This is a genomic window from Sphingobacteriaceae bacterium GW460-11-11-14-LB5, from assembly GCA_002151545.1.
Taxonomy (GTDB): Bacteria; Bacteroidota; Bacteroidia; order Sphingobacteriales; family Sphingobacteriaceae; genus Pedobacter.
In genome coordinates, this window is the sequence record CP021237.1 from 1,787,815 (window position 1) to 2,710,560 (window position 922,746).

Genomic DNA, 922,746 nt, shown 5'->3' on the forward strand with positions numbered 1-922,746 from the left:
CACACTTATCCAAACTTCAACCGGGGGATTGTGTACAATAAAGGTTACGAAGTTGAACTCGATTATCAGAAGCAGATCGGAGCAATAACGCTTGGATTAAATGCGCAGATCAGCTACGCTAAAAATAGAATCATAGAAAACGACGAACCAGATGGCTTGCCTTTTTCAGTAGCCAGAAAGGGAACAAGTGTTGGACAATTTTTTGGCTATAGAACGGATGGTTTCTTTCAGTCAGCAGCAGATATTGCCGCCTCACCAAAATTACAGGGTTATTCGCCAATTCCAGGAGATTTAAAATTTAAAGATTTAGATAGAGATGGTATCATCACCAGTTTAGATCAGGACAAAATCGGGTATACCAATACACCTGAATATGTGTATAGTTTTAGTCCCCGCATTTTATACAAAGGATTTTCACTTTCCGCCTTATTCCAGGGGGTTGCGCATGTAAGCTCAAATGTTATTTTGAACGAGCAGAATAATGGCCAGCAGATGTATCCGTTCATGCTCGATGCCTGGACACCCGAAAATGCAGCTAGCGCAACATGGCCGGCTTTACATGCCAGGGGAACAGCATCGCTCAATTACGCTTTAAACGATTTTACTTTGCAGAATTCGGCTTATTTAAAAATCAGGAATATAGAATTTGCGTGGAATTTACCAAAGGAATGGGCTACCGCTTTAAAACTAAGCAATGTAAGGCTTTTCTTACAAGGGCAGAATCTATATACCTGGACGAAGTACAGGTTTTACGTAGATCCTGAAAATGTGAACACCATCAATACGGCTTTTCCTTTACAAGCGCTTTATCCAACATCTAAGGTTTACAATTTTGGTTTAAACGTTCAATTCTAAAGAAAATGAAAAATTATAAAATATTTACGGCAGTTCTTTTATTTACACTCTTCTCCATTTCTTGTAAAAAAGACTATTTAGAGCGTACACCGGGTGTTGCCATCAGTGAGGATGATATTTTTGCCGATCCGGCATTGGCTGCAAGATTTGCTGATAACGCCTATAATTATCTGATTACCAAATATGTTCGTTTTAACGATCACCGTGGTTGTACAGCACAAGCTTCCGATGAGGCCGTTTCTGGTAACTCAGAGGGCTCGGTAACCTCTTTAAACAGAGGTTTATATCACGATCATTCAAACGGACCATCTTTAAATGATATTTACGGCGTTTGGAAATTGATGTACGCGGGTATTGCTGTCCAGAATAAAATGCTGGCGAGGATAGGTGAGGTGCCACTTCCACCAAATGCTTCAGTTCCGGTTTTTGATGCTAAACGTGTAGAAGGTGAAATGCGTTTCTTACGCGCCTTATCTTATTTCGAACTAACTAAAAGATTTGGTGGTGTACCCATTGTAGATAAAGTTTATGGGGTTTATGATGATATCAATTTGCCGCGTAGCACCTTCGCTCAGGTAACCGCTTTTATTCTTAAAGATTTAGAGGTAGCCATTACTAAATTAGGTACCGACACCGAATATGGACCTTCCAATTATGGTCGCCCAACGATTGGCGCCGCATTGGCTTTAAAGGCAAGGGTTTTATTATATGCCGCTAGTCCGCTAAACAATCCCGGTAACGACAAAAGCAAATGGCAGGCTGCTGCCGATGCGGCTGCTGAAGTAATGAAAGGCGCAAACGGATTGGCCAGGCAAACTTATGCATTGCAGGCTACTTATGGAGATCTGTTAAATCTTCCCAATTCAACAGAATACATCATGATCAGGATAAAAGGCCCAACGCCTCTGGCTGGTGAAATGATGCAGGATTTTTCGATGTCGCCAGCTTCTGGCGGTGCACAAGGCCAAATGAATCCTACACAAAACCACGTAGATATGTATGAAATGGCCAATGGTAAATCCATTACCGATCCAACATCTGGTTACGATCCGCAAAAGCCTTATTTAAACCGTGAGCCACGCTTTTACAATAACATTATCTATAACGACTTGGCCTGGCAAGGTCGAAAAATCGAAATGTGGACCACCAAGGATGCCGACAACAATACCATATTCGGTAGGGATTACAGTACCACCATTACCTATACGGCCACACGTTACTATTGCAAAAAATACTGGCCTGAGGTTTATAGGACTGTGGGTGGAAGTACCACCTTATTAAACTACATCTATTTCCGTTATGCAGAAATGATGTTAAACTATGCTGAGGCACAGAATGAAGCAAACTATACGGTTAATGATGCTTCGGTTTACAATGTACTGGTTGATATCCGCAAACGCGCCGGTATTGCTAAGGGGACAGGTACTTATGGCTATGGCCTTAAGGATAACATGACGCAAGATGAAATGCGCACCGTAATCAGGCACGAACGCGCCATCGAACTGGCCTTTGAAGATCACCGCTGGTACGATATTATGCGTTGGAAAATTGGTGCACAAACCATTGCCGTTCCAATGAAGGGTATGGATGTAGTTAAAAACAGCAATGGAACTTTTACCTATACGCCAATTGTGTTAGGCCCAACCTTCCAAAAAACCTGGACAGAGGCACAAAATCTTTATCCAATTCCCAGAGCAGAAGTTTATAAAAGTAAAGGGGTATTGACCCAAAATCCGGGTTGGGAATAGTAGGTTAATTAATATAACGCTAAAAAGATTTTTCAATATGAAATTTATACAATCAAAATATATCATTTGTCTCTTATTCATGATGGCGGGAATGCTGAATGTTTACGGGCAAAAACCTGATGAGAAATTAACCGTAACCGGAAAGGTTGTAGATCAGGATAAAAAACCGCTGCCTGGCGTAACCATTTCCATTCAGGAAGATAAAAGCAATAAAGCGGTTTCTACCGGAACAGACGGTAGCTTTTCTATGGAGGTAAGCAGCAGCGATGTGCTGGTATTTAAATATCTTGGATTTGGTACCATTTTAAAACCGGCAGGCGAAGTGAACAAGGGAGATGTAATCTTAACCAGGTCTTTAATTGATGCCGGTGATGATGACAATGTATATATCCCTTTTGGGGTAAGAAAGAGAAGAGCGGTTACGGCAACCATTAGTACCATTCGTGCGGAAGACCTTCCTCAGATCCCTTCATCTTCATTAACCAATGTTTTTACGGGCAGATTAGCGGGGCTGGCCGTGTATCCGAGTGGCTCGCAGCAGCCGGGCTACGATGCCTCCAGTTTTCTGGTAAGGGGACGCTCATCTTACAATAGTAACCAGGAACCTTTGGTTTTGGTTGATGGTATTGAAAGAGATTTTACTTCAATGGACTTAAGTGAAATTGAAAGTGTAAGTGTATTAAAAGATGCAGCAACTTTGGCCTGGTATGGTATGTATGGCGGTAATGGCGTAATTTATGTAAAAACCCGTCGCGGTAGTGCCACTTCAACAAAAGTAAGTTTCGACGCACAGGCCGGGCTTCAGGCTCCGCTGCAGATCACCGCTCCTTTAGATGCCTACTCATATGCTACACTCTATAACGAGGCATCCATCAACAGTGGAGGTGCCAGTGTTTATGGTCCCGCGGCGTTACAGGCCTATCAGGATGGCTCAGATCCTATAAAATACCCGAATAATAATTTTGTAAGGGATTTTACCAAAAGAGTAGCGCCAACACAACGTTATGTAGCTTCGGTAACAGGTGGTAATGCTTTTATCAAATACTACACAGTTTTAAGTGCTTACCAGCAAGGTGGTTTTTACAAAGGTGGCAATAACGAAACTTATGACGCCAATACCGATTTTAACCGTTATAACCTGCGCACCAATTTAGATCTGCATGTGAACAAAAACTTAGATGTTGCATTGGATATTGGTGGCAGGATCACCAATCTTACTTTCCCGAATGCAGGGACCGGTGCTTTTTTAACTACAGTATATTCCACACCGGCAAATGCCTTTCCGATTTTAAATCCTAACGGATCTTATGGCGGTACATCAGTTTATCAGCAAAGTAACCCATTGGCGATGATGCAGGCCAGGGGAGCCAGTACCGATTTAATGCGGAATATGATTGCAACCATTAGTGCCCGTCAGAAAATGGATGGTATTTTAAAAGGATTATCGGCCGAAGTGTTTTATGCTTATGATATTGCGGGTTTATACCGCTCTGGCTTTGCCGAAACCTATGCAACAGCCGTACTTAATGCCGATGGCTCTTATTCGCCATTTGGCACGGCCAGTAAAGTGAATTATCAGGGCAATGTGTTCTCTGGCAACGTGAAAAAGAGTGAGTTTTGGGCTGGTTTAGATTACAATAGAACATTTGGTAAACATGATATTAAATTTTCTACCAGGGTTTCGAGAGCAAATTTATCTTCTTTCGGGAATTTAGATGTACGCAGAGAAGGCTGGTCTAACCGTTTATCATACAATTTTATCCAGCGTTATTTTGTAGACGTAACAGCCAATTATTCTGGCTCTGAAAATTTTGCGCCTGGTAAAAGATATGGTTTTTTCCCGGCAGCATCTGCCGGATGGATCATTTCTGATGAGAATTTTATGAAAGGATCTGCTGGTTTTCTTGATCTGCTAAAAATCAGGGGATCTTATGGCCTGGTAGGTAATGATGCCATTGGTTCGGCCAGAAGGTTTGCCTTCAACGATTTCTTTAGCAGAAGTACCACGGGTTATAACTTCGGGACCGCTTTTGCAGGTGTTGGCGGTACCGGTCAACTGGCATTGGCCAATCCTGATTTAACCTGGGAAAAAGCATATAAAACCAGTGTTGGTTTTGATGCCAAAATGTTTAAACAATCATTAGCCATCAGTGCTGATTATTTTTATGAAAACAGAAAAGACTTAACTACTGCTTCTTTATTGCCAAGCTTGCTCGGGCAAGGGTTGATTTATGTGAATGAGGGCGAAGCGGAGTACAAAGGCTTTGAAACCAGTATTAATTACAATAAAAAAATAGGCGCCGTTGATTTAAACGTTTTTGGGAACTTTACCTATAACGTAAGTAAAATCCTGGCCATTAATGAGGCAGCTGGCTTACCGGCTTATCAAAAAGCATTGGGGCACCCCATTTCGAGTGTAATTTCGCCTGCAGCAACCGCAACTACTTCTGCCGGATATATCTCTACCATGCTAATATCTGACGGTATTTTCCAGTCGCAGGCGCAGATTGATGCTTCACCAAAACAAATTCTGTCAAGAGAGGTAAAACCGGGCGATATTAAATATGTTGATCAAAACGGAGATGGAATCATTAACGATCTGGACAGAATAAGGACCGATTTCAACTTTGTGCCTAAAGCTTTCTTCGGTTTTGGTGCTTCGGTTTCTGTTAAAAACTTCGATATCAATTTCCTATTTCAAGGTACCAGTGGCAGGTCAATTACCATTCAAAATCTGGTTAATTCGGGTAATGCCAACAATGGTTACCTCAGTCAGTTCAGCGTAGACCGGTGGACACCACAGAATCCGGGTGCTGCTTACCCACGACTATTATTAACCGATAGGGGGAACAATACCGCCAACTCTGATTTTTGGATCCGTTCTGGCGATTACATCAGGCTGAAAAACGTAGAACTTGGTTATTCTCTGCCATCATCATTTACCAGAAAGTTAAGAATCTCACAGCTTCGTTTTTATGTGGGCGGCTTAAACCTGTTAACCTTTGATAAACTTGGCGATTTACCCATCGATCCGGAGTTGCCAGAATCGGGATACAATGCCTCATATCCTTACATGAAAATTTATTCATTAGGGATGAACTTGAAATTTTAAAAGATAAGACAATGAAACCATCATGATTTTACAAACTTATAATAAGATACATTAAAATCATGATCGCTTCATCACCATTGAAATAAATAAAAAAAGATGAAAAAAAATATATTTTATCTAATCCTTGCCTTTGTAGCGTTAGCGCTAGCTGGATGTAAAAAATCTGACTTTCTTCAAGATGGTTCTTTTAGTGGAGGTAACGATATTACGGAAGCGCAGTTATGGGCCAACCCTGATTATGCCAGAAATTTTCTGAACAATGTATATGCTGTGCTTTCCGATCGCTATAACCTCGGTGATGGCGCCTTACTGGCCTCAGGAAGCGACGAAGCGGTAAATTCCAATCAGAATTCATCAATTTCTACACTTAACAATGGTACCTGGAGCCCGGTTAGAACCTTTGATGATGTTTATGCCGATATGTATGTAGGCATCAGAAAAGCAAACATGTTCCTTGAAAAAGTGGATGGCAGTGCAATTGTTCCAATTGATGAAGTATTGCCGGCAAACGTAGCCGAAAACCAGACTTATGCAGCGCAAATAGAGCGTTTAAAAGGACAGGCTTATTTTTTAAGGGCATTTTTTCAATTCGAACTGCTTAAACGTTATGGCAGTTTTCCAATAGTAACCAAAACACTAACCATCAACGATAATCTGGACTTACCCAGAAATACTTTCGATCAATGTGTGGCGCAGATTTCGGCAGACTGTGATGCTGCGATAGCCAGATTGCCAATTTCGCCGGCAGATTGGAACAATGTAAATCGTGGAAGAGCTGCACAAACCTCAGCGATGGCGCTAAAGGCCAGGATGTTGTTATATGCGGCCAGTCCTCAATATAACCCAACAGGCGATGCTGCCAAATGGCAAGCTGCTGCAGACGCAGCAAAACGTCTAATAGATACGGGCAAACATGGCATTTTTGCTGCATATCAAAATATATGGTTGTGGAATGCAACTAACGCAGCCTATAATAATGAAGTTATTTTTGCCACGCAAACACTCAATACGAACACCATCGAATCAAGCAATGCACCGGTTAGTTATGATGGCGCAACAGGCCGTACTAACCCGACACAGGAAATGGTTGATGCTTTTGAAATGAAAACGACTGGCAAAGCAATTACCGATGCAAACTCGGGTTATGTGGCCACCAATCCTTATGCAAACCGCGATCCCAGGCTGGCTTTTGCTATAATGTTTAATACAGCTTCAGTTCAACCGGTTGTAACGGCCAATAATTTTAAAGGTAAACCAGTTGAAACTTTTGTTGGAGGTAAAGATGGGTTAAACTTAAACGTTAATGCGACCAAAACAGGTTACTACATGCGTAAGTATCTGAGTGAAAATGCCGTTTGGACGGGTACCGCAACTAACGTTCGCCGTCCTTGGATATTTTTCAGGTATGCAGAGGTACTGTTAAATTATGCTGAAGCACTTAACGAGGCACAGGGACCAGCTGCTTTAACCGAAATCCTAAAATCGGTAAATGCCGTTCGCCAACGAAAAAATACAGCTACACCGGCACAAAGTGTTGATATGCCAGCTTTACAAACCACTAATCCATCAGCTGCGGGTTATGTAGCCCCAACCAAAGAAGAATTACGCAAGCGGATCCACAATGAGCGACGGGTAGAACTTTGCTTCGAAGAACAACGTTTTTACGATGTACGCCGATGGAAAGAAGGGGAGATCACGTTTAACAAGCCTGTTACAGGCATGAGAATCGTTCAGCTTACACCAACAACGTTTAGCTATACACCATTTACGGTAGAAAACAGGGTGTTCACAGCTAAAAACTATTTATATCCAATTGCTCAAAACGAATTAAATAAAGCCCCTGGCTTGGGGCAAAACCCTGGTTATTAACGAAAAACTGAATTTTGCTCAAATTTAGGCGGGCGGTGGAAACACCGTCCGTTAATTAATTGTTAGTTTTGAAACGATCAATTAATTAATATTAAAACTTAAGTTATGCTAAAAACAACCTATAGCGTATTTTTAATCTGCTTTTCGCTTCTTTCATCAATCAGTTACGGTCAGGTTACCGCTATACAGAACATTCAGGCCCGGAAAATCCAGAGCCTTAATGGTAAATGGAATTATATTGTCGATCCTTACGAAAACGGTTATTACGATTACCGCCATGAACCATTCGATCAGTCGAAAACCGGAACCGGAGGTTATTTTGACGATAAAGTGCAGAAAGATAAGTCGGAACTGATCGAATATGATTTCGATCATTCGCCTCAAATGAATGTTCCAGGCGACTGGAACTCTCAATCAGAAAAATTAGAACTTTACGAAGGCAATGTTTGGCTGCGCAAAAAGTTTGATGCAAAACCCGAAAAAGGAAAAAAGTACTTCGTATACTTCGGTGCAGTAAACTATGAGGCCCATGTTTACCTCAACGGTAAAAAACTGGGTGTACACAAAGGCGGTTTTACGCCTTTCCAGTTCGATGTAACCAGCAATTTAAAAGTTGGCGAAAACTCCATTGTGCTTAAAGTTGATAATATCCGTAAACAGGATGAAATTCCTACCGTAAATACCGATTGGTGGAATTATGGCGGGATTACCCGTGATGTTTTTTTAGCCGAATTTCCTGAACATTTTATCAGCGATTATAAACTTCAGCTCGTTAAAGGAAATAATAACCTGTTAAATTTTTCGGTAAAACTTGCTGATGCAACTGCCGGACAGGAAATTACACTTTCTATTCCTGAACTAAAGCTGGAAAAGAAGTATAAAACAGATGGTGAAGGTAAAATTGCAGATGAATTTACCTGGAACAATTTAAGTTTATGGTCGCCGGAAACGCCAAAATTATATGCCGTAAACATTAAAACCGATAAAGAAAATATTAACGATAAAATCGGTTTCAGGACCATCCAGGTTGAAGGTGATAGCATTCTGTTGAACGGTAAATCTGTTTTTTTAAGGGGAATATCGCTACATGATGAAAACCCGCTTTTAGCTGGTCGTTTACGCTCGGAAGGCGATATGCGCATGATGTTGCAATGGGCAAAAGATATGAACTGTAACTACGTTCGCCTGGCGCATTACCCCCATAATGAAGAAATGATTCGCCTTGCTGACGAAATGGGACTATTGGTTTGGGCTGAAGTTCCGGTTTATTGGACCATTAGCTGGACCAACCCGGCAACTTATGCCAATGCAAAAAAACAATTGACTGATTTAATCGTACGCGATAAAAACAGGGCAAGTGTGATCGTTTGGTCAATTGGTAATGAAACCCCGCTTAGTGATGCCCGTTTAAGTTTTATGAGTAATCTGGCAGAAACTGCCCGCTCTTTAGATGATACCCGTTTGGTGGCTGCGGCCCTGGAGGTACACCGTGAAGGAAATAACATCATTTTAAACGATCCCCTGGGCGAAAAAATCGACCTGGTAAGTTTTAATGAGTACGCTGGCTGGTACTGGGGAGGTAATCCATCCGAAATTACCAAATACAATTTTGATATCAAATACAAAAAACCGGTGGTGATTACGGAGTTTGGTGGCGATGCGCTGGGCGGTTTCCATGCGGATGAAAATACCCGTTGGAGCGAAGAATACCAGGAAGCATTGTACAAAAACCAGATCGCCATGTTAAGCAAAATTGGTGCTTTACGCGGAATGACACCGTGGATTTTAACTGATTTCAGATCGCCAAGAAGACAACATCCTATTTATCAGAATTTCTGGAACCGTAAAGGTCTGATCAGCGAAACAGGCAAGAAAAAGAAAGCCTTCTTTGTGCTGAAAGATTTTTACGACCAGATGCAGGTCAAATACAAATAAAACATGAACAGATTACAGAAAATTAGTTTCGCTTCGAAAATCATGCTTTCGATGTCGCTGTTAACCCTCTCTTGTGCCAAATACAAGAGCACCAGCATTGATCCAGGGACTTTAATACAGCCACATCAAACAGAAGAAATCAGCTTACAAAAAAATATGCCTTTCCCAATGGGGGCCGCTGTTAATGTAAGTCTTTTAAAAAGCAATACTAACTACCGTAATCTGGTCATTAAAGAATTTAATAGTGTTACGGCAGAAAACGCCATGAAATTTGCATCCCTACATCCCTCAAAAGATACCTACAACTGGAGCGATGCAGATTATCTGATCGATTTTGCCGTAGCCAATGGAAAAAGGGTACATGGCCATACCTTAAACTGGTACAAATCACTTCCAGATTGGGTGAATAACTTTCAGGGCACTACCGCCGAGTGGGAAAACCTGTTAAAGACACATATCCAGACTGTTGTGGGCCACTTTAAGGGAAAAGTAGTTTCATGGGATGTGGTAAACGAAGCCGTTAATGAAGACGGTACCATGCGCAACAGCATCTGGGTACAGAAATTAGGGGTCGATTATATTGGCAGGGCATTTCAATATGCACATGAAGCCGATCCAAACGCTTTACTTTTTTACAATGATTATGGTCATGAATTTGGCCCTACAAAACGTACAGCAATATTAAACCTCGTTATAGGCTTAAAAAACAAGGGAATTCCGATTGATGGAGTTGGCATCCAGATGCATACCCGCGTTACGCAGACTGATGCAAATTTAACAGCCGCCATTACCACTGCGGCAGCAACAGGTCTAAAAATCCATATTTCTGAAATAGATATAGCCCTTAATCCCGATAATGTGCAGTCGATGACATACAGCACGACTTTGGGCGAGCAACAGGCAGCAAAATATAAAACCATTGTGCAGGCGTATAATGCCATTCCGAAAAGCCAGCAATTCGGGATCACGCAGTGGAACGTTACCGATGCCGATAGTTGGATACCATCCAATTATAGCCGCCCCGACTGGCCTTTGCCTTTCGATGCACAATATCAGCGAAAAGCAGCTTATCAGGGAATTTTAGACGGAGTTAAATAGCCATATATTAATGAGAAAATATTTACCATTAGCCTTAATCTTAGGGGTATCCCTTTCCGCAGTTGCGCAGGATAAAAAGATCGAAAAGAGAATTGATTCAGTTTTAAAACTGATGACGCTGGATGAGAAAATCGGCCAGTTAAATCAATATACTGGCGATCGGGATGCAACAGGACCGATTACGAATAATCCAAATAAGTTAAAAGATATCCGCGACGGCAAATTAGGTTCCATGCTCAATGTGCGTGGTGCCAAAGAAACCCGCGAAGTACAGGAAGTGGCCATGCAATCGAGAATGAAAATTCCCTTGATTTTCGGTTTGGATGTCATTCATGGGTATCGGGTTACCTTTCCCATTCCACTGGCCGAGGCCGCAAGCTGGGATTTGGCAGAAATGGAAAATGCCGCAAGGGTGGCTGCACGGGAAACGGCAGCCTCTGGCGTACACTGGACATTCGCACCCATGGTTGATATTGCCCGCGATCCACGTTGGGGAAGGGTAATGGAAGGGGCAGGAGAAGATACTTATTTGGGGTCTAAAATTGCCTTTGCCCGTGTAAAAGGTTTTCAGGGCAAAGGTTTAGGTAACCTCGACGCGATTATGGCCTGTGCAAAACACTTTGCTGCTTATGGTGCGGCCATTGCCGGTAGAGATTACAATGCGGTTGATATGAGCGAACATACTTTATGGGAAACCTATTTGCCGCCATTTAAAGCTGCGGTTGATGCTGGTGCTGCTACTTTTATGAACTCTTTTAATACCCTGAACGGCATTCCAGCTACAGGAAACGCTTACTTGCAACGTGATATTTTAAAAGGACAATGGAAATACCAGGGTTTTGTGGTAAGCGACTGGGGATCAATTGGAGAGATGATTGCCCATGGTTATGCTAAAGATAAAGAACAAGCCGCAGAACTGGCCCTAAAAGCGGGTAGCGATATGGATATGGAAAGCAGAAGTTATCTGCCAAGTCTGGCCAAACTGCTTGCCGATAAAAAAGTGCCTGTTGCTTTGATTGATGATGCCGTAAGAAGGATTTTACGCAAGAAATTCGAATTGGGTCTGTTTGATGATCCATACCGCTTTAGCAACGAAAGCCGTCAGGAAAAAGAGCTGAATTCTGCTGAAAACAGAAAAGCTTCCTTAAAAATGGCCGAGAAAAGTATCGTGCTCTTGAAAAATGAAAACCAGGTTTTACCCTTATCTAAGCATTTAAAAAAGATTGCTGTGATTGGTCCTTTGGGTAAATCTGAAAAAGATATGCAAGGATTCTGGTCTATTGCCTGGGAGAAAGATAACCTGGTTTCCTTATACCAGGGATTAAAAAATAAGGTCGGCAATCAAACCGAATTATTATATGCCAAAGGCTGTGAGGTAGCTGATTCTTCAAAAGCTGGCTTTGCCGAAGCTGTAGCAGTGGCTAAACAAGCTGATGTGGTGATTATGGCCGTTGGCGAAACTTTAGATATGAGCGGTGAGGCAAAAAGTAAAGCCAATATCCATATGCCTGGTGTGCAGGAAGATTTAATTAAAGCGATCCAGGCTACAGGCAAACCTGTGGTGGTTTTGATCATGGCTGGTCGACCGTTAATATTCAACTGGACAGCCGATCACGTTCCGGCTATTATGAACACCTGGTGGTTAGGTAGCGAAGCAGGTAATGCCATGGCCAATGTGCTTTATGGCGATTACAACCCGGCGGGCAAATTGCCGATGACTTTCCCACGCGATGAAGGACAGATCCCTTTGTATTATAACTACCTGAGCACGGGTCGTCCGGCTAAAAATGATAAGGATACCCGTTACCGTTCTGCGTATTTAGACATGCCCAACAGCCCGAAATTTGCTTTTGGATACGGTTTGAGTTATACCACTTTCGATTATACCGATTTAACACTGAGCAAAACACAAATCAAACAGGACGAAAAAATTACGGTAAGTTTTACTTTAAAAAATACTGGTAAATATGCCGGAGAGGAGGTCGTTCAACTTTATCTGCAGGATAAATTTGCTTCCGTAGTACGTCCGGTTAAAGAATTGAAAGATTTTCAGAAAGTAATGTTAACAGCAGGAGAGCGCAAAACCATCACTTTCACTATCGATAAAGAGAAACTTTCTTTTTATAACCAACAACTAAAATGGGCTGCCGAAGCCGGCGATTTTAAATTAATGATCGGAACCGCTTCGAATAATATTAAACTGGAAAAGGATTTTACACTATTAAACTAGATTGGCCACCGAGACACAGAAACACGGAAGGTTTGTGTTAACCTGCTTTGTGAACCTAGTGCCTTAGCGGTTAAAAAAAAATATACAGTTCGTGGCGACACGAATGACAGGGGGAAGGAGTTGAAAACAAAGTTTTCCATGCCTCTGTGGCAAAAATAATTACGAAGATATAACATGAAGAAATCATCCCTACGATCGAAATCACTTTTATTATTACTTATTGCCGCAATTACCGGTCTAAGCACTTATGCCCAGGATGCAGGCCGGAAAACCATCAGTTTAAACGATCAATGGGAATTTAACAAAGAAAACGGACCGGTTGAAAAAGTGAATATTCCACATACCTGGAACGATAAAGATGTTTTGGATGATGTGCCAGGTTATTACCGCGGATTAGGAATTTACAAACGTAAACTCAAACTCGATGAAAGCGCAAAAGGTAAAGCTATTTTCCTGGTGTTTAACAGCGTAGCACAGGAAGCAGAAGTATTGGTTAATGGTAAATCTGCCGGCAAACATATTGGCAGTTATACCCGTTTTATCGTCCCGATTTCTTCATTTTTGAACTTTAAAGATGATGTGATCGAAGTTAGGGCAAACAACAGATTTAACGAAGATATTCCACCACTCACCGCCGATTTCACCTTTTTTGGTGGTTTGTATCGCAATGTAACCCTGTTGATGACCAATCCGCTGCACTTTTCGCAGAAAGAAAATGGCAGTTCAGGTGTTTTTATCACCACGCCGCAGGTTTCAGCGTCAACCGCAAGTGTACAGGTAAAAAGTTCAGTTGATAATACAGCCACCACCAGCCAAAAAGTACAGGTGATGACTACCATTTTCGATGCAAATGGAAAAATGGTAACCAGTCAAAATACTACGGCGAATGTAAACAAAGGCGGAAATACGGTGGTCATTCAGGATATCAAAGCGATTCAGAAACCTCAGTTATGGTCGCCTGAAAATCCTTATCTGTACCGGCTGGTGACTAAGATTATCGATCCTAAGACCAAATCAGTGATCGATCAGGTCTCCAATCCATTAGGTTTCCGCTGGTTTAAGTTCGATGCAGATAAGGGCTTTTTCTTAAATGATCAACCGGTAAAAATTATTGGTGCAAGCCGTCATCAGGATTACGAAAACAGGGGTAATGCTACTCCCGATGCCTTACAGATTAAAGATATCGAATTGCTTAAGGCAATGGGCGGTAACTTTTTAAGGGTAGCGCATTATCCGCAGGATCCACAAATTTTAGAAGCCTGTGATCGTTTGGGTATTCTGGCTTCGGTAGAAATCCCGGTGGTAAACACCATTACCGAATCTGAGGCTTTTACCACTAATTGTTTGAACATGCAGACGGAAATGATTAAACAAAATTTCAATCACCCAAGTATCATCATTTGGGCTTATATGAACGAAATTTTATTGCGTTTAAAGTTTTCGAACGATAAACCCCGTCAGCAAATCTATTTTGATCATGTTCGCGAACTAGCCCAAAAATTGGATAGTTTAACCCGTAAACTCGATCCCTCCAGATACACCCTTTTGGTCAACCATGGTGCCTGGGATATCTACAATAAAGTTGGTTTAACTAAAATCCCGATGATTGTTGGCTGGAATTTATATTCAGGCTGGTACTCTGGTGTACCGGAAGATTTCGCTAAATTTTTAGACCGTCACCATAAAGAATTACCCCATACACCTTTCATGGTTACCGAGTTTGGAGCCGATGCTGATCCAAGGATCCGTTCTTTTTCGCCTATCCGTTTCGATAAAAGTGTAGAGTATGGCATTAAGTTTAACCAGGTTTACCTGAGTGCCATGCGCAGCAGGCCATTTGTAGCCGGTGGCCAGGCCTGGAATTTAGCTGATTTCAATTCCGAAACCCGTGAGGAAACCATGCCCCACATCAACAACAAGGGGCTCTTAACCATTGGCCGCGAGCCAAAAGATACCTATTTCCTGTATCAGGCTTATTTGTTGGGAAAACCTTTTATAAAAATTACTTCAGCACAATGGAAAGATAGAACAGGTATTGCTGATTCTGCCACTTTAACCAGTACACAACCCATTCAGGTAGCCACTAACCTTAAATCGGCAGAACTTTTTTTGAACGGCAAAAGTTTAGGTTTAAAAGAGGCGGTTGATCATATTATCGACTGGCAGGTGCCCTTTGTTAACGGTAAAAACCAGCTGCGTGTCGTTGCTGGCGATCAAAATGATCAGGCTGATATTCATTTCCAGTTACAGCCATTCAAGTTTAATGATGCCGATATTCCTTTTAAAAATATCAATATCCTTTTGGGGTCGAAACGTTTTTATATCGACGAAAAGGAACAGCAGCTCTGGATGCCTGATCAGCCCTACAAAACAGGTGCCTGGGGTTGGATTGGCGGCGAACCTTACAAGGGAACCAATAACCGCATTACTTACGGCAGCGATAAGAATATTTTAGGTACCGATAACGATCCGGTTTACCAGACCCAGCAGGTAGGCATTAAGCAGTTTAAATTCGATGTGCCAGATGGCGAATATGAGTTGGCCCTGCATTTTGCCGAACTCGTAGGCGGCGAAACCAAAGAAGCTTTAGCTTATAACTTAGATAATAACCATAAAAAAGAAATAGAAGAGCAACGCATTTTTGATGTTTCGGTTAATGGAATACTATTGATGTCTAAAGTAAATCTGGCTTCCAATTTCGGTTATACTACAGCGGTAAAGAAAACAACCAGAATTACGGTACAGAATGGGAAGGGTATTTTAATTGAATTTAAAGCCATTGAGGGAAAGGCTGTTTTAAACGCTGTTCAACTTAGAAAAATCTACTAATCCATCAGATAAAATGAACCAACTGCCACTCCGGATTTTATCAATCGACGTTTTAAGGGCCATCACCATGTTGCTGATGATCTTTGTAAACGATGTTGCCGGTGTTTCAAATATTCCGCAATGGATTGAGCATACGCCTGCAGCGGTAGATGGAATGGGTTTTTCAGATCTCATTTTTCCGGCTTTTCTTTTTATCGTTGGCCTTTCATTGCCATTTGCCATCCAAAGCAGAAAAGATAAAGGCGCAGGGCTGTTTTCTATTTCAGCTTACATTGCCTTAAGAGCACTGGCTTTAATTGTAATGGGCTTTTTCCATGTTAACTTAGAAAATTACGATCGCCATTCCGCTTTATTGCCTTATCCGGTTTATACCATTCTCATCACCATGGCTTTCTTTTTAATCTGGCTGGATTATCCCGAAAATCTCTCGAAGGTTAAAAAGAACGGATTGATCGGTTTAGGTATTTTGCTCCTTATCGTGCTGGCATTGCTGTATAAAGGTGGTTCAGCAACACATCCTGAAGGCCTAAAACCGCATTGGTGGGGCATTTTGGGTATCATTGGCTGGGCTTATCTCGTTTCGGCATTCGTTTATCTTTTTGCTAAAGGCAATTTGTTGCTGCTCATGCTCGCTTTTGTGGCCTTTGCAGCCATTAACATCACCACCCATTTAGGCATTTTTAAACATCATTTATGGATTATTGGCGATGCTTCATCAATTGTGTTGATGTTAGGTGGTGCATTGATTACTTCGATGTATAAAAAACTGATCGGGGTTAAAAAATACCTCGATTTCTGGATCTTGATTAGTTTTTATGGCTTATTGTCCTTCACTTTTGGTATGTTCATCAGGCCGTATGCAGGCGGTATTTCTAAAATTTATGCCACACCAGCCTGGGTATTTGTATGCATGGGCATTACCATTCTGGTTTTCGAATTACTGATCTACCTGGTAGATGTTAAACAGAAAAAAGATTGGTTTAAGCTCATTAAACCTGCCGGTACCAGTACCTTAACCTGTTACCTCATTCCTTATTTGTTGTACGCGCTTTTGAGTTTGGTCCATTTTCACTTTCCGCATTTCATGAGTTCGGGTATTGGAGGGATTTTTAGGTCGTTTTTGATGGCATTTTTAGTGATCGGTATAGTGTACTTTTTAGAGAAGAAAAAATTGCGTTTAAAAGTTTAATATTCAAAATTTATGTTGAAGTTATTTAGGTATATAGTCTTATTTATTTCATTGTTTAACAGTCAGTTATTGTTTGCGCAGCAATCTGTCCGCTTAAATAATAATTGGGAATTTTTAAAGCAGGATTTAGGAGGCATATGGGAGGCAGTACGCCCGGTTGGTGTAGGTAATCCGGAAGCTGTACCCCTGTGGCAGAAAGTGAGTTTGCCGCATTGCGTTAACGCTGAAGATGCAGTAGATCCTGATGTAAATTATTATCAGGGCCCCGCCTGGTACCGTACCCAGCTTAACATCGAAAACCCTTATCAAAATGGCAGAACAATCCTGCATTTCGAAGGTGCGGGACAAAAAACAGAAGTTTATGTGTACACGACCAAGGTAGGCGCGCATGTGGGTGGTTACGATGAATGGACGGTTGATATTACCGAGGCTGTTGCCGCTTTCCAAAAAACAGCTGTTTATCAAAAACAGTTTAAGGGTAAAGTTCCGGTTTCAGTACGGACGGATAATTCAAGAGATCTCGAAATGATCCCTTCCGATTTATCAGATTTTAATGTTTACGGTGGTATTTACCGCTACCTGAATTTGGTTTATACACCTTCGTTATCCGTTGATAAAATGTTTGCTAAAGCTGAGGTAGATGCGCAGGGTAAATTGGGTAAATTGTCTGTCAAGGCACGTTTGTACAATCCTGTCGGACTTAAAGAAGCGACTATTCAGTTGAAATTGATTGATGCCGCCGGAAAAATCGTGAGCAAAACAGAGAAAAAACTTAACGATTTATCTGCTGATGTTGATTTATGGTCGTTAGAAATCAAGAAACCACAATTATGGTCGACGGAGAAACCTGTGCAATATCGTTTGCAATACGAAGTCATTTCTGCAGCAGGAAATTATAAGGGAGAAGAGAAAATTGGTTTCCGGCATATCGAATTTATAGAAAAGGGACCCTTTAACCTCAATGGGAAACGTTTATTGTTGCGTGGAACGCACCGTCATGAAGACCATGCAGGCGTAGCAGCAGCAATGACCGAAGGCATGATCCGCGAGGAAATGCAGATGATGAAAGATATGGGGGTTAACTTTATCCGCTTAGGGCATTATCAGCAATCGCGCATTGTTTTAAACCTTTGCGATAGTTTAGGGATTATGGTGTGGGAAGAAATTCCATGGTGCCGCGGAGGTTTAGGAGGCGAAGTATACAAACAGCAGGCCCGTAGAATGCTCACCAACATGGTTGAGCAACATTTTAATCATCCGGCCATTATCATCTGGGGGATGGGTAACGAAAACGACTGGCCGGGCGATTTCCCTGAATTTGATAAAGAAAAAATCAGGACTTTCATGAAAGAGCTCAACGATCTCTCGCATAAACTGGATAAATCGCGTTATACTGCCATTCGCCGCTGCGATTTCTGTAGCGATATTGTAGATGTATATTCTCCTTCTATTTGGGCAGGCTGGTACCGTGGCGCTTATACCGATTACAAAAAAGCATCAGAAGATGAATTTGCGAAGGTAAAACGCTTTTTACATGTAGAATGGGGTGGTGATAGCCACGCACTACGTCACTCAGAAAACCCGGATAAAGCTTTAAGTAAGATTAAAACTGGTGGCAGTGCCGATGAAAGGGCAGGTGATGCTTCGTTATACGGTGGTGCGGCAAGGATTTCTAAAGATGGCGACTGGAGCGAATCGTACATCACCAACTTAATCGACTGGCATTTAAAAGAGCAGGAAACCATGCCCTGGTTAAGTGGTACGGCTTACTGGCCATTCAAAGATTTTTCAACCCCTGTTCGTCCCGATAATCCGGTGCCATACATGAACCAGAAAGGGGTGGTAGAAAGAGATTTTACCAAAAAAGAAGCTTATTATGTTTTTCAGTCTTACTGGACGGAAAAACCGATGGTACACATTTACGGACATACCTGGCCAATCCGTTGGGGCGACGAAGGCGAAGAGAAAATGGTTAAAGTCTATTCTAACTGTACGGATGCTGAAATTTTCCTTAACGGCAAAAGTTTTGGCAGTAAAAAACGCAATAGTCAGGATTATCCTGCAGCGGGTTTACGCTGGAATCTTCCCTTTGTAAAGGGCGAAAACACGATTAAGGTAATAGCTAGAAAAGGGAAACAGATCATAACCGATGAAATTAAATTTACTTATCAAACCGAAAAATGGACAAAGCCAGCTAAAATGGAACTGAAAAAAATCAGTCAGCAGGATGATGTGGCCACCATGGAAGTAAAGCTTTTTGATGCGAAGGGTGTTCCATGTTTAGATGCCATTAATTGGATAACTTTTGGTTTAACTGGTGATGGTAAATTAATTGATAATCAAGGTACTTCATCAGGATCGCGTAAAGTACAGGCCTATAACGGCAGGGCCATTATTAAAGTGAAATTAAACAAGGGTCAGAGTGCTGTATCCGTTGTTTCTGAAGGTTTAAAAACAGTTTTTAGCACATTATAACATCCAGACCAAATATATAACCAATGAAAAAATTCATCCCCTATGCATTATTAGTGCTGCTCTGTTTTACCGGGACAGCATTTGCTTCCCTGAAACCCGATCCGAAAGGAACGGATTTAAAAAAACAGGCAGCGGCTTTATTAAAAAAACAGATTTTGGCCGGGGCAGCCTGGGCCATGCAACAAAATCCCATTACCGTTACGGCATCATCTTCGCCCAGAAGTGCCGGTGGGAAACATGATTTCTTCTCCGAAGCCGATTATTTCTGGCCCGATCCGCAAAACCCAGATGGCCCTTATATCAACAGAGATGGACTCACCAACCCGGATAACTTCCTCGACCACCGTAAAGCAATGGTCCGTTTTAGTAAAATCATCGGTGCACTGGCCTCTGCCTATAAAATTACCGGCGACGAAAAGTATGTTAAACAAGCTGTTAAACATTTTCAGGCCTGGTTTATCAATGCGGAAAGCTTGATGAATCCGAATCTGCTTTTTGCACAGGCCGTAAAAGGTAAATTTACTGGCCGTAATTATGGTATTATCGATACCATTCATTTAATGGAAGTGGCTCAAGGCGCATTGGTGATGGAAAAAGCCAAAGCATTTGATAAAGAAACTGCAAAGGGTGTAAAAAAATGGTTTGCCGATTATACTTTATGGTTAAACACCAGCAAACCCGGTATTCAAGAGAAAACCGTAAAAAATAACCACGCCACTTGTTGGGCCATGCAGGTGGCTTCATTCGCCAGATTATGTGACGATGAAAACATGCTCGATTCGCTGCGTACCAGTTTTAAAACCATTCTGTTGCCAAACCAGATGGCTACTGACGGCAGTTTTCCTTTAGAAATGGCCAGAACAAAATCTTACGGTTATTCGATCTTTAATCTTGACGCGATGACCATGCTTTGCCAGATCTTGTCCACACCAAAAGATAACCTCTGGACTTTTGAAACAACTGATGGCAAATCCATAAAAAAAGGGCTGAACTATTTATATCCATTTATCGCCGATAAAAACAAGTGGACCTTAAAACCCGATGTAATGTATTGGGATAACTGGCCGGTAGCGCAACCTTTTTTGCTGTTTGGTGCAGTACAATATGATCAGGCCAATTGGTACCAAACCTGGGCAAAATTAGACCATCAGCCTCAAGTAGAAGAAGTAATTAGAAATTTACCTATCCGTAACCCATTAATCTGGTTATAATATGAACTTAAAAATAACAATAACTGCGCTAAGTGTATTGTCTTTCAGTATGGTAAAGGCACAAAAAACAGATGTGAAAAAAGCTTTTGCATCAGCAGCGAAACAAACAGAAGTATTGATTAAAAATGTAGATTCGGCCAGAAAAGTGAAGCCTAATCTGGTTTCACCACGGACTGTAGAAAACGGCCAGTTTAAAATGGTGGTTTCGAAAGACTGGACCAGTGGATTTTTTCCTGCAGAACTATGGTATTTTTATCAATATACCAATGATAAAAAATGGCTCGATCTGGCTAAGAAATATACTGAGGATATTAAAAAGGAACAATTTAACAAAGGAACTCACGATTTGGGTTTTATGATTTATTGCCCATTTGGAAATGGATACCGCCTGACAAAGGATCCGGCTTATAAAGACGTAATTATTCAGGCGGCAAAATCGTTGTCTACCAGATTTAATGCCAAAGCAGGGGTGTTAAAATCGTGGGATCACAATGGCGATAAGTGGAAATATCCGGTAATTATTGATAACATGATGAACCTTGAACTGTTATTCGAAACCACCAAATTAACAGGCGATTCATCATTCTATAAAATAGCGGTAACACATGCCAATACCACCATAAAAAATCATTTCCGACCTGATTTCAGTTCTTATCATGTGATCGATTATGATACTTTAACAGGCAATGTGCGCCAGAAAGTAACCGCACAAGGTTATGCGAATGAATCGGCATGGGCACGTGGACAAGCCTGGGCACTTTACGGTTATACCATGTGTTACCGTGAAACTAAAAACAAAGCATATTTGGCTCAGGCTGATGGTGTTGCGGGTTTTATCTTGAATAATAAAATTACTCCTGCTGACGGCATTCCATATTGGGATTATAATGATCCAAAGATGCCTGAAGTATCCAGAGATGCATCTGCTGCATCAATTACAGCTTCTGCACTTTACGAGTTGGCGAAGTACAGCAGCAATGGTAAAAAATATAAAGCTGCTGCCGATAAAATTTTAAACTCACTCAGTACAAAGTACACCAGCAAAATTGGCGCAAACTATGGCTTTATTTTAGAACACAGTACAGGGCATCGTCCGGCGAAATCTGAAATTGATGTGCCGATCAATTATGCCGATTATTATTATTTGGAAGCTTTGCTAAGAAGTAAAAATTAAAATGAAGCGCACATTAAAGTTATTCGTGGGTGCAATCTTCGCCGGTGGTTTGCTGTTAAGCATGCAGCCAGACCATTCAGCCCAAAAGAAAGTGGTTATTGGTTATGTTGGCGGTTACAGGGGTTTGGTTGATGTGCAGAAAATTGCTGCAGAGAAACTTACCCATATCAATTATGCCTTTGTTGATGTAAAAAACAACCGTGCTTTTTTACATCGTGAAGCGACTGATACCGTTAATTTTCGGCAGTTAAATCAACTTAAACTTAAAAATCCTGACCTTAAAATTCTGATTTCTATTGGTGGATGGGCCTGGAGTGAAAACTTTTCGGATGCGGCACTTAGCGATACTTCACGTAAAGCTTTTGCCGAAAGTGCTGTTAAAATTATAGAAAAGTTTAAGCTCGATGGGGTAGATATTGATTGGGAATATCCTGGCATTGCGGGTGAGGAAGGTAATGTTTTCAGACCGGAGGATAAGCAGAATTTTACTTTGATGCTGAAAGAACTCCGTTTAGAACTGGATACTTTGGAAAAGAAATATCAGTCTAAAAAGCTGTTGACCATTGCTGTTGGTGGTTTTACCAATTTCAATCGCCATACAGAGATGGATAAAGTACAGCAATACCTGGATTTTGTAAACCTGATGACCTACGATTTCTATAATGGCGATTTCGCGGGACATCATACCAATCTTTATAACTCGAAAAGCCACCCGGCAGAAAATTATGCTGACAAAACCTTCCGAGAGTTTGCCGCTGCCGGTGTTCCTGCCGAAAAGCTGGTGATGGGAATTGCTTTTTACAGTCGTTCTTTCACCCTTAAAGAAAGCGCTAAAAATGGTTTAGGCGATTCTGTTTTAAAAAGCAGGTACGGAAAAGGATATACATTTTTGAAAGACAGCCTGATCAATCAGAAAGGCTTTAAGAAATATTACGATAAAGATGCTAAAGCTTCTTATATCTATAACGCAGCAAGCCGTGAATATATGACTTACGATGACGAAAGATCGGTAAAGGCAAAATGCGAATATGTATTGAAAAATAACATGGGTGGAGTGATGTTTTGGGAGTACGATTCTGATTTAAATGGCTATTTGCTCAATCAGATCAATAAAAGTTTAAAATAATTCAGGCAACCAGAGGTAGAAAATAAATAATATAATCATGAAACAGAATCTAAGCATCCTATTGATTTTGGCAACGGCATTTAATGTGGCTGCTCAGAATAAAAAAGGGGTTAAGCCAGTACAAGCTTATACTGTGACCAACAAAAAGGTAACGGTTTACACGACGGCAGAGAAATCTGAATATCGCATCAGTAAAACCGAAACATTAAGTTTTGCGGTGAATAAGCAACCTTTTGAAACAGAGCCCTGTATTTTTGTCGATCCAACGGTAAAATACCAAACCATGGTGGGCATTGGAGGTGCTTTAACCGATGCTTCGGCAGAAACATTTGCAAAGCTGTCCAAAAAAAATCAACAGGAACTTTTAACGGCCTATTATAATCAGGATAAAGGGATTGGTTATACGTTGGCACGTACCAACATTGCCAGTTGCGATTTTTCGAGTGGAAGTTATACCTATGTGCAGGACAATGATCAGGCGCTTAAAACTTTTAGTGTGGCACACGATGAGCAATTTAAAATTCCTTTGATTAAACAGGCTATTGCTGCATCAGGAGGTAAATTACCTTTGTTTGTAAGTCCCTGGTCGCCACCGGCATGGATGAAAGATAACAACAGTTTAATCCAGGGCGGACATTTATTGCCTGCTTACCGTCAAAGCTGGGCCAATCATTATGTTAAATTTATCAAAACCTACGAGGCTATGGGCATTCCGGTTTGGGGTTTGAGCGTTCAGAATGAGCCTATGGCCAAACAGAAATGGGAATCTTGTGTATTCACAGCCGAAGAAGAACGCGATTTTATTAAAAACTTTTTAGGTCCAACCTTACAGAAATCAGGTCTTGCATCAAAAAAACTCATTGCCTGGGACCATAACCGCGATCAGATTTTCCAAAGGGCCAGCACCATTTTAAATGATAAAGATGCGGCTAAATATGTTTGGGGTATCGGTTTTCACTGGTACGAAACCTGGACAGGCAGCGGAATGCAGTTTGGTAATGTGAAACAAACACACGAAGCTTACCCGGATAAAGCGCTGATTTTTACCGAAGGATGTAAAGAAAAATATGATGTAAATAAACTCGATGACTGGACTTTAGGCGAGCGTTACGGTTACTCGATGATTAACGATTTTAATGCCGGAACAGCTGCCTGGACCGATTGGAACATTCTTTTAGATGAAAAGGGTGGACCAAACCACGTTGGTAATTTCTGTTTTGCTCCCGTACATGCCGATACAAAGAATGATAAATTGATTTATACCAATGCCTATTATTACATGGGACATTTTTCTAAATTTATCCGTCCGGGAGCCAGGAGGGTTGGAACAGCATCGAGTCGCGATAAATTACAATCAACAGCATTTTTAAATACCGACGGCAAATTGGTTGTAGTGGTGATGAATCAATCAGATGACAAATTAAAATATAGTTTATGGATTAAAGGTGAGGCTGCAACAACAAGCAGTTTACCACACTCCATCACAACTTTAGTAGTAGAATAAACTTAAAAAGAACTAAACAAATGGTAAAAGAAGTAGAAAGCCTGTTTTCCCTAAAAAACAAGGTTGTAGTGGTTACCGGTGCTACAGGCGTTTTGGGTGAGGCTTTTATTAACGGTTTGTGCGCCGCGGGTGCTGCAATCGTTGTAATTGGAAGAAACGAAGAAATCGCTAAACAAAGGGCAGAAGATGTAATTAAAGCGGGTGGTAAAGCCATTTATATTATTGCCGATGTACTGAACGAGCAGAATTTAATCGATGCAAATGTAACCATCATTAAAGAATTTGGGCGCATAGATGCCCTGGTGAATGCAGCCGGAGGCAATGTGGCTGAGGCAGTAATTCAGCCAGGTAGTGATGTTTTCGATCTTAATGTGCCGGCTTTAAAGCAGGCTTTCGATTTAAACCTGTTCGGCACGATTATGCCAACGCAGATTTTTGGTAAAGAAATAGCCAAAAACGGCGGGAGCATCGTGAATATATCGTCTGTTTCGGCCACCCAAGCACTTACCCGTGTATTGGGTTATTCGCTTGCTAAAGCAGCTATTGATAGTTATACCAAATGGATGGCTGTTGAACTGGCTAACCGTTATCAGGATAAAATCAGAATGAATGCCATAGTACCTGGTTTTTTTATTACGAACCAGAACCGGGCATTGTTAACCAACGAGGATGGTTCTTTAACTGCAAGGGGACAGGCCATCATTTCTAAAACACCATTTAAAAGGTTTGGAGCCCCGGAGGAATTAATTGGCGCTTTAGTATATTTGCTCAGCGATGCCTCTAAATTTGTAAATGGCGAGAATGTTAAAGTGGATGGGGGATTTACAGCATTTTCAGGCGTTTAGCGATCAATATAATCAGTGTAATCTTAAAATCTGTGTAATCATATACAATGAAATATAAAAAATTAGAACAAACCTGGCGTTGGTATGGTCCGAACGATCCGGTTAGCTTACAAGATGTTAAACAGGCAGGCGCTACAGGCATTGTAACCGCACTGCATCATATACCACATGGGGAAGTTTGGCCATTAACTGATATTCAGGAAAGAAAAGCCATTATCGAGGCTGCCGGTTTAACCTGGTCGGTAGTAGAAAGTGTTCCCGTACACGAAGCGATAAAAACGCGCAGGGCAGATGCCGGAAAGTATATCGAAAATTATAAAACCTCTTTGCGTAACCTGTCGGCCTGCGGAATTAAGATCGTATGTTACAATTTTATGCCGGTTTTAGACTGGACGCGTACGCAACTGGACCTGGAAATGACCGACGGTTCCAAAGCCCTTTATTTTAACTGGATCGATCTGGCCATTTTTGACCTCTATATTTTGAAGCGTGAAGGTGCAGAAGCAGATTATTCAAAATCTATTTTAGATAGAGCTGAAGCTAAATATTCGACTTTAACAGAACAGGATTTAGCTGATCTTCGTGTTAATGTGTTAATGGGGATCCCGAATGAAAAAGAAATCGAACTGGAGACCTTGCGCAACAGTATTAACGAATATAAAGCCATTGGAACACAGGGCTTAAAAGAAAATTTGAAGTTTTTCCTGTCATCTATCGCGGAGGTTTGTACAACAGAAGGTATTAAGATGACCATCCATCCTGACGATCCTCCTTATGCTATTTTAGGTTTGCCAAGGATTGCGAGTACACTCGAAGATTTTAATTATATCATTAAAGAAGTAGACCAGGCTTTTAACGGCGTTTGTTTCTGTACAGGCTCATTGGGTGCCGGAATGGGGAATAATGCTTTAGAAATCTTTAATGCGGTGAAAGAGCGTGTTTATTTTGCGCATTTACGTAACGTCAAAAAAGATGAAGACGGTAGTTTTTACGAAGCAGATCATTTAGGTGGTGACGTAAACATGTATGAAATCATGAAAGCCTTATCAGAAGAAAATGCATTACGTGATAAATCAATTCCTTTCCGCCCGGATCATGGTCATCAAATGTTGGATGATTTGGCCAAAGTAACCAATCCGGGTTATTCAGCTATAGGCAGATTAAGAGGTTTGGCCGAATTAAGAGGCTTAGAAATTGGCGTTACAGGGAATTACTAATTTAGATCGTCATTGCGAGGAGGAGCGACAGCCAGTCCCGACCTTTCGGGGAAGCAATCTCATTAATTGTCATCCTGAGCTTGTCGAAGGATCTTTTTAACCACATATGCGCACAGATAAACACTGATTTATTTGTGCGCATTTTTTTATTGTGCACCTTTCGTCAACCGTTATTCTTCACAAATACACGGCAATTGCCGAAATTTTAACTCACCTTTGGTTGTGGCTTGAAATTTGAGTCTCTTAAAATTATGGAAAACAGCAATAATCCCATGAAGAAGATTTTAACGCCTTCTGTTGTACACGATGATTTACCAGAGGTTAAAAAGCCTGAGCATTTGAGGAAAGTGTCTCCTGATCACGACAGTACTTTGCCCGAAAACCCGGAAAGAAATTATCACCACGAAGAATTAAAAAGTATAACCTCCAGTCATGATGAAATTCGGCATGCCGATGATGACATTTGGAACGGAGAAGACGCTTAATTAAGCATTGATTTGATTTTTAGCGTAGCTGCTCTGTATTAATGATGCAGAATTGGGTGAGAAATAACGTTTTTTACAGGCTGAAATCGAATTTATTTAGCGTGGATTTAATTTTAATTGCTTCGTTCTTAAATACTTATTTGAAATGCGAAAAGTAGCTTTTAAATAGTTTAAAATATATTTTTACATATTAAATAGAACTTCTATATTTGCAGCTCATTAAAAAATGAGCCTCGGTAGCTCAGTTGGATAGAGCAACGGTTTTCTAAACCGTGGGTCAGGGGTTCGAATCCCTTCCGGGGTACATTTAAAAGCTTCTAGTTAAAAACTGGGAGCTTTTTTTATTTCTGGCCTAAAATTGACGAAGAACCGCTATGCCTGAGAAGCATTCTCACTTTGGAATAATCCTCGAGATATGAGCATTTATAGCTAAATTATTGAATTAGAAATGGATAATAGATTTGCTGACAGCAAACAAATTGCGGTGGTATCCACTTTTTCTCAGCTATTGGATACAGATTTTTATGGAGATCAAAACGCCGTTTGCTGGCAGCGGGAGGTGGTTGGCGATTTTCAAGAAATTGTATCCAAACTGGAGTTGAAAGATAACCTGACGGAAGTTTCCATGGAAGACCTCCATGCGCTCAGCCTGTCGGAGGCAGGTTGTCTGGCCAGAACAGTGATCTTAAGTGATTTTCAGTTGTTGGCAGATTCGGGCGCATCACCTTCGCTTAATCTAATCAAAAGTTACGATCGGGATGAAGAACTTGATTTTATTTCGACAGATGTATATTCTTTTCATGTAGACCGATCACCCATTGGCACCGATACTTTTTTATGTACCTACTATGGTGCTGCCAGTGAAATTATAGCCAATCATCAGGCCGAACAAAAAATACTGGTCCCGGAAATCCGGCAAAAGCTTAAAGAATTACACGAGGGGCCGGAAGACGAATTTCAAAATTTTTTGATGGAACATTATTTTGACCTGCATTACCAGGCTAAAGCTGGTGCAAGACCTGTAAACCTGGGATTGGGCCATCTGTGGAGACTGGCAGTAGATCATCCTGAAAAACAGTGTTTACCTTGTATCCACCGGGCACCGATTGAAAAAGAAGGGGAGTTTAGGCTGCTACTAATTTGCTAAAACGGGCTGGTTAATATGCTCAGGCAATTTTTAATCAGTCACCTCGTAATAATTCCCATGTGCTGTTTCTTAAGCAGAATTCAAATATATTTGCGATATGTTCAATAGCGGCACCTTGTTGCCAATCATCATTATTGCTGGCATAGCTTATGGCATCCTCGCCAAAAAACTGACCATTTTGGCTGCTTTTACAGGTGGAATACTGGCCTATGTTATTTTTATTGCGGCTGGTTATACCGGCGTTGCCATGATGAGCACCTTTTTTATCGTGGGTTCTGCAGCCACCTCCTGGCAGCAGCATAAAAAGCAGGCTTTTGCCATTAAAGGGGAAAGCAAAAAAGGCCGTAATACCGCTCAGGTGCTGGCTAATGCCGGCGTTTCAGCTATTGCGGGGGTCGTAATCATAGGTTACCCACAGCTGACTGATTTAATGTTGCCTGCAATGGCAGCTGCTTTTGCCTCGGCTACTGCTGATACCCTGTCTTCTGAACTGGGGATGGTTTACGGGAGACGGTTTTTTAATATAATCACCTTCAAGCCTGATCGTTGCGGAATGGATGGGGTGATCAGTCTGGAAGGAACTTCGATCGGTATTGCCGGAAGCTGTATGATTGCAGTCGTTTATGCGCTGGGTTTCGGGTGGAACATCAGCTTTTTCTATATCGTTCTGGCAGGTACGTTCGGAAATCTTACCGATTCTGTATTGGGGGCTTTGTTTGAGCGAAAGGGAATCATCGGGAATAACATGGTCAATTTTTTAAATACATTGATTGCGGCATTAATGATGTTGTTGTTCATACAATAGGGCAGCAGCCTGAAATAGCCAGATCAAAGCACCTCATTAAAACTCACGTACTGCACAAATCTGGGTAAATCAGAATGATTGGGACTTGCAGCATGCGGAAGTGACTGCAGCCAAACAATTAAATCACCTTTTTTACCTTCAACCGGAATTTCTAAACCTTTATTGCGCAATGCCGAAATGGCCGCTTCGGGGTCACTAAAATTAGTCAGGTATTCATCAATCTGGTGGTGGAAGCCTGGAATAACGGTAAAAGCACCCCGGTTAGCGGGAACATCGTTTAAATACAATAAGCCCTGAATGTAATAGCTCGGACCTGTTTGAAAATCGATATCCCAATGTAGCGGACTTCCTTTGAAGGAAAAATATTGATTCACAGGTGGATTATAACTCACTTTCTCTGCATTGGCGAAGATGTTATTGTGCTTGTACAAGCTGCTGAAAACTTGCTTAATCTGTGCATGGTTTCGAATGTGGGCAATAGCTTCATCCTGATATTTTTGCAACATTAATCCTTGCAATAATTCGTGTTGCGGGTACCAGGTTTGGGGATCAGTTAAATCAACGTTTAAGGTTTTGCAGATGAGTTCGCATACCGCATTGCAATCAGACTCGTTCACTAATCCTTCTATTTTAAGGTAACCATGCGTATTCCAAAAAGCATGTTGCTCGGAAGTTAAAACATCCGGGAAATCGGTTTTATGAGGATTGTTAGTGAGGTGCAGCTGTTCATCGAACTGGACTGAAGCGGTATTAAAAAAGTCTTGTCCTTTAAGGTCGATAATCCAATGCTTAAAATGGTCCGTATCTATGCATTTGCTATATAAAAAATCATAAATTTCAAATAAGCCCAGTTGAAATATATTTAAAAAAATCTGCTCTGCTTTAACAAAAGATTCATCCTGTTGTTTTTGTGGGTGTTTAGGGTGATGATGTAACCGGTAAATTTCAAGAAAAGTAGAAATAGAAATTAATGAGTCGTGCATAAATGAATTGAATCAAAGGAAATCAGGTAATAACTAAGATTAAAATTACAATTTTAGAAATGGCTTTAAAATAAATCCAATGAAAGATGCGGCGTAAAGACCGATAAAAAGCAGATTAAATATTTGCGCAATAAAAAACACTTAGTTAATATTACAGAAAACATTTCAGCTTTGCTAAAGTACATTCAATTTAACCAGGATTATAACATTCAGCTGCTCAAAAACGAGCTCGCACTTGCATTACAGCAAGAGTGGGTTGATCATTTCAACAGGAAGGATTACGAAGGGAACTGGCAAAGTATTGCACTCCGCTCTGGCAGTGGAAAGGAAAATGATATTTTAGCCAACTATGGGGTAGATCAGTATCGGGATACGCCTTTGTTAAATCAACTTCCTTATATTAAATCAATCATCGAGGAGTGGAAGTGCCCAAAAGAAACCATTCGTTTACTCGCATTACATCCCGGAGCGGAAATTAAGCCCCACAGAGACCGTGGCTGTAACTACGAAGCAGGGGTGTTAAGGATACATATTCCCATTCAAACCAATAATCGCTTAAAGTTTATCGTGGGCGAAGAGCAGTTGAAATTAGCAGAAGGTTCTTGTTGGTACATCGATTTCGACCAAACGCACAGTATCATCAATGAAGGCGAAAACGTTCGGGTTCATTTGGTTATAGATGCCTTAAGAAATGAATGGACTGATTCTTTGTTTGAAGCCAATGGTTATAAACTAGCAGAAGAAAATCAAGCTCAGCCCTTAGATCCGGCTACCACCTTAAAAATGATTGCAGAATTGGAACAAATGGATACTCAGGTGGCTAGAGACCTGGTTATGCAATTGAAAAAAAGCCTGGAATGAGCGCATTAATCAACTGGATTCCGTATCAACTTCTTTATAAGGAAAATGACTGGCAGCTTTTATGGCTTGATTTGCAGGAAAAGCATATTGAAGAACCTTTTTTTGATGAGACGATAAATCTTTGCCGCTTTAGGATGAAGGAGCGATCGGCTTATTTGCCAGCAAGCAACCTGGGGTTTTTGGAAGAAGCAGCGAAGCTGATCGATTCGATAACACCAGATGCATTTATTTTTCATGTTTCGCGATGTGGCTCCACCTTATTATCGCAGGCTTTGGCTACAGTCGAAACAAATATCGTTTACGCAGAAGCCCCTTTGTTGGATGAGCTCTTAAGAATGAAAGAACAAGATCTTTCGGTAAAAGAAGCACAGCAGGAATTTTGGTTTAAGTCAGCAATTACCCTGATGGGCCAAAAGCGCAAAGCGCAGTACACCAAATTATTTGTGAAACTAGACAGCTGGCATATTCATTTTTATCCCTTGTTAAGAAAATGGTATCCAGATACGCCATTTTTTTTCCTTTCCAGAGAACCCGATGCGGTTATTGCCTCACACTGCAAAAGGAGAGGCATACATGCTGTTCCAGGTATGGTTAATTCTGGTATTTTAAGGGTTAGGATACAAGAAAAGCATTACCAGGACTTTAATTTATTTACAGCAGAAGTACTGGCTAATTATTATAAAGCTTTAGCGGAGATTATTTCGGTCAATCATCCCAAAAATACTTTTTATGATTATGACTGGGGCGTAAACCTGATGTTGTCGCACTTTTTGAAAGTAATGCAGTTGGATGATGCTGCCTGTGAAAAAATGAAAACGAGGTTAAATTACCATAGCAAAAATCCTGATGAAAAGTTCATCGGAGATCGTAAACCATCACTGGCCAGTTATTCAGATGCCAGCACTGCTTACGGACGTCTTTTTAAACAATTAATAAAGCCTGATAATCAATAAAGAAAACCAATCACGCCGCCAATTTTGAATACGGTCGAATCTAATTTGATCAATTGTGTAAACCCACTTACACGCTTTACCAGTAATGTGCCAAAATAATTTTTTTGTAGTATTTTGTGTACTCACTTATGTGGCGGGGCATGGGAGAAAATGATATATTTTTTATGTTTTTACAGTTATTGACATATGTCAATAGTTAAAAAATGCCGTTTTTCGTCTACTAAAAGAGGGGTTTGGTATACTATTTTACTTGTTTGGTCTACTGAATGACGGAGGAGTGTATAAATCTAAGCTTGTAGTATTTGTACTATAAGTAAAATAGTCTCATCTTTATAGTAACAAACATCCCATTACTCAACTTTTATGAATACCAATAGACGCTCTTTTCTAAAGAGGAACGTCTTGTTAAGCAGTAGTCTTTTATTGGCCGGACCAATTGATTCGCTCGCTAAAGCAAGCCGTTCTATCTATACCAAATCTGTAAACCAAAAACAGGTTAATATCATGTATAGCAATGATATTTGTGGCGCTGTTGATTCAACTGCTCAGGGATTTGGCGGCTTAAAGTCTTTACAAACTACCATCAATAACGAACTGGTTTCTACTTTATTGTTAGATGCTGGAGGATTTTTAAATTTTAATCGGAATAACCATGCCGAAACCCTTCAGTGGATGAATAAGGTAGGTTATCATGCGGTGAACCTTAGTGCTGCAGATTTAAAACAAGGGATTGATGCTTTTGCCGCTTTGCTTCCGCACATGGCTTTCGATTTGTTAAGCTGCAATTATCATTTCGAACACCCGAAATTGCAAAAAGCGGTAAAAAGTTACCAGGTAATTACCTATGGCAAATATAGAGTAGGGGTTACGGGTGTCGGAGAATCGGTTAACATCACCGGTTTAAAAGTATCTGATCCAACCACTGCATTAAATAAGATGGCCAGATTCTTAAAAGAAAACGAAGCATGTGATTTAGTGGTTTGCTTATCTCATTTGGGTTTTGATTCAAAGACAAAACAGAGCAACAGGCAACTTGCTGCTGATACCAGTTTGGTAGATCTTATTATCGGAGGAAATGTTTCAGCAGGTAAAAATCAACTTTATGTACTTCGCAATAAAGAAAAGAATGAAGTGCTTTTGGGTACAAGTCATAAAGGATTACAGTCGGTGGCTCAATTATCCTTTGGTTTTGCTGAAGAAAAAGCCAGTAGCAGTTTAGCCTTTAAAAGACATATTCCAGGTATCTCAAACAGAGAAGAAATGCATGTTGTTTTTTCCGACCTGAAAAAAATAGAGAAATCTGTATAAAAATATTAAATCTTAATTAATCAAATCTTTACCAAAAAACAAATACCATGGATTCACCATTTTTAGGAATTATTGCCCTATTCGGGTTTAGTTTTGCCCCAAGAGGATGGGCATTTTGTTCAGGGCAGCTTATGGCTATTGCTTCAAATCAAGCTCTTTTTTCATTGTTAGGCACAACTTATGGAGGGAATGGGCAGAATACTTTTGCTTTACCAGATTTAAGAGGCAGAGTAGCTATGGGGACAGGGCAAGGACCTGGTCTTAGTCCACGTACACTTGGTGAAATGGCAGGGGTAGAAACTGTAACCCTAATCAGCACTCAAATACCGCAGCATACTCATACCGTTGCTGAACCAGCAGTTACTTCTTCAGGAACATTAGATGTACCTTCGGCAAGTGTAATTCTTTCTGCTTCTCCGAAAACAGGATCAGGCCCTAATGCAGTATCTCTTAAAACCTATTCAGATGTGGCTGCTAATGCTACACTTAAACCATTTAATACAGGGATTGCAGGAGGTAGCCAGCCACATGAAAATATGCAGCCTTATTTGGTTTTGAATTATAGTATTGCGACCGAAGGTATTTTTCCATCCCGAAACTAAATGAACAAACCACTTAAAATTGGTTTTTTGATGCCTTATTCAGGAGTCTATCCGTTTTATGCACAGCATATTACGGCCGGATTTCTGTGTGCGGCAAGTAAAATGTCTTATGGCATTGCTGATTTTGCCTTTATGCCAACCTATGTTGGCCAGGGCGGAAATAAAGCCTTTTTAGAAGCGGCACAAAAACTTGTCTTTTTTGACGGGGTAGATGTGCTGATGGGGATGATCAGCCCTAAAATATATCCTGAGCTGAAACCGATATTAGAAAATCATAATAAACTGGGTTTATTCTTTGATTTCGGAGAATCAGTGCCAGCCTCAGAAGGATATGGCACGAATATCTCCAGTCTTTCAATGGGGCTCTGGCAAAGTGAATATGTGCTCGGGCAATGGGCCACTAAAGAATTTGGACCAAGGGGCCTGATGATATCACCACTTTACGAAAGTGGTTTTAATTTAGGAGCATCTTTTTTAAGCGGAGTTGGTTCTGCCGGGGCAGATCAACTTAGAAGTACTGTGCTTCCCGAAAATCAAGCCAATAAAAATAACCTGGATTTAAGCCATTTTTTTAATGAAATAGATGTAAATACACCAGATTATGTACATGCCATTTTTGTTGGACAAATCGGAAACGAATTCCTTAAACAATGGAAATCCAGCAAGTTTAATAATGTAATTCCTTTAGTCACCGTAGAAAACATGGCCTACCCCGATATGCTGGAAGATATAGGTCACCTCGGACTAAACTTTTATAGTGCCTCTTCCTGGAGTAAGGAGCATAAAACAGGCACTAACCCTGCTTTTGTGCGGGATTTCGAAAATTTTGGCAAACAACAAGCCAACCTGTTTGGGATGCTTGGCTACGAAGCAGGCTTAATGCTTAGCCGAATGAAAGCACAGCTAACCATCGGCAATGCTTCAACAGCGGTAATCGAATTTAATCAAAGTGGAACAATAGGACCAAGAGGGTTACTTCATTTCGGCAGCCAGGAACAACAAAGTTTTCCATTGATCGATATTGTGAAAATCAATACGACCAATAAAAAAAATAACGCAACTATAATTTCTCAGGGTACCGCTTTGGGATACGATATATCAACTGTTTACAGCGAAACTGAAAGCGGTTGGGAAAATCCATATTTATCAGTCTAATTAACGCTTATGAAGAGATTTTTTACTAAAGTAGCTTTTACAGTTTCAGTAATCGTGCTTTTTCTGGCGCTTGCTCCCGCATCTGCCCAGTACACTAAAACTCAGTTGCATTCCGGAGGATTGTATGCGGCTTTGGCTAAAGATGCCAGTGGTAATGTTTATGTTACCAAGGCCTCTGGCCCTGGGGTTTATCATGTAGCCAAGTATATTGGCGGTACAGGTAGTCCCACCATTATTTATAGTGGTTTAACCTCTCAATCAGGAGAATATCCATGGGGTTTAACTGTAGCGAGCAATGGTGATGTTTATCTGAGTACCGATTTTACATCGAATAATGGTGCAATTATCAGGTTAAATGCAGCATCGAGTTATGCGGCAACTACAGTGCAAACAGGAAGATATTTTACTGGATTAACTTTTGATGCGGCAGGAAATTTATATGCTTTGGAGTATAATGTTACCAATACAGATTATGCTGTGGTTAAATATACCGATCCATCCGCGATAAACTCTACCAGTAAAACAATGATCTATCATGGTCTTATTTCGGGAAGCGGAATGAGTTATCCTATTGGAATTGCTGTTGCAACCAACGGTGATGTTTTTGTAACCAAAACTTATAATGGAACTACGCAAACCGGTGGTATTTTAAAAATAAATGCCCCTACTTACGCAACTACAACAAGCATTGCAACAGGTACCTATGCTACAACATTAACACTTGATGAATTCGGTAACTTATATGCTTCTGAAACCAGCGGAGGAAATACTTATTCGTTAAATAAATATACTGCTGCTACCGGCTCGCCAGCTGCTTTTTACTCAGGTTTGCATGGAACAGGTACGTTTTTACCTTATGGGGTAGCTTTTATTGGTACAACAGGATATATTGCTGACGGGGATGATGGCGCATTGGGTGGTGAATTAATTAAACTGGCTCCAACTGATATTACACTTCCAACTGTTCCAACCGGTTTGGCAGCAAGCGCAGGAAGCTCGCAAAACACGCTAACCTGGAACACCAATGCAGATGTCGATTTATTAGGTTATAAAATATACGGTGGTACTACAGCGGCGCCAACCACTTTATTGGCTGCCATTCCAAAAGGAACCACAACCTATACGCATACAGGGCTTACCAATGGAACGCCATATTTCTATCGCATTTCAGCAGAAGACAATTACTTTAACGAAAGCGCTAAAACTGCTGATGTATCCGCTACACCTACACCACCAGCCATCGCTTCAGCTACTTACAACGCTTCAACAGGAGCATTAACCGTAACAGGATCGGCGTTTCCGGCCTTTGCAGGTGCAACCAATGATATTGTAACGAATAAATTAACCCTAACCGGAGAAGGAGGAACAAATTATGTGCTTACTTCAGCTAATGTAGAAATCACTTCATCAACAGCTTTCACTATTACGCTAAATACGGCTGATAGGAACGCCGTAGAAATGATGTTCAATAAAAATGGAACAGCTTCTACCAGCGGAACAACTTATAATTTAGCAGCGGCCGAAGATTGGGCAGCAGGAGAAAATCCGGCTTCAGTTATTGCAGATGCTGTTAATTCGGTTACGGTAACCAATGTTGCCGTTCCTGCCATTACCAATGCAACTTATAATGCATCAACCGGGGCTTTAGTCGTAACCGGAACAGGTTTTTTATCGCTCAATGGTGCAACAAATGATATCATCGCCAGTAAGTTTACCCTGACCGGAGAAGGCGGCAGTACTTATACGCTAACGACTACACCAAATGTAGAAATCACTTCGAGAACTGCATTTACATTAACATTAGATGCTGCTGATCGGGCAGGTGTAAACCAGGTGATCAATAAAAACGGAACAAGTTCAACAGGTGCAACCGTTTATAACCTGGCAGCAGCTGAAGATTGGACCGCCGGAGCTGATGCAGCAGTTGTTGTAGCAGATTTAACCGGTAATGGAATCACAGCGAGTAACGTTGCTGTTCCTGTTATCACTTCAGCTACTTACGATGCTGCCACTGGCCTTGTTGTCGTAACTGGTTCAGGCTTTTTCTCCAAAACAGGAGCGGCAAATGATATTGTGGCCAACAAATTTACGGTTATCGGTGAAGGAGGATCAACCTATACTTTAACCGATACCCCAAATCCCGAAATCAGTGCTTCAACGGCATTTACGCTGGTATTGAGCGCTACAGATTTGCCCAGAGTTAGCCAGATTATCAACAAAAACGGAACATCCTCAACAGGAGGAACCACGTATAACCTGGCAGCTGCCGAAGATTGGGCCGCCGGAGCAGATGCAGCAGTGGTAGTGGCCGATTTAACTGGCAACGGAATTACGGCAAGCAATGTTGCTATTCCAACCATTACATCAGCCACCTATAACAGCAGTACAAATACGCTAGTCGTAACCGGAACCGGATTTACTAAATTAAATGGCGCAGCAAATGATATCGTAGCGAATAAACTAACCATTACCGGAGAGGGCGGTGCGACCCTTACGATAAATGCAGGTTCAACAGCTGAAATAACAAACGCCACTACTTTTTCTATTATCCTGGGCCCGGCAGATCAAACTTCCATTAAAGAAATACTGAATAAAAACGGAACAAGTTCAACAGGAGGAACAACGTATAACCTGGCAGCGGCAGAAGATTGGGCGGCTGGGGCAGATGCAGCAGTAGTTGTTGCAGATTTAACGGGTAATGGAATTACAGTTTCAAACGTGCCTGTTCCTACCATTAGCAGTGCTACCTATAACGCTTCATCAGGAATATTGGATGTTTCCGGATCAGGCTTTAGCAAAATAGGTGGGGCATCCAATGATATTATAGCCAATAAATTTACAATTACCGGAGAGGGTGGAGTAACTTACACCTTAACGAATACACCAAACGTGGAGATTAATTTTAGTGGATTATTTTCATTAACCCTAAGTCCGGAAGATAAAGCAGCTGTCAATCAAATCATCAATAAAGACGGAACAGCTTCAACAGGCGGAACAACGTATAACCTGGCAGCAGCTGAAGATTGGGCGGCAGGAGCAGATGCAGCCATTGTTGTAGCAGATTTAACCGGAAACGGCATTACGGTAAATAGTGTTGCTGTACCAGCCATTACAGCTGCAACGTACGATGCCACTACTGGCGTACTTAGCGTATCAGGAACAGGATTTTTAAAATTAAATGGCGCTGCAAATGATATTGTGGCCAATAAATTAACTTTTAAGGGACAAGCAGCTGCAACCTATACACTTACCGATTCGCCAAATGCGGAGGTTACGAGTGGAACCTCGTTCAGCATAACGGTTAGTACAACAGATAAAGCTGGTTTGGCTTTACTCATGAATAAAGATGGTCTTTCAGCAGCGGATGCAACCGTATATAACCTGGCAGCAGCCGAAGACTGGAATGCAGGAGCAGCGGCAGCGGTTACCATTGCAGATGCAACTAACCCTGTAACGGTTTCAGGAGCAAAATCCAGAAATGCCGATCTGGCTTCTTTAACCACCAATGCCGGAACGTTTACACCAACTTTTGCTGCAGGTACTACAGCTTACAGCATCAATGTACCGTATACCACCACTACGGCAACCGTTACCGCTACAAGGGCTGAAAGCCATGCAACATTAACATCGAGTTTAGGTGCAGGGGCATATACGGCACTTACGGATGGAGTTGCTTCTTCAGCATATACACTGAATAATGGTGCTAACTTAATTAATGTAAAAGTTACGGCAGAAGAAACGACAGTAACCAAAACCTATACCCTGACCGTAAATAAACAGGAAGCGGCTTCAATTGGCGATTTTGTTTGGTTAGATTATAACCAAAATGGTGTACAGGATGGTGGCGAGCCAGGCGTAGCGGGGGCAACGGTTACCTTAACAGGAACTGACATCTTTGCCAACGCAGTAAATTTAACAACTACAACAAATGCATCGGGCAATTATACTTTCAGTAATTTAAATCCTTCAACGGCCTATAAAGTAGTGGTGTCGGGTTATCCGGCACGTTACACCAGTACTTATGATCTGGATGGGACTGGAACAAATGGTGCAACCTTCGTACTTGCTTCTGGACAAAATAGAACAGATGTAGATTTTGGTTTATATGACCCTTATTATGCTAATGCCGATTTATCAGCATTAAGTACCACAGCAGGCTTAACGCCAGCTTTCGCAGCAGGAACCACAACCTATACTGCCAGTGTTTTAACCGCAACCAATGTAGTAAAGTTAACAGCTACTGCACTTGCGGCAGGGTCAACACTTCAAATTAATGCAAACGGAGCGGGTTATGTAATGCTAACCAGTGCGGTAGAAACAGCAGATCTGGCCTTAAACTTTGGTAACAATACTTTTGATATTAAAGTTACGGCTCAAAATGGAACCACCACTAAAACTTATACCGTAACGGTTAACAGACCAAACGCCAATCAATCCATTACCTTTGCAGGCACCGCGTCAACTACTTATGGTAATGCCGATTTTGATCCTGGGGCAACCAGCGCAACTTCTGCAATTAATACCATAACTTATAGCAGTGACAATTTAGCGGTGGCTACAATCGTAGCGGGTAAAATTCACATTGTTTCGGCCGGATCAGCAGTAATTACAGCAAAACAAGCCGCAAGTACCGGTTATAATGCCGCAACCGACGTAACACAAACTTTAACGGTGAATGCAAAAAGCCTTACAGGTAACTTCACTGCCGATAATAAAGTTTATGATGGAAACAATACAGCAATTGTATTAACCAGAACACTTAATGGTGTGGTAACAGGCGATGAGTTAGCAGTAACCCTAAATGGTGGTACGGCTACTTTCGATAATGCCAATGTAGCCAATGGTAAAACCGTAACTTCAGCAGGTATGACGCTTGGCGGAGTAAAAGCGGCTAACTATACTTTATCGTCAGTAAATACAACAACAGCTAACATTACCGCTAAAGATATCAGCGGTAACTTTACAGCAAGCAATAAGGTTTATGATGGTAATAATACGGCCAATATTTTAACCAGAACTTTATCTGGGGTAGTGGCCGGAGAAGAAGCAGACGTAACCTTAACAGGTGGAACCGCAACTTTTGCCAATGCATTGGCCGCTACAGGTAAAACGGTTACCGCAACAGGCTTAAGCCTCACCGGAACCAAAGCCGCCAACTATAACTTAACAGGCGTAGCTACTACCACAGCCGATATTACAGGTTTAGCTTTAACCGGCGCATTTACTGCAGATAATAAAGTTTACGATGGAAATACTACGGCAAGCTTATTAACCAGAACCTTAACAGGCGTATTAGCTGCTGATGCTGCTGACGTAACTTTAACAGGTGGCACAGCTTCATTTGCCAATGCCAGTGTAGGTGCAGGCAAAACGGTTACTGCTGCGGGTATGACATTAACTGGAGCTAAAGCAAGTAACTATAGCTTAAGTAGTGTAGCTACTACCACCGCCAATATCACAGGTTTGGCCTTAACAGGTAGCTTTACCGTCGATAATAAAGTGTACGATGGCAATAATAGTTCAACCATATTAACCAGAACTTTAACAGGTGTACTGGCTGCTGATATTGCCGATGTAACCTTAACAGGCGGAACCGCTACTTTTGGTGGGATCAATACCGGAAATGGTAAAGAGGTTACTTCAACCGGAATGGTATTAACAGGTACTAAAGCAGGTAACTATACCTTATTTGCTGTAAATACCACAACAGCCAATATTACACCAAAAGATATCAGCGGAAACTTTACCGCCAGTAACAAAGCTTACGATGGCAATAATACAGCAACGATATTAGTCAGAAGCTTAACGGGAGTAGTTCCAGCCGATTTAGCTGATGTAAACTTAACAGGTGGAACAGCAACTTTTGCCAACGCCAACATTGGTACGGGTAAAATAGTTACTGCTGCGGGCATGACCCTTACCGGAACCAAAGCCGACAACTATAATTTAACGGGCGTGGCCACCACCACAGCCAATATAACAGGTCTGGGCTTAACCGGTAATTTTACTGCAGCTAATAAAGTTTACGATGGCAATACAACGGCAAGCATATTAACCAGGACTTTGACAGGCGTATTGCCAGCCGATGCAGCCGACGTTACCTTAACAGGTGGTTCAGCCAATTTTGCTGATGCCGGTAAAGGTGCAGGTAAAACAGTTACCGCAACAGGTATGACCATTACTGGTGCCAAAGCGGCTAACTATACTTTGGCTTCGGTAGCTACTACAACGGCTGATATTGCCGCCAAAGATTTAAGTGCTGGCTTTACTGCCGACAGTAAAACTTATGATGGCAACACAACCGCAGTCATTTTATCAAGAACCCTAACCAGTGTACTGGTTGCTGATGTGGCCGATGTAACGGTGAGTGGAGGCACGGCAACATTCATCAATGAAAATGTAGGCACAGGTAAATCTGTAAATGCATCAGGTTTTGTTTTAGCCGGAGCCAAAGCAGCTAACTATAACATCACAACAGTCGATGCAACTACAGCAAACATTACTGCTAAAAATATCAGCGGAAACTTTACTGCCGATAATAAAGTGTACGATGGTAATACTACAGCAGGTGTTTTAACCAGAACCTTAACCGGTGTATTAGCTGCTGATGCTGCTGATGTTAACCTAACAGGTGGTACAGCAAGTTTTGCAACAGCAAGTGCAGGTACAGGTAAAACGGTTACCGCTACAGGTATGACCATAACAGGAGCAAAAGCTGCCAACTACAGTTTAAACGGAGTAGCCACGACTACCGCAAATATTACAGGTTTGGCTATTACCGGCAGTATCACAGCCAGCAATAAGGTATACAATGGCAATAACATTGCTAGCATTTCGGGTAGGAGTTTAACAGGCGTATTAACCGCTGATGTAGCCGATGTAACATTAACCGGCGGTACAGCAACTTTTGCCGAAGCCAATAAAGGCACGGGTAAAACCGTTACCGCCACAGGCTTAACCCTGGCCGGTACTAAGGCTGCCAATTATACATTAGCCTCGGTAGGTACAACAACCGCCGATATTACTGCAAAAGATATCTCAGGTAATTTTACTGCAGATAACAAGGTATACGATGGAAATACAACGGCAAACATTTTAACCAGAACCTTAGCAGGTGTACTGGCCGGAGATGTAGCTGATGTGAATTTGACAGGCGGAACGGCCAATTTCGACAATGCCAACATGGGTACCGGAAAAACCGTTACCGCAACTGGTATGAGCCTGGCAGGTACCAAAGCTGCTAACTATAACTTAACGGGCGTAGCCACTACTACCGCTAACATTACAGGTTTAACACTTACCGGTAACTTTACCGCTGGTAATAAAGTGTACGATGGTAATACAACTGCAAGTATATTAACCAGAACATTAACCGGCGTGTTAGCTGCTGATATTGCCGACGTTACTTTAACAGGCGGTTCAGCCAGTTTTGCCAATGCCAGTAAAGGCACAGGTAAAACCGTTACCGCAACAGGCATGACCATCACGGGTGCGAAAGCCGCTAATTATACTTTGGCTTCAATAACCACTGCAACAGCCGATATTAGCGCTAAGGATATCAGCGGAAACTTTACCGCCGACAATAAGGTTTACGATGGTAACGCTACTGCCAGTATTTTAACCAGAACCTTAACCGGCGTACTGGCAGGCGATGTTGCCGATGTGAATTTAACAGGTGGAACTGGAAGCTTTGCCAATGCTAACGTAGGCACAGCAAAAACGGTATCGGCGGCTGGCTTAACTTTAACAGGAAGCAAATCGGCCAATTACAATTTAACAGGTGTAGCCACTACAACAGCCAACATTACAGCAAAAAATATCACTGGAGCATTCACGGCTGATAATAAGGCTTATGATGGCAATACTACAGCAACCGTATTAACCAGAACGTTAACAGGTGTAATTACAGCTGATGCAGCGGATGTAAACTTAACTGGTGGAACAGCAAGTTTCGCCGATGCCAATATTGGTACAGGTAAAACGGTAACTTCAGCAGGTATGACTTTGGCAGGTTCAAAATCTGCTAATTATAACTTAACAGGAGTGGCTACCACCACGGCTAATATTGGAGTTAGAAATATCACCGGATCATTTACCGCAAGCAACAAGGTTTATGATGGCAATGCTAGCGCTACGGTGTTAACCAGAGCCTTAACAGGAGTTTTAACTGCAGATGCTGCAGATGTAAACTTAAGCGGCGGAACAGCCAGTTTTGCTGATGCCAGTGTGGCTACCGGTAAAACGGTTACGGCTGCAGGCATGGTACTGGCTGGTACAAAAGCTGCTAATTACAATTTAACCAGTGTAGCGACTACTACAGCTGCTATTACTGCAAAAACGGTTAACGGAAGCATTACCGCAAGTAATAAGGTTTACGATGGAAATACTACAGCTGCCATTTCGGGAAGAAGCCTAACTGGTGTACTTGTAGCTGATGCTGCCGATGTAACCTTAACAGGTGGTACAGCAACCTTTGCCGATAAAAACGTAGGTACTGCGAAAGTGGTAACTGGGACAGGTTTGTTGTTATCGGGCGCCAAAGCAGCTAATTATACTTTAGGCAGCGTGGCAACTACCAGTGCTAACATCAGCGCTAAACCAATTGCGCTTACTGCCGATGCGAAGACAAAAGTGTATGGCAGTGCCGATGTTGCATTAACTTATACACTTTCTACAGGTGCATTAGCCACGGGCGATGTTATTACAGGTAGTTTAAGCCGTGCAGCCGGAGAGAATATAGGCAACTATGCGATTGCGCAGAACACCATCTCAGCCGGAACAAATTATATCATTACCTATACGCCGGCCGATCTGGTCATTACCAGAAAAGCATTGGTCATCACGGCCGATAATAAAAATAAAAACTTTGGCGATGCCAATCCGGCGCTTACGGCAAGTTATAATGGTTTCGCAGGTACTGAAACAGCAGCTGTATTAACCAGTCCGGTAGCCTTAAGTACTACGGCTATTACAACATCGCCAGCTGGCAATTATCCCATTACGGCTAGTGGTGCTGCAGCAGCAAATTACAGCATTTCTTATGTTGCGGGTACGCTTACCGTTAACCCGGCCGCACAAACCATTACATTTGCAGCTTTAGCCAATAAATTAGATACCGATGGTACCTTTACCTTAACGGCAACAGCAAGCTCTGGTTTAACCGTAACCTATACGAGCAGCAATCCGGCTGTAGCCAGGATTATTAATGGTAATCAGGTAGAAATCCTGAAAGCAGGTGTGATCAACATTACTGCCAGTCAGGCCGGAAACGCCAATTACCAGGCAGCAACCAATGTAGTACAGCCGTTTACAGTAATCGAAAATCCGCCACCGGTAATTACCATTACCAGCAATAAAGGTAATAGCATTAGTAAGGGCGAAACGGCAATACTTACTGCAACGGGTGCATTAACTTATCAATGGACAAATGCAAACGGAATTATTAGTGGTCAAAACACTGCCGTATTAACCGTTAGGCCATCTCAAAATACGACTTATACCGTTACCGGGTTTAACCAGTACGGAAGAAGCAGTACCAAAACCTTTAATCTCGAGGTGAGGGCCGATTACCAGGTGCTGAATATCATGAACGTACTTACACCTAATGGTGATGGTAAAAATGATACATGGGTTGTCGAAAATATCGATATGTATCCAAACAACACGGTACGCGTTTTCGACCGCGCCGGTAAGTCGATATTTGAAATGAAAGGATATGACAACAGCTGGGGTGGTACCTTAAAGGGATCTTTAGTTCCTGAAGGCGCCTACTACTATATCATCGACTTTGGTCCAGGTATAGGAGTAAGAAAAGGCTATATCACAATTGTAGGTAATAACTAAGATTTAACCTGCCATAACCAGTTTAAAATACTGGTTATGGCATAAAAAGTATAAAGATGAAAACAAGGAAAATGCTTGTCACATTGGTGATGTTCAGTATCTGCATCCCAGCCTTTGCTCAGCTCAACCCTATGGGCAGTATGTATTACCAGAACCTTTATCTCAGCAATCCGGCCATGGCAGGTATTGAGAAGGGTTGGGAAGCTGCTGCAGCATATAAGGCACAGTGGACAGCAATAGAAGGCGCACCAGCTATGCAATCCGTAACGGCAGCTTATGGTGCCAACAACAATAAAGTTGGCGTAGGTGCCTCTTTTTACAATGAAAATATAGGGGTAATTCAGCGAACCAGTTTCAAAGGTACTTATGCTTACCACTTGCCGCTCAATAATGGTTCTGATTATCTTGATTTTGGGCTTTCAGCAGGTATCATGAACGAATGGATCGATCTGACAAAAATTAAGGGAAGCCAGAATGATATTTCCCTAACGAACTTTAACCAGCGCAAACTGTATTTTGATGGCGATTTCGGTATGGCTTATCGTAGTCAGCATTTTAATATTCAGGGATCAGTATTAAATCTCAAGCGGTTTTTGAAACGTGATGATGAAAGAACGGTGGTCGACCGCGCTTCTTATTTTGCATCAGTAAGCTACAAATTTATTAATCCCGATAAGGTGCTGAATGTGATTGAGCCCAAATTAAGTTATAGAGGCATTGATAATTACCGCGATATAGTTGATCTTGGATTAAATGCGCAGTTCTGGGGTAATAAACTGTTGTTTACGGGCATTTATCACACGAGTAACAGTTTCACTGCAGGGGTGGGCACAACTTATCAAAATCGCTTGTCGATATTGGCCATGTATACCACCAATACTTCTGATATACAAAATTATGCAAACGGAGAATTTGAAGTCGGCTTAAAATACAATTTTAGGTAATAACCGTGATAGCAGTCTTGCTGTTATCTTACATAATAGCTGATCAACTTACCAACTCAAACTCAAGCGATCCTTTCTTTATTAGAGAGGATCGCTTGAGTTTATAAGCATTCCGAGATCAAATTATTTTGTACGCACCTTGTCTATGCTGCGCCGACTTAAGGTATGTGAAATCGTAAAAGAAATACTAAAATCGATTAAGGAATCTATTGCTGTAGGGAATATGCTTATTTTTGATTTCACATTTTTATATGAAAGATCACCTGCGCGACCAGTTTGGAAATATCGATATCTATTTATTTGATCAGCTTTTAAAGGGAACCTACAACGATTGCCGGTCTGTTCTGGATGCCGGATGCGGGGCGGGAAGGAATGCAGATTACTTTATCCGCACAGGGTACCAGGTATATGGCGTCGACTCTTCAGCGCACCATATTGAAAAGATTAAACAATTGGCTGCGCCATTTTCTGAAACTTCTCCTGCAGAAAATTTCAGGGTTGGATTAGTCGAAGACCTTCCTTTTAACGATGAAACATTTGATCTGGTGATCAGTAATGCCGTACTTCATTTTGCAAACAATATGAAAAATTTTGAGGAGATGTTAAACTCCATGTGGCGGGTATTACGTCCCGGCGGCTACCTGTTCTGTCGTTTAGCATCCGATATCGGTATCGAAAACATGGTTCACTCAATCGGTAACGGAAAGTATATTTTGCCTGATCAATCAGAACGTTTTTTAGTTAATCAAGACATGTTACTGCAGTTTACGGCCAAACTTACGGCTACATTACATGAGCCCATCAAAACTACCAATGTGCAGAACCTTCGGTCAATGACCACCTGGTGCCTGAAGAAATAAAAAGATTTGGGGTAAGGATGCACAGATTTTATCAAGCGAGGGCGAAATAAAACAATGCTATTTGGAGAGAAATGCCCTTAGTAATAAGTCAGGGCATTTCTCTCTAATTTCCATCTTTAGGCTGCTAAAGTTGCTTTTACCCAAATATTTTTTGAACGGCCAGCTGAACCTTAGCGGCATCATTTTCGATCGTTTTTTTGATGGACTCATCAAATGAAGGAGAAAATCCTGCTGTAACAGAGATAAGTGGTGTTTGGTTAATCACCGTCAGTTCAAAGGAATGACTTCCAAATTTAAAGCTGCTTTTTATTTTATCGGTTTGTTTTTCAATTGCCTTAAAAAATTCATAGCTGTTGCTGATCTCATCGAAATGATCCTTTACCGCCTGAAAAATCAGCTGTGTTTCTACATCTAAATCATTGATGATCACTCTGGCATTCAATAATGCTTCTGCTGTTTTTCCTTCAGCTCCTTCCTGTAGGTTCTTCAAAGAGGGGAGCAGGTCTTCACTGAAGATGATATCTTTAGAATCTTTGATAAAAATCGTTGAAGGATTGCCATTTTCATCCGATCGCTGTTGGAGGTATATCGTGTCATTACCATCCTTAAGTTCTACACTGGCTGGGGCAATATATTCTGTTTTGATATCGGTGATGGTGTTTTTAATCAGCTTAACAACATAGGCTAAGACAGGGTAATCTGTAATATCGTTCATTGTGTTTTTTTTACAAATGTACAGCTTCGTTGAAGGGATGTAAAGCGCCGAAGCAAAACCAATGGATAGTTTTAGGATAAAGGGATCAACAAGAGCGAGTTAATTTTTTTCTTTGATGAGGCGCTGATGGCCATCATCCATTTTACATCACCCATTATTCCATAAATTGGTCATTCAATTGAATGGGACCGCCCGAAAGATTATTTTTATGGCGATCATAAGGGAACGACCTAAAGTGGTCTTCGTCTACAATAATACTGGGTATGGTACCCGAAAACTGTTTAAAATCGCGGATGAGGTGCATGTGATCGAAATAACCACAGTGAAAAGCAATCTTGTTCCATGACAGGTGCGGATGCTGTTCTTTAAGTTTATAGGTATTGGAAAATCTAATCAGCCGGCCAAACATTCTTGGCGAAACCCCAATTTTATGGTTACAGAGCCTTTCAAACTGCCGCAGGCTTAAACAGGCAAGGGAGGCAGTTTGCTCTATCGTCAGGTTACCACCCGAGCGGATAAAAACATCAATTGCCCGGTCAAAGGGAGAGGCCGTTGCTAAGCTATTCAGTTTTTCCTTCAGAAAAGATTGAATGATGTAGTTTTGTGCCAGGGCCGAGCTGGCTTCTGCCAATTGTTCACTTAATATCGCTGCATAGTTTCCCAAAAATAATTTTGCATCGTAACAGGTGTTCAACACCTCGTTCTGAGGTACATTTTTCATTAAACTGTTCCAGCCAATTGGTTTAAATTGTACACATACCGCACGGTGTTTTTTGCCCAGGTTCATAATCGTAGAAAACAAATGGAAGCCGGCCAGAATTACATTTTCTCTTTCCACCAATTGCCCGTTTTCATAAGCACTGATTTTATCTTCAAGTATAAAGCACAAGCAAGACCTGTAATCAGGAACAATGGTGATCTCTTTAATGAAATCTTCGTTGAAATTGAGTTCGATAACAATAACGTTTTCCACGTATTGTGCCAAACTTGGTTCAGGCAAAAAATAGGTAAAACCCATAATATTTTGACCTTTTAAGGTGAGAGGTAATATTTACGGTATCCAAGTTAGGTATTTATATCAGAATTTTAAACTTCTCTTTAAATATTCTGCATTTGGCTAAGGTTGTCGTGTTTGTACTATGTGCCGACGCTTATTCTGAGATAAATTTGATCCGTGATCATTTAGATTACAAATGCCAGGCAAACCTTTTACAGAACATTTAGTCCCGTTCATCGATTAGGTTTCAAATTGTTACGCCTGGAGCAATACCTCAACCAATCAAAATTATCCTTATGAAAAAATTTTACTTTTTTTTAATGATCTGTTTTATAACTGTACTATCCAATTCTTGTTCCGAGACAGGTTTGGAGGGACCTGAAGGCCCTGCCGGACCACAAGGCGTAGCAGGAAATGCTGGTGCAGTAGGTGCCGCAGGTAAAGATGGCAGCATCATTTATAGCGGAACAGGAACGCCTCCGGCTACACTTGCTGCAAACGGCGATTATTATTTAGACCGTTCTACAGGAAATCTTTACGGCCCAAAAACAGCGAACGGTTGGGGTACAGCACTTACTTTAATGGGAGCTGCAGGAACCAATGGTACAAATGGCACTAATGGTTCAAACGGTACCAATGGAAGCAATGGAACAAATGGCAGCACTACACTAAGTGGAAATGGTATTCCATCTGCAGCAGCCGGTATTGCAGGCGATTATTATCTGGATAAAAGCAATTATCAATTATATGGCCCAAAAACAGCCGCTGGCTGGGGTATCCCTATTTTATTGCGCGGTGCAGATGGTGCACAGGGACCAACTGGCGCTGCTGGTAAAGATGGTAGCATTATTTACAGCGGCACAGGTATTCCTGTCGCTGCAATTGGCGCAAACGGAGATTATTACCTGGACAAAACAACTGGTAATTTATATGGACCAAAAACTGCTGGTACCTGGGCTACACCAATCGTGCTGAAGGGAACTAACGGCACAAACGGTACCAACGGAACCAACGGAACCAATGGTACCAATGGAACGAATGGTTCAAATGGTAGTACAACCCTAAGCGGGAATGGTGCGCCTTTACCAGCGACTGGTTTAATTGGCGATTATTATTTAGATAAAACCAATTATCTGTTATATGGCCCTAAAGATAATACAGGTTGGGGCGTTCCTATTCTTTTGCGTGGGGCAGCTGGAGCTCAGGGGCCGACTGGCCCTGCAGGCGCGGATGGTACGATTATTTATAGTGGAGAAACTGCTCCGGACCCAGGTTTAGGGAAAATTGGAGATTTCTATATCTCCAGGCTACCGGTTATGATTTATGGTCCTAAAACAGCACTTTTTGGTTGGGGCGCTGGTACCAATTTAAAAGGTGCCGATGGAACGAATGGAACAAACGGTACAAATGGAACTAATGGTACCAATGGAAATAAAATTTTAAGCGGAGGTGGTGCTCCGCAAAATACAATAGGTAACGATGGTGATTTTTACCTAGACTTAACCAGTTATGTGATGTATGGCCCTAAAACAGGGGGCGCCTGGCCTTTTCCGGGAACATCATTAAAAGGTGCTAATGGTGCAGATGGAAATTCAAATGTAATTTCTTTAGAAACCCCAGATAATGTAAGCTTTACCTGGAATGGTGAAGGCGCTAATTTTAATACCTACGCTTTAAAGAAACATGGGCTTTCATTCAACGATACCACATCGGTATTTAATATCCCAGCCATACATTTAGCTGCTGTAAGTCAAGGTATTGTAATGGTGTATATGCGCAAAACAGAAGCGCCGGGTGTTTATAGCTGGAAGCAGTTGAACTATACAGATTTAAGTCAAAGCCCAAATCAAAATTTAATTTATAGCTATTCTTTGAGGGTTGATGCAACTACCGCTAAAGTTAGAATTTCATTTTATAATGGTTTTGGTTCAACCTTTACGGCCTACCCTGTAGATAAAGTGAGGATTGTTATCGTTCCACAAAGCACCACGGGCGTATTAAGTATAAAGCCCAATAATACACCATTGCTGCAGGCCATGCATCAGCTTAATTTAAAAGATAGTGATTTTAAAATATTAAAGTGATGTTATTAGGGCTGTAGTTACACGTATGGCCCATAATTCCCATTCTAACAAACGTAGAATCTATGAAACGCATATCACTTTTTGTGTTGTTTTTGTGTGCTGCTTTTTTGGCCAGATCGCAAGACCTGGGCCAGATCACAAAACAAAAACCTGTTGTATTTAACGGTACCATAGGTCTGGGACTTGGTACCTATAATGTAAAGGGGATCCCAGCCAGGCAGCGCGATTTTTCTTATATTTTTAACGGCGCACCAACTTTAACCATTTACGGGGTTACTTTACCCTTTTCGGTCGTGGTGAGCGATCAGGAAAGAAGTTACACGCAGCCCTTCAATCAATACGGAATCAGTCCAACCTATAAATGGGCCACTTTTCATGCTGGCTGGCAGAGTTTAGAATTTTCGCCTTTTACTTTGGCCGGGCATAATTTTTTGGGTGGAGGTGTAGAACTCAATCCGGGCAAACTCAGGTTTGGTTTTGTTTACGGCCGTTTTAACAAAGCGATAGAAGAAGATCTCAATCAGCCATTGGCCCTGGCACAACAAGCTGCTTACAAGAGGACGGGATATAGCACCAAATTGGGTTGGGGTACCGAACGAAACCATGTTGATATCATTTTTTTGAATGCGAAAGACCATGTAGGTTCTTTAAGCGCTACCCCGGTTTCTACAGAACTGAGCCCTGCGGAAAATATGGTGCTGGGTTTATCATCCAGATTCAGCTTCTTAAAACATTTTGTTTTTGATATAGACGTTTCAGGAAGTATTTATACCAGGAATGTACTGTCAGATACGGTCGAAAACTTAAAACTGGGCAAGGTTGGTTTTATTAAAGACCTGATTACCCTCAATGCTTCAACCCAATTGTTAACCGCCGCACAAACCAGTATTGGTTACAGTGCCAGCAGCTACGATGTAAGGTTGAAATACCGGAGGGTAGACCCAGATTATAAAAGTATGGGAGCCTACTATTTTGAAACCGATGTGCAAAATTATACCGTTGAAGGTATGCTTCGTTTAATGAAAGGGCAACTGCAGCTGGGTGGAAGTTTTGGACTGCAGAATGACAATATCCTGCACGATAAAGCAGTGCGTTCTAACCGGAAAATTGGGGCTGCCAATATTTCATTTAATAAGGCCGACTATGGTTTCGATTTAAGGTACACCAATTTTGGAATTACCCAGGATAGGGGATTAAACCCCATTATAGATATGTTTCGTGTGGCCAGAACCAATCATAACCTGAGCACCGTTTTAAGGTATAATATTACTGATGAAAGGTTTAGTCATGGTTTTGTTCTGGTCGGTAACCTGCAATCGCTGGTAGATTTAAATGAGTTAACCAAACCTAACAGTAAATCGAACAGTAAAACTGTCAACCTTTCTTACCAGCTCGGTCTGCCAAAAAAATCCTTTGGTGTTAATGCTAATCTAAGTTATACCGTTGCAGAGGTTGCCTTTGGCAAGACCATTTTTTATGGTCCAACTTTAGGCCTTAATCAAACCTTAAATAAGGGTAATCTGGGCCTTAATGCTTCTGTTAGCTATCAGCTCCAGCGCAATAACAGCATTGATGCGGGTAATATATTTAATGCAAACTTTAATGGTTCGTACCGTCTTGGCAAACGCGATGCGGCCAATTTATCACTTAACTACCTGAAAAGTAACTCAAAAGATGTTACGCTCCCTTCTTTTAACGAATTGAGGTCGAATCTTGGTTTAACACATTCCTTTTAAAATTTAATACCATTCAGCATGAGAAATTACGATCATTTTATAAAAGGTTTTAAATGTGTACCGATTTTGTTCTTATTCGTGATGCTTTCGCTCTATTGTAACATAACAATGGCCCAAAGTGTTAATATCAGCACGACTATTATACCCCCATATTCTCCGTTTTATGCCGATTATGCAGGAACAAATGCTTCAAAAGTTTTATTAACCATTACCAATTTAACCGCCCTGCAAAAGAGAATAAAGTTAGTGGGGCAGCTACAGGGTGATAATGGCATAAAAATCACCACGAAATCCAATTACGTTCCTTTACAGCCTGTTATTTTGAATCCAAATGAAACCAAACAGCTAAACGGACTGGCCTTAAAGGATATTTTCGATTTAAATTCCTTAAATGTATATGGCATTGATAAAGTAAGACTGGTGCAAACTTCACGCTTACCCGAAGGAAACTATGTTTTCTGTATTCAGGCAGTTGATATGAATACCAATCAGGTTATTTCAGCCACTGCACCTTTGGGCTGTACAAACATTAATATCGCTTACCCCGATGCTCCGGTACTCATTAATCCCCTAAGCAATTTAACGTTATTTGCTACCAATCCGCAAAGCCTGGTTTTTAACTGGATAAATGCCGGTTTTGTACCAATGGGTACACAGTATATATTACAGGTTGCCGAAATGCCATTGGTCAGCTCAAACCCTAACCAGGTTTTGAACTCCGCATCTTTTCCGTTGATCAATAAGACGATGAACAGCATGTCCTACAGCTTATCGCCCTCAGACCCGCCGTTAAAAACAGGGAAAAGTTACGCATGGCGTATAAAAGCTTTCGATCCGACAGGAAAAACAGTTTTTAAAAATAACGGAACGAGTCAGGCCAATGTTTTTACTTACTCGGTACCACAACTTACTTTGGCTGCGCCAGTAATTACTTCACCTAAAAACAAGGTAGAATTTACAGAAGTGCGAAATGCTTATAATATTTTAAATCAGCCCAATATAGATATTAGCTGGAATGGTTCGGGTGCAAGTAATGCCCAGATCAGATACATCATCAAGATAGCAAAGGTTGGCGCGAATGATCAGGCAGAAAATGTGTTGGCTACTAATAGCGGACTAATTGTAAACGATGAAATTAGCACCACAACTTATACGCTGAAAGCACTTCCGGCAGCAGGCAAACTACCATTCGACAATCCAAATAAAGAAATCACAGGTCCGTCAGGAAAAGCAGCTTTAGAACCCGGTGCCACTTATGCCATCCAGATTACGGCAAAAGGAGTAGATGCATATGGTAAAAGCATCAACTTCACTAATTTGGGTAATAGCGAAATCGTATTATTTAAATATAATGGTGCGCCAAAATTACCTCCGGTAGTAGATAATATGGTTACCATAACTGGCAGATTATTATACCGCTATAAAAAAGAAAATGAACAACCTAACAACAGCAGCTTTAATTTTCCACCGGCATATGTGACCAAAAAAGCTGGGAACTTTAGCATGCTTGTGCTTAACGATGCACCTTTGCCTGATTTTATCTGTAATGGAATGTTTAACCAGGATAATGAAACCAGGCCAGTAAAAAACACCACTATAAAATTGGTTTACGCGCTGTTTACATCAGCCAATAAAGCGCCAACACAGTATAACGAATTAAAAAGTTACGACAGCGAAAATGCCCCTTTCACTACGCCGGTAGGTGCATCTAATTATGTCGATCCTGAAAAAAAACCGGATAAGGTATTGGTAACAGGTATTACCGATGAAAACGGTAATTTTTCGGTTTCTTTTTTAAACAATATGAAAACGGGGCTGATTGAAAAAGCAGACAAATCGGTTGAGTTCGGTGCGCTCCGTATTGCTATGGGGGAAGATAAATACACCAATTCTGACATCATTATATTTCCACAGAATGGCAAAACCATTCATTTGCCAGATGAGGTTGTATTTGCGGATTCGTATAATTTAAAAGTAACGGTAAGAACGGACGAAAAGATCGCAGATCAGGCATTACAGCCAGGAGCAGTTGTCGCAGGTTATCCGGTACAGCTGGCTGTGCTTAAAAGCGATTATAGAACTGATCCATCGTACCCGGTAGAATCGAATATAGAAGTGTACAAAGATCTGAAAGCAACTATTTTGAACGAGCCAGCAACTGTATTAGACTTAGGTAAAACAGACGCAAATGGGGAAATAATATTTAAAAGACTGCTGTCCAATAGTTATTATACTACTAAGTCATCGGATAGAAAGTATACCTTAGCGCTGGAAAATAAATTGGAAGGCAATTTTGCTTACGAAACGCAAACCAAAGTGATCCAATCCGACGCTTGTAACAATTGTCCGTTTCATGATGTAAACTATAAACTGAGCAAAAGAAGTTCGGTACATAAAGTTGGTTCTATTGCACGCGAAATTATTATTTCACCCAAAAACCCAGAGATCTACCTCCGGGTAATGACGATGCAGAATAACATGCCTAAAGCAATTGCCAATGCTACCGTTACCGTTTACGAATATGCTACAGATAAATCTTTTTTTCCAAGTTCAAAAGACTATACCACAGATATAAATGGTTATCTGCATTTGAAAGATTTAGCGATAACAACGGAAAAGCAAGGCAATTTAACAAAAGTGATCGGGCCATTGCGCAGCATTGTGATTTCAAAACCTGGTTATGCGAGTTTAACCATAGCGAGCAAACAGAAATTGTCTTTTGGAGAACGTTTTCCTGCCCAGGTAGAGCAATATATGAAGGGTGGTGGCGAGCTGGTGGGACATGTGGTTAACGAAAAGGGAGAGCCGGTTATCTGTAATATCCGCATCGCTGGTGGTCCGTTTGTAAAAACTGCAGATAACGGATGGTTCGATATTAAAAACACCGCAAGTGGTAATTTTACCCTGATAGAAGTGGTACCGGTTGTTGATAATTATTTCCCTGAAGCACTTCGTAAGAATATTAATGCAGGAGACTATACGCTGGTGAGTAATGTAAATGATCCTACTGGGAAGATAGTGGTAAAAGAAAAACTGCACCGCGTGCGGTTTAAAATAGTGGATGAAAATAATAATCCTGTTGCCGAAAGCTGCACCGCTGTTGGCCAAAGTTTAAACGTCTGTTATCCCAGCGACAGTAAAACTGGATTGACCAACGAAATAGCTGTGGCAAGTCCTGATAACGAATTCCATATCCGTGTAGTTGCCTATGGCTATGTTACGTATGATAGTTACAAAAATATACCGATCAGCAAAACATCGGAGGTAATCCCCATCAAGCTGGTACGGGCAAAAACGATCGTAGGTTATGTGCTTGATGAAAAAACAAATAAACCGATCAAAAATGCAAGGGTATACACCATAAGTGGTACCAATCAGGATGGTCAGGTACAGAATGAAACCTATACTGATGATAAGGGCTTCTATATACTTCCGGGTGCCATTAACCAATCGATGTTTTTTGATTATAACTCTGGGCTCAATATCCAGAGCCCGATGGATGTGTACGCGGTAAAAAGTGGCGATGAAGGTTATCAAAGCCAAAAACAGACGGTACTTTTTGGTTATGGCGTGGGACCAAATACGGTGAGTAATGTTGTTTTTAAACTAACCAGCCTGAACATGAAGGCCGAAATTTGGGGAATCCCGATCGAGGTCAACACTGTAGAAGAAGGTTCATCACCTTTTGCCTTAAAAATCAGCGGTGCATTTGTTAAAATACCTGATAATGCTACGTTTAAAACGGCTTTAAGTAATGCAAGGTTACCATTTAAAAATTTGCAGGTATACATCGACAAAAAAGCAAATCCAAATGGTACGCCTAATTATATTTTTGTGCCCACAACCAACGAAATAACAGTACAAACCAATGCGTTTAAGGTAATGGCCTTTAATAAATTCTCTTGCGAGGTATTGGGCAGCGATCAGTTTTTTCAATATCCATTGTTAAAGATTAGCAAAGGCAAAAACGGTTTGGGTGTGTTGAGCGGTTTTGTAACCTCCGAACTGGCCTCCTTTAACTTTAGTTACGATTATAATGGCAGATTTTTGTTTGATCATGATAAATCCCAGTTTTTTAATCAGGCACTTCCATCCGCCCCGATAGATGTATTGGGCGCAGCAAATAGTTTTACACCACTTTCTAAATATAACCTTAAAGCATTATATGGGGTAAGCAGCTTCAAAGTGCATGATTTTGAAGCCACTATGCTCAAGGGATCGTATGTAAATGCCGATGTTTTCGCCATAAATACGGCCATAAAAATGCAAATCCCTTTAGTGGGTATCAGCAGTTTACAGGCGGGCACGGTAAAGGTATCTCAAAAGGACATTAGCTGGCAGGATTATGTTGGAGATATAACTATTCCTTTAGAAAAATGGACCATTAGGGGCAAAGGTTTGCAGTACGAACTGAATAAAGGTGGCTTTAAAATTATTGGCGGGCAGTTGCAGACCGACCTGCCGAATGTTCCGCTGAATGAAATGTTGATTATGCCAACAGCGATTGATCTGGGTACAAATAACCTTAGCGGCAATGAAGTTTTAACCCTGGGTAATGTTACTCCGCTTAAATTGGTGGGCGGTGCAAAACTGACCTTAAACTACGATGCAGCAGCGCCTTTCGATCAGAAACCGCATTACCGGATAAATCTGTCGGGTAGTAATTACCAGCGGGTGGCTTATATTGCAAATATCCCAGGTATCTCGGTATTGGATAAAATAGATATCGAAATCATGAGCGCCTATAGTGATGGGATACATAGAACCGTAAATGTCACACCCGTTAAACATCCGTTTTTTAATGTGATCTCGCAAACGATTAGCGGTATAGAGGTTGGTAAAGATTATTTTACCCTTATTGGCAATACCAGTCTCGATATCCCCGGGGCAAACAACAATGTTACGGGTAGATTTAAATATTATAAAGATCAAAACGGCAGCATACAGCAGGTAACCGAAAAACTGCAGACTGATATAGAACTACCTGGTAAAGTAAAGTTTAATGGAACCAGTTTTGCCCTGTCGAATGGTGTTTTTAAAGCTACAGGTGATCTGCTGATCTACAAAAATACACTCGCAGATGCCATACCCTTACACGGAACAATTACTAAAACTCCTGCAGGTACGCAAATGGATATCCTGCCCAATGACAAAATAAAAATGGGCGTTGATGGCAACAGGTTTATGACGATTTTGAATGGCGGTAGCAAGGTTAATGGCAATACCTGGAACCTGGTACAATTTACGGCTAAACCTGAAAACTTTTTAGCAGATGGCAAAGAAATCCTGGTAAAAGGGCAGGATGAGATTGATTTTATTGTAAACGGAGCGATAGAAAATGATAAAAAATCAGGCAAACAAATAAAAGTAGAAAATGTGGAAACACCTTTCGGCGGGCTGGATATTTCTTTCGATTTTGATAAAAAAATATTGGCAGGTTCTTTAAAATTTTCAGGCCAAAATATTCCTGTTGGACCTGTTAATCTGCATGATGGTAAGATTAATATGCAGATAGATGGTAATGGTTTTATTCTTTGCGGTATCATATCTAATGCTTCGCTTACACCGCTCCCTATTCTTAATGGCTTTAAAAGTGGCGTAGCCATTGGCTTTTATAACGGCCCGTTGCCAGCTTATATGAAACAGGATCTATTGAATGTGACGCTATACAACCAACTGCCCGATTTGGAACAGCGTTTAACAGGTGTTTATGTCAATGTAATGAAATCATTGGGCAAAGCCGATTTGCCAAAGCTGCCAGGACCTAGCTTAGATGATATCCCAGGGATGAGTGCATTTGTTCCAACTTTCGATTTTTCGGCTGGGATAGACCTCCGCATTATGGTCAATTTAAAAAGCGGTGTAACCATAGGAGGGAAAGCAATTGCGAATGCCTCTTGCCTGTACAATTTTTCTGTTTGTAAAATCGGTTTAACCGGTAGTGCCAATGGCGAATTTGGCCTTACTTATAATGGCGGGCTGGGTGGTTACCTGCAATTTGGTGTTAAAGGCGGACTCGTTTATTGTGTAGGGTCTAAAGAACTGGGCCTGTTACTGAGATTAGATAAGCCGCCAGGTGGTGGATTCAGCCCTTCGGTAAAACTCAACTAAAAATATTTCTATGAAATCTATACTTATTGCAATGCTGTTCTGCTGCTGGGCTACTGACCTGGTATTTGCGCAACAAAACCCTGAAACCAAATTATTGGCAAAATACGATGGTGGAGATATTCTGCTTAGTTATCAGTTGCCCGCTCTTAATGGTGCTGATAGTCTCTCCCTGGCCATTTACCGGACAGGGAGACAAGGCGCTGAGGTATTAATAAAGCAAAACCTGAAGGCGGCTGTCAATACCAGATTTTTATATGCCGATACCACACTCAGAAAAAATCCCGGAATTTATCAATACCGTTTACAAATCAGTGTAGCGCAGGCGGTATTAAAGGATGAAAAAGTGCTGGCTTATGCTTTCGCTCCCGACGAAATACCTGTGGCTGTTGATTTTGATGCAAAAAATACCAGAGGAACTAAAAATATAAACCTGAGTTGGAGAATTGCCAATAACTACCTGCTCAATAGCATCATCATTGAACGTAGCCGTAAGCAGGATGGTTCATTTGCACCCGTAGCAACATTAAACCAAAATGACAGCGTTTTTGTAGATCAGGTTTCTGATGCCAATGAACCTTATTTTTACCGTCTGGCGATGGAAAATATTGTTAATGGTAAAATATATTACGCAGCTGTTGCTCAGGTTATTCCACAGTTTGCTATTGTGCCTTTAAGTGTAACCCATGTAAAAGCAGCACAACTGAGGGAGAAGATTGCGCTAAGCTGGGAAAATCAAGATGAAAAAGCCAATGGATTTTACATTCTGAAAAAGTCAGGTAAACAAGATACCTTTTTGCTGGCTTCAGCTAAAATAATGAAAAATAGCACCGATAAATATCAATGGATAGATAGTGCAAGCACTTTGGTTAATCATGAAATGTATCAGTATAGTATTGTGGCAGAAAGTAACTCCTTTGATAGAAGTAAACCTTCTGATACGGTAACCGTAGCATTCAGCAGAAGTATTCCGGCACTTTCGCCGCCACAACATTTACAGGTTATCACCGCAAACGATACTACTTACAACCTGGTTTGGCAGGTAGATAGCTTGCGGCAGCATGAAATTGCCGGCTATGCTGTTTTTATAAAAAATGCAGGAGGCACAGCATTTCGGGCTTTGGCTGGTGGTGTGGTTACTTCAAACATCAATTACATAGCCATACCAAGACCGAAAAATGGCGATACTTATCAGGTAAGAGCGGTAAATGGAACCAAACAGAGTGCGCCAAGCATCGCCTATACCTATACTAATGCTTTTGAAAAAGAATTTGGTCCAAAATATTTAAAGGCAGCGGTTATCGATCATATGTTGAAAATTAAATGGTTGAAACCAGAAGATGTTGAGGTAAAAGCTTATAAATTATATAAATGGAATGGAAAAGGCTTTGACTTGATCGAGACCATACCATCAGATCAGGATACCGTTACCACCAAAAAATACCTTGCAGGCGAACTCAATATGTACCAGTTAAAAACGGTAAATGCACAAGGTATAGAAAGTAAGGGCAGCAAGATGCTGCAGGTGAATTGATCAGCTCATCAAGTCATTTTGGTTAAGTATAGAGTAATGAAGAAACCTGGTTAAACCAGACTATCAGGAGAAAATATCAGTGGAAAGAATTGACCTTCCATTTTATGTCCCGCCCTAATGGGTGCCACACCTTTAAGTAAAGCTTCGTCGGTATTAGATTCAGTACCGTCAGTAAATACATTTAAAACGAAAGCGCTTCTTGAACGTGGCGATTTATTGGGAAACGAACCATGAACCATTAATGGATGATGAAAAGTAGCATATCCCTTTTTAAGTTCGATCGGAACAGGATGAAATTCGGCCTTCTGCTCTTCTGTTAAATATTGCATCAGGCCCTCCATATCGCCAGCTAAATCTGGTTTATCCAGCAAGCCCCAGCGATGGCTTTTAGGTACATAATATAAACAACCGTTTTCAGTGGTAGCATCATCCAATCCAACCCAGCAGGTTAAATGTTGCATGGGCCCCGTACGCGTCCAGTAAGAATAGTCCTGGTGCCAGGCCACAACGCCTCCGTGTTTTGCGGGTTTACAGAACAACTGATCGTGCCAGAAACGTACGCCTTTATTGCCTAAAATTTGACTGGCAGCCATTGCAAAAGCCGGATTCCATATTACATCATGAAAACCTTCTGTAATCCGCCAGGCACCTAAAGCATGAAATAAAACAGAATTAGGGTCTGCAGATTCATTGCTGTGAAACTCGTGAAATAGCCCATTTAACGGGTGTGCGGGATCAACAATTTCTGCTAATTCTTTGTTCAGCCGGTCAACCTGCCATTCTTCCAGTAATTTCACATCACTAACGTATCCATAGGTTTTAAAAAAATCAATTTGCTCGTTGCTAAGCTTGTACTGTTCCCAGTCAGAAGCTTTTGCAGGCCATTTAAACAGATCGGAAATGAGTTGATGTTTTTTTGAAAGGTCGTGCTGGATGGGCATTGTCATCAGTTCTATGCGTTTTATGGTTAGAAATTACTCGTTTATTTAAAGGTAATAAAAGATTTTCCTTCATAGAACAGGCAAAGCAAATTTGAAGCTGATTATTTTATAATAGGTTGCCCTGGTTAATTAAGCGTTATTTAATACTTTGAGTTAATGTAGTGCCGCCAATTTTAGATAATATGTGATAAATATTTAACACTGAATTAATAATCGGTCCTTAGTTTTGCGGTATAAATATTTGGTTAGTATTTATAAGTTTAGGTTAGTTGATTATAAAAGCCCAGATGGATATCGGGGCTTTTTATATTTTAACCCATGCGATAGAAAAACTCATCGGCAACGATTTTTCCGTCTTTAACCTCATAAACACAAATTTCACTCATCGCCATTCTTCCATGCGATTTATAAGTGGCATCAATGTTCATTACAATTGAAAAATGATTGTCTGCAACAATCGGTTCGGAGCAAGAAGCGCTATGTATTTCTTCAACACTTTCTTCCCATTGTATGGTTTTGTTTTTAACAGCATCCTTGCCTTCTGTTAATTCCATTGGCGAGCCTTTTGGCTCTTTACTCACTACGTTGTCGGCGTAAAGTTCATCAATGGCTTGTTCGTGTTTGCCTTCACGGCAAAGCTGTACCAATTTGTCAGCTACTTCCTGAGTATTCATATGCTTATATTTAAGTTATGACCTAAGTTATCTAAAAATAAACGTTTTAGCGGTTTAAAAGGTTTTAAGTTTAGGTTATCTTGCTGAGGCGAGACAATAGGATGTAACCTTAGCTTATGGTACAGCCTCTTTTTTATTTTGCCTCAACATTAACTTTTTTTTGTTGTAGCGATTTAATAACCTTACTCGTTTCTGTGTCAAAATTAATGCTATGAAAATATGTTTAAAGGTTTTTAGCCTGATCCTGTTCTGTACGATGGCTTTAACCGCCTGTAAAAAAGATAAACCTGCACAAGCAGAACTTTTGCCACTTGTGGGCAGCTGGACCGAGACACCTGTTTCACCTGATTACCAACGTAAGCTGTTCTTTAGTGCAGACGGAACCTTTACCATGCACTTTACCTATTATGGATTGCAAGGAGGTGTTACATCTACCGGAAGCTATTCGGTAAGTGGAAACAAGTTAACCGCTATTATCAAAAGCCAGGTATTCCTCGAGCCGAAAAGACAACCTGAAATTAGGGCGGTTGAACAGTCGCTTTTTGATAGCGGTACTTTTAGTATCACCGGCAATGTGCTTACTGTTAACTTTTTGAGTTATCCGGCCGATGGTCCAGAACCCACTACAATTAAGTTTCTGAAGAACTAAGTATGAATGGCGTATTTTAACTAGCTAGTTTAGCAGAGAGGTTCAAATCATTATTTTTGTAAAACCCTGTACAGGTTTAATCGGCTGTTTTAAGACTGAACGAAAATGTTGATCCCTCATCGAGCTTACTTTCGACACTGATAGATGAACCATGTAAGGAAATAATAGAGCTGGATAGGTATAAGCCAATGCCAAAGCCACTGATATTACGGGTCTTTTCAGATCTGATGCGGTAAAACTTCTGGAACATGTTTTTTTTGTCTTCAGAAGAGATACCAATGCCCTGATCTTTTACGCTAATGATAAGGTTTTGATCGCTGCGTTTGCAAGAAACAGTAATAATCCCTCCATCAGGCGAATATTTTTGGGCATTGCTCAGGAGATTGGTCATCACCAGGGAGATTTTTTCGGCATCACCCATAACCATCGCCTCATTTTCTCCCTCATAAACCAGTTGATGTTTTTCGCTACTTGCCTCCGCATCTTCAATGCATGACCGGATGGTGGCAACAAGGTCAAAGCGGGCACTTTCAAACTTTAACTGCCCACCCTCCAGCCTGGAGATGTGTAAGAAGTCGGTAATCATATTCTCCATCTTCTTGGTCTGCTGTTCGGCTTTTGTCAGGGCATGGGCGATAAAGTCATTGCCATTTAACTTAAGCTTATGCAGCGCGATTTGTATATAGGAACGCAGTGAAGTTAGTGGCGTTTTTAGTTCATGACTAACAAAACTAATAAACTCATCTTTTTTTTTCTCCACCAGTTTTTTTTCAGTGATGTCCCTCGCGATTTTGGATAGTCCAATTACCTGTCCGCTGCTGTCTTTAATGGGGGAGATAGTGAGTGATACATGGATGAGCGTTCCATCTTTTTTTCTGCGGATGGTTTCAAAATGGTCAACCCGGTCGCCCTTGCGTAACTGCGAAAGGATCTTGGGCTCTTCCTCATGCCGATCGATTGGAATGACTTTCAGGATGGAGCTACCGATCATTTCTTCGGCAGTATAACCAAATATCCGGGCAGCCGCATTATTCCAGCTGGTCACTATTCCATTAAGATCCTTTGAGACAATAGCATCGTCAGATGAACTGATAATAGAAGTGAGTATGGCACTTTTTTCTTCAGCAAGTCGCAAGGCATCATTAAGCCGACGGAGTTGCTCATTATCAAGCCTTAAGTCCAGTTCCCTCTTCTCGTAATCTTTAATGAGTTCAATGATTTCGCTAGTGTCTTTCATATCTTTTTCTCCGAACACAAGATAGGAATAATTAACGGCCTATTTCAGCCGATTTTTACCAACTAAGATCAGGAAATACTTTTCCATTTATTCAGAAAGCAGCGTAGAAGAAATCATTTACGATTTACAGAAGATACTGGTTGATGGTGATAATTTTTAAATATTAAGGCTTCTGGCCTAATGCCAAAAGCCTTTCATCTTTGATCCTAATCGTTTACCTTCCGTTTGAGTGAGTCATTAACGTGGAAAGCTATTCGGAGTAATGATTTAGTTCTGCTTGGTTACCATAGCCAGGATATCCATTAGATTGTCTATTACGGCGTCAGGTTCTGCTTCTTCTAATTGTTTTTGTGTGTGCGCTCCGGTGGTAATGCCGATGCTTAGACCACAACCTGCATTTTTGCCTTCTTCAATATCAATACTGGAATCACCCACTTTAACAACCGATTTACCATCGGTAAGGCCATGGTGTCTCATTGCCAATAAAATCATATCTGGTTCTGGTCTGTTCTGGCCCACTTCCGAGGCAGTAACCAATGTATCGAAGTCGGTACCAACTTTCCATCCAAGTCTGTTCAGGATAGCTTCTGCAGTAACCCGGTCATAACCGGTATTAAGTACCGAAATGATTCCTTTTTGTCGAAGTTTCTCAAAAAGTTCAATCGAACCTGGCTGCGGTAAAATTTCCTCAGTTTCGTAAGCCAGTTTCAGTTTACCAATAAATTCTTCGTATATATTGAAGACCACTTCTTCATCAAAAGAACCTTCGTAAGTTTTAAGTACCGATCTGATTGCTTCTTTCTTTTCCTTTCCGGCTGCAACAGCAAGAACCTGATCAAGGGTATAAGAAAAACCAGCGGCATTTATTGCATTCATTAGAGTTTTGTAAACTAGGTTGTTTTCGTTCACTGTGGTGCCAGCCATATCGAATACTACCATTTTAATTTCAGGGTACATTTGCTTTCTATTAAATTAGATAAATTAATTTTTTGAACTTTCGTCGTCAAATATACTATCAGTAATTTTACTAAACAAATGTTTAGTAATAGTTAACATTTATATTAACATTTGTTTACTTTAGCTAAACATTAAAAGTTCATTTTTGTCTTATTGTTTCGGCATTAAGAAGCATGAACCAGAATAACCAGATAATTAAAATAAAAGAAAAAGATAAATATGAAAAATGCAACCCTCGTTGTTTTTAATGGATCGGGAAAGGCGCTGGAGGAAATGGAAACAACTATCCCTGTACTTAATCCAGGTGAAATTTTGGTCAAAAACTTATATACTACAATTTGTGGAAGCGATCTGCATACCTTTTGTGGCTTGCGTAATGAAGCTGTTCCTACCGTTTTGGGACATGAAATTGTAGGCGAAGTACTGGCTTTTCATCCAGAACACAACCAAAAAGATTATTTAGGAAACCAGCTTGAAATAGGAGATAGGGTAACCTGGAGCATATTTGCTTCCAATGCAGATTCAGTAAGGGCGAAAGAAGGCATGCCACAAAAGGCTGATGGTCTTTTTAAATACGGGCACGCAAAGGTTACAGCTACAGATGCCCTTCACGGGGGACTTTCAACCCACTGTGTATTAAAGCAGGGTACGACTGTACTTAAAATCAGTAAAGAAATTCCACTTAAAGTTGCCGCAACCATTAACTGCGCAGTGGCGACGGTTGCAGGTGCTGTCCGTCTTTCAGGTAGCCTTCAAGGGAAAAAGGTATTAATCTCTGGTGTGGGTTTGCTGGGTTTGGTATGTGCAGCAATGTGCAGTGCCGATGGCGCAAAAGAAATCCATGTAGCCGATGTAAATGACGGACGTTTAAAGTTAGCCGAAGCATTCGGAGCCAATGTGCAGCACCTTTTAGGTCACGATGCAGATCTTCCAGCAGATATTGATGTGGCTTTTGATATGAGTGGTTCGCCAGATGCCATGGAAATGGGGCTTAACACACTTACAGTTGGCGGAACAGCGGTTTGGATTGGTGCGGTTTTTAAAACAAGAGAAGTTCAGGTTAATGCCGAGCGTGTTGTTCGTAACCTCATTACCATCAAAGGCCTTCACAATTATAACTACGAAGACTTTGTACAAGCAGTAAAGTTTATAGAAACAAACCATGCCAGGTTTCCGTTTGAAAAACTGGTTTCAGCAGAGTTTTCTTTAGCAGATGCAGAATCAGCCTTTAATTACGCCGTGGCTGATAAGCCTATCCGTGTAGGGATCAACGTTGCCAAAAATAATCATAATGAACAGTAATAGCGCGGGCAAACAGAAGTGGAAGATGTTACTGGTAACCATGTTGTGTTACCTCTTCTTTTACACCGGCAGGCACAACTTTGGATGGGCGGTGAAAGGCATGGTTGCTTCGTTGAATATACCGTATAGCACCATTGGCTGGATTAGCTTTTGTATGTTAATCGGTTATGCCATAGGCCAGTTTATCAATGGTAACCTTGCAGATAAATTGAGTCCTAAACTGATGGTGGTAACCGGCGCTTATTTATCAATCATGACCAATATTGCGATAAGCTTTTCAAATACGGCTACCATGATCATGATCCTTTGGGGGCTCAATGGATTTTTTCAATCGATGGCCTGGGCGCCAGGTGCAAAACTGATCAATAATTGGTGGGATGAACATGAGCGAGGTAAGGCATTTGGGTTTTATACCATGGCCGCCGGACTGTCTTCTGCAGTAACTTACCTGATTTCTATTGTGCTGTTGCAGCAAGGGATTGAATGGCGAATGCTGTTCCGCCTGCCGGTACTGTTGCTGTTGGTTACGGCAACCATATTTTTAATTATTGCTAAAGACCGGCCTGATGTTGAAGAGCACAATGGTCGTCAGCCACTGGCCGAAGATAAATCAGATTGGCTCGACCGTTATAAGGAAGCCTTCAGAAACAAAAGATTTTTACTTACTTCTTTATCTTTTGGTTTTGAGAGCATGGCCCGCTACGGACTGATATTTTGGGTTCCGGTTCATTTTTTAGGTAAAAACTGGAAAGATAACCCTGGGAATATTTGGGTTACATTTTTACTGCCGGTGGGTATGGCCATTGGCGCATTATGCTTTGGTGTTTTATCTGATACCTTTTTTAAAGGAAACCGCCTAAAAGCCATCGTGGTCGGCATGTCGGCTAGTGCAATTCTCTCCCTGCTTATCTTTATTGTTCCAACACAACAAATCATACTCAGCAGTATTTTGATGCTGTTAACTGGTTTCTTTGTTTATGGGCCCCAGGCTTGTTACTGGCCCTTGAGTCCGGATATGCTGGGTAATAGGCTTACCGGTACAGGCATAGGGATTATGAACATGTGCGGTTACCTGTTTGCCGCCATTGGTGAGCCGTTTTTGGGCTATGTAATTGATATTACGGGCGATAGCAACAATATTTTTATTGTAACGGCCTTAGCTTGTGTGTTATCTGCTTTAATTGCTTTTTTCGTTTCCAGGTCTAAGCCTGTTAAAGTGGCCTGATATTTTAACTTAAAGGGCACAGCAATGCGGTTGTTGCCCATATAAAGCAAGTAATTGATTACTGCCGGAATAATTTAAAGTTTTTTTAATTATAATTTATGAGTTTGAAGGGGATAAGTAAGACTACAGTAGGAAATTTGATCGGTCTTCTTGATCAGCTTGAAGAACTGGAAAGGATAATGGGAACCGACCCAGGTGAATGCGATGAAGTCAAAAAACTTAAACAGGAATTAATCGAAACCTACCAGAAATATGAAGGGATGCTGCGGGAGATAACGGAGCAAATTGGTGTTTATCAGGATCTTTATGGTAAGATCAGGTTTCGCTTTGTGCCCGAAAAACTAAAATCCTTAAGGCGGATTATTCCGCAGGATAGTTATGAATTTACTTTGCTTAAAGAAAGCATCCAAAAAAGCCATTTAACTTAAATAGCTAGTGGCAGTATGATGATTTGCCACAGAATCATCTGGCTTTTTCGGACAAGTTTCAGGTAAAAATTTAGAAAAAACTACATTCCCATATAAAATGGACAAGATCTCTACTACTCCCTTTTCAGTAAACGGCAAAACTTATTCTCCTCCTGTAAAACCGATTGTTGTAATCTGTATGGATGGCTCTGCAGCTGAATATCTTGATTGTTCAATGGCTAACGACCGAATGCCCAACTTAAAAAAAATGGCAATGAAGGGTTATAGAGGTATGGTACGAGGGGCATTACCTTCTTTTACGAACGTGAACAATTCGTCCATTGTAACGGGTGTTAGTCCGGCGATACATGGCATATGCGGCAATTTTTTTTATGATACTGAAAAAGATCAGGAGGTAATGATGAATTCCTCAGCATATTTACGTGCCGATACTTTACTGGCTGCTGCTGCAAATGCAGGTCGTAAGGTTGCGGTTGTTACCGCAAAAGAAAAATTACGTGATATCCTTTCTTATAAACTGAAAGGTATTGCTTTTTCAGCCGAAAAGGCCGATCAGACGACACTGGAAACGCATGGAATTGAAAATGTAGAAACACTTATTGGCCATAAAACGCCTGCTATATACAGTTCCGATGCGAGCTTGTTTGTCCTACGTGCAGGTGTGGCCCTCATTAAAAATGGAATGGCCGACTTCCTTTATTTATCATTAACCGATTACATGCAACATACTTATGCACCAGAAACTGAAGAGTCGCTGGCTTTTTATGAAGCCCAGGATGTCGAAATTGGAAAAATGCTCGGGCTGGGTGCAATAATTGGCGCTACTGCCGATCACGGTATGAATGCTAAAATTAAAGCTGATGGATCGCCCAATGTGTTATATATTGAAACAATGCTTACCGCGAAATTTGGAAATGGCTTTAGGGTAATCTGCCCCATTACCGATCCGTATGTAAAACACCATGGTGCTTTAGGTTCTTATGTGGTTGTACATGTAGAAGACCAGTCAAAAATAAATGAGATAAAAAACTGGCTGATCTTGCAAGATGGGATCACCGAGGTATATGACAAAGAATTGGGTTGCCGCATACTGGAACAACCGGCTGATCGTAGCGGAGATCTTTTTGTATTATCGGCACGTGATGTTGTTCTCGGAAAAACCGCGGCTCATCACGAACTAAAAGCTTTAGATGGCACCTTGCGTTCACATGGTGGCAGATATGAAGAAATGGTACCCATGGTTATTTCTCATCCTTTAAACACCATATATAAAATAAAAGCTCAAGGTGATCCCCGTAATTTTGATATTTTCGATTTTACAATTAACGGTACCTTAAAGAATTGACTTTTTTAAAAAATCTTCTTCAATATTCGTTGTCCCACTGATAATCATTTTGCCTGATATCAAAATTCCCGGTATGAAAACCAGTGGTAATTACGTCGCCAGGTTGAATGATACTATATAAAATGATACAAGAATACCACATCACCTACATAGGCTGGTTTGGGTTGATCTTTAATCACAAGTGTAGCTTGAATCGTAACCTTAGTTATTCCCCTCAAATTGCTAATGCAATTTAATTTAGCTTTTAACTGCACTTCGCTATCCACTAAAACTGCCTGACCGAATTTAAAGCGTTCAATACCGTAATTAATTTCCATTTTAATATTGCGTACATCTGCAATCTGTTTCCACAAATAAGGAATTAACGACAAGGTTAAATAGCCATGTGCGATGGTTGCCTTAAACGGGCCTTCGTTTTTAGCTTTTTCCGGATCGGTGTGTATCCATTGATGATCCAGGGTGGCATCGGCAAATTTATTGATCTGCTCCTGGTCTATAGTATGCCATTGCGAAACACCTAGTTCTTTACCTAGATGCGATTCATACTCTTCAAAATTATTGATCACCAACATTATATTCTATTTATCGGGTTAAGTACTGTTTTAACAACTCCTTTAGGTACAGTCTTCCTTCGGGTATATAGTTGGATTCCACTCTTCTGTTCCCAATTATAATAATAATAACTGTGCCTTTAACAGTATACGTACAAATATATTTTAAAGATTTTCTTGGCTTATTTCTATTCGGTCGATAATATATTAATATACAGAGGGTTTGTGCCTAAGTTCGGATACACCAACCCGATCCAATAAAAATGATTTAGAATCATAACAGGCTGTCCGATTATGTACATATTTGTTCATTAATGAACAAATATGATTTATAAAATAATGATATATGCCCTTTAAAATGCTTTCCGTGAGCTTGCTTATATTTGGCATAGGAATGGCGTGCTCCATAGAAATTTAGATTTATGTTCAAATTAAACCTGAAGATCGCTTTTAGAAACTTGTTGAGGAACAGATCATACGCATTGATCAATATCCTAGGCCTTTCTATCGGAATGACCAGTTGCATTTTGATCTTTATTTTTATCCAGTTTCAGCTGAGTTACGATACACATTTTAAGGATAGCGAGCGGATATTCAGGTTTGTAACTGATTGGAAATACAACAGTTTTGACGATTATTCTGCAGGAGTGCCTTTACCTTTTGGCCCTGCAGCTAAAGAAGAACTGGTTGGTATTGAGAAACTGGCCAGGATTTCGCGCAGCAGCGGAGTGGTGTTGGTACGCAATGGAGACGGAACCGAGCATTTTAAAGCCGTGAAAGATGTATACTTTACAGAAGCCGATTTATTCGATATCCTGCAGGTGAAATGGCTTTTCGGAAAACCCACACAATTGCTTTCAGAACCCAATACTGTAGTGATTTCGGAAAGAACCGCTAAAATTTTCTTTGGTTCGGCTCAACAGGCTATAGGTAAAAACTTCACCTTTTGGAATTCCATCCGCTTAAGAGTAGTTGGTGTAATCGCCAATTTGCCAAGTAGCAGTAGTATTCCCATGGAAATTATGATTAGTTACCCTACTTTTTATGGTGTTAATAATCAAGATTGGGATTCGGTAAGTACTTATAACGAATGTTTTATGCTGCTCAAAACTGGTGCTTCATTGGCGGCACTAGAGCAATCATTAGAAAGGATGAACGATAAGTATTTAAAACAAAAAAAACTTGCGGGCAATCAGCGTAGCCACTTACAAGCTTTATCTGATATTCACTTTAGCGAGCGTTACAATAATTTTGCTGAAACAGCCATTACGAAAAAGGAGGTATACGGACTGGCCATTATTGGTCTTTTTTTGATGGTAACAGCCTGCATTAATTTTATCAACCTGGCTACAGCCCAGTCGGTTAACCGCTCAAAAGAGGTTGGGGTGCGGAAGGTTATGGGCGCTATGCGTAGGCAACTTGTGCTGCAGTTTTTGGCCGAAACCACAACCATAGTAGTAGTTTCTATGCTATTGGCCTGTATTTTCTCTGAATTATTACTGCCATTGTTATCACATCTTTTTAAAGGGCAGGTTTCATTATCGCTCTTTACAAACCCTTCAGTTTTTGTTTTTCTGTTTCTTCTGGTTACGCTGGTTAGTTTTTTGGCTGGTTTTTATCCTGCAATGATTATTTCAGGCTTTAGTCCTGCTTTGGCCATCAAAAACAAAGTGCGTATCCAAACAGGGAATTTAAGTTTGCGCATGGTATTGATCGTCATGCAGTTCACCATTACTATTGTGCTCATTATTGCAACGCTGGTGGTGATCAAACAAATGCAATATGTAAGAGAAAAACCTCTTGGTTTCAAAAAGGATGCTGTGGTTATGATTGGTTTTCCGGGTGATAGCGCAAGTTTAAGCCGTCAGCAGTCGTTCAGGGAAAAGCTGCTTCATATACCAGGAGTGGAGAAACAAACTTATTTTGTTAGACCACCTCTTTCAGGTATCATGAACACTACAAATTTTTATGTTGATGGCAAGGAAAATAAAGACTTTGAGGTTCGGTTAAGTCCCGTCGATGAGCATTATTTTGATCTGTTTGGACTGCAGTTTGTGTCAGGTAAGGTATATCCAAAAAGTGATACGGCCAATGCTTACATCGCGAATGAAACTTTTGTAAAGAAAATAGGTATCTCTAATCCCCAGTTGGCACTTGGGAAAGTCATCGCACAAAATGGAAGGACAGGGCCGATTGTTGGTGTGGTGAAAGATTTTAATGATCAATCACTCAAAGAAAAAATATCTCCAATGGTTTTTTACCAGGAAAAAAGGCAATATTATAACATGGCGGTGAAATTGGATGCTGAAAAAATTATGCCGGCCATGAAAACAATAGAAAATATCTGGAAAAGTAATTTCCCTAACGAGGTATACAAAGCAGAATTCATGGATGATGACATCAATAATTACTATGAGTCAGAACGTATTACTGGTCTCTTGTTCAGGATATTTGCCGGTGTAATTATGTTTATTTCTTTTATCGGTATTTTTGGATTAATCTCTTTTGTTGCTGCTCAGCGTACACGAGAAATGGCCATCAGAAAAGTACTGGGTGCTTCAACAGCCGAGCTGGTTAAAATGCTGAATAGTGCTTTTATCAGGATGGTTTTTGTGGCCAATCTCATAGCCTGGCCATTGGCCTACATTTTGGCGAGCAAATGGCTATCAGGTTTTGCATATCGGGTGCCGCTTGGTATTTGGCCTTTTGTATTGGCCATGGCCGCATCAATGGTGCTCACCTTAATTACGGTAAGTTTCAGGTCGTACCGTGCGGCAAAGGCAAATGCTGTAGATGCGTTAAAATATGAGTAGGTATTGAAATATATAAATCATGGAAAATGATTTGTTATATTGATTATGATTTTAGGAATCATCCAAATTTTGTCACGCTGAGCATATCTACTTCCGCGTGAATCTGCTTTGTTAACGGGCGATATACACTATAGTTGCCAGCTTATAAAAAAAACGCACAACGCTTGTCATTTCAAAATCCCTTGTCCTTTTAAAAGCGCCTTCCGCTTAGCGCTTAACGCTACCCTTAATTGTCTTGATTTTAAACATTATCTAAATAATTAATTTGATATATTTAAATTAAAATTTAGATTTGTCTAAAATTATATTTAGATAAATCATTTTGTATTCATGAAATCCCTGTTATTATATTGCTTCTGTTTTTTTTTATCACTAAATGCCATTGCCCAAAAGGTGATGATCAAGGGATTAGTAACCTCTCAAAACGAACCTGTAGAAAATATTACCATTAAAATTTTAGGCACTAATGCATCGACAAAATCGGGTAGTTCAGGCCTGTATCAATTAAATGGAGTCCCTGCCGGAAATTGCGATCTCATTTTTTCAGGTATTGGTTATCAATCAAAAAGAATTAAAGTCATCTTAAAAGGGGATACAGCCCTGGTTAATGCCGACTTATTAAGTTTAGCATCAGATTTAAATGATGTGGTAATTACCGGTGTAAACCGGGCCACACAATTGCGTAAAAGCCCTGTGCCCATTGCCGTCCTCTCTAAAAAGTCAATGGATCAAAATGTCAATACGAACCTGATCGAAGCCATTGTTAAAGGAGTACCGGGCATTACCGCTGTGACCACCGGTCCGAATGTTTCTAAACCTTTTATAAGGGGTTTGGGCTATAACCGTGTATTAACTTTGTATGATGGTTTAAGGCAGGAGGGACAACAATGGGGCGATGAACATGGAATTGAGGTAGACGAATATGGCATTACCAGGGCCGAAGTAGTAAAAGGTCCTGCCAGTTTAACCTATGGTTCTGATGCCCTGGCTGGGGTAATTAATATGATTCCTTATAGTCCAAACTTTGAAACCGGAAAGTTGAAAGGCGATTTTACCGCAAATTACCAGAGTAATAATGGTATGATCGGTTCTTCGCTCGGCCTGGCCTACATTAAAAACGATTGGAAATATACGTTTAGGGCAACCGGGAAAACGGCACATAATTACGAAAATAAAATTGATGGACTGGTTTATGGTACAGCTTTTAGAGAATACAATTTATCGGCCAGCGCTAGGGTAGATAAAGCCTGGGGTTTTTCTAAAACAGCCATTACCTATTACGATAATTTAATGGAAATTCCTGATGGTAGCAGAGATTCTCTCTCGAGAAGATTTACCAGGCAGGTTTTGGATGACGGAGACGATATTAAAAACAGACCTGTTGTACCTGAAAGTGATCTGAATACTTATTCCATTAATCCCTTGCATCAGCACATTCAACATTATCGCTTTTATAATACCAGTCAGTTTAAATTTGGAACGAGTGATTTAAATTTATTGATTGGCGGACAACAAAGTGTAAGAAGGGAATATAACCACCCTACATTACCAGGCCAGGCTGGACTTTACGTGGTGTTAAACACTTTTAATTACGATCTTAAATATAATCTGCCCGATTTTGCTGGTATAGAAAGTACCATTGGGATAAATGGGATGTACCAGGGGAACAGGAGTAAGGCTGCTACCGATTTTCCCATTCCGGATTATGACCTTTTCGATATCGGTGCTTTTTATTTCGCAAAAAAATCGATGGGTAAAGTCGATGTTTCCGGAGGGATCAGGATTGACAGAAGAAACATAAACTGGGGTGATTTTTATGTAGGTACCGATGCCCAATCTGGTTTCGGGAAACAAGTAAATGCAAACGACCCAACCGGGAAGCTGCAGTTTCCTTCTTTTAATAAAAACTACTATGGTTTATCAGGAAGTTTGGGTTTAACTTACAATATTTCGGAAAGGCTCTTAATTAAAGCCAATATGGCAAGAGGATACAGGGCGCCAAACATTACAGAAATCGGTTCTAACGGATTGGATCCAGGTGCACATATCGTGTATTTGGGTAACAGGACCTTTAAACCAGAGTTTAACCTTCAGGAAGATGTTGGCATTATTGCCTATTTGAAAGATGCCGATTTAAGCCTGGAACTATTTAACAACAATATTCAGAACTATATTTATCAGTCGCGTTTGACCGATGCCAGCGGAAATCCTGTGGTTATTGTGCCTGGTAATTTAACCTATCAGTATCAGCAATCAAAAGCGAGATTATATGGCGCAGAAATTTCTGTAAATCTGCATCCTACTGCTTTAAAATGGTTAAGTTTCAATAACAGCCTGGCATATGTGGTTGGCCTGAACCAGAACCAGGAACTCCTGAATAAACATGGCAGAGCGGCTAAATACCTTCCTTTTATTCCGCCATTGCAAGTGAGGACGGAGATCAAAGCGACTGCACAAAAACCTATAGGTATTTTTGATAAACCCTATATTAAAATTGATGCTGCTTTTTTCGCTGATCAGGATAAATTTTATGCTTTAGATGATACTGAAAGCTTTACCGCGGGTTATACATTAATTAACGGCGGCATAGGATCGGCATTAAAAACGAAAAAAGGAAAAACTTTGTGTGATATTTTTCTTCAGGCCGATAATATTTTCAACATCGCCTATCAATCAAATTTAAACAGGTTGAAGTATTTCGAATACTACAACCGTTCGCCCAATGGCCGGTCAGGAATTTACAACATGGGCAAGAACTTAAGTTTTAAAGTGATTATTCCGATTTAAGGATGGGAGAGGGCGGATGCAAGATGTAGGATGGGAGATGTAAGATGTTGAATGGAAGATGTAAAATGGAATAGGGATGATGGCTTTAATATGGACTTGCCCCATGATACATCTTACATAATTACATCTGCCATATTGTTTTTGTTTCGTTTAGGAAATGGGAGGTGTTGCTATCTTCCATTTTCTTTATATACCGAATAAACCTTTTTGCTGCCAACCCATCCATCTTATGGACTAAGGACTAAGGACTAAGGACTTTAGACTTGAACTATGAACTATCTCCCATTTTTCCTACTTTTAACTCATCCATCTTACTTCATAACATTTTACATCTTATGGAACCTTCCTTAAGCGAACAGCGTTTAGCTTTTTTACGACAATCCATTGGCAAGGTAATTACCAATTCGCCATCTAACTTTATGAATTGGCTGGCTCCGGTTTTAATCAAGGCAGAGCATGGCATATTGGTTTGTCAGTATACCATCCGTAAAGAAATGACCAATCCTTATCAAATTTTACACGGTGGTGTAACAGCAGGTATAATTGATGATTTAATTGGTGCGACTGTTTTTACCATGGGATTAAACGAACGTTATACCACTGTAAATAATTATATTGATTATTTTGCCACGGCTAGCGAGGGCGACGAAGTTATCGCAGAAACCTCGATTGTAAAAAGAGGACGCACAATATTAAATCTGCAATGTGAGATATTTTTACCCTCAAAAAAGCGTTTAATAGCTAAAGGCTATTCGAACATGTTAAACATAGGTTAAGTTTTTTCTGATAGCTTAAGAATTAATTGTTAATTCCTTTAAATTAACGAAACATTCTCATTTATAATTTGTTGTAGATTAACCTAAAATATAATGAGCCATGTTAGAAAATTATTCCACCCTGCAATTCATCGTGAGAGGCAAAATTTTTAAGGGATTTTGCATGCGTATTCAAGATGATTTTCACGAAACCTATGCTGTTGTTTTAGATGGTTACCATTCTTTTTGTATCTGGTTAGATAATAAAACAGAAAAGTGGTGTGCATCTAAAAACGTAGCCATTGATCCTGATGCTATAGATGAAATCATTCACAGGATTTCTATTCCCCAACCATCTTGCTAAAATTGCGTAATAAAAATGTTGCAGCATAAATTCTGCCGTTGATCTGCAGGATTTTGCTGTTTTATGCAGTATTTATCCTTTTTTACTTTTCTACTTCCTGCAAAACCAGGTTCATAATGGGTTTTGATGGGTTAAATTGTGTATTTTAACAACAACTTAACTAATCAATTAACCTAAATCTTTCATTATGAACAAAAAATTACTAATGCTATTAGGAATTTTAGCGTGTTACGTTGTTTCCTATGCCCAAACCACTGTAAAGGGCAAGGTAACAGACGAGAGCAACGTTGGCATTCCGGGCGTAAGTGTACTGGTTAAAGGCAGTACAACCGGCGCTTCTACAGGCGGTGATGGTTCTTACAGCATTACTGTTCCATCAAATAATGTTACACTGGTTTTTAAATCAATAGGTTTTGTTAGCCAAGAGGTAGCTGTTGGTGGCCGAACACAGGTTGATGTTAAACTATCTAATGAAGAAAACAAATTAGATGATGTAATGGTAGTAGCTTATGGTACTGCCAAACGGGGTAGTTACACTGGATCGGCTGCTGTAATTGATCAAAACAAAATCAAGGATGCACCATCTACCTCCTTTCAAAATGCTTTAACTGGTAGGGCAGCTGGTGTGCAGGTTACTGCATCTTCTGGTCAGGCAGGATCAACTCCGAGCATCCGCATAAGAGGAATAGGATCGATAAATGCGTCAAACGATCCATTATATGTAGTTGACGGAGTTCCTGTTGTTTCGGGTAATATTGGCCAAGGAAGCGATTATACTTTCTCTACCAACAATATCATGAATACAATAAATCCCGCGGATATTGAGAGTATTACTATCCTTAAAGATGCCGCTGCTTCTTCCTTGTATGGCTCAAGGGCAGCCAATGGCGTAGTATTGATCAATACGAAACGTGGTAAATCTGGTAAACCTAAAATTGAATTTAGAACATCTTTAGGTTTAACACCTAGCTGGGCTACAGATAATTATGAAACAGCTGGTGTACAAGAACAAGTAAATATGTTATATCGTATTTTTCACGATGTGCGCACCTCTTCCGGACAGAGTGAAGCAGCGGGAAATACTTATGCCTTGTCGCAGCTAAACACAAAATTTAACCGACATGGTTATCGCTTTACTACTGATGGAACAGGTTTAAATGCAAATGTGAATATTCTTGGTATGACTGATGGAATAGAAAATCGTGAAGGGCGATATTTTGATTGGGAAGATGCACTTTTTAGAACAGCAAAATACCAAACTAACGATCTATCAGTAAGTGGTGGTGACGATAAGACAAAGTATTATTCGTCATTTTCTTACACCAGAGATCAAAGTCGGATTAAAGTAAATGATTTTGACAGGTACTCGGGCAGGATAAATTTAAGCCAGAAAGTGGGTAAGTATGTCGAAATCGGTTCGAACGTAAGTATTGCCAGATCGGCACAAAGTGGTTATAATGATACACGTAATACCGGTTCTAATAGTTACTTCCAAACTAGAAATCTATTATGGCCACTATATTGGCCTACTGATTATAAAAATGGTCAGCCCTTTACGGCCAGGTACGGAAGTTTAGCACAAAATAACATCTATTACGATAATCAATGGGATAATAAATCAATTACAAAAAGATTTGTTGCCAATCCTTATATCCAGGTAAATATATTACCTGAGCTAATTTTAAAATCAGTATTTTCTTACGATAACTCACAGGTAAACGATCATATTTATTATAGTGCACTTCATTTTAATGGCTTAACCAATAATGGAAGCGTAAATGAAATCACAACAAACTATAATAAAATGGTTTCTTCTAGTACAATTAACTACAGCAAACAGCTTGGCTTACACTCAATAAGCTTCTTGGCAGGTTTTGAAGCTGAAAAAAATGTTACTGATTTTCAAAGGGCTACAGGCGTTGATTTAGGAAGTAGTGAACTGCAAAGCGTTTCAACTGCAGGTACTACTTCATCCTCTGCATATAACTGGGGGAATTCCATTGTTTCTGGTTTATCTCGTTTGGAATATAATTACAATCAAAAATATTTTATTACTTCTTCCTTTAGAAGAGATGGATCTTCAAGACTCGGAGATATCAATAGATGGGGCACATTTTGGTCGGTTGGTGGATCATGGAAAATCAATAGCGAGAATTTTCTAAAAAATGTATCTTTTCTTGACAATTTAAGATTGAGAGGATCATATGGTACCAACGGAACTTTACCATCAAACAACTACGATTGGCGCGAGCTGACTTCATTCTCTAATAAATATCTTGGCCAACCGGCAGCCTTGTACGCATCTCTTTCCAATCCGATCTTAACTTGGGAAAATAGTTACTCTACAAACATAGCCTTGGAGTTTGGTCTGTTTAAAAGAATTACAGGTACAATCGAGTTCTTTAATCGCGATACAAAAAATCTATTGCTTGGGGTGCCGGTATCAATGACTACCGGATTTAGTTCAACGCTAAGAAACATTGGAGAAATTAACAATAAAGGTCTCGAATTTGATCTGAATGCTAACCTGATTAATAAAAATGGCTTTAAATGGGATTTAGGTATTAATGGATCATTTACAAGGTCTAAAGTAACCAAGCTGTACAAACCTGAAGGTACGGCACGTGGAAATGACATTATTTGGAACGACCCTACGGGTGCAGATGCGAGGGCGCAGTTTCTCTATAGTGAAGGCTTATCAATGCTTAGTTTTTATGGTTTCGAATGGGCTGGTGTAAATCCGGCAAATGGTAAAAATGTTTGGTATCTAAATGGTGCAACTCCTGCATCAGGTAGTTTTGATTATAATGGAAGGCAAGCAACTTACAACTATAATGATGCTGCCAGGGTAGTAATAGGCGATGGTAATCCAGATGTTTTTGGTGGAATTAATACTGATGTAGAATATAAAGGCTTTAGTTTAGGTCTAAACTTTATCTACAAACTTGGTGGACAAATTTATGATGGAGCTTACAAAGATGTAGCAGATGATGGTTACTATTGGGAAAGAATCAGATCGCAAAGTTATTATGACAATATGTGGACTCCACAAAATACCAATGGTACACAACCAAAACTTGATGGAAATGACCTTACCGATGCCATGCAGTATAGTTCTCGTCAATTGCATAGTGCGAGTTTCTTAAGATTAAAAAATGTATTGTTTGCCTATCGTTTACCTGAAAAAATAGTTACTAAACTAGGCGCTTCTAATATAAGAGCCTATTTTAATGGTTCTAATCTGCTTACTTTCGCGAAATACAAAGAAGCAGATCCTGAGGTAGGAAATTATAGTACCAGAGGTTGGGAGACCCCATTTGGAAAGACTTATACTTTTGGTTTAGAGGTTAGTTTTTAATATAGGAGATTCAAAATATGAAAAGAATAAATATACTACTGATCAGTATCTTCATGTTAAGTGTACTATCATGTAAAAAGTTTTTAGATATGACGCCGAGTAATTCGGCCGATTCGAATAAGGCGATTCAAACACCAAGAGATGCACAAATAGTAATCAACGGCGTAATGAATCAGATGACAGATGCCTCATATTATGGAAGGAATTTCTTTCTGTATGGCGATGTTAAAGGTGGCGATATGACGGTTTACTCTCAAGGTAGGGGCTTGGATGCCTTGTATAACTATAATCAAAACGCCAATACCAATAGTTTTTCCGGTTTTTGGTCGCAAATTTATTTTTGCATATTACAAACCAATTATCTGCTCGAGGAAATAGCCAAACAAGAAGCATTAGGCGCAACGGGTTTTGCTCCATACAAAGGGCAGGCTTTAACCGCCAGAGCTTTAATGTATTTTGATTTGGTTAGATTATACGGCAAAGCATACACCGATAATAATCAGTCTTTTGGTGTTCCTTTAATCTTAACCAGACAAGGATATGAAGCACAACCACTACGATCGACAGTAGAGCAGGTTTACACTCAGATTGTTAAAGATCTAAATGATGCGGCACCGTTGTTGCCGAAAACAAAAACAAATGGATATATCAATTATTACTCAAATAAAGCTATTCAGGCGAGAGTGTACTTATATATGAATGATATGCCCAAGTCACTTTTAGCAGCTGAAGAAGTTATTGGTGCCTCGGCTTTATATACATTGTATACGAATGCAAATTGGGTCGATTCCTGGAAAAGTCAATACGGCTCAGAATCTATTTTTGAGTTGGGTATTAATCCTTTAGAGAACGATCTTGGAGCAGCATCATTAGGTATTTACCAAAGAAATAAAGGTGTAGGTACAACGGCAGCATTGGGTTTTTTCTATTCCAGTACTGACTTTTTAAGTCGCTTAAATCAAGGAGCTAGCGATGTAAGGCGTGGGATAATGGCTAGAGATGAAAGTTCGGCAACAAGGTTAGGTGCCCTTTATAAATATTGTGGTAGTACAGCATTGGCTGGTGATAAAAGCACAGCGAATAATACTGCAGTTAATATTAAAGTAATTCGATTGTCTGAAATTTATTTAATCGCTGCAGAGGCAGCGCTTTCTACAAATACTACAAAGGCCGCTAATTATTTGAACGCAATACGTCAAAGAAATCCTTCTGCAGTATTGGCCACTCCAGTTACGGTTACGCTCGATATGATTTTAGATGAAAAAAGTAAAGAGTTGTATGGTGAAGGTCAGCGGTTCTTTGATTTAATACGGACCAATAAATCAATTACATATAATGATGAATTTGGTGGTTTAACAATTAGCACCCGGCCAAAAACGATTGATAGAACATTTAATAAAACAATTCTTCCAATCCCGCAAACAGAAATAAATGCAAACCCTGGAATAAAAGCACAGCAGAATCCTGGTTATTAAATATTGAGCGATTTATTAAAAATCCCTGTCAGATATTTTCTGGCAGGGATTTTTTGTAGCTGTTCAGTGCTTTCTTGGTCATTCTGAATGCAACGGGTGAATCAGTCTCGCAATAACGATAGATGGGTAACACACTAATGACCAATAAACAAATGACTAATGAACCAATGACCAATGAACTACGATTTATGCAAAAAACATATAACTGAGTGCAATGGCTGTACAAACGCCAACCAAATCAGCCAATAACATTGAGCCAATGGCATAACGTGTATTCTTTATGCCAACAGATCCAAAGTAAACCGCTACTACATAAAAAGTAGTATCAGAAGCCCCCTGGAAAACACCCGATAATTTACTGGCAAATGAATCAGGTCCGCTTGAAATCATGGTACTTACCATCATTCCACGGGCAGCGCCACCACTTAAAGGCCTGATTAAAGCTGTTGGTAGCGCATCAACAAATTTGGTGTCGGCTCCAAAAAATACAAACACGTTTTTAATGCCGCTCATCACCACATCAAAAGTCCCGCTGGTTCTCAGCATACTTACCGCAACTAAAATCCCAACTAAATAAGGAACGATTTTCAGTGCCGTTTCAAATCCACCTTTGGCACCATCAATAAACGCATCAAAAACATCTATTTTTTTATATAAGGCACCCAATACAATCAATAAAAAGATTAATAAAATTATTCCACCACTTAATAAGCCTGAAAATGATTTTATGCTTTCTGCATTTAACTTACTTACATACCAAACCAGTAAACCAACCACTGCCGAGATACTTAATACCCAGGTAATGATAACCGGCTGAAGCAAGTTTATTTTTTGTTTAAAGGATACAATAAGCATGGCTGCCATGGTACCGACAAAAGTGACGATTAAACAAGGAATGAAAATATCAGTTGGGTCTTGCGCATTTTGAGTAGACCTAATGGCGATTACACTAACTGGAATTAAACATAGGCCTGCAGCGTGTAAACATAAAAACATAATCTGCGAATTGCTGGCAACATCTTTATTCGGATTGAGCTCTTGCAAACTTTCCATGGCCTTGATGCCAAATGGCGTGGCTGCATTATCTAAACCTAATAAATTGGCTGAGAAATTCATGATCATATGTCCCATAGAGGGGTGCCCTTTTGGGATCTCCGGAAAGAGTTTCGAAAAGAATGGACCAATAATTCTAGATAATAAACGGATACCACCTGCTTTTTCAGCAATGCTCATTAAGCCCATAAATAAGGCCAGTGTTCCGATTAATTTAATACAAAGGTCAACTGCGATCCAGCAAGTTTCGATAATACCATCTAATTTTAAGGGATTCAACGGATCGGATGATTTACCAATTACCATCCAGTTAAAAATATCGCTATGTCCGAAAAAGAAACATTTAATACTTGCTACTACAATAGCCACGATAATAAATGCTGACCAGATTCTGCTTAATGCCATTAGGGTTGTTTAGTTTTTTGATGTGAAAATAGCTTTTTTAAGCCGAATTTCATAGTAGCCTGTATTTGATTTGTATTTGTTTGTAACGACCAATTTTACCTCTTTTACCTAACGCGATCGTCCTGCTGCCCCGAAGGTTCGGTACAGGGTGACGACTATAAATTAAAGCCATCTATAGGAAATCTTTTAACCGTATATTACTTGAGCATCTAACCCATCAACCAAAAAGTCCATGACCAATAGATATGCTATCAATCATGGACTTTTTTAACTATGGACTCCGGACTTCCGACTCCGGACTTCCGACTCCGGACTAACTAAGGTTTATCATCTGTTAATTCAAAGCCCCAGGTTTTTCCTTTTTCAGTAGCAGGAATTCCACTGGTCATCCAGGCCGGAGCCTTTGCACCTTTTAAATAATAGTCGAAAAATTGTTGTTCACGGATTTGAATATCCTTACGGTTCTGGCGTTGGACCAAATTGTGTGCTTCACCATTGTAGTTAAGCATCCAGACTGGTTTACCTAAACGGCGCAAGCCGGTAAACATCTCAATTCCTTGATACCATGGCACAGCACCGTCTGCATCGTTCGCCATTACCACAACTGGTGTATTTACTTTCGGGAACATAAATAATGGTGAGTTCTCGATATATAACTCAGGTTTTTCCCAAAGGGTTGCACCGATACGGCTTTGTGTTTTCTCGTATTGGAACTGACGGTTCATACCTGTTTCCCAGCGGATGCCACCATAAGCAGAAGTCATATTGGCTACAGGTGCACCAGCCCAGGCTGCAGCATACATGTTATTCTGTGTAATAAGGTAAGCTACCTGATAACCGCCCCAGCTTTGTCCCTGAATACCAATTTTACTGCCATCAACCCAGCTATTTTTTTTCAGACTTTCTACACCTGAATTGATAAATTCAACTGCCGATTTACCTGGATGACCAGTTTCGTAACTAATATCAGGTGCAAAAACCAGGTATCCGTTACTCACGAAATAAGAAATATTTAAACGTGATGGCGTAGGAGCCGGCGCCTGATAGGTATATAAACCATCCGTTAATTTTTCGTAGAAATAAGCAATCATCGGGTATTTCTTATTTGGATCGAAGTTTTCAGGTTTGTAAAGGATGCCTTCGGCCTTATAGCCTTTTGGTGTGGTCCATTTCACCAGCTCAGCCGTACCCCAGTTATAGTTTTTTTGTTGAGGATTGGTATTGCTTAATTTGGTTTCAGTTTTGAAATCTGTAGTGATGTAAACATTTGGCGATTCTACATAGTTGGCTTTATCGTAAATGTAAACATCGGCATCTTTAGCTTTTACCAGGTTTGAATATTTAAACTTAGCCATTACCACCAATTCTGGTGCTTTAGCCGAACCAACGTTGGTGCGGTAAAAACCATTTTCTTTAGTGAGGTTGTTAAAGCCATCTAACCAAACCGTTTCGTTCGCTTTTACAAATTTGCTATCTGCATTGCGTTCAAATCTGTTGTCTTGTTGTACTCTTTCGTAACGGAAAGTAATGTTATTCGCTCTTCCAAAACCAGCAGTAATATTTTTTGGTGCCAATTTTCCGTCTGGTGAGAATGACCAGATATCATATTTATCGTTAATTAAAACGGCTTTATCACCTTCAGTCCAGGTAGCTAAGCCATAAGCAGAAGGTAAGTCTGGTACATCATTCTCTTCATCAACAAATTTTTCACTTAAACCTGCAGTTAAAACGGTAACCTTTGCTGTAGTTACATTGTAGGTATTCCAACTGCCCGATTTTCGATCGAAGTATAAAACATAATTTCCTGCCGGTGATGCCAATGCATAACCATTAAGGTTCTCGATGATTTTCTTTTTCTGGCCATTTTTCGTGTCAACCAAATAGTAATCTTTTGAAGTTGAACCGCTCCATTGCGATTCTATCCTGCGACCGTAATCTGTAGAAGCTAAAACCTGCCCGGCATCACCTTCCGCTATGATATTTGCATCAGGTAATTTTAAATCGGTAAGCGGAATTACTTTTGGGTCACTGCTGTACACATCAATCACAGATAAATAACTTTTTTTGCTGTCTCTTTCTGCGTTTTTAAGCTGCATAGGCTGCAAATAATCGTCTTTGTAATTCCAGACATCAACTTTCGCCACTTCGAAATCTACGATAGTCGTATCCTTTGGTTTTTTGATAGGAGAGATGCCAAAAAACAATTTCTTGCCATCTTTACTAAAAGTGATTTTACCATCGCCATTAACCGACCATTTTGCGGGTAGGCCAGGCATATCAAAATCAACCAATATCTGTGCAGTATCGAGCGTTAAAGAGTTGTAATAAATATTGTAATCTTTTATTTCCTGTTTCTCCGGACTTTGCTCGCCTACAAAAGCTACATGTTCGCTTTCCTCATCAAAGGTGAAATTTTTGAAACTTCCTTTGCCCTTAATCAGGGTTTTAAGTGTACCTTTTTCTGTATTTAACAGAAATACACCTTGTGGAGCAGTTTTGTCCTTTTTAGAGCCACTGCAGGCAAAAACCAATTGTTTGCCATCTTTACTGAAGTAATAGTCGGTAACGAATTTATAGGTTTTATCTGTACCTGTTAAAAGGTTTTTTACCACTAAATCGGTTCCTTCTTCAGTTTTACCTTTAGCCGCAGGCTCATCATCAGCAAAATCTGATTCACCATCTTTTTTCTCAGCTGGTTTTACTGTTTTTTTTGCTGTATCTGGTTTTTCAGTTAAGTAAGCCATCACACCCGCACCTTCTTCAGGAAATTTGAAAGATTTTACCCTGGCCACTTTAGTAACGGCATTGGTAGTAAGGTTAGCAATACCCAACGAATCTTTTGGTAATTCATCAGCTTTTTTCTTTTTTATTTTAGCCTGACGTAAATCTTTATTTAAAGGGCGGATGTTAAAAGCCGCGAATTTGGAATCGTTACTAAACTGCGAGTTCATTCCTCTTGGGATGTTCATCTTCGCATTGGTTTTAATATTGGTCAGGTACAGCTGTGCATCTCCTTCTTGATGTAAGATGCTGTACATCGCCCATTGACCATTATTTGATAATTGCTTTGTTCCTACTGATTCCCATGTATCGTATACCGAATGATCTAGGGGTTTCTTTTGTGCGTAGGCAAAGCTGACAACGAAAAACAGAATAATAGTTAGTCTCTTTTGCATTTTTAAAAGTTAAGTAATTTGTTGGTTGAGATTTAATCTTCTAAAATTGGAATTTTTTAGCTTATTAAGAAACTTGTATGTCAAATATTACAATTAAAAGCCATAAAGGCTGAAGGTTGGAAGGTCCGAAGATATATTGTGTAAAACTCCTTGCTAAACGCTCTCCGCTAAACGCTTCACGCCAAACGCTCTCCGCTAAACGCCTAACGCTTCACGCCATCCGCTCCGCCCAAAACAAAAATCCCCGATCACTTTGAAGTAATCAGGGATTCCGTATAATTTAAAAGTAAGATTACTTTTTAGCTTGTTGTTGCTGACGCATATAGTCATCCAAACGTTGCTGGAATTTAGACTTTTTCTTTTTCTCATCAGCTGGTCTGGCTTTGTTTTGCTGAATCAAAGCATGGATTTTATCATCGTCAACCATTTTACGAATTAAGAACTGCTGTCCGAAAGTCATTAAGTTGGCTAAGAAATAATAATAGTTTAATCCGGCAGGGTAGCTATTTAACACACCTAAGAAAATAACCGGCATGATGTAACCGATGTACTTCATTTGACCAGTTGCTCCAGAAACCTGATTGTTGAAATAAGTCATAATCAATGTAGAGATGGTCATCAATACACACATTAAACTTAAGTGATCGCCAATGAAAGGGATTTTTACGCCGAATTTGATAAACTCATCATAAGTTGATAAATCTTTCATCCACAAGAAACTCTCGCCACGTAGCTCAAACAAGTTAGGGAAGAAGAAGAAGAAGGCCATTACCAAAGGCAATTGTAATACCATAGGCAAACATCCGCCCAGCGGATTTACACCGGCTTTCTTATAGAGTTTTAAATATTCCTGTTGAACCAGTGTTGGATTATCTTCGCCTACCTTAGCTTTAATTTCGTCCATTTCCGGCTTTAAAACTCTCATTTTAGCCATTGAAAGATAAGACTTATAAGTAAGTGGCGATAAAGCAACTTTTAGTAAAATGGTTAATACCAAAATGATTAATCCATAGTTCCAGCCAAAGCTGTTTAAAAAGTTAAATACAGGTAGTACGATGAAACGGTTAATGTATTTCAATGGCCAGTAGCCCATATCAACCTGTTGCTCTAAATCATAACCTTGTGCTTTTAGTGCCGAGAATTTGTTGGTTCCGAAATAGAATTCCATTTCATAAACCTGGTTAGCCGTATGTGCATATGGCAATTGCATATTGGCATCATAAAACTTCACCAAACCTGGAGCCGTTGGAATTTTAACTTCTAAACTTCCTTTTTCGAAAGCCTGTTTAGAGATTAAAGAAGCGGAGAAAAAGTGTTGTTTGAAAGAGAACCACTGGATTTTACCTTTCGATAAATCTTCTTTCTCATCTTTCGAAACACTTAGGTGGTCTACATCGCCATCTAAATATTTGTAGTATGGTGCAGAGTAACGGTGCTCACTTTCGATCGATTTTTCTTGCTGTAATAAAGTAGTCTGCCAGTTTAAACCAATGTTATTACCTGCAATTACTTGTTGTAAGCCAACTAAATTGATGTTGAAAGCAACTTTATTACTTAACGCCTTTAAATCGTATACATATTCTACATATGCGTTAGCGCCATAATTGGCACGCATGGTAACTGTATTTCCGGTTTTTGTAGGAGTAAAGTATAAATCGTTGGTATTAATTACTTTACCAGCAGCATTAAGATTTAAACCAAACTTGTTCTGATTTCCATCAAATAAAATCAATGGTTTACCGGTAAAGGTTTTCTGGCCTTTAATTTCAACCGAAGTAATTTTACCGCCTTTATTGCTTAAAGTGATTAATAAATTCTCGTTTTCTAACACGGTATTGGCTTCTGTACCGGTTATTGCGGTACCAAAAGGACCTTTTAACGCTAAAGAATCTACAGCCGGGTTAGCAATTGCAGCTGTTTTAGTGGTATCTTTTTGTACTGGTGTAATACCAGATTTTTTTGCCAATTCGATACTGTCTCTTTCTTTGGCTTGTTTCATTTCAGCCGTGCTCGGCCTCAAAAAATAGAATGATCCTGCCAAAATGATCATAATCAGGAACAGTCCTGTAAAGGTATTTCTATCCATTATTTACGTATATACTGCTTTTAATTCGTTTTCTTTTTTGCAAACTCCATCGCAGCGGCGACAAATTTAACAAAAAGTGGGTGAGGATTAGCAACTGTTGATTTTAATTCCGGGTGAAACTGTCCGCCAACGAAAAATGGATGATTTTTAAGCTCCACAATTTCAACTAAATTGGTTTGTGGATTCATACCTGATGCAATCATTCCTGCATCTTCGTATTGTTTTAAATAATCATTATTAAATTCGTAACGGTGACGGTGACGCTCATTAATGTGCGATTTACCGTAAATAGAAAAAGCTTTTGTTCCTTTTTTAATATCGCAAGGGTAAGAGCCTAAACGCATTGTTCCACCTTTGTTTGTTATTTTTTTCTGCTCTTCCATCATGTTAATTACCGGATTTGCAGCATTTTCTTCAATTTCTGTCGTATGTGCATCTTTCAAACCTAAAACGTTACGGCCAAATTCGATCACAGCACATTGCATACCCAGGCAGATGCCGAAGAAAGGAACATTGTTCTCACGAACATATTTTATGGCATCAATTTTACCCTCAATACCGCGGCTACCAAAACCTGGTGCCACTAAAACACCTTGTAAGTGACCTAATTTGTCTTTTACATTATCAGGGAAAATTCCTTCGGAATGGATATATTCTACTTTAACCTTACATTCATTTTTCGAACCTGCGTGTACAAAAGATTCGATAATTGATTTATAAGCATCAGGTAATTCTACATACTTACCAATCAAACCAATTCTAACCTCTGCGGTAGGATTTTTTAAACGGCCTAAGAAATCTTTCCAGCTTTCCATATCCGGATCGCTTTTGGTCGGTAATTTTAATTTCGATAAAACAGTTTTATCCAATTGTTCTTTTAACATCAACAATGGCACATCATAAATAGTAGATGCATCCATCGATTCGACTACCGCATTGATGTTAACGTTACAAAATAAAGCAATTTTTTTTCTGATCTCAGGACTAATGTGGTGCTCGGTTCTGCAAACCAGTATATCCGGCTGTATTCCGTATTCCAGTAAAGCTTTAACAGAGTGTTGCGTTGGTTTCGTTTTTAACTCGCCGGCAGCAGCTAAATAAGGTACCAGGGTTAAGTGGATTACAATGGCATTGGTACTGCCTTCTTCCCATTTAAACTGACGAACAGCCTCAATGAATGGTAGAGATTCAATATCACCAACAGTTCCGCCAAGTTCAGTAATCACAATATCGTATTCACCGCTATCGCCTAAAATACGCATGTTGCGTTTAATTTCGTCGGTAATGTGAGGTACAACCTGAACTGTTTTGCCCAGGTACTCACCTTTACGTTCTTTGTTAATTACGTTCTGGTAAATACGGCCGGTAGTGATGTTGTTTGCCTGCGATGTTGGAACGTTAAGGAAACGCTCATAATGACCAAGATCCAGGTCGGTTTCAGCACCATCTTCGGTTACAAAGCATTCGCCATGTTCGTATGGATTTAAAGTTCCCGGATCGATATTGATGTACGGATCGAATTTTTGAATGGTTACACGGTAGCCACGTGCCTGTAAAAGTTTAGCTAAAGATGCGGAAATGATGCCCTTACCTAAAGAGGAAGTAACACCGCCCGTAACAAAAATATACTTTGTCATGATTGATAATTTGTGGAATTAACCAGGTGTTTTGAGCCTGTTTAATTGTTTTTGTACGGGATACAAAGGTACAAAAAATTATCGCTCGATTAGATACTTGCCAGATTATTTTTTCATCATATTATATCTCTGATAGTGACTGTTTTAGCTTAGGCGCCAACTTAAAGTATCAGCTTGTAAAGTTCTTTTTTTATATCTTCTATCTTTCTGGGGTTCTTTTTATCATCATAACGGGTATAGAGGTCGATCATTTTTTTGAAATCTTTTTCAGTATCCGTCCTTTTTCCTTTTGAAGGTGGAACAATGTTTAAGATGGGAACGTTTTTGGCCTCAACCTTGGTGGCAAACCATGTGGTGTTGTATCGTGGAATGGCCAGCCCCAATATCATTCCAGGCAAACCCGTAAATCCTTCTGGACCGCCTTTTAATAAAATTTCTTCACTATAGAAAGCCACTACGGTAACAGAATCGTTTATTACTGCGGTCGCTTTACGGCATTCGTAACCGGCAATCTGGCGAACATCGTGCATGATTTTCCAGTTGAGATGGGGGATAGTGTCTTTTAAAATAAAATCTTCGCCATTTATTGGTTTTCTGATTACCCTTGCCTTTTTACTAAAGTCGGTGTACATTTCATTTGTATTTTCACCGGCAATAAAGAAGAAATTATTATCGTTTAAGGTTTCTTTTGGTTTAAGCTTATAAATAGAGCAGCTATCGTTAAAACTGTAATCCCAATTGGAAATTCTGTACTTGCTCATTTTATCCCTGGCATCGTCTGAGATCCAGGTGTTCGAAGCCAGTTGCTGTTTTTGGTTGATTTTTTTCTCGAAAGTTATTTTAGCACTCTTGATGAAAACGGTTTGTGCTTTAATTATCGTCACTGCAAAAAACAGCATCATTGTTAATCCTAAGTGTTTCATCTTCTGTTATTTTTTGTCTTGTTTAATGAAATTTCCGGTTAAATTATAGGTAACGCCAATCAGTACGTACCTCGGAATAAAGCTGTTGGTATATTCGCTGATGCTATTGCCTCCAACATAACGGTTATAGCCAATTTTCTCAGCCAGAATATCAGAAATGGATACTTTTACTTCTAATTCTTGTGATTTAAGCATTTTCTTAGATAAATAAGCGTTCCATAACGCAATATTTACGGGTGTGCTGAATGAGGAATTGGCAGGTTGATAAGATAATGATATGCTGGTGTTAAACTCGGTATTATAGGGGAGCTGGATGTTCCCTGAAATATCATGATTGTGGATAAAGCTTTTTCCATTATTTATCGAACCGATGGATGACCGGCTGTTCGAAAACGTAAAGGAAGGATTGTACTGCAGCTGAACTTTATTGTCATAATAACTAAAGCGTGGACGGAAACTCAGGCTGTTGTTTACATTTTCATTCAGTTTGTTGTTTAAAATGGAAACGGATGTCGAATGGTTAAAACTGGCATTAAAGCCGGTATTAAAATGAATTTTACTAAAACTTTTATTAAAGCTTGCACCTCCGTAAAAATTATTATTCCCATCTAAATTGATATAACTGCTGATGGTTTTGTTTACCTCATCAACTGTTCTCGTACTCACAACAGCATTTTTGGTAAAGCTATAGCCGCCGTATACGTAGGCGTACATCTGCGATTTTTGCTGGTAAATATTAAAATTAAAGCCAAAATTATTGTTGAACGATGGTTTTAAATCTGGATTACCTCTTATTTCATAAAGTGGATTGTTGATTTGTCTGATGGGTTGTAATTGATCCAGACTAGGCTGTCGGGTATTTCCGTTGTAGCTTAATGATACACTGGTACTTTTGCCTAGTTTATAGTTGAAGTTACTCTGTGGGGCCCAGTTTAAATAGTTCCGGTTAAATTTGTTGTTCCGGTCTAAATCATTCAGCTCAAATGTGGTTTCGGTAGCCTCTGCACCACCAGATAAGGTGAACTTCTTCGATCTGTATTGCAATACCACTTTACCAATGTTCGAAAAATTATTGAAATCGAAATTGTTGCTCAGCGAATCGATACGTTTATTATTTAATGATTTATCGAACACCAGTTTATGGCTATTTGATGCCACAGTTTTAAAGCTATAGGCTGTTTGTAACGAAAATTGTTTGCCCAAAGGTTCTGTATACGATATTCTGGTACCTAGAGAGCTTTCGGTGCCCGAATTATCGTTCAGGAAATTCTGGTTAACCGTTCTGTTAATTGTTCCACTGCCATCGGTATAATTGGTTACACTTAAACTGGTACCCAGGCTGGTGCTGCTTTTGGTTTCAGGTTGTATATCAATGGAAAGTGTTCTTCCTTTTTTTACAAACTTTTTCGAGTAATTGATATTTCCGTTAAACAAATCATTGTCGCCATTGCTGTCGTTAAACTGATCACTGTTGTTAACAAATATCCCGGCGTCATTTTTGGTTTCGTTGGTGCTTATATACTGGCTGCTGTTTTTTCGTTTACTGCCTGCAAACGATATTTTTAAGGTAGAAAGTGAATCTATTTTAACATCAACGCTACCTTTTAAACTTTGCCCGGTGTTTCTGGTTTCGCTGTTTGATCTGCCTTCGCTAAAGAAATTCGTTCCATTAGGCAATAACGACTGGTTTTTATAGGTGGTTCTGTCCAATATATTTCTTTCACTGACTTTATAATTCAGTTTTAGGCCAATTTTGTTTTCATTCCATTTGTCGGAAAAATGCGCACCATATCCGGTTACATCAGGCAGGCCACTGGATGGCGAAAAATCATCCTCATCACGGCTGCCGCCATAGCTGATCATCACCGTACTGCCGTCATCACCCACTTCAATTACATCATAATCATTGCCTTTTAACTTACTCATGGCGGCGCTTGCTTTCGAATCCTGATTGGTATTGGAATTGGATCCAAATACAGCAGCTTTTAATTTGTTTTTATAAATGCCCGCCATACCACCGATGTTTTTATAGTGCTTGAGGTCGCTATTGGCATCCAGGGTACTGAGATACCCGTTTTTAGCGTTTTCCTTGAGCTTGATGTTCATGACTTTCTCTTTGGCATCGCCTTCTTTTATGCCTGATAATTCTTCCTCTTTGGTTTTTTTATCGTAAACCTGCACTTCGCTAACCGCATTGGCTTTCAGGTATTTTTGTGCCAGAAGCGGATCGTCGCCAAAAAATTCCTCGCCATCAACCAAAAGCGTGTTTACATCTTTTCCGCCAGCTTTTATGGCGCCATCTTTATCTACCTCAATTCCCGGTAAGCGCCTTAATAAATCCTGTAGATTGGCATGTGGTTTTACTGCAAAACTATCTGCCTGATAAGTTATGGTATCGCCTTTCATGCTAATGGCCTGTTTTTGAGCCTTAATTACCACTTCATTTAAGAGCGTGGCTTTGCTATCCATCGCAATATTACCCAGGTTGAATTTGGATGAATCAGACAACTGGATGTCTCTGATATAATCGGCCATTTTAGGGAAGGTAACCACCAGGGTATAATTTCCTTTTTTTAAATTCGAAAACTCGAATGCACCGTTGGCCTTAGTGCGTGCATCTTTAATTAAAATAGAATCTTTGCTTGATATCAGCAGGATAGCACTATTTTGTAATTTTGTTTTTTCAACAGTATCAACTACAACACCTTTGATGCTTGCGTTTTGTGCCAGTGCGGGTAAAAATAGTAATGAAAAAATAAGAGCCGAGAAGAGTTGCTTGAGCATGGAGGATCTGGAGAAACGTTAAATAATTTATGTTTGGTTGAGTGCACTAAACTACAACTATTTATTTAGTTTAAAAATAAATATTAAAATATTTTTTTATAAAGAAAAGGAGGAGGGATAGCTTAACACAGAGAATGATGACATTTTATTTTTCTGCTGCCAAGATCAATTTTTTGATGAGTACAATTTGTCCAAAATGGTAATAGCTATGCTCAATTACGCCTTCTATATTGCGCAGATAGGTGCCATACTTTTCATTTACAAATATTTCATCTAATTTTTCATCAGGAATTTGTGCTACTTCATCAGCGAAAGCTGCCGAATTTGCCAAAAACGCTTCCACCAGTTTTTTCCAATCCGCTTCTGATTGTATTGGCGGAAGGTCGAAACTATATTGATCTTTAATTTCGAGCAAGCCGCCTTTAAATACATTTAAAATGCCAAGCAGGTAATAATTAATGTGGTAGGTTAAAGCCGCAATGGTATTTAAATCTGCTATCTGATGTGTAGCCTGTTGCCAGGTAATACTTAATAACTGGTCTTTGTAGTTGGTATTGGCAATCCAATATCCGTTTAATAAAACTTCTCTCAGGCGGTTTGCAATAAACTCAGATCTTTTCATTGGTCTCATTTCTTAGTTGAAACTATGGACTTTTAGTGCAAGACTTACTTTTCTACAAATTTTTATTTTTTGCCACAGATTAGATACAATCTGCGAATCTGTGGCTTTTTTTAACAACGAATTGGATTCTAATTTGCTGACATTGATTTATAGCTATTAACAACAGTTATAGTAAATTTTTACTTTCTGCTCTTTTTCGCTCCAGGCAATATAAATGTTATTCTCTTTTCCTAAACGATATTTGAAACCGTTTAATCCCGATTTCTTTAATTCTTCGTAAAGGGCTTTGTCGGGCGTGTAATTGTCGGCCTTATCTTCCGGCATTACAGCAGGTTCGAGAAAATTATCATCACTGAAAAAATCATCGGCAATGGTTTTTAAGAATATAACCTGGTCTTTTTCTTTGGAGAGGTCAACATTTGGATCAGTACTGCCCAATAATTCAGTTCCTTTGATTTTGGTATTGTAAATTTCTTTTCCATCGGCATTTTTAATCGTAAAGTTCAAAACCATTTCTTCAGGTTTTCTGCCGGTAAGTTCGATTTTAAAAGTATCCAAACGTTTTAAATCGGAAAATGACTTAGCGAGGCTTTGGTTAACGTTTTTAAATTCAATGGCATTGGTTTCCTTTTTGTTGTCCGAATTACAGGCAAAAAAAACGATAGTAAGCAGGAGCAGTGTGATGGATTTTCTTTTCATATTGGTAAATCGATCTAAAATAGTAAAAATTTAAATTGAATGATTTACAGATAAAAAATTTGTGATCAATAATTAAGTTTTTATATTTGCGTAACTGATTACGTAATTAATTGTTGTTATGAATTTTTTTGAACAGGTAGGTAAGGTCGCTATAGGAAGCAGGTTAAGGATGTTAACCGATAAAGTGACAGAAGATGGTGCACAGATATATCAATTGTATGATATCGATATGCAGCCCAAGTGGTTTCCGGTATTTTATGCTTTAACCAAAGACAAGGAAAAAACCATAACCGAACTCGCTAAAGAAATCGGTCATTCGCACCCGTCAGTAAGTAAAATTATCAGTGAAATGCTGAAAAAAGGTTATGTTAAAGAAAGCAAAGACAAAGCCGATGGACGTAGAAATGTGGTGAGCCTTTCAGAAATGGGGATGGAGATTTCGGCAAAAATAGAAGATCAATTGATTGATGTAAATGCTGCCGTTGAAGAAATTTCCGCTCAATCGCAAAATAACCTTTGGGAAGCCATAGGCGAGTGGGAGTTTTTATTGGAACAAAAAACTTTACTAAGAAGGGTAATGGAAAAGAAAAAAGAGCGTGATAGCTTAAAAGTCGAAATTGTAGATTACCAACCCAAATACCAGGACATATTCAGGTCGCTCAATGTGGAATGGATTTCACAGTATTTTACCATGGAAGATTCTGATTATAAAGCGCTGGACAATCCGCAGGGTTATATTTTAGATAAAGGAGGTTTTATACTCATTGCACTTTACGAAGGCGAGCCCTTAGGCGTTTGTGCATTAATTAAAATGAATGACGGCGAATACGATTTTGAACTGGCCAAGATGGCTGTATCGCCAAAAGCACAGGGTAAAAATGTTGGCTTTTTATTGGCAAATGCCATTGTAGAAAAAGCCAGATCGTTAGGCGCCTCAAAAATTTATTTAGAAAGCAATACCATTTTAAAACCGGCGATAAATCTCTATCACAAGTTAGGTTTTCAAAAAGTGGCAGGTAAACCAACGCCGTATACGCGTTGCAATATCCAGATGGAGCTGGTGATTAGGTAAATGAATGGTTAGCGCGGGGCGTTTAGGGTTTAGGGAGTAGTAATAACCGCTAAGCCCTAAACTTATAACCAATTATTCCAGTTTCAACGCCTTAAGCAATTTATTTAGTTTCAATAAATCCTCTGGCGTGTCTATTGCAACTGTTTCTAAATCAGTTACTTTAGTCTGAATGTAAAATCCGTTTTCAATCCAGCGAAGCTGCTCTAAACTTTCGGCAATTTCTAAAGAGGATGGAGGCAATTTGGTGATGGCTTTCAACGATTCTGTCCGGTAACCATAAATACCAATATGTTTATAAAACTGATGTTTTTCTGCCCATACACCTGGTTCACCATTTCTGATAAAAGGAATTGGACTCCGGCTAAAATACATGGCACGACCGTTTACATCGATCACCACTTTAGGGCTATTGGGATTGTATACACTTTCCTGGCTTTGGATTGATTTGATTAACGTTGCCAGTTGTACTTTTTCTTCGGTAAAGCAGCTTGCCAATAATTCAATCTGGGCAGGTTCGATAAATGGTTCATCGCCTTGTATGTTGATCACAATATCGTAGCCGGGTAAAGTTTCAATCACTTCAGCGCATCTGTCGGTTCCGCTTTGGTGATCAGATGAGGTGAAGATAAATTCTCCACCAAACCGTTTTACTTCATCGGCAATCCGTTCATCATCGGTGGCAATGACTACTTTCGATAAGCTTTTGGCTTTCGATGCCTGTTCGTAAACCCTTTGGATCATGCTTTTTCCAGCAATATCTACTAACGGCTTTCCCGGAAAACGGGTAGAGGCATATCGTGCAGGAATAATTCCGATAATTTTTGGATTTCCTAACGTGGAGCTTAAATTTCTATCACTCATATATTATTTCGATAGAATTGATAAAAAACAAATATGAAGATCAATGCGATGATAATATAAGATATCGGATGTGCAAAATTGAATGTCCAACCAAGCAATTTTACACGTTTCGGAACAATTAATCTCGAATCTTTTTTATTGAAATAAAAAGTACCCCATTTCCAGTTCTCCGGATTATCGTGTTCGAAATCTTTTTCCATATTTATCACATTAAATATTTAAACCATTTAGGGGCAGGAGTGTTAAAATAAACCGTTAATCTCCGCTTCTATAGATTGGATTACCGTACCTAAATCTTCAGGGTTGTTGGTGAAATCTAACTTATCTTTATCTAAAATCAATAATTTACCCAGGTTATAACCTTTAATCCAGGCTTCGTATTTTTCGTTCAGTTTAGACAGGTAATCGATACGGATGCCTGCTTCGTATTCACGGCCACGACGCTGGATATTATTCACCAATGTAGGTACCGACGCACGCAAGTAAACCAATAAATCTGGCGGTTTAATAAAAGATGTAATATTATCAAAAATAGCCCGGTAGTTATCATGGTCACGGGTGGTCATTAGAGCCATATCATGCAGGTTTTCGGCAAAAATATGTGCATCCTCGTAAATGGTCCTGTCCTGGATGACATTACGTTTATTAACCTCAATATCGGTAATTTGCTGAAAACGGCTATTCAGGAAATAAATCTGCAGGTTAAAGCTCCATCGTTTCATGTCGCTGTAAAAATCTTCCAGATAAGGGTTATTGTCCACAGCTTCGTATAAAGCTTCCCATCCATAATTCTTGGCCAATAAGCCTGTTAAGGTAGTTTTACCGGCACCTATATTTCCTACAATTGCTATGTGCATATTTTCTTGCGTTTTGCGGTGAGCGTTTTGCGTCAGGCGATTATAGCGCCAACCGCGATCCGCTTACCACAATATTAATTAAAAACTTTTAAACCCGATTAAACTGCGAACTTCTCTGATGGTTTTTTGTGCGCTTTCACGGGCCTTTAATGCGCCGTGTTTAGCAACTTGTCTTAGGTAAGCATCATCTTTGGCAATATCCAAAATACGCTCACGCATAGGTGCAGTCGTAATAATCATATCTTCTGCCAGTTGTTTTTTGAAATCACCATAGCGGATCTGCATTTTGCTGTACAAATCTTCAAAATGTGCAAGGGTATCAGCACTCGATACCACTTTCATTAAATCAAAAAGATTCTGGATCGGCTCAGGTTTAGGTTGGTTTTCTTCTGTTGGACCACCGTCGCTAACTGCTTTCATTACTTTTTTGCGGATGGTTTCAGGATCATCAGATAGATAAACGGCATTGGCTTCACCTTCTGATTTACCCATTTTTCCTTTACCATCTAAACCAGGTACTTTAACCAGTTTGTCAGAGTAGCTAAAAGCATAAGGTTCAGGGAAATATTCCGTATTGTATAACCTGTTGAAACGGTTTCCGAAAGTACGGGCCATCTCCAAATGTTGCTCCTGATCTTTTCCAACAGGTACTTTTGTAGCCTTATGGATTAAAATATCGGCCGCCATTAGTACCGGATAGGTTAATAAACCTGCATTTACGTTATCAGGGTTGGCACGCACCTTATCTTTAAAAGAAGTACTGCGCTCCAGTTCACCCATATACGCGTTCATATTTAGATATAGGTATAACTCCGCAATTTCGGGAACATCACTTTGTATGTAAATGGTGCTGTTTTCTGGATCAATTCCACTCGCCAGGTATTCAACCAAAACATGTTTAATGTTTCCATGTAAATCGGCTGGAGTAGGATGTGTAGTTAACGAGTGTAAATCGGCAATAAAAAAGTAGCAATTATAGTCGTTCTGCATTTGAACGAAGTTTTTAACCGCACCGTAATAATTACCCAAATGTAATTTTCCTGTTGAGCGAATGCCGCTCACCACTGTTTCTTTCATAATGGCACGAAATTAAAAATAAAATACAAGCAAATCATAAATCGCTTCATTTTTAATGGTAAGATTTTTTAGAACACTCGTCATCTCGACCGGAGTGCAACGTAGTGGAACGGAGAGTCTGTCGAAGGACTAGATTTTTCTACAACTTGAGCCGATCATCCTATGGTGTGTACACATCTTTCGATGTAGGTTTTTTATACATTTTGCTAACACCCTTTAATGAAGCACAGGTTTTACCGAAGAACACCGTCAACCCCAAGTGGCGGGAGAATCAAAAAAACAGGTGCAGAAAGAACAAGTTGCAATTACAAACCTTAAACGCAGTGGTTTTGTGTTCATAAGCGCTTATTCAAAGGTTTGACGAATTTTGAACACAAAACGAAGTGCCGTTGTTTTTTTGATGAGCCAGGGTAATGAAAAGCCACATTGCCGGATTGACAAAGCGCTTTGGGTACTTTGGCGCCACAAAGTACCATGCCCCCGCGGCAAAGAGCGGAAAACAACAAAATTTATCTCTTAACTATTGTTTAATAAGAAATCAAAATCTGTTAATAGCAGGAAAGATGCTGATCCCGAAGCTTCGGGACAGCACGACGATCTTATTAAAAAAATAGGCTAAAAATAAATACAAGCTAACAAAGGTGTTTCTACCCGATAACATTCATTAGTAAGCTCAACGTGAGAATGTGGATCGAATTTTTCCTAGCGATTGGAGTCACAACACCTGCAGGATAAACACATACTTGAAATATCAAACTATTTTATATTTTTGATTATCTATGATTTATTTTCTAAGACAAGTACACCGGGTATGGTTTCTATTCTGGATACTGTTTTTTTTCGCTCTGTTCTATCCTTTATACTACGTTACTTCACGTAATGAGAAATATTACAGCATCCTGAATTTTTTCAGAAAAGCCAATAGTTTTTTGTGCAGTCTGTTTTCAGGTGTTTTTTTTCGTTTCCAGTATGAAGAAAAGCTGAATCGTAAACAAACCTATATCTACTGCGCCAACCACACCTCTAACCTGGATATCATGATTTTCTGTATTATGGGGCATGGTAAATTTCACTTTATGGGAAAGGATGAACTGCTGAATAATCCGGTATTGGGCATTTTTTTTAAAACCATCGATATTTCAGTAAACCGCGACAGTAAGATTTCGGCTTTTAAAGCATTTAAAAAAGCTGGCGAGAACCTGGAAAAAGGAATGAGTCTGATTATCTTTCCGGAAGGTAAAATTGATGATCATTACCCTCCCAAGTTAGGCGAATTTAAAAATGGTCCCTTCCGTTTGGCCATTGATAAAAATATCCCGCTGGTACCCGTGAGTATTACCGATGTTTGGAAAATTAATTGGGACGACGGCGCAAAGTATGGAAGTAAGCCAGGAATTTGCGATATTTACGTCCACAAACCCATAAATACATCAACTTTGGCCGATGTTGATGCTGATGTATTGAAAGAAAAGGTTTATACATTGATTGATAATAAGTTAGTATAGATATGAATTTAGACGCAAAAACCATCCATAAAATAGCCGATCTGGCCAGAATTCATATTGATGATAAACAGGTGGATACACTCATTCCTGAAATGAACAAAATTTTGTCATTCATGGAAAAATTAAATGAATTGGATACTTCAAATGTAAAACCGCTGGTTTATATGAACGAATCGGTAAATGTTTGGAGAGAAGATATAGTGAAACAGGAAATAGCTACGGCTGATGGCTTGAAAAACGCAGCAAAGCATAGCGACCAGTTTTTCATGGTGCCAAAAATTATTGAAAAATAATAGATCTATCGTCATGCTGAACTGAATCTGATAGTTATCGGATCAGCATCATGAGTTTTATTAATTTTTAACCGTCTTGTAACATCTTACCTGCTACGCTTGTCTAAAAAAGAAAAAACATGGAGAAACCACTCATCACGATAAAAGAAATTGGCCGTAAATATGTTATTGGATCTGAAGTGATTCACGCTTTAAAATCAGTTTCTTTAGATATTAATAAAGGCGAATTTGTAGCATTGATGGGGCCATCTGGTTCTGGTAAATCAACCCTGATGAATATTTTAGGGTGTTTGGATACACCTTCAAGCGGAACCTATGTTTTAAATGGAACCAATGTGAGTCACATGAGTGATGATGCCCTGGCAGAAGTGCGTAATCAGGAAATCGGTTTTGTTTTTCAAACCTTTAACTTATTGCCACGCTCAACATCTTTAGATAATGTAGCCTTACCTTTAATTTATGCCGGAACAAGCAAAAAGGACAGGGATGCAAGAGCCGCTAGAGCATTAGAAAATGTAGGCTTAGGTAATCGCATGGATCATAAGCCAAATGAATTATCGGGCGGTCAGCGTCAGCGTGTGGCTGTGGCCAGGGCTTTGATCAATAACCCTTCTATTATTTTAGCAGATGAGCCAACCGGTAACTTAGATACCAAAACATCAATTGAAATAATGGGTTTACTGGAAGAAATCCACAGCAAAGGCAATACCATCATTTTAGTAACACACGAAGAAGATATTGCACAGCACGCCCACCGCATTGTACGTATGCGTGATGGTTTGATTGAAAACGATTATTTAAATACCGACATCAAAAATGTATCTCCACGTTTGCAGGCTTTGAAAGATAATGGCAGCGATTGGGAGAAAATCAATTGAGGTTGATGGCATAAGGTGTAGGGCCTAAGGCTTTGAAAACCCTAAACCTTAAACCTTTCACCTTAAACCATTCCAGCATGAAAATCTACACGAAAACAGGCGATAAGGGGCAAACATCACTCATTGGTGGTACCCGTGTGCCTAAATATCATTTGCGTATCGAAACCTATGGAACTGTTGACGAATTAAATTCGTACATCGGCTTAATCATGTGTCAGGATATTGAAACGCAGGACCAGAAACTACTAAAGGAAATTCAGGACAGGTTATTTACCATTGGCTCATCGCTTGCAGCCGATCCTGAAACGTCCAGAATGAAAATCCCTGATCTGCACGATGCCGACATTACTTTGCTGGAAAATGAGATGGACCTGATGAACGAAAAGTTACCCGCTTTAAAACATTTTGTTTTGCCAGGTGGAAACACTGTAGTTTCTTACTGCCACATTGCGCGATGTGTTTGCAGAAGGGCTGAACGGCTGACCGTGGCACTTGCAGAAAATAGCTTTGTAGATGAGCGTGTAACCATTTATTTGAATCGTTTAAGCGATTATTTATTCGTTTTGGCACGAAAACTGACCGTGTATTTTAAGGCGGAAGAAAACATTTGGATTCCGCGGGTTTAATAGTGGAAAAATAAGTTTGTTTTGCTCAAAAATTTTAATATACTTTGCGCAATAATAAGAACAAGAATTTAATTGAATTGACGATATGTATTGGACATTAGAATTAGCATCGCACTTGGAAGACGCACCATGGCCTGCAACTAAAGACGAATTAATTGATTATGGTATCCGCTCTGGTGCCCCGGTAGAAGTAATTGAAAACTTACAGGCATTAGAAGATGATGGCGAACCTTATGAAACCATTGAGGAAATTTGGCCTGATTATCCAACTAAAGAAGATTTCTTCTTTAATGAGGATGAATACTAAACATCAGAAACTACAAAAAAAACCTTCCAGCTAAACTGGGAGGTTTTTTTATGCCTTCATCTCTTCATTTTTATTTCCTATATGTGAGCGCACCAATAAAATAATTACATTTTTTAAACAAAACCGAAAAGCTGAGTGTTAATACTCCAAATAATAACATTACTAAAAAATTAACACTATGGGAAATTTATTGTATTTAGTCGCAGTAGTATTGGTAATACTATGGGTGATCGGATTTATATTTCACGGCTTCGGCGACGTTGGCGGTATAATCCACGTTTTATTGGTAATCGCAGTTATTGCAATTCTGCTTAAAGTAATTGGCCGGGCTGCGTAAAAGATATATCGCACCGATATCCATGTGTTTAAATTAAGACTTTAAAGTAAGTGGATTAAAAAAGGAGTTTCATTTTTGAAACTCCTTTTTTGTATTTTAATTTTTCAGCAACAATTCGGCAAGCTCCAGATCGATGGGGTAGGTGATTTTAATGTTTCCTCTTTCTCCTTCGATGATATTAATCCCGTAGCCTACAGATTCTACTACACTTGCATCATCGGTAAAATGAACATTGAATTCCTGGTTATAAGCTTCCTTAAGAATGTTAAGGCTAAAAGTTTGTGGTGTTTGCACTAAATAAATTTCATCACGTTTTAATGCCGTTGTTTTATCGTCTCTAAGCAAGCGTACACTGTCGCTTGATTGTACTGCCGTAATCACGTTTCCCTGAAGCTCAGCTGCTTTAAAACAATTGTCGATAAGAGATTTGGAAACCAGTGGACGAACAGCATCGTGAATGGCCACATAACTTTCCTCTTCAATGGCATGGATTGCATTTTTTACCGAATGAAAACGCTCCGTGCCGCCATCGATAACCTGATGTGGTACATGGAAATTAAATTCTTCACATAACCTAAACCAGTAAGCCTGTTGATCTTTGTTGAGTACCAGTAAAATTTTAGGTTGGGTATCGCTTTGTGCAAAAGCTTTGATGGTGTGCATTAAAACCGGAAGGTTTTTGAGCAGTAGAAATTGTTTTGGGGTTTCCGTTTGCATCCGATTTCCAGAACCGCCTGCTACAATTATAGCGTAGTATTTCATAGTTGAGCGTTTAGGGTAAAGCGTTTAGGGCACAAAACCCCAAACGCCAACCGCAAAACTTATATAATTAGCATGGCATCGCCATAGCTGTAAAATTTATATTTTTCTTTTACTGCAACTTCGTAGGCATTCATTACGTTTTCGTATCCGCCAAATGCACTTACCATCATCAATAAAGTAGATTCTGGTGTGTGAAAATTGGTAATCATTGAATTTGCAATGCTGAAATCGTAAGGAGGGAAGATAAACTTGCTCGTCCAGTCGTTAGCGGCTTTTAACGTTCTGTTTGCAGAAACAGCCGATTCGATCGCACGCATAGAAGTGGTACCTACCGCACAGATTTTTCTTTTTTCCTCTAAAGCTTTGTTTACAATGTTCGCATCTTTTTGCTCGATGATAAACTGCTCAGAATCCATCTTGTGTTTGGTTAAATCTTCAACCTCAACCGTTCTGAAAGTTCCTAAACCCACATGTAACGTTACTTCTGCAAATTCTACACCTTTAAGTTCAAGGCGTTTCATCAACTCACGACTAAAGTGTAAACCTGCGGTTGGAGCAGCTACTGCACCTTCGTGTTTAGCGAAAATGGTTTGATAACGTTCTTTATCTTCAGCAGTAGCTTTACGTTTAATATATTTAGGAAGTGGAGTTTCACCTAAAATTTCAACGTTTTTTCTGAATTCTTCGTCAGTACCTTCAAATAAGAAACGGATGGTACGGCCACGTGACGTGGTATTATCTACAACCTCAGCAACCAATAAATCGTCGTCGCCAAAGTATAATTTATTGCCTACGCGGATTTTACGTGCCGGATCTACCAAAACATCCCATAAACGTAATTCCTTGTTTAATTCACGTAGCAAGAAAACCTCGATGGTTGCACCTGTTTTCTCTTTATTGCCATATAAACGGGCAGGGAAAACCTTAGTGTTATTTAATATCATTACGTCTTTGTCATCGAAATAACCTAAAACGTCTTTGAAAATTTTATGTTCAATTTTACCGCTGTCTTTATGTAAAACCATTAGGCGAGCTTCGTCGCGTTGTTCTGCCGGATTATTGGCTACTAATGATTCAGGTAAGTTGAATTTGAATTGTGATAATTTCATTCTTGATGAATTTTTTGAGGTGCAAAAATACGAATTTAATTTTTCTTTTTCGTATTTTATCAAACGCATTTTATGTATATTATGTTTTAATCATTTTAAATCAAATAATACAGGTCGATTAATGCATTGTAGACATAAAATTAATTAGTTTTGAAGATAAGCTGTAACCTTTTGAAAAGCTTTGCATCTAACCTTTAATTATGATAATCTTTAGGCTAATAGGCGAGAGTTTCCGTTTTGCATTTGATGCGTTGCGCCAGAATAAATTACGCACCATGTTGTCGCTTCTGGCTATAACAATCGGTATTTTTACCATTATTGCTGTATTCTCTGCAGTAGATACCTTTCGTGGTAAATTGCAGGCCAGTGTAGATAAACTGGGCTCAAACACCATTTATATTCAAAAATGGCCATGGAGTTTTGGCGATAATTATCCATGGTGGAAATACATGAACCGTCCTCAGCCTTCATTGCGTGATTTCGAAGCCCTCCGCGAGCGAATTGAACATGCGCAAGGCGTTACCTTCGAAATATCAACTAACGACAGGACAATCAAATACAGAAGTAACTCGGTAGAAGGCATTTCAGTATGGGCAGCCTCACACGATTTTAATAAAACCTGGAATTTCGAGCTTCAGGACGGCCGTTATTTTACTGAAAATGAGAGTAAAAATGGTACACCTGTTTGTATTTTAGGCTCTGACATTGCCGACGGACTTTTTGATGGCGATGCACCAGTGGGTAAACAAGTGCAGATTTTGGGCAGAAGATTAACCGTTGTTGGTGTTTTCAAAAAAGAAGGAGAAGATATGTTAGGTACTTCCCTTGATAAAAACGTAAATATTCCAATTGCTTTTGCAAAAGGAGTTTTAGATATTCAAAATGAACGTTACGGACCACAAATAACTGTCCGGGGTAAAGATAACGTAAGTCTGGAGGAAGTAGAAAGCGAATTGAAAGGTTTAATGCGCTCGATCCACAGAATCAGGCCAGGCCAGGAAGAAGATTTTGCGTTAAACAAAACCACCATTATTTCTAACCAGTTAGATTCGATGTTTAAAATGGTAAATATTGCCGGCTGGGTAATTGGTGGATTCTCGATCCTGGTTGGCGGTTTCAGTATTGCCAATATCATGTTTGTATCGGTTAAAGAGCGTACCAATATTATCGGTATCCAAAAATCGTTGGGCGCGAAAAATTATTTCATCCTGCTTCAATTTATATTCGAATCAATTTCGCTTTGTATTTTAGGTGGTTTGCTGGGCTTATTGCTCGTCTTTCTGCTCGCCCTGGGGATAGGTGCGGCCACAGATTTTCACATTATACTGGGCTTAAATAATATTGCCTTAGGTATTGGAATATCGATCATTATCGGCACGATTTCTGGTTTTTGGCCAGCTTATTCCGCATCAAGGTTAGATCCGGTAGAGGCAATCAGGAGTTAGTTTTTAGTTTCCAGTTGGCAGTTGGCGGTTTTCAGTTTGCAAATTCAGTGAAAGTTTTATAGTCCTTGTTTGTAACGAGGATTTGTGAGATTCACATTTGTAATGTGAACACGCAGCATCAAAAAAGATACTTTCGGCGATAAAATCGCCCTTCACGTGCATCCTCGTTGCAAACGAAGACGATGATAGTCTTTATAGTCCTCGTTTGTAACGAGGATTTGTGAGAATCACATTTGTAATGTGAACATGCAGCATCAAAAAAGGACACTTTCGGCGATAAAATCGCCCTTCACATGCATCCTCGTTGCAAACGAGGACGATGATAGTCTTTATAGTCCTTGTTTGTGACGAGGATTTGTGAGAATCACATTTGTAATGTGAACACGCAGCATCAAAAAAGATACTTTCGGCGATAAAATCGCCCTTCACGTGCATCCTCGTTGCAAACGAGGACGATGATAGTCTTTATAGTCCTTGTTTGTAACGAGGACTTTTGAGAATCACATTTGTAATGTGAACATGCGTATCAAGAAAAGATACTTTCAGTAATAAAACCGCCTTTCGCATGCACACTCATGCAAAACGATGACGATTAAGTAATCAATAGTTATTGTTTTCAGTTGCAATGCCCTTGGTTCATAAACCTTATTGAAGTGGAAAGCCCGCAAGCCCGATCCTTTATCGGGCGAGGACTTGTAACGGAAGGAAGGACTGGATGCTCCGATGAAATGCTGGCTTTCATTTTCCAAACACCATATCGTCATTTCGAGCGGAGTGCAACGTAGTCGGGAACCACGTAGTGCTCAGCGAAGCTAAATCTGTTGCTACAGATCTCTCTCCCCAACGTTCGGGACTGAGCTTCAGTCGAGATGATGAACTTTTTTTCTTGAGATAACGGTGATATAAATATAAAAACCCATGTTAACTTAATTAACATGGGTTTTTATGATGATGTTGCTAACTGAAAACCGTTAACTGAAAACTGATTAGGCTAATTTACCTAAAGCTTCTTTTATCCTTCTTAATGCTTCAACTAAACTTTCGTCAGACGCTGCGTACGATAAACGGATGTAGTTATTGTTACCAAACGAATCGCCACCAACGGTTGCTACGTGACCAACATTTAATAAATACAAAGCCAGATCAGATGAATCTTTAATTACATTTCCATCAGCATCTTTTTTACCGAAGAAAGAACTGATTTCAGGGAAAAAGTAAAAAGCACCATCAGGAAGATTTGTTTTTACACCTGGAATTTCGTTTAATAAATTATAAACCAGTTCTCTACGGCGTAAAAATGCTTCTTTCATTTCTAAAACGCTGGCTAAACCTTGCTCGTAAGCAACAATTCCAGCTCTTTGTGCGATAGAACAGGTTCCAGAAGTTGTTTGTCCCTGTAATTTATCGTTAGCAGCTGCTATTTCTTTATTAGCGGCAATGTAACCTAGTCTCCAGCCGGTCATAGCGAAAGCTTTAGAGAAACCGTTTACAATGATTACGCGGTCTTTAATACTGTCGAATTGCGCAATAGACTCATGTTTATCAACGAAATTAATGTGCTCATAAATCTCATCCGATAAAATATAGATATTTGGGTGTTTTTCGAAAACGGCAACCAGGGCTGCTAATTCTTCTTTACTGTAAACCGAACCTGTTGGGTTACAAGGTGAAGAAAACATAAATAATTTCGATTTCGGCGTAATAGCAGCTTCTAACTGTGCAGGTGTGATTTTGAAATCGCTTTCGATGTCTGTATCGATAAAAACAGATTTTCCTTCGGCCAGCGTTACCATTTCCGAGTATGAAACCCAATAAGGTGTTGGGATGATCACTTCATCATCCGGATCGATCAAAGTTAAAATAACATTCGATAAGGATTGTTTTGCACCTGTTGAAACAACGATCTGAGAAATATCATAATCCAGGTTATTTTCTGTTTTTAGCTTGTTAACGATCGCCTGGCGCAGATCTGGATAGCCCGGTACCGGCGAATAACGTGTATAATTTTCGTCTAATGCTTTTTTAGCTGCATTTTTTACGTGATCGGGTGTATTGAAATCGGGTTCGCCAACGCTTAAACTAATGATGTTAATGCCCTTAGACGCTAATTCGCGGCCAAGTTTGGTCATTTTAAGGGTTGCAGATTCAGATAGACTGTTGATTCTTTTGGATAAGGTGCTCATGGTTAATTACTTTGAGCGCAAATATATAAACCAAATATTATTCTGCACTAAAAAAGACATAGTTTTTCTCATTTAATTTATTCGATAAGCGTATTTTTGGAAAAAATATACTTGTGTCGGTAAAAAAGAAAGCAATAATAATTTCTCTGGTGGTGAGTGTGGTGCTGATGTTGGCCAAGTTTGTCGCATATTTTATTACGGGTTCAAATGCGATCTTAACAGATGCAGCAGAGAGTATTGTAAACGTAATAGCAGGCAGTTTTGCCTTTTATAGCATTTACCTCAGTACACAACCCCGCGACGAAAATCACCCTTACGGACATGGAAAAGTTGAGTTTTTCTCGGCCTTTGTTGAAGGGATATTGATTCTGATTGCGGGAGTGGTTATTATTTTCAAATCATCGTACAACCTGATCTATCCTCATGTGGTGGGGGAGTTATTAACCGGAACACTAATTATTGGTATTACCGGGTTGATTAATCTGATTGTTGGCTTGTACCTCATCAACGTCGGTAAAGATGAACATTCGATTACCTTACAAGCGGATGGCAAACATTTATTAACCGATACCTACACCAGTGGCGCCATTGTTATTGGTTTAATATTAATTCAGTTGACAAATATTATTTGGCTGGATAGCTTACTCTCCTTTTTAGTAGGCTTTTACATCGTTTATTCTGGTTATAAGCTTACCCGTGGCTCGGTTGGGGGCTTAATGGATGAAAGCGATTTTACACTTGTTGAAGAAGTAGTGGATGTTTTACAAAAGAACAGGCATAATCCCTGGATCGATGTGCATAATCTGCGTACGCAGCAATATGGCCCTGAATTTCACATCGATTGCCACGTTACATTACCCTACTATTTTGATTTAAATAAAGTTCATCGTGAAATTTCGCAGATTGATGAACTGATCAACAAAAATGGCTTCCGTAAAGCAGAGCTATTCATTCATGCAGACCCCTGTTTGCCTGAGTGTTGTCATTATTGCCATATGAGCGAATGCCCGGTTAGGGCTGAAGCTTTTAGAAAAGAAATTGTTTGGACACCTGAAATAGTAATCAAAAATAAAAAGCACTTCGAAAATGAGCTACTTTAATGTTAGGGTTTATGGATTGTTAATTAACCAGAATAATGAGGTTTTGGTGAGTGATGAGGAAGAATATGGTTTCCGTTTCAGTAAGTTTCCTGGTGGTGGATTAGAACTCGGTGAGGGCTTAATTGATGGCTTAAAACGTGAGTTTGTAGAAGAGTGTGCTGCTGAAATTGAGGTGTTATCTCATTTTTATACTACAGATTTTTTCGAAAAATCATCATTTAACGATAGCCAGGTCATCAGCGTGTATTATCTCGTAAAAGAAAAAGCACCTTTACAGCTGGCCTTTAAGGATACCATTTACGATTTCGATGGGGAAGGTGAAATTCTTCAGGCATTTAGGTGGGTGAAAATTGAGGATTTAAGTATTGAAGATATCACCTTTAAAACAGATAAAACCGTAGGTCAGCTTTTAAAAGATCAATATTCATTTGAACAGTAATAATTTTTATGTCAGATTTCTCCAAACCCCAAACGCCGGACTCCAAGCTTAACTTAACTGAACGCGATCAAAAGGTAATCTGGCATCCTTACACGCAAATGAAGAATGCGTTGCCCCACATCCCCATTGTTAGGGGAGAAGGTGTTTATGTTTTTGATGAAAGCGGAAAAAGATATATCGATGCAGTTTCCTCCTGGTGGGTTAATATTCATGGCCATTCACACCCTTATATTGCACAAAAAGTAGCAGAACAGCTTAATGTGCTGGAGCATGTGATTTTTGCAGGTTTTACGCATGAACCCGCTGTATTATTGGCAGAAAGGCTGTTGCCTATATTACCGGGTAAGCAGGATAAAGTTTTTTATACGGATAACGGATCAACAGCGGTAGAGGTGGCTTTAAAAATGTGCCTGCAGTACTGGGACAATAAAGGCACGCCAAAAACGAAGATTTTAGCCTTTAAAAACGCCTATCATGGCGATACTTTTGGCGCGATGTCTGTTAGTGGTCGCAGTATTTTTACGGATGCTTTTAATAGTTTGTTATTCGATGTTGAGTTTATCGATCTCCCTAACGAATACAATATCTCACATCTCACATCTCATCTATCAAATCTTAGCGATACCGCTTGTTTTATCTTCGAACCACTCATCCTGGGATCTGGCGGGATGCTCATGTATGAGGCTAAATATTTGGATCAGCTTTTATCCGCCTGCAAAGAAGCAGGGATTTTAACTATTGCTGATGAGGTAATGACGGGTTTTGGCAGAACAGGAACTTACTTTGCCTGCGAGAAACTAATTAACAAACCTGATATTATTTGTTTAAGCAAAGGTTTAACCGGCGGGACAATGCCTTTAGGTGTAACCACCTGTACCAATGAGATTTTTGAAGCATTTTTAAGTGATGATAAATTAAAAACGCTTTACCATGGACACTCTTTTACGGCAAACCCGATTGCTTGTGTTGCTTCGCTGGCGAGTTTAGATATCTTATTAAAAAGTGAAACGCTTCAGAATATCAAACGGGTAGAAGCCAAACATGCTGTTTTTCTGGAAGAGATTAAAACTCATCCTAAAGTTAAAGCCATCAGGCAAACGGGAACCATTATTGCCATTGAGTGGGAGACAGGAAATGAAACTTCTTATTTAAGTAATCTCCGTAATTTATTGTACGCTTACTTTTTAGATAAAGGGATAATATTAAGACCATTAGGCAATATCATCTATATCCTGCCTCCATATGTCATCAGTGATGAAGACCTGGATTATATTTATGCAACGATAAAATTAGCACTGGAAGAGATATAGGTAGCTATTAAGAAAGTTTAAGTTGTCAAAGAAACTTTAAGGTCGTAGCGAGACGCTACGACCAGTATTTTGACGAAACAAGAGAAATCACGCTGCTGGTTCTAAATAATTTTTAAGCGCATCATTAACAAAATAAGTCCAGCCACCGTTGAAACTGGTTTTGGCAAAATCGGGCCCGTTCTCAGCAAAACTTTCTATTCCACTGTGTGTTAATTTCAATCTGGTTTGCTCACCTTGCTCGAATAACTCCCAGCTAACAACCGAATTGCCTGGATAGCCATCATATCGCCAGGTGTAAGCCAGTTTTCTGCCCTCAACAATTTCTGTTATTTCGCAACGATGTAAATATTGTGGTCCATCATCGGGTCCGCCGGAAAACTCAAATTTAAAACCCACTTCAGGTTTAAAGTTTTCCAACTGAAAATACCATTGTTTAATTTCGTTATTATCGGTTAAAGCTTTCCAAACTTTTTCGATAGGGGCGTTGTAGACCCGCTCTACAATAACTGGTTCGTTTTTCATCTTTATTTTGATTTAGTTTCTTTTGATAAGTGTATTTCTAAAGCATCTAATTTGCCTGTCCAAAAAGTTCGGTATTGTTCTATCCACTTAGCTACTTCTGCAAGTTTTTGAAATTTTATGTTACAATATCGGTCACGACCTTGTTGCGTAATTTCTACTAAACCGCATTCTGTTAAAACTTTAATGTGTTGCGAAATGGCCGGCCGGCTCATGTCGAAATTTTCGGCAATTGCATTTAGATTTAAGGTATTATGCGCAATCAGATTGATGATTTCTCTTCGGGTAGGATCGGCAATGGCTTGAAATACATCTCTTCTCATAAATTAATTGCGTAAGTGATTGCTTACAAATATACATGTAAGTAATCGCTTACGCAAATTTTGGGTTATATTTTTAAGTAATAAAAACTAGCCTAAAGGCATTTTGCTCATGTCCATATAAAGAATGCTCCACCTTTGTCCGTCCAGGTCAACAAAACCACAACCATACATCCAGCCATCTTTGTAGCCTGGCTCGCCATAAAGCGTACCACCGGCCGCTATCACTTTTTGAGCAAGGTCATCTACCTCTTCCGGACTTTCTGCATCGAAAGAGAACAATACTTCAGCACCATGGCGTTTATCGGCAATGTTGGTTCCTGCAAAGCCCTCGTACAAAGCTTCTTCAAAAAGCATAATGGCCAAATTGCTTTCTCCTACTAAAAAGCAGGCAGAATCTTCGCGGGCGCCATACTGTAAGTTAAGGGTGAAACCGAGTTGCGTGAAGAATGCTTTAGACTTATTAATGTCTTTTACCGGAAGATTTATCCAAAGTGATTTTATCATAACGTTTTATATTTTGATGTAAGTAAAGATAGGTAAGCGGCAATAGACTTATCCTTGGCAAAAAAGAAAATTTACAGGGCTATTTGAGACAATTAGGTTATTGTAATTACTTATATTTTCTTCTATTCCTTATGTGGTTAAAGTATTGCGGCAATGTGCGCCTTATAAATCATAGTGCTTTATTAGCTTATGTTCTTATAAGCTCATAGGCTTAACTAGTTAGTAAAGTTATTGGACTGATTCTTGCCATATAAGGCATTTAAGGGAATTTCAGCTCATAATGTTAATTGTACTTAATATTTATATTTTTCAGAAAGCTTTTTAGGTGCCACGTTACAATAAGAAAGTGTAAGCGCATCGATGATCATTTCATCTGGTAATGTGGTTAGGTCAAAAATAGTCCAGCCTTGTTTACCCCAGGCCCCGGTAGCCGGGCGTATTTGATTTGAATCATAATCGCAGAAAACAGACTGATCAACTGCTGATAATTTGAATGTCGCCTGCATTTTCTGAAGATTTAATGTTGCAAAGATCTTTTTATTTACACGAAAAGAAGTTTTTTCGAAATGTGGCAGTTCCATAACTTCATCAAAAGATAGACAATGTGTTATAAAGGTTAAATTATCCATAAGAGTTATTACTGGATGAAGGAGACTTGATTACTATTGAAAATCTGCTCAGGAAATCGGTCGTTGATTAGTAAGGTTAATGTTTTGGCCGGTTTTTGATTCTTATCGATGAAATAAAGCGTATTAGCCTTTAATTTAACAGGTAGTTCATCAGGCATATCGAAATGATACTGCGCCTTGAATTTTTTATCTGCATTATAGAATATAAGTCTACTATGACCATGATATACTATTGCAGCTTTAATTCTACTAAATTCTTTAACTACATAAAACTTAACTTTTCCATTTTTATCTGTTATTTTCCCCAGATAGATTGATCTTAAATCGCCGTTTTTTGTTTTTTGAAATATATTTTTACCAATATTTTTCTGGGCTAAATCTATGTTTGGATCATCAATATTTTGACCTGAACACCAGGCATATGAAATTAATAACAACAGGATAATTGAGAGGCTCTTGGGCAGCATTTGATTAAATTTCCTACAATTTATACAATTTCTGTGGATGTTGTTCTGCGTAATTGAGAATTAAATTTAAAATATAACTGTTGGATGGATAGATAGATAAATCATTTTTAATGGGAGCCAGGCCATCTGATAAATAATTTTTATCTGTAAAATAACCCATCCCATAAAACTTTCCCTTTTCCACCACCAGGCAGCTAAATTCTTCCTCTTTTCTGCCTTCATCTACCAATGCAAAACTGGGTTGCTGGTTTTGAATGTCGCTTAATGCCGCATTTAGTTTTTTGTTGTAAACGGCTACGGTTTCTATGCCACTGCATGCACCAAAACATTGGCCATTTTCATGGGCATAACATTTGGTTGCCGTTTTTTGCAAATAACAAAGCTTTGCACAAAGCTGGTACTTATCAACCAGTTGGTTTAAGAAATTATAGCCTTCCAACAAGCTATTGAAACTCTGTAGGGCGTTATTGTTCTTTTTATGTTTATCAATGGCTAAACGTAAATAACCGTTTTGATCTTCGAAAACATATAAATCATATTTATGCTCATAACGTTTCATGGCGCGGTTATTTTCCGGCCAGAGGCGTTTAATTTCATTGGCTTCTAAAATTAAAGCCATCAGTTCGGTACCACAAATTACATAATCTACGTGATGAATTGTGCGTAAAAAATCCTGACGCTGCCGGTTAGGTGTATTACCTGTAAAGTGGCTGGTTACACGTTTCTTCAGGTTTTTCGCTTTTCCAACATAAATAATTTTGCCCTTACTATCTTTAAAATAATATACACCAGGCTGATTGGGCAACCTCAAAATACAGGCTTTATCTAAATGAGGCGGTAAAACCTGCTCTTTTGATGTTTTCTTCAGCATTTCTGCTATGGTACCTTCCTGATCGTGTTCCAGTAATAAATTGAAAAGGATACTTGTAGCATCTGCATCTCCTGCTGCCCGGTGCCGGTTTTGAATCGGAATCTGCAAAGCTGTACAGAGTTTACCCAGGCTATACGAAGATTTTCCTGGTATTAGTTTTCTGCTCAACCGCACCGTACACAGTTTTTTACACTGTAAATCGTATCCTGCGGCTGCCAAATGATGCTTCAAAAAGGAATAATCGAAGTTAACATTGTGAGCTACAAAAATCTTATCATTTAACAGTTGATAAATCTGTAATGCCACGTCATCAAAAGTTGGGGCATCCATTAACATGTGATCATCAATACCGGTAAGTGCCGTAATGTAAGCGGGTATAGCTTGCTTAGGATTAATCAGGGTAGTGTATGATTCAACTATTTGATTGCCATCATGGATGTTAATGGCAACCTCGGTAATACCATTTGCTGAGGCATGGCCGCCAGTGGTTTCAATATCTACAACTGCGTATAACATTAAATTAATTTGAAATACAAATCTATGCTAAAATAATTAGTATGAAAATAATTTTGATTATTTCTTTAGCATAAAAAAAACGGCTACCTATTTAACGTAACCGCTCCTGTATTTTGTATGTCGATGTTATTTAAGTTTACTGAGCAGTTTACTTAAATTAGGTTTAATGCCCACAGAAATTGGTACCGTGTTAAAAGCCCGGTTCTGGATTTTGCTAAAACCGTACATGTAACTGGCCTCCACAAATAAATTAGCACCGCCAATATTGTATTCGATACCGGCACCACCTTCTGCAATGCCTAAACTATTCGATTTATTATCCTGGGTAACCTGCAAAGTTGAGGTATTAACCCCCGCCTGTGGCGTAAGGATAATTCCACCGCCAGCCCCTGCAAAACCATAAAATGCCCATTTATTGACAATTTTACGGTAACCTAATGCCACATTTAATAAATAAGTGGTTGCTCTTCCTTTCTGTAGCGTGTAGGTATATCCTGCATCTGGCGTAATCTGGTTAAAGGTGAAAGCATGTAAACTTACTTTCGGATAAAGGAACAAACCGCCATCGCCTAAACCTAAATTTAAACCTAATGATGTTGAAAATTTAGGCTTAAAATAATCCGAAGTTTCACCCATTGGGAATGCAAAGCCGATTCCACTCATCGAATAAAGTTTATCTGGTCTGCTTTGCGCTTTTACCTGGATGGATACTACTGTACATAACAATAGAAGAGATGTTAATAATTTTAATTTCATATCTGATTTTTTAATTTTCGGTTAAAGCATTTACTTTTTGGAGTAAATCTGCTATGTTAAAGGGTTTTTCTAAATAATCGTCGGGATGATATTTTTGTGATGTGATATAATTTTCATCATACCTGGCCGATGCCATAATAATGGGGATACGCGCTGTTTCAGGATTTAACCTTAACTCTTTAAATACCGCACGCCCATCCATTCCATTCAACATAATGTCTAGAATAATCAGATCGGGATTAAAATCTCTTATGGTTTTAAAAATATACCGTGGCGATAGTAGCGGATAAACTTTATAATGTTCAGTTTCTAATACATCCTGGAAAACTTCTAATACATCTGGATCATCATCCACAATCAACACTCTTTTCAAAACAGATCAATTAATTAATAATAGTCTATCCTAATACAAAGTTTTGAAGGGAATGTTTTGATCAAACGTTAAAAACTGATTGGAGATGATGATGGGCGGTTATTAAAGACTACATTATAGCGCCGGGACGGGGTTTTTCCTGGAGTAAATTGTTCTTGATGAAATTTGCGAAAAGTTCGATGTATGTACCTGAAACGGTAAAAGATGTTTCCTCTGAAAGCAGTATTCTATTTCCAAGTACACTTTTGATGTGCTGTTTGGCGATTACAACAGTAGGATTAATCTGGATAAATGCAGAATGTTTTTTTAACATTTTCAAAGTCTTGATGAAATTAGATTTTGAACTTAAAAAAGCATTTTTTGTCGTTTTAAACTGAATATCTTCTCCCATTTCCTCTACCGCAATTAACTCGTTCAGATCTATTCTAACCAGGTCGCCATTTTCACCCTGTAAAGGGATGTAAAAAAAATGATCGTCGAAAATAGACAAAGCATGTTGTACTTTTTTCCCGGTTGGGTAAAGGTTGTTTATTGTTTTAGCAAAATGCAAAATAGAGTAGGGCTTAAGTAAATAAGCATCTGCGTCAACCTTAAAGGCATCAATGGCATACCTTGGGTGTGCGGTGGTGAAAACCAAGTGTTTTGTTTTTTGCCTCAGCAGGCTTGCCAGTTCAATTCCGGATAGTGAGGGCATTTCGACATCCATAAAAATAATGTCGACAGGGTTAGCTACCGATATTTCTGCGAGGGCCTGGAGCGGTTCAGTAAAAGTTTGGATAAGTTTTAAATCAGGCAGCTTATCCATATATGCTATTAAGCTCTCCAGGGAATGAGGATCGTCATCAATAGCGATACAACTTATTGACATTTTTTATAGGTTTAGTTGATGCAAATTACAATTTCAGCCAGTAAAATGAAAAAAAAACACATTCGAAACGGATTTTTACGTATTCGGCAAGGAAAATCAGCTTTTCTTTTGAGATTATTGCTTAATCTGAAATTTTAGATTAAAATTATTAAATGAGGTATTGCTGATTATAATTTAATGGTTAGCATTACCTTAAAATAGTGGTTTGAATCAGCAAAGTAATTGAATTCGGCACTTTTGCCATAGGTGTAAGCTAAACGTTTCCTGATGTTTTCCATTCCTGAACTTAAACCTGAATTATCTTTAACTGCCCTGATTAAGTTTGAGGTTTCTATAATAAGCTGATCATGTTCAGTCCTCAGGCTCACTTCGGCAGGATGTGATTCAGTAAGCAGCTCGCCATGTTTAAACATGTTTTCTACCAAAGTGGTTAACACTAAAGGAATGATTTTAATGTTACGTATTTCGTCGTCGTACCAGAAACGGAGCTGTACGTGGTGATCTTTACGCAGCTGATGCAGGTTGATGAGGTTTTCGACCTGATTAATCTCCTCGTCGAGCAAAATAAATTCCCTGTCCTTATTGCTGTCGACCGAATAGCGCATCATCTCTGAAAGAGAATGGATGGCTTCTGCGGCAACCGGAGAAGAATCTTTAGCATTTTGATAAATAAAATCGAGCGTATTAAACAACAGATGAGGCTGTATTTGCGCCTTTAAAAAGGCATTTTCTGATTTAGCGATTTGGATAATGTTATTTAAACGTTGTTTTTCCAGATCTTCGATCTTCTTCCGCTCTTCGAGAAAATTAAGGAGAAAATAATAACTGGTAGCAAAACACATAAAATATATGGCGCGGTAAATCGGCGCAGCAAAAAAAGCCGCGTTAAATATTAGTTTAATGGGACCATTATAGTCGGTATAATTAATTACAATATAATCTAAACAAACCGTTAGGATTAAATAAGCAGCCAGTTCGAGTAAAATGAATAAGGGTAATTTCCACCACCTTTCGTTAAGTTTTTTAAGGGCAAAAGCCAAAACAACGTGTGCATGAAAATAAAAGGTAGCGATGTTTAAACTATAAAAAATAACATAAGTACTCAGTGTAGAGAACCTGCCGGCAAAGATACCGATGATGATGGCTTCGTAGAATATGAATATGGTCCAAACTAAAATGTGCAGTTTTTTGTCGGAAAACCAGTTTAGAATTTTGTTAAAATTATTCTTTTTAGGGGTAGGCGTCATTTGGCTAGTTAATTGGGGAACGGCTATATATGCTAAACAATAAACCGTCAGCGTTTAATTGTTTAGATAACGAAAATACTAAAAAATTAGTTTACGATCGGTTAGTTTTAATCGTTTTCTCTTTGATGTAGTCCTGTATGCTCTCACGGTAACTATTTCCAATGTTGATGGTGAGGTCGTTAATCATTTTTAAGGTATGACCTTCTACTTTCTCAATGTAGTTTTTAGCGATAATAAACGAGCGGTGTGCCTGGGCAAAATTCTGATAATCTTTTAAAATGATTTTTATCTCTGATAATGCAATGTAGGATACAATCGTTTCGTTCAAGGTAAAAATCCGGACATAGTTTTGCAGACTTTCTATCGCCACGATATCGGTATACCTTACCTTAATCAAATTGTTCTTTTCATTTTTGTTCCTTACAAAGAAATAGTCATCCTCTTGTTTAATATTAACATTTGGTAAACTGGGACTGAGGGGAAATAACCTGTTGATGGTTTCCGCAAAACGGGCAAAGGTGTAGGGTTTTAATAAATAAGCGCTTGCATTCATTTCAAAAGCTTCATAGGCATATTTGGAATGCGAGGTAGTAAATATTAATTTATCTGTTTTATGTCTGATGGCTTTTGATAATTCTAATCCCGAAATCATAGGCATATCAACATCTATAAAAACAATGTCAACACGATCTCCTGCCGTAATTTCATTTAATGCCTGTAACGGATCTGTATACGATTTTATTAAATGAATATTTGTGAGATTATTGATGTATGATTTTATACCGTTGACGGCGTGAATGTCGTCATCAATTACGATACATGTTAATTTCATTAGGTGTGTTTTAAGGTTAAGCGAAATTATAGCTTGCGTTTTAAATAAAGAAATTATTTTGGACCTGTAATCATGTTTAGTTGGTTTTTGTAGTAAATATGATACGTATATGTTTTTTCCTGCAAGAATTAAAATCAGTAAAATACAATGACAGCGCTTTTTACAAAATGAAATAAAACAAATTGATTTAATTGCTTGTATAACAATATATTGTATTTTGAAACGTAGTTATTAATGGATATATTTATTAACCAAAATAATCATCCCTAATTATCTAAAACAATATCCCATGAAAAATAGAATTCGCACCACCAATAGATTAAACGTGTCTATAACTAAAAAGGTTATTGAGCTGCAGGAGCAGGGTTACGACTGCGATTTTCTGCTGCTGGCCAATGGCAGTTTGCAATGCATGCAAACTAACTTAAATTACCCGCTAAGTACGGTGGCGATAAAACAAAGGGAACATGGTTACGATTTCTTCAGCCATTCGTACAAACACGTACATACCATAGAGACAGGTAACGGGGAAAGGGGAGTATTACTTACCGAAAAAGCATTTTAACCGATTGCTTTATGCGGCTGATCTATAATTAAATTTACCAGGTTTAATAGTAAGTATTTTTGATCTATGCGCAATTCCAATAGGAATAGCAGGCCATGCATTTAGGGTATTTAGTGAAAAAAACTTTTTCATTTTCTTTTTGTTTAGATTTTATTGAATATATTTAAACAAAATAATGAATTACTCCATTTCAGATCTTGAACAGCTTTCGGGCATTCATTCTCATACCATCAGGATCTGGGAGCAACGATACAATGCGCTGAATCCGATGCGATCTCAGGGTAATACACGTTTATATGATGATAAGCAGCTCAGAAAGCTATTAAACATCGTTAGTTTAAATAAAAGCGGCTTAAAAATTTCTAAAATCTGCAGTCTCTCTGATGCGGAGATGGATCAACTTATTGATCAACAGTTTTCATATTCAGCTGATGATGAGCAGGCCGATCATTATGTTTCTCAACTGATCAGTCATGGTTTAGCCTTTGATGAGCGCGCCTTTAATCAGTTAATAGATCAAGGCATTGATCAGTTAGGACTTTCAGACTGCTACCGGAAAATTATTTATCCATTGCTGGTTCGCTTGGGATTAATGTGGCAAAAAGATGATGTTTGCCCCGCTCACGAGCATTTTTTATCCAATATTATCCGTCAAAAAATATTTAGCCATATCAATAATCTTCCCTTAACAAGGCATTCTGGTGAAAGCTGGCTTCTTTTTTTACCAGAAGACGAAGATCATGATATCGGGCTGCTTTTTGCCAGTTATATGCTGAGGCTGCATCACCATCAGGTTATTTTTTTAGGTAGCAAAGTTCCGTTGGATTCGATCAAGCGCGTATTTTCTACCTTAAATGTAGGTCATGTGTTGCTTTTTATGATAAAATCCAGATTAGTGCCTGCCGCTCAAAAATATATAGATCAATTGTCTGAAATATGCTCATCCACTAAAATCCATCTTGCTGGAAACAGCCAGGTTATCGGTAAACTCAAGAATATCGATCACATCAACTGGTTTAAAACGCTCGATGAATTTGAAAAAACAATACAATATCCCGTTTTACATGAAAGAAATATTTGATCAACTATCTGCCGATTGTAGCCGGCTTACCACTAAGTTATATAGTACCAGCTTCTCTTATGGTATTTATTTTCTTGGTAAAGAACTGCGCCAACCTATACATGCTATTTATGGGTTTGTACGTTTAGCTGATGAAATTGTAGATAGTTTCCATCATTATGACAAGAAATTTTTATTAGATAAATTTAAACTCGATACTTTCGAGGCCCTCAACCTGGGCATTAGTTTAAACCCCATCTTAAATTCCTTTCAAAAGGTTGTCAATCAATACCAGATAGATCAGGAACTGATTGTTCTTTTTCTTAGGAGTATGGAGATGGATCTTTCGACACTAAAATATACTCCTGATCTTTACAACGAATATATCCTCGGCTCTGCAGAAGTGGTAGGCTTAATGTGTTTAAAGGTTTTTACCCATGGTAGCAGTGCAGATTACGAACAGTTGAAACCTTATGCCATGAAATTGGGTTCCGCATTCCAAAAGGTTAATTTTTTGAGGGATGTTAAGGCTGATCATCAAACACTTAGCCGGAATTATTTCCCTAACGTTAATTTAGCCCTTTTCTGTGATCATCAAAAAAAACAAATTGAAGAAGAAATTGAAGCAGAATTTGCAACCGCGTTAATCGGTATTAAGCTGTTGCCCACAGCTTCCAGAAATGGCGTATATTTGTCCTATATCTATTACAAAAAATTATTCGCGAAGATAAAGCGTTTAAGTGCTGAAAAAATTATGACTGAAAGGATCAGAATTTCGAACACATATAAAGTTGGTTTGATGTTTGATTCGATTATTCGTAATAAGTTAAATGTAATTTAAATGGAAGAGCAAGTTATTCTGGTTGATGAGGAGGATGTGCCGAAAGGGCAGATGGATAAAATGGAAGCACACGAAAAAGGCATATTACACCGTGCTTTTTCTGTTTTTATTTTTAATTCTAAACGCGAACTGTTGCTGCAACAAAGGGCAATGAGCAAATACCATTCGGCAGGTTTATGGACGAATACCTGTTGCAGTCACCCCCGGATTGGAGAAAGTAATATCCATGCAGCAAGAAGAAGGTTGATGGAAGAAATGGGAATGGATTGCGAATTGAATTACCTGTTTAAATTTACCTACAAGGCCATATTTGAGGACGGCTTAACGGAACATGAGGTAGACCATGTTTTTTTTGGCATGAGTGATGAATTGCCAGTGATAAACCGCGATGAAGTAGAAACTTTTAAGTATATGGATTTAGAGGCTTTGGCACAAGATATTGCCGTTAATCCGGGCGCTTACACGCCATGGTTAAGGATCTGTTTAGATAAAGTGGTCACACACGCATCAACGGCTAAAACAAAAAACGGGCATACAGCCTAAGCCATATACCCGTATCTAAATTAACGCTCTCGAGGACAAATATAGGACTAGTTTGCAAAATTCCTAAACGTTTAACATTTCTTTTACTTTAAGATTATAGTTCGCAGTTTGGATTGGTGTCGGCCTGTAAATTAAGGCATTAATATATAGCTATTTATAAGTATGGACGAAAATAAATGCCAGAAAATATTTTTTTTCTCTAAGTCAATTTGTTTCTGATATTTCATCTGGTTGTATTTTGTTGATCTGTTTTAAGCGGCTCTTTTTTTATCGTTCTGGCCATATCGCTGTGATATTATTCTTCCCCGAGTTTCTGAAATTCAAATTTATCTTTAATGTGCCTGTTAAAATATCTCCCTTTCGATCCCGAAGCCTTTAACATTTTATAAACGCGTTCAGGAACATTTTGATACAGATAAATCATATCGGTTACAAAGAGGATTTTCAATGTTGCTGTAGCCGCATCATAACTAAAATATTTGATCACTGACGATGGCATAATATCAGGTTATACCTTAAAAACAGCTACACTTACAAATGGTTTCACTCATTTTTGAGTGCTGATTCTTCTTTTTGAACTTTAATCTTTTCCTTTTTCAGATCGATACGGATGAGGTTGTACAGGCTCATATAAACGTTTGCAACCCATACTATCGAAAAGAAGGAAATAATGTAACCCCGCCAATCAGGATAAATTAAAGTGAATTTTGTAATCAAAAGCAGGATTATAGTTACATAATGACTAAAACAGTATTCACATGTAAATACATAAAAAAACTTTCTTTTCGCCAATTGGTTGCAGTTTTTAGAGCGGTTTACACAGAATTCACGCGCCTCTTTAAAAATTTCTTCCTTGGTAACTGTCCAGGCTATGCAAGCTACTGGTATGGCCATAATAAAGAGGTAATAGATATGTGTTTCCATAATAATCAAATCGGGGTATAAATACAACCTTAAACCCTTGAAAATGTTTACCTAAGCGATAAACATTTTGATTATATTTATGTTAATCATTATCTAATTATTTATTTTATGGAAAGATCAGAAATCATATCTCTACTTGAGGTAATCAATCAACAGGTTAGTTCTTCGGTTTTAGGTGGGATGGAAGAAGAGTACGAAGAATTAGAAAGCATGGGGCTGATTAAAATTAACCGTGAATCGGTACAATGGTCATCGGCTATGACGCCCGCCGGAAATGCTTATCTGGGGCACGATTAGTTAGGTTAAAAAATGCAGTAACATAATGCCGTTTCTGTAATCGTTGATCGGCTATGGAATATAGACTTCTGATGATGATTCGGAAAACAGGTTCCGGTTATTATCGGTTCAGGAAGTCCTGCACTTCACTTTATGCTGAAGAAAATCGGGACGATCAGGTTTATTCAAGCTGGGGTAGTGCTGCTATTTGAGGTTTATGGGGAGTGCACTTATGCGACAGATTTTCCGCGCGCGCTGTGCTTCCATGGCAAAATAAAAACAGCTAGCGGAGACACTAACGCGTTGACCTCCATTAGAATCTTTACGACTAAACTTTGACCAATTTATTGTTGGAATTCTGCTAAATTTGCAGCAAGTTTAGAATTGTGCCTAAATAAAATAAATGGCCCTTCTATCTGCAGATATGAACGATTTACAACTTAGAACGGTAAATGTAACCAGATATGTTACGCCTTTACGCGAGGGTGGCTCTATGCCCGCTATTGCTGAAGCTGACGATAACTTTTTATATGTACTGAAATTTAGAGGAGCAGGACAAGGTACCCGGGCTTTAATTGCTGAACTCATTGGTGGTGAAATAGCCCGCTATTTAGGTTTACGCGTACCTGAATTGGTTTTTGCCAACTTAGATGAAGCTTTTGGGAGAACAGAACCCGATGAAGAAATCCAGGATTTGCTAAAAGCCAGCGTAGGCTTAAACTTGGCCTTACACTATTTATCTGGTGCGATAACATTCGATCCAACCGTAACTACAGTTGATGCTAAACTAGCCTCGCAAATTGTATGGCTTGATTGTTTTTTAACCAACATGGACCGTACCTGCAGAAATACCAATATGTTGCTGTGGCATAAGGAACTTTGGTTAATCGATCATGGTGCTGCCTTATATTTTCATCATTCGTGGCAAAATTGGGAAGAACAGGCCATTAAACCATTCTTTTTGGTCAAAGACCATGTCTTATTACCATGGGCCACTGAACTGGAGCTTGTAAATGAAGCGTTTACTAAACTACTTAGTCCCGAAAAGATAAAAGCGGTAATTGATTTAATTCCCGACGACTGGCTGGAAGGTGAAACGAATTTCGAAAGCAAAGCAGCGCACCGCAATGCCTATACGCATTTCCTTACGACCAGATTATCCCATTCAACTATATTTTTAAAAGAAGCACAGCATGCAAGGGAAATTCTTATTTGAGTACGCTGTGATTCGCGTAATGCCCAGGGTAGAACGGGAAGAATTTATTAATGTGGGCATTATTTTGTTTTGTGCCAGGCAAAAATTTTTAAAAAGCATTTTTGCACTGGATGAAAAAAGAATAACGGCTTTTTCTGCTGATGTAGATTTGGAAGAGCTGAAAGAGAACTTGTGTGCTTTTGAAAGAATAAGTACAGCAGCAAAAGGATCAGGTCCCATTGGTTTATACGATCAGGCATCTCGTTTTAGGTGGCTTACCGCAACCAGAAGTACGGTAGTGCAATGCTCAAAAGTACATCCCGGCTTTTGTGATGATGCCGAAGCGACTTTGTTAAGGTTGCATCAAGAACTCGTTCTATAGTGAACAGTTTTCAGTTAAAAATTCTCAGTTTGCATTAGTCAATTAACCGATTAACCAATTTAAACAATTAACCCATCTAGTCTTGCCAAAAGAATATTTCAAAAAACTTCAGGATTTGCTCGATACCGAGCGCAATGAAGATTTACAATCATATTTAAAACTTACTGAAAATACTTCGGCAGCTGATAGGAGGGCCCTGGGTTTAACCTGGTACCCCATTGCCATCAGGAATACCGAAATAGGTCGTGGTGATTACTTAACCGTAGAGCTGGAAAGAACTACGCATCAGGATTTTTCTCATCAGTTCCGTTTTGGTTCTGCTGTGGTATTGTTTTCCAATCACGATGCCAAAGAAGACCGCGTAGAAGGGATTATTACGCATCAAAGCGGTAGCCGGATGAAAATCAGCTTCCGGGTGGATGAATTGCCAGACTGGACAAGAGATGGTAAACTCGGTGTAGACTTACTTTTTGATAATAATAGTTATGATGAAATGCAGAGTGCGCTTAAACAGGCTACGCATTTAGCAGAAAATGAATCAGAAAATAAACTGATCCGCATTTTAACGAAAGGAGAAAAACCATCATTTCAGGGAGAAGAGAAATTTATTATTCCAAATACGTTAAACGATTCGCAGCAATTAGCGGTCAATAAAATTATTGCAGCCGATCATTTGGCTGTGGTTCATGGTCCGCCGGGTACCGGAAAAACCACTACACTCGTACATGCCATAAAATCGTTGGCTAAACACAGCGATCAGAAAATTTTGGTGGTCGCACCCAGTAATACTGCTGTTGATTTACTTACCGAAAAATTAGCTGCTGAAGGCTTAAAAGTAATCCGGGTGGGTAATCCGGCAAGGGTTTCAGAAAGGTTGCTTGCCGCTACTCTTGATCATCAAATGGCCGATCATCCGGAGATGAAAACAATCAAGGCTTTAAAAAAACAAGCCAGTGAGTATAAAAACATGGCCCATAAATACAAACGCAGTTTTGGTAAAGCAGAACGCGACCAGCGTAAGGCACTGTTTGACGAAGCACATAAAATTGGAAAGGAAGTAGAAAAAACCGAGCAATACATCATGGATAATCTGTTTACCAAAGCACAGATTATTACGGCCACACTGGTCGGCGCTAACCACTATACCGTTCGGAATTTAAAGTATAATACCATAGTAATTGATGAGGCTGGCCAGGCTTTAGAACCAGCTTGCTGGATACCAATTTTAAAGGCGCAGAAAGTCATACTGGCTGGTGATCATTTTCAGCTTTCACCAACCATAAAATCAAATGAAGCAGCCAGAAATGGCTTAAGTAATACTTTATTAGAGAAAACGGTAAAGCTTCATCCAGAATCGGTTGTGTTGTTAAAAGAACAATACAGGATGAATGCAGCTATTATGGGGTATTCTGCTCAGGTGTTTTATCATAATGAATTAAAAGCCCATCACTCTGTAGCCGGTCATTTATTATTTCCCGGCGATCAACCGATTCAGTTTATTGATACGGCTGGTTGTAGTTTCGACGAAAAATTAGATGGAACAAGTACAACCAATCCTGATGAGGCCGCGTTTTTGATCAAGCATTTAACCCACCTGGTAGCTAATTTAGCAGCTAATCCTACCACAGATGGCTTTCCATCCATTGCAATTGTTTCGCCTTATAAACAGCAGGTTCAGATTTTAAATGCCCTGGCCCAGGAAAATGAAATTTTAAATCCTTATCGTAATCACATTGCAGTAAATACCATTGATAGCTTTCAGGGGCAGGAGCGTGATGTAGTTTATATTAGTTTAACCAGAAGTAACAGCGATGGAAGCATAGGCTTTTTATCAGATACGAGGAGAATGAATGTTGCCATGACGAGGGCCAGGAAAAAACTCGTAATTATCGGAGATAGTTCCACCTTATCGAAATCTGATTTTTATGCTGACTTTATTCAATACGCAGAACAACTGGATGCCTACCACAGCGCCTGGGAATTTATGGAGCTATAGCCATAAAACTGTTACTTATGATATTAAAAATAATAAATAAAATTATTATTTTTACATTAATCATCTCACATTAATGGTAAAATTCGGTGTTATTGTCAACCTGGATAGCACTTCTTTAAGAATGTTTAAACCGATAATAGATTAGATGGCTTGGTTTCAAATTTAACTTTACCATTTAGATGATTGAAAATATCAAAATTCTTATTGCCGATGACAGCGAATTGATGAGGCTTTTAATGAGACGTTTTTTTAGCAAATGCCTCATCTCACCCGATATCTCAGAAACCAAAGATTTACCAGATACCATTAATTACCTCAGGAAAGAAGTGATCGATTTTCTCCTGCTGGACATTAATATGCCACAAGGTGATAGCAATCCGGATACCATAAGGGAAATCCTGGCCATCCAGCCGGATATTAAAATCTGTATGTTTAGTGGAAATGACCGAACTACACTGGAGCAAGGGTATTTAGATGCCGGGGCTGTAGGTTTTATCCAGAAAGATGAAAATATGGGCTCTTCGCTCGAAAAAGTAATTAAAGGCGTTTATTGCTAAGCTTTTTCCAGTTTCTTTTCTTCTTCGAGTTTACCCGAGATACTTGCTCCTGCAATGAGCAGCTCGTGCGTAATGGTTTTGGTATATTCTGTAATTTCTGATTTAAAATCTTTTACCGATGAGCCGGAACGTATTTCCTCTAACCTTTTTTCCCACTGTCCGGTAAGCTCAGCCTGCGCAATCTGTTTATCCTTAACCACCTCATAAACAGCCAGACCTTTATTGGTTGGAACAAGATTTCTCTTTTCCCTTGTAATATATTCCCGGGTGATTAAGGTTTCGATAATGGATGCACGCGTTGCCGGCGTACCTAAACCACTATCTTTCATGGCATAACGTAATTCTTCATCTTCTATCTCCTTGCCGCATGTTTCGAGTGCTTTTAATAACGAAGCCTCGTTGTACATGGGTTTAGGTTTGGTCTGCTTTTCTAAAAGAGATTTTTCGGTTATAGCCAATTGTTCTCCAACGGCAACCTTTGGTAAAGCTGCATTGTCTTCATCCTTTTTATCGTCTTCAGGGTCGTTAAATACCGCCCGCCAGCCCGCAGAGCGGATGACCGTTCCATTGGCTACAAAAGTAACGCCTGATTGAATGGTTATTTTGGTTAATTCTTTAAGGCATTCCTGGTGAAAAGCCTCAATCATACGGCCAACAACCATATCGTACACCGCTTGTTTATCTGCACTTAGTCCATAAGCCTGTTCTCCGGTAGGTAAAACAGCATGGTGATCGGTTACTTTTTTTGCGTTAACACTTCGCTTATTTAACGTAATGCTTTGCAGAAATTGTGCTTGTTTTCCAAAATCGGGATGATCGGTAAATTTCGCAATCAAATCTGGAACGCCGGCAAAAACATCATCGCCAATATAACGCGATCCGGTACGGGGATAAGAAACCAGTTTACTCTCGTACAGGTTTTGCAAAATATTAAGTGTTTGATCGGCAGTATAGCCCTTTTTCTTATTGGCTTCTTGCTGCAAACTGCTTAAATCGTGCAATAGCGGAGGTGGTTCTTTTCTCGGTTTAGCTTCTACAGCGGTAATGTTACCACCTGTTGGAAAACCAGAAGCCACATCCTCTACAAGTGCAAACAACTTTTCTACTTCTTCCTTTTCCTTATAGTTCGAAGTGGATATGGCTTTAAAAACCTGCTCATCTTTAGAAAGTAAAATACTGATCTGATAATAGGTTTGCGGTACAAAGTTTTTGATTTCTAAAAAACGGGCGCAGATCATGGCCAGGGTGGGCGTTTGTACCCGTCCCAACGAAAGCACTGTTCTGTTGCCTGCTGAAATACTGAGTGCCTGCGTCGCATTCATTCCCACCAGCCAATCAGATTCTGAGCGGCAATGAGCCGAATTAAACAAGGTATCGTAATCTGTTCCGGGTTTTAGATTTCTGAATCCATCTTTTATCGCTTCATCTGTTTGCGAAGAGATCCAGAGGCGTTTGAAAGGTTTTTTGCATTTCAGGTAATAATAAATGTACCTGAAAATTAATTCACCCTCACGCCCGGCATCCGTTGCCACAATGATTTCGCTCGCCTCATCGAAGAGCTTTTTAATGGTGTCTAATTGTTTCCGAACAGCCGGATCTTCTACAAAACCGTCTTTTGTTTTAATCTTCCTGACAGCAAGTTTAAACTTTTGCGGAAGCATGGGTAAATGTTGCTTCCTCCAGCCAATAAAACCATAATCCTGAGGGGGAGCCAATTGTAATAAATGCCCGAATGCCCAGGTAAAAGAATATCCTTTACCTTCAATGTATCCATCTTTTCTGGTGGTTGCTCCGAAAACTTTAGCAAGTTCACGACCAACAGAGGGCTTTTCTGCAATTACAATCTTCATGAATGGGCTTATCTTTTCAAGCCCAAAGATGATTAAAATATCGGCAACAGCTTAAAAAAATTACTCACAATAGTACTTAACACTCGTTTTGGCAAACAATTATCAGATAACTTTGTCCAACATTTGGATCCGGAATTTTTATATCGAATTGATTAACAATCCGGTAATATCTCGATCTAACTGCTACAATTGATTTTTAATGAATGGATAAAGTTTACGAATTAGAAGGGAATAAAATTAAAGTCGGGCTCGAGCCTCAATTAATCCGTGTGTACAGTAATGCAGAACTTTGGGCTTATCTCGATGGAAAAGCAGATGCCAGATTTGAGCTAATGGCCAATACCATTAAAGCCGATTATGAACAGCATTTTGGCAAGAAACTGGCTATCTCTAACGCTTCGCTCATTGTAGAAATCCTCGTACACGTGTACTGCGATTACCTGGGTTTATCCTTCAACCGCATGGTACAAATAAAATGGATCCAGGCTTTGGTTAAAAAACTGCTCAAGCGTGCTGAGGTTGTTGATTGCGGCGAAAAAGGGGTAGACAGTAACCGTTGGGTTTGGGATTTACTTGCCAGTTGTAAATCGATTTTTACCAGAATACTACCTAAAAACCTAAATGCCAAAAATATTAAGCACTATTAATCCATTTGAGCGCTTAAAATCTGTTCCTGATTTAAAACAACACTTGCAGCCAGTGTTTCATTTAAAAATGATGAATTGTATTGCTGGTCTGAATTATTGATAAACAGCACCGTTCGGTCTGAAATGGTGTTGATCACTTGATCGGCCAGCTTAGCCGGAACAGCCGGGCAACCCTGGCTTCTGCCTAGTCTACCCAACTGATCAATACTTTTTTGGCTTACATAACTGGCTCCGTGTACCACGATAGACCTTTCGCGTGCATTACTGTTAAACCCCTGGTCCATGCCGTCTAGTTTCAGCGAACGGCCATGTTTTCCATAATAGATTTCGCCGGTTAAATAAAAGCCTAAACTGCTCTGATTGGAATTGATTTGGTTTGAAAAATAGGATGGTTTATCGCCACCACTGTTTTGCCCGTGCGCTACCCAGGTATTTAAGATTAGTTTTTTGCTCGCAAGATCGATAATGTATAAGCGTTTTTTACAGCTTTCCTGATCGAAATCGGCAATGGTTAAAATAGATTTGGCGTGTAATAGACCAGAATATTTTAAATTATAAAATCCGGTTATGGCCTTTTCGAAAACCTGTTCATTTAATCCGGCAGAATCTAAATGAACCTGGTGATAAATATTTGAGATGTATTGATTGTATAAACTATCTGCAGCGACATGTTTAACTATTTCTTGTTGTGTGTGGGGAAGCTCCACTGCTTTCCAACTTGTTCCGACAATGCTCATACCCACTAAAAAAATCGTAGCAATGTCCAGGATGTATTTCTTCATTCAGTATGGTTTAGTTTGATATTGAGCTATTTATACGGTTGTTTTACTCAAATGTTGCCCTAAATCATTTTGTAGTGTTTAAAATACAATTGGTTTTACATTGTTGTGACTTAAGGAAGGTGGATATAGCTTTTAAGAATGTGAATTTAATTTCGTGGAAATGAATCTTGCTAACAATCGTTTTCATTTAGTGTTATGTAATAAACCTGTACAGCATGAAAATTTTATTAACCGGAGCAAACGGTTATATTGGCACCCGACTACTCCCGCTATTACTAGAAGAAAAGCACGAAATCGTTTGTATGGTTAGGGATAAGCGCAGGTTTATTTCTGAGTCTGATTTAAGTGATCAGGTTAAGATTATCACAGGCGATTTACTCAATGCAGAAAGTTTAAACGAAATTCCGAAAGATATTGATGCCGCATATTACCTGGTTCATTCCATGTCTTCAAGCCAGACCGGTTTTTCAGATATGGAAAAGGCTTCGTCCGAAAACTTTTCAGCAGCCATCAGCAAAACCAATTGCAGGCAGATTATTTATTTAACCGGCATTGCCAATGATGAACATTTATCTAAACACCTGGGGTCGAGGTTAGCGGTGGAAGAAGAACTTAAATCATCGGGTAAAGCCTGTACCATTTTACGGGCAGCTATTATTATTGGATCAGGAAGTGCATCCTTCGAAATTATAAGAGATTTAACTGAAAAAATTCCCTTCATGATTACGCCCAAATGGGTAGAAACACGCTGTCAGCCAATTGGTATTCGCGATGTACTGGCTTATCTGCTTGGTGTTTTACAGCGTGAGCAAGCGTTTAACCAAACATTCGATATTGGTGGTCCTGATGTGCTAACCTATCGCGAAATGCTTTTAGGCTATGCTAAAGAACGCGGATTAAAACGATGGATCATTACGGTTCCGGTACTTACACCCCGATTATCGTCTTTATGGTTGAATATGATTACACCCGTACCTTATTCGTTAGCCCGTAGTTTGGTAGATAGTATGAAAAATGAAGTAATATGTAAAGATCACCGCATTCAGGAAGTTGTACCACGAAAATGTTTAAGTTATGCCGAATCTTTACACTTAGCCTTCGAGAAAATCGATCAGAATTCTATTGTTTCGAGCTGGAAAGATGCCCTTAACCGCGGTTATTTAAATTCGAATTTTATGGATCAGATTAAGGTTCCGCAGAATGGAACCTTGGCGTATAAAGTTAAAATGCCCTTTGAACGCAAGGCGGAAGAAGTTTTTGAAAACATCTGGAGCATTGGTGGCAATAGAGGCTGGTATTTTATGGACTGGCTCTGGCATTTACGTGGCTTTTTAGATAAAATGTTTGGTGGGGTAGGTACCAGAAGAGGAAGAACCAGTAATATTGATCTTCAGGCCGGAGATGTGCTCGATTTCTGGCGTGTATTGCTTGCCGACAGAAAGAGTAAAAGATTGTTATTGTATGCCGAGATGAAAGTGCCTGGTGAGGCATGGCTCGAACTGAAACTAGTAGAGTTTCATGGAAAAGCATTTTTATCGCAGATCGCTACCTTTAGGCCTAAAGGTTTGTGGGGCAGGATATATTGGTATGCCATGTGGCCATTTCATATTATCCTCTTTAAAGGCATGGCGCGGGAGATTACCACTTATAAACCCAATAATTAAATCTATTTCCCTATTTTTGCCGCATAAAGAATCTAAAATGCCAAACGAAGAAAATGATTACACTTTCTGGACCAAATACAAGAAATTTGCTTCAACAGAAATTTTGATGTACTTAATTATGATTATTGGTATCGGTCTCGGGATTATTTTTTTAAGCTAAGGGCTAACTTTAAATAATCCGCAGAATTTACATCATTAATAAATTTCGAGAACTCGTTATACTGCGCCGCAGGGAACGTACCATCATTTAGTATAAATTTCCGGTAATAGGTCAGTTTATTGCCCGCTAAACTTGCCTTACATACATATTCCCCAAAAGGACTTTTAAATGCTTTGTTTTGTGCAGTAATCAATTCTGTATTGATATTGTCTGGTAAGGTATAAACTATGGTATCTTCATCGGTATAACCACGGTTAATATAAACAGGCAGGGTTCTATTCTTGATTTCGGGAATCGATCTCCTCAGATTAAATGCATTAAGCTGCAAAAACATTTTATTTCCATTAACGGGGGCGTAATTTCTGATGTTAATGCTTATTTCTTCCGTTAATTTGGGTGATATATCTTTTTTCTGCGCAAAGGAAACCGCCTCGAAATCGATATTGTCGATGTTGTAAGTTTCTTTTAATAATTTATGCTGTTCGGTTATCGATTTACCAATCAGTGATTCCTGATTTTCATATTGCGAGCCGGCATAAACGGTATTCATCCTGCCCGATACACTTCCATCTAACTGAATGGTTAAATCGGCCTTACGGACCTGCAGGTTCTCAGCGGTTGTTAGTTTTGGTGTATGCAATAATTTCCCTCCTTCGGGGGTACAGGCTAGCACTAACCGGTCATCCGTAAAATCGCTTAAAAAACCAAAAGGGATTTTTTGGCTGGTGCACTCTAACCACGTCGTATCACCCTGTAATGGCATACACAGGATAATATGATTGCCTTGTACCATGCTGGCATACTTTGGATCCATGCTTTTCTTTTCAGAACCGGCCGATACGACACAGTAATAAGAATCTATATTTGCCGCACTGAGCAGGCTTTGCATGTAGTTTACTAAAGCTTTACAGTCGCCATATCCTAAACGGTCTACTTCGCTGGCTGCAATGGGCTGAAAACCTCCAATGCCAATTTGTACACTGATATACCTTGTTTTGTCCTGTAAATATTGATAAATTTTGCGTGCTTTATCTTTCTCTGTTTTCTCGTTTTTCACCAGATCCTTTACCATTTCAATGGTGGCAGGCGGCAGGGCTTTGCGCTCTGCCAGCAAATCATCATAAATCCATTTGCCGAGCTCTTGCCAGTTGGTATAACTGCCTTTATGGTTGTAATAATAAAACGCTTGAGGAGCAATCTGGATGTTGGTTGCATAAGTTTCGTGTGCCGGGCTATAGGGCTCAGTTCTAACAGCCAGGATATTATTGGCTTTCCAGATTGTTTTTTTCTGCTTTTCGTCTGTTAGTACTTCTGGTGTTCCACTATAATTCTGGGTTTTTATCCTGACCTGGTCTGTTGGCTTACAAATAAAGGTATAAGTACTTTTCTCTACCGAAACATCATCGGCTGGTTTCGGATTCCAGTCAGGTATAATCAGGTTTTGTTTGTTTCTAATTTCATAATTATAAACCAGGGTGTAAGGATACTGGTTAACCGATGGTAAATAATGTTTTATGCGGCTATCAACAAACAACGAGAAGCCATCGGCTGCGCTCATATCTGCAAAGTCGTTTTGAGAAAACTTACTGATGAGTTTGCCAACGCTATTGTAAACTTCTCCTTTTATACCTTTAATTGAGATGTTTTTATCGTAATAGATTACCAAACGTGCTTCATCCTCTCCATTTTGGTTAAATACCGTAATGGCTTTTTTTACATTGAGCATGACATTGTCGGGCGAGCGCATATCAACGGTAGTTTCTTCATTTCTGATACAGGCGTTTGCCCGGTTGCGCAGATTGGCAGGAATTAAATCTACATCATAATTATCTTGTGCAAAGCCAGTAACTGAAAGTAAAAGCAGGAAGAACACCGTGAATAAAAATCTCATTTAGTTTGCTTTTTTTAATAAAAATTCTGTTTTCTGGTTCTGGATAATCTTACTGTAGAATTCCTTTAAGAAAAGATATTCTTCCGGCTGATAAATAGCATTGTTAAACTGCAAAATTTGGTTTACCGAAATTGTGTCTCCATCTAAACCCGTTTGCAATAAATATTTTCCACCGGCATTGGGCAAAGCTATGGCCATGTCTTTTGGTTTCTCCAGCAATTGGTATTGCGCTGGTAAGGTTACGCTAATGATAATGCGCTCATCGGATGCTGCACCCAAATCAACAGGGTAGGTGCGCTCGTTTAAATTAAAGGGATTTTTCGAGATGGTATTAATAAAAAACGGACTGAAATAGAACTGCTCTTTATTGGTACCATCGTTTATGGTAAACTCGACCTCGTACTTTTCTATCAAAGCATTTTCTACACTATCCAGGTTCTCGATTTTATGATCCTGGATTTTAATTCTGGTTAGCCTTTCATCAAGTTTCTCTACATACTCGTCCGGAGAATTGTAACGAAGAATATCTTTACGCTTGCCCAATGCAGCATAACCCATGGTATGGGTGGTTAAAGTGCCAATGATTTTTCCATCGGTAGTCATTTTTCCCACCAGGATATAACTGGTAGTGGTTTTCTGACTGGCCTTTAAATCGATCCAGTAAGATGGTTTTTTTAAATTAATTACCCTTCCCTGGTCGTTAATGCACCGGAGCGGTAATAAACCGAAGGGTAGAAGGGGTTCGGTAGCGTCTAATAAATAACTTTTATCGGCAATATTTACTTTGGCAACCAGGTAATTAAAATCGCTCATTACCGGATAAAGCTTATTTACAGTACCGTTATCGCGGGTAGAAAGGATAACGGCCTCCGCATCTAGCCCTGCCGCAGAAAGTGCCGCAATTAGGCTCAGGTTCACATCTGCTACATTACCTGATCTGTTTTCCAGTGCCTTTTTTATGTTATCCTCTGAATATTTTCCATAATAATTATTCCACTTGATTTGTTTTTTGATGTAATGATAAACGGCTTTTGCTTTATCCAGATCAGTTGTACTCCCTTTTGTGATTTCGGGAATAAGATCTTTAAAAACATCTTTCCTTTTCATCTGATCGCCCAGAGTTTTATAAGACGATAACTCATAATCAACATCTTTCCAGGTTTTGGTATAAGATGTTTTACCACCATTTAAATTCTGAACATCAGAAAGCTCAAAATAAATGGCCGATTTGAAATTACTGGGCGCCGTCATGTTATCTTCCTCAATAAATGCAGGAATATTTTTCATCATGTAGTTGATTTTTGAACAATCGATCGCTACACCCGAAAGCCTTAAACATTCTTTGTTCAGCTCAACTTTTTGATCAGTTAGTTTTTGAAAACCACGCAAAGAAACATTGTAATTGTAAATGCCCGGAATATAAACCAAATACTCGCTGATTACCTTAGGAATGCTGCTTTGAAATTCCCATGTTTTGAAATTAAATAAGTTAGGCGATTTTAACCTGTAACTGTATTCGATGATCGAGCCTTCTTTGAGGTTTGGAAGCGTAAATTTGGTCAGCCTGGTGTATTTTGACCTGTTTTCGACGAAAATGGCCTTTTTATCCATAATCGTTTCCACAAAATTATTGTCGACATAATTAAAGGTAGAAGCTTTTAACTCGCTGATTGTTTCTTCGCGGGTTTCATCTTTATAGGTTGGAATAACAATATTGGCTTCCTTAAAGCCTTCTTTATTATATATTTTGATTTTTACATGGTGTTCAAAAATCAACTCTAAACTGCCGGTATTGTCGTCGCGTTGAATAGATGCTGTACCAAATTCTTTTAAAACAATAGCATTGGCATTACTGTCTAATTTTTTTCTGTCGAATTCGTAATCGTCGTAGGTAATGGCTCCAAAGTTAAAGTTTTGAGCCTGAGTGGTTAGTGATAAAAAGAGGAGGAATAGTATGGCTAATGTCTTATTCATTTGAGCGTATATAAATTGCCGCAATTTAAACCTACAAACTAACATTCTAAAATAATTTGACAATTAAATTTATAAATTAATAAAGCTGTTTTACAGAACTAATGAAACCTTTTTAGCACTTTTGAAAAAAAGAATTTGACATTCCGATTCAAATCTAATGTCGCCAATCTCACATCATAAGAAATGAAATTAAATTTAAAGCGCCCTTTAGCATTTTTTGATTTAGAAGCTACTGGAGTTAATGTTGGAGCTGACAGAATCGTTGAAATAGCGATTTTAAAAGCCATGCCAGATGGTTCTGAACTTGTTAAAACCTGGCGTGTAAATCCAGAAATGCCGATCCCGTTGCAAACTTCGTTAATACATGGTATTTATGATGAAGACATTGCAAATGAGCCTACATTTAAAACTTTGGCTGCAGAAATTGCCGAGTTTATAGGAGAAAGTGATCTGGCGGGATACAATTCGAATAAATTTGATATTCCAATGCTTTTAGAAGAATTTTTAAGGGCAGAAGTTGATTTCGACATGAGCAACCGCAAATTTGTGGATGTACAGAATATATTCCACCAAATGGAGCAACGTACATTAAAAGCGGCTTATAAATTCTATTGTCAGGAAGATTTAATTAATGCACACGCTGCAGAAGCGGATGTAATTGCGACCTATAAAGTTTTACTTGGACAGTTAGAAATGTACAAGGAAACCGAGTTCGAAAGCAAACAGGGTGTAAAAAGTATTCCGGTTGTAAATGATGTAGATGCGCTGCATATCTTTACCAATATTAATAAACCTGTAGATTTTGCCGGCCGTTTGGTTTACAATGATAACGATGAGGTATGTTTTAACTTTGGAAAACACAAGGGCAAAACCACCGCTCAGGTATTCTCTGTTGAGCCTAGTTATTATGCCTGGATGAAACAAGGTGATTTCCCTTTGTACACCAAGAAGAAATTAGATGAGGAGTGGGCAAAATTTAATGCCAAGAAAAATGAGAACAGGGCTCCCAGACCTCAAAATAATACACCGGCAAACAAACCTCAATATCAGCAAAAGCCTCAACCTAAGCCAGAAAAACCTGCACAGCCGATTAATACGGATATGTTGGAGCAATTGAAAATGAAGTTCGGTAAGTAAGGTTGGTTAATCGGTTAACTGTTAGGATTGGTTGGTTAAAGATAACATTACGCTAAACGCAAAGCGCTTTGCCCTAAAACTCAAAAAATGAAATCTATAAAAATATTTTGCCTTTTATGGTGTGTGGCATTTTATGCCAGCGCACAGATATCCTTGCCTATTGAACCTGTATTTCAGAAAGCCTATCAAAAGGAGACCAGAAATACGAACGGAAAGCCTGGTAAAAACTATTGGCAAAATACTTCAAAATACGATTTGAACGTAGATTTTAATCCTGTCAGCAGGTTTTTAAAAGGTAAGGTTCAGGTAACTTATACCAATAACAGTCCTGATACACTGAAGGAAATCTGGTTTAAGCTTTATCCAAATCTGTACAAAAAGGGAACGCCAAGAAAATCAAAACTGGCAGAATCTGATCTTGGTGACGGGGTTGCGATAGAAAAACTGGCAGCGAACGGAAAATCAATTACTGATTTTAAAATAGATGGAACCAACATGACCGTTAATGTCCCGTCTGTGCTGCCTGGCAAAACCATTAGCTTTAGTATTGATTATAGCTACACTTTAAATAAAGGCTCGCATATGCGTACAGGTCAGGTAGATGAGGGCTCACATTTTGTGGCTTACTTTTTTCCGCGCATTGCGGTTTATGATGATGTAGATGGCTGGAACAAATTCTCATATACCGGAGCTGAAGAGTTTTATAACGACTTCGACCAGTTTAATGCTTCGATTACGGTGCCGGGAGGGTATGGTGTTTGGGCAACCGGCGATTTGAAAAATCCTTCAGAGGTTTTCCAGAAAGATATTGTTTCGAGAATATTATCTGCAGAAAAAAACGATGCTGTAATTGATGTAATTACGGATAAAGACTTAGCCGGTAAAAAAGTAACACAACCTAATGCTTATAACACTTTTAAGTTCGAAGCTAAAAACGTGACCGATTTTGTATTTGCTTTGAGTGATCATTATTTATGGAAATCGAGCAGTTTAGTGGTTGATCCTAAAACGAAAAGAAGAACACGTGTTGATGCTGTTTTTAACCCGAAGCACAAAGATTATTACGAAGTGATCGATTTTGCCCGTAAAACGGTAGAATCAATGAGTTATACTTTCCCGAAATGGCCTTTCCCTTATAACCATGAAACCATATTTGATGGTTTAGATCAGATGGAATATCCAATGATGGTAAATGATAATCCGGTTGACAATCGCACAGATGCTATTACCTTAACTGACCATGAAATTTTTCATACCATGTTTCCGTTTTATATGGGCATCAACGAAACCAAGTATGGCTGGATGGATGAAGGCTGGGCCACCATAGGCGAGTGGTTGATTTCTCCGATGATTGATTCTACGATTGTTGATGAATACGGCGTTCAGCCTACTGCTTCCTCTTCAGGTGGGAAAGACGATACCCCCATTATGACCTTAACGCCTGATTTAAAAGGATCAGGATCATTTACCAACTCTTATCCTAAACCTGGTTTAGCTTATTTGTATGTAAAAGATTACCTGGGCGATGAATTGTTTACCAAAGCTTTACACACCTACATCCAAAACTGGAATGGCAAACACCCAATGCCCTACGATTTTTTTAATAGCATGAATGAAGGTAGTGGTAAAAATTTAAACTGGTTTTGGAAGGCCTGGTTTTTTGATGATGGTGTTACCGATATGGCTATAAGGGCAGTGGATAAAACTTCAGGCGGATACAGCGTTGTTGTGGAGAATAAAAGTGCTAAAGCCATGCCAGTTGATTTAACCTTAACTTATGAAGATGGTTCTGTTGAAAAGAATCACAGTACAATCGGCATTTGGGAAAAAGGCGACAAACAGGTTAAAATCAATATCACAACTACTAAAAAGTTAACTAAAGTAGTGATGGGAAATCCACATACACCAGATAAGGTTAAAAGTGATAATAGCTTTTCAGTGAATTAATAAGAGCTAAAAACAGGATAATAAGGTTGGTCGATCTTACCTTCATCACTAAAAATACGACATAACTCAGCATCTCTTAAAACCTTTTTAAGAGATGTTTTTTTATGATTGATATAAATCTTGTTTTGGGTTAATCTAACGCCATGGCTGTAATCAGCCCAGGTATTGGTGTGTTTGTTGTATACCGGCTGAATGGCCTTTCCATCTAATTTATGCCAACCATAAATGACTACCCTTGGTGTTGATTCCCCGTAAATCTTATTTGAAATAATAATATCTTTTTTATTACCTGCAGTAAGTTCTCCTGACTGATGATTAGCCATGACCGGCTTAAGCTGACTGAGTATAGAATCGGTGTGCGCAATAAAAACTGGTAAGCTTGTCATTGCTTTTGTAGGCGGTATAGGTTGGGGAGCCAGTTTTATTTTTGCTTCTTTATAAATCTGATCAACCAAAAGTTTGGTAGGTAATGAGCATTTGATTAGCCGGGCAACTTTCTGCGCTAAAATAGGCGTCATCGGAACATAAAAAAAATCGCTGCTGCTACCAATTGCAAAATAATCAGGCAATACGTAATAACGAACCTGATATGTTTTTTGATCACTTATTAAATCCATTTCGATTTTTACAAGTTTTCGTAAAAAATCAGGTACATTACCTTTTTTAATCTCCTTGAATATTATTTTTTCACGATTCATCAGGCTTAAGCTGCTATCACTGATGCTCAATGCAAATTCTTTTCCGCCTAAAGCATTTGGTTTTCTCTTATGGAGTTGAAGCTCTTGTGCATTCGCAAAAATGAAAGTAAAAGCCAATAAAAGAAATGCAGATAATCCTTTCATTTATTCAGGTTTAAGAAAATTGATATTTCTTTTTAGTCCGGTAAATTTGGTGCGCTTAACTGCCGATCCCTTAAAAACCCTTTTAAAAACATCATCTGTAATTTCGGTCAGGTCTTTTGCATTCAAATCCAGTAATCCTTCCGCGGGTTTAAAAGCTTCTTCATGGTGTGCTTTAGAGAAACGGTTCCAAGGGCAAACATCCTGACAGATATCGCAGCCAAACATCCAGTTGCTCATTTTATCTTTAAACTCATTTGGGATCTCATTTTTGAGCTCAATGGTGAGGTAGGATATACATTTCGTTCCATCTACCACCTGTGGCGCAATAATGGCATCAGTGGGGCAGGCATCCAAACAGCGGGTGCAACTTCCACAGTAGTCGGCCTGATAAGGATGATCGTAATCCAGTTCCAGATCAACAATCAGTTCGGCAAGGAAGAAAAAAGAACCATCGGTTTTGCTGATTAGATTAGAATTTTTACCGATCCATCCAATGCCTGATTTTTTGGCCCAGGCACGGTCTAAAACAGGAGCAGAGTCTACAAACGCCCTTCCGGAGACTTCTCCAATATTTTCTTCTATAAAATGAGTGAGTTCTTTTAGTTTATCTTTTATTACAGTATGGTAATCCTGTCCGTAAGCATATTTAGAAATTTTCGGCGCATTAGGATCTGACTGTTTTTCTTCGGTATAATAGTTTAGCGACAAGGAAATTACCGATTTGGCACCATCAACCAGTAATCTGGGATCGAGGCGTTTATCGAAATAATTTTCCATGTATTTCATTTCTCCATGCCGGTTCTGGTTCAGCCAGTTTTCCAATCTGGGTGCTTCTTCTTCCAGAAATTCAGCTTTGGAAATGCCACAGGCCATAAAGCCCAGGCGCAGGGCTTCATCTTTGATCAGCTGGCTATATTTTGCATAATTGTTGTACACCGATTTGCAAAGATAAGGCTTAAGATTTAAAACATTTTCATTAATCACTTGTTCTCCATACAGAAACTAAATTAATTGATTATGGTTCATCCAGCTTGGAGTAATAACCAGCGGGAGAGCTTTTAGAGTATTAGCCATGGAAAATATAGATCCACAACATACGGAATCAGGAGCAGCTCCGAAACCGATTGAAAAAGATTACGAAAGTCACAAAGAAGATCCGGGACCAGCAAAACCAGCCGTTACTGAAAAAGACGAAAACGGAGGTGGACAAGCCTTAAAATGGGTGTTACCACTGGCTGTAATTATTGGTCTGATTATATGGTTTGTGATGAGAAAATAATTAGCTTTAGATTAAAAATGAAAATGCCGGTACATTAATTTGACCGGCATTTTTTATGGGTATTTATTTTAACAATTTAACCTGATAAAGATCTTTCCGTCTGTCTTTTAACACCTTTACCGTTCCATAATGGTGCAGTTCGTCTAACAAATGCAAGTCAACATCGACCACCAACACCATTTCGGTATTTGGTGTGGCTTCAGCTTTGATGGCATTGGTTGGAAATGCGAAATCGGATGGCGTAAAAACTGCTGATTGGGCAAACTGGATGTCCATATTATTTACCTTAGGTAAATTGCCCACACAACCTGCAATGGCTACATAACATTCGTTTTCTATCGCCCGTGCCTGCGCGCAATGGCGAACGCGTGTATAACCATTTTGGGTATCGGTTAGGAATGGCACAAATAAAATCTGCATCCCCTGATCGGCATAAATGCGGCTCAATTCAGGGAACTCTACATCATAACAGATCAAAATGCCGACTTTACCACAATCGGTATCAAAAACCTGCACCTTATCGCCACCAATCATGCCATAATATTTTTGCTCGTTTGGTGTGATGTGGATTTTTCTATACTCATCTATTTTACCCGTGCGGTGACAAAGGTATGTGGCATTGTAAAGTTTACCATCCTCAATGAGCGGCATACTGCCCGTAATGATGTTGGTATTGTAGCTCAACGAATATTCATGCATTTTTTGTACAATCTCTTCCGTTTTTTCAGCAAGCTTGCGCATGGCTTCAATTTCTGGTAAGTGATTGTATGGTTGCAGCAGGGGGGTATTGAATAGCTCAGGGAACATCACAAAATCTGATTTGTAACCACTCAAAGCATCCACAAAAAATTCTACCTGCTCGTAAAACGCATCCATATTGGGGAATAAACGCATTTCCCATTGTACTAAACCTAAACGGATGGTCATTGCCGAACGGGCTGATGCATCAATACCCTGGTAATAAATGTTATTCCACTCGATTAAGGTGGCATATTCTTTCGATTCTTTATCGCCTGGTAAGTAATTCTTTAATACTTTTCTGACGTGAAAATCATTCGAAATCTGAAAAGTTAGCGTAGGATCGTAAATTTCTTTAGCTTTTACCTTGTCTATATATTGCCTCGGACTCAACTGCTCTGCGTATTGGTGATAACCAGGAATTCTACCACCGGCAATAATGCTTTTGAGGTTAAGGCTTTCGCAAAGTTCCTTTCTAGCCTCGTATAACCTTCTTCCTAAACGTAGTCCACGATAATCGGGGTGAACGAAAATTTCGATACCGTACAGGGTATCGCCATTAGGGTCGTGTGTAGTAAAAGAATAATCACCAGTAATTAATTTATAGGTGTGCCGATCGCCGTATTCATCGTATTCTACAATAATGGCGAGTGAGCAGGCTACCACTTTATCATCAACGGCGATACAAAGCTGTCCTTCGGGGAAAATATTTAAAAGTTTTGCAATACTTGATTTCGGCCAGATGGAACCACCCATACTGTCGTAGGCCTGTAGCATTGATTCTTTAAGATCGGCGTAATCTTCGAGCGTTAGTTTACGTAATTCAATATTCATACTGTTTGATTTGTACATTAATGAACACAGAAAGGACTTAAATGTTCAGATGGATTTTATTTTTTCGGCAGATCGTCATTGCGAACTGAAGAAGGAGGGCAGTGGGTTGTGTGAAGCAATCTATAAAAACAAGTCATTAGATTGCTTCGGCTCGCTTAATCCCTGCCTCGCAATGACGAAAAAACGTAGGGTTACACGAAACAATCTTACATTAAAACAACTTCCCCGTTTGCCCGGGATAATTCTTTTTTAAATGTTTGTAAGCGGCTTCGGTCACCTCGCGGCCGCGTGAAGTACGCATAATATAGCCTTCCTGGATTAAAAACGGTTCATAAACTTCTTCAATGGTGCCTTCATCTTCTCCAACGGCTGTGGCAATGGTTTTTAAACCGACGGGACCGCCTTTGAATTTATCGATAATGGTCACCAGAATCCTGTTATCCATTTCATCTAAACCATGCTCATCTACATTAAGTGCATTTAAGGCATAGCGGGCTATTTCCGTATCGATATTTCCGTTTCCTTTAATCTGTGCAAAATCTCTCGTTCTGCGTAAAAGTGCATTGGCAATACGGGGTGTGCCGCGACTACGGCGGGCAATTTCGTAAGCACCTTCATCACTGATTGGTGTTTTTAGGATGTCGGACGAGCGTAGCACAATTGTAGTAAGCAATTTGGCATCATAATAAGCCAAACGGGCGTTAATTCCGAAACGGGCCCTTAAAGGCGCAGTCAACAATCCCGAACGGGTTGTGGCTCCAACCAGTGTAAAAGGATTAAGCGATATCTGTACTGAACGGGCATTCGGGCCGGTCTCGAGCATAATATCGATTTTAAAATCCTCCATGGCAGAATACAAGTACTCTTCCACAAGAGGAGATAAACGGTGGATCTCATCAATAAAAAGGATATCACCTTCATCCAGACCAGTTAACAAACCAGCTAAATCGCCGGGTTTATCTAATACCGGACCAGAAGTTACTTTGATGCCAGTCGCCATTTCATTGGCAATGATATGAGAAAGGGTGGTTTTGCCTAATCCCGGAGGGCCGTGCAAAAGAACATGGTCTAAAGCCTCACCTCGGAGTTTTGCTGCCTGAACAAAAATTTTCAGGTTTTCCATCACTTTTTCCTGTCCCGTAAAATCTTCAAAAGCCTGTGGCCTTAAAACCCTTTCAATATCGCGATCGGTAGGGCTCAGGTTGCTTGCTTCAGGATCCAGATTCTCATTCATACAGCAAATATAAAATTAAATGCTAAAAAAATTAGGATTTTTTAAATTTATCAGCAACCATAAGATCTTTTGATCCCGCAGTGTATTTATAAAAACCTTCGCTGGTTTTAACACCTTTTTTACCTGCTGCAACCATATTTACCAATAACGGACAAGGTGCGTATTTAGGATTACCAAAACCATCGTTTAATACTTTTAAGATGGCCAAACAAACATCCAGACCAATAAAATCGGCTAATTGTAAGGGACCCATCGGGTGTGCCATTCCGAGTTTCATCACCGTATCGATTTCGTAAACACCTGCAACGCCTTCATATAAAGTATAAATGGCTTCGTTAATCATCGGCATTAAAATGCGGTTAGCCACAAAACCAGGATAATCATTTACCTCAACCGGAACTTTTTCCAAATTTTGAGATAACGTCATAATGGTACTGGTTGTTTCATCACTGGTGGCATAACCCCTGATTACTTCTACCAGTTTCATTACCGGAACGGGGTTCATGAAATGCATCCCGATTACCTTATCGCCCCTGTTGGTTACCGCTGCAATCTGGGTAATGGAAATAGAGGAGGTGTTGGAAGCGAGAATAGCATGTGCCGGAGCATAGTCATCTAAATCCCTGAAAATCTTCAGTTTTAAGTCTACATTTTCGGTAGCAGCCTCTACAATTAAATCAGCCTGCTGTACGCCATCCTTTGTTGAAGTATAGGTAGTAATGTTATTAAGCGTGGTCGCTTTCTGATCTGCTGTTAATGTTCCTTTGGCGACCTGTCTGTCTAGATTTTTGGTAATGGTTTGTATGGCCTTATCCAATGCATCCTGATTGATGTCGATCAGGTTGACTTGATAATTAAATTGCGCAAAGGTGTGGGCGATGCCATTTCCCATTGTGCCAGATCCTATAACTGCGATTTGTTTCATTTTTTAAGGGATTCTAAAAGGCGAATTTACAAGTAAACGATTAGTTAAAATAGAGATTTTGCCGGATAGCCAATCTCTATTTTTTTATAGACAACCTTATGGTGCCAACCTGGTTTTGGTCCAGATTCCTTTAACCTTTTCGAAATTTATTCTGTCGTGCAACCTGTTGCTTCTTCCTTGCCAAAACTCAATTCTGGTTGGTTTTACGATATAACCACCCCAGTGTGCAGGTTTAGCTACACCTTTATCGGCACTTTTAGCTTTTAATTCTTCAACTTTCTCTTCCAGATAAGCCCTGTTAGGAATAATCTGGCTTTGAGGAGAAGCTACCGCGCCAATCTGACTATCAACAGGTCTCGTATTGAAATATTCCTCTGAAGTTTCTTTGTCCAGTTTTTCTACCGTTCCTTCAATTCTAACCTGTCTTTCCAGTTCTGGCCAGAAAAATACCAACGCCGCATATGGATTTCGTTTCAGCTCTTTTCCTTTTGCACTCAGGTAATTGGTAAAGAACCTAAATCCATCTGTATCAACACCTTTAAGTAAAACGATACGGGCATCTGGCCTGCCAGCTTTATCGGCCGTCGCTAAGGTCATTACATTGGGTTCGTATAACTGGGCATCAACTGCGTGCTGAAACCACTTTTTAAACTGGATAACTGGGTCTTGATCAACGTCAGATTCGTCTAGCGAAGCGCTTTTGTAATCTTGGCGCAGGTTTTGTAGAAATTCATTTGTAACTTGCATTTAACAAAAATAGGCATCTTTTACGGTGTAACAAATGATTATCATCATGCTGAACAATATAAAACCAAAAACAGGCCGCTTGCTCATCTCAGAACCTTTTATGGCCGATCCGAATTTTAAAAGATCTGTGGTACTGTTAACCGAACATGGCGATGATGGCACTGTGGGGTATATCCTTAACCAGGTAGGAAATCTGATGCTGAACGATGTGATCCAAGATTTGTGGGATGCGAAAAATTACATTTACTTTGGCGGACCTGTGGCTGCAGATACCTTACATTTTATCCATAGGAGTTATGATAAATTACAGAGTGGCGAACCCATCGGGAATGGATTGTATTGGGGCGGGAATTTCGAAACCCTTAAAATCCTCCTAAATACCAACGCCATAAGCGCTGATGAAGTGAAATTTTTTATGGGCTATTCTGGTTGGGATAATGGACAGCTTGATCGCGAATTAGAGCAGAATGCCTGGATGGTGAGCGATATTTTTAATCCTGATCTCATTTTTAGTAACGATGATGAAAAGCTTTGGCGGGATGTAGTGGTAAACTTAGGCCCGAAATATGCACATATCAGTAATTTCCCTGCAGACCCGAGTTTGAACTAGTCAGTTTTCAGTTTGCAATTTTCAGTTAATAGTTAAGTAAATATGTGGTTTATTTAAAATAAAACGATAAATATTTATTGTTTTATTTTAAATAATATTTTATGTTTGTTTCGTATTTAAATTTATTAACTATGAAACTCTCAGAAAGTAAGGTAATTAAAGCGCTGAATGGTTTTGCCAGTTTTGCCTTGGTTTTATATATCATCATTTTAATCGTTTCTGTATTCAATTCTGGAGTGCCAAGTGCTACTAAAGGAATAAAATGGTACACTGTATTCAATGTAAAGGCAGAAAAAAAGGTTGAAAAGGGGACAGTCTCTGTTGACGACAGTTTAAATAATTGGTTTAATAGAGGATTCCTTGTAAGCGAAACAAAAATGTCATCAATATCTTTGCGTTTTAAATCTTATTCCGACTTATTTTCATTTTCGGCCATTATTTTTCAATTAGTTTATCTCTGCTATTTCTTGTGTATAGGCTTTTTAATCCTGCTAATTAAACGGTTTTTTAAATCACTTACCAAAGACGAGGTTTTTACCAGAAAAAATGTTTCAATTATAATATACAGCGGCGTGGTATTGATGTTATTACCCTTTTTACGATGGATGACACAAGAACTTTTAATTAATTGTATCAACAGATTAAAACTTAATGATTCGGGTTACGATATTAGTAATGGTGTAGGTTTTTTTGGGACCGAAACACTTATCGGACTGGTGTTATTGGCATTTGGCCTTGCTTTCAAAGTTGGCGTTGATATCAAACAAGAAAACGAATCATTCGTATAAACCTAAATTATGCCAATAATTATAAATTTAGATGTGATGCTGGCCAAACGAAAAATGTCGTTAACTGAGCTCTCAGAAAAGGTAGGTTTAACGATTGTAAACCTCTCCATATTAAAAACGGGTAAGGCAAAAGGTGTGAGGTTTGATACGCTGGAAGCGATTTGTAAAGTTTTAGATTGCAAACCAGGCGATATTATTGATATGGAATAAAAAGCAAGGGATGTAAGTTATATTAAGCCGTCATCTCGACTGAAGTGCAACGAAACGGAGAGATCTATCTGGAATATCTCTCTAGTTAGATTTCTCGACTCCGTTGCACTCCGCTCGAAATGACGAACTCTTGAGTTTAGTTATTGCCGTTTAGGACTCCAGACTATCTGCGCTTTCTTCAACTTTTTTTCTTAACTCATCTTTATAAGCCTGCATTTTAAGGGTTAAAGATTCATCAGCAGTAGCTAAAATCTGCGTAGCCAATAAACCAGCATTTTTAGCAGCGTTTAAAGCTACTGTAGCCACCGGAATGCCATTTGGCATTTGTAAGATAGATAAAATACTGTCCCAGCCATCAATAGAATTTGATGATTTAACCGGAACACCGATTACCGGTAATGTAGTAATAGAAGCGACCATGCCTGGCAAGTGAGCAGCACCACCGGCACCGGCTATAATTACCTTTAGGCCACGGCCTTGTGCTTCTTTAGCATAGTTAAACATACGTTCTGGCGTTCTGTGGGCAGAAACAACCGTAATCTCATAGTTTATTCCAAATTCTTTTAATACATCAGCAGCATCTTGCATAACAGGTAAATCTGATTTGCTTCCCATTATAATTCCTACCAATGCCCCTAAATCCCCTGAAGGAGACTTTGAATTTCCAGCGTTCATATATATCGTTTAATCTTTATTTATATTTTGTAGTGCTCTTTTAAGCATTTTGCATTTCCACCCTGCTTTTAGTTCCCCCTTCAGGAGGCTAGGGGGCTTATGCAATTACTTTTAATGTTTTTTGTACAAACCGTGCTTTTTCAATGGCTTTGTCCCTGTCAATATCTACTATGGTGACGTGTCCCATCTTGCGGAAAGGTTTAGTGTATTTTTTGCCGTATAAATGAACATAAACACCATCAATGCCTAATGTTTTCTCCAGATTTTCATATTTAGCTACCCCCTCAAAACCTTTTTCACCAAGAAGATTGATCATAATGGCATTGGTAATGCTGCTGGTGTCGCCTAGCGGTAAGTTATAAATAGATCGTAAATGTTGTTCGAACTGAGAAACATAATTGCCTTCTATGGTTTGATGACCGCTGTTGTGCGGGCGGGGAGCAACCTCGTTAACCAATAATTCGCCATCTTTACATACAAACATTTCTACCGCTAAAATTCCGGTAATGTTCATCGCCGAAGCAATATTTTTGGCAATGTTCTCGGCTTTTTGCTGTAAGCTTTCGGCAAAAGTAGATGGCGAAATCAGAAACTCCACCAAATTGGCTTCCGGATTGAATTCCATTTCTACCATTGGGAAAGTTTTTACATCACCATTGGCATTACGGGCAACAATTACCGCTACTTCTTTTTCGAAATCGACCAGTTTTTCAATAATACAAGGTGCATCAAAAGCTTTGTCCAGATCGGCAGCACTGTTGATTTTCATTACCCCCTTGCCATCGTAACCATCTTTCCGCAGTTTCAAAATATATGGAAAAGGGAAATTACTGTTTTCCATATCTTCCCTCGTATTTACAATCTGGAAAGGAGAGGTTGGGATATCGTTTTCTTTGAAAAACTGTTTCTGGACCCCTTTATCCTGGATTAAACGGATTACTCTCGATTGCGGGAACACTTTTTTACCTTCTTTTTCTAGTTGTTCAAGCGCATCGATATTTACTTTTTCAATTTCAATCGTAATGATGTCGGCTTTCTTTCCGAAGTTGTAAACGGTATCAAAATCGGTAATCGAGCCATTTTCGAAGTAATTGGAAATGTGTTTGCAGGGAGCATCAGGATCTGGGTCTAAAACTAATGTAGTTACATTGTAATTGATTGCTTGTTGAATGAGCATTCTGCCCAATTGTCCGCCACCTAAAATACCTAATTTTAATTCGCTAATCTGTTTTGCCATGCGCTTGAAAATAATGCTACTTTTGTGCAAAAGTAACCATAATAAATTTTATTGATGAATGCTGATGCAATAATTATTGGTGCAGGTGCTTGCGGATTGATGTGTGCGGTGCAGGCAGGCTATCTGGGTAAGAAAGTAATTGTGCTCGAAAAAAATGAAAAACCTGGTGCCAAAATTTTAATTTCAGGTGGAGGCCGCTGCAATTATACCAACCAATTTGCATCAGCTGAGCATTTTATATCGGCAAATCCACATTTTATCAAATCTGCCTTTACGCAGTGGACGGTTGATGATACCATTAGCTTTTTTGAAACTTATGGCATAACAGGTAAAGAAAAAACTTTAGGCCAATTATTTCCTGATGATAAAAATGCGAAAGATGTTGTTGAGGTTTTTACCTCCATTTGCGAAGATTTCGGACAGGAAATCAGGTGTAATGCCGATGTAAAGGGTATCGAAATATTGCCTGAAGGGTTTAAAGTAAGTTATGAGAAAAACGGAAAAACAATTGTTCTAACTGCAGAAAAACTGGTGATTACCACTGGTGGTTTACCCATTCCAAAAATGGGTGCAACCGACTTTGCCTTACGCTTTGCCAGAAAACACCACTTAAAAATCATTGAAACGGCTCCCGCTTTAGTTCCATTAACCATTACCGGAAAAGATGAAGAGTGGTTCGCACAGCTTTCGGGTAATTCTGTTTTTTGCGAAGTAAGCAATGATGAAATTTCGTTCGAAGAAAATATCCTCTTTACACATTGGGGATTAAGCGGCCCGGCTATTCTGCAGATTTCTTCTTTTTGGAGGAGGGGCGAGACGATTAATCTAAATCTGCTGCCACACCAGAATGTGCTTACCTTATTGGATGAGGAAAGAAAAAATAATGGTAAAACACTACTGTCGACATTGCTGAACAGGATTTATACCAAAAAGTTTACCGATGCATTAGGTAAGTTTTTGCCTTTAAGCAAGCCTGTGGCTGCATTAACAAAGGCTGAGATCGATTTAATTGAACAGACGGTCCACCATTTTAAAGTTAAACCTGCTGGCGATAAAGGTTATGATAAAGCGGAGGTAATGCGTGGTGGGATTGATACCAATGAGATATCTTCTAAAACTTTGGAGTGCAAAAAGATTCCAAACCTGTTTTTTGGTGGCGAATGTTTAGATGTTACTGGTTGGCTGGGCGGGTATAATTTTCAGTGGGCCTGGGCCAGTGGTTTTGTAATCGCACAAAATATTTAGTTTGTAAATATTAATTAAAGGTGGTCAATAATATTTTGAAAATGAGCGGCTGTAATACTTCGGATATTGCAGCCCTGCTATCCCTTCAAGTCCTCACTCATGCTTCGCTCCGGGCTTTTCGTTCTATCAGGTTTATTTAACCCGAAACAGTGGTTCTTCGGCGAAAGGCTAAGGGTATAAAACCTGTCCCTTAAAACTTATCATTAAATTTAGTAAATTTGATATGTTATGGAATCATTAAAAGATATTATATCAACTAACGCAGAGGTGTTAGGGGGGCTACCTGTTTTTGCAGGCACAAGAGTTCCCGTTGAAACCTTATTTTTCCATGTAGAGAAAGGAATCACTATCGATGAATTTTTAGAGGATTTTCCAAGTGTATCTAAGAAACAGGTAATTCGTGTGTTAGAAGTTGCGAACAAATTAATAACCTCAGGTCATATAGATAAAATGTATGAAATTGCTTCTTGATGAAAATCTTCCTAAAAGATTAAAAGAACATTTTATCGAACATGAAATTTATACTGTTAGAGACAAGGGATGGAATGGAGTTAAGAATGGTGAGTTGCTGAAGTTAATGATTGCTGATGACTTTCAGGTATTGATCACATTTGATAAAAATCTGCAATATCAACAGAATTTTGCAAAGTATACCTTACCTATCATTGTGTTAAATGCATTAGACAATACATATCTAACCCTAAAGGAATTGGTACCCCAAACCTTATTATTGTTAAAATCCAATCTAAAAGCAGGCGCTAACATAGTTACTTACAAATAAACATTCGGCATTACTTCCCATGCCCATGGTTTTTTAAAGGTTTTGAAAGTTCTGAGCTGCGAAAAATACAAAACTTCACTGGTTCTCCGGTTCGAAATATCCCGTCGGTGCAGATTACCTACGGTGGTAAATAACTCACGTGTTTTAAAATCGTAAACCCTTTCGGTCATGTCGCCACTGTTCTGGTTAAAGTACAGATTGATTGCGCTGGTTAAAAACCAGTCTTTATTTTCGAATTTAAAGGTATAACCCAATTCCCAGCGCCATTCAGAACCTCCCTGGAAACGCAAATAGAGTTGCTGGTCTTTAATGGCAATCTGCTGTAGCGGATCGCCCAGCTTTCCGCCTTCTTCTGAACGTAAAATGAAATCGTTGTTTTGTGTAGATAAGTTAAAAGCCCCGGTTGACTTATCTTTAAAAAAGATAGCCAGTATCCTCGGTTTTTGGGTCTCTTTTATAATGTCGGTATGGTTATCTCCATAAACACGTGTTTCATCTATTGTTTTATTACACTCAAAAACTACCGCTAAATCGTCTGAGGCATCGTTGTTTAAATCGCCATAAACCTGATCGATAACCGTCCAGTTGGCAGGAGTAAACTGTTCAACAGAAGCGCCTTGTGCTTTAATTTTAGGAAATACAAATGTTTTTTGCGCAAAGCTGATTTGCGCACAGAGCATCAGGATGTAAAAACAAAAAACTTTCATTCAGGTAGAAAACGTGTTGATGTAGGGTTAAAACGTTTGGATTGGTGTTTTAGTTTAAGATAGTTGCATATCTAGGTAAATTCGTCATGCTGAATTTATTTCAGCATCTTTTCTGCAGAATAGACCCTGAAATGAATTCAGGGTGACGACTCTATTAAAAATTCCCTTACTTTTGCAGAAAAAACAATTCCTTTTGAAAACCGAAATCTTTGCCATTACGCCGCCTTTTACCCAACTGAATACTCCATATCCAGCAACGGCGTATATAAAAGGTTTTCTGAATACTAAAAATATCAGTGCCACACAGGCAGATTTAGGTATTGAGGTCATTTTAGCGCTATTCTCAAAAAAAGGACTTCAAGATCTGTTTTGTCACACGGAGCCTAGTCGAAGTGCTGGCAATCAAAAAACAAAAAGCGACAATGCTAAACGCATTTTCGCTTTACAGGATGAATATTTAAAAACAATTGATGCGGTAATTGCCTTTTTACAAGGCAAGAATCCAACTTTGGCTTTGCAGATATGTAGCGACGATTTTCTTCCGCAAGCTTCGCGTTTTTCGCAATTAGAAGAGTTAGACTGGGCTTTTGGTGCGATGGGTACACAGGATAAAGCGAAACACCTGGCTACCCTTTATCTCGAAGATATATCTGATTACATTGTAGAATGTATTGATGAAAACTTTGGTTTCAGCCGTTATGCAGAGCGTTTGGGCAGAAGTGCAAATTCTTTTGATGAATTGTATGATGCTTTACTCAAAGAACCTACCTATATCGATCAGATCCTGATTTCGGTTTTAAAAGATAAAATTGAAACCGTTCAGCCTAAATTGTTTTTGATTTCTGTTCCGTTTCCAGGTAATTTATACAGTGCTTTCCGCTGTGCGCAATGGGTAAAGGCCAATTATCCGGAAATTAAAATTTCTATGGGTGGTGGTTTCCCCAACACCGAGTTAAGGTCTTTATCTGATGCAAGGGTTTTTGAATTTTTCGATTACATCACTTTAGATGACGGCGAATTGCCGATTGAACTTTTATACCATAATATTACACGTCCCGTTCCTGCTGAAGCCCATTTTTATAAAAGAACTTTTTTACTCGAAAATGGTCAGGTCGTTTACCGTAACGACGCTTTTAGAAATGATTACAAGCAGGCCGATGTGGGTACGCCTGATTACACAGGCTTATTATTGGATAAATACATTTCGGTAATTGAAATTGTAAATCCGATGCACCGCATGTGGAGCGATGGACGATGGAATAAACTCACCATGGCACATGGCTGCTACTGGGGGAAATGTACCTTCTGCGATATTTCATTAGATTATATTAAGGTTTACGAACCGGTTGCGGCTAAATTGATTGTAGACCGGATTGAAGACCTGTATGAAAAGACCGGGCAAAATGGTTTTCACTTCGTTGATGAAGCGGCACCACCTGCGTTAATGCGTGAGGTTGCTCTGGAAATCATCAGAAGAAAATTAGCGGTTACCTGGTGGACCAACATCCGTTTTGAAAAGAGCTTTACGCAAGATTTGTGTCTGTTATTAAAAGCATCAGGTTGTATTGCGGTTTCAGGTGGATTGGAAGTGGCCTCAGATCGTTTGTTGAAACTGATTGATAAGGGCGTAACGGTAGAACAGGTGGCTAAGGTTACCCGTAATTTTACCGAAGCAGGGATTATGGTGCATGCTTATCTGATGTATGGCTACCCCACCCAAACCGTACAGGAAACAATTGATAGTTTAGAGATGGTACGTCAGTTGTTTGAAGTTGGGATATTACAATCAGGCTTTTGGCATCAATTCGCCATGACTGCACATAGTCCGGTAGGCATGTATCCGGAAAAATTTGGTGTCGTAAAAGATACCGAAGTGATCGGAACTTTTGCCAATAACGACATCAACTATACCGATAATACAGGTATTGATCATAATAAATTCAGCTTTGGATTGAAAAAGTCACTCTTCAATTTTATGCATGGTATCTGTTTTGATTACGAACTGCAGGATTGGTTTGATTTTAAAATTCCTCGGACGAAAATTCCTGCCGATTTTATTGAAAAGGCTTTAAATGATGCCGATCAGTTCCATACCAAACCTACCGCAAAAGTTGTTTGGATAGGCGGAAAACCTTCTGCCGATTATTTTACCAAGTCGAAAAAAGGCAATAGCTGGGAAATGGCAGCACTCACTTTTCACGATAAAAAGGAATCGTTTACGGTTCAAACCAATAAAAAAGAAGGGGAGTGGTTAAGCGCTATTTTAAATAAAATTTCCATCTCGAATGAAAAGGTATTTACTTTTCAGGAGGTTAAAGCGGATTTTGAGAATGAAATGGAAAACTTTGAATTATTCTGGTATTCAAAAGCCATCAATACGCTCAGGGAATACGGCTTGTTGGTTTTATAAATTCTTACCATAAAATCGTCATTTCGAGCGAAGTGCAACGAAGTCGAGAACCACGTAATGCTCAGCGAAGCTAAATCTATCTAGATAGATCTCTCCATTCCGCTACACTGCAGTCGAGATGACGAATACTAATTAATAACTGGCATCAATACTACATCTTCATTTTAAAATGTGTCAGGAAATAAATGATGCAGATTAATACAATTGAATTTAAGATCAACAGCAACCAGGAAATAACTGATTTCCTATCTTTCATCACCGCTATAAAAGAAGTGATGTATGCCATAGCAATCAGCGCCAAAAACAAGTTTACGGTCTGGATGCCCAGAATGTAATATCCGCTGTACGAAAAAACCAGTGTGCTAAGGACCAGGAATACAACTGAGGCGGTAGTGTAAAGCTTATTCGGTTTCATATGGAGTGAATTTACTATAAAAGACATGAATTTGTATTTACATGTCTTTTATAGTGTAAAATATAGTTTAATCACAATGTGGAACAGTAAAAGTCCAGGTTTCTGAATCAGTAGCAGGAACAATATAACCGTTTCCTCTGGTATTTTCGAACCATAATTTACCCCTCAGCTTTTCTCTGGTTCCAACTTCATTTAAGGTTGCGCTATCATAAAGCCGCCCGTTGATCATCACATATTTGATTTTTTCCGAATTGCGGATATCATCTAAAGGATTGGCATCCATAATTACCATATCAGCCAGTTTACCCACTTCGAGCGAGCCAATTTCTTTGTTCATACCCAAATAGCTTGCGCCATTTAAGGTTGCTGCCCTAATGGCTTGCAGGGGCGTAAAACCGCCCTGAACAAACATCCATAATTCCCAGTGTGCACCTAAACCCTGAATCTGCCCGTGTGCACCAAGATTAACTTTCGTACCGCCATCAGCAATCTGTTTAGTGGCTTTGGCAATGTCGATATGGTTATAATCGCTGTACTCAGAAGTTGTTCTGCGTCTGGCTCTTGCATCAATAATAGAGCGTGGCGTATAGGTCATGAGTTTTTCGTTTTCCCAAACATTGGTTCTATCATACCAGTAATTTTCGCCCCACTGACCACCATAGGCCACAATTAGAGTAGGAGTATAACCAACTTCAGTATTGTTCCAGAGTGTGGTCACATCTTTATAAACCGGTAAAACAGGAATGCTGTGCTCAATTCCGGTATGCCCATCGGCAACCATATTCATGTTGGTGAAAAAGGTTGAGCCACCTTCAGGTACAACTTCCATATTTAACTGACGGGCTGCTTCTAAAATCTGCTGACGCTGCTCTCTGCGTGGTTGATTATACGATTTTACTGAAAAAGCTCCAACTGCTTTTAATCTGCGCAAATTGGCCAGCGCATCGTCCAGGCTATTAATTACAACTTTAAAATCGCCATCTGCACCATATAAAATACCACCGGTTGAATACACACGCGGACCAACCATTCTGCCGGCCTTAAGCATTTCGCTCTGGCTAAAAACCATTTCGGTATTGCTCGATGGATCGTGCGAAGTGGTTACGCCAAAAGCCAAATTAGCCATGTAACTCCAGTCACTCTGTGGTGTTATGCCATCCGGACTGGTACGTAAGTGAGCGTGAACATCAATAATACCCGGCATAATGGTTTTGCCATTTACATCAATTACTTTGGCATTGGCCGGAATGGTTACCGCATCTGCTTTTCCTATTGCCGTAATTTTATTTCCATCGGTAATAATGGTTCCATTTTCAATTACTTCATCGCCTTTCATCGAAATAATCCTAGCGCCTTTGAGTGCCACTATTCCGGTAGGGAGGTCAGACTTTAATACCAGATTGATGTCGATCGAAGATGCCTGAGTTTTAGGTGTGGTTCCATCAAAGTTGAAGGCATTATTTACATCAACTGTAAAGTATTTCGGTCCGAGGGTCCAATGCAGGCTTTTACTATCGGCGCTCCATTGAATATACGTTCCACCATCGGTAGTCACTTTTGTAACCGGAATGGCTTTATTGCCCGCTGATGCATCTTGTGCCGCACCAATATTGATCATCGGTGTGATGTACACGTTAAACAATTCGTTAAATGCCACCCATTTATTATCCGGACTAATAACGAACTGATTGGCATATTGAGAAGTAAAGTGTGTTCTTTCGTTTGCCCCGTTTAAATCGATACTTTTTAATGCTTTTTTACCATCAGCAAAACTCTGGAAATAAATGCGAGTATCGGTATTGTTAAACTGCGGACGGATTCCGTTATCCAAAATCAAAGTTTTAGCACCACCACTGGCTGGCATCATAAAAATACCTGTTCCTCGACCATAGTTATAACCTAAAACATCGTTGCCACTTCCTTTTCTAAAAACGATTTTATCACCTTTGGTTGAATATTGAGGAGAATAATAAAAACCTTTTTCATCAGTTAGCATAATGGTTTTTCCCGATTTTACATCCGTACGTTTTATTGCCCCCCGCAATTCATCGCTCCAGGTGGTATAAACAACGTATTTTCCGTCAGGACTAAAAGCAGGTTCAAATTCGAAATCCAATCCATTGGTTAGCCTTTCAGGTGTTCCAGCTGGTAATTCTTGCTTGTATAAGTATCCTGCGGCATTAAAAACAATTATTTTTCCGTCTGGTGAAGTGGTTAATTGTCTTAACATTTTGGCCGAAAACTCATTGCTGAAAACCTGTTGCTCAAAATGTAAGGCTTTTTGTACGGTTTGAATGGTGTTCGCTTGAAAAGGAATTGTGCTGTTGATTAAGGTTCCGATTTCTGTTTTTCTGATTTTTCCTTTTGCATAGAAAACAATGCTTTTGCTATCTGGAGTCCAGGCAAAATTTGGATAAACACCGAAAATTGCCCAGGTTTCCTGCTGATCATGAGATAAATCTTCATTTACCGGCCATTCTTCACCAGTTTTCAGGTTTTGTACATATAAAGTAGATTTCAACCTCACACGCTTTACAAAAGCGATTAAATTTCCATCAGGAGAAACCTGCGGACGGCAAGCGCCACCTTGCTCATTAATCAAAGTATTTAATTTTCCCGTTGTTAAGTCAAGCTGGCGGATGGCATAAATGGTTCCGTTGGGATCTTTGCTGTATTCAAAATTAGGACCAGGACTCACATCTTCACTAAAGTAAACATACTTGCCATCTGGCGAAACGTTGGGCTCGCCCGCGTCTTGCTGATCGTTTTTGCGTTTGGTTAACTGCACACCATCGCCACCGTTTATGTTGTACATCCACATTTCGCCGGCGCCTAAAGAACGACCTGCAGTAAAGTGTTTTCTTGCAATTACATATTCGCTATTTGGCATCCAGGTCGCATTATTCAATAACCTGAAATTTTCTTTGGTAACCTGTTTTTTGCCAGAACCATCACGGTTCATAATCCATATGTTATCGCCACCGCTTTTATCACTGGTATACGAAATGTATTTTCCGTTGGGACTAAAACGAGGCTGAACATCCCAGGCAGTACCGCCACTAATGAGTTTTGCAACCCCACCAGTAATTGGCATAACGTAAATATCGCCCAGTAAATCAAAAGCAATTTCCTGCCCGTCAGCACTAACATCAAGATTCATCCAGGTGCCTTCGTCGGTATTTAAGGTGAAGTTTTTTGTTGTGCCCTGGTATTTTTCAATGTCCCATTTTTTTTCCTGGGCATTTGAACTGAAGAATAATAAGGAAAGAGCGGATAGAAAATAGAGGTGTTTCATTATTTTGGGATGGTTATAATATTATTTGGGGATGGTTATAATATATGGGATAATTATTTAAACAATCGTGTATTTTTCTTTAGCGTAATTTTTTATCTGTTAGCCGGGTTTTATATTCGGCTATTAAAATAGGCTTGTATTTTGTATTCATAAGGTTCTGGAAGATTAAGGAATTCGAATTGTGCCCATTCGGAGCTTTTAATGCAGCATTTACAGTTTTTAAAGCAGCCGTTCGGGCATTTTTAATCAAACTAATCATATCTGCAAACTGCGTTTCTAACATGTACCTGTCTTATTGAGCAAAGTTAATAATCTTTTATAGATGATTTTTTCAATTTCTGGTAATAATAAATGGCGATTTTGGATTAAATGTATAGTTTTGATACCGCCGATTTATGACAGCAATAGAGATTTTACAAAAATATTGGGGACATCAAGCTTTTAGGCCATTACAGGAAGATATTATTTCCTCGGTTTTAGAAGGAAACGACAGTTTAGCCTTATTACCAACAGGTGGAGGTAAATCGATCTGCTTTCAGGTTCCCGCTTTGGTTAAAGAAGGCATTTGTATCGTTGTCTCGCCGTTAATAGCCCTGATGAAAGATCAAGTAGAGCACCTGAAATCAAAAGGGATTGAGGCCATTGCCATTTATGCTGGGATGGGTAAACGTGAAATTGATATCTTGCTGGATAACTGTATTTACGGAAAAATCAAATTTCTTTATTTATCTCCCGAGCGTTTATTGTCTGATTTAGTGCGGGTTCGTATTTCGTATATGAATGTAAACCTGATTGCGGTAGATGAAGCGCATTGTATTTCGCAATGGGGATACGATTTCCGTCCGCCTTACCAACAGCTTTCGAAGCTCCGCGAAATCTTGCCCAATGTTCCGGTTTTGGCACTTACTGCAACGGCTACTGCATTTGTGCGAAAAGATATTGTAGAAAAACTGGAAATGAAAGACCCCAAGGTTTTTGTTAAAAGTTTCGCAAGAGACAATTTAAGTTATGTGGTGTTCGGCAATGAAGATAAGTATAAAAAGCTGATTGATATTTGCAAGAATGTTAAGGGTACTGGTCTGGTGTATGTGCGTAACCGCAGGGAAACTGCCGAAGTATCGAATTTTATCAATAGAAACCAGATCAAAGCCGATTTTTATCATGCCGGATTGGAACGTGATACACGCTTCCTGAAACAGGAAGAATGGAAGAACAACAAAACCCGCATCATGGTGGCTACAAATGCTTTTGGGATGGGCATAGATAAGGCAGATGTTCGTTTTGTGGTGCATTTAGATTTACCCGAAAGTTTAGAGGCCTATTACCAGGAAGCAGGCAGGGCAGGGCGTGATGAAAAGCGAAGTTATGCCGTTCTTTTAGCCAATCAATCTGATGTTTTGGGACTGGAATCGAGATACCTCGATAGTTTTCCCAGTCCGGATGAAATCAGAAAAACCTATCATTACCTCGGCAATTATTTTCAATTGGCATTTGGCGCAGGTGAAGGTTTAACTTTTACTTTTGATATCGCTGATTTCTGTAAACGATTTAATATTAGTGTTTTAAAAACAATTTCAGCGCTGAAGTTTTTAGAACATGATGGTTATCTCACTTTATCTGAAAGTGTTTTTCTTCCATCGAGGATGATGTTTATTGCCAGTCATGAAGACATTTACCGCTTTCAGATTGAGAATAAGGCTTATGATGGCATTATAAAAACCATTCTACGCTCGCACGGTGGCGCATTCGACGGTTTTGTTAAAATTAATGAAGCCGATTTAGCCAAAAAAACCGGATTGTCGTATAAAGAGATTATCGCTCTGCTTAACAAATTACAAGCCATTGAATTACTTACGTATATTCAACAGACTGATCAGCCGCAATTGCAATACATTAGGCCGAGGGTAGATATGGACCATTTTGATCTGGATGTGAAATACCTGGAGCTAAGGAAGGAAATCCTGCATAAACAGATTAATGCTGTGGTAGGTTATGCTTCGTCTAACTTGTGCAGAAGTGTTCAATTGCTCAATTATTTTGATGAACATCATGCTACGAAATGTGGTGTTTGCGATGTTTGCCTTGCCGAAAAAAGAACCGAAAACCAGAGCCAGATAGGCGAAGCGCTTGAATTTGAGATTGTTTCTTTGCTGCAACAACAAGCACTAAGTCTTGATGATTTGGTTACCAATATTAAAAACGGTGCAGAAGCCGAAAGAATTGATGCCATTCGGGAATTATTAGATGCCGGTAAGATTAAATCTGATGGGAAGAAGTATTATCTTTAGATGTGAGATGTGAGATGTGAGATGTGAGATGTGAGATGTGAGATGTGAGATGTGAGATGTGAGATGTGAGATGTGAGAAAAATGCCAGTCAAGTTACCAATAAAGTATTAGTTTTGTAATGAACTATTTAATCGGTTTAATCAAATTAATCAACGCAATCACCTGCGAAGCAAAAAATAAATGATAGCAAAAAACAATAAGAAAACCATCCGTTCGTGGGCATTCTTCGATTGGGCAAACTCTGCCTATAACTTAGTCATCACCTCTACCATTTTTCCGGCTTATTATACCATTATTACCACCACTAAAGAGCATGGCGATAAAGTGGAGTTCTTTGGTCGGACCTATGTAAATACTTCGCTTTCCAATTACGCATTATCATTTGCGTACCTGATTATGGCTTTTGCTTTGCCGATGCTTTCATCCATTGCTGATAGAAGGGGGAATAAGAAATCGTTTATGAAATTCTTTACCTATGTTGGTGGAGCGGCCTGTATTGGTTTATACTTCTTTAAATTGGATACGCTCGAAATGAGTGTGATTTTGTTTGCCTTAGCCGCAATGGGTTATATCGGCGGCGTATTGTTTAGTAATTCGTACCTGCCAGAAATCGCGACAGAAGAACATCAGGATCGTGTGAGTGCACAAGGTTTTTCATATGGGTACATTGGTTCGGTTTTACTGCAACTGATTTGTTTTCTGTTTGTACTAAAACCAGAATGGTTTGGTATTACTGATGCCTCATTCCCGCCAAGATTATCTTTTTTATTGGTTGGGGTATGGTGGATCGGTTTCTCTCAGATTCCTTTTTCTGCACTTCCAAATGGAACGCCTCAGCACGATAAAGTAAAAACGAATATTCTTAAAGATGGCTTTAGTGAGCTATCTAAAGTCTGGGCACAAGTAAAAGAAATGAAGGTTTTAAAAGGATTTTTAGTTTCTTTCTTTTTCTACTCCATGGGGGTGCAAACCATTATGCTGGCAGCAGCAGGTTTCGCCGAAAAAACATTAAAACTAGGCACTGCAAAACTGATTGCCGTGATACTAATCATTCAGCTTGTGGCTATTCCAGGTGCTATGCTCATGTCGTATTTAGCCAAAAAAATCGGGAATATAAACGTGTTAATTATGGTGGTTGTGGTATGGGTTGGCTGTTGTGTTTTTGGTTATTACATTACTAACGAATATCAGTTTTATTCATTGGCCGCCATTGTAGGCTTAATTATGGGCGGAATCCAATCTTTATCGCGTTCTACTTATTCTAAATATTTACCGGTTGATACAAAAGACAGCACTTCATTTTTCAGTTTTTATGATGTAACGGAGAAACTGGCAATTGTAATTGGCCTTTTCAGTTTTGCTTACATTGAAGATTTAACCGGAAATATTCGCTACTCAATTATCGCTTTGGCATCATTTTTTATCGTTGGATTAGTTCTTTTAGTGCTTCTCAGAAAAAACGAACATAAAGAATCGCTAAAATTGTAAGTTTGCAGTCGTTAAGAATATTATGAAAGTAGAATTATTTGTGCCTTGTTTTGTAGATCAGCTCTATCCGGAAACCGCTTTTAATACGTTAAGGTTATTAGAAAAATCGGGATGTGACGTGACCTACAATTCAAAACAAACCTGTTGTGGGCAACCTGCGTATAATGCAGGTTATTGGGATGAGGCTAAGGAAGTAGGTACAAAATTTTTAAATGATTTTACCGAAAACACCTATGTGGTTGCACCATCGGCATCGTGTGTAGGCATGGTAAAAGGTGGCTTTAACGATCTGTTTACCAATACCATTGTGCACAATAAATGTCGTAGCCTGCAGTCAAATATTTGGGAACTTTCTGATTTTCTGATCAATGTGGCCAAAAGGGATTATTTCGGCGCAGAGTTAGAAGGAAAAGCTGTTTACCACGATTCGTGCAGTGCCTTACGCGAATGCAAAATCAAAGACGAACCACGCCAGTTGCTTTCGAAAGTTCATGGATTGGAAATGATCGAAATGGAGGATACCGATATGTGTTGTGGCTTTGGCGGAACCTTCGCGGTTAAGTTTGATGCGATTTCATCTGCAATGGCCGAGCAGAAAGTTAATCATGCCCTGGCACAGCAGGCAGATTATATCATTTCGACCGATTTATCTTGTTTACTCCATCTTCAGGGCTATATCGAAAAGAATAATTTACCCATCAAAACCATGCACATTGCTGATGTGCTTTGTAATGGTTGGTTAGAGAGTACGGAATATTAAGCCCTGGCCCTTAAAGGGGAGAAGATACTTTAAACCTATCAGGTTCTGAAACCTGATAGGTTTTTTTTAAAAAGAACCACAGTCTTTTGTTAAATAAACCCGACCGACAGCGTTTCCCGATAGCAGTCTGGTTTTAATTCATCAAGTTTTCTATCGGGATTAAGCAAAGGGCGGGACTGTGACAACAAAAGAACCACAGGCACTGCTTTTCTAATAAAAGGGATTGGATATTGTAATATTTAAATTACTTTGAGCGCAAATCTGCGTTTAAAGGATTTAAGCACAATCTTTAACACAATTTAACACGTTTTACGTTACAATCTATAATATCTTTGTTAAACCTTTTTAAGGCTTTCATATCTAAACAACAAAACAAAATCATAATGAAAACAATATTCATCGCTTTATTAGGAGTAATGTCCATTGCATCAGTAGCCAATGCACAGCAGAAAAAAACTTCTGGAGCCATACAATTTGAAAGTATTATCGACCCTGCGGCAATGGCTTCAGCAAGTGGTATCCAGTTAACGGACCAAATGAAAGCCAGGATGCCTTCTACAAGTAAAAGTAATTTCGAGTTATTATTTACAGCTACAAATGCCAGTTATATGCCAGTTGAAGAAACTGAAGATAGCAACGGAGCTGGTGGTGGTGGCGGCGGAATGGGTCGTATGATGATGCGTTTTGGTGGCGCTGGTGGTAACCGTGAATATTATTATGTTTTTGCTGACAAAAGCTTAACAGAAGTTTTCGACTTAAACGATACGACTTATTATATGCCAAGTAAACTAACCTTGTCTACTTCGGGCCCGATCAGCTCATTCAGAATGGGTGGTGGTAATCCTAACGATACCACTAAAGCAAAACCTGCTCCGGCACCAAAAATAGAAGTGGTGAAAACGGATTCTACCAAACAGATTTTAGGTTTTACCTGTCACCAGGCCATTGTAAGATCGACAAGAGCAATCAAAATCTTAGACATGGATAAGAATGTGGTTGAAGAAACCAAAATCTGGTATACCAAAGATTTAGGCTTCGATTTTTCTCCAAACCCAAATATGTGGACAGAAGGTGCTGTTTTGGCCATTGAAGGGAGAGGAAGCAGTTCAATTGCTAAAAGTATTGAGTATAGAAATGTAAGTTCAAAAGACGTAACTGCGCCTAAAAAAGCAAAACTGATTACTGCTGAAGAATATAAAGCTAAAATGGATAACATGATGAAACGTTTTAGACAAAACAGACCAGGCGGCGGTCAGGTAAGATCATTTGGAATGAATTAATTGAGTGCATAGCCAGATATCAGAAGTTTTGCCCGGGCTTGTGCCTTGTGTTAACTTCGGATGTCTGGCATCAAAAGCCCTGAAAGCGTAAGCTGTCAGGGCTTTTTTTGTGTATCATTTTTGAAAGGCTTGGGTTTACTTTTTGCAACTAAAATTAGAATAACTATTATTGGGATTAATTAAAAACCTAACCAGCGTGATTACAGCACAGAACGACAGTAACCTATTAGCAACTAAACAGCATTTTGAAATTTTAGATGGATTAAGAGGCCTAGCCGCAGTAATAGTCGTGATATACCATTTCATGGAAATTGCGATTACCGATTATAATAAAAATTTTCTCTCCCATGGCTTTCTGGCGGTCGATTTCTTTTTCTGTTTGTCGGGTTTTGTAATTGCCTACGCTTATGATACACGTGCCGCAAATATCAGCCTAATGCAGTTTTTTAAACTAAGATTGATCCGTTTGCATCCTTTAGTCATCATCGGTTCAATTTTAGGACTGTTAACTTTTCTGTTCGATCCTTACAGTGATTTATATGCCGTTTACGGCTTCGGGAAAACATTACTGATGTTTTTGGCCTCTGCATTTTTGATTCCATATCCGGTTATGCCAGAGCGTTATACCAATCTATTCTGTTTAAATGCTCCTGCGTGGTCTTTATTCTGGGAATACATCGCCAATATTTTCTATATCCTTATGCTTTACAGATTGAATAAAAAAGTATTGCCTGTATTGGTTTTGCTTGGCGCAATAGCCATCTGTTATGTGGCTTTAAAAGTGCCTAATGCTAATTTAAGTGGTGGCTGGGGTGGACAAAACTTTTGGGATGGTGGTGTGAGGGTACTATATTCTTTCTCAGCCGGCATGTTGGTTTATCGTTTCAACTGGATCATTAAAAATAAACTGGGTTTCCTCGGCGTGAGTCTGCTATTACTTGTGGCTTTCCTTTTCCCTTACAGAGATGCATATAACTGGATTACCGAAACCATCATTGTATTGTTTTATTTCCCGCTTTTAGTGGCTTTAGGTGCCGGGGCAATAATTAGCGAACCTTTAAAGAAACTGTGCACCTTATCCGGAGAAATATCGTACCCGCTGTATATGACACATTATCCTTTCGTTTGGATATTTCTGACTTATGTTGCCGTGGTTAAACCTGCAATGTCGACCTTATGGGTGGTTATCCCGGTTTCGGTAGCCGTGCTGGTACTACTGGCTTATCTGATCATGAAGTTTGTCGATATCCCATTGCGTAAATATTTGAAGGCTAAATTTTTATAAGTCTGACTTGCATTTTTTTAGCCAAGGGGAGACAGACTAATAGACCGTAATGTATAAAACACCTGGACTTACTTTTCTGTGGCAATCCGCGCCGCTGTGGCTTATTTTATGTTGTTTTCCTGATTAAAAATCGTATCTTTGCACAAAATAAAATCACATTGTAGGTGATCTTTACTCACATTTTATAAAAATTAAATCATAGTTGTAGATGATTAACATTACTTTACCTGACGGTTCTGTCCGTCAGTATGAAAAGGGCACTTCTGCCCACCAAATTGCATTGTCAATTTCTGAGGGTTTAGCCCGTAACGTATTAGCCGCAGAGGTTAATGGCGAAGTTTGGGATTCAACAAGACCAATCGAATCTGATTCATCAGTGAAATTATTGACCTGGAATGATACTGCCGGAAAATCGACTTTTTGGCACTCATCAGCTCACTTAATGGCTGAGGCTTTAGAAGCACTTTATCCGGGTACCAAATTTGGTATCGGTCCGGCTATCGAAACTGGCTTTTATTATGATGTAGACTTTGGCGACCGCGAATTTTCTTCGGACGATTTCAAAGCCATCGAAACCAAAATGATCGAGCTGGCTAAACAGAAGGAAACTTTTGTACGCGAAAGTGTTAGCAAAGCTGATGCGGTAAAATATTTCACCGAAAAAGGCGATGAGTATAAATTAGATCTAATTGATGGCCTGGAGGATGGTAAAATTACTTTCTATACCCAGGGTTCATTTACCGATTTATGCCGTGGTCCGCATATTCCAAATACTGGTTTTGTAAAAGCAGTAAAACTGATGAATGTGGCTGGTGCTTACTGGCGTGGCGATGAAACTAAAAAACAGTTAACCCGTATTTATGGTGTAACTTTTCCTAAGGCTAGCGAGCTTACCGAATATCTTTTAATGATTGAGGAAGCAAAAAAACGCGATCACCGTAAATTAGGAAAAGAATTAGAGCTGTTTGCTTTCTCAGAAAAAGTAGGCATGGGCTTGCCATTATGGTTACCTAAAGGAACTGCTTTGCGCGAACGTTTGGTCAACTTTTTAACTAAAGCACAGGCTAAAGCAGGTTACGAACAAGTAGTAACGCCGCATATCGGTCATAAAAATTTATATGTAACCTCAGGTCACTGGGAGAAATACGGTAAAGATTCGTTCCAGCCGATTAAAACCCCGCAGGAAGGAGAGGAGTTCTTCTTAAAACCGATGAACTGCCCGCACCACTGTGAGATTTACAAAACAAAACCACGTTCTTACAAAGATCTTCCGGTTCGTTTTGCAGAGTTTGGTACAGTTTATCGCTATGAGCAAAGCGGCGAATTACATGGTTTAACCCGTGTACGTGGCTTTACTCAAGATGATGCTCACTTATTCTGTATGCCAGAGCAGGTGAAAGAAGAGTTTAAAAAAGTAATTGATTTAGTGCTTTACGTATTTAAATCATTGGGTTTTGATAACTATACTGCTCAGGTTTCATTAAGAGATCCGGAAAACAAATCGAAGTACATTGGTTCTGACGAAAACTGGAGACTATCTGAGAATGCTATTATTGAAGCAGCTGCAGAAAAAGGCTTAAATACCGTTGTAGAATATGGCGAAGCCGCTTTCTATGGTCCTAAGCTCGATTTTATGGTGAAAGATGCTTTAGGTCGGAAATGGCAGCTGGGTACCATCCAGGTTGATTACAACTTACCAGAGCGTTTCGAATTGGAATATACCGGTAGCGATAACCAAAAGCACAGACCAGTAATGATTCACCGTGCGCCATTTGGTTCATTGGAAAGATTTATTGCAGTTTTGATCGAACATTGTGCCGGAAATTTCCCATTATGGTTAAGTCCGGAGCAATTTATTGTTCTTCCTATTTCAGAAAAATATGAAGAATATGCAAAAAAAGTTTTAGATGAACTAAATAATTCCGATATTCGCGGGCTGATTGACTTTCGTGATGAGAAAATCGGTCGCAAAATACGCGATTCGGAAGTTAAAAAGATCCCATACATGCTCATTATCGGTGATAAAGAAATGGCAGAAGGAAAAGTTTCTGTCCGTAAACATGGTGAGGGAGATTTAGGCGAAATGACGTTGGAAGAGTTCAACAATTTATTAAGAAAAGAAATAACAGTTTAAATTAAATAGTACAAATTTGGCATTAGGAAGACCAGGATTTAACAGGGGACCACGTCCACCTTTTAAGAAAAAAGAAGCAGAGCATAACATTAATCAGTATATTAAATCGCCCGAAGTGCGTTTAGCTGGCGATAATGTTGAACCGGGGATTTATCCTTTGGCAAAAGCTTTGGCACTTGCTGATGAACTGGAATTGGATTTGGTAGAAATATCTCCAAATGCCGTACCACCAGTTTGTAGAATTATTGATTATAGTAAATTTGTTTACGAGCAAAAGAAAAAGCAGAAAGAAATTAAAGCTAATGCGAAACAAACTGTAATTAAGGAGATCCGTTTTGGTCCTAACACCAACGATCACGATTTCCAGTTTAAATTGAAACATGCAGTAAGCTTTTTAGAGAACGGTGAAAAAGTTAGGGCTTACGTGCATTTTAAAGGTAGAGCAATTGTTTACAAAGAGCAGGGAGAGATTTTATTGTTAAAATTTGCCCAGGCTTTAGAAGATGTAGGAAAAGTAGAGTTATTACCTAAGTTAGAAGGTAAACGTATGTTCCTGACAGTTGCGCCTAAAGTAGCAAAAAAATAAAAATAGGTTTATAAATTAAAAAACAGGTTATGCCAAAAATGAAAACCAATTCCAGTGCTAAAAAGCGTTTTTCGCTTACTGGAACAGGTAAAATCAAAAGAAACAACGCATACAAAAGTCACATCTTAACCAAGATGAGTACTAAACGTAAACGTGCCTTAGGTCAAGCAAGTATCGTATCTGATGCTGATATGGGTAACGTTAAACGTATGCTTTGTATCGGAAAGTAATTTATTAATTCACCAGGTATCAGGCTTTAAGTTTCCGGTTAAAAGGAACGCCGCTTGCCAAAAAACAACAACAACATGCCACGTTCGGTAAACGCAGTAGCTTCGAGAAGAAGAAGAAAAAAAATCCTTAATCTAGCCAAAGGCTATTGGGGAGCAAGAAGTAAGGTTTATACTGTTGCTAAAAACACAGTAGAAAAAGGTTTGCAATATGCATACCGTGACCGTAAAGTTAAGAAAAGAGAATTCCGCGGATTATGGATCCAACGTATTAATGCAGGTGCTCGTCAGCACGGTATTTCTTACTCTCAATTAATTGGTAAACTAGCTTCTAAAGAAATCGGTTTAAACCGTAAAGTATTGGCTGATTTAGCAATGAATCACCCAGAAGCTTTCAAAGCTGTAATTGATGCAGTAAAATAGAAATTTTCGCCTAGGCGATAATCATATTTAAAAAGGTCCCGATGTAAATCGGGACCTTTTTTTTGTTGTTTGGTTTTGAAGATCTAATATAATCCTAATTCTGCTAAACAGGCAAACTGCTGACCATCATGTGCAGATTTAGCAATGATTTTATAATAGAGGAAGGTTTGTGCCGAAGCAAAATCAAAGTACTGCACGCCACTAATGTTTTTTGCTACATAGTTGCCTTGCGAGGTGAAATTAACACCATCCGTACTCGTTAAGATTTCGAAATCTTTAACGGCTCTGCTTAAGCTGCTGCGCTGCAATAAACTTACGCCACTTGCTGTTTTAGAAGTCGTACCTACTTTAATTACCACATTGTGTGGGTAGGAAGTAGCCGAAGTTCTCCATCGCGAATGCCAAACAGTAGTCGCATTACCATCAATTAAGCTGGACGCTTTACCATCAGAGCTTTCTTCAGAACTAAATGAATTGATCGTCCATCCTGTTTTGCTTAACTCATTTTTGGTTGAGAAGGTTAATATCGGTAAACCTCCCGAAAAAGTATAGGCATAAATTTGTTCGGTTACTGTTCCGTTATCGTGAACCAGTTTAACTTTCAGTTCGTATGGAATACCATCAGCTTTTTCCTGCAGATCGGCAATTGGCATAACCACCCTAAAACTATCAGTGCCGATTTTTTTTGATTCCCAGGTAATGGCATTGTAATCATGGTTAACGCCGGTACCTTCATTATTTACATTAGGGTCATTGTAGTATATAATACTGGTTACATTACCGGTAGAAGTAAACTTGCCGGATACTACTATAGACGCTAAAGTACTCGAATAGCTGGCATATATCTTATTAATGCTACTGGTTACGGCGCCATAATAGGTATTGGAATTGTTATTGAAAACCTGATTTACATTTAAAATCGCCGCATCTGCAGCCGTTAAAAATGTAGGGCTTTTACCTAAAGTTCCGTTACCCGCCCACATTAAGGCCATCCCTAAGGTTGAGTTTTCGGAAACTTTTTGCCTGTTGTGCGGCAGATTTAATCCATGACCCAGCTCATGTACCATACCGCCAAACCACACACTAAAGCGATTGCCTACGGTAGTGCTTAAGCCCAGGTTTGCAATGTCCATTTCTTCATAATCCAAAGCATAACACCACCTGCCGGTACCATAAAACGGACCTCCGCTTGGTGTGCCATTCGAACCGATGGAATACCTTGGAATAATGATCAGAGTATGATCGCTGGTTTTATCTGCCGGATGTGCAGCAAAATAAGCATTTACCTCACTTGCTACTGCGCCGTTTCCTCCCGAGTAGGGATAACTGGCTTTTGGAAGTGTTCCTCTAATGGTTAAGATTTTTACATTTCCGGCGCCATCATCAGCAAGACCAAATGTTTTGTTGCCGTAACCGTTGCGATTCATTTCTTGTCTGTACCAGTCTTGGGTCCATAATAAAAGATCACTCAATCTTTTTCTGTAACCGGCAAGGGTATCGAGATCGTTAGGTACAAAATACACAATATTTACATTGCGACTTTGTGTAATAATGTTAGTGGTAGCCTGTTTTTTGCTAATAGAGAGGGTTTTTTCCTCAGGTTGCAATACTTCGGCTTTTTTACAAGACAGGGTAAATAAGCAGGCGCAGAATAGCCCTGTTAAAAGTAGACTGTTTTTTTTCATACGATAATTTTAGGTTTAGGTTGATAATATAGGGAATTGGTTATTGTTGCTATCTTATATGCTGTACTCAGCCTCTTTGCCTAATCTTATCGGTTTTATACCAAGATTATACCACCATAGTTTGCCAGTCGCGGCCGCTATCCCAAATCTTAAAAAGCGCGTATTGTAAGTAGATTTTTATCTTATCCAGATTTAAGTTACACACAAACTTATACAGTAGGAGGAATTAAAACCGCGCAAACGTTTGTGTTACATCAAACGTAATAGATTTAAACAATAGCGTATAAATGCCATTCAAACAGGTTTTTACGGCTATTTGATTACTTTTTTATATGACATTAAAATTTATGAAGCGCAAACGTTTGATTGACTTGTATTAACTGTTTGATTTGCCTGTAGATGGATGTGTACAGCTGAATGTAGTGCGCTACAAAGGAGAATTAAATCTTTGCCTAAAAGGTAGGCTTAAAAGGGGGAGGGCAATGTTATTATTTGTCGTCATTTCGAGCGGAGTGCAACGTAACCGAGAATTCTAAGAGGAGTAAATCTCTCCCCCAAATGTTCGGGGCTGCGCTACAGTCGAGATGACGACTTTTTTATTGAAATTATCACGATTAGCTCTGATCGTCAGTATCTGCGTCAGGTGCATTCTTTTGAACCGATTCGATGCCGTTATCTCTGGCAGAACTACTTTCGTACATCTCGCTGGAGCCAATCAACTGGCCATTTGTAGCCTTCAAAGTGAAATAGTACTTGCCATTAGATGAGGTCTTTTTTTCAAACTTTGAATCATCCTGTGCATTTTTTTTAACCGATTCGATCCCGTTTTCGCAGCTCGATTTGGCTGAATAGCCTTCGCTTGTTAAAATGGTCTGGCCATTGCCGGCTTTAAGATTAAACTGGAATTCTCCGTTCGATCTTTTAGTAATTACAAATTTTCCCATAGGTCTGATTTTAATTTATTACCTGGTTAGCATTTTAACCTAAATAACTAGGTATTATTCCTAAAGTTATTAAAGTTTGTAACCAATTACAATAAGCAGATAAGAGAATTAATGAAAATTTAACCCAGACTATTGGTAAATTTCATACGGATGCCGCTTTGGAAGTTTTGGATAATTTTGAAAATTTCGATCAAGGTTACTTTTTCGATTTTAGTTAAACTATCAATTTCAATAAAATTATTCGGCGCTGCCTGATCATTGATAATCAGATTGGCCTGATGTTTTAATCTCAACCCCATCAGATAATAATAGGACTGTGAAAGTTCGTTAAACTGCTCTTCACTAAAAACACCTAATTCCCTGAGCGCTTTTAAACGCTCGCCGGTATTTTCTTTTTGAAAAATCCTGTTTTGTAAAGCATAAACCCTTGCTAAATCTACAATAGGGGTCATGGCTGTTTTAATATCGAATACTTCTTTTTTATGGATTTTTTGCGTTCTGATATTTCTAAAATAAGTGAGCGGTGGCTCATAAAGTAAAGCATTTTTGGCCAGGTATACATAGAATTTTTCGATAGGCTTCTGCAGTTCTTCATCAACAAAAGATCTCAGACTTTCCATAATGGTTAAGTCACCATAAATGGCCCTGCAATCGAAAAATGCTGCAAATTTTACAGCAGCTTCAGGCAAAGCTTCTTCTATCCAGTTTTTATAATTGTATTTCCAGTGGGAAAGTGAATGGGTCCAGTTTGGGTTGGTTGCCATATAATCGCCATCGCAGTATACAAAACCAACAAAATTTAGTTTGTCAGAAACCTGTGTAGCCAGGTCTAGAAAATAGGAGCGTACGGCTGCTCTTTTATCTTCTCCGGTATCTTCGTAAATAATGGCATTGTCCTGATCGGTTTTGAGGCTCAGTTCTTTTCGTCCCTCGCTGCCCAAAACCATAAACACAAACTTTGCAGGTGGCGGACCCAGTTTTGCAATTACTTCTTCGATAATTTTAAAAGAAATGGTATCAGCAATGGTCGTTACGACTTCGTTCACAATTTTCGAATGAACGCCTCTTGCCAGTAACTGCGCAACAATATTGGGTACCTTTTGCCATTTTAGTTTTAAATCGCTGGTGTTTACAGCCGATTTTACAGATTGAATGAAAACTAATGGCGATTCTGCCTGTTCGCTTAAAAGGCGGTTCCTGCTCAGAAAACCAACATAATTACCATTGTCGTTTACCAATAAATATCTGGATTTTTTGCTGAACATCATCAATATCGCCTCATACACATAAGCATCCGGACTTATGGTAACAATATGGGTGTCCATCACTTCATCAATCGGCAAATTTGGATTCAGTTGTTTAGCGATGACATTATCCCTTAAAGTAATATCGGTTACGAAACCCAGGTAAACATCCTGATCATTTTTAATAAAAAGACAACTGGTTTTTTGTTCTGACATTTTAATTGCCGCCTCGAAAATAGGCGTGCCTGGGCTGCAACTCACTATCTTTTTGAAAGTAATGTCTCCAATGCGGGCGGTATAAATTTGATCGGCTAATTTATCTTCCATTAAAAAGTCCCTGTAAAATTCTTTTAAACGAAAATTCTTTTGTCTTTTTCTGTTCCAGGTTAAAAGTATGCTCCTGATGGTAGGCTGAAGTTAAGGTAATTTTGTCTGTTTTTAAAAGATGAAAGAAAATCTTTGCCGTATTTGATGCGTCTGATAAGGCATTGTGGGCATTTTCAGGTATTTCATTAAATAATATAGTGTAAAATTTATCCAGTTTTAAATGACTGATTACCGTATTGGTGATATAGGGTGCACTCGCTTTCATGGTACAGAAAAAAGCAAGATTTTTAAATATGTTTTCCCTTCCAATGCGGTATAATTCAACATTCACCATGTGATAATCGAGCTCAATGAAATGTCCGATAACCAAGGGCTGGTATTTTTCGATATCTTCAGCAAACTGCAACATCACCTTTTCCTTGTTTTCGCCATGCGTATGCAAATATTCAGGGCTAATTTTGTGAATTTTTAAGGCCGCTTTATCAATGATGAAATCGGTATTTTTAATGTAGTGATTCTCGCGCTTAACTTCCTGGTAAGATTGATCATAAATAATCCAGGCAATTTGGACAATATGCGGCCAGTTCTTTTCTTTAGAATAAGGTGCTGTCCAGTTTTTAGGCAGACCTGAAGTTTCGGTATCAACAACGAGGAAGTATTCTTGCAATTTTAAATGGTTAGCGTTTAAGATTGAACGATTTCAAAGGTAATTAATTAAGAATGTAAACTATAATTATTCCTAAATCCTTCCCGGAAAAGCAATTTATAAATAAAGCGTTATTTATTTGTTAAAGTGAAAGATTTGCAGTTATTTGGTGCCAAAATTTAATTAAAATATGCGCTCTCTATTATTTAGCTCCCTAGCCTGTATATTGTGCCTGAGTTCTGCCTTTGCTCAGCAAAAGCTCGGAGAAAACATGCATTTCAAAAAACTTGATAACGGTTTAGAAGTGCTGGTGGTTGTAGACCGGACTGTGCCGCTGGTGACCATCGAAATGGCTTGTAGAAATGGTTCTTTTACCGAAACCGACGAATTTAATGGCTTAAGTCACCTTTACGAACATTTGTTTTTTAAGGCCAATAAAGATTATCCCGATTTCGAACGTTTAAACTCGAGAATGAACGATCTGGATATCAATTCGAATGCCACGACCAGAGAAGAGGTGGTGAATTATTTTTTTACACTTCCGGCTGCTAATTTAAAGCCAGGGTTAAGTTTAATGAATTCCTCCATTCGTTATCCAAAATTCATAAAAGAAGATATGGCTTTGGAAAATGAAGTGGTAAATGCTGAATTTACCAGGCACGAATCGAGTCCGATATTTGCTTTGATAGAAGCCAATTCGCGGCACATGTGGGGCGCAAATTATTCCCGTAAAAATGTAATCGGGAGTCATGAGGTGATTTTATCAGCTACTCCATCAAAAATGGATTCCATTAAAAATAAATATTACTGGCCAAACAACGCTGTGCTGGTAATTGCAGGTGATGTTAAGGTAGATGAAGCTTTTAGCTATGTAAATTCTGTTTTCGGAAGCTGGAAACGCTCGCCGGTTGATCCTTTTGTGAAATGGCCAATTCCGGAGTTTAAACCGCTTCAAAAAAACGATTATTATTTTGTAGAATCGAATAAAAGCCCTGTTCCGTTTATGCTTTTTAGCTGGCATGGTCCCGATACCAGGAACGATATTCCAGCTACCTATGCTGCTGACGTTTTCTCTTTCATTGTGAATCAAAACGGTTCTAAAATGAAACAGGCACTTATTAATTCAGGATTAGCGCAACAGGCCGATGTGAATTATTACACGCAAAAATATACAGGGCCAATTAGTTTGATGGTGAGCCCTAATCCGGCAAAAATAAAGGAATGTTATGAGGAAGTGCTGAAGCAGATTTCGCTTTGGGCCAATGAAGATTATTTGTCTGATTTACAGATTGAAAGAGCCAAAAGGTTATTGTCTATCGAACAGGTAGAAAGGAGAGAAGTTACTTCCGATTATGCACATTTACTTTCCTTTTGGTGGGCTTCAGCATCAATTGATTATTATACGCATTACGAAGAAAATGTAAATAAAGTAACCAGGAAGGATTTGCTCGATTATGTACGCAAGTATATTAAAGATAAACCTTATTGTGCTGGCCTGATGATGGATAAAGCAGGTATGAATGAAGTGAAGCCGGCAACATTTTTTAAATCATCTAAATAACCTTACGCTCCATGAAACGATTTATATTTTTAATCAACTTTATTTTAGTTTTTCATCTTGCCAACGCGCAAACCAAAGCCATTTCATTTGATGTGAATGGTTTAAAGGTGATTTTAAAATCTACTCAGAAAGAAACAGTTAGTATGAGCATGTTTTTTAAAGGTGGAGTGATGAATTATAACGCTGAAAGGGCTGGAATTGAAAACCTGGCTTTGGCTGCTGCAGCTACCTGTGGTACTAAAAATTACAGCGTTGTTGATTATCAGGAGCTGGCTGATGAGTACGGAATTGATATTTCTGGTTCATCGAGAACAGACTATGGCACCATTAGCATGGATTGTATTTCCAAGTATCTTGATCAGGGCTGGAAACTTTTTTCAGATGCCGTAATTAATCCGGCCTTTGATAAAACGGAGTTTCAGACGACTAAAGAGCGGATGATTACGGGGATTTATCACAGTCAATCTGATCCTGAAACAAGGATTGAGCAGCTGACCATGGAAAGCATGTTTAAAGATTCGCCTTACAGCATTAATCCTTTGGGTACAAGCAAAACCGTAGGCGGTTTTACCGCCGAAATGGTGAGTAATTATTACCATAGCGAATTGTTGAACAAGAATAAAATGTTTCTGGTTGTAGCTGGAAACATTACGAAGGAAGAACTGGAAAAGAAGATTCAGGCTTCTTTTAGCGGCCTTAAAGGAAAAACCTACACGCCACCCGTTTACGATCGCAAGACTTTAACAGGAGAGCATCTGGTAATTGAACAAAGAGATATTGCGACCAATTACATGAGTTGTATTATGAATGCACCAACCATGACAAATGCCGATTATTATGCTTTTGTGCTAACCATTAATGCATTAAGTGGGAGTATGAATTATGAGCTGAGAACTAAATTGGGTTTATCATATGCGCCGGGTGCAACCGTTAAAGTACAACAGATTCCATATACTTCTATGTTTGTAAGCACTACACAACCTAAAAAAGCTTTTAAAGCGATGATTTCGGTTTATAATAATATTAGGGAAGGGAAATATGGAGAGCGTTATCTTGAGGCCTTAAAAAAAGAGCATCGTGACCGCTACTACAGGCATCAGGAAAGTGCAAGTTCGATTGTGAAAGATTTAGGTGAAGCTGAAGTGCTGGGCGATTACAGTATTACGGAGAATATGGTCGCCAATTTTAACAAAGTAAGCTTGCAGGACATGAAAGATTCTTTTGCAAAGTATTTAAAAGGTGCCATTTGGATATACCTGGGCGATGAACAAGTAGGTAGAGCTGCTTTTCAGTAGCTCTTTTGGTCGTCATTTCGAGCGAAGTGCAACGCAGCCGAGAAATCTGTTAGATAGTTCTCTCCCGAACGTTCGGGACTGCACTTCAGTCGAGATGACGACTTTTTCTATTTTATTCGCACTATTTACTAATCAACAAAAATGCAACTGCAGCTAATACCGACCCGATTATTGGCCCAACAATGGGTACCCAGGCATAACTCCAGTCGCTACCTCCTTTTCCTTTCATTGGGATTAAAAAATGAATAATCCGCGGTCCTAAATCTCTTGCCGGATTTATGGCATATCCGGTGGTTCCACCTAAGGCCAAACCAATTACCCATACTAAAAATGCGACCGGAATGGCGCCCATCGAACCTAAACCGATAGGCGTGGTCACCGTTTCTTTGGTGCCCATACTGGCATCAGTAAAATAAAAGATGACAAATATTAAAACGAAAGTGCCGATAATTTCTGACAACAAATTGGACGAGATATTTCTGATGGCTGGAGCGGTTGCAAAAGGAGCAGCCTTTAAACCCTGATCATCTGTGGCATCGAAATGATCTTTGTAAATAAGCCAAACCAGAAAAGATCCAGTCATTGCACCCGCGAGTTGTGCGATAATATAAAACGGAGCCAATGCCCAGCTAAAGCCTTTTCCGATGGCAAGTCCGAGGGTTACAATTGGATTTAAGTGCGCTCCGCTGTACGGACCGGCTACCACAACCCCAACAAATACGGCAAGTGCCCAGGCGGTAGTAATGACAATCCATCCGCTATTATTTCCTTTAGTACCTTTAAGCACTACGTTAGCTACTACACCATTTCCTAAAAGAATCATTAGTGCTGTACCAATAAATTCTGCAAGATATACATTCATATAATTAAATTCTTATCCGATTAAAATTTGTTCAATTAGTCTTCTGCGTTTACTCTTGCCGCTTTTATGGCTCTATTCCAGCCCTTTATTCTTTCTGTATTATCAATTCCCTCCTCGGCAACAAAAGTCCTGTTGATTTTCCATTGCGAACGGATCTGATCGATGCTTTTCCAGAAACCTGTGGCTAATCCGGCCAGGTAAGCAGCACCAATAGCGGTCACTTCTGTTACATCTGGTCTGATTACTTTACAGTTTAACAGGTCGGCCTGAAACTGCATTAATAAATCGTTGGCTGTAGCACCACCATCTACCCTTAATTCGGCAATATTTACGCCTGCATCTGCTTCCATCGCTTTTAAAACATCCATGGTTTGATAGGCAATACTTTCCAGGGCTGCCCTGGCGATATGCGATTTGTTTGTGCCGCGGGTTAACCCGGTGATGGTCCCTCGTGCATGTTGATCCCAGTGTGGCGCACCTAAACCAGCAAAAGCAGGAACAACATAAACCCCATCGGTATCTTTTACTTTTTTAGCTAAGGTTTCTACATCTGCCGATTTGGAAATGAGTCCCATTTCATCGCGAAGCCACTGAACAACCGCGCCGCCGATAAAAATACTACCCTCCAGGGCATAGTTTACTTCTCCATTGATTTGCCAGGCGATAGTGGTTAACAGGTTGTTGGCAGAAATTTTTGGCTTCGATCCAATATTCATCAACATAAAACAGCCGGTACCGTAGGTATTTTTGACCATCCCGGTTTCGGTACACATTTGCCCGAATAAAGCTGATTGCTGATCGCCTGCTATACCTGCAATAGGAATTTTTGCGGCCAGTATACGGCCAGCGGTTTCACCATAAACCTCGCTCGACGATTTTACCTCCGGCAGCATGGCTTTTGGTATAGAAAAAAGTTCAAGCAATTCGTCATCCCAGCTTAAGGTGTGGATGTTATAGAGCATTGTTCGAGATGCATTACTGACATCGGTTACATGTTTTTCGCCTGCTGTTAGTTTCCAGATTAACCAGGTATCAATGGTTCCGAAGGCAAGTTTTCCGGCTTCAGCTTTTTCCCTTGCACCGGCAACATTTTGTAAGATCCATCTGGCTTTGGTCGCCGAAAAATAAGAATCTATAATCAGTCCGGTTTTTTCCTGTATTTTACTGGCCAGTCCTTGTGCTTTAATTTCATCGCAATAAGCAGATGTACGCCTGTCTTGCCAAACAATGGCATTGTAAATCGGTTGTCCGGTTTCTTTATCCCAAACCACAGTGGTTTCGCGCTGATTGGTAATACCGATAGAATCGATATCACCTACGGTTAAGCCTGCTTTAACAATCACTTCGGTTACAACAGCCAATTGTGTCGACCAGATTTCCATTGGATCGTGTTCTACCCAACCTGCTTTGGGATAAATCTGTGTGAATTCTCGTTGTGCAATGGCAACAATTTCGCCATTGTGATTAAAAATAATTGCTCTCGAACTTGTGGTTCCCTGATCGATAGACAAGATGTATTTACTCATAATTAGGAATTTGGTTAATTGGCTAAAGCCGATTCGGTTATTTTAGGTGTTGAATGGTAAATATAACCATCGGCTAATTTATTAAAAGTTTCGATTTGGTTAGTTTCCCAGTTTTTATCGGCAGATAATTCTTGGGCCAGGAGGGAAGCTACTCTGGGCGCCATATCTTTGGCTGCCTGCGCATTAATAAATAGTATCCTTAATCGTCTGCTTAAAATATCTTCTACCGTTTCGGCCATTTCATTTCGTGCAGACCAAATCACTTCAGCTTCAGTAAAAGGGAATGCCGGATTTAATTTATTTCCAAGGCCTGGATCTTGCACAATTAAAGCTTCAATTTTACTGCGATCAGTGCCATATATAGCTAAATGATGATCTCCGGTAGTGGTTGAACTGCCGTGTATGCTTAAATTTTGAGTTACACATGCTTTCGATTCTAAACCGCCATGGGTGATGGCTAAATCTACAGTTTCTTCTGCCATTCGGCGATAGGTCGTCCATTTCCCACCGGTAATGGTTATCAATCCCTTTGCTGAAACAATCAGTTTATGGTCTCTGCTAATTTCTTTCGTACTGTTTCCATCGCCGTTGGTAGGAGCAGCCAAAGGACGTAAACCTGAGAATACACTTAAAATATCTTTTTCCAAAGGTTTGCGGTTAAAATAACTCGCCGCAGTACTCATAATAAAATCTACTTCTTTTTTAAGTGCCCTGGGTTCTAAACTATGTTCGTCTAATGGCGTGTCTGTTGTGCCCACCAACAAATGATCGTGCCATGGAACAGCAAATAAAACACGTCCATCAGAGGTTTTGGGTATCATTAAGGCCGATTCGCTATTTAAAAAACTTTTATCTAACACCACATGTACACCCTGGCTGGGGCGCACCATTTTTTTTGAATTCGGGTTATTCATTTGAAGGATATCATCCACAAACACTCCCGTGGCATTAATCACTATTTTGCCATTATATTTTGCCGTTAAACCAGTGATGGTGTCTTCTGTTTCAATACCAGTAACCTGATCACCACTTTTTAATAAGCCGGTTACCTTTGTATAATTCAATAACGATGCACCGTTTTCAATAGCGGTTTGTGCAATGTTTATCGCTAAACGGGCATCATCAAACTTGCCGTCGTAATACCTGATGCTTCCTTTTAATCCCTTCTCCTTAATGCCAGGCATCATGGTTAGAGTTTCTTTTTTAGAGAAAAACTTAGATTTGCCAAAGCTATATTTGCCTGCTAACCAATCGTAAAGCGTAAGTCCGGTTAAATATTTTACAACAGAGAACCAATCGTAGCAGGGAATCAGAAATTCTTCTTTATTTACCAGGTGTTTCGCATTTTGTTGTAACAGGCCACGTTCTTTTAATGCATGTTTAACCAAACCGATATCACCCTGGGCAAGATAGCGCACACCACCATGTACCAGTTTAGTACTCCTGCTGGATGTTCCTTTGGCAAAATCTGATTGCTCTACGAGTAAAGTTTTAAAACCCCGGCTTGCAGCGTCTAATGCAGTGCCCAAACCTGTAGCACCTCCGCCAATAATAATGAAGTCCCAATTTATGTTTTCTGCGATATGATGCGGGTGTAATCTTTTCATTTAAATCTATAAAAATAATAAAACGAAACAATACGCAATTATAAGAAATCATAATCGAAATAATATAATATGTGTGTTAAAAATTTATTAAATATTTGTGTAAAATATTTTAAAGAATGTTTTTATTGCTAATTTGCAGCACGCTAATTAAATATACTATGATGAATTTGGCTGAGAGGCACCAGTTTATTTTAAGTCGCCTGCAACGTGATCAGTACATAAATGTAGTCGATTTATGTAAGGAATTGAAAGTATCGTCTGTAACAATAAGAAAGGACTTAAAACTACTGGAAGATAAAAGTCTTCTATTTAGAACACATGGAGGTGCTACTGTAAACAATCCATATACGGTAGATCGCCCGGTTAATGAGAAAGAGAAAATCCAATCTATTGAGAAGAATAAAATAGGTATTGCTGCTGCTGCATTGTTAAATGATAACGATTCGATTGTGATTGCATCAGGTACCACAGTCCTGTATTTTGCGAAAAATATTGTGCCTGCAACAAATTTAACAGTGGTTACGTCTGCATTAAATGTAGCACTCGAATTAATGCGCGAGCCCAGTATTGAAGTGATACAATTGGGGGGATTGCTTAGAAAAAGTTCTTCATCGGTAATGGGTGCTTATGCCGAACAAGTATTGCAGGATTTTTATTTCAATAAACTGTTTTTAGGTGTTGACGGGATTGATCTTGATTTTGGTTTAACCACTACAAATGCCATGGAGGCGCATTTAAACCGTAAAATGATCGGTGTTTCGCAAAAAACAATTGTACTGGCCGATTCTACTAAATTTGGAAAAAGAGGCTTCGGAAAAATATGCGGATTAGAAGAAATTGATCATATTATTACCGATAAAGGAATTTCTGAACAAATTGTTAAACATTTAGAGAGTTTAGGTGTTACTGTTACTATCGTATAGCGAATTCCACGCTAACGGTATATCCCAAACATTATAATTTGAACATGGAAAGAAAACGAATACACATTTTAGAGGATGATCAGGAGATCAGAAACGTTATTGAAATTCTATTAAAAGATGAGGGTTTTGAGTTACAGCTTTCATCATCATTTGCTGAGTTAAAGAAAAATATTCAGGATGCAATGCCTGATCTTTTCTTGCTGGATGTAATGTTGCCAGATGGAAACGGCGCAGAGATTTGTGAAGATTTAAAAACCGATATTTTTACTAAACACATCCCGATTATTGTAATGTCTGCGCAGAATAATAGCGAACAAAAAGCTATTGATGCATTTGCGGATGATTATATCAGTAAACCTTTTGATATTTATGATGTTTTGGCGCGTATCAATGCACAGCTAAAACGCAGTACAGAAAACAGAACAAAAGTTTAATTACAATCAGGTTAAATAAAAAAAGGGAAGTCAAAAAATGGCTTCCCTTTTTTATGAATTAAATATTTTCTTAGGTCTGCTTAACATCCTGTGCTTTGTTGAACATGACAAAACGTTTAGAATCGCCTACGCGTTGTGGTACTGTCGCGTTAGAAACAATAGCATAATCTTCGGTATGCTTGTTAATAAAAACACCTGCACCAATAATATTGTGGCCGCCAATGGTAATATCTTCTTTAACAGCGGAGTTAATACCTAAAAAGGAATTATTGCCTATAGTTACATTACCGGCTAATATATTACCAGATAACAGCACATTATTTCCTAAGGTAGAGTGGTGGCCAATCCGGGCACCGATAAGCATACAATTGTTGCCTATGGTTACAAAAGGCTGTATGTCGCAGCACTGATCAATAAAAGTATTGTGGCCAAATACCAAATCGGGCCATACATTAGCTTTCGAAGAAATATAATTTGCAAAGCTGTAACCAGTTTCACTTACCTTTTGATATACACTTTCCCTGGCACTGTTTCTACCAATGGCAATATGCATTTTATGGCTTTCTGGAGGAAAATCTTTAAGCACCTGTGCGAAGCTTAAAATGGGTAATCCCAATAGTGTATCGCCTGCAGGAGGCACATAGGCATCATCAACACAAAATGCGACAACATTATAATCACTGTCATTCATAAATGAATAACAGATAAACTCAGCCATTTTTCCAGTTCCATAAATAATAACTTTCATATTTCATTCTTTGTTTTTAGGTTAGTTACGAATTTATACATAAAACAGGCTTTTAAACCCTTTAAAAGCATACTGTACACATATTGCTAATCCAGGTTTACAGCATGCACAGTTGCGCATTTTCTTGCTTTTTACCCCGGTTTAAGGGGATATGGCTTTTATGTTAATCGTTTTATCAGGGCGAATGGCTACCGGCGAACCACTGCAGATGAAATCTCAATACGATGAAGTAAAATGTTAGTTGGCGTTCATTAAAAATATATTGTAAAATATGTTTCACAGAAAGATGCGAAGCGCAACCTGTTGGCTGCTGATGAGAGAAAAATAATCCATCAATCCACAAATTTAAGTTTGTTGATCAGCGGTTTTGCTTTGAAATTTTATAAAAATCATTTTTTACCCCCTATAAAATGTAGTATTAAACAGCTTTTTTAAATGTTAAAACATTTTCTGATGTTTTTTGAGTTTTCGCCGATAAGTTCTTATTGAAAAACAGGCTTTTTTGAGTGAAAATACGGCCAGAAGATTATACATGTTATGCGTTGTAAAATTTACAAATGATGTGCATTTTATGGGCACAGTAGCTAAAATGCTGTGCATGCTGGTCGTATTTTATACAATTTAAATACAACCCCGATCTGCCTATAAAACATTGACGCTTAATTGCATAGCTTAGTTCTCAATAAATCCAAACAAAAAACTAAACATTACTTAAGCTATGAAGAAAGTAATATTATTTATCGCAATATATACAAGCATTATCACCGGATGCGCTCCCAGAAGAGATCTTGTATACTTTAGTAACCTGGCTAAACAAACTAGCGAAGTAAAGCTTCAAGGTCAGGAAGTTAAAATTCAGCAGAACGATCTTTTAAGTGTAAGCATAAACAGCTTAAATCAAGAATCAAATGTATTATTTGCAGTTAATACCCGAAATGCAAGTGCCGACAATAATTATAAAATAGAAGGTTACCGGGTAAGTAAAGACGGAATGATTAACCTGCCCGTTGTAGGCAACGTTCGATTAGAAGGTTTAACCATTGAGCAGGCACAGGCCACCATCTCCAAAGAGTTAGATAAATACGTTAAAAAACCGGTAGTTGATGTTCAGTTAGTCAATTTTAAGGTAACAGTAATTGGCGAAGTAAACCGGCCATCAACCTTTACCGTACAGGGAGATAATATTAACCTCCTGGAAGCATTGGGGATGGCAGGCGACATGACTGTTTATGGTAAACGGGAAAATATTTTAGTGATCAGACAACAGAATGGTCAAAGGGTAATGAAAAGACTTAATCTGAATAATCAGGATGTGATGGATTCTCCATTCTTCTACCTGAAACAAAACGATGTGGTTTATGTAGAACCCGATAAATCAAAAGCAATTGAATATAGCCCGAATACACGTATAATGCCAGTGGTAATTGCTTCTATATCAGCAGTTGCGGTATTAATCACAGCAGTTCTTCGTCGATAACGTCTCTTAAAACATGATATCATGCTTAAACAAAGTATAAATGGTGGCGCAAAAGATTTTGCAGAAACTATGAACAGGTTTGCCAGAAACTGGCACTATTTCTTAATCAGTATCATTATTTCTATGGCTGCTGTATATGGCTTTCTGTACATCACCCCACCCAAATATAAAGTGAGCAGTACACTATTAATCTCTGATGATAAAAATGGTGCTGCAATGTCTAACAGTACCGCTTTCAGTGATCTTAATATGTTTCAAACGGTTAAAACGGTTGATAATGAAATTGAGATTTTACGGTCGAGAGATTTGATTTTTAAAGTATTGAAAAAACTAAACTTAGAAACAGCTTACTTTAAAAAAGAGGGGATTAGAGAAAAAGAACTTTATGGAAAAACCTCTCCGCTTGTTGTTACTGCCATCAGTTTAAAAAATGGTGCTTATGCCCGGAAAATTAATGTTTCTTATCTGGATGACATCTCGTACATCATTCAGGATAGCCTAAAGACCAATATCGTAAAGTATGGTGATACCATTAGCACTAAAAACTACGCCATTAAAATAAATAAAGGTCCGGCCTTCAAAGCCGAATTTGGTAAAATTAAACTCCAGTTTAAAAACCTGTATAAAATGACAGAGGCTTATAACCTGGTTTCGTTAAAAATAGTTCCGGTTGTTAAAGACGCCAACACCATTACCATTAGTTTGAACGATGTAGTGCCACAACGCGGAATTGACATTCTTAACGATCTGATTGAAACCTATAATATTAATAACGTTAATAATAAAAATACCATTGCCCGTAATACCATTAAATTTATCGATAACCGACTAAAATACCTCGTTGCAGATCTTTCTGGTACCGAGGAGGATGTGGAGAGCTACAAACAGCAAAACCGTGTTACCGATGTAAATATGGATGCGCAGATGAATGCTGCACGCTCAGGACAGTACAATCAGTTATTGGAAGAATCGTCGGTGCAACTGAGGTTATTGCGGTCTATCGAAAATTATTTCAGGGGCAAACAAAGCCAATACAACCTAGCTCCAAGTGCAATGGGCTTAAAAGATCCGATTTTGAATTCATTGATTTCGAAATTTAACGATCTCCAGTTGGAGCGGAACCGGATGTTGCGTACTGCGAATGCTGAAAACCCTTTGGTACTCAACCTGAACGAGCAAATAGCAACCTTAAAAACCAATATTTTAGAAAACCTATCCAGCATTAAACAAGGTTTCGTTATTGAAAGAAACAACCTGAGCTCCAATTACGCTCAATTCGATAATAAAATTAAATCTGTGCCTACCATAGAACGTGGCTTGTTAGAAAGAAGCCGTGAACAAAGCGTAAAATCAGGTTTATATAAATATTTGCTGCAAAAAAGAGAGGAAACGGCTTTATCGCTTTCAGCTACAGTGCCCACCTCGCAAGTGGTAGATAAACCGGCATACAACACTATACCGAATAGCCCTAAGCAACCACTGTTGTACCTGTGTGGATTTATTTTCGGCTTTTTTGTTCCGGCCGGAGTAATTTACGCCAAAGGATTTTTCAATAACAAAGTACAGGATGCCAGTACGATTGAGCTTACAGGTGCAAAAATGCTTGGCGAACTTTCTCATAACCTGGATAAAAGTACCATCGTGTTTCAAAAAGATAACCGTTCTACCATATCAGAATTGTTTAGGTACATCAGAATGAATTTAGGACTGATGTCTAACAATATCGAAAATAAGGTAATGCTGGTAACCTCGAGTATGAAAGGAGAGGGTAAAACATTCTTCAGCGTAAACCTGGCTACTACTTTAGGTATGCTCGATAAAAAAGTGGTTGTATTGGAGTTCGATTTAAGAAAACCTGATCTTTTGAATAAGGTGGGGTTAAAACAAACGATCGGCTTAACTGACTATTTAATTGGTGAATCTTTGTTAGATGATATTATCAAACCGACCAGTGTTTCTGACAATATTTCGGTTATTGGCTGTGGTCAATCACCTGAAAATCCTGCCGAAGTAATGATGAGTCCTAAAATGGATCTGTTATTTGATGAACTGAAAGAAAGGTTCGATTACATCATTATCGATACTTCGCCGGTTGGCCAGGTGGCCGATGCCTTTAGTTTAGCAGAATATGCCGATGTAAGCATTTACCTGGTGCGATACAATTACACCAATAAATACCAGTTGGCCATATTGAAAGATATTTGTGAAAACAATAAACTCAAAAATCCGATGGTCGTTTTTAACGATGCCAAAAGAGAAAAGAGCCAAAAATACAGCTACGGTGGTTACGGTTATGCCATGGCAAACTAAAACTACCATGTTTTAAAAGAGAATACCAATACCCTTTACCAAATAAACGTCCCCAAACGATTTAATTCTGTTTACAAACAATAAAGTGAGGATGCTTAAACTGAGCATCGTATTAAGGCATTATCAGCTTGTAAACTACTCTTAATTAGATTGCCCATTTGCCCCAAAAAGCAAAATAAGATTAAAAAATAAAATTGTCATGTAAGTGATATAGCGAAGCTGTATCCGGCCGACTAAAAGGCGCTTTAGCAGACAGTTTTAAAGATAATGCCCAATACCTGTCATGTAAGTGATATAGCGAAGCTGTATCAAATGGCCTAGAAAATAAACGATAAACTCATTAAAATAAAATGGAATCTATAATTAACATCAAGCCCTCGTTCGCAAAAAAATGGTTTGTGATTTATACCCGTCCCCGTTGGGAGAAAAAAGTTGACCGTTTGCTGCAAGAGCAAGGTTTCGAATCTTTTTGTCCTGTGCGGAATGTAGAAAATCAATGGGCCGATAGAAAGAAAATCGTTAGTCTTCCACTTTTTACCGGATATGTTTTTGTGAAAATAGATGAACGGGAAGGCTACAAAATCAGGTATACACTGGGGGTTTTAAACTTCATTAATTACATGGGGAAACCTGCAGTAGTTCGCGATAGTGAGATTGAAAAGCTGAAACACATCATGGATACCTATAACGATGTAGATGTAGTGAGTTTAACCGGTGTTTCGAAAGGAGACCGTGTTCGGATCAGTAATGGTCTTTTTCATAACCAGGAAGGAGAGGTGATCCAGATTCAAGGTAAGCACGTTTTAATGTCTTTCGATCATTTAGACTGTGCTTTAGTTACCAGAGTGCCTATAAGCAACTTAACATTAACCGTAAATACACAACAACACTATGTATAACGCTGAAGATAATCTGAAAATGGCCGTAATTGGCCTTGGCTACGTTGGCTTACCATTGGCAGTAGAATTTGCAAAAAAATACAAGGTATTTGGCTTTGATATTAACGAGACCAGGATAGCAGAATTAAAAGCCGGATACGACAATACACTGGAAGTTAACGAATCTGAATTAAATGAGGTTTTAACATTCGAATGCACAACTTTAAAAGGCTTGTACTGTACCAATGAAATCGAAAAATTACGCAGCTCGTCGGTTTACATTGTTACAGTGCCAACGCCTGTTGATAAAAACAACCGGCCAGATTTAACCCCGCTGATTAAAGCAAGTGCAGTTGTTGCTAAAGTTTTAAAGAAAGGAGATATAGTGGTTTATGAATCAACTGTATACCCTGGCGTAACTGAAGATGAATGTGTACCGATTTTAGAAAAAGGATCAGGTTTGGTTTTCAATAAGGATTTTTTTGCCGGTTATTCTCCGGAACGTATTAATCCTGGAGATAAACAACATACAGTTGCCAATATCTTAAAAATAACCTCGGGTTCTACCCCTGAAGCCGCCGAAAAAATCGATGAACTCTACCGTTCGGTCATTACAGCCGGAACTTATAAAGCTTCGTCTATTAAAGTGGCCGAAGCAGCGAAAGTAATTGAAAATGCCCAGCGCGATATCAATATTGCTTTTGTAAACGAATTGGCAATGATTTTTAACCAGATCGGTATTGATACTTCCGAAGTTTTAGCCGCAGCCGGAACCAAGTGGAATTTTCTAAATTTCAAACCAGGTTTAGTTGGCGGGCATTGTATTGGCGTAGATCCTTATTATTTGGCCCAAAAAGCACAAGAAGCGGGTTACCACCCCGAAATTATTTTAGCCGGCCGACGTGTAAACGATGGTATGGGTAAATATGTGGCCGATCAGGTCATCAAAAAAATGATTGCGCAAAACATCCACATTGTGGGCGCAGAAGTATTGGTGTTGGGCTTTACGTTTAAAGAAAACTGTCCGGATGTACGAAATACCAAAGTAATTGATATTGTAAGGCGACTGGAAGAATACAAAGTTAAAGTAACCATCCATGATCCCTGGGCAAATGCCGATCAGGCCAACCACAACTATGGTATTATCTGCGAAAATGGCTCGTCGAAAACCAGAAAGTACGATGGAATTATACTGGCCGTAGCACACGAAGCTTTCAATAATTTAAATATTACAGCATTACGTAAACCAGCCTGTGTGGTGTACGATATAAAAGCGGTATTGCCACAATCAATGGAAACGGTTCGATTGTAAGATCATGAATTTAACATATAAAGCGCGATCGGGCATTATATGGTCGATCGGACAGCAGTTTAGTGTTAAATTCATAAACCTGTTCGTTACCATCATACTGGCCCGCCTGTTAAGCCCTGCAGAATTTGGCTTAATCGCAATGCTCTCTATTTTTATCGCTGTTGGCAATTCATTAATGGATAGCGGTTTAACATCATCGCTAATCCGCACAAGAACGGCAGGACAAAAAGATTTTTCTACTATATTTTTTTTTAACCTGTTTGGAAGCATCATTGTTTATGGTGTTTTGTTCTTTACAGCACCTTTAATCGCTGATTTTTACAGACAGCCCTTACTGACCAATATTGTTAGGGTCTACGGATTAACCTTTTTAATCAATGCCTTTTTCAGCATTCAGAGTACTTTATTAACGAAGGAAATGAAATTTAAACTGCAAACGGTAATTCAGATACCAGCAGTAATACTGGGCGGTTGTTTAGGCATTTACCTGGCGAAAAAAGGTTATGGAACCTGGAGTTTGGTGTGGATGAGTTTACTGAGTGCAAGTGTTTCTACAGCATTACACTGGTTTTACTCCGATTGGCGGCCACGACTGATTTTCAATAAAAGAAGCTTCAGAAAGCATTTTCATTTTGGATACAAGATGACGCTTTCCGGTCTGCTGGATACGATTTATCAAAATTTATACACGGTTATTATAGGTCGCTTTTACGCTGCAGCTCAATTGGGCTTTTATGCCAGGGCAGATAGTTTAAGTCAGTTGCCCATTGGAATTATTTCTACAGCAATTAGTAAAGTAACCTATCCGATGTTTTCGAACATCAGCAATGACGATGTAAAACTTAAAATGGTTTACCGAAGGTTAATGCAGCAGGTATTATTCTGGAATGCACCAAGCCTGATTTTTTTGGCACTTATTGCCCAACCTTTAATTTCCTTACTGTTAACCGATAAATGGCTGCCTTCAGTACCCTATTTTCAGATTTTATGTATTGCGGGTATTCTATATCCTGTACATGCATACAACCTGAACATTTTGAAAGTTAAGGGACATAGCGGACAGTTTTTAAGATTAGAAATTATAAAAAAGGTGCTGAGTGTAGTCGGAATTATTTGTGTAATTCCATTTGGCATTATGGGGTTGTTATATTTTCAACTCTTCTTTACCGTTTTTGCCTATTATATCAATTCAACATATAGTGGCAAATTAATCAATTATCCACTTAAAGAACAACTTCAGGATATTGCACCTATTTTAATGTTATCTAGCTTATTAGGTGTAGCATGTTATTGCCTCGATACCTGGTGTTTATCGCATTACCATATTAACAATATTCTTCGCATTGCTGGCATAAGCATTATTTATGGCAGTTTTTACCTCGGCATCAGTAGCAGCATTAAAATGGCTGCACTCGTTGATTTTAAACAATTAATCCTCAAACAATGATACCTGTAACTAAACCCTTTTTGCCAAAACAGGCAGAATTTAAAAGCTATGTAAGTAGCATTTGGGCCAGACAGTGGCTCACCAATAATGGTCCTTTAGTAAATGAGCTGGAGTTAAAGTTACAGCAATACTTAGGCCTGCCGCATTTGTTATACGTAACCAATGGCACTATTGCATTACAGCTGGCCATTCAGGCTTTAGAAGTTAAAGGTGAAATTATTACCACACCATTTTCTTTCGTAGCCACCACCAGTAGTATTGTTTGGCAAGGCTGCAAGCCAGTTTTTGTGGATATAGATGAAGATACCCTCAATATAGATCCCAATAAAATTGAAGCGGCCATTACGCCTGATACCTCAGCAATTTTAGCTACACATGTTTTTGGAAATCCTTGCGATGTCGAAGCGATAGATCGTATTGCTAAAAAACACGGGCTAAAAGTAATATACGATGCTGCTCATTGTTTTGGGACAAAATATAAAGGTAAATCTATTTTCGCTTATGGCGATGTAAGCACAACAAGCTTCCATGCTACAAAACTCTTTCACACCATTGAAGGTGGGGCTGTTTTTACTCAAAATCCAGAAATTTTAAAGCGAATGGCGCTGATGCGGAATTTCGGTTATAGCGGGGTAGATACTTTTTCAGAGATCGGTACCAATGCTAAAAACTCCGAATTTCATGCCGCTATGGGCCTTTGCAATTTAAAACATATCGATCAGATTTTAAGTAAACGCAAAGAACTATCACAGCATTACGAAATGCGCCTGAATAAAATAGAAGCGCAGTTTCAGATTATCCAGGCCGATACAGATTTTAATTACGCTTACTATCCTGTAATATTCCGTTCGGAAGAAGTTATGCTCGATTGCATGAAAGAATTAGAACTGGTTCAGGTGTATTGCAGGCGATATTTTTATCCGTCTTTATCGGCTTTACCCTATATCGATAAGGTAAATATGCCTATTTGTGATTCTATTTCTAAACGCATTATGTGTTTACCGCTTTACCATACCTTAACCAGTGCTGATCAGGATTTAGTGGTCAGGATTATTTTAAGAACTCAGAATTACCGCAAAAAACAAGTGCTTAAGCTCGCTGATTATGGCAAGCTGGTTAATGGCAGCATAGGCATGGTAGTTAATGGCAACTAAATGACAGCTTCAATTATGAAACAAGATGATACAGATGTAATGGTTAGCATTTTTTGCATCACTTATAACCACAGTAAATTTATTGCAAAAGCCCTGGATGGATTTCTGATGCAGCAATGCAATTTTAATACAGAAATTATTATTGGCGATGATTGTTCTACTGATGGAACCACTGAGATTATTGACGAATATGTTGCCAAGTATCCTGGCAAAATTAAGCGCTTAAAAGCACCTAAAAATATCGGGGCCACGAAAAATGTTATTCGCGTAGCCTTAGAAACCAGAGGAAAATATGTGGCCACCTGCGATGGAGACGATTATTGGACAGACCCCTACAAGTTGCAAAAACAGGTTGATTTTTTAGAAAACAACCCTGATTATGTAATGTGCTGCCATTATACCCGCGAAATTAATTTTGATGATACAGAGCTGATTTACATGGATTTTAGCCCGGTTCCGTTACAGTATAGCTTTAACGACTTGATTGTTAATAAACAGGCTGAAACCTGTACCGCAACCATTGTTTATCGCAATATCGACGCCATTAGAAATCTGTATAAAAACGACTGGCTTTTAAAATGTTATGCCTGCGATAAGATATTGAAACTTTACTGCACCTGGGTAACAGGTAAAAAAGTATACGTTATGCCAGAAGTAATGAGCTGTTACAGGCGTCATCCCGGCGGTATCTGGAGTCCCATATCGTATGTTCCATTAAAAAAAATGCAACTGAGCGATTTCTATATCATTATTAAAATCTTCACCTATACCGGTTTGCAAAAAGCTAAACTTTTGTACTTCTACTTTAGAAGATACTTCTTTTTCGAAGTGAAATATAAAAACTTCAGAAACGCTTTCCAGACCATTAAAACGATAGTAAACTAATTCGAAATGGCTACTAAATTATGCTTCGTAATCAACAGTTTAGAAGGTGGTGGTGCTGAGCGGGTAATTAGCAATCTGGCTAATCACTTCAGCGATAAAAATTGCAGTGTTACCATGATTTGTCTCAATACAGCAGAAGTTAGGTATGAAATAAATAAAAAAGTTAAAATCGTAAACCTGGTGGAGCGAAAAGGTCGTCATAATCTTTTCAACAGACTTAAATATGCTTACCTGACTTTTTACCGGTTACTCACGGTATTAAAGAAAGAAAAGCCAGTTTGTACCATTTGTTTTATGACATCTGCAAACATTTGGGCAGGTTTATGTTGTGTGATTTTAGGCTTACCCTATCTGGTTTCGGAAAGAACAGCGCCGGTTTACACCTTAGATCAATACAATAGATTATTGCAGTGGATGGTGTTTCATATTTATAGAAAATCAAAAGCCATTGTATTGCCCGCATTTGAGATGTTTAAAGGATTTAAAAGAATTAAACAGTTCGAAACGCTGTATAATTTTAAAACCATACACAATCCCATTCATCACTTTTCTCATGCGAATACAGGCGCTGTTAACAGTAAACGATTTATTCTCTCTGTTGGGAGGTTATGTTATGAAAAAGGCTTCGATAACCTTATAGAAGCCTATAGCAAACTGGAATTGACTGATGTTGATCTTTTAATCTCCGGAGAAGGACCGGATAGAGCAAGTCTTGAAAAACAGATCGCCGATTTAAACTTAAAAAACAAAGTCAAGCTGATTGGTTTTAAATCAAACCTGCAGGATTATTATGCACAGGCTGAAGTTTTTGTGCTTTCATCCAGGAGCGAAGGTTATCCTAATGTACTGGTAGAAGCCATGGGAATGGGCTGTGCCTGTGTAGCCATGGACTGTGAGTTTGGTCCTTCAGAGATTATCAAACACGGAATTAACGGACTTCTGGTTGACAAAGAAGATATAGTTGGACTTTCATTGTCTATCGATAAAATGCTTAATAACAGTTTTTTAAGAAGTGAATTTTCAGAAAAAGCAAAATCGATCAACGAAACAAATTCTATTGAACGCATTTCTGCCAACTGGGAGCAACTCATCATGTCATGACAAAAAAAATAATGTTTCTTTTTTTGTTGTTTGCCTACGTTTACGCAACAACATTCAATATCTTCATGACTGGGGTTTTCAGAATTCCGGCACCAATGGTTTTCCTGGCGCCGTTAATCTATTTCTACCGGACAGAAGAAACCGGCTTTCTATATGGCAAAGAGTTATTTATTTTCTTTATTGCTGCACTGTTTTTTTATCTCATAGGTCAGGAAGATGTTACCGGTTTTTTTGCCCTGTTAATTGTTGCGACCTGTTTTGCCTTGTTATTCAACTATGTTATCGGCACTAATTTAAAGCGAATGAACATCGCTGTCGGGTTTTTCTTCGGCTTGTTGCTGCTTTCAGGAATCATCATGTTTATCGATCACCAGATCAACATGGCACCTATACGCTCGCTTTTGGTGCAGGAAGATGTATTGCAGGCACCAGCTGGCATATCGACCACAATTTTTACATTCGGTTACCAGATGGCTGCTTTAACACCATTTCTGGTTATCAATGCTATACTATTTAAAAGAAGCTGGCTAATTAACCTTCTCTTATTTGGATTATCGCTCTCTCTTATTTTCTTTGGTATGCAAAGATCGGTTCTGGTGGCTTTTGCAGTAGTAACCGGATTATTTTTCCTCAGTTATTATAAAGCCAAATCAATTTTAATATTCGGTGTGTTTTGTGCCATATTTTTTATTGCTCAAAGCTCGATTGAACAATTTTCTGAAGGTAAAAAGCAACAGAATATTTTAAATAAGAGCGCTGAAAATGCTAAGGGTAAAGAAGAACGTGGTGACTTGATGGGAGAGAACATCCAGATTATAACCGAGTATCCTTTTGGCTTACTGTTTTATGGGAAAACCTGGAATGATGTGGTACAGCACAACTTTGTTTATAAAAAAGGACCCATCGTAATTACCTCTCATAATGCTTATTTAATGTTTATTACCTATTTAGGCCCTTTGCTGGGCTTTATTTTACTCGTGTTGTTATATCGAAAAGTAGGGAAGATTATTTTTTATGCCTTTCTCCATATCAAAGATAAGAAGAATGCACTGCTGGTCTGTTTAAGCTGCTCTTTTCTGGCCATTTCCATCAATTCCTTTTTTCATAACGAATGGCTCCTGGCTACAAGCGGTCCTACCTTGTTCCTCTACTTTGCCATTTTACAACTTTCCAAAATCAAAATGGAAGATCCCATTCTGGTTGAATACAATTAACAGTTCTGGTTATCCCAAAGCTACAGGTTATTAAATTCTCACAATTAAATTGACGAATATGAACATTCCATTTTCACCACCGTTTATCGATCAATCTGTGGTTGATCAGGTATTAGATACCCTTAACAATAAGTGGATCACCACTGGGCCTAAAGTGAAAGCCCTTGAGCAAGAAATTAAAAGCATCACCGGAACAAAAGAAGTGGTTTGTGTAAACTCATGGACATCAGGCGCTATTTTAATGTTAAAGTGGTTTGGCGTTAAAGCTGGTGATGAAGTAATTATTCCAGCCTATACGTACAGCGCTACTGCTTTGGCGGTTCTTCATTGCGGTGCCGTACCTGTTATGGTTGATATCTTAGATGATTTTAACATCGATCCGGATAAGGTTAAAGCCGCAATTACCACTAAAACAAAAGCCATCATTGCCGTAGATATTGCTGGATGGCCTTGTGATTATACTGCTTTAAAAGAGTTGATTACAGATCATAAAGTGCAGAAAAAGTTTAAGTGCGAATCAGATAAACAATCGATCTTAAAAAGAATCCTGCTCATCTCTGATGCGGCCCATTCAATTGGTAGTTTATTTCACGATGAACCTGCTGCTCTAAAATGTGATGTGACGATATTTTCTTTTCATGCGGTTAAAAATATCACGACAGCAGAAGGTGGTGCGATATGTTTAAATCTTCCATATCCATTTGATTCAGAGGCAGAATACAGTTATTTAAAAATGTATACGCTCAATGGACAAAATAAAGATGCACTTGCAAAATCAAGAGGTGGCGGCTGGCGTTACGATATTTTATTCCAGGGATTAAAAATTAATATGCCCGATATATGCGCAGCCATTGGTCTGGCGCAGATCAGAAAGTACAATCATGAACTTTTACCCCAAAGGAAAAAAATTGCCCTTCAATATTGTGATGGTTTTCAGCATGAGGATTGGTTTGTTGCCCCACCTTTGGTAAGTACACAAAGAGAATCGTGCTATCATCTTTTTCCGATGCGGGTTAAGGGACTCACTGAAGAACAAAGAGATCAGGTTATTGACGACCTGGCATCCTTGGGTATCGCCAGTAATGTACACTTCATTCCAATGCCCATGCTTACCCTCTTTAAAAACCTGGGTTATAAAATTGAAGATTACCCAATGGCTTATCAGAATTATGCAAACGAAATTTCATTGCCGATTTACCCGCAATTAACGGAAACAGAGATAGAGTTCATTATCAATTCGGTGATCAGCTGTGTGAATATACAATTGAATAACCGCATCAAAACAATGGAAGAAACTTTTATTGTACACAAACAAATGGCAGTAGCATCATGAAAAAAAATAAAAAAAGAGTGTTCGACGTGGTACTCGCAAGTTTGTGCCTAATCCTTTTTAGTCCGCTTTTAATCCTGATTGCGATTTTGGTTAAACTCGATTCTAAAGGGCCGGTCATCTTTAAACAGATCAGGGTGGGGCGAAATATGAAAGATTTTCACCTGGTAAAATTCAGAACCATGTGTGTAACGCAGAGTAACCACAGTTTGCTCACCATCGGGAACCACGATAACCGAATTACCAGACTGGGTTATTGGTTAAGGAAATACAAACTGGATGAACTGCCTCAGTTATTAAACGTTTTAAAAGGGCAAATGAGTTTTGTAGGGCCTAGGCCTGAAGTTAGAAAATACGTAAACCTGTATAATGACGAACAACGTTATGTTTTATCGGTTAAACCTGGTATTACTGATTGGGCTTCAGTAGAGTTTTGTAACGAGAACGAACTTCTTAAACATGCTGAAGATCCTGAAAGTTATTATGTGGAACGCATTATTCCCGCAAAAATAAAACAGAACATGAGGTATATCAACCATAATGATATCCTAACCGATTTCAAAATTATTTGGTTAACGATTAACAGAATTGTCATCAACTAAAATAACATGTACGCTCCTCAAATAACTATAAAAGAAGAAGTTAATCTTAAAAAGAAAGTTTTCTTTGTACTTAGCTCATTAACTTCAGGAGGCTCAGAACGGGTGTTCTGGAACCTGGCTCAGGGATTTAATAAAGATAAGTTTGATGTGACCATTGTGATTTTAGATTCAACCGTGAATTGTTTCTCCATGGACTTGCCTGGCGTCCGTTTTATCGACCTGAAAACCAAAAAAGCATCAAAATCTTTTTTCGCGCTTTATAGCCTGTTAAAAAAGGAAGCACCTTATGCTGTTTTTTCCACTACCGATCACATTAATATTTTGGTCTCGCTAGTAGGGCGGTTTTTAAAAATTCCGATGCTTATTGCAAGGGCTTCCAATATTCCACACGAACAAAGATTGTTTGAAGGATTTAAATCGAGGTTTTACGAACTTTTTGCCAGCGCAAGTTACCGAGGTTACAAACAGATCGTTTGCCAGTCGGAAGAAATGAAACAATCATTGATCGATACTTATAATGTCAATCATGAACTGATCAGGGTAATTGCCAATCCGGTATTGAAAACCAATAAGTTAAAGGAAGATAAAACACCTGATAAAATTTATCGGTTACTAGTTGTCGCCCGTTTTGCACTGGAAAAAGGCTTGGAAAGGCTGGTTGATATTATGGCACATTTGCCTGAAAACTATCACCTCGATTTTGTGGGCACGGGGGTACTGAAAGAACAGATAAATACCAAAATTAAAAACCTTGGACTCGATCACAGGCTTAAAATTTTAGGGGAAATTAAAAACATCCACGAAGTAATGGTTCAGCACGATTTAATGGTGCTGAGTTCTTACACCGAAGGTTTCCCGAATGTGGTTTTAGAAGCACTTACGGTAGGCTTACCGGTTGTAACCTTCAAAGTGAGCGGAATCCCGGGATTAATTATCGACGGTTTTAACGGTTTTGTTTTAGAACAGGGTGATTTGGCAGGCTTTAGGCGCCGAATTATCCAGGCCTGTACCCAAGGCCAATGGAACCCGGCAGAAATCAGAAGAAATGTATATCAGAAATGTGCGCTCGATAAAATCAGTGCCCAATATGAAGAATTAATCAGTTAATCATCTAAAATATTATCGCTATGTGTGGAATATACGGCACAACCATACCTTACTCAGACGGAATTGTCCGCGAGAAAATGGCAAGAATCAGTTTTCGGGGTCCGGATTATACCGGCGTTCAACGTTACGATCAGGTTATTTTTGCGCACAATAGATTGGCCATTATCGATCTCGATGCCCGTTCTAATCAACCCTTTTCGTATATGCACCTCCATATTGTTTTTAACGGAGAAATATACAATTACAAGGACATTAGAAGGGAGCTGGAACGGAAAAACTACCAGTTTAACACCAGTTCTGATACCGAAGTCATATGTGCAGCTTATCTGGAATATGGTGCCGGTTGTTTAACCCGTTTTAACGGGATGTTTGCTTTTGTAATTTATGATACCCGTAAAAATGAACTGTTTGGTGCAAGAGACCGCTTTGGCAAAAAACCTTTCTATTATGCCCACGATCATTCATCGTTCGAATTTGCAAGTCAACCTTCACAAATCAATATAGATAGGGGCCTTAGTGTTAATGAGGAAGCCATTAATCAATATTTGATTTGGGGTTATGTGCCAGAGCCACAGTCTATTTATGCAGAGGTGAAACAGTTACCTGCAGCCCACTATTTTAAATACGATCTTAAATCCCATAAGCTTAAAATTACCGAATACTGGACTTTAGATTATGGCTGGAAGAACAAGTTTGAGGGCAGTTACGAAGAAGCTAAAGAAGCTTTAGCACTTATTTTGGCCGATGCGGTTAAAATCAGGATGAATGCCGATGTACCACTGGGCGTATTTTTGTCAGGTGGTATTGATTCTTCGTTAATTGCTGCTTTAGCCACAAAAGAAATCGACCATGTTAAAACGTTCTCTATAAAATTTAATGAGAAAGGTTTTGATGAAAGTGCTTATGCCAGTCAGGTAGCTAAACATTTGGGTACCGATCATTATACTATTGAGTGTAATTACAATGACGGTATTGAGTTAATTGAAAACTTTAACCGTTTTTATGATGAGCCCTTTGCCGATTCGAGTGCTATACCCACTATGTTGCTCAGTAAAAATACCAGAAAGCACGTAACTGTTGCATTGAGTGGTGATGCGGGCGACGAAGCTTTTTTAGGTTATCACCGTTACAAATGGATTAAACAGGTAAACAGTTTGTTTTACGCGCCACATGGCGTTAGAAAAGCACTGGCAGGCTTGATTAACCAATCGCCAAGTTACCGCCATAAATTGATTGCCATGGGCATTTCTATGGAAGACGTAGAAAAACTATATGTCAAGATGTTTGGTAATATGGAAAACTCCTGGGTAAAACAACCCGATTTGGCGAAGTATAACCCATTGATGCATATTTTAGCCAATCCGTCTAAGCCTTTATTAGAACGCATTTCTGATTTTGATATCAAAACCTATTTAAATGGCGACATCAATACAAAGGTCGATCGCGCATCGATGGCCTTTTCGCTGGAATCGCGCTCGCCTTTAATGGATTATCGGGTAATGGAATTTTCGAGAAGCCTGCCCACAGCGTTTAAATATACCAACGGAAACCAAAAACGGATATTAAAAGATTTATTGTTCGACCACGTTCCGGCGCATATGTTCGACCGGCCAAAGGCCGGTTTTACCATGCCATTTCAGCATTGGTTCAGAAATGAGTTAAAAGATTATGTGATGGACAATTTATCTGCCGATAATCTGAAAAACATTCCAGGCATTCATTTGAAAAGAACACAGGAAATTATTAATGAGCATATGACCGGAAAGTGGAACAGGTATCCACAGATCTGGAAATTGCTGGTGCTCTCTCAATGGTTAATTAAAAATAAATCAACGACACATAAAGTTTCATTAGTAGCCTAACAGGATGAATGCAACAGTTAACCTCTTTAATAAAATATTTACCGCCGATAAATGGAACATTGGTTTCGTTTATCAAACACGGGAAGAGCTGATCAGTACAAAAAAACTTGGTGCGGCCATAAACTGGTTGCAGGAAGATAACATCGATTATGCAGCTGATCCTTTTGTGGTGAATGTAAATAATGCACCAAGAATTTATTACGAAGAACTGGATTTTTGGAAGGGGAAAGGCGAGATTATGATGATGGATGGATTCGACTTCAAAAACAAGAAGAAAGTGCAGGGCATTAAACCAGAAGCAATCCATTTATCTTATCCTTATCTTATTGAAGAAAATGGTGGTTTATACTGCATTCCGGAAACATCAGAAGCAAAAGAAATATCACTTTATCAGGTAGATCAGGAGCATCCAAGTCAGTTAACCAAAATAAAAGTATTGGTGAGCGGAAAGGCTTTTGTAGACAGTTCGATTATTTATCACGAAAATAAATACTGGCTTTTTACCAGTGTATCCGGAGATCATGATCACCTCTACATTTACCATTCAAAAACTTTAGATGGTCAGTATACCGGGCATTATCAGAACCCTGTTCCTGTAGAAAAAGAATTTTGCAGGGCTGCAGGGAGTTTATTTAAAGTGGGTCAATCGCTGTATCGGCCAACACAAAACCCCATTAACCGTTATGGTGGTTCAATTATCATTAACGAAATTGAAACACTCAGCGAAAAAGAATTTAAAACCACCAATAAATTCGAAATATTACCCGATAAACCGTACAGCAGAGGACTCCATAACATCAGTTTCGCTAAAAACATTATTGTAATAGATGGCAAGCGGAAAGTATTAAGCCTGATGATGCCATTCAAAAAAATAGTTCGAAATCTTAAAAGATAAATCACCATTCGAAATGAGCATAACCAACAAAAAAATGATTTTCATTTCGTTAACCGATGCCCCAAATGGCGCTGAAAATGTGCTGCTGATGATGGCGACTGCTGTTAATGGCGAAATATACTTTTTAAAAAAACATGCTTTTACCGGACTTAAAATTTCTGAAGGCATTTCTAAAAGATACCTGTCTAGGAAAACAATTTTCTGGGGTTTTGTAAAACTGATACCGCTACTCCGGAAATATAAAAAGGAAGATGTGATCATGAGTACACACCCGTATCTAAATGCTTTTTTGGGCTTTTTGAAACGTATAGGTTACCTCAGATCTAAATTAATTGTACGCGAATGTACTTCTGTTTTTACCCGTTTCAGCGGAATTAAAAAACGCATTTATCAGCTCATTTACCGCATGGGTTATCCGGCTGTAGATTTAGTGGTTTGCCAAACCGCTTTAATGAAAACACAGTTGTTTGATCATAACCGGTTTTTATCGGAGCAAAATATATTGGTTCAACCCAATCCCATTGATTTTAATAAGATCATTGCTAAATCTGCTCAGCCTTTAATTAATGGCGATGCCAAACTCGATTTTATCTGCTCCGCAGGAAGGTTAATCCCTGAAAAAGGATTTCCGGTTCTGATTAAAGCTTTTAAACTGCTTCAGCAGGAGCATCCGAAACTAAAATTGCTCGTGCTGGGAGAGGGAAAAGAAAGAACGTTATTGAGCAGTATGATTCAGGAGAACAATTTAAGCGATTCTGTTTTCTTAAAGGGACAGATAGATAATCCGGCTCCATATTTTAAACAGGCAAAACTTTGCGTGGTATCCTCGATAAAGGAGGGTTTCCCGAATGTACTGTTAGAAATGATGTCGGTAAACAACGCAGTAGTATCTACACTTTGCGCAGGTGGTATTAGCGAAATTCCGGCTATCGCCACAGTTGAAGTCAACAATGTAGAAGCCCTTGCCGAGGCGATGCGCAAAAAATTAAAGCAAAACCAGCATCAGGCTTCTGAAACTGCGATGCAATATTTATATAACCGCAGACCAGAAATATTTGCCCAATCTATTTTAAGCGCTTTACAGCGCCAAAACTAAGCCTAAAATATAAACAAACTTTTACCGCATAACTAATGGGATGCTTTGCTGTATCCTAAAAACAAACAAGCAAGCCTTTTCGGGGCGATTTTTAACTGTTTCTCAAACTTAAATTTTATGAAAATTTTAATTACCGGTACAGCCGGATTTATTGGTTTCCATTTAGCAAAACGCTTATTGGAAAGAGGAGATGTTGTTGTTGGCATTGATAACATCAACGATTACTACGATGTAAACCTAAAACACGCCCGTTTGGCTCAAACTGGTATTAACCATGCCGATTTGGTTTATGGTGTTCCTCAGGTAAGTGATAAATATGATAATTATACTTTCATTAAGTTGGATATCTGTGATAAAGAAAGTTTAGAAAATTGTTTCAAAACTTACCAATTCGATGCGGTTTGCAATTTGGCTGCGCAGGCAGGGGTGCGATACAGCTTAACTAATCCAGATGCTTACATAGAAGCCAACATTAAAGGCTTTTTAAATATCCTGGAGTGCAGCCGCCATTTTAAAGTTGGCCATTTATTGTATGCCAGCTCCTCGAGTGTTTATGGGTTAAATAAAAAAATGCCATTTTCTGCACACGATAATGTAGATCATCCGGTTTCATTATATGCTGCTTCGAAAAAAAGTAACGAATTAATGGCTCATGCTTATAGCCATTTATTTAATTTACCAACTACAGGTTTACGTTTCTTTACAGTTTATGGTCCATGGGGCCGCCCAGATATGGCCTTGTTCTTATTTACAAAAGCAATTTTAGAAGGCAAACCTATTGAAGTTTTTAATAACGGAGAAATGAAAAGAGATTTTACCTATGTAGATGATATTATTGAAGGTATTGTTAGGGTATTTGATCAGCCGGCACAGGCCAATCCAAACTGGAATAACCAAAATCCTGATCCTGCTACATCTGCAGCACCTTTTGCCGTGTTTAATATTGGCAGAGGCGCACCAGTAAACCTGTTGGATTTTGTAGAGGAAATTGAAAAAGAAACAGGATTAACGGCAAAAAAAATATTTATGCCCATGCAAGATGGTGATGTAGCAGAAACATCAGCAGATATAGATGATTTAAAAAACCTGTTAAATTATGAACCTGCTGTTTCTGTGCAAAAAGGTGTAAAGAATTTTGTGAACTGGTTTACAACATTTTACCACCCAAATTTACAGTTGGTTTCTAAAACAGCTGATATTACCATTTAGTTTGTCATCACTGTGTAAACTAGTTGTATTATAAGTTTTATTTACCTGAATTATTAAACTGTCATTTTACTATCTGTAAGCAATTGGTTTACAGTATAAATAATACCGAATATTAAGCCTATTATTTAATTATCAGCGTTTTAACTGCATTTTATTAAATGTACTCATTTATCGCATATAGCGTTAAGTTGTAAATTTAAAAAAAATAAAAAATGCAGAGAACGACAAAATTGTTTAAAAAAGTGAGTTTAATTGGTTTAATGTTAACGACGATTATTTTCTTTAGTAATTGTAAAAAAAGTGTAAAGGCTGATGATGCATTGGCCGACAGTACAGAATTGTTTTCAGGCGATTCAACATCAGTATTAGCCGCCACCAGTGGCAGTACTGGTAAATTAAGCCTTTCAGGAGTAAAATCTGAGGGAGGTTATGCTTATAAAATTTCACAATCAATTTCAGGCGGCGACAATTCTACTTCAAAAGAGCAATCGATTTTAAGGTTATTTGAAGACGGAGTAGAAATTGGTCCTGCCCATAGTTTACACGATGATATCAGGAATTTAGGAAAAGGCAGGTTTAGCCATTGGGGTAGTACAGTAATATTTTCAGCATCTGACAATACCGACCCAAGAACCAATGGCCGTTCATATACTTATTTAATGGGCGGTACAAGTGCTGCTTTACCACCGGCAGAAACGGTAACTCCTCCTCCAACAAATACAACTATTAATGCAGCCTTAGTAGGTTATGCTTTGGTAAATGGTAAAACAACAGGTGGCCAGGGTGGTGTTGAAACTACGGTAACCACGCTTGACCAGTTAAAAGCTGCCGTTGGTGATAACGTTACACGTACTATTTATGTGAGCGGTACCATTAAAGGTGCTGGTAAAGATATCGTATATGTAAAATCAAATAAATCTATTATTGGCAGATCTGGTGCTGTTATCGAAGGTGTGAATTTATTCATTTACACAGTAAGTAACATCATCATCCAGAACATTACCTTTAAAAATTACGTAGAACAGGCAGCCGTGCAAATTAAAGATGCTGCTCACCACGTTTGGGTTGACCATTGCGATTTCTCTACAGACCGTAGCCATGGCTGGGAATATTGGGGTAAAGATATTTGCATTACCAGAGAATCTGATTATGTAACGGTTTCCTGGAGCAAATTTCACGATACCAATTTATCGGTGCTAATTAGTGGAGGTATCGAAGGTCACGAAGCTGATAAAGGTAAATTACACGTAACGATGCACCATAACATGTGGTACAACATTACAGAGAGAGAGCCATCAATGAACTATGGTAGTGTGCACATGTTTAACAACTATCACCTTAACAACTCTGGTTACTCTATCGGTACAAGAGCAGGTGGTATAGTAAGAACAGATAATGAGTATTTCTCAAATTGTGTTAAACCATTAACTACAAAAGTGGCAAGTGATCCGGAAGGATATTTTAGCGGTATTACCACCAACATTTACGATAAATGTGGTGCAAACAATATAACGACGGCAGTTTCTACCTGGGTTCCAGAGTATGATTACAAATCATTCCTTAACGATGCAGCAAGTGTGCCTGCTATTGTTACGGCAAATGCTGGTGCCAGATAGGTAAACCAAAACCTTCATATTTTTTCTGCAATAAGCCACCTGGATAGGTGGCTTTGCAGTTTAAATTAAAATTTTGACATGATGAATATAACTAGGAAAAAGATTTTTATCGTCTGCGACTCTTCCAGATCTCTGCTCGATTTCAGAGGGAAGCTGATCGAAAAGATGCAACAACATAACCAGGTTTATGTGTTTACGCCAAAAATTGAACAAGAATCGGTTCGGAGTAAACTGAAAGCGCTAAATGTAATTACCTACGAAAGTAAATTAGATGGCAGTAACGTTTCTATCTTATCCGATTTAAGGTTTATCTTTTCGCTGTATAAACTCATCAAACAAATTAAACCTGACATTTTTTTTCCTTACACCTTTAAACCTGTTATTTATGGTTCTTTCCTGGCTAAAATATGTAAGGTTAAATTAATAGCCCCCATGCTTACCGGATTAGGGTATAACTTTACCGATAACGCCTCCAGTAATAAACTCATTGTTAAAATAACGAGGTTGTTATTAAAGCTGAGTCTGAAACCCAATCCGCATTTAAATATTATTTTTCAGAACAAAGACGATTCTCAACGTTTAGTTGATCTGAAAATCCTGAATAAAAAACACCAGGTTTATGTGGTCAACGGATCAGGAGTAGATCTAAGCCACTATCACTATTCCAAACCCAGTACTTCGCCCATAACTTTTTTAATGGTGTCGAGGCTCATCAATGCAAAAGGCATCAAAGAATATTATGATGCAGCTAAACAGCTCAAACAGCGGTTTCCACAAGCCGTTTTTAAACTGATTGGACCATATGGTCCTAATATCGATGCTATAGCACCCGATTTATATCAAAAAATTGCTGATGGCGATACCATTCAATATATGGGGCAGGTTGATGATGTGCGGCCAGATATTGAACGCTCTTCGGTCATGGTGCTTCCTTCTTATTACGGGGAAGGCGTTCCACGATGTGTACTCGAAGGAATGGCTATTGGAAGGGCAGTAATTACCTGCGACTCTGTAGGCTGCCGGGAAACCATTAATAACGACCCTGAGCAAGCCAATGGATTTCTTATTCCGGTAAAAGATGCGGGTGCACTGGCCAATAAAATGGAATATTTTATTAATAACAGCGAAGATATTATTGCCTTTGGAAACAAAGGACACGAATTTGCAAAAACAAAATTTGATGTGAATATCGTAAATGCAGAACTCTTTAAGATTATGCATTTACAGGCTTAACCACCCTTTGCACATCAAGAACTAACCAAATAAATAAATTAAACTAAACCTAAAATTGTGAACAATACATTTATTTACAAACGAGCCACTTTAGCCGACTTTAGGGAAGCTATAGAGGAGTATGGATGGGTTGTATATGAAAAGGCAATCAATCAGAAATTAATTTCAGAAATAACCACAGGTTTCGAAACTTCATATCTTTTGAGAAGGGAAATACAGGTTTTAAATGGAATTGATGAAAATATGGAAGGAACATTACATCATTTGCTGGAGAAAGATAATTTCGCTATCGAGCTTTTGAGTAAGTTGTACTGCCACAGGGAAATCCGCGATTTTTTGGGCGGAAACTATATCCTTAATGGAATAAACGGCGTAATTAACACCAAAAAGACCAAATCTTACATCCAGAATATCCATCGCGATGTACGTACATTTTCCGCTGAATCTAAATTTATGATCCAGATGATTATCGTACTCGATGATTTTACCATATTTAATGGCGCCACACATTTTTTGTCGGGCTCTCATAAACTGGATATTAAACCCGAAGAAAAACATTTTAAAGCTTTTGCTAAACAAGCCATTGCCAAAAAAGGAAGCATTATCTTATTCGATTCCAATATCTGGCATGCAGGTGGTATCAATTTCACCCGAAAACAGCGTAGGGCCTTAACCTTAGGTTTTACCAAACCTTACATTAAGCAACAATTCGATTATCCCAGATTTTTAGGATATGAATTCGGCGAAAAAATAGATAACGATTTAAGACAGATTATCGGTTATAATGCAAGGGTGCCGGCCAGTTTACAGGAATATTACAGGCCTGTGGAAAACAGGATGTATAAAGCGGATCAAGGCTAACAGATAAAACGATGGAAACAGGAACGCACTCACCCAAAACCATTGGTGGCTACATACCGCTCGAATTATCAAAAGGCGAGCTTTATTATCCTGATTTAATTGCACTCAATACAGGCAGAAATGCACTGGAGTATGTGTTAAGGATAAGAAAATATACCACCATATACCTTCCATATTATACGTGCGAGGTTTTGTTAGAACCGCTCAGAAAACTAAATGTACATTATCACTTTTATCATATAGACGAGGATTTAGACCCAATTATAGATTTTGAAATAGGCGAACGTTGTTGCCTGCTTTACACCAATTACTTTGGCCTTAAAACAGAAACCATTAAAAAATTAGCCAAAGAAATCAGGAATCTGATTGTCGATAATGCACAGGCATTTTTTTGTAAACCGATTAATAACTGCGATACCTTCTATTCCTGCCGGAAATTTTTCGGTGTACCCGATGGTGCTTATCTTAATATCTCTACCACATTGGGTTTAAATTTAAAACAGGACCAATCAACAGATCGGTTCTCGCACCTGATTAAAAGTATCGATATCAATATTGAAGAAGGTTATACCGATTATATAGAAAATAATAAACAGCTGTGCAATAACGAAATCAAAAAGATGTCGCTATTAACAGAAAGCATTCTTTCAGGTATAAACTACGATGAGTGCGCCAATAGCAGAAGAACAAACTTTGCTTACCTGGACGAACAATTGGGACAGGAAAATCTTTTGAGGTTAAACTTTTCGGCAGAAGATGTGCCAATGGTTTACCCGCTTTTGGTGGAAGATCCATCTGTTAAACAACAGCTCATCAATCAAAAAATATTCGTGGCCACCTATTGGCCTAATGTTTACGAATGGGCGCATGCAGATAGTTATGAATACTTTCTGACTAAACATCTTGTTTCATTACCAATCGATCATCGCTATAGCATAGCCGATATGAAAGTAATTGTTAAAGCTTTAAAACCGCTCATATGAATACTCAAATTTATTTAAGGCCATTAGAATTAAAGGATGCTGATGTGTCTTACAAGTGGAGAAACGATCCTGAAGTATGGTCGTATACCAAATTTGTGTTAAAAGATCCCATCACAGCCGAAATCGAAAAACAATGGTTGTTAAATAAACTCAATCTGGCTAATGAAAAACGTTTTGCCATCTGCGTAAAAAACACGAATGAATATATTGGCAATATTCAGCTGCTTGATATCGACAACGAAAGTGCAGAATTTCACCTCTTTATTGGGGAAAAGAAATACTGGGGAAAGGGGATAGGTTATAATGCCTCTTTAATGTTATTAAAATATGCTTTTTATAACCTTAATCTTAAACACATCTTTTTAGAAGTACATTCAGATAACCTTGCTGCTTATTCCATTTATAAAAAAGTAGGCTTTCAACGCGTTTCGCAACAAGAGGATTTTATTAAAATGGTAATTAACTCTTCTGTTTTACTTGCTGCAAATTGACCTGTTTACTTTAAATCTACCCTAATTTAATAGCTCAAAATGAGAAAAATAATTACAATTGATGATAAACAAGAATGGTCTGCATATGTAAAGCGCGCTTTGCATTACGATTTTTATCACACCTGGTATTACCATTCACTAGATAAAAGTGGTTTACCCATGTTGTTTGTGTATGAGGAAGGCGAAAATTACATTGCCTTTCCGCTTTTGAAGCGAAATATCCCCGGTTCCGACTTTTTCGATTTTACATCGGTTTATGGATATACAGGGCCCATTTCGAACATGGATTTTAATGCGCTGGATGATACTTTCATGGAGAATTTTAAAAGTACATTCATTGCGTTTCTAGAAACCGGTCAAAATGTAACTGTGTTTTCCAGGTTGCATCCCTTTTTTAACCAGGAAAGGTTAATGGAGAAGTTTTCAGGCGTACATGCTAATGGAAAAACAGTAGCCATTGATTTAACCACAACCATTGAGAGCCAGCGGGCCGGTTACAGGAAAAGCGTAAAAGAAAAAATCAGGCGATTGCGAAAGCGCGATTATGAAGTCAGGATTTCTACTGATATTAACGATGCCAGTATATTTTCTGAAATATATACCGAAAACATGATTCGCATAGGTGCTAAAGACCATTATCTTTTTAATAATGCCTATTTCGTTGCGCTACTTTCTTCTGATGAATTTGATAGCAAGCTTTTTTTGGTGTATAAAGATGGAATAGCCATATCAGGCGCCATTGTTGTTTGCACAAAAGAAATTATGCAGGTACATCTTTTGGCCACCAGGACCACCTACCTGTTCGAATCGCCAGCCAAATTATTAACTGATGAAATTACGGTAATTGGCAGGCAACTGGGGTATAAATATTTTAACCTCGGCGGTGGTGTTAATTTTAAAGAAGATAATCTTTTCGGTTGGAAAATGGGTTTCTCTAATTTATGCTTCGAATTTAATAGCTGGCGATACATTGCCAATAACGAATTATACCATACACTTTTAAACGAAAGATCACTTGATCCCTTTTCAAATATTGATTTTTTTCCCCTCTACCGTAGTCCTGTAATTGCTTCATAATTAATTGTTATTTCTTTTTTAAAAAATGGATATGCTGATTGAAAATAATGCTACAGGCACTACTTTGCAATTAACTTTAAAACAAAAAGATGATTGGGTAAAGTATATTAGCCTGGCTGCCGATTATGATTTTTATCATACCTGGCATTACCATGCTATGGCAACCAATGGGACGCCTATTTTATTTGTGTATTGCGAAGGCCTTAATTTTATCGCTATACCTCTATTATCACGCGCAATACAGGATACCCCATATTACGATTTGCATTGCGTTTATGGTTATTCGGGCCCGGTTTCAAACCTGAAGTTTACCGATATGAGCGACAGCTTGAAAACGAATTTTCTTAGCGCTTTTACGGCCTTTTTACAAAAGGGGAGTTATGTTTCTGTTTTTTGCAGGCTTCATCCTTTTTTCGATCAGAATATACTGTTGCAAAAGGCCGATGGCATCTATGAAAATGGCAAAACGATTGCCATTAACTTACAGCAAAGTATAGAAGAACAACGGAAACAGTACCGGCAAACCACGAGAGATAGCATCAAAAAGTGTAGAAGGTTTGGTTATGTTGCTGTGGAAACTACTGCTCAGGAAGATATTGCTGCTTTTGCTAAACTCTATCAATCGAATATGAACCGCATCAGTGCTACAGATTTCTATCTTTTTACTGAAGAATATTTTACAAAGCTGGTGCGGTCAACAGAATTCGATTGTAAGCTCATCCTGGTTTATTCAAATGATGATATTGTTTGTGGCAGTATCATAATGTGCACCAAAGGCATTATTCAGGGCCACCTGATTGCCACCAATGCAAATTACCTTAGAAATTCTCCAGCTAAATTTTTGGTTGATGAGATTAGTGAATTAGGCCGAAAATGGAACATGAAATACTATCATTTAGGAGGCGGACTTGGTTTTAAAGAAGATTCGCTTTTTGAATGGAAACAGGGTTTTTCAAATATACTTTTAAACTATTATAGCTGGCGTTTTATTGCCAATAAACCTATTTACAATCAGTTAGTAGAAAAATCGGGCAACCAATTACATGAGGGTGCAGATTTTTTTCCCCTTTATAGAATGCTACCACAATAAATTGTACACAATATTTAATGATTCTCAATTATGAAAAAGTTCTTTTTCCCAGATACAGCACACTCCAGGTGGTTAATTTTATTGATCGATCAGATGATCGTTGTTTGGACATTGTTCATATCCATCGTATTAACCAATACCTTAAGTTATACTGAAGTTTTTAACGCGGGCAATGCGGTTTATGTAGCGCTTTATTGTTTTATCGCAGCAGGTGTTTTCATTTCTTTAAGAATACACACCGGTATTATACGTTACTCCAATACTGAAGATATGCTGAGGGTTTTTCTTGCCGTTTTTGTAACCAGCTTACTCTTTGTCAGCGTAAACAAGATACTTTCGCAACGTTTTCAATTGCTTTGGCATCAGATGGATAAAGCATTGATATTGAACTTTTTCATCTCCTCATCGTTGCTTATTCTCATGCGTATTTTGGTAAAAGGGGTATTTTTCTTTTTTAAAGAACTCAAATCAGAAACCAAGGAAAATATTCTAATCTACGGATCGGAAAAAAAAGCGATCCTCATCAAAAAAGCAATAGAACAGAATGAAGATTCTAACCTCAGCATTGTTGGCTTTATTGATGATAACAGAGACCGCGTTGATAAATACCTCGAACAGAAAAAGGTATATCATTCTTGCTCAGTTGAACTGTTAAAAGAAAAACACAATATCAAAAAAATACTTTTTGCCGAAGATGCACTAAACACTTTAAACAAAAAGAAGATCATTGATATCTGTGTTAACGAAGGTATTAAGGTAATTATGGTGCCACCATCAGATAAATGGCTGTACGGTAAGTTAGATTCGCACCAGTTGCGCGACCTGAAAATTGAAGATTTATTGGAACGTGAACCCATTAAGCTCAATAAAAAGAATATCCTGAAAGATTTAAGTGGTAAATGTATTTTAGTTACAGGTGCTGCGGGCTCTATCGGATCGGAGATTGTCAGGCAGGCCTTACAGTATAATCCTAAATCGGTAATTCTATGCGACCAGGCGGAAACACCGCTTCACGATTTAAAACTCGAACTGGAAGATAATTTCCAGTCGGCGAACGTGAAGATATTTATGGCCAATGTGCAGAATGTAAACCGGATCAGGACACTATTCGAACTCTATAAACCTGAAATTGTTTTCCATGCTGCGGCTTACAAACATGTGCCCATGATGGAAAATAACCCCGCTGAAGCCATTTTAACAAATGTGCTGGGGACTAAAAATATGGCGGATATCTCAATGGAGTTTGGCGTAGAAAAGTTTGTCATGATTTCTACCGATAAAGCCGTTAAGCCAACCAATGTAATGGGTGCATCTAAACGTTTGGCCGAAATTTATATTCAGTCGCTAAACAGCCCTGAGATTATTTCGACAGGTGAAATTACCACACAAGCTTCGCGTACGCGTTTTGTGACCACCCGTTTTGGAAATGTTTTGGGCTCAAATGGCTCTGTTATCCCAAGATTTAAAAGCCAGATTGAAAAAAGAGGCCCCATTACCGTCACCGATCCTGAAATAACCCGTTACTTTATGACTATTCCTGAAGCGGTACAATTGGTGATGGAAGCCGGAGCAATGGGAAAAGGAGGAGAAATATATCTTTTCGATATGGGCAAGCCGGTTAAGATTGTCGACCTGGCTGTAAATATGATCAAATTAGCGGGTTTAACCCCTTATGTGGATGTCGATGTCGTTTTCACTGGTTTGAGGCCGGGAGAGAAGCTGTATGAAGAACTCTTGCTCATGGAAGAAGAGATTATCCCTACCCATCATCCAAAAATTAAAATATCACAAAAAGTAGCCTACAATTATTTGTACGTTAATCAGATTATTAAAGACCTGATTGTACTGAACAACGATGGCAACGATTTGAATATGGTGAAGAAAATGAAAGAAATTATACCCGATTATATCAGTAATAACTCAAGGTTTGAAGAGTTAGATCTGTTGGTTGCCAATTAATTACCGTAAAAATACCCTAATACAATTATTTTACTTTTGTTCCCGAAATAATTGTTAAATTGCATTAAATAGTAGAAGTCGTCCCAGATTGTTGATCGAATTTAAATGTTTTATTTTAAATTAAATTAACTGCTATGAGTTTAAATGTAGGCCAGGTTCTTGAGCGTGTTGTACGCAGAGACAGAATGGGGATAAGTGAGTTATCCCGGAAATTAAATGTAAGTAGAAGAACTATTTACAATTGGTTTGATCAGAAAAGTCTAAATCCCGAAATTATCTGGAAAGTAGGTACCGTAATTGGTCACGATTTTTCTGTTGAGTTACCCGAAACTTTTTCTAAAAACAGTCACTATATTCATGAAGCTTTTGATGCACATACCGAGGATCAAACCAAAGGTGATGCGAATTCAGTATACTTCTGGATGAATAAATACATCAAGTTACTTGAAAAATACAACGAAATATTAAGCCATAACAATATAGAAAAGAGTGTTTCTGAAACCGTTGCACATCATACTATGCCAAGAAATAACAACAGGTCTATTTCTTAAGCCATTGCTGGTATTTTAATTTATTTTAAACCAATATCTTCTTAGGGTTTACCATTCCGGTGAACGCTCCCTTTTTTTATAGTATCTCTCTAAATAATTCGCCATAAGCACGTTTTATGGTGATGGATTTCTATTCACTAATTTTTTGAAATCATGAAAACAATTAACGCATTAACTCTACTGTTACCATTGTTTGTTTTTCAAGGCGCCAAAGCACAATCGCAGGTGTATGGTGGTACAGGCATTCGGTATTCAGTTGGTATCGAAACAGGTTTAGCGACTGGTTACTTAGCTAAAAAGTACGAAGCCCCGCTTGGTGTATCCGTTCAGGCCGAATTTCCCATTACCGAAAGCATTTTATATGCCTCGGTAAATACAGGGTTCAACAACATTTTTGTATCGGGCAATTACTCCCGTTTGGTTGACGACTTACAGCTTGTACCAGTTAAAGCAGGCTTAAAATATTTCTACAGAAGTAATCTTTACCTGCAGTCGGAAATCGGTTTTTCCTTTCTTTTAAACAAAACAAACTGTGTTGAGGGGAAAAAAGCCGCATTTGTATACGCACCGCAGGCGGGAATGATCTTTTATCTGCACAACAATAATTACATTGATGCCGGATTACGCTATGAAAGCAATGGCAAATTCTATCACTGCGATCATACAAACAACTTTGTAGGCTTCAGAATCGCCTGGGGCTTTAGTTTATAAAACGGGTATTCCTTAGTAGTCATCTTTAATAGCTTCATAAATGAAAGCAAGTATACAATACAATACGATGAACGGATTGTGGATCCTTTTTATTGATTGTAAATATGAGGATTCTCCGAAATACATCAGGATGATTACGAAAATTATAATCAAAATGTTATCTGGAACGATCATTCCCGGTAATCGCCGGAGGGTTAGATCGGGCAGGCACTACCTCATCCATGAGCATGTTGTAGAATTACATACCGACGAATGGTTTCCATTGGTACTGGCAAGTGAGCGAAAAGAGCTTCTGGAAGGAATTAAATCCATTTTTATGGATATGAGCGGGAAAAAATAAGCCGCTCAATCAGCTAATCAGCCAAAAATTACGGGAAGGTTGCTCCGAAAGGAGTGGCCTTTTCTTGTTTTGTGACTGTTGCAAATGGTAATACGGCAAGAGTATATCAGCCGTATTACCATTAACCACTTAATATTCGATTACTACCTTACCAATCGTTTTTCCGCTTTCCAGCAAACGGTGTGCTTCTTTCAGGTTTTCAGCTGTGAAGCCTTTCAGCGTGGTATTTAAAGTGGTTTTAAGCGTGCCGTCATCAAAAAGTCTGGCAAGTTTATTTAAAATATGATGCTGTTCTTCCATGTCGTCGGTTTGGTACATCGAACGGGTGTACATGAATTCCCACGAAAAAGTAACACTTTTATTTTTTAACTTATTCAGCGCAATTGGAGTAGCCGAACCCGTAATCGAAACGATATGGCCTTGTGGTTTGATCAATTTTGCTATGGCATCCCAATAAACATTTAAGTCAACAAAATCGAGTATAAAATCTACTTCCTGATAACCTGCTGCACGTATTTCTTCTACCAGGTTTTTATGGTCTACCACCAAATCCGCTCCCATAGCCAGGCACCATGCTTTGGTTTCAGCACGCGAAGCGGTAGTAATTACCTTTAGCCCGCTTATTTTTTTTGCGAGCTGTATCGCAACTGAACCTACACCACCGGCACCTCCAATAATGAGTATTGTTTTTCCCTTATCTTTTTGATTGTTAATGCGGATGCGGTCGTACAACGATTCCCATGCTGTAAGTGCGGTTAGGGGCATAGCGGCAGCTTCGGCATTGCTAAATGTGTTAGGTTTTAAGCCTACAATCCGCTCATCAATCAATTGATATTCGGCATTGCTACCACTGCGGGTAAGATCGCCAGCGTAATAAACCGCATCACCCGGTTTAAAAAAGGTAACCGACTCTCCAACAGCTTCTACTATTCCGGAAGCATCCCATCCAATCACCTTCGGACTTTCCAAAACTGTATCTTTAGCACTATTCTGGCGTATTTTATAATCAACCGGATTTACACTGATTGCATTTATCTTCACCAGGATATCACGTCCGCCTGGTTGGGGAACAGCTGTTTCAAATTCGATAAAACTTTCTTGCTCTGTAATGGGTAATGAGGTTTTAAATCCTATAGCTTTCATAGTTTTTTTATATGGATATACAATTTTTATGATTCTTATAAGGCAAATATAAACTGATATTATGTTATTATTCAGTATAAATTTGCTTTTAATTGGTAAATTTGCGCTACGCTTAGCACATCATGAATAGAGAAACTTTACACGAACCTTTTGAAATTGTTTATAAGAAGTTAGACGAATGCCCAAAGGAAGGTCATAAACATTTGTTTTTCGAACTCGTATACATTTTATCGGGTACTGGAAAACAATGTATCAATAATAATAAATTTGATTATTATGCTGGCCATATGTTTCTGATTACGCCGGAAGATTGCCATTCGTTTGAGATAGAAAGCACTACCGAATTTTTCTTTCTGCGTTTTGGAAATGTATATATCCGTTCGAAAGAATTCCGTACCGATGATGTGCAGCGGATGGAATATATTCTGCAGAATGCCAGTCACCAGCCTGGTTGTATTCTTAAAAACTTTTCAGACAAACCGTTTATCCGGTCGCTTATTGATGCGATGATGGCCGAGTATATAAACCGCGACTTGTATAACAAGGAGTTAATTGCAAAAATGGTAGATACGATGATTGTGATGGTGGCGCGGAATATTGCCAAATACCTGCCTGCTGCCATTAAGGAAGATGCCGAGGAGAAAACCCTGGCCTTATTAAACTATATTCAGGCAAATATTTATCATCCTGAGAAGTTAAGGGCTGAAAAACTAAGCAGCCAGTTTGGTATTTCTGAGCATTATTTTGGTAAATATTTCAAGAAACATACCCACGAAACCCTGCAGCAATATATTGCCAATTTAAGGATTAAACTTATCGAAGCACGTTTGCGTTTCAGTAATATGCGCATCAACGAAATTGCCTATGAGCTGGGCTTTACAGATGAAAGTCATTTGAACAAATTTTTCAAATCGCAAAGAGGATTAAGCCTTAAAGCGTTCAGGAATTCGCTTGCGGCTTAAAATACAACTGCCAGTTGCTAAAAGGCAACAATAAGTAGCGTAATTACAACTATGATGATCGGCTGATTTGCGGAATCTGGCTAATTGGGGGGCTACATTTGCAATGTCGAATGATTAAAAAAAGACAGTACATATGGATGCAAAAATGATCGGTAATAAAATTGCCGGAGCACGAAAAAAAATAAATATGTCTCAGGCCGGACTTGCCAGACATGTATTTGTAAGCCCGCAGGCCGTTGGAAAATGGGAGCGGGGAGAATCGATGCCAGACATTATCACCTTGAACCAACTCGCCAAGATTCTGGATGTAGATCTCAATTATTTTTCAGCAAACCCGGCTGCTGCAAATGCCATTAGTGAAAAGGAACAGGAAAAAATAGCGGTAAAGGGTTTAACAGATTCATCTCAGCCACAACTGCTGACTAATTTCAGTGGCAACGATCTTGCCAGTACCGATTTTGCAGGTGTTGTGGCGCATCAGCTGAAATTTAACGGGAGTAATTTACGCAGCTCAGATTTTAGTGGCGCCGACCTGACTGGAAGTTCGTTTCTGGGTAGCGATGCCCGTGAAGCGAATTTTACAGGTGCAAACCTTACCGATTGCAGCCTGTCGGCTACTGATCTGACAGCTGCTAATTTTGATCAGGCCATTTTGCTGCGTACAAAGTTTTATGCCTTAGAACTGGCCGGAGCAAAAATCAGCAATACCAAACTAAGGGAGGTTAAACTCAGCAAGACCGATTTGAGGAAGACCGTTTTTGAAAACTGCATATTTGAGGGTGTAGACTTTGACTATTCCGATTTGCGCGGACTTAGTTTGGACGGGCAGACTTTTACAGGCGTGCTGTTTCACAATGCAGCGCTCAACGATACTACATTTAAAGGTGCAACACTTAAAAATGTATCTTTCCGCTCTACCTTCGCCCTTACCAATAAATATTACCGGGCCATTAAAACAATCTGCTTTGAAGGGGCAACGATGGATAAATTAACCTATGCTTCACTCAAAGGTTTGGGTGCTGATTTATTTAAGGTTAACCTGATGTAATATCAGTACATCTGGCTTCTGTAATGCTTAAAGCTGCAAGTTTATTTGATTTTTTATAAGTTTGGTATGAGGGCTGGGAAATTTGAGCATGGTGTTATCAGAATTTTCGCTAGCTTGAGGCTATCTCAATCCATCAGCGTTTATCTTATTAGATCTGCGGGATAGGTATTCATAAATTTCCCGCAGATTACGCTAATTGCGCAGGTAAATACAGTTTGCATTTTCAAGCAATAATAACCTCATAATGACAATCCATAATACAGATCGGTTGAAGCAATCTTATCACACCAGGAAAGATTGCTTCCCCGAAAAGACGGGGCAGGCTATCGTTCCTCCTCGCAATGACGACTGATTTTACAAGCTGTCAATCAAAACCAGTTAACCCTCAGGTATTTCCGGTTCCACCAGCTTGATCAGTTTTTCTAACGATTCCTGCCAACCCAGATAACACATTTCGGCAGGTATAGCTGCTGGTATATTTTCCTGTAAAATTTCCAATTCTGTACCTACAGAAGTCTTTTTTAACCGAATCGTATTCGTAAGTGTTCCAGGCAGCTTAGGATCGTCAAACTTATCGGTGAATATAAGCAGTTCATTCGGCCGAACCTCGATGTACTCTCCACCGAAAGAATTACTGTTGCCGGTGGTGAAATTCTGGAACGACATTTTAAAAGTACCGCCCACCTTTACCTCCATCTGGTGTACTGTACCCAGGAAACCGTAAGGCGGCATCCAGGAAGCGAGTGCTACTGGCTCAACGAAAGCGCGATATACTTTTTCTGGAGATGCTTTAATTACCCTGTGCAATGAAACTTGGTTGTTAGACATAAAATAGATTTTTTCTGATCCTACTCATCTGGCTTTTCGGTTCGCCCGTTTTTTTGTGGTTGCTGCTCCACCTTCTTAACAAAGATGGAAGTAAAAAGTTAAAACGGATAGGGGCTAATGCGACTTTATTAGGGGTTAGTTGCGATACTGATATTGGGTAGGATTAACGTATGAATGCATCATTTATGATAAACTACCTTCGGCGATAAAACTTGCGCTGGAATGCGAAAGTTAATTTTTCTCCGCTCTCTGCCGCGGGGCATCAAACTTTTGATGCATCAAAAGTATGCAAAAATGCTTTGTCAATCCGGCAAGGGGCCTTTTACACAATCCCTAACACATCAAAAAAACAGCGGCACTTTGTTTTGTGCAGCAAGTGCTAAGTAAAAGGTTTTGCAGAACGTGCACAAAACCACTGCGTTTTAGGTTTGGAATGGGGTAAGGGGAGCTGTATTACATCTGTTTTTTTGATTTTCCTGGCCCTTGGGATTGACGATGTTCTTCTACAAAACCTGTGGTTTATTAAAGCAAGCTAGCAAAACGCCTAAAAGATGCATCTTCCTATTGTTTACCCGCGTCCTCAAATTTGATGACCTTTGTTAATGACTTATCAAAATAAAATACAGCCTGTCGATCGACCTGAAAACCGAAATTATTGTTAGCCTTAAAATGATGTTCCATTTTCCATCCATTGAAGAAAGGCTTATGATGGGCTCTTATAAATTTGAGCTTTTTCGAATAGAAGTCGGCGTTATCGTTGTACATTCTTTGGGTATCGGATGCTGAGAGCATCTGTTTCCACAATTTTTCTTTTTTAATTTTATCGGTAGTAGCATCTGTGCGGTAGCCAATATCCGCCACCCTTCCAAAAGCAGTAGTTCCTTGGTCTAAATAATAAGAAACACTGTCCTGGAATACTTTGTATTGCTCATCATCGTGGTAGCTGGAATAGGAACTGTCGAGTTTTCCGAATATGCCAGCCTCATAACGATAAGTGTGGTTAGTTGGCGCATCAAACATGGCCGTAATCAAAGCTTCTGCTTTATCTTTCGGCGTCTTGGGTGCAGTATGGCAAGCCGCTAAAAAGAGCAGCGCGATGACTAACACAAGTAGGGTATGTCTTAATTTAAACAAAACGTTTTCAATAGGTGGTGTAATTCAAACATACAAAAAAAACTTTCAGGAAGTTTAGCTTTCTGAGTCGTCTTAGCAGCAAGTTATAATGTCAGCTGCCTATTGCCAAAATATTTTTCAGGCTTCATATTCAAGAAAAGCTGTAAAATCCTCACCCAAATTTCACAATTAACGGCACAATTCACCAGAATGGCGTGATTGCCCTTTGTGTTATAGTTATATTGAAGATAAAAAAGCCTTATGAAAAAATCCATGTTAATCTTATGCACGATAGTACTGATGCTATCGGCATGTATAAAATTCCCCGGCGAACCTGTAGTGACGATCAGGAATTATAAAATTGATTTTAAGATTGGGGGGCTCAACCATACTGTAGGTGAAGCAAATGTTGGCTTCCCAACCGAGCCCATTCAAAATTTCATCCAACAGTTAAGCATTGTAGCTTACAACACACAAACCGGTGCCGAAGTAGCGCGGCAAACCCAGCTGCCCGGCGCACCGAACTTTGGGCAAATCAGTTTCGAACTTCCCACTGGTACTTATAATTTTGTAGCTATTGGCTCGCAAACCGAGTTTGGTATTAGCCAATTTTACGAAGCCGATAAAAACTCGCCGGTTTATGCTGCCTATGCACAGGCAAATTTTCAGTATTGGCAACCGTCTTTCTCTTCTTTAGATAAACGTTATAAAACATCAGATACCTTTTTTGCCAAACAAACAGGGGTATCCATTACAAAAAATCAAACTTTAGAGGTAATGATGGAACGCATTGTAGGATTGTTAAATGTGATTGTAACAGATAGATCAGATTACAGTATTGAAATTACCAGCGAGTTCAGCGGCTTCAGGTTTGATACCGCAGTACCTTTTAGTACAATAGAAAATGATTTTTCATCTGCAGTGAAACATAGTAAAGATGGCCCAATCAGCTTTTATATCCTCAAAAACCAAACGCCTGTGAATTTACACCTGGGTGTAGGTGCAGAACCAACTTTTCAGATTCTTGTCGCTAAAAACAAGCGCACAACCGTTAGGGTACAATGGGAAACCAAAACTTATAGTACTACCGTAGAATAATTACACTATATAGTCTTGGCTTTTCGCTGGAACCATATTACCTAAAATTTGTTTATCCCTTAACACTTACTAGCGCAAGTCTTAGTGTGCCTGACGTGGGCTGGGTTGACTTGTGCTTTCACAACACCTTAACTAATTGAGATTTTTAGCGCGATTAATGTAATGGTATATCTAAAGCACGTTTAGGCGATGGCTTATGCCCAGGATGCTAAGATTTGCACTAAGCAGTAGTTCTGCGGAATTGCACGAAGAAGTCTTTATCCTTCAAGATTTTTCAGTAAGTTTATCTTAAACGCAGCTTCGCAAAGCTCGGGAACGTTGTACGTAATAATCGAATTTTTTATAGTAGTATGAAGATGTATATTTTAGTTAAAAGAGAGATTCCTGATAAAATGGTACCGGTAATAACCGCACATGCTTCCCTCGCTTGTTTTAGAAAGTTTGAAAATACAAATAACATGCAGGCATGGATTAATGGAATATTTAAAAAAGTGGTGTGTGTCGTTTCAGAAACGGAGTTTACGAATGCTAAAAAAGAAACAGACCATATCGTGCTTACAGAATCAACATTAGATAATCAGGAAGTCTGCATAGCGTTTTCGCCCAGAGCAGAATATTCCAAAATGTTTAAATTTTTCCGAATGTGGACACCACAAAACAGCTAAAAAGTAAGCATGATCAAGAACCAGATTGATGAATGAATGCTATAAAGAAGTATTTGTTATTAGCCCGATTATAAATTTCGCTTGTTACTTTCGATGGTAATGAATTCCGGTAAATAATTAGGCGTACAGCCTTTTGATACCATTTCACCTTTATAAAGACCTGTTTTCTCTCCGAGCGTAATACACCGGTTTCGGTATTGTTTATCATAAATTCCAATCCACCCGGCTGTGAAATTCATTGCCCATTGAACTTCTGGTTCTTCTTTGGCCAGGTTAGCTTCTATTTTACCTAATAATGCTGGTGTATTCGCAGGCGGTATTTGTCCTACCCACCTCAAACGGCCCTGATAATACCAGAATACACGTCTCTGAAGCGCAGAATGACTTTTTTCCCATGATTCGATCAGGGCAATTGTTTTCTTGTCTTTAACAAGCTGGTTAGCCATAAACCAGTCCATTAGCTGGTTTCGCTCATCGAATGCATGCGTTTGCATATCCTGATCAAGCATATTAATAAGATCTTGTGAAACCTGCTTATTGTCCATAATCAGGATGGCCAGTAATCTGGGAAGCAAACTCCCGGTAGACCATAACTCCATAGCCAGCTCATGATCCTTTTTGATATCTTTAGCGATTTTTCTTAAGTCTCCGAGCTTTGTTTTGGTATTAATCTGATCCAAAACATTCTTTGCTTTTGAAGCGTATTCCATAACCATCACTTTTTATGGTTCAAAATAACTAAAAATCTGAACTTAATAAAGTGATTTCGGCTACAAACGTAAGTCTTGGTGTAAGGGATGTTTCAAAAACTCAATTAATGAAATTCGTTACATGGGGAGTTTCTGGAAACGAAAAAAGCCTGAAATCTTATGATTTCAGGCTTTAAATTTTCGGCGGAAAGCGAGGGATTCGAACCCCCGGACCTGTTACAGTCAACAGTTTTCAAGACTGCCGCATTCGACCACTCTGCCAGCTTTCCGGAGGCAAAAGTACGAACTCCGGTTAAATCTGCAAACTATGAATGCTTTTTTTTTATATAAACTTGATAATTACTTAACACAGAGGGAGAAAAAATTATTTCTTCTGTATATTTTCCTCAATTGGCTCCGATTTTTTGAACAAATTGAAGGTAGGACGGATAATTTTTACACTTCTTTTGCTGACATCAACGCTGGCATTTAGCTCAAAACCGATCAATAAAATTAAAGAATTGAGGTAAAGCCAGATCATCACCACGATTAATGTTCCGATAGAACCATACACCTTGTTGTAAGAACCAAAGTGATTAATATAAAAAGAAAAGCCCCAGATGGTGATGAATGCAAGTATAGTGGCCAGCCAGGAGCCAGCACTGAACAAGCGCCATTTTTTAGTATGTGAAGGGCCATAACGGTATAAAATTGAAATGGTAATAAAGTATAAGATGGCTAGTAATGCCCAGCGCGTAAACTTTACCGCGAAAACCAGAAAACTGTCTTTAATGTGCAGTTCGTTGGTAATCTTATTCAGTAAAACTTCACCCAAGGCCATCGCACTGATGCAGATGATGATCGAAAAGCAGATAATGATTGTTAAAACGAGTGCAATTAAACGTTGTTTTATCCATCCTCTGGTTTCGATAATCAGTGATGATTTATTAAAAGCCTTCATTAAATTTTTAACGCCATTGGTGGCAAAAAATATGGCCGATAAAAAACCGAAAGATAATAAGCCTCTGTTCTGGTTTTTAATAATGTCCTTTAATGTGGTTTCGAAGGCATCAAAAGCATTATGTGGCAATACAAGTTGTATCAAATTTAAGAGTTGATCCTGGAAACCTTTGATTGGAATAAAGGGAATTAAGGTAAACAGGAAGATGATGCCAGGAAAGATGGCCAGCATGAAACTGTAAGCCAAAGACGATGACTTGTTTACCAAAGCATCTTTTCCGATTTCACGAAAGAAGAAAGTAGCTACAGTGTATAATGGGAGGGGGCTAAAACCAGGCAAAACACATCCCTTCGTCCATTCGATAAACCTAGAATAGAGTTTAAGATGTAATAATTGCCGGTGTAACCATTCCATTGTATTTGTTAATTAAAAAACACCGATAATTTTTTCATAAAATTTTCGGGTGGGCTTGTTGGTTTATTTTTCTTCATATCGACAAAAACCAGGGTAGTTTCCCCAATATTGATCAGTTCTTCTTTTTCGTTATACAGTTCGTATTCGAAAAAGATCCTGATACCGGGTAAGGTTTTGATGATTGTTTTTACTGTAATTTCCTGATCGTAAAGGGCAGGTTTAATATATTTACATTTTAATTCCAGAACCGGCATCATAATACCATCGGCTTCCATCGAGCTATAACTCATACCCAAACTGCGCAACATTTCTACCCGGCCTACTTCGTAATACTGTGCGTAATTGCCGTAATACATATAACCCATCTGATCGGTTTCGCCATACCGAACCCTGATTTTTGTACTGTGGCTATACATTATTTAAATATATTTCTTTTGTTTAAAGCTTCACGGTATTTCTTCGCATTGATTTCGTGCTGCGCTTTGTTTTCTGCAAAATTATGGTAGCCAGAAAAATCTTCTTTGGCACACATGTAAATATAATTGTTGTTGTCGCGGTTTAGTACAGCATCAATGGCATTAATACTCGGCATCATAATCGGTCCCGGAGGCAAACCTGCATATTTATAAGTATTGTAAAGCGATTGTACCTGTAATAATTTTCCAGTTACCCTTTTCACGGTGAAATCGTTATTGGCGAAAATTACTGTTGGATCAGCTTGTAACAGTATCCCTTTATTCAAACGGTTTAAATACAAACCTGCTATAATGGGCATCTCTTTGTCGTAAAGTGCCTCTGCATCCACAATAGAAGCTAAGGTGTATACTTGTACCGGACTCAGATTTAAACTTGCTGCTTTTTGTTTGCGATCGGCTGTCCAGAATTTATCATATTCCTTGTGCATGCGCTCGAAGAAATCAACCGGCGAAATATTCCAGTACATCTCGTAAGTATTCGGGATAAACATGGCATAAACATTATCCTGGTTAAAACCATATTTGCTAATCAGGGCAGTAGAATCTAAAACATTGATAAAGCTTAACGAATCGGCTTCCAGGTTGCTGGCCAGGTATGCTGCAAAATTTTCCTTCTTACGGATGTTATGGAATTTTAATTTAACAGGATCCTGATTTCCGGCTTTAATTAAGTTAATTAAACTGCGGTTGGTCATTCCTTTAGTTAAACGGTAACGTCCGGGTTTAACACTCGCAGGTAAATTCATTTTTCCGGCAGCTGCAGTAAAAGTAGAGATGCTTTTTACCAGATCTTTCTTTTTAATCTCTGCAACCAGATCATCGTAACTGCTTCCGGTTTTGATATATAAATATTTTTGATTTTCGGTAACGTTAGGGGCAAAGTATAGCCTGTAAATATTTAATGCAAAGTAACCAGCAATTAAAATAACAGCAAGTGCAATTACAATTGCCACTTTTTTGCCAGTACTCATGTTCTTTTTTTCTACTTCAGTCATTTGTAATGTAATACGTGTTTATTGTTGTTTGTTAGATAGTGTAATGTTAATCTTGGTTCCTATAGCCACCTTGGTTAACGAATCAACCAGCATAGGATCTTGTTTAATAATAATAGCGGCAGCACTATCGGTAATAGGTCCATCGTAAATAATGGTACCTAAACTCAGGTTCGAACCCCTTAAGCTAAATTTAGCTTCATCCATGGTTAATCCCATAAGCTGTGGAATATCTACTTCTTCGTTTCCGCGCCCATCACCTAATACCAGGTTAATCCTCGAACCAACAGGTACAATTTGTCCGGCCGCTATCGGCTGACCGCCAAAAGAAGCTTCCAGAACCACATCGCGACTTACATCCGGTTTATAGGTCGTATCTCCAAGTTTTAATCTCGAACTCTCTATAATGGCTTGTGCTTCACGTAAGGTTTTAAACGCAATATCCGGGAATTTTGTATTCGGTGTTTTTCCGGCATTAATGGTTAAGTAAATGGTACGGTTATCTTTTACAAAGGTATTGGGGTCAGGATCCTGGTCAATCACAATCCCGGCAGGCTGATCCATAATAAAAACAGAATCTACTTCATATTTTAATCCGGCGTCTTCGAGTTTCTTAACGGCTTGCTCAAAAGATAAGCCCTTTACCATCGGTACATTCAAACCTTGTCCGTGTTTGGTATAATATCTTAAACTAAAAAAAGCAATCAGCAGCAACACAACAACGGTTACAATTGCAGCTAAAATGTTGTTCCTAAACGACTTGGTTTTTAAATAATCTATAAATTTAGACATGAATCTTAAATTTGGGTTATGCGTACAAGCTCAAATGTAACTATTTTAATGATTGATTGAATTATAGAATCGATTTCCCCATTCCATCATTCGCTAATTTCTTCATTCCAGCATTGAATAAATTCTCTCAATCAATATCACTAAAGCACAAAGATATTTATATTTTTGAGGATATATTTATATTCAATTTCTATTTATAAAAGGATTTTTAACATGAAGAAAACGATAGCATTGTTAACAGGCGGTACCACAGGCGAATGGGTTGTTTCGGTGAAAAGCGCGGCCACTATTGCCCAGAATATCGACCCGGATTTATACGATGTGTATAAGATTATGCTGAACGAAAAGGGCTGGTTTTATGAACCTGCTGACTCTGTTAAAATTGAAATTGATAAAAATGATTTTTCCTTAACACTGGAAGGCCGAAAAATTAAGTTTGATGGTGTTTTTATTGCCATACATGGTTCTCCTGGCGAGGATGGAAAATTACAGGGCTATTTTGATATGTTAGGTATTCCATACACCGCCTGTGATGCATTAACTTCATCAATTACTATGAATAAAGGCTATACCAAAGCGGTTGTAGAAGGTATAAATAACCTATATACAGCAAAATCTGTTCAGATTTTTAAGGGTGGAAACCATAATTTAAATCAAATTAAACAGGATTTAAGGTTGCCTTATTTTGTTAAACCCAATAGCGGGGGCAGCAGCATTGGCATGAGTAAAGTGAAACATGCTGATGATCTTGAAGAAGCGGTTGAAAAAGCATTTAAGGAAGATACTCAGATCTTAATAGAAGAGTTTGTGAGCGGCAGGGAGTTTTCGATCGGCGTTTTTGGCGCGGAAGGAAAAATTATTGTTTTGCCAACAACAGAGGTTATCCCGGCAAATGAGTTTTTTGATTTCGAAGCAAAGTATACTCCAGGCGCAACGGAAGAAATTACACCGGGCAGGATGAATGAAGAAGAGCTAAGTCGTGTGCAGCAGGTGGTAAAAGATGTATACAAAAAACTAAACTGCAGGGGAGTAGTGCGTGTCGATTACTTTCTGGAAGAAGGAACCGGTAAGTTTTATTTTATCGAAATTAATACCATTCCTGGTCAAACCGCAACCAGTTTTATTCCGCAACAGGTAGCTGCAATGGGGATAACATTGAAAGAGTTTTATACCCGCTTAATGAAGGAGACCTTAGGGTAGTTTTCCTAAATCTTGTCATTAGCGTCATTCCCAACTGCGCAGGAATGATGAACGATTAAGCGGATTAAACTACTATAAGCAACGATGAATATCCAAAAACTGATTGATAAAGGCTTAAAAGTTAAAAGTTACCTAAAAGATTCGGTTATTTATGAGCCGGATATGCAGCCCCGGTATGTGTATTTTATCAAATCGGGTGAGGTGAGAATGGTTACCGTGAGCGATGAAGGAAAGGAATTTATTCAGGGCGTTTTTAAAACGGGACAGTATTTTGGCGAACCCGCCTTATTAATAGACCGGCCTTATTTAGCTTTTACCATTACCAATAAAGATTCGCAGCTAATTGCTGTCAATAAAGAAGATTTCTTCGACCTAATCATAAACGAGCCTGATTTTAGCATGGATTTGATCCGGACCTTAAGTCACCGCCTTTTTTATAAATCGATGATGCTGGAAGAACTGGCCAGCGAAAAGGCTGATCATCGCTTGTTAACGATTATCAATTACCTTCTTAATGATATAGCCACAGGTGAAAATTTAAAGGTAACGCGACAAGAATTAGCCGATATGACTGGTTTACGGGTAGAAACAGTAATCCGTGGCACTAAAATACTAGCCGAAAAAGGACTGATCAAAACCCTAAAAGGAAAAATAGTAAAGGTTTAGTGTTTTTTGTATTAAACAAGAACCAATGAACTAATGACTAATTACCAGTGAACTAATGAACCAGTGAACCAATCCTCAAACATGATGTAGATCATAATTAGTCTTTAATTTTAGACTTACCTTTGTACAATTAAATTAGAAGATTATGGCTGAGTTATCTAAATTCCAGGCTTTTATGCAGTGTAAATGTCCGCGCTGCCGCAAAGGTGAGATTTTTACCGGAAGTGCTTATTCTTTCAGACTGCAAAAAACAAATGTTAGCTGTCCGCATTGTAACTTAAAATTTGAGCGTGAACCAGGGTTTTTCTATGTTGCGATGTTTGTAAGTTATGCAATGAATGTTGCAGAAATTATTACGATTGGAGTAGCATCGTATGTTTTGGGCTTACCTTTAATTTATGAAAACCTGTGGTATTATGTTGGTTTAATCTTAACCGGTGTTTTATTGTTATCACCCATTAATTACCGTTATTCGAGGGTTATTCTGCTTCATTACCTTACACCAGGCTTGCATTATGTTCCGGGAAGTGGGGATTAATAGATTATAGATAGCAGAGCGGACAATTTTAATAGTCCGCCCGCCCTTTTTTAGTTATTTCTTCATTGGGTGTTGAATATATTCTGATAATCGGACAACCTTTCCGTTTCTCAATTGAATATCATTAAATAAGGCCACCGTATCGGTTTTGCCATCTTTTGTGGTAGAAACCTGGTTGTACCACAAGCTTACCCATTCTTCACTTTTATCTTTGTTCACTACCGATTCCATATCCTGCATTTCGATTTTAAAGCCCTTCATTTTATTAAACTCACCTTGTACTTCTTTAAGGAACTGCGCTTTTGTACCTTTAAATTGGTAGCCATCTACGGCTAAGGACATACTGTCGGCAAGTACCTTGCTCATACTGGCCGTATCTAAATTTTCGAATGTTTTAATCAGTGTCATGGCGGTTACTGCATTTTTGGTATCGGGGTTCATTTCCCAATTTTGCACCTGTTTAATGGTATATGGATACTTGGTGCTGTCTGCTGTTGCAGTATCAGTAGTTTTAGCTTCCTTGTTCTCACATGCTGCAAAAAGTAAGGTAGCCACGATTAGGGTTGATAATTTCTTCATGATAATTAGTTTATTGGTTACTTAAATATAACTAATTACTTGAATATTAAATAAATGTGAATCGTTTTTGTTCGTGACTTTACATAGCGAAATAGTAGTGATCAGGCAGATAGCGGCGCCGAACGTTTTCGTTTTATTAAACCAATTATAAGATTGATGATGGGTAATAGCTGGACAAGCAGAAACCCAAGCACCATTGCAGCGCTGCTTGCATTAAATCCTTGTGAATAATCTAAAGAATCTGCATTGGTTAGCTCAACAAGGGAGAATGACCTGTTGAAATTATAAGCGGAATAATAAGCACCAAAAAAGAATAAAACAGACAACAAAATGTGAAACCAGCTCAGCTTATTTGAAGCTAAAAATGGTCTTAATAATTTATAGTATAATGCGAATATGAATAAAAATATAGCAAACCACCTGATGAGTGGAATATTATCGATCATATAATAAGTGTCGTGAATATTGAAAGCGAGATTGTTTGCTGGTACCAATAATGAAGTAGCCAAAAGTAGGGTGGCAAGTAAAACCAGGAAGTTATAGGTTTTGAAGATTATTTTCATTTTTTTGAGCTTGATGGTTTATTTAGCTAAGTATGCAATGGTTTCGCGAGCCATTTCCCGTGTTTTATATTTATTTTTATTAGAAAATGAGCGTTCAATAGTGCTTCGGAAACGGTAGTCCCGTTATCCGCTATAGCTCCGATAAACCTGTGAAACAAGCAAGCGCACAATAAAAAGGCAAAAAATAGTGCTTAAATCGGAGGCTGCCGCTTCTACCGGGTTTATGGAACAGGGGTTTGTATAAAATACATCAATTTTTCCTGCTTAGCTAAATAATTATTTTTAGCAATCGTCCTCGTTTGTAACGAGGATGAAGGAGAAAGGCGATTTTATCGCCATTAAACTGCTCATTTTGCATTATGAATGCGAATCTCGCCAATCCTCGTTGCAAACGAGGACTATTTTAACTAACGGCCTCATTTATACAATCAATCAAAGCCTTCACTTTTATTTCGGAAGTGAGCTCGTAGCGATATTCATCTTCTATACTGCCCATTTTGGTTTCGGTATTTCTGAATTCCATTTTACTCGGAACAAATTCTTTGGCAGAGGCATGGAATTGTGTGGCACCGGTTTGATCAATAAGGTTTTTGATGTTATTTTCATTGATCCCTGCACCCGGCATAATGATAATCCGGCCATTGGCTTTTTTTACCAGCTGCGCTAGTTTTTCTGCCCCTAAAATGGCAGAAGAAGCGCCGCCAGAGGTGAGTACCCTTTTTATGTTGAGTTCGATTAAATCTTCCAGTGCCTGGTCCATATCGTTACTCATATCAAATGCCCTGTGGAAAGCTACCTCCATAGGTTTGGCCAGCTCAATCAGTTCAGCGCATCTCTCTTTGTCGATAGTGCCATCTGCTTTAAGTATTCCGGTAACTATGCCTTCACAATTTAATGATTTGCAGATTTTTATATCTTCTTTCATTAATTCAAATTCAATTTCAGAATACAAAAAATCGCCTCCACGCGGACGTATAATGGGCCAAACTTCGATAGATAGGTTTTTCTTGGCCAATGAAATCTGGGCATAACTTGGTGTAGTACCACCTTCTGCCAGGTTATCGCAAAACTCTACTCTTTTCGCGCCGCCATTTTGGGCAGCTACTGCCGATTGATACGAATTAGCGCATACTTCCAGGCAACCCGTTGCCATTTCACTCATGATGTTAGATTTAATTAATTTATATTATTCCTGCGGACCTGCCGGTCCTAAAACTACCCATCCCTTCGGGGATTTGTAGGTATTAAGTAATTGCACCGACTTTCCGCCATCCGGATACCAGCATACTTCTGTAATGACCCAGTGGGTTTCGTCAACCTTTTTACGCTCAGGAAAAGCATTCTGGACAGTTGAAAAATCAGGAAATCCGTGTTCTTCTATATTATTAATGAAAGATAGTTTAAGTACTTCGGCGGTTTCATTGATTATATCCTGATCAATCTCCATTTTCATTACAGAAAGTAAAGATTTGGCTTCTTCATCAAAATCCTTACAGGCAATAGCGGCATCAATATCTTTATCGTTATATGCTTTTTCGATGGCCAGTATAGCGCCTTCCGGCGTTTCTAAATTGGCTTTAAAATAATCAACACCTTCATCAATATATAAACCTATACTGTTATCAAATGCTGCCTTCTCTTTTTCTGCTACACCATCTCTAATGGCCCTTATGGTATATCCGCCAATTAACCTGCCGTTTTCGATAATCATCCAATCTGAAATTAAATCACGCTCTATGCCGATTTTTTGGTTGAATTTTACGGATCTAATGTTTACCGGTTCGTTGCCAACGGTGCCAAATAAGTTCCCTTCATCGTCAAAATTTGGGTCTGTTAACCAAATATGTTCACCCTCATCACCATCTGTAATGAGTACTTTAATGGAAAAATAGTTCTGGTAAGGTTGTGGGTTTTCTAAACTTTCTTCGAAATACCAAAGGGTTAACCTGGCTTTTTCGATCGCCCAGTTCATCCGCTCGTCTTCATCGGGCACATAAACCATATCAGGCTCGCCCTTGCGTTCCGCTACATTTTTCTTTCCGAAAATTTTAGATAATAATCCCATTTACCGGTTTCCTTTTTGTTTATCGTTTGGGAAAATTCAACATATTAATAATAGCTTTTGCCTTTGATTAAAAGATCCTGTTTTTCTGCGTTACACACAGCATAACTAAAACCTTTCTGAATGGCATAAGCACCATACTCGCCTTTTTTGTTGATGGCTAAAAATCCCACCTGTATGTTCTTGGCAGTTTCAGGTTTCTTTTTAATGATGCGCATTACCGCTTCTTTACAGGCGGCTTCGGGGGTATAACCCTGACGCATTAATTCTACCACCAGGAAAGAGCCAACATTTCTGACCACTTCTTCACCTACGCCGGTTGAGGTTGCACCACCAACTTCATTATCGACATAAAGGCCAGCCCCAATAATCGGACTATCACCAATCCTTCCATGTAATTTATAGGCCATGCCGCTGGTTGTACAGGCGCCCGAAATATTTCCTTTGGCATCAATAGCGAGCATGCCAATGGTATCGTGGTTATATTGGTTTCCCGGAAGTTTTTGCGGTGCAGCTTTTTGATAGAGCTGATTTTCGATATTCATTACCGGCGCATATTTTGCCGTTTTTAGCCATTCCTTCCACGCTTTTTCACTGGCAGGCGTAAGCAGGTTTTCCTTTTTAAAACCTTGCTCTAGCGCAAACTGCAATGCACCATCGCCAGCTAACATTACATGCGGTGTTTTTTCCATCACTTTACGCGCTACCGAGATAGGGTGTTTAATATGTTCAAGCGCTAACACAGCACCACAGTTACCCAGTTCGTCCATTATGCAGGCATCGAGGGTTACGTGGCCATCGCGGTCTGGTAAACCGCCATACCCAACCGATTGGTTGTGTTCATCAGCTTCAGGTACCCAAACCCCTTGCTCTACAGCATCTAACGCACTTCCGCCGGTTGATAATACTTTCCAGGCATCGGCATTTGCAGCAATCCCAAAATCCCAGGTCGAAATGACAATGGGAAAATTTTTTGCTGCTGTTTCCTCCTGCGGAATAACATTGGCGATACTGCTTTTATCAATGGCCAGCAATCCAGCCGACAGGGCTGATGCTTTTATAAATTTACGGCGGTTAAACATTTTGATGGTTAATGGTTTGAATGGGTTAATCGTTTAATTGCTCAACGCTATTTAAATATTGGTTATTTTAATTGTTAGATTGTTGTGATTGCTAAATTGTTGAATGATGGCTCCAATTTGATCATTGCAATTTGAATATTGATTATTAACTTAACTAATCGTAAACCGGTCTGCATCCTTTAAAAACGGAAATTGCCTTCTTACTTTAACCAGCTCTTCGTAATTGATACTAAAGGTATATAAATCTTCATCTTCAGGTTTATAGTACACCGTATTGCCATAAGGATCTAAACACATGGATAATCCACTGTGGTAAATCTGATTTCCATCATGCCCAACACGGTTAACTGCAATCACATAACTTTGGTTTTCTATTGCCCTGGCCGGAATTAATGCCTTCCAGTGTGCCGATCGTTTATCTGGCCAGTTGGCCACCAAAAGTAAGATGTCGTATTCCTGATCCACATTGCGTAACCAAACCGGAAAGCGTAAATCATAACAAATAGCCAGTCTGATTTTCCAACCCTTCAGTTCGACAATAAGTTTTTCTTTACCTGGACTAAAGTGCTCATCCTCATCACCCATGCCAAACAGGTGGCGTTTGTCGTAATGCTGATTTTTGCCATCTGGCTCCATCCAGATCAGACGGTTAAAATATTGATTGTTTTCTTTTATAATAATGCTTCCCGTAACTACGCAATTGTACTGGTGCGCCATTTTCTGCATCCACTGCATCGTTTTTCCACCCATTTCTTCTGCTAAGGCTTCAGAATTCATGCTAAAACCTGTATTGAACATTTCGGGTAAAACAATAATATCGGTTTTCTCCCTTACACCCATCGATAGTCTAAGTGCCAGATTTAAGAGGTTTTTCTCAATGTTTTCCCAAAAAAGATAGGCCTGAAAGACTGTTACTTTCAGGTTTTCTATTTGAGTATAAACAGGTGCTTCCATTTTTATTTAGTTGGGATGGTTAAACGTTTTTTAATTTCTCGGCCGCTAGGGCAAGTGTGGCGTTTTCTTTAGCAAAGCAGAACCTGATAATTTTATGATCGATTCCTTTTTGGTAAAATGCAGAAACCGGAATGGTGGCCACTCCAAATTCTTTAATCAGTCTCATGCTAAAATCGGTATCCTTTTCATCGCTAATGCTGCTATAGCTTACGCATTGAAAATATGAACCGTTGCAAGGCAAAAGTTTAAAACGGCTTTCGGCCAGGAGGCTTCTGAAATAATCTCTCTTCTGCTGAAAAAAGCTGCCTATTTCAGTATAATTTTTTGGCTCTTTAATGTAATGGGCAATAGCTTGCTGCATGGGACTATTAACGCTGAAAACATTAAATTGGTGTACTTTTCTAAATTCTTTGGTTAATTTCTCCGGAGCTAAACAATAACCGAGCTTCCAGCCTGTAGCGTGCAAAAGCTTCCCAAAGGAGGCTATAATGAAGCTTCGTTGTTTTAATTCAGGGTAGAGCATTACACTTTGGTGTTTTTGTTCATCATAAATTAAATGTTCGTAAACTTCGTCGCTCAAGATTAAAATATCGGTACCACTGATGAGCTTAATCAGCGATTTCATATCATCTGACGATAAAATACTACCCGTTGGATTTTGTGGTGTATTTAAGATAATCATTCTGGTTTTGGCCGTAAATAACTTTTTAACCATATCCCAGTCAATAGCATAGTTTGGCGGGGCAAGTTCATAGGTTTTAACCAGACCGCCTAATAGTTTAATGGTAGGTGCGTAGCTATCGTAAGCCGGTTCGAAAATAATAACTTCATCACCTGCATTTATAATGGACGCCAATGCGGTAAAAATCGCTTGCGTTCCACCTGCTGTAACCGTAATTTCGGTTTCGGGATTGTATTTGATGTTGTATAGGTTTTCAACTTTCTCTGCGATGGTTTCTTTTAAAAAAGTAGAACCAGGCATAGGGGCATATTGATTAAAACCATCCTGCATGGCTTTATTGACCAATTCAACTAGTTTTGGATCGCAGGCATAGTCAGGAAATCCCTGAGAAAGATTAATGGCATTGTGTTCTGCTGCAAGTTTACTCATCACCGAAAAAATGGTGGTACTTACGCCAGGGAGTTTAGATTGTATATTAAGCATCTTATAAGCGAAAATAGGAAAAAAAAGCTTAAAGCGTAAAAAGCGATGCTAAATGCCCGGTTACTGAACCCCATGATAGCAATTGTGCCCGATTAAAACTTTTTCGGCCCCATTAAACCCTTGCGCTAAATTAACGTCATAAACAACGCAATACCAGGGTGGCTGTGCACGGATTTTAGGCCAAGAAATTTGTATTATTTCAAATATATTTCTTCTTATTTAAAATTATTCCAGATAAAGCCCTTTCTTTGCATTTTAAAATCTCAATTATCCATTAAATATGAAGTTTAAACACTTAACCGCTGCCTTTTTATTGGTAATAAGTGCCTCTGCATTTGTTAGCCCGAAAAAAGCTTTAAGAACATTTGTTTCCAACTACGAAAATGTATTGGGCACATCTTTAGAATTAAAATTTAAAACAGTTAGCCAGGCTGATGCAGATTTAGCCGAAGCATGTGCATTAAACGAAATAGATAGGCTTGATGATATTTTAAGTGCTTATAAAGCAAACAGCGAGTTTAGCAGATGGATGAATAATGGTAAACAAACCACCAAGGTTTCAACAGATTTGTTTGAGGTTTTAAAGCAGTTCGAAAATTATAAAGTGTTAACCAATGGTGCCCTTGATGCATCAGCTAAAGTTATTGGTGATGTTTGGAAAAAGGCAGCTGCCGAAGGCCGTTTACCATCTGCCACAACATTACAAAATGCAGTCGCTTTGGTGAAACAAAAACATTATGTGCTCAATGAGCAGGATAAAACGGTTACACGTTTGGATGATGTGCCATTAGCTTTAAATTCTTTTGCAAAAAGTTATATCATTAATAAAGCGGCTGAGAAGGCTGTTCAAAGCCCTGGAATTGAAAACGTAGTCGTAAATATTGGTGGCGATATGGTAATTAAAGGAAATCAGCCCGAAGCTATTGAAATAGCCAATCCTAAAGCTGATGCCGAAAACGATGTAGCGCTAACGACGATTAAAGTATCAAACAAGGCTGTGGCTACCAGCGGTAATTACCGCAGAGGTTTTAATGTAAATGGAAAATGGTATTCGCATATTGTTGATCCACGTACCGGAAATCCTGTTTCTGAAATAATCAGCGCAACGGTTATCGCCTCAGATGCCAGCGAAGCCGGTGCTTTAGCGACTTCTTTTAATGTACTTTCTCTTGCCGAGATTAAAGCAATGACTGCGACCAGAAATGATATCGCATACCTGTTGATTACTAAAGAAGGTAAAGAAATTAAAAGCAAAGAGTGGGCTAACTACGAGTTTGCTTTAAATAAGCCTGCTGCTGTTTTAGAAAAAGTAAATAAAGCTGATAAACTTTGGAATACTAAATATGAGTTAGTGGTAAACTTAGAAATTGCCAATATAGAATCTACAGATGGTAAACGTGTTCGTCGTCCCTTTGTGGCTGTATGGATTGAAGATGCGGCTAAAACACCTGTACGTAATCTTGCCATTTGGTATAATAAACCACGTTGGCTGCCAGATTTAAAATCATGGAACCGTGCCAATGGCGAAGAGTTTAAAAAAGGAGCAGAGGGGAAACTGAGTTCAACGAGCTCGGCTACACGTGGCCCAGGTAAGTATAGCTTATCATGGGATGGAAAAGACGATAACGGTAAGTTGGTAAAAGCAGGTACTTACACCGTTTTTATTGAAGTGGCCCGTGAACATGGAACTTACCAGGTAATTGCGCAAGAAATGAAATTTACCGGCACTGCAAAAAAAATAGAATTAACGCCAAATACAGAACTAACATCAGCATCCCTTGACTACAGAAAAATCGGAACCGCAAAAAAATAAGATCACGGTTGCACCTAGCGGCCTGGGGAAAAAGCAGGTTAAAAAAGATAGCGGGAAGGGCAAGGGTAAAAAACGTTTAGCTGGTTTATCACGCTGGCTGCATATTTACTTATCGATGGTGAGTTTTACGATCCTGTTGTTCTTCGCTGTATCGGGCCTGACTTTGAACCATGCAGATTGGTTTACTTCAGGCAAGGAAGTGGTTAAAAAGGATTCCGGATCAGTAAACTTAAAATGGGTAAACCAACCTGATACCAATAAAATTAACAAGTTACAGATTGTTGAGTTTTTTAGGAATAAACATGCGGTGAAAGGCGCATTAAGTGATTTTAGGATGGATGACAGAGAACTGAGCCTTACCTTTAATGGCCCGGGTTACCTGGCTGATTCCTTTATCGACCGCGAAACCGGTAAATACGAATTAACTACAACCAGGTTTGGCGCTGTGGCCGTGATTAATGATTTGCACAAAGGCAGGGATTCGGGTAAAGCCTGGTCGTGGATTATCGATATTTCGGCAGTACTGATGACCCTGGTGTCTATCTCCGGAATTATCTTAATCTGTTTCATCAAAAAGAAACGACTAAGCGGTTTTATCATCGCAGCAGTAGGTACGATTATTTGCTATTTAATTTACAAGTTATTTGTACCATAGCTTAATCACAAAGACACTGAGGGCATTCAGATTATTTCTATATGTCCCTGGTGTCTTTGTATATGATATTTAATGCGCTATAACTGCCGAATCAGATGATGCATCCACTTCAGTGGTGATGAACCTTCTGCCGATTAACAAGCAGCATAAAGCGATAAATGCAGCTGCTGTCATTACCAATGGCATAGGCACAACCGAGTGTTCGCTAAATAAGCTTACCATTACCGAGGCCAGAGCGCCTAATCCCATTTGCAAGGCACCCATTAAAGCCGATGCACTACCCGCATTTTTGGTGAATGGCGCGAGCGACAAAGCAGCAGCATTTGGATTAATTAAACCTAAGCAAGCCAGAAATAAAGCAATAAAACCGATTGTTGAGTATAAATTTAACCAGTTATTTAAAGCAAATACCAAAAATATTAAACTGAAAATACATTGTGCAATAAGTGCATAGGTGACAATGTTTTTGCTGCTAAACCATTTCAATATCAGGCTGTTTACCTGGCTCGAACCAATAAACGATACCGATAACAGGGCAAATATCCATCCATAACCAGTTTTACTCACTTCATATATTTTCATAAATACCTGAGGCGACGAAGATACATAGGCGAATAATCCCGAAAAGGTTATTGAACTAATTAAAGCATAGGTATAAAATTGAGGCTCTTTTAAAACCGTGAAGAAATTGGTTAAAATTGGCTTTGGTTTTAAAGAGTAATTCGGATCTGGCTTATAACTCTCCGGCAGTTTGAAAATTGTAGCGAGAAGCATTAAAACGGCCATCAAGCCTAAAAATACAAACACGTATTTCCAGCCTAAGGCCGAAATTAAGTAACCACCTGCAGTTGGGGCAAGCATCGGTGAAACCGCGATTACCAGCATTAGGGAGGCAAATACTTTCGGGCTTTCTTCTACAGAAAACAGATCACGAACCATAGCAACCGAGGCTACAGCCGTAGCACAACTTCCAATGGCTTGTACAAAACGTAAAACAATTAACTGGTTCACATCAGTTACGGCCAAACAAAGAAAAGAGGAAAGGATATAAAGTGCCAAACCAAAATATAGCGGTTTTTTTCTCCCAAATTTATCCAATAGCGGACCATACAATAACTGGCCGGCAGAAATCCCGATAAAAAAACTCGATAATGATAGGGCTACAGTAGATTCATTACTGCTTAAATCCTTTGCAATATCAACAAAACCAGGCAGGTACATGTCGATAGAGAAGGGGCCAAGAGCAGCCAATGAACCTAAAATGAGGATGAGGTAGAAATGTTGTTTTTTAGCCATGAAGATAACCAGATTTTGATGGCGCAAAGATTGGGAGATTTAAGTTGTTAACCTATTTTTACGGTCGAACGATTGTAAAAATTATATTTTTATTGCCCATCATTTAAAGCTACCCGTAAAAACCTGCCTGCGTAATCTTTGTGTTATCTATGTTAAAAATATGATGATCGCTATGCTAAATCTGCTATTTATTTATAGATTTATAGTCTATGACTTTTAAGACCAAAGAAAGCCGTTTACTACTCATTCTGGGTAGCTTTTTTGTAGCCAACGCTATATTATCAGAGTTTATCGGAGTTAAATTATTCAGTGTTGAAGAAACGCTGGGCTTTAAAAAGTTCGATATCAATTTACTCGGTGTGCCGCATTTATCCTTTGTAATGTCGGCAGGAGTATTAACCTGGCCAATTATTTTCATCATGACGGATATCATCAATGAATATTTTGGTGTTAAACAAGTTCGGTTTTTATCCATTCTTACGGCCATATTAATTTCATTTGCCTTTATTGTCGTGTGGGGATCCATGCATTTAACTGCCGCCGATTTTTGGGTGCATCAAAACATAAATGGAGAAGACCTCAATATGAATAACGCATTTGCCGGCATATTCGGGCAAGGGATGTGGATCATTGTAGGATCGATTACGGCCTTCATCATCGGACAAATGGTGGATGTGTTGATATTCCATAAAATTAAAAGAATAACAGGGGAGCGGGCACTTTGGTTGCGTGCCACGGGCTCTACTTTAGTCTCTCAGTTTATTGACAGTTTTGTGGTTATATTTATTGCATTTTATATCAACCCGCAGTATCATTACAGCTGGCAACAGGTATTTGCTATTGGCCTGGTAGGCTATACATATAAATTTGTTGTGGCCATTTTAATGACGCCTATTTTATATATCGTACATGCGATTATAGATGGTTACTTAGGAAAAGACCTCGCTCATAAGCTGATTAAAATGGCTGGTAGGGGATAAATATTTAAAACAATAACCAATATACATCCGATTTATGAGAAACATTTTAATGCTACTGGCAGTAGTTGGACTATTGTCCTGTTCTACTAAAAATGAAAAGAAGAAAGATTCAGCTCTTGATATTCAGGGTACCTGGCAGCTATTATCGGCTACAACCATCGAAAACGGAACCAGCCAGACAACAGATTATTCGGGCAAGCTGAAAATGATCAAAATGTTTAACAACACTCATTTTGCATTTTTAAAACATAGCCTTAATCCTAAAGATACAAGCAGTTTTGATGCCGGTGGTGGAAGTTTTGTATTAGACAAAGACGATTATACCGAGCATTTGGAATATTACAAAAACAAAGATTGGGAAGGCAAGACTTTTAAATTTAAACTTGCCATTAATAAAGATACTTTGATTCAGAAAGGTGTTGAAAAGGTAGAGAAAGCTGGCGTCGACCGGGTAATTATCGAAAAATATATTAAGGTAAAGTAATGAAACGCAAAAGGTCGGACTCGCTCCGACCTTTGTACTTAACAACAAAACAAATAAAAAAATTAACCTTAAAAATAAATTATAGGCTTGCCAATTCCTGGGCAAAAACATTTTCACTCAATTGCTCTTGTTTGTAAATCTGTCTGCCGGTGTAGGCAACAAAAACAGATTCATCTAAAAGCAAGTCGCGGTTTTTAATTAAACTTTCCAGCTTAACCGTTCCAACCACATATTTATAACTGCTTGCAGCATAACGTTCGCTGATATTGTCAAATTCCAATAGGGTAATCAGATCCTCATCAGCATAACGCAGGTAGATTTCTAACAGAATATCCTCCGTATGTTTTACGCCGTTTTCTGAGTGGTATTTTTTATACTCGTAACGGTAATCGTAACGCAAGGCGGCAATATCAGATAGTACAGCAGCACCAGTAGGGTGGCCGCCCGCACCTTTACCATAGAAAAACTGTTTATCAGCAAAAGCCGCCTGAACAGCAACTGCATTGTATTCGTTTTCTACGTTGTAAAGGAAATCATCCTTAGCTACCAGTTTAGGTAGTACATAAGTCACAATGTCTTTTGTATTCACTTTACGTGCAGTAGGAACCAGCTTAATTTTAAAGTTTTTCTCACGCGCATATTTAATGTCGTGGTTAGAAAGGTTCTGTATACCAATGTTTAAAATGGCATCAGGATTTACAAACAAACCATAGGCATGTGCTGTAGCAATGGCCAGTTTATATTTTGGATCATAACCGCCCACATCTAAAATCGGATCGGTTTCTGCGAACCCTAAATCCTGTGCTTCCTTTAAAGCCGAATCGTAACTTTGGTTTTCGTTAAATATTTTCGATAAGATGTAATTAGATGAGCCATTGAAAATCCCACTCAAAGCATGGAATAATTCATTATCATAGTATTCTTCTAAATTTCGAATGATTGGAATACTACCACAAACAGCGCCTTCATACAGTAATGAAGTACCAAGCTCTTGTTGTAAATCTACCAGCTCTTTCAAATGCGTGGCGATCATTTTTTTATTGGCAGATACTACATTTTTACCATTTTTTAATGCGGTAGTTACGATTTCATAAGCCGCATCTGCATCATTAATTAATTCTACAATCGTATTGATCTCTGTATTATTCAGTATTTCGTTGCGATCAGTGGTAAACAGATCCTTATTAAGGGTACGCTTCTTTCTTGGGTCTTTTATCGCGATTTTAATGATCTCCAGGTTCAGGTTCTGGCTTTGGATGATATCCAATAAACCTTGCCCTACAACGCCGAAACCAAATAAACCGATTTTTAAATTCTTACTCATTATTTTAGACTTGATTATACAGATAGCGGGAATACACCGATTAACTGCATGTTATATTATTTTTTGTTTTTTATTGCGCAAATTTTAGCGGCTCTCGTTGTTTTCGCCCTAAACCCTAAACCCTAAACCCTAAACCTTCTACCTCCCTAAGCCGTATGCTGTAATTTGATAATTTTTTTATTCCTGCTTTCCTTAATAAAGTTTCCGATGACGTTAGTCAGGGCATCTGTTTCGATCAAAAATCCATCATGACCATAATCCGAATGCAAGGCACTAAACTCTGCTCCAGGGATATGATCGGCCAGGTATTTTTGCTCTGACAGTGGAAATAACACATCGTTTTCAATACCAATGACTAATGTATTTGCCGTAATTAGTTTTAATGCATCGGCGATACTTTTACGGTTGCGGCCCACATTATGACTATCCATTGCTTTGGTTAAATAATAATAACTATAAGCATTAAAGCGGTTGATCAGTTTTTCTCCCTGATAATTCTGGTAAGAAGACGACCTGAAATTATCTGTCTTATCGTTTACACTTTCTACCTGTGTACTGCCATAAGCACTGTATGTTCTATAACTTAAAAGTGCAATGCTACGGGCAGTTTTTAAACCCTTGCTGCCACCGTTAGGTTGGTTGGCATAAAAAGTTCTGTCGGTAGTAATGGCTAAACGCTGACTTTCGTTAAAAGCAATTCCCCACGGAGAATGTGCTGCATTGGTGGCAATCAAAATCAGGTTTTCGATTTTATTCGGTTCGGAAATACTCCACTCCACAGCTTGCTGACCACCTAACGAACCACCGATTAATAATTTAATATAATCAATACCTAAATGCGATGCCAATAACTGGTGTGCCGATACTAAATCGCGGATGGTAAACTGAGGAAATGAAAGGTAATACGGTAAGCCCGTTACCGGATTGGTACTTAATGGGTTCGAGCTACCATAATGCGAACCTAAAACATTGGCACAAACGATATAATGCTCTTCCGGATTGAACAATGAGTTTTGACCGAATAAACCTTCCCACCATTCAAAAACATCAGCATTGGCGGTAAGTGCATGGCAAACCCAAATCACATTATCTTTATTTGCATTTAATTTGCCATAAGTTTGATAAGCAATCTGCAGGTTACGGATTTTTTTTCCGCTCTCTAATTTGAACTGTTTATTATAGTGATATGTTGATGTTGTACTCATTGTTTTGTTGTATTCGGAATATTAACGGTTAGGCTTGTAAATGCGCTGTTGGAGCGGTAGCTTTAATGGTGGCAAACGCTTGTTCGAAATCGGCTTTAATATCATCAATATGCTCAATGCCGACTGAAACCCTTAAGGCATTTGGTTTAACACCCGCTGCCAATTGTTCTGTTTCGCTTAATTGCTGGTGTGTTGTGGCTGAAGGCTGAATGATCAGTGTTTTTGCATCACCTACATTGGCCAGATGCGATACCAGTTTTAAGTTATCAACTACCTGTGTTGCGTTTTCTTTGCTTCCAGTCAACTCGAACGATAATACTGCACCAAAACCATTGCTTAAATATTTTTTAGCCAGGTTGTTGTATTTGCTGCTGGCCAAACCAGGATATTGAACTTCTTTAACCAATGGATGGTTTTCTAACCAGGTGGCTAATTCTAATGCATTATCTACATGGCGCTGAACGCGGAGCGATAAAGTTTCTAATCCTTGTAATAAAAGAAAAGAATTGAAAGGGGATAAGGCCGGTCCAAGATCTCTTAATCCTTCTACACGGGCCCGGATAATAAACTGGATATTGCCAAATGGTCCGCCGATGCCAAAAACATCGCTAAAAACCAAGCCATGATAACCTTCCGAAGGCTCAGAGAATTGCGGGAATTTTCCATTGCCCCAGTTGTAATTTCCACCATCAACGATTACACCGCCAATACTGGTTCCGTGGCCACCAATCCATTTCGTTGCCGATTCGACCACGATATTGGCGCCATGCTCTAAGGGTTTAAACAAATAACCACCTGCGCCGAAAGTATTATCGACCACTAATGGCAGATCATATTTTTTTGCAATGGCCGCAATTTTTTCGAAATCAGGAACACTAAATGCCGGATTGCCAATGGTTTCTAAAAAGATTGCTTTGGTTTTATCGGTGATTTTGTTTTCAAATTCTTCAGGCACATCAGGATTAGCAAAATCGACATGTATACCCAAACGTTTAAAAGCAACTTTAAACTGATTATAAGTTCCACCGTAAATGTGAGATGAAGAAACGATACTGTCGCCAGCTTCTAATATGTTGTTTAAGGCTATAAATTGAGCGGCTTGTCCTGAGGCCACGGCCAAAGCAGCTACACCACCTTCTAAAGCTGCAATACGTTTTTCGAAAACATCGTTGGTTGGATTCATGATCCGGGTATAGATATTTCCAAACTCTTTTAAAGCAAATAAATTAGCCCCATGTTCGGCATTTTTAAAGCCATAAGAAGTGGTTTGATAAATAGGAACCGCTCTTGATCCAGTTGTAGGATCTATTTCCTGACCAGCGTGTAATTGTAAAGTTTCAAATTTATATGATGTTGACATAATTTCTATTTTTTTTTTGGTGTGATTAGATAGGTGGAAATTAGGGTAATCCTAAAACCTAACAGGGCGTATCCCGATTTCGCGGGACCTTCCAATTTGAAAGAAACAAAAAAGGAAGATTTTTAAATTACTGTATGCAACAGCACATACAAGTAATCGCACGCATCTCGCAACAAATAAAAGAAATAGAAGTCCGTTCTACCTTTTTAAGGTTAGCACTGGGTTCGCTTAGCGATTGAAGATTTAATGTTTTCATCAGTTCTAATTTATATCTCCAAATAACACCATGTTATCCGGTCAGGAATTGGCACCTTCTCTTTCTGAGGGTTGCCAGTGGGTCATCGAGCCAGTCTCTCGCCACTTCTTTATAAATCAACCTGTGAAGATTGACTTTTATTTAGCTTTCTGCCAAATAATATTCCAAATGTCTGAATTTAATTTTAATCCACAAAATAAAATTTCGAAATTACATTAACGCACTGAAAATGAATGGTGTATTTTTATGGTGTGATGACAATGCGAAACTTTTAATAAGAAATTAACGCTTAAAATTCTAAGTTTGTGTTACCTATCTAAATTTAATCATGATGAAAAATACAAAAGCCCTATGTTTAGGCCTGCTCTTTACTGTAATAGGTTTAAGCAGCGCAAACGCCCAATTCGGAGGTTTAAAAGACAAACTGTTAAAAGTAGGCACTGCTCAGGGTGCCAAAGCCTTAGGGGTAGATAAGTTTTTAAAACAGCCCGCTGCCATTACCACCAGCTTTGAAGATGTAAACAGAGAAGGCGAAAAGCTACCTGATTTTATTAATTCATTAAATTTAAAAGCCCAGCCATTATATTTATTGCCTAAAAACCCAGACGGTGGTTTTGTACTTTGCGAAGGTTTATACGAAATGAACAATAAAAGTTATTGTTTAAAAGCCGGAACTTTTGCACCATCAAAAGGCGATGGTTATATGTTTGCACCAGTTTTAGGTCCGAAGGAAGAAATTGTGGTTTCCATACTGAAAAGCGCAGAAAAACATCCTGATGTAGACCAACATGATATTCAGGCTTTACTCTGGACGATCATTGCCAGAACAAAATTTGCCGATTTTAATGGACAGGTTAAGGTAACTGCCATTAAATTATTAACACCAAAACAACTTACCCAATTAGAAGGTGGTGCATTAGGCATTTTACCTTTCGATGTAATGGAAAAAGCCAAAGATCAATTGCCAGCAGGTGTGAGGGCCGTTTTTGAAGCAGAAAATAATATCCGCCAGCTAGTTGCTTCTGGAAATTATACCTATGCAGACATGGAAAAATATGCCATTATAGCGGGGATGGCGCCACCAAGAAGCGATGTACCAAGTGGTATCTGGACCAAACACCCAGACGGTTATTATGTGCGTTATTTCCCTTCGGGTTATTCGATTACCAGGGTGCAGGTTTACGTACCAAAAGAATTACTGGCTGGCGGAACAAAATTGATATATGATGCTGCCGGTGATATTGCCTGCCCGGCCAATACAGGATCGCAACGTTTGGCACAGACTAATGAGCCATTGGAAGCAAATTATTCGTTGAAACTAAGCACAATTTGTAACCCTAAATAAGATATATAAATCCTATAAGGTCTTAAAGACCTTATAGGATTATATTTTAACCCAGCGCCTGTGCTAAATCAGCGATAATATCATCTGCATGTTCTAAACCTACAGAAATACGGAGTAGGTTTTTAGGCGTTTTACTATCAGGGCCTTCTACGGAATAACGGTGCTCGATTAAACTTTCAACACCTCCTAAACTGGTCGCCTGCGCAAATAACTGAACTTTGTTGACCACTTTATGGGCAGCCTCAACATCTCCTTTAACCAGGAACGACATCATCCCACCAAAATCTTTCATTTGTTTCTTTGCAATATCGTGCTGTGGGTGACTTTCTAATCCAGGATAAAAAACAGCTTCAACATTTGGATGTGCGTTTAAATAGTCAGCGATAATCTTTCCATTTTCACAGTGTCCTTTCATGCGGTAAGCCAGTGTTTTAATACTTCTGGTTAATAGAAAACAATCGAAAGGAGAAGGCACCGCACCACCCGTTTGCTGGATGTTTTTGATTTTCTCCCAAAGCTCATCTTTTTTGGCCGTTACCAAAATTCCGCCGAGTACATCGCTGTGTCCGCCCAGGTATTTGGTGCTGCTGTGCATCACAATATCCGCACCCAGTAAAATTGGGTTTTGTAAAATTGGAGAAGCAAAAGTGCTATCGCAGGCCAATGTAATGTTTTTCGCCTTCGCGATCTTAGCAATTTCTTCGATATCGGTAACTTTTAATAAAGGATTGGATGGCGTTTCAATCCAGATCAGTTTGGTGTTGGATCTGATGCTCGCTTGTATCAGATCTAAATCGGTCTGGTCAATAAAGTCAAATTCCAAACTATCGTTAAAAATAGTAAGCAATTGTTTTTTAATTCCCCAATACATATCATCTGGCGCAATAATGTGGCTGCCGGGTTTTAAGGCCTGGAATAAAACCAGACCACAGGTGTTCCCCGAAGAAAAAGCCGCTGCATCCTCACCATATTCTAATTTGGCCACAGTGTTTTCTAAAGCAGACCGGTTTGGATTGCTTACCCTGCTATACATGTGTCCGCCCGGATAGCCGCCTTCTGCATCGCGAAAAAAAGTTGTCGACAGATTAAGAGGAGGAGTGACATCGCCTGTAATGCTTTTTACAAGATTAGAAGCGTGAATAGCAAGGGTTTCGGGTTTCATGGTCATTATTTTGATCGAAGTAATATCGGGATGTAATTTAATAATTTGGCGCTAATTTAAGGTTCGTAATGGTTTTGGCAAGATTTATGTAACAAGTTTGACGAAATTTAAATTAAACAAAAATGAAAAGATTATTTATAGCTATCGCAATAGCATGTTCTACTTTAGTAATGTTACAAAGTTGTAATACTGCAAAAAGAGTAACAGCAGGTGTAACAGGTAGCAGAGGTACAGTGGTTCGCGAATGGGTGGTGAGTAATGTAGCTTTAGAAGGATTGCCTGATGGCGCTGTGCAAGGTTTGTTTGGAGAGAAATCTTACAAATGTTTTCAGGGAAGTACATGGAATTTAACCAATAGCGGAAATGGTTCTTATACTTTGCCAGCATCAAGCGCTTGTGGTTCGGTAATGCAAACTATTTTCTGGTCGGCAGCACCTAAAGATCAAACCTTCCAGTTTAAGAAAATATTTGAAGGTGATAAAGCTAAAAATGTAACAGAAGGTTACCGTTTAGTATTAACTGATCTTTCTAGCACACAAATGATCTTAAAATCGCCAATCGAATTTGGTGGCAAAACTGCAAACATCGTTTTAACGTTTGTACCTGCAGCAAGATAATTAAATTTACCTACGAAAAACATATAGTGAAAGCACTTCTGAAAAGAAGTGCTTTTTTTGTTTACCGTCTTTTAGGATTGCCACGGAAACACGGATTTACATGGAGTCTCTTGGACTGTTTTATAGTAGGTTTTTAACCACAGATTAACACAGATATAAATTAGAATCAGGTTTTGTCTTACATATCTGGCCGTCAAGCGGGGAAACATCAATTTATACTGGAGTTTGACAGTTATTTTTCTGTGCCTTCCGTGTTTCCGTGGCTGATATTATTAAGCTTAAATGAGTTTTTAACTGGATACCCAATCAAAATCTGTGTTTATCTGTCCTGATCTGTGGTTAATTACAGCGATTGCTATCTTAAAATCGCGGTTTGTTACAAGAAAATGATTTTCAAATCGCCTCATTATTGTATTTTTGTTCAAAATAAATCAGGAATGAATACAACTGAGCAAGTTGAAAAAATATTAGCTGATACCAATTTATCAACTGAATTACAAAACATAGCACACAAAGTTCTTCACGGAGAACGCATTACCTTTGACGAAGGCGTTTACCTCTACGAACATGCCGAACTGGGCTACCTGGGGGTTCTGGCGAATTTTATCAGGGAGCAAAAACACGGTGATAAAACCTATTTCAACCGGAATTTCCATTTAGAACCGACCAATCTTTGTGTTTACGATTGCAAATTTTGCTCGTATTCCCGTTTAATCAAGCAAAAAGAAGAAGGATGGGCTTTAACGATGGAGCAAATGCTCGATATCGTTAAAAAATATGATGGAGAACCGGTAACCGAAGTACATATTGTAGGTGGCGTACTTCCTCAATATGATGTGGCCTTTTATGCTGCCTTATTTACAGCAATTAAACAGCATCGCCCCGATTTACATGTGAAAGCATTAACTCCTGTGGAGTATCATTATATTTTTAAGAAAGCCAAAATTGATTACGCAACAGGTATGCGTTTGATGAAAGAGGCTGGATTAGAATCGATACCAGGTGGTGGAGCCGAAATTTTTCACCCTGAGATCAGGGAACAGATTGCTAAAGACAAATGTACAGGCCAGCAATGGTTGGATATACACGAGGAATGGCATAAACTGGGTATGCGCAGTAATGCCACCATGCTTTATGGCCATATCGAAAAATACTGGCATCGCGTCGATCATATGGAAAAACTACGTGAATTACAGGATCGCACAGGTGGTTTCCAGACTTTTATCCCTTTAAAATTCAGAAATCAGCATAACCAGATGAGCAACGTGCCAGAATCTTCAGTGATTGAAGATTTAAGGAATTATGCCATCGCCCGTATCTACATGGATAATTTCGATCATATTAAAGCCTATTGGGCCATGATCAGTCGCGAAACTGCGCAGTTATCCTTAAATTATGGTGTTGACGATATTGACGGTACTTTAGATGATACCACCAAAATATACTCGATGGCTGGTGCTGAAGAGCAAACACCTGCAATGAGCACCAAAGAACTGGTGAATTTGATTAAACAGGTGGGCAGAAAGGCAATAGAACGCGATACTTTATACAATGTGGTGACCGATTTCGAGCATGTAGTTTTCGAAGAAGAAAAGAAACCGCAGTATTATAAGCTGCCGGTAGTGAATTAGGATTGTTATGATGATAGGATTTAACAACTTTTCGCAAAATCCAAAAATCAATAAATAAAAACGTTAATCCTGCAATCTTATAACCCTAAAAATCCCATTTTAATGGTCAAAGAAATATACATCATACGCCACGGCGAAACGGAACTTAACAGACAAGGCATAGTACAGGGCAGAGGTATAAATTCTGACTTAAATGATTTGGGCCGGGCACAGGCTGAAGCCTTTTACCAAACGTATAAAGACATCCCTTTTGATAAGATTTATACTTCCGAATTAAAACGTACCTGGCAAACCGTTCAAAAATTTATAGATGCTAAATTACCCTGGGAAAAACTTTCAGGCTTAGACGAGCTTGCCTGGGGCATTTGGGAAGGACAACCCAATACGGAACTTGCACGCGATGCTTTCCGTGAGATGTTACAAAGCTGGCAGGACGGAGATTATACGGCTCATTTCGAAGGTGGCGAAAGCGTTCAGGATGTTTACGAACGTTTAAAACAACCGATGGAAGTTTTAATGACCAGACCTGAAGAAAAAACAGTTTTACTGTGTATGCACGGCAGGGCAATGCGCGTTTTCTTATGTTTGTTACTAGGTAAACCATTAAGCGAAATGACTGAATTTCCACATCAGAATACCGTGCTTTATAAAATGGGTTTTGAGGATGGAAAATTTACTGTTCTTGAATTTAACAGTGCCATTCATTTAGACGGTTTAATAATTGAATAACTTTCTCAGTTCGTCATCCTGAACTTGTTTCAGGATCTTTTAGGACAGATGCTGAAATAAATTCAGCATGACGGCAACAATTAAAAGTAAATAACACCTTGAATAAGATTAAAATATCGGCAGTTGCCTATACCAATACCAAAGCTTTTATATACGGATTAACACATTCGGACATTATAAATAAAATTGATTTAAGTTTAGATATCCCTTCAGATTGTGCAGCCAAAGTGATTAACGGTCAGGTTGATATCGGTTTGATGCCAGTAGCGGCTATCCCTTTAGTTCCCAATGCCAATATTGTGGCCGATTATTGTATCGGAAGTGATGGAGGGGTGAACTCTGTATTCATTTTTAGTGAAGTTCCGGCCCGTGAAATTAAAACGGTCAGATTAGATAGCCACTCGCGTACATCAAATAATTTGGCTAAAGTATTGCTTAAGTTCCACTGGAAAAAGGAAGTGGAATTTACGACAGATCCGACTGCAAAAACGGATGCTTTTGTTTTAATAGGTGACCGAACTTTTGGTAAAAAAGACGATTTCGCTTATGCCTACGACATGGGTGAGGAATGGAAAAATTTTACCGGATTGCCTTTTATGTATGCGGCCTGGGTAGCCAATAAAGAAATCTCGCAAGAGTTTAAAGCCGAATTTAACGCGGCTTTAAAATTTGGACTGAAGCATAGAAAAGACGTTTTAAAGGAACTACCTGAAGTGCAAAATTTCGATCTGGAAGATTATTTATATCACCGGCTTCAATTTGATGTTACCGACGACAGAAGGAAAGCTTTAAAATTGTTTTTGGGATATATTGAGGAATTAGAAAAAGTAAGTACATAATAAAATCGTCATCTCGACTGTAGCTTAGTCCCGAACTTTCGGGAGAGAGATCTATAACAGATTTCTCGACTTCGTTGCACTCCGCTCGAAATGACGATTAATTATATTGAGTTATCACAAATCAATTTATTAGAAAAGTTATTTTTTGAAGTTTAATTAAACTAGTGACTTTTCATTTTTCCAGCCACTTTTTCCAATGTACTTTTTAACTTCGTTAAAGCGCCTGTAATGGCTAAATCGTAAGTATTACCCATATTGGTAACTGCAATAGGATCTTTTCCGGTAATTCTGGCTTCTAACAAACATCTTTTATCATCTAAGCCATCTTTACTGCCATTTTCATCTGATAAATGGACCTCCAGACGTGTAATTAAATCGCTATATCTGCTCAAACCTTCATTTAACTGCGTTTGAATTTTTTCATCGTATTCCTGGTGGATAGTTAAACTTTTGTCGGTATTCAGTTGGATCGTCATAATTAAAATATTAGTTGTAAATTATATAAGATTAACACACAACTTCCGGAAACGTTTTGAATTAGGGTTAATTGTTGATAATATGGTTAACTGTTTAAACTGTAAAAAGGGTTAATTGTTGAAGCAAGAAAATTATTATGCAACCGGGTAACAGACCATTGTATCTAAACCTGATAGGAGCGGGCACGAGTGTAACGAAGTAAAGCGGATAGCAGGACTACAAGATCCGAAATGCACAGCACCCTTCATTTTCTAGACCTAGTTAACTGTTTAAACTGTAAAAAGGGTTAACTGTTGAAGCAAGAAAATTATTATGCAACTGGGTAACAGACCATTATACCTAAACCTGATGGGAGCGAACACGAGTGTAACGAAGTAAAGCGGATAGCAGGACTACACACCCCGAAATGCACAGCACCTTTCATTTCTAATCCTGGTTAGTTATTTAAATTGATGAACAACTATGCCTACCAATAACCGATTCGATGCATTACTCGTTTAAGCAAAACGACCAAGCTTGCTAACAATCTTTTAACTTTTCAACAAAACAGCTGTAAAATGCTTATTCGTGTTATCTTTATGGCTTTTGTAAATTAATTTCAGTTTTGGCTAAAGACACGAATAAAGAAACCCCGTTAATGCAGCAATACAACGCGATTAAAGCGAAGTATCCGGGCGCACTTTTACTATTTAGGGTTGGCGATTTTTATGAAACGTTTGGCGAAGATGCCATTAAAACGGCACAGATTTTAGGCATCGTATTAACCAGAAGAGGTACCGGCCCTAATGGCGGTGCTTTAGAACTGGCTGGCTTTCCACATCATTCTTTGGATAACTACTTATCTAAACTGGTGAGGGCAGGACAACGCGTGGCCATTTGCGATCAGCTCGAAGATCCTAAAACTACAAAAACTATTGTTAAACGTGGTGTAACAGAATTGGTTACGCCCGGAGTAGCTTACGGTGATAACATAGTCAATCAGAAATCGAACAATTTCCTTGCCTGTGTTTTCTTTGATAAAACACAACTGGGGGTTTCATTTTTAGATATATCAACAGGTGAATTTCTAATTGCACAAGGTAACAGCGATTATATTGATAAACTTTTGCAGGGTTTTAAGCCAACAGAGGTTATTTTTCAGAAATCGAAACGCCAGGCCTTTACCGAGAACTTCGGCGATCGTTTTTACACCTTTGGTTTAGACGAATGGCCTTTTACAAGCGATTTCGGAAACGAAACGCTGATGAAACACTTCGAGGTTTCTTCGTTAAAAGGTTTTGGTGTAGAACGTTTGCAGAGCGGAATTGTAGCTGCAGGTGTAATTTTACACTATCTGGGCGAAACCGAGCACCGTAATCTGCAGCATATCAGTTCAATAGGTCGTATTGAAGAAGACCGCTACATGTGGTTAGATCGCTTTACGATCCGTAACCTGGAGCTGGTAAATTCGCCGAACGACAACGCCGTAACCTTGTTCGATATTCTGGATCATACCTGTACGCCAATGGGTGCACGTTTGTTGCAGAAGTGGATTATTATGCCATTAAAAGAGTTGAAGCCTATTCAGGAACGTCTTGGTATGGTGGAGTATTTTGTAAAACATGAAGAGCTACAAGGGGAATTTTTAAGTAACATTAAACAGATTGGCGATTTAGAACGACTGATTTCTAAAGTTGGTCTGCAACGTGTTGGTCCGAGAGAATTAGTCGCATTAAAACGTGCACTTTACCATATTGAAGCCGTTAAAAAACTGGCTGCCGATTCTAAAAATCCTTTCCTGATTAAAATAGCGGATCAGTTGAATCCATGTTTGGCCATTAGGGAAAGAATTGAAAGGGAATTGCAGCCTGATCCACCGGCATTGCTGATTAAAGGAAATGTAATTGCCGACGGCATTGATGAAGATTTAGACCGTTTGCGTAAAATTGCCTTTGGTGGTAAGGATTACCTGGTGCAGATACAGAAACGTGAAGCAGAAGCAACCGGAATCCCATCTTTAAAAATTGCCTTCAACAATGTTTTTGGTTACTATTTAGAGGTTACACATACCCACAAAGATAAAGTGCCGGCAGGCTGGATCCGTAAACAAACGCTGGTAAATGCCGAGCGTTACATTACACCGGAGCTTAAAGAATACGAAGATCAAATTTTAGGTGCAGAGGAAAAGATACAAGCCATTGAAATCCGCCTGTATAATGAACTGATGTACGAAACAGCCAGTTACATTAAACCGATCCAGCTCGATTCGTTTTTAATTGCACAGCTTGATTGTTTATTGTGTTTTGCACAATTGGCGGCTAAGAATCATTATAACAAACCTAAGGTTACCGAAAATAAGGTGCTTGACATTAAAGGTGGCCGTCACCCGGTAATTGAAAAACAATTGCCTGTAGGGCAGGAGTACATCACTAATGATGTGTATCTGGATACCGATAGTCAGCAAATTATTATGATTACCGGACCCAACATGGCGGGTAAGTCGGCCATTTTAAGACAAACCGCGCTGATTGTATTGATGGCACAAATGGGCTCTTTCGTTCCGGCTAAAGATGCTGAAGTAGGTATTGTAGACAAGATATTTACCCGCGTAGGGGCATCTGATAATATTTCTTCAGGAGAAAGTACATTCATGGTCGAAATGAATGAGACTGCCAGTATTTTGAATAATATTTCGGATGATAGTTTGATTTTACTCGATGAAATTGGTCGCGGAACCAGTACCTATGATGGTATTTCAATCGCCTGGGCCATTGCCGAATTTTTACACCAGCACCCAACCGCGCGACCAAAAACATTGTTCGCCACGCACTACCATGAGCTAAACGAACTGGCCAATACCATGCCGCGCATCAAAAACTTTAATGTATCGGTAAAAGAAATGACCAATAAGGTAATCTTTTTACGGAAGCTGGTTCCAGGTGGCAGTGAACATAGTTTTGGTATACACGTAGCGAAAATGGCGGGGATGCCAACAAAATTAATTGGTCGTGCGAATGAGATCCTGAAAAAACTGGAAATAGACAGAACCGAGGGACAAAGCATTAAAGACAGTATTAAAAAAGTGCAGAACCAGGCTTATCAGTTACAGATGTTTGCCATCGATGATCCTGTTCTAGTGAAAATCCGTGATACGCTGAATAATTTGGATGTAAATGCGTTAACTCCTGTTGAAGCTTTGCTTAAATTGGACGAAATACAGCGATTGATTAAGAATTAGGAAAGGTTAGAGGTTTAGGGTGTAAGGCTGAAGTTAGGTGTAAGGTTTGAGGCTTAAGTATCTCAAGACCAAAAATATTGATGCCTTTGAAATAATATTAAAATCTAAGCCTTACACTGAAAAATAAGCTTAATATAAGAATAACAATTTAGTGACCATAAAATTGACACGATGGAAATAACCTTAAACCTTCCACCTTATGCCTTACGCCTCAAAAATATTTTTTACTTAATAACACTCATAGTTTTTCTTTCGTCTTGCGGTAGCCGGAAATACACCGTTAAAAGTGATACGAAAGCTTCAAAGGCGGCAGATGCGATGGCAAATTTACAAAGCAAACCACTTTATCGTTTCATTACCGACTGGACAGGTGTTAAATACCGTTTTGGTGGTTTAGATAAAGGCGGAATTGACTGTTCTGGTTTTGCTTTTTTATTGGAGAAAGAAATTTATGGGGTTACACTTCCGCGCATTTCACGCGAGCAGGCCAATGTGGTGAGACGTAAAAGTATCGATAATTTAAAGGAAGGAGATTTGGTGTTTTTCTCTTTTGGTGGCAATGATGTAGATCATGTAGGCGTATACCTCAACAATGGTTTTTTTGTGCATGCCAGCACGACCAGAGGTGTAATTGTTGATGATTTAACTTTACCTGCCTACCAAAGGGTATTGGTAAAATCGGGATCGGTGAATTAGTTAATTCCTATACTTGTCGTCATGCTGAACTTGTTTCAGCATCTTATTAGTGAAAATGAATTACGATGAGTATTATTCTTTAAAGACCCTGAAACAAGTTCAGGGTGACGGACATTAAAAATAAAACAATCTTCACCAAATTTCGTTATTCATCTATGCGTATATTTTTCATAATCTGCTTATCTTTAATTACTTATTCTGTTAGTGCGCAGGTTAAATTGCTCAAACTGGATGATCTGGATAAACGTATGGCCAATGGAAAAGATACAACCTATGTAATCAATTTCTGGGCAACCTGGTGCGGGCCATGTGTGGCAGAGTTGCCGAATTTCGAGAAATTGCGTTTAGCCAATTTAAAAAAGCCGGTTAAAGTGCTTTTGGTGAGTTTGGATTTTAAATCAAAATTGCAAAAGGAAGTGATTCCATTTGTGTTGAACAATAAAATTAATGCGGAGGTATTTCTTTTAAATGAACCGGATCAGCAACAGTATATTGAACGGGTTGACAAAAAATGGTCTGGTGCTATTCCGGCTACACTGTTTGTGAACAAAAAAAGCAGGCATTTTTACGAAAAGGAATTTACAGAGACTGAACTGAAAAATACTTTGTTAAACTTAAAATAGATCGTAATGAAAAGATTAATTTTAATGGCTTTTATGCTGATCTCAGGATTCGCATTTGCACAGACTGAAGGTTATAAAGTGGGTGATGTAGTTAAAGATTTCTCGCTTAAAAACGTAAACAACAAAATGGTTGCCCTGGCCGATTATAAGGATGCAAAGGGTTATATTGTTGTTTTTACCTGTAATACTTGCCCCGTGGCAAAAGCTTATCAAGACCGTATCTCGGCCTTAAATGCAACTTACGCCGCAAAGGGTTATCCGGTGGTGGCCATTAATCCAAACGATGCTGGAGCTGTTCCTGATGAAAGCTTCCAGAAAATGCAGGCATTGGCTTCAGAAAAGAAATTAAATTTCCCTTATCTGTTAGATCCCGATCACGTCGTAACCAAACAGTTTGGCGCAACCAGAACGCCACATGTTTTTGTGCTGAACAAAACCGACAAAGGAAATGTAGTGGAATACATTGGCGCTATCGATAATGATCCGGAAGAAGCAAACAGCACCAAAGTGGAGTATGTTAAAAATGCAGTAAACGAATTATCAATTGGTAAAAAACCTGCAATTGTATCAACTAAAGCTGTTGGCTGTGGTATAAAATGGAAAAAAGGTTAAACAAAAACATGACAGCGTCTGGGTGAAATCGCCTTTAGTATGCATACTCTTGTTTTAAATATAGCTTAACCACCATTGCCGGTGTTTTTCTTTATATTGTTTAAACCATCTGCATGGAAGATACAGAGAGGCTACCACACAAATCCATATCAAATAAACTATTGGTAAACTAAAGCCAAATGCTGCTGGTCTAAATAAAAACGGAACCTGTATGATTTCTTTGGTGTGATGCCCTGTGGCAAAAAACACCACGATTAACAGGGTATGCAACAGATAAAAATGCAGTACATAGTAAAAGAAAGGCACGGCTCCGTACACAGAAGTTATCCTGGTGAACCGGTTTCTTAGGTTTTCGGTGAAAGCCAAAAACAGCATCGCCGGACCTAAAGTCATGGCCGTATATTGTAAGGAAGGTGGATATTTGGTTACATTAAAAAAGGCGAGTAGATTCTTAAAAAAGTCGTGATATTCTTTTCGCGGCGCGGGATCGCCATAGATATTGATCAACCTTAGGGAGATAAATACAAATATAGTGAGCAAACCTATAATTAATAAATTGCGCTGTCTGCGCTCAGCAACGTAACCTTTTTTATACCAGGCACCAATTCCATAGCCTACAAACATTACACCCGTCCACGGAAGGATGGCATAAAATACCCCAACCAAATGATTGGCAGAAAGCGGTACCACAGTGCCTGTCGCGGTGAAAAATACTTTTAAGATCAAACCACCATTTTGGTCTGTTGGCGCAGGGAATAAATTAAAAAGATTATGTCCGAAAACCAATACCAGGCCGGTTATGAGCACGGTCTTATACGACATGCGACTGGCCAATGCCAGAAATACCATAATGCTTCCAATTGCCCAGATGACCTGAAGAATAATGAAATTGTAAGATGGATTAAAGGTCAATCCAAATGTGATCACCACAATTTCGATCAATATTAGCCATAAACCCCGTTTTAATAAAAAAGAACTTGCCTGCGCCGGTGTTTTGCGCTGTGCCGATAAATAAGCTGATAAGCCTGATAAGAAAACAAAGGTTGGTGCACAAAAATGCGTAATCCAACGGGTGAAAAATAACATGCCTGTGGTGATATCGGGATTTAGCGGATCACTGGTCATGGCACCGATATGAAAGAAATCTCTCGTATGATCCAGCGCCATAATAATCATTACTAACCCGCGTAGTATATCGATAGATAAAATGCGTTTAGATAAAGTTACGGTATCAGCATTCATAACAATAGGTTTGGTTATTTAAATATACTCATTCAAAATTATTTTTACTGACTTAATTATTACCTTTAGCTTCATCAGCATCCTATCCGAGTCTGTTTCTGTGTGTTGTAGAGGAAAATCGATTTAGGAATGGTTTAATTGACTATAATGATTTTGATGTTCGAAAAATTATAATAATATTTGTTAAGCGCTAACCGAATAATATCTTACCACAACTATTATCATCATCGATAATGGATAGATTTCGTTTAGTAGAAATTAAACCAAAATATCATAAACCATCATAATGAAAAGAAGAACATTTATACAAAACACAGGTTTGTTAGGCGCTGGAGTTGTCGCATCGAAATTTTCTTTTGCCGCTAATCTTGCACCAGAATTTCCTGTGGTACGTGTAGCTGCCGCAAAACGACACTTTCAAAGTAAAGCCGTAGATGCTGCCATTAAAACTTTCCAGGCAAACGTTAAAAATCCCGAATTGGCCTGGCTGTTCGAAAACTGTTTTCCCAATACTTTAGATACTACGGTTTACAATTCAGAAAAAGATGGCCGACCAGATACTTATGTCATTACCGGTGATATTGATGCCATGTGGTTACGCGATAGTTCGGCGCAGGTTTGGCCATATCTTCAGTTTGTAAATGAAGATGAACCGCTTAAAAAATTAATAGCCGGCGTAATTATCCATCAAACTAAATGTATTTTAAAAGATCCTTATGCAAATGCTTTTTATGGCGACCCCACCAAAGTAGGTGAGTGGAAAACAGATAAAACGGCCATGCAGCCCGGAGTGCACGAACGCAAATGGGAAATAGATTCTTTATGTTATCCTATCCGCCTGGCTTACCACTACTGGAAAAAAACAGGCGATAAAACACCTTTTGATGCCAGTTGGAAAAAAGGAATTGAAGCCACTTTAAAAACATTCAAAGAACAACAGCGAAAAGCGGATAAAGGACCCTATCATTTTCAGCGGGAAACGACTCAACCTACAGATTCACTACCCATGGCCGGTTACGGTTTTCCGGTAAATCCGGTGGGCTTAATCTGCTCAGCATTTCGTCCGAGTGATGATGCCACCATTTTCCCTTTCCTGGTTCCATCTAACTTTTTTGCGGTATCGAGCTTAAAACAGGCCGCAGAAATGATTAAAGCCTTACAGAATGATCAGGCTTTGGAAAGTAGTTTGTTAAACATGGCTGATGAAGTGAGCGCTGCGCTACAGAAACATGCTATCGTTAATCATCCGAAATATGGTAAAATTTACGCCTTTGAGGTAGATGGTTTTGGAAGTTCGTATCTGATGGACGATTCTAATGTACCAAGCTTGCTGGGTTTACCTTATTTAGGTGCGATGAAAATTGAAGATCCTATTTATCAAAATACACGGAAATTTGCCCTTTCTAAAGATAATCCATATTTCTTTAAAGGTACAGCTGCAGAGGGAATTGGTGGACCGCACGCTGGTCAGGATATGATCTGGCCAATGAGTATCACCATGCGTGCCTTAACCTCGAAAGATGATGCTGAGATTAAATCTTGTATCGATATGTTACGTAAAACACATGCTGGCAAAGGTTTTATGCACGAATCTTTTCATAAAGATAACCCTGCGAACTTTACAAGGGCTTGGTTCGCCTGGTCGAACACCTTATTTGGTGAGTTACTTTGGAGAACCTACCACGAAAAACCAGCTTTGCTAAAAGCCTAATACAAGCGACCGTATTGATTGGGGTTTGTAATTGATTTTGATATTCAGTTCAACGCCTGATCAATACGGTTTTGTTTTGTCTTCCCTTATCTCCAGGATAAGGTGCACAGCGACTGTACAACGCACTACCTGTTTACATGATGTTGTACAATTTGACGGTAATTACAGGGGATTTATACGCCATTCGGGAATAAATTGATCAATGTGTGTAAAAGCTATGTTATAACGCTAAATTCTATCCTTTGCCTGTAATAAATATTTGTAAATTGCTACAAATTATTCCGTTTAGCATTGCAAAATTTTAGTAAAACCATCCTGGAAGATATTGAATTTATAAATCAGATTCCTGCTGTTGCACATATCTTAGAAATTGTTTGTAGAACCACAGGTATGGGGTTTTCGGCAGTGGCTAGGGTAACATCAGATAGCTGGGTAGCCTGTGCCGTTCATGATGAAATAAACTTCGGATTAAGCGTGGGTAGCGAACTCAAACTGGAAACAACCATTTGTAACGAGATCAGGCAGCATAAAAATGCTGTTATCATTGATCACGTGGATGAAGATCCTGATTTTGCACAGCACCATACACCATTAATGTATGGCTTTCAGAGCTACATCTCGGTGCCTATTACGTTAAAAAATGGTGAGTTTTTCGGTACGCTTTGCGCCATTGATCCTAAACCGGCCAAGCTGAAAAATCCGACCGTAACTGGTATGTTTACCATGTTTGCCGATTTAATAGCCTTTCATTTAGATGCACTGGAAGAACTGGCTAACAAGGAGCGGGAGTTAAAAAAAGAACAGGAAATAGCTGTTTTAAGAGATCAGTTTATTGCTATTCTGGGTCATGATTTACGAAATCCGTTAAATGCCATTTCGAACAGTGCACAACTTTTATCACGTTTGAATTTAGATGAACGCAGTGGGCGTATCACTAAAATTATTAAAGATTCGTCTTTCAGAATGAATGGTTTGATTGAGAATATGCTCGATTTTGCCAGTGGACGTTTAGGCGAGGGAATTACCATCAGCAAAACACCTGACGAAGATTTGGAGAAATTACTGCTCCAGGTGGTAGAAGAGTTGCAGGCCATTTGGCCATCGAGGGATATCAAGCTAAATTTTGATCTTGCTTATCCTGTTCATGCAGACGGAAAGCGACTGGCACAGCTTTTTTCTAATTTATTAGGCAATGCTTTAAATTATTCTCCATCAGATTCTACAGTCGAAATCAGTGCTTTCAGTACCGAAACAGAATTTAATCTTTGCGTAACCAATGAGGGTAAACAAATTCCGGCTGTTGCCATGGACAGGTTGTTTCAGCCTTTTTCCAGGGGTGAAGTAGAACCCAATCAAAAAGGCCTTGGTCTGGGTTTATATATTGCATCAGAAATTGCCAATGCCCATAATGGAACGCTTAAGGTATCTTCTACGCCTCAAAACACCTGTTTTACCTTGCACTTACCTTCTAGTGATGATAACAATAAACGATAACCTGCCTACCTCTACACTTTTAGAACTGAAAGTAGGCGATGAGATTACAGACGGGAATACTCAATCTGGTACCATAAAAAATATCGAGATTAGTGAAACGGATGAATTTTTAATGTTTATTTTTCAGTTGGAAAAACAGCACCTTACCGTGAAGAAACTCAAACAGGTTTGCTAATTATAAAATAGGCCTCGGATCGAATATAACCTGAAACGACTTAATTTTTTCGTTGGCTAACTGGTACCAGCCACAGGCATATATCGTGCTTTTACCCATGTTAATATCATACCATAAACAAACATCCTCCTGATCTAAAAACACTTTTTTAACATCGTATTTAAATTTCATTTTTTTCATGTCGTCGATATAAATATCAGCGCCGTTTCTTTCGCCCATAACGCCTTTAAAAGTCATATCATCATGTAGTTGTGCCCTGGCCACCTCAAAGTTTTCGGTGTTTAAGGCATTAATAAAATCAAGTACAACAACCTTTGCATTATGCTCGGTTAATAGTTTATCGGATGTGCTCATAACAAAATCTATTTACCATTAAACGAAAGTCAGAACCAAAATGTTTGGAAGGAAGTGACTTGATGAGCAACAAATGAAAGGTTTAAATAATAAGAGTCGTCATTGCTGAAAAAGCTTTCACGCAACGACGACTATGCTATCCTTCAAAACTATATACTTTTCCAGGCTGTGTTTTAAAACTGTATTTAAAGTCCTTTCCTGATTTTTCTTCTTCGATAGCCTTAAGCTTACGCTTTAACGCATTTGGAGATCTCACGATACAATCTTCGCCTGATAATGATTTTATCGACAGCTTTGTAATTTTACCATCTTTCCATTGCAGATCTGTAATTTCGAAGTTACCCCTGGCTCTTAAACCCTGAATACTTCCTGTTGACCATTGATCAGGTAGGGCCGGTAAAAATTGCAGCTCACCTGCCTGGCTTTGCAATAACATTTCTGAAACGCCTGCTGTGTAGCCAAAATTCCCATCAATCTGAAAGGGAGGATGAGCACAGAAAAGATTGGCGTAAATGCCTCCGCCTTTATTATAATCGGTGCCCGAGCCACCCACTGGCGTAATAAAGTTCTGCAATATTTTATAGGCATGATTACCATCCTGCAGCCTGGCCCAAAAATTAATTTTCCAGGCCATAGACCATCCTGTTGATTCATCGCCACGGGCTGTTAAAGTTACTTTAGCGGCTTTGGCAAGCTCAGGTGTATTAATGGTGCTGATTTCTCTGCCAGGATGCAGGCCAAAAAGATGCGAAATGTGTCTGTGTTGATCCTTAGGATCATCGCGGTCGGTTTCCCATTCCTGTAATTGTCCCCATTTACCAATTTTTGGTTTTAATAAATGTGCTTTAAGATCTGCAATGTGTTTTTTATAATCACTATCGATGCCTAAAATTTCAGCTGCTTCTATATAATTTGTAAATAGATCGTAAACAATCTGCTGATCGTGTGTTACGCCATCTTCAGTCGGGCCATGTTCTGGCGACCAGCCCAATGGCGATACCAAAGTGCCGTCTGCTCTTCTCTTTAAGTGGTCATCCCAAAACTCTGATATCTCTTTGATAATGGGGTAGGCGAAATTTTTTAAATAATCTTTATCCCTGGTAAAAGAATAGTGCTCCCACAGCGCCTGTGCATACCAGGCACTTCCAGGTGTATTCCATAAAAAACTCATTCCGCCGAAAATATTGTTTTCTGTTTTTACGGTCCAACCACGGGTGTTTGGATATTTCTGGCGTGTAGTGATGGCACTTACCTCACGCATGCTGTTTATATAATCCAGATATGGGATATGACATTCTGAAAGGTTAGTTGGCTCTGCCAGCCAATAATTCATCTGGATATTGATGTTAGAGTGGTAATCGCTGCCCCATGGTGGCGTATTGCTCTCATTCCATAGCCCTTGGAGATTCGCAGGTAAACCTCCCTTTCTAGAGGAGCTGATCAAAAGGTATCTGCCGTATTGAAAAATTAGAGCTTCTAAGGCAGGGTCAGGCGTCTTTTTATAATTGATTAACCTTTGGTAAGTTGGCAAACTGTTGTTTTTTATATCATTCTGACCTAAATTAATAGCTAAGCGGTTGAATAATTGCTTGTAGTCATCAACGTGTGCTTTTAATAGATTTGAATAGGATTTTGTAGCGCTTTGTTTCAGTATACGATCGATTTTTGACGCAGGTTCTTCTCCTTTCCAGTTTTCACTGCGTTTATTACTGTAATTGGTAGCAGCGGTGAAAAGGACAGTTATGGCATCGGCATTATCGATTTTTAATTTTTCACCATCATCATCTTTAACCGCATGGCTGCTACCATTCTCAATTTTAACCAAAGCAGTCGCCTGATAAGGCATCCCATTAGATAATTTGCCTGTAAATTGGATCGTATTCCCGTTAACGGTGAGATTGCCCTGATGTGCATTTTTTAATCTTAGGGTGGCAGAATACGACTTTTTTTGATTAGCAGTGAACCTTAAAACCATTACTTTGTCCGGAAAACTGCAAAAGTATTCACGTTTATAGCTGGTCCCATTTTGTGTATAATTGATGGAATGGATGGCATCAGCAAGATTTAATTGACGTGTATAGTTACTGAATTTTTGTTCTTTATTGTCGAAGTCAATCCATATATCTCCAAAAGCCTGGTACATACCCCGGTCATTTTCATCTCCTGTCCAGAGGGTATTGTCATTAAACTGAATATGCTCCTGATTAACACCGCCGAAAATCATACCGCCAATCCGGCCATTTCCAATAGGGTAGGCTTCAGTCATCCATTTGCTTGCTGGTTTGTTGTCCCAAAGCAATAGAGGCGTGGTTTCTTTGTTTTGAGCGAAAATAGGTGTGGAAAAGCTAAAGGCTAAAAAGAAGATTAGCGTGCAGCGAATAGCTTGCTTGCAGTTAAAAAACATGTCGGTTATTTGATTAGTGTGTAGTCAAATATATAGATAATCAACGGATTGTGCTATGGACAAAGCAGGCGAATGCTTATCGATTATTGGCATACTATTCAGTTATTTAAGCATGTGATGAGGTGTACCAGCATATTTTTTTTGGTAACTATTGTGATAGCTTAGATTGGATTTTAACAGATTTTATATATTTGATATCACACACTAAAACGTTTTATGTAAAATGAAATCGCTAACCAAATTTTTATTCCTAATCCTTTTTTTGAACCTAACGGACATTCATAATGTTCAAAGTCAGACGAAAGGCTCTTTTACGAAATATGTAAATACTTTTATCGGGACTGCTCCCTTAACTGACCCTAAAATTTTAGGTTATGAGCTGCCGCAGGGTTGGCGATCGTGGGCAGGTTTAACTTTTCCAGGCAGCTCGTTGCCTAACGCGATGGTGCAGTTGAGTCCGATTACCGAATTTGGATCTGGTGCCGGATACGAATATGAAGATGATACCATTTATGGCTTTGCGCACACCAATAAAGGGCATTGGAATTTATGTAATATTCCCGTTTTGCCATTATCCAATGCCACTGGTAAGTTCGGATCGAAGTTTTCGCACAAAAATGAAAGTTCAGCACCAGGTTTTTATCAGGTTTATCTTGATGACTATCAGGTAAATGTAAAGCTGACTTCGACTTTAAGATGTGGATTCCATCAATATGAATATAAAAATCCCAATAATAGACAGATTCTTTTCGACATGGGAAAGGCCAACAGCAGGGTTTCAACCTGGAATATCGAGCAAGTGGGTGCTTCTGCCATACAAGGCTTTCAGGGAGGGGAGAATATTTACTTCTACGCCACGGTAAACGCCAGGATTGAAAAACTGGATCAGACGGATGTAGGTAAACGCTCAGGTTATGCAATCATCCATTTGGCCGATGGCGGGGCGGCACCTGTAGAACTTAAAATCGGTTTATCGTTTGTGAGTGTGGCCAATGCCAAAGAAAACCTGGAACAAGAAATCGGCAATAAAAGCTTTACACAGATTCGTAATGAAGCTACTACAAAATGGGAAGCTCTTTTATCGACCATACAGGTAAAAGGAGGTACTGATAAGCAGAAACAAATGTTATATTCTTGTTTGTACCGCTCTTTTTTATGGCCAGCTTTACGCAGTGATGTAAACGGCGAATTTAAAGATGCAAAGCACAACGTAATGAAGGGCAATTTTAATTATTATACCGAACCTTCACTTTGGGATACCTATCGCAATAAAGATGTGCTGTTGGGCTTAATTACGCCAAAGGTTACATTAGATGTAATTAAATCGATGAAAGATGTAGGCGATAAAACTGGTTTCATCCCGACGTTTTTTCATGGTGACCATGGCGCCTCTTCTATTGCAGGCGCTTATTTGAGGGGGATAAATGATTTTGATATTAAAGGCACTTACCAGATTTTATTGCGTAATGCCAATGTAGATGGTGGTGCCCGTCCCTTTGTGAAAGAATATATCGAAAAGGGTTATATTTCTGATCCTGATGTCAAAAATCCACATGTTGAAACCAAAGCCAAAGCGGGCGTTTCTAAAACACTCGAATATGCTTATGATGACTATTCGCTGGCGCAAATTGCTAAAAAACTAGGCGACAGCAGTAATTATCGGATTTTAATGGCCCGATCAAAGAACTATAAAAATATGTTCGACCCCACTACGCGATTTATGAGGGGCAGATTAGAGAACGGCGACTGGATCAAACCTTTTAATCCGCAATACCCTTATTACGAATATATGTACAGAGAAGCCAATGCCTGGCAGGTTTCATTTTATGCCCCTCATGATATGAAAGGTTTGATTGAACTATATGGCGGTGCAAAGGGATTTGAATCCAAGTTAGATTCTTTGTTTACTTTACCCTGGAATCCAAAATATATCGCCAGGAATGTAGAAACCATGATTGGTCAGTATTGCCAGGGAAACCAGCCCGATCATGAAGCACCATTTGCCTATACTTTCATCGGAAAACCAGAAAAATCACAAAAAATCATCGATAAAATCCTGAATGAACTATACGGCATAGGCAACGATGGTTTGGCACTTTCGGGAATGGATGATGCGGGTGAAATGTCTGCCTGGTATGTATTCAGTTCTTTAGGTTTGTATCCATTTTCTGCAACTGATGCTGAATATTTGGTTACCGCTCCGCTGTTTGATGAAGTTAAATGGAATACCAGTACAGGGAAATTATTAACGATAACTAAACCTGGTAAGGGAAGGGGCATTTGCAATATTAAAGTGGACGGAAAAACAAATAATGGATATTTTATTTCTCACGATTTATTTAAGAACGGCGGTAAGGTAGAGATCGTTACGCGATAAGCTCACCTTATTTAGATTATACTCATTTATTTAATAAAATGTCATTTAAAAGCGACTTTCTAATAGGAAGTCGCTTTATTTATTTAAAATAATGACATCGTTTATTGAATAGGTTCTAATTTAGTAGGGTATAGATTTGAATAGTATTGAATATTACGCTCTTTTTGATTGTGGAAAAAAATGATGCCACCGGCATTGTTGTTATCGTAAATCAGGTGTATAAATTTATTGGTGAAAAATTTTCCTATATATTTTACGGAAGTTGATCGATATAGGATGTTTTTATTTTCTAGGTTTAAGATTATCAATTCATTTTGATTAGTATCAAAATTCTTTATAATTGCTACATTTTTTCCATCATCGCTAAGTGCTATTATATTTTCCAAATTGTAGGAAAGCGAGAAAATAAGATCAGAGTTTTTACTTACGGCTTCGCTATAGATTATTGTTGAAGTATTAATGTCTATTACTTTAAGCACTCCGTTTTTGTTTAGGTACATGCCCCTAGATCCATCATTTGAAAAAACATAGTTAAAATTTTCTGAAGTTTTTAATGTATTCTGACTCTTGACTCCATCGCAGAGGAAATGCGATGAAACATCAGCCAGATCTATAACAAACACTATACCTTTGCGGTTTCGGAAGCTAAATTTATTCGTGTTCCCTATCCACCTCACTATATCATTTAGCCGGATTGTTTTTTCACCCTCCCAAAACCGTCTTAGCAGTTTTTTGCTTTCTATCCTGCTTTTATGAACAAGATCATATACAAACAGGTCTTTGTTGCCCCTTAAAATTAATGCCTTGCTGCCATCTGGAGATACAATAATATCCGTCACATCAGAAAGTATTGTTTCGTAATTTTTGCCCTGATATGACATAATGGCCAGTGTTTTGTTTTTAAAACGGATAAGCAGCTTGTTTCTGTCGGCTATAGAAAACACATTTTCCACGCTTCCGAAAGTGGCTGATTTTACTGGTCTTTTAAAACCATTAAGCTGGTATAATTTTAATGTATCATTTGCTGGTCGTTTGAGCGCCATCATCTTATTATCACCCGATACCATGCAGATTTTTTTTAAATCCCTGGAACTAAATGTCTCTTTGCGTTTAATGATTTCTAATGGTAATGTTTTATGAAGGGCTAGATCGAATAAAGAGAGGTTCCCATCTGAATTAATAAAGGAAATAAACCTGGTATTCGATAGGAAGTCCATCTTAAAGTCTGTTATATTTGATAGTTTTTTATTTCCCTGTTTTACCACAAAATCGATCTGTGATCCGTTAATTTTACTAATATCTTTATTCGTTTTATCGTAAACATATATTATACTATCTTTAATATTGCGAAAGGCGATATACCTTTTGTCTGGAGAAACAAGTGTATTGGCGGCGGCCTGAGGATTGCCTTTTTTATCTTCAAATTTAAAGGCCTTTAGTTTTGAAAAAGATGGATCAAACTCCCATACAAAAAAAGATCCTGAAGACTGATGAACCAGAAAGCTATTTTGTTGAAATTGTTGAATGTTATCTCCACCCGAAATGTCGAAAAAGAATTTATCCGAAAGCAATGTCTCTATACTGTCTTTACGATTAACCAGGTAACGGTTATTTAGGTATTTTTCCCAATTCTGAAATGCATTATAATGGTTATTCTGTGCATAATCGTTTTCTGCCTGAGTAAGAAGTTCTTTATTCACCTTTTTATAGAGCTTAATAAGGCTATAAAGCGAAAATGCAAATAAGGCTATGCAGATTAATAAAAGCGTGTTTGCAATAATCCTCCTTTTCTCTGCTTTTATTTTTGCAACGATTGCCAGCTGTTCTGATCTTTGTGCAAGTTCAGTAGCCGCTTCCGCACGTTTCCGTTCCTCAATAGCAATAAGCCTTTGATTTTCGGCTTTATCTTTTAGCGCACTTGTGATTTTAAGAAGCTCTTTCTGTCTTGCAATTTCATTCTCTCTTTCATTAGCTTCTTTGGCAAGCAAGTCATCCCGTTCTTTGGTTTCCTGATCAAGCTGCTCTTTCTGTAATCTGATTTTTTTTGAAGTTTCAATCGGTTCAACGAGCTTGTCATGACTGAGTTCAAAGGTTACACCCCTGGGCGTATTTTCTGAACGGATAATACGTGCAGACAATAATCGGTCAATTAGACTTCTATCTCCGCCAAGTTTATTGATTAACTGACTTTCGAGCAGACTGGCTCTTTTTCCATCACTGATTAAATCATCCTCAATAACCCGGCGTGCCATTTCCTGCTTGCGAATATTTCCAATTTTAGAGAGTTGATCTATATAAAATTGATCGAGTATATTGGCAATATTTATTTCATGCAAAAATTCACTTTCGCTAAAAAAAAAGGGAATGTGCAGGTTTTTTATATTTAATGATTTAACTTTCTGTTCAATGTAATAACATACGATTTGCAGAAAAGAAGCATGGATCTCGTCGAATTTATTGGTTAACTCACTAATGATCAATTCAGTAATCTTTTGTGATATGATGATCGGTGGACTATAAAATGAATTAAAATATAGTTCAGATTGAGGAAGAGTGTAATTTTGTTGCCAATTTAAATCCAAAATGTTTTTTGAAATTTCTGCCTCATCAAGTAGGAGTAATTCATTTTTGTAAGGTAATAATGCAGGCCCATTTATAGCAAGTTTAGCATTTTTCGAATCAAAAAAGTTAATCTGGAATCGGTTACTCAAAATATTTGGGATGCTGCTATCCATTCTATCCATGAGAGAGAGCTTGTCGGATCTTATTGCAAAAAGTATCCTTATTGATGGCTGCTTATACCACTCTATTACAGGAATCCGATCTGTATCGCTAAGGTTTCCGATCCAGTCTAGTATACGCTTTGGTGAGAGTTCATGGGTAATTTCGGCCAGCTGATTAATGAAATCTGTCTCAACGTCATTACTATAACTAAAGAATTCTTCAAACTGGTCAAATATCAGTACAATATCGCAATTGGGGTTCTTTTCCTTAAGTTTACACTCGGCGAGTTTGATGTATTCCCAAATTTTAGGCTGATCACCATCGTAAATGATATCTTCTTTACGATAAATGATATCCAATTGCTTCAATTTAACTTCTATGCTTTTATAAAGCGTTTCGGCAGGATTAAGAAGTTCCTCTTCCTCATTCTCAACATCATCCTGGTTTAGATAATTTTGGTTTAATCTTATCCTGATAGGCAGAAAATGTGATAATTCTCTTTCTTTAATAAAAACGGTATTGAGCAGGGAACTTTTTCCCACGCCTGATGGGCCAAATAAAACATTAACCCGATTTACCATAATGAGTTTGGCAAGTTGATTGATTTCGGCATCCCTGCCAAAAAAAATCGCGGCATCTTCTTGCTCAAAAGAACGCAGCCCTGGAAATCTATCTCTTTTCATTTAATATTTTTATTGAAGGGCCACTAGTAAACGATAAACATCATTTTTAACGAATGACATGTTGTACTGGCGACGGTAATATTCCATATTTCTTTCAAGTAACGCCGATTTCATTTCTGTAAAAGCATAATTGCCTGGTTTGTTCCGCAGGTCAAGCACATTAAAAAGGATCTTCAGGTGCCATTCCTTAAAATCAAATCCTATAAAAATCCCATATCTATTTCTAATGATTTCCCTGATAAACTCAGGTATTGGTGGATTTTTCTGGTATATATTTTTAGTAAAATCTACTGCTTCTTTCTCTGTAAAAATGATCGAAGCAGGATTTTCAAAGGATCCAAAAATATTGTAAACAAAGGGTTTACCATTATCAACCGGGGGTGGGCTTTGGCTGTTAGACATATCATAAAACCCAGTTGAGTAATAAGCGGGAAATAGGTTTTCTAAGGTTGTATCCGGATTTGTATTGATAATGAGCGGGAAGTTAAGCTGCCTAATCCGATTAAAGGTGCCACTATTCAGGTCATTTTCTTCACTGATTTTTTTAGCTTTCCTTTCCGTATCGCCCGAAACGAATAAATCTCTTGTTTCAAAACGATCAATAAGATAGCTGAGATTATCCGTTTCGGTTTTGTCATATGAAATATCATATTTTTCCAAACTCTCAATTAGTTCATTCATGAAGAGATCGGAAAAAGGAATATTTTCGTTTCCGACGCTATACTTTAAAAAATGAGGTCCCAGAAAGAGTACACAATGCCCATTTCTGATTTCGGTTTTTAAGTGTTCTACTTGAGCTGTAAATGAGGCTCCTGCTAAATCAGCTTTAATTTCTTTGAGATGATCATTATTAGGTATTTTAATAACCATTACTTCAAGAAGCTTCATAAGCTGATTCAAACTATCCGCCCTTTTAATTATGTTAAACCACATGGTTGAGGCGGGACCTGTAAGGTCAATTTTAGATGCATCAATTTCAGCCTGGTCTAAAATGGGTAAAATCGGTTGCAGGAAAGGCCATTGTCTAGAAGAAAAAGCTACTAGCTGGTAAAATTGTTTATTGTTGAGCGCCATTCATTTATATTTTTAACCCTGAAATAACCTTTGATATGGCAATGCCTTCATTTCTTAACATTTTTTGAGGCACACCGGGTTCCACAAGAATTCCACCACTATGATGTAAACCAACCACTTCCCATTGCGAATTGAATACTGGTGCGCCTGAAGATCCAGGCTCTGTGTCAGTTAAATATTGTATAATATTTTCATCAGCATAGGTTACGATATTATTGTAAAGTGCAATTTGTTTATAACGGCCGCCAGGATGCTGAATGATGTTGACAAAATCTCCTTTTACACTCATGCCGTTTTTAAGTTTAAGCTTTCCAAATTGGGTATTTGCATCACCATCAATCCCGATCACCGTCCAGTCATCTTCTTTAGAAGTTTTGAAATAATCATCTGGGTTAAGCTTAAATAATTTGGCCTCCATGGCATTGCCATTTAAGGTTTCCTCATAGTTGAATGCTACATTAGCCAATCTTGCAGTGTCCTTATCCGCAATTACATGATGATTGGTTACCAAGAGATTATTGTCAATAAGAAATCCTGATCCAAGTTCGCTATGCGTTGTATAAGAAATCTCAATCCGCGCAACAGCTTTCGCAGCTATTAGTCCCTGCTCAAGAAATTTGATAGGAAGAAGAGAGCTTGTAGCACCCATAATTTTTTCGAGAACGTTTTCATCAAGCTTTTTCTTCCATGGTATACTATTGATATCAGGCCCCGTATTATAGTCTTGAAATCGCTCCTCTTTATAAGCCAGCAGGTATGGGTTTTCTGGAAAACTTTGTAAAACTGTATCAACCAATTGATCTACCTGGTTATTACTGTGTGCATAACGGAGTGCGCTATTCCATATTGCAAGCGATCCACCCATAAAATCAATCATACTGTAATCGATTTCTGCCCGGTCTAAAAACGTGATGATATTATTTGGTAGCGGTATTAGCAGTGCAAGTGCATCATTTAGCTGATTAAGTTTTTTGTCGCGGTACATAGTTATTAAATAATGTTTTGGTTCGCAATCCAATCGTAATTTTTCCCGATCTCAATGGGTAAAATTCATTTCGATTAAGCCCAATTGGTTATATGGCGTATTGTGATAGATTTTTTAATGTAACTGACCTTTCTTCTGGACCTTCAAGCATTTTAATAATTTGTTGTGTATCACTTTCAACCTGTTGATACAATTTGGTGCCATTTCTAAAAAGTAAATCCGGACTGGTAAGTACGGTTCGCTTAAAGAACAAAAGGGCGTCATTAACAACTTTTACATCACCTTTTTGGGTTTCTTCACGCAGCTTATTATAAGCCGTAGATACTTCAGGTATGTTGTACCAGTCATCTCTGTTTTTACTGGAAATAATCTCAATAACGATATAGGGGAAATTTTTAATTGCTTTCCCAGCTTTGTCGACTAACTTAAAATCATGCTCATCTATCCTGATATCGCCAATCTTAATATCATCCTTATCTGTTCCTATAACAACGAAATAGCCTGTTGAAGGATTTCTATACTGGATGTTAAGCCCTATTTCCAGGGTAGAATCTTTATCACTTCCTGTTAATAGTTTAACACCTGTTTCTAAGGGTTTGATATAGGGTAAGGCTGCACTCAGAAAGGAAACACCTCCAAGTACTGAAATATCGGTAAGCAAATTGATAAAGGGACCTGCAAGTTCTGCTTCTTTAATCGAAAATAATCCAACTTCGAGTTTTAATCCATCTCCACGGTAAGGTACAGGGCCAAGTAGTCTTTGATTAAGGTTAATAACCCGATCAATGTTAGCTGCATCAAGGCTTTTAAGCATACCAGGCGTGGTAAGTACATTGAAACTTGCTGTTTTTCCAGAAATGTTCGAAAGTTCGACATGACTATGAACTGTTGCATAGAACTTCGAAAGCCCCTTTCTTACATTAACAATGCGCATCGACTTAAGGTAAATCTCAATGTAATCATCATTCGGTACAAGTTCTATTGATTCTATATCACCAGGCGTTTGTTCCTTTGGCATACTGGAGTAGAACCAGTCTTTACTCTGCTTTTCAAAAATATCAGATAACCATCCCATAAATGTGTTGTTTAGATAATTTATATTAATTACTCTTATATGTGAAAAGTCATAAAGCATCTGGCGTTCCGGGACGAACAACGAACAATAATAAATTATGAAGCTAGGCTTTTCTTTATAAACCTAATGAGTTATAGGAGCTGAAACAATACTAATTGATGAGTATTTTTCAGTATACATATTTTATGAAAAGCGTGTAATAATGAATAGGAGTTAAGGCAAATTGGTGACATTTATGCTTTATCCTATTGATATAAATGACTCAAAGCCATTTGAGAAATAGAATCGCTTTTGCAGAATAATACAAAAGAATACTTGAATTATTTATAAAGAATAGAGGTAAGCTACCAATGAATAGGGAAAAGATCGGTTAAAGCTGTTATGGAGTGTTTGGTGGTTAACAGATTTTCTGTAATATCTCACTCGATCTGTTAAAAAAGGTAAGGTAGAGATTGGCACTAAATAGGATTAACCATGACCAAATATTAATCAATGTTAATCCTGCAATGGGGGAATTGCTGCGTCTGATTATCAGTTATTCAATAAAACCTGAATGTACATGTTAAATGAACATTCAGGTTTCAACAAGGTGATGGAGTAGCAATTAACTTTACAACGGTAATATTTATCGTTTATTAGCACCTATTGAAAATTCTGATCAACAATAGCTGTATATGAATTAATAAAGCAATTCGATTTTACTTTTAGTTAAATCTATGGTTTTGCCTACGGAGTAATCGACTGCTAACTTTGCAGAGAATGTTTTACCCGCCTGAACATCGGCTACATAACTATTTTCATCATAACCAGATCCATCAGTTGCTACAACTGTCAGTTTGAGTTTAACGGGATTAAGTGCATATTTTTCAACCGTATAATCAGTACCCGAAGTGTTCTTGATGTCAAAGTCAATTAAGACGGCCGATTGCGAAGTAAGGTTTTCCTGTTTGGTAATTTTAGCAGTGAAATTTGTCAGGGGGAACTTGTCATTTGACGGCGCATCATCCTTTTTTTTGCAGGATGCCAATAAAGTAACAACGAATAAGAAGGTAAATGCACTTGTTAACTGGGTTTTGAATAATTTTTTCATTGCGTAAATAATTTTTTATAGGTGAAATATTAATTACTCAAAGCTACAGGCACAAAATCGTAGCAGCAATGACTGGAAAAAGTCAATTTTTAACTAGCTGTTTTCAGCTATTTTTTAGATTTATTTTTATATGTAAGATTTTATCTTAAATATTGCGGCAAACCGGTTTGGTCATTCGCTATGAAAATAAAAATAGGCATCGTTTGCTTTTTGTTCGCTTTTAAGCTTTACGCACAAAGTCCTGCAAATAAGTTAAATTATGCAGATAGTATTACGCAGGTATTAAAAAAGCAGTTGCCCCCCAGCAGCAAGCGCTTCTCTGATAGTTTAGTGAACCTTACCAAACGCACCAAATCTGATAGCTTGAGGGCCCGTGTGTTTTTTAAACTGAGCTTCTATTGGCGCGATCTAAATCGTACTGTATCTGAGAAATATTTAACTGCCGGCTATAAGTATGGTGCTAAATTTCCCTACGTAAAAGCCGTTTATTACCATTACCTCGGGGCTTTTTATTATCCGGTTGACGCAGCAAAAAGTGAACTTAATTATATTGAAGCAGATAAACAGTTATCAAAATTTAATACAGAAGAGGCTTATTTTTTAAGGGCAAAAGGCTGGGGGAATTATGCCAATTTGCAGCAACAAAAAGGTGATGAACTGCTTATGGCAGAAATCCTGTTAAATAAATGCATCCCTTTAATAAAAAAAGCAGGAGTAAATGAGTTTCTGGCTAAGTATTATGAAGATCTGGCAACCGTATTTATGGATCAAAAGCAGTATGATAAGGCAGAAAAATATTTTCTCCTGGCTATTGCTACTTTCGAAAAAATAGAGTTATGGGATGTGGTTCATTTATACGATGCTTACATTGGTACGACAGAAAACTATTTGTTTAACAACAAAATAACGGAAGCCAAAAGAACTTTAGAAAAAGCTAAAAATCTGATGTCGAAATGTAACGACACTTTAAGCCATACGGAATATTATTTAGCAGAATGCATATTTTATAGAAAAACCAAAGCTTATGATCAGTCACTTCTAAGTGCAAATACCGGGCTTAAAATGGCAGTTAAAATAAACGACGATTACCAGGTAGAAGTGCTGAATATACAAAAATACAAAACGCTCATTGCGCAGGGCCATTACCAAAAAGCGGCTGTTCTCATCGAAGATATCGTTCGGAAAAACAGTTCAAAATCGCCAACAAATATCTTAGCCTGCTTTTTTGACCTGTCGGAAGTATATGATAAAATGGGAAATCCTAATACCGCCTATTTCTGGCTCAAAAAATATAGTGTTTTAAATGATAGCTTAAATAAGCAAGAGGTTTTGAGAAAAATTAATGCTTTAGAAATAAAGTTTAAAACAGCGGAAAATGAAAAGACAATTATGAACCTCAACGCTGAAAATGAGAAAACAAAACTCATTACAAAAAACAGCAGGTTAGTAAACTGGCTTTTAGTTTTAACCTGTGTGTTTTTATCCATTCTGGCAATTGTGGGTTGGTTCTTCTTTCGCAACAGTAAAAAACTGGCTTTGCAAAAAGATTTAAATCATCAGCAAGATCTTAAAGATATTTATAGTCAGCAACACATTCAATTGGTAGAGGTCATGTTAAATGCAAAAGAAGATGAACAAAACAGAGTAGCTAGAGATTTGCATGATGGCGTTGGTGGTATGCTGGCGGTTTCAAAAATGAACCTCGCACACTACATTAATGAAAGTAAAAATAACGATTCAGACCTCTACAATGTGACGGTTCACCTGGAAAACACAATGAAAGAACTCAGGCGTGTAGCGCATAACATGATGCCCGAAATGCTGATCAGACTGGGCCTGGAGGCTTCGCTAAGGGATCTGTGCGAATCAATAGCTTCGGATCGTTTAAAGGTTGATTTTCAATGCCTGGGCATTAGCGATCACCTAAAATCACGCGAGCAAATCAATATCTACCGCATTGTGCAGGAAGCCATGGCCAATGTGGCAAAACATTCCCATGCTAAAAACCTGTTGCTGCAATGTTCTCAAAATAAAAACATATTTTTCATTACCATTGAAGATGATGGGAAAGGTTTTGATACCCGTCATATCGACACTGCTGATGGGATAGGGGTTCGGAATATAAAAAGCCGGGTTGAGTACCTAAAAGGAAAAATTGAAATTTTATCGCAGGAAAATAAAACCGGCACATCCATTAATATAGAATTGTATGTTACAGCCTAAAACCACCATAGCCATAGTAGACGATCACCCGATCATAATAGAAGGGTTGGTTAAGTTGTTGCATAAAACATCCTCTTTTGAAATTGTTGGTGGTTTTACCAGTGGACAAGCGTTTATTGATGCTTTAAAAATAACGCCCATAAAAATTGTTTTATTGGATATTATACTGCCTGATATTAGCGGGATAGAGATATGCAAGGAAATCAAAGCCATTTCTCCCGGTACTGTGGTTTTGGCTTTTAGCAATCATCAGGAAAGGAGTGCCATTATGAAAATGTTAGCCAATGGTGCCAATGGATACATCCTTAAAGATGCACCTATTGATGAAATTGTGAATTGTATTAACATGGCTTTAAACGGGCATATTGCTTTTAGCAAAGCGATAAGTGAAATTATTTCGCGACCACCTTTAGACGGGCATCAGGGTATCGCCAACCTGACTGTACGTGAAAAAGAAATTCTAAAGCTGATTGCCACAGGTTTAAATACAAATGGCATAGCAGAACGATTGTTTTTAAGCAAGTTCACCGTAGAAAACCATAGGAAAAATCTATTGCAAAAAATGAAAGCCAAAAATGTAGCCGATTTAATGCGGATAGCCACCCAGGGCGGTTTACTTTAATTATCCCGCTAATATATTTACCTTTTTTACTTAATCCTTCAGCATTTATCTGTAATGATTAAATACCGCCCGGCCACTGCTGCAGACTTTGAACTCACTTTACAGCTGAAGGCTCATTCCATAAAGCCTTATATCTCTGAAATTTGGGGCTGGGATGATGCTGTGCAGCTTGAATACCATAAGCATGATTTTGTGGCGGAGCACATGCAAATTATACTGGATCGGCACGATCAGGAAATAGGATTGATCGATAAGGTAGAGACCAGAAAATTAATTTTTATTAAAAGCATATTGATTGATCATTCAGTTCAGCGAAGTGGTATTGGAACTAAGGTGATGAACGATATTATACAACACGCGCTTTTAGCTGATAAACCTATCGAACTTCAGGTTTTTAAAATTAATATTATCGCAAAGAAGTTTTATCAAAAACTGGGCTTTATAATTAAAGGGCATACAGCGCTACATTATCAAATGATTTATAAAAACGGAGAAATTGTATAATGTTGCAATATCTGATGATTTATAAGGATAGATTTAAAACAAAAAAGCCTTACATCTCTGTAAGGCTTTCTGTGATCCCGCTGGGATTCGAACCCAGGACCACTACATTAAAAGTGTAATGCTCTACCAGCTGAGCTACGGAATCATTTCCTTTTGTTTAAGGAGGTGCAAATATAGGGATTTATCTTTTTCTTGCAAACATTTTTTGAAAATGTTTTTGATGTTTTTTCCGTTGTTTAAAACGGGTTGTTCTAACTGCTTGATTTTAAATTTTCTATGCTTAAAAATAAGCTTAAAATTTATTTTAACCCATCAGCAATCATCACTATTTACTTGCTTTAGGAATAAAATTAAGGAAAGACTGGAACTGTGCTTTGTGTTTATTCCTATCCAGTTTAAAATAAAAAGCTCCTCGGCGTGAACTTGATTTATCCTTATCCGTCTGTTTAATCAATAATCCACTGGCAGTAATCTTGCGGATAAAGTTCCGGTTATCTATTGGCGAATCGTAAACCTGCTCATATAAAGCCTGTAATTGCGGTATCGTAAATCGTTTTGGTAAAAGCTCAAATAAAATAGGATGGAGGGCGGCCTGATAACGGATTTTATCCATTGCAGCCTTAACCATCATATCGTGGTCAAAAATTAATTCCGGAACTTCTTTTAACTTAAACCATTCGGCATGGTACTGATCATTGATCTGTTTACTGTATTTATTAATATCGATCAGTGCGAAATAGACTACCGAAACCGTACGTTCGATCGGATCCCGATCCGGACTACCATAAGCATGAAGTTGTTCCAGGTAAACGTCATGTAATCCCGTTAACTCTAATAAAATCCTTTTGGCAGCGCCATCAAGATCTTCTCGCTCACCAATAAAACCACCCATTAAACTCCATTGATCTTTTACAGGCTCTATTGCCCTTTTTATCACCAGAAGTTTTAGCTGATCGCCGTCATAACCAAAAATAATGCAGTCGACTGCAACAAGAACAGGTTTTTGATTTAAATATTTTCCCATGTTAAAATAGCCTATTTAATTTAGCATCGTTATAATCTGTAATATAACCTAAGATATTCGGATAACCTTCAAATTCTTCGATTGTATGTGTGGTGTTTAATACCATGCAGGGCATGCCTGCATTTAATGCCGATTCTACACCTTTGGGTGCATCTTCGAAAACCAGACAATTGGCTGGTGCAATATTTAATGCTGCCGCGGCCTTTAAAAAAGTTTCAGGATCTGGTTTGCTTGTTTTTACATCATCTGCACTCACTATGGCATCCAGATAATGACGGATATTTAAGCCATCGATTACAAAATCTATATTAAAAGGTATTGCAGCAGATCCGATCGCCATGGGAATGTGAGCTTGTTTTGTGCGCTCCAAAAAGACATCCAGTCCTTCAATCAGCGCCAAATGCGGCAGGTAACCTTCCTGATAACGCTTTTCTTTATCAATAGAAAGGCGTTCTATTTCTTCGGCGTTAAATTTATCTTTTCCGAAAACGCGTTCTAAAACTTCGTGGTTTTTACCATACATTTCTTTTTTTACGCTTTCGTAATCAAGTTTAGCACCTAAATCTTCCGTCATGATGCTATACCAGGCTAACGTATGGTATTCCATATCATTAATCATCGTACCGTTCAAATCAAAAAGAAAAGCCTTTGGCTTGAAATTTAAGTTATGCATATGGCTGCTAAATTATGTGATTTTTTTTACTGTTGGGAATCCTCGCCGATATTATGAAAAATAATAAGTATAATCGTTACTTTAACGTTAATAATTTTTTCCTACATTAGCCTTAACCAAAAATAAATCAATATGAAGCCCTGTCTGCTTTTTGTATGCAATTGGAGATCCGTTTTCACCAATTTTAATCCATGAAACCGAGCTTGTGGGTTCTTGAACTCATAAAGGGAATAAAACACCAGTGAAAAATCATGACAGCTTCATCACACACGAAAACAAAATTTTAAACAGATGAAAAAAAAAATCTTTAAGGCATTGCCCTTCGCTACGCTATGCTTAGCCATTTCTTTTACTTCTTGTAATCCTAAATCGGATAAAGGGGCGGCAACAACCGAACAAAGTGATTCATCAAAATACACCAGCACCATTGATGGGAAAAGTGTTAACCTGTATACTTTGAAAAACAAACAAGGTGCTTCGGTTTCTATTAGCAATTATGGCGGGAGGGTAGTTTCGCTTTTGGTGCCTGATAAAAATAATAAGTTAACCGATGTGGTTTTAGGCTACGATAGCGTAGGTGCCTACCGCAAAAAAGGTGAACCATTTTTTGGTGCCTTAATTGGCAGATACGGAAACCGTATTGGTAAGGGTAAATTTAACCTGGAAGGAAAAGAATATACTTTACAACTTAACGATGGTGTGAATACTTTGCATGGCGGTACAGATGGTTTTTTCGCTAAAGTTTGGGAGGCTAAACAATTAGATGGACAAAAACTGGAGCTGAGTTATGTTTCAAATGATGGTGAAGCAGGTTATCCCGGAAAACTGGATGTTAAAGTAACTTACACTTTAACGGATGATAATGCCTTACAAATTGATTATTTAGCCACTACTGATAAAACGACTGTGGTGAATTTAACCAATCATGCTTATTTTAACTTAAACGGTGAGGGTAATGAAACGATTTTAGATCACGAATTGACAATTGATGCCAACGCCTATACACCGGTAGATTCTACCCTTATTCCAACAGGTAAATTACAACCTGTAGTTGGAACCGCTTTCGATTTCAATAAAGCCAAAACAATCGGGAAATCGATTGAGGAAAATGATCAGCAGTTAAAATTCGGAAAAGGTTACGACCATAATTTTGTATTGACCCACCATGATGGCAAAACACCTGTAGCAATTGTAAAAAGTCCGGTTACAGGAATCATAATGGAAGTTTACACGGTTGAACCAGGATTACAGTTTTATAGCGGAAACTTTTTAACGGGCGCTGATAAAGACGGTAAAGGTGGAAAATCATATCCTCACCGTTCCGCTTTCTGTTTAGAAACACAACATTTTCCTGATGCACCAAATCATGCAAATTTTGCATCGACAGTGCTTAAACCAGGTGAAACTTATAAAACGAGTACTACTTACAAGTTTTTGAAATAACCATACTTAAAAAAATCGACTAAGATCATTATCGAATTTGAAACAAAAAAAGCAAGACCTGAAGTCTTGCTTTTTTTGTTTATGTTACCTGCAAATTCGGCTTTAAGGGTTTAATAACCGATCAGGAAATTGTGTAATTTTCTCAATGGTTAATTGTTGCATAATCTGGTATAAATGAGTTTTGAACATATTGATAGTATGATCGCCTCCTTCATTACCTAAAGCACCAACTCCATACATAAAAGGCCGACCCATAAAGTTGAATTCAGACCCAACGGCATGCGCTCTGGCTAAATCAACGCCTGAACGAATACCACCATCCAACATGATCTTCAATTTTGATTTGTATATTGGATTATTCGTCATTTTGATCAGCGAATTGATTGAAGATTCGCCTGCATCAATTTGTCTGCCACCATGATTGGAAACAATTACACCATCAGCACCGATCTGGATAGCAGCCTGCATATCTTCATCAGTGGTGATTCCCTTCAATATTAAAGGTCCTTTCCACAGATCACGAATGGCAGAAACCTTTTCAATATCAACCTTACCGGTAAAGGTTCGGTTCATGAATTGGCCCAGCTGCGACATGTCCATTCCTTTTTCCATATAAGGCTTTAAGGTAGCAAATGATGGAATGCCATGTTGAAGCGTTTTAATTCCCCATAGCGGACGGGCAAAAGCCTGCAAAATATTATTGATCGACATTTTTGGTGGAATAGATAAACCACTCTTAATTTCTTTATATCGTAAACCAAATGCAGGCACATCTACCAGAACAACCAATACCGGACATTCAACAGCTTTTAAACGATTTAAGATATCATCTCTCAATCTATCCTCCGTAGGGTGGTACAGTTGAAACCAGGCTTTTCCTTCAGATACTTCGGCTATTCGTTCGATACTACTGGTGGATACGGTACTTAATGTATAAGGAATATCGGCTTTAGCAGCAGCCCTGGCTAAAATTTCAGGTGCATTAGGCCACATCAAACCCTGCAAGCCAATCGGAGATATCCCAAATGGTGCACTGTAACGACGGCCAAATAATTCAACGGACATGTCGATATCTCCACCAACACGTAAGTAATTCGGTTTAAGGTAAATATTGTCGAAGTCGCTCTCGTTTCTCGATAAATTAAGTCCCTCATTACAACCACCCTCCAGGTAGTCAAAAGCAAATTTAGGAATCCTTGATTTCGCCTTTTTTCTTAAGTCGGCTACAGAAGGGAATTGAGGATTGTAAGGGAATATAATCTTTTTACTCATTTTTAAATATTGTATTGGTCAGATCTGTTTTAACATGCGAAAACTAATACTTTATATTATATTTTCCATCCTGCTCTATCTGCTATTTTGTAATTATCGTTTCTGCCTGCGCTCTTTTCCAGGCAAGCGCACAAATATTTCTTTTGATATTGTCCTGCTGTCTCGAATGTTCAGGATCAGCATATTTCATGTTTGTTCTGTTTACTAATTTAATGGATCCTGAAACAAGCTCAGGATGACGGGCGTTTAAAAATTAGACTAAACTCCATAAAAAGCCTTAGCATTATCGCTAAAGATTAGTTTCTTTTCAGCTGCAGAGAATTGCCCGGTGTACTTCGTAACTAAATTAAACCAATCCTGATAAGGTCTGCTGAGCAACACAACCGGCCAATCGCTGCCATACATGATCCTTTCAGTACCAAAATGTTCAAATACGACATCAAAACAATTAAAAAGCTCTTTTTCGGTCCATTTTTTCCAGTCTGCTTCAGTAAGTAAACCCGATACTTTACAAAGCACATTTGGATTTGCTGCCAGTATTTTGATATTTTCAGACCAGGATTTTATCTCCTGACTTTTCACATCCGGCTTGCCGCAATGGTCTAATACAAATGGCTGATCAGGAATTTGATCAACCATTTTGATGATATCAGCTAATTGATCGTGATAGCACAATAAATCGTAAGTGTAATGGTATTTTTTCAGGAGATTAACGCCGGCGATAAACTTTTTGTTCAGGATAAAATCGGCGTTTTCGGCTTGCAAGATATGTCGCCAGCCCTTAATCTTTTTAAAATTGCTCCAGTAAGTTAAACGTTCGTCTAAATTAGGATCGAGTAAATCCACCCAGCCCACAATACCTTTAACCATTTCATTTTCTTCAGCCAGCGATAACAGAAAACGGTTTTCTTCTTCCGACTGGCTGGCCTGCACGGCAATACATCCTGTAATTTGAAGATCGTGATATACCGCCGTAAGATCTTTTGGAGAAAAATCATGACGGATAGCCGGCATCTCTTCATTTATCCAGCTATCTCTAACCGGATCGAAATTCCAAAAATGTACGTGTGTATCAATCATAAAAAGCGTTTTAAAGTTTAAATATCTGATCCATTAACATCCATTTTTCACCTGGTTTTGAACCTGGCAGTGCCTGCTGGAATTTCCACATTAAATTTTCCCATTCCTGTACTTTTGGATTGGTTAAATCAGCTTTTCCTTTTTCTTCAAAAGAAAAATCCGCATTCACTTCCATAATCATGAACAACCGGTTCCCTAATAAATAGATTTCCATGTCCTCAATGCCAGAAGAAGTAATACTTTCTTTAATTTCGGGCCAAACTGATTGATGATACTGCTTATATTCTTCGATAAGCTTTTCATCATTGACAAGATCGAGCGTTAAGCAGTATCTTTTCATATTAATTTCCGCTGTAAGCCTTAGCTGTTTGTTTGCTTGTACCTAAGCCATCAATACCTAATTCTACCACATCACCAGCTTTTAAATACCATGGTTCAGGTTTTTGACCTAAGCCTACACCGGCAGGTGTTCCGGTTGTAATTACATCGCCTGGCAAAAGCGTCATAAACTGGCTGATGTAAGCAATCATGAACGGAACATTAAAAATCAGGTTTGAGGTATTACCATCCTGCATGGTTTTTCCGTTTACAGTTAACCAAAGGCGAAGATTGTGCACATCGGCAATTTCGTCCTGGGTAGCAATAAATGGCCCAATCGGTGCGAAGGTATCGCAGCTTTTTCCTTTTACCCACTGTCCGTTTCTTTCGATCTGGAACTCACGCTCACTATAATCGTTATGCAAAACATAACCGGCAATGTGGTCTAATGCGTTTTCTTCAGTAACATAGCTTGCCTTTTTGCCAATCACAATAGCCAGTTCTACTTCCCAGTCGGTTTTTTTACTGTTTTTTGGAATGATTAGATCATCATTAGGCCCAACAATCGCTGAAGTAGCTTTGAAGAACAAAATGGGCTCTGATGGGATAGGGGCATTGGTTTCTGCCGCATGGTCTTTATAGTTTAAGCCTACACAGATTATTTTTGAAGGACGGGCTAATGCCGGGCCAAGACGCACACCTTTATCTACCTGAGGTAAATCAGCAGATTGAACAGCGGTCTTTAATTTCTCCAGGCCATCGCCGCCAAAAAATTCTTCGTTATAATCTTTAACCAATGCTGAAACATCGAAATAATTATCGTTTATAATTACGCCTGGTTTTTCAGCTCCGGCTTCGCCAAATCGTATTAATTTCATTATAAAATTCTTTATGGTATTTGAAAATATTTATTAATTATTTAAGGTAGTAAATCCACCATCAATCGGATAATCACAGCCAGTAATAAAAGATGCTTCGTCGCTACACAGGTATAAAGCAAGCGCACCCACTTCTTCTGGTTTGGCCATTCTGCCTATAGGTTGTGTTTTAGAAAGTTTTTCGAACATTTCAGGGATATTATCCGGATAGTTCTTCTGTAAGAAACCATCTACAAATGGCGTATGAACCCTCGCCGGTGAAATAGAGTTACACCTGATGTTTTCGCCAATATAATCTTTCGCTACACTCATGGTGATTGCTTTTACAGCGCCTTTTGCAGCGCTATAAACAAAACGATCGGGAAGGCCGATTAATGCGGCAATTGAAGCCATATTGATAATAACACCTCCACCTGATAAACGGATCTGCGGAATAGCCGCGTGTAAGCAGTTATAAACCCCTTTTACGTTTACCCGCATCACGCGGTCAAAATCAGCTTCATCAGTTGTGTCGGCTTTTCCGATATGCGCAATACCTGCGTTATTAATCAGGATATTGATATTTCCGATTTCGTTAAAAACTGCTGCAACCGCCTGGTGATCTGAAACATCACAACCATAGCTGAAAGCCACTCCACCATTTGTCTTAATTTCATCTAAGGTATCCTGCGCGTGTTCTGTTCCTAATTCGATGATGTGAACCTCAGCACCTTGTTTGGCTAAAATAGTCGCAATAGCTTTTCCAATGCCGCTTCCTCCGCCTGTAACTACGGCTTTTTTGTTTTTTAGTGAAAACATGTATATGATTGGTTATAAATTATAATTGATTAGAATACAAATAAAATAAATATTCTTGATTAAAAATTTTATCTTCTTGTCTAAATATTAACAGATATTGTCATACGCCGTAACGAATGTTCAAATGGCCTTACCTTGCATAAATTTTACAAAGACAATCAGTATTATTACTTATATTTGAATATTATCTTTATATTTAAATATAATATTAACCAAATATTACATAAAAACCTAGCAATAGTTTTTGTTATTAGAGCCTGTTGAATGAGAAATTTTCTGATTTTTATTTCCTGTTATTTTTTATCCATATCATTTTCAAATGCCAGTGTTCGGGCACCGAAAACAATTGTAATTTCCAGCGAAGATCACGTGCGTGTGCGTTTTGGAGCCGAAAAGCTCTCAAAAGCTTTAGCCAAGTTGAATTATTCAACCAAAATCGAACTAAAGGATAAACTTACAACTACGAACAATATCATTGCCGTTGGTGTATTTTCAGATAAACTTTTTGCCAATAATCTTCCGGCAGAAATTAAAAATAAAATCTCCCTTACCCAAAAAGAAGGTTTTCATATCTATAGTGGAAAAAATGGGGTGCTTTATATTATAGGTAACGATGCATCCGGTGCATTATATGGTTGTGTCGAACTGGCCGATCAGATCAACAGCACAGGTAAATTGCCCACGCAGTTAACCTTTTCCGATCAGCCTGAAATGGTGTTAAGAGGTACCTGCATTGGTTTGCAAAAACCTGATTACTTACCCGGACATGATGTTTACGAATATCCCTACACACCGGAAACTTTCCCCTGGCTTTACGATAAAGCTTTGTGGATTAAGTATCTCGACATGATGGTTGAAAACCGCTACAATTCGCTTTATTTATGGAACGGACATCCTTTTTCGTCGCTGTTGCGCTTAAAAGATTATCCCTATGCCGTGGAGGTAGACGATGCTACTTTAAAAAAGAATGAAGAAATTTTTCAGTTTTTAACCAAAGAAGCTGATAAACGCGGCATATGGGTAATCCAGATGTTTTACAATATCATTATTCCAAAACCTTTTGCAGATAAACATGGCTTAAAAACACAAGATAGAAACCGGCCCATTATTCCTTTAATTGCCGATTATACCCGTAAATCGATTGCTTCATTTGTAGAGAAATATCCGAATGTAGGTTTAATGGTGGCCTTAGGTGAAGCGATGGAAGGTGTCGGTCAGGATGATATTGATTGGTTTACCAAAACGATTATCCCAGGGGTAAAAGATGGATTAAAAGCGGCTGGCATTAAAGAAGAACCTCCGATTGTATTGCGGGCACACGATACCGATGCACCAAGTGTAATGAAAGCGGCGTTACCTTTTTACAAAAACCTGTATACTGAAAATAAGTTTAATGGCGAGGCCTTAACCACTTATACGCCACGTGGCGCCTGGGCCGATTTAAACCGGAAGTTAGCAGCTATTGGTACGGTTAATATTTCCAACGTACATATTTTAGCGAATCTAGAACCATTTCGGTATGGTTCGGCCGATTTTATCCAGAAATCAGTTCAGGCGATGAACAAAATTTATGGCGCAAAAGGTTTGCATTTATATCCTCAGGCCAGTTACTGGGATTGGCCTTATTCGGCCGATGAAGTAAAAGGCAGGTTGTTGGAAGTAGACCGCGATTGGATCTGGTACAAAGAGTGGGCAAGATATTCGTGGAACTCACAAAGAAACCGCAGTCAGGAAATAGATTATTGGGGCAAAGAACTGGCTAGCAAATACGGAGCTAATTTAACTAGTGGTAAAGCCATTCTGAATGCCTACGAAGAATCAGGCGAAATATCACCTAAACTGTTGCGCAGATATGGTATTACCGATGGCAACAGGCAAACATTAACCTTAGGCATGTTGATGACGCAGCTGATTAACCCGTTCCGTTATGGATTGTTTACTTTGATGTATGAATCAGAAGCTCCTGAAGGAGAGATGATTATCGAGTATGCCGAAAAAGAATGGAAGAAACAGGGGCATATTGGCGAAACACCCGTTCAGGTGTCGCGCGAAGTGGTAGAGCATGGTAAAAAAGCCATCCAATCGATTAATGAGGCTGCACCGAATGTAAGCAAAGATACTGCAGAATTTAAGCGACTTAAAAACGATATCTATTGTTATGATGAAATGGCTAATTTTTACGCTGAAAAAGTGAAAGCAGCCCTTTGGATATTGAGGTATAAATATTCAAATCAGGTAGCTGATTTGGAGCAGGCATTACCTTTTCTTCAAAAAAGTGTAGATCATTATGCTAAACTCGTTAAACGCACAGAACACAGTTACCTGTACGCCAATAGCATGCAAACCAAACAACGAAAAATCCCGATGCGTGGTGTAGATAAAACTTTTATCCACTGGAAAGAGATGTTACCTGTTTTTACCAAAGAACTTAATCATTTCAAACGCAGTATCGATTCTCTAAAATCAATAAAACAGGGAACAGTTGCAGCCATTGTGCCTTATAAAGCTGCTGAGGTTAAAGTTTTAAACGAAACAGAAAGTTATGTGATTGCTAAAGATGCACAGCTTTTCGCAGATACTGCGGTTAAAATTAAAGAAGTTGCCGCACAATTGTTAGGTTTAAAGGGGATCAAACTTGCGAAAGAAAAACAAATTAAAACCGGTACAGAAATTAAATTCAGTACCAAAACACCTGTAAAATTGCTGATAGGCTTTTTTAATCAGAAAGATCCTCAATATCTTGCTCCTCCACAGTTGGAAACAGATGCCAGTGCCAATAATTATGGTCAATCTGAAATCAAGATATCGAACGCATTAGTACCTTATGGCTTTCCTCCGGTAAATGTTCATGCTTATTCTTTCCCGGCAGGTACACACACATTAAACCTGGGTAAAGGAGCCTGCCTGGTTTTAGGTTTTATTGATGATAAACAGGAACTGCGCATTTTTAATGCGGGTTTAGATGGTAGAGGAAAAGATATAGATTGGTTATTTGAATAATGAAACATACAAGAAATTTTATAACAACAGTTGTATTGTCGCTAATGGCAATCACAGGTTTTGCGCAGCAGAAATCAATTCTGGGGACTGAGAAACTGAAGAAATATGTCACCTATTTCAATTCTATAGACACAGAAGCGGTTAAAAACTATATACCCAATGCAGATGCCTTTTCCTGGTTAGCGGAACAGGCACCATTATTCGAATGCCCTGATTCGGTTTTAGAGCAAAACTATTACTACCGCTGGTGGACTTATCGCAAACACCTGGTTAAAACACCTGAAGGTTTTATCTTCACCGAGTTTATCGAACCCGTTAAGCATGCCGGAAAATATAATTCCATCAGCTGTGCCTTAGGTCACCATATTTACGAAGGCAGATGGTTAAAGGACAATGCTTATCTAAAAGATTATATCAAATTCTGGCTTTACCATGCCGATGTGGGTCAAACCAAACAACGTTTTCATCAATTTAGCAGCTGGGTAGATGATGCCGTTTATCAGAATTATTTGGTGCAACCGGATCAGGGATTTTTGAAGGAGATTTTGCCTGCATTAGATAAAGATTACAGCAAATGGGAATCGGAAAGACAGCTTAAAAACGGCCTTTTCTGGCAGCATGATGTTAAGGATGGCATGGAAGAATCGATCAGCGGATCACGAAAAGACCAGAACCAACGGCCAACCATAAACAGTTATATGTATGGCAATGCGATGGCTCTGGATAAAATTGCCACGCTTTTAGGTGATGGAATGCTTGCTGGTAAGTATAAAAATAAAGCAGTAGTCTTGAAAAAATTAGTACAGGACAGTTTATGGAATGTTTCTTCTTCGTTTTTTGAAACCAGAAAAGCCAAAGGCGGTTCAGCTGATGTGAGGGAAGCCATCGGTTTTACACCATGGGAATTTAACCTGCCGGATGATCAGTCAAAATATGCAAAAGCCTGGGACCAGCTGCTCGATACTGCCGGATTTAAAGCACCCTGGGGATTAACCACCGCCGAAAGAAGAAACCCAACATTTAGAACCAGGGGTACAGGACATAGCTGTGAATGGGATGGTGCACTTTGGCCTTTTGCCAGCTCGCAAACTTTAAAAGGATTGGCCAATCTGTTGACCAACTATAAAAAACACGGTAAAATGAATGCCGAAGTTTTTTACAAGGAACTGCATCAGTACGCGGCTTCTCACGTTAAAAATGGCAAACCTTATCTGGGTGAATACCAGGATGAGAAAACAGGAGAGTGGTTAAAGGGCGATAATCCGAGAAGCAGTTTTTATAATCACTCCACTTTTAATGATTTAATTATCAATGATTTGGTTGGTATAAAGCCACGTCAGGATAATGTGCTTGAAATTTCTCCATTAATCCCTAAAAATCAGTGGGATTGGTTTATGTTAGATCAAGTTTCATATCACCATAAAACACTGACTATATTGTGGGATAAAACCGGAAAAAAATACAATAGAGGTAAAGGATTATTGGTGTTTGTGGATGGCAAAGAGATTTACAAAGGCAAAGATTTGAAACCTTTAAAGGTGCAGATGAATTAGTGAAATACCTTGGTCTGTGTCCTCACAGACCAAAGTAAAAATTGATTAATGGGCGATGAAATCGCCGTTCTCACGCATCCTCGTTACAAACGAGGACGATGTGGAGATGAATTAGTAATCCGTCATTGCGAACCGAAGCGCTTGGATGAGGGTGGTGTGAAGCAATCTATTTTGCTTCATAGTTAGAAAGATTGCTTTCCCGAAATTTCGGGACTGGCTATGCCTCGCAAGGACGGTAAAATAATAAAGTATAACCAAATGAAATACATGCTCAAAACCTTAATTTTTGTACTTGCAATTTGTAGTGGAATAACCGCTAAAGCCCAGTCTTATTACAACGTAATTAAATATGGTGCAAAAAACGATAGCAGCAAACTGGCTACTACCGCTATCAAAAATGCGATAGAAGCTGCATCCAAAGCTGGGGGTGGGACAGTTTATTTCCCTGCCGGAAAATACCTAACGGGAGCCATACATTTAAAAAGCAACATCACCATCTTAATTGATGCCGGAGCTGAATTACATTTCAGCGATAATTTTGATGATTATTTGCCGATGGTAAAAAGTCGTTACGAAGGGGTTGATGTAACCAGTTTTTCACCCTTGTTTTATGCCTATAAAGTAGAAAATATCTCGATTATCGGCAGGGGAATGATCGATGGTCATGGTAAAAAATGGTGGGATTTTGTAGAAGGTTATAAAGAGGGACAAGCCCGATCGAAATGGCAAACTATTTTTGACGGTTTAAATAAGGATATTCTTTTGCCTGACGATCCCAAACAAATGAAACGAGGTTTTCTTCGTCCGCCGTTTATACAACCCATGTTCTGTAAAAATGTGTTGATTGATGGAATCACGATCCGTAATTCACCATTCTGGACGGTAAATCCTGAATTCTGCGAAAATGTTAAGGTTCATGCGGTTACCATCAACAACCCGCACTCGCCAAATACGGATGGCATCAACCCGGAGTCTTGCAAAAATGTACACATTTCAGATTGCCACATCAGCGTGGGCGACGATTGCATCACCATTAAATCAGGCAAAGACGCGCCAGGAAGAAAAATGGCTGTTCCAGCAGAAAATTATGTCATTACCAATTGTACCATGTTATCAGGTCATGGCGGTGTGGTGATTGGTAGCGAAATGTCGGGTGATGTACGCAAAATTGCCATTTCCAATTGTATTTTCGATGGAACAGAGCGAGGCATCCGCATTAAAACCGCACGCGGCAGGGGCGGTGTGGTAGAAGATATCAGGGTGAGTAACATCATCATGAAAAATATTACCGATCAGGCTATTGTATTGGATATGCAATATGCAAAAACCAATGTCGAAGCCGTTTCAGCGCGTACACCGATTTTTAGAAATATTCATTTTAGCAATATTACAGGACAGGTTAACCAGGCAGCTTATTTAAATGGTTTAGAAGAAATGCCTATCGATAATATTACCTTCAACGACATTAATATGGATGCTAAAACTGGCTTTTCTATCCAAAATTCCAGTAATATTGAGTTTCATAATGTAACGGTAAATACAGAACTAGGAGCCTCATTAAAGGCTTTAAAAGTGAATAATTTAATTGTTGATGGTTTAAAAAGTAATAAACCTCATGCTAATGCAGCAATAGTCGATCTTACAAATGTATCAGACTTGTTTCTGTATAATGCTTTTCCGACGAAAGAAACGGTTACTTATTTGAAATTAAACGGAGCCGAAACTAAAAATATATTCCTGGGAAACAATAATTTTAGGCGGGTGAAGGAGGCGGTTAAAAAAGAGAAGGAAGTGAGTAGTAACATCGAAATTATTTCGGGAGATAAAGGACAATAATATGAAGTTTAAACTTTTATTAAGTACATCATTTTTATTATTAACTGCTCATTTTAGCAGTATTGCACAAGAAAACAACCATACTTTATGGTATACTAAAGCTGCCCAAAAGTGGACTGATGCCTTGCCCATCGGAAATGGCAGACTGGGCGCTATGATTTTTGCAGGAACAGCTGTTGATCATATCCAATTTAACGAGGAAACTTTATGGACAGGCAAGCCAAGGGATTATAACCGGAAAGACGCCTATCAATATCTTCCAGAGATCAGAAAGTTACTTTTTGAAGGAAAACAGGCCGCCGCTGAAGCCCTGGCTCAAGAACATTTTATGGGCTTGCAAAGCAGTTCAGGTGACAGAAAAGTTTGGGTAAATACAATGAAAACCGGAAAAGGTATCCAGGGAAATCCAGCACTTGCAAGCTTTGACGATAAAAGCTGGAAAACCATAAAAGTACCTGCTTACGAAGGATGGGAAACTGTAGGTTTAGCCAATTTAGACGGTGCCGTTTGGTTCAGAACTACTTTCGATGCACCCGAAAACTGGGCAGGAAAAGATCTAGTTCTCGATCTTAACCGCATCCGTGATCAGGATTTTACTTATATAAATGGTGAATTGGTTGGCAATACCGATAATACGGAGCCAAGAAAGTACACCATACCTGCAAAACTGATTAAAAAAGGTAAAAATGTAATTGCCATACAGGTACTTAATTATTTTGATAAAGGTGGATTAGCAGGCTATAAAGACACCTCAAAAAAGATCGGGATTTACCCTGTGGGCACGACTATAAATGAGGGTGTTTCGCTTGTTAAAGAATGGAAATATAAAATTCAGGATGAAAACCCACCAGCCGTTCCGCAATACCAGGCAAGTTATCAGCCATTTGGCGATTTGAACTTATATTTCAAGCAAACCAAATCGATTGTTACCAATTACAAACGGTCTTTGGATATCAGTACGGCGATTGCTAAAACCACTTATACTTTAAATGGTGTAAATTATCAGCGTGAGTATTTTGCAAGTCAACCGAATCAGGCTGTAGTAATCCATTTAACGGCTGATCGAAAAGCTTCTATAAGCTTCGATGCCGAACTTTCCAGTCCACACCGAAAATCATCGGTAAAAGCTTTAGGCAACAACATAATTGCATTAACGGTTCAGGTTAAAGATGGCGCATTGAAGGGCGAGAACCGGTTAACCGCGCTTGTCAAAAATGGCTCATTAAAGATTCTGAATGGTAAAATCAGCATCAGTCAGGCCGATGAAGTAACACTTTATTTAACAGGTGGAACCAATTTTATCAATGCACAAGATGTGTCCGGAAATCCGGCAACCGCAAATATTAAGGCGCTAAGTGGTTTGAAAGGTAAACCGTATGCCGAAATCAGGCAGCAGCACATTAAAGAATATCAAAGCTATTACAACACTTTTAGTGTCAATTTTGGCCGCTCAGAGAATGAAAACCTTCCTACAGACGAAAGGTTAGCAAAATTTGCAACCGCTAACGATCCTGCTTTTGCAGCCTTATACATGCAATATGGACGGTATTTGTTGATTTCAAGTTCTCGCCCGGGTACACAACCGGCTAACCTGCAGGGAATCTGGAACGATTTGTTAACTCCGCCATGGGGAAGCAAGTACACGACCAATATTAACCTCGAAATGAATTATTGGCCGACAGAAATTCTCAATTTATCGGCATTAAACGAACCACTATTTAGCAAAATCAAAGGATTATCTAAAACCGGTGCTGAAACGGCAAAAGCATATTACAACGCCCGTGGCTGGGTTTTACACCACAACACCGATTTATGGAATGGAACAGCGCCCATCAATGCTTCTAATCATGGGATTTGGATGAGTGGCGGCGCCTGGTTAAGTCAGCACTTATGGGAGCATTACCAATTTAGTAAAGATCGTAAGTTTCTCGAAACCGAAGCCTATCCTTTAATGAAACAGGCAGCCTTGTTTTTCGAAGATTTTCTGGTGAAAGACCCAAAAACAGGCTGGTTAATCAGTACGCCATCCAATTCACCGGAAAATGGTGGTTTGGTAGCTGGTCCGACAATGGATCACCAGATCATTAGGTCGCTGTTTAAAAATTGTATAACTGCATCAGAAGTACTTAATATCGATGCAGATTTTAGAAAATCGCTAACGGAGAAAGTCAAACAGCTGGCACCAAATCAGGTAGGTAAATATGGTCAGTTGCAAGAATGGCTGGAGGATAAAGACGATACGACCAACAAACACCGCCATGTTTCGCATCTATGGGGTGTTTACCCTGGAAACGACATTACCTGGGATAGCAATGAAAAAATAATGCAGGCCGCGAAACAGTCTTTATTGTATCGCGGAGATGATGCTACCGGCTGGAGTCTGGCCTGGAAGATCAATTTCTGGGCACGATTTAAAGATGGCGACCACGCGATGAAATTGGTGAAAATGCTGATGAAGCCGGCTAATAATGGCGCAGGTTCTTATGTAAACCTTTTTGATGCGCATCCACCTTTCCAGATTGATGGAAACTTTGGCGGCGCAGCCGGAATTGCGGAAATGATCGTGCAAAGTCACCAGGGTTATTTAGATATTTTACCGGCATTACCAACGGCTATTCCTCATGGTGAAATGAAGGGACTCCTTGCCAGAGGTGGTTTTGAACTGGATTTAAACTGGGATAAGGGATTACTAACCTCATTAACCATAAAATCTAAAGTGGGTGGGGCTTGTAAAATCCGTTACAAAAACCATAACATCAATATCGAAACAAAAGCAGGCGAAAGCTATAATTTAAATGGAGCCCTGAAATCGCAATAAAATATGAACAACAAAATCGTCATTGCGAGAAGGAACGACAGCCTGCCCCGACTTTTCGGGGAAGCAATCTCCCTTAGAAGAGACTTGTTAAAAGTTAATTTTTTTAATGTTTTTTGCTGCATGGGCCTTGGTTCGTGTCGCCACGAACCAAAAAGAATTCAATTTAAACAGTTGCTTTTACTACTGTTATGCATCATCAATTTTTATGGAGTGAGTTCGCTTTATGCACAAAACCAAACCAGGAAAGACATTTTATTAAATTCAAACTGGCTCAGTATCGCCAACGAAAAAAACAGCGATGCTTTTGAGGGCTTTCAATTAGCCAGCTATAAAACCCTTGACTGGAAAAAAGTAAATGTTCCGCATAACTGGGATCAGTACGAAGGTTACCAACGGAAATTCCATGGCAATAAACATGGTTATGCCTGGTACCGCAAAACATTTAAAACCAATGAAAGTAAACAAGGAAAACGGTTTTTTCTATACTTTGAAGGTGTTGGTTCTTACGCAACGGTTTGGTTAAACGGTAAAAAAGTTGGTTATCATGCGGGCGGCAGAACAACTTTTACATTGGATGTAACTGCTGCAATTAAACTGAATAACCAAGAAAATACATTAGCTGTTCGGGCCGATCACCCTGCAAATATCCAGGATTTACCCTGGGTTGATGGCGGTTGTTCAACTGAACGAGGTTTTTCAGAAGGTTCGCAACCGATGGGTATTTTCCGTCCGGTTCATTTAATGGTAACCAACGAGCTTCATGTTGAACCCTTTGGTGTGCACATTTGGAACGATAATAAAATTTCAGAAAAGGCTGCGATTTTGAATCTGAGTACCACAGTTAAAAATTATAGCTTAAGGTCTAAAAATGTTTCCATAATCAACAGATTACTAGATCAAAGTGGGAAGCCGGTTAAAGAATTAAAGAAAACAACAACTGTTCCTGCTGGTAAAGAAATTCAGATCGATCAGCAGACTGATAAAATCGCTAATCCTAAACTTTGGTCATTAGAAAATCCATATCTCTATACTTTACAAACTACGGTAGTGGAGAACGGGAAAATTGTCGATGAACTGAAAACACCTTATGGTATCCGCTGGATTAGCTGGCCTATTGGTGATCAGGTTGCTCAGAAACAGTTTCTTTTAAATGGAAAACCTGTTTTCATTAACGGGATTGCAGAATATGAGCATTTAATTGGTCAGAGCCACGCTTTTAGTAACGAGCAGATCAGCTCGAGGGTTCGACAAATTAAAGCAGCAGGTTTTAATGCCTTCCGGGATGCACATCAACCACACAATTTATTGTATTCTGATTATTGGGATAAGGAAGGGATTTTATGCTGGACGCAGATGGCCGCACATATCTGGTACGATACGCCGGAATTCCGGAAGAATTTTAAATCACTTCTAACAGACTGGGTAAAAGAACGCAGGAACAGTCCGGCGGTAGTATTATGGGGTTTAGAAAACGAAAGTACTTTACCCGAAGATTTCGCGAAGGAATGTACCGAGTTGATTCGGAAATTAGATCCTACAGCTTCATCACAAAGAAAAGTAACCACCTGTAACGGCGGAAAAGGCACGGATTGGGATGTTCCCCAAAACTGGACCGGTACCTATGGCGGTAATCCTTTAACTTATGGCGAAGATTTACAACGTCAGGTTTTGGTTGGTGAATATGGTGCGTGGAGAACCATCGATCTTCATCACACAGATGCGAATGGTAAAGGTTACACGGAGAACAAAATGACCGATTTAATGGAAACTAAGGTGCGCCTGGCCGAATCGGTAAAGGATAAAACCGCAGGTCACTTTTTCTGGCTATACAGTTCACATGATAATCCGGGAAGGGTGCAGGGAGGAGAAGGATTGAGAGATCTCGATCGGGTAGGCCCTGTAAATTACAAAGGCATGTTTACGCCCTGGGAAGAACCTACAGATGTATTTTATATGTTCAGGGCAAATTATGCACCGAAACAAACTGAACCTATGGTGTACATTGTTTCGCATACCTGGCCAAACCGCTGGACGAAACCCGGCATTAAAGACAGTGTGGTGGTGTATTCCAATTGTGATGAAGTAGAGCTTTTTAACGATGTAAACGGTCAATCTTTAGGCCGAAGGAAACGTGATGTTATAGGCACACATTTCCAGTGGAACAAACCAGATATCCAATATAATATATTGTATGCCGTGGGTTATGTAAATGGGAAAGCTGTGGCCAAAGATCAAGTGGTATTACAGAATCTGCCTGAAAGTCCAAATTTTAATGTTTTAATTAAGGATAAACAATTAACAACTCCCGCTCAGGGCTATAATGATGTGTATCGCGTAAACTGTGGTGGTGGCGATTATACAGATGCCAACGGGCGTAAATGGTCGGCTGATAGGAATTTAACTTCACAGCATAATTTTGGCTCTACCTCATGGACAACAGATTTTAAGGATATTCCTGCTTTTTTTGCCAGTCAACGCCGCACCTTTCAACCCATTGCCGGTACCAAAGACTGGAAGCTTTTACAGACTTTCAGATATGGCAGAGATCAGTTGAAATATCATTTCCCGCTGCCTGACGGAGAATACCTGGTCGAACTTTATTTTATCGAGCCCTGGCTGGGTATAGGCGGAGGTTTTGATGCCAAAGCCATGCGCTTATTTGATGTGGCCTTTAACGGTAAAACTGTAATTAAAGATTTAGACATCTGGAAGGAAGCCGGAAGCAACTCTCTGTTGAAGAAAACAATCAAAACGACGGTTAAAGGTGGCTTTCTGGATATTAATTTCCCCGAAGTAAAAGCTGGTCAGGCGGTGATTTCAGCTATTGCCATTGCCAGTTTAAATCCAAATATTCATGCTGCACCGCCTAGTCAATCGCTTTTAACCAAAATCAAAAATGCGGAACTAAACAGCTGGCTGGATATTGGGGATGAACAGTTTAAAAATGAAAATTCGACCTTTACCGATCTGCCTTCTAATTTATATGGTGCAGAATGGTTAAAAGCATCACGGGCGCAGGAAAGTATCGAATTCACCGCTACGGATAGTGTCGACGCATTTATTGCTTTGACGATAAACAGCAGCATTCCCCAGGGATTCGAAGACACCAGGACCTCAATAAAAAACAGTAGGGATGAAAGCTTTAATCTCTATCGGAAAAGACTCCTTCCTAACGAAAGGATTATCTTCGATAATAGAACAGCCACTGTTTTTGTATTACCTGTTACGCATTTACAACCCGCATACGATTTAAAAACGACGACTTCCTATAAAGCGACAGATGGTATTTTGGCCGGTAAAGAAGTAATAAAAGCCATATTGATGGATAAACAGCGTGTTGTTTTTAATGCTGCTAATCAAGGTAGTTTAAGCTGGAAAATTTCAGTGGGCGTGGCCGATACCTATTCGTTAACCATCAAATACCATAATCCATCGGAGCAGCTTTTAAAAGGAAAACTGGAATTCTCCTCAGCTGACGGAACAGTGATGAAAACAGAAAGTGTTGAATTTGCACCAACCAAAGCGGGTAAATGGAACTACCTGAGCACCAATACCGGAAGCATGATTAATGCCGGAACTTATCAACTCAGATTGATTGCTACTGATGCTAAAGGCCTTGCAGTTGATGCTTTAGATGTTCAATAAGATAAGATGGTACAATATGTGGCCAAAATCTTATATTAATGTTGATATTTAGTCATGCATATTTGTTTTAACCAAATTAATAAACGAGCCAACAAAGAATGAAAGGACTTCCTGTAGTCGATCTTGCAATAATCTTCATTTATCTTGTTGGAATGATATTAGTTGGGGTTTATTTTTCGAGGAAAAATAAAAATTCCGAGCAATTTACAAAAGCTTCGGGCCTGATTCCCGGATGGGCGATAGGTTTATCTATTTATGCAACCTTTTTAAGCAGTAATACTTTTTTAGGCGTGCCGGGCAAGGCTTTCGGGAGCAATTGGAATGCATTTGTATTCAGCATTTCGATGCCTTTGGCAGCCTGGATCGCTTCGAAATACTTTGTTCCTTTTTACCGGAATACAGGCGAAATATCGGCCTATACCCATTTAGAAAAACGTTTTGGTGCATGGGCAAGGGTATATGCAGTAGTATGTTTCCTGTTAACACAGCTGGCCAGGATGGGATCGATATTTTTTGGAATTGCCCTGAGTTTGCAAGCACTTACCGGCTATTCGATGCAGATGATTATGATCGTAATGGGCATATGTATCATCGTTTATACCGTTTTAGGAGGAATTGAAGCGGTAATATGGACGGAAGTGGTACAGGCTGTCGTAAAAACTTTTGGCGCATTGCTTATTCTGTATTTAATTATTTCGAATATGCCGGGAGGGGTTTCGAAAATTGTGGAGATCGGGCAATCGGCCAATAAATTTAGTTTAGGTAGTTTTAAGCTGGATTTTGTTGGATCATCTTTTTGGGTGGTCTTGCTCTATGGATTTTTCATCAACCTGAACAATTTTGGGATGGACCAGAATTATATCCAGCGTTACCATACGGCATCCTCAAGTAAGGCAGCTTCAAAATCAATCTGGTTGTGCGTGTGGTTATATATTCCGGCATCATTGCTCTTTTTTATTATAGGATCTTGCTTGTATGCTTATTACGAAATTAATCCGGACCTGGTGCAGTCGATCAAACATCAGGTAGCGCTGGAGCGTTTGCCCTTACATGCCTCAGCTGCAGAAATATTAAAAGTGCAAAATGCCTTACAGCCGGCAGATTATGGGGATAAAATTATGCCGCACTTTATGGTCACTAAAATTCCAATTGGTTTGGTGGGGTTAATTGTATCGGCTATTTTATCGGCGGCCATGAGTACCATCAGTTCGGGAATGAATGCCTCAGCAACAGTGTTTTCGGTGGATATTTATAAACGGTATTTCAAACCGGGCATAACCGAAAAACAAAATTTATCACTGTTACATTTAGCCACCGTTGGCTTTGGTTTACTGGGTATGATTGCTGGCATAGCCATGATTGGCGTAAAAAGTATTTTAGATGTTTGGTGGGAATTATCAGGGATTTTTGCAGCAGGAATGCTGGGTTTATTTCTTCTGGGTATCATCAGTAGGCAAACTAAAAACCACGAAGCCATCACCGCAACAATAATCGGCATTGCCGTAATCATATGGATGACATTTTCTTCGCTTCTTCCTCCAGAATATGAAGTTTTTAGAAATCCATTGCATAAAAATATGATTATTGTGATCGGCACTTTAACTATTTTTTTAGCAGGACTTTTCCTGACGAAAATTAAAAACAAAAAGACTAAAACAGCCAATTAAACCCTTCTGGTTTTTCAGGCACTATAAAGAACAATTTACCATATCAGATTATAATGGAAAACTCACAAAAAGGGTTCATCCCGGTTATGCTTACGCCTTTTTTAAGCAACGGAAATATAGATTATCCCGCTCTTACTCAGCTTACTGAAATTTATTTACAGGCAGGATCATCGGGTTTATTTGCCAATTGTTTGTCGAGCGAAATGTTCGAATTGAGTGGTAAAGAGCGGATTCAGGCCATTAAACATGTGATAAAAGTGGTAGATGGGGCAGTGCCGGTAGTGGCTACCGGAACATTTGGCGGGGAAATAAGTAAACAGGCCGATTTTGTAAAAGAAGTAAGCGATGCAGGGGTAGAGGCTGTGATTGCCATTACCAGTTTGTTAGCTGATGAAAGTGAATCGGATGAGGTTTTTAATGATCGTGTTTTTGATCTGCTTCATCAAACGGATAAAATTCCCCTTGGATTTTATGAATGTCCGGTTCCCTATAAAAGAGTATTAAAACCGCAACAATTAGCCGATTTTGTGGCTACTGATCGCGTAATTTACCACAAAGATACCTGCCTTGACCTCGGGCAGATTAAAGAAAAACTTAAACTGACAGCAGGCAAGACTTTTGGGCTTTACGATGCCTATATCGTACATGCAGTAGAATCGTTAAAAGCGGGAGCTTCAGGTTTATCCTGCATTCAGGGGAATTATTTTCCGGAACTGATTGTCTGGCTTTGCGACCATTATAATGATGAAACTTTTAAAGATGAAGTGCAGGTGGTACAGCAGTTTTTAATCGACAATATGGATGTGATGCATAATGTGTATCCGGTAGTATCGAAATATTTCCTGCAAAAACGTGGTCTTAATATTTCGACCTTTACGCGCCGAAATGTAGGTTCCTTTACGCCAAGTGTAGTTAAAGAAGTAGAAACTTTGTTTGATGATTATACTTCGCTGCGCAATAATTTAAATATTAAGGTATTTATATAGTGGCGTAATCGTCATTTCGACCGAAGTGGAGAAATCTTTGTAAATAGATCTCTCCATTTCGCTGCGCTACAGTCGAGATGACGATAAATTATGTTCATTTCGTCACCTGAACTTGTTTAAGGATCTATTTTGCCAGACCTTATAGGTTTCAAGAACCTATAAGGTCTTGAAACCTAATTCAAATACTTTCTTTTATAATCCAAAGGTGTCATCCCTGTAACTTTTTTAAAGTGCCGGTAGAAATTAGATACGTTATTAAAACCACAATCAAAACAGATCATTTCGGTAGGCAGCTTGTTTTCAATTAAAAAACGACAAGCATGACTTACCCGAATCTCAATCAGAAAATCATAAAAGGTTTTCTTCGTCATCAGTTTAAAATACCTGCAGAAAGAAGTCACGCTTAAATTACTCAGCGATGCCACTTCTTCCAGTGTGATATCCTTTTTATAATTACTCAAGGTATAATTACAGATTTTATTAATGCGCAGTGTTTCAGACTCGTTGCTTTGGTAAAATGTATTTTTACTGGTTACAATAGTCGAATATTCATCTGTTTCGGCTAATGTTTTTAAAATAGAAAGCAGAATAATAATCCTGTCCAGATTTGTAGCATCAACCGCTGCCCGCATTAAATCAACCAGTTTATCTTTAGCTTTTCCCTTAATTACCATCCCGCTTTTAGCCTTTTCAAATAATTTAGGTATTAAATAAGCTTCGGGTAAAGTAAGCATATATTTCCCCAGGCAATCAGGCAGGAAATGAATCACCATGGCTTCGGTGGTAAGATCAGGGTTGTTTTGAAAATATTCATCTTTACAGCGCCAGGTATGTGGTAAGTTCTCTCCTAAAAGTACCATCTCATCTGGTACAAAATTACTGATGTTATCACCGATAAAACGAACACCTTCACCCTTGATTACATAATGCAATTCCAGCTCGGGATGGTAATGCCAGATATTCCCAAAATCAGGTTTAATATCATGACGGATACTAAAGGAACTTTGTAAAGTAATCGGAACTTTATGAAAATGAGGTTTCATGTTACTGATAAATATTTGGTTAGGACTGTGTTATCATATTTTGTAAATGGTACCACAGCGTGCTAAAGTTAACGAGTTTAATGATAACATCCTATATTAATTTGATAAAAACCATCAGAAAATAGTGTTTTTCATTGTTGAGTTTTGTATATAGCCGTAAAGGCATAACCCAAATATAAGCTAACAAATTATTTTTATATAAATTATTTGTTTATTAATAAATTATGAGACAAGGCAAACAAGGAGAAATTCTACTGGTTTCGAGCGGCGATTTACGGCTTTCGGCGAATCAAAACTGCTGGGCTGCCCAAGTTGAAATGGAGCGAAAATTAACTTTGGCTATCGAACAATTTGGCTGTAAAGTTAAACGTGCTCATCCTTATCATTCAACAAAAAAACATGGCTTTATCGATTCGCAAAGAATGGGAATGGATATCTTTAGAAATATTAATCCCGACCAGCCTTTAATTGTTGCAGAAAGTGTTTGGCAATACTCTCATCACGTATTAGCAGGGCTTAGCACGCATCGCGGACCGATATTAACAGTAGCCAACTGGAGCGGTCAATGGCCGGGTTTGGTAGGTATGTTAAATCTAAATGGTTGTTTAACCAAAGCGTCTATTCCTTACAGCACTTTATGGAGCGAAGATTTTACGGATGATTTTTTTACAGAGGGACTGCAACAGTGGTTATCAACGGGTAAAATCAGTTACGATCAGGGTCATGTAAAGAGTTTTGCACTCAGTAAAATTCCATTGAGCGATGATAAGATAGGAAGAACTTTTGCGAAAAGTTTAAAAGAGCGAAAAGTGATCATGGGCGTGTTTGATGAGGGCTGCATGGGTATGTACAATGCTATCATTCCCGACGAACTCTTGCACAAAACCGGTTTTTTTAAAGAACGATTGAGTCAGTCGGCATTATATGCTGATATGCTAGAGGTTAAGCAAGCCGAAGCTGAAGCCGTTTTAGACTGGCTTTTACAAAAAGGAATGACTTTCAACTGGGGAACTGATGAAGAAACCCAGCTAACAAAAAGGCAAACACTTGAACAATGCAAAATGTATATTGCGGCCTTAAGGATAGCTGATGATTTTAGCTGCGATACCATTGGGATTCAATATCAGCAGGGATTAAAAGATTTAACTGTCGCCAGCGATTTAGTAGAGGGTTTATTAAATAATGAAGACCGCCCGCCTGTATTTTCTGTTGACGGTAAAGAACTTTATGCCAAACGGGCTTTACCGCATTTTAACGAGGTAGACGAATGTGCCGGTTTAGATGCTTTGGTAACCTATAATCTTTGGAAAGAACTGGGAATGACCGGAGAAAACACACTTCACGATATCCGTTGGGGCGAATATTACAAAAATGAAGAGGTAGATGGTTTTGTTTGGTTATTTTTAATCTCCGGAGCAGCACCACCTGCACATTTTATTGATGGTTATACCGGAGCAAGCAGCGACAGACAGCCGGCCATGTATTTCCGTTTAGGCGGGGGATCGTTAAAAGGCGTTAGTAAACCAGGCTTTATTGTATGGAGCCGTGTATATATAATAAATAATGAAATACATTGCGATTTAGGTGTTGGAGAAGTAGTAGCTTTACCTGAAGCCGAAACCAAAAGGAGGTGGGAGGGCACCACTCCGGAATGGCCAATTATGCATGCCATTTTAAAAGGAGTTAGCCGCGATCAGTTAATGGCCAGGCATAAAGCCAACCACATTCAGGTGGTTTATACCAACTACGAAGCAGGAGCACACGAAGCTTGCCGGATTAAAGCCGCTGCCTTAGATGAGCTCGGTTTAAAAGTACATTTCTGTGGAGATGTAAACCTGACAAAAAAAAGAAATTCAATTTAAAATAATAAAAACATGAAATCATCAATTTTAGCTTTGCTGTTAACCTGCTTAAGTGTTACCGCAATTTTTGCCCAGAACAATGCAGTTGCCGATAAGGAAACTTATACTAAAATGATTACGGAGCGCTCAGCTAAAATTGTGGCCAATCTGGGCATTAGCGATGCGAAGAAAACAGAAAAGACAACGGTCATCATCAGGGATCAGTACAGCAATTTAAATGATATCTATGCTGCACGCGATGCCCGTGTTAAAGCCATCAAAGAGAAAAATAAAGACAATAAAGTAGTGCGCGATTCGGCACTTGCTAAAGATGCCCGCCTTGTAGAAACTTCGCTGGCTAAACTCCATAAAAAATACATTAGCAAACTTTCTGCACAACTGACTAATGAGCAGGTTGATTTAGTGAAAAACGGCATGACCTACAATGTACTGCCGATTACTTATAAAGCCTATCAGGAACAGATTTTAACTTTAACGGAAGACCAGAAAAAACAAATCCTAATCTGGTTAACCGAAGCAAGGGAACATGCCATGGATGCAGAATCATCAGATAAAAAACATGCCTGGTTTGGTAAATATAAAGGCAGAATAAACAATTACCTGTCGGCTGCCGGATACGATTTAAAGCAGGAAGGAATAGAGTGGGAGAAGCGCAGAAAAGCAAAAGCACAAGCAAATTAGTGATGCTGATGGAGCGTGTTTAAACGCTCCATTATTTTTTTTATTTTTTTATTCAAGAATATTTCATTTATATATGAATTTATACTTATATTGTAGTATGAATAAAATTACTAAATAGCTTATACCGAGATGGTTATTTTTGTCCTGGTAAGATGATACAATAACTGTTTGAATTTAGCTCGAAAAATGGATTTTATTTCACTATTACAAAGTTAAAATATACTTTCTAACCAATAATTTTTAATCAAAAAAAGAGAAATATGAGTCGCCACAAAGACAATTAAGGTGAGATAGATTTTTAAGTTAACGCTATCTAATTCTTTTGCCTAACTAGCAAGCTGTAAAAAGCAAACAAAAAACAAACCCATCCTTAACCGGAAACACTATTGATAAACTGTAGAAAGCAATTGCGATTACAGCTTATATATGCTAAATGAAATTAATCGTGCACGAGGCCTGGTTAATTTCAGATTAGATGTATTAGTAAAAAACTAACCAAATAACGAATATGAACTCAAAATTTTTACGAAAAACCTCATGGGTTTTAGTGCTCATGCTAATCACATGTACCGCTGTTTTTGCCCAACAAAAGCAGATCACCGGTAAAGTGGTCGACAAAAAAGACGGGCAGCCCCTTCCCGGTGTAACTGTTGGGATACGTGGTAAAACCAATAATGTAAGCACCAACGATAAAGGGGAGTTTGCATTGATCGCTGATCCTTCAACTGATGTACTGGTTTTTTCCTTCATTGGCTATATCAGACAGACCATTCCTTTAGCAGGAAAAACTAACATCACTGTAAACTTTGCAGAAGATAACACCGCATTAGATGATGTGGTGGTGATTGGTTACGGAACCAAGAAAAAATCAGAAATCCTGGGTGCGGTAGCAACCATTAGTGGTGCTGAAATTCAAGATGTTCCTGCACCTAACTTAGCAGGTGCATTACGAAATAGAATTGCGGGTGTTGGTGTGAGTCAATCGTCAGGTCGACCAGGTTCGCCAATTACTTTAAACATTAGAAATTCTACCACCACAACTGCCGCGGCGGGTACCACAGATGAGCCACTTTATGTTGTAGATAATATTACCGTAACAAGAGAAGCTTTCGATAATATAGATGCTTCTATGATTGAGAATTTAACCTTCTTAAAGGATGCTTCTGCTGCAATTTATGGTGCTGCCGGTGCTAAAGGGGTTATTTTGGTTACGACAAAAAAAGGCAGAATTGGCAAGCCAAGCATCACTTACAATGGTTATCTGGGCATTTCAGATGCGATCAAGGTGCCAAAAATGTTATCTGGATATGAGCATGCCTTATTATTAAATGATACATTTCGTTCTCAGGGTGCTGCAGCATCCGATTACTTCGCTCCGGAAGATTTAGAGTATATCAAAACGCTGGATTATAAAAGCTGGTATGATGAAGTATGGCAGGCGGCTACCACACAAAGACATAATATTGGTATTTCTGGTGGCAGTGATAAAATCACCTTTTTCGCAGGTGGAAGTTACCAGGGTGAAAATGGAAATTATGCTGGAATGAAGTTCAATAAATATTCATTCAGAAGTGGTGTAGTAGCAACTGTTGCAAACGGTTTAAAAGCGGATGTGAATTTTAACGTTGATTATGGCACGAAAGAACTACACCATAATGCCCAGGATAATGATGCTGCCTTTTTTGAAAGACTGATAACAGTTCCAAGATGGGTTCCAATTAGCATCGATGGAAAATTTGTTAATTACAATGTTAACGGAGTAAATTCTGCTAATATAAATCCATTAGCCATTTCTGAATCTGGTTATTACAATAATGGTTCAAATAAATCATACCGCATTAACGCCTCGTTAACTTACGAACCAACCTTTCTAAAAGGACTTGTCATTCGCGGGCAGGTTTCGCAATCAAGTGGATCTTCGAAGAATACCCAATATGTACCACCTTTCACGCTGTACAATTTTGTAAAAAGGGGGAATAACCAGGAATTGTTCACCAATCAGTTACCTACTGCTACTTCACCTACTTTTCAGCCAACCAGTGCAGCAAATTCTACTTTCACACCTGGTTTGACGGATAACAATAGCTATCAGTTTTTTCTAACACTGCAATACAATAAAACCATTGCGAAACACACTTTTAGTGTTTTAGCTGGTGCCGAGCAAAGTGAGGGTAATACACAAAATTCAGCTGTTCGTTATACCAATCAGTTAATACCGGGTGTAGATCAATTTTTTGCTTATGATATCAATACTTTAGTCGCATCAAACTTGGATCAAACAGCGGTTTCCAAACGCTCTGGTTTTGCCCGCTTTAGTTATGATTTTGATAAGAGATACCTGATTGAGGGTATTGCCCGTATTGATGCGTCATCTAACTTCGCTTTAGGGAATCGTTGGGGTGTATCGCCAAATATTGGAATTGGATGGGTGGTGAGTCAGGAAAAGTTCTTTAAAAACAGTAGTGCCCTTAGCTTCATTAATTTTCTGAAATTAAAAGCAAATGTTGGTATTACGGGAGACGACAGGGTTGGCGTTCGTTTATGGCAGGATAGATTCCAGATTGATGTAACCAATGGATATATTTATGGAACTTCGAATGGGAATAGTTTGAACCGTTCCCGTCTGGCTAATCCTGAAATCACCTGGGAGAAAAAAAGAACCATTAATGTGGGTTTAGAAACTTCAATGTTTAACAATAAATTAGATATTAGTATCGAAGCCTTCCAAAACTATACTTATGATGGTTTCGAACTGGGTGCAAATAATCAATATCCACTATATTTCGGTACACAGGCACAGGTATTAAACTACAGACAGCTTTATAACTGGGGTTCTGAATTTAGCATTGGCTATAAAGCAAAACTTGCAACAGACTGGAATCTTAGTGCAAGCATGAATTTCTCTTATGGTAACTCCGTTACAGACAGGATCTTGTATACACCAGGATTTTTGATTAACAATACCCTTCCTAACTTACAATTGTTCGGTACAGACCCACGCAAGTACAATAGTGGCAATTATGGTTTAACCAACCTGGGCATGTTCAGAACGCAGGGCGAAGTTGATGCCTGGATGGCGAAATATCCTAACTATAGGATTTATGATAGAATTCCACAACCTGGGTGGTTGTATTATGAAGATACCAATGCTGATGGTGTAATCTCTGACAGCGATTTATCGCCTTTGTATAACAATACGAATGCGTTCTTTTCTTCTGGTATTTCATTAAACCTGACTTACAAAAACTTCAGTTTAAACACGAATATCAATGCAAGATTTGGTGGTAAAATTTTCTACGATAGCAGGGCAAGAACAGCACCATCAAAAACCAGAAATACCTTGTCTATCTGGACAGATCGCTGGACATTAGAAAATCCAATGGAAGGTAAATATCCTAGGTTTGATGATCCTTCGTTAGGAATAAACTCTGATTTCTGGGCAGTTGACGGAACGATGATCCGGATCAATACCATGACTTTGAGTTATAAAGCACCTACTGCTTTTGCAAATAAATTAGGGATCGGCGGAGCCCGTATCCTACTAACCGGAAATAATCTTTGGACCATTGTAAATCCGCTGCCTTATAAAGATCCATACACTTCAAGTGCATGGGATTATCCAATGTTGAGGACGATATCTTTAGGATTAAGTGTTAACCTATAATTTTTTGAGCAATGATTAGTCAAATAAAAAACAATATAAAAAAAGCAGTAGCTATTTTAACTTTAGCTGCACTTTTGCCCGCTTGTGTAAATAAAGATGAGTTTTTCTTATTGCCAGATACAGGCGGTATCGATCAGACCATATGGGATAATGAAGGTTCTGTACAGCTACACCTTAACAGGGTATATGATGTAGCTATGTATCAATTTCCCTTACAACTCACTCCTGATCGTTATGGTGTTCACTATGCCAGTGATGAAAATTATTTTCCTGATGGAGATGCTAATGCAAAAATGGCACTTGGTCTACAGGGTATTCTGGGCAATAACGATGTGAGGTATACCGGCAATACTTATGGCGGTAACCCTGGCCAGAATAAGTACTGGGATATTGCGAGATGTAATGATGCCATTACCAATCTTCCAAACAGTACCATGTTAACCCAAAAGAAAAATGAATTGCTCGGACAGTATTATGCGCTAAGAGCGATAACTTATTTCGAATTGGTTAAAGTTTATGGTGGTGTTCCACTTCCATTAACACCGCAGGGAGCTGACACTATTTATGATGAAGGTAGAAGGCCGGCTAGAGAGTGTTTTGCGGCAATATTGAGCGATTTAAATAACGCCATTGTCTTGTTAGATGGTTTTGCGCCAGGCGACGCTGACGGCAGAGGTAAGATCACTAAACTGATTGCCACCTGTTTAAAAGCAAAAGTGTTATTCTATTGGGCTAGTCCACAATTTAATCCGCTAAATGATGCAAAACATCCTTATCAGGCATCAAGATGGACTGATGCTTTAGCTGCTAACAAAGAAGCTTATGATATGTGCGTTTCAGCAGGAAAAAAATTAATGCCAAATTATCTAGATATTTTCCGTGTAGAAAGTGGGAATACTGAAGCGATTTTAGTTAGGACCTATTCAAATACAGTACCTAACAGAGGGAATGGAACTGAACAGCGGGTTAGACCAACTTCAGAAGGTGGAAGTACCGGCTTTCCAAATACATACTTTATGCCAACTACAAAAATGTTGGATGCCTACCCAATGAAAGATGGAAAACCATTAAATACCTCAACAGCTTTTCCTTATGATGCAACCATGTTCTGGCAAAATAGAGACCCGAGATTTGAAGCTACTTTTGCTACAAACGGATCGGCATATCCTTTAAGCGGGAACGCGAATAGAAAACAGTGGACTTACAACCTGGCCGTTGGGGAAAGCAGTGGAGTTGCGGTATATGTAAAGCGCTTCTCTACACCAGCTTTAACCGCAAGTGCTTCTGCTTACAATAGCTCTGTTGGTGGCGGAAGTGGTATGGATTGGATTGAATTGAGATTTGCAGAGGTAATGTTAAATTATGCCGATTGTTTGAATGAAACCGGAAATATTGCAGGTGCAAAAGATTTAGTGAGACAAATTCGTATAAGAGCTGGAGTAGTGGCAGGTGATGCAGATTACGGACTCGCTTTGGCTGGAAGCACGCCACAGTTGCGTAACTTAATTCTTAACGAAAGACAAATTGAATTCGCTTTCGAGAACAAACGTAATTCAGATTTGAGAAGATCCCGCACCATGCATTTGTTAACCGGGAACATGTCTAAATTGGAAGTCCAGTTAGTAAACCCTCCGGTAGGATCAGACCAAAAAGATAAAAAAGTGTTAGAAGATCCAACAGTTCCTGGCGGTACAACCGCATTTAGAGAAACTTTAAATATTAATGATAAAGCAGTTTATACCAAGTATTTTAAAAATGTTGTCATAACAAACACAACGTATTTACCATATAATATTCCTGAATTTCATTACTTCTACACCTTCCATAATGATTTTGTGAGTTTTGGTAATAAAATTCTTCCAACCATTGGATGGGCTGGTGGTTCGTTTGACCCACTAGATTAGTACTTAAAGCATAAATGTTTCAGTTGATCTGACTAAAAATTAAAATAATGAAAACTAGATATATAAATAAGTTACTCATCGGGTTATGCTTGATTCTTTTCGCTTCTTGCAAAAAAGAATCGGCGAACATTTTTAACATGTTCGATGATGTTACCGTAACTTTCAACAATAGCGATCCTCGTTGCGTAACCGATTACAAAGTAATTAACGACAAAGAAGAGGTATGGATTGATTTCACTATAAACTCGGCTAACGAGGATATGTATTCGTATGTATTTGAGGTTTCTTCAGGTACGGTTCAGGCTACACGTTATACAATAGCCATTACCGATCCTACTAAACGCAGAAGTTTTTCAGCCGTGATTAAACTTCCAAATAACACGCTTTTTCCTGCAGCTGCACTTCGTGATGGCAAACAAAGCTTTCGTATTTGTGCGTTAAATGAAAAGGGTGTGTACATTGGCGACGGATACAAAAAAGTAACAGTTGAGGTAAATCCGAGTTTTATGATTTACGCCAACAGGGATATTTATTTACCAGATACGGTTGCGAAATCTCTACCAAGCTTTTTATCACTTACTGATGCTACAGGTTTTAGTTATACAAATGCATCAGCCAATGCCGGAAAGATAGATTTTGGTATATATAGAAAGCCAGGATCAAATTCTACAGTTCAGACGCCAACCTGGGTAGTTAATTTATATTCCCTAAGCGTAGCTACTAATCCATTAACCGTTTACGATATTAGCGGCTTTAGTCCTAAAAGAGCGACTAAATTTAGTCAGCCTGTTACCGGACAAGCCAATGCATTTCTCACTACGGCAATTTCTGGCTCATCTATAGAAACTTTAGCTAAAGCAAGGGCAATTACTTTTAATGAAACTACTCAAGTTCTTCCGGCTAATGGTTTAGCGCCAGGTAATGCGGTGTTTTTCCTTACTCCGGAGGGTAAATATGGGATGTTATATGTTAATGTAGTTACTGCCGACTTGCAGAAAAGGCCTTACATTAATGTGAGCATCAAAGTTCAGCGATAAAGTGTTTTGTTCGGCGGTTGGTACCGCCATATATTTGGTTTGAAGAAAAAGGGAGCAGCGATTGCTTCCTTTTCTATTTAAGCCCATCACATTAATGAGCAGGTAATGCCATGCAGATTGCTGTTCTACCCTTGAGAAAAAAGAATTGTTAATAGCTCATCAAATAACACTTATGTTCTGGTGTTGGAGGCAATCTAAAGTAATAAACAGCACCATTTTTATGATCAAATTCAAAGGGACACCACTTATGTCCCTTTTTCTTTTGTAAATATTTTTTTACCAAAGCTTTAAAATAAGCGTCTAAACAACGTTTTTAACTTAAAAATCAGCTAAAATACTCTATACAAATACTTTTTATTTAAATATTAAATTTATATATGAATTTAATATTTACCTTGTATATCAGTTATCGTAATCAATTTAATTTGTTACAAGGATTTTTGCCGAATGATAATATACTACAATAGCTGGAGAAAATTATACATAAAATAGTGATATTTTGCGTGCAATTTTGAATTATAATATACTTTCTAACCAAAATAATTATCGAGATCAAAATAAAAAATGAGCCAAATCACCGCATATTATTTTCATTTTTTTTCCGGAAAGGCTGTAAGACCTGCTTTAATTTATAGTTCCGGAGGAAATAGAATTTAATAGAAAAAAATCCAACTCATTAACCCTCTCCATTTATAAAGTTTAAAATTTAGCGCAATAAAACCTTTGATTAAGGACGTATAAATCCTCAACCATTGAATTAAAAACTAACCAAATAATAAGATGAACTTAAAATTTTTACGCAAAATTTCTTTGTCCTTGCTCATGATCTTACTGGCAAGTACAATACTTTTTGCTCAAGACCGAAAGATTACAGGTAAGGTTGTAGATCAGGCCGATGGACAGGGAATTCCTGGAGTAAACGTAAGTCTGAAAGGTGTTCCAAGTAATGTGAGCACCAACTCTGATGGGGTTTATACCATACAGGTAAAATCAAATAGCGATGTACTGGTGTTTTCATACATCGGCTACGCCCGGCAAACCATCCCGGTAGGTACACAAACAACCATCAATGTAAAACTGGTTTCTGATAATCAAAATTTAGAAGAAGTAGTGGTTGTAGGTTATGGTACACAAAAGAAAGTTACCTTAACAGGTTCTGTATCAACAGCCGATATCAAGAAGGTAGAAGATGTACCGGCGTTAACTTTAAGTGCTGCCTTAAGAGGAACAGCACCCAACCTGAACATTTCTGGAGGTACACAAAGACCGGGGCAGGGAACAACCATTACCATCCGTAATCCGGTTGCGTTTGCCAAAGATGGTGGTCAGGGTACCAATCCGATTTTCGTAATTGATGATGTCATCAGAACGCAGGCAGATTTCGACCTGTTAGACCAAAACGTGGTAGAAAGTGTTTCTGTACTAAAAGATGCCGAAGCTGCAATTTTTGGGGTTTCAGGTGCAAACGGAGTAATTATTGTTCGCACGAAAAGAGGTAAAACGGGTGCGCCAAAAATTAATTTCAGTTCATCGGTAGGTTTTTCTGACGCCACTAAACTGCCAGATATGATGAGTGGTTTACAACTTGGTAATTTTGTGAATGATTATCTGGATGCAAGCGTTTATCAGCAAGTTACAGCTGGGGTAGTAAGGCAAAATACTTATATCAACCCGGCAGACGGATTTAAGGTTGTGGATGGCGTGACGACCACTAAAGAACCATTGTGGTATACGCCTGATGAGTTGGAATATTTTGGCAACCACAATAATAACTGGTTAAAAAATGCATTTCAAACTTCGAATATGTATCGTCAGGCCTTAAACATCAGTGGTGGTACCGATAAGGTGACTTATTTTGTGGGTGGCGATTACATTACCCAAAATTCAAATTTTAAAGGTGTTAATTCAAGTAAATATGGCTTAAGAGCAAGTATCGATGCTAAATTAGGTAAGGGATTAACGGTTTCGGCATCAATCAGTACTGATGTTAACCAGTCGAAAAGTTACTTCTACAAACTGAACAGCACCAGTGAGAGTTTAGACAATGACGTAGCAACCCTACAAAATGTTAATCCCTGGTCTGAATATTTTATTGATGGCAACCCTGTATTATTGGGCGCCAACGCGGGTGGTGGTTTAGAGAATGTGAACTTCTTCTTAATCCAAAATACCGACAATTTTACAAGCAGCAAAGCCTACGTAATGAACATGTTAGGTAAAATAACCTATCAAATACCAGGTGTAAAAGGTTTGACAGCTACATTTACTGCAAATAAAAACATCAACGCCAGCAATGGAAAGCAGTTTGGTACTACATTTAACTATTACAAATATGCTGGTTTAGGTTTAAACAGCCATATTCCAGGTGGTGCTTTATTGTCGGTGTCTTCGATCAAAAATGGCGATAGGATTCGTTTGAATCCGGTATTTAGCGAATCATATCAATTAAATGGTGGTTTTACTTACGACCGTACTTTTGGCAAACACAGCATATCTGCCACAGCTTTGCTAGAGCAGAGAGAATCGAATCAGGAAGGGGTATCAGCAATGGTTGAAGGTTTGGTTACCGGTGCATTACCTTATCAAACATTTGCAGTGGGTACACAAAGTTCAAATCAGGTAGGTTTGGTGAATCAGTTTGGTTTCCAATCCATTATTTCGCGTATTAACTACGATTACGACAATAAATACCTGTTACAATTGGTTTACCGTAGAGATGGTAGTTCGAGGTTTGCTCCAGGGCGTAACTGGGGTGGTTTCCCGGCTGCTTCTGCCGGATGGGTGGCATCGCAGGAAAAATTCTTTAAAGACCATGTTAAATTTATGGACCTCTTAAAGTTTAGGGTTTCAGTTGGTTTAACAGGTACAGATAATACTAAACCTTATCAATACCTGGCATCGTACAATGTGGGTACCGGGAATAATGGTGGTGCTGTGTTTAATAATGGCGACAGAACCATCGGTGTGAAAACAAATATTGCCATTCCTAACGAAATGGTTGTTTGGGATCATTCATTAAAAACCAATTATGGTGTGGATATGGCTTTCTTAAACAACAGATTAACGGCTACGGCAGAGTATTTCTGGAGCCATAATTATGATATGTTAACCACATTATCTTCTTCTGTACCGGCCGTTATTGGTGCAGCTGTTCCGACAGAAAACTTTGGTATTGTAAATACTTTTGGTTACGAACTAAGTTTAACCTGGAAAGATAAAATTGGCGAAAATTTTAGCTATAGTTTCTCTCCGTTTTACACCTGGAATGATAATAAATACATCAGGTATGATTTGGCATCAGGAAAGATTGGTACGCTTGAAGACCTAACTGGTCAATCAAATGATCCGGGTTATTTCGGATACAAATCTTTAGGTATCATCAGAACACAGGATGAGGCTAATGCTATTATTGCACAGCGTATTAATGGATCGGCTGTTGGAAATGACGCTAAAAAAGTTAAAATATTAGATAATGTTTTACAACCGGGAATGATCAATTATGAAGATGTAAACGGCGATGGCGTGATCAGCGTTGCGGATAAGCAATATATTACCAACCGCCAAACCAACCATAATTACTTGGGCCTAAATTTTAACGTAGGTTATAAAGGCCTTAGTCTTAACGTTGTTGGAGGTTTATCATGGGGTGGTTATACCAGTATTGGTGGTTTAAAACCTAGCGGAACAAGTCCTTCTATTTATGGAAACAGGGCCTCATACTGGGCAGATCACTGGACCAAAACAAATACCAATGCCGCTTATCCTAACCCTTATTTTACCAGCGCATTCGAAGAAAGTGATTTTTGGTTGGTATCGGCCACGCAATTGGGGATTACCAATGCCAATTTGAGTTATTCAATACCGGCTACTTTAACCCAAAAAGTAGGTATAAACAGCATTAGGGTATTTGCACAGGCAACCAATCCGGTTCAGTTTATTAATCCATTTCCAGATAACTATAGAGATTTTCTTTCTCCGGTGGGTACCTATCCAACACTAAGAACAATTTCTTTTGGTATAAATGTTGGCTTATAATTACAAGAAATATCATGAAAAAATTAATCATATTAATCGCAATTTCTGCCTCACTTACTATGCTCTTCAGCAACTGTAAAAAGGTATTGGAAAAACAAGATTTGGGCAACTTTGTTGCGGAACAAATTTATAATGATTCGGTTACTGCAACTTTAAGCATGAACTATATTTACGGACAAAATCAGCCCTCATGGTTTGGTAATGTAGGTGGCTTAAGCGGCTCGGTAAATTCATTGTCTGATGAGCAATACGGAGATAACGTTTTTGTAAAAGGTACAGCAACCATCGAGTCGGTTACCGATTTAGGAAATTTGAATACTGCCGGTAACTATGTAAAAATCAGGTCTATTAATATGTTCATCAGAGACATAAACAATGGCACCTTGTCGGCTGGAACTAAAAGACGATTTAATGCACAGGCTACATTCTGGCGGGCGTTTAGGTACTTCGAACTGGTTAAACTCTATGGAGGGGTGCCCATTGTGCTTACCCCACTGGATGCGGTAGGCGATGAGGCGAAAAAAGCTGCATTATTACCTAGAAATACAACTTCTGAAACTTTTGCTCAAATTATTAGAGATTTAGATACCTGCATTAAGTATTTACCAACCAAATGGACGAGCAATGCAGATTATGGCCGTATTACCAAAGGTGCAGCATTGGCTTATAAAGGTAAAGTATTGATGTATTGGGCAAGCCCGGAATTTAATCCTACGAATGATCAGACAAGGTGGAAAGCTGCTTACGATGCCAATGTGCTGGCCGTAGAAAATCTTTCAACCAACGGATTTGGTTTATATTCAAAATTTGATGTCACCATGTGGACAACCGAAGGAAGTAAATCAGGCAGTACCCCACAAAACCCGGAAGCGGTGTTAACCACTCAATATAATATGGCTACAACTGATTTGGCTCAAAACAATAATACGTATCCAAATGCAACGGTGCCAAAATATATCGGAACTACTGGTGGGTCTAATTTGCCGACTTACGACATGGCTTTGGCTTTCCCGATGAAAGATGGTAAAGATGCAGGTACTTCGACCAAATACCCTTACACTTTAGCCACTTTTTACAAAGACCGCGATCCGAGGTTCGATCAGACAATTGCTTATAATGGTGCAAATTGGCCATTAAATGCCAATCCGAATTATCGTTTATGGACTTATAATTACACTAAAGGCTCTACAACGCTTAGTACAGAATCACAGGCAACTGCCAGCGGTTTTTACTTAAGAAAAGGTATCGATCCGGCATTAACAACCAGTAATTTTATTTATGCCGGTACCGATTGGATCGAAATGCGTTATGCGGAAGTATTGTTGAATTTAGCAGAATGTGCGGCTGAGATTGGTAATGTAGGTCAGAGTCAGGAAGCTTATGCGAACCTGATCGCGATCAGAAAACGTGCAGGTATTGAGGCCGGAACAGACGGACTTTATGGCTTAACTGCCGGAATGAGCGGTGCTCAACTGGTAACGGCCATTATGCGCGAAAGAAGAATTGAGCTGGCTTTTGAGGGGAAACGTTTCTGGGATTTAAGAAGAAGAAAATTACTGGAAACAACATTGAATGGAAAAAGAAGGTTGGCCATTAATATTGCACTGAAAAACACGGGCACAGGAACGGATTATATCCTGAGCACCAGAGATGCAGCTGCAGCCACAAACCTGGATGCTTTTTATGCCACCAACTTTACAGTGACAACAAAGGCACTGGATACCTATGATATTGCTTACCAGGCTGGCGTATACTTTTTTGGCATTCCAACCGCGTCTATTCAAAACAATGTAAACCTCCAGCAAAACAATACCTGGGGTGGCGCGTTCGATCCATTTAAATAATTGAGCTAAGATCTTTGGGGTGGTTTGCTCACTGCCCCGGTTTTTTTTATTTGGTTTTTGAAAAAAGGGAACATTAATTTGTTTCCTTTTTTTTTATTTAAGAATGTTACATTTATATATGAATTTTATTCCTATCTTGTAACATGGCTGCGAGAATGAATTTAATTTGTTACAGGCATTTTTGCCAATTGATAAGATGGTACAATAGCTAGCCAAAATTATACATTAAATAGCCGCTTTTTGCGTGCAAATTTGAAAGATAATATACTTTCTAACCAAAATTATTTACAAGGATAGACAAAGAAATGAGCCACGATTTTAAATATTATAGATTAGATTTTTTCTGCTGATCAAAAATATTCCGTAACTTCTTTCTCTTCCCAACGAGCAAACACAAATGAAAAAGAACTTTTTAAATCTGTTGTGTACAACGGCATTAATTTTCTCCGCAAATTATACATTTGCCCAATACCCGAATATTCCGGCCGACATCAAAAAATCTTCTGATTCGATGATGAAAGAAGCTTATCACCAGTCGGATATAGCCTGGGAAAAAGCCAAGCCTATTATGGCCAAAGAAGCTGCTGAAGGTAAGCCGTATATTCCATGGGCTGGCCGGCCAACTGACCTCCCTCAGTCTAAACTCCTGGCATTTCCAGGTGCTGAAGGTGGAGGTGCATACAGCTTTGGTGGTCATGGCGGTAGGGTAATTGTCGTTAAAAATTTAAACGATAGGGGTCCGGGCTCTTTGCGTGATGCCTGCGAACAAGGTGGAGCAAGAATTGTTGTTTTCAATGTTGCCGGTATCATCAGACTGAAAACGCCATTGATCATCCGTGCCCCATACATTACCATTGCTGGTCAAACCGCACCGGGTGACGGTGTGTGTGTAGCTGGCGAATCGGTTTGGTTAAATACCCACGATGTTATTGTTCGCTTCATGCGTTTTAGAAGAGGTGAAACTTTTGTGGGCCGTCGCGATGATGCCATTGGTGGAAATCCGGTTGGAAACATCATGATTGATCACGTTTCGGCAAGTTGGGGTTTGGATGAAAATATGTCGATGTACCGCCACATGTACAATGATAGCACAGGTAAAACCGAAGAAAAACTGGGAACAGTTAATATCACCATACAAAACTCTATTTTCTCGGAAGCCTTAGATTACTGGAACCATGCTTTTGGCAGTACTTTAGGTGGCGAAAATTGTGCTTTTGTACGTAACCTTTGGGCTGATAACGGCGCCCGTAACCCATCAATCGGCTGGAATGGTATATTTAACTTCGCCAATAACGTGGTGTTCAACTGGAATAACCGCTCTACCGATGGTGGCGATTATACGGCACAATATAACATCATCAACAACTATTATAAACCAGGACCGGTTACCGAATTAAAAGATCCGATCAGTTACCGGATTTTGAAACCAGAATCAGGCCGTAGTAAATTACCTTACGTGGTGTTCGGCCGTGCCTATGTTGCCGGAAATATTATTGATGGTAATGAGCGGGTAACCAAAAATAACTGGGATGGAGGCGTACAGATGGAAGATAAAAAAGGAAATTTAATGTCTTTGGAAACAGCTGGTAAATACTTTCCTGCAATGAAAGCCAAAGATCCGTTCCCAATGCCTAAAATCAGTATCATACCAACTTTACAGGCTAAAGAATATGTATTGGCAAATGCCGGCGCAACCTTACCAAAAAGAGATCCGGTTGATACACGTGTCGTGAAACAAGTGGCTACCGGAAAAATTGAAGTTTATCCGAACGCTAAACCATCTGCTTTCCAGTTCGAACACCGCAGGTTACCAGGCGATTCTTATAAACAAGGTATCATTACAGAGGTTTCACAAGTTGGAGGTTATCCGGAATACAAAGGAACGCCTTACAAAGATTCAGACGATGATGGTATGCCAGACGCGTATGAACTTAAAAACGGCTTGAATCCTAAGGATGCATCTGATGCTGCGAAAATTACCAAAAGCGGTTATTCAAACATCGAAGTATATTTAAATAGTGTTGTTCCTGTTTCAATTGTAAAACCTAATTAATATGCGTACCTGGAATTCAATTTTTAGCATAATTGCTTTATGCGGTATAGGAAATGTAGCTTTTTCGCAATATCCGGTTATCCCTGAAGCAATGGAAAAGAAAGCCGATTCACTTTTGAAAAGTATCGAAGAAAAATCAGAACTTCAGTTTTTAAAAGTTAAACATATTGTTGATGAAGAGGCAAAACATGGTAAACCTTATATTCCATGGGCGGCTAAACCAGGCGATTTGCCACAAGCGAAAACCGTAGCCTTTCCTGGTGCTGAAGGTGGTGGCGCATACTCGTTCGGAGGCAGAGGAGGAAAAGTTTATGTGGTCACCAGTCTGGAAGATTCAGGCAAGGGAACACTGCGTGAAGCCTGCGAACAAGGCGGAGCGAGAATTATTGTTTTCAACGTTTCGGGCATCATCAGATTAAAAACACCACTGATTATTCGGGCACCTTATATTACCATTGCCGGTCAAAGTGCACCAGGCGATGGTGTGTGTGTGGCTGGCGAATCGGTATGGATTAATACACATGATGTGGTGATCCGTTATATGCGTTTCCGCCGTGGCCAGACAGATGTAACACGAAGAGATGATGCCATTGGTGGTAATCCCGTTGGTAATATCATCATCGACCATGTTTCGGCGAGCTGGGGATTGGACGAAAACATGTCTATTTATCGTCATGTTTATGATAAAGAAGACGGTTCTAAGCCAGAGAAATTACCTACAGTAAACGTTACCATTCAAAATTCAATTTTTTCTGAAGCCTTAGATACCTATAACCATGCTTTCGGAAGTACCATTGGAGGTTTAAATTCAACTTTCATGCGTAATCTTTGGGCCTCAAATATCAGTCGCAACCCATCCGTAGGTATGTACGGCGATTTTGGTTTTGCCAATAACGTGATTTTTAACTGGTGGAACAGAAGTGCCGATGGTGGCGATAATGCTTCTTTATACAGTTTCATTAATAATTATTACAAACCAGGACCCATTACGCCTGCAGGAGAACCGATTTCTTATCGTATCTTGAAGCCAGAATCGGGTAGGGATAAAAAGTTTTCGAATGAATTTGGCCGCGCTTATGTAACCGGAAATATTATTGAAGGAAATGAAAAAGTAACCAAAAACAACTGGGATGGCGGCGTTCAGCCTGAAAGCAAAAGAGATAAACAAAAACTACTGGATTCGATGAAAGTAGATAAACCATTACCTATGGCCAAAATTTCAATCATCGACACCAAAAAAGCTTACGATTATGTGCTGGCTAATGCAGGTGCATCTTTACCGGTTCGCGATGCGGTAGATCAACGTATCATCAAACAGGTTACCACCGGTAAGATTGAGCATGTAGAAGACGGAAAACTTCCTGCTAAACAAAGTTATGTAAAACGTCGTTTACCTGCCGATTCTTATAAACAAGGCATTATTTCAGATATCGCACAAGTTGGCGGTTACCCTGAATATAAAGGAAAACCCTATCTGGATAGTGATCATGATGGTATTCCAGATGCCTGGGAAATCAAAAACGGACTTAATCCTAAAGATGCCAAGGATGCTACAAAGCTATCGAAATCAGGTGATGCCAATATCGAAGTGTACTTGAATAGTTTGGTTGATATTAATAAAGTGAGACCGTAGAAAATTCTTGTATATGCTGTCATTCTGAACGCAGTGAAGAATCTGCAAGCGATGAAACGTAGCTTTTAAATATAATATGGACCATAATTACTTTGTCTACATCTTAACAAACAAGAACAGAACTGTTTTGTACACAGGCGTAACAAATGACTTAGAGGTTAGACTTAAACAACACGTAGAGAATAGAGAAAATAAATTTGCTTTTACTTTTAAGTACAATTGCCACTATTTAATTTTTTTTGAAAGATATCAGTTCGTTGAGCAGACAATTGAAAGAGAAAAAGAAATTAAGGGCTGGACTAGGAAAAAGAAAAATGAGTTGATTGAATTTTTTAATCCAAAGTGGAGATTTTTGAATGAAGAGATAATTGAAAGATAAAAACCTAATCAAATAGCATTGTGACTCTGAATGTAGTGAAGAATATGCATGCTGTGAAAACAAAACGTTAATAAAACTACTGCCAAGGCTGGAGGAGAATAGGCAAGGACAGTAGACCATAGGTTGCAGATGCTTCGTGCCTCAGCATGACAAATAAAAAACATTAATGCCAAAAACTAACCACATATTAAAAGTTTTACAACTAAAAACCTTACCGTTTTTGGTAATGGCGCTTTTGGCGGCTAACTTTTCTTTCGCACAAAAGACAAAACCTGTTGAGCCACCAAAGCCAATTTTTAAAGGAAAAGATGGCAAAATGGCGTATACGCCCGATGCAGAAGGAAACCGCATTCCCGATTTTTCATATGCAGGTTACATGGCTGGTGAAATAGCCATTCCTAATGCCACAATAAAAGTTGTGGTTCCTGTTTCAAAAGGCGATGCCACCCTAAGGATTCAATCAGCCATTAATTACGTGGCTAAATTACCGATCGGAAAAGATGGTTTACGTGGTGCGGTTTTACTGGAAAAAGGGACTTACGAAGTCGCTGGAACATTACGGTTATCAGCTTCCGGCGTAGTTCTTCGTGGAAGTGGAATGGGCGAAAACGGCACAAAAATTTTCGCTACAGGCTTAGATCGTATTGGTGTGATCAGAATTTTGGGTCAAAAGAATAAGGTGGAGGAACAAGCGATAGCCCTTACTGATACTTATGTGCCTGTAAATGCAAATAAAATTACCTTAGCGAATACAAATGGATTAAAAATTGGCGATCAGATCCTCATTCATCGCCCATCAACCAAAGAATGGATCGAAACCCTTAAAACTGTCGAGTTTGGCGGTGGTGAAAGTGCTTTAGGCTGGAAACCAGGAACAAGGGATATTCATTGGGATAGAAAAATCACTGCCATAAACGGCAATACAATCACTTTCGATGCGCCAATTACAACAGCCTTAGATTCCAGGTTTGGTGGTGCAACCCTTTCAAAATACAAATGGGCGGGCAGAATTGCGCAATCGGGTGTTGAAAATTTAAAAATCGAATCCGATTACCATAAAGAAAATACTAAAGACGAGTACCACCGCTGGACAGCCATTTGTTTAGAGAATGTGCAGGATGCCTGGGTTCGTCAGGTTGTTTTTGAACATTTTGCAGGTTCTGCTGTAAATGTTTTGGAGACTTCAAAAAGGATTACTGTTGAAGATTGTAAATCATTGGCCCCAATTTCTGAAATTGGTGGTGAACGCCGGTTTACATTTTTAACCACAGGATCACAGACCCTTTTCCAAAGGTTATATTCAGAATATGGCTACCATGATTTTGCGGTAGGCTTTTGTGCACCCGGACCAAATGCTTTTGTGCAATGCCAGTCGTATTTGCCTTTTAGTTTTAGTGGTGCAATTGATAGCTGGGCATCAGGTGTGTTGTTCGATATCGTAAATATTGATGGACAGGCCTTAAGTTATTTAAACCGCGGACAAGATGGCCAGGGGGCAGGGTGGAGCGCTGCAAACAGTGTATTCTGGCAGTGTAGTGCAGCCAGGGTTGATAATTTTCAACCCCCGACAGCTCAAAACTGGGCTTTTGGAACCTGGTCGCAATTTGCCGGGAATGGTTATTGGGATATGTCTAACGAACAAATTCAACCGAGAAGTTTATATTACGCGCAGTTAAAAGATAGATTAGGTAATGAAGCCGATAAAAGGAATTTCGTTCTTCCGGTAGAAACCGAAGCATCAAGTAGCCCACCTGTTGATGTAGCGCTAAAACTAACCAAGCTGGCCTATAAACCTGCATTAACCGTTTCAGAATATATTGATGCTGCATCTGAAAGAAATAAAATTCCAACGGATGCTGGTTCAGAAAAAAGTATCGATAAAATCGGCTTGGATAAAGTTATTCAACCAACACTTGCCAGCGCCATGACCATCAAAAAAGGTTGGTTGGTTCGCGGCAATGAACTTGTGGTGGGGAATCGCCAGGATGTGCCCTGGTGGAATGGAAGTGCGCGTCCTTACGGTTTAAAAAACACAAAATTTCATATTACGCGTTTTGTACCCGGACGTTCAGGAAATGGCTTAACAGACGATTTGGATTCGATTACGGATGCCATGAAAAGCGGTTCGGTAAAAGTACTCGATCACAATTATGGCCTTTGGTACGACAGAAGAAGAGATGATCACGAACGTATCCGCCGTATGGATGGCGAAGTTTGGGCACCATTTTACGAATTGCCATTTGCCCGAAGCGGACAGGATAAAGCCTGGGATGGTTTAAGCAAATACGACATCACGAAGTATAATCTTTGGTATTGGGATAGGTTAAAACAATTTGCCAATCTGGCCGACCAGAAAGGCCTGGTTTTAATCCATGAAAATTATTTTCAGCACAATATTATCGAAGCTGGTGCACATTATGCTGATTTTCCCTGGCGTACGGCAAACAACATCAACAATACAGGTTTCCCCGAACCAGTTCCATATGCCGGTGATAAACGTATTTTTATGGCCGAGCAGTTTTACGATATCACAAACGAGCACCGTAAGGCAATCCATAAGGCTTACATCAGAAAATGCCTGGAGAATTTCAATGGAAATACAGGTGTTATTCAGTTAATTGGTGCAGAGTTTACCGGTCCCTTACATTTTGTACAATTCTGGATCGACACCATAAAAGAGTGGGAAAAAGAAACAGGCAAACATCCCATCATCGGTTTAAGTGTAACCAAAGATGTTCAGGATGCCATTTTAGCTGATCCTAATCGTGCCAATGTTGTCGATTTAATCGATATCAGGTACTGGCATTACCAGGCCGATGGAACAGCTTATGCACCACAAGGTGGCTTAAGTTTAGCCCCCCGTCAGCATGCACGTTTGTTAAAACCTAAGAAAACATCTTTCGAAGAAGTTTACCATGCCGTTTCCGAATATAAAAACAAATTCCCTGAAAAGGCTGTGATTTATTCGGGCGATAGCTTTGATAGCTTCGGATGGGCGATTTTAATGGCAGGCGGTTCACTATCAAATATCAATGAAATAGATCAGTCGGTTCTAAATGCCGCTTCTTCAATGAAAGCATTTCTTCCGGCAGGTAAATCAGCTAAACAATACGGACTGGAAAATGCAGGCAAAGCTTACATTTTATACAATGCTTCAGCAGATGCGATTAATCTTGATTTAAGTAAGATCACAGGAAAATTCAATGTAAAAGTGCTGAACACCCGAACCGGTAAAATGCTTAAAGAAGAAAAAATTAATGCTGGCGCCATTGTAAAGTTGAATAAAGTAGCTTCAGGCGACGAGGTACTCATCATCAATAAAATTTAACATGAACATTAAATCTAAAATATTTCTGCTTGTTATGGTTTCTTGCCTCGCTTTGGCTTGCAAGAAGAAACCTCATTTTGGGGATAAAAGCCTTCTGATTTCTGAAAATGGAAGATATTTAACCACTGGCGATGGCAAACCATTCTTTTGGCTCGGCGATACAGGCTGGTTGTTATTTGGCAGATTGACAAGAGAAGAGGCAAATACTTACCTGGAAGACCGTAAACAAAAGGGATTCAATGTAATCCAGGTGATGCTATTGCACGATGTGCCATCGAGAAATATCTATTTGGATTCATCGCTTGTGCATGCAGACGTTTCAAAACCGATGCTTACACCAGGCAATAACCCGAAAGATTCTTTGGCTTATGATTATTGGGATCATGTAGATTATATCGTTGATAAAGCAGCTGAAAAAGGGCTTTACATGGCCCTGGTTCCGGTTTGGGGTACCAATGTTAAAAATGGAAAAGTTAAAAAAGATCAGGCAAAGGTTTATTCCGAATTTTTGGCTAAACGTTATAAAGAAAAATGGAATATTATCTGGCTCAATGGTGGTGATATTAAAGGTAGCGACAAAAAAGAAGTTTGGAATACCATTGGTGAAACGCTAAGGGCGAATGACCCGAATCATTTAATTACTTTCCATCCAAGGGGGCGTACGGCTTCTTCGCAATGGTTCCAGCAAGCTAAATGGTGCGATTTCGACATGGTACAGTCAGGTCATCGCCGTTACGATCAGGATACATCTAAAAACGAGAAATTACATTATGGAGAAGATAACTGGAAATACATTGAAGCCGATTATAAACTGAAACCAACCAAACCGACTATTGATGGCGAACCTTCATACGAAGACATTCCACAAGGTTTGCACGATACCAGCCAGCCACGCTGGACAGATAGCGATGTAAGAAGATATGGTTACTGGTCGGTTTTTGCAGGTGCTTTCGGTTACACCTATGGCCATAATTCGGTGATGCAGATGTACAAAAAAACAGATCTAAAACCTGCTTATGGTCCAAAAGATCAATGGATAACGGCAATAAATGCTCCCGGAGCAAAACAAATGCAATACCTGAAAGATTTAATGCTTTCGCATTCCTATTTCGACCGTGTACCTGATCAGACTTTAATAGCTGGAAAGAACGGCGAAAAATACGAGCGGGTTATCGCCACAAGAGGTGAAGAATTTGCACTGCTTTATACTTATACCGGAAAAAATTTCAGCGTTCAGTTAGGTAAAACCGATGGCGATGATGTAAAGGCATCGTGGTTTGACCCAAGAACAGGAAAAACTACCGCAATAGGAGAATTTGAAAATAAAGGAATAAAAGAATTTAACCCACCAGGCGAACCTGCAAATGGTAATGATTGGGTTTTGATGTTGGAGAAGATATAGGAGAAGCGTGTAGCGGAAGGCGTATGGCGTTAGGCCAAAGCAAGATCAATAAAGAATAAAAATAACTAAAGAAAAGAGTGTTTAAAACAAAGTCCATATCATTTTTTCGCTTAGCTATAATGGGCTGGCTGTTTTGTGGATTAACATCCTGTACAAAACAAGCTTACCTGTTTACGTCTTTTCATGAGCCGGCAAACGAAGGATTAAGGCTTTTATACAGCTACGATGCTTACCATTGGACAGATTTAAATAAAACATTTTTAAAACCTGAAGTTGGAACGCAAAAAGTTTTACGCGATCCCTCCATCGTACAAGGGCCAGACGGTACTTTTCATTTGGTTTGGACCTGTAGCTGGAAAGGTGATAAAGGTTTTGGTTATGCCAGTTCAAAAGATCTGATCAACTGGAGCGAGCAGAAGTTCCTTCCAGTAATGGAAAGCGAACCCAAGACGGTAAATGTTTGGGCACCTGAAATTTTTTATGATAATGAAAAAGGAGAATATGTAATCATCTGGGCTTCAACCATACCATTCCGCTTTGCTAAAGGAATAGAAGAGGAAGAAAACAATCACCGGATGTACAGCATTACCACAAAAGATTTTATAAGCTTCTCGAAACCGAAATTATTTCTTGATCCTGGTTTTAGTGTTATTGATGCGGTTATTCTAAAACGCGCTAGCAAAGATTATGTGTTGGTTTTGAAAGATAATACACGCCCGAACAGAAATTTAAAAGTGGCTTTTGCAAAAGATGCTTTAGGACCTTACGAAAACGTTTCAGAAACTTTTAGTCCGAAATTAACCGAAGGACCAACGGTAGTCAAAGTTGGGAAGGATTGGCTGATTTATTTTGATGCTTACGGGCAGAAAATTTACTCGGCTTATAAAACGGCCGATTTTAAAACTTTTAAGGATGTGACATCGGAGGTTTCGATTCCCGAAGGACACAAACATGGAACGATTATAAAAGTAAAAAGGAAAGTGATTGAGAATTTATTGAAGTAATAAACGAGCCGTCATGGCGAACTGAAGCAAGGGAACGAGCGAGCGCGTGAAGCAATCTATTGAGCAAAAAAGATTGTTTCGTTCCGATAAAGGATCGGAAACTCGCAATGACGACTTAGCGAATAAAAGACTTTAATTCTTAGTGCCTTTGTGGTAAAAAACATAACATGAATACATTTAAAATACTTTGTTTAACCCTGCCATTTACACTTGCGCTATTAACTTCGCAGGCACAGGATACCGTACGTTACACGGGTAAAACTTTGGTTAATGCAGATTATCACCATGGCCAACTTTCGCCGGTAATGGGTGTGCACAGCATTCAAACTTTCCGTGCAAACAGAGAACATCCGGAACTGGCTGAAAACTTCGGCTGGACCTACAACCACGCGCCAATGCTGGCTTATTGGAACAACAAATTTTACATCGAATATTTAAGTGATAAAGTTGGCGAGAGCATTCCGCCAGGACAAACATTAGTGCAATCATCAAAAGATGGCTACACCTGGACCAAACCTGATGTCGTATTTCCAATTTACCGAATCCCGGATGGAACAACAAAGGAGGGAAGAACGGATGTGGCAAAAGATTTAGATGCCGTGATGCATCAGCGCATGGGCTTTTATGTTTCCACTAAAAATGTGTTTTTGGTTTTGGGTTTTTACGCCATCAGTTTCGATGCTAAAGACGATCCCAACGATGGTCATGGAATTGGCAGGGCCGTAAGAGAAATTCAAGCCGATGGAAAATACGGTCCGATTTATTTCATTCATTACAATCCCGGATATTCAGAGAAAAATACGAAGTATCCATTATACACTAAGAGTAAAAGTAAAGCTTTTGTTGAAGCTTGTAATGAGTTATTGGCAAATAAGTTAATGACACAGCAATGGAATGAGGAAGCAGATCGGAACGATCCTTTAATCACTTTGCAAAAACAATATAAAGCATTCAGTTACTATCATCTACCCGACGGAAGAGTGGTGGGTTTATGGAAAAATGCCTTAACAGCAATTAGCAATGATAATGGCAAAAGCTGGCCGGAAAATGCATCGCGTGCTCCAGGCTTTGTGAACAGTAATGCCAAAATCTGGGGGCAAAAAACTTCAGACGGAAATTATGCAACGGTTTATAATCCATCAGAATACCGGTGGCCTTTAGCCATTTCGACCAGTAAAAATGGTTTAGATTATACGAATCTTTTATTGGTAAATGGCGAGATCACACCCATGCGTTATGGCGGTAATTACAAATCTTATGGTCCGCAATATGTACGCGGTATCGAAGAAGGTAACGGGAAACCTGCTGATGGTAAATTATGGGTAACCTACAGTATGAACAAGGAAGATATCTGGGTTTCTTCAGTTCCTGTGCCCGTGAATGATCAAGCTACGCAGCACGTAAATGATGATTTTGAAAAGCTACCTAAAGGAAAAGCACTCGAAATGTGGAATATTTACAGTCCGCTTTGGGCGCCAGTTAAAGTTGAAGATGGAACTTTGGTTTTAAAGGATAAAGACCCCTTTGACTATGCAAAAGCAGAACGGATATTCCCGGCATCTAAAAAAATCATGACCTTGTTTTCGGTTACACCAAAGCAAAATAATTTCGGTTTACTCGAAATCGAATTGCAAGATGCTAAAGGAATGGCTACAGTTCGCCTGACTTTTGATACTGCTGGTGTATTAAGTGCAAAGGCTGGTGCCCGTTATAAAAACTTCATGAAATATGAGGCTGGAAAAAGCTATGATATCAAATTGAAACTCGATGCACATACCCGGTTTTACACCATTACCGTAAATGGAAAAGAGGTTTTAACGAGTCTGGCTTTTCAGCCGGTAACCGGTGTTTCGCGAATTGTTTTCCGTACAGGAGATGTTCGCCGTTTTCCAGATGTAGATACCCCGGCTGATCAAGCTTACGATTTGAAAAATGCAGGAGAATCTGAGAAAAACGAGGCTGTATATTCAATTAAATATTTAAAAACGGAGGGATTTTAGGATGGTTGAATTTTTAAGATATATCGTCATTGCGAGCTTTCGATTTTTCATCGAAGCGAAGCAATCTTTTCAAAAGGCTGGAAAGGTTGCCTCGTCGTTCCTCCTCGCAATGACGGCAATAACTATATTATTTTCTCTTTTCTGCCCCTCTGCCAACGCAAAAATCCTCCTGCCGCAAATCTTATCGAGTAATATGGTTCTGCAACGTGATAAAGCCATTAATATCTGGGGCTTTGCTGCGCCGGGTGAAAAAGTAGAAGTGACCTTTGCAGGTCAGAAAAAAGAAACGATTACCGATAAAAACGGGAATTGGTTTGTTGTTTTATCTCCGCTCAAAACTTCGGCGAAAGCACAAACGATGATCATTTTAGGTACAAACAAAATTGAATTAACCAATATTGTGGTCGGCGAAGTTTGGCTGTGTTCAGGGCAATCGAACATGGAATATCAAATGCGTAAGCTGGCTAAAATTCCTAAGCCTAAGAATGAGAAATTGGGTTTTCCATCTGATGCTGTAGAAAAAGCTAAAAACGCGGAAATCAGGATTTTTCTGGTCAACCGCAAGCAATTGAATAAACCAGATTCGATTCATAAAAGCTGGGCAATGGCACAAGATTCAGCATTACGGGCTTTCTCGGCCGTGGGCTATTTCTTCGCTAAAGAAGTGCAGGAGAAATTGGGTATTCCTGTTGGCATAATTTCTTCATCGGTTTCGGGGAGCGCCATAGAGCCATGGATTTCTCCGGAAGCTTTTGCTCAGGAAACATATTTTAAAAGCCAAAAAGTGAGTAATGATCCCGGAAAATTTTATACGCCGATGATTGAGCCACTTGCGAAATTCAAAATCCGAGGTTTCCTTTGGTATCAGGGCGAAACCAACTGTTTTTTGAATGAAAATATCAGTTACGCTTACAAATTAAAAACTTTGGTAAATCTTTGGCGTAAAGTCTGGGGCGAGCAATTGCCATTTTATTACGTGCAAATTGCACCCTACGATTACAGTAAGCAAAAAAGTGATAAAGTGGTATTAACGGCTGACACAGAACCTAACTTTTGGGAAGCTCAGCAGCAGGTTTTACGCTTGCCAAATACCGGAATGATTTCTACTTCAGATCTAAACGATAACGGCGGAGATTTGCACCCAACCTATAAATGGGAGGTAGGCAGGCGATTGGCGCTTTTTGCTTTAGGTAAAACCTACCATCTAAAAATAGATTTTTCTGGGCCCATTTACAAAAGTATAAACTTTTCAAATGGCAAAGCTTTGTTGGATTTCGATTATTTGAAAGCAACTTCAGCTATTCCATTAACCGGATTTACAATTGCCGGAAAAGATGGTAAATTCATTAATGCAGAAGCTATTGTTAAAAATGGAAAAGTTGTTGTTTCGGCAAAAGAGATTGCAAGCCCCGTGGCAGTACGTTACAACTGGACAGAAAATCCCTCAGGAAATTTTTATAGTAACGGTTTACCGGCCTTACCTTTCAGAACCGATAATCCTTTAACCAATCAATTTAAAACCAATTAATGAGAACCAGATTAATACTTTTCCTTTGTTTGATGATGATGTTTGGCGCTGTAAAAGCACAACAAACAGAGAAATTATATCTATCAGGAACTGGAAACGATAATACCATTAATTGGGATTTCTTCTGTACAGCAGGTGCAAATTCTGGCAAGTGGACAACTATTCCCGTTCCATCCAATTGGGAACTGCAAGGTTTTGGAAAATATAATTACGGTTTCAATAAAGAAGAAAATAAAGGGAAGGAACAAGGGCTTTATAAATACATTTTTAAAGTTCCTGCGGCCTGGAAAAACCAAAAAATTAATATTGTTTTCGAAGGTTCGATGACCGATACTGAGGTTAAAATCAACGGAAAACTTGCCGGAGAAATACATCAGGGATCGTTTTATGTTTTCAGGTACGATATCACTAAGCTGATTAAACTCGGTAGCGATAATTTACTAGAGGTAAAGGTGTCTAAACATTCTGCCAATCAATCGGTTAATGAAGCCGAACGAAAAGCAGATTTCTGGATTTTTGGGGGTATTTTCAGACCGGTTTATCTTGAATCATTACCACAAATACATATCAATCGAATCCAGATTGACGCAAAAGCTGACGGGCATTTAAAAACTCAATTGAGTTTTTCGGGAGATGCTGACAAAGTTGAAGTAACACTTTTTGGAAAAGACGGGAAGAAGTTCGGTGATAGATTTACAACTCCATTAGAAAAGGGAAAAAATGTACAGTTGAACCATCAGTTTTCCAATCCGGCATTATGGTCTTCAGAGTTTCCAAACTTGTACACCGCAAACTTTACTTTGATCAAAAATGGTAAAGCGATCCATCAGGTTTCGAAAAAGATTGGCTTTAGAACCATTGAAGTAAAAGAACGCGATGGTGTATATGTAAATGGCGTGAAAATGAAATTCAAAGGTGTAAACCGTCATTCATTTTATCCCTCATCAGGCAGAACAACGAGTAAAAAAATCAGCATTGCAGATGTCTTGTTAATGAAAGAAATGAACATGAATGCTGTTCGCATGTCGCATTACCCACCAGATGGACATTTCCTGGATGTTTGCGATTCACTGGGCTTATTTGTAATAGATGAATTAGCAGGCTGGCATGGTACTTACAATACGCCAACCGGAACCAAATTGATGAAAGAAATGATGTTGAATGATGAAAATCATCCATCGATTATATTTTGGGACAATGGAAATGAGGGCGGGCATAACCGCGAACTCGACTATCTGTTCGCTGAAGAAGATCTGCAAAAAAGACCGTTAATTCATCCCTGGGAAGTTTTTGGAGGATTTGAAACCACACATTACCGCGAATTTAATTATGGAATAGGCAATTATGATCACGGACATAACATCTTAATGCCAACTGAATTTCTTCACGGCATGTGGGATGGCGGTCATGGTGCAGGCATTGAAGATTACTGGAATGCCATGTGGAACAATCCGCTTTCTGCCGGTGGTTTCCTTTGGGATTTTGCCGATCAGGCTGTGGTGCGCACCGATAAAAACGGAGAACTAGATACCGATGGAAACCATGGCCCTGACGGGATTGTGGGTCCATACCACGAAAAAGAAGGCAGTTTTTTTACCATTAAAGAAGTATGGAGCCCTGTTTTTGTTGAGAAAAGAGAAATGACAGCTGGTTTTGATGGTTCGTTTATATTAGAAAACCGTTATGCATTTACCAACCTTAATCAATGCACTTTCGAATGGAAATTAAAGAAGTTAAAGGCTGGCGATGATGCAGCATTCAAATCTGGTAAAGCTGATGCACCGGATATCAAACCTTTCGAAAAAGGGAAACTACAAATCAATCTTCCAACGGATTGGAGAAATTTCGATGCCCTTTATTTAACGGCTAACGGACCAGACGGCAAGGAATTATTTACCTGGAGTTTCCCGGTTGTACTTCCTAAAGATGATGCAGCGAAAATGGTGGTAAAAACAGGTTCTTCGAAAGTGAATTTAAAAGAAGATGCAAAAGTTTATCAGGTTTCTGCAAACGGTATTGAGCTGACTTTCGATAAAACAACAGGTTTATTGCAGCAGGCGAAAAATGCCAAAGGGCTGATTCCATTTTCAAATGGTCCGGTTTTGCAGGAGGGGGTTAATAATTTCAAAAAATTCACAACTAAAATGGATGGAGATAATTTAGTTATTTCTTCCACATTTGATAAGAAAGAAAGTTACAACACCTTGCAATGGACCATTTATCCATCAGGTTGGCTAAAAATGGAAGTGAAATACTTCCCATCAGCTTACTTTACCACTTTCGTGGGATTAAACTTTTCTTATCCTGAAACCGAGATCAAATCAGTTGAATATAAAGGAAACGGGCCGTACCGGGTTTGGAAAAACAGAATGAAAGGCACCCAATTTGGCATCTGGAAAAAGGATTACAACAATGCTGCAACAGGCGAAGCACCTTGGCAATATCCTGAATTTAAGGGGTATTATTCGAACATGTATTGGTGTGAATTTATCGGAAAACAACAATCGTTTAAAGTGGTAACGGATAAAGAAGATATTTTCTTGAGGTTATTTACCCCTAAGAAATCGAAAGATACTGAATACGATAACATGAGTCCGACATTCCCGAATGGTGATATTTCTTTTATGAATGGTATTTCGGCAATTGGCACCAAAACGCAAAAACCAGAAACAACAGGACCTATGGGAATGAAGAATATTTATTACGATTTTGATAAAGATCCGGGCAGGGCATTGGATATGACCTTGTATTTTGATTTTTCTACAGACGCGTCATCATTGCAAGGAGACACGACGAAGCAATCTCATTAGGGAGATTAAAAGAATGTTAATAGTTTAATAAAAAAGATTGCTTCAGTTCGCGCAAGTCCAGCTTCGCAAAGACGAATTAATCTTTAAAGAAAATAGAATAGCCCGCAGATAACGCGGATTTACGCGGACAGAATTATTGGTCTGCGTTAATCTTTGAAATCAGCGGGAGCAAATAAATAATAACTGAATCAGTGCAATTAATAAATCTGTGTAATCAAGCGTAAATGAACATTAAAATCTATATAGCTATCATTGGCATTTGGTTTCTATCCTTTTCAAAAGTGATGGCGCAAGTTTCGTTGCAAAATACCACCTGCGAGATGCGTGAAAATCCATTAGGAATTGATGTTTTAAAACCTCGTTTGGCCTGGCACATGATTTCAAAAGAAAGAAATGTAATGCAAACGGCTTATCAGGTTTTGGTTGCTTCATCAGCAGAAAAGTTAAAAGCCAATGAGGGAGATTTGTGGGATTCGGGGAAAGTAAATTCTGCTGAATCTATTCATGTAGCTTACGACGGAAAAAGATTAGCCAGTCGCATGAAAGCGTATTGGAAAGTAAAGGTTTGGACAAGCGTTGGTCAAAGCGAGTGGTCATCTGACAGCTATTTTTCAATGGGTTTGTTGTATTACAAAGATTGGCCGAAAGGCTGGATAGGTTTCGATAACCCTTTCCCATGGGACAACATCAAAACCGATTCTCGTTTATCAGCAAGGTATTTCAGGAAGGAATTTCAGAGTTTAAAAACGGTAAAATCAGCAACCGCATCGATCATTGGTTTAGGTTTATACGAGCTTTTTATCAATGGAAAGAAGGTTGGCGAAGATGTATTGTCTCCATCGCCTACAGATTACACCAAAAATGTTAAATACAACACTTACGATGTAACCAGTTACATTCAGAATGGAAAAAATGCGGTAGGCACAATTCTGGGCAATGGCCGTTTCTTTGCCATGCGCCAGAACGAGAAACCTTATAAAATTAAAACTTTTGGTTTTCCAAAAATGCTGATGAACATCAACATCGTTTATACGGATGGAACAACCGCTAACATAGATACAGATGATAGCTGGAAAGGCACAACCGATGGACCAATCAGAACCAATAACGAATATGATGGAGAAGAATATGATGCGACGAAAGAAGCAACGGGTTGGAATAAGGTTGGCTTTGATGATCGTAAATGGACAAAAGCAGCATTTGTTCAGGAACCAGGTGGCGTGATTGAAGCCCAGATGAATGAAAACATGAAAGTGATGAATACGCTTAAACCTGTCTCCATCACTAAAATTTCTGGCGACCGGTACATTTTAGATATGGGGCAAAACATGGTAGGTTGGTTGCAGATCAAGGTAAAAGGTTTAAAAGGAAAGCAAATCAAAATGCGTTTTGCTGAGTCGTTACAAGATAATGGAGAACTCTTTACGGCTAATCTTCGCAATGCTAAATGCACGGATTTATATACTTTAAAAGGAGGAGCGCCAGAAACCTGGGAGCCTACTTTTGCTTACCGGGGATTTAGATACGTAGAGCTTTCGGGATATACTTACCAGCCATTAGTGAATGATTTTGTTGGGAAAATGATTTACGATAATATTAAAACCGTCGGAACATTCGAAACTTCAGATGCGCTTACCAATCAGCTCTTCAAAAATGCCTGGTGGGGAATTGCCGGCAATTATAAAGGTATCCCGCTCGATTGTCCTCAGCGTAACGAACGCATGCCATGGTTAGGCGATCGCGGTGCCGTAGCTTATGGAGAAAGTTTTCTTTTTGATAATGGTCGGTTTTATGCCAAATGGTTGCAGGACATCAGGAATTCGCAGAAAGAGGATGGCGCCATTCCGGACGTTGCTCCAGCTTTCTGGCGTTACTATAGCGACAACATGACCTGGCCTGGAGCGATGCTTTTGGTTACCGAAATGTTATATAAACAAACGGGTGATGTTTCAGCTGTACGTGATAACTATCCGGCAATGAAAAAATGGCTGGCTTACATGCTGGATCGTTACATGAAAGATTACATCCTGACTAAAGACAGTTATGGCGATTGGTGTATGCCACCCATTACTATCGAATTTGGCAGAGGCAAGAGTGCCGATAAAAAATATCCTTCTGAACTGATTTCGACCGCTTATTATTACCATTTCACGCAGTTGATGATTCAGTTTGGTAAAGCAATTGGTAATGAAGAGGATGTGAAAGCGTATGAGCTTCTGGGGAATAAAATAAAGGAAGCTTTCAACCAGAAATACTATAACGACAAAGGTCATTATGCCTCAAATGCATTAACCGACAATATTATTCCGCTTTATTTTGGAATGGTTCCGCAGAATAAAGTAGATCAGGTATTTAAGAATATCACCTACACAGTTGAAGTAACCAATAAAGGCCATTTAAGTAATGGTTTGGTAGGTATCCAATGGTTAATGCGTTGCTTAAACGACTACGGGCGACCAGATTTAGCTTATACGGTGGCCACACAGAAAACTTATCCGAGCTGGGGTTATATGGTTGATAATGGCGCCACAACCATTTGGGAATTGTGGAATGGCAACACGGCCGATCCGAAAATGAACTCACAGAACCATGTGATGATGCTCGGTGATTTGCTCATCTGGTATTATGAAAACCTGGCCGGTATAAAATCAGAAAGCGCTGCTTTTAAAAAGATCATCATGAAACCAGAAATGATTAGTGGTTTAAACGCAGTTAATGCCAGTTACCATTCGGTTTACGGACAAATCAAAAGCAGTTATAGCAAAACGGCTAATCAATTTAACTGGAACATTACCATCCCAGCAAATACAACGGCGTTGGTTTACATTCCTGCAAATAATAAAAATGAAGTTTCAGAAAAAAATAAGTCTATAAAGGATTTAAAATTTGTAAAAATGGATAATAACAGGGCAGTTTATGAGCTTGGCTCTGGCGATTATGCTTTTGTAGTGGAGCGGAAATAAAATCATGGTCCGTGGAGACACGAACCATGGCGAGAAAGGATTAATGTATATAAGCCTCGGTTTGTGTCTTCACGAACCGAAACAATAATTAAAATACAATTATGAGAAAGTTTTTTAAACCATTTATGCTGATAACCTTACTGATCACTTCAGTAAATGCATTCGGTCAAACCAAAGATATTGTTGTACCAGAAGAAATCCTGACAAAGGCCAAAGAATGGGTTGCCTCATTAAACCTAGCCGATGCAGCGAAAAAAAACGCTGTGGAAACTACCATTGCCGTTCATTTAACTACCATCAGAGATTGGCACAACGATCATCCCTCATCAACAGTTCCTGATGGGATAAACCCGGTTACAGGCAATAAATTAAGTGATTTAGACAAACAGATCATTGCCGATTCTGCCATGCCATCAACGGTTCATCAGTCGCTTATGGATGGATTAAGAAAAAACTTAACCCCAGAACAAGTGGAGACCATTTTAGATAAATATACCATCGGAAAGGTCGATTTCACGATGAAAGGTTATAAAGCTATTGTTCCTGATTTAACGGCAGATGAAGAAGCAAAGATTTTAGCTTTTTTGAAACAAGCCAGAGAACAAGCTGTCGATTATAAAAACATGAAACAGATTTCGGCCATTTTTGAAATTTACAAAACGAAATCAGAACAAATGCTGAATAACAATGGCCGCAGTTGGAGAGCGCTTTACAGTGCTTATACAAAAAAGATAAAAGAAGAAAAGGCGGCTAAGGCAAAACAATAAATAGTTCCTTAGCACTGCCGTCATTTCCGCGCAGGCGGGAATCTTAAAGCAAAATAAAAGTATAGCGAAAGCATTAGGATTCCCAGTCGAGCTGGGAATGGCGTGGTGGAAATAGGAGCACGATTAAGAGAAATATGATGTTAAAAAGAAAAATATACTTCACAATAGGACTTGTTTTCGCGGTAGCAATTACTGCTCAGGCCCAGGTCGAAAAATGGCAAAAAGGCGTAATCAAACAAGAGTTTCTGTATGATAAAGCACCATTCCCATCGTGTCATTCTGCTACCATAGCCGAAACGCCAACGGGTTTAGTAGCTTCATTTTTTGGCGGAACAAAAGAGCGGAATCCGGATGTGGAAATCTATATCAGCCGATTCGTAGATGGTAAATGGTTAGCACCAGTTTCAGTTGCTAATGGTATCCAGCCTGATGGTAAGAGATTACCTACATGGAATCCGGTTTTATATCAGGTTCCTGGCAGTGACTTATTACTGTTTTACAAAATCGGACCAAAACCATCTGAGTGGTGGGGAATGATGAGAACTTCAAAAGATGGTGGGATAAGCTGGTCTGATGCCACTAAATTACCTGATGGTTATATCGGCCCTGTAAAAAATAAACCTGTTTTGTTAAGCAATGGGAATCTGTTTGCGCCATCGAGTAAAGAAGGTGACGGCTGGAAGATTCACTTCGAAGTGACCAAAGATAATGGTAAAACGTGGAGAACAGTTGGCCCACTACCCGAAAATGGAATCAAAGCCATCCAGCCAAGTATCCTGCAACATGGAAATGGAAAATTGCAGATTTTGGCCAGAACCGCCAACCGTGCCATTGTAGAATCCTGGTCTGAAGATAACGGCGAAACCTGGTCGGCATTAACCAAAACCTCTTTACCAAATAATAATTCAGGAACGGATGCCGTAACGATGAAAGACGGTCGGCATGTACTGGTCTACAACCATGTTTTGCCTCCGGGCGAGCTCGCCAAAGGACCTCGTACACCATTAAATGTATCCATCTCAAAAGATGGAAAAGAATGGTTTGCAGCATTGATTTTAGAAGATTCCCCCATCAGTCAATATTCTTATCCTGCAGTGATTCAAACTGCCGATGGTATGTTACATTTCATCTACACCTGGAGGAGAGAGAAAATCAAACATGTGGTTGTCGATCCTTCAAAGTTGAAATTGAAAAAGATTGTAAATGGCGTTTGGCCAAAAATGAAAGGTTATACCGCTCCGGTGATTACAGAAACTAAAAGTGAGGAACCATGAGATTAAGTAAATCGTCAATTAGCAGAACCATCATTTCGACTGTAGTGGAGCACCACAAAGTGCTCAACGAAGCTAAATCTTTTATCCACAGTTATTTTTGCATTCGTCATGCTGAATTTATTTCAGCATCTTTCATGCTAGACGGCTTTACAATTAAGACCCTGAAACCAGTTCAGGGTGACGACCGTTCATATATGGTTTCTGATTCATTGAATATTGCTATTAATAGGAAAGTGATTATAAAACCGACAGAAAAAGTTAAGTTTTTTATCTTGGTCTTCCTTTTATTCGCTTTTACAAACCTCTTCGCCCAAACCCAAAACACCGATAATCTTTACAAAAAGCCATTAGTTGATGTTTTAAAAGAAATTCAAACGCGGTTTAAGGTGCAGATTAAATATTCAGAGCCACAGGTAAAAGACAAATGGGTAAACTATGCCGAATGGCGTTTCCGTGCAGATATTGATCAAACCCTTGCCAATGTGCTTACACCTTTGGATATGAAAGTAAACAAAGAAAAACCCGGTGTTTACAAACTAAAAGAATACGAATATTATCGTTGGGAAGTTCAGGATGGCTGGGCATATTTAGATGGTTTGGCAACAAAATATCACGATCAGATCAGTTGGGAAAAGCGTAAGGCAGAAATTAAACCCGAACTCTACAAAGCTTTACTGTTATCACCACTGCCTGCAAAACCCAATTCAAAACCCATTATTACGGCAAAAAGAATTTTCGATGGTTATTCGGTAGAGAATATTGCACTGGAAATTTTACCTGGTGTGTGGGTTAATGGTTCACTGTACAAACCTTCAAATGTAAAAGGCAAAATCCCGGTAATTTTATCTCCGGATGGACATTGGGAAAAACAACGTTTCAGACCCGATTGCCAGATCCGATGTGCCATGATTGCCAGGATGGGCGCCATGGCCTTTAGTTACGATTTATTTGCCTGGGGCGAATCGATGCTCCAGTTTAAATACGAAGACCACCGCAAGAGCTTAGCACAAACCATTCAGACTTTAGGGGGTATCAGGATTTTAGATTATTTCTCGTCTTTAAAAGAAACAGATACCAACAGAATCGGGATCAGTGGTGGTTCAGGTGCCGGAAGTCATTCTATTTTAATGACAGCGATGGATGACCGGATTAAATTAAGTGCGCCGGTAGTTGCCATGTCATCTTACTTTTATGGCGGCTGCCCATGCGAAAGCGGAATGCCCATCCATCAGTGTGGTGGTGGAACCGATAATGTAGAATTAGCTGCAATGGCTGCGCCTCGTCCGCAGTTACTGGTATCTGATGGCAGCGATTGGACCGCGCATACACCTGAACACGATTTTCCTTACCTGCAGAAAATGTACAGTTATTATGGCGTGAAAGATAAAGTGGAAAACGTTCACCTTCCTGAGGAAAAGCACGATTTCGGCATCAATAAACGCATTGCCTTGTACGATTTCCTAATCAAAAATTTTAAGCTGAATGATACTGCTGTTAAAGATAAAACCGGAAAATACGATGAAACTAAAGTAAGCATCGAAAAAGAAAATGCCTTATATGTTTTTGGTGATAAAGGTGAAAAACTACCCAAAAATGCAGTAATGCGCTTCGAAAACCTGGAAAAACTTTTCCCTTTAAGTACGGGCAAATAATTAGATATGCAACATCAAAACAGAAGATCTTTTATTGGTAACATGGCCTTGTTAACGGGCATTTTAATGCTTCCCGATCAGTTGCTTTTTGCAGCGGAAAAGAAAAACAGGTATAAGGTTGCGGTAATTGATTTAATGATCCTGAAACGACAGAAAATCAGTGCTTTGCCGCTCGCCAAAGAAATCGGCGCCGATGGACTGGAGATTGATATGGGCGGACTGGGCGATAGAGAAACTTTCGATAATAAACTTGCCGACCCAAAAGTTCGTCAGGAATATTTAGATAAAGCAAAGGAATTAAATCTCGAGATTTGCTCATTAGCCATGACGGGATTTTATGCACAATCTTTCGCCAAACGACCGACTTATCAGAAAATGATCCAAGATTGTTTAGATACCGCAAAAGCGATGAATATTAAAGTGGTATTTCTGCCTTTAGGCATTCAGGGCGATTTGGTTAAAAACCCTGAATTACGTGAGCCCATTATTGAAAGGTTAAAAGTGGCCGGAAAAATGGCAGCCAAAGCCGGAGTTACCATTGGAATTGAATCGGCCTTAGATGCAAAAGGCGAATTACAATTATTAAGCGATGTTGATTGCAAACATGTTAAAAGTTATTTCAATTTCTCAAACGCCATCAAGAATGGGAGAGATTTGCATGAAGAGTTGAGGATTTTAGGTAAGAAAAACATTATTCAAATCCATGCAACTAATGAAGACGGTGTTTGGTTGCAAAATGATCCAAAAATTGATCTCAATAAGGTAAAAGAAATACTTGATGATATGGGCTGGAAAGGTTGGCTTGTGGTGGAGAGAAGCCGCGATGCCACACAACCTACAAATGTAAAATATAACTTCAGCGCCAATACAAGTTATTTAAAATCAGTTTTTCAAAACCATGCGTCGTCATTGCGAGGCACAGCAAGTCCCGACAGTTCGGGAAAGCAATCTTATTAGGGGAATTATGAAAATGGCGATAACGAAACATGTGCAAAGCATAGATATCATAAAATACCAGATCCCTAGGTTTGTGTCTCCGCAAACCAAACCATTTAATCCATTTTTGATTCTGGTAACTCTTTTGTCGTTATTTTACTTCAATGCTGGCGCAGTGGATATCTATGTCGCTGTAAACGGTGCTGATACTAATGTGGGCTCTAAAGAAAAGCCCCTGGCCACACTTCATTCTGCCATCAGGAAAGCAAGGGAATTGCGTCGTTTAAATGATGCTTCCATTAAAGGCGGCATCCGGATTATTATGTGCAGAGGTTCTTATCAATTGCATGAACCTGTAGTCATCCGCCCGGAAGATTCCGGCACAAAAGATAGTCCTACTGAAGTTATAGTAGCAGCTAATGAAAAGGTAGTTTTGAGTGGTGGCATTCAGCTAAAGGGCTGGCAAAAACTTAATAAAAACCTTCCTGGTCTGCCGAAAGAAGCTGTCGGTAAAGTTTGGGTTACCGATATTCCAAATTTTGATGGCAGCGATCTGCAATTCAGGCAGCTTTGGGTAAATGGTCACAAAGCCATACGGGCAAAAAACTATAATGGTGAAGAAATGGGCAGGATTTTATCGTGGAATAGCGAAAAACAAACCTGTATCATCCCGTTACAAAAAAACATCAGCCTGACTAATGTTAAAGGCATGGAAATGTTGATCCATCAATGGTGGGCGATTGCGAATCTCCGTGTTAAATCAGTTAAGGTGATTGGTCAAACAGCCGAGCTTGCTTTCATGCAGCCAGAAAGCAGGATTCAATCAGAACATCCCTGGCCAGCGCCATGGATCTCAGAGAAAACCGGAAATTCTGCCTTTTATCTGAGCAATGCACTCCAGTTTTTAAATGAACCTGGCGAATGGTACGAAGACCTGCAAAACCACAAGCTATATTATTGGCCAAAGGCGACAGAAAACATGAAAAATGTCGAAGTTATCGCCCCGGCTTTAGAAAACCTATTAAAAATTGAAGGAACAATCGATAATCCTGTTGCTTATGTAAATTTTAAAGGAATTTCTTTTGAGCATTGTACCTGGTTGAGGCCGTCTAAACAAGGTCATGTGCCACACCAGGCCGGCATGTACATGCTCGATGCCTATAAACTCGATAAAGCAGGAACACCGGATAAACCGACACTTGAAAACCAGGCCTGGGTAGGCCGGCCAGCATCGGCAGTTGAAGTAAATTATGCAAACCATACTTCTTTTGAATCTTGCCGTTTTGTACATCTCGCCTCTACAGGTCTGGATTATAAAAAAGGAACTTCAGATAATGAAATCAAAGGCAATTTATTCAAAGACATTGGCGGATCTGGCATTTTAATCGGAACTTTTTCTGATGAAGCTGTTGAAGTGCATCTACCATATAATCCATCAGACAAAAGGGAAATTTCAGCCGATAATACCATCAAAAATAACTTAATTACAGATGTAACCAATGAAGATTGGGGCGCTGTGGGCATAGGTGCAGGTTATGTTCGTGGGATAAAAATTCTACACAACGAAATCAGTGATGTTTCTTATTCAGGCATCAGCGTAGGCTGGGGATGGACGAAAACACCAAATGTGATGGAGCAAAACACCATTAGTGGCAATAAAATCCATCATTATGGAAAACATATGTACGATGTTGCCGGCATTTATACCTTATCTGCCCAACCTGGGTCGTTTATTACCGAAAATGTTGTCGATAGTATTTACAAAGCACCATATTCGCATTTGCCAGACCATTGGTTTTATCTTTATACCGATGAAGGTTCGGCTGGTATCACCATCAAAAACAACTGGACCCCAACCGAAAAGTACCTTCAAAATGCCAACGGACCAGCTAATTTATGGGAAAGCAATGGACCTCAAGTTGCCGCTAATATTAAACAAAATGCTGGTTTAGAGAAAGCCTTTCAATATCTATTAAGGGAAAAATCGGGTAATCTCAAAAGACAAATCAATCAGGCTGTTGATCATTCAGTTGTATTCGAACTGGTTTTCAAAGCAGATAAGCTGCCGGGTAACAACACTTTAAAAACTTTTGCAAATGAAAATAACCTGCTGGCAAGTTCAATTTATAAATGGAGCAACCGATTGGTTATTTATACTTCCAGTTTAAAGGTGGAGAGCTTAAAGCAAACCTTAAAACGTCTGGATGCTACTGAAATCAAGTTGTATGATAACTTGTTTTACGATTTCAACCGGGAAAATAACTGCGGCGACAAAGCCGTTGCAGAATGGGATAACATGATTTTATCGGCCAATCTGGTTAAGGATGAAAAAATGCAGAAGGAATACCTGGCTTATCACAAAACGCAGTTCGAAAAATGGCCGGAGATTTCAAAAGGATTCTGTAATGCAGAATTTCAACGTTTGGCTATTTTTAAAAACGATCGGCAATTAATGTTGATCATCAGCATCCCAAAAGGAAAAAAATTAGATGATCTGAATCCAAAAACTACGGAGAATAACCCGAAAGTAGACGAATGGAACGCGATCATGAAAAAATACCAGGAAGGAATTGAAGGTACAAAACCCGATGAGGTTTGGGTATTCTTTAAACCGATAGAATAAATTATTAAATCGTCATTGCGAGGAGGTACGACGAAGCAATCTTACAACTATCGCTATCTGCGAGTGCATTAGGATTGCTTCGTGCCTCGCAATGACGAAACTGAAACAATAACGCTTAAAAAAATAATATCATGTTAAGATTAGGGATTTTAGGTTTAGGAGAGGGCAGAAGTACAATTTCTGCATCGTTGTCAAGTAGAAAGTTTAAGCTCATCCAGATTTGCGATGCCAATAAAAAACTTTGCGAAGAACGCGCTTTGGAGTTCGATTTTAAGAACTGGACAACCCGTTACGAGGATATGTTAACCAGCGATAAAATCGATATGATTGCAATTTATACGCCAGATCATCTGCATTTCGAACACATTAAACTCGCACTCGAACACGGAAAACATGTGGTTTGCACCAAACCATTTATTGATGACCTCGCCCAGGCCAATGAATTGTTAGAATTAGCCAAAAAATCGAGAAAAAAGATTTTTGTAGGGCAAAGTTCACGTTTTTTCGAGCCAGCAAAACGTCAAAGGAAAGATTTTGATGAAGGATTGATTGGAGAATTAATCACCATTGAAAGCCATTATCATGCCGATCACCGCTGGTTTTTAGAAAAAGGCTGGTCGTTAAAACAATCGTTTAAATGGCTGTATGGTGGTTTAAGTCATCCGGTAGATTTCATCAGGTGGTATATGCCTGATATTGAAGAAGTAATGGGTTATGGCATGTTGAGCAGTAACGGTTTAAAAGCCGGACTGAAAAACCAGGATACGATGCACTTTATTTTCAAGGCAAAAGATGGCCGGATTGCCAGGGTGAGTGGCGCTTATACAGGGCCAACACAGCCTGCAAACCGCGATAGTGGCATGAGCTGTATTCTCCGCGGAACCGAAGGCGCCAGTCAGGCCGATTACCACGAACTGCGTTATTCGGTCACCACAAATACCGGGGAAGAAAAGATTATTACCTGGGGCGATTCGACCTTAAAACATTATTTCCGCTTCGAAGGACAAAGCCACCATGCCGGAGAATACCAGAACTACCTGGATTATTTTGCAGATAGCATCAACAATAATTTTACCGCTTATCCTGATTTAAAAGAGGGGATTGGTACCGTGGCATTGTTACAAGCGATGGATCAATCTTTAGAAACAGGTTTGCCCGTGAAGGTTGATGAAATTTTAAAAGCAAATCATATTACGCGGGAATCGATAGGATTGTAATGGTTTGCGAAGGAACCTGAAACGGCCATGGTTCGTGTCTCCACGAACCATTATAATTTGGTACGTGGAGACACGTACCATGGCGAAGAATAATAACATTAACCATAGAAAAGGAGGATGAACACAAATATTAAATCACTCTGTGTTTATCCGTGTCCATCTGTAATTAATAAAAGAAATAGCACAACACTAACCAAACAAACCAAATGGGAAACATTGTAGAACGTTTAACCAGTTTAGATTATTTCATTGTAATCGCGTACCTCATTGTGCTGATGATCATTGGGTATCGGGCCAGTTTTTCCAAAAAGAAAAACGATGATGAAACCTTATTTCTGGCCAATAAATCTTTAAACTGGAGCAGCATCGGCTTCAATATGTGGGGAACAAATGTAGGCCCGTCCATGTTGCTGGCCTTTGCAAGCATTGGTTATAGCACCGGGATAGTGGCGGTCAACTTCGATTGGTATGCTTTTATATTTTTATTCTTACTCGCCATTGTTTTTGCGCCAAAATACCTTGCTGCCAAAGTAAGTACCATGCCTGAGTTTATGGGTAACCGTTATGGCGATTCGACCCAAAATATCCTGGCCTGGTATGCATTAGTTAAGATTTTAATTTCATGGTTATCGCTGGGCTTATTTGCAGGGGGCTTTTTGGTTCGCCAGATTTTAGGTATCCCGATGTGGCAATCGGTTACGGTGTTGGTGGCCTTTGCCGGACTGTTCACCTTTTTCGGCGGATTAAAAGCCATTGCCAAAGTGAATGTTTTTCAGATGATTTTACTCATTGCCGTTTCGCTTTCATTAATGCTTTTAGGCTTAAATAAAGTTGGAGGAATTTCTGCTTTATATGAAAAAACGCCACATCATTTCTGGAATCTGGTACAACCCGCCAGCGACCCGAAATACCCGTGGTATGCCATATTATTGGGTTATCCTGTTGCAGCTGTAGCCTTTTTCTGTACCGACCAGTCGATGGTGCAATCCGTTTTAGGCGCTAAGGATTTAAAACAGGGACAATTGGGCGTGAGTTTTATTGGCTGGCTAAAAATCCTTTCCCTACCGCTGTTTATTGGTACCGGGATACTTTGTTATGTGCTTTTTCCTGGTTTAAAGGATCCGAACGAAGCTTACATGACTATGGTAACCAATTTATTTCCTCCGGGTATGAATGGTTTGGTCATTGTGGTATTGATTGCTGTTTTGGTGGGCACCATCGGATCTTCTTTAAACTCCCTCAGCACCGTTTTTACCATGGATATTTATGTCAAAAAAATCAACCCACAGGCCAGTAACAAGCAGATTATCCGCATTGGCCGCTGGGCAGTTGTGGCAGGTTGTATCTTTGCCGTGATAGTGGTTTTGGCCATCGATAGTATTAAAGGGTTAAACCTGTTCGACGTTTTTCAATCAGTTTTGGGCTTTATAGCGCCACCGCTATCTGTTGTATTCTTACTAACCGTTTTCTGGAAAAGAACCACTAGAAAAGCGGTCAATTTTACACTATCAATCGGTTCCATACTCAGTTTAGGCGTTGGGGTAACATACCTCTGGATTTTACCTTCAGATCAATATACCTTTTGGCCGCACTACCTGATGCTCTCGTTTTTCATTTTTGCCGGACTGCTGATCATCGCGATTTTGATTTCTTTATTGGACAGATCGCCAAGCATTTATACGGTTAATGAGGAGCATCAGGCCAATATCGAAAAACCCGATAGAACAGTATGGATTTCGTGGATTGCACTAGCCGTCGTAATGATCGCACTTTATATTTTCTTTAATGGGCATTAAAAATAGAAATTCGTCATTTCGACTGAAGCATCGTGGAACGGAGAAATCTATGAAATTATAATTACTAATAGATTTCTCCACTACGGTCGAAATGACGTTAATTGAAGAACTAAACAATATGAAAAACTTAAAAAAAATAATTCTACTGGTAATTTTCACTTGTTTGATAGCACCAGCTTTTGCTCAAAAAGCCTCCTGGATCTGGTATCCTGGTGATTTCGATATCTACATGAGCAACGTAATGCAAAACCGCAGAACCGAAAGAGGCTCTTTCTTTCCGGTGTTCTGGAAAATGGATAGCCATTATGTTTTGGTCGATTTTCATAAAGAATTTAATCTTACAGAAGCAGAAAATGTAAAGCTATTTGTAGAAGGAACTTACAATGTTAAAATCGATGGTCAGGCCATTGCTGGCTTTCCAAAAAGCATACAAATCCCTGCCGGAAAGCATAAACTGAGCTTAAAAGTTTACAACCAGGCTAATGTTCCGGCCATTTTTGTTCAAGGCAAAACGGTCGTTTCGGATGAAACCTGGCTAACGACTTTTGAAGATAAAGAATGGATTGACGCCAGCGGAAAAACCTCCGATAAGTCGGGAACGACCTTTGTTTCGGCGGGTTCATGGAATTTAAGCGACCCAAGCAAATTGCCATCAGCTTTTAAATTGCCAACGGTAGCGCATTTAGCGGTTAAAAAAGAAAAAATAAATAATGGTTATGTTGCTGATTTTGGAAAGGAAACTTTCGGTTTTATCAAAGTTCATGGCTTAAAAGGAAAGGGGAGATTAAGTTTATATTATGGTGAATCAAAAGAAGAAGCTTTATCGGCCGATAAATGCGAAACCTTAGATTATCTGGATATTGATTTAGTCCGGAAAAAAGATTCCATTATGCCACTTTCTAAAGCATTCAGATATGTGAATTTTCAACCTGAAAATGGTGTTTCGGCAGATTCTATCTCCATGTTATATGAATACGCACCGGTAACAGTGCGTGGAAGTTTTAAATCTTCGGATAACGAACTCAACAAAATCTACGATGTAGCCAAATATACTTTTCACTTAAATACCCGTGAGTTTTTTATCGATGGAATAAAACGCGATCGGTGGGTGTGGAGTGGCGATGCCTATCAAAGTTATTTAATGAACTATTATTCCTTTTTTGATGCGCCAACTGTAAAACGCACTTTACTGGCTCAGCGTGGCAAAGATCCGGTAACGGCACACATCAATACCATTATGGATTATTCTTTCTATTGGTTTTTAGGAATTTACGATTATTACAAATTTACAGGCGACCAAAAATTTGTGCAGGATATTTATCCAAGAATGCAATCATTAATGACTTACATCGATGGTAGAAAGAATAAAAACGGCTTATTAGAATGGATGCCGGGTGACTGGATTTTTATCGATTGGGCAGATAAACTGAGCAAAGATGGCGAAGTGAGTTTCGAACAGCTTTTATACGCACGAAGTTTGGAAACGATGGCTTTATGTGCCAAACTGGCCAATGATACCGAAGGTATTGCAAAATACGATAAGCAGGCAAAAGAACTGAAAAACAAGATTTTCGAGCTTTACTGGAACCAGAACAAAAGCGCTTTGGTGCATAGCCGCGTTGACGATAAACAAACAGAAAATGTAACCCGATATGCCAATATGTTCGGCATTTTCTTCGATTATTTTACGCCTGAACAAAAACTGGCTGTTAAAAAGAATGTATTGCTTAACGATCAGATCGCTAAAATCACCACGCCTTATATGCGTTTTTACGAGCTGGAAGCATTATGTGCCATGGGTGAGCAACCTTACGTGTTAAAAGAAATGAAAAATTATTGGGGTGGCATGTTAAAATTAGGTGCAACTTCTTTTTGGGAAGAATACAACCCTGATAAAAAGGGAGCAGAACATTTAGCGATGTACGGCAGACCCTTTGGAAAAAGCCTTTGCCATGCCTGGGGTGCCAGTCCGATTTATTTGCTTGGAAAATATTATTTAGGGGTACAACCTACCAGTCCGGGTTACGAAAACTACACGATCGAACCCAATTTAGGTGGTTTGGAGTGGATGGAAGGTAAAGTACCCACAGCAAATGGTGATATTTCAGTGTACTGTAATAAGAAAGAAATCAGGGTGAGTTCTGCAACAGGTACAGGAAAACTGAGAATCAAAAGTAAAAGCAAACCAGTTGTAAAAGATGCAGAAGTTAGAGAGTTGTCGAAAGGCTTATACGAAGTTACGATAGAAAAGGGAAAAGATTATAGTGTTAAGTATTCGGGGTAGTCTCATCATTTCCGCTAACGCTCGTTTCAAACGAGCGTTGCGCAGCTCATATTTTCAAAACGATACAATCATCGTAAAGCTATTTATGCAGTAGGTTCGCGTTAAGGATTGTAAGGGTTCAGTACCGATCTTTATCGGTACCGCAGCGAAGCGGAGCCCTGCAAAGCCTGACCCTTTCCCGTATTTCACGGGATTGGGGAATGCCCAAATCAGTTGGCAATTGCAGTTGGCAGTTATATTAACTATTAGAAAGTCAAAGCCCACTCTAGGGGGTTGGGGGTTAAACCCCAATCCTTTGCTCTATCTTTTTAACACACTTGTAAGCTTCGGCGAGGATGACATCATTTGCAATCGTCTGATCTACATTTAGCGCATTTAACATCGAAATGGTTAAACAGGCAATAATACCATTATTGCCTTCGATACCAATGGGCACTGAAATATCAGTTACACCAGAAACCGAATCACTATTTTTAAAATAAGAGCCCGTTTGCTGGATATCGGTTAAAGAACTTAAGAAATCTTCCTGTTGAGGTTTGGCATATTTCTTAAAAATGGCATTATTTTTTAAGGTAGTGTTACGCTCGGCCTCGGGCATATAAGCCAGTAAAACCTTACCTGATGCGGTTAATGGCAAAGGAAATAAGTTTCCTTCTTCGATAGAAAGCGCAATTGGTCCTGGACTTTTGGCATGGATAATCACCATTACCTGATTCATGTATAAAATACTCAAATGGCACGACTGGCGGATGCTATTGGCCAACTCTTCCAGTGGAAACTGCGCAGCCTTACGTAACTCATCAATAGGTGAGTGCCGGTGTGAAAGGTAAAAAAGCTTTAGCGACAGCCTGTATTTACCCGAAACCTCATCGCGTAAAATATAACCGCGACTTTCCAAACTCATCAACATCCTGTAAATTTCGTTTGGGGTTTTCTCAATACCTATGGCAATTTCAGTCTGAGACAATGGGATCGATTGCGCTGATAAATACTCCAATATATCTAGTCCTTTATCCAATGCAGGGGCCTGGTACTTCGATTCTTTTTCGTTCATACGGGTTTAAATTTGGCTGTAGCGTATTTTTTACAATTTCAAACATACAAAATGCTTTCTTATTTATACAAGAGAAGATTTTGTATAATTTAAATACGAATATATGTTTTCATATTTAAAAAAAACATTTATATTTGAATTAGAGATAGCAATTTAAAGTTAAGGAATTTAAAAGGCTTAATTCAAAAGAATTGAGAATTTATTTCTGAAGAAATTATATCGCTGATAACCATTTATAAACCTAAGCAAACACCGAAATGGTGTACAACAATTGATGAGTAAACTCGTAATCTTTTCTTGGCTTTATCTGTTAAGTATTCCGCTTTTTGCGCAGGATATTAAGGTTGCTCAATTGGATTGCGAATACCGGAATAATCCGATTGGAATTGATGTGTTATCACCAGGTTTAAGCTGGAAACTGCAGTCATCAAAACACAATGTGATGCAGGTAGCCTATCAGATTTTGGTTTCGGGCAGTCAAAGCAATTTAGATAAAAACATTGGCGAGGTTTGGGATAGTAAAAAGGTGATTTCAAGTCAATCCATTCAGGTAGCTTATAAGGGAATTAAGCTGTTATCAACCAAAACTTATTATTGGAAAGTCCGTGTGTGGGATAATTCAGGAAAGCCGTCTGCCTGGAGCACCTCAGCATTTTGGCAAATGGGATTACTTTATTCCGATGACTGGAAAGGGGCAAAATGGATTGCTTATGAAAAGCTGGCCGATTCGAATGTAAACAGCTTGCCAACGGATGATAAAAAAGACAAATACAATGAGAATAACGTCTTACCGATGTTCCGCAAGGGTTTTAAGGTAACGAAGACTGTTAAGAAAGCCACGGCTTTTATTTCTGGTTTAGGCCATTTTGAAATGAGTTTAAACGGATCGAAGGTTGGAGACGATTTTCTGGCGCCCGGCTGGACAAAATACGATAAAGAGGCTTTATACCTTACCTATGATTTAACCAGACAACTTAAAAAAGGTGAAAATGCCATTGGTGTGATGCTGGGTAACGGTTTCTATTATATTCCGCCGGTTAAAGAACGCTATAGAAAATTAAAAGTAGCTTATGGTTATCCGAAAATGATCTGCAGGTTACTGATCGAATACAACGATGGTACTTCAGCCAATATCATCAGTAACCAGGACTGGAAAACTGCACCATCACCAATTACTTTTTCGAGTATTTATGGTGGTGAAGATTATAATGCCAATCTCGAGCAAAAAGGCTGGAATTTAGCTGGTTTTGACGATACAAAATGGAAATCTGCCTTATGGGTTGATGGACCGAAACTAAATGCACAGAAAGAAGAACCCATCAAGGTTTTTGAAAATTTTACTGCGCAAAATGTTACTTCGGTAGCCAATAACGAGTGGGTTTACGATATGGGGCAAAATTCATCGGCGATTATCGAATTAAAAGTCCGCGGTAAAAAAGGCGATACCATTCGCATTAGCCCAGCTGAGTTATTAAAAACAGATGGTACGGTAACGCAAAAAAATATCGGAGGTCCATCTTATTTTACTTACATATTAAAAGGAGCGGGTTTAGAAATCTGGCGACCGAAATTCTTTTATACCGGATTTCGTTATTTGCAGGTTAAAGGTGGCGTTCCAGTGGGTAAAGAAAATGCATCGGGTAAAGCCGTAATCGAAGATTTAAAAGCCTTACACATTAGGAATGCAGCAGCGCAAGTGGGGAAATTCACTTCTTCAAATGAATTGTTTAATAAAACCTTCAATCTGATCGATTGGGCCATTAAAAGCAATATGGTAAGTGTTTTTACCGATTGTCCGCACCGCGAAAAATTGGGTTGGCTGGAAGAATTACACTTAATGGGAAGTTCTGTACGGTACAATTACAAGGCTGCGCCCTTGTTTAAAAAAGCTTTGCAGGATATGAAAAACTCACAATTGGCCAATGGTTTGATCCCTGAAATTTCACCAGAATATGTAAAATTCGAATGGGGCGGCGATATGTTCCGCGATTCGCCAGAATGGGGAAGTAGTGGGATTTTGATGCCTTGGTATTTATATCAATGGTATGGCGATAAGCAGGCAATGATTGATTATTACCCGATGATGCAGCGGTACATAAATTATCTTGGCACTAAGGCTAATGGTCACATCCTGTCGCAGGGTTTAGGCGATTGGTACGATTTAGGCCCGAAACCGCCAGGTGTTTCTCAATTAACCCCGATGGGCGTTACCGCAACGGCAATTTATTACTACGATTTAAATATCCTCGAAAAAATGGCCGCGCTTTTAGGTAAAAAAGCAGATGCAATGGCCTATGCAAAACTTGCTGCTGAAGTCAGAAGTGCTTTCAATAGTAAATTTTTCGATGCCAAAACAAAGCAATATGCAACGGGTTCACAAGCAGCGAATGCAATGGCCGTATATATGGGCCTGGTGGAAGAAAAAGATAAAAATGCGGTAATCGATAACCTGGTTAAAGATATCAGAGATCGTAAAAACAGTTTAACCGCTGGTGATATTGGCTATCGTTACGTTCTGCGTGTTTTAGAAGACGCCGGAAAATCGGATGTGATTTTTGATATGAACAGCCGTTCTGACGTACCTGGTTATGGGATGCAGCTAGCCAAAGGTGCAACAGCCTTAACCGAATCGTGGGCCGCCTTGCCAACGGTATCCAACAATCATTTTATGCTGGGGCACTTAATGGAATGGCTTTACAGCGGCATTGGTGGTATTCGACAGGAAGAAAATGCCGTTGCCTTTAAGCACATTAAAATCGAACCTGAAGTGATTGGCGATTTAACTTCTGCTGATGTAAGTTACGATGCTCCGTATGGCAAAATTTCTACAAAGTGGATCAAAACCGACAAAAGTTTTACTTTAGAAATCAATATTCCTGTAAATACAAAAGCGACAGTTTATTTCCCTGTTTTACCGAAATATGATATCTCGGAAGCATATAATTCATCGTTTGCAGATGCAGGAACAGAAAATGGAAAAACCAAATTGGCTATCGGGTCAGGTTATTATAAATTTAATTTAACGTACAAATGAAAAAGGTAATCCTCGCATTGTTTCTTTTTGTTAGTGCATTTAAATTGAATGCCCAAAGCACTAATCCTGTTTCAGCAGAAACCATGGAAAAGATTTACCAGGAAGTGAAAACTCCTTATAAATATGGCCTGGTAATGGTGCCAGCAGATAAAGACCATAAAATGGATTGCCCGACTATATTTAGAAAGGGTAAGTATTGGTACATGACTTATCTGATTTTTAGCGGTCGCGGTTACGAAACCTGGCTGGCGAAGAGTAAAGATTTATTGCATTGGGAGAATCAAGGTAAGCTGATGTCGTTTGGTGATGCAGGTCATTGGGACGATAACCAAAAAGCAGGTTATAATGCATTGCTGGATACCAGATGGGGTGGAAATTACGGTGTAAAGCCATTTGATGGTAAATACTGGATGTCGTATTTCGGTGGTAAAGAAAAAGGTTATGAAGTAGAGCCCTTGTCAATCGGCATGGCTTATACAAGCAAAGATCCATCAATAGTTCAGGAGTGGAGCCGCCTGGATAAACCCGTTTTAACATCAGGCGATGCAGATGTACGCTGGTGGGAAAACCGCAACAAACTTTTTAAAAGCACCGTAATTGAAGATAAACAAAAACTTACCGGACATGCATTTGTGATGTACTATAATGCTGTTGGCGATTCACTATTGAACAATAAAAAAACACGCTGGTATGAACGGATTGGTATGGCCGTTTCTGATGATATGGTTCACTGGCAACGGTTCAATAAAAACCCGGTCGTTCATCATCCTGTTGGCATTACCGGCGATGCTGTCATCCAAAAGGTTAACGGAACCTGGGTAATGTTTTACTTCGGCGCCTTCTGGCAAGATAGAAAGGGTTCATTTAATCGCTTTGTAGCTTCGAATGACCTGGTCAACTGGACTGACTGGACAGGCGAAAACCTGATTGAATCATCAGAAAAATATGATGAATTATATGCACATAAATCTTTCGTTTTGAAGTATAAAGGCACGGTGTATCATTTTTACTGCGCGGTAAATAAACAAGACCAACGCGGAATTGCGGTAGCCACTTCAAAAGATTTAGGTAAGAGCACATTAAATTTTGTAAGCGAAAAGAAGAATTAGAATGAAGATAACTCAATTTACATATCAGATTTTTGTGCTGACGATTTTAGCTGGTTTTGCAGGATTTCAATGCGCGGCTTTAAATTCCGTCATTTCGACTGTAGCGCAGTGGAATGGAGAAATCTATAAGAATCGTTTGAATATAGATTTCTCCACTACGGTCGAAATGACGACCGTTTCTACTTCACGCACCAGAATTAGCTTCAATAAAGATTGGAAATTCTTTTTAGGTGATGAACCAAATGCGAAATCTCCAGCCTATAATGATATTAAATGGAGAAAACTCACCTTACCACACGATTGGAGCATTGAAGGTAAATTTGATGAGAAAAATCCGGCCAAACCAGAGGGTGGAGGTTTACCTACCGGCATAGGCTGGTACAGGAAGGAATTTATAGCACCAGCTAATTTTAAGAATAGAATAATCAACATCGAATTTGATGGCGTATATAAAAACAGTGAGGTTTGGATCAATGGCCATTACCTGGGCAAAAGGCCTTATGGCTACAGCTCCTTTTCTTATGAGATCAGCAAATTTTTAAAGCCTGGAAAAAACAGTATTGCAGTTAAGGTTGATAATTCAGCACAGCCCGATTCACGTTGGTATTCTGGCTCGGGGATTTATAGAAATGTATGGTTAACCTCAGCGGCTGCCGTTTCGGTAAAACGTAATGGTGTTTTTGTGAAAACTACTATAATTAGCGGCGATAAAGGTCAGAGCGTTGAAAACCGGATTTTATCTCCTGGTGAAAGTATGGCATCAATTGCTGTTGATATCGAACTCGAAAATAAATTCAACACAAAAGGTACTTATAAAATCCTGACCACCATTTTCGATGATAAGGGAACAAAACTTCAGCAAAAGCAATGGCCGATGGCGGTTGATCAAAATGCATTGAAGTTAGTTACCAATGGTTTGAGTATTGCAAATCCAAAGTTGTGGTCGGTTGAGCAACCCGTGATGTACAAACTGCTTACAGAGATTATGCAGGCGGATGGAAAAATTATCGACAGTTATACTACGGCATTTGGGATTCGCGATTTTAATTTCGATGCACAAAAAGGCTTTTCTTTAAATGGGAAACCGATGAAAATTTTGGGCGTTTGCCTGCACCACGATTTGGGTGCTTTAGGCGCAGCAGTAAATGTACGTGCCATGGAACGCCAGCTGGAAATCATGAAAGCAATGGGGGTAAATGCCATCCGTACCGCTCATAACCCTCCGGCACCTGAGTTTTTAGATCTATGCGATAAAATGGGGTTCCTCGTAATGGATGAGGCTTTTGATATGTGGGTGAAAAAGAAAAATAAAAACGATTACCACCTGAATTTCCCAGAATGGCACAAAAGCGATTTAGAGGAAATGATTAAACGAGATCGTAACCACCCATCCATTATACTGTGGAGTATTGGAAATGAAATCCGTGAACAGTTCGATAGTACAGGTGTGGCGATTACAAAAGAATTGGTGGGGATTGTTAAAAATCTCGATAAAACACGACCCGTCATTTCGGCGTTGACAGAAACAAAAGCTGAAAAGAATTTTATCTATCAAGCCAATGCACTGGATATTTATGGCCTTAACTACAACCATAAATTATATAAAGATTTTCCTGAAAATTATCCAGGTGTTAAATTCCTGGCAACAGAAACTACTTCAGCTTTAGAAACCAGAGGTTTTTACGATACAGCCGATACCATCCGCCGTTGGCCAAAAGACGGAAAAACCAAGTTTACTGAAGGTAACAGCGAATGGTCAGCATCTGCTTACGATAATGTTTCAGCTTATTGGGGCTCCACACATGAAGAAACCTGGGCAGCCGCTAAAAAATACGATCATGTATCTGGCTTATTCGTTTGGACGGGTTTCGATTATCTGGGCGAACCTTTACCTTATCCATGGCCAGCCAGAAGCTCCTATTTTGGAATAGTTGATTTGGCAGGATTCCCGAAAGATTCATATTACATGTATCAAAGCGAGTGGACCAACAAACCCGTATTGCACATCCTGCCGCATTGGAACTGGAAGCAGGGTAAGTCGGTTGAAGTATGGGCTTATTACAACAATGCCGATGAAGTAGAACTTTATCTGAACGGAAAATCCTTAGGTAAAAGATCAAAACAAGGTGATGACTTACATGTGCTTTGGAAGGTGCCTTTTGAGCCCGGAACTTTAAAAGCAGTATCCCGTAAAAATGGGAAAGAAGTTTTAGTGCGAGAGATGAAAACCGCAGGAGATCCGGCGAAAATTGAATTAATCGCTGATAGAAAAAATATTAAAGCCGATGGCAAGGATTTATCTTTTATCACGGTCCGCATTTTAGATGCGGCAGGGAATGTAGTGCCAAACGCTAATAATCTGGTCGATTTTAAAGTAGATGGTGTTGGTTTTATTGCTGGTGTTGATAATGGATTTCAGGCAAGTATTGAGCCTTTCAAGGCCAATTACCGCAAAGCATTTCATGGTTTATGTTTAGCCATATTGCAATCGACTGAAAAAAGCGGTGAAATCAAACTAACCGCATCATCAGCTGGTTTGGCGTCTTCATCGATCATTATTAAAACGGGTAAATAAAAAAAATAATAAAGGTTTTGTCATTCTGAGGAACGAAGAATCTGCAAGAGATAAGAAACAGGCTCTGCTAAGACAGTAGCTGATGCGTGGGTTGAGGAAAACAGTTAGGGATTCTTCACTGCGTTCAGAATGACAAAAAATAAAGAGAAAATATAGTGGAGAAGACGATTAACTTAAAAGGAATAACCTGGAATCACAGTCGTGGGCTTTTGCCGATGGTGGCAACCGCACAGCGCTTTGCTGAATTGCATCCTAATGTTCACATTACCTGGGAGAAAAGAAGTTTGCAGCAATTTGCCGATTTTTCCATTCAGGAATTGGCAGAACGGTTCGACTTGTTGGTTATCGACCATCCATGGGCAGGTTTTGCCGCTAAAACAAAATCTATTGTGCCTTTGGATGTTTACCTTTCTGATGAATATTTAAAAGACCAGGAAGAAAATGCTGTTGGCCAATCCTACGAGAGTTATTTTTATGATGACCATTTATGGGCTTTGCCAATAGATGCCGCAACACCGGTAGCCGCTTCAAGGCCAGATTTACTTGCCGAAAGAGGATTGCACCTGCCTGAATCTTTTGACGATTTATTGGAACTTGCTGATAGAGGTTTAGTCGCTTTTGCGGGTATTCCGATTGATGTACTAATGAATTTTTACACACTTTGCTGCTCATTCGGCGAAGATCCTTGCCAAAACGATGAAGAAGTGGTTTCGGCAGAAACAGGGGTTAAAGTACTGAAAATGTATCGCGAGCTGGCGGCAAAAATGGATAAAGCCAACTTCAATAGAAACCCCATTCAGGTGTATGAAGCCATGACTTTAAGTGATGAAATAGCTTATTGCCCTTTCGCTTATGGTTATTCAAATTATTCGCGTAACGGTTACGCCCGTAAAACCCTGCATTTTCACGATATGATTAGTTTAGATGGGGAAACCAGGCTGAGAAGCACGCTGGGCGGAACCGGTTTAGCCATCTCTGCCAAATGTGAAGCGCTCGAGGTTGCTGCTAAATATGTAGAATTTGTAGGTTCTCCAGCTTGTCAATCTACATTGTTTTTTGAAAGCGGTGGCCAGCCCGGACATTTAGCAGCCTGGAGAAATGAAGAAGTAAACCGCCAGAGCCATAATTATTTCCTGAATACATTACCAGCTTTGCAAAGGGCATTTCTTCGTCCGCGATACCACGGGTCTATGTATTTTCAAGACCATGCAGGCGACGTTGTTCGCGATTATTTAATGAATGGCGGAGATGAAATTCAGGTGTTAACCGCCCTGAACGCATTATATCAGAAATCTAAAAGTTTAGTATTATCATGAACAGGCCGTTAGAAGGACTTTTGGTTTTAGAGTTTTGCCAATTTTTGGCGGGACCATCGGCTGGATTAAAACTGGCTGATTTGGGTGCCCGTGTGATTAAAATTGAGCGACCAAAAACAGGCGATGCTTGTAGACAACTATCTATTAAAAATCTCTTTGTAGATGAAGATAGTTTGCTTTTTCACACCATAAACCGCAATAAAGAAAGTTATGCTGCCGATTTAAAGAATCCTGAAGATTTAGAGAAATTAAAAAAACTAATCAGTAAGGCCGACGTCATGACGCACAATTTCCGTCCGGGTGTAATGGAAAAAATTGGTCTGGATTACCAAACGGTTCAAAATATTAATCCCAAAATTGTTTATGGTGTAGTAACCGGTTATGGCAATGAAGGACCATGGAAAAACAAACCGGGTCAGGACTTATTGGTTCAATCCGTCTCAGGTCTTACTTTTTTATCAGGAGTTGATGTAGATGGGCCTGTTCCATTTGGTCTTTCCGTTTCTGATATCATGTGTGGAAACCATCTGGTGCAAGGAATAATGGCCGCTTTGATCAAAAGAGCCAAAACCAACAAAAGTGTTTTAGTAGAAGTAAGCTTACTGGAATCAATTTTAGATGTGCAATTTGAGGTATTAACAACCTACCTGAACGATGGCGGGAAATTACCCGATAGAAGCGGAGCAAAGGGAAGTGCGCACGCCTACCTCAGTGCACCTTATGGCATGTACGAAACTGCCGATGGTTATATTGCCATGGCAATGGGCAATCTCCCAAATATCTGCGCAATCATTAATTGCGATATTACTGATCTGTATGTAGAAGCAGGGTCGGCCTTTGAAAACCGTGATCAGTTGATTGTGCGTTTAGCTGCCACTTTTAAAAAGGAAAATACTAAAACCTGGGTCGAATTGTTAGAAAATCACGGAATCTGGTGTGCTGAAGTATTAAATTATCAAAAGGCAACCGCTTTGAGTACTTACAAAAAACTGGATATCGCGCAGGAATTAAACTTAGATGGAGGCAAAACCATCAAGACAACCGTTAGCCCGATCCGTTTGGATAGGGAGAAGTTATTTGCTTCGAAAGCCGCGCCAAAATTGGGGGGAAATACTTCTGATATTAATAAAGAGTTTGAATTGAATTAGAGTGTACGTCACCCTGACCTGAGTTTACGAAAGCTATGCAGTAAATTTATTTCAGGGTATATCTAGCAGGAAAGATGCTGAAATAAATTCAGCATGACGAACATTCTTGTTGAAGTGACGATTTAAAGAAATAAAATTATGAGACCGCTTGAAGATTATTTAGTTATTGATTTCAGCCAGTTTCTTTCTGGTCCTTCGGCAGGCTTGCGCCTGGCCGACATGGGTGCCCGTGTAATCAAAATTGAGCGTTTGGGTGTTGGCGATATCTGCCGCACGCTTTACACTTCGAACCTGATTATGAATGGCGAATCGTCGGTTTTTCATGCCATCAATAGAAATAAAGAGAGCTTTGAAGTTGATTTAAAAAGTGAAGAAGACTGCGAAATGGTCCGCGAGCTGCTAAAAAAAGCAGACGTAATGATTCACAACTTCCGCCCAGGTGTAATGGAACGTTTGGGTTTCGACTATCAATCGGTTACCGCTATAAATCCTAACATTATTTATGGTGAAATTTCTGGTTACGGAACCGCTACCGAATGGAAAAATAAGCCAGGTCAGGATTTGCTTTTACAATCGGTTACCGGCTTAACATCATTAACCGGAAATGCTGATAGTGGTCCTGTTGCCATGGGTTTGTCCATTGTAGATATGCTGGCAGGCGCACATTTAGCCCAAGGACTATTAGCTTGTTTATACCGCAAAGCCATAAAAAATGAGGGTGGATTTGTACAAGTAAGCATGATGGAATCGGCCTACGATTTTCAGTTCGAAACCATTACTACCTTTATGAATGATGGCGGATGTTTACCCGAACGTTCAAAAAAGAATAATGCAAATGCATATTTAGGTGCGCCATATGGTATTTATCAAACAGAAAACGGATATTTAGCCCTGGCAATGGGTTCAATCCCACAGCTGGGCCATTTACTTGATTGTGATAAACTCGAAGATTATGTTGAAGTAACTGAAGCATTTGATAAGCGGGATGAGATTAAAGCGATTTTAGCTGAACACCTTTTATCTGCCACCACCGAAAACTGGCTTTCGATACTGGAACCGGCTGATATTTGGTGTGCTGATGTTTTAAACTGGAATGCACTGATGGCGCACGATGGTTTTAAGGTGTTGAACATGATACAGGAAGTGGAAATGGTGGATGGTTACAAATATGAAACCACCAGATGTCCGATCCGAATTGATGGCGAGTTGCTCACTTCATCAAAAGGTTCGCCTAAATTGGGACAGGATAATGAGCAAATTATCAAAGAATTTATAACACAGCATACCACTGCAAATGCATAACCAGATAGATACTTTCAGAATAGCCGTTCGTAAATTTGCGCCCTTCGAATCTGCCATGCAGAAATTCTGGGATCAATATTGTGCTTTTTCGGGTTGTAAGCTGAAATTGGAAATGGTGGTGATGGATCTGCACGAGCTTTACGATAGTACCATTACCAGAAAAGGTTTGGCCAATGGCGACTTTGATATCGCCCATATCAGTACCGATTGGGTTTTGGAGGGCTACACTGATCAGGATTTTGAAGTTTTAAATCCATACATCAATAAAAATAAACCAGATGATTTTCCGAGGGGCTGGAGCAAGTCGCTGCTCAGTTTACAGCGTTTTGGCTGGGAAATAGTGGGACTGCCTTTTCATGACGGACCTGAATGTTTTATTTACCGAAGGGATCTGTTTGAAAATGAAACTGAAAAAGCCAATTATTTAGCACAATACGGAAAAGCCCTGGAAGTACCCAAAACCTGGGAAGATTTTCATCAGATTGCCAGATTTTTCAATCGCCCGCAGAATAAGCTTTACGGAAGTATCTTCGCATGTTACCCCGACGGCCACAATACCGTTTTCGATTTTTGCCTGCAGCTATGGACCAGGGGCGGAAAATTGGTTGATAAACACGGCCATATCCAGATCAATACACAAGCGGCCATTGATGGGCTTAATTTCTATCGTGCCATGGTTAATGATAAAACCGCTGTTCATCCGAAATCGTCAGAATTTGAATCTGTTGGTGCCGGAATAGCCTTCTCACAAGGTGAAGCAGCAATGATGATCAACTGGTTTGGTTTTGCAGCCATGTGCGAAGTGGATGACAATTCAAAGGTGAAAGGCAAAATCGATGTAGAACGTTTACCATCTGCTCCTGACAAAGAATCTGCTTCATTAAACGTTTACTGGCTTTACACCATTGCAAGTGGCAGTAAAAACAAAGATATCGCCTACGATTTTCTTCGTTTTGCTTTAGCAAAAGAACAGGATAAACAACTCACTTTAGCGGGCGGAATTGGTTGCCGGATTTCGACCTGGAAAGATGAAGAAATTAATAAAATAATCCCATACTACCATAAACTGGAAGCTTTACATGAAGTAGCCAATATGCTGCCTCAGAAAACAAACTGGGCTGCAATAGCGGCAATAATCGATCAGATGGTTTTGCAGGCGATTAATACAGATCAATCTACTGAAGAATTGATCCAGCTTGCGCAGAATCAGATTAATGAAATTGACAAATGAGTATTGAGATCAAATATAAGCCAGACCTACCCGAAACAAAGCAACCTATCATCATTATTGGTGCAGGGGGCATTGTAGGCGATGCACATCTTCCTGCCTATAAAATTGCAGGTTTTGAAGTGCATGGCATTGTAAACAGAACTAAAGAAAGGGCACAGAAATTAGCAGATACCTTTGGTATTCTAAACGTGTATAATTCAGTTGCAGAGGCGGTAAAACTGGCTCCTGCAAATGCCGTTTACGATTTAACCATCATGCCTGAGCAGTACATCGAAACATTAAAGCAGTTGCCTGATGGAAGTGCGGTGTTAATCCAAAAACCAATGGGTGATGATTTTACTCAGGCAAAGGAAATTCTCGAATTATGCCGCGCGAAAAACTTAAAAGCAGCTATAAACTTTCAATTGCGTTTTGCTCCGTTTGTAAGCGCAGCAAAATACCTGATCGATAAAGGATTAATTGGCGAATTATACGATATGGAAGTTCGTGTAACCGTTAAAACACCCTGGGAAATTTTCCCCCATGTGATTATTCACCCGCGGTTAGAAATCCAGTACCATAGCATTCATTATGTAGATTTAATCCGTTCGTTTTTAGGTAATCCGGAAAGTATCCTGGCGAAGACATTAAAACATCCGGCAAAGAATTTATCCTCATCACGTTCTACCATTTTATTCGATTACGGCGATACCATGCATGCGGTAATCAACACCAACCACGACCATGATTTCGGTCCAAATCACCAGGAAAGTTATATTAAATGGGAGGGAACAAAGGGCGCCATTGTAGCTAAAATTGGCTTATTGATGGATTATCCGCATGGTGTCCCCGATGTGTTTGAATATTGCATTGTAGAGGACGGAAAACAAGCAGCATGGCAAACCGTAAAGCTGGAAGGCTCCTGGTTTCCAGAAGCTTTTATCGGTACAATGGCCAATTTGATGCGGTATAATGAAGGATCGGCAGCTATTTTACACACCAGTGTTGAAGATGTCATCCAAACCATGGCCGTTGTAGAAAGTGCTTATCAATCGAGTGATATTGGAGGAGTAAAGGTTAAGGAACAATTAAATAAATAGAACGTCATTGGGAGGTATGGACTGAGTGAGCCAACCTGTGCTGATTTTTATCGGTAAAGCAATCTGTTTTGCAAGAAAGATTGCTTCGTTTCGATGAAAAATCGAAAACTCGCAATGACGGAATTATAGATAAAAAACACAAAATCGTCCTCGTTTGTAACGAGGATGCAGGAGAAAAGCGATTGTATCGCTTATAAAAAGTTAAAAAATATGTATTTCAAATCAACATTTTTTGAAGATTATCAATTACAGGATAAACGCGTAACCTTAGGCCGCACCATAACGGAAACCGATTTCGTCGTTCATGCAGGTCATACCGGTGATTTCTTTCCGCACCATATGGATGCAGAATGGTGTGCCACACAACCGTTTAAACAAAGAATCGCTCACGGAACAATGATTTTTAGCATTGGGATCGGTTTAACCGCATCTGAAATTAATCCGGAAGCTATGAGTAAAGGATATGATAAACTGCGTTTTGTTAAACCTGTTTTCATTGGCGATACCATTCATTCTGAAATCACAATCTCTGAAAAGGGGGATAGTAAAAGACCAGCATATGGCACTGTAACCGAACACGTAGAAATCATTAACCAGCACGGAGAAGTGGTATTGGTATGCGACCATCTTTTGGTAGTGAAGAAGAAAATTCATTAGCGCATTGGTCAATAGTTCATTGGTCTGAGCACTAACAGCGAGAGTTTTAGTAGCTATAATTACAAAGACCAATCGATTAACAAATGACCAATGAATTACTGAACAACAAACTAGACCTATTCACAAAACTAATGAACCAATGACAAATGAACTAATGAACCAAGCTAATGACTAACGAACCACTAAACACACAGCCAGAAATGATAACTGAGGGCGATTCGTCATCAGGGAAAAAATATTTATTGCCATTTATACTCGTGATCAGTTTGTTTTTCCTTTGGGGAATGGCACATAACCTCGATTCGATCCTGATTCCACATTTAAAAAAAGCCTGTAATTTAAATAACAGACAATCGACTTTGATCGACACCTCTGTTTTCTTCGCTTATTTTTTAATGGCTATTCCTGCCGGAATGATTTTGAAAAAGTGGGGATATAAAGCAACCATGATTTCAGGTTTACTGGCCTTTGCTTTCGGTGCATTTTTATTTGTTCCAGCTGCCAATAATCTGTCGTATATCACATTTTTGATTGCACTTTTCATCATTGGTTGTGGTTTAACCATGCTCGAAACTTCCGCAAACCCTTATGCTGCTGTTTTGGGCGATCCTGCAAAAGCGACAAGCAGATTAAATCTCGCAGCATCTTTCAACGGATTGGCTGCAATGGTAGCACCAATGATTGGCGGATTATTTATTCTATCAGGTAAATCGCATACCAAAGAAGAATTGGCAGCCATGACAGACGCAGGTAGAAACAGTTATTTCTTAGAAGAAGCGGCATCAGTTAAAACGCCATACATTACCCTAGGGATTGTTTTATTGGTAATAGCTGCTATATTTTACTTTATCCACCTTCCGGAAATTAAAACAAAAAGTATAGATGGTGAAGCTAAAGGCAGTTTTTTTGGTGCATTACGCCATAAACACCTAAAATGGGCAGTTGTTGCTCAGTTTTTCTATGTTGGTGCGCAGGTTTGCGTGACTAGCTTTTTCATCAGAATGGCTCAACAAGGTGGTGGCTTTGACGAGAAAACAGCAGCCTCATATTTGGCTATTTATGGTTTACTGTTCACTGTTGGTCGTTTTGCTGGAACTGCGATCCTTCAATTTGTATCATCGCATAAACTGCTCGCCATTTATGCGGTAATCTCTATTTTATTGTGTTTGGTAGCCATATTAGGCAAAGGCTCTTATGTGGTTTATGCATTGGGTGCAATAGGATTTTTTATGTCGATTATGTTCCCAACCATTTTTGCATTAGGAATAGATGGTATTGGCGACGATACCAAGCCAGGTTCGTCATGGTTAATCATGTCGATTGTTGGTGGCGCAATTTTACCATTTGGAATGGGAAGTTTAATCGATATGTATGGTGATAATATCCAGATCGGCTACAGCATTCCATTGGTATGTTTTTTAGTTATTCTTTATTTCGGTTTAAGAGGTTATAAAATCGCGCACAAATAATGATAAATTTTAGATATATCCAGGTTTTATGCATTATACTGATCATTCTTAACTTTTCAGTAAATGTTTTTGCGCAACCAAATGAAAATGCTAAACCCTGGGTATTTTGGTATTGGATGCATGGCGGAGTATCTAAGGCGGGAATTACCGCTGATTTAGAAGCCATGAAAAGCTCGGGCATAGGTGGTGCCTATTTAATGCCTATTTATGGCACCAATAAACCTGATGTATATCCACAGCCAGTGGTTCAGCTTACCCCGCAATGGTGGCAAATGGTCGAATTTGCGATGAGCGAAGCTAAACGATTAAACCTGAAATTAGGCATGCACGTAAGTGATGGTTTCGCCTTGGCAGGAGGGCCATGGATTACACCAGAACTTTCTATGCAGAAACTTGTTTGGTCTAAGCTAAACATCAAGCATACAGCAGCTAAAATCAATTTAACTCAACCAAAGTATAACGAGAATTATTATAAAGATATTGCTGTTTTTGCTTACCCGTCTCCTACAAATGCAGGTATTTCAACTAGGACAGTTATTCCCAAAATAACAACAAGCAATGGCGTTGATGCCTCAGGTTTAATTAAACCCGAAAACACTAAAAACTTTGGTTCAAATGAACCATGTTACATTCAATATGAGTTTGAGCAACCGTTTACCTGTCGCAGTATAACCATTAAAATCAATGGCAATAATTATCAGGCACATCGTTTGGCCATCGAAGTGAGTAATGATGGTCAGGTTTTTCGTTCAATAGGCAGATTAACGCCCCCCCGCCATGGCTGGCAAGATACCGACGAAAGTGTAACGCATGCTATTGTGCCGGCAACAGCTAAATTTTTCAGGTTTATTTACGATAAAAGTGGCGCTGAACCTGGATCAGAAGATTTAGATGCCGCCAAATGGAAGCCATCATTAAAACTGGTGAATTTGGAGTTATCTTCAGAAGCACAGATTAATCAGTTTGAAGGTAAAAACGGTTCGGTATGGCGGGTAAGTGAAAGAAGTACCGAAGCTCAAATTGCAAAGAATTTATGCATTCCGTTAAATAAAATGATCAATTTAACAGGTAAATTGAATCCTGACGGAAGTTTAAACTGGAAAGCACCAAAAGGCAACTGGACCATTTTAAGGATTGGCCATACTTCAACCGGGCATACCAATGCCACAGGCGGTGGTGGAACCGGTTTAGAGTGTGATAAATTTAATCCGGAGGCCGTAAAACTACAATTCGAAAGCTGGTACGGCGAAGCACTAAAACATGGCGGACCTGAAATCGCTCAAAAGGTTTTAAGTGTTTTTCATGTAGATAGCTGGGAGTGCGGTAGCCAAAATTGGTCGCCTGTATTTAAAGCCGAGTTTTTAAAGCGCAGAGGTTACGATTTAACACCTTACCTGCCCATTATGACCGGATTACCGGTAGAAAGTGCAGCTGTATCTGAAAACTTCCTTTATGATATAAGAAAAACCATCTCCGAGTTAGTTGTTGATCAGTTTTATAAAACCTTGGCGCAATTAGCCAAAAAGAAAGGTTTAACATTTACGGCCGAAAGTGTGGCGCCGACCATGATGAGCGATGGTTTAATGCATTATAAAATGGTGGATGTGCCCATGGGCGAATTTTGGCTGAACAGTCCCACACACGACAAACCAAATGATATGCTCGACGCGATTTCAAGTGCGCATATTTATGGTAAAAACATTGTTCAGGCTGAGGCTTTTACCACTTTAAGAATGGATTGGAACGAAAGTCCGGCGAGTATGAAAACCTTACAAGACCGAAATTATGCACTCGGCATCAATAAAATGGTATACCATGTTTTCGTTCATAATCCATGGATGGATAAAAAGCCAGGCATGACCCTCAATGGCATTGGTTTGTACTTTCAGCGCGATCAAACCTGGTGGAAACCAGGGAAGGCCTGGGTAGATTATGCAGAACGTACACAAAACCTGCTGCAACAAGGCAAACCGGTAGTGGATATTGCTGTTTTCACGGGCGAAGAATTACCACGCCGTTCAGTATTGCCTGATCGACTGGTTGAAACCCTACCCGGCATCTTTGGATCCGATGTAGTAGAGGCAGAAAAGAAACGTCTCGCCAATGTCGGTGAACCGTTAAGACAAATTCCAGCTGGCGTAACACATTCAGCAAACATGGCCGATCCTGAAAATTGGGTAAATCCGCTGCGCGGTTATGCATACGATAGTTTTAATCCAGATGTGTTAAGCACGGCTACAGTAAAAGACGGTCAAGTGGTTTTCGAAAGTGGGGCATCCTACAAAGTTTTGGTCATCCCGGGTAAAATGAAAATGAACCCGAATGATCAGTATATGAGTTATGCAACTGTAAAAAAAATATTTGAATTAATTATAGCGGGCGCTAATGTGATTGTAGCAGACAAGCCTTTGTATCAAAATGGTTTACAACATGTTAGTCAATCTGCATTTAGCTCGGCAGTGGATGAAATTTGGAAGAATAATTTTCATGAGATAAATAATAATAATCATTCTGTTTTAATGAAAATAATGGATAAAGGAAATCTGTTTAAAGCTCCTTTTAATACCGATAATTTTAAACTTTTAGGAATTGAACCAGATTTTTATGTAACGGAAGCTAATTCGAACAGTGAGCCAATTACTTATGCAAAAAAAGTTGCTTATACTCACAGGAAAACTGATAAAAAGGATATCTATTTTATTTCAAATCAAGAGGCTAAAGAAAGAAATTTATGGTTTTCATTCCGTGTAACCAATAAAATACCACAAGTTTATGATGCTGTTGCCGATAAGTTAACTGACGTTAATAATTGGTCGAGCGAAAGGGGACGAACAGGCTTTACGTATAAAATCGCGCCTAATCAAAGTTTGTTTTTTCTCTTTGAAAAAGAAACCACAAAAACTAAACTTAATAATGGCAACAACTGGTCAACTTTCAAAACCATCCAGGATATTTCCAAATCATGGCAAGTCAAATTCGATACCGCATATGCCGGACCATCAAAGCCTGTCATTTTTAACGACTTATCCGACTGGACATTAAATACCGATAGCCTGGTTAAATATTATTCCGGAACAGCTGTGTACACCAAGAACTTCACTTTTAATGGAGATCTTAAAGGTAAAATCTGGATTGATTTAGGTGAGTTCTCCAGCATTGCAGAAGTAAAGGTAAATGGTATAAACTGCGGTACACTTTGGACTGCCCCACATCGTCTGGAAATTAGTAAAGCCTTAAAGAAAGGAGAAAACCAGATTACTATCGAAGTAACCAATACCTGGGCTAACCGTTTAATCGGCGATCAGCATATTCCTGAAAATAAAAGAATGACCAATACAAATGCACCTTTCCGGTTAGAAGGAAAGCCGTTAAATCCAGCCGGATTGTTAGGCCCGGTAGTGATTCAAGTGGAGGAATTATAGAAGATGGCAATACTAAAGAAAATAGAAGGAAACGAGCTGTATCTATACATGAATGGAAATCTTATATACAAACGCTGGCTTAATACCGGACAATCAAAAGTATTTGATATCATGGCTTATGATAAATATACATTGATCAGTATTCGAGATTTAGCATATGAAAATAGTGGCGGACTTTTGCCTGTAAAAGCCAAATTAAAACTCAAAACAGTAGAGGAAGGTGGACGGCAAACTGGATTTATTAGTGGATACAGACCAAATCATGTTTTTGAGTACAGTGACAACGGACAATTGTTGCAGACATACATTGGCGACATCATATTTGAAGGCAAACCGACAATTGAACCCGGAGAAGAAAGAGTAGTAACAGTTCGCTTTCTAATAAATCAACCAATTGAAAAATATCTAGACAAAGGCCGAATTTGGTGGATACATGAAGGACAAAGGCAAATTGGACAAGCAGAAATAATATGAAGACAAAATAACTGTCCTTCACTAAGCTCCCAAACCAATAAGATATGAACGCATTAAAAATTAATTTATCCCTTGCTTTGCTAACCATAGTGCTCTGCTTAAATGCACAGGAAAAAGCCTTGGTAAACAATTCAAATTCACCCTACGCCAAATTGCACAGCATCAATATGACTGATGTAACCTGGACGAAGGGTTTTTGGGCAGATCGTTTCAAAATAGCTACCGAAACCATGGTACCCAATATGTGGGCCATTTATAACGATCCTAAAATCAGTCATGCTTTCGAAAATTTCAGAATTGCAGCAGGATTGGATACCGGATCTCATTCAGGCCCTTCTTTCCATGATGGCGATTACTACAAAACTTTGGAGGCTGTAGCTGCGCTTTATGCTTCAACCAAAAACCCAAAACTGAACGAAATGATGGATCAGGCCATTGTAGTGATCGGTAAATCGCAGCGTGAAGATGGATACATCTACACCAAGGCCATGATTGAGCAACGAAAAACCGGTTCTAAAAACCAGTTTCAGGATCGGTTAAGCTTTGAATCCTACAATATTGGCCATTTAATGACAGCTGGATGCATCCATTATCGCGCTACAGGTAAAACTACTTTACTTAACATCGCTAAAAAGGCAACCGATTATTTATACAACTTCTATAAATCGGCCTCACCTACATTAGCGAGAAATGCCATTTGTCCATCGCATTATATGGGCGTGATAGAAATGTACCGCACCACAAAAGACCCACGCTATCTGGAACTTGCTAAACATTTAATTGCCATTAAAGGTAAAATTGATGATGGAACAGACGATAATCAGGATCGGATTCCATTTTTACAGCAAACTAAAGCCATGGGACATGCTGTAAGGGCAAATTATCTTTACGCTGGTGTGGCCGACCTTTATACCGAAACGGGTAAAGACTCGCTATTAAATACCTTAAATTTGATGTGGGATGATGTAAATCAACACAAAATGTATATTACAGGTGGCTGTGGCTCACTATACGATGGTACTTCGCCAGATGGTACGTCTTACAATCCCGCAGATGTGCAGAAAATTCACCAGGCATTTGGCCGCGATTACCAGTTACCCAATTTCACTGCGCATAACGAAACCTGTGCCAATATTGGCAACGTACTTTGGAACTGGCGAATGCTGCAGATTACAGCAGATGCCAAATATGCTGATGTGATGGAACTGGCTTTACATAACAGCGTTTTATCAGGAATCAGTTTAGATGGAAAGAACTTTTTGTATACCAATCCATTAGCTCAATCGAATGATTTACCTTTTAAACAACGCTGGTCGAAAGATAGAGTACCCTATATAACCTTATCAAACTGCTGCCCGCCGAACGTGGTACGTACCATTGCTGAAGTAAGTGATTACGCTTATAGTGTTTCTGATAAAGGACTGTGGTTTAATTTATATGGAGGTAATAACTTAAGTACTAAATTAGCTGATGGAACAAAGATTTCATTATCGGAAGAAACCAATTATCCATGGGATGGAAGGATAAAAATCAACATCAAAGAAACGGAACCTAAGGCTTATTCAATTTTTTTGAGAATCCCGGCGTGGACACATGATGCAAAAATTACGATCAACGGAAGAGCTGTAAATATTAAGGCCACTTCGGGTACCTATGCAGATGTTAATCGTATCTGGAAAAAAGGAGATGTAATCGAGTTAAACCTGCCTATGGATGCCACACTGATCGAGGCCAATCCCCTGGTGGAAGAAAACAGAAACCAGATCGCCGTAAAACGTGGCCCGGTTGTTTATTGTTTAGAATCGACAGATCTACCTGGAAAAAGTATTTTCAATGCTTTTGTGCCTACCTCAACTAAGTTCGAGGCAAAGTCGATAAATATCGATGGGGCTGAAATGATGAGTCTGGTCGGTAGCGCAAAAATAGTGGAACCGAACAACTGGAAAAATGTGTTATACCGTCCGATTGACTATAAAAACGAAGAAATACAAATAAAGCTGGTACCGTATTTTGCCTGGGGAAACAGAGGACATTCAGAAATGTCGGTATGGTTGCCGGTGAGTAGATAATGTGTAGAGGACTGGTAGGCGTTTCGTCATGCTGAATTTATTTCAGCATCTTTCTAGCTTAAGACCCTGAAATAAATTACCTTCGGTGAGCTCGCTTAAAGCTAGGTTTACTTCGTAGCTTTCGTAAACTCAGGTGAGGGTGACTCCCGACTAAAAAATAAATGAAAACAATGAAACTAAAACTCATCATATTTTTAAACCTTGCATGTTGCTTCATCGCATCTGCAATGGTTAAGCCCGTGTCTATTTTTACAAATCACATGGTGCTACAGCAACAAAGCAATGTGGCGATCTGGGGCTGGGCTAAACCCGCAAGCAAAGTAAAGATCAGTACTTCCTGGAACAAACAAAACTATACCGTTACTTCCGATCAGCTTGGTAAATGGAAGGTAAGGGTGGCCACACCAACAGCAGGAGGGCCTTACGAAATTGAATTAAATGATGGTGAAAAATTAGTTTTAACCGATATCCTGATCGGCGAAGTGTGGTTTTGCGGCGGACAATCAAACATGGAGATGCCGATGAAAGGTTTTAAAAGCCAACCCATAATTGGTTCTAACGAGGTCATTTTAAAATCGTCGAATAAAAATATCAGGTTGTATACCGTTCCACGTTCTTCAATAACCGAAAGACAAGAAAATAGCAAGCCTTCTGATTGGAAATTGGCTGCACCAGAAACCGTTTCTAATTTCAGTGCCACGGCCTATTATTTTGGTTCGTTGTTAAGCGAAATGTTGAACGTACCAATTGGAATCATCAACGACAGTTACGGAGGATCAACTATCGAGGCCTGGATGTCGCCGGAAGATCTAAAAGCCTATACCGAAATTAAAATTCCATCAAAAGGCGACAGCATTAAAGAAGTTAGCCGCACACCAACCACCCTGTATAATGGTATGCTGTATCCAGTGATGGGTTATGGCATAAAAGGTGTTATCTGGTACCAGGGCGAATCTAATTACGAGCGTCCGGATCGTTACGAAGATCTGTTTCCTGCAATGGTTTCTTCCTGGCGTAAAAACTGGGACAATGGCGATTTCCCGTTCTATTATGCCCAGATTGCACCATATAATTATGCACAATTGCCTCCTAATCATATTGGTGGAAAATATAATTCAGCCTATTTAAGAGAAGCACAACGTAAATCATTGGCTAAAATTCCAAATTCTGGAATGGCAGTTTTATTGGATATTGGCGAAGAAAAATCTATTCACCCAGCAAACAAAAAACAAGGCGGACAGAGACTGGCTTACCTTGCTTTAGCTCAAACTTATGGCATTAAAGGTTTTGGTTTCTCAAGCCCCAATTACGAATCATTAACGGTAGAAAAGAATACTGCTGTGATCAAATTTCAAAATGTACCAAACGGCTTAACTTCTTTCGGTAAAGAACTATCTTTATTCGAAATTGCAGGAGCCGACAAGAAATTTTATCCGGCAAAAGCAGCCATAAAAGGAAGTAGCATAAACGTTTCAGCCCCTGAAGTTAAAGCGCCCGTAGCCGTTCGTTACGCCTTTAAAGATTTCGTAATTGGGGATTTGTTTGGAAACGATGGCCTGCCTGTTTCCTCATTCCGTACTGATAACTGGGATAATTAATCATGATTTTAGCCACTAAGACACAAAGCGCACGAGGTATTTTAGCCAGGAACTTAAATGTTCTTTCATGCCTGATATGGTTGAAAATTCCTTTAAATTTCTTATGTGGTCTCAGGTGCCTTAGGTGGTCAAAAAACACACACCTTTTCTTTGTCTTTTTGTGGTTAATCATTCCAAATGCTTTTTCGCAAGAAAAAGACAATGTGGTATGGACCTCACAAAGTAACAATTCATCAGCATCTATGCCCGTAGGTGGTGGCGATATTGGCTTAAACCTTTGGGTAGAAAAAGGTGATGTTTATCTCTACTTATCGCGTAGCGGAACATTTGATGAAAATAATACCTTACTCAAACTTGGTCGTGTTAAACTGAGGTTAAGTCCGAATCCTTTCGAAGGAAAAACCTTCAAACAGGAACTGATTTTAAGAGATGGTTATGCCCTGATTTCCGGCACAAATGGTCAATTAAACACTCAAATTAAGGTTTGGGTAGATGTTTTTAATCCGGTCATCCACCTTGATGTAAAATCCAATCAGAAAGTTACAACCGAAGCCAGTTACGAAAGCTGGCGTTTTGAAGACCGCATCACGAAAGGCAAAGAAAATAACCAGAATTCGTATAAATGGGCACCTCAGGGTATTGTTAAAACATGGAAAGATGAAATAGCCTTTAAAAATAATGTTATTCAATTCTACCATCAGAACAAACCTGAAACCGTATTCGATGTTACCGTAAAACAGCAGGGACTTGAAGACAGAAAAGCTGATCTCTTTAATCCTTTAAAAAATCTCATTTCCGGAGGTGGCATGCAAGGCAGTAATATGGTGCCGGCCGGAAACTATTCAGGGATATACCTCAGTACGCCATTTAAAGCCTGGACTTTGAAAAGTAAAACGCCTGCTGTTTCAAACCATATCACCGTTACTTTAAATACTTCAAAAACAGCATCAGTTAGCGAATGGGAGAAGGATTTAAATAGGATAAAGGTTAAAAACGATCAAAAAGCCAGTATAAAATGGTGGAATGCCTATTGGGCAAAAAGTTTCATTTACATTCAGGCTAAAGACGAAACGGCAAATCAATCGGCTAAAAACTATCAGTTGTTCCGGTATATGCTGGGCTGCAATGCCTTTGGTCAATATCCAACAAAATTTAACGGCGGACTTTTTACTTTCGACCCTCAGTTAACGGATACGGCCTTAAAATACACACCAGATTTCAGAAACTGGGGTGGTGGAACACATACCGCTCAAAACCAGCGCCTGGTGTATTGGCCAATGTTGAAAAGCGGAGATTTTGATATGATGAAAGCTCAGTTCGATTTCTATCTGAATTTATTGAAGAATGCAGAAATCAGGACTGAAGCATCCTGGGGGCATAAGGGCGCTAGTTTTACCGAACAATTAGAAAATTTCGGACTACCAAATCCTGCTGAGTATGGCTGGAAACGCCCTGCTGATTTTAATAAAGGTATGGAGTATAATGCCTGGTTAGAATACGAATGGGACACTGTGCTGGAGTTCTGTATGATGATTTTGGAAACTGAAAGGTATGGTGGCAAAAACATCGATAAGTACCTTCCTTTAATCGAAAGTTCACTTACCTTTTTTAAAGAACATTATACTTATTTAGCCAAACAAAGAGGCGCAAAAGCTTTGGATGCCGAAGGACATTTGATTTTATATCCAGGTTCCGGGGCCGAAACCTATAAAATGGCTTACAATTCTACCTCTACAATTGCGTCTTTAAAAACAGTTCTGGAAAGATTAATGGCGCTGCCTTCTTTGTCTGAAAGCAAAAAAACCGAATGGGCAGCGATGCTAAAAACCATTCCACCAATAAGTTTCAGGGCTTTCGAAGGACATGCCACCATTTCTCCTGCTAAACTTTGGGAGCGTATTAACAATCAGGAGAGTCCACAGTTGTATCCTGTATATCCATGGGGAATTTATGGAATGGGTAAACCTGGTTTAGATACCGCAATTAATACTTTTAAATACGATACCGATGTGCTGAAATTCAGAAACCATATCGGATGGAAACAGGATAACATCTTCGCTGCAAGGTTGGGCTTAACTGAAGATGCAGCCAAGCTAACTATAGCTAAGTTAAAAGATTCTGGCAGGAGGTTTCCTGCATTTTGGGGGCCAGGTTTCGACTGGACACCGGACCACAACTGGGGTGGATCGGGTATGATCGGCTTACAAGAAATGCTGATGCAGGTTGACGAAAAAAAAATATATTTGTTTCCGGCATGGCCAAAAGATTGGGATGTGCATTTCAAACTTTATGCGCCTTACCAAACCACGGTAGAAGGAACTTTAAAAGATGGAAAATTAATAGAATTGAAGGTATTACCTGAATCGAGAAAGACTGATATAAAAATAATGATTAATTAAGCGGTATCGTCATCCTGAACTTGTTTCAGTATCTAACAGGAAAGATGCTGATCCCAGAACTTCGGACCAGCATGATGGACGCTTTAATATAAAAAAGAGATGGATTTACAATTAAAAGAAAAAGTTATTGTCATCACGGGTGCTGCAAAAGGCATTGGCCGTAGTATTGCAGAAGTATTTGCCAAAGAAAATGCAATTGCGGTAATTGTTGGCAGAAAAGCAGAAGACAATCAGATCGTGGTTGATGCAATTGCTACAAATGGCGGAAAAGCAGCACAATTTGTGGCTGAACTATCTAACCCGGAAGATTGCGAAACCGTGGTGAAAAATATAGTAGCACAGTTCGGCAGGATTGATGGTTTAGTAAATAACGCAGGCGTTAATGATGGTGTGGGTTTAGAAAGTGGCAACTATAAAGACTTTATGGCCTCGCTGCATAAAAATGTGGTACATTATTATTTGATGGCGCACCATGTTTTGCCAGAATTAATTAAGAGCAAAGGTGCTATTGTCAACATCACCTCTAAAACCGCAGAAACGGGACAAGGAAATACTTCAGCTTACGCAGCTGCTAATGGTGGGAGAAATGCCTTAACCCGTGAGTGGGCAGTTGAATTACTGAAATATGGCATCCGTGTAAATGCAGTAGTGGTTGCCGAATGCTGGACACCCGCCTACGAAACCTGGATCGAGACTTTAGACAATGCGGAAGAAAAGTTAAAAGAGATTACGGCTAAAATTCCATTGGAGAACAGAATGACAACTGCTGAAGAAATTGCGAATATGACGGCTTTTTTAATGTCAAGTAAATCAAGCCATACCACCGGACAAATTATTCACGTTGATGGCGGTTATGTTCATTTAGATAGAGCTTTAGCCAACGCCTAGTTCTGTCCGCAGTTTTTAGTTAACAGTTTACAAATTACAGTTAACCGATTGACCAATTTATACGATTAACCTTCAATTTAAATGAAAACCCTTACCTGTACAACACCTGGAACTTTCGAATATTCAGAAACAACAAAACCTGAACTTAAAAAAGACCATGCAATTATAAAAATTAAAAGAATCGGTATTTGTGGAACCGATTTACATGCCTTTGAAGGTACCCAACCTTTCTTTAATTACCCACGGGTTTTAGGTCACGAGTTGTCTGGCGAGTTGGTTGAGGCCGATGGAGCTGATGGTTTCAAAATAGGAGAGGCGGTTACTTTTATTCCATATTTTAATTGTGGTGAATGTATTGCCTGTAGAATGAACAAACCTAACTGTTGTGTTAAAATGCAGGTTTGCGGTGTACATGTTGATGGAGGAATGCGCGAATATTTACAGGTTCCTTCCAGAACACTTTTACATGGCGAAGGCTTGAGTTATGATGAACTGGCATTAGTGGAACCTTTAGCCATCGGTGCACATGGTGTCCGCCGGGCAGATGTTCAGCCCGGAGAGTTTGTACTTGTTATTGGTGCCGGACCAATTGGTTTAGGTACAATGGAATTTGCAAGGATAGCAGGCGCAAATGTGATTGCTTTGGATATTAATGAAGACCGCCTGGCTTTCTGTAAAGATAAATTAAAGGTGGCCCATGTGGTTAATGCCCTTTCTCCTGATGTGGTGCAGCAACTTAGCGACATTACCAATGGCGATATGCCAACGGTTGTAATTGATGCTACAGGTAACCAAAAGGCAATTAATAACGCCATAAACTATATGGCACATGGAGCCAGGTTCGTTTTAATCGGACTTCAAAAAGGGGATTTAATTTTTAACCATCCTGAGTTTCATAAAAGAGAATCCACCTTAATGAGCAGCAGAAATGCCACCATTGAAGATTTTGAACATGTAATTAAATCGATGAAGGCAGGTTTGGTTAATCCAACAAATTACATCACGCATCAGGTTCAATTCGAAGCGGTAAAAGATGAGTTCGAAAGCTGGTTAGATCCTAAAAACGGGGTGATTAAGGCTATGGTTAGTTTGGGGAATTAAACTTTAGCCATAATTTAACGCTGGTCGTCATGCTGAATTTATTTCAGCATCTATTATACATAATATTCCTGCCAGAAGATCCTGAAACAAGTTCAGGATGATGGTTCGTCATTTCGAGCGAAGTGCAACGCAGCCGAGAAATCTATTTTCAATTTACTATTACTTAATAGATCTCTCTCCCGATTTAAAATCGGGACTTTGCTTCAGTCGAGATGACGATTTTTTTATTGGAACCTTTCAATTGTACTTGTTTCATTAATACAATCACAGGAATACGATCGCATAAAAAAGCTGGTAATCTTATGATTACCGGCTTTTGCATTAAGGTTTTATTGAAATTACTTATAAAAAACCTCATTCCAATGCAATTCATTTCTGAACTGATTGATTTTGGTATCAGCACCAATATTTACATATTCTAAACCGGCAATATTGGCAAAATCCAATAAATGTTCAGTCGTTAAATTCTGACTATAAGCAGTATGGTGTGCACCACCGGCATAAATCCAGGCTGCACAACCTGTTTTCATATCAGGTAAAGGTTTCCACAATACACGGGCTACCGGTAAGTTTGGTAAATCATGTTCAGCTTCAACAGCTTTCACTTCGTTCACCAGCAGACGAAAACGGTTACCCATATCAATTAAAGCTGCATTTAAAGCATCACCACCAGCAACATTAAAAACCAGTCGGGCAGGATCAGCTTTACCACCAATACCCAATGGGTGAACCTCTAAGCTTGCTTTACCGCTAGCCAAAGAAGCATCAACCTCGAGCATGTGCGAGCCTAAAACCATCGAATTTGCGGGATCGAAGTGATAAGTATAATCTTCCATAAATGCATTTCCACCGGCCAAACCTGCACCCATTACTTTACAGGCACGTACTAAAGCTGCCGTTTTCCAATCGCCTTCACCTGCAAAGCCATAGCCATCGGCCATTAAACGCTGCGCAGCAATTCCTGGTAGCTGGATCATGCCGTGCAAATCTTCGAAAGTATCAGAGAAACCTTTAAAGCCACCATCTACTAAGAATTTTCTTAATCCTAATTCAATTTTGGCTGCCTCATAAACAGATGAGTGCCTTGCGCCGCCAGCTTTTAAATCATCAGCCATTTCATAGGTGGCTTCGTATTCTTCTAATAAAGACTGAATGGCATCTTCACCTATTCCATTAATTACTGCTACCAAATCGCCTATACCATAAGTATTTACAGCAAAACCGAATTTCATTTCAGCTTCAACTTTATCGCCATCGGTAACGGCAACATAACGCATGTTATCGCCAAAACGGGCAAATTTAGCGCCTTGCCAATCGTGCCATCCGGCAGCAGCCCTGCACCAGGTATCAATCTGTTTGGCCACTTCTTCATCCTGCCAATGCCCAACAACTACCTTACGGTCTTTGCGCATGCGCGAAACCATAAAACCAAACTCACGGTCTCCATGTGCACTTTGGTTCAGGTTCATGAAATCCATATCGATGGTATTCCACGGAATATCGCGGTTAAACTGTGTGTGTAAATGTAGTAATGGTTTTTGCAAAACATTTAAACCCCTGATCCACATTTTAGCAGGAGAGAAGGTATGCATCCAGGTGATTACCCCAATACAATTCTCGTCAATATTGGCTTGTTGTAAGGTTTCGAAAATCTCTTCAGTCGTTTTTACAATCGGTTTGTATACCACCGAAACAGAAATACTGCCGTTTTGGTTTAACGAATCGGCTACCTCCTGGGCATGTGCTGCCACTTGTTTTAAGGTTTCTTCACCGTACAAATGTTGTGTACCCGTGATAAACCAAACTTGTAATTTTTTTAAATCAATCATTACTATTTATGTTATTTTTAATTTATTCAATGCCACGGTCTGTGTCCTCACAGGCCGATTTTTTTTCTTTTTTTGAAAAGCAAGGTTCCGTATTTCATCGGTTACTGCAGTCCTGCTTTCCGTTTTATTCACCCACCTTCGGTTGGGCTCATGCTCACTCCAATCAGGTTTAGATTACTTAGGTAAAACTTACAATTTTAAACCCGACAGCAGCGACAGCTCCCGATTCTTCATCGGGACTATAGCGAATGGCGGGGCTTTCGTTTCCTAAGCACCACTGTACCTGCTTTCCAAAACCCTTAATTCAATTTATGCAATTAAACTCAAAACTTATTTTTGTCCATAATAAGCACCATCACCATGTTTACGTTCATAATGTTTCTCTATTAACGAATCCTTCAGCTTTGGTGCCTGCGGATTGATCTGTTCTGTTAACAAAGCCATTTGTGCCACAGTTTCTAAAACAGCACTGTTATAAACTGCTTTCTCGGCTGTTTTTCCCCAGGTAAAAGGAGCATGGTTACCCACCAAAATCATTTCAACTTCTTGATAACTTAAACCCAAACTTTCAAAATGGTTCATGATCTGAAAGCCCGTTTCGTACTCATAATTGCCTTTAATCATTTCATCAGCCATTGGTGGTGCGCAAGGAATATCAACAGTTAAATGGTCGGCATGGGTGGTCCCGAAAATTGGAATTGCCCTTTGTGCCTGCGCCCAGGCCGTTCCATAAGTAGAATGGGTATGCACAATCCCGCCAATTTCTGCCCAGTGTTGATATAAAACGGCATGGGTCTTGGTATCTGATGAGGGGCGTAAAGTCCCTTCAACCGTGTTGCCGTTAAAATCTACAATAACCATTTTTTCGGGTGATAAATCCTCGTAAGGCACACCGCTTGGTTTAATGGCAAAAACACCTTTCGACCGGTCTGCAGCACTTACATTACCGAAAGTAAAAAGCACCAGTCCCAATTTAGGTAACTGCATATTGGCCTGGTAAGCCTGCTCTTTTATATCCTGATAGTTGCTCATGATAAATAAGGTTTTACATCTTTTTTATTGTATTTCTCCAGGTATCTGCCCAGACCTAAATATTGCTGGTAATGCTGGCGGTAAAGCTTTTGCTTTTTAATATTGGGCTTATATTCTTTCTCAAAACCTGTTCCCATGGCCGCCATAGCGGTTTCGATATCTGGATAAATGCCTGCCGCTACCGCTGCAAACATCGCGGCGCCTAATGCACAGGTATGCTCAAAACGGTGAATCCTGATGGGCATTTCCAGTACATCGGCCATCATTTGCATAATATAAGCCGATTTTTTGGCGACACCACCAATGCCGATAATTCCTTTTACCGGAACGCCCTGTTCTTTAAACCGATCTACAATAGCCTTTGCACCGAAACAGGTTGCTGCAGCTAGAGCACGGAAAAACCGAGGTGCATCAGTCCCTAAACCTAAACCTGTTATGGCCCCTTTAAGTTCCTGATTGGCATCTGGTGTTCTACGGCCGTTTAACCAGTCAATAGCCAGTTCTGCATAATCCTCGTTTGGTAAAGCATCAGCCTGTTTGCTTAAATTAGCAATAATTTTGCCCTCTAATTCAGCCTTTAATGCAGTAGCAGTAGCTTCATCAATTACTTCAGATTCTGTAAGTAAATGATTTAACGGCCAGCTGATTAAGTTTTTAAACCAGGCATAAACATCGCCAAAAGCAGATTGACCAGCCTCTAAACCTGCCATCCCCGGAATTACTGAACCATTAACCTGTCCGCAGATACCGTTAATCAATTTACCATGTAAATCCTGATTGGGTGCAACCAGGATATCGCAGGTACTTGTACCCATTACTTTACTCAGGTAGTAAGGTTCAATCTGTCCGCCTACTGCGCCCATATGGGCATCAAACGCGCCAACGCCTACCACCACATCAGTATTTAAGCCTAATTTGTTTGCCCATTCCTCGCTCAATGTTCCCGCAGAAACATCAGAGGTATAGGTGTCGGTAAATAATTTAGCTCTGAAGCCGGCTAAAAGCGGATCAAGGCTGCTAAAGAAATCTTCTGGAGGTAAACCGTTAAATTCTTCTGCCCAAAGTGCTTTATGCCCTGCAGCACAACGGCTACGTTTCATTGTGCTAATGTCGTTTCCACCGCAAAGTAAAAACGGAATCCAGTCGCAATGCTCTACCCATGATGCTGCACCTTTTTTAATAGTCAAATCGACCCTTAAAATATGCAATAATTTAGACCAGAACCATTCTGACGAATAAATGCCGCCGACGTATTTCAGGTAGTTGGTATCGAATTTTGTGGCATGTTCATTAATTTCGGCAGCTTCTTTTACTGAGGTATGGTCTTTCCAAAGCACAAACATGGCATTTGGATTCTCTTCAAAATCTTTAGTTAAGGCAAGGGGAGTACCTGTTGCATCAACCGCAACCGGGCTCGAACCCGTTGTATCAACGGAGATACCTTTTACCAAATGTGCAATTTCAGCACCACCTGCTTTAGCCAGGCAATCTTTTATGGTGTGGGTTAAACCTTCAATATAATCTAGGGGATGCTGGCGGAACTGATTAACAGCGGGTTTACAGTATAAACCTTTCTGCCATCTTGGATAAAGAAAAACCGATGAGGCTATTTCTTTTCCGTTTGCGGTATCGACTAGAACAGACCGGACAGAATCTGTCCCGTAATCCACTCCAATTACATAGTTTGCTGTGCTCATAACAATAAATAAATGTCTAATTAACGTTTATTTTTTTGAAATAAGAAATTTTATTGATTTTTTAATCAAAAACCTCAATTTTAGATGGATACGACCACTATTTTGTTTATGGGTTTTGCACCTGGCTGGTAGATTAAGCTATTCTTTTTTCGCTGCAGGGTATAAAAATTTAAAGGAATTGGAAACCGCCTGATGCATGATGGTGGCATGATTCTCTTGGGGTAAAAAATCAAAATATACTTTTACATTTTTGTTTTTAAACCCTTTTATCTTTTCAGCCAATACATTTGCATCCACTTCCATTACCCTGGGTATTTCGGTTGGGGTAAGACCTTCTTTACCAACAGCAATGTAAACCGAAGTTTGCTGCTTAAAAGTACTTTCTTTGATTTTCGAATCTTGATTTAACAAGGAACCATTATTCCACCATAGGCTGGGGCTAATAATAATGTATTGATTAAAAAGTGCAGGTTTTTTGATTAGGATTTCAGTCGCCAGCAATCCACCTAAAGATTGACCGATGATGGTTTTATTTGTATTCGTTTTATATTTTGCCTGAATATAAGGCTGAAGCTCATTTTCTATAAAGGAAATAAATTTATCCGAATGACCTGTTGTAGGGTAGCTTTTCTTGTCGCGCTCAATTGATGTTGGAAAAGTAAAATCCCTTTTACGATCGACGGTTGCAATGCCCACTACAATTGATTTAGGAACCTGATTTACCCACTCGAAACTATTAAACTGCACAAGCCCTACAATATGGATAAAATCTTCATCAGCAGAACCATCGAGCAAATAAATTACCGGGTATTTTGTGGTATCATTTTGTTTATACCCTTCGGGTAGGTATATATTTAAAATCCTCTTTTCTGAGAGCGCTTTCGATTGTATTTCATCAATTACACCTAAAACAAAAGCTTTACTTTGAGCAGTATCATTTAATTTATTTTTTTGTCCAAAAACTAAAGCTGTAGAAAAAGTTAAAAGAAGAAGTAAAAATGTTTTATTCATATTTTTCCTGTAGGATATCGGCTGTGATAAAATGTACTCAATCGGTACACTTTTTTTGGAAAAATACAATTTTCAACTGGCCTGATAAAATTGATACTGATTTATGTAACCGGTAAATCGTTAACAAGAAAGATAAATGTCTGAAACACCCCACTATAATGTCCATTTAGACCTGCCTTAAAAGATGTGGTTTACACTAAATTTGCTTTTAACTTGTCACGATATCAGTGTGGTAATTAAATTAAACCCATTTGAATTATCTATTGAAATCTAAAAATATAAATATGAAACTTAAAAAATTAGTAATCATCATGTGTCTAATGATGGGTACGCAGCTGGTAAAGGCACAGGTAATAGCAACCGATCTGGTTAAGGAGTGGGAAAGATCAAAAATTTACACCAAAGAATATCTGGATGTAATGCCTGAAAGTGCTTATTCTTTAAAACCTACTCCTGAAATGCGGTCTTTTGCTGAACAGCTGTTACACCTTGCAGATGCCAACTATGGTCTGGGCGCTGATGCAGTAGGTCAGAAAGATCCTTTTGCGCTGGGCGAAATGGAAAAAACTGTAGATAAATCCAAATCTAATGTCACTAAGTTAGTGCTGGCCAGCTATGATTATGTAATTGATAATATAAAAAAGATGACAGATGCACAGCTGAATGAAAGCTTCAAAATGTTGGGTAAATTCGAAATGAACCGAAGAACCGCTTTGGCTAAGGTGTTTGAGCACCAGACTCATCACAGAGGGCAAACGACAGTTTACATTCGTCTGGCAGGCATCAAACCACCACAAGAAAAATTATTTTAAAATGGAAACTATAAATTTCACGTCTACGATACTGGTAGACCAAACACTGAGAGAGGTTTTTGAAGCTGTAGTAGCCCCTCAAAAGTGGTGGTCAGGAGAATTCGAAGGAAATACAAAAGATCTAGGTGACGAGTTTACTTACCGTTACAAGGATATTCATTATTCTAAGCAGCATGTTGTCGAGCTAATTCCAGATCAAAAAGTGGTTTGGCTGGTCACCGAAAGCCAACTTAATTTTCTTGAAGATAAATCGGAATGGACCGGCACAAAAATAATTTTTGAGATTTCCCCCGAAGGGAATAAAACCAGATTATTGTTCACACACCAGGGAATACATCCTGAAATTGAATGTTACAGTGCCTGCTCAACTGCGTGGAGCCAGTTAATTAATCAGAGCCTGTATAGCCTGATCACTGCTGGTGAAGCGCAAAAACCTTTATTATAATTTGCTTTAGCGCGAAACAACAACATTAAGGTCATGTTCCGCGCTAAAGCTGTCTCCATTTGTAAGCACGAATTAATCAGCTGTCTTTCAGGTGCTGTCTGTGGTTTTTGCCCCATCTGATCATTTCCAGGATGATGTCCCCAAATGATCTGCAATATTCCGTTGATGTATATTCCACACTTACCGGTGTGTCAGCTGTAACCGTTCTTTTGATCAGTTGGTTTGCTGTCATTTCTTTTAATTCTTTGGAAAGCATACGTGTTGTAATTCCAGGAATGCTCCTTTCAATTTCACGGAATCTTTTATTGCCATTACAAATGGAATTGATAATGGGGAGCTTCCATTTACCTCCAAGAACATAAAGTGTATCCTGCAAAGCCTGTATTTCTTCCTGTTGATTGCGTGGATTGGACAGTACCTCTGTCGCAATCTGGTTTCTTTTTTCTGTTTCCATTATTGGTATACTCTGTTATACTGAATACAAAAGTATACCAATATAAGCATATTTTTGTCGTCATAAAATTTATTTTTTGATCATGAGTAACTTAACAGGAAAAAAAGCGCTGGTAACCGGCGGAAATAGCGGCATTGGCTACGCCACTGCAAAAGAATTAAAAGCACAGGGTGCAGAAGTAATCATTACCGGAAGAAGAAAAGACGCAGTTGATAAGGCTGCTGCAGAACTTGGTGTGATAGGTTTGGTGGCAGACCAGAGCCAGATCACCGCAATTGAGGGATTAGCCAGCGATGTTGAAAGCATCTTTAATAAAATTGATATCCTTTTTATCAATGCAGGTGTAGTGGAACAGAGCAGCATTGCAGAGGCGACTGAAAAAAGTTTTGACACTATTTTTGGTATTAATTTTAAAGGTGCCTACTTTACTTTGAGCAAATTTATTCCATTGATGAATGATGGTAGTTCAGTGGTATTTCTTTCTTCAAATACCGCACACATGGACGGGGCAAAAAGCTCAATTTATACTTCAAGCAAATCAGCACTGAACTCGGTTATGCGTATTGCAGCTGTAGAGTTAGCGCCTCGCCAAATCCGGGTAAATAGTGTAAGCCCAGGACCCATAGCTACAGAAATTATGAATAAAATGGGACTGAACGAAGAACAGTTAAATGGCATTAACCAATGGCTCATCAGCCGCAGTCCGCTAGGCAAAATTGGGAAATCTGAGGATGTGGCAAAAATGGTTGCTTTCTTCTGTGGTGATGCTGCAACCTATATAACTGGTGCAGAAATTGTGATGGACGGGGGCATGAGTCTTAAGGCTTAGCACTAATGGCTAAGGTACAAGTAATCGCTGGTAAAGTGTTACAAAGAAGCTAAATGAATTAAGGCTAGTACAAACAAAAGAGATGACATCAAACAACGTATAGACCATCAGATGGTTAAGCACTAAGTAATATTTTCCAGGGAAGTTAAGGTCATTTATAAGTATTTTTGTTTATCAAACACAATACGATGAACGATACCCAGCAGAAACTTAGACACCAGCAGGTGCAATACCTTGAATTTCTTTCGCGCGACCTTGAAAAGGTAAAGGCATTTTATACCGGGGCTTTCGGGTGGACCTTTACTGATTACGGGCCGGAATATACTGCTTTTGAGGGCGATTTTGTTGACGGTGGTTTTACATTAGGAGCGCCTGAGAAAGGAAGCATTCTGGTCGTACTTTATTCACAGGATTTAGAGGGAACCAGAACGAGCGTTCTTAGTGCTGGTGGCATAATTTCAAAAGAAATATTTGCTTTTCCCGGTGGACGCAGGTTCCAGTTCCTTGATCCGGATGGTTATGAGCTTGCCGTGTGGTCGTTGTAAGCAATAAACAGAAAGCCAATCACTTAAAAGCGATCACACGGCTACCCATTTTGTCATTTTTTGTGAAGCTCCTGCGCAAGTCCTATGAGAAGGCCTTCTGATCCTCTAATGTAGCACAGTTTGTAGGAGTCTTCATATTGAACCACCTCGCCAACAAGTGTAGCACCAAGCTTTTCTAGTCTTGGTAAGAGTTCTTCGATATCTGAAACGGTAAACATTACCCGCAGGTAGCCCAGGGAATTAACCGGCGCTGTGCGATGGTCTGAAACAGTAAGTGGAGCCAGAAACTGTGAAATTTCAAGTCGGCTGTGGCCGTCGGGGGTCACCATCATCGCGACTTCCACGTGCTGGTTACCCAGCCCCGTAACCTTACCTGCCCATTCGCCCTCGATTGTGGCCCGGCCTTCCAGTTTCAGACCGATTTCGGTAAAGAAAGAGATGGCATTGTCAAGCGATGCTACAACAATGCCCATATTATCCATTCTGATTAATTGGTTTTGTGCCATAAGAATTTGCTTATAATTTAAAATTAAGGAATTTCACAAAGTTAATAGACGATTTATGGACCAAATTGAGATTGATAACGAGCAGGCGGTGTAAAATGAGCATTACGATTAAACACAAAAGACGCAGTTTCTGGTTTTTTTTGGGGGGATCGCGCTTGTATTTTTCGCTCGATAAAGAGAATTTCGTACCAGATCCGAATCCGTATTAACAAAAAAACCTCACATTTCTGTGAGGTTTCTTGTGATCCCGCTGGGATTCGAACCCAGGACCACTACATTAAAAGTGTAATGCTCTACCAGCTGAGCTACGGAATCTACTTTGTTAAAAACGTTATCTGTTTCCTTTAAAGTGGTGCAAATATAGGGTTATGGAGTGTTTCCTGCAAATAAAAAATCGCGAAACGCGTTAGTGTATTGATTTATAGGCGAATTAATTATTTACCTTCTCTTTTTTAAACTTAATTGATATTTTTATCGCTCCTAATTTAATATCAATCATGTATAGATTTCTTTCTGCTTTGTTTTTTTTGCCGCTTCTCTTTGTATTTTCTTGTCAATCTAACCATGCTAAAGAAGAAGAACGGGCCAAACACAAGCAAGATTCTTTGGCCTCATGTGAAAAAAACATGCCCAGCCGTTTTGGTGCGGTAAAAGATTCTTCAAGTTTCGCTTCTAATAATAAAGTAAGTCACGATGGCATGGTTTTAATTCCGGCCGGTGAGTTTGCAATGGGTGCTTCTGATAAAGAGGGTAGAGATGATGAATATCCGCAACACCAGGTTAAAGTATCTTCTTTCTGGATTGATGCTACCGAAGTAACCAATGCCAGTTTTAAAAAGTTTGTAGACGCAACCGGGTACCTGACTACAGCCGAACGTAAACCAGATTGGGAGGAAATGAAAAAACAGCTGCCGGCAGGCACACCAAAGCCACCTGATAGTGTTTTTGTTGCCGCATCTTTAGTTTTCTATCAGCCTAAAAGTGTTACCTCTTTAAATGACGCCTCACAATGGTGGCGTTGGGTTAAAGGCGCCAATTGGAAACATCCTCATGGCCCTAACAGCGATATTAAAGGAAAAGAAAATTATCCGGTGGTACATGTATCTTGGGATGATGCCATGGCTTACTGTAAATGGTCGGGTAAACGTTTACCAACAGAAGCGGAATGGGAGTATGCTGCAAGAGGTGCTTTGAAGAATGAAAAATATCCATGGGGGAATGAAGATATAGAAAAAGGTAAAGTAAAAGCCAATACCTGGCAGGGGAGCTTTCCGGTTAAAAACACCAATTGGGATGGTTTTAATGGTTTAGCTGCTGTGAAAAAATTTAAGCCCAATGGTTACGGACTTTATGATATGGCGGGCAACGTATGGGAGTGGTGCAGCGATTGGTACCGCCCGGATTATTATAGCACAATTTCGGGATTGATCGATAACCCAAAAGGTCCCTCAGACAGTTATGATCCTATGGAGCCAACAGTACCTAAAAGAGTGGTAAGGGGCGGTTCTTTTATGTGTAACGCCTCTTATTGCAAAGGTTACCGGGTAACTTCGAGAATGAAAACTTCAGTTGATACAGGCTTAGAACATACCGGTTTTAGGTGCGTCAGCTCTAACTAAAGCCTTTTTTTGTTAAAGTTAAAATTACGCAAACGTTTGATCCATATTTTATTAAATATTATTGTTTAGTTTGGTCAAATCAAATTAAACCGAACCAAATCTTTATGCAACAAACAACAAAATCAGGTCAAACACAAGGGCCAAAACCGCTTATTATCATTTGCGCGCTATTCTTTATTTTTGGCTTTGTAACCTGGGCAAACGGAACCTTAATTCCTTTCTTTAAATTATCTTTCGGACTATCAAACTTACAGGCATTCTTTGTAACCTTTGCCTCATATATGGCTTACTTCTTTTTAGCGTTGCCATCATCGTGGATACTAAAGAAAGTTGGTTTTAAAAATGGAATTGTTTTAGGCTTGGTAATTTTAGGCCTGGGTTCATTAATATTTATACCTGCAGCCCAAACCAGAACCTTTGGTTTGTTTTTAACCGGAATTTTTGTTCAGGGTGCCGCTTTAGCTTTATTACAAACTGCATCAAATCCTTATTTAACCATTATCGGCCCAATAGAAAGTGCAGCAAAACGGATCAGTATTGCGGGTATCTGTAATAAATTTGCCGGAATGATTGTGCCTTTGATTATGGGTAGTTTGTTTTTGAAAAATGCTTCAGAAGTAGAGAAACAAATCAAAGCAGCTACAGGCGCGGTTCACGAGCAGTTATTAAATGATGTTTTAGGCCGTGTAAATATGCCCTACATTGTTTTAGCTATCGTTTTCTGCCTTTTTGCTATTTTCATTAAATTCACTAACCTGCCAGAAGTTGAAGTGGAAGAAGATGTAATCGACGAAAGCAAAGGAGAAGTGGTAAAACATAAAAGCATTTTTCAGTTCCCACACTTATTCCTGGGTGCACTTTGTATTTTTGTATATGTAGGTGCAGAGGTGATGGCTGGTGATATTATTGGTATTTACGGACGCGAGTTAGGCATTAGTCCGGAGATAAGCGGGAAATTAACCTCTATTACGCTTTTTAGTATGTTAATCGGTTATATTATAGGTATTGTTACCATTCCGAAATACATCTCTCAACAAAAAGCACTTAGAATTTGTGCGATTTTAGGTATCATTTTTACCATTTTATCTTTTGTAATCTCTAGCTGGTTTGCTGTAATTTTTGTAGCCTTACTGGGTTTAGCCAATTCATTAATGTGGCCGGCAATTTTCCCGCTAGGTATTAGCCACTTAGGTAAATTTACCAAAATCGGTTCAGCTATTATGATTATGGGTATTGCAGGTGGTGCTTTAATGCCATTATTGTACGCCTTTTTGAACGAAAAATTACATGTTAACTTTCAGTTAGCTTACCTTTTAACGGTATTACCTTGTTACTTATACATTCTGTATTTTGCGATAAAAGGCCACAAAGCTGGATTGAATTTAAAATAACCAAAACCAAATAAATTTTATGATTAAGCCCGATCTTTAATTAGATTGGGCTTTCTTTTGCGATTAATTTTCCCTTATTTTGGCGAAATTATAAACGAGGTCTGAATCTCATATCTCAAATTACAATACTCATATCTCAATAATGAATAAAGCTATTTTCCTAGATCGTGACGGTGTACTCAATCACGAAATATATGATTACATCTGCCGTGTTGAAGATTTTAAAATCCTGGATTACCAGATTCCGGTATTAAAAAAACTATTCGATGAAGGTTATCTTTTAATCGTCATTACCAATCAGGGTGGCATTGCCTTAAAGCGTTATACCGAGCAGGAGCTGGCCATTATGCACCAGATGCTTCGCAATGCTTTTGTGGCTAAAGGAGCTGATATTGCTGGTTTCTATTATTGCCCGCATCATCCAACTGTTGGCGGAGAATGCAAATGCAGAAAGCCTGCTTCGGGAATGATTTTAGACGCCATTGATATGTACGATATTGACCCGGCACAATCGGTCATGATCGGCGATAAACCAAGAGATGTGGAAGCTGCAAACGGGGCAGGGGTGAAAGGCATTCTAATCGAACCCGATGAGCAGATTAGTTATGAAAAGATTAAAGAAGTCCTCAGTCGTGAGTCTTTAGTCTAACAACTGTTTTAGGTGTAGGGAAGATGTAAAATGGAAGAGGGGTGACGTAACTCAAAGTCCATTATATACCTTACATCATCCATGATAATAATTTGGGCGTTTTAACACGCTGTACACTATATCTTTTTGGCTGTCATTCGATTACATTACCATTGACGTTATTTTGCAAATGATTATTAATCAGCTTTTAAACTGCTTTCGCATTGCCATCCAGCTAGGCCCTAGCACGGTATCCCCGTTCTACTTAAATCCGGCCTAACAAATTTTTCGGGCTACATTGTTCTGGCCACACAACTGGCTTCAAAAGAAAAATTTTCAGCCGGCATTTTTTGTTTCTTTTTGATGCCAAAAAGAAAGAGCCATTCGGCGGCGGTGAGCCGAGGCAAGACTGTGGTGTATGGCAAAAGAAATCAATTATACTTCACTAATTTGATTTTTATAAAATAAATTACCCCTCAGGGTGACAACCAAAAAGGATGCTGTTCCATCGTTAACGCAATGACTACGAAGTTTAGAAACTGAAGAAGCCTGCGAAATTATACCACATCCCTTACCTAAACTTCCGAAATCCTACAACACTCATGCCTTTTGAGATTTCGGCAGATGCTCTGGCCACCTAGACCTGATTGAAATGGCATTCCGGTAATAGACTAATTTGTATTTATCGAAAATTCACCGGAATATAATGGAAAGCAGGACTACAGCCACCGACGAGCACTGTATCTGCGCTCCAAAAAATAAATTCCGCAATGAATACGAACATTAGAAAGGGAAGGAGCGGACGAATAACTTCGTTAGTCAAAAGCTGCTGAAATTCTATTACGCTTTTCCCCAGCTAATCCTTACGAAATCCTACAATGCTCAATGCCCCTTTGAGATTTCGTAAGATACCCTAAAAAAAAATCCTAAGTCTTAAACCGGAAACCGACTCAAGACTTAGGACTAAAGACTCTCGACTTATTTTAATCTATTTCCCAGCTGCTTTAGCGTGGTCAGCTAAAAATGTAGCTAAACCGCTATCGGTTAATGGGTGTTTTAATAAACCAACAATTGCAGCCAATGGTGCGGTAATTACATCAGCACCTAATTTAGCACAGTTTACAATGTGTAATGGTCCGCGGATTGATGCTGCTAAAATCTGAGTTTCGTAACCGTAGTTATCAAAAATAGTTCTGATATCTTCGATTAAAACCAAACCATCGCTAGAAATATCATCTAAACGGCCTAAAAACGGAGAAACATAAGTAGCTCCGGCTTTAGCTGCTAATAACGCTTGTCCGGCAGAGAAAATTAAAGTACAATTGGTTTTAATTCCTTTTGAAGAGAAATATTTAATGGCTTTAACACCATCTTTAATCATCGGAACTTTAACGACAATTTTCGGGTTTAAAGCTGCTAAAGCTTCACCTTCTTTAACAATTTCATCAAAAGTAGTAGAAATAACTTCAGCACTTACGTTATCATCAACAATATCGCAAATCGCTTTATAATGGTTAATTACATTTTCATCGCCGGTAATACCTTCTTTAGCCATTAAGCTAGGGTTGGTGGTTACGCCATCTAAAATGCCAAGATCTTGCGCCTCTTTGATTTGATCAAGATTTGCGGTGTCAATAAAAAATTTCATGGTTATAAATTCTTAAATATTTGAGTTTCTATGATTGAACCCTGAAGAATTTAATTCCCCCTTCAGGGGATTAAGGGAAAAGAAAAAAAAGGGCAAGCACCTTCTATCGCACCGCTACAACCTTCTACCCTTGCTGTGTTCCCACCCTGGGGGAGTTCAAAGGGAGCTGGTCGTAAAAGACTTGCCCGGCCACAAAGGTAGAAAAAGAAGTTGTTTCGCGAAATGCATTTTTGCATTTTTTTTCTCTTTTAAGCTATGTAGCTGATTAATAATTTAATAAATTTAAAATGTGTAATTTTAAATGGGATAAGAAAATACAACATTCGCAATACCTGAGGTATGTTATTTATATGCAAATAAAATATTCGTATATAAATCTACAATTAAAACGATTTATGCAGGAATTTAGCAGAAAAAGTGAATTTATTGTACAATATTACCATTATAAATTTGATAAATATTTATCGGTATTATTATCATTTTTTCAATGCAAAGACTTTAAATTACTTAAGGACTAAAATTTTTCTAAAAATCGTGTCAACTCTGTAATTTAAGATTTGTTTTTCGTATCTTAGTGTTTCCTATACACTAACAACTAACGAGCAAAGAATGGAACCAAACAGTGGATTGTACGATGCGCAATTTGAACACGATGCCTGCGGTATTGGGTTCGTTGCACATGTGAAAGGGCGAAAATCGCATCAAATCATCTCTGATGCACTTACTATTTTAGAGAATCTAGATCATAGGGGGGCATGTGGAGCAGAACCGAATACAGGCGATGGTGCAGGTATTATGATTCAGATTCCTCACGAATTTTTTTATGACGAATGTTTAAAAGCTGGCTTTAGCCTACCTGAAACCAATAATTATGGTGTAGGTATGTTATTTATGCCAAAGGATATCAGATCGAGAGAAGAGTGCAGAGAATTGATTTACCGTGCCGCCGAAAAATTAGGCCTTGAAATTTTAGGTTTTAGAAAAGTTGATGTTGATACAACAGATATTGGCAATATGGCCCTTTCTGTTGAACCAGAAATTGAGCAGGTATTTATTGCCCGCCCTTATGCAGTAGCACCTGGGGCTGATTTCGAACGTAAGCTTTATATTTTTAAAAATTACCTGATTAAACTGATCGTAAACACCGTTCATGGTGGTAAAGATTTTTATATCGTTTCGCTTTCTGCGCAAACCATTATATATAAAGGTCAGCTTACTTCATTACAGGTACGTACCTATTTTACCGATCTAACCGATAAGCGCATGGTTTCTGCTTTAGGTTTAGTTCACTCTCGTTTTGCGACCAATACTTTCCCTTCGTGGAGGCTGGCGCAACCATTCCGCTTTATTGCACACAATGGTGAGATCAATACTTTACAAGGAAATTTAAACTGGTTTAGGGCAGGCGTGAAGTCTTTTGCTTCTGCTTATTTTACACCAGAAGAATTAGATATGTTGTTGCCTGTAATCGATGAAACCAATTCAGATTCAGGCTGTTTAGATAATGTTATTGAATTGTTACTTCACTCTGGAAGAACCCTGCCTCATGTATTAATGATGTTGGTGCCGGAGGCCTGGGATGGTAACGAAGATATGGATCCGGTTAAAAGGGCATTCTACGAATTCCATGCTACTTTAATGGAGCCATGGGATGGACCTGCAGCAATTGCTTTTACCGATGGTAAATTAATTGGTGCTACTTTAGATCGTAATGGTCTTCGTCCTTCCCGTTATGCCATTACTTCTGATGACCGTGTAATTATGGGCTCTGAGGCTGGTGCATTGGCTATCGATCAAAGTACCGTAATCGAAAAAGGTCGTTTAACGCCTGGCAAAATGTTCGTCGTAGACATGGAGCAAGGCAGAATTATCAGTGATAACGAAATTAAAGAAGAAGTTTGCGGTAAAAGTCCTTATGCCGATTGGATTAATCGATATCAAATCCGTTTAGAGGAATTACCTGAGCCACGTGTAATGTTCACTGGTTTATCAACTGAATCTATTTTTAAATATCAGCAGGTTTTTGGTTACAGCAGGGAAGATGTTGATCTTTTGCTTAAACCAATGGCCATTGAAGGTAAAGAACCAATCGGTTCTATGGGTACCGATACTCCATTGGCTATTCTATCCAAACGCCCTCAGCATTTATCTTCTTATTTCAAACAGTTATTTGCACAGGTAACCAACCCGCCAATAGATCCGATCAGGGAGAAAGTGGTGATGAGTTTGGCCAGTTTTATGGGAAGCATGGGTAACTTGCTGGAAGAAACCCCAAAACAAGCACATTGTGTAGCCATTAAACATCCAATTTTAACCAATCAGGAGTTAGAGAAATTAAGAAGCATCGATACCGGTGTTTTCCAGGCGAAAACTTTACAGACTTATTTCAGGGCTGATGGCAAACCAGGCGCTATGGCGAAAGCTTTAGACCGTTTGTGCCGTTATGCCGTTGATGCGGTCGAAGATGGTTTCCAGGTAATTGTATTAACCGATAGGGCTATCGACTCTGAACATGCTGCAATGCCTTCTTTATTGGCCGTTTCAGCAGTACACCATCACTTAATCCGCAAAGGATACCGTGGTGCTGTAGGTATTGTAATTGAGGCGGGTGATATCTGGGAAGTTCATCATTTTGCTACTTTGTTAGGCTTTGGTGTAACAGCCATTAACCCTTATCTGGCATTAGAAACCATTAACGAGTTCAAGGAAGAATCTGGTTTATCAACAGAACAGCTTACTAAAAACTATATCTACGCGGTTAATAGTGGTTTACTTAAAATTTTCTCTAAAATGGGCATCTCCACCTTGCAATCATATCAGGGTGCGCAGATTTTCGAGATTTTAGGTTTAAATAAACAAGTGGTAAATACTTATTTCACTGGTGCAGTTTCACGTATCGGTGGCTTAGGATTGGATGAAATTGCGAAAGAAACCTTAATTAAACATCACCGCAGTTTTGGTCCGCTAACACAGACCGAAAACTTGTTGCCGGCAGGTGGAACTTATAAATTCCGTCGTAAAGGTGAAGCGCATTTATTTAATCCGCAAACCATTCACTTGTTGCAAAACGCAACCCGTAAAAACGATTACAATATTTTCAAGCAATACTCTAAATTGGTAAATGAGCAAACACAACAAGCTTATACCATCCGTGGATTGTTCGAATTTAACTATAGCCGCCCATCAGTACCTTTAAATGAGGTAGAATCTACCGAAGCAATCTTAAAAAGATTTGCAACAGGCGCGATGTCTTTCGGTTCAATTTCGCACGAGGCGCACTCTACTTTAGCCATTGCCATGAACCGTATCGGTGGAAAAAGCAATACCGGAGAGGGTGGTGAAGATGAAATGCGTTATACTAAATTGCCAAATGGCGATAGCATGCGCTCGGCCATTAAACAAGTGGCTTCTGCACGTTTCGGTGTAACCAGTTACTACTTAACCAATGCCGACGAGTTACAGATTAAAATGGCCCAGGGTGCTAAACCAGGAGAAGGTGGTCAATTACCAGGGCACAAAGTGGATGATTGGATTGCAAAAGTTCGTCACTCTACCCCGGGAGTTGGTTTAATTTCTCCTCCGCCTCACCACGATATTTATTCGATTGAAGATTTAGCCCAGCTAATTTTCGATTTGAAAAATGCCAACCGTGCTGCCAGAATCAATGTGAAACTGGTTTCAAAAGCTGGTGTAGGTACTATTGCAGCGGGTGTTGCTAAAGCACATGCCGATGTCATTCTGGTATCTGGTTTTGATGGCGGAACAGGCGCTTCTCCTTTAACTTCTATCCAGCACGCTGGTTTACCATGGGAGTTAGGCTTGGCAGAAGCACACCAAACTTTAGTTAAAAATAAACTGCGTAACCGTATTGTGTTACAAACAGATGGTCAGCTTAAAACCGGTAGAGATATCGCTATTGCAGCCTTATTAGGTGCTGAAGAATGGGGTGTTGCCACAGCAGCCCTGGTTACTTCAGGATGTATTATGATGCGTAAGTGCCACTTAAATACTTGTCCGGTTGGCGTAGCTACACAAGATCCGGAATTAAGAAAACTATTTACTGGTGATGCAGACCACGTAGTGAACTTATTTTATTTCCTTGCGGAAGAATTACGTGAGATTATGGCTGAATTAGGTTTCAGAACCATCCACGAAATGATTGGTCAGGCTGATATTTTGAAAGTACGCGAATTACCTGCTGAAGACTGGAAACTGAAACACCTTGATTTATCAGCTATTTTATACAAAGCTGAAGAAAATGGTTTGCCTTTATTTAATACTGAAGGTCAGGATCATGGTTTAGATCAGGTTTTAGATCATAAGTTAATTGCTGCAGCACAACCTGCCATCGATCATAACGAGCCGGTATTTGCCAGCTTCGATGTGAAAAATACCGACCGTGCGCTGGGTACCATGTTATCGAATGAAATCTCGAAAGTTCATTTAGGTGCTGGTCTACCTCCGGATACGATCAACTTTAAATTTGTAGGTTCGGCCGGACAGAGTTTCGGTGCATTCAATACCCGTGGGGTAACCTTATCACTGGAAGGTGAAGCGAACGATTACGTAGGTAAAGGATTATCGGGTGCCAGATTAGCCATTTATCCTTTCTCAAACTCAACCTTTATCCCTGAACAAAATATCATTATCGGTAACGTAGCCCTTTACGGTGCCACTTCTGGTGAGTTATTTGCCCGTGGTAAAGCAGGCGAACGTTTCGCCGTGCGTAACTCTGGTGCAACAGCCGTTGTTGAAGGAGTGGGTGATCACGGTTGTGAATACATGACCGGTGGTGAAGTGCTGATTCTTGGTGATACCGGAAGTAATTTCGCTGCTGGTATGAGTGGTGGTGTGGCCTGGATTTATGATGCCAACGGAACTTTTGCACGCAAATGCAACAAGGAAATGGTTGATTTAGATCCGCTGCAAGCTGAAGATGAAGAGCGTATTTTAGCTTTACTTAAAACGCATATCCGCTTAACGGACAGTAGAGTAGCTGAGTTTATCTTAAGCGATTGGAAAACTCAATCTGCTCATTTCGTAAAAGTATTCCCTAAAGAATACAAAGCAGTTTTAAGCAAACGTAATCAACAAGTAAAAACACACTAGGCCATGGGAAAAGTAACAGGATTTCAAGAATACGATAGAGTTGCGCCCACCAGAGAAGAGGCTGCAACACGTGTAAAACACTACGGTGAATTTTTAAATGATTTACCTTCACAAGAATTAAACAATCAGGCTGCCCGTTGTATGGATTGCGGCGTACCTTTCTGCCAGTCAGGCTGCCCATTGGGTAACGTGATACCAGAATTTAACGACGCTGTTTATCAAGGCAAATGGGAATTAGCGGCCAATATTTTATTAAGCACCAACAACTTTCCTGAATTTACAGGTAGAATTTGCCCTGCACCATGCGAATCAGCATGTGTATTAGGTATTAACCGCCCGCCGGTTTCTATCGAGGAAATTGAGAAACACATCATCGAAATCGCTTTCGAAAAAGGATTTATCAAAGCAAAAGCACCATTAATCAGAACCGGTAAAAAAGTTGCTGTAATTGGTTCAGGTCCTGCAGGATTAGCTGCCGCTGCCCAGTTAAATAAAGTCGGACATGAAGTGACTGTTTTCGAACGTGACGATGCTCCAGGCGGTTTATTGAGATACGGTATTCCTGATTTTAAACTACAGAAAAATGTAGTGGATCGCCGTATCGATTTAATGAAAGAAGAAGGTATTATTTTTAAATGTAATGCCAACGTAGGCGAGAATGTTGAAATAGGTACTTTATTGCGCGATTTCAACGCCATTGTATTGGCTGGTGGTTCAACTATTCCACGCGATTTGCCAATTGATGGCCGTTCGGCTAAAGGTGTTCATTTTGCAATGGATTTCCTGAAACAACAAAATAAACGTGTGGCAAGCAGAGCTGTTGAAGCAGAAGATATTATGGCTACCGGTAAAAATGTAATCGTAATTGGTGGTGGTGATACCGGATCTGACTGTATTGGTACTTCGAACCGTCATGGTGCGAAGTCTGTGACGCAATTCGAGATTATGCCGATGCCGCCACAGGCACGTAACGAGCATATGCCCTGGCCAAATTATCCAATGTTGCTAAAAAATACCTCTTCTCACGAAGAAGGTGCACAAAGGGCCTGGTCAGTAAATACAAAAAACTTTATTGCTGATGAAAAAGGAAACCTTAAAGCCTTAAAAGTAGTCGATGTAGAATGGGAAATTGATGCAAACGGACGCCCGGTTACTTTTAAAGAAGTGGCAGGTACAGAAAGAGATCTTCCATGCGAACTGGTGCTTTTAGCAATGGGTTTCTTACATCCTCAAAAAGAAGGTTTAATTGAGAAATTAGGCGTAGAGTTAGATAACCGCGGAAACGTAAAGGCATCTGAACACACCTATCAAACCAATATTGCCAAGATTTTTGCCGCAGGTGACGTTCGCCGCGGACAATCATTAGTAGTTTGGGCTATTTCAGAAGGTAGGGAAGCTGCCCGCAAGGTAGACGAATACTTAATGGGAACAACTAAACTGGCATCGAAAGATGCCGTTGCATACGCTTAGTAGGTTTTAAATTCTATATTTTTAGGGTCGTGGTTTGCACCACGACCTTTTTTGCTTTGATAAATCTTTAGTTAATTCTCTGCCACGGAGGCACGGAGCTTATTCCTTTAAGAAACATCGTCCTCGTTTACAACGAGGATGCAAGAGAATGGCGATTTTATCGCCCCTAGAATTCTTATTAAGCATTACAAATGCGAACCTCACTAATCCTAGGTACAAACGAAGACTATTTGCAGAGAGATCTTACAGCTAGCTAGTTTAGGGCGGTCGTCATGCTGAACTTGTTTCAGCATCTATCATACTGTTTAGTTGCTAATCATTTTTCGACACGGAAATTTCAGCATGAATACTTAACATATGATTATTAAATAGATCCTGAAATAAATTCAGGATGACGAATATGCGAGAAAAATAGATTAAAACAACTTCAATTGCTCATCTTTTGGTGGCTTCTCTTTTCCAAAAATGGTTCTGCCACCATATTTCCAGCTTTCCGCACGTTCTTTTTGAATTACTTTTTCAAAATCCATATTCGGAACAAAGTCTTTTTCTGCATTACGGGCAATTTGATGCAGCGATTTTATCGCTTGTTGTTTATTGGTATTTCCAATCTTTGCTTTTTCAATGGCTTTCTGCAAAACACTGATGGTCTCATCATAAACGTTTACCGGAACAGGGAAGGGGTGTCCATCTTTACCGCCATGCGCAAAAGAATAACGTGCAGGATCGGTAAACCGTGAAGGTGTACCGTAAATCACCTCACTTACTAAAGCCATTGATTGTAAAGTTCTTGGTCCCATGCCTTCAAGTAATAATAATTCCTCAAAATTACCCGGTTGTTTTTCCTGTGCCAGCCATAGTATACTTCCTAAACGTTTTAAATCGACATCTTTCGATTTTACTTCATGATGATCGGGCATGACCAATTTTTGTATTTCACCAAGCATTCGAGTTGGTGATTCAGTTGTCATGCTCATCATACTCTGCCTTGTTTTATCGGCATCGTTATCGGTTAGATTTAAAATCTGGCCTTGATTAATGCCACAAATACCCGTATGAGGCTCTTCTACAAAAGATTTTAAGTTTTCAGAATGCCAGTGGTACCTTCTTGCTGTCGAGCTGCTATCGCTCATGCCTTGTTGCACCACGGCCCAATCGCCTTCGTTGCTTAAAATAAAACTATGAAGATACAGTTGAAAACCATCTTGAATGGCTGTATTATCTACTTTTGCACTGAGTTTACTGGCCCGAACCAGCGCTGTTCCATTTAAGCCTGTTTGATCGGCAATTTTTAAAAGTTCGTTTGGGGTTTCCCTGCTGTATTTCCCTTTGCCTCCACAAATATAAATCCCCAGCTCTTTTGACAAGGGATTAATCGACTTCTTCAAAGCACCCATTACCGATGTGGTAATTCCTGAGGAATGCCAGTCCATACCCATTACGGCGCCCAGGCTTTGAAACCAAAAAGGACTACTTAAACGGCGTATTACTTCTGCTTTACCATATTCTAATAGTATCGCTTCGGTTATCGCTAAACCAAGTGTAGCCATACGCTGTGCCAGCCATGGTGGTACATGCCCATAATGTAGCGGTAAATCTGCGCTTCCTGATCTTTTCAATACTAACAAATTTAGTAAAATATTATTTAAAAAAAAGCATTATTTTATTGGCTATAGAAAGGACCTGACATTAATAAAAGCGATTATCCGGTGTAAACTAAACTTGATTGGAGTGAGCATGCCGATTTTTTATCGGCATAAAACGGAAAGCAAGGCCGAACCTAACCTAAGAATTACCACTATTGCTTTTCAGAAAAAACGATTGATGATATTTTTTGTTATTTTGAGGAACAATAATACTGGCGAAGACTCATTCATACATGCGGAAATTCTTACAACGTTTACTCAGTACCTGGATTATTCGCATGTCGAATAAGTTTGGTTCAAGGCCTAACCGTAAACGCATCCACGCTGCTTTAAATAAACTGTACAAAACCATCAATGCATCACCTGGGAAACGGGGACTTATTTTTGATGTTACCGATACAGATAAATTTATCATTTTATCGGATCAGCATAAAGGTGCCCGCGATTATGCCGATGATTTCACCTTAGCTGAAAAGAATTACCTTAAGGCACTCGAATACTACAATCAACAGGATTTCCATTATATCAATTTGGGCGATAGCGAGGAACTTTGGGAGAATTTACTCGAATCTGTAATCAAGCACAATAAGGAAACTTTCGAAGCAGAAAAAGCTTTTATCTCAAAAAATCACTTCACTAAAATATTCGGCAACCATGATTTATATTGGGATAATGATCCTTTAGCGGGATTTAACCTCAATAGAATTTACGGGACCAAAATCAGAATTTATGAAGGGGCAATTTTAAGAATGCCGCTTGGAGAAAGTAAACTTGATATTTTCTTAACCCACGGACATCAGGGCGATTTACAGAGTGATGGTAACTGGTTTAGCAAATGGTTTGTGAGTACGGTTTGGGCACCACTGCAATCGTATCTTCAAATTAATCCGAATACACCAGCGTACAGCAATCAACTTAAAACCGCACACAATGCACTAATGTACAACTGGGTAGCTGCAAAAAAGAATATGGCTTTAATTACCGGGCATACACACCAGCCGGTTTTCGCCTCATTAACACATCTGGAACGCATTTATATCAAACTGAATAAAGCCAAACGAGAAAAGAACACCGAAGATCTTGCGCTTTTAAATGCAGAACTTCATAAAGTGATAAAAGAAAGAGCCAAAACACCACGTATTGGCAAATATAAACCAGGCTACTTTAACAGCGGATGCTGTTGTTTTAGTGATGGCGATATGACAGGTATAGAAATCGAAAATGGCTTTATAAGATTAATAAAATGGTCGTACCACAGAAATGCGATTCCTGAAAGAATTTTGCTTGAAGAAATGAAAATCAGCGAATTAGCAGATTTAAACCTATTTAATGGGTAACATAACGTAAAATGTTGTACCCAAATCTTTTCCTTTGCTTTCTACCCATAACTTTCCCTTGTGTATATCCACTAAAGCATTTACGGTGATTAACCCCAAACCATAAGTATTTTCATGATCTGTAGCTACAGCACTTAAGGTGGCGAATTTTAAGAAAATTTTATCCAGATCTTCTTCTGTTAAACCTACACCATTATCTTTCACCTGAATGGTGACTTCATTTTCTGAAGCCTGATGTGTGATGTGAATTTCCTTTCCGCCTGAAGAAAATTTAATGGCATTGTCGAGTAATTGGCTAAAAATGACCTTAAGTTTGTCAGCATCACCAAAAATTTCTACCGGCGCTCCAAAATCGATGATAACAGTTTGCTTTTTCAGTTTAAGCGCTAAATCTAAATTAAATTTTACCTCTTCGAGTATTTCTTTCAGGTCAACCTTTGCTTTTTTAGGCTTAAAGGAATGGGCTTCCTTACGCGCTGAAATTAAAAGATTGTTCAGATTTTCGATTATCCTTTTAGATTGCGTATTGATCTTATCCGCAATTAAACTTGTCCTTTCCTCAACACCAGGAATCCGTCCCAACAGTTCTGACTGTAAAGAAATGGTGGTCATGGGATTTTTAAGGTCGTGAACAAGCACATGTAAACGATCATCATAAGCCCTGAAAGTTCTTCTGATCGAAATCCTGGATTCGAGTTTCTCCGTTACCATATCTGCCAATAACCCTAACATTTTAAGTTGCTGTGCTGTAGCCGCCTTAAATTCGATATCTGCCGCGTAAATCAAACCAAGCTCATAACCTTCAGGCGAGCTGATTGGCATAGAGGCAAAAAAAGTAAATGCATCATTTTTTAAAGGTAATCCGATAAATGATCCCAATTGAGCTTTCATAAAGAAGTCTCCATCTGTTTGAAAACCGATACCCGCATTCGGAACATCGAATATTTCTGCAGCCAATTGTGCAATCTGATCAAAAGCCCTTTCTTCAGCTGTATCTAAAATCTCATAATATCTCAATTTTTCCAAACGCAAGGTTTCATCTGATGGAATCATGTTATCTGCTTTTTCGTAATGCATTAAGGTTTTAGTTTACTTATAAGGATGAATAGCTATTAGTTTACTTATAAGGATGAATAGCTAAAGGTAAAAATTATGCGTAAATACTGTAAATAATATAAACAATTAAGTCGTAAATTTCGTTAATATAAAGTTGGAGGAAATAGGGCAGAAAGCGTTAAAATTACTACCAAAACAGTTTAGATAATGAGATTATACATAGAACGTAAACCTGTTAAGGTTAACCCGGATACTAAAAGAGTTATTGCACGTTTTTTTTTTAACGGAGAGGAGAGAGCATTAGAAGTCATCAGGAAGGTTTTAGAGTTTTCAGATGAAAAAGTGTTTTCACTGATATCGCCCATCTTACAGGAATATTCGAAAAGGCATCGCAACATCACTAAAATTTTAACCCGTCACTGCAAAAAATTAAAAAAGCAGTTTATTGCCCTGGGTACTGAAATAGAAGATATTGATGAATACACCAAATTGCTAATTGGTGCCTATTTTACCCACGAATATTCTATTGAATCTGCCGCTTTTTTCAATCCGAGTATTGTAGACGACCCTGATCAGACCGATCTGGTTGAAGGGGAAAAACGGGTAATCATCAGTTTTAGGGCTGTTGGAGAAGGCCACATTTCTTCTATTGTTTTCCGTCGTGCTTTAATTGATAAAAATAACAATATTCAGGTTTTACCTGTTGGAAATTACGTTGATGAAGCTGAAGTGGTAAAAAATGCCATTTACGTGAAGAAACTATTCCTGAAAAAAGCAGCCTATGCGCAGATTGATCCTTCTGTATTGGAAGAAATTGAATCGAAACTGGATGATAAATTTGAATATACCAGCCTGAGTAATATCATTAAAGATTCTAAAAGTCTGCACAAAGAAAATCCCGCACGTTTAATTGAATACGATAAAGTGCTCTGGCTGTCAGACACTTACCATACCATTTCATTTTCTAAAGATACAGATATCTCTGACCGTGTAATTTTTCCGATTTCAGAATTTGAGCGTAAAGGGATTGAAGATGCACGTTTTGTTAAGTTTATTAAAGATGATGGCAAAGTATTATACTATGCAACCTATACCGCATTTGATGGTTCTTTGATTATTCCCAAACTGGTGCAAACCGAGGATTTCTACGAGTTTAAAGTGATTCCGCTATATGGTGATGGTGCTCAGAATAAAAACCTGGCCCTATTTCCGCGAAAAATTAAAGGGAAATATGTGATGATGAGCCGGATAGACGGCTGGAACAATTACCTGATGTTTTCTGATAAAGTGAATGTTTGGGAAAATCCAATCCTTTTAAAGCAACCGCGATATGATTGGGAATTGGTGCAGATTGGCAATTGCGGATCTCCGATTGAAACAGATAAAGGATGGATAGTAATTACACACGGTGTTGGCCCCATGCGCAGGTACTGTATTGGTGTAAGTTTATTGGATCTTGAAAACCCGAGCATAGAAATTGGCCATTTAAAAGAACCATTAATTATTCCGAATAATGATGAACGCGAAGGTTATGTACCCAATGTGGTATATTCCTGCGGTTCGATTATCAGCAATGGTGAATTGATTATTCCCTATGGCTTATCTGATTACAGTTCTTCGTTTGCGACGGTAAACCTCGAATTGTTACTGGCTAAATTACTGGAGAATAATTAAGATATAGCTTTCATCAGGCTAAATCATAAGTTGTAATTCCACCCGAAAGCTGTCACTACTACTTGTTGAGCATCTTACTGGTCATCAAAACCCTGAAACAGATCAGGGTAAACGATCATTTTAACTCAATTTGTACAAGAAAATAACACAAAAGGCTGATTCATTTCTGAACCCGCCTTTTTTATTTCAGAGACAATTAAATATCTAGCTACACTTATCTGCCTCCACTAAAGGAGAAGACAAGGTTTCGTATTCTGCTTCTGCAGCCTTTAATATGGCCAAATGAGAGATGAAATAAGCTAAGGTACTTTCAGCCCCCTGGTTTCTATTCACACTGTTGAACTGTAATCCATCTGCACAACCATGGGTTTCAAAATCGTATAAGGGAATATGCAGACTGTTTTTCCCTAAAAACCACTCATAACTGATATGCATTAAATTTAAGTATTTATCATCTTTGGTCACCTCGAAAGTTTTGGCATAAAGTAACACCATGGCCATTGTTTCTATAGCCTGCTGGTCATATATCGGATTTTTACCATGTTTTTTCATCCATCCCGCATTTCCAACAGGATTTAGGTATCCATTTTCGAAAGAAAAGCTATTCAAAAACGCAATACTTTCCATTGCAATTTTATAGGATGTCGCATTGCCGGTAACTTCGTAATGATGAAGCAGAGCCAAAGGAAGGATTGCGTTATCGTAGGTCAGAATATCTTCAAACCAATGCCAGTCGCCATCTTTATTATCTTTATACGATGCCATTAATGAATTGGCCAGCATATTGATTTCTTTTGTGATTAACTCATCACCAGGATGGGCACACAGGTAATAAGACAGCCCAATAATGGTATTTGCTTTTCCACGGAGATATTTTAATTCTTTAAAATGGGGAATCGAATGTGAAAATAATTCCCTGCCGAATTCACGGTAAGAATTATTAGGTGCACTGCAAACTAAATAACCCAATGACCAAATGGTACGGCCAAAAGAATCTTCAGAGCCTACCTCATCCAGATAATTGCGGTTAAAACTCAGGAAATTCCTGAAATTTCCGTCATCCGTTTGCATATATTGAATGAAACTGAGGTAAACAGGCATGAATTTTAAAGCTTTAGGGTTTTTATCCTGCTCTATGGCCATTAATGCCATAATTAATGCCCTTGCATTATCATCGATGCAATAGCCTTCTTTTAAATTTGGAATGCCAAAACGGGCATGCTGTATAATTCCGGTATCATCTGTTAATAACGAAATATGATTTAAGTTAAGCGCTGGCATCCCTTCTACATCAATGATAGGAGGCGTAACTCTTTCAGGTCTTTTTCCATCAGCCAGAGCCTCATTTAATGCGTTAAGGTAAACACTTCCAATGGCTGGCCAGCGAAGGTTTAAGCCATATTCGTATGCATTTTGCTTCAGTTTTTGATATTTATCTTGATCGCTTAATAGTTCATTAACAATCTTTGCCAGCTGTACATCATTTTTAAAATCGAATAATTTGCCTCTGTTATCTGCTAATAACTCCTGAGCGTGCCAGTATGGCGTAGAAACCACTGCAGCACCTGCACCAATAGCGTATGATAAAGTACCACTGGTTATCTGGGCTTCATTTAAATATGGTGTGATGTATAAATAACAGGCCGTTAAATATTGATGTAATTCTTCTTCGGAAACAAATTTATTAACGAAAGCAATATTATTCTCGACGCCTAAATCTTTTGCCAATGCTTTCAAACTATCGCGATATTCTTCACCATTGTGTTTCACCACGCCAGGATGGGTATTCCCCAAAATCACATATAAAACATCAGGATGTTGCGCTACGATTTCGGGTAAAGCTTTAATCACCGTTTCTAAACCTTTATTCCGGCTAATTAAACCAAAAGTAAACAGTACCTTTCTATTGGCAAAAAGCTCACTTTGCGCAATTTCGTTATTTGGTATAGGTTCCAGATCCGGAACACCATGTTCTATTAATTTGATTGAAGCCTTAGGGATTTGATAAATACTGGTCAAAAACAAGACTGCCTTTTTACTCATGACCACTATTTTAGAAGATTTAACGGCAATCTCCTTAATAATGGTTTGCTGCATAAAATTCGGCTCTTTTAAAACCGTATGCAAAATGGTAATGAATGGCTTTTTTAGTCGGTTGATTAAGGATAATAAAAACACCCCACTGTTACCACCATATATACCAAACTCATGCTCAATGATACAAGTATCTACATCGCTGTTATTGATAAAATCAGCAGCTTCGATATAGTCCTGTTGATTTTGCTGGCGTATCACAAATTTTACTTCGCTCGGGTAATCGTGTTCATTAACATCATCTGATTCATTTAATGCAACAACAAAGCTTTTCTCTGAATGATAAGCAGGATTTAAACTTAGGGCATTCACTAAGTTCTGATTAAAAGTAGCTAAACCGCATTCGCGAGGAGGATAGGTTGAAATATAGGCTATTTTCATAAGTATTTCAAGTAGGTTGATACTTAAATAACATTATATTATCTAAATAGTTTGTGATTTCCTCAAAATACGCTTAATAAAGCCAAAACAATCTGATTTGGCCACTTGTTAGTAAGTAAATATTTAGCTATGAGATCAATATGGAAAGGTTCGATTGGATTTGGTTTGGTAAATATCCCGGTGAAGTTATTCTCGGGCGTCCAGAATAGTAACCTTGATTTAGATATGCTCGACGAACGTGATCATGCGAAGATTAAATTTCTAAGGGTAAATGAAAATACACATAAGGAAGTACCTTACGAGAAGATTGTTAAAGGCTATTTTTTAAAAGACAGTTATGTTGTTTTAGACAAACACGATTTTGAAGAGGCCGCTCCTGAAAAAACTAAAATTATTGAGTTAGAGAATTTTGTTGATATAAAAGATATTAATCCTATTTATTACGAAACTTCTTATTATACCGAACCCGAAAAGCAGGGCAAAAAAGCGTATGGATTATTGCTAAAGGCTTTAGAAAAATCGGGCAAGGCCGGTGTGGCCAGGTTTGTATTAAGAAATACAGAAAATTTATGTGTAATCCACCCGATGGAACATGTGATTGTAATTACTAAAATCAGGTTCCAGGAGGAAATCAGAAGCTTATCAGAAATTAATAAGGTGGATGATATTACCATCACCAAAAAGGAAATGGATGTGGGTTTAGCATTGATTAAACAATACAGCTCCAAATTCGACTTGAGCGCTTTTAAAGATGATTACAGTACTGAATTATTGAAGATAATCAAAGCGAAATCTAAAGGAAAACGCGCCACAGTGAAAAAGATGAAACCACAAAAAGCTTCAAGCGACGATTTATATGAGCAATTGATGCAGAGTTTGGGCTCGAAGAAAGGGGCGTAGTTAGTTTGGCGTTGTTGAAACCGCTTAACGCTAAGCGCTATACAAGAAGTTCATTGGAGTGTTAATCACTCCAATGAACTTCTTTCTATTTAAAAGCAGCTTTCAATTGATCTGCTGCATAAGCCTGTGCCGCTTTTGCTTCCGGAATAACGATAGCCATACCAAAAAATTCGTGTGTTACGCCCTCATAGTTTTTAAGATCGACCCTTACCCCGGCAGCCTTAAGTTTATCAGCCAGCATGATACCATCATCGTTTAAAGGGTCTATTTCTGCGGTAATAATCGTCGTAGGTGGAAGTCCTTTTAAATTGGCATTAACCAATGATATTTTAGGATCCTGTGCTTCAATCATGGTGTTCAGGTACTGATTAGTAAACCATCCCATCATCGCTTTGTTTAGCGGTTTTGCTTTTTCATACATTTTGTAAGATTCTGTATTCATGTCTGCCTGCGCAATAGGATAAACCAAAACCTCGTGCACAGGAAGCATGATGTGTTTGTCTCTAGCCATTATAGATACATTTGCCGCTAAATTTCCGCCTGCACTTTCGCCAACCACTGCAATCTTCGCTGGATCGGCTTTTAATTCTACCGCATTTTTAATCGCCCATTCGTAAGCAGTAAAAGCATCATTATGCGCCGTAGGGAACTTATTTTCGGGTGCTAAACGATAAGCTACAGAAACCACAACAGCACCAACCTGCTCGGCCAAAGCCTGTGCCGATGCGTTATAAACATCTAAATTGGCTATAACAAAACCACCACCATGGTAATAAACAATGAGCGGATAGGGACCATTTCCTGCTTTTGGCGTATAAATACGCAAATGAATTTTGCCTCCGCTTGCATCAATATCTTTACCTATGGTATCGACCTGAGCAACTGGTATGGGAATATTGTTTTGTTTTACCAAATCCATTACCGCATCCGTTGGTGTATGATTTTTACGCGCATCAGTCGCATTTAAAGTTTCTAAAGGTTTATCTCCATAACTACTTAATTTTTCCATTACCGCCTGCATTTCCGGCTTTATTGTTTTTCCCCATTCGGGAGCTGGTCCGGCAGGTTTTAACCCTGCTGTTAATGTTGAATCGGTTATGGTCGAATCAGTTGTTGTCGTCGTTTTTGTTCCTCCCGTACAAGCAGAGAGCGAAACTGCCACCCCGAAAATGAGTGTACTAAACTTTATTGAGTTGGTTTTCATAGCGATATTTTATTGTTTTTATTAAACATGTTTCTATAACAGTATCAATCAGATAGTGTTTTCATCGCCTCACAACTTTTTAGAATTTACTTAAATAGCAAACATCTTGGCGAATTAGTGTGTTCTTAAATAAACGAAATTTTATGCTAACAGAAATAACAGGATTACCGGATCATATTTTTGGGGTAAGGGCTACAGGAGAGGTGACTAGCGAAGATGTAAAGAGCGTTTTGTTAACCGGTTTAAAAAGAACCGCCGAACGATTTAAAGAAATCAGGTATCTGCTTGTTTTAGAAACTGATGTGAAAAACTTTACAGCAGGCGCATGGGTACAGGATGTTAAAGCCGGTTTACAAAATTTTACCAAATGGAAAAAAATTGCCGTAGTAAGTGCCGAAAAAGGAGTGGAGTGGTTTACTGATGTTTTTACAGTAGCTACACCCGGTAAATCTAAAGGCTTTAAACCAGAAGAAATAGAAGAAGCCAAAGCCTGGTTAAATGCCGAAGACTAATTATTAAACAACAGCTCATGAAAAATTCTAAAACAGCGGAAGAAAGTAGCAAGGCTACCGCACCGAAAAATGCAAAAGCTAAAGGCGCTGATGATCAAGTAACATCAGCCAAAGATGCAAAGAAAGTAAGTGTAAGTAAAGATGCACTTGTGAAACATAAAAAGCCGTAATCAGTAGAAGATATTCCTTAGTTTTATGAAGATTGATGCCAGTAATATTGACCATTTTTATGATAAAGCCTACGATTGGATAATTGATAAAGGACCGTCTGTAATTTTAGGCATAGCGCTGCTTATTTTAGGACTATGGCTAATTAAGTTATTAGGAAAGTGGATGCAGGGAGGTATGCACCGCAAAGATGTAAATCCATCACTGCGGCCATTTCTAACCAGTTTAATGCTGATAACCTTAAGAATTTTGTTGGTGCTTACCGTGATGCAGATTATTGGCATTCAACTTACTTTTTTAACCGTATTAATTGGTGGTATTGGGGTTGCTGCAGGCTTAGCTTTATCAGGGACACTGCAAAATTTTGCCAGTGGTGTATTGATTTTACTGCTGAAACCTTTTGTGGTAGGCGATAATATTATTGCCCAAAATCAGGAGGGAACCGTAACATCGATCCAGATATTTTATACCATTGTTAAAACTTTCGATAATCGAACGGTAGTTATTCCAAATGGCAAATTATCAAACGAAGTAATTATCAATATCAGCAGAGAAGGCAGCAGGAGATTAGATTTTGAAATGAAATTTAGTTATGGCATCGATTATGAAAAGATTGTAACGGTTTTCAATAAAACGGTCGATGAATTTAAAGATTGCCTCAAAACACCGGAAAGGAGAATTGGAGTGTCTGCTTTAGAGGATAGTGGATTTAAAGTAAGCTTAAATGTTTGGGTTAAAGCACATGGTTTTACCGATACTAAACTTTCTTTTTTAGAAGTACTGATGAAAAACCTAAAACTTGGAGGAATAAAATTACCTGGTATGGCCGATTAAAAATCTATTTTCTCAGCAATGCATAAATCTTATCCATTAGTTCGTCGATGTTAAAAGGCTTAGACATAAAATCATCTGCTTCTATTCCGTCTAATGTATAATTGTTTGCATTATAACGGGCAGAAATCATTAAAACGGGAATATGCTGTGTCGTCGCGGTATCTTTAAGTTCTTTTAAAAGTACCCTTCCATCAGCGTCAGGGAGCATAATATCCATGATAATCACATCCGGATTGAATTGATGAACATGGTTAATAAAATCAGCACCTTTGTTTAATCCATCCACATTAAAAGCTTCGCTTTCTAAAATAAGGGTTATAACATCTAAGATTGCGTGGTTATCTTCAATAACCAAAATATTTTTCTTTGCCAAAGTTGGGATGATTTTAAAAATTCAAACAAATATATAATAAAAAACAAATCTCAAATCCGAATTTAGCAAATTAGAGTCATTCTAAAAATAGGCTTAAAATTTGTTAATTCGTGAAATAAAATACGCTGCAATATCAAATACATATGACTAAATTTTCTGTAGACTTAACCAATTGCGATAAAGAGCCCATTCATATTCCTGGTAAGATTCAATCTCATGGCTTTCTGGTAGCAGTTGATAAGAATAGCCTATCCATTACCTACATTAGTGAAAATGCAGGAGTTTTTTTGGCAGCGCAAGCCACAAGCTTATTAAACAAACCACTTCCGGTTTTAAATCATTTTATTAAACAACAAGATCCGGCTTTTAATATCGAAGACCTGCTTAAACTGGGTATTATCCGGAAAAGCTTTGATGCCATTAGCCCACATCCTGTTGAAATTAACGGCCTTCCTTTTTATTTGATTATTTCTTCATCAAAAAGCGACTGGTTAATAGAATTTGAACCCGTAACCTTACAATTCGATATTCAAAGTTCCATTGGTCGTTCTGCGTCATCTATGCTTCAGGGGAAAAATGTTTCAGCATTATTAAAAGGTGCTGCCCTGGAAGTAAAAAAGCTAATCAATTACGACCGGATTATGATCTATAAATTTTTAGATGATGGTCATGGCGAAGTGGTAGCAGAAGAGAAGGAAGCCGATTTAGAACCATTTTTTGGATTACATTACCCGGCATCGGATATTCCTAAACAGGCGAGAGAACTTTATAAATTAAATTTAACCAGGCTAATTGCCAATGTAAATGTGCCAGATTCGCCAATTCTTACTTTTAAAGAAAACGAGGCACTCGATTTAACTAATGGCAGTTTACGAGCGGTATCACCCATACATATTCAATACCTGAAAAATATGGGTGTGCATTCGAGTTTCAGCATATCCCTCATCTCTCATGGCGAATTATGGGGTTTAATTGCCTGCCATAACTATAGCCCTAAATTTATAGATTATAAAGCCAGAGAAGGCGCTAAGTTAATCGGGCAGATTCTTTCTTCAGCATTAGAATATCGCCAGGAAGAAGAAGATGCAGAGGTTATTGAACAATTTAAAAGCACGGCTAATGTTCTGGTCGAACATTTAAACCGTGATAAGTATTTAGTTGAGGCCATAACCGGCCACAAAAGAACCATTTTAGATGCAACCAAAGCTTCGGGTGTGGCCATCATTTTCGAAAATGAACTTAAAACCATTGGAAATGTGCCATCAGAAGAAGAAATACTGGAACTTTCCGAATGGTTGAAAACCACCAATGATGAATCGATATATTATACGCATCGATTATCTGAAATCCATTCTCCGGCTAAAAAATACAAGTCAATTGCCTCTGGAATTCTTTCCTGTATATTAAATAAAGAACTGGGCGAAATGATTATCTGGTTTAAACCCGAAATCATTACTACTGTAAATTGGGCCGGAAACCCCGAAAAACCGGTAGTTCCTTCTGAAAATGGCTTGCTAAACCTATCTCCTCGGAAATCATTCGAAATCTGGTCGCAGGTAGTTAATAACACTTCAGAAAAGTGGATGGCTGAAGAAATCGCCTCAGTTTTAAGAATACGTGAAATTATTATTGCCGATATTAATAAAAAGGCTAATGAAATCAGACTGCTTAACGAAAAACTGCAGGCTGCTTATGAAGAACTGGATACGTTTAGCTATACCATTTCGCACGATTTAAGGACTCCGTTAACCTCGATCAAAACTTATGCAGAGCTTATGCTTAAGAATAAGAGTATTGATGAAAATGGCCGAAAAATGCTAAGCAGGATTTTAACAGGCGCGGATAAAATGAATTTCTTAATAAAAGAGATCCTAAATTTAGCAAGAGTGGGGCGTTCTGAAATAAATTTTGAAACAGTTGAGGTAGAATCTTTGTTAAAAGAAATAAAGAGCGAAGTGTGGTCGGCCTTTAAAGCAGATCATACCGAGTTGGTTTTAGGTCAACTACCTAATATAAAAGGAGATAAAACCATGATCAGTCAGGTTTTTACCAACCTGATTGGTAATGCAGTAAAATACTCGGCCATGGTAGATAAACCTAAAATTGAGGTTTCTGCGTATATAGATGGAGGAGAAATTATCTACGCAGTTAAAGATAATGGGATAGGAATTGACAACCGTTATTACGACCGGGTTTTTGAACTTTTTAAACGGATGGATAATGTTAAGGATATAGAAGGCACAGGAGTGGGCTTAGCAATTGTAAAAAGGGTTGTAGAAAAACACAGTGGCAGGGTTTGGTTTGAAAGTAAGTTAAATGTAGGATCAACTTTTTTTGTAGCTTTTAAAAACAGATAAAATGAAAACACCAGATATATTTTATGTAGAGGATGATGTAGACTATGCATTTTTTATGCAAAGTGCATTACAAGAGGTTAAGGATACCTTGAATTTAACTATAGTTGAAGATGGGACAGAAGCATTACAAAAACTTCAGAAGTTTGCTGAAAGTAAAACCAAGCCTAAATTAATTCTGCTTGATTTGAATTTGCCGGGCTTGTCTGGGCTCGACCTGTTAAAATTCATCAGGGATATTCCTTATCTGAAAACGATACCAGTAATCTTGTTTTCTACATCTGATAATCCTGACGATGTTAAGGCATCAATAGAATTTGGCGCCAATGCTTACCTAACCAAACCTGATGGTTATGAAAACCTGGTTAAATGCGTACATTCTGTACACGATTTCTGGTTTAACCAACACCTAAGGTTAAATTAAAATACTATAAAATAATAGGAAGAGATTCGGGTATTAAATCCGAATCTTTTCTTTTTAATAATTAAATTTCCTTTTATGATTGCCAATTTATTGAGAACTGAAACTGCAGAAAACCATAAAACATTAGAATCTTTAATGTTTGTTAATGAGATTATGAACAATTCTTTAAGCGTTGATCAGTATAAAAAGCTGTTAACCATTAATTATATTATTCACCAGAAATTAGAGAATACGCTTGCGAATAGGTTAGATGCAAATATTGCTGAGCAACTGGAAATGAAGGACAGGTTAAAGCTCGCGGCATTAGAACAAGACTTAAATTATTGGAATATAGATAGTTTAACATTACCGGGTTTAGATTTTGAATTGTTTGTTCCAGAAAAAAATACTGCTGAAGTTTTAGGCGCACTTTATGTGTTAGAGGGGGCTACATTGGGCGGAAACGTAATTAAAAGGCATATTTTAGCCAATCCCAATTTTAAAGATCACGAAGATGGCTTAAATTATTACGGCGTTTATGGCGAAGAACTGAGTGCAAAATGGAAAAAATTTGTCTCCATAATAAACCAGGTGGTTGCTGAGGTGGATTATAATCGCTGTATAAATAGCGCCAACTTAACCTTCAATAACCTGATCAACTTATCTAAACAACTCAATTAAGTTGCCGGATTTTGATCGTAAAATCTGAAAAAATACCTCTATAATAGTGCCAGGGCATTTTTTTGATTGTGTAAATGTGCAAAACTTCTTTCAAATAAATATTTGCTTTCTGTTGTTAATTCAAGGTAAATATGTATTATTGAAAAAATAAATTTTTTAAACCTTAAAAACATCAATTAGCGATGGAAAAATTCTCAAAAGTTAAAGCTGCTGTTGCTGCTATTGAAGCAGATGTAGAAAAATTTTATAATGCTGGCAATGCAGCTGCTGGTACTCGTGTGCGTAAAGCAATGCAAGATCTTAAAGTTTTAGCACAAGAAATCCGTGCAGAAGTAACTGACAAGAAAAACTCTGGAAAATAATATTTCGCGAGTAAGAAACAAAAAGGGTTCTGGTATGCCAGGGCCCTTTTTGCGTTTATGGATGTTAGCCAGTCTTACGAAGTTTAGGGCGCTTTGTTGCTGAGCTTCATTAAGTCTCAGGAAGCAGCGCAATCGTCGCCCTGCACTTGTTTCAGGGTCTTAATGAGGTATCATATAGATACTGAAATAAATTCAGCCTGACGCCAATAAACGCATTATCCCTATAAAAGATAAAGCTCCCCATCGCGGAGAGCCTTTATCCAACTAACAAAACATATTTTTTATTTATTATCCTATCAGAAATAAACGATAATTTATTTCCAAGTAGGTGTAACAGTCAAATTACTACCAGCATTAGAAGTTAAACCTGCTGCTACAATTGTATCTATATAGGGAATGAAAAACTCATAGTCACTATTTATCGGAGTATTTTGTGGATCTTCTGCTCCAAAAATTAATGCTCTAAATCTAATATTGGGATCCGGATGATCTAGAATTATCTTTATCTTATTACCTATCAGCAGTCCATTGCTATCAAATACTTCCGTTTTGGTTACGGTATATGTATTTGGTGTTGCTGTTGGACTTGGCGGAACTATAATTTCATTACTATAGCTACGAGCTCCCGATCTCGTAATTATGACCCTCCTGTAGGTTCCACCGTTAGTATTTGCCATTATGCCAGTAATATATCCACCATTTACTTCATTACCTGAGATAATATAACCATTTGTTAATGCTGTTTCGAAAATTCCACTGGCATTTTTAATTTCATATGATTCACTATAATATTCATTTGGAGTTATATTGGGTTTTGAACCAACAGTACTAGGGTAGTTTACACCGTTATTATAAAGACTAATTATGTTATTTGTAATTGTAACAACAACTGGTGGAGGTACTATGTAAATACTATATCGAACTGAAGAGTAACTTACACGATTTATATTTTGGTTGTCTGTAAATTCAAATCTGATAACTAATTTACCATTACTCTTAGCTGCTGGCAGTGAAGCCTCTATGTCTTTTAAAGTGGCAAAGTCATCCTTATAATTTGAAGATGTTATACTTGTTTCTTTTAGTAAAACACTGGAAGGGTCATCTGGAATATTGGAATCACTACTTTGGTTCTCAGTATAATATAACGATATCTTACAGTTACCTGAAACAAATCCACCAGAAGAGGCTACAACTCTTTTTGTAACAATTGTAAATTTAAATGGAGTAGCGACGGCAGCATTAGGTACCTTAAGCGCATTACTGCTTTGGAGATAATCATGTCCTATTTGAAACGTTTGCAAAGTAATCTGTGCTTTTGATGTTAGCGCTAACACTATGAAAGCTAACACAAAAAAAATCTGCTTTTTCATTTTACTTTTCATAATTAGCTTTGTATTCATTTGCACTTTCGTGTTCCGATTGCGCATCGGCCAAACTTTTGTGGAACCATCCGTAAACAACAAATTCTTGTTTTTTTTCATCAAATACAATTTGATCCTTTGGAGCGCCTGTGGTTACAGATAGATATTGAAGAAGTTTAGAAAATTCATTTTCAGAGAGTTTTGTTGTCTGAATAACAGGTTCAATTTTCGTTTCATCCTTTTTGCATCCTGCAAAAGCTATGCTGATTAATAAGGCAGCGGTTCCCACTTGTTTAATGGGCAATTTTAATTTAGATTTCATAGATAGATTATTATTTATTATTTAACTTATTTTCATTTTATCCCTTTTTTATCAGTTTATATTCGATTACGGGTTTACCACGTGTACCTGCATCTCCAGCACCCATTGAAATAAATTTCAATTTATATACATTACCAGCTGTATCTTTAATCAAATAAAAAACCTTTGTGTTAACACCAGTAGCAGGTTGTGTACTTCTCCATCCTGAACCAATTGCATCCCTATTCGTTAAGAATGTTTCTCCAGCAATGTTTGATTCAGAAAATGACGCATAAGTTTTTGTATCTGTAATCGTAACAATTGCAGCAGATGTGCCTCCTAAATTATTAATGAAAACTAAATCAGAAAATGCATATGGTAAATAAATTGTATTACCGTTTACATCTTTTGATGTTGTCCAATACATGCTATAGCCCCAAACAAGATCCCAACTCGCTTTAGCAGGTTCAGCAGTAACAGCTGCTCCATTTACTAAGGAAGCAAATTGAAAATTAGCATCAGTATTTTTAGTAATATCTAATGTTTTAAAAGTAGTTTCAGCTATTTTAGCATATTGTAAAGTGTAGCCGGTGGTGCCTATTCTAATTACTCTGATTTTATAAAGTTCTTCATTAGCTAATACTGTTCCTGATCCACCTTTTCTGTTAATAATGTAAACTTTATTTTCAGCCTCAGTTGCAGATATAGCTGCAATAGCAGTTCTATTAGTGATATTTGCCTCTCTAGCATCATCAACTAACGTTAAATTGCCCTGACCTTGACCAACTTTTAACGCGTTTGGATCAAAATCAGCACTCGTTACAGAATTTAAATCTGTTTTATCCTTTAATAGTAAAGCCGAAGCACCGTTGGTTGAATTTAAGATTACTTTAAAATCCGCACCAGAATAAAATCCTAAATCCCAGCTATCTCTTGCCAGTGAAGTTTGTTTATCTGTACTAAAATCTACATAAACACTATTTCCTGCAGCACTTCCAGCTTCAGCAGCAATTAGTCCATTTAATGTTAAAGTACTTCCATCAGATGGTGGAACTACAACAATAGGTTCGTCTGTATTTTTTTTACAGGCTGTAAATGTTACTGCTAAAAAAGCAACAGCAATTATTGAGTTAAATTTATTCATGTTATTGTGATTATATTGTTTTTATTAGAGTTTATACCAGTTATAACTTAGTCCTAATACGTAAGATCGACCATAACTATAAGCCACAGCTGCCCCACCTGTACTGTGTGCGCCAGCATTGGCGGTTGAACTATTGGTGAGTTGTGTAACATTAAATAGATTTTTAATCCCCGCATTAATGTCTAAAGATTTGAACAGATTTTTGTTTAGCATTAAATCAGCTGTATGAAAATCGCCAATCTTTACCAGTACTGCAGTATTGTTGGTGGCAAGCTGATAACTAGGTAAACTGCCCGTATACTTGTAAAAAAAGCTAATGCTTCCATTTACATTCGGAAAAGTATAGGTAATGTTCGAATTTACCTCTGTAGCCCAGGCAAATTCTGGAGCTGTTATATCTTTGTCTTCGAGAAGATCATTATACCGTCCGATATACGACAACCCAAGCGTAGCCTGAAGATTTTTAAAGATTAATATGTTTTCTAAAGTTCCACCAGTTGTTTTGTATTTTGATACATTTATGGGTGTAGTGATCGATGTGTTTGCAGGAGAAATACCAAACTCGATACGATTTTTAAATAAATTGTAAAAACCTGATAGGGTAGAGCGAAATTGAAAATCCTTTCCTTGTATGCCTGCCCAAGCCAAGGAAGCATTAAAACTGTTAGATTCTTCAGCCTTTAAATTTGGATTACCAAATATGGTATGGCTGGCATCTACAAAATCATAAAACAATTCTCTAAGTGCGGGGGAGCGGAAACCTCTGGCGTAGGCCAAGCGAAAATCCAAATCTTTAGTCAAAGTAAATTTAGTATTTAAAGAAGGAATAACAGGAGGGGCATCGTAAACCGAATTTTTGATAAATCTTAATCCTGGTCTAATGTTTATACCTGCTGAGAGTTTTATTTCAGCAGAAAGAAAGGCGGCATAATCATTAATTACAGGCGATCCGCTAATCCTTTGTCCACTGGCTGCATCTCTATTATACTCAATACCAGGTTGGAAAGAAACAAATTGGTTTAGGATATAAATTGCCGTAGCCCTGAATATTGTAGAATTGAATTTAGCTACATCCTGTTCACCTAGGCCTGGTGAAAGTTCCTCAGTATTATTACTAAAATCATGAATAACCGTTCTGGTGGCTCGATCAAGTTTTGTAAAACCGGCAATGGCAGATAGTTGCAGTTTATTGCTAAATTTATATTCCGATTGAAGCTGTTGGGCATATCTGTGTGTAGTGTAGGTTTGTAATATTCCCTTGTAATTGTTTGGATTTAGTCCGTTCCTTACAAAAATATCCTCTTTTAATCCATCCAAACGGTACCAGATATTAAAATTATTATTTCGATAGCCTATTTTGGTATTGCCTAAAAATTGTTCTTTGGGTTTCCAGCGAGATAGAATACTATTAACTTCAGCTATGGTGGCTGTTTTACTTGCTAAATTCCAGCCACCAAACTCGTTATGCGATGCACCAAGCAACACACTCCAGCCTTTTTTCTGCCAGCTAACGCTTAAGTTCTGGTTATGCTGACCTGCGCCATTGAGTAAGTTATACTCATTCCCAGCTGTTTCTTCCTGTACACGTGCATTAACACTTAACAATTGCTTTCCTGGATTTTTGGTTATGATATTAATTACCCCTGCAAGTGCATCGGTGCCATACACAACAGACATCGGACCTTCAACAATTTCTACCCTTTCAATGGTGTTAATGTCAATTTGATTTAAACTTTCGCGGGCATCAGATCGGTCAACCATCGGTACACCATCCAGTAAAATTTTAATATTTCGGCCTGTCATTCCCATTAAAGAAACATCGGTTGTGCCTAAGGTTAAATCGTTGCTAAAGCGAAAACCGAGTTCGGTATTCAAAACTTGCTGCACATTGGTTGCTGCTCTTAACTTAATCCGCGCTGCACTTATTGTTTTTACATTGTATACCGAATTCCGCAAAGTTTGCGGTCCATATTGCCCTGTAATCACCACATCTTTTAAATCATTTGCCTTTGTAGTATCAACTTTAATTTCTTGAGCCACAGTAACAAATCCACAAAGCGATAAGGCAATTGATAAATATATCTTCATTTATTTAGACTAATTATAAATAATTGTGCAAATTTGTAGATAATCACAAAAAGCAGATAACGTTAAACGGATAATTAATACCGTAAAACGGATTAAATGAATATGGGACCATCATGATTTTCCGATCACAGTATTAGGATGTATGAAATCATGATAGCCTTATCACATTTTAAGAAACAGTATAAATAGATGGAAATTAAACTCTCAACCTGTCCAAAAGGAGATATTATTTATAAAAATACCTATCCTGATAACTTTGATAGCTTTAAGGATATAGATGAGACGACTGTAGCGTTGGAAAGAAATGATGTAAAATACCACATAAAGGAGCAGTGGTTTAGAGGAATCCACATTAGCCTTATTGAGGTCCATCCTCATCAGGAAGAAAATTTTCACTTTGAATCTTCTCAGCCACATATTGGCTTTCTGTTTTGTCTGAGCGGTTCAGTCAATTATGGTTATGATCAACAAGATGATTTTTTATCACTGAATAAAGAGGAGCAGGATTTTAATATAGGAAGTGTTAATGCAATCAGATTTAATATAACAGCGAAAACCAGGTTCCTTTATATACAACTCACTGAACAATATTTTTTTCAGGTCACAGGTGGAAAGTCTACTATGGATACCAAAACTGCCATCCAAAAACCCATTAGCACTGAAATCGGCTTGATACTGCAGCAAATTATTTACCCTAAGCACGAGGGGAGGATAAAGCGCCTGTTTCTGGAAGCCCGGATATTTGAATTGATTATTGCCTATTTTAATCAAAAACCGGAAAAACAGACCCTCATTTTAAAAAAGGAAGATGTAGAAAAAATTCTCCTGGCCAAACAGTTGGTCGAGTACGATTTACAGCATCCGAATTCGTTAATGGAGCTGTCGCGCAAGGTTGGTATTAACGATTATAAGCTTAAAAGAGGTTTTAAGGAATTAATAGGTCATACTGTATTTGGTTATCTCTATAAAATCAGGATGGAAAAGGCCCATTATTTTCTTTCTAAGGAAAAGAAAACGGTTAATGAGGTTGCTTTTCTTGTCGGTTATAAAAACGCACAACATTTTATCACTGCTTTTAAAAAACAGTACCATATTTTACCGGGAAGTTTAAACAAAAGCTAGAAATTTAGCGCAAACGTTTGTTTATTCTTTTACCTCGTTCACAATCAAATCAGACTCTACAATGGTGTTGTAATACGCCTGGTTCTCAGAATTAGGGCTATGAATAAGGTCTAACAGAATATTTGCGGCTTTTTGTCCCTGTAAATAGGGGTATTGCTCTACTGAAGCTACAGGCGAATTATCCAGGTAGCTGATAATCGGCAGATTTGCATAACTCACCACGTCAAAATCATTGATTACATTCAGTTTTTTGAAATATTTAATCAGGAAAAGCGCGACATAATCGTTAAAGGCTACAATTGCGGTAGGTTTACGCTTATGATTTAGAAATTGCTCAGCAGCGTCGATAGTGCCTTCCTCAGTTAAATCACAGTTCACCACCAGCGATGGATCAAATTTTAAGCGGTTAAAAGTAATGGCCTGCATATAGCCATCTTTACGTTCCTCACTCGCATATAAAGTACTTGGGCCATTAATCATGCCAATGCTTCTGTGTCCTTTTTTCAAAAGATAGTTCACAGCCTTAACGGTTGCACTCTCCAGGCTGCAAGCTACATAATGTACGTTTTTAAAAGGAGGAATCCGATCAAAAAATACGACAGGTATATTGAATGAATTGAGTTTCTCGAAATGATCAAACTTTGAAGTGTCTTTACTGATGGATACCAATAAACCATCAACGCGTTGATTTTTCATTTTTTCAACGAGCTTTACTTCCTGCTCATAGTTATCGTGCGACTGGGCAAAAATAACTGTATAGTTTTTTTTAATGGCTTCGTCTTCAATTGCAGAAATGGCTATGGAGAAAAAGTGTTCTGATAGTTCAGGTAAAATTACGCCAATAGTATATGTTTTTCCTTTTTGAAAAAGAATTGCCGCATTATTAGGCTCATAGTTTAGAGACTTTGCCAGCTGCTTAATTTTCTCCCTCGTTACCGCTCCAATGCTCGGATGATCGTGCAATCCCCTGGAAACACTGGATGGAGAAATGTTTAAGATTCTGGCTATTTCTTTGATGGTTGTTGGTTTCGACTGCATTCTGAGTGCTAAACTACATTAAATTTCTTCAATATGTAATAATACAAAATTAATCAAACGTTTGCGTTGTTTTTTTTCCTCATTTCTTTTCTCTGCTATATAAATATCAATACTTTCGGAAAAACTAATGACGCTGCGTTCTAAAAAATAATAATAGAAAAATTATACATAGAAAGCAATTTTAACCCCTTAAAAAACAAAATTGATATACAATCATAAAGGCACACCCCAATGATTAACACAAGTACCCCTCAATTTGGAGGGGTATTTAAACAAAAAGACGAGAAGTGTTCGTACCACTCCTCGCCAAATTGGGTTATTTTCCTGCAAGCAGGCACAAAAGTTATCTAAGCTATATGTTTAACCCTTCTCCAAAGGTATAAAATTTACGCATGTTACAAATAACGCAGTGTACATTCTAATTATTTTAAATTTTCATAACAATGCCTCCAGCTACCTGAGGTATTGTTATAAGGGGTTAGAAGTAATCCATACGTCATATATACAATTCAGGCTTCATTTTTAAAATCATATTCCTACTTTGGTTATTATTAATTTTATAAATGATAGCTGTATACATTTTACTTTTTATCGTAATCGCCTTTCTGATTATAACAAACCTTCCGGTTTTTGGCCGTTTGCCAAAGGGATTACGACTGGAAAAAATCCACCACCTCGCTAATTATCGTGATGGTGCCTTACAAAATCAGTCGATAACCTTAATGCAACCTGAGGGTGTTAGCTTTTTTAAGGTTCTAAACGCATTTCTTTTCGAAAAACATCCTAATAAGGCTCCAGATAAAACACTTCCTTTTATTTTACCTAACTTAAACGGAAAGGCTAAAAGCGATGTTCCTGAAATTATCTGGTTTGGACACTCATCTTACCTGATCAAAGTACAAGGCTTAAGAATTCTGGTCGATCCTGTTTTTAGCAAAACGCCATCTCCATTTTCATTTATCGGCAGTAAAGCTTTTTTGGGCACAGATGTGGTTAAAGCGGAAGAATTTAAAGATATCGATATCCTGGTTATCACACACGATCATTACGATCACCTGGATTATAATAGTATTTTAAAAATTGCACCACAGGTTAAATCTATTGTTACTTCACTGGGCGTGGGATCACACCTGGAAAGATGGGGAATTAAGACAGAAAAAATCAATGAACTTGGCTGGAATGAATCGCTAACATTGTTTGACAGCCTGCAGTTAACAGCTGTTCCTGCCAGACATTTTACCGGGAGGAAGTTTAAAAGGAATCAAACCCTTTGGTCGGCATTTGTACTGAAAACTGCAAATTATAAACTATTTCTGGGAGGCGATTCTGGTTACGATGCACACTTTGCCAAAATAGGTGAGGAGTTTGGCCCTTTCGATTTAGCCCTGCTCGAATGCGGGCAATACAATGCCTATTGGCCGTACATTCATATGTTCCCGGAAGAAACCGTGCAGGCCGCTATCGATTTAAAAGCAAAAGTTTTAATGCCCGTGCATTGGGGCAAATTTAGCCTGGCCATGCACCCCTGGAACGAACCCATTAAAAGAGTGGTTTTAGCTGCAGCAGCAAAGCAGCTTCCTTTGGTTACCCCAAAATTGGGTGAAACCATCATTTTAGATGAATATTTGCCTACAGAAAACTGGTGGCTTGAAGAATAAAACTAAACAATAATGGTATTGTAGTGTTTAATTCTAAAATCAAATACCATTATGAAAACTGATCTTGTTGAAATTTTTCAGACCATTAGAGCTGGAATGCAGCCTTACGCTACTCGTGGATATACGGTACACGAAAATTCGGAGAACGGCTATGATCTTTACAGCGAAAAAAATATAGCAATAAACGGCGAAAAAGTAACTGAGCGCTTTTTTACAGGCGTTTACATTAATGGGGATATCGTAGAAGTTAAAATCAATACTGATGAATTTTCTACAACAAATCATAATTTAAGTGATTTTGGTCAAAATAAGGCAGGTTTGCAAATTTCTGCTCTTGATGATTCTAAATTAAAAGAAGTTGAAACTTTAGTCGAAATTATCCATACTAACTTTAAAGAAAAAGAGTGGATTTAACAATCTGATGGTTAAATTTGCAGCTGATAACTTTTCTAATAACCTTCTGCTGATTGAATAATTTAACTTCTAATGGTAACTGGCATCATCAATTATGTATAGCGCTGGCTCATCACAAAATTGAGTGTTTTTTTTCTTTCGAAGATCAATTTCGATTATTACAGATCGATCATCAATTAGTCGTTCACCTGGTAGATTTAAACAATCAATTCAGCCCGCAAGATCTTCTAAAGCTTCAGGAAAAACATCACCACGAAGGCATTAAACTTATTCATCTTTGGGAAGACCTCTGGCAATCAAAACCAGATCAGGTTTTAGCGAGAATAAAATCTTTGCTTGGCCAAAACATCCGTATTCACGGGAGAAAAACCAAAGTATCTAAAATTACCAAACCAGTTTCCGATTCTTTTTTAATTGAAAATCATTTGCAGGGATCAGTCAGTAGCCGCTATAAAATTGGTTTATTTGAAAAGAATGAACTCGTGGCTGTTGCTACTTTTTCGGCACTGCGCAAAATGAACCATACCGAAAATTACAGATCGGCAGAATTGATCAGGTTTGCTGTTAAAGCTGGTTATTCTATTACAGGAGGATTAAGTAAACTGATTTCCTTTTTCGCGGAAACCTATAAACCCAATGACCTGATGACTTACGCAGATCGCGATTGGTCGGCAGGTGGAGCTTATATCAAATTAGGTTTTAAGCAAACAGCAATGCTGGAACCTCAGGTTTATGTTCTGGATGGAAATCTAAATCGTCAGCTTAAAAAAGACCATCAGGTTTTAGCAACCGAGGTGTTTAATACAGGAAGTTTAAAGTTTATTCTCAAGTTCTAATGGATCAGCACAATCTCATCATCATTTTAGGTGCAACGGCATCAGGCAAAACGAAACTGGCGGTAAGCGTAGCGGAAGCTTTAAATGGAGAAATTATCAGTGCTGATAGCCGCCAGATATTTAAACGCATGGATATCGGTACCGGCAAAGATTTGCAGGAATACCATATTAACGGCAAAACCATTCCTTATCATTTAATCGATATTTTAGAACCTGGCGAACGTTATCACGTAGACGCTTTTAAAAACGATTTCTACCAGGCCTTTGCATCTATAACAGCAAAAGGCAAAATCCCCATCCTTTGTGGCGGAACTGGAATGTACATCCATAGCCTTTTGCAAAATCAAACTTTTACGGCTATTCCCGTAAATCAACAATTAAGAGATCAGTTAAATCTATTATCTAAAGAAGAGTTGATTTCAAAAATGCATGGTGATAAAAGCCAGAACAGCGATCATGTCGATCTTTCCTCAAAAAAGAGATTAATCCGTGCATTGGAAATAGCAGATTATTTGAAGCATAATAAGCTGGAAACTGTAGAGCGGCCCAAAATTAAACCCATTATTTTTGGCCTTAAGAATGAAGTAGAAGTAACCAGGGCTAAAATTCTATCGAGACTGGATGAAAGATTTAAAGCTGGTTTAATTGATGAGGTAGCGCAATTGCTAAAGGATGGTATTAGTAAAGAAATATTGGTTTTCTACGGACTGGAATATAAATTCATCGTTAATTACCTCGATGGCCTATTCACTTTTGAAGAATTAAGGCTAAAGCTCGGCATTGCTATTTGCCAATATGCCAAACGGCAAAATACATTTTTAAGGAAAATGGAAAAGGACAGTGTTGAGATCATCTGGCTTGATGCATCAGCACCGGTAAACCATTTACAACAGCTAATTCTCCAAAAAGTTTCAGTTATCCAAAATTAACTTTTATTGGTCATCAAAACGTTTGATTCTAGCTAAAATAGCATCAAAAACGCCCTTTTGGCACAACCTTTGTGTTTGTTGAAACATATTAGTTTAACTCAAAAACAATAACCTTAAAAATGAAAACAATTACTAAAATTATTGCTACTTCAGCAGCTGTCGTGGCACTTTTCTTTTCTACAAATGCTAACGCGCAATCTTCTCAAAAATTAGGAATAGGAATTATTGGTGGTATACCTACTAGTGACGGATACAATGTAGCACTTGGTGCAGATTTACGTTATCAGTTTGATATCGATAAACAATTATCAATCCCAGTAACTGCTGGTTATACCCGTTTCCTGGCTAAAGATATTACTGTAGGTAATGTGACTTATGATGGAGTAGACTTTGGATATATTCCTGTAAAAGCTGGTGTGAAATACTTTTTTGATGCATCAGGTTCTGGAATTTATGGTTTAGCAGAACTGGGTGCTGGTTTCGGTACAAACGAAGGTAGCAAAACTTCTTTTGTGTATTCACCAGCTGTTGGTTACGCCTGGAGTAATGGTTTAGATTTAGGCCTGAAATATGAAGGTTTAGCTCAGAATGGAACTAGCACAGGATATGTTGGTTTACGTTTAGCATACGGATTTAGCCTGTAAGGTTAATCAGAGATGATATTGAAAGCCCCGACCACTTGGTCGGGGCTTTTTTATTTCACAACATTCTGAAAAAAATGAAAATTTAAAAATCTACCATTGATATTTTAACGTATATAAACTAAACCCTTAATTAATAACTTAAAATATCTAAAATGAAAACAATTACTAAACTTTTTGCAACGACATTAACGGCCCTTGCAATTTTAACCACTTCAAATTTAAAGGCACAAACAATGGGTTCTACCGAACCAATGTCATCAGGAAGCGGTATGGCATTTAAAATCGGCGTAGGTGTAAACGGTGGAATATTTCCAGACCGTTCGGAAATGGATTATGGATATGGCGCCGATGTAAAACTTCAGTATGATTTAAGTCCATTCGTAGCCGTAACAGCTTCTGGCGGTTATACCCGTTTAAAATGGAAAGGTAGTCCGCTTAAATTCGAATTTATTCCATTATTAGGTGGTGTCCGGGTATTCCCGATTGAAAGGATGTACCTTGCTACTGAACTTGGTTCAGGTTTGGCCATAAAAGAAGGTGCGAATATGAATTTTATCTATACCGGAGGTTTAGGTTATGAATGGAAAAACGGTCTCGATCTTGGTGTAAAATACGAAGGTTATGTAAACAATAGCGCTTCTGATCTTTACTTCATGAAAACCGGACAATTTAACCTGAGGTTAGCTTATAATTTTAAATTATAATTAAAACATCATATAATTTAAAGTCCCGATGAAAATCGGGACTTTTTTATTTATTTACCTTTTTATTTGCTATTTTGAGCCGAAAACCAAATACAATGAAAAGAATATTCGGAATAGCAATTCTCACCACATTGATGGCCTGTAATCAGGCTGATCAAAAAACATCAGAAGCAAAAGACTCCATCAAAACTGATTCTGCATCGGTTAAAAATGAGATTTCGATAAAAGACGAAAAGAAGCTGGCCATATTTACACAATATGTAGATTTAAAAAATGCGCTGGTCAAATCTGATGCCGGAAGTGCACAAAAATCTGCTGCTGTATTAAAAAATAGTTTAGCTGCCTACGAAGGCTGCGAACCTACCGCCGATATTGCCGGAAAAATTGCAGAGAGCAGTAATCTGGTTTCACAAAGAAAAGATTTTACCGTTTTAAGTGCTGATTTAATTGCTTTACTTAAAAATGCAGAAATAGAAAAAGGCACCATCTATGTTCAACATTGCCCAATGGCTAACAAAGGAAACGGAGGTGATTGGTTATCAACCGAAAAGGAAATTAAAAACCCTTATTATGGTAACGAAATGTTAGCATGCGGTAGGGTTGCTGAAGAGATTAAAGCAAAATAGGTCTTCAAACCTGGTTTAATTAAGCATGATTGTTACGTCATTTTGACCAATTATTCATATTAATTTAACAGATTTGTTATGCATGTATATTAATTTTATATAATTTAGAAAGCTATAAACACAATACAATAATATGTCAGATATTGCAGAGATAAAAGTTGATGGTAAGACAGTAGAATTGCCAGTAATTACAGGAACAGAAGATGAAAAGGCCATTGATATTTCGAAATTAAGAGATCTTACGGGCTTCGTAACTTTAGATACTGGTTTTAAAAATACTGGTTCTACAAAAAGTAAAATCACTTTTTTAGATGGTGAAAAAGGCATTTTAAAATACAGGGGATATTCTATTGAAGAGCTTGCCGCAAAATCGAGTTTTTTAGAAGTAATTTATCTGATTATTTATGGTGATCTTCCAACGCAAGCTCAATTAGAAGGATTGCAAGCCGAGATCAGCAAGCATACACTCATTCATGAGGATATGAAGAAATTTTTTGATGGTTACCCATCAAGATCTCATCCAATGGGCCAGTTAGGTTCCCTGATCTTCTCATTGTCTACATTCTACCCTGAGTGCTTAAAACCAAATCAAACCGCAGAAGAACAAGATTTAACCATCATTAAACTTTTGGCTAAATTCCCAACCATTGTTTCTTTCGTTTATAAAAAATCATTAGGTCATCCACTTATTTATCCAAAAAATAAATACGATTATGTAACCAATTTTCTTTGGATGACTTTTGGACAACGTACAGAAGATTACGATGTAAATCCGATTGTTGTTAATGCCATGAATAAACTGCTTATTCTGCATGCAGATCACGAGCAAAACTGTTCAGCATCTACCGTTCGTATAGTAGGTTCGTCTGACTGTAATTTATATGCTTCAATTGCTGCTGGTATCGCTGCACTTTGGGGGCCGCTACATGGTGGTGCTAACCAGGCAGTAATCGATATGCTGGAGCTAATTAAAGCAGATGGTGGTGATACTGAAAAGTGGATTGCAAAAGCGAAAGACAAAAACGATCCATTCCGCATGATGGGTTTTGGTCACCGTGTTTACAAAAACTTCGATCCAAGAGCGAAAATCATTAAAAAAGCATGTGATGATATCTTAGAGAACTTAGGCATTGATGATCCGATTTTAGAAATTGCCAAGAAACTAGAAGAAGCAGCTTTAACTGATCAATATTTCATCGATCGTAAGTTATATCCAAATGTAGATTTCTATTCAGGTATTATTTACCGCGCATTAGGCTTCCCATCTGAAATGTTTACGGTTCTGTTTGCATTAGGCCGTTTACCTGGATGGATTGCACAATGGAAAGAAATGCACGAAAACAAAGAACCGATAGGTCGTCCACGCCAGATTTATGTAGGCGAAACCGATAGAGAATTTGTTGAGCTTAAAGACAGAAAATAATTTCACTAAACATAAAAAAAACCACTCGATAGTATCGGGTGGTTTTTTTATGGGGTTAACTCTTTAACAATCGTCACCCTGATGAATTTATTGTACGATCGTCATCCTGAGTTTAACTCAGGATCTTCCCTCCATGATAGATGCTGAAACAAGTTCAGCATGACGATCTAGTTATGTAGCCACGTAATAAATCAGGTTTACCATGACCATTTCAGATACATTAAATGCGATCCAGTACATCACAAAGATCCAGAACATTTTAAATATAATACTGGAAGGTTTACGTTGGTAAAACACTTTTAACGCATTGTACATGTACCAGCATATCCAAACCACCACACCAAATTGAATAATATTGGTAATAATGGCACTGTTGCCAAAAACATGCTTAACCAATGGGTTTGTAAAAATCTGCACAATAAAATAGGCAGTCATACCGTGAATGGTAAAAATCAGGTGGTTTAAATAATAAATATGATTTTTCCTGAAATTCCACATGATGAACAGCGCCAATAGCGGCATCAATAAGAAATACTGTTTTGGGCGGTTATGTTCTAAGGTTTCCTGAATGACTTCAGATTTTTCACCTATATTGATCGCCCGCTTTTTGATTAACCGCTCATACCAGCTATCCTGATCGGCTGGTGGTAATTTTTTCTGTCTGTTTAAATAAGCAGCATAAGTACTATCGTTCCTTTCAATATGAATCTCGTTAAAATCTTCGATCAGGTCATTAATAGAATCCGATTTGAGGGTGGTATTTTCTGTTTTAAGTCTATTTAACTCTTTCTCCTGGTCAGCAAAACCAAGTTTTACAAATTCTTTTTTCTTGATTGCTTTATTAATCGATGTTGTCGCCTTATTTGCAATCTCTTTAGATATTCCTGTAAGTTTCAGTGCCTTGTTTACACTATCGGTAACATTTTCACTCCTTTTATTTTCAATCGTGATGCCGTTTTCATGTTTTTCCTTTGTTTTATGTTTTGGCGAATACACCACCAAAAAATATACGATGGAAACAAAGATGTACATACTCACCGGATTAATATAGCGGGCCCTTTTGCCGGCTAAATAATCGAGCGTAACCTTTCCGGGTTTTGTTAAAAGAGGAGAGAGGGTTTGAAAAAATTTATTGTCGAAATGAAAGTAATGCGCAATACTGTGGCTGATAAAAGCCCAGAAACTTTCTTTTAACTCTAGGTTCGGCTGACCGCAATCGCTACAATAATGTTTCTCAACATGAGCACCGCAGTTTAAACAATTGTGTTCTTTTCTATACTTACCAGCTGACATGGAATAAATTATAAATGGTTAATGGCTTCTACTTCTGCCCGTGTATGTTTGTGTTTAAATATGACAACAAAAACTATCGCAATAACCAATACATAAATGGTGAAAGATAGCCAGATGTTGTGCCAGTCTTTTACATCTAAAGCCCTGCTTAAATTTCCATTCTCTAACACGCTGATTCCTTTGTTTTTCAAAAACTGCAGCAAATGCTTATTGTCTGCTTCGCTCTTTACATATTTAGATAACGAATCGATACTGCTATAATAGGTCGTAAAATATTTATTAATCATCCAACCTGATACTAAACTTCCAAACACAGCGCCGAAACCGTTAGTCATCATCATAAATAAACCTTGTGCAGATGAACGTGTTTTTGGTGTAGTTGATGTTTCGACGAACAATGACCCCGAAATATTAAAGAAATCGAATGCCATACCGTATACAATACAAGAAGTGATGATCATCCATAAATTGGTAGATGGATCGCCAAAAGCAAATAAGCCAAAACGTAATACCCAGGCAAACATGGCAATTGCAATTACCCATTTAATCCCAAATCTTTTCAAAAAGAATGGAATAGCCAGAATAAACAATGTTTCTGATATTTGAGAGATGGATAAAATAATGGTAGAATATCGGATGACAAAAGATTCGGCAAAAACAGGAAATAATTTAAATTCATCTAAAAATACATCACCATAAGCATTTGTTAATTGTAATGCAGCTCCTAAAAACATAGAGAAGATAAAAAACAATGCCATTTTGTAGTCGGCAAACAGCTTGAAAGATTCTAAGCCCAGTTTCTGTGCGAATGTTTTTTTCTCACTAATGAGGTTCAAAGGCTTACAGGCGGGAAGGGTAAAAGAGTATAATCCCAGCATTAAGGCACTGACACCTGCAATGTAGAACTGATTCGCACTTGCTTTATTACCCGTTAAATTGGTAAGCCACATGGCAGCAATAAAACCAACCGTTCCCCATACACGAATGGGTGGAAAGTTTTTCACTACATCGAAATTGCCGTTTTTTAACGTTGTGTAGCTAATGGAATTACTTAATGCAATGGTTGGCATGTAAAAACACATGGCTACCAGTATTACCCAAAAGAAAGTGTGTGGATCTTCTACCTGAGGAAGATAGAACATGGTGGCGGCATAAAGAATATGTAAGATTGCATATAACCTTTCAGCATTGATCCATTTATCTGCAAGAATACCTGTTATGGTTGGCATAAATAACGATGCAATGCCCATGGTAGAGAAAATTATCCCAAAATCTGCACCATCCCATTGTTTGGTTCCAAACCAATAATTTGCAATCGTAATTAACCAGGCAGCCCATACAAAGAATTGCATGAAACTCATTATAGTTAAGCGAAACTTAACGTTCATAATAATAGTTTAGTTTGAATGATTGAAAGTAAAAGCTGAATATAGAACTATTTTAAATGATAATCCAAAATGAACCTAAATTATTTTAAACAATTTGGTTCATCTTAGAATTTAGCTTTTATAGAGTGGATTTGAGAAGAAAATTCAGACAAATTTAGACCAGATAAACATTTTATCAGCATCAATGCTATGATGTTCCGCGTTTATTGAGCTCATCTCTTAATCTTGCGGCCTTTTCATAGGCTTCATCGGCAATAGCTTCCTGTAATTTTTGTTGAAGCTCTTCTAATGTTAAATCACCATAACCTTGTTGCTGGGTTGAGGTTGGCAAGCTATCTGCTTCGGGTTCCTTTGCAATAGAATCCATGTTTTCGAGAAAAAGAAAGTCATTGCCTTCGATTACGATTCCGGCGGAAGCTAAAATAAATTCGTAGGTATAAATCATGGCATTAAACCGAACAGCCAAAGCAATAGCATCAGATGTTCTGGCGTCAACTTCATGTGTATTTTTACCATCACTACAAATCAGCTTTGCATAAAAAACACCATCAACCAGGTTATATATGATAATTTCCTGGATATTGATATGAAAAGTATCAGCCATTGATTTAAACAAATCATGTGTTAATGGCCTACTAGGAGTCATTTTCTCAATTTCTATAGCAATGGCCTGCGCTTCAAAAGCACCAATAATAATCGGTAAGCGGCGGCGTCCATTTACTTCTCCTAAAACAAGGGCATAAGCACCAGATTGAGTCTGGCTGTAAGATAAACCTACAATATCTAATTTAACTTTTTTCATATTTGTCGATGTCATGTTGAGCTTGTCGAAACATTTAATTTAATCCTTCGACAGGCTCAGGATGACAAAAATTATCCCTTATGTGCTTTTAATGCTTCAATTAATTTTGGTACCACCTCAAAAGCATCTCCAACAATACCATAATCGGCCACTTTAAAGAAAGGTGCTTCCGGATCTTTGTTGATTACGACAATCACTTTTGAAGAACTCACACCAGCCAAATGCTGGATCGCGCCAGAAATACCGATTGCAATGTAAAGGTTAGGACTAATGGCAATACCGGTTTGACCAACGTGCTCTGAGTGTGGTCTCCAGTCTGCATCCGATACGGGTTTAGAGCATGCTGTAGCTGCACCTAACAAACCAGCCAATTCTTCAATCATTCCCCAGTTTTCTGGTCCTTTTAAACCTCTACCGGCCGAAACCACCAATTCTGCATCAGGTAATGACACTTTATCTGTTGCCCTAACAATCTCTTTAATAACAGTTCCTAAATCTGATTGTTTAACATCAGCGGTAAAAACTTCTATTGCTGCATCAGTAGCATTTTCTTTAACACCAAATGCATTTGGGTTTAACGCGATTACTTTATTGGCCGATGTTAATTCGGTAATGGCAAATGCTTTACCTGAAAAAGCGGTTTTTTTAACCGAAAATTTACCATCATTACTCGGTAACTCAACTGCACCGTCAGCTAAACCTGCCTTAAGTTTTACTGCAATACGTGGAGCTAAACCTTTGCCAGAGAAAGAGTTAGATAAAACCACAATATCGGCACCTTCTTTTTCCGCTGCTGCTGCAATAACACTTGCATAAGCCTGGTTTACGAAAGTTTTTAACTGATCGGAACTCACGTTTAATACTTTGGATGCACCGTATTTACCCAATTCCTTTAATTCGCTATCAGCTACGTCGCCAATAGAAATTGCGGTTAACTGAGTTGATTGTTGATCGGCAATGGCTTTGGCATAAGATACGGCTTCAAATACAGATTTCTTAAATTTTCCCTCAGCTTGTTCTACATATACTAATACTGACATATATTTACCCCTAAATCCCCTGAAGGGGACTTTTTATTTTATAATGAAATTAATTCTATTTATTATCTCTTTATTATTAAACAACTGGAAATTGAAAATTGCCAACTACTTATATCACTTTAGCTTCGCTGTGAAGTAAACTAATTAACGATTCTGTTTGGTCGGCAGGAATTAATTTTACCGTTCCGCGAGGAGCAGGGGTTTCGTATTTGGTTACTTTGGTTACTTCTTCAATAGCAACGGCATCTACTACCACCAATGGTTTTGTTCTGGCGCTCATGATACCACGCATATTCGGAATTTTTGGTTCTGCTACGCCTTCGGCACAACTTGCAACCAACTTACCTGAAACCGTTAAAACTTCTTTACCACCTTCAATTTCTCTTTCAATTGTTGCTGTATCGCCATCAACATCTAATTTTTTAATAATAGATACTGAAGGGATGTCTAAAAATTCGCCAACCATAGCGGCAACCTGATTACCATTATAATCAATAGACTCGCGACCAGTTAAAATTAGATTGAAATCTTTATCTTTTGCATATTCTGCTAGCTGTTTTGCCACGAAATAAGCATCTCTCGGTGCCGCATTAACCCTAACTGCATCATCTGCACCAATTGCAAGCGCTTTTCTGATGGTAGGATCGTTACCCGCTTCGCCGACATTAATAACGGTTACTGTTCCTTTACCGCCTTCGGTCAACTCAATTGCCCTTGATAAAGCGATTTCATCGTATGGATTAACAATATATTGCACTCCTGACGTATTGAATTCGGTATTATCATTAGTAAAAGTTATTTTTGTCGTTGTGTCTGGCACATTACTGATACAAACTAATATTTTCATATGTTAATAGTGGTTTTTATTGCTATGACGTTATCAAGCTGAATTGATTAGCTCATGATAATTTCATATGTTATATGTTTATTATATAAGGTCTTTCTGCAAATTTAATTAAAAAAGCAAGGAAATAAAATGTCATCAACCCGTTTAAGTAAGTTATTAGAATTTTTAGAAAGTGATCCCAACGATCCTTTTATACTATATGCCTTAGCCACAGAGTATAACGCACAAAATGATAAGGAAAAGGCTTATTCTTTTTACCTTCAGTTAACGGATAAACATCCCGATTATGTTGGCACCTATTACCATTTAGGTAAATTACTCGAAAAAGACGATCAAAAAGAAAAGGCTATCGCCATTTATCAGCAAGGTATGCAGGTAGCACGCAACAAAAGAGACATGCACGCTTTTTCTGAATTACAGGGTGCATATAATACAGCGGCTGGATTAGATTATGAAGACGATTAAACCCCAAACCCCTGAAGGGGCTTTTAGTTTATTATTATAAATGCAAACAAAACCTATTGCTGCAAAAAGACAGTGGTTATTTATTAGAAACGTAATCTTTTTCACCTTTACTTCCTTTGGAGGGGCGCAGGCACATCTGGCGCTATTGCTTAAATACTTTGTTCAGAGCACAAAATTTATCTCAGAAGAGGAGCTTTTAGAGTTAAATGCATTGGCACAGGTACTCCCAGGACCAGCATCTACGCAAACCCTGGTTGGGATAGCCTGGAAGGTTGGAAAACTTAAACTGGCTATTATCACTTTCCTGATCTGGATTTTACCCACAGCAACTATAATGACTTTTGCTGCAATCAGTTATGCCCTGCTCGATCAAAAACAAAAGTTCAATGATGTTTTAGAGTATATCCAGCCAATTGCACTGGGTATTGTAGCTTACGGCGCCTGGAAACTTGGCAAAAAGGTTTTATCCTCGCAGGTTTCCATATTCCTGGCCATTGCTTCGGTTATTGCTACGCTAGTTTTAAGAAATGCTTATGTGTTTCCATTGTCAATATTAATAGGAGGAATGATCTCTTCGGCTATCGAAACACCAAAAGAGGAAGCAGAGCTAAGGGTTAAACTTTTTTCAAATATCAACCCTAAAAAACTAGTTTACTTTTTGGGTGCTTTACTTTTGTTTGCCTTAGTAGGCGCAATTATAAACAGAACATCGCCCTTTAGTTTGCCGATCCGTTTACTCGAAAACTTTTACCGTAACGGAATATTGGTTTTCGGAGGGGGACAGGTACTTGTTCCGCTGATGTTTACCGAGTTTGTAGAGATGAAACATTATTTACCTTCATCCGGATTTTTATCAGGTTTTGCATTACAACAAGCTTTACCTGGTCCAACATTTTCTTTCACCAGCTATTTAGGTGCATTAAGCATGAAGAATTTTGGATACGGATTATGGGGGCAAATTTTAGGCGGATTAATCGGGGTAATTGGTATCAATTTACCTGGACTAATCCTCGTTTTATTTATTGTACCATTTTGGGATGATCTGAAAAAGATCTCCCGCATCCGTCATAGCCTTTCCGGAATCAATGCCGTTAGTGTTGGATTTATTATCGCCGCTTTTGTACTGCTGTTAATACCCATGGGCTTTAACTGGATATTTTTGGGAATTATGCTTGCCACATTTCTGCTGCTTAATTTCACAAAAATAAGCCCGCCGGTTATTGTGTTGGCAGGTATCCTGATCGGATATTTATTTTAGTAAAAACAGATGAAGGTTTTGAATCTTAACTAAAATTTGAAAAGCAATTGCAGTAAATTATAGCTTAATGCAGTCCCGCTATCACTGCTGCTCCGATGAAACCTGTGAAACAAGCAAGCACACAATAAAAATAAAATATACAGTGCTTAAATCGGGAGCATTCGTTTTATCGGGTTTAGATTGCCTGGTTACCTGCTGCCAGGATCAGCTTTTCGTGCCAGCGCCCATTTTTAGTTCTGATTGTTGAAATCTTTACTTGTCATCCTGAGCGGAGTGGGAGGCCAAAAAGCTAAACCTTGCGCTTAAATGAAATACTTTTTATACAGCATTAGGATTTATCAATACCTAAAACGGTGGATCATCATCATTATAATCGTCCATTTTTGAAGGACGGATAATCACATTGCTTTGTTTTTCAAAATCCTGAGATGGATACATTCCCGCAGAAGGATCAGCAGCAAATGAATTTGGTGGCGCATTAAAGTCGTCTTCCAGATCCTGGAATTTCACAAATTTACCTACGAATTTAAGCGGTACGATCCCGGTTTCACCATTACGGTGTTTTGCAATGATAACCTCACCAATACCCGCCTGCGACCTTCCTTGTTCATCTTCAGTAATACCGTAATATTCAGGACGGTACAAGAACAATACCATATCCGCATCCTGCTCAATAGATCCCGACTCACGTAAATCGGATAACATTGGTCGCTTTCCTTGTAAACCAGGTCTGCTCTCTACCGCACGACTTAACTGCGATAGTGCCAGCACCGGAACGTCAAGTTCTTTTGCAACTGATTTTAGTGCCCTTGAAATACTACCAATTTCCTGCTCACGGTTACCGCCTCCTTTTCCTTCGCCTTTACCATGCATTAACTGCAAGTAATCGACAATTACCAATTGAATATCGTATTGCGATTTTAATCGTCTGCATTTTGCCCTGAACTCGAAAATATTTAGCGCAGGTGTATCATCAATTAACAGGGGAGCTTCAGTTAAACGGCCAATTTTACTGTGTAACTGCTGCCATTCCCATTCCTGTAAATTTCCTTTTCTGATTTTTTCCTGTTCAATTTCTGCTTCTCCAGAAATTAAACGATTCACCAACTGAACTGACGACATCTCTAGTGAGAATACCACTGTTGGCTTTGCAAAATCGACGGTGGCGTTTCTTGCGCAGGTTAGTACGAAAGCCGTTTTTCCCATCGCCGGACGTGCAGCAATAATCACTAAATCCTGCTTTTGCCAGCCACCAGTTATTCTGTCTAATCCTGTAAAACCTGTTGGCACACCGGTTAAACCATCGGTTTTGGTACGAAGCTCTTCTAATGTGGCTAACGATTGTTTAATGATATCGTCCATTTTCTGTGTATCTCTACGCAGGTTATTCTGGGCGATTTCAAAAAGTCCTTTTTCTGCCTGATCTAAGAGATCGAAAATATCAGTTGTATCTTCGTAGGCATTTGTAATGATTTCGGTAGAGATCCTAATTAACTCACGCTGAATATATTTCTGAGAAATAATACGTGCGTGGAACTCGATATTCGCTGCTGAAGCAACTCTATTGGTTAAATTGGTAATGTAATAAGCGCCACCAACTATTTCTAAAGTGCCTAATGTACGCAGTTCGGCTGTTACGGTTAAAATATCAACCGGTCGCGATTTCTGAAATAGGATATGAATGGCTTCAAAAATTTTCTGATGGGCAATGTTATAAAAAACCTCTGGTTTCAAAACATCAATTACAGCAGAAAGCGCATCTTTTTCGAGCATTAATGCCCCAAGAACTGCTTCCTCAAGATCTAACGCCTGAGGGGGGATTTTCCCTTGTGAACTTATGGTATTACTTAACCTGCTTTTTCTAGCAGTCATACTGTTCTTTCCGCCTTGTTCATTATCGATACTCATTCCACAAAAGTAATCAAATTTTGATGCGGTTGCTCGAATTAGTTACTAGCTGTTTGTTAACAAATTGAAGCATAATCAGATTAAATTTTATTGGATTTATGATGCCATATAAATTTTTAAACAATTAAATGTTAATAAGGAGCACATTGTTTAGGGCTAAAACATTTTATTTGAATACTTTTGCCTAACAATTTCAAAACATGGATAATTTTAGAAGACCGCAACGCGCAAAAGAGAATAATGAGTTTGTATTCGGCATCAGGGCCGTAATAGAAGCCGTTAAAGCAGGAAGAGATATTGAAACCATTTACCAGCAACGCGGTTTGGGCGGTGATCTTTTTCTAGAATTGAAAGCGCTTCTAAAAGATACTTTGATTCCTTTAAATTCGGTTCCAGTTGAGAAGCTGAACCGCATGTCGCAGAAAAACCATCAAGGTGTAATTGCCGTTATTTCTCCCATTACCTATCAGAATATTGAAGACATTGTTCCAGCTGTTTTTGAAAAAGGAGAAGTTCCATTAATTTTGGTTTTAGATAGCGTGACTGATGTCCGCAATATGGGTGCAATTGCCCGTACGGCTGCTTGTGTAGGCGTTCATGCCATTGTTGTTCCGTTAAAAAATGCAGCACAGATCAATGCAGATGCCATTAAAACATCTGCGGGTGCCTTATTCAGCATTCCGATTTGTCGCCATGCTAACCTGCACAAAACCTGTTTATTTCTACAGGAAAGCGGTCTGCAAATTGTAGCCTGTACCGAAAAAACAAGTGATTTTATTTATGCACCAGATTATACCATGCCTACGGCAATTGTAATGGGCTCAGAAGATGAAGGAATTTCTAACGATCTTTTAAGGGTAGCCGATCATTTAGCTAAAATACCAATGGCTGGAAAAATCGAATCGTTAAATGTTTCGGTTGCCGCCGGGGTAATTTTATACGAAGCGGTCAGACAAAGAACAGTTTGAGGTAAGATGTCAAAGGGAAGAGGGCTGATGGAATTAGTATCGATTCATACACCTCATCGGGGTTCGCCATCCTGAACTTGTTTCAGGATCTTCTATTATAGGTTAAAAGGGAAAAGGTAATAAGTAAGATGTAAAGGAAAATGGGACGATGGAATTAGTATCGACTCATACACCTCATCGGGGTTCGTCATCCTGAACTTGTTTCAGGATCTTTTATAACAGGTTTAAGGGAAAATGTAAGAGGTAAGATGTAAAAGGGCTGATGGAATTAGTATGATTCATACATTTCATCAGGGTTCGTCATCCTGAACTTGTTTCAGGATCCTCCATTATAGGTTGAAGGGAAAATGTAAGAGGTAAGACGTAAAAGGGCTGATGGAATTAGTATCGATTCATACACCTCATCGTGGTTCGTTATCCTGAACTCGTTTCAGGATCTTCCATTATAGGGTTAAAAGGGAAATGTAAGATGGGTAATATAAGCTATGCCACATCATCCATCTTACCTCTCACATCATCCATCCTAAATAAACTTATTTCCGTAGCGCGATTTAACTTCAGCGACAAACTCCTTAACTCTCTGCTCTTCGTTTCTTGGGCAAATCATGAGCATATTATTGTTTTCGACCACAATGTAATCGTGCAGTCCTTGCAGGATCACCAATTTATCTTTCGGCACATTTACCATACAGTTCGATGAATCGAACATCAATACCTGCTCCGAAGGGATAACCGCATTGCCTACATAGTCTTTCTCGGCCATCTCATAAATAGAGGCCCAGGTTCCTAAATCAGACCAGCCAAAATCGGATGGAAGCACGTAAACATTCTCCGCTTTTTCCATAATCCCAAAATCAATTGAAATATTGGTGCATTGGAAATATGCATTATTGATAAAGGCTTTTTCTCCTTCCGTATTCAGCTCAGACCTGCCGATATTAAATATCTCATACATATCCGGCAGATGTTTTTCGAAGGCACTTAAAATCGCTTTAGCCGACCAGATAAATATCCCGGCATTCCACAGGAAATCGCCACTTTGCAAAAATGATTTGGCTAATTCCAGATTTGGCTTTTCGGTAAAGGTTTTAACCTTATGCAGGTCGGTATCGGTATTGAGCACATAATCGGTGTGCTGAATATAACCATAACCTGTATCCGGACGGTTTGGTTTAATACCTAATGTGATTAAACAATCGTTTTTAGAAGCTGCATCTAATGATTGCTGAATAGACTCTATAAAGCCATCAATATTGGCAATGGTATGATCAGAAGGAGCTACAACAATAGTCGCATTTGGATTTAATTGAGCAATTTTTAAACTTCCGTAAGCAATACAAGGTGCTGTATTCCTTAATAAAGGTTCTGCCAGAATTTGATTTGCACTGAGCTGTGGCAACTGCTCTTTTACTAAATCCGAATAAATTTCGTTGGTAACAATAAAAATATTTTCAGGAAGGCAAATTTTTAAAAATCGATCGTAGGTGCTTTGTATCAAAGTTTTACCTACACCAAAAAAATCGATAAACTGTTTTGGGTATTCTGTTCTGCTTACTGGCCAAAAGCGACTTCCGACGCCACCGGCCATAATTAATGCATAATAATCTTTATTCATTTTATAAATTAAAATTACACAATACCTTCGTTAAGAAGATCGTGTAAATGGATAATGCCAAAGTAAGTATTTTGTTCCAGAACTAATAATTGCGTTATATTGTTTTGTTTAATAATATCCAAGGCATCCACCGCTAAAGCATCAAATTGTATACTCTTTGGCGTTCTGCCCATAATATCTTCGGCTTTTAAGTTTGCAATAGAATTGTTATTTTCTAACATCCGCCTAATATCACCATCGGTAATAATGCCCAGCACCTTATCGTCGTTATCAACAACAACAACAGCACCCAAACGGTTTTTACTAATTTCGATCAGCACATCTTTAACAGAAGCCGATGGATGTATGGCTGGTTTTTCGTTAGACAGGGCAAGATCACGGGCCCTTAAATATAATTTTTTACCTAAGGATCCTCCCGGGTGATACTTGGCAAAATCTGATTCATTAAAATCTCTGCATTCCAATAAACAAATGGCTAAGGCATCGCCCAATGCCAATTGCGCCGTTGTACTGGTGGTGGGTGCCAAATTATGCGGACAAGCTTCTTTTTCGAAAGAAGTGTTTAAAATCAGATCAGCTTGCTCGGCTAAAAAAGAATTCAACTCGCCAACCATCCCGATTAAAAGATTGCCAGAAGTTTTTAACAAGGGGGTAAGTACTTTTATTTCTGGTGTATTTCCGCTTTTAGAAAGGCAGATGACAATATCATCCACCTGGATCATGCCCAGATCGCCATGAATGGCATCTGCAGCATGCATAAAAATAGCAGGGGTACCTGTTGAATTAAAAGTAGCCACCATTTTTTGCGCAATAATTGCACTTTTTCCTATACCTGTAACAATTACCCTTCCTTTACCATGTAAAATGCTTGATACGACTTTTTCAAAATCGTTATTAATATTCTTGGCAACATTTAATATTGCTGCTGCTTCAAGCTCTAATGTGCTTACAGCTGATTGGATTATTGATTTTTTACTTTTCAAAGAGAAAATAATTGTATGTTAATACTTGAAATTCTTGTAAAATTATGTTATTTTGGATACAAAAATAGCATCGCATATTTTATTACACAAAATGGACGTGAAAAAGTCGTTATTTGATAACCTACAAAATTTCTTCGGGTTTGATAATTTCAAGGGTGATCAGGAGTCGATCATTACAAATATTTTAGAAGGCAATAACACTTTTGTTATTATGCCAACAGGCGGAGGGAAGTCTATTTGCTATCAGTTGCCCGCTTTAATGAGCGAGGGAACGGCAATTGTAATCTCTCCACTAATTGCATTGATGAAAAACCAGGTAGACCAATTAAGGGCCTTTGGTGGAAATGACAGTATTGCTCATTTTCTTAATTCATCCCTAAACAAATCTGAAATTACTCAAGTTAAATCTGATCTTTTAAGCGGTCAGACTAAATTATTGTATGTTGCGCCCGAATCTCTGGCGAAACAGGATAATATTGAATTTTTAAATCTGATTAAAATCTCTTTCGTTGCTGTTGATGAAGCGCACTGTATCTCTGAATGGGGGCACGATTTCAGACCAGAATACCGTAAGATTAAACAGGTGATTGCAGGATTAGGAAATAACATTCCAATTATTGCACTAACCGCAACGGCTACACCAAAAGTGCAGCAGGATATTATGAAGAACCTCGGCATGACGGAGGCAACCTTGTTTAAATCTTCATTTAACAGACCCAACCTCTTTTACGAGATCCGCCCGAAAAGAGACATTACCAAAGAGATTATTAAATACATCAAATCTAATCCGGGCAAATCAGGCATTATTTATTGTCTAAGTCGCAAAAAGGTAGAAGAGGTGGCTGAAGCGCTAAATCTAAATGGAATTAGTGCCTTGCCTTATCATGCTGGTTTAGACCCAAAAGTTAGGGCCGAAACACAGGATAAATTTTTGATGGAAGATGCTGAGGTAATCGTTGCAACCATTGCCTTTGGTATGGGGATCGATAAACCCGATGTTCGTTTTGTCATTCACCATGACGTGCCTAAAAGTATGGAAGGTTATTACCAGGAAACTGGCAGGGCCGGACGTGATGGTGGCGAAGGTGTTTGTATTGCTTTCTACTCTCAAAAAGATGTAGACAAACTGGCCAAGTTTATGAAAGATAAACCGGTTTCTGAAAGAGAAATTGGGACACAAATATTAAAAGAAGTAATTGATTATGCTGAATCTGGCGTTTGCCGTCGGAAGCAGATCCTTCATTATTTTGGCGAAAACTTTAATGAAACAGGCTGTAACTGCATGTGCGATAATTGCAAAAAGCCTAAAAAACAATTTGACGCCGAAAGCCAGTTATCTACGGTATTAAAGTTTATTGAGAAATCGGGAGAAAAATTCGACGATGCACACTTGCTAAACGTTTTCTTAGGTTTAGAAACCGCACAAACCATTGCCTACGAGCATAGTAAGGTTCCTGAATTTGGAATTGGTAAAGAAGAAGGTGAGTTGATGTGGAAATCGATTATCCGCCAGGCTGTTTTAAACAACTACCTTTTTAAAGATATTGATAATTACGGTTTATTAAAGTTAACCAAACAGGGAAGAGATTTTATTGTCAACCCTTACAGCCTCAAATTCATACTAAACGAGCCAATAGAGAACGGTGCTGACGATGACGATGATGACGTAAAACAAGGCACAGGTGCTTTAGATACGCATCTTTTATCATTGCTTAAAGAGCTACGCAAAAAAATAGCCAAGCAAAAAAGCGTTCCGCCATTTGTGGTTTTTCAAGACCCATCTTTAGAGGAAATGTGTACACATTACCCCATTACGATGGAAGAGCTTCGCCAGATTTCTGGTGTAGGTTCGGGTAAAGCGATGAAATTCGGAACACCTTTTATCGAACTGATTAAAAAATATGTTGAGGATAACGATATCGAGCGTCCGATTGATCTGATTATTAAAACACAGGCCAATAAATCTCAGATGAAGGTTTCAATTATTCAAAATATCGACCGGCAGATTGGCTTGGAAGATATTGCCGACTCAAAAGGCATCACTTACGAAGAAATCCTGAAAGAAGTAGAATCGATTGTAAACTCTGGAACCAAACTTAACCTAAACTATTTCATTGATGAAGTGATTGATGATGATAGACAGGATGAAGTATTTGATTATTTCAGGGCAGCCGAAAGCGATTCTATAGACGAAGCGCTCAATGAATTAGGTGAAACTGATTACACCCGCGAAGAAATTCAATTGATGCGAATTAAATTCATGTCAGAACTAGGCAACTAGCTTTTGATGTCAGACGTAAAATGGAAGATGGAATTATAGCACTGTGCATAAACCCATCTTCCATTTTCCATTACACATTTTACATATGTTAAACTACTTAGATAAATTAAAAAATACAGATTCAGGGAATTTCTTTTTAATGGCGGGACCATGCGCTATTGAGGGTGAGGATATCGCTATGAGAATTGCCGAAAAGATCATTACCATTACGGATAAACTTCAAATCCCATATATTTTCAAAGGTTCGTACCGCAAGGCTAACAGAAGTAAAGGAAGTTCCTTTACTGGCATTGGCGATGAAAAAGCTTTGCGTATTTTAGAACGCATTGGTAGAGAATTTGGCGTGCCAACAGTTACTGATATTCACGAAAGCGGAGAGGCCGCCATGGCTGCTGCATACGTGGATGTATTGCAGATTCCTGCATTTTTATGTCGCCAAACCGATTTGTTAATTGCTGCTGCAGAAACAGGAAAAGTAGTGAACGTTAAAAAAGGCCAGTTCCTTTCTGCAGGTTCAATGAAATTTGCTGTAGAAAAAGTAAAAGAGGCCGGCAACAATAAAGTAATCCTGACGGATAGAGGTAATACCTTCGGTTATCAGGATTTGATTGTTGATTACCGCGGATTACCTGAAATGCAGAGTTTTGGCGTGCCAGTGGTAATGGATTGTACGCATTCATTGCAACAGCCCAATCAAAGCAGTGGTGTAACCGGAGGCAAACCAGAACTGATCTCAACCATCGCCAAGGCGGCAATTGCGGTAGGAGCAGATGGTTTATTTATCGAAACGCACCCTGATCCGGCTAATGCGAAATCAGATGGCGCCAATATGTTACATTTAGACCTGCTGGAAGAAACATTAACCAAGCTGATTCGTATCAGACAAGCTATACTATAATTTTGAACAATCCGAAAGTATTTCTTACTGCCGAATGGCGTAAACTGGCGCTGGCACAGTACGCTGTAGACAAAGAAATACTTTCGAAATACCTTCCTCCACACATCGAGTTAGATGACTGGCAAGGTAAATACTATGTCAGTTTAGTGGGCTTTATGTTTGTTGATGTTAAACTTCGGGCATTAACATTCCTTTCCATACCAATTTTGAGGAAGTTAACCTTAGGTTTTATGTTAAATTTAAGATGGCACTACCTGGAAGCGCGGCGTAGTTTTTATCAAAGAATTTGTACCCAAACCAGCCATCACCTTTGTAGCAAATACCATTTATAAAGAAAATTACCAAACATTTCCGATGAAACATGTTTGGATTGAACAGGAAAACCAAATTGAGGTAGATTATCTTTGGAAGAATAGAAATTGGCATAACTTTTCAGTAACCGCTGCATCAAAAGCTGAAGAAATCAGGGTCGGAAGCGAAGAGGAGTATATCACCGAACATTATTGGGGTTATACTAAAATCGGAAGGAATAAAACTTCTGAATATGGGGTAGAGCATCCGCGCTGGGAGGCTTATCCTGTAAATGATTATAAAATTAATGTCGATTTTGGAATCAACTATGGGAATGATTTCGCTTTTTTAAATCATGCCAAGCCTGATTCAGTATTCCTAGCCGAAGGCTCTGAAATAAGGGTACTAAAAGGGAAGAAGTTTTAGTACTGACAAAGTTACCATTATATCCTATGGTAATCTCCCCGCCAGTTTTTGATAGCTTTTTTAATCTCGCCGGGAGATAGTTTTTCTGAAAGTGTTTTATCTACTAAAGCCAAATATTCTTCATCACCAGCAAAACGTAAAGCCAAAATCTGACCCATCCTTAGTTCAACCGGAAGTGCTTTACCGGCCAGAATGTAATAACGTAATTTTTCTTCAGCCCTCGCCGCTCGATCCTGTGCTTTAAGCGCGAACATCCTTGCCATTACCGCTATAATCGCTATCAGGAAAAATGCAAGCACCAGCAAGCCTGTAATGATAGTGGGTATGGCAATGCAAGAGTAAATGGCAAAACCTAATCCTAATATGGCTAATGGTATAGCGAAAAAATGAAAAGGGGGGTAAAATCTTTTATGGTTTCCGTAATGCTGAGACATTTTTAATTTTTATTAAGTTTATCGACTTAACAGGGCGTTGCATTTAAGGCAAAATCTTTAATTTATATTGCTATAAAAGTTCCCGTTATATCTTAGTAATTACAAACGAGGTTCTCCTATTGTTTTTCCTACCCAAATCAGTTTTATTGTCAGCAATTGGTTTACTGGCACCAAAACCTTTATAAGTAAGCCTCTTGGCATCGATACTATTTTTAATCAGGTATTCGTAAACGGCATTGGCACGGTTAAATGATAACTTTTCATTTAGTTTATCATCGCCAACATTATCTGTATGCCCCTGAATCTCGATCTGAACGTTTTCATTTTGATGTAAAAAGTCGATCAGCAGATCCAGTTCACGGATAGAAGCGGGCAAAAGATTAAATTTATTGGTATCGAAGAAAATGTTTCTTAAGGTTACATTCCCACCTTGCTTTATCTTTTCAATATAAACTTCAATCTGGTAAGGTTTATTAATATCCCCGGCCTTGAGCTCGAAGTTTTCGGAGTAAAACATGTAACCTTCGGCATTTACATTGAACAAGTAATTACTCCCTACAGGCATTACCGCTAAAAACTGCCCAGTCTCAGGATCTGTGTAGTCGTCAAAAACAGTTTTATTGGTTTTCAAATCTACTACCTGGACATTGCTTTCAATCGTTTTTTTAGTATCCCGGTCTCTTACTATTCCTTTTACATATGAAACTTTTAATGGTTTGGCTACTTCAGGGATTCCAAAACTGTAAATATCCTGCATGCCGTAACCGCCTTTTAAATTTGATGAAAACAATCCTGAATTACCATCGGCACTTACTACTAAACCACTTTCATCTTCAAAAGAGTTAATCGGATAACCCATATTGATGGGCTTTTGCCATTTACCATCATTTTCCTGCCGGCTGTAATAAATATCTTTGTTCCCGAAACCTGGCCAGCCATCAGAAGAAAAATATAAGGTTTTACCATCTGCATGCAAAAAAGGGGTGTTCTCATCGAATGCAGTATTAATCTCTGGACCAAGATTAACGGCAGGTCCCCATTTGGCATCATCGGTAATGGTGCTTTTCCATATATCGTAACCACCCGATCCGCCAGGTCTGTTGCTGATAAAATATAATGTTCTTCCATCAGGACTGATGGCCGGTTGAGATTCCCAGAATTCAGAATTAACAGGCTGACCAACATTATAAGGCTCACCCCAATCTTTTCCTTCACGGTGTGAAACGTAAATATCACAGCGACCTAAACCATCAGGGCGGTTGCATCCGGTAAAAAACAGATACTTACCATCAGGAGAAATGGTTTGGGCACCCTCGTTATATCTCATCGTGTTTATTTTACTTGATAAAGGCGTGGCGATACCCCACGTATTATTTTTAAACTGTGAGGTCCAAAAGTCTTCATTACCATTCACCTGACGGGTAAAAACCAGGGTTTCGCCATCAGCAGTTATCGCAGGAAAGTACTCTGCATCAGTTGTATTTACACCATCACCTAAATTTGTTGGGCTATATTTTACGGGTTTCTTTATGGCTAATGCAGCAAAATCGCAATCTAAGAGGTATTTTTTTGCTCTTCTCCCTCTGTCAGATGAAGAATCTAACATCAAAAATTCACTAAAGTGCTGTTTCGCTTTTAAATAATCCTGCGTAGCAAATTCTGTTTCAGCCAAGCCATACATGACTTCCGGGGCAAACGTTTTGTTGATTAGTATCGCTTTTTCGTAAGCCGTTCTGGCATCCGGATATTTCTTTTGTATTTTGTAAAGCCCGGCAAGCATTACATAGGCATTTTGAAATAAAGGATCAGCCTCAACTGCACTTTTTAAAGCCTGCTCTGCTGAGGTATAATCTTGCTTTTGAATTAATGGATTTGCTTTTTCGAAAAAGGTTTGCGCTTTTTTATTGCCCGAACTTTGAGCAAATAGGCAAAAGCTAAATAAACTAAGGGATAAGAATAGACAAAACCTCATACATTAACATTTGGTTATCAAAGCTAATGTAAACTAATTTAAGGAATATTTAAAAATTTGTGTGTTTGTAAAGAAATCTCCCATTTAGGATTGGCCATTACATACTCAATAATTAATGGTGTAATTTCTTTTGATTTAGACCACTCAGGCTGAAGATATAATTTACAGGTAGGAGATACCATTGCAGCATATTCTTCGGCCCATTTAAAATCACTTTTATTAAAAACAATAACTTTTAATTCGTGTGCAAATGGCGTAATATCTGGTCTTGGGGCTTTAAACTTCTTTGGGGATAAACAGATCCAATCCCAGTTTCCCGAAAGTGGGTAGGCACCAGATGTTTCGATAAAAGTAAGAATACCTCTTTCTTTTAATTTATTGGTTAAATAATCCAGGTTATAAATTAAGGGCTCGCCACCAGTAATTACAACAGCTTTGCCCGGAAATTTATCGGCATTTTCTACAATAACGTCTGATGGGGTAAGTGGGTGCATTTCTGCGTCCCAGCTTTCTTTAACATCGCACCAATGGCAACCTACATCGCAGCCCCCTAAACGGATAAAATAAGCTGCTTTACCAGTATTAAATCCTTCGCCCTGTATAGTATAAAATTCTTCCATTAAAGGAAGTAATGTGCCGTCTTCTGGTATTTCTTGTTTCATTTTTGAGGATGCAAATATCCTAAAAAAATATGGTGATGCTGTTCCTCTTTTGAAATTTAATAGAAAGATGAAATAAGAGTGATATTTATTTGCTGTATTTTAGCAGAATGAAGTGGTTTAAAGCACTAAATAATAACCAGATTCCCCGTCCGGATAGCATCAAGACCATCGAGGTTGGTGGAAAACAGATCTGTCTGATCAATAATGATGATAAAATTATTGCAACCCAATCTCATTGTCCACATGCTGGAGGTCATTTTAGTGGCGGCTGGTGCAAAAACGGCAACCTGGTTTGCCCCATCCATCGATATGAGTATAATTTAACCACAGGGAGAGGCGCAGAGGGGCAGGGCGATTACATCAATATTTACCCAACCGAATTGCGTGAAGACGGCCTGTATATTGGTTTCGAAGAAAGCTGGTGGAGTAAACTTTGGGGATAAATTAATTTGATGAGGTGAATGTTAATCAGCCTCTTTCAAATACTGATAACATTTGAAAGGCCTAATTGAGCAAATACCTTTTAAAGAATTCCTGGCAATTTAAAACCTCTATTTTTGAGAAATAAAAATCTTCTATATCTTCTGTAACGATACACATACTACCTACCGTTTCAGCGGCATAATATTCTAAACCGTCCTCGAAATCATTAATAGATTTATTCGTAAGAGTATTGAAAACTCCTTCAGAAGAATTCTCAGCGATTTTAATATAGCGACAAAGTAAATCTATCTTCTGCTTTGCGAGTTGAGCATTATGTTTTTTTTCTGCAAAATAAAAAGCAATTGCCAAACAAAGAGGAGAGGTGTATACATCAAACTTTGGATGAGAGGCTAAACTTAAAATTCTGGACGAATATGTGTAAAGTGGATATTCCTTATTCAGTACCGAAACCAAAACGTTTGCATCTAAAAATATCTTCATTTGTTATTTTTTAGAAGAAAAGAATTCATCTTTTGAACCCTTACGTGTTTTTTTTGGAGATTTTTTATATTCTACTTCACCTTCGGCAACCATACTTACCCAATCTGCAATAGGGAAATCTTCTAAAGATTTGTACTCTTTTGCGGTTACCTGTATTAACAGATGCTCTATTAAACGAGATAAACTAATGTTGTTATCGGCAGCATATTTTTTTGCCTTTGCAACAACATCCTGACTGAAGCTTAAGGTTAATTTGGCATCCATTATCTTAATTGTTTTATAAACGAATATACAAAATATACGTATAAATTTAAAAAATAATACGTAAAAAAAGCGATTCATTTTTATTGAATCGCTTTTGATATTTTCCTTGGCAATGAGTTCACCTTCAACCCTCAACCCTTCAACCTACTACCGCTAAGCGTATATCTCTTTTCTAGCTGATGCTAAAGTATTTTTCAATAAACCAACAATAGTCATTAAACCTACACCACCTGGAACAGGCGTAATGTAAGAGGCTTTAGGCGCCACGTTTTCGAAATCTACATCACCATATAACTTAAAGCCCGATTTGGTTTCAGCAGAAGTTTCACGGTTAATTCCTACGTCAATAATAATAGCACCAGGTTTTACCATATCGGCTGTAACAAAATTCTTTTTACCAATGGCAGCAATTACAATATCGGCCTGTAGAACCTGTTCTTTTAAATCTTTTGTGCGCGAGTGGGTAAGTGTTACCGTACAGTTGCCTGGGTTTGCGTTACGGGCCATTAAAATACTCATTGGGCTTCCCACAATGTTACTACGACCAACAACCACACAGTGCATTCCTGTTGTGTCTATACCATACTCTTGCAGCATCAATAAAATACCATAAGGTGTTGCCGGAATAAAGCAAGGTAGATTACGCATCATCCTGCCCAAATTTACCGGGTGGAAACCATCTACATCTTTACGGTGATCGATCTTTTCGGTTACTTTCTCCGGATCGATGTGTTTAGGTAAAGGCAATTGAACAATTAATCCGTCTACCTCATCATCCTGGTTAATTTCTTCAATTTTCGCCAATAATTCAGCTTCAGTTACTGAGTTATCATATCTATGTAGTGATGATTTAAAACCAACTTTTTCGCAGTTTTTCATCTTACTGGCTACATAGGTTTCGCTTCCTCCATCGTTACCCACTAAAATAGCAACCAGGTGTGGCTTGCGACCACTTTTATTTAAAAATTCGGCAGCTTCTTCTGCAATTTGAACTTTAACCTTTTCTGATACGTATTTACCGTCTAATAATACCCCTAAATCCCCTGAAGGGGACTTTGAATTTCCATCGCTCATATAACTTGCTCCGTTATAATTTTATAATTTAAGATTTGACTTAATAAAACTCGCTAGTAATTCCCCCTCAAGGGGGCTAGGGGGTTAATCTAATTTCAAAACTGCCATAAACGCCGTCTGCGGAATTTCTACGTTCCCCACCTGACGCATACGTTTTTTACCTTTTTTCTGTTTTTCCAATAACTTACGTTTACGGGAAATATCACCACCGTAACATTTAGCGGTTACATCTTTACGTAAAGCACTCAGTGTTTCGCGGGCAATAACTTTAGCACCAATTGATGCCTGTATTTTTATTTCGAACTGTTGACGAGGGATTAATTCTCTTAATTTCTCGCAAATTTTCTTTCCAAAATCGTAAGCATTACTTCTATGGATTAATGATGATAAAGCATCTACAGGCTCATCGTTCAATAACATATCTAAACGAACCAGATCCGATTTACGGTAACCTGTTTGGTGATAATCGAAAGAAGCATAACCTTTAGAAATTGTTTTCAACTTATCATAAAAATCGAATACAATTTCGCCCATTGGCATTTCGAAAACCAGTTCAACACGATCTGAAGTAAGATAAGATTGATTTACAATAATTCCGCGTTTCTGAATACAAAGCGACATTACCGGACCAACAAACTCTGCTTTCGTAATGATATTTGCTTTAATATATGGTTCCTCAACAGAATCCAACTTACTTGGGTCAGGTAAATCAGAAGGATTGTTAACAATAATTTCGTCACCTTTAGTAGTATACGCAATGTACGATACGTTGGGAACCGTTGTAATTACGGTCATATCAAACTCACGTTCTAAACGCTCCTGGATAATTTCCATGTGCAACATGCCCAGGAAACCGCAACGGAAACCGAAACCAAGTGCAGCAGAACTTTCTGGTTCAAAAACGATAGAAGCATCGTTCAGTTGCAATTTATGCATCGCCTCACGTAATTCTTCAAACTCATCGGTATCTACAGGATAAATCCCTGCAAAAACCATTGGTTTAACTTCTTCGAAACCCTGAATGGCATCTAATGATGGCCTGGCCACAGTTGTAATCGTATCACCAACCTTTACCTCTCTGGCTTCTTTAATACCAGAAATAATATAACCCACGTCGCCGGTTTTAACCACACTACGTGGCGACATATCCAGTTTCAAAATACCAACCTCATCAGCCAGGTATTCTTTGCCAGTATTAATAAATTTAACTTTATCGCCTTTTTTGATTTCGCCGTTTACCACTTTATAATAAGCGATAATCCCTCTGAATGAGTTAAAAACAGAGTCAAAAATCAACGCTTGTAACGGTGCTTCAGGATCGCCAACTGGAGCTGGAACACGATCAACAATGGCCTGGATGATATCAGGAATGCCCATTCCGGTTTTACCCGATGCCGGAATAATATCTTCGCGTTTACATCCAATCAGGTCAATAATCTGGTCTTTCACTTCCTCAGGCATAGCCCCGGGTAAATCCATTTTATTTAAAATCGGAATAATTTCCAGATCGTGCTCTAAAGCCAGATATAAATTCGAAATAGTCTGCGCCTGAATCCCTTGCGAAGCATCTACAATAAGTAAAGCGCCCTCGCAGGCTGCAATGGAACGTGAAACCTCGTATGAGAAATCGACGTGGCCTGGTGTATCGATCAGGTTAAAATTGTATTCAATATCACCAACCTTATAGTTCATTTGTATGGCATGACTTTTAATCGTTATGCCTCTCTCACGCTCTAAATCCATGTTATCGAGCAATTGCGCCTGCGCTTCACGCTGCGAAATCGTCGCTGTATATTCTAATAACCTATCAGCCAGGGTGCTCTTGCCATGGTCAATATGTGCAATAATGCAAAAATTACGTATATGCTTCATCTTTGCGCAAAGATATGCTTTTTAATGGAAAATGTAAGAGGGAAAATGGAATGCCGCAAAGGCTGAATTTTTATTGTTTTGAAAAGCAAGAGCAGTACTTTTCGGTTACTTCGTTCCTGCTTTACACTTTATCCCGGTGTTGGTTTAATGCTAGTTCGAACGGTAGAAAACCGGGATGTTCGTTCCAATCAGGTTTATTTAACCAATAGCAGTAATGCTTTTGAGCGGTTTCTTACCTGATGCTTAAAATTAACCACAAACAGGCACGATAACAATTTCAGTTTATTAATAAAACAGCTGTGTTTATCAGTGCCCATCTGTGGTTAAAAAATTAAACCATTGTTTTCTTCCACTTACCTTTTTTAAATAAGATAAAGGCAGCCACCGCAATACCGGCTTCGGCTGTTGGGATGGCAATAAAAACACCTGTTGGTCCCATTTCTAAAAATTTAGCCAAAAAGTAAGCTAAAGGAATCTGAAACAACCAAAAGGCAAAAATGTTAATTTTGGTAGGCGTCCAGGTATCGCCAGCACCGTTAAATGCACTACTAAACACCATTGCCGCTCCATAAATCACAAAACCAATGCTTAAAATTTTTAAAGCTTTGCTTGCAACGGCAATCACATTTTCATCTGAAGTGAAAAATGCTGCGAACAAATGTCCACAGGTCAAGAACAATACACTGACCACCGCCATGAAAACAATGATGTATTTCAAGGTTTGGAATACCGATTTTTCAGCACGATCTATATGGCCTGCGCCTAAATTCTGACCAACCAGCGTAGCTGCTGCATTACTCAAGCCCCAGGCAGGTAACATAAAAAACATCATGAGTCGTAGTGCCGTTTGGTAACCTGCCGACCCGGTATCGCCACCGGTAGTGGCAACCAGTTCTGCCAAAAACACCCAGCTACAGCTCGCAATTACAAACTGAAAGATGGCCGGTGCGGCAATCTTAACGATAGCTTTAATCTGGTCAAAATCAGGCAGGAAATGACTAATCCGTATTTTCAATATATTTTTACCACTAAACAGATTATAAACCTGATAGGTAACTCCCAAACCACGACCAATTGTAGTTGCAATTGCAGCACCGGTTAAACCAAATGCAGGTATAGGGCCTAAACCGTTGATAAAAATAGGGCAGAGGATGATGTTGGCAATATTGGCGATCCATAAACTCCGCATGGCGATTGCCGCATTACCTGCTCCCCGAAAAATCCCGTTAATTAGGAATAAAAGTACAATTATGATACTTCCACCCATCATAATACGAACAAATGTAACACCTTGCTCGGCAGTTTCGGCCGAAGCCCCCATGAGTAATAGAATATCTTTGGCATAAATTAGCCCCAGAATACTGATGATAATGTTAACGAAAACAGCTATCACAATGGTTTGCATGCCCGCTTTTGATGCTGCTTCCGGATTTTTCTCCCCAATCCTCCGTGCAACCACTGCGGTTGCAGCCATGCTTAATCCAATGGCCAATGAGTAAATAATGGTTAATACAGATTCTGTTAAACCAACGGTCTGTATGGCATGGCTACTATTTTCCAGGTGGCCAACAAAATATAAATCAACTAAAGCAAAAACCGATTCCATAGCCATTTCCAGCATCATCGGAATGGCCAATAAAATAATTGCGCGTTTAATACTAATTGAAGTAAGATCAACTTCGTGACCTTTTAAAGACTGAACGAGGATATCGAAAAAAGACGAAAGTTTGCCTTGCGTCTTTGTGGACTGTGACATATAATAAAAAGTAAAGTGTAATGTATAAACCAATGATACGCTTTAAGCGTACATACCTAAAATTGAAGCGGAGGGGAATCCTCGGTTGTTTAGAACCTCAAACGGATTGCAGATACTATCATGGCTCTGTTCTATTGATAAATCAAAGATAGATAAAATTTTGAATTGTCAAATTTAGATGACTAATTTTTAAGATAGTGATTGATTTTTTTTTACCACGGACTCAAGGAACACACGGAATGTTATTCCAGGGTCTGTTTAAGTTCCTTTTGTACACTTACTAGTCATCCTGAGCTTATTGAAGGATCAGTTTCAAAGGCGTTTCGACAGGCTCAACGTAACAACCTGTAAAAATTTATTTCGTTTGATAAATAGCTGCTTAGTCATGATTCAGTTATAAAAAAAAGAGGACGAAACTGTAACCAGTATAACCCCTTAATTTGTGTATCATCTTCTATATACTATATGCTTTAATCATTTCTTCTGAAACTTTTGTTCCACGACCAGTAGTTAAATCAATTAATACGTAATCAAAAATACCGTCTGATGCTACTTTACCCGTTTTCTGGTTAATAATTTCGAACTGAACCGCGCAGCCTTTATCGTTCATGGTTAAAATACCTGTTCTAATCAGCATTAGATCGTTCATTAGTAACGGACGTTTAAAATTAATGTCAACATGGCTAACCACCCAGCCCAGGCCTTGTTTGGTAAAATGTTCCCAGGGCATACCATAGAATTTCTCCATTTGCTCGTAACGGGCTGCCAGAACATAATCTAAGTATTTACTATTATGTACATGGTTAAACATATCGATATCATCCGGACGAACACGTAGTTCACTTTCGAAAATGCTGTATTGATTTTTTTCCAAGGGTAAATGTTTTGTGCAAAAGTATTAATAATGACTGAATGTAAAGTATTACTTGACAAATGTGAATATGATGTAGTGTATTTACTTGACAATTTTTCGTATTTTGATTTGAAATGGGAAAGCTCACTTTATATGATATTACAATTCCGCGCGAAACAATAGTCGAAGCGCGTGAAAATGTTTATTTAAGCCGCACGCCCGAGCAACGCTTTTTTGGTGTTTTGCAACTCAACCAAATTTCAGTTACCATGAATGGTGGCCAGCCTTTAAAATCTCCTCAAGGAAAAGGTATTATTATCCGCAAGCCAAACTTATAAGCTTCAATATGTCGTTTGATAAAGAGAACCCAGAGATGCTTTTGTTATTGGAAACATTTGAGTAGTTTGACATGCAATAATAATGCGAAACTAAGTTTCTTGCACCGCCTCAGATTCTCTAAACCCGACTTAGCGGAAATCCTTTTTGCTGCAGGTCTTCGACAAACTCAAACCAACAATCGCAAAAAGATTGCAGCGAGGGCGGGAGGATAGCAAGCTATGAAAAACCGAGTTTGCCTTTCTAAAAAAAGGAAAATTAAAATTTAATCAATTTCCCTTGGTTCAGTTTTATCATTACTAATAAAACGCCATTCTTCTCCATAAAGTGATTTATATTGAACCATAATTTTAATATCAGCTTTTTCTACAAGCGGTCCCAAGCGTTCATCATTTATATTAATCAGACTTAACTTTTCGCCAACCGGTAAAATTTCGTTTTTCCAAAGATTAGCCAGTATTACAGATTTGGTTATGGCTAATTTGTTATCGTTTTTTATTTGTTTAAGGATTTCAGCTACATTCTCATAACGTTTAGATTTGTAATAAAAACCATAATCGGATACTATAGCCGGACCTAGGCCTTGATTTACAATCAGAAATTCATAATGGTAATTATCTTCTCCATTTTTTTTGATGTCAGAAAAACTATTTGAATAACTCATAAGCAGTGGTTTTACAGATGCATACTGCTGAACTTTTTGCAACCTGGTTTGATATAGAGTTATAATAATGGCACAAATACTGGTTACAATGGCACACAAACCAACGATAGTGTTTAATGATAATTTGGGCTTATTTTGAGCTTTCTGCATATCTCATTAGGTTGTAAAATCAATCTAAAATAGAAAATATCAGTTGTTGAACCTATAAGGGGATAAATATTTCTAAAACATGATAATATAATAAGCAACAACCACTTGCTTATAAATAAAAATAGCCTTATCTTTGCGCCACAATTAATTAATTTTTTATTGCTTTAATATTATTCAAGAATGTATTTAAGTCCAGAGAAAAAAGCTGTAATCTTTAAAGAACACGGCAAAGTAGAAACCAACACGGGTTCTGCAGAAGGTCAAGTAGCGTTATTTACATACCGTATTGCGCACTTAACAGAACACTTAAAGAAAAATCGTAAAGATTTCTCTACGCAGTTGTCACTTCAAAAATTAGTAGGTAAACGCCGCGGTATTTTGGCTTACCTATACAAAAAAGATATTGAGCGCTATCGTGCTATCATCAAAGCTTTATCGCTTCGTGATATCATCAAACAAAAATAAGCGCAAGTTTATCATTAAAAGCCATTCTTTAGGGAATGGCTTTTTAATTCCCTGTTAATTTTTTTTAACGGGTTTTATTATAGATAGGCTTTTTTAATCCTATCTTCGTTTGCAAAAACAAATACATATATAAACAACGGTGTGTAGAAAGAGGAAAACACACCATAATTCTATTTAAATGAATGTAATAAAAAAATCGTTCGATTTGGGCGATGGCAGAATTGTAGAAATTGAAACTGGTAAATTGGCTAAACAGGCTGATGGTTCGGTTGTGGTAAAAATGGGCGATACGATGTTGTTAGCAACTGTAGTATCAACTGTTGGCGCTAAACCAGGTACTGATTTTTTACCTTTATCGGTTGATTATCAGGAAAAATATGCGGCTACAGGCCGTATCCCAGGAGGCTTTTTACGTCGCGAAGCAAGATTATCTGATTACGAGGTATTAATCTCTCGTTTAGTGGATAGAGCTTTACGCCCAATGTTCCCAAGTGATTATCACTCTGATACACAGGTGATGATTTCATTAATCTCTGCTGATAAAGATATCATGCCAGATTGTTTGGCAGGTTTAGCGGCATCTGCTGCATTATCAGTTTCTGATATCCCTTTCAATGGTCCAATTTCTGAAGTACGTGTTGCAAAAATCGATGGTAAATTAATCATCAATCCGAAAGCTAGCGAACTGGAACGTGCAACTTTAGAGTTTATGGTTGCTGGTTCGGCTAACGATATAGGCATGGTTGAAGGTGAGTGTGATGAAATTCAGGAAGACGAAATGGTTGAGGCTTTAAAATTTGCACACGATGCAATTAAAGTTCAATGTGCCGTTCAGGTTGAATTAACTGAAGCTACCGGCAAAACGGTTAAACGCGAATACAGTCACGAAGACCACGATGCGGATTTAAAAGCTAAAGTTTATGCTGATACTTACGATAAAGTTTATGCTGTAGCAAAAGCTGGTGGCAATAAAGATGTTCGTAAAGAAGGTTTCACCGCGATCATTAACGAATTCTTCGAAGCAATGCCAGAAGATACTGCAGATTTAACTAAAGCAATGGCTAAACATTATTATCATGATGTTCAGTATGATGCCATCAGAAACTTATTGTTGGATGAAGGTATCCGTTTAGATGGTCGTAAGACTACAGAAATCCGCCCAATCTGGAGTGAAGTTGGTTATTTACCTGCTGCACACGGTTCGGCTGTATTTACACGTGGCGAAACGCAATCATTAACTTCAGTTACTTTAGGTAGCAAAGATGATGAGCAAATGATTGACGGTGCTTTCTTTAATGGTTATAACAAATTCTTATTGCACTATAATTTCCCTGGTTTCTCAACTGGTGAGGTTAGACCAAACAGAGGCGCTGGCCGTCGCGAAATTGGTCACGGTGCTTTAGCACAACGTTCATTGAAAAAAGTATTGCCTCAAGGTGAAGCAAATCCTTATACCATCCGTGTGGTTTCTGATATCTTAGAATCAAACGGTTCATCATCAATGGCAACTGTTTGTGCTGGTACATTAGCATTAATGGATGCAGGTATTAAAATCAAATCGCCAGTATCTGGTATCGCAATGGGTTTAATTACTGATGAGAAAACCGGTAAATATGCAATCCTTTCTGATATTTTAGGTGATGAAGATCACTTAGGTGATATGGACTTTAAAGTAACCGGTACCGAGCATGGTATTGTTGCTTGCCAGATGGACTTAAAAATCAATGGTTTATCTTACGAAGTTTTAACTAAAGCTTTGTTACAGGCTAAAGATGGTCGTTTACACATCTTAAACGAGATGAAGAAAACCATCAGTACACCTAATGAAGATTACAAACCACATGCGCCACGTATTGTTTCTTTAACTATTGATAAAGAATTTATCGGAGCAATTATCGGCCCTGGAGGTAAAATTATCCAGGAAATGCAACGCGAAACCGGTGCTTCAATCTCTATCGAAGAAGTTGATGGTAAAGGTATTGTGGAAGTATTTGCTGATAACAAAGCCGCTATTGATGCAGCAGTTACCCGTATCCGTAATATCGTAGCTAAACCAGAAATTGGCGAAATTTACCAGGGTAAAGTAAAATCAATTATGCCATTCGGTGCGTTTGTTGAGGTGATGCCAGGTAAAGATGGTTTATTACACATCTCTGAAATTTCATGGGAACGTTTAGAAACCATGGATGGTGTGCTAAAAGAAGGTGATAAAATCGAGGTTAAATTATTAGACATCGATAAACAAGGTAAAATGAAACTTTCCCGTAAAGTTTTATTGCCAAGACCTGAAAAACCAGCAGCGCCACAAGCTTAATAATCGATACGTCATGCTGAACTTGATTCAGCATCTGTTTGATAGACCCTGAAATAAATTCAGGGTGACGGACACAAATAATAAAACCCTTTCAGTTTTACTGGAAGGGTTTGTTGTTTTATGTAAAAATTTAACTTCGGTCTTTCTGACTAAAAACTTTCGCACTTCTTTTGTAACTTGCATCGTAGCGTCATGCTGAATTTATTTCAGCATCTTTCTTGCTATTGAGACCCTGACCTGTAGCGAAGCGGAAAGCTACGCAGTAAATGAATTCAGGGTGACGACGTTTATAAATGCTGCCGCAAAAAATAATAGCGGAATTAAGAAACTAAGAAATAATTAAATGAAATACATCATTGCCCCATCCATACTTTCTGCTGATTTTGGCAATTTACAGCGCGATATTGAAATGATTAACCACAGTGAAGCCGACTGGTTCCACGTTGATGTGATGGATGGTGTTTTCGTTCCGAATATTTCTTTTGGTTTCCCGATAATGGCTGCTGTAAAAAAACATGCAACCAAACCTTTAGATGTACATTTAATGATTATTGATCCGGATAAATACATCGAGGATTTTGCCAAGGCAGGAGCAGACCGAATCACGGTACATTACGAAGCCTGCACACACCTACATAGAACAATCCAGTTAATTAAAGCATCTGGCTGCAAAGCTGGTGTAGCGCTAAATCCGCATACGCCAGTAAACTTATTGCAGGATGTAATTGAGGATCTTGACCTGGTGTTGATTATGTCGGTTAATCCCGGTTTCGGTGGACAGGCTTTCATCCACAATACCTACAAGAAAATAAAGGATTTAAAAGCCTTAATTCAAGGGCTAAACGAAAACTTAATCATCGAGGTTGATGGTGGTGTTGGTTTACAAAATATTGCGACATTAGTATCAGCAGGTGCCAATGCTTTCGTGGCCGGAAATGCAGTTTTCGCAACAGATAACCCAACTGAAACCATTTCTAAAATGAAAAACCTGACGGCCAGCACGATAAATATTTAATTGTTAAATGTTTTATTGCTAAATTGTTTTTAGGTTGAGGCGGATACCGTTTTCATACCTGATACTTTTGTCTGATACTAAAAATGCTCAAATTTCGGCTAATCCTTTTCCTTTTAATTGCTGCTTGCAGTTTTGCTGTTGCACAGCCTTTAGTTAGGGTTTCGGGGATAGTTTACAGTGATGAAAAGTTGCCATTATCGCAGGTGACCGTTATCGTTCTGGGGCAGGCACAATCAACCATTACAGATGAATTTGGTGTATACACCATTTATTCAAAATCGAGAACCTTTAGTATTAAATATTCGCTTTTGGGCTACCAGCCTCAAACCATAAAATTTAGCGAGCGGTCTGGCTCACGGATTACCAAACAGGTAAATTTAATAGCCAATATCAATGAATTAGAGCAGGTTAACATCACCAATAAACAGAATCAGTTAAGCAATACCACGACCATTAATATTGCAGATGTTTCATCGATGCCATTGGTTTCGGGCAATTTTGAAACGCTACTGAAAACCTTACCCGGCGTATCTACAAATAATGAATTAAGTGCCCAGTATAGCGTTCGCGGAGGTAATTTTGATGAAAATCTGATTTATATCAATGATGTAGAAATTAACCGACCTGTGTTGATCCGCAACGGACAGCAGGAGGGACTAAGTTTTATCAATTCAGATCTCGTGAGTAAAGCGAAATTTTCTGCAGGTGGCTTTGAAGCGAAATATGGCGATAAACTTTCTTCTATTCTAGATATCAGGTACGATAAACCCGATAGCAATCAAACCATTTTTAGCACCAGCCTTTTAAATACTTCACTGACCACTAAAAGGATATTCAAAAACAGTTTCCTGCTGGCTGGTTTACGCTATAAAAACAATTCGAGTGTACTCATTAAACAAGATGAAAAGGGGAGTTATAGTCCCAATTTTGCCGACGCTCAATTGCTGTATCAATATGATTTTTCACCGAAATTTAATATCAGCTTTTTAGGCAGTTTTAATCTCGGGCAGTTTAAATTGGTGCCCACTAACCGGGAAACACAGTTTGGAACTTTAAATACGACGCTAAGGTTAAATGTTGATTATACTGGACAAGAAATCGATGACTACCGAACTTTAGGAAGTGCTGTTACGGCTACCTATTCCCCTAAAGCAAACCTGGTGATTAAGTTTATCAATAGTTATTTCAGCACCATAGAAAGAGAACGGTTCGACATTAACGGCAGTTATGTTTTTGATGAAGTAGATAATACTTTTTCAGGTGAAAATTTTGGCGTGGTTAATAAAAACAGGGGCATTGGCAGTTATTATAATTACGGAAGAAATAGTTTAAATACACAAATTTTTGCTTCTGAAATAAAAGTAGATCAGAATTTTAATAATCATGTTTTTTCCTGGGGCATAAAATTCGATCAATCGAAGTATGATGACCATTTAAATGAATACAACTATACTGATTCAGCGGGTTTTATTTTACCGAATAATTCGAAAAATATCACCTTGCAAAATGTGATTAACGTGCAGAACAATATCGATATTAAAAACTACAGTGCTTATATCCAGGATAGTTATTCGCTTTCAAATTCGGCAGAACTGCAATTGGGCGCCCGCGCTACCTACAGTTCGTTAAGCAAACAGTTGTTAATCAGTCCGAGGATGTTAATTGCTTACCGGCCCAATTCGAACAATAAAATTTTAAGGTTTTCTGCCGGCGTTTACAAACAACCGCCTTCCTACCGGACCATTCGTGATTTTTCGGGCGTCCTGAATATCGATCAGAAAGCGCAAAGCTCTTACAATACTTCACTGGGTTATGAATATGCTTTTGATGCTTTCGGAACGCGGTTAAAGTTCACTTCGGAGGCTTATTTTAAATATTCTGACCGATTGATCCCCTATAAAATAGATAACCTGAGAATTAAATATCTGGCAAATGAGGTATCACGTGGCTATGCTTATGGTGCCGATTTTAGCATTGGCGGAGAGTTTGTTAAAGATTTGGTTTCTTATTTCAGGATGTCGGTAATGCATGCCAACGAAGATATTATCGGCGATAGTTATGTACAAAACGGAACGACTATTTACCCTGGCTATTTAAAGCGGCCAACCGATCAACGCTTAAATTTCTCCATCTTTTTTCAGGATAAACTGTTAAATAGTCCTACGTATAAAGTGCATTTAAATGCCCTTTATGGCTCAAGGTTACCGATAGGTCCGTCACAAACACCAAGATATTTGGATAAGTTTTTTATTCCATCGTATAAACGTGTAGATATCGGTTTTTCTAAAGATTTTCTTGATGATGCCGCACTGCACAAACCTAAGTTTTTAGATAAAAATTTCAGTTCGGTTATACTGTTTTTCGAGGTTTTTAATATGCTGAACATTGACAACACAGTTTCATATCTGTGGCTAAAAGATGTAGATAATGTGCAGTATGCCATTCCTAATTATTTAACAGGAAGACAATTTAACCTCAAGTTGATCGTGAAATTGAAGAATAAGCCATAAACCACTAAAATATAATTTTTTATCTTTTTGTCTTAGCCAGACAGGCTTACTTTGAAAAGGCTTTGTTTTGTTTTGAAAGTTTGTACTTCACAATGGGCTAGATATTTCCCTAAGCATTACAGAAACAGGGTAATTTAAACCCGACAGCAACGAAAATACTTTTTTACTGCAAATCACCTGCAAACTCAGCCTGACATTCACAAAAAAGATTGAAGTGAATGGCGGGGCTGCTGCAACGAAAATGCTTCTTTATCTGCTTTCCGAAACAAAAAAATCAGTGTTTATCTTTTTGCCTTTGTGATTAACAATTTCTTTTACAAAAACTGCAACAAAACGCGTTAATTTATCGAGATTTTTAACAAAATTTAATTTTTTATGATACGATTTTATGGGCATAACTGCTTTAAAAATTTTACATTTACGCCCATAAAACATTATATAATAAGATGAAGCATAATTTTGGCGCAGGCCCTTGTATTTTACCTCAAGAAGTGTTTAAACAAGCAGCTCAGGCTGTTTTAGATTTTAACGATGGATTATCAATTTTAGAGATTTCGCATAGAACAACCGAATTTGAGGCAGTTGTTGCTGAAGCTGATAAGTTGGTAAAGGAATTATTAAATGTGCCGTCGGGTTATTCCGTTTTATTTTTACAAGGTGGTGCAAGTTTACAGTTTGCAATGGTTCCGATGAACTTATTGGGCGATGGACAAACAGCGAGTTACTTAGATTCAGGCGTATGGGCAACCAAAGCATTAAAAGAAGCTAAATTTATCGGAAATGTAAATGTGGTGGCTTCTTCTAAAGATGCCAATTACACTTTTATTCCGAAGGATTTTGAAATCCCGGCTGATAGTGCTTATTTCCACTATACGTCAAATAACACCATTTACGGAACTGAGCTTTTCGAAGTACCTAAAACAAATGTTCCGGTTGTTTGCGATATGTCTTCTGATATTATGAGCCGTGTAATCGATGTTTCCAAATTCGATTTAATTTATGCCGGAGCGCAAAAAAATGTAGGTCCTGCAGGTTTAACCATCGCTATTGTTAAAAATGAAGTTTTAGGTAAAATTGACCGTAAAATTCCATCGATGCTGAACTACCAGTCGCATATCGACAATGATTCGATGTACAATACACCTCCTGTTTTCTCTATTTATGTAGCTTTATTAAACCTTCGTTGGTTAAAATCAAAAGGTGGCGTTGCTGAAATTGAAAAAGAAAATAAGCAAAAAGCTGAGGCACTTTACAGAGAGATAGATCGTAATCCGCTGTTTAAAGGAACCTGTGCAGTTGAAGACCGTTCTAGAATGAATGTTTGTTTCGTAATGGAAAATCCTGAATTGGAAAAACCATTCTTGAAATATGCTGAAGAGCAGGGTATTGTGGGTATTAAAGGACATAGAAGTGTTGGTGGTTTCCGTGCTTCGATGTATAATGCATTGCCAATTACAAGTGTACATGCCCTGGTAGATGCCATGCAGGTATTTGAAGAACAACAAGCAAAAGCAAATTAATTTAAATTTTAACCACAGATGATTATGGTGATTATTTATCAGTGTAATCAATTTAATCTGTGCTATCATACATACAATGATTAAGATATTAGCAAACGATGGGATTGATCCGATCGGAAAAGAATTATTAGAAAAAGCAGGTTTTCAGGTTGATACCGAGACTGTTCCTCAGGATCAACTGGCTGAAGCTTTAAAAAACTACGATGCCATTACCGTACGTAGTGCAACAAAAGTTAGAAAAGAATTAATTGATGCCGTTCCAAATATCAAATTAATTGGTAGAGGTGGAGTAGGTATGGATAATATCGACGTAGAATACGCCCGCAGTCAGGGCATTAACGTGGTAAACACACCAGCTGCATCTTCACTATCAGTTGCCGAATTGGTTTTTTCTCACTTATTTACCGGTATCAGGTTTTTACAGGATGCCAACCGTAAAATGCCTGTAGAAGGTTCAACCCAATTCAACAACCTTAAAAAAGCTTATGCTAAAGGGACTGAATTAAGTGGTAAAACCATTGGTATTATCGGTTTTGGCCGTATCGGTCGCGCTACTGCAAAAGTGGCTTTAGGTTTAGGTATGAATGTTTTAGCTTATGATTTATATCCTTCAGAATCTGAAATCACTTTAGAATTCCAGGGTGGAAAATCAGTAAGTATTCCAATTAAAACGGTTTCTTTAGATGAGGTAATTACAGGAAGTGATTTCTTTAGTTTACATACGCCATTTGCCGATAAACCGATTTTAGGCGCAGAAGAGTTTGCTAAAATGAAAAACGGGGTAGGTATTGTTAACTGTTCACGCGGTGGCACAATTGATGAGCTGGCTTTAATTGATGCACTAAATTCTGGCAAAGTTTCTTTCGCTGGTTTAGATGTTTTCGATAACGAACCTACACCATTGGCAGAAATTTTAACACACCCTAAAATCTCTTTAACACCACATATTGGTGCCTCAACCAACGAAGCGCAAGAACGTATCGGCACAGAATTGGCCACGTTGATTATTGAGCATTTTAAGAAATAATAAATAAATCTAGACCTTATAGGTTTTGAAAACCTATAAGGTCTTTAGATTGGTCTTTTTTAATCTAACGCATTCGTTAGCACCCAATAGCGATAAGCCAATATTGCTTTCTGAAAAGTTGTAAGCTTATTCGGATCTTTTTTATACAGACTTGGTAAAATGGCCTTGTTAATTTTAACCAGGATCTTAAACAGTGACTTTTTCATTTGCTTAATTTTTTAAAAACGCTGCTCTTAAGCACTACCCTTAGCATTTTCATACTGCTGTAACTTCTTATTGAAGAAATAAAATCCACCAGCCATTACTAAAATCAAAAAGACGATAATATAGGTTGATAAACCTCCCTTGTTCTTTTTCTCTAAATCTTCTTTGAGTTGTGCATTTTGATCCTGCAGTTTTTTAATGGTTTGCATATAACGTTCTATGCGTTCCTGAGAATTATCCGCAACCGCTACTTTCTGCTGGTTCTGCAAATCTTTATAATCCATCAATACCTTCAGCTCTTTGAAAATATTATTATCAGTTAAAACTACCTGGCGAAGAATTTCATTGGAATTTTTAATATCACGTTTGGTTTGCCAGCCAAATATTCCGGTTCGCTGATTTAAACTTTCATCATACTGACCAAACTTGGCACTTCTTTCTGCAAGCAATGAATTTACTTTAGCACGTTGTGCAGTATAAGCCGTGGTATCTTGCTGCGCAAAGGCATGCATATTCAGCAATAAAGTAATAAACAGATAAAAAAATTTCTTCATGCGGTATAAACGTGAAAAGGGTAGAAGTTGTTTTATTGGTTCATTAGTTCAGTCGTCATTGCTTATTAGTTCCAATATTAAAGAGTTCGGCATGCCGAATTTATTTCAGCATCTATTTTGCTGTAAAATCCTTTTGTATGAAGCTTGATGAACTATTTAACTAAAAAACTAAGGATGAAACTCCACCCGTACAATATCGCCTAAATGCAAGCCTAATAAACCACTTGCTTTTCCTTTGTTAATCGCAATTTCCAGATGGTTACTAATGCCGAACAGGCAAAGTTTTTCGCCCTCCTGTACTTCATTATAATGCCAGCTCAACTGGGTAATGGTTTCGCTTTTTCTAAAGTATAAAGTAAAATCCCTATTCTTCTGGATTTTAGTAAAAAGATCTTTAGTAATGTTGGTAATTACGTTGCAAAAAGTATCGATATACACCACACTTCCCCGAATCACATCCCGCTCTATTACAGGATGTAAAAGCATCTTTTGTTCAATCTCTGCTACAGGTAAACCGATGTCTTTCAGTTTGCCTCCCTTAGCCAGGTGTGTTGCAGCTTTAACAAAAATATCAACCAAAGGGAAGTGCAGGTATTTCAAATCCTGCATAATGTTCAGCTCTACCACATCTTCCGGAATATCATCAAAAAGAAGCGAAAAAATACCATTATCAGCCCCTACAAAAAAGTGATCACGATGCTTTACAGCAATGTATTTAGTGTTTTCGCTATAAACAGAATCAATGCCGATTAGGTGCACCGTGTTCTTCGGAAAGTATGGATAAGCGTTTTTGAGGACGAAGGCAGCGTACGAAATATTGAATGATGGAACCTCGTGGGTAATATCAACTAAATTAACATTAGGCATAAGACTCAACAGACTACCTTTAAGGGCACTCTGGTAAAAATCTTTTGAACCTAAATCTGTTGTTAAAGTAATTATCCCCATTAAAAATTCATTATTATTGCTTATTCTTGTGTACAGGCCTAAGCGTCTGCAAATATTCAAATTTTAATTAATATACCCCGATAACTTTTTAAAATACTACAGTTTGAACGAATTAAAATTAACTCTGGATACCGTAAATCCTGCTCACTTTTGGGGGCCGAATAACGAGAATTACGAAATGATTAAAGGTGCTTTCGCGAAGTTGAAACTGGTAGCGAGAGGTAGTGATGTTAAGGTTCTCGGTGATGAACAGGAACTTAAGACTTTTGAGGATAAGTTTAACCAGCTTATTGCACACCTCGAGAAATATAGCTCACTTACCAATAACGACGTAGAATCTATACTGGGTGCAAAAGCAGCCGGTGTAGTAAAAAAAGATGTAGAACAACCTACCGGAGGTGGCGGAGAAGTAATTGTTTTTGGCACAAACGGACTTTTGGTTAAGGCAAGAACTGCCAATCAGCGCAAAATGGTGAGCAGTATTGCTAAAAATGACATCCTGTTTGCTATTGGCCCTGCCGGAACAGGAAAAACATATACCGCCGTAGCTTTGGCGGTTAGGGCATTAAAGAATAAAGAAATTAAACGCATCATTTTAACCCGTCCGGCGGTTGAAGCAGGGGAGAACCTGGGGTTCTTACCCGGCGACTTAAAGGAAAAAATCGATCCATATTTACGCCCGCTTTACGATGCTTTGGACGATATGATCCCTGCGGAAAAATTGAAATTCTACATCGAAAACCGTACAATAGAAATTGCACCACTGGCCTTTATGCGCGGTCGTACCTTAGATAATTGTTTTGTGATTTTAGATGAGGCCCAAAACGCCACCGATATGCAGTTAAAAATGTTTTTAACCCGTATGGGACCAACAGCTAAATTTATCGTTACAGGTGATGTTACACAGATCGATTTACCTAAAAAACAGATGTCGGGTTTATTTAATGGCTTAAGGATTTTAGAAGATATTAAAGGAATCGATATTATTTACTTAAGCGGGGAAGATGTGGTCAGACATAAATTGGTGAAAGATATCTTGAAAGCTTACGGCGATATTCAGTAAGTCGGAGGTCAGAAAGTCAGGGGTCCGAAGTTTAGGTCTTACAACAGAACTACTTCGGACTTTTGTTTTTTACACTTTATCATCCGACTCCGGTCTTCGGACTTTCGGACTTTTTTCCTATTTTTATCCCCTCATGAAAGCACTAAAAGAAACTCATTTCAATTTCCCAAATCAAAGTAATTTTTACAAAGGTAAAGTTCGCGATGTATACACAATAGCCGATCAGTTTATGGTAATGGTGGTATCAGATCGTATTTCTGCTTTTGATGTCGTATTACCTGAAGCTATTCCATTTAAAGGACAGGTATTGAACCAGATTGCAGCTAAATTTTTAGCCGCTACGCAGGATATCGTTCCAAACTGGGTTTTAGACATTCTAGATCCAATGGTTACCATTGGCCGTATCTGCGAGCCGTTTAAAGTAGAAATGGTAATCAGAGGTTACTTAGCTGGTCATGCCTGGCGCGAATACAGTGCTGGTAAACGTTCTGTTTGTGGCGTTTCTTTGCCTGATGGATTGAAAGAAAACGACAAATTGCCTCAGCCAATTATTACCCCAACGACAAAAGCTTCGGTAGGGCATGATGAAGATATTTCGAAAGAAGATATTTTAGCCAAAGGAATTGTTTCTATAACCGATTACGAAAAGTTAGAAGCGTATACTTATGCCTTATACCAAAGAGGAACTGAAATTGCAGCAAAAAGCGGATTAATTTTAGTAGACACTAAATACGAGTTCGGCTCAGCCGATGGTGTAATCTATTTAATCGACGAAATTCATACACCAGATTCTTCACGTTATTTTTATGCTGAGGGATATCAGGATCGCCAAAATGCAGATGAGCCACAAAAACAGCTTTCAAAAGAATTTGTCAGAAAATGGTTAATTGAAAATGGTTTTCAGGGAAAAGATGGACAAGTGATTCCGGAAATGACCCCAGAAATTGTAAATTCAATTTCAGAACGTTACATCGAACTTTACGAACAAATTGTAGGAGAGACCTTTATAAAAGCTGATGCTGATGCCATTTCCAGCCGTATTGAAGCCAATGTTTTAAAGGCTTTGGAAACACTTTAAATTCGAAAGAAATTTATACATTAGTAAAATAAAGATTAGAGAGATGAAATTTTCAGTAGATAAACACGATAAATATGTAACCTTAAAGTTAGAAGAACTTAAGTTTACAAACGATAATGCTCCAGGTTTGAAATCAGAATTCTATTTGCTAAACGCAGAAGGATTTAAAAATATAATTGTTGATTTAAGTCATGTTACAGAGTGCAGTGATGCACAGGATTTAAGCTGCTTATTGGTTGGCGATAGGCTTTGCAAATCGGCAGGTGGATTATTTATTGTAACCGGAATTAATGACGAGCTGGCATCAATTATCGAATTATCAAACATATTTCAATCTGTAACGTTTGTTAATACTATAGACGAAGCAACTGATTTTATCTTTATGGATGAATTGGAAAAAGAGTTTAGAGGCGCTAAATAACAAAGTATTTAAATAACATTCTGGCCTCGTAGTTTTTAAAAATCTACGAGGCTTTTTATATCTGATCATGATGAAATTTGAAGTTACAATTTTAGGAAGCAGTTCTGCAACTCCTGTATTTAACAGGAATCCCTCGGCACAGCTTTTAAATTGTAATGAAAAATATTACCTGATCGATTGCGGTGAAGGTACACAGCAACAACTGGCCAAGTACAATCTTAAAGCTGCCCGCATCGATTATATTTTTATCAGCCACTTACATGGCGATCACTACTTCGGTTTAATCGGTTTGCTATCCAGTTTGCATTTAAACGGCAGGATAAAACCCATGCAGATATTTGGCCCCAAACCTTTATTAGAAATTTTAGAGATCCAGTTCAAATATTCGGATACGGTGCTGAGGTATTCCATCGAGTTTTTCCCAATCGAAGCCGATCAGTCTACACAGATATTTGAAAACAGTGATTTAACCGTTAAAACAATTGTTTTAAATCACCGTATTCCTACTACAGGCTTTATCTTTCAGCAAAAGAAACGCCAGCGCAAACTGATAAAAGAGAAGACTGATGAAGTGCCTATGGCTTATTATACGGCCTTAAAAAAAGGAATAGACGTTACACTTCCAAATGGCGAGATTTTACGCAGTGAAGATTATACAACCGAGGCAGATGCGCCACGTTCTTATGCCTATTGCTCTGACACCTTGTTCGATGAAAGTTACTTTGCGACCATAAAAGATTGTGATACGCTGTACCACGAAGCGACCTTTATGCACGACTTGCTGGATCGTGCTAAAGAAACACATCACACCACCGCTTTACAGGCAGCAGAAGTAGCAAAAATTAATGGGGCAAAGAAATTACTCATCGGCCATTTTTCTTCGCGTTACAAAACTTTACAAATGCTTTTGGAAGAAGCACAATCTGTTTTTGAAAATACAGAGCTTGCGGTAGAGGGCAGAACTTTTCAGCTTTAGGAATTTTATCCTTTTTTTATCACAGAGCGAACGGAGGAATACGCAAAGAAGCACAGCGTTGGGCGCAAAATAATTGTTAATACAATCTGCGCCTATCTTCTTAAATCTGCGGGAACCTATAGCAGAAATTTTTCCCGCGGATAACGCAGATTATCGCAGAATTAATTCCATCCATTTTATTTTGTTTAAAGATCCTTCATTGTATTCAGGATGACAAAAAAATAAGCCATTCAATTTTCCGTGCCATCTGTGCTTCCGTCGTAAAAAATAGGCACATAAAACTACAACCATAAAAAAAGCCTTACAATTTAAAAACTGTAAGGCTTTCGAATTTATAAAAATCAATTACTTGTCTTTTTTGTTGCCACCACCAAATACTGAGAAGTGTACATAACGCTTCGGATTGGCTTTTAAATCGATCATTAATTCATCCAGGTTTTTTGAAGCATTATTTAAATTCTGATACATTTTATCATCGTTTAATAATAATCCTAAACTGCCTTTCCCATCTTTAATTCCAGAAATTACACTTTGTAAATCAGCAATGGCATTGTTTGCATTATCTAAGGTTTGTTTAAAGTTAGCGGCTGCAAACTTATCGGTAACCGTATTAATATTGGTTAAAATATCACTGATTTTTTGATTATTGTTATTTAAGTTAGCGGTAATGCCTTCAACGTTTTTGAAAATGGCTTCAATACGTGCACTTTCCGAACCAACTAAACCATCAACTTTTTTAGAAGTTGTTTCTAAAGAAGCCAATGTACCGGCAATACTGTTAAAGCTTTTATCAACGTTTTTCTGAAAGTTAGGATTCAGGATAGAATTTACACTACTTAAAATAGAGTCCATTTTACCAATAATTAATTCTGCTTTCTTCTGAACTGGTTGTACTTGCTCCATTAAGCCTTTTTCTACATTCGCATTTAAAGTATAACCATCTTCTGCCATTTTTTTTGAGTTACCTAACGACATAACAATGGCCTTGCTACCTAAAAGGTCGGTGCCTTCAAGGCGGGCAATACTATTTTCAGGAATTTCATATTTGCTGTTTACACTTAAGGTGGCGAGAATACTACCGTCTGGTTGTAGTTCCAATTTGGCCACACGGCCAATCTGATAACCATTAATCAGGATAGGTTTCGACACTGATAAACCATCAACCCTGGTATATTTTGCGTATAATGTAGTTTCACTTGAGAAAATTGAATTTCCTTTTAAAAAATTATATCCAATTATTAATAAAGCAATGGCAAATGCAGCTAAAATACCTACTTTGGTTTCGTTCTTAATCTTCATGAGTGTTTTATTTAATGGCTACAAGTACAGAGATATCCTTTCTTCACTTGTTTGAGCGTAATTAATTTTCTTGTGCTAAACCTTATAAATACACAAAGGCTGCACTATTTGTTTGGTATCCGTTTTATATTTTTTCCAAAGTTAAAATAACTATCATTTATAATGCCACTTATTTAACCTCAATATTTTTTTTGTATGTTTTTATTGCTTCCAAAATAGAATTGGCGATCTCGTTTTGTCCATTCTGCGAATTAATATACTTTTCTTCCTCTGTATTCGAGATAAAACCTACTTCAGTTAAAACAGCTGGCATCCCACAGCGCTGCAGCACCAAAACCCCTTGTTCTTTAACACCGCGGCTAAGTCGTTCATCTCTGCTGATATAGCTGTTCTGTATTAATTTGGCAAATTTAATGCTTTTATCTCTGAAGGTATTTTTTAAAAGCGATAAAAGAATAAAACTACTTGGGTTGCTGGGATCATAGCCGTCGTACTTGCTTTTGTAGTTCTTTTCCAGTTTAATATCGGCATTCTCACGAATGGCAGCGTCTTGTTCTTTTAAGCGGTGCGACCCTGCAACCAATGTTTCTACCCCTTTAATATGTTTGTTACCAGGTGGCATCGAATTACAGTGTACGGATATAAAAAGATCTGCATTGGCTTCGTTCGCTATTTCTGCACGCCTGTACAAATCAACATCAATATCGGTTTTACGGGTGAAGATGATTTTAATATCGGGCATTTCCTCTTTTAATAATGCGCCTAATTTTAATGCAACCTTTAACGAAATATCTTTTTCTTTCGAAAAACTGCCAGATGCACCAGGTTTTCTGCCGCCATGACCAGGATCAATAACAATTGTTTTGATTTTATAGCCTTGAGCAGGGGCTTTTTCAGCAACTAGCAACGAAAAGAAAAGTATTGTAATCAGAAGTTTAATCTTCATGCACGAGGAATATTAAAATGATGTTTCAGCTATACGTTTATAATTTTTAATTGCTTTAATAATTCCGTTCACAATTTCACTTTGTCCCTCAGGAGAGTTCATGTAATCTTCTTCATCAGGATTACTCACAAAACCAATTTCGGTTAATACTGCCGGCATAGCTGCACGAGCCAGTACCGCAAGGCTTTTCTCCTGTACACCTCTGTTGATCCGGCCAGCGTTAACATATTCCTGTTGAAGCATTGAAGCAAACTTTAAACTCCTTTCTCTATTGGTTTGTTTCATTAAAGATAACATAATGTCGCTTTCAGGTGTGTTCGCAATAAATCCTTCATAGTTTTTCTGATAGTTCTCTTCCAGAAACATGGAGGCATTCTCCCTTTTAATCACCTCATCCTGCTCACCTAAACGGCCTGTTCCGGATACAAAGGTTTCTGTTCCCCTTGTTGAAGTACTTTTCGAAGTAACGGTTCTATAAACAGGGACTTTTCTGCCCCGGACTTTCTTATAATAATCAACCACTCTCGATACCCTAACCGGCATATCATTTAAGTGAATGGAAATAAATAAATCGGCTTTTGCATTATTTGCGATATTGATCCGCTCATATAAAGGAATAAACACATCCGACTCCCGGGTATAAATCACTTTGATATCTTTCAAACTATCCTGAAGTGCCCGGCCAAGGTTCAATGCCGTTTTAAGGGCCACATCTTTTTCCTTTGAATACACGCCATGGGTGGCACCATCTTTACCACCATGACCAGCATCGATCACAATTGTTTTAATTTTATATTCTTGCGCAAACACCTGATTATCAATTGAATTTGATAACACCAGATAAATAATAATGGTTAAAATGGATTTAAGATACATCAATGGTATATTTTTCACTAATTTTGAACGTTTTTGATTAAACATTTGTGCAAAAATAACATTCAAATACGAATTTGAAACTTCTTAAGAGCTCTATTTTACTAATATCTGTCATTTTATTAACACTTGTTGTTGGTAAAGCTAACGCATTTTCTCATTTTTCATTGCAACAAATCATCCGGCAAGACACAACCAAAAAGGATACGACTAAAAAGACAGGTAAAAATAATAGCAGTATCGACCAGAAAGTAGAATACAAAGCGGAGGATTCGGTAAAAATGAGTGCCGATAAAAGCATTGTCTATTTATATGGAAACGCCAGGGTGGTATATGGTGATTTTGAACTAGATGCGGGTTATATCAAATACGATAAAAAGCAAAATTCTATTTTTGCCCGTGGTGTTAAAGATCCAAAAACGGGTAGGTATACCGGAAAACCAATCTTTAAGTCGGGCGCTGATGGAACAGCCATAGCCGATTCTATTTTTTACAATTCAGAAACAACCCGGGCCAAAGTATATGGCGTTTTCTCTGAACAAGAAGGAGGTTTTTTCTCTGGCGGACAGAGTAAAAAGCAAATAGATGATGAGCTGCACATTAAAAATGTAATGTACAGTACCTGTAATCTGCCACACCCGCACTTTGGATTAATGATTTCTAAAGGGGTGGTAACAGAAAAACAAATCATTACCGGGCCGGTTTATATGATTATCGAAGATATCCCGACATTCCTGGGCCTTCCGTTTGCATTTTTTCCAAAACCCAATAAACGAACATCAGGTGTAATCCTTCCCACACCAGGTGAAGATGCAACCAGAGGTTTTTTCCTGCAAAACGGTGGTTATTACCTGGGATTAAACGATTACTGGGATGCTAAACTTTTAGGATCTATTTATACCAATGGTTCTTATGAAACAAGTTTGCTGAGTAATTACACCAAAAGATATAAATACAACGGTAACATTAATTTAGCGTATTCGAGTTTTAAAGATGGTTTAGAAGGCACCGAGGCATTTAGAAACCCCACCAAAAACTTTAGCATTAACTGGAGCCACAGTCAAAATGCCAACGCCAATCCGGGTACCACATTTAGCGCCAGTGTAAGATTGGTATCGACAGGAAAAAGGGGATACTATAAAAATACGGCGGCAGGTACTACTTACGACATTAATACTATCGCAACCAACTCCACAAGTAGTAGTATCAGTTATGCGAAAGCCTATTCGAATGGGATGAACTTCTCTTTGGCTGCATCAAGTGATCAGACTTTAAGTACCAGGGCTATATCGCTAAGGTTGCCCGAAATGACATTCAACGTACCTACATTTAACCCTTTTCGTCCTAAAGATGCGGTTGGCGAACAAAAATGGTATGAAAAACTTACCATAGGTTATAGCTTACAAGGAACTAACCGAATTGATACTTTTGATAGTTTGTTGTTTCAAAATGATGGTTTAAAACGGTTAAGAAGTGGTTTTTCACATAGTATTCCGGTAAACATGTCGTTTACGGCTTTTAAATCTTATTTAAATTTTAGTATTGGCGGTACTTATAATGAGGTTTGGAATTTCCAGAGTGTAAACAGAAGATATACCCAATTTGCCGATAACACTTATACTTTTAGAGAAGATACCATCAGTGGTTTTAAAAGAGCAGGTAGTTACAGCTTATCAACCAGCATGTCAACCAAAATTTATGGACGAAGAGATTTTAATCCGGCTGGCAAAATCCAGGCATTAAGGCATGTAATCACGCCAAACGTTTCCTTTTCTTACTCTCCCGATTTTACCAAAGCAGGAGCTGGGCCATATAGGGAAGCTTTATACAAAGGCAATCCAATTTTAGTGAATGGAGTACCTTTAAAATATTCTATTTTTGATGGTATGGCACAGCCAGGCTCTTTTGGCGGACCCAATGCATCCATTGGTTTTGGGGTAGATAATACGGTAGAACTAAAAGTGAGGAATAAAAATGATACAACCGGAACGGGTTCAAAAAAGATCCCGATTATTCAGGGTTTGAGTTTTAGCGGCTCTTATAACTTCTTAGCCCCATCTTATAAATTATCTACAATAGGCTTTAGTGGCCGATCGCAGTTTACCGATAAATTAGGGATCAACTACAATGGAACGTTAGATCCATATGCCCTTGCTGCAGATACCATCCCGGGATCTTTGCTGAGGATCAGGCAAGACCGCTATTTCTGGCAGGCAGGTAAATTCCTACCACGTTTAACCAACTTTGGTTTCTCATTCGATTACAGTTTAAACCCAGAGGCATTAAAACGTAAAAACGAAGCCAACGACAAATTAGGCGAAGCTGCGAATAAAAAAGGAATGACTGATATACAGTCAGAGCAATTAGCAGCGATCAGTCGTGATCCGAATGCCTTTGTTGATTTTAACATTCCATGGAATTTCTCGTTCTCTTATAGTTTTCAATATTCTAATGATGGAAACAACAGTACAATTTCGAATACACTAAACTTTAATGGTGATGTTAATTTAACACCAAAGTGGAAAGTTACCTTTAACTCGGGTTACGATTTTAAGAACAATGGTTTAACCCCAATGAATTTAGCGATTTACCGCGATTTACATTGCTGGGATATGAGTGTAAACTGGGTTCCGTATGGTGCTTACAAAAGTTATTCTGTTACCATAAAAGTTAAAGCATCGATATTGCAGGATTTGAAATTGAGCAAAAGACAAGGTTTTTACAGCACATACCAATAAATTTATGCTAGCCGAAATTATTACCATTGGTGATGAGATTCTCATTGGCCAAATCGTTGATACCAATTCTGCCTGGATGGCTAAACAGTTAAATTTAATTGGTGTTTCCGTTAAGCAGATTACTTCAGTTTCTGATGATGAGCAACATATTATTGAAGCGCTCGAACTTGCCGAAAAACGTGCAGATATTATTTTAATTACCGGCGGCTTAGGCCCAACCAAAGATGATATCACCAAAAAAACGTTAGCTAAGTATTTTAATATGGGCTTTCGTAATGATGCCGGTGCACTGGAAATGGTTCGTCAGATTTTTGAAAAATACAATCGCCCTTTATTGGATATCAATATTCAGCAAGCTGATGTTCCCGATGGTTGTGAGGTTATTGTAAACAAAAATGGTACTGCTCCGTGCATGTGGTTTGAACAAAACGACATCATTTTTGTATCGATGCCGGGCGTGCCTTACGAGATGATGTACCTGATGGATGACGAAATTCTACCCAGAATTAAAAGTAGGTTTAAGCTACCGTTTATTGTTCATAAAACTATTCTTACTGCCAATATAGGCGAATCATTTCTGGCCAAAGAGATTGAAGAAATCGAAGACAGTTTACCGGCGCATATCAAATTGGCTTATCTGCCAAAATTAGGACAAGTACGTTTGCGCTTGTCGGCCAAAGGCGATAACGAAACCGCATTAAACCAGGAGGTTGAGCTTTACGCCAAACAGATCATTTCCAAAGTAAATAAGTTTGTGGTAACGGATGAAGATATTCCATTGGAAAAAGCGATTCTAAACCTGATGAAAAGTAAAGGTTTGACCTTATCCACAGCAGAAAGCTGTACCGGTGGTTATATTGCACACTTAATTACACAGCATCCGGGTTCTTCTTCAGTTTATTGGGGCGGGGCAGTAGCTTATGCTTACGAACTTAAAGAATCTATCCTCGGTGTTAAAGAAAGTACATTAACTACTTTTGGTGCTGTAAGCGAACAAACCGTAACAGAAATGGCCGAAGGCGCAATTACACATTTTAAAACTGATTATGCTATTGCGGTTAGTGGCATTGCGGGTCCGGATGGTGGAACAGAAGACAAACCAGTTGGTACCGTATGGATTGCGATTTCTTCAAAACACAAAACTGTAGCTAAGGTGTTTAATTTCAGCAACAAACGCATTCAAAACATAGAACGTTCTGCGGCATCGGCTTTAGCCATGCTATTAAATCTCCTTAAAGAAACAGTTTAGAAAGAATAAAAACTGTATTTTTGTGGCGTTACCAATATAAAATACTGTAATTTAATATGGCTCAATACGAACTATTGTTACCAAAAATGGGTGAAAGTGTTGCGGAAGCAACGGTGATTAAATGGGTAAAACAACCAGGCGATTCTATTGATTTAGATGATACCATTCTGGAAATCGCTACTGATAAGGTAGATTCTGAAGTTCCTTCTCCGGTGGCCGGTAAATTGGTAAAACAGTTATTTGCGGCAGATGAAGTTGCCCAGGTGGGCGATGTAATTGCCATTATTGAAACTGAAGGTGGAGACAGCCCAACAGCCGAAACTCCCGTTGCAGAAAAACCAATAACTGAGGAAAAAACCGAAACTATTCCTGGAATTGCACAACTACCATCAGAAAATACTACCGTAGCAACTGATTTTAGCTCCTCCGAGCGCTTTTATTCTCCTCTGGTTAAAAGTATTGCTGCCCAGGAAAACATTTCCCTGGCTGAACTGGATGCAATTAAAGGCTCTGGTGCGGATGGACGTTTAAATAAAGATGATTTATTAGATTATATTGCCAGGAAAAATGGTGGCGATCCAATATTAACTCAAACCGTTACGATCACAGCACCTGTTCCGCCAGTAAGCCAAATCACTGAAAATAAAGCGACATCATCAGCGCCAGTTGTAAATAAAACATCAACAACCAGTGTTAGTGGCGGCGACGAAATTATTGAGATGGACAGAATGCGTAAACTGATTGCCGATCATATGGTAATGAGTAAAACCACTTCGCCACATGTAACTTCGTTTGTTGAAGCTGATGTAACCAACATGGTTTTATGGCGCAACAAAGTAAAAAACAGTTTTGAGAAACGTGAAAATGAAAAAATAACGTTTACCCCAATATTTGTAGAGGCAGTTGCCAAAGCGATAAAAGATTTCCCGATGATCAATGTATCAGTTAATGGTACGCAGATTATCAAAAAACGCGATATCAATATTGGTATGGCTGCCGCTTTACCAAGTGGAAACCTCATCGTTCCTGTAATTAGAAACGCCGATCAGTTAAATTTAGTTGGCTTAACAAAAGCAGTTAATGATTTAGCGACAAGGGCGAGAAACTCTAAATTAAAGCCTGACGAAACACAAGGCGGAACCTTTACGCTAACCAATGTAGGCAGTTTCGGCAATGTAATGGGTACGCCAATTATTAACCAACCTCAGGTTGCTATTTTGGCTGTTGGTGCCATTAAAAAGAAACCTGCCGTGCTGGAAACCGAACATGGTGATGTGATTGCGATCAGACACATGATGTTTTTGTCTTTATCTTACGACCACAGGGTTGTAGATGGTTCCTTAGGGGGAATGTTTGTGCGTAGAGTTGCAGATTATTTAGAGGGCTGGGACCTGAACAGGGAGATTTAACCAGTTTACAGTTAAAAGTTTACAGTTGGCTAATACCAACAATTTACCAGTTTAACAATCAAGAATGTTAGCTTCAAATTTAAAATCAATAGTTTCTGATAACGTACTGCATGCCAAATGGTTAAATACGTTATCTTATATGGAGAATGCAGGTGCGAAGAAGATTTCAGCTTCTGAGCATAAAGAACATGTAAACCTGATTATCCTTAAACACGCTGCAGAAGAACATCGTCATGCTTATTATTTGAAAAAGCAGATCTCGAAGATTGACGAGGCACTTTGCAAAACCTATACAAATGCCGAACTATTATCTCCAAACCATACCAAATACTATTTGCATGCCCTGGATATTGCGGTTTGCCGTTATTTAAAGGCTGTATTTAATCTTTCCGGTTATGATTTAAAATTCGCGGCTTATTTATTTGTGACTTACGCCATTGAAGTGCGTGCCGATGAGCTGTATCCAATTTATCAAGCCGTTTTAGATGAGGCTAAAAGCAAGGTAAACGTAAAATCGATTATTTTGGAAGAAGAGGGGCATTTGGAAGAAATGATGAATCAATTGGTTAGTTTTTCTGATGATTGGGAAAATCATGCAGCAGAAGTAATCAAAATCGAAAAAGCTTTGTTTGAAGGATGGGTTGCGGCCTTAGCAACAGAACTGCCGATAAGTGCTTAATTGACTAATTAGTCAATCAAATTCGTCATCTCGACTGAAGCATAGCGGAATGGAGAGATCTATAATAGATTTAGCCTCGCTGAGCACTTTGCGGTTCTCAACTACGTTGCACTTCGTTCGAAATGACGATTTTTCATTAAAAACCAATCCAGTTTACTTTTGTTTCTAAATAAAAACAAATATCATGGCTAAATTTTCAGAATTAATTAATGGCGATAAGCCTGTGCTGGTTGATTTTTTTGCCGAGTGGTGTGGTCCTTGTAAAATGATGAAACCCATTTTAGAACAATTAAAATCTCAGGTAGGAGATTCCCTTTCGATTATCAAAGTCGATATTGATAAAAATCAACAAGCTGCTTCTTCATTTAATATCCAGGGTGTACCGACCTTAATTCTCTTCAAAAATGGAAAACAGGTTTGGAGACAAAGTGGTGTTTTACAGGCATCGCAACTGAAGCAGGTAATTGATGCCCACGCTTAAACTTCTACCACACTTTTAGGTGTTACTGCAAAAATACGCTCATTCATTTTCGGATAAATGGTATAAAGCCCTGTAAATAAACTAAAAGCGGGCAGCACAGCGTAATCTTTACCGAAATAGAAACAAGGAAATTTTAATCGTTGTTTGGCTTTGCCCACAATGGTTACACCTGGATGAACATGGCCACTAATTGGGTATAACTCTTCTTCCGTACAATTGGGCGCGTCGTGGATAAAACAAAAAGGTCCTAAACAAAAACTCGGTTCATGTATTTCGATATCCATTGCAGCATAATTGGTAGCTGAAAGCCTGTCGTGATTTCCTTTTACCAATAGAAAATTAAGCTCCTGATATTGTTTTCTCCAGGCCGAAAATTCATCAATATCGGTATTTAAACCATGATGAAACATATCTCCGTTAATGAGCAATGTTTTGGGATGGTATTGTTTAATTAATAAACTTAAGCGTTGAAGATCTGTTTGGGCAAGGGTAGCTGGTACTTGCAAACCTGCCTGACGGAAGTGTGCTGTTTTACCTAAATGTAAATCGCTTATGGCCAACAGCTGATGTTTGGGTAAAAATAAAGCCCGTTCTTTGTCTAAAATCAGTTCTTCGCCTTGGCTGGTAATGGTCATTTATATTATGCTATGTCATCCTGTGACAGGTAATTTATTTAATTTTTTCCGATTCGGCCTTCATCCGGGCAATGCGTTGTTCCAATTCTTCTGAGCTCATATTTTCACGCAGACTATCTACTTTAATTGGGAAGGATAGTGGTGTAAAACTTTTAGGATTAGTAATTATAATCGCTCCATGCTGGATTCGATCCAATGCTGCTGCCAGTCTGGGTTCTTCCAGTTGTTGGTAAAAAACCTCATCGTATGCCTGTCGCAAAAGTAAATTATGTTTATCATAATCGCTAAAAACATTAAAAAACAAACCGGCAGATGACTGGAGATGTTTATTAGCCACATATTTACCAGGGTATCCCTGAAAAACGAGTCCGGAAATACAGGCAATATCTCTAAATTTCCGTCTGGCCATTTCAGTTGAATTGATACTCAGCGTAATGTCTTCAGTTAAATTTACAGGTGAAAAAACCTCATAGGCTATCGATTCATCCATAGGGATTTCCGTTTCACTCAAAAGTTCAAAACCATAATCGTTCATGGCAATAGAAAAGCTGATGGGCAGCAATTTACTTAAACGATAGGCGACCAGCGCGGCCAGAACTTCATGTACCAATCGCCCTTCAAATGGATAGGCAAAGAGGTGAAAACCTTCTTTATTATTAATGAGTTCGATTAGCAATTCATCATTTTCAGGTACATGGGAGCGTTTTTCTTGAAGTAAAAACAAAGGATACACGGCATCTAGTTCTTCATCCTGATGGGTTTTATCCAATGCTTCATTGTATTTTTTCCGCAAAACTGAGCCTAAATTAGACGACAGGGGTAGGCGGCCACCATTCCAGCTGGGAGAGATTGCATTTTTCTGTTTGCTCACCCTCACCACAACGGTCATATCTTTTACCTGGATAAATTCTAAAACCCTTCCTGCCAAACGAAAATTATCACCAGCTTTTAAACGGGTAACAAAATATTCTTCCACCATTCCAATATAACCACCAGAAATAAACTTCACCTTCAGCATGGCATCGCTTACAATGGTACCAATGTGTAAACGGTGCCGCATAGCAAGCTGACGGCTTTTTACTTTCCAAAGTCCGTCTTCATCCTTAACCACCTTTTTAAATTCGGTATAAGCACTTAAACTATCACCTCCAGAGGTGATAAACTGCATCACCCAGGTCCATTCTTCAGGGAGAATCATTTTAAAAGCATGCGTATGCTTAATTTCTTCATAAATGATTTTATCATCAAATCCGTCGCCTATGGCCAGTGTAACCAAGTACTGAACCAGGGTATCAAATACCATAATAAAAGGCTCACGGCTTTCTATATTATTTGTTTTGGCCGCTTCTTTAATCGCAGCTGCTTCTACCAGTTCTAAGGCATGGGTAGGTAAAAAATATATTTTAGAAATTTCGTGAGGGGAGTGGCCTGAGCGTCCCGCCCTTTGCAAAAACCGGGCTACGCCTTTTGGCGATCCTACCTGAACAACAGTATCAACAGGTTTAAAATCTACGCCCAAATCTAACGATGAAGTGGCAATAACTGCTTTAAGCTGTCCGGTATGCAAGGCATCTTCAATCCAGTTACGAAGTTCGAAATCTATTGATCCATGGTGTATGGCAATCCGCCCGGCCAGTTCTGGTTCGATATTCAACAAATGCTGATACCACATTTCCGATTGCCCGCGGGTATTGATAAAAATTAAAGTGGTTTTACTTTTCTCAATAATCGGCAAAAGTTTATAGGCTAGCTTTAAACCCAAATGCCCTGCCCAGGGCAATGTTTCGATATCATCAGGTAAAATTGATTTGATTAGGATTTTCTTTTCTAAATCGGCTTTAACAATAATCCGTTTGGCCTCCAGATTGGGTTCGAGCACATCCAGCGCCTCTTCAATATTCCCAATGGTGGCTGAAATGCCCCAAATCCTTAAAAACTGATTTTTCTCCAGTTTTTGCAAACCTTTAATCCGAGATACAGCCAGCTCAACCAATACGCCACGTTTGCTCCCTAAAAGCTCGTGCCATTCATCAGCAACAATACACTTCAGATTTCTGAATAAAGTTGATGATCCTTTTTGTGCCAGTAACAAGTGCAGGCTTTCCGGGGTAATCAACAAAATTTCGGGCATCGATTTTTTCTGCTGCAATTTCTCCGCCTGTGAAGTATCGCCATTACGCACACCAACATGCCAATCCAGTTCCAATTCCAGTAAGGTTTCGCGCATGGCCCTTGCAATATCCTTGGCTAAAGAACGCAGCGGGGTAATCCAGATTAACTGTAATCGGTCTTTCGCTTTTTTATTGTTGGCTTCCGACGCATTTAAAGCCTCAATAACCACCGCTAAAAATAAAGAAAAGGTCTTTCCGAAACCTGTGGGTGCGTTTACCAATCCACTGTAACCATCCAAATAATACTGCCAGGCATCTTCCTGAAACTGAAAAGGCTTGCGTTTATTGGCCTTTAGCCAGGCTTTGATCTTTTTATAACCCTTGGTTTTGGTTTGGTCCATCCCTAAATATTGTTCTATATTGCTTTTGGTGGTTTAATTTCTTTATTATTTTTTTGAAAATCAATAACTTAATCCTTCGGCTAAAGCAGTCCCGCCATATGCTTTACCTTTTTTGTAATCATGGTCAAATTATAATTTCGCCTAACAAAAAAGGGTATCGCTGCTGTCGGGTTTAAAATCGATAGGCAAACCTATTAAGCTAAAACATTCCTCGACCTGTGTGCCACAGACCGAAATTTTTAAATTTTAATCTGGATGGTCTGTGAGGACACAGACCATGGAATCTCATTACAATGTAGATTGCAGTAACTGCCTCAAATCTTCCAGCGTATTAATTTCATCAGCTTTTTTGTCTTTTCGCCAGCGCAATATACGTGGAAAACGCAAAGCTAAACCTGCTTTATGCCGTTTGCTTTCGGCAATTCCCTCAAATGCAATTTCGAAAACCAATTCGGGTTTTACGGTACGCACCGGGCCAAATTTCTCTATCGCATTTCGGGTTACAAAAGAATTTACCTCTTTAATTTCTTTATCTGTTAAACCCGAATAGGCTTTTGCAATCGTGACTAAATTTTCTCCGTCACGGACGGCAAAAGTATAATCGGTAAAGAAATTAGCCCTTCTGCCGCTTCCTTTTTGTGCATAAATCATTACCGCATCAACCGTATATGGATTGATTTTCCACTTCCACCAGTCACCTCGTTTTCTGCCGCTGTGGTAATGAGAAGTCAATTTTTTAAGCATAATTCCTTCGCTGTTAATCGAGCGCGAAGTTTGTCTTAAAGCCGCCAGTTCTTCCCAGGAGCTGCAATTGATCACAGGAGATATCACCACCGCACTTTCAGCTAAACCGCCAAGCAAGCCCTCCAGTATCTTCCGTCTTACACTTAAAGGTTCTTCCCTGAAATCTTTGGCTTCGTATTCTAAAATATCATAAACAAAAAAACCTATGGGTGCTTCTTCCAGCTGTTTTTTATTAATGGTTTTACGGTTTAAGCGTTGTTGCAGGGTACTAAATGATAATACCTGTTTGTCTTGTACAGCCAATATTTCGCCGTCTAAAACCACACCATCAGGTAAAACATCGAGCATAAAATGCAGTTCAGGAAATTGTTCTGTAACCAGTTCTTCGCCGCGACTCCAGATAAATAACTCTCCGTTTCGCTTTACAATCTGCCCGCGGATACCATCCCATTTCCATTCGGCCTGCCAATCCGATATCTCTCCAAGTTTTTCGGGCTCCTGCTCTAAAGCATAGGCCAGGCAAAAGGGGTAAGGCCAGGAGTTATCGGTATTTACATGAATACCATTAATCAGTTCGTGGAAGGTAATTTCATAAGGATTCCATTTACCCATAATGCTATGCATAATCTGGGCACTATCTAAACTGCTTTGTTTCGCCAGTGCATTCACCAGCATTTTATTGGAAACACCAATCCTGAAATTTCCAGAAATCAGTTTGTTAAAAATAAAACGTTCCTGTGTTTCAAGTTTGTTCCATGCGCTTAAAATAAATTCTTTTTTGGTATCGTCATCTTTACCCTCCAGATCATGCAAATCTTCAACCCATTTATGTAATTGAAAATCAGAAGTGTTTTCGGCTGGGGGCAATAACAATGCAATGGTTTCACTTAAATCGCCAACGTTTGCATAACTCTCGGCAAATAGCCATTCGGGGGTTTCGGTAATGTCTATTGCCCAGTATTTAAGTAAGGCTGATTTAATTGGTCTTTTAGGCTTTTTACCTGTAAATAAAGCAATTACCCATACCTTATCTTTGTCATCGGCATAGTTAAAATAACTAACCAATGCCGCAATTTTATCGTTGGTTTTATTGCTCAGTTCGAGCTGCTGGATCAATTGGGCAAAACGTTTCATCCTTATTTATTTTCGTTTTGATTAGCCAGGTCCACTTTGTTTTCCTCATCATCTTCTTGCCCGAACTTAGTCAAAACTTCAGATGCCTCTATTCCTTCATCATTTAAAAACCGGCTAAAAGCTGCCGTAAAACCATGGGTAACATATACTTTTTCTGCACCTGTTGCAGTAATGGCCTCCATTAAACCGGGCCAATCGGCATGGTCACTTAACGCAAAACCAGCATCGGCACTTTGCCAGCGGCGATGCGCCCGCACCTGCATCCAGCCAGAACAAATACCTGTTACGGGGTGGGCCAAATTTTTAATCCAGCGGCTATCCCTCATGGCTGGTGGCACAATTACAATACCTTTCTGCAATTCATCTTTAGTGGTTTCAGGAGTAATTCTGATGGTTTTAGGAAGCTTTACACCCGCATCAATAATTACTTCATTCAGGTTAGCAATACTGTTATGTACATAGATAGGAATATCGCCAGCCAAGTTTTTAATTAAACGTTGTGCTTTGCCCAAACTATAGGCAATTAATACACTTGTTTTTTGCTGCGTAATATTATCGCTTACCCAACTTTTGATCCCATTAAAAACAACTTCCTGCTTTTGCCATTTGTAAACGGGCAGGCCAAAAGTACTTTCCGAAACAAAAGAATGGCATTTTACAGGTTCAAATGGCGTGGTAATGCCATCGTCTTCAATTTTATAATCACCAGAGATGACACAAATTTCACCTTTATAAGCTAAACGTACCTGGGCAGATCCGATAATATGTCCGGCAGGAAAAAATGAAATATTTACGCCATTACGGACGATGCTTTCTCCATATTCCAATGTTTCTACGTTCAAATCTTCGCTGATCCTTCGCTTTATAATGGGTTTGGTTAGGGTATGGCAGAGATAATATTTATTTCCAAAACGCACATGATCGCTATGTCCATGCGTGGTAACGGCATAATCTACAGGCCACCAGGGGTCTATATAAAAATCGCCCTGCTTACAGTAAATGCCTCTTTTGGTAAATTCGATTAATGCCATAGCTACTAAACAATAAATTTATCGATTAGTTTTAGATCAATATCGGGTAAATACCCGATAATTTAAAATATCGGCTAATTACCCGATAAATAGTAATATCGGCTAATTAGCCGATATTAGTTTTGAAATATGAATAATTAGTTCGATATTGTAGTATGATTTGCATTATAACAGGTGATATTGTAGGCTCAAGGAAGATTAAAGATAGCTGGTTATTAAGCTTAAAAAGCGCTTTAAAAATCGTTTCCGATCAGAATAGTAAATGGGAGATTTACCGGGGGGATAGTTTCCAGGTAGAAGTTGAGCCAGAAAACGCCATTAGGGCTGCTGCTTATTTAAAAGCCTGCATCAGGGTAAATAAACCTGCAGATGTAAGAATGGGCATTGGGATTGGAGATATCAAAAACAAACGGAAAAAACTTTCAGAATCCAGTGGTGATGCTTTTGTAAACTCAGGAGCGGCTTTTGACAGTTTAAAACAGGCCAAGGTTAATTTAGCCATTAAAACTGATTCTGCTGATTTTGATGAGGAAATTAATGTTTTAATAAAGCTTTCGCTAATATCAATGGATAGCTGGGGAGTTGTAGCCGCCGAAATGGTAAAACTGGCCTTAGAGAACAATAACCTGTTACAAAGCGAACTGGCGGCTATTTCTGGTAGAACGCAATCCTCTGTAAGCGAAGCATTGAAACGTGCGCATTATACCGAAATTATGGAAATGGACAGGCTTTACCGTAAAAAATTGAACCAAATGATTTTAAAATAATGGATATCTATTTAATCAAACTTATTCTTGTCCATTTAATTGGAGATTTCTTTTTACAACCCAATGCCTGGGTAAAAGATAAAGAAAGCAAAAAATTAAGATCAATAAAGCTCTATCTGCATGTGGTTATCCATATAGCTTTGATATTTCTTATTTTCCTGAACTTTGGCGTTTGGAAGGTAGCGCTCTCCATAGGATTGCTTCATTTTGTGATTGACGCCTTAAAATTGGTTCTTCAGACCAAAAAAAATGCACGGATACTGTTTTTTGTTGATCAGGTTTTACATTTCACTTCGATAGTAGTGGTATGGCACTTTTTTTACAAAGGAAGTTTAAATATCAGTTTTTTTAATGAAACCAGAACCTGGATTTTAATAGCTGGGGCTTTATTTTTAACAATGCCTACATCGATTGTCATGCGGGTGATTATTGCCAAATGGCTTCCTGATAACCAGCCAGACAGTCCGCAATCGCTACAAAATGCAGGTAAGTATATCGGGATACTGGAAAGGGTACTAATTTTCTTGTTTATCTTAACCAATCATTTCGAAGCTGTTGGCTTTTTACTCGCAGCCAAATCCATATTTCGGTTCGGCGATTTAAAGGAAGCACATGACCTTAAATTAACTGAATATGTACTGATCGGAACTTTGTTAAGCTTTGGAATAGCCATTGTAACAGCCATGCTGATTCAAATGTTTATGGCATAAAAAAAGCAGCCCAAAAGCTGCTTTTAAATTTTTCTATCTTGCTCCTGGAGGGCAGTTTTCTTTTAAAAACTTAGTATAAGTTAATGATAAATGTTTGCCGGTTCCTTCGCCCTCAGAGATACTGTGGGTGCGGTTTGGATAACTCATCAATTGAAAAACCTTTCCATTTTTAATCAACTCATTAATCAGCATTTCGGCATTTTGGTAATGCACGTTATCGTCGCCAGTGCCATGGATATACAATAAATTACCTTTTAAATTTTTAGCATAAGTAATAGGAGAGCCTTTAACATAAGCCTCTTTACTTGGGAAAGGGGTACCCATGTAGCGTTCCTGGTAAACATTATCATAAGTTAGCTGGTTGCCAACCGCGGCAATTGCAATACCCGTTTTATAAATTTCAGGATATTGGAACATGAGGTTTAACGTAGATGAGCCACCACCGCTCCAGCCCCAAACGGCCACGCGGTCTTTATCCATAAAGGCATTGGTAGCCAATAGTTTTTTAGCAGCCATAGCCTGATCGCGGATATTGATCACCCCAATATTCTTATAAATGCTTTTACGCCATGCACTACCTTTTGGAACGGGCGCTCCTCTGTTATCCATTGAAACATAGATATAACCATCTTTAGCCATATCGCCATCATACAAATGATTTACACCCGCACCGGCAACATCTGTAGCCGTTGCACCTGCAGGCTCGCCATAAACGTAAAATACAACAGGATATTTTTTATTTGGATTAAAGTTATCAGGCTTTTTCATCCAGCCATCCATTTCAATTCCGTCTTCAGTAGTTACTTTAAAAAACTCTACTTTATTTTTAGTTATGGTTTGCTTAGCCAATTGCGTTGTAATACTTCCATCCATTGTAAATGGATTTCCTGTAGTAAAGTTCATCCACTCTGTAATCGGCTTAACAAGCGAACTATTATACGAATGGCGTGCAAAAGCAGCATTTGGAGAAATATCGTAATTATGTGTTCCTGGTAAAACAGAAGGTGTAACCTGTTCTAATTTCCCTTTTCCATCTAATTTGGTTTTAAAAAGATATTTCTGAGTAGCATTGCTTGGTGATGCCAGAAAATAAACCATGTTATTTTTTACATCAATCAATTTTACATCAATCACATCATAGCTGCCTTTGGTAACCAATGTTTCTTTTTTTCCATCCAAACTGATTCGATACAGGTGATTCCAGCCATCCTTATCAGATACAATGGTAAACTCTTTATTATCATTTAACCATTTCCACTCATCCTGTGCATCAATCCAGGCCTTAGCTTTTTCAGTATAAATAGCTTTTGCTGATCCTGTTCCTGCATTACAGATAAATACTTTACTTTCGTTTTGCTCGCGGTTAAGCTGCTGTAAAATAATGTCATTACTGTTAGGTACCCACTGCATGCGTGGAATATAGTGCTGAATATTATCTCCTGGAACATCTAGCCAGTTTGTTTTGGCTGTTGCAATATCAACCACACCAACTTTACATGCCGATGGATTTTCACCTACCTTTGGATATTCTACAGGAATGGTATACGGATAAATAGAATCTGTATTATTGATCATTAAGAAATTTTTGATCTTCGTTGCATCCAGCTGCCAGTAAGCAATAGATTTGCCATCCGGACTCCATCTAAAACCATCACGGCAATCGAATTCTTCCTCATAAACCCAATCGAAAGTACCGTTAATCATTCGTTCTGTACCATCAGTGGTTAAGGCCTTAGCCCCGGTTCCATCAATATTTTCTACATATAAATTGTGCTGGCTTACATAAGCAACCTTGCTGCCATCGGGCGATAATTTAGCAAACATTAAAGATGAAGCCGGTCTGTCTTTTCCTATTTGAGTGATCTTATTGGAAGTTAAATCTGCTAACCAATAATCTCCACGCGTTTCGTAACGCCAAACTTTTTTACTGTTTGTATAAATCAATGCTTTGGTGCCATCATCAGATAACTGAAAACTTTTAACTGCAATTGCATTGTTTTTACCTGCAGGTGTTAATAATCCACTCGATATAACGGTTTTACGATCGTTTTTAGGCAATGTAATTGAAACGATTTCTCCACCAACAATCTGATAATAGGAGTTACCGTCTTTTGCCCAGTTGATACTTTGGGCTTTTGCATCAATCAGCGAGCATAATGTTATGCAAGCCATTGATAATCTTAATAATAATCTTTTAATCATATATAGTTTTTGGACATAAAAAAAGCTTTTCAACTTTCGGGCTAATTTAAATAAAAAGCCTGCAGTTAAAAAGCTGTAAATTATCTGGAATTGGTTAATTATTCACCACCACCTTGCATGGCTTTCAATTCTTCCATCGTTACTATGTCGTAACCAGTAGGAATTTCAAGGCTAATGGCACCTACTTTAGCTTCAGAAAGAGATTTTAGAAGCAGATCTGAATTTACGCCATTAATTACTGCCGAATATTTTACAGGAAATGCCCCCAAGCCTTTAAAGAAACCGCCATTGGTAATTGCAGCAATATCAAGATCTTTTGTTGCCCATAATTCATGCGCTCCACCTTTGTCGTCTTTGTAGGTATATTTTTCAGCATTAAATCCAGCTATGGTCTGTTTTTCACCAGTTGCTTTATAATCAGAGTATTTTGGCAATAAAGCTTCTTGTGCTTCTGTTTCTGCTTTGCTCACCTTTACCGCAAATTGTTTTTGGGCAACAGGAACATCAATTAATAATAATCCGGTTTTATCTGCCGTGTTTGAAATAATGTTGATCATGGCAGGACCATTTTCAATTTCTATTTTGGTTAAGTTACCATTAAATTTAGTTTTAACATCGGTTGTTGTACCATTAGCAGTTACTGCAAATACCAAAGTACCTTCAGCAATTTTCTTTTGTGCATGGGCAATTATAGCAGTACTTACCAAGATTAAAGCTACAACACCGGTTTTGATTGATTTGAACATGTTTTTATTTCAGTTTTAGTTATTTACCAATTAATTTTTTCTTTGTTTAAAAATGAAGAGATTCCTTTTTTAAAATCTTCACTTTCCCTTACACGGGCATTGATCTGTACCGCAGTTTCCAGGCATTTTTCCAACAGGGGATTGGTTGTTTGCGTAATTAGTTGTTTAGTGATCATTAACGAATTACCAGAGCTCCCGCTACACAAACTTAATGCAAATTCTCTTACTATTTGATGAATATCGGATGAATTTGTTACAAAATTTATCAAATTATATTTCAATGCTTCCTCAGCAGAAAATATTTTTCCAGTCAGTAAAATTTCCTTGGCGATCGATTCGCTCACCTTTTCCTTTAAAAAACAAGAAACAATAGCAGGAACAAAACCAATTTTTACTTCGGTATAACCAAAATTACTTTCAGGTGTAGCAAAAACAATATCACATATGGTTGCCAAACCACAGCCACCGGCAATGGCATGACCTTCTACCTGAGCGATAACCACTTTTGGCAAATAATAAATGGTTGTAAAGAGTTTTTTTAAATGATTAGAATCAGCCACATTTTCTTCAAATGTATTGTATTGCAATTGCTGCAGATATGCTAAATCGGCACCAGCACTAAAAGCGTCACCATTTGCATTCAATATAACCACTTTTACGAGGTCATCTTCTGATGCTTTTATAAATGCAGCAGTTAATTCAGCGATAAGTTGAGGGTTTAACGCATTTTTTTTTTCGGGCCTATTGATAGTTATTGTTGCTATTCTTTCAGCAACCTGATATAAAACCAGATTTTCCATGTTATTGGGTTAGTTGCACCAAATATGCTTTATTTTTCTTTAAAATATGTACATCGATATCATTATTCTCCATCTCCTTCTTAAGCATCTGAATTTTATAATCTTTGTTGGAGGCATCAATGAGTGCCGTTTTATACTTTATAGCAATGTCCATTTTGGCTAAATTAAATTTAGTATTCCCACTAAACCAGATACTTGAAAAAGTAGCGTTTCCAGTTATTCTTTTATAATCCAGACGTTCATTAATCAAAAGTATTTTATAATCAAAAAAGGCAATTTGATTATTTTTTAATGCGAACTGCCCCAAAAGGGTATCCTTCTTCAAATCTATAAAGCATATTTTACTTACCTGTAATTGCGATAATGCCGGCTCAACAGAAAATGTATAGTTTTTATCTTCACGATTTAAATCTGAAACCAGAACAGCTTCTTTTCCATTGATAAAAGCAGCTGCATAGCTTTTTCTGAGGGAAAAGAAAATGATTTTTCTTTGTTGTAAGACGCTTAGATCATCGTACATCACTAAAAGTTGGTAGCAGACAAATAGAAATAAAGAAGAGAACAACAGTCGTTTATTAAATTTTGCCAATGCATAAATAAACCACCCGAGCGACAAGCTCAATAACACCAATTCAGGCAAATTAATCCATATTGAGGAAAAGCTGGCATATGGCAAATTCGCAATCCATTTTAGTACAGCATTTGTAAAATTTATTAGCCATTCGAAAAGAGGTGCCAGAAACCCGAATGATGGGATTAACACCAAAATCCCTAAATACATCATGAGTACCAATGGGATAGTGATGAAAAGGTTCGCAAAAGGAAAGTAAATCGGGAATTGATGAAAATAATAAATACTCAATGGGAAAGTGACTACTTGCGCTGCTAAAGACATGGCTGTGAAAGCCCATAACTTATCTAACCAAACATATTCAGTATAAAGCAGGTTGTAAATTTTGGGCTGAAGATAAATTAATCCAAATACGGCCAGATAGGAAAGTTGAAACCCCACATCCCAGATTAAAAATGGGTTGTAAACGAGTTGGCAAAATGCTGAAAAGGCCAAAACATTATAACTATTCGTGGTCTTTGATAAAACTTTAGCCGTTATTAAAATACTGATCATTATGGCCGAGCGAACAACTGAAGGAGATAATCCGGTTAACAAAGCATATCCCCAAATCAACGTGCAGATTAGCAGAAGTTTTACAATCCTTAATGTCCGGTTCCTGTTCAAAAAGAAGAACAAAAAATCTAAAACAACATAAATAATGGCTACATGTGCGCCTGATACCGATAAGGCATGAATAGTTCCGGTTTTGGAATACGCCGATAGAGTTTCTTTATTTAAATCAGCGCGGTAACCTAAAATAAGGGTGGAGGCCACAGCAAACGCTTCATCATTTTTAATCAGGTTTCGGTATTTTGCTACTTGCTTTTCTCTTAGGTCTAAAGCCATCTTTATAATGGGATTACCAAGATTATTTTTGTTACTAACGATATGATCCTGATCAATAAATGCCTGATGATAAATATTCTGACTGCCCAGCCAGGCTTTGAAATCAAATTCTGCAGGATTGTATGGAGGCTCTACTTCAGTATACTTAACCGAGATCATCATTTCATCGCCATACTTGAGCTTGATGGGTTTTAAACTATCCAATTTTACAGCAAGAAGCAGCTGACCCGATAATTTGATCTGCTTACCTTTCCGATAGCCGGATATTATCTTTGCTTTTAAACGCAAAATGCCACTGCTGTGCTGAGGTTCATTATTCACCCAAACCTTTAAATAATTGCACCCGGTTTTTGCAAAGTAATTTTGGTTTAAACTTTCGTTATTGAGCAGGCAAAGCAAACCACCAAAACTGAAAAAAAGTATATAAATTAAAATACCAATAGTGCCTTTGTAACGATATATATTGAATCTTTTATAAGTGATGTTTAGAAATAAAATGCTCAGTAAAATAACAAGTAGGGTTAAGGTTAACCATTCGATATATGCTAATGCAGGAAAGAAATAAAAAACACAGATACCAAAGAGAAAAGGAAACAGGATCCTGACAAAAACATATTCGGCCTTAAACATGGTTTAAAATTGATAACGTACCTGAATTTTAACTTCCGATTTTTTATTGCCATCAATTTCGTCCAGGTAAGTGCCTACTGTTTCTACATTCTTGTAAACAAACAACCCATACCGAACCCAAACATTAAGTTTTTTAACTACATTATATTTCAGGTTGAAATAAGTCCTAAAACCTGTTCCACTATACATTCCAAAGGCAAAACTGTATAAAACATCATCTTCATAGGCGTAAATCCTACTGTTATAACTTGGTGTATTGAAATAGGCAAATCTTACATTCCCAGTTAACTTAGCGAACATTGGTGAATAATCTACATCCTGATAAATGAGATAACCAAATTCACGGCTTGCACTACCTTTTTTATATTGAGAAACTTCTAACCGGTTTTGAAAGCGCCAATTCTTATTCAACTGCCAGCTTGCCTCTGCCCGGTAACCCTCTCTTTTTACATACTCTAAAAAGTTTACCGGTACGTCCAAATCGGTGTTTTGTTGTTTGCGTTCTGTTTTAAATCGAACTAAAACTTTAAAGATTTTACTTGGCGTATAAACGGCCTGCCCCAACACCTCATAACCTTTTGAAGGTTCATCAATACGGTACTTTAACCACGGAAACCTAAAATAATCGCCATAGAAAGAAAAGGCCCAATGTTTATTTGGGTTAACATTTAAACCAGCATACAATCCTTTTTCATTGACTGCTTCACTCGCTTCGGATACAGCCTGATTAAAAAAACTGTGATAATCTTTGGCATAATCGCGATAGGTCAAAGCTGCAGAAACTGTTGGCGACAAACTAATCAGTACGCCATTAATATAGGCCAAGCCAGCACCTAAACCTTTAGCGGCCTCGCCATAGAGGTACATATTTTTATAGGTATAATTGTAAAATAAGCCGAGATTGGTTAGTGCTGTTCCGGTGAAACTATATTGATCGTAGGCTGCAGCTTGCGTAATAAAGCGAGTTTTATAATTAGTATGATAAGCAATTGCACCAAGGGCAAATTCATTTTTGGTATATTGGATGGTAGTGCCAAAAATGCGCTGTGCTAAAACCCCTTTATTCTTAATCTCAGTAGGGGTTCTATGCAATCCGGTTTGATTAATCGTGGCCTGGACTAAATTTCCTTCTGAATCTAACTTTTGGCTGGCATCAAGATTACGGAACGAAACAAAAGGAGTGAGGTCTATATTTTTAAACAGGTTAATGGTTGCAGCGCTTCCTCTAAAAAAAGAATACTCGTTAGTCGAATTATAAGGCCTTAAACCTAAATCTTTTTTAGCTACGCTGGTTACATCGGGACCTTTGCCAAAAGAAAAACCAGACCATAATGTTAAGCCCTGGCCAAACTGCAGTGTATAATCGCCAATTACCAACTTTTTTAACTTACCCAATTTGAATAATGCGATATTGCCCGAATAAAAATCGAAAGGTTTACCGATAAATTTTTCGCCGGCATCTTTATCTAAAGTTATGGCTGCTGATAGAATTGAACTATATTGATATCGGTAACGCATCTGAAATCTTTCCGGCGAACCTAGATACCGGTTTCCGGGTAAATCGGTATATCCCCTTTGCTTTTGTAAAGTTTGCGCAAAGCGCATCATCAAATCATTTCCACCATCATGCATAAGGTTTTTAAAACTGAGCTGCTGATATTCAGCAATATTAGTTAAGGTTACAAATGGAAGCAAGGTTTGGATCGTTTTAATATCAAAACCCTTAATGCTTTGTAATTCCAGCACATCCGCTAGCTGACCATTTTCCTTTATGTGTGAAAAGAAATTACTTATCTGCAGGGGAGACAGGAAAACCAAAGTTTTTAATTCTTCAACTGAAGTGCGATTCAGATTAATCGGGTGCTTACGATATTTTTCCAAAACATCAACCAGCTCGGTCATATCGTAATCATCGGGAAGGTTTTCGGCTACACTCTCTAAAATATCGCGGATATCTGCCTCTTGTATATTTTGGGCAAGTAAAGAATAGGGGAAAAGGACAAGCAACAATGCATACCATATTTTCATAAGCAGGGAGTTAACCGGTTAATAAAAAATAGGGTGATTGTTGTTTTGGTGATACTAATATAAAATAAATAATTAAAAACCTACAAAAAATGTACTTTTTTAATTACACACTAGTAATGCTGTAAAAGCGATAGGAGTAAGGAAATAAAATGCTTAGAGTTCTTCTGCCAGATTTACCAAAAAACCTTTCAGTTTTTCTAACGAATCTATAATCTTCTGATTCTCTCTAACACCTGTTTTATTATTCTTTAAATAGTCTTTGGCACCTTTTAAGGTAAATCCTTTTTCATCGACAAGGTTGAAGATAATCTTTAAGTTTTCGATGTCTTCCGGCGTGAAAAGACGGTTGCCTTTTTTATTTTTCTTGGGCTGCAGGATATCGAATTCTTTCTCGTAAAAACGGATCTGTGAGGCGTTAACATTAAACATTTCAGTCACTTCGCCCATGGTATAATACATTTTATTAATGTCTCTTTCTTTATACGGCATATTTTGTGCTTGATTATGAGTGTCTTATATCGATTAATTAAAGTATTCAAATGTAGCTCGATTTTTCCTTATTAACGCAATAAAATTTTAATTTTGTTCCCTCCAATAATATTGAAATGACAGCAAAAGAGATTAGACAGGCATTCCTTAGTTTTTTTGAATCGAAACAACATCATGTTGTTCCTTCCGCACCGATTGTGGTTAAAAACGACCCTACTTTAATGTTTACCAATGCGGGTATGAACCAATTTAAAGATCTGTTTTTAGGGGAGGCGGCCATTAAATATACTCGTGTTGCTGATACCCAGCGTTGTTTACGTGTTTCGGGCAAACATAACGACCTGGAAGAAGTAGGTATTGATACTTACCACCATACCATGTTCGAAATGTTGGGCAACTGGAGTTTTGGTGATTATTTCAAAAAAGAAGCCATCGCCTGGAGCTGGGAATTATTAACTGAAGTTTACAAAATCCCGAAAGAAAAATTATATGTTACCTATTTCGAAGGCGATGAAAAAGAAGGCTTAGAAAAAGATCAGGAAGCTTACGACCTTTGGAAACAATATGTGGATGAAAGCCATATTTTACCTGGAAATAAAAAAGATAATTTCTGGGAAATGGGCGATACCGGACCATGCGGACCATGCTCTGAAATCCATGTAGATTGTCGTACCGACGAAGAAAAAGCAGCTGTAGATGGCGCTACCCTGGTAAATGCCGATCATCCTCAGGTAATCGAAATCTGGAATAATGTATTTATGCAGTTTAACCGTTTAAAAAATGGTTCATTGCAAAGTTTACCTGCTAAACACGTTGATACCGGAATGGGTTTCGAACGTTTGGTGCGTGTTTTACAGGAAAGAACCTCTAATTACGACACCGATGTTTTCCAACCGATGATTCAGTTTATTGCAGAAAAATCTGGTATTAAATATGGTGCTGACGAGAAAACGGATATCGCTATGCGTGTCATGGCCGATCATATCCGTGCCATTTCATTTGTGATTGCCGATGGACAATTGCCATCTAATAATAAAGCAGGTTATGTGATCCGCAGGATTTTACGTCGTGCCGTACGTTATGCTTATACCTTTCTAAACTTTAAAGAGCCATTTTTAAATCAATTGGTTCCTTTACTGGCTGAGCAATTTAAAGGTGTATTTGATGAACTGATTTCGCAACAGGATTTTGTACAAAAAGTAGTGCTGGAGGAAGAAGTTTCCTTTCTGAGAACTTTATCTACAGGCATCCAACGTTTCGAAAAATACCAGGCTACTAATAATGTGGTAGAAGGTGCTTTTGCTTTCGAATTATCAGATACATTTGGTTTTCCGATCGATTTAACGGAATTAATGGCCAGAGAAAAAGGCTGGAACGTTGATCTGGCTGGCTACGAGCAGGCCTTGAAAAAACAAAAAGACGATAGCCGTGCCGCCACAGCAATTGATACAAGCGATTGGATTGTCGTAAACACAGAAGAACAGAGTGAATTTGTGGGTTACGATGATTTAGAAATCGAAACCGAGATTTTAAAATACCGTAAAGTAAAAGCAAAAGGCAAAGAACAATACCAAATTGTGCTGCGCCAAACACCTTTTTATGCCGAAAGTGGTGGTCAGGTGGGAGATACCGGCCGTTTAGAAGACCATAGCCGCCAGTTTTGGGTAGACATTACCGATACTAAAAAGGAAAATGGCTTAACCGTTCATTTTACCGATATTTTACCGGATAATTTAGAAGGTAAATTTTGGGCTGTTGTAGATGAAGATAAACGGGTTTTAACAGAAGATAACCACTCTGCGACTCACTTATTGCATGCAGCCCTTAAACAGGTTTTAGGCAAACATGTTAACCAGAAAGGTTCGTTGGTTAATGCAGATTATCTGCGTTTCGATTTTTCTCACTTTGCTAAAGTAACTGATGAAGAGCTGGCACAGATTGAGGTAATCGTGAACCAGAAAATCCGCCAGAATATTAAGTTAAAGGAACAACGTAACGTTCCTTATCAGGATGCCATTGAAAGTGGCGTAACGGCCCTATTTGGCGAAAAATACGGCGATTTTGTCCGTATGATTACGTTTGATGATCATTTCTCTAAAGAACTTTGCGGTGGTACACACGTAAAAGCAACCGGACAAATCGGTTCATTCAAAATTGTTTCCGAAAGTGCAGTTGCCGCTGGTGTTCGCCGTATTGAAGCCATCACTGCAGATAAAGCGGAGCAATATTTCTTAGACCAAAGAAAAGAACTTGGTGTGTTAAAAGCATTACTAAACGGAAGCAAAGATTTATCGGCATCTGTTCAGGCTTTATTGGATGAAAATGCGAAACTGAAAAAGGAAATTGAGAAATCGACAATAGAGCGTGTAAACACCTTAAAACATGAAATCGTTCACCATGTAAGAGGAATAAACGGCATTAACCTGATTGCTAAACACATCGATCTGCAAAGTGCCGATGCGGTTAAAAACCTGGCTTTCTCCTTAAAAGATATGGTTGATAACCTGTTTCTGGTTTTTACGACAGAAATTGATGGTAAACCCGGAATAACCGTTATGCTATCTGATCACCTGGTGAAAAAAGGATTAAATGCTTCGAATATTGTTCGCGAATTGGGTAAAGAGATTCAAGGCGGTGGCGGTGGACAACCTTTTTATGCTACAGCAGGGGGTAAAAACGCATCAGGATTAAAAGTTGTGCTGGAAAAAGCAGAAAGTTTTATTCCTCATCATTAATATAAATAATGTAATAGTCCCTGAAATAAATTCAGGGTGACGCTATGTAAAATAAAAAAGAGGCCCTAAAGCCTCTTTTTATATTTTAATGTCTTCCATGTTTTTCTCGGTGTCCTCTGGAGAATAAACTTGAATTTACACTTCTATCGTGGTGCCTGTTATCTACCCGGTATGATCTGTAATTATTTCTTGGCGAGCTGTATCTCACTCTGTTTCCGCCACCATATGAGGAGCGGTAGTAATTATTATGATGTGAATAACTTACCCTGTGACTATTATAATTTCGATATGGACTATTTCCATAAACCACTACTTTTCTGCCGTGATGCAGATCGTAACCTCTATATCTGGCTGGTAAATATCTCGATCTTGTCCATCGGTTTCCGCTTAAATAAACAAACTGTCTTTGAGGGACATAATAATAAGATTGAACTTCCGGGAGATAGTAATAATTAACGTTTTCATAACCTGCAGGAACCCAGGCAGGCTGAGCACCAATATTCACATTAATACTTACCTGAGCGCTAGATTGATTAGATGTTAAAGCCACGATACCTAAAATCGCGGAGATGATAAATAACTTTTTCATAATAATCCATTTATTTGTGTGTACTTCAGTAATTCAAACGCTGTGCCAAAAGTTCTATTGTAACAGATATATAAAAAAAGGAGTCTCTTTCGAAACTCCTTTAAATAAACCAGTAAGGTTATGGATTAATGTTTTCCTTTACCATTTCCATGGCCCTTTCCGTTATTTCCATTATTTCCTTTTCCATAAATCTTTTTAGCCTGTCCCGGAGGCATACCATGAGGATGTCCTTTTACAACATAATATTTACTATCACGGCTATCTCTTATTACCAACTGGCCTTTATTGCCTTTGTATTTGGCATACTTTACCTTATCATTTTTGAAATTCAAATAAGGCTTAGGTGAATTAATTACCACTTTATAACCATTATATAAATTGTAATTGCCGTATCTGGCAGGTAAAGTATTGGCAAAAACCCAATCGTTTCCATTTAAGTACACAAACTGTTTTTGCGGAACATAATAGTAACTTTCTACGTCAGGGAGATAGTAATAATCTACATGATCGTAACCTGTGGGTCCCCAGAGCGGTTGAGATCCGATATTAACATTTACATTTAACTGGGCTTTTGCCAGGATGCTGAGAAATGAAATCATCATAACTGCAGCCATTAAAAATAATCTTTTCATAATCAATTCATTTAGTGTTTATTATTTATAGCCAAACCACGTGCCAGAAGTAAGTAAATTAAGAAAGGAGCCCCTTTCGAAGCTCCTTTATACAACTAAATATTAATGACGCCCGTTACCGTGGACTTGATTATTATCTCTTTCAGGACGGTTATCTCTACCATTATTATCCTGAGGGCGACCATTATTTTGATCGGGTCTGGTCACATTTCTTTGTACTACACGGATAGGGCGGTTATTATTACGAACTACAGTTACATTTTTGGTAGGTCTTTGATTGTATTTTGGATGGCCTTTTACTACGTAGTATTTAGTGTCACGGCTATCTCTAATAATGGTTTGATGACCTCCATAGTTTTTATATTTACTATATCTGCTTACATAAATGTTATTTCGCAGATATGGTTTTGGTTCATTGATGACCACTTTATAAGCCCGGTACAGATCAAAGTTTCTGTATTGAGCAGGCAAACTGTTCGCCCAAACCCAACGTCCACCGTTTGAATAAATGTATTGACCAGAGGGAACATAATAATAAGCATCAATGTCAGGGAAATAATAATAATCTACATGATCATATCCCGTTGGCCCCCAAACTGGCTGCGATCCAATATTGATATTTAAGCTAACCTGTGCTTTTGCATTGTTTATGCTGAATAATGAAACCATCAGAACTGCAGCAAATAAAACTAACTTTTTCATAATGTTTTTTAATTAAAGGTTTCTTGTGTGTGTTTGCTGAGATAGACGATAGCAGCCCATACAAGTTTAATTAAAGCCATTCCATTTAACATTCTTTAACGATTGGATATAACATTGAGATATTTTACTCAACTTACTGAGTAAATTGCTAAAAACGACATAAACAACTGAATAACAATAACTTATTGGATAATTTTTTATATAAATAATATTCAAAAACAGCTGTTTGGGTTATATAATCAATGATGATTTTAATAATGGCTTTGAATTACTTAATACAATGAGTAATTTTACTCAATACATTGAGTAAATTGTTTAATATGTTCCAAAGATCTTATTTACAGCAACTTGTAAAAGTGATGAATGAACCAAAAAGGTTTATTCAGGTGCTTGTGGGCCCGAGGCAAATTGGTAAAACAACTTTGATCAGCCAATTGGTCAAGGAAATTGATACGCCTTGCATATTCGAATCTGCAGATGCTGTTGCCGCTTCTGACAGAACCTGGATAGAGCTGATATGGAACCATACCAGAGAACTCTTAAAAGAGCCTGGAGTTGATGAATATCTGCTGATCATTGATGAAATCCAGAAAATTGACAACTGGAGTGAAATTGTGAAGCGTTTATGGGATGAAGATATGCGAAATGGCATAAATTTAAAGGTAATTTTATTGGGCTCATCGAGATTATTAATTCAGCAGGGCTTAACAGAATCATTAGCAGGAAGATTCGAATTAACCTATTTAGGGCATTGGAGTTTTGCCGAAATGGAAAGTGCTTTTGGTTTTACTGCCGAACAATATGTTTGGTTTGGCGGCTATCCAGGCGCTGCAGGTCTGATCAACGACGAAGACCGGTGGAAAAACTATGTGTCAAATGCTTTGATAGAAACCAGTATTTCGAAAGATATTTTAATGCTCACCCGTGTAGATAAACCTGCCTTAATGAAACGTCTGTTTGAATTGGGCTGTTTATATTCCAGTCAGATCTTATCTTTCACCAAAATATTAGACCAGCTTTCTGATGCCGGCAATACCACAACATTATCACATTATTTAAATCTGTTAGATACAGCGGGTTTACTTGGTGGGATTGAGAAATTTGCAGCTGATGTAATCCGTAAACGTTCATCCAGTCCAAAGTTTCAGGTCCATAACAATGCACTGGTAAGTGCTCAAAGAAACGAGTTTTTTGAAGAGATAAAAAAACAACCGGCAGAATGGGGAAGAATGGTCGAATCTTCAATAGGAGCACACCTCTTAAATTCTTCTTTTGTAGAAGGTTACAAAGTTTTTTATTGGAGACATAGAAATGATGAAGTAGATTTTATTTTAGAAAAACGTGGTAAAATAATCGGCTTAGAAGTTAAAAGTACAGGGTTGGTTACAGGCACTTCCGGAATGGATGCTTTTAGCAAAATGCATAAACCCGATAAAATACTTTTAGTGGGCGCCGGAGGATTACCCTGGCAGGAGTTTTTAAAAATTTCTCCGTCAAGCCTTTTTTAACGAAAGCATAAATAATAACTATATTTGACCTAATAATATTTAACCACAGATTAAATCAGTATTTAGAGGTAAAATCTGTGGTTAATAAAACCTATAACAATACGAAGCTTTAAATGCCTTTACAAGAAACAAGCCCCCAAACTCCTTTCGAACTCGTTTCAGGACTGGAAATCCACGTTCAGTTAAATACAAACACTAAAATATTTTCCGCTGATAGTGCATCATTCGGGGCTTTACCCAATCAAAATATATCTACGGTTTCGTTGGCTTTGCCCGGAGCTTTACCGAAGTTAAATAAAGAAGTAGTTGCAAAAGCAATCCGTATTGGCCTGGCTTTAAACTGCACCATTAACCAGACCAACCATTTCGATCGTAAAAATTACTTCTATGCCGATCTGCCGAAAGGATATCAGATTACGCAGGATAACCAACCGATTTGTGTGAATGGTTTTCTGGAGCTTCAACTGGCTGATGGTTCTACAAAGAAAATCGGGATCAATCGCATCCACCTGGAAGAAGACGCCGGAAAAAGCATTCATGATCAGGACGACAACTATTCCTTAGTTGATTTAAACCGTGCAGGTGTACCTTTAATCGAGATTGTAACAGAACCCGATATCCGCAGTTCGGAAGAAGCTTCGGTATTGCTGAGCGAAATCAGAAAACTCGTAAGACATTTAAATGTAAGCGATGGCAATATGGAAGAGGGCAGTTTGCGTTGCGATGCGAATATTTCTATCCGCCCGCAGGGTTCTACTGAATTTGGAACACGCTGCGAAGTAAAAAACCTAAACTCCATGCGTAACGTACGTAGGGCAATGGATTTTGAATTTGGCCGCCAGGTAGAAGTGATTAGTGAAGGAGGAAAGATCATCCAGAGTACCTTAAATTTTGATGCCGATAAAGGTACTACGTCACCGATGCGTACCAAAGAAGAGGCTAATGATTACCGGTATTTTTCAGATCCTGATTTACAACCCATTCACATTTCTGATGCCTGGTTAGCAGAGATCAAATCGTTGATGCCTGCGCTTCCTAATGAAATATCGAAGCAAATGGTTTCGGAATTTGGGATCAGCAAGGCGGATGCAACGCTTTTTGCAGAAGATTTAGACCTGTTAAACTATTTTAATCAGGCTCAATCTGCTGTTCACAACAAAAAAAGCCTGATTAACTGGTTAATTGGTCCGATTAGAGCGGTTTTAAATGAAAAAGGGATGGCGATCACCGATTTTAAAGTTAACCCGGCGCAACTGGCAGAAGCCATTAACCTGGTTGATGATAAAAAAATCACACAACAGATTGCTATTCAACAATTATTACCCGCTGTTGAACTGGAAGCAAATGCAAAAGTTACTGATTTGGCACAATCGTTAAACTTACTGATCTCTGAAAACGGAGACGAATTAAGTAGTTTTATTGATGAAGTGTTAAATAAATATCCACAACAGGTAGAAGCGTACAAGAAAGGCAAAAAAGGCGTTTTAGGTTTATTTGTTGGCGATGTAATGAAACTTGCCAAAGGTAAAGCCGATGCTAAAAAATTAAATGAATTAATACTTGAAAAACTGAAATAATGAGACTAAAACAATTGAGCCTGATCATGCTGATCGCGATTGCTTTCACTGCATGTAAACCCAAAGATAGCTTTACGATTGACGGAACTTTCCAAAATCCCGGAACGGAGAAGAAAGTATTTTTATACGGTATGCAGAATAGTAATATGGTTGCAATCGATTCTACCAATCTATCGGAAAAAGGTGAATTTAAATTCATCCGTAAAACGCCATCGGTTGATTTCTTTAGGGTATCGGTAGGTAACCATGAGTTTATGTTAATTGCCAAAAATGGCGATGACATTAAATTAGAAGCTGATTTGGCCGACAAAACAATGGCTTATAAAATTTCAGGTGCAAATGAAGTAGAAAAATTATCAGAACTAAATGCCATTAGAAATAATTTTGCCAAGCAGGTAGAAAAATTACAGGCTGATTTCGAAGCGAAAGTAGCAACACAGCCTCAAAACAGGGCAGCTGTGTTAGAATCGATGAAACCTCAGTACGAATCGTACATCAATCAATTGAATACGCAGATTATAAAATTTGCTAAAGACAATAAAGGTACGCTAGCCAGTTTTTATGCCATGAATACTTTAAGTCCGCAGGAATTTGAAGCAGAACTGGTACAATTTGCTGATGAAGTGAAAGAAGAAATTAAAGGCAATGCTACGGTTGATACCTTTGTAAAGCAGATGGCACTTTTAAAAGCCGTTCAGGTAGGACAGGTTGCGCCGGCATTTACCATCAATACAGCTGATGATAAACCGGTAAGTTTATCAGACTATAAAGGGAAATACGTACTGATCGATTTCTGGGCATCGTGGTGCCAGCCTTGCCGTCAGGAGAATCCGAACGTAGTTAAGGTTTACAATAAATACAAAGCTAAGAACTTCGATATCATCGGTATTTCGTTAGATACCGACAAGGCAGCATGGTTAGGTGCAGTGAAAGCTGATGGATTAACCTGGACACACGTTTCGGAATTGAAAGATTTTAATGGTGTAACGGTAAAAAAATACCAGGTACAGGCTATCCCAACATCTTACCTGGTTGATCCTTCCGGAAAAATAATAGCCAAAAACCTGCGTGGTGAAGAACTGGAGGCCTTTTTAGCCAAAACGTTACTTTAAAACAAATTCCATGTTAAACTAATTTAAGTAATTAACAATTTCTTAACTTAGGCTTAACTAAATATTGCATCATAGACACTACTTTCGTAACAAATATTTAACTATGAACAACGCAGGTCAGAAAATATTAATTGTTGATGATGAACCGGATATTCTGGAGCTAATTGAGTATAACCTTAAAAAAGAGGGTTATCAGGTTTTCACCGCTACCAATGGCCAGGAAGGAATTACTGTTGCGAAAAAGGTGCATCCGGATTTAATTATCCTGGATATTATGATGCCTAAGATGGATGGAATTGAGGCTTGCCGTTTAATGCGTGCCATACCTGAATTCAAGAATACATTTATGGTTTTCTTAACTGCCAGAAGTGAGGAGTATTCTGAGATTGCCGGATTTAATGTAGGTGCTGATGATTATATCGCAAAACCGATTAAACCACGCGCTTTAGTAAGCCGCATTAATGCGATTTTAAGAAGAAATACCGGAACAGAAGAAGTATCGGAGAACAAACTGGAAATTGGCGATTTAGTGATCGACCGTGAAGCTTATTTAGTATTTCAAGGTGGCAACAAGGTAGTATTGGCTAAAAAGGAATTTGAGCTTTTATACTTACTGGCTTCAAAACCAGGAAAAGTTTACACCCGCGAATCGATCCTTAAAAATATCTGGGAAGACTCGGTAGTCGTAACCAACAGAACCATTGATGTTCACATCCGTAAACTGAGAGAAAAATTAGGCGAAACTTATGTATCAACCGTAAAAGGGGTAGGTTATAAGTTTGAGCTTTCTTAAGTAAGAATTATAAAAGCTAAAGTTATTAAGCCGCTCTGATCTACATCGGAGCGGCTTTTTTTGGACTTAAAATTTTCAAGTAGATCCTGAAACAAGTTCAGGAGGACGATACTCGTAAAGAATTCGTCATGCTGTCCCGAATATTTGGGATCAACATCTTTCCAGAATGTGGTCCTGAAATAAATTCAGGGTGACGACTGCCTTAAAAAAATAAAATCGTATTTTTGCAACTCATTAATTACAGCACAGTTTGAAGTTTCCTAATTTTAAAGACCTTATTCTTTTCGAAGACAACGATTTTATTGTTATCAATAAACCTCCATTTTTAGCGTCGCTCGATGAACGCGGCGGATCTGGAGAAACCAATGTATTACGCCTGGCCAAACAGTATAGCGATGATGCACAGGTTTGTCACCGTTTGGATAAAGAGACTTCTGGTGCTTTAATTATCGCCAAAAACCCTGAAGGTTATCGCCATGCTTCCATGCAGTTCGAAAGAAGAAAGGTGAATAAAACTTACCACGCGGTAGTAGACGGGCACGTCATTTTCGACCAGTTAACGGTTGATCTTCCGATCTTGAACGATGGCAATAAAAATGTAACCATCGACAGGGCAGAAGGTAAAAGAGCGGAAACCATTTTCGATTCTTTAAAATACTACAAACACTACACTTTGGTAGAGTGCAAGCCAATTACTGGTCGTATGCACCAGATTCGTATTCACCTGGCTACGCAAAGAGCAGCCATTGTTGGTGATGACATGTATAAAGGGAAACCCGTTTTTCTTTCGTCAATCAAGCGAGGTTATAAATTAACCAAAGGTGAGGAGGAGCAACCCATTATGAAACGTTTCGCATTACATGCCAGGCATTTGGTTTTTAAAGGTTTAGACGACAAAGATATTGTGATTGATGCACCTTATCCAAAAGATTTTGCAACCTTAATTAAGTTACTGGATAAATTTGATGCATAAAACAGCCCTTTAAATTGGCTCGTTTCGTTGTTTTTGTTACTTTTGGGCTATTCGCCCTCTATTAAAAAACAATAGAATGTACATCAGATTTGTAAATTACCTTGATCAGATTAACCAATACCGAAAATCTAAAATATCAAACCGTAATTTCTTAATTATCCTGGCCGTAATTGTCGGGATTTTAGCAGGACTTGCAGCTGCTGCCTTAAAAAGTTTAACCCACCATATCGAAGAATTTCTTCAATCAGACTGGCACTGGAAATATAAATACTACCTGTACTTCATATTTCCGATGATTGGTATTTTTTTAACGGTTTTGTACATTAAATACTTTATCCGTAAAACAAAATTCGAAACAGGTTTAACGCCTTTGCTTTATGCCATCTCAAAAAAATCGAGTAAGGTAGAAGCACACAATATTTATTCGCAGATTATTACCGCAGCTGTAACGGTTGGTTTTGGCGGGTCAACAGGACTGGAAGCTCCAATTGTGACCAGTGGATCGGCAATAGGCTCAAACCTTGGCCGCTTGCTGGGTTTATCTTATCGTGAAATTACCATGCTGGTGGCCTGTGGTGCAGCAGCCGGTATTGCAGGAGCGTTTAACAGCCCAGTGGCTGGGATTGTTTTCGCGATTGAAATTCTATTACCTGAGTTTACCATTCCGGCATTTATTCCGCTATTATTATCGGCAGCAACAGCAGCAGTAGTAGCAAGGTTATTTTATACCCAACAGCTTTTCTTTTTGGTTACAGAAGGATGGAAGGTAAACGCTTTATTTTACTATGTCATACTAGCCTGTTTTATTGGTTTATTCTCAATCTATTTTACTAAAGCCAATTATGCTGTAAAAGGATTATTCTATAAAATCAAACATCCTTATACCAAAGTAATTGTAGGCGGTTTAATGCTTGGTGTTTTAGTATTCCTGTTTCCAACACTATATGGTGAAGGTTATATTACGATAAAAGGTTTGTTAAAAGGCGATTATCAAGCAGTGATCAACAACAGTATTTTTGCCGATTACAATACCATTCCGGCTTTAGTAGTGCTGTTTACAGTGGTAACCATTTTTATGAAATCGATAGCCACCTTAGTTACCTTAGGTGCTGGTGGTAACGGTGGCACGTTTGCGCCGAGTTTGATTATGGGTGGTTTAATCGGATTTATCTTTGCTTATGTGGTCAATCTATCTGGCCTGGCGCAGTTAAATGTATCTAACTTTATTGTTGCGGGCATGGCCGCTGCTTTAGGTTCGATTATGCACGCGCCTTTGACCGGTATTTTCCTGATTGCCGAAATTACGGGTGGATATATCTTAATGGTACCGCTAATGATTACTACTGCCATTTCTTATGCGATTAACCGCAGCTCGCAAAAACATTCTATCTATACCAAAGCACTGGCGGATAAAGGTGAGTTATTATCACATGATGATAAAGATACGACTGTTCTAAACCAGATGAAACTGAAGTATTTGATCGAAAAAACCTATCCGCAGTTAAATATGAACGATCTGATTTCGGTTAAAATGAATGAGATTATGCAATCGCGTAAAAACATTTGTGCGGTTACGGATGAGCTGGGCGATTTTAAGGGCATCATTTATATAGAAGAACTATTTAATGAAATGATTAATCACCCGGATAAAGAAAACCTGCAAGCTTCTTATCTGGTACAACCAGCCCCAAATGTGATTACTGAAAATGATGATCTGAAAATGGTATTAGAGAAAATGGAGCAGGATAATGTATGGATTTTACCCGTATTAACTGCGCAAAACCAGTATCTGGGTTTCGTTTCTAAAACAGCAATTTTTAATAAATACAGAGCATTACTGATGAGACAGAATGATTATATGGGATAGGAAGGGGTTTTAATGTTGCAGCATAAAAAAGAAGTCAAGTTTTAAAAACTTGACTTCTTTACTATAATGCTATTCTGCTCTTTTTAAACCGAATTTCTCAATTTTACTATACAAATGGCTTCTTTGAATATCAATTTCATCAGCTGTTTTTGATACATTCCAGTTATTTTTCTCCAGTTTGAATTTGATAAACTCCCGCTCTGCGTGATCTTTATAATCCTGAAAATTATTAAACGAATCGAAAGAAGAAGCTAAGGATGAGCCTCCAGCACCTGCAATTTGCGCACTGGTGGCTGCCCCAATGTTTGTACCACCGCCTGGATTGGCAAAAGCACGTACATCATTTTCAGTAATTACCTTATCGCTCAGAATAATCAAGCGCTCAATCATATTGTGCAGCTCACGTACATTCCCTGTCCAAGGTAAAGCTTTTAAGGCAGACATACCACCATCATTTATTTTCTTAACCGGCATTCCATAATCGCTGCAGATATTTTCTAAAAAGTTCTGAGCGATAACAGGAATATCATCGGTACGCTCTGTTAAATGCGGAACATGGATATTAATTACATTTAAGCGGTGGTACAAATCCATACGGAAGTTACCATCTTCAATTTCTTTTAATAAATCTTTATTGGTTGCTGCTAAAACGCGAACATTTACTTCTATTTCCTTTTCTCCCCCCACACGCGAAATTTTATGCTCCTGCAAAGCACGTAAAACTTTTGCCTGGGCAGAAAGGCTCATATCGCCAATCTCATCCAAAAATAAAGTTCCGCCATTGGCCAGCTCAAATTTACCGATGCGTTGTTTAACTGCTGAGGTAAATGAACCTTTCTCGTGTCCAAATAATTCACTTTCAATTAGTTCGGATGGAATAGCAGCACAGTTTACCTCAATTAAAGGGCTATCAGCACGGTTCGATTTTTCGTGTAACCATCGGGCTACCAATTCTTTACCGCTACCATTTGCACCAGTAATTAATACACGCGCTTCAGTAGGGGCAACACGCTCTATCGTTTCTTTAATTTTAGAAATGCTCTCCGATTCGCCTAAAATCTCACGGGTTTTACTCGCTTTGCGCTTTAAAACCTTGGTTTCAGTAACTAAATTTCCACGGTCTAAACCATTACGAACGGTAATTAATAAACGGTTTAAATCAGGTGGTTTCGAAATGAAATCGAAAGCTCCTTTTTTACTGGCTTCAATGGCCGTTTCAACTGTACCGTGACCAGATATCATAATGAACGGTAGATCGGGTTTAATGATCTGTGCCTGTTCGAGCACTTCCATACCATCCATCTTATTCATCTTGATGTCGCAAAGTACCAGGTCGAAATTTCCTTTTTTGATCATTTCGAGGCCATCGATACCGTTATCGATATCTTCAACATCGTAATTTTCGTACTCCAGAATTTCGCGTAAGGTACTCCTTATCGCTCGCTCATCGTCAATTATTAATAATTTAGCCATTAGAGATGTATTCTTTAATTTTGAAATGCGAATATATTATTTTTTAATTAATGTATAGTTTTTTATACAATTTATACGCAATAAACCTTAAAAGATCAGGAAAGGTTTTAATGGGCATAATCCATTTTGAACTTACCTAAATCGGGCTTATACTTTTTAGGTCTTTTTAATTCGAAATCATAAATGGTACGCCCCAGATTTTTCATAAAAGGAAAACAAACTGTTTCGTATTCGTACTTATTATCGTTAAATATGCCATCCTCATTACTCTGTACTACCGCTGTAAGGAAATATTCGATTCCGTTCTTAAAATCAATGAAATAGGAGTTATCGATGATGAAACCGTAACTGTCTCCGTACTTATTAAAGATTCTAATATCAGGATCAGGACTTACCTGTTCTCTTCCATAATACAGCATTTTCGCGTAGGTTGGCCAAAATTCTTTTGGATCGTATTTAGGAAAATCACTTTCTGTAGGATATTTACTCATGTACGTATAAATCAGCTTGTAATCTTCTGGCGTGAGGTTAAATCTTTCTTTTGCCGGATAAGCTTCAGGAAAAATTAATTTCTGCATCAGTTTCTGTTGATCATTAATGGCGAAGGCATTTTTGCCCGCTAAACTGAAAGGCTTGTTTACTAACTTATCGGTACTATCCATATAACCTTTACCCATTACCAGATGGCTTAATTTCAATTCATAATCTTTTGGATCATACTGGGCAGCCTGATTATACACCAGATGATCTCCGTTATAAAATTTAATGGGATTGGTATGTTTGGCAGATTCACCCGCATCGCCAATGGCCAGGCGGTTTAAAATACGGCTATCATTTAAGCCATTTGCCTTTAGTTTTTCGTTAATTTCTGCCCGGCCGATAAATTCGAACAAACGGTTAAAGGCATCGTTATCACTGGTAAGCAAAATCTTTTTAACATAGTGCGCTATGGATGGAAGCCCGTTTTTAGCACTCGAGTCTTTTAATACTTTCGTTTGTCCTTTAAATGCACTATCGGTAATCATGGCGCTGTTAGCCGTTAAGCCTGTATTTCTTAAACGATTTACTTTTTCTAGAGCAAAAATGACTGCAGCCAGTTTAACCGTACTGGCCGGATAAAAATAGTGGTGCGGATCTAAGTTGTAACTAAATGTTTTAAACGTGGGTTTATTTTTCGCATCGCGGTTAACCTGCGTATAAAGAACCTGGATCTGGTTTTGACCAGGATGATTGAGTACGGTAGAAAAAAGTTCTGGCCTGGTTTCCATCAGTTTCTTCAGAAAAACAGTATCGGTTTTTTGCGCCATAACAGATAGGCTGATTAATGAAAAAGCAACAATTAATATTTTTTTCATAGGTAAAAAATTGATTCCTAATTTAGTCTTTTCTGTTAAAACCACCATTTTCCATCATCCATTTTACAAGTTGTTTAATTTTATTACTTTTGCAGCGCTTTTGGTTTCCGGCTTTACACCCGGAATTAAAAGGGAATACAGTGTAAATCTGTAACTGTCCCGCAGCTGTAAGCTCCTTAACGGATTTCCAATCAATCTGCCACTGTTCCGACTCGTCGGGATGGGAAGGCCGGAAACCCGGGAGTAAGTCAGAAGACCTGCCTTAGCATTATATTTCATAGCTTTCGGGGATTGAAGCTAAGGGGTGATGTACTTACGTATTCGTATTTCATTTCTTTTCCATCTGTTGGCTGTGGGTTAAACTCACAATCAAAATGACACATAAACATTCTGCCTATGCGGGCACAATGCAGTTTTTTCTATTTTCTTCCATTTTATGGACAGGATTTCTATTGCCTTTAAATACAAGGGCACAAAGCGATAGTACCCTAAAAAGCACACAACTGAAAGAAGTTCAGATTAGGGAATACCGGTTAACCGAACAAAGTAAATCGCCAACACCGGTACAAATCCTATCGGCTGATGAGCTTAAAAGGATAAACAGCCTGTCTGTTGCCGATGCCATCCGCTACCTTTCAGGTGTGCAGTTGAAAGATTATGGTGGAATAGGCGGGATGAAAACGGTTAATGTACGTAGTTTGGGCACTAATCATACTGCAGTTTTTTTAGATGGCATCCAGATTGGCAATGCGCAGAACGGCCAGGTAGATTTAGGTAAATTCTCATTGAACAATCTCGAAGAAATTGCTTTGTATAGTGGTCAAAAGCCAGAATTATTGATTCCAGCGAAAGGTTATGCCTCAGCAAGCAGCATTTACCTCAAAACCAAAGATCCTGATTTCGAAAAAAGCCAAAAGCAAAAGATCGAGCTCGGATTAAAAAACGGATCATTCGGACTCATTAATCCATCATTAGTTTATTTGTACAAGATTAACGAAAAGCTAAAGGCCAGTATCAATACCGAATATATCCATGCAGACGGGAAATATAAATTCAGGTACACCAACGGGGTTTTCGATACCACAGCGGTAAGAAACAATGGAAACGTGGAGCGTTTCCGTTTACAGGCTGCATTATTTGGTAAATTTAATGGCGGTAAATGGCATGCACAGGCCTATTCATTTTTATCAGACAGGGGATTACCCGGAGCAATTGTAGCCAATAGATTCGATTTTACACAAAGAATATGGGACCGCGATTTCTTTATCCAGGGAAATGCAGAAAAAAACTTATCGAATAAATTTACCATTCTGGTGAATGGTAAATATGCCTATGTATATCAACGCTACCTCGATCCTGATTATGTAACCACCACAGGTTTTTTAGATAACCGGTTTAAAGAACAGGAAGCATACCTGTCGGTTGCTGCAAAATATAAGATCAGTTCAGTTTGGGAGGCTGCTTACGCATCTGATTACACCTTCCAGACTTTAGATGCCAACATATACAGGTTTCCTTATCCCACTCGCAATACCTTCTTAAATGTTTTAAGTTCATCCTTCATCTTTAAGCAGCTTAATATCCAGGCAAACCTGTTAAGCACAACCGTAGTCGATCGGGTAAAACTGTATTCTTCAACCGGAAATAAACAGGTTTTTAGTCCAACCGTAATGCTTTCCTGGAAACTATTAAAAGATCAGGATATCAGAGTCCGTGCATTCTATAAAGACATATTCAGAATGCCAACCTTTAACGATTTGTATTATACGTTTATCGGTAATACCCTGTTAAATCCCGAATACACCAAACAGTACGATGTTGGTGTAACCTATTTCAAGAACTTCAAAAACCAGGAGATCAAATTTATCGATATCCAATCGGATGTATATTATAACCGGATAAAAGATAAAATTGTGGCACAACCCGGTGCAAACCTGTACCGTTGGATAATGTACAATATCGGCCTGGTTGATATCCGTGGTTTAGAACTTAATGCAAAAACAGCATTCGAGCCACTTAGCAATTTCATCATCAACATTGGCATTAATTATACTTATCAGAAAGCGGTTGATGTTACATCAAAACTTGAAGAAACTTATCAAGATCAGATTCCTTATATCCCTGAAAATAGTGGATCATTTCTTACCTGGTTAGATTATCATCAATGGCACGCCAACTACGGATTCATTTATACAGGATTCCGTTACAACCAGAAAGCTAACAATATTTACAACTACATGGAGCCATGGTACACTCATGATGCAGCTATTGGTTATGAATTTAAGTTGAAAAATGGGAGCATAGGTATAAACGGAGAAGTAAATAACCTGCTTAACCAGTATTACGATATCATCCCAAATTTTCCTATGCCTGGTAGAAATTACAGGTTAACCTTAAACTATAAATTATGAGGTATTTAAAATTTTTAATATTCGTTTTGGCTTTTCCAGTAGTGATTATCAGTGCCTGTAGAAAAGATCCGCAGCCGCTACCATCCGAAATAACCAAAGTAGAACCTGAGCCAACATCAGTCATTAAAGGTTTTTATCTGGTGAATGAAGGCAATATGAACATGAATAAAGCTTCGCTCGATTATATGGACCTGGTAAACGGTATTTACACCCGTAACCTGTACAATCAGGTAAACCCCGAAGTAACCAAAGGTTTGGGCGATGTGGGGAATGATATTGGTAGGTATGGCAGTAAACTTTATGTGGTGGTTAACATATCAAACAAGGTTGAGGTACTGAACATTAAAACCGGTAAAAAAATCGGACAGATCAATATCAACAACTGCCGTTACATCACATTCAGTAATGGAAAAGCGTATGTAAGTGCTTATTTAGGCAAAGTTGGCGATCCGAAGGCCCCTAATGGGATAGTGGCTGAAATTGATACCACGGCACTAAGGGTAAATCGAACTATTGAAGTGGGCAGGCAACCGGAGGAAATGGCCATTATTGGCACCAAACTTTATGTAGCCAATTCCGGAGGATACAGTCCGCCCGACTACGAACATACGCTTTCCGTAATCGATCTTTCCAGTTTTACTGAAATTAAAAGAATCGAAGTGGCCATTAATCTCAGCCGCGTAAAAGCCGACAGTTATGGCGACCTGTACGTCAGCTCGAGAGGAGATTATTATACCATTCCAGCTAAACTTTTTGTAATCGATACCCAAACCGACCAGGTTAAAAAGGTATTCAATATCGCGGCCAGCAACCTCGTGATAGATGATGATTACGCCTATATCTACAGCACCGAATGGAACTACATCGAAGGCAAGAACAAGATTACCTACAACATGATCAATACGAAAGATGAAACCCTGATGGATCGCAAATTCATTAGTGATGGCACTGAAAAAGACATTAAAATCCCTTACGGAATCGCCGTTAACCCAGCCAGCAAAGATGTTTACGTAACCGATGCCAAAGATTATGTTAGCCCTGGCAAATTACATTGTTATAGTCCCGAAGGGCGATTAAAATGGTCGGTTACCACAGGCGATATTCCAGCACACATCACATTCACAAATTAAATATATACCATGAGCAAACTTTACCAAAAACACATTTTAATTATACTGGCCGCAACGGCCATATGTATTTCTGCCTGTAAAAAGGATAGAACTGAAATAGCGGAGAAAAAACAAATCATTACAGGCACTAAAGGCATTTACATGCTTTGTGAAGGATTGATGGGAGGTGGTAACAGTGCCATTTCTTACTATGATATAGCTACAAAATTAACAGTTAAAGATTATTACAAACAGGTAAATGGTACATCGCTCGGCGAAACCGCAAACGATTTAGAGCAATACGGCAGTAAAATGTATTGTGTTGTGGCTGGTATTCAGGGTACGAAACAGTCATTTCTGGACATTATCGATATCAATACCTGCAAATCGCTAAAGAGGATTTCATTCAATTCAGCAACAGATGGTTACCTGCCAAGGTTTGTTGCCTTTTATAAAGACAAAGCTTATGTATCGCGTTATGATGGTAAAGTGAGCCGCATCGATACGGCTACAATGGCTATTGATGGTGAAATAATGCTTTCAGAAGGCCTTGAGCAGCTGGCGGTAGCAAACGGAAAGTTATATGCATGCAATTCATCGCACCCTTTTTATCAGAACGGAGCTAAAAATAAGGTATCAGTTATTGATCTCGCCACCTTTACCAAAACAAAAGACATTACCGTAAACAATAATCCGGTAAGAATACAAACAGCAGATAACGGCGATTTATTCGTGGTATGCTGGAACGATTATATCATCAATAACGACCCATCGCTCGATCGAATCAGTAGTGCCAGCGATACCAAAACAGGCTCTTACAGTTACGATCTGGGCATAATTGCGATCAATGGCTCAACAGCTTATGTAGCCAAAGATATTTATTCCAACCCTGAAATTAAATCGCTTAATACAGCAACTGGTGCCATTGGTACAGGTTTAATCACAAGCGGACAGGCCATAAATATACCTTACGGATTAACGATCAATCCCTTCAATAAAGAAGTGATTGTTGCTGATGCCAATAGCTATGGCAGCACCTCAGGATCTGCTTATGGTGTTGGAACAGATGGTAAAGTAAAATTCAGTTTTGAAACTGGCGCATTGCCTCAGCACGCTGTATTCAATTACAGCTACAGATACGAATAAGGGAGCATCATTATTCCTATCAAATTACACACAGAATAAATAATTTAATAAAACACATACATGAAAAAAAGTTATCTCATATTAATGCTTGGTATTGCTACGATGGTATACAGTTGCAAAAAAGACAATGAAGCCGTTCCTGATGTTAACCTCTTTATTAAAGGAGAAACCATGACTGGAAAAGTGAATACCAAAACTGTTTTTGCCGCCGGAACAAATAATGGAAAAGGCTTTAATCACCAATGGAAACTCGATGGTAAAGTAGTAAGCAGTGCTTATAACTACGATTTTACACCCCTAAAAGCCGGTACTTATGTAATTGAATATACCGCGAGCAACAACGCCGGATCTTTTTCGCACAAATACACCGTAACGGTGCCGATTCCGGTAGTGGAGATTACCGCAAACAGCACCAAATTTATCACGACCGTTTTTGAATATCTACCAGCGCCAGGCCAGTTTATCAATGAAGGTTTGGGAAGCCTTGCAGGTGCACAGAAAATTATTGGCGATGTTAGCAAAACCAGCATGGTTACCTTAGGCGGTTTTGGTGGTTATATCATTTTTGGTTTCGACCACTCGGTAGTAAACAATACCGGTGCCGACCTCGCCATTTATGGTAATCCGATTGGTGGTACAACTCCTTTTGCTGAGCCAGGGATCGTAATGGTGAGTCAGGATATAAATGGAAATGGCAAACCTGATGATGAATGGTATGAACTCGCCGGCAGCGAATACAACAATCCGCTGACCATTAAAAACTACGAAATCACCTACACCAATCCGAAAGGTTTTGCCAATGTAAGCTGGACAGACAATCAAGGTGGCAGCGGAACTTACGATGTAAACAATTTCCACAAACACAATTTCTATCCAGAATTTGCACCCGATCAGGAAAAACTAACCTTAAAAGGCACATTACTGCCTTCAACATGGGGTAAAAATGGCAGTATTTTCATTAACAATGCATTTCCATGGGGTTATACCGATAGTTGGTCGATAGAGGATGATTACGCCACTAAAAGATATAACAGTTTTGATCTTGATTGGGCCGTTGATCAAACCGGAAAGAAAATCGCTTTGAAAACCATCGATTTCCTAAAAGTTTATACCGGGCAAAGAGAAAAAGGAAATACACTTCTTGGAGAAGTCTCAACCGAAGTTAAAGGCGCAGTAGATCTGGGAATTAAATAAAACATGCTGATGAAAATAAAATCAATTGTAAGCTTAGCACTTTTATCTGCCATACTTCTTTCCTGCAAAAAGGAAAATCCGGCAGAAAAAGAGGAGGAAGGAGATAAACCAACAACAAACCAATCGCCATACCTCCATAAAATATATGATTTTAAGCAAGCCCCCGGACAGTTTACCAACGACCTTGTAAAGACCGATATCCTGATCGGCAGTGCGGGCAATGGACTGGTTTCACTGGGCGGTTTTGGGGGTTACATTATATTCGGCTTCGACCACAGTGTAACCAATAGCTCAGGAGCAGACCTTGGCATTTATGGCAATCCCCTTATTGGTATAGGTATGGAATTCTCTGAGCCTGGTATTGTTTGTGTAATGCAAGACCAGAATAAAAACGGTTTGCCTGATGATATGTGGTACGAACTAGCTGGAAGTGAATATAACGATCAGGCTACCATCAAGAATTATAAAATCACCTATTATAAACCCTCGAAATTGACGGATGATATCCGCTGGACGGATAACCAGGGCAAAGAAGGGCTGGTATTGAGAAATCAATTCCACACGCAGGATTATTTTCCTTCCTGGGCCACTACTAATGAAATTTCTTTCACCGGAACCTTGATTAAAAACACACTTGCTCCCGGAGAAATCATTACAAATAAACCATTCAATTTTGGTTATGCCGATAATGGATCGAGCGAATATGTAAGCTTGCAGGAACAATTTGGCAGGGGATACAATACCTTCGATATCGATTGGGCTGTTGATGCTACAGGTAAAAAAGTAACGCTTGCCTCTATCGATTTTGTAAAGGTTTATACCGGGCAAAACAGCAACGGAAATCCTTTCAGTCCGGATAATGATAACGACCGTTCGCGCTATATCGGAGAGATTTCGACAGAATTTGGCGGAGCGGTTGATCTTAAACTTTTAAAAAATAAATAACACCATATATCAGAATGAAACAATTCAACTTTAAACAAATATTTGTAGCTGCAGCAATTTTAACAACAGGTCTTTATGCCTGTAAAAAAGACAGTGTAAATGATATACAGATTGATCCACCCGCAGGAAAATATGATAACGGCTTTTTTGTAATCGGCGAGGGATCTTACGGACAGAGTGCCGGTGCAGTAAGCTTTTACCATTATGGCGATGATACCCTTTCCATTAGGGCATATGAGAAGGAAAACCCGGGAAAAATCTTATCAAATGCTGCTAAAACGAGTACTTTGCAATTTGCTTCGATAATTAATGGCAGTATTTACCTCATGAGCAAAATAAATGGTCCGATTGTTAAAATAAATGAACAGACTTTAAAAGAAGAGGCCAGATACGTACAGGAAGCCAGCAACTGGAGAAGTATTATACAGGTTGATGGGAGCAGGGGTTTGGTCAGTGCAAATGATGGTGTGTACCAGATCGACCTGAATACGCTTACCGTTCAAAATAAACTAACAACCGTAGGCGCGGTAAATACGGGCGATATGTGGAAGAAAGGCGATTACGTTTACCTGCTACAGAGTAATGGTGCGAAGATTGTATCTTCCAGTAACTATTCGCTGGTCAAGAGTTTTTCAAACATCAACCGTGGATTCGCACAAACACCAAATGGAAAAATCTGGGCTTCAACAGGTAGCCGTTTAATTGCAATCGACAATAATTTAGACACTGCAGGTGTTGGCCTAGCCGTTGCTGTAGGATCATTCGGTCTTGATGCACCAACCCGTATTACGGCCTCAACTAAAGAAAATGCCGTTTTCTATCATTCAGGAAAAGCAATTTATAAATATATCGATGGCGATAAAACATCCTTAGCACAGCCATTTATCAATATCACCGAAGATCCTTTTATGGTATACGGTGCTATTCGTTACGACAGGAATAAAGATTATATCGTTGTTAACGGAATCCAGGGTTACGGTGCAGCTTCTACAGTAAATTACCTGCTCATTTACAATGCATCAACGGGTGCTTTGGTGAAAAAAATTAAATACGGTGGTGATGGGGTAACCACAGATTTTACTAAAATCTATTTCCCTGATTTAGCCATATTCCATTAAAATAACATTCAATAATAACCTCTCAACCTAAAGGTCTGCATTTTTTTGCAGGCCTTTTTCTATTTCTATGGTCTCTGTCTCCACAGACCGTCAAGAATTAATTCACGGATTCTAATCTGAGGCCCTGATTTATAAACCCGGTAGGAGCGGCAGCCTCCGATTTTTCATCGGAGCTACAGCGGATAACGGGACTGCTGTTCCCGAAATCTAACTGACATTCCTTTCCAATTAAAGACCCTTATTATCATTTATTAATTTTCAGCGCTATTCTAGCACACACTTTCGGCTATCCGCTCTTTTTACTACATTTGCGCTGCTTTTGGTTCCCGGTGTAAAATCGGGATTAAAAGGGAATACAGTGTAAATCTGTAACTGTCCCGCAGCTGTAAGCTCTGTAACGTTTTTCAATCTACAAGTCACTGTTCCGCTTAACCGGTACGGGAAGACAGAAAAACGGGAGTAAGTCAGAAGACCTGCCTTTAGCATTTAATTTCATAGCTTTCGGGGATTGAAGCTAGGATTGAAATACTTAACGTTTTTCGTATTTTCATTTCCTTTCCTAATCTGTTGGCTGTGGGCAAAACCACAATCAAATGAACAAAAAAAGAATGCTAACTGTAGCCAGTCTGGGGCTAGCACAGTTAATGATTAGCCAGGTGGCTAATGCTCAAAATCAAGACAGTTTACAACTTAAAGATGTTGTGATTTCTGCAACAAAAAACGATCAGAAACAATCGCAAACAGGTAAAGTAGTCAGCATTATTAGTCGCGAAGTGCTCGAACGCAGTAACGGCAAATCATTACCCGATTTACTTTCAGAACAGGCAGGTATTATTATTAGTGGTGGCAACAGCAGTCAGGGGAAAGATAAAAGTATCTTTTTCAGAGGATCAGGCAGTGGTTATACCTTAGTACTTATTGATGGAATTGTACAAAACGATCCAGCGAGTATCAGCGGTACATTCGATTTACGTCTGTTTTCAATTGATCAGATTGATCATATTGAGATTTTAAGGGGCGGTCAGTCTACCATTTACGGATCTGATGCGGTTGCAGGTGTAATCAACATTGTAACTAAAAAGGGCGGACCAAAAGGAAATACCATTTACGGTGTAGCCAGTGCAGGAAGTTTCGAAACCTATAAAGGTACGATCGGTTTAAATGGCGGTGTAGAAGGTTTTTCATACAACATTAACTACACACATTTAAAAACTGATGGGATTTCTGAAGCTGTAGCTCCAGCTGGAAGTGCGGCTATATTTGATAAGGATGGCTTTAAAACTGATGGTTTAAATGCTAACTTCGGTATCAAACTCGACAAAAACTTCTCTGTTAATCCATTTTTACGCTATTTCTATGGCGATTACAAAATAGATGAGGGTGCTTTTGCCGATGGTTTACCTACCAATAATTCTATTTTGAAACAGTTTAGTGCAGGTTTCAACTCAGAATATAAATTCAACACAGGTAAAATAACGCTTAACTACAGCCACGAGAGTAACTCAAACAATGTAAATTCGAGTTATGCAGGTTTCGAAAGTAAATTTTTAAACTTCGGTAAACTGAATGTAGTTGATTTATTCTACAACCAGAAATTGGGCAATAAATTAGATTTATTGGTAGGTATCGACAACAGAAAGATGAAGTTAATTACCGATAGCAAAAACCCGACAACCAACATCTTTGCCGCTTATGGTTCATTGTTTTTACACGATTTAAGCATTTTTAACCTTGAAGTAGGTGGACGTTACAACAAACATGATCAATATGGAGAAAACTATACTTATTCTGTTACCCCAAGCATCAACATTATTAAAGAAGTAAAACTTTTTGGAACAGTATCTACTGCATTCAAAATCCCTACGCTGAATATGTTGTTTGGTCAATATGGTGCCAATCTGGATCTGAAACCTGAAAAATCTCAGAATTATGAAGCCGGTGTAAATTTAAACATGGCTGATGAAGCCTTTACTTTAAGGGTTACCAGTTTCAAACGCGATTTAACTGATGCGATTGTTTACACCACAGGTTATATTAATCAGGGTAACCAAAAATATAAAGGTTTTGAAGTAGAGCCAGCGGCAAAATTTAGTGTTTTCAATATCAATGCTTACTATGCTTTTGTAGAAGGAAATACAGGAACAACCAATTATTTAATCCGCAGGCCAAAGCATACCTTCGGCATTAATGCAGGTGCACAGGCCACAAGCCACTTATATGCAAGTGTTAACTTACGTTATTTTGGTAAACGTTTCGATACCAATTTCATCTCTTATTTAGACGAAGAGATGCCATCATACAACCTGTTAAATGCATATGTAGAATATGCCCTGGCTAAAAAACGTGTGAAAATATTTTTTGATGCCAAAAACATCCTGAACAAAAAATACACTGAAATTATTGGCTACAATACACCTGGCTTCAACTTTAATACAGGTGTAAGTTTTAATATCCGCTAATAAAGATTTAACTTTGCTTAAATATTAACCAGAAATAGCATGTCTCATTTAAAATTTAATCCACGCACTTTAATTTTGTTGTCAATAATATTGGCAATAACGGCTTTCCGTTTGCTGGTAACATTCAACTCAGATGAATTAAAGTTTGCCAATTTCTCATCAATCGGAGCGGTAGCTTTATTTGGAGGTGCATATTTTAAAGATCACCTTAAAGCATTTGCTTTTCCGCTATTGAGTTTATTTTTAAGCGATTTGGTACTTTATACAACCATCTATAGAAAGTATGTAGATATGCTCTTGGTTCAAGAACTTTGGACATACCTTGCAATTGCACTAATGGTTTTAGCCGGTCGTTTCTTATTAAAAAAGGTAAATATTGCCAACTTATTCCTGTCTACAATTGTAATTGTATTTATCCACTGGATTGTAAGTGATATCGGTTCATGGTACGGAAACCCACTTTATACGCAAAACTTTAGTGGTTTTATAGATTGCTTAATTAAAGCCATTCCATTCGAGATCAGATTTTTAGAAGGAACAGTGATTTACGGCGCTTTACTTTTCGGAGCATTCGAAATTTTAAAAGCAAAATACCCGGTATTAAAACTGCAAACACAAGAGTTGTAGAAATTTTAATTGGTTGGTGTTGCACCAAACAAATGAAATGCAGTATAGAAATCCTCTTTTGATTCGATTCAAAAGAGGATTTTTTTTAACTTAGAACATCATTACATTTTACCTATTACATCTTACATCCAATGAAAGTTGTTTCCTTTTTACCTGCCGCTACAAAAATGATTTACGATATGGGCCTGCAGGAATACCTGCATGGTGTAACATTCGAATGTCCTAAAGAGGCGGCAGATCAACCCAAAGTGGTACGTTGCATATTAGAAGGCAAAAACTATTCGAGCATCGAAATCGACCGGATCTTTTCAGCATCAAAAGCACAGGGCAAAAGTTTGTATTGGGTAGATGATGCACTGCTGGAAAGCATCGCACCTGATGTGGTTTTCACGCAGGATATATGCGAAGTTTGCAATATCGATACCGTTTGTACCGAAACAGCGGTAATGAAGCTTAGCAAACAGCCAACACTGGTTCCCTTATCGCCAAATAACTTACAGGATGTTTTCGAATGTGCCATTACCATTGCCAGGGCTTTAGGGAAGGAAGAAGTGGCTTTAAATTACCTCGCAGGCCTGCAAAAGAAAACAGATCACATTTTAGATCAGCTTAGGGCAAACCGTGCACCACTAAAAAGGATCATGCTGATGGAGTGGATCGAACCGATCTACAACTGCGGGCATTGGATTCCTTTTCAGATTGCGGCAGCTGGTGGTGTAGATATGTTGTCTAATCCCGGAGGCGACTCTATCGTAACCCAATGGGATAAAATCCTGAAATATAATCCAGAGGTACTGGTTATTGCACCATGTGGTTTTGATATGAACAGGAGTATGGAAGAAATGGAGCTGTTAACCTCAAAACCAGGTTGGAAAGATCTGGAGGCCGTAAAAAACAACCAGGTTTACATTGCCGATTTTGATATGTTTACCCAACCGAGTGTAGGTACCCTGGTTGAAGGTATCCAGGCCTTAGCCTGTATGTTCCACCCGGAGATATTTAAGGCAGACGAAAATATAGCCAAAAAATTCATCAACCACAGCCAGTCTGTGAAATCATTTAAATCTGTGTAACCATATCTATGAAATTAGTCGTTTTAACAGGAGCAGGGATCAGTGCCGAAAGTGGGTTAAAAACATTTAGGGATTCTGATGGATTATGGGAGGGCTATAATGTTTACGATGTGGCTACCCCCGAAGCCTGGGAGAGAAATCCCGAATTGGTACAGGAATTTTATAACGAAAGGAGAAGACAGGTTTTAGCTGCAAAACCCAATCTGGCCCACCAGTTACTGGCCGAATTGGAAAAAGACTTCGACGTTGAGATTATTACCCAAAACATTGATGATTTGCACGAAAGGGCAGGCTCAACCAAAGTGACACACCTTCATGGTGTAATTACCAAATCTCAATCTGATAGAAAACCGGAATTAACCTATCCCATTGCAGGGTCGGAGATTAAAATGGGCGAGCTTTGCGCGCTGGGTTCCCAACTTCGTCCGCATGTAGTGTGGTTTGGCGAGGCAGTACCCATGATTGAAGTAGCCGCTAAACTCTGCAAACAGGCCGATTTGTTCGTACTCATCGGAACTTCATTAGCCGTTTACCCGGCAGCAGGTTTAATTGATTTTGTTCCTTCCTTTGTTGACAAATACATTATCGATCCAAAAACACCTGATGTAAAACGTTATAAAAACGTGATCAACATTGAGAAAAACGCGGTAGAAGGTGTTGCCACTTTAAAAGATATCTTAGCCAATGCCAGATAAAAAGATTTGCATTTTTAACTGGAGTGGTGGTAAAGACAGTACATTGGCTTTACATTATGTTTTACAAGACCCTACAATCGAAATCCGTTACCTGATTACGACAGTCACTGAAAAATACAATCGTGTTTCGATGCATGGTGTTAGGGAAGCTTTACTCATTAAACAAGCCGAAAGTATTGGGATTCCGCTGTATCAGATCCGTTTGGGCGAAATGCCGGATATGGAAACCTACGACCGTACCATGAAGCATCATCTTTCTAAGTTTAAAGAGGAGGGCATTACGCATTCTATTTTCGGTGATATTTTTTTAGAAGACTTACGTAGCTATCGGGAGAACAAATTGGCCGAAATTGGGCTTAAGGCTCTTTTTCCGCTCTGGAAAAAAAACACGAAAGATTTGATTGGTGAATTTTTAAACCTGAACTATAAAACCATCATTGTTTGCACGCAGCAAAATCTCGAAAATTTCTGTGGAAAAGTAATCAGTCATGATTTAATTGATCAGTTACCTGCAGATATTGATCCTTGCGGAGAAAACGGAGAGTTTCATACTTTCGCATTTGAAGGCCCAATTTTCAAGGATAAAATCACCTTCACCACCGGAGAGAAGGTATTCAGAACTTATAATGCCCCAGGCAAAACCAGCACAGATGATGATTCACCATGTTCAACCACAGCACTTTCGGGCTTCTGGTATATGGATTTGTTAGAATAATTTTTCTATTTAAAACATTTTGGCATCATTTTTTCTTTAGTAGTTATAATTAACTAAATCACACATCCATTTGAAACCTGTTTAGCGAGGTTAGGTAACTAAACAAGTATCATATTAAAATTAAGAGTTATGAAAAAGATATTGGTAGTAATCGCATTAAGTTCTTCAGTTTTATTTGCTTGTAACAATAAGGCAAAAGAAGAAGCTGCATTAAAACAACAACAGGCTGAAAAACAACTGGCCATTAAAGCCGTTAAAGATAGTTTAAGGTTAGATAGCTTTAAAAAAGCCGAAGTAGCCAAAGCAGAGCAGGAAAAAGAAGCTAAACACCAGGCAGAATTAGCCGCAGCTAGGAGATCAGGTTCATCCAGATCTTATGCAAGTTCTGGCGGTGGTTCTAGCAGTGCTTACGGTGGCACACAACCAACAGCTAAGAAAAAAGGTTGGAGCGATGCAGCTAAAGGCGCAGTTATTGGTGGTGCAGCAGGAGCCGTTGGTGGTGCTTTAATTGATAAGAAAAAAGGTAGAGGTGCGATCATTGGTGGCCTAGTTGGCGCTGGTGGCGGTTATTTAATTGGTAGAGGCGAAGATAGAAAATCTGGCCGTGTGCAACCTAAAAACTAAAAATCCTTATAAAATAATAGGAAGTCCCGATTTACATCGGGACTTTTTTTGTGCCCTATAAAATGATTTATATATTTAACAAAAAAAAGAAGCGATGACAGAAATTAATACGGCTGCAGATAAAGGACAGATCCAACACTTCGTTATGTTCTGGTTAAAACCTCAACTAACCAAAACCGAAATCGCAGATTTCGCCAATTTCTTTCGAAAGTTTAAAACCCATAAAATATATCAAAACATTAAGTTACGGCTTAGCGGCTAATACACCTGTCCGCCCTGTAACCGATAATTCTTTTACTTATTCGCTTACCATTACTTTTGCCAACATCGCAGACCATAATGCTTATCAGGAAGATCAAGTGCATTTAGATGCCGTAGAAAAATTCTCTAAGAACTGGTACAGGGTAGTAGTACACGATACAGTGATTGCTTAATCAATTTTGAAGCTGTTTCGCCAACTCAGGGCAGCAGTAGCAGGCAAACGAAACACTTCTCGACTCCGTCATCCTGAACTTGTTTCAGGATCTTTCAAACAAGCTGATAAGCATGCAATAATTTTAAGCTACCGAACCCGTGATTGCTTAATCAATTTTGCAGCCCAGTCTTGCCAATTCAAGGCAGCAGTAGCAGGCAAACGAAACACTCCTCGATTCGCGTCATCCTGACCTTGTTTCAGGATCTTTCAAACAAGCTGATAAGCATGCAATAATTTTAAGCTACCGAACCCGTGATTGCTTAATCAATTTTGCAGCCCAGTCTTGCCAATTCAAGGCAGCAGTAGCAGACAAGCGAAACACTCTTCGATTAGTCATCCTGAACATGTTTCAGGATCTTTCAAGAAAGCTGATAAGCATGCGATAATTTTAAGCCAGACGTCGGAGATTCATATAAACTCAATAGCCTTATATTTTCTTAAATCTCTTATATGGTAAAGACGTTTAACATAAAACCTTGGCTAGATCTCCAAAGTAATTAAGATTAACTTTCCTGATAAAACCACCAAACTTCCCATTTATTTGGCAAAATAAGTACTAAGAATTATATTTTGTAAAGATATTTAAAAATCAATATATCAATTAGTTAAAACCACATACTTAAACAAAAAGTCATATTCAGCATCTCAATTTAATGCCAAAACGCCCTTAAATTCAGAATATAATTTCGAAACACAACAAAAAACACTAATAATCAATCAGTTACACCAACAACATAACTAATATTGATGCCTGTTATATGCAGTAGTAAAATCAGAACGCATGAGCTTAAACCGCGCGACAACGGTTTGAATAAATTCTTCATCGATAATTTCGAACACATCATTAACACCACCTCCACTCAGGTCAAGTTCTGCAAGTTTATAACTTTGCTCAAAGGTACCCTGCTCAAACTTTACGATGTATTTCTGGTTCATCGAAAAAATGGTAATCTTACATTCCGGATGTGGAAGTTCTGCTACTACTCTCATTTATTTATATTTTTATTTACAATTCAACAGCTACACCGTTAAGCGTACCCCAGCTATCTACAATTGAGAAGCGGGCAAACAGTTCTTCTTTATACCATTCGCGCTCCCTGGTGAGCTTAATCACATCAGCATGATCAACAGATTTGTACGCATAGTTTTTCATACTATCCGCATCCGTCCAGATCGAAAAGGTGGCCTGGTCGAAAAATGGATTTTCGCCAATGCCTGCTGACAAGATAAATCCCGGTGCAATACGCATGGCTTCAGCTGCCCTTTTAATATTCTGTCTAAATTCTTTTAACCTGTTTAATTTAATCGCCGCCCGGGTGATCACCGCAATTTTCCCAGCATGACTATTGTTTACTTTTTCAAATTTAAATGGCTGTACTGCTGACCATAAACCATGACTAGATAAAGGGCTTAGTAAGATCGTAAAACTTTCAATACCAAAGAAACTAAACCACCTCACTACAAAAGAATCACGATAAAAATGATCACAATCATTCCGGTTATCCCAAGTAGTCAGTACTGCCCAGTGCCTGTAATCAGGCGCTAAATCTACCTGAGCATTTTTTCCGCTGCCCATTAACTTCCAAAACCTACACCTTTTATTTAACCATAACGGCAACCTTAAAATCGCCATGCCCATAAAGGCAAAAGGTATAGTAAGGCCACGGAATCTGGTAATGGTTAAGGCTACGATCATAAACTCACGATTAATGATGCCAAAACTAAGGATTTTAAGAATAGGTTATCATTCAAATTTTCGTCATTAAAAACCACCTTTAGCCTACATCTCATAAATCATAATTAACTTTGATTATAGAAACACTCAAAATGGCAGAAGATTTAACCATCACCAGAAATACATCAAAAGAAGAACAATATCAATCCATCATCCCACAAATTGATGCGTTACTTCACGGAGAAACAGATTTCATTGCAAACCTTGCAAATGTTGCAGCAGCACTTAAAGAACAATTTAACTGGTTCTGGGTAGGTTTTTACCTGGTGAAAGACAACGAATTGGTGTTAGGTCCATTTCAAGGTCCGGTAGCCTGTACGCGGATAAAAAAAGGAAAAGGGGTGTGTGGCGCATCCTGGCAACAAGCAGAAACCATTATTGTTCCCGACGTGGAAGAATTCCCCGGCCACATTGCTTGTGCATCAGCATCCAGATCAGAAATTGTTTTACCCTTAATTGTTAAAGGTGAAGTGATAGGAGTTTTAGATGTAGACAGCGAGGTTTTAAATAAATTTGATGAAACAGATAAAACTTATTTAGAGCAAGTTATATCAATTTTATTAAACAGATAGTTAAGATAAAATATTGAAGTTAAAAGAAGAATACTACCAGAATGAAGATGTAGTTAGCTTAGCTAAAGACCTGTTAGGCAAGATACTGTACACTAAAATTGATAATGAAATCACTGCAGGCATCATCGTCGAAACCGAAGCTTATTTCGGCATAAAAGATAAAGCTTCGCATGCCTATGGCGGCCGCAGAACCAATCGAACAGAAACCATGTACGGTAGCGGAGGCATTGCTTACGTATACCTCTGTTACGGCATGCATAACCTCTTCAACATTGTCAGTTCGAAAGAAAACGATCCTCATGCGGTTTTAATTAGGGGTATCCAGCCTTTAGTAGGTATCGATATTATTGAACAAAGAAGAAATATGTCCCACTCTAAAGGCGCCATTTCAGCTGGTCCGGGCTCTGCAGCAAAAGCATTGGGGATAGACAAAACTTTTAATGCCAAAAACCTCACCGGAGATGAGATCTGGATTGAAGATCACTCCATTCAATATAAAGATGAAGATATCGCCGCTACACCGCGCGTAGGCATCGCATATGCCAAAGAACATGCGTTGTTACCCTGGCGGTTCTTCGTAAAAGGCAATAAATATGTCAGTAAACCAAATAAGGTTTAATTAACGTAAACCTTTTCGCGTACTTCCTGTTTTTCTTTATAAACAATTGAAAAGATGAAAAACGAGAAAAACATAGCCATCCTTAAAGAAATGGCAGAAAGCGTACGTACCTGTATGTTTACCACATTTTCGTCAGGAGACGAATTCGGAAGCAGACCGATGGGTACCGCAAAAATTGAAGATGACGGGAGTTTATGGTTTTACACCAATGAATATTCACCTAAATCAAAAGAAATTTCTAAAGAGAACAATGTCCTGTTAGCCTATAGTGACCCTTCTAAAAACACCTATCTTACTGTAAAAGGCAAAGCCGAACTGGTAGATGACAAAGTGCGTAAAGAAGCTTATTTTTCTCCATTCATTAAGGCATGGTTTCCGGATGGAATAGAAGACCCAAGATTAATCCTGATTAAAGTTACGCCAGAAGAAGCTGAATACTGGGATGCTTCAGCCTCTAAAATAGTCGTACTATTCAGCATATTAAAAGCAGTGGTAACCGGTGATACACCCGATTTAGGTAAACACGATACCATAAAATTTTAATTTCATTGCACAAATTGAAAAGCAGGTTTGGGAACAATACCTGCTTTTTTTGTAATATTGAGGCAATGAATTTTGAAAACAACTTATTATTCGCACAAACACAAGACGAAACTGATCAGCTTCGTGATTTCAGGTCGCAGTTCTTATTCCCAAACCACAATGGAAAAGATCTTATTTACCTGTGTGGCAATTCATTAGGACTTCAACCTAAAGTAGCTGGTGAAGTTTTAAAAAACCAGCTTAATAACTGGGCCAACTATGCTGTAGAGGGCTGGTTTGATGGAAATGAACCCTGGATATTCTACCATAAAGCACTTAAAAAGTTAATGGCCCCGATTGTAGGCGCACTACCATCAGAGGTGTGCCCAATGAATACCCTAACCGTAAACCTCCATTTGTTAATGGTGAGTTTCTATCAGCCCAAAGGCAAGCGCTTCAAAATCATTATGGAAGGTGGTGCGTTCCCATCTGACCAATACGCAATAGAAAGCCAGGTAAGATTTCATGGATTTGACCCAAAAGAAGCGATTATAGAGGTTTTCCCAAAAGAGGGAGAAGAAATACTACACACAGCAGATATTATAGCTCAGATCAAAGAAAACGCAGATGAAATTGCACTTGTATTATTTGGCGGAATCAATTATTACACCGGCCAATGGTACGATATGGAAACTATTACAAAGGCAGGGCACGAAATTGGGGCAATTGTGGGCTGGGATCTGGCACATGCTGCCGGTAATGTCCCGGTAAAACTTCACGATTGGGATGTAGATTTTGCCTGCTGGTGCTCATACAAATACCAAAACTCAGGTCCGGGAGGAATAAGCGGGATTTTTGTCCATGAAAAACATTTTAACAATACCGGATTAAATCGCTTTGCAGGATGGTGGGGCTACCAGGAGCACAAACGTTTTAAAATGGAAAAGGGCTTTATTCCAGAGACTGGCGCTGACGGCTGGCAGGTAAGTTGTACGCAGGTAATGCCTATGGCTTTATACCATGCATCGCTTCAGATTTTCGAACAGGCAGGCTTTATCGAACCATTAAGAAATAAAAGTATTACTTTAACTGCTTATCTGGAATATATTATAAATGAAATAAATAAAGAATTAGGCGTATTACAATATAAAATCATCACCCCTAAGGTGGCTAAAGATAGAGGGGCACAACTATCCATCATTGCGGAACGTAATGGCAAACAAATTTTCGACGGTTTAATGGCTAACCACGTACTTGGTGATTGGCGCGAACCTGATGTAATCCGCTTAAGCGCCGTCCCGCTTTACAATTCTTTCGAAGATGTTTATTTAGCCGGTCAGGCACTTTTAAAAGTAAGTAAAGAAGTTTTACGATAACAAAGAACAAAGGCTCATCAGATAAAAAATCAAGAAAATGATCAATTACAACCCTAAAGACTGGAGTACCTTCATTTTTCATATCCACAAAAGCGACACTTTCAGAAAGCTTTGGCCTTTAATGCTTGGCGTAGCTGTATTTTCTGGTCTGGTTGCATTTGCAGAGCTCAATTTTTTTCAACTTTCTAAAAGCAGCTACGTCACCAACATCGGCATGATGCATAGTCTGTTGGGCTTTGTATTATCAATGTTATTGGTTTTCAGAACCAACACTGCATACGACAGGTGGTGGGAAGGCAGAAAGTTACTGGGCTCGTTAACCAATGTGAGCCGCAACCTGGCGATGAAGATCAAAGCACTTAAATTGACAGAAGAAGACCTTCGCTTTTTCGAGTATGGCATTCCAAAATATGCTTTTGCCTTAAAAGAACATTTACGCGAAAGAATGTATTTTGGAAAAAACAGTGTTTTGATAGAGGTTGAAGAAGGTAAACACATTCCAAATCAGATCGCAGGAAGCTTAATTAACAGGCTATACGAATTACTCGAAAAGGGCGCGATCTCGCAGGAACAATTCATTGTACTTTCAGGTGATTTTAATCAATTCACCGATATCTGCGGTGCTTGCGAGCGCATCAAAAATACACCGATTCCATATTCGTACAGTGCTTTTATTAAGAAGTTTATCTTCATCTATGTGATTACTTTACCATTCGGATGGGTGTTCAGTCTGGGCTATTTTGTAATTCCGATTGTTCCCTTTATACTCTATGTATTAGCGAGTTTGGAGCTAATAGCTGAAGAAATAGAGAACCCATTTGGGGAAGATGCAAATGACCTTCCGGTAGATCAGATTTGCACAAACATCGAAAAACATGTGGAGGAGATATTAGGCTAATGATTAAAATTGCCTGGCACCCCCTGTACGCACACCCTTTACCTGAGGGGCACCGTTTTCCAATGCTTAAATATGAGTTGATACCTGAACAGCTTCTGCATGAAGGAACGATAGCGCAGCAGAACTTGTTTAGTCCGGGGCCGGTTTCAGAAGATATTATTCTCTTAACGCACGAAAAAACATATTGGGAACAGCTTAGGGATTTGACACTTTCAGCGAAAGACCAAAGACGGATAGGTTTTCCCTTAAACGCGCAACTTTTAGAACGGGAGTTGAGGATTACCCAAGGCACAATTGATGCTGCCCATTTTGCAATAAGTAACGGAATTGCCTTTAATGTTGCGGGAGGCACACACCATGCGGGTAGCAATTGGGGCGAAGGTTTCTGTTTATTAAACGATCAGGCTGTTTCCGCTAATTACCTGTTAAATAAAAACTTAGCTAAACGAATCTTAATTATCGATTTAGATGTACACCAGGGCAACGGAACGGCAGAAATCTTTCAACAGGAGCCCAGGGTGTTTACTTTTTCGATGCATGGTGATAAAAATTTTCCATTCAGAAAAGAAATTTCAAGTCTGGATGTTCCTTTAGATGACGGCGTTCAGGATGAAGAATACCTGTCAGCCCTAAACCTGAATTTAAAAAGGGCATTCGAAAGGGCTAAGCCTGATTTTGTATTTTATCTATCAGGAGTAGATGTGCTTTCTACTGATAAGCTGGGCAAACTGGCGTTAAGCAAGTCAGCGTGTAAAGAACGCGACAGCATAGTACTGCAGGCCTGTAAAGATAAAAACCTACCGGTGCAAGTGAGTATGGGTGGCGGCTATTCCACCGATATCAGAGATATTGTAGAGGCACACTGCAACACCTTCCGCCTCGCTTTTGATTTATTTGAATAAGCCCACGCACAAAAACATAATATCCTTATCTTCGCGGCAATATGTTGGAGATTATTTATCAGGACGAAAACCTAATTGCAATTAACAAACCCCATGGGTTATTGGTTCATCAATCTTCAATTGCAAGAGATGCAACTGAGTTCGCACTTCAATTACTAAGAGACCAGGTTGGCAAGCACGTGAACCCGGTACACAGGCTGGATCGGAAGACAAGCGGAATCTTACTATTCGCTTTTGATAAAACATCAGAAATTGCTATGCATCAGCAATTTATGAATACCGAAACCAACAAAAAATACCTGGCCATTCTTCGTGGTTTCACACCTGACACTATGGATATTGATTATCCCTTAGCTAAAGAAAACGGAACGATGCAGGATGCTTTCACTTCGTTTAGAACCCTTCAAAGGGCAGAAGTAGCCGTAGCTTTTGGTAAACATCCAACCTCACGTTATTCATTGGTAGAGGCTACACCTAAAACCGGGAGGATGCATCAGTTAAGAAGGCACTTTAGCCATATTTTACATCCCATTATTGGCGATAGGACACATGGCTGTAACAAACAGAACAAATTCTTTAAAGAACAATGGAATATGACCACCATGCTGCTTCACGCTTCTGAACTGGAATTTTCCCATCCCATCACAAAAGAAAGAATCCACTTAAAAGCGGACTTACACGATGAGTTTAAAAGAGTGATGGATTTCATGAAAATGGAACGCTAGCACAATTTTTGACCTTAAAATCTGTTTATATAGCATCTATGATTAAATACTTACGTTTTACACTCCCATTTTTAGCGCTTTTCGCAGCCAGTTGTTCTTCTGTTTATATGCCAAACGTTCCAAATACGCCCATGTTAAGTAAGCAGGGTGAATTTAGTGGTGGCGCGCACATTTCTTTAAAAGGCAATGCCAGTGTTAATGGCGCTTATGCCGTTTCTGATCATATTGGTGTACTTTTTAGCGGATCGAGAATGAATAGCGAAAGAAAAAGTAAAGATTTCGGACACAAGCTTATTGAAATTGGCGGAGGGTATTTTGATACCTTTGGTCCGGACAACAACCGGATTATTGAAGTTTATGCAGGCGTAGGAAAAGGCTGGAGTGATATCACTTTCCGCGATTATAAAAACGATATCCTTGTCAGCTCCGAATTGCAGGAGGTGGATTACCGGAAAACATTCTTACAGGTGAATTACAGTTCGAAAAAGAAAAACAACCTGCGTTTATTCGGAACCGATTTCCCAATTAACTATGGTACGGCATTAAGGATTAGCCATATTAAGATGGACAGGTTCTTTTTAAACGGTGTTGTTCAGCCTAAAGAAGACAACATTTTCTTTGAGCCTGTATTCTTTACACGTATGGCACTCAGTAAAACTTTTCAACTCCAATATACCACAAGCAGTAATATCGGCTTAAAGAGCCGCAAATACATGTCTGCAGGCAATTCTATCTTTACCATTGGTGTTGTGGTTAATGTTGGAGGTAAATAAGCAATCTCCGATTGCGAATACAATAGAGAAAAGGTAAGTATTGGTCTTTCAACAGGCCACCTGTTCACAAATTGCAAAGAACGGTCGTCTTTCCCCGCAGGCGGGAATCTTAAAGCTCATGGCATTACGATTATCTTCGATGAGCAATCTAAGATTCCCAATCCAGTTGAGAATGACGATCCCCCGAGGATTATCGTCTCTTAAAAATCCTTTGTCATTAGTATTAATCAACTTAAAGATCAACCTTCAGCGCCCTCGTTTTATTCTGAAACCTTAAAAACAATAGGATAGAGGCTGTTAACAATCCTAAGGTTAATCCATACCAGATTCCGTTAACCCCCAAGCCGAAGTGAAAACCCAACACATAACCAATGGGAATACCCACTACCCAATAGGCCAGAAAGGTAATAAATGTCGGAATATTTACGTCACCAATACCACGCAGCACACCTAAACCCACTACCTGAGTACCATCAAAGAGCTGAAAAAAGCCAGCGATGATCAACAATTGGGCGGCAATGGGAATAACAGCAGCATCTTCCGTATAAATAAAGGGCATCACGTTATTGGCCAACACAAAAATCACTGCGGTAACAGACATAAACAACAAAATTACATGATAGCTGGCTATGGCAGATTTACGTAAATCGTCGAAATTATTCTTGCCAAAGTTATTTCCTGTTTTAATGGTAGCTGCCGAAGCTACACCACTCGCAATCATATAGGTCATGGCGGCCAAACTAATCGCAATTTGATGCGCAGCTTGTTCTACCGCGCCAATGGTACCAATCAGTACGGCTGCACCGCTAAAAGCACTGATTTCGAAAGAATATTGCATCGCTACCGGCATTCCAATTTTAGCAATCTTAATGGCCCTTATTTTATCAAAAAAAGTTGCCTTAAAACTGATCAGGTATTTTTTAAAGTGCTGAGATCGCAATACATAAAAACACATCACTGTTGCCATTAAAATCCTGTCGATTAATGTACTTAAACCCACACCACTAACACCCATCGATTTAATGCCGAACATTCCTTTCACGAAAATGATTCCTAAAATAATATTAATGGCATTACCCCAAATGGAAACAAACATGGCCTGTTTGGTAAATCCTAAACCTTCAGCAAACTGTTTAAACGTCTGGAAAATCAGTAAGGGGATGATCGACACCGATAACAGGTTTAAATAAGGTTTTGCGTAACGTACTACCTCGGGCGTTTGCTCCAGGTGATCGATCACAAAAAATATCCCCAACTGAACCAGTACATATAAAAATATGCCGACACAGATATTAATAATCAAACTGTTTGATAAGAGCTTTCCGCATTCATCATAATGCTGGCGACCGTTTTCTTGTGCAATAAGTGGTGTTAAACCGTAAGAGATACCCAATCCAATAACCAGAATAAGCATAAATATGCTGTTCACTAACGAAACAGCAGCCAATTGAATGGTATCAGTAAAATGGCCCACAATAATACTATCGGCCATGTGTACCAAAGTATGACCAACCTGGGAACCAACAATTGGCAATGCCAAATGAAGATTTTCTTTGTAATAGGGTTTATATTTGGTATAAATTTTAGAAAACATAGGTTTACAAAGGTCGGATTTTTAAACCTCAAAAAATAATGATGTAGAAAAGTTAATGTTCGGTTTTACAAAGGTAACCGTCATGCTGACCTGTAATGAAGTAGAAGCTACATAGGTAAAATAGATCCTGAAACAAGTTCAGGATGACGAATGAGACAGGACAGTGTTTTATTTCACCGCCGTAAAGTACTCTTCTTTTTCAGAAGTGTGCGATTTGATAACATTGGTTAGAATTAAATTCACCAGTACTTTCTGTGCCTTGCGATATGAGCTTCGCAACAGTTTGCTAAACTCTTTCAAGGTAATCTTTTCATGTTGCTCCAGGTATTCGAGCAGTTTTTTCTCGTTCTCAGAGTAAGAAATCAGCACGCCATCATTTTTATATTCCTGTTTAAGTACTTCAAGAATAATCCGGCTCGCTAAAACGCTTTTATCATCAATGCGGATATAAGCCCACCATTTTTTTTGATCATCAAGCGCATAATGCGGCTTAGTATCGCTTTCAGGAATATTAACGACCAAAACCAATTTATCATCTACGTAAATTTCCTCAAAATAAGGTTCAATGGCAGGTTTGCAGCACTGATGGGCCGAAGTTAAAATCATATATTTTTCTTCTTCTTCCGATTTTACGCCTTTGATAGATCCATCATCGGCCACACCAATTAATAGCTTACCGCCTTTGTTATTGGCAAAAGCAACCAGGCTCTTGGCAATTTTCTCGGTACTGGTAATGGTTTTCTTAAAATCGAGCATTACGCCCTCACCCTGCAAAATTAAACTCTTAATACTCGGCATAATCTAAAAATTAATAAGCAACTCTAGGCGTTTCGCCCTGATGCAGGTTTCGGATATATACTTCATTCATTACTGTTGCACACAGTTCGCCATGTTTATTGGTAATTTCCATCGGGTAGGCTTTTACAAACTTGCCAACGGTTTTTAATGCATGTTCTGCTTCGCTCAACATCTCATCAGTAACGGTTATGGTAAAATATAATGTAGAACGACCGGGTTTTAAATATTGTATCGAGGCACTCTTTAACCACACCCTCACTTTAAAGCCGCGGCGCTGCATCAACTGATCAAACAACAAGGCATAAAATGGATCGGTTGCTGCATAAATAGTACCACCAAAAATAGAGCCGTTATAATTTTTATTCAGAAAACTCTTGCTCAGCTTAACCGTACAGCTTTTAAATTCATTTTCAAATCTCTGAACCCAAATGCGTTGAAAAAACAGGGGTGGATAAAAACGCATCACCCATTTAAGGGTATTTTGAGAAATAATCATACTCACTAATATCAGAAAGTTTTATCACCTTTTAAAGTTTTGCAGCGCTTGTTTTAGTAATATTTCCGTAATTTAGAACTATGCATGTTTATGATACCATTACCGCCGCTTTAAGTGATTTAGATAGCCGGGGCTATCATTTAGATTTCAATTTAACTGCCGATGGTTTAGCTAGTAAATCAGCCGATCTGTTTCTAATGCCTGAAGAATTTGAAATTGAAGAAATATAATGTTTTGAAGGCATGACCGATCTGGCCGATAGCTCGGTTGTTTACGCCATTTCATCAAATATTGGAAATTTAAAAGGTGTATTGGTAGATGGTTATGGCGTATATGCCGAAAATGTATCGCCGGATTTACTCAATAAATTAAAAATTCACCACGGATAAGCGTTTTATTTCTCATTTACAACCATTTAATAATCAGCACCATACACACAAAACAACAACTATAATGTAAAAAAAAATAAAACCAAATGATTATTAGGTTGTTAGGTTGATAGATAACAATAATAACTATGAAAAAAATAATCTTAAGTCTTGCTTTTGCGGGTTCTCTTATGATAGCCACTTCAGCATGCAATTCGTCCAAAAATATGGCTGGTTCTTCAGACAGTACTGCGACGGATTCTACAAAAGTACTGGATACGACTAAAACGGCACCAGATACGACATCGAAAAAAGTGCCTGACACTACTAAAATGCCACCTGATACGACGAAAAAAAATCCTCCAATGTAGGAAAGTAAAAGCCACTCTTGTTTTAGAGTGGCTTTTATTTTAAAATCTATTTTAAATATTTTGTGTTATTGCGTACTTTCAGCGTTTAAACCAAATAATTAAATGGATCTTCAAGCAAAAGCACACAACCGTAATGTAATTTTCTTAGTCATTGTAGCTGCCCTGGGCTATTTCGTCGACATTTACGATCTTGTTCTATTCTCTGTTGTTCGTGTTCAAAGTTTAACTGAAATCGGTGTTTCGCAGGCCGACATGCAGTCTGATGGTTTCCTGATCATCAATTCTCAAATGTTCGGTTTACTTTTAGGTGGAATTTTATGGGGCGTACTCGGCGATAAACTTGGAAGGATAAAAGTTCTTTTTGGTTCGATCCTTTTATATTCACTGGCCAATATTGCCAATGGTTTTGTTACCTCGGTTAACAGTTATGCCATCATCAGGTTTATTGCCGGTATAGGTTTAGCGGGAGAGCTTGGTGCAGGGATTACTTTGGTTGCAGAAACCATGGATAAAGAAAAGCGAGGTTATGGAACCATGATTGTTGGTGCTGTAGGCTTATTGGGTGCAGCGGTTGCCGCAACAGTAGCAGCCGAATTTACCTGGCAAACCTCTTACTTTGTTGGTGGTGGTATGGGCTTGGTTCTGCTTTTATTGCGTGTAGGCACATTCGAATCGGGCATGTTTAAACATGCGGCTAACCAAACCGAAGTATCAAAAGGAAATATTTTTATGCTGTTTAACAACTGGAAACGTTTTTCGAAATACCTCTATTGCATTTTAATCGGTATTCCATTATGGTTTGTGGTGGGGATCCTGGTTACCTTAGCACCCGAATTTGGGAAGGCTTTAGGCGCAACCGAACCCCTAAAAGCAGGTACCGGAATTATGTTTACTTATTTTGGAATTGCCATAGGCGATGTAGTTACCGGTTTACTCTCTCAGGTATTAAAATCGAGAAAAAAAACAGTTTTTATTTTTCACTTGCTTTCTGTGGCGAGTGTGGTGGTTTATTTAACCAGTTTCGGTTTAACCAGTAGCAATTTTATTTGGATCTGTTTGTTTATGGGCTTCTCTGTAGGTTACTGGGCTACCTTTGTTACCATAGCCTCAGAACAATTTGGCACCAACATCAGGGCTACCGTAACGACAACCGCACCTAATTTTGTTCGAGGCGCATTAATCCCGATTACATTCTTATTCGAATTTTTAACCCATAAATACGGATTAATTACAGCCGGTTATTTAGTAATGGGAATCTTAACCCTGATTGCCATGTTTGGTTTGAGCCAGTTAAAAGAAAGTTTTAACAAAGATTTGGATTATCTGGAAGATTAACAAACTCTTGACTTCAGACTCAGGACTAAAACCAATGTCAATAAAATGTACTATCTAAACATAAATCAATATAGCTACCTGAATAGCTTTAAATTTGTATGGAAATAGAAAATGTCATCATGTTTAAAGAAGAAGTAGCAGCACGGTATAAGCAAATACAGGATGAAATTTGCAGGGGATTGGAAATTGCCGATGGCAAAGGAAAATTTGAAGAGGAGCTTTGGGAACGAAACGGTGGGGGAGGCGGACGTACCCGGATTATGCAAAATGGTGCAATTATCGAAAAAGGTGGTGTAAATTTCTCTGCGGTGCACGGTAAATTGCCAGAAGCGGTAAAAAAAGCCTTTAATGTAAGTGAAGATGATTTTTTTGCCACCGGCGTTTCAATTGTGATTCACCCAAATCATCCTTTGGTTCCGATTATCCATATGAATATCCGCTACTTTGAACTAAACGAAGAAACACGTTGGTTTGGCGGTGGTATTGATTTAACGCCGCATTATGTATTCGAAAACGATGCCCGTTTTTTTCACCATAAGCTAAAACAGGCTTGTGATGATTTCAGCGCTGAATTTTATCCAAAATTCAAAACACATGCCGATGATTATTTCTTTATTAAACACCGTGAAGAAACCCGTGGTATTGGCGGTATTTTTTACGATCGGTTAAAGCCTGAAAACACCAATTTATCATGGGAACAAATTTTAGATTTCTCCATTAATATTGGCGAAACATTTTTGCCAATTTATACTGAATTGATCGACCGTAACCGCGATAAAGCCTTTACCGAAGCGCACAAACAATGGCAATACCAGCGCCGTAGCCGTTATGTAGAGTTTAATTTAGTTTACGATTCCGGAACAAAATTTGGCCTGGAAACCAATGGCCGTATCGAGTCTATTTTAATGAGTTTACCGCCACAGGCAAACTGGGGTTATAATGTACAGCCAGAAATTGATTCTGACGAGTATAAAACCGTACAGCAGCTTAAAAAAGGAATTAACTGGATTTAGTAATTTTCGTCATCTCGACTGGAACGCAGTGCCATGGAGAGATCTATATTGAGACAGATTTAGTTTCCTTGAGCACTTCGCTCGAAATGACGGTAATTTTTGAGGAGTTAAAACAAAGTTAACGGCGCCGATACTTTGTGAAAGCCGGCTTTTAGTTTACCCGTCCTGAAATCGTTTACAATATTGTGGGCTAGACGTGTAGGCTCAGGAATACGGTAATTTCCAATAGATTTTTTAATTATCTCCAGACTTTGGTCTTGCGTAATTAAATGTCCGGCCGAAACGTAAACAGATTCGCAGTTGATTTTTGTTCTCAGCGCGAAGCCAAGCATTTCACCAGAGTTATTTTTAATTTCTGCGGTGCTGTATCTGGTATTTTCTGGCTGATGATTTTTTCCATGCAAAAGACTTTTAGCACAGCCAATTGTGCTTTGATTGGCTAATATTCCAAAATGCGAAGCCACACCCATGCGGCGTGGATGTAAAATTCCATTACCATCAAGTACCACAACATCGGGTTTGTCGACAATCAATTCCCAAACTTTTAATAATGCCGGAACTTCTTTAAAGCCTAAGAACCCTGCTTTATATGGAAAACTGGTTTCGTAAGTTTCTAATGCGAATGATTTTAAAACCATTTCTGGATAAGTTAAAATTACAATTCCAGCGTACATGGTTGTGCTGTTTTTATTAAAAGAAATATCTGCACCGGCAATGGTTTCAATTTTAGTAAGTGGCTTAAATCTTAGTTGCCTGGCAAGCTCAATTTGATAAGCCGCTGCATCTTCAAAGCTATAATGGTCGTACATGGGATATCTTATTTCTGTAACTCGTTCAAGCGTAATTTAATTTCACTTGAAGTGGGATTCAATTGACTGGCCTTTTTGTACGCAGCAATGGCATTTTGTTTTTCTCCCTTCATCAAATATCCTGCACCTAGTGCCATGAATGCTTTTGAAGAAGATGGATAATTAACTGTATTCATTTCCAGTATCTTAATAGCATTGTTTAAGGTTGCCGGATTCTTGATCAGCCACTGCGCCCATCCGTTGAAAAATGATTCGTCGGGCAAGATCGGATAGCCAAAGCTTTGCGATAATTTTTTATAGTGGTTCATTATAACCTCTGAATTCATCTTTTCGTCGCTTACTGGCGGAAGTACCCATTGGCGATAAATAAACCTAAGTCCATCATAATACGATTTAACGGTAACTGTCATGTGGCTCTCTAGCGGATAGCTTCTGTATTCAAAATCTAAACCTTTCATATTGCGCTTTTTAAGCAGCGAATCAAACTTTAAAACATCGGCATGAAAAGGGGATTTAGGTTGAGGCCCTTCATTTCCATCACTAAAAAAGAATGTTTTCGATAAAGTTGAGCCTGTTTTTAGCTTTTTATCGGCGAGTTTCAATAAAAATTTCTGATCCCACCAAAAAGATGGACTTGCTGCAATATAGGCATTAAACATGTCCGGATGATTAATCAGACAATTAGTGGTTGTAAGCGCTCCAAACGAGTGTCCTGCAAGAATGCGATAAGGTTGGGTTTTATAATTAGAATTAACATAGGGCAGGAGCTCCTGCTGAATGAACTGAAAAAAACGTTCGTTTCCTCCGCTATTTTTGTATGGAGATTTGGCGCTGGTATCTGATTTTCCAAAATAATCCAAAGTGCTGTTAGATGGCGTGAGATCGCGGTTTCGGTCTGTATTTGTGATCCCCACAACAATTAATGGCGGAATAACATTCACATCTTGCCGGCTGAGATATTTTGAATATTCTACCATTTGACTGAAATGATTATCAGCATCCAAAACGTAAATTACAGGATATCTTTTCTCCGGAGATTCAGGATCATTTGGTGTGTATATTAATATCTTTCGGTCTTCATTTAAAACATCAGAATGCATCGTAACCATTTCACCCTGGTAAGATTTAATGGGTTCTGATTTTTGAGCTTTTGTTTCAACGGAAAAAAGTGAAATTATAAAAACACACACGAATTTAAAATAATTCCAATTTCTTAAGGAGTTCTCCTTTAGCATGAAGTTTTTCATAGCAGAAAGCATTATTTTAGAATAAACAACAATTAAATATACAAATAACCCTATAAACAAAGGAAAACGTTAATTATAATATGTCTTATAATTAATAGTAAGATAACTGGCAAATGTCTCTAGGACGAGACGAAGAATGATCAAAAGTACTCAATAATGAGACTTTTCCAAATTGTTTTATTTTTCATGACAAATAAATGACAATTAAATATTTGCCCAAAAAAAAACCTGCTCTGGGGCAGGTTTAAAGAGTCATAATGCTTTTAATATAAGTGGCTTTTGCCGTTCTCCATCAGTTTCAAATATTAGTTGAGGGTCTCCAACCTTATTATTTGTTCCGGTCTCTTGCTCAATGAATATTTTCAAACCCTTTACTTCAACATTAGATGGAAGTATCGCCGTATAAGCCATTGAAGTTATACCCATATTGTGATGAGAACCTAAATAATTCAATTTATAATCAATTTGGCGTTTCCCATCTCTAAAAGTAAGATAAAAAGAATCACCATAATTAACATAGATAACAGCAGGCTTATTATTAACCTGCTGAACGCTAACAAGGACGTGGTTAAAATCCTGTGCTTTTAAAATAAAGACCGCTAATATAAGCGAGAGAGTAAAAAAGATCTTTTTCATAATGTGTATTTTTTCTGTGAAAATAATAAAATTCCTGAAACATAGGGGTAGGGGCTAAAAATTTGAGTGTCAAATATTTGAACCCTCCCCCATCAATGAGCAAAAAAGCCCCCACACAAAAATGGCTTATCGGCTTCGCCCGATTTTAAAAAAAGCATTTAAGGTTTAAATTTCCTAATTAAAAGTTTGATGATACTTACCAAAATAAAAGAAATACATATCAAAATCCAACGGAGGTGGAACTACAGCAATATCAGGGCTGTGTCTAGGTATCCCAAGTTCTTTTAACTTCTTTTCGTAACGGTAATAGGTAGCTTTAGGTATAATGCCCTTTAAATCGCTTATATCTGTGTATTGGCTTAGTGTAGCCAAAAGCAACATTTGACCTATACGACTGTCCTTTTCTTTAACTTCAAAAAACTTCTTTTTAACCTTGTTATCCTCATGCTGTTGCATAATCTTATCGTGTATCTCTTTAATTCCCATTTTAACACCCAACTGATAGCGCTGAACACGTTTCCAAAAGAAAGCATGCAACTCAACAAAAAGTTCTCTGTTAAAACAAAGATTAAAGCACTCCAACAGATCAATAGGCTTAGAATAAAGGTTTTCCCAAGGGCTGTTTAAGTGAAAACTAAAAGACTTATTTTCAATTGTTTTATGAATAAACAATTCCGCTTTTTGTGTCGAATTAACATATACAGGATTCTTGGTTGCACCAACAAAAGTATTAGAACGCTTATTTTTGAGTTTGGAGATCAATCCAAAATGATGGTTAAATACCGTGTTTTCATCATCCTTTACCTTTTGTTTAAAAATATAATTTAACAAGCCTTTACGGCAGGTTATCTCATATCTTAATATTCGATCAGCTTTTTCAGCTAAATCATGAACATCGATATCCTTAGGATTGTTCTTAAGAAGCTTATTCATATCGTTTTTCCTAAACTCAGTTCCCTTGTGATAAATCTTAAACATGTAATTATCCGTAAGATATTGAACAGTAGTTGTTCCATAGGACTGAAAACGATTAGTATCTGTTCTTGCATGTTGAACATTCAAGGTTCGCTGTTCGTCCAGGTAACGCAAAGCATCAGCTTTAGATAAGAAAAATTGATTATAACATAAATCTATACGGTTTACCTCTACATCCAACCAATCAGGAGGATAAGCAAAGTAATAATTAAAAAAACGATCTAAAGTTGCAGTCATCTTATCAAAGCAATGAGATGGTGTCAAATTGTTCTGATCAACAAATTGTAAAACATTTGTGGAATGCTCAAACTTGGGAATACTAAAATTTATCTCGATAAAATCTCTTGACGGATTCGGTGTAATGAGTATAGAATAGTGAGAGGAGGGAACGTTAATATTAGCGCGCAACTGAACATCGAGAACGCGACCAGTATCACCAAACAATACACTAGTCTTACTAGTATTCTCAAGGCCTTCGTGAATAAATTTTTTAACATAATTATCATGATCCATTAAATTATTTTGAACATCTTTTACAATGTGTTTGTATTTTTCGTATCCATGGATACGAAGTATAATCGTATCAATCATACATTAGAGAGTTGGTTAAAAGTATCATAAATGAGACTTTTAAGGTAAATCAAATAGCCCTAGTATCGGACATTATTACTGCAGTAAATTTGTCCGATACTTAACCGAACAGATAACAGTCTTATTTATAGGATATAAATTATAGTGCGCTGATGACTTATTTATACAAGCCCATTGCGATTTCCCTGTATGGCAATGATCTTTTACTATTTCCATGTGCTGTTTATTCCTTTTACGTCCACACACAACACAAGTGTGACGTGATTCTTTTTGTGACATATCGGACATTTTTAATATGATCGTAAAAAAAAGGGGAGAAGATCCCCCCCCTTTAAGAATTGTATTTAAATAAAAAATAACCGGCTAATAGTAATCCTACTATTGGAACGGCGGCTTTTTTATGGTTTCAATTGCACCCCCTGGCAATTGCTTATTAGCCCAAGTGCGAAACTCACCTTTAGTGAGAAACCCATCCTTATTTAAATCGATGTACCTATTACCCTCATAACCTCCACCCTTATAAGCAGTTGAATTACCTTTAAGAGGTGTAGATTCGGCCTTTCCAACCCAAAACGGGTGAAATACAAGTAAGTAAGTCTCAAACCAATCTTTAGGCTTTCCAGCTGAAAGAATTTGATTTCTAAAATACTTCTCAACATAAACCAATTGTTGAATATTGGTCATTGACCTTAAAGCGGTCGTTGTAGTGCCTACACCGATCGCACTAGATGGAACAAATTGGATTAAACCAGTTGCACCATAAGCAGAATTAACAGCCTTATGGTTGAATTGGCACTCTATCCACATAACATTAGCTATCCAAAGAACTGGAATACCCAAACGCTTTGCCATAGCATCTAAAGCGTTAAAAAAAGCAGTAGGATTGCCACCGTGCTTTTGCACGGCAGCAATATATTTAGAATTAATTTCCATAATTATATTAATGTAGTTGTAAGCAAATAACCACGATGCCTATAAGGAAGTGTAAAATCAAAACTCCCATCTCCCAAAGCTGTGGTAAAAACTATATTACCATCAACGTCCGTAAACCTCATAGTTTCAGCAGGAGATAACAAAGCACTACCAATTACATGAAAATCCGATCGAGGAGTAAGGCCTGTCCAATTAGCAAAGGAACCTTCAGCAATATCCGCCTCAAATGGAGGGTTAGTGAAAAGCATATGCCTATCAGGTAAACCGTTAACGGTCAACTCCCACAAAGGAATTTGAGAAAAAGTTATCTGTGCCGAGGCCGGAAAAGTAATAACGCCTTTTTCATTAGGTTCTAACAAATAATCAACTGACCCAGGTTGACCAGTTTCATTAACCAACATAATGATTGGAGTAGAAGATTTATTTTTAATGTATTGCGTCTTAACATCATCAATATTGATAATATTAAGACCATTAGCAATATCTACTTGATCAGCACCATCAACATAAGCGCTGACAGTTTCGCCGTTAGTTACGGATAATTCCCTACGGAAAACCTTTACATCCGTATCAACTGGTAAAGACACATTACCATCACCATCTGTAACAACTAAACGTATAACATAGTTACCATTACCATCAGGAACAAAAACAACATTAGGATTAGTAGGATTCACAAAAGTACCTGAGCCAGTTGTAACACTCCAAACATAAGTATAACCTAAATTTGTAAGGTCAGAAACAGATAAATGTACTTTACCATCATTATCAACGTTCATATTAACGTTAGGAGTTGGAGGTGTAAAATCAGCCTGATTAGTAACTTTATAGCCAATAAAAGACACCTGTACACCATGTTGCGGTTGATCATCTTCCTCCAACTTGTGAACATGTAATGATGTTGCCGATCCAAGGTGTTTACCTATAGCAGTTTTCCAAACTAAAATGTCATCACCATGAATTAAAATCATTGTTCTAACGACAACCTTATCACCAAACTTTAGAAAGGACTGAGAACGCTTACGGCTATTATCAGTATCGCCAACATCCTGAGAATTATGATTGACGACCCACTTTCCAAAATAGAGACCGCCTAAAGCCAGGTCATTTTGTGGATTCTCATTTATACCGATCTCCCAAGATTCCTGAAACGGAATTAACACAGCAGTAGGATAATGCTCTCTAGCAAGTTTATATAAATCGCTTCTTTTCGCCCAATCGAGCGTTTGGCCGTCAACGGTTCCCTCACCTTGACGCCTTTGATGACTAATACTCATGTTTTACCAATTGTTGTTGATGTGAAAAAGGAATCGATCTGTTTTTTTCGAACCAATTATCATCAGTGTGAGAAAATTTTTGCAATCCTAAAAGACCGAACATCATACCGATGCGGTTCTTTGGTTTTTTGGTTTTCGCTGCCATTAGTTAACGTCAATTTTAAAACCTATAAAAGTCAAATAGGTATCGTAAAGGGTAGAGGTAGAAGTAATTTCCAACCTATCGAATAACTCAATCCTTTCAGTCTGTTCATTCAGATAATTCTGAATCTCTATGATTCTGTTTAGATGACGTGTATAAGGAGTAGGGTTTAATAAAGAATTGATAAGCATTGTAATGTTATCAGCAGCGAACGCATTACCGTTGGGATTAACATCCAACTGTAAACGCCCGAAAAAGATAGAATTTTCAATCTCTAAAACTGATTCCAAACCCTCTCCATGATTATTACTACCAATCGTATAACTGGCAGGGGTAACAGCTTTAACCTGATAAACAGGCATATTAACCTGTATATAATTAAGAACCCAATCTAATGATAAAATATCTTTGCTCGCTTGAGCATTGATATCTTTTAATGCGGTTATAGCCATTATTTAATCCAATTAAGAAGTGTACGGATAGAATACTTTACGTCAGGCGTACCAAGATTCTTATTAAACTGGCTATCTGTCAAACGCCAACGAAGCATAGCCGATAGATTACCAGTAAAATTATAAAAAGGAACTATGGTAACAGTACGTTGACCATAAGCCAGGTAAATAGCTTTCATTTGATTTGGGCCGCTAATGTTTTTAAAAGCATTATAGAGCGCTTTATCATCAATACCGAAGCCATTAACGGCATTATAAATGTTATCAGCAATTTGGCGAGTACCCAAGGTCATTTGGGTCTGTACAGCAACATCCTTTTCAAGAACCTTTTTTATTTCATCCTGATTGATCTGTACATCCTCATCACCACCAAGCCCAAGCATTGATTTTATTTTTCTCCAAGCATTGGAAAAAATGTTGCCAACCTTGATTACAAGCAAGACAACTACAGCCAAAACAGCGTAAAGAACAACGTTAGGAACGCTGAAACCGAAAACACTTGTTTTTGCTTTTGGATTTGTGATATTCATAAATTTTTGTTTAAAAAAAAGGGTAGTCAAAATTTGCTACCCTTTTTAGATTAATAATTATTTCCGTGACTGAGGGGGAAACCCATAGCCATTTTGTTGTTGTGGAGGATAACCGTAACCCTGTCCAAACGGTTGCCAGTTTGGAGGCTGTTGGTAATACTGCTGTTGAAAATTAGGCTGTTCAGCCATTTCCTCATCTAAAGATTTATCCTCTTTTTTTTCAGTAATCTTTTTAGCTATCCAACGGCTAGCAACGATAAAAAGAACCATAATAACCAAACGTGTCATTGGTTTTTCAAGGAAACTAACAACTTTTTCCATAACAGTTTTGCTTTCAAGTTCGTCATGTAATTTCTCAAACTCAATAACCTTTTTTTCATATTCGGGGCTGTGAACATCTAGTTCATCCAACTCTTTACTGATTTTTTCGGCTTTCTGCTCGATAGTTCTGTTTTTGTTTTCTTTTGTTTCCATTTCACTTAAGATTTTTTGGTAATTACTGCCCAGTGCTAATTTTAGTTCTCCCATTGAATCGGATGCAACTGGGGCATACCGTTGGAATAAGTTAATTGCAAATTCTGTGATTCTCACTTGTTTGGTTTATTAGAATTTTTAACGATTTACTTTTTTTGTGTTGCCAACATAACGACCACAACAGCGGCAATACCACCACCGATAAGCCACATCATTTTATCGTCAACACCAACTTTTGTTTGTTCAGTAGCACGGCCACCTAGATAAGAAATCTTATCACCAATCATTTTTAACAGGCCGCTATCTTCAATAGACTTTTTTTCTGCTGAAATCTTGATTTCATCAAGTTGCTTCTGCATAGTGTAAGTCTGAGAATTAGGATCGTAAGTAGCGGGATCACCTGCGAAAGTGGTTTTATATTCTGTGAAAGCCTTGCTTTCAGTTTTCGCAAGCGGATTAATTGCCGCTAAATTACCTGCCTCTAATGCTTGGGTACGCTTTCCGCCTAAGATGCCGCCAGTTGCTGAACTGGCAACTTTTGCAAGGAGGTTACCAAAAAAGGTACCGCCTTTCTTTTTAGAAAATAATCCCATGTTTGTAAAATTAAGGGGCGATAAACGCCCCATTGATTAAGACGTTTTTAAATTCAAAGGCACTTTTGCGTCATCCTTGATCGCATGTTTCTCTTTCAGATTTCTTGCCTTAGCTAAAATCCTATCGGAAGTAACATAAGTGGTGTAACACACATAGTTCTTAGTATTAAGAACATTTGCAGGCTGCATTGTGAATTTAACCTTTGCCTTATCAATCTCGTCACGATCATGGATCATACGAGAATGAGGGTAGTAAAGCGGATTAGCTGTAATAGCTAAAGAATCCAAATATTTCTCAGACGCATTGTAAGCGAAATTATCGAAATGCTTTAACATTAATTCCTGTTCGTTTTTAGTCCAATCTAAACGATCAGAAGAAAGCGAACAACTTGTAAAAATCGTTTTAACCGGATTTGTCTCAAACGACATTAACGCCAAACGCAAACAGTTATCACCGATCTGAACAGTATCCTCACCTGATGAAGCTTGAATTGAAAACTGTCTGAACTGCGGAACACCAACCTCAATGCCAATACTCTGATTGGTTTCCAACTGGATCATTGAATCACTAACATCAACCTGAGCGCCAAAAGTTGTTTTAGTTGGAGTAATGGTAATCAACAATTCATCATTACCAGCCACATTAATATGGCCACCAAACCAAATAAACACAGAACGTGCGCACTCATGTTTAACGTCAGCGGCAGGCTGAACACTTGTAATACCTCTGCGCCATAAAGCGCCATTCTTTACTAAAGTGTTATAAGCAGCAAGCAAACCAAGGTTTGTGTTTAAGATGTTTACATCACCCTCGTCACGTTTAAGTTCAACTGAAATGTTAATGGCAGATGGATCAAAATCAGCATCGTCGCCATAACCAGTATCGTCAATAGTGATATTAGGATCAGCAGCCTTTAAAAAGGCAACAATGTTAATACCGTTAATAGTCTCGTTCTGCACCTTGTGCGTACGAGTTTCTCTAAGTTTAATAATCATTTAAATGATAAAGGTTATTTCTTTGCTAATAAGGCACTTATCTTATCTTTAAATAAGAATCCTGCTACAGCGAGGGCACCAACGATTAAAAGGGTTTTGTTTTTCTTCGAACGTGGTCTAAAAGACCTCGCTCTACGGTACACTACACGTGCACGGTTACGATAGCCACTAAAGCGGCTTCTCATGCTTCTACGAGCCATAAAGAACGAATTTTAAAGGGTTGAAAAATAAATAGTTAAGATTGTTTAGTTATAGTTTAAAAGCACATATAACAAGGTGCAGGAGGGGAGTAACGCCAGTCTCATTAATGAGACTAATTGCGGTATGTTATAGGCTTACCGCAAGGATTAAAAAAAATGAATGCCAAAATAAATACACGACCAAAAAATACAGCCTAGCAAGAAGAATAACAATAAATAAAATTTGTGTTTTAAAAAGCGAAGTTCCTCCTTGACATGGTCAAGCCTTTGTTTGAGAATAAAGTTTTCATCACAAACTTTACGATACTGATCAAAATTATTAAAGCCCATAACTAAAAAATTTTAAGCTTCTTATCAAACAACAAACAGTCATCGTCAGGACTTAAATAAAATCTCGGCGAATCCTTAGAACTTACACTAAAAACCAAGAAAGATTCTTCATCAGCTAATTGATAAACATCCCTTGAATAAGAGAGCATAAAAAGATCAGTAGACTTTAAATCACCAACTTTTATGCTTGTAAAATGCTGATTTACCTTACGGACAACAATAGACCTTAAAAGGCTTCCAAAATAAGTTTCTTTCATATTACACAAGTTTTAAGTTTTTGTAATTAAGCTTTTTTGGTATTGGGTGTACCTGACGGTACTGTTGAAGCAACTTCAAACCTTTATCGGCGTTATCAAAAGCACTATAAAGCTGCCAATAGATTTTTGACAAAGTTGGATTGAAAGTTTCGCCGTTAAATTTCTCCAAATAATAATCGGCTTTTTGTCGACTTGTATAGGCCATAACTACGATTTATGAAGAATGGTTAACAAGTCGTTAAATTTTCCCTGTAATCTTAAATTTCTCTGTAATTGAGAAATAGACCGACAACGGTCGGCTCCGTGCGTTAAGCAAAGCAATCGCATGCTATAACGGTTAATTAAAACTGCTTTCATGTTTAAGATTTTTTGAAATAATTATAAATTTCTAATGATGAACCGATAAAGCCGATGACTGCAAGGGCTAAACGGAGTTGTTTACTATCCATCAATGTAAAAGGCTGTTTGCTTCCCAGAACGAGCAAAGCCGACTTTCTTTTTAAGTTCACCAACACGATGCTCTAAAGCATCCATCTGATAATAATTTAAAGTTTGAAATTCGTCTATAATCCGTTTTCGGGTTGTAGCTAATAAATCCTGATAATGCTGAATGTAAACTTCTTGAGTTACAAACTGTCCCATAACTCTAAGCTTGGGGCGCTAGTGGTGCGCTTGGTGTTTGTGGTTTGTCGTTCTTTGCTGAAATCCATTTAAAGAATTTCGAAACGCCGTAAATTAAAGTTTGAACGAGAACGGCAGATGCGAGAGCAATAAACTCGCCTTTTGATTTCGGAAGTTCTGGAACCTGATCAGAGACAACCTGCGCGGTTGTTACAAAACCAAGCCCAACACTAGCGATGTGTTGAGGTAAATTCATAAAAGTAATTTGGTAAACAATACTGAATAGTTAAATCGTTTCAACTTTCACGAAACGACAACAAAGTGATCTAATGGTTTACACCCAAAAGAAAAATGGCCAGAATTCAAAGAACAATTACTTATTCTTCGTTTCTGGCCTAGTTTACCTGTCCTATAATTAATATTATGTTAAGTTGTATTTTCTAACACCTACCTATCGACTCAAATGGCCAAATAATTTACAATTCCTGAAGTTTACGGTTAAGTTCCTGTACTTTATTGGTTGCGCCCTTTTTGGTATAGATATCAATCAGCAGCTGCACAGTTTTTTTGTCGTTTGGATTAATTTCGTTAGCACGTTGTAAAGCGAATTGTGCACGGTTAATTAATCCTTTATATTTTTCTGTTTTGTCTGCATCGCTTTTACGCAAAGTTTCGTTGGCCGTATTGATATAAGCTAAACTCAGTTGATACAAGGCATCGAAATAATTCTGATCAGTTGATAAAGCTTTATCGTAAGCAAGTATGGCTGTAGCATTATTTCCACCAACTTGCTGCAGATAACCATAAAGAAAATAAAGCAATTTACTTCCTTTCTCTACTTTTAAGTTATTTTCGATTAATCCCTGCGCCTTGCTGTAATTCTCGGTATCGAGTAAAAGATTGATATAATCGTTTGTTAAAAAACGGTTAAATGGATTAAGTGCAAGTCCGTCTTCTAAGGTTTTAATGGCGGTTTCATTTTCTGATTTAACCACATACATTTGCGCCATTTTCTGAAAAACAGAAGGATTTTTAATTCCATTTTCTTTTGCGCGTTTAAAATAAGTCAAAGACTCATCATAAGCCTGGATATTTAAGGCGCATATAGCTGTATTTAAGGCTAAAGTGGTATCTGCAGGAAAATTGTCACCCACTTCTTTCAAATCAGCAAATGCTTCCTTGAAATCATTATTAAAAAAAGCTTCGTTGCCTTTTTCTTGTTTTTTGATCAGGATATTGTGGTTGGAAGCCTTAATTAAACCCGAATTGTCATCATACCGATCAAGTGATTTTGCTTTGGCAACAGCCTCAATGGCATTATCGTAAAATTTGTTGGCATTGTTAGGATCGGTATCAATTAATGCAGCAAATGAAGTCAGGTAAGATTTTATTGACCAGGTTTCGGCCCAGTTTTTTGTTTTATTATCTTTTTCTGCTGATTCAATTGACTTTAAACCTTCATTTATAATAGCAAGCTGCTTTTTCTCATCTTCTTTATTGGCAATAGATGCCTGCAGTTTACCCACCGCATTTCTGGCAATAAGGATTTGAGTTTTTTGTGCCACAGCATTAAAAGAGACGAAAATTAAAGCGATTAATGATATTTTAAAGCAATTCTGCATAAGATAAATAATGTGGTAAAATCGTAATAAACCATAAAAATAAACATAAAAAAAAGAGCCCCGAAATTTCAGCGCTCTTTTTTTAAATCGGTATCAGAATTATTGTTTAGGCAATGCGTCTAAACGTTTTTTGATCTCGTCGTAATTTTTAGTGTCATTTCTAAAAGCATAGATCGTTTTCAAGGTCTCTAATGCTCCTGCATTTTTATCGTCCACCTCTAGTGCTTTTTTGTAAAAAGGAAGAGATTTATCTAACAAAGCATTCATTTTGCCTGTTACTTCGTTAAATTCTTTCACTTTTTTAGGATCGATTTTATTTCTGTCGGCCTGTAATTTTAAAGCCTGTGTAAAATAAATATTCCCCAATAACACCTGATAGTTCGCATTGTTAGGCTCTTTTGTAGCTAATGCGATAAGCATCTGCTCAGATTTTGCGGCATCACCCCTATCAATATAAATCTGCGTTTCTGTCTTGATCCATTCTGTATTATCAGGGAATTTAGCAGATGCTTCTTTGATAGTCGCCAAAGCCGCTGTTGTATCTTTTTGTTTGCTTAAAATAGTCGTAAGAATCTCGTTATATAAATCTTTAGACTGAGGAGAATTCAAAGCAATTGCCTTTTTGAATTGGGTAATCATACCTGGATAATCTTCCACATTTCTGGCCGCAATACCTGCATTTAGATACATGGCGGTATCGTTTGGATTGATTACTGTAGCGGCCACGAATTTTGCGTAAGCTGTTTTGTAATCTTTCTTATTGTAAGCAATTACACCACCATTTCTAACGGCGTTACTGATATTGGTTTCAGCTAAACTGATATTATCTTTTTCACTTCCTTTTGTATCTAACTTTTTAGCTTCAACAATTGCATCCTGAGCGATTTTCAAATTTGCATCTGCATTTGCTGTGCTTACTGAATCCAAAATAGCCGCAGAAGAAGCAAATAAAGCACGATAAGACCATGCTTCAGGCATCACTTTAGATTTTTCATCTGCAATAGCTTTATCTGTATGAGCCAATCCTTTCGCTAAAGATTCTAGCTTCTTCGCTAATGGAGTTGATGCACTTGAAGAAGTTAACTGGAATAAACCCCAATCATTTTTTGCGGCGTTAACTTCACTTTTCTGAGCAAATGCAGAGCTTACCGCACCTGCTAGAACTATACTTAGAAATACTCTTTTCATAATTTTTATTCTAATCTTATTTTTAGTTAATTTTCTTCTTCCGTTTCGTTATCTGAATCTGCCTCTTCTTCAGTATCATCTGTTTCGGGAGTAGTATCTGCTTCTACTTCTTCGCCGTCTGTAACTACAACATCTGTTAAATCTACTGTTTCTTCTTCGTCCTCTTCGTGATCAATTTTAGTTACCGATGCAATCTCGTCATCACCTTTTAATGAGATCAAACGAACCCCTTGCGTGGCACGGCCCATTACCCTCAATGCTGATACCGGAATTCTGATTACAATACCCGAACGGTTAATGATCATTAGATCTTCGCTATCTGTAACGTCTTTAATCGAAACTAATTGTCCGGTTTTTTCAGTAACATTAATTGTTTTTACCCCTTTACCACCACGGTTAGTTACACGGTAATCTTCAATATCGGTACGTTTTCCATAACCTTTTTCTGATACTACTAACACGGTAACTTCAGGATTGTTTACAGCAATCATGCCAACAACTTCATCCTGATCGTGTGCAAGCCTAACACCGCGTACACCAGTAGCTGTTCTACCCATCGGACGAACTGTGCTTTCGTTGAAACGAATGGCTCTACCTGAACGCAATGCCATCACAATTTCGCTTTCACCATTGGTTAAACAAGCTTCCAATAATACATCACCATCATTAATATTGATGGCATTGATACCATTTACACGCGGACGTGAATAGGCTTCAAGAGAAGTTTTCTTAATGGTACCTTTTTTAGTACACATGATAATGAAATTGTTCTCTAAATATTCCTGATCCTTTAGGTTTTTAACCTTAATATAGGCCTTGATTTTTTCTTCTTTCGGAATATTGATAATGTTCTGGATCGCTCTTCCTTTACTGGTTCGCGAACCTTCAGGAATTTCGTAAACCCTCAGCCAGAAACACCTTCCGGCTTCGGTAAAGAACAACATATAATTGTGAGCAGTAGCCACCAGCATATGCTCAATAAAATCTTCATTTCTTGAGGTACTGCCTTTTGAACCTTTACCACCTCTACCCTGTGCCTTAAATTCGGTTGCCGGCGTACGTTTTACGTAACCTTCATGTGAGATGGTGATCACCACTTCTTCATCGTCGATGAAATCTTCCATGCTCATATCTTCGGCTGAGTGAACAATAGTTGTTCTGCGCTCATCACCAAATTTCTGACGTATTTCTGCTAACTCATCTTTAATGATCTGCATACGCAAACCTTCATCTGCAAGGATAGATTTTAAATGTTCGATGGTTTTCATCAACTCTGCATACTCTTCTTTAATCTTATCACGCTCTAGTCCTGTTAAACGACGAAGCGTCATATCCAAAATCGCACGTGCCTGAATATCGCTCAGTCCGAATTTTTCCATCAAGCCTAAACGGGCATCTTCAGGGGTTTCTGACGCACGGATTAATTTAATTACTTCATCTAAATGATCTAAAGCAATTAAATAACCTTCTAAAATGTGTGCACGTTTTTCGGCTTCTGCCAGCTCGTAGCGGGTACGGCGAACAATTACATCATGGCGGTGATCTACAAAATGCACAATTAAATCTTTAAGATTTAGCATTTGCGGACGGCCTTTTACCAATGCAATGTTATTTACACTGAAAGAAGTTTGTAAAGCGGTATACTTATATAGGTTGTTTAAAACGATAGAGGCATTTGCATCACGTTTAATTTCGTAAACGATACGGATACCATCTTTGTTCGATTCGTCTTTGATGTTCGATATACCTTCCAGTTTTTTCTCGCCAACCAATTCAGCAGTACGCTCAATCATTTGTGCTTTGTTCACCTGGTAAGGAATTTCGGTTACAATGATTACCTCACGGTCTTTAATGCTTTCAATTTCGGCTTTTGCACGCATTACAATACGTCCACGACCGGTTTCGAAAGCTTCTTTTACACCTGTATAACCATAAATAATACCACCGGTAGGGAAATCGGGCGCTTTTACAAACTTCATCAATTCCTCAATGGTAATATCCCTGTTGTCGATATAGTTTACCACACCATCAATTACCTCGGTTAAATTATGAGGTGCCATGTTAGTGGCCATACCTACTGCAATACCAGAAGATCCGTTAACCAATAAGTTAGGGATTTTTGCAGGTAAAACCGTTGGTTCCTGTAAGGTATCATCAAAGTTTAACTGGAAATCTACCGTATCTTTATTGATATCGGCAAGCATTTCTTCAGCAATTTTCGAAAAACGTGCCTCCGTATAACGCATTGCTGCCGGCGAGTCACCATCAATGTGACCAAAGTTTCCTTGTCCATCAACCATTGGGTAACGTAAGCTCCAATCCTGAGCCATACGAACCATGGTGAAATATACTGATGCATCACCATGTGGGTGATACTTACCTAATACCTCCCCTACAATACGGGCAGATTTTTTATGTGGTTTATTACTGGTTACACCAAGATCGAGCATACCATATAAAACACGGCGGTGTACCGGTTTCAATCCATCACGTACATCAGGCAAAGCCCTGGATACGATTACCGACATTGAGTAATCAATGTAGGCCGATTTCATCTGCTCCTCTATATTAATTTGAATGATTTTGTCGTTCTGCTGATTTTCTAAATCTTCTGCCATAAATTATTATTCTCGCTACTTAAAACGATATTAAAAAAGGGTATTACTATAACCTTGCGAATTTAACAAAATTTAGCCGAATTAAGGCATTGTGGAAAAGTTTTGACCCTGGATATAGGTTTTTTATTCCTGACGAAATTTTAATTTACTGAAGGCCAGTTTAAGGCGTTTCATGCTGTAATAAATAAACTGGGCTGGTAAGGTTTTTTAGAAATGTAAGGTTTGTGTTAGTGGCGGCCTGCAGTCCTGCTACCGCTGCAAGTCCTCGCTCGTACCTCGCTGTGGGCTTTCCGCTATATCAGGTTTATTGAAAACAAATAGTCGCACTGTGGCGGCCGCCTAAACCCTACCATAGCGGGATGCCGATTGAAGCCATATTTTTACTGTTTCGTATTGGTTTATCGGCAGAAGCGAGGGCGGGATTACATTTACCTATAAAATGCAGCAACTGCTTTCCAAAACCCTATCCATAACAATTGTAATGGAATGTTTTTTAAAGCCTGACAGGTTTGTAGAGAACTAAAATTTACAATATTAAGTAATTCTGATACTTTTGCGTTTCAAATTACATATAATGGCAAACGGAAAGAAATCTGCAATGAGTTTTATTATGGTTACCCTCCTGATCGATTTTACAGGATTTGGGCTAATCATTCCGGTTTTACCTAAACTTATACAGGATTTTACCGGAGGCGGCTTCGGTTTAGCCGCAGAATATGGTGGCTGGCTCACACTAGCCTATGCATCGGTACAATTTATTTTTTCGCCAATTATAGGTGCAATGAGTGATCGGTATGGCCGCAGACCCGTATTGTTAAGCTCTTTATTTGGCCTTGGTATTGATTATATCTTTTTAGCCTTCGCTCCTTCCATTGTTTGGTTATTTGTAGGGCGGATTATTGCCGGTATTACAGGTGCTAGTTTTACAACTGCACAAGCCTACATTGCAGATGTTTCCCCTCCAGAGAAAAGAGCACAGAATTTTGGTTTGGTTGGCGCAGCTTTTGGTGTCGGATTTATTTTAGGACCAGTTTTAGGTGGTGCTTTTAGCCATTTTGGTACCCGGGTTCCATTTATGATTGCAGCAGGTTTATCATTAGTTAACTGGCTATATGGTTATTTTATATTACCAGAATCGTTACCTGTTGAAAAACGCAGGGCTTTTGACTGGAAAAGAGCAAATCCAATTGGTTCGTTAGTCAGCATTGGAAAATACCCTGCATTGTTAGGGCTAATGGCTACCCTTTTCTTGTTATACTTTGCCAGTCACTCTGTTCAATCCAACTGGACATTTTACACCATGGAAAAATTTAAATGGGATGCCGCGTGGGTAGGTTATTCATTAGGTTTTGTAGGCCTGGTAGTGGGCCTCGTGCAAGGTGGTTTAATCAGGGTAATCCTGCCCAAAATTGGAGAAAAGAAAGCCGTTTATTTTGGTCTCATTTTATACATCATCGGTTTCATTGCTTTCGCTTTTGCCACCAAAGGCTGGATGATGTTTGCCTTTATGCTGCCTTATGGTTTAGCCGGAATCTGCGGACCAGCCATGCAGGGCTTGATTTCGAACCAGGTACCTTCGAATGCGCAAGGCGAAATGCAAGGTGTTTTAACGGGATTACAAAGTTTAGCAGCCATATTTGCGCCCTGGGTAATGACCCATATTTTTGCCTATTTTATTGAAGGAAAAGCGCCGGTTTATTTCCCAGGTGCACCATTTATATTGAGTGCAGTTTTAACTTTAATTGGTTTGTTTATCTGTTTAAGGAGTTTGAAAAAATATCACTAGTGATAAGTTAATTGTATAATGGCTATTAATTTCCCGCTGATCACACAGATTACCGCAGATTAAAATTACAAATCAGCGCTTTCGGCGAAATTTGCGGGAGAATTATATCCGCCCTCGTTGCTGAACATTACGCTAGGTTTTCCCGCAGATCTAAAAAGATAAAAAACGCAGATCGGACAGATATTGAAATGTAAATGTGTTAATCGAAAAGCTATCAAATCCGTTTAAATCTGCGGCCCTTTTTTGCTAAATCTGCAGGAAACGTACAGCATTTACAATAACTCGTTAGCCAAATTAGCCAACTCGCTCCTTTCGCCTTTATGCAAAGTAATGTGTGCGTAAAGCGGATGATTCTTTGCGTTTTCAATCAAATACGATAAACCATTACTTTCCGAATCAAGATAAGGCGTATCAATCTGGTAAATATCGCCGGTAAAAACAATTTTCGTATGCTCACCTGCCCTCGAAATAATCGTTTTCACCTCATGCGGCGTTAAATTCTGTGCCTCATCAATAATAAAGAAAATCTTGGTGAGGGTTCTTCCTCTGATGAAAGCCAAAGGTGCAATCGCTATCTTTTCGGTTACTATCAGTTCATCAATTTTTTCCGACATTTTATCGTCGCCGATAAACTGCTCTTTAATAAAACGCAGATTGTCCCAAATGGGTGCCATAAAAGGATCAGTTTTCGATTTTGCATCGCCTGGCAAAAAACCGATGTCTTTATTACTTAACGAAACAATTGGGCGGGTAACATAAATCTGTCTAAAGTTTTTACGTTGTTCTAAAGCACTCGCCAAAGCCAATAATGTTTTTCCTGTACCGGCATTCCCTTGGATACTTACCAATTTAATTTCGGGATCTAAAAGTGCGTGGATGGCAAATGCCTGTTCGATATTTTTAGGTTTGATTTTAAATATCGGATCTGTAGATACTGCAGAAATGGTTTTTAAACTATTGTTATAAAATACGTTGGCAATTTTTCTCTTGTTTTTTAAAATGTAAAAGTGATTGGCATTTTTAGGTGGCAATTCTACTTCACTCGCATTTATAAAAGGTTGTTTTTTGACTTCCTCAATAATGTCAACCGGAAAATCTATAAGTTCTGTTTTACCGGCGTAAAGCTCATCTACATTTTTAATTTTGCCTGTTTCGTAATCTTCTGCATTTAAATCTAAGGCTTTCGCTTTTAACCTCAGGCAGATATCCTTCGATACCAGCACCACTCTCTTATCAGGATATTCTTCTTTTAAACTTAAAGCGGCGTTTAAAATTTTGTGATCTGTTTTACCTTTGCCGTAAACTTCTTCCGCATTGATGGTTAAAGGCTTTTCATTTAAAACGACCTTGAATTTTCCTGAGCCGGGACTTTTTAGCGAAATCCAATCGCTGATCAGTTTTTGTTTTGAAGTTTCATCAATGAGGCGGATAAAACTTCTGGCCTCAAAGTTACGGGTATCGTTACCGCTTTTAAAATTATCGAGCTCTTCTAAAACCTGAATGGGAATGGCTACATCGTGCTCATGAAAGTTATTTATCGCATCATGATCGTATAAAATAACCGAGGTATCTAAAACGAATATCTTTTTTGATGGATTGGAGATTGATTTACCTTTTTTGGCCATTTGGTAAATTTAATATTTTAGGGATAATATGCGGAAGGATTCGCTATTCTTTTTTAATCGAAAACCTAAATTTTAGGCAAAATAAAAACGGGGTCCTTCTTCTTTCGATTCAGTTCCCCGTTTTAACTCTAAAAACAACCGTAGTCGTATTTTAAAGCATCTAATTCTTGTTACTTTGATTTTTCCGGTATCGTTAGGTTTTGCAACTTTTGCGACTCGTGAAAATTTATTTCCAACTCGCCCGTCCGTAAACTTCGTAGTTTTCCATAATCTCTGTTTGGGCCTGTGCGATTTTCTTATCGTCCAATCTTTCGATGGTTATATATATCCTTACTTGGTTTAACCCTTTCAGAAATTAATCGTTTTCCCTGTAAACGCTCCGAAACAATTTCCCTTTCGGTTCCTTATCTCTTTTGGCTCGTTTTATCAGAATTCAAAGTACTTCGTATTTGATATAAACTAATTTAGGGCGAAAACATCAATTTGTCAAGAGAAAAAGCAACGTTTTTATAAACAAAGTTATCCACCTAAAAACACTGGTTACCAACAAATTAAATCCATAAAATCATTGTTTTCATGCAGCATTACAGGTTTACTTCAGCTTTATTAACATTTTAAAAAATACACTTACAAACAATTTATAATATTTTGTTAATCAACACCTTACCTGTTTTCTGCTTAAAAGTTAAAAAAAAGCAAAAAACTTAATTTTAATCGCAACAAAAAACTTCGCTATTATGTTATTTTTGTAACATGCAGATTAGGCAACCCATTAGAAATATACAAGACTTTTTATTGAGTACGTATTTTGCCGACGGTCTCCGCATTACCATTGGTGTACTGCTCCCCTCTTTAATTTTCGCCCAGTTTGGCATGTTAAAGTATGGCATGACGCTATCTTTAGGTGCTTTATGTGTTAGTGTGGTAGATAGTCCGGGGCCTATGGTACACCGAAGAAATGCGATGCTAATTACCACCGCGCTTATCTTTACCTTTTCCATCATAACAGGTTTAACCAACAAGAACCATTATTTTATTGGCTTTTTACTGGCGGTATCGAGTTTTGTATTTTCGATGTTTTACATCTACGGTCTCAGGGCAGCATCAGTTGGTACCGCAGTTTTACTAATCATGGTATTGAGTATTGATGATGTTCGCCCATGGCAAGAAGTATTGTTACATGCTGTCCTGATCCTGGCGGGTAGCCTTTGGTACACCGGTTTAAGCTATTTTGTGTACCGCTTACGTCCCTTCCGTTTGGTACAGCAATCGTTAAGCGATTCTATTTTAGAGGTTGCCGAGTTTCTACGCGAGAAGGCCAAGTTTTACCATCAAAATAACAATTACGATAAAACCTATTCTGATCTGTTACAGCTTCAGGTTGCTGTCCACGAAAAACAGGATGCAGTAAGGGAATTACTGTTTAGAACCCGCGAAATTGTGAGAGATTCTACCCCCGAGGGTAGATTCCTTTTACTCGTATTTGTAGATATGGTCGATCTGTTCGAGCAGGTCATGTCTACTTATTATAATTACCAGCAGCTGCATGATCAGTTTGATAAAGCAGGGATATTATCAGATTATGAGATGGCCATTAAACGGATTTCTTACGCCCTTGACGATATTGCTTTTGCTTTAAAAAGTGGAGGAACTCCCGTTGTTTCGAAACGTTTGCTGATTGAGATCGAGAGGTTAAAGATCAAAATCAACGATCTGGAAAAGAATAATCAAAATCAGGAGTACAATACCCTGGGCATTATTGCTTTGAAAAACATCGAAGTGAATATCGAAAACATACTGGCCAGGGTTAAAACCATTTTCAGCTATTTTAAAATCAGAAACAGCAAAGACATCAGGCAGGCTGAGGTAGATACAGAGAAATTTATCACCAGGCAAAAATTCGATTTTAAACTGTTTACCGAGAATTTAACCTACACCTCTTCTACCTTCAGGCATTCGTTACGGGTTACCGTGGTGATGTTACTGGGTTTTATAGTTGCTCAAATCCTCAATTTTTCACATAGTTACTGGATTCTACTCACCATCCTGGTGATTTCGAAACCTGGATTTAGTTTAACCAAAGAACGTAATTATCAACGTTTAATCGGCACCACGGCTGGGGCGTTTATTGGTATGGGTGTGATTACTTACATCCACGATCGGAATACTTTATTTATAATCCTATTGATTTGCATGATAGGTTGTTATAGTTTTCAAAGGAAAAATTACGTCGTGAGTGTGTTATTTATGACGCCCTATATCTTAATTCTATTCGATTTTCTGGGCATGGGATCGATAGCACTTGCCCGTGAAAGGATTTACGATACTTTTATAGGCTCTGGCATTGCGTTATTGGCAAGTTATTCCTTATTTCCGACATGGGAGCACGAAAAGCTCAAAGAGGCGATGGTTGACATTCTAAAAGCAAACAAGGCTTATTATGACCAGGTCATTAAACTGTATTTTGAAAAAAACTACAATAGAACGGAATATAAACTGGCCCGTAAAGAAGTGTATGTAAGTACGGCAAATTTGGCTTCGCTGTTTCAAAGAATGTTTTCTGAACCAAAAAGCAAACAGTTGTTTATTAAAGAAGTGCATCAGTTTACAGCACTTAGCCATTTATTGTCTTCTTATGTTGCAACCCTTTCGCTCTACAATAAAGAGCATCAATTTATCTTCGAAAGCTTCGAGTCCTTAAAACCTATTGCCAATAACACCAATTATTTATTGGATACTTCTATTGATAACCTGGAAAAGGGAACCAGTACCATTGATAATGTGCCATTAATCAGGCTAAATGATACGGGTTTAACCATAAAAAAAGGTGAAGACCTGGTTCCGGAGCAATTCGACCTTATCCAGAAAGTAGCTTACGATATTTACAAACTATCGGTAAAAATTAAGCTTTAGTTAACGAGAAAGCATTTCAGAATTAAAACTTAGGACAAGGCACTTTAAAGCCTTTAAAATTGTTATGCCTATAGATAAAAGACAGCTCGTAGGTACGCGGTGTAGCACTCATTAATTTACTTCCATAAACCGTGTAATTAATACCAGCACTGATATTACCCATGGCTACGCCAACATAAGGATAAAATGAAGCTTCGTTAAATTTAAACCACATGCCAAAATTCAGTTTCATTTTAGTTTCATCGCCGGGCTTTAAACCTAAAACAGTACCAAAAATAACATCCTTGTTATTTTTCTGTGCATTATAAACACCTGTAAAATTTAAATCGACATTATTGTTAAGCAGGTAAAGCAAACCTAAATTAACGGTTTTACGAGCCGAAACCACATCGCTGCTGTTGCTTAACATGGCCTCCTGAGGTTTTGTTAAATGATATTGTGCATAACCTACAGCCACACTCCAATAATCGAAATTAGCCGCGAAATTAGCGCCAATATTTAAATCGAAATAGGAGGTTTTATCGTTCTTTAAATCGAGGTAGTTTGGCATCGAACTATCAAAACCACCCCCGCCATTATATTGAGAGGCAAAGGTAAGTTTATTGTAATCTAAATACTTCGAAACATAAGAAAGCTGTGGGGCTAAACCAAATTTAAAACGATGCTCTTCATCCATGTATTGATAGTATGAAACACTGGCACTGATGTATTGTGATTTTAAGGCTTTATTTAAAGATTCGTCAAACAAACCACTTAAGCCTAAACTGAAATAGCTGTTGATGAAATTTTCGTCGTCCACCAGCTTTACATCGCCAGATACACTGTAGGTATTATAAGGATCGCCTAAGTTGCCCCACTGTTGCCTTGTATTGGCTGCAATTCTATAATCGCCATCAAAAAAACCTGTAAATGCAGGATTTAGACTTAAAGGTGCAGCGAAGTATTGCGAAAACTTCGGGTCTTGTGCCCAACAACATATTGTAGTGAGGCTTAAACATAAAATGAGAAGCGATCTGTACATTATAATATGAGTATAGTTTTTCCTTTTGATTGAATTTTACCACCGAAGATATCAATGCCTTCTGCAAACCAGGAAAATGTTTCCAGCGGCTGCATTTTACTTTTAAACTGTCCATCCCAGCCTCCATTGGCCAAATCGGCACTCTGATAAACTAAAATTCCCCATTTGTTGTATACCTTAAAACTGATTAACTTCTGAATACCCACTAAAAAGGGATACAAACGGTTATTGGTTTCTTTCTGTGGTGTAAACGCCGTTGGAACAACGATTTTCGGCTGTGGCAAAATCTCCACTTCGATTGAAGCAGACGCTGTACAGCCTTTTTCGTTCTGTACAGAGATGTAATAAATCCCAGCCCTGTTCACTTTTGTAGGATCAGGTAAAGGTCTTTTTAAATTGGCATCTTCGAAATACCCAGCCTTTACAAACTCGCTACTTCCTTTGGTAATTTCTTTTGCCGTTAAATCGACAAATCCATTATCAAAAACAGCCTTGGGCTTATTGAGTACAATGGTTGGTGCGGTATTGAAGCTTACCTCTATTTTACCAGAAGTAAAGCAGCCACCATCATTCGAAGCTTTAACATAATAAGTTCCTGCCTTTGCAATGGCTTTAGGAGAATTGATCTGATTAGTTAGTGCTTCGTCGTAGAAATACGAATAACTCAAATGATCTCCTGATCCAACGTAAAGCGCTGGATTAGAAATGTCTATTTTGTCTGGATAACATGCTGTTTCAGGATTTTTGATATGGAGCACCGGCATGTCACTAATCGTGATTTCAATCTGATCACTCACCGTACATCCGTCCGCATTGGTTGCTTTTACATAATATGTACCAGATTTATCAACCTGCCTAGGATCTGTTAAGAGATGAGTTAATTCTTTATCTGTATAAAAGCTGTATTTAAAGGTAACATCACTCCCTGAGAAATAATTTGCTGCAGTAATATCCACTTTCGCGCTAATGCATACAGGTTTCGGATTACTTATTTTTAAAACAGGTTTATCTTTAATGGTAACATCAATTGAAACAATTTTGCTGCAACCAAATTCATTGGAAAGTTTAACAAAGTACCGGCCAGATACAGCAATATGCTGTGGATCGGCAATCGAATTTGTGGCGGCCTCATCGCTAAAATAAGACTTCGTAATCCCACTTAATTCACCAAGGTATAATTCGGGTTTTGTAATATCTACGCTTTCTGTGTAACAAACCGCACCAGGATTTTTAACGGTAATATTCGCTGCATTAAATACCGAAATATGAATGGGAACTACACTTTCACAACCTTTATTATTGGCAGCCTTGATGTAGAAAGTTTTATCCGTTAGTATTTTTATCGGTCCACTGATCTGTTTGGTTAAATCTTTGTCCTCGTAAACCTGATAGGTAAAATCATCGGATTTATTTAAGATGTATTTGGCGCTTAAAAGATCAATTTCAGCATTTTGGCAAACTACATCCTTTGCTAAAACTTTAAGTTCGTAATCTATACCATGAATTAAGGTGCTAATGGTGCTTGGGCAGCCAAAACCTGTATAAGGCACCAAATCCAGCACTACCTTGGAACCATTAACAGGTTTGGGTTTTATACTAATAGATTGACCTGAACCGTATTTAACCGATCGGTCTTCGTTATACCAGTTGTAAGTCTGAAAACCGCTTGGCCCTGAAAGATCAAGTGCATTGGCACTCGCACAGTAAGTATTTCCTGTGATCGGATCTCCGCAAACATTATTGATATCAACATAAGCATAACCAAAATGCGCTCCCCGCGAACAATCGGTACTCACAAATTCTATTAACAGCTGTTTGCCCTGATAGCCAGATAAATTTATGGTTACCGGCGACCAATCTTTGTAAATTACGCCTTCATAATCGGCGGATTTTTTAAAACCAGGCAGCGATGAGGTAGAAACATATTCGAAAGATGCGCAAGGGATATATTCATTTTTCGCTACATCTTTTATTCTTGCGATAAAACGGGGTTGCTCAAAGGGTTCATGTATAGGATCTTCCAGTACCACCGCATATTGATAGGTTAAGGTAAATTCTGGTCGGTCTGTCGGGACTGTCATCAGGTATGAAATTCCATCAATCTGACCGCCCGTTACGTTATTCCCTAATTTAACGGAGAAGTTTCCTCCTGAAGGTGGAATTAAAGGAAAACCACCATACGGATCCGTTAAATTTTTGTTGTTGATAATAGTATGCCTTCCGGAAACTGGTTTGGCCACCTCATTCATGGTTACCACATTCTGATTATTCTCGATTGCAATTGAACCCGCATAAATCTTCCAGTTCTGAAAATTTCCATTCTCAAATCCAATATTCTCCGGACAGGATTGTGCACATAATTTGGCTGACCAGGTAAAACTTACTACGATCAGCATCAAAAGCAATCTACTAATCAAAGTTGGGACGATTTAAATAGTTACGAAGTAAAAATATTGTTTTAGTGTATCCACAGTTATAGTGTCAGCTTAAAGTCATGGTTTTTTACACGAAACGGTTGCGTTATAAAAAAGTGTTTACAAATACTATACTTTATCGATCAAAGAAACAAAGAACGCAACAGGCTGATAATAAGAAACATACAATCATCCTGTAACTATTTATAAATTACAAAACAATACTTTTACTAAACTTTGATGCAGGCATAAAATCAGATGAAATACTTATTTTTTACATGAAATGGGCATTAAATGTTTACACTAAGTCCATTTACGCCTTTAATGGTATGTTTAGGCAGTCTTTTAGCTGACTAAAAACAAAGACAGGTGTAGTTTGTTAGAGTAATCAAATAAGAAAAAATTATGGAAAAGCTATATACAGCTGAAGTTACAGCTACTGGAGGAAGAGACGGGCACATTAAATCGAGCGATGGAATTTTAGATTTTGATTTAAGAAAACCAAAAGAACTGGGCGGACAAGGTGGCGCAACCAACCCTGAAGAACTATTTGCTGCAGCATGGGGGCCTTGTTATTTAGGTGCACTAGGCTCGGTTGCAGAACGTGAGGGTGTTGACATTAGTGAGGCCAATGTGAAAGTATTAGTTTCGTTTAATAAAGATGGAAACTCCTTTGTGCTATCAGCAGACCTGGATGTTCACATTCCTGGAATTTCGCATGAGGAAGCACAGGCTTTGGCTGATAAAGCACATAGGGCTTGTCCTTATTCTAAAGCGACAAAGGGAAATATTGAGGTAAGAGTTACTGCGGTATAGTGTAAGTCGGGTGTTAACCTCTGAATGACTAAATGCTAAAATTTCAAATTGTATGAGATAGAAATATCTGACCTTAGGAATAACCAGAAACAAAAAAGTCCCGATCAAAATCGGGACTTTTTTATTACTTTATATTTAATTAAACAGCTTCCTGTTCGATCCTTGTATTTGCTGGTCTGCCATTTTTAAAGGCATCGCGGGTTTTCAGGCCCAGCAATTCAAACATTGCCATATCATCTATAAATGCCGGATTTGGCGTCGTTAATAATTTATCGCCTGCGAAAATAGAACTTGCACCAGCCATAAAGCAAAAAGCTTGTTCCAGCGTACTCATTTCATTTCTACCCGCCGATAAACGTACCACCGAATTTGGCATGACGATACGTGCGGTAGCAATCATCCTTACCATATCCCAGATTGGAACACGTGGCTGATTTTCTAAAGGAGTACCTTTTACGGGTACCAAAGCATTAACCGGAACTGATTCAGGGTGCTTTTCCATGTTTGATAAAGTCTGTAACATCGAAACACGGTCTTCTACCGTTTCACCTAAACCGATAATACCACCACTACATACGGTTAATTTAGCTTTACGCACATTTTTAATGGTATTTAAGCGATCATCGTAAGTTCTGGTCGAAATAATACGTTTGTAATCATCTTCAGAAGTATCGATGTTATGGTTATATGCATATAAACCAGCATCAGCCAAACGTTGTGCCTGATTTTCGGTTAGCATGCCTAAAGTACAGCAAACTTCCATATCCATATCATTCACAGCTTTAACCATTTCAATCACTCGGTCAAAATCACGGTTATCGCGTACTTCGCGCCATGCAGCTCCCATACATAAACGTGATGCTCCACCCTCTTTTGCTTTAACGGCAGCACTAACAACCTGGCCAACCTGCATGAGCGGTTGCACTTCTAAATCGGTATGGTAACGGGCTGCCTGGGGGCAATAGCTACAATCTTCAGCACAGCCACCGGTTTTAATCGAAATTAATGAACTTACCTGAACTTCATTATAATCTTTATTTTCTCTGTGAATGGTTGCGGCTTCATAAACCAGATCTAAAAATGGTCTATTATAAATTTCGTGTATTTCTTCTTTTGTCCAATCGTGTCTTGTTTTTTGCATCGGGATCAGATTTTACAGATTTTAATTTATGTAGTCTTAGTTAAATTAACAGGTGCTCAATTTAGTTTTGCAAGCATTCAATCTTGAAATCCTAAAATCAAGTAAATCCTGATTATAGTAAAAGTTTACTGGCCAATCCTAAAATTAATAGGAAACCAAAAACATCGGTAAAAGTAGTAATAATTATAGATGATGCAATGGCAGGATCGATACCTACCCGTTTTAAAATAAGCGGAATACCTGCCCCTGTGATGCCCGCGATTACCAAATTACCCGTCATAGCCAGGAAGATAACCAAACCGAGCATCGGATTTCCGTCAAAAAAGAAAGCAAAAATAAATACAATCAATCCGTTAGCTGCACCGTTAATTAAGCCCACGGTAAACTCTTTCAAAACGGTTCTGTAAGCTTGCTTATCTGTTAAATCGTATAGCGAAATACGCCTCACGGTTACCGCAAGTGCCTGGGTAGCAGCATTTCCACCCATCCCGGCAATAATGGTCATATAAGCGGCTAAAGAAGGGATGAGTTTAATAGTAGGATCGAAATAACGTACCACCGATGATGCTAAAAAAGCCGTACCCAGGTTGATGATTAACCATGGTAAACGCGATTTTACCGCTTCAACCCAGTTACCGCTCAATTCCTCATCTTCCGATACCCCCGAAATTTTCAAGATATCTTCTGTACTTTCGGCCTCCATTACATCGATCACATCATCGAAAGTTACCCTACCCAGCAATTTCTGGTGATCATCTATTACCGGAATACTGGTTAAGTTATATTGCGAAATCAGGTTGGCCACTTCTTCCTGATCGGTATCAGGGTGCACATAAACGGCATCTATTTTAACCAACTCTGTTATCTTGGCATTGTGTTTGGCTTTAATGATATCTTTTAACGAAACTATACCTTTAAAAATTTCCTCGTCATCAACTACGTAAATGGTATAAAACTCCTCCATTTCTTCGCTTTGGCGGATAATCTCATCAATCGCATCCTTTTTAGTGAGGTTAATGTTTACACAGATCAATTCTGTGTTCATCAAACCACCCGCGGTTTTTTCGTCGTAAGTTAAAAGGTTTCGGATTTCTGAAGCGTGATCTTCGGTCAGGTCTTCTAAAATCTCGTTCTGTTCGTGGTCTTCTAACTGGGAGATAATGTCGGTCGCATCATCATAATCCAGTTCCTCAACAATCTCGGTACGTTTATCGGGGTGTAGCTGAAAAAGTAAATCTTCAGGATGGGATTCTTCATCCATCTCAGAAATAATCTCGGAAGCTATTTCTGCGGGAAGCAGGTTGATAATATGCTGTTGTTCGGATTTATCCAAACGCTCAAACAAAATCGCGATTTCTGAGGCATGATATTCCTCTAAAACTACTTTTAAAGTTTCATCACCAGCTAAAATTGCATTTTTAACCTTGAGTACGTCGCTTTTATCTATTTCGAATGACTGCATCTATAACCTAACCAAAAACGCCCTAAAGCTACAAATATTAAAAATTGATTTTTTACAATAAGTGACTTTTAATATTAGTCATTTGATGCAAAACCCTAATTATTTCTACTGTACCATCCTCACCCAGTTTGTAGAATATTAAGTGTGATTTAACCAATGAACATCTATATCCCTTTAATATATGATCCATTATCTTTCCATGTTCAAAATGGTTTGATAGATATTCACACTCATCGAGCAATAAACTGTAATATCGATCTGCCTGATCTTTAGACCAGTTTTTAAACGTATATAACCAAATATCTTCTAAATCTACCTGCGCAGCTTCACTAATACGGTAATTAACCATTATAAATGTTTGCGGTGTAACTTTTCCAAGTGCTTTACAGGATCGAAATCTTTAACGAACCCACTTTCCTCGCCTATTTTTAAAGCCGCGCGCAACAGTTCAATTTGCTTCTCCTCTTCCTCTAACAGCCTTAAACTTGTTCTAATTACCTCACTGGCAGAATTAAATTTCCCAGACGCTATTTTTTCACTGATAAAATTATCGAAATGATCGCCTAATAATATTGATGTATTTCGCCCCATGATTACTTATTTATTTCTAAATATACCAATAATTGGTACAAACACAAAACCTTATTTAAACCAGCCTTTACGCCAAAAATAAATTACCTGCAAAACCGCAATGACAGCCATTACAATCCAGGTATACAAGTAACCATGTTCCGCGTATAATTCGGGCATATTATCTTTCAGTATTTTTCCGGTTGTAGGATCTTCCCTGCTAAAATTCATTCCATAAATCCCTGCAATAAAGGTTAAAGGAATAAAAATGGATGAAATGATGGTTAGAACCTTCATAATTTCGTTCATCCGGTTGCTGATAATCGATAAATTCATATCGATATTGGCAGAAGCAATCTCTTTGAGTGATTCTATAAAATCAATAATCTGGATACAGTGATCATAAGCATCCTTCATGTAAGTTTTGGTCAGATCGGATATTAAGGGACTATCGGTACGGATAATATCATTCAGTTTATCCCGCTCCGGCCAGGCTACTTTCCTAATCGTGATTAAAGACCTTTTAATAGCTTGTGTATCGTACATGATTCTCCGGTCAGGATGATCGTATAAACGGTCTTCAATTGTATCCAGCTCTTCACCCCAGAAATTTAATAAGGCAAAATAATTATCTACGATAACATCCATAATGGCATACATCAGGTAACTAATGCCGCCAATACGAATGTTGCCCTTCCCTATTTCCAAACGTTTCCTTACAGGTTCAAAACAATCAGCATAAGTTTCCTGAAAGGTGATCATTGTACGTTCTGATAAGATAAAAGAGATCTGATCATTATTTAAAGTATTCTCCTCGTTTAAAAACAGATGCCTGCTTACCGCAAAAATGTACTTATCGTTATCATATTCATCCAGCTTCGGGCGCTGGTAAGAACTGGTAATATCTTCCAGTACCAGCCTGCTGATATCTAACTTTGAATAGAGCGTTTCAAATATATTCGGATCACCCAATCCTTTTATATCAAACCAATAACAAAAATCTTTATTTTCAATCAGTTTATCAATATTATTGATGTTCTCCAGTTCCACTTTTTTATAACTCTTTTCGTTATAAGTATGAAGTACAATAATTGGTTTTAATGCATCTTCGTCAATAGTATATAAACCCGGACTGGTACCTGGTGCTGGAACTTTATAGTGCTTATGGCGGTTACGCGGCTTGTTTTTTCCCATACATTATAAATATAGCCGGGCTTGCGGGCCCTGGTTAAACAACAAATCAACAATACTTAAGTTGGGCAAAAATTGATGTCTATCTTCAAAAACCTGATAATATGGCTTATTGTTTACAATATCTTCCTCTTTTTTAGGATTCATGATGGTACGATAATCCAGCTCCGGCGCTATATCATCAAAATACTCGGTGGTCACCTCGAAGGTTTTATTTAGTTTTAGCTTTTTGCTCAGCCACTCTACCAGTTCGAGGTTATAATCGAACAAAAATTCGAATTTATTGGTATAAAAACGTGAAAGTTCGTCTTCATAAAACTCGAAATAGGCCGAACTTCTGTAACAGCTTTCCAGGCTTAACCAATGTAAACGTTGCCATTTAAAATCATAACTAATCCGCACATCTTTCATTTGCGTGTGTGTTTTTGAGCCTTTAACCACAGGAACGGTAATATCCAGTTTTCCATTGGGCGAATAGATACTGGCCCTGTTGCGGTAAGTCTGCTTAGCTAAATGTTCATGTTTTTCGATTAAAAAATCTGTCCCAAGCTTTTGTAATAAAGTAAAATAGCCCACTGGTGGAAGATAAAATAATGGAAGTATAGCTGTATTCTGCATTTGAAAATTTATGTTTGTAGTTGAAACGTTTTAAAAATAATGATTAAAAGAGGGATTGCGCACGTTGGCGTATTTTTTTTATACCTGTTATCGCTGCTGCCTTTACCTTTGCTCTTTTTTTTTGCAAGATTACTATATTATCTGCTTTATTACGTAATAGGCTATAGAAAAAAAGTTGTCAGACAGAATTTAACCCACTCTTTTCCTGAAAAAGCTCCTCTCGAAATTAAGGCTATTGAGAAAAAATTCTTCCTGTATCTGGCCGAGCTTATTTTCGAAATCATTAAAATGACCAGCATTTCGAAAGCCGAAACGTTAAAACGCGTAAAATTTACGGGTTTGGAGCAACTAGAAGCTCATTTTAAGGCTGGAGAAAGTGTACTTGCCTGCACAGGCCATTATGGAAACTGGGAATTGGGTACTTTAGCTTTGGGCTTAAATATCTCTGCCAAAACCATGGTGATTTATAAACCCATTAGCAATAAAGTTTTCGGAAAGTGGTTTGATTATGCACGAACAAAATATGGGAATGTTTTTATCGCCATGCGACAAACTTTGCGGGGAATAGCCGCTTATAAAAACGAACCCACGCTTTTATGTTTTGCAAGCGATCAATCGCCTACCAGAGAAGAAACGAAATATTACGTAAATTTTCTGCATCAGCCCACTGCGGCACTTTTAGGTGTAGAAAAAATTGCGAAGTCTACTAAAAGACCGATATACTATTTTAAAGTTAACGTAGTAAAAAAAGGCTATTACCACATAGAAGTTTTGCCCATGTGCCTGGATCCGGAACGAATGCATGAATTCGAGATTACCGATCTACACTTTAAGTTTTTAGAAAATATTATTAAAGAACAGCCGCAATACTGGCTTTGGAGCCATAAACGCTGGAAATTTAAACCCGAATAAAAAAGAATGAACCCATCTGTAGCCGTTGTAATTTTAAACTGGAATGGAAAAGCATATTTAAAGCAATTTTTACCAGGAGTTTTGCTTTCTGAATATGATAATCTGCAAATTGTGGTGGGCGATAATGCCTCCACCGATGATTCTGTTTCATTTTTACAAGAAAACTTCCCTACCGTTAAAATTATCCAGAACGATCAGAATTATGGTTTTGCAGGCGGCTACAATAAGGTTTTAGAACGTGTTGAGGCTGATTACTTTATCTTACTCAATTCGGATGTGGAGGTAACTCCCAACTGGATACAGCCAGTGATTGACCTGATGGAAAGTGATGCACAGATTGCCGCAGCGCAACCTAAGATTAAATGGCAGTTAAACAAAAAACAATTCGAATATGCAGGCGCTGCAGGAGGTTATCTGGATATCTACTCTTTCCCGTTCTGCAGAGGCAGATTGTTTAATGTATATGAGTTTGATCACGACCAATACAATGATCAAACGGAAGTTTTTTGGGCAAGTGGGGCTGCATTTTTCATTAAAAGCAAATGTTGGGAAGAAGCGGGAGGTTTAGATGCAGATCTGTTTGCACATATGGAGGAAATTGATCTTTGCTGGCGTTTAAAGAACCTCAATTATAAGATTATGTATTGTCCGGATGCCGAAGTTTACCATGTAGGTGGCGGAACATTACAAACGGAGAATCCCTTTAAAACCTATCTCAATTTCAGGAACAACCTCATCATCATGCAGAAAAACCTACCTGCTGGCGATGCCATTTTCCGAATTACGATCAGGATGTTTATTGATTTTGTTGCGTGGTGGCACTTTTTGCTAACCGGAAAACGTAAATTCACCATGGCAGTGACCAAAGGTCATTGGCATTTTCTTAAATCGCTTTCAAAAACGAACAAAAAGCGCAAAAGCGTTCAAAAAGCATATAGTGAACATACCGGAGTATACAATAACAGCGTTGTGTGGGCATTTTTTATTAAGAAAATCAAATATTTTTCGGAATTGAAGTAAGAAGTAAGTCGTGAATCGTCATTCCCAGCCCGACTAGGAACAACGATTGCTAAGATAATTGCAATCCATAAGTTTTAAGATTCCCGCCTGCGCGAGAATGAGGACTCTTTTTAAATCAACAAACTTTCAATAGCCAGACGATACCCCTTCATACCAAAGCCTGTTAAAACACCCTGACAGTTTTTCCCGGTTAAAGAAACATGACGATATTCTTCACGGGCATAAATATTAGAGATGTGTACCTCAACCACAGGCGTTTTAATCGCTGCTATTGCATCAGCAATCGCTACTGAGGTATGTGTGTAACCGCCGGCGTTGAGCACTACCCCATCATAACTAAAACCAACTTCATGCAGTTTATTAATAATCTCACCCTCAACATTACTCTGATAATATTCAATTTCAATATCCGGATAAACCGTTTTTAATTCTTTAATATAATCTTCAATACTGGTGTTTCCGTAAATAGATGGTTCGCGAACGCCTAATAAGTTTAAGTTTGGGCCGTTAATAATTTGTATTTTCATAATATAATGTTGTAACGTTGCAATGTTATAAAAAATCTCAAATAAAAGCATGCTTTGGCCATCATATATTAAAGGATTTAAATCGTATTTAAAGTTAGAGCGGTCGTTATCCAGCAATTCTGTTGATGCCTATCTGAGCGATATTGATAAACTGATCCAGTTTTTTCAATCTTTAAATGAGGAACCCAAACTAACAGATATAACCATAACGCATTTAAAATCTTTTATCTCCTGGCTGAATGACCTGGGTATGCAAGCCAGTACGCAGGCTCGGGTAATATCGGGTCTAAAAGCTTTTTTCTCCTATTTAATGCTCGAGGAGGTGATTTCGAACGATCCTACAGCGCTGCTTGAAGCACCAAAACTCAGCAGAAAATTACCCGATACATTAAACATTTACGAAATTAACGAACTTATTGCGGGCATAGATGCCTCAAAATCCGAAGGCATGCGCAATAAAGCCATTATGGAAGTATTGTACGGCTGTGGCTTGCGTGTAACAGAATTAACCGAACTCAGGATCTCCAATGTATTTCCGCAGATTGAATTTATAAAAGTAATTGGAAAAGGAAATAAAGAACGTTTGGTCCCTATTGGAAGCGTAGCGTTAAAATTGCTCGATATTTACATCAATGAAGTGCGTGTACATGCTAATATTAAAAAAGGACATGAAGATTTTATCTTTTTAAACCGTTTTGGTGCTAAACTTTCGCGTATTTCAATTTTCAACCTGATTAAAAGCCTGGCCATTTCTACAGGATTAAAGAAAACAATCAGTCCTCATACCTTAAGGCATTCATTCGCTACCCATTTAATTGAAGGAGGTGCCGATTTACGAGCCGTACAGGAAATGCTGGGCCATTCGAGTATTACTACCACAGAAATTTATACGCACATCGACAGAGACTATTTAAGAGAGGTCATTACGCAGTTTCATCCGAGGGCTTAGAAATACAACCGAAAGACTAAAGCTGAAAGACCAAAAGCACCTTTGTAGATCCTGAAACAAGTTCAGGAGGACGAACGCCGAGAGATTTTACTCCTCTGCAACATATCTTCTGACCTCATTCCTCGAACTTCAAATATCTTAATCCCTGCTATTGATTCCTCACTTCTGACTCCCGACCTCGGACATCGGACTTCCAGCGCTCACCATCCTATCCTTCCCTTGCATATCCTGCCTTAACTCAATATTTACAAAGCCTTTATCTTTTAACATTTCAACAGTTTCTTTACCTAAATATTCGTTGATCTCGAAATAAAGTTGTCCGTTAGGTTTTAGGTTAGTTTTTGCAAACTCAGCAATAGCTTTATAAAATATCAACGGGTTTTCGTCACGAACAAATAAGGCTAAATGGGGTTCGTAAACCAATACGTTATGATGCATATCTGCCTTTTCTAAATCCCTGATATAAGGCGGGTTACTCACGATTATATCAAATTTTTCTTCAGACCTGAAAGTCAAAATATCGGCCTCAATAAACCTGATCTGCTCTCCCAACCTTTCGGCATTGTGCTTGGCTACAGTAATGGCATGAGCAGAAACATCCAATGCAGATACTTCAGCTTTTGGTAAATGTTTTTTAAGTGTGATGGGAATGCATCCAGAACCGGTTCCAATATCAAGAATACTGATTTTATGGTTACTGTTAACTGAAAACTGCGAACGGTTATCTGAAATAATCCAATCTACCAGTTCTTCTGTTTCCGGCCTCGGAATAAGCACATGCTCATTAACGCTAAAAACAGCGCCATAAAAATGGGCTTCTGCTAAAATGTGTTGAATAGGTTTTCCAATCTGCAAATCGTTAAGGATACTCAGGAGTTTTTGCATGTTGATGAAACTGACCTCAATATTCTTTTGCATGATCAGTTTACCGGAAGATAAGGCTAAAACCTTCTCAGCAGCAATACTAAATAATGCTTTTGCTTCATTATTATCATATAATGGCTCAAGTTCTAGTTCGTAATGCTCAGCTAATTCTCCTATCTTCATATTTACAAAATTACTTAATTGAGATGATAACAGCGCTGTTTTGGTAAGGCCGTGACTCTTTTTTTACTACTTTTGCGCTAATGAGCGATGAATTTTATATAAAACGCTGTCTGGACTTAGCGGCCCTGGCTTTGGGTAACGTTAGTCCGAACCCAATGGTTGGCTGTGTTATTGTTGTAGACGGCAAAATTATTGGAGAAGGATATCATCAGGAATATGGAAAATCGCACGCCGAACCCAATGCCATTAAAGCTGTATTTGATCACTTTGGCAATGAGGCTGAAAATTTATTAAAACAAGCTACTGCCTATGTAAACCTGGAGCCCTGTGCGCATTTTGGCAAAACACCTCCCTGTGCAGATTTGCTGGTCAAACATCAGTTAAAAAAGGTAGTTATTGGCAACAGAGACCCTTTTTCTGGAGTTGACGGCAAAGGTATCGAGAAACTCAGAAATGCGGGAATTGAAGTGTTAAGTGGAATTTTAGATGATGAATGTCGCTATTTCAACAGAAGGTTCTTTACCAGAATCCAAAAGCAAAGGCCATATATCATCTTAAAATGGGCCGAAACCGCAAATGGCTATTTCGCAACAAAAGATGGTCACCAGAAATGGATTAGCGGTGCCCTGGCCAAACGTTTAGCGCACCAATGGCGTAGCGAAGAAGATGCCATTCTGATCGGCAAACAGACTGCCATTATGGATAATCCGCAATTAACTTCGCGTGAATGGCCTGGCAAAAATCCCATTCGTCTGGTAATCGACAAAAACCTTCAGGTGCCAGTCACAAACCATATTTTCAATACAGCGGCCAAAACCATTATCTTTAATGAGGTTAAAACCGATGTAATAGAGAATATCCATTATATCCAAATGGAAGATATGCACTTTTATTTAGCGCAAAAAGTTGCCTTTCAGCTCTACCTGATGGATATACAATCGGTAATTATTGAAGGTGGCGCCAATATTTTAAATCAATTTTTAAGTACCAACCTATGGGATGAAGCGCGTATTTTTACTTCATCTAACAGCTGGAATGAGGGAGTTTCCTCGCCAGCCATAAATGGAAATTTGCAAGACACTGTACAAATTGGAAATGACAAACTCTCTATCTATCTAAACGACATCAAATAAATGATTTACATTATTTTAAGCATCTGCTGCAGTGTTACTGTGGCCGTTTTATTAAAACTGGCCAAGCGATACCAAATCAGTATTATTCAAGCCGTTACCATCAATTACCTTGCTGCATTAAGCTTATGTTTTCTCTTCTTCAAGCCTGATGTTAAACTGATTACCTCTAGCGCACCATGGCCGATTTATATTGCCTTAGCTATTCTATTGCCATCGATATTTTTATTCCTTGCTGCCTCGGTAAAAAACCTGGGCATTGTTAAAACCGACATTGCGCAGCGTTTATCGCTATTTATTCCGATACTGGCCGCTTATTTTATTTTTAAGGAAGATTTTAATAACCTTAAAATTATTGGGCTGGCAATAGGTTTTGTGGCAATTTTTTTAACTTTTATTCGAAAATCTGATCATGAGGAAAGCAGTAAAGGAGGACTCCTCTATCCCGTTATGGTTTTCATTGGTTTTGGGGTAATCGATGTCCTTTTTAAACAAATTGCATTATACAAGGAATTGCCTTATACTACATCGCTTTTTACTGTTTTTTGTCTGGCTTTTATCGTTTCATTGCTTATCGTAATTTCGATGGTGGTGGCCGGCAAAATAAAAATACAGCTGGTAAATGTAGTTTGCGGATTTATTTTGGGCTTCTTCAATTTTGGGAATATCCTTTTTTATATGAAGGCCCATAAAGCCTTAGCCGAAAATCCATCTACCGTTTTTGCAGCCATGAATTTAGGGGTCATTATTGCAGGTACATTAATTGGCGTAATTGTTTTTAAAGAAAAACTAAGCAAATTAAATTATGCAGGTATAATTTTGGCAATTGCAGCCGTTATCTTCATTACACTATCGCAAAATGCTGTTCGATGATTCATATAAAACCATCGAAAGTACTTCAGAAGGTATATTTCGAGATAAAGGCAGCAAATTTATTGCTTATGCCTACCCAATCCGTAGTGAGGAAGAAGTAAAACCGATTATTACCAGTTTACGTGCAGAACATGCCAAGGCCAGGCACTTTTGTTATGCTTATCGCCTAACACCTGACCGGTCTGTTTTCAGAGTGAATGATGATGGCGAACCTTCTGGTACTGCAGGTAGACCAATTCTGAATTGTTTATTATCAGAAGATCTGACTAATATCCTGATGGTGGTTGTTCGTTATTTTGGAGGCACATTATTGGGGGTTCCTGGTTTAATTAACGCATATAAATCTGCTAGTATAGAAGCAATTAAAGCAGCTGTCATTATCAACAAAACAGTTAATGATGTTTACGAAGCCTATTTCGAATACCTGCAAATGAACGAGGTAATGAAGTTGAGCAAAGAAGAAAACTTGCAAATATTAGGGCAGCAGTTTGATACCAATTGCATATTGAAATTTGAAGTGAGAAAAGCACAACTCAATCAGGTTTTAAGTAAATTTGATAAAATTGATGGGGTTAAATTAAAATACCTGCAAACGATTTAATAACCATGTCTTGAGTAATGATTACAGCTATAAATTCTGGTAATCAGTGAAATCTGCGGGCAAATATGAACCAAATATGAAAATATCAGAAAGCGACTTAATCATCAATCCTGATGGTAGCATATACCACCTAAATCTTTTACCTGGAGATATTGCCGATACCGTAATTACTGTTGGCGATCCCGACCGTGTGGGCGAGGTAAGTAAGTATTTCGATAAAATAGAGTTTAAGAAAGGCAAACGCGAATTTATTGCCCATACAGGCTACGTAGGCAAAAAACGAATTACCGTTCTCTCAACAGGGATCGGTACAGACAATATTGATATCGTTATAAATGAACTAGACGCACTGGTTAATGTTAATTTTGAAACCCGTGAAATTAAAAAAGAGCTTACCTCATTAAATATTATCAGAATTGGTACTTCCGGAGCTGTCCAACCGGATATTCCAATGGGAACGATTTTAGCGTCGTCCTATGGCTTAGGGATGGATGCGCTAATGAATTATTATCTTCAGCAATTATCTGGTGATGAACAGCTTTTAATGGACGATATTAAAGGGCATTTTGGACACCTCAAAAACATTCACCCCTATTTAACGGCAGCAAGCGAAACACTGTTAAATACTATTGGTAAGGACATGGCAAAGGGCATTACCATTACTGCACCAGGCTTTTACGCCCCACAAGGCAGAATTGTCAGGGCAAAAAATGCCGTTCCCGATTTTATTGGTTTGATTAACAGTTTTAAGAGCAACCAATACCGGATTACCAATTTAGAGATGGAAACTGCCGGAATTTATGCTTTAGCAAAGGTTTTAGGTCACAGGGCACTCTCCATTAATGCCATTCTGGCGAGCCGGGTAAAATTCGAGTTTAGTAAAGCACCCGACAAAATTGTAGAGCAGGCCATAAAAATGGTTTTAGAAAGGATATAGATGATTTTAAATTCCTGTTTTAAGTATTGCATTAATCTGCTATATTTATTTTAAGCGATAAAACTACATGAAACGGGCTTTAACTATTTTGATCCTTTGCAACTGCTTTTTCTTGTCTGTTTTGGCACAGGGAAATTTATTGAGTAAAAAGCTGATCGAAATGAAAAAGATTGCCTTAACTCATTACAGCCTGCATCAAATGCGTCCATATATCGACACATTGAACAGAATTTCCTATTTGTATTATAAGGAAAATCCGGATAGCAGTTGGGCTTACGCAGAAAAAGCCTACAAACTTGCTAGTGAAGAAAAATATCTGGTGGGTATTGCGCGGGCAAAACTAAATTTTTCGGGCAATTATTATTATCAGAAAAAATATGATAAAGCTTTTAAAGAGCTGAATAATGCTTACAGAATTGCGACTCAAACCTCCGATCAGGTTTTAATAGCAGTTTGTTTAAATAATATCGGACTCGCTTACGTACAGCAAAAAAATTATCCCATTGCACTTGGTCATTTTCACCGCTCTTTAGCATTGGCTAACAGCATTAAAGATTTTAATACGCAAATGCTCAGCAACTTTAACCTGGGTTTTTGTAATGCATTGCTTTTTGGCAAAGATAAAAAACAAGGTTACTTCAAAACTTCAATCCAACATTATCAGATTGCACAGGAAATAGCTAAAAAAATAAATAATATCACCTACATCTATACCTGTTATAATCGTATAGGAGATTTATATATCCTCAAAAATGATCACAAAAGTGCAATCAAATATTTCCAGATCGTTTTAAGCAATAAAAAAGAAGTTTCAGACTGGGAGCTTGGTGCTGCCTATGCAAGCCTTGCTAAAGCGAATATCGGATTGAAGAAATTTGATGATGCCATAAAATATGCTCAGGTAGGCTTTTCTATCGCAAAAAAAGATAACGACCACATCAATATCGATAAATCACTTACTGTATTGGCACAGTCTTACCAGGCAAAAGGTGACTTTAAAAATGCCTACAATACATTATCAGAAAAGGTACGTTTCGCTGCGTTGGCTACTGATGAGGAAGCCAGGAAAAAGATAGATGAATTGCTCATCACTCAAAAAAACCTCGAAAATCAATATTTAACCAGAGAGATCTCGGTAAAAGAGAAAAATATTGAGCTCAGCCGCTTATTGATTATAGCAACTGTATTTTTCTCATTGGTCGTTACGGTTTTATTGGCCACGGTTTATCGCAAATCAAAGCAAAGAAGCAGATTGAATAGATTATTGGCCGATAATAACATCGATATCCTTCAACAGAAAGATCTGATCGCGCAACAGAATATAGAACTGCAAAATAACGACGATTATAAAAATAAACTGATACTGGTTATCGGTCACGATTTGCGTTCGCCATTTGCCACGACATTACAGGCAACCAAGTTTTTTAAAGAAGGTGATTTTAGTAAAGAAGAACTTGACCTTTTTATTGATGATTTTCAGGAAAAAATATTGAGCAGTCTGGAGATGTTGAATGATTTAATTATATGGACGAAAAATAATAAATCAACCAAGGCCAACAGAACCCCTTACAAACTCAATAGCGTAACCGATCTGGTTATTAAAGAATTGGCTCAGACTATTTCGTTGAAGCAGATATCCTTACATCATCACCATACAACAATAAACGATGTGGTATTAATAGATGAGAAACAAGTAATGGTTATCTTAAGGAACCTGATTACCAATGCCATTAAATTTACCAAACCTAAAGGCACTATTGAGGTTTTTTATAGTGCTGAAATAGCTACCAATAATATTTTTCTTCACATTAAGGATAATGGTGTTGGCATGGATCCCAAAAAAGCGGCCAGGCTTTTTGCTGTTTTTGGTGATGAAATGTCATCTAAAGGAACTGCCGGTGAATCAGGCCTTGGGATTGGCTTAAGTTTGGTTAACGATTTTGCAAGATTAAACGATATCAAAATCCAGATGAAAACGCAGGAAAATGGTGGAACTGAGTTTATTCTGGGTTTTAGCCTTGTTTAATACACTCTGATCGTTCAATCAACCATCAGAGTGTATCGTTATAAATTAATCAGTTTGATTAAACGCTGGGAATATGCTCTTTTACCAGTTCATTCCCTTCTGCATCCAGATAGGTACAGGTCATTTCGTCCAGATCAGTTACCCATTTTTCAACACCCGCATCTGCAGCTTGCTTACAAAATGTAAAATAATCGGTTTCTCCCTGCTGATGTATTTTCAAAGCATGCGCCAGTTTATCAGCAGAAGATGCTGTATTGATCGTTAGGCCTGGGTACTCGTCAGGGCTTACCTGTTGAGCATTATCTTCATCATCAAAATAAATCGATAAGCCGTTAGATAAGTACACATCATTACGTTTAACACCCATTTCCTTAATTTCTTTTATAAACTGAGGAAAATCTGCACCAGTTTTAATTTTTGATTCTGCTGCCCGGATGTTTTCGATCGTGAACATAATTTATCTGTTTAGTGAAACTTTATAAATGGTTGTTTGCGTGTACAAATCATCCGGTCTTAAAATGGTAGTTGGAAATGCTGGAATATTAACGGCATTTGGATGGTGTTGTGTTTCTACACAAAAGGCACCATAACTGTCATAATCCTTTCCGCCTTTACCGTTCTTTACGCCTAAATATTTTGCGGTGTACAAATGGGCTACCGGTTCTGTAGTATATACGCTTAAAACTAAACCGCTTTCTTCCTCAATTGTTTTGCTGGCCAGCGATAAATCGCCATAAATCTTGTCTAAAACGAAAGTTTGATCATATCCCTCATCCTCATTCCAATCCTGCCCTATCGCTTTAGATTTAGTAAAATCCAAAGGTGTACCTTCAACAGGGATTAATTTACCCGTTACCGAATAATTATCATCTTGTTCCAAATAATTTGAAGCGAAAATCTGTTGTTTATGGTTTTTAATGCTTCCACCTTCAGGAGCGAGATTAAAATAACTGTGGTGTGTTAAGTTAATCGCGGTAGCTTTATCGGTTTCTGCCTCATAACTTAATATCAGCTCATCATTGTCAGTCAGTTCGAATGTTAAATCAATAACCAGGTTTCCGGGAAAATTTTCCTCTCCATCCACACTTTCATATTGCAGGGTAACTGAGGGTTGTGCGCCATCATTAATTTCAACAATATCCCATACTTTTTTATCAAAACCTACTATACCGCCGTGTAGTGTATCGGTACCGGCGTTTTGTGCCAATTGATAAGTTTCATCATCAATCTGGACTCTTCCATTTTTAATGCGGTTGGCATATCGGCCAATTATAGCACCAAAATAAGGGTAGTTTGCCAAATAAGCTGGATTGAGGTATTCGTCAAAAGTATCGAAACCAAGCACGATATCCTGTTTTTCGCCTTTGGCATTCTTAACTACAAATTTGTTGATGATTGTACCATAATTGAATATTTTGACATAAGTGCCTTTGCTATTGGTTAGTTCGATTGCGATAACTTCTTCGCCATCAATAATTTTTCCGGTTGGTATTTGCTGAACGCTCATAAATTGTAACTTAGGGCTTTTGTTTCCTAAACAAACATACTATTATTAATGCTTTTTATAAATATATTTTAGCCAAATGAACATTAACCTACAGGAAAAATTTGCCGAACAATACCATAAAAAAGCTGATGCCATTTATTTTACGCCCGGACGGGTTAACCTCATAGGCGAACATATTGATTATAATGGCGGTTTGGTTATGCCCTGCGCCATTACCTTAGGAACCTGGGTAGCTATAGCCCCAAATAACGACAACCTATTTAGGTTTAAAAGTTTAAACTTCGATGTTCAAACAGCGGTAACAAGCAATACCATAAACGAAAAAGATGGTAGCTTATGGGCGAATTATCCTGTTGGGGTAATTAACGAATTTATTAAGGATGGTAAGGAAATTAACGGCTTAGATTTTCTGTTCTACGGAAACATTCCAATCGGATCAGGACTTTCTTCTTCAGCTTCTATAGAAATAGCCACCGCTTATGCCTTAAATACTTATATAAATCTAGGTTATGATAAGCTGGACCTCGTTAAAATCGCTAAACGTGTTGAAAATGACTTTATCGGTTTAAATTCGGGGATAATGGATCAGTTTGCGGTTGCTTTTGGAGAAAAAAACAAGGCAATTGTTCTAGATTGTGAAACTTTAAAATACAAAATGGTTGATGTTGATCTCGGCAATTATGTTCTGGCCATTATCAATACCAATAAACCACGCGAACTGGCCGATTCTAAATACAATGAGCGGGTTGCTGAATGCCAAACAGCATTAAAATTATTAAACGAAGAAATAACCCTTCATTATCTTTGCGAGTTAACCGCTGAGAAATTTGCACTTCACAGTCATTTAATAACAGATCAAACGATCTTAAACCGTGCGACGCATGTAGTTAAAGAGAATGATCGCGTTCATTTAGCAGCTAAAGCACTAAATGGAGGAAATTTAGCAGAGTTTGGCCGTTTGATGTACGCCTCTCACGAATCTTTACGAACATTATACGAGGTAAGCGGAAAAGAACTGGATGCGGTAGTCGATTTTTGTGCTGATTATGAGCATGTAATCGGCGCAAGGATGACGGGCGCCGGATTTGGTGGTTGTGCAATCGCTTTATTAGAGAAAGGTTTTGAAGAAGATTTTGCAAAAAATTTAACAGATTACTACGTAGAGAAGATCGGCTACCCGGCTGCCATTTACATTAGCGAAATTGGTAACGGGCCATATTTAACTACAGATCCTCAAAGATAAATACAGATTCGGCATGATATCGAATCGGTGTAATCCCCCGATCTGTGTAATCAATTAAAATAATGAGAAAATTAAAATTAGACGAGTTAAATCGTCCGGATATTGAAGAGTTTAAAGCACAGGAGAAGTTGCCTGTAGTAGTGGTTTTGGATAATGTCCGCAGTATGCATAACGTAGGCTCGATTTTCCGCACTGCAGATGGATTTGCCCTGGAAAAAGTGATACTTTGCGGTATTACGGCACAACCGCCACACCGCGAGATCGAAAAAACAGCATTAGGTGCCACACAATCTGTTGATTGGATACACTATGCCGATACCTTACAGGCTGTTGACGCCTTAAGCGCTTTAGGTTATGAGATTGTTGCGATTGAGCAGGCAGAAAACAGCACGATGTTAAATACTTTCCAACCCGATCCAAACAAAAAATATGCACTGATTTTTGGGAATGAGGTTGATGGTGTGAGTGATGAAGTGATGGCTAAAATTGATGAGTGTATCGAAATCCCGCAATTCGGAACGAAACATTCTTTTAATATCGTAATTTCTGCAGGTATTGTTTTTTGGGATTTCTTTGCTAAATTAAGGTTATAGTCTTTCATAAGAGAAATGGAAAATCTATTCTTAAAAAAACTTCGGGTAAAATCTGGTGATGTGATTAAGATAGTTAATGCTCCGGAGCAGGCGGGTGCTATATTTGGCGATATCCCTTCAGATATTACGATAAAATATAATGGAGATGAAACTACGTTTAACGCATTGGTCGCTTTTGCCATAAACAAAGATCAGCTCGACCAGCAAATTAAAAACAATCTGGATTATATTGATGCCAGGACCATTATCTGGATATGCTACCCTAAAAAAACGTCAAAAATCAAGTCTGATCTTGATCTGATGAAAAGCTGGGAAGAATTGAATACATTCGGCTTAACACCATGCGCATCAGCAGCAGTAAACGAAACCTGGACAGCTTTGCGTTTAAAACTCATTGCTGAAGTAAAACCATCCGGAATGCGGAACGACCATATTAAAACCAACGAGTTTGGTGAATATATCGATCCGGTGAATAAAATAGTCAAACTCCCTGAAGATTTAAAAACCCTTTTGGAAAGCCATCCTCAGGCATTCGATTACTTTAATCAGCTCGCTTATACCCACCGCAAAGAATACGTGCTTTGGCTTTTATCTGCAAAACAGGATAAAACGCGTGCAGGCAGGCTCGAAAAAACTTTAGAGATGTTATTAAACCATAAGAAAAATCCGTCAGACAAGTAGGATTTAAACCACTACATCACAGCTCCGAATTTAGATTTTGTATAGAATACTAGACAAAAAATGGTAAGATCTTAAATCTAAAGTAACTTTTTTGTGAAATAATTTTACACCCCTAATCTTCTGATAACATGCTATTTGTAAGAAAAATTATGCTTTTGGCAGGGTTTTTTCTTAGTCCGTTCAAAACAGTACGATATAAAAACTGTTAAGAGACTAATATTTACAAAATAGAAAAACATGAATACAAGAATTACTAAATCAACAATGTTGATTGCTTTATTAGGTTTATCATCACAATTATTTGCACAGGAAACACCAACCAGCACCAGTGCTGCAGGCCGTTTCTCTCCTACTCAATTCCGTACCTGGTCTATAGGTGTTCATGGAGGTTTATTAACCCCAAGAACTATTTTTGGCAATTCGAACCATCAATTCGAAACGCCGGTTGAGCACATCGGTTACGGTGGTTACATTAAAAAACAAATTTTGCCATCATTGGGTATCCAAGCCGATTTCTTAGCTGGTAAAGTTGAAGAATTAAGAGCTGCAACTGGTACAGGTACTTTTATTCCGAATACTGGTTACAAAACCAATATCCAATGGTCGGGTGCTTTATCTGCCGTTTGGAATGTAGCAAACATCAGTATCAATCAGGAAAATGCAGTACTTATCCCTTACTTAAAAGCGGGTGCTGGTTACATGTCATCAGGCGCTACGACTAACCCTGCCAATGTACAGGATGCCGGATATTACAGAGAAGGTTGGTTTGTACCAGTTGGCGCAGGTGTTAAATTAGGTGTTGCTAAAGGTATTAATGTAGATTTAGGTTACGATGTTAATTTTGTTAAATCAGCTAAATTTGATGGATTTAATGGTCCAACTAACGACAGGTTTGCCTATGCACATGCTGGTTTAGAGTTTGCCATTGGAGATAAATCAAAACCTCAGTTACAAAACTACAGCTCTTTGGCAAATTTAAACAAACAAACAGCTGAAGAAAGCGCTGAGTTAAGAAGAGCATTATCAACTGCTGAGCAAAATGCACAACGCGATAGAGAGCAATATGCGAAAGATTTGGGTGATGATGATAATGATGGTGTAGCCAATAAATTCGACAAATGTCCGGGAACAGCATCAGGTACTGTAGTTGATGGTTCTGGTTGTCCAATTAAAGTTCAACGCGAAATTATTAAAGAAACCAAAGTAATTACTGAGGCTGACCGTAAAGTGGTTAGAGATGCGATTTCTAATTTAGAGTTCGATTTAGGTAAATCAACTATCCGTTCTAAATCATATGCTACTTTAAACCGTGTTGCTGGTTTATTGGTAGAGAAAAACTTTAGCTTAAAATTAGCTGGTCATACTGATAATACTGGTAGCAGAGAGTTAAACTTACGTTTATCTAAAGACAGAGCCGAATCAGTAAAAGCTTATTTAGTATCACAAGGTGCTAATGCATCAAGAATTGAAGCTACAGGTTACGGACCTGACCAACCAATTGCAACAAACAAAACTGCAGCTGGTCGTCAACAAAACCGTCGTGTAGAGTTTACGTTATACTAATCGTAAATAGAGATTAACAAAAAGCTCCCCGGATTAATTTCCGGGGAGCTTTTTTATATATTCAAAGCACTGCGTCATGCTGAACTTGTTTCAGCATCTTTATTGGCAGAATGGACCCTGAAATAAATTCAGGGTGACGCCCTTTGTTAAGACAAGCCCTTCTTATTTTTATAAGTCATTTTGGCCTTTGTACCCGCGCTGTAATTGTAGTTTTTTAAATTACTGGCTTTCTTTTCATGAAAAGCAGCACCTCGTTCGGAAGTTTCGTCTTCTTCAGCACCCTTCTTTTTCTTCGGTTTCGCGGCTGCATCAACTACTTTCAAATCTTCAGGTAATTCCATTACTTCCAATTTCTGACCAATGGCTTGCTCAATTTTTTTCACCTCAATCAATTCGATATCGGTAGAAAATGTAATGGCCACCACATCTTCATCGCCATGTTTAACAATGCGCTGAATTAGTGTTTCTTTCTGCTCAGGTAATTCAAAATGCAGGATAAAAGGAATCCCTTCAATATTAAGTTCGCCTAAATTCTCGTTGGCTACAATTAAAACCCTTGCATCCGGATTATCTTTAAAGTCTTCAATATCATCATAACCTTTATCATCAAAAAACAGCGAACGGTAAATACTGATCTCCCCTTCCTTATGCTGATTAAAGTTCTTGTAAACTGTTTGTGCGGTTAAACGTGTATTGACAAAAACCACCACTTTATCAAAAACTTCGGTATCGTTTAATAATAAAGTTAACAGGTTAAGTTTGGTCCTGAAATTAGGCACCTGATAAAGCATCTGCTGATAAACTTCCGCTTGCTTTTCGCCAATTTCATCTACTTCAATTGTGGTAGTAGAATCTTTCATAAAAGGCGAAATCATATGGTTCAGTTTCTCGTGCATAACCTCAGTAAACACCACATGCTGAGACTTATAAGCGCTGTTGGCTAATTCTACAACCGGCAACTGTAAGCCTTTTTTAACAATAAGCTCTGCATTATCTACAATGAACAATTGTATTTTATTGGTATTTAAGGCTAATTTAAGGTACAATGCACGAGCCCGGTCAGGCACTGCAACAATAATATCACAGCCATCTGTAATCTCATTCATTTGTGTATCAACAGCACCACGGCTGTCAATTCCTAAAATCCTGAAGGTACTGTTCCGGTTCAATAATTTAAATTGCTCCAAAACATGATCTACATGTTCTGCATCTGGCACTAAAATTAAAGCTCTTGGTGCTTCCTCAAATGCATACTTCAACTTCATTAAAGTAGCTAAAACATAAGTTGTTGTTTTTCCCGACCCCTCTGGTCCTACCGCTATAACATCTTGTCCACCTAAAATGCGCGACATTGTTCTGGCTTGGATTTCTTTTGGCGTTAAAAATCCTGCATCAGTCATGGCCGCTACAAGTGGTTTGCTGAGTTTTAATTTATCTAAAGACACAATTACTATTTTAATGTTTGAACTGCAAATATCCTTAAAATAATTAGCTTTTCTGAAATTGAATTTAAAGGCTTCAAAACGGATGGGACAAGTTCCAGAATAAATTTGCTCGGTTTTCCAATTTATCCAATCAAAAATAAGCCATTTTTTAGCAGGTTTATTTGGCTAGAGCTTTCATTTCCAATAAAACAATCATCCACATGAAAAATTATTTTACTGAAAATGAATCAGTTGAAATATTTATTAAAATAAATACTACTAAATCTATAGATATTATATACTTATTTCTATATTTGCTCAACATTAATCATTAACAAAAAATATGTTGAACAATTAAACGCTAAAATGATGTCGATTTATTTTCAATACCCAGCTATAGATGACTATCCGAAACTCATTTATCCCTTACAAACCGGAACAGATGAACAAGCGTTTGCACAGGATGAAGATAGCTTAAATAAAGAACAGATTTTAGAATTAAGAGATTATTTGGCATTAAAGCAATTATAAAAACAGGGCCAGTTGACCGATTGGAAGGTTGGAGTTTCATAAACTCTTTACGATGGTTCGAATCCATTACTAGGCCGCAAAGTGTATCTCATAGCACTTTACCCTGATTCTGCTCAATCAGGCAAGATTTGGTTATCTTATATTTGTTTTGTTGTTAGCAAAGGCTATCCGCGATGGATAGCCTTTAATTTTTTAACTCTCCAGCAGCTCATCTCTTATTGCCTTAGATGGTATTTCTTAATAGTGAGTAATTATTAAGCAGTTTTGTTATCATTAAGGAGTTAAGAAAGTTAAGGTTTGGAAATGGGTTCTTTCATGTACTTAACCTCTTAAGGTGTGCGATATAGTGAAGCTTTGGCCCTTAAGGAATTCACAACAATTAAGTTAGACAGTATTTTTAAATTGTTTAGAAGCGCAATTGCAGTGCTCATCGTGAGGGCTTCTTCCTGCTGTCCGCTTCAATCTTTTTGGAAAAATTTCCGAAAATAGAACATAATGGTGCCAAAAAGTATTTCCGCTCCCATCAGGGCTATTGAGCAGATACAACGATTTAAAATGTCATTTCGCGGACAGTGAATAGGATAACATTTATTTTTTTTCAAAATCTCAAAACATTTTATTTCATTCTTGGTTATTTATATAATTCACATTATACTAATCTTTTACAGATTAATTTGTTTGGTTTAAAAAGGGATTTATGGATATAAATCCCTTTTCTTTTATGCAAATATTTTAAATCATATCTTAGCCCAATCAATATCACACCTATACTTTAGATGAACAGAAAACATTTCCTTTCTTCGTTTATTGCAGCCACAACTGTACTTCCTGCTTTTAAAACACTCGCCAATACCATTGAAAGTGAATCTTCGTCATTTAAAATTCCCCCGCATTTAAAACCTGGTGATTGTATTGGGATTACAAGTCCGGCAGGGTACATTACTCAAGCGCAAATCCAGCCTTCCGTTTTACAAATGCAGAGCTGGGGATTTACCATAAAAGTTGGCAATACCATTGGTAAACGCAATTTTACCTACGGCGGAACGGATGAGGAACGGCTAGCTGATTTTCAACAAATGCTTGATGATCCAACAATTAAAGCAATTATGTGTGCCCGCGGTGGTTATGGTTTTGTACGGATTATCGATAAATTAGATTTCTCTTCATTTAAAAGAAACCCAAAATGGATTATTGGTTTTAGTGACATCACCGTTTTGCATTGTCACCTGTCCAGAAATTATGGCATTGCCTCTATTCATGCTAAAATGTGTAATAGTTTCCCCGATGACTGGAGTAAAGCTGAACCCATACAGATTGAAACGATCCTATCTATTAAAAATGCAATAATCGGTGAACAAATGGGCTATATTGCTCCTGTTAATATCAATAACAGATTAGGCAAGGTTGATGGTGTTTTAGTTGGGGGAAACCTGAGTATTATCGAAACTTTGGCTGGTAGCGATTCCGATTTAGATACCAAAGGTAAAATCCTTTTCATCGAAGATACCGGCGAATACCTCTACAGTATCGATAGAATGTTATGGAATTTAAAACGCAGTGGCAAACTAAAAAACCTTAAGGGATTAATTGTTGGTGGCTTTAAAGTTAAACCTGATGATGAGGGGGAAGAATTTGGCAAAACTATTTATGATATCGTTCTAGAAAAAGTAAAGGAATACAGCTATCCTGTTGCTTTTGATTTTCCTGTGGGGCACCAGCGAAACAACTTCGCTTTAAAGTGTGGTGTAAACCATACTTTCATCGTAAACGAAACAGGCTCAACGCTAAGAAGTATTTAATTTCTAATGTTTTAGGGAAGTAATTTTAAGAAAAATGCAAGCCGGGTAATTGAACAGTTGATTAAATAATTTCGTATTTTTGATTTAAAATAAATGTTATGACTATAATCGCACATCCTAAAAATAAAAAGCAGGAGATTGCAATCGAGGCAGTTTTAAAAGCTTTAAATGTTTCTTTTCAAAAAGAAGAGGATAGCCCTTATAATCCTGAATTTGTAGAAAAGGTAAAAGCAAGATCAGTTAGTGCTGAAAAAGGTAATGTAATTAGGATTAAAGACCCCAAAAATATATGGGAAAGTATTTTATAGAAGTTGAAAAACTAGCAAAAAAAGACCTAGAAATACATTATAAATCTGGAGATAAGCCCTCAATCAGAAGAATCAACCAAATTTTCATTGAATTATCAGAACACCCGGAAATAGGAATTGGGAAACCTGAAAAATTAAAATTCGATTTATCTGGTTTTTGGTCGAGGCAGATAAACCGAAAAGACAGGTTGATCTATAAAATAGAAGAAAACATAGTTACTGTAACCATCATCTCAGCGCTTGGCCACTATGGTGATAAGTAACTGATTTTTCAATCAGAGTACAATAAAAAATTATATTAGCTAATTAAAATGTGCTGATCCTGATACACAAATCGCCGCAGCAATACGCATGACAAGCAATCCGCACGCTAAACGGTCTTCACTTCGTCTTCGCTATAATCCTTAATATCAGTAATATATCCGTTAATCAAAAGAAAATCAAACAAGGGTTTTGCTTCTGGTGTAACCGGCATATTTTCAGTGGTAATTACCTGATTGGTCTTTTTATCCAGGAAAGGATAAGCAAATAAACGCACATTGGTATTAAACATATCGTTCACGTAGCTTAATAACTGACCTGAATAATTTTCGCCGCTAAAGTTTTTAGCGTTGAATACAAATTTTAAGTTGTTGATGTTCGTAGCTAAACCAACACTTTTGGGTTTACACCTGGCCAGGTATTTAGCAAGACGGTTGTGTCGGGTAAAATTAGAAACGATAACAATATTCCCGGTATCGCACATTTCCTGAGCGCGTTTAGCCACTGCTTCTAAATCGATATCATCTGGCGTTTCTTGTGCATCGGTTAACACATTAGTTAATAAAACCTCTATCATTACCGCCAGGTTTCCTTCTTCTACTTTGTTTGTACGCTTAAACTGATCGGTGGCTTTATTAAACAGATTAAAGTTAGGTAATGATTTCTGACCGTATTTGGTCCTTAAAATCATGATATCCTTTTTATACAAAAGATCTTTAGCCTGGCGAGGGTGCGCATCCGAATCGAAAATCGCAGCTGCCGAGAAATCTTTCATAATCATATACAAATTAAGCAGAATATTGTCTACACCTGGAAAAGCCGGTCCTTTAACCGAAATCAGATCGATTTCTACCGAACCTATGGTTAAGTTATCGGCGAGCGATTCTACCATCAGTTTGGGATCCTGGTAATGGTAAAATGCAGCATAAAGTAAGTTTACACCAATAATACCCAAAACCCTTTGCTGCATGTTTACATCGGTATCCAGCAAACGCACATGAAAAAATATCTCATTAGGCAATCCTCCGGGCTCATTTTGGAAACGGATTCCAACCCAGCCATGTGGTTCGTTTGTACGTTTGTAATTTAGGGTTGTTACCGTATCTGCGAAGGCAAAAAAGGTACGGCTTTCGTATTTTTCGCCTGATAAACGTTCGTTAAGTAAACCAAATTCGTGATCGAGCATCTGTAAAAGCCTGTTCTGACTCACATAACGACCATTCGTCTCCGCTCCATAGATGGCATCGCTAAAAGTCATATCGTAAGCCGACATGGTTTTGGCAACTGTTCCGGATGCTGCACCAGCATTAAAAAAATTTCTTGAAACTTCTTGTCCCGCTCCTATTTCGGCAAAAGTGCCGTAAATTCTCGGGTCAAGATTTATTTTAAGTGCTTTACGCTTCGTATCCAGAATTTCTCTCTCCATGCCGCAAAAGTACAAAAAATTGAGATTAAGCTAATTTTAAGAATGTAACTTAAAATCAATCTAAATACTTAAGCAATGATATACCTCGCGACGCAACGTCATTTCTGCTGAAGCACAGTGAAATAGAGAACTCTAATGCCTTTATTCAACTATACAGATTTCTCCACTGCGGTCGAAATGAAGATTTTACTCCAAAAAAACAAGGTTAATGCCATCCAGCATTAACCTTATAAAACCTAAACTTAAACTATTATGAAACCTGCATCAATTCTCCATTACATCTACCTCAAATCCACCTGATGCAAGTCTCATAACCTTTGAAAAAACTAAACTATTATGAAAAATCCTCTCCCGAGAAAATCTTAATTACGATACTACAATTTCTTTGTGTTGCAATTTAGCATCGTCTTTTTTACTGATATTGATCGATAAAATACCGTCTTTATATTCGGCAGTAATGTTATCACCATCAGCGCTATCTGGTAAATTAAATGATCTTGCAAATGAGCTATAATCAAATTCTTTACGTGTAAAATCTTTAGCTACCTGGATTTCTTCTTTTTTAACTTCTGCCCAAACTGAAAGGGTATCTTTCTTTAAATTGATTTGAAAATCTTCTTTTTTCAAACCTGGAGCAGCTAACTCAATAACATACGCGGTTTCATTTTCATAAATATTCACATTTGGCGATTTATCAACCATTTTGTTTTTACTTACTGCATCGCTAAACAATGAATCAAAAACATTGTTAAAGTAAGGAGCTGTGTTACGGGTTCTGTTGTTAAAATTTACTAGTGTCATATCGCTTATTCTTTATTTTTTTTAATTTTTAAATTGATAATACACCTTATTCAACTTACATACCAAAGCAAATATTTATGATTTTTAAGACATTTTGGCAAAATAAATCCAAATCAAAAGACAAATTGGCAGAAATAAAGAATTTCTCAGACAAATTCAACTATAAAACCAATGTCCATTTGCGCTTTATTGATTTCGATATGATGGGTCATGTAAACAACTCGGTCTACTTTACCTATCTGGAAATTGCCAGAACTAAATACTGGGAAGAAATTATAAAGTGGGATTGGAAGAAAACAGGTATTGTAATCGCCCATGCTGAATTAGATTACATTCTGCCTATTGTAATGAATGATAAAATTGCCATCCATGTCAAAACATCGAGAATTGGCAACACGAGCTTCGACTTAGACTATCAGATTGTTAAAATAAAAGGAGCCGAAGAAATAATATGCAGTAAAGGAAAAACGGTTTGCATTGCTGTTGATTATGCAACAGGCAAACCAACTGAATTACCAGAAGAAGAGAAGCGAAAAATGTTAGATTTTGAACAATTAGCATGATAAAGTAATCGTCACCCTAAAAACAAGTTCAGGGTGACGAAAAAATTAATCAGGCATAATCTTCCCTGGATTTAATATCCCCTTAGGATCGAAAATATTTTTAATGCCCCTCATTAAATTCAGGTGGATTTCAGAATATTTAATTGGCATAAACTCCTTTTGCACCAGACCGATTCCATGTTCGCCCGATAATGTTCCACCCAAAGCAGTGGTTAATTCGAATATTTCAGCAATACCGAACTTAAGTTTATTTTTCCAGTCCTCATCACTCATGCCGGCTTTTATAATATTTACGTGTAAGTTTCCATCACCTGCGTGACCGTAGCAAACACTTTCAAAACCATATTTGGCACCAATTTCTTTAATTCCATTAACGAGTTTAGGTAAAGCTGCCCGCGGCACAACGGTATCTTCCTCTTTATACACCGAGTTTGATTTAACCGATTCGGCCATGGTTCTGCGCATGCGCCACAATTCTTCTTTTTGAGCAGCAGTATCAGCAAATAACACTTCCGTACAGTTGTGCTCTTCTAAAACAATATTGGTTTTCTCGCAGTTTTTAAAAATATCGTCCAAATCATCTCCATCAAACTCAATCATCAACAACGCAGCAACATCATCTTTTAAATCGAACTTAATATCATCGAATTTAATTACCCACTCCACTCCTTTCCGCTCCATAAACTCCAATGCCGATGGGGTTACCCCTGCCCTAAAAATTGCAGAAACAGCTGCGCATGCATCTTCATTAGTGCTAAAAGAGCCCATCATTAAAACAGACTGGCTCGGTTTTGGCAGTAATTTGGTCACGATTTTAGTCACCACAGCCAGTGTACCTTCTGATCCGATCATTAACTGCGTTAAGTTATAACCCGATGCATATTTTAAAGTATTGGCACCTGTCCATATAATGTCGCCATTAGGCAGAACCACTTCAAGGTTTAAAATATACTCGCGTATGGTTCCATATTTTACTACCCTCGGTCCACCAGAACCATGGGCTACATTGCCACCGATAAAGCAAGATCCTTTACTGCTTGGATCAACGGGATAGAGAAGTCCTTTTTCGGCTACCGCATTGATAAATTCCTCGGTAATTACGCCCGGCTCAACTGTAGCCTGCAGGTTTTCGGTATCAATATCAAGAATGGCCTTAAATTTCTCCATCGATAAAGAAATACCGCCATAAATCGGCAAAGCTGCACCGCTCAAACCTGTTCCACCTCCACGTGGCGTAACCGGTACATGGTGTGCATTACAGATTTTCAATAAAGCAGAAACCTCTTCGGGTGTTGTTGGCTTTACGACAACCTCTGGCTGATAACGCAAATCCTCGGTTTCATCATGACTGTAATTTTCTAAACTATCAGCATCAGTAAAAACTTTCTCTGCTCCAACAGCAGCTTTAATTTCTGCTAAAATTTCAGGATTTATCTTTGTAAAATTCATTTTAATTGGCTGATGTATAAGTAAGTTTAACAAAAGAATGTCCGATCTGGCCCGGCATTGGTGGATTTAATTTCTTCATACTCACCTGTACAGTTTCAACAAAAGGGTACAATTCAATTACTTTCAAAATGATATTCTTCAAAACGGTTTCTAAAAGCTTCTGTGTATGCTTCATTTCTCCGATAATGATAGCGTTCAAATCTTCATAATTAACAGTCTGCCCCAGTTCATCATCAAAACCTTGCGGTGTAAATTCTGTTTCAAGATCGACAACAAAATGATTTCCAATAAGTTGCTCTTCCGGATAATACCCATGTAAGGCAAAGCATTTTACATCTTTTAACGCTACGGTTTGTTTGAAATGGCTCATGTATGTTTTGTATGCTGCAAAATTAATTTTTTATTCATGAATATAATGCCCCTTGTCGTAAATTGTTACCTTTGAAATTAACGCGATTTCTTAACCAGATAACACGAAATTACATGAGCAAATCAGCAAAAAAGGACCTGTACGAGGCACCAGACTATTATTTATTAGACGAATTGTTAACCGATGAGCACAAATTAATCCGTGCCACGGCCAGAGATTGGGTAAAAAAAGAAGTAAGTCCGATTATTGAAGATTATGCGCAAAAAGCAGAATTTCCAAAACATTTAATAAAAGGTTTGGCCGATATTGGTGCCTTTGGCCCTACTATTCCGGTTGAATATGGTGGTGCAGGGCTAGATTATACAGCTTATGGCATTTTAATGCAGGAAATAGAACGGGGTGATTCTGGAATCCGTTCTACTGCATCTGTTCAGGGTTCATTGGTAATGTATCCAATTTATGCATATGGTTCTGAAGAACAACGTAAAAAATATCTCCCTAAACTAGCCAGTGGCGAAATGATGGGTTGTTTCGGATTAACAGAACCAGATCATGGTTCCAATCCGGGTGGCATGGTAACCAATATTAAAGATGCTGGTAGCCATTACATTTTAAACGGCGCAAAAATGTGGATCAGTAATGCTCCATTTGCCGATATTGCAGTGGTTTGGGCAAAAGACGAATCTGGAAAAATAAGGGGATTGATCGTAGAGCGGGGAATGGAAGGTTTTTCAACACCAGAAACACATCATAAATGGAGTTTACGAGCATCTGCTACAGGTGAGCTGGTTTTTGACAATGTCAAAGTACCCAAAGAAAATATTTTCCCTGAAATCAGTGGATTAAAAGGCCCCTTAGGCTGCTTAAATCAGGCCCGTTATGGTATTGCCTGGGGTGCACTGGGCGCAGCAATGGACTGTTATGATACCGCTTTACGTTATTCGAAAGAGCGTGTTCAGTTTGGGAAACCGATTGGCGGTTTTCAGTTACAACAAAAGAAATTGGCCGAAATGGTGACTGAAATTACCAAAGGTCAGCTATTGGTTTGGCGCTTGGGTGTATTGAAAAGTGAAAACAGGGCCTCAGCAGAGCAAATATCGATGGCGAAGAGAAACAGTGTGGAAATTGCACTCGATATTGCACGTAATGCCCGCCAAATGCTTGGTGGAATGGGCATTACAGGCGAATACTCTATTATGCGCCACATGATGAACCTGGAATCGGTTGTTACCTACGAAGGAACACATGACATACATTTACTCATTACCGGAATGGATGTAACCGGATTAAATGCATTTAAATAACAACAGGAAGACAAAGATTTAAGGATTTTCATGATACCTAAACCCATAAAATAGATAAGCAACAACTGAAGTTGGTAAATTAAATAGTTTTATCCCTAACTATTGTCTTGAACCAAGTCTAAACGACACGCTCAAGATGGACATAGATGAGATAAACTACAAAATAAACGGCTGTGCCATGAAGGTACATAACACCTTAGGAAATGGTTTTCAGGAAGTTATTTATCAACATTGTTTAGCTATTGAATTAAAAATGCGGGATTAAAATTTAAGAGAGAAGTTGAACAAGCCATATTCTACAACACCATTGAAGTTGGGAAAAGAAGAGCAGATTTTATTATTGAGCATCTGGTGGTAGTAGAAATCAAAGCCATCATAAATCTTGAAAATGTGCACTTGGCTCAAGCTAAAAATTATGTCGTAGCTTATGGGTTTTCTATAGGATTATTAATTAATTTTGGCGCCACAAGCCTTCAATTTAAAAAGATATACAATCCTGCAATAAATAAATATAGATCAGGATTAAACAAGATTTAAAAGACGGGCATGATGATGCATACTTAATCTTAATAATAAATTAACGGGATTTGATTTTTAACGAACAATAATCTTGAAAATCATTAAATCCCAAAAATCACGATACAGAATGGACTTTAAAAAATACACCTACATACCTGCCCCACCAGAAGAAGTTTATTTAGCACTTACCAAAGAAACCAGCATAAAGTTATGGACTGGCGCCGAAGTTGAATTTGAAGAAGCACCTGAAACTGAATTCTCTTTCTGGGACGGGGACATTACGGGCAAAAATATTGAGTTTGTTTACGGTAAACAGATTGTACAGCAATGGTATTTTGGAGAAGAAAACGAACCTTCTATTGTAACCATCAAACTTCATGAAGATAAAAAAGGAACTTCGTTAGAGTTTAAACAAACCAACATTCCCGATGAAGACTACAAAGATTTTACTGAAGGAATCCAGGAATATTTCCTTGGAGGATTGGTAGATTTCTTTGACGAATAAATTAGCCGAAATTTAAAGGTAGCGAGTAAGCTTTCTTCAGGTTATAAATTCTAATAAAAACTTATCGAAGCCTTTACTGTTCTGATATAAATAGAATCAAATATCATGAACAGAACATTAGGACTTGTATTAATCGTTGTGGGCATTGCCATGCTCATCTGGACAGGCTTTACTTATACCAAAAAAGAAAAACTAGTTGATGCCGGCCCCATTCAAATATCTGCCGACAGAGAAAAAGCTGTTAACTGGCCACCATATGTGGGTGGTATTATTTTAGTAGCTGGTGTATTTGTATTGGTGGCTTCGAAGAAGAAATAAGAAGTTTGTCATGCTGAGCCTGTCGAAGAACTTTAAAGCATTTCAACAGGCTCAATGTGACATCAGAACATCTATATCTCCGAACTATAAACTGATCTTATCGCGTCTCTTAAGTTATATTTTGAAGCCATTACTTCTCCATAAGCACCTGCACTACGGATGGCAAAAATATCGCCCCTAAAAGATTCTGGTTGCTCTACCTCTTTGCCAAAACAATCGGTACTTTCGCAAATCGGTCCTACAATATCATATTTTAGAGCAGTAGACTCCGGACTTCCGACTTCAGACTTCCGACTTAAATTTTCGATTTTGTGATAAGCCTGATACAATGCCGGACGCATTAATTCTGTCATACCTGCATCTAAAACCACAAAGTTTTTCTTCTTTCCGTTTTTAATGTAGAGTACTCTGGTAATTAACGATGCCGATTGGCCAACTAAAGCTCGTCCCAATTCAAAATGCACTTCCTGGCCAGGTTTAACCGTCAAAAACTCACTAAAAATTTTAAAGTAAGATTTGAAATCCGGAATCTGGTGATCAGGATTATGATAATCGATACCTAAACCACCGCCAACGTTTAATACCTGAAGGTTAAATCCTTTATCTTCAAACCATGCTGCAAACTCGTTAACACGAACGCAAAGATTTTTATAAACATCCAGATTGGTAATTTGTGAACCAATATGAAAGTGGATTCCGATAAATTTAAGATTTGGTGAAGCTTTTAAGGTATCGGCACATTCAGGCAAATCCCATGAATTAATCCCGAATTTATTTTCATCCAAACCAGTGGTAATGTTATGGTGTGTATGTGCATCAACATTAGGATTGATACGGATAGCCACCTGAGCAGTTTTACCCTTTTTACCGGCAAGTTCATTTAAAACTTCTAACTCCTGAATAGATTCTACGTTAAAACAGAAAATATCCAGATCTAAGGCCTCATTAATTTCCTTATCAGATTTACCCACTCCGGCAAATACAATTTTTTTATGGTCAAAGCCCACTTCAACTGCTCTTCTTACCTCACCCGCACTCACACAGTCTGCACCAAAACCAATTTCTTTGATTTGGTTTAACAGCACACTATTGAAATTCGCTTTTAGTGCATAATGGATATGAAATTGATATGGAGCCGCTGCATCTGCACAAGTGCGCAAGGTTTTTTGCAACAGATCGGTATCGTAGTAGTAAAAAGGCGTTTCAATATTGTTAAACTTTGATATATCTTTATCGGCGAACATGTTCAAATTCCTTATTATAATTTTAATTTTATTCTTTGGGCTAATTTATTTGGGTAACTACCTGGATTTAAAGCATGGAAGAATTACCCAGAAACAATACAATGGTAAAATCCGATTTTTTATCGTGTTACTTTTCATTGTACTGTTCCTCTTATTTATCAAAAAATGAAGATAGCAGCTGCCATATTTATTGTTCTTATCCTTTCTGCAGGATTGTATAACTCCTACAAAAAATATAAAAACGGATTATTACCATCAAGCTTTCTGGCTTTTCACTTCCTTATCGGATTGCTGGTCATCATCGGCGCCTTTTTCCTCTTATTCGAATAATCTATTGTGCAGACTTCTTAAAGCCTCCGTTTTATATTCGCTTAATATTAACAGCGAAACGTTATAGTTGCTACCTCCGTAAGAAATCATACGGATCGGAATGTGTTTTAAACCTTCCAAAACCCTGCTGGCAAAACCATGTTTCTCCGAACCGAAATCGCCCACCACACATACAATACTGTGGTTGGTATCTACTTCTACTGTTCCGAAACTTTCCAGTTCTTCGATAATTTGTGGTAAATGGGCTGTCTCGTCGATGGTTAACGATACGGCCACCTCAGAAGTGGTAATCATATCGATCGGTGTTTTGTAACGCTCAAAAACCTCAAAAACCCTACGTAAGAAACCATAAGCCAGCAACATACGACTCGATTGAATGCGGATCGCTGTAATGCCATCTTTAGCAGCTATTGATTTAATTTTACCTCTTTCGCTATCATGGGTAATCAAAGTACCCGCTGCAGAAGGTTCCATGGTGTTTAACAGACGCACCGGAATTTTATATTTCTGTGCAGGAAAAACGGATTGAGGGTGTAAAATTTTCGCACCAAAATAGGCCAGCTCGGCTGCTTCATCAAAAGATAATTGCGCAATTGGCTTGGTTCCCTTAACAATACGCGGATCGTTGTTGTGCATGCCGTCGATATCCGTCCAGATTTGAACTTCTTCAGCCAGGATTGCCGCACCCAATAAAGAGGCAGTATAATCACTTCCGCCACGACGCAGGTTATCTACTTCACCAAAACTATTGCGGCAGATGTATCCTTGTGTGATGAATAATTTATTGTCTTTATGTTGCTCCAACAAAGGTGTTAAGTGCTTTGTGGTAAAAGGAATATCAGGTTCGTTATCTTCATCCGTTTTCATAAAATCTAAAGCAGGTAATAATACCGATGGTACACCGATCGACTTCAAATAGATATGATATAATGTTGTAGACAATAATTCGCCCTGAGCCAACACTACTTTCTCTTCAATTGAAGTGAAAATATCATTTGCCAATCCGGCTAAGAAACCGAAGTGATAATCGATTACTTCATTTCCCTGCTCCTGGAATTCGGCTGCAGGCAATAACTCAACAACAAAAGTTTTATATTTTTGATATAGATTTTCGACGCACTCGCTTCCCTTCTTCTTATCTCCAGCTAAAAAATAATTTGCAATTTCTACTAAACTATTTGTAGTACCAGACACGGCTGATAAAACTACAATCTGCTCTTCATTTGGATTAATGATATCCAACAACTTCGTCATGCGCTCAGGACTACCTACAGAGGTACCCCCAAATTTTAATATTTTCATTTTAATACTGGAATATGTAATTTTCTTTATTATTGTATCGGGGCGTGAAATTAAACAAAAGCAGCTTAAAAGCAACACCCTCAACAAAATAAAATTTGGATGAGTTGAAATAAATACGTTTCAAACAAACATCATTCATTAAAATTTGTTCAACACCAGATATTAAATTTAAAAAACAGCTCAATGCAGGCAATTGACCAATCAACGCAAGCCACAATTAATCAGTGGTTAAGTGGAAATTACGATGAAAATACCAAGGCAGAAATTCAGGCCCTTGTAGATAAAGATGCAACTACCGAATTAACAGATGCATTTTACAGAAGTTTAGAATTTGGAACAGGTGGTTTACGTGGTATTATGGGTGCCGGCTCTAACCGGATTAATAAATACACCATTGGAACGGCAACACAGGGATTAGCCAATTATTTAAACAACAAATACCCTAATGAAAAAATCAAGGTGGCCATTGCACACGATAGCCGCAACAATTCCGATTATTTCGCTAAAATTACAGCTGATGTTTTCTCCGCAAACGGCATCCACGTTTATTTCTTCTCCGCATTAAGACCAACCCCTGAACTTTCTTTCGCAGTGCGCCATTTTGGTTGCAAAAGCGGCGTGATGCTTACAGCGTCACATAACCCTAAAGAATATAATGGTTATAAGGCGTATGGTGCTGATGGTGGCCAGTTTACTTCTCCTGATGATAAGTTAGTGATTGATGAAGTAAATAAGATTAAAAATATTGATGAAGTTAAATTCGACCGTGTTGAGGCCAATATCGAGTTGATTGGCGAAGAGGTTGATAAACTTTATTTAGACGGCATTACCGCACTTTCAATCTCACCAGAAGCGATTAAAAGACAACACGATTTAAAAATTGTATACTCGCCTATCCACGGGACTGGGATTACCCTGGTTCCTAAAGCCCTGGCACAATTTGGTTTTACCAATGTAACTTTAGTTGAAGAGCAAAGTACACCAGACGGAAATTTCCCAACAGTGGTATATCCTAACCCTGAGGAAAAAGATGCTTTGACTTTAGCAATGAATAAAGCAAAGGAAATTGATGCTGATTTAGTTTTGGCTACTGATCCTGATGCTGACCGTGTAGGTATTGCCGTAAAAGATAATAATGGCGAATGGGTATTGCTTAACGGAAACCAAACCGGATGTTTATTAATTAACTATCTTTTATCAGCCTGGGAAGCTAACGGAAAACTGGATGGCAATCAGTTTATTGTGAAAACCATTGTAACTTCTAATTTGATTGAAGAAATCGCTAAGAAAAAAGATGTTACTTATTACAATACCTTAACAGGGTTTAAATACATCGGTCAGTTAATGACGGAGTTAGAAGGCAAAAAATACTTTATCGGTGGTGGTGAAGAAAGTTATGGTTACCTGATCGGTGATTTGGTTCGCGATAAAGATGCTGTAGTTTCTGCAGCCTTCATTTCTGAAATGACCGCTTATTACAAAGATAAAGGTGCAAGTTTATACAATGCTTTACTGGATATGTATGTTGAGTATGGATTGTACAAAGAAGATTTAGTTTCGCTGACCAAAAAAGGTAAATCTGGTGCTGAAGAAATTAAAGCCATGATGGTTAAATTCAGGGAAAACCCTCCTGCCACATTAGGCGGTTCTAAAGTTTCGGTACTGAAAGATTACGAATTAAGTCAGGAAACAGATTTAACAACCGGAAAAGTAAGCAAACTGGATTATCCAACTTCTGATGTTTTACAGTTTATTACGGAGGATGGCAGTATTGTTTCAGCCCGTCCGAGTGGAACAGAGCCAAAAATTAAATTCTATTGCAGCGTAAATGCACCATTAGCTGATCGGAAAGATTTTGAATCGGTTAACGCGCAACTTGGCGATAAAATCAAAGCGGTGATGGCTGATTTGCAGGCTTAATTTTAACCACAGATATGAGGATTAACACAGATGAAATCATTCATCTGTGTTTTTTATTTTGTGTCATCCGATTGCTATCGGATTTATTTCAGGGTCATAATATCAGAAAAGATGCTGAAATAAATTCAGCATGACAATTGCGTTTTAATCTTAACTTTTAATCAATCAGCTGCTTTACATTTTTCTTAGAAATATAAATAATAGCCGATTGGCTTTTCTGGGCAGATAAATATCTTCCTGTTTTTTTATCATGAATGCTTCTTCCTGCAGAAACGTACAATTTTCCTGATTTATCTACATGCAAATTATTGATCTGGTTATCAAATGGGACCTGCAATATTTTTGATGTGCCATTTTTAAAAACCTCGATATCGCTTTTTAATACGTAACTCGACATCGAACTTCCAGCTATGGGTTCTAAATTCTCTTTTAGTTTAATTTTCTCTTGATTATCCAGATAAATCGTGGCGAACTCCTGAAATCTTTGTTCTGAAATACGGTATTTACTGCACCAATCCCAGGTAAATCCTTTATCTAAACTAAAAGATTGACTAAAAGTGGCCAATTGCAGGTTATCTTTAGTTCGAAAGCTGTTTGATTGCAGGGCGAAAATGGTATCCTTAAAGGATAGAAAACCATAAATGGGTTGATTGTTAACTTTTGTTTTTCGCCAGGTTTTTCCTTTATCAGTGCTTTGATAAATCTCAGTCAGTGTAGATACCATTAGCGTATCATCAATATCCCCGTAAACAGCATGGGCTTCTCTCCCACCTGCAATTTCAATCATGGTCCAGTTTGGATCATTGAATGTAGGGGTCACCTCCGGCACTTCTTTTTTGGCGCATGATGACAATACCATCATCACCGCGATAGTTTTAATTAATTTCATAGGTTTCATTTTTGTGTAAGGCAAGATAATTAAAAAAATCAATTAACTAAAAACACAGGTGAAATTAGCTACAAAGAAGTGGGAATAATAAATTTTCCGTCTCCATTTTAATTCAGTAGCAAAACAACTTGAATTTCAACATCTTTCTCTGTGTTCATCTTTAAAAATCAGCAGTTAAATTTATCTACATGTTTTTCTTTGCTGCAACCAATTTCTTTAATACTTTTGCAGCGCAATACCATGTTCAAAAAATTCTTAATATATCTTATCGTTACTTGCATCGTTTCTAATGGCGCCATGCAACTGGTTATATATTCTGGTTATAAAATGAACAAAGAATACATTACAAGTGTATTTTGTATTAACAAAGAACATCCTGAATTACATTGTGATGGACAGTGTTTCCTCGCCAAAAAATTAAAAGACCTCGAAGGTAAAAATAAACAGGCCCAGGAAAACCTGAAAAGAGTTGCAGAGGCTGAGCCCAGGTTTCAGACTTTAGCAATAAATCATCATCTTCCTTATTTCATTATTACTTCCGAAAATCTTTACATCGAAAAACCGGTTAAAGACCTTTCCATCTCTATTTTTCATCCACCGAAAACGGTTTAAGTAAATCTTTTTTTTTTGCGATCGTCACCCTGATCCGAGTTATCGGATTTATTTCAGGGTCTATCATGTATTTTCATTAAGATGCTGAACTGAATTCAGCATGACGACCCCTATTAAAATTTCTTAAATATTTTACTTATCCAATTTTCTTAAAATGAAATTATCACAATACTTTTTGGCATTATTATGCCCTGTTATCATATTATCTTCTTGTAAAAAAAGCACTGACGAAGTTACAGCAGATACTAAATCTACTTTCACTATTGAATTTGAAAACCAGGTAAACGGAAGTCCCTTAGTTTTAAATAGCACCACTTATAAAAATGCCAAAGGCGAAGATTTTAAAATCAATGTTTTTAAATACTATGTAAGTAATATTAAATTAAGCAAGGCTGACGGAACAACTTATTTAATTCCAGAGAGTTATTTCTTAATCGATGCAGCCAAGGAAGAATCGACTAACATTACCTTAAAAGATGTACCAACAGGCGATTATACCAAAATTGAATATACAATCGGTGTAGATTATGCCCGTAATTTCGCAGGTGCACAAACAGGGGCTTTAGATCCGATCAACGGCATGTTCTGGACATGGAACAGCGGTTACATATTCGTTAAACTGGAAGGAACTTCGCCGCAATCGCCGGCAACCGGAAACGCACTTACCTTCCATATTGGCGGTGTTATCGATCCAAATAATACAATCAGAACATTCGCTACCGAAATTAATGCCGCAAACCCACTTCGTGTCAGAACCGATGGGAAACCAAATATGCATTTCAAGGTAAATGCCGCTGCATTATTTACAGGTAAAACCGATGTCAGTTTTTCTGCTTTATATTTCACCATGGGTGGGACAAATTCTGTAATTGTAGCCAATAACTATGCAAATGGCTTATTTCGTTTAGATCATATCCACAACTAAATGTTAAGGAAAATAACTGTCTTCGCAATGCTTTTTTTAAGCATTGCGTTGATGTATGCCTGTAGCAAGAATGAAGAAGAAGTAACTCCGGAAGAAAAGAAAATTACCTTTTCAATTCCTGCCAACTTCCCTGCTCCGGCATATAATTTCGAAGACAATAAATTAAGCAATGCGGGTTTTGCGCTTGGTAAAAAATTATTTTACGATGCCCGATTGTCGGCTGATAAAAGTGTTTCCTGCGGAAGTTGCCATCAGCAATTTGCGGCATTTACACAACTCGACCATAAGGTAAGCCATGGTGTAAACAACTGTCAGGGAAAGCGTAATACCCCTCCGCTTTTTAACCTGGCCTGGCAAAAAGCATTCTTCTGGGATGGTGGTGTAAAAAACATCGAAACCTCACCATTAAATGCCATTACCGACGCCTGCGAAATGGGAACGGATATTGAAACCATCATTGCATTTCTGAAAAATACAGCACCATATCCTGATTTATTTAAACAGGCATTTGGTTCAACAGCAATTAATTCGCAGTTGATCTTAAAATCGATTACCCAATTTACGGCAGTATTGGTTTCGGGCAATTCGAAATACGATAAAGTAATACGTAAAGAGAATGGCACTGCTTTTACATCTGCAGAACTGGCTGGTTATAACCTGTTCAAAGAAAAATGCACCTCTTGTCATGCAGAGCCATTTTTTACCGATTTTTCTTATCGCAGTAATGGCTTGGATCTGGTAAGTACAGACGAAGGACGATCGCACATTACCGGCGTAGCTTCAGACTTTGGGAAATTCCGTGTACCTACTTTACGCAATATCGAATATACCAGTCCCTACATGCACGATGGTCGATTTTACAGCTTAGATGAGGTTTTAGAACATTACAATTCGGGGGTAAAAGCCTCAACCAATCTAGATGCGCAATTGAAAAGCGGAATTCCTTTAAACACCACAGAAAAAGAGCAGATTAAAGCCTTTTTAAAAACATTAACAGACAATGAATTTATCAAAAACACATTATACAGCGAGTCCTAAGCTATTAATTCTGGTTTTCCTCCTCATGAGCGGCCAGGTTTTCGCCTGCGACATTTGCGGCTGTTTCATGGGCATCACGCCTTATTATAATCGCAACAGTATCAGTCTTTTGTATCGCTACCGCTCCTTTAGTGGTTATGAAGGACAATCACACGCCTTATTCCCTAATGGAGGAAGTTTCTTTATTCCCGCACGAAGTCAGGATTCGCCAATAACTAATCACGCAGGTAATCCCGGTGATTATGAGCTTTACCGCTCTTTAGAAATCAGGGGAAAATATTTCATCAATAGCAAACTCGAAATCAATGCGATTTTACCTTATGTTTCTAACAGCGAGCGCTACAACGGTTATACTTCTTCTATCTCAAGCATTGGCGATATCAACCTGTATGCTGGTTATCACCTCGTTCAAAAACTTGAGGATAATTTCAAACAACAATTAATTGCCGGAGCAGGAATAAAATTACCGACAGGTAAAAATGATTTCAAAAATACAGCAGGTATCCGTTATTCCTCACTGATGCAAGCCGGAACAGGAAGTACAGACGGTTTTGTATACCTGAACTACATGGTCGGCTTGGGTAAATTTGGGGCAAGTTTAAACACCTCTTACAAGGTTAACGGAACGAATAACCGAGACGAAGGCATCGCCAACAGTACCACTAGTTTTCTGAATATTTTTTATACACAAAGAATCGGTAAAGATGTTCAGATCATGCCTTCAGCACAGTTTTTTTATGAATATTCTGGCGGAGAAAAGTACAAAGGACAAAAAACCGGAGAACATGTGATGAATAACCTGATGGGTGGTGCTGGCATAGATGTTTTTTATAAGAATGTAGCCTTAAATGCTGGCGTGCAAAAGAATATCTGGGAAGCTGAAACCGATCATCCAATGAGTGCAGGAAAGGTTTACGTTGGCCTTACTTATAATTTTTAAATCAAAGCATATGAACAGATTAAATATTGCAATGCTATGTTTGGTAACGGCTACGTTTATTTCATGCAAAACAGAACCTGATGCCAAAGCAGTTCGCCAGGAAGTGTTAAACATCCATGATAAATTAATGATTGATGGCGAAAAAGTAATCAAAAATAAAATGAAATTAGATACCCTCCTGGTGTCTGATCAGATTAAACTTTCTCCGGATTCAGCTTTACAAAAGCAAAAAATTAGCGATCTAATCACTCGGTTAAATGCTGCTGATGAAAAGATGATGGATTGGATGCATTTCTTTAAAGATGATTTTAAAGGAAAAACAGAACAAGAAGATCTGAGCTATTACAAATCTGAAATGGTGAAAATCAGGGCTGTTGAAGATAGCTATATTAAGGTTACCAGAGCATCAGATTCGTTGATCAAAATATATCAGTTAAAACAAAAATAATTACAAAGTCGGAGGTCAGGGGTCCGAAGTCAGAAGATGTGGAGTTTAGCAATTGAATTTCCAAACATCAGTCTTCCAACACCTGACCTGAGACTTAAAAACAAATTCAAAATGAAAAAATTAAATTTCGCAATAATCCTAATTGGATTGGCAACCATAACATTCCGATCAAATGCAAATCCGGTAATCGACAAGCAAAAGATCAAACTCATCGATTCGGCAAAAAAAGTATTGGTAGATCCGGTTTGCAAAATGAAGGTGAAAGCTGGTGCTCCTAAAACCGCGGTTTATAATAAAGTTACCTATACTTTTTGCTCCGAAAGCTGTAAACAAAAATTTGTAGCAGAGCCAGTGAAGTACATTAAAAAATAAGTCGGGATCCGAAAGGCCGTATTAGGAAGTTTAGGAGCATAATCCCTAAATGCCAAAACATCGGTCTTCGGACAGCAGACTCCGGACTTTTCCAAACAATTAATTTCTTAAGAAGAATACGTTGTATATTTACATTTTTAAAATAAAATCATGAATAAAATTACTGCTTACCTTGCTGGTTCCATACTGGCTGTTTCTATATTTACCGCCTGCAAACAAGAAAGAAAGCTTCCATTTTATGGCGAACGCCATGCCGAAACGGTTAGAGATGCAGCAGGCATAGAGAAAATTGATACCGTTTATCAAACTATTCCGAACTGGTCTTTTTTAAATCAGGATAGTGTAGTAACAACAAACAAAGCAACTGATGGCAAAGTTTATGTAGCCGATTTTTTCTTTACTTCATGCACCACCATCTGCCCTACCATGCACCGAAACCTGGCAACGGTTTTCAGCGAATTTAAACTCAACCCCGACGTGATGTTTGTATCACACACCATCGATTTTAAATATGACAAACCCAGTGTTTTAAAAAAATATGCACAAAAACTTGGCGTAGATGGTTCGAAATGGCTATTTCTTTATGGCAGTAAAGACAGTGTTTATACTTTAGCCGAAAAAAACTATTTAGTGGCTGTTGGTGAAGATAGCACGGCAAAAGATGGCTATATTCATCAGGGTTACCTGGTTTTAATAGATAAAGACAGGCATATCCGCGGTGCTTACGATGGTACTAAAGAAGACCAGGTAGAACAATTGAAAAAAGATATTCCGGTTTTATTAGCGGAGTATAATAAATAGAATTCTTAGCCACGGAACCATGGATTAATACGGAATTAAAATTCTATTTCTGTATTTTCAATATTTCCGTGGCAAATTAAACAAAGTTTCAATGCGCAAGTACATCATCAATACTACCATTTTGCTATCCCTGGTTGCTATTATCTTTTCCTGCCAAAATCAGGAAACCATCGATCTGCAAAATTACATGTCGAATGGAAAAGATATTTACAAAGCCAAGTGCCAGAATTGCCATGGTGAAAATGGTGAAGGATTGGGACAGCTTGCACCACCCCTAACCGATTCTGTTTTTCTCAAAGTAAATAAAACACGTTTGGCCTGTTTCATCAAAAACGGAGCGAACGAATCGCTGATTATTCATGGAAAGGAATACAAAGAAAAAATGCCTGCCTTCCCCGAACTTGCCGATATTGATGTGGCGCAGGTAATGGTTTATATCACTAATTCGTTTGGCAATAAACAGGGCTTTGTGCCTTACTCGGAGGTGTCAGAACATTTGCAGAATTGTAAATAAACAGGTGCTATAATTATTTCTATTTCAGGTATTTTTCTTCTACTGCGTACGTCACCCTGAATTCATTTCAGGGTCTTAAATATTAATACAGATACTGAAATAAATTCAGCATGACGATAACCAGAGATAAATCTTCGTGTTCTTTGTGCCTTTGTACTTAAAAAACCCCATCTTTGCGCAAAATGCAGGTTGTTCTATCGCTGTCTCGGGTAAAATCGAGAGAGAGGAAAGTCCGGGCAACACAGGGCATCCCGCTTTCTAACGGAAAGGGGTTCAGGAATGAAAACCTGAATTACGGATTAGTGCAACAGAAAATATACCGTCCCGACCTAAAGTCGGGATAAGGGTGAAAACGTGCGGTAAGAGCGCACGAGCATTACAGGCGACTGTAGTGGTTTGTAAACCCCGGGAGTTGAAAGACCAAATAGGCTAACGTACGTAGGGCTGCCCGTCCGATGTTAGTGGGTAGGTCGTTAGAGATAAACGGCAACGTTTATAGTGGATAAATGATAGAAATCTTGAGCAATCAGGAAACAGAACCCGGCTTATAGACCTGCATTTTTTTATTCATTTAATAAAATACTTTTAGTTTCGTCGAGTTTAAGTACTTCCTCTTCACCTAAAACAGGAAACTTCAGGTCGAGGCTTTTAAGTTTATCTTCAATAATTTCACTAATTGCCAGCCGTGCAAACCATTTTTTATCAGCCGGTATGATGTGCCAGGGCGATTCTGCTGTACTGGTTTCGTTAATGGCTTCCTGATAAGCATCCATATACTTTTCCCACAAGGCCCTTTCTTTAATATCGCCCGAAGAGAATTTCCAGTTTTTAGCAGGATCATCGATACGTTCTAAAAAGCGTTGTTTTTGTTCATCCTTGCTTACATTTAAAAAGAATTTTAAAATTACCGTTCCATTAGCCGTTAAATGTTCCTCAAAATTTTTAATGCTCTTATAACGCTGCTGCCAAAAGCTTTTATTGATTTTTTTCACGTCATTAAAACCCGGGATATTTTCACTTAAAATGTATTCGGGATGCACCTTGCAAACCAACACATTTTCATAATGCGAACGGTTATGAATACCTATCCTGCCGCGTTCTGGCAAAGCTTTATAATGTCGCCACAAAAAATCATGCTCATATTCTTCTGATGTAGGCACTTTAAAACTATACACCTGGCATCCTTGTGGATTCAGTCCGCTCATTACATGCTCAATGGCACTATCTTTCCCGGCAGCATCCATCGCCTGAAAAATAATCAGCAAAGAATGTTTTCCAGATGCATATAATTTCTCCTGTAAGTGGTTTAGCTCTATTTTCGAGTTCACCAGTGCATCTTTAGCTTTTTCTTTATGATAACCTCCGGTAAAATCCGTCTTGTGGTTTTTTAAAGAAAATTTCTTATCCCCTTGTACAATTAATCCTTTAAATTCGTTTTTCATAATCATGTATAGTTTTAGATAAATCGATGCATCAATAATTTAAATATAGAACTAAAAAATAAGTAAATTAAATACGTTAATTTGCATATAGAGTTTTTTATATTTAACGCCACAGCTTTTACCTAAAGATCATCTTATCCAATATGTTTAAAGAGATAAAAAACAAGTACTTACGTTATTCTACAATAGTTTTATTTTTTATAATAATTTTCTTTTCTGCCCTTCAATTAAACTTTTTGTGGCTATTTGGCTACTCACCAAGTGTTCGAGATATTATAGCACCTACCCTCCGTGTAGGTTCAGAACTTTACACTGCCGATGGAAAACTGATTGGCAGGTACTTTAAAGAAAACAGAACGCCGGTAAATTATAATGAAATTGCACCTAGCGTAGTGCAGGCTTTGGTCGCTACTGAAGATGTGCGTTTTTATAAACACTGGGGTATTGATTTGCAGGCGGTTGCCCGCGCTGTTGTGGGTTTAGGAAAAGATGGCGGAGCCAGTACCATTACCCAGCAACTGGCAAAAAACCTGTACCGTACACGTTATAATAAATCGCAGGGATTATTGATTAAAATACCTTTGGTTAGGACCTTAATTGTAAAACTAAAGGAATGGATGACTGCTGTAAAACTAGAGTCTAATTATTCTAAGAACGATATCATCACCATGTACCTCAATACCGTTTCTTTCGGTAACAACACGTACGGCATAAAAACGGCGAGCCGGATTTACTTTGATAAGGAAGCGAAAGATTTAGCGACCACAGATGCAGCTATGCTGGTGGGTATGTTAAAAGGCACAACATTATATAATCCAACCAAGAACCCGGCAAAAGCTTTAGAAAGAAGAAATGTGGTGCTTGCGCAGATGAATAAGTACAAGTACCTGAGTAAAGATAGTTTAACTGAGTTATCGAAAGAGCCGATTAAACTAAAAGAAGGTAAAATGCAGGATGGCAGCGATGGCGACTCCTATTTAAGAGCTGCTGTAGCGAAATATTTAGAGAAATGGTGTACGGATAATGGTTACGACCTTTATGAAGATGGTTTAAAAATTTATACCACGATCGATTCAAAACTTCAAAAATATGCTGAAGAAGCAGTTGCTGATCAGATGAGGATTTTGCAACGCCGGTTTTATAATGTGTGGGGCAATGAAGATCCCTGGTACGACTCGGAAAAACAAAAGGTTGATTATCCCGACAGAGCGATGAAAAACTTGCCGATTTATACAATTTTACAAAAGAAATTCCCTAATAATCCCGATTCTGTTACTGCCTATTTTAATAAAAAGAAGAGGATGCAGATCTTTACTTATAAAGGCGACCGCGATACTTTATTCTCTACTTTAGATTCGATCCGTTATTATGGAAAAATCATGAATACCGGAATGATGACCATGGAACCTGCAAGTGGTAAAATTAAAGTTTGGGTTGGTGGCATAGACCATAAGTTTTTCAAATACGATCACGTTAATCAATCTAAACGTCAGGCGGGCTCTACTTTTAAACCATTTGCTTATTTGACGGCTTTAGAACAAGGCATGAGCCCTTGTGATAAATTTACAGATAAGCCAGTTAAAATTGCTTATCAGGATAAAGGCGAAACGAAATATTGGGAGCCGAAAAATGCCGATTACAGCGTTTCTTACCGTGAAATGAGTTTAAGGTGGGCCATGGCGAAATCAGTAAATACCATTACGGCTCAGGTAACCGAAAAAGTGGGCTGGGATAATGTGGTAAAATATGCACACGAATGTGGTATCGATAGCCATTTAGAATCAGTTCCATCGGTAAGTTTAGGCTCAAACGATGTTACGGTTTACGAAATGGTAAAAGCCTATGCGACCTTTATGAATAAAGGAATTAAAACAGATCCCATTCTAGTAGAGAAAATTACCGATCAGGATAATAATCTAATTGATGAGTTTAAACCTAAAACAAAAAGGGTTTTAACAGAAGAAATTGCCTGGTTAATGACCTATATGTTCCGTGGTGGTATGGAAGAACCGGAAGGTACCTCGCAGGCATTATGGGAATGGCCAGATTTGTTTAGAAAAAACAATCAAATTGGTGGCAAAACGGGTACTTCTTCTGATTATGTAGATGCCTGGTACATGGGTTTAACCAAAGATCTGGTAACCGGCGTTTGGGTGGGTTGTGATGAAAGAACAGCGCACTTTAAAAACGGCGAACAGGGCGAAGGCTCAAGAACGGCGCTACCCATTTTCGCTAAGTTTATGGAGAAAGTATACCTCGATCCAAGTTCAGGTTATACTTATGGTCCGTTTCCAAAAGCAACGGTTGATATAACCAGAACCTACAACTGCCCTAGCCCGCGGATTATTAGAGATACCACCTCAACTGACAGTTTAGCGGTAGATTCTACAGATTTTACGGTTCCTGAAACACCAGAAACCGTAACCCCGGTAACCGTTGAACCTGAGGTTAAAAAAGAAGAAAAGAAAGCTGAACCTGTTCAAACTCCTCCGGCAGCTACAGTTCCTTTAACCAGAAAGGAAGAAAGAGAGCTGAGAAGAAAACAACGTCAGGAAGAAAAAGAAAAGAAAAAGAACGAGAATAATCAGCCTTAGTTTTTATTGTAATAATAAGCCAGATACATCACCTATCTGCGCTGGTTAGTAGAAATAACTTTAAAAAAGTGTTAAAATTTTAATACTGTTTTAAACAATTGCTATTTTTATTTTCCAAATCTCGTACCATTTCATTTTCGTAAATTATTGAACTTCATTACTAAAACCACACATATGAAAATAGGCTCTACCTTATTAAAGCGATATTCTGCTGTATTGCTGCTGCTTATTCTTTCTTTTTCTGTTAAGGCCCAATATTTCGGGCAAAACAAGGTAAGGTATAAAAAACTCGATTTTAAAGTTTTGCAAACACCCCATTTCGAGATTTACTATTACATTAAAAACGAGAAACTTTTAAAACGTTTTTCGCAAGATGCCGAAACCTGGTATAAAATGCATCAGGAAGTTTTCAGAGATACTTTTTTAAAGAAAAACCCCATTATCCTATACAATAACCATCCTGATTTCCAGCAAACAACTGCACTTAACGGAGAAATTGGAATTGGTACCGGCGGGGTTACTGAAGCGTTGAAAAACAGAGTGATAATGCCGGTTATGGAATTAAATAGCCAAACAAGACACGTTTTAGGTCACGAGCTTGTCCATGCTTTTCAATACCACCTTTTGCTCGAAAAAGATTCGATTAGTTTAGAAAATGTTGGACAAACACCACTATGGATGGTTGAAGGTATGGCTGAGTACTTATCAATCGGAAAAAAGGATGCATTTACTTCCATGTGGATGCGTGACGCAATGTTAAACCGTGATATCCCTTCTTTAAAAGATTTAACCAACTCCAACAAATATTTTCCTTACCGCTATGGCCAGGCATTCTGGACTTACATAGGTTCGCAATACGGCGATACCACTATTGTTCCATTATTTAAGAATACCGCAAAGTATGGCTATGAAAATGCCATTAGGTATACTTTCGGGTATGATGATAAAACCTTATCCGGCTTATGGAAAAATTCTATCGATGCGCATTATAAACCCATGTTAAAAGCAGATAGTTCGCAGATCAAAATTACGGGTACAAAAATCATCGACAATAAAAATGCAGGTAATATGAACGTTGCCCCTGCCCTTAGTCCGGATGGAAAATACTTAGCCTTTATGTCTGAAAAAGACCTTTTTGGGATTGATTTATTTCTCGCAGATGCCAAAACCGGAAGAATTATCAGAAAACTAAGCAGTCAGATTTCCAATGGCCATATCGATGATTTCAACTTTATAGAGTCGGCCGGAGCATGGTCGCCAGATAGTAAACAATTTGCCTTTAGTATCTTCAGTCAGGGCAAAAACCAGATGATGATTATCAATGTCTCAAACGGTACTACAGTTTCTCAAACGGCCATGGATCAGGTGCAGCAGTTCGGTAATTTAACCTGGTCGCCAAACGGAAAAGATGTAGCTTTTTCGGGTATGGTTGAAGGGCAGAGCGACATCTTCTCATACAATCTAGATACCAAAACAGTTACGCAGATTACCAATGATGTATATTCTGATTATGCTCCTAGTTATTCACCTGATGGCAAAAAACTAGTATTTTCATCAGATAGAGCAGCAATTCAGGCCAATGTAATTAACGCTGTATTACCTATAAATCTTGCTGTTTACGATATCGCTTCTAAAACGGTGAGCAATTTAGATGTTTTTCCAGGGGCGAATAACCTAAATGCGCAGTTTTCTTCAAACAGCCAGAATATCTATTTCCTCTCGAACAGAGATGGATTTAGAAATTTATACAAATACAATTTCGCCGATAATACCGTTGATCAGTTAACCGATTATTTTACAGGAATTAGTGGGATTACCGAATTTTCGCCTGCAATTTCAGTCTCTACTACTGATGATATTGTATACAGCTATTATCGCTACCAGCGTTACACTTTGTATAATGCAAAGTTGAGCAGCTTTAAAGCAAAACGAATTGGTAATCAGGAAGAAAATTTTGATGCTGCGATCCTTCCTCCAATGGAAAACATCGGTGTAAACATCATCAATTCCAATTTAAATAATTTTGACCGTTTCGAAAAAACCATCGCCGATTCGATGCGAACGGTACCTTACAAACCAAAATTCAGGTTAGATTATTTAGCCAATAGCGGTGTTGGTGTTTCTACCAGCCGTTTCGGAACTGGTGTTTCAGGCGGTATTGTGGGGATGTTCAGCGATATTTTAGGCACCAACCAGATTATAGCGAATCTATCGGTAAACGGAGAAATTTATGATTTTGGTGGTTTAGTAGGCTACATCAATCAAAAAAGCAGAATTAACTGGGGTGCTGCCATTTCGCATATCCCCTATGTATCAGGATTTAGGTCTTACGGCTACGAGAATATCCCTATAGGTAAAAATCAGGCCGGGGTTGAACAAACCATTAATGCCTTTGCAGACAGGACAGATATTATTAGGACATTCGAAGATCAGCTTCAGGTGTTTGGTGCCTATCCTTTTAGCAAAATACACCGGTTTGAACTCGGAGGAGCATTTTCGCATTATAGCTATCGGATTGACCGGTACAGTAATTATTATGATGCGAACGGATATTACATCCGATCTGATAAAAACAGAATTTCTAATGACGAGGCATCAAAAACGTATGAGGTTCCTTTTAATGCCTTTACCCTGTATCAATTAAATGCGGGTTTTATTGGTGATAATTCTATTTTCGGTCTAACAGGACCACTTGATGGCTATAGGTATCGGGTAAGTGGAGAAAAATATTTTGGCACCTATAATTTCGCTGGCGTAACGGCCGATCTTCGTAAATACTGGAGAGCCAAACCAGTAACCTTTGCCGTAAGAAGTTATAATACTTTAAGAATCGGCAAAGATGCAGATAGGCTTTACCCGATGTATCTGGGTTATCCTTATTTGATTAGAGGTTATGAATCAAACTCCATTTACAAAAGTACTTCAGCCCAATCGTCAGAATCTTTTGATATTAACCAGTTAACAGGAAGTAAAATAGCTGTTTTTAACTTCGAAGTCCGTCTACCTTTTACCGGACCTAAAAAACTAGCGGCTATACCTTCTAAGTTTTTATTTTCTGATTTAAACTTATTCTTTGATGCAGGTTTGGCCTGGACAAATGATACCAGGGTTAAATTTAAAAGTGAACCAACGTATACATCAGAACCGTTATTGGATGATAATGGTGTACCGGTTAAAGATGATAAAGGAAATCCGGTTACATATCAAGCCACTACAGAACGTGTACCAGCCATGAGTGTTGGTATATCGTTACGGGTAAACGTTTTTGGTTATTTTGTATTAGAACCTTACTACGCAATTCCTTTCCAAAGGAAGGATGTTAAAACCGGCGTATTCGGTTTAACGTTTGCACCAGGATGGTAAAAAGGAAATTAATTTAATGGCGAAATTGCACATGAAAAAAATATGTTTAATGGTTTTATTGTCTTGCAGCTTGTTTGGTTTTGCCCAAACAGTAACAGAGCCAGCGAATAATCCAAAAGAGTGGTCTCAGGCTTCAGCGCCATTTAGAATTGCAGGCAATCTATATTATGTTGGCACTTATGATTTAGCTTCCTATTTAATTGTAACAGAAAAAGGAAATATATTAATAAATACAGGTTTAGCTAATTCGCTTTCAATAATAAAAGAAAATATAAAAACTTTGGGATTTGATTATAAATCAATCAAAATTTTGCTTTTAACCCAGGCCCATTTTGATCATTTAGGCGCAATGGCTGAGATTAAAAAAGAAACCGGTGCAAAACTATATGTAGATGAGAAAGATGCGGAAGCGCTTGAAACCGGTGGAAAATCAGATTATGAGCTTGGGAAATATGGCATAAGTTTCAAACCCGTAAAACCTGATTTCCTATTGAAGAATAACGATAAAATTAAATTAGGCAGCACTACTTTAACAATGCTTCATCATCCTGGGCATACTAAAGGATCGTGTAGTTTTATATTTAATACGAAAGATCAAAATTCCAGCTACAAAATTTTGATCGCCAATATGCCGTCCATAATTGTTGATAGAAAATTCTCAGAAATAGCTTCGTATAAAGATATCCAAAAAGATTATACTGAAACTTTTAAAGCAATGAAAAAGCTCGACTTTGATCTTTGGGTTGCATCTCACGCAAATCAATTTAATCTCCATGATAAACATAAATCGGGAGACCCTTATAATCCAAAAGTTTTTATGGATAAAAGTAATTTTTTCAAAAATCTTCAGGATCTGGAAAATTTTTTCCTCGAAAAAATAAAAAACTAGCCCTTTACTAACTTGTTTAAAGCGATTAATATAAATTATCGCTTTTTTTTATGGAGATAGTTTAATTTCTTTGGCCTAATAAACCTAGCGATTAAGACAAACTTGTAAATGATAGTTTTACCTGGTTACTGATATTCCGATGTAAAAGAATATTTTCGAAATCGAGGCCAATAGTTAAATCAATCCAATCCGGATTACAAGATCTTACCAAACGCTCTTTTTGCATACGTGTAAACCGGCTAATGGATTTAAAACGTACCAAAGCCTGTGCTTCTGTTTTAAACTCTTCAAAATAAACCAGGCGGGTTAATTGTTGCCCATTATCAAAAAACAAGTTTGGCATCTGTTTGTAGAAATCCAGTGTCTTCATTAAATCTGAGCTCATGCCCACGTGCATACTTGTACGATTTCTGTCGGTAACGATATAAACAAACTTTTTCATGATCTTATGTTTAAAACTTAAAACTAAACTATTTAGTATACGCTCTTGCAATTCAAAATAATATTACTAACTTTATGAGCATAAAATTACTAACTATTTTAGTAATTCCAAATTTATTTTAAAATTTATTTTTATGTCAAATATTTCAAATAATTTAAAGTACCTCAGGAAGAAAAAAGGCCATACACAGCAAAATTTCGCTGATATTATGGAAATCAAGAGATCGCTCATTGGGGCTTACGAGGAAGACCGGGCGGAACCTAAATACGATTTACTAAAAAAAATAGCCGAATACTTTGATCTGACCATCGATGAATTCATCAATGAGAAAATATCTGACAGCTGGAAACCGAAGCCAAAAAGCCAGGGATCTAACTTAAGGGTACTCAGTATTTCTGTTGATCAGAACGACCGCGAAAACATCGAACTGGTTCCGGTTAAAGCGAGTGCTGGTTATTTGAATGGTTTTTCAGACCCTCAATATATTAGCGACCTGCCAAAATTCCAGCTTCCTTTAGCTGCATTAAGACAAGGTACCTTCAGGGCTTTTGAAATTATGGGCGATAGCATGTTACCCGTTCAGCCAGGCAGTGTGATTATTGGCGAATACCTGGATAACTGGAATGAAGTAAAAACCGGCGAAACCTACATCGTGATTAGTAAAAATGAAGGCGTAGTATATAAAAGAGCTGGTAACCGTTTCAGAGAAAATAAAGATTTGAAGCTGATATCAGATAATAAAGTATACGATGCCTATACCATTGCTGCTGATGACATCCTGGAAATCTGGAAGGCCAAAGCCTATATATCTACTTCATTACCTGAACCTGCACCAGACCCAACAATGGAAACCTTGACACAAATGATGGCTCAAATGCAAAAATCAATTTCTCAACTAAATAAAAATTAACACTTTTTAACAAAGGCCGATTAAACTGTTTGCGTTTTTATGTATCTATTGATTTAACAAACACATAAAAAAACATAACATGAAAAAGGCAATTTTAACAATAGCAATTGCAGTAATGGGATTAACCGCTGCATTTGCTCAAGACACTACAAAAAGAGTAAGACGGGCAATGCCTAAAATGACTGCCGAACAAAGAGCAGAAAGGGCAACGTCAAGGTTGGAAAAAGAATTGAGCTTAACCGCTGATCAGAAAACTAAAATCTATGCGATTCAATTAGAGAATGCGAAAAAAATGGATACCTGGAAATCTGCCGATCAGGGCGATATGAAGAGCAAGATGAAAGAGCGCAAAGCGGCTATGGATGAGCAAAAAACTAAAATTGATGCTGTTTTAACCGCAGATCAAAAAACAAAATTGGATGCTTTCCGTGCCGAAGCCAAAGAAAAAGGTGAGAAAATGAGAAAAGGATTGGGTGGCAGAGGCAAAAAAGATAAAGCACCAGTGGTTTCTAATCCGCCTGCACAAGGATAAGTAGTAAAATTAATTCATTATATTTTTGAAAGCGTTCCGATTATTCGAAACGCTTTTTTTTATCATATCATTTTTTAACCGCAGAGATAATTAAAAACATTGGCCTGCGCATTTCATCTTTCATTTCAGGGATTTCCGATAGGCTCAGCTCACTTGGCATGGGTTCTACCAATGCGTTAAGCTCAAAACCATTTTTAATTAAGCTACTGATGTAAGAAGTTAAAGTTCTGTGGTATTTTACTACATCAGTACCCAAAAAATTAGCTTCGCGCTTACCTTCGGAAAAATAATGATCCAATGGCCAATGCAAAACATTTCCACTTTCATCATAAGTCCAGTCTTGCCTGCCCTGCGCCGTAAATATGGGGTGCTCAATAGAGAAAACAAAACGACCACCTTGTACAAGGCTTTTATTGATTTGAAAACAGATTTCATCAAAAGAAGCCAAATAATGAAACGATAATGAGCTGATTACAACATCGTAGCGATTTGGTTTAAAATCAAAATCTTCAATGGCGCATAAATGGTAATCGATTTTAGGAGAGGAATTGATTTCACGCGCCTTTTTTAGCATATTTTCGGATAAATCGACGGCTACGACAGATTTCGCTCCTTGATTAACCGCATATTTGGCGTGCCAGCCAAAACCACAGCCCAAATCGAGCACTTTTTTATTATCGAAATCTGGAAAAAGGCTTTGAAGAACATGCCACTCTCCTGCACCGTCCAATCCCTTAACCGAACGGCTCATTAAACTGTATTGTTTAAAAAATTCGCTATTGTCGTATTTATTCTCCTGCATAAAACTGTTATGAGGAAACAAATTTAGAAATATTAAATGACTGGAAAAGTTAAGGTATATCCTTAAGGCAAACATTTTTTCGGAAAGATTTACATTTATGCTTCCTCTTTATTTACTTTTGACCGATGAGCAAAATTGATCAGTTTCTTAGCGGCAAACTTCAGGAACGAAAAGATAACCTTTCGATCAGGAATTTATCGACAAACATCCCTCCTTTTGATTTTTGTTCTAATGATTATTTAGGTTTTGCCAGATCGGGTGAATTAAAAAATTTGATTGATAGTACCCTGGCAAAACTACCCAATTACCTGAATGGTGCAGGCGGTTCGCGCTTGTTAAGTGGAAATACCAAATTTACTGAAGAAACCGAACAGTTTATTGCTGATTTTCACCTGGCTGAAAGCGGATTAATCTTTAATTCTGGTTATGATGCCAATGTGGGATTATTATCAAGCATTCCACAGCGTGGCGATACGATAATCACTGATGAGTTGATTCATGCGAGCATTATAGATGGCTGTAGATTAAGCCATGCTACACGTTATAAATTCCTCCACAACGATATAAACGACCTTGAAACCAAATTAAAACTGGCAAAAGGAAACATATTTGTAGTGGTAGAGAGTGTTTATTCGATGGACGGAGATATTGCCCCATTAATTGCGATATCGAATCTTTGCGAACGCTACCAGGCCAACCTGATTGTAGATGAAGCGCATGCTACAGGCGTTTTTGGCGCAAGCGGCCGCGGATTAATCAATCAGCTTGACCTAAACAGCAAGGTATTTGCACGTATTGTGACCTTTGGAAAAGCCTTAGGTGTACACGGTGCCATTATTTTAGGAAGTAAAAACTTGCGCCATTACCTGATTAATTTTGCAAGATCGTTCATTTACACTACAGCGGCTCCCATTCATAATATCGTTGCAGTTAGCTCAGCCTATAAATACTTAAATGAAATTGATCATGAGCTGATCCACCAAAAAATTGCGTTGTTTAGAAAAACATTAAAAGAGCAGCAGATCAGTGCACTTGATAGCGAAAGTACTATTCAGGGCATTTTATTTTCATCCAATGAGGCAACCAAATTGGCTGCTACAACACTACAAAGCAAAGGTTTCGATGTACGGGCAATATTAAGCCCAACGGTAGCTTTAGGCAAAGAAAGGCTTAGAATCTGCTTGCATACCTTTAACACCGATGAGGAAATTATTTCCCTGGTTAATCATCTTAAAGAATTGAATTAAATGGCTAAATATTTTATCACAGGCATTGGAACGGGTATCGGAAAGACATTGATCAGTGCCATTTTAACAGAAAAACTAAAGGCCGATTATTGGAAACCCATCCAATCGGGCGATTTAGAAACCAGCGATAGCATAACAATAGATCGTTTAATCAGCAATACAAAAACGGTTATCCACCCGGAAAGCTACCGATTAACACAACCCTTATCACCGCATTTATCGGCAAAATTAGATGGCATTGAGATCGACATTAACGAAATCAACCTTCCGCTAACGGATAACCACTTAATTATTGAAGGTGCTGGCGGTTTAATGGTACCCTTAAACGAAAAAGAACTAATTATCGACCTGATTAAAAAACTGGATGTCGAAGTGATACTGGTTTCACAAAATTATTTAGGCAGTATTAACCACACCCTTTTATCAATCAACCTGCTTAAACAGTACGAAATCCCGATTAAAGGCATCATTTTTAATGGCGATGAGAATGTAGAAACCGAAAGATATATCCTTCAATATACTAAAATAAAAAAGCTAGGCAGTATACCTGGCTTAAAAAATATCGATAAAGAAAAAGTGGAGGCAGCTGGCCAAAACCTTTTTATTTAACAAAGTCTAAAAGCTAGACACAGCCTGTTTTTATTTTATAGTTCTCCCAAGAAGTCAAGTTTCAAAAAACTTGACTTCTTTCTAATCATATTATTTCTCAGTTAAGTAACCAGACTGCTTAAGAAAGTCAGCCCAAACCTGATACCCGGCAGGGATAAGGTGTAAACCATCTTTGGTAAGCTCAGCCCTTAAATGTTTATCCTGGTCAGTAAAATTAGGATACAGGTCGATTACCGTTACATTTTTAGCAGTAAACTTTCTGATTTCATCATTTAACCAAAGAATGTGTTCGTCTTTACCATAATGGTTTTTAAATTTTTCGAAAGCAGCATTCACAGGCAAAAGTGTATTGAAATAAATCTTTGTTTTCTTCGATCCCTTTCTGATCCGGGCAATCATTTTTTTATAATTGCCTAAAATCACACTATCCGGAATATTCCTGGAGATATCATTTATTCCAATCAGGATAAAAATCTTTGCTGGTTTACCCTCAATTACATCTTGCAAACGTTCTAAAACGCCAAAAGTAATATCACCAGAAATCCCCCTGTTTTTTGCCTGCGGAAGATCTAAAAGTTTAGCCCAGTCGGTTCCGGCAGTAATGCTGTTGCCTAAAAAAACGAAATCATTTTTTGACTTCGGATCGGCTTTAAACTTAGCCACGAGCTCAACATATTTCCCCGGACGATAGGTGCTATCCCATTTTACCGTCTGAGCCATCGCCGTTGTTAACCCCAGGGTAAATACAACAGCGGTTATTAATAGCTTATTTAAAAGTGCTTTCATTTTGTATTTTTATAAAGCCGAAAATACTATTTTGACTGAACTAAAATATCCGGGTAATCAGAAATAATACCATCAACATTTAACGCTTTTAGTTTCTGAATATCGGCTAAAGTATTGGCTGTCCATGGAATGATTTTTACGCCATCTGCATGTGCTTTTTTAATCAGATCTTCATTTACCATTTGCCAAACCGGACTTAAAATAAATGGTTTAAAACCCAAATCGGCCATATTCTCCTCATATGTTTTTTTATTGGCCACCAAAAAGGAAGTTTTCATTTTTGGGTACTTTTCATGGATAATCTGAATTGTCCTTTTATCAAAAGATTGAATCACCACAAAATCAGCAATCTTTTTCTTCAAAATCACATCCATTAAAAGTTTAACAAATTCTTCAGGTTTAGGGTTGGTGATCCCATCTCCACTCACACTACATTTAGTTTCAATGTTATAGAAAAACTGCTGACGTTTATGAGCTTTAATATCATGCTGAACAGCATCAATCAGGTCAGCAAGTAAAGGAAGGTGTGTTTTTTCTTTTTTCTGCTGAGGAAATAAATCATAATATTTAGTACCGAGATCGAATTGTTTAATTTCGGCATAGTTCATACCAAAAACCGGATATTTTTTAGCATCTGTTACAGGGATATCCTTCCCATCTGGTGTAAGCATAAATGCCGGACTCAGGTAATCGTCATGTGTTACAACGACCTTACCATCTTTAGAGATATGGGTATCCATTTCCAAAGTGGTAATTCCTTCTATTTTCATGGCGTTTAACATTGCCAAAATGGTGTTTTCGGGCATCAGTCCTCTCCCGCCACGATGTGCTTCTGCACTAAATGCCGGAAATTTAACTTCCTGACTAAATGATGGAGCTGCACATGCAACGCATAAGGTAAATAAAATTGCCGATGGATTAAGTTTCATATGATTGGATGGATTAAGCATTAATTTCTGCCTCAAATTTTTCACCGAAGCGGTCGGTGGCAACAACTTTCACTTTTTTAACCGATGGCTCGAAATGCGCCAGAAACAAATGGTCTGTTGATCTTGGCTCTACGAATGGTCTCGGATTTGGCAACTTATCGCCTTTATAGAGCTTAACTGCCAGTGGATCATAACCATCTTGTTGTGCCAATGCGCCCATTGCTTTGCCATCAAGGAAATATTCAACCTTCCATTCAGGATCATAGTTCCAAACATTGGCAATTAATCTTTTCTGATTGGTTAAAGTATCTACATAAATATCAAGCTGCGCTTTGCGGTCTCTCCCGGTCGATTTATAATACCATTTTAAATCCGTTCCATCTACTTCATAAACGCCATAACCACGCGGTGTACCATCTTCACAAATCGGACCGGTCCACCAGCCACCACAAACGGTACCGTGATTATGTTCGTAAATGCCGTTCCTGATTACATTTTTATTAAAATGCGTATGTCCCGACATGATATGAACGTTTTTGAAATCTTTTAGTACAGCATAAAAATCATCGTTATTTTTAACGGAATTGTGTACCGGAATATGCAGACAGATAATCAATAGTGCATCTTTAGGCACCAGCTGCAGATTTTTAGCCAACCATGCTAATTGTGTTGGGCTAATGTAACCATCGTAAGTTCTTTCTACACCCAAATAACGTACATCATCTAAAACCACATAATGAGCCTTGCCTCGGTTAAAAGAGTAGTAAGTCGGTCCGTAATGTGCCTGAAAGGTACGATCGGAAGTATCATCACCGCCTTGTCTGTAATCCTGGTCGTGATTGCCTAGCGCCTGGAAAAATGGAATTCCGATTTTAGCAATTGCTTCATCGTATGCAGGAAAAAGATCAAAATTATCCCAAACCAGATCCCCTACACCGATTCCATGAACAGGAGTTTTTCCCATCCCTTTAACCACTTCTCTTGTATCAGGAACAGACGTTTCCATCATCTGCTGAACATCTTTTTTGTTCTTTACCTGAGGATCGGCCCAAATGATAAAATTATGTTTGTTATCGTTTTGTTTTAGCGGTTTAAGATCGAAGTTTAATTTACCAGCAGTGTCTGGCTTATAATAATGGCGTGCAATGCTGCTTTCGGTTTTAAATTCGTAACCAGATGGTGTGCTGATCCAAACAAAACGGGCCATTTCGTGAAGTTTAATTTCATAATTACCGCTTTTATCGGTTTGCACCACGCTGTATCCATCAGAAATAACCACACCGGCAACAGCTTTACCTTTGCTGGTGACTGTTCCGCTCACTAAACCATCAACCGAGAATAATGATGATGGAAACGATTTTAAACTAACAAATAAGGTTGTCGTTAATAAGGTTGATTTTTGTATAAAGGATCTTCTGTTCATTGATATTAAAGATGTGGATTCAAAATCAATGGTTCTCATCCGCAGTAATGGATGAGAACCATTAGATTAATTGGTTACTTGAGTAACATCAGCTCCTGATTCAATTTCACTTACCGGAGTGGTTAACGACATTTGATAATACACTGCTCCTCTTGCAGTAGTCCAGGTTTTTGTTGTCGCATTATACGATCCGCCTAATTTCAAAAACAAGCCTAAATCTGCTACTGCAGCATGAGGAATAATATATTGATTGGTGCCCTGGAAAAAGAAAGGCTGAGCGGTAGAGGTTGCCGGATCAACTGGATTGTAATGATCATTTTTAACGATACGGTAACCATAATTATCTACACTATTGAAAAGCGTTGTTTTACTTGTACCACCAAAAAAGACTACATCCAGAGGAACAGATTCTTCATTTATGATCGTTCCTTCAAAAACCGCTACCCCACCAGCATTACCGCTATTAGGGAATATACCGCCATTCTTAGAACCGAATCCATCACCATCATTGGTCACATAAGCAATAGATCTGATCCATTTTGAAGTACTCAATGACGTAGAGTTGGCCCCGTTAATACGTTGATTGCTACCTCCAACATAGAAAAACTCTCCTTTTGCTACGGTGCCGCTGGTTAAATTAAACTTATAAGTTCTTCCACCCCCGGTTGCCCAACCTCCGGCTGGTGCAGTGCCTACATAGGGAGCAGCAGTACCTGCGTTCGTACAGGTAATAACTGAAAGTGAATTCTTGGTAAAATCTATATCTCTTGTTGCTCTGAATTGAATATATTCATAGTTCCCATCACCACCTTTGGCATCAGCTACAATACCGGTTATCACCACTGGGAAAACGCCTAAACCTGGGCCATTTGGATTTGGTGGGGCTACACGCTCGGTAATATCTGTTGATACCCTGGGCCAAAGCTGAATTGGTGTTCTGTTTGAAATTTCATTATTAATGAACACAATCCCTGTAAATGTAGCACCGGCAGGAAGCTCGGTATTTGCATAATTAGCCGTTGCTTCAGTATGCAAGATTATACTATCTGCGCCATTTACAATGCTCTTGTCTCCAATAAAGTTATCTCCAAAAGTTGGCAAAGGGTTAACTAAGCCAGATTTTATTTGCACTAATGTACTTTCATATTCATCTGGCTTAAGCACAATGTTATAACTGGATGCAGTTTGTATATTGATTCTGTTGTTAGAAGAAATCTTCGCAATTGATGCATCTGTAAGTCCGCTAATTTGTAATGATCCTTTCACACGCTTAAGAGAACTTCCTTCAACTTTTATAAGCAGAGAATCGCCCGGCTTATAACTTGAAGGATTTTCAAGATTTAATACCAAACCTCGTATCCTGCCTTTTCTTGTACTCTGGATCACTACCGTTTTCTGTGGAACATTTCCTGAATCGATGTTAGAAATTACTACCCCGGTAATTGAACCAGCTCCGGTAAGTGATTCTTTATCAATAATCAGATCTGTGCCTTTATACAGGCTTCTTATGTCTTCGATATAGGTAATTGTACTCACTGTTCCTGCAGCAAAATCATGCTTTTTACATCCAGCGAAAGCTAAAATGGCAGCGGTTATGTAAATGTATAAATATCTATTTTTCATAAACTTATCTCTTTATAAAATGCAATTTTTATGGCCTTTGCCACCAAACTAAAGTATTAATGTTATCTGCTCCCTGAACAGCTACGGCTGCTTTATAATTCTCTCCGTTGGCAGATTGCACATATACAGGATAGTTCAGCCTTGCTGGCATAACACCTCCATTGTTTAAACCAGCGCCTTTTGGCAGTACCGGATGACCAGTTCTTCTAAATTCGAACCATTGCTGAAGGTCCGTAAAAAACAGAGCATAATATTTTTGAATGTGGATTAACTCCATCTTTTGGTCTAAAGTATAGTTGTTATCCCACTTTACTTTGTCGAAGGTTAAATAGTTGGCGGGCAAGGTATAACCCCAAAAAGTGATTCCACTAGTTGCACCGGCTTCGTAATAAACCTGAGGAGTTTTGGCTGTGATCCATCCTTTAACTGCTGCTTCTGCTAAAATGAACTGCAATTCAGAATAATTCATAATATTCCCCAACAGTGGTTCGGCTTTTAATGAAACCGGAAAGGCAGACTTACCTTCTGGTGCCTGTCCTGAGGGATAACCACTTGGTATACCTTGATAATCACCCTGGTATAGAGAAGCCCATTTCTGAATTCTCGGGTCACTTCTTTCATTTAAGTTATCAACAAAAAAGCTGGCTAATTTTGGGCCATACCAATCTCCATCTCTCCATGGAACAAATGGCGATACATAAGCTCCTGTTCCACTCCATCTTAAAACCGCAGAATCATCGTTGCTGGCCATAATTGGATACGTTGATGCTTTGGTATCTACAATTTCTTTGATTTTAGCTATTGCATTTGTTTCGGCCTTTCCCGAAACCCTCAACAATAACCTTAAGTAAAGGCTATTTCCAAATCTTCTCCATTTATCTCTGTTTCCAGCGTAAATAGGATCGCTTGCCGATGTAATGGCATTACCGGTAGCATTTCCAACTTTTAAAAACTCATTTGCCTGTTCAAGCATTAAAAATAAAGCCGGATAAATATCTTTCTGTTGATCGAAATTGGGGGTATAAATCCCTTCCTTAGCTTTATTAGAATTTAAAAATGGTATATCACCGTAAGTATCGGTCAATAAGGAGTAAGTGTAGGCTTGCCAAATTAGAGATAAGGCCTGATAAGAAGTATTTAAATTATCTTCTCCACCTTTATAGATGTCTTTAAAATTCGTCAATTCGGTATACCACGAGTTCCATAGATAATCGGCTTCCGCTGTTCTAACTTCGTACCTGAATATCTTTCCTTCGGTATCGCCCATATTTACAGTAACCTGCATCAGTTCGTTGGTGATTCTTTGGCTTCTGCTCATGTTGGCAACTACAACATCGGTAATAGCCGGTGCCAATAGAGCTTGCGGTAATGCGAAAGCACTCGTATTTGGATTCGTATTAATTTCACTAAAGTCCTTTTTGCACGAAGGCATCATTATTGATACAGTTGTAGCGAACAAAAGTATTAGATATATGTATTTTCTATTTTTCATTGTTTTAAATTTAAATGCCAATTACTAAATTGAACCCGAAAGATCTGGTTGATGGAAATTGGCCATATTCAAAGCCTTTATTGATATCTCCGTTTCCTAATGTTCCAAATTCAGGATCAAACAATGGCCACTTGGTTAACACCCATAAATCACGGCCATAAACGCCTACTGCTGCTCTTGTTAATCCAATTCTACTTAAAAACTTAGGTTTAAAAGTATAATCTAAACGTGCTTCTCTCAGTTTTAAGTAATCAGTAGAATAAGTAGTTCCTTCTACGTTATCGCGTCCATAATGAGCTGTATAATAAGTGGTTGCATCCTTACTGATCACATCATTAGGACGGAAAGAACCATCAGGATTGCGCTGAACGCCATTCCCTATAATACCATTATAACGACCTGGCAAGGTGTTTACCGTTTTACCTTGTTCTGCTAATGCAGCTGCAGATAAAGAGTAGCCCACTGCACCATATTGCGAATCGAACATAAAATTCAATGAGAATTGTTTGTATTTAAATGTATTGGCAATACTGGCCTTCCATCTTGGATTGGTATTACCAATATATTGCATATCAGTAGTAATAATCGGGTTGCCATTAGCATCATAAACAATTTGCCCATCAGGAGATTTCTCATAACCCCTGCCATATAAATCGCCCATGCTTCCCCCTGGAAGTGCAATAATAGCACCCCTGCTGCCAGGTCCATTTTGGAGGATGTATTGGTCTAAACCAGGTGTTAATTCAACAACAGTATTTTTATTTGCTGCAAATGTTCCGGTAATGTTCCAGCTAAAGCCACCACGGGTTTTTATTGGTGTTCCGTCTAATGCAATCTCAATACCGCTGTTTGTAACCAAACCTGCGTTTACAATTACACTTCTTACACCAGAGGAGGCATCTACAGTTGAAGACAGAATCTGGTTCTTGGTATTTCCTTTATATGCAGCGATATCGATACCTAATCTATTGTTGAACATTTTAATTTCCAATCCCCCTTCGTAACTGGTGGTAAATAATGATTTTAAATCGGTATTGGGCAATGTTGTTGGATTAGCCAGACCACCGGAGTAATTTGGTACCGGGTTATAAGTGTAAGATGTTTTATATGGTGTGGTTTCTCCACTACCCACCCCAGCTAGCGACCCTCTTATTTTCACATATGAAAATGCTTTTGGAAGTTTTAATACTTCTGATGCTATAAAACTTAAATTAACCGATGGATAAAAGAAAGACACATTATTTGTCGCTGTTGGTGTGGCTAAAACACTGTTCCAATCGTTACGGCCAGTAACATCTAAATACAAGAAGTTCTTGTAGCTTGCCGTCAGTAATCCGTAAAAACTGTTAATATTGTATTGACTTCTAAATGGAAATGGTACAATTACACCTGCTGCATTTGCCAGCGAATAAACACCTGGATAGAGCAAAGAGTCGGCTCTGTTTTCATCTTTATTGTAATTGTTTTTTAGCATGCTTCCGCCTACTGAAGCAGAAATATCAAAATCTTTCCCTAACTTTTTCTGGTATCTTAACAAGAAATCACTATTTATTTCTTGAGAAATGATGCTCTGGGTTCGGTACATTCCTTTTTTGTACTTCTCGGTATCGAAAGGTCTTTGTTGCGTCCGTTGTTCCTGAGATAAATCTAAAGATGTTCTTACGGTTAAGCTTAAATTTTTTGTGAAGTTATATGTAGCCGAAATATTTCCGGTTAAACCATTTCTTCTCGAGCCGTTTAACATCTCATTTGCAATCAAATATGGATTATCAGGAAAACTGCTAAAGGGATAACTTTGTGAAATATTTTCCTTGCCGGGTAGCCAATAATCTTTTAACCAATCAATCGTTGCATTCGGCTCCCAGAATAAATACCAATACATAATAGACTGGTTATTGTATCCGGTAGACGGTAGGTTATCGCTCGTTTTATTATTGTAATTAACTTTAGCTGCAATTTGAAGCTTATCTGTTACTTTCTGATTAACAGATAGAGCAATCGAAGTCCTTTCGTAACCCGTATTAGGAATAATCCAGCTGTTGTTCACATTAGTTGCAGAAAACCGCGCAGTGGTTTTATCATTACCTCCAGAAAGCGTAACACTATTGGTGTAAGTCCTTCCAGTTTCGAAAAAGTTCCTCGAGTCGTTTACATAAGGTACCCATGGCGTTCTTGTAGTTGCCTGCGTGTGGGTTATTGGGTCATATTGAAAATAAGACTGACCATTGAATTTTGGCCCCCAGGCAGAACTTGTACTTCGTGTACTCGCACCATCTGCAGATGCGTTGTAAGAATAATAGTTGTCACCATCAACTCCCTGTCCGTATTCGTACTGCAAATCAGGCCACCTGTTAATGGTCTCCATCACTGTGTTAGAGTTAATGGTTATACCAATTCCTTTCTGTGTATTCTTCCCAGACTTAGTGGTAATTACAATGGCGCCATTTGCACCTCTCTGTCCATACAAAGCCGCTGCACCAGGGCCTTGCAGTACCGTCACATCTTCTATATCTTCCGGATTAATATCTCCTAAACCACTTCCATAATCTACTGGTGTTTCATCAGCAAGATAACCAGAGCCACCATAACCAGTTGTTCTGCCACTTCCCTGATTGATTACAACACCGTCTACTACAATCAAAGCGTCGTTTCCGCCACCAAGATTATTTTCACCACGTAAAATTATTTTGTTAGAGCCTCCAGGTCCACCATTAGATCTTACTAAATTTAAGCCTGGAACCTTACCAGATAAAGCATCGGTCCAGTTATTGGATAGTGCGCTGGTTAAAGCCTCTCCTTTTACGGTGGTAGTAGAATAACCTAATGCCCGCTCTTCACGTTTTATCCCAAGGGCCGTAACGATCACTTCGTTTAATTGACTGGTAGAAGAACTAAGCCTAATGATCACATTGTTCTCGTTATTATTAAATGTTCTGCTTAGGCTTGTATAACCGATCATATTATAAAGAACCGTAGTGCCCTTTGCAATTGTGATGGTGTAATCTCCTTTATCATTAGATACGCCCAAAAACTTCTTATTGCTATCTGTTATTGTTGTTCCAATCAATATTTGTCCATCTTGATTATCCAATACGGTTCCTTTAATTACAATATTTTGTACCGGAGTTTGCGCAAAACTTTCATTAATACAAATCAGTTGCATCATTATTGCACATACCAAAAGGCTAAAGCGTTTTAGTTTACCCCTAAAAAAAGTGCAGTTTTGCTTTTGATGATTATCGGGACTGTTTTGCTTTACATGCAGAAAGCACTGATACCACGAAATCTGTTGAGTAAAATTTTTGATCATAATTATTATAGTATATCCGGTTAGTAATAGGGTTCATGTGTTTGATTTATTTTGTCCGGATTTGCGGGCAAAGTAAGCCTGTTCATGTTAAAAATATATTAAGCAAGCATTAACGTATTGAAAAGCAAGCCTGTTAGGTTGCGATTTATTTGGTTTAACTTACTATATATTTCGTTAATTAAAATTAACAAAACAAATCGAAACTAAAAACAATAAAACAAATCACCAAGAAATATTTTTTATTTGAATGTTTAAACAGACAGAAATATCGATGATTGCAAACAGAAAGGAATATTCGAAATATATACGAACCCAGCAAATAATGGCTTATTTACTCAACAGAGAAGATAAAAGAATTTATTAGGTAACGGGATGATCAGTGTCAACGCGTCACGTAATAATTTTATTACAAGCCCAGGCATTCACAAAATGAATAGAGCAACAAAACGAAACATTATCTTGTAACATTTGTATGTCAATCAAAACCGAAAGATAAAGAAACATGATTAACCTGCCTTTACGTACTCAAATACATGCTTCATGTAAAGTTTACGTAAAGAGAATGTCCGTTCCAGCGCAATCAAAACAATTACCGGGAATATTAAAAACGGTACCAGGTTAAAAGTGTAGAAAAAGAAGGCAAAAATCAAAATCAGTCTGAAGCACTCCAAATAATAAATCCATCTTCTTTGCTCTAAAAGAGCACCTATATTGATTAAGGTAACCAGTATAAACACAAGTATTGCACCTTTATTGAATGATGTTAAAGCACTATAAAATAAAGTAGCACCCGTAAGCATGGCAACGACCAGGATCAACTGTATATTTAAGTAGGTTTTAAACTTCGGTTTAGCAAGATCCTGTTTTTTATGCTGAAAGTACCGTTCTTCTAAAATCGGACGAATGTTCTGGTCCATCAAGGCAGGGCTTCCGAAAATCGCATTCCACTTGGCCTTGAATCCATTTGCACGTCTGTATGCCTCTCCTATTTCTAAATAGTAGTGGAAATGCTGCCACAGGAAACTATAACTTTTAATAGGATGTGTTAAACCATATTTTGGCGCCTCTTCTTCGGCCTGGAAAGTACCAAATAATTTATCCCAGAAAACAAAAACATCGCCGTAGTTTTTATCCAGGTATTTTTCGTCAGAGGCATGGTGCACACCATGTAAGGAAGGCGTAATCAATATATTTTCCAGCCAGCCAAGTTTGCCGATTAATTGCGTATGTGTAAAAAATGAATAGGCTCCATGCGCTAAAAGTATGGTAATAATCATATTGGGATGAAAACCAATTAATGGCAATATACACCAAAACACATTGCGGAAAATGGCTTGAATGGTCGTAATTCTTGCCGCCGCCGATAAATTAAATTCTTCACTCTGGTGATGCACAATGTGTGCAGCCCACAAAAAATTAATTTCGTGCCCCAGCCTGTGGTACCAGTACCAAACAAGATCCGTTGAGAGCAGTAGTAATATCCATACATACCACTTGGTAGAAATATCGAAAATTGAATAATGTATATATATCCAATCGTACACCTGATAAAAACTGGCGGCAATAAATAAATTCAGCAACCTTTCGGCAATCCCTACGCTAAAATTCGCAACTGTACTTTCGTATTTAAAAATTTTCGCCTTCTTTTGGTGCTGGGCGATCTTAAATTCAATAAATACAAAAATAAAAAATGCTGGAATAGCAAAAGCAAGGTAGTTTACCGTCATAACAATTTAGATCTTTTTTAAGTTTAACGGAACAAACTTAAATATATTCTATTAAATACATAGATTTTATAGAATATATTATTACACCTAAATTACTTCGATCTTGATTTAATGTTTGTCGTTTTAATTTATTTGTAGAACTTCGAAATTATAAATACACCCTTATGGCTACAAAGAAAAAAGCTGAAAACAACAATATATTATCGATCGATATTGGCGGTACGAGTATAAAAACGGTTCTTTTGGATGAAAGCGGAAATATGCTTACTGAATATTTAAAAAGCAAAACCCCACCTGAGGCTACTCCGAAAGACATTGTTTCTGGTATTGTTGAATTGATTAAGCCCTTCCCCGACAGTTATAATCGTGTGTCGATCGGTTTTCCAGGTTACGTTAAAAACGGTATTGTTAAAACCGCGCCAAACCTGGCCAAAAATAAATGGACAGATATTGATCTGGCGCAGCGTGTGGCCAACGAGCTGGGTAAATCAGTGCGTTTGGTAAATGATGCTGACCAACAGGGCCTTGGTGTGGTTGAAGGCAAAGGTTTCGAAATCGTTTTCACAGTAGGTACAGGTTTCGGAACGGCTTTATTATTTGATGGAGAGTTATTGCCGCATCTGGAGCTTGCACATTTCCCGATCAGCAAAGAAGAAGATTATGACGATTATATCGGAAACAAGGCCTTCGAAAAAATCGGCACGGAGCGCTGGAATAAAAGGCTTAAAAAATTAATCGAAATCTATAAAACGGTTTTCAATTATGATACCTTATATATTGGAGGTGGCAATTCGAAACAGATAGACTTTAAACTGGAAAGCAATATTAAAATTGTAACCAACAGAGATGGAATTAAAGGCGGTGCCAAACTCTGGAAACTGGCCGATAAGTACAACATCTTTACGGTTGAACCTAAAAAATAATTAACCATTATTACAATCTTTTAACAACAATAGCTGCAATATTAATTTGTAAACCCTAATTTTGGGTGCATTAGAAAAAATAAAAAATGGCAAATAACGATTCGAAAAAATATAAATTGGGAATGATCGGTTTAGGCACGATGGGCCGGAACTTATTATTAAACATGGCTGATAAAGGCTTCTCTGTAACAGGTTACGATAAAGACAGAAAAATGATCTCGAAACTTGAAGAAGAAGGCAAAAAACACAACTTAGAAGGATTTGACGATATTGAAAGCTTTATTTCCAGCTTACAAACATCACGTACGTTAATCTTATTAGTACCAGCCGGACCAATTGTAGATAGCGTTATTGCAGAATTAAAACCGCTTTTAAGCAAAGGTGACATTATTATCGATAGTGGAAATTCACATTTTACTGATACCAACCGCCGTGTTGACGAACTGGAAAAAGATGGTCTGCATTTCTTCGGAATGGGCATTTCTGGTGGCGAAGAAGGTGCACGTTTTGGTCCGAGTATGATGCCAGGTGGCGATAAACAAGCTTATAACGTCGTAAAAGACGTTTTTGACGCTGTAGCGGCTAAAGTTGGAACCGATCCTTGCGTAACTTACATTGGCCCTGGTGCTTCTGGTCACTTTGTTAAAATGGTGCACAATGGAATCGAATATGCCATTATGGAGCTTATTGCTGAGGTATACGGAATCCTTAAAAATGGTTTAGGTTATTCTAACAACGAAATATATCAGGTATTTAAAAAATGGAACGAAGGCAGACTGCAATCATTCTTATTGGAAATTACTGCCGAAATCTTCCTTTTTAAAGATACCGAAACACAAAACGATCTTTTAGATCAGATTAAAGATGAAGCACGCTCAAAAGGAACCGGAAAATGGACTTCAGAAGTTTCAATGGAACTGCAGTTACCGGTACCCACAATTAACGAAGCTGTTTCTAACCGCGATTTATCTAAATTCAAAAAACTAAGGGTTTCTTTAGAAGAAGCGTTTGGTAAAAAAGATACTAAAATAGCGGTGACTGTTGATGAACTGGAAGATGCATTTTACTTCTCTATGATCAGTGCCTATGCACAGGGGATGCATTTACTCGTTCAGGCATCAAAAGAATATCAATACGACTTACAATTACAGGAAATTGCCAAAATCTGGCGTGGAGGCTGTATCATCAGGGCTAAATTCTTAGAAGATATTTATCAGGCTTACGATAAAAACAATGCGTTGGAGCATTTATTCGGTGATGCAGGTATCCAGAACATCATCAAAGGTACTTTGCCGGGCACACGCAAAACAATCAGTGCGTGTATTAATTCAGGACTGGGTATTCCGGCATTTGCCTCTACCCTAACCTATTTCGATACCATTACAACGGCCCGCATGCCTTCAAATTTAATCCAGGCACAAAGAGATTTCTTTGGTGCACACACTTTCGAACGTATTGATAAAGATGGTGTTTTTCATGCCGACTGGAATAAATTATCATAAACTATTTAGACTTACGAACAAGAACATAAAATGAAAACCAAAACCGCATTAAACCCTACCATTTTTGTAATATTTGGTGGAACAGGTGACTTAAATAAAAGAAAATTAGCACCTGCCCTATATAATTTATTTATGGAGGGTTACATGCCTGATAAGTTTGCTATTATTGGTACAGGAAGAACTGAATTTACTGATGATAGTTACAAAACGGCTTTAGAAGAGGCTGTGAACGAGTTTTCGCGAAGCGGAAAAGTTAAAAAAGATAAATGGGACGATTTCGGAAATACCATCCATTATTGCCCTACCGATTTTGCCCAGCCAAAAACTTTCGAAAATCTTAAAGCAGCTGTCGATAAATATCAAAAAGAATACGGCGCAGGTACACAGGTAATTTTCTACCTGGCTGTTGCCCCTAACTTCTTCCCGATTATTGCGGAATGTTTACAAAAATATAAACTTACGCAAGATGAAGACAATAGCCGCATCGTTATTGAGAAACCTTTTGGTCATGATTTAGAATCGGCAAAAGAACTCAATGCATTATTAAGTACCATTTTTACTGAAAAACAGATCTATCGTATCGACCATTACTTAGGTAAAGAAACGGTACAAAACATGATGGCTTTCCGTTTTGCCAATGCATTGTTCGAGCCGTTATGGAACAGGTCTTATATCGATCACGTTCAGATTTCGGTTACCGAACAGTTAGGTGTAGGCGATCGCGGAGGTTACTACGAAGGTTCTGGTGCTTTGAGAGATATGATCCAGAATCACCTCTTGCAATTGCTTTGCTTGGTTGGAATGGAAGCACCAATTAATTTTGATGCCGATGAAATCAGGAACCGTAAGGTGGAGGTTTTAAGAGCGATGCGTCCTTTTTCTGCTGAAGATATCCGTTTTCATACGGTTCGCGGCCAATACAGCAAAGGCTGGGTTGAAGGTAAGGAAGTTCCGGGATACCGTCAGGAAAAAGGTGTTGATGCACACTCTAATACCGAAACTTTTGCAGCAGTTAAATTCCATATCGATAACTGGAGATGGCAGGGAATTCCTTTCTATTTGAGAACTGGAAAACGCCTGAACCAGACATCATCTTTAATTACCATTCAGTTTAGGGATGTTCCACATCAGATTTTCTCATCAGGTGTAACCGAAAACTGGCAGCAAAACAGGTTGGTGATCAGCATACAGCCGGAAATGAGTATCCGCATGCAGGTACAAGCTAAGAGACCTGGATTAGACATGGTATTAAACCCTGTTGATATGATATTCGATTATAAAGGAACTTACGAGGGTGATACCCCGGAAGCTTACGAAACCTTATTATTGGATGCGATGATGGGCGATCAAACCTTGTTTATGCGCGGCGATCAGGTAGAGGCGGCATGGGAACTGGTGATGCCAATTTTAAATACATGGGAAAGCAAAAAATCAATCAATTTCCCTAATTACCCTGCCGATAGCTGGGGACCAGAAGAAGCTGAAGCACTTATCGCAAGAGATGGTTTCCACTGGTTTAACCTGCCGTTGAAGAATAAGGAATAATTTTTACCCGGTCGTCACCCTGAATTTAGTTCAGGGTCTTATTCGAGATAGATGCGAATCCCGAAAATTCGGGACAGCGTGACGACTTTATTATTGATAAAATGAATCTACTCATATACAAAACATTAGAAGAACTAAACCAGGATCTGGCAGATTATGTAATCAAAATTGCAGAAATGTCTATCGAAGAAAACGACCGTTTCAATTTCGTACTTACCGGCGGCAGTTCTCCTAAAGCACTTTACCATTTTCTGGCTACCGAAGGGCAGCACAGAATTGATTGGGAAAAAGTATACTTCTTCTTTGGCGATGAGCGTAATGTTCCGGCCAATGATGATAACTACAATGGATTAATGGCCAAGAAAACCATTTTAGATCCGCTGGGCATTAAAGAAGACCATATTTTTTATGTTGATACCACTTTGGCTCCTGAAAAAGCGGCTATTGAATATAAAAAAGCAATCGACAAACATTTTAATGGCGAAGACATTGTTTTCGATCTGATCCTTTTGGGTATGGGTGATGATGCGCACACCGCTTCGATTTTTCCGCATACGACCTTGGTTAAAGATGAAGAAGTAAACGTTGCAGCGGTATACGTAGAAAAATTAGATACTTATCGCATTAGCTTTACCGCACCATTAATTAACAAGGCAGATAATGTGGCGTTCCTGGTGTTTGGCGAAAATAAAGCCGAAGCCTTAAAACATGTTATTGGCGACGAGCAAAAAGATGTATCGACTTACCCTTCTCAGTTAATTGATCCTATTGATGGAAAATTAACCTGGTTTACCGATGAGGCGGCCACAAAATTATTAGAAGACTAAAGTGATGATGTCTGAAGAAAAACATTTATCAGACTTTTTAAACGGAAAAACGGAATATACCTTAGGGTTATTCCGTTTTTTTATTGACCAATTGGGCGAATTTGGAGCGATAAAGCTCAGGCCAACCAAATCCATGATTGCGCTTGAATCAAAAACGCAATTTGCTTATATTACACAATTGGGAAAGAACTTTATTCATGTAGTTATTCCCTTCGACCAACCATATGAAGACAATCTTTGCTTTACTAAAATTGCCCAGGTACCAGGGATTAATCAGTTCAACCACCATTTAAGGATTTTCTTTCCGGAAGATATAAATGATGAAGTGAAAGCTTTTTTGAGACTGGCTATGGAGTAACGCGTTTTTTAACCACAGCGTACACGGAGGAAGATGCAGAGACCGCAAAGTTTGGTACAACTATCTTATTACCATATCCGTCATTTCGACTAAAGCGCAGCGAAATGGAGAAATCTATATAGATAAATTCAATTTTCCTTCACAAAAAATCATGAAACAAGCTATCATAAACTAGATGCGTCACCCTGAATTTATTTCAGGGTCTATAATACATTGTGGTAATTTCATGATTCAAAAGATCCTGAAACAAGTTCAGGATGACGAATGTTTCTATCCTAAGCTTTAAAGAAGAATAGGTGTCAGATGGAAACATCTGACACCGCACCAAAATCGATTAAACTAGATGCGTCACCCTGAATTTATTTCAGGGTCTATAATGCATTGTGGTAATTTCCATGATTAAAAAGATCCTGAACCAAGTTCAGGATGACGATTCGTGCAGAAATTACCCTTAGGATTGCTGTTGGATGTTTCCATCCTACGCTTTAAAGAAGAATAGGTTTCAGATGGAAACATCTGACACTATATATGGTCGTCATTGCGAGGAGGAACGACGAAGCAATCTTTCCTAATTTGCCAAAGTTTGCAACAAAGATTGCTTCGTCGGCTGAAAAGCTTTCTCGCAATGACGATTTCGTGAACGGAAATTGTCTTTAATCCAGTTTCTCTTCTATCAACAACTTAATAATCCCATCAGCCATCCCCACTTTAGGTACATAAATCTGTTTTATACCGGTCCACTTCATTAAGGTTAAATAAATCTCGCAGGCCGGGATAATTACGTCTGCACGGTCGGGGTTTAAACCCAGGGTATTAATCCTTTCTTTCAATGAATAACTGGTTAATTTATTATACATCGAATTTAATTTCTGTAATGATAAAGGCGCATTTTCCTTCTCATCCGACATGCGGAATAACTTATTAATATTGCCACCTGTACCGATGCCAGCCAGATGTTTATAATCTTTTGTATGTTCTTTTACCCAATCTTTCATCTCTTCCCAGGTTTCTTCCTTATCCTGATTATCGAGCATCCTAATGGTACCGATATTGAAAGATCTTGAAGCTTCAGGAGCACCTTTTACAAAAACAGACAACTCGGTACTACCCCCACCCACATCAATATACAGGTAGTTTTTATTTTCATCTAACTCTTCTTCAATATGGTTAGCATAAATAATATTCGCTTCCCGTTGTCCTTCAATAATCTCTAACGTAACGTCCGCTTCCTTTTTAATCAGTTTGACAATATCTTCCCCATTACGGGCCTCGCGCATTGCAGAGGTTGCACAAGCCAAATATTCAGAAACATGATAAACATCCATCAGATTCTTAAAAGCGGTCATGGTTTTGATCAGATCAGCAGATTTTTTCTCTGAAATATACTGATCTAAGAATGCATCATCTCCCAGTCGGAGTGGCACACGTATAAGGGTGTTCTTTTTGTATTTATATTTTCCGTCTTGTTTGCTAATATCAGCAATGAGTAACCTCACTGCATTCGAACCGATATCTATAGCTGCGTATCTTAACATTATGATTGATGCTTGGTTTTTAAATAGTTATAAATATCTACTTGTGCCCTTATTTTTTTACTTAATCTGTTTTTGTGATATTTATTATTGTTTAAGGCATTAATTTGCCTCGATTTGGTATTATCCTGCAGCTGCAGATCGATAATATCCTGTATCTCCTGTTTAACATCATGATCAAGTACCGGAAAACCTACTTCAACACGGTGTTCGAAATTCCGGCTCATTAAATCGGCAGAAGACAAATACATATCGTTTTTACCGTTATTACCGAAAATATAAACCCTGGCATGCTCCAAAAACTTATCGATAATACTAATGGCGGTAATATTTTCACTAAAGCCCTTTACCCCAGGCACCAGACAGCAAATTCCGCGGATAATCAGCTGGATTTTAACCCCGGCATTACTCGCATCGTAAAGTTTGGCAATAATCCCTTCATCCGCTAAACTATTTACTTTCAGCATGATGTAAGCGAGCTTACCCTGCTTGGCATTTCGGATTTCGCGGTTGATAAAATTGACCAGTTTCGAGCGGCTCTCCAGTGGGGAAACAATCAGGTGTTTAAAACCCTTGGTTACGGTACGTTTGCTTAACGCATCAAAAAGTTTGACCAGATCGTTGGTGATCTCTTTCTTTGCCGTGAAAATACTATGGTCGCAGTATAAACCTGCAGTTTTCTCGTTAAAGTTCCCGGTTGCTAAGTTTGCATAGTACACCGGTTTATCCTTTTCGATCCGTTTAACCAAACAAATTTTAGAATGTACTTTGTAATCGGTTAGACCGTAATTTACCTTAACACCCTCCTCCATTAAACGACTGGTCCAGTAAATATTGGCCTGCTCATCAAAACGGGCTTTAAGTTCCAGTAGAACAGAAACTGCCTTGCCATTTTTAGCAGCGTTGATTAAGGCATTGATTACTTTCGAATTTTCTGCCAGCCGGTATAAGGTAATCTGTATGTCAGTTACTTTCGGATCAATTGCGGCCTCTCGCAAGAACAAAATGATATAATCGTACGATTGATAGGGTAAATTCACTAAATAATCGCGCTGGGCGACTCTATTGAACATACTCTGGGTTCTGTGCAGATCGTGCACTTTCAATGGCACATTCGGCGCATATTCCAGTTCTTTTTTACCCACATTCGGGAAGGCAATAAAATCGCCAAACTTATGGTAACGGTTACCCGGAATTAAACTTTCAGCCTCAAGCTTAAGCTTATTCACCAGTACAGTAAGCATGTTTAAAGGCATAGCCGAATCGTAAAGCAAACGCATGGGTTTTCCTTTTTTGCGTTTTTCTAAACTGCTTTTTAAATCCTCGATAAATTTATCATTGATATTTTTATCGATATCCAATTCGGCATCCCGTGTTAACTGGATCGAATAGGCCTCTAAATTATCGTAGGTAAAAACATAAAATATATCATCTAAGCAATACCTGATAATATCTTCGGCAAGAATAATAAATTTTAGGTCGTTTGTTTCCGGCAATACCAAAAACCGCGGCAAATTCGGTGGAATTTCAATGAGCGCGTATTTCTCTTTAACTTTTGTGTCTTTTTTCGAAAGTTTAACAAAAAAATAAAGATACCGGTCTTTCAGCTCTGGAAAAGGCTTATCCATATCCAGCATAATGGGAACCAGATTAGATAAAATCTTATCCCTGAAATGATTTTTAACAAACTCGCCCCTGCTTACATTCAGTTGGGTATCGTTTAAAATAAAAATCCTGTTCTGGGCAAGCTCGTTAATTAGCGTAGCCTGAAAAAGCTGATCGAATTTTCTTTCCTGTTTTACAACAATGTTTTTAATCTCGTTCAGAATTTTCTTTGGGTTAAATCCCAAAAGTGCTTTAGCCTTATCGTTCAGATTGGTTAACCGGGTCATAGTGGCTACCCGCACACGATAAAACTCCTCTAAATTTGAAGAAAATATAGATAGAAATTTAATCCGTTCAATCAGCGGAACTGTTTCGTCGGCAGCTTCTTGCAGTACACGTTCGTTAAAGTAAAGCCAACTGATTTCGCGGTTAAAAAATGGAATCTTTTTATTACTCATTTAAAAAAATAAAAAATCCCTGCCAAAACAGGGATGCTCAAAACTGCACATTAATTTGTTAAATCGATGTTAATTCATCTACACGTTAACGTTAACAAATTTATTTTTTAGTAGGTGTTTTTGTCTCTTTCTTAACTGCAGGTGTAGCTTTAGCAACCGTCTTTTTAACAACTGTTGCTGCTTTTGCAGGTGTAGCAGCCGGAGTTACCGCTTTTTTAACTGTTGCAGCGGCCTTTGCCGGAGCTTTAACCGCTGTACTTGTCGCTTTTTTAGCAACTGTTGTAGCCTCCTTTACCGCTTCTTTTGCTTTTGCTACCGGTTTTGCCAATACTTTCTCGGCTTTTTCTTCTGTTTCTATTGCCGCAACCTTAATGCTTTGCACTACTGGTTTAGCCTTTGCAACCGCTTTTTTAACCACTTTTTGAGCAGATTTTTCAGACTTACTTACCGCTTTGGCAACTGGTTTTTTTGCTGCTTTTGCTTTCTCTTTTGATGCATGTAACAAATCATCAATTTTCTGTCCCACATCAGCTTTTACGATGGTAAATTTTTTGGTTAATTTTTTAGCCACCCGTTTGCTGGCCTTACCCACCTCCGCGCTAATTTCCGATACATCATGACCTAAACTTTTAATCACATCTAAGAACTTATCCGTGATCGATTGCTCCAGTTGTTTTTTAGCTTCTTTCTTTGTGATCTTTTTTTGAGACTTCGGTTTAGTGGTTTTCATATTATTTTTCGTTTTTTTGTGAGAATGGATTAATTTCTATTAAATCTACTTATTTTTTTACTTTAAAGCTAAAACCATGCCTTCTTTTGATATTGTAAGTAAAGTTGATGCGCAGACATTAGACAACGCCATTAACAATGCTAAAAAAGAAATTCTTAACCGATTCGACTTTAACGGATCGAAAAGCACGATCGATCTGGATAAAAAAACAAATGTGGTAACCATTGTTACTGAAGATGATATGCGCTTAAAAGCAATAGAAGGTTCAATCATTTCGCGGATGATGAAACAGAATTTAGATCCGAAAAGTTTAAATTTTGGCGACGAGCATCAGGCATCGGGCAACATGATCAGAAAAGAAATCAGCATTAAAGAAGGATTAGACAAAGAGGCTGCTAAAAAAGTGGTGGCGAAAATCAAAGCCAGCGGTTTAAAAGTTCAACCTTCAATTATGGACGATCAGGTTCGCGTAACTGCAAAAAAAATCGACGATCTGCAAGCAGTAATCAACCTGTGCAGAAACGAAGATTTTGGTCAACCGCTTCAGTATATCAACATGCGTAACTAGGTGTTAAACTGGTTAATTGTATAAAAGTTGAAATTGGTTAATTGTTAGATAATTCGACACGATTAAGCACTTAACCGATTTCAATCGTTAACCAGCCAAATAACTGACCGATTAAGCAGTGTATGCTATTACGGATTTTGACAGCAAAACAATCATTCAAAATTCAATCATTAATTCACATGGAAATCAGCGAAAACGGATTTATATTTTCTGATAAAAAAGCGCTTTTAGTTATCGATGACATACACCATTATTTAAGTGTAGAATCGTATTGGGCAAAAGGTATTCCGCTGGATACCGTAAAACGTTCTATAGAAAATTCGCTTTGTTTTGGTATTTATAAAGATCAGGAGCAAGTGGGTTTTGCACGCTGGGTAACGGATAAGGCTACTTTTGCCTGGCTTTGCGATGTTTACATTAAAGAAAGCTACCGTGGCTTGGGCTTATCGAAAAAACTGATGTCTTTTATGATTTTCCACCCGGATTTACAAGGATTAAGGCGCTACCAGCTCGCTACTTTAGATGCGCATAGCCTGTATACGCAATTTGGCTTCTCTCCTATCCAAAACCCGGAAAATCAAATGGGTATTGTGATTCCAAACATATATAACCAAGACCCGGAATAGATAAAAAAAACCTTTTTCCAACGCTCTTGTTTTTAAACCTATAAAACATAGAGAAAACATGAAAAAGATATTTTTATTGTCCGCCGGGATTGCCTTAGCGCTTTCCTTTCAAGCTTGTCAAACCGCTGATAAAAAATCGGCTACCACTAAAGACAGTATTTCTGGAGATACCAACATGGTAAACGGCAACCATGTTACAGGCTCCGAAAGCACCGAATCGGGTGTTGATGAGGCTGGAGCAACTTTTTTAAGAAAAGCAGCTGTTGGCGGCATTATGGAAGTTGAAGCAGCAAAAATTGCCCAAACCAATGCCAAAAGTGCTGAGGTAAAAGAATTTGCAGCCAAAATGTTAACCGATCATACGAAAGCCAATACAGAATTAAAAGCTTTGGCCATAAACAAAAAGGTAATTACCCCCGATGCCTTGCCTGCAGATGATCAAATCCACCTGGATGAAATGAAGAAAATAACCGGTACAGCCTTTGATCAACATTATATGCAAATGATGGTTACTGATCATGAAAAAACAATAAACTTGTTTAAACTCGGCATGCAGAACCGCGATCAGGCCATTAAAACCTGGGCTGGTAATACATTGAAGGTAATCGAATTGCACGATGAAATGGCCAAAAAGATTGTAGCGAACTTAAAATAGATTGTTTTTCAATAAAGATAAATCGTTATTTCGAGAGAAGTCGAGCACCACATAGTGCTCAGCGAAGCTGAATCTGTGTGAATAGATTGCTCTGGTCGAGATGACGATTTTCTATTAGCCCCGTATAACTGAACAAAATGTGTGAAAGACATCATTTTTAATACAATTTCTTTCTAAAAAGAAATTAAAATTAACTTTCGCCGTTTAATACAAAAATACATAAATGAATAAGAGTAGAATTTTCAGCGCGCTTTTAAGTGTCGCGCTCATCAGTGCTGTACCAACTTTAGTCCATGCACAAAAAGCAAATTGGCAAAATCTTGATCTTAAAACCGATAGTACATTCGGAATCAGTACCGAAAAAGCATATAAAGAACTTCTAAAGGGGAAAAAATCTGTTAAAGTGATCGTTGCCGTGAATGATGGCGGTGTTGAAGCTACTCACGAGGATTTAAAAAGGATAATGTGGGTTAATACCAAAGAAATAGCGGGTAATGGCAAAGACGATGATAAAAATGGCTATATCGACGATATCAACGGCTGGAACTTTATTGGTGGCCCAAAAGAATCTATAAATTTTGAAACGCTGGAGTTAACGCGTTTAGTACGCCGTAATCAAGACCGTTTTGCCAATACCACTGATGCAAATGTTGCAGAAAAAGATAAAAAGGACTTTGCTGTATTTAAAGCACAGAGAGCTGATTTAGAAAAGCAACTGGCAGAAGCTAAAGAAAATCTGGCAGGGTTAACAGGTTTCAAAGCAGCGCTTGATGCAGTAGTCAAAAAAATTGGCAAGCAAGATCCTAGCCTTGACGACTTTAAAAATTTTAAACCAGTTACCGATGTTGATGCCCGGGTACAAGCGGTAGTAATTGAGGAATTAGGAAAAAATACCTTTAAAGATTTTTATGAAGAGCAGATTACAGAAGGCTTTGACTATTATAGCCGCCAGGTTAATTATAACTTAAATCTCGACTACGATCCACGCGCTATTGTGGGCGATGAACCGAACAATGTTAAGGAGAAATTTTATGGAAACAATGATATAGCTGGTCCTGATGCCATGCACGGCACGCACGTAGCAGGTATTATCGCCGCCGACAGAACAAATAAACTGGGCATTTTAGGTGTGGCGGATAATGTGGCTATTATGGGTGTTCGTTGTACGCCTAATGGTGATGAGAGAGATAAGGATGTTGCAAACGCAATTCGTTATGCTGTTGATAATGGTGCTAAGGTAATTAACATGAGTTTCGGCAAGCCTTATACCGAGAACAAAGAAGTTGTTAACGAAGCGATGAAATATGCCGTTGAAAAAGATGTACTGATTGTACAGGCTGCCGGTAACGAAAACAAAAACATCGATGTAGAAAGTAATTTCCCTAATCACAAAGATTTAGATGAAAAAACCATTGCTTCATGGATAACCGTGGGTGCATCGGGTCCTAAAGATGATGAAACACTTAAAGCCAGTTTCTCTAACTATGGTAAAACGCAGGTAGATGTATTTGCGCCGGGAGTTAAAATTTATTCATCAGTACCTGGTTCTAAATACAAAAACTTAGACGGTACAAGTATGGCTTCTCCTGTTGTAGCGGGTTTAGCGGGATTAATCCGCTCTTATTACCCTAAATTAACGGCTGCCCAGGTGAAAGAAATTATTGTTAAATCGGTAACAAAGGTTAACCATAATGTAGAATATGCTAAAAGTGAAGAACCTGGCGCAGAAAAAATTTCTGTTCCTTTCTCTGACCTTTGTATTAGTGGCGGAATCGTAAATACTTATAATGCCCTAAAATTAGCAGCAACTTACAATGGTAAGGCCGTTGCTAAATAATTTAAAGATAGTGATTAAACAAAAAATGCGTCCCGATGTAAAATTGGGACGCATTTTTTATTTACGATATTTAGAGAAGTAATTATGCCAAAATCTTATCGGGTGTTATCGGCAATGTTCTGATTCTTTTTCCGGTGGCATTAAAAACGGCATTGGCTACTGCTGCAGAAAAACCGATCAGGGCAATTTCGCCCATACCTTTTGCCCCCATGGGATTAATATAGGGATCGGGTTTATTGATGAAATTAACATCAATCTCTGGTACATCTGCATTTACCGGAACGTGGTAATCGGCAAAATTGTTGTTGATATATCTTCCATAACGGTGATCGATGATGGATTCTTCCGTTAGCGCCATCCCAATTCCACCCACTGCACCGCCCAGCATCTGACTTCTTGCCGTTTTCGGACTCACAATGGTACCTGAATCGCCTACGGAAACAATTTTACTCACTTTTACAACACCGGTTAGGGAATGAACTTTGACCTGCACAAAATGAATCGAGAACGAATACATCGAGTAACTATCTTTTTCCTTGCCACCCTGGCTCTCTTTGGTTACTTCTATTTGCGGCAGGTTATTCTTTTTTAAAACATCAACAAAATTAGCCGTAGCATCCATATTTGAATTTGCGGCCAGTTCTGCAATTGCAGACTTTAATGCCACACAAACATCGTTCACGGCCGAACCTACGGTAGATAATGTAGCCGATCCACCCTGACTTGGTGCTGGTGGCAAAGAAGAGTCGCCCAATTCAAACGTAATTTTATTTACAGGAATCTTCATTAATTTATTGGCAATTAAAGTCATGCCAGTTCCTGTTCCCGGGCCAATATCACTGGTTGCACTTTGCAAAAGCAGCGATCCATCAGCCTTTAAAATACCCTTCACGCTTGCCTTGCCTCTGTTCGCGTTAAATACACCCACACTTACCCCATAACCGGTTTGCCATGGTCCTTCTGTCAAACTACCCGGTTTATTTTTCCGGTTGCTCCATCCTATTTTCTCGGCCCCGATTTTATAGGCTTCTTTGATGTTTTTGCTCGAAAAGGGTTTATTTTTCTGCTGATCGGTTTCAGGATCGTTTTTGATTCTAAAATCCAATGGATCCATGTTCAGGGCATGCGCCATTTCATCAATTGCACTTTCAAGCGCAAAAGCTCCTGTTGCTTCGCCTGGTCCACGCATCCATATCGGTACACCCAGATCAACCGGTACAATGGCATACGAAGTATTTACATTATCGCATTGGTACATAAACTTCGCCATGTTCACCACCCCTTCTGTAAAGTTCTCATAAGTGGAAGTTTCGCCATACGCCCTATGCGTAATCCCTGTTAATTTACCATCTTTATTCGCACCCAAACCGATGGTTTGTATCGCTGCCGGCCGATTACCGACCATTGTAAACATCTGCATCCTCGTAATCACCACTTTTACAGGTTTACCAATATGTTTGGAAGCCATCACTGTTGCAATTTCGAGTGGCCATGTACGCAAAGCCATGCCAAAACCACCGCCCACAAACTCCGAATTCACCTGAATATTCTCCATCGGAATTTTAAAAACGTTGGCAATAGTGCCCTGCGTAGCTTTTACACCCTGTGTTTTGGCATAAACGGTAAGTTGGTTATTGGGTCGCCAATCGGCAATAATCCCATGCAGTTCCATCGGGTTATGTGTTTCAATTGGCAGAAAATATCTTTCTTCGAGCTTTACCTCTGCGGTTTTATAGGCATTTTCTATACCTCGTTTATAGTCAGCTTGTCCCTGGAGCTTTTTAGCCTTAGGATCTTTTAATGCCTTTTCAAAATCGGTATTAAATTCTTCTTTGGCATAGGTTGCTTTAACGAGTGAGGCGGCATGAGTAGCCCTTTCGAAAGTATTCGCCACCACGATTGCAATGGGTTGCCCGTTATAAAAAATCTTATCAGTATAAAAAATCTTCATCTGCGGACCACCTTCCTGCTCATAAGCAGCTGCCGATGGCTTATTCAAGTGCGAAACCACAGCAATTACACCTGGTGCTTTTTCAGCGGCCCTGGTATCAAGCGCAGTAATTTTCCCCTTGGTAATGGTACTGGTTACCAAAACACCATAGGTTAAACCAGGTAATTCATATTCAGCAAAATACTTAGCTTGTCCGGTAACTTTCAAAATTCCATCTACGCGATCGTTATCGTCTTTTAACATTCTCTTTTCCATAACTAAGCTTTTGATTTTGCAAGATTCAACGCTTCAATAATCGTATTGGGTGCCAGTTTAAGTTTGAAGTCATTCCCTCCAAAACCTTTAGCATCCTTCATGGCCAACTGAGCCGCCTGTTCGAAATTCGACAAGGTAGCTTCTTTTCCTTTTAAGAAATTTTCAGATGCCGTTAAACGCCAGGGTTTGTGCGCTACACCGCCCATGGCTAATCGAACATCCGTAATTTTATTATTGCTGATCTCAAAGGCTGCTGCTACGGATACCAGTGCAAAAGCGTAGGAAGCCCGGTCCCTAACTTTGAGGTAATGGTAATTTTTAGCCAGGTTATTCACCGGAATCTCCAAACGGATAATCATTTCATCCACCTTTAAGTTATTGTCTAACTGCGGCGTATCTCCTACCAGGCGATGAAATTCTTTAAATGGCATTTTACGTTCTCCTTTGGCGTTGGCCAATATCACTTCAGCATCTAAAGCGACTAAAGCGACACACATATCGCTGGGATGAACGGCAATACATTTCTCTGAAGTCCCGAAAATAGCATGCATGCGGTTGAAACCTTCCATGGCCCCACAGCCCGTTCCGGGCTGACGTTTGTTACAAGGCATTTCAGTGTCGTAAAAATAGCCACAACGTGTACGCTGCATCATGTTACCGCCAACCGTAGCTACATTTCTCAGTTGCGCAGATGCCCCAGCCTGTAAAGCCCATGATAGTAAGGGTAGCTTCTCTTTAATCAGGGCATGATCTGCAACAGCTGTATTGGAAGCCAAAGCGCCAATGTGAATTTTATTCCCAATCTGCTCAATTTGTTTTAATGGAACATGATTGATGTCGATGAGCTTTTCGGGTGCAGTAACCCCTCTTTTCATCAGGTCAATCAGGTTGGTACCACCAGCCAGGAATTTTGCATTTTTATCTTTTACCAGTAAGGCAATTGCTGATTTTGCCGTGGTTGTTCTTAAATATTGAAAATTGATCATACTGTTTCGCCTCCTTCCTTAACTTCAATAATTGCATCAACTATATTAGGATAAGCGCCACACCTACAGATGTTTCCACTCATATATTCACTTATCTCTGCTCTTGAACCCGTATGACCTTCACGCACACAGGCTACGGCGGACATAATCTGACCAGGTGTACAATACCCGCACTGAAAACCATCATGTTTGATAAATGCCGCCTGCATGGGGTGTAAAGTATCGCCATTTGCCAAACCTTCAATCGTAGTAATTTTCTTTCCTTCATTCATCACAGCCAGACTCAGGCAGGAATTTACCCTTTGTCCATCCACATGAACGGTGCAAGCACCACACTGACCATGATCACAGCCTTTTTTGGTGCCTGTTAAGTGCAGTTCTTCCCGCAAATAATCTAAAAGTGTTACCCTGGGCTCTACTGTTGTTTGATAAGCTTTGTTATTTACCGTAAGCTTTAAGGGAATTTTCTCAAAAAGTTCGGCGAAACGCTCATCGGCATTACTTTCAGCGGCTTTAACTGCAACGCCTGGTGTTAAGGCAATGGCGGTAATTACTGAGCTTTTTTTGAGGAAATCGCGCCTGCTATCACCCTGATTTGGTTTCTGATCGGAAGATTTCATAATTGGATATTTAGATATTGGGATGTACTCCTAAGTTCGTAATTCTTAAGTTCTTATTGTAGCCATTCAGAAATTTAGAATTATTCTATTGAGTAATATTTTTATATAACTCCCTAGAAACAAATCATTAACAAAATAATTTTCAAAATGTTCAACCAATTTATACTTTTATAACATGGACAACGTAAAACCACTACCCGATTTATCAGCAGAAGAACAACGCGTTTTAGGCTCATTAATAGAAAAAAGCAGAACTACGCCTGATTATTATCCTATGACTTTGAACAGCTTAACAGCTGCCTGTAACCAAAAAAGTTCGAGAAATCCGGTGGTAAATTACGATGAGGAAACCATAACTTTAACACTCAATCAACTTAAAATAAAAGGTTTAATCTCCACTGCTACAGGAGGATCAAGCCGTGCAACTAAATACAAACATAATCTGGCCATTGTTTATCCTTTAGTGCCATCGGAGTTAGCCATTATCTGTCTTTTACTTTTACGCGGACCGTTAACACCTGGCGAAATTAATAGCAATTCGGGAAGGTTATATGAATTTGAAAGTATAGAAGAAGTTTTGGAACAACTTCAAAAACTATCAGATGAAGAACCTGCCTTTGTTAAACAACTGGCTAAGAAAGCTGGTCAGAAGGAAGCCCGTTTTGTTCATCTTTTAGGCGAACAGGCCGAAACCACCACAGAACCTGAAACCGAAACGATAGCCGTAGCACAATTTGATCCTACAGAACTGGAAAACAGAATAGAAAAATTAGAACTGGAAATTGAAGAATTGAAAGAACTGGTTAATTTATTGATGGATAAGTAGGTTTAATGGTTCATTAGTTCACTGGTCATTAGTTCATTAGTTCAATGGTCATTAGTTCATTGGTTTGTGAACCATTGGTATAGCTACAGGGGTGTCAGCCTGAGCGTAGTCGAAGACCATTACAAATAAATTCACCTTGCTTTCTGTGTCTCCGTGGCAAAAAAAAACTACAGTCTTATCGAGACGCTAAGACTAGTATAGGATGCTAAGACCAGCATGAGTCGAAGACCTTTACGATAAATTCACCTTGGTTTCTGTGTCTCCGTGGCAAAAAAACTACAGTCTTAGCGAGACGCTAAGACCAGTATGAGATCTCTCCATTTCGTTGCACTCCAGTCGAGATGACGACACGATTTAAACCTAAAACAAAAAGTGTTTGGCGATTAACCAAACACTTTATTAAATTTCCAATTAAGCTGGGAATGATAAAATCAATTAAGCCTCGTACTTTTTAAAAATAGTACTCGCGGTGTGACCACCAAAACCAAAAGTGTTATTTAAAACATAATTAATCTCCTTTTTAATACTTTCTCCCAACACAAAGTTCAATCCTTTTGGAATATTTTCATCCAGGTTTTTAGTATTAATAGTGGGCGGGATTACATTATCTCTGATTGATAAAATACTGATTACGCTTTCAACCGCTCCTGCTGCACCAAGTAAATGACCTGTCATCGATTTTGTTGCGCCAATCACTACTGGCAAACCCTTAAAAACAGTATTAATGGCCTGTAGTTCACTCAAATCACCCAATCCGGTTGAAGTAGCGTGTGCATTAATATAATCGATTTTATCGGCAGTAATTCCGGCATCCTTCAAGGCTTTTGTCATCCCCAAAGCCGCACCAACTCCATCAGGAGGTGTTCCGGTTAAGTGATAAGCATCAGCTGCCATTCCACCACCAATAATCTCTGCATAAATATGTGCGCCACGTGCTAAAGCATGGTCCAGGTCTTCTAAAACCAATGCGCCCGCACCCTCGCTCATCACAAAACCATCTCTATCGGCATCAAAAGGTTTTGAAGCCCCCTGAGGGTTATCATTATTTTTTGATAAAGCCTGAGCGGCATTAAATCCGCCAACCGATGATTTGGTAAGCGCTGCTTCCGAGCCACCTGCAATCATGATACTTGCTTTGCCCAAACGAATGGTATCAAAAGCATTGATAATGGCGGTATTTGATGATGCGCATGCTGATACGGTGCAATAATTCGGACCACGTAATTTGTGACGGATAGAAATAGCGCCTGCAGCGATATCAACAATCATTTTCGGAATAAAAAACGGACTGAACCTTGGTGTGCCATCACCCGCATGAAATTCTTCCAGTTGTGCTTCAAAAGTACCTATCCCACCGTTTCCGGTTGCCCAGATTACACCAACTTCAGCCAATTGATCATCGCTCATTGCGCTGAAATCCAATCCCGAATCTTTTATTGCCTGGTCGCTCGAGCCAATGGCATACTGGGTGAACAAATCAAACTTTTTAATTTCCTTTTTATCCAGGTATGCTTCAGGATTAAAATCCTTTACTTCACCAGCAAAATGGGTTTTAAATTTACTCGAATCAAATTTTGTAATGGGGCCAATGCCACTTTTTCCGGCTAATATCTGTTGCCAAAATTGCTCAACGGTATTACCAAGCGGTGTTATCGCACCTAAACCTGTTACTACTACTCTTTTCATTTTAATAATTTTTAGTCAATATCCTTGAATAAATAATCGACCAATGATTGTACGCGTGGGGCAATAATTAATATAGCAGGAATGGCTACAATGTAAGAAATGCCCCATGATTTTAACCAAACTTTCATAAAGACCGATGTAAATCCAAGATTAACACTTATGGCCGCGAAAGTAACTATTCCTGTAGTAAAAACCGCCATAATAAATGCAAATGCTACCTTCTTTTTCATTCCTGCTGTATTTTTTAATTCTGAACCGAATCAATCCAGGCTTTTCTGTTGGCATTCATCACATTCAGGGCATCAGCTGGCGACTGTCTGAACAGTTCATAAATTTTAGCGGTATCACCTACCCTGATTTCAAATTCATCATTGGCCAAAGCAGTTAAAAGGTCTTCCGCAACAACCGAAGGTTTGATGCCATTATGACCACCTATTTCTTTCGAAAATTCGGTATCAACTAAAGGCGGCATCAATTCAAAAACTTTAACAGATGTCTCTTCCAAACTCAACCTTAACGAAGTACTGTAAGAATGTAATGCTGCTTTACTGGCTGCATAAGTGGGCAAAGTAATCCCTGGAACATAAGCAACGATAGAGGATACATTTACGATAGCTGAAGCTTCCTGTTGTTTTAGAACAGGCAATAATTTTTGATTAATCCTGATGATAGACAGGTAATTGGTTAACATTTCATCTTCTGCATTCGCAAAAGCATCCTGGTTTGGATCGGCCAAATTGTAAAGCAATGCCCTTCCTGCATTGTTAATCACGATATTCAATTGAGGAAAATCGGCTTTGATGCGGCTTACCAACTGATCCACATCTTCAGCTTTGCTCACATCAGAAAGAATGGTGGTTACATTTTGTAATGATGCTGCAGCTGCATCCAGCCTGTCCTGGTTTCTGCCAGTAATTATAACATGGTTATCCAAATCAGTTAACTGTTTTGCGATTTCTAATCCGATACCGGCTGTTCCGCCGATCAATAAAACGGTATTTTGTGAAGTTTTCATTTTATATTTTTTTAAAATTTTAAGATTAAACAAGTGCTCACCGCGTGAGCGTAAATGGTATTATTTTCATCAACTAACTGTGCTTCTACTAAGGCAGTACGACCGCCAAGGTTGATCACCTTCCCAATGGTTCTTAATTTTCCGGTTTGAATGGTAATGGCTTTCAGGAAATTTACCTTAAGCTCTAAAGTGGTATATCCTTTTCCGGCAGGTAAAAGCGAATGGACCGAACAGCCCATAGCCGAATCTAAAATAGCAGTGATTACCCCGCCATGCACCGTACCAATCGGGTTGTAATGAAATTCCTGAGGCATAAATTCAAAAACCACATTCCCCTTTTCGATCACACTTACACTAAAATCCAAAGTATGCAACAGTGGAGGTAAAGGAAATTGATGATTGCTCATGGCCTGCAGATAAGCTATACCATCCATCTGCATGGCTTCCTTTGCGCCTATCAAGGGATTTTCCCAACTTATTGTCCTGGTTCTTTTCATAATAAAATACCAATCGGTATATTTTAGTTTAAAAATTTTTAGCCGAGGCTATTGATATATTTTTTTAACGAATCCATAATTAAATTCCAGTGTGCTGGTTTTGCGGTCAGCCGCGAAATCATGATCCCACCTTCTATTATGGCAATAATGGTAAGTGCTATCTGTTCCGGATGATGATCTGCATGAATTTCTTTGGCAGAAATACCCGCTTCAACCAGTTTCACTATCCTGTTCTTCCAACCCAGTACCGCTTTTACTGCCCTTTCCCTTAATGCCGGATGCGTATCATCCGCATCAATTGCAGTGTTTAAAATCGGACAACCACCTTCCGACACCGTACCATTGATAAAGTTTTGATAAATATTGATATAAACCAGTAATTTATCTTTTGCATCTTTTTGTCTGTTGATCTCCGCATCTACCTTCGACACCACATTGTTCAGGTTATAATCGAAAGCGGCCAAGGCCACTTCATCCTTATTGGCGAAGTTGCCGTAAATACTGCCTTTGGTTAAACCTGTAGCAGCCGTAATATCATTTAAAGAAGTACCCGCATAACCTTTCATATTAAAAATGGGTGCGGTTTTCTCTACAATGAAATTTCTCGTTTTTTCTGCCTTGGTCATGTTCTTTTAAATTGACGATGCAAATATATACCAATCGGTATATTAAATACAAATATTTTTATCATCGCAATCTCCTTTTAATTGGAACGCTGGCTTTCATCACAGCACCATAATTTGTTTTAGGTTTGAATTTTGTAACTTTGATTTATGAACAAGCCAGAAACCATTGAAGATTTTTACCAGAACAAATTCAAGTTCCTGCCCGATAACCTACAAAATGGCGTAGGTCATTTTAACGTTTTTAAACTGGAAGATTGTTTAAGGGATGATCATAAGCCAATGAGCTATAACCGCAGGGATTATTATAAAGTATGCCTTACCCGTGGTCATAATGTTTACCACTACGCCGATAAAAGTATTGAGATAAATGGCACTGCACTTATCTTTTTCAATCCTTTGGTTCCGTATACCTGGGAGCTGGCCAGCGGCAACAAAAGTGACGTAACAGGCTTTTTCTGCATTTTTACCGAAGCCTTTTTTACTGAAAAGATCCGTGGAAATATTGGTGATTTACCCATGTTTGTGCCTGGAGGAAAACCTGCTTACTTTCTGGATGATAAACAGGATGCGCAAATTGAGGCTATTTTTGCTAAGATGTTTGAGGAAATCAACTCTGATTACATTTATAAATACGACTTACTCAGAAACTACATTACCGAAATTACACATTTCGCCCTCAAAACCCAGCCATCAGAGGCTTTATTCAAGCATACTGATGCCAACACCAGGATTACTTCTGTTTTTACGGAGTTACTGGAACGCCAGTTCCCCATCGAAACGACTACGCAAAGGTTTACCATGCGCTCGGCCAAAGATTACGCTTCGCAGCTTTCGGTACACGTAAACCACTTAAACCGTGCAATTAAAGAAACCACTGGCAAAACCACTACACATTATATTACTGAGCGTTTATTAAGTGAGGCCAAAGCTTTATTGAAACATACTGACTGGAATATATCGGAAATAGGTTATTGTCTGGGGTTTGAAGAACCTACCCATTTTAATAACTTTTTCAAAAAACTGACCAACCACACCCCTACTTCTTACCGGATTGTTTGAATTTCGTAATCATCAGTTTGATTAACGTAATAAACGTGATTCATCTTCGCCGTAATTTTGTCTTAACAAAAAAGATAAAACTATGGGCAAGAAAAAAGTTTGGTTTATTACCGGAGCTTCAAAGGGCTTAGGATTAAGTTTGGTTCATCAGTTGCTAAATGCTGGCCAATATGTTGCGGCCACATCAAGAAATATCGGTGAACTTAAAAAAGCAGTAAATAATGATGGCGGAAAATTCCTTCCGCTGGCGGTTAACCTGGCCAACGAACAAAGCGTGGAGGATGCGATAAAGGCGACCATTGCGAAATTTGAAAGAATTGATGTGGTCATCAATAACGCGGGTTACGGAATCGGAGGCAGTATCGAAGAACTAAGTGACGCAGAAACGCGCAATAGTTTTGATGTTAATGTTTTCGGCACACTCAATGTCATCAGAAAAGCTTCACCTTATTTAAGGGCACAACGAGCCGGGCACATCATCAACATCGCATCAATTGCAGGCATTGCAGGTGCCACCGGCTGGGCGGTATACGCTGCAGCAAAATCGGCAGTAATTGCATTATCAGAAGTATCAGCGGAAGATCTTAAAGAATTCGGCATAAAAGTAACCGTTGTGGCACCTGGCGCATTCAGAACCAGTTTCTTAACGGCTGACTCGTTGATTTTGGCAGCTAATCCAATTGCCGCATACGAAGAAGTGCGTGCAATACACAGCAAATACCTAAAAATGGATGGTCAGCAGATTGGTGATCCTGAGAAAGCTGCTGCTGCAATGATCTCACTGGCCAGCATGCCAAATCCACCCCTTCATTTGCTTTTAGGAAACGACGCTTTCCAAAGGGCAAATACTAAAATAGAATCGCTACAAAAGGAATTTAAAGACTGGAAAGCCATTACCATTTCGACAGATTTCGACGAAAATTAATTTAACAGACAAAATTTATTATGGAAAATCAAAAAGTATGGTTTGTAACAGGTGCATCAAAAGGCCTGGGACTAACACTAGTAAAAACATTATTAAGCAATGGTCTTAACGTTGCTGCAACCTCAAGAAACCTGAACGACTTAACAAAAGCAGTTGGCGAACACGAAAACTTCTTGCCGCTAGCGGTCGACCTAATTGATGAAAACAGTGTAGAAGCTGCAGTTAGCCAAACAATCAGCAAATTTGGCCAGGTAGATGTGGTGGTAAACAATGCGGGCTACGGCATGCTGGGCGCTTTAGAAGAATTAAGCGATAAAGAATCGCGTCAAAATTTCGATGTGAACGTTTTCGGTTCGTTAAACGTGATCAGAAAGGTGCTTCCTCAGTTACGGAAACAACAATCAGGGCACATTTTCAATATTTCTTCAATCGGTGGATTTTCGGGAAACTTCCCTGGTTTTGGCATCTATTGCGCGACAAAATTTGCCGTGGTTGGTTTCACCGAGTCCTTAGCTGCCGAAGTAAAATCAATGGGCATCAAAGCAACAGTTGTAGAACCGGGTTATTTCAGAACAGCATTTCTTACTGAAGGATCATTAGCAGTGCCAAATAAACCAATTGATGCCTACAAAGAAGTGCGCGACTCGCAAGCAGCGCATCAGAACGACATCAATAATCAACAGCCTGGTGATCCGGCCAAAGCAGTGGAGGTGATTATTGAAGCTTCAAAAAGCGAAAATCCACCGCTTCATTTATTCTTAGGTCCGGATGCTTATCAGGTTGCCGATGCAAAAATTGCAGATATACAAAGAGATATGGCCAATTGGAAATACCTGGCAACAGCTACTAACTTCGATGAGGTTGGCGCATAGCATCTAACTTAATCGTCATTTCGAGCGGAGCGCAGCGAAGTCGAGAACCCGAAGGCTCTGCAAAGCAAAATCTATAAAGATAGATCTCTCCATTTCACTGCGTTTCAGTCGAGATGACGTTTTTTCTTTTGAAGTCTGTAAAATCCACAGCGTTAAATAACAGTCAAAAAAAAAAGTATTTCCTTTGAACTGGCGGCGCACAAACAATTGCTGACCAATTAGCCTTTAAAGTTTTTCTCTACAAAATCCTTCATATAAGCCTTTACCAGATCTCTGGTATTTCTGAATTGAGCCATAATTTCTTCCTCAGTACCTACCGCTTTAGCAGGATCTGGAAAGTTATGGTGCAGTTTTATCGCTTGCGTTGGGAAGTGCGGACAACTTTCTTTTGCGTGATCGCAAACGGTAATTATATAATCGAAAGGAATATCGAAATATTCCTCCATATTATTCGAGGTTTGACCAGAAATATCAATCCCATCTTCAGCCATTACTTTTATCGCCCTTGGATTAACACCATGAACTTCGATCCCTGCACTGTAGATTTTAGCTTTATCCTGAGCAAAATATTTTAGATAACCTTCAGCCAGCTGACTTCTGCAACTATTCCCCGTGCAAAGTACCAATACATTTTTCATGTTTTTAAATTTTGAATGATTAACAACAGCCACTTCCCGGATTACAGCTATTTTGATCAGCTGCGAGATTAACCAGTTCGATTTTTCTTTTTACCGGCTGGGCAGGTGCACAACATTCTTCACCTGTTTCAGTAGTACCACAACTTCCTCCGCGGTTAATCGCTTTACATTGTGTAACATCAGGTGTCAGGTCTAAAATCAGGTTCTCCCCATCAATTTTAAATTCGCCCGGAAACATCTGCCTCGTATCGAACGCAGAATTACCGAATTCAATTTTCACCGTTCCATTGGGGTTTAAAGGAAGCTTACTTTCCACCAGGTTAATGATAGACAATGCTTTTTTCACCTGCATGGCCCTGCCTGCTTCCTCTTCGGTAGGTTCCCATAACTGTACGATGATTTCTGTCCAGGCGTTCATCACTCCTCCGCAATCTACCGAAACAATGGGTGCCTGTTTAATTTCGGTAATGTGATAATTGGCGTTTACCCATTTACCAGGAGCATATTGGAACTGTAATACCAATTCAGGATGTTGTTGAAGTGCAGCCTTAAAGCTGCTCCATTCGGTTGAAGATGTATTGATCATAATATTGCAATTTAACGATTGATTTAAGTAAAAAATTTTTAACAGCAGTTTTGCTCACCTTTATACGAGGCAAAGAAATTGCCCAGCTCTGTTTGTAATAACTTCCAGGTTTTGGGTTCTATACAGTAACAGATACTCACCCCTTCAATAGTCCCCTGTATAATGCCAGCATTTTTAAGTTCTTTTAAATGCTGAGAAATGGTAGCCTGCGCCAACCCAAGTTCTTCCACTAAATCGCCACAGATGCAGGTATTCGATTTAAGGATACGCTGAAGGATCGCAATCCGTGCTGGATGTGCCATCGCTTTTAATAACGCCGCCATCTGGTTTTGCTCTTCGGTAAAGATTTCTGTTTTGGTAAGTCCCATAATTATGTATCGCAATATTACGATAGATAAATCGGATATCAAAATTTATTTTCATTTTCAGTTTACAAAACAGATTATCTACAGAATTGTATAGTTTATTTACCATAAACGCATTTATAAATGAAGATTAAACAAAATTAATATGTGGAAATTTTATGCCATATTATCTGCTGTATTTGCAGCTGCGACAGCCATTTTAGCTAAAGTTGGATTAAAGGGTGTTAATGGAAATATAGCAACAGCCATAAGAACCATTGTGATCTTATTTATTGCATGGGGCATTGTGCTGGCCACAGGAGAAATTACCCAGCTTAAAACATTGAGCAAAAACAACCTCATATTTTTAGGTTTATCGGGCCTTGCGACAGGTTTATCGTGGATTTTCTATTTTAAAGCGATCGAAACAGGAAATGTTTCTAAAGTTGCACCGATTGATAAATTAAGTGTAGCTATTGCGATGGGTTTAGCCTTTTTAATTTTAAAAGAACCGATTGAAGCAAAAACATTAATTGGTGGAGGCTTAATTGTTGCAGGTAGTTTGGTGATATTACTTTAAAGAGCTGGCGTATTCTTTTATCCAAGGAGGCACTGAAAACAAAGAAATTTGATTGATAATGAACTTTGGTTATGCTCAGACTTACAGTTTAAAAAAGTCGTCATCTCGACCGGAACGTAGTGGAGTGGAGAGATCTATCTCGAGACAGATTTCTCGGCTACATTGCACTGCGCTCGAAATGACGATATTCGGAAGGTAAAAAAACCGTCAACTAATTAAAGTTAACGGTTTAATTTGTACAGGGATATGAGAAAAATTATTTCTTTGGTTTCGGGCTCATATAAAAACTAAGCTTTCCGCCATTGGTGATATCTGAGTGTTTAATTTTATGATCGGTAATTTCTTTGCCGTTCAATAAAACTTTCTCTACATAAACATTTTTATCACTCTGTTTAATGGCCTCAACCGTAAATGTTTTGCCGTTTTCTAAGTTAATTACTGCATTGTTAATCAATGGGCTACCCAACGAATATACATCAGAACCTGGTGCTACCGGATAAAACCCTAATGAAGAGAACATGTACCAGGCGCTCATCTGCCCGCAATCGTCATTTCCACCTAAACCATCGGCAGTAGGTTTATACTGCATGTTTAAAATGTGGCGGATCTGCGCCTGCGTTTTCCATGGCTGATCGGTCCAGTTATACAGGTAAGCGATATGGTGAGCAGGCTCATTACCATGTACATAACCACCAATAATACCTTCGCGGGTAATATCTTCCGTATGCGCAAAAAACTCATCTGGTAAATGCATAGTGAACAAAGTATCCAGACGGGTTGCAAATTTCTTTTTACCGCCCATCATTTCGATCAGCGAAGCCGGATCCTGTGGCACAAAGAAACTGTAGTTCCAGCTATTGCCTTCAATAAAACCTTGTCCTTCGGTATCTTTTGGATCAAATTCTTTTTTAAATGTTCCATCCGCCAATTTCGGACGCATAAAACCAGTAGCACTATCGTAATTGTTTTTCCAGTTGTTAGCACGTTTGATAAATTCATCATAAACATCCATACGGTTTAATTTTTTAGCCAATTGTGCAATCGACCAGTCGTCGTAAGAATATTCCAGGTTATTCGAAACTGAAATGCCAGATTTTTCGGCCGGGATGTAACCTTTATCCATATAATAGCCAATTCCCTCATAGTCGCGGTGTTTTGCTGTTGCAATACAGGCATCTAAAGCCTTGTTCGCATCGCCACTATAAGTACCTTTTATAATCGCATCAGCAATTACTGAAACACTATGATAGCCACTCATACACCAGTTATCATTAGCATAGTGCGACCAGATTGGCAACATATGCAAACTGCTCTGGTCGTAATGCGCCAGCATCGATTTTACCATATCGTTACTGCGGCCAGGCTGTGTAATATTGAAGAATGGATGTAAAGCACGGTAAGTATCCCAAAGCGAGAACGTAGTGTAATTGGTAAAACCTTCTGCTTTGTGTACACCCTGATCTAACCCTTTATACTCGCCATTGATATCGGTATAGGTGGTAGGATTGATAAAAGCATGATACAATGCGGTATAAAAATTGATTTTATTATCGTTAGAAGTCATTACCTGTATTTTATTCAATTCTTTATTCCAGGTCGACTGTGCCTGAGCCCTAACTTTTTCGAAATCCCAGCCCGAAATTTCTGCACGCATATTCTGCAAGGCATTTTCCTGGCTTACCGGCGATAAGGCAAACTTAATTTTGATCTTCTCTCCTTCCCGGGTATCGAAATCAAAGAACATTTTTAGCTTTTTCCCAGCAATTTCTGGGAAGTTCTGTTCCTGGTTAAACTTGCCCCAAAAGCCTCTGTAAGCTTGTTTGGCATCGTAGCTTTTACGGCCATAACTTTTAAAAGGTTTAGAAAAACTCATCGCAAAATAAACCGTTCTGGTTCTGGCCCATCCGTTGGTTTGGCGGTAACCTGTAATTAAGGTATCATTTACCACACGAACGTAAGTCCAAACCGTTTTTTCTTCGTAATTGTAAATACCGGCCATCAGATCCAAAATAATATGCGATTGATCTGATTTAGGGAAAGTATATTGGTGCATCCCTACCCTCGTGGTTGAGGTTAATTCGGCGGTAATGTTATCATCATCCAACTTTACTTTGTAATAACCTGCCTCTGCAACTTCGTTGGCATGCGAAAATGCCGAACGGTAACCACTTTTAGGATCTGATGCCGTACCAGGGTTTAACTGTAATTTACCTTGGGTTGGCATAATGAGAAAATCGCCTAAGTCTGAGTGACCGGTACCGCTAAAATGGGTATGACTAAAACCGGTAATTGTTTTATCCTCATATTTATAACCTGCACAGTATTTATATACATCGCCGTTGTATTTTCCATTTACTTCGTAAGATAAAGTATCCGTTTCGGGACTTAGCTGTACTGAGCCAAATGGAACCGTAGCACCAGGATAAGTATGCCCCATTTTCGAGGTGCCGATAATGGGCCGAACATACTGCACCAGATTCTGCTGTGCTGATGCAAGCATGGCCGATAGCAAAAGACAAGGCAGGATAATTTTTTTAATCATATCTTTTTAAAATTTAGCTTGTTTTATTGAAAATTCTAAGGTATTAATTTATCTTCAAATATGCATAAAAAGAAAGACTAAAACGTTTAAGTAAAACAAAAAATACATTACTAATTGTTGAAGATACAATTTATATCTTTTTTGCTATTATTTTAAATTCTAATAACCAGGGTTCCGAAAGCTTGTAAACTGACAAGTAGAAATTGCTTACTGATTGGGGCGTTACCCAATCCCGTGAAATACGGGAAAGGGTCAGGCTTTTCAGGGCTGCGCTTCGCTCCGGTACCGGTGAAAACCGGCACTGAACCCTTGCAATCCTTAACGCGCATCTACTCTCTTAAGACACTTAACTGGTTTCCGCTCGTTCCAAACGCACGGATAAATAACCTGGCAATTTGATGATAGCATTAATTTAAGGGTTAGAAGCACCAACCCAGGTTAAATAAACCCCTGCCTGCAACAGGCAGGTGATAGAACGGAGAGCCCGCAGCGAGGTACGAGTGAGGACTTGAAGGGATAGCAGGACTGCCGACAGCCATTAACACCGGACCACTCATTTTCAAAACTATTGACCACCTAAGCCATCTTAGGGCAACTAAGTGATAAATCCAGGCAATTTAGTAACCGCTTTTTACAAGTAACTGACTTGCTTTAAATAATTTCAGCTAAATAAACCTTATTTTTGCATCCAATATTTTTAAGATGAGTAAACACGGTAGAATTCTGGTTGCCATGAGTGGCGGGGTTGATAGTTCGGTAGCGGCGGTAATGTTGCATGAGCAAGGTTATGAGGTTATTGGATTAACCATGAAGACCTGGGATTATGCTACTTCTGGTGGTAGCAGTAAGGAAACTGGCTGTTGCTCGTTAGATAGTATTAATGATGCCCGTACACTTGCCGTAAACTATGGTTTTCCGCATTATATTCTGGATATCAGGGATGAATTTGGCGATTATGTAATTGACAATTTCGTTGATGAATACCTGGCGGGAAGAACGCCAAATCCATGCGTTTTGTGCAATACACACATTAAATGGGAAGCTTTACTAAAACGTGCTAATAAACTCGATTGCGAATTTATTGCAACGGGGCATTACGCCAATATCCGTCAGCAAGACAGCGGCCGTTATGTGATTTCGAAAGGAAAAGACGAAAATAAAGATCAATCTTATGTATTGTGGGGCGTTTCGCAAGAAAATCTTTCACGTACTAAATTCCCATTGGGCAGTTTTGCAAAATCTGAAATCAGACAGATGGCTTTGGATATGGGACAGGAAGAACTGGCTAAAAAATCGGAGAGTTACGAAATTTGTTTCGTTCCGGATAATGATTACAGGGCTTTCTTAAAACATAAAGTAGAAGATTTAGAAGACAGAGTAGCTGGCGGAAATTTTATTTTAAGTAATGGAATGGTCGTTGGACAACATAAAGGTTATCCTTTTTATACCATTGGCCAGCGTAAAGGTTTAGGTGTTGCCTTTGGCGAACCTATGTTTGTAACGCAAATCCTGCCAGAAAGCAATACCGTAGTTTTAGGTAAAGCTGAGGAGCTTGAACGCCGCGAAGCGATGGTACGCAATATTAACCTGATAAAATACGCCAGCATTGAAGAACCCATGAATGATGTGATTACCAAAATCCGTTATAAAGATGCGGGTATGTTAAGTACAATTGTTCAGGAAAAAGATAAAATGCGCGTCGTGTTTGATCATAATGTTTCGGCCATTGCACCAGGTCAATCGGCAGTATTTTACGAAGGAAATGATTTATTAGGTGGAGGATTTTTAGTTTAATTACCCTATCCTATTGTTCGGTGCATTGGTATCATTCTCCTATAAGATAGACCCTGAAATAAATTACCTTCGGTGAGCTCGCTAAGTCTCGGTTCAGGGTGACCACCGAAAAAGAAAACAAAAAACGAGTTGCCAAATGGCAACTCGTTTTTTGTTTATTGATTATTATGCATACTAGAACGCGTCATGCGGAATTTATTTTACAAGAAGAAATAGTGTTTTCAATTGCCTTGTAGCTACTATGTGGTCAGCATCTTTTTGTAATTAATTAATGAGTTACAATCATATTAAGAGTTATTATCATAATGATAGATCCTGAAATAAATTCAGGATGACGAAACGATTAAATATTATTACTCATTTCCCTTAAAAACATTAATCGATGCCGTTTTCCAGTGAATGTAACCTAAATTACCACAGGTTTGGGCTACAAAGTTTTCTACATCCTCCGGCACATCGTTAACTACACGCCACCTAATTTTATACTTTGGGTTATAACTGATATAAACCACCAGATCATCACTACGCTGCCCGATGGCATGTAAATGCTGTAAATGAATATCCTGTAAATCTGCAGCAGCAATCCGCAGTCTTTCATTCATGATTTTACCTAATGAAAGATCTGGTCTAAAATCTGTTTCGAATATGGCTAAAACGGTAACGGTCATAGAAAAAATAAATATATCAGCAAACAAACCAAGCTAAAAGCTTTTTGTTTAAAATCATCAATTAAATACATGGAATTACTGCTTAGATATTCCCAGTATTCTGTCTCTCCAAAAGCAAATCTATACTAAAAAAATTAGTATCAAAATTTATTTTCATATTTTTTTTAGTCAGCGTAAAAATTATAGAAACGCATGACACGCGCTGATAAGAAGGTTAATAACTCTAATATTGTGCATAACTATCTTAAACATCTGATAGCTAGGTGAGTATCTATATAATAAAAGTAGAGCTTATGAAAAAGTGCATCTATGTAGTCGAAGACAATCCGAATATCAGGGAAATCATCGAATTTTTATTAATCGAAGAACTTTACGAGGTAAAGACTTGTCCAAACACAAACGATTTTTGGCTTCAAATGAGTAAACACCTGCCAGATATGGTCATTCTTGATATCATGTTACCTGATGGCAACGGACTGGATATCTGTAATACCCTAAAGCGAAATATTAAAACACATGATATTCCGGTCATGATGATGTCGGCTAATAACCACTTAAACGCCGTTAAGGCTAAATGCGATGCGGAAGATTTTATCAACAAACCTTTCGATCTGAACGATTTTGTTAACAGAGTAGATAAATATTTACTCAACTAAGCAAAAATGAGGATGTATCATCAATATATAGTGTCACCCTGAATTTGTCGAGGGGCAAGACTATACAAATAATACATCCTCATTCTTTTTTTTAAAGCACTATGCTTTCAACCGCTTTATCCAGCGCCTCATCTTTCAGGTTAGGCATACTTAAACCTTCAGCCCTGATTGCCGTAATATCTACCATACCCATAAAACCAAGCACGGATCTTAAATACGATTCGGTAAAATCGTAAGCCTTCATTGGCCCCTCCGAATACACACCGCCTGAGGAAATGGCCAGGTAAACTTTTTTGTTTTTAACCAAACCTTCAGGACCCTTTTCAGAGTAACTGAATGTCTGACCTGCACGCGCAATGTGGTCAATCCATGATTTTAAGGTAGAAGGAATACCAAAATTGTACAGCGGTGCACCGATTACAATCGCATCGGCATTTTTAAGTTCAGCAATGGCTTCGTTAGAATGTTTAATGGCTTCCGCAAATTCTGATGTATGGTTTTCTACCGGCGTAAAGAAAGAATTGATATGCACCTCCTCCAAATGTGGAAAGGGTGTATCCGTTAAATTGTGCGTAATTAAACTGCTGCCAGGATTTGCGGCCTGTAATTTTTCTACAATGGCATTTCCCAATTTAATGCTGAAAGATGCTTCGCCTCTTGGGCTTGATATAAGATGTAATATTTTCATTTTTTTTGCCTTTTTATGTCTGGCAAAATTATAGATACGAAGTATCAAAAAGCTATTACTATACCAGAGGATAGTGCTATCCTTTAGTATAGCTCCTAGTCTACGCGAAGAAAAAAAGCCTATTTATTGGATTTATCAGCCAAAGCATAAACTTGTTTTAAATGCTTTCGTAAGGTTGGTAAATATTTATTTGCATATGCTTTAATATCATTATTGGTAGATTTCGATGCTTTCTCAAATAGTGCAACCGCATCTTGATGATCAACAAGCATTATCTCGATATAAGCTTTATCAAATGAAACCCCGTTTAAATTATTTAATTTTTCGATCGCATTGGTCACGTCAGCTTCAGTAACACCATTCGCAGTTTTTTTCGCCAGACCAGTATTACCTGCCTCACCTCCCGCATTTTTGGTTCTTGAGGTATCTTTCATATTTTCAGGTGATGAATCTACCCTGCCATCAGGCCTTTGTCCACCTTCAGGCGTATTCATTGGCAAATCAACCTTTTTAAGTTTTGCCAATCCCCTTAATTCTTCGTTAGCCTTGGTATGATGATCAACCATCATCTGGCCAAACGCTTTAACCTTTTTATCGCTCGCTTTATCTGACGCAATTTTACCAGTTAACATTTCTTTCATCCCTGCAATAGCTGCCTGTTGCAAAAATTGAGCGGTGGTTAAACTATCTTGTTGATTAATGTAATCAAATGACCTTGTATAATGCCAGTAGGCTTTTGCAACAGCATTAAATGAAGTAGCTGAAATAATCATTCCCACTACTGCTATTTTCCTGGTATTGAAATGGTTTTTCATTGTTAAGTAATTAAGGTAAATGCATGAGTAAAACCCCTCTAACATTTAAAAAGTTTGAGCAAATCATATCCATCTTTTAAAAACCTTACAACACCAGTGGTTTAAGATTTAAAATTTTCTTTAAACTTAACCTGATCTGAATCTGTTCTACTATAAAAGACTTTTACTATGGAAAATCAAGAAAACAATCAACCTGAAGAAGAAATTCAAAACATCGAACAGTTTCAGATCAACCGTTCGGAAGGAAATGCAGCCGATGGCCACGCTTCTCCAGAGCAAGCCGAAGATGACGCATATACGGAGGATGAAGTTCCGTTTGCGGATGGAGAAGGAACACAGCTAAATGAAGAAATCAATGATCCGGAAGACGAAGAAGATGAAGATGATGATGAAACAGAAACGAATGACTATAACGAATCTGACATAGAAGAACTGGATAAAGATCCAAATGCCTACGACGAGGAAGATAGTGAAATGTTATAAGCTTATTATGTCTCTTATAAAAGGTGCCAGATCAGCAATTATCTGGCATTTTTATTTAAATAGCGATGATCCGCAATACTTGCAAAACAAGGCATCGCTATCGTGGCCTTCCCTACTGCAGCTCGGGCACGATTCGGGTAATTCTTTTTTCTGCCTGGCTGCAAGAGCAATATCATGGGTAATGATACCTGTGGGTACTGCAATAATCGCATAACCGATTAACATCACTACAGAAGCTACAAATTTACCCAAAGGCGTAATGGGCGAAATATCGCCATAACCAACGGTTGTAATGGTCACAATGGCCCAGTAAATACTTTCGGGAATATTCGAAAACCCATTTTCGCGCTTCTCTACCAAATACATAATAGAGCCAAGAATAACAGTGATGGTTAAAACCGTTAACAGAAATATGCTGATTTTACGCACGCTATTCTTCAATGCCTGGGTGAGGAAATTAATCTCGGTTAAAAAATGTCCAAGTTTAAATATCCTGAAAACCCTCAGCAACCTCAACGCCCTGAAAACCAGCAAAGATTGCGCACCAATAAAAAATATACTTAAGTAAGACGGCAATAAAGCAATCAGATCAATAATCCCTAAAGGACTGATTACATATCGGATTGGTTTTTTAATGCTCACCAACCTTAAAATATATTCAATGGTGAAAAGTGCGGCAAAAACCCACTCCATAATGTTAAACAATTTGCCATAATGCAGGTGAATGCTGACCACACTATCGAGCATCACGACAATAATACTGGAAAATATGGCAATTAACAGGCCTACATCAAAAGCTTTACCCGCAGGTGTATTCGATTCGTAAATTATTTCGTGAAGTTTAAAACGCCAATCTTTAGATGAATCTGATGCCATAGTTTTTAGGTAGATTTAAAGGTAGCAGAAATTATCCGTTAACCACTTCTCCGCCGTTAACATGTATAACCTGCCCGGTGATAAAAGAAGCATCATCCGAAGCGAGAAAAACATAAGCCGGAGCAATCTCTGAAGGTTGCCCTGCCCTTTCCATCGCAGTTTGTGATCCAAAAGATTTAATCTTTTTTTCATCAAAAGTAGATACAATGAGGGGTGTCCACACCGGGCCTGGCGCAACGGCATTTACCCGGATGCCTTTTGTTGCTAAATTTGTGGCCAGCGAACGTGTAAAAGAAGTGATTGCGCCCTTGGTAGAAGAGTAATCGATTAGATTTGGCGATGAGCGGTAAGCGGTTACTGAAGTGGTATTGATGATGCTGTCACCAGGTTTAAAATGCTCAAGCACCTCGTGTGCAAAATAAAAATAACCGAATATGTTGGTTCGGAAAGTATCCTCAAGCTGTTTGTTATCGATTTTTTTTGGATCTTTTTGTGGAACCTGCATCCCGGCATTATTAACCAGGATATTAATTTTCCCAAATTGTTTAATGGTGTTTTCCACTGCCTTTTTGCAAAAAGCAGGCTTTTTAACATCTCCTTTAATCAAGAGGCACTTTTTCCCCTCTGCCTCAACCATCTTTTGGGTCTCTTTCGCATCAATATCTTCATTTAAATAAACAATGGCTACATCGGCACCTTCTCTTGCAAAATGAACTGCTACCGAACGACCGATACCACTATCTCCACCGGTAATGAGTGCAACCTGATTATTCAATTTCCCCGCTCCCCTATAGTTTTCTTTAATTACTTCGGGTCTTGGATTCATTTTGGCTTCTATGCCTGGTTGCTGATGTTGTTTGGCAGGTGTTTTTTGGCTTTTCATCACGATTAGTTCATCAAAGTATTTAATAATACCTGTTAAACAAATTTATTGCCTGCAAAGTTTGCCGAACTGGAGATGATCATTAACATTTTAAACCAATTCGACTTAATATTTTGCTCATATCCGATCATTTTAGAAGCGTGCACCTCCTTAAATTAGCTTTTTAATCCCTAACCAATAGAAATCACACAATGAGAAAAACAATTTTATCAGTTTTGGTAATGTTAAGCCTAATCCTACCTGGCTTTGCTCAAAAACGCTTAGGCAATGAAACAGCAGCCCAAAAAACCAAACGAATGGAATGGTGGACAGATGCTCGCTTCGGCATGTTTATTCACTGGGGCCTGTATGCTTTGCCAGCTCGCCACGAATGGGTAAGAAACTATGAACGCATTACCAACGAAAACTATCAAAAATATTTTGATCAGTTCAATCCCGATCTGTTTAATCCAAAACAGTGGGCAAAAGAAGCTAAAGCTGCCGGTATGAAATACGCCGTTTTAACGACTAAACACCATGAAGGCTTTGTGCTTTTTGATAGCAAGTACACCGATTATAAAGCAACCAATACACAGGCAAAAAGAGATTTGGTAAAAGAATTTGTAGAGGCTTTCCGTGCTGAAGGCATAAAAGTAGGTTTCTATTATTCTCTTATTGACTGGCACCACCCCGACTTTACCGTAGACAAGGTTCATCCTTTACGACCTGAAAAAGAATCTGAAGAGGCTTATGCTGCCTTAAATAAAGGCAAGGATATGGCCAAGTACCGCAAGTACATGTATAACCAGGTTACAGAATTATTAACCAAATATGGTAAGATAGATATTCTCTGGGCAGATTTTTCGTACCCTGGAAAAAATGGTAAAGGCCGCGATGATTGGGGTTCGGTTGAGTTACTGAAACAGATCAGAAAATTACAACCCGGAATTATTGTTGATAACCGCCTCGATTTAAACGACTATGAAGATGGTACAGATTTCGAAACGCCGGAACAGGTTAGTCCGAAAGAACTGGAAAAATACCGCGGTAAAGTTTGGGAAACCTGCCAAACCTTTTCAGGCTCATGGGGATACCACCGGGATGAAAATACCTGGAAAAGCAATAGAAAATTATTAGATCTATTAATCACCTCTGTGGCTAACGGCGGTAATTTATTGCTAAATGTTGGTCCTACTGCGCGCGGTGAGTTTGATAACCGGGCAAACATTGCTTTAGACAGCTTAAGCCTTTGGATGCATGCCAATTCGAAATCTATCTACCATTGTACTTTTGCCCCGGCAGAATTTAAAGCACCTGAAGGCGCAAAACTTACCTATAACAACGACACAAAAAAACTATATGTGCATCTGTTCGAATATCCAAATACTGGCTACATTACACTGGATGGATATAAAGACAAAGCAAAGTATGCACAGTTTTTACACGATAACTCTGAAGTACAGATTGATGCGCAAAAATCGACCGGAAACACACTGGTATTAAAGCTACCAAAGAAAAAACCCAACTTTGAAATCCCGGTAATTGAACTGACGTTAAATTAATCTACCTATATTAATGATTCGCCTGCAAGCTAACCCTTGCGGGCTTTTTTTATATATAACATTTAGACAGTTAATTCTATTTAACTGACCATTAAGACTTAAGGGCGTAAAGATTTTAGCATCGCATAAGCAATCAATTATGAATCTATAAACCATTACCAATATACTAATAATCAAGAACGAATGAACTAATGACCAATGAACTAATGAACCAATAAACCCTTACTATGCCGACAAAAGTTCTCCCTGATTTAAGTTCGCATAAGCTTTAGCCTGCACTACGTTACCAATGATAATAATGGCCGGATAAGTTAAACCAGCCTTTTCTGCAGATTCCTCCAAATGCTGAACCGAACACACTACTTGTTTTTGATTGGGTAAGGTAGCATGTTGAATAATTGCAGCAGGCATTTCACCTAAACCCGCGTCGGAATAAGCTTTAGAAATTTCGCCTACTTTTTTCATACCCATATATACAACAACGGTAGCCGAACTTTTCATGGCACATTTCAGATCATCGGTTAAACTTCCGTCCTTTTTGGTTCCGGTAAGGATCCAGACACTTTCACTAATTCCACGGTGTGTTAAAGGGACATCGATAAAACCAGCCCCCTGCATACTACTTATACCTGGAATATAATGACATTTAATCCCTCTGGCCTCTGCATAAATCAATTCTTCGAATCCCCTGCCGAAAATAAAGGGATCTCCACCCTTTAAACGCACCACAACCTGATAATTCTGGGCATTTTCGACAATTAATTCATTTATTTTCTCTTGTGGCGTGTATTTTCCATAAGGTTGCTTGCCAACATAGATCATTTTACATGCTTTCGGAGCAATTTCCAGTAATTTTTCATTACTTAAGTTATCATAAAGTATAACTTCTGCTCTTTTTAACACATTAAAAGCTTTCATTGTGATTAATTCCGGGTCACCAGGACCTCCACCCATTATAAAAAGTCCAAAATCAGTAGTTTTTTGATCCATAATTTTAATGATTTAACTATTTAAGAATAAAAGTGATGAAAATTTATTAAAAAATTAAATATTCTATGATAAAAATCACACTTTAACAACTTTTAATACAATTAAAGACTATATTTGACTATCAAAAATCATATAAATACTAAATTTTATGATTTAAAAAGGATTATTTAATAAAAATTAATAAAAACAAATAATTCGAAACAAAAAAACAACCAATAAAACTAAAAAAAAACACTAAACACCTTTAAGATTTATGAAAGAACCACAAATAATCGTAATAGGAAATGGAATGGTGGGATATAAATTCTGTGAAAAGCTTAGATCCAAAACTTCTTCTTTTAATCTTATTGTTTTTGGAGAAGAACCTCGCAGAGCTTACGATCGTGTTCATCTAAGTGAATATTTTAATGGCAAAACAGCCGACGACCTCTCTCTTTCTACAGAAAACTGGTACCAGGAACAAAATATTACCTTATTTCTTAATAATCCCATTACCAAAATAGACCGCGAACTTCAAAAAGTTTATACCGCCAATGGTTTAGATTATAGCTACGACATTCTTGTTTTTGCCACAGGGTCCGGTGCTTTTGTCCCGAATATTCCTGGAATCGAAAAAGAAGGCGTTTTTGTTTACCGTACGATAGAAGATCTCGACCTGATTAGCAATTATGCAAAAAAGGCCAAAACCGCTTCTGTCATCGGCGGTGGACTATTGGGATTAGAAGCTGCTAAAGCACTGATAGATTTAGGCATCGAAAAAACAAGCATCATCGAATTTGCACCGCGCCTAATGCCAAGACAAATTGATGCTGCCGGTAGCGACATGCTTAAATCTAAACTGGCTGATCTGGGTTTACAGATCCATTTAAGTAAAAATACCACGAGTATCGAAGGCGATGGTCGTATTACGGCATTAAAGTTTAGTGATGATACCGCATTGGATGTTGATATGTTAGTGATTTCTGCCGGTATAAAACCTCGTGATGAACTGGCGAAAGCCTGCGGCATTGAGGTTGGTCCACGCGGAGGAATTGTAGTTGATGAGAAAATGCAGACCAGCGATCCTGCTGTATTTGCCATTGGCGAATGTGCTTTATATGACGGAATGATTTATGGTTTGATTGCTCCAGGTTATGAAATGGCCGAAGTGCTGGCCGCAAACCTTTGCGAAGGTGATAAAACTTTCACCGGATTTGATATGAGCACCAAACTTAAACTGATTGGCATTGATGTAGCCAGTTTCGGCGATAATTTTATTACAGAGCCAGATTGCCGCACCATCATTTTCGAAAACAAACACAAAGGCGTTTATAAAAGAATAAATGTTAGTAATGACGGGCAATACCTTTTAGGAGGTATATTAATTGGAGATGCAACAGCGTATAACCTGCTGTTGCAGACCTCTAATAACCGCATTGTATTACCAGAAAATCCTGAAGAACTGATACTGGGTGCACGCGGAGGAAGCGAAGCTGCTGGCGGCGCCGGAATTACAGGTTTACCAGACAGCGCATTAATCTGTAGTTGTGAAGGCGTTAGTAAAGGCGATATCTGCACCGCAGTCGCTGATGGCACTTGCGAAAACATTGATGACCTGAAAAAATGCACCAAAGCAGGTACAGGTTGTGGTGGTTGTTTGCCGATGGTAAAAGATTTAATGACTTATACCTTAAAGTCGCAAGGTAAATATATCAAGAATGTAATTTGTGAACACTTTAACTATAGCAGACAAGAACTTTTTGACCTTATCCATATCCACGAATTAAAAAGTTACGACGAGGTACTGGATGCATTAGGCAAAAACGATGGTTGCGAAGTGTGCAAACCATTGGTATCCTCACTCCTTGCAAGTCTTTGGAACGAAATGATCCTTAAAAAAGGAAACGATGTGGCTCAGGATAGCAACGATCGTTTTCTGGCCAACATTCAAAAAGGTGGCTCATATTCAGTAGTACCAAGGGTTCCGGGTGGAGAAATTACACCCGACAAGCTAATTGTAATTGGCGAAGTAGCTAAAAAATATAATCTGTACACCAAAATTACAGGTGGTCAGCGGATTGATCTGTTTGGTGCACACCTTAACGACCTGCCCATTATCTGGGAAGAGTTAATTGCAGCAGGTTTCGAAAGCGGACATGCTTACGGAAAGGGCTTAAGAACAGTAAAAAGCTGTGTTGGCAGTACCTGGTGCAGATTTGGTTTACATGATAGTGTGAGTTTCGCCATCAGAATTGAAGAAAGATACAGAGGCATCCGTGCGCCACACAAATTTAAATCAGCGGTAAGCGGCTGCATCAGAGAATGCGCAGAAGCCCAAAGCAAAGATTTTGGCATTATTGCTACTGAAAAAGGCTGGAACTTATATGTATGCGGAAATGGCGGGAGCAAACCGCAACACGCCCTTTTATTGGCAACAGACCTCGACAGCGAAACCTGCATTCAGTACATCGATAGATTTTTGATGTTTTACATCCGCACTGCCGATCCGCTTACCCGAACAGCAACCTGGCTGAACAAAATGGAAGGCGGAATAGACTACCTGCGGAATGTAATTATCAACGATAGTTTAGGAATGGCGGCACAGTGGGAAAGCGAAATTGAAAATTTAATCGCCACCTATAAATGCGAGTGGAAAGAAGCGGTAGAAAATCCGGCCATCAGAAAAAGATTCTCTCATTTTGTAAATGCGCCCGAAGAAAAAGACCCAACTATAGAATTTGTAGAGATGCGTGGACAAAAAAGAACCGCCGAATGGAAAACATTTTAATCAATAATCTTTAACAAACCTTATAAAACCCAAAATTATGAATGAACAATCAAATTGGCTAGCAGCCTGCCGAGTCGAGGATGCCATTGAGAACGGTGGCGTTTGTGTAAAACATGGTGAAGATCAGATTGCACTTTTCTATTTCACCAGAAGAAACGAGTGGTATGCCACTCAAAACGAATGCCCGCATAAAAAGCAGATGGCATTAAGCCGTGGAATGATTGGCTCCACTACCGATGAACCTAAGGTAGCCTGCCCTTTTCACAAAAAAACATTCTCATTGAGCACTGGCGAATGTTTAAGTGGCGACGAATGCGCCATAAAAACCTACCCTGTAAAGATAGAAAACGGAACTGTTTATATTGGCACAACGCCAAAATCTTAACCTGACCCAGTAAGATTTAAACTTTTCTTGATAAAAATTTAACCCAAACCAAACCGACATGAAGATTTCTAATTATGTAGCCTTAACAGGCTGCCTTGCACTTACCTTGTTCTTTTTTCCTGCTAAATCGCAAACTAAAGCCGTTTTATTCGATGGTACTATCGTTGCCGGCTACGTTGATCACGGTGCTTTTATCAACTGTACCGGACCGAGTATAAAATTCAGCAAAAAACCCTATACCGTTTTATTGGGGCTACTTCCAAGTTTACGGATCAAAGAAGATAAAGTGGCTGCCGGTGCGCCTAAAAACGCAGCCCTTACCCCTAACCTCGGCTTTGGCTTAACGGCAGCCTTTCGCCATATCGCCTTACAAGTACCTTTGTACTACAACCCTAAAACTGCAGTCAAAAATGGCGAATGGAACGTTGGCGTAGGTTTAGGCTATAAATTTTAAATAACCCATTGATCACGTTTAAATCAACCATTATGACACAGCATACTACTCAACCACTAGATAAACTTAATATATTTTCGCTTAAAGGTGTTCAGATGAAGACCTTTCACATCACCTGGTTAACTTTCTTCTTCTGTTTCTTCGCCTGGTTCGGGATGGCGCCCCTGATGAAGATAGCGAGAGAGCAGCTCCATCTGACCAAAGATCAGGTGGGTAACATCCAAATTGCATCAGTATCGGCCACCATTATTGCCCGTTTACTGATCGGAAGATTGATTGACAAATTTGGCCCTAAACTGATCTACACCTGGCTTTTGGTACTCTGTGCCATTCCGGTATTGTTAATCGGAACCAGCCATTCTTACACTTCCTTTTTACTATTCCGCCTGGCCATTGGCGTAATTGGTGCATCATTCGTAATCACCCAATTCCATACCTCGATTATGTTTGCTTCGAACATCAAAGGAACCGCAAATGCAACGGCAGGCGGCTTTGGTAATGCCGGTGGTGGTGCGGCCAATTTGTTTATGCCATTAATTGCATCCGGAATTACGGCTTTAGGCTTTTGCAGCACCGAAGATAGCTGGCGTTATGCCATGATTTTCCCAGGTGTAATGCTTTTAATCTGTGCCTTTTTATATCACCGCTATACTTTAGATACCCCAAAAGGTGATTTTAAAGACCTTAAAGATGAAAGCATCAAAAGCAACAAAAACACCTTCTTAATTGCAGCGAAGGATTACCGCACCTGGATTTTAACCATCGCCTATGCCGCATGTTTTGGCGTAGAAATTACGGTAGACAACTTTGCACCAATCTTTTTTACAGATTCATTTGGCGCAACCATAGCAGTTGCCGGAATGGTTGCAGGCATTTTTGGATGGATTAATATTTTTGCCAGGCCACTGGGTGGCATTGTTGCCGATAAAATTGGCAAAACCTGGGGATTTGATGGCAAAACACTTTTGCTCGCTTTACTGCTTTTGGTAGAGGGAATCGGTTTAATCTGGTTCGCGAAATCGGGGAATATCGGAATGGCTATTTTCATGATGTTTGTTTTCGGCCTGAGTTTAAAAATGGCCAACGGCGCAACTTACAGCCTTGTTCCTTTCATTAATCCACTTGCAGTTGGTAGCGTAGCCGGTATTGTAGGTGCTGGTGGAAATATCGGTGCCATGCTCATTGCCTTTATGTTTAAAGCTAAAGCCAGTCATGCGGCTAAAAATGTAATCGAAAATGGCCACAACGTTCAAAAAGACCTGATTGATTATACCAGCGCTTTTACTTTACTTGGTTTTATTATCCTCGGAATTGGTGTTGCAGTATTCATCTTCAGGACCATTATGGCACAAAAAACAGCTGAAATAGAAGACCTGGTACTAACGCCCAGCAAATAAACAGCGCGAAAAAACCTATTATACAAGCCGATCATTTGAAAGCAGAAAAAAACATATCGCCGAACAAAACGACTACCTGCTGTTATTGCGGGGTGGGTTGTGGCATTGTGATCAATAAAGATATCCATGAGCGCATCACTGTTGAAGGAGACAAAAACCATCCTGTAAACAAAGGTATGTTGTGCAGTAAAGGCATGAATCTTCACTATACAGCGAACGATAAAAGCGATAGGCTGCTTTACCCCGAAATGCGCTACAACAAAAACATGCCCCTCCAAAGGGTAAGCTGGGATACCGCACTGGAAAGAACAGCAGCAGTTTTTAAAGCATTGATTAAAAAACATGGTCCCGATAGCGTGGCTTTCTATGCCAGCGGACAGTGTTTAACTGAAGAATATTACGTAGTAAATAAATTAATTAAAGGATTTATCGGCAGTAATAACATCGATACCAACAGCCGCTTATGTATGAGCAGTGCGGTTGTTGGTTATAAAATGAGCCTTGGTGAAGATACCGTGCCCATTAGCTATGATGATATTGAAATTGCCGATTGTATTTTTGTTGCAGGCGCAAACCCGGCATGGTGCCATCCTATCCTATGGCGCCGTGTTGAAGCCGCAAAGGAGAAAAATCCTGATTTAAAAATCATTGTTAGCGATCCCCGAAAAACACAAACCTGTTCGCTTGCCAATGTCCATTTACAGCTTAACCCGGGCACTGATATTACCCTTCACCATGCCATTGGCAGGTGTTTAATAGAAGATGGAAAAATTGATGCTGATTTTATAATCAACAGCACCAATGGTTACGAAAAATACCATACCACCGTTTTTGAAACCTCAGTAGCCGAGGCAGCAGCTATTTGTGGCATCAAAGAAAGTGATATCCGTTTAGCCGCATCTTACATCGGCAATGCAAAAGGTTTTATCAGCATGTGGACGATGGGACTTAACCAAAGTGTGGTGGGCACCCATAAAAACCTTTCATTAATTAACCTAAACCTGATTACCGGCCATATCGGCAAACCTGGAAGCGGACCATTTTCGCTTACGGGACAACCAAATGCCATGGGTGGCCGCGAAGTTGGCGGTTTAAGTAATTTATTACCTGCACACCGCGTTTTAGCCAACGAAAGTCACCGTAATGAGGTTGAAAAATTTTGGCAGATCCCATTGGGTACCATACAAGCTAAGCCAGGCTTAACCGCCACCGAAATGTTCGATGAACTAAATACTGGAAAACTCAAAGCTGTATGGATTTTATGCACCAATCCTTTAATCAGCCTGCCCGATGTTCGTGTAGCCGAAGAAGGATTAAAAAAAGCAAAATTTGTAGTCGTTCAGGACATTAGCAACAAAGTAGAAACCTTAAAATATGCCGATGTAGTTCTACCTGCAGCGGCCTGGGTAGAAAAAGAGGGTACCATGACCAATGCAGGTCGTTATATCTCTTACCTCAGTAAAGTAACCGAAGCACCTGGAGAAGCTTTAGCAGATTCAGAAATTATCTGCCGGTTTGCAAAAAAAATGGGTTATCATGGTTTCGACTTTCAAAACGCTTCCGAAATATACGATGAGCATGCAGCTTTAACCGAAGGAACCAATATTGATATCAGCGGCCTCAATTATCAGATTTTAAAAGAAAAAAGAGCTGTTCAATGGCCATACCCAAAAGAAGAAAAAGCATTCGGAACAGCCAGGTTATTTACCGATCACCAGTTTTATACCCCTGACAAAAAAGCCAATATCCTGTCATTTGATGATCAAAACCAATCAGAAGCTTTAACCCCTGAACATCCGCTGATTTTAACCACCGGAAGAATCAGGGATCAATGGCATACACGGAGCAAAACAGGTAAGGTAAATAAACTGAACCAGCACATTAGTGAGTCATTTTTAGAAATTAACCCCATTGATGCCGAGATTCGGAACATTAAAGACAGCGACATCATCGAAATTTCAAGTTTGCGGGGAAATGTTCGTGTAAAAGCAAAATTTTCTGAAGATATTAAACCCGGAGTGGTTTTTATGCCCATGCACTGGGGAAAAATCTTAAAAAGTGATTTAAACCGGGTGAATAACCTCACGAATAACCTGGTGGATCCACAAAGCAAAGAACCTGATTTTAAGTTTAGTGCTGTAGAAGTAAAACTATACAAAAAAGCGCGACAAAAGATCATTGTGATTGGGGCAGGTGCAGGCGCCTGTGGTTTTGTTAAAAGTTACAGGGCTTTAAATACCGAAGATGATATCGAAATTTTTAGTAAAGAAAATTTCCCCTTTTACAACCGGGTACTTCTCCCCGATTATATTATTGGCACTTTGCCCTGGCATAACCTCATTAAAATGAGCGATAGCGAGGAAACCGATTATAGGATTAAACTGCACCGGGGATTGGGTATCGACAAAATTAACAAAGAAGATAAAACCGTTACCGATAGTAATGGCGAAATCCACCCTTACGACGTTCTGCTTCTGGCCACAGGAAGCAGGGCTTTTGTGCTTAAAGATATCCCTAAACTAAATGGTATATTTACCATGCGCAGCCGTAACGATGCCGACAGCTTTAAAAAACATGTTGATACCACAAATGGGAAAGTTGTTATTGTTGGTGGTGGACTACTGGGGATCGAACTGGCCACTTCACTAGCCGAAACCGGCTCCAAAGTAACCATCATCCAAAGGATATCGAGATTAATGGGGCGGCAGTTAGACGCACTGGGCAGTCAATTACTGCATGAAGAATTGATCAGCAAGGGTATCGAAATTTTCTATAACGACGAGGTAGACCGTATTATCGGCGAAAAAAGTATTACGGGCATGCGTTTAAAAAGCGGACTATTGATCGATTGCGAATCTCTGGTAATCGCCATTGGTACCGTTCCGAATACCGAACTGATTAAAGAAGCCGGTATAGAATGCAAAAGAGGCGTTGTGGTTGATGAATACCTGAGGACCAATGAAAAGGATATTTATGCCATTGGCGAAATTGCCGAATTTAAAGGCCAGATGTATGGCATTACCGCAGCAGCAGAACAACAGGCCGAAATCGTGGCACGTTTTCTTTGCGGAGATATTGCGAAATTTTACCAGGGTAGCTTGCTCATGAATATCCTCAAAATGCACAGTTTAGAACTCTGCTCTTTAGGCCTGGCTGAGATACCCAATAACGATCCCACCTACGAAGAAATTGTTTTCATTGATAAAGCAAAACGGTACTATAAAAAATGCATTGTACACAACGATAAACTGGTTGGAGCGATATTAATTGGCGATAAAAGTGAATTCCTGGAGTTCAGAAACCTGATCGAAAATAAAATGGAGCTGAGTGAAAAACGGCTTCAACTATTAAGGAGTGGTAAAACCACCGAGCCAATTATTGGCAAAACCGTTTGCAGCTGTAATAATGTTGGCGAGGGCAATCTGATCAATAAAATAAAAGATGGCTGTAAAGATCATTTGCAACTCTGCCAGTTAACAGGTGCGGGAATGGGCTGTGGCAGCTGCCGGCCAGAAGTAAAGGCAATTTTGGATTCGTTTGTAAACGTTTTAAAAACAGAACCTAAGCCGGTTTTAGCAGATACATGATAAGTTTTGGCGATCCGTCATCCTGTCCCGAATGTTTCGGAATCAGGATCTATCCTGTAAAAAAGATGCTGAAACGAATTCAGCATGACGTAACGCATTGAAACATTAAAGAGATGATTAAAATAAAGAAATGATAGATTTCGGTGATTCTTCATAAGCTTGTATCATAATACGAATTGTCATCCTGAGCTTGTCGAAGGACTTTGATCAAATCCCCTATGATGTGTGTCGACTACTCGTCCCGATTCTTCGTGAAGCAATCTTTATCGTAGGTTGGAAAGATTGCTTCGTCGTTCCTCCTCGCAATGACGATCGATTTTAGAAAATTGTCATTAGTAAACGACCAGGAATACCATAAGCTTTAAGATTCCCGCCTGCGCGGGAATGACGACAGATTGTTAAAGAATATTTATAATTAAACAAAATGATGAAATTAAAAATGGGTCCTTCAGAATTTAAAAACCTTAAAGGGATTGAATATTTTAAGTTCGAAGAAGATTTTATTGAAGAAAATATGCGTTGCATTCCTATGGTTGTCCGTTTTAAGATGGATGCTGCAGGAATAAAGTTAAAATTGGCAGAATGGAGCAAATTTCATCCATCAGAAAGAATCCAGCTGGCGTTATTACCGGTTTCAACCCAGGAACAAACAGATAAGTACCATCAATTTCTGATAGGCCTGATTACGAAATATACCGGAAACCAGGCTACAACAATGGCGATCGACCCTTTACCCGACTGGGGAAATCTGCATCAAATCCCTTCGATGCTGAGCGAAAAATCGGCCGAACTGCAGCTTCAGCTTTCCATAAACCAGTGGCGTAAACTCACCAACATCCAAAGGTTTGCACTTTTAAAATTATGCCGCCCAGGACACGAAAACAAGAACTTCCCTAAAGCAATAGTAGAATTTGGACTTCTAAACAGTTAAGCCATGTATCAAACCATCATCATTAACTTTCCAGGTGGCATCATATCACCGGGCAACCTGTACAACATCCTGGTTGCAGCAACAAAAGCAAGGATACAATATGTTCGTTTTGGGCTCCGCCAGCAGTTATTGATTGATACGACAACCTACAATATTGACATCTTTACGGGTGAAATGAATAAACTCGGGATCGATTATGAAGTAGACAGCAATAATTTCCCGAACATCATCAGCTCTTACCCAGCCGAAGAAATTTTTATCCGTAAAACCTGGCTTACCGAAGGTGTGTATAAAGATATTTTGGATGACATCGATTTTAAACCTTCCATAAAAGTAAATATCTGCGATAGCGATCAGAGTTTCACGCCCATGCTAACAGGCAATATCAACTGGATTGCCTCTTCACAATCCGAACATTACTGGCATTTGATTATCCGCTTTCCAAAAACCAATGTAACCTACGAGTGGAACCAACTCTGCTACACCAATCATATCGCTCAGGTAACCAAAGCATTAGAAACCATCATTAAAAACAACCCCACAAGCTTTGTGGATAATGCCTTGGCTAATGGCGAAGATCTTTTTGCACAATTAGATCCGGAAAACCTCATTCTTAAACCAGCTGAAAATACAGTATCCTTATCTTCATTTAACCTGCCTTACTACGAGGGCTTAAACCGCTACAACAACAAATATTGGCTGGGCATTTACAGGCGTGATGAACTTTTCAGCATTGCATTTTTAAAGAAACTGTGCCAACTTTGTTTAGACACCAAACTCGGTCAGTTGTGTTGTACTTCCTGGAAAACCATCATTATAAAAGGGATTGACGAGAAAGATAAAAACCTTTGGAATGCGCTGCTTGAAGAATTTGAGATTAATATGAGGCATGCAGCCAACGAGCTAAATTTCCAGGTAGAAGATAACTGCAACGAAGGTTTGGCATTAAAAAGCTTTCTGGTTAAACATTTAAGCATTGATGATACCCGAACATTTGGGATCTGCTTCGGCATTAAAACCCGTAAAAAAAGTGAGGTTTTTAGCAGTATCCTGATCCAAAAACGCCACTTGTTTGATGTATTGGGATTAAAACTATTCCCTGTTTATGATATCCTTTGTGCTAAAGATTTTAATCCCAACGAACGTACCGGTGAGATTTTTAGCCGAAGTAACCCCAGCTTTCTGTTGCCGGAACAAATAAGGCGTTCGATATTCAAGTTCTATAAATATCGTTTAAATGCCATTAAAACAGGTAAACAAAAACAAAGCTTGCAAACAGAAGAAACCATAATAAAAGATGGCGATTTTCTATATCAATGTAATAACTGTTTAACGGTTTATAATGAGCGGATCGGAGAAACTGAAAACAACATTAATCCGGGCACTGCATTTAAAGATTTACCGGATGATTATTGCTGCACGCTTTGCGAGGGAGAGAAAAATAATTTCACTAAAATTGATCAATCCGCTTTGCAATTATTATAAGCCATTAATTTCGGCATGAGAATTAAAATTCCCGAAATAACGATAATCAGCGTCATCAACCACAATTTCGCAAACATGCAAATTGCTTAAAATGTATTTCATACTGTGTTTAGGCAAACCGCTGGTTTGAAGCAGGTGCATTATATTTTTCAAACCTGCAGCTTTATAAATCCCACACAAGGGTTCTTGCTGCTTATCCTTAATGAAAATATAAGCATCAAAAGAATGATCAGTTTTAAATGAATGGATAAGTTTTTCCAGCAATCGGGCCTCCATCATCAGCATATCACAGGCCAATAAAAACAAATCTTCTTCAGGATTTGATAAGTGGGCAGAAAGTACACCTAATAATGGCCCTCTGATATCAAGTGAAGGATTGTCTACAATTAACTGCTCCTTTACAAAATAGCCCGCATAGGTTTCTTGCTGCGATGGATTAACTGAAAATTTTACGGGGAGCTCAAGCGAGCTTAACTTATCGCATGCCAACTGTGCCCATAGTTTATCCTGATGGCTGAGTAAACCCTTATCGGTGCCCATCCGTAAACTCTGTCCACCGCATAAAACGATTCCCAACATATAAACCTTAATTATTTGTTACTCAAATCTGTCAGCCCGGCTTCGTTTAAAATACCGATTTGCTTTCCTTTTACTACGATTAACTTTTCAGCAAGCAGTTCATTCATGGTCCTAAAAACGGTTTCGTAAGTTGCGCCCGTAAAAGCAGCCAGATCCTGACGGCTTAATGCTAAATTTAAAAATCCTTCAGCATCCAATCCAAATTGATCCCTCAATCCTAAAATAGCCACGGCAAGCCTTCCTTTAACCGACATGAGTGCTAAATTGCGCATTTTCTTTTCCGAGGCATGCAGCTCGTCAGCATAAAACATTAATAAACCGTAGGCAAATTCCTGGTTTACTTTTATGGTGCTTTTAAAAAAATCGATGTCAACGAAGCAAAGTTTAGTGGTTTCTAAAGCCGTTGCCGATATCGGATAGGTAGAAATACGGCTGCTGATTCCCCGATGTCCGATTATCGCCCCATCGTTTGCAAATCTTAAAATCAGTTCCTTATCGCCCCATTGTTTATGCACTTTTACATTGCCCGAAGTCACAAAGTAAACACCGCTCACCGGATCACCTTCTTTGATAATTACTTCCCCTTTTTTAGCGATAAAATTCCGTTTGTGGGCCTCAATGGCAGGATGCCATTCTTTTAGCGTAAGTTGGCACATAAAACAGGTTTTAAGATCGCAGTTGCTATTTTTCTTCATATTAATCAGGGATGTTGGGTAAAAATAGCAAATGATTGCACAATTATATGCCTATGGTGTGCAAATTCAGTGATTCTTCACTATTGTTGAAAATTTTATGAGAATAAAACTCATTGAAATAGAACACTTAGCATTTTTTACAGGCATCCTCACCGCAAAGATGTTTAAAGATATGCCATCAAATCATAATTTTGTGTTATGGCAAATACAAACGTTAGAAAATCAATCCAGAATAAGATCGAATCATTAGGTAAGGAAATCGAAACCTTACAATCAGAATTAAAAAGATGGGAAAAAATTGCAGCCGATTACGAAACCAATTCGGAAAGCATTGATTTAATTTTATCGATACAATTACCAGAAAAACCTGAACCAAAAGCTAAAAAGGTAAAATTGTAAAAGGATTTAAAAAAGAAAACCCGGACAAATGTCCGGGTTTTCTTTTTTAACAAATCGTCGTCATCCCGACTTTGCTCGAAATGACGAACCTTAGAAAACTTCTTCTACCTTTTTAACCGGAATTTTAGCCCTCGGCTTAAAACCTTCTGAATTATTTCCGGCTCCTGTTAAAACGGGTTCTTTTTTAGCTGGTTTTTTCTTGAATTTCCGTCCATACCAGATTAGAAAACCGGTTATTGGCAAACTTGCGCCAATTAACGAGGCTAAAAAAGCCAATACTTTACCCGGAAAGCCCAAAATACTTCCTACGTGAATGTCGTAATTCATTTTTCTGAGTTTACCGCCAAAACCAGCTTCTTCATATGCAATAGAATAAACACCTTCGCGCTTAAATTCTTTTAAAGTATGCTGATCGAAAGTATAACCCTGATTATTATAAAACTGCCCCGTATTCGGATAAACCGTAATATTGATCGTGGCTTTGGCTTTTGAAGTATCGGGAAAATTATAATAAAAACCTTCGGATTTTGGGTGACGGCGAATTACTTTCTCCCAGGCCAGATCCATTGCTTTCTGTGGGGTATAAAACTTACCAAGGGCTAAGGAATCTGATTCCAACCGTTGAAAATCGCCTAATTTATCACCACCAGAGGTTACCCAATATAAACCTTCACTGTACCACTTAATGCCGTAAACCATTCCGGTTAAGGCGATAAAAAGCAAAAAGATTAAAGAATAAAAGCCAAGCACATTATGCAGATCGAGGTTTACCCTTTTAAATGAGGCGCCCCACTTAATTTTGAAACTCTTATCGCGGGTAGATTTGTTCCATTTTTTAGGATACCACCAGATTAGCCCCGTGATTAACAACACCACAAATATCATGGTTCCGTAGTTAACGATAGGTCTTCCGATGGCATAAGGCAGCCACAAAAAACGGTGACCGTTGAGGATAAACCTAAAAAAATCTACCTCTCCTTTTTTATGAACTACGGTACTAATCACTTCACCGGTGTAGGGATTAATTTTCAAGATCGTTCCTCCTCCCCGTCTGCCTTCATCCTTTTTCCCCTTTAAGTTTAAACTAATTGCTCTTCCCTGCTGGTACTGGGCGTAAGCGGGTACTTTTGCAGGATAAAGTTTAAAAGCAATGGCGCTCAGCTGTGAGGGGCTAATTACCGGTTTATCTTGCTTTTCAATTTTGGTTTCAGGCTCCAATAAGCCTGTAATTTCTTCATTAAAAACCCAGATACAGCCTGTTATACAAACAATAAGAACAATGACGCCCGATATTAGGCCAAGCCAGAGATGAAGCCATTTGTTGATCCTCGTAAATAGTGAATCTTTATTTTTTTTCTTTGCCGGAATAGTTTTGTTTACCGTTGCCATTGTTCTGTTCGTTTAGTTTTTAGGGATGATTGGTATGAAGATTATTTTAAGTACTGAACGGCAGTAATCAATCCGCCTTCTACTTTTAAGCCTCTTGTAGCAGTTAGTGTAGCAGCATCTATTTTATATACATAGCTGGTACCGTCTTTTAAGTTAAAACCTACATAGGCCACCTTTCCATCTTTTGGTGTATAATTGTTGGTGGTGATGCTCGATATCGCACTTTCTGCAGGCAATCCGCTTACTTTTTTAAATGTTTTATCTACGACATTTAATACACCGATTGTTTTGCCCACTACATAAGCACCTTTTTCGGCTTTAAGTGATGCATTTACAATAAAATTATTATTCCCAATGTAAAGCCAGTTGGTAATGACATAACCTCCAGAAGCTGCTTCAAAATCAAGGAAATAAGTTAAATCGAATTCAGTTGTACCCGCTTTAATTTTGGTAATGGCTGAGGGTTTGGTAGAAGTAATTTTAGAATCTGTAAGTATATCGGTGGTTTCGGTATTGTCATCAACAGCCACTGAAGTAGAAAAAGCATAAACATCACCGTTTTCGACCAAACCTAGCCCATCTGTAAAATACCGGCCAATAAAACTTGTTCTGTCATCTTTAATTACCTTCTCTAACTTCATTTCGGGATAAGAATAAACAGCTATCCAGGCGGTGTTAGGGTATTTAGTCCAGAATCTGCTACCGTTGATACAAAAAAACGGTGCATAAACTTTATTTCCAACCTGTTTAATCCAGCTAAAATGTGCTATTTCCCCATTATTGGCAGGAGCTGTTGCATCGATGGTTCCTTCTCCGGCAATTAAAAGACTGTTTGTATTTACCCGATAAAAGTTTGCCAACGGAGTCGTTAAATTTCTCGGAATCTTTAACAATAGTAAATCATCGTTGACCGGCGCAAATGCCTGAACGGTTTCCGTTTGAAAATTTGAAAGTTTGTTTAATTTACCTGATAATATGTTATAAGTGGTTACTGCACCTGGGTTTCCCTGGCCGTAAAGCAAACTAAAGAATTTGTTGTTATGGGTAACATAATAGCGATAAGTTCCATCCTGCTCGATCCCATTACCGGCAGTAGAAATACTACCTTTTTCCAAATCACTGGCGGTAAGTAAATAATCTGCAACGCCAGTTGAAGCCACCGGCGTTACGGTAAGGATAAAATTACCAGGGTTATTAGGTATGCTTTCTCCTTCTTCTTTTTTTGAACAAGAACTAAGTACAGCTGCGAAAGCTAAAGCGATAAACGCTTTGGTAAAATTTGTTTTCATATTCTTTTTTTAATGGATTAATTATGGATTGTATTGATAAAATATCTGAGGTTCAGGTAGAATGCCCTGCCTGGCTTTTGTAAGCTGAAATTGTCGTATAAGGCAGCGTTGGTTAAATTTTTGGCCTCTAAACCAATGTTGTAACGTCCTTTTTTCAAACTGTAAACCAGATTTAAATCGTGATTAAACTGCTGGGCAATTTCCATTTTCGCTGCATCTTCGCCTCTGCCCCCACGGCTTGGCCAGTACAACCAGAAAGCATGTACGTACAATAAGTTATATCCAATGGTTAAATTATTGCCTTTGCCAACGTTCTTTAGTGAAACAGAGATATCTCCATTGCCATACAAATAAGGAATATTCGGCATCTGGTCGAGATAAACAGGACTTATGGTTGGAAGTAATTCTCCTGTATTCAGGTCTCGCTCGTATTTCTGCAGGTTTTTTAAATTTTGGTAGGTTAAAGTTGTACCCACACTTAACCAGTTTTTATAGGAATAACGGATTTCTGCATCCCCGCCTATAGTCCTAACTCCATCTCTATTATCTGCTACCAGTTTGGCCTGGTTCTGATTTAACCGGTTGTAAATAAAATTAGTTGCATTTCTATAGATGGCATTTGCGGAAATAGAGAAGTTATGATCTTTATTGATAACGAAACCGTAGCTGGTACCCAGATTGAAATTATCGCTTTGTTCAGGTTTCAGATTAGGATTAGCATCCTGATTTTCAACATCACCGAATATTTCCTGCGCTTCCGGCATCCGGTTCGTAAGCTCGTAAGAAGCCTTTAACTGCAGGTTTCGATTAACAAAGTAGCTTAGTGCAGATCCATAACCCATTTTACCTGAATTATTTGTGCCTCTGTTATTGCCGGTTCCGTTTACATTGTTTTGATTGATGTACTTACCAAAAACTGTTGCACTCCACCTATCCTTTACATCGAAATTGTAACCTAAGCCTAAAACATTTTTATTGGTTTTCTTTGGCCTTTCATATTCTGCATTTGTTGGGTTTAATTCATCACTACCCTTTCTGTTGAACGTACTAAATACATTACTTAGCGCTACTGATTGATGATCGTCTATTTTATAGTTTAACATGGTTGTTGCCAAACCATTGTTATTTTTGTATTTATATAAACTTCTGGCACGTTCGCCATTTGAGCCATTTGGTTTTGATGTTCCGTACCAATCGTACCTAACATTTAAAGTGTCTATATTCTGCTCATTACCTAAATTATAGTTGGCGTTAATGGTTACATCTAAACCTTTAATCAGGTTTTCCTTTTTATATTTTAGGGTAGGCATTAAGATATTACCTCTTCTATGCCAACCCCCAAAAACAGAAACCATTCTGGCACCGGTTTGTATTTCTTTATAATTCTGACCAACCGTAACACCCAATAAGAGTTTATCTGCATAACTTTTGCCCACCACACCTACATTGGCAATTAATGTTTCGTTATGATAGGTATCATGAAACCTTTTGAGCAAGGCATTTGGCGCATATGCCCCGGTCCAGATATCTGATGCTTCTACATTTACCTTATAATCATTATCCGAATAATTCTGGAAAGCATTTAATTGAACGGTTAGTCCGTTTTTTGAAGTAACGGCAGCATTAATGACGCTTCTGTGTGTGTTAAATGAACCAAAAGAGTAAGAAGCATCTATATAATTGCGGTAACGATCGCCCGTTACAATGTTAATGGCACCACCTAAAGCATCTGATCCGAGCCACATTGGTACCACGCCTTTGTACACCTCAATCCTATCTGCTACGTTAATCGGAATGTTGTTGATCTGGAAGGACGAACCAAAATTATCCATCGGAATACCATCGATAAAATACCGCACGTGGTTGCCAGAAAAACCATTTAGCGAAAGGTTAAAGTTTGAACCCACCCCTCCCGATTCTCTTACGCGTATACCCGCTACCCGATCTAAAGCACCAGAAATATCGAGTGTCGTATTGTAAAGTTTTTTGGCATCAACAGACGTTACGTTAAAGGCCTGCCTGTTTACTTCCTGATTTGCTGTTCTGCCGATTACGTTAACCGTCTCCATTTGCTCTGACGATTCGGATAAGCTAAAACTTAAAGTGCTTATCTCCCCATCAGTTACCTTAATTTCCTTTTTCTGCGTTTTAAAACCAATTGCAGTTACCTGTACGGTATAATTACCCACCGGAATATTAGAGAGTTTAAAATTCCCATTTGGACCAGTTAATGTAACGTAATTGGTTTTGTGGATTTTAACGGTAACGCCAGGAAGCGGATTTCCGTCGTTGGTTTTGATTTGCCCTGATATGCTCGATAGTCGATTTTGGGCTGAAGTAAAAATTACACAGGCACATAGTATGCCCAATAGCAAAATTTTCTTAATTTGCATGGCTTTTAATGGAGATTAAAGGTGAGCCGGATTTCCGGTTTAGCCACACGGGTCCGAACCGTGTGGCATTTTTATTTTCGGCAAATATAGCCTCTATTTAGATCAAGTCCAAATAAGAATTAGTAATTATTATGTTTTGTTAACCGCCTTTTTTGAAGATATCGGCTTACTTAGCTGAGCAACTGAGCATTACCAACCGTTTTTAATTGCTCAAAAAGCCCAGTTTATCTAGCGTAAACCCGGTATTGTAATAACCGTATCAGCCCCCAGGTTTCAAATTAGCAGCAGAGCTATAGATGAATTGGATTTAATGCTTTTTTAATTATCGCGGTGCTTCTTTTCTGAGAATGTCTTTAATCGCCGACTCTATTTTATGGTAAGTTATGGGTTTAACGATGAACTTATCACAATAAACGTTAAATGCATCAAGTGCATATTTTTCGTACGAAGTGACGAAAATGAGGTATCGAACATGATCGCGGAGCACTTTAGCCACATCTATTCCTGATACTTCCATCCCAATATCCAGGAATAAAAAATCTATTTCCCCTATCGCCCTAACGGCCAGAATAGCTTCGATCGGATCAGTATATGTTGCCACAACCGTTAGTGCTCCGGTTCGGGCGATAAAATTGCTTAAAATATCAATACTAAGCTGATCATCGTCGATAATGATACATTTTTGTTGAGGAGCGTTAAATTGTTGCATTATTAATATTTTTGAAAAAATAACCCAAAAAACATGCCCATTATTATTTAAATGATTCTCGTTTAGCCATATCATACAATTATTTTCAACCTGAGCAGTTTTAGCAGAAAATAAATAGTTCACCTCGCAAACCTGCATCCTGTAATTAATCACTTACGTGGTTGTATGGCAATTTCTGATAAATGCTAACTGATTTTAATTTAAATCTCTGGCGGGGTATGCCAATCGATAAAGGTTTTTCTACTCAACATTTTTAGATATGGGTAATTGCCATTTAACTGCTGACGTTGTTTTAGCTCATACAAAAAATGTCCACCTAAGTCTACAATAATTTTTGCAGTAGCCAGATACCACACACTATGGGGTTGTTTCCAGCAAAAAGAATATAGGTTTGAGGTGAGTTTAATTCCCTGAAGTTCGGGATGGTAAAAATTAAGTATTTTGGGGTTAGGCAGCCCCTGTATAATTTCTGCTTTTCTAACCATCGAAAGGTGATCGGAATGGCAGAACTCATAATCCTTCAGTTTCGGATCATCCACATCAGGCAAATGTTTCAATATTTTAAAGCCTTTAAATTTTTTACCGTTTAATACCCATATCAAATTTGGATAAAATGCCTCTCTGCTGTGCAGTTCGGCAGCTGTTATTGGAGAGTTTTGAAACTCAATGGTATAACCTGATGGGGTAAATATGTCTGCCCGGTGGATATCGGTATTGGCCGCATCGTAAAAGGCAACTTCCCTAAACGACGGTGGGAAGGCCAGCTTCCAATCGCGGTGCCATGCCGTTTCTTTACGGTAATATTCTTTTTTGAGTGCTGAAACATCCGGGATTATTTCAACACGATGAATATCTTTTCTTATTTCACTATTATCCATGCGCTTGCCACACCATTAAAAACAATTATTAGGGAAGCACAAATTTAAACTAAAATTCTTAGTACAGAAACAACCCAGGGCTATAACCTAACCATATTTTAAAATCATTATGATTGAGCATTAGGCAGATACCAGCTATCAAATAAATTTAATTCCGTCTGCTCAAAATAGAATGATAACTTTGCATTATGACCATCCAAGAAGTACAGCAGCTAGAAGAGTTTTTTACCCAGGCAGGAAAACAACAGGTGCCTATTTACCTCAACCAGGCTAATGTGATTACCGATTACGAGCACTTTTTGGAAAGTCATTTCATGCCCTTAAAACTCAATCCCGATGCAAAAGTGAATCTTCCGCTTATCCATCGTTTAAAGATGTTAAAACTCTTGATTGAATCAAACGCATAACGCCGCTATCCTAAAATCATATCCTATTGGCAACTAAAAGACCATTTAAGTCAGGCCAATTTTAGATCTTAATGATCACATCCGTAATTGACGATTCGCCTATAGATGGTATTTAAAGTGTAGAATAAGTAATTATTTTATGCCGTCTTTAAAACTTAACCTGCTTTAGTTTTTAAAATAAATATTTCCAACTATATTGGGCATAATTGGTTATTACTATACATTGATCCTTATTTATGACAAAAAATATATTCATTGCTTCAGCCGAACCCTATACCGGAAAATCAGTAATTGCATTCGGGATGATCAATATGTTATTGGCCAAAACGCAAAAAGTAGGCTATTTTAAACCGATTATTGCACAAGACGATCCCAATAAAAAGGATGAACATGTGGAGGCCATGCTGGATTATTTTTCGCTCCCTGTTAAATATGAAGATGCCTTTGCCTTTACCCGGCAAGAAATGTTGCATCAATCTGAAGATAGCGGTACCATTATCAATACCATTATCAGTAAATATAAAAAATTAGAAGACAACTATGATTTCACGGTAATTGAAGGAAGCGATTTCTTAGGCGAAGGCATGGCATTTGAGTTCGAATCGAACGCCTTAATGGCCAAAAACCTGGGTGCTCCCGTTTTAATTGTCGTATCCGGGAAAAATAAAACCGCCAGTCAGCTTTTTAAATCTGCCATCAACATTTACCGAAACTTCCTGTTGCGCGATGTACAGGTATTAGGCGTAGTGGCCAATATGGTCAATCCTGAAGAAGCAGATCGTATTAAACAGGCCTTAAGTAATCAATTACCCGCAGAACTGCTGATTGCCGTTATTCCAACTGAAACTGGTCTGCAAAGTCCAACGATGAAGGAAATTACACTGGCTTTAGGTGGCGAAGTGCTTTTTGGATCTGAACTATTGGATAACCAGGTCGACAATTTTGTAACCGGCGCCATGATGTTGCCTAATTTTTTAAGGCACATTAAAGATAACTTGCTTATTGTTACGCCTGGCGATCGTGGCGATATCATTATTGGTGCGCTTCAGGCCAATTTATCGGCCAATTATCCAAAAATTGCGGGTATTGTTTTAACTGCTGGCAGTTTACCCGATGAGCCGATTATTAAATTGATTGAAGGTTTACAGACCATTATCCCCATAATAGCGGTACAAAAAGGCACTTTCGAAACCACTACTACGATTGGCGGTATTCACTCGAATATCACCATCGAAAACAAGAAAAAAATCGCAGTGGCGATAGAGCTTTTCGAAAAATATGTCGACATTAAAGCACTTGATGATAAAATCATCACTTTTAGCTATCAGGGCATTACGCCGCATATGTTTCAATATCAATTGGTTAAATGGGCCAAACGCGATAAAAAACACATCGTTTTACCGGAAGGAAATGACGAACGCATTTTAAAAGCCGTGGAGAAACTCATTACCCAGGATATTGTAGACATTACGCTTTTAGGCGATCCAACCGAAATTACCAATACCATTAAAAGGCTTGGATTAAATCTGGATACCAATACGATAAAAATACATAACCCGGGACAATCGGCTCATTACAATGATTATGTAAATACCTTACATGAATTGCGAAAAGCCAAGAATGTAAACCTCGAAATGGCCAGAGATATGATGACCGATGTTTCTTATTTCGGCACAATGATGGTTTATAAAGGTGATGCCGATGGCATGGTTTCGGGTGCCGTTCATACTACCCAACACACCATCCGGCCTGCTTTACAGTTTGTTAAAACAAAACCAGGTGTATCGGTAGTTTCATCCATTTTCTTTATGTGCCTGCCCGAACGGGTGGCCATATTTGGCGATTGTGCGGTAAACCCCAATCCTACTGCTCAGCAGCTGGCAGAAATCGCAATTTCTTCAGCCGAAAGCAGCGCAAAATTTGGCATTGAGCCACGCATTGCCATGTTATCTTATTCTTCCGGCACATCAGGCGAAGGTGAAGATGTAGAACGCGTAAGAGAAGCTACGGCCATCGTAAAAGCAAGGCATCCGGAATTAAAAATTGAAGGTCCGATACAATATGATGCTGCTGTAGATCCATTAGTGGGTAGACAAAAATTACCAGGTTCTGAGGTTGCAGGCAGGGCGAGTGTATTGATCTTCCCCGATCTAAATACAGGTAACAACACCTATAAAGCGGTACAGCGTGAAACCGGCGCATTAGCCATTGGTCCAATGCTGCAAGGCCTAAATAAACCAATAAACGATTTGAGCCGTGGCTGTACGGTAGATGATATTTTTAATACCGTTGTAATTACAGCAATTCAATGTCAGGATATTTAATATGAACATTTTAGTAATCAATTCGGGAAGTAGCTCTTTAAAGTACCAGCTTTTTAACATGCCTGAAAAAGCGCCGCTTTGCAGCGGCCTGGTAGAGCGTATTGGCATTGAAGGCTCCTTTATTAAACATAGCGTTTATCGCAATAACGAAAAGTATAACATTGAACAGTCTGGTTTTATTGCTAACCACGGTGAAGGTTTAAAACAGGTGTTAGCTTTACTCACTGAAGGGGAATATGCAGTAATAGCCAGTCCTGATGATATTGCGGCTGTTGGCCATCGTGTAGTGCATGGAGGCGAACATTTTACAGGTGCAACCCTTATTACAGACGAGGTAAAACATCAGATCAAAAAACTGTTTTCACTTGCTCCGCTGCATAATCCGGTTAATTATAAATGTATTGAAGTAGCCGAGCAAACTTTTGTAAATGCTAAACAAATTGCAGTATTCGATACGGCATTTCACCAAACCATACCGGAACAGGCTTATCGTTATGCGATTCCGGAATGGTATTACAAAGAACATGGCATCAGGGTATATGGATTTCATGGCACCAGCCATAAATATGTAAGCGAACAAGCCATTAAATGGTTAAATAAGGCTGAAAGTAAAATCATCAGCATACACCTAGGTAACGGCTGCAGCATCACAGCCATTAAAAATGGTAAATCGATAGATACCAGTATGGGATTTGGCCCGCTAAGCGGATTAATGATGGGCACACGCTCTGGAGATATCGATCCGTCGGTTATTTTTCATTTAATGGAACATTCAGGATATACTTTAGAGCAGTTAAGTACCCTGGTTAACAAACAATCAGGACTTTTAGGTGTAGGTGGCTCAAGTGACATGCGCGATATCAGAAAAATGGTCAGCGAAGGAAATGCAGCTGCAATTTTAGCATTAAAACTGTATGCTTACAGGATCAAAAAATTTATTGGCGCTTATGCGGCTATTTTAAATGGTATAGACGCCATTGTATTTACAGCAGGTGTGGGTGAAAACGACAGCAATATGCGTGAGGCCGTTTGTTCAGCACTCGATTATCTGGGTATTGAATTAGATCCAAATCAAAATGCAGCCTACCATGGAGCGTTGAAAGAAATTAATAAAACAGGCGCTAAAGTAAAAATCCTGGTTATTCCAACCAACGAAGAATATGAAATTGCCCATCAATGTTTTGAGCGGCTAACTTGACGCCTGAATTATTTTTTTAATACAGAATTCTTTTAAATTTGAGCATGAACCTATTTTTCCCGATCCTCAAAGAATATACTTACCTAAACACCGCCAATTCGGGCATTTTATCGACCAATCTGGCAGCATGGAGAACTCAACATGACGAAGCATTTATTGCTGGCGGAAGCATTTTCAGAATGGAAAATCTGCCGGTTATTACCGACCTCAGAAATAATATAGCGAAGCTTTTTGGCTCAAAACCAGACAATACTTATCTCGTTCAAAATTTTTCAGTCGGTTTCAATATCTTATTGAGCGGATTGGATAAAAGTCATCGTTTTTTACTTTTAGAAGAGGAATATCCATCGGTAAGTTATCCGGTAATCAGCATGGGTTTCGATTATCATAGTATAACCATCGATGAAAAGCTTGAAGAAAACATCATTAACGCCATTGAGAAGTTCAAACCTACTATACTGGCGTTTAGCATGGTACAATACATTAGTGGACTTAGGATGGATGATGATTTTATCCGGAAACTAAAAAACACTTATCCTGATCTTTTATTGGTTGGCGATGGCACGCAGTTTTTGGGTACTACTGCTTATGATTTTGAAAAAACGGGTTTAGACGCGTTGATTGGCAGCGGATACAAATGGCTTTTAGCAGGCTATGGTAATGGCTACGCATTTCTTTCTGATCAGATGAAAGATGCGGTCTTCACCAAAAACAAATTGGCCCAACTGCCAACAGCACCATTTTTAAAAGGAAAAGATCATTTATCGATGTGTTTCGAACCTGGCCATTTAGATACCCTAAACTTCGGCACCTTAAACGAAAGTTTAAATTATCTTAGTTCATTTGGCTTTGATTGGATTGAAAAAACCACGCAAACGCTTTGTAATCGGGCCAGGCTGGAATTAAATTCCAGAGGATTAATCCCTGACTGGACGCTTGACAGGAAGTATCAATCGACCATTATGAGTATGCCTTTAGATCAAAAAACAGTGGATAAACTTGCTGCTGCCAAAATACTTTGTTCGCCAAGAGGAGCCGGTACAAGGATTTCTTTCCATTATTACAATACAGAAGAAGACTTAAATCATTTACTACAGGTCCTGGATGACCAGAGTTAAGTTATTTTCGGAGTGATTTTTCCAATCGTAGGTGTAAACGCTGCTACTCAATTAAAAAAGTTACAAACTATATTCTAAAATCGACGTTAGATAATGGTAGACATTTAATTGACAAACATTAACCGCAGCCTTATATGCAAACTCAAACAACAGAAAATACGAACCTTACCGTTTTGATCCAGGATGATGCTTCAATTGAAGATAAAAGAGACATTTTATTAAACAGTTTATTAGACGACCTAAATAGTCAAACAGAATCTTTCAATTAGTGCCACAACCCATTATTATTTGGTAGAGAAGGTTAACGTTTCTAAGCACGATTCCAAAAACTCAGATGATCTCAGGTGGCTTAGGTGGTAAAATACACTGCCTCATTTAAAAGTATCCTAAACATTAAGAAGTGAAGAACATTAGCGAGCTCACCGCAGGTAATTCATTTCAGGATTTATTTTGCAGGAAAGATGCTGAAATAAATTCAGCATGACGATTACTCGTAAAAGAAAAGGGCAAACAAATTCATGTTTACCCCTTTCAATCTAAATTAACGCTCTCGCGACAAAAGTATAAATTCTTCTTAAACCTGTATGTAACAAATTTATTTACATTGGCGCTTAATGTAGAATGACCTGTGCCCGGCGAAGATTATCTGTTGTCTGCAAAATTTTATCCCTTAATTTTGAGTTGTAAGCAGGATGTGATTTTAAGAAATCCTGTACCACTGCATTTGCTTCTTTGTTGTTATAACTGGAAAAAATAGCAGCCAGCCACGATTGCGGAAAAAATATATCCCCTGTTTTCTGTATTTCTTCCAATAAATCTAAACTTTCTTTCAGATAATGAATAGCTGTTTTTTGCCTGATGGGATGATGCAGATAAGATAAAGCCGTAGTTACCCAGGCTTCTTTCTGACGGTTTTTCCGGTCTTTTAAAGCGTTAAAGAATTGACCTCTTTCCTTCACATCTAAAGATAATGCGGGCATTAAATAAATCAACCGATTTCTACGGTCTTCATTTTTGGTCCTTTCTAACTGCGCTTTCAGGATGGTGTTTGCGGTATCAGTTTTAAGTGCCAGTGTTAAAGCCATTGCATTATAATCATCCTCTAACAATTTAATTCCATTTGGTGCAGTTTGCCTGAACCAGATATCATACATGCGTTTCCCGGCATCGGCACTTAAATACACATTTTGATAAGCATTGAACAAAATCTTCCTGTTATTTTGCATTGGCTGCTGCTCCATTGCATTCCATATTGTTTTCTCCACGCTTTCATACATACCATTCCGTACTTCAGCAGTAAGAAAAGTCCAGTAAATATTAGTGAGGTATCCCGTAATCAACCTAAGGTTCATTTCATTTTTTTCAACTGCCAATCCCTGTAAAAACACTGTTAAAAGCGCTTTAGGCTTATTACCTTTGCCCGAAAGCATATTTTCATAGGCATTGATATAAGCCGATGCACGTTCTAAGGGATCCTCAAGATGATAAAGATTTGCCATCATCTCCTGATCGATTGGGAAAAGGCCATATCCGGCACCGTTTGCATTAAATAAAATATACTTTGGTTTTGGAAGACCTTTTGCCTCCATTAAATCTGTTTTAGCAGTCTTCGCGCTGACCACCAAAACCTTGCTATAGGTTGGGTAAACCAGCTTAACCGTGAATGATTGTGGCCATACCCTGGCTTGCCCCATCTCACTGTTTTGATTTAAGCTTAAATTACTTATTTTATCTCCATTGTATTTAATATCATAACTAAAAACTGGTCTGCCAGGTTCATTTACCCATACTTTATTCCAGCTCAGGAGATCACTTTTACTGTATTTACTTAAAATGGCGATCAAATCATTCCAGGTAGCGTTGCCATAACTGTATTTTTTCAGGTATTCCCTTATTCCCTGCTGAAAATTCTCCTTGCCCATCAGTAACTCCAATTGACGCATCATAATGGGTGCTTTATGGTAAATTATGTTTCCATACATCGATCCCGCTTCCTGTAAATTATCCAGTTGCTGTCGAATGGGGTTAGCGCCCAATGTTCTATCTACCCCATAAGCTGCCGGATAATGGTCTTGTAAAAACTTAAGGTCGAAAGTAGACTTGCCCATTAATTTTTCGGTTACCTTATCGGCCATAAAATTGGCAAAAACCTCTTTCATCCAAACGTCGTTAAACCATTTCATAGTGACCAGATCGCCAAACCACATATGTGCCGTTTCATGCGAAATCAGATTTGAACGCGAAATAAACTGATCTTTAGTTGCCCCCTGATCTAAAAACAATGCGGATGCCTTATATTGTACTTCTCCAGGGTGTTCCATACCACCAAACTGAAAATCAGGAATGCTGACAAAACCTACTTTCTGGAAAGGATATTTTATCGCTGTCCAGTCTTCTAAAAAATCGATGGCATCGCGATGTGCGACAAAAACAGAATCTACACTGAATTTAATTTTCGCTGAATCCGTTTCCCGGTGTAGAAATTCCATTTTATTATTTTTCATTTCCCGGTTTATCAGGCTGTATTTTCCTGCCGTAAAAGAGAATAAATAGGTGGGTAATTTATCCGAATTATTGAAATGGTAAGTGGTCGAATTGCCTTGTACCAGTGAATCTTTTTTAATCGCATTAGCCATTACCTTCCAGTCAGTTGGAACGGTTAACGAAAGTAAAAAGTTAGCCTTTAAATCAGGCTGATCAAAGCAAGGAAATACAGTTCTGGCATGATCAGGAACAAAGAGCGCATACAAAAAATCTTTATTTCTGTTTAATGATTCGTTACCAGCAATGAATTCGATTTCAACATGGTTATTCCCGACTTTTAAATACTCCTGTTTTACCAGGATATGTTCTGCTTTAAAATCGACTGGTATGGTTTTTCCATTAACCGATATTTGTTTTATGTGATCTAAATCCTGCTTAAAGTCGACCTGTAGATCAATTAACTTATTTAACTTAAAATCAATAGTTTCAGTTGATTCTATTAATGCATTCTGTGCTGTCGGTACAGTAAAATGAAGCTTGTATTGAATATTACTTATTGTTGCGCTTCTGGCGTTAGCCAATGTTAGAGAAACTCCCGGTTCTACGGCCACTGGTTTTGTACGCTGCTGCGCAAAACAGGTAACACTCAACAGTTGAAATAAGCAAAAATATTTAGTAATCGTATTCATTTTATAAAGATTTATTCTCCGTTTATCATTTGTATAATGGTGCCATAACTCATCCAAACCATGGTTAATACCACCGCTAAGCCGGTTAAGGTTAACCAAAACGGTTGTTTGTAATTTGCGATAATTTTGATTTTATAAGCAGCAATAAGCATAATACCCAGTGCAATAGGTAAAATAAATCCATTAATGGCGCCTACAGTAAGCAGTATTTTAACGGGTTTACCAATCAGGATAAAAATAATGCAGGAGATGGATATGAAGGCAATGATAATCTCTCTGTTAAACTTTAAGATCATGGGGTGAAAACTCTTAATAAAAGAGATGGAGGTATATGCAGAGCCCACAACCGATGAAATCCCCGCAGCCCATATCACTACACCAAAAATTTTATACCCGATTTCGCCGCTGGCCAGTTTAAAAACCGAAGCTGCCGGATTGGATGGATCTAAAGTAAAACCTTTACTAACTACCCCTAAAGCCGCAATAAATAACAATAAGCGCATAACAGATGCGAGTCCGATGGCGCTTAGTGCACCCTTATTTACGGCGCTTAAATTCTGGATTCCGGTTTGTCTGGCATCCAATAAACGATGTGCACCTGAAAAAGTAATATAACCGCCAACTGTTCCACCAACTATGGTTAATACTGCTGTAAAACTGAATTGTGTAGGATTTACAGCCCTTAATGCGGCTTCTGCCAATGGCGGCGAACTGGTGTAGGCTATAATTAAGGCGAGTACAATTTTAATCAGCCCCATGGTTTTGGCAAAAACATCCATCGCCTTACCTGCTTCTTTGTAAATAAAAATGCCAATTGCCATAATAGCACTGATAACAGCACCCTGACCTACACTAATGCCGAATAACACATTTAGTCCTAAACCAGCACCTGCAATATTACCAATGTTAAAAGCCAGACCACCTAAAAAAACCAGAAAAGAAATAAAGTAACCCAGGCCTGGAAATACCTTATTGGCGATATCCTGAGCAGGTTTATCAGCAACGGCAATAATCCGCCAGATGTTCAACTGTGCAATGGCATCTAATACGATGGATAACAATATCACAAACGCAAAACTCGCCCCCAACTGTTGGGTGAAAACGGCTGTTTGTGTTAAAAAACCAGGACCAATAGCCGATGAAGCCATTAAAAAAGCAGCCCCTAAAAGTACACTCCAGTTGTATTTTGGCTTCATATTACCTGGGCTTTAATAACAATACCTTCTTTTTTTAATCGCTCCGCTATTAATTTAGCAAAAGCAACAGCATGTTCACCATCGCCATGCAAACAAACCGTTTCGGCCCTGACTGTGATACGATTTCCACTTGTACTCCGTACTTCCTGCTTTAAAGCAAATCCCAAAACCTGATTTACAGCCTCTTCTTCGCTCGTAATTAAAGCATTGTCTGCAGAGCGTGGAGTCAGTAATCCATCATCCTGATAACTACGGTCGGCAAAAACTTCGGATGCGGTTATTATGTCCACTTTTTCAGCTTCCTCAATCATCTTGCTACCTGCCAGAGCATACAAAATCAGACTTGGATCGAAATCGTAAACAGCCTGTACAATGGCTTTTGCTAAACTACTGTCCTTTGCAGCCATATTATATAATGCACCATGTGCTTTAACATGATGTAATTTGCTGCCTGCAGCTTTTACAAAAGCACTTAATGCACCAATTTGATATAAAGTAAGCTGATAGGCTTCGTTTGCAGTAATCTTCATTTCTCTGCGACCAAAACCTTGCAAATCGGGCAAACCCGGGTGCGCACCAATGGCCACCCCGTTTTTTAAGGCTAAAGCGACCGTTTGCTGCATTACAGCCGGATCGCCGGCATGGAAACCACAGGCAATATTTACCGATGAAATATATTCCATCAGTTTTTCATCATTGGGCATAACATAATTCCCAAATGCTTCTCCCATGTCGCAATTAAGGTCGATCATTTTCATGTTTTAATATATTTTAGGCTTATGGCCGTGGTAATCAATGATAAATCGCGTTCCCGTTCAAGGTAAAGTTCTTCTGCCTCATCTCTCGAAATTTCGGAAAAGTGAATGGCATCACCAGGTTTTAACTGTGCACATAAAGGCAAATCGACTGCTGCAACATGGGCAATACGCGGATAACCACCTGTTGTTTGACAATCGGCCATGAGTATAACCAAATCGCCACTTCCGGTTACCTGAATAATCCCGGGTGTTACTGCTGTACTGAGCAATTCCTGTTTAACCCTCCTCACCAATGGTTTTCCCAATAAATGATAACCCATGCGGTTACTCCTTCTGTCGATGGTATAAAAATTGGTTAAAAATGAAATAATGGATGTGGCATCAAACCAGCTGATTTCATTGGCGAGTACAACCCTAATGGTTTGCCTTTTCTCTGGCAGTAAACTTTCGCGTGAAATACGCCAATTTGGGTAGATTAACGACCGGTTGATTAATTGTTTTATTATCCCATTCGATACTTCATTAAGAATAGTACCACTGCTCAAAACATCGGCTTTTCGCAATGCTCTCCCTTTAAAGCCGCCAAAAGCAGCAGTAAGATAGGTGCTTCTGCTTTCCATTACATCCGGCACCTCCCATCCACCAGCAACAGCCAAATAGGTACGCGCACCAATGGTGTTACTGATGAGCTTTATAACCGAACCTGCCGGAAAAAACAATGGCTTTTCTGCAGGCATTAACTCATCATTGTAAATCAAAAATGCACCATCGCCAGAATAAGAAAGCAGAACAGGTGTTTCAGCTTTAAATGAAGCATCAGCATAAGTAAACTCGATGGTAGCATGATGATCATCGTTACCAACTGCCTTATTGGCCAGACGGTGCGACAGCTCATCCATCGCCCCCGAAACAGGTACAGCCTGCGAAAGGTATCGGTACCGGCCTAAATCCTGAATGGTGCTTAACAAGCCTGGCTTAATGATGCTAATTTTCATACTCATATTTCAGCGTAAGCATTAAACTCATCTATACCAATGGCTTTAAAAGTAACCTGATCACCTCCCTTTAAAAGGGATGGTTGAGAACGGTTTACCTCAAACATCTTTAATGGGGTTTTGCCGATAATCTGCCATCCACCCGGGGTTTCCAAAGGATAAATACCCGTTTGATGGCCTGCAATACCTACAGATCCAGCGAGTATTTTAGCACTGGGAATTTCTTTTCTGGGGGTGGATAATCTCGCATCCATACCACCCATGTAGGCAAAACCTGGCACAAAACCGATCATAAAAACCATGTACTGTCCGGCGGTATGTATATCGATTACCTCAGTTTCGGTCAGGTTATTGGTGCGGGCAACCGTTAAAAGATCCTGGCCAAAATCGCCGCCATAACAGACCGGAATAACCAGTTTATCAGCTATTACACTCGATTTTTCTCTTTTTGTTTGTGCAATTTTATTTAAATGTGCCGATACCTTATCGAAACAAGCCTCGCCCGGAAGACCTGATAACATCACACTTAGCGGATCAAAAAACACAGTTAATGTGGTATAAGCCGGAACTGTGGTAATTAAACCAGCAAAAGGATTTTGTAGCAGCAACTGATTAAAATCGGTAATCAGGCTCAATAAATCGTTGTCAATGGCCGTTCCGAACGTTAAGGTAACCGATTTTTCGCTCAACCCGTAAATTTTCATGGGCAGGTTTGTTCCAAAATATCCTACCTGGTCACTCATATAAAAACAGAAAGGATTTAATCATAAATGATCTTCATAAAACGGGGTTTGACAACTAACTGCTGCTATAAAAATGACTATATAATATCAAAATCGCAAAGATTTATGAATATTGGCTAACCCAGCCCATGGGATTAAAAATTTTTCTTTACCACCCGTTCAATGGCTTTGCCCCAAAATTCGCCTAAAGATACTGCACCTGATTTATTTGGATGCAGGTAAAAAGTACCCGCCTGCCCCTTTTCTGGAATCAGCTCGGTTAGATGGTGTTTTTTAAAATAAGCAAAAGCCTTTTTATCCCCCACGAAAACATGTTTGGGTTTTGTTAAACGGTAACTTGTAACAAGGCTATCAATTTTTGGAATGTAAGCCTGCACTCTCGATAAGCCCTCTTGCAAATATTTTGAGCTATTATAAGTATTTGGACTATACCAGATAGGGTGCTGTAATACCACAATAGCCTTTGGAAAATCGGCCAATAATTTCTCTATGATGGTTTTTACATTTTCGATATACCGATCAGGTGAAACGGGAGCCCCATGTGGTCCCTGGATAGCGCTATCGTTGGTGCCGAGCTTTAATGAAAAAACCAGTAGTGCTTCTTTATTGGTAAATGCATTGGCTGCTTCTTCAACTTGATTAAAAGTGCGGCCTGCGCCAGGTAAAAAATCAAGAGTGGTGTAACCGCTATGGCCCTGATTGCTGAATTTAACCTCGTTTATTCCTTTTTGTCTAAGCAGATAAGCAACGGCTACCGCAGGTGGGGCATCAGCAGGATTAGCGAGCTGAACACCTTGAGTGATACTATTGCCAATAAAAACAATATTAAGGTTACGCTCTTTTTGCTGTGCGAACAGCAATGGGGTATTCATGAGTAAAATGCTGATCAATAACAGGAATCTTTTCATCTAAAGTTGTTTTTATCGGCAACAAATTACTAAATACTTATTAATTTCAATCTAATTTTGTGTTGATTCAAGGCCTTTTATCAACTGCAATAACTCATGTTTTTCTTCAGCCTCTAATTCTATCCGGCCATTAAACATTTCAAAAATCTCATCACGTAGGTTTGAGCGCATTAAAAGATCGATCAGGCGTACCAAAGTTTTCTTCTGATCGGTATTTAAACTGCTAAACAATTTGGGTTCAATTTCATATAATGCCTTAATCAAATTAACCAGGGCTGGTTTCCTTAATTCTTTTTCCCTTTCGGTGGCATAAACCGGAAAGATCTCTTCCTGTTCGTAAGTTTCAACCAAGCGATTGGCATACTCTTTTAAAAATGGTTTACGTTTACCTTTAAGATATTCTGTTAGTGCTTTAATTACAAATCTATATTCGGCCGAAGATTTAGCGGCACCAAATATGGCTACCTGTCCTTCATTTTCGAAACTCTTAAAATCGAAATCACGAAAAAAATCACTTTCGATGTAAACACTATGGAAATAATCGTCGCTCTTTTTATTTAAGGTAGTGTAATCCTTATAAATTTCTTCTCCTTCGGCTAAAAAATAATATTTAGACAGTTCTTTGTGCAAATTTTCTTTCCAGTGCACATATTTAATTTTAAAAGTAACGGCCGTATCGAGATAAAAAAGATTAAACTCTTCTAAGGTTTTAACATTGCTGCTAAAATCTAATGTTTCGCCATTTACAATAATTGAATAATTTTTATGCTTATTCAATTCAATAAACCAACAGAATTCGTTTATCAAAAAAGGAAGTACCGTTTCTTCCATATCTTGCAGGCTGATCCTCAAATTGGCAAAAGAAACTGTTGTCCCGGTCTCACCAACACCAGTCGGGGCAGCAGTAAAATCGTGGCTATAACTATTTAAACCACCAGTGCTAATTTTTATTTCACCATAACGAAAGCCCTGCGCTGATTGGTAAGTGGTATGCCAAACGGCATCATGCGCAAAGGTAAAAAACGTAAGTCTCCCTACCCCGTTACGGCCATGCATTTTAGAAGTATGCTTGGGCGCCACAATCTGGATAGATTTTTCAGATTCAAAAAAGGGATCGAATTTTTGCTGTAAACGATCAAAATTGATTCCATATCCATTATCAGCAATGGTGAGCTCCTCCAAAAGACCAAGCGGATTGGCTACATAATCTACGCGTATGGTATTTGCATTGGCATCAAAACCATTCCAGATGTATTCGGCAATGGCTTGCTTTTCATTATAGTTTTTAAGTACCTTTTGTATTCCCTTTGAAGTGATATTAACCTTTACCGACATACTTACTAAATTAATTAGCAAATATATCATTATATTTTAATCATTTAGAGGCTTGCTTATAACGAGTTATAAACACAGCATGAAATGGCCGGTTTAAAGTGTTACAAGTGTAGTATCAGCCAGCCATTTATCATTAATCACAAAGCTAAACCCAACTTTCCCAATAGGTTCCAGTAATTTGCCCTTTACCACCGTTCTTTTATTTTTATAAACCGGAACAGAAAGCGAGCGCCTTCTTCCACCACCGCTCACTTCAATTTCCAAAGGTTTATCGGTACGGAGAATATAAATACTAATTGGGCCTTTTGTGTTATTTACGATATAACCAAAATCATTTTCAATACTGCCAAATGATGTTTTTGCGGCAAACAGATAACCTGTTGCTTCATTATTTACATCAACTTCGTAATTGGCTACATCTTCTACAAGCACTTCCAGCTTACCCACAATCCTTTCCATATTTAAATTAATAGTCTGATTGGCATTTATGGTGTTCATAATGGTTGCTACAAACGTATCATCTGTTTTGTATAATTTTTCGGATGGAGACTGATTAGGTTGCCAATATTGCATATTTCCCTCATTAAAAGGCAAAATAACGGTATTGGTAGCACCCTGATAAAATTGATTAATGCCAAATAACGACCGAGAACCGATAGCCACAAAATTATAGGTATTAAGCGGAAGGTCTAAACTAAGTTCCCCAAAATTAGGATCGGTAGCGAGCTGGGTAACACGGGTATACTCTTGTCCGGTAAACGATTGATAAACCACAATGGTTAACTGTTTAATCAGGTCTTTAAGCGGGGCATTTACCGCATCCCCTGCCGTTCCCAGATCATTATTAGCCCCCGTAACCATAAATTTTACAGTTTGTTTTTTGCCTCCTTCTTCCGGATGTTCATTAATATTTTTCTTACACGAAAGCATTGCCAGGCTGGCAAGCATCAAAAAAATGAGTCTTTTTAAAAAGTAATTTGTTTTCATAGCTTTATTTCATCAGATAAACGACATCCGAAATTACAGCTATGTAGTGTAAACATGTATGTGTAACACCGCACAATGTGGGCACATTACGCGACTATGATTACACATTTAATTGGATAAAATTGAGCAATGGTACCGTAAAGAGAAGCTGATGTTTAGGCATCCCGCTGACTAAAATGCCGGCGAAGTTTTTCTTCTTCCAGATCGAGCAGCTCTAACTGTTCTTTGATCAGTTCATCATTAATCTGCTCTTTTTTGTTTAACCCTTTCAATAAAATACGCTGTTCAGCCATGATATCTTCAAGTGCAACGCGATAATCGTGGTAAAAGCCCTCAGCCCGTGAAATGTTTTCTTCTTTTTCCCAATCCCGCAACAATTCCATTTCTGCCTCAATACGAATTTTTATCGATCTGATCATATCATTATGCAATAAGGCATCGTGGTATTTTTCATCCAGGATCTTAAGTGATAACATGGACAATTTCTTTCTCACCATTTGTTTTTGTTGTTCGAAAGAAACTGTATAATCCGGATCGGGCATATCTACCCATTTTATTAATGCTGGTAATGTTAAGCCTTGCAAAACCAAAGTAACCAATATCACACTGAAGGTAATAAACAAGATTAAGTTACGCTGGGGAAAAGCTTCACCCGACTTTAAAGCCACCGGAATAGAAAGTGCTGCAGCCAAAGAAACCACCCCTCTCATTCCTGCCCAACCAAAAAGCAAAGGTGCTTTCCAGCTTGGATTTGGATCAGCTGTGGTGATATAACGGCTAATGAAACGTGTGAAGTATAAAGCACCATAGGTACTGGCTAACCTGGTGACAATTAAAACCGTGCAAATAATAGCGCTATAGCGGATGGCGGGTAAAAGGCCATCATTACCCAGGCCATGAATAATAACCGGAAATTCTAAGCCAATTAATAAAAAAACAAAGCCATTCAATACAAAAGCCACGGCTTCCCAAACATTTATGCCCTGCAGCCGGCTCCTATGGGTCAAAATACGGTCTCTGCGGGCCGAAAGAAACAAACCTCCACTCACTACCGCCAATACACCAGAAAACTCAAATTCCTCTGCAGTGATGTACATGACATAGGGCGTTAAAAAAGTAAGGATAATATCAATATTGGTAGTGGTAGGTAACCACCGGTGTAGCGCGTAAAAAACTAAGGCCACCGCAATTCCGATCAAAATGCCCATTACAATAACCAGCACAAAATTACCTGCAGCCTTACTAAATACGAAACTTCCGGTCATTACGGCTGCTAATGCAAAGCGGAATACCACCAAACTGGATGCATCGTTTAGTAAACTTTCGCCTTCTAATATGGTGGTGAGCCTTTTAGGTACTTTAACATTTTTAAGTATGGCCGATGCGGATACGGCATCTGGTGGAGAAATAATGCCACCTAACAAAAAGCCCAGGGCCCATGTAAAACCTGGTATCAGGCTTTGAGAAATTAGCGCTACAATACTGGAGGTAAAAATAACAATTGGAAAAGCAAAACTGCTGATTACCCTACGCCATTTCCAGAAATCTTTCCACGAAGTATTCCATGCTGCCTCATACAGCAACGGTGGTAAAAAGATTACAAATATGAGTTCTGGTTCAATTTCAATGTTGCGAAGGATCGGTAAAAAACTTAATGCTAAACCGGCTATGACCAACACAATAGGATATGCCACACGGATTTTTTGTGCCAGCATGACAACAAACAGAATAATTGCAAGTAAGAAAGCGTATTGTATAATGAGTTGATGCATAAAATTTCTGGCTTGGTCTAAAATACAAATTTGATCTGAATGCCAAACCATTCGGATTATGTTCTTTTTTGAGATAAAATTTGGATTTACTGTTATAAAGCTATAATTTCTCCCCTGTAATAAGTCATCCCTGCTTTTTTACATTGGTTTAATTAATGAAGACCATTTTTATTCTTATCGCTTTCTTAATAGAAGGCAGCCTTTGCATGGCTCAACCGGTGATTCAGGTGGAGAAACAAACTTTTGATAATATTGGCAAAGCAGGATACTTTTGGCAGGATACGCTCAAAACAACATCTTTTGAAAAGGTAGCGCAACTTAAGTCAGCTTATTTTTCAAAAGGCAAGTCAGCAATTTTTAATGGCGGAACCAGCGGAAAAGTATGGTGGATGAAATTCCGTTTTACCAAAAACACCCAAACGATTCCTTATCTGTTTATCAATTATGCAAATATCGATTCCATCAGCGTATTTTATCGCGATAAACTCGGTAAGCTAATCCAGATCAATTCTGGTATGTTCAACCTGAAACAAAATGATAACATTCTGGGTACAGGCTATGTTTTCCCTTTACAACAGGCACAAGAACCTGTTGGCGAAGTATATGTGAGAATGCGGGCCATGAATACTTTACTGGTACCTGTTAAACTGGTTACCGAATCGGTATTGAACCATGCTTTATTTAAAGCACATAGTTTACAGCCTATTTACATGGGTATTGAATTAATGATTCTCATTTTTCATGTTTTTATGTTCGTTGTTACACGAAGTAAACTCTTTGCACTTTATACAGCGCGGATTATTTTGCTCTATTTTATTGTCATGGTTTGCTATCTTCAAGGTTATGGCTTACTGCTGAACCAGGCAATCGCCAGGTTTATTGTAGTGCATGCTCATTTTTTTATTGCCCTCGGCTATATTTGTACGGTGCTGTTTAACAGTTATTTTTTAAAACTCAGGCGGCAACTCCCTCAGTTGCATCAATTCTTTAAGGTTTTAATGTTTGGATGGGCTTTAATTCTAATCTGCTCTTTATGGGATGCCAGAAACATCACCAATGTATTTACACAGGTATTGTTTTTATTAACTTCTTTACTTTTTCTTTTCAGTAGTGTTAAAGTTATCATCATCCGCGGATATGCCAAAAACAATCCACTCATCTGGTGTTACGTACTCGGATGGATTCCTGTAGCGCTGATTTCGATTTACCTTGTTTTTTGTTTAACGGAATTCATCCCCTTTCAATCCTACAGTTTTAATTTACTCACTTTGGCCGGAATAATTGAAGGAATACTCATCAGCCTTGGCCTTTACGGACAACGTTTAAGGTTATTAACGCGGCATAATGCGCATTTCCGGCGACAACGGATCCTGCTTCAGGAACAGGTGGAAGGTTATCGTAAACAACTCGACGCAAAAACAGAAAAACCTGTTGAGCAGCTTTCGCTAAAAGCACTTATAGAACTTGCTCATGCCAAAGACCCATCGTTTATGAAACGCTTTAGTGAGGCTGAACCTGTATTTATCGAAAGGCTGCTTGAGATTTCACCTCAGCTATTACCCGTAGAATTAACACTTTGTGCTTACATCAGGTTAAATTTCGATACTAAAGAAATTGCCAGGACCTGTAAACTCAGTGTGCGTTCGGTTGAAAGCCGTAAATACAGAATTCGGAAAAAACTTGGCATAGATGGTGAAACAAATATGCTCACCTGGATGTTAGACCTCACCAAATCGTCCTAAATAATATACAAAAATAAATTGATTTTTCTCTGTCCTTATTTCAATAACAAATAACCTAAAATTACTTAACCATCTTTAAAACAACAACTTGCATCTACGTGCGTAGAAATGCGTATCCCCATAAGCAAGCTGCCGCACCCTCTTTGCATATAGCTATTTAGAGTGCACGCGGTGCGATACCGTTTTTTAACCAAACAGGCTTAATGCATTTTGTCTGGGTTGTACTCGCTTTTTTAGCCATGTCGACAGAAACGGTCTTTTCCGGGATGATTTGTTACACGCCTGACGGCATGGCTTATTTAAAACGCTAATTCATCAAAAACTATATATAATGAACTCAAATGCCAATTACATTTCACCCTTCTCACTGAAATCCAAATATTTAAAGTTGGTGCGTATTAGTGCGTAGCCAAAAATTTTGATAACTCTAAAACGCTCTATTTCTTTGTCCCTATCCCTAATTGAAAACATTTTAAAATATTGCTGTGCCGCAGGAGGTCTAGACAGGGGACGGTTTAGCCTTCTGTGCAAACAGCATCCGAAAACCAACCATGAAACCGACTAACAGCCCTGCTAAAATTATTGGCAGCATCCAGGAATTTTACAACGGCAGAGATCCCGAAGAAATTTATACTGCCTTAGCAATTGATAAAAACTGTTTTGACAGCTGGATAAGAGATTTTGGGAGCATAGCCCATGAACTTATGGAGCTGAGAGATGAAAACGAAACACTTAGAACCATGTTTACCAATTTAAGTCTGGTGAACCAGAGTTTACGCAACTCGCTTGACAGCCTCACCAGAACAGACTCGAAAATATTTGAGTTATTGCTAAAAAAAAGAGGTACTGGTAATCTTAGCTTTCCTTAACAAATCATACAAAAAATGTTCTCCCTATCCCAACCAAAAATATTAATTATTGAAGATCATCCTGCCACGCTTGACGCCATAAAGATGATCTTCGAATTTGAAGGCTACATTACCATGAACCTTTCCAGTGCGATGGATTTACATAGCAAGGTTGCTGCTTTCCAACCCGATATTATTTTAATCGATAATATGTTGGGTATGACCGACGGAAGGGCGATATGTACAGAACTAAAGCTATCGGTACATGGTTCCATTCCTATCCTGCTCATGTCATCACGAAATGGCATTCATAAGGGTGCTTATTACAAAACGCATTGGGATGATTACATAGAAAAACCCTTTGAAATGGAAGCCATTACGCAAAGGGTTCGCATGCTTTTATCTAAAAAAGCCCAGCAAGATTAATGATTTATCCTCAACCAAAAAGATCGCTGCTTAGGTAGCGGTCTCCCCGGTCACAAGCAATAAAAACAATAGTTCCTTTATCCAGTTCGCTGGCCAGCTTCAATGCAGCTGCACAGGCACCGCCTGAGCTCATTCCTGCAAATAAACCTTCTTCTTTAGCCATTCGTCTCGACATTAGGGTTGCTTCTTCCTGTGCAATATCCATTACCCGGTCTACCCTTAGCGGATCGAATATTTTTGGCAAATATTCTTCAGGCCAACGCCTGATGCCTGGAATTGAAGAACCTTCAGTGGGTTGACAGCCAATAATCTGAATATCGTTATTTTTTTCCTTAAAAAACCTCGAACAACCCATAATGGTGCCTGTTGTCCCCATGGAGCTTACAAAATGTGTAATCTCTCCTTCGGTATCCCTCCATATTTCAGGTCCGGTTGTTTTATAATGAGCCAGGTAATTATCTGGATTGGCAAATTGATTTAATAAAAAATATCCTTTTGAAACGCCTTTTTCTTCTGCATAATCCCTGCAATCTTCAATACTTTCCAACAGGGTTACTTTTGCGCCGAAGGCTTCCATCGTTACCTTACGTTCGCGTGTTGAATTGGCTGGCATCACCAGTTCAATTTCTAAGTTATATAAACTTGCAATCATGGCCAATGCAATGCCGGTGTTACCACTTGTAGCCTCTACCAGTTTAGTTCCTGGCACTACATCACCCCGTTCTATTGCACTTCTGATCATATTGAGCGATGCCCTATCTTTAACACTACCGCCCGGATTGTTTCCTTCTAATTTGGCAAATACCCGTACAGCTGGGTTAATATTCAGCTTTTGAAGTTCAGCCATTGGCGTATTTCCGATCAGATCGATTATTCCTGCCATATTTTAATATATTTAATTGGTTTCTTTATGGTTTCTAATGGTAATTATTGGAGAATGATAAGCCGTAGAAAAGGCCGGAATACTTTCAGTAAGCCATACATTTCCCCCGATAATACTATCATGTCCGATGATGGTTTCGCCGCCTAGTATGGTCGCTCCGGAATAGATAACTACCCTATCCTCTACGGTTGGGTGGCGTTTGCTGCCTGCCAGTGTTTTCTTAACACTTAACGCGCCAAGTGTTACGCCCTGATAAAGTTTCACATAACGGCCTATTGTACTGGTTTCGCCGATAACAATCCCAGTTCCATGATCGATATGAAAGTACTCGCCAATACTCGCTGCCGGGTGGATATCGATACCTGTTTTAGAATGGGCATATTCGGTAAGTATCCTCGGAACCAATGGTATACCGAAATTATAAAGCATATGGGCAATCCTGTAGAAACAGATGGCATAAAAACCCGGATAGGTTCTGATTACCTCAAACCTGCTCTGTGCCGCCGGATCGCCTTCATAAATGGCTACGATATCGGTATTCAATACACGGTAAAGCGCTGGTAGTTCTTCAAAAAACTGACCGGCTGCATTTTTACATTCACTATTTTTAAGCCTGCAACTGGCCGATATGATATCATAAAGCTCAAGTTCCAAAACAGCAATATATTCTTTTACTTCTGTAATCGTTGAAAATACTTTAGGGGAATTTTCTGGAAAAAGTACCTGAATTAACTTTTCTGCCCAACGGGATATCACTTCATTGGGTGGAATATTTGGTTGTTCAAGAGGGTTCTTAATAATTTGTTCAAAAAAATGGTCTTCCATAACTGGTGGTTATACCGCTCCGATCTGCTCATCGACTAGGTATATAGATTTAATCGCTAAATGTAAGTTTTGTTTTTTTAAACCAAAACAACTGGCGCAATTTTATGCTAAAAATTGCTCGACAATAACAATAAAATTCATCTTCATCCGTTTTTAGAAAGAACGACCTTTAAAATGGAGGCTTAGAAAACACGTTAACTACCGGCCTTATTATTTTTAGCCCAGCTGGATATGGGTTGAGCAGAAAAGCTTTTTGGTGAGGGGGATTGCGCATCTATAAAAACGGATATGGCCTGTTCGCTACCGGCTTTGAGCCTTACTTCGAATCCTACAATTGAAGTACCTGGATTTTTGGCATCATAATCGGTAAGTGGATCCGTCGACCAGGTTTTCATTTTAACTTCGCTTTTGGCATCAACGAAGAGATAACATTTTTTGCCCTGGTAACTTAATTCGATGGTATGCCCATCAATAATCTGCACCCTTGCAGGTGTAACCATCGACCACCGAAGAGTTACATCTGTGTTTCCTACAGTTATTTCATCACGGATCAGCACCGTTTTTTTATTAATCAAAGCGACCCCTCTAATTGATTTATTTAGTTTATCAGTATATAAGGTGCTCAAATCGGCAACAGCGTTCATAAACTGACCATCATCACTGCTACTGATGAAAGCAGCATTTCCCTTTACGTTCTGCAAGGTACTATCGATTGAAAGGGTATTGTGTGCGAGATTATTATAACGGAATATTTTCCAGCGCTGTGCATTTTGTTTGCTGTCCCAAAGATTAATTCCTTTTGATTCGAGCGATTCGTATTCCTGCATTCCAAAATCCATTGCCCATCGTACGCCTTGCGATTCCATGATGAAAGAACCTACATCCATATGGCCATGGCTAACAGCAGGCGAACCACCTTTAAATCCAACAAAAGTAGCCAGGGGATCAGTCCATGAACTGCGCATTAAAGCCACCGGATTAGGGCCGTTTCCGGTCCAAAATTGTGCAGTTTTAGGTTGAATATGGTTAAGCGATAATTTTGCGCCCCAGATCATTGCCGATGGCAGCAACCTATTCTGTAAAGGCATTTGTTCATCGAGCTGTTGCTTGGTTACCCATAATAAGCCGGGATCTTTTAGTTTGGATGCAAACCAAAAAAGTGCCGGATTAAATTCGGCAACCGCCCGGCTATCAGAATAATTAAAAGGAGTGCCCGAAGGCCCCGTCATATTAGTCAGGTAATCAGCCGTTTTAAGGAAACCCGGCTGAGCGCTCAGGCCAAAGTCCTGATGAAAAATGCCCTCCAAAGCACTGATAAACATCACATTAAAAGAAGTACCATATTCCCAGTAGCCATAACCTTCCGGATAAGCCCCATCTGGCGCATATTGTTTCATGGGTAGGGTTACACTTTTTATTGCACGGTTAATCAGTTTGGCGGATAAAGCGGGATGCGTTTCAAAAGTAGCAATTGCACCAAATGTGATTCCCGCATTACATACCTGATTCCAGTTATTGGTAATATTTAACCAGTTGTTATATTTAGTATCTGTTGAAGGTTGTATTCCCTTCTCGAGAATGGCAAGCGCCACTATATTTCTGGTTGATTGGGGCAAATCCTGATATAACCAATCGTAACCTATTGACAAAGCCATAGTCATTTCACCGACATCAAGAAAATGACTGGGGTTCCAATCTTTAAAGCCGGATACAGCAAGCAGTTCTTTTTCAGCCCTGGTTACATACTTTTTATCGTGGCTAAACCTGTAAGCATAAGAAAGGTAATAAATTCTTTTGAGTGCTTCTCTTGATACATCAAGTAAACGTTTACCAATCATTATGCGTTCTAATGCAGGTTTATTTAAAACCTGATCTGCTGCTGATAGTATGGCTTGATGGATTTGTTTAAACCTCCGATCGCGCCTGACATTTTCTAAGATCTGTGTTTCAAGCTCGTGGCTTATCAGTAACCTTGGATGCGGAGGCATCTTAAAAGTAGAATCAATTTCCTTGTTTTGCCCGACTGCAAGCGTTGAGCAAAACAAGGTTATGATGGTAAATATGATTGTGATAAGCTGATTTTTCTTCATGGGTTAACGATCATCCTTATCAAATTTTTATAGGGGAAACTATTTTTTCTGTTCAGATAAAAAAGTAACCAGCGAAGCTAATTCTTCATATGATAATGAATTAGCCAAACCTTCCGGCATCATCGAAGTTTCCATTTCTTTTCTCGATAAAATATCGCCTGCTTTAATGGTAAAAACCTCACCTGCAATATTACGAACCACTACTTTGGCAGCTGTTTCTTCTGTAATGAACCCCATATAGGTACGGTCGCCTTTAGCACTAATCATGACCGAAGCAAATCCCTGAGAAATAGAAGCATTAGGTTTCAATATCGATTCTGCAATCTGCTCACGGTTCATAATAGAGCCAATTTGTCCCATAAACGGACCTTTCATTTTCTCGCTCTTGCTTAAACTATGGCAGGCTACACAACCCTGACTATTGAAAATATTTCTTCCTTTTAAAGGATTGCCCTGTAATTTATTAATAGCCAGCAACACATCTTCGATAGATGATTTACCTACCTGACCTTTTTTGTTTTTGATTTTATCCAGATCAATTTTTGGTTCTTCAGTAGCCGCTACTTTTTCTTCTTCGGCAAATTCAGGGATATCCATCCTTTGGCGTGCATTTAAATCAACATAAAACTGTTTTCCCTGCGCTCCGGCTTTGGTTGCTTCTTCTTTCAGAAATTTCTCGATGATAGGAGAACCTTCCCACGAAACCGCCTTAAAATATGGGCCATGAGAGTCAGGGCGTGTACCCCACCACCAGCTCGCATCGTAGGCAATTTCTTTTTTATATAAACGGCCTAAGGTAACCAGGATCTGTTGTTTTAATTTTTCATCATTCGATTGTTTGTAGTTTTCAATCAGCCCGTTAACTGCTTTTTCAGTATGTATATAACGTAATGCCCAAAGCGCAAGGGTAGAATTTTCAGTTTTTACCGCAGCAAGCAAAGCATCTACTGCCTGAAGATCAACTAAGGCCCGAACAGCTAAGTGAGGCAAAATAATGGCTGAATTAGGTGTTGCATGAGGTCCTTCGGTGCCTTTTGCAGGTGCTGTAAACGAAGCAGGGACCTTGGTTTGTAAAAGCACATTGGCAACTTCTGCCCTGCCCAAACGGTTTAAACCAATTATCGAAGCAGCCTGAACGCGAACAGAAGGATCTTTTAAACCTTCTAAAAATGGTTCAACCGGCACTTTACCTATACTGCCTTTACGATCAGCAAGTGCTTTTAATGCAAATTCCTTAACTGCTTTATCTTTGGTAAATTCAACTAAAGTAGCGATACCGTTTTCTTTGGTCAGCTGTGCATAAGTATAAATACCAGCAATACGTACATCAAGTGCTAAACCCTGATCGGAAGCTACTTTTAAAGCCGTTGCAATAGCTTGTTTATTGTTGCGTGCAACCAATTCCTGCGAAGCCGTTAAACGGCCTACCGCACTATTGGATTTAAGTAACTCGGTTAGTTTTTTAATTGAAGCTTTTTTAACATCAGGAAAAGCTTTATATGTCCAGTTATTTGGCACAGCACGAACAATGTAACCTTTATTCGGACTGCCAGAATAACCTGCGCCATCCCATGCCGACAGATACAATCTTCCTGAACCGTCTACATCAAGATCGGTAATTTGAGGTAATTTAATAAAATCTTCGTCTTTTTGGGTAAAGGTAGGCCCATCAGTAGTTACTCGATGAATATAAAGCATGCTTCTGCCCCAATCGGCCATCATTGGTACATGGTTATATTGTTCAGGCCAGTTCGGCTCATCCATAAATAACGCGCCGGTACCCGATCCTCCACCTAAATCGGCAAGTGCCGGAATAATCTCGTCAGTAAAATTCTGAAATAAAACAGGGTAACCATATTCACCTGATTGTATGTGGTGCGAGAAACGAACATTCCATCCTCCACCATCATTGGTATTTTCTCTGGTAAAAACGTTCATGTAAGGATCGATCGCTACATCATAAACATTACGTGTACCATGTGTATATACTTCCATTTCAGTTCCGTCAGGACGAACGCGCATAATCCCGCCGCCTAACATGGTTAATTTTTTACCTGAACGGTCTACAGCATCATGGAATCCAAAATCTCCTACAGAAATGTAAATCCATCCATCAATCCCCATTCTTATACCATTGGTGGCATGGTCGGTACCACGTTCGCGGATATATTTGGCATTACTGATGTGCTCAATAAGTGGTTTTTCAGGTCCATCAGCTTTACCATCGCCATCCTTATCTTCGAAAACAACCAAATTCATGCCGGTAGCCTGTTTTGTTTCTTTCGAAAAAGTGGTGTGTAATACATATACCTGGCTGCCTTGAACAATAATACCGCGGGGATTATCCACTTCGGCAAAATCTACATGTTCGTCCATTTTACCATCGTTATCCTTATCTATTAATTTAAGGATGTGGCCTTTTCCAGGATCTTTACCTAATGAGCCGATCATATCCACACCAACATATACTTCTCCTGTTGGTGCGACTGCTAAACAGGCTGGACTGGGTGTAACATCTGGACCTGCAAAATTGGTTATCGTTAATTCGGGGGGTGATACGCGTTGTATCCTGGGTTCGCTAAAAAAGTTTTTTAATCCAAAAAAAACTAGGGTGAAAGAAATTAAGCTTAAAGAGAATTTAATCATTTGTGTGTTATTGTTTCTGGTTAGTTTGTGTCGCGTAAACTTACAAAAAAATATAAATTTCCTTATGCCACAATTTTGTGTTGTTTTAATTCTTAATTTATGCGTAGCGACAAGGTCTTATACCTTTTATTAATAGCAAAAATTAAATTCCTGACTTTACCCGGTATAATCCCCGAGAAACAGCCATAATTGCATTAGAAATCAGAAAAACAGCTATTAAATAAGCAAAAAACACCTTAAAAACTGAAGAAAAACCTTCCATCATCACAATCAGGTAAATTATTTTCATAATAACTTGAATTATAGCATACATTTTATTATATTTACTAAATCCAACATTCATTAAATCAGTACGTTATGAAAAATATTCTTTATTTCTTCCTGACTGCCCTGATATCCTCCATTGCGCTGTTAATTACAAGGGATTCATTTGAACCCGAATTGGTTTACAGCACCGTGGTATTAATATGGATTCTGTACATTTGGTACCATGTTTATGCTGCTAATAAGAGGAACTACAGCGAGTAGCCTGTGTTTTTGTTCATTTTAATTCCCAAACCATTATGGCTGGGCTAAATTTGTATGCCTTATATTAGCATTATACAAACGTAACGGACTGCCCACCAGGATAAAAAATATATGATCGCTGTATGTATTACCAATACTTATCTGTTGTTTCTTCATTGCAGCAGGATTGAACTAAGCCAGCGTATTATTTGGGTTCAGTAAAATCAAGTTCTCTATCATGTTTTTCCGGAATGATAAGGATGCAATAAAATCCTATGCCCAAACAGATCAATCCCAATTCTCTACACAAATCCCTGGTTTTACGAAGCTATGCGTCAGTTGCTTAACATAAAGTTAACAGACATGGGTATTTTCAATTTCAGTTAAATTGAATAATTTCGTAAGGTTAGGTCATTGACAAGAAAATTAAATCCATTATGAAAAAAATTATCTTCACTTTTTACTGCTTAGGATTTTTGTTGGTGGCCCAGGCACAAAAAGTAATGCCCGAAATTAAGGCAGGTACCACCTTAAGCGCAACAGTTTATGTTCAGAGCAGGGATGTGCCTGTGCTTTTTACCATTAAGCGCATTGAAGCGCCCATTACTTTTGCCTGGTTTGTAGAAGGCTATGGCGAAGGTGAGTTCGAAATCAACCAAAAAGCTTTTGAAAATGGTAAGGCCATCTATACACAACAACCTCTGCAGGGAATCACAAAGCTAGGCGATGATGAAACATATGGACTGATTTCGAAAGAAGCATATAAATCATTGGTAGACCATAAAACGTTTACCTATAACACCATTAAGTTCAAAACAAAGGAAACAGGTATAAAACCACTTAAATTTGGCGACAAAGAGGTTGATGCAACCAATGTAGCTAGTGAAGATGGCAAATTGGAACTCTGGATTTTAAACAATCCCAACTTTCCGCTCATCTTGCAAACCACTGGCTTTGGTTTAGATATCCTGATCAACGAAATCAAGTAGGTGTCTTTTAACTGCAAAACTCACCAGTTAATTTATTACCTTCGTCGAAAACTAAAACAAATTAGTTTACGTTTATAACTAAGCTTGGCGCATTAGCCAGGTTATACATAAAGCTTAATGAACTTGGAGTATCGACCTCGTACATGGGGTAGATAAGGGTACAAGATCATGAAATCAAAAGCTAAATTCCCATGTTTACCGGGAAATACATTTTACGCTGAAGTTCGCAGCAGAGTAAACAACCACTTTAAAACGCACAACAGAAGTACCAATGCCAATGTACTGATGTGGTTCAAAGCCTGTCTTTTCCTGACCATATTTCTGGCACTTTACTTTGCTATACTCCTTTTAAACGTTCACATCAGTATACTTTTGGGACTTACCATTTTACTTGGCGCAACCTGTGCATTTATTGGTTTTAATATCTGTCACGATGCCATCCATGGTTCGTTTTCGAGCTCTAAACGCACCAATTCATTTTTCAGTTTTCTTTTTAATATGGTTGGGGCTAATCCATATGTATGGAACATTACGCACAATGTGGTGCACCATACTTATACCAATATCCCAGGTCATGATGAAGATATTGAAGTGGCACCAGGCTTAATACGGATCTGTACCGAAGATGAGTTAAAACCTCATCAGCGTTTCCAGCAATGGTACGCCTTTCCTTTATATAGTTTGGCTTCGCTTTCCTGGGTATTTCGTAAAGATTATAAAAAGTTCTTTCAAAAAAGTGTTGGTGCCTGTCAGAACAAGCATCCGAAAGTTGAATACTTTAACCTCTTTTTCTATAAGTTTCTGTATTATTTTATTTTTATTGGTTTACCGATATTGTTTATGGCAGTCTCGTGGTGGCAGGTTGCCATCGGTTTCGTTGTGTTACACATGGCGCAAGGGTTAACCATGGGACTTGTTTTTCAACTTGCTCATGTAGTAGAAGGAACCACTTTTCCTTCCACCAATGCCGAAGGTAATATGGAAGAAGCCTGGGCAGAACATCAAATGCGTACTACCGCTAACTTTGCTACCCAGTGCCCTATTTCAGCTTTCTTTCTTGGTGGATTGAACCGGCAGATAGAACACCATCTTTTCCCAAAAATTTGCCATGTACATTATGGACAAATCTCCACAATCGTAAAACAAACAGCCTTGGAATTTGGATTGCCTTATCACGAAAACGCCACTTTTATATCAGCACTCCGCTCCCACTACCGTATTCTTAAAAAAATGGGACAGCCCGAAACAATTTAGCCATCTTTCAATTTCATTACCTAACGAATAAGTTATGGGCAATAATTGAAACTTAATGTTCTTAAATCCTTAATGGTAAAGAGCTTCAAACTTTATTTCTCAACCATTAAGAAATTCAGGGCATTAAGTTATATTTCCTTGGATTCAAACTTAATGTTCTTAAATCCTTAATGGTAAAGAGCTTCAAACTTTATTTCCTGACCATTAAGAAATTCAGGGCATTAAGTTATATTTCTTTGGAATTATATAACAAATAGACTTCTATACAACCATACTTCTCAACCATTAGTTAAGGACAATAGCTCAACTTAATGTTCTTAAATCCTTAATGGTAAAAAAGCGTCAAACTTTATTTCTCAACCATTAAGAAATTCAGGTCATTAAGTGCTGATTTCGTGTGAATGAACTAAAAACTCAATCAACAAATGACCAATGAACTAATGACTAATGAACTAATGAGCAATGACCAATGAACCAATGACCAATGAACCAATGAACCAATGAACCAATGAACTAATGAACTACTAAACCACCATCCCCATAGCTCATAACATAAACTTAACACACAATACATTTCTTCAGGAGGCAGATATTTTTATCTTTAACGGTATGTACTGGTACGAAGAAGAAGTTAAACAATTGGAAAGGGCGCATCGCTTAGATCGGGAGCATCCGGGTGTTATTTTCTATGGCAGTTCATCTATTCGTTTATGGAATAGTCTGGAGGATGATTTTGATTACATGAAAGTAACTAATTTAGGCTTTGGTGGTTCTACATTAGCCGCATGTGTATGGTTTTTTGAGCGGATCATGATCGACTACAAGCCTAAAGCACTTGTGGTATATGCGGGCGATAACGACCTTGGCGATGGCAGAAACCCGGAAGAGATATTTATATTTTTCCAGCAGCTGATGGTTAAGGTTAACCAACGCTTTGGCATACTGCCCTGTTATTTTATTTCCTTAAAACCCAGCCTTACCCGCTGGCAAATGGCCGATCAGTTTAGGTATACCAATAACCTTATCGAAAGCGAAATTATTAAACTCAACAGCCATTGGAAATTTATTGATGTTTTTAAGAAAATGCTCAACAAAGAAGGCAACCCAAATCCGGCACTTTACGATCACGACGGACTTCACCTGAGTGAAGAAGGTTATCGTTTATGGGCCACTACTGTTAGAGAGAAATTAGGTTAATCATTACGCTCAATTAATATCCCGATAACATACATGCCTTAATTTTCCGCAAAAGAATTGAAGTTAATGAACAGGGAATATCATAAATGGTTCAGTCATCATCTCCAACGGGATATGGAACTACTGGTTTTCGGCCATGCCGGAAGAGCAGTTATCTTTTTTCCTACCCGAATGGCCAGGTTTTACGATTACGAAAATTGGGGAATTATCGCTTCATTAAGTACGCAGATTGAAAATGGTGAACTTCAAATTTTCTGTGTAGACAGCATAGATGGAGAGAGCTTTTATAATGATGAGGTATTTCCATCGGTACGGATCAACAGGCATTTACAATATGAAAAATATCTCCTTGAAGAAGTATTATCGCTTATTTATCAAAAAAATGGTGGCGATTATGTAGAAACTGCCGGTTGCAGCATGGGGGCTTATCACGCGATAAACCTGGCCATGAAATACCCCTGGTTATTCAAAAAAGCAGTCGGCATTAGCGGAAGGTACGACCTTACGGATAACATAGGCGATTTTAGAGACCTGCTGAACGGATTTCACAGCGATGAGGTTTATTTTAATATGCCTGCCCAGTATATAGCCAACCTAAATGATGACCGGTTGTTATCGGCAGTTAGAAACATGGAAATTATTCTGGCCGTAGGCGAAACGGATCCTTTTTTAAGTGGCAACCAACACCTGAGTAGCCTGCTATGGGAAAAAGGTGTTCCCAACCAGTTTCATACCTGGGAGAGTAATGCGCACCGCCCCCATTACTGGCGAAAAATGGCGCCTATGTACATCTAATTATTATATAGGCAAGCTTTCTTACTTTACGGCTAAATTAAAATATTGTTTAATGTGAAGCGTATCTACAGGTTTGCTGGATTTTTCGGCAGCTAAAACAATATTTGCATCAAGCAGCCATTTTTCTGCTGAGCTATTCATGCTCGCCACTTTAATTCCTTTAACCGTTCCTGCAATTGGAGTTAAGTTGAAATAATCACATGTAGGGCAAGAAAACAGATGTTTTACTTTTCCAGCCAGAATATCAGCATCCGTTAGTAAAAATTTATCACCCAGCATAGGCGCCAGGATATATACCCGGGTGGTACTAAAGTTATTACTTTTTGTAGCCAAGAAAATCCGGTGTTGTCCTGTTGTAAGTGCCATCTGCTGATCGCTCATAGCTGCATAATTAACATACTCATATGAGCAGTTTCCTTCACTACATAGCGTTAGGTTTTTTGCATCAATGGTAAAATCCATGGGGTTATCAGTTTTCTTTTTGCAGGCACTCAAGATGCTTAATGCAATAAAAAAGATGGCGGTTATTTTAAAAGCGTTTCTCATCATTTAATTTTCTATGAATACGGTATAAACTTAGGATATGCTACAATTCGAATATTAATTTTTCATTAAATCGATGAACAGCATGAAATATCATGCGAACACAGCGAATAAGTTTGGGCTAAAAACTGACCGCTGAAAGACTTTATCTTAACACTGATTGAACAAGAAAATATTAAGTTTGCACCTAAACAGATTAAATCTACAAAAAACATGAAACAAGGATTATTAATAGATATGGATGGGGTGATTTACAGCGGGGAAGAATTGATATTTGGTGCTGATAAATTCATTAAAAACTTAATTGACGAAGATATTCCTTTTGCATTTATGACCAACAACAGTCAAAGAACGGCTTTAGAAGTGGTACGTAAATTAAAGGGACTGGGAATAAAAGTAGAAGAAAGCCATGTATATACCAGTGCAATGGCTACCGGAAAATTTCTATCCGACCAAAGCCCGGCTGGTACCGCTTATGTATTGGGAGAAGGTGGTTTACTAAGCAGTTTACACGATCATGGCATTACTTTGGTAAACACCGATCCGGAATTTGTGGTATTGGGTGAAGGCCGAAACTTTACACTCGAAATGGTACAGCGTGCTGTGGATATGATTCTTGCGGGAGCCAAGTTTATCACCACAAACAGAGATCCATCACCTAAAAAACCAGGATGGAACAACCTCGGTATTGCGGCAACCACAGCAATGATTGAGGAAGCTACCGGTAGAAAAGCCTTTGTTACAGGTAAACCAAGTCCGGTGATGATGCGTTCTGCACGTAAATTCCTGGGATTGGAAACCAGTGAAACCACTGTTATTGGCGATACCATGGAAACTGATATACAAGGCGGTGTTCAGATGGGATATAAAACCATTCTGGTACTTTCGGGCATTTCAAGTAAGGATACTTTAGGCCATTATGCTTTTAAACCAGATATGATTGCCAGCTCTGTTGATGAAATTAAGTTTCCTTTAGCCTGGTGGGAAGATAAGTAGATTACCATTTCGAACCTGGAGTTTAAACGTGGTGTCAGAAAGAAATATCTGGCACCATATGAGCAAACGAATGAACAATTGAACTAATGACCAGTGAACTAAGGTACTACTTTAGCTGATTAATGGTTAATAAAGGCGCTGAATGGAAATATACAGGCTTAAAAAAATTCAACCGATAATCAGATGTAAATATTCCTGGTTTATGATCAAACTTAGAAGCTGTACCACTAGCTTTAAACAAACTAAACGAAGCTGAATCTCTCACCGTGTGCTTATGCGTTGGGGCATCAGGCACTTTGTGATCAGTAAATTTATCCGCCCGGGTTAAAAGTCCAACTGCTGGTATAACCATTAATAATGCCATGCAAGAAATCAGTCTCATATCATTGTGTTTAAAATCCGCTTATTATTTGGTTAAGTTTAAACAAAGATGAGACGATGTTATTAGTAAGATGATTAACTGGCGTTATGAAATTGTTAAAATTACGATGCCGTTTTAATTCAATATTAAATGATATGGATGTATCCCCATTAGGTTAGTATTAAGACTGCGCAGCAACATCCATCGCTACGCAATCATTAACTAACCAAAATAAATGTATTTACCAGGCGTAACATCAGATAACCAGTCTTGATGCGCGCTTGATATAGACGGTAAAATAGGGCACTAATCAACCTGTATATTACCTATCGTTTACATTTAAATCTTCAATCAAAACCTGGCTAATGTCTCCTTTTGTCAGGAAGCCTGATTCGATATGATCATCATTCGGTTTTGCTTTAAACCGTACTGAAGTAAAAAAATTCAATAAAATAACGGGCGATTAACCTACATTTTAGCATCCATTAACTTTGCTGCTTTTGCTTTCGGTGCTTCCAGTTTCATCTTAATTACAAATGCCTTATTGGGCTGAAAATCATTTGGCAGTGTTACATCGTAATAGGTGTTCTTATCCAGATCCAATCCGATATCCGACTGTTTTAATTCCAGTTTTTTGCTATTGATTAAAAGCGCAGCTGTACCCGGAACCTGTTTGGCATTTTTAGGCACCGCAATACGCACAAGACTATTTACAGGTCGGTTAAAAACGGTTAAATAAAGGTTATCGTCCTTTTGTGTAAAGTAGCCTAATTTGGAAGGTGTTAATGCGGCATGGCGAACCCCGTACACAGCCTCGGCATTTAGTTTTATCCATTCGCCCATTTCCCTGGCAATTTTATCCTCCTCCGGATGCATATTACCGTTTCCATCGGGACCAAAGTTTAACACAAAATTGCCATTCATAGATACCGAACGCATCAGCATATCCAATAAATCGTCGGTGGTTTTGGTATAAATTCCCGACCAGTCTTTCATATAACCCCAGCCGTTAGGCGGAATAGTCATAACCGCATCCCAATCATGACCGTTTAACCATTCAAATTCTGCAGGTAATTTACGCTCCCAGCCTTGTTCGTAGTCGCCTAAAATATTGCCATTCGAATCGAAGTGCCGCGATCCGTGTTCATCGTTACGGAAACGTGAGCCAATAATTAATCCGGGGTGTTTTTCGCGGAGTTCTTTTTCTAAATTGTAGGTAAATTCGTAGGCACTTTTCCAGGAGGCATCCCAGGTACCATCGAACCAGAAACCTTTAATTTTCGGATAGTTATCCAGCTGCTCTAAAAGCTGGTTTCGGGTATAAGCCAAAAATTTACCGAATTTTTCTTTTTCTTCGTCTGTTTTTGGGGCTTTACCCATATAATTTGGGTTATTCCATTCTAAAATCGAGAAATAGAGATATACATCAATACCTTCGGCAGTATAAGCATCTACAATCTGTTTCACAATATCCTTTTTATATGGCGATGCAGAAATATTATAATCAGAATATTTTGTCGGCCAAAGAGCAAAACCATCGTGGTGTTTGGTTGTAAAAATCACATATTTTGCCCCCATTTCCTTAGCTTGTTTAGCCCAACGTTTGGCATCGAAGTTTTTAGGGTTAAATTGTTTGTACAAGTTATCGTAAGTTTTGGCCCAGTCTTTTGGTGCGGTAGGCCCTCCCCATGAACGGATCCATTCTGATGCTGCTGCACCACCCCTTGCGCTTACCCCGTTCCATTCGTTACCCGCAATTGAATAAATTCCCCAATGGATAAACTGCCCCAAACCATAGCTCCGAAAAGCTTCCATATCTGCATCGGTACGGTGCGGTGGCGTTAATGTTCCGTATTTAACTTCCACTTCTTTTGTCGGTTTGCTCTTTGGTCCTGTCCATTGTGCATCTGCAGGGTTTACTGCAGCTATAGCAGCAAGGCTAACTAGGGCAAACTTTAATATATTTTTCATCTGTTTAATTTTGTTTTCTTTTGTAATGAAGCTGCCATGATTTAATCATTATACGGTGTGGTTTTGAAAATCATGACAATTTCATATTCAAATTTTATGCGTGTTCTTGTTAATCTTTATAATTTAATGGTTTCTTTCTCCTAACCGGTATTTCGGGGTTTTGCAAGGGTTTTGAAGGATGATAATAATAAAGCCCTGCTTTGCCATAAAGCGTCAGATGCTGGCTTAAATTATTGCTGAAGATTTTAAAATCTTTATGTTTTTGTGGCGTCCATGCAGCCTCTGCCAGGGCAGCAATGCGTGGAAAAAGCAAATAATCTAAACGGTTATCATTATCTACTGTTTCTGTCCAAAGGTTGGCCTGAATACCTAAAATAAGCTGTTTTTCTTTTTCATTTTCAGTAAAAGACTGTGCATCGAACTGGTAAACCTGCTCAATCGGACTATACAGTTTGTTCCATTTCCTGCCATATTGATGCGTACTATCCTGAACAAAATCGAAATACAGGGGCAAACGCGGACATAAAACCGTTTGGTAACCTTTACTCAACGCAGTACGGAGCTGGGCAGGTTTTTCCTGGCGCCACCAAAACATAATTGTTTTTTCTTTCGGCAAATCGGCTTCGGCCATTTCATCCCAAAAAATAGCCCTGGCGTTTAATTGATAGAGCGAATCGGCCATACGTTTCATAAAATAATGTTCTACTGCAGCATCATCTTTAAGCTTTTCGCGTTCGCGGAGTTTCAAAATATCGGCATTGCTTTTCCACTTTTCATTTCCATAACTCACTTCATCTCCACCTAAATGAATTAATCCGGCAGGAAAAAGCACATTGGTTTCTTTTAGAATATCGGTTAAATAACCGTAGGTTTTTTCCAGGCCAGGATTAAAGGTAAACTCCGGGTGCCCTGCTGAACCGCCTCCTGAATATTCGGGATAAGCCCGATTGGCTGCAGTAGCATGCCCGGGCATATCAATTTCGGGTATCACTTTAATGTAACGTTCTGCAGCGTAAGCTACAATTTCCCTAATATCGGCTTGTGTGTAAAACTGAGCGGGTAAATTAGGTGTTAAATAATCTCCAATGCCTCCAATAAGGGCTAAATTAGGATATTTTTTAATTTCCAGGCGCCAGGATGGTTCATCGGTTAAATGCCAATGGAAGGTATTTAGCTTATAAAAGGCCATCCAGTTTAAAATGGATTTTACTTTTTGTTTGCCAAAAAAATGGCGCGATTCGTCGAGCATAAAGCCACGCCAGCCATAAGCTGGTGCATCGCTTATCTCTGCTACCGGAAGCTGGTTATTTTTACTGGTTAGCGCCAATTGCAGCAACGAGATTATTCCATAAAAAATCCCGTTAGGGTGCGTAGCAGAAATGGTCACCTGTTCAGGTTTAATACTGATCTGGTAAGCACATGAATCTGCCTGCCTGCGACCTGCCTTTAGCACCAGGACAATATTTGCCGATTTAGCTTTCTGCTGAAGGGTAATTCCTTTTTGACTTAATAATTCATTCTGAAAATAGTAAGCAATCGTTTTTAACTGTTCGTTATGATAACCAATGCTACTGTGATTATTAAGCGTAAAGTAACCACTGCCTTTTGCAAATTGCAGCGGCATAGGAATAATTCCAGCTTGCTGTGCAAAGGCCGTTGAGTAAACAAGTATTATAGATAATGTATATAGTAACCTCATTATTTGGTTGTTATTTTCAATACATAAACAGGAATTTGATTTCCTTTTTTAAAATCAACGGGTAAATTCAGGTTGAGGCCTTCATTATTGATGGTCCATTCGATTTTCTTATTGTTTCCTAAAAGCTCAATATTTTTAACAGATAATAAACTTTTGTTTATTTGCTTTAACTGTACACCTGGTTTTTGCCAGCTCCTTAAAAAAACATACACGTTCTTATCCTTTGCCGTATAATAAACATCTGGTGTTACAGATTTCGGTGTACCGTCAAAAACAGCATCTTTAATGGCGTTTTTACTTTCTTCAATGGAGCTATTATCGCTCTTTTCATTGCTGTTTTCTTTTACGGCTAACCATGGGTGGCTGGCGTAAATGGCCTCCTGGTTAATATCCATCCATTTACCTACAGCTTTTAATCTTTCGGTTGCCCAATCCGGAAAGGTACCATCACCTTTCGGTCCAACGTTTAGCAATAAATTACCCCCGTTAGCCACTACTTCTACCAAATGCCTCACCAGCATTTCGGGCGATTTCCAAACGCTATCGTGTTTATTGTAACCCCAGTTTTGACCAATGGTTAAACAAGATTCCCAGGCTTTTTTTGATGATGGAGATAAAGATTGTTCAGAAATTGAAAAATCGCCATAACCATTTCCAATTCTATTGTTTACCAGGCAGTTTGGCTGTATTTTTTCAACCAATGCTTTAAGTTCTGCACTCTCTTTTTTACTGATGAGTTCGGGTGTATCGAACCAAATTGCACCAATCGGGCCATAGTTACTTAAAAGCTCTGTAATTTGTGGTTTAACCTTTCTTTCGAAATAGCGGTTAAAAACTTTAGCATCTTCATTCGGATAATCCCAGGTATTGCTTCTGCCCGCTTTTACAGGCCAATTGGTTGGCACATCCGGATCTTGCCAATCTCTCCCCAAGGAATAATAAAGGCAAAGCGTGATGTTGTATTTTTTACAGGCTTTCGCCAGCGCTGCAACTGGATCGCGTTTAAACGGACTTCTTTTTACAATATTATAATCGCTACTGGCCGAGTTATACATGGCAAAACCATCATGATGTTTTGCTGTAAAAACGATATACTTCATGCCTGTTTCTTTGGCTTTTTTAACCCAGGCATCAGCATCGAACTTGATGGGATTAAACTGATTAGCAATGGCCCCATACTCCTGTACCGGAATGCGTTCGTACAGCATAAAATGCTCTCCTCCTTTAACCCGGTGACCTTTCCAATCGCCGGCAGTTTGCGCATACAAACCCCAGTGCAGGAACAGACCGAATTTTTCAGCTTTAAATTGATCTATCGGACCTGTTTGTGCAAACAAGTTTGCTACCAGACCTATCGTAAATAAGGTAAACAAGTATTTTTTTTTCATTAACTTATATTTTACACTCCGGAATCCATTTTCCGGAGTGTATTTTTTTTAATTTAATCTCTCAAGGTTGTCAAATCAACTGCAGGCGCTGGCAAAGCCAAAGCTGTAATTTCATTATAAACGGATTGTGTTACTGGCAAGCCCCATTTTTTAAAAAAATCGCTTAAATCGTTTCCGCTAATCGTACAGGCCTTTAGCATAAAATAACGCATTTTAGCCGCATCGTTAGCTAATGAAGGATTTTCGGTACGGGTTTGCTTATGCAGCGTAATGTAAAAGGCATCGCCATATTTGAGCCACAACTGATAAAACATCCCCAACCTGGTATCATTCGCATTGGCAACTGTACCATTAAAATTACGGTTAGCCTGAGCAATACTAAAATAATTATCAACCGAGGTCCATTTGCCATCCCGGTTCATGCGGGAAGGTGTAACACCAAAATATCGTTCGGCAGCCATCGAATACAGGTTTACCGTAACCTCGGTCAAACCTGTCCAGGTCCACGGACCTTGTTGATGGATATGCCCAGCCTCATGCCATAATCCCCAGCCCGAAACTCCGCTAACATTTGCATTTTGCAGAATACGATAAGTTAAAGAACGGATATAAAAAATCCCAATCCCCGCAGCCATGTAATCACCTGAATTTGCAGGGTCTTTAACGGTGATCAAATATTTATATGACCCTGCGGTATGCAAGGCTGTAGATCCATCAATGCCACTAAAAGCATCTTCTGCATCAATAATCTGATCAATTTTAGTACTCACCGCTTGCTGATCGTCGGTTTTATAAGTAATTGCATCATCCCTGCGGGCAACCACAATGGCACGACTGGTTTCGATGATAACATCAGGTACATTAGTTAAACTATCGAGCATGGTTAACCAATCGGCATTTGAAGTAACATTTTTCTTAAAATAAGGTACAGGCTTAAAACCTTTACCAAAGCTAAGACTTGCAGATGCTGCCGGAGTAGCGCTACTTACATATTTTACCCAGGCCATTCCACCATATTGATCGGCTTTAATCTTATTTAAACCTACTTGTAAGGTGTAATAAGTACGCACGGGTCTAATGTTATCTCTAAATGGTGTACCTAATACCAGCTGAGGCAAACGGGTCCCGCTGGTTTGAGCAACCGTAACATAAATAGAATCGTTTGCAGCCACATAATATCCGGTAGGTAACATTTCGTTATGATTGGACTGAATTAGTCTGTTAGCTACCGCCTGACTGCCCACATTTTCGGTATACGTTTGCGTAACCGGAGCCACCATACCTGATACAGGACCAACTGCAGTAAGCTTATTTTTTAAACTAAAAGTATCTGTGCTGTCTGCCTGCTCATTGGTCTTTTTACATGCGAAAACAGAGATTGAAAAAGCCAGGCTTAGTAAGCCAATTTGATATAGATTTTTCATAGCTGTTTAGTTTACGGCAATTACTTTTATCGAAGATGCCTTATCGTTAAAGGTAGAAACAAAGGTGCTTGATGAGGTGAGTTCTATACTGCTTCCGGTAAAGTTATCTCCATCATACATAATTACTTTAACACCAAGACCTAAATTAACAGATGATATATCGTTATTACTAATGCCACGACTAATTAAATCGGCAGTAGTATACTGGCCAACAGGTAATGATACACCATAACCTCCATAACTGGAATTCTGATGGAATTTAGCAGAACCATTAGCCCCAATTTGCGGCACACCATTCAAAAATGAAAATGAATAGGTTTTGCTCACATTGCCTCCATTCTTCAAGAGCAATTTCACCCTGATGTTGTACGCTTCGTTATTTTTATAATAAAGCTCGCTAAACGGGATGGTTGCCGAAATGGTATTTCCGGTACCCGGGTTCGATCTCCATGCCACTGCATTATAATCAGCATCACTACTACCCAAATCCGGATCCATGTAAATCAAAATATCATTTACCACTTTATTGCTGGTAAACGAACCGGTAACAGTAAAAGCCTGCGTTGTTGCATTGTAGGCAAACTGCGCATTAATCGTGGTAGTAGCTGCCTCGTAAGGTATTTCTGTAGGCAAAGGATTCTGGAACACTTCATTACGGTTCAAAATGGCCGCATCAACCTCGGTTAAGAATGTTGGCTGGCCTTTACTGAAAGTTACATTTCCTGATCCCATTAAAGAAGTACCTAAGGTTGGTTGTTCTGAAGCATATTTGGCATGATCGTGTGGTAAATTTAAGCCATGTCCAAGCTCATGCAGCATGCCACCAAGTAAATTTGATGTTGCATTAGGAATTTTATCAACCGCCATGTTTAAATTATCAGTAGCAAAACAATTTTTACCATAACCATAAAAGGGCTGATCAAAACTACCATCTGTACGCTGCGGCAATAAAATCAGCGTGTGACTCGAATTAGAGAACTCTGATGCATGGGTAGCTTTGTAAGCAGCAATTTCATTCAGGATTTTAGTTGCCGAAATACTGGCATCGTAAGGATAAGCCGATTGTCCGAACTGAGCTGGTATTTCGATAAAACGCACCAATCCGGTTGAATCGATTTTGGGCAGCCCCATGTATTTATCATAGCCATATCGTAACATTTCGGTATGGAACCAGCCCTGAAAATGAACCAATAAAGAGGTTAGGCGGGTTTTGTAATCAGAAAGCGCCGGATTATCGGTTGGCACAAACATTACAATGTTTAAGTTTTTGGTATTGGTTACGAAACTCGGCGGAGTGGTTCCCGGGTTTAGTGCCAACGTGGTTGGTTTTGCGCTAAACGTTTCTGGTTCTGAAACGGGTGCTTTTTTACAGGCAGTCATTAAAAGGCCACTTGAAATCATCAAAAGCAGTGCAAAGCAAAGTTGTTTTTTGTTTTTCATGTTTAATGGTTTGAGGTTATTTGATTAATTGATTTTTATTTCATCATTGTCATTTTTGTTAAAAAGTGACCTTTACCACCCTCCCCGCAGCTTCCTTGCTGATCAGCAATGTTTCTGGCACCGATATCCTAAGCCCCTTGTGATCCTGTTTCCAGTTTAGTTTTTCATCTGTTTCGTCGAGCACTACCGCTTTAACCTGAATCTGGTCGTGAGATAGCGACTTGATAATCAGTTCGCCATATTCGGTTTCATTTAAAAAAATATGCAGTTCATCTTGCTTTCCTGAATAAAATATAATGGGTTCAAGTGTTCTGATATCGATGGTAGATCGAGATTGTGCCGGAGTAAATTGCTTCGTCATTTGATCAATAGTTCATTAGTCAATAGATTCATTTTTTAATGCTTTATAACTGGGTCCTTCATTACCAGGCGGAGCAAACGAATATCGTAGTCATCTTAAACCTGTCGTCACTGTAGCCCGGATGAGAATCTTAGTGCTTACCGCATTAAGATTCCCAATCGGGTTTGTCATCACGAAACGTCCAGCTCGCCCAGCTTTCAACTCACCATTACCATCCTGGATTTTGAATCAGTACTGTACTCTTGTTAATTTCTGATTGTGGAATAGGAAAATAATACATTTGAGGATTGGTAAATCTCCTTGTTTCGAAAGAAAAACGAGCTCCGGTAACGGTTGATCCGCTACGTGTCCAACGCATCCCGTTTGCCGGGCCATTTATTAAAGTTTCTGCCAGTTTCCATCTTTTGATATCAAAGAATCTGATCGCTTCTTCATAGGTTAACTCTACCCTTCTCTCATTGCGGATTACTTCTCTCATTTGCTCTTTGCTTAGCTGCGATGGCAATTGAAATGGTACTAAACCAGCCCTTTCCCTGATTTGCTCCACAGCCTGGTACACTTCTGTGCTGGGTCCGCTAAATTCGTTAAGTGCTTCTGCGTAATTCAATAATATCTCGGCATATCTGATGGCCACCAGGCCAATATTATTGGATATACCAAAATTGCCGCCAGCACCTTCGTGACAAAATTTACGGTATAAATAGCCCGTTTTAGTAGAACCTGAGGTACCTAAACCGTCGCCTGGAGCATTGGCATATAAATTCACTACCGTTTTGGTGTTAGTGGTATTGTTTAACCACAAACTGCCATCATATAAAATAGAATAATAAAAACGGGGATCCCTGTCTTTGTACATATCTGCTTCTACGTAACCAGAGCCTGCCTCTTTAATGTTTTTACCATTTTTCATCGGATAGGTATCTACCAATTCCTGGGTTGGATAAGAGTAAGCCTGCCCGCCGCGGGAAACCGGAAGCAGAAAACCTTCGTACCACCTGTTTGTCGATTTCATGACCTGAAAAATATGTTCAGGGGTATTTCTGGTAATCATCATCTGATAATACCCGTAACCAGGGGCAGTTGTATTGTCTTTTACCAAATTGTATATGCCCATATCCATTACCGCCTTTGCGGCATCTGCAGCCAGTTTCCATCTATTGTTATCCAGATTCTCATAACCTGCCAAATTTTTATTGGCACCTGTACCAGGATTTTGCCCGTTGAAAAGAGGACTGGCAGCCAGGAGTAAAACTTTTGATTTTAAACCCAATGCAGCACCTTTTGTCGGGCGTCCGAAATCTTCAATTTGTGTGGTTACAGGCAAAGCTGCGCAGGCATCTAATTCGCTCACCACATAATTTACAGTTTCGGCAAATGTAGACCTGGCTAAACCAAAATCGTCGGTTATGGCGTATACTTTATCGCCAATAACTGGCACACCACTATAATTACGTAGTAAATGCCAGTAATAATAAGCCCTTAAAAACCGGGCTTCCAGTTTTAAAGTTGCTCTTCTGGCGGCCGAAATCGGAGACCGGTCTACGTTTGCCAAAAAAACATTTACCCGCCTGATATTATTGTAACAATTGTTCCAGTGGTTCTTAAACCGGCTAAAATCGGCCTGACTCTGAAATGTTGCCGAATTAAAGGCGGGTGCTATTTGTGCGGTAGCACCACTCCATACGATATCCGAATCGTCTGATGCATCGCTGTACGACCACAAACCACCACCTGTTAAGCCATTATCGAGATAGTATGTTCCGGCTAAACCGGTGTAAATACCGGTTAAAAACCTAAAGGTTAACAAACTATCGGCAAATACGGTCGCTTCATTGAGCTGCCCTACATCTGTTTTATCCAAAAAACTACTGCTATCAGTTTTTTTGCAGGCAACAGCACCTATCGCTAATAAACCAACTAATGTTAAAGTTTTTAAATAATTTATATTTTTCATCTGTTTATATATTAGAATGTTACCTGTAAGCCAAGGTTTACAATTTTTTGTTGAGGATAGGATGAATAGGCCTCTACTGTTCCTGTAGAATTTATAGACTCAGGGTCTACATCATAAATCTTCAGGTTAAACCAGGTAATCAGATTTGCAGCATTGGCATAAATGCGGGCATTTGATAATCCGATTTTACTGATCAGTTTGGTACTGAAATTATAGCCGAGTTCTACATTTTTGAGTCGGATATAATCTGTTGGGCGTAACCAAAAAGTAGACTGATCAAAGTTGGCGCCACCTAAGCGTGGTAATTCTGCCGTTTCCTTGGTTTCCGGCGTCCATCTTTTTAAGTGTATTTCGGCAGGTGTACCGTTCACATTCCCAATCTGGAACATGGTAGAAGCGCTTAAGCTTCCTTTTGCAGCCCCCTGGAAAAGCACCGAAACATCAAAACCTTTGTAGCTTGTGCCTAATGAAAAACCGTAGTTGATCTGAGGGATATTCGGGTTGCCAATCGGGCCTATATCACCCTGATCGATCTTTCCGTCGTTGTTGATATCGGCATACTTCAAATCGCCAGGTTTAACTGCGCGACCAACTGATGTCGGACTATTGGCAATATCGGCCGCATCATTATAGAAACCTATGCTGGTATACCCATAAATCTGACCAATAGGCCTACCTGTGCGCATCAGCAAGGGATTGCCTTGATTATAAGGCTCATCGCGGTAAATTATTTTATTTTTATAGATGGAAATGTTTCCCTTAACGAAATAGGATAAGTTTTCTGACAGTTTATTCTGGTATGACAGGTCGAGCTCAAAACCTTTATTATTTACGATACCCAAATTTACCGGAGGTAAGGTAATACCTGAGAAATTAGGTACAGTTTCCCTAACGGTTAAAATATCATACCTTTTGTGGTTAAAATAATCGAACGTAATCCCGAGTTTACTGTTCAGCAATTTAATGTCTGTACCTATATCCAGTTTTCGCTCCTGCTCCCATCTTACATCTTCATTTGCGAGGGCGCCGGGCGTAATGCCATACTGTAAACTGTTATTATCGCCAAACCAGTAAGAGTTTGCCGCCGTTGCCGGCGCATTATAAATTTCTTCGTAGATATAACGGTAAGTATTCGGGAAATCATCAGAACCAACGGTACCCAACGAGCCCCTTAATTTCATGTAATTGATAAAAGGAAGGGCTTTTTTAAAGAAAGGTTCCTCACTAATGTTCCAGCCTGCACTTACTGCCGGAAATAAACCATTCCTTTTACTTGCTTTGAACCTGTCGGTACCATTATACGCTCCATTCAGTTCGAATATGTATCTCGATTTATAATTATACCCTACCCTTGCAGAATATCCTCTGAAATTTGCAGGAATATTGGCACCAGAAATATCTGCTAACTGGTTGTATACAATCAGACCGTATAAATTGTGGTTTCCAAACTGGCGGTTATAATCTAAAATACCTTGTACATTGATCTTACGAAGGGGGTAGCTGGATGTGTTGGCATCAAATGTAGTTGTTGCCGTAAGTGGTTCTAACCTGCTTAGCTCCGGAAAAACAGGATCTAAAACATCCGATCCCGGCAGGTAGGCATATGTAGGGAAACGCCCTCTGGTTAACGATCGGTTAAACTCTACATTATTGGTGTAGGCCAAAATTACCCTTGCGGCAAGCCCTTTGGTTAAAAAATCTAAATTTTGGTTAGCCTTTAGGTTTAAGTTAAGGTTATTGCTATAGTTTCTGTTGTAACCGGCATATTGCAAAATACCAACCGGATTTAATGTGGCTGATTTTCTGCCTCCGTAACTCCCGTCTTCGTTTTTAACCGGGTAATTCCATGGATTTAAAAGTCCGCTGCTTAATCTTCGCCAAATAGAAACGGCACCACCGGCCAGTACATCAGGAAGATTTGGCTGGTTAATTTCATTAAACCTGGCCGAAAGATCTAACTTTAAGGTTAAGGTTTTAGTTACATTCAAATCAACATTCGACCTGATATTGTATCTTTTTAAATAATAGTTACTGTTAAAATTTTCATCTTTTTCTATCTCTTTTAAAATACCGTTTTGATTAACATTACCAAGCGCAACGAAATACTTTAAATTTTGAGTACCACCAATAATGTCGATATTGTTGCTTTGCTGCAATGCATTTTTGCGCATAACCTCATCGTACCATTTAACGCTCGGGTAACGGTAAGGATCGTCTCCCAGTTTAAAATGATTTAGCGCTTCCTCAGTAACCAGTCCGGGATAGGTCAGGTTGGGGTCTCTGCCTTCATTTACCTCTTGTTCCTTTAATAAAAGTAAGGCGTTATAAGAATCCAATGGTTTTCTTCTGATGGTAGGTGTTTGCAAACCAAAATCGCTTCTGAATGTAATTTTCGGGGCAGAATTTGTGCCTCTTCGGGTGGTAATCGCAATTACACCGTTAGCACCCTTTATACCGTAGATAGCCGTTGAAGAAGCATCCTTTAAAATGGAAACGGTTTCGATTTCATTGGAATTTAACTGGCTTAACTGTTCGTAAGGATACTCTACATCATCTACAATAACTAATGGTCTGTTAGATGCACCTGTGTAAGTACTAACCCCACGAATGTAAATATTAGCAGCATCGGCACCTGGCTGACCGCTGGTTTGCTGCTGGAACAAACCGGGAAGCCTTCCGGCCAGTGCATTTTGAAAACTTGCAGCAGGACTTTGTCTTAATTCCTTACCCGACACCGTACTGGTTGCACCGGCATTGGTTATCTTCTTTTGCGGGGTAAAACCTACTACAACCACTTCATTTAAATTTGAATTATCTTCTTTTAAAACAATATTTAAAGGTTGGCTGGTAATGGTAACCACTTTTGTGATGTAACCAACAGAGCTTATGATTAGTTTGGTACTGTTGGCGCCAACCTTAATGCTAAAAGCGCCACTGGTATTGGTGATCACAATATTCTTTGGGTTTTCCTGTTCTGTAACTGTTGTAGCAATCAATGTTGTGCCCTTATCATCTGCCACCACACCCCTTACCATTTTGGTTTGGGCGTAAGCCAAATTAGTGATCAGCACAAGCAATATTATATTCAGTATTTTTTTCATCTGTATATAGTTTCTTTTTTATCGGCATGAAACCATTCTGATTTCCGTTTCACTTCTGTGATTTGAAAACCTGTATGCTTCATTAATTTAAATTTATGCCCCTTACTAATTAGGCCATCCTGGGTTTTGAACCATTTTGTTATTAGCTAATATTTCGGCCTGTGGTATAGGGTACCAGTACATTTTGGTATCGAATACAGCATTTGCGGCATTGAAATAAGTATACGAGTAGGCTGTTCCGTTTTTGATAATCTGCACACCTCTAACCGGTTTGTTTAATTCGATTTCGGCCAGTTTCCATCTTCTCAAATCCCAGGTTCTGTGCTCTTCAAAAGCCAGTTCTATCCGGCGTTCATTCTGAATTATTTTACGCAGTTCATCTTTGCTAAGCGTAAGCGATAAACCGTAAAGATTATTGGAACCAGGAAGAATTCCTGCTCTTTTCCTGATTAAAACCAGATTGTTAACGATATCGGCAACTGCTCCACCCGATTCGTTTAGCGCTTCGGCATGGTTTAATAAAATTTCAGCATACCTCAATAAGATTACATGATGGGCCTGATTGGTGTAAGTAGTAGAAGTTTCAAATTTGCCCATAAATTTCCTCAGGTAATATCCCGTTCTGGTCTGTGTTCTGTTTCCTCCCGGCTTATCCTGACCACCTTCAAAGGTTTCAACAGGCCTTCCCAGCCAATTTTTGCCATTGTGCATAATGGTAGCGGTTAACCTCGGGTCTCTGTTTAAGTATGGGTTATTCGAATCATAAGTGGATCCCGCATCGGAAATGGCTTTTCCATCAAGCATTAAAAATGCATCGACCAGGTTTTGCGACGGACTGGTTAAACCAAGGCCTTGTAAATATCCAATCGGACCGTTGTTGATTTCGATATTGGTATTTAAAACATTCTGTTTAATAAAAATAAATTCGGTGTTTTTGGTTGCATTAAAATTGGCTACCCAATCCGTTACCAACGTATAACCCAATGCTTTTACATCGGCGGCTGCCTGTGCGGCTAATGCCCATTTCTGGATATTATTTGTCGGGTTACTTAAGGGACTGGCGGCATATAAAAGCACTCTCGATTTTAGGGCCATTGCGGCTCCGATATTCGCCCTACCCCAATCTCCATCTGTAATGGCATAAGGTAATAATGAGCTTTTTATGGCATCCAACTCTGCTACGATATAAGCATAACATTCGTCGAGGGTATTTCTTGGCACATTTATATCATCATTGATGGTATATACCTTATCGCCAATTAAAGGCACACCGCCCCAGCGCTTAACCAGTTCGAAGTAAAAATAGGCCCTCAAAAATCTTGCTTCCGCTTTAAACTGCGTTTTTAAAACTGCAGTTGTGGGTACCACATCTACTTTGCTTAAAAAAAGATTGGCTCTTCTGATGCCCAGATAATTCTTGCTCCAAACATCATCAGGAAGGGTTGTAGATGAGATTCTACCTGTACGGTAAAATTCTGCCTGGGTTCCTATTCTTGATGGTACGGCATCGTCTGTTCCGGCATCTAAAAAGCTACCATCTATCCTATTATACCAATCTGGCAACAACAAATAGGTTCCGTTTAAAAATTGTTTTGCATAATCAGCATTCTTATCAAGAGGGTCAAAAATTAAGTCGCCGGTGATGCGGTCTAAAGGTTCTGCCTCAAATTTTTTCGAACAGCCAAATGCAAATAACAGGCAGATTATAGCGATGTATATTTTATAATTATTCATAATCAAGATTTAAAACTGAAGGTTAACACCAAAATTGAATATCCGCTGATTGGGCACATTTCCGATCAACACTTCCGGATCTACCCCATCCAAGGTTGTAGCGGTTAACAGGTTAAGACCATTGGCAAATACCCTCACATTGGTCAAGCCGATTAACTTGATCAGGTGGCCAGGTAAACTGTAACCTATTTCTACATTTCTTAATCTTAAATAGTTGCCGTTTTTCACCCAGAAAGAAGAAACCTGGCTATTATTTGGGTTATTGCCAACACTTAAACGTGGGTATTCTGCCTGCGAAGCGGTAGCAGGTGTCCATCTTAACAAGCTACTTTCTAAGGCTTGTCCATATCCGCCGGCTGCACCGGTTGATGCAAAATTGATAAAGTTGAAATACACATTTCTGTTTGCTTTACCATTTAAGGTGAATGAAAAATCCAATCCTTTATAATTGATCCCACCTGTTAAACCATAAAAGAAAACAGGCTTGGTACTGCCGATCGCGGTCATATCGTAAGTATTGATGATGCCATCGTTATTTAAATCCTTATATTTTAAATCGCCCGGAACCGGGAGGTAACCATCAACCTTTGGTCCGTTGTTAATTTCTGCAGTGTTGTTGTAAAAACCATCAGCCACATAACCAAAAGTTTGCCCCACAGGCTGGCCGGTTCTGTATTCGTAAGCATTTTTTCTAAAAGGTTCATCATTAAAAATCACTTTGCTTGCGCTCCACGAACCATTTGCAGTAATAAAATACCTGAAGTTGTTGATCTGATTTTGATAGCCAAGCCCCAGCTCAATACCCGAATATTGGTTTTTACCTATATTCTCAGGCGGCAAAACAGCTCCAATTACTGCACTTGCATTTGTTCTCCTGGTTTGCAACAGATCGTAATAACTATTCCTATAATAATCGGCGGTTAACCATACTTTATCCTTTAACATCGAAACATCTAAGCCGATATTAAATTTCTTGGCTTTCTCCCAGGTAATATTTGGGTTAGCCAGCGGTCCTTCATCTTTTGTACTTGAAGTGGTCAGCGGATTTCTGCTGTAAAAGGTATCGCCATTATCAAAGTTTTGCAGGTATTGGAAATACCCGGCTGCTGCATTTGTAGCGGTTAAACCGTAAGATGTTCTCAGTTTTAATGAATTAACTGTGTTTTTTAAATTGGCAAAAAAACTTTCGCTGGCGATGTTCCATCCTAAACCAACTGATGGAAAGAAGCCCCACTGGTCTCCCGCTTTATAACGGTCGTAACCCATGTACGAAGTGGCAAGTTCCAATAAATACTTATTATCGTAATCGTAATTAAACCTTCCACCCAGCGATTGATTAACCTGCGATAGAGCGCCACCCAAAACGTAACTGTCCCGTATAAATAACAATTGCGCTTTAAAGGTATTTTTATCGATTGTTTTATCATAGCCCAGATCGAAACGAGAAAATATCTGCTGGTTTAAATCTGTTGGAGAAGAACTATTCGATTGCGTACCATCGCCCCCTATTGTTTTATAACTCGTTTGGTTTGTAACTGGATTTATAACCGGCGAATACACTGCAAAAGATTTACTTCTGTTAATGTTTTCGTTATAGTAGGAATTGAAAGATATTGCGCCACTGGCATACAAACCAGGCAAAAAAGTATCGAGCTTTTGCATTAACGATACATCTGCCCCTAAATTTCTATTAACCGACGGCCTGTATCCCGATTTTATCGACATCCCATACAGGTTATTTTGAAACTCGGTGTTTCCCCCCAGCGAGCCATTTTCGTTAAATTTCGGATAGGCATTATTGGGCGTAGTTAACAATGTGCTATAAATACTGGCTATTGTAGATCCGGGTTGATTACTGTTTCTTATTCTCCCAAACAAGCTTAAACTGAGCGTAGTACTATTGGTTAAATCAACATCGATATTACTTCTGAAAGAATACCGCTTAAAACTATTGTTCGTTTCATAAGTATTGATAGAAGGATCGGTAACTAAAAAACCACTTTGACTCAGGTAATCGAGGTCTACAAAATACCTTACCTTGTTGCTTCCACCTCTTAAGTTGAGGTTCTGTCTGCTTACAGGGGCGGTAGCTTTTAAAATTTCATCAGTCCAGTTTACATTGGGGTGCGTAAAAGGATTTGTACCATTTTTATACTTATCTAAATCGGCTGCTGTATAAATGGCTTGACGCCCGTCGTTTGCCAGCGCCTCATTAAATAAGGTGGCATAATTAAATGCATCCAGAAATTTAGGCCGTTCAATTTGCTGCTGAATACCGTACTGACTGGTGAAGGTAATCTGCTTAGGCATATTTGCACCGCGTTTGGTCGTGATCAGTAACATTCCGTCAGCGGCTTTCATGCCATATAGCGCAGTTCCCAGTGCATCTTTTATGACTGAAATGCTTTCTATTTGCTCAGGATCGATACTGAGATACGAACGTGGTACACCATCAATTACAACCAATGGCGTTCTTCCCCTTAGCGATATAGCAGGTTCGTCAGAACCCAACTGAAAATTATTTTGAACCACGTACAAACCTGGCAGTTTCCCATACAACATTAAACCAACCTGTGGCGTAGGAAAACTCTTTAGCTCTTCTCCACTTACAGTAGCCGAAGATTGAATTCTTTTTACATTTTTCTGCGTTCCAAATAAAACCGGAACATCGTGGTCTGGCAAAGTTAAGGCTACAGAATTCCTGAGTTTGTTTCTCAGAGAATCTCTCAAATTCGATAATGAATCGTTGGGAATTTGTTTACTATTTTTTTTGGCCGGCGAGGGCACCTGAAATTTCTTGCTTGAATTGGTAAGGTTTGGGAATGCCAAAACATCAACACTGTTTGCCAAGAATAACAGCACCCCAAACAGCGTCATCCGCTTTATAATCGAAGTATAAGTTCCGCTCATTTAAAATAATTTATTTTGTTTATAATTTTATTATGCAGAAGGCAACGACTCTCCATGCTGCGCGAAAATTTTAATCATTCCGCATACTGATAGCCAGCATGATTACTGCATACTGCATTAATGGTGAGCATGTACTCACATTTATTCTATTGATAATGGATTGTATTTATGCCTTAAGCATAGGTATTAGAAATTTTGATTCGTTTTCTGCGACTAGCAAATGGAAAAGCGGGTATATGCAAAACGGCATATTGCCCCATTGGTTAGGGATAAGTTTCATGGTTTGGTTATCTTTTGATTAGCTGATTTGAATTATTCAATTTAAAGTCGTGAATAGACTGTACTTGAGTTGGTGTGGTTAGCTTTTCTTCATATCCTCTGGTTTGGTCAGTTTATTTAATCGATAGTTTCTGTGCCACTGGTTATTGTGGAATAGTTAGCTCAATTTCGTTAAACCAAAACTGGCGCATTATTCCCTAAAAAAGGTCGAAAATTGTAAATGAAAGGGTAGAAAAACCGTAATCCTTTAATATTTTAATAAGTTCGCACTATATTTAAAGGAAATACATCAAAGGCTTTTCTTCCATAGCGATAAGATGGCCAAAAAACTAGCTTAATTTTATGAAACTGCGTTTAATCGCTTTATGGTTTTTCCCAATGCTTTTTATTTGCACCACTTTGTGTGCCCAGAAGCATCTTGTTTTTAACCACCTCAGGATGGAAAATGGTTTGTCGCAAAATTCGGTGATGGCCATAACGCAAGACAAAAACCAGTTTATCTGGATGGGTACCAGACATGGGTTAAACCGCTATGATGGCTACCGTTTTAAAATTTACAACAATAGCTCCGATAACCTCAACAGCCTTTCAGATAATGTAATTAACACGCTATTGAGTGATAGCAAAGGAAGATTGTGGGTAGGTACAGAAAACGGACTGAATATTTACAATGATAAAAACGATCATTTTTATCGCATCAATAAACGGAGCTCTGCAAATTCTTTTAGCTGCGATTCGGTAGAATGTATATATGAAGATCCTCAAAAAAACATCTGGGTAGGCACATATAACGGCCTCAACCTGGTTATCGATACCGAAAAGCAGATTTTCAAGAAATTTCTTTTCGATAAACCCAATTATAAATCTGCACTCAACTGTATTTTCTCAATTTTTAAAGACGAAAAACAAAACCTTTGGGTAGGTACTTATAATGGTTTGGTACGTATTTATCAGGTTAAGGGTAAATACCACTTTGAGATTTTCAGGCATAATCCCAACAATAAGAACAGCATCAGTTCTAATGCCGTAAAAAGTATCGTAATCGATAAACAAAAGCGGCTTTGGTTAGGCACCTACAACGGCTTAAACCTATTCGATTACGAACACAAAACCTTTAAACGCTATCAGACCAGTGCTACGGATCCAAATTCGATCATTAATAACGATATCAGGAAACTCACCCGCGATAAAGTAGGCAACATTTGGATTGGCACACAGGAAGGGTTGAGTATCCTCGATCCAAATACCCGGAAATTTAGCAATTACCGTTACGATCCGGAGCAACCAGACGGATTGAGCCAAAATTCTATCCATAGTATTTTCCAGGATCTTAACGGCTCAGTTTATTTGGGGACTTATTACAAAGGTGCAAATGTGGTTTACCCCTCTGCAACACCCTTTACCGTTTTTAGAAATTCGAAGACACGGCAAGGTTTGAGCAGCGATATTGTGAGTGCTATGGTCGAGGATCAAAACCATAACCTGTGGATTGGTACCGAAGGTGGTGGTTTAAATTACGTAAACAGAAGCAACCATACCTTTACCTATTATAAATTAGAGCCAAACAGCAACAACGGCCTCAACTCCAACTTAATTAAAACCTTGTGCCTCGATAAAACCGGGCAGCTACTGGTGGGTACACACCGCGGTGGTTTATACCTGTTTAATGCCGCAGGTCATAATTTCAAGAAAATAATCAATGTTAAAAATAAAAAAAACAACCCCGGGGGTTCAGAAGTCATTGCAATAACTGAAGATAGCGATGGTACGGTTTGGGTAGGCTCAAGGGATGGATTATCGACACTAAAAAAAACAAATGGCCTTTACGCCGCTACAACGGTTAAAAGTCCTTTAGAGCAGAACCTGAGAAACAAATATATTCAGGTTATATTTGAAGATAAGGCCAAAAATCTATGGATCGGAACGATGGCCGGATTATATGCTTATCACCCAGCCACTAAAAGGATTACAGCCTATTATAAGAATAAAACCAAACCAGGAAGTTTAAATTCCGATCACATTAATTGTATTGTTCAAATACAGAATGGAAATATTTGCGTTGGAACTTCATTTGGAGGTTTAAGTATTTTCGATAATAAAAGTAGAAAATTCAAGAATTACAACGAAAAAGATGGCCTGCCAAACAGTAATGTTTTGGGCATCATTGAAGATGAAGAAAACAACCTGTGGATTAGTACTGATAAGGGACTTTCTAAATTGATTACCAAAACAGGGAGATTTATTAATTATACCAAAAGCGACGGGCTTGCCGGTAATGATTTTAATATCCGTTCGTTTTTAAAAGATAGTCGTGGTGAATTGTTTTTCGGTGGTTACGATGGTTTAACCGCCTTTTATCCCAGCCAGATTGATATAAATAGCAATCGGAATGTTGCGCCAATCACGTTTACCGAACTCAAACTGTTCGATAAACCAGTGGCGGTAAATGCTCCCGACGGGCTGTTGAATGAAGATATCAAAAGCATCAAACAGATAACGTTTAAACACGACAACAATAATTTTAGCCTCGATTTCGCCTTATTAAACTACATTAAACCAGAAAAAAACAGTTACCGTTATATCCTGAAAGGCCATAGTAAAGATTGGGTAAAAACCGATGTACCAAGTGTCACGTATAGCGATCTTCCGGCCGGCAATTATACCTTTATCGTAACCGGAAATAATAACGATGGAAATCCGGGCAACAAACCTGCGAGCCTTAAAATCACTGTGCTTCCACCCTTCTGGGCTACCTGGTGGGCCTATCTAATTTATCTGGCCTGCTTTTCGGGTTTACTGTTTTTAATTGTACGTTATCTTTTTGTTCGTGCTTTGCTTAAACGGACAGAAGACATTCAGAAAATGAAACTGAATTTCTTTACCTATGTGGCCCACGAAATCAGAACGCCGCTTACCCTAATTCTAGGTCCCTTAGAAAATCTTTCCAAACAATATCAAACCGATACGGAACTCAACCGGCAAATTATTCCGATAAAAAATAATGCCAACAGGTTAATGCGGCTTATTACCGAATTAATGGATTTTAGAAAGGCTGAAACCGGGCACCTTACCCTACACGTTACGGAAGATAATATCGTCGATTTCATCAACGAAATTTTCATTTCCTTCTCTCATCTTGCCCAGACAAATGATATACAATATGAATTTGTACGCGGCCAGGAAAACATCAGTCTGTTTTTTGATAAAAGGCAGCTCGAAAAAGTATTGTTCAACCTATTATCAAATGCATTTAAATTCTGCGATAAAGGTGGTAAAATTTCTGTCACGCTCGTGGATATGGATAATGAAGTAGCGATTAGCATTGCAGATAACGGACTGGGTATACCTGCAGAAAGTTTAAAGAATCTTTTTAGCGATTATTTCCAGGTAGATGAGCAACACTCCAACCAAATTGGTTCAGGAATAGGTCTGGCGCTTTCTAAAGCGATAGTTGAGGAACATAAAGGACATATTGCTGTAGAAAGTACACCTGCTGAAAATGGTGAGCGTGGTTTCACCAATTTTACGGTGAGGTTAAAGAAAGGAAAATCGCATTTTAAAACAGCGATTTTTGATGGGGCAAAAGATTATCCTACCCATCCTAATATCTACACGCAACAGCCCGAAAAAGAGCTAAACATTTTAAAACCTGAAAAAGAAACTGATCTTTCCACCGAAACCATATTAGTGGTGGAGGACAATAGTGAAATCAGGCAATTAATCGCATCACTCATTGGCGGTCATTACCTCGTAGCAGAAAGTGAAAATGGATTAATGGGTTGGGAAACGGCTGTAGAAACACTGCCCGACCTGATTATCTGCGATATCATGATGCCCATAATGGATGGTATTGAACTTTGCCGCAGGTTGAAGGAAGATGAGCGGACCAGCCACATCCCGGTTATTATCCTTACTGCCCGCTCCTCACATATCCACCAGGTGAGTGGCCTGGAAACCGGCGCTGATGCCTATATCACCAAACCTTTCAGCCCTGAATTGCTTTTACTGAATGTTCGTAATTTACTGATGTCCAGACAGGTAATGCGTCAAAAATTCCTGAAACACATCCATTTACAGCCAAAAGAGCTCACCATTAATGCTATTGACGAAGCTTTTATGTTAAAACTGTTAAAATACATTGACGAACACATTACGGATGAAGATTTTGGGGTATCTGAACTGGCTTCGATGGTTGGAATGAGCAGACCTGTTTTGTATAAAAAAATCAGAAACCTCACCAACCTCTCTGTAAATGACTTTGTTAAATCGATACGTTTAAAGAAAGCGATGGAACTGTTTAAACAAAATAGATTTACCATTTATGAAGTAGCTTATCAGGTTGGCTTTAACGATCCAAAATATTTTAGCAGGGAGTTTAAAAAACAGTTTGGAAAAAGCCCGCGTGCTTTTATGAACGGAAGTGAAGAAGAGGATGTTTAAAATGGAAAATGTAAGCTGGATGATGGAATTTAATCCGGAATAGATTAATACTCTTATTTTTCATTTACTGGATTCGTCATCCTGAGCGGAGTCGAAGGATCTACCGGGTAAATTTTACATATTTGACTGAACGTGATTTGACGAAGGTGCGGTGTGAGACACATACCCGAAAATCATAATCCGTCATTGCGAGAAGGCTTTTTCAGCGGACAGCTTGTCCCGACCTTTCGGGGAAGCAATCTTTCTAGCAAGGATGGCTAGCTGGAAAGATTGCTCTACTAAACGCTGTGGTAAAAAAAATGGAGAAACCATTAATTAGATTTCTCCATTTCGCTACGCTTCAGTCGAAATGACGAATACCATATTACTTCACTTCTTCTAATTTTAGCACCACACTGGTCCTTGTGGTATTAAGATTGGGGTTAAAACCCACTTTCATTAAGAAATCACCCGTATAGGTTTTGGTAGCATCTATCGATGATTTTGTACCTGGATAAAGGTTGATTTCTTTAATCTGGTATTTTTTCGCTGCATCTAACCCATTGAGTTTAATCGGATATTTACTGTTTTCGCCATACCGGTAGTTTACCAGGTAATTAAAAATAACAGCTTCAGTTTTTTCTGCATTTACATATAACATCGATGCAATGCTGCCGCTACGCGGATTGGCTAACCGGTATTGTTCGCCTTGCCAGATGGTTTGTTTTACATCATTATAGTTTTTAATGGCCTCCTGGCAGAATTGAAGTTCCTTTTCAGGCAGTTTGCTTACCACGATATCAAAACCCAATTTGCCCATCATGGCAACATCAGTACGGAATTTGATGGGTTGTTTCCCCCAATCGGTTACATGGTTAGCACTGCTGATGGCGGGATAAAAATAAGAGTACTCCCATTGCATAAATATGCGCTCTAATGGGTCGGTGTTATCGCTCGGCCAAAACTCTGTAAAATACTGTAAGGCAGCATAATCTACCCTACCACCTCCACCAGAACATAACATCATGGGTACCGTTGGGTATTTTGCGCGAATTCTTTGCAAAACACGATACAGTCCCCTTACATAATCGATGTAAAAATGAGATTGATTTTTTAAGTGCGCGGAGTATGCATTGTAGATGACCGCATTACAATCCCATTTAATATAAGCCAGTTTCGGATTTTTAGTAAACAGACCATCCACCACACCGAAAACAAAATCCTGTACTTTTGGATTGCTCAAGTCGAGTTCTAATTGGTTCCTGAAATAATATTCAGGTCTGTTAGGCTGTTTCACCACCCAGTCAGGATGTTTTTCATAAAGTTCACTTTTAGGGTTAACCATTTCAGGTTCAATCCATATTCCGAATCTGGTTCCAACGTTATCGGCCTCTTTTACCAAAGAAGCTATTCCGTTTGGCAATTTCTTCTTATTCTCCTGCCAATCGCCAAGCCCGGCATGATCATCGTTACGCGGATATTTATTCCCGAACCAGCCATCATCAAGCAAAAAGAAATCGACACCCAGTTTTTTGGTATCTTTTAATAAATCGGCCAGCTTTTGCTCATTAAAATCGAAATAAGTGGCCTCCCAATTGTTTAAAAGGGTTAACCTGCTGCCTTTTCCATCTAATATTTTATAGTTACGTGCCCAATCTTGCAATTTTCTGCTGGCATCGCCTTTTCCCTGATCAGAAAAAGTATACAAAAAAGCAGGGGTTGTAAAAACTTCACCAGCTTTTAAGCTATAGGGAGAGGCATAATTGTTCATTCCGGCAATAATGCGGAGGTTATCCTGGTAATCCAGTTCAAGATCGATCTTGAAATTACCGCTCCATTCCATCGCTCCATACAAAACACTGCCTTCATTTTCTTCCGCTGGTTTATCTAACGAAATCATAAAAACCGAAGGTTGAAATAAATTTGCCCTCGTACCCAATTTGCTATCTAAAGTTTTAATGCCATGGGTAATTTCACTTTGTTCGGGTTGCATTTCCTTGGCCCAATCGCCATGATACTGGTTTAGCCAAAAACGCGGTGACTTTAGGTGCAGATTGGCTGAGGCATATTTATGCAGCACCACAGTTCCCTTTTCGCTATGTTTAATCTCTGTCCATTGTTCTATCACATCCTGTTTGTAAAAAGATTTATAGAACAGGCTTACCTCAAAATTATAAACGGGATCTTTTAATCTGATCTTTATTAAACTTACATTATCATCAATAGCAGTAATCGTATGATCAACGTATTTCAGATCAAGCGAGTTATTACCATCGGCATGGGTAACGCTAATGGCGGGTTCGACCAGGTTTCTTGATCCTGAAGGCGTATACACCGAATTAAGCTGTCCGGTATAATCTTCAGTCTGTTTATATTGCGCGGTAACCTGGGCATATTCTTCTTTGTTAGCCAGTTTTTTTCCAAAAAATATGGTGTTTACATCTTTTTTGGCATTAGCCTGTAGCACCAAAGCATGATGCGCGGTTTCGACGGGTATGATACTTTGGGCTTTAATATTGCCGATGGTAAAAAGTGAAACGGCAAGGGCTAATGCCCCATGTTTCATGTAACCTGCAATTTGATCTGATTTGTTCATTTGTGTTTTCAATGTTAATCGGGTAATGTTTATAGGTAGTAGTTGATTTAAGTTTATTTTTTTAGTGTTATTTTAATCATAGTGGCATCTTTTCCAGCTAAATTCAGAGCCTGGTTGTTTTTTAAATCTTCTGTTTTATGTGTGAGTAAATTTTGGGCGTTGTACACCTCATCTTTGTTTAAACCAATCCTCGAAAAATCTAACTTAAAAGGTTTTGTTTTATCGTTATAATTAAATATGGCCAGGTATTTTACATTTCCAACCTGTTTTACAAAAAGTGGTGAGGCCAGTTTAGCCCTGTTCCCTTCTACCGGAACAAAAGCTTTTCCATCCTGTAACACCTGAAGAATTTCGGTATTGTTCAATAAACGCTGAGCGGTACTGCTCCATTTTCCTTGTTTGGAAAAATCATCGCCATTGATGCAAGTCCCTGTAACGATTGCGGATAGAAATCTAGCCGTATTTTCCCCATCAGATTGATCAGAGAATACCACATGGTCGGCATCGATATAATCGTAAAGATAGGTTTGCCACCAGCCATTGCTCAGGCCGTTTAAAGTATACTCTGTATCTTTTATCGATTTAAAAGCATCGCAGGCTATTCTGCGCATGTGTATGTACCGTGCAGAAGCTAAACTTGGCGATATGGCTGCGTAAACCAGCATTTTATGATCCAGCTGTTTTAATAAAAATTCCATGCCTACTTTATAAGCCTGCATTCCGGTGGTAATGTTGGGATCGTAAAAATGATCGGATTCTATTGCTGCGTGACCTAAGAAGTCGATTTTAATCATTTCAAAACCACATTCCATAAACTTTTTGATAACGGCAGCCATGCGTTGCTGTGTACCCGGATGTGTTGGATCTAAGGCCCTTGCTCCATCTATATCGTGGTAACCTGAGCCAACCTTGGTCCACATCTCGCCAAATGTATAATTGCTGCCTTCTGCCTTACGATTCCCCCCTCCGGCAAATCCCCAGTCAACAAAAGGTGCCCAATAAATCCCGGGTTTTAATCCTTTCGATTTTGCATAATCAACAAAGGCTTTTAGTTTGGAGTAGTCGCCTGTTAAGCCTCCTTTCAGCAGGTTATCCCAATAAGAATCGAGGTCGATATAAGCCACACCACCACTTCTGAAGGTTTTTAGGCTATCAGCAAAAAAATCGACTACCTGATTGGCCTTTTCGAGTGTTATTTTCTCTTGCATTACCCCCCAACTGTTCCAGCCTACAGGAGTTCCGGCTTTCCATTTAAAAACAATAGGCGGTTCTGCTATGCGGTTAGCCTTTGCATAGTTTTCCATGCCCGAACGCCAATCGGCAAAAGCACCAAAAAATACTCTGGCAGAACTGATCGAATTGCCTTTTAAATAACCATGTTCAATTTTATCGCGGGTGATGTTTTCTTCAGTATAACCACAAATGGCCTGTATAGCTATTTTTTTGTCGCTATCTGCGGCGGTAATGATGCCTGTTTTCCAGTTGCTGTGTTCTATAGATCCGATGATAAAACCATTTCTGGATTGATCGTGGTATAAAGCGGTAACCTCTGCACTCGGATTGCTCGTATTGGCCTTCAGTGGAACAGCATGGTAAGAAATAAAGGTATCGTTATCAAACGGCACGAATAAACTGGTGGGTACGTCTGAAACCTCCCGGTCGGTTAAATTTCCGCTTAAAGGCACCATGTGGTTGATGGATAAATCAACCCCTTGTAAAGTAAGGCTTATCATAAAATAATCCAGACCTGAGTAGGTATAAAAAACCTGCTGCATATTAGGCAAACCAGCTTGTTTCAACAGGAAAACATGTTTAAATCCATTTCCAAAACCATCTTTAATAGCCGTTTTGGTATAGCTAATTTGCCGGTAATCTGTTGAACTGAGCATCTTTTTCTGATATCCTGCCTGAGAAAAACCATTTGATAAGAGTTGCGTAGTGCCATTTAAAACCTGGAAAGTGCCGGTTTTAAGGTTGTAGTCTATTTTTCCAGCTTTACCATAATTGATTACAATGGCAGATGCAGACCGCATTGAAAACAACAGGATGAATAAAATCAAGAATAACTTATGCCTGAATAAAAATTTAAAAACCATGTGTTTATTTAATTTTGGTCGACATTATCTCGGTTAATTTTCCATTCATTTTTAGCTTTACCTTTTGTGGGGTGGCCGAAGCGATGCTGTAATGGGTAATTTTACCATCTTTCCAATTTATATCAACCGTAAAATTACCTCTGGCTTTTAATCCTTTAATTTCACCAAAACCTTTCCAGGCATCGGGAATAGCAGGTAACAGTTCGATAAAACCATCATGGCTTTGGATCAGCATTTCTGCAATAGCTGCCGATGCACCAAAATTACCATCAATCTGAAATGGCGGCCCGGCCGATAACATATTTGGATAAACACCTCCGCCAGCGCCGTAATTAATATCTGTTCGTAATGTAGGTTTTAAAATCTCTCTAAACAGTTTAAAAGCCCGGTTTCCATCCTGTAGTCTTGCCCAAAATAACTGTTTATAAGCAATTGACCAACTTGGCCCGTCATCTCCCCTTACTTCAAGCGTTTTCTTTGCCGCCTCCGCAAGTGCGGGCGTAGCCGTTGGGGTAATTAATCCGGCAGGATAAACCCCGTATAAATGTGAGATATGACGGTGCTGAGGATCGGTTTCTTTATAATCTTCCAGCCATTCCTGTATGCGTCCGTCTTTACTGATTACACCTATTGGTGGAATAGATTTTAATTTTTCCTGTAATGATGCACTAAAGGCTGCATCAGTTTTAAGCAGTTTAGCGGCTGTAATTACGTGGTTAAAAAGTTCTCTCACAATCTGGTTATCGATCGTTGGTCCCATCGAAATACTCGCAGTTTTTCCGTTCGGAAGGTAGAAGGTATTCTCTGGCGATACCGAGGGTGAAGTAACCAACCAACCCGTTTTTGGATCTTTCACTAAGGCGCTTTGATAAAATGCTGCTGATCCTTTCAAAATCGGGTAAATGCTTTTCAGGTATTTTAAATCGCGGCTATAGGCAAAATGATCCCATAAATTGCTGCATAACCAGCCCGAACCTGCATTTGAAGCGCCCCAAGAAGCACTTTCGCCAGGCTCTGTAAATCCCCATACATTCGTAATTACGTGGGCAATCCATCCATCGGCATTGTAATAGGCTTTTGCGGTTTTTGCACCAGGACCGGTTAAATTTCTTACCAATTCAGCCAGTGGAAGGTTTAACTCCGAAAGGTTGGCGGGCTCAATAGCCCAATGATTCATCTGTACGTTTACATCTAAGTGGTAATCGCCATTCCATGGGGTATTAATCTGGTTTGCCCATAAGCCCTGAAGGTTTGGTGGCAAAAGCCCTACCCTTGTACTGCTGATGCTTAAATAGCGACCAAACTGGAAGAACAAAGCGCTTAATGAAACATCATTTTTGTAATCTTTATAGAAGCGCTCTAACCTTACATCTGTTGGCAGTTTGGCGGCTGCGCCCTCTCCTAAATTGATTTTTAACCTGTTGAAAAGTTTACCAAATTTTGAGGTATGGTCGGCCAGTTCCAAGCTGTAGGCCTTCTTTTTAGCGTTTTGTAAAACTTGTTTTACCCTCGTTTCAAAATCGGCATGTTTAAAATCGGTTTCTGCCGCAACGTAAATAATCAGCTCAGTTGCATTTTTTACTTTGATGATATTGCCTTCATTTGTTACTGTACCATCTTTCAATTGAGTGCTTACGCGGCTCAGGTATTTCATCCCCTTACCATCAGTGCCGTTATCGAGTTGACCAAACATCAGCAGTTCATTACCTTCGCTGGCTAATGTTGCTTTTTCAGACCTGCTAATGGAAATATTGCAGTTCAGTTTTTTAGGCTGATCTGCCGTGATCCTGATTACGTTAACATCATCATCAAAACTGCAGAAATATTCTCTTTTGTATTTTACGCCATCGAGCGTAAATTCGGACACTGCAACGGCTTTATCTAAGGATAAAGATCTTTTATAGGTCTGTGGACTTACATTTTTTACGCCTGGGTAATCAAAATCGAGCTGAAGGTTTCCAAGGGTTTGGTATTTACCCCAGTTTGCGCCACCCGATCCCTGCCCTTTGCAAACAAAATCGCGGTTAACCAATTCCTGGGCCTCATCATTTTTTCCTTCCAATATCAGCTGCCTGATTTTGGGCAAACTTTTGTAGGCTTCGTAATTGTTGGCATCTTGTTTTCCGCCGCTCCACAAGGTAATATCGTTCAATACAATATGCTCCCTGGTAATTCCGCCATCTGGTGTCATGCCGAGTTTACCATTACCTAAAGGAAGGGTTTCTTCCCAGATTTTGGCCGGTTTATCGTACCATAATGTTAAAGGTTGCTGTTGGGCAGCGGCATTTTTACCGATAAAAAACGAGCATAGTGTAATAAAAATAAGTTGCTTTTTATACATTTTTCATTTGTGTGTTGTTGTACGATATGAATTTGATCCGGCCGTCGGGATCGTCATTTCGAACGGAGTGCAACGAAGTCGAGAAATCTTTCTAGATAGATCTCTCCATTCCACTGCGCTCCAGTCGAGATGACGGAATTAAATTATTAATCAAATCAATTATATCAAAAAATTACTCTTTATTCCAGAACCTGATTTCGCTCATATTGCTATAATTTCCATCACCAGTGGTTACATGTTTAATCCTGATGCGAATATAACGAATTGGTTTTCCTGCGTTGTCCAGTTCGGCGGTTATTGCATTTTTGCCATCATCACTTCTGGTCACATCTTTTAAAAGTGTCCAGCCCTTACTGGTGGCTTCAGCTGGCCAGCCATTATTGCTTGCTGATAAGGTAGTTGTGGCATTGGTTAAATCAGCTGTTCCCCAAACCTCAAAACGATCCGGATTATTACAGCAATCCCTTCCGGTTTCTTCTATACGCGATAAATTGCTATATACTTTACCTAAATCGAAAGTTATTACATGTGGCATACCACTATTGCCGGCACTGTGAAAAATGTTCGGATAACCCTGTGGTCCAACGCTTCCATCCCAAAGTTTACTGATGCTGGTACCCGATTCGTAGGTTGGTGCATCCCCTGGCAAACGTACCTCGGCAAAAAGTGAACGATCGCAAAGTACATAAGTAAAAATCTTGGGGAAAGTAGAAAAATCGCTTACCGAAAATACATCCAGCGATCCTTTACCCGGAATATAAGATGATTTATAGGTAATATCGGTTCCGGCTTTATAATCAGTAAGTGTAATAGCGGTATCGGCGGGTAAAAGCGTTTTATCTACACTTGTACCTGCTGTATTGGTATATCTGATTATCGTATTGACGTTGATGGTATCAGGTGTTTTAAAATTTAGCTGAACAGAACCATTGCTGTTTATCACATATGGTGTGGTGGCATTGTATGGCCTGTTCAATAATCCAGATTGATATAGAGGGCCAAAAACCCGTACATTTCTAGCCTCTATCGGGATAGATTTATGCCCCTGGGCATCGTACGAATAGATGGTAAACGTGTAGGTATATTCGCTCAAATTCGGAATAATCACCTTTATTGTATCCGTTGGATTATGACTGCTCGCCGTAACGACAACTGAATCGGCGTTGTTATTCCAATAAACCACATATTTACTTACACTTGGATCGGGGCTCGGATTCCACCATAAAGCAGTTCTTAAATTACCAGGTTTGGTTACAATGTTGGCCACACGGCCGGGGTAAATAATTTCACCGTCTTTTAAAAAATCTTTAAAAGCAAGATCATCTTTGGTACAGCTAAGTATCACTGTAACCAACAGCAATAGCAAACCGCTAATTTTATATATACTTTTCATGTTCGAAAATTTATCTTCTTATATTAATTATCTTGGGTCGCCGTAAAAGGCCATTTCCATGGCATGTGCAAAAGTACCGTTAGACCATGTGGTGCTTACCGATAAACGGATATAGCGAACTTTAGGGTTTGTTAGCGGAAAGTTGAAACTTACACCAGCCTTTACAAAATCGTTATCTGCAGTAGTGTGTGCTACGGGTGCCTGGCCAGAAGGTGGATTTGGATAATTATAATTCCCCATGTTTATCCAATCGCCTATAACCGTACCAACCGGTGCAGACAAAGGCAGCTGTGCATCGCGTGGAACAGCTACATCAGAGCCCCAAATGGAGAATACTTTTGGATTTCCATGTCCATAAGCAAATTTGTCGCCGCCATCTGGTCTTTCCCATAAAATAAAGCGGCTTAATTTTGCGCTGATACCTAAACCAAATGTTGCTATTGCAGGCATTGCCCCACCCGGCGCCGTGTGCCATCCGTTCGAGTTACCGTCTGTTTTGCCATCCCACAAATAAGGAAGATCCCAGCCATAGGCAATTACGCCATCAGATGGCAGCCTGTATTGAAAAAATTTCCCTCTATCCAACAAGGTTTCAAAAAATGGGGTAACTGTTTTATAGGTGGTATCAGAAATATTTCCAAAATTATCCGTTACGTAATACCCAATCTTCTTCGCAACCGGTGCATAACCCCTAACCGAATAATCGAAAATTTCGGTTTTGCCATAATGCTGATCAATTACATCCGAAGTATTGTTATCGGCAACATTTAAAAGAATTATACCCAAATTGTTTTTTAAGGGATTAGTTCCCGTAATTTTTATGCCTCCAAAATCAGCCTCGGCATTAATCGTTGGCTTTAAAAGCAGGTATGGTGGCGTATCGGGATTTACCTTTACGATAACGGGATCTGACTTAACCTCTGCCCTGCTTACCGCATACAACGTAACATCATAACCCTGTTTTTTCGCAAAGCCATCTACCATAATAGAATCAGAATAATAACTCGATTTCGTTTCTCTTGTCGTTACACCGTTTATTTTGTACTGCGCCAGCACATACAAAAGGTTTTTCGAGTTCGGCAAAGAATAGGTAATGTATGCGCCGCCATTAAAATTATCAACTTTAATATTGGTTACCACCCCAGGCTTGGTCATATCTGAAGAAGCCGGATCGTTATAGGTTTCCATTTTTTTGCAGGCAGCTATGCTCACCAAAACAGAAACGATAAAGATTAGGTAAATACTATTTTTAATATTTTTCATCATTTTGAATTTATTTTCAATGGTGATGAAGCGATGATGCAGGTGAATAAAAAATTATTCTTTACGCCAGACATCATGGTTTCATTTCTTTAAATATTTTAAACTACCAATAAGGATTTTGAACTAAGTTTGGATTTACCACCAGATCGTAGCTTTTTATTGGCCATAAATAATCTTTTAAACCAAATACCGGGATAAACTGTGTAGTTGGACGATAGTAATTCACCGCTTCTGCATTGTTTATACTCCAGCCTTGGATCGGATTATTTAAAACCGCCTGAAGTTCTTTCCATCTTCTTAAATCCCAGCCGCTCTGACCTTCAAAACAAAGCTCAATTCTTCTTTCCTGGTGGATAATCTGTCGCAACCCTTCTTTGGTATTAAATTTATTCGGATTTTTGGAAAAGTTTGTCCACGAGGCTTGTACACCTTGTAAACCAGCTCTTTGCCTCACTTTATCCACATAAGTAAACACTTCTGCGGTAGGCCCATTCACCTCGTTTAATGCTTCTGCATATAGTAAATATAATCCAGCCAATCTGATCAAAGGCAAACGGAAGGCTGAAGGTTGAAAACCATCATCATAAACAGATGCATAACTAACCAGTTTTTTAGGCCAATAACCCGTAATATTTAACCTGATGTTATCACTTGGTGCCGCAAATCCGCTACCTCTTGCTGATACATAATACAAAGGATTAGCCGGGTCGTCCTGATTATTTCTTCCATTTCCAAACCAGATACCTCCGTCAAAAGCAATATCTGCGTAAAAACGGGTTTCGCGGGCGAAATGGCCTTTTATCGTTTCGTAACCCTGCTGAATGTAATATCTGCTGGCATTGTCGCCAGCTTTAATGGTATTCCTGCCGGCATAATCCCAGGTTTTATCTTCCGTAATCGGCACCCCGTTAACTGTATAAAAAAGTTCTTGGGTACTTATTGGAGCCGAAAAAGTAGAAGGATTGGAAAAATTATTGACCGCAGATTTTGCCGTGAGCCTAGGCGTTGCAAATCCTTGATAATTAAATTCCGGGTTTGATGCCCAAATGATTTCCGGATTCAACTCCCACCTTTCTGCTACAGCATTCTGTACATCTAATTCTCTTTTTAACGAATCGGATAATTTGCCCACTGTTGATGGCGAATTGAAGGTATACAATTTAATTCCTTGTGCTTCGGCAGCGGTAATGGCAACTTTCGCCGCATCAGCCGCTTTCTTCCATTTCTGCGCATCATAAGCTGCAGGGAAAAGGCTAACACCATCTTTATCTTTAAAACTCACATAATCAGGATTGCCGTTAAAAAGCGGACTTGCCGCTGTAGTTAATACATCAGCCTTTACCGAAAGTGCAATTACACTGGTTACCCTGCCCAACTCAGTTGCCTGACTTGTAATCACTGCAGGTAGATCAGGAATAGCCTCATCTAATAGTGAAATGATATAATCTACCGTTTCATTTACCGGAGCTCTTTTAATCCTTACCTCGTCAGTGGTACTGTTTATGGCTAAATTGTTTTTAATTAGTGGTATTGGACCATACATTTTAAATAACACATAATGATAGTAGGCCTTTAAAAATTTAGTTTCTGCTGTCCAGCGTTTCTTTTCGGTAGCACCTAAATCAATAGGCTTATCGATATTCTCGAGCATAATGTTACAGATCCTGATGGAGCGCCAGAGGCTGTAACTTCCTTCTTCTCCATCCCAGGTGTTTAGTCCTGGTTTTGCAGCCGTTTGTGTTCCTCTCAATAAATTAAAGCCTGTTCGGTTAAAACCTTGAAAATTATCAAGTGTATTCGAGTAAATCAGTTCTGATGAAGTGGTAAAACTTGGATTTGAAGCCACATCGTTCATCCGTTGCAGATAGGCATAACACGAATACAGGTAGTTTTCGGCTTCATTTCTGTTTCTGAAGGCATAATCAAGCGTACCAATATCATCAGGTGTTACATCCAGGTACTTTTTACAGGATACCATGCTGCAAAGCACTAAAACAATGCAACTGTATGTGAAATATTTTTTTATCGTTTTCATTATAAGGTTACGTTAAGACCAACATTGAATACCTTTTGTATTGGATAGGCAAAACCGTTTCCACCTTGCTCCGGATCCCACATTTTAAAAGGACTCCAGGTAAGCAGGTTTAGCCCGTTGAAATAAATCCGGCAGGAATTCAGCTTTATTTTAGTAGAAATGCGCTGAGGCAGGGTATATCCAAATTCTACAGATTTCAAGCGCATTAAGCGGCCATTTCTCATCCACCAGGTGCTCGTTTGTGCATTATTTTCTAAATCGGCAGCATTAACAGCAAGCCTTGGATAAAGCGCATATAAATTCTGGTTTTCCGGCGACCAGTGATTCTCTGCAAAATCTTTCAATAATTGAGTATTACCTAGAATATATTGCTGATTGCTCGGCACAAAAGGACTTACCCGGGTTGGATCGATAAAGAAAGTCATCCTATCCTGTCCGGTAAAAAAGGCAGAAAGATCGAAACCTTTGTATGATGAACTGAAACCAAAGCCATATACCACTTCAGGAGATTGAGGGAAACCGATATAAGCTTTATCAGCATCATCAATTCTACCATCGTTATTTAAATCGCGGTACTTAATATCACCCGCTCGTGGTGCTTTACCATTTGCAGAGAAAATCTGTGTTGGCGAGTTTTGTACTTCTTTATCATCAACAAACAGGCGTTCGGCTATATAACCAAAATTTCTGCTAATGGGCTGTCCGGTGGTATAACGGTAAGACTCTGCCCATTGCGGTTCTTCATAATTAATGTATTTGTTTTTGGCGAAAGTTAAATTAGAGCGTACGGCGAAAGAAAATGCATTCACATTAAACTTATAATCTAACGATAAATCGATCCCTCTCGATCTGGCCTCACCCACATTGGCACCTACACTGGCTTCTAAACCCAAAGTGCTAGGCAGGTTGGCACGAGCCATATAGATATCATAGCGATAATTATTATATACTTCAGCAATTAAATTCAAGTTTTTGAAAAGCGTAGCTTCTAAGGCCAAATTGGTTTGTTGTGATGTTTCCCAGGTAACATCTTTATTTTCGTAATTATTGATGAATACCCCACTGCGGTTAGAAGCGCCATTAAACCCAAATTGGGCATAATTTCCGCCGCCATTTAAATTTACTTCTGAGATATAGAAGAAACGTTGTGCACCAATGGCATCGTTACCCACAATACCATAACTACCTCTTAATTTTAAGCGGTTAACCACGTTGGCAATTCCACCGGTCCAAAATTTCTCGTTAGAGAGCACCCATCCGGCACCAATAGTTGGAAAGAAACCAAAACGATGGTCTTCTGAAAACCGTTCAGACCCATTATAACCAAAATTAGATTCTAAAAAATACCGGCTTTTATAAGAATAGGTTAAGCGTCCGGCTAAACCCAAATTCCGGTAAGGAAGCGAATTCTGCAGGGAACTGGCGTTACTGTAAACGGTTTGTTGTGCCGTACCAATTAAGGTTCCACTAACATTATGATTACCGAAAGATTTATCATAATTTAATGATGCCTGTGCATATAAAAAAGTATTGATATTGGTATTACCTGGATTATAAGACAGGTATTCTTGTGCAATGTTTGGCGCACCGCCCGTTACCGATGAATTAAGCCAGTTTAAAACATAGGTATTACTTTGCTTATCGTAAGAACCAATATTATAATAAAATGGAGAGTATGCCCTTTGCGAATCGAAATACGAATACCTGTTGGTACTAAAAATAGATTTAAAGGAAAGGCCTTCGGTAAAGAAATCTAACTTCTGATTGACTTCAAACTGTGCCGACATGCGCGATTCAGAAGAGTTTTTATGTCCGCGTAACATCGCAGCGTAAGGGTTGTTATCCAAAATACTGTTTACACCTGCTCCACCTCTATTTCCAAAAAGAATATGTTGCGCATTTTGGTTGGCGGCATCGGCCGGATAAAATGCCGGAAAAGAAACCGGACTGGTATGTACAGCGATATTATATAAATCGGTCGAAAAACCCCCATCTGTTGCCAGAGGTCCATTATATTCGCTAAAATTACCCGACAGGCGGACTACCATTTCGGTGGTTTTACTTAAATCGATATTAATATTAGAGCGTAATTGGTAATTGCGGAATTTTACATTATTATCGTTGTTATTCCGCTCATCCTCTTTAAGTATACCATTATCTAAATTGTAAGAACCTGCAATATAATAACGGGCCACGCCACCACCGCCACTAATGCCAATATTGGCCCGTTGTGTACTGGTCCGTTTTTTAAATAACATGTCTAACCAATCTACGGCTGGATAAACGTATTCGTTATAACCAGGACTTTTATTTATTGTAGCCTGTGTATTAATAATCTGGTTAGGTGTAAACATGGGGTCCATGCCTCTGCCAATTGATGCTTCGTTAAAAAGTTTCATGTAAGTAATCGGATCAGCAAGCTGCAGGCTCTTTACCGATTGAGAAGCAGAATTTTCTAACCGGAAGCTTATTTTGGCTTTGCCTTCTTTACCCGATTTGGTGCTCACTAAAATAACACCATTTGCACCCCTTGCACCATACAATGCCGTAGCACTTGCATCTTTCAAGATAGAAAAGCTTTCAATATCGTCAACTTGTAAGCGTGCTAAATCTGAAGCACTCAGCTCTACGTTATCAATTAAAATAAGCGGATCTTGTTTATAACCAAAAGTAGTTACCCCACGAATAAAAAACTGCGAGTTATCCTGCCCGGGCTGTCCGCTACGCTGGTACCCGATTACACCTGCTATCTGGCCTGAAAGCGCATTGGTCAGGTTACTTGATGGTATTTTAAGGTTGCCAACTTTTACCGTTGTTACCGAACCAACCAAAGCTTCTTTACGTTGTTTCTGTCCTAAGGCGGTAATTACGACCTCTTCAGATAACATATTTTCTTCAGTTAATTTAATGTTCAGCACATTCGCTGCACCAACTGTGGCCCTTTGCTCCCTGTATCCCACATAAGAAAACCGAAGTATTTCTCCAGGTGTTACATCAAGTACAAACTTTCCGTTATTATCGGTCTGTGTACCCACATTAACCTTATTAACAACAGCTACCGTTACCCCGGGCAGCCCTACCCCAAGTGTATCTGTAACCTTACCCGTAATGGTTTTCTTTCCCGTTTGAGAAAAACCTTCAGCAGGCATAAAAATCAGGAAAAATACAAGAACCGAACCCGTCAATATCATTGCATTTCTTAACCTGTTGGACACCGATAAGTGCCCACAAAACAAAAATAATTGCTTCATTTGCTAATTAGCTTTTAATGAGTGAATTAAAACTATTTAAGATAGATGTAGATAGACGGCAGGTTAATGCCCTTTAAGATGTTGTAAATCTGCTGGTCGCCATGTAGCGATCATAAAAGACGGAAATTGCTTTCCATTAAAGTAATTTGTAAAATTTCTCATATCGTTTTGGTTATTTGGTTAATGAAAATGTAATCGGGATTAGGGTAAATCAGCTCATTTACTTGTTTCACATTTTATAAAGGGAAACTAAGCGCTGGAACGCAAGTAAATAATCATTTTATCCTATCCTATCCTATCCTACTATTTTCGAATACAATTATAAACAAAAAATTTAATATTCCAACTTTCTAGAGATAAATCGTTTAAGAATAATGAGCAGGATTAAAGGAATGAATCGAAGGCCTTAAAAAAAGGCGTAAAAGCATGACATCTCTGTTAATTTACATTTGTTTTTAGCGTCATTGCCTAAATCGATCGTCATGCTGTCCTGAAGCTTCGGGATCAGCATCATTCCTGCTATTGAGAGTCCCTGATTCTAAAAAACTATCAAGTGTCGGCACAAATATTTATTTATTTTTCCGCTCTATGCCGCGATGGCATGGTACTTTGGAGCGCCAAAGTACCCAAAACGCTTTGTCAATCCGGCAATGAGCTTTTTGCTCAATCCCATGCACATCAAAAAAACAGCGGCACTTCGTTTAATCAGGAATTGTTTTTATTTTCTTTGGTCTGATTGAGCCCTTCGGGGTTTGTGTTCAATATTTTTTTTAAATTAAATCATCGTTATGAACACAAAACCACTGCGTTTCAGGTTTGTTAGTGCCAGTTGCCCTAGACAGCACCTGTTTTTTTGATTTTTTCCGCTCTTGGGATTGACGGCGTCCTTAGTTAAAATCCGTGCTTTTATTAAAGTTGGTTTGCATTATGCCTAAACTATTCTTAAAAAAAGATGTGTCCACACGATAAAACTAATGTCGGGACACTGTCATCTGGTTTATCAACAAAGCTTGTGTGCTTTTAGCAACATACCGGGAACAAGCCATCCGGTTATAAACCTGGCAGAAACGGTAGCCTCCGATTTCTTCTATCGGAGCTAATTGGATGGCAGGACTGTATTGGCCAGGAATTACAGCGCGGTCGTTTTCAAATAAAAGAATAGCTTTTGATGTAAATTTATGCCGCTTCTTAAGTTTTGAATAAGAAATTACACCAGCAAGAAGCATGAACGAGCTGAATTTGAAAATAATGAAGTTTGCACTAAAGAGAATTCCTTCTGATCAGTTTATTTTCCATGATGTGTTTGATGGGTTTTAAGCTGAGTACAAATTCTGCAGCCAAACGGCCCATATGCGCAAAATCGATTGAAAATGTGGTGATTCCGTCAAATATGATCTCTTTAACGTTATCATCATTATGCGAAAGAATACCTAAATCTTTGCCCACCTTTAAACCTTTTACCTTGGCATCTTTTAACATTTCCCAAAGCTCGAGGTTGTGGATGGTAAAATATACTTTGCCAGGCGCAATACTGCCAGATTCATAACTGTTTTTAATTACGCCATTAATCTTAAACGCTTTTACGAAACGTTTAAAGGAAACCAGCACTTCGTTAGGCTCAGCAGATGATGGTTTAAAAAAGAAAACAAACTCTGAAAATTCTTTTATCCGGGGTGCCAATTCCAGAAAAGCATTGTATGAAGCTTTCTCAAACTCCTGAACAATGTACGAATATTCGCCTTTTAAGGCTACATACCGGTCTACAATGAGTAGTTTTTCTTTTGGTAACTGTTCTAATATTTCTTTGGCTTCGTTACTTTCTATCGGTGCAATAACATATAAACCATACTGGCCTTTATTGCTGTTGATGATCGATTCGAAAACACTTAAATTATTGTGATGGAAGTACACATCAACCTGAATATTTTCGCCTAAATGGTCGCGGAAGTTCTGGTAAAAAGTTTCCTGAAAAGTATCGAATGCATAAATTAATAAACAAACTTTAAGGTGTTGTTCAGTATCATCGGTCGCCACAAAATACCCTCTTCTGTTTTTCGATTCTAAAATCCCCCTGCTGATCAGTTCTTTATATGCCTTGCCAATTGTTTCTTTGGCAAAACCTGTTTCCCTCATCATTTCGTTAACCGAAGGCAGAATATCTCCCTTGGCAATCAGTTTATGGTTTAGGCCATTGATGATTCCCTGTACAAGTTGTTCGTGTTTCGATAAAGAATTTATGATGCTCAAATCCTTGATTTCATTGAACAGCTTTTCCTTATTCATGCAACTCCATTTAGTTTATAATCGATTTAGTTTAAGGTAATTTTGCTCGAAATATATAAATTTAATAGTGATAATCTGTAAAATTTTTATCGTAGCCCTAGCTATTTACCGATAAGAATCAAAAAAAAACATCGTTACAAGGCACTGTAAGCCCTGCAATAATTAGCTTAAAAAACATCTTATCAGGCTTAAAAAAATTACCCTAATTCCTTTTTTTAACCTGCAGAAATAAAAGTATCCCGATGAACAACAAGCATGTAAAATCCTGTAACAACCTCGATTAGAAATCGTCTAAAACTTTTAACGATCTCAAAATGTTTAACTAATAAAAAGAAAAGAACATGGGAATTTTAAAAACAGCAATTATTGGCGCCGCAGTTTATGCTGGCGTAAAATATATTACCAAGAAAGATCCGATCACCGGACAATCGATAGTAGATGAACTATTAGATAAAGCTCTGGAATGGGTAGATAAAGCAAAAGGATACACGGAAGACCTGAAAACCAGGGCAAGCCATGCTGCCGAAGATTTAACCAGATGAATACCTGGAAGAAATAAGGAAGCTCCACAACAGCGGTACCTCTTTCTTTAAGTATTTAAAAGCAAAAACGTCCCGATGTAAAATCGGGACGTTTTTGTTGGTATCAAATGCTAAGGTTAAAAAGCATCAAACCAAAGTTTGGTGGTTAATAAATCGGCACCCTGACTGCTTACCGCATTTTTATAATTCTGGCCGTTTAATGATTGCTCCGTACCAGGATATATGAAACGTACCGGAATTTGTCCGTTCAGCACGGTATTTACTGAAGCGGTTAACTGCGGATAATCTAACCTTCTTCTTTCTGCCCAGGCTTCTAAACCCTGACCAAACAAAGCGATCCACTTTTGCTCACCGATTGATTTTTTATAATTACCAGTATCATATTGTACCGAAACCTGATTTAGGTAATCATCAACCGCACTTCCACCTATACTGTATTGATCAAAGGATGCCCTGATGGCTTGTTTATACAGGTCAGCTGCATTTTCTGTAGTAAAACCTCTTGCAGCAGCTTCGGCCCTATCAAAAAGCAATTCGGCATAACTAAAAATCACAGCAGGTGCTTTTGGTGCTAAAAAATAAGTTCCTGGTCTTGAAGAATTTGCTAAACCTATTGCACTGGCTTCTGAATTTGTTGAGCCATTCGGGATACCTACATAGGTTTGAGGTGTGGCATTATCAGTTTTGCTTGCATAAACGGGTAACCTGGGATCATTTAATGCAAAAAGCTTATCTACGATGGTTTTACTGATCCGGTAATCATTCCGGGTTTCGAATGATGCAGCCACTGGATTTTGCTGTGGCGAATCACTGTAGAGCAGTGTTGCATTCTCCGATTTGCTGTTAATATAAGTGCCACCTTCAGCCTGTACTTCATCAATTACCTGTTTGGCTTTGGCCGGCTCTTTATCCGCAATGCGTAAAGCGATGCGAAGGCGTAAAGAATTGGCAAACTTTTTCCATAAAGCAATATTGCCACTATAAATCACATCTCCACCTACAGCCTTTCCTGAAGCTGGATCTAAAGCGGCCTGGGCTGTCTTTAAATCGTTAAGAATACCATAATAAACATCCTTTTGTTTATCGTAAACCGGCGTCACAAACTGTTTGATTTTTCCAGCCTGTGTATATGGAATATCGCCATAAGCATCAGTAAGTAACAAAAATACCCACGATCTTAAGACCAATGCAACTCCTTTATAATTTGGATTGCCCTGTGCATCGCCCAATTCGATAATTTTATTAAAACCGGCGATACTTTGTGCATAGCCTGTAGACCATAAGGCCGTAAAACTACTGTTCGAAAAGATAAAACGATCTTCTTCCGTATATTGAACTTTAGCCCAATGTTGTGTAAAAAGCAGGCTCGAGTTCATGTTATTGGCTACTCCCCAATAGGTATCCGCTGTAGTTTTAGTGGTTCCGGTAAGTAAATAATCAGGCTGTGGAATTTCTGGTGCATTCGGATTAATATTCACCTCATCCAGCTCTTTATTACAAGATGAAAATGCAATTGCCAAAATAGCCAGTATATATAATTTTTTATTTTTCATGATGGTAAGATTTAAAATTTAACATTCAGGTTGATACCGTAACTGCGTGTGCTTGGGTTAGAAAGACTTTCTAAACCCTGACCATTACCAGTATTAAAAGCTACCTCCGGATCGATATCTACTGTATTGCGGTGGATAATCCAAAGGTTACGACCCACGAGCGATACCGAAACGCCTTGTAAACTTAACGGGCGAAGCCATTTTGCCGGCAGGTTATAACTTAATTTAACCTCGCGGAGTTTTACATAGGAAGCATCGAAAATATTGGCTTCATCAATATTTCTGAACGATTTATAATATTGTTGAGCAGGTAATACTTTTTCATTGCGTTTGCCATCGGCCGTTACGCCATCAAAAACAATCCCATCGTCGTAAACTGTTACGCCTGCCGGAGCTGTTCCGTTTACCCTCACCGTTCCATTCTCTTTTTTGTTACCCGGATAATAATACGAGATTCCGCCATATTCTGCCGCTCTTCCTGGTAATGTAGAAGCCAATACACCTGTATAAGTACCGGTTGCATAAGTTCCATTGTAAATAGAACCACCAAAACTTGCATCAACCAATACCCCTAAACTTATTCCTTTATAGCTGAATGTATTGTACACGCCACCAATCCAATCTGGTGTATATTTTCCTAATACTTGTTTGGTTGGGTTTATTGTTGGCGCACCTGTAGCGTTTACAATGATGTTTCCATTTCCATCTCTCAAAAATGCGGTACCAAATAACGATCCGTAAGGTTGCCCTACCGTAGCAATAACCTGCGCTGAATTGGTAGCAACAACATAATTGGTCAATAATTTTTCTGCATCCAATTCAATTACCTTACTTCTGTTTGCAGCAAAGTTTACATCAATATCCCATGTAAAAGCCTTCTTAACCGGTGTAATTCCCAACTGTGCCTCTATGCCTTTGTTGTTAATTTTTCCGGCGTTAAGCAGTTTTGAACTGAATCCCGTACTTTGACTTACATCTACCGCCAAAATCTGGTTGTAACTATTGGTATTGTATGCACTTAAATCGAATCTCAATCGCTTATTAAAGAAAACAGCTTCAACACCAAGTTCTGTTGAGGTAGTGGTTTCTGGCTTAAGATTAGGATTGAGGTCGATACTACCGGTAGTCAGCTGAGGATTTGCCGTAAATGGCGCACTAAACACATAAGTATTAATCAAACGGTAAGGATCTGCATCTTTACCTACTTTAGACCAGCCTCCACGTATTTTTAAGTAGTTAAGGGCTTCGCTTTTAATATCAAAAGCCTCGGTTGCAACAAAACTTCCGTTAAACGATGGATAAAAATAAGACCTGTTCTGTGCCGGCAAGGTTGATGACCAATCGTTACGGGCCGTGATGTTGGCAAAAAGGTAATTTCTGAAGCCAATCTGCCCTGATGCATAAACACTATAAGATTTTAGCTTTGAAAGATTATTTGATGAAACCAATGGATCGCGGGAGTTTTTAAGGGTATAAAGTCCGGCAATGGCCAGTTTTGGTGCACTTTGATCATTCTGTTCAATATATTGCCTGCGGATGTTACCTCCACCCAGTAATTCGAGACTAAAATCGTCGTTTAACTGTTTGTTAAAATTTAAGGTCGCATCGGTATTGTTCTCATTAACGGTGAAAGCACTTTCCGTGTACGAGCCAAAAGGTGTGCCGTTGGTACCATAAGCAATCCTCACTTTACGCCTATCATTGTAATAATCTGTTCCGGTTCTGAAATTGAAATCTAGTCCGTCAATAATTTTATAATTCAGTGCAACACTTCCAATAATACGGTTACGGTTTTGCGATACAGTATTTTCGTAAGCTACCCAATATGGGTTGCTGTAATAGCTGTTGTTCCAGTTAAACGTTTTTCCATTTTCATCCAAATAATTTTTCAATTGGTTAATATCAACCTGACGACCAAACCAGGTAAACTGCAACATGGTACTGGTTGATCTTGAACCACCTGTTCCAGGTAAGTTATCAGAATTAAGTCTGCTGTAGTTTGCGTTCGCTGTTAAGCTTAGTTTAGGCGTTATTTTTAAGGTAGTATTCAGCACAAATGAATTTTTGCCCTGTCCGGAGTTAGGCACAATACCCACCTGTTTTAAGTTGTTGTATGATATCCGATAGTCGTACTTTTCACCTGCATCTGCAACCGATACGCCATTGTTTAATGAATATCCGGTTTGAAAAAAGTCGCGCACATTATCAGGATGTGCTACAAATGGAACCGCCACTCCTTTCGAATAAAATTGTGGAATTAACCTGCCGTCCAATTTTGGCCCCCAGCTTTCGTCTACTCCATCATTAAGGCCTTTACCTGCGCCATCTACATAACTGAACTGACCTTCTGAACCCTGACCAAAAGCATTTTGATAAACGGGAAGGGTGAGTAACGTTTCCAAAACGGCATTTGAATTGACCTCAATTCCCAATCCTTTTTTCGATTTACCGGTTTTGGTTTTAATGAGGATAACCCCTGCTGCAGCCCTCGAACCATATAGTGCCGCGGCATTTGGTCCTTTTAATACACTTATTGATTCTATATCTTCGGGATTGATATCCGAAATGGTATTGGCATAATCTCTTGCCCCAGCCGAATTTAACTGAGAATTGTCTACCGGAATTCCGTCAACCACAAATAAAGGCTGGTTATTTCCGGCGATAGAGGTTTCACCTCTGATGACTACTCGTGATGAACCCATACTCCCCTGGCTATTGGTTACCCGTACACCGGCTATTTTTCCGGCGAGTGCATTTACCAGGTTGGATTCTTTAGCTTCAGCCAAATCCTGTCCTTTCAATTCCTGAACCGCATAACCGAGCGATTTCTTCTGTCTTGAAATACCCAGGGCGGTAACCACTACTTCATCCAGCGCATTATCGCTCGACTGGAGAATGACTGAAATCGGGCCGGCATTTTTATTGATCTGTATTTCCTGGCTCTTAAAACCGATGTAAGAAAACACCAGGGTGCCTTTATCTGGTGCATTGATAGAAAAAGCGCCCTTCGCATCAGAAATGGTAGCTTGTTTGGTTTCTTTTATTAAAACGGAAACACCAGGGAGTGTTTCACCATCTGCCGACTTTACCGTTCCGGTAACCTTCGCATCCTGAGCGGAAAGCTTTTGTGCGATGAGGAGCAGCAAGATAAACGCTATTGATTTTAAATTTTTAAACATATTGTGTAGTTAATAATTAGTTAAAAGGGATAATAATTTTGGGCAAAACCATTCCACCACGACTAAAACGTGTTTGTTTTTAAAGCAGAAAAGGATTGGTTAGTCTAAAAAAGCCTGTTAAAACGGAGCAATTTTAACAGACTCCACGCATTCGGAAGCCTGCGTTAGGGTTTACATCAATGGATTTCAGCTCGTCTGTCTTTTTCATTTGAATGATTTTATTTAATGCATAATTTAATTTCAAGAACGCATTCAGGGCAAAAAAAAAGCACCCCTTAAATCAGAAGTGCTCCATATAATTCTTATAAGGATAACGCAAACAACTGACTTAACTACCCCAGATTCATCCGGGATGGAATTAGCACCATTTCTAAAAATTAGATGGTTGCTAAGGCTTCACAGGGCCATTCCCTCCGCCTTTCTTGATAAGTATTTTAAAATAACTGGGGCAAAGGTATAATTAATTCCATTTATCCTATAGTTTTTATAGATTTTTATTCAAATATTTTTTCTTTGGCAATTACATCCCTATATTTGTCGACTAATTTAGTCGATTAAGCACATCCCAATGAAACTCAAATCCCTATTAACAACCCTATTGGCCATATCAACCACCTTTACCTATGCACAGGAACATACAGCATTAGCAAATAACCAGGCGAAAAAACTTCAGGAGAAAAAACAAAAAACTTTTGTTGCCCTTGGTAGCTGGCGCGGAATAGCTAAAGTAAAGGAAGGATTAGAAATCCCCTTCAACTTCGAGATCAGTGAAAAAAGCGGACAGCAGAAATTATATTTTCGTAATGCCGAAGAGCGTTTTGAGGGCGGTCTGGTCAAACAAACATCCGATTCACTTTTCGTTAAACTGGACCAGTTTGATAACGAACTCGCCTTTGCCATAGACGGCGACCAGTTAACCGGTACATTAAGGAAACAGGATAACACGGGTAAAGCTTTGGTGATTGTTGCCGAGCGAAAAAATTACCGTTTCAAAACAACAGCTAAACCTGCAACGGCAGATTATTCCGGCAGTTATGATGTGGTTTTTAAATCGCCTAATGGCAAAGCGGAAAAAACAGTAGGTTTATTTAAACAAACGGGAAACAAACTTACAGGTACTTTTTTACGGGTAACCGGCGATTCGCGTTACCTGGAAGGTGTTGTAGAAGGAAATGAATTTCAACTTTCGAGTTTTATTGGCTCCTCTCCTGCCTATTACAAAGGAACTTTCCAGGCAGATGGTTCGTTAACAGGCGAAATTTTAGGTGCAAGGGGAAGTCAGCCTTTTACCGGAACCAAAAACAAAGATGCAGCCCTACCCGATCCTTACCAACTTACCTACCTGAAAAAAGGATACAAAACACTTGATTTTAGCTTTCCTGATGTAAACGGTAAAAAGATTTCGTTAAAGGATGAGAAATACAAAAACAAGGTCGTGATTTTAACCATCACCGGAAGCTGGTGCCCGAATTGTGTTGATGAAGCTACTTTTATTGCGCCATGGTATAAAGAAAACAAGAAACGCGGTGTCGAAATTATAGCTTTGCATTACGAACGCTCAACCGAACCTGAATATGCAAAAAAAGTGATGACGCGTTTCCGCGAACGTTTCGGCATTGATTACGACCAGGTTATTGCAGGCACTGCCGATAAACAGGTGGTATCTGAATCGTTGCCTGCACTCGATTCTTTTTTATCGTTTCCAACGACGATAATCATTGATAAACAAGGCAATGTAGCACAAATCCATACTGGTTTTAATGGTCCTGCAACCGGTAAATTTTATGATGAATTTGTGAAAGAATTTAATACAGAGATTGATACCTTGCTGAAGAAATAAGCATTTCTTATCGGTTGGTGTCTCACCAACCGATATAAAGTGTTGGTCGGTGAGACACCGACCAATAGCATAAAAAACATTAATAGTAGCGCAGGCAAACCGCTCCAAATAATAATAATGCATCATGCATCTTTTTTGTAAAGCAGGTGCAGTGCCTTTCGGTTTGGGCAGCCCTTCTTTCCGCTTCTATCTTTTTGTGAATGAATTACATAAACAATTAGTCTTGCACAAAAAGGATAGCCGCTTCAATAAGGTTTATTAAACAAAGGCCTGTTCATTTAACACAAATATGCCCTGAAGAAAGATTCTTGCCCTCATTTTTTACATTGCCCGTCGTAACTAGCCCCGGGCGTAGTGGCATCCCCGAAGCGCAGCGGAGGGATACAGCGAAGCACGGGAAAAAACTTTAATAGTAGCACAGGCAAGCCGCTCCAAATAATAATGCATCATGTATCGTTTTTGTAAAGCAGGCTTAGGCAATCCTTATTGGTCGGTGAGACACCGACCAATAGAATTTCCGTGACTTCCGTGTTTCCGTGGCGATAACCAAGCTACTGAACAGTCTTTAAAAGAAAACTGATCATGCTTTTCTTTGGAACCACCACCGTAGTCGTCCGGCTAAACCTGGCGATATTGATCCCATAAAAATTACCTTGCCAATCGAAAACAGGAGAACCGCAGGCATTGGGTTTAATGGCTGCATCGTGCGTAAAAACAGCATTAAAACCATCCCTCCTCGCTGATTTACCACCTTCAAATTTCTCAGCTGGGTGGTTAGAAACCGATTGCCCCCGTCCTTCCAGTTTAAAAGTTTTCTTCATTTTCCCGACAGGATTTGTCCATTCAAACGTCACTTCATCATCTGCCCAATATTTTAGCAGTTCAGGGGCAAATTCACTGGCCTTTTTCATAGGCATCCCATTCATGCTGATCAGTTCATCGCCTACTTTTAGCCCTGCTTTTTCTGCCGGACTACCTGCTTTAATTAAAGAAAACTGAACAGGGCTGGAATTGTATACCACCATTGCGCCCAAATAAGGCTGGTTGTTAATTTTGGGTAAATTAAATAGTGAACTACCCAAAACACTGTGCATCACTTTGCCACCCGGTTCAACAGTATATAAAAACCTTCCCATTTCTATTTTAAGGGTGTCAGATGAATTAAGATCTAAATCGATTCCGCCGGTAAGTTTCTGATCAACCTGAAATAAAACAAGATCGTTTTCCTGATCTTTGGCCATTAATTGGAGTGGAACAGCTGATCCATTGTTATCCAGTCGGGCATTTTCGCCTACCATGGTATGTTTACTTAGCAGAAACTGTTTTTTAGTACCACCCGGCATTTTAACATTGAATAAAGTGGCAATTATCTCCTGATTCTTACCTTTTAGACTACTTTTAATGAAAAAGCAACTGTTTTTAAAGCCTGGTATATCAAAATCAGGATGAAATGCTTTTTGTTTGCTTTCTTTTTGAAGAACCCTTAAAAGCGGATCTGTTTTAACTTCATCCACCTTTTCGGGAAAAGCCGTATAAAGTGTTTCGCTGTTCAAAGCTGTCCAATACCGGCGGTAAAGGTCAACAGGAATTTCGAAGTTCATTTCTTCAGAAACATCAATGGCACTGTGCAAGCCAATAACACGGCCATAATAATCAAACAGCGGACCTCCAGAATCGCCCGGTTCCATTTTGCAGGTGGAGCGGATAAAACCGTATTCATTTTTCACTTCGGCAACAGTTCCCAATCGTAAAGTTGGCAGGGTTTGGTTTAGGCTTTCGGGATAAGAAATACTGATACAAGGTTCATTTTTAAGCAAACTTGCTGAATAACCCATCTCGGCAAATGGCCAGGTGCCTTTATCGGTGATTTTCATCAGTCCCACATCTGGAATGCCAGGGGTATCTTTATTCTCTATTTTACCTAAAGCCAGGGCAATGCATTCGCGCCCGTCAGGAAAAAAAACCTTATAATTTTTACCTGGTAAAATGGTGTGTGCTGCAGTTAAGATGTAGCCATCGGCACTCACCACTACCCCGCTAAACTGAGCACTGGTTCTTTGGTTCTGCTGCACATCGAAACCCCACATCCGTACACTCGCCGGGTATGCTTTTTTAACCGCTTCGGCAATGGTTTTCTGGAATTTGACAAGCTGTTTTTTCTGGGCCACAGCATTTAGGCTGAGTAGCACGCCTATCGTTATCGCAATTCCCTTGATATAGTTATTCATGATGATTTAGGATTTTTTGCCAGCGTAATCCGCTCAGAAATTTCCTGGAGTGCATCGGCATCGGTTCCGGTGAACCCGGTGAGTTTAAATACAATATTCCCTGCTTTATCGATAATAAATTTGGCAGGAATGGCACTAACGCCATAATCTTCAACCGCAGCATTATGCCCGGCGCCATCTTTCAGGTCCATCAGCACCTGAAAATTAAAACCCGATTGAGTGATGTACTTTTTTACGTCTTCAAGTGGTGTTTTGGTGGTTTCCCAGGTGTGGATAAATAAAAATTTTACAGCAGGATCATTTTTATAGGTATTAACGGCCAGCTGCATAGCCGGAAAAGATTTTTTGCAGGGCACGCACCAGGTGGACCAGAAATCGAGTACAATTACTTTCCCTTTTAGATTCTTTAGGGATACCACATTTCCGTCGAGGTCTTTTAAGGTAAAATTGGGTGCAGGCACGGTTATCATTTCTGCCAAAAGCTTGTTATGAAGCGAATCGGCTCTCTTAACAGCAGATTGTGCCCATAGTGAAGTACAGGTTACACAGAGCAAAGCCAAAAGACAAAGCCTGAAAAAAGGTTTCATATTTTAAATTAAGGGGTTAAAAAAACAGCAAGGCCATTTTACCGGCCATGCTGAGCGCATAGGTAGACTAGATGAGTATCTCCAATATCTTTTCTTTTGGTGGATAACATTTGGTTTCATCACAGACCTGGTAGTACAGACCGCATTTAATTTTAGTGCCGGCTTTTGCCTTACTATAATCGACCATTATCCTAAAGTTTGCCTTTCCTTCAAAAATAAACATGCCATCGTTACCTGGATATGGTACTGCTGCTGTTGTTTTCCATTCCTGATCAGCAACTGCACCTTCAGGAAGTTCGAGTCGGGTTTCGGTAACCACAAATGGATTATCTTTAGCAACATAAGCATAAATATGCCAGCCTTTTAAAATTTTAGCCTCGATAAGCAAACTGTCTTTTTTATCACCATTACCGGGAATAAATCGTGCTGAAACAGCTACCGGATCGGCCGTGGTAGGTTCTCCGCTTACAATGGCTTTTGGCAATTGATAACTTTGCTGCTGACCAACAGGAACATTTTTTCCATAGGTATTCACCATGAATTTAAAACCACCGGATTCGGTGTAAAATAAATGATTTCGGTTTTGGTTAAGCCAGTTTCTCCAATCAGCCGCTTTATTAAACTTTTCGGTGGTGTAACGTTCGAGCAATCGTTGCGCCATGGCGACCTCTTTATTGGCTTCCAATAAACTGATGCATTTATCTAAAAGGGCTACTTTACGGTTCGAAATACCTAATTTTTGTGCATCGCGGTCTAATTGAAGCGTATACACACCAGAAGGATAGAAATACTCATAATTTTGACGGTAATACTTGTGATATAAACTGATGTTGGTACCATAAATGGCAAACAAACTATCACCGGCAAAACCTTTCACATAATCTTCAAAAGATTGGGTATCGTTGGTTACCGGCATCTTCAAAAACATTTCGTTGCCATGGCCAATATCTTCACCCTTTGCTTTTTTATCTTTTAATTCCTGCTGCATTTTTAGCATCCGAAGATTACCTTCGCGCCTCGAAGCAATAGCCTGATTATAAAGCTCTTTGCTTAAGCGGTAAATCAGTTCATCTATACAACTACGGGTTTCGATCTGTACTTTTTTAACAATCGCCGGAAGGTGATCGAACTTTTTGATGTAACAAACGGCATTTACAAAAACATCTTTGGCTTCATCCGTCATATAATCCGGAGATCCTGCAAAACCCCACATCAGGTAATTTCCCTGACGACCTAAGGCCACTGCTTCGGCATTTTTAAGACAAACGCCACCTGAAATCGATTCAGCATCAGGCGAATCGTTAAATCCCTCACCATGCGAAACCATGCCAATTAAATAAGGCTCTTTAGAAGAAAAACCCTGCTTTACCACTTGCCACATATCCATCTGCTTTGGCGTTGTTGCTGCTTGATGACCGTTAAAAAAAGAACCTGGTGTCGGTTTTTTCACCAGGGTTAGTTTTACGGCATTTGGGGTATTAAAAATTGGGTGACTGGTTTTGATATTCAAAGCCTCATTATCCAGACACTGACAATACCAATCGAATTTCAGGCCTAAAGGCAAGCCAACATTGGGTGCCATGGCATGCATTAAAACCATCGGCCGGTTAAAGTTTGCGGGTATGTTAACCGGGCCGGCGTCCATCAGGGTTACATCCACCTCATCAGACATTTTAGCCTGATAATCAGCCACATCAACAACCTTAACTTCAGTAAAACGTTGTTCCAGAAAGGCTTTAAAATCCGCCATCCTGGTTTTGTATATTTTTTCGAGGATGTTTGGTGTAGTTGAATAATACACTACATTTTTCGGCATGGGTTTATCGGGATTATACCCAACATATAAAACTTTTAAGGCAATCTTCTCCTTGTATTTCCCACGCCCAAAGGTGAGCAGCGAAACCAGCATCAGGCAAGCCGTTAGCATCTTTTTCATGATCTATTTTTTATCAGTGGTTAATTGAATATCTCCGCCAGTTTTTTATTCAAAGGTTCGCCACGTAAACCATTGCCGATAATTTTGCCCTGTGCATCAACCAGAAAACTTGCGGGTACCGCACGTACGCCATACAAACGCCCCACTTCATTGTTCCAGCCTTTTAAATCAGATACATGAATCCAGTCTAAACCGTCTTTTTCAATCGCCTCTAACCAGCGTTCTTTTACATTATCCAATGAAACCGATATAATTTCGAAGCCCTTATCTTTGTAGGTCTGGTATTGTTTTACCAGGTTGGGGTTTTCTGCTCTGCATGGGCCACACCAGCTTGCCCAAAACTCAACTAACACCACTTTACCCTTTAAACTGGCCAGCGAGACCGGTTTACCGACAACATTATTCTGCGTGAAAAGCGGGGCAACATTTCCGACAGCAGTAATGCCGCTTGCCGCAATACGTTGAGCCAGTTCTTTGCCCATATCTGTTTCGCGGTATGCTTTGTTTAAAGCGTTAAAAAGCGGTTGAACTTTGGCTACATCTACCTTACTTCCGGCAGCTTCTGAGAGCGCCACTAAAGCGAAATAAGATGCAGGGTGTTCTTTGGCAAATTGGAATTGTTTGTCTGTTCTGTTCTGGATATTTTTTCTGTACCGCAGATCGACAGCTTTCATGTAAGCCGTATCTTTTTTCTGCTCGGCTGTACCACTGTTAAAATCAATATTAACCGCTTTGGTAAGGGCCATAATGGTACCACCAATGGCTTTGTTATAGGCATCATATTCCTGATAAACTTTAGATCCACTAAAAACAGCATTTTCTAAAGAATCTTTTGAAGTGATGCTAACCTGCTCTTTACCAAAATAAAAGTAAATCACATCGCCGGTATACACCGCCTTACCTTTACCTCCACCGGTATGATCGAGTGCCATACGGGCATAGGCATTGCCAGAAATATGTCCGGAAAATTTAAAAGTTCCGTTAACAAGGACTACAGAATCCTCGTGACTTACGCCATTGTCCATATAATCGATATAAGCCATTGCCGGTGCACCCAGCGTACCTATTTTACCTGTTAAACTAAAATTTGAGGTTTGTGCCCAGGTTAAAACCGGGAACAGAAAAGCCAATACTGCTAATTTTATGATTTTCATTTGTATGTTTCTTTATGGGTTAAATGAGTTCCATGTTTAAGATTTTTGACATCCTAAACATGGAACAGGGTTATTTTCTGATGGCGATATCAACCGGAGATCCCGGTATTCCTTCGATCTTTTTAATGAATACGCCATTCATTCCGGTACTGATATTGAGAAATGAAACGGTTTCTTCTGTTCCGACCATCAGCGTTTCTTCATCATCGGAAAGTTTTAGCATCGAAATTGTTTTTCCACTAAAACTCGTGGCCAATTCTCTTAATTCTTCATTTACAGGGTTGTACCGGTAAACCTTACTGCCGTTGGCAATATAAATTACGCCGTTTTTAGCACCACTCCATTTTGTATTTTCATTAATTAATTCCTGGCGTGCAAAAAGACGTTTGTGTTGAGGTGTAAAGGTAAATGGCCCGTTAAACTGCACATTGAACTTTAATTCATAAATCTTTCCATCGGTTCCTTTACAATAGGCAAAACAATCTGCGTTATTGAGTTGCTCCAAATGAACAAGGTCCATACCTACATTTACAGGGTCGAAAGCACTTGTTGTGGTCACGGCGTATTGGGTGCCAAAATAAACAGGCGCTCCATAAAGATTAATCCGGACAAATTGCTTTCTGTTTCTGTCGAAACCAATAAAATAAGTTGCCGATTGCGTAAAACTCATTACAAAAGACGGTGCCAGTTCATAATCACCATCAGCAGGTAAACCAAACATTCCGTAAGTAGCTGCCTGATCCCAGGTGCTCGTTGTTCCACCGTAAAATTTACCATTCACAATCCCCATCATCACGCCCTGAGGATGTGAGATCAGTGAACCTACTTCAAGATTGTCTGGCGTGGTAAAGAAGTTATTTTTGAGCGTATTTGGATATTTTGGATCTTCCTGCATGGTATTTGGTTCCAGCCTGATTCCGCCATTTTTGGTGATAATCCAATAACCCAATAAGGTGCCACCCGTAAATGTATTCCTCAGCAGAAATAAATTCGTAGGGTTCGCAGGTAAATCTTTCCCCTGCATGGCCCTGTACAAACGGGCCTGTACGCTACCATCTGGTTTTACAAATGAAAACTGTGTAATTCCATCTTCAACACTTAATACCGTTGTACCACTGGCAAATTCGGTTCCGCCGTCTACATAAAAATTATGGAAATATTTCATTCCGTTCGCTTTGTTGAAAACGGTAAGACGGGCAGCATATCTTTTAGCCTGCAAACCAAATATGATCCTTAAGGCCGGGCCGGTATAAAGAACATCGTTCCCCTCCATTACACTGATTTTCCATTGAAGTTCTACATTCGCAGCATCGGGACCTTCTATTTTTGGTTTGATGATCAAACTATCACCTACACTCGCGGTATAAACAGAATCCAGATTAACCAGTTTAGGCTCAACAGGCATATCAATATCATAATTGCCTAAGTCTTTGTGGCATGCGGCTAAAGAAACCACACCTGTTATTAGCAAGATTAATTTTTTAATGTTCATGTTTCTATGTTTAAATAACCTCATTGCCATTTTCGTCTATAAAATAATATTTACCATTCTGCATATTTTTTCGCAAAAGCGTTTTCTTGGCCGGATTGCTTTTATTGTAGAAATAGTAGCTATCGGTATTACCCGCGGTTACCTCTTCAATTACATAACCTTTTGTTTGATTTTTAGTAACCCAGTTAAAGGGATTGTTTAGCATAGTGGTTAATAAACCTATGTAATAGAGGTTTTTTGGTGCATCTAATCCATCGGTCGTAAGAGAAGTCTGTCCGGTTACCAGAATAAACAATTCGTGTTTGGTCCTCGAATAAGGAGGTAATGGCCAGGTGTCCCACCAGTTTGGTTTTTCCAGTTTGGAGGAGAAAACTACTTTTGCCCTGATCAGATAAGGGTTTTCGATGCCCAGATCTGATGTGCCCGTTAACTTGATCAGTATCGAAACCGATCTGTTTTCGAGTTCCTTATCCTTGTTATAAATCACCACGGGAATGTAGCCTATTCCGCTGTTCGGAAGAATTGAATATTGGGCTTTTAAAGGTTCGTAATGAATTCCCGGTGTGGCCGTAGAAGAATCGACGTCTACCTTTGCACTAAATTTGCGATCTGCATCTGTTCTGATTCCCGATAAACGAACCGGAAGCCATACCGTATCCTGGGCGCGTGTAGGATTATAGGCAAAGGTCCTCACGATACTGTCTTTATCGCCATTATAAATGTCGAAATAAACATTTGCGCTGTGATCAAAACGCATTTCTTCTGCTTTCTTGCAAGAAACAAGACAGATGATTGCGAATATTAATATATATATTTTCATAATTTGCTATTAATAGAATTTCAAATGGTTTTATCTGCCACCATAAACAATCTCATCGTTAGGAAGAGGGAGCACAAAAATGTTATCGGAAGCAGGAATGATGACACCGGTTTGGCCTACTATGCCTCTGTTCAGCCGCTTATACATATAGAACAGCTGGCCTTCTGCTAACCACTCTTTACGTGCATCCTTAAGTAACTCTTTTATTAAATCTTCTTCATTATTGATGGACAGGGGATCACCTATTTGTCTGGCTTCACGAACCTGTTTAAGATAATTGACCGCAGCTGTGGGATTGCCTGCATATGAACACTCCGAAGCAATGTAATACATTTCACTTAGCCTGATTGCAGGAGCCATCAGGTAATGTAGATTCGCATTTACTTCAGCACTTAAAGGGTTTCTACGGTATTTAACAATGTCGTAAGATCTTGACGATTGACTCGATGTAGCCGACAGCCAGTATTTATAACGTGAATCACTTGCTCCGGCCGTTGCTTTTTCATAAATATAATCTGCAGCGTCTTCAATCAGGTAAAAACCTCTGGTGCCACTTTGAAACCAATTGTCTTTTATATCTTTTGCTGCGCCAGGGATATACCATCCAAAAACAAGTTCCTTATACAGGATACGGTCTTTCTTGGAATCTTCGAATGCCTCGAAATCACTTTTAGCGGTCCATGGAAACTTTTTTGAGTCGATTACCTCTTTCGCGTTCAGTAAAGCTTTAACCTTATCGTTTTTATAAAGATAAACCCGGGCAAGCGTTCCACATACCGCATAATAATTCAAACGATGTCTTCTGTTCTGCAGGAAAAGACTTGGATTTTTCTCCTCGGTATTTTTCAGCGAATCGGTAACCAAGGGATAGTTTACAATATAACCGGCACTCCGAATCGGATCGGCAACCAACAGTTGTTTCGACTCTTCCAAATCCCTGATAATAAGATCCATGGTTTCTGATACGGTAGAAACCGGAGTAATCTCTTTCGTGTATTTGTTCGCATAGGGAATTCCTTTTGCCGAAGGGTTTCTCAAATAAGAGGGTGCAAAAAGACGCAACAGGTCGAAATGCAGATATGCTCTTAATGCCAGGGCTTCTCCTTTGATAATGGCATAGTTACTCCCGCTAAAAATGTTCTTTTTTGCATCTACATTTTCGAGAATCAGGTTACAGTTTACAATTGCATTGTATAAGCCTGCCCATATTTTATCCTTGCGTTTGATAAACTCACCATGTTTATAATTGTACAATGAGGTTTGTCTGTAATCCTGTCCGTCTTCACGCATCGAAAAATTTTGGGCCAGCACTTCTGTTGTACCAAATGTGAGTTCTTTACCGTAGAGATCTGATTCTGTGCTACGGTTATACACGCCGTTTATGGCTTCCATAAAACCACTTTCGGTACTGAATAAAATCGGAGCAGCTATTTCTGATTCTGGCTCAACTTCCAGCCATTTTTTGCAGGAACTCAATAAACCTGTTATTAAGATGAGGCAGATTAACAATCTAATCTTCATATTTTTATATTTTAAATCTGTTAATAATATAGCTTAAAAAGCTGCTCTAATTGAAAAGGTTAAACTCCTGGTAAACGGATAATTAATTCCCCTTTCTTCTTTTACTGATGACCAACGCACCAAATCATTGGCCGTCACCTGAAACATCAGACTCGTCATTGATAATTTAGATGCGAATTTTTTATTCATATCATAAGAAACGTTGAGTGACTGAAGGTTGATCAGATTATCAGGTTGTATAAATCTCGAGCTCACATCGGTCTCGCCATTATCTGCTATATTCTTATAAAAAGAGAGATCGCCAGATTGCTTCCATTTTTCTTCGAATACACGCTTATCAACGTTATATTTTGGATCAGCATTTTCAACCCGCTCTACCAGGGTGAGGTTATATTTGTCGCCCCCGAAAAAAGTTTGAAACTGCACATAAAGACTAAATCTTTTGTAGTTAACCGTTCCACCAAAGTAGCCGCTCACTTTCGGATTAGGATCGCCTATTACCACATAATCTCTCTTATCATAATCATAGGTAAGTGTACCATCTTTTTTGATATAGAGCTCACGTCCGTTTTCAGGATCTATGCCCAGCGACCGCACACCATAAATGGCATTAAATGGTTGTCCTTCGCTAAACCGAAGTAAGGGAATCCCTCTGTAACCGCCATCTCCTGGTTTCAACGACTGCAGTTCGTCTGCCCGATCATTGTATTTTTTTAAGGCATTTGAAATTCTCACTACTTTGTTTCTGTTGGAAACCATGCTTGCATTCAGGTTTACCGACCAGTCTTTGCTTCTTACAGCATCTACGGTTAAGCCCAATTCAGCACCTTTGTTCTCCATGTCGCCAAGGTTTTCTTTATAGGATAGAAATCCTGTTGATGGCGGTAAGGTAATATCAGCCAAAATATCTTTGGTAAACTTCTTATAGATCCTCGGCGTAATCATGATACGATCTTTAAACAACCCGATATCGATACCAATATCCGTCATCCTCGTTTTTTGCCAGCCCAGGTTTTCATTCCCATAATTGTTTACGTTGGCACCAATACCCGATGAATACCAATTTCCGGTATTATACTTATAAATGGTTTTTGATAAGTAAGGATCAAATTCTACCGAACCCGTTAGTCCGGTGGAGGCCTTTATTCTCAACTGGCTAATGACATTATTGCCCTTAAGAAATTCTTCCTGGTGTACATTCCATCCTAATCCGAATGACCAAAAAGGAGCCAGTTTGTTGTTCACTCCAAATTTTGAAGAACCATCAATACGAACAGTTCCATCCATCAGGTATCTATTTTTATAGGAGTAGTTCATGGTAAAGAAAGAGCCAAAAAGTCGTGCTTTTTCGAGCCTGCTTTGAGGTTTTCCATCTTCAGCATAACCCTTGGCAAAGCCTATACTGGTAAAACGATCATTGGCAAATCCGATAGCCGTAAATTCTTTTTGATCGCGCAGCTCTGTGCGGGCATTAACCCCTACCAATGCGTTAAAATAATTGTCACCGATCTGCTTGAGCCAGGTTAACCTAATATTACTATCCCAATAGGTTTCCTTCATTTCCCTGTTCATGTATTCCCCCTTCTCCTCTATTTTATCTGTTGTGTACAGGTAATATTTATTTGCCAGCGGCGAGGTAAATACATCATCAGAATTCGATCGTGTGGTTATGCTCATTTGAGCCCTTAACCGAAGGTTCTTAGCCACCTCTACATCCGCAGAAAGGTTATCAATAATTTCGGTGTACTTGGATTTATTGAAACTACTTAAAGAGGCATCATACAATGGATTAAAAACATATTCTTTCGATCGGTCTTGTTTTTCATATACATCCGAAATCCGCATAATCATGCCATTGGCATCCTGCAATGGATAATAGGGATTCATCCGTACATAATTAGAAAAATCGCCATAGGGAGATTCGGTAGCGCCCACTTGTGTTATGGATAACTCATTTCTGAATTGAATTTTGTTCAGATTATACTGAAAACTCATTCCACCTGAATATTGATTCCTTTCAGACCCTTTCATGGCTCCGGGTCTTGTTTGGTAGCGAAGGTTTACATTATACCTAAAGGCCTGTGAACCACCATCCAGATTCACCGCATGTTTATGTCCAATCGTGTTACGCAGGGGTTGCGATAGCCAATAACTGTTAACGCCACCAATCACATTGGCTTTTTTGTGGTAATATATTTCATCGAGCTGATCCTGAGACACCTGTTGTTTCGCAGAATTGTATAATCCTGCCAGGACTTCATAATCTAGTTTTTCAGCTGCATTTAAAACCTGGTAATCACTTAGGTCTGCAGCAGTAAGATTCAATTCGTAGTTGTATTCTACCCTTAATTTCCCTTCAAGAGGTGTTTTAGTGGTAATCACAATTACACCATTGGCTGCGCGTGAACCATAGATTGCTGTTGCCGCTGCATCTTTCAATGAGGTAACTGATGCAATTCTATTCACATCCAAATCGAATACTTTCTGCACGCTTACTTCATATCCATCGAGCATGAAAACAGGCATGTTTGCGGTTCCAAGAATGTCGTCCCTCCTTAACACCTGCCCATCACCGCTTGGCAGTGCAGAAGCGCCTCTAACATTGATGGAAGGAATTCTGTTGGGATTGGAGCCTGCCAGATTATTATCGATCAGTTTAAATGAAGGATCGAATGTTCCAATACTTTGAAGCAGATTTTGTGGATTTACCCTTTTCAGCTGATCACCAGATATGGTTATCGCATTACCGGTATAGTTATCTTTTTTAATCGTTTGATAACCCGTTACCACCACATCGTTCATTTGGGTTAATTTAGCGTTAAGCTTAATCTCAAGTGTTTTTCCTCCTGTAGCTTTCGCTTCTAACAAGTCGTAGCCGACATAACTAAACACCAGAATACTTCCTTCATCAACATTGACTTTAAATTCTCCTTTATCGTTGGTAACGCCTACACTTGCACCATTTTTAACGGAAATGGTAACACCTGGAATGGTTTCACCTGTCGTTTTATCAAACACTACACCCTTAACTTCAACTTTTACAGCTGCACGTTCTGGTGTAAGAGCTACATTTTCCTGTCTACTGATTACGATCGTTTTGTTCACAATGCTATAGCTCAAGTTTTGATCTTTTAAAGAAGCATTCAACGCATCTGTCAACGATGCCTTAACAAACTCGACGGTAACATCTGGTTTATCCTGCAGCAACTGACCTTTGTAAAAGAAAAAATAGCCCGTTTGCTTTTTTATCTCCTTAAAAACTTGTTTAAGCGAGGTTTTTCTTCGAGAGAGCGTTACTGTTTGGGAGAAGGTGGCTGCCGACAAATGTAAAGCACCGACCAATAGTAAGATTGTAGTCAATTTCATGACCAATAAAAATTTAATCTTTACCCTCCGCATGTCGCACACGGGGTTGTAAAGGGTAGTTAATTTCATACCTTTGTAATGAATGAGGTTAAAAAATAGCAGCTGGGTTTCGAAGCAAGCTGCTTGTCCAAATTTCTACCGGAAGCGTTGTCGCGCTTTCGGTTTTTTTTAAAGGTAGAATGCTAAATTTCTGGTAGTTTTTTCATCATAAAGTTTAGTTAGTTCGTGAATTGGTTGGTTGATTTCTCGGCTGTTTATAGAAAAGCCATTCTTGTTTAATTTCCTGATACAGTAAGTATTTTACCCTTTACCTCAATATGTACATGGTTAAGTTCTAATATTTTAAAAACCTCTGCCAGATTACTGTTCTTCGGTATTTCGCCTACATATTTTTCTGGTCTGATTTTGCCCTGATAAACCACATCCACATCATACCAGCGCGAAATTTGCCGCATAACGGTTTGCAAATCATCATTATCGAAAGAAAAAATATTGTTCTTCCAGGCCATTTCTTTATCGATATCGACCTGTTGATTGACAGATAACCTGGCATTGTATGCATTAAACTGCGATTGTTCACCCGGGTGCAGATTTACCGTGGCCGATGCAGCACTCACTTTTACGGCACCTTCTAACAAGGTGGTTTTAACCATAGGCTCATCGCCGTAGGCGTTAACATTAAAGTGTGTGCCTAAAACTTCTACGGTTTGGGCATCTGTTTTTACCCTGAAAGGACGGGTATGGTCTTTCGAAACTTCGAAATAGGCTTCTCCATTTAGCTCAACTACCCTTTCGTTTTTGGCAAATGCATAAGGGTACTTTAAGGTTGTGGCTGCATTAAGCCAAACTTTTGTACCATCAGGCAGGCTTACCTGATATTGTCCACCTCTTGGCGTTGCAATGGTATTTGAGCCGCTAATAGCCGCAGCATTCGGAATTTCTTTGATAATATATTCGAGCTGGCCGTTTTTAGCCTTACGGATGATGATACCATTTTGATTGGCAATCTGACCATTTTTAGCATCATCCAGATCGACAACAGTTCCATCAGCCAGTGTAAGCACCGCCTGATGTCCGCCAGGAAGAATATCTTTCAGTTCTGTTTTGGCTGTTAATGAGGTGGCATTGCGCTGTACAATAAAATAAAGTCCTAAGCTAAAGCATAAAATAATACTTGCCGCAATGGCAAAACGCTTAACCATAACCATTTTTAAAGACCTGCTGCGAGGACTTAATTGGTTCCAAACTTCCTGTTTACTGGATTCTATAAGTGCATGACTGGGTGCTTCTTTTTGAAAAGTGAGCTGAAGGTACCAATCTTCAATAATAGTCACCTCCTCAGGCGTACAGTTGCCCGCAAGATATTTATCTAAAAGCTTTTTCGCATTTTTCTCCATCAAAAAAGAAGTTTGTTTGGTTAATTAAAGTATATACGGCGAAGGTATAGCCCTGGGGGTATCGGAAAATTATTTTTTTTTAAAATATTTACAATACACCTTATTTTAAAGAGAAAAGACTGCATTTTTAAGCAGTTTTCAACAGATTACCGATAGGTTTTCAAAAGAAAAGCAACATAAACCACCAGCCCTAACCGCGATTTAAGGATTCTTAGTGCTTTTTTAACCTGTGTTTTAACCGTTAATTCAGAAAGCCCCAGTTCGAGTGCAATTTCTTTATGCGATTTATTTTCTTTTCGACTTAAAATAAATATTTCGCGCATTTTGGGTGGCAAAGCATCAATTTCCTGCTCAATTAATAGTGCCATTTGCTTTTCTCGCACCCGATAATCAGTCGATACGTGATCCTGATCGATGTAATCCTGTAAAGAATCAACGTATTTACTTTCTACTTTTTGATGCGCAAACACATCCAGTACACGGTTACGCACTGCTGTGTATAAATAAGCCGATAAATTACCGTCAGGAGCAACCTGCAAACGTTTCACCCAAAGCGATTCGAATAACTGGTGTAATACATCTTTTGCTTCTTCCTCATCATTTAAGCGCCTGCTGGCATGGATAAAAAGTAGTCCATAAAAGCGGTTATAAATTTCAGTAAAAGCCAATTCGTCACCTTGAGTTAACAAGAATGCCAATTCGCTATCAGAATATGAACCGTAAACACGCATAGAGATCACACAAAGATAATACAAATACAATCGGTTTCATTGTACCATATTAGCACTTATCTTACTGAAATATTCATATTTACAGCTTTTTTACAATGAATTAGCGCATTTTACAGCTCATAGAGAAAAATTAAACAATTTTCAAAGGTTTTGTGATCAAAAAACGACCATAAATAAACTAACTTATTATTTAATCATGAATTTAGTCGATGAGACACTGAAATAAATTTAAGTTATCCCGTCTTTACACCAGCATCCCTGCAGAAAAAGCGTAACTAGCCCCGGGCGAAGCGGCATCCCCGAAGCGCAGCGGAGGGATACAGCGAAGCACGGGAAAAAACTTTAATAAGTAGCACATGCAAGCCGCTTCTAAAAATGAATAAAGTCCTGTTTTCGAAAACCAAAGTGCAGCGCGTTGTAGGTCCGGCAGTCCTTCTTTCCGCTTCTATCTTTTTGTGATGGTTAGCATGATAATGTGGCTTAGTGCAACAAAAAGGATAGCCACTACAATAAGGTTTATTGAACAAAGGCCTGTTCATTAAAACCACAAATATTTCTCGAAAGGAAATTTTTGCCCCTATTTTTTGCAGTACCAGCGTAACTAGCCCCGGGCGTAGCGGCATCCCCAAAGCGCAGCGGAGGGATACAGCGAAGCACGGGAAAAAACTTTAATCGTTACACAGGCAAGCCGCTTCGAAAAAACGCATAAAGTCCTGTTTTTGTAAAGCAAGTGCAGCGTACTGTAGGTCGGGCAGTCCTTCTTTCCGCTTTTATCTTTTTGTGATGGTTAGCATGATAATGTGGCTTGGTGGAGCAAAAAGGATAACCGCTACAATAAGGTTTATTGAACAAAGGCCTGTTCATTAAAACCACAAATATTTCTCGAAAGGAAATTTTTGCCCTTATTTTTTTTGCAGTACCAGCGTAACTAGCCCCCGGGCGTAGCGGCATCCCCGAAGCGCAGCGCAGGGATACAGCAAAGCACGGGAAAAAACTTTATCGTTGCACAGGCAAGCCGCTTCGAAAAAAAGCATAAATTCCTGTTTTGTAAAGCAAGTGCAGTGCGCTGTAGGTCCGGCAGTCCTTCTTCCGCTTTTATCTTTTTGTGATGGCTGAGGGGATAATGTGGCTTAGTGCAACAAAAAGGATAACCGCTACAATAAGGTTTATTGAACAAAGGCCTGTTCATTAAAACCACAAATATTTCTCAAGGAAATTTTTAGCCCTCATTTTTTGCAGTGCCCGGCGTAACTAGCCACGGGCGTAGCGGCATCCCCGAAGCGCAGCGGAGGGATACAGCGAAGCACGGGAAAAAACTTTAATAGCTGCACAGGCAATGCGCTCCAAAAAAATATTCTATGTAAAGCAGTGTTTTTTGCCCTGTAAGTCTGAAAGTCCTTCTTTCCGCTTTTTGTGATGGTTAACAGAATGTTGTGGGTTAGTGTAACGTAAAGGATAGCCGCTTCAATAAGATTGATATATTGGCTTTTAAGGATTTCGGCTTAATATTACAGCATAGGCGACCAGTACAATACAGATAAATGAAGCGATGGTTCTGATCCGATGGAATAAATTCCAGTCTGGTTCGAATTTTTGGCGTAATGCAGTAAGTTCAGTTGCATGCAGCTGATCAAGATTTGCCCCATCCAAAAGGTTATTGAGGGGCACATTGCCTATGATGGTAACCAGAAAAACGCCACCAAAATACAATAAGCTTGCTGCTAAAAGCAGGTAAAATACCATGGGTTGTTCTCTGAAAAACCAAACACTTATGGGTAATATAACCAGCGTACCCATAAAGGAAATAAAAAATAACGGATTTAAAATCGCCCGGTTAATGGATTGCATGGCTTGTAAAAAGGAAGCATCGGAAAGACGGGCAAGGCCTGGAATAACGGAACAGGAATACGCATAAAAAAGGCCACCAATAAGCGCAGTAGAAACTGTGCTCAATAAAAGAACTAAGTTTTTGACATTCATAAACAATTGCTTTAAAGTATCCGTATCCTAAAGAGTATGACGAATTTAAGCAAAAACGTTATCCAAAAAAAAATCCTATCTAAAAAAAGAGCGCTAATTTAGATAGGAGAGAGAGATAATCCAGATATGAAATTTAATAGGTAGATGTTAAATAAAAAATTTTAATGCTTATTGCTCCCAAACCAAACGCCGTCTGCTTTAAAATTTCAAATTTTCATTGGTGTTGGCGAAGATCGTACTCTGTCCCTATTTCCAGCAATAGGTTACACAGATCGGTCTGTTTTCGTTATGGATCGGTGTAAATGCTAATCGAAACCCATATTCAGAACGACGATATTAGTCGCCTGGCATCCCACCTGCCCTTGTTCTAAATCAAAGCGAACCTTGGTTCCTACGATTAAAGAAGGGCGATAAATCCCAATCAGTTTCTGGTTATCCGCATAAATCATTTCTTTTCCACCATCGGGTGCGATAAACCCGAAACCTCTTATCGGATTATACCATTTAATCACTCCTGTATACATCATAAAGCACTTTTTTACCTTAAATTAGCCAATAGAAAGAAAATTTTAGGCGAAACGGGATAAAGCGTTCTATTTTCGGTATGAAAAGGTGTAATTTCGTTATGTGTACCAAGAAGATTAACAAATGATTAAGTGTATAGCCATTGATGACCAACAAAACTCGATTTCCGGTCTTGAAAAATATATAGCAGATACCCCGAATATGAAGCTTCTGGCCAGTTACACCGATCCGGTAGTAGCCCTGAACGCGCTTAAAAATATAGACCAGGTAGATGTGATATTTATGGACATCCAAATGCCACAGATTTCGGGCATCGAACTTTCTAAAGCCATCCGCTCTAAAACCAGAAAACTGATATTTACCACTTCCCATGAGGAATATGCGTTTGAAGCATTCGAAGCAGAAGCTGATGCTTATTTACTTAAACCTTACGGCTACGCAAAATTTGCCTTAACAGTAAACCGTGTTTTTGAGAAGGAAATAGAAAAGACAAGTCAGGAAACTTATTTTTTGGTCAAAAATAAATCAGAAGACCACAAAGCCGTTTTAGTGCACTATGCAGATATCATTGCTTTCGAAAGCTTCCACAACTATGTTAAAATCCATACCAAAGAGAAAATAATTATTGCTTATTTAAGCTTGAAAGATGTTAAAGAACAACTGAACATTAAAAAAGGCTTTATCCAGCTGCATAGGGGTTATATTATCTCCATTAATCATATTTTACATGTAGAGGGCACGAGGGTAACCCTTTCTAACCATACCAGCTTTACTGTTGGCGACCTTTATTACAATGATTTCCGTGATTTCTTCACCGATAAACTCATCACCAGTAAGCGCAATAAGTAATTTTCACATGGGAATAAGGCATTGAAGATGAGATAAGTACCTAAAAAGAAAGCCCGCGTAATAAAACACGGGCTTTCTTTTTAAAAGCGATAACAAATTATTTAGCGCTATTTTTTTTATCAGTTACTTCAGCTCTAATTTCCTGGGCTAAAACTTTTAGGTCTTGCATTGCTTTACGCACACGTGTACCAGCTGCAGCATTACCACCATCATAAAACTTAGTTACATCTGCTTCAACAGAAGAGATTAGATCTTGTACTTTTTTAAATTTGTCCATAATTTTCTTTTATAGGGATGGAAGTTTCCATCAATTAAATAATATTGCTTTCCGCTCTACAATAAACGGGCCGCAAAACTATTGCTTTTTATAAATTAAACAAACGTTTATACCAAATCATTATTGCGAATAGTTTAAAATTAATGGCGATAGCAGCCTTATTAGCCCCGTTTTTAACCAAAAACAACTTCATTTTTAGCATTTTATGCACCAAATTTTCAAGAATAAAAAATTTACAATTAGGGTAATTTAATTTAACAATTATGTTTTATCTTGGTTGGAAATATGCAGTCTTTGAACCTTATTGTTAGTACCAGTTGTCTATTCTTACTTTTATTCTCTATGCACCTTTTTTTCGCAAAAAAAGGGAATAAACTGCTTAACATTCTGCTGTCGGTAATCTTTTTTGCCCGCTTTGGTCAAATTTTAACTTCATTGCTTTTTAAATCTGGTCAGCCCAATACCTTAGCCTTCTTTTATCAGACTTTTACGCCTTTGTATTATGCTGCACCTGCCTGCTTTTACCTCTACATCACAGGCTTTCTGCAGGATCGTAAAAGTTTAGAAAAAATAGAATGGCTTCATTTTTTACCCGCTTTACTGGCTGTTATCCATGTTATTCCATGGCATTTCACTACCGCACTCGATTGGGATTTGATAGGAAAGCAGTTAGCAGAAAATGGTTACTTCTCACTGAAAGCAAAAAGTGGATTGTTTCCGCCATATTTCCATTACTTATTCAGGCCCATACTGGTATTTGGTTATTTATGCCTGACCTGGATTGCCGTTCTCCGCCTAAAAAACAACACACAACAAATACTCGAAGGTGAAGGCAGAAAATGGATCATCTTTTTTCTCCGGATTGCCACCTTCTTCCAGCTGTTTAGTTTGGTACCCATTATTTTAAGAGGTTTACACATTCCATATGTTAATGCTTCGTTTATTGTGCTCAATTGCCTGGCGCTGCTGGTCATTTTATTATATGCGCTTCACAAGCCTTATATTTTTTATGGCTATTTGCTGGTGGCTGTAGACTGGACTAAAAAACCTGCAGCTAAGAAAACAGAAACTGATGCCTCACTAATTTCCTCATCAGAAGAAGAGGCAAAACCTACGCATGCAGCTGTCAAAAAAATTAATCTTCTGGATGCCCAGCTGTCTGACTATGCCCTAGCGATGAAAGAAATAATGCAGGGAGAACAACTTTACCTGGTTCACGATTTTCAGATTATCGATCTGGCGGCCAAACTTAATATCCCGATCCACCATTGCTCTTTTGTAATTAACAAACATATCGGGAAAAATTTCCGCGACTGGATAAACAGCTACCGGGTAGATCATTTTTTAAAGCAGTATCCGCTTAAATCGGATAAAATAACCATCGAAGCCATTGCTTCTGAAGCCGGTTTTAAAAGTCTGGCTACGTTTTACAATGCATTTAAAAAAGAAACGGGTTTAATGCCAACCTCCTATTTTGCACAGGAATTAAGTCATTAAACTATTATTAACCCATTTTTAGTCTAACGATCGTATCGTTAGAGGCCACAACCGCTGTGTATTTCACCAAAAATTGAAATACCAGTTATCTTTGATTAGAGATCATCATATGCTTATGTTATTTCAAATGAGTATGCTTTAAATCGTTTCTCAAAAATCTAAACCGCCTGAACTATGCCCTATTCAACATCATTTTTACGTCCGCTTTTCGATTATATTGAGCAGTTCTATCCCCTATCTGAAGCCTTTAAAGCCGAACATGAAAAATCTTGTAAGCTCATCCATGTCAAAAAAAATAAACATATCCTTTCTCCAATAGACAGTAATGCTTCGTTATATTTTTTGGTTAAAGGGCTCGTTCGTGGCTTTGTACGTGATGGCAAAAAGGATATCAGCACCTGGTTTAGCTTTGGAAATGAATTAATAGGCGCTATACGTCACCCTGACCAGCAGCCTAGTCATTCGATAGAATACCTGCAGGCCCTGGAAGACTGCCAGCTGATCTGTATTCCTTACACCCTAATCGATTTGATGTATGCCAACTATCCGGAGGCCAACCTGATCGGCAGAAAACTATTGGCGCTTCATTATTATGCGGCATCAGAAAGGTCGATCCTGGCCAGGATACCAAAAGCGATGAGCAGGTACCGAAAACTCCAGCAAAGTGATCTGGACATCAACAGAATACCGCAGCGTTATCTGGCCAGCTACCTCGGCATGCGCTTTGAAACCCTGAGCAGAATCAGAAATAAAGTTTTAACACTCGATTACAGGCTGTGCTCTTAATGATCGGCGGATATTTAATCCTCTACAACCCATCATGCTAACATTTAGGCATTCAATCTTTTACCGCTCCGGCCTTCTCCTTTTTTCCTTTCGGCTTCTTTTGCTAAATTTGCGGCAATGATTTTATATAAAACCAACGAAGAAGTAGAACTGATGCAAATCAGTGCCTTACTGGTGAGCGATACCCTTGCAGAAGTAGCTAAAATATTAAAGCCAGGCATTACAACCCTGGAAATTGACAGGATAGCCAACGAATTTATACTTGATAACGGTGCTGTACCTTCCTTTTACAACTATAATGGCTTTCCTTTCCATATTATTACCTCGGTAAATGATGTGGTGGTACATGGCTTTCCGACTAAAGATGAATTGAAAGATGGCGATATTATCTCAGTAGATGTGGGGACCATAAAAAATGGTTTTCACGGCGATCATGCTTATACTTTTATCATCGGAGAAGTATCGGAGGCAGTATTAAAGCTGGTTAAAACAACTAAGGAATCGCTTTTTCTTGGAATTAAAGAAGCTGTTGTAGGTAAACGCATAGGCGATATTGGCGCAGCTATCCAAAGCCATAACGAAAAGCAGGGTTACGGCGTTGTAAGAGACCTGGTTGGCCATGGTTTAGGTAAAGACATGCATGAAGATCCGCAGGTACCTAATTATGGAAGAAAAGGCAATGGTTTACTATTACGAGAAAATCTGGTGGTGGCCATAGAGCCCATGATCAATATGGGTAAAAAAGACGTCTTTCTGGATGAAGATGGCTGGACAATCAGAACAGCAGACGGAAGTCCTTCTGTGCATTTTGAACATGATGTATGCATTAAAAAGGGTGAAGCGCTTATTCTCTCTAATTATGCGCCTATCGAAGCCGCAGAAAAGCAGAACAGCAACCTCAATACTTCTTATTACTAGAACAACAATACAACGCGCATGGAGATTTTTGTGGCAACCTTCACTAAAAGCTCCATGCGTTCAATTTTATTTCCTGGTATCAAACTGCTGCCTTATTAAACCAATATTGCATCTGAAACTTCCTCTTCAGCCTTATTTTCCGATAATATCTTAACCGTTTTCAAAGTAGATTCTGCAATTTCTGTTAAGGCCTCTTGTGTAAAAAAAGCCTGATGTCCGGTGAGCAAAACATTCGGAAAACTGATTAATCGCTGAATATCATCATCTCCAATAATACTTCCGGAAAGATCTTTAAAAAAGAGCTGTTCTTCCTGCTCGTACACATCGATTCCCAGTGCAGCAAGCTGCCCGGTTTTTAGGGCTTCAATTACCTCTCGCGTATTAATCAATCCACCCCTGCTTGTATTGATTAATGTCACCCCTTTTTTCATCGTCGATAAGCTATTCGATCCAATCAGGTAATGGTTCTCTGGTGTAAGCGGGCAATGCAGCGAAATCATATCCGCTTCTTTTATGACTTCATGAAACGGCAAATACTCTACGCCTGCACTTGCTAATGATGCATTCACAAAAGGATCAAAAGCCATTACGCGGCAACCAAAACCAAGCATAATTTTACAGAAAGCAGTGCCAATTTCCCCGGTACCAATCACCCCTACTGTTTTTCCAAAAAGATTAAAACCCATTAAACCCGAGAGTGAAAAATTCTGTTCACGTACACGATTATAAGCCTTATGGGTTTTACGATTTAGGGTAAGCAACATGGCTACTGCATGTTCTGCAACGGCTTGTGGCGAATAAGCCGGAACACGGCAAACACGAATGCCGTGTTGTTTGGCCGCATTCAAATCCACATTATTAAAGCCTGCACAACGCAAGGCAATAATTTTTACCCCCTTTTGTGCCAATGTAGCGATAACCTCAGCCGTAAGTTTATCGTTTACAAATACACAAACCACATCAGTACCAGCTTTTATCGCGTCGGCAATATGAGGTCCGAGATGGGTTTCCCAAAATTCCAGTTCAAAATCATAATGTTTGTTAGCACTTTCAAAAAATTCATGGTCGTAAGGCTTCGCAGAAAAAAATACAATCTTCATATGGTTAAAAATACGGATTAAATATGGCTTTGATGTGCTGCTTTGACTTCTGATTGCTAATGTTCATGTCCAAAATCGAATAATAGTGTCCCTTTAAAAGTTTTACCATCAGCTTTGTTTTTCTGACTCTGAGGCCCTAATAATAAAGCTGACTGAAACTTAGTACCAATGGCACTTATCCCTTTTAAGAAGCCAATGCTCCCTTCGGGAAAGGCAGGTTCTACATTGTTATTGCTTAATGCCGCAGCTTCGCGGGCAGGCCTGAACATTTGCAGATAAGTATCTTGATCGGGTATATAAACGGTAAACGGGGCTTCCTTATTTTCTATAGTTACCCAGTTCACTTCTGCATGATAACCTTTAAACTCAGGATATCCCCAGGTTTCGCCGGTGATTGAATTATTATAATCCTTATGCCAAACCCCAAACTGCTGTCCTTTTAATCTGTTTTTCCAGGCCCGGTATGGGCCACGGCCAAGGTATTTCATCCCAGTAGTTTTATCCTCCGGATAATTAAAGGTAATGCCCATAAAATCAGCCTCGCCCTGTTGGTTAAACTGGTATTCGAGTTTTGCCAGCTTTCCAGGCTCGAATGTCCACCTGGCATGCAAACCACCTGCACCCTGGTAGTCAGACTCGACGATATACTTTGCTCCTTCTGCCCTATGATTAAAATTTTTCAATTCGGTATTTACACCGGCTAACACCGGACCTTTTGACAAAGAAATAACCGTATTGCCTTTAAGCACTTTCTGCAGATACCCTGTTGACTTTTCAAAATAATAGGCAATATCATCCTGTTTAATCACAATCGATTGATCAGTTTCTTCAGCTTTTACGCCCGAATTGGATACAATCGTTTTTTGCTTATCTACAATTAAAGCCGCAGTATTTATCGGCCAGCTCCAGGTAAATATTTCCTTCTTATCGGCCCCATAAGCGGTTAGATATAAAGCATCGCTTTGTGCCCACGATTTTGGCAAAGCCAGATCGAGCAAACCTTTTTCTCCAGGTTTAAGCTTAGAAGTTGCCACCCCACTGGCCTTTACCATAGCCTTTGTTCCAGCATCATCAGCTAACGGAAAAGTAACTAATTTCCATTTAAAAGTGCATTGATCAAGATTGGTAAAACTGAAACGGTTCTCCATGGCAATTTTACCTTTAAAATCTTTGTCAATTTTTGGCAGATCCACAAAAACAGGAGACCAGATCTCTTTTATGGTGTAAAAACTGGCTTCCTTTTCGCGATGCGGCCCAACAATTCCATCAGGCGCATGGTTTCCATCACCATCATAAATACCGTTTTTATCTGTCCGGATTACATTTTCATCCACCAAAGCCCAAATGAAACCACCAGCGCCATGTGGGTGAATGAGCATCTGATTCCAGAAATCGTCTAAAGCGGCACCGGCACCCCCATCGTAAAGGCCATGCATAAACTCTGTGGGAAAGAAAACTTCCTGGCCTGAATTAGCCGCCTTAACCATATAATTATAATCCGGATAATGTTTGGTATCGGTTCCGTTAAACTTCTCCCAGGGATGGATTACGGTACGTTTCTGCGGATCGTATAAGGCATAATCATTATCGAGGTCAGTATTAAATCCCCCCTCGTTGCCATTGGCCCAAAATATAATAGAAGGATGGTTTACATCCCTGATGACAAGTTCTTTTACCAGCCTGTGCCCAACGGTATTATCGTATTTTGCCTGCCAGCCTGTTAACTCATTAATCACATATAAACCTAATGAATCGCAGACATCCAGAAATTCTGCATCTGGTGGATAATGCGACATGCGAACGGCATTCATGTTCATTTCTTTCATTAACTTCACATCCATTAAATGTACCTCAGGACTTAATGTACGTCCGCTTTCAGGCCAAAAGCTGTGGCGGTTAACACCTTTTAAAATCATTTTCGCTCCATTAACATAAAAACCGTCGCCATTTCGCAGTTCAAGTGTCCGAAAACCGAACTTTTGTTTCACCTGATGAATAATCTGCTGTTTATTCCTGATCCGCACCACTACCTGATACAGATTAGGGAATTCACTGCTCCATAATAAAGGTTTGGAGAAAGTAGAATTCAAGGTTTGTATACCCTTTTCTAAATTCACCTTCACAGCAAACGCTTTACCTAGGTTTTCACCATTTATTTTTTTTACCTGGGCTTCAAGAATATCGTCAGCAGCTAAGTTTTGGCCATAAACATCCAGCTGAAAAGTCCCGTCGGCTTTAGCATTTACCGCCACCCTTTCTATAAATTTATCCGGAACCGTTTCCAGGTAAACCGGGCGGAAGATGCCGCCAAAAACCCAAAAATCACTTGTTCTTTCTGCTTTATTAATGGAAGTATTTGCCGACATCTTATCAACCGTTACTTCCAGTAAATTCTGCTCACCGGGTTTTACCAGCGAGGTAATGTCATATTTAAAACGATAAAATCCGCCCTGGTGCAAATCTCCGGCCAGTTTTCCGTTAATGCTTACCTTGGTATCGGTCATAGCGCCTTCAAAAACCAGGAACACCTTTTTCCCAGTAATTTTACCCATCGGAAATTCATAACGATAGATGCCCTGTTCGTTGGCTTTAACTTTATCATGCCCGTAGTTGTAACTTCCAAAGCCCTGTAATTCCCAGTTAGAGGGCACGGGTATTTTAGTCCATATGCCGCTTTTACGACCGGCTGTACAATAAAAATCCCATTGTTTGGTATGATCTTTATCCGTTCCGGAAAGATAGGTTTTAGTAGTTTCCTGCGAAAAAATCGAGTAAGAAACCAATAGTAACAATAGTGGTAGTAATCTTTTGATCATGATATACTTGGTATTAGCCTTAAAACAACGCCAGTTTTGCACCTTTAAATAAAAATTTTTGGTTTTATTAAACCGAACTTTTACAAGATAATGGATTTTGTGCTTAGATAAGATTGCCTAACCAGCATTTTACATCTTTCATCCTTCAGGACTTAAAAAACATTAAAAATTTTATAATTTTACGAAGAACCCTAACCGATCTACTATGAAAGACAACAAGTTATCCGAACTTACCCTAACCGAATTAAACAAACAGAAAAAACAATTGAGTGGTATTTTAATTGGAAGTGCTATTGTCATGCTGTTTCTTATTGGTGCACTTTTATATCTGATTGTTAAAAAACAAAACTTTGTATTGCTTGCCATTATTCCGGGCCTTATGCTGGTTTGGTTACCCGTGGTAATTAAATTAAGTCAGCTAAATACCGAAATAAAATTACGGAGTTCAGAGACAAATTAAAGCCCGCAAAAAGCTAAATGGAGACTACAAATTTAAAAGATGGCGACTACTGCACGGTAGTTAAAGGAACGCATATCGGTAAATCTGGCAAGGTGAGCGATATAAATACCAGTAAAACAGGTCACATTACAATTACAGTAGAACAAGACAACGCCATTAGGTTCAAAACCCTTGGCAGAAACGTGGTATTACAAGAGCACACAAAATAGAATGCCCTGAAATTAAGCTGGAATCTTAATTTAAAATACCATTCGTTCGTTTATTTTGGATAAAAACTCCATCTTTTATACGAATTACACCTTCATGATCATAAATCGATCATTTTGCCTGATAACCAGGCGAAAATCACCACATTAACCGATAAAACAGCCAAAATTAGTAACATGTTGATTACGCTGAACAGTGTTAGCACGCTGCTCCGTACTTTTATGCCACACACAAATAAACTCATGAGGGCTTTTACTAAATCGATTTGGCTACTCCTGCTCTTTGCAGGTATTTTCACAAACAGTAACGCACAAAATTATACCGTAAAGGGTATTGTGCTTGATACCGCAGGCTTACCACTTCCTGGTGCGGTAGTGAGGATTAAATTCGGTGCTGACAGCATAGGCACCTCTGCCAATCCTGATGGTACATTTGCATTAGATAAAATTAAATCCAAACAGTTTACCTTATCAGCAGCTTTTATTGGCTTCGACACCTTTATTAAAAAGTATGTGATCGAAAAAGGCAATAGTTTAAATATTACTGATATCAGGCTGAAGCCATCATCAAATACACTCGAGGGCGTAGTGATTTCAGGCGTCCCTCCTGTTAAAGTAACTGAAGATACCGTGAGTTTTAGTGCCAAGGCCTTTCCAGTTAGGGATGGCGATGCTGTTGATGAAGTACTGAAAAAATTACCCGGTATTAAGGTAGATAAGGATGGTAACGTAACCAGTCAGGGCTCGCCAGTAACCAAAATCCGTGTTAACGGTAAAGATTTCTTCGGAACAGATGTAGCCACAGCCATTAAAAATCTCCCGGCAGATATCATCAAAAACCTACAGTTTATCGACGATTATGGCGATCAGGCCAAACTTACCGGCATTAAAACGGGTGAGCCGGAAAAGGTGCTGAACCTAACCATTGAAGAAGATAAAAAGAAGGGTTATTTCGCCAGGGCTTCTGCAGGCGTGGGTAACTCCGATCGCTACAATACCAATATCAGGGGGAATAGCATGAAAGGTGAACAGCAGATTTCATTCGATGGAACTTCGGCCAATGCCAATATGCGTGGCGGAGGCGGCGATGGTATTACCACCAGAAATATTATCGGCCTAAACTATAAAAATGAGTTTAACACCAAACTCTCTGCAGATGCGGGATATAATTTCAATAACAATAAAAACAACACCATTAGTTCTACCTATACACAAAGTGTGTTACAAGATGCAGGTCAAAATCCGTTGAGCAGGCTTGAAGATGCCCGAAACAACAGTAAGAGCGACAACTATAGCCATTGGTTTGGTGGTAATTTGGAGTATAAAATAGATACGATGAATTACCTAAAAATTTCTCCAAACTTTTCTTACAACACCAATAGTGGCAATAATACAGGGAGCTCGCTCATCACTCAGGATACCTTGTTTACGCGAAGAGAAAGTAACAACTTCAGTAATTCGAATAATTTAAATGCCCGTACCAATATCTTTTACAATCATAAATTCTCAAAAAAAGGCCGGAACCTTAGCTCCTGGGGGAACATCAATTACACCAATGGCGAAAATTATGGTAATGTATATAACAAGTATATTAACATTCATGCTAACGTAGCCGATTCGGTACTGCAAAACCAGCTGAACAACCAGAATAGCCGGAATTTAGGACTTAATGTGGGTGCATCGTATATGGAGCCCCTTTGGAAGAAAACCTTTTTAGAAGTAAACTATAGCTGGAACCGATCATCAACAAATAATTCGAGGGATGCTTATGATGTGGCTAATGGTAACCAGGTATTTAACCCGAACCTCAGCAATATTTATGATTATCAGTTCATCACCAATAAAGTGGGACTGAATTACCGTTATATTGGTGAAAAACTAAACTATACAGTAGGCCTTAATGCACAGCCTGCATTGCTTCAGGGGCAGAATTTAAGTAATGACATTCAAACCGTTAACCGAACTTTTAACCTCATCCCTTCTGGTCGGTTTTCGTATAAATTTTCTAACCAGGAATCGTTAGATGTTAATTATTGGGGAAGAAATAACCAACCTGGATTTTTACAATTGCAGCCTATATCCGACAATTCGAACCTGCAAAACGTTGTTACCGGAAACCCAAACCTGAAACCCGAATTTATCCACAGTGTCAATGCGCATTACAAGCAGGCCGATTGGAGTGCAGGAAAAGTAATAATGGCCAATTTCAAGTACGAACGCACTATCGACAGGATTGTAACCACTAAACAGCGCGTACCTGGTACGGTTAATCAGCTGACCAGCTACACCAACACAGACGGATATTACACTTTACAGGGTGATTACGACATCAGCAAGCCACTTTCGCCTGAGCGAAAATTTACCATAGGCTATTCTGGTTCGGGCCAGCTGAACAATAACATTACTTTTACCGATGATAGCAGAATAGAAGCACGCAATATGGCCTGGCGCCAGGAACTCGAATTTAGGGTAGACCTGAAAGATATTGTCAACTTTGAAATAGAAACTTCGTATTCCCAAAACCTGACCAAATATTCGAATGACACCTTTACCGACCGCCAGTCTAATCGCTTTGAGTGCGGCATAGAAGGTCGCAATTATTTCTTTAAAGATCTTACCCTGGGCTACGATTTCACCAAGCAAATTAACTCAGGTTTCGATAATGGTGCAGTGCGAAATCCAACATTGCTTCGTTTATCAATGGAATATAAGTTTATGAAGAATGATATGGCCGCTATACGTGTAGAAGGATTTGATCTTTTTGATCAAAACTCCGGCATATCAAGAGATGTTTTCGATAACGTAATTGTAGACAGGCAAGTTAACCGCTTAGGCAGATATTTTATGTTATCTCTTATTTATAGGGTACGTAAATTTGGTGGTTAAGATTAAAAATCAGCTGTGTTTATCTTCTTAAATCTGCGGGAAAACTAAGTATTAAGTGCTCCCGCAGATTACGCTAATCCCGCAGACCCCATTACATCGTCCATTTCCCATCTTCCATCTTACATTCCCCATCTGCCATCCTTACATCCCTATCCCTTCTCTATTCCCGTTTTGGTAGCCACTGGCTTTTTCTTCCTAAAATTTGGAAAAGTCATTGGGCTTTTGGCTGGTCGTTCATCGCCTAATAACACACCCCATTGTTTAAATGATTCTGTACGGTCAAAAATAATTTTGAGTACAGCCACAATGGGTAGCGCGAGGAACATCCCCGAAACACCTGCTATACTGCCACCAATAAATACCCCAAGAATGGCAAATAAAGCATTTATTTTTACTTTAGAGCCTACAATGCGCGGCATCAAAATGTTATTATCTAAAAATTGAACAAATGCAATAACTCCTAAAACGGTAATCACTGGCCACAATTCTTGCGATGAAGTAAGGGTTAACAGCACCCCAATTAAGTTACCAATTAAAGCGCCCACATAAGGAATCAGGTTTAATATGGCGAAGATCACCCCAATTAATAAAGCATGTTTGATACCAATTAACATTAATATCCCGCCCAGTAAAATGGTCATATAGGTGATCTGGATCAATAATCCGATTAAGTAACTTTTAATGATCGATTCCGTTTCATAAATCGCTTCTTTCACTTTTGGGTGATCATCGGTTTTAAACCACATGAATATAAAACGCAATAAAATGTCTTTATAAAAAAGCATCAGGTAAATATAGATGGGCAATAAACCGATAAATACAAAAATGCCACTTAACGTTACAGCGGCACCACCAGCTAGTGAGGTACCCATGTTCATCAGATCGTCGCTTTTAGTTTGTATAAAAGCTTTTTGCTGCTTATCGTCGTAATGCGTAATGCGACTGATCCAATCGCTCAATGAATTAATATGCTGTGTTACATTCGATTTTATCTGTGGAAAATCTTTAACCAAAATGCCAATCTGGTTCGAAAAAAACCAAACGATCAAGGCTACAAAGAGCGCGACCAATAAAATGGATAGAATAATGGCTAATGATTCGGGTATTCTTTTTCGTTTTAAAAAGCGATATACCGGTAACAACATAATGCTGATAAAAAAAGCCATCAACATGGGCATGATAATGTCTCTTCCGATTACCATAACGGCTACAATGGCCATCAGCCCCAATAATTCTATCGATCGTTTAACGGTCAGGGGTAAATTGTTCGTCATAAAAGCTTATTCTGATTTGAGGTTTAAACACCATCGGAGTGAAAATGTTTTAAATAATTAGTTGTTGGTTTGGCGTGGTTGGTGCTGCGCGTTTGGCGGTGAGCGTTTGGCGTCAATTCATCGGTTCAAACAATTAACCGATTAAGCAGTTAGCGGTGGGCGGTGAGCGCTTGGCGTCAATTAACCGATTTCAACAATTAACCATTTAACCCCAGCTTAAAAAAATTACTTCCCTTACACGATATACCCATAGATTAGCCTTATTTTTGCAGCTTTAATACCGAACATGAACAATCAAGATACCATTATTGCTTTATCTACTCCTTCCGGTTCTGGCGCCATTGGCGTAATCCGTTTATCTGGTCCGGAGGCTATTTCATTGACCAATGCAGTATTTGCAGGAAAAGATTTAGAAAAGCAGGCCTCGCATACTTTACATTTTGGTCTGGTTAAAGATGGCGATCATATTGTTGATGAGGTTGTTGCGGGTTTATTTGTTGCTCCTAAATCGTATACTAAAGAAAATGTGGTAGAAATTTCCTGCCATGGTTCTAATTATATTATCCAGCAGATTATTAACCTCTTGATTAGCAAAGGTGCACGTGCTGCCAAGCCTGGAGAATTTACCTTGCGTGCTTTTTTAAATGGTGCTTTCGACTTAAGTCAGGCGGAGGCTGTGGCCGATTTAATTGCTTCCAATTCGAAAGCTTCGCACGATGTGGCCATGCAACAGATGCGCGGTGGTTTTGCCAACGAATTAAAAGGCTTACGCGAGCAATTGATCCATTTTGCATCAATGATTGAGCTCGAACTCGATTTTGCTGAAGAAGATGTAGAGTTTGCTAACCGCGAACAGCTAAAAAACCTGGTCAACAAAATTAATTACGTTTTACAACGCCTCATCTCCTCTTTCGAAATGGGAAATGTGATTAAAAACGGTGTTCCAATTGTTATTGCAGGCAAACCTAATGTGGGTAAATCTACCTTATTAAATGCCCTCCTGAATGAAGAACGGGCTATCGTTTCGGATATTGCCGGAACTACCCGCGATACCATTGAAGATGAACTGACCATTGGTGGCATTGTTTTCCGTTTTATAGATACGGCCGGAATCCGTGATACAGCCGATATTATTGAAGCTTTAGGGGTAGAACGTACCTTAGAGAAAATGAAACAGGCTAAACTGATCATTTATATGGCCGATGCTGCTCAAAGTATTTCAGAAATTGAAGAGCAGATTCGGGGTTTGAAGCAATTGGCTATCCCATATTTAATTTTAGTGAATAAAGCCGACCTCATGGCAGACGCACAGCGTAAGGCTTTCGAAGCTTTAGAAGTTGTTTTTATTTCTGCTAAAGAGAAACAAGGTATCGATGAATTAAAAACCACCTTACTGGAACAGGTTAACTTGCATCACATAAATACCAGCGAAACCCTAGTGACTAATATCCGCCATGTAGAAGCTTTAAAACAAACCGAACATGCGTTGCAAAGGGTTTTGGCCAATGTAGATAATCCGGTAACCTCCGATTTCTTAGCCATGGATATTAAACAGGCGCTACATTATCTTGGTGAGATTACAGGTACAGTGACTACTGATGACTTGCTGGAGAATATATTTACGAAATTCTGTATCGGGAAGTAATTTATTTTCCGAAGCTTTCTATTATATTCATATCGACTGAATAATTAAGTATTTAAAATAAAAAGTAATTATTGTTAAATACTTTGAGTTTGTTAAAGAAATCAGGGCTTAGATTCCAAGCACAGTTTTTTAAGAAATTTCAAATGTTATTTATGAAAATCTATTTATAATCCATTAACTTCTTACTTGGTTTATAAATTCTAGAAATAAATTTTGATTAATAATTTGATTAATAAATTAATGTCTTACAGATAGAAAACTTAACTCAGTTTTTTGTTAATAACTTTCATTGGATAAAGCGCTCAATTCTTTTGATATTGAAAAAAAATTAACTTCATGAATATTCTACACTTAACAGACTTTCACTTTAAAACATCATTACACAACGAATTTAAACAAGATGCGATTGTTGAAAATATTGTAAATCATATAAAAAAACAAAACATATTAATCGATTATATTTTTTTCACAGGAGACTTAGTTTTTTCAGGTACTAAATCAAATGATTTCACAAATGCGGCTGAAGTTCTCATCGATAAACTATTATCAGCCTTAAATATTCCAAAAGATAGATTTTTTATCTGTCCAGGCAATCATGATGTGGATCGAACCAAGGTTAGCCCCGCAATAATTTCAAGAATTGATAATTTAAAAACGAATGAAGAATTGGAAGCATTCGTTAAGAAAAAGGATATTGATTACCAATCTAGTTTGTCTCCATTAGAAAATTATGAACATTTTGCGAAACAGTATTTTACTACAACCAACAGATTTGACACCATAAGCTTTGGCTATTCGAGTCACATAAGGACACATTTAGGTAAAAGCGTCGGAGTGATATGCTTAAATACGGCCTGGAGAGCCATTGGTGACTTGGACGAGGGTAATTTAATTGTACCTATTAGCTACCTTCAAGAAAGCTTAAAATTGATTAGCAAATGCGACATTAAAATCCTTTTACATCATCATCCAATATCTCAATTTAAGTTATATAATCAATATACTATTGAAGATTTAATTCATAATAATTTCAATGTATCTTTTTCTGGACATTTACATAAAAACAATACTTCCGTATCGTATACTTCAAAAGATGGAATCTTAAAACTTGCATCAGCAGCAGCATTAGCAGATAATGATGGATCTAAAATAGGCTTCACAATAGTAAATATAAATCTGGATTCTTTCAAAGTTAATGCTACTTGTTATAAATACGATGCTCAAGATGAAATATTTTATGATACAAAACCTCTAGAACTTCAAATCCCAATTGATTCAGAAAAAGCAAAGCAAAATAAATTCAGACAAAGATTAAGGGCTTTATATAGTGAAGAACTAGAAAATGCTGACGATCTTTTTCTTAAAGGAAAGAAAGACAAAGATAATAAAGGCTTTATTGATTTGTGGACCAGTCCTGTAATCAGTTCAAAGAGTGCCGAAGAGGTCAAAAAGCAAAACTCAGTTAAAATAGTTGAAGTTGAACAAATAATTAAGTCGAATGTTAACTTTTTAATAATGGGAAATGACAAATGTGGTAAAACCTCGTTATTAAAAAAAATACAGCTAATTTGCTTAGAGGATTATAATCACTACGAGAGAATTCCTATCTATTTGGATTTCAAGAAAATTGAGAAAGAAGAGCATTTGGAGGGGAAGTTTGTAAAAGATTTAGCCTCATATTTTCAAGTAAATAAGGCAGCGGTTAAAGATATCATGGAGAATGAGACTGTTATGCTACTTATTGATAATATGGACTTTAGAGATGATGAAAATATAAAATGGTTAGAAGGAATTGTAAAATCTTTTAGCTTAGCTCAAATTATAATTTGCACTGATCAGAATTCTGGATCGAAATATCAAGAACTAAAAATTAATACATATAGTGTTAAAACTCTTTATTTCCATAGTCTTAAACCCAAGCAGTTAAGAGAATTAGCAGATAAGTTTTATGGCAGTTCAGAAATCAGCAAGGTTGAAGTAATAAATAGAATAAATCATATTTTTGGTATGTTGGCTATACCATTTAATTTTTGGAGTGTTTCATTATTTCTATGGGTTTTTAAAGATTCCAGAAAGGATATTACAAACGATGTTGATTTGGTAGACTTATATATTGAATCAATACTTGAGAGAGAAAAACTAATTAAAAACAAGGGAAGTTTCAGCTTTGAAAAATACAAACAATATTTAGCACATCTTTCAAAATTTTTACTTGATAATAATGAAAATGCATATTCAGCTACAAGTGATAACATTTTAGAATTTACTGCTAAATACTTGGCTTCAAACCCACGTAATGATACTGATTCTGCAACAATCTGGTCATACATAACCGATAAGGGGATTATAAAAGAAGTTGAAAACAAAAGATATGCTTTTAGACTGAATGGTGTATTTGAGTATTTCTTAGCTCATTACTTAAAATTGGATAAGGAATTTAGAGAAACTGTTATCAATGATAATAATGTTTATCTAAGTTTCAAAAATGAACTTGAAATGTATGCCGGCTCTAATCGTGGTGACGAAGATTTTGTATTGAAGATTTTTAATAAGACAAAAGAGATATTTGCGGAAATAAATCAGGCATATTTAACCGAAAATATTGATAATGCATTAACACAGCTAGATACTGGAGAAATAGCATTACATCTAGAAAAAAATCACACAGATTTGATCAGGAGCGTGATGTCTAATGAACAGCTAGATGACATTGAAGAGGTCGAGGAAAGTATCTCAACTATAAGTATTCAAGATAATTGTGAAGTTAGATTAAAACGTTTTTTACCTATTGACCAAAACAATATTGTTTCCCTAGAGAATTCTCTCTACATATTAGGAAGGGTTTTTAAAAATGCAGATGATATAACAAGTACAGATCTCATAAACGAAATTTTCGACTATATTATTGATACTACGGTAAGCTGGGGATACAAACTCTTTCAATCATTTAATAGCGATAATTCAGGATTGAGTGAAGAAAAAAATAAAATGGCAGCACTTGTTAAATTGATGCGTCAAATGCTCCCAATTATTGTTCAAAGTAGAATATCTGATATGATCGGAGCAAATAATTTGCAAGGTATAATTAAAGATAAATTACATAAACTAAAAACCAGTAAAGAAGAAAGTCAATTTAAAAAATTCATATTGCTTTATACACTTGCTGATATCGATTTATTGAAAAATCATGAATATATCAAACAAAGTATTTCAGATATAAAAATACCTGTACTTAGATATTCTATTTTAGTTAAAATTCTGTACTATTATAATTTTAGAACGCTTGAGTATTCACCATCTAATAAAGAAAAAATCTCTAAAACTTTACAAGGATATTTTGCTGAGGCTGGGCCTAAATTTAATAGTAAATTGTATACAAAAGATTCTGTAAGTAAAACATTCCAAACTTTAGAAAAGCTGAAAACTGTTAATGCTAAGCTTAGTTAATAATTGAGATAAAAAAACAGAATACTTATTTGAGAAATTATTAGCTAATTGTTTTGTATTTGTTATTTTGTAATAGTAATTAATTTTACTATTACAAAATAACTTTTTGTATCGGGGAGTAATACACGATTTAAAGTAAGAGGCTATGGATAAAGCGTTTTATTTTCTACTTCTTTCCTTTTACACAACATACACTTTCAGAATATCATAAGCAAATCTTAAAATTGTTCCGAAAACAACGATCAGAAAAAATACACGCACAAATTTATTTCCTTTAAGCAAGGCTAGTTTTGTACCGAAGAAAGCACCCGTTAGGTTAAAAAGTGCCATTGGGATGGCGTATTGAAACAGGATATGTCCTGTTGAACTGAAATAGATAATGGCTGCCAGATTAGTCGCCATATTTACAATTTTGGCATGTGCACTGGCACCTATAAAATCGAAGCCCAGTACAGCAATAAAAACCAAGATCAGAAAAGAGCCGGTACCTGGTCCGATTAAGCCATCATAAAAACCAATCAATATTCCAAATAAAGCAGCCATTAAAACCTGTTGTTTAAGCGAATGGTCTTTCTCCTGGTGGATACCAAATTGTTTATTAAAATAGGTATAAAGTGCAACTAAAATCAGCACAACAAGGATTACCGGTTTAATGACCGAATTATCGATCCTACTCACCAAAAACGCCCCCATCAATGCGGCTAAAAATGCAGTAAGCACACAGGCAGCAAGCACCTTGTAATTAAAACTAACCTGTTTAGAATATTTGAAAGCGGCCAGCGTTGTACCCGCCATTGATGGGATTTTTGTAGTTCCTAAAAGCGTAGCCACAGGATAATGTGGTAAAATAAGTAAAATGGCGGGAGTTTGTAATAAACCGCCGCCACCTACAATAGCATCTATAAATCCGGCAGCAAAAGCCACCAAACAAAGTAAAATCAGTTCGTTAACCACTAATTAAATTTTTAAATCAATACTTCCGAATTCATTACCGCTGGCTTCAGCCAACAGTAACTACATCCGCTCTGGCGAAGTAATCCCTAAAATCAGCATACCAGCATGAATAATATCAGCTGTTTTTTTGCTCAGGTTTAAACGGAACTGTTTCACTTCACCATCTTCAGTTTTTACAATTGGCGGTACCTCATGATAAAACTTGTTAAACAGTTTAGCCAGTTCGTATAAATAGTTGGCCAAACTTGCCGGACTATAAGCCTTAGCTGCAATAGCAATTTCTGCAGGGTATTTCGCCAATTGCAGAATCATTTCCAGTTCCACATCCGATATTCCTGAAAACTGCTCACTACCAACTGCAAACTGATAATCCGATTTACTCAACAGCGATTTAATCCGTGCATGTGTATACTGGATAAATGGCCCTGTATTCCCCTGGAAATCGATACTTTCAGCAGGATTAAACAATAAACGTTTTTTCGGTTCAACCTTTAAAAGGAAATATTTTAAAGCACCTAAACCAATATTTTTATATAACTCTTCTTTATCTGCTTCGCTAAAATCGTTGGTTTTACCCAATTCTTCCGTTTTCTCTCGGGCGGTGGTTACCATGCTTTCGATTAACTCATCCGCATCAACAACTGTTCCTTCACGGCTTTTCATTTTTCCGTTTGGCAAATCAACCATTCCGTACGATAAATGGTATAAACCTTTCGCCCAGCTTTTGCCCAGTTTCTCTAAAATCAGGAACAATACCTTAAAGTGATAATCCTGCTCATTTCCTACCACATAAATCGACTCATCCATATTGAAATCGTCGTGTTTCATTTCGGCAGTACCCAAATCCTGCGTAATGTAAACCGAAGTCCCATCGGCACGTAAAACCAGTTTCTGGTCTAAACCGTCGGCAGTTAAATCGATCCATACCGAACCATCTTCCTTTTTAAAGAAAACGCCTTTGGCCAAACCTTCATCAACCGTACCTTTTCCTAACAGGTAAGTATTGCTTTCGTAGTAAAATTTATCAAAATCAACCCCAAGGTTTTTATATGTTACATTAAAACCAGCGTAAACCCACTCGTTCATGGTTTTCCAAAGCGAAACTACTTCCTCATCACCTTGCTCCCATTTCAGCAGCATTTGTTGCGCTTCTTTAATCAACGGTGCATTTTTCTTGGCCTCTTCTTCAGTTTGTCCTTCCGCTTTTAACGAATCAATCTCTTTTTTGTATTCTTTATCAAAAATGACGTAATATTTTCCAACCAGGTGATCGCCCTTTAAGCCAGTGCTTTCAGGTGTTTCGCCATTACCCCACTTTTGCCAGGCCAACATCGATTTACAGATGTGGATACCACGATCGTTAACCAGGTTTACCTTCACCACATCGTAACCGTAAGCTTTAAGCAGCTCAGAAACCGAGTAACCCAATAAATTATTACGCACGTGCCCCAGGTGGAGCGGTTTATTGGTATTTGGCGAAGAATATTCGACCATTACCTTTTTACCGTTAGGTGCATATACACCAAAATCGGGCGATAAAATTTCTTCGTTAAACTGTTTTAAGAAATAACTTTCAGCAATGCTTAAGTTTAAAAAGCCTTTAACCACATTAAATTTAGTGATATCGGTTACGTTGGCAACCAAATATTCGCCAATTTCTGTAGCAGTTTGTTCCGGCGATTTCTTAGAAATTTTGGTGATCGGAAAAACAACAATCGTTGCCTGTCCTTCAAATTCTTTACGGGTTTCTTGTATGTTGATTACACTTTCGGCTACTTCTTCCTTATAAAGTTCAAAAATGGCTTTCTGTGTTTCGGCAATAATAAAATTCATGTGCCAAAAATATGTAAAAAAGGTGGAAGGTGAAAGGTTTAAGGCGGAAGGTTTTTGAGCTTTCAAAAGGCTTGGAAAGCTAAGTAGTGCCAATCGGTTCCGATAGTCCTTCTTTCCGCTATAGTCCCGATTGAAGGAATCGGGAGCTGCCGCTTCAATAAGGTTTAAGGATGTGGGTGCTGTGCAATAAAAAAGTCGGGAGTCCGATGTCCGGGGTCGGAAGACAGAATACCTATAAATATAAATCTCATTGGTCTTCTAACTTTTCCAGCACCTATTTTCAAACTATATCTTCGGACTTTCGGACCCCTGGACTTTCGGACTCTCAAAAATTCTAATAGATTTGCAATAACTAACTTTTTTATGAGCGAGCAGAACCCAAATTTTAAAGTGAGCGTAAACACCGAAATCGGCAGATTGCGTAAATTATTAATACATAGTCCTGATAGTGGATTAGGCAAAGTAGTACCCTCTAAGGCACAAGATTGGCTTTTCGAAGATATAGTACATTTAGATACCATCCGTAAAGGCGAATACGATTATTATATTAAATTGTTGATGTATTTTCTTGATCCTGATAAGATTAAAGGAAAACTGAGCGATATAGATTCGGAAGCATCCAACCGTAATTTTTATAAACCCAACCACCCCGATTTTCACAATTCTAAATCGGTAATCGAGATTCAGAATCTGTTGAGCGAAATGCTCGAAAACGAATCCATCCGCAAAAAACTGGTTGCTGCCGTTTGTGCGATTGAAGGCTGTACCTATAAAGTACAGTTAGCGTTAACGAATACCGATCCGAAACAGTTGGCTGAGATTTTCATCTCCGGTACACTGGCCGACGATACGATGATTTTTGCACCGATCCCCAATTTAATTTTCACCAGGGATGTAGGCACCACAATTAATAACCACATTCTGTTAAACAAACCGGCAAAAAAAGCCCGTGTGCGCGAAACGCTTTTAATGCGTTATATATTCTTCAACCATCCTTTGTTTGAAGATTACCGCAATAACATTCTCGAAATTCCGGATGTAACCATGCACTTTTTAAGACCAGGCGATGAACCTGCTTTCAGCACCACTTTAGAGGGTGGCGATGTGATGATGGTGAGTCCTAACCACGTATTAATCGGCTGTAGCGAGCGGACATCAGAGCATGGTGCCAACGAAGCGATTAAGTTATTGTTCGATCAGGATGTGGTCGAAAAAGTTACCGTGGTGAAAATACCGAGCAAACGTGATTACATGCACCTGGATACTGTTTTCACGCAAGTTAAACGCAATACCTGGGTAATTTTGAATTCGATTGCGCATTCACCAAAATATAATCCTTATGAGCCGATCAACTTTTTAAAAGAACCCGAAAAACTGGAAGCGACTACCGCCATTCAGTTTACTAAAGCCAATCCAAGCGAGCCGAAACACTTCAAACATGTAGAAGCTTTATTAAATGATATTAGCCAGAACGACTTAAAAAGCACCGAACCTACTCAGATTATTTATAGCGGAAACAATCAGTTCCCTTACGATTCGCGTGAGCAGTGGACAGATTCCTGTAACCTTTTAGCCATTAAAGATGGTGTGGTTTTAGGTTACGACAGAAACGATAAAACCGTTGAGGCCTTTAAAACTGCTGGCTTTGATGTAGTGGATGTAAAAGATTTGATCCAGGATTTAGAAAGCGGTAAAGTAAATGTCGAAACCATAACCGATACGTTGATTTTAATGCCTTCGGCAGAATTATCACGTGCCCGTGGGGGTTTCCATTGTATGAGTTTGCCGATATTAAGAGACAATATTTGAGGTTTAAGGCGTAAGGTATAGGGTTTAAGGTTAAATTTGCCTATAGTATAAATGCCTGATATTTAATGAATACTTTTGGGGCAGTATGCAACCTTAAACCTTACGCCTTTTACCTTTCACCATTATGCAGACTACCAACCATATCCTCATGATCCGCCCTGTTGATTTTAAATTCAACGAGCAAACGGCGGGAAATAACAAATTTCAAGTTGCTTCTACTGAAACCAATGTACAAACAGAGGCTTTAAAAGAATTTGATGCCTTTGTTGATTTACTACGAAAAAATAATGTTGATGTGACAGTGGTTGATGATACCTTACAACCAGAAACACCTGATTCTATTTTCCCCAACAATTGGGTTTCCTTTCATGAGGATGGCTCAGTATACCTTTATCCGATGTTTTCTGAAAACCGAAGATTGGAGCGCAGAAAAGAGATTTTGGATGGTTTAAAAGAAAACTTCGAAGTTAACCACATCAGCGATTTAAGCTTTTACGAACATCAGCATGCGTTTTTAGAAGGCACAGGAAGCATGGTATTAGATCGCACCAACAAAATTGCTTATGCCTGCTTAAGTGTGCGTACCGATGAAGAAGTGTTAGACAATTTCTGCATGCTGACCGGATATGAACCGGTGGCATTCCAGGCGGTTGACGAATCGAATTTCCCGATTTACCACACCAACGTGATGATGTGCATCGGCGATCGTTTTGCAGTAATTTGCCTGGATTCGATTAAAGATCCTGAAGAAAAACTGAATGTTACCATTAGTTTAAAAGGATCAGGAAAAGAAATTATCGAAATCAACCTGGAGCAAATGAACAAATTTGCAGGCAACATGTTACAACTTACCAACGCAGATGACGAAAGTTTATTGGTGATGTCAGAACAGGCTTATCTATCCTTAACTGCTGAGCAGATTGTTGCGCTTGAACAATATAGCAGAATCATTTATGCACCGCTTTATACCATCGAAAAAAACGGCGGTGGCAGCGCAAGGTGCATGCTGGCTGAGATACATTTGCCCAGTAAATTGTAGGCATAAAACAAATATTGGTAAGTCACCAATCCCATAAATCTATTTTTAATGGAATCAGATTTAACAGAAAAAGAATTGCGATTGGCAACCTTCATGAGTGAAATTTCAGAAAATTGCTATTCTGCTGGTTGGATGCAGAATTTAGAATATGAATTATGGTATGCCCTAATAAATGGAGAAAGGAAATACGGACAATCTTACATCACAGAAGCTGATATTTCCACATTGCTTAAGCTTTCTACAGATGCGGATGCCTGGATCGTATATGATGACGATAAAGGGGAAACAGCTTTGAGCTTAAAAAAATGGACGGAAAAGTTTAATAAGGATGTGGAGCAAAATAAAGTAATTATAAAAGGTTAATAACTTTATTAGCTAATGTTTCAACGAACCATTGTATTTTTGCCACGGAAGCTCGGAGCGCACGGAAAATCTGTTGCATAATTACACTTGCTAGTAAGCCACTAATAGCAACACCGACCGAAATATATAAACCTGATAGAATGAAAAGCCCGCAAAGCCGATCCTTAATCGGCAGCGGACTTGTAATGAATAGCAGGACTAACCCAAACCTACAATAACAGGAACCAGCTTTCCAAATGATCGGCAACATTCCTTTCTTTTTCTATCAAACAAAACCTTTAAATTATAAGAACAAAGATTTCTCCGCTACAGGCTGTAACACAATGCCTGTTCATTCCGATTAGTTTTATTACTTTCGCCAAAAATCCAGTATCAATATGTCTTTAGTACAAGAATTACAAACCCGTTCGGGCAATAAATGCGAATTATGCACTTCTGAAACCAATTTATCGGTGTACGAAGTGCCGCCAAGCAGCAATGCCAATAGCGATAACAGCATTTTAGTGTGTAAAATCTGCTTAGATCAGATTGAAAAAACGGAGCAACTTGCTCCTAACCATTGGAAAATATTAACAGAAACCATGTGGTCGGAATTTGCCCCGGTACAGGTTGTGGCCTGGCGCATGTTGAGCAGGTTAAGGAATGAAGGCTGGGCAGCAGATAGTCTGGATATTTTATACCTTGAAGATGAAACTTTGGAATGGGCTAAAAAAACCGGCGACCACGAGCAAGATGGAACAGTAGAATTTCATCAGGACAGCAACGGCACGCGTTTATTTGAAGGGGATACGGTGGTTTTGGTGAAAACACTGGATGTTAAAGGCTCAACTTTGAGCGCTAAATTGGGTACTGTAGTTAAAAACATCCGCTTAGTTCATGATAACATCGAACAAATTGAAGGTAAGGTAGAGGGACAAACCATTGTAATTTTAACGAAATACCTCCGCAAAGGTTAATATGCTATTTGGTTCCATAGCCTGTATCATATTTATGAATCCATTCTAACTTTATTTGTGTTTATTTTTCCCGCTCTCTGCCGCGGGGGCATGGTAGTTTTTCGCAGATTATGTTGTTTTTATTTGTGCTCAAGAATGCTGGCGCATTTTGGAGCGCCAAAGTACCCAAAGCGCTTTGTCAATCCGGCAATGTGGTTCCTCACCGCCCACACTAATCAAAAAACAGCAGCACTTTGTTTTGTGTTCAATTCTCCTAAAAGATTAGAATCAGCATTAGGAACACAAAACCACTGCGTTTAAGGTTTGGTAGTGCTATTTGTTCTAATCTGCAACTGTTTTTTGATTTTCCTGCCACTTGGGATTGACAGCGTTCTTCGGTAACACCCGTTGTTTATTAAAGTTTGGTTAGCAAAACGTATAAAAAATCAAAAGATTTATCCACACGATAGGCTGAACCGGGAAAGGTAACAGGAACGCTTTACAGGAGCATTTAAACAGGTCCTTCGACAGGCTCAGGATGACAATCTATAATTGATTTGCCGCTTGCTGTTAACCTTAAATAGCAGCACCAACCTAACCTCAATAAACCTGATCGGAACGAAGATCCCGAATGAAGCATTGTTGCTTATTATTTTTTGGTATGCTTGCTTGTTGCACAGGTTTCTTCGGGATAAAGTGGAGCGCAGGGCCAAACCCAAACTACAAAAAACCGGAACCTGCTTTCCAAACCCTTAAACCAACTCCTTATTACTGCTTGTTTTCCAGATTGTTAACAAAACAAGCAACCTGTTTTTTTGCTAAAAACAATTTGTACTAAAATTTTGTAGTTAGGCTAACGGTTTCTCTACAGTAAAAATATTTTTATTAAAGATTAATTCTCGATTTAAAATTACATTTTTGCAAAAATTATTTAAAAGTAAATGCAGAGTTACTCAGAATTTCTTGATCTAAGTGTTGGTTTCCCTCAGGAGGGCTTCGATGTTATAGATGATGAATTATATTTTCAGGATTTAAACCTGATGGAAATGATCGAAACTTACGGTACTCCCCTACGTTTCACGTATTTACCAATGGTAAGTAAGAAAATTCAGCAGGCGAAGATTCTTTTCCAAACCGCTATTTTAAAGAACAATTATCGTGGCGATTACAAATATTGCTACTGTACAAAAAGCTCGCATTTTAAGCACATTGTAGAAGAAGCTTTAAAAAACAACATCCACCTGGAAACTTCTTCGGCTTTTGATATGCCAATGGTTGATGCTTTAGAGAAAAAAGGAGTGTTAACGAAAGATACCACCATCATCTGTAACGGCTTTAAAACCTATCAGTACAAACAATATATCATTGATATGTTGCATGATGGTTATACCAATATTATCCCCGTTTTAGATAACAAAGAAGAATTTAACCTTTTTGATGATGAGGTAGATATTGATACGCCTTGTAATTTGGGTATCCGTATTGCCGCTGAAGAGCAGCCAGATTCGCAATTCTATACTTCGCGTTTAGGCGTTCGTATGGAAGATATTATCGATTTTTACAACAATAAAATCGTTCATAACCCTAATTTCAGGGTTAAATTATTACACTTTTTCATTAACTCTGGTATTACCGATTCGCCATATTACTGGAACGAGTTAGAGAAATACGTAACACTTTATTGCAAGTTCAAAAAAATCAATCCTGATTTAGATACCCTTGATATTGGTGGCGGTATGCCATTTAAAGATTCGTTGGTGTTTGATTTCGATTACGAATACATGGTAAACGAAATTGTAAAAAGGATTAAAGAAATCTGTGCCATCCACGATGTAATGGAACCAGATATTATTACTGAATTTGGCAAATATACTGTTGCCGAGGCTTCTGGTATCCTTTATAAAGTATTGGGCCGTAAACAACAGAACGACCGTGAGCGTTGGTTAATGTTAGATGGTTCTTTCATTACCAATTTACCTGATGTTTGGGCACTAAACCAAAAATACATTTTATTGCCGATTAACAACTGGGATGCTGAATATGAACGGGTTAACTTAGGTGGTATTACCTGCGATGGTCAAGATTATTACAACCAGGAAGCTCACATGAACAGTGTATTTATGCCTAAAACGCGTAAAGTACAGTATTTAGGTTTCTTCCATACTGGTGCATACCAGGAAGTATTGAGCGGATATGGTGGTATCCACCATTGTTTATTACCTAGTCCTAAACACGTTTTAATCCGCAGAAACCGCGATGAAAGTTTCAACTTCGAGGTTTTTGGAGAAGAACAGAACAGTAAACAGGTATTGAAAATTCTGGGTTACTAATTCAGTTTGCAGTTTTCAATTCTCAGTTTGGAGCTCTTCCAAATAAACTTTCCACAATGAATTAAAGCGAGAACAAGTTTCTTATTTTTACAATATATAAATACCTTAGTTAAATAAACTAAGGTATTTTTTTGCCTTTAACCTTTTACCTTACACCTAAAAACCTTTAAAAATGCAATTCGGTAAAGTAGACGACCCCTCAATTATAGATTATACGCTTCCTGCTGATGCGCCTGAAACAGCAGCAATTTTAGCAGCCAATAAACCTAAACAAGCTTTTAAGGCTTACGTGGGTTGTGCCAAATGGAATAAGGCTGATTTAAAAGGTTTTTATCCAAAAGGGACAAAAGATGAGCTGACTTACTATTCTACTCAATTTAATTCCATTGAGCTAAATGCCACTTTTTATGGTATGCCAAGTCGTGAGCAGGTAATCACCTGGACACAAAAAACACCTGCAGATTTTAAGTTTTTCCCTAAACTCACCAACACCATCAGTCATTTTAAAAGATTGATCAACGTTAAAGAGCCTGTAGAGCAGTATTGCGATGCCATCAGTAACTTCGAAGATAAGTTGGGTATGGCTTTTCTTCAGCTGCACGATAATTTTAAACCTAAAGATTTCGAAAGGTTAAAAACCGTAATCAATGAGTTTCCAAAAGTTATTCCTTTGGGCGTTGAGGTGAGAAATGGCGAATGGTTTTCGAATCCCGCCATTGCCAATGAGTTTGCACAATTGTTTCAGGAAAATGGTGTAGCCAATATTATTGTTGATACTGCGGGCAGAAGAGATATGTTACATATGCGTTTAACCTCACCTACGGCCTTCGTACGTTTTGTAGGCGCCAATTATGATGATATTGATAAAAAGCGCTTAGATGATTGGATTGAAAGAATTGTAACCTGGAAAGAACAGGGATTACAAAACCTATATTTCTTTGTACACCAGAATGTAGAACTATCCTCTCCGCTATTTTCGGCTTATTTTACGGAGAAACTGAATAAGGCTGTAGGGACTGATCTAAAAATTCCGGTGATGGCCAATCAGGCTTCGCCAGGTTTATTTTAATTTTTTACGTTACGTCATTCCCGTGCATGCGGGAATCTTAATGCATTTTACATCAGGCACTAAGATTATCTTCGATGAGCACTTCGTGGTTCCCAATCAAGTTGGGAATGACGATCTTACTGTTAGTCGAGATTTGCAATCTCGATTAAATGAACTATGGATTTATAATCCAATTAAAGATTCGAAAGTCGGGATTGCAAATCCCGACCAACAATATTTACTGTTTCCTATAAACCGTTTCCGTCGCTTTTGCCTCATCCCCTTCCGGCGAAACATTGTAAGCCGTTAATATCATTTCATCTGCACTGATAATCTCAAGTGTTGTTCTCCAGCCCCAAAGCTGCTCGCCATATTCCGGACTCCCATATTCGCCAAAAACTGAAAAACCATTTGTCGTAGCTTCACCGCTCGAAAGCATGATCTGTGTCCCCATGTGGAAACTATCGACCCAGCTTGTGGTGAATCTTTGGTAAGGAATGTCGAAACCGATAATCATTTTGCCTTCAAAAGCTTTTCCTTCCAAACTTCCCTGATAATCGAAAGAAATAAAACGATTACCCAGGATAGCAGTAATGGTTGCTTCAGCCGGAGATTCATCTGCCAGTACATCTTTTTCAAACCAGGTTTTGGTTATGCCTTTCCAGTTACCCATTAAACTTTGAAGCTGTTGGTGAGCACCATCTATTAGAGATTGCTCGAATTTACTTGTCGCCATAATCCAAACTTATAAAAATATAGTTGTAATGTTTAATGGTTTGGATAGAAGATTTTGAATTGAAAATTGTAAATTGTTAATTGAAAATTACTGATGTATGCTAAAGGCGTTAGATCTCAATCAGGTAATGGTTATCGATATCGAAACTGTGCCTCAATATCCATCTTTTCAAGATGTACCTCCCCATTTTCAGGAACTTTGGGAACAAAAAACACATTACCAAAGAAATCAGGACCAAACTGCTGAAGAATTTTATGAAAAAGCCGGTATTATGGCCGAATTTGGCAAGATCATCTGCATCAGCATGGGGATTTTTAGTGTACAGGGCCAATCCACCTCATTGCGCATCAAATCTATTTTTGGCGATGATGAAAAAGAAATGCTGTTACAGTTTTCTGCCCTATTGAGTAAACAAATACCCAACTTAATGTTCTGTGCACACAATGGAAAAGAATTCGACTTTCCCTATTTATGCCGCAGGTTATTGGTTAATGGTATAGAAATCCCGGTTCAACTACAACTTTCGGGCAAAAAACCATGGGAAGTGAACCACATCGATACCATGGATCTTTGGAAATTCGGCGATTACAAACATTTCACTTCCTTAAACCTGTTAGCCGCAATTTTGGATATTCCTACGCCTAAAGACGACATCAACGGCGCACAGGTAAGGCAGGTTTATTACGAAGAAAAAAACCTGGATAGAATTGTTACCTATTGCCAGAAAGATGTAATTACTACCGCTCAGGTGTTATTAAAATTTAAAGGAATGGATATAATTTCAGCAGAAAACATTACCATTGTAACCTAATGTTAAACGTTGAGCATTTAAATATCGATTTCTATAACCAGGAAGAAAAAACCTGGTTTAAAGCGGTAAAACAGATCAGTTTTAAGGTAAAAAAAGGAACTGTTTTAGGTATTGTTGGCGAATCTGGTTCTGGAAAATCGGTCACATCTTTTTCTATAATGCGTTTGCACGATGAACGTGCAGCAAAAATTACGGGCGAGATAGATTTTGAAGATATTAGTCTGCTTAACCTGAGTTCAAATGAAATCCGCCAGATCAGGGGAAACCAGATTTCGATGATTTTTCAGGAACCCATGACTTCGCTCAATCCTGTTTTTACCTGCGGGTATCAGGTGGCTGAAGCCATTATGCTGCATCGAAAGGTAGATCAAGCGGAAGCCAAAAAACATACCATTGCTTTATTTAACGAAGTGCAATTACCGCGACCAGAAAAAATATTTGAGAGTTACCCACACCAAATATCAGGCGGACAAAAGCAAAGGGTAATGATTGCCATGGCTTTAAGCTGTGATCCAAAATTATTGATAGCCGATGAACCCACCACGGCTTTAGATGTAACCGTTCAGAAAACCATCCTGCAACTGCTATTAAAACTGAAACAGGAACGAAATATGGCAATGATTTTTATTTCGCACGATTTAGGTGTGGTAAATGAAATTGCCGATGAAGTTGCTGTAATGTATAAGGGCGAAATCGTAGAACAAGGTCCGGCAAAATCTATTTTCGAGAACCCCCAACATCCGTATACCAAAGGTTTACTCGCCTGTCGCCCCTCACCTAACCGCCAATTAAAAAAACTACCTGTGGTGGCCGATTTCCTTACCGGAGAAATTGAAGATGCCTCAGCACATCTGCAGGCCTCAAATCAGTTAACAACAGCCGAAATAACCGCTCGCAGAGCCAAACTTTATGCTCAGGAACCTTTACTTCAAATTAAAAACCTATGCACCTGGTATCCCATTCACAATGGCCTTTTCGGTAAAACCACTGATTATGTTAAAGCTGTCGACCAGTTAAATTTTGAGGTTTTTCCTGGAGAAACTTTGGGTCTGGTTGGCGAATCGGGTTGTGGTAAAACCACTTTGGGGCGGACTATTTTACGGTTAATACAGCCCACGTCCGGAGAGATCATTTTTAATGGGGAAAACATTACACATATCGGCAAAACAGCCTTACGGAAATTAAGGAAAGATATACAGATCATTTTTCAGGATCCATATGCGTCTTTAAACCCTAAATTAAGTATCGGTCAATCAATTTTAGAGCCATTACAGGTACATAAATTATACCGTAACGATAGCGAGCGTAAACAAAAGGTACTGGAACTGCTTGATAAGGTAGGCTTAAAAGAAGAACATTTTAACCGATATCCGCATGAGTTTAGTGGCGGACAAAGGCAGCGTGTGGTTATTGCCAGGGCTTTGGCTTTGCAACCCAAATTTATCATCTGCGACGAATCGGTATCTGCTTTAGATGTTTCCGTTCAGGCGCAGGTTTTAAACCTCATCAAAGACCTTCAAAGCGAATTCGGACTCACTTATATTTTCATTTCTCATGATCTTGCTGTTGTAAAACATATTTCAGACCGTATTCTGGTGATGAATAAAGGAAAAATTGAGGAAGAGGGTTTTCCGGAACAAATATTTTATGCACCAAAAGCAGCTTATACCCAAAAGCTGATCGAGGCTATCCCAGGACATCAATAATAGAAAATGCTTAGATCTCTTTCGATTGTTATTTTAATGATTTACTTTTCTTTTAGCATTTATGCGCAAAAGGTAGAGATTATTCAGTCGACTACTATTTTTGAAAAGGCGCCATTTGAGGCTTGTCACGCCTCAACTTTGGTTGATTTAGGCAAAGGAAAAATAATGGCCGCATGGTTTGGCGGTAAACACGAAGGAAGTAAAGACGTGGTCATCTGGTCGTCAATAAAAACCGTAACGCAATGGAGTCAGCCCATCGAAATCGCAAATGGGATAATAAACGACACGAGCAGATTTGCCTGCTGGAATCCTGTCCTTTTTAAGACAAAAAACGGTACATTATTTCTCCATTATAAGGTTGGTACAAATCCAAGGACCTGGTGGGCAGAATATAAAACATCTGTCAATGATGGAAAAACATGGTCGAAAGCACAGAAATTGCCTAAAGGTTTTTTAGGCCCAATTAAAAATAAACCTCTTCAATTATCTAATGGAACAATCCTTTACCCTTCAAGTACGGAAAGTTTGGATGAAAAAACATGGGCAATCCACATTGAGAAATCAGATGGCAAAGGAAAAAACTGGAAAAAGATTGAAATTAACTGCGATACCTTTGGCGTAATCCAACCTTCTATCCTCACCTATCCAAAAGGAAGGCTACAGTTATTGTGCAGAAGCAGGCAGAATGTGATTGTAGAAAGCTGGTCGGAAGATAACGGCGAAAGCTGGTCTAAATTAACGGCAACAACATTACCCAATCCCAATTCGGGAAGTGATGCAGTAACTTTAATTGATGGCAGGCAATTACTGGTTTATAATCCACTAACCGCAGGTAAAAACTGGTGGGAAGGACGTTCTATCTTAAAATTGGCCATATCAACGGATGGCAAAAACTGGCAGGACATTTACACCTTAGAAAACCACGATAAAGGCGAATACAGCTATCCGGCCATTATCCAGGATAAAAGTGGCAACATACATTTGAGTTATACTGCCGAACGGAAGAAAATTACTTATGCAGAGATTAGGTTAGTCCGTAGTCCGTAGTCCGTAGTCCGTAGAATGGAAAGGGATTTTGAAAGAAGGTTTAACCTGCAAGATATTATTTAGTTCATGGCTAATAGTCGATAGTCAAAGAGTGATTTTCTCATAACCTCTCCGGTCAATGAACTACCAAACCACCAACTAAGAACTTTTGGCAATTTGCCTTACTAATGAACTAATGGCCGATGAACCAATGAACTATAAACCATCATCCATTTTACATATTGTCCCCTATATTTTCCATCCTGAGCATCTTTTCTGTATCTTCGGTAAATTCAGTTTAGCATATGGCAAAGAAAAAATCGGCAAATATAAAATTGGTTCTGAATCAATTGGTTAGTGATGTTTTTGAAAAAAACAATAATCAGCTGCTTAATTACAAGCAGGTTTCGGCCAAATTAAATTTGAACGATCAGGAATCCAGAGAAACCATTCTCGAGATCTTAAAAGAAGGAAAAAGTGCAGGAATTTTCTTAGAACCAGAAAAAGGTAAATTTAAACTTAAAGAACTTCAAAACTTTATTATCGGTACGGTTGATATGACCGCTGATGGTTCAGCGTATATCGTTCCCGAAGATGAATTTGAGAAAGATATTTTTGTTGCCCCCCGAAAACTCAAAAATGCATTGCATGGCGATACCGTAAAGGCTTATGTTTTCGCGAAGAAAAGCGGTCGTAAAAATGATGGCGAAGTTGTCGAAATTATTAAAAGGGCAAAATCAGATTTCACGGGTGTAATCAAAATTTCAGATCGTTTTGCATTTGTTATTGCAGACGATAAAAAAATGATGCACGATATTTTTGTGCCTCTGGCCGATACCCACGAAGCCAAAAATGGTCAACGTGTATTGGTAACCCTATCTGACTGGCCTGAAAGCGCCAAAAATCCGATTGGTATTGTTAAACATGTACTCGGCAATCAGGGTGAGAACAACACCGAAATGAATGCTATTTTAGCGCAGTATGGTTTTCCTTTGGAGTTTCCGCCACAAGTTGAGCGCGAAGCCAATGCCATCCCGGAAGAAATTCCTGCAGCTGAAATTGCCAAAAGAAAAGATTTTAGAAACGTATTAACTTTTACCATAGATCCGGCTGATGCGAAAGATTTCGATGATGCCATCTCTTATCAAAAGCTCCCTAACGGAAACCATGAAATAGGCGTCCACATTGCCGATGTTTCACATTATGTCATTCAGGGGACCGAACTGGATAAAGAAGCTTATAGCCGTGCGACCTCGGTTTACCTGGTCGACCGTGTAATTCCTATGCTACCAGAGCGTTTGAGTAATGGAGTATGTTCGTTGCGCCCGCACGAAGATAAATTATGTTTTGCAGCGGTTTTTGAATTAGATGAACAAGCCAACATCCAGTCTGAATGGTATGGCAGAACGGTAATCCACTCTGACAGGAGATTCAGTTATGAAGAGGCACAGGAAGTAATCGAAAATAAAGAAGGCGATTATGCAAAAGAAATCCTGAAACTCAACGAACTGGCCTATATCCTTCGCGACCGTAAATTTAAAAACGGCGCGATCAGTTTCGAAAGTACTGAAGTTAAATTCAAACTGGATGAAGCTGGCAAACCAATTGGTGTTTATGTAAAAGAGCGTAAAGATGCCCATAAACTGATTGAAGATTACATGCTTCTGGCCAACCGTAAAGTTGCCGAGTTTATCGCCAAAAAAACAAAAGGAAAAGACAAACTGACCTTTGTTTATCGCGTGCACGATTCGCCAAACATGGAAACCCTGAATACTTTCGCCACATTTGCTTCACGTTTCGGTTATAAAATCAATACCAAATCAGATAAAGAAATTGCCAAATCATTAAATAATTTAATGAATGATGTAGAAGGTAAAAAAGAGCAGAATATTCTAACTTCGCTGGCCATCAGATCAATGGCAAAAGCAATATATTCTACTAAAAAAACAAGTCATTACGGGCTGGCTTTCGAATACTATACCCACTTTACGTCCCCTATCCGTCGTTATCCGGATGTAATGGCGCACAGGCTATTACAGACTTATTTAGATGGTGGTAAATCAGCTGATATGGAATTTTACGAAGTGGCCTGCGTACATTCTTCAGCTATGGAGAAAAGAGCTGCTGATGCCGAACGTGCTTCTATTAAATACAAACAAGCCGAATACTTAGAAAACAATATCGGTACGGCGTACAAAGGTATTATTTCGGGTGTTACCGAATGGGGCATGTATGTAGAGATTGAAGAGAACAAATGTGAAGGAATGATTCGTCTAAGAGACATATCAGACGATTTTTATGTGCTTGATGAGAAAAACTACTGTATTGTAGGCCAACGCAAAAAGAAAAAATACCAGCTTGGAGATGAGGTGATGATCAGGGTTAAAAAAGTAGATCTTTCTAAACGTCAAATCGATTTCACCTTAATTCCAGATTAAAAATTTAAAATTGTGCCTTAAACACAGTGTTTACGCAATAATTACAATGCATACTACAGAAGAATTACAACAAATTTTAGATACTGCAATACAAAATTTAAAGTTTCCGGATCACCCTAAACAGCTTTACGATCCGATTACTTATATCATTAATCTGGGTGGAAAACGGGTAAGACCTTTATTGGTTTTAATGGCTACCGAGTTGTTTGGTGAAAATGCCAATGAATCGATCCATGCCGCTATGGCCATTGAGATCTTCCATAATTTTACGCTGGTTCATGATGATATTATGGACAATGCGCCTCTTCGCAGAGGAAAAGCCACAGTACACGAAAAGTGGAGTACCAATATTGCCATTTTAAGTGGCGATGTAATGATGGTAGAAGCCAATAAAAGCCTTGCAAAAGTTAACCCAGCCTTTCTCAGTCCAGTACTAAATGCCTTTAATGCAACGGCGCAAGGCGTTTGCGAAGGTCAGCAGCTGGATATGGAGTTTGAAGGCCGTGATGATGTAAGTATTGAAGAATACATCAACATGATCAGGTTAAAAACGGCGGTGCTTTTGGGTGGTGCGCTAAAACTTGGAGCCATTATCGCGGGTGCTTCAGAAAAAGATGCTGACTTAATTTATCAGTTTGGCGAAAATATAGGCATTGCCTTTCAACTGCAGGATGATATTTTAGACGTCTATGCAGATCCTGAAAAATTCGGCAAACAGGTTGGCGGTGATATTATTGCTAATAAAAAAACCTTCCTGCTGTTAAAAGCGTTCGAACTTGCCGATGGAGAAACCAGGGCATCATTAAATACCTGGACTGCATACAAAGAATTTAACGCACAGGAAAAAGTAGATACTGTACGTCAGGTATACGATACTTTGGATATACAGGATATTGCAAAAGAAAGCATGAACAATTACCTCAGCAAAGCTTTGGCCGTATTTGCACAGATTAATGTGAGTGAGGAGAGAAAATCAAATATTTTAATGCTTACCGAGCAATTGATGGCTAGGGAGTATTAAGGTATTCGTCGTTTCGACTGAAGCATAGCGGAATGGAGAAATCTATAAAATTGATTATTATTAAAATAGATTTAGCTTCGCTGAAAAGAGTTGTCAACTTTTATAGCCAAACGGCCCGAAAGTTGACAACTCTAATATTCCCTTTACTTGTCATCCTGAGCTTGTCGAAGGACATTTTTTTTGATTTAACCATAAAGGGTCTTCGACAAGCTCAGACTAACATGCATTTCATTTAAACACTCAAAATTTCTATAGCTTATACCTTTACCAGTTTATATTTAATCCAAAAATCCGAGCTTTTAGAAGCTGATTCGCCACCCTCTGGTGGCCGTTGACCGCCTCCACCCATTCTTCCTCCACCACCCATACCACCACGGCCGCCACCGCCCATAGCTCCGCCTCCCATTCCACGGTTACCGCCTGATCTTCCTCTGCCGCCGCTTGCACCTTCTGGCCTAGCTTCCCTTTTAAAGCCCGACTTATTCGGCTGATTGATTTTAATGTTGTATACCAATGGTTTTTTGAGGTCTAAACCTACCTGTAATTGCGCTAATGGAATACTCAGTTCATAAATAAGATCCCTATTCGGATGAATACTCATTCCGGTTTCAATCCCATCTGCTGTTGTGGCAGCTAATTCACCATCAGCTATATTTTTAAAACCAGAAACACGGATACTTTTATTCATTACCACAGGATCATGTGTTGCTCCATCTGGTAATAAAGGCGCATGATCATGGTGTTCTTCTCCTTCTTTCGGCATTAGCGGCCTATCCATTAAAGGGAAAGTTAATTTCATTCCGTCTTTTTTCTTGCCCTCCGTATTAATATTTAAGGTAATTCCACCCTTCAGTACACTAAAAGTAGTTTGTGGATCCAACGATTCGATAATGATGTACAGGTTTTTGTCATCGTTGGCCAGGGCAAAAGCCAGTTTGGTGGCATCGTTGTATTGGTTAAGCGGTTCGTTCCACTCGCTCGATACGCCATCGGCCTTGAATGGTTTCACCATGCGGATATTCTCTTCTACATCCTGTGCTTTAACGGAAAAGCCACCTAGCATAATAGAAAAAACAGATAAGCTGAGTATTTTAAAATTCATCGCAAATAATTAAATAATGATATACGAATGTATCGCGAGGAATTGTTAAATTTTGTTATTTAACAGGCTTTAACAATTGAGTCCGAAGTCGGCAGTCTGAAGTCCAAAGTCAACTAACCGATTTCCATCATATGTCGTCCTGAGCGGAGTTGAAGGGAAATTATAGCGTTTGGCGTTTGGCAGTTGGAGTTAGTTAACCCATCGCTCAATATGTCATCCTTGTAGATGTCAGATAATTCGGTAACAGAATCATAATTATTAAATTGATTCTGTTATGCCAATAAACACTAATGATTTTACTGTTGAACGGAAGTATTTAGATACTTACCGTTTTATGATCAGGGAGTACGAGCTGATCAAGCAAAAGTCTCATCCCGAGTATCGTTTTGTAGAAGATCTCTATCGAGCGTGGGGTACTAACCGCAAGAGTTTCCTTAAATATTATAACCGCTTTAAACAAAGTGGAAAGGACTGCGACCTTCTTCCACGCAAGCGTGGGCCTAAATATCGCACCAGGCGACCTTTTCAATTTATAGAAAACCAAGTGATTGAGCTAAGACAAAAAGGGAATTCGAAGCATGAGATCGTTAGAATCTTAAAGCCGAAATTGCATAAATTTACTCCATCGGCATCCGGGGTTTACAATATTAGTAAGCGTTATGGCCTTAATAGGCTTAACCTAAGGATGAAGGAGAACAAAAGGAAGATCATTAAGGAAAGAATGGGACAACTTGGACACATTGACTGCCATCATCTTGGCAAAGCTATATTAAGAGGACAAAGCCGTAAGCTCTATCTGGTATGCTTACTGGATGACTATAGTCGTCTGGCCTGGGCAGAGGTAACAGAAGATATAACTTCACTAACGGTGATGTTTGCTACCATGAGATGCATCAATATGCTACAGAGTGAATATGGAATAAAATTCGAAGAAATCATCTCTGACAACGGACCAGAGTTTGGTCAACGACAAAGCCAAAATAAAATAAACCAACCTTTTGAACGCATGCTTATCGAATTGGATATCAAGCATAGATATACTCAACCTTACAGGCCTCAAACCAATGGAAAGGTGGAAAGATTCTGGAGAACATTAAAAGAAGATCTCATCGAAGAAACTGATTTTGATAGCATTGAGGAACTTCATGATGAATTATTTCAATATATGCTTTATTATAATCAAGAAAGACCTCATCAAGGAATAGGAGGAATAACACCCATTGAAATGGCTAAAAATGAAAATCAAAAAAAATAATAAATTAATACTAATCTAAAATCAAATCTGTTACCGAATTACTAAACCTTTACAAGCCTGAGCGGAGTCGAGGGGTTGCTAGATAGTTTGGGAGGTGTTTGAAATCAATGAACCAATTTATTACGAACTTTATTTTAACCATTAAGAAGTTAAGAAAATTAAGGTTGTGCAATCAGTGTAAGATTATTTCATCCAATTAAGGAGCGGTTTCGCAATGACGACCTTCGCGTTTGGAACTAACCAGACTGAAGTTGGGAGTTTCGGGTTTGGAGTCGGGTATCGATCTCCTCAAGCGCTTGGCATTTAGCGCCAATTAACCGGTTTGACCAATGAACGAATGACTAATGAACGAATGACTAATGAACCATTGAACCACATCAAAACAAAAAAAGTCCCGATTTTCATCAGGACTTTTCATTTATAAGTTCGTTACTAATTATTCTGCAGGTGCAGCTTCTTCAGTAGTTTCGTCTTTTTTAGCTGCTTTTTTAGCTGGAGCTTTTTTTGCCGGAGCAGCTTCTTCAGCTACAACTTCTTTCTTTGCAACCGCTTTTTTAGCCACTGGTGCTTTAGCTACTGCTGCTTCGATTTCAGCTTCAGTGATAGGAAGGATAGAAACGTAAGATTTGTTATCTTGTTTCTTTCTGAAAATTACAGTACCATCAACTAAAGCAAATAAAGTGTGGTCTCTACCAATACCAACACCTTTATCAGGGTGGTGTTTTGTTCCACGTTGACGTACTAAAATGTTTCCAGCGATAGCTAATTGCCCACCGAAAATTTTAATACCTAAACGCTTACTATGCGATTCACGTCCGTTTTTCGAACTACCGGCTCCTTTTTTGTGTGCCATGATTTTATATTTTGTAACTCGCTAAAAAGCGAATTATTGGGTTAACAATTAATTATAGAGTGATGTCAGAGATCTGAATCTTAGTGAAAAACTGGCGGTGACCATTTTTCTTTTTGTAACCTTTTCTACGTTTTTTGTGGAAAATAATTACTTTATCACCTTTTAAATGAGATACGATCTTAGCTGAAACTTTAGCACCTTTAACTGCAGGAGCACCTACAGTAATTGCACCACCGTTGTCAACCAACAATACATTATCAAATTCAATACTAGCGCCTTCATCTCCTTGTAATCTGTGTACAAAAAGGTGCTGGTCTTTAGCAACTTTAAATTGCTGCCCTGCTATATTTACTATTGCGTACATTGTTTAAATATTAGTTTTTTAATTTTTATTTAACGAGGTGCAAATATAGAACAAATTCAATTAACACACAAATACATATCGAAAATATTTTTCACTAAAATCATACCGGATCAGGATTGGGAGGATTTAAGGATTTCAAGATCGATTGAACAACTATTTTAATTGCATTTTTTAGAAAAGGATCGGCCATTTCATTTTCGGGCTTGCCAGGTGCAGAACCCTTCGTTCTTAAACCTGACAGCAGCGACAGCCTCCGATTTTTTCTATCGGAGCTATAGCGAATGGCAGGACTAAAGCCCACCAAAGGCTACCACCCGCTCATTTCCAAATCATAATTAAAAATTTGCGAGTATACTCTTCTCTGGGTTTCGATCGGTGAGACAACAACCAATGAAATGACCTGTACAAGTTCCGCCACAGCTCCTTCGACTCCGCTAAGGATGACATATCAATATTTTTCACTTAAATCATACCGGATCAGGATTGGGAGGATTTAGAGATCAATTGAACAACTATTTTAATTGCATTTTTTAGAAAAGCATCATCTATTTCATTTTCGGGCTTGCCAGGTGCAGAACCCTTTGTTCTTAAACCTGACAGCAGCGACAGCCTCCGATTTTTTCTATCGGAGCTATAGCGAATGGCAGGACTGAAGGCCGCCAAAACCACCACCCGTTCATTTCCAAATCATAACCAAAAATTTGCGAGTATCCTGCACTTGTATAAAGATACGTATCGTTTTTTTTTGAAAAGCAATTTAGGCTATCCATCGGTTACTGCAGTCCTGCTGTTCATTACAAGTCCTCGTTACACTGCGGGCTTTTCATTACCATCAGGTTTAGTTCACAGAATTCAGTTTTTCAAGCCATACTTTGCTATATGCATCGCATTACGAACTAACCAATAGAATGTCCTAATCAAACTCCGTCACCCATCTTCCATTTTACATCTTCCGTTTCACATTTCCCATTTTCCATTTCACATCCTCCATTTTACATCTTCCATTTCACCTCCTCCACCCCCTTATCTTCTCTTCGTTAAAAAATGTTAAAGCGCTTTTCTTATTACGAATATTTCGTAGATTTACGAATATTAAATAGAAAACTTAAAAACAAAACTCATGAAACTAACCCTAACCATCTGTTTAGCAAGTGCCTTAACCCTTTCGGCAAAAGCCCAAAACCCTGATAAGGCCCTGGCAAGAGTAAGATATACGTTTACGCACATTGCAGATACAACGCAAAGAGACAAGCCCCGTACGGAGAATATGTTGCTTGTAACCGGCAAAAATGCTTCTGTGTATACCAGTTATGATAAGCTGAACCAGGCCTTAAATACCCAAAAGCAGATACAGGAACAGATGAAAAACCAAACGGGTAACAGCAACATGAAAATTGAGATCAAAAGTGAAATGAAAGCTCCGCTAACGCAGGTAGATTATTTCTTTTTTGCCGATGAGCATAAAATGATTACCAAAGAGCGCTTATTTAACAATTACCTTGTTGAAGAAACTGCGCCACAAATCGATTGGAAAATTTTAAAAGATACCATGAGTTTTTCGGGTATAGCCTGCCAGAAAGCAACCACAAACTTTAAAGGCAGAAACTGGATAGCCTGGTTTGCTACAGAAATACCTTTTCAAAGCGGTCCGTGGAAATTAAATGGATTGCCTGGTTTGATTGTGGAAGCTTATGATGAGAAAAAAGAGGTAAAATTTACATTTGCTGGTCTTGAAAACGTAAAAGAAGATGCCAGCCAGGCAAACTCGGGTGAGGATGGCAAAATTGTAATGCCCAACAGTACAGGGGTAGTCAAAATGGTCGGAATAGATGTAAGCACCTCTTACCTTGGATCAGAGATTAAATTACCCGCAGACGCCATCAAAACCACCAGAAAAGAATTAGACAAGCTCAAAGCAGCAAGAGATAAAGATCCACAGGGATTTATGCAGGCCCAAATGGCCGCAAGCGGTATGCAAGGTTCGTTTAGGGCTAACCCCGCTCCACGTCCGGCGGGAAGCGCAACCATAAGCAAAGCCGAGATCAACAACCCAATCGAAATTCCAGAGAAAAAATGAGAAACTATGCGATAATGTTACTGTTTTTGCTCACCGCTTTTTCGGCTTTGGCTCAAAAACCGATCAAGGGTTTGGTTAAAGATCATAATGGCAAGGCAATTGAATCAGTTAATGTCAGTCTAAAAGATGCTGAAGGGAATATTATAAATTTTACCAGAACCAACCGTAACGGAGAATTTAATATTCCTTTAAAAAATGATCAGATTGCAGGTTATAAAATTGAAGCCTCAAGCATTGGTTATAAAAAACTGAGCACCGTTGTGACAGATGTAAACAAAAGTTATGACCTGGTTTTGCAACACAGTGAAACCACATTAGAAACCGTAACGGTAAAAAACCGGCCATCATTAACGGCAAATGGCGATACTTTAAATTACCGGCCATCTGATTTTGCCGACAAACAAGACCGGAGCATTGGCGATGTTTTGAAAAAAATGCCGGGAATCGAAGTTGCAGAAAATGGAAAGATCAGTTATAATGGGAAATCGATTTCTAATCTCTATGTAGATGGCGATAATCTTTTAGATGACAAGTATAACATCGGCACCAAAAGTATCCCACAAAGTGCTGTAGATAAGGTACAGGTTATCCAGAATGACCAGCCCATTAAAATGATGCGCAAAAACAACATGAGTGATGATGTTGCCTTGAACCTGGTGATTAAAGACGATGCTAAACTGAAGGTAATGGGCGATGCAACCGTTGGCGCCGGAATGCCCAACCGCTTTGACGAAAACCTCACAGCGATGTTATTTAATAAAAAGCTGAAGTTCATCAATAACATTAAAGGCAATAACATTGGTAACGATCCGGGGATCGACCTTACCTCACACAATTTATCGGATTATTTAAAACGCCTCGACAATGATAAACCAAGCGGACTTTTATCTACAGGCGCTGCAGGCGTACCGTCCTTACCACAAAGCAGGTATCTTTTTAATAAAGCCGGATTGATTAATTTAAACAATTTATACAAGTTTAATCAAGACTTGCAACTAAGGGCAAACCTTTCCTATCTGTACGATCAGCGCGACCAGCAATACAATAAGTTTTCAGAAACCTATCTTTCTGGTCAAACCATTAGTTATTCAGAATCGCAGAACAATGTTATCAATCCGCAAAAACTCCGCACCCAATTTAACCTGAATGGAAATGCAGACAAATATTATCTGAATAACAACTTTGTATTGGATTATGCGCCTTACAAAAGCGCTTCTGGCTTTGTCATTAATAATCTTGCAGCTAATCAGGTACTTCGTCAGGAAACCCTCGATATTTCTAATGAATTTAATTACCGTAAAAAATTAAAGTCGGAAGATGTAATTAACCTCTACTCCTATTTAAACCGGACAACGCAGCCTGAAACATTAAACATTACACCGGGTCTCAATGCCGATATCTTAAACAACGGAAACAGTTATCTTGGTTTAAGCCAGTACATCAAAATACCAACTTGGTACACCAATAATTATGCGTCGTTTGCCTTTGTGAAAAACAATTTCGTGCAAACCTATAAGGCAGGTTTTAATATACAGCAGCAGCAGCTCAATTCAGAGCTTTACCGTATACAAAACAACCAGCAAACAGAACTTTCGGCTAATGCGGTAAATGATCTCGACTGGCTTAAAACAAAGCTCTACGCGGACGCGACCTATGAATTTACAAACGACAAATTAAAAGCAGGACTGAGTTTACCCTTAAGCTACAATCAAATTAACTATAGCGACGAGTTAAACCAACTGGATAAAAGCCTGCATAAATTATTCTTAAACCCTTCGCTTAATGTAAAGTATCAAACGAGCACTGAAAATTATGTGACGGCAAATTATGCCTTTCGGAACGACCTGGGCGGAATTGACGACGTTTATCGGGGTACTGTACTAAAAAATTACCGTTCGCTTTTCGCCAACAATGCACCGATTTCGGAATCGAAAACACACAACGTTGGGGCCGGCTTTAACTTTAGAAAAGCGATGCAAATGTTATTCATCAATTTAACGGCTAACTACAGCGATGCAGAGTTGAACACCATTTCTTCGTACAGTTTAAGCAACAATATCCAGCAAAGGGTTGTGCTGCCGCTAAGCAACCACATCCGTACACTCTCATTCAGTGCAAATGCAAGCAAATATCTTTTTGATCTGCGAAGCACGGTGAGTGCAGGGTTAAGTTTTTCGCAGAGTAGATACGATCAACTGCAGAATAACGAACTATTTGCATTTAATGCACAGACTATTTCTTATAAGGTAGGTATTGAAGCAAAACTTGCCAGCTTTATCAATTGGTCCTACCTTGCCAATTTCGCGGTAACCGATAATAAAGCCAAAGTTGCCAATGCGATAAAAACAAATTTTCAACAGCTTAGACAGCAATCTACCCTGGCCATTACCACGGTTAGAAATGTGTATTTAAATTTATCGGCGGAGCATTTATTCACACATCAGTCTACACAGCCGAACCTGAAATATCTTTTTGCAGATATGAATATTAAGTACAAATACCTCAAAATGAAAACGGACTTAGAATTTGGGATAACCAATCTGGCCAACATCAAAAGGTTTGATGCAATTTACCTTTCAGCAAATTCACTTACCACCGGAACATATAACATACCAGGCAGAGTGGCTATGCTTAAAGCGACATTTAACTTTTAAATTAATGTTTTCGTCAATGACAATTTTTGTTGTAGTATGCGTAGATATAGGCGGTTCGTCATTCCCAACCTGATTGGGAATCTTAAAGCGTATAGCATTACGATTTCCGCATGCGCGGGAATGACGACCGATCTTACCAAGATGAGATTCATCGCGTTCAGATTGCTTCCCCGAAAGGTCGGGACAGGCTGTCGGCTGAAAAAGCCTTCTCGCAATGACGACTTTTTTTTGAATTTAATTATTTCAAAACGATTACGGCTTCATACTAATCTGAATAGCCTGATTATTCCGGTCAACTTTGAGATCAGAAATCTTGTTTAAATTCAGTTTATCAAGTTCCTCTTTTGAAATTTTATTACCATTTAAAAAATAGGTAGTAGTTTCATTAACCACAGTTCCATTGCCTGTTACATGCTGATTTCCATCTTTAACATCTGATATTTTGGCTGTTGATTTTAAAAGGTAAAACATACCAACACCACTTTTCGGGGGCATTGGCAAGGTCTCGAAACCACCGTCTTTTTTAGATACAATCTTTATATTAACAATTTTATGGTCTGGATTTATCGTATCGGTAAAATTAAAATGTTGTACAAAGGTTTGGCCTTTAAAATCTCCATCTGTTTTAAAGCTCATCATTTTCACTTTATTACCCAAGCCCTTCAAAACATCTTCTACTGATTTTCGGGAAGAATCTGCACCATCGACTATACTTTTAAAAATAAAAGTCATTTTAGTGATTGTATCCGGTCTTTTTAATGTATCAATAAGTATGCTCTTTTTTGCTTTAGGCTTTAAAACCGTTTTCGGCTGTAAACGAACTGCAGCAACTTTATCGGGCAAAACATCGTTGACTATTTTTGTTAAGGGTGCCAGGCTTTTCTTTACGTCCTTCTTATCGATGGTAAAAGCGAGTGTAATACAAAGCAATACAGGCAACACAAATAAATACCGGGTGAGGTTTACTTTTGAAGAACGTTTCGCATTCATCATCTTAATCCGTTTTCTAAGGTCAGACAGGTTAAAATTGTTCACGATAGCGACAGATGGCTGCAAGGTTCCTACATCTAATAAACTGTATTGGTAAGCTTTTTTATCAATCCCTTTCCTTAAAATTTTAGCGTCGGTAATAAATTCAATGTTTTCCCTTACGGCTTTTTTCATTAACCAAACCCCTGGATTAAACCAGTAGAAAACCACACAAATTTCAGCCAAAATGATATCAAAAGTGTGCCATTCTTCTACATGCACACGTTCGTGCTCGAGAATATTGCTTAAATCTTGTTTTTTATGTAAAAGCGGATTGATATAAATGGTTTGCCAAAAGCTAAACGGGCTTACCTCATCATTTAAAATCCGCACATGATAGTTGTTTAATTGCTCTGGCGAAGATTTTTTATGCATCCTATAAAGTGACATAAACTGCACCAGTAACCTCATGCCCATTACTATAACGCCAATATAAAAAAGAACAGTTAAACCTTGCCAAAATATCGAAACGGCATTTTGTTGCACCAATTGACTAACCTGCTGATTGAATTGCGGAACGAAGGCAGGTACAGCTTTCTGAGCAGCAAAAAACGCGGTCAGGTTAATAAAGGGATAGGCTGAAGAAAAAATGATCCCAAACAGCAGAAATACCCTGTTGATGGAATAGAAAGTTAGCCTGCGCAACACCAGGTAATAGGTTGCTGAAAACAAAATCAGAACCAAATTAATTTTCAATAGAATGATAAAGAAATGTGGCATGGCATTTACTTTTCAGGGTTCTCAATTAAATTTATAATCTCTTTAAGTTCCTCCGCACTGATTTTTTTATCCTTTGCAAAAAAAGCAACCAGTTCTTTATAAGAGCTCTGGAAATAATTATTTACAAAACCACTCATAAAGCGCTTTTTATATTCCACTTCCTTCACCTTGGCACTGTAGCGGTTCGCATTTGCAAAACGCTCGCTTACCAGATAGCCTTTCCGTTCTAAATTTTTGATGGTAGAGGCCAGTGTAGTGTATGGCGGTTTCGGATCTGGAAGTACATCCATAAAATCTTTGATAAACCCCTTACCTATCTGCCAAACGGCGAGCATCGCTTCTTCTTCCTGTAATGTTAACTTTTCCATTATTACGAATATATCGTAAATATACGAAAACATCCTAAAAGAAAAAGACTTTAACAAAACGCTAACATTTAGCGCTTTATTAAAGTCTTTCCTAGTTCATTGTTGATTGGTTAATCGCCCTTCGATTAATCGACTCCAAACTGATTTACAGACAATTTGGATTCGAACCCCGGACTCCCGACTTCGGACTAACCTTACCTACTTCCCGCTTCTCTTTTCTGCCTGTAATAAGGTTTCCTGAATAATTTTTCTCATTTGAACAGCTGCATCCAGTAATTTTGGATTGCCATCAAAATCGCCATAAATGGTTACATGTTTTGATTTCTTTTTATAATTGAAAGTAATATCATAGCGCGGTACTAACCTGGATTTATCACTTTTTTTACCAATGGTATCTGGAAAATTCCAAAGGCCGATTTCATTTGCCTTTCTATGCATGTATAATACATCGTTGCTCTTTAAAAAGAACTTTTTGGTCACCACAGAGTCCTTATTATTAACGTACTGATAAACACCAGTTTTTGAATCATATGTGTTTTCTAAAGTATCTTTTAAGCCATAACTATACTGCATCGACACAAAATCATCTTTGCGGAAAGGTGCATTCTGAATAATCGGTTTGTAATAGATATAACAATAAATGATCATCGGAACGATAATGGTAATGGCTAAGAATATTTTTTTTCCTCTACTTGACACTTGATATTGAATTAATGAATGAATATTTAATTATTGAATGAGAGAATTGTTAAATGATTATTAAGACTCAAGACTATTGACTCCAGACTCAGGACTCCTTAAGCTCCCCTTCCCACTTACTTACTACTGCCGTTGCAATGCTATTTCCTACCACATTCGTTGCAGAACGGCCCATATCCAATAACGGATCGATACCGATTAACAAGGCCAGGCCTGCTTCCGGAATATTGAAACTTGCAATGGTACCTGCAATGACCACTAACGATGCTCTTGGCACACCTGCAATCCCCTTACTGGTTAACATCAGGATTAAAAGCATAGAAATTTGCTGTTCGAAACCCAGGTGTATACCATAAGCCTGTGCGATAAATAAAGAAGCGAAGGTCATGTACATCATCGATCCATCTAGATTGAAGGAATAACCCAATGGCAAAACGAAACTTACAATTTTATCTTTGCAGCCAAAACGTTCTAACAGCATCATTGTTTTTGGATATGCCGCTTCGCTACTTGCTGTACTGAAAGCCAAAAGTGCTGGCTCTTTCATATCGTTTACCAGGCGGAAAATACGTTTCTTCAATACTAAAAATCCTAAGAAAATTAAAACAGCCCAGAGTATGGCTAAACCCAGATAGAATTCACCAATAAATATAGCATAGGTATTTAGTACATTTAAGCCTTGTTTGGCCACGATGGCGGTCATTGCCCCAAAAACGGCCAATGGTGCAAAATTCATTACATAACCGGTCATTTTTAAGATTACGTGCGCAATGGCATCGAAAGCTTTGATCACAATCTGCCCTAAATCGCCGATGGCTGCAGTGGCTACCCCAAAAAATAGCGAGAATACCACAATCTGCAGAATTTCGTTGGTTGACATCGATTCGGCAATACTTTTTGGAAAAACGTGCGCAATAAAATCTTTCACACTCATTGCTGCTTTCTGGATCCCCGTATTTACCAGTTGATCTGGTAATGATAATTTCATGTGTCTTCCTGGTTCAAACAAATTAACCAGAACCATTCCCAAAACCAGCGACATCAGCGACATGGCCAGGAACCAGCCTAAGGTTTTACCCCCGATTCTGCCGACTGCTTTAATATCGCCTACTTTGGCTACCCCAACCACTAAGGTTGTAAATACCAATGGGGCAACAATCATCTTAATTAAGCGAAGAAAAATATCGCTCAGCAGCGTAAAATATTCTAATTTTTTCTCCCTGATGTCTTCGTTCTCTTTTTTGATTTTGGCATTGGCTTTTCGTTCAGCTTTAAGTTGTGTATAACCAATACTGGTGGTATCGGTCGATTTGGCAATGCGAACCTCAATACTTTTTACTTTCGCATCGGCGGTAAGTATATTTTGGTTATAAACATTTATTGAATTGACATTTAAAATATAGCCTAATGCAATACCCGCAATCAGCGCTAAGAAAATAAAAAGCGTGAGTTTGTTTTTCTTCATGAATATAAAAAGTTTGTGGCAACTTAATTTGGTAAAACTACGATATTTACGGCGTGTAACAAATTTTGATAACAGGTGACATTAAAAAATATATTATTTTTGATTTCCGCTGTAACAAAAAACACGCATCATCATCTAAAACGCAACTATAAACCCCTAAATGGAACAAAAAGACAAGTTATTTAAAGAGATCTTCGATTCAAATTCCAAAAAAATATTCCATTTATGTTATGGTTATACTGGCGATACCGACGCTGCAAATGATCTTCTACAGGAAACTTTTTTAAAGGTTTGGCAAAATCTGGACAAGTTCAGGAACAAATCTTTAATTTCTACGTGGATTTACAGAATTGCAGTAAATACCTGTTTAACTTATTTGCGATCAGAAAAAAGACAGGCAAAAGATGAATTAACAGATAACATTATAGAAAATAAGGTAGAAGAGTTTTCAGAAAAAAATGAACAGGTTGCCCTACTTTATAAATGTATATCGAAGCTCGAAGAAAATGACCGTTTGATCATTACGATGGTACTTGATGAGTTACCATACCACGAAATTGCCGATATATCAGGGATAAGCGAAGGCAATTTAAGGGTAAAAATTCACCGAATTAAACAAAAATTAACAGAACTATATAGCCAGTATGCAAGCGTTTGATCAAATACAGGAGTTGTGGCAAAAGCACGAGGTAGAAGTTAAAGTTTCTGCTGATGAGATGTTGCAACAAGCGAAGAAAGAAGTAAATGGATTAAAGCTAAAATCTGCTTTAAATATTTTAGGAATGCTGGCATCCTTTATCGCTATTGCTGCATTATGGATTTTTATGCATTTCGAATCATGGACAACCCATGTTGGCATCAGCATTACCATCGTTGCTATTGGTGTATATACGCTTATCCTCTATCGCGACCATCGTTTGATTGCGAAAAATGATGCGACTGCCCATCCGCACGAATACCTGAATAACTTAAAAACCTATCAATTAAACCGCTTCAAACTTTACAATTCTCTATATTGGTTTTACGCCATTGCATTATCACTGGGAATTATATTTTATTTCATTGAAATATTAACCTACTTGAGCATGCCTCAAAAAGTAGCGGCAATTGTATTAACTTTTTCATGGATACTATTCTGCTCAACTATATTGCGCAAGGCTGTAATCAAACGCGAAAAGGAAAGAATTTCACTACTGATTGAGAAATTTGAGCGCATTAGCGGACAGATTTCTGTTGCAGAGTAATTTTAGGCACGGTTTTTTCATTGTAAAAACCAACACATGAAACCGTCATGATTTACCCATTAACAATGGAATAACTAAGTCATGATCGCTTCACCACAGTTGAAACTAAAATTACACAGGTGAAAACACGATTGATTTTTTTATTATTTTTACTCGCATTGCCATGCACTTTTGCCTTTAAACAAGATTTTACCCAACCGGTTCAGCTGAATTGGGAAACACACTTTAAAGGTAAAGCTGATCTGCGCTCACCATTTTTTGCCTTAACCGCCATGACGTGGAGATATAGTTATGAAAGTACTGTTTACCGTAACCGTGTAGCCATTAAGCTTAAAAATGATGTAAGTATCGATAAAACCAGATCGTGGGTAAAGTGGGATAAAATTAAAGATCCCGAAATCAGGGCCAGTCTTTTACACCACGAACAAGGGCATGCTGATATTCAATATATTTTGCTTTTAGAAGCCGAAAGGGTATTGAAAAACAGGAACTATTCAGTATCGAACTATAAAGCGCAAATATCTGAGCTGGCCAATCAGATCAGCGATTACTTTGATACCATGCAACGTAATTATGATGAAGAAACTGAGCATGGCAGCAATCATAAAATGCAGGCCCGATGGGATGACATTATCCAGGATAAGATTGAAGAATCGAGGACTGCTATGGCCGAATTACAAAAATAGTTTTGGAAAAAACACAATAAACCCCACAGCTACCGCCAGAAACGCAGCCACCAAAACTGCAGCCGCCGCCAGATCTTTAACCACTTTAATTTTGGGATGATAATCCGGAGAAACCACATCGGCTAGTTTTTCGATCGCAGCGTTTAAAATCTCAGCTACTATAACTGCTGAAATAACAGATAAAATAGCAATCCATTCTAAGTCGGAGATCTTTAAATAAAAAGATAAACCAATGGCTATTATTGCCGCAAACAGATGAACCCTGCCGTTATGGTCCTTAACGAAAAATAGTTTCAGGCCATTAAAGGCATATTTAAAGCTTTTAATGCGATCGATAATTGAAAACTTTTGGTTGCTCATTGTTTTTTAAATGCATGATAGATCCTGAATCAAGCTCAGGATGACGTCCTCCCAGGAATAACTCCTCGCCTTACGCCTTACGCCACACGCGCTACGTCTTATTTCACCTCACTTGTAGAAAAACTATTTCCACTTAATTTATACTGATAGGTTTTGGTAATGGTTTTAGTGCTATCGGCGCTATCTTTTACCGGGAAAGAGCGGAACAGGTCTCCGTTTTTAATAAAAAAATTATCGTTGCCGGTATAACCTTTCTTTTGACTGGTACTTAAAGAAGGGAAACTGATTTTATTGAAATTGCCACCCGAGTATTCAAAAACATTTAAATCCGAAACTGTTTTTTTGCTTAAAAGCTGAATGTACAATTCAGGATTTCCATCATTATCTAAATCCATATTCCAGGCATCGATCAAAATACCTTTGCGATCTACCGCAGCAGACCTATAATTATTGCGAACAGAATCAGACATGAGGATCTGATATCCGCCTATAGAGTCAACCCCTTTTCCCCAGCTCACAATTTCGAAGTTTAATCCGGGTTTCACTTCTATATCTTTATAAAAACGGAAGGGGTTTTTCTGCACTTTTGCCGTTTCTGTCTTAATTTCTTTCGGTTTTTCTTCTGTGCATGCAAAACAAAACAGCATCCCTGTAATTAACAAGAGATGCTGTAATGTATATTTTTGTAATTTCATTTATTTAGGACGTTTTGGTTGCCCCAAATTAAGTATTTTAGCCGTTTAAAGCAACATTTTTATTTCTTTGCCTCTGCTTTAACTTCAGGTGCTCCGTTATTTAAAACGGTTTCAGTAACTACACTTCTTCTACCGCTTGGTGCAATTACAATGGTTTTTAATACCCTTTTTTCGCCTTGTGGAACGATGATCTTAACCGGCGAGGTGTATAAAAATGCATTTTCTGATGGACGTGATAAATCAATCGAATAATAAATTTTAGCTCCGGTAATTGGTGCTTTTAAATCAATCGTAAATTCTCCTCCGGTTAAAGGTTTATCGCTCTGACCAATTGGTGTTGGTACCCAGAAATTCACATTCATCTTATCTAAGCGCGCTAAATGCGCTGGTAAACGTTGTTCAGAAAAATTCTTTAAATCTTTACGCTCAACCGGCGACCAGGCAATTTCTGATAAAGCCAGTAAACGTGGGAAAGCATGATTTTCTGCTTTTGCCGTAGTTTTGATATACTCAGACCACATATTGGCCTGTACGCCTTTAATGTATTTTCTTTCATCAGCAGTTAATACTTTCGGAATCGGATCGTAGGCATAAATCTTTTGATAAGGCGCGAATCCACCAATGGTTACCGGCTCATCAGGAGAATTAGATTGTTTATGGTCGATGTATAAACCCATAGAACCAGGTGTCATAATCACATCGTGTTTTTGTTGTGCAGCCGCTATTCCACCGTCTTCACCTCTCCAGCTCATTACGGTTGCATTTGGAGCCAAACCACCTTCTAAAATTTCATCCCAACCAATAATCGATCTTCCTTTTCCATTAACGTGTTTTTCAATAGTCTGAATGAAATAGCTCTGTAATTCGTGCTCATCTTTCAAACCTTTCTCTTTCATCAGGTTCTGGCAGAAAGGAGATTCTTTCCAGTAGGTTTTAGGTGCCTCATCGCCACCAATATGAATGTATTTTGATGGGAAAATAGCTATAACCTCATCAAGTATATTATTCAACATGGTGAATGTGTTTGCAGATGGCACAAAAATATCATCAAAAACACCCCAGGTTTGCTGTACTTGCTTTCCTTTTCTGCTGCCCGCCCATGGCGTTTTATCGCTGATAAAAGTATCGCGATCAGGGAAACAGCTTAATTCAGGATATGCTGCAATTGCGGCTGAAGCATGTCCAGGTAATTCAATCTCCGGTATAACGGTGATGTATTTAGCAGCAGCATATTGAACAATATCTTTGGCTTCTTCCTGCGTATAATAACCTTTAACCGGTGTAAGGTAATTGCCATTGCCCGGATAATTACCAATAATAGAACCGTTACGTGAAGAACCAACTTCAATTAGCTTTGGATATTTTTTTATTTCCAGTCTCCAGCCCTGATCATCTGTTAAATGCCAGTGGAAAGTATTTATTTTATAATAAGCCAGCTGATCGATATACTTTTTGATAAAAGAAATCGGGAAGAAATGACGGCATACATCCAACATCGTTCCGCGGTAAGCAAAACGTGGATAATCGTTAATATTAACGGCAGGAATGGTAATTTTATCGGCAACTTTATCAGGCATCATTTGCATAGCCGACTGAACGGCATAAAATAGGCCTGCGCCTTTTCCTGTTAAAACAATTTGTTTCGGTGTAACTTTAATGGTATAACCTTCGGCCGGTAACTGATCTGCTCCAACAGATGTTAAAATAATAGCCTTTTGGTTAGGTTGGGTAATTTTAGCTTCTCTTAAGGCAAAACCTGCCTTGGTCACGATAAAAGCATTCAATAAATCAGACATCTTTGCGCCGTCGATGCTTTGATTTACTAAAACTGTGGTTTTATCTAATACGAAATTTCCGCTTGCCCTGGTAATGGCTACAGGCGCAGGTATGATACCCAGGTTAGGATCACTCTGCGCAAATGCACTCGTGCTGATTAATACTCCAATAAAAATCGATAATGCTTTGTTCATGTTGTGTTTTGGTTTTTATAGATTCATTTGATTATTTGAACCAAGATAGAGATTATGGAGACATTATAAATCCCACATTCTTGTTACAATAGGGATCAAACGTTTGATATCAGCGATTTTCATCATAAATCGATTTATTAATTACGGGCAGGTCCTTCATCATCAGATAGTCGTATTAATAATGGAGATAACGTTTTTTTGAAAATCAGGTACAGCATTATTAGGAGACGGGAGTCCCGCTCCCGCTTCTGCCGATGGAAATATCGGCATCTCGCTTTGATCGGGTTTAAGTGGCACAACCATTGGTACTATTTTGGGTTGCAAAGTGCAAAAGAATTATTTCAGGCAGTCTGCCATTCGACTTTAAATAGCAGAAAACAATTATTTAAACCTGATAGAAGTGAAAAGCCCGCAGCGTAGCGAGGACTTGTAACGGAAAGCAGGACTAACAATAAAAAGAGCCACCGCAGTTGCTTTCCAAAAAACATCAATCATAAGAAAGAGAAATCATCTCTTAGAACTCCTACTCATAGATCTCTCCATTTCACTGTGTTCCAGTCGAGATGACGATTTTAATAAAAAAAGAGAAATTATCTGTTAGAATTCTTACTGGTAGATCTCTCCATTTCACTGCGTTCCAGTCGAGATGACGATTTTAATAAAAAAAGAGAAATTATCTGTTAGAATTCTTACTGGTAGATCTCTCCATTTCACTGCGTTCCAGTCGAGATGACGATTTTAATAAAAAAGGGGAATTATCTCTTAGAACTTCTACTTGTAGATCTCTCCGTTTCACTGTGTTCCAGTCGAGATGACGCATTTCACCGTGTTCCAGTTGAGATGACGATTTTAACAAAAAAGAGAAACCGTTACTGATTTCTCTTCTTCAAAATATTTTGAAATTATTTTTATGCTTCTACCGCATGTTCTTTTGCGGCTAAGTATCTTTCTGCATCGAGCGCAGCCATACAACCAGAACCTGCAGCGGTTACCGCTTGTCTGTAATACATATCCTGCACATCGCCACAGGCAAAAACACCTTCGATATTGGTTAAAGTAGAACCAGGTTTAGTCGCTAAATAACCGGTTTCGTCCATATCCAACTGACCTTTAAAAATATCAGTATTCGGTTTGTGACCAATAGCCACGAAGAAACCTTCTACTGCGATATCAGACTCAACACCGGTTTTGTTATTTAAAACTTTAACAGCCGTTACATTTTTGCCGTTACCTAAAATCTCTTGTGTTTCGGTATTGTAATGCACCACAATGTTTGGTGTGGCCAATACACGGCTCACCATGGCTTTAGAAGCTCTGAATTCGTCTCTGCGCACCAATAAGTGCACCGTTTTACAAAGTTTTGCTAAATAAGTTGCTTCTTCGGCTGCTGTATCTCCCGCACCTACAATGGCAACATCCTGTCCTTTAAAAAAGAAACCATCGCACACGGCACAGGCCGAAACACCAAAACCATTGTATTGTTGCTCACTTGGTAAGCCCAACCATTTAGCAGTCGCCCCGGTAGCAATAATTACGGTATCGGCAGTAATGGTTTTAATTTCGTCAACCACTACTTTATGCGGCGTTGAAGAAAAATCTACTGAACTTACATAACCAAAACGGATATCGGTACCAAAACGCTCGGCCTGCTTGCGGAAATCTTCCATCATTTCTGGTCCCATAATTCCTTGTGGATAACCTGGAAAATTTTCTACATCTGTAGTCTGTGTAAGCTGTCCACCGGCTTGCATACCAGTATACATAATTGGTTTTAAATCAGCTCTGGCAGCATAAATTGCAGCCGTATAACCTGCAGGACCTGAACCTATAATTAAACACTGAACGTGCTCGTTTTCTTGTGACATTATATTGTGTGTTTGAAATTCATTAATCGTAGCGCAAATTTAATGCTTTAAATATTTGCTGACAAGTGCACATTGTCAACATAGTTTACTTATTAACATCATGGGAGCAGCGGATAGCGCCTGGTGTTTGGCGATTAAGTCCAGGTGCACATTCGTGATGTAATTAAGGGTAAGATGAAACATTTTACAGCACCAAAAATCACCGACCTTTATTCTCTCTAATCAACCGAACTACATTTCTGCCCATAATTTTCCTGATATCGCTTTCCGAATATCCGTTTTTAATGAGTTCTTCTGTAATTTTAGGATAATCGGCCACACTATTCATGCCCAGAGGAAAAGATTCTGCGCCGTCAAAATCTGCACCCAGCCCCACATGGTCAATACCAATTAATTTTACAACGTGATTGATGTGTTTAACCAATAGCGATATGGGCGGACGTGTAGCATCAGCATCAACCTGATGGTTATAAATTAAGGTATCAATGGCATTGCTTCTGCTATATTTAGCCGTCAAAGTTTTAAGCTCGCCATCATATTTGGCAAAAAAAGCTTTTTGTTTGGTATTGAAAGTAGAATCTAAGAAACCACTGTAGAAATTAATACACACTACGCCCCCATTTTTGCCTACAGCTTTAATCTGATCATCTTTTAAATTTCGCGGAACCGGATTGATGGCATAAGTACAGCTATGGGATACTATTACAGGCTTAGCTGATACTTTAATGGCATCATAAAACGTTCTTTCACCTACATGCGATAAATCGACCATTACCCCAAGTTTATTCAATCGCTTTACTACCTGTTTTCCAAAGTTGTTTAAACCTGCCTGCTCAGGTTTTACCTTACCTGAACTTTCTTCGGCCGCCGAACTCGACCAAGATGTGCTGTTGTTCCAGGTTAAAGTAAGATAGGCCATTCCCCGCTTTGCCAGGCTATCGATATTGGCTAACCGGTTTTCGATCATATGTCCACCTTCCACCCCAATCATTGCGGCCAATTTTTGTTTATTAACCGCTAATTCTAAATCTCTAGCCGTTGTAACCAGTTGGATCCTATCGGGATATCTTTTGATTAAACTATATAGCGAATCTATTTCGCGGTTAGCTACGGCATACCCACCCGTTTCATCACACCAAATAGAGAAAAACTGAACATCTAAACCGCCTTGCCTGGCCCTTACTAAATCGAAATTTCCCTTCTGCTGAAGCTTACCGATATCGATACCCGATTTAATCTGATTGAAAAGTATATCTCCATGGGTATCAACTACAATGGCATCTCGATGAATTTTGGAACTTTGGGCAAAAAGATTGATTTGTAAAACAATCAGACCAAGAAAAAGGCAAATACTTTTCATGTTTTAAATATAACATTAATTGCTTTGGCCACTTAAATTCTTTTAATTGTTCTTTTACCACCAAGAGCACAAAGGCAAAACTCAGGTATACTAAGGTGACTCAGGTGGTGAAAATTCATGAAACATTAAATGTTAGATGGTAATATCCAACAGCGCATCGAAAAATTTCTTTTAAAGCAAACCTTATTTAGATAGGTCGTTTTTTAATTTCTAATACACATTTGTTTTTTAGATCTAACGCTTGCTTTCTCATTTGCGCTAAGGAAACTTTGCATCTGTTTAGGTTAGCTTGTTGGGCTAATTGATCCATTTTTGAAAATGATATATTGTAATCCATTATTAATGCTCAGATATACTTAGTTTGTGAAAAATATACCCACCAGCAGTCAGATGATCATACCTAACAGCACATTATACCTATGTCTGTATCACTCCAACATTAAATTTCTTTGTAATCGGCGATTGATTAGCGGCCTCAATGCCCATCGAAATAACCTTTCTGGTTTCTAAGGGGTCGATAATACCATCTACCCAAAGCCTTGATGCTGCATAATAAGGTGTGGTTTGGCTATCGTACCTATCGGTAATTTCTTTTAACAGTTCGGCTTCTTTTTCTGGTGTAATTACCTCGCCTTTGGCTTTTAATGAGGCCTCCTGAATCTGGAGCAAAGTTTTTGCTGCCTGCGAACCGCCCATTACCGCAATTTTAGCAGTTGGCCAGGCATAAATCAATCTTGGATCATAAGCCTTCCCGCACATCGCATAATTGCCGGCACCATAAGAATTCCCCAATACGATTGTAAATTTCGGCACCACCGAATTGGCAACGGCATTAACCATTTTAGCCCCATCTTTAATAATACCGCCATGTTCTGATCGACTGCCCACCATAAAACCGGTAACATCCTGTAAAAAAACCAGCGGGATTTTCTTCTGGTTGCAGTTCATAATGAAACGGGTAGCTTTATCGGCGCTATCAGAATAAATTACACCACCAAACTGCATTTCACCCTTTTTCGATTTCACTACTTTACGCTGGTTGGCCACAATACCTACTGCCCAGCCATCAATGCGACCTAAACCACAAACGATGCTTTGTCCGTAGCCTTTTTTGTATTCTTCAAATTCAGATCCATCAACCAAACGGTTAATGATATCCATTATTTCGTAAGGTTTATCGCGGTTCTCCGGAAGAATACCGTATAACTCTTCTTCTTTTTCTTTAGGTTTAGCCGGTTTAATCCGGTCGAAACCTGCATTTTGGGGAGCCCCCAGCATACTCATGATATTCCGGATACTATCTAAACAGGCCTGATCATTGAGGTGTTTGTAATCGGTAACCCCAGAGATTTCGCAATGCGTAGTGGCTCCACCTAAAGTTTCATTATCCACTTCTTCACCTATGGCCGATTTTACCAGATAAGAACCTGCTAAAAATACCGATCCGGTTTTGTCCACAATCATTGCTTCATCGCTCATAATCGGCAAATAAGCTCCTCCCGCAACACAAGCGCCCATAATGGCCGAAATTTGCACAATCCCTTCCGACGACATGATGGCATTATTACGGAACATCCTCCCGAAATGCTCTTTATCTGGAAATATCTCATCCTGCATGGGCAGGTATACGCCGGCGCTATCTACCAGGTAAATTACCGGCAAGCGGTTTTCCATGGCAATTTCTTGCGCACGCAGGTTCTTTTTTGCGGTCATCGGAAACCAGGCGCCCGCTTTTACAGTGGCATCATTGGCCACAATCATACATTGCCTCCCGCTTACATAACCTATACCACACACCACTCCTGCCGAAGGGCATCCACCCTGCTCAGCATACATGCCATCAGCAGTAAAGGCCCCTACTTCTAAAAAATTAGAATCTTTATCAATTAAATAAGCAATCCGCTCGCGGGCCAGCAGTTTGCCTTTTTCTTTTTGTTTTGCGGCGTTCTTTTCACCGCCACCCAAATATATTTTTTTGAGTCTGGTTTTCAGTTCGTAAACCAACTGTTTATTTACATCCTCGTTTTTGTTGAATTCGATATTCATGGTGGCAATTTAAATTTAATTTTAGAAAAACAGTATTGACCAAAACGGTTTCTGGTCTACCGCCTGGTTTAACCGCCAGGTGCGCAGAAAAAAGTCGCAAAGAAAATAAGGATTTGCACATTATTAACTAAAAAATTTCTTTGTGAAAACTTTGCATCCTTTGCGGTTAATATAAAAGAAATCCATTTAAAATGATATTTTTGGGTAAATCCTAAAAATGGAACTAACCATCAATATTCCGGCACTATTGTTTCCTGCCATCAGTTTAATTATGCTGGCTTATACCAACCGTTTTCTGGCCTTGGCCAGCCTGGTAAGAAGTTTAAAGTCGAAATATGAAGACGGCGATAAAAATGCTGCGCTTCATCTGCAGATTGAAAACCTACGTTACCGGTTAAGGTTAATTAAAAATATGCAGGCTTTTGGCGTGCTCAGTTTTGCGAGCTGTCTTTTTTGTATGTTTTTTATTTACCTGGAGTGGAATACGGTTGCCGAAATTCTTTTTGCATTGAGCTTGATCTTTTTTATGATTTCGCTCATTATCTCACTGATCGAAATCCAGATCAGTACAAAGGCACTCGAGCTGGAACTGAGCAGTTTAGCAGAATTGGATAATCCATCGATAGTGAGCAGATTAAAAAAGAAGTTTGATAAAAATTTATAAACAGATGGCCATTAATACACCAGAAGAATATTTAAACAGTATTGCTGAAGAAAGAAAAATACCCGTTTCAAAACTGAGGGATACTATTTTAGAAAACCTACCCAAAGGTTTCGAAGAAAAAATTACCTATGGTATGCTGGGTTATATTATTCCGTTAACACTTTATCCGGCAGGTTACCACTGTAAACCGGAACAGGCTTTACCCTTCATCAATATTGGTTCGCAAAAGAATTTTATTGTGATGCACCACCTGGGCCTATATGCATTTACCGATTTACTGGAATGGTTTCAGGCAGAATACCCTAAACATTGCAAATATAAACTCGATATGGGCAAAGGTTGCGTCCGTTTTAAAAAGCCTGATGATATTCCGTACGCCTTAATTGCGGAACTGGCCGGAAAAATTACGCCTGCACAGTGGATTGAACAATACGAAAAAGCATTAAAACGTTAAAATTAATTTTGGTAAACTACACCATTAATGATTAATTTTTTCCAGTTACCAGGGAAACCTTTACCTTTTAAATATTTTATGGAATGCGGATGTCCTTTTAAATTTGGATGATAAACGGCATCGAATGAGAAAGTCATTTCGGTATCTGATTTTTGAATCACCGTTACTTCGTTATCATTTTCATCCTTTTCTCCTGTAGTGAAAAACTTATCGCCCATTTTTGCATTAAAATCAGCTCTGGTATACGTTTTCGAAGGACTATCGGGATAACTCTCAATCAATTTATTCTGCTCATCGATTCTTAAATAAACTGTGCTGATTGCATCGCCCCCGATCAAAGAATAAAACTTATAAAAAAGCTTTTTATTAATCCGAACGGTATCCTGAATTTCGGTATAAGATTGAGCATTCATGTACCATAGGTTACCAACCTGCATGGGTAAAAATGAATCGGCAACAGGATCTTGATCCTTATTTTTCATACAGGATAAGATAAACAGACCAATTAAAGCAAAACCTAAGAAATTGAAAATATTCTTCATCAGCGAATTTGTTTTTCTTTTTTTAAATGTTAAAAATAAACGATCCGCTACATCGCCATAATTAGCTGATAAAATGATACAAGAAAACAACCTCTCCGCTAAATGCAGGCTTTTTCTGGTCTTCGATTTCCATTTCAATACCCATGTTTACCTTAGTTACGCCCCGAAGGTTAATGATAGAAGCCAGTTTTGCTTTTAATCTTACTTTGCTGTTTACGGTAACGGCCTGTGCAAACCTTAAACTTTCAATCCCGTAATTGATCTCCATTTTTAAATTCTGGATATCCACTATCTCTTTCCATAAGTAAGGGATTAATGATAAAGTTAAATAACCATGGGCGATAGTTGCTTTAAAAGGTCCTTCATTTTGTGCCCGCTCTTCATCAACATGTATCCATTGATGATCTAAAGTAGCATCAGCGAATTTATTAATCTGTTCTTGCGTAATGGTATGCCATGAAGAAACGCCTAATTCCTTGTCCAGGTATTGTTCAAATTCTGCGTGGGAAGTAATGATTTGCATTTTTTATATATTTTTAGCGCCAAGCGTTTTGCGGTTGGCGAATTGATAATTGCTTGTTATTGATAATTAATTTTTAGCTTAAGTTTCTTTCCCTAAACCAAACTTCATCAGGGCTAGCAGAAAAGCCGTCCATTTTATGAATTAATATTTCTGCATCTGCCTCGTTGAAAACTAAATCGCGATTGGCCGGTTTTAAAAATTTGCTTTGCACCATCATGTCCATTTGGGCAAATAAGGGATCGTAAAAACCACTTACATTTAATACACCAATTGGTTTATTGTGCAAACCGAGCTGTAACCAGGTTAACACTTCAAAAAATTCTTCCAGTGTACCAAATCCACCAGGTAAGATCACAAATCCATCGCTCAAATCGGCCATTTTCTGTTTTCGCTGGTGCATGTTTTCGGTAACCACCATTTCGGTTAAACCCTGGTGACCGACTTCCTTATCCATTAAAAACTGAGGAATTACCCCTGTTACTAAACCACCCAACTCCAATACATCATTGGCTAACACGCCCATCACGCCAACACTGCCACCACCATAAATCAACCTGATCTGCTGTTTTACAAGTGTTTCGGCCAATTGCTTTATCGCCTTACGCAATGTGATATCGCCATTAAAGTTTGAGCCACAATACACACAAACCGAGTTAAGCTTATTCATTTTTTTCAAAAATTTACCGAAGTTAATATTTTATCAGCTTTCTATAAATTTTAATTCTGCACAATACTGTTACAGGTCTGTTTTTTGAAGTTTAAAGCACCAAAAGCGATAGCTTATTTTACGCTGTTTCATTTTACCCTTTAAATTTCTTAGTCATGATAAAATTAGTTTCTGGTACTTTAATCTCCTTAAGAACCACGGACTGAAGTAAAACAGACCTGATGGAAGTGGGCATCCCGATTCTTCATCGGGATAAAACGTACAGCAGGATTAGCGGAACCGAAAAGTACAGAACCCTGCGCTGCCTAAAACAAAAAAAAGGAGTAGCATTACACCACTCCTTTTAACCAAATATAAGAGAGAAAAGATTTCTTTGTTAAGCACTTAGAAAGAATAGCGCAAAGTAGCGCCATAAGTTCTTGGATCGCCAAGTACACCTGCATACAAACCAGAGTTACCTGCGGCTGCCTGCAATTGCTCGTAATAATTTTTGTTTCCGATATTTCTGCTCCATACAAATGCCGAGAATTTATCAGATTTGAAGCCTAATCTGGCATTAAATAAAGCATAACCTTTAACATTTAATATACTCGATGGTGTAGGATTTGAAGAATACTCTGAACGGTAGCTGGCATCAGCAGCAATAAAATACCTGCCCAGTTTGGTTGCTAAACTACCAGGGGTGCTAAATTCTGAACCACCAGAAATATTCCATTTAGATATACCTGGTAATCTACCTCCTGAGGCATCTTTAAATGCTACCTGAGTCGCTACGCCATTTACCAATTCTGTATGTCCGGTTTCTTCTAAAGGTAGTGGTGCATTGGTAAATTTCACATATTTACCATCTAAATAAGCAACAGCAGCATTTAAAGTTAAGAATCTTTCTAACTGATAAGTTCCATCAACTTCTAAACCTTTTACCTGAACTTTTTCCGCATTGGCCAGATAACCTCTGTTTACACCCAATTGTGGCGATTGCACATTGGTTTGGTAATCTTTAATATCGGTATTAAAAGCTGTAATGTTTAAAATAGCGCCTTTAACTGGTTTGGTTTTTAAACCCAGTTCGTAATGTTGAACATATTCTGGTTTTACAACAGCAACTGATAAGTCTGCCTGTCCGGTTGAGGTAGTTGGCAAGCCCCCTACGTTTACACCAACTGGTTTATAGGCGGTTGAAAAAGTTCCATAAACATTTAATTTAGGGTTTGGACGATAAGATACAGTAAGGTTACCAGACAGATTATTGTTATCTACATTCGTAGTAAACTGTTGATTGCTATACACTGCTGCTTTTAGTGCTAATAAAGCTGCATCAGTTGTTTGCAAACCGCCGTAAGTTACCCTGTCGTAATCAACATCTTTTTTGTCGTAAGTGTATCTCAATCCTGGTAAAACATGCAAGTTGGTTAAAAATTCCCAATCTACCTGTGCAAAAATAGCAGCACTTAACGATTTGATGGTTGAATTGGTTTTAATACCAAAGCCATCTAACAAACCTGGTGTTGAATATAAAGCCTGGCTACCGGTATTGCTGGTTTGCACAAACCTCCACTGATCTTTACCCACCTCTTCGGTTTGAGCTAAACCTTTTAAGTTTTGGGCAAGGGCAAACACACCAATTACACCACTTAATTTATCGGTGATATGACCAGCATATCTAACTTCCTGTGAATATTGATCGTGACGGGAGTTACCTTGTGATTTTGTTAATGCCGACAATTCCGAGAAATCCCTGTCGTTTGTTGGATCCCAGTTCCAGAATCTCCAGGCAGTAGTAGAAGTAAGCGTTCCGTTACCAATTTTATAATCTACGTTTAACGATATACCGCCAATAGATTGATTGTGTCTCCAAGGTGTATTGGTATTAATTTCTCTTGAAAATGGATCAATCTTAGGTTGCTGATAGCCTAAATCAGAAACAATTTTAGCATACTGACGGTAAGCACTTCTTTCGGTTTGGGCAACGCCTGCAATGACCAGCGGATAACCTGCCGGGTGCTGCACACTTACATCGCCACTTAATAAAATTTGTAATCTGTCTGACGGCGTATAGTACAACTGGCCTTTAAAACCAAGGTTGTTTTGTCCGCTGTATTTACGTTCTTCACGTGTATTCCAGATGGTACCATCGCGCTGCGTACCCGATATTGATATTTTTGCAGCAAGATTTTTGGCTAGACCGCCAGAAACTGATGTTTTTGCCTGGATAAAGTTATAGTTACCCACGCTCAGCTCTACCTTTGCGCTTGGTGTTTGGGTTGGTTTTGTGGTGGTAATGTTAAATGCACCAGCAGTAGTGTTTTTTCCGAATAATGTTCCCTGAGGACCACGGATCACTTCAATTTGTTCAATATCAAGAAAATCGGTTGAGGTTGCAGCGGGACGTGCGTGATAAACCCCATCTACATAAAAACCTACTCCCGGATCAATACCATCATTGGTTAAACCGAATGTTGAGCCCAACCCCCTGATATTTAAAGTGGTATTTCTGGCATTCGAAGCATACAATTGTACCGAAGGAACCAGTTCTTTTAAACGGTTAACGTTAAAGGCACCTGCATTTTCTGCTGCCTGTCCACCGATTACAGTAATTGGAATAGGCACATCCTGTAAAACCTCCGAACGTCTTCTCGACGTTACCACAATTTCATCCAGCAGTGCATCTTCTACCAGAACCAATTCAATCGGTGCCTCCTGAGGTTTTAAAAACTGAAAATCCTGCGGTTTAAAGCCAACTGAACTCACTTGTAAATAAAATGGAACGTCTTGCTTCACGTTTATGCTAAAGGCACCGTTATCATCGGCTACAACGGCCTGATTGGTTCCTCTTACTTTTATGGTTGCGTGTGGTATGGTGCTACCGTTACTTGCCTTTATTACACCCTTTATTGGGGTCTGAGCAAAAACAAAGCTTGCAGAAAGTATTAATGAAAAGAAAATAAGTAAACTTTTGTTCATGATTGGTTATATAGTTTGTTTTAAATGTTATTGATAATTGGCTTTGTTAATTGTTTAATTCTGTTTTAGAATATGAGCTACAACAACTATACAAGCGGGTTTTTAGTTCAAATTTCATAATTATATATAAATCCTATAGATTTAGTCGACAAATATATTAAAAAAATTTAGCTGCCAAATTTTATTTTGTGATTTTTCTATTTTTATTAATCCTCCAGTCCTTTATTAGGTTTTAAAACCTATAAGATCTAAAAGCAAAACGGGGCTATCGTAAAACGATGCCCCGCTGTAATTATCCTTAAATCCCCTATAGGTAACTTTAGATATATATTCTTTTCCTAAAATTTTGAGTGGTTAGAAAATCCTCCTGCTAAGATTATTAAAAGCCTAAACCTTACACCCTAAACCTTTTACCTTACACCTACCTAGTGTAATTTGGTGCTTCTTTGGTAATGGTAATATCGTGAGGATGACTTTCGCGCATACCTGCAGCTGTAATTTGTACAAATTGTGCTTCCTGTAACGCTTCTATAGTTGCCGCTCCGCAGTATCCCATACTGGCACGTAAACCGCCGATATATTGGTACATTACTTCTGCTAAAGTACCTTTAAATGGCACACGACCAACAATGCCTTCTGGAACTAATTTTTTAATATCATCTTCCACATCCTGGAAATAACGGTCTTTCGAACCTTGCTCCATCGCTTCGATTGAACCCATTCCGCGGTAAGATTTAAATTTACGTCCTTCGTAAATAATGGTTTCACCTGGTGATTCTTCTACTCCTGCAAATAACGAACCTGCCATTACTGTACTTGCACCTGATGCAATTGCTTTGGCAATGTCGCCAGTGTGTTTAATACCACCATCAGCAATAACCGGTACGCCTGTACCTTTTAAAGCTTTTGCACATTCGTAAACAGCATATAACTGCGGAACACCAACACCTGCAATAATTCTGGTGGTACAGATAGAACCTGGACCAATACCCACTTTAACCGCATCAGCACCAGCATCAGCTAAAAATTTCGCAGCAGCACCGGTAGCTATATTACCAACAATAACCTGTAAATCAGGGTATTTAGCTTTAACTTCTTTTAATTTATCCACTACACCCTTTGTATGTCCGTGGGCAGTATCGATGGTAATTACATCAACACCGGCATGAACCAAAGCATCAACACGCTGTAAAGTATCGGCTGTTACCCCTACTGCAGCACCTACCCTTAAACGGCCACGCTCATCTTTACAGGCAACAGGATAATTTTTAACTTTAGAAATATCTTTAAAAGTGATTAAACCGCTTAGGTATCCATCTTTACTTACTACAGGAAGTTTCTCGATTTTATGGTTCTGAAGAATTTCTTCTGCCTGAACCAAAGTGGTTCCTTCTGGTGCAATGATTAAATTTTCTTTAGTCATTACTTCAGAAATTGGTCTCTTCATATCCTTTTGAAAACGTAAATCTCTGTTTGTAATGATACCAACCAGTTTATTATCGCTACTGACAACCGGAATACCACCAATTTTATGCTCTTTCATGATTTTGAAAGCATCGGCCACAACAGCTGTTTCCAATAAAGTTACAGGATCCTGGATCATACCGCTTTCCGAACGCTTAACTTTACGTACTTCTGCAGCTTGTCTGTCAATAGTCATGTTTTTATGTAACATACCAATACCACCGTTTTGCGCAATGGCAATGGCAAGTTCGGCTTCTGTTACTGTATCCATTGCCGCAGAAATCAATGGAACGTTAAGTTTAATTTTTTTAGTTAAAAAAGTGGCTGTATTTACTTCACGGGGCAGAATTTCGGAATATGCGGGTACTAAAAGTACGTCGTCATACGTTAAACCTGTGGCAATAAACTTTGTGGAATCGAGTTGCATAGCAAATAAATTAGGATTTATTATTTGCCAGGCAAAGATACGAAAATTGAGGGAAAATAAAAGCACAAAGATAAAAATGCTTAAATATTGAGCTTGCCTGACAATTGCCACAGCACCAGAATGGCCAGGTTAGTATAAAATAACCGGACTAATTATTTAGCGATTTAATTTGATTAAACTCGGGATTTATATAAATTCATCAAACCAAATATATAAGTATGATTGATTTTCTGGAAGGAACGAAGGAATGGCTGATTGGCTTTTTCGGCTTATCGGCAATTTTACAGCTGCTGCAAACCAACGATTATAGTCAGTTTATGAGCTGGAAAGGAATCAGCGCGTTGATCGGTCCTTTAATTCCTTTTCTATTGGTTTTTGAAATTATTAGAATGACATTTTACCGCCGTTTTAAAGTGGTAGATTACCGCATCTCTTTCTTTTCGCTGGTTTTCAATTCATTTGTGGGTCGTATCATTTCAATCGGAATGGTTTCCATCTGCATTGGTTTATTTGGAAAATATGCCATTTTTAAAACCGAAATTACCTGGTACTGGCTCATTTATGGTTATGTAATATGGGAATTTGGCCATTTCATTTATCACTTTTTAGCGCATAAAGTTAGGCTGTTCTGGTGCCTGCATTCTACTCATCATGCGCCAGAAACCATGAATCTATCCGTAAATTTTGCTCACTTTTTTCTTGAAGCTCCCTATGCCGACCTGATTAGAACAACAACCTGTATTCTTTTGGGTGTAAGTCCTTCGCTGCTTTTTTTAATTATGTTTATTGATGGTCTTTGGGGATCTTTTATCCATATTGGCGAAAACATTTCTAAAGATGGCCGTTTCGGTTTTCTTAATAAAATCATCCTCACCCCTTCTCACCATCGGGTACACCATGCCAAGAATGCATTGTATATGGATACCAACTTCTGCAACCTGCTACCCATCTGGGACCATGTTTTTAAAACCTATCAGGAAGAAGACAAATCGATAAAAATTGAATACGGCATTACCCGGGAAATGAAAAAACATAGTTTTTTAGATGCTTATTTTGGTGAAATTGTTCTTTTGGCTAAAGATGTTTGGCGTGCGCCGGGGATTAAGAACAAGTTCCGCTACATTTTTATGCCTCCCGGATGGAGCCACACCAAAGACCATAAAACGGCCAAAATAGTGAGATCAGAATACCTGAAAACTTACAAAACTGAAATGACGAGCCCATAAAAAGGAATACCAGATTACTTTTTAAAATTTCGCATACCCTATCGTCTGATTTAAAAGATTATATCAAAAATTTGTTGTGCATGAATTGATCATATCTCGCTGAATCTTTTTATTATTGCACAACCAAAAAACTAATTTTATAAATGCAGAAAAATGCTCTCAAATTTCTGACTTTAATGCTATGCGTTGGAGTTAGCACCCTTTATGCCCAAACTACTCAACCTATAAAAAGAGAATTCAAGTTTGGTAAAATTGCCCCGACAGAATTTGAAGTGAAAGCCACAGGACAAGACTCCTCTGCCTCGGCGATTAAACTGTTTGACGTTGGCGACTGTTATTTTGAAGTCGGGCCTGGATCCGGAGGATTTATTTATGTTTTTGAAAGACACATCCGTTACAAAATCTTAAATAAAAATGGCTACGATCTGGCTAATTTTAAGGTAGAACTTTTCAAAAATAGCAATTCGGCAAAAGAAGACCTCAATTTTATGGATGCTGCCACCTACAACATGGTTGATGGCAAAATGGTTACCAGTAAACTGAACAAGGATGCCAAGTTTACCGAGGAGTTTAACAAAAACTATGTAATCAAAAAATTTGCATTGCCTAATGTTAAAGAAGGCTCTATTATCGAATTTAAATACAAAATCAAATCAGACTTTATTTTTACCCTGCGTGGCTGGAAATTCCAGTCAAACATTCCAACACTTTGGTCGGAGTACAACGTAAAGATACCTGAATACCTCACCTACAAGAATAACCTGAGTGGATATTATCATGTCGACCATCCGCTTCACCAAAATGTAAATGCAACCTATGTACCTGGCTTAAGTTCTACTGCTGTTTACGATAAATATTGTGCTGCCAACGTCCCTGCATTGAAAGAGGAGCCTTACGTTACCACAATGGACGATTATACGCCTAAAATAGAATTCGAACTTAGGGCAACCCAGTTCCCGGGTGAAGTTTATCAGGACTTTAACGGTTCGTGGCCAAAAATTATACATGGACTGGCCGAGGATGAAAATTTTGGTGGTTTTATTAATAAAAACAGTTATGCCAAATCGGTACTTCCGGGCATTTTAAAGGGCGAAAAAGATACCCTTGCTGCTGTAAAACTTATTTTCAACTATGTTAAAAACAATTTAAAATGGAATAAAGACTACTCGAAATATGCTTACGAAACCAATCCAAAAAGCATTTTCGAAAAGAAAACAGGTTCATCTGCTGATATTAACCTCGCCCTGTTAAGTTTATTAAAGGAAGCGAAGATTGATGCCTACCCTGTTTTGATCAGTACAAGAGAGAATGGCGAACATCCCGGATATCCGGTGGTATCGGCATTTAATAACGTAATTGGTGTTACACAGATCGGTAATAATTTATATTTTCTTGATGCTACAGATAAAGATCTTCCTGCTGGTATGATAGATTCTGATAACCTGAGCCACCAGGGCTTTTATATGGACTTAAAAAGTTTTAATGGAAAATGGCTTTCGACAGAACCAAGTGTATCGAGCGAAAAGATTTTTGTTTATAATATGACGCTTGATAAAGACCATAAATTATCGGGCAAAATCAATCAATATTCAAAAGGCTATAGCGCATTAAACCTTCGCAATAAGTATAGAAAAACAAATAACGAAACCGAATTTGTTAAAAACTTCAAAAAAGACAAAACTGGTCTTGAAGTTTCTAATTATAAAATCGACAACCTCGACAATCTTGATGAGCTGCTGACTGAAACGATGGATGCAGTAATTGAAGACAATGTGGAAGAAGCCGGGAACCTGGTGTATTTTACACCGTTGCTTTTCGAAAGAACCAAAGAAAATTTATTCAAACTGGAGCAAAGAAAATTCCCGGTCGATTTTGCTTATCCGTTTAAAGAAAGTTACCGGATTACAATCAACTTCCCGGAAGACTATGAAGTAGATAAGTTACCAAAAGGTGGGATTTTTAAACTTCCGGAAGAGAATGGAACATTTACTATCAATTACGTTGCAGAAGGCAAAACCTTAATGGTAAGAAGTATTATCAACGTAAACAAATCGCTTTATACACCGGAAGAATATTTCGATTTAAAAGAATTATTTAAAACGGTTGTGGAAAAACAAGCTGAACAGATTGTATTTAAAAAGAAAGTATAATGAAGTACTATTTAAGTTTGGCACTAGCGTTTGTAAGCGTTAACAGTGCATTAGCACAGGTAGACTACGATGTAGCAAAGATCCCGGAGAACCTGAAAAAGGATGCGATTGTGGTCATCAGGAATGAGGAATCATTTTTTGATGTTAAGGGTTTAGGTGCAGGAAAAATAGATTATAAAGTGGCGATGACCATTTTAACCAAAGCTGGTGAAGGTTACGGTGAAATGGCAGAGGTTTATGATAAATTTAGCAGCATATACAACATTAAGGCTACGCTTTACGATGCTGCAGGAAAAAAGGTAAAGGACTATAAAAGCTCAGATATTAAAGACCAAAGTTTGATTTCGGATTTTTCGATCTTCGAAGACAATAGACTTAAGCTCTTAAAATTTGTAAGTATAACCTATCCGTACACCATAGAGTACAGCTATAGTCAGGATTATAACGGATTGCTTTATTTCCCTTCATGGCAAGACCTGAAAGGTTTCGGGGTGTCGGTAGAAAAATCGGCCTACACGATTCAAAAGGCTAAAAACTACAAAATGCGCTATATTACGAGTCCGAATTTACAAACCGACTCGGTGCTTAATGGAGAAAAGGTACAGTACAAATGGAAAAGTGCTAATGTTGCAGCAGTTGCTGATGAGCCTTTAAGTGTAGGCATTGATAACATTTCTGCCTGGGTTAAAGCCTCTCCCAATCAGTTTGAATACGACGGTACTACAGGAAATTTCGATAACTGGAAGAATTTCGGATCCTGGTTGTTTACCTTAAATCAGGGCGGAAATAAACTTCCTGAAGCAACCAAATTAATGGTGCAGAACTTAATTAAAGATGCCAAAACCCCAAAAGAAAAGATCAGCATTTTATATAACCATTTGCAGCAAAATACCCGTTATGTAAGTGTTCAGTTAGGAATTGGTGGATTTAGGCCTATTTTGGCTGAAAAAGTTGCCCAGGTAAATTATGGCGATTGTAAAGCACTTTCTAATTATATGAAGGCCTTACTAAATGAAGCAGGCATTGCCTCAAATTTGATTGTCATTGGAAACGATATGCCCAGCTTAAATCCCAATTACTCCAGCATGGGGCAGGCAAACCACATGATTTTATGCGTTCCATTAGCAAAAGACACTACGTTTTTAGAATGTACCAGCCAATATAAACCCATGGGATTTATCGGTTATAGCAATTCAGACCGGAATGTATTGATGGTTACCGAAGATGGTGGGAAAATAGTGCATACCCCTGCTTACAATGCTAAAGAGAATTATCAGATCAGAAAAACCAAAATTATCCTGGCTGAAGATGGTACCGCCAGTTCTGAAATAAAATCTACATACGGCAACGCGCAGTTTGAAGAAAATTTTCCGATGACTTTAATGGAACCCGTTGAGCTCCGCAAAACAATAATCGAAGACAGTCCTATTCCGGTGGCAGAGCTGATTAGCTATAAATATGCACAGCCAGATAAAACGGTGCCGGTGCTGACCGAGGAGATTAACTTTAAAACCAATCCCTTGTTAACCAAAGGTGGAGATAAGTTGTTTCTGGTGGTAAACCAGGTGAATCGTCGCGAGACTGTTCCGCTTAAAGTAGAGGGCAGAAAAACATACTTTGCTGTTCCGTTCAGTTATAATGATGATGATGAAATTAGTTACGTTTTACCAAAAGGCTATACTGTAGAGTTTATTCCAAAAGATATTGCCATTAACTCTGAGTTTGGCTCGTACACTGCAAAATTTAGTGTTAAGGATAACATGATTGTTTATAGCAGAACACAAACCATGAACAATAAAAAGTATCCGCCAGAAAAATATGGTGAATATGTAGATTTTTATAAAAAGATCTACCAGGCAGATAAACAAAAAGCCGTTTTAGCAAAAACTTTATAAATTAGCATATGATTACTGAAAACCAATATTTTGATGGCAACGTTAAATCGTTAGGCTATGAAACCGCTGAAGGAAAATCGACGATAGGCGTTATCAATCCGGGAGAATATACTTTTGGAACAGCTCAGAAAGAAATTATGCACGTAATAGAAGGTGAATTAACAGCACTTTTACCAGATGCCACCAACTGGCAAAACATTAAAGCAGGTAGCCATTTTGAAGTCCCTGCCAATTCATCATTTAAAGTAAAGGCGAGCGTTCAAACAACGTATCTTTGCCAGTACAGGTAGATTGATATAAGGTCGTCATCTCGACTGGAACGCAGTGGAATGGAGTGATCTATCTCGACAGATTTCTCGACTTCGTTGCACTCCACTCGAAATGACGGCCTCTTTATTGGATTAATTTACCCTTATTTCTTCCCGATCACTACTTCCGTAAAATGATCAGTTGTGAGGTATTTATTTGCCAGGGCGAGTAATTCTTCTGCAGTAATGTTTTTAACTTTCTCGATATATCTGGTATAATAGTCGTAATCCAATCCTGCGAAATAAATGTTCTTGAATTTATCGGCATGGGAGAAAACATTCTCCAAACTGCCCAGCATCGAACCCAGCATATAGTTCCGAACCAGATTCAGCTCCTCTTCCCCTACCAGCTCATTTTTCAATATCTCGATCTCTTTGTAAATCTCAGTTAATGCAGCGGAGCAAACATCGGCACCAACTTCAGTCGCAATATAAAAATAACCAGCCTGTTGTAAAGAAGAAATACCCGAACCAATGCCATAAGTATAACCTTTATCCTCGCGGATATTGTTCATTAAACGTGATCCAAAATAGCCCCCTAAAACGGTATTTAAAATCTGAAGTCCCGAAAAATCCTCGTGTGTGCGGTTAATCGCCAACTGACCTATTCTGATGGCCGATTGTAAAGCCTCTGGTTTTTCGGTATAAACAAACTGTTTTGCCGTTGTGGTGAAATTGAAACTATTTTTTACCGCATTACTTTTTTCCCAATCCTTCCCAAAAGCATCATTTAACAGCTCAAAGCTGGTGTTATCAAACTTTCCTGAAACAATTATGGTACAATTATTTGGTGCATAGGCCGCTTTAAAATATGCTATTAAATCTTCGCGCTTTAATGCATCGTAATGTTCTGCTTTAATATTTACACCATAAGCGGTATCGCCAAATAAAGCATGGGCAAATTCTTTTCTCGAAAGCACATCGTTTTTTTTCAGGTTTACCTGTAACTTTTGCTTCTGATTCTGGATGTAAATATCGAGCTCGTGTTGTGGAAACTGACTTTCTGATAAAACATCTTTCACAATCGGCAATACCGAATGTAAATGTTTATTTAAAGTGTACAGTGTAACCGAAGATTGGTCCTGGGCATATTCTGTTTGGAAAAATGCACCATAAAAATCAATCTGCTCTGCAATTTCTTTTGAAGTTAATTTATTTGTTCCATTATTGATCAAAGCGCTAACCGCAATCGCCTGCAATGGTTTTTCGAGTTTCCAGTTTACGTTATCAAAAATAAATTCAATACGTACCAGATCCTGCTCTCCGGAATAAACTGTAAAAACGGGTACACCGTTATCTAATACTTTTTTTTCGGGGTGGATAAAATTTATGGTCGATACCTGCTTAAAATCAGGCGCCTGTTGTCTGTTAAGCATTTTCTTCAGTTAAATAATATAAAGTTGACGATGAATTGGTTTGGAAAGTTTCGTTAGATATCCGTTTAATATCTTCGGCTTTAACCTTTAAAAATGCTTCGGTTTCCTGGTTCAATAAAGCCGCATCTCCAAGTAATTCGTAATAAGCCAGGTTCATCGCTTTATCTAACAGGCTCATTTCAGAAAAAACAAGTACCGATTCTACCTTGTTCTTCACTTTAGTTAATTCAGTTTCAGAAACCAGCTCGGCTTTTAATTTTTCCAGTTCAACCCAGATTGCTTTTTCTGCCCTTTCGATAGTTACACCTTCCACCAGTTTACCTTCAACAATAAACAAACCCGGATCTAAACTGCTCGAAATATAAGCGTTGATATCGCTAAAAAGTTTCTGTTCCTTTAACAGGCTATTGTACAAACGCGAAGACTGTCCCCGTGATAAAATATCCGATAATAAATCAAAGGCATAATAATCCTGACTTAATCGCCCTGGCATTTTAAAAGCCATATAAAGCGCGTTTAATGGCACATTCGCCTGAACAGTTTCGGCTCTGGCTTCAGTTTGAGGTTCCTCCTGTACCAAATCGCGGTTGTATTTATCTCCGGCGGGAATAGGTTCGAACCATTTTTCGGCCAGTTTTTTTACCGCTTCGGTTTTCACATTGCCACCCACTACCAAAATCGCATTTTGTGGGGTATAATGTTTCTTGAAAAATGCTTTCACATCTTCCATGGTCGCATTTTCGATATGCGAAAGTTCTTTCCCGATGGTTGCCCAGCGGTAAGCATGCTTTTTATAAGCTAATGGACGCAACTTTAACCAAACATCGCCATAAGGCTGATTAAGATAACGTTGTTTAAATTCCTCACTTACTACATTTCGCTGGGTATCTAAACTTTTTTCAGAAAAAGCCAGACTCAACATGCGGTCGCTCTCCAGCCAGAATGCAGTTTCTATATTTTCAGCAGGCAGCGTGATGTAATAATTAGTAATATCGTTACTGGTAAAAGCGTTGTTCTCACCTCCTACGCGTTGTAAAGGCTCGTCATAATTGGGGATATTGATTGATCCCCCAAACATTAAATGCTCAAACAAATGCGCAAAACCCGTTTTTTCCGGATCCTCATCGCGTGCGCCTACATCATACAAAATATTCAGAACTGCCATCGGAGTAGTTGCATCTTCATGCACCAAAACTTTTAACCCGTTAGCTAGTGTAAAACGATTAAAATCTACCATTATTTAATTTTAGAGCGGTAAAGATAATTTAATAATTCGTTTAGCAGAAAGTGATTATCAAGAGAATACAATTAAAAGATATTTTAGTCGCTGGCAATTCTATTTTTATTATTTTAGCAACAGATAATCAAGTAAACATGGGTGAGGAAACAGCAAAAAATTCTTTCGGAATTTTAAATAGTTTAAAAAAATTAATTTTTGAAGACAGTGCAGATGAGCCAGGCACCACACCAGCTCAGCAACCGACCAGCTCCAGTACAAAAACGCCCGAACCTGTAACTAACCAGCCACAGGTTAATCTAAAGGAAAATGTGAGTGCAGTAGGTGTTACCGATGTGAAGCAAATGAAAGTAAAAGTTTTGGGTATACTGGAAAAAATGAATGAGCCCGGACTCGATTTTTTTGAGGTTTGGAATGCTGCAGCAGAAATGGGCAGTATTGATGCTTCAACGATAAAAGCTGCTTATACATCTTTAAAATATGTAGAAAAAGACTTAAATAAACAAAAGCTGTTAACTACCGGCCGAAATTATGCTACAGAGTTAAAAAAAGTTATTGATCAGGAAAGCAGCCAGAAACAGCAGCAAAAACAAAACATAGAAAACAGCCTGGTTGATGAAAAAAACAATCTGGTAAACGAAATTAAAAGCATTGAACAAAACATTGCCGAGCTTAAAACTAAATTGCAAAATAAAGAGCAGGATTTAAAGAGCCTTAATGTGAAGTATGATCCGCAGTTGAAAGATATCGATCAGAAAATTGCTTTAGGTAATGCAGCAGTTAAGGAGGTAATAGCCGATATTGAAAAAGCACTGAATATTATTGAAACAAACATAAATTAACGATTAAAAATTAACGAAAACGTAATGGAAAACAAAAATCAGTATGTAAATATTCCAGCCGAAATTAAAAGTCAGCTGCCTATATTTCAGGTTTTAGGCGATCATCTTCCCAGTCAAATACAAACACCTGAAGGCAAAAAGGTAATGTCAAGTATCTTTTTTTGGGCGCTAATTTTAGGAGGTGCATTTGCATTTTTCAAATTTTTGCCAATTATGCTGGTTTATGCAGCCAAAAGTATTTTACTGGTTATTTTTAGTATTATACTGATTGTATTGCTTTTATTGGCTCCAAAAATTATTTCTTTATTACACAGGTTAGGAACAATTTTACTTTTTAAAGGCGAAAAAGCCATTATAAGAGGTAACCCGATCGAAACCCTGCAACTTTTATCAAAAGATGCAAAGGACACGTTAAAAAGAGTGAAAGATAAAATTGCCAATGTTGATGGCGTACGGATTGACATGATCCAAAGCGGAGAAACCGCTCAGAAAACTGCCGAAGAAAAATATACTTATGCTAAACGCTTTACTGTTGAAGCCGCGGGTTTAGACGAAAAAGCTAAACAGGAAACAGCAAACAACAATATTGAAAAGGCCAACGATTTTAACCGGGATGCAAAAGAAACGCGTACAAAAGCTTTCCTTTTGGGTAAAGAGGGCGAAGCCGAAGAACAGAATGCACGTAGTTACGTACAATACGCCAACCAGTTTGCTAAAGTTTTAGAAGTTTTAAAAGATAACGAAAGTGCTGCCCGCATTTATGTGAGCACCTTAGATAGCAGTATTTCTATCATTTCTAAAAAACTGGAAGCAACCCAAAAAATGAAAAATGCAACTGAAGGCCTTGCTGAAGTTTTTAACATTAAAGATGGATGGGCTTTTCAGGAAGCGATGAATGCGGCTACCGGAGCCATCAGCCAAAATATTGCATCTATCCGTTCGAACCTCGATTTCTTGGATCAGAATAATAACATTACCGTTGGTGGTGCACCATCGCAAAGTGAACTGGAAGAATTCATCAAAAAAGTTGACGACCGCAACCTTAAAATGCTTAATGTAAGCAGAATGACCGATGCGTCTTACGAACTTAAACCTGAAGAAAAAATAGACAAAGGCTTTACCTTATTAGATTAATCAAACTCTTAATTAAAAACATATCACAATGGAAGAAAAATCGACCTGGGCAAGACTACGTTGGCCTATAAAAGCAATTATTATTGCAATACCTATTATTGGCCTTGGTTACTGGGCTTTCGAATCAGGAAAAATTGATGGTGTAAACATCACAGAAGGAAGTAAAAAAGACACAACGGAGCAGGTATCATCACCTACTGCCGCTAAAAGCGATGAAAAAAGAAGTTTTAATTACACTCCTGAAAAACCTGTAAATGGTGAATATAAAGGTGTTGTTGAAGTTGGTGCATCGGGCTTTAACTCTTTTGTAGTAAATATTGATAAGGAAAAACGCTGGGAAATTATCTCTAAAGATTTTGGAAAATCTTTTGTTTATGAAGGTTTAGCCAATACCGCAGATATCAGAACCGGACTAAAAGATTATATAGGTGCCATGTTTGATAAAGGTGTAAAATCTAAAAACATTCACTTTGTAATCAGTTCTGGTGCACAAAAAGAGCCTAAAACAACGGCCATTAGTTCTGAATTAAAGAAAATGGGCTTTGTGGTGAACCTTGTTACAGCAGAGCAGGAAGGTAAACTCGCCTTAAAATGTGTTTTACCTGCATCTTATTATGATAATTCCTTTGTTGTTGACATTGGTTCAGGTAATACTAAAATTTCGTGGATGGATGGCGATGTGAAATCTTTTGAAGCACCCGGCGCTAAATATTATGAGAAAAATCTGAAAGATGATGATGTATATAATGAGGTTAAATCTTTATCATCAAAAATCCCTTCTACAAAACACGATGTTTGTTTCATTATCGGAGGTGTGCCTTTTGAACTTGCAAAACAAACCCGTACAGGTGATGAAAGATTTACTGTTCTAAATGATCCTGATCAATACAATACCGATAAAATTAAAATTAAAAGCGGTGTAAACATCTACAAAGCTATTAAAGACGCTACCAATTGCGATACTTTCGTATTTGACTGGGATGCCAATTTTACCATTGGGTTTTTATTATCCCTTAAATAGTAAACGTTTTAAAAAGAGCGGCTCTTTAATAAGGTCGCTCTTTTTTTTTATGCCAAAAATTTACTTTCCTGCCATAATAACTAAGCAGTGTTGTATAAACAATTTAGTATTTTTGCATTATGAATACAGCCGATTTACTGCAAAGGGCATTACATTTTGACTTTTTAAGCCTTGAAGAAGGTGTCCATCTATACCACCATGCCGATACCGCATCTTTGATGTTTGTGGCAAATGAACTGAGAAAAATACAGGTACCCAGCGGTAAAGTAACCTGGCAGATCGACCGTAATGTAAACACCACTAACGTTTGTATTGCCAACTGTAAATTCTGTAATTTCTTCCGCAGGCCTGGCCACGACGAAAGTTATATTACTGATATCGAAACTTATAAAGTAAAAATTGAAGAAACTTTCCGCTTAGGTGGAGATCAATTATTATTACAAGGTGGTCACCACCCCGATTTAGGTTTGGCTTTTTATGCCGACTTATTCAGAAAACTAAAAGAATTATATCCTGATTTAAAATTACATGCTTTGGGCCCACCGGAAATTGCACACGTTGCAAAGCTCGAAGGCATGACACATACTGAAGTATTAAAAGCACTAAAAGAAGCAGGAATGGATTCACTTCCTGGTGCCGGTGCAGAAATTTTAAACGACCGCGTGAGGCGTTTAATTTCGAAAGGTAAATGTGGCGGACAAGAATGGCTTGATGTGATGCGTGCATGTCATCAATTAGACATCACGACTTCGGCAACGATGATGTTTGGCCATGTTGAAACCATAGAAGAACGTTTTGAACATCTGGTATGGATCCGCCAGGTACAGAGTGAAAAACCTGCTGATGCAAATGGATTTTTAGCTTTTATTCCATGGCCTTTCCAGGATGATGGCACTTTATTAAAGCGCTTACGGGGCATTAGCAACAATGTAACAGCTGATGAATATATCCGCATGATTGCTTTAAGCCGCATCATGTTGCCAAATATTAAAAATATCCAGGCCAGTTGGTTAACTGTTGGTAAAGCTACCGCACAGCTTTGCTTACATGCAGGTGCGAATGATTTCGGATCGATTATGATCGAAGAAAATGTAGTATCGGCGGCTGGTGCACCACACCGTTTTACGGCAAATGGTATTCAGCAATCTATTAAAGCTGCAGGTTTCGAACCGCAGTTACGCGGACAAAAATACAACTACAGAGATTTACCCGAGCACTTAGAAGAACAGGTAATTACGTACTAGGACTGTAAAAGGGATAGATGCCGTCAAATGGATGAGGTGAGATGGATTTTTTATACACATTGATCTTAAAATCCTGTCATCCTGATAATCTTGCAAAAAAAGGGAAGTAAAACCAAGTTCTACCTCCCTACCTTAAACAAAACATTACCTAATTAATAATGTAAAAAATTGCTATTATAGCTTTTTGCCGTCTTTCAGGAATAAGTTTGCAATGGTGATTACACTTGCTTTATCCAGTGGTTCATCGAAACTTTCCACAGCAGCCAGTTTAGCCGCAGTGGCGTTTGGTGCACCAGTAATATTTGCAATGTTCACATTTGCCTGTACGGTTAAATCTTCACCAGCATAAACGGCATCTACCTGAGGAACTCCAGAGTCATTTGCCTGGCCTGAAGCGCCTAAACTAACCCATGGTTTGTAAACTGCAGTGCCAGCTGCTGTACGCATTTGACGGATGTGTGATGCATGACGTGCCTCTACAGAGTGAATTTGTAATGCAGTTTGCAATACGCCCGGGCTCACTAATAAATTCCCTGCCTGACCTTTATACGCCCTAACACCAGTATCTTCAAAACCTTGTGCTACCGCTAAGAAGGTACCATAATCAGAGTATACGGTACTAAATGTTCCACCTGCTCTAAAATCGGTATCTGCATAGGCAATTGGTGCACGGGCCGAACTTCCCAAAGCGCCTACCAATAAATCAACGTGCGCTTTTTCGTGATCACGAATGGTAGTAATGGCTGCCTGGCTGGCTGCATTAGGAAAATTAAAGGTAACATCGGTTACAGCCGATCCCGGAGTTTTTCCTACAATACAGTGATTATAAAAATGGTATTCCAAATACTCTAATGATAAAGCAAAGTTCAATACATCCACAACCGCTGCCGGTAAAGCGGTTTGTCCATAAGCTTTTTGGAACATTGAGCCCAAAGCCAGTGGCATAGCCGCTAAAGAGATTTTTTTACCCATGTTGAAAAAGCTTTTCATTGCAGCTCTTCTCGGATTTAATCTCTCATAGATTTCTCCATCAACTTTTTCAATTTCTTCTAATATATTTACGATATTCATGATTTCTGGTTTTAAAAATTAAAGATTGATTACATTAATTTTGGTTTTGATATACGTTTTAGCAATATTTAAAACTTTGTCTGGAGTAAGTGCGGCATCTAATCCCTTCGAATTATCAGCACCTAAAGCAGAAAGGCTGTTTAAATCAGCAAATGTTCCATTTGAGATCAGATCGCGGACATAAGCTGCGTGACGGGCTTCAACCGAAACAATCTTACCAGCTAACAATAAATAAGCACCAGTTTTGATTCTTGGTCCGGCGCCATTGTATGCCGCCACTCCCAAATCCTCAAAAGCCATTGCCGTTCCTAAAACACTGGCAGAACTGGTAAAATCAATTGATGAAAAATCTACTTCCAGACTTCCGATTGCAGCTGTACCTAAAGCAGCTTTAAAAAACTCTCTGTGGGCAATTTCATGAAACTGAATATCCTGGAAATATGCTTTCTGAGCTGCAGTGAAAGATGCAGGAGGTGCTGAAGCAACTTTAACATAAAATGCAGCTTCTAATTGCTCTAAAGCATATGCATAATTTAATACACCGAAATCATCTTTAAAATCTAGCGTAGCACCTGTTGCAAGCGGATCCATGTAGCCACGATCTTTTTTACAACCTGCGGCAACCAAAGCAATACCGGCTGCACTCGCACCTGCGTACTGAAGAAAAGATCTCCTGCCTACGGTGCTGTTAAATAAACTTTCATCTTGAAGTTCACTTTTTGTTTCTAGTTCATTGTTTTTCATAGTAATCTATGTTTAGTGGTTTTGAATTCGTTTGATGATACATACGTGACAATTTCAAGACTGGTTTTTTCTCTTTGCATTTTTTTTTGTAAGACCATTTTAATACATTCACCAACCTATAGCTATGACGATATTAAAAGCCATTATTGTTGATGATGAGGAATTTGCACGCTCATCGTTATTTTTTTTACTGCAACAGAACTGCCCGCAGGTAGAAATTACCGGTATTGCCAGGTCTGTAGCGGAAGCAAAAGATATTTTAGCGCATCATCCCATTGATTTGATTTTTCTGGATATTGCCATGCCTGGAGGCAACGGCTTTGAACTTATTCCCGATGCACAAAAACACAATGCCGCCGTTATATTTACCACTGCTTACGATCAGTATGCACTAAAAGCGATTAAAGCAAATGCACTCGATTATTTGTTAAAACCAATTGATATTGATGAGCTTAAAATAGCTGTAGATAAGGTTTTTCAACATATTAAACGTTTTAAAAGCCAGAACGAAAACGACGAAAGAATCAATAACCTGGCTTCAAGTTTAAGTTCACGGGCGGAAATCAGAAAACTGACCCTCCCTTATGGACAGGGTTTTAAAATGATTGATATCGATGATATTATTTACATCGAAGCAGATAGCAATTATTCGATTGTACACTTAAATAACCATGATAAAATAACGGTTTCGAAAGTTTTACGGGAATTTGAAGAGCTTTTGCCAGGCGATCAATTTGTGCGGATCCATAAGTCGAGCATTATAAATCTTAACCACTTAAAAGAGTATAATTCTAAAAACGGACTTCAGGTTTTCTTAAAAAATGGTGAAAGCATTAACATTTCGCGAAGAAGAGCAAGCGATTTTTTTGAAAAAATAAAATTATTTACAAAGGCAAACAGTGATCATTAAACTACGCATAAAAGCGCTTTTATTTGCTGAAAAAGCAATCCTGAAGTTAAACTTTGGCCGCTCTTTTATTGCTTTTTTATTCGGGTTTATTATATTTTTCCTCCCGAAAAACCTGCTTGCCCAAACCACTTACCTCCCCCATTACAATACAAAAAGCGGGCTTGCCAGCAATAACTGTTATTACATTTTACAAGATAAAAAAGGTTTTATATGGATTGCCACCGATAATGGATTGAGCCGTTTTGATGGGACAAACTTCCAGAACTTCACCATCGAAGATGGACTTCCTGACACCCAGATCCTCCAGATGAGGGAAGATAAAGAGGGACGGTTGTGGTTTTTTGCCCTGAACGGTCAGCTCAGCTACTTAAAAGAAGGAAAATTTTATAACCAGGACAATGATGAACTGCTTAAAAAGCTAAACTTTAATACAGTAATTGTTTCCTTTTTAGTGGATAAATCGGGGCGGATCTGGCTCGGAACCAATGCGAACCTGATCGTTTGCTGGGATGGAAAAACGATCAAAAAATACATCTCCCCTAATCTAAACGATAAATTCATCAACGCCTTTATTCATGAAGATGAGCAAGGTAACATATTTGCTTATAGCGACTTAAGTGTACAAAAGTTTAATGGAAAAACTTTTTCCATGGTCAGTTCGAAAGTACAACCACTTTCTTACATGACCGCTTCAAACAGTAGCCACAGATCTTTATTTTACCTGGACAGTGGAGGATTAAAACAATACAGGCACGGCAGCATTAACGATCTCATCCCGATTCCCCAGAATCTGATCAAGAACATGTCGGGATATTTTTATTACGATGTTAAGACCAAAGAGGTCTGGTTATCGAATGCCAATGGAGCCTTCGCCCTCGATAAAAGCGGGAAAACAATCCAATATCTGCAGGATATTTCGGTTAACCAGGTAATCAAGGATAATAACCAGAACATGTGGTTTGCCACCAATCAGGGAATTTATATGCTCCCTAATACCAATAACCGGTTATCGATTATTGATGCAGAATCTGGTCTGAGCAGCAATGTCATCAAAAGCATTACCAAAGATGGGAAAAACCGCCTGTGGCTGGGTACTGATGATGCCGTAATCGATGTGCTCACCATCAACAATTATCAGGTAGATGAAATTGGTTTAGATGACTTTAAGAAATATAAAACCATTAAACAGATTACTTTCGACCCAAAAGACCAATCCATATATTTTGCTTCTGATTATGGAATGGGTGTTTTCAAAAATATCTACAACAACAGTAATGAGGTAAGTTATTTAAAAGAATCAAACAACTCGATGTTCGTTATTAAACACTTTAGCGTGGGTGAAAATAACAATCAACTTGCCTTAGCCCTATCATCGGGAGTGGTTTTCTTATCAGACAGAAGAAATAAATTTGAGTTTAACGCGGCAAAATACCGCGAAAAAGAAGATTTTTTTAAAGACAGGTCTTACCACGTTTTTTACGATCGCGAAGGCAGTTTGTGGTTCTCGAATATCAATGGTCTTTCCCAATTTTCTAAAGGGAAACTGATTAAACATTACGAAAACCATCCTTTGCTTACCAAAAGGATCAATGACATTCAGCAGCTTGCCGATGGCACATTGATTCTGGCGACAGATGGCTATGGTTTAATTTTTTATAAGAACAATCAGATTACCCGCCAGATTACTCAAAAAGATGGTTTAACGAATAATATCTGTACCAAAATATTTGTAAAAAACAGCGAAATATGGGTATTAACCAATAAAGGCGTTAACAAAATAGCCGATTATCCTAATCAACCCACTGTGGCTAATTTCGATTATGGCAAAGATCTTTTGAGTGACGACATCAACAGTTTATTTATTGATGACAGTACCGCCTATTTTGCGACAAACAAAGGCCTGATCTTATTCAAATACAATAATAAAAATATTGTTAGGAATCTTCCTAAAGTTTACGTTACCTCTATCATTAAAGATAATGAGCGTTTGCCGGTTGATCAGGGTAATTTTACTTTCGAAACCGGTAACAATACCATTCTGTTTACTTTTAGTGCAGTCGATTTTACCACCAGTGATATTACCTATCGTTACCGCTTAAACGAAAATTCGGCGTGGGTAGAAACCCGTACCAGACGTTTAGATTTTTCTTCACTACAATCAGGCGATTATGTATTTGAAGTAAGTGCAAAAAGCCAGAACGGTAATTGGGGCGAATCGGCGAAAATCGCTTTTACCATTAAAAAGCATTTTTGGCAAAGCCTGTGGTTTTTATCTATTTTAATATTGCTTGTAGCCTATATCTTTTACAAGGTAGCTGTTTACATTACCCGCAAGCAGAAAGATAAAGAGCAGGCGCAATTATTATTAAAAAACAAAGTACTCATGCTGGAGCAACAGGCTCTGCAGGCGATGATGAATCCACATTTTGTATTTAATGTGATGAACTCCATTCAGCATTACATTAATACGCAGAATACCGCTTCGGCCAATAAGGTTTTAACAGGGTTTGCAAGACTGATCAGAAAAAACCTGGAAATCTGCACAAAAAGTTATATCTCACTTGAAGAAGAACTGGAATACCTAAACCTCTATCTTAAGCTGGAAAAGAATCGTTTTGGAGATAAATTAGCCTATATTTTTAATGTGGATGAAGATATCGATAAAGAAGAAACTTTTATACCGTCTATGTTGTTGCAGCCCTATGTAGAAAATGCAATATGGCATGGCATTATGCCAAAAGAAACCGGCGGCGAAATCCTGATCAACATTAAACTGAAAGATGAATTCTATCTTAACATCGAAATTATTGATGACGGGATTGGAATTGACAACTCTTTAAAGGATAAAAAGGAAACACACATTAGTAAAGGTATGCAGTTAACCAAAGAAAGATTGCACCTTTTAGGTCAGATTGGAGCAAAACCTATACACTTAAATGTGAAGCAGAACACCACAAATGGTACTACGGTATCCATTTGTATACCGTTAAAATAGAAAATTTACCGTTTACTCAATTATTAATACCACTCACTAAATAGAATCTTGTTCGAACCCGGTTTAGCCTTAAACTTGTGTTAGAAATAAACGATAGTGTTTATCAAAGACGTTCTTATAGAATTGATATAGATATTTAATAACCTAACCTAAAACTATATCTTAATTCAGGTTTCATTTGTGTGTTGAAAGCGGTCTTGTTTTTAAAAGCGAGACCGCTTTTTTTATGCCCAAAAATTCTATTTTTGTATATGCCCAATCACAACATCTCCAGGCACATCGAAGCCCTTGTATTCTCTTCCAGTCAAAGCATCGGTACGCAAGAAATTATACTGGCCTTAAATGCTGTTTTCAATGAAGAATTTACCGAAGCACAGGTATTCGAAAGTGTTGAACAAATTAAGGAAAAATATAGCCATGATGATTTTGCCATCGAATTGGTATTCTTAAATAATGGTTATCAGTTTCTCACCAAAAAAGATTACCATGAAACGGTTAACCAGCTGCAGTTACACCGTTCGAAGAAAAAATTAAGTCAGGCTGCTATGGAAACGCTGGCTATTATAGCCTACCGCCAACCCATTACTAAATTAGAAATCGAACAGATAAGAGGTGTTAATTCAGATTATTCTGTACAACGACTGCTGGAAAAAGAGCTGATCAGTATCGATGGAAAAGCAGAAACGCCGGGCCGACCTATTCTGTATAGCACCAGCACCTTATTTATGGATTATTTTGGTTTAAATAACCTAAACCAACTTCCCCAGTTAAAAGATATCGTAAAGGAGGAAAATACGGTCGGAGAAAATGTGGAATAAATAAATTAATTTCTTTGCTTCCAGGTTGTTATTAAAAAAAGTTTTTTTGTATTTTTAAACTATAAAAGCAATTTTTATTTTTGTGTTATGAAAGCGCCAAAGAAACTCCCAACCAAGCCGACTACCAAGAAACAGGTAGACGAAGATGATGATCTTGAAGATGACGATATTCAAACAACGAAAAAGAAGCCTCAAGATGATGACGATGATGATTTTGATATGCCATTAGATGACCTTGACAACTTCGATAATTTCGACGATGACGACGACGATTATTAATATTTAAAAAAACATATATTTGAAAAAGCATCCGCCCGCTTGGTAGGATGCTTTTTAATTTTAAAATCTGCCCATGCAAGTTATACCCGTAAGCAATTCATCATTAAAAAAAGACTTTCTAGACACTCCAAAAATCCTATATAAAAACGATAAAAACTGGATCTGTCCGCTGGATAGTGAAGTTGAAAATGTTTTTAACCCCGAGAAAAATACCTTTTTTGCGCATGGAAAATGTACGCGTTGGGTTTTAAAAGACGATGCAGGAAAACTGATTGGCCGTGTAGCTGCTTTTATCAATGAGAAAAAAGCCTACCATTACGACCAGCCAACAGGCGGTATGGGATTTTTTGAATGTATTGATGATGAAAAAGCTGCCTTTCTTTTATTCGATACTGCCAAAACATGGTTAAGCGAAAATGGAATGAAAGCGATGGACGGCCCGATTAATTTCGGCGAAAACGATAGCTTTTGGGGCTTACTAGTTGAAGGCTTCACCCCCCCTTCTTTCGGCATGAACTATAACTTTCCATACTATCAGAAATTTTTCGAGAAATATGGTTTCGTTACCGAATACGAGCAATTAACCAACCACATTAACCTTACTATTCCTTTCCCGGAACGTTTTACCAAAATTGCCAACTGGGTAAGAAATAAACCTGGTTATACTTTCGAATATTTCAGCAAAGCCAATTCGAGCAAATACATTAACGATTTAATGGAAATCTACAATGATGGCTGGCAGGATTTTGAAAACTTTGTGCCCATTAAAAAAGAAACCCTCGAAGAAAGTTTTAAAAGTATGGAGCCCATTATGGATGAACATCTCATCCAGTTTGCGTACTTTAATGGCGAACCAGCATCCTTTGTTGTGCTGATTCCGGATGCTAACCAGATGATAAAAGGTTTTGATGGCAAATTAGGTTTAATTGAAAAATTAAAGTTTGCTTACCGTCGCTGGGTGGGCGTTACCCGCATGCGTGCAATTGTAATGGGTACTAAACCTAAATTCCAAAAACATGGCTTAGAATCGGTTCTTTTTATCCGCTTAGGTGAATATGTGCTGCCTAAAAACCAATACAAGGAACTCGAATTGAGTTGGGTAGGCGATTTTAACGAACAGATGATTGCTATCCATAAAGCCACCGGTGCTACCTTTGGCAAAAAGCATTTAACGATGCGCAAGATATTTTAACCTGAATGGGGTTGTCAATTGCCAAGGTTCGTGTCTCCACGAACCTTTTTTTATTTTCCTGCCACGGATTCACTGAAAACACGGATCAATTAACTTCTAAGCCGTATGCAGCAGATTTCTCTCCCGAATATTCGGGACTGCACCACAGTCGAAATGACGAATCCACTATAATAATCTACGCGCTTTTATATTTCGGCAAATTAATCAAGAGCACACTTCCCAAAATAATCACCAATCCAATTACCTGCGTTAGGCCAATCACTTCATTGGTAAAGGTTAAACTTAACAAAACTGCTACTACCGGGTTTACATAAGCATAGGTGCTCACCTGCGTAGCCGGACGGACTTTAAGCAGCCATACATAAGCGCTAAAGGCAGCAATTGAACCAAAAAGGATAAGGTAGATAATCGATAACCAGGCATCAAGCGGTATGCTGCCCCAATCGAGCAATTTAAACTCAGATTTGAAAAACCCTCCGGGTAAAAAAGCGAGACTGGCCATCAACATCTGCCAGCCCGTATTAACCGAAACCGAACTACCGGTAGTGGGATGATATTTCGAATAAAGCGATCCCCCAGCCCAGGCTATTGGTCCAAAAACAAGTAATACCATGCCTATAACCTGCAGGTTACTTTGAGGTTTATCAAGCGCTTGCACGATCTGGTTGCCAAATAAGAGCACAACCCCTAAAAAGCCAATCACTAAACCCGAAACGATATACTTATTACTCAGGTTTTCTTTCCAATGTGATTTATCTAAAATAACGAACCATATGGCTGCTGAGGCCACCATAATAGCCACTAAACCACTGGGGATAAACTGCTCTACCCAAATAACGATTCCATTACCTAAGCCTAACATTAAAATACCACTTACTGCAGCAATTTTAATGGTTTTTAGATTAAAAATGTCTTCACCCTTAATCTTGCACCAGGTTAACATGAGCACTCCTGCAATAGAAAAACGGAATGCGCCTAAAATAAAAGGTGGAAAACCAACCAGGGCCTTTTGAATGAAAAAGTAAGTTGAACCCCATACGATATATACAATAGCAAATGCGAGGTAAACCATTACCGGAGATGCTGTTTTATTTAAATTTGCCATGTTTTTATTTTTCAGGAATTACTAATTTTTGCTGCTCTTTTACAGTCTCCAGCACAATCGTGGTTTTAACCGATAAAATATTTGGAATCTTACTAAATTCATCACGCAATAAAGCCATTAATGAGGCCGAATCTGCTGTCCTCACCTTAATCAGAAAGCAATCATCCCCTGCAATGACGTGCACTTCCTGCACATCAGGTATTTTTGCCAGCTCGTTTGCGGTATCACTACAGCCTAAACTTTGAGATGATTTCATCGAAATAAAGGCTAGTAATTTTAAGTCGAGCGCCACAGGATTTATCCGGGCATTATATTGGGTAATTACATTCTTCTTTTCCAACTTCTTTACCCGTTCCAGCACAGCTGATGGAACCAGATCCAATGCCTTCGCTAAATCTACATTCGAGATCCGCGCATTATCCTGCATAAGTCTGAGTATAGCCAGATCGACATGATCCAGACTAAAATTGTTTTCGATTACCATTCTATAAAACTATAAATTATTAGAATAAAATTCAAAATATTTTAAATAATAATGAATTTTATTCTTTATTATAATTTTAATATGATAATTAGTCGGCAAAATAGCAGATAAACCGCATTTTATATCCCAAGTTTATCGTACAGATCAATCACCTTTTTACGGAGTTTGTTAATTTCCTCTTCTTTTTCGATCAGTTCTTTTTTAAGCGCGGTTAATTCTTCAGAAGAATTAGATCCTCCTGATTGTCCGGCGATCAGCTGCATAACCGGAACCTTAAATGTTTTGGAAATCTGGAGTAAACGGGAGATATTGAGATCGGTTTGACCCGTCTCGATTTTACAGAAAGCCGGAGTAGAAATATTTAGCTTTTTAGCGGCATCAGCCTGACTTAAACCTAAGGCCAGCCTGCTTTGTTTAATGTGATCTCCGATGCTTTTCATTGGGGTAGATTTGAGGTGTTAGATATGAGATTTGACTAAAAGGATTCTTCACAAATCTCACATTCGACTTGACTAATATCGGGATTATCAATACAAAATTTTATGTAAGTGCTAAATCACGACTTTTATTTAACCTATTAATGTTATTATTGAGAATACATCGCATCAAGTTCATCAAAATTTTTAATTTCTTTTAAATTAATCATTCTGTTTAACTTTATATTGCTCCATTTTTCTTTAAAAACTTCATCACCACCCTGAGCATTTTCATTTGTATTTACTTTTTCCTGCTTCTTTTTAGTTAAAAAGTTAATACTAATTTCGCTGTCAATTACAGCACCACCGTTGCTTGCGTTATAACCTATCAATTCAAAACCTGAATTTTGATACCTAAAAGTATATTGCCAATAGCCATACCTACCGTGCCCATATTGAACATACAAATTTCCTTTTTTAATTTCAATAGAAAGTTCAGGCGCAAAATAAACACCACCATCTTCATTTTCTGAAGAAAAACAATCATAGTTTTTCACTGCTAGTTCATAATACTTTTTTTTGTTGAACAGAATTATGATACCTCTTCGGTTACGGTCTAACTTTCCAAGATATTTGTCTGTAACAATTTTTCTTTTATCTGTTGCCTTGATGAGAAGAACACAGTCTTCCCGACCATCTTTATTCAAGTCGCCATTTATTTTTTCAAAAACCACATAGCCTTTTGGTAAAAAATCAGCAGGATTTTGCTGCTGTTCAACTTGTCCAAACACTATTGTTGATACAATTGTTGCCAAAAACGTTAGTGATTTTTTCATGTTAACTGGTTATTATCGTAACACCTATTTACGCAATTCACCAGCCAGTTCAGGCAGATCGAATCCGGCATAATTACCAGAGCTCATCATCAATAGATTAGCATCTCTATAATTTAAACTTAACAAATAGGCTTTTAACTTTGCCGCATCATTAAAAAACTTCAGTTTTGGATTGGCAAATGCCTGCTGAACATCATCTTCAGAAAAAGGCTCCATGCGTTTTTGCTCGAAAGATTTAATATCGATGAATACAATCGCCTCATCGGCTTTATCCATTGCGCCGGTATATTCTTTCAGGAAATCTTTGTTCAAACTGCTAAAAGTATGCAATTCAATACAGGCTACTAATTTACGATTGGCAAATTGTGCTTTAACCGCATCAATCGTCGCTTTTAATTTTGATGGTGAATGTGCAAAATCTTTATAAACGTTAGTCGATTCATCAGCTGAGATGACTTCTAAACGTTTAGCTGCACCTGTAAATGAGGAAATGGCCGCATCAAATTCTTTTTCACTGATATCTAACTGTTTGCACACCAGTTTTGCTGCATTTAAATTCATCAGGTTATGATCGCCGAATATTTTTAAAGCCGTTTCTTCAGGAAGCAAATAAGTGATTCCGTTTCTAATTTCATGCGCCGGAATGGCATAAGCAATTTTTGAGATATTGGCTTTTGATTGTGTTACAATTTCATTCAGATCGGCATCTGCTTTACAATAAATTAATGTTCCGTTCTCCTCAATCGTATCAATAAACTTATCAAACTGCGAAGTATAATCGGCATAGGTTGGAAAAACATTAATGTGATCCCAAGCAATACCACTAATTACGGCAACATTGGCTTTATAAAGATGAAACTTAGGTCTTCTATCAATTGGTGAGGATAAATACTCATCCCCCTCTATAATCATCACAGGCGCTTCTTCCGTAACTTTAACCATGGTTTCGAAACCTGCCAGCTGTGCACCAACCAGATAATCGAAATCGCGTTTGTAATAATTCAGCACATGCAAAATCATACTGGTAATGGTTGTTTTACCATGACTACCGCCAATGACCACGCGTAATTTATTTTTACTTTGTTCGTAAATGTATTCGGGATAAGAATAGATTTTAACGCCTAATTCTTGTGCTTTCAGTAACTCTGGATTATCAATGCGGGCATGCATCCCTAAAATTACAGCATCCAGATCATTTGAAATGCGGTTTTCATCCCAGCCCATTTCAGCAGGCAATAAACCATATTTATCCAAACGGGATTTTGCTGGTTCGAAAATCACATCATCAGAACCCGAAATCTGATACCCTTTTTTATGTAAAGCGATGGCCAGGTTATGCATTGCACTTCCGCCAATCGCAATAAAATGTATGCGCATATTTTTTATTTTAGATTTGAGACATGAGATGTGAGAAAACTCCCTACTTCTTACGCCTTTGACAGCGGTTGTCGGTTTGCGTATGGCGTTTAAGCCTTAAACCCTAAACCTATCACCTTAAACCTTCTTTTCAAATTGAGCCGCAACCCAATCGCCATTTTGTTTATGATCAACGTATTTGATGCCGTATTTCGCACATTCAGCGGTAATCATTCCTAAATCGGGATCTAAATAAAATCCGCTAAAGAAAATTTTACCTCCTGCCTTCAATACCTCGGCATAACGGTGAATCTGGTCAAGCAGGATATTTCTATTGATGTTGGCGAAGATGACATCGTATTCTTCGTTAGGAATCACCTCTTTACTGCCACAAAGTGCCTTTAAATTATCTACCTGGTTAAGTGCAGCATTTTCTACAGTACTTTCATAACAGATATCATCATAATCGATAGCCATTAAACTTTTAGCGCCTAGTTTAGCAGCCAAAATGGCCAAAATACCGGTTCCACAGCCCATATCCAGGATATTTTTATCCTTTAAATCGGCAGCTAAAATATACTGCATCACCATTGTAGTCGTTTGATGATGTCCGGTACCGAAAGCCATTTTAGGATCAATTACAATCTCGTATGGATATGATGGCTGTGGCTCATGAAAGGTGGCTCGCACATAACACACATCATCAATAATCAGCGGACTAAAATTTTTCTCCCATTCGGCATTCCAGTTTTCGTCGGCAACATCTTCTAAGGTATACGCTGTTGTAAACTCTTCACTATAGTTCGCCAGGAGATCTTTTAATTCCTGCTCGTTAAAATTATCCTTGATGACAAAAGCCGTAAAACCACCCTCACTATCTTCGAAAGTATCGAAGCCTAAATCGGCAAGATCGCTGATAAGCAAATCCTGTTGATAGTCTTCGATACTTTTGAATGTAAATATTGCTTTAATGTATTGCATTTAGCTGTTTAATGCTTTAATAATGTCTGTAAAATCGCGTGATTTTAATGATGCACCACCAATTAGGCCACCATCAATATCGTTTTGAGAAAATAAGCTTGCAGCGTTGCTAGGGTTACAGCTCCCACCGTATAAAATAGTGGTATCATCAGCTACATTAAAACCATAGTTAGCCTGAATTTCACTGCGGATAAAAGCATGAATATCTTGTGCCTGCACTGGTGAAGCCGTTAAACCTGTACCGATAGCCCAAACTGGCTCATAAGCAATAACCAGTTTTTTGAAGTCTGCTTCAGCTAAACTAAAAATACCTTCTACCAATTGTTTTTTTAATACTTCGTAATAACTGCCGTTGTTACGCTCATCTAAAGTTTCGCCGATACAGAAAATTGGTGTTAAACCATTTGCAAGGGCAACTTTAGTTTTTTCAGCCAATAAAGCATCGCTTTCAGCAAAATACTGCCTGCGCTCTGAGTGACCTAAAATAACGTATTCTGCACCAACAGATTTTACCATTTTAGCCGAAGTTTCGCCAGTATATGCTCCACTTTCTTTATCACTAATGTTTTGAGCGCCAATTTTAACATCGTTACCACCCAATTTTGCCAAGCTGTTTAAATGAATAAACGGTGAGCAAATAATAGCCAGCTGATCGCCTTTGCGCTCATCTTTAACCATATTTACGATTTCGCTGAACAACGAAACACCTTCATTGTAATCTAAGTTCATTTTCCAGTTACCGGCAACAATCTTTTTTCTCATTTTGTGTTATTTTAATGTTAGAATGTTTTAAAGTTGGAATGTTCAAACGTTGAGACATTTCAACCTTTCAACTTATTTAAAATCGTCTATACGATTCAGTTAATTCAAATACTTTAGTAATAATATCCTTTTCTACTTCATCAAAGGTTATATTTTTCCGGGCAAATACCTTTTCTGTTGTTTCGAACATTTTATTCAGTCTATAGGTATCGAAGCCACTGGCACCTCCCCAGCTAAAATCGGGTACATGATTTGGAGGGAAGCCTGCCCCAAAAACATTAGCACCAATACCAACCACACTACCAGTATTAAACATGGTATTTATGCCCGATTTAGCATGATCGGCCATAATTAAACCACAAAACTGCAGATTGGTATTGCGCATTTTTTTGCCTTCATAATCGTAAAGTTTTACTTCGGCATAGTTGTTTTTTAAATTCGAGTTGTTTGTATCGGCTCCAATATTACACCACTCGCCCATTACCGAATTGCCCAAATACCCCTCGTGACCTTTGGCCGAATTGCCCCAAATGACCGAATTGTTAATTTCGCCTCCGGCACGGCTATTGGGGCCAATGGTAGTACCGGAATATATTTTAGCACCCATTTTTATTGATGAGTTCTCGCCAAGCGCAAAAGATCCCCTGATCAAACTCCCTTCCCATACCTCAGCATTTTTACCGATGTAGATAGGCCCGATAGTGCTGTTTAGCACACTACATTCGGCTTTAGCCCCTTCTTCAAAGAAAACATCATCACCCAGCAATTGGTTGGTACTACTGATCTTTGCTGAGCTGCGTCCTTCGGTTAACAGTTTAAAATCTTTTCTGATCTCACCTGGATTATTCCCAAAAATATGCTCCGGATAAACAATCTGTATAAAATCACTTTTATATTCAACCGGCTTTAATGATTTAACCGATGCTAAATCATGCTGATCTGAGCTATACGCAATAATCACATCTCTTTGATAAAGTACCTCACCCGCTTTAAGGCCAGTCACGGCACTAAGTAAAGCCTCATCGGGACAAACGGAGCCATTTATAAATAAATCGGCATTTGGTTTGGTCGCAAACTTTACAGAGAGGTAATCTTGAGTTTGGAAACCGAAATCGGCTTTTAAATATTTAGCCCATTTCTCTGCGATGGTTAAAATACCAATGCGTAAATCGGCCACAGGCCTGGTAAACGTAAGTGGACGTAAAGACATCCAGGAAGCATCATCAAATAGATTGATTGTCATAAGCAACAAAAATAAAAAAAGTCCCGATGCTTTTGGCAAAGGGACTTCAAAAAATGCTTTTTGTTGCTAAAATTATTTCTTAGCGTAACGGTTTTTGAATTTATCGATACGTCCTGCTGTATCAACCAATTTCATTTTACCAGTATAAAAAGGGTGAGAAGTGTGAGAAATCTCTAATTTGTAAAGAGGATACTCGTTACCATCTTCCCATTTAATTGTTTCTTTAGTATCTACGCAAGATTTTGTTAAGAAAGCATACTCGTTAGACATGTCTTTAAAAACAACTGGTCTGTAGCTTGTTGGGTGCAAATCTTTTTTCATTTGAATATTATTTTTAGTTATTTGTGTGAAAGCATCAAGAACATTCTTGCAATTTGCTGGCAACAACGCTTATGACATTTCCTATTAGTCTTTCTACCTCTATTTTAGAGGATGCAAATGTATTAAATTATTTTTTAAAAATCAAGCCATCAAAACAAAATATTCTATATGTTTTAAACAGTTTTAATTTTCAGAATGCAATTTACCACCGATTATTAGGATTGCAAATTACGAAACCTAACTATACTTCTTCCAGGTTTCTACTTTAGCCTTTTGGCGGGCAATATAGGCATCGGCAATTACTTCAGCGGAGCTTAAGCCTTCTACGGTTTCCAGCAGTTCTTTTAGTTTATACTGATCTACATCTGCCTTATATAAGATCTGGATCAGTTTAGGAAAATCGTTGTCAATTAAATAAGCAAAGGCATCAACCATGGCATTACGCAATTGATTTTCGGAAAGATTATTTTCGATATCGAAATCTTTGCTGATGATTTTGATCACAGATGGTATATCGCTCACTGAATAGATATTTTTAAATCCGTTGATTAAAACCAACGGGAACACTTAATTAAGCGCATGCTTATCTGATATACACTTCCCTACCTCACCAAGCACCGCAGCACAAAGTTAAATAAACCTGATGGAAACGATAGCTCCCGATTGAAAAGAGGGACTAAAGTGTACAGCAGGACTACAGATACTATGGAATAAGGAACCATTCTTTTTCAAAAGACCCTGAAATAAATTACCTTCGGTGAGCTCGCTAAGGCTCGGTTCAGGGTGACGCCCGAGTTAAGCCATTTCCCATCATACCTCTTCCATCCTCCCTCCTTATACCCACTTAATTTCCTGGCAGATCTCAATCAGTACGCCATTGGTATCTTTGGGATGCACGAAACACACCATTTTATCATCTGCTCCTTTTTTAGGCGACTCGCTAAGCAGCACAAATCCTTCTTGATGCAAACGTTCCATTTCTGCAAGGATGTCATCAACCAAAAAAGCGATATGGTGAATCCCCTCTCCTTTTTTTTCGATAAATTTAGCAATTGCACTATCTGGAGCCGTGGCCTGCAGCAGTTCTACCTTATTTTCGCCGGTTTTAAAGAAAGCCGTATTTACAAATTCGGATGCAACTTGCTCTGTTTTATAGCAATCGGTGTTCAATAGTTTCTGATAAATAGCTATAGAACTGTTAAGGTCTTTTACCGCGATGCCGATGTGTTCTATCTTATTCATAGATTATAAGGTTATGTGAATGTAAAAATGCGGCTTTTCTCTATAAGGTCATAGCTATTATTTATAATTGTTAAATAAGTTTTTTCGTATCTTTGTGTTATAATTAACAGAATAGAGATGAAACAGCCGATATATTTAGATAATAATGCTACAACCCCGTTAGATCCGAGGGTGTTGGAAGCAATGCTACCTTACTTTACAGAGAAATTTGGAAATGCCGCAAGTCGTAATCACGCGTTTGGCTGGGTGGCTGAAGAGGGTGTAGATTATGCCCGTGAGCAGGTAGCCAAACTAATCGGCTGTACTGAAAAAGAAATTATTTTTACATCAGGTGCTACCGAAGCCGATAACCTGGCTATTAAAGGTGTATTTGAAATGTACAAAGAAAAAGGAAACCACATTATTACTGCGGTTACTGAACATAAAGCGGTTTTAGATACTTGCAAACACCTGGAGAAAAACGGTGCACGTGTAACTTATTTAGGCGTTAAAGAAGACGGTTTAATTGATTTAGCTGAATTAGAAGCTGCCATGACTCCTGAAACGATTTTAGTTTCGATTATGTATGGCAACAACGAAATCGGTGTAATTCAACCCGTTAAAGAAATTGCAGCAATTGCGCACAAACATGGTGCTTTATTTATGACTGATGCTACACAGGCAGTTGGTAAAATCCCAGTTGATGTAAATGCTGATGGTATTGACTTAATGGCTTTCTCGGCACATAAAATGTATGGTCCGAAAGGTGTTGGGGTACTTTACGTTCGTCGTAAAAACCCAAGGGTTAAAGTTACGGCACAAATGGACGGTGGTGGCCATGAGCGTGGAATGCGTTCGGGTACGTTAAACGTTCCGGGTATTGTAGGTTTAGGTAAAGCCTGTGAACTTTGTCGTTTAGAAATGGAAAGCGAATCAGTGCGTTTATCAGCTTTACGTGATAAGTTAGAAACTACTTTGAACAAAATGGAAGAGAGTTATGTTAATGGGAATACACAACACCGTTTACCACACGTAGCCAATATCTCTTTCAAATATGTTGAAGGTGAAGGTTTAATGATGGCGATGAGTGATTTAGCGGTATCTTCAGGATCGGCTTGTACTTCAGCATCTTTAGAACCATCATATGTTTTAAAAAGCTTAGGTTTATCTGATGATTTGGCACACTCTTCTATCCGTTATGGTTTAGGAAGGTTTACGACAGAAGCAGAAATTGATCAGGCCATTGAAGTAACTCAAAAAGCGGTTAATCACTTAAGAGAACTTTCTCCACTTTGGGAAATGTTTAAAGAAGGAATCGACTTGAGTAAAATTGAGTGGGCAGAACACTAAGAAAGGTAGAGGGCTGAAAGGCTTAAGGTAGAAGGCTAATCGCCAAACGCTTTACGCAAATCGCCAAACTGAAAATTAATTAAAAAAATTGCTCCGTAAGGAGATTAAAAAAATAAAATCATGGCATATTCAGAAAAAGTAATTGACCATTACAATAACCCACGTAACGTAGGTACTTTAAATAAAGACAGCAAATTTGTAGGAACAGGACTAGTTGGTGCACCTGAGTGTGGCGACGTAATGCGTTTACAAATTGAAGTTGGAGAAGATAACGTCATCACTGATGCTAAATTTAAAACATTTGGTTGTGGTTCGGCTATTGCTTCTTCTTCTTTAGCTACAGAATGGTTAAAAGGAAAAACAATTGACGAGGCTTTATCTATCGACAACATGGATATTGTTGAAGAATTGGCTTTACCTCCAGTAAAAATTCACTGCTCAGTTTTAGCAGAAGATGCAATTAAATCGGCTATTAACGATTACCGCGTTAAAAATGGCTTAGAGGCAATTGTATTAGAAAAATCGCACCACTAGAACAGATGTGAGAAAATAGATATGAGATTTGAGATTCAGCGCTCAATTAGGTCTCAAATCTAAGCTCTCAAATCTCAAATCTTAATATTATGATTACGATAACAGATAAAGCAAAAGAAAAAATCACCCACTTAATGCAGGATTCGGAAATGGGTTCTGATTACTTTTTACGTGTTTCAGTAAAAGGTGGTGGTTGCTCGGGTTTATCATACAATTTAGATTTTGATAACGAAGAACAAAAAGGCGATCAGTTTTTTGAAGACAGAGGAATCAAAATTGCTTTGGATATGAAATCATTCCTTTATTTGGCCGGAACTGAACTCGATTTCACCGATGGCTTAAATGGAAAAGGTTTCAACTTTATAAACCCAAATGCCAGCCGTAGCTGTGGCTGTGGCGAAAGTTTTTCAGTTTAATCGAGTCGATACAACTTATAAAAAAAGGTTTCATTTATGGAACCTTTTTTGCGTTTCAAGAGGTTTGTTTTTCACAGGATACATCATCTCGACCGAAACGCTTGTAACGGAGAGATCTATCCCGATAGATTTAGCAACGCTGAGTAATTCGTAGTTCTCGACTTCGTTGCGCTCCGCTCGAAATGACGACATCGAAGTTGGTCCCATTGAAATCAATACCGCCTTAAAACTACTTAAAAGCCAATTTGTATTTTTAAACCAAAAAGCCTTATAATTGTTAATTATAATTAGCGAAACCAAATTACGAGCATGCCATTAATAAACGAGTTTTCAACTGTTCCTACCTTATTGCGGAATGTTGTTAAAAACATCCACAAACCTCAGGAAACCTTTTTAATCCATAAACAAGGTGCAGAATGGACTGAAATTTCTTATGAAGATACCTTAAAAAGAGCCGATGCTGTTTCTGCCTTCTTCCTGGAAAAAGGAATAAAAAAGGGCGATCGTTTAGGCTTAATGATTGAGAATTCTCCTGAGTACGTATATTATGATCAGGGTATTCAGCAAATTGGAGTAATTAACGTATCTATTTACCCTACGCTTTCTGAACAGGAAGTAGCCTACATTATTAACGATTCGGGTATAAAAGCCATTCTTGTTGGGAACAACTTTTTATACCGTAAAGTATTAAAGGTAGCAGCCAATTGTAAACAGTTAAAATATATTATCCCGGCTTTTAAAGATTTCGAAAAAGTTGTTATTCCTAAAGATGTACAGGTAGAAGTAATTGCTTTTTCAGATATCCTGGCGCTTAAACATCAGGTTACGGCAGCAGAAAGAGCCGAAATTGATCAATGCAGAAGTTTAGTTTTACCTGAAGATGTTTCTTCTTTAATTTATACTTCGGGAACAACAGGAACGCCAAAAGGCGTAATGCTTACCCATTACAACTTTGTTAAGAATGTGGAAGTTTGTTTACAACAGATCCCTGTGATTGATCAAACAGAAACTTTTCTTTCTTTTTTACCCTTATCGCATGTATTCGAGCGAACAGCCACTTACCATGTTTGCTGTGCCCAAGGCTGTAAAATTGCCTTCGCACAGAGTTTAGAATTATTAGCCAAAAATATGGGTGAAGTTCGTCCAACGGTAATGAGCTGTGTGCCGCGTTTATTGGAACGTATACACGATAAAGCCATAAAAGGAGGAACTGCAGGTGGAGGTACAAAAGCCAAAATATTTACCTGGGCCTTAGAAACAGGCAATAAATACCGTGTAGCAAAAGAGGCCGGCAAAAATCCGGGCTTTATTTTATCGGCTAAAAAAGGAATAGCAGAGAAACTGGTTTTCAGTAAAATTAAAGAGAAAACAGGTGGCCGTTTAAAGTTTATGATTTCGGGTGGTGCAGCATTACCTAAAAATGTTGGCGAGTTTTTCGGCGATTTAGGCATTAAAATATTAGAAGGGTTTGGACTGACAGAAACCTCACCGGTGATGTCGGTTACCGAATACCACAGACAGGTTTATGGCACGGTTGGCCGTGTGATTCCAGGTATTGAAGTGGGTATACAAGACGTAGAAAGCAAAGAAATGCTCAGCATTCAAACGCACAATACCTTTAACGAAGAATTTGAATGTGCCGAAGGTGAAGTTATTGTTCGCGGTCATTGTGTGATGAAAGGTTATTTTAATAAACCTGCCGAAACCGCCGAAGCAATAGATAAAGATATGTGGTTCCATACCGGAGATATTGGTCGTTTTTATAAAGGAAATCTACAGATTACAGATCGTTTAAAAAACATGATCGTAAATGCTTACGGCAAAAATGTTTACCCTACCCCAGTAGAAAACATTTACCTGAAAAGCCCAAAAATTGATCAGCTTTTTTTAATTGGCGATAAACGTGAATTTATTACAGCAATCATTATCCCGAACAGAGAAACCTTAGAAGAAACTTTTAAACTTAAACCATCGTTTTTCGAAGAAGCTGATCCTTTTATACGCGATCAGGAAATTATGGATTGGATGGAACAGGATATCAAAAAAATATCAAACGAACTGGCCAAATTTGAGCGCATTAAAAACTTTAAGATCAAACGTAATCCTTTCAATATAGATGAGGGAGAAATTACCCCTACCATGAAAGTTAAACGCCGTATTGTAGAAAAGAAATATGCCGAAGCCATTAACGAAATGTATGAGGAAGGCATAGAAGCCGAATCATAATTAAAAAAGGGTCATCATTACTAATCTGGTAATCATGACCCTTTATTTTTTCGTTATAACGTTTTTAAAAATCAATTACAAGTCCATTCCATTTGCGTCTGTTGTTAATATTTCGCTCATATAATCAAAGAAGGGCCGCATGTTTTTAAATTCCTGATTACAATATGTCAAGTAATCTTTACTTAAAACTTCCTGATCAGTAAATCGATGAACTAATAAAAATTGTTTATAACGCAGCAAATCGATATCCTGATGATCTCCGTCAAAACCCTTTGGAGCTGTTTTCAATTGTTCGCCTTTCAAAGCCTCGAAAGAAGAAATAAAAGTTTTATCATTTAATATGGCTCTCAGCGGTTCTGCATCAAAACTTATATTTTCCCTTATCAATTTCAAATCCTGAGGAGAAGGCCCGAAAAAGCCACCAGCCACAAAACTATTACCGGGTTCGATATGGAAATAGTAACCTCCCCTTCTTTGTTTGCCAGCCCGTTTAAAACTTCCACTCCAATGCGTTTTGTAAGGCGTTTTATCATTTGAAAAACGTGTATCCCGATAAATCCGGTATAAACTTTTCTTTCCTGAAGGTGTTTCAATTACATCATGGGTATTCATGAGGTCTAATAAACCCTGCGCAAAAGATTCTATGTAAACCAGTTCTTTCTGATAGGCGGTTTTATGCTCATTAAACCATTCGCGTTCATTGTTATTTTTCAATAAGCTTAAAAACTCAAAACTAGAAGGTGGAATTTGTGTTATATCGGGCATAGTTTTTTAAAATGGCTAATTCATCTCCAAACAAATATAACATCTGTAAAACACTAAATTCATATCACTTATTCATAAAATTGTAATGGTTTTCCTCATTTACCATGGATGGCTCAATATTTAAAAAAAAATAAAAATTTCATAAAACATTCCTGTATCGAATATTGTTAGGCTATCAAACCTTACATCATAAGTAATATTTTTTAACGCAGCAGCTAATCGTTCATTTATAAGCCAATACTGTATTACATTATGTCTCGTCGTCCCCTATGTTTAACTGCATTTTTAATGCTTCTTGGATTACTATTTTCAAAAAAAGCACATTCCGCAGATGATTTCCCTTATGGATGCAAGGTTTTTTACTCAGGTGCTGAAAGGGTTTTTACAGACTATTCTTCCACCGATGGAACGCAATCCAGGCATTATAGCACGTTAACCAATTATATTATTGGAGGCAACTCTTGCGAAGTCACCATATCTGCCAGCACTCCTTATCCGGGCGGATGTACTGTAGATGGGGTAACCACCGGACAAAATGTGACCATTACGGCTGTTGTAGACTGCCCCATAGATCATAACCTCTTCATCCTTTTTATAGCCAGTGTGATTTTGGGGACTTATATCATCAGGCAAAATACAAGAAGTTTTCTTTGGCCAAGTAAGTTTATTTGACTGTTGAATAGCTAATTCTTTACAATTTAGGATTGTTATTGATTATTAGTGTCTGATATATTTAATAGCTTTATGTATCATTTGCCTGAAAACGATGAAACACGATTTATTTTTTGAGCAGGTTTGGGATTTAACCAGAGAAATACCCAAAGGTAGGGTCACTTCATATGGTGCAATTGCAAAAGCTATTGGTGCGCCTAACCTATCGAGAATGGTGGCCAGAGCCATAGGCGCTTGTGGTGCAGCACAAACTCCGGTGCCTTATTATAGGGTAATCAGTAGCAATGGCTTGCTCAGCGGTGATCCATCATCAACAGCTAAAAGACAGGAACTTCTCGAAAATGAAGGCGTTCAAATTAAAAACCTGAAAGTTCAAAACCTTAAAAAGGTATTCTGGGACCCTTTAGTTGATATGGAATAAGTATTACGGTTAAAGTTTGATAATCCATCTTTTTATTTCATGGGATTTTAACAGCCTAAAATGCGATGTTATATCGAATAAAGCATTTAGTAATTACAATAGCTTTCTTATCTTTGCAACCATCGGTTTTATATGGATAGCTAATTGGTACTGAAAATTGAATTTTTTCCAATATTAATTCAAAATTTAATCAGCTAATTATTTCTTTTTCATTAAAGCACCAAAATTTAACAATAACAAAAAATGCAAAAGCATTACTTTTGCAAAAAATACCTGAAATGAGTATAGGATTATCAGAACAAGAAGTATTACGACGTGAGTCGCTAAAACAATTACGTGCGTTAGGCATTGAGCCTTATCCTGCAGAAGCATATGAAGTAAATGCATATGCTGCAGATATATTAGCTAATTATGAAGTAGATAAGACAGCATACAAGACGGTAGTATTAGCAGGTAGAATTATGAGCCGTAATATTATGGGTGCGGCCTCTTTTACGGAGTTACAGGATTCTACCGGCAGAATTCAGATCTACTTAAAACGCGATGAACTTTGTCCTGGTGATGATAAAACCTTATACAATACCGTATTTAAAAAACTTTTAGATATCGGCGATTTCATCGGGGTTAAAGGATACGTATTCACGACACAAACAGGAGAAATTTCTGTGCATGTTACCGAATTTAAGGTGCTTTCTAAATCACTACGTCCTTTACCAATCGTTAAACGCGATGATGAAGGTAATGTTTACGATGGATTTACCAATCCGGAATTACGTTACCGCATGCGTTACGTTGATTTAACAGTAAACCCTGATTTTAAACAGATCTTCATCAAACGCAGCAAGGTGATTAACACCATGCGCAACTATTTTGACAACCAGGGTTGGATGGAAGTGGAAACCCCTATCCTGCAGCCTATCCATGGTGGTGCTGCCGCGCGTCCTTTTGCCACACACCACAATACTTTAGATATGCCGCTTTATTTGCGTATTGCAAACGAGCTATATTTAAAAAGATTAATCGTTGCCGGTTTTGATGGTGTATATGAATTCGGTAAAATGTTCCGTAATGAAGGAATGGACCGTACGCATAACCCTGAATTTACTTCAATGGAAATTTACGTGGCCTACAAAGATTATATCTGGATGATGGCTATGGTTGAAGAATGTTTAGAAAAAGTAGCGATTGCCACAACGGGTGCAAGTGTAGTTAAAGTGGGTGCTAACGAAATTAATTTTGAAGGACCGTATGAAAAACTAACCATGTACGAGTCTATTCAAAAATATACAGGAATTGATGTTTCGGCGATGACTGAAGAAGAAATTGCCCAAACCTGTAAAGATTTAGGTATCGAAATAGATGATACAATGGGCCGTGGAAAATTAATTGATGAAATTTTCGGGGCTAAAGTTGAAGCGAATTTAATCCAGCCAACCTACATTACCGACTACCCTATCGAAATGACGCCATTGGCTAAAAAGCACCGTACTGCTGAAGGCCTGGTAGAACGTTTTGAGTTATTTGTTAACGGTAAAGAGATTGCGAATGCTTATTCAGAATTAAACGATCCTATCGATCAAAAAGAGCGTTTAGAAGATCAGTTAAAATTAGCTGCCCGCGGAGATGACGAGGCGATGGCGATGGATGATGATTTTGTTCGTGCGCTGGAATATGGCATGCCGCCAACTTCAGGCTTAGGCATAGGTATTGACCGCTTGGTGATGTTAATGACCAACCAAAGCACCATTCAGGAAGTTTTATTTTTCCCGCAGATGCGTCCGGAGAAAAAGAAAATAGAAATGACACCAGAAGAAACAGCATTATATGCACTGGTTTCGGAAGGCGAACAAGCTTTGTTAACCGAAGTAAAAGGCAAACTGGCCGATTGGAGTAACAAAAAATGGGATACAACCTTAAAAGCTTTAACCGCAAAAGGAATCCTGAAAGTTGCCAAAACGGATGATGGTTTATTCCTATCGCATAAATAGTCGAATCGGAGCCCCAAAAAGGGAATTACGGATTTGATTTTAACAAAAACATAACATAAACTTAAAAGGCTTGCTAACAATTGTTTAGCAAGCCTTTTCTATATTTACAGCAATCGATAATTAAAAATCATTGCGATATGAATACGTCAAGTTTAGAAATCAACGAGAGAGAATACTGCATTAAATTAAGCAAAGATGCTTTTGATTTAACGCTGGTACGCCAATTAATTAAAAGAATCCAAGCCGAAGCTTTATTTTTCTCAAGAGTACAAGCCGAAGAAGAAGATATCTTAAGCAAAAGAGCCCAAAGAGAAGAATTAGAAGGATTCGATTATTTAGGAGATAAATAGTCTCTTTTCAGTTGGCAATTTCCAGTTAGCAGTTAATTTAACGGTTAACCGGCTAACCGCTTTAGACAATTAACCAGTTAAGCAATTTATACAGTTACCCTGATTAATCTACCTCCAAAGTTCCCTCTACAGAATCATCCATTGTTTTTCCTGTAATTACCGACGCTGCCATTTTTAAGAATGCTACTGCAGTGCCGTGTTTGGTATCCCAGTAATATCCCTCCGAAGGGATAACCTTAATCAAGGTAATATCCGGATCGTCTTTCCCGCCCTGAAACCAGGTTTTAATAAACGGACTCCAAAGTTCATCAATTTTGGCCTGATCCCTGCTGATTTCCGAAATGCCATAAATATTTACAAAACCCGAATGTGCTCCAGCCTGGAACAATAAATGTGTAAAAGGATCAGTAGAAATCTCTTCATTTTTATGACTGTCTTTCATACTCATAAACCAGATATTCCCTTCATCATCAACCTGTTGAATAGCCATTGGTCTTACCGATAAAGGTATGCCTGTTTTAATATTGGTACAGAAAAAACAGCTTTCAGCCTTTTCAGCTAAAGTTCTCAGCTTTTCGATGGCTGCTTTACCGTCCAAATCTTTAATATTATTTTCTTCCTGAGTATTATTGGTACTCCCTTCTTGTGATGTTGCCATAGGATTAAGATTTTATATTAACTACAATGGAAAGTAGAATTTGGTTTTGAGTTTTTGCGGAAAGCGGACGGCGGAGAGCGGAAAGCGAAAGGCGCTCAGCGATGAGTGTTTAGCACAGCCACATAGAATAGATTTATTGATCTGTAGTTATGGATTTTTTAATGAAAGGCAATATCTTTAATCAATGAATATCAAAAAACCGCAACCATTTAAAGCTGAAATTAAAATTATAGGCATTAATCCTTTTGTATTTGTACCGGAAGAAGTATTAAACTATGTTTTTCATCAGGCCGGGAAAGACAAAGGTCAGCTGCCGGTTACCATGAAAATTGATGGGCATGAGTTTAAGCAAACCCTGGTAAAGTACGCCGGCGACTGGCGTTTGTACCTGAATACGCCAATGCGAAAAGCAGCAGACAAAGATGTTGGAGATAGCGCAATCTTCGAAATAGCATTTGATACTGAAGTGCGTTCAATAACCATGCACCCGAAACTGGAAGAAGCTCTGGCGGAAAGTAAAGCGGCTAAAGCGATATTTGATGGCCTTGCACCCTATTTGCAAAAAGAAATTATACGTTACATCGCCAACCTTAAAACGGAAGAATCAGTAGAGAAAAATGTTAAAAAGGCAATCGGTTTTCTGTTGGGTGAAGAAAGATTTATCGGAAGGGACCCTTTGTAAGAGAATTCGTCATGGAGGTACGACAGCCTGCTCCGACTTTTCAGGAAAGCAATCTTATAACAATCGCTAACCCATAGTAGTAAGATTGCTTCCTCGCCTGAAAAAGCCTCATCGCAATGACGAATTTTATTGTTCAGAATGATTTATATTTTGAACACCAAGCTTTTTATGCACAGCCTCTTCATTATAAACCTGATAGTAGCGAACACGATCCCGTTCTTCGTCGGGAGGCGTAAAGCGGATAGCAGGACTGCCGCTCCCGAAGAAATACAACCCTTCCGTTTTCAAATCAAAAAAGACCACACAAAACTAAATAAAACAAAAAAGCCATCTCAAATCTGAAATGGCTCTATACACGATGTAATCGATTATTATCTGTAACGAACTTGCTGTTGCTTATCCATCATGCCCATCTGATCTTTCATTTGTTTAATCTGATCGGCCAGTAATTTATTTTTATCTGCTTTTTTCGCTTCAGCAAGATACATGGTTGCTTCGCGTTTGTTACGTTTAGCCATTGCAATACCTGCTAAACTTAATTTTGCCAAAGCAATGTTATGATCCATCTGCATACCTAATGCAAGCGATTTTTTGAAATATTTCTCACTCTGCATCGGCGCTGTTCTGCTTTCAATTAACCCGATTAATAAGTTATAATAACCATGTTGAACTTTAATCAACTGCGTTTCGTAATTCGTAATACGGTCTAAAAACATTTTTGCTTTAGGCATGTTATCTTTTCTAAGGAACCATTGTGCTAAAAGCATGTTTTCATTAAAGAAATAAGTTACCAGTACAATTATCCCCAGTAAAATGGCAACAATGCCCCATGGCCAGAAACCGAAAATAAACAAAGCTACTGCGCCACCCAGTAAAGCAAACCCCGCAATTAATCTGATAATATTTGGCATAAATTTTATTCTAATTATTTTTTTTTGCAAATATCGTGTTTAAATGGCAGAAATTAGATTTTAAAACAATAATTTCATTAAAAATTTAAAAGCTCAAAAAAACCATCTCGTAAATATGAAAATCCTCTTATCTATAACCCTAATCGTACTTGCAATGAATGTTTCTGCACAAGATGTTAATAAAAAAATACACGATCAAGTCCACAACAAAGACATATTAATTAATACTTGTACACGTGAGGGCATTACAACCTTTCCTGAGTTCAAAGAAATGTACGATCCACTTTACGCAGCATATGTACCGGATGCAGCTACCCTGATTGAACTGAAAAAACTGGTTAAAAACGAAAAAATCAAAATTGTTTTAGGCACCTGGTGTGGCGACAGTAAAGCAAACGTTCCAAACTTTTTTAAAATTTTAGACGCCTTACACTTTAAAGAGAAAAACGTAGAAATTATTGCGGTTGACGGAAATAAAAAAGCTGAAAACGGTATTATAGATGGTCTGGATATTGTTAGGGTACCAACTTTTATTGTTTTGGATAAAAAAGGAAAAGAACTGGGGAGAATTATAGAGGGTGCGAAAACAACCCTTGAAGGTGATTTGTTAGCTATTTACAAGAAAAAATCTTAAACTTTTTGAGATAATTTTGGTTCATAGTTTAATGGTCCATAGTTGATAGCCTAGGAGTTCAGAACCTGAGGGCTTAATACTTACGGGATCATCGTTTAATGGTTGATGAATAATAGCCTATCACCTGACTGACACCAACCATTGCCCATAAATTATTAAACCATCAACCATATTACATCACACATCTTACATCAAAAAACATGTCTGCAGCATTAGAACCAGGTTGGTTAGCCGTTTTAGAAGAAGAATTTGAAAAAGACTACATGAAAAGCATTAAGTCTTTTTTACAGGAGGAAAAAAACAATGGTGCAATGGTTTATCCAAAAGGCACTGATATTTTCAATGCATTAAACACCACACCATTTGACAAGGTAAAGGTTGTCATTTTAGGTCAGGATCCCTATCATGGTGTTGGCCAGGCACACGGCCTATCCTTTTCAGTGCAACGCGGTGTTGCGGTTCCGCCATCACTAAAAAACATTTATAAGGAGCTGGAAACGGATATTGAAGGTTTTAAAACACCAAACCACGGGCATTTAACACACTGGGCAGAGCAAGGCGTATTATTGTTAAACGCTACTTTAACCGTTCGTGCTTCAGAAGCAGGCTCGCATCAAAACCGCGGCTGGGAAATTTTTACTGATGAAATTATTAAGGCTTTATCTCAAAAACGCGAACATATCGTATTTCTGTTATGGGGTAAATATGCACAGCAAAAAGCGGCTTTAATCGATCAGAAAAAACATTATGTGCTTACCGCTGCCCATCCATCGCCTTTTTCGGCTTACAATGGTTTCTTCGGATCGAAACATTTTTCCAAAGCAAATCAGCTTTTAGTACAGAACAATTTAACACCTATCGACTGGAACTTACCGGCCTGATGAACACTTATTTTATCAGCGGTTTAGGTGCCGATAAAAGAATTTTTTCTAAGCTAAAGCTGGATGAAAAGATCAATATCATTCATGTAAATTGGATAACCCCAAATAAAGACGAATCATTAGCTTCATATGCTCAACGACTAAGTAGCGTTATAGACTTAAGCCAGCCTTTTGCCTTGGTAGGTGTTTCTTTTGGTGGGATGATTGCAGTAGAAATTGCTAAAATATTAAAGCCCGTAACAACAATAATAATATCGAGCACCATGTTAGCAGCCCAGTTGCCAACACTTTATCGTTTTGCAGGCCAGTTAGGCTTATTGAAGCTTATCCCTGCAAAACTCTTAAAATCTTCAAATAAACTTACTCAGCATTACTACTTCGGTACGCGATCGAGCAATGAGAAAACTTTGCTAAGCAAAATTATAAAAGACACTGATCCTCATTTTTTGAAATGGGCCATCGGGAGTATTTTAAGCTGGAGGAATACAATTAAACCAAATGGAATTTACCATATTCACGGCACCAACGATAAAATTTTATATGCTAAAACAGCACAACCAGATTTTATCATCGAAAATGGTACCCATTTTATGGTTTATCAAAATGCTGAGGAAATTTCAGGAATTATTAATAGCGTAATATTGAATATCGTATCGTCATGCTGAATTCATTTCAGCATCTTTCTTGATATAAAGACCCTGAAATAAATTCAGGGTGACGGATTTATATAAAAAAATCGTCATTTCGAGCGAAGTGCAACGCAGTCGAGAACCACGTAGTGCTCAGCGAAGCTAAATCTATTTAGATCTTTCTACAAAAAGTTCAAGACTACGCTACAGTCAAGATGACGACCGTTCTAATTAGCTCCAGGCAAAAAACATTTTAATCAAAAATCGGAATCGCGAAATCGATTGTGTTTAAAGTCTCTTTCAAGGATTTGGGTTTAATACTCCAAAGGCACAATCGGTTCTTTCTTTGTGGTCGACATGATCATCATCGTTTGGAAAGTTTTAACCACAGAAATCTTACTGATTTTATCCATAATTAAACGTTCGTACGCTTTAATGTCTTTTACATAAACCTTTAGCAAAAAATCGGCCTGACCAGTAACATGGTGACACTCTGTGATTTCTTTAATTTGATTTACTTCATCCAAAAAGATCTGGATGGTATTATTTTTATGAAAATCGAGTTGAATCTGAATAAAGGTTTTGATACCTAAACCTAGTTTTTCTTCATCTACCAATGCATGATAACTTTTAATATATCCTGCCATTTCAAGCTTGCGCACACGTTCTAAAGTTGGTGCCGGTGATAAACCAATTTCCTGCGATAAAAGCAAGTTGGTAATTCTTCCGTTTTCTTGAAGAATTCTTAAAATTTTAAAGTCAATTTTATCTAATTCAGATGCCATATGGTGTTAAAGGTATTTGAGAATACAAACATAACCAAATTATATTCTAAATTTTAACATAATTTATCATATATATTTTAAATAAAAATTTTTAGATTTACCTAAAAATAAAATTAGATAAACATAAATGCAAAGTTACACGGAAGAGAACTATCTAAAGACTATTTATCACCTTGCGGAGAAAACCACAAACGTTCAAACCAATGCCATAGCAGAGCAAATGCAAACCAAACCGGCATCGGTTACCGACATGATTAAAAAATTAGCCGACAAAGGCTTAGTTGATTATATTAAATACCAGGGGGTTACTTTAACCGAAACCGGAAAAAATACGGCGATCGATATTGTACGTAAACATAGATTATGGGAAGTTTTTTTGGTGGACAAACTAAACTTTAAATGGGATGAGGTACATGATGTTGCGGAAGAGCTGGAGCATATTAAATCAATCGAGCTGATTGAAAGGTTAGATGAGTTTTTAGGTTTCCCGAAAGCTGATCCGCATGGCGACCCCATTCCTGATAAAAACGGAAGATTTGCCAAAACCCAGTTTATAAAATTAATCGAACTAAAAATAGGCGATCGTGGTACCATTACCGGCGTTACCCAACACAGCTCGGCATTTTTAAAACATTTAGAAAAATTAGGCCTTACCCTGGGCAAACAAATCCAGATCAGTGATGTTACCGATTTTGATGGTTCAGTAGAAATCATGTTATCCGATAAACAAGTTAATATTAGTAGAGAAGTTGCAAAACATATTTTAATCAGCAGCAATGGCAAAAACTGAATCGTTAAGTGAAGTACATCAAAGTGTAAATACGGATAAAAGAAAAGGCTGGAAGAGAATTCTGGCTTTCATTGGTCCCGCTTATTTAATTAGTGTTGGCTACATGGATCCGGGTAACTGGGCAACTGATTTAGCAGGAGGTAGTAAATTCGGCTACCAGTTAATTTGGGTTTTACTGATGTCGAACCTCATTGCCCTACTCTTACAATCGTTAAGTGCACGTTTGGGCATAGTAAGGGGACTGGATTTAGCACAGGCCTCTAAACAAGCTTATCCGCGTTGGGCCAATATCCCGTTATTTGCCTTGGCACAAACGGCCATCATCGCTTGCGATTTAGCAGAAATTATCGGGATGGCCATAGGCTTACAGCTGCTTTTTGGATTACCCTTAATCTGGGGGATTTCCATTACCATTTTCGACACCATTTTACTCCTCTTTTTACTTAATAAAGGCATGCGGGCCATGGAAGGCTTTATTGTTTCGATGGTTTTTATTGTCGGGATTTCCTTTCTGGTTGAAATGTTTATTGTAGAACCCTCACTTAAAGAAGTAGCCCGAGGTTTCGAACCTTCTATACTAAATGGTGATGCACTTTATATTGCCATCGGGATTATTGGTGCAACGGTAATGCCGCATAACCTGTATCTACATTCATCTTTAGTACAAACCAGAAAGATTGAACGTAGCAACAAAGGCATTAAAGAGGCCTTAAAATTCAACCTCATTGATACAACCGTTGCATTAAACCTTGCTTTTTTTGTTAATGCTGCCATATTGATACTTGCTGCAGCTGCCTTTTATAAAAATGGCTTACATGAAGTGGCTGAAATTCAGGATGCGCATAAACTCCTTTCCAATATTTTTGGCAATGTAGCCCCAACCCTATTTGCTATAGCGCTAATCGCCGCCGGGCAAAGCTCTACCGTTACGGGAACTTTAGCAGGACAGATTATTATGGAAGGCCACATTAACTTAAGAATACAACCCTGGTTACGACGTTTGATTACACGCCTCCTGGCTATTATCCCGGCATTTTTCACCATATTACATTACGGAGAAAATGCACTTGGTGGCTTGCTAGTGTTGAGTCAGGTGGTATTAAGTTTGCAATTGGGTTTTGCCATTATTCCGTTAATTCATTTCACATCAGATAAAAAACTGATGAAAGATTTTGCAATTAAACCATGGGTTAAGGTATTGGCATGGGCAAGCGCTTTAGCTATTATCGCATTGAACGTAAAACTTGTTATTGAAGAAATAGGTGGCTGGGCAAAAGAGGCCAATAACTGGTGGATTTATGTGATTGTAATACCAGCATTAATTTTAGTCGTTTTACTCTTGCTTTATGTTTTCTTCCATCCTTTATTAGAGAAGAAAAAGAATGCCTCAAAACAACTTGTACCGCACGGGAATGCTTTAGATATTGGTAAAATAGATAAGATCAGCTATAAACGCATTGGAATTGCGGTAGATTTTTCTAAAAACGATAGAAATACCATCCGGCATGCTTTAATTCAAGGTGGCAAAGATGCACACTATTACCTGATCCATGTTGTAGAAACTGCTGCTGCCCGTTATCATGGTAATGATGTAATGGATCATGAAACACAGAGTGATGCAGCCAACCTGGAGAAATACAGGGTCAATCTTGAAGATCTTGGATATGATTCTACACCCTTTATTGGTTTTGGAAATACCGGTAAAGCCATAGCCGATATCAGCAACAAAAATGAAATGGAACTATTGGTAATGGGTGCACATGGACATAAAGGCTTAAAAGACCTTATTTTTGGTACCACCGTTGATTCGGTAAGGCATAAGGTAAATATTCCTGTATTAATTATCAGGTAATCGTTTACCACAGATAAAATGATTCACACAGCATCAAATCCGTGTTTATCTGGGTAATTTGTGGTTTAAAAATAAGATTATTTACCAACTACTGCCATTAGCTTTTTGATGCCGCCATCTCCCGACTGGTACATCAGCAATTTCCCAGTTGAAGAATACAGGTACATAGACGGGTATTGTTTTGGCAAAAAGGTTGGAATAAACATGCGTTTCTTATCCTGTAATACCGTTACATTAGGTTTGGCATTTAAACCTTTGGCGTACGAATTGAAAAACTGAGGGATAATGTAGCCCTCATCCATGGTAATCATGTAAATATTAACGTCTTTAAATTTGGCGTAATTGGTATTCAGGATTTTGCTTTCCCGCTGACAGTGCTCACAGGTACAATCAAACAAGATAAAGAGGTTCTTTTTTCCTTGCTTGATATCATTGTTTGAAAATGCTTTTCCATCCAGTTTGTAAAAGGTGAATTGTGGCAATAAAGTTGGTTGCTGTGCTTTTACCTGAAAAGCGATAGTTAACAATAAAATTAAAAAAAGGTTCCTGAATTTCATTTTTGATATTTAAAGCCCAAACTTAAACGAATAAATACGAACATAATAATATATCCTTAGCTTTTACAAACAGATGAACATTTTTATTGATTCCTTACCCGGAAGTTTTAGTTTAAAAATCGTCGTCATCTCGACTGAAGCGCAGTCCCGAACGTTCGGGAGAGAGATCTATAGAGACGGATTTCTCGGCTGCGTTACACTTCGCTCGAAATGACGACCTTTTACCACTTCTCCTATAAAACAAGAGCCTGGTTGACAGATGAAAGGTTTCTTATTGCATAGCCCCATCTTAAATAAACCCGATTAGCGCGGAAACCAAAAGCCTTTCCTGCTTTTGTTGCAGCAAAAGCGGGACTGAAGATGCCAAATGCCCCGACCGCACATTTCTAAATATCAAAGAAGTCAAGTTTGAATAGCCAAACCGCTATAAACTTGACTTCTTTCCAAGCATACTGAAGATGCCAAATGCCCCATCCGCACATTTCCAAATATCAAAGAAGTCAAGTTTGAATAGCCAAACCGCTATAAAACTTGACTTCTTTATCTGTACAATTAAAAATTAAAAAAAATTATCACATCAATTTTTAGGATATTTGCACGGGCTGAGGGCAAAACGCATAAAGAGTCGTCATCCTGAATTTATTTCAAGATCTTTACAGTTATAAAAAGATGCTGAAACGAGTTTAGCATGACGAGCCGGCATTTTATAGCTGCATTTGTAGTCTTAGCATTATACTTTATATACAATGGTATATATTACAACAACCTATACATTAGTACAATTTTGAAAAACGACATCCACATAAAGAATAAAAGAGCCTATTTCGACTACAATCTTTTAGATAAATATGTAGCAGGGATTGCACTTTTAGGAACTGAAATAAAAGCAATCAGACAAGGTAAAGCCAACATGACTGATGCATTTTGCATGTTTATAGGCGGCAATCTATATGTGCGCAACCTTCATGTTTCCGAATACTCGCACAGCTCTTTCTATCATCATGATATTAAACGTGACCGTGCTTTATTACTTCAAAAGAAAGAAATTAGAAAACTAAAGCTTAAAGGTGAAGAAAAAGGTTACACCATTGTTCCCTTACGTATTTTCATCAACGAAAGAGGTTTCGCTAAAATAGAAATTGCTTTGGCTCAAGGTAAAAAAGAGTTCGACAAACGCGATAGCATTAAAGACAGAGATACCAAACGGGAGCTGGATAGAGCGATGAAGCGGTAGGATAGTCTTCAGTCCGGAGTCTTTAGTCCGGAGTCAAAATTAACTAAAGACTGAAGACTTCGGACTATGGACTTAAACTACTACCACGCCTGGTCGCCCACTAAGGGCACAAACCTAAAGGTATCCAATATAATTTTTTCGTAGTCCGTTTCACTTACGCGGATCACAGTAACCATTTTCTGGGTTTTCTCATCACCCACCGGGATCACCAGAATGCCTCCTATTTTTAACTGTTTCAATAAGATTTCAGGAACCAAAGGGGCACCCGCGGTAACGATTATTTTGTCGTATGGCGCGTGGGCAGCAATTCCTTTCGAGCCATCGCCACAATAAAAAGTAGGCCGGTAGCCCATTCCTGGTAAAACCTGAATGGTTCTGTTGTAAATATTCTCTTGTCTTTCGATGGTAAAAACTGTGGCACCCAGCTCCATTAAAATACAGGTTTGATAGCCAGAACCTGTTCCAATCTCGAGTACTTTATCTCCTTTTTTAATATGCAGCAGCTCACTTTGGTAAGCAACCGTGTAAGGCTGGGATATAGTTTGCCCATCACCTATTGGAAAAGCAATATCTTTGTAAGACTGGTTCCAAAAAGTTTCATCGAAAAAGAAATGACGTGGAACTTTACCTATGGCTGTTAACACATTTTCATCTTCAATCCCGCGAGATTTTAACAACTCAACTAGCTTTTTTCTCGCTCCACGTTCCCGGTAATTATCAACAAATTTATACGCCATGAGCTTCAAAATTAGCGTTTCTTAAACGGTGATACAAGATAAAGAAATCCACATTACTGTAAGTAACACTAAATCAAAACTTAAATTAGTAATTAATACGGATCGACATCTATTTGTGTAAAAACGCCTTTAAATTCTTTGGTCGCATTAAACTGGGTGAGGGTTTCTCTTAATGCATCTTTAACTTTTTGAATCGCAGTATGTTTATCTGCTTTGATAATGATTTGTTTAATATAAAGGTTCCGCACCCTGCTTACCAAAGGTTGTTCGGGACCTAAAACGCGTTTACCAAACTTTCCTTTAAGGATATTGGCTAAAGTAAACGCAGCGTGATCCAGAACATGTGAATCTTTATGTTTGATGTACAGGAATATCATCCGCGAAAACGGTGGATAAAGAAATTTCTCGCGTTCAACAATTTCGTCGTTGTACATTCCCTCATAATCGTTATTGACCACCTGTTTTATGATGCGGTTTTCAGCATCATAAGTCTGGATACAAACGTTCCCCTGATCGGCCCTTCTGCCTGCCCTACCCGCCACCTGCGCCAGTAACTGGAAACTTCGTTCGTAAGCACGGAAATCGGGGTAACCTAAAAGCGTATCGGCATTAATTACCCCAATAAGATTCAGGTTATCGAAATCCAGTCCTTTGGCCACCATTTGTGTGCCGATTAAGATGTCGGTTTTCTTCTCCTGAAAATCATTTAAAATTTGCTGCAGTCCATTTTTCGTCCTCGTACTGTCCATGTCCAATCGGGCGATGGTCACCTCAGGATAAAGTAACCTGAGTTCTTCTTCAATCCGTTCCGTACCAAATCCTTTTTGCTCTACATGTACCGAGCCACAAGCGGGACAGATATTTACGCTACTTTGCTGATAGCCACAATAGTGACAATGTAATTTGCCACTACTTTTATGATAGGTTAAACTTACATCGCAGTTTACGCATTTAGGGGTATAACCACAGGTTGCGCAGATCAGAATGGTGGCATAACCTCTCCTGTTCTGGAATAATACAATCTGCTCTTTTTTAGAGAGCGCCAGATCGATATCTTTGATCAATACACTCGAAAAATAAGAACTCATCGTTTTTTTCTTCGTTTCTTCCGAAATACTGACTACCTGCTGATTTGGAAGCTGAACTCCACCAAAACGCTCTTTCATTTCTACCAGTCCGTATTTACCCTGTAATGCATTATAATAACTTTCAAGGGATGGTGTAGCTGAACCTAAAATAACCTTAGCCTGATGCAGATAACCCAGATAAATGGCTGCATCCCTGGCCTGATAGCGTGGTGCCGGATCGTATTGTTTGTAAGAGGGTTCGTGTTCTTCATCAACCACAATCAGTTTTAGGTGTTCGAAAGGCAGAAAAACTGCTGAACGGGCACCAAGAATAACCTTGTACGCGCCAGTACGCACTTTATTCCAGATTTCTACCCGCTCGCTATTGTTAAATTTAGAGTGATATACCCCAATGGAATTGCCAAAATAGCGCTTAATCCGTTCTACAATCTGGGTGGTTAAAGCAATTTCGGGCAAGAGGAACAAAACCTGTCCATCTGTATTTTGTATAATTTTCTCAATCAGCTTGATGTAAACCTGCGTTTTTCCGGATGCGGTAACACCATGCAGTAAAACCACCTCTTTCTCTTCAAAATACTGGTTAATCTGACCCAATGCTTTCTGCTGACCTTCATTCAGTTCGAAATTCACACTGAATTCTTCATCATGCGCGGCCAAACGGCTAACCGGCCTTTTCATCACCACAAAAATATCCTTATCGGTTAAAGCTTTTAATGCGGCTGGTCCGCAATTGCTTTCTTCTAAAAGCTGTTCTTTAGAAATCGGCAGGTTAGATTTTTGTAATTTCAGGTAAGCCAGTAAGGCATCTAATTGTTTAGGTGCCCGATCCAAAACATTAAAAAGCTGTTTCAGATTTTCTTCATCGCTATAGAAATCGTTTAATATGATGAACGATTTAAGCAAAGGTTTGTATTTCTGCACCACCTCTTCAGCCACCAGAACCAGTTCTTTATCCAATAAATGATTGATGATCGGATAGACAGTTTTCTGTCCAAGGAGCTTAGAAACATCATTAACGGTAAGTTTCTGCTGCTGTTTCAGTGCATTGATAATGATTTCTTCCTTATCGGTGAGTTCGGTATCTTCATTGTAATCTTCGCGAAGAATCAAAATCGTTTCGCTGGCCAGTTTTAAACTTGCTGGTAGAGCAGCCGCCATTACATCGCCTTCGTTGCACATGTAATAATTTGTCATCCAGGTCCAGAATTTGAGCTGGGTAGGTGTAATTACAGGCTCGGTATCTACTACGTCGATAATATATTTGGCCTCATAAACTGTTGGCGGTACCGTGCTGATTCCACTAATTAAAGCCGTATAAATTTTATGTTTTCCAAATTGCACCACTACCCGTTTTCCAACGGCAATCTGGTCGTTTAAATCAAAAGGTACACGATAGGTATAGTTTTTCGCCAAAGATAATGGCAAAATAACTTCAACAAAAAGTGTTTCTCTTTCTGCAAAAATATCACTTTCGAAAGTATTCATTATTTATCTTTAAATGCCGCAAAAAAGAGCATTATCCATCCCAGTACAAATAAAAGCCCGCCAATTGGTGTTATTGGGCCTATAAATTCGGTAAATCCTAAATGCGATATGCTTCGGGTAGCCAATAAATACAACGACCCTGAAAAAAGGATAATCCCAAAGGTGAAGCAAAAGTAAGCGATATTAATGAGCTTGTTCCGATAACGGGCAAAGGTAGAGAGATATAATAGCGCAAATGTATGATAGAACTGATAATCAACACCTTTTTGCCAAATTTCTAATGATGGTCCATCAATTAAGGCTTTTAAACCATGAGCACCAAATGCGCCAAGTAAAACAGCAACAGCACCAAAAAAAGAAGCAGTAAGAATTATTCGTTTATTCATAGTTATTTGCAAGTAGCAATCGCTAAATTAATAAATTGACAAAGAACTTCTCACTAATCAATGTAATAAATTAAATTTGTTGCACAGCAGATGAAAAAAATCGTAATTCTAACAAGTGCATTATTTTTAGGTGTAGCCTTTATGGCTTACCTCTATTTTTCAAAATTGGGTACAGATAATGATGCGAAGGACCTGGCGCTGCAATCGGCAACCAATAACGCAGCATTGGTATTTTCTTTTCAGAACGACAAAGGTTTTTACGATATTATTGAAGGGCAGCAACTTATCCAGCAGGTTTTGGGAAAGGACAAAATGAGCCTCTTAAAACAGCTGAAAACAAGCATTATCGACGACCATCTGCTCAACAAACAACTGAAAGATCAGCAGGTTTATATCAGTGTATTACCTGATTCGGATAAAACCCTGAATTTCTTATTTACCATACAGATACAGCATGTCGATGACATCAAAAAATTCTATGAGCAGTTAAAACTTGAAAAAACGATCAGTGAAAATGCTAAAGACCTGTATACCGTGAAGTTAAATGACAGCTTATCGGTTTATTTAGGCGTGCATGGCCAGGTATTAACGGCTTCAACATCGCTTAAACTGATCAATGATGCGAATGTACGTTTAACGGAAAATCCTTTTACTGAGTACATTAAGGAGAATAACCGACAGATCAAAAATGTACTGGCCCACGTGTACATCAATTTTAACCAGGCGCCGTTATTACTCAAAAATATTATTGCAGGCAACATTAACGGAGAAATTGCCCTGTTTAACCAACAAAACAGTTTTGCAGTACTTAATTATAATTTCAGTAAAGAAAGAATTCTTTTCAGTGGCAATACCGAATTAAAAAATCAGCATAATTACCTTAAACTATTCGAAAACACCGCTGCACAAAATACCTCTTTACAAAATATCCTGCCTGATAACACGGCAAACTACGCCCTGTATGCTTATGATGATTACGGCAAATGGCTTAAAAAGTTAACGAACTGGCAAGCGCAAACTAAAGTGGCAACTAAAGCCAATACAGTTATTAAAAATATCAAAGATGAATACCGGATAGATTTGAATGCGATATTCCCGGCTTATACAAAAAATCAGTTTATTCTTTTTCAATTAAGTACAACCGAAAAATTAGGGGCTATTGCTTTAAGCAACGGCGAAAAGGTAAAACAGCTTCTGCTTGATGTAAGTGCAGACTATAATGAAGATATTAAATTATTTAAATCATCCGATATCCTTTACAGTTACTTTGGTGAACCATTTAAAAAATTCGGCCGTCCTTATTATACCATAGTAGATAATAATTTGATTGTGGCCAATAATGCGAGTACGGTTCAATCATTTTTAAATGATTACAAGCACAACAGGCTTTTGATACAAACGCCACAGTATTTAGATGCGGTGAACCAGATTTCGACCACCTCGAATGTGAGTTATTACATCAACACCAAAAATTCGGCAGATATTTTCAGGAATAATATTCAGCTTCCATTTTACAAACATTTGAGGGCAGACAGTGGTTTGAAAAGTTTCGATACTTTTTATTACCAAATGAGTGCAGACAAAAACAAGTTTATCACTAACTTACTTTTAAACAAATATTTACAAGCAGAAATACCAGATTCATTAAGTAACCGTTAATAAGGAAACCATCCCAACATACTATTTTACATGAAGAAACTTTTACTTGCGTTACTGGCAATAGCTAGCTTCGGGGTTGCAAATGCTCAACAATATGCGCTTTTCGGTACTAAAACCATGTTCGATGCATTCGAAAATCCATCTCAAAAATCTTTCACCTTAGATTCATCACGAAGATTTTCTTCTAATTTCTTCCTACCCTATTTTGGAACAAATGCCATCAATAAAGGGAGCTCTAAGTTTGCCATAAGAAGATTAACACAGGAAGGTGTTTTTGATACAAAAAGTTTACCGATTGGTACCGGAGAAGTAAATCATTTTTTCGAAAACAGCAATATCTATGTTGCTGCATTCAGGCTTTTTAAATCTTACAAATATCAAAAAGAAATGGGCTTTTCGTGGCAGATCAGGTCTGATGCTCATATCGATTACACCAATGAAACATTGGCAATTTTTGATTCGTTCGAAAGGTTTACGCCCAACCAACAATATACCGGAATATTCGATACCAAGGGTTATGAACAGAGTTATCATCAATTTAGCTTTACCTACCGCGAAAACTGGAATAAAAGGCTGGCATTCGGTTTAAAAGCCAGTGTATTGAGCGGAATACTCTATAACAAATTAAATGTTTCTGACTCTTATTTATACATTGATCCTGAAGCGGATGCACTGTTAATTGGCTTGAGAGGAACTTATTCCAGCAATTTTTCAGATTTTAATGAAGTAAATAAGAAAAACTTCTTTCCCAACTTTAAAAACCCGGGTGTATCCTTAAGCTTTGGGACCAATTACACAACTAAAAAAGGCCTGTTCTTAATGGCGAATATTAAAGATTTAGGTTTTATCTGGTGGCGAAGTAATACGCAACGTACGATGATAGATCAATCGAAAATTATTGAGAACATCGAAAACAACCAATCGAATACCAATCAGGAAATAGAAGATATTTTTCTCCTTTCGGAGCAGAGCAAAAAGTTTTTAGCCCCTACCAATGCCAAACTTGATGTTTACCTGTCCAAACGATATGGTTTTTACAAACCAGGACTGGCTGTTTCGAAAAACCTGTTTTACAAAGGTGGAGACATTGCTTTTGTAAATACCTTTATTGCCAACGATTTTTCGGGAAGTATTACACCCTTATACAACTTAAATGGCGTTTTTATGGTTGGGTTGCAGGCAAAATACCAAACCCCTAATTTTGAATTGTTTATGGGCACCGACAATTTGGTCGCGACCAGTTTTCAAACACTGGGGACCATTAAAAATGACGCAACTATTGGCAGTGGTCCAAATGGTGCTTCTTTTTATATGGGTGTAGGCATTAAATTCGGCAGTGTGGTTAACCATCCGCAGTTTGCCGACGTTATACCGGGTATAAATGATAATGAAGGTGGAAGTTTCTTTAAAAGTTTATTTTCAATCTTCAAAAGAAAATAAGCTACTTAACCCTGTGCCTGTTGCTTTTTAGATTGCGTAACAACAAAATCTTTCAGGTAAAAAGGTTCGAAATAAGCTACATCTTCAAATTTACTTTTGCAGAAAGCTTCATTCGCTAATCGCGACATGTATGTTGCAGAATTGAAATTAGCCCCGTCGAATTTTGCATTTTGATGTGTTAAAACTTCAGCACACTTGGCAGCCCCATCACCTAAAAAAGTAACTGTTTGTTGTGCTAGATAATCTGTGAAACTGGATTCGTCGATAATTTTCGCTTCGGTGGGTGTGATTATATTTAAGGAGTGATCGAAAATTGAGGTATAAACTTCCATCCTACGGGCGTCAATCATCGGGCAGATTAAACCAGCATAATCAGGATTTTCTGCCAGGTAACCAGCTGCCATCATTTCTAAGGTTTCGACGGCAATTAAAGGCTTATCTAACGCATAACAGAGACCTTTAGCGGTAGAAACACCAATCCTTAAGCCGGTATAAGACCCCGGTCCTTTGCTTACGGCAACGGCATCTAATTCCTGGTAACTTACTCCTCCGGTTTTAAGCACGTCATCAATGAACAAAGTTAAATTTGCCGCATGCAGGTTCTGTCCCTGCTCCTCTTTAAATGAAAATGTTTTGCCGCTGACAGATAGTGCTACAGAACAAATTGCGGTAGCTGTTTCTATTTGAAGTATTTTAGCCATTGGACAAAGATATTAATAAAATGGAAGATGGAAGAGGTATTATGGAAGATGGGCTTGAGATTGAGCGTTATCCCGAAGTCTTGAGTCTGAAGTCCATAGGCGATTGACCAGTTTGGAGCTGGGCGTTTGGCGTTTAGAGTCGATTAACCGCTAGCCCTAATAGACCATCTCAAGATTGTGGACATACACAAATGACTAATGACAAATGAACTAACTCGAAGTTGGAATCAATTAATCGATTGATCAGTTTGGAGCTGGGCGTTTGGATTAAATGACGGCCGCATCAACCAATAGTCAAATGACTAATGAATCAATAACTAAAGAGCGATGCCAACAAATGAACTAATGACCAGTGAACTAATAAACCTCGCTAAGGAACAGGATCATGACCATGTTTGCCCCATGGATGGCAACGGCCAATACGTTTCAGTGCCAGCCAGCCACCTTTAAATGGGCCGTGTTTTTTAATGGCTTCAACCCCATACTGTGAGCAGGTTGGTGTAAACCTGCAATTTGCACCGAGCATTGGCGAGATGGCATATTGATATACTTTAATTAAGCCTAAAAAAAACCATCCAAAAATTTTATTGATGAATTTCATTGGGCTGGATTAAATTGTGAAAACGCTTAAAAGTAGCAATCAGTTTTTTCTCGATAAAGGCAAAATCATATTTTTCTTTACCCACAAATTGAATGGAAATCAAAAGCAATCCCCTGTCAGCAGGTAAAGGCAGGTATAATTTATCTTGTTTATTGAGGCGATAAGCTTCGCGTATGCGGCGCTTGAGCAGATTACGATCTACTGCCCGTTTATATCTTTTTTTAGGAACGTTGATCACCACCTGCGCCTGTACATCAGCCGGTTGGTCGACAAAAAGATAAGAAATCCGAAAAGGGTATAATAAAAAAGAAGAACCGTTTTTAAACAACAGGTCTAAATGTTTCCTGCTGCATAACCGTTCTTCTTTCCTGAATGTGTACATATATTTTTGATTGATAACTGCAGATTTTGATCTGCCGATCCCGAATTAACGGAAAAGCAATCAAAAATTATGCTTTATGCTTGCGTTCGTCAGAAACTGTTAATCTTTTTCTTCCTTTAGCACGACGTGATGCTAATACTCGTCTGCCGTTAGCTGTTGCCATTCTTTCGCGGAAGCCGTGTTTGTTTCTTCTCTTTCTTTGCGAAGGTTGGTATGTTCTTTTCATGACTGTATATTATCTATTGTAAAATTAAGAGGTGCAAATATAAAGCGATTTCTCTACAAATGCAAGAGTGATTAATTATTATTTTTTCTATTTAAATGCAAATGTAATAATTCTTTTGAAAAAGATGCCTTAGAGGCATTTATAAATATTTTATTGTACGGTTTATTGTTTTATCAAACGCGTCTACTACCTATGATTCGTTCTGATGGGACCTATCGTGTGGAAACATCTTTGTTAGCCTGTATTTTTTTGACATGTTCCAAAGGCGATCTGTCCTGTGTCCTGAAGCTTCGGTATCAGCATCTTTCCTGCTATTAAGAGCTCCTTATCCTTAAAAAACTATCTTGTGGTCACAAATATCATTATTTTTTCCGCTCTCTGCCGCGGGGGCATGGTACTTTGGAGCGCCAAAGTACCCAAAGCGCTTTGTCAATCCGGCAAGGTGGCTTCTCACTGCCCCAGGCTTATCAAAAAAACAGCGGCACTTCGTTTTGTGTTCAATATCTTTTAAAAGCTGGGAATCATGATTATTGAACACAAAACCACTGCGTTTAAGGTTTGGTAGTGCTATTTGTTCTATTCTGCAACTGTTTTTTTGATTTTTCTGCCACTTGGGATTGACGAAGTTCTTCGGCAAAGCCTGAACTTTATTAATGTTGGTTAGCAAAATGCATAAAAACCCAAATCAAAATATGGGTCTACGCGATGGGACGGTCTAATGTTCTCCTTTCACACGATTACCTGTGTTATTTATTTCATCAAACGTTCCTACGGAACGAAAATATGCATATGGCATTTTTTCTACCAATGATTCGTTCCTATGGAACGAAATAAGCAACCCGTGATCAATATCCCCTGTTTTAGTATAAGGCGCTAGAAAGGCGCAAACCATTAATAGCAGCACAGCAGATGTAAAATAAACCTGATTGGAGTGATCCCGATTCTTCATCGGGAATAACGAAAAGCAGGACTAACAATAACTTCAGCACTCAATTGCTTTTCAAATAAAAACTGTTTATTTCTGTCGGTGAAACACCGACCGATAGATTCAATCAAAGGGCAATTTACAAGCCCAGTGCGGCCTTCAGTTTTACATAACCCGTTTTACTCACTGGCAGCCAGATATCAGACTTTAACAGCACCACATAGCTGTCTTTCTCTTTTAGCTCAATTTTGGTTACCTGGGCCAGATTAATGATGTACGACCTGTGTATGCGGATAAACTGGCTCACATCGAGCGTTTGTTCGAAATAAGCCATGGTTTTGTTCTTATAGAAAGCACCATCAGTGGTACTTAATTTCACATAATCATCATCGGCCTCTAAATAGTTAATATCAGCAACCGGAATAATTTTAATTACACCATCTTTTTTAACCACTACCCTGTTATTTTGAGCAGGACTTAAAGCTGCCGCATCCAAAACAGCCTCAGTATTTTCGTTTTGGTTTAATTTGTTCGGTAATTTTTTAAGGGCTGCATCGAAGCGCGATTTATCAATAGGTTTAAGCAGATAATCTACCGCATTAACCTCAAAAGCTTTAATGGCATATTCATCAAAAGCCGTGGTAAAAATTACGGCAGGTTTATCTTCAACCAGCTCGAGCATTTCGAAACCGCTGATTTTAGGCATCTGTATATCCAGAAAAATTAAATCGGGTTTATGTAAAGTAATGGCTTTTAAACCTTCGAACCCATCACCACATTCGGCCACAATTTCTATTTCTGCATGATCTGAAAGGTAATATTTTACAATATCTCTTGCTAAAGGCTCATCGTCAATTAGTATTGTTCTGATCATTTTTTTGTGGAATTTTTAGGGTGGTAATATATAAATTATTTGCCTCAATATCGGTTTGTAACAGGTGGGTATTCGCAAATAACAGATATAACCTGCGTTTAATGGCACTTAAACCAAATCCGGTTCCTCCGGCAGCCTTCATTTCCGGATCAAAAGGATTTTGTACACGTAATTGCAAAATATTATATTCAACAGTAACATCTATTTTAATTGTTATACCTGCCGAGGTGTTATAAAGTCCGAATTTTATGGCATTTTCTACAATGGGCTGTAACAATGTGCCTGGTAAACAAAGATTTAAGGTATCATCGGCAACATTAACCTCGATGTTTAACCTGTGGCTAAACCTTACCTTTTCGATATCGAGGTACAACTGGATGTATTCCATTTCTTCCTCTACCGAAACCCATAATTCATCATCGCGTTTTAGGGTACCGCGAAGAAAAGAAGCTAATTTTGTAATCATTACCCCAGCCTCTTTCGGATTAACCATGGTTAGTGCAAATACCGAATTTAAGCTGTTAAAAAGAAAATGCGGCTGTAATTGGTGCCTTAGCTTATTTAACTCAGCCTCTTTAGCCAAACTTTTAGCTGCTGATAGTCTTTCGTGTGTTTCTGACTGTTCTTCTAACCTATACCATAAAATATTAGCTAGGGCACACCAGGCTAAGCACATAAAAGAAATTAAACCCCTGAAGGCAAAAGAAAAATTATAGAAATCCTTATACTCTTTATAATCGGAAAAAATATAGAGCACCACATATTTTGATGCATAAATAATAACAAAAGTAAGTACAAGAGTGATGATCAGCACATACAATATCCGCTCATTTTTCGGTTGGTAATACCCAAGCATATTACTAATACCAATGCAAGCCAAAGCCAGCAAAAAGTTATTGGTTAAGCTATCGGTTATCGATATCCACCAGGAAAAATTAACTACATAATGCAATCCGACACCACACAATACCGTCCACACTATTGCAATGGTAAGCGAGATTTTCTGTATTTGCGGAACGGATAAGGGTCTAGTTGTCAAAATGGTTTTGATTAGTTAATGATTTATTGCGGTGCTCCAGCTTTTCCAGGTACTGTGTAACCGATTTAGGCTCAACAATCCTCGAACTTACTTCTACACCATCAGCAAGTTCTTCCACTGCCGATATTCCGCCTATACCTATAAACTTCCATACTACTTTATCACCGTTACAATTATTAAAAGGAGGATTAAAATGTACAGCATTCAATTTAGCTTTATCTAAAGCCTGCGCAATCCCATCTGCCTGGATTAAACGCGTTTGTTCATTAAACTGGGGTGTATGTTTTCCCTCACCACAAATTACCTGATAGATACAATTTACTGCAAACCATTTCATAGGCGATGTTTTATCATAAATGTTTAGAAACTTTTAATTTCGATGCCTCCAAATAAGGCCGTCCCATCTAAAATCAATGTTTTTTTCATCTCTGCTACCGGCATTACATGCGATCTTTTATCTTCAACACTACCAAATAATGCCGTTACGTTCGATTTTATTGCCCAGTTTTGGGGTACAATTAATTTAATGCCTCCAAAAACTGCTGTTACATCAAGCGATGCGGTTTCAGGAAAATCAGCCTGAGTCATTACAATATCTGCTCCTCCAAACACCGCGGTAATATCGCCACCCTGAAAGTTTTTAGAGTAAACGGTTTGGTTACTGCCCCCGAAAACGGCTACCACCTCTATAACATCATTATTATTTGCGGTTTTCTTATCGGTCGTTTCATCAAAATCAAAATCCGTATTGTTCTTATCTTTACGTTTTTTCTTAAACCCCCAAACATCCTTTGGCCTGAAGATTAGAAAGCCACCCACGATAACCAAACCAATACCTAAAGCATATTTGGATAGATTAAAATCCAGACCAGGTATATTATCTAAGGTATTGTATGTACCGATCAAAATCAGGATCAGCCAGGCTATTCCTTTAAAGTTACGACGAACGCCGATAAATACACCAAGTACAATTAAAAAATTAGACCAGCTGAATATCCATCGTGGAATGTTTAGTCCCATATTATTCAATAGAAATGCAAATCCGATGATGACTATGATGAAACCGCTCCAAACCCTTCCTGAGTTTTTGAGCTGGTTGTTATCGTTATTATTAATATTTTCCATTTGTGTTCATATTTAATACCCAAAAGTATTGATAAGCACCCGACCATAACAGGCCTGACTTGCAAAAACTCGGTAAAGGGCGGTAAGTGCCCTTATTTTATCGGTGAAAATTATTTTGTTATTTTGATGGCATGAAATTTTCCCTATTAATGTTTGTTCTTACTATTTCTACCGGCTTATACGCACAGGAAATAAGTAGCCATTACAAGATTTATGATGTAAAAAAACAGAAATCCATATCCATAGATGACATTGTTGCTGATATGGACCAGGCGGATGTTTTATTCTTTGGCGAAGACCACAACGATTCTGTAGGGCACTACCTGGAAGCGGCGCTTTTTAAAAAACTCCATTCAAAATATCCGTTAAAAACGGCACTGTCTCTAGAAATGTTCCATACCGACGTACAACCTGAAGTAGACGAATACTTAGCAGGCTTAATCTCGGAAAAGAACTTTATTAAAGAAGGCAGGGCCTGGGGAAATTACAAAGATTATAAACCTTTAATAGAATACGCCAAACAAAATAAGTTAAAAGTTATTGCGGCAAATGCGGCAACGCGTTACAGCAATGCCGTTACGATGGGCGGACTTAAAGTTTTAGAAAATTTCCCCAAAACATCATTCAATTTTTTACCACCCTTACCTATTGATACAGCCCGGGGTCGGTATTATGAAAAATTCACAGAAACTTTGGGTGGCCACAACATGGGCCCGATGAAGATTTACCAGACGCAAAATTTATGGGATGCCACCATGGCCTGGTCTATCAGTAAGTTTGTTAGGGCAAACAGGGGGATGAAGGTGTTTCAGCTTAACGGACGTTTCCATAGTGATGAAAGGTTGGGAACATTAGCCAAACTGGCTCAATCTAATCCAAAATTAAAAATCTTAAATATTTCATCATTTTCTGATGAAAGTTTTACCAATCCCAACTGGGAAAAATTTAAAAATCTTGGCGATTACATCATCATAACCGATCCAACAGTAAAAAGGAGTTATTAAAAAAAAGCCGCCCCAATTTGACATCGGGACGGCTATTGTATGTTATGCTTTTGCTTTTAATAAATCTCTGATTTCTGTTAACAGCACTTCTTCTTTTGTAGGCACAGGGGCGACAGTTGGCGCAACAGCTTCTTTTTTCTTCAGGTTATTGGCACCTTTAATGATGAGGAAAAGAACAAATGCAACAATAATAAAGGTGATGACCTGCGAAAGGAAATTACCGTATTTTATTGCTGTACCTGCAATAGTAAGCTTGCTTAAATCTTCCAGCCCTGCTGCTTTTAGTGCCGGACCCAAAACCGCTGGCGTAATTATATCTTCAACCAAAGAGCTAACAATTTTGCCGAATGCAGCACCAATGATTACACCGACAGCCAGGTCAAGTACATTTCCCTTAACTGCGAATTCCTTAAATTCTTTTACAATGCCCATATTTCATTAAGTTTTAGTTTTTTATTTACTAAAGTAGCAAACATTAAACTCAATACAAATGTTTAGCAAATAATTTTAAAACCGGACATATCGATAGCATTTAGGTCAAATCAGCAGAATATCTGAAATCTATTGTTTATTTTTGCCCCATTCTTTTATATTTACTATGCTAAAGCAACACTTACAACAAAAATTATTACAAAAGTTATCACCACAACAAATACAGTTTATTAAACTGTTGCAGGTGCCAACCGTTGCATTAGATACCCGTGTAAAAGAAGAACTTGAAGAAAATCCAGCGCTTGAAGATCCGAGTTTAATGACTCAGGATGAGCCAAAAAGCGAATACGATGATTTAAATGACGGGCCTGAAGATTACGAACAATCATCGGAAGATACCAGCATGGATGAATTTAATGTAGATGATTATTTACAGGATGATTCGGCCAATGATTATAGTACCAATTACAATAATGGCGACGACGATGAGGAGAAAAAAGAAACCCCTATCGCCATTGAAAGTACTTTTTTTGAAAGTTTACAGGAACAATTAGACCTTATTCCCCTCTCCGATCAGGATTTTATTATTGGCAAGCAAATTATAGGCAGTTTAGATGATGATGGTTATTTACGCCGTCCGTTAGGTTCTATGATTGATGATCTTGCTTTTTCTCAAAACGTAATGGTTGAGGAAGAAGATGTACTGGAAATGTTAAAACTGATCCAAAGCTTTGACCCTCCAGGCATTGGTGCAAGAGACCTGAAAGAATGTTTATTGATCCAGTTAAAAAGGAAAGATCCGAATAATCCGATTATAGTTAAAGCAATGAATGTTGTAGAAAACTATCTGGATGAGTTTACCCGTAAACATTACGATAAATTAGAAAAAAGTTTAGGTTTAGATAGCGAAGAACTTAAAGAGGTTGTAAATGAAATTCTGCGTTTAAACCCGAAACCAGGTGACGCTAATCAGGTTACGACTAAACAAATGCAGATTATTCCTGATTTCCACATCAGTAATAATGATGGCGTGTTAATTTTGACCTTAAATTCGAAAAATGCACCTGAATTAAAGGTAAGCAGATCTTACCAGGAGATGTTTGAGCATTACGACAAAGCCTCATCAAAAGATAAAAAGCTGAAAGAAGCGGTTCAGTTTGTAAAACAGAAGCTCGATTCGGCAAGGTGGTTCATCGATGCCATTAAACAAAGGCAGCAAACTTTGTTAAAGACCATGAACGCCATCATGCACTATCAATATGAATATTTTTTAACGGCCGACGAGCGGAAAATGCGCCCGATGATCTTAAAAGATATTGCCGATAAAATTGATATGGATATTTCAACCGTATCGAGGGTAGCAAACTCTAAATATGTACAAACTGAATTTGGTACTTTCTTATTAAAATCTTTCTTCTCAGAGGCGATCCAAACCGAAAACGGTGAAGAAGTTTCGAATAAGGAGGTTAAAAAAATATTGGAAGACTGTATCGGCAACGAAGATAAACGCAAGCCATTGGCAGATGAGAAATTAACCGAAATTTTAAAAGAAAGAGGTTATAACATTGCCAGAAGAACTGTTGCAAAATATCGTGAGCAGATGAATATTCCGGTAGCAAGGCTTAGGAAAGAACTTTAGATCAGTTTTCAGTTGGCAGTTTTCAGTTGACAGTTATCAGTTGGCAGTTATTAGTTTTCAGTTAACGGTAAACTAGCAATTGCCAAACAGAAGCTTTCTATTATTGTGACTGGGAAATGAAATTTCACTACTTTTGGCAGCTTCAGTCCCGCTTTCTATTCCAATCAAGCTTAAGCACAAATTTTTGCGCACCCTGCAACCTCAGAAATGAAAAACTGCACTGGCCATTTAGCCCCGGTTGCAGCGTTACCCTGCAGCGAGGAGGTATGACGAAGCGAAGCGTAAAAGCGTAAAACGGGAGGACATTTATTGATTTGTACAGGTACTGCGCTCCACATATAAGCTCTGAATACAGCGATAAAATCGCCTTTCTCCTCCATCCTCGTTACAAACAAGGACGATGAATAAGTTTTCAACCTATCGCCCACTGAAAACTACCACATTTTAATATACGATGGCACCTTGTAGATATTGTTCAACAATAAGCCCAGTACAATTTCGTGGCTGCCATTACTTACCTGATTTAACTCAGAGGTTGTAAAATCGTACGAGTAAGTTAAGTTAACCATTTTACCAATGTTAAAGCCTGCCATTGCGGCAAAGGAGTCGTCTTTACGATAACTTCCACCCAACCAGATTTTATCTTTAAAAGCGAGTTTAAGGTTTACATCAACAGAAACAGGTGCAGGCGAAACATACTTTACCATTACCGATGGCACTGCAGCAATCTCATCATCGACGAAAAATTTATATCCCGCAGTGGCAAAATAATGTGGCGCTTCTTTACCTAAATTATAGCTATTATCACCTGTGAAACTTAATTTCTGCGGCAAAATTTGCTGTACAGATAAACCTGCAAACATCCTGGCGCCATACAACCATAAACCAATACTCAAATCGGGTTTTACCTGGTTAATTAATGCCCTGTTCATAATCGGATCTATTGGTGTATCGAAAGTAAGTGCATTCACATCTAAAGAAATACTCGAAATCCCCGCTGCAACACCTGCCGAAAGATTAAAATTATTACTGAGCTGCAGATGATAAGCATAAGTGACATTTGCATCCAATCTTTTTATCGGACCGGTTTTATCTAAAACGGCGGTTAGCCCCATGCCATGGTGCGACGGTGATGACATATAGTTTTGCATATAATTACGGTCCATCGGATTACCGGTTTGCTCAGGGAAAGAAGTCAGCGCATTACTCCATAATTGATTATCGCCCAAGGCCCAGTGTGCCGATACAAATGAAGTTTGAGGTGCATCGGTAATACCCGACCATTGTTTACGGTAGCCAGCTTTAAAATCAAGGTAATTTTCAATTCCTGAGAGCGCCGGATTTAGCAGATACTGATTAAAAATGTATTGGGTATACTGTGGCTTTTGTTGTGCACAAACCTTAAATGTTGCAAAAAGAGCAAATATGATGATGAGTTTTTTCAATTTATCTGATTATAGTGAGCGGTCCTGTTATTGTTTTTCTTCCGTTACGGGGGTTGATGACATAATAATAAACACCTACCGGAAGTGGTTCATTTTGGTAATTCCCATCAAAAGGAATTTTATATCCATTGCTAAAAAATACCTTATTCCCGTTTCTGTTAAAAATTTCGACAGTTGCATTTGGGTAAGATTCTAAATATTTAATAACCCAGGTATCATTTACATTATCGCTATTTGGTGTAAAGGTATTGGGTGGATTTAATACTTGCAAAACTTTAATCAAAACTTTCGATGTCGTGGAGCAGCCATCAGGCTGTGTGGTTGCTGTAAGCGTATATTCTGTATCGTTATCTGGTGAGGCAATGGGATTTAATACATCTGTTTTGTTTAAACCTGTTGCAGGCGACCATTTATATTTCAGGTTAGTACCTTCAGCAGTGGCAGGGATTTCGATCTGTCCACCTGCTAAAATGTAAACCAATGTACCTGCATTAGCAACAGGCGATTTGTACACTTCGATTGTATTGGTTATGGAGCTGGGACAACCATTATCACCTGTAAAGGTATAAGTGATGAGATGTGGCCCAAGTCCGGCAATTTTCGGATTAAAGGTACCATCTTCTTTTATGCCATCGCCACTATATACGCCTGGCGCTCCATTCATTTCTTCTCCAGCTTTCTGTTTCGCCTGCGTAATTAAAACGGTTCCATCGGCCTCGCAAACCGGAGCCATATCATCAAACACCAATTGCGGAACGGGTTTTAAGGTAAGCGTTTGATCTAAAAATTTAGAACAGTTTTCTCCGGAATAAGCGACAAGCCTGATGTTAAAAGTTCGGTCGGTGGTGCCGCCAAAAGTATCATACTTTATCACAAAAACTTCGTTATTACCGGGATAAGGGATGGTTTTGTAAATAGAAGCTTCTCTGCCAAAATCTCTGTAAATCTCAATCTTTGTAATGTTACCTGTAAATACGGTGGATGTATTTTTAATCATGATATCTTCACTCACACAGCTATGATCGTTCAAAATTTCAAAATCTGCTGCTTTAACATCACCATTTACCGTAAATGGTTTTCGTGCGAACACCTCACAACCATCCTGATTATTCACCGTCAGGATCACATTGTAATTACCCGTGGCTGCAGGCGTAAAAGTACCATCTACTCCTGTGGTTGTGGCGATTACATTATTGTTATTGTCAGTGTACTTCCACTCAAAAGTTAAGCCTGTTGTAGTTCCATCTGCATTTTTGGAAATATTTTTAAACCTGGCTACCCCATCTGCCAAACAAAAATCAGGAAGCTCGAAATCAGCCGATTGCGGATCAATTACAGTTACTGCTTTGCTTTTCAAGATGCTCACACATCCTTTATCGCTTTCCGTTATTAAAGTAATGGTATAAGAGCCAATAGCACTGTATTGATGAACAGGATTTTGCTGAGTAGAAGCCGTACTTCCATCGCCAAAATCCCAGGTCCATTTCACAATAGTGCCCGGGCTTTCAATCGTCGATTTTTCAGTTAAAATAATCGGTTTGCCCACACATAAACCTTTCACATCAAAATCGGATATGGGTTGAGGATTAATCACAATTGGAAATACAGAAGATGTTTCTGAACATTTAGAATCTGTCGTAGCCGTTAAAACCACATTATAAGTCCCCGGACGATCATAAATATGAACAGGGTTCTGCTCAGGAGACGTTTTCCCATCACCAAAATCCCATAACCACTGTGTAATGCTTCGCGAATTTGAATTGGATTCACTTTTATCCGTAAACTGAACACCAGTAGACTGGCAACCCGTAGCCGGTAATTCGAATGCCGCTGTAGGTTGATTATCAACCGAAAAATCGATAATCAATTCTTCAGTATTACCACAATTATCGGCATTTGGCTTAGTTGCAATTACTTTAAACTGATAATCACCAGGATTTGGATAATTCAGGTCGTTAGGATACTTGTAGGTATAGTACGTATTGTTATCATTTGGCCTGGTAAAGGTGTTTATTGCCACGGGGTTATCATCGGTAAAACGTGCTGCGCCCTCAATCTCCCAATCTATCTTAGTGGCCTGGTAAGGTAAATTTATCGTTAAACTAATGGGTTCTCCTAAGCAACCGCTGCTAATAGGTTGTCCTGTAACCGCACTGGTGGGTTGAAAAGTAAAATTCTGAATATTTGCCCCGGCTAAATAAGCATAAGACTCTACTGCTCCGTAACCATATGAAATTGCCGAAAAACCACCTGCCGCAGATAACCTGTGCTGGGGCTGTGTATTGGTCACGTCAATTACAGCGTAGCTAAAAGTGTTATCTATATTGGTAAAGTTATTCACCGGGTTACCATCCAGCCTAAATGAAGCTATATCTGCTGTTTTAATAATTACATTCAGATAGTACCTCGTGATCTGGGTAGGAACGCCTACTGATCCCAAATCAGAAAAAACCGTAATGTTATTTAGTGTTTGCTCAACGGGATTAAGCACGGTTATTTCAGGATCACCAGGAAATTGATATTGGTTGGTATTGGTTCCATTGTTTAGGTTGCAAGTTTGCGAAGTTTGGTATTGTGCCACCGCAATTGGTTTCGAACCTGAAATTACATTTGCTGAAGTAGTGAAAAAGGTAATCACTGCTCCTTTATTGTAAGGATTAGAAAGCGGAGTTCCATTGGCATTAGTGGTGCTCCCATTTACGGTTAAAACCGTATTGTCATCAGCTACAATTACCCTCATAATATCGGTATTACCATGAAGGGTGTTATAAAAAGGTGCGGTTACAAAATTCTTTCCCCATGCAGAAACCGGAAAAACCTGTTGGTACAGGTTATCTCCCCCAGCTGGATTACGACTATTACCTTCATTACAAAAAGCTGCCCAGGTATTACCTGTAAATACAGCTATAGGATTACAGTTTAAGGCTTTGATGTGGCTTCCGGTTAAATCACCAACTGATTGATATTGATAAACATCGCCTCTATTTAACTTAATGGTAAAAGTGGCATCAGCGTTTCTTCCTCCGTATCTTTCGTTTTGTTTAGGCGTAATTTCTACATCAGTATTATCAACTGTTGCTACAATTGTAAATTGCGAAAAACCCTGTTGATTTCCATGATTTTCATAACTAAAGGCATAATACTCTTGTCCCAGCGTATTGGTTGGTAAGACTAAGGTACCACCCGTACGGGCATTATTGGAAATAATACTATACAATGATATGGCCTTCGTTGTAACCACATGAATGGCTTTATTGGGTTCTATTAAATTGGAGCTGCCCATCAACACCGCGTAAGTATTGGGATTGATTACAAATGGCAAACAGGTATTTGCAGGTATGGTTGCACCTGCCGGAGAAACTAAAGTATTACCAACATAAACTTCATATTCGGTAGCCTGATCTGCAGATAAAAACAAGGTTAACCTCGACCTATCTCCATCAATATGCCCTGCATAAGGAACATAAAAATCTTTTCCCTTATTTGATGTGTTTTGAGCAAAAGACAAGGACCTTGCAAAGAGCAAGAAAAACAAAACCAATAACCAATGTCTGCTCATTACCTATCAGTTTAGTTTGAAAACGTTATACATGTTTGTTTGATTAGATATGCAATATACTATTAATCAAATCACAAGAAAAAACAATTATTAGAATTTTAACAATTTTTAAGTAGAAAAACGGCCTTTCGTGTAATAAACTGAATGAGTAGTGTAAAAAAGTTTCAGATGCGAAAGTAATGACTTAGAAAAAAGGAATATCATGTAAAACAAAAAAGCCACCTTATTAAAAGTGGCTATAAGATAAATATTCAGTTATTGCCTTGATCGGACTGATCGCCGCTACCGTATTTTGCAGAGAAATCTTTAGCTTTCTCATCTGCAACACTATCGTTATGATCTTCAGGTTCCAGATTTTCGTCTAAGCGGTCGTTCCAATCATTTAATCCCTTTTCAGGATGTTTTGCATTTTCTGCTGTAAAATCAGATTTTGATTTAGCCAGATCTTCTTTTTTATTTTCCATGTTGGCGTTTATTTTAGATAAAACAGTGCCGCTAACAGAAAGTTTGGTTCAGTACGATTATTTAACAGGAGGTTCATCTTTGGCATCCTTAAATTCTTTCACACTTCTCCCAATTCCCCTCATCAATTCCGGTATTTTTTTACCACCAAAAATAAGCAGGATAACCACTCCTATTAAAATAATTTCTATTGCAGACATATCTTTATATTTTTCACAATATACGTTAATTCTTATGAAATGGATTGTTAGTGATTGGGTTAATCGGTTAATTGTTTAAATCGGCGAATTGACAAAACTACAGACTTAAGCCTTCGGACTAACGATAGGATAGTCTACACCAAACACCAAGCGCCTAACCCTAGACTAGCAAGGCATTTAAAGTCCTCTTTTTGATTTTAGGCACCGCGCCATGACGCATAAATTCGGCAAAACCTTTTAATTGTTTGATTGACTTAATGGCTTCGTATCCTTCATAAGAAGTTCTGATTTTGTTTAGCAGCATGATATCTGTTTTAAACAGGTCACTTTCAACTAATATCCCTTTATTCAGAAATTTCTTAATCAGTTCGGCCATTTTGCCATTGGCATATAAATTAAGTGGTAATTTAAACATATCATTATTGAGCTTTTCGAAAGCTTCATTGATCCAAAGCACCTCAGTCTCTACATTCACGGCTATTTTTCCATCCTTCAAAACAACGGAAGTCAAAAATTCGCGGGCACGCTGACGGGAAATTATCCCACCATGAACCCCGTCCCGTAAAGTATAATCCAAACGATCGGCACAGAGCGCTGGCAAGGGTTGTTCTAAAATATCAAAAGTACCGTACAAAATCTGGTTAACATTGTATCCATAATTTAACAGTACATCAGGCACTTCCGATTTACATAAAACTTCTGCAAAAACCTTTTCATGATAATCTTCATCTGTATTGTCGAAAACATAATCTCCCACATGAGAAAAAGCAGTATGCGAAATATCGTGCAGCAAACCGGCAATTTGTTCCAGTTCTGAGCCACCTAACATCCTGATCAACATGGTTACGCCAATGGCATGCTCCAGTCGCGAATGACAGATATCCGGGTTGACCAAAAATATAGCCCCGCTTTGATGGATCCCGCCCAACCTTTTTAAAGTATCCGTATTTAACAGATCAGAAAATACCGCCGGCAATTCCATTTTGCCATACAAAAAATCGTTTACCTGGATCATGTTGCTTTATTTAGTTATAAGGAATAATCAGCAGTAAAAATACTAATTATTTTAGCTTTATTATAAAAAATTATCCACATTAAAACTTTAATAAACTAAATTAATTAGCCATAAAACTACTTTCAAATATTTTGAAAGCTATTATTACAATTTCATGATCAACAAAAAAGCAGCAGTAAAAACAAGCCTATAAATTAAACGTTATACTTGTAAAAAACAGCTATATGGCAACTGCTCAGCAAATTAGAAAAGCATATTTAGATTATGTTTTAACCAACGATGAAAAACCAAAATCGGTTTATATTTTTGTGAAAAAGCTTAAAATTACCGAGGCTGATTTTTATCAGTTTTTCTCTTC

769 protein-coding genes, 4 tRNA genes, 2 other RNA genes, 5 pseudogenes and 4 riboswitches (2 of these 784 cut by a window edge) are annotated in these 922,746 nt (G+C 38.7%); of the genes and pseudogenes, 424 read left to right on the forward strand and 356 right to left on the reverse strand.

Annotated elements, in window-relative coordinates; genetic code table 11:
- The 20 genes from CA265_07150 to CA265_07245 form a co-directional block, all read left to right on the forward strand.
- Window positions 1-855 carry the 3' portion of a hypothetical protein gene (locus CA265_07150; GenBank protein ARS39439.1) on the forward strand. Its footprint begins 2,343 nt before the window's first position, so 855 of the gene's 3,198 nt are visible here — the last part of the coding sequence; its start codon lies beyond the left edge, outside the window; the stop codon is at window positions 853-855.
- A 5-nt stretch (window positions 856-860) separates the two neighbouring features.
- Complete coding sequence (locus tag CA265_07155; GenBank protein ID ARS39440.1) at window positions 861-2,603, forward strand: hypothetical protein; 1,743 nt, start codon at window positions 861-863, stop codon at window positions 2,601-2,603.
- Between the two features lie 37 nt (window positions 2,604-2,640).
- Entirely contained in the window at window positions 2,641-5,715 is a 3,075-nt protein-coding gene (locus CA265_07160; protein ID ARS39441.1) for a hypothetical protein, read from the forward strand.
- A 96-nt stretch (window positions 5,716-5,811) separates the two neighbouring features.
- The gene (locus tag CA265_07165) at window positions 5,812-7,584 is read left to right on the forward strand and encodes a hypothetical protein (protein ARS39442.1); all 1,773 of its coding nucleotides are present in this window, start codon (window positions 5,812-5,814) and stop codon (window positions 7,582-7,584) included.
- Window positions 7,585-7,689: 105 nt separating this feature from the next.
- Window positions 7,690-9,519 carry a beta-glucuronidase gene (locus tag CA265_07170; GenBank protein ARS39443.1) on the forward strand — a complete coding sequence of 610 codons (1,830 nt, stop codon included), beginning with the start codon at window positions 7,690-7,692 and terminating at the stop codon, window positions 9,517-9,519.
- 3 nt (window positions 9,520-9,522) lie between these two features.
- Window positions 9,523-10,617 carry an endo-1,4-beta-xylanase gene (locus CA265_07175; GenBank protein ARS39444.1) on the forward strand — a complete coding sequence of 365 codons (1,095 nt, stop codon included), beginning with the start codon at window positions 9,523-9,525 and terminating at the stop codon, window positions 10,615-10,617.
- Between the two features lie 10 nt (window positions 10,618-10,627).
- Window positions 10,628-12,847 carry a glycosyl hydrolase gene (locus CA265_07180; GenBank protein ARS39445.1) on the forward strand — a complete coding sequence of 740 codons (2,220 nt, stop codon included), beginning with the start codon at window positions 10,628-10,630 and terminating at the stop codon, window positions 12,845-12,847.
- A 174-nt stretch (window positions 12,848-13,021) separates the two neighbouring features.
- On the forward strand, window positions 13,022-15,676 hold the full coding sequence (locus CA265_07185) for a hypothetical protein (protein ID ARS39446.1): 2,655 nt from the start codon (window positions 13,022-13,024) through the stop codon (window positions 15,674-15,676).
- A gap of 13 nt (window positions 15,677-15,689) precedes the next feature.
- Complete coding sequence (locus CA265_07190) at window positions 15,690-16,865, forward strand: DUF5009 domain-containing protein (protein ID ARS39447.1); 1,176 nt, start codon at window positions 15,690-15,692, stop codon at window positions 16,863-16,865.
- A 12-nt stretch (window positions 16,866-16,877) separates the two neighbouring features.
- A complete protein-coding gene (locus CA265_07195) occupies window positions 16,878-19,340 on the forward strand; it encodes a glycoside hydrolase family 2 (GenBank protein ARS39448.1) in 2,463 nt (820 codons plus the stop codon).
- Between the two features lie 23 nt (window positions 19,341-19,363).
- Window positions 19,364-20,551 (forward strand): alginate lyase, encoded by a 1,188-nt coding sequence (locus CA265_07200; GenBank protein ID ARS39449.1) that lies wholly within the window; start codon window positions 19,364-19,366, stop codon window positions 20,549-20,551.
- Window position 20,552: 1 nt separating this feature from the next.
- Window positions 20,553-21,725, forward strand: a complete 1,173-nt coding sequence (locus CA265_07205; protein ID ARS39450.1) for a glucuronyl hydrolase — start codon at window positions 20,553-20,555, stop codon at window positions 21,723-21,725.
- Between the two features lie 61 nt (window positions 21,726-21,786).
- Complete coding sequence (locus CA265_07210) at window positions 21,787-22,851, forward strand: chitinase (protein ARS42913.1); 1,065 nt, start codon at window positions 21,787-21,789, stop codon at window positions 22,849-22,851.
- A 37-nt stretch (window positions 22,852-22,888) separates the two neighbouring features.
- Window positions 22,889-24,355, forward strand: coding sequence for a glycosyl hydrolase (locus tag CA265_07215; GenBank protein ARS39451.1), 1,467 nt, complete (start codon window positions 22,889-22,891; stop codon window positions 24,353-24,355).
- Between the two features lie 20 nt (window positions 24,356-24,375).
- Window positions 24,376-25,200 carry a D-mannonate oxidoreductase gene (locus tag CA265_07220; GenBank protein ARS39452.1) on the forward strand — a complete coding sequence of 275 codons (825 nt, stop codon included), beginning with the start codon at window positions 24,376-24,378 and terminating at the stop codon, window positions 25,198-25,200.
- A gap of 47 nt (window positions 25,201-25,247) precedes the next feature.
- The gene (locus tag CA265_07225; GenBank protein ARS39453.1) at window positions 25,248-26,417 is read left to right on the forward strand and encodes a mannonate dehydratase; all 1,170 of its coding nucleotides are present in this window, start codon (window positions 25,248-25,250) and stop codon (window positions 26,415-26,417) included.
- A gap of 251 nt (window positions 26,418-26,668) precedes the next feature.
- The gene (locus CA265_07230) at window positions 26,669-26,902 is read left to right on the forward strand and encodes a hypothetical protein (GenBank protein ID ARS39454.1); all 234 of its coding nucleotides are present in this window, start codon (window positions 26,669-26,671) and stop codon (window positions 26,900-26,902) included.
- 230 nt (window positions 26,903-27,132) lie between these two features.
- Window positions 27,133-27,206: transfer RNA gene (locus CA265_07235), tRNA-Arg, on the forward strand.
- Window positions 27,207-27,350: 144 nt separating this feature from the next.
- On the forward strand, window positions 27,351-28,049 hold the full coding sequence (locus CA265_07240) for a DUF1826 domain-containing protein (protein ARS39455.1): 699 nt from the start codon (window positions 27,351-27,353) through the stop codon (window positions 28,047-28,049).
- Between the two features lie 97 nt (window positions 28,050-28,146).
- The gene (locus tag CA265_07245; GenBank protein ID ARS39456.1) at window positions 28,147-28,854 is read left to right on the forward strand and encodes a hypothetical protein; all 708 of its coding nucleotides are present in this window, start codon (window positions 28,147-28,149) and stop codon (window positions 28,852-28,854) included.
- Between the two features lie 23 nt (window positions 28,855-28,877).
- Here the strand turns inward: CA265_07245 and CA265_07250 are convergent, their stop codons facing one another.
- Complete coding sequence (locus tag CA265_07250) at window positions 28,878-29,837, reverse strand: hypothetical protein (protein ARS39457.1); 960 nt, start codon at window positions 29,835-29,837, stop codon at window positions 28,878-28,880.
- A 171-nt stretch (window positions 29,838-30,008) separates the two neighbouring features.
- Between CA265_07250 and CA265_07255 the strand changes: the two genes are divergently transcribed.
- The 8 genes from CA265_07255 (at window position 30,009) to CA265_07290 (ending at window position 46,363) form a co-directional block, all read left to right on the forward strand.
- Window positions 30,009-30,698, forward strand: coding sequence for an aspartyl beta-hydroxylase (locus CA265_07255; GenBank protein ARS42914.1), 690 nt, complete (start codon window positions 30,009-30,011; stop codon window positions 30,696-30,698).
- Window positions 30,695-31,651 (forward strand): hypothetical protein, encoded by a 957-nt coding sequence (locus tag CA265_07260; protein ARS39458.1) that lies wholly within the window; start codon window positions 30,695-30,697, stop codon window positions 31,649-31,651. Before CA265_07255 ends, CA265_07260 begins: the two co-directional genes overlap by 4 nt.
- Before the next feature lie 423 nt (window positions 31,652-32,074).
- Complete coding sequence (locus CA265_07265; GenBank protein ID ARS39459.1) at window positions 32,075-32,959, forward strand: hypothetical protein; 885 nt, start codon at window positions 32,075-32,077, stop codon at window positions 32,957-32,959.
- Between the two features lie 47 nt (window positions 32,960-33,006).
- Window positions 33,007-33,561 carry a phage tail protein gene (locus CA265_07270; protein ARS39460.1) on the forward strand — a complete coding sequence of 185 codons (555 nt, stop codon included), beginning with the start codon at window positions 33,007-33,009 and terminating at the stop codon, window positions 33,559-33,561.
- Complete coding sequence (locus tag CA265_07275; GenBank protein ID ARS39461.1) at window positions 33,562-34,716, forward strand: hypothetical protein; 1,155 nt, start codon at window positions 33,562-33,564, stop codon at window positions 34,714-34,716.
- Window positions 34,717-34,725: 9 nt separating this feature from the next.
- The gene (locus CA265_07280; GenBank protein ARS39462.1) at window positions 34,726-44,559 is read left to right on the forward strand and encodes a hypothetical protein; all 9,834 of its coding nucleotides are present in this window, start codon (window positions 34,726-34,728) and stop codon (window positions 44,557-44,559) included.
- A 56-nt stretch (window positions 44,560-44,615) separates the two neighbouring features.
- Window positions 44,616-45,503, forward strand: a complete 888-nt coding sequence (locus CA265_07285; GenBank protein ID ARS39463.1) for a hypothetical protein — start codon at window positions 44,616-44,618, stop codon at window positions 45,501-45,503.
- Between the two features lie 251 nt (window positions 45,504-45,754).
- Window positions 45,755-46,363 carry an SAM-dependent methyltransferase gene (locus CA265_07290; protein ID ARS39464.1) on the forward strand — a complete coding sequence of 203 codons (609 nt, stop codon included), beginning with the start codon at window positions 45,755-45,757 and terminating at the stop codon, window positions 46,361-46,363.
- Between the two features lie 136 nt (window positions 46,364-46,499).
- On the opposite strand, the gene CA265_07295 is transcribed toward CA265_07290, so the two are convergent.
- Window positions 46,500-47,078, reverse strand: coding sequence for a hypothetical protein (locus CA265_07295; GenBank protein ARS39465.1), 579 nt, complete (start codon window positions 47,076-47,078; stop codon window positions 46,500-46,502).
- Window positions 47,079-47,232: 154 nt separating this feature from the next.
- Window positions 47,233-48,096, reverse strand: coding sequence for a hypothetical protein (locus CA265_07300; protein ID ARS39466.1), 864 nt, complete (start codon window positions 48,094-48,096; stop codon window positions 47,233-47,235).
- 275 nt (window positions 48,097-48,371) lie between these two features.
- On the opposite strand from CA265_07300, the gene CA265_07305 reads away from it, so the two are divergent.
- The 4 genes from CA265_07305 (at window position 48,372) to CA265_07320 (ending at window position 59,537) form a co-directional block, all read left to right on the forward strand.
- Window positions 48,372-50,159, forward strand: a complete 1,788-nt coding sequence (locus CA265_07305) for a hypothetical protein (protein ARS39467.1) — start codon at window positions 48,372-48,374, stop codon at window positions 50,157-50,159.
- 92 nt (window positions 50,160-50,251) lie between these two features.
- On the forward strand, window positions 50,252-51,895 hold the full coding sequence (locus CA265_07310; GenBank protein ID ARS39468.1) for a hypothetical protein: 1,644 nt from the start codon (window positions 50,252-50,254) through the stop codon (window positions 51,893-51,895).
- An 18-nt stretch (window positions 51,896-51,913) separates the two neighbouring features.
- Complete coding sequence (locus CA265_07315) at window positions 51,914-58,006, forward strand: hypothetical protein (GenBank protein ARS39469.1); 6,093 nt, start codon at window positions 51,914-51,916, stop codon at window positions 58,004-58,006.
- 10 nt (window positions 58,007-58,016) lie between these two features.
- Window positions 58,017-59,537, forward strand: a complete 1,521-nt coding sequence (locus CA265_07320; GenBank protein ID ARS39470.1) for a hypothetical protein — start codon at window positions 58,017-58,019, stop codon at window positions 59,535-59,537.
- A 50-nt stretch (window positions 59,538-59,587) separates the two neighbouring features.
- Here CA265_07320 and CA265_07325 read toward each other — a convergent pair whose 3' ends face one another.
- Together CA265_07325 and CA265_07330 are read right to left on the reverse strand one after the other, a co-directional pair.
- The gene (locus CA265_07325) at window positions 59,588-60,478 is read right to left on the reverse strand and encodes a phytanoyl-CoA dioxygenase family protein (GenBank protein ARS39471.1); all 891 of its coding nucleotides are present in this window, start codon (window positions 60,476-60,478) and stop codon (window positions 59,588-59,590) included.
- A 311-nt stretch (window positions 60,479-60,789) separates the two neighbouring features.
- Window positions 60,790-61,152, reverse strand: a complete 363-nt coding sequence (locus CA265_07330; GenBank protein ARS39472.1) for a hypothetical protein — start codon at window positions 61,150-61,152, stop codon at window positions 60,790-60,792.
- Window positions 61,153-61,408: 256 nt separating this feature from the next.
- On the opposite strand from CA265_07330, the gene CA265_07335 reads away from it, so the two are divergent.
- Complete coding sequence (locus CA265_07335; protein ID ARS39473.1) at window positions 61,409-61,801, forward strand: hypothetical protein; 393 nt, start codon at window positions 61,409-61,411, stop codon at window positions 61,799-61,801.
- Between the two features lie 76 nt (window positions 61,802-61,877).
- Here the strand turns inward: CA265_07335 and CA265_07340 are convergent, their stop codons facing one another.
- Together CA265_07340 and CA265_07345 are read right to left on the reverse strand one after the other, a co-directional pair.
- On the reverse strand, window positions 61,878-63,038 hold the full coding sequence (locus tag CA265_07340; GenBank protein ID ARS39474.1) for a hypothetical protein: 1,161 nt from the start codon (window positions 63,036-63,038) through the stop codon (window positions 61,878-61,880).
- A 267-nt stretch (window positions 63,039-63,305) separates the two neighbouring features.
- Window positions 63,306-63,977: an HAD family hydrolase gene (locus tag CA265_07345; GenBank protein ARS42915.1), complete on the reverse strand. Its 672-nt coding sequence runs from the start codon at window positions 63,975-63,977 to the stop codon at window positions 63,306-63,308.
- A gap of 237 nt (window positions 63,978-64,214) precedes the next feature.
- Here CA265_07345 and CA265_07350 point away from each other — a divergent pair, with 237 nt between their 5' ends.
- The 4 genes from CA265_07350 to CA265_07365 all read left to right on the forward strand — a co-directional run bounded on the left by CA265_07350 (window position 64,215) and on the right by CA265_07365 (window position 68,295).
- Window positions 64,215-65,297: an alcohol dehydrogenase gene (locus CA265_07350; protein ARS39475.1), complete on the forward strand. Its 1,083-nt coding sequence runs from the start codon at window positions 64,215-64,217 to the stop codon at window positions 65,295-65,297.
- A gap of 25 nt (window positions 65,298-65,322) precedes the next feature.
- Complete coding sequence (locus tag CA265_07355; protein ID ARS42916.1) at window positions 65,323-66,522, forward strand: MFS transporter; 1,200 nt, start codon at window positions 65,323-65,325, stop codon at window positions 66,520-66,522.
- Between the two features lie 98 nt (window positions 66,523-66,620).
- On the forward strand, window positions 66,621-66,950 hold the full coding sequence (locus CA265_07360) for a hypothetical protein (protein ARS39476.1): 330 nt from the start codon (window positions 66,621-66,623) through the stop codon (window positions 66,948-66,950).
- A gap of 97 nt (window positions 66,951-67,047) precedes the next feature.
- On the forward strand, window positions 67,048-68,295 hold the full coding sequence (locus CA265_07365; GenBank protein ID ARS39477.1) for a phosphonoacetate hydrolase: 1,248 nt from the start codon (window positions 67,048-67,050) through the stop codon (window positions 68,293-68,295).
- Window positions 68,296-68,408: 113 nt separating this feature from the next.
- Here CA265_07365 and CA265_07370 read toward each other — a convergent pair whose 3' ends face one another.
- Window positions 68,409-68,867, reverse strand: coding sequence for an acyl dehydratase (locus tag CA265_07370; protein ARS39478.1), 459 nt, complete (start codon window positions 68,865-68,867; stop codon window positions 68,409-68,411).
- Between the two features lie 401 nt (window positions 68,868-69,268).
- Here CA265_07370 and CA265_07375 point away from each other — a divergent pair, with 401 nt between their 5' ends.
- From CA265_07375 to CA265_07400, 6 genes are all read left to right on the forward strand, one after another.
- Complete coding sequence (locus CA265_07375; GenBank protein ID ARS39479.1) at window positions 69,269-71,659, forward strand: ABC transporter permease; 2,391 nt, start codon at window positions 69,269-69,271, stop codon at window positions 71,657-71,659.
- 330 nt (window positions 71,660-71,989) lie between these two features.
- Complete coding sequence (locus tag CA265_07380) at window positions 71,990-74,446, forward strand: energy transducer TonB (protein ID ARS39480.1); 2,457 nt, start codon at window positions 71,990-71,992, stop codon at window positions 74,444-74,446.
- A 335-nt stretch (window positions 74,447-74,781) separates the two neighbouring features.
- On the forward strand, window positions 74,782-75,222 hold the full coding sequence (locus tag CA265_07385) for a thioesterase (GenBank protein ID ARS39481.1): 441 nt from the start codon (window positions 74,782-74,784) through the stop codon (window positions 75,220-75,222).
- Between the two features lie 100 nt (window positions 75,223-75,322).
- Window positions 75,323-75,565: a hypothetical protein gene (locus CA265_07390; GenBank protein ARS39482.1), complete on the forward strand. Its 243-nt coding sequence runs from the start codon at window positions 75,323-75,325 to the stop codon at window positions 75,563-75,565.
- A gap of 187 nt (window positions 75,566-75,752) precedes the next feature.
- Window positions 75,753-78,923 (forward strand): SusC/RagA family TonB-linked outer membrane protein, encoded by a 3,171-nt coding sequence (locus CA265_07395; protein ID ARS39483.1) that lies wholly within the window; start codon window positions 75,753-75,755, stop codon window positions 78,921-78,923.
- 17 nt (window positions 78,924-78,940) lie between these two features.
- On the forward strand, window positions 78,941-80,398 hold the full coding sequence (locus tag CA265_07400) for a RagB/SusD family nutrient uptake outer membrane protein (GenBank protein ID ARS39484.1): 1,458 nt from the start codon (window positions 78,941-78,943) through the stop codon (window positions 80,396-80,398).
- 186 nt (window positions 80,399-80,584) lie between these two features.
- On the opposite strand, the gene CA265_07405 is transcribed toward CA265_07400, so the two are convergent.
- From CA265_07405 to CA265_07440, 8 genes are all read right to left on the reverse strand, one after another.
- Window positions 80,585-81,856 carry a spore maturation protein gene (locus CA265_07405; protein ARS39485.1) on the reverse strand — a complete coding sequence of 424 codons (1,272 nt, stop codon included), beginning with the start codon at window positions 81,854-81,856 and terminating at the stop codon, window positions 80,585-80,587.
- Window positions 81,857-82,173: 317 nt separating this feature from the next.
- Complete coding sequence (locus CA265_07410) at window positions 82,174-85,032, reverse strand: peptidase S9 (protein ID ARS39486.1); 2,859 nt, start codon at window positions 85,030-85,032, stop codon at window positions 82,174-82,176.
- A gap of 292 nt (window positions 85,033-85,324) precedes the next feature.
- On the reverse strand, window positions 85,325-87,118 hold the full coding sequence (locus CA265_07415; GenBank protein ARS39487.1) for a membrane protein insertase YidC: 1,794 nt from the start codon (window positions 87,116-87,118) through the stop codon (window positions 85,325-85,327).
- Between the two features lie 20 nt (window positions 87,119-87,138).
- Window positions 87,139-88,755, reverse strand: a complete 1,617-nt coding sequence (locus CA265_07420) for a CTP synthetase (GenBank protein ID ARS39488.1) — start codon at window positions 88,753-88,755, stop codon at window positions 87,139-87,141.
- A gap of 161 nt (window positions 88,756-88,916) precedes the next feature.
- Window positions 88,917-89,678 carry a GLPGLI family protein gene (locus CA265_07425; protein ARS39489.1) on the reverse strand — a complete coding sequence of 254 codons (762 nt, stop codon included), beginning with the start codon at window positions 89,676-89,678 and terminating at the stop codon, window positions 88,917-88,919.
- Between the two features lie 6 nt (window positions 89,679-89,684).
- Window positions 89,685-92,462: a hypothetical protein gene (locus tag CA265_07430; GenBank protein ID ARS39490.1), complete on the reverse strand. Its 2,778-nt coding sequence runs from the start codon at window positions 92,460-92,462 to the stop codon at window positions 89,685-89,687.
- Window positions 92,463-92,607: 145 nt separating this feature from the next.
- Window positions 92,608-93,084: a DUF1572 domain-containing protein gene (locus CA265_07435; GenBank protein ID ARS39491.1), complete on the reverse strand. Its 477-nt coding sequence runs from the start codon at window positions 93,082-93,084 to the stop codon at window positions 92,608-92,610.
- A 156-nt stretch (window positions 93,085-93,240) separates the two neighbouring features.
- On the reverse strand, window positions 93,241-93,783 hold the full coding sequence (locus CA265_07440; protein ID ARS39492.1) for a hypothetical protein: 543 nt from the start codon (window positions 93,781-93,783) through the stop codon (window positions 93,241-93,243).
- A gap of 118 nt (window positions 93,784-93,901) precedes the next feature.
- On the opposite strand from CA265_07440, the gene CA265_07445 reads away from it, so the two are divergent.
- A complete protein-coding gene (locus CA265_07445; GenBank protein ARS39493.1) occupies window positions 93,902-94,855 on the forward strand; it encodes a MarR family transcriptional regulator in 954 nt (317 codons plus the stop codon).
- A 72-nt stretch (window positions 94,856-94,927) separates the two neighbouring features.
- Here the strand turns inward: CA265_07445 and CA265_07450 are convergent, their stop codons facing one another.
- The 4 genes from CA265_07450 to CA265_07465 all read right to left on the reverse strand — a co-directional run bounded on the left by CA265_07450 (window position 94,928) and on the right by CA265_07465 (window position 97,650).
- Window positions 94,928-95,716 (reverse strand): 3-deoxy-D-manno-octulosonate cytidylyltransferase, encoded by a 789-nt coding sequence (locus CA265_07450; GenBank protein ARS39494.1) that lies wholly within the window; start codon window positions 95,714-95,716, stop codon window positions 94,928-94,930.
- Window positions 95,713-95,916, reverse strand: coding sequence for a hypothetical protein (locus tag CA265_07455; GenBank protein ID ARS39495.1), 204 nt, complete (start codon window positions 95,914-95,916; stop codon window positions 95,713-95,715). The genes CA265_07450 and CA265_07455 overlap by 4 nt, the downstream gene beginning before the upstream one ends.
- Window positions 95,917-95,958: 42 nt before the next feature.
- A complete protein-coding gene (locus CA265_07460; protein ID ARS39496.1) occupies window positions 95,959-96,573 on the reverse strand; it encodes a deoxynucleoside kinase in 615 nt (204 codons plus the stop codon).
- Between the two features lie 78 nt (window positions 96,574-96,651).
- The gene (locus CA265_07465; protein ARS39497.1) at window positions 96,652-97,650 is read right to left on the reverse strand and encodes a tryptophan--tRNA ligase; all 999 of its coding nucleotides are present in this window, start codon (window positions 97,648-97,650) and stop codon (window positions 96,652-96,654) included.
- Between the two features lie 413 nt (window positions 97,651-98,063).
- Between CA265_07465 and CA265_07470 the strand changes: the two genes are divergently transcribed.
- From CA265_07470 to CA265_07495, 6 genes are all read left to right on the forward strand, one after another.
- Window positions 98,064-98,264, forward strand: coding sequence for a hypothetical protein (locus tag CA265_07470; GenBank protein ID ARS39498.1), 201 nt, complete (start codon window positions 98,064-98,066; stop codon window positions 98,262-98,264).
- A 165-nt stretch (window positions 98,265-98,429) separates the two neighbouring features.
- Window positions 98,430-99,155 (forward strand): 1-acyl-sn-glycerol-3-phosphate acyltransferase, encoded by a 726-nt coding sequence (locus CA265_07475; GenBank protein ARS39499.1) that lies wholly within the window; start codon window positions 98,430-98,432, stop codon window positions 99,153-99,155.
- 2 nt (window positions 99,156-99,157) lie between these two features.
- Window positions 99,158-99,448: an aspartyl/glutamyl-tRNA(Asn/Gln) amidotransferase subunit C gene (locus CA265_07480; GenBank protein ID ARS39500.1), complete on the forward strand. Its 291-nt coding sequence runs from the start codon at window positions 99,158-99,160 to the stop codon at window positions 99,446-99,448.
- Between the two features lie 119 nt (window positions 99,449-99,567).
- Complete coding sequence (locus tag CA265_07485; protein ID ARS39501.1) at window positions 99,568-100,326, forward strand: macrolide ABC transporter ATP-binding protein; 759 nt, start codon at window positions 99,568-99,570, stop codon at window positions 100,324-100,326.
- Between the two features lie 77 nt (window positions 100,327-100,403).
- Complete coding sequence (locus CA265_07490) at window positions 100,404-100,952, forward strand: ATP:cob(I)alamin adenosyltransferase (protein ARS39502.1); 549 nt, start codon at window positions 100,404-100,406, stop codon at window positions 100,950-100,952.
- A gap of 85 nt (window positions 100,953-101,037) precedes the next feature.
- The gene (locus CA265_07495; GenBank protein ARS39503.1) at window positions 101,038-101,259 is read left to right on the forward strand and encodes a hypothetical protein; all 222 of its coding nucleotides are present in this window, start codon (window positions 101,038-101,040) and stop codon (window positions 101,257-101,259) included.
- A 433-nt stretch (window positions 101,260-101,692) separates the two neighbouring features.
- Here CA265_07495 and CA265_07500 read toward each other — a convergent pair whose 3' ends face one another.
- Both CA265_07500 and CA265_07505 read right to left on the reverse strand, forming a co-directional pair.
- A complete protein-coding gene (locus CA265_07500; GenBank protein ID ARS39504.1) occupies window positions 101,693-102,358 on the reverse strand; it encodes a 2-C-methyl-D-erythritol 4-phosphate cytidylyltransferase in 666 nt (221 codons plus the stop codon).
- 59 nt (window positions 102,359-102,417) lie between these two features.
- Window positions 102,418-103,467, reverse strand: a complete 1,050-nt coding sequence (locus CA265_07505; protein ARS42917.1) for a tRNA preQ1(34) S-adenosylmethionine ribosyltransferase-isomerase QueA — start codon at window positions 103,465-103,467, stop codon at window positions 102,418-102,420.
- Between the two features lie 200 nt (window positions 103,468-103,667).
- On the opposite strand from CA265_07505, the gene CA265_07510 reads away from it, so the two are divergent.
- On the forward strand, window positions 103,668-104,912 hold the full coding sequence (locus tag CA265_07510; GenBank protein ARS39505.1) for an ABC transporter: 1,245 nt from the start codon (window positions 103,668-103,670) through the stop codon (window positions 104,910-104,912).
- Between the two features lie 986 nt (window positions 104,913-105,898).
- Here the strand turns inward: CA265_07510 and CA265_07515 are convergent.
- Window positions 105,899-107,041 carry an aspartate aminotransferase gene (locus tag CA265_07515; protein ARS42918.1) on the reverse strand — a complete coding sequence of 381 codons (1,143 nt, stop codon included), beginning with the start codon at window positions 107,039-107,041 and terminating at the stop codon, window positions 105,899-105,901.
- 167 nt (window positions 107,042-107,208) lie between these two features.
- On the opposite strand from CA265_07515, the gene CA265_07520 reads away from it, so the two are divergent.
- The 3 genes from CA265_07520 to CA265_07530 are packed head-to-tail and all read left to right on the forward strand — an operon-like array spanning window position 107,209 to window position 109,944.
- Window positions 107,209-108,195, forward strand: coding sequence for a cation diffusion facilitator family transporter (locus CA265_07520; protein ID ARS39506.1), 987 nt, complete (start codon window positions 107,209-107,211; stop codon window positions 108,193-108,195).
- Window positions 108,182-108,634 carry an NUDIX hydrolase gene (locus CA265_07525; GenBank protein ID ARS39507.1) on the forward strand — a complete coding sequence of 151 codons (453 nt, stop codon included), beginning with the start codon at window positions 108,182-108,184 and terminating at the stop codon, window positions 108,632-108,634. Before CA265_07520 ends, CA265_07525 begins: the two co-directional genes overlap by 14 nt.
- Window positions 108,635-108,642: 8 nt before the next feature.
- Window positions 108,643-109,944, forward strand: coding sequence for an adenosylmethionine--8-amino-7-oxononanoate transaminase (locus CA265_07530; protein ARS39508.1), 1,302 nt, complete (start codon window positions 108,643-108,645; stop codon window positions 109,942-109,944).
- A gap of 87 nt (window positions 109,945-110,031) precedes the next feature.
- On the opposite strand, the gene CA265_07535 is transcribed toward CA265_07530, so the two are convergent.
- The 11 genes from CA265_07535 to CA265_07585 form a co-directional block, all read right to left on the reverse strand.
- On the reverse strand, window positions 110,032-110,466 hold the full coding sequence (locus tag CA265_07535) for an ATPase (protein ARS39509.1): 435 nt from the start codon (window positions 110,464-110,466) through the stop codon (window positions 110,032-110,034).
- Window positions 110,467-110,468: 2 nt separating this feature from the next.
- Window positions 110,469-110,786, reverse strand: coding sequence for a transcriptional regulator (locus CA265_07540; GenBank protein ID ARS39510.1), 318 nt, complete (start codon window positions 110,784-110,786; stop codon window positions 110,469-110,471).
- Window positions 110,787-110,873: 87 nt separating this feature from the next.
- Complete coding sequence (locus tag CA265_07545) at window positions 110,874-111,290, reverse strand: extradiol dioxygenase (GenBank protein ID ARS39511.1); 417 nt, start codon at window positions 111,288-111,290, stop codon at window positions 110,874-110,876.
- Between the two features lie 293 nt (window positions 111,291-111,583).
- Window positions 111,584-111,919, reverse strand: a complete 336-nt coding sequence (locus tag CA265_07550) for a hypothetical protein (GenBank protein ID ARS39512.1) — start codon at window positions 111,917-111,919, stop codon at window positions 111,584-111,586.
- A gap of 8 nt (window positions 111,920-111,927) precedes the next feature.
- Window positions 111,928-112,386, reverse strand: a complete 459-nt coding sequence (locus CA265_07555; GenBank protein ID ARS39513.1) for a hypothetical protein — start codon at window positions 112,384-112,386, stop codon at window positions 111,928-111,930.
- Between the two features lie 13 nt (window positions 112,387-112,399).
- Window positions 112,400-113,773, reverse strand: coding sequence for a DNA polymerase III subunit epsilon (locus CA265_07560; GenBank protein ID ARS39514.1), 1,374 nt, complete (start codon window positions 113,771-113,773; stop codon window positions 112,400-112,402).
- Window positions 113,774-113,899: 126 nt separating this feature from the next.
- The gene (locus CA265_07565) at window positions 113,900-114,529 is read right to left on the reverse strand and encodes a hypothetical protein (protein ID ARS39515.1); all 630 of its coding nucleotides are present in this window, start codon (window positions 114,527-114,529) and stop codon (window positions 113,900-113,902) included.
- Window positions 114,530-114,539: 10 nt separating this feature from the next.
- Window positions 114,540-114,902: a hypothetical protein gene (locus CA265_07570; protein ID ARS39516.1), complete on the reverse strand. Its 363-nt coding sequence runs from the start codon at window positions 114,900-114,902 to the stop codon at window positions 114,540-114,542.
- A 109-nt stretch (window positions 114,903-115,011) separates the two neighbouring features.
- On the reverse strand, window positions 115,012-115,770 hold the full coding sequence (locus CA265_07575) for a hypothetical protein (protein ARS39517.1): 759 nt from the start codon (window positions 115,768-115,770) through the stop codon (window positions 115,012-115,014).
- 167 nt (window positions 115,771-115,937) lie between these two features.
- Window positions 115,938-117,017, reverse strand: a complete 1,080-nt coding sequence (locus CA265_07580; protein ID ARS39518.1) for a hypothetical protein — start codon at window positions 117,015-117,017, stop codon at window positions 115,938-115,940.
- A gap of 91 nt (window positions 117,018-117,108) precedes the next feature.
- Window positions 117,109-117,849: a DNA-binding response regulator gene (locus tag CA265_07585; protein ARS39519.1), complete on the reverse strand. Its 741-nt coding sequence runs from the start codon at window positions 117,847-117,849 to the stop codon at window positions 117,109-117,111.
- Window positions 117,850-118,138: 289 nt separating this feature from the next.
- On the opposite strand from CA265_07585, the gene CA265_07590 reads away from it, so the two are divergent.
- From CA265_07590 to CA265_07605, 4 genes are all read left to right on the forward strand, one after another.
- Window positions 118,139-118,414: a hypothetical protein gene (locus tag CA265_07590; GenBank protein ID ARS39520.1), complete on the forward strand. Its 276-nt coding sequence runs from the start codon at window positions 118,139-118,141 to the stop codon at window positions 118,412-118,414.
- Between the two features lie 175 nt (window positions 118,415-118,589).
- Window positions 118,590-119,495, forward strand: coding sequence for a MerR family transcriptional regulator (locus tag CA265_07595; GenBank protein ID ARS39521.1), 906 nt, complete (start codon window positions 118,590-118,592; stop codon window positions 119,493-119,495).
- Complete coding sequence (locus CA265_07600; protein ARS39522.1) at window positions 119,479-120,315, forward strand: phytoene synthase; 837 nt, start codon at window positions 119,479-119,481, stop codon at window positions 120,313-120,315. The genes CA265_07595 and CA265_07600 overlap by 17 nt, the downstream gene beginning before the upstream one ends.
- A complete protein-coding gene (locus CA265_07605) occupies window positions 120,316-120,858 on the forward strand; it encodes an isopentenyl-diphosphate delta-isomerase (protein ID ARS39523.1) in 543 nt (180 codons plus the stop codon). It abuts the gene before it with no gap.
- 295 nt (window positions 120,859-121,153) lie between these two features.
- On the opposite strand, the gene CA265_07610 is transcribed toward CA265_07605, so the two are convergent.
- The gene (locus tag CA265_07610; protein ARS39524.1) at window positions 121,154-121,357 is read right to left on the reverse strand and encodes a KTSC domain-containing protein; all 204 of its coding nucleotides are present in this window, start codon (window positions 121,355-121,357) and stop codon (window positions 121,154-121,156) included.
- Window positions 121,358-121,401: 44 nt separating this feature from the next.
- Entirely contained in the window at window positions 121,402-121,782 is a 381-nt protein-coding gene (locus CA265_07615; GenBank protein ARS39525.1) for a hypothetical protein, read from the reverse strand.
- A gap of 108 nt (window positions 121,783-121,890) precedes the next feature.
- On the opposite strand from CA265_07615, the gene CA265_07620 reads away from it, so the two are divergent.
- From CA265_07620 to CA265_07645, 6 genes are all read left to right on the forward strand, one after another.
- Window positions 121,891-122,079 (forward strand): hypothetical protein, encoded by a 189-nt coding sequence (locus CA265_07620; protein ID ARS39526.1) that lies wholly within the window; start codon window positions 121,891-121,893, stop codon window positions 122,077-122,079.
- A 132-nt stretch (window positions 122,080-122,211) separates the two neighbouring features.
- Entirely contained in the window at window positions 122,212-122,397 is a 186-nt protein-coding gene (locus CA265_07625; GenBank protein ARS39527.1) for a hypothetical protein, read from the forward strand.
- Between the two features lie 85 nt (window positions 122,398-122,482).
- Window positions 122,483-123,274, forward strand: a complete 792-nt coding sequence (locus CA265_07630) for an aminotransferase class I and II (GenBank protein ID ARS42919.1) — start codon at window positions 122,483-122,485, stop codon at window positions 123,272-123,274.
- Window positions 123,252-123,635, forward strand: a complete 384-nt coding sequence (locus CA265_07635) for a hypothetical protein (protein ID ARS39528.1) — start codon at window positions 123,252-123,254, stop codon at window positions 123,633-123,635. Before CA265_07630 ends, CA265_07635 begins: the two co-directional genes overlap by 23 nt.
- An 82-nt stretch (window positions 123,636-123,717) precedes the next feature.
- Window positions 123,718-125,631: a DNA helicase gene (locus tag CA265_07640; GenBank protein ID ARS39529.1), complete on the forward strand. Its 1,914-nt coding sequence runs from the start codon at window positions 123,718-123,720 to the stop codon at window positions 125,629-125,631.
- Window positions 125,632-125,810: 179 nt separating this feature from the next.
- Complete coding sequence (locus tag CA265_07645; GenBank protein ID ARS39530.1) at window positions 125,811-126,188, forward strand: hypothetical protein; 378 nt, start codon at window positions 125,811-125,813, stop codon at window positions 126,186-126,188.
- Here CA265_07645 and CA265_07650 read toward each other — a convergent pair.
- Complete coding sequence (locus tag CA265_07650; GenBank protein ID ARS39531.1) at window positions 126,185-128,038, reverse strand: DNA topoisomerase III; 1,854 nt, start codon at window positions 128,036-128,038, stop codon at window positions 126,185-126,187. The two genes, CA265_07645 and CA265_07650, sit on opposite strands and share 4 nt — an antisense overlap.
- Window positions 128,039-128,241: 203 nt before the next feature.
- Here CA265_07650 and CA265_07655 point away from each other — a divergent pair, with 203 nt between their 5' ends.
- Window positions 128,242-128,685, forward strand: coding sequence for a hypothetical protein (locus tag CA265_07655; GenBank protein ARS39532.1), 444 nt, complete (start codon window positions 128,242-128,244; stop codon window positions 128,683-128,685).
- Here CA265_07655 and CA265_07660 read toward each other — a convergent pair.
- Window positions 128,682-129,467 (reverse strand): hypothetical protein, encoded by a 786-nt coding sequence (locus tag CA265_07660; protein ARS39533.1) that lies wholly within the window; start codon window positions 129,465-129,467, stop codon window positions 128,682-128,684. The genes CA265_07655 and CA265_07660 overlap by 4 nt on opposite strands.
- A 215-nt stretch (window positions 129,468-129,682) precedes the next feature.
- Here CA265_07660 and CA265_07665 point away from each other — a divergent pair, with 215 nt between their 5' ends.
- Window positions 129,683-131,131 carry an epimerase gene (locus tag CA265_07665; GenBank protein ID ARS39534.1) on the forward strand — a complete coding sequence of 483 codons (1,449 nt, stop codon included), beginning with the start codon at window positions 129,683-129,685 and terminating at the stop codon, window positions 131,129-131,131.
- 143 nt (window positions 131,132-131,274) lie between these two features.
- Here CA265_07665 and CA265_07670 read toward each other — a convergent pair whose 3' ends face one another.
- Together CA265_07670 and CA265_07675 are read right to left on the reverse strand one after the other, a co-directional pair.
- Entirely contained in the window at window positions 131,275-133,182 is a 1,908-nt protein-coding gene (locus CA265_07670) for a hypothetical protein (protein ARS39535.1), read from the reverse strand.
- Window positions 133,183-135,156 carry a DUF3857 domain-containing protein gene (locus tag CA265_07675; GenBank protein ID ARS39536.1) on the reverse strand — a complete coding sequence of 658 codons (1,974 nt, stop codon included), beginning with the start codon at window positions 135,154-135,156 and terminating at the stop codon, window positions 133,183-133,185.
- Between the two features lie 183 nt (window positions 135,157-135,339).
- On the opposite strand from CA265_07675, the gene CA265_07680 reads away from it, so the two are divergent.
- Together CA265_07680 and CA265_07685 are read left to right on the forward strand one after the other, a co-directional pair.
- A complete protein-coding gene (locus CA265_07680; protein ARS39537.1) occupies window positions 135,340-136,293 on the forward strand; it encodes a DNA polymerase III subunit epsilon in 954 nt (317 codons plus the stop codon).
- An 87-nt stretch (window positions 136,294-136,380) separates the two neighbouring features.
- The gene (locus CA265_07685) at window positions 136,381-138,240 is read left to right on the forward strand and encodes a peptidase (GenBank protein ID ARS39538.1); all 1,860 of its coding nucleotides are present in this window, start codon (window positions 136,381-136,383) and stop codon (window positions 138,238-138,240) included.
- Here the strand turns inward: CA265_07685 and CA265_07690 are convergent.
- On the reverse strand, window positions 138,237-139,082 hold the full coding sequence (locus CA265_07690) for a hypothetical protein (protein ID ARS39539.1): 846 nt from the start codon (window positions 139,080-139,082) through the stop codon (window positions 138,237-138,239). The genes CA265_07685 and CA265_07690 overlap by 4 nt on opposite strands.
- Complete coding sequence (locus CA265_07695; protein ARS42920.1) at window positions 139,083-140,018, reverse strand: tRNA epoxyqueuosine(34) reductase QueG; 936 nt, start codon at window positions 140,016-140,018, stop codon at window positions 139,083-139,085.
- A gap of 136 nt (window positions 140,019-140,154) precedes the next feature.
- Here CA265_07695 and CA265_07700 point away from each other — a divergent pair, with 136 nt between their 5' ends.
- Entirely contained in the window at window positions 140,155-140,361 is a 207-nt protein-coding gene (locus CA265_07700) for a hypothetical protein (GenBank protein ARS39540.1), read from the forward strand.
- 63 nt (window positions 140,362-140,424) lie between these two features.
- Here the strand turns inward: CA265_07700 and CA265_07705 are convergent, their stop codons facing one another.
- The 4 genes from CA265_07705 to CA265_07720 form a co-directional block, all read right to left on the reverse strand.
- Window positions 140,425-141,933, reverse strand: coding sequence for a carbon-nitrogen hydrolase (locus tag CA265_07705; protein ID ARS42921.1), 1,509 nt, complete (start codon window positions 141,931-141,933; stop codon window positions 140,425-140,427).
- A gap of 211 nt (window positions 141,934-142,144) precedes the next feature.
- Entirely contained in the window at window positions 142,145-143,167 is a 1,023-nt protein-coding gene (locus CA265_07710) for a Holliday junction branch migration DNA helicase RuvB (GenBank protein ARS39541.1), read from the reverse strand.
- Between the two features lie 31 nt (window positions 143,168-143,198).
- Window positions 143,199-144,092 carry a 3-hydroxybutyryl-CoA dehydrogenase gene (locus tag CA265_07715; GenBank protein ID ARS39542.1) on the reverse strand — a complete coding sequence of 298 codons (894 nt, stop codon included), beginning with the start codon at window positions 144,090-144,092 and terminating at the stop codon, window positions 143,199-143,201.
- Window positions 144,093-144,188: 96 nt separating this feature from the next.
- Window positions 144,189-144,839: a pyridoxamine 5'-phosphate oxidase gene (locus CA265_07720; GenBank protein ID ARS39543.1), complete on the reverse strand. Its 651-nt coding sequence runs from the start codon at window positions 144,837-144,839 to the stop codon at window positions 144,189-144,191.
- A 46-nt stretch (window positions 144,840-144,885) separates the two neighbouring features.
- Here CA265_07720 and CA265_07725 point away from each other — a divergent pair, with 46 nt between their 5' ends.
- The 3 genes from CA265_07725 (at window position 144,886) to CA265_07735 (ending at window position 146,447) form a co-directional block, all read left to right on the forward strand.
- On the forward strand, window positions 144,886-145,449 hold the full coding sequence (locus CA265_07725; GenBank protein ARS42922.1) for a hypothetical protein: 564 nt from the start codon (window positions 144,886-144,888) through the stop codon (window positions 145,447-145,449).
- 101 nt (window positions 145,450-145,550) lie between these two features.
- Window positions 145,551-146,237: a hypothetical protein gene (locus tag CA265_07730; protein ARS39544.1), complete on the forward strand. Its 687-nt coding sequence runs from the start codon at window positions 145,551-145,553 to the stop codon at window positions 146,235-146,237.
- Between the two features lie 9 nt (window positions 146,238-146,246).
- Window positions 146,247-146,447 (forward strand): transcriptional regulator, encoded by a 201-nt coding sequence (locus CA265_07735; protein ARS39545.1) that lies wholly within the window; start codon window positions 146,247-146,249, stop codon window positions 146,445-146,447.
- Window positions 146,448-146,597: 150 nt separating this feature from the next.
- Here the strand turns inward: CA265_07735 and CA265_07740 are convergent, their stop codons facing one another.
- Window positions 146,598-147,122, reverse strand: coding sequence for a 5-(carboxyamino)imidazole ribonucleotide mutase (locus tag CA265_07740; protein ARS39546.1), 525 nt, complete (start codon window positions 147,120-147,122; stop codon window positions 146,598-146,600).
- Window positions 147,123-147,219: 97 nt separating this feature from the next.
- Complete coding sequence (locus CA265_07745) at window positions 147,220-148,359, reverse strand: 5-(carboxyamino)imidazole ribonucleotide synthase (protein ARS39547.1); 1,140 nt, start codon at window positions 148,357-148,359, stop codon at window positions 147,220-147,222.
- A 54-nt stretch (window positions 148,360-148,413) separates the two neighbouring features.
- Between CA265_07745 and CA265_07750 the strand changes: the two genes are divergently transcribed.
- The 3 genes from CA265_07750 to CA265_07760 all read left to right on the forward strand — a co-directional run bounded on the left by CA265_07750 (window position 148,414) and on the right by CA265_07760 (window position 150,385).
- On the forward strand, window positions 148,414-149,604 hold the full coding sequence (locus CA265_07750) for an aminoacetone oxidase family FAD-binding enzyme (GenBank protein ID ARS39548.1): 1,191 nt from the start codon (window positions 148,414-148,416) through the stop codon (window positions 149,602-149,604).
- 228 nt (window positions 149,605-149,832) lie between these two features.
- Entirely contained in the window at window positions 149,833-150,075 is a 243-nt protein-coding gene (locus tag CA265_07755; protein ID ARS39549.1) for a hypothetical protein, read from the forward strand.
- Entirely contained in the window at window positions 150,059-150,385 is a 327-nt protein-coding gene (locus tag CA265_07760; GenBank protein ID ARS39550.1) for a hypothetical protein, read from the forward strand. Before CA265_07755 ends, CA265_07760 begins: the two co-directional genes overlap by 17 nt.
- On the opposite strand, the gene CA265_07765 is transcribed toward CA265_07760, so the two are convergent.
- Window positions 150,376-151,092, reverse strand: coding sequence for a hypothetical protein (locus tag CA265_07765; GenBank protein ID ARS39551.1), 717 nt, complete (start codon window positions 151,090-151,092; stop codon window positions 150,376-150,378). The two genes, CA265_07760 and CA265_07765, sit on opposite strands and share 10 nt — an antisense overlap.
- A gap of 193 nt (window positions 151,093-151,285) precedes the next feature.
- Here CA265_07765 and CA265_07770 point away from each other — a divergent pair, with 193 nt between their 5' ends.
- Complete coding sequence (locus CA265_07770) at window positions 151,286-153,502, forward strand: radical SAM protein (GenBank protein ARS39552.1); 2,217 nt, start codon at window positions 151,286-151,288, stop codon at window positions 153,500-153,502.
- A gap of 151 nt (window positions 153,503-153,653) precedes the next feature.
- On the opposite strand, the gene CA265_07775 is transcribed toward CA265_07770, so the two are convergent.
- The 3 genes from CA265_07775 to CA265_07785 form a co-directional block, all read right to left on the reverse strand.
- Window positions 153,654-153,917: a hypothetical protein gene (locus CA265_07775; GenBank protein ARS39553.1), complete on the reverse strand. Its 264-nt coding sequence runs from the start codon at window positions 153,915-153,917 to the stop codon at window positions 153,654-153,656.
- Window positions 153,918-153,984: 67 nt separating this feature from the next.
- Complete coding sequence (locus tag CA265_07780) at window positions 153,985-157,212, reverse strand: amidohydrolase (GenBank protein ARS39554.1); 3,228 nt, start codon at window positions 157,210-157,212, stop codon at window positions 153,985-153,987.
- Window positions 157,213-157,291: 79 nt separating this feature from the next.
- Complete coding sequence (locus tag CA265_07785) at window positions 157,292-157,495, reverse strand: hypothetical protein (protein ID ARS39555.1); 204 nt, start codon at window positions 157,493-157,495, stop codon at window positions 157,292-157,294.
- A gap of 112 nt (window positions 157,496-157,607) precedes the next feature.
- On the opposite strand from CA265_07785, the gene CA265_07790 reads away from it, so the two are divergent.
- The 9 genes from CA265_07790 (at window position 157,608) to CA265_07830 (ending at window position 167,683) form a co-directional block, all read left to right on the forward strand.
- Window positions 157,608-159,500, forward strand: coding sequence for a recombinase RecQ (locus tag CA265_07790; protein ARS39556.1), 1,893 nt, complete (start codon window positions 157,608-157,610; stop codon window positions 159,498-159,500).
- A gap of 180 nt (window positions 159,501-159,680) precedes the next feature.
- Window positions 159,681-160,988, forward strand: coding sequence for an MFS transporter (locus CA265_07795; GenBank protein ID ARS39557.1), 1,308 nt, complete (start codon window positions 159,681-159,683; stop codon window positions 160,986-160,988).
- Between the two features lie 22 nt (window positions 160,989-161,010).
- Window positions 161,011-161,748 carry a Fe-S oxidoreductase gene (locus CA265_07800; GenBank protein ID ARS39558.1) on the forward strand — a complete coding sequence of 246 codons (738 nt, stop codon included), beginning with the start codon at window positions 161,011-161,013 and terminating at the stop codon, window positions 161,746-161,748.
- Between the two features lie 332 nt (window positions 161,749-162,080).
- On the forward strand, window positions 162,081-163,028 hold the full coding sequence (locus tag CA265_07805) for a hypothetical protein (GenBank protein ID ARS39559.1): 948 nt from the start codon (window positions 162,081-162,083) through the stop codon (window positions 163,026-163,028).
- Between the two features lie 196 nt (window positions 163,029-163,224).
- Window positions 163,225-164,313, forward strand: coding sequence for an acyltransferase (locus CA265_07810; GenBank protein ARS42923.1), 1,089 nt, complete (start codon window positions 163,225-163,227; stop codon window positions 164,311-164,313).
- Window positions 164,314-164,521: 208 nt separating this feature from the next.
- Window positions 164,522-166,447 (forward strand): threonine--tRNA ligase, encoded by a 1,926-nt coding sequence (locus tag CA265_07815; protein ARS39560.1) that lies wholly within the window; start codon window positions 164,522-164,524, stop codon window positions 166,445-166,447.
- Between the two features lie 16 nt (window positions 166,448-166,463).
- Window positions 166,464-167,033 carry a translation initiation factor IF-3 gene (locus tag CA265_07820; protein ID ARS39561.1) on the forward strand — a complete coding sequence of 190 codons (570 nt, stop codon included), beginning with the start codon at window positions 166,464-166,466 and terminating at the stop codon, window positions 167,031-167,033.
- Between the two features lie 29 nt (window positions 167,034-167,062).
- A complete protein-coding gene (locus tag CA265_07825) occupies window positions 167,063-167,263 on the forward strand; it encodes a 50S ribosomal protein L35 (GenBank protein ARS39562.1) in 201 nt (66 codons plus the stop codon).
- Window positions 167,264-167,338: 75 nt separating this feature from the next.
- A complete protein-coding gene (locus tag CA265_07830; GenBank protein ID ARS42924.1) occupies window positions 167,339-167,683 on the forward strand; it encodes a 50S ribosomal protein L20 in 345 nt (114 codons plus the stop codon).
- Between the two features lie 83 nt (window positions 167,684-167,766).
- Here CA265_07830 and CA265_07835 read toward each other — a convergent pair whose 3' ends face one another.
- The 4 genes from CA265_07835 to CA265_07850 form a co-directional block, all read right to left on the reverse strand.
- Complete coding sequence (locus CA265_07835) at window positions 167,767-169,368, reverse strand: hypothetical protein (GenBank protein ID ARS39563.1); 1,602 nt, start codon at window positions 169,366-169,368, stop codon at window positions 167,767-167,769.
- A 614-nt stretch (window positions 169,369-169,982) separates the two neighbouring features.
- Entirely contained in the window at window positions 169,983-170,312 is a 330-nt protein-coding gene (locus CA265_07840; GenBank protein ID ARS39564.1) for a hypothetical protein, read from the reverse strand.
- A 119-nt stretch (window positions 170,313-170,431) separates the two neighbouring features.
- On the reverse strand, window positions 170,432-171,883 hold the full coding sequence (locus CA265_07845; protein ID ARS39565.1) for a signal transduction protein: 1,452 nt from the start codon (window positions 171,881-171,883) through the stop codon (window positions 170,432-170,434).
- Window positions 171,873-172,574 carry a hypothetical protein gene (locus tag CA265_07850; protein ARS39566.1) on the reverse strand — a complete coding sequence of 234 codons (702 nt, stop codon included), beginning with the start codon at window positions 172,572-172,574 and terminating at the stop codon, window positions 171,873-171,875. Before CA265_07850 ends, CA265_07845 begins: the two co-directional genes overlap by 11 nt.
- Window positions 172,575-172,719: 145 nt before the next feature.
- On the opposite strand from CA265_07850, the gene CA265_07855 reads away from it, so the two are divergent.
- Together CA265_07855 and CA265_07860 are read left to right on the forward strand one after the other, a co-directional pair.
- Complete coding sequence (locus CA265_07855; protein ARS39567.1) at window positions 172,720-174,090, forward strand: peptidase M16; 1,371 nt, start codon at window positions 172,720-172,722, stop codon at window positions 174,088-174,090.
- A gap of 11 nt (window positions 174,091-174,101) precedes the next feature.
- The gene (locus CA265_07860) at window positions 174,102-175,385 is read left to right on the forward strand and encodes a hypothetical protein (GenBank protein ARS39568.1); all 1,284 of its coding nucleotides are present in this window, start codon (window positions 174,102-174,104) and stop codon (window positions 175,383-175,385) included.
- A gap of 121 nt (window positions 175,386-175,506) precedes the next feature.
- Here CA265_07860 and CA265_07865 read toward each other — a convergent pair whose 3' ends face one another.
- Genes CA265_07865 through CA265_07875 form a run of 3 tightly spaced genes read right to left on the reverse strand, consistent with a single transcriptional unit; the run spans window position 175,507 to window position 179,380 of the window.
- Entirely contained in the window at window positions 175,507-176,247 is a 741-nt protein-coding gene (locus tag CA265_07865) for an aquaporin (GenBank protein ID ARS39569.1), read from the reverse strand.
- A 35-nt stretch (window positions 176,248-176,282) separates the two neighbouring features.
- Window positions 176,283-177,773 carry a glycerol kinase gene (locus CA265_07870; protein ID ARS39570.1) on the reverse strand — a complete coding sequence of 497 codons (1,491 nt, stop codon included), beginning with the start codon at window positions 177,771-177,773 and terminating at the stop codon, window positions 176,283-176,285.
- Window positions 177,774-177,787: 14 nt separating this feature from the next.
- The gene (locus CA265_07875) at window positions 177,788-179,380 is read right to left on the reverse strand and encodes an FAD-dependent oxidoreductase (protein ID ARS39571.1); all 1,593 of its coding nucleotides are present in this window, start codon (window positions 179,378-179,380) and stop codon (window positions 177,788-177,790) included.
- Between the two features lie 158 nt (window positions 179,381-179,538).
- Here CA265_07875 and CA265_07880 point away from each other — a divergent pair, with 158 nt between their 5' ends.
- Window positions 179,539-180,303, forward strand: coding sequence for a transcriptional regulator (locus CA265_07880; GenBank protein ARS39572.1), 765 nt, complete (start codon window positions 179,539-179,541; stop codon window positions 180,301-180,303).
- A gap of 44 nt (window positions 180,304-180,347) precedes the next feature.
- Window positions 180,348-180,737 carry a response regulator gene (locus tag CA265_07885; GenBank protein ARS39573.1) on the forward strand — a complete coding sequence of 130 codons (390 nt, stop codon included), beginning with the start codon at window positions 180,348-180,350 and terminating at the stop codon, window positions 180,735-180,737.
- A 70-nt stretch (window positions 180,738-180,807) separates the two neighbouring features.
- Here the strand turns inward: CA265_07885 and CA265_07890 are convergent, their stop codons facing one another.
- Window positions 180,808-181,485, reverse strand: coding sequence for a hypothetical protein (locus tag CA265_07890; protein ID ARS39574.1), 678 nt, complete (start codon window positions 181,483-181,485; stop codon window positions 180,808-180,810).
- A 718-nt stretch (window positions 181,486-182,203) separates the two neighbouring features.
- Here CA265_07890 and CA265_07895 point away from each other — a divergent pair.
- The 27 genes from CA265_07895 (at window position 182,204) to CA265_08025 (ending at window position 212,276) form a co-directional block, all read left to right on the forward strand.
- Window positions 182,204-182,962 carry a sugar transporter gene (locus CA265_07895; protein ARS39575.1) on the forward strand — a complete coding sequence of 253 codons (759 nt, stop codon included), beginning with the start codon at window positions 182,204-182,206 and terminating at the stop codon, window positions 182,960-182,962.
- 21 nt (window positions 182,963-182,983) lie between these two features.
- Entirely contained in the window at window positions 182,984-185,272 is a 2,289-nt protein-coding gene (locus CA265_07900; protein ARS39576.1) for a tyrosine protein kinase, read from the forward strand.
- Window positions 185,273-185,622: 350 nt separating this feature from the next.
- Window positions 185,623-186,171, forward strand: a complete 549-nt coding sequence (locus CA265_07905) for an antitermination protein NusG (GenBank protein ID ARS39577.1) — start codon at window positions 185,623-185,625, stop codon at window positions 186,169-186,171.
- A complete protein-coding gene (locus tag CA265_07910) occupies window positions 186,164-187,462 on the forward strand; it encodes a UDP-N-acetyl-D-galactosamine dehydrogenase (protein ID ARS39578.1) in 1,299 nt (432 codons plus the stop codon). Before CA265_07905 ends, CA265_07910 begins: the two co-directional genes overlap by 8 nt.
- A gap of 4 nt (window positions 187,463-187,466) precedes the next feature.
- Complete coding sequence (locus tag CA265_07915; GenBank protein ARS39579.1) at window positions 187,467-188,909, forward strand: lipopolysaccharide biosynthesis protein; 1,443 nt, start codon at window positions 187,467-187,469, stop codon at window positions 188,907-188,909.
- Window positions 188,906-190,063 carry an aminotransferase DegT gene (locus tag CA265_07920; GenBank protein ID ARS39580.1) on the forward strand — a complete coding sequence of 386 codons (1,158 nt, stop codon included), beginning with the start codon at window positions 188,906-188,908 and terminating at the stop codon, window positions 190,061-190,063. Before CA265_07915 ends, CA265_07920 begins: the two co-directional genes overlap by 4 nt.
- On the forward strand, window positions 190,064-190,948 hold the full coding sequence (locus CA265_07925) for a hypothetical protein (protein ID ARS39581.1): 885 nt from the start codon (window positions 190,064-190,066) through the stop codon (window positions 190,946-190,948). It abuts the gene before it with no gap.
- A gap of 6 nt (window positions 190,949-190,954) precedes the next feature.
- On the forward strand, window positions 190,955-192,049 hold the full coding sequence (locus CA265_07930) for a group 1 glycosyl transferase (GenBank protein ARS39582.1): 1,095 nt from the start codon (window positions 190,955-190,957) through the stop codon (window positions 192,047-192,049).
- Window positions 192,046-193,263 carry a hypothetical protein gene (locus CA265_07935; GenBank protein ARS39583.1) on the forward strand — a complete coding sequence of 406 codons (1,218 nt, stop codon included), beginning with the start codon at window positions 192,046-192,048 and terminating at the stop codon, window positions 193,261-193,263. Before CA265_07930 ends, CA265_07935 begins: the two co-directional genes overlap by 4 nt.
- Window positions 193,264-193,321: 58 nt before the next feature.
- Window positions 193,322-194,596, forward strand: a complete 1,275-nt coding sequence (locus CA265_07940; GenBank protein ARS39584.1) for a capsular biosynthesis protein — start codon at window positions 193,322-193,324, stop codon at window positions 194,594-194,596.
- A complete protein-coding gene (locus CA265_07945) occupies window positions 194,593-195,195 on the forward strand; it encodes a glycosyl transferase (protein ID ARS39585.1) in 603 nt (200 codons plus the stop codon). The genes CA265_07940 and CA265_07945 overlap by 4 nt, the downstream gene beginning before the upstream one ends.
- Window positions 195,196-195,201: 6 nt before the next feature.
- Window positions 195,202-196,302 carry a hypothetical protein gene (locus CA265_07950; GenBank protein ARS39586.1) on the forward strand — a complete coding sequence of 367 codons (1,101 nt, stop codon included), beginning with the start codon at window positions 195,202-195,204 and terminating at the stop codon, window positions 196,300-196,302.
- A gap of 20 nt (window positions 196,303-196,322) precedes the next feature.
- Window positions 196,323-198,164, forward strand: a complete 1,842-nt coding sequence (locus tag CA265_07955) for an asparagine synthase (glutamine-hydrolyzing) (protein ARS39587.1) — start codon at window positions 196,323-196,325, stop codon at window positions 198,162-198,164.
- Window positions 198,165-198,168: 4 nt separating this feature from the next.
- Window positions 198,169-199,059 (forward strand): hypothetical protein, encoded by an 891-nt coding sequence (locus CA265_07960; protein ID ARS39588.1) that lies wholly within the window; start codon window positions 198,169-198,171, stop codon window positions 199,057-199,059.
- Window positions 199,060-199,072: 13 nt separating this feature from the next.
- Window positions 199,073-200,155 (forward strand): hypothetical protein, encoded by a 1,083-nt coding sequence (locus CA265_07965; GenBank protein ID ARS39589.1) that lies wholly within the window; start codon window positions 199,073-199,075, stop codon window positions 200,153-200,155.
- A 117-nt stretch (window positions 200,156-200,272) separates the two neighbouring features.
- Window positions 200,273-201,364 (forward strand): NAD-dependent epimerase, encoded by a 1,092-nt coding sequence (locus tag CA265_07970; GenBank protein ARS42925.1) that lies wholly within the window; start codon window positions 200,273-200,275, stop codon window positions 201,362-201,364.
- Between the two features lie 242 nt (window positions 201,365-201,606).
- Window positions 201,607-202,980 (forward strand): hypothetical protein, encoded by a 1,374-nt coding sequence (locus CA265_07975; GenBank protein ID ARS42926.1) that lies wholly within the window; start codon window positions 201,607-201,609, stop codon window positions 202,978-202,980.
- 81 nt (window positions 202,981-203,061) lie between these two features.
- Window positions 203,062-204,213: a lipid carrier--UDP-N-acetylgalactosaminyltransferase gene (locus CA265_07980; GenBank protein ARS39590.1), complete on the forward strand. Its 1,152-nt coding sequence runs from the start codon at window positions 203,062-203,064 to the stop codon at window positions 204,211-204,213.
- A 57-nt stretch (window positions 204,214-204,270) separates the two neighbouring features.
- Window positions 204,271-205,074 carry a phytanoyl-CoA dioxygenase gene (locus CA265_07985; protein ARS39591.1) on the forward strand — a complete coding sequence of 268 codons (804 nt, stop codon included), beginning with the start codon at window positions 204,271-204,273 and terminating at the stop codon, window positions 205,072-205,074.
- An 11-nt stretch (window positions 205,075-205,085) separates the two neighbouring features.
- Window positions 205,086-206,057, forward strand: coding sequence for a hypothetical protein (locus CA265_07990; protein ARS39592.1), 972 nt, complete (start codon window positions 205,086-205,088; stop codon window positions 206,055-206,057).
- Entirely contained in the window at window positions 206,054-206,548 is a 495-nt protein-coding gene (locus CA265_07995; protein ARS39593.1) for a GNAT family N-acetyltransferase, read from the forward strand. The genes CA265_07990 and CA265_07995 overlap by 4 nt, the downstream gene beginning before the upstream one ends.
- Window positions 206,549-206,587: 39 nt before the next feature.
- Window positions 206,588-207,625, forward strand: coding sequence for a GNAT family N-acetyltransferase (locus CA265_08000; GenBank protein ID ARS39594.1), 1,038 nt, complete (start codon window positions 206,588-206,590; stop codon window positions 207,623-207,625).
- Between the two features lie 31 nt (window positions 207,626-207,656).
- Window positions 207,657-208,715, forward strand: coding sequence for a GNAT family N-acetyltransferase (locus tag CA265_08005; GenBank protein ID ARS42927.1), 1,059 nt, complete (start codon window positions 207,657-207,659; stop codon window positions 208,713-208,715).
- Window positions 208,716-208,745: 30 nt separating this feature from the next.
- Window positions 208,746-210,674 (forward strand): polysaccharide biosynthesis protein, encoded by a 1,929-nt coding sequence (locus CA265_08010; GenBank protein ARS39595.1) that lies wholly within the window; start codon window positions 208,746-208,748, stop codon window positions 210,672-210,674.
- Window positions 210,675-210,808: 134 nt separating this feature from the next.
- Window positions 210,809-211,225 carry a hypothetical protein gene (locus CA265_08015; GenBank protein ARS39596.1) on the forward strand — a complete coding sequence of 139 codons (417 nt, stop codon included), beginning with the start codon at window positions 210,809-210,811 and terminating at the stop codon, window positions 211,223-211,225.
- Window positions 211,226-211,378: 153 nt separating this feature from the next.
- Window positions 211,379-211,936, forward strand: coding sequence for a hypothetical protein (locus tag CA265_08020; GenBank protein ARS39597.1), 558 nt, complete (start codon window positions 211,379-211,381; stop codon window positions 211,934-211,936).
- A gap of 40 nt (window positions 211,937-211,976) precedes the next feature.
- Window positions 211,977-212,276: a hypothetical protein gene (locus CA265_08025; GenBank protein ID ARS39598.1), complete on the forward strand. Its 300-nt coding sequence runs from the start codon at window positions 211,977-211,979 to the stop codon at window positions 212,274-212,276.
- A gap of 129 nt (window positions 212,277-212,405) precedes the next feature.
- On the opposite strand, the gene CA265_08030 is transcribed toward CA265_08025, so the two are convergent.
- Complete coding sequence (locus CA265_08030) at window positions 212,406-213,419, reverse strand: NADPH:quinone reductase (GenBank protein ARS39599.1); 1,014 nt, start codon at window positions 213,417-213,419, stop codon at window positions 212,406-212,408.
- Window positions 213,420-213,541: 122 nt separating this feature from the next.
- Between CA265_08030 and CA265_08035 the strand changes: the two genes are divergently transcribed.
- Window positions 213,542-214,381, forward strand: a complete 840-nt coding sequence (locus tag CA265_08035; GenBank protein ARS39600.1) for an AraC family transcriptional regulator — start codon at window positions 213,542-213,544, stop codon at window positions 214,379-214,381.
- 133 nt (window positions 214,382-214,514) lie between these two features.
- Entirely contained in the window at window positions 214,515-215,429 is a 915-nt protein-coding gene (locus tag CA265_08040) for a Cro/Cl family transcriptional regulator (GenBank protein ARS39601.1), read from the forward strand.
- A 378-nt stretch (window positions 215,430-215,807) separates the two neighbouring features.
- On the opposite strand, the gene CA265_08045 is transcribed toward CA265_08040, so the two are convergent.
- Window positions 215,808-216,257 (reverse strand): polyketide cyclase, encoded by a 450-nt coding sequence (locus CA265_08045; GenBank protein ARS39602.1) that lies wholly within the window; start codon window positions 216,255-216,257, stop codon window positions 215,808-215,810.
- A 561-nt stretch (window positions 216,258-216,818) separates the two neighbouring features.
- The gene (locus CA265_08050; GenBank protein ARS39603.1) at window positions 216,819-217,364 is read right to left on the reverse strand and encodes a hypothetical protein; all 546 of its coding nucleotides are present in this window, start codon (window positions 217,362-217,364) and stop codon (window positions 216,819-216,821) included.
- 267 nt (window positions 217,365-217,631) lie between these two features.
- On the opposite strand from CA265_08050, the gene CA265_08055 reads away from it, so the two are divergent.
- Complete coding sequence (locus CA265_08055) at window positions 217,632-218,468, forward strand: hypothetical protein (GenBank protein ARS39604.1); 837 nt, start codon at window positions 217,632-217,634, stop codon at window positions 218,466-218,468.
- Between the two features lie 350 nt (window positions 218,469-218,818).
- Window positions 218,819-219,133 (forward strand): hypothetical protein, encoded by a 315-nt coding sequence (locus CA265_08060; GenBank protein ID ARS39605.1) that lies wholly within the window; start codon window positions 218,819-218,821, stop codon window positions 219,131-219,133.
- A 68-nt stretch (window positions 219,134-219,201) separates the two neighbouring features.
- Here the strand turns inward: CA265_08060 and CA265_08065 are convergent, their stop codons facing one another.
- The 6 genes from CA265_08065 to CA265_08090 form a co-directional block, all read right to left on the reverse strand.
- Window positions 219,202-219,849, reverse strand: coding sequence for a hypothetical protein (locus CA265_08065; GenBank protein ID ARS39606.1), 648 nt, complete (start codon window positions 219,847-219,849; stop codon window positions 219,202-219,204).
- Window positions 219,850-220,024: 175 nt separating this feature from the next.
- A tRNA-Ser gene (locus tag CA265_08070) sits at window positions 220,025-220,112 on the reverse strand.
- Window positions 220,113-220,207: 95 nt separating this feature from the next.
- Window positions 220,208-221,197: a ribonuclease BN gene (locus CA265_08075; protein ID ARS39607.1), complete on the reverse strand. Its 990-nt coding sequence runs from the start codon at window positions 221,195-221,197 to the stop codon at window positions 220,208-220,210.
- A gap of 8 nt (window positions 221,198-221,205) precedes the next feature.
- Window positions 221,206-221,613: a thioesterase gene (locus tag CA265_08080; GenBank protein ARS39608.1), complete on the reverse strand. Its 408-nt coding sequence runs from the start codon at window positions 221,611-221,613 to the stop codon at window positions 221,206-221,208.
- Window positions 221,613-222,668 (reverse strand): aminodeoxychorismate lyase, encoded by a 1,056-nt coding sequence (locus tag CA265_08085; GenBank protein ARS39609.1) that lies wholly within the window; start codon window positions 222,666-222,668, stop codon window positions 221,613-221,615. The genes CA265_08080 and CA265_08085 overlap by 1 nt, the downstream gene beginning before the upstream one ends.
- A gap of 18 nt (window positions 222,669-222,686) precedes the next feature.
- The gene (locus tag CA265_08090) at window positions 222,687-223,457 is read right to left on the reverse strand and encodes a serine/threonine protein kinase (GenBank protein ARS39610.1); all 771 of its coding nucleotides are present in this window, start codon (window positions 223,455-223,457) and stop codon (window positions 222,687-222,689) included.
- 213 nt (window positions 223,458-223,670) lie between these two features.
- Here CA265_08090 and CA265_08095 point away from each other — a divergent pair, with 213 nt between their 5' ends.
- From CA265_08095 to CA265_08105, 3 genes are all read left to right on the forward strand, one after another.
- Window positions 223,671-224,657, forward strand: coding sequence for a D-alanine--D-alanine ligase A (locus CA265_08095; GenBank protein ARS39611.1), 987 nt, complete (start codon window positions 223,671-223,673; stop codon window positions 224,655-224,657).
- Between the two features lie 84 nt (window positions 224,658-224,741).
- Window positions 224,742-225,323, forward strand: a complete 582-nt coding sequence (locus CA265_08100; GenBank protein ID ARS39612.1) for a cyclic nucleotide-binding protein — start codon at window positions 224,742-224,744, stop codon at window positions 225,321-225,323.
- Window positions 225,324-225,468: 145 nt separating this feature from the next.
- Window positions 225,469-225,861, forward strand: coding sequence for a DUF983 domain-containing protein (locus CA265_08105; GenBank protein ID ARS39613.1), 393 nt, complete (start codon window positions 225,469-225,471; stop codon window positions 225,859-225,861).
- Window positions 225,862-225,915: 54 nt separating this feature from the next.
- Here the strand turns inward: CA265_08105 and CA265_08110 are convergent, their stop codons facing one another.
- From CA265_08110 to CA265_08140, 7 genes are all read right to left on the reverse strand, one after another.
- The gene (locus tag CA265_08110) at window positions 225,916-226,440 is read right to left on the reverse strand and encodes a hypothetical protein (GenBank protein ARS39614.1); all 525 of its coding nucleotides are present in this window, start codon (window positions 226,438-226,440) and stop codon (window positions 225,916-225,918) included.
- 101 nt (window positions 226,441-226,541) lie between these two features.
- The gene (locus tag CA265_08115; protein ARS39615.1) at window positions 226,542-227,003 is read right to left on the reverse strand and encodes a hypothetical protein; all 462 of its coding nucleotides are present in this window, start codon (window positions 227,001-227,003) and stop codon (window positions 226,542-226,544) included.
- A gap of 403 nt (window positions 227,004-227,406) precedes the next feature.
- Complete coding sequence (locus CA265_08120) at window positions 227,407-228,165, reverse strand: copper homeostasis protein CutC (GenBank protein ID ARS39616.1); 759 nt, start codon at window positions 228,163-228,165, stop codon at window positions 227,407-227,409.
- Window positions 228,166-228,189: 24 nt separating this feature from the next.
- A complete protein-coding gene (locus tag CA265_08125) occupies window positions 228,190-229,068 on the reverse strand; it encodes a hypothetical protein (protein ARS39617.1) in 879 nt (292 codons plus the stop codon).
- A 44-nt stretch (window positions 229,069-229,112) separates the two neighbouring features.
- A complete protein-coding gene (locus CA265_08130; protein ARS39618.1) occupies window positions 229,113-230,147 on the reverse strand; it encodes a glycosylasparaginase in 1,035 nt (344 codons plus the stop codon).
- A 150-nt stretch (window positions 230,148-230,297) separates the two neighbouring features.
- On the reverse strand, window positions 230,298-231,077 hold the full coding sequence (locus CA265_08135) for an amidohydrolase (GenBank protein ARS42928.1): 780 nt from the start codon (window positions 231,075-231,077) through the stop codon (window positions 230,298-230,300).
- Between the two features lie 43 nt (window positions 231,078-231,120).
- Window positions 231,121-232,266, reverse strand: a complete 1,146-nt coding sequence (locus CA265_08140) for a methionine aminotransferase (protein ARS39619.1) — start codon at window positions 232,264-232,266, stop codon at window positions 231,121-231,123.
- Window positions 232,267-232,546: 280 nt separating this feature from the next.
- On the opposite strand from CA265_08140, the gene CA265_08145 reads away from it, so the two are divergent.
- Both CA265_08145 and CA265_08150 read left to right on the forward strand, forming a co-directional pair.
- Complete coding sequence (locus CA265_08145) at window positions 232,547-234,079, forward strand: hypothetical protein (protein ID ARS39620.1); 1,533 nt, start codon at window positions 232,547-232,549, stop codon at window positions 234,077-234,079.
- Window positions 234,045-234,734 (forward strand): peptidase, encoded by a 690-nt coding sequence (locus tag CA265_08150; GenBank protein ID ARS39621.1) that lies wholly within the window; start codon window positions 234,045-234,047, stop codon window positions 234,732-234,734. Before CA265_08145 ends, CA265_08150 begins: the two co-directional genes overlap by 35 nt.
- A gap of 69 nt (window positions 234,735-234,803) precedes the next feature.
- On the opposite strand, the gene CA265_08155 is transcribed toward CA265_08150, so the two are convergent.
- On the reverse strand, window positions 234,804-236,030 hold the full coding sequence (locus CA265_08155; protein ARS39622.1) for a Bcr/CflA family drug resistance efflux transporter: 1,227 nt from the start codon (window positions 236,028-236,030) through the stop codon (window positions 234,804-234,806).
- Between the two features lie 209 nt (window positions 236,031-236,239).
- Between CA265_08155 and CA265_08160 the strand changes: the two genes are divergently transcribed.
- The gene (locus tag CA265_08160; GenBank protein ID ARS39623.1) at window positions 236,240-237,010 is read left to right on the forward strand and encodes a hypothetical protein; all 771 of its coding nucleotides are present in this window, start codon (window positions 236,240-236,242) and stop codon (window positions 237,008-237,010) included.
- Between the two features lie 34 nt (window positions 237,011-237,044).
- Window positions 237,045-237,494, forward strand: coding sequence for a hypothetical protein (locus CA265_08165; GenBank protein ARS39624.1), 450 nt, complete (start codon window positions 237,045-237,047; stop codon window positions 237,492-237,494).
- Window positions 237,495-237,573: 79 nt separating this feature from the next.
- On the opposite strand, the gene CA265_08170 is transcribed toward CA265_08165, so the two are convergent.
- From CA265_08170 to CA265_08180, 3 genes are all read right to left on the reverse strand, one after another.
- Window positions 237,574-238,818, reverse strand: a complete 1,245-nt coding sequence (locus CA265_08170; GenBank protein ARS39625.1) for a homoserine dehydrogenase — start codon at window positions 238,816-238,818, stop codon at window positions 237,574-237,576.
- 146 nt (window positions 238,819-238,964) lie between these two features.
- Entirely contained in the window at window positions 238,965-240,023 is a 1,059-nt protein-coding gene (locus tag CA265_08175; protein ARS39626.1) for a homoserine O-acetyltransferase, read from the reverse strand.
- A gap of 28 nt (window positions 240,024-240,051) precedes the next feature.
- The gene (locus tag CA265_08180) at window positions 240,052-241,383 is read right to left on the reverse strand and encodes an O-acetylhomoserine aminocarboxypropyltransferase (GenBank protein ARS39627.1); all 1,332 of its coding nucleotides are present in this window, start codon (window positions 241,381-241,383) and stop codon (window positions 240,052-240,054) included.
- A gap of 263 nt (window positions 241,384-241,646) precedes the next feature.
- Window positions 241,647-241,757: riboswitch (SAM riboswitch) on the reverse strand.
- Between the two features lie 213 nt (window positions 241,758-241,970).
- On the opposite strand from CA265_08180, the gene CA265_08185 reads away from it, so the two are divergent.
- Complete coding sequence (locus CA265_08185) at window positions 241,971-242,984, forward strand: hypothetical protein (protein ID ARS39628.1); 1,014 nt, start codon at window positions 241,971-241,973, stop codon at window positions 242,982-242,984.
- A 46-nt stretch (window positions 242,985-243,030) separates the two neighbouring features.
- Here the strand turns inward: CA265_08185 and CA265_08190 are convergent, their stop codons facing one another.
- The gene (locus CA265_08190) at window positions 243,031-244,146 is read right to left on the reverse strand and encodes a cystathionine gamma-synthase (GenBank protein ID ARS42929.1); all 1,116 of its coding nucleotides are present in this window, start codon (window positions 244,144-244,146) and stop codon (window positions 243,031-243,033) included.
- Between the two features lie 170 nt (window positions 244,147-244,316).
- On the opposite strand from CA265_08190, the gene CA265_08195 reads away from it, so the two are divergent.
- The 4 genes from CA265_08195 to CA265_08210 all read left to right on the forward strand — a co-directional run bounded on the left by CA265_08195 (window position 244,317) and on the right by CA265_08210 (window position 247,962).
- Window positions 244,317-244,763, forward strand: coding sequence for a hypothetical protein (locus CA265_08195; GenBank protein ARS39629.1), 447 nt, complete (start codon window positions 244,317-244,319; stop codon window positions 244,761-244,763).
- A gap of 437 nt (window positions 244,764-245,200) precedes the next feature.
- Window positions 245,201-246,394: an aminofutalosine synthase MqnE gene (locus CA265_08200; GenBank protein ARS39630.1), complete on the forward strand. Its 1,194-nt coding sequence runs from the start codon at window positions 245,201-245,203 to the stop codon at window positions 246,392-246,394.
- A gap of 102 nt (window positions 246,395-246,496) precedes the next feature.
- On the forward strand, window positions 246,497-247,123 hold the full coding sequence (locus CA265_08205) for a histidine phosphatase family protein (protein ARS39631.1): 627 nt from the start codon (window positions 246,497-246,499) through the stop codon (window positions 247,121-247,123).
- A 98-nt stretch (window positions 247,124-247,221) separates the two neighbouring features.
- Window positions 247,222-247,962 carry a radical SAM protein gene (locus CA265_08210; protein ID ARS39632.1) on the forward strand — a complete coding sequence of 247 codons (741 nt, stop codon included), beginning with the start codon at window positions 247,222-247,224 and terminating at the stop codon, window positions 247,960-247,962.
- 161 nt (window positions 247,963-248,123) lie between these two features.
- Here the strand turns inward: CA265_08210 and CA265_08215 are convergent, their stop codons facing one another.
- Complete coding sequence (locus CA265_08215) at window positions 248,124-248,438, reverse strand: hypothetical protein (GenBank protein ID ARS39633.1); 315 nt, start codon at window positions 248,436-248,438, stop codon at window positions 248,124-248,126.
- Between the two features lie 605 nt (window positions 248,439-249,043).
- On the opposite strand from CA265_08215, the gene CA265_08220 reads away from it, so the two are divergent.
- The 4 genes from CA265_08220 (at window position 249,044) to CA265_08235 (ending at window position 253,587) form a co-directional block, all read left to right on the forward strand.
- Window positions 249,044-251,656, forward strand: a complete 2,613-nt coding sequence (locus tag CA265_08220; protein ARS39634.1) for a DNA mismatch repair protein MutS — start codon at window positions 249,044-249,046, stop codon at window positions 251,654-251,656.
- Window positions 251,657-251,827: 171 nt separating this feature from the next.
- A complete protein-coding gene (locus CA265_08225) occupies window positions 251,828-252,352 on the forward strand; it encodes a hydrolase (GenBank protein ID ARS39635.1) in 525 nt (174 codons plus the stop codon).
- A gap of 155 nt (window positions 252,353-252,507) precedes the next feature.
- Window positions 252,508-252,975, forward strand: a complete 468-nt coding sequence (locus CA265_08230; GenBank protein ID ARS39636.1) for a redoxin — start codon at window positions 252,508-252,510, stop codon at window positions 252,973-252,975.
- Window positions 252,976-252,981: 6 nt separating this feature from the next.
- Window positions 252,982-253,587 (forward strand): thioredoxin family protein, encoded by a 606-nt coding sequence (locus tag CA265_08235; GenBank protein ID ARS39637.1) that lies wholly within the window; start codon window positions 252,982-252,984, stop codon window positions 253,585-253,587.
- A gap of 54 nt (window positions 253,588-253,641) precedes the next feature.
- Here the strand turns inward: CA265_08235 and CA265_08240 are convergent, their stop codons facing one another.
- Complete coding sequence (locus CA265_08240) at window positions 253,642-254,829, reverse strand: hypothetical protein (GenBank protein ID ARS39638.1); 1,188 nt, start codon at window positions 254,827-254,829, stop codon at window positions 253,642-253,644.
- 286 nt (window positions 254,830-255,115) lie between these two features.
- Here CA265_08240 and CA265_08245 point away from each other — a divergent pair, with 286 nt between their 5' ends.
- From CA265_08245 to CA265_08255, 3 genes are all read left to right on the forward strand, one after another.
- Entirely contained in the window at window positions 255,116-256,540 is a 1,425-nt protein-coding gene (locus CA265_08245) for a metal-independent alpha-mannosidase (protein ARS39639.1), read from the forward strand.
- Between the two features lie 291 nt (window positions 256,541-256,831).
- A complete protein-coding gene (locus tag CA265_08250) occupies window positions 256,832-258,034 on the forward strand; it encodes a histidine kinase (GenBank protein ID ARS39640.1) in 1,203 nt (400 codons plus the stop codon).
- Window positions 258,015-258,209, forward strand: a complete 195-nt coding sequence (locus CA265_08255) for a hypothetical protein (GenBank protein ID ARS39641.1) — start codon at window positions 258,015-258,017, stop codon at window positions 258,207-258,209. The genes CA265_08250 and CA265_08255 overlap by 20 nt, the downstream gene beginning before the upstream one ends.
- On the opposite strand, the gene CA265_08260 is transcribed toward CA265_08255, so the two are convergent.
- Window positions 258,210-258,563: a hypothetical protein gene (locus CA265_08260; protein ARS39642.1), complete on the reverse strand. Its 354-nt coding sequence runs from the start codon at window positions 258,561-258,563 to the stop codon at window positions 258,210-258,212.
- A 136-nt stretch (window positions 258,564-258,699) separates the two neighbouring features.
- Window positions 258,700-260,967 carry a glycoside hydrolase family 95 gene (locus CA265_08265; GenBank protein ID ARS39643.1) on the reverse strand — a complete coding sequence of 756 codons (2,268 nt, stop codon included), beginning with the start codon at window positions 260,965-260,967 and terminating at the stop codon, window positions 258,700-258,702.
- 223 nt (window positions 260,968-261,190) lie between these two features.
- Here CA265_08265 and CA265_08270 point away from each other — a divergent pair, with 223 nt between their 5' ends.
- Window positions 261,191-263,344, forward strand: a complete 2,154-nt coding sequence (locus CA265_08270) for an alpha-mannosidase (protein ARS39644.1) — start codon at window positions 261,191-261,193, stop codon at window positions 263,342-263,344.
- A 101-nt stretch (window positions 263,345-263,445) separates the two neighbouring features.
- On the opposite strand, the gene CA265_08275 is transcribed toward CA265_08270, so the two are convergent.
- The 5 genes from CA265_08275 to CA265_08295 all read right to left on the reverse strand — a co-directional run bounded on the left by CA265_08275 (window position 263,446) and on the right by CA265_08295 (window position 270,975).
- Window positions 263,446-266,751 (reverse strand): hypothetical protein, encoded by a 3,306-nt coding sequence (locus tag CA265_08275; protein ID ARS39645.1) that lies wholly within the window; start codon window positions 266,749-266,751, stop codon window positions 263,446-263,448.
- A 9-nt stretch (window positions 266,752-266,760) separates the two neighbouring features.
- Entirely contained in the window at window positions 266,761-267,825 is a 1,065-nt protein-coding gene (locus tag CA265_08280) for a hypothetical protein (GenBank protein ARS39646.1), read from the reverse strand.
- Between the two features lie 4 nt (window positions 267,826-267,829).
- Entirely contained in the window at window positions 267,830-268,810 is a 981-nt protein-coding gene (locus CA265_08285) for a hypothetical protein (protein ID ARS39647.1), read from the reverse strand.
- 88 nt (window positions 268,811-268,898) lie between these two features.
- The gene (locus CA265_08290) at window positions 268,899-269,885 is read right to left on the reverse strand and encodes a hypothetical protein (GenBank protein ID ARS39648.1); all 987 of its coding nucleotides are present in this window, start codon (window positions 269,883-269,885) and stop codon (window positions 268,899-268,901) included.
- 679 nt (window positions 269,886-270,564) lie between these two features.
- The gene (locus CA265_08295; protein ARS39649.1) at window positions 270,565-270,975 is read right to left on the reverse strand and encodes a hypothetical protein; all 411 of its coding nucleotides are present in this window, start codon (window positions 270,973-270,975) and stop codon (window positions 270,565-270,567) included.
- A 180-nt stretch (window positions 270,976-271,155) separates the two neighbouring features.
- Here CA265_08295 and CA265_08300 point away from each other — a divergent pair, with 180 nt between their 5' ends.
- Genes CA265_08300 through CA265_08310 form a run of 3 tightly spaced genes read left to right on the forward strand, consistent with a single transcriptional unit; the run spans window position 271,156 to window position 274,324 of the window.
- Window positions 271,156-273,198, forward strand: coding sequence for a hypothetical protein (locus tag CA265_08300; GenBank protein ARS39650.1), 2,043 nt, complete (start codon window positions 271,156-271,158; stop codon window positions 273,196-273,198).
- The gene (locus tag CA265_08305) at window positions 273,185-273,820 is read left to right on the forward strand and encodes a DNA-binding response regulator (protein ARS39651.1); all 636 of its coding nucleotides are present in this window, start codon (window positions 273,185-273,187) and stop codon (window positions 273,818-273,820) included. Before CA265_08300 ends, CA265_08305 begins: the two co-directional genes overlap by 14 nt.
- Window positions 273,821-273,874: 54 nt before the next feature.
- Window positions 273,875-274,324, forward strand: coding sequence for a hypothetical protein (locus tag CA265_08310; protein ARS39652.1), 450 nt, complete (start codon window positions 273,875-273,877; stop codon window positions 274,322-274,324).
- 72 nt (window positions 274,325-274,396) lie between these two features.
- On the opposite strand, the gene CA265_08315 is transcribed toward CA265_08310, so the two are convergent.
- The 3 genes from CA265_08315 to CA265_08325 all read right to left on the reverse strand — a co-directional run bounded on the left by CA265_08315 (window position 274,397) and on the right by CA265_08325 (window position 276,021).
- Window positions 274,397-274,469, reverse strand: a tRNA-Lys gene (locus tag CA265_08315).
- 180 nt (window positions 274,470-274,649) lie between these two features.
- Entirely contained in the window at window positions 274,650-275,348 is a 699-nt protein-coding gene (locus CA265_08320) for a DNA mismatch repair protein MutT (protein ID ARS39653.1), read from the reverse strand.
- 1 nt (window position 275,349) lies between these two features.
- Window positions 275,350-276,021: a haloacid dehalogenase gene (locus CA265_08325; GenBank protein ARS39654.1), complete on the reverse strand. Its 672-nt coding sequence runs from the start codon at window positions 276,019-276,021 to the stop codon at window positions 275,350-275,352.
- Between the two features lie 291 nt (window positions 276,022-276,312).
- Here CA265_08325 and CA265_08330 point away from each other — a divergent pair, with 291 nt between their 5' ends.
- A complete protein-coding gene (locus CA265_08330; GenBank protein ID ARS39655.1) occupies window positions 276,313-277,464 on the forward strand; it encodes a galactose-1-epimerase in 1,152 nt (383 codons plus the stop codon).
- Between the two features lie 102 nt (window positions 277,465-277,566).
- Here CA265_08330 and CA265_08335 read toward each other — a convergent pair whose 3' ends face one another.
- The 5 genes from CA265_08335 to CA265_08355 form a co-directional block, all read right to left on the reverse strand.
- The gene (locus tag CA265_08335) at window positions 277,567-278,736 is read right to left on the reverse strand and encodes an alpha-hydroxy-acid oxidizing enzyme (GenBank protein ARS39656.1); all 1,170 of its coding nucleotides are present in this window, start codon (window positions 278,734-278,736) and stop codon (window positions 277,567-277,569) included.
- Window positions 278,737-278,994: 258 nt separating this feature from the next.
- Window positions 278,995-279,816, reverse strand: coding sequence for an amidohydrolase (locus tag CA265_08340; GenBank protein ARS39657.1), 822 nt, complete (start codon window positions 279,814-279,816; stop codon window positions 278,995-278,997).
- Window positions 279,817-279,826: 10 nt separating this feature from the next.
- Window positions 279,827-280,156: an L-fucose mutarotase gene (locus CA265_08345; protein ARS39658.1), complete on the reverse strand. Its 330-nt coding sequence runs from the start codon at window positions 280,154-280,156 to the stop codon at window positions 279,827-279,829.
- A 1-nt stretch (window position 280,157) separates the two neighbouring features.
- Complete coding sequence (locus tag CA265_08350; GenBank protein ARS39659.1) at window positions 280,158-281,012, reverse strand: ureidoglycolate lyase; 855 nt, start codon at window positions 281,010-281,012, stop codon at window positions 280,158-280,160.
- Between the two features lie 33 nt (window positions 281,013-281,045).
- Window positions 281,046-281,810 (reverse strand): short-chain dehydrogenase, encoded by a 765-nt coding sequence (locus CA265_08355; protein ARS39660.1) that lies wholly within the window; start codon window positions 281,808-281,810, stop codon window positions 281,046-281,048.
- Between the two features lie 264 nt (window positions 281,811-282,074).
- Between CA265_08355 and CA265_08360 the strand changes: the two genes are divergently transcribed.
- From CA265_08360 to CA265_08390, 7 genes are all read left to right on the forward strand, one after another.
- The gene (locus tag CA265_08360) at window positions 282,075-284,810 is read left to right on the forward strand and encodes a hypothetical protein (protein ARS39661.1); all 2,736 of its coding nucleotides are present in this window, start codon (window positions 282,075-282,077) and stop codon (window positions 284,808-284,810) included.
- Window positions 284,810-286,363: a glycoside hydrolase gene (locus CA265_08365; GenBank protein ARS39662.1), complete on the forward strand. Its 1,554-nt coding sequence runs from the start codon at window positions 284,810-284,812 to the stop codon at window positions 286,361-286,363. Before CA265_08360 ends, CA265_08365 begins: the two co-directional genes overlap by 1 nt.
- Before the next feature lie 258 nt (window positions 286,364-286,621).
- Entirely contained in the window at window positions 286,622-288,199 is a 1,578-nt protein-coding gene (locus CA265_08370) for a polygalacturonase (protein ID ARS39663.1), read from the forward strand.
- A gap of 1 nt (window position 288,200) precedes the next feature.
- Window positions 288,201-291,017, forward strand: coding sequence for an alpha-L-fucosidase (locus CA265_08375; GenBank protein ARS39664.1), 2,817 nt, complete (start codon window positions 288,201-288,203; stop codon window positions 291,015-291,017).
- A 120-nt stretch (window positions 291,018-291,137) separates the two neighbouring features.
- Window positions 291,138-294,662: a glycoside hydrolase family 2 gene (locus CA265_08380; protein ARS39665.1), complete on the forward strand. Its 3,525-nt coding sequence runs from the start codon at window positions 291,138-291,140 to the stop codon at window positions 294,660-294,662.
- A gap of 98 nt (window positions 294,663-294,760) precedes the next feature.
- Window positions 294,761-296,329 carry a sodium:solute symporter gene (locus tag CA265_08385; protein ARS39666.1) on the forward strand — a complete coding sequence of 523 codons (1,569 nt, stop codon included), beginning with the start codon at window positions 294,761-294,763 and terminating at the stop codon, window positions 296,327-296,329.
- A 53-nt stretch (window positions 296,330-296,382) separates the two neighbouring features.
- Window positions 296,383-297,315 (forward strand): dihydrodipicolinate synthase family protein, encoded by a 933-nt coding sequence (locus CA265_08390; GenBank protein ARS39667.1) that lies wholly within the window; start codon window positions 296,383-296,385, stop codon window positions 297,313-297,315.
- 173 nt (window positions 297,316-297,488) lie between these two features.
- Here CA265_08390 and CA265_08395 read toward each other — a convergent pair whose 3' ends face one another.
- Window positions 297,489-298,358 carry an AraC family transcriptional regulator gene (locus CA265_08395; protein ARS39668.1) on the reverse strand — a complete coding sequence of 290 codons (870 nt, stop codon included), beginning with the start codon at window positions 298,356-298,358 and terminating at the stop codon, window positions 297,489-297,491.
- Window positions 298,359-298,582: 224 nt separating this feature from the next.
- Between CA265_08395 and CA265_08400 the strand changes: the two genes are divergently transcribed.
- The 25 genes from CA265_08400 to CA265_08520 all read left to right on the forward strand — a co-directional run bounded on the left by CA265_08400 (window position 298,583) and on the right by CA265_08520 (window position 345,034).
- The gene (locus tag CA265_08400; GenBank protein ID ARS39669.1) at window positions 298,583-300,220 is read left to right on the forward strand and encodes a fucose isomerase; all 1,638 of its coding nucleotides are present in this window, start codon (window positions 298,583-298,585) and stop codon (window positions 300,218-300,220) included.
- 12 nt (window positions 300,221-300,232) lie between these two features.
- On the forward strand, window positions 300,233-300,901 hold the full coding sequence (locus CA265_08405) for a hypothetical protein (GenBank protein ARS39670.1): 669 nt from the start codon (window positions 300,233-300,235) through the stop codon (window positions 300,899-300,901).
- A gap of 508 nt (window positions 300,902-301,409) precedes the next feature.
- On the forward strand, window positions 301,410-304,565 hold the full coding sequence (locus CA265_08410) for a SusC/RagA family TonB-linked outer membrane protein (GenBank protein ARS39671.1): 3,156 nt from the start codon (window positions 301,410-301,412) through the stop codon (window positions 304,563-304,565).
- 11 nt (window positions 304,566-304,576) lie between these two features.
- A complete protein-coding gene (locus tag CA265_08415) occupies window positions 304,577-306,469 on the forward strand; it encodes a RagB/SusD family nutrient uptake outer membrane protein (protein ARS39672.1) in 1,893 nt (630 codons plus the stop codon).
- Window positions 306,470-306,606: 137 nt separating this feature from the next.
- On the forward strand, window positions 306,607-307,506 hold the full coding sequence (locus CA265_08420) for a hypothetical protein (protein ARS39673.1): 900 nt from the start codon (window positions 306,607-306,609) through the stop codon (window positions 307,504-307,506).
- A 780-nt stretch (window positions 307,507-308,286) separates the two neighbouring features.
- Entirely contained in the window at window positions 308,287-311,541 is a 3,255-nt protein-coding gene (locus CA265_08425) for a hypothetical protein (GenBank protein ID ARS39674.1), read from the forward strand.
- A 14-nt stretch (window positions 311,542-311,555) separates the two neighbouring features.
- Complete coding sequence (locus CA265_08430; GenBank protein ARS39675.1) at window positions 311,556-313,385, forward strand: hypothetical protein; 1,830 nt, start codon at window positions 311,556-311,558, stop codon at window positions 313,383-313,385.
- 397 nt (window positions 313,386-313,782) lie between these two features.
- A complete protein-coding gene (locus tag CA265_08435) occupies window positions 313,783-315,438 on the forward strand; it encodes a polysaccharide lyase (protein ARS39676.1) in 1,656 nt (551 codons plus the stop codon).
- Window position 315,439: 1 nt separating this feature from the next.
- Entirely contained in the window at window positions 315,440-317,071 is a 1,632-nt protein-coding gene (locus tag CA265_08440) for a polysaccharide lyase (protein ARS39677.1), read from the forward strand.
- 76 nt (window positions 317,072-317,147) lie between these two features.
- Window positions 317,148-317,450 carry a hypothetical protein gene (locus CA265_08445; GenBank protein ARS39678.1) on the forward strand — a complete coding sequence of 101 codons (303 nt, stop codon included), beginning with the start codon at window positions 317,148-317,150 and terminating at the stop codon, window positions 317,448-317,450.
- A gap of 166 nt (window positions 317,451-317,616) precedes the next feature.
- The gene (locus tag CA265_08450; protein ID ARS39679.1) at window positions 317,617-320,778 is read left to right on the forward strand and encodes a pectate lyase; all 3,162 of its coding nucleotides are present in this window, start codon (window positions 317,617-317,619) and stop codon (window positions 320,776-320,778) included.
- A gap of 1 nt (window position 320,779) precedes the next feature.
- Complete coding sequence (locus CA265_08455; GenBank protein ARS39680.1) at window positions 320,780-322,180, forward strand: glycoside hydrolase; 1,401 nt, start codon at window positions 320,780-320,782, stop codon at window positions 322,178-322,180.
- A 119-nt stretch (window positions 322,181-322,299) separates the two neighbouring features.
- Window positions 322,300-323,184, forward strand: coding sequence for an arabinosidase (locus CA265_08460; protein ID ARS39681.1), 885 nt, complete (start codon window positions 322,300-322,302; stop codon window positions 323,182-323,184).
- Between the two features lie 167 nt (window positions 323,185-323,351).
- A complete protein-coding gene (locus CA265_08465) occupies window positions 323,352-325,184 on the forward strand; it encodes a six-hairpin glycosidase (GenBank protein ARS39682.1) in 1,833 nt (610 codons plus the stop codon).
- 193 nt (window positions 325,185-325,377) lie between these two features.
- Window positions 325,378-326,712 (forward strand): sialate O-acetylesterase, encoded by a 1,335-nt coding sequence (locus tag CA265_08470; GenBank protein ARS42930.1) that lies wholly within the window; start codon window positions 325,378-325,380, stop codon window positions 326,710-326,712.
- The gene (locus tag CA265_08475) at window positions 326,712-329,522 is read left to right on the forward strand and encodes a glycoside hydrolase family 2 (protein ID ARS39683.1); all 2,811 of its coding nucleotides are present in this window, start codon (window positions 326,712-326,714) and stop codon (window positions 329,520-329,522) included. Before CA265_08470 ends, CA265_08475 begins: the two co-directional genes overlap by 1 nt.
- Before the next feature lie 242 nt (window positions 329,523-329,764).
- On the forward strand, window positions 329,765-332,485 hold the full coding sequence (locus CA265_08480; GenBank protein ID ARS42931.1) for an alpha-rhamnosidase: 2,721 nt from the start codon (window positions 329,765-329,767) through the stop codon (window positions 332,483-332,485).
- Window positions 332,486-332,586: 101 nt separating this feature from the next.
- Window positions 332,587-333,252, forward strand: a complete 666-nt coding sequence (locus CA265_08485) for a hypothetical protein (GenBank protein ID ARS39684.1) — start codon at window positions 332,587-332,589, stop codon at window positions 333,250-333,252.
- A 137-nt stretch (window positions 333,253-333,389) separates the two neighbouring features.
- A complete protein-coding gene (locus CA265_08490; GenBank protein ARS39685.1) occupies window positions 333,390-334,526 on the forward strand; it encodes a sialidase in 1,137 nt (378 codons plus the stop codon).
- 269 nt (window positions 334,527-334,795) lie between these two features.
- Window positions 334,796-336,178, forward strand: a complete 1,383-nt coding sequence (locus tag CA265_08495) for an acetylxylan esterase (protein ID ARS42932.1) — start codon at window positions 334,796-334,798, stop codon at window positions 336,176-336,178.
- 6 nt (window positions 336,179-336,184) lie between these two features.
- Window positions 336,185-337,135, forward strand: coding sequence for an endonuclease (locus CA265_08500; protein ID ARS39686.1), 951 nt, complete (start codon window positions 336,185-336,187; stop codon window positions 337,133-337,135).
- Between the two features lie 13 nt (window positions 337,136-337,148).
- Window positions 337,149-339,737 (forward strand): hypothetical protein, encoded by a 2,589-nt coding sequence (locus CA265_08505; GenBank protein ID ARS42933.1) that lies wholly within the window; start codon window positions 337,149-337,151, stop codon window positions 339,735-339,737.
- A gap of 131 nt (window positions 339,738-339,868) precedes the next feature.
- Entirely contained in the window at window positions 339,869-340,954 is a 1,086-nt protein-coding gene (locus CA265_08510; protein ID ARS39687.1) for an oxidoreductase, read from the forward strand.
- A gap of 206 nt (window positions 340,955-341,160) precedes the next feature.
- A complete protein-coding gene (locus tag CA265_08515; GenBank protein ARS39688.1) occupies window positions 341,161-342,750 on the forward strand; it encodes a Na+/glucose cotransporter in 1,590 nt (529 codons plus the stop codon).
- A 118-nt stretch (window positions 342,751-342,868) separates the two neighbouring features.
- Complete coding sequence (locus tag CA265_08520; protein ARS42934.1) at window positions 342,869-345,034, forward strand: alpha-rhamnosidase; 2,166 nt, start codon at window positions 342,869-342,871, stop codon at window positions 345,032-345,034.
- 280 nt (window positions 345,035-345,314) lie between these two features.
- Here the strand turns inward: CA265_08520 and CA265_08525 are convergent, their stop codons facing one another.
- On the reverse strand, window positions 345,315-346,088 hold the full coding sequence (locus CA265_08525) for an IclR family transcriptional regulator (protein ID ARS39689.1): 774 nt from the start codon (window positions 346,086-346,088) through the stop codon (window positions 345,315-345,317).
- A 274-nt stretch (window positions 346,089-346,362) separates the two neighbouring features.
- On the opposite strand from CA265_08525, the gene CA265_08530 reads away from it, so the two are divergent.
- The 17 genes from CA265_08530 (at window position 346,363) to CA265_08610 (ending at window position 372,959) form a co-directional block, all read left to right on the forward strand.
- Complete coding sequence (locus tag CA265_08530; protein ARS39690.1) at window positions 346,363-349,122, forward strand: alpha-L-rhamnosidase; 2,760 nt, start codon at window positions 346,363-346,365, stop codon at window positions 349,120-349,122.
- Entirely contained in the window at window positions 349,119-350,231 is a 1,113-nt protein-coding gene (locus tag CA265_08535; GenBank protein ID ARS39691.1) for a glycosylase, read from the forward strand. Before CA265_08530 ends, CA265_08535 begins: the two co-directional genes overlap by 4 nt.
- Window positions 350,232-350,397: 166 nt before the next feature.
- The gene (locus tag CA265_08540) at window positions 350,398-352,806 is read left to right on the forward strand and encodes a glycoside hydrolase family 2 (protein ARS42935.1); all 2,409 of its coding nucleotides are present in this window, start codon (window positions 350,398-350,400) and stop codon (window positions 352,804-352,806) included.
- 155 nt (window positions 352,807-352,961) lie between these two features.
- Window positions 352,962-354,122: an ABC transporter substrate-binding protein gene (locus CA265_08545; protein ARS39692.1), complete on the forward strand. Its 1,161-nt coding sequence runs from the start codon at window positions 352,962-352,964 to the stop codon at window positions 354,120-354,122.
- Complete coding sequence (locus CA265_08550) at window positions 354,119-355,270, forward strand: carnitine dehydratase (protein ARS39693.1); 1,152 nt, start codon at window positions 354,119-354,121, stop codon at window positions 355,268-355,270. Before CA265_08545 ends, CA265_08550 begins: the two co-directional genes overlap by 4 nt.
- Before the next feature lie 138 nt (window positions 355,271-355,408).
- Window positions 355,409-356,572 carry a CoA transferase gene (locus CA265_08555; GenBank protein ARS39694.1) on the forward strand — a complete coding sequence of 388 codons (1,164 nt, stop codon included), beginning with the start codon at window positions 355,409-355,411 and terminating at the stop codon, window positions 356,570-356,572.
- Window positions 356,565-357,803, forward strand: coding sequence for an ABC transporter substrate-binding protein (locus tag CA265_08560; GenBank protein ARS39695.1), 1,239 nt, complete (start codon window positions 356,565-356,567; stop codon window positions 357,801-357,803). Before CA265_08555 ends, CA265_08560 begins: the two co-directional genes overlap by 8 nt.
- The gene (locus tag CA265_08565) at window positions 357,800-358,882 is read left to right on the forward strand and encodes an oxidoreductase (GenBank protein ARS39696.1); all 1,083 of its coding nucleotides are present in this window, start codon (window positions 357,800-357,802) and stop codon (window positions 358,880-358,882) included. The genes CA265_08560 and CA265_08565 overlap by 4 nt, the downstream gene beginning before the upstream one ends.
- Window positions 358,883-359,092: 210 nt before the next feature.
- On the forward strand, window positions 359,093-359,539 hold the full coding sequence (locus CA265_08570) for a dehydratase (protein ID ARS42936.1): 447 nt from the start codon (window positions 359,093-359,095) through the stop codon (window positions 359,537-359,539).
- A 167-nt stretch (window positions 359,540-359,706) separates the two neighbouring features.
- Window positions 359,707-361,008: an L-fucose:H+ symporter permease gene (locus CA265_08575; protein ID ARS39697.1), complete on the forward strand. Its 1,302-nt coding sequence runs from the start codon at window positions 359,707-359,709 to the stop codon at window positions 361,006-361,008.
- Window positions 361,008-364,430 carry a DNA-binding protein gene (locus tag CA265_08580; protein ARS39698.1) on the forward strand — a complete coding sequence of 1,141 codons (3,423 nt, stop codon included), beginning with the start codon at window positions 361,008-361,010 and terminating at the stop codon, window positions 364,428-364,430. Before CA265_08575 ends, CA265_08580 begins: the two co-directional genes overlap by 1 nt.
- 3 nt (window positions 364,431-364,433) lie before the next feature.
- Window positions 364,434-364,904 (forward strand): hypothetical protein, encoded by a 471-nt coding sequence (locus CA265_08585; GenBank protein ID ARS39699.1) that lies wholly within the window; start codon window positions 364,434-364,436, stop codon window positions 364,902-364,904.
- Between the two features lie 44 nt (window positions 364,905-364,948).
- Complete coding sequence (locus CA265_08590; GenBank protein ID ARS39700.1) at window positions 364,949-366,973, forward strand: ATP-binding protein; 2,025 nt, start codon at window positions 364,949-364,951, stop codon at window positions 366,971-366,973.
- A 161-nt stretch (window positions 366,974-367,134) separates the two neighbouring features.
- Window positions 367,135-368,571 (forward strand): sialate O-acetylesterase, encoded by a 1,437-nt coding sequence (locus tag CA265_08595; protein ID ARS39701.1) that lies wholly within the window; start codon window positions 367,135-367,137, stop codon window positions 368,569-368,571.
- A 158-nt stretch (window positions 368,572-368,729) separates the two neighbouring features.
- The gene (locus CA265_08600; GenBank protein ID ARS39702.1) at window positions 368,730-370,970 is read left to right on the forward strand and encodes a hypothetical protein; all 2,241 of its coding nucleotides are present in this window, start codon (window positions 368,730-368,732) and stop codon (window positions 370,968-370,970) included.
- Between the two features lie 99 nt (window positions 370,971-371,069).
- Complete coding sequence (locus CA265_08605) at window positions 371,070-371,858, forward strand: short-chain dehydrogenase (GenBank protein ARS39703.1); 789 nt, start codon at window positions 371,070-371,072, stop codon at window positions 371,856-371,858.
- Window positions 371,859-371,939: 81 nt separating this feature from the next.
- Entirely contained in the window at window positions 371,940-372,959 is a 1,020-nt protein-coding gene (locus tag CA265_08610) for an alcohol dehydrogenase (protein ID ARS39704.1), read from the forward strand.
- 338 nt (window positions 372,960-373,297) lie between these two features.
- On the opposite strand, the gene CA265_08615 is transcribed toward CA265_08610, so the two are convergent.
- The 4 genes from CA265_08615 to CA265_08630 all read right to left on the reverse strand — a co-directional run bounded on the left by CA265_08615 (window position 373,298) and on the right by CA265_08630 (window position 378,528).
- On the reverse strand, window positions 373,298-374,788 hold the full coding sequence (locus CA265_08615) for an L-arabinose isomerase (protein ARS39705.1): 1,491 nt from the start codon (window positions 374,786-374,788) through the stop codon (window positions 373,298-373,300).
- Window positions 374,789-375,118: 330 nt separating this feature from the next.
- Entirely contained in the window at window positions 375,119-375,820 is a 702-nt protein-coding gene (gene araD, locus CA265_08620) for an L-ribulose-5-phosphate 4-epimerase (protein ID ARS39706.1), read from the reverse strand.
- Window positions 375,817-377,517 carry a ribulokinase gene (locus CA265_08625; protein ID ARS39707.1) on the reverse strand — a complete coding sequence of 567 codons (1,701 nt, stop codon included), beginning with the start codon at window positions 377,515-377,517 and terminating at the stop codon, window positions 375,817-375,819. Before CA265_08625 ends, araD begins: the two co-directional genes overlap by 4 nt.
- 138 nt (window positions 377,518-377,655) lie before the next feature.
- Window positions 377,656-378,528: an esterase gene (locus CA265_08630; GenBank protein ARS39708.1), complete on the reverse strand. Its 873-nt coding sequence runs from the start codon at window positions 378,526-378,528 to the stop codon at window positions 377,656-377,658.
- A 284-nt stretch (window positions 378,529-378,812) separates the two neighbouring features.
- On the opposite strand from CA265_08630, the gene CA265_08635 reads away from it, so the two are divergent.
- Window positions 378,813-379,340 carry a damage-inducible protein DinB gene (locus CA265_08635; protein ID ARS39709.1) on the forward strand — a complete coding sequence of 176 codons (528 nt, stop codon included), beginning with the start codon at window positions 378,813-378,815 and terminating at the stop codon, window positions 379,338-379,340.
- 1 nt (window position 379,341) lies between these two features.
- The gene (locus tag CA265_08640) at window positions 379,342-379,785 is read left to right on the forward strand and encodes an ATPase (protein ID ARS39710.1); all 444 of its coding nucleotides are present in this window, start codon (window positions 379,342-379,344) and stop codon (window positions 379,783-379,785) included.
- 76 nt (window positions 379,786-379,861) lie between these two features.
- Here CA265_08640 and CA265_08645 read toward each other — a convergent pair whose 3' ends face one another.
- Window positions 379,862-380,239: a transcriptional regulator gene (locus tag CA265_08645; GenBank protein ARS39711.1), complete on the reverse strand. Its 378-nt coding sequence runs from the start codon at window positions 380,237-380,239 to the stop codon at window positions 379,862-379,864.
- Window positions 380,240-380,321: 82 nt separating this feature from the next.
- Here CA265_08645 and CA265_08650 point away from each other — a divergent pair, with 82 nt between their 5' ends.
- Together CA265_08650 and CA265_08655 are read left to right on the forward strand one after the other, a co-directional pair.
- The gene (locus tag CA265_08650; protein ID ARS39712.1) at window positions 380,322-381,068 is read left to right on the forward strand and encodes a short-chain dehydrogenase; all 747 of its coding nucleotides are present in this window, start codon (window positions 380,322-380,324) and stop codon (window positions 381,066-381,068) included.
- Between the two features lie 188 nt (window positions 381,069-381,256).
- Window positions 381,257-381,613 (forward strand): glyoxalase family protein, encoded by a 357-nt coding sequence (locus CA265_08655; GenBank protein ARS39713.1) that lies wholly within the window; start codon window positions 381,257-381,259, stop codon window positions 381,611-381,613.
- Window positions 381,614-381,666: 53 nt separating this feature from the next.
- On the opposite strand, the gene CA265_08660 is transcribed toward CA265_08655, so the two are convergent.
- Together CA265_08660 and CA265_08665 are read right to left on the reverse strand one after the other, a co-directional pair.
- Entirely contained in the window at window positions 381,667-382,119 is a 453-nt protein-coding gene (locus CA265_08660) for a glyoxalase (GenBank protein ARS39714.1), read from the reverse strand.
- 239 nt (window positions 382,120-382,358) lie between these two features.
- Window positions 382,359-382,434 (reverse strand) — tRNA-Lys (locus tag CA265_08665).
- A 182-nt stretch (window positions 382,435-382,616) separates the two neighbouring features.
- Here CA265_08665 and CA265_08670 point away from each other — a divergent pair.
- The 3 genes from CA265_08670 to CA265_08680 all read left to right on the forward strand — a co-directional run bounded on the left by CA265_08670 (window position 382,617) and on the right by CA265_08680 (window position 385,778).
- Window positions 382,617-383,738, forward strand: a complete 1,122-nt coding sequence (locus CA265_08670; protein ID ARS39715.1) for a sulfatase — start codon at window positions 382,617-382,619, stop codon at window positions 383,736-383,738.
- A 104-nt stretch (window positions 383,739-383,842) separates the two neighbouring features.
- The gene (locus CA265_08675) at window positions 383,843-385,129 is read left to right on the forward strand and encodes a glucose/galactose MFS transporter (GenBank protein ID ARS39716.1); all 1,287 of its coding nucleotides are present in this window, start codon (window positions 383,843-383,845) and stop codon (window positions 385,127-385,129) included.
- Between the two features lie 142 nt (window positions 385,130-385,271).
- The gene (locus CA265_08680) at window positions 385,272-385,778 is read left to right on the forward strand and encodes a histidinol phosphate phosphatase (protein ID ARS39717.1); all 507 of its coding nucleotides are present in this window, start codon (window positions 385,272-385,274) and stop codon (window positions 385,776-385,778) included.
- Between the two features lie 967 nt (window positions 385,779-386,745).
- Here CA265_08680 and CA265_08685 read toward each other — a convergent pair.
- Both CA265_08685 and ffs read right to left on the reverse strand, forming a co-directional pair.
- Window positions 386,746-387,405, reverse strand: a complete 660-nt coding sequence (locus tag CA265_08685; GenBank protein ARS39718.1) for a fructose-6-phosphate aldolase — start codon at window positions 387,403-387,405, stop codon at window positions 386,746-386,748.
- An 87-nt stretch (window positions 387,406-387,492) separates the two neighbouring features.
- An RNA gene (gene ffs, locus CA265_08690) (signal recognition particle sRNA small type) lies at window positions 387,493-387,592 on the reverse strand.
- A 100-nt stretch (window positions 387,593-387,692) separates the two neighbouring features.
- On the opposite strand from ffs, the gene CA265_08695 reads away from it, so the two are divergent.
- The 3 genes from CA265_08695 (at window position 387,693) to gltD (ending at window position 393,984) form a co-directional block, all read left to right on the forward strand.
- A complete protein-coding gene (locus CA265_08695; protein ARS39719.1) occupies window positions 387,693-387,923 on the forward strand; it encodes a hypothetical protein in 231 nt (76 codons plus the stop codon).
- A 91-nt stretch (window positions 387,924-388,014) separates the two neighbouring features.
- Complete coding sequence (locus CA265_08700; GenBank protein ID ARS39720.1) at window positions 388,015-392,514, forward strand: glutamate synthase large subunit; 4,500 nt, start codon at window positions 388,015-388,017, stop codon at window positions 392,512-392,514.
- 3 nt (window positions 392,515-392,517) lie between these two features.
- A complete protein-coding gene (gene gltD, locus CA265_08705; GenBank protein ARS39721.1) occupies window positions 392,518-393,984 on the forward strand; it encodes a glutamate synthase in 1,467 nt (488 codons plus the stop codon).
- 416 nt (window positions 393,985-394,400) lie between these two features.
- On the opposite strand, the gene CA265_08710 is transcribed toward gltD, so the two are convergent.
- Window positions 394,401-395,603, reverse strand: coding sequence for a hypothetical protein (locus tag CA265_08710; protein ID ARS39722.1), 1,203 nt, complete (start codon window positions 395,601-395,603; stop codon window positions 394,401-394,403).
- A 260-nt stretch (window positions 395,604-395,863) separates the two neighbouring features.
- On the opposite strand from CA265_08710, the gene CA265_08715 reads away from it, so the two are divergent.
- Window positions 395,864-396,967, forward strand: a complete 1,104-nt coding sequence (locus CA265_08715; GenBank protein ARS39723.1) for a metallophosphoesterase — start codon at window positions 395,864-395,866, stop codon at window positions 396,965-396,967.
- Here the strand turns inward: CA265_08715 and CA265_08720 are convergent.
- A complete protein-coding gene (locus CA265_08720; protein ID ARS39724.1) occupies window positions 396,953-398,044 on the reverse strand; it encodes a hypothetical protein in 1,092 nt (363 codons plus the stop codon). The genes CA265_08715 and CA265_08720 overlap by 15 nt on opposite strands.
- A 186-nt stretch (window positions 398,045-398,230) precedes the next feature.
- Between CA265_08720 and CA265_08725 the strand changes: the two genes are divergently transcribed.
- The gene (locus tag CA265_08725; GenBank protein ID ARS39725.1) at window positions 398,231-399,697 is read left to right on the forward strand and encodes a glycosidase; all 1,467 of its coding nucleotides are present in this window, start codon (window positions 398,231-398,233) and stop codon (window positions 399,695-399,697) included.
- 204 nt (window positions 399,698-399,901) lie between these two features.
- Here the strand turns inward: CA265_08725 and CA265_08730 are convergent, their stop codons facing one another.
- A complete protein-coding gene (locus tag CA265_08730; protein ID ARS39726.1) occupies window positions 399,902-402,172 on the reverse strand; it encodes a glycosyl transferase in 2,271 nt (756 codons plus the stop codon).
- Window positions 402,173-402,301: 129 nt separating this feature from the next.
- On the opposite strand from CA265_08730, the gene CA265_08735 reads away from it, so the two are divergent.
- On the forward strand, window positions 402,302-403,072 hold the full coding sequence (locus tag CA265_08735; GenBank protein ID ARS39727.1) for a Ku protein: 771 nt from the start codon (window positions 402,302-402,304) through the stop codon (window positions 403,070-403,072).
- A gap of 85 nt (window positions 403,073-403,157) precedes the next feature.
- Here the strand turns inward: CA265_08735 and CA265_08740 are convergent, their stop codons facing one another.
- Entirely contained in the window at window positions 403,158-404,276 is a 1,119-nt protein-coding gene (locus tag CA265_08740) for a lipase (GenBank protein ARS39728.1), read from the reverse strand.
- Between the two features lie 143 nt (window positions 404,277-404,419).
- Between CA265_08740 and CA265_08745 the strand changes: the two genes are divergently transcribed.
- Both CA265_08745 and CA265_08750 read left to right on the forward strand, forming a co-directional pair.
- Window positions 404,420-404,788, forward strand: coding sequence for an STAS/SEC14 domain-containing protein (locus tag CA265_08745; GenBank protein ID ARS39729.1), 369 nt, complete (start codon window positions 404,420-404,422; stop codon window positions 404,786-404,788).
- Between the two features lie 195 nt (window positions 404,789-404,983).
- Window positions 404,984-405,790 (forward strand): Ion channel protein, encoded by an 807-nt coding sequence (locus CA265_08750; protein ID ARS39730.1) that lies wholly within the window; start codon window positions 404,984-404,986, stop codon window positions 405,788-405,790.
- Between the two features lie 4 nt (window positions 405,791-405,794).
- Here CA265_08750 and CA265_08755 read toward each other — a convergent pair whose 3' ends face one another.
- The gene (locus CA265_08755) at window positions 405,795-406,163 is read right to left on the reverse strand and encodes a response regulator (GenBank protein ARS39731.1); all 369 of its coding nucleotides are present in this window, start codon (window positions 406,161-406,163) and stop codon (window positions 405,795-405,797) included.
- Between the two features lie 143 nt (window positions 406,164-406,306).
- Between CA265_08755 and CA265_08760 the strand changes: the two genes are divergently transcribed.
- The 4 genes from CA265_08760 (at window position 406,307) to CA265_08775 (ending at window position 409,963) form a co-directional block, all read left to right on the forward strand.
- Window positions 406,307-408,520 (forward strand): histidine kinase, encoded by a 2,214-nt coding sequence (locus CA265_08760; GenBank protein ARS39732.1) that lies wholly within the window; start codon window positions 406,307-406,309, stop codon window positions 408,518-408,520.
- 1 nt (window position 408,521) lies between these two features.
- On the forward strand, window positions 408,522-408,941 hold the full coding sequence (locus CA265_08765; protein ARS39733.1) for a response regulator: 420 nt from the start codon (window positions 408,522-408,524) through the stop codon (window positions 408,939-408,941).
- A gap of 75 nt (window positions 408,942-409,016) precedes the next feature.
- The gene (locus tag CA265_08770) at window positions 409,017-409,601 is read left to right on the forward strand and encodes a hypothetical protein (protein ID ARS39734.1); all 585 of its coding nucleotides are present in this window, start codon (window positions 409,017-409,019) and stop codon (window positions 409,599-409,601) included.
- A 182-nt stretch (window positions 409,602-409,783) separates the two neighbouring features.
- On the forward strand, window positions 409,784-409,963 hold the full coding sequence (locus CA265_08775) for a histone H1 (GenBank protein ARS39735.1): 180 nt from the start codon (window positions 409,784-409,786) through the stop codon (window positions 409,961-409,963).
- A gap of 314 nt (window positions 409,964-410,277) precedes the next feature.
- Here CA265_08775 and CA265_08780 read toward each other — a convergent pair whose 3' ends face one another.
- The 4 genes from CA265_08780 to CA265_08795 are packed head-to-tail and all read right to left on the reverse strand — an operon-like array spanning window position 410,278 to window position 414,857.
- Window positions 410,278-411,363, reverse strand: coding sequence for a hypothetical protein (locus tag CA265_08780; protein ARS39736.1), 1,086 nt, complete (start codon window positions 411,361-411,363; stop codon window positions 410,278-410,280).
- A complete protein-coding gene (locus CA265_08785; protein ID ARS39737.1) occupies window positions 411,335-411,646 on the reverse strand; it encodes a hypothetical protein in 312 nt (103 codons plus the stop codon). Before CA265_08785 ends, CA265_08780 begins: the two co-directional genes overlap by 29 nt.
- 37 nt (window positions 411,647-411,683) lie before the next feature.
- Window positions 411,684-412,769, reverse strand: a complete 1,086-nt coding sequence (locus CA265_08790; protein ARS39738.1) for a hypothetical protein — start codon at window positions 412,767-412,769, stop codon at window positions 411,684-411,686.
- A gap of 24 nt (window positions 412,770-412,793) precedes the next feature.
- On the reverse strand, window positions 412,794-414,857 hold the full coding sequence (locus CA265_08795; GenBank protein ID ARS39739.1) for a TonB-dependent receptor: 2,064 nt from the start codon (window positions 414,855-414,857) through the stop codon (window positions 412,794-412,796).
- Between the two features lie 189 nt (window positions 414,858-415,046).
- Between CA265_08795 and CA265_08800 the strand changes: the two genes are divergently transcribed.
- A complete protein-coding gene (locus tag CA265_08800; protein ARS39740.1) occupies window positions 415,047-415,979 on the forward strand; it encodes a hypothetical protein in 933 nt (310 codons plus the stop codon).
- 21 nt (window positions 415,980-416,000) lie between these two features.
- Here CA265_08800 and CA265_08805 read toward each other — a convergent pair whose 3' ends face one another.
- Window positions 416,001-417,017 (reverse strand): LacI family transcriptional regulator, encoded by a 1,017-nt coding sequence (locus CA265_08805; GenBank protein ID ARS39741.1) that lies wholly within the window; start codon window positions 417,015-417,017, stop codon window positions 416,001-416,003.
- A gap of 563 nt (window positions 417,018-417,580) precedes the next feature.
- Between CA265_08805 and CA265_08810 the strand changes: the two genes are divergently transcribed.
- The 8 genes from CA265_08810 to CA265_08845 all read left to right on the forward strand — a co-directional run bounded on the left by CA265_08810 (window position 417,581) and on the right by CA265_08845 (window position 424,251).
- Window positions 417,581-418,675, forward strand: coding sequence for an MBL fold metallo-hydrolase (locus CA265_08810; GenBank protein ARS39742.1), 1,095 nt, complete (start codon window positions 417,581-417,583; stop codon window positions 418,673-418,675).
- A 51-nt stretch (window positions 418,676-418,726) separates the two neighbouring features.
- Entirely contained in the window at window positions 418,727-419,089 is a 363-nt protein-coding gene (locus CA265_08815; protein ID ARS39743.1) for a hypothetical protein, read from the forward strand.
- A gap of 53 nt (window positions 419,090-419,142) precedes the next feature.
- Window positions 419,143-419,925 carry a hypothetical protein gene (locus CA265_08820; GenBank protein ARS39744.1) on the forward strand — a complete coding sequence of 261 codons (783 nt, stop codon included), beginning with the start codon at window positions 419,143-419,145 and terminating at the stop codon, window positions 419,923-419,925.
- Window positions 419,925-420,854: a tRNA (adenosine(37)-N6)-dimethylallyltransferase MiaA gene (locus tag CA265_08825; GenBank protein ARS39745.1), complete on the forward strand. Its 930-nt coding sequence runs from the start codon at window positions 419,925-419,927 to the stop codon at window positions 420,852-420,854. The genes CA265_08820 and CA265_08825 overlap by 1 nt, the downstream gene beginning before the upstream one ends.
- Window positions 420,855-420,973: 119 nt before the next feature.
- A complete protein-coding gene (locus CA265_08830) occupies window positions 420,974-421,498 on the forward strand; it encodes a hypothetical protein (GenBank protein ID ARS39746.1) in 525 nt (174 codons plus the stop codon).
- A gap of 152 nt (window positions 421,499-421,650) precedes the next feature.
- On the forward strand, window positions 421,651-422,202 hold the full coding sequence (locus tag CA265_08835; protein ARS39747.1) for a hypothetical protein: 552 nt from the start codon (window positions 421,651-421,653) through the stop codon (window positions 422,200-422,202).
- 95 nt (window positions 422,203-422,297) lie between these two features.
- Complete coding sequence (locus CA265_08840; protein ID ARS39748.1) at window positions 422,298-422,828, forward strand: hypothetical protein; 531 nt, start codon at window positions 422,298-422,300, stop codon at window positions 422,826-422,828.
- 133 nt (window positions 422,829-422,961) lie between these two features.
- Window positions 422,962-424,251: a citrate (Si)-synthase gene (locus CA265_08845; GenBank protein ARS39749.1), complete on the forward strand. Its 1,290-nt coding sequence runs from the start codon at window positions 422,962-422,964 to the stop codon at window positions 424,249-424,251.
- 171 nt (window positions 424,252-424,422) lie between these two features.
- Here CA265_08845 and CA265_08850 read toward each other — a convergent pair whose 3' ends face one another.
- From CA265_08850 to CA265_08870, 5 genes are all read right to left on the reverse strand, one after another.
- On the reverse strand, window positions 424,423-425,544 hold the full coding sequence (locus CA265_08850) for a hypothetical protein (protein ID ARS39750.1): 1,122 nt from the start codon (window positions 425,542-425,544) through the stop codon (window positions 424,423-424,425).
- A gap of 8 nt (window positions 425,545-425,552) precedes the next feature.
- On the reverse strand, window positions 425,553-426,932 hold the full coding sequence (locus tag CA265_08855) for an MFS transporter (GenBank protein ARS39751.1): 1,380 nt from the start codon (window positions 426,930-426,932) through the stop codon (window positions 425,553-425,555).
- A gap of 187 nt (window positions 426,933-427,119) precedes the next feature.
- Complete coding sequence (locus tag CA265_08860) at window positions 427,120-427,734, reverse strand: hypothetical protein (protein ID ARS39752.1); 615 nt, start codon at window positions 427,732-427,734, stop codon at window positions 427,120-427,122.
- Between the two features lie 71 nt (window positions 427,735-427,805).
- The gene (locus tag CA265_08865) at window positions 427,806-428,774 is read right to left on the reverse strand and encodes an electron transfer flavoprotein subunit alpha (protein ID ARS39753.1); all 969 of its coding nucleotides are present in this window, start codon (window positions 428,772-428,774) and stop codon (window positions 427,806-427,808) included.
- A gap of 109 nt (window positions 428,775-428,883) precedes the next feature.
- Entirely contained in the window at window positions 428,884-429,621 is a 738-nt protein-coding gene (locus CA265_08870; GenBank protein ARS39754.1) for an electron transfer flavoprotein subunit alpha, read from the reverse strand.
- 129 nt (window positions 429,622-429,750) lie between these two features.
- Between CA265_08870 and CA265_08875 the strand changes: the two genes are divergently transcribed.
- Together CA265_08875 and CA265_08880 are read left to right on the forward strand one after the other, a co-directional pair.
- A complete protein-coding gene (locus CA265_08875; protein ARS39755.1) occupies window positions 429,751-430,086 on the forward strand; it encodes a tetratricopeptide repeat protein in 336 nt (111 codons plus the stop codon).
- Between the two features lie 40 nt (window positions 430,087-430,126).
- The gene (locus CA265_08880; GenBank protein ARS39756.1) at window positions 430,127-431,344 is read left to right on the forward strand and encodes a chromate transporter; all 1,218 of its coding nucleotides are present in this window, start codon (window positions 430,127-430,129) and stop codon (window positions 431,342-431,344) included.
- A gap of 345 nt (window positions 431,345-431,689) precedes the next feature.
- Here the strand turns inward: CA265_08880 and CA265_08885 are convergent, their stop codons facing one another.
- On the reverse strand, window positions 431,690-433,252 hold the full coding sequence (locus CA265_08885; protein ARS39757.1) for a replicative DNA helicase: 1,563 nt from the start codon (window positions 433,250-433,252) through the stop codon (window positions 431,690-431,692).
- Between the two features lie 200 nt (window positions 433,253-433,452).
- Between CA265_08885 and CA265_08890 the strand changes: the two genes are divergently transcribed.
- Window positions 433,453-434,220, forward strand: a complete 768-nt coding sequence (locus tag CA265_08890; GenBank protein ID ARS39758.1) for a 23S rRNA (guanosine(2251)-2'-O)-methyltransferase RlmB — start codon at window positions 433,453-433,455, stop codon at window positions 434,218-434,220.
- 523 nt (window positions 434,221-434,743) lie between these two features.
- Here CA265_08890 and CA265_08895 read toward each other — a convergent pair.
- Both CA265_08895 and CA265_08900 read right to left on the reverse strand, forming a co-directional pair.
- Window positions 434,744-435,835, reverse strand: a complete 1,092-nt coding sequence (locus CA265_08895) for a mannose-1-phosphate guanylyltransferase (protein ID ARS39759.1) — start codon at window positions 435,833-435,835, stop codon at window positions 434,744-434,746.
- Between the two features lie 14 nt (window positions 435,836-435,849).
- A complete protein-coding gene (locus CA265_08900; protein ID ARS39760.1) occupies window positions 435,850-436,818 on the reverse strand; it encodes a D-arabinose 5-phosphate isomerase in 969 nt (322 codons plus the stop codon).
- 91 nt (window positions 436,819-436,909) lie between these two features.
- Between CA265_08900 and CA265_08905 the strand changes: the two genes are divergently transcribed.
- The 3 genes and pseudogenes from CA265_08905 to CA265_08915 all read left to right on the forward strand — a co-directional run bounded on the left by CA265_08905 (window position 436,910) and on the right by CA265_08915 (window position 440,714).
- Window positions 436,910-439,099 carry a DNA helicase RecQ gene (locus CA265_08905; protein ID ARS39761.1) on the forward strand — a complete coding sequence of 730 codons (2,190 nt, stop codon included), beginning with the start codon at window positions 436,910-436,912 and terminating at the stop codon, window positions 439,097-439,099.
- Between the two features lie 85 nt (window positions 439,100-439,184).
- Window positions 439,185-439,997: a 3-deoxy-8-phosphooctulonate synthase gene (locus tag CA265_08910; protein ID ARS39762.1), complete on the forward strand. Its 813-nt coding sequence runs from the start codon at window positions 439,185-439,187 to the stop codon at window positions 439,995-439,997.
- A 2-nt stretch (window positions 439,998-439,999) separates the two neighbouring features.
- Window positions 440,000-440,714, forward strand: a pseudogene (locus CA265_08915) (hypothetical protein).
- Between the two features lie 17 nt (window positions 440,715-440,731).
- On the opposite strand, the gene CA265_08920 reads toward CA265_08915, so the two are convergent.
- From CA265_08920 to CA265_08930, 3 genes are all read right to left on the reverse strand, one after another.
- Window positions 440,732-441,148 carry a hypothetical protein gene (locus CA265_08920; protein ID ARS39763.1) on the reverse strand — a complete coding sequence of 139 codons (417 nt, stop codon included), beginning with the start codon at window positions 441,146-441,148 and terminating at the stop codon, window positions 440,732-440,734.
- A gap of 85 nt (window positions 441,149-441,233) precedes the next feature.
- Window positions 441,234-443,120 (reverse strand): hypothetical protein, encoded by a 1,887-nt coding sequence (locus tag CA265_08925; protein ID ARS39764.1) that lies wholly within the window; start codon window positions 443,118-443,120, stop codon window positions 441,234-441,236.
- Between the two features lie 38 nt (window positions 443,121-443,158).
- Window positions 443,159-443,782: a 7-carboxy-7-deazaguanine synthase QueE gene (locus CA265_08930; GenBank protein ID ARS39765.1), complete on the reverse strand. Its 624-nt coding sequence runs from the start codon at window positions 443,780-443,782 to the stop codon at window positions 443,159-443,161.
- 107 nt (window positions 443,783-443,889) lie between these two features.
- Here CA265_08930 and CA265_08935 point away from each other — a divergent pair, with 107 nt between their 5' ends.
- Entirely contained in the window at window positions 443,890-444,225 is a 336-nt protein-coding gene (locus CA265_08935) for a (2Fe-2S)-binding protein (protein ARS39766.1), read from the forward strand.
- A 61-nt stretch (window positions 444,226-444,286) separates the two neighbouring features.
- Here the strand turns inward: CA265_08935 and CA265_08940 are convergent, their stop codons facing one another.
- The 6 genes from CA265_08940 to CA265_08965 form a co-directional block, all read right to left on the reverse strand.
- A complete protein-coding gene (locus CA265_08940; GenBank protein ARS39767.1) occupies window positions 444,287-444,706 on the reverse strand; it encodes a twitching motility protein PilT in 420 nt (139 codons plus the stop codon).
- Between the two features lie 3 nt (window positions 444,707-444,709).
- On the reverse strand, window positions 444,710-444,970 hold the full coding sequence (locus CA265_08945; GenBank protein ID ARS39768.1) for a hypothetical protein: 261 nt from the start codon (window positions 444,968-444,970) through the stop codon (window positions 444,710-444,712).
- A gap of 153 nt (window positions 444,971-445,123) precedes the next feature.
- Window positions 445,124-446,044 carry a bifunctional 5,10-methylene-tetrahydrofolate dehydrogenase/5,10-methylene-tetrahydrofolate cyclohydrolase gene (locus CA265_08950; protein ID ARS39769.1) on the reverse strand — a complete coding sequence of 307 codons (921 nt, stop codon included), beginning with the start codon at window positions 446,042-446,044 and terminating at the stop codon, window positions 445,124-445,126.
- 84 nt (window positions 446,045-446,128) lie between these two features.
- Window positions 446,129-447,916, reverse strand: coding sequence for an elongation factor 4 (locus CA265_08955; GenBank protein ID ARS39770.1), 1,788 nt, complete (start codon window positions 447,914-447,916; stop codon window positions 446,129-446,131).
- 331 nt (window positions 447,917-448,247) lie between these two features.
- Window positions 448,248-449,672 (reverse strand): MATE family efflux transporter, encoded by a 1,425-nt coding sequence (locus CA265_08960; GenBank protein ID ARS39771.1) that lies wholly within the window; start codon window positions 449,670-449,672, stop codon window positions 448,248-448,250.
- A gap of 454 nt (window positions 449,673-450,126) precedes the next feature.
- Entirely contained in the window at window positions 450,127-450,546 is a 420-nt protein-coding gene (locus tag CA265_08965) for a thioesterase (GenBank protein ID ARS39772.1), read from the reverse strand.
- A gap of 113 nt (window positions 450,547-450,659) precedes the next feature.
- Here CA265_08965 and CA265_08970 point away from each other — a divergent pair, with 113 nt between their 5' ends.
- The gene (locus CA265_08970; GenBank protein ID ARS39773.1) at window positions 450,660-450,863 is read left to right on the forward strand and encodes a hypothetical protein; all 204 of its coding nucleotides are present in this window, start codon (window positions 450,660-450,662) and stop codon (window positions 450,861-450,863) included.
- A 263-nt stretch (window positions 450,864-451,126) separates the two neighbouring features.
- Here CA265_08970 and CA265_08975 read toward each other — a convergent pair whose 3' ends face one another.
- Window positions 451,127-451,675, reverse strand: coding sequence for a hypothetical protein (locus tag CA265_08975; protein ARS39774.1), 549 nt, complete (start codon window positions 451,673-451,675; stop codon window positions 451,127-451,129).
- A 180-nt stretch (window positions 451,676-451,855) separates the two neighbouring features.
- On the opposite strand from CA265_08975, the gene CA265_08980 reads away from it, so the two are divergent.
- The 4 genes from CA265_08980 to CA265_08995 all read left to right on the forward strand — a co-directional run bounded on the left by CA265_08980 (window position 451,856) and on the right by CA265_08995 (window position 457,979).
- Window positions 451,856-452,140, forward strand: coding sequence for a 30S ribosomal protein S15 (locus CA265_08980; protein ID ARS39775.1), 285 nt, complete (start codon window positions 451,856-451,858; stop codon window positions 452,138-452,140).
- A 178-nt stretch (window positions 452,141-452,318) separates the two neighbouring features.
- A complete protein-coding gene (locus CA265_08985; GenBank protein ID ARS39776.1) occupies window positions 452,319-454,454 on the forward strand; it encodes a polyribonucleotide nucleotidyltransferase in 2,136 nt (711 codons plus the stop codon).
- Window positions 454,455-454,797: 343 nt separating this feature from the next.
- Window positions 454,798-455,469, forward strand: a complete 672-nt coding sequence (locus tag CA265_08990) for a ribulose-phosphate 3-epimerase (GenBank protein ID ARS39777.1) — start codon at window positions 454,798-454,800, stop codon at window positions 455,467-455,469.
- Window positions 455,470-455,552: 83 nt separating this feature from the next.
- Window positions 455,553-457,979 (forward strand): TonB-dependent receptor, encoded by a 2,427-nt coding sequence (locus CA265_08995; GenBank protein ARS39778.1) that lies wholly within the window; start codon window positions 455,553-455,555, stop codon window positions 457,977-457,979.
- Window positions 457,980-458,228: 249 nt separating this feature from the next.
- Here the strand turns inward: CA265_08995 and CA265_09000 are convergent, their stop codons facing one another.
- The gene (locus CA265_09000) at window positions 458,229-458,414 is read right to left on the reverse strand and encodes a hypothetical protein (GenBank protein ARS39779.1); all 186 of its coding nucleotides are present in this window, start codon (window positions 458,412-458,414) and stop codon (window positions 458,229-458,231) included.
- An 11-nt stretch (window positions 458,415-458,425) separates the two neighbouring features.
- On the opposite strand from CA265_09000, the gene CA265_09005 reads away from it, so the two are divergent.
- Together CA265_09005 and CA265_09010 are read left to right on the forward strand one after the other, a co-directional pair.
- Window positions 458,426-459,499, forward strand: a complete 1,074-nt coding sequence (locus CA265_09005; protein ARS39780.1) for a phosphoserine transaminase — start codon at window positions 458,426-458,428, stop codon at window positions 459,497-459,499.
- A gap of 79 nt (window positions 459,500-459,578) precedes the next feature.
- Window positions 459,579-460,526, forward strand: coding sequence for a 3-phosphoglycerate dehydrogenase (locus CA265_09010; protein ID ARS42937.1), 948 nt, complete (start codon window positions 459,579-459,581; stop codon window positions 460,524-460,526).
- Between the two features lie 233 nt (window positions 460,527-460,759).
- On the opposite strand, the gene CA265_09015 is transcribed toward CA265_09010, so the two are convergent.
- Window positions 460,760-461,284, reverse strand: a complete 525-nt coding sequence (locus tag CA265_09015; GenBank protein ARS39781.1) for a hypothetical protein — start codon at window positions 461,282-461,284, stop codon at window positions 460,760-460,762.
- Window positions 461,285-461,452: 168 nt separating this feature from the next.
- Entirely contained in the window at window positions 461,453-462,232 is a 780-nt protein-coding gene (locus tag CA265_09020; GenBank protein ID ARS39782.1) for a hypothetical protein, read from the reverse strand.
- 103 nt (window positions 462,233-462,335) lie between these two features.
- Here CA265_09020 and CA265_09025 point away from each other — a divergent pair, with 103 nt between their 5' ends.
- The 4 genes from CA265_09025 (at window position 462,336) to CA265_09040 (ending at window position 465,770) form a co-directional block, all read left to right on the forward strand.
- Window positions 462,336-463,295 carry a phosphate starvation-inducible protein PhoH gene (locus tag CA265_09025; GenBank protein ARS39783.1) on the forward strand — a complete coding sequence of 320 codons (960 nt, stop codon included), beginning with the start codon at window positions 462,336-462,338 and terminating at the stop codon, window positions 463,293-463,295.
- A gap of 133 nt (window positions 463,296-463,428) precedes the next feature.
- Window positions 463,429-464,373: a phosphoribosylaminoimidazolesuccinocarboxamide synthase gene (locus tag CA265_09030; GenBank protein ID ARS39784.1), complete on the forward strand. Its 945-nt coding sequence runs from the start codon at window positions 463,429-463,431 to the stop codon at window positions 464,371-464,373.
- 43 nt (window positions 464,374-464,416) lie between these two features.
- A complete protein-coding gene (locus CA265_09035) occupies window positions 464,417-464,794 on the forward strand; it encodes an anti-anti-sigma factor (protein ID ARS39785.1) in 378 nt (125 codons plus the stop codon).
- A 70-nt stretch (window positions 464,795-464,864) separates the two neighbouring features.
- Entirely contained in the window at window positions 464,865-465,770 is a 906-nt protein-coding gene (locus tag CA265_09040) for a ribonuclease Z (GenBank protein ARS39786.1), read from the forward strand.
- Between the two features lie 345 nt (window positions 465,771-466,115).
- On the opposite strand, the gene CA265_09045 is transcribed toward CA265_09040, so the two are convergent.
- The 3 genes from CA265_09045 to CA265_09055 all read right to left on the reverse strand — a co-directional run bounded on the left by CA265_09045 (window position 466,116) and on the right by CA265_09055 (window position 468,891).
- Entirely contained in the window at window positions 466,116-467,069 is a 954-nt protein-coding gene (locus CA265_09045) for an ABC transporter permease (GenBank protein ARS39787.1), read from the reverse strand.
- A gap of 169 nt (window positions 467,070-467,238) precedes the next feature.
- The gene (locus tag CA265_09050) at window positions 467,239-468,015 is read right to left on the reverse strand and encodes an N-acetylmuramoyl-L-alanine amidase (GenBank protein ARS39788.1); all 777 of its coding nucleotides are present in this window, start codon (window positions 468,013-468,015) and stop codon (window positions 467,239-467,241) included.
- A 12-nt stretch (window positions 468,016-468,027) separates the two neighbouring features.
- A complete protein-coding gene (locus CA265_09055; GenBank protein ARS42938.1) occupies window positions 468,028-468,891 on the reverse strand; it encodes an N-acetylmuramoyl-L-alanine amidase in 864 nt (287 codons plus the stop codon).
- A gap of 74 nt (window positions 468,892-468,965) precedes the next feature.
- On the opposite strand from CA265_09055, the gene CA265_09060 reads away from it, so the two are divergent.
- The 5 genes from CA265_09060 (at window position 468,966) to CA265_09080 (ending at window position 475,444) form a co-directional block, all read left to right on the forward strand.
- On the forward strand, window positions 468,966-471,626 hold the full coding sequence (locus CA265_09060; GenBank protein ID ARS39789.1) for a hypothetical protein: 2,661 nt from the start codon (window positions 468,966-468,968) through the stop codon (window positions 471,624-471,626).
- A gap of 4 nt (window positions 471,627-471,630) precedes the next feature.
- Window positions 471,631-472,875, forward strand: a complete 1,245-nt coding sequence (locus CA265_09065) for a competence/damage-inducible protein A (GenBank protein ID ARS39790.1) — start codon at window positions 471,631-471,633, stop codon at window positions 472,873-472,875.
- A gap of 56 nt (window positions 472,876-472,931) precedes the next feature.
- Complete coding sequence (locus tag CA265_09070; protein ID ARS39791.1) at window positions 472,932-474,284, forward strand: diapophytoene dehydrogenase; 1,353 nt, start codon at window positions 472,932-472,934, stop codon at window positions 474,282-474,284.
- Between the two features lie 64 nt (window positions 474,285-474,348).
- The gene (locus tag CA265_09075) at window positions 474,349-474,963 is read left to right on the forward strand and encodes a hypothetical protein (GenBank protein ARS39792.1); all 615 of its coding nucleotides are present in this window, start codon (window positions 474,349-474,351) and stop codon (window positions 474,961-474,963) included.
- Between the two features lie 184 nt (window positions 474,964-475,147).
- Window positions 475,148-475,444, forward strand: a complete 297-nt coding sequence (locus CA265_09080) for a thioredoxin (GenBank protein ID ARS39793.1) — start codon at window positions 475,148-475,150, stop codon at window positions 475,442-475,444.
- Here CA265_09080 and CA265_09085 read toward each other — a convergent pair.
- The 4 genes from CA265_09085 to CA265_09100 all read right to left on the reverse strand — a co-directional run bounded on the left by CA265_09085 (window position 475,441) and on the right by CA265_09100 (window position 481,500).
- Window positions 475,441-476,079 carry a phosphoesterase gene (locus CA265_09085; GenBank protein ID ARS39794.1) on the reverse strand — a complete coding sequence of 213 codons (639 nt, stop codon included), beginning with the start codon at window positions 476,077-476,079 and terminating at the stop codon, window positions 475,441-475,443. The two genes, CA265_09080 and CA265_09085, sit on opposite strands and share 4 nt — an antisense overlap.
- 34 nt (window positions 476,080-476,113) lie before the next feature.
- Window positions 476,114-478,591 (reverse strand): DNA ligase-associated DEXH box helicase, encoded by a 2,478-nt coding sequence (locus CA265_09090; protein ARS39795.1) that lies wholly within the window; start codon window positions 478,589-478,591, stop codon window positions 476,114-476,116.
- A 288-nt stretch (window positions 478,592-478,879) separates the two neighbouring features.
- Window positions 478,880-480,469 (reverse strand): ATP-dependent DNA ligase, encoded by a 1,590-nt coding sequence (locus CA265_09095; protein ARS39796.1) that lies wholly within the window; start codon window positions 480,467-480,469, stop codon window positions 478,880-478,882.
- 2 nt (window positions 480,470-480,471) lie between these two features.
- Complete coding sequence (locus tag CA265_09100) at window positions 480,472-481,500, reverse strand: DNA ligase-associated DEXH box helicase (protein ID ARS39797.1); 1,029 nt, start codon at window positions 481,498-481,500, stop codon at window positions 480,472-480,474.
- Between the two features lie 155 nt (window positions 481,501-481,655).
- Here CA265_09100 and CA265_09105 point away from each other — a divergent pair, with 155 nt between their 5' ends.
- Together CA265_09105 and CA265_09110 are read left to right on the forward strand one after the other, a co-directional pair.
- Window positions 481,656-482,267, forward strand: a complete 612-nt coding sequence (locus tag CA265_09105; protein ARS39798.1) for a hypothetical protein — start codon at window positions 481,656-481,658, stop codon at window positions 482,265-482,267.
- A complete protein-coding gene (locus tag CA265_09110; GenBank protein ARS39799.1) occupies window positions 482,267-482,977 on the forward strand; it encodes a hypothetical protein in 711 nt (236 codons plus the stop codon). Before CA265_09105 ends, CA265_09110 begins: the two co-directional genes overlap by 1 nt.
- Before the next feature lie 33 nt (window positions 482,978-483,010).
- Here the strand turns inward: CA265_09110 and CA265_09115 are convergent, their stop codons facing one another.
- From CA265_09115 to CA265_09140, 6 genes are all read right to left on the reverse strand, one after another.
- Window positions 483,011-485,179: a S9 family peptidase gene (locus CA265_09115; protein ID ARS39800.1), complete on the reverse strand. Its 2,169-nt coding sequence runs from the start codon at window positions 485,177-485,179 to the stop codon at window positions 483,011-483,013.
- A gap of 98 nt (window positions 485,180-485,277) precedes the next feature.
- A complete protein-coding gene (locus tag CA265_09120) occupies window positions 485,278-485,925 on the reverse strand; it encodes a hypothetical protein (GenBank protein ID ARS39801.1) in 648 nt (215 codons plus the stop codon).
- Between the two features lie 23 nt (window positions 485,926-485,948).
- The gene (locus CA265_09125) at window positions 485,949-486,725 is read right to left on the reverse strand and encodes a methylglutaconyl-CoA hydratase (GenBank protein ARS39802.1); all 777 of its coding nucleotides are present in this window, start codon (window positions 486,723-486,725) and stop codon (window positions 485,949-485,951) included.
- 1 nt (window position 486,726) lies between these two features.
- Window positions 486,727-488,814 carry a hypothetical protein gene (locus CA265_09130; protein ID ARS39803.1) on the reverse strand — a complete coding sequence of 696 codons (2,088 nt, stop codon included), beginning with the start codon at window positions 488,812-488,814 and terminating at the stop codon, window positions 486,727-486,729.
- Between the two features lie 3 nt (window positions 488,815-488,817).
- Window positions 488,818-490,836, reverse strand: coding sequence for a hypothetical protein (locus CA265_09135; GenBank protein ARS42939.1), 2,019 nt, complete (start codon window positions 490,834-490,836; stop codon window positions 488,818-488,820).
- A gap of 159 nt (window positions 490,837-490,995) precedes the next feature.
- Entirely contained in the window at window positions 490,996-491,331 is a 336-nt protein-coding gene (locus tag CA265_09140) for a MerR family transcriptional regulator (GenBank protein ARS39804.1), read from the reverse strand.
- A 116-nt stretch (window positions 491,332-491,447) separates the two neighbouring features.
- Here CA265_09140 and CA265_09145 point away from each other — a divergent pair, with 116 nt between their 5' ends.
- A complete protein-coding gene (locus CA265_09145; protein ID ARS39805.1) occupies window positions 491,448-494,066 on the forward strand; it encodes an alanine--tRNA ligase in 2,619 nt (872 codons plus the stop codon).
- Window positions 494,067-494,274: 208 nt separating this feature from the next.
- Here CA265_09145 and CA265_09150 read toward each other — a convergent pair.
- The 3 genes and pseudogenes from CA265_09150 to CA265_09160 all read right to left on the reverse strand — a co-directional run bounded on the left by CA265_09150 (window position 494,275) and on the right by CA265_09160 (window position 495,989).
- A pseudogene (locus CA265_09150) lies at window positions 494,275-494,655 on the reverse strand (hypothetical protein).
- 125 nt (window positions 494,656-494,780) lie between these two features.
- A complete protein-coding gene (locus tag CA265_09155) occupies window positions 494,781-495,287 on the reverse strand; it encodes a hypothetical protein (protein ID ARS39806.1) in 507 nt (168 codons plus the stop codon).
- 102 nt (window positions 495,288-495,389) lie between these two features.
- The gene (locus CA265_09160) at window positions 495,390-495,989 is read right to left on the reverse strand and encodes a hypothetical protein (GenBank protein ID ARS39807.1); all 600 of its coding nucleotides are present in this window, start codon (window positions 495,987-495,989) and stop codon (window positions 495,390-495,392) included.
- Between the two features lie 320 nt (window positions 495,990-496,309).
- Here CA265_09160 and CA265_09165 point away from each other — a divergent pair, with 320 nt between their 5' ends.
- From CA265_09165 to CA265_09190, 6 genes are all read left to right on the forward strand, one after another.
- On the forward strand, window positions 496,310-497,497 hold the full coding sequence (locus CA265_09165; GenBank protein ID ARS39808.1) for an AAA family ATPase: 1,188 nt from the start codon (window positions 496,310-496,312) through the stop codon (window positions 497,495-497,497).
- A gap of 113 nt (window positions 497,498-497,610) precedes the next feature.
- Window positions 497,611-499,074, forward strand: a complete 1,464-nt coding sequence (locus tag CA265_09170; GenBank protein ID ARS39809.1) for a glutaminyl-tRNA synthase (glutamine-hydrolyzing) subunit B — start codon at window positions 497,611-497,613, stop codon at window positions 499,072-499,074.
- Window positions 499,074-500,186, forward strand: coding sequence for a thioredoxin (locus CA265_09175; protein ID ARS39810.1), 1,113 nt, complete (start codon window positions 499,074-499,076; stop codon window positions 500,184-500,186). Before CA265_09170 ends, CA265_09175 begins: the two co-directional genes overlap by 1 nt.
- Window positions 500,187-500,289: 103 nt before the next feature.
- Complete coding sequence (locus tag CA265_09180) at window positions 500,290-500,979, forward strand: DNA-binding response regulator (protein ARS39811.1); 690 nt, start codon at window positions 500,290-500,292, stop codon at window positions 500,977-500,979.
- 250 nt (window positions 500,980-501,229) lie between these two features.
- Window positions 501,230-501,952, forward strand: a complete 723-nt coding sequence (locus CA265_09185) for an RNA pseudouridine synthase (protein ID ARS39812.1) — start codon at window positions 501,230-501,232, stop codon at window positions 501,950-501,952.
- Window positions 501,953-502,028: 76 nt separating this feature from the next.
- On the forward strand, window positions 502,029-503,819 hold the full coding sequence (locus CA265_09190; protein ARS39813.1) for a chloride channel protein: 1,791 nt from the start codon (window positions 502,029-502,031) through the stop codon (window positions 503,817-503,819).
- A gap of 69 nt (window positions 503,820-503,888) precedes the next feature.
- Here the strand turns inward: CA265_09190 and CA265_09195 are convergent, their stop codons facing one another.
- Together CA265_09195 and CA265_09200 are read right to left on the reverse strand one after the other, a co-directional pair.
- Entirely contained in the window at window positions 503,889-505,292 is a 1,404-nt protein-coding gene (locus CA265_09195; protein ARS39814.1) for a Fis family transcriptional regulator, read from the reverse strand.
- 107 nt (window positions 505,293-505,399) lie between these two features.
- The gene (locus tag CA265_09200) at window positions 505,400-506,647 is read right to left on the reverse strand and encodes a hypothetical protein (GenBank protein ID ARS42940.1); all 1,248 of its coding nucleotides are present in this window, start codon (window positions 506,645-506,647) and stop codon (window positions 505,400-505,402) included.
- An 84-nt stretch (window positions 506,648-506,731) separates the two neighbouring features.
- A riboswitch (cobalamin riboswitch) is annotated at window positions 506,732-506,927 on the forward strand.
- A 94-nt stretch (window positions 506,928-507,021) separates the two neighbouring features.
- On the opposite strand from CA265_09200, the gene CA265_09205 reads away from it, so the two are divergent.
- The 13 genes from CA265_09205 (at window position 507,022) to CA265_09265 (ending at window position 521,197) form a co-directional block, all read left to right on the forward strand.
- The gene (locus CA265_09205; GenBank protein ID ARS39815.1) at window positions 507,022-509,058 is read left to right on the forward strand and encodes a ligand-gated channel protein; all 2,037 of its coding nucleotides are present in this window, start codon (window positions 507,022-507,024) and stop codon (window positions 509,056-509,058) included.
- Window positions 509,055-510,188 (forward strand): hypothetical protein, encoded by a 1,134-nt coding sequence (locus CA265_09210; protein ARS39816.1) that lies wholly within the window; start codon window positions 509,055-509,057, stop codon window positions 510,186-510,188. Before CA265_09205 ends, CA265_09210 begins: the two co-directional genes overlap by 4 nt.
- 9 nt (window positions 510,189-510,197) lie before the next feature.
- A complete protein-coding gene (locus tag CA265_09215) occupies window positions 510,198-511,313 on the forward strand; it encodes a hypothetical protein (protein ARS39817.1) in 1,116 nt (371 codons plus the stop codon).
- A gap of 60 nt (window positions 511,314-511,373) precedes the next feature.
- Window positions 511,374-512,507 (forward strand): PKD domain-containing protein, encoded by a 1,134-nt coding sequence (locus tag CA265_09220; GenBank protein ID ARS39818.1) that lies wholly within the window; start codon window positions 511,374-511,376, stop codon window positions 512,505-512,507.
- A gap of 3 nt (window positions 512,508-512,510) precedes the next feature.
- Complete coding sequence (locus CA265_09225; protein ARS39819.1) at window positions 512,511-513,452, forward strand: PKD domain-containing protein; 942 nt, start codon at window positions 512,511-512,513, stop codon at window positions 513,450-513,452.
- A 14-nt stretch (window positions 513,453-513,466) separates the two neighbouring features.
- On the forward strand, window positions 513,467-514,570 hold the full coding sequence (locus CA265_09230) for a hypothetical protein (protein ID ARS39820.1): 1,104 nt from the start codon (window positions 513,467-513,469) through the stop codon (window positions 514,568-514,570).
- A 303-nt stretch (window positions 514,571-514,873) separates the two neighbouring features.
- A riboswitch (cobalamin riboswitch) is annotated at window positions 514,874-515,066 on the forward strand.
- Between the two features lie 97 nt (window positions 515,067-515,163).
- Window positions 515,164-517,029 carry a hypothetical protein gene (locus tag CA265_09235; GenBank protein ID ARS39821.1) on the forward strand — a complete coding sequence of 622 codons (1,866 nt, stop codon included), beginning with the start codon at window positions 515,164-515,166 and terminating at the stop codon, window positions 517,027-517,029.
- A 39-nt stretch (window positions 517,030-517,068) separates the two neighbouring features.
- Window positions 517,069-517,656, forward strand: coding sequence for a hypothetical protein (locus tag CA265_09240; protein ID ARS39822.1), 588 nt, complete (start codon window positions 517,069-517,071; stop codon window positions 517,654-517,656).
- Between the two features lie 131 nt (window positions 517,657-517,787).
- Window positions 517,788-518,729 (forward strand): ABC transporter substrate-binding protein, encoded by a 942-nt coding sequence (locus CA265_09245; GenBank protein ID ARS39823.1) that lies wholly within the window; start codon window positions 517,788-517,790, stop codon window positions 518,727-518,729.
- 8 nt (window positions 518,730-518,737) lie between these two features.
- Window positions 518,738-519,424, forward strand: coding sequence for an NAD-dependent protein deacylase (locus tag CA265_09250; protein ID ARS39824.1), 687 nt, complete (start codon window positions 518,738-518,740; stop codon window positions 519,422-519,424).
- Window positions 519,414-520,139, forward strand: coding sequence for an ATP-binding protein (locus CA265_09255; protein ARS39825.1), 726 nt, complete (start codon window positions 519,414-519,416; stop codon window positions 520,137-520,139). Before CA265_09250 ends, CA265_09255 begins: the two co-directional genes overlap by 11 nt.
- A 129-nt stretch (window positions 520,140-520,268) precedes the next feature.
- Window positions 520,269-520,763 carry a hypothetical protein gene (locus CA265_09260; GenBank protein ID ARS39826.1) on the forward strand — a complete coding sequence of 165 codons (495 nt, stop codon included), beginning with the start codon at window positions 520,269-520,271 and terminating at the stop codon, window positions 520,761-520,763.
- Window positions 520,764-520,951: 188 nt separating this feature from the next.
- The gene (locus CA265_09265) at window positions 520,952-521,197 is read left to right on the forward strand and encodes a hypothetical protein (protein ID ARS42941.1); all 246 of its coding nucleotides are present in this window, start codon (window positions 520,952-520,954) and stop codon (window positions 521,195-521,197) included.
- A gap of 779 nt (window positions 521,198-521,976) precedes the next feature.
- Here the strand turns inward: CA265_09265 and CA265_09270 are convergent.
- Together CA265_09270 and CA265_09275 are read right to left on the reverse strand one after the other, a co-directional pair.
- The gene (locus CA265_09270) at window positions 521,977-522,228 is read right to left on the reverse strand and encodes a hypothetical protein (protein ARS39827.1); all 252 of its coding nucleotides are present in this window, start codon (window positions 522,226-522,228) and stop codon (window positions 521,977-521,979) included.
- A gap of 16 nt (window positions 522,229-522,244) precedes the next feature.
- Window positions 522,245-522,934, reverse strand: a complete 690-nt coding sequence (locus CA265_09275) for a DUF3291 domain-containing protein (GenBank protein ID ARS39828.1) — start codon at window positions 522,932-522,934, stop codon at window positions 522,245-522,247.
- Window positions 522,935-523,065: 131 nt separating this feature from the next.
- Here CA265_09275 and CA265_09280 point away from each other — a divergent pair, with 131 nt between their 5' ends.
- The 8 genes from CA265_09280 to CA265_09315 all read left to right on the forward strand — a co-directional run bounded on the left by CA265_09280 (window position 523,066) and on the right by CA265_09315 (window position 529,360).
- Window positions 523,066-523,545 carry a diguanylate cyclase gene (locus CA265_09280; GenBank protein ARS39829.1) on the forward strand — a complete coding sequence of 160 codons (480 nt, stop codon included), beginning with the start codon at window positions 523,066-523,068 and terminating at the stop codon, window positions 523,543-523,545.
- Between the two features lie 13 nt (window positions 523,546-523,558).
- Window positions 523,559-524,164 (forward strand): 3-methyladenine DNA glycosylase, encoded by a 606-nt coding sequence (locus tag CA265_09285; protein ID ARS39830.1) that lies wholly within the window; start codon window positions 523,559-523,561, stop codon window positions 524,162-524,164.
- Between the two features lie 54 nt (window positions 524,165-524,218).
- Window positions 524,219-524,707: a pyridoxamine 5'-phosphate oxidase gene (locus CA265_09290; protein ARS39831.1), complete on the forward strand. Its 489-nt coding sequence runs from the start codon at window positions 524,219-524,221 to the stop codon at window positions 524,705-524,707.
- A 65-nt stretch (window positions 524,708-524,772) separates the two neighbouring features.
- A complete protein-coding gene (locus CA265_09295) occupies window positions 524,773-526,062 on the forward strand; it encodes a kynureninase (GenBank protein ARS39832.1) in 1,290 nt (429 codons plus the stop codon).
- A 37-nt stretch (window positions 526,063-526,099) separates the two neighbouring features.
- A complete protein-coding gene (locus tag CA265_09300; GenBank protein ID ARS39833.1) occupies window positions 526,100-526,960 on the forward strand; it encodes a hypothetical protein in 861 nt (286 codons plus the stop codon).
- The gene (locus CA265_09305) at window positions 526,960-527,862 is read left to right on the forward strand and encodes a histone deacetylase (GenBank protein ID ARS39834.1); all 903 of its coding nucleotides are present in this window, start codon (window positions 526,960-526,962) and stop codon (window positions 527,860-527,862) included. Before CA265_09300 ends, CA265_09305 begins: the two co-directional genes overlap by 1 nt.
- A 41-nt stretch (window positions 527,863-527,903) precedes the next feature.
- Window positions 527,904-528,587 carry a pseudouridylate synthase gene (locus CA265_09310; protein ID ARS39835.1) on the forward strand — a complete coding sequence of 228 codons (684 nt, stop codon included), beginning with the start codon at window positions 527,904-527,906 and terminating at the stop codon, window positions 528,585-528,587.
- Window positions 528,588-528,625: 38 nt separating this feature from the next.
- Window positions 528,626-529,360, forward strand: coding sequence for a hypothetical protein (locus CA265_09315; protein ARS39836.1), 735 nt, complete (start codon window positions 528,626-528,628; stop codon window positions 529,358-529,360).
- A 48-nt stretch (window positions 529,361-529,408) separates the two neighbouring features.
- On the opposite strand, the gene CA265_09320 is transcribed toward CA265_09315, so the two are convergent.
- The 4 genes from CA265_09320 to CA265_09335 all read right to left on the reverse strand — a co-directional run bounded on the left by CA265_09320 (window position 529,409) and on the right by CA265_09335 (window position 532,248).
- Window positions 529,409-529,603, reverse strand: coding sequence for a hypothetical protein (locus CA265_09320; protein ARS39837.1), 195 nt, complete (start codon window positions 529,601-529,603; stop codon window positions 529,409-529,411).
- Window positions 529,593-530,954: an MATE family efflux transporter gene (locus tag CA265_09325; GenBank protein ID ARS39838.1), complete on the reverse strand. Its 1,362-nt coding sequence runs from the start codon at window positions 530,952-530,954 to the stop codon at window positions 529,593-529,595. Before CA265_09325 ends, CA265_09320 begins: the two co-directional genes overlap by 11 nt.
- Window positions 530,955-531,122: 168 nt before the next feature.
- Complete coding sequence (locus CA265_09330) at window positions 531,123-531,752, reverse strand: AAA family ATPase (protein ARS39839.1); 630 nt, start codon at window positions 531,750-531,752, stop codon at window positions 531,123-531,125.
- 10 nt (window positions 531,753-531,762) lie between these two features.
- A complete protein-coding gene (locus tag CA265_09335; protein ARS39840.1) occupies window positions 531,763-532,248 on the reverse strand; it encodes a DUF4442 domain-containing protein in 486 nt (161 codons plus the stop codon).
- Between the two features lie 80 nt (window positions 532,249-532,328).
- On the opposite strand from CA265_09335, the pseudogene CA265_09340 reads away from it, so the two are divergent.
- The 4 genes and pseudogenes from CA265_09340 to CA265_09355 all read left to right on the forward strand — a co-directional run bounded on the left by CA265_09340 (window position 532,329) and on the right by CA265_09355 (window position 535,335).
- Window positions 532,329-532,637 (forward strand): annotated as a pseudogene (locus CA265_09340) (phosphoribosylpyrophosphate synthetase).
- A 128-nt stretch (window positions 532,638-532,765) separates the two neighbouring features.
- Window positions 532,766-532,987 carry a coproporphyrinogen III oxidase gene (locus CA265_09345; protein ID ARS39841.1) on the forward strand — a complete coding sequence of 74 codons (222 nt, stop codon included), beginning with the start codon at window positions 532,766-532,768 and terminating at the stop codon, window positions 532,985-532,987.
- 102 nt (window positions 532,988-533,089) lie between these two features.
- Window positions 533,090-534,322, forward strand: a complete 1,233-nt coding sequence (locus tag CA265_09350) for an MFS transporter (protein ID ARS39842.1) — start codon at window positions 533,090-533,092, stop codon at window positions 534,320-534,322.
- 119 nt (window positions 534,323-534,441) lie between these two features.
- Window positions 534,442-535,335: a coproporphyrinogen III oxidase gene (locus tag CA265_09355; protein ID ARS39843.1), complete on the forward strand. Its 894-nt coding sequence runs from the start codon at window positions 534,442-534,444 to the stop codon at window positions 535,333-535,335.
- A gap of 107 nt (window positions 535,336-535,442) precedes the next feature.
- Here the strand turns inward: CA265_09355 and CA265_09360 are convergent, their stop codons facing one another.
- The 18 genes from CA265_09360 to CA265_09445 all read right to left on the reverse strand — a co-directional run bounded on the left by CA265_09360 (window position 535,443) and on the right by CA265_09445 (window position 551,826).
- On the reverse strand, window positions 535,443-536,144 hold the full coding sequence (locus CA265_09360) for an endonuclease V (GenBank protein ARS39844.1): 702 nt from the start codon (window positions 536,142-536,144) through the stop codon (window positions 535,443-535,445).
- Between the two features lie 8 nt (window positions 536,145-536,152).
- Complete coding sequence (locus tag CA265_09365) at window positions 536,153-537,403, reverse strand: hypothetical protein (protein ID ARS39845.1); 1,251 nt, start codon at window positions 537,401-537,403, stop codon at window positions 536,153-536,155.
- Between the two features lie 240 nt (window positions 537,404-537,643).
- On the reverse strand, window positions 537,644-538,027 hold the full coding sequence (locus CA265_09370; GenBank protein ID ARS39846.1) for a hypothetical protein: 384 nt from the start codon (window positions 538,025-538,027) through the stop codon (window positions 537,644-537,646).
- Between the two features lie 174 nt (window positions 538,028-538,201).
- Window positions 538,202-539,593, reverse strand: a complete 1,392-nt coding sequence (locus CA265_09375) for a hypothetical protein (protein ID ARS39847.1) — start codon at window positions 539,591-539,593, stop codon at window positions 538,202-538,204.
- A 378-nt stretch (window positions 539,594-539,971) separates the two neighbouring features.
- Window positions 539,972-540,526, reverse strand: a complete 555-nt coding sequence (locus tag CA265_09380) for a hypothetical protein (GenBank protein ID ARS39848.1) — start codon at window positions 540,524-540,526, stop codon at window positions 539,972-539,974.
- A 2-nt stretch (window positions 540,527-540,528) separates the two neighbouring features.
- A complete protein-coding gene (locus CA265_09385; protein ARS39849.1) occupies window positions 540,529-541,803 on the reverse strand; it encodes a hypothetical protein in 1,275 nt (424 codons plus the stop codon).
- A gap of 144 nt (window positions 541,804-541,947) precedes the next feature.
- On the reverse strand, window positions 541,948-542,397 hold the full coding sequence (locus CA265_09390) for a hypothetical protein (protein ID ARS39850.1): 450 nt from the start codon (window positions 542,395-542,397) through the stop codon (window positions 541,948-541,950).
- On the reverse strand, window positions 542,397-542,927 hold the full coding sequence (locus tag CA265_09395; GenBank protein ID ARS39851.1) for a hypothetical protein: 531 nt from the start codon (window positions 542,925-542,927) through the stop codon (window positions 542,397-542,399). Before CA265_09395 ends, CA265_09390 begins: the two co-directional genes overlap by 1 nt.
- A gap of 57 nt (window positions 542,928-542,984) precedes the next feature.
- Window positions 542,985-543,455 (reverse strand): hypothetical protein, encoded by a 471-nt coding sequence (locus CA265_09400; protein ARS39852.1) that lies wholly within the window; start codon window positions 543,453-543,455, stop codon window positions 542,985-542,987.
- A gap of 92 nt (window positions 543,456-543,547) precedes the next feature.
- The gene (locus tag CA265_09405) at window positions 543,548-544,027 is read right to left on the reverse strand and encodes a hypothetical protein (protein ARS39853.1); all 480 of its coding nucleotides are present in this window, start codon (window positions 544,025-544,027) and stop codon (window positions 543,548-543,550) included.
- A 3-nt stretch (window positions 544,028-544,030) separates the two neighbouring features.
- Window positions 544,031-544,990, reverse strand: coding sequence for a hypothetical protein (locus CA265_09410; GenBank protein ARS39854.1), 960 nt, complete (start codon window positions 544,988-544,990; stop codon window positions 544,031-544,033).
- A 532-nt stretch (window positions 544,991-545,522) separates the two neighbouring features.
- Window positions 545,523-545,777, reverse strand: a complete 255-nt coding sequence (locus tag CA265_09415; GenBank protein ID ARS39855.1) for a hypothetical protein — start codon at window positions 545,775-545,777, stop codon at window positions 545,523-545,525.
- Between the two features lies 1 nt (window position 545,778).
- The gene (locus CA265_09420) at window positions 545,779-545,982 is read right to left on the reverse strand and encodes a hypothetical protein (protein ID ARS39856.1); all 204 of its coding nucleotides are present in this window, start codon (window positions 545,980-545,982) and stop codon (window positions 545,779-545,781) included.
- A gap of 236 nt (window positions 545,983-546,218) precedes the next feature.
- Complete coding sequence (locus CA265_09425; protein ARS39857.1) at window positions 546,219-546,419, reverse strand: hypothetical protein; 201 nt, start codon at window positions 546,417-546,419, stop codon at window positions 546,219-546,221.
- 4 nt (window positions 546,420-546,423) lie between these two features.
- Window positions 546,424-546,654, reverse strand: a complete 231-nt coding sequence (locus CA265_09430; GenBank protein ARS39858.1) for a hypothetical protein — start codon at window positions 546,652-546,654, stop codon at window positions 546,424-546,426.
- Between the two features lie 220 nt (window positions 546,655-546,874).
- Entirely contained in the window at window positions 546,875-548,020 is a 1,146-nt protein-coding gene (locus CA265_09435) for a hypothetical protein (protein ARS39859.1), read from the reverse strand.
- 99 nt (window positions 548,021-548,119) lie between these two features.
- On the reverse strand, window positions 548,120-549,208 hold the full coding sequence (locus CA265_09440; GenBank protein ARS39860.1) for a hypothetical protein: 1,089 nt from the start codon (window positions 549,206-549,208) through the stop codon (window positions 548,120-548,122).
- 26 nt (window positions 549,209-549,234) lie between these two features.
- On the reverse strand, window positions 549,235-551,826 hold the full coding sequence (locus CA265_09445) for a DNA gyrase subunit A (GenBank protein ARS39861.1): 2,592 nt from the start codon (window positions 551,824-551,826) through the stop codon (window positions 549,235-549,237).
- 574 nt (window positions 551,827-552,400) lie between these two features.
- Between CA265_09445 and CA265_09450 the strand changes: the two genes are divergently transcribed.
- Window positions 552,401-553,612, forward strand: coding sequence for a tetracycline resistance MFS efflux pump (locus tag CA265_09450; GenBank protein ARS39862.1), 1,212 nt, complete (start codon window positions 552,401-552,403; stop codon window positions 553,610-553,612).
- A 272-nt stretch (window positions 553,613-553,884) separates the two neighbouring features.
- Here the strand turns inward: CA265_09450 and CA265_09455 are convergent, their stop codons facing one another.
- Window positions 553,885-555,237 carry a ribonuclease gene (locus CA265_09455; protein ID ARS39863.1) on the reverse strand — a complete coding sequence of 451 codons (1,353 nt, stop codon included), beginning with the start codon at window positions 555,235-555,237 and terminating at the stop codon, window positions 553,885-553,887.
- 753 nt (window positions 555,238-555,990) lie between these two features.
- On the opposite strand from CA265_09455, the gene CA265_09460 reads away from it, so the two are divergent.
- On the forward strand, window positions 555,991-558,150 hold the full coding sequence (locus tag CA265_09460) for an FUSC family protein (protein ID ARS39864.1): 2,160 nt from the start codon (window positions 555,991-555,993) through the stop codon (window positions 558,148-558,150).
- Window positions 558,151-558,172: 22 nt separating this feature from the next.
- Here CA265_09460 and CA265_09465 read toward each other — a convergent pair whose 3' ends face one another.
- Both CA265_09465 and CA265_09470 read right to left on the reverse strand, forming a co-directional pair.
- On the reverse strand, window positions 558,173-559,171 hold the full coding sequence (locus CA265_09465) for a hypothetical protein (protein ARS39865.1): 999 nt from the start codon (window positions 559,169-559,171) through the stop codon (window positions 558,173-558,175).
- Complete coding sequence (locus CA265_09470; GenBank protein ID ARS39866.1) at window positions 559,171-561,567, reverse strand: hypothetical protein; 2,397 nt, start codon at window positions 561,565-561,567, stop codon at window positions 559,171-559,173. Before CA265_09470 ends, CA265_09465 begins: the two co-directional genes overlap by 1 nt.
- A 423-nt stretch (window positions 561,568-561,990) precedes the next feature.
- Between CA265_09470 and CA265_09475 the strand changes: the two genes are divergently transcribed.
- Window positions 561,991-562,401, forward strand: a complete 411-nt coding sequence (locus tag CA265_09475) for an organic hydroperoxide resistance protein (protein ID ARS39867.1) — start codon at window positions 561,991-561,993, stop codon at window positions 562,399-562,401.
- Between the two features lie 139 nt (window positions 562,402-562,540).
- On the opposite strand, the gene CA265_09480 is transcribed toward CA265_09475, so the two are convergent.
- The 6 genes from CA265_09480 to CA265_09505 form a co-directional block, all read right to left on the reverse strand.
- A complete protein-coding gene (locus CA265_09480) occupies window positions 562,541-563,542 on the reverse strand; it encodes a biotin synthase BioB (GenBank protein ARS39868.1) in 1,002 nt (333 codons plus the stop codon).
- A gap of 112 nt (window positions 563,543-563,654) precedes the next feature.
- Window positions 563,655-565,004, reverse strand: a complete 1,350-nt coding sequence (locus CA265_09485) for a magnesium transporter (GenBank protein ID ARS39869.1) — start codon at window positions 565,002-565,004, stop codon at window positions 563,655-563,657.
- Window positions 565,005-565,056: 52 nt separating this feature from the next.
- Window positions 565,057-565,353, reverse strand: coding sequence for a plasmid stabilization protein (locus CA265_09490; protein ID ARS39870.1), 297 nt, complete (start codon window positions 565,351-565,353; stop codon window positions 565,057-565,059).
- Window positions 565,353-565,595, reverse strand: coding sequence for an antitoxin (locus tag CA265_09495; protein ARS39871.1), 243 nt, complete (start codon window positions 565,593-565,595; stop codon window positions 565,353-565,355). The genes CA265_09490 and CA265_09495 overlap by 1 nt, the downstream gene beginning before the upstream one ends.
- 51 nt (window positions 565,596-565,646) lie before the next feature.
- Entirely contained in the window at window positions 565,647-566,663 is a 1,017-nt protein-coding gene (locus CA265_09500) for a magnesium and cobalt transport protein CorA (GenBank protein ID ARS42942.1), read from the reverse strand.
- Window positions 566,664-566,771: 108 nt separating this feature from the next.
- Complete coding sequence (locus CA265_09505; GenBank protein ARS39872.1) at window positions 566,772-567,383, reverse strand: hypothetical protein; 612 nt, start codon at window positions 567,381-567,383, stop codon at window positions 566,772-566,774.
- Window positions 567,384-567,422: 39 nt separating this feature from the next.
- Between CA265_09505 and CA265_09510 the strand changes: the two genes are divergently transcribed.
- Entirely contained in the window at window positions 567,423-568,295 is an 873-nt protein-coding gene (locus tag CA265_09510) for a lauroyl acyltransferase (GenBank protein ID ARS39873.1), read from the forward strand.
- Window positions 568,296-568,301: 6 nt separating this feature from the next.
- A complete protein-coding gene (locus CA265_09515) occupies window positions 568,302-569,315 on the forward strand; it encodes a glycosyl transferase family 2 (GenBank protein ARS39874.1) in 1,014 nt (337 codons plus the stop codon).
- Between the two features lie 110 nt (window positions 569,316-569,425).
- Here CA265_09515 and CA265_09520 read toward each other — a convergent pair whose 3' ends face one another.
- Entirely contained in the window at window positions 569,426-569,845 is a 420-nt protein-coding gene (locus CA265_09520) for a type II 3-dehydroquinate dehydratase (GenBank protein ID ARS42943.1), read from the reverse strand.
- Window positions 569,846-569,891: 46 nt separating this feature from the next.
- Here CA265_09520 and CA265_09525 point away from each other — a divergent pair, with 46 nt between their 5' ends.
- Entirely contained in the window at window positions 569,892-570,791 is a 900-nt protein-coding gene (locus CA265_09525; protein ID ARS39875.1) for a site-specific tyrosine recombinase XerD, read from the forward strand.
- 159 nt (window positions 570,792-570,950) lie between these two features.
- Here CA265_09525 and CA265_09530 read toward each other — a convergent pair whose 3' ends face one another.
- On the reverse strand, window positions 570,951-571,838 hold the full coding sequence (locus CA265_09530) for a protein-(glutamine-N5) methyltransferase, release factor-specific (GenBank protein ARS39876.1): 888 nt from the start codon (window positions 571,836-571,838) through the stop codon (window positions 570,951-570,953).
- An 80-nt stretch (window positions 571,839-571,918) separates the two neighbouring features.
- On the opposite strand from CA265_09530, the gene CA265_09535 reads away from it, so the two are divergent.
- The 5 genes from CA265_09535 (at window position 571,919) to CA265_09555 (ending at window position 577,405) form a co-directional block, all read left to right on the forward strand.
- A complete protein-coding gene (locus CA265_09535) occupies window positions 571,919-572,971 on the forward strand; it encodes a riboflavin biosynthesis protein RibD (protein ARS39877.1) in 1,053 nt (350 codons plus the stop codon).
- On the forward strand, window positions 572,972-573,841 hold the full coding sequence (locus CA265_09540) for a transporter (GenBank protein ARS39878.1): 870 nt from the start codon (window positions 572,972-572,974) through the stop codon (window positions 573,839-573,841).
- Entirely contained in the window at window positions 573,828-574,442 is a 615-nt protein-coding gene (locus CA265_09545; GenBank protein ARS39879.1) for a YigZ family protein, read from the forward strand. The genes CA265_09540 and CA265_09545 overlap by 14 nt, the downstream gene beginning before the upstream one ends.
- A 76-nt stretch (window positions 574,443-574,518) precedes the next feature.
- Window positions 574,519-575,379, forward strand: coding sequence for a phosphorylase (locus tag CA265_09550; GenBank protein ARS42944.1), 861 nt, complete (start codon window positions 574,519-574,521; stop codon window positions 575,377-575,379).
- A 67-nt stretch (window positions 575,380-575,446) separates the two neighbouring features.
- Complete coding sequence (locus CA265_09555; protein ID ARS39880.1) at window positions 575,447-577,405, forward strand: hypothetical protein; 1,959 nt, start codon at window positions 575,447-575,449, stop codon at window positions 577,403-577,405.
- A 58-nt stretch (window positions 577,406-577,463) separates the two neighbouring features.
- Here CA265_09555 and CA265_09560 read toward each other — a convergent pair whose 3' ends face one another.
- Both CA265_09560 and CA265_09565 read right to left on the reverse strand, forming a co-directional pair.
- Window positions 577,464-577,859 carry a phage envelope protein gene (locus CA265_09560; GenBank protein ID ARS39881.1) on the reverse strand — a complete coding sequence of 132 codons (396 nt, stop codon included), beginning with the start codon at window positions 577,857-577,859 and terminating at the stop codon, window positions 577,464-577,466.
- Window positions 577,860-577,862: 3 nt separating this feature from the next.
- Window positions 577,863-578,912, reverse strand: coding sequence for a galactose-1-epimerase (locus CA265_09565; GenBank protein ARS39882.1), 1,050 nt, complete (start codon window positions 578,910-578,912; stop codon window positions 577,863-577,865).
- Window positions 578,913-578,988: 76 nt separating this feature from the next.
- Here CA265_09565 and CA265_09570 point away from each other — a divergent pair, with 76 nt between their 5' ends.
- From CA265_09570 to CA265_09585, 4 genes are all read left to right on the forward strand, one after another.
- On the forward strand, window positions 578,989-580,155 hold the full coding sequence (locus CA265_09570) for a galactokinase (protein ARS39883.1): 1,167 nt from the start codon (window positions 578,989-578,991) through the stop codon (window positions 580,153-580,155).
- Between the two features lie 62 nt (window positions 580,156-580,217).
- Window positions 580,218-580,748: an RNA methyltransferase gene (locus CA265_09575; protein ARS39884.1), complete on the forward strand. Its 531-nt coding sequence runs from the start codon at window positions 580,218-580,220 to the stop codon at window positions 580,746-580,748.
- A 15-nt stretch (window positions 580,749-580,763) separates the two neighbouring features.
- Complete coding sequence (locus CA265_09580; protein ID ARS39885.1) at window positions 580,764-581,429, forward strand: hypothetical protein; 666 nt, start codon at window positions 580,764-580,766, stop codon at window positions 581,427-581,429.
- Window positions 581,430-581,666: 237 nt separating this feature from the next.
- A complete protein-coding gene (locus CA265_09585) occupies window positions 581,667-582,992 on the forward strand; it encodes a flagellar motor protein MotB (GenBank protein ARS39886.1) in 1,326 nt (441 codons plus the stop codon).
- Between the two features lie 146 nt (window positions 582,993-583,138).
- On the opposite strand, the gene CA265_09590 is transcribed toward CA265_09585, so the two are convergent.
- Entirely contained in the window at window positions 583,139-584,437 is a 1,299-nt protein-coding gene (locus tag CA265_09590; protein ARS39887.1) for an RNA helicase, read from the reverse strand.
- A gap of 1,286 nt (window positions 584,438-585,723) precedes the next feature.
- Here CA265_09590 and CA265_09595 point away from each other — a divergent pair.
- The 3 genes from CA265_09595 (at window position 585,724) to CA265_09605 (ending at window position 587,317) form a co-directional block, all read left to right on the forward strand.
- Window positions 585,724-586,746 carry an LD-carboxypeptidase gene (locus tag CA265_09595; protein ARS39888.1) on the forward strand — a complete coding sequence of 341 codons (1,023 nt, stop codon included), beginning with the start codon at window positions 585,724-585,726 and terminating at the stop codon, window positions 586,744-586,746.
- A 98-nt stretch (window positions 586,747-586,844) separates the two neighbouring features.
- The gene (locus CA265_09600; protein ARS39889.1) at window positions 586,845-587,054 is read left to right on the forward strand and encodes a hypothetical protein; all 210 of its coding nucleotides are present in this window, start codon (window positions 586,845-586,847) and stop codon (window positions 587,052-587,054) included.
- Entirely contained in the window at window positions 587,036-587,317 is a 282-nt protein-coding gene (locus CA265_09605; protein ARS39890.1) for a Txe/YoeB family addiction module toxin, read from the forward strand. The genes CA265_09600 and CA265_09605 overlap by 19 nt, the downstream gene beginning before the upstream one ends.
- A gap of 107 nt (window positions 587,318-587,424) precedes the next feature.
- Here CA265_09605 and CA265_09610 read toward each other — a convergent pair whose 3' ends face one another.
- Together CA265_09610 and CA265_09615 are read right to left on the reverse strand one after the other, a co-directional pair.
- The gene (locus CA265_09610; protein ID ARS39891.1) at window positions 587,425-588,741 is read right to left on the reverse strand and encodes a nicotinamide mononucleotide adenylyltransferase; all 1,317 of its coding nucleotides are present in this window, start codon (window positions 588,739-588,741) and stop codon (window positions 587,425-587,427) included.
- 366 nt (window positions 588,742-589,107) lie between these two features.
- Window positions 589,108-589,542, reverse strand: coding sequence for a heat-shock protein (locus CA265_09615; GenBank protein ID ARS39892.1), 435 nt, complete (start codon window positions 589,540-589,542; stop codon window positions 589,108-589,110).
- Between the two features lie 77 nt (window positions 589,543-589,619).
- Here CA265_09615 and CA265_09620 point away from each other — a divergent pair, with 77 nt between their 5' ends.
- A complete protein-coding gene (locus CA265_09620) occupies window positions 589,620-590,105 on the forward strand; it encodes a thioesterase (protein ARS39893.1) in 486 nt (161 codons plus the stop codon).
- A 45-nt stretch (window positions 590,106-590,150) separates the two neighbouring features.
- Here CA265_09620 and CA265_09625 read toward each other — a convergent pair whose 3' ends face one another.
- Window positions 590,151-591,554 carry an FAD-binding oxidoreductase gene (locus CA265_09625; protein ID ARS39894.1) on the reverse strand — a complete coding sequence of 468 codons (1,404 nt, stop codon included), beginning with the start codon at window positions 591,552-591,554 and terminating at the stop codon, window positions 590,151-590,153.
- A gap of 1 nt (window position 591,555) precedes the next feature.
- A complete protein-coding gene (locus tag CA265_09630) occupies window positions 591,556-591,924 on the reverse strand; it encodes a dihydroneopterin aldolase (GenBank protein ID ARS39895.1) in 369 nt (122 codons plus the stop codon).
- Window positions 591,925-592,037: 113 nt separating this feature from the next.
- Between CA265_09630 and CA265_09635 the strand changes: the two genes are divergently transcribed.
- The 4 genes and pseudogenes from CA265_09635 to CA265_09650 all read left to right on the forward strand — a co-directional run bounded on the left by CA265_09635 (window position 592,038) and on the right by CA265_09650 (window position 594,570).
- Window positions 592,038-593,228, forward strand: coding sequence for an acyl-CoA dehydrogenase (locus tag CA265_09635; protein ID ARS39896.1), 1,191 nt, complete (start codon window positions 592,038-592,040; stop codon window positions 593,226-593,228).
- Between the two features lie 136 nt (window positions 593,229-593,364).
- Window positions 593,365-593,765, forward strand: a pseudogene (locus tag CA265_09640) (GxxExxY protein).
- A gap of 109 nt (window positions 593,766-593,874) precedes the next feature.
- A complete protein-coding gene (locus CA265_09645; GenBank protein ID ARS39897.1) occupies window positions 593,875-594,252 on the forward strand; it encodes an ATPase in 378 nt (125 codons plus the stop codon).
- A gap of 105 nt (window positions 594,253-594,357) precedes the next feature.
- A complete protein-coding gene (locus CA265_09650; GenBank protein ARS39898.1) occupies window positions 594,358-594,570 on the forward strand; it encodes a hypothetical protein in 213 nt (70 codons plus the stop codon).
- A 71-nt stretch (window positions 594,571-594,641) separates the two neighbouring features.
- Here the strand turns inward: CA265_09650 and CA265_09655 are convergent, their stop codons facing one another.
- Window positions 594,642-595,814, reverse strand: a complete 1,173-nt coding sequence (locus CA265_09655) for a diaminopimelate decarboxylase (protein ID ARS39899.1) — start codon at window positions 595,812-595,814, stop codon at window positions 594,642-594,644.
- Window positions 595,815-596,132: 318 nt separating this feature from the next.
- The gene (locus CA265_09660; protein ARS39900.1) at window positions 596,133-597,446 is read right to left on the reverse strand and encodes an aspartate kinase; all 1,314 of its coding nucleotides are present in this window, start codon (window positions 597,444-597,446) and stop codon (window positions 596,133-596,135) included.
- Between the two features lie 183 nt (window positions 597,447-597,629).
- Here CA265_09660 and CA265_09665 point away from each other — a divergent pair, with 183 nt between their 5' ends.
- A complete protein-coding gene (locus CA265_09665) occupies window positions 597,630-599,366 on the forward strand; it encodes a phosphoglucomutase (GenBank protein ARS39901.1) in 1,737 nt (578 codons plus the stop codon).
- A 157-nt stretch (window positions 599,367-599,523) separates the two neighbouring features.
- On the opposite strand, the gene CA265_09670 is transcribed toward CA265_09665, so the two are convergent.
- Window positions 599,524-600,264, reverse strand: a complete 741-nt coding sequence (locus CA265_09670; protein ARS39902.1) for a hypothetical protein — start codon at window positions 600,262-600,264, stop codon at window positions 599,524-599,526.
- Between the two features lie 288 nt (window positions 600,265-600,552).
- On the opposite strand from CA265_09670, the gene CA265_09675 reads away from it, so the two are divergent.
- From CA265_09675 to rnpB, 9 genes are all read left to right on the forward strand, one after another.
- Complete coding sequence (locus CA265_09675; protein ID ARS39903.1) at window positions 600,553-600,867, forward strand: hypothetical protein; 315 nt, start codon at window positions 600,553-600,555, stop codon at window positions 600,865-600,867.
- Window positions 600,868-601,021: 154 nt separating this feature from the next.
- A complete protein-coding gene (locus CA265_09680) occupies window positions 601,022-601,792 on the forward strand; it encodes a hypothetical protein (GenBank protein ARS39904.1) in 771 nt (256 codons plus the stop codon).
- Between the two features lie 51 nt (window positions 601,793-601,843).
- Window positions 601,844-602,830: a cytochrome-c peroxidase gene (locus CA265_09685; GenBank protein ARS39905.1), complete on the forward strand. Its 987-nt coding sequence runs from the start codon at window positions 601,844-601,846 to the stop codon at window positions 602,828-602,830.
- Window positions 602,793-603,770 (forward strand): hypothetical protein, encoded by a 978-nt coding sequence (locus CA265_09690; GenBank protein ID ARS39906.1) that lies wholly within the window; start codon window positions 602,793-602,795, stop codon window positions 603,768-603,770. The genes CA265_09685 and CA265_09690 overlap by 38 nt, the downstream gene beginning before the upstream one ends.
- Before the next feature lie 10 nt (window positions 603,771-603,780).
- The gene (locus CA265_09695; protein ID ARS39907.1) at window positions 603,781-604,218 is read left to right on the forward strand and encodes a hypothetical protein; all 438 of its coding nucleotides are present in this window, start codon (window positions 603,781-603,783) and stop codon (window positions 604,216-604,218) included.
- A 36-nt stretch (window positions 604,219-604,254) separates the two neighbouring features.
- On the forward strand, window positions 604,255-604,590 hold the full coding sequence (locus CA265_09700) for a hypothetical protein (GenBank protein ID ARS39908.1): 336 nt from the start codon (window positions 604,255-604,257) through the stop codon (window positions 604,588-604,590).
- 150 nt (window positions 604,591-604,740) lie between these two features.
- Complete coding sequence (locus CA265_09705) at window positions 604,741-605,391, forward strand: SCO family protein (GenBank protein ARS39909.1); 651 nt, start codon at window positions 604,741-604,743, stop codon at window positions 605,389-605,391.
- A gap of 91 nt (window positions 605,392-605,482) precedes the next feature.
- Window positions 605,483-605,905: a copper oxidase gene (locus tag CA265_09710; GenBank protein ARS39910.1), complete on the forward strand. Its 423-nt coding sequence runs from the start codon at window positions 605,483-605,485 to the stop codon at window positions 605,903-605,905.
- 181 nt (window positions 605,906-606,086) lie between these two features.
- Window positions 606,087-606,469, forward strand: an RNA gene (gene rnpB, locus CA265_09715) — RNase P RNA component class A.
- On the opposite strand, the gene CA265_09720 is transcribed toward rnpB, so the two are convergent.
- A complete protein-coding gene (locus tag CA265_09720) occupies window positions 606,469-607,347 on the reverse strand; it encodes a polyphosphate--nucleotide phosphotransferase (protein ARS42945.1) in 879 nt (292 codons plus the stop codon). The two genes, rnpB and CA265_09720, sit on opposite strands and share 1 nt — an antisense overlap.
- Window positions 607,348-607,490: 143 nt before the next feature.
- Between CA265_09720 and CA265_09725 the strand changes: the two genes are divergently transcribed.
- From CA265_09725 to CA265_09735, 3 genes are all read left to right on the forward strand, one after another.
- A complete protein-coding gene (locus tag CA265_09725) occupies window positions 607,491-609,941 on the forward strand; it encodes a transglycosylase (GenBank protein ID ARS39911.1) in 2,451 nt (816 codons plus the stop codon).
- Between the two features lie 174 nt (window positions 609,942-610,115).
- Window positions 610,116-613,304 (forward strand): tolB protein precursor, encoded by a 3,189-nt coding sequence (locus CA265_09730; GenBank protein ARS39912.1) that lies wholly within the window; start codon window positions 610,116-610,118, stop codon window positions 613,302-613,304.
- Window positions 613,305-613,335: 31 nt separating this feature from the next.
- Complete coding sequence (locus tag CA265_09735) at window positions 613,336-614,193, forward strand: subclass B3 metallo-beta-lactamase (protein ARS42946.1); 858 nt, start codon at window positions 613,336-613,338, stop codon at window positions 614,191-614,193.
- Window positions 614,194-614,284: 91 nt separating this feature from the next.
- Here CA265_09735 and CA265_09740 read toward each other — a convergent pair whose 3' ends face one another.
- Entirely contained in the window at window positions 614,285-614,635 is a 351-nt protein-coding gene (locus CA265_09740; protein ID ARS39913.1) for a nuclease, read from the reverse strand.
- A 133-nt stretch (window positions 614,636-614,768) separates the two neighbouring features.
- Between CA265_09740 and CA265_09745 the strand changes: the two genes are divergently transcribed.
- Together CA265_09745 and CA265_09750 are read left to right on the forward strand one after the other, a co-directional pair.
- Window positions 614,769-615,545, forward strand: a complete 777-nt coding sequence (locus tag CA265_09745) for a transcriptional regulator (GenBank protein ID ARS39914.1) — start codon at window positions 614,769-614,771, stop codon at window positions 615,543-615,545.
- 79 nt (window positions 615,546-615,624) lie between these two features.
- On the forward strand, window positions 615,625-616,077 hold the full coding sequence (locus tag CA265_09750; protein ID ARS39915.1) for a hypothetical protein: 453 nt from the start codon (window positions 615,625-615,627) through the stop codon (window positions 616,075-616,077).
- A 67-nt stretch (window positions 616,078-616,144) separates the two neighbouring features.
- On the opposite strand, the gene CA265_09755 is transcribed toward CA265_09750, so the two are convergent.
- The gene (locus CA265_09755; protein ID ARS39916.1) at window positions 616,145-616,879 is read right to left on the reverse strand and encodes an SAM-dependent methyltransferase; all 735 of its coding nucleotides are present in this window, start codon (window positions 616,877-616,879) and stop codon (window positions 616,145-616,147) included.
- Window positions 616,880-617,004: 125 nt separating this feature from the next.
- On the opposite strand from CA265_09755, the gene CA265_09760 reads away from it, so the two are divergent.
- Together CA265_09760 and CA265_09765 are read left to right on the forward strand one after the other, a co-directional pair.
- Window positions 617,005-618,126 (forward strand): 8-amino-7-oxononanoate synthase, encoded by a 1,122-nt coding sequence (locus tag CA265_09760; GenBank protein ARS39917.1) that lies wholly within the window; start codon window positions 617,005-617,007, stop codon window positions 618,124-618,126.
- The gene (locus tag CA265_09765) at window positions 618,127-618,735 is read left to right on the forward strand and encodes a dethiobiotin synthase (GenBank protein ARS39918.1); all 609 of its coding nucleotides are present in this window, start codon (window positions 618,127-618,129) and stop codon (window positions 618,733-618,735) included.
- Window positions 618,736-618,825: 90 nt separating this feature from the next.
- On the opposite strand, the gene CA265_09770 is transcribed toward CA265_09765, so the two are convergent.
- The 7 genes from CA265_09770 to CA265_09800 all read right to left on the reverse strand — a co-directional run bounded on the left by CA265_09770 (window position 618,826) and on the right by CA265_09800 (window position 630,025).
- On the reverse strand, window positions 618,826-619,521 hold the full coding sequence (locus CA265_09770) for a sialate O-acetylesterase (GenBank protein ARS39919.1): 696 nt from the start codon (window positions 619,519-619,521) through the stop codon (window positions 618,826-618,828).
- A 26-nt stretch (window positions 619,522-619,547) separates the two neighbouring features.
- Window positions 619,548-620,450, reverse strand: a complete 903-nt coding sequence (locus CA265_09775; GenBank protein ID ARS42947.1) for a glycerophosphodiester phosphodiesterase — start codon at window positions 620,448-620,450, stop codon at window positions 619,548-619,550.
- 13 nt (window positions 620,451-620,463) lie between these two features.
- On the reverse strand, window positions 620,464-621,873 hold the full coding sequence (locus CA265_09780) for a metallophosphoesterase (protein ID ARS39920.1): 1,410 nt from the start codon (window positions 621,871-621,873) through the stop codon (window positions 620,464-620,466).
- Window positions 621,874-621,939: 66 nt separating this feature from the next.
- Complete coding sequence (locus CA265_09785) at window positions 621,940-623,496, reverse strand: hypothetical protein (protein ARS39921.1); 1,557 nt, start codon at window positions 623,494-623,496, stop codon at window positions 621,940-621,942.
- A 28-nt stretch (window positions 623,497-623,524) separates the two neighbouring features.
- Window positions 623,525-624,988 (reverse strand): SusD/RagB family nutrient-binding outer membrane lipoprotein, encoded by a 1,464-nt coding sequence (locus CA265_09790; protein ID ARS42948.1) that lies wholly within the window; start codon window positions 624,986-624,988, stop codon window positions 623,525-623,527.
- A gap of 10 nt (window positions 624,989-624,998) precedes the next feature.
- Entirely contained in the window at window positions 624,999-628,154 is a 3,156-nt protein-coding gene (locus CA265_09795; protein ID ARS39922.1) for a SusC/RagA family TonB-linked outer membrane protein, read from the reverse strand.
- A gap of 650 nt (window positions 628,155-628,804) precedes the next feature.
- Window positions 628,805-630,025, reverse strand: coding sequence for a sterol desaturase (locus CA265_09800; protein ARS39923.1), 1,221 nt, complete (start codon window positions 630,023-630,025; stop codon window positions 628,805-628,807).
- A 164-nt stretch (window positions 630,026-630,189) separates the two neighbouring features.
- Here CA265_09800 and CA265_09805 point away from each other — a divergent pair, with 164 nt between their 5' ends.
- The 5 genes from CA265_09805 to CA265_09825 all read left to right on the forward strand — a co-directional run bounded on the left by CA265_09805 (window position 630,190) and on the right by CA265_09825 (window position 635,180).
- A complete protein-coding gene (locus CA265_09805) occupies window positions 630,190-630,948 on the forward strand; it encodes a chromosome partitioning protein ParA (GenBank protein ARS39924.1) in 759 nt (252 codons plus the stop codon).
- Window positions 630,949-631,034: 86 nt separating this feature from the next.
- Complete coding sequence (locus CA265_09810) at window positions 631,035-632,450, forward strand: phosphogluconate dehydrogenase (NADP(+)-dependent, decarboxylating) (protein ARS39925.1); 1,416 nt, start codon at window positions 631,035-631,037, stop codon at window positions 632,448-632,450.
- Between the two features lie 30 nt (window positions 632,451-632,480).
- A complete protein-coding gene (locus CA265_09815; GenBank protein ID ARS39926.1) occupies window positions 632,481-633,995 on the forward strand; it encodes a glucose-6-phosphate dehydrogenase in 1,515 nt (504 codons plus the stop codon).
- A 101-nt stretch (window positions 633,996-634,096) separates the two neighbouring features.
- Window positions 634,097-634,822, forward strand: coding sequence for a 6-phosphogluconolactonase (locus CA265_09820; GenBank protein ID ARS39927.1), 726 nt, complete (start codon window positions 634,097-634,099; stop codon window positions 634,820-634,822).
- 4 nt (window positions 634,823-634,826) lie between these two features.
- On the forward strand, window positions 634,827-635,180 hold the full coding sequence (locus CA265_09825) for a hypothetical protein (GenBank protein ARS39928.1): 354 nt from the start codon (window positions 634,827-634,829) through the stop codon (window positions 635,178-635,180).
- A gap of 653 nt (window positions 635,181-635,833) precedes the next feature.
- Here the strand turns inward: CA265_09825 and CA265_09830 are convergent.
- The 3 genes from CA265_09830 to CA265_09840 form a co-directional block, all read right to left on the reverse strand.
- On the reverse strand, window positions 635,834-636,715 hold the full coding sequence (locus CA265_09830; protein ARS39929.1) for an exopolyphosphatase: 882 nt from the start codon (window positions 636,713-636,715) through the stop codon (window positions 635,834-635,836).
- Window positions 636,715-638,775, reverse strand: coding sequence for a polyphosphate kinase 1 (locus tag CA265_09835; protein ARS39930.1), 2,061 nt, complete (start codon window positions 638,773-638,775; stop codon window positions 636,715-636,717). The genes CA265_09830 and CA265_09835 overlap by 1 nt, the downstream gene beginning before the upstream one ends.
- Before the next feature lie 100 nt (window positions 638,776-638,875).
- Window positions 638,876-639,505, reverse strand: a complete 630-nt coding sequence (locus CA265_09840; GenBank protein ID ARS39931.1) for a hypothetical protein — start codon at window positions 639,503-639,505, stop codon at window positions 638,876-638,878.
- A gap of 76 nt (window positions 639,506-639,581) precedes the next feature.
- Here CA265_09840 and CA265_09845 point away from each other — a divergent pair, with 76 nt between their 5' ends.
- The 4 genes from CA265_09845 to CA265_09860 all read left to right on the forward strand — a co-directional run bounded on the left by CA265_09845 (window position 639,582) and on the right by CA265_09860 (window position 643,191).
- On the forward strand, window positions 639,582-640,073 hold the full coding sequence (locus tag CA265_09845; protein ARS39932.1) for a YajQ family cyclic di-GMP-binding protein: 492 nt from the start codon (window positions 639,582-639,584) through the stop codon (window positions 640,071-640,073).
- A 179-nt stretch (window positions 640,074-640,252) separates the two neighbouring features.
- On the forward strand, window positions 640,253-640,699 hold the full coding sequence (locus tag CA265_09850) for a GNAT family N-acetyltransferase (protein ID ARS39933.1): 447 nt from the start codon (window positions 640,253-640,255) through the stop codon (window positions 640,697-640,699).
- Window positions 640,700-640,757: 58 nt separating this feature from the next.
- A complete protein-coding gene (locus tag CA265_09855) occupies window positions 640,758-641,354 on the forward strand; it encodes a hypothetical protein (protein ID ARS39934.1) in 597 nt (198 codons plus the stop codon).
- A 223-nt stretch (window positions 641,355-641,577) separates the two neighbouring features.
- Window positions 641,578-643,191 carry a peptidase S8 gene (locus CA265_09860; protein ID ARS39935.1) on the forward strand — a complete coding sequence of 538 codons (1,614 nt, stop codon included), beginning with the start codon at window positions 641,578-641,580 and terminating at the stop codon, window positions 643,189-643,191.
- Between the two features lie 82 nt (window positions 643,192-643,273).
- Here CA265_09860 and CA265_09865 read toward each other — a convergent pair whose 3' ends face one another.
- The 3 genes from CA265_09865 to CA265_09875 are packed head-to-tail and all read right to left on the reverse strand — an operon-like array spanning window position 643,274 to window position 647,003.
- Window positions 643,274-645,397 (reverse strand): aldehyde oxidase, encoded by a 2,124-nt coding sequence (locus CA265_09865; protein ID ARS39936.1) that lies wholly within the window; start codon window positions 645,395-645,397, stop codon window positions 643,274-643,276.
- A gap of 2 nt (window positions 645,398-645,399) precedes the next feature.
- Entirely contained in the window at window positions 645,400-646,383 is a 984-nt protein-coding gene (locus CA265_09870; protein ID ARS39937.1) for an FAD-binding molybdopterin dehydrogenase, read from the reverse strand.
- Window positions 646,380-647,003 carry a 2Fe-2S ferredoxin gene (locus CA265_09875; GenBank protein ARS39938.1) on the reverse strand — a complete coding sequence of 208 codons (624 nt, stop codon included), beginning with the start codon at window positions 647,001-647,003 and terminating at the stop codon, window positions 646,380-646,382. The genes CA265_09870 and CA265_09875 overlap by 4 nt, the downstream gene beginning before the upstream one ends.
- Before the next feature lie 175 nt (window positions 647,004-647,178).
- Here CA265_09875 and CA265_09880 point away from each other — a divergent pair, with 175 nt between their 5' ends.
- Entirely contained in the window at window positions 647,179-647,829 is a 651-nt protein-coding gene (locus CA265_09880; GenBank protein ID ARS39939.1) for a DUF480 domain-containing protein, read from the forward strand.
- Between the two features lie 435 nt (window positions 647,830-648,264).
- Here CA265_09880 and CA265_09885 read toward each other — a convergent pair whose 3' ends face one another.
- The 5 genes from CA265_09885 to CA265_09905 are packed head-to-tail and all read right to left on the reverse strand — an operon-like array spanning window position 648,265 to window position 651,653.
- On the reverse strand, window positions 648,265-649,515 hold the full coding sequence (locus tag CA265_09885; protein ARS39940.1) for a beta-ketoacyl-[acyl-carrier-protein] synthase II: 1,251 nt from the start codon (window positions 649,513-649,515) through the stop codon (window positions 648,265-648,267).
- A gap of 11 nt (window positions 649,516-649,526) precedes the next feature.
- Entirely contained in the window at window positions 649,527-649,745 is a 219-nt protein-coding gene (locus CA265_09890) for a hypothetical protein (GenBank protein ID ARS39941.1), read from the reverse strand.
- A 14-nt stretch (window positions 649,746-649,759) separates the two neighbouring features.
- Window positions 649,760-650,530: a short-chain dehydrogenase gene (locus CA265_09895; GenBank protein ID ARS42949.1), complete on the reverse strand. Its 771-nt coding sequence runs from the start codon at window positions 650,528-650,530 to the stop codon at window positions 649,760-649,762.
- An 11-nt stretch (window positions 650,531-650,541) separates the two neighbouring features.
- Window positions 650,542-651,027: an aromatic compound degradation protein PaaI gene (locus tag CA265_09900; GenBank protein ARS39942.1), complete on the reverse strand. Its 486-nt coding sequence runs from the start codon at window positions 651,025-651,027 to the stop codon at window positions 650,542-650,544.
- A 38-nt stretch (window positions 651,028-651,065) separates the two neighbouring features.
- On the reverse strand, window positions 651,066-651,653 hold the full coding sequence (locus CA265_09905) for a TetR family transcriptional regulator (GenBank protein ID ARS39943.1): 588 nt from the start codon (window positions 651,651-651,653) through the stop codon (window positions 651,066-651,068).
- A gap of 147 nt (window positions 651,654-651,800) precedes the next feature.
- Here CA265_09905 and CA265_09910 point away from each other — a divergent pair, with 147 nt between their 5' ends.
- From CA265_09910 to CA265_09920, 3 genes are all read left to right on the forward strand, one after another.
- Window positions 651,801-652,712, forward strand: coding sequence for an AraC family transcriptional regulator (locus CA265_09910; GenBank protein ID ARS39944.1), 912 nt, complete (start codon window positions 651,801-651,803; stop codon window positions 652,710-652,712).
- 82 nt (window positions 652,713-652,794) lie between these two features.
- Window positions 652,795-653,637, forward strand: a complete 843-nt coding sequence (locus tag CA265_09915; GenBank protein ID ARS39945.1) for a short-chain dehydrogenase/reductase — start codon at window positions 652,795-652,797, stop codon at window positions 653,635-653,637.
- Window positions 653,638-653,657: 20 nt separating this feature from the next.
- Window positions 653,658-654,509 (forward strand): short-chain dehydrogenase/reductase, encoded by an 852-nt coding sequence (locus CA265_09920; GenBank protein ID ARS39946.1) that lies wholly within the window; start codon window positions 653,658-653,660, stop codon window positions 654,507-654,509.
- Window positions 654,510-654,727: 218 nt separating this feature from the next.
- Here the strand turns inward: CA265_09920 and CA265_09925 are convergent, their stop codons facing one another.
- From CA265_09925 to CA265_09935, 3 genes are read right to left on the reverse strand one after another with little or no spacing between them, the layout of a single operon-like run.
- Window positions 654,728-655,147 (reverse strand): protein tyrosine phosphatase, encoded by a 420-nt coding sequence (locus CA265_09925; protein ARS39947.1) that lies wholly within the window; start codon window positions 655,145-655,147, stop codon window positions 654,728-654,730.
- A 19-nt stretch (window positions 655,148-655,166) separates the two neighbouring features.
- The gene (locus CA265_09930; protein ARS39948.1) at window positions 655,167-655,733 is read right to left on the reverse strand and encodes a hypothetical protein; all 567 of its coding nucleotides are present in this window, start codon (window positions 655,731-655,733) and stop codon (window positions 655,167-655,169) included.
- A gap of 38 nt (window positions 655,734-655,771) precedes the next feature.
- Window positions 655,772-656,101, reverse strand: coding sequence for a transcriptional regulator (locus CA265_09935; GenBank protein ARS39949.1), 330 nt, complete (start codon window positions 656,099-656,101; stop codon window positions 655,772-655,774).
- A 142-nt stretch (window positions 656,102-656,243) separates the two neighbouring features.
- Between CA265_09935 and CA265_09940 the strand changes: the two genes are divergently transcribed.
- Window positions 656,244-656,657: a hypothetical protein gene (locus tag CA265_09940; GenBank protein ID ARS39950.1), complete on the forward strand. Its 414-nt coding sequence runs from the start codon at window positions 656,244-656,246 to the stop codon at window positions 656,655-656,657.
- A gap of 256 nt (window positions 656,658-656,913) precedes the next feature.
- Here the strand turns inward: CA265_09940 and CA265_09945 are convergent, their stop codons facing one another.
- Window positions 656,914-659,199 (reverse strand): sugar hydrolase, encoded by a 2,286-nt coding sequence (locus CA265_09945; protein ID ARS39951.1) that lies wholly within the window; start codon window positions 659,197-659,199, stop codon window positions 656,914-656,916.
- Window positions 659,200-659,901: 702 nt separating this feature from the next.
- Between CA265_09945 and CA265_09950 the strand changes: the two genes are divergently transcribed.
- Window positions 659,902-660,993 (forward strand): tRNA 2-thiouridine(34) synthase MnmA, encoded by a 1,092-nt coding sequence (locus CA265_09950; protein ARS39952.1) that lies wholly within the window; start codon window positions 659,902-659,904, stop codon window positions 660,991-660,993.
- Window positions 660,994-661,346: 353 nt separating this feature from the next.
- Here CA265_09950 and CA265_09955 read toward each other — a convergent pair whose 3' ends face one another.
- Window positions 661,347-661,661, reverse strand: coding sequence for a hypothetical protein (locus CA265_09955; GenBank protein ARS39953.1), 315 nt, complete (start codon window positions 661,659-661,661; stop codon window positions 661,347-661,349).
- 293 nt (window positions 661,662-661,954) lie between these two features.
- Between CA265_09955 and CA265_09960 the strand changes: the two genes are divergently transcribed.
- Window positions 661,955-662,317, forward strand: a complete 363-nt coding sequence (locus tag CA265_09960; protein ARS39954.1) for a response regulator — start codon at window positions 661,955-661,957, stop codon at window positions 662,315-662,317.
- A gap of 91 nt (window positions 662,318-662,408) precedes the next feature.
- Here CA265_09960 and CA265_09965 read toward each other — a convergent pair whose 3' ends face one another.
- Window positions 662,409-663,005, reverse strand: a complete 597-nt coding sequence (locus CA265_09965; protein ARS39955.1) for an FMN-dependent NADH-azoreductase — start codon at window positions 663,003-663,005, stop codon at window positions 662,409-662,411.
- Between the two features lie 119 nt (window positions 663,006-663,124).
- Window positions 663,125-663,865 carry a hypothetical protein gene (locus tag CA265_09970; GenBank protein ID ARS39956.1) on the reverse strand — a complete coding sequence of 247 codons (741 nt, stop codon included), beginning with the start codon at window positions 663,863-663,865 and terminating at the stop codon, window positions 663,125-663,127.
- Window positions 663,866-663,988: 123 nt separating this feature from the next.
- Here CA265_09970 and CA265_09975 point away from each other — a divergent pair, with 123 nt between their 5' ends.
- Window positions 663,989-664,303, forward strand: coding sequence for a hypothetical protein (locus CA265_09975; GenBank protein ID ARS39957.1), 315 nt, complete (start codon window positions 663,989-663,991; stop codon window positions 664,301-664,303).
- 51 nt (window positions 664,304-664,354) lie between these two features.
- On the opposite strand, the gene CA265_09980 is transcribed toward CA265_09975, so the two are convergent.
- Complete coding sequence (locus CA265_09980) at window positions 664,355-665,179, reverse strand: ion transporter (protein ID ARS39958.1); 825 nt, start codon at window positions 665,177-665,179, stop codon at window positions 664,355-664,357.
- 31 nt (window positions 665,180-665,210) lie between these two features.
- Window positions 665,211-666,065, reverse strand: a complete 855-nt coding sequence (locus tag CA265_09985) for an NAD(P)-dependent oxidoreductase (GenBank protein ARS39959.1) — start codon at window positions 666,063-666,065, stop codon at window positions 665,211-665,213.
- Window positions 666,066-666,253: 188 nt separating this feature from the next.
- Between CA265_09985 and CA265_09990 the strand changes: the two genes are divergently transcribed.
- Entirely contained in the window at window positions 666,254-667,603 is a 1,350-nt protein-coding gene (locus tag CA265_09990) for an alpha-L-fucosidase (GenBank protein ID ARS39960.1), read from the forward strand.
- Window positions 667,604-667,828: 225 nt separating this feature from the next.
- On the opposite strand, the gene CA265_09995 is transcribed toward CA265_09990, so the two are convergent.
- Window positions 667,829-668,593, reverse strand: coding sequence for a uroporphyrinogen-III C-methyltransferase (locus CA265_09995; protein ID ARS39961.1), 765 nt, complete (start codon window positions 668,591-668,593; stop codon window positions 667,829-667,831).
- A 253-nt stretch (window positions 668,594-668,846) separates the two neighbouring features.
- Between CA265_09995 and CA265_10000 the strand changes: the two genes are divergently transcribed.
- From CA265_10000 to CA265_10030, 7 genes are all read left to right on the forward strand, one after another.
- On the forward strand, window positions 668,847-671,360 hold the full coding sequence (locus CA265_10000) for a nitrite reductase (NAD(P)H) (protein ARS39962.1): 2,514 nt from the start codon (window positions 668,847-668,849) through the stop codon (window positions 671,358-671,360).
- A gap of 37 nt (window positions 671,361-671,397) precedes the next feature.
- Complete coding sequence (locus CA265_10005; protein ARS39963.1) at window positions 671,398-671,745, forward strand: nitrite reductase small subunit; 348 nt, start codon at window positions 671,398-671,400, stop codon at window positions 671,743-671,745.
- A gap of 106 nt (window positions 671,746-671,851) precedes the next feature.
- Entirely contained in the window at window positions 671,852-672,199 is a 348-nt protein-coding gene (locus tag CA265_10010; GenBank protein ARS42950.1) for a hypothetical protein, read from the forward strand.
- 32 nt (window positions 672,200-672,231) lie between these two features.
- Window positions 672,232-673,596, forward strand: a complete 1,365-nt coding sequence (locus tag CA265_10015; GenBank protein ID ARS39964.1) for an MFS transporter — start codon at window positions 672,232-672,234, stop codon at window positions 673,594-673,596.
- 35 nt (window positions 673,597-673,631) lie between these two features.
- Entirely contained in the window at window positions 673,632-677,183 is a 3,552-nt protein-coding gene (locus CA265_10020; GenBank protein ID ARS39965.1) for an NAD(P)H-nitrite reductase, read from the forward strand.
- Between the two features lie 424 nt (window positions 677,184-677,607).
- Window positions 677,608-678,114 carry a hypothetical protein gene (locus tag CA265_10025; protein ID ARS39966.1) on the forward strand — a complete coding sequence of 169 codons (507 nt, stop codon included), beginning with the start codon at window positions 677,608-677,610 and terminating at the stop codon, window positions 678,112-678,114.
- 3 nt (window positions 678,115-678,117) lie between these two features.
- Window positions 678,118-679,599, forward strand: a complete 1,482-nt coding sequence (locus CA265_10030; GenBank protein ARS39967.1) for a hypothetical protein — start codon at window positions 678,118-678,120, stop codon at window positions 679,597-679,599.
- On the opposite strand, the gene CA265_10035 is transcribed toward CA265_10030, so the two are convergent.
- Together CA265_10035 and CA265_10040 are read right to left on the reverse strand one after the other, a co-directional pair.
- The gene (locus tag CA265_10035; GenBank protein ID ARS39968.1) at window positions 679,594-680,178 is read right to left on the reverse strand and encodes a hypothetical protein; all 585 of its coding nucleotides are present in this window, start codon (window positions 680,176-680,178) and stop codon (window positions 679,594-679,596) included. The genes CA265_10030 and CA265_10035 overlap by 6 nt on opposite strands.
- Before the next feature lie 11 nt (window positions 680,179-680,189).
- Complete coding sequence (locus CA265_10040; GenBank protein ARS39969.1) at window positions 680,190-680,873, reverse strand: transcriptional regulator; 684 nt, start codon at window positions 680,871-680,873, stop codon at window positions 680,190-680,192.
- 198 nt (window positions 680,874-681,071) lie between these two features.
- On the opposite strand from CA265_10040, the gene CA265_10045 reads away from it, so the two are divergent.
- The gene (locus CA265_10045; protein ARS39970.1) at window positions 681,072-681,272 is read left to right on the forward strand and encodes a hypothetical protein; all 201 of its coding nucleotides are present in this window, start codon (window positions 681,072-681,074) and stop codon (window positions 681,270-681,272) included.
- Window positions 681,273-681,362: 90 nt separating this feature from the next.
- Here CA265_10045 and CA265_10050 read toward each other — a convergent pair whose 3' ends face one another.
- From CA265_10050 to CA265_10070, 5 genes are all read right to left on the reverse strand, one after another.
- Window positions 681,363-682,661: a peptidase gene (locus CA265_10050; GenBank protein ID ARS39971.1), complete on the reverse strand. Its 1,299-nt coding sequence runs from the start codon at window positions 682,659-682,661 to the stop codon at window positions 681,363-681,365.
- 41 nt (window positions 682,662-682,702) lie between these two features.
- The gene (locus CA265_10055; protein ARS39972.1) at window positions 682,703-683,950 is read right to left on the reverse strand and encodes a hypothetical protein; all 1,248 of its coding nucleotides are present in this window, start codon (window positions 683,948-683,950) and stop codon (window positions 682,703-682,705) included.
- Between the two features lie 17 nt (window positions 683,951-683,967).
- Window positions 683,968-686,343, reverse strand: coding sequence for an energy transducer TonB (locus tag CA265_10060; protein ID ARS39973.1), 2,376 nt, complete (start codon window positions 686,341-686,343; stop codon window positions 683,968-683,970).
- Window positions 686,344-686,665: 322 nt separating this feature from the next.
- A complete protein-coding gene (locus tag CA265_10065) occupies window positions 686,666-687,190 on the reverse strand; it encodes a hypothetical protein (protein ARS39974.1) in 525 nt (174 codons plus the stop codon).
- Between the two features lie 62 nt (window positions 687,191-687,252).
- Complete coding sequence (locus CA265_10070; protein ARS39975.1) at window positions 687,253-687,930, reverse strand: competence protein; 678 nt, start codon at window positions 687,928-687,930, stop codon at window positions 687,253-687,255.
- A 188-nt stretch (window positions 687,931-688,118) separates the two neighbouring features.
- Between CA265_10070 and CA265_10075 the strand changes: the two genes are divergently transcribed.
- The 4 genes from CA265_10075 (at window position 688,119) to CA265_10090 (ending at window position 692,977) form a co-directional block, all read left to right on the forward strand.
- Window positions 688,119-688,337, forward strand: coding sequence for a hypothetical protein (locus tag CA265_10075; protein ID ARS39976.1), 219 nt, complete (start codon window positions 688,119-688,121; stop codon window positions 688,335-688,337).
- 236 nt (window positions 688,338-688,573) lie between these two features.
- The gene (locus CA265_10080) at window positions 688,574-690,661 is read left to right on the forward strand and encodes a phosphate acetyltransferase (protein ARS39977.1); all 2,088 of its coding nucleotides are present in this window, start codon (window positions 688,574-688,576) and stop codon (window positions 690,659-690,661) included.
- A 1-nt stretch (window position 690,662) separates the two neighbouring features.
- Entirely contained in the window at window positions 690,663-691,859 is a 1,197-nt protein-coding gene (locus CA265_10085) for an acetate kinase (GenBank protein ARS39978.1), read from the forward strand.
- 44 nt (window positions 691,860-691,903) lie between these two features.
- On the forward strand, window positions 691,904-692,977 hold the full coding sequence (locus CA265_10090; GenBank protein ID ARS39979.1) for a hypothetical protein: 1,074 nt from the start codon (window positions 691,904-691,906) through the stop codon (window positions 692,975-692,977).
- Window positions 692,978-693,588: 611 nt separating this feature from the next.
- Here the strand turns inward: CA265_10090 and CA265_10095 are convergent.
- The 9 genes from CA265_10095 to CA265_10135 form a co-directional block, all read right to left on the reverse strand.
- Window positions 693,589-696,150 (reverse strand): aminopeptidase, encoded by a 2,562-nt coding sequence (locus tag CA265_10095; protein ID ARS39980.1) that lies wholly within the window; start codon window positions 696,148-696,150, stop codon window positions 693,589-693,591.
- 11 nt (window positions 696,151-696,161) lie between these two features.
- Window positions 696,162-697,346, reverse strand: a complete 1,185-nt coding sequence (locus CA265_10100) for a hypothetical protein (GenBank protein ID ARS39981.1) — start codon at window positions 697,344-697,346, stop codon at window positions 696,162-696,164.
- Window positions 697,343-698,104 (reverse strand): lactam utilization protein LamB, encoded by a 762-nt coding sequence (locus tag CA265_10105; protein ID ARS39982.1) that lies wholly within the window; start codon window positions 698,102-698,104, stop codon window positions 697,343-697,345. Before CA265_10105 ends, CA265_10100 begins: the two co-directional genes overlap by 4 nt.
- Window positions 698,101-699,099: an urea amidolyase gene (locus CA265_10110; protein ID ARS39983.1), complete on the reverse strand. Its 999-nt coding sequence runs from the start codon at window positions 699,097-699,099 to the stop codon at window positions 698,101-698,103. The genes CA265_10105 and CA265_10110 overlap by 4 nt, the downstream gene beginning before the upstream one ends.
- A 2-nt stretch (window positions 699,100-699,101) precedes the next feature.
- Window positions 699,102-699,842 (reverse strand): hypothetical protein, encoded by a 741-nt coding sequence (locus CA265_10115; protein ID ARS39984.1) that lies wholly within the window; start codon window positions 699,840-699,842, stop codon window positions 699,102-699,104.
- Between the two features lie 134 nt (window positions 699,843-699,976).
- Window positions 699,977-700,750 (reverse strand): lipolytic protein G-D-S-L family, encoded by a 774-nt coding sequence (locus CA265_10120; GenBank protein ID ARS39985.1) that lies wholly within the window; start codon window positions 700,748-700,750, stop codon window positions 699,977-699,979.
- Window positions 700,751-700,801: 51 nt separating this feature from the next.
- On the reverse strand, window positions 700,802-702,115 hold the full coding sequence (locus CA265_10125; GenBank protein ARS39986.1) for a hypothetical protein: 1,314 nt from the start codon (window positions 702,113-702,115) through the stop codon (window positions 700,802-700,804).
- A 63-nt stretch (window positions 702,116-702,178) separates the two neighbouring features.
- Window positions 702,179-703,072 (reverse strand): hypothetical protein, encoded by an 894-nt coding sequence (locus CA265_10130; GenBank protein ARS39987.1) that lies wholly within the window; start codon window positions 703,070-703,072, stop codon window positions 702,179-702,181.
- Between the two features lie 155 nt (window positions 703,073-703,227).
- Window positions 703,228-704,844 (reverse strand): Na+/H+ antiporter, encoded by a 1,617-nt coding sequence (locus CA265_10135; protein ARS42951.1) that lies wholly within the window; start codon window positions 704,842-704,844, stop codon window positions 703,228-703,230.
- 155 nt (window positions 704,845-704,999) lie between these two features.
- Here CA265_10135 and CA265_10140 point away from each other — a divergent pair, with 155 nt between their 5' ends.
- From CA265_10140 to CA265_10150, 3 genes are all read left to right on the forward strand, one after another.
- A complete protein-coding gene (locus tag CA265_10140) occupies window positions 705,000-706,586 on the forward strand; it encodes a hypothetical protein (GenBank protein ARS39988.1) in 1,587 nt (528 codons plus the stop codon).
- 551 nt (window positions 706,587-707,137) lie between these two features.
- Complete coding sequence (locus tag CA265_10145; protein ARS39989.1) at window positions 707,138-707,455, forward strand: hypothetical protein; 318 nt, start codon at window positions 707,138-707,140, stop codon at window positions 707,453-707,455.
- A gap of 15 nt (window positions 707,456-707,470) precedes the next feature.
- Window positions 707,471-707,860: a hypothetical protein gene (locus CA265_10150; GenBank protein ARS39990.1), complete on the forward strand. Its 390-nt coding sequence runs from the start codon at window positions 707,471-707,473 to the stop codon at window positions 707,858-707,860.
- 10 nt (window positions 707,861-707,870) lie between these two features.
- Here the strand turns inward: CA265_10150 and CA265_10155 are convergent, their stop codons facing one another.
- The 5 genes from CA265_10155 to CA265_10175 all read right to left on the reverse strand — a co-directional run bounded on the left by CA265_10155 (window position 707,871) and on the right by CA265_10175 (window position 714,647).
- Window positions 707,871-708,743: a cysteine synthase B gene (locus CA265_10155; protein ID ARS39991.1), complete on the reverse strand. Its 873-nt coding sequence runs from the start codon at window positions 708,741-708,743 to the stop codon at window positions 707,871-707,873.
- Between the two features lie 12 nt (window positions 708,744-708,755).
- Window positions 708,756-709,568 carry a serine acetyltransferase gene (locus CA265_10160; protein ARS39992.1) on the reverse strand — a complete coding sequence of 271 codons (813 nt, stop codon included), beginning with the start codon at window positions 709,566-709,568 and terminating at the stop codon, window positions 708,756-708,758.
- Window positions 709,569-709,762: 194 nt separating this feature from the next.
- Window positions 709,763-711,658, reverse strand: coding sequence for a heparinase (locus CA265_10165; protein ARS39993.1), 1,896 nt, complete (start codon window positions 711,656-711,658; stop codon window positions 709,763-709,765).
- Between the two features lie 39 nt (window positions 711,659-711,697).
- Window positions 711,698-714,304 carry a heme-binding protein gene (locus tag CA265_10170; protein ID ARS39994.1) on the reverse strand — a complete coding sequence of 869 codons (2,607 nt, stop codon included), beginning with the start codon at window positions 714,302-714,304 and terminating at the stop codon, window positions 711,698-711,700.
- A gap of 142 nt (window positions 714,305-714,446) precedes the next feature.
- Window positions 714,447-714,647 carry a hypothetical protein gene (locus CA265_10175; protein ID ARS39995.1) on the reverse strand — a complete coding sequence of 67 codons (201 nt, stop codon included), beginning with the start codon at window positions 714,645-714,647 and terminating at the stop codon, window positions 714,447-714,449.
- Window positions 714,648-715,248: 601 nt separating this feature from the next.
- Between CA265_10175 and CA265_10180 the strand changes: the two genes are divergently transcribed.
- The 4 genes from CA265_10180 to CA265_10195 all read left to right on the forward strand — a co-directional run bounded on the left by CA265_10180 (window position 715,249) and on the right by CA265_10195 (window position 719,046).
- Complete coding sequence (locus CA265_10180) at window positions 715,249-715,800, forward strand: hypothetical protein (protein ARS39996.1); 552 nt, start codon at window positions 715,249-715,251, stop codon at window positions 715,798-715,800.
- 168 nt (window positions 715,801-715,968) lie between these two features.
- Entirely contained in the window at window positions 715,969-717,054 is a 1,086-nt protein-coding gene (locus tag CA265_10185; GenBank protein ID ARS39997.1) for an acyl-CoA desaturase, read from the forward strand.
- Window positions 717,055-717,663: 609 nt separating this feature from the next.
- Entirely contained in the window at window positions 717,664-718,251 is a 588-nt protein-coding gene (locus tag CA265_10190) for a GDSL family lipase (GenBank protein ARS39998.1), read from the forward strand.
- A 114-nt stretch (window positions 718,252-718,365) separates the two neighbouring features.
- Window positions 718,366-719,046 carry an esterase gene (locus tag CA265_10195; GenBank protein ID ARS42952.1) on the forward strand — a complete coding sequence of 227 codons (681 nt, stop codon included), beginning with the start codon at window positions 718,366-718,368 and terminating at the stop codon, window positions 719,044-719,046.
- 21 nt (window positions 719,047-719,067) lie between these two features.
- Here the strand turns inward: CA265_10195 and CA265_10200 are convergent, their stop codons facing one another.
- Entirely contained in the window at window positions 719,068-719,592 is a 525-nt protein-coding gene (locus CA265_10200; protein ID ARS39999.1) for a hypothetical protein, read from the reverse strand.
- 210 nt (window positions 719,593-719,802) lie between these two features.
- Between CA265_10200 and CA265_10205 the strand changes: the two genes are divergently transcribed.
- A complete protein-coding gene (locus tag CA265_10205; GenBank protein ARS40000.1) occupies window positions 719,803-720,585 on the forward strand; it encodes an HAD family hydrolase in 783 nt (260 codons plus the stop codon).
- Between the two features lie 106 nt (window positions 720,586-720,691).
- Here CA265_10205 and CA265_10210 read toward each other — a convergent pair whose 3' ends face one another.
- The 11 genes from CA265_10210 to CA265_10260 all read right to left on the reverse strand — a co-directional run bounded on the left by CA265_10210 (window position 720,692) and on the right by CA265_10260 (window position 738,928).
- The gene (locus CA265_10210) at window positions 720,692-720,949 is read right to left on the reverse strand and encodes a hypothetical protein (GenBank protein ID ARS40001.1); all 258 of its coding nucleotides are present in this window, start codon (window positions 720,947-720,949) and stop codon (window positions 720,692-720,694) included.
- A gap of 465 nt (window positions 720,950-721,414) precedes the next feature.
- Entirely contained in the window at window positions 721,415-722,917 is a 1,503-nt protein-coding gene (locus CA265_10215; GenBank protein ID ARS40002.1) for an alpha-L-fucosidase, read from the reverse strand.
- A gap of 109 nt (window positions 722,918-723,026) precedes the next feature.
- Window positions 723,027-724,616 carry a beta-hexosaminidase gene (locus tag CA265_10220; GenBank protein ID ARS40003.1) on the reverse strand — a complete coding sequence of 530 codons (1,590 nt, stop codon included), beginning with the start codon at window positions 724,614-724,616 and terminating at the stop codon, window positions 723,027-723,029.
- Window positions 724,616-726,004, reverse strand: a complete 1,389-nt coding sequence (locus tag CA265_10225; protein ARS40004.1) for a hypothetical protein — start codon at window positions 726,002-726,004, stop codon at window positions 724,616-724,618. The genes CA265_10220 and CA265_10225 overlap by 1 nt, the downstream gene beginning before the upstream one ends.
- A gap of 53 nt (window positions 726,005-726,057) precedes the next feature.
- Window positions 726,058-727,428: a hypothetical protein gene (locus CA265_10230; GenBank protein ID ARS40005.1), complete on the reverse strand. Its 1,371-nt coding sequence runs from the start codon at window positions 727,426-727,428 to the stop codon at window positions 726,058-726,060.
- A 6-nt stretch (window positions 727,429-727,434) separates the two neighbouring features.
- Window positions 727,435-728,868: a hypothetical protein gene (locus tag CA265_10235; protein ARS40006.1), complete on the reverse strand. Its 1,434-nt coding sequence runs from the start codon at window positions 728,866-728,868 to the stop codon at window positions 727,435-727,437.
- A 58-nt stretch (window positions 728,869-728,926) separates the two neighbouring features.
- Window positions 728,927-729,229 carry a hypothetical protein gene (locus tag CA265_10240; protein ID ARS40007.1) on the reverse strand — a complete coding sequence of 101 codons (303 nt, stop codon included), beginning with the start codon at window positions 729,227-729,229 and terminating at the stop codon, window positions 728,927-728,929.
- 208 nt (window positions 729,230-729,437) lie between these two features.
- On the reverse strand, window positions 729,438-731,183 hold the full coding sequence (locus tag CA265_10245; protein ID ARS40008.1) for a hypothetical protein: 1,746 nt from the start codon (window positions 731,181-731,183) through the stop codon (window positions 729,438-729,440).
- Window positions 731,184-731,194: 11 nt separating this feature from the next.
- Window positions 731,195-734,284 carry a hypothetical protein gene (locus CA265_10250; protein ID ARS40009.1) on the reverse strand — a complete coding sequence of 1,030 codons (3,090 nt, stop codon included), beginning with the start codon at window positions 734,282-734,284 and terminating at the stop codon, window positions 731,195-731,197.
- A gap of 105 nt (window positions 734,285-734,389) precedes the next feature.
- Window positions 734,390-736,018, reverse strand: a complete 1,629-nt coding sequence (locus CA265_10255) for a hypothetical protein (protein ID ARS40010.1) — start codon at window positions 736,016-736,018, stop codon at window positions 734,390-734,392.
- A gap of 9 nt (window positions 736,019-736,027) precedes the next feature.
- Window positions 736,028-738,928, reverse strand: a complete 2,901-nt coding sequence (locus CA265_10260) for a hypothetical protein (protein ARS40011.1) — start codon at window positions 738,926-738,928, stop codon at window positions 736,028-736,030.
- A 98-nt stretch (window positions 738,929-739,026) separates the two neighbouring features.
- Here CA265_10260 and CA265_10265 point away from each other — a divergent pair, with 98 nt between their 5' ends.
- The gene (locus CA265_10265; GenBank protein ID ARS40012.1) at window positions 739,027-739,230 is read left to right on the forward strand and encodes a hypothetical protein; all 204 of its coding nucleotides are present in this window, start codon (window positions 739,027-739,029) and stop codon (window positions 739,228-739,230) included.
- A 319-nt stretch (window positions 739,231-739,549) separates the two neighbouring features.
- On the forward strand, window positions 739,550-743,647 hold the full coding sequence (locus CA265_10270) for a hypothetical protein (protein ARS40013.1): 4,098 nt from the start codon (window positions 739,550-739,552) through the stop codon (window positions 743,645-743,647).
- A 364-nt stretch (window positions 743,648-744,011) separates the two neighbouring features.
- Here the strand turns inward: CA265_10270 and CA265_10275 are convergent, their stop codons facing one another.
- The 9 genes from CA265_10275 to CA265_10315 all read right to left on the reverse strand — a co-directional run bounded on the left by CA265_10275 (window position 744,012) and on the right by CA265_10315 (window position 760,884).
- On the reverse strand, window positions 744,012-746,222 hold the full coding sequence (locus CA265_10275; protein ARS40014.1) for an alpha-galactosidase: 2,211 nt from the start codon (window positions 746,220-746,222) through the stop codon (window positions 744,012-744,014).
- A 53-nt stretch (window positions 746,223-746,275) separates the two neighbouring features.
- On the reverse strand, window positions 746,276-748,255 hold the full coding sequence (locus CA265_10280; protein ARS42953.1) for an alpha-galactosidase: 1,980 nt from the start codon (window positions 748,253-748,255) through the stop codon (window positions 746,276-746,278).
- A 67-nt stretch (window positions 748,256-748,322) separates the two neighbouring features.
- A complete protein-coding gene (locus tag CA265_10285) occupies window positions 748,323-750,659 on the reverse strand; it encodes a glycoside hydrolase (GenBank protein ARS40015.1) in 2,337 nt (778 codons plus the stop codon).
- A 172-nt stretch (window positions 750,660-750,831) separates the two neighbouring features.
- Window positions 750,832-752,052 (reverse strand): hypothetical protein, encoded by a 1,221-nt coding sequence (locus CA265_10290; protein ARS40016.1) that lies wholly within the window; start codon window positions 752,050-752,052, stop codon window positions 750,832-750,834.
- A gap of 27 nt (window positions 752,053-752,079) precedes the next feature.
- Entirely contained in the window at window positions 752,080-753,306 is a 1,227-nt protein-coding gene (locus tag CA265_10295) for a hypothetical protein (GenBank protein ID ARS42954.1), read from the reverse strand.
- A 112-nt stretch (window positions 753,307-753,418) separates the two neighbouring features.
- Window positions 753,419-755,341 carry a RagB/SusD family nutrient uptake outer membrane protein gene (locus CA265_10300; protein ID ARS42955.1) on the reverse strand — a complete coding sequence of 641 codons (1,923 nt, stop codon included), beginning with the start codon at window positions 755,339-755,341 and terminating at the stop codon, window positions 753,419-753,421.
- Window positions 755,342-755,349: 8 nt separating this feature from the next.
- Entirely contained in the window at window positions 755,350-758,601 is a 3,252-nt protein-coding gene (locus CA265_10305) for a SusC/RagA family TonB-linked outer membrane protein (protein ARS40017.1), read from the reverse strand.
- A 971-nt stretch (window positions 758,602-759,572) separates the two neighbouring features.
- The gene (locus CA265_10310) at window positions 759,573-759,827 is read right to left on the reverse strand and encodes a hypothetical protein (GenBank protein ID ARS40018.1); all 255 of its coding nucleotides are present in this window, start codon (window positions 759,825-759,827) and stop codon (window positions 759,573-759,575) included.
- A gap of 34 nt (window positions 759,828-759,861) precedes the next feature.
- Window positions 759,862-760,884, reverse strand: a complete 1,023-nt coding sequence (locus CA265_10315; GenBank protein ARS40019.1) for a GntR family transcriptional regulator — start codon at window positions 760,882-760,884, stop codon at window positions 759,862-759,864.
- 341 nt (window positions 760,885-761,225) lie between these two features.
- Here CA265_10315 and CA265_10320 point away from each other — a divergent pair, with 341 nt between their 5' ends.
- Window positions 761,226-761,426, forward strand: coding sequence for a hypothetical protein (locus CA265_10320; GenBank protein ARS40020.1), 201 nt, complete (start codon window positions 761,226-761,228; stop codon window positions 761,424-761,426).
- A 116-nt stretch (window positions 761,427-761,542) separates the two neighbouring features.
- Here CA265_10320 and CA265_10325 read toward each other — a convergent pair whose 3' ends face one another.
- Complete coding sequence (locus CA265_10325; protein ARS40021.1) at window positions 761,543-762,979, reverse strand: SusD/RagB family nutrient-binding outer membrane lipoprotein; 1,437 nt, start codon at window positions 762,977-762,979, stop codon at window positions 761,543-761,545.
- Window positions 762,980-762,990: 11 nt separating this feature from the next.
- Complete coding sequence (locus CA265_10330; protein ID ARS40022.1) at window positions 762,991-766,158, reverse strand: SusC/RagA family TonB-linked outer membrane protein; 3,168 nt, start codon at window positions 766,156-766,158, stop codon at window positions 762,991-762,993.
- A gap of 325 nt (window positions 766,159-766,483) precedes the next feature.
- Window positions 766,484-766,590, reverse strand: a riboswitch (SAM riboswitch).
- Between the two features lie 136 nt (window positions 766,591-766,726).
- Here CA265_10330 and CA265_10335 point away from each other — a divergent pair.
- Entirely contained in the window at window positions 766,727-767,998 is a 1,272-nt protein-coding gene (locus CA265_10335) for a hypothetical protein (protein ID ARS40023.1), read from the forward strand.
- Window positions 767,999-768,549: 551 nt separating this feature from the next.
- Here CA265_10335 and CA265_10340 read toward each other — a convergent pair.
- From CA265_10340 to CA265_10395, 12 genes are all read right to left on the reverse strand, one after another.
- Window positions 768,550-770,226 (reverse strand): hypothetical protein, encoded by a 1,677-nt coding sequence (locus tag CA265_10340; protein ID ARS40024.1) that lies wholly within the window; start codon window positions 770,224-770,226, stop codon window positions 768,550-768,552.
- Window positions 770,223-770,813, reverse strand: a complete 591-nt coding sequence (locus CA265_10345) for a hypothetical protein (protein ID ARS40025.1) — start codon at window positions 770,811-770,813, stop codon at window positions 770,223-770,225. Before CA265_10345 ends, CA265_10340 begins: the two co-directional genes overlap by 4 nt.
- Before the next feature lie 67 nt (window positions 770,814-770,880).
- Window positions 770,881-772,749 (reverse strand): hypothetical protein, encoded by a 1,869-nt coding sequence (locus CA265_10350; protein ID ARS40026.1) that lies wholly within the window; start codon window positions 772,747-772,749, stop codon window positions 770,881-770,883.
- Window positions 772,750-772,769: 20 nt separating this feature from the next.
- A complete protein-coding gene (locus CA265_10355; GenBank protein ARS40027.1) occupies window positions 772,770-773,903 on the reverse strand; it encodes a thioredoxin in 1,134 nt (377 codons plus the stop codon).
- A 70-nt stretch (window positions 773,904-773,973) separates the two neighbouring features.
- Window positions 773,974-775,425, reverse strand: coding sequence for a hypothetical protein (locus CA265_10360; GenBank protein ID ARS40028.1), 1,452 nt, complete (start codon window positions 775,423-775,425; stop codon window positions 773,974-773,976).
- A complete protein-coding gene (locus CA265_10365) occupies window positions 775,406-776,215 on the reverse strand; it encodes a hypothetical protein (protein ID ARS40029.1) in 810 nt (269 codons plus the stop codon). The genes CA265_10360 and CA265_10365 overlap by 20 nt, the downstream gene beginning before the upstream one ends.
- 30 nt (window positions 776,216-776,245) lie before the next feature.
- A complete protein-coding gene (locus CA265_10370) occupies window positions 776,246-777,736 on the reverse strand; it encodes a RagB/SusD family nutrient uptake outer membrane protein (GenBank protein ARS40030.1) in 1,491 nt (496 codons plus the stop codon).
- Window positions 777,737-777,769: 33 nt separating this feature from the next.
- Window positions 777,770-781,102: a SusC/RagA family TonB-linked outer membrane protein gene (locus CA265_10375; protein ID ARS42956.1), complete on the reverse strand. Its 3,333-nt coding sequence runs from the start codon at window positions 781,100-781,102 to the stop codon at window positions 777,770-777,772.
- A 275-nt stretch (window positions 781,103-781,377) separates the two neighbouring features.
- Window positions 781,378-782,499: a hypothetical protein gene (locus CA265_10380; protein ARS40031.1), complete on the reverse strand. Its 1,122-nt coding sequence runs from the start codon at window positions 782,497-782,499 to the stop codon at window positions 781,378-781,380.
- A gap of 146 nt (window positions 782,500-782,645) precedes the next feature.
- The gene (locus CA265_10385; protein ARS40032.1) at window positions 782,646-783,230 is read right to left on the reverse strand and encodes an RNA polymerase subunit sigma-70; all 585 of its coding nucleotides are present in this window, start codon (window positions 783,228-783,230) and stop codon (window positions 782,646-782,648) included.
- 1,488 nt (window positions 783,231-784,718) lie between these two features.
- On the reverse strand, window positions 784,719-785,210 hold the full coding sequence (locus CA265_10390) for a hypothetical protein (GenBank protein ARS40033.1): 492 nt from the start codon (window positions 785,208-785,210) through the stop codon (window positions 784,719-784,721).
- A 305-nt stretch (window positions 785,211-785,515) separates the two neighbouring features.
- Window positions 785,516-785,734, reverse strand: coding sequence for a hypothetical protein (locus CA265_10395; GenBank protein ID ARS40034.1), 219 nt, complete (start codon window positions 785,732-785,734; stop codon window positions 785,516-785,518).
- A gap of 124 nt (window positions 785,735-785,858) precedes the next feature.
- Between CA265_10395 and CA265_10400 the strand changes: the two genes are divergently transcribed.
- On the forward strand, window positions 785,859-786,584 hold the full coding sequence (locus tag CA265_10400) for a hypothetical protein (GenBank protein ID ARS40035.1): 726 nt from the start codon (window positions 785,859-785,861) through the stop codon (window positions 786,582-786,584).
- 97 nt (window positions 786,585-786,681) lie between these two features.
- Here CA265_10400 and CA265_10405 read toward each other — a convergent pair whose 3' ends face one another.
- Window positions 786,682-786,861: a histone H1 gene (locus CA265_10405; GenBank protein ID ARS40036.1), complete on the reverse strand. Its 180-nt coding sequence runs from the start codon at window positions 786,859-786,861 to the stop codon at window positions 786,682-786,684.
- 285 nt (window positions 786,862-787,146) lie between these two features.
- Here CA265_10405 and CA265_10410 point away from each other — a divergent pair, with 285 nt between their 5' ends.
- The 3 genes from CA265_10410 (at window position 787,147) to CA265_10420 (ending at window position 790,062) form a co-directional block, all read left to right on the forward strand.
- Window positions 787,147-788,358 (forward strand): hypothetical protein, encoded by a 1,212-nt coding sequence (locus CA265_10410; GenBank protein ID ARS40037.1) that lies wholly within the window; start codon window positions 787,147-787,149, stop codon window positions 788,356-788,358.
- A 174-nt stretch (window positions 788,359-788,532) separates the two neighbouring features.
- On the forward strand, window positions 788,533-789,144 hold the full coding sequence (locus CA265_10415; protein ID ARS40038.1) for a hypothetical protein: 612 nt from the start codon (window positions 788,533-788,535) through the stop codon (window positions 789,142-789,144).
- 117 nt (window positions 789,145-789,261) lie between these two features.
- On the forward strand, window positions 789,262-790,062 hold the full coding sequence (locus tag CA265_10420; GenBank protein ARS40039.1) for a type I methionyl aminopeptidase: 801 nt from the start codon (window positions 789,262-789,264) through the stop codon (window positions 790,060-790,062).
- A 95-nt stretch (window positions 790,063-790,157) separates the two neighbouring features.
- Here CA265_10420 and CA265_10425 read toward each other — a convergent pair whose 3' ends face one another.
- Together CA265_10425 and CA265_10430 are read right to left on the reverse strand one after the other, a co-directional pair.
- Entirely contained in the window at window positions 790,158-791,162 is a 1,005-nt protein-coding gene (locus CA265_10425; GenBank protein ARS40040.1) for a hydroxyacid dehydrogenase, read from the reverse strand.
- Between the two features lie 56 nt (window positions 791,163-791,218).
- Window positions 791,219-793,978: a hypothetical protein gene (locus CA265_10430; protein ARS40041.1), complete on the reverse strand. Its 2,760-nt coding sequence runs from the start codon at window positions 793,976-793,978 to the stop codon at window positions 791,219-791,221.
- 205 nt (window positions 793,979-794,183) lie between these two features.
- On the opposite strand from CA265_10430, the gene CA265_10435 reads away from it, so the two are divergent.
- The 3 genes from CA265_10435 (at window position 794,184) to CA265_10445 (ending at window position 797,530) form a co-directional block, all read left to right on the forward strand.
- A complete protein-coding gene (locus CA265_10435; GenBank protein ID ARS40042.1) occupies window positions 794,184-794,438 on the forward strand; it encodes a hypothetical protein in 255 nt (84 codons plus the stop codon).
- 17 nt (window positions 794,439-794,455) lie between these two features.
- Complete coding sequence (locus CA265_10440; GenBank protein ARS40043.1) at window positions 794,456-794,647, forward strand: RNA-binding protein; 192 nt, start codon at window positions 794,456-794,458, stop codon at window positions 794,645-794,647.
- 114 nt (window positions 794,648-794,761) lie between these two features.
- A complete protein-coding gene (locus CA265_10445; protein ARS40044.1) occupies window positions 794,762-797,530 on the forward strand; it encodes a hypothetical protein in 2,769 nt (922 codons plus the stop codon).
- Between the two features lie 149 nt (window positions 797,531-797,679).
- Here the strand turns inward: CA265_10445 and CA265_10450 are convergent, their stop codons facing one another.
- Window positions 797,680-798,804, reverse strand: a complete 1,125-nt coding sequence (locus CA265_10450) for an AI-2E family transporter (GenBank protein ARS40045.1) — start codon at window positions 798,802-798,804, stop codon at window positions 797,680-797,682.
- A 286-nt stretch (window positions 798,805-799,090) separates the two neighbouring features.
- Here CA265_10450 and CA265_10455 point away from each other — a divergent pair, with 286 nt between their 5' ends.
- Together CA265_10455 and CA265_10460 are read left to right on the forward strand one after the other, a co-directional pair.
- Complete coding sequence (locus CA265_10455; protein ID ARS40046.1) at window positions 799,091-800,449, forward strand: tRNA uridine-5-carboxymethylaminomethyl(34) synthesis GTPase MnmE; 1,359 nt, start codon at window positions 799,091-799,093, stop codon at window positions 800,447-800,449.
- Between the two features lie 336 nt (window positions 800,450-800,785).
- A complete protein-coding gene (locus tag CA265_10460; protein ARS40047.1) occupies window positions 800,786-803,896 on the forward strand; it encodes a hypothetical protein in 3,111 nt (1,036 codons plus the stop codon).
- A 180-nt stretch (window positions 803,897-804,076) separates the two neighbouring features.
- Here CA265_10460 and CA265_10465 read toward each other — a convergent pair whose 3' ends face one another.
- On the reverse strand, window positions 804,077-804,850 hold the full coding sequence (locus tag CA265_10465; GenBank protein ID ARS40048.1) for a hypothetical protein: 774 nt from the start codon (window positions 804,848-804,850) through the stop codon (window positions 804,077-804,079).
- Between the two features lie 60 nt (window positions 804,851-804,910).
- Complete coding sequence (locus CA265_10470; protein ARS40049.1) at window positions 804,911-806,683, reverse strand: arginine--tRNA ligase; 1,773 nt, start codon at window positions 806,681-806,683, stop codon at window positions 804,911-804,913.
- A gap of 363 nt (window positions 806,684-807,046) precedes the next feature.
- On the opposite strand from CA265_10470, the gene CA265_10475 reads away from it, so the two are divergent.
- The 3 genes from CA265_10475 to CA265_10485 all read left to right on the forward strand — a co-directional run bounded on the left by CA265_10475 (window position 807,047) and on the right by CA265_10485 (window position 809,894).
- The gene (locus tag CA265_10475; protein ARS40050.1) at window positions 807,047-808,492 is read left to right on the forward strand and encodes an amidinotransferase; all 1,446 of its coding nucleotides are present in this window, start codon (window positions 807,047-807,049) and stop codon (window positions 808,490-808,492) included.
- A 124-nt stretch (window positions 808,493-808,616) separates the two neighbouring features.
- Window positions 808,617-809,531, forward strand: a complete 915-nt coding sequence (locus tag CA265_10480; protein ARS40051.1) for an amidinotransferase — start codon at window positions 808,617-808,619, stop codon at window positions 809,529-809,531.
- Between the two features lie 48 nt (window positions 809,532-809,579).
- On the forward strand, window positions 809,580-809,894 hold the full coding sequence (locus CA265_10485; GenBank protein ARS40052.1) for a hypothetical protein: 315 nt from the start codon (window positions 809,580-809,582) through the stop codon (window positions 809,892-809,894).
- On the opposite strand, the gene CA265_10490 is transcribed toward CA265_10485, so the two are convergent.
- The gene (locus CA265_10490; GenBank protein ID ARS40053.1) at window positions 809,881-810,144 is read right to left on the reverse strand and encodes a hypothetical protein; all 264 of its coding nucleotides are present in this window, start codon (window positions 810,142-810,144) and stop codon (window positions 809,881-809,883) included. The two genes, CA265_10485 and CA265_10490, sit on opposite strands and share 14 nt — an antisense overlap.
- Before the next feature lie 127 nt (window positions 810,145-810,271).
- Here CA265_10490 and CA265_10495 point away from each other — a divergent pair, with 127 nt between their 5' ends.
- From CA265_10495 to CA265_10510, 4 genes are all read left to right on the forward strand, one after another.
- Complete coding sequence (locus CA265_10495) at window positions 810,272-810,850, forward strand: PhnA protein (GenBank protein ID ARS40054.1); 579 nt, start codon at window positions 810,272-810,274, stop codon at window positions 810,848-810,850.
- Between the two features lie 543 nt (window positions 810,851-811,393).
- Complete coding sequence (locus tag CA265_10500) at window positions 811,394-811,585, forward strand: hypothetical protein (protein ARS40055.1); 192 nt, start codon at window positions 811,394-811,396, stop codon at window positions 811,583-811,585.
- A 185-nt stretch (window positions 811,586-811,770) separates the two neighbouring features.
- The gene (locus CA265_10505; GenBank protein ID ARS40056.1) at window positions 811,771-813,159 is read left to right on the forward strand and encodes an arginine decarboxylase; all 1,389 of its coding nucleotides are present in this window, start codon (window positions 811,771-811,773) and stop codon (window positions 813,157-813,159) included.
- Between the two features lie 172 nt (window positions 813,160-813,331).
- Window positions 813,332-814,228, forward strand: a complete 897-nt coding sequence (locus CA265_10510; GenBank protein ID ARS40057.1) for a hypothetical protein — start codon at window positions 813,332-813,334, stop codon at window positions 814,226-814,228.
- A gap of 217 nt (window positions 814,229-814,445) precedes the next feature.
- Here CA265_10510 and CA265_10515 read toward each other — a convergent pair whose 3' ends face one another.
- The gene (locus tag CA265_10515) at window positions 814,446-814,943 is read right to left on the reverse strand and encodes a hypothetical protein (protein ARS40058.1); all 498 of its coding nucleotides are present in this window, start codon (window positions 814,941-814,943) and stop codon (window positions 814,446-814,448) included.
- Between the two features lie 97 nt (window positions 814,944-815,040).
- Between CA265_10515 and CA265_10520 the strand changes: the two genes are divergently transcribed.
- The 5 genes from CA265_10520 (at window position 815,041) to CA265_10540 (ending at window position 821,945) form a co-directional block, all read left to right on the forward strand.
- On the forward strand, window positions 815,041-815,754 hold the full coding sequence (locus CA265_10520) for a 3'-5' exonuclease (protein ID ARS40059.1): 714 nt from the start codon (window positions 815,041-815,043) through the stop codon (window positions 815,752-815,754).
- Window positions 815,754-817,460 (forward strand): ABC transporter ATP-binding protein, encoded by a 1,707-nt coding sequence (locus CA265_10525; protein ARS40060.1) that lies wholly within the window; start codon window positions 815,754-815,756, stop codon window positions 817,458-817,460. The genes CA265_10520 and CA265_10525 overlap by 1 nt, the downstream gene beginning before the upstream one ends.
- A 6-nt stretch (window positions 817,461-817,466) precedes the next feature.
- Window positions 817,467-818,507, forward strand: coding sequence for a sialidase (locus CA265_10530; GenBank protein ARS40061.1), 1,041 nt, complete (start codon window positions 817,467-817,469; stop codon window positions 818,505-818,507).
- 284 nt (window positions 818,508-818,791) lie between these two features.
- Window positions 818,792-820,924 carry a ribonuclease R gene (locus tag CA265_10535; GenBank protein ARS40062.1) on the forward strand — a complete coding sequence of 711 codons (2,133 nt, stop codon included), beginning with the start codon at window positions 818,792-818,794 and terminating at the stop codon, window positions 820,922-820,924.
- A gap of 46 nt (window positions 820,925-820,970) precedes the next feature.
- A complete protein-coding gene (locus tag CA265_10540) occupies window positions 820,971-821,945 on the forward strand; it encodes an isoprenyl synthetase (GenBank protein ARS40063.1) in 975 nt (324 codons plus the stop codon).
- A 256-nt stretch (window positions 821,946-822,201) separates the two neighbouring features.
- On the opposite strand, the pseudogene CA265_10545 reads toward CA265_10540, so the two are convergent.
- Window positions 822,202-822,381: pseudogene (locus CA265_10545) on the reverse strand (hypothetical protein).
- A 940-nt stretch (window positions 822,382-823,321) separates the two neighbouring features.
- On the opposite strand from CA265_10545, the gene CA265_10550 reads away from it, so the two are divergent.
- On the forward strand, window positions 823,322-824,302 hold the full coding sequence (locus CA265_10550; GenBank protein ARS40064.1) for a hypothetical protein: 981 nt from the start codon (window positions 823,322-823,324) through the stop codon (window positions 824,300-824,302).
- Window positions 824,303-824,738: 436 nt separating this feature from the next.
- Here the strand turns inward: CA265_10550 and CA265_10555 are convergent, their stop codons facing one another.
- From CA265_10555 to CA265_10565, 3 genes are all read right to left on the reverse strand, one after another.
- Window positions 824,739-825,155 carry a 50S ribosomal protein L27 gene (locus CA265_10555; protein ID ARS40065.1) on the reverse strand — a complete coding sequence of 139 codons (417 nt, stop codon included), beginning with the start codon at window positions 825,153-825,155 and terminating at the stop codon, window positions 824,739-824,741.
- A 52-nt stretch (window positions 825,156-825,207) separates the two neighbouring features.
- Entirely contained in the window at window positions 825,208-825,519 is a 312-nt protein-coding gene (locus CA265_10560; protein ID ARS40066.1) for a 50S ribosomal protein L21, read from the reverse strand.
- 100 nt (window positions 825,520-825,619) lie between these two features.
- Window positions 825,620-825,823, reverse strand: a complete 204-nt coding sequence (locus tag CA265_10565) for a hypothetical protein (GenBank protein ARS40067.1) — start codon at window positions 825,821-825,823, stop codon at window positions 825,620-825,622.
- A gap of 336 nt (window positions 825,824-826,159) precedes the next feature.
- On the opposite strand from CA265_10565, the gene CA265_10570 reads away from it, so the two are divergent.
- The 3 genes from CA265_10570 (at window position 826,160) to CA265_10580 (ending at window position 830,250) form a co-directional block, all read left to right on the forward strand.
- Window positions 826,160-826,426, forward strand: coding sequence for a hypothetical protein (locus tag CA265_10570; GenBank protein ID ARS40068.1), 267 nt, complete (start codon window positions 826,160-826,162; stop codon window positions 826,424-826,426).
- A gap of 213 nt (window positions 826,427-826,639) precedes the next feature.
- The gene (locus tag CA265_10575; GenBank protein ID ARS40069.1) at window positions 826,640-827,596 is read left to right on the forward strand and encodes a hypothetical protein; all 957 of its coding nucleotides are present in this window, start codon (window positions 826,640-826,642) and stop codon (window positions 827,594-827,596) included.
- Window positions 827,593-830,250: a hypothetical protein gene (locus tag CA265_10580; protein ID ARS40070.1), complete on the forward strand. Its 2,658-nt coding sequence runs from the start codon at window positions 827,593-827,595 to the stop codon at window positions 830,248-830,250. The genes CA265_10575 and CA265_10580 overlap by 4 nt, the downstream gene beginning before the upstream one ends.
- A gap of 252 nt (window positions 830,251-830,502) precedes the next feature.
- Here CA265_10580 and CA265_10585 read toward each other — a convergent pair whose 3' ends face one another.
- The 4 genes from CA265_10585 to CA265_10600 form a co-directional block, all read right to left on the reverse strand.
- Window positions 830,503-831,999, reverse strand: a complete 1,497-nt coding sequence (locus CA265_10585) for a hypothetical protein (protein ID ARS40071.1) — start codon at window positions 831,997-831,999, stop codon at window positions 830,503-830,505.
- A 5-nt stretch (window positions 832,000-832,004) separates the two neighbouring features.
- Window positions 832,005-832,367, reverse strand: a complete 363-nt coding sequence (locus tag CA265_10590) for a transcriptional regulator (protein ID ARS40072.1) — start codon at window positions 832,365-832,367, stop codon at window positions 832,005-832,007.
- A gap of 198 nt (window positions 832,368-832,565) precedes the next feature.
- The gene (locus CA265_10595) at window positions 832,566-833,066 is read right to left on the reverse strand and encodes a hypothetical protein (protein ARS40073.1); all 501 of its coding nucleotides are present in this window, start codon (window positions 833,064-833,066) and stop codon (window positions 832,566-832,568) included.
- An 88-nt stretch (window positions 833,067-833,154) separates the two neighbouring features.
- The gene (locus tag CA265_10600) at window positions 833,155-834,531 is read right to left on the reverse strand and encodes a dicarboxylate/amino acid:cation symporter (GenBank protein ID ARS40074.1); all 1,377 of its coding nucleotides are present in this window, start codon (window positions 834,529-834,531) and stop codon (window positions 833,155-833,157) included.
- A gap of 160 nt (window positions 834,532-834,691) precedes the next feature.
- On the opposite strand from CA265_10600, the gene CA265_10605 reads away from it, so the two are divergent.
- The 3 genes from CA265_10605 to CA265_10615 all read left to right on the forward strand — a co-directional run bounded on the left by CA265_10605 (window position 834,692) and on the right by CA265_10615 (window position 836,461).
- The gene (locus CA265_10605; GenBank protein ID ARS40075.1) at window positions 834,692-835,189 is read left to right on the forward strand and encodes an RNA polymerase subunit sigma-24; all 498 of its coding nucleotides are present in this window, start codon (window positions 834,692-834,694) and stop codon (window positions 835,187-835,189) included.
- Window positions 835,176-835,775: a hypothetical protein gene (locus CA265_10610; GenBank protein ID ARS40076.1), complete on the forward strand. Its 600-nt coding sequence runs from the start codon at window positions 835,176-835,178 to the stop codon at window positions 835,773-835,775. The genes CA265_10605 and CA265_10610 overlap by 14 nt, the downstream gene beginning before the upstream one ends.
- Before the next feature lie 158 nt (window positions 835,776-835,933).
- Window positions 835,934-836,461, forward strand: a complete 528-nt coding sequence (locus CA265_10615) for a hypothetical protein (protein ID ARS40077.1) — start codon at window positions 835,934-835,936, stop codon at window positions 836,459-836,461.
- Here the strand turns inward: CA265_10615 and CA265_10620 are convergent.
- The 6 genes from CA265_10620 to CA265_10645 all read right to left on the reverse strand — a co-directional run bounded on the left by CA265_10620 (window position 836,450) and on the right by CA265_10645 (window position 844,757).
- A complete protein-coding gene (locus CA265_10620) occupies window positions 836,450-836,821 on the reverse strand; it encodes a diacylglycerol kinase (GenBank protein ID ARS40078.1) in 372 nt (123 codons plus the stop codon). The genes CA265_10615 and CA265_10620 overlap by 12 nt on opposite strands.
- 98 nt (window positions 836,822-836,919) lie before the next feature.
- Window positions 836,920-837,516 carry a hypothetical protein gene (locus tag CA265_10625; protein ARS40079.1) on the reverse strand — a complete coding sequence of 199 codons (597 nt, stop codon included), beginning with the start codon at window positions 837,514-837,516 and terminating at the stop codon, window positions 836,920-836,922.
- A 59-nt stretch (window positions 837,517-837,575) separates the two neighbouring features.
- Entirely contained in the window at window positions 837,576-839,486 is a 1,911-nt protein-coding gene (locus CA265_10630) for a beta-N-acetylhexosaminidase (GenBank protein ID ARS40080.1), read from the reverse strand.
- A 908-nt stretch (window positions 839,487-840,394) separates the two neighbouring features.
- Complete coding sequence (locus CA265_10635) at window positions 840,395-841,351, reverse strand: thioredoxin-disulfide reductase (GenBank protein ARS40081.1); 957 nt, start codon at window positions 841,349-841,351, stop codon at window positions 840,395-840,397.
- A 199-nt stretch (window positions 841,352-841,550) separates the two neighbouring features.
- Complete coding sequence (locus CA265_10640; protein ARS40082.1) at window positions 841,551-842,711, reverse strand: dipeptidase; 1,161 nt, start codon at window positions 842,709-842,711, stop codon at window positions 841,551-841,553.
- Window positions 842,712-843,128: 417 nt separating this feature from the next.
- Window positions 843,129-844,757: a methylcrotonoyl-CoA carboxylase gene (locus CA265_10645; protein ID ARS40083.1), complete on the reverse strand. Its 1,629-nt coding sequence runs from the start codon at window positions 844,755-844,757 to the stop codon at window positions 843,129-843,131.
- 217 nt (window positions 844,758-844,974) lie between these two features.
- Here CA265_10645 and CA265_10650 point away from each other — a divergent pair, with 217 nt between their 5' ends.
- Both CA265_10650 and CA265_10655 read left to right on the forward strand, forming a co-directional pair.
- Window positions 844,975-845,421, forward strand: a complete 447-nt coding sequence (locus CA265_10650) for an II family cellulose-binding protein (GenBank protein ID ARS40084.1) — start codon at window positions 844,975-844,977, stop codon at window positions 845,419-845,421.
- A gap of 4 nt (window positions 845,422-845,425) precedes the next feature.
- Window positions 845,426-845,875 (forward strand): hypothetical protein, encoded by a 450-nt coding sequence (locus CA265_10655; protein ID ARS42957.1) that lies wholly within the window; start codon window positions 845,426-845,428, stop codon window positions 845,873-845,875.
- A gap of 2 nt (window positions 845,876-845,877) precedes the next feature.
- Here CA265_10655 and CA265_10660 read toward each other — a convergent pair whose 3' ends face one another.
- The 5 genes from CA265_10660 to CA265_10680 form a co-directional block, all read right to left on the reverse strand.
- On the reverse strand, window positions 845,878-846,507 hold the full coding sequence (locus CA265_10660) for a hypothetical protein (GenBank protein ARS40085.1): 630 nt from the start codon (window positions 846,505-846,507) through the stop codon (window positions 845,878-845,880).
- The gene (locus CA265_10665) at window positions 846,479-846,940 is read right to left on the reverse strand and encodes an acyl dehydratase (protein ARS40086.1); all 462 of its coding nucleotides are present in this window, start codon (window positions 846,938-846,940) and stop codon (window positions 846,479-846,481) included. The genes CA265_10660 and CA265_10665 overlap by 29 nt, the downstream gene beginning before the upstream one ends.
- 73 nt (window positions 846,941-847,013) lie before the next feature.
- Window positions 847,014-847,607: a Rossman fold protein, TIGR00730 family gene (locus CA265_10670; protein ID ARS40087.1), complete on the reverse strand. Its 594-nt coding sequence runs from the start codon at window positions 847,605-847,607 to the stop codon at window positions 847,014-847,016.
- Window positions 847,608-847,991: 384 nt separating this feature from the next.
- Window positions 847,992-850,571 (reverse strand): TonB-dependent receptor, encoded by a 2,580-nt coding sequence (locus CA265_10675; protein ARS40088.1) that lies wholly within the window; start codon window positions 850,569-850,571, stop codon window positions 847,992-847,994.
- 421 nt (window positions 850,572-850,992) lie between these two features.
- Window positions 850,993-852,462 (reverse strand): IMP dehydrogenase, encoded by a 1,470-nt coding sequence (locus CA265_10680; protein ARS40089.1) that lies wholly within the window; start codon window positions 852,460-852,462, stop codon window positions 850,993-850,995.
- A gap of 218 nt (window positions 852,463-852,680) precedes the next feature.
- On the opposite strand from CA265_10680, the gene CA265_10685 reads away from it, so the two are divergent.
- The 4 genes from CA265_10685 (at window position 852,681) to CA265_10700 (ending at window position 858,023) form a co-directional block, all read left to right on the forward strand.
- Window positions 852,681-853,688 carry a fatty acid hydroxylase gene (locus CA265_10685; protein ARS40090.1) on the forward strand — a complete coding sequence of 336 codons (1,008 nt, stop codon included), beginning with the start codon at window positions 852,681-852,683 and terminating at the stop codon, window positions 853,686-853,688.
- Between the two features lie 143 nt (window positions 853,689-853,831).
- Window positions 853,832-855,838: a transglutaminase gene (locus tag CA265_10690; GenBank protein ARS40091.1), complete on the forward strand. Its 2,007-nt coding sequence runs from the start codon at window positions 853,832-853,834 to the stop codon at window positions 855,836-855,838.
- The gene (locus tag CA265_10695; GenBank protein ARS40092.1) at window positions 855,838-857,733 is read left to right on the forward strand and encodes a hypothetical protein; all 1,896 of its coding nucleotides are present in this window, start codon (window positions 855,838-855,840) and stop codon (window positions 857,731-857,733) included. Before CA265_10690 ends, CA265_10695 begins: the two co-directional genes overlap by 1 nt.
- A gap of 8 nt (window positions 857,734-857,741) precedes the next feature.
- Window positions 857,742-858,023, forward strand: a complete 282-nt coding sequence (locus CA265_10700) for a hypothetical protein (GenBank protein ID ARS40093.1) — start codon at window positions 857,742-857,744, stop codon at window positions 858,021-858,023.
- Window positions 858,024-858,145: 122 nt separating this feature from the next.
- Here CA265_10700 and CA265_10705 read toward each other — a convergent pair whose 3' ends face one another.
- Both CA265_10705 and CA265_10710 read right to left on the reverse strand, forming a co-directional pair.
- On the reverse strand, window positions 858,146-859,417 hold the full coding sequence (locus tag CA265_10705; protein ID ARS40094.1) for a peptidase M16: 1,272 nt from the start codon (window positions 859,415-859,417) through the stop codon (window positions 858,146-858,148).
- Window positions 859,410-860,654: a peptidase M16 gene (locus CA265_10710; GenBank protein ID ARS40095.1), complete on the reverse strand. Its 1,245-nt coding sequence runs from the start codon at window positions 860,652-860,654 to the stop codon at window positions 859,410-859,412. The genes CA265_10705 and CA265_10710 overlap by 8 nt, the downstream gene beginning before the upstream one ends.
- Before the next feature lie 50 nt (window positions 860,655-860,704).
- Here CA265_10710 and CA265_10715 point away from each other — a divergent pair, with 50 nt between their 5' ends.
- The 4 genes from CA265_10715 (at window position 860,705) to CA265_10730 (ending at window position 864,895) form a co-directional block, all read left to right on the forward strand.
- Entirely contained in the window at window positions 860,705-861,496 is a 792-nt protein-coding gene (locus tag CA265_10715) for a hypothetical protein (GenBank protein ARS40096.1), read from the forward strand.
- 24 nt (window positions 861,497-861,520) lie between these two features.
- On the forward strand, window positions 861,521-862,630 hold the full coding sequence (locus CA265_10720) for a hypothetical protein (protein ID ARS40097.1): 1,110 nt from the start codon (window positions 861,521-861,523) through the stop codon (window positions 862,628-862,630).
- 28 nt (window positions 862,631-862,658) lie between these two features.
- Window positions 862,659-863,651, forward strand: coding sequence for a hypothetical protein (locus CA265_10725; protein ARS40098.1), 993 nt, complete (start codon window positions 862,659-862,661; stop codon window positions 863,649-863,651).
- A gap of 119 nt (window positions 863,652-863,770) precedes the next feature.
- Window positions 863,771-864,895 carry a dehypoxanthine futalosine cyclase gene (locus CA265_10730; protein ID ARS40099.1) on the forward strand — a complete coding sequence of 375 codons (1,125 nt, stop codon included), beginning with the start codon at window positions 863,771-863,773 and terminating at the stop codon, window positions 864,893-864,895.
- Between the two features lie 174 nt (window positions 864,896-865,069).
- Here CA265_10730 and CA265_10735 read toward each other — a convergent pair whose 3' ends face one another.
- Together CA265_10735 and CA265_10740 are read right to left on the reverse strand one after the other, a co-directional pair.
- Window positions 865,070-865,966 (reverse strand): dessication-associated protein, encoded by an 897-nt coding sequence (locus CA265_10735; GenBank protein ID ARS40100.1) that lies wholly within the window; start codon window positions 865,964-865,966, stop codon window positions 865,070-865,072.
- 18 nt (window positions 865,967-865,984) lie between these two features.
- Window positions 865,985-866,710 (reverse strand): Tat (twin-arginine translocation) pathway signal sequence containing protein, encoded by a 726-nt coding sequence (locus tag CA265_10740; GenBank protein ID ARS40101.1) that lies wholly within the window; start codon window positions 866,708-866,710, stop codon window positions 865,985-865,987.
- 124 nt (window positions 866,711-866,834) lie between these two features.
- Between CA265_10740 and CA265_10745 the strand changes: the two genes are divergently transcribed.
- The 5 genes from CA265_10745 (at window position 866,835) to CA265_10765 (ending at window position 872,904) form a co-directional block, all read left to right on the forward strand.
- The gene (locus tag CA265_10745; GenBank protein ARS40102.1) at window positions 866,835-867,620 is read left to right on the forward strand and encodes a DNA-binding response regulator; all 786 of its coding nucleotides are present in this window, start codon (window positions 866,835-866,837) and stop codon (window positions 867,618-867,620) included.
- Window positions 867,610-870,615, forward strand: a complete 3,006-nt coding sequence (locus tag CA265_10750; protein ID ARS40103.1) for a diguanylate cyclase — start codon at window positions 867,610-867,612, stop codon at window positions 870,613-870,615. Before CA265_10745 ends, CA265_10750 begins: the two co-directional genes overlap by 11 nt.
- A gap of 251 nt (window positions 870,616-870,866) precedes the next feature.
- Complete coding sequence (locus CA265_10755; GenBank protein ARS40104.1) at window positions 870,867-871,433, forward strand: SMC-Scp complex subunit ScpB; 567 nt, start codon at window positions 870,867-870,869, stop codon at window positions 871,431-871,433.
- An 87-nt stretch (window positions 871,434-871,520) separates the two neighbouring features.
- A complete protein-coding gene (locus tag CA265_10760; GenBank protein ARS40105.1) occupies window positions 871,521-871,712 on the forward strand; it encodes a hypothetical protein in 192 nt (63 codons plus the stop codon).
- A 73-nt stretch (window positions 871,713-871,785) separates the two neighbouring features.
- Entirely contained in the window at window positions 871,786-872,904 is a 1,119-nt protein-coding gene (locus CA265_10765; protein ID ARS40106.1) for an N-acetyltransferase, read from the forward strand.
- A gap of 175 nt (window positions 872,905-873,079) precedes the next feature.
- Here the strand turns inward: CA265_10765 and CA265_10770 are convergent, their stop codons facing one another.
- From CA265_10770 to CA265_10820, 11 genes are all read right to left on the reverse strand, one after another.
- Entirely contained in the window at window positions 873,080-874,009 is a 930-nt protein-coding gene (locus tag CA265_10770) for an EamA family transporter (protein ID ARS40107.1), read from the reverse strand.
- A 4-nt stretch (window positions 874,010-874,013) separates the two neighbouring features.
- Window positions 874,014-874,493 (reverse strand): AsnC family transcriptional regulator, encoded by a 480-nt coding sequence (locus tag CA265_10775; protein ARS40108.1) that lies wholly within the window; start codon window positions 874,491-874,493, stop codon window positions 874,014-874,016.
- Between the two features lie 119 nt (window positions 874,494-874,612).
- Complete coding sequence (locus tag CA265_10780) at window positions 874,613-874,933, reverse strand: hypothetical protein (protein ARS40109.1); 321 nt, start codon at window positions 874,931-874,933, stop codon at window positions 874,613-874,615.
- Between the two features lie 146 nt (window positions 874,934-875,079).
- Entirely contained in the window at window positions 875,080-875,745 is a 666-nt protein-coding gene (locus CA265_10785) for a hypothetical protein (GenBank protein ID ARS40110.1), read from the reverse strand.
- A 24-nt stretch (window positions 875,746-875,769) separates the two neighbouring features.
- Window positions 875,770-877,122, reverse strand: a complete 1,353-nt coding sequence (locus CA265_10790; GenBank protein ARS40111.1) for a peptidoglycan synthetase — start codon at window positions 877,120-877,122, stop codon at window positions 875,770-875,772.
- Window positions 877,123-877,239: 117 nt separating this feature from the next.
- A complete protein-coding gene (locus tag CA265_10795) occupies window positions 877,240-878,082 on the reverse strand; it encodes a 50S ribosomal protein L11 methyltransferase (GenBank protein ID ARS40112.1) in 843 nt (280 codons plus the stop codon).
- Window positions 878,083-878,844, reverse strand: coding sequence for a triose-phosphate isomerase (locus CA265_10800; protein ID ARS40113.1), 762 nt, complete (start codon window positions 878,842-878,844; stop codon window positions 878,083-878,085).
- A gap of 76 nt (window positions 878,845-878,920) precedes the next feature.
- On the reverse strand, window positions 878,921-880,087 hold the full coding sequence (locus CA265_10805; GenBank protein ID ARS40114.1) for a glucose-1-phosphate thymidylyltransferase: 1,167 nt from the start codon (window positions 880,085-880,087) through the stop codon (window positions 878,921-878,923).
- 72 nt (window positions 880,088-880,159) lie between these two features.
- Window positions 880,160-880,408, reverse strand: a complete 249-nt coding sequence (locus CA265_10810; protein ARS40115.1) for a 50S ribosomal protein L31 — start codon at window positions 880,406-880,408, stop codon at window positions 880,160-880,162.
- Window positions 880,409-880,645: 237 nt separating this feature from the next.
- The gene (locus CA265_10815; GenBank protein ARS42958.1) at window positions 880,646-880,930 is read right to left on the reverse strand and encodes a hypothetical protein; all 285 of its coding nucleotides are present in this window, start codon (window positions 880,928-880,930) and stop codon (window positions 880,646-880,648) included.
- 312 nt (window positions 880,931-881,242) lie between these two features.
- Window positions 881,243-881,650, reverse strand: coding sequence for a methylmalonyl-CoA epimerase (locus CA265_10820; GenBank protein ARS40116.1), 408 nt, complete (start codon window positions 881,648-881,650; stop codon window positions 881,243-881,245).
- 117 nt (window positions 881,651-881,767) lie between these two features.
- Here CA265_10820 and CA265_10825 point away from each other — a divergent pair, with 117 nt between their 5' ends.
- The 4 genes from CA265_10825 to CA265_10840 all read left to right on the forward strand — a co-directional run bounded on the left by CA265_10825 (window position 881,768) and on the right by CA265_10840 (window position 886,155).
- Window positions 881,768-882,979: an IscS subfamily cysteine desulfurase gene (locus CA265_10825; GenBank protein ARS40117.1), complete on the forward strand. Its 1,212-nt coding sequence runs from the start codon at window positions 881,768-881,770 to the stop codon at window positions 882,977-882,979.
- Window positions 882,980-883,099: 120 nt separating this feature from the next.
- Entirely contained in the window at window positions 883,100-883,513 is a 414-nt protein-coding gene (locus CA265_10830) for an iron-sulfur cluster scaffold-like protein (GenBank protein ID ARS40118.1), read from the forward strand.
- 89 nt (window positions 883,514-883,602) lie between these two features.
- Window positions 883,603-883,929, forward strand: a complete 327-nt coding sequence (locus tag CA265_10835) for an iron-sulfur cluster assembly accessory protein (protein ID ARS40119.1) — start codon at window positions 883,603-883,605, stop codon at window positions 883,927-883,929.
- Between the two features lie 309 nt (window positions 883,930-884,238).
- A complete protein-coding gene (locus CA265_10840) occupies window positions 884,239-886,155 on the forward strand; it encodes an AMP-binding protein (protein ARS40120.1) in 1,917 nt (638 codons plus the stop codon).
- Window positions 886,156-886,230: 75 nt separating this feature from the next.
- Here the strand turns inward: CA265_10840 and CA265_10845 are convergent, their stop codons facing one another.
- Complete coding sequence (locus tag CA265_10845; protein ARS40121.1) at window positions 886,231-886,920, reverse strand: TIGR02453 family protein; 690 nt, start codon at window positions 886,918-886,920, stop codon at window positions 886,231-886,233.
- A gap of 288 nt (window positions 886,921-887,208) precedes the next feature.
- On the opposite strand from CA265_10845, the gene CA265_10850 reads away from it, so the two are divergent.
- The 4 genes from CA265_10850 (at window position 887,209) to CA265_10865 (ending at window position 890,351) form a co-directional block, all read left to right on the forward strand.
- Window positions 887,209-887,592 (forward strand): hypothetical protein, encoded by a 384-nt coding sequence (locus tag CA265_10850; GenBank protein ID ARS40122.1) that lies wholly within the window; start codon window positions 887,209-887,211, stop codon window positions 887,590-887,592.
- Between the two features lie 94 nt (window positions 887,593-887,686).
- A complete protein-coding gene (locus tag CA265_10855; GenBank protein ARS40123.1) occupies window positions 887,687-888,013 on the forward strand; it encodes a hypothetical protein in 327 nt (108 codons plus the stop codon).
- 278 nt (window positions 888,014-888,291) lie between these two features.
- Entirely contained in the window at window positions 888,292-890,001 is a 1,710-nt protein-coding gene (locus CA265_10860) for a lysine--tRNA ligase (GenBank protein ID ARS40124.1), read from the forward strand.
- Window positions 890,002-890,138: 137 nt separating this feature from the next.
- The gene (locus CA265_10865) at window positions 890,139-890,351 is read left to right on the forward strand and encodes a hypothetical protein (GenBank protein ID ARS40125.1); all 213 of its coding nucleotides are present in this window, start codon (window positions 890,139-890,141) and stop codon (window positions 890,349-890,351) included.
- A 103-nt stretch (window positions 890,352-890,454) separates the two neighbouring features.
- On the opposite strand, the gene CA265_10870 is transcribed toward CA265_10865, so the two are convergent.
- Window positions 890,455-891,009, reverse strand: coding sequence for a general stress protein (locus tag CA265_10870; GenBank protein ID ARS40126.1), 555 nt, complete (start codon window positions 891,007-891,009; stop codon window positions 890,455-890,457).
- A gap of 184 nt (window positions 891,010-891,193) precedes the next feature.
- Between CA265_10870 and CA265_10875 the strand changes: the two genes are divergently transcribed.
- Both CA265_10875 and CA265_10880 read left to right on the forward strand, forming a co-directional pair.
- A complete protein-coding gene (locus CA265_10875) occupies window positions 891,194-891,691 on the forward strand; it encodes a hypothetical protein (GenBank protein ID ARS40127.1) in 498 nt (165 codons plus the stop codon).
- Between the two features lie 138 nt (window positions 891,692-891,829).
- Window positions 891,830-892,033 (forward strand): hypothetical protein, encoded by a 204-nt coding sequence (locus tag CA265_10880; GenBank protein ARS40128.1) that lies wholly within the window; start codon window positions 891,830-891,832, stop codon window positions 892,031-892,033.
- A 29-nt stretch (window positions 892,034-892,062) separates the two neighbouring features.
- On the opposite strand, the gene CA265_10885 is transcribed toward CA265_10880, so the two are convergent.
- Window positions 892,063-892,602 (reverse strand): hypothetical protein, encoded by a 540-nt coding sequence (locus CA265_10885; protein ARS40129.1) that lies wholly within the window; start codon window positions 892,600-892,602, stop codon window positions 892,063-892,065.
- A gap of 115 nt (window positions 892,603-892,717) precedes the next feature.
- Here CA265_10885 and CA265_10890 point away from each other — a divergent pair, with 115 nt between their 5' ends.
- The 3 genes from CA265_10890 to CA265_10900 all read left to right on the forward strand — a co-directional run bounded on the left by CA265_10890 (window position 892,718) and on the right by CA265_10900 (window position 894,782).
- Window positions 892,718-893,236, forward strand: a complete 519-nt coding sequence (locus CA265_10890; protein ARS40130.1) for a thiol reductase thioredoxin — start codon at window positions 892,718-892,720, stop codon at window positions 893,234-893,236.
- Between the two features lie 200 nt (window positions 893,237-893,436).
- The gene (locus CA265_10895; protein ARS40131.1) at window positions 893,437-894,117 is read left to right on the forward strand and encodes a uracil-DNA glycosylase; all 681 of its coding nucleotides are present in this window, start codon (window positions 893,437-893,439) and stop codon (window positions 894,115-894,117) included.
- A complete protein-coding gene (locus CA265_10900) occupies window positions 894,117-894,782 on the forward strand; it encodes a hypothetical protein (GenBank protein ID ARS40132.1) in 666 nt (221 codons plus the stop codon). The genes CA265_10895 and CA265_10900 overlap by 1 nt, the downstream gene beginning before the upstream one ends.
- 278 nt (window positions 894,783-895,060) lie before the next feature.
- On the opposite strand, the gene CA265_10905 is transcribed toward CA265_10900, so the two are convergent.
- Window positions 895,061-895,531 carry an AsnC family transcriptional regulator gene (locus CA265_10905; protein ID ARS40133.1) on the reverse strand — a complete coding sequence of 157 codons (471 nt, stop codon included), beginning with the start codon at window positions 895,529-895,531 and terminating at the stop codon, window positions 895,061-895,063.
- A 127-nt stretch (window positions 895,532-895,658) separates the two neighbouring features.
- On the opposite strand from CA265_10905, the gene CA265_10910 reads away from it, so the two are divergent.
- The gene (locus tag CA265_10910; protein ID ARS40134.1) at window positions 895,659-896,321 is read left to right on the forward strand and encodes an iron-dependent repressor; all 663 of its coding nucleotides are present in this window, start codon (window positions 895,659-895,661) and stop codon (window positions 896,319-896,321) included.
- Window positions 896,308-898,173, forward strand: a complete 1,866-nt coding sequence (locus CA265_10915; protein ID ARS40135.1) for an iron/manganese transporter — start codon at window positions 896,308-896,310, stop codon at window positions 898,171-898,173. Before CA265_10910 ends, CA265_10915 begins: the two co-directional genes overlap by 14 nt.
- Before the next feature lie 77 nt (window positions 898,174-898,250).
- Here the strand turns inward: CA265_10915 and CA265_10920 are convergent, their stop codons facing one another.
- On the reverse strand, window positions 898,251-898,730 hold the full coding sequence (locus tag CA265_10920) for a hypothetical protein (protein ID ARS40136.1): 480 nt from the start codon (window positions 898,728-898,730) through the stop codon (window positions 898,251-898,253).
- Between the two features lie 784 nt (window positions 898,731-899,514).
- Between CA265_10920 and CA265_10925 the strand changes: the two genes are divergently transcribed.
- The gene (locus CA265_10925; GenBank protein ARS42959.1) at window positions 899,515-899,964 is read left to right on the forward strand and encodes an SsrA-binding protein; all 450 of its coding nucleotides are present in this window, start codon (window positions 899,515-899,517) and stop codon (window positions 899,962-899,964) included.
- A gap of 80 nt (window positions 899,965-900,044) precedes the next feature.
- Here CA265_10925 and CA265_10930 read toward each other — a convergent pair whose 3' ends face one another.
- From CA265_10930 to CA265_10940, 3 genes are all read right to left on the reverse strand, one after another.
- Complete coding sequence (locus CA265_10930) at window positions 900,045-900,701, reverse strand: protein-L-isoaspartate O-methyltransferase (protein ID ARS40137.1); 657 nt, start codon at window positions 900,699-900,701, stop codon at window positions 900,045-900,047.
- A 92-nt stretch (window positions 900,702-900,793) separates the two neighbouring features.
- Window positions 900,794-903,274, reverse strand: coding sequence for a primosomal protein N' (locus tag CA265_10935; GenBank protein ID ARS40138.1), 2,481 nt, complete (start codon window positions 903,272-903,274; stop codon window positions 900,794-900,796).
- The gene (locus CA265_10940; GenBank protein ARS40139.1) at window positions 903,274-903,660 is read right to left on the reverse strand and encodes a DUF423 domain-containing protein; all 387 of its coding nucleotides are present in this window, start codon (window positions 903,658-903,660) and stop codon (window positions 903,274-903,276) included. Before CA265_10940 ends, CA265_10935 begins: the two co-directional genes overlap by 1 nt.
- A 90-nt stretch (window positions 903,661-903,750) precedes the next feature.
- Here CA265_10940 and CA265_10945 point away from each other — a divergent pair, with 90 nt between their 5' ends.
- Both CA265_10945 and CA265_10950 read left to right on the forward strand, forming a co-directional pair.
- Complete coding sequence (locus CA265_10945) at window positions 903,751-905,319, forward strand: hypothetical protein (protein ARS40140.1); 1,569 nt, start codon at window positions 903,751-903,753, stop codon at window positions 905,317-905,319.
- Between the two features lie 30 nt (window positions 905,320-905,349).
- Window positions 905,350-906,759 carry a hypothetical protein gene (locus CA265_10950; GenBank protein ARS40141.1) on the forward strand — a complete coding sequence of 470 codons (1,410 nt, stop codon included), beginning with the start codon at window positions 905,350-905,352 and terminating at the stop codon, window positions 906,757-906,759.
- A 5-nt stretch (window positions 906,760-906,764) separates the two neighbouring features.
- On the opposite strand, the gene CA265_10955 is transcribed toward CA265_10950, so the two are convergent.
- The 9 genes from CA265_10955 to CA265_10995 all read right to left on the reverse strand — a co-directional run bounded on the left by CA265_10955 (window position 906,765) and on the right by CA265_10995 (window position 912,632).
- Window positions 906,765-907,460 (reverse strand): tRNA (adenosine(37)-N6)-threonylcarbamoyltransferase complex dimerization subunit type 1 TsaB, encoded by a 696-nt coding sequence (locus CA265_10955; GenBank protein ID ARS40142.1) that lies wholly within the window; start codon window positions 907,458-907,460, stop codon window positions 906,765-906,767.
- Between the two features lie 370 nt (window positions 907,461-907,830).
- Window positions 907,831-908,061 (reverse strand): membrane protein insertion efficiency factor YidD, encoded by a 231-nt coding sequence (locus tag CA265_10960; GenBank protein ARS40143.1) that lies wholly within the window; start codon window positions 908,059-908,061, stop codon window positions 907,831-907,833.
- Entirely contained in the window at window positions 908,045-908,443 is a 399-nt protein-coding gene (locus tag CA265_10965) for a ribonuclease P protein component (GenBank protein ID ARS40144.1), read from the reverse strand. Before CA265_10965 ends, CA265_10960 begins: the two co-directional genes overlap by 17 nt.
- A gap of 67 nt (window positions 908,444-908,510) precedes the next feature.
- Complete coding sequence (locus CA265_10970; protein ID ARS40145.1) at window positions 908,511-908,669, reverse strand: 50S ribosomal protein L34; 159 nt, start codon at window positions 908,667-908,669, stop codon at window positions 908,511-908,513.
- A 331-nt stretch (window positions 908,670-909,000) separates the two neighbouring features.
- Entirely contained in the window at window positions 909,001-909,336 is a 336-nt protein-coding gene (locus CA265_10975) for a hypothetical protein (GenBank protein ARS40146.1), read from the reverse strand.
- 397 nt (window positions 909,337-909,733) lie between these two features.
- Complete coding sequence (locus tag CA265_10980) at window positions 909,734-910,468, reverse strand: DNA-binding response regulator (GenBank protein ARS40147.1); 735 nt, start codon at window positions 910,466-910,468, stop codon at window positions 909,734-909,736.
- On the reverse strand, window positions 910,446-911,450 hold the full coding sequence (locus CA265_10985) for a histidine kinase (protein ID ARS42960.1): 1,005 nt from the start codon (window positions 911,448-911,450) through the stop codon (window positions 910,446-910,448). The genes CA265_10980 and CA265_10985 overlap by 23 nt, the downstream gene beginning before the upstream one ends.
- Before the next feature lie 46 nt (window positions 911,451-911,496).
- Window positions 911,497-911,844: a hypothetical protein gene (locus tag CA265_10990; GenBank protein ID ARS40148.1), complete on the reverse strand. Its 348-nt coding sequence runs from the start codon at window positions 911,842-911,844 to the stop codon at window positions 911,497-911,499.
- A gap of 23 nt (window positions 911,845-911,867) precedes the next feature.
- Window positions 911,868-912,632, reverse strand: coding sequence for a hypothetical protein (locus tag CA265_10995; GenBank protein ID ARS40149.1), 765 nt, complete (start codon window positions 912,630-912,632; stop codon window positions 911,868-911,870).
- Window positions 912,633-912,763: 131 nt separating this feature from the next.
- On the opposite strand from CA265_10995, the gene CA265_11000 reads away from it, so the two are divergent.
- Window positions 912,764-913,636, forward strand: a complete 873-nt coding sequence (locus CA265_11000) for a hypothetical protein (GenBank protein ID ARS40150.1) — start codon at window positions 912,764-912,766, stop codon at window positions 913,634-913,636.
- 42 nt (window positions 913,637-913,678) lie between these two features.
- Here the strand turns inward: CA265_11000 and CA265_11005 are convergent, their stop codons facing one another.
- Window positions 913,679-914,068 carry a large-conductance mechanosensitive channel gene (locus CA265_11005; GenBank protein ARS40151.1) on the reverse strand — a complete coding sequence of 130 codons (390 nt, stop codon included), beginning with the start codon at window positions 914,066-914,068 and terminating at the stop codon, window positions 913,679-913,681.
- 166 nt (window positions 914,069-914,234) lie between these two features.
- Between CA265_11005 and CA265_11010 the strand changes: the two genes are divergently transcribed.
- Window positions 914,235-915,707: an RNA polymerase sigma-54 factor gene (locus CA265_11010; GenBank protein ARS40152.1), complete on the forward strand. Its 1,473-nt coding sequence runs from the start codon at window positions 914,235-914,237 to the stop codon at window positions 915,705-915,707.
- Between the two features lie 170 nt (window positions 915,708-915,877).
- Here the strand turns inward: CA265_11010 and CA265_11015 are convergent, their stop codons facing one another.
- The 6 genes from CA265_11015 to CA265_11040 form a co-directional block, all read right to left on the reverse strand.
- Window positions 915,878-916,087 carry a hypothetical protein gene (locus CA265_11015; protein ARS40153.1) on the reverse strand — a complete coding sequence of 70 codons (210 nt, stop codon included), beginning with the start codon at window positions 916,085-916,087 and terminating at the stop codon, window positions 915,878-915,880.
- 54 nt (window positions 916,088-916,141) lie between these two features.
- Window positions 916,142-917,152, reverse strand: a complete 1,011-nt coding sequence (locus CA265_11020; protein ID ARS40154.1) for a hypothetical protein — start codon at window positions 917,150-917,152, stop codon at window positions 916,142-916,144.
- A 1-nt stretch (window position 917,153) separates the two neighbouring features.
- On the reverse strand, window positions 917,154-920,711 hold the full coding sequence (locus CA265_11025) for a hypothetical protein (protein ID ARS40155.1): 3,558 nt from the start codon (window positions 920,709-920,711) through the stop codon (window positions 917,154-917,156).
- A gap of 251 nt (window positions 920,712-920,962) precedes the next feature.
- Window positions 920,963-921,175 (reverse strand): hypothetical protein, encoded by a 213-nt coding sequence (locus CA265_11030; protein ARS40156.1) that lies wholly within the window; start codon window positions 921,173-921,175, stop codon window positions 920,963-920,965.
- Between the two features lie 57 nt (window positions 921,176-921,232).
- On the reverse strand, window positions 921,233-921,373 hold the full coding sequence (locus CA265_11035) for a twin-arginine translocase TatA/TatE family subunit (protein ARS40157.1): 141 nt from the start codon (window positions 921,371-921,373) through the stop codon (window positions 921,233-921,235).
- Window positions 921,374-921,533: 160 nt separating this feature from the next.
- Window positions 921,534-922,388, reverse strand: a complete 855-nt coding sequence (locus CA265_11040; GenBank protein ARS40158.1) for a phosphohydrolase — start codon at window positions 922,386-922,388, stop codon at window positions 921,534-921,536.
- 224 nt (window positions 922,389-922,612) lie between these two features.
- On the opposite strand from CA265_11040, the gene CA265_11045 reads away from it, so the two are divergent.
- Window positions 922,613-922,746: the start of a hypothetical protein gene (locus tag CA265_11045; protein ARS40159.1), read on the forward strand. 520 nt of this gene lie beyond the right edge of the window; 134 of the gene's 654 nt are visible here — the first part of the coding sequence; its start codon is at window positions 922,613-922,615; its stop codon lies off the right edge, out of view.

What these genes read in the sequence shown, in the direction of transcription:
- CA265_08615 (ARS39705.1), bottom strand. Translation starts at nt 374,788, where the DNA reads ATGATTGATTTAAAAAAATTACAAGTTTGGTTTATCACGGGTACACAA.
- CA265_10005 (ARS39963.1), top strand. Translation starts at nt 671,398, where the DNA reads ATGAATGAACAATCAAATTGGCTAGCAGCCTGCCGAGTCGAGGATGCC.
- CA265_08790 (ARS39738.1), bottom strand. Translation starts at nt 412,769, where the DNA reads ATGAATAAATTTAACTCAATAATTGCTGTTGCTTTTTTAGCAGTAACA.
- CA265_10980 (ARS40147.1), bottom strand. Translation starts at nt 910,468, where the DNA reads ATGATCAGAACAATACTAATTGACGATGAGCCTTTAGCAAGAGATATT.
- CA265_09725 (ARS39911.1), top strand. Translation starts at nt 607,491, where the DNA reads ATGTTTAAAGAGATAAAAAACAAGTACTTACGTTATTCTACAATAGTT.
- CA265_08680 (ARS39717.1), top strand. Translation starts at nt 385,272, where the DNA reads ATGAATAAAGCTATTTTCCTAGATCGTGACGGTGTACTCAATCACGAA.
- CA265_09755 (ARS39916.1), bottom strand. Translation starts at nt 616,879, where the DNA reads ATGCAGGAGAATAAATACGACAATAGCGAATTTTTTAAACAATACAGT.
- CA265_07290 (ARS39464.1), top strand. Translation starts at nt 45,755, where the DNA reads ATGAAAGATCACCTGCGCGACCAGTTTGGAAATATCGATATCTATTTA.
- CA265_11040 (ARS40158.1), bottom strand. Translation starts at nt 922,388, where the DNA reads ATGATCCAGGTAAACGATTTTTTGTATGGCAAAATGGAATTGCCGGCG.
- CA265_10730 (ARS40099.1), top strand. Translation starts at nt 863,771, where the DNA reads ATGAATACAGCCGATTTACTGCAAAGGGCATTACATTTTGACTTTTTA.
- CA265_07855 (ARS39567.1), top strand. Translation starts at nt 172,720, where the DNA reads ATGCGCTCTCTATTATTTAGCTCCCTAGCCTGTATATTGTGCCTGAGT.
- CA265_10435 (ARS40042.1), top strand. Translation starts at nt 794,184, where the DNA reads ATGAAAGACAACAAGTTATCCGAACTTACCCTAACCGAATTAAACAAA.
- CA265_07650 (ARS39531.1), bottom strand. Translation starts at nt 128,038, where the DNA reads ATGAAGATTGTAATTGCAGAAAAGCCCTCTGTTGGTCGTGAACTTGCT.
- CA265_11030 (ARS40156.1), bottom strand. Translation starts at nt 921,175, where the DNA reads ATGGAAAATAAAAAAGAAGATCTGGCTAAATCAAAATCTGATTTTACA.
- CA265_09780 (ARS39920.1), bottom strand. Translation starts at nt 621,873, where the DNA reads ATGAACAGAAGATCCTTTATACAAAAATCAACCTTATTAACGACAACC.
- CA265_09255 (ARS39825.1), top strand. Translation starts at nt 519,414, where the DNA reads ATGCCAGATAAAAAGATTTGCATTTTTAACTGGAGTGGTGGTAAAGAC.
- CA265_10075 (ARS39976.1), top strand. Translation starts at nt 688,119, where the DNA reads ATGACCATCCAAGAAGTACAGCAGCTAGAAGAGTTTTTTACCCAGGCA.
- CA265_10210 (ARS40001.1), bottom strand. Translation starts at nt 720,949, where the DNA reads ATGGCATTATTAATGGTTATACCAGCAGTTGGACTTTTAACCCGGGCG.
- CA265_08125 (ARS39617.1), bottom strand. Translation starts at nt 229,068, where the DNA reads ATGGGATTATTATCTAAAATTTTCGGAAAGAAAAATGTAGCGGAACGC.
- CA265_10350 (ARS40026.1), bottom strand. Translation starts at nt 772,749, where the DNA reads ATGAAAAAGATGCTAACGGCTTGCCTGATGCTGGTTTCGCTGCTCACC.
- CA265_09475 (ARS39867.1), top strand. Translation starts at nt 561,991, where the DNA reads ATGGAAAAGCTATATACAGCTGAAGTTACAGCTACTGGAGGAAGAGAC.
- CA265_10175 (ARS39995.1), bottom strand. Translation starts at nt 714,647, where the DNA reads ATGAATGTTGGATTTAGTAAATATAATAAAATGTATGCTATAATTCAA.
- CA265_07995 (ARS39593.1), top strand. Translation starts at nt 206,054, where the DNA reads ATGAATACTCAAATTTATTTAAGGCCATTAGAATTAAAGGATGCTGAT.
- CA265_09610 (ARS39891.1), bottom strand. Translation starts at nt 588,741, where the DNA reads ATGGAGAGAGAAATTCTGGATACGAAGCGTAAAGCACTTAAAATAAAT.
- CA265_09465 (ARS39865.1), bottom strand. Translation starts at nt 559,171, where the DNA reads ATGTACAGATCGCTTCTCATTTTATGTTTAAGCCTCACTACAATATGT.
- CA265_08405 (ARS39670.1), top strand. Translation starts at nt 300,233, where the DNA reads ATGAAATCATCAATTTTAGCTTTGCTGTTAACCTGCTTAAGTGTTACC.
- CA265_08180 (ARS39627.1), bottom strand. Translation starts at nt 241,383, where the DNA reads ATGTCAACATCATATAAATTTGAAACTTTACAATTACACGCTGGTCAG.
- CA265_10120 (ARS39985.1), bottom strand. Translation starts at nt 700,750, where the DNA reads ATGAAAAGATTCCTGTTATTGATCAGCATTTTACTCATGAATACCCCA.
- CA265_09360 (ARS39844.1), bottom strand. Translation starts at nt 536,144, where the DNA reads ATGTACGACCATTATAGCTTTGAAGATGCAGCGGCTTATCAAATTGAG.
- CA265_07575 (ARS39517.1), bottom strand. Translation starts at nt 115,770, where the DNA reads ATGTCAATAAGTTGTATCGCTATTGATGACGATCCTCATTCCCTGGAG.
- CA265_09490 (ARS39870.1), bottom strand. Translation starts at nt 565,353, where the DNA reads ATGGTTAATTACCGTATTAGTGAAGCTGCGCAGGTAGATTTAGAAGAT.
- CA265_08445 (ARS39678.1), top strand. Translation starts at nt 317,148, where the DNA reads ATGGACCATAATTACTTTGTCTACATCTTAACAAACAAGAACAGAACT.
- CA265_10035 (ARS39968.1), bottom strand. Translation starts at nt 680,178, where the DNA reads ATGTTGGGAATCGTTTTATGCGGTGGACAGAGTTTACGGATGGGCACC.
- CA265_09730 (ARS39912.1), top strand. Translation starts at nt 610,116, where the DNA reads ATGAAAATAGGCTCTACCTTATTAAAGCGATATTCTGCTGTATTGCTG.
- CA265_10915 (ARS40135.1), top strand. Translation starts at nt 896,308, where the DNA reads ATGGCAAAAACTGAATCGTTAAGTGAAGTACATCAAAGTGTAAATACG.
- CA265_09165 (ARS39808.1), top strand. Translation starts at nt 496,310, where the DNA reads ATGTTCCAAAGATCTTATTTACAGCAACTTGTAAAAGTGATGAATGAA.
- CA265_09890 (ARS39941.1), bottom strand. Translation starts at nt 649,745, where the DNA reads ATGAAAAAGAAGGTAGCATTTGCATTTATTATGGCGGTTTTTACTACA.
- CA265_10135 (ARS42951.1), bottom strand. Translation starts at nt 704,844, where the DNA reads ATGCATCAACTCATTATACAATACGCTTTCTTACTTGCAATTATTCTG.
- CA265_08060 (ARS39605.1), top strand. Translation starts at nt 218,819, where the DNA reads ATGAAGATGTATATTTTAGTTAAAAGAGAGATTCCTGATAAAATGGTA.
- CA265_09000 (ARS39779.1), bottom strand. Translation starts at nt 458,414, where the DNA reads ATGTTTTATGGGCGTAAATGTAAAATTTTTAAAGCAGTTATGCCCATA.
- CA265_08970 (ARS39773.1), top strand. Translation starts at nt 450,660, where the DNA reads ATGGGAAAGCTCACTTTATATGATATTACAATTCCGCGCGAAACAATA.
- CA265_08470 (ARS42930.1), top strand. Translation starts at nt 325,378, where the DNA reads ATGGTTCTGCAACGTGATAAAGCCATTAATATCTGGGGCTTTGCTGCG.
- CA265_09155 (ARS39806.1), bottom strand. Translation starts at nt 495,287, where the DNA reads ATGAAAAGATTATTTTTAATGGCTGCAGTTATGATGATTTCATTTCTC.
- CA265_08840 (ARS39748.1), top strand. Translation starts at nt 422,298, where the DNA reads ATGAAAAGAATATTCGGAATAGCAATTCTCACCACATTGATGGCCTGT.
- CA265_08005 (ARS42927.1), top strand. Translation starts at nt 207,657, where the DNA reads ATGCTGATTGAAAATAATGCTACAGGCACTACTTTGCAATTAACTTTA.
- CA265_07440 (ARS39492.1), bottom strand. Translation starts at nt 93,783, where the DNA reads ATGAAAAGAAAATCCATCACACTGCTCCTGCTTACTATCGTTTTTTTT.
- CA265_10825 (ARS40117.1), top strand. Translation starts at nt 881,768, where the DNA reads ATGAAACAGCCGATATATTTAGATAATAATGCTACAACCCCGTTAGAT.
- CA265_09660 (ARS39900.1), bottom strand. Translation starts at nt 597,446, where the DNA reads ATGAAAATATTAAAATTTGGGGGTACCTCTGTAGGTAGTCCTGAGCGC.
- CA265_07555 (ARS39513.1), bottom strand. Translation starts at nt 112,386, where the DNA reads ATGCTGCCCAAGAGCCTCTCAATTATCCTGTTGTTATTAATTTCATAT.
- CA265_08170 (ARS39625.1), bottom strand. Translation starts at nt 238,818, where the DNA reads ATGAGTAAGAATTTAAAAATCGGTTTATTTGGTTTCGGCGTTGTAGGG.
- CA265_10480 (ARS40051.1), top strand. Translation starts at nt 808,617, where the DNA reads ATGCAGACTACCAACCATATCCTCATGATCCGCCCTGTTGATTTTAAA.
- CA265_07690 (ARS39539.1), bottom strand. Translation starts at nt 139,082, where the DNA reads ATGAAAGGATTATCTGCATTTCTTTTATTGGCTTTTACTTTCATTTTT.
- CA265_09635 (ARS39896.1), top strand. Translation starts at nt 592,038, where the DNA reads ATGAGCAAATCAGCAAAAAAGGACCTGTACGAGGCACCAGACTATTAT.
- CA265_08720 (ARS39724.1), bottom strand. Translation starts at nt 398,044, where the DNA reads ATGCATTACGAAAAAGCAGATAACATGATTCCATCAGATGAAACCTTG.
- CA265_08195 (ARS39629.1), top strand. Translation starts at nt 244,317, where the DNA reads ATGTTACAAAGTTGTAATACTGCAAAAAGAGTAACAGCAGGTGTAACA.
- CA265_07180 (ARS39445.1), top strand. Translation starts at nt 10,628, where the DNA reads ATGAGAAAATATTTACCATTAGCCTTAATCTTAGGGGTATCCCTTTCC.
- CA265_09930 (ARS39948.1), bottom strand. Translation starts at nt 655,733, where the DNA reads ATGATCAATACATCTTCAACCGAATGGAGCAGCTTTAAGGCTGCACTT.
- CA265_10275 (ARS40014.1), bottom strand. Translation starts at nt 746,222, where the DNA reads ATGAACAAATCAGATCAAATTGCAGGTTACATGAAACATGGGGCATTA.
- CA265_09940 (ARS39950.1), top strand. Translation starts at nt 656,244, where the DNA reads ATGTGGAAATTTTATGCCATATTATCTGCTGTATTTGCAGCTGCGACA.
- CA265_07885 (ARS39573.1), top strand. Translation starts at nt 180,348, where the DNA reads ATGGAAAGAAAACGAATACACATTTTAGAGGATGATCAGGAGATCAGA.
- CA265_09825 (ARS39928.1), top strand. Translation starts at nt 634,827, where the DNA reads ATGATGTCTGAAGAAAAACATTTATCAGACTTTTTAAACGGAAAAACG.
- CA265_08780 (ARS39736.1), bottom strand. Translation starts at nt 411,363, where the DNA reads ATGAATACAAAGCTAATTATGAAAAGTAAAATGAAAAAGCAGATTTTT.
- CA265_10840 (ARS40120.1), top strand. Translation starts at nt 884,239, where the DNA reads ATGCCATTAATAAACGAGTTTTCAACTGTTCCTACCTTATTGCGGAAT.
- CA265_09145 (ARS39805.1), top strand. Translation starts at nt 491,448, where the DNA reads ATGACAGCAAAAGAGATTAGACAGGCATTCCTTAGTTTTTTTGAATCG.
- CA265_09980 (ARS39958.1), bottom strand. Translation starts at nt 665,179, where the DNA reads ATGGCATCAGATTCATCTAAAGATTGGCGTTTTAAACTTCACGAAATA.
- CA265_08945 (ARS39768.1), bottom strand. Translation starts at nt 444,970, where the DNA reads ATGGATGCCAAATTAACCTTAAGCTTCAGTCAGGATGTTGTTGCAAAG.
- CA265_10940 (ARS40139.1), bottom strand. Translation starts at nt 903,660, where the DNA reads ATGAATAAACGAATAATTCTTACTGCTTCTTTTTTTGGTGCTGTTGCT.
- CA265_07200 (ARS39449.1), top strand. Translation starts at nt 19,364, where the DNA reads ATGAAAAAATTCATCCCCTATGCATTATTAGTGCTGCTCTGTTTTACC.
- CA265_08735 (ARS39727.1), top strand. Translation starts at nt 402,302, where the DNA reads ATGAGATCAATATGGAAAGGTTCGATTGGATTTGGTTTGGTAAATATC.
- CA265_08510 (ARS39687.1), top strand. Translation starts at nt 339,869, where the DNA reads ATGTTAAGATTAGGGATTTTAGGTTTAGGAGAGGGCAGAAGTACAATT.
- CA265_09945 (ARS39951.1), bottom strand. Translation starts at nt 659,199, where the DNA reads ATGATTAAAAAAATTATCCTGCCTTGTCTTTTGCTATCGGCCATGCTT.
- CA265_10285 (ARS40015.1), bottom strand. Translation starts at nt 750,659, where the DNA reads ATGTATAAAAAGCAACTTATTTTTATTACACTATGCTCGTTTTTTATC.
- CA265_08205 (ARS39631.1), top strand. Translation starts at nt 246,497, where the DNA reads ATGGTCAAAGAAATATACATCATACGCCACGGCGAAACGGAACTTAAC.
- CA265_08870 (ARS39754.1), bottom strand. Translation starts at nt 429,621, where the DNA reads ATGAAAATATTAGTTTGTATCAGTAATGTGCCAGACACAACGACAAAA.
- CA265_08200 (ARS39630.1), top strand. Translation starts at nt 245,201, where the DNA reads ATGAATACAACTGAGCAAGTTGAAAAAATATTAGCTGATACCAATTTA.
- CA265_07760 (ARS39550.1), top strand. Translation starts at nt 150,059, where the DNA reads ATGAAATTGCTTCTTGATGAAAATCTTCCTAAAAGATTAAAAGAACAT.
- CA265_07175 (ARS39444.1), top strand. Translation starts at nt 9,523, where the DNA reads ATGAACAGATTACAGAAAATTAGTTTCGCTTCGAAAATCATGCTTTCG.
- CA265_11035 (ARS40157.1), bottom strand. Translation starts at nt 921,373, where the DNA reads ATGTCTGCAATAGAAATTATTTTAATAGGAGTGGTTATCCTGCTTATT.
- CA265_08570 (ARS42936.1), top strand. Translation starts at nt 359,093, where the DNA reads ATGTATTTCAAATCAACATTTTTTGAAGATTATCAATTACAGGATAAA.
- CA265_08770 (ARS39734.1), top strand. Translation starts at nt 409,017, where the DNA reads ATGATTGCCAATTTATTGAGAACTGAAACTGCAGAAAACCATAAAACA.
- CA265_07245 (ARS39456.1), top strand. Translation starts at nt 28,147, where the DNA reads ATGTTCAATAGCGGCACCTTGTTGCCAATCATCATTATTGCTGGCATA.
- CA265_08075 (ARS39607.1), bottom strand. Translation starts at nt 221,197, where the DNA reads ATGGAATGGTTACACCGGCAATTATTACATCTTAAACTCTATTCTAGG.
- CA265_08930 (ARS39765.1), bottom strand. Translation starts at nt 443,782, where the DNA reads ATGAAACAAGAAATACCAGAAGACGGCACATTACTTCCTTTAATGGAA.
- CA265_08890 (ARS39758.1), top strand. Translation starts at nt 433,453, where the DNA reads ATGGATAATTTTAGAAGACCGCAACGCGCAAAAGAGAATAATGAGTTT.
- CA265_07240 (ARS39455.1), top strand. Translation starts at nt 27,351, where the DNA reads ATGGATAATAGATTTGCTGACAGCAAACAAATTGCGGTGGTATCCACT.
- CA265_10670 (ARS40087.1), bottom strand. Translation starts at nt 847,607, where the DNA reads ATGAATAAGCTTAACTCGGTTTGTGTGTATTGTGGCTCAAACTTTAAT.
- CA265_08010 (ARS39595.1), top strand. Translation starts at nt 208,746, where the DNA reads ATGAAAAAGTTCTTTTTCCCAGATACAGCACACTCCAGGTGGTTAATT.
- CA265_08340 (ARS39657.1), bottom strand. Translation starts at nt 279,816, where the DNA reads ATGATTGATACACACGTACATTTTTGGAATTTCGATCCGGTTAGAGAT.
- CA265_10250 (ARS40009.1), bottom strand. Translation starts at nt 734,284, where the DNA reads ATGAAAAAAATACTGAATATAATATTGCTTGTGCTGATCACTAATTTG.
- CA265_09280 (ARS39829.1), top strand. Translation starts at nt 523,066, where the DNA reads ATGGCAGAAGATTTAACCATCACCAGAAATACATCAAAAGAAGAACAA.
- CA265_09830 (ARS39929.1), bottom strand. Translation starts at nt 636,715, where the DNA reads ATGTTAAGATACGCAGCTATAGATATCGGTTCGAATGCAGTGAGGTTA.
- CA265_10190 (ARS39998.1), top strand. Translation starts at nt 717,664, where the DNA reads ATGTACTGGTACGAAGAAGAAGTTAAACAATTGGAAAGGGCGCATCGC.
- CA265_07535 (ARS39509.1), bottom strand. Translation starts at nt 110,466, where the DNA reads ATGAAAAACGAACCAGTTATTGTAGAGCGGGTCTACAACGCCCCTATC.
- CA265_08525 (ARS39689.1), bottom strand. Translation starts at nt 346,088, where the DNA reads ATGAACGAAAAAGAATCGAAGTACCAGGCCCCTGCATTGGATAAAGGA.
- CA265_10525 (ARS40060.1), top strand. Translation starts at nt 815,754, where the DNA reads ATGTTAAACGTTGAGCATTTAAATATCGATTTCTATAACCAGGAAGAA.
- CA265_07585 (ARS39519.1), bottom strand. Translation starts at nt 117,849, where the DNA reads ATGAAATTAACATGTATCGTAATTGATGACGACATTCACGCCGTCAAC.
- CA265_10610 (ARS40076.1), top strand. Translation starts at nt 835,176, where the DNA reads ATGCAAGCGTTTGATCAAATACAGGAGTTGTGGCAAAAGCACGAGGTA.
- CA265_07780 (ARS39554.1), bottom strand. Translation starts at nt 157,212, where the DNA reads ATGAAACACCTCTATTTTCTATCCGCTCTTTCCTTATTATTCTTCAGT.
- CA265_07710 (ARS39541.1), bottom strand. Translation starts at nt 143,167, where the DNA reads ATGAATGAGAATCTGGATCCTGAAGCAAGCAACCTGAGCCCTACCGAT.
- CA265_10340 (ARS40024.1), bottom strand. Translation starts at nt 770,226, where the DNA reads ATGAATAACTATATCAAGGGAATTGCGATAACGATAGGCGTGCTACTC.
- CA265_08500 (ARS39686.1), top strand. Translation starts at nt 336,185, where the DNA reads ATGCAACATCAAAACAGAAGATCTTTTATTGGTAACATGGCCTTGTTA.
- CA265_10680 (ARS40089.1), bottom strand. Translation starts at nt 852,462, where the DNA reads ATGCAACTCGATTCCACAAAGTTTATTGCCACAGGTTTAACGTATGAC.
- CA265_10215 (ARS40002.1), bottom strand. Translation starts at nt 722,917, where the DNA reads ATGAAAAATATATTAAAGTTTGCCCTAGTTAGCCTTGCTGCTATAGCT.
- CA265_10270 (ARS40013.1), top strand. Translation starts at nt 739,550, where the DNA reads ATGAAACTGCGTTTAATCGCTTTATGGTTTTTCCCAATGCTTTTTATT.
- CA265_07680 (ARS39537.1), top strand. Translation starts at nt 135,340, where the DNA reads ATGAAATTAAATTTAAAGCGCCCTTTAGCATTTTTTGATTTAGAAGCT.
- CA265_08270 (ARS39644.1), top strand. Translation starts at nt 261,191, where the DNA reads ATGAAATCGCTAACCAAATTTTTATTCCTAATCCTTTTTTTGAACCTA.
- CA265_07165 (ARS39442.1), top strand. Translation starts at nt 5,812, where the DNA reads ATGAAAAAAAATATATTTTATCTAATCCTTGCCTTTGTAGCGTTAGCG.
- CA265_08390 (ARS39667.1), top strand. Translation starts at nt 296,383, where the DNA reads ATGGAAAACTCACAAAAAGGGTTCATCCCGGTTATGCTTACGCCTTTT.
- CA265_09545 (ARS39879.1), top strand. Translation starts at nt 573,828, where the DNA reads ATGCTGTTCGATGATTCATATAAAACCATCGAAAGTACTTCAGAAGGT.
- CA265_10570 (ARS40068.1), top strand. Translation starts at nt 826,160, where the DNA reads ATGGCAGGACTGAAGGCCGCCAAAACCACCACCCGTTCATTTCCAAAT.
- CA265_10865 (ARS40125.1), top strand. Translation starts at nt 890,139, where the DNA reads ATGAATACGTCAAGTTTAGAAATCAACGAGAGAGAATACTGCATTAAA.
- CA265_09735 (ARS42946.1), top strand. Translation starts at nt 613,336, where the DNA reads ATGAAAAAAATATGTTTAATGGTTTTATTGTCTTGCAGCTTGTTTGGT.
- CA265_07260 (ARS39458.1), top strand. Translation starts at nt 30,695, where the DNA reads ATGAGCGCATTAATCAACTGGATTCCGTATCAACTTCTTTATAAGGAA.
- CA265_07415 (ARS39487.1), bottom strand. Translation starts at nt 87,118, where the DNA reads ATGGATAGAAATACCTTTACAGGACTGTTCCTGATTATGATCATTTTG.
- CA265_09435 (ARS39859.1), bottom strand. Translation starts at nt 548,020, where the DNA reads ATGCAGAATTGCTTTAAAATATCATTAATCGCTTTAATTTTCGTCTCT.
- CA265_10695 (ARS40092.1), top strand. Translation starts at nt 855,838, where the DNA reads ATGAAGTACTATTTAAGTTTGGCACTAGCGTTTGTAAGCGTTAACAGT.
- CA265_10835 (ARS40119.1), top strand. Translation starts at nt 883,603, where the DNA reads ATGATTACGATAACAGATAAAGCAAAAGAAAAAATCACCCACTTAATG.
- CA265_08635 (ARS39709.1), top strand. Translation starts at nt 378,813, where the DNA reads ATGAAACTTAAAAAATTAGTAATCATCATGTGTCTAATGATGGGTACG.
- CA265_08430 (ARS39675.1), top strand. Translation starts at nt 311,556, where the DNA reads ATGAAAAAATTAATCATATTAATCGCAATTTCTGCCTCACTTACTATG.
- CA265_10460 (ARS40047.1), top strand. Translation starts at nt 800,786, where the DNA reads ATGAATATTCTACACTTAACAGACTTTCACTTTAAAACATCATTACAC.
- CA265_10520 (ARS40059.1), top strand. Translation starts at nt 815,041, where the DNA reads ATGCTAAAGGCGTTAGATCTCAATCAGGTAATGGTTATCGATATCGAA.
- CA265_10000 (ARS39962.1), top strand. Translation starts at nt 668,847, where the DNA reads ATGAAAGAACCACAAATAATCGTAATAGGAAATGGAATGGTGGGATAT.
- CA265_10950 (ARS40141.1), top strand. Translation starts at nt 905,350, where the DNA reads ATGAAGAAACTTTTACTTGCGTTACTGGCAATAGCTAGCTTCGGGGTT.
- CA265_10635 (ARS40081.1), bottom strand. Translation starts at nt 841,351, where the DNA reads ATGTCACAAGAAAACGAGCACGTTCAGTGTTTAATTATAGGTTCAGGT.
- CA265_09855 (ARS39934.1), top strand. Translation starts at nt 640,758, where the DNA reads ATGAAAAAGATATTTTTATTGTCCGCCGGGATTGCCTTAGCGCTTTCC.
- CA265_08085 (ARS39609.1), bottom strand. Translation starts at nt 222,668, where the DNA reads ATGACTGAAGTAGAAAAAAAGAACATGAGTACTGGCAAAAAAGTGGCA.
- CA265_09510 (ARS39873.1), top strand. Translation starts at nt 567,423, where the DNA reads ATGATTAAAAGAGGGATTGCGCACGTTGGCGTATTTTTTTTATACCTG.
- CA265_10355 (ARS40027.1), bottom strand. Translation starts at nt 773,903, where the DNA reads ATGAAAATCATAAAATTAGCAGTATTGGCTTTTCTGTTCCCGGTTTTA.
- CA265_10395 (ARS40034.1), bottom strand. Translation starts at nt 785,734, where the DNA reads ATGTATACAGGAGTGATTAAATGGTATAATCCGATAAGAGGTTTCGGG.
- CA265_10735 (ARS40100.1), bottom strand. Translation starts at nt 865,966, where the DNA reads ATGAATATCGTAAATATATTAGAAGAAATTGAAAAAGTTGATGGAGAA.
- CA265_09195 (ARS39814.1), bottom strand. Translation starts at nt 505,292, where the DNA reads ATGGCTAAATTATTAATAATTGACGATGAGCGAGCGATAAGGAGTACC.
- CA265_08415 (ARS39672.1), top strand. Translation starts at nt 304,577, where the DNA reads ATGATTAGTCAAATAAAAAACAATATAAAAAAAGCAGTAGCTATTTTA.
- gltD (ARS39721.1), top strand. Translation starts at nt 392,518, where the DNA reads ATGGGAAAAGTAACAGGATTTCAAGAATACGATAGAGTTGCGCCCACC.
- CA265_07355 (ARS42916.1), top strand. Translation starts at nt 65,323, where the DNA reads ATGTTACTGGTAACCATGTTGTGTTACCTCTTCTTTTACACCGGCAGG.
- CA265_09290 (ARS39831.1), top strand. Translation starts at nt 524,219, where the DNA reads ATGAAAAACGAGAAAAACATAGCCATCCTTAAAGAAATGGCAGAAAGC.
- CA265_08740 (ARS39728.1), bottom strand. Translation starts at nt 404,276, where the DNA reads ATGAAAACCAACTCAATAAAGTTTAGTACACTCATTTTCGGGGTGGCA.
- CA265_09415 (ARS39855.1), bottom strand. Translation starts at nt 545,777, where the DNA reads ATGAAAGAAACTTATTTTGGAAGCCTTTTAAGGTCTATTGTTGTCCGT.
- CA265_09990 (ARS39960.1), top strand. Translation starts at nt 666,254, where the DNA reads ATGAGAAAAACAATTTTATCAGTTTTGGTAATGTTAAGCCTAATCCTA.
- CA265_08575 (ARS39697.1), top strand. Translation starts at nt 359,707, where the DNA reads ATGACTAACGAACCACTAAACACACAGCCAGAAATGATAACTGAGGGC.
- CA265_10470 (ARS40049.1), bottom strand. Translation starts at nt 806,683, where the DNA reads ATGAATTTTATTATTGCCGAAACACAGAAAGCCATTTTTGAACTTTAT.
- CA265_10760 (ARS40105.1), top strand. Translation starts at nt 871,521, where the DNA reads ATGAAAGCGCCAAAGAAACTCCCAACCAAGCCGACTACCAAGAAACAG.
- CA265_10800 (ARS40113.1), bottom strand. Translation starts at nt 878,844, where the DNA reads ATGAGAAAAAAGATTGTTGCCGGTAACTGGAAAATGAACTTAGATTAC.
- CA265_08080 (ARS39608.1), bottom strand. Translation starts at nt 221,613, where the DNA reads ATGTATAGCCACAGTACAAAAATCAGGGTTCGGTATGGCGAAACCGAT.
- CA265_09765 (ARS39918.1), top strand. Translation starts at nt 618,127, where the DNA reads ATGGCTAAATATTTTATCACAGGCATTGGAACGGGTATCGGAAAGACA.
- CA265_10425 (ARS40040.1), bottom strand. Translation starts at nt 791,162, where the DNA reads ATGAAGATTGTATTTTTTTCTGCGAAGCCTTACGACCATGAATTTTTT.
- CA265_07320 (ARS39470.1), top strand. Translation starts at nt 58,017, where the DNA reads ATGAAATCTATACTTATTGCAATGCTGTTCTGCTGCTGGGCTACTGAC.
- CA265_11005 (ARS40151.1), bottom strand. Translation starts at nt 914,068, where the DNA reads ATGGGCATTGTAAAAGAATTTAAGGAATTCGCAGTTAAGGGAAATGTA.
- CA265_07195 (ARS39448.1), top strand. Translation starts at nt 16,878, where the DNA reads ATGTTGAAGTTATTTAGGTATATAGTCTTATTTATTTCATTGTTTAAC.
- CA265_07630 (ARS42919.1), top strand. Translation starts at nt 122,483, where the DNA reads ATGAACGATTTACAACTTAGAACGGTAAATGTAACCAGATATGTTACG.
- CA265_08940 (ARS39767.1), bottom strand. Translation starts at nt 444,706, where the DNA reads ATGAAGATATTTTTAGATGCAAACGTTTTGGTTTCGGTACTGAATAAG.
- CA265_09655 (ARS39899.1), bottom strand. Translation starts at nt 595,814, where the DNA reads ATGTTCGCCGATAAAGATATATCAAAGTTTAACAATATTGAAACGCCT.
- CA265_09350 (ARS39842.1), top strand. Translation starts at nt 533,090, where the DNA reads ATGGATCTTCAAGCAAAAGCACACAACCGTAATGTAATTTTCTTAGTC.
- CA265_08360 (ARS39661.1), top strand. Translation starts at nt 282,075, where the DNA reads ATGAGAAATTTTCTGATTTTTATTTCCTGTTATTTTTTATCCATATCA.
- CA265_08695 (ARS39719.1), top strand. Translation starts at nt 387,693, where the DNA reads ATGTGTAATTTTAAATGGGATAAGAAAATACAACATTCGCAATACCTG.
- CA265_08670 (ARS39715.1), top strand. Translation starts at nt 382,617, where the DNA reads ATGTATAGATTTCTTTCTGCTTTGTTTTTTTTGCCGCTTCTCTTTGTA.
- CA265_07825 (ARS39562.1), top strand. Translation starts at nt 167,063, where the DNA reads ATGCCAAAAATGAAAACCAATTCCAGTGCTAAAAAGCGTTTTTCGCTT.
- CA265_10030 (ARS39967.1), top strand. Translation starts at nt 678,118, where the DNA reads ATGTATCAAACCATCATCATTAACTTTCCAGGTGGCATCATATCACCG.
- CA265_08235 (ARS39637.1), top strand. Translation starts at nt 252,982, where the DNA reads ATGAAAAGATTAATTTTAATGGCTTTTATGCTGATCTCAGGATTCGCA.
- CA265_08995 (ARS39778.1), top strand. Translation starts at nt 455,553, where the DNA reads ATGCTCAAATTTCGGCTAATCCTTTTCCTTTTAATTGCTGCTTGCAGT.
- CA265_10100 (ARS39981.1), bottom strand. Translation starts at nt 697,346, where the DNA reads ATGAAGCCAAAATACAACTGGAGTGTACTTTTAGGGGCTGCTTTTTTA.
- CA265_09220 (ARS39818.1), top strand. Translation starts at nt 511,374, where the DNA reads ATGAAAAAAAGTTATCTCATATTAATGCTTGGTATTGCTACGATGGTA.
- CA265_10515 (ARS40058.1), bottom strand. Translation starts at nt 814,943, where the DNA reads ATGGCGACAAGTAAATTCGAGCAATCTCTAATAGATGGTGCTCACCAA.
- CA265_08950 (ARS39769.1), bottom strand. Translation starts at nt 446,044, where the DNA reads ATGAGCGATGGAAATTCAAAGTCCCCTTCAGGGGATTTAGGGGTATTA.
- CA265_07775 (ARS39553.1), bottom strand. Translation starts at nt 153,917, where the DNA reads ATGAAACCGAATAAGCTTTACACTACCGCCTCAGTTGTATTCCTGGTC.
- CA265_10640 (ARS40082.1), bottom strand. Translation starts at nt 842,711, where the DNA reads ATGAAAAGTATTTGCCTTTTTCTTGGTCTGATTGTTTTACAAATCAAT.
- CA265_07450 (ARS39494.1), bottom strand. Translation starts at nt 95,716, where the DNA reads ATGAGTGATAGAAATTTAAGCTCCACGTTAGGAAATCCAAAAATTATC.
- CA265_09125 (ARS39802.1), bottom strand. Translation starts at nt 486,725, where the DNA reads ATGGAAAATCTGGTTTTATATCAGGTTGCTGAAAGAATAGCAACAATA.
- CA265_08160 (ARS39623.1), top strand. Translation starts at nt 236,240, where the DNA reads ATGACTTTTAAGACCAAAGAAAGCCGTTTACTACTCATTCTGGGTAGC.
- CA265_09750 (ARS39915.1), top strand. Translation starts at nt 615,625, where the DNA reads ATGAAAAAGGCAATTTTAACAATAGCAATTGCAGTAATGGGATTAACC.
- CA265_09205 (ARS39815.1), top strand. Translation starts at nt 507,022, where the DNA reads ATGACACATAAACATTCTGCCTATGCGGGCACAATGCAGTTTTTTCTA.
- CA265_07470 (ARS39498.1), top strand. Translation starts at nt 98,064, where the DNA reads ATGAAAAGCCACATTGCCGGATTGACAAAGCGCTTTGGGTACTTTGGC.
- CA265_07560 (ARS39514.1), bottom strand. Translation starts at nt 113,773, where the DNA reads ATGTTATACGCAGTTGTAGATATTGAAACCACTGGCGGCCATGCCTCA.
- CA265_07880 (ARS39572.1), top strand. Translation starts at nt 179,539, where the DNA reads ATGATGAATTTGGCTGAGAGGCACCAGTTTATTTTAAGTCGCCTGCAA.
- CA265_09325 (ARS39838.1), bottom strand. Translation starts at nt 530,954, where the DNA reads ATGTTTTCTAAAATTTATACCAAATATAAACCCTATTACAAAGAAAAT.
- CA265_10625 (ARS40079.1), bottom strand. Translation starts at nt 837,516, where the DNA reads ATGAAATTACAAAAATATACATTACAGCATCTCTTGTTAATTACAGGG.
- CA265_09995 (ARS39961.1), bottom strand. Translation starts at nt 668,593, where the DNA reads ATGGATCAAAAAACTACTGATTTTGGACTTTTTATAATGGGTGGAGGT.
- CA265_07500 (ARS39504.1), bottom strand. Translation starts at nt 102,358, where the DNA reads ATGAAATACTACGCTATAATTGTAGCAGGCGGTTCTGGAAATCGGATG.
- CA265_07655 (ARS39532.1), top strand. Translation starts at nt 128,242, where the DNA reads ATGGATAAAGTTTACGAATTAGAAGGGAATAAAATTAAAGTCGGGCTC.
- CA265_07340 (ARS39474.1), bottom strand. Translation starts at nt 63,038, where the DNA reads ATGAAAGACACTAGCGAAATCATTGAACTCATTAAAGATTACGAGAAG.
- CA265_07395 (ARS39483.1), top strand. Translation starts at nt 75,753, where the DNA reads ATGAACAAAAAATTACTAATGCTATTAGGAATTTTAGCGTGTTACGTT.
- CA265_10650 (ARS40084.1), top strand. Translation starts at nt 844,975, where the DNA reads ATGGAACTAACCATCAATATTCCGGCACTATTGTTTCCTGCCATCAGT.
- CA265_08140 (ARS39619.1), bottom strand. Translation starts at nt 232,266, where the DNA reads ATGCTTAATATACAATCTAAACTCCCTGGCGTAAGTACCACCATTTTT.
- CA265_07795 (ARS39557.1), top strand. Translation starts at nt 159,681, where the DNA reads ATGATAGCAAAAAACAATAAGAAAACCATCCGTTCGTGGGCATTCTTC.
- CA265_09820 (ARS39927.1), top strand. Translation starts at nt 634,097, where the DNA reads ATGAATCTACTCATATACAAAACATTAGAAGAACTAAACCAGGATCTG.
- CA265_07390 (ARS39482.1), top strand. Translation starts at nt 75,323, where the DNA reads ATGTTAGAAAATTATTCCACCCTGCAATTCATCGTGAGAGGCAAAATT.
- CA265_09950 (ARS39952.1), top strand. Translation starts at nt 659,902, where the DNA reads ATGAGTAAACACGGTAGAATTCTGGTTGCCATGAGTGGCGGGGTTGAT.
- CA265_07370 (ARS39478.1), bottom strand. Translation starts at nt 68,867, where the DNA reads ATGTTGGTGATCAATAATTTTGAAGAGTATGAATCGCATCTAGGTAAA.
- CA265_09275 (ARS39828.1), bottom strand. Translation starts at nt 522,934, where the DNA reads ATGATCGTAGCCTTAACCATTACCAGATTCCGTGGCCTTACTATACCT.
- CA265_09955 (ARS39953.1), bottom strand. Translation starts at nt 661,661, where the DNA reads ATGACCGTTACCGTTTTAGCCATATTCGAAACAGATTTTAGACCAGAT.
- CA265_09190 (ARS39813.1), top strand. Translation starts at nt 502,029, where the DNA reads ATGTACATCAGATTTGTAAATTACCTTGATCAGATTAACCAATACCGA.
- CA265_10015 (ARS39964.1), top strand. Translation starts at nt 672,232, where the DNA reads ATGACACAGCATACTACTCAACCACTAGATAAACTTAATATATTTTCG.
- CA265_07270 (ARS39460.1), top strand. Translation starts at nt 33,007, where the DNA reads ATGGATTCACCATTTTTAGGAATTATTGCCCTATTCGGGTTTAGTTTT.
- CA265_08455 (ARS39680.1), top strand. Translation starts at nt 320,780, where the DNA reads ATGAACATTAAATCTAAAATATTTCTGCTTGTTATGGTTTCTTGCCTC.
- CA265_09120 (ARS39801.1), bottom strand. Translation starts at nt 485,925, where the DNA reads ATGTTCAAATCAATCAAAACCGGTGTTGTAGCTTTAATCTTGGTAAGT.
- CA265_10475 (ARS40050.1), top strand. Translation starts at nt 807,047, where the DNA reads ATGAGCGAGCAGAACCCAAATTTTAAAGTGAGCGTAAACACCGAAATC.
- CA265_10495 (ARS40054.1), top strand. Translation starts at nt 810,272, where the DNA reads ATGTCTTTAGTACAAGAATTACAAACCCGTTCGGGCAATAAATGCGAA.
- CA265_09585 (ARS39886.1), top strand. Translation starts at nt 581,667, where the DNA reads ATGAATACAAGAATTACTAAATCAACAATGTTGATTGCTTTATTAGGT.
- CA265_08515 (ARS39688.1), top strand. Translation starts at nt 341,161, where the DNA reads ATGGGAAACATTGTAGAACGTTTAACCAGTTTAGATTATTTCATTGTA.
- CA265_10555 (ARS40065.1), bottom strand. Translation starts at nt 825,155, where the DNA reads ATGGCACACAAAAAAGGAGCCGGTAGTTCGAAAAACGGACGTGAATCG.
- CA265_10290 (ARS40016.1), bottom strand. Translation starts at nt 752,052, where the DNA reads ATGAAAAGTATATATAAAATTAGCGGTTTGCTATTGCTGTTGGTTACA.
- CA265_07830 (ARS42924.1), top strand. Translation starts at nt 167,339, where the DNA reads ATGCCACGTTCGGTAAACGCAGTAGCTTCGAGAAGAAGAAGAAAAAAA.
- CA265_09525 (ARS39875.1), top strand. Translation starts at nt 569,892, where the DNA reads ATGCTTTGGCCATCATATATTAAAGGATTTAAATCGTATTTAAAGTTA.
- CA265_09800 (ARS39923.1), bottom strand. Translation starts at nt 630,025, where the DNA reads ATGACGGTAAACTACCTTGCTTTTGCTATTCCAGCATTTTTTATTTTT.
- CA265_07530 (ARS39508.1), top strand. Translation starts at nt 108,643, where the DNA reads ATGTCAGATTTCTCCAAACCCCAAACGCCGGACTCCAAGCTTAACTTA.
- CA265_07300 (ARS39466.1), bottom strand. Translation starts at nt 48,096, where the DNA reads ATGGGTTTTACCTATTTTTTGCCTGAACCAAGTTTGGCACAATACGTG.
- CA265_08425 (ARS39674.1), top strand. Translation starts at nt 308,287, where the DNA reads ATGAACTTAAAATTTTTACGCAAAATTTCTTTGTCCTTGCTCATGATC.
- CA265_07155 (ARS39440.1), top strand. Translation starts at nt 861, where the DNA reads ATGAAAAATTATAAAATATTTACGGCAGTTCTTTTATTTACACTCTTC.
- CA265_10620 (ARS40078.1), bottom strand. Translation starts at nt 836,821, where the DNA reads ATGAGCAACCAAAAGTTTTCAATTATCGATCGCATTAAAAGCTTTAAA.
- CA265_09045 (ARS39787.1), bottom strand. Translation starts at nt 467,069, where the DNA reads ATGAAGATTAAGAACGAAACCAAAGTAGGTATTTTAGCTGCATTTGCC.
- CA265_07185 (ARS39446.1), top strand. Translation starts at nt 13,022, where the DNA reads ATGAAGAAATCATCCCTACGATCGAAATCACTTTTATTATTACTTATT.
- CA265_08580 (ARS39698.1), top strand. Translation starts at nt 361,008, where the DNA reads ATGATAAATTTTAGATATATCCAGGTTTTATGCATTATACTGATCATT.
- CA265_08585 (ARS39699.1), top strand. Translation starts at nt 364,434, where the DNA reads ATGGCAATACTAAAGAAAATAGAAGGAAACGAGCTGTATCTATACATG.
- CA265_09615 (ARS39892.1), bottom strand. Translation starts at nt 589,542, where the DNA reads ATGACACTAGTAAATTTTAACAACAGAACCCGTAACACAGCTCCTTAC.
- CA265_09740 (ARS39913.1), bottom strand. Translation starts at nt 614,635, where the DNA reads ATGAAAAAGTTTGTTTATATCGTTACCGACAGAAATCGTACAAGTATG.
- CA265_08300 (ARS39650.1), top strand. Translation starts at nt 271,156, where the DNA reads ATGAAAATAAAAATAGGCATCGTTTGCTTTTTGTTCGCTTTTAAGCTT.
- CA265_09115 (ARS39800.1), bottom strand. Translation starts at nt 485,179, where the DNA reads ATGATTAAAAGATTATTATTAAGATTATCAATGGCTTGCATAACATTA.
- CA265_08370 (ARS39663.1), top strand. Translation starts at nt 286,622, where the DNA reads ATGAAATACATGCTCAAAACCTTAATTTTTGTACTTGCAATTTGTAGT.
- CA265_09665 (ARS39901.1), top strand. Translation starts at nt 597,630, where the DNA reads ATGCAGGCAATTGACCAATCAACGCAAGCCACAATTAATCAGTGGTTA.
- CA265_07445 (ARS39493.1), top strand. Translation starts at nt 93,902, where the DNA reads ATGAATTTTTTTGAACAGGTAGGTAAGGTCGCTATAGGAAGCAGGTTA.
- CA265_09595 (ARS39888.1), top strand. Translation starts at nt 585,724, where the DNA reads ATGAACAGAAAACATTTCCTTTCTTCGTTTATTGCAGCCACAACTGTA.
- CA265_09900 (ARS39942.1), bottom strand. Translation starts at nt 651,027, where the DNA reads ATGAAAAGAACCAGGACAATAAGTTGGGAAAATCCCTTGATAGGCGCA.
- CA265_07935 (ARS39583.1), top strand. Translation starts at nt 192,046, where the DNA reads ATGACAAAAAAAATAATGTTTCTTTTTTTGTTGTTTGCCTACGTTTAC.
- CA265_09575 (ARS39884.1), top strand. Translation starts at nt 580,218, where the DNA reads ATGAGAAAATTAAAATTAGACGAGTTAAATCGTCCGGATATTGAAGAG.
- CA265_09910 (ARS39944.1), top strand. Translation starts at nt 651,801, where the DNA reads ATGAACAAGCCAGAAACCATTGAAGATTTTTACCAGAACAAATTCAAG.
- CA265_07205 (ARS39450.1), top strand. Translation starts at nt 20,553, where the DNA reads ATGAACTTAAAAATAACAATAACTGCGCTAAGTGTATTGTCTTTCAGT.
- CA265_09870 (ARS39937.1), bottom strand. Translation starts at nt 646,383, where the DNA reads ATGATCAATTTTCAATATTTAAGAACAACCACGGCAAAATCAGCAATT.
- CA265_09920 (ARS39946.1), top strand. Translation starts at nt 653,658, where the DNA reads ATGGAAAATCAAAAAGTATGGTTTGTAACAGGTGCATCAAAAGGCCTG.
- CA265_10485 (ARS40052.1), top strand. Translation starts at nt 809,580, where the DNA reads ATGGAATCAGATTTAACAGAAAAAGAATTGCGATTGGCAACCTTCATG.
- CA265_09300 (ARS39833.1), top strand. Translation starts at nt 526,100, where the DNA reads ATGATCAATTACAACCCTAAAGACTGGAGTACCTTCATTTTTCATATC.
- CA265_10370 (ARS40030.1), bottom strand. Translation starts at nt 777,736, where the DNA reads ATGAAGATTAGATTGTTAATCTGCCTCATCTTAATAACAGGTTTATTG.
- CA265_07860 (ARS39568.1), top strand. Translation starts at nt 174,102, where the DNA reads ATGAAACGATTTATATTTTTAATCAACTTTATTTTAGTTTTTCATCTT.
- CA265_07625 (ARS39527.1), top strand. Translation starts at nt 122,212, where the DNA reads ATGCTGAAGAAAATCGGGACGATCAGGTTTATTCAAGCTGGGGTAGTG.
- CA265_09400 (ARS39852.1), bottom strand. Translation starts at nt 543,455, where the DNA reads ATGGGAGAACTAAAATTAGCACTGGGCAGTAATTACCAAAAAATCTTA.
- CA265_09975 (ARS39957.1), top strand. Translation starts at nt 663,989, where the DNA reads ATGGAAAATCAAGAAAACAATCAACCTGAAGAAGAAATTCAAAACATC.
- CA265_09170 (ARS39809.1), top strand. Translation starts at nt 497,611, where the DNA reads ATGCCTTTACAAGAAACAAGCCCCCAAACTCCTTTCGAACTCGTTTCA.
- CA265_08240 (ARS39638.1), bottom strand. Translation starts at nt 254,829, where the DNA reads ATGAATGCTGATACCGTAACTTTATCTAAACGCATTTTATCTATCGAT.
- CA265_08990 (ARS39777.1), top strand. Translation starts at nt 454,798, where the DNA reads ATGAAATACATCATTGCCCCATCCATACTTTCTGCTGATTTTGGCAAT.
- CA265_09485 (ARS39869.1), bottom strand. Translation starts at nt 565,004, where the DNA reads ATGCAGTCATTCGAAATAGATAAAAGCGACGTACTCAAGGTTAAAAAT.
- CA265_09915 (ARS39945.1), top strand. Translation starts at nt 652,795, where the DNA reads ATGGGCAAGAAAAAAGTTTGGTTTATTACCGGAGCTTCAAAGGGCTTA.
- CA265_08800 (ARS39740.1), top strand. Translation starts at nt 415,047, where the DNA reads ATGGAAATTAAACTCTCAACCTGTCCAAAAGGAGATATTATTTATAAA.
- CA265_07295 (ARS39465.1), bottom strand. Translation starts at nt 47,078, where the DNA reads ATGAACGATATTACAGATTACCCTGTCTTAGCCTATGTTGTTAAGCTG.
- CA265_07970 (ARS42925.1), top strand. Translation starts at nt 200,273, where the DNA reads ATGAAAATTTTAATTACCGGTACAGCCGGATTTATTGGTTTCCATTTA.
- CA265_09375 (ARS39847.1), bottom strand. Translation starts at nt 539,593, where the DNA reads ATGATTGATACGATTATACTTCGTATCCATGGATACGAAAAATACAAA.
- CA265_08645 (ARS39711.1), bottom strand. Translation starts at nt 380,239, where the DNA reads ATGGAAACAGAAAAAAGAAACCAGATTGCGACAGAGGTACTGTCCAAT.
- CA265_07675 (ARS39536.1), bottom strand. Translation starts at nt 135,156, where the DNA reads ATGAATAAGACATTAGCCATACTATTCCTCCTCTTTTTATCACTAACC.
- CA265_10860 (ARS40124.1), top strand. Translation starts at nt 888,292, where the DNA reads ATGAGTATAGGATTATCAGAACAAGAAGTATTACGACGTGAGTCGCTA.
- CA265_10955 (ARS40142.1), bottom strand. Translation starts at nt 907,460, where the DNA reads ATGGCTAAAATACTTCAAATAGAAACAGCTACCGCAATTTGTTCTGTA.
- CA265_08100 (ARS39612.1), top strand. Translation starts at nt 224,742, where the DNA reads ATGAATATCCAAAAACTGATTGATAAAGGCTTAAAAGTTAAAAGTTAC.
- CA265_10155 (ARS39991.1), bottom strand. Translation starts at nt 708,743, where the DNA reads ATGGCAGGAATAATCGATCTGATCGGAAATACGCCAATGGCTGAACTT.
- CA265_10780 (ARS40109.1), bottom strand. Translation starts at nt 874,933, where the DNA reads ATGAAAAGCATCGGAGATCACATTAAACAAAGCAGGCTGGCCTTAGGT.
- CA265_07455 (ARS39495.1), bottom strand. Translation starts at nt 95,916, where the DNA reads ATGGAAAAAGATTTCGAACACGATAATCCGGAGAACTGGAAATGGGGT.
- CA265_10240 (ARS40007.1), bottom strand. Translation starts at nt 729,229, where the DNA reads ATGACGAAGCAATTTACTCCGGCACAATCTCGATCTACCATCGATATC.
- CA265_10665 (ARS40086.1), bottom strand. Translation starts at nt 846,940, where the DNA reads ATGCAAATCATTACTTCCCACGCAGAATTTGAACAATACCTGGACAAG.
- CA265_10700 (ARS40093.1), top strand. Translation starts at nt 857,742, where the DNA reads ATGATTACTGAAAACCAATATTTTGATGGCAACGTTAAATCGTTAGGC.
- CA265_07750 (ARS39548.1), top strand. Translation starts at nt 148,414, where the DNA reads ATGAATGCTGATGCAATAATTATTGGTGCAGGTGCTTGCGGATTGATG.
- CA265_08745 (ARS39729.1), top strand. Translation starts at nt 404,420, where the DNA reads ATGCTAACAGAAATAACAGGATTACCGGATCATATTTTTGGGGTAAGG.
- CA265_07545 (ARS39511.1), bottom strand. Translation starts at nt 111,290, where the DNA reads ATGATAAAATCACTTTGGATAAATCTTCCGGTAAAAGACATTAATAAG.
- CA265_08895 (ARS39759.1), bottom strand. Translation starts at nt 435,835, where the DNA reads ATGAATAAAGATTATTATGCATTAATTATGGCCGGTGGCGTCGGAAGT.
- CA265_10095 (ARS39980.1), bottom strand. Translation starts at nt 696,150, where the DNA reads ATGAATACGATTACTAAATATTTTTGCTTATTTCAACTGTTGAGTGTT.
- CA265_10930 (ARS40137.1), bottom strand. Translation starts at nt 900,701, where the DNA reads ATGGCGTATAAATTTGTTGATAATTACCGGGAACGTGGAGCGAGAAAA.
- CA265_09835 (ARS39930.1), bottom strand. Translation starts at nt 638,775, where the DNA reads ATGAGTAATAAAAAGATTCCATTTTTTAACCGCGAAATCAGTTGGCTT.
- CA265_10855 (ARS40123.1), top strand. Translation starts at nt 887,687, where the DNA reads ATGAAACACGATTTATTTTTTGAGCAGGTTTGGGATTTAACCAGAGAA.
- CA265_09620 (ARS39893.1), top strand. Translation starts at nt 589,620, where the DNA reads ATGATTTTTAAGACATTTTGGCAAAATAAATCCAAATCAAAAGACAAA.
- CA265_08065 (ARS39606.1), bottom strand. Translation starts at nt 219,849, where the DNA reads ATGGTTATGGAATACGCTTCAAAAGCAAAGAATGTTTTGGATCAGATT.
- CA265_10200 (ARS39999.1), bottom strand. Translation starts at nt 719,592, where the DNA reads ATGAGAAACGCTTTTAAAATAACCGCCATCTTTTTTATTGCATTAAGC.
- CA265_10220 (ARS40003.1), bottom strand. Translation starts at nt 724,616, where the DNA reads ATGAGGTTACTATATACATTATCTATAATACTTGTTTACTCAACGGCC.
- CA265_09260 (ARS39826.1), top strand. Translation starts at nt 520,269, where the DNA reads ATGAAAAAGATATTGGTAGTAATCGCATTAAGTTCTTCAGTTTTATTT.
- CA265_08660 (ARS39714.1), bottom strand. Translation starts at nt 382,119, where the DNA reads ATGGCACAAAACCAATTAATCAGAATGGATAATATGGGCATTGTTGTA.
- CA265_10945 (ARS40140.1), top strand. Translation starts at nt 903,751, where the DNA reads ATGAAAAAAATCGTAATTCTAACAAGTGCATTATTTTTAGGTGTAGCC.
- CA265_08055 (ARS39604.1), top strand. Translation starts at nt 217,632, where the DNA reads ATGAAAAAATCCATGTTAATCTTATGCACGATAGTACTGATGCTATCG.
- CA265_08960 (ARS39771.1), bottom strand. Translation starts at nt 449,672, where the DNA reads ATGTCACAGTCCACAAAGACGCAAGGCAAACTTTCGTCTTTTTTCGAT.
- CA265_07755 (ARS39549.1), top strand. Translation starts at nt 149,833, where the DNA reads ATGGAATCATTAAAAGATATTATATCAACTAACGCAGAGGTGTTAGGG.
- CA265_09050 (ARS39788.1), bottom strand. Translation starts at nt 468,015, where the DNA reads ATGAAGATTAAACTTCTGATTACAATACTTTTCTTTTCGTTGCTAGTT.
- CA265_08440 (ARS39677.1), top strand. Translation starts at nt 315,440, where the DNA reads ATGCGTACCTGGAATTCAATTTTTAGCATAATTGCTTTATGCGGTATA.
- CA265_09005 (ARS39780.1), top strand. Translation starts at nt 458,426, where the DNA reads ATGAAGCATAATTTTGGCGCAGGCCCTTGTATTTTACCTCAAGAAGTG.
- CA265_09550 (ARS42944.1), top strand. Translation starts at nt 574,519, where the DNA reads ATGAAAATATCAGAAAGCGACTTAATCATCAATCCTGATGGTAGCATA.
- CA265_10440 (ARS40043.1), top strand. Translation starts at nt 794,456, where the DNA reads ATGGAGACTACAAATTTAAAAGATGGCGACTACTGCACGGTAGTTAAA.
- CA265_10140 (ARS39988.1), top strand. Translation starts at nt 705,000, where the DNA reads ATGAAGACCATTTTTATTCTTATCGCTTTCTTAATAGAAGGCAGCCTT.
- CA265_10225 (ARS40004.1), bottom strand. Translation starts at nt 726,004, where the DNA reads ATGAAAAAAAAATACTTGTTTACCTTATTTACGATAGGTCTGGTAGCA.
- CA265_07610 (ARS39524.1), bottom strand. Translation starts at nt 121,357, where the DNA reads ATGCCATCGTCAGTGATCAAATATTTTAGTTATGATGCGGCTACAGCA.
- CA265_09305 (ARS39834.1), top strand. Translation starts at nt 526,960, where the DNA reads ATGATTAAAATTGCCTGGCACCCCCTGTACGCACACCCTTTACCTGAG.
- CA265_10895 (ARS40131.1), top strand. Translation starts at nt 893,437, where the DNA reads ATGTCTGCAGCATTAGAACCAGGTTGGTTAGCCGTTTTAGAAGAAGAA.
- CA265_09335 (ARS39840.1), bottom strand. Translation starts at nt 532,248, where the DNA reads ATGATTATTTCTCAAAATACCCTTAAATGGGTGATGCGTTTTTATCCA.
- CA265_08640 (ARS39710.1), top strand. Translation starts at nt 379,342, where the DNA reads ATGGAAACTATAAATTTCACGTCTACGATACTGGTAGACCAAACACTG.
- CA265_09700 (ARS39908.1), top strand. Translation starts at nt 604,255, where the DNA reads ATGTGGAGTTTAGCAATTGAATTTCCAAACATCAGTCTTCCAACACCT.
- CA265_07930 (ARS39582.1), top strand. Translation starts at nt 190,955, where the DNA reads ATGGCTACTAAATTATGCTTCGTAATCAACAGTTTAGAAGGTGGTGGT.
- CA265_10420 (ARS40039.1), top strand. Translation starts at nt 789,262, where the DNA reads ATGATTTTATATAAAACCAACGAAGAAGTAGAACTGATGCAAATCAGT.
- CA265_09670 (ARS39902.1), bottom strand. Translation starts at nt 600,264, where the DNA reads ATGAAACCTATGAAATTAATTAAAACTATCGCGGTGATGATGGTATTG.
- CA265_07475 (ARS39499.1), top strand. Translation starts at nt 98,430, where the DNA reads ATGATTTATTTTCTAAGACAAGTACACCGGGTATGGTTTCTATTCTGG.
- CA265_07705 (ARS42921.1), bottom strand. Translation starts at nt 141,933, where the DNA reads ATGAATATTGAATTACGTAAACTAACGCTCGAAGATTACGCCGATCTT.
- CA265_07420 (ARS39488.1), bottom strand. Translation starts at nt 88,755, where the DNA reads ATGACAAAGTATATTTTTGTTACGGGCGGTGTTACTTCCTCTTTAGGT.
- CA265_07220 (ARS39452.1), top strand. Translation starts at nt 24,376, where the DNA reads ATGGTAAAAGAAGTAGAAAGCCTGTTTTCCCTAAAAAACAAGGTTGTA.
- CA265_08605 (ARS39703.1), top strand. Translation starts at nt 371,070, where the DNA reads ATGGATTTACAATTAAAAGAAAAAGTTATTGTCATCACGGGTGCTGCA.
- CA265_08460 (ARS39681.1), top strand. Translation starts at nt 322,300, where the DNA reads ATGGGCTGGCTGTTTTGTGGATTAACATCCTGTACAAAACAAGCTTAC.
- CA265_07960 (ARS39588.1), top strand. Translation starts at nt 198,169, where the DNA reads ATGAATGCAACAGTTAACCTCTTTAATAAAATATTTACCGCCGATAAA.
- CA265_08040 (ARS39601.1), top strand. Translation starts at nt 214,515, where the DNA reads ATGGATGCAAAAATGATCGGTAATAAAATTGCCGGAGCACGAAAAAAA.
- CA265_07875 (ARS39571.1), bottom strand. Translation starts at nt 179,380, where the DNA reads ATGAAAAGATTACACCCGCATCATATCGCAGAAAACATAAATTGGGAC.
- CA265_09710 (ARS39910.1), top strand. Translation starts at nt 605,483, where the DNA reads ATGCGCAAGTACATCATCAATACTACCATTTTGCTATCCCTGGTTGCT.
- CA265_08910 (ARS39762.1), top strand. Translation starts at nt 439,185, where the DNA reads ATGTTAAACTACTTAGATAAATTAAAAAATACAGATTCAGGGAATTTC.
- CA265_10740 (ARS40101.1), bottom strand. Translation starts at nt 866,710, where the DNA reads ATGAAAAACAATGAACTAGAAACAAAAAGTGAACTTCAAGATGAAAGT.
- CA265_10875 (ARS40127.1), top strand. Translation starts at nt 891,194, where the DNA reads ATGAATATCAAAAAACCGCAACCATTTAAAGCTGAAATTAAAATTATA.
- CA265_09095 (ARS39796.1), bottom strand. Translation starts at nt 480,469, where the DNA reads ATGAAACGTTTTGCCCAATTGATCCAGCAGCTCGAACTGAGCAATAAA.
- CA265_10550 (ARS40064.1), top strand. Translation starts at nt 823,322, where the DNA reads ATGCCAATAAACACTAATGATTTTACTGTTGAACGGAAGTATTTAGAT.
- CA265_08855 (ARS39751.1), bottom strand. Translation starts at nt 426,932, where the DNA reads ATGAACGTTAAGTTTCGCTTAACTATAATGAGTTTCATGCAATTCTTT.
- CA265_08400 (ARS39669.1), top strand. Translation starts at nt 298,583, where the DNA reads ATGAGACAAGGCAAACAAGGAGAAATTCTACTGGTTTCGAGCGGCGAT.
- CA265_10690 (ARS40091.1), top strand. Translation starts at nt 853,832, where the DNA reads ATGCAGAAAAATGCTCTCAAATTTCTGACTTTAATGCTATGCGTTGGA.
- CA265_07485 (ARS39501.1), top strand. Translation starts at nt 99,568, where the DNA reads ATGGAGAAACCACTCATCACGATAAAAGAAATTGGCCGTAAATATGTT.
- CA265_08610 (ARS39704.1), top strand. Translation starts at nt 371,940, where the DNA reads ATGAAAACCCTTACCTGTACAACACCTGGAACTTTCGAATATTCAGAA.
- CA265_09895 (ARS42949.1), bottom strand. Translation starts at nt 650,530, where the DNA reads ATGAAAACTTCACAAAATACCGTTTTATTGATCGGCGGAACAGCCGGT.
- CA265_10205 (ARS40000.1), top strand. Translation starts at nt 719,803, where the DNA reads ATGAAACAAGGATTATTAATAGATATGGATGGGGTGATTTACAGCGGG.
- CA265_10080 (ARS39977.1), top strand. Translation starts at nt 688,574, where the DNA reads ATGACAAAAAATATATTCATTGCTTCAGCCGAACCCTATACCGGAAAA.
- CA265_09245 (ARS39823.1), top strand. Translation starts at nt 517,788, where the DNA reads ATGAAAGTTGTTTCCTTTTTACCTGCCGCTACAAAAATGATTTACGAT.
- CA265_08450 (ARS39679.1), top strand. Translation starts at nt 317,617, where the DNA reads ATGCCAAAAACTAACCACATATTAAAAGTTTTACAACTAAAAACCTTA.
- CA265_08590 (ARS39700.1), top strand. Translation starts at nt 364,949, where the DNA reads ATGAACGCATTAAAAATTAATTTATCCCTTGCTTTGCTAACCATAGTG.
- CA265_08830 (ARS39746.1), top strand. Translation starts at nt 420,974, where the DNA reads ATGAAAACAATTACTAAAATTATTGCTACTTCAGCAGCTGTCGTGGCA.
- CA265_09770 (ARS39919.1), bottom strand. Translation starts at nt 619,521, where the DNA reads ATGAAAGCACTTTTAAATAAGCTATTAATAACCGCTGTTGTATTTACC.
- CA265_10330 (ARS40022.1), bottom strand. Translation starts at nt 766,158, where the DNA reads ATGTTTAAAAATTTAAAATCAATAGCGTTTATCTTGCTGCTCCTCATC.
- CA265_08630 (ARS39708.1), bottom strand. Translation starts at nt 378,528, where the DNA reads ATGAATAAAACATTTTTACTTCTTCTTTTAACTTTTTCTACAGCTTTA.
- CA265_09745 (ARS39914.1), top strand. Translation starts at nt 614,769, where the DNA reads ATGTCAAATATTTCAAATAATTTAAAGTACCTCAGGAAGAAAAAAGGC.
- CA265_07285 (ARS39463.1), top strand. Translation starts at nt 44,616, where the DNA reads ATGAAAACAAGGAAAATGCTTGTCACATTGGTGATGTTCAGTATCTGC.
- CA265_09885 (ARS39940.1), bottom strand. Translation starts at nt 649,515, where the DNA reads ATGAAAAGAGTAGTAGTAACAGGTTTAGGTGCGATAACACCGCTTGGT.
- CA265_10360 (ARS40028.1), bottom strand. Translation starts at nt 775,425, where the DNA reads ATGGCAATGAGGTTATTTAAACATAGAAACATGAACATTAAAAAATTA.
- CA265_08725 (ARS39725.1), top strand. Translation starts at nt 398,231, where the DNA reads ATGAGATTATACATAGAACGTAAACCTGTTAAGGTTAACCCGGATACT.
- CA265_07350 (ARS39475.1), top strand. Translation starts at nt 64,215, where the DNA reads ATGAAAAATGCAACCCTCGTTGTTTTTAATGGATCGGGAAAGGCGCTG.
- CA265_10765 (ARS40106.1), top strand. Translation starts at nt 871,786, where the DNA reads ATGCAAGTTATACCCGTAAGCAATTCATCATTAAAAAAAGACTTTCTA.
- CA265_07700 (ARS39540.1), top strand. Translation starts at nt 140,155, where the DNA reads ATGGAAAATATAGATCCACAACATACGGAATCAGGAGCAGCTCCGAAA.
- CA265_09785 (ARS39921.1), bottom strand. Translation starts at nt 623,496, where the DNA reads ATGAAAAATAGATATTTATACATTTACATAACCGCTGCCATTTTAGCT.
- CA265_08560 (ARS39695.1), top strand. Translation starts at nt 356,565, where the DNA reads ATGCATAACCAGATAGATACTTTCAGAATAGCCGTTCGTAAATTTGCG.
- CA265_10280 (ARS42953.1), bottom strand. Translation starts at nt 748,255, where the DNA reads ATGCGGTCTGCATCTGCCATTGTAATCAATTATGGTAAAGCTGGAAAA.
- CA265_10185 (ARS39997.1), top strand. Translation starts at nt 715,969, where the DNA reads ATGAAATCAAAAGCTAAATTCCCATGTTTACCGGGAAATACATTTTAC.
- CA265_09705 (ARS39909.1), top strand. Translation starts at nt 604,741, where the DNA reads ATGAATAAAATTACTGCTTACCTTGCTGGTTCCATACTGGCTGTTTCT.
- CA265_10060 (ARS39973.1), bottom strand. Translation starts at nt 686,343, where the DNA reads ATGCAAATTAAGAAAATTTTGCTATTGGGCATACTATGTGCCTGTGTA.
- CA265_08320 (ARS39653.1), bottom strand. Translation starts at nt 275,348, where the DNA reads ATGGGAAAATATTTAAATCAAAAACCTGTTCTTGTTGCAGTCGACTGC.
- CA265_07635 (ARS39528.1), top strand. Translation starts at nt 123,252, where the DNA reads ATGCAAGGGAAATTCTTATTTGAGTACGCTGTGATTCGCGTAATGCCC.
- CA265_10110 (ARS39983.1), bottom strand. Translation starts at nt 699,099, where the DNA reads ATGAAAATTAGCATCATTAAGCCAGGCTTGTTAAGCACCATTCAGGAT.
- CA265_07870 (ARS39570.1), bottom strand. Translation starts at nt 177,773, where the DNA reads ATGAGTAAATACATCTTGTCTATCGATCAGGGAACCACAAGTTCGAGA.
- CA265_07730 (ARS39544.1), top strand. Translation starts at nt 145,551, where the DNA reads ATGTTTGTTTCGTATTTAAATTTATTAACTATGAAACTCTCAGAAAGT.
- CA265_09470 (ARS39866.1), bottom strand. Translation starts at nt 561,567, where the DNA reads ATGCTGATCGTAGTAAGTTTTACCTGGTCAGCCAAATTATGTGCACAA.
- CA265_07385 (ARS39481.1), top strand. Translation starts at nt 74,782, where the DNA reads ATGGAACCTTCCTTAAGCGAACAGCGTTTAGCTTTTTTACGACAATCC.
- CA265_10325 (ARS40021.1), bottom strand. Translation starts at nt 762,979, where the DNA reads ATGAAAAATAAAAAATTATATATACTGGCTATTTTGGCAATTGCATTT.
- CA265_10845 (ARS40121.1), bottom strand. Translation starts at nt 886,920, where the DNA reads ATGCCCGATATAACACAAATTCCACCTTCTAGTTTTGAGTTTTTAAGC.
- CA265_10575 (ARS40069.1), top strand. Translation starts at nt 826,640, where the DNA reads ATGAAACTAACCCTAACCATCTGTTTAGCAAGTGCCTTAACCCTTTCG.
- CA265_07745 (ARS39547.1), bottom strand. Translation starts at nt 148,359, where the DNA reads ATGGCAAAACAGATTAGCGAATTAAAATTAGGTATTTTAGGTGGCGGA.
- CA265_10785 (ARS40110.1), bottom strand. Translation starts at nt 875,745, where the DNA reads ATGAAAAAATCACTAACGTTTTTGGCAACAATTGTATCAACAATAGTG.
- CA265_08980 (ARS39775.1), top strand. Translation starts at nt 451,856, where the DNA reads ATGTATTTAAGTCCAGAGAAAAAAGCTGTAATCTTTAAAGAACACGGC.
- CA265_08335 (ARS39656.1), bottom strand. Translation starts at nt 278,736, where the DNA reads ATGAGTAAAAAGATTATATTCCCTTACAATCCTCAATTCCCTTCTGTA.
- CA265_11015 (ARS40153.1), bottom strand. Translation starts at nt 916,087, where the DNA reads ATGGAGGAGAAAGGCGATTTTATCGCTGTATTCAGAGCTTATATGTGG.
- CA265_09760 (ARS39917.1), top strand. Translation starts at nt 617,005, where the DNA reads ATGAGCAAAATTGATCAGTTTCTTAGCGGCAAACTTCAGGAACGAAAA.
- CA265_10960 (ARS40143.1), bottom strand. Translation starts at nt 908,061, where the DNA reads ATGAAATTCATCAATAAAATTTTTGGATGGTTTTTTTTAGGCTTAATT.
- CA265_10450 (ARS40045.1), bottom strand. Translation starts at nt 798,804, where the DNA reads ATGACGAACAATTTACCCCTGACCGTTAAACGATCGATAGAATTATTG.
- CA265_08880 (ARS39756.1), top strand. Translation starts at nt 430,127, where the DNA reads ATGCAAACAAAACCTATTGCTGCAAAAAGACAGTGGTTATTTATTAGA.
- CA265_07160 (ARS39441.1), top strand. Translation starts at nt 2,641, where the DNA reads ATGAAATTTATACAATCAAAATATATCATTTGTCTCTTATTCATGATG.
- CA265_09425 (ARS39857.1), bottom strand. Translation starts at nt 546,419, where the DNA reads ATGGGACAGTTTGTAACTCAAGAAGTTTACATTCAGCATTATCAGGAT.
- CA265_09540 (ARS39878.1), top strand. Translation starts at nt 572,972, where the DNA reads ATGATTTACATTATTTTAAGCATCTGCTGCAGTGTTACTGTGGCCGTT.
- CA265_08845 (ARS39749.1), top strand. Translation starts at nt 422,962, where the DNA reads ATGTCAGATATTGCAGAGATAAAAGTTGATGGTAAGACAGTAGAATTG.
- CA265_08030 (ARS39599.1), bottom strand. Translation starts at nt 213,419, where the DNA reads ATGAAAGCTATAGGATTTAAAACCTCATTACCCATTACAGAGCAAGAA.
- CA265_07835 (ARS39563.1), bottom strand. Translation starts at nt 169,368, where the DNA reads ATGAAAAAAAACAGTCTACTTTTAACAGGGCTATTCTGCGCCTGCTTA.
- CA265_10755 (ARS40104.1), top strand. Translation starts at nt 870,867, where the DNA reads ATGCCCAATCACAACATCTCCAGGCACATCGAAGCCCTTGTATTCTCT.
- CA265_10880 (ARS40128.1), top strand. Translation starts at nt 891,830, where the DNA reads ATGATTTATATTTTGAACACCAAGCTTTTTATGCACAGCCTCTTCATT.
- CA265_07735 (ARS39545.1), top strand. Translation starts at nt 146,247, where the DNA reads ATGCCAATAATTATAAATTTAGATGTGATGCTGGCCAAACGAAAAATG.
- CA265_10490 (ARS40053.1), bottom strand. Translation starts at nt 810,144, where the DNA reads ATGTTGCCGATCATTTGGAAAGCTGGTTCCTGTTATTGTAGGTTTGGG.
- CA265_10720 (ARS40097.1), top strand. Translation starts at nt 861,521, where the DNA reads ATGGAAAACAAAAATCAGTATGTAAATATTCCAGCCGAAATTAAAAGT.
- CA265_10305 (ARS40017.1), bottom strand. Translation starts at nt 758,601, where the DNA reads ATGAAGCAATTATTTTTGTTTTGTGGGCACTTATCGGTGTCCAACAGG.
- CA265_08535 (ARS39691.1), top strand. Translation starts at nt 349,119, where the DNA reads ATGAAAAAGGTAATCCTCGCATTGTTTCTTTTTGTTAGTGCATTTAAA.
- CA265_07865 (ARS39569.1), bottom strand. Translation starts at nt 176,247, where the DNA reads ATGAATGTATATCTTGCAGAATTTATTGGTACAGCACTAATGATTCTT.
- CA265_10410 (ARS40037.1), top strand. Translation starts at nt 787,147, where the DNA reads ATGCAGTCTTTGAACCTTATTGTTAGTACCAGTTGTCTATTCTTACTT.
- CA265_09410 (ARS39854.1), bottom strand. Translation starts at nt 544,990, where the DNA reads ATGATTATTAAACTTAGAGAAACTCGTACGCACAAGGTGCAGAACGAG.
- CA265_10045 (ARS39970.1), top strand. Translation starts at nt 681,072, where the DNA reads ATGGCAAATACAAACGTTAGAAAATCAATCCAGAATAAGATCGAATCA.
- CA265_10085 (ARS39978.1), top strand. Translation starts at nt 690,663, where the DNA reads ATGAACATTTTAGTAATCAATTCGGGAAGTAGCTCTTTAAAGTACCAG.
- CA265_07580 (ARS39518.1), bottom strand. Translation starts at nt 117,017, where the DNA reads ATGACGCCTACCCCTAAAAAGAATAATTTTAACAAAATTCTAAACTGG.
- CA265_08410 (ARS39671.1), top strand. Translation starts at nt 301,410, where the DNA reads ATGAACTCAAAATTTTTACGAAAAACCTCATGGGTTTTAGTGCTCATG.
- CA265_09405 (ARS39853.1), bottom strand. Translation starts at nt 544,027, where the DNA reads ATGGGGCGTTTATCGCCCCTTAATTTTACAAACATGGGATTATTTTCT.
- CA265_09690 (ARS39906.1), top strand. Translation starts at nt 602,793, where the DNA reads ATGAATTTATCAAAAACACATTATACAGCGAGTCCTAAGCTATTAATT.
- CA265_08850 (ARS39750.1), bottom strand. Translation starts at nt 425,544, where the DNA reads ATGTCAGCTGGTAAGTATAGAAAAGAACACAATTGTTTAAACTGCGGT.
- CA265_10050 (ARS39971.1), bottom strand. Translation starts at nt 682,661, where the DNA reads ATGGCAACGGTAAACAAAACTATTCCGGCAAAGAAAAAAAATAAAGAT.
- CA265_10630 (ARS40080.1), bottom strand. Translation starts at nt 839,486, where the DNA reads ATGAACAAAGCATTATCGATTTTTATTGGAGTATTAATCAGCACGAGT.
- CA265_10380 (ARS40031.1), bottom strand. Translation starts at nt 782,499, where the DNA reads ATGGAGAAAAATGCGAAAAAGCTTTTAGATAAATATCTTGCGGGCAAC.
- CA265_09970 (ARS39956.1), bottom strand. Translation starts at nt 663,865, where the DNA reads ATGTTAGAGGGGTTTTACTCATGCATTTACCTTAATTACTTAACAATG.
- CA265_09040 (ARS39786.1), top strand. Translation starts at nt 464,865, where the DNA reads ATGAAATTTGAAGTTACAATTTTAGGAAGCAGTTCTGCAACTCCTGTA.
- CA265_09035 (ARS39785.1), top strand. Translation starts at nt 464,417, where the DNA reads ATGAAATTTTCAGTAGATAAACACGATAAATATGTAACCTTAAAGTTA.
- CA265_10125 (ARS39986.1), bottom strand. Translation starts at nt 702,115, where the DNA reads ATGATATATTTGCTAATTAATTTAGTAAGTATGTCGGTAAAGGTTAAT.
- CA265_09790 (ARS42948.1), bottom strand. Translation starts at nt 624,988, where the DNA reads ATGAAAAATAGAAAATACATATATCTAATACTTTTGTTCGCTACAACT.
- CA265_09215 (ARS39817.1), top strand. Translation starts at nt 510,198, where the DNA reads ATGAGCAAACTTTACCAAAAACACATTTTAATTATACTGGCCGCAACG.
- CA265_08555 (ARS39694.1), top strand. Translation starts at nt 355,409, where the DNA reads ATGAGACCGCTTGAAGATTATTTAGTTATTGATTTCAGCCAGTTTCTT.
- CA265_07990 (ARS39592.1), top strand. Translation starts at nt 205,086, where the DNA reads ATGGAAACAGGAACGCACTCACCCAAAACCATTGGTGGCTACATACCG.
- CA265_07510 (ARS39505.1), top strand. Translation starts at nt 103,668, where the DNA reads ATGATAATCTTTAGGCTAATAGGCGAGAGTTTCCGTTTTGCATTTGAT.
- CA265_08215 (ARS39633.1), bottom strand. Translation starts at nt 248,438, where the DNA reads ATGACGATCCAACTGAATACCGACAAAAGTTTAACTATCCACCAGGAA.
- CA265_08595 (ARS39701.1), top strand. Translation starts at nt 367,135, where the DNA reads ATGAAAACAATGAAACTAAAACTCATCATATTTTTAAACCTTGCATGT.
- CA265_07325 (ARS39471.1), bottom strand. Translation starts at nt 60,478, where the DNA reads ATGCCCATCCAGCACGACCTTTCAAAAAAACATCAACTCATTTCCGAT.
- CA265_08775 (ARS39735.1), top strand. Translation starts at nt 409,784, where the DNA reads ATGGAAAAATTCTCAAAAGTTAAAGCTGCTGTTGCTGCTATTGAAGCA.
- CA265_08000 (ARS39594.1), top strand. Translation starts at nt 206,588, where the DNA reads ATGAGAAAAATAATTACAATTGATGATAAACAAGAATGGTCTGCATAT.
- CA265_08475 (ARS39683.1), top strand. Translation starts at nt 326,712, where the DNA reads ATGAGAACCAGATTAATACTTTTCCTTTGTTTGATGATGATGTTTGGC.
- CA265_09345 (ARS39841.1), top strand. Translation starts at nt 532,766, where the DNA reads ATGAAAAAAATAATCTTAAGTCTTGCTTTTGCGGGTTCTCTTATGATA.
- CA265_10970 (ARS40145.1), bottom strand. Translation starts at nt 908,669, where the DNA reads ATGAAAAGAACATACCAACCTTCGCAAAGAAAGAGAAGAAACAAACAC.
- CA265_09370 (ARS39846.1), bottom strand. Translation starts at nt 538,027, where the DNA reads ATGAAAAAGATCTTTTTTACTCTCTCGCTTATATTAGCGGTCTTTATT.
- CA265_10920 (ARS40136.1), bottom strand. Translation starts at nt 898,730, where the DNA reads ATGAAATTCAGGAACCTTTTTTTAATTTTATTGTTAACTATCGCTTTT.
- CA265_08290 (ARS39648.1), bottom strand. Translation starts at nt 269,885, where the DNA reads ATGGGATGGTTATCTGATATTTTTGAAAAGCAGAGTAAAGACTGGTTC.
- CA265_09605 (ARS39890.1), top strand. Translation starts at nt 587,036, where the DNA reads ATGGGAAAGTATTTTATAGAAGTTGAAAAACTAGCAAAAAAAGACCTA.
- CA265_07565 (ARS39515.1), bottom strand. Translation starts at nt 114,529, where the DNA reads ATGAAATTAAAATTATTAACATCTCTTCTATTGTTATGTACAGTAGTA.
- CA265_10510 (ARS40057.1), top strand. Translation starts at nt 813,332, where the DNA reads ATGCAATTCGGTAAAGTAGACGACCCCTCAATTATAGATTATACGCTT.
- CA265_07600 (ARS39522.1), top strand. Translation starts at nt 119,479, where the DNA reads ATGAAAGAAATATTTGATCAACTATCTGCCGATTGTAGCCGGCTTACC.
- CA265_07345 (ARS42915.1), bottom strand. Translation starts at nt 63,977, where the DNA reads ATGGTAGTATTCGATATGGCTGGCACCACAGTGAACGAAAACAACCTA.
- CA265_08490 (ARS39685.1), top strand. Translation starts at nt 333,390, where the DNA reads ATGTTAAAAAGAAAAATATACTTCACAATAGGACTTGTTTTCGCGGTA.
- CA265_10530 (ARS40061.1), top strand. Translation starts at nt 817,467, where the DNA reads ATGCTTAGATCTCTTTCGATTGTTATTTTAATGATTTACTTTTCTTTT.
- CA265_10455 (ARS40046.1), top strand. Translation starts at nt 799,091, where the DNA reads ATGAACAATCAAGATACCATTATTGCTTTATCTACTCCTTCCGGTTCT.
- CA265_08885 (ARS39757.1), bottom strand. Translation starts at nt 433,252, where the DNA reads ATGAGTATCGATAATGAACAAGGCGGAAAGAACAGTATGACTGCTAGA.
- CA265_09200 (ARS42940.1), bottom strand. Translation starts at nt 506,647, where the DNA reads ATGAAAAAAATATTAATTGTTGCTTTTTCATTAATCAGCCTATCTGTT.
- CA265_09160 (ARS39807.1), bottom strand. Translation starts at nt 495,989, where the DNA reads ATGAAAAAGTTAGTTTTATTTGCTGCAGTTCTGATGGTTTCATTATTC.
- CA265_10320 (ARS40020.1), top strand. Translation starts at nt 761,226, where the DNA reads ATGGGAATTTTAAAAACAGCAATTATTGGCGCCGCAGTTTATGCTGGC.
- CA265_07615 (ARS39525.1), bottom strand. Translation starts at nt 121,782, where the DNA reads ATGGAAACACATATCTATTACCTCTTTATTATGGCCATACCAGTAGCT.
- CA265_09090 (ARS39795.1), bottom strand. Translation starts at nt 478,591, where the DNA reads ATGGACCAAACCAAAACCAAGGGTTATAAAAAGATCAAAGCCTGGCTA.
- CA265_08295 (ARS39649.1), bottom strand. Translation starts at nt 270,975, where the DNA reads ATGAAAAAATTATTCAAAACCCAGTTAACAAGTGCATTTACCTTCTTA.
- araD (ARS39706.1), bottom strand. Translation starts at nt 375,820, where the DNA reads ATGAGCAACTATCAGGATATAAAAGAGCAGGCTTACCAGGCCAATATG.
- CA265_10230 (ARS40005.1), bottom strand. Translation starts at nt 727,428, where the DNA reads ATGAAAAATCTATATCAAATTGGCTTACTAAGCCTGGCTTTTTCAATC.
- CA265_08230 (ARS39636.1), top strand. Translation starts at nt 252,508, where the DNA reads ATGCGTATATTTTTCATAATCTGCTTATCTTTAATTACTTATTCTGTT.
- CA265_09630 (ARS39895.1), bottom strand. Translation starts at nt 591,924, where the DNA reads ATGAGCCATTTCAAACAAACCGTAGCGTTAAAAGATGTAAAATGCTTT.
- CA265_08730 (ARS39726.1), bottom strand. Translation starts at nt 402,172, where the DNA reads ATGAAAATAGCCTATATTTCAACCTATCCTCCTCGCGAATGCGGTTTA.
- CA265_08865 (ARS39753.1), bottom strand. Translation starts at nt 428,774, where the DNA reads ATGTCAGTATTAGTATATGTAGAACAAGCTGAGGGAAAATTTAAGAAA.
- CA265_09460 (ARS39864.1), top strand. Translation starts at nt 555,991, where the DNA reads ATGCAGATTAGGCAACCCATTAGAAATATACAAGACTTTTTATTGAGT.
- CA265_10905 (ARS40133.1), bottom strand. Translation starts at nt 895,531, where the DNA reads ATGGCATCTGAATTAGATAAAATTGACTTTAAAATTTTAAGAATTCTT.
- CA265_07425 (ARS39489.1), bottom strand. Translation starts at nt 89,678, where the DNA reads ATGAAACACTTAGGATTAACAATGATGCTGTTTTTTGCAGTGACGATA.
- CA265_10870 (ARS40126.1), bottom strand. Translation starts at nt 891,009, where the DNA reads ATGGCAACATCACAAGAAGGGAGTACCAATAATACTCAGGAAGAAAAT.
- CA265_09720 (ARS42945.1), bottom strand. Translation starts at nt 607,347, where the DNA reads ATGAAAAACGAATTTAAAGGATTAATTGTACAAGGGGATAAGAAATTT.
- CA265_10130 (ARS39987.1), bottom strand. Translation starts at nt 703,072, where the DNA reads ATGAAAACAAATTACTTTTTAAAAAGACTCATTTTTTTGATGCTTGCC.
- CA265_09495 (ARS39871.1), bottom strand. Translation starts at nt 565,595, where the DNA reads ATGGGGCGAAATACATCAATATTATTAGGCGATCATTTCGATAATTTT.
- CA265_10255 (ARS40010.1), bottom strand. Translation starts at nt 736,018, where the DNA reads ATGAATAATTATAAAATATACATCGCTATAATCTGCCTGTTATTTGCA.
- CA265_08920 (ARS39763.1), bottom strand. Translation starts at nt 441,148, where the DNA reads ATGTCTCAGCATTACGGAAACCATAAAAGATTTTACCCCCCTTTTCAT.
- CA265_07375 (ARS39479.1), top strand. Translation starts at nt 69,269, where the DNA reads ATGTTCAAATTAAACCTGAAGATCGCTTTTAGAAACTTGTTGAGGAAC.
- CA265_10055 (ARS39972.1), bottom strand. Translation starts at nt 683,950, where the DNA reads ATGAAAACAAATTTTACCAAAGCGTTTATCGCTTTAGCTTTCGCAGCT.
- CA265_10590 (ARS40072.1), bottom strand. Translation starts at nt 832,367, where the DNA reads ATGGAAAAGTTAACATTACAGGAAGAAGAAGCGATGCTCGCCGTTTGG.
- CA265_10790 (ARS40111.1), bottom strand. Translation starts at nt 877,122, where the DNA reads ATGCGCATACATTTTATTGCGATTGGCGGAAGTGCAATGCATAACCTG.
- CA265_10705 (ARS40094.1), bottom strand. Translation starts at nt 859,417, where the DNA reads ATGCTTAACAGACAACAGGCGCCTGATTTTAAGCAGGTATCGACCATA.
- CA265_07360 (ARS39476.1), top strand. Translation starts at nt 66,621, where the DNA reads ATGAGTTTGAAGGGGATAAGTAAGACTACAGTAGGAAATTTGATCGGT.
- CA265_07250 (ARS39457.1), bottom strand. Translation starts at nt 29,837, where the DNA reads ATGCACGACTCATTAATTTCTATTTCTACTTTTCTTGAAATTTACCGG.
- CA265_08175 (ARS39626.1), bottom strand. Translation starts at nt 240,023, where the DNA reads ATGAGTACAACATCAACATATCACTATAATAAACAGTTCAAATTAGAG.
- CA265_10265 (ARS40012.1), top strand. Translation starts at nt 739,027, where the DNA reads ATGATTACTGCATACTGCATTAATGGTGAGCATGTACTCACATTTATT.
- CA265_09330 (ARS39839.1), bottom strand. Translation starts at nt 531,752, where the DNA reads ATGCCGAGTATTAAGAGTTTAATTTTGCAGGGTGAGGGCGTAATGCTC.
- CA265_08275 (ARS39645.1), bottom strand. Translation starts at nt 266,751, where the DNA reads ATGAAAAGAGATAGATTTCCAGGGCTGCGTTCTTTTGAGCAAGAAGAT.
- CA265_07620 (ARS39526.1), top strand. Translation starts at nt 121,891, where the DNA reads ATGGAAAGATCAGAAATCATATCTCTACTTGAGGTAATCAATCAACAG.
- CA265_09645 (ARS39897.1), top strand. Translation starts at nt 593,875, where the DNA reads ATGGACTTTAAAAAATACACCTACATACCTGCCCCACCAGAAGAAGTT.
- CA265_08540 (ARS42935.1), top strand. Translation starts at nt 350,398, where the DNA reads ATGACGACCGTTTCTACTTCACGCACCAGAATTAGCTTCAATAAAGAT.
- CA265_08420 (ARS39673.1), top strand. Translation starts at nt 306,607, where the DNA reads ATGTTCGATGATGTTACCGTAACTTTCAACAATAGCGATCCTCGTTGC.
- CA265_07845 (ARS39565.1), bottom strand. Translation starts at nt 171,883, where the DNA reads ATGGAAGATAAATTAGCCGATCAAATTTATACCGCCCGCATTGGAGAC.
- CA265_07605 (ARS39523.1), top strand. Translation starts at nt 120,316, where the DNA reads ATGGAAGAGCAAGTTATTCTGGTTGATGAGGAGGATGTGCCGAAAGGG.
- CA265_07740 (ARS39546.1), bottom strand. Translation starts at nt 147,122, where the DNA reads ATGAACGCTGGAAATTCAAAGTCTCCTTCAGGGGATTTAGGGGCATTG.
- CA265_10900 (ARS40132.1), top strand. Translation starts at nt 894,117, where the DNA reads ATGAACACTTATTTTATCAGCGGTTTAGGTGCCGATAAAAGAATTTTT.
- CA265_07305 (ARS39467.1), top strand. Translation starts at nt 48,372, where the DNA reads ATGAAAAAATTTTACTTTTTTTTAATGATCTGTTTTATAACTGTACTA.
- CA265_10390 (ARS40033.1), bottom strand. Translation starts at nt 785,210, where the DNA reads ATGAATGTCAAAAACTTAGTTCTTTTATTGAGCACAGTTTCTACTGCG.
- CA265_08190 (ARS42929.1), bottom strand. Translation starts at nt 244,146, where the DNA reads ATGAAACCCGAAACCCTTGCTATTCACGCTTCTAATCTTGTAAAAAGC.
- CA265_08260 (ARS39642.1), bottom strand. Translation starts at nt 258,563, where the DNA reads ATGAGCACATCCGATAAACTATTAACCGAGCATAATGCAAAGGTTGTT.
- CA265_10795 (ARS40112.1), bottom strand. Translation starts at nt 878,082, where the DNA reads ATGCAATACATTAAAGCAATATTTACATTCAAAAGTATCGAAGACTAT.
- CA265_09105 (ARS39798.1), top strand. Translation starts at nt 481,656, where the DNA reads ATGATTTGCATTATAACAGGTGATATTGTAGGCTCAAGGAAGATTAAA.
- CA265_08305 (ARS39651.1), top strand. Translation starts at nt 273,185, where the DNA reads ATGTTACAGCCTAAAACCACCATAGCCATAGTAGACGATCACCCGATC.
- CA265_07980 (ARS39590.1), top strand. Translation starts at nt 203,062, where the DNA reads ATGAATATAACTAGGAAAAAGATTTTTATCGTCTGCGACTCTTCCAGA.
- CA265_07365 (ARS39477.1), top strand. Translation starts at nt 67,048, where the DNA reads ATGGACAAGATCTCTACTACTCCCTTTTCAGTAAACGGCAAAACTTAT.
- CA265_08715 (ARS39723.1), top strand. Translation starts at nt 395,864, where the DNA reads ATGCGGAAATTCTTACAACGTTTACTCAGTACCTGGATTATTCGCATG.
- CA265_09810 (ARS39925.1), top strand. Translation starts at nt 631,035, where the DNA reads ATGGCAAATAACGATTCGAAAAAATATAAATTGGGAATGATCGGTTTA.
- CA265_10805 (ARS40114.1), bottom strand. Translation starts at nt 880,087, where the DNA reads ATGACAATCAATCTATTTGATGATGCTTCCTGGATGTCTTTACGTCCA.
- CA265_08435 (ARS39676.1), top strand. Translation starts at nt 313,783, where the DNA reads ATGAAAAAGAACTTTTTAAATCTGTTGTGTACAACGGCATTAATTTTC.
- CA265_09380 (ARS39848.1), bottom strand. Translation starts at nt 540,526, where the DNA reads ATGGAAATTAATTCTAAATATATTGCTGCCGTGCAAAAGCACGGTGGC.
- CA265_09450 (ARS39862.1), top strand. Translation starts at nt 552,401, where the DNA reads ATGGCAAACGGAAAGAAATCTGCAATGAGTTTTATTATGGTTACCCTC.
- CA265_08330 (ARS39655.1), top strand. Translation starts at nt 276,313, where the DNA reads ATGAAAAAAAAAATCTTTAAGGCATTGCCCTTCGCTACGCTATGCTTA.
- CA265_09310 (ARS39835.1), top strand. Translation starts at nt 527,904, where the DNA reads ATGTTGGAGATTATTTATCAGGACGAAAACCTAATTGCAATTAACAAA.
- CA265_07910 (ARS39578.1), top strand. Translation starts at nt 186,164, where the DNA reads ATGTATAACGCTGAAGATAATCTGAAAATGGCCGTAATTGGCCTTGGC.
- CA265_09965 (ARS39955.1), bottom strand. Translation starts at nt 663,005, where the DNA reads ATGAAAATATTACATCTTATATCAAGCCCAAGAGGCGAAGCATCTTTC.
- CA265_07920 (ARS39580.1), top strand. Translation starts at nt 188,906, where the DNA reads ATGATACCTGTAACTAAACCCTTTTTGCCAAAACAGGCAGAATTTAAA.
- CA265_07905 (ARS39577.1), top strand. Translation starts at nt 185,623, where the DNA reads ATGGAATCTATAATTAACATCAAGCCCTCGTTCGCAAAAAAATGGTTT.
- CA265_09865 (ARS39936.1), bottom strand. Translation starts at nt 645,397, where the DNA reads ATGGAAAAGAGAATGTTAAAAGACGATAACGATCGCGTAGATGGAATT.
- CA265_07540 (ARS39510.1), bottom strand. Translation starts at nt 110,786, where the DNA reads ATGAGAAGAGATGTATTTCAAGCCATTGCCGATCCTACCCGAAGAGAA.
- CA265_09140 (ARS39804.1), bottom strand. Translation starts at nt 491,331, where the DNA reads ATGCCGTATAAAGAAAGAGACATTAATAAAATGTATTATACCATGGGC.
- CA265_10820 (ARS40116.1), bottom strand. Translation starts at nt 881,650, where the DNA reads ATGAATAAGATAGAACACATCGGCATCGCGGTAAAAGACCTTAACAGT.
- CA265_08985 (ARS39776.1), top strand. Translation starts at nt 452,319, where the DNA reads ATGAATGTAATAAAAAAATCGTTCGATTTGGGCGATGGCAGAATTGTA.
- CA265_10040 (ARS39969.1), bottom strand. Translation starts at nt 680,873, where the DNA reads ATGAAGAAAAATAGCAACTGCGATCTTAAAACCTGTTTTATGTGCCAA.
- CA265_10430 (ARS40041.1), bottom strand. Translation starts at nt 793,978, where the DNA reads ATGATCAAAAGATTACTACCACTATTGTTACTATTGGTTTCTTACTCG.
- CA265_09365 (ARS39845.1), bottom strand. Translation starts at nt 537,403, where the DNA reads ATGCTTTCTGCTATGAAAAACTTCATGCTAAAGGAGAACTCCTTAAGA.
- CA265_09505 (ARS39872.1), bottom strand. Translation starts at nt 567,383, where the DNA reads ATGCAGAATACAGCTATACTTCCATTATTTTATCTTCCACCAGTGGGC.
- CA265_09355 (ARS39843.1), top strand. Translation starts at nt 534,442, where the DNA reads ATGTTTAAAGAAGAAGTAGCAGCACGGTATAAGCAAATACAGGATGAA.
- CA265_07215 (ARS39451.1), top strand. Translation starts at nt 22,889, where the DNA reads ATGAAACAGAATCTAAGCATCCTATTGATTTTGGCAACGGCATTTAAT.
- CA265_08625 (ARS39707.1), bottom strand. Translation starts at nt 377,517, where the DNA reads ATGAGCACAGCAAACTATGTAATTGGAGTGGATTACGGGACAGATTCT.
- CA265_08520 (ARS42934.1), top strand. Translation starts at nt 342,869, where the DNA reads ATGAAAAACTTAAAAAAAATAATTCTACTGGTAATTTTCACTTGTTTG.
- CA265_07490 (ARS39502.1), top strand. Translation starts at nt 100,404, where the DNA reads ATGAAAATCTACACGAAAACAGGCGATAAGGGGCAAACATCACTCATT.
- CA265_07955 (ARS39587.1), top strand. Translation starts at nt 196,323, where the DNA reads ATGTGTGGAATATACGGCACAACCATACCTTACTCAGACGGAATTGTC.
- CA265_07925 (ARS39581.1), top strand. Translation starts at nt 190,064, where the DNA reads ATGACAGCTTCAATTATGAAACAAGATGATACAGATGTAATGGTTAGC.
- CA265_09030 (ARS39784.1), top strand. Translation starts at nt 463,429, where the DNA reads ATGAAAGCACTAAAAGAAACTCATTTCAATTTCCCAAATCAAAGTAAT.
- CA265_08365 (ARS39662.1), top strand. Translation starts at nt 284,810, where the DNA reads ATGAAACATACAAGAAATTTTATAACAACAGTTGTATTGTCGCTAATG.
- CA265_10540 (ARS40063.1), top strand. Translation starts at nt 820,971, where the DNA reads ATGCATACTACAGAAGAATTACAACAAATTTTAGATACTGCAATACAA.
- CA265_07790 (ARS39556.1), top strand. Translation starts at nt 157,608, where the DNA reads ATGACAGCAATAGAGATTTTACAAAAATATTGGGGACATCAAGCTTTT.
- CA265_09455 (ARS39863.1), bottom strand. Translation starts at nt 555,237, where the DNA reads ATGGCCAAAAAAGGTAAATCAATCTCCAATCCATCAAAAAAGATATTC.
- CA265_10810 (ARS40115.1), bottom strand. Translation starts at nt 880,408, where the DNA reads ATGAAAAAAGATTTGCACCCAACAAGCTACAGACCAGTTGTTTTTAAA.
- CA265_08395 (ARS39668.1), bottom strand. Translation starts at nt 298,358, where the DNA reads ATGAAACCTCATTTTCATAAAGTTCCGATTACTTTACAAAGTTCCTTT.
- CA265_07505 (ARS42917.1), bottom strand. Translation starts at nt 103,467, where the DNA reads ATGAAATTATCACAATTCAAATTCAACTTACCTGAATCATTAGTAGCC.
- CA265_09935 (ARS39949.1), bottom strand. Translation starts at nt 656,101, where the DNA reads ATGGGACTTACCAAAACAGAAATCTTTACCGAAGAGCAAAACCAGATG.
- CA265_09860 (ARS39935.1), top strand. Translation starts at nt 641,578, where the DNA reads ATGAATAAGAGTAGAATTTTCAGCGCGCTTTTAAGTGTCGCGCTCATC.
- CA265_09795 (ARS39922.1), bottom strand. Translation starts at nt 628,154, where the DNA reads ATGATGCAACTGATTTGTATTAATGAAAGTTTTGCGCAAACTCCGGTA.
- CA265_07330 (ARS39472.1), bottom strand. Translation starts at nt 61,152, where the DNA reads ATGAATACTCAGGAAGTAGCTGACAAATTGGTACAGCTTTGCCGTGAA.
- CA265_09845 (ARS39932.1), top strand. Translation starts at nt 639,582, where the DNA reads ATGCCTTCTTTTGATATTGTAAGTAAAGTTGATGCGCAGACATTAGAC.
- CA265_08090 (ARS39610.1), bottom strand. Translation starts at nt 223,457, where the DNA reads ATGTCTAAATTTATAGATTATTTAAAAACCAAGTCGTTTAGGAACAAC.
- CA265_09225 (ARS39819.1), top strand. Translation starts at nt 512,511, where the DNA reads ATGCTGATGAAAATAAAATCAATTGTAAGCTTAGCACTTTTATCTGCC.
- CA265_10070 (ARS39975.1), bottom strand. Translation starts at nt 687,930, where the DNA reads ATGGATAATAGTGAAATAAGAAAAGATATTCATCGTGTTGAAATAATC.
- CA265_09440 (ARS39860.1), bottom strand. Translation starts at nt 549,208, where the DNA reads ATGAAAAGAGTATTTCTAAGTATAGTTCTAGCAGGTGCGGTAAGCTCT.
- CA265_09805 (ARS39924.1), top strand. Translation starts at nt 630,190, where the DNA reads ATGGCTACAAAGAAAAAAGCTGAAAACAACAATATATTATCGATCGAT.
- CA265_07685 (ARS39538.1), top strand. Translation starts at nt 136,381, where the DNA reads ATGAAATCTATAAAAATATTTTGCCTTTTATGGTGTGTGGCATTTTAT.
- CA265_07715 (ARS39542.1), bottom strand. Translation starts at nt 144,092, where the DNA reads ATGAAACAAATCGCAGTTATAGGATCTGGCACAATGGGAAATGGCATC.
- CA265_08245 (ARS39639.1), top strand. Translation starts at nt 255,116, where the DNA reads ATGAAAAGAAGAACATTTATACAAAACACAGGTTTGTTAGGCGCTGGA.
- CA265_09960 (ARS39954.1), top strand. Translation starts at nt 661,955, where the DNA reads ATGAAAAAGTGCATCTATGTAGTCGAAGACAATCCGAATATCAGGGAA.
- CA265_09210 (ARS39816.1), top strand. Translation starts at nt 509,055, where the DNA reads ATGAGGTATTTAAAATTTTTAATATTCGTTTTGGCTTTTCCAGTAGTG.
- CA265_07380 (ARS39480.1), top strand. Translation starts at nt 71,990, where the DNA reads ATGAAATCCCTGTTATTATATTGCTTCTGTTTTTTTTTATCACTAAAT.
- CA265_10310 (ARS40018.1), bottom strand. Translation starts at nt 759,827, where the DNA reads ATGCTTCTTGCTGGTGTAATTTCTTATTCAAAACTTAAGAAGCGGCAT.
- CA265_08130 (ARS39618.1), bottom strand. Translation starts at nt 230,147, where the DNA reads ATGTTTAACCGCCGTAAATTTATAAAAGCATCAGCCCTGTCGGCTGGA.
- CA265_08805 (ARS39741.1), bottom strand. Translation starts at nt 417,017, where the DNA reads ATGCAGTCGAAACCAACAACCATCAAAGAAATAGCCAGAATCTTAAAC.
- CA265_08825 (ARS39745.1), top strand. Translation starts at nt 419,925, where the DNA reads ATGGATCAGCACAATCTCATCATCATTTTAGGTGCAACGGCATCAGGC.
- CA265_08935 (ARS39766.1), top strand. Translation starts at nt 443,890, where the DNA reads ATGAAGTGGTTTAAAGCACTAAATAATAACCAGATTCCCCGTCCGGAT.
- CA265_08815 (ARS39743.1), top strand. Translation starts at nt 418,727, where the DNA reads ATGAAAACTGATCTTGTTGAAATTTTTCAGACCATTAGAGCTGGAATG.
- CA265_08905 (ARS39761.1), top strand. Translation starts at nt 436,910, where the DNA reads ATGGACGTGAAAAAGTCGTTATTTGATAACCTACAAAATTTCTTCGGG.
- CA265_07595 (ARS39521.1), top strand. Translation starts at nt 118,590, where the DNA reads ATGAATTACTCCATTTCAGATCTTGAACAGCTTTCGGGCATTCATTCT.
- CA265_08095 (ARS39611.1), top strand. Translation starts at nt 223,671, where the DNA reads ATGAAGAAAACGATAGCATTGTTAACAGGCGGTACCACAGGCGAATGG.
- CA265_10245 (ARS40008.1), bottom strand. Translation starts at nt 731,183, where the DNA reads ATGAAAAATATAAATTATTTAAAAACTTTAACATTAGTTGGTTTATTA.
- CA265_08835 (ARS39747.1), top strand. Translation starts at nt 421,651, where the DNA reads ATGAAAACAATTACTAAACTTTTTGCAACGACATTAACGGCCCTTGCA.
- CA265_08955 (ARS39770.1), bottom strand. Translation starts at nt 447,916, where the DNA reads ATGAAGCATATACGTAATTTTTGCATTATTGCACATATTGACCATGGC.
- CA265_09680 (ARS39904.1), top strand. Translation starts at nt 601,022, where the DNA reads ATGAAATTATCACAATACTTTTTGGCATTATTATGCCCTGTTATCATA.
- CA265_07765 (ARS39551.1), bottom strand. Translation starts at nt 151,092, where the DNA reads ATGAAAGTTTTTTGTTTTTACATCCTGATGCTCTGTGCGCAAATCAGC.
- CA265_08185 (ARS39628.1), top strand. Translation starts at nt 241,971, where the DNA reads ATGAAAAATACAAAAGCCCTATGTTTAGGCCTGCTCTTTACTGTAATA.
- CA265_08255 (ARS39641.1), top strand. Translation starts at nt 258,015, where the DNA reads ATGATAACAATAAACGATAACCTGCCTACCTCTACACTTTTAGAACTG.
- CA265_07660 (ARS39533.1), bottom strand. Translation starts at nt 129,467, where the DNA reads ATGAAGAAATACATCCTGGACATTGCTACGATTTTTTTAGTGGGTATG.
- CA265_08760 (ARS39732.1), top strand. Translation starts at nt 406,307, where the DNA reads ATGACTAAATTTTCTGTAGACTTAACCAATTGCGATAAAGAGCCCATT.
- CA265_10850 (ARS40122.1), top strand. Translation starts at nt 887,209, where the DNA reads ATGCTTCTTGGATTACTATTTTCAAAAAAAGCACATTCCGCAGATGAT.
- CA265_08750 (ARS39730.1), top strand. Translation starts at nt 404,984, where the DNA reads ATGAAGATTGATGCCAGTAATATTGACCATTTTTATGATAAAGCCTAC.
- CA265_09395 (ARS39851.1), bottom strand. Translation starts at nt 542,927, where the DNA reads ATGAATATCACAAATCCAAAAGCAAAAACAAGTGTTTTCGGTTTCAGC.
- CA265_07400 (ARS39484.1), top strand. Translation starts at nt 78,941, where the DNA reads ATGAAAAGAATAAATATACTACTGATCAGTATCTTCATGTTAAGTGTA.
- CA265_07170 (ARS39443.1), top strand. Translation starts at nt 7,690, where the DNA reads ATGCTAAAAACAACCTATAGCGTATTTTTAATCTGCTTTTCGCTTCTT.
- CA265_07225 (ARS39453.1), top strand. Translation starts at nt 25,248, where the DNA reads ATGAAATATAAAAAATTAGAACAAACCTGGCGTTGGTATGGTCCGAAC.
- CA265_09390 (ARS39850.1), bottom strand. Translation starts at nt 542,397, where the DNA reads ATGGCTATAACCGCATTAAAAGATATCAATGCTCAAGCGAGCAAAGAT.
- CA265_09080 (ARS39793.1), top strand. Translation starts at nt 475,148, where the DNA reads ATGGCTAAATTTTCAGAATTAATTAATGGCGATAAGCCTGTGCTGGTT.
- CA265_09110 (ARS39799.1), top strand. Translation starts at nt 482,267, where the DNA reads ATGGATATCTATTTAATCAAACTTATTCTTGTCCATTTAATTGGAGAT.
- CA265_08925 (ARS39764.1), bottom strand. Translation starts at nt 443,120, where the DNA reads ATGAGGTTTTGTCTATTCTTATCCCTTAGTTTATTTAGCTTTTGCCTA.
- CA265_08465 (ARS39682.1), top strand. Translation starts at nt 323,352, where the DNA reads ATGAATACATTTAAAATACTTTGTTTAACCCTGCCATTTACACTTGCG.
- CA265_07915 (ARS39579.1), top strand. Translation starts at nt 187,467, where the DNA reads ATGAATTTAACATATAAAGCGCGATCGGGCATTATATGGTCGATCGGA.
- CA265_07720 (ARS39543.1), bottom strand. Translation starts at nt 144,839, where the DNA reads ATGCAAGTTACAAATGAATTTCTACAAAACCTGCGCCAAGATTACAAA.
- CA265_08505 (ARS42933.1), top strand. Translation starts at nt 337,149, where the DNA reads ATGGCGATAACGAAACATGTGCAAAGCATAGATATCATAAAATACCAG.
- CA265_09015 (ARS39781.1), bottom strand. Translation starts at nt 461,284, where the DNA reads ATGAAGAAATTTTTTTATCTGTTTATTACTTTATTGCTGAATATGCAT.
- CA265_07900 (ARS39576.1), top strand. Translation starts at nt 182,984, where the DNA reads ATGCTTAAACAAAGTATAAATGGTGGCGCAAAAGATTTTGCAGAAACT.
- CA265_07725 (ARS42922.1), top strand. Translation starts at nt 144,886, where the DNA reads ATGCTGAACAATATAAAACCAAAAACAGGCCGCTTGCTCATCTCAGAA.
- CA265_09875 (ARS39938.1), bottom strand. Translation starts at nt 647,003, where the DNA reads ATGAAATCTTCCGATCAGAAACCAAATCAGGGTGATAGCAGGCGCGAT.
- CA265_10180 (ARS39996.1), top strand. Translation starts at nt 715,249, where the DNA reads ATGAAAAAAATTATCTTCACTTTTTACTGCTTAGGATTTTTGTTGGTG.
- CA265_07515 (ARS42918.1), bottom strand. Translation starts at nt 107,041, where the DNA reads ATGACCAAACTTGGCCGCGAATTAGCGTCTAAGGGCATTAACATCATT.
- CA265_08035 (ARS39600.1), top strand. Translation starts at nt 213,542, where the DNA reads ATGAATAGAGAAACTTTACACGAACCTTTTGAAATTGTTTATAAGAAG.
- CA265_09695 (ARS39907.1), top strand. Translation starts at nt 603,781, where the DNA reads ATGAACAGATTAAATATTGCAATGCTATGTTTGGTAACGGCTACGTTT.
- CA265_08765 (ARS39733.1), top strand. Translation starts at nt 408,522, where the DNA reads ATGAAAACACCAGATATATTTTATGTAGAGGATGATGTAGACTATGCA.
- CA265_08795 (ARS39739.1), bottom strand. Translation starts at nt 414,857, where the DNA reads ATGAAGATATATTTATCAATTGCCTTATCGCTTTGTGGATTTGTTACT.
- CA265_10535 (ARS40062.1), top strand. Translation starts at nt 818,792, where the DNA reads ATGGCAAAGAAAAAATCGGCAAATATAAAATTGGTTCTGAATCAATTG.
- CA265_10405 (ARS40036.1), bottom strand. Translation starts at nt 786,861, where the DNA reads ATGGACAAATTTAAAAAAGTACAAGATCTAATCTCTTCTGTTGAAGCA.
- CA265_07815 (ARS39560.1), top strand. Translation starts at nt 164,522, where the DNA reads ATGATTAACATTACTTTACCTGACGGTTCTGTCCGTCAGTATGAAAAG.
- CA265_10165 (ARS39993.1), bottom strand. Translation starts at nt 711,658, where the DNA reads ATGAAGAAAAATCAGCTTATCACAATCATATTTACCATCATAACCTTG.
- CA265_09625 (ARS39894.1), bottom strand. Translation starts at nt 591,554, where the DNA reads ATGAATTTTACAAAGATAAATCCTGAAATTTTAGCAGAAATTAAAGCT.
- CA265_10115 (ARS39984.1), bottom strand. Translation starts at nt 699,842, where the DNA reads ATGAGTGACCAGGTAGGATATTTTGGAACAAACCTGCCCATGAAAATT.
- CA265_08110 (ARS39614.1), bottom strand. Translation starts at nt 226,440, where the DNA reads ATGAAGAAATTATCAACCCTAATCGTGGCTACCTTACTTTTTGCAGCA.
- CA265_07430 (ARS39490.1), bottom strand. Translation starts at nt 92,462, where the DNA reads ATGCTCAAGCAACTCTTCTCGGCTCTTATTTTTTCATTACTATTTTTA.
- CA265_10145 (ARS39989.1), top strand. Translation starts at nt 707,138, where the DNA reads ATGAAACCGACTAACAGCCCTGCTAAAATTATTGGCAGCATCCAGGAA.
- CA265_07210 (ARS42913.1), top strand. Translation starts at nt 21,787, where the DNA reads ATGCAGCCAGACCATTCAGCCCAAAAGAAAGTGGTTATTGGTTATGTT.
- CA265_10400 (ARS40035.1), top strand. Translation starts at nt 785,859, where the DNA reads ATGATTAAGTGTATAGCCATTGATGACCAACAAAACTCGATTTCCGGT.
- CA265_09175 (ARS39810.1), top strand. Translation starts at nt 499,074, where the DNA reads ATGAGACTAAAACAATTGAGCCTGATCATGCTGATCGCGATTGCTTTC.
- CA265_10505 (ARS40056.1), top strand. Translation starts at nt 811,771, where the DNA reads ATGCAGAGTTACTCAGAATTTCTTGATCTAAGTGTTGGTTTCCCTCAG.
- CA265_10195 (ARS42952.1), top strand. Translation starts at nt 718,366, where the DNA reads ATGGAACTACTGGTTTTCGGCCATGCCGGAAGAGCAGTTATCTTTTTT.
- CA265_10105 (ARS39982.1), bottom strand. Translation starts at nt 698,104, where the DNA reads ATGAAAATGATCGACCTTAATTGCGACATGGGAGAAGCATTTGGGAAT.
- CA265_07840 (ARS39564.1), bottom strand. Translation starts at nt 170,312, where the DNA reads ATGGGAAAATTTGTAATTACTAAAAGATCGAACGGAGAATTCCAGTTT.
- CA265_08565 (ARS39696.1), top strand. Translation starts at nt 357,800, where the DNA reads ATGAGTATTGAGATCAAATATAAGCCAGACCTACCCGAAACAAAGCAA.
- CA265_09130 (ARS39803.1), bottom strand. Translation starts at nt 488,814, where the DNA reads ATGTTTAAGGCCGAATATGTTTTTGTCAGGATCCTGTTTCCTTTTCTC.
- CA265_08355 (ARS39660.1), bottom strand. Translation starts at nt 281,810, where the DNA reads ATGTTTTCACTAAAAAACAAAAAAGCCGTAGTTACAGGCGGAGGAAGC.
- CA265_09430 (ARS39858.1), bottom strand. Translation starts at nt 546,654, where the DNA reads ATGAATTTACCTCAACACATCGCTAGTGTTGGGCTTGGTTTTGTAACA.
- CA265_09565 (ARS39882.1), bottom strand. Translation starts at nt 578,912, where the DNA reads ATGAGCGTTCAGCAAATACCAACCGGAAAAATTATTGATGGCGAAGAA.
- CA265_09850 (ARS39933.1), top strand. Translation starts at nt 640,253, where the DNA reads ATGGAAATCAGCGAAAACGGATTTATATTTTCTGATAAAAAAGCGCTT.
- CA265_10645 (ARS40083.1), bottom strand. Translation starts at nt 844,757, where the DNA reads ATGAATATCGAATTCAACAAAAACGAGGATGTAAATAAACAGTTGGTT.
- CA265_11025 (ARS40155.1), bottom strand. Translation starts at nt 920,711, where the DNA reads ATGAGCAGACATTGGTTATTGGTTTTGTTTTTCTTGCTCTTTGCAAGG.
- CA265_10910 (ARS40134.1), top strand. Translation starts at nt 895,659, where the DNA reads ATGCAAAGTTACACGGAAGAGAACTATCTAAAGACTATTTATCACCTT.
- CA265_07190 (ARS39447.1), top strand. Translation starts at nt 15,690, where the DNA reads ATGAACCAACTGCCACTCCGGATTTTATCAATCGACGTTTTAAGGGCC.
- CA265_07405 (ARS39485.1), bottom strand. Translation starts at nt 81,856, where the DNA reads ATGGCATTAAGCAGAATCTGGTCAGCATTTATTATCGTGGCTATTGTA.
- CA265_09675 (ARS39903.1), top strand. Translation starts at nt 600,553, where the DNA reads ATGCAACTGGTTATATATTCTGGTTATAAAATGAACAAAGAATACATT.
- CA265_08975 (ARS39774.1), bottom strand. Translation starts at nt 451,675, where the DNA reads ATGCAGAAAGCTCAAAATAAGCCCAAATTATCATTAAACACTATCGTT.
- CA265_08345 (ARS39658.1), bottom strand. Translation starts at nt 280,156, where the DNA reads ATGAAAAGATACTGCTTAACGCTCGATCTTGTCAATGATGAAAAGCTT.
- CA265_09270 (ARS39827.1), bottom strand. Translation starts at nt 522,228, where the DNA reads ATGAGAGTAGTAGCAGAACTTCCACATCCGGAATGTAAGATTACCATT.
- CA265_07965 (ARS39589.1), top strand. Translation starts at nt 199,073, where the DNA reads ATGAGCATAACCAACAAAAAAATGATTTTCATTTCGTTAACCGATGCC.
- CA265_09650 (ARS39898.1), top strand. Translation starts at nt 594,358, where the DNA reads ATGAACAGAACATTAGGACTTGTATTAATCGTTGTGGGCATTGCCATG.
- CA265_10830 (ARS40118.1), top strand. Translation starts at nt 883,100, where the DNA reads ATGGCATATTCAGAAAAAGTAATTGACCATTACAATAACCCACGTAAC.
- CA265_08020 (ARS39597.1), top strand. Translation starts at nt 211,379, where the DNA reads ATGAAAACAATTAACGCATTAACTCTACTGTTACCATTGTTTGTTTTT.
- CA265_09600 (ARS39889.1), top strand. Translation starts at nt 586,845, where the DNA reads ATGACTATAATCGCACATCCTAAAAATAAAAAGCAGGAGATTGCAATC.
- CA265_08550 (ARS39693.1), top strand. Translation starts at nt 354,119, where the DNA reads ATGAACAGGCCGTTAGAAGGACTTTTGGTTTTAGAGTTTTGCCAATTT.
- CA265_08105 (ARS39613.1), top strand. Translation starts at nt 225,469, where the DNA reads ATGGCTGAGTTATCTAAATTCCAGGCTTTTATGCAGTGTAAATGTCCG.
- CA265_10065 (ARS39974.1), bottom strand. Translation starts at nt 687,190, where the DNA reads ATGCAGGTTTGCGAGGTGAACTATTTATTTTCTGCTAAAACTGCTCAG.
- CA265_08165 (ARS39624.1), top strand. Translation starts at nt 237,045, where the DNA reads ATGAGAAACATTTTAATGCTACTGGCAGTAGTTGGACTATTGTCCTGT.
- CA265_08265 (ARS39643.1), bottom strand. Translation starts at nt 260,967, where the DNA reads ATGTTTTTTAACTGCAAGCAAGCTATTCGCTGCACGCTAATCTTCTTT.
- CA265_08280 (ARS39646.1), bottom strand. Translation starts at nt 267,825, where the DNA reads ATGGCGCTCAACAATAAACAATTTTACCAGCTAGTAGCTTTTTCTTCT.
- CA265_08875 (ARS39755.1), top strand. Translation starts at nt 429,751, where the DNA reads ATGTCATCAACCCGTTTAAGTAAGTTATTAGAATTTTTAGAAAGTGAT.
- CA265_10150 (ARS39990.1), top strand. Translation starts at nt 707,471, where the DNA reads ATGTTCTCCCTATCCCAACCAAAAATATTAATTATTGAAGATCATCCT.
- CA265_08650 (ARS39712.1), top strand. Translation starts at nt 380,322, where the DNA reads ATGAGTAACTTAACAGGAAAAAAAGCGCTGGTAACCGGCGGAAATAGC.
- CA265_08350 (ARS39659.1), bottom strand. Translation starts at nt 281,012, where the DNA reads ATGAAATTAATACGATTTGGCGAAGCCGGAGCTGAAAAACCAGGCGTA.
- CA265_09880 (ARS39939.1), top strand. Translation starts at nt 647,179, where the DNA reads ATGGACAACGTAAAACCACTACCCGATTTATCAGCAGAAGAACAACGC.
- CA265_08145 (ARS39620.1), top strand. Translation starts at nt 232,547, where the DNA reads ATGAAGTTTAAACACTTAACCGCTGCCTTTTTATTGGTAATAAGTGCC.
- CA265_07665 (ARS39534.1), top strand. Translation starts at nt 129,683, where the DNA reads ATGAAAATTTTATTAACCGGAGCAAACGGTTATATTGGCACCCGACTA.
- CA265_07800 (ARS39558.1), top strand. Translation starts at nt 161,011, where the DNA reads ATGAAAGTAGAATTATTTGTGCCTTGTTTTGTAGATCAGCTCTATCCG.
- CA265_09085 (ARS39794.1), bottom strand. Translation starts at nt 476,079, where the DNA reads ATGACCATTACCAGCCAAGGCGAAGAACTGATTTTAGACAAAGAACGG.
- CA265_07890 (ARS39574.1), bottom strand. Translation starts at nt 181,485, where the DNA reads ATGAAAGTTATTATTTATGGAACTGGAAAAATGGCTGAGTTTATCTGT.
- CA265_10685 (ARS40090.1), top strand. Translation starts at nt 852,681, where the DNA reads ATGATTGATTTTCTGGAAGGAACGAAGGAATGGCTGATTGGCTTTTTC.
- CA265_10415 (ARS40038.1), top strand. Translation starts at nt 788,533, where the DNA reads ATGCCCTATTCAACATCATTTTTACGTCCGCTTTTCGATTATATTGAG.
- CA265_10365 (ARS40029.1), bottom strand. Translation starts at nt 776,215, where the DNA reads ATGAAAATATATATATTAATATTCGCAATCATCTGTCTTGTTTCTTGC.
- CA265_08115 (ARS39615.1), bottom strand. Translation starts at nt 227,003, where the DNA reads ATGAAAATAATCTTCAAAACCTATAACTTCCTGGTTTTACTTGCCACC.
- CA265_07335 (ARS39473.1), top strand. Translation starts at nt 61,409, where the DNA reads ATGGCTTTAACCGCCTGTAAAAAAGATAAACCTGCACAAGCAGAACTT.
- CA265_10965 (ARS40144.1), bottom strand. Translation starts at nt 908,443, where the DNA reads ATGTACACATTCAGGAAAGAAGAACGGTTATGCAGCAGGAAACATTTA.
- CA265_09385 (ARS39849.1), bottom strand. Translation starts at nt 541,803, where the DNA reads ATGAGTATTAGTCATCAAAGGCGTCAAGGTGAGGGAACCGTTGACGGC.
- CA265_10710 (ARS40095.1), bottom strand. Translation starts at nt 860,654, where the DNA reads ATGGTAGATTTTAATCGTTTTACACTAGCTAACGGGTTAAAAGTTTTG.
- CA265_09235 (ARS39821.1), top strand. Translation starts at nt 515,164, where the DNA reads ATGAACAAAAAAAGAATGCTAACTGTAGCCAGTCTGGGGCTAGCACAG.
- CA265_08860 (ARS39752.1), bottom strand. Translation starts at nt 427,734, where the DNA reads ATGAAAAAAGTTAAATTAGATATTGTAGGTTTATCTTACAGCCAGACT.
- CA265_09180 (ARS39811.1), top strand. Translation starts at nt 500,290, where the DNA reads ATGAACAACGCAGGTCAGAAAATATTAATTGTTGATGATGAACCGGAT.
- CA265_10260 (ARS40011.1), bottom strand. Translation starts at nt 738,928, where the DNA reads ATGAGCGGAACTTATACTTCGATTATAAAGCGGATGACGCTGTTTGGG.
- CA265_07230 (ARS39454.1), top strand. Translation starts at nt 26,669, where the DNA reads ATGGAAAACAGCAATAATCCCATGAAGAAGATTTTAACGCCTTCTGTT.
- CA265_08120 (ARS39616.1), bottom strand. Translation starts at nt 228,165, where the DNA reads ATGAGTGAAATGGCAACGGGTTGCCTGGAAGTATGCGCTAATTCGTAT.
- CA265_07645 (ARS39530.1), top strand. Translation starts at nt 125,811, where the DNA reads ATGATTGAAAATATCAAAATTCTTATTGCCGATGACAGCGAATTGATG.
- CA265_08225 (ARS39635.1), top strand. Translation starts at nt 251,828, where the DNA reads ATGGAAATAACCTTAAACCTTCCACCTTATGCCTTACGCCTCAAAAAT.
- CA265_08785 (ARS39737.1), bottom strand. Translation starts at nt 411,646, where the DNA reads ATGAAATCTAAATTAAAATTGCCCATTAAACAAGTGGGAACCGCTGCC.
- CA265_09020 (ARS39782.1), bottom strand. Translation starts at nt 462,232, where the DNA reads ATGGGGATAATTACTTTAACAACAGATTTAGGTTCAAAAGATTTTTAC.
- CA265_10745 (ARS40102.1), top strand. Translation starts at nt 866,835, where the DNA reads ATGACGATATTAAAAGCCATTATTGTTGATGATGAGGAATTTGCACGC.
- CA265_07465 (ARS39497.1), bottom strand. Translation starts at nt 97,650, where the DNA reads ATGAAAGAAACAGTGGTGAGCGGCATTCGCTCAACAGGAAAATTACAT.
- CA265_10600 (ARS40074.1), bottom strand. Translation starts at nt 834,531, where the DNA reads ATGAAGAAAAACAAACTCACGCTTTTTATTTTCTTAGCGCTGATTGCG.
- CA265_07275 (ARS39461.1), top strand. Translation starts at nt 33,562, where the DNA reads ATGAACAAACCACTTAAAATTGGTTTTTTGATGCCTTATTCAGGAGTC.
- CA265_07670 (ARS39535.1), bottom strand. Translation starts at nt 133,182, where the DNA reads ATGAGATTTTTATTCACGGTGTTCTTCCTGCTTTTACTTTCAGTTACT.
- CA265_09905 (ARS39943.1), bottom strand. Translation starts at nt 651,653, where the DNA reads ATGACCAAGGCAGAAAAAACGAGAAATTTCATTGTAGAGAAAACCGCA.
- CA265_10170 (ARS39994.1), bottom strand. Translation starts at nt 714,304, where the DNA reads ATGATTAAATTCTCTTTAAGCTTAATTTCTTTCACCCTAGTTTTTTTT.
- CA265_10770 (ARS40107.1), bottom strand. Translation starts at nt 874,009, where the DNA reads ATGGCAAATTTAAATAAAACAGCATCTCCGGTAATGGTTTACCTCGCA.
- CA265_07460 (ARS39496.1), bottom strand. Translation starts at nt 96,573, where the DNA reads ATGCACATAGCAATTGTAGGAAATATAGGTGCCGGTAAAACTACCTTA.
- CA265_09580 (ARS39885.1), top strand. Translation starts at nt 580,764, where the DNA reads ATGGAAAATCTATTCTTAAAAAAACTTCGGGTAAAATCTGGTGATGTG.
- CA265_08325 (ARS39654.1), bottom strand. Translation starts at nt 276,021, where the DNA reads ATGCATAACTTAAATTTCAAGCCAAAGGCTTTTCTTTTTGATTTGAAC.
- CA265_10890 (ARS40130.1), top strand. Translation starts at nt 892,718, where the DNA reads ATGAAAATCCTCTTATCTATAACCCTAATCGTACTTGCAATGAATGTT.
- CA265_08380 (ARS39665.1), top strand. Translation starts at nt 291,138, where the DNA reads ATGGGCCTTGGTTCGTGTCGCCACGAACCAAAAAGAATTCAATTTAAA.
- CA265_10585 (ARS40071.1), bottom strand. Translation starts at nt 831,999, where the DNA reads ATGCCACATTTCTTTATCATTCTATTGAAAATTAATTTGGTTCTGATT.
- CA265_08025 (ARS39598.1), top strand. Translation starts at nt 211,977, where the DNA reads ATGAAAGCAAGTATACAATACAATACGATGAACGGATTGTGGATCCTT.
- CA265_10560 (ARS40066.1), bottom strand. Translation starts at nt 825,519, where the DNA reads ATGTACGCAATAGTAAATATAGCAGGGCAGCAATTTAAAGTTGCTAAA.
- CA265_10605 (ARS40075.1), top strand. Translation starts at nt 834,692, where the DNA reads ATGGAACAAAAAGACAAGTTATTTAAAGAGATCTTCGATTCAAATTCC.
- CA265_10025 (ARS39966.1), top strand. Translation starts at nt 677,608, where the DNA reads ATGATGAAATTAAAAATGGGTCCTTCAGAATTTAAAAACCTTAAAGGG.
- CA265_09240 (ARS39822.1), top strand. Translation starts at nt 517,069, where the DNA reads ATGTCTCATTTAAAATTTAATCCACGCACTTTAATTTTGTTGTCAATA.
- CA265_08385 (ARS39666.1), top strand. Translation starts at nt 294,761, where the DNA reads ATGAAAGGACTTCCTGTAGTCGATCTTGCAATAATCTTCATTTATCTT.
- CA265_10935 (ARS40138.1), bottom strand. Translation starts at nt 903,274, where the DNA reads ATGAATACTTTCGAAAGTGATATTTTTGCAGAAAGAGAAACACTTTTT.
- CA265_10375 (ARS42956.1), bottom strand. Translation starts at nt 781,102, where the DNA reads ATGAAATTGACTACAATCTTACTATTGGTCGGTGCTTTACATTTGTCG.
- CA265_08685 (ARS39718.1), bottom strand. Translation starts at nt 387,405, where the DNA reads ATGAAATTTTTTATTGACACCGCAAATCTTGATCAAATCAAAGAGGCG.
- CA265_09555 (ARS39880.1), top strand. Translation starts at nt 575,447, where the DNA reads ATGAAACGGGCTTTAACTATTTTGATCCTTTGCAACTGCTTTTTCTTG.
- CA265_10990 (ARS40148.1), bottom strand. Translation starts at nt 911,844, where the DNA reads ATGAAATGGTTTGCAGTAAATTGTATCTATCAGGTAATTTGTGGTGAG.
- CA265_09480 (ARS39868.1), bottom strand. Translation starts at nt 563,542, where the DNA reads ATGCAAAAAACAAGACACGATTGGACAAAAGAAGAAATACACGAAATT.
- CA265_07525 (ARS39507.1), top strand. Translation starts at nt 108,182, where the DNA reads ATGAGCTACTTTAATGTTAGGGTTTATGGATTGTTAATTAACCAGAAT.
- CA265_07895 (ARS39575.1), top strand. Translation starts at nt 182,204, where the DNA reads ATGAAGAAAGTAATATTATTTATCGCAATATATACAAGCATTATCACC.
- CA265_09065 (ARS39790.1), top strand. Translation starts at nt 471,631, where the DNA reads ATGCTAGCCGAAATTATTACCATTGGTGATGAGATTCTCATTGGCCAA.
- CA265_08530 (ARS39690.1), top strand. Translation starts at nt 346,363, where the DNA reads ATGAGTAAACTCGTAATCTTTTCTTGGCTTTATCTGTTAAGTATTCCG.
- CA265_09775 (ARS42947.1), bottom strand. Translation starts at nt 620,450, where the DNA reads ATGAAACTTAATCCATCGGCAATTTTATTTACCTTATGCGTTGCATGT.
- CA265_10235 (ARS40006.1), bottom strand. Translation starts at nt 728,868, where the DNA reads ATGAAAAACAAAAAACAACTTTGCTTTGCACTGCTTTTGATGATTTCA.
- CA265_08015 (ARS39596.1), top strand. Translation starts at nt 210,809, where the DNA reads ATGAGTTTAAATGTAGGCCAGGTTCTTGAGCGTGTTGTACGCAGAGAC.
- CA265_09530 (ARS39876.1), bottom strand. Translation starts at nt 571,838, where the DNA reads ATGAAGATAGGAGAATTAGCTGAGCATTACGAACTAGAACTTGAGCCA.
- CA265_07315 (ARS39469.1), top strand. Translation starts at nt 51,914, where the DNA reads ATGAGAAATTACGATCATTTTATAAAAGGTTTTAAATGTGTACCGATT.
- CA265_08810 (ARS39742.1), top strand. Translation starts at nt 417,581, where the DNA reads ATGATAGCTGTATACATTTTACTTTTTATCGTAATCGCCTTTCTGATT.
- CA265_09315 (ARS39836.1), top strand. Translation starts at nt 528,626, where the DNA reads ATGATTAAATACTTACGTTTTACACTCCCATTTTTAGCGCTTTTCGCA.
- CA265_07280 (ARS39462.1), top strand. Translation starts at nt 34,726, where the DNA reads ATGAAGAGATTTTTTACTAAAGTAGCTTTTACAGTTTCAGTAATCGTG.
- CA265_07940 (ARS39584.1), top strand. Translation starts at nt 193,322, where the DNA reads ATGAACATTCCATTTTCACCACCGTTTATCGATCAATCTGTGGTTGAT.
- CA265_10335 (ARS40023.1), top strand. Translation starts at nt 766,727, where the DNA reads ATGAAACTCAAATCCCTATTAACAACCCTATTGGCCATATCAACCACC.
- CA265_09570 (ARS39883.1), top strand. Translation starts at nt 578,989, where the DNA reads ATGAACATTAACCTACAGGAAAAATTTGCCGAACAATACCATAAAAAA.
- CA265_10090 (ARS39979.1), top strand. Translation starts at nt 691,904, where the DNA reads ATGAACCTATTTTTCCCGATCCTCAAAGAATATACTTACCTAAACACC.
- CA265_08285 (ARS39647.1), bottom strand. Translation starts at nt 268,810, where the DNA reads ATGTACCGCGACAAAAAACTTAATCAGCTAAATGATGCACTTGCACTG.
- CA265_10385 (ARS40032.1), bottom strand. Translation starts at nt 783,230, where the DNA reads ATGCGTGTTTACGGTTCATATTCTGATAGCGAATTGGCATTCTTGTTA.
- CA265_07435 (ARS39491.1), bottom strand. Translation starts at nt 93,084, where the DNA reads ATGAAAAGATCTGAGTTTATTGCAAACCGCCTGAGAGAAGTTTTATTA.
- CA265_08155 (ARS39622.1), bottom strand. Translation starts at nt 236,030, where the DNA reads ATGGCTAAAAAACAACATTTCTACCTCATCCTCATTTTAGGTTCATTG.
- CA265_10655 (ARS42957.1), top strand. Translation starts at nt 845,426, where the DNA reads ATGGCCATTAATACACCAGAAGAATATTTAAACAGTATTGCTGAAGAA.
- CA265_10345 (ARS40025.1), bottom strand. Translation starts at nt 770,813, where the DNA reads ATGAAACCTTTTTTCAGGCTTTGTCTTTTGGCTTTGCTCTGTGTAACC.
- CA265_07550 (ARS39512.1), bottom strand. Translation starts at nt 111,919, where the DNA reads ATGGATAATTTAACCTTTATAACACATTGTCTATCTTTTGATGAAGTT.
- CA265_10995 (ARS40149.1), bottom strand. Translation starts at nt 912,632, where the DNA reads ATGGAAAATATTAATAATAACGATAACAACCAGCTCAAAAACTCAGGA.
- CA265_10160 (ARS39992.1), bottom strand. Translation starts at nt 709,568, where the DNA reads ATGGAAGACCATTTTTTTGAACAAATTATTAAGAACCCTCTTGAACAA.
- CA265_07950 (ARS39586.1), top strand. Translation starts at nt 195,202, where the DNA reads ATGTACGCTCCTCAAATAACTATAAAAGAAGAAGTTAATCTTAAAAAG.
- CA265_09535 (ARS39877.1), top strand. Translation starts at nt 571,919, where the DNA reads ATGAGCGATGAATTTTATATAAAACGCTGTCTGGACTTAGCGGCCCTG.
- CA265_09515 (ARS39874.1), top strand. Translation starts at nt 568,302, where the DNA reads ATGAACCCATCTGTAGCCGTTGTAATTTTAAACTGGAATGGAAAAGCA.
- CA265_09055 (ARS42938.1), bottom strand. Translation starts at nt 468,891, where the DNA reads ATGTATCTTAAATCCATTTTAACCATTATTATTTATCTGGTGTTATCA.
- CA265_09560 (ARS39881.1), bottom strand. Translation starts at nt 577,859, where the DNA reads ATGTTCACGATCGAAAACATCCGGGCAGCAGAATCAAAAATTAAAACT.
- CA265_09075 (ARS39792.1), top strand. Translation starts at nt 474,349, where the DNA reads ATGTTAGCTTCAAATTTAAAATCAATAGTTTCTGATAACGTACTGCAT.
- CA265_10725 (ARS40098.1), top strand. Translation starts at nt 862,659, where the DNA reads ATGGAAGAAAAATCGACCTGGGCAAGACTACGTTGGCCTATAAAAGCA.
- CA265_09685 (ARS39905.1), top strand. Translation starts at nt 601,844, where the DNA reads ATGTATGCCTGTAGCAAGAATGAAGAAGAAGTAACTCCGGAAGAAAAG.
- CA265_07410 (ARS39486.1), bottom strand. Translation starts at nt 85,032, where the DNA reads ATGCAAAAGAGACTAACTATTATTCTGTTTTTCGTTGTCAGCTTTGCC.
- CA265_09250 (ARS39824.1), top strand. Translation starts at nt 518,738, where the DNA reads ATGAAATTAGTCGTTTTAACAGGAGCAGGGATCAGTGCCGAAAGTGGG.
- CA265_07785 (ARS39555.1), bottom strand. Translation starts at nt 157,495, where the DNA reads ATGTTAGAAACGCAGTTTGCAGATATGATTAGTTTGATTAAAAATGCC.
- CA265_10885 (ARS40129.1), bottom strand. Translation starts at nt 892,602, where the DNA reads ATGCCAAATATTATCAGATTAATTGCGGGGTTTGCTTTACTGGGTGGC.
- CA265_10675 (ARS40088.1), bottom strand. Translation starts at nt 850,571, where the DNA reads ATGAACAAAAGTTTACTTATTTTCTTTTCATTAATACTTTCTGCAAGC.
- CA265_07495 (ARS39503.1), top strand. Translation starts at nt 101,038, where the DNA reads ATGTATTGGACATTAGAATTAGCATCGCACTTGGAAGACGCACCATGG.
- CA265_11000 (ARS40150.1), top strand. Translation starts at nt 912,764, where the DNA reads ATGAAATTTTCCCTATTAATGTTTGTTCTTACTATTTCTACCGGCTTA.
- CA265_08310 (ARS39652.1), top strand. Translation starts at nt 273,875, where the DNA reads ATGATTAAATACCGCCCGGCCACTGCTGCAGACTTTGAACTCACTTTA.
- CA265_09070 (ARS39791.1), top strand. Translation starts at nt 472,932, where the DNA reads ATGGCTCAATACGAACTATTGTTACCAAAAATGGGTGAAAGTGTTGCG.
- CA265_09925 (ARS39947.1), bottom strand. Translation starts at nt 655,147, where the DNA reads ATGAAAAATGTATTGGTACTTTGCACGGGGAATAGTTGCAGAAGTCAG.
- CA265_09815 (ARS39926.1), top strand. Translation starts at nt 632,481, where the DNA reads ATGAAAACCAAAACCGCATTAAACCCTACCATTTTTGTAATATTTGGT.
- CA265_09840 (ARS39931.1), bottom strand. Translation starts at nt 639,505, where the DNA reads ATGAAAACCACTAAACCGAAGTCTCAAAAAAAGATCACAAAGAAAGAA.
- CA265_07480 (ARS39500.1), top strand. Translation starts at nt 99,158, where the DNA reads ATGAATTTAGACGCAAAAACCATCCATAAAATAGCCGATCTGGCCAGA.
- CA265_08485 (ARS39684.1), top strand. Translation starts at nt 332,587, where the DNA reads ATGAGAAAGTTTTTTAAACCATTTATGCTGATAACCTTACTGATCACT.
- CA265_08045 (ARS39602.1), bottom strand. Translation starts at nt 216,257, where the DNA reads ATGTCTAACAACCAAGTTTCATTGCACAGGGTAATTAAAGCATCTCCA.
- CA265_10775 (ARS40108.1), bottom strand. Translation starts at nt 874,493, where the DNA reads ATGGTAATCGAAAACAATTTTAGTCTGGATCATGTCGATCTGGCTATA.
- CA265_09445 (ARS39861.1), bottom strand. Translation starts at nt 551,826, where the DNA reads ATGGCAGAAGATTTAGAAAATCAGCAGAACGACAAAATCATTCAAATT.
- CA265_09230 (ARS39820.1), top strand. Translation starts at nt 513,467, where the DNA reads ATGAAACAATTCAACTTTAAACAAATATTTGTAGCTGCAGCAATTTTA.
- CA265_10580 (ARS40070.1), top strand. Translation starts at nt 827,593, where the DNA reads ATGAGAAACTATGCGATAATGTTACTGTTTTTGCTCACCGCTTTTTCG.
- CA265_08375 (ARS39664.1), top strand. Translation starts at nt 288,201, where the DNA reads ATGAAGTTTAAACTTTTATTAAGTACATCATTTTTATTATTAACTGCT.
- CA265_10315 (ARS40019.1), bottom strand. Translation starts at nt 760,884, where the DNA reads ATGAATAAGGAAAAGCTGTTCAATGAAATCAAGGATTTGAGCATCATA.
- CA265_07945 (ARS39585.1), top strand. Translation starts at nt 194,593, where the DNA reads ATGAAAAAAAATAAAAAAAGAGTGTTCGACGTGGTACTCGCAAGTTTG.
- CA265_08675 (ARS39716.1), top strand. Translation starts at nt 383,843, where the DNA reads ATGCAACAAACAACAAAATCAGGTCAAACACAAGGGCCAAAACCGCTT.
- CA265_09100 (ARS39797.1), bottom strand. Translation starts at nt 481,500, where the DNA reads ATGGCATTAATCGAATTTACCAAAAGAGGCATTTACTGTAAGCAGGGC.
- CA265_07590 (ARS39520.1), top strand. Translation starts at nt 118,139, where the DNA reads ATGAAAAATAGAATTCGCACCACCAATAGATTAAACGTGTCTATAACT.
- CA265_08655 (ARS39713.1), top strand. Translation starts at nt 381,257, where the DNA reads ATGAACGATACCCAGCAGAAACTTAGACACCAGCAGGTGCAATACCTT.
- CA265_09295 (ARS39832.1), top strand. Translation starts at nt 524,773, where the DNA reads ATGAATTTTGAAAACAACTTATTATTCGCACAAACACAAGACGAAACT.
- CA265_09420 (ARS39856.1), bottom strand. Translation starts at nt 545,982, where the DNA reads ATGGCCTATACAAGTCGACAAAAAGCCGATTATTATTTGGAGAAATTT.
- CA265_08700 (ARS39720.1), top strand. Translation starts at nt 388,015, where the DNA reads ATGGAACCAAACAGTGGATTGTACGATGCGCAATTTGAACACGATGCC.
- CA265_11010 (ARS40152.1), top strand. Translation starts at nt 914,235, where the DNA reads ATGCTAAAGCAACACTTACAACAAAAATTATTACAAAAGTTATCACCA.